This is a genomic window from Paenibacillus woosongensis (genome assembly GCF_030122845.1).
In the GTDB taxonomy this organism is placed as follows: domain Bacteria; phylum Bacillota; class Bacilli; order Paenibacillales; family Paenibacillaceae; genus Fontibacillus; species Fontibacillus woosongensis_A.
The window spans coordinates 2,764,463-3,687,208 of record NZ_CP126084.1 but is presented as its reverse complement, the minus strand read 5'-3'; the positions used below and the strand labels follow the sequence as shown (position 1 = coordinate 3,687,208).

The following is a 922,746-nucleotide window of genomic DNA, read 5'->3' as shown; positions in this document are numbered from 1 at the left end:
CGGCTAACAAGCTTAAAACTACATGTAGGTTTTGCAGTTAGCTCCCTCTAACACGGCCAAAACCGATGAACTAGTTGCATGAATTACATCTAGTACCTGATCCTGACCATTTAGATATAGTCATAAATCCCGTAACCCGGTTTTGTCATAATAGAGACGCGGAAGGGACAAGTCCATCGAAGGATAGTAGAGTAGCAGAGTAACGGTTAAACATCGGGGGTGTTTTTTTGCGAACTAAAATGGTGCGTTTGTTGAATGATCTCAAGCTGAAGCACAAGCTGCTGATGACTTATATCGTAGTCGTTATGCTGCCCGTCCTGATCGTGGGCGGGGCGGTAACGGGTCATTTTCGCCAGCAGGCGATGGAACGCGCGATTGAGCAAACTACGAACGACGTAAAAAAAATCAAGACCCAGCTAGAGAATATGCTTCGCGTGCCCACGGACCTGTCCAACACCTTTATGTTCGATAAAACGCTGGAAAGAATGGCGACTGCCCAGTATCCAAGCGTGTTCGAGCTGACCAAGGCTTATTTGAGCTACGATGATTTCAAGGAATATGTTCAGCTGTATCGCGGGATTTCTGCCATTCGATTCTATTATGACAACCCGACGCTCATTAACAATTTGGAGCTGATTCCGCTGGAGGAGGCGACCCGCTCCGCGCTGTGGTATCAGAGGGCGATGGAAACGAAAAGCATAGGCTGGTTCTATGTTGCGGATGGTGATGATTTTCCCGCCCGGAAACTGAGTTTGATCCGGCAAATTCCTTTTCCCGAGCATCGTTCCAGCGGGGTGCTTATGATTGTGCTGAACCAGGAGGAATTGAACCGGATGCTGGGCCAGGAACAGTTCGAGACGCTGATCTTCGATGAGCAGGGATATATCGTGGCAGGCAAAAATCCGGATCTGGTAGGCAAAACGATCCATCAGCTCGATTACGGGATTGATCTGCACCAGCAGCCAAGCGGTGCGCACAAAATGGAAATGCAAGGCGAGCCCTCCTACGTGGTCGTCGAGGATTTGATTCCGGAGTCGAGCATGAACGGATTGAAAATCGTTTCCGTTTTTGCGACGAAGGCTATTGTCAAGGATGCCAATCAGGTTAGCCTGCTTGGTCTGCTTTTTATATTGCTCGTGCTGTTCATTGCGCTGTTGTTTGTGTATATCGTCTCGTTCCTAATGACGAACCGGCTGCTGCGCCTTAGCCGCCATTTCAATCGGCTGGCGCTTGGCGACCTTGCTGTGGTGTCCTCCGTCGACGGGAATGATGAGATCGGGCAGCTGTCGCGGCAGTTCAATTATATGGTGGAGAGCATTAACCTGCTTATGAACCAAGTCGTTGAGAAGACGGAGCAGAACAATGCGCTTGAGATCGCTCAAAGGGAGATCAAGCTCAAGATGCTGGCCAGCCAGATCAACCCGCATTTTCTATTCAATTCCCTGGAGTCGATTCGGATGAACGCTCATATGAAGGGGGAGAAGGAGATTGCGAACGTCGTCCGGCTGCTGGGGAAATTGATGCGCAAAAATCTGGAGGTAGGCAGAGATCAAATTATGCTGAAGGAAGAACTAGAAATGGTTCGTTCCTATTTGGAAATCCAAAAATTCCGCTATGAAGATCGGCTGGAGTACGAGCTAGTCATAGACCGCAAGTTAGAAGGCATTTTCATGCCGCCTCTGATCATTCAGCCGCTCGTGGAGAATGCCGTCGTACATGGCGTGGAGAATAAGGAAGGCGGAGTTCATGTCAAGCTACTCATTCAGGCCGTGGACGACCATGCGGAAATAACGATTCAGGACGATGGCATGGGGATGACCCAGGAGCGGCTCAAAGAGGTTAGACGATCCATAGCTGAAGCACATACCGACGTGAATAACCGTATTGGATTAAGCAATGTCCAGCAGAGGCTAACGATGACATTCGGTGATAAGCATGGTCTGAACATTTCGAGCGAATATGGCAAAGGTACATTTATTTCTTTCACGATACCTTCAAAAGAGGAAAACATCTAATTATTCCTGGTGAATGTCTAATTTCTATATGGTTTTCTCTGAAATCTGTCGGGTATTCCCTGGCTCCCTTCTGGTTTATCTTAAATATATAGTCAGAAGGGGGGATTGGACAGACACATGAAGACGCTCTCAGCGCAAGCCGATACTAGAAATGTAAGCGTAACCCCTAATCCGCAGAAGAAGCGGAAGAAAGGATTTTGGCGAACTGTAGTACGGCAAAGATACCTTTATTTGATGTCCGTGCCATTCGTAATTTGGTTGTTTGTTTTTAACTATTTGCCGATCTGGGGCTGGACGATGGCTTTCCAGAACTATAAGCCAGCTAAATCGTTTTTCGACCAGAAATGGGTCGGTATGAAAAATTTCGTGGATCTGTTTCAGGATGAGAGGTTCTACCTTGTACTCAGAAATACGCTGGCGATGAGTGTCATGGGATTGATTGCGGGATTTGTGATCCCGATCGCCTTTGCGATATTTCTGAACGAGCTGAGGGGTAAATTTTTCAAAAGAACGGTTCAAACGGTATCCTACCTGCCTCACTTTGTTTCTTGGGTCGTCGTGGCGGGGATTATTACCAAGATGCTCTCCAGGGACGGCGGGGTTGTCAACGAGATTTTGCTTGCACTTCATATTATAGATGAGCCCATCCAGTTTATGGCCAAAGGCCAATGGTTCTGGGGAATTGTAACCGTTTCCGACGTATGGAAGGAGACCGGCTGGAATGCCATTATTTATTTGGCCGCCATCGCGGGGATCGACGGGGAACTTTATGAGGCGGCCAGGGTAGATGGAGCCGGACGGTTCCGGCAAATGTGGAACATTACTTTGCCAGGAATCCGGACGACGATTTCCGTGCTCTTGATCATGTCGATTGGCCATTTGATCGGAATCGGCTTCGAGAAGCAGTTCCAGCTCAGCAACTCGCTTGTCACGGACTATTCGGAAGTACTTGACCTGTATGCGCTCAAGTACGGTATTAACATCGGACGCTTCTCCTACGGTACCGCTATCAGTATGTTCACCTCTGTCGTAAGTATCATTTTGCTGCTTGCAGCGAACGGCATCATGAAGAAAACAACAAAAGAAAGCATCATGTAAGGGGAGGGGACAATATGGCGTCATCCAAAGCGTTTAACGCAACTAAGGCGGATAAGATTTTTGATATTATCAACTTTATTATCATGGCACTGATCATGGTTGTCACATTATATCCTTTCCTGAACGTGCTTGCGATTTCACTCAACGATTCGACGGATACGGTTCGCGGCGGCATCTATATCTGGCCTCGAGAATTTACTTGGGAAAACTATAAAACCATCTTTAGCTATACCGGCCTGATTGTAGGCTTTAAAAATACGATTTACCGGACGATTATCGGAACCGTGCTTGGACTCATCAGTTCATCCATGCTGGCATACACATTAAGCCGCCAAGATTTCGCATCACGCAAATTCGTATCGACCTTTCTGGCGCTTACCATGTATTTCTCCGGCGGCCTCGTTCCGACGTACATGCTGATGCGTCATCTTGATCTGATTGGGACGTTCTGGATTTATATTTTGCCCGGGATCGTTAGCGCATTTAACGTATTCGTCATCCGTTCCTTTATTGACGGATTGCCATATGCTCTGCAGGAATCGGCGACGCTGGACGGCGCAAATGATTTCAAGATTTACTACAAGATTATTTTGCCGCTTTGTAAACCGGTTCTAGCGACCATCGCCTTGTTTCTGGCCGTAGGACAGTGGAATTCCTGGTTTGATAACTATCTGTATAACGGAAACAAGCCTCATTTGACGACACTGCAGTATGAATTGATGAAGGTGCTGGCAAGCACGAACCAGGGTTCCGGAATGGCCAATGCGAATGACCTGGCCAACCAGATGGCCCAGGTATCGCCGGAATCGATCAAGATGGCGATTACGATTGTCGTAACGCTCCCAATATTGTTCGTATATCCGTTCCTGCAGCGCTATTTCGTATCAGGAATGACGCTTGGAGCTGTTAAGGCTTAAATAGTTCAGAAATTTCCAAATTTAGGATTGTAAGCACTTACCTTAATTTTGGTATACGCAGGAACAGCCTGTTATACAAATATGGTTGTGATTATGACATGAGGGGGAAAGTAGAAATGAAGAAGTGGAAAAATCCAAAGACGATTGTCGCACTTCTACTGGCAAGTATGCTGCTGCTCAGCGGCTGTGGAAGCTCCGGCGGCGGCAACAAAAATGCGGGGAATGCTAATACGGGCAACACGAACCAAAATGCAGAGGCGGGAGCGGATACGAGCCCGATCACCTTTACGTTCTTCGGGGCGGACGCTAGCCCGAATTGGAACAACATGCAGGACGAAGTCGGGAAAGCCATTACCGAGAAAACCGGGGTTACCCTGGATGCAGAATTTGACGTAGGCGCCGGCGGCGGCGAGAGCAAAATTGCCTTGATGGCAGCGAGCGGCGATGTCCCTGATCTGATTTTCGCGAAAGGCGAGCTCTCCAAGCTGGTGGATGCAGGACTTATTATTGATTTAACCGATTTGATCGACAAGCATGCGCCGAACATCAAGAAAATTTTTGGCGAGAACATGAACCGCTTGAAATACAGCAATGAAGATCCGTCTATTTATTCCATCGTGTCCAACATGGGTGTAGACAACCAATACTTTGACGCGACCGGCGGTTTCGAAATCCAGCACCGCGTGTTGAAGGAACTAGGTTATCCGAAGGTTCGCACCCTCCAGGATTATGAAAACGTATTAAAAGAATACTACGCCAAACATCCGACTACGGACGGACAGCCGACAATTCCCCTGACTTTGAGCGCGGATGACTGGAGAATCATGATCACGGTCACCAACCCGGCATTTCTGGCTACAGGCGCTCCGGATGACGGCGAATACTATGTCGATCCGGAAACCTATGAAGCGAAGCTGCATTACAAACGTCCGGAAGAGAGAGAATACTTCCGCTGGTTGAACCATATGTACAATGAAGGCCTCCTCGACAAAGATACTTTTGTTCAGAAGGAAGACCAGTACAAGGCGAAAATCGCCAGCGGCCGCGTGCTTGGTCTAATTGACCAGGAATGGGGTTACATGGATGCGGAGAATGCGCTGAAAACTTCGGGTAAAAACGAATATACTTACTCTCACTTCCCGGTTACATTAAGCGAAGAGTATGTTGACCATTCCTTCCAGCCTGCAGGCGTAGATGGTTATGGCATCGCGATCACAACGGCTTGTAAAGATCCGGTTCGTGCGATTCAATTCCTCGACTGGCTTGCTTCCGATGAAGGTCAAATCCTCAGAAACTGGGGGATTGAAGGCAAGCATTACACGGTGGATGCAGACGGCAAACGCGTAATTCCTGCTGAAATTACGGACAGAAGAATGAATGATACCGCGAATTTCACGAAGGATACAGGTCTTGGCAATCCAGGCGGTTTATACGCTGCAATGAGCGCCCGCTATGGCGATGGAGTCAAAGATTCTACAGGTAATTACTATACGATCAATTTCCCTGAACAAATCGTGGAGTTGTATTCCGATGCTGAAAAAGAATCGTTAGCAGCTTACGGCGCAACGACCTGGAAAGACCTGTTCCCGCAAGAAAGCGACTTTAAAGCGAAGGAATGGGGCGCACTGTACAACATGCCCGTTCCTACGGACGGCGACTACCAAATCATCTTCAAGAAAACACAGGATATCATCCGCAAAAAGATTCCGGAAGCGGTTCTGGCCAAACGCGAAAACTTCGACAAAATCTATGATGATTTCCTCGCTGAGCTGGATAAAGCAGGCGCAGAAAAAATGGAAGCCGAGTATACGGAGCTTGTTAAAGCAAGAGTGGCTCTGTTTACAGGGAAGGAAATCAAATAATTCAGCTATGAGGCTGATTGGATTTATGAAATTGTATAGCTTGAATCAGGAAGAGGCCCGGAATTTCCCGGGCTTTTTTCTCTAAGTTAGTGCAAACGGAGGGAGAACATGAATAGAGAGCACCCTGCTGGCCGTGAAGGAACCAAGCTATGGTACAGACGTCCCGCCTCCCGCTGGGAAGAAGCACTTCCTATCGGAAATGGCAGGCTGGGCGGTATGGTATTCGGAGGAAGCCGCAGCGAGCTGATTGCGCTTAACGAAGATACGCTATGGTCCGGTTTTCCTCGCGACACGCAAAATTATGATGCGCTTCGTCACTTGAAACGGTCGCGAGAGCTCATATTTGCGGGGGAATACAAGGAAGCGGAACGGCTAATCGAGGCGAAGATGCTGGGCAAGCGCACGGAATCGTACCAGCCACTGGGCAATTTGAAATTGGAGCATTTGGGAACAGGCGAGATTACGGATTATTACCGGGAGCTGGATTTGGACACAGGCATTGCGGCCGTGACCTATCGTGCCGACGGGAGCAGGTTTACGAGGCGGGCATTCGTCAGCGCGGTCGATCAGGTGCTGGCCGTTCGTCTGGAGGCGGAAGAGCAGGGAACCGTCCATCTGTCTGTCGCCTTGGACTCTCCGCTTCAGCACAGCGTTGGGACATGCGAGCAAGGGAGCGGTCTTGTCCTGCGGGGCCGGGCCCCGAGCCATATCGCCGACAATTATCGGGGCGATCACCCGCAGTCCATCCTTTATGAAGACGGGCTGGGGTTGTCGTATGAAGCACAATTGCGCGTGCTGCACGAAGGGGGAAATCTGGCTGTGCGGAGCGGCCGGCTTGATATAGCCGGCGCTAGCTCGGTGACGCTGCTGCTGGCGGCTGCGACTGATTTTGCTGGTTACCGGGTCATGCCGGGGACGGATACAGGGATTAGCGCAGCCGAGAAATGCAGACAGCCGCTCGAAGCCGCGGCTCGACACGGCTATGACCGGCTGCTCAGCCGGCATATCGAGGATCATCAGGCATTGTTCCGCCGGGTGGAGCTGGAGCTGGATCCGCAGTTATCCGCGGAAGGCAGCTCCTTGCCGACAGACGAACGACTCAAGGCCTATCAGGGGGGCACGCCGGATCCGATGCTGGAGGCGCTCTATTTTCAATATGGCCGCTATCTGTTGATGGCTAGCTCGCGGCCCGGCACGCAGCCTGCGCATCTGCAGGGAATATGGAATCCGCATATGCAGCCGCCCTGGAATAGCAATTACACGACGAACATCAATACCGAGATGAATTACTGGCCGGCGGAAATATGCAATTTAAGCGAGCTGCATGAGCCGCTGTTTCGGATGATTCAGGATTTGAGCGAGACGGGGGCGCGGACGGCGCGGATCCATTACGGCTGCCGGGGCTGGACGGCGCACCATAACGTAGACCTGTGGAGAGCCGCTGGGCCGTCGGACGGGGAGCCGAGCTGGGCGTTCTGGCCGATGGGCGGAGTATGGCTAAGCCGGCATTTGTGGGAGCATTATGCCTTTAATCGGGATCGGCAGTTTCTGGCGGAGACGGCTTATCCGTTAATGAAAGGCGCTGCGGAATTCTGTCTGGATTGGCTTGTGCCTGGACCGGGCGGCGAGCTGGTTACCGCACCGTCAACCTCGCCGGAGAATAAGTTTCTGACGGAGGAAGGGGAGCCCTGCAGCGTCTCAGCCGCCTCCACGATGGATATGTACCTTATCCGGGAATTGTTCGGTCATTGCCTGCAGGCGGCTGAGCTTTTGGACATCGACGGGGAGTTTGCCCATCAGCTCGCGGAGGCCCTGGATCGCATGGCCAAGACGGCAATAGGGCTGGACGGCCGATTGCAGGAGTGGTGCAGGGATTACCCGGAAGCCGAGCCGGGTCATCGCCATGTGTCGCATCTATATGGGCTCTATCCCGGCAATGCCATCACGCCTTCCCGCACGCCGGATTTTGCTGAGGCAGCTAGAAAGACGCTGGAGAGCCGGATCGCTCAAGGGGGCGGACATACCGGCTGGAGCTGCGCCTGGCTGATCAACCTGTATGCGCGGTTGAAGGACGGGAATACGGCGCATCGTTTCGTGAATACTTTGCTATCCCGCTCGACGTATCCCAATTTGTTCGACGACCACCCGCCGTTTCAGATCGACGGCAATTTCGGCGGCACGGCGGGCATTGCCGAGATGCTGCTGCAGAGCCATGAAGAGACGATTGAGCTGCTTCCGGCACTGCCGGAGGCATGGAAGAACGGCCGATTCCGCGGGCTTAAAGCCAGAGGCGGCTTCACGGTTAGCGCCGCTTGGGAGAACGGCCGCCTTTGTTCAGCTGAATTGACCCCCACCTTGACAGGATGGTACTCAGTTCAGTATGCGGAGCCGCTAAACGTTCAGTCGTCTGACGGAACCATCGTCAATACAGGGGAACGGTTCTGGGCGGAATCGGGCGAGACGTACTTTATTCAACTGCGGAACTAAGGCGCTGCGGCACTATGGAGCTAAAATTGTTACGGCTGTTTTGCCGGTCACAACCCTTTAGCTCCCAGCGCGCGGGGTTTGCCGCAAGATCAACCTGTTGACAAGGGTTGAAAGAGATATTAAGATGATGCAATCATGCACCGCCAAAATCCTTAAATGTAAGAGGAGCATATTCTCTATGCATTTACTGATTTGGTGGTTTTTTGTTTCCTAGAACTGAAAGGGGAGACCTTATGAACAGAAAATGGTTAACGCTAGGCTTAGTCCTGGCAGGATTATTGGCAGGATTACTAGCAGGATGCTCCTCCACTTCCTTACTGGCACATGAAAAGAATTTATCCAGTCAAACTATGTCTGAGGAAGCGCAAGCGAGCGAGCGCGCTGAGAACAGTTCTGGAGGGGCTGAACAACCACAAGCAGGGCAGAGCTCTGAGCTAGGAGAGATGGAAGCTGAACCAGATTTGGAGAGCGATCAAGCGGAGATGGGGCAGAATTCCGAGCAGGAAGGGGAAGAAGCTCAGCTAGACGCTGAGGAGGACCAAGCAGGAGATCAGCCGATTGTCGAGGTTGCGAGGAAGCGAGAGCTGCCTGAAGGGTTTGTTTATGCAGATGAGGTGCTCGAGCATGCCTTCTATGATATTCGCTATTATAGTGAATACAACTTTGTTGGAGAACAAATCGACGGCTATCATGCGCCGTTTGCTATTTTAAGCGTGCAAGCTGCAAAGGCTCTAAAAAAGGCAGAACATGCGTTGGAGCCGCTGGGCTATTCCTTGCTCATTTATGATGCCTATCGTCCGCAAAAGGCGGTGGAGCATTTCAAGAAATGGGCGGCAGATGAGCAGGATGTCAAGATGAAGGAGGAGTTCTATCCTGACATTGACAAGAAAAATGTGTTCAAGCTGGGCTACCTTTCGCAGCGGTCAGGCCATTCACGCGGAAGTACTGTAGATTTAACCTTGGCTGATCAAGAAACAGGAGAGCCAATTGATATGGGCGGTATACATGATTTCCTGGGCGAGATTTCCGCGCATGATGCAGCAGGCTTGACAGAAGCGCAGGCTAAGAACCGACTGCTGCTCAAAGAAACGATGATGGCTGCCGGTTTCAAACCGTACAACAAGGAATGGTGGCATTATACGTTGAACAACGAGCCGTATCCAAAGAAGTATTTTGATTTTGATGTGGAATAGCGAGCGGTGCGTTGAATTCGTAAGAAGCAGGCGGGGCTATATAAGCTGCCGCTTTTTTGTGCTGCAAAAAGTATTAACGGCAAAAGGGTTGAATCTTGTTACTGCCATGCAGCTTAAGTCTTTAAAAACTTCATTCATCATCAGATAAGGCGATGTTAATCTTAGAACGAGCAAACAACAGCTATAGACATTATGAAACGGGGAATTGGAGGCTATGTAAACATATAAGGAAGGAGGCCAGTTCAAGCTTAAGCATAAAAACGAAAAGTTGTCTCTTCAATTCCTGCAAAGGACTGGATTTTTTTGAGAGGATAGGTTGTTGGGGATTGGATTAGTTATAGTTCTATGAAAAGAACGCTTATTTTCAAGGCAATTTGGAAGCGTTTTCTATTAACTTCTCTTGCCGCACTTGTGCTTGCTTCTTGCGCTATAATAACACCGGCATCCGTTTCGGCTTCGCCTGACAGTGATTATCAGGTTGAAATTATAGAAAGTGAGAGCAGTGGCTTTACTCATCCTGGCGTCGGTGTAACTAAATCTATCCTGGAAAACATGAGAACGCAGGTATTAGCGAAGAAGGAGCCGTGGTATTCCTATTACCAAGCTATGACCGTATCCTCCGCGGCTTCAAAGACGGTGGCTTCAAGCCATGATCATTCGGATTTGGTCTCAGATGGATCCGGATCAGTATGCGTATTTTAATGATGCTCGTATCCATACCGGTATTCCGCTGAATCGAATGGTTACTGCAGCAGAAATTGGCAAACATTTTCTATCAACGAAAGTGTACCGTACCGTTACATTCGGATATATAACTCTGGCGCATGGTATGGCAATATGGCGGAGCTGCGTTTGCATAAGGCAGAGCCGGTAACATTGGAGAATTTGACGATAGCGCCCGAGACTGTTTCGTTAAAGGTGGGCGGAAACGCAAGGATTGAGCGTCACGGCGAACTATTCGGACGAAACACAGACAGACGTAACGTCAACAGCAAGCTACAGTACAAGCAATGAGGCCGTGGCGACGGTCAGTGAAGCTGGCGTAGTGTCAGCCGTATCAGCAGGCATATCGGTCATTACGGCGACATATGAGAACGAGAGCGTTATGGTAGGGGTGAAGATAACGACACCCAGCAGCAGTGGCAGTACGGGGAGTGGGAACACATCACGCCCAACGGAGCCGGCAGGGGCTGTTGCTCCAACGGAACCAATACAACCTGCCATTGTCCTTACTGTAGAAAATCGTACAAAATGCAAGGCGGTCTATTAATCAAAAAAGCCCATCAAGTAAAAATAAATCAAATGATCCTAAAATGGCAATTGCAAGACTGCCCAGAAGATGGAGGCCTCCGTCTTCTGGGTATTTTGTCATCTAGCCCCAGTTTGACTTGTTGTTATAGCTAAAAGTTATTATGAATAGACTTTGCGGAACTGCTGCGGGGTCATGCCAGTATTTCTGCGGAACGTCGCAACGAAGTGACTTGGGTCGCGAAACCCGGTATGCTCCGCTATCGCCGCCACCGTTAAATCGGAGCGGCCGGCCAGCAGCTCCTTCGCCTTATGTATGCGCATCTGCACGAAGTAGGCGTACGGGGACAGGCTGAAGGCCCGCTGAAACAGCTTGCTCAGCTGCCGTCCCGACATTTGGGCGGTTTCGGCGAGATCATCAAGACCGACATCGCTATCACTAAAATTCTGCTCCATCCATTTCAATACGGGAATCAGCCTTTCGATGTTCCGGGAGGCGGACATCTGGCTGACTTGGCCGTATTTGCTAAGCAGGCCAAGGAAGCGGTAGGCATCCGTGGACGTCTCGAGCCCGAACATATCGGTGTCCGTGTCGAGTCTAGCCAGCATGTGGCTCAGCAAAGGAACAAACGGCGAGTCGGTGTCCAGGCGGTACAGCGATGAAGTCAGCACGCCAAAGGATGCCAGAATGTGCGCGGCAGCCTCGCCTCCGAAAGTCAAATAATAAGTGCGCCATACTCCGGCGGGATTAGCTTCGTAACGATGGGGCAGTCCAGGGGGCAATAGCACGCCTGTTCCTTCGGTCAGCCTGACCGTTTCATTGGCAAAATGCAGGATTCCCTCGCCTTCTTCGGTTTGAATCCAGTGATATTTAGGATACCCTTCCGGGCGGGAGATGGGCTCCTGCTCAGGATTATAGCCGATGCTCTCTACGCTAACCGGCAGCCCAGAGGCGCCGGACGGTGAGAATACGAAGCGGCGCATCGCTTTTGCGGTCATCAGAATCACCTGCCTGATAGAGTTCCATATTATTATATCCTCAATCAATATTATTATATATATAGCAGTAAGTTAAGCAATTACAATGATAATATAATCATATTTCATTAAAGGATGTGTATCGCATTGATTAATGATAAGCTGCCGAAGATTTGGTATGGAGGGGACTATAACCCGGAGCAATGGGGGCCAGAGGTTTGGAGCGAGGATGACCGCATGTTCAAGCTGGCGGGCATTGATGTGGCGACGATAAACGTTTTTGCCTGGGCCGTTCTTCAGCCCGATGAAGAGACCTATGATTTTTCGGCCCTGGATGCCACGATAGATCGGTTATATAACAATGGAGTGTATGTTTGCCTGGGAACAAGCACGGCAGCACACCCGGCCTGGATGGCCAAGAAATATCCTGACGTGACGCGTGTGGATGTACAGGGCAGAAAGCGCAAATTCGGCGGGCGGCACAATTCTTGTCCGAACAGCCCGACTTACCGCAAATATTCTGCCCGTATTGCCGGAAAGCTGGCCGAGCGGTATAAGGATCATCCCGCACTGCTGATCTGGCACGTTTCTAACGAATACGGCGGCTACTGCTATTGCGACAACTGTGCCAAAGCTTTCCGCGTATGGCTTAAGAAGCGTTACGGCACAATCGAGAACGTGAACAAGGCTTGGAATACGAGATTCTGGGGACACACGTTCTATGAATGGGATGAAATTGTACAGCCGAGCGAGCTGAGCGAAGAGTGGAACGGCAACCGCACGAACTTCCAGGGAATCTCCCTCGATTACCGCAGATTCATGTCGGACAGCTTGCTGGAATGCTACAAGCTGGAGCATGATGAAATCAGGAAGCATACGCCGAATATTCCGATCACGACTAACCTGATGGGGACTTACCCCGAGCTGGATTATTTCAAATGGGGCAAAGAAATGGACGTCGTTTCCTGGGACAACTATCCTTCCCTGGACACGCCGGTCAGCTTTACGGCAATGAGCCATGATTTAATGCGCGGGCTTAGAAGCGGCCAGCCGTTCATGCTCATGGAACAGACGCCGAGCCAGCAGAACTGGCAGGCTTACAACTCTCTGAAACGGCCGGGCGTTATGCGTCTATGGAGCTATCAGGCCGTTGCCAGAGGCGCGGATACGGTCATGTTCTTCCAATTGCGGCGCTCAATCGGGGCTTGCGAGAAATACCATGGCGCCGTCATCGAACATGTCGGGCATGAGCATACGCGTGTATTCCGGGAGTGTGCCGAGCTTGGACGCGAATTGCAGCAGTTGTCCGACAAGCTGATCGATGCGAGAACGCAGGCGAGAATTGCCATCGTTTACGACTGGGAGAACCGCTGGGCCATCGAATTGTCGAGCGGGCCGACGGTCGCCTTGAACTATGTGAATGAAGTGCATAAATTTTACGATGCCCTCTTCCAAATGAACATCGAGGCAGACATGGTGAGTGTGGAAGAGGACTTCAGCAAATACGACATCGTCATCGCTCCGGTGATGTACATGGTAAAGCCGGGCTTTGCTAAGAAATCGGAGGAGTTTACAGCTGGCGGCGGGACGTTTGTGACAACCTTCTTCAGCGGAATCGTCAATGAGAATGACATTGTCACGCTGGGAGGATATCCGGGAGAACTCCGCTCCCTGCTTGGCATCTGGGCCGAGGAGATCGATGCGCTGTTCCCGGATCAGAAGAACAAAATCGTCATGAAGCAGCCATGGGGAGAGCTGCAGGGCGAATATGACTGCGGCCTGCTCTGCGATTTGATCCATTCCGAAGGAGCGGAAGTTCTGGCTGAGTATGGCGATGATTTCTACCAGGGCATGCCGGTTATCACAAGAAATCGGTTTGGCTCCGGTCAAGCCTATTATGTAGCCAGCAGTCCCGATGCTTCCTTCCTGAAAGGCTTCTTAGCCAATCTATGCGCAGAGAAAGGCATCGAGCCGCTGGTATCCGCGGGTGAGGGCGTGGAATCGGCCCGGCGCGTGAAGAACGAAAACGCATATCTGTTCCTGCTTAACCATAATGCTGCTCCGGCAGAGGTGCGGATCGGCGACGGAGAGCAGAAGGATCTTCTTACGAACGAGACGGTCAAAGGCTCGGTTACGGTGCCTGGCCGCGGCGTCATGATTCTGGAGAGCGCGCTAAAGTAAAATATCATAGGACAACACTGAAAAAGGCGCCTGCAAGAGCAGGCGTCTTAAACGTTTAGTGTCAGCTATTCTCGAGAATCGTGTTCAACGTAGTGCGATCCAGCCCTTCGACGAGCTTGATCAGCAGTTCCTTAGCCGCCGCATAATCATCGGTGTGGATGATCGAAGAGGATGTATGAATATAACGGGAGCATATGCCGATGACAGCCGACGGGACGCCGATGCCGCTTAAATGGACTTGGCCTGCGTCCGTTCCTCCCGGAGAGACAAAGTATTGATACTTGATGCGATGCGTGTCGGCCGTATCCTGCACGTATTCCAGGAGGCCGCGGTGTGTCAGCATGCTCGGATCGTAAATCCGCAGCAAGGTTCCTTCGCCGAGCCTGCCGAACGCCCGCTTGTCTCCAGCCATATCGTTGGCGGCACTGGCATCCAGAGCGAAGAAGATATCCGGCTGAATCAGGTTCGCTGCCGTTCTTGCGCCGCGCAGGCCAAGCTCTTCCTGAACGTTCGCTCCGCAATAGAGTGTGTTCGGGAGCTGTTTGCCGTGCACCGCCTGCATCAGCTCGATGACAAGCCCGACGCCATAGCGGTTGTCCCAGGCCTTAGCCATAATTTTCTTGGGGTTGGCCAGCGGAGTAAATTCGCAAATCGGTACAATCTGCTGCCCGGGGCGAATACCGAAGGCTTCCGCTTCGGCGCGGTCATCTGCTCCGACGTCCAGATACATCGCCTTAATATCCACGGGCTTGCTCCGGGCCGCATCGTCAAGCAAATGCGGCGGTGTAGAGCCGACAACACCGATAATGGTCCTATCCGGCGTAATAATCTGCAGGCGCTGGGCCAATACTGCCTGGCTCCACCAGCCGCCGAGCGGCTGGAACGTGACCATGCCCGTTTCCGTAATGCCCGTAACCATGAAGCCTACTTCGTCCATATGCCCGGCAACCATTACTTTAGGGCCTTGCTCATCGCCGCGGATGACGCCGAACAGGCTGCCCAGGCGGTCCTGTACAAATTCTTCCGTATATGCCGACAGCTTCTCTTTTAGCAGTGCCCGAAGATCTCTTTCGAAGCCCGGAGCTGCTGGAAACTCGGTTAATTGCTTGAATAATGAGCGTGTTTCTTCATTCATGAAATGTCTCTCCTTCCGTCTATTTTTAGTATGAACCAGCTTTTCCGGATTGTCCATTCACGTCGAACCAAGATCTTGCATATAATTGCAGAAGAGCATGCTGGGAGTCATAGGGAGGCAATGACAATGAAGATGGAACGGTATTCGAGGGACTGGCTGCTGATCTGTTTGTTGTTCATTTTGCTCGTGATCGTGCTTCAATATTTGTAGACAAGATAGGACGGGTCAACATGCGTCATAAGAAAAGTACGGCAGAAGCGCAATCTCCTTGGCGAAACGGCTTAGGAGATGCGCTTTTTTATGTATAGATCCCGCGGCATATGCCATTATGGATGATTTACCAAACATAACAAGTGGCGAAGCGGTAAATAATATTTGGCAAAGCATGAGAGCATACCCTGCATCGCTCATGCGGTAGTTTGGAAATGGAGGATGGTGGGCAATGATTTTTCTGTGGGCTTTTATCGTTGGAGGGTTATTCTGCGTCGTCGGACAGTTGATGTTTGACGTCATAAAGCTGACTCCGGCTCACACGATGAGCACGCTTGTCGTAATCGGCGCGGTGATGGATGCGTTCGGCTGGTATGATCCGCTGATTAAATTCGCAGGGGCTGGCGCCTCGGTGCCAATCACAAGCTTTGGCAATTCGCTGGTACACGGCGCATTGACAGAGCTGCAGAAGGATGGCTGGATCGGCGTCATCACCGGCATCTTTGAAGTAACCAGCGCCGGCGTTTCCGCGGCGATTATTTTCTCCTTCCTGGCTGCCCTTGTCGTTCGGCCAAGAGGATAAGCGAGTATGAATCCCCGTTAGAGCGTGTAACGCTTTACGGGGGTTTATTATGCATGTGTACTTCCCCTCCCTGCTTCATGTACAATAAGTATAAGTGTGACGAATGATGTCTGAGGAGGGAATATTTGATGCCCGTAAGAGAGCAATCGATACAAACGATGTCTGCTGTCCGAGCAAACCTGGAATCCTGCATATTGGGAAAAGAATTTGAGATCACCCTTCTTCTCACTGCTCTCCTTGCCGGAGGTCACGTATTGATCGAGGATGTGCCCGGAACGGGAAAAACCCAGCTCATCAAAGCGATGGCCAAGTCCATGAGCGGAGAATACCGCCGCATCCAATGCAATCCCGACATTTTGCCGAGCGATATAACTGGCGTATCGGTTTTTCAACCGCATGAAGAACGCTTTGTATTTCGGCCGGGTCCGGTCATGACGAATATTTTGCTTGCCGACGAGATTAACCGCGCGACAACGAAGACCCAGTCGGCCCTGCTGGAAGTTATGGAGGAACGCAGTGTGACGGCGGATGGTCATACATATGAGCTGCCGCATCCTTTCATGCTTTGCGCCACGCAGAACCCGATCGATTTCGAGGGTACATATATGCTGCCGGAAGCTCAGCTGGATCGTTTCATGATGAAAATAGCGATGGGCTATCCTGATGCGGCAACAGAGAAAACCATGCTGCTGTTTCATGCCAAGGGCCAGCCTGCCGATCAGCTTCAGGCCGTGACTACGATGGATGAAATCGCCAAAATCCAAGAGGAGATCCGCGACGTTTATTTGAGCGATGCTCTGGGCGATTACTTGCTTGGCATCGTCCGCCGTACCCGGGAGCATGAGGCTGTCCTTCTTGGGGCAAGTCCTCGGGCTTCGCTTGCTTTCGTCATGGCGGTAAAAGCGTATGCCTTTCTTCTGGAGCGGGATTACGTCATTCCCGACGATATCAAGACGCTTGCACCTTATGTGCTTGGCCACCGGATCCTGCTTCGCCCGGAAGCCCGGCTTGGCAGCATGAGCGCGCAGCAGGTGCTTCAGCAAATCATTAAACAGGCGCAAGTGCCCATCTCTTCGGTAGGTTGAGAAGATGCGAGCCCTGCTGAATACATGGAAATCAGGCGTACGTTCATTGAAATTTTGGAGAGTCGCCTCCCTATGGCTGATTTGTCTGCTCTATTTGTTATTTCAGGGCGGTAAAACTTCATTTATGCTTTTTGCGATGGTTACCTTGCTCGTATGCTATTGGCTTCTCAGCAGTCTGTGGGGAATCCGCCAAATTAAGGGCCACCGGACGATGCTGTCCGTACATGGAGAGCAATTTCTGCTCCAGGCCGGGGACCAGGCTCAAATTAGGCTGCAGCTTCAGCTCCCCAGATTGCTGCCGTTGCCGTATATTATCGTCCGAGAGGTCATGAAGCGCCATAATGGCGATTCGTGGGCGTTTGAGGATAGCGTCATTCCCCAAAACCGCGGCGAGGCCGAGCTCGTATATAATACGCCTCCGCTGGAACGGGGGCAATATGAATTTGCAGGGACGGAATGCACGTCCGAGGATATTTTTGGCCTTATGGAGCATAAGAGGACTTTTCAGGCCGCTGCCCAATTCCGCGTGCTTCCAAGAACGGTGTTCATTCCCCATTGGCAGCTATACAGCCGGAATTCGAGGCTGCCCGGACCGGAGACGGCCGCATCCAATTCCCGCCGCGAGACGACGCAAATCAACGGGGTTCGCGATTACGTCTACGGCGACCGGATTTCCAGAATACACTGGGGCGCAACGGCGAAGACAGGAACTTGGAAATCCAAGGAATTCGAGCATGAGTCTCTTCCGAAGACCATCCTGGTCCTGGATGCAAATGCAAGCAGCTATAAGATTTCGCAGCAGTTTGAACTGGCAGTGTCCGTCTGCGCATCTTTGCTCGAATACGGTTTGCGGGAAAGGATCAGCATGGGACTTTGTACGCTAGGTCAGGAGCTTCGCAGATTTGCCCCGGCCGAAGGATATATTGAGCGCCAGCAAATGATCCAGCATCTAGTCGATATCAATGCGGACGGAAGCGGGAGCCACCAAGAACGGCTGGACGAGATCCGGGACTTTTTCCCGGAGAGCTCTTTCTTCATTTGGATCAGTCCGCTGGCGGATAAAACGGCGGCCAACGTCTTTGGCTGGGCCAAAATGAGACGGATGACGCCCTATCATATTCAGGTGTCCGTCCCAGGACAGGAGGGAAGAGCGCGTTCTTCCTGGCAAACGGCTCTGCATCACCGGGAAATCCGGGGAATTCAAGTCTCCTCTCTGCAGGAGCTTCCCTCCGCGATGGGAGGGGGACTCACATGAACAATGCGGTAAAATCGGCCGAGCCGGCATGGTATAGGCTCTTTGTCATTGTCTGGATGATGATTATCGCCATGCAGTGGATCGATTATACAGAACCGATTTGGTATCAGGAGACGACGGCTCTCGTTACGGCAACGCTCTTTGCCGTCGCTTTATGTGAAGCATTGCTGCATGCTCGCCCATGGCTTAACTGGACATTGAAATCTCTTGCACTTATTGTGATACTCCGAACCATTTTAGGCATTTATATTTATTATCCGAGCGGCCCGCTTTTTCCGGATCAGGCTCGCCAACTGCTAGCCCACTCGTCCCCTTATATCTGGTTCGCCCTGGCCGCTTGGGGATTGTTCGATTTGCTGATCCGCTTGCTGACAGATCGCGCCAAGGTCATCATGTTCTTAAGCTGCAATTTGATTGCTTTGACCATATTGGATTCCTTTACTTCCTATTATTTGTGGGGAAATGTCGCTTGGCTAGTGTTCGCTGGGTTGGGATGGCTAGTATGCCTGCATTTCCGCAGATTTCAGCTTAAATACCCGCAAGGATGGGTGAAGCTGCGCAAAGAGCCGCTGAAAATTACGCTGAACATCGTCGTTATTTTCGCTTCGGTACTTTTGATCGGGGTAAGCATGCCTGCGGTTTCGCCTATTTTGACGGATCCGTACACGGCCTGGAAGAAAAGAGGCGCCGCTGTACAGGCGCCCGGTCCGGGTGCCGTACCGTCCAGCGAAACGAGCACTATTTCGTCGCCGAATTCCCCGGAGGAGGTATTGTCCGGCTATAGCCGAGACGACACCCGTCTGGGAGACGGCTTCGAATTCAGCTACAGCCCGGTCATGAATGTGACTTCCGATGTCCGTTCGTATTGGCGGGGAGAGACCCGCCGGATATACACCGGCGCCGGCTGGGCCGATCTGGACAAAGAAGGGCGGGACACGCATTTCTATGCAGGTGGCGGCGACAATAGCCCACCTCTTGTTAACCGCGATGGGGGCCAGATAGAGACCCGTAAGGTGGAGCAGATTGTTACGATGCAGACGGATAAAGATTATCCGGTGTTATTCGGGGGTTACGCTATCAGCAGCGTGGAAGTATTGGATGAGGCACCGGAAGCCCGGCCCCGGATGCATTGGGCCAGCAAGGAGGCGGAGCTGCGTTGGAACGGTTTTAGCGGAGCCGATCCCGGCTATGCTTATCCGAAGCGATACAAGGTGACTGCGGAGATCCCGGTCATTCCGTTGGACGAACTAAGACAGGCAAGCTATGATGCGCTTTATTCGTCACGGAACGTGAACAGCCAGTATTTGCAGATTCCGGCTAATTTTCCGCAGAGGGTACGTGAGCTGGCGGAGGAAGTTACGGCAGAGGGCGCTACGCCCTACGAGAAAATGGAACTGCTGCAAGCGTACCTCCGGCAAAATTATGAATATACGAACAAGCCCGATCTGACCAGGAAGCAAAGCGAGGACTTCGTCGACAGCTTCCTGTTCGAAATCAAGCAGGGCTACTGCGATTATTACTCGACGTCTATGGTGATGATGGCCCGTTCCCTGCAAATTCCGGCAAGATGGGTCAAAGGCTATGCGCCGGGGAGCATGCCCAGCATAGAAATGATGCAGCGTTTCCCGGAAATGGAGACTGGCTACAGTGTAAGCAATTCAGACGCTCATTCCTGGGCTGAGCTGTACTTCGGGGAAGAATATGGCTGGATCCCGTTTGAGGCAACTCCCGGCTTCGATACGACGCTGCTGACCCCGGAAGAGGAAAGCGTAGATACGTGGAGCGAGGATTTGACGGAGGATGATGCAAGCAGTGAGGAGATGTCCGGCATGCTCGATGGCATGGATCCAAAGGCGCTGCGCTGGGTTTTCGGAATCTCGTTGACTACACTTGTTTTGTCGCTCCTGTATATGTTCCGATCCGAGCTATATTTGGCGTTAGTAAGAATCCGGCTTGGACGCAGCCTGACTTTGGCAGAGAAAATATCCTTTGAGGTGCTCGGAGTGGTCCGGCGTTTGCGGCGGCAGGGGCTGTACCGGGAAGAGCATGAAACGATGCGGGAATCCTTTGTCCGCTGGGAGCAGGATCAGCCGGAGCTCGCACAGCTGCTTCGCCCTTTATTGACCAGCTTTGAGAAAGCGAACTACAGCCCGGATGCCGTGCTGCCGGAGCACTTGCTGGAAGTGAAGGAGCTCTCGCGCAAACTGAGCAAGGCGGTTAAAGGGAGAAACAATTCCGCATAACAAACAGAGACGGGATTCAATTTCCGAAATGTCCCCGGTGCGCTTGCAACGGGGGCGTTTTCTTTTTTAAAATATAAGGAAGTCGCGGGAAGATTGTGGTATAGTTTGTCGTATGAAACCGAGGTGAACGTATTTGTTTGAGAGATTTTTGCCGAAGCTGAGAGTGAACAGCGTATTTGATATCGACCTGGAAAGCCTTTATGCGCAAGGGTACCGGGGAATCATTACGGACTTGGACAATACCCTAGTCGGGGCAAAGGCGCCATTAGCTACGCCCGAACTCGTCGAATGGTTTGAAAAGGTGAAGAAATTCGGGTTTAAACTTGTCATTGTGTCAAACAATAATCTGGACAGGGTGTCGAAATTCGCTACCCCTTTAAATATCGAATTTGTGCATGCGGCGAGAAAGCCGCTGGGCGCTGCCTTCCATAGAGCGCTCAGCATAATGGGACTGGCCCCCAAGAATACCATTGTCGTCGGGGACCAGTTGATGACCGATGTGTTCGGCGGCAACCGTTTGGGGCTATTCACTGTATTGGTGCTGCCGATTGCCGTTGCCGATGAAGGCTTTGGGACCAGGTTTAACCGCCGGCTGGAACGAATCGTCAAGCGCAGGCTTCATAAGAGCGGATTATGGCTGGAGGAGGAAAATAAGTGAGAGAGGAACATGGCGAACGGAACGCCGGACGCTGCGGCGGCTGCGGCATTAAGCTGCAGAGCGAGCATAAGGATCAACCGGGGTACGTGCCGGCGCAGGCTATAGAGAAGGAGATCATCATTTGCCAGCGCTGCTTCCGGATTAAGAACTATAATGAATCGTCTTCGATTACGGTCGAGCAGGATGAGTTTCTGAGATTGCTGAGCCAGATTGGCGGCAAAGAGGCGCTGGTCATCCATATCGTAGACATCTTTGATTTCCAGGGGAGCATCATATCGGGCTTGCAGCGGTTCATCGGCAACAATCCCGTATTGCTGGCGGTCAATAAAACCGACCTGCTGCCCAAGGTAACCAATTGGAATAAAGTCCGCAATTGGGTGCAGAAGGAAGCGAAGGAAGCCGGGCTGAAAGTCGAGGACATCGTCCTATGCAGCGCGAAGCAGAGCAGCGGTTTCGACCGCCTGCTGGATGCCGTGGCCGAGCATCGCGGCAAACGCGACGTGTACGTCGTCGGCGCGACCAATGTGGGCAAGTCGACGCTGATCAACCGGCTGATTCGCGATTACAGCGATTTGGATCAGGAGCTGACGGTTTCCCGTTATCCGGGAACAACGCTAGACATGGTTCATATTCCATTGGATGACGGCCGCGCCATCATCGATACCCCAGGAATCGTGTACCCGTCCCGTTACAGTGAATTGGTCAGCCCGGAGGATTTGGGCGCCATTTTGCCGGACAAGCCCATTAAGCCGGCCGTGTACCAGCTCAACGAAGGGCAGACACTGTTCTTCGGCGGGTTCGGCCGTTTTGACTTTATTCAGGGGGAACGGCAATCGTTCACGTGCTTCATCAGCGGACGGGTTCCGATTCATCGGACGAAGCTGGAGAAAGCGGACGAGCTGTTCGAGGTGCATGGCGGAGAGCTCCTGTCCCCTCCTTCCCGCGAGAACCTGCAGAAGCTGCCGGACTTCACGCGGCATGAATTCCGTATTCCAAGAGGAAGCCGTCTGGATGTCTTTATTTCGGGACTGGGCTGGATCAAAATGAACGGCGAGAATGGCTCCGTCGTGGCTGCCCATGTACCAAAAGGGATTAAGGTTATGGTTCGTCCTTCGTTAATCTGACGCAATCGTGGCTTAGGTATGATCGGTGGAGAGGGAGGCATAGGAACGAGAATGGGTAATGAATTGAAGGGGAAGAACGGATTGCCATTGCTGTTTGGCGTTATGGGAGATCCGATCTCCCAGACGAAGTCGCCCGCGATGCACAGCGCGGCGCTTGCGGCTGAGGGCCTTGCGGGTACCTATGTGCCGCTGCATGTCAAGCAGGAGCGGTTAGAAGATGCTGTGAAGGGCATCGTCGCTCTAGGCTATCGTGGAGTCAACGTAACCGTACCTCATAAAGTGGACGTCATGAAATATGTGGACGTGGTAGATGAAGCGGCGAAGCAAATCGGGGCCGTCAACACCATCGTGAACGAGGATGGGGTATTGACCGGTTATAACACGGATGGAATAGGGTACATTCGGTCTCTCAAAGAAGAGGCCGTTCCTGATTTGTCTGGAAAGCATGTGCTGGTTATCGGCTGTGGGGGCGCGGCGCGCGGTATCGTGTATGCGCTGCTGCAGGAGAAGCCGGGGAGCGTTCTGATCGCGAACCGGACAGTCGCCAAGGCCCAGGAGCTTGCGGATGAATGGGCCCATTTAGGAGCGATTAGCGCCTGCGGCGTTGGCGACCTGGCTCAAATTCTCCAAGAGAGCCATATTGATATCGTCATTAATACGACATCCGTCGGGATGTATCCCAAGACGGGCGAGCTGCCGATTCCGGCAGAGCTTCTATCGCCACATATGGTCGTTAGCGATCTGATCTATAATCCGCTAAAGACCGAGCTGCTGGCTAGGGCAGAGGCGATCGGCTGCCGTATTCATAATGGGCTCGGCATGTTCGTATATCAGGGCGCATATGCCTTCGAATACTGGACAGGACGCCCTGCGCCAATCGCGGCGATGCGCTCCGCTGTCTTGAGCAGTTTGCAGGCATAATCATCAATTTATAGATTGCAGCTTTGTTTGGAACTTTATAATTAGCAGTACATTTGAATGTTAAGGGGTTTTGTAATACATGCTTACGGGAAAACAAAAACGTTATTTGCGCAGCCAGGCGCATCACCTGCAACCGATCTTCCAGGTCGGCAAGGGCGGCACTAATGATCAAGTGATTCGGCACATTTCGGAAGCGCTGGAGCGCCGCGAATTAATCAAGGTGTCGATTCTGAACAACAACCTGGACGATCCGCAGGAAATTGCGGCTGAGCTTGCCGAGGGGGCAGGCGCAGAGCTGGTGCAGCTTATCGGCAGGACGATCGTGCTGTACAAGGAATCTCGGGAATATAAACAAATCGAGCTGCCATAAGCCGGATCGGGAGGGATAGGGATGAGAAAAATCGGCATTATGGGAGGAGCATTCGATCCGATTCATCACGGCCATCTGCTGGCCGCGGAAAGAGCCCGCGAACAGTTCAAGCTCGATGAGGTTTGGTTCATGCCTTCGCATACGCCTCCCCACAAGCACCAATCCGGTGTCAGCGGGGAACAGCGCCTGGCTATGGTGGAGGAGGCGATCCGCAGCAATCCGGCGTTCAAGCCGCTGGATATCGAGCTGCGCCGGGGAGGCGTATCCTATACCGTCGAGACGGTCAAGGAGCTGCGGCAGATGTATCCCGACATCGAATTCTATTTCATCATTGGCGCAGATATGGTCAACTACCTTCCAAAATGGGAAGGCATCGAGGAGTTGACGCAAATGCTAAGATTTATCGGCCTTCAGCGTCCGGGGAGCTTCCTTGAGCTTGACGCCTTGCCTCCGTTCATCCAGGATGCCGTCCATTTGGCGGAAATGCCTCTGGTTGACATATCGTCCAGCATGATCCGCAGCCGGTTAGCCGCCGGCGATTCCATACGGTACATGGTTCCAGATTCTGTTCATGATTATATGACAAGGAGCGGTTTATATGGATTACACCCGTGAGGAATTAATGGACATCGTATCGGGCCAAATGCCCGAGCGGCGATGGGGTCATACGCTAGGCGTCATGGAATCCGCGGTAGCGCTTGCCCGCCGGTACGGCGAAGATCCGCAGCGGGCCGACTTAGCCGCCTTGCTGCATGACGTGGCCAAGTATTGGCCGATCGAGCAGCAGGAGGCAGTCATTCGCGATCATCAGCTCAATATGGAGCTGCTCGATTACGATAAACAGCTGCTGCATGCCGAGGTCGGAGCTTATGTGGCCCAACAGGATTACGGGGTAGAGGATACAGGCGTCATCGATGCGATCCGCTATCATACGTCGGGGCGCATCGGCATGACCAAGCTGGACAAAATTATCTGCCTGGCTGATTATATCGAGCCTGGGCGGGATTTTCCCGGCGTGAACCGGATTCGCGAGCTGGCCGAGCATAGCTTGGAGGAAGCGCTTGTCGCTGGACTGGATTCGACAATATCCTTCCTGATCGAGAAGCAAAAGCGCATTTTTCCAACGACTGTATTGGCGCGTAATGATTTGATTCTGCAAATAAGAAGAAAGTAAACTATACAATAATGATTCAGGAGGTTCGTATGAATGCCGATTTCACCTAAACAATTGTTAGACCTGGCCGTAAAGGCCGTGGATGAGAAAAAAGCAATGGACGTTGTGGCGCTGGACTTGCAGGGGATTTCGCTGATTGCCGATTATTTCGTCATTTGCCACGGTAATTCGGATGTACAGGTCCAATCCATCGCGACGGAGGTTCGCAATAAGGCTCAGGAGGCCGGCGTGAACATCCGGGGCATCGAAGGAATGGACTCGGCCCGCTGGGTGCTGATGGATCTGGGCGACGTAATCGTGCATATCTTTCACCGGGATGAACGCGAATTTTACAATATCGAGCGGCTTTGGTCTGATGCCAAAGTTGTGGAGACCGTATGAGCCTGATCGCCGGCACTATCGTATCGCTTCCGATCGACCGCGAGGTTTCACCGTACGGCTATTTTCTGACCAATGGCATGCAGGACGTTCTGCTGCACTACTCCGAGCTGACTCGTGAGGTGAAGCCGGGGCAGACGGTGGAGGTATTCCTGTTCTACGATACAGAAGACCGCCTTGCCGCAACAATGAAAAAGCCTTACTTAACGCTGGGCGAGCTTGCTCTCCTCGAGGTAGCGGACGTACATCCCCGTCTGGGCTGCTTCCTGGAAATGGGGCTGGGCCGTCAGCTGCTGCTGCCGATTCGCGAACTGCCGGAGCTGCGCGAACTCCATCCCCAGGTCGGTGACAGCGTCTACGTGATTATGGAGCATGACAAGCAGGGCCGCTTGAAGGCCAAGCTTGCCGGTGAACAGGATCTGGCTCCGAAGACCTTTCATGCACCTACGTCATGGAAAAACGAGTGGGCCGAAGCTATCGTGTACAAGCCTCTTCAGATGGGAACTTTCGTCGTCGTCGACGGCGGCGTGCTCGGCTTTGGCGCAATCGGCATGATCCACTCCTCCGAGCGGAGCCGGCTGCTCCGGCTTGGGGAGCGCGTGAAGGTGCGCATTACCCATATCCGCGAGGACGGGCGGGTTAACCTATCGATGGCTCAGCGCAAAGAGATCGGACGCAAAGAGGATTCGGAACGCATTCTAGAGTACCTGCAGGAGCGTCCCGGCGGCGGCATGCCTTATTCGGATTCGACAGCGCCCGATCTGATCAAGCAGCGGTTCGGCATCAGCAAATCGGCGTTCAAGCGGGCGCTCGGCAAACTGATGAAGGAAGGCAAGGTCACGCAGAAGGAGAACTGGACGTACTTGGTTAAACCGGGTGCGAGCGAGGCAGACGAGCCAAATGCTCAGAGCCCAGATGCGGCTAGAAGTTAGTGTGTCCCAGGAATTATCTTAGGGAATGAGAATGAGTCATGTGAAGCGTGCGAGTGCACGGAATGAATAGACCGGCGCTGGATATATGGAACACGGAGCAGCGCTGGGGTGGATTGCAGAAAGTCAGGTGACAGCATGGCAGCTTATCGTAAATTTGCCTATGTATACGACGAATTAATGGAAGATATGCCATACCCGGATTGGATTCGCTTCGCGCGAACCGCCTGGGAACGGCTGGGGATGCCCCGGACGGTCGTCGAGCTCGGCTGCGGTACGGGAAGCATTACGATCCCCTTGGTGAACTCAGGCTTTGAAGTGACAGGCATTGACCTGTCTGCGGACATGCTTGCCGTAGCCCGCCGTAAGATGGAAGGAAGCACGCAGGGCGTGCGGCTGTTTCGCGAAGGAAGCGTCCGCTGGGTGCAGCAGGATATGAGAGATTGGGAGGTGCCGGAGCCGGTAGACTCCGTAATATCTTTCTGCGATTGCTTGAATTATTTGCTGGAGGAAGAAGATATCGTCCGTACATTCGAGAGAACGTATCACGGGCTGAAGGCGGGCGGAACCTTCCTGTTCGACGTTCACCATCCGAATACGCTTAAGCGTTATGATGAAGAGCAGCCCTTTGTTTGCGACGAGCGGTCGGTATCATACATATGGACCTGCGAACGCGATGCGGCAAGGGATGAAATTCAGCATTACTTGTCCATTTTTGCCCGGGAAGAAGGCAGCGGGCCCGATATGTACCGCCGTTTTGAAGAGACGCATATTCAGCGGGCCTACGACCCGGCATGGATGAAAAGCGAACTGCTTCGCTGCGGCTTCCGGGAGGTTGCGATTTATGCGGACTTCGAATGGGTTGAGGCGGTCGATGATGCAGCCCGCTTGTTCTATGTGGCTGTGAAGTAATATCGTTTTATATCTGAATTTTGCGTTTTATCCAGGCCACCTACTAAGGTGGCCTATTTCTATTGAACGGGAATCTAATATCGAACTGAACTAAAACAGCGCGAACCGATGAATATCGGCACGCGCTGCTTGCATAGCTTTTGTTATATTTCACATTCCAGTTGTTAATTACTTCTAAGACGGAAAGCCTCCCAGGCTCCGCCAACACTGTCGCGGTTAGCCACAAGGCCTGCCCCGTTATTCAAATCAACGGTCACATACTTATTGTTGGCCAGTGCCTGTAAGGCGATTGTTCCATCAGGCAAATCAACTTTCTTGAACTTCTCCCACTGCTGAATGGTGTCGCTGCGAGCGATCAGCTTGCCGCTGATGTTCAGATCCGCAGTTACATATTTACCGTTCACCTTTGATTTGAACGATAATGTGCCGTCGCTGTTCGTAATGATCTCAAACAACTCCCAATCCCCTGCGCTCGCCCGGTTGGCCACCAGCGGATCGTTTCCGTAATTTTCTGCAGAGACGATTTGCTGGTTGGCTTGCGATACGAGATAGGAATATCCGTTCGGAGCTGGAGGCGGCGTGGTTCCAGTGGTATATTTTTTCACCAGATTTTGCAGCGTCGTGTTGGCTCTGAAGTTTTCCGTATTGAATTTGCTCCATTTCGAGGCGATTGTACTTGCACTATCGGTGTTAATATTAGGAACCGGGCTTGGATTGTTGTTGAAATAACCCCAGTTTCCGTAATTGGAGCTGACCTTGTACGTCCAGTTGGTCCAGGATACATTGGATTCGTTCATGCCCGCCAGGAATTTCTCCCAAAGGTCGTTGAAATCGAACAAACAGAATTCACCTACAAATACTGGAACGTTCCAATTTCTCTGATGTTCGCGAATTCCCTGGAGTGCATTGTTGACTAGATTGTTTTGCGCGTTCCAGTTGGAAGCCTCGCTCCCGGCCATAGCATAATAATGCATTTCATAAACGACGTTGGTCCATCCATACGTTGAAGGTGCATCGAGCTGATTCCAGCTCCAGGCCGCCTCCATATAGATGGTGTGATCCGGATCAATGGCGCGAATTGCTTTATAGAGACGGTCATAATATGCGTTTAATTGTTGTTTGCTGACTCTGTCCGGCTCGTTCAGCAAATCGTATCCCGCTATCGTCGGATTCCCTTTGTAGTGGGCGGCAATCCCCTCCCATAGCCTGACCGTGCGGTCCTGATATACGGGATTCTTCCACAGTTGCGGATCCGAGTTGACTTCACCGGAATTATCGAACGTATTCTGGGCGCCGAAGGTGCCGTGAAGATCGAGCAGCACATAAATGCCCCGATCACCTGCTTCTTTGACAAGCCAATCCAGCTTGCTCCACGGATCCTTCTTCCAGTTGCCGTATTTGTCCATCAGCTCCAAATAAAGAATCGGCACTCGGACAACGTTCATACCCATGCTTTTGATATTGTCCAAATCCTTCGTCGTCAGCCAGGCATTCTGGTACGTCGCGATTAGGCTTTCCGCTGTATCGGCGCCAAAACGGTTCGTCAGTGTCTCGCGCAGCGTCCACTCGTCCTTAACGCCCAGCGGCGACATCCAGCCTTCCTGCAGCATCCAGCCGCCGAGATTCGTTCCCCGCAAATTCACGATATTGCCTGTTCCCGAACGATCTCTGATGACGGTGCCGCTCGTTTTCAAAAATCCGTCGGGACCAATCCCTGTCGGGATAGTGCCGTTATTTTCGCCCGGATTTACGTTGCCGTTTTCGCCTCCGTTTCCGGCTCCGTTCGTCATTTCCGAATAAATCGCCCCAAGCAGCTCTCCGCTTCTGTCATTGCTGTATTCCCAGAACATGATGCCGCCAAGGTTGTTATTTTTAAGATATTGCACCTTCAGCTTCAATGATTGAGGATCGTCATAAGTGATGAAACTGCTGCCATTAAACAGATACGGCGCTTGTGCATTATTGTCCCAGTATCTCGTGTATCCGTTCTTGTTCAGGTACTGGCTGACAATCGTATTGTAATCGGGGTCGAAGCCTCCGCCTGTGACCGGTTGATCCAGGCCGTTGTTGGAATTTCTGACGCCGTTCCAGCCGCGTCCGTAAAAAGCGCCTCCAATGACCAGCTTGCTTGCGGGTACACCGTTATTCTTGAATAGCTTCACTGCGGCGTCGACACTATTGTCTCTGTTGTACAGATTGGTATGATGGCCTGTCGTTTTGTCCCAGCTTCCATGGAAGTCATAGGTCATCAGATTGATCCAATCCAGCAGAGGGGTGATTTTGCCGATCTCAACACCGTTCAAATAACCATTGCTGGCTCCTGCGGCGATGGTCAGCAGGTAGGTTTTGCCGTCTATTTTACCTTGCGCATCCAGCTTCTCACGAATTTTGGAGAGCATTAGCGTGAAATTTTGCTTGTCTTCAGGCCGCGCCTTAATTCCTGCCGAAGAATTCGTTGGATACTCCCAATCCAGATCTACACCATCCAATTGATGTGTTTTGATCAATTGAACGATGCTGTCGGCAAACGTTGTGCGCGAAGCATCCGTCAATGCCGCATCGGAGAAACCGTCGGCTCCCCAGCCGCCTACAGACACGAGCACTTTAAGCGAAGGATTTTTAGATTTCAATCCAACGAGAGTTCTCAGGTTGTTGGCATCCTGATTCGTAAGCGTCGCCTTGCCGCCCGAAACCAGGGAGAAAGCATAATTGATATGCGTTAATTGCTCAGGCTTTACGTCGTTTGCATTCCAGGTTACCCAGCTCGCCATATAGGCGATGATTTTGTTGGACTGCTGTGTTGGCACTGGCGGCGTATTTGCCGCGGACGTAGTTACTAGAAGCGCGCTGCTTGCAGGAGATTGATTGCCGGCCTCATCCTTTGCTACAACTGTGAAGGAGTAGCTGGTTCCGGCAGTCAGACCGCTGATGTCAGCGCTCGTATTTGTCACGGCCGCAGCCTGACTTCCATTCAGATAGACGGTGTAGCCGGTTACGCCGACATTGTCCGTCGAAGCGTTCCATGTCAGTCTTACGCTGGTTTGTGTTACATTGCCTGCGGCCAGGCCGCTTGGCGCAGTAGGTGCGATCGTATCCGGTGTCCCGCTGTTACCGCCGTCATCTCCGGGAACTGCAGGACCGATTACTTTCCATACATCCCACTCTCCCGATAGATTAGGAGGATCTCCTAGCGTCCACCATTTTGCTTCATATGTTATTCCGCCGTATTCGACCCGTTGTCCGGCTGTATAGGCAATATCCGCACTCCATGCCGGGTACGAGCTTGCATTGATAATCGCTGCTCCGGCATCAGAAGGACCGTACACTTCAAAGTCATAAAGCGAGTATCCATACTCCGTACCTCTTTCAGTACCATAAACCCGCACATATCTCGCGTCCTGGACGGACAAATCGATTTCTTCAACTCCGCCGACCCCGTTAACCGTTGAATATACATCGGTCCAACTGGAAGGGGCGCCGCTGTCATTTGAGATTTGAATGGTGTAGCTTTTGGCGTAGGCCGCCTCCCAATTCAATCGAATTTTGCTGATGCTCTGAGCTGAGCCCAGATCAACGTAAATCCAGGAAGGATCGGTCCCCTGAAGGCTTGCCCATCTCGTTGTTGCCGATCCGTCGACAGCGTTGGCTGCTATGAAATCTTCATTTTCAATAGAGCTCGCCACCGCGGTTTTTCCCAATGCTAGATTGGATTCTGCGGCAATGGCATGCGGCGCAGGGGCAGACAAGCCCAGTGCTGAAGCGACGATAGTCAAGCAAAGAAATACAATCCAAGCTATTTTTCCTCTAGCTGGTTTGGAATGCACTCTATTAACATTCATTAAAATTTCTCCTCTGCTGATAGATTGATAAGTTGAATAAGGCAAAATCAAATAAATGCGAAATATCCCTGCAGCAGCCTCACAAGTTCATTCGTCAATTTGTAAATTATGATTAGGTGAGACTTACAGCAAAGCTTCGCTCATACCGTGATAACCGGTTGGGGATCGGACCCTATTAACCAAACGCTATCGAGCCCTCCTTTCTACCAGAAATGCGACTAGTATCGCTTATCATCCTTTCACTGATAGATATCAATTTGTGAATGAGGTAATAGTATAAAATACCCATTTCTCCTTAATATTCACTGAATTGATTATATATATCTATTTTTGTAAATTTAACATACTATAAATTGCCAATATTCGTCAAATCAAAATTAGTTTGCATGTCGAAAACTAGAGAATTTCATAGATTTTTTTGATAGACTCCGACGCGAGTCACGCTTTTTGCATTCCTAAAAAATTGACCCTACGACCTAAAGATATGACATGTTTTTGGATTTTGATCCCCGATAAGATGAAATCAAGCAACTAAGACATTTTAGGGGGTTAACAAGATGGGGAAAAAGGTAAGAAAACCGGCTTTACTGCTGCTGTCATTATTACTGGTCATCGGGCTGGCGGCTTGCGGCGCCAAGGATTCGAGTGGCGGAGGCAACTCTGCTGCGGTGAACGGCGGCGGGGAGTCTTCCGGCGGGAAGAAGCAGGAGACGACCAGTATTTTGTTCTGGAGCCCATTTTCCGGTGCGGATGGCCCGTTCATGAAGAAGATTGTAGACAAATATAACTCTTCCCAAGATCAATACAAGGTCAATTTCGTCATTCAGCCGAACGGAGAGTACTACAAGCAGCTTGACGTTGCGCTCAGCACATCCAAAGAGCGTCCGGACCTTATGATCATGCACGTGGATAATGTGCCGACGTACGTAAACAAAGATCAATTGCAGCCGCTGGATGATATCGCTTCCGCGTCCGGAATCAGCAAAGACGATTACGCCGAAGCTCCGGTCGAATATTCAACGATCGACGGCAAATGGTATTCCATTCCGCTTGATATCCATCCGGTCGTCATGTACTACAACAAAGATTTGTTCGAGCAAGCGGGTGTTAGCGGCCCGCCGACCAACCGTGCCGAGTTTGAGGATGCTGTTGCCAAATTGACCGATAAAGACAAAGGCGTTTACGGTTACGTACTTCCAACGTTGTGGCCGCAGCAGTTTATTTTCCCATCCTTGGTCTGGCAAAATGGGGGCGAGCTCTGGGATGGCAGCGATGTAGCCTACAACTCTCCTGAAGCGGTAGAAATGGTATCCTGGATGCGCAGCCTGGTCGATCAAGGTTATTCCCCGGGCAATGTTCAGCAGGACGGAGAGAATACTTTGTTCCTGCAAGGCAAGAACGCGATTCAATTCAACGGCCCTTGGATGAAGTCGCAGTTTGATGAAGCAGGCTTGAATTATGGCGTGGCTCCGATTCCGCAAATCGGTAAAGAGAAACGTGCTGCTTTTGCCGGCTCCCATGGCTTCGTAATTCCAAAAGCAATGACTGACGAAGCGAAGCTGGCCGGTATCGGCGATTTCCTGAAATACATGGCGGAGCACTCGATGGAATGGGCGGAGTCCGGTCAAGCGCTGGCCTCGAAGAAAATGATCGAGAGCGAGGAGTTCAAGCAGCTGGAAGTTCAGAGCAGCATTGCTGCCGGCTTCGCGGATGTGCAATTCGCACCAAACGTACTCAACTGGGGAACGATCTCCGAGCCGATATGGGGCGAGCTGAACAACGCGCTGTTAGGCAAGAAGGATCCGCAAAAAGCAATGGACGATGCTGTCGCGAAATCGCGGCAAGCGATGAAAAATTAACGGCCCGAAGTAAATGAATGCAGAAGGAGACGGGAAATAGGCGGCAGCTGCTCTCTCGTCTCCTTCGATTTTCCAGGCAAATGAAGCAAAGCCCCCAGGGCGGGAGGGATAAATCTATGGTAAAAAGCTGGCACTCCAAATTAACATCATCTTTGTTCGTGCTGCCTTATTTCATTTGTTTTGCCGCTTTCTTATTGTTTCCAATACTTTACGGCGTGTATATCAGCCTGCATAACTTTGAGCTTCTATCGCCAGAACATGATTTTGTAGGGTTGAAGCATTATATAACGATCTTTACGCCGGGCACCTATTTGAACAGTCTGTTCTTCAACGGGCTGTGGAATACGATTCAGTTCGTCATCTATTCCGTACCGCTGCTGATCGTGGTCGGGCTCGCGCTTGCGATGCTTATCCAGCATCTTCCAAGTAAAATCCGCGGCATGTTCCGCACGTTCTACTTTTTACCGTATGCGCTATCCGCATCGGTCATGTCCGTGATTTGGCTGATGATTTTCGACACGAATTCCGGGTTTCTGAACAGCCTGCTAATGAAGCTGAACATCCCGGCCATTCCGTGGCTGACCGACCAGCCGTGGGCCTGGGTGTCGCTCATTACGACGACCTTGTGGTGGACGATCGGCTTCAACATGATTATTTTTATTAATGCCCTGAACCAGGTGCCGGAAGATTTCTATGAGGCTGCCTCGCTGGACGGAGCGAATGCCTGGGATAAATTTATCCACATTACGCTTCCATCCATCAAACCGGTCATGCTGTTCGTAATGATTACATCCACGATCGCTTCGTTTAACGTCTTCGCCCAGCCGTTCCTGCTTACCCGCGGGGGCCCGGGGGACAGCACGAAGGTGCTGCTCATTAACGTGCTCGATCAGGCGTTTATCCGCAAGGAGATCGGCTCCGCCTCGGCGATGGCGATTTTGATGGCACTGCTCATCATGATCATCTCGGTTGTGCAATTTAAACTGACTTACGGAAATAAGGGGGAAGAGTCATGAGCATGAAACGGATCAAAACGCTGCTGCTTGTTCTTCTCGCTTCGGTCATTGCCGTCGTTTTCCTGCTGCCGCTCGTATGGATGATATCGACGTCCTTTAAGAACGATTTTGAAGCATTGTCCGGGAAAATGAACTTTATTCCGCTGAAGCCGACTTTCGACAACTATATCAAAGGGTTTAGCGGAGAATTGATGAACGTTCCGATCCTGAAATGGATCACGAACTCGCTGATGGTCGGCATCGCGGGAACGGCGATCGTCCTGCTCATCGCTTCCATGGCGGCGTTCGCCTTGGCCAGATTGAAGGATCTTCCGCTGCGCAGAACGCTGCTGTCGATGTTCATCGCATCGCTGATGATTCCGGGCGTGCTGACGTTTTTGCCGATGTATATGGAGTTTAACGCGCTTGGGCTGATCAATACGTACGCTGCGCTTATTCTTCCTTATACTGCGGGAGCTTTTGGTGTATTTTTGCTGTATCAGTTCTTTATTTCTTTCCCGAAGGACATCGAGGAAGCCGCCCGGATCGACGGGGCGAACAAGTGGAAGCTGTATACCAGCATCATGCTGCCGTCCTCGGTATCGATTATGGTTACGCTGCTTATTTTTACATTTATGGGAATTTACAATGATTTCGTTTGGCCGCTTTATGCTACCACTTCACCGGAGATGCGGACCATTACGGCAGGGATCGCCATGATGGCCCAGGGCAGCTATACCCAATCCTACGGCAAGCTGATGGCAATGACGGCGGCGGCGGCCATTCCGGTTGTGGTGATTTTCATTATCGGTCAGCGTTCCTTTGTTAAGGCCATTACGCAATCTGCAATCAAATGATTAAATCAACATATTAATAGCATGTTCATAGCTAGTCATGAGGTGAGGCTTGTGAGAGACAGGCAAATATTGCGCAAACGCAGGCTGATGTATGCGGCTGGCTTGCTTCTTGGCATAGCCGTCATTGTTATAGTAGGAGTGATTGGGATGAAGCAGACGAACAGCGGCAGAGCTGACGTTCCATACAACGGCCATGGGGGTACATTCAAAAATCCGTTGATCGATATGGATACCCCCGATCCGAGCGTTGTATACAAAGATGGATATTACTACATGACGTTCACTCATCATGGAACAGACGTCATGGTTATGAAATCCCGGACGATTGATTTCAGGCAGGCCGAGAAGAAGGTGGTCTGGTACCCGCCGATTGATACGATGTATTCAGCCAACCTCTGGGCTCCGGAAATTCAATATATTCGCGGCAAATGGTATATCTATTTCGCGGCGGATGACGGACAGAACGAGAATCACCGGATGTACGCGCTGGAAGCGGCCGGTGACGACCCGCTTGGCGAGTACGAGTTCAAAGGGCAAATTACGGACGAGACGAATAAATGGGCGATCGACGGCCTGGCGATGGAGCATGGGGGGAAACTGTATTTCGTCTGGTCTGGCTGGGAAGGGGACGTAAACATCCGGCAGAACACCTATATAGCGCCGATGAGCGATCCTTTGACGATCAGCGGACCGAGGGTGTTGCTGTCCTCACCGGATCAGGAATGGGAAAAGGCCGGAGGGCCGCCTTACATTCAGGAAGGGCAAGCGATTCTATACCGGGATGGCCGTGTCTTTATCGTCTATTCCGGAGCAGGGAGCTGGACGCCGTTCTACAGCCTTGGCCTGCTGGCGCTCAAGGAGGGCGGCGACCCGCTTCAGCCGCAGGATTGGGAGAGAGCTGCCGGGCCGCTCATGACGATGGACGAGGAAGCCGGCGTGTATGGCCCGGGGCATAATTCTTTTGTTAAATCGCCGGATGGCACGGAGGATTGGATCGTCTACCACGGCACGACCAGCCCTACCGATGGCTGGAACAACCGCAAAGCCCGGGCGCAGCGCATTACATGGAACGAGCAGGGGCTGCCGGAGTTCGGAAAGCCGCTGTCCTTGGAAACGGCGATCCCGCTGCCATCGGGGTCGGGGGTTTATCTGGCCAAGCATGCCAATCGAGACGGAGACCACCTCAGCTTCGGAAAATTAGCGGCAGCCGTTCCAGCGGAGATGCCGTTGTTAGTCCACTATAGGAACGAGACGGGCGCCACCCGAACGCTTGAGGTATGGGTGAATGATACCAAAGCGGGGTCGATACAATTGCCAGCTACTGCGCAGGATGAGGTTGGTTATGCTTACGGGCGCGTTCGGCTGGAAACGGGAGGCGGCGAGCTGGATCTGCGGATGGGTGAAGACGGTGTTGCGACCGACATTCTCGGCGGAATTCAAGCGATCGAAATACCAAGATATGAGGCGGAGACGGCATCCTCTGGTCTTGAAGAGACAGTAGGCGCGGACCTGTCGGCCTCCGGCGAAGGCGTGCTGAAGCTGACGAATGAGGCAGACTCCTCAGCGGCATTCCGGTCGGTACATGTCCCTAAAGCGGGTAAATATAGCATGATTTTCGGTGTTTCCAACCCGGGCGACGAGGAAAGAAGCCTTGAGCTGGAGATCAATGGAAGCAAAGGTGCAAAGCTGGCTGTTCCCGCCACGGGACGCAATGTTTTTACAGAAGTTGTGTTTGAAGGAAAGCTGCAGAGAGGTGATAATGAAATTATGATCAAAGGGGCTTCGGGAGACCTGAGCCTTGATTATATGGATATTATCGCTGACTAGATTGTAACTTTCTGTGTCGTTAGGAGACGAGAATATGAAGAGACATCGCTGGAATCAATACCACAGCAGAGCAACGTTCGGATTCATGTCATTAGCCGCATTTTTGCTCCTGCTGCCTGGATGCACGGGACAGAACTCGGGAGCAGCACAGGTTTCGAAGCCGCCTCATGTCGTGCGTCTGGAATACTGGACCCCCTTTAGCGGCGGGGATAACCAATTCATGACCGAGATGGTGGAGCAGTTCAACGAGGAGCACCCGGAAATCCAGGTTGTCCAGAAAAATTCGCGTCTAGACGATTATTATTCTCGCCTGAAAACCGCCGTATTGTCAGGCAATGCACCAGACGTCGCTATCGTCCATTCGACGATCATGCCCCAGTTCGTCCAGAACGGCTACGTGGAGAAGCTGACAGCGGAGGCTAAAAACATCGGCATCGATTGGAAACGCTTTAATCCGAATATACTCCGTTCGGTATTATATGAGGAGGATTATTACGGAGTACCGCTCGACACGCATGCCCTGGTCATGTATTACAACAAGGACTGGCTATCCAAGGCCGGGGTGCTGGATGAGGCGGGAAGGCCTGTTATTTCCACAGGAGCGGAAGGGTTCAAGTCTTTCCTAGAGCAAATTCGGCGGACGGTTCCGCCCGATATCGCTCCGCTGGCCCAGCCCAGCACGCGCATCGATTCTGTTTGGCTATGGTGGAGCCTCTATAACCAAATGATGGACGCTGGACAGTTCTACAGCGAAGACGGCATGGAGGCCGTATTCAACAATACCGCTTCTTTGGAGGCGCTTAGCTTCGTGAACAGCCTATATAAGGATAAGCTGATCCCGCCCAACATCAACGATGCTTTCCAGTTGTTCTATGACGGCAAAGCGGCGGTTCTGATTACGGGGATGTGGGGAACAGGCGCCTTCGAGAAGGCGGCGGGACTTCATTTCGGGGTTGTTCCCATGCCCACATTGTATGATCGCCCCGCAGTCTGGGGCGACTCCCACAATCTGTCCATACCCAAGAAGCGGGGGATGACGGAGGTGAAAAGGGAGGCGATACTGACCTTCGCGAACTGGATCGTGAGCCATGGGGATATGTGGGCGAAGGCCGGGCATGTTCCCAGCATGACCGAGCTTACAAGTTCAGAGGTATTCAACCAGCTCGAATACCGGAGCGATTATGCCGCTACGGCCAACTACGTCGCTTACTGGCCGAGAAACGCCAAACAATGGAGCATCAATGAACGGATCATCAATGAATTCGAAAGAATGATTTATGGTTACCAGACGCCGGAGGAAGCACTGGACGCGGCTGTGAAGAAAATCAATGCGGATTTGCGCAAGTGAGGGACAGCTATGATGACGAAATTGCGACGAGGAATACAATGGCTGAGAAATTTGAAGCTGGCGCAGAAATTGATCCTCATTAACTCCGTTCTGATCGTAATCCCGCTCGGGGCGCTTGGCGTCTATGCGTTCACTAGCTTTCGGGGAACGATGGAAGCGAATGTCGGCGAATCTCAGCTGCAGACGATGAAGCAGATCACGCTCAACATCGACACTTATATGGAGGAGTTGAACCGGCTCTCGCTGATGCCCTACCAGTACCAGGATATCCTCGATTATTTGGCCTCGGAAAGAAAGCCGGGGGCGTCCTTAAGCCTGGAAGAAATCAGTCTGCTGAACAATTTCGTGTCCAAGGTGTTCCTGAATGGACGAATCGATATTATGGGCGTCTCGCTCTACGGCTCTAAAGGGGCATCCTATGTCGTTATGCCGGAGAGCCAGTACGTTACAAGCTATAAGCTGGATGAAGATGCGGAGTGGCTGAAGGAGGCGCAGGGCCATTTTGGAGAGCCGATCTTTCTGACGACGCACGAGCTTAAGCCGACGAGTGGTTCGGTCTACGAGGTGTTCTCCATTGTGAGGGAGCTGCGCAGCTTCGACAGCGGGCGGACGCTCGGCTACATCGTGCTTGACGTCGATCCGGCAGTAGTGGAGAAAATTTTGGCACAGGTACAGCTTGGTCGGAGAGAATCTCTTTATATTACGAATGCCAAGGGCGATCTCGTCATTCGCAAAGGCTCTGTCATTCCAGGAGCTGACGGAGCCGCGGCTTCCTTCCGCGGGGAAGGTGTAACCCATCTGGAATCGGGCGGCGAACGGATGCTGGTCTCTTATGCTACGTCTGAACTGACGCAGTGGACCACCGTCGGGGCTGTTCCTGTTTCGGAATTGATGCAGGACAGTTTGCAGGTTCGCAATTCCATCACGATTATGGGGATCATCTGCGTCGGTTCGGCGATGCTGTTCTCCGTATTTACGGCGTACCGGATTACGCTCCCCATCCGCAAACTGAGCCGCTTGATGAAAAAGGTGGAGAAGGGCCAGCTTGAAGTAGCGTTTCCCGTGAATCAGTGGGATGAGGTAGGCCAGCTAGGCAGTGCTTTTAATAAAATGGTCTCCCGCCTAAGCGAGCTCGGCTATTTGCTCTATGAAACCGAGATTCGGGAGAAGGATGCGCAAATTGCTGCGCTGCAGAGCAAGATCAATCCTCATTTTCTGTACAATACGCTCGGATCGATCAGTATGTACGCAGAGCTGGAAGGCAGCAAGGAAATTACAACGATGACAACCAATCTGAGCCGCATACTGAGGTATTCCTTGAATGCCCACCAGTCAGGGGTCGTTCTCAAGGACGAGATCGAGCATATCCGCCGGTATATGGCGATTCAGAAGCTGCGTTACGATGAGCGGCTGCATTTCACTCTGGATATCGAGGAGGCGGCGATGGACTGTGAAGCCATTCCCCTCATGATCCAGCCGATCGTCGAAAATTCCTTCAAGCATGGACTTGACAAGGGTGTAGGCGAAGGACGGATCTCCCTGACCGGGGGCATTCAGGACGGCCTGCTGCGGCTGACCGTGGAGGACGACGGAATCGGCCTAACGACCGCGCAGCTTGAGCAGATTCGGCACAAGCTGGCCTACTCTCGAAATCTTGGCGGAGCCACGGGCAACGGACTTCTTAACGTGCATCGGCGCCTTGTGCTTAGTTACGGCGAGAGATACGGCCTTACGATCGATAGCATGCCTTACCGCGGGGTACGCGTCACTTTGACGGTTCCCGCTAAGCATATGCCGACCCGTGAGGAGGATTGCAAACCGGTTGTGTTCCACTCCACATCATGACTTAACCAAGGAGGAGAATCTTATGCCCAAAATTCTGATCGTCGATGATGAGAAGATATTTCGCAAGGGCCTGCGGGCCATGATTACGTCCTTGGATCCGGAATGGGAGGTCGTCGGCGATGCCTCGGACGGTTATGAGGCCCTCGACCGCGCGGAGGTGCTGCATCCCGATGTCATTTTAACCGATATCCGCATGCCGCGGATGGATGGCATCGCCTTGCAGCGCGTCGTGAAGGAGCGGTTTCCGCAAACGGAATGCGTCGTGGTCAGCGGCTACGAAGATTTTACTTACGCGCTTCAATCGATGAGATATGGCGCCAAGGATTATTTAATGAAGCCGGTGGAGCGAAGCGAGCTCGGACGGATTCTCGGCAAGCTGAAGGAGGAGACGGCAAAACGGGGGAAGGCAGCGGCTCCGAAATTTGATCAGGAGGAGAACGAGCTTATCCGCCGCCATGTAAGCGAGTCCGTTATTGCGGGGTTAATGCGCGGCATGGTGCAGCAGCATCATGTGGATCTGCTGCGCAAAATTGGCGTTGATTTTGATCAGCCTTATTATTGCTGCTTTCTGATCAAGCTCGATAAGGGTTCTATAGGCTCAGAGCGGTATTTCAAAGCCGATCCCTCGCTGTTCCAGCTCTATATCCGTCAATTCGTGCAGGAAATAGTCAACAAACGGATGATGAAAGGCTATAGCCTCGTGCTTTCTGATTCCGAGGTCGCAGCCATTGTCAATTTGAGCAGCAAGGACAGCCGCGGCTTGATCGAGCTGGCCGATTCGATCCGCAGGCAGATCACCTCCTTATCGAATCTCACCGTAACGATCGGCGTTGGCCGAGTCGCTGAAGGGGTCGATTCCATCTCGAATTCTTACCGTGATGCTGAAATCAGCCTGCTTTACCGGCTGATCGTCGGCGGCGACAAGGTGCTGCAGTATGATACGATCCGTCGGGATCATGATTTATGCCTTGAGGAAGATCCCGAATCCTGGGGAGCGATGGAGCGCGCCGTTCTGGAAGGACGGGTAGAAGAAGCGGCCAGCCGAGCGGAAGCGGAGATCGGCAGGCTGTGCCGGCAAGCGAAGAGCCCCGAGCTCGTCTACCAGAAAATATGCAAGCTTCTGATCCATTTCTACGAGTCGGCCGAGAAGCTGAATTTAACTAAGGCATGGCTGGGCGAGCGGGATATCCGCAGCCTCATATTCGATATATGCTCGATTACGTCGAGCGAAGAGTTCATCATGGAGTGCCGGACGCTCCTGACAGCCCTGTCCCGCTGCATTGCCGATTCCAGGCTGGAAACCTGGCACGACCCAGTGGAGCAGGCGCTGCAGTACCTCGAGTCCAATTTCCATAAGCAGATTACTTTGAACGAGGTGGCGGGGCAGGTGCATCTGAACCCGGCTTATTTCAGCTCGCTGTTCAAGCAGCGCACCGGTACCACCTTCGTGGAGCGGCTGACAGCGATTCGCATGGAAGAGGCCAAGCGGCGGCTGATGGACAGCGATGATAAAATCGCGGCGATTGCTGAGGAAACCGGGTTTCCGAATTTGCGCCATTTTTACCGCGTGTTCAAACGGGAGGCGAAGCTCTCCCCGAAGGATTACCGCAGCGAGTTTCGCAAAGAGCCGGAGCATCCTAGCGGCGGCCAGGCGTAAATGCGATGAATATGACTTGACACAAACAGGAGGTAAAGATCAGTGACTAATATCCAGAACAATAAATCGATTCCGCGAGAGGAATATCCAAGACCGCAATTTGTTCGTGCGGATTGGCTCAATTTGAACGGGGAGTGGGGGTTCGCCTTCGATGATGACCGAATCGGGGAGAAGGAGAAATGGTACGGGAATGATGGCCCGGCTCCATACCCGCATTCGATTACAGTTCCCTTTGTATTTCAGAGCAAGCTGAGCGGCATCGGAAACCCGGAGTTCCACGATGTGGTATGGTACCGCAAAAGCTTCGATCTGCCGGAGGCGTGGAACGGAAAGCGGATCATGCTTCATTTCGGTGCAGTCGATTACCTGGCCAAAGTATGGATTAACGGGCAACTGGCTGCTGTCCATGAAGGCGGGCATACGCCGTTTCAGGCCGATATCACGGATTTGCTTGTTCCGGGTGGCCAGACGATCACGGTCCGCGCAGAAGACTTCAGCCGGGACATTACCCTGCCTCGTGGCAAACAATACTGGCTGGAAAATTCGGCGAGTATTTTCTATACGCGGACTACGGGAATTTGGCAGACGGTGTGGCTCGAGCCGGTAGATCAGGCTTATCTGAAGCGGGTGGCCATGACTCCCGATATCGACCGGAATGAAATTCAGCTGCATACTTTCGTGGAAGGCGTGCAGGGTGGCATGCAAGACCTGGAGCTTGAAGTGACGGTGTCTTTTCAAGGAGAGCGGATTGCTGCCGACCGATACCGGGTGCTTCGCCCGGAGGAGCACCGCAGCATCCATCTCCATGATTTTGCCGAGCATGGACTGGGCCGCCTGTGGTCTCCGGAGCATCCGAACCTGTACGATATTTCCTTCAAGCTGGTCGGCGATGGCCGCTTGCTGGATGAGGTGGACAGCTATTTCGGGATGCGCAAGGTATCTATTGAAAATGGACGCCTGTGCCTGAACAACCGTCCGTATTATCAGCGGCTTGTGCTTGATCAGGGATATTTTGAGCAGGGCATCCTTACGGCTCCGAGTGATGAGGATTTGAAGCGGGATGTGGAGCTGGCCAAAGAGATGGGCTTCAACGGCGTGCGCAAGCACCAGAAGGTGGAGGATCCGCGCTTCCTGTACTGGTGTGACCGGATCGGCATGCTCGTCTGGGGTGAAGCCGCGAATGCTTACGCCTACTCCGAAAATTACGTGCGGCAGTTTACCAGCGAGTGGCAGGAGGTGATTCAGCGGGATTACAATCACCCCTGCATCGTGACATGGGTGCCGCTGAATGAGAGCTGGGGTGTTCCGAACGTGCAGATTGATGCCAAGCAGCAGCAGCACGGTCTGGCCATGTACCATTTAACGAAATCGCTCGATCAGACGCGTCCTGTCGTATATAACGACGGATGGGAGCATATGACGACGGATCTGGTGACCATTCACGATTATGAGAGCCGCCGCGAGGTGCTGGAGGCCCGATACGAAACAGTAGAATCCACAATAGAAGCCATGCCGGCGAATCGCCGTATTTTCGTCGGCGGAGCAGCCTATGCCGGCCAGCCCATCCTTGTGACGGAGTTTGGCGGAATTGCCTTCAAGGCGAGCGAGTGGGAAGGCTGGGGGTATTCCGGCGCGGATAATGAAGAGGATTATTTACAGCGGCTGAAGGACGTCGTCGATCCGATGTACGCCTCCCCGGTCGTACAAGGATTCTGTTATACCCAGCTTACGGACGTAGAGCAGGAGATCAACGGGCTTCTGACGTACAACAGGCAACCTAAGGCCCCGCTGGAGCAAATTAGGCAAATCATTATGGGCGCAAGCCGGAACTGATATATTAGTTAGGTTAAAACGAATGGAATAAAGCGGTTGAACACAAAGCTGGCGCAGGATTGAACTGCGCCAGCTTTGTGTTTTGGAAAAATAATTAGTTATTATGAGTATAATTGAGTATAATTGAATACAAACCAATGTTCTATAGAGGAGATTATTTCTATGGATTCGGAAATCGAGATCATGACGATAGCTCAGGTTGCGAATTATTTGCAGCTTAGTGAAGTTACAACCTATAAGATGGTGAACGAGGGAGTCATTCCGGCTTTTAAAATCGGCAGACATTGGAGGGTCAAGAGGAGCGATCTGTTTGATCTGATTGAACGGTTGAAGCATGGTGAAAAGTTATAGAGAGCATCGAAACATAGAGAGCCATACAATACTATCATAAAAAGTCCGGCCCTTCTGGTGACCGGTATTTTGCAAGAGAGGAATTAAGCACATAATGAATGAAGAAGCTAGCAAAACCGCGAAGACTGCTAAGACAGCGAAGTCACAGCGCCGTCCTAAATCGTCTCCCCCGCCGGTTCGAATTTTCGCGCTTGGCGGCCTTGGTGAGATCGGTAAAAATATGTACGCCGTGGAGTACAAAAATGAACTCATTATCATTGATGCGGGTTTGAAGTTCCCCGACTCGCGCCTATCTGGAATCGATTATATCATTCCCGACATGAGTTATCTGGTTGCGAACAAGCACAAAATCAAAGGCCTGTTTATTACACATGGACATGAGGATCACATCGGAGCCATACCGTTTCTGCTCCGGCAGCTGCAAATCCCGATTTACGGCGGTCCGCTGACGATTGGCCTCGTTCGGGCCAAGCTGGAGGAATACCGTCTGCTCGGGCAAGCCGAGCTGCATGTGTTCCATGAGAATGACAGGTATGCGTTCCAGCATCTTGCCGTTCATTTCTTCAGAACGACGCACAGCATTCCCGACGCCTTCGGGGTCGTCGTAGACACGCCATACGGCCCGGTTGTACATACCGGGGATTTCAAATTTGATTTCACGCCGGAGGACAAGCCCGCCGATCTGTCCAAGATGGCGAGCGTCGGGAGCGAGGGCGTTCTGGCGCTGCTGGCTGACAGCACGAATAGCGAACGGGAAGGCTTTACTCCTTCCGAACGCAAGGTTGGCAATGCGATTCTTGAATCGTTCAAGCAATGCGAGGGACGCATCTTGTTCGCAACGTTTGCTTCCAACGTGCACCGCCTGCAGCAGGTGGTGGAGGCCGCGATGCAGTGCGACCGCAAAATCGCCGTCATTGGCCGCAGTATGGAGAAGGTATTTACAATCGGGCAGGAGCTCGGATATATCCGCGTGCCCGACGGCATGCTTATCGACGTGAAGCATATTGACCGTTATGAGGATAACCGGGTATTGATCGTTTGTACAGGCAGCCAGGGCGAACCTAACGCCGCGCTGAGCCGGATCGCTTCCGGGGCGCACCGCTCCGTACAGATTTACCCGGGGGACTCGGTTATTTTCTCCTCTTCGCCGATCCCGGGCAATGAGCAGAATATTAACCGCAGCATCGATATGCTCATGCGGGCAGGCGCCAATGTTATTTACGGCTCCATTATCGATATCCATACTTCGGGCCACGGCAACCGGGAGGATTTAAAGCTTATGCTCAGCATGATCCGCCCGAAGTATTTTATTCCGATTCACGGGGAATACCGCATGCTGCTCGCTCATCGCAAGCTGGCGATGCAGACGGGGCTGCCGGAAGACCGCATCTTCGTGATGAATGTGGGAGATACGCTGTCCGTCTATCGCAACCGCGCCAAGAAAGGCCGGTCTATTCCGTCGGGTGACGTCTTTATTAGCAATGGAGAGATGAGAACCTATGAGGACGAGCTCGTGGAAGAGCGGGGCGAATTGGCTAGAGAGGGCATCGTCATCGTCGTTATGACCATTGACGCCGAGACGGGGCAAATTCTTGCCGGACCGGATATCGTGACCCGCGGCTTCGTCTACATGCAGGATGCCCGTCCGCTGCTGCGGCGTGCGGAAATGTCGCTCAAGCGGAACCTGTCGAAGCAGGGAGAGCGCCAGGCGTATAATCGCTCCGACTGGGTTCGGTCGACGCACCGGATCATGCGCAGATTTTTCATGAAAGAAGTAGGCCGAGCACCGCATATTATGCCTTCTATTCTAGAAGTTTAAAAGTTTAACTTTACTTCATACACAGAGTCTTCCCGCCGGGGAAGGCTCTGTTTGTCGTTATACGCTGCATGTATGAATGTGACAACAATCAGGAAATATAAGCATGTCTACACTTCCTGGCAAGGTAAATTAAGGAGGCATTTAAATTGAAGGAGCAACTGTTTCAAAGATTGCGCGAAAAGGAAGGGCGGATCATCGAGATCAGGCGTTATTTGCATGCCCATCCTGAGCCATCTTTTCATGAAGAGAATACAGCGAAGTATATCGCTGATTTTTATGCCGATAAGGATTGTACAGTGCGTAACCATGTTGGCGGAAATGGCGTCGTCGTTACGATCGATAGCGGGAAGCCTGGGAAGACCGCAGCTATTCGCGCCGATTTTGATGCGCTTCCGATTATGGAGGAGACAGGCCTTCCATTCGCCTCGGAGAACCCGGGCGTTATGCATGCCTGCGGCCATGATGGACATACCGCCTACATGCTGATTCTGGGCGAAACTTTGATCGAAATGAAGGATCAGCTTCGGGGGAAGGTGGTTATTCTGCATCAGCATGCAGAAGAGAAGCCTCCAGGCGGAGCTGTACAAATGATCAAGGACGGCTGCCTGGATGGCGTCGATCATGTGTTCGGCATCCATGTCATGTCCACGATGGAGACGGGCAAAATCTATTATCGCGAAGGGAACATACAAACCGGCCGGGCCTACTTCAAAGTAAAAATAAATGGCAAAGGCGGACATGGGTCCTCGCCTCATTTGGCAAATGACGCAATCGTCGCTGGCAGTTATTTTGTTCAGGCTGTACAGACGATCATTAGCCGCCGCTTGAACCCGTTTGATGTAGCATCAATTACAATTGGTTCCTTTGATGGCAAGGGAAGTTTCAATGTCATTAAAGATTCCGTTGAACTGGAAGGCGATGTGCGGGTGATGACGGAAGAAACGAGAGAACTGGTTGAGCGGGAAATTCGCCATAAGCTGGAGGGGTTGCAGGAGACGTTCGGAATTACGTATGAACTGAATTATCTGAATGATTATCCGGTGCTGTACAATGATCCGAAGTTGACGGAATTTGTAGCGGAGTCGTTAAAGAACAGTTCCATACCTGGAGTAACGGGGGTTGAACGCTGCGAGCCGCAGCCGCCATCGGAGGATTTTGCTTATTATGCTAAGGAACGCCCAAGCGTATTCTTCTATGTGGGAGCGATGCCGGCTGACGGCAAATACTATCCACATCACCATCCTAAATTCGATATTAACGAGGACTGTATGCTTATTGCCGCAGAAGCGATGGGCGCTGTAGTTATAGACTACCTAAGAGAGGACGACAAATAAATGGACACTCCATATCACGGCACAAATAAGCTAATCCTCGGGATTGTATTCGGCGTGCTAACATTTTGGCTGTTTGCTCAATCCATGGTTAATGTTGTGCCTGCCGTACAGGATGATCTCGGGATCTCCCTCGATCTTATCAATATCGCTATCAGCTTGACGGCTTTGTTCTCCGGGATTTTTATCGTGGTTGCCGGAGGGCTGGCGGACAAGTATGGGCGCATGAAGCTGACTAACATCGGAATGGTGCTTAGCATCATTGGCTCTTTATGCCTTGTATTTGCTCAAGGCTCCATTCTGTTAATTATTGGCCGTATCATCCAAGGGATGTCTGGCGCATGTATTATGCCAGCTACGATGGCTATCGTAAAAGCCTACTATGAGGGGCCGGATCGCCAGCGGGCGCTAAGCTATTGGTCGATCGGCTCTTGGGGCGGATCGGGTGTATGTTCGTTTGCTGGGGGTGCAATTGCTACCTATTTGGGATGGCGTTGGATTTTCATTTTCTCGATTGTGATTGCCATAATTGGGATCTTCCTCATGAGAGGGACCCCTGAGAGCAAGTTTGAACAAAGCGGCAGCTCCAAATTCGACACTAGTGGTCTGCTTGCCTTCATCGTTGCCATGGTCTCTTTGAACCTGATCATTACTCAGGGTGCTTCGTTCGGATGGACTAGCGTGATCACGATAGCTTTAATGTTTGGCTTCCTGCTGTTCTCCTATATTTTCTTTAGGATTGAAACGCATAAAGCTGGCAAAGGCTTTTTCGATTTCTCACTGTTTAAGAATAAAGCCTACTCCGGTGCAACGATCTCCAATTTCCTGTTGAACGCGGTCGCTGGTACGCTTGTTGTCACCAATACGTATATTCAAGTCGGCCGGGGTTTTACTGCTTTTACTACCGGGATGTTATCCCTCGGATATTTGGTCAGTGTATTGGCCATGATTCGGGTCGGGGAGAAGATTTTGCAAAGAATTGGCGCTCGCACACCGATGCTGATTGGCACGCTGATCACAGGGGTCGGGATCGCCTTGGCTGCTTGTACATTTATACAAGGATTCCTCTATTCCATCGTGGTGTTTGTCGGTTTTGCACTATTCGGGATCGGCCTTGGCATGTATGCCACGCCTTCGACGGATACAGCTGTAACCAATGCGCCTTCCGATAAGGTTGGGATCGCGTCGGGCATCTACAAGATGGCCAGCTCTCTGGGCGGGGCCTTTGGCGTGGCGATTTCCGCAGCTGTGTACGGAGCCATCGCAGCTGCTGGCAACTTAGAATTGGCGGCATCTACAGGTTTGCTTGTTAATGTCGCTTTCTGCGTATTGTCCATATTCGCTGTTTTGGCCATGATCCCCGGCGGCATGAGGTCAGAGGAGCAGAAGAAGCAGAGAATAATTAAACCGCAAAAAGTGTAATTGATGAATTCATTATGAATAAATAAACAAACGGGGGACGTATATATGCGTAATCAATTACTTAGCATGCTTGAGTCCCGAAAGGCAGAAATCATTGATATACGAAGGCATTTGCATGCGCATCCCGAGCTGTCTTTTCATGAACAAGCGACTTCGGAATATATAGCCGATTTCTATCAAGGCAAAGATGTAGAAATTCAGAGGGGTTGGGATGGCTACGGAATGATCGTAACGATACGCGGGGGGAAGCCCGGCAAGACGATTGCGCTTCGCGCCGATTTCGATGCTCTGCCAATTATGGAGCAGACGGGGCTGCCGTTTGCTTCCAAGAATCCGGGTGTGATGCATGCCTGCGGCCATGACGGTCATACCGCCTATCTGATGGTGCTCGCCGATTGTCTGATTCAGTTGAAGAAGGATATTCCAGGAACGATCAAGATTATTCACCAGCATGCGGAGGAAACTCCTCCGGGAGGAGCCAAGTCCATTGTTGAATCGGGACTGCTGGACGATGTGGATCAAATCTTCGGCATACACTTGTTTCCAACCTCGCCAGCAGGAACAGTAAGTTATCGCAGCGGTTATGCGATGGCGGGGAGAAGCTACTTCAAAATGATCGTTCATGGTAAAGGCGGTCACGGCTCTTCCCCGCATTTGGCGAATGATGCCATTGTGGCAGCCAGTCATTTCGTTACTGCAGCCCAGACGATTGTGAGCCGCCGGTTGAATCCGTTCGAGACAGGGGTCGTTACGATCGGCTCTTTTGACGGCAAAGGGAGCTTTAATGTGATTAAGGATTCGGTTGTACTGGAAGGCGATGTCCGTTATATGACCAAAGAAACACAGCAGCTGATCGACAAGGAAGTTCACCGGATTGTGAAGGGGATCGAGGCCATGTTCGGCATAACGGCCGAGCTGACTTATACGGCGGATTATTCTCCGCTCTACAATGATCCAGAAGTTACCGCCAATGTAGTCAAGTATCTGAACCGGGGCGTAGGTGATTATCTGACCGCCGTTTCGGAGGCGGATATGCTGTCCGGATCGGAGGATTTCGCTTATTATTTGGAGAAAATCCCGGGCTGCTTCTTCTACATTGGCTGTAAGCCTAAAAATACGGACGAGGTCTATTTCAACCACCATCCGAAGTTCGATATCGACGAAGAGGCTTTGCTCGTGGCAGCCAAATCCGTCGGTGAAGTTGTGTGCGGATATTATGGTCTGACGTAATAGGCAGAGAGCCTAACCACAACCTATGGGGCTGTTCCGGCAATGATCAGGCTGATGATTGCTGGAACGGCTTTTTTCAATTAAAAGAATTTCAATAAAATATGAAACAAATAAAAAATTTAATTGACCACCAGTTCATATTTTCGTATAATGTGTAAAAATATAGGAGATTAAATAATATAGCTATATTTTTTGTAATTGTAAGCTGATACATAGGAAGGAGGAGCCTGAATGACGAATGAACCCACGATCCGTTCTGTTATCGAACAAGAGCTTGAGCGCAGAGGCTACTCTTTGAGCAGCTTTGCCAGCCGCTCGGGAATAAATCGCGGGACACTCAGCGCCATTCTCAACGGTAACCCTCCCAAGCCGATTGCCATCCGGCAACTGGATTTAATAACGGAAGCCCTGGAACAGCCGGAAGGGCACTATTATCCGTTATACGTCAATGAATGCGTGGATTCGGATCAACCGAACCGCAGAAGAGTCAAGGCCTTTCTGCTCCGTTGCGCCGAAGTGGGACAGACCGAATGCATTCAAGAGGTGCTTGATCGCATCGTAGAAAATTTGAGCTATATCCCGATGATTTTTGAAATTGGCGAGGAGCTTTACGAGAAAGGGCTGCGCGAGGAATCCCGCTTATTTTACAATGTTGTGATTGAGAGTGAGAAGTATCAGCATTCCGAGCGGTTGGCCATCAGCCATTATAGGTTGTTTCGGTTATCTTTGGGGGATGATACGGAAGCTAATTTGATTGCCGCTACGCGATTTGAGTTGTACCTGAATCGTTTACCTGAGGATTATCTGCTTGATGGACTTCTACATTTAACGAATGTTTATTTTACAATGCAAAAATGGGAATTGACTGAAATATATGCTGATGAGTTAATTAATCTTGCGAGGACGGTATATGAGCATTATGAGAGAACATATCGTCAATCCAAGACATTTCATTATAGAGCTGAGAGACATTTAGTTTCATATTATGGACAAGGTTATTTAATTAAGGGCGTTTCACTACAATTTCAAAAAAGATACGAAGAAATTCAGAAATATATAGACTGTTATGCTGATTTAAGCTGGTTTGTTGGTCTTGACGAGCTAGGAAAGAAAGAGGTGGAGAAGTTTAAGTTATTTGCTAAGTTGAATACATATAACTTAAAGGTATTACTTGGAGATCAATCCATTATTCCTGAGTATATTGAATCAGTAAAAAAGCATCCTTATGAAATACTACCTGCATTGAGGGTTATTGTTGAAGCTTCGAATATACATGGTTTTTTTATAGATGATGTTTTTGAACAGTTCAATATAGATATAGAGTTATCTGAACAACTTGGTAATTATTATAATAATGTAGTAACTAGAAACAGATATTTAAGGTTAAGTTACCATTTATCATTATATTATTTTAGAAAAAAGGATTTTAAAGAGGGATTGGAGAAAACAATATCTAGCATTAAATATGCTATTGATTTAAACAATCGTGAATACTTCATGAAATTACTTCCAATATTTGAGATGTACAGGGCATTTGCTACAGACGAGCAAATCGGGGAATTCAAGAAATTAATGAAGGATGTGTTAAAGAATGAAGAAGTGGATTATGGTTTTATTTCTAGTTGTTAGTTTTGGGTCAGGACTCTTAGGAGAGAGTGCAAGTTACTCCAAGCCTATAAAGACATTAGAACACGGAATTGGTTACTAGTTTGATTTGTACTGAGGCTACATATAAAAAGCTGGCTAAGCGGGGAAATGCCGTTAGTCAGCTTTTTGCATATAACACTCTATTACATAGTCTGGATCAGTACTTATTTAATTCCCTTTAAAATCCTCACTCATAAAACAACAGCCGGTTCGCGTACGCGTTCCGGTATTCCGTCGGGGTTAGGCCTGTCATTTGCTTGAAGGATTTCATAAAGTGATGGCTGTCGTGATAGCTCAGCTGCATTGCAATTTCGTTAATGGTTTGGTTCGTGTCCGTAAGCAGGAAGGAGGCGGCTGCGATTTTTTGCTGCAAAATAAACTGCTTCAATGATACTCCGGCGATACTGGAGAACAGGTGAGACAAATATTTCACGTTGTAGCCGAAATGATCGGCGATTTGGGAAACCTTAAGCGGCTCGTAACGATGCCATTGGATATAGTCGACGATGTCATTATAGAGCTGATGCTGCTTTATCTTGCGATTCGGGTGAAACAGCTGGTTGTACAGCTCGCAGAGAATCGTCGTCGTCATGTAGTTGCTCAGCGTCTGTTCGCGGTAGTTGCGGACGGCATCCTGCAGTTGTTTCATCAGGACGATCATTTTATCTGCGCTGCGCAGTGTTCCTTTGCGGGGAATAACGATGCTTCCGGCCTGATGTACATGCTGGGTCGTATCCATGACCTGGACATCGGCTCCACCGCCAGACGGAATAAAATGCAGCCAATAGAAACTGCAATCGGAGGCGCGATACCCATACTGCCTGGCGCGGGGAGGCATCAGCAGGAAGTCGCCCTCCTCCAGCACGTACTGCTCCTCCTCATCCGCGATATATAACACTCCCTTCGTCTGCACGAACAATTCGTAATCCATCAGCACCCGGCTCAAATGAATCCAATCCGGCGAAGGGGAAGCGAACTTGCCTGTCATCGTCATATGCAGCGGTTGGTCTACATGAAACAGATAGCCGTTCATGCGGGAGTTCCTCCTCTACTTCTGACCTTTTAACACTGATCGTAAAGCTGTTTCAGTGGAATTGAACGATTAGAAAGCAATCGTCCTCTATTGTTACGATATCATTTCCCATGGAGTATTCCTACAGCAAAAAATAAAAATCTGACCTTTTTACATGGATTCGAACGTTTTGCTATTTTCCAGCCCATCCTCAATCGCTAATCTGAAATTAGCGGTTATTTTGAGGCGAGAGAGGGTTAGAAGATGAAGACGATCATACGGGGCAATGCACTTGAGGATTTTCGGCTGGAGCAGGTCGTATTGACTGGGGACTATCATGTTAACGCCTTTACGAAAGAGCTGCAATATTTGCATAGCTATGATGTAGACCGGCTGCTGGCTGGCTTCCGCGAGAACCGGGGCTTGCAGCCTAAGGCGCAGAAATATCCCGGCTGGGAAGACACCGAAATTCGCGGCCATACGCTGGGCCATTTCCTGACGGCCTGTTCGCAAGCCTATGAGAATACGAAGGACGCAGCCCTGCTGCAGAAGCTGGAATATATGATGTCCGAGCTGGCGGAATGCCAATTCGAGAGCGGGTATTTGTCGGCGTTCCCCGAGCAGCTGATCGACAACATCGAGCAGCGGCAGCCGGCCTGGGTGCCCTGGTATACGATGCACAAAATTATCGCCGGGCTGATCGCTGTATATCACGCTACGGGATCTCGTACCGCTTACGATACGGTCATCAAGCTGGGGGATTGGGTGGCCTCGCGAACGTCCCGCTGGAGCGACGAACTTCAAGCTACTGTGCTTGCCGTAGAATATGGGGGCATGAACGATTGTTTATACGATCTATATAAAATTTCCGGGGATGAGAAGCATCTGGAGGCGGCCCATAAATTCGACGAGCTTCCGTTATTCGAAGCGATCCAGCAGGGACAGGACATTCTGTGCGGCAAGCATGCCAATACGACGATTCCGAAGTTTCTGGGTGCGCTGAACCGATATCTCGTTTTGGGCGATAGTGAGCGCTTCTACCTGGAGGCTGCACAAAATTTCTGGGACATGGTGGTGTATCATCACAGTTATATAACCGGCGGCAACAGCGAGTGCGAGCACTTCGGAGAGCCGGACATTCTGAACAGCAAGCGTTCTGATGTTACCTGCGAGACCTGCAACAGCTATAACATGCTTAAGCTGACGCGCGAGCTGTTCAAGCTGACAGGCGATGTGAAATACAGCGATTTCTACGAGCGGAATTATGTGAATGCGATTTTGTCCTCGCAAAATCCGGAGACGGGAATGACGATGTATTTTCAGCCGATGGCGACCGGGTATTTCAAAATATACAGCTCTCCCTTCGAGCATTTCTGGTGCTGCACAGGCACGGGGATGGAGAGCTTCACGAAGCTGAATGACAGTATTTATTTTCATAGCGGAAACACGCTGTATGTTAATCAATATTTCAGCTCCAAGCTGGATTGGGCCGAGCAAGGGGTCAAGCTGATCCAGCATGCAGAACTCCCGGAGTCCGAGGAGGTTTCGTTCGCCTTTGAGATCGAGAATGGCCGCAGGAAGCGGCTGGATTTGCGTTTGCGGATTCCGTATTGGGTAGCGGGCCAAATGGAGGTGAAGCTGAATGGGTTAGCGGTGCAGTGGAATTCTGAGCAGCAGTATATCGTGATCGACCGGGACTGGGGGGATGGCGACGTGCTGACGATGACACTGCCGATGAAGGTGCTCGTCTCCAGGCTGCCGGACAACGAGAATGCCGTCGGCTTTCAATACGGTCCTGTCGTGCTGAGCGCAGGGCTGGGTACGGAAGATATGACGCAGGCGGCAACCGGGATCATGGTGAGCGTGCCAACCCGTAAAATGCTCGTGAAAGACTTCATTATTCCCAAGGAAATGACGCCGGAGGAATGGTTGAGCAATATGGAGAACCATCTTGTAAAACGAGGCCATGAGCTCGTATTCGAGCTGCGAAACACGGACGAAGACGATCGCCTCTTATTTACGCCGCATTACAAGCAACATCGCGAGCGATACGGTATCTACTGGAACATCGTAGCTGCAGATTCGGACGAATTGAAGCAGCATTTAGAGCGGGGGCGCCGGGAGCAGCTGATCAAAGAAGCGACCATCGACAGCGTGCAGGTCGGCAACGATCAATACGAGCTGGAGCATGGGATTAAGGGAGAGGAGACCTTTGGCGGCGCATGGGACGGCCTCAACGGACGGCTAGCGCATGCGGGGGGCGGCTGGTTCAGCTATAAGCTTGCCGTTGATCCGGAAGCCGGCAACCTGCTCCAGGTCACGTATTTCTCCATCAACCATAACCGCGTCATGAATATTTACGCTAACGGTACGCTGCTGGCCAAAGAGAGAACGCCGTTAGAGCGCAAACGGGAATTTTTCACGAAGCAGTACCCGATCCCGTCCGAGCTTGTTCAGGGACAGCGGGAAATAGAATTCAAGTTCGTTCCCGAAGGCGACTTGAACGGAATATACGGTGTACTTCGGACGATGAGACCGATCGAGGATGAATAGTTAAGCTTTAAGCGATTTTAGGGAGCTGAGATCAGCCCGGCCCTAAAATCGCTTTTTTATATGGGGAGAAGGACATTAAACGAAGGGTAACATTCATTCTAATGCAGCTGCGTTAAATCGACCAATAAACCCGGTTTAAGTAGGGGATAACTAGCCATTTTGGGCCGTTTAGTATTTGCTGACTAAACTAGCCTAGCTGTGTTTGCTGGACTTTAATTAGGGGAGTCTGACGCGGGCGGGGTGCGGGATGACCAATGAACTGGATTGGAATCAAAATTATGGGCTGGGATGGTGGAAGGCGGCAATGTTATGTGTAAATGGCTCGGCCCCTTAAATATGGGATCTCTGTCCCAACCATGGTATATATCACTAAATAAATCCCTCACAAATTGGGCCATTGTCTGTAAAAGCGAGATGTATTTTATACAGTTAGATAAGCACTTTTATTAAGAAAACATACGCTAAATGCAAAACATGCAGCTAGTTGGCCTGATTGGAGCTAAATCGTCGAAATAGCCTAAAACTAAATGTAGGTTTTGCAGTTAGTTCCCGCTAACACGGCCAAAACCGATGAACTAACTGTATGAAATACATCTAGTTACCTGATCCTGACCACCTGCTCATAAACCAGTAATTTAAGGGCGCAAGACTCCCCTTTTATTAGGAGCCGTGTACCCGTGTACGCATGAAATCCAGTTAGTTCAGGTGGATACAGCGCGAGCGAGCCCGCCTGCCGATTTTGATTATACAACCGGTTGACGAAAGAATCAGAACATGCCTATAATGTTTGTGTAAGCATTAATTGATTAATATAATTATTAATTGAAAGGCGGTTGTTTCCATGGCAAACCGGGCAATTTTGAATGTCGACCTCCGTAGAGGCACTATTAACCGCAATATTTACGGTCATTTCTCCGAGCATTTGGGCCGTTGTATCTATGAAGGGATTTGGGTGGGCGAGGATTCCCCGATTCCGAATACGAACGGTATTAGAAATGATGTCGTGCAAGCGCTTAAGCAGATTAACATTCCGGTGCTCCGCTGGCCGGGCGGCTGTTTTGCCGATGAATATCATTGGAAGGACGGCATCGGCCCTAGGGAAGAACGCAAAAGAATGATCAACACGCACTGGGGCGGTGTAGTCGAGAACAACCATTTCGGTACTCATGAGTTCATGATGCTGTGCGATATGCTCGGGTGCGAGCCATACATTAACGGAAATGTGGGGAGCGGTACCGTCCAGGAAATGTCCGAATGGGTGGAGTATTTAACCTTTGGCGGCGTATCGCCGATGTCCGAGCTGCGTCAGGCCAACGGCCGCCAGGAACCTTGGAAGGTAACGTACTTCGGCGTCGGCAACGAGAACTGGGGCTGCGGCGGAAATATGCGTCCGGAATACTACGCGGATCTCTATCGCCGTTATCAGACATACGTCCGTAACTATGACGATAATAAAATCCACCGGATCGCCTGCGGGCCAAACGTAGACGATTATAACTGGACAGAGGTTCTGATGCGGGAAGCTTCGCGGTTCATGGACTCACTCACGCTGCACTACTATACGGTGCCGGGGGATACCTGGGAGGATAAAGGACCAGCTACGGGCTTTGAGACGAGCGAGTGGTTCAAAACACTGGAGAAGGCGCTGCGGATGGATGAACTCATTACGAAGCATAGCGTCATCATGGATAAATATGATCCTGAGAAGCGCGTAGGGCTGATCGTCGACGAATGGGGAACCTGGTACAACGTTGAGCCGGGCACGAATCCGGGCTTCCTGTATCAGCAAAATACAATTCGTGATGCACTGGTAGCCGGTTTGACGTTCAATATTTTCCATAAACATAACGAACGCGTTCGCATGGCGAATATCGCCCAGACGGTGAACGTGCTCCAGTCGGTAATCCTGACCGAAGGGGAGAAAATGGTGCTTACGCCTACATATCATGTGTTCGATATGTTCAAGGTTCACCAGGATGCTGAACGGATCGATCTTGAGGTGGACGGCGGAGCATACAGCTACGATGGACGGGAGATTCCGGCCGTGACTGGCTCGGCCTCGATCAATGCCGACGGAGTGGTTCATATCAGTCTCTGCAACACGAACCATGCCGAGAAGGCGGTTGTTCCGGTAGATGTACGCGGCTGGGGCGGGCAATCCTTCGAGGTAACAGGAACGGTGCTGGCGGGGGATACGATAGACGCTCACAATACGTTCGCAGCCCCGGATACAGTAGCACCGCAGGCATTCCATAGCTTTACGGTAGAGGGCGGAGTGGTGACAGCTGAGCTGCCGCCGATGTCTGTTGCCGTGCTGGCATTGACTCCCAAGGCTTAAGCGATATGGCGACGTCATCCTGTAAAGGCTGCCGGGAGGAGTATAAAGTAACGGAGGAGCAGATTCAGCGCATTCTGGCCTCCTCCGCCTTTGCACCGGAACGCTGCGTTCCGGATGAAATTTATGAGCAGCGGCTGGAGTTATGCCGCTCCTGTCCCAAGCTGCAGGACGGAACGACCTGCCTCGTCTGCGGCTGTATCATTCCCGTTGTAGCCAAGCTGAAGGTGCGGGAATGCGCCTTGCCGGGTCAAAGCCGGTGGGGAGCCTATCATGAGGAAGCAGTGTAGCTGTAACCAATGACAAAAGAAGCCTGAAGATATTTCAGGCTTCTTTTGTCATTGGTTTGCGGCAGACGTCGTTTCAGAAATTTTCTGTATATCAGCTGTAATAGAGCTCGAACAGTAAATGATCGTTGTAGTTGCCGAAGCCTTTGCCGAATAAAGTAAGGCCTCCGACGTGAACGGCGTCGTCTTCCACGGATAATTTGAAGGTCCACTGCTTGTCCAGAATACCGACATCATCCAAGGTGATATCGGACAATTTGAGGCCGTCCATGAACGTACCCTCACGGGTAATGCGCAGTTTTTTTAGCAGGCCGTATTGATTCGTTTTGTTATGCCACCAGCTCGGCGTATATTTGCCGCGGCTGTCGCCATAATCGCCGGGGCTTGTCCAGTAGCCCAGATTGACTCCGTTAAAGGTGAAGGTAATGTCGGAAGGCCAGTTGTTGTTCGTATCGGGCGCTTCGGAGGCAATTTCCATCGTAATGACCAGCTCCTCCGGCCGTTGGCTCGACAGCAGGAAATTCGGGATTTTATATTCGATGAAGCCTTTGCCGAACCAGAGCACGCCGGCATTGATCCGTTCCTGATCCCAGAAATGCCTTGGGTCATCAAAGCTGCCGATAATATGATCAACCGTAGCGAGGCCGCATGTCGGCTCGATCATGAAGTCCGAGTAATGTCCGACCGGAATTTCCGTACGATGGCATTTTAATTCGTCTTTCTTCTTGCGGGGGATGACGATTTCGATGCTGTCGACGGCAAGCGAGCAAATTTTCTGCAAACCGTTCCGCCCGGGAGCCATTTCGCTGGACACCAGCCCCGCACCTTCAAGCTTGCGTACGTGCATCGTCATGATGGCGCTGCTTAGCCCGAGCGCTTCAGCAAGCTCCTTAATATTCATCGGCCGCTCAGCCAGCAGGTTCATGATGTTCAGCCGGACTGCGCTGGATAATGCCTCATATACAGGCAGCGATTGTGCCGTAAGATTTAGCTTCATTTGAGAATATAGCCTCCACCATTTTTTATTTATACATATATTATGCGATTAAGGATTATGTTATTTAAATATGTCTAGTTCTATTGTAGTAGATACCGCCCGATTAGGAAAGTCCGCCGCTCCCCTCCATGACCGCCTATCATAGCGATACACATCATCATGCGATTATTTACGGTGATTTTTACTTCATGGAAGCGATATTCAAGCTGAAGGGCAACGATCTTTATTTGTGGTAGTTAAAATGTTGAAGCTATGCAGAGATGTTTATCGGCAGCAATATGGTTTAAGCGGGTAAATGTTAAGTCTAAAAGGACGGCCATTGGCCGTCCTTTCTGTTGTAGTTCGCCTTCAAGTTTTATGTTCCTGTGCGGGACACCCTGTTAGGAGAGATACCCGGCTATCCGATGCTATTCATTTTGGCTCGAGGACCCGCGCGGAATAAATTGGGTATCTACCTTGACCTTCGTCTTCACGGGCTGGGGGGATTCGATCGATTGAATCATGAGGTCGACGGCGAGTTGAGCCATCCGTTCCTTCTCGACATGGACGGTGGACAGCTCCGGCGAGACGATCCGCGCTTCCGAGATATTATCGAATCCGACGACCGACACGTCCTCCGGAATCCGATAGTTGAGCTCGCCTAACGTCTTGATGGCGCTGATAGCAATATAGTCACACTCGCAGAACAAGGCTGTCGGCATAGGCTTTCCAGAGGCCAGGTAGGCGGACAGCTGACTTTTTAATTCATCCTGGGAGGATAGGATCGTGGGGGCTACGGCAAAGAAGCCGTCCTCGGCCACCTTCAGTTGGTGATCCCGAAGAGCGGCGAGGAAACCCCGCTTGCGGTCTTCGAAATTATGGATTCTCACGTTGGAGGCAATGTAGCCGATATTGTGATGTCCTAACTCGGCCAGATGAACGCCTGCCTGATAAGCGCCCATGACATTATTGATTTCGATGAAGTGAACCGGAAGCGTCTCGTAGCAGGTATCGAGCACGACGAGCGGAGCAGTCAACTCATTCGCTATTGCCGCTATTTGTACTTGACTCAGGTTCGTTCCAAGCAGAATGACGCCGTCGCTTCTTTTTTCCTCCACGATAGTTTTGATTTCCTCGACATAATGCTCCGGCTCTACCGAAGAGAACATGAGCGAATAACCGTAGCTCCGGCATCGTTCCTCGATGTATTGAATCAGCTCGCGAAAAAAGGGCTGTTGATAATATTGTTCAAGCACGATGCCGGAATTGGCGAATGCCAAAAAGAGTAACGTTTTGAGCGTCTGCTCGGGCGCTGCCGATTTGGATTTAGGGGAATATCCGTGCTCTTTGGCGATTTGCAATATCCGCTCGCGGGTTTCCGCGCTGATGCCCGGCTTTCCGCTTAGCGCAAATGATACGGCCGCTTTGGAAACCCCGGCGATTTTGGCGATATCCTCCATTCTCACAGTTCAGAATCTCTCCATTCCCAATCAATTGTTTAGTAGGTTTAGTTTACACATCTCTAAAAAAATTATCAAGGTGAGCATAGTTGTAAACTTAAATGTTTAGTTAAATAAACTTAAAATCAACTAAAACTCAGTGAATATCGTTGACTAATTCCTAAACTGGTGGTAATTTTAACTCATAGCGATGGAAAACGACTAAACTTTATCTATTTTTGTTTAGTCAAAGAATTGAAAATTGTTTAGTTTGTTTAGTTTGACAATACCTGAGGAGTGAGCCGGATGAAGAAATTGAAATTGGGATATGCCCCTACACGTCGTTTTACGTTCAGTGCGGAGGATGCGTTCAAGTACAAAGTAATGATTAAGGAAAAAATCCAAAGTTTCGGAATGGATCTAGAGCTCGTCGATCTGGAGGGAATCAATGAAGAAGGGCTGCTGTACGACGATCATATCGCTGCGGACAGAATTGTAGAGCGGTTCAAGCGCGAAAATGTCGATGCCGTCTTTTTTCCGCATTGTAATTTCGGGACGGAGGATACGGTGGCGAGGGTAGGCAAAGCGCTGGGCAAGCCAGTGCTGCTGTGGGGGCCGCGCGACGAAGCGCCGCTGGAGGACGGCATGCGCCTGCGTGATACGCAGTGCGGGCTGTTTGCGACAGGAAAGGTTCTGCGTCGTTTTAATGTGCCGTTTACGTATGTGACGAACAGCCGGGTCGATTCTCCGGTATTTGAGCGGGGGTTTACGAATTTCGTAGCCGCTGCGAACGTGGTGAAGCAGTTCCGCAATCTGCGAATTTTGCAGATTGGCCCTAGACCAACATCGTTCTGGACGATGATATGCAATGAAGGCGAATTGCTGGAACGGTTCGGCATCGAGCTTCATCCGATCACTTTGATCGACATTCAAAGAGCTTCAAAGCAGATCGAGAAAGGCAGCAGCTCCGAGCTGGCAGAGGCGATCGATTATATTAAAGCGAAGCTGGATTGGTCGGAGGTGACCGAGGAAGACGTTCGGCGGATTGCTGCTTTGAAGGTGGCGATGAAGCAGTACGCGGTGCAGAACGGATGCTCGGCGATTGCTATTCAATGTTGGTCTGCCTTGCAGGAAGCCATGGGCATCATGCCTTGCCTGGCCAATGCCATTCTGACTGACGAGCAAATTCCGGTGACTTGCGAGACGGATATCCATGGGGCCATCACCTCGGTGATGGTGCAGGCTGCAGCGATGAATCAGCTGCCGACTTTTTTTGCTGACCTGACAATTCGTCATCCAGAGAATGAGAACGGTGAGCTATTGTTCCATTGCGGCAATTTTCCGGTATCGCTGTCTGTGGAGGAGCGGCCGAAGCTGTCCCGGCATTTCCTGTTTGATGATCATGCCCCGGGGACGCATGAAGGCGAAATCAAAGGCGGCGGCATGACGCTGGCCAGATTCGATGGGGATCATGGGGAATATCAGCTGTTCCTCGGCAAGGCCCGCGGTATTCAGGGGCCATATACGCGCGGTTCCTACGTGTGGGTAGAAGTGAACGATTGGCCATTATGGGAAGAAAAGCTGGTCAAAGGCCCTTATGTGCATCATTCGGTAGGTATACATGCCAACGTTATCCCGGCTTTATATGAGGCCTGCAACTATATTCCCGGCTTGACGGCGGATCCCGTCGATCCGACAGAACAGCAAATTCAAGCCTGGCTGCGCGGTTCGAATTTATAAAACATCATGAAACAAGGAGGCGGCGGTGAAGATGGAAATTATTGAATTGAAAGCGAAGGCGGCGCAAATACGCATGGATCTGCTCCGGATGATTCATGGAGCCAAGGCGGGACATACCGGCGGATCGCTAAGCAACGCTGATATTTTGACGGCACTTTATTATCGAGTCATGAACCTCGACCCGGCTCGTCCGAAATGGGAGGGTCGCGATCGTTTTATAGCGAGCAAAGGTCATGCGGTAGAATCCTTGTGGTGTATTTTGGCGGATAGAGGATTTTTCCCAAAAGAAGAATTAGAGACGTTCTCGCAGTTTGGAACGCGGTTAATCGGTCATCCGAACAATAAAGTGCCGGGAATCGAGATGAATACGGGAGCCCTGGGGCATGGCCTGGCGATCTCGGTGGGCATGGCGCTGGCCTCCAAGCGTGATGGACGCGGCTACCGGGTATTCTGCCTGATGGGCGACGGGGAGCAGGCGGAAGGCTCCGTTTGGGAAGCGGCAATGGCGGGGGCTCATTACAAGCTCGATAATTTGGTTGGCATCATTGACCGCAATGGGCTGCAAATCAGCGGCTCAACGGAAGAGGTTATGGGCCTCGATCCGCTGGACGAGAAATGGGCGGCATTTGGCTGGAACGTCATTTCAATCGACGGCAATGATATGGAGCAGCTCGTGGATACATTGGAGGCAGCTCCGACCGTTCCAGGGAAGCCAACGCTCATTATAGCCAATACGGTGAAGGCGAAAGGCATTTCCTTTGCCGAAAATGTGCCGCATTGGCATCACCACGTGCCAAGCGATGAGGAGCTTGCGCAGGCATTGGCCGAGTTGTCCGCGGTTCTGGCCGGCTATCAACAGGAAGGGCAGGTTCGATAACAATGGGGAACAAAATTGCTAATCGTCAAGTCATTTGCGATACGCTGCTGGAGCTGGCGCAGAGCGATCGCGACATTATGGTGCTGGCCAGCGATTCCAGGGGCTCGGCGGCAATGGGACCGTTCGCGCAGGCCTGTCCAGAGCAATTCGTAGAGGTCGGCATCGCGGAGCAGAACATCGTCGGCATATCGGCGGGGCTGGCTCACAGCGGGAAAAAGCCGTTCGTTACTTCCCCCGCCTGCTTCCTCTCGATGCGAAGCATCGAGCAGATTAAAGTGGACGTGGCTTATTCGGCAACGAATGTGAAGCTGATCGGAATCAGCGGCGGGATTAGCTACGGGGCGCTCGGGATGTCCCACCATTCCGTGCAGGATTTGGCGGTAACGCGGGCGATCCCCGGCCTCGCGGTCATTCTTCCGGCGGACCGTCATGAGACGAAACGGATGACCGAGGCGCTGGTGAATTATGAGGGCGGCGTCTATGTTCGCATCGGGCGAAATCCGGTAGAGGATGTTTACGAATCCGCGGATTATGACTTTGTCATCGGCAAAGCTGTTACGATGCGCGACGGCTCGGACATTACGCTGATTGCCGCGGGGGAAACGGTACGAGTTGCGCTGGATGCCGAAGTGAAGCTAAAGGAAGCCGGGGTTTCCTGTCGGGTGATCAATATGCATACGATCAAGCCGCTGGATGAAGAGGCGATCATTAAGGCAGCGAGGGAGACAGGCCGTATTATTACGGTGGAAGAGCATAGCGTACACGGCGGCCTTGGGGCTGCGGTAGCGGAGGTTGTCGTGCAGCATCATCCGGTGCCGCTTCGCCTGGTGGGCATTCCGGATGAACCGGCGATTGCCGGAAAAACGAAGGAAGTCTTTGAATATTACGGGATCAGTGCGGAGAACATCAAGAACTTGGCGCTGGACATGCTGGGACAATAGGAGCCAAGGGCGATGACGAACAAACAAGGATTTTTGCTTACTATAGATCAGAGTACATCGGGAACGAAGGCGCTCATCATTGACTCCGCGGGGGCAATCATTGCCAAAAGCTCGGTGGAGCATAAGCAGTATTACCCCTCCCCCGGGTGGGTGGAGCATGATCCTATGGAAATTTACGAAAATGTGCTGCGCGCTTCCGAGGCCGTGCTTCAGCAGGCTGGCATCGGACCGAGCCGGCTTGCAGCCCTCACCCTGACGAATCAACGCGAAACGGCGGTGATGTGGGATCGGGCTACGGGGCTTCCGGTATGCAATGCCATTGTCTGGCAATGCCAGCGCACGGCAGAACGCTGTGAGGCGTTAAAGGCAGCGGGTTATGAAGAAATCGTAAGAGCGAAGACAGGGCTGATGCTTGATCCTTATTTCTCGGCGGCAAAATGGCGCTGGATGCTGGAGCAGGTGCCTTATATCGACCGCCTGCTGGAAGAGGGACGTTTGCTGGCAGGCACGATGGACAGCTGGCTGCTCTGGAAGCTGAGCGGCGGAGCGGTTCATGCCACGGATTACACGAATGCGAGCCGAACGTCGCTGTTCAACATCCACGAGCTGCGCTGGGATGCCGAGCTGTGCGAGCTGTTCGGCGTGCCGATCGAGCTTTTGCCTGAAGTGAAGTCATCCGATGCGGTATTCGGGGTAACGAATGCGAGGGATTCACAGCTGTTGTCCTACCCGATACCGATTGCCGGGATTATCGGCGATTCGCAGGCTGCTCTGTTCGGACAGCACTGCTTCGAGACAGGCATGGCCAAAGCGACCTATGGCACGGGGACATCCGTGCTGATGAATATCGGCGAGAAGCCGGTCGCCGCAGAGAATGGCCTGGTGCTCGCGATCGGCTGGAGCATCGGCGGGAAAGTAACCTACGCCCTGGAAGCCGTCATTCGTACATCGGGGGACACGATCAAGTGGGTTCGCGATAACTTGGGCTTGTTCCATACTTTTGCCGAGCTGGAGGAGCTGCTGCTTCAGTCGCATCATAATGAAGGCGTTTACCTCGTTCCGGCCTTTGTCGGGCTGGGTGCGCCATACTGGGAGCCGCAGGCCAGGGCGATGATATCCGGGATGAGCCGGGGGACGGGCAGACCCCATATTATTCGCGCCGCGCTCGAAAGTATTGCTTACCAGGTTCGGGACGCCATAGAGCTTATTGAAGAGGGGGCAGGAATCCCTCTTAAGATGCTCCGTGCCGACGGGGGAGCTTCCGATAATGCCATGCTCATGCAATTTCAGGCGGACATGCTGGGCTGCGGGGTATCCAAGTCGGATGTAGCCGAATTGTCGGCCTTGGGCTCGGCTTATATGGGCGGGCTTGGCATAGGAATCTGGGATTCGCTCAGTGATATTTCCAAGCCAACGCGAGATTACGAGATATACATGCCTTCGATGGATCAGAAGCAGCGGGCGCAAAATTACGAGGGATGGAAAAGGGCGATCGGCGTCGTGCTGCAAGACAGTGTCACAGCTGGCCATTCGCCTACTGCCGAAGCTTCTGAAGCCAGTTCTAAAAAAAGCATACCATGCTCTTAAAAAGCAGCATACCTCCGCCCAATGCTCCATGATACAGTGAAATCAAGTGACATGAAGAGCAGCTTAATGGATCAATTCGGTCTCATTGAAAGGAGCAAGCAAATGACGAGCATCATCAATCCTGTGATCAGGGGATTTAATCCGGACGCATCGATGATTCGCGTGGGGGGATAATTACTATCTTGCCACCTCTACCTTCGAGTGGTTTCCGGGCGTGCAAATTCATCACTCCAAAGATCTGGCGCATTGGCGGCCTTTGACGCGTCCGCTAAGCCGCGTGTCTCAGCTGGATACGTTCCCGCCGTATCGAAGGGCTTTACGAGTATGCCCCGGAATACCCGCTCATCACAACGGTGAACGATCCGGATTATCCGCTGCAAAAGGCCGGGCATGCCGCGGTTGTTGAGACGCAAAATGGAGAATGGTATATGTCCTTCATTTGCGCACGCACTCTGCCGGGACGCAGGCTGTGCCCGCTTGGCCCGGGAGACAGGCATGCAGAAGCTGGAATGGACGGAGGACGGCTGGCTGCGGATCGCCGGAGGCGGACGTTTGCCGCAGCTCGAGGTAGAGCTCCCCGATCTTCCGCTTCATCCATTCCCTCCGCTTCCCGAGACGGATCATTTCGAGGAAGCAGAGCTCGGCATCCAGTATCATACGCTCAGAGTTCCCGCGGACGAAGAATGGCTTAGTCTCACAGAGCGTCCAGGGTATTTGCGGATGCGCGGCCGCGAATTGTTATACTCCTGGTTCAGGCAGAGTATGGTGGCAAGACGGCTGGAGCACTTTGTATGCGAGGTGGAGACCTGCGTCGAGTTCGAGCCGGAGCATTTCAATCAGATGGCCGGATTAACCATATACTACGATGACCGCGATCATTTCTATTTGCGGGTCAGTCATGATGAAGCGATTGGCAAGCATGTGGCGCTGACATTATCAGATCAAGGCAATTATGATGAGCCGGAAGGCGCTGTTGTATCGGCGGAGGGCTGGAACCGGTTATGTGCTCAAGATTTGTCGGGAACGCAGCGGCATGCGGATTTCGATTACTTGCGTTATACGGGCAAGGAGTAGTCTGGCTGGAGGATTTCTACGCCAAGCTGGCTTTATTTGCATTATCCGAGTCCGGCAAAAAATAGGATGCTAGAGTAAAAAGCTGCCCTAAGTCTATACAAACTTTATAGACGAGGAGCAGCTTTTTCGTGCTAAAACAGCTCTACGGTTTGCCTGCAACGATGCCTTGAAGAAGCATAAATGGCATCAAGCAAGCCCATGGAATAGGCGGTTTCCTGCAGCGGGACGTAGCTGCCATCGCCGTAGGCAAGCTTTCGATAGAATTGGTCGATCAGCCTGGCATGGCCTTGCCCCCAATAGGATTTGCCGACGGCTGGCTGTTGATTCGTGCTGAATACATCGCTTTCGAGCCATTGAACATTCCCGCCGCTGACCAGCATAAGCTGATGATCCATGTAGCGCAGCAAGCCTTTCTCCATATGCATTTCAATAAAAAAGGGGCTGTTCTCGGAATGCCCGTTCGTAGCATAGAACATTCCGGCCTTGCCGTCCTTGTAATATAAAGTAGCTTCGGCGGTATCCTCGACCTCAATAATGTCCTGCAATATTCGCGTGTCGATATTTCCTTGAACCGCCTCAATCTCGCCTCCGAGATAGTACAGTAAATCCAGCATATGCACAGCTTGATTGATCAAGAGGCCGCCGCCTTCGGTGGCCCATTTCCCGCGCCAGGAGCCGGACCGGTAGTAGTCCGCTGTTCGCCTCCAGGTCAGGAACCCTTTAATGCCGAGCATTCGTCCAAGCGCTCCCTCCGCAATCAGTTCCTTCGCTTTCTCGATGGACGGGTTCAATCGATTTTGCAGAATCGCGCAGCAGGCCACACCGGAAGCTTTCACAGCATCCGCTACCTTGCGTGCTTCAGCGACGTTCATGGCCACGGGTTTTTCCAGCACGATATGCTTTCCGGCCTCGGCCGCCTGAATGGCCATTTCTGCATGCAAATGATGCGGGGTGCATATATGCAGGCTGTGAACCGCCGGGTCGGACAAGACCTGCTTAAAATCAGTGTATACCCGGCAATCCTCCTTGCCAGATAGCGTCTCGGCGCGCTCCTTCACAATATCGCATGCGCCGAACAGCTCGGAGGCCTGCGATTGCCTGACCGCTGCAGCATGAATCGGGCCGATTGCGCCGCAGCCGACAATGACGGCATTCAACCGGTTCATCTCAGGAGAACCCGAACTTTTGCAAATTGTTATAGCTGATTTTCAAGCTTTCGAACGCGTCCGTCGGCCCGTCATCCCGTTCGATCAAATACCACTTGACTCCAGCATCCTCGCACGCTTGTAGAATTTCCGGCCAATTCAGGTTGCCTTCCATAATCTCTGTCATGATCTGCTGCGAATCGATGATCGTCAGATCCTTCAGGTGGATGGCCTCGATTCGGTTCTTCAGCCTGCGGATCCAGGCGCTAGGATCGCCGCCGCCCACCTGTACCCAGTAAGAGTCCAGCGTAAATAGGAAGTTTTCCGGATTTGTCTGTTCAATGAGCACATCCATGCCGAGTTTTCCGTTATAGCTTTGAAATTCCCAATGATGGTTATGGTAGCTGAACTTCAGCCCGTTTTGCGCCAATTCATCGGCGATCGCCGAGAATTTCTTGGCGAAGGCGATGTAGCCCTCGGCGCTATGATACTCGGCAGGCAATCCGCCCAGCCCCGCCAGCCCGCAGCCCAGCGTATGATGATCATGGATCACGCCATCCAGATCGTTGATGAATCGGTCATAAGGGATGTGCGTGACCACAACTTTCAAACCATGGCCGCGGGCGATCGCCGCCAGCTCATCGACAGGGATATGCCAAATCGCGGATAACTGAATCGTCGTATAGCCCATTTTTTTAATTTTTTGCAGCGTCTCATCAAGCTCATTTGGCGTTCCGGCAAAATTCCGAACTGTATATAATTGCGCACCTAGAATTTTCGTCATTTACGCAACCTCCTTTTATTCATTGGCGTCAAGGCTAGTGTGTTCCCGACACGTCGACGACCTTTTGGATGACGTTCTTTCTCACCGTGGAGCTCTTGATCTTCTCCTGCAGCAGCTCATAGAAATGCTCGTGATCAAAGCGGTCAAGCTCTGCCCAGTCATCCGTCCAGGTTGAATAATGGATCGCATTGGAAATGAGCAGGCCGTGAATGCCATCCTCCCCCGGTGCCAGCAGCTTTTCCCCCTGCAGAACCGCCTTTGCGAAGTTTTTAAAAATGCCGATGTGCTGTTCACCGCCGTTCGCCGAGACGGGTATTTCACAGCGCCAGCATTCCGGCTTTCGGAACGGGTCCAAGTTCATCCGATTGTGCTCCCGTTCCGAAATGCGGTTCCGGTCAAACGTGATGCGATTGTTCTCGACGACGATTTTACCCATATCCCCGGAAATCTCCAGCCGGTTTGTGCCTGGTGCCTCGCCCGTTGACGTGATATAGACGCCCGTTGCTCCGTTTGGATATTCCAAATAAGCGGTCACATCGTCCTCCACCTCGATGTCGTAATATTTGCCGAAGCTGCAGAAGGAGCGGATTCTGCGGGGCATGCCGAGCATCCACTGGAGCAAATCCAGGTTATGCGGGTTCTGGTTGATTAGCGTGCCGCCGCCCTCGCCTTCCCAGGTGGAGCGCCAGGAGCCGGAATCATGATAGGCCTGCGGACGGTACCAGTCCGTAATGATCCAGACGACTCGCTTAAGCTCGCCCAATTCGCCGCTTTGCACAAGTTCCCTCACTTTCTGGTACACGGGATTCGTCCGCTGATTGTACATGATGCCGAAAACTTTGTCCGACTGTTTCGCGGCCGCGTTCATCTCCAGCACCTGCTTCGTGTATACGCCGGCTGGCTTCTCGATAAGCACATGCAGGCCGCAGGCGAAGGCCTCCATCGCAAGCGAAGGATGATCATAATGAGGGACGGCGACTAAAACGGCATCGATCAGACCGCTATCGTACATTTCTGTTGCATGTTCGAAGACGGCCACTCCCGGCAGATTATCCTGCGCCCATGCCCTGCGCTCCGGGTTAATATCGCATACTGCGCCAAGCGTCATGCCGGGTACCTTGTGCTCCTGATGAATCCGCAAGCTGTGGGACATGCCCATATTGCCGATGCCGATGATGCCGAGGCGTACATTTTCCATGAGAATATCCTCCTTTAAATATTGTTTAGAATCGATATTAAGGATGAATGAGCTAATCTGAAGGTGTGAAGCCCGCCAGCTTCTAGCGTATCGGTCAGCGGAGCTTGTTCCAGCTCGGCCAAGCCTTGAAAACTGCCCAAATGCGGCTCCAGCGACAGGAAGCCTTCATATCCGCTGGCCTTCAAGCTTCTCAGCACATCCTCGACCCGCCCGTTTCCCATGCCTGCGGGAACATTGCTGCCATCGTAGAGTGCATCCTTGATGTGCACATACCGGATATAAGGCTCCAGCAGTTCGAAGGCTGCCGGGTATACCTCACAGCCGCATTGCACAAAGTTGGCTGGATCGAAGGCGCTGGCGAAATGCGGCGACCGGCAGGCCTCCATCAGATCAAGGCAGCGCTCGGGAGTGTCGCCGTAGATATCTTTTTCATTCTCGTGGAGGATCGTTAATCCGCTACCCTCAGCGGCCTTCAGAATAGCGCCGACCCGCTCGGTGACTTCGTTCCGGTACAGGGCAGGATCGCTGCCCTCCGGCATATAGAAGCTGAAAATGCGCACAAATGGACTATTCAATGTGTTAGCGGTTTCAAAAACTCTTTTGGCCATATCCAGATGAGCCCCAAAGTCGTCCGAAATGCTGATTTTGCCGATGGGCGAACCGATGGAGGAAACCTTGATCCCGTAATGAGCAAGTCTATGTTTGACTTCTGCGATTTCTTCGCGTGACAGGATGGAGATGTTCTTTCCGTTCACGCCTCTTACTTCGATAAAATCGATGCCGAGTGCCTGTAATCCCTTCAATTGCGTCTCAAAATCCGCATCGATTTCATCAGCAAAGCCTGAAATCATAAATTTGGCCATTCTGATCTCACCTCTTCTTGGAGATTTCCATTTCAATTTATCATTAATATTTTCTAAGTTCTTCCCGATAATTGTTTGAAACTATGCCAATCTTGCTATATGTTTAGGGTGAGGTGATTTCGATGACAGCAGATCAGCAACGAAAATTTCATTATGCGGCTGCGGACAGCTCATTTTTTTATCACCATGCCAGAGACGAGCAGCCCAATCCGCTGGATTATAAACTCCATTATGAGAAGGGCTACGAAATATTTATGTTTATCAACGGTGCAGGCAGCTTTACGATTGAGGGCAGCAAATACGACTTGGAGCCCTACTCGATCCTGATGATGAATTCGAATGAGCTTCATGTCGTTAATATTGCTGAAAACCTGCCGTATGAGCGGATCGTTTTAAGTATGGATGCCAATTTTCTGCCTCCCTTTATGGCTGGCGGTATCGATTTCTTCCGTACGATCAAATTCCGCAAGCTGGGGGAGGATAATCAGTTAAGCGCAGAGATTGTTAGAGCAAGCGGGCTGCTTGAATTGTTCGGTAAGCTGCGGCAGGCATTGGAGCAGAGGAGCACCGAGCATGAGATGGTCGCGAAATGCATCATTGTGCAGATTTTATCAGCAATCAATGATCTGGCTAAAGCGGATTTGCCGAGCAGCAGCAAGCGGGGGGATGACAAGGTCAGGGCCGTATTGGAATATATTAATGCGAATTTGGAGGAGCAGCTTACGCTGGATGCGCTGTCGGAGAGATTTTTCGTCACGAAATATCATTTATGCCGTATTTTCAAGGAAACGACCGGATTTACGATTAATCAATATATTACCTATAAAAGAATCCATTTGGCCGATCAACTGATGATGCAGGGCTTTACGCCCACCCAGGCCTGCTTCATGTCTGGATTTAACGGCTATTCGAGCTTCTTCAAGGCCTACCGCAAGCTGACCGGAGGGACGCCGAGAAGCGGAAAGCCGCAATGATATGCACGGTCAAACTAAAGAAACTGCACATTGCTCTTAAAAAACTGCATTCCGGCTGTGAAGCATGATGTTAAAGTGGATTTAACGGCAATCTTCTATATCATGGAAAATGTACGGCAAGCTGCCGCAGGAGTACAAGCAATCCGCAAAAGTCGAATAGGAGAACTGCATATGCGTTTATGGGGCCGCAAGTTTACTAGCATTTTCGTTAAATTTTCAGCGTCCTTTATTCTAGTCGGGCTTATTCCGCTGTTTGCCCTGAGCTTGTTTTCGGTGAATACATTCACCGGATATGTAGAGCGCTATACGATCGGCAATTTGCAGCAGATGGTTTTGTATATGAGCTACAATCATTTAACCAATACAACGAGGTATCCAAGCTGATGTACACCGGAAGGAATGAGGGGTATGTCGAGAGTTCGAGTCAAAACCAGACTTACAATGTCAACGAACATTCCGGTTGATTCATTTTTGAAGACGGTGTTGTATAGCGATACTTAGAGGCTGGTCGGATGGCATCGATATGATGGCCAGCTCGGATGTTGAGATCGACGATGTGTTCCTTCGTACCTCGGATGACTGTATTGCCATATACGGAACCCGCTGGGATTATCGTGGAGGCACAAGCCGCGTAAAGGTCCGCAATTCGGTATTATGGGCCGATGTGGCGCACCCGATAATGATTGGCACGCATGGCGATTACGAAAAGGAGGGGGATACGATCGAAGATATCGTGTTCGAGAATTTGGATATTCTTGAACATCATGAGCCCCAAGAAAACGATTGGGGAGCAATGGCAATCAATGCGGGCGATAAGAATACTGTCCGCAACGTTCGATATTCGGGTGGTGCATAATCCCGATTATAATCCTGAGCCGGGCACACGCATTGAGAATATTACATTTCGCAATGTCAGCTATACAGGGGATAACGCCATGCCGAACCGGATTTACGGATTCGATCAGGACAGAGCTGTCGATGGGGTGACATTTATTCGGTTACAAATAAACGGGCAGACGATACTTCAGGCCGAAGAGGGGCATTTTCATATCAATGAGCATGCCCGCAGCATTAAGTTTTTGGCTGAATAATGCAGATGGAAAAAAGAGACATAAAGACGTTTATCCAAGTCTTTATGTCTCTTATTTAGTAAAGCCTGTTGGAACTGAAATGAATTATCTGGCCAACCAGCCTCCGTCTACGCAGAGAACATGGCCGTTCAAATAGTCGGATGCCGAGGAGGCGAGGAATACCGCCGGGCCTTTAAGGTCTTCCGGCGTTCCCCAGCGCCCGGCAGGAATCCGGTCCGTAATTGAAGCGTAGCGGTTCTCATCCGCGCGAATTTGCGCGGTATTATCCGTAACCATATAACCCGGAGCGATGCCATTAACCTGCACGCCGCCGCTAGCCCATTCGTTGGCAAAGGCTTTGGTCAGGCCGGCAACGGCATGCTTGCTGGCCGTATACCCTGGAACGTTGATGCCGCCTTGATAGGAGAGCATCGAACAGATGTTGATGATTTTGCCTCTGCCTCTCTCCAGCATATGGCGCCCTGCAAGCTGCGACAACAGAAATACTGTATTGAGGTTCAGGTCAAGGACATCGGACCAATCCTTCGCGCTATGGTCTTTAGCCGGTGTGCGGCGTATAATACCGGCGTTGTTTACCAGGATATCAATCTGGCCTGTCAGCTTGAGCGCCTCGTTAAAGGTTGCCTCCAATTTGCTGTGATCGCTTAAATCGACTTGAACGACGGTCGCTTTTCTTCCAAGGCCTTTAATTTGATTCACGGTCTCTTCGCTGCGGCCAAGGGATACACAGACGACATCCGCTCCAGCTTCGGCAAGCCCGATGGCGATGCCCTGTCCCAATCCGCCGGTAGTACCTGTTACCAGAGCGGTTTTGCCTGTTAAATCGAACAATTTCATGGGTTGGACTCTCCTTCATAAATGATTAGAAGTTCTTATTGTTTCCGCACTCAATCGTTACTCCCGCGCTGCTGTACTGGCGGGCAACCTCGGCCGGGAGTCCGCTGTCGGTAATGATGCAGGTCAGCTCATTGAGGGAGGCGAACGTCCGCAGCGCGGTTTGCCCGAATTTATGATGGTTAATGACGGCGATGACTTCACGGGCGGTTTCGATTAAAGCCCGTTTGAAGCCGATCAGGTCTCCGGTGTAAATCGATAACCCATGCTCCGGGTGAATGCCTGTCGCCGAAATAAAAGCTTTTTGAATGTTCAACTGCTGAATATACGAAGTCGCTTCCGGCCCGGCCAGCATGTTGCGAACCCGGTAGCCGCCGGGGACGACGAGACGTATATTGTCCTTCGCGGCCAGTTCGCTGATGATATAGACATCGTTCGTAATGACGGTTAACGGCTCGTTGCTAAGACGGCGGGCAATCTCCAGTGTCGTGCTCCCCCCGTCCAGCGCAATGATGTCGTTAGGTTCGATGTGCTGCAACGCTCTAAGGGCAATATCGGCCTTCTCATCCGCATGTTTCGCGAGCGGTTCCTTGGAAGGGAGGATGCCGAATTGATCGCTTTGCGCCAGAATGGCGCCGCCATGAACGCGAACGATCAAACCCTGCTCCTCGAGCCGGGTCAAATCCTCGCGAATCGTCTTGCCAGTTACCCCCAGCTTGTCGCTTAACTCCGCAACCGTCACCTCTTTGTTCGTCAGCAGAACTTCCATGATTCTCTCATGCCGTCTAATCGGACTCATACCATCTCAACTCTTCCGTAAATATTTATCTCTCTATCTTAAATCCTTCATGGCTACGGCGTCCATATCGCTGTAGATTTTGTTGTCGCCGGCCATGCCCCAGATGAATGTATAATTGCTCGTTCCTACGCCGCTATGGATCGACCAGCTGGGGGAGATGACCGCCTGTTCGTTCCGCATGACGATATGGCGTGTTTCTGTAGGCTCTCCCATCAGATGGATGACGACCGCATCCTCAGGAAGGTCGAAGTACATATAAGCTTCCATCCGGCGCGGGTGAACGTGCGCTGGCATCGTATTCCACATATTTCCTGTTTTGAGCTGTGTCATACCCATAACCAGCTGGGAGCTCTGAATGCCGTCTGCGTGGATGAAGCGGTGGATCGTCCGGTCGTTGGAGTTCTGAATCGAACCAAGCTCGCTGGAGTCAGCCTCGCCCAGCGTTGTCTTCGCAATCGGATACTCTTTGTGGGCAGGCGCCGAATTCAGATAGAATTTAGCTGGCTTAGCTGCGTCTTTGCTCCGGAAAATAACCTCTTTCGAGCCCATTCCGACATAAAGGCAGTCTTTCGTATTCAGCTCATATTCGGTGCCGTCGACGATGATCGTTCCAGGTCCGCCTACGTTGATCGCTCCAAGCTCGCGGCGCTCCAGGAAGAACGATACGCCAAGCTCCTTCAGATCGGTGTCCAGCTTGACGTCTTCTTTTACGGGAGCAGCCCCGCCGATAATCAGGCGATCCTCATGAGTGAGGACGAGCTCCAGCTTGTCGGGTGTAAACAGGGTCGGGATATGGAATTCCTGACGAAGCCGGTCCGTGTCAAACTTCTTCACTTCATTGGGGTGAGATGCGTAACGTCTTTCCATGAAAAAAAGCCTCCTCTTTCGTTCGTTTATGTTTAAAACGTTCATATAGGTTCATATTAGTCTGTTTACGTTTACTTTGCAAGCGTTTTTATGAGTATCTTCGGGCGCAAATAAAGTGACAGAGCAGATTTGAATTGAATATCAAAAATATAGGGTAAAAAACATAAAATTATTTGGGTTGGAAAAAAATGCTCTCTGCATTATGGTGATATGAGTTATTCTAGACCTAGAGCGTTTCATATCGGCGGAGAGGGAGTGGGCTTTTGAGTTTAATTGAAGTGAAAGGTCTGCAGAAAGTATTCCGGCAGGCGATGAAAGACCCCGGTCTTGCCGGGGCGGTAAAGCATCTATTGTACCCGCGCTATAAAGATAAGTATGCAGTAGAAGGCATTGATCTCACGATCGAGGAAGGAGAGACGGTTGCTTATGTCGGGCCCAATGGGGCAGGCAAGTCGACGACAATAAAAATGCTCAGCGGCGTACTTGTTCCAACGGGGGGAGAAGTTCGGGTCAACGGCTTGATCCCCTATAAACAAAGAATGGAGAATGCGGGAAACATCGGGGCGGTATTCGGGCAGCGCACACAACTGTGGTGGGATATTCCGGTTCGGGAATCCCTTGCACTGCTAAAGGATATTTATCAGGTTCCTGCAGATATATTCAAACGGAATTTGGATGCGTTTACAGAGCTTCTTGAAATGGATGCCTTCCTCCATTTATCCGCCCGCAAGCTCTCGCTGGGCCAACGAATGCGGGCCGACTTGGCTGCCGCTCTGCTGCATAACCCCGCAATCGTTTATTTGGATGAGCCTACGATCGGCCTCGACATTGCAGTCAAGCAAAGAATTCGCGGCTTTATTAAAGAAATGAACCGGACGAAAGGAACGACGATGCTGCTCACAACGCATGACTTAGGGGATATTGAGGATTTATGCGAGCGATTGGTCATCATCGACCATGGGCGGATCATTTACGACGGGGCGATGCAGAAAGTTAAAGACATGTTCGCCAGGGATAGAACTATACATATGGCGCTGAGTTCGCCGATTGCCGAGCCAGACATCCTGTTTGCGGACATGCCCGGGGTTTCTATAGAAGCAGGCGCAGGACAGCCGAGGGATGCGCTTGCGCTTTCGATTCGTTTTGACCGGTTCCAATGTACGGCTAGTGAAATTGTAAAACGTGTGATGAACCAGGGGGAGGTTATCGATTTCCGGATCGACGAGCCCAGCCTCGAGTACATTATCCGCAGTGTATATGAGGGGAAAATGGATGCTTCTGCATTATCCGGAACAGCAAGGGGGACAGCTTGAATGGGCTTCAAAAAATATTACACCCTTGCGCTATGCTCGATGCAGAACACGCTGGCATATAGACTCTCATTCATACTGAATTTCGTTGCCAATTTCATCGGGCTCGTCGCGATGTATTGTCTTTGGCAGGCAGTTTATGACGGGCGGTCTGAGTTATCCGGATTCACCTGGCCGATGATGCAAGCCTACCTGCTGATTACCTTCTTCGTTAACTCGATGCTGTCGTATTATTCGGAGTCGGGAATTACGAATAAGATTCTGGACGGGAGCGTCATGATGGATTTGCTGCGGCCGCTGCATTTTCAGAAGGCACGGCTTGCGGAGTCGCTGGGCGCATGCGTGCTGGAAGGCATATTAAGCCTTGTGCTGGTCAGCTTCATGGCTATTTTTACAGTAGGGGCTTCTTTACTGCACGGCGGCTTGGCCAGCGTGCTGTTCCTGATCAGCTTACTGTCATCGATCCTAGTGAAATTCGGCGTCGTCTATGTTACAGCGCTGCTGTGCTTCTGGACGACGAGCGGGTTTGGAATCATCTGGATGAGAATGGCGATCACCAATCTGCTGTCAGGGGCCTTGGTGCCGCTGGCTTTTTTCCCTTCCTGGCTGCAGACAGTAGCGATGCTGCTTCCGTTTCAAGGCATCGTAAATACACCGGTAACGATTGGTCTCGGCATGGCGGGGACTGCAGAGTCGCTGCAGCTTATTGCGATCCAATGGGTGTGGGTCGTGCTTCTATGGCTGCTTGGCAGATGGATGTGGTCGTGGGCCGTACGGCAAATTACGATTCATGGGGGCTAGATATAGAATGAACAGGTCACCGCGAAGAATTTTATTTTTATACTGGAGATTATTCAGTCAGCAGTTAAAGGCCATGATGGAGTATTCCGCAGACTTCTATGTCATGATCGGCGCCGCCGCCATGACTCAAATTACCGGGTTCCTGTTCCTGTGGGTTGTTTTCTCACGGATTCCGGACATTCAGGGCTGGCAATTTTGGGAGGTGGCCTTCATGTATGCGGCGGTTTATGTTTCTGAAGGCATGGGCTCCTTATTCTTTGAAGGAACCTGGCGTATGCTGCGACTGGTCAATATGGGCGAGCTAGATCGTTATTTGGTGCGGCCGATGCCGGTCGTGCTGCAAATTTTCTGTACAGGAATCGGCATCAACGGGTTGGGCAATATTGTAATTGGCGGAACGATTATGGGGATGGCCTTGTCGCAAATCGAGATTGCCTGGAGCCCGGCTACGGCCGGCATGGCCGTCGTCCTGCTTGGGGCAGCGATGATCATCCGAGTAGCGATCAACCTGGCTGCCAATTGCTCGGCGTTCTGGATTCGCAATAGCGGCAATGCGTTCCCGATCATGATTCATAATCTGAGTGAATTTGCGAAATATCCGATGACGATTTTCTCGTTGGGATTACAGCTCTTTATTTCCATCGTTGTTCCTTTCGCGTTCGTCAGCTTTGTTCCGGCTGCTGCCCTGTTCGGCAAAGCGACCTGGAGCTACCTTGGCTGGTTCAGCCCGCTTGTGGCCCTGTACTGCTGGGGCCTTGCCCTGCTCCTGCTGCGGATCGGCTTGCGGCGGTATGAGAGCGCTGGAAATTAACGAGCCGTTCCCATTGACGATGGGGATGCAGTTTTATATAATGGTTGGTAATTAAAAATGGATATACAGGAACTTTGAAGAGGAATAATAGTTTGAATTCTGCCACCCAGAGAGCCGGTGCATGGTGCAAGCCGGTTGGAGAATGCAAATGAACTCGCCTCGGAGTTATGATGCAATGGGATTCTGCGCCTCGTATGGCAGGTGCTTGCCATCCCGGAAACATCATCGTCTTGCCCGCGTTAAGGGTGCAAAGGGAGCGGATGGCAAAGCATGCCGGAAGCTAACTAGGGTGGTACCACGGGAATACTCCTCTCGTCCCTAGCGATGATACGCTATGGGTCGGGAGGTTTTTCTTTTGATGGCCTGTCTGCTATTAGAAAATACGTCAATCGGCGTTTTTATTCACTGAAGGGAGTTTAAGATCATGAGCAATAACAATCAATCTCACGATGTATACCGTGCCCAGGCGATTGAGCCGAAGTGGCAGGCATACTGGGATGAGCATCAAACATTCAAAACTACGGAGGAGCCGGGCAAACCGAAATTTTATGCGCTGGATATGTTCCCCTATCCATCGGGGGCAGGCCTTCACGTAGGCCATCCGGAGGGATATACGGCGACGGATATCGTCTCGCGGTACAAGCGGATGCGCGGCTATAACGTGCTTCACCCGATGGGCTGGGACGCATTCGGCCTGCCTGCGGAGCAGCATGCCCTGGATACGGGCGAGCATCCCCGTGATATTACGGTTAAGAACATCAATAATTTCCGGCGCCAGATCAAGTCGCTGGGCTTCTCCTATGATTGGGACCGGGAGATCAGCACGACGGATCCGGAATATTATAAATGGACACAATGGATCTTCATCCAGCTCTATAAGAAAGGCCTTGCCTACGTGGCCGAGGTGCCTGTCAACTGGTGTCCGGCACTTGGAACCGTCCTGGCGAACGAAGAGGTTATCGACGGCAAGAGCGAACGCGGGGGTCACCCTGTTATCCGCAAGCCGATGCGCCAATGGGTATTGAAGATTACCGAATATGCCGAGCGTCTGCTGGAGGATCTGGAGGAGCTCGACTGGTCGGAGAGCATCAAGGATATGCAGCGCAACTGGATCGGCAAGTCCGAAGGGGCTGAGGTCGTATTCCAGATCGAGGGAAGCGATGAGACACTGAGGGTGTTCACGACACGTCCAGACACTTTGTTTGGAGCGAGCTATGCCGTGCTTGCGCCAGAGCATGAGCTGGTGGAGAAAATTACGACAGAAGCCCAGCGCGCCGCAGTGTCAGACTACCGGGAGCAGGCTGCCCGCAAGAGCGATCTGGAGCGTACGGATTTGGCGAAAGAAAAAACCGGCGTCTTTACCGGAGCCTATGCGATCAATCCGGTGAACGGCGAGAAACTGCCGGTATGGATCGCGGATTACGTGCTGGCCGGTTATGGAACAGGCGCGATTATGGCCGTTCCTGGACACGACGAGCGCGACTATGAATTCGCAAAGCAGTTCGGTCTGCCGATTATCGAGGTTGTGGAGGGCGGAAATATCGCGGAAGGAGCCTATGCAGGGGATGGCGCGCACGTCAATTCCGATTTCCTGAACGGTCTGCGCAACGAAGAAGCGATTAAGAAGATGATCGCTTGGCTGGAGGAGAACGGCAAAGGCCGCGGAAAAGTAAGCTACCGCCTGCGCGATTGGCTGTTCAGCCGCCAGCGCTATTGGGGGGAGCCGATTCCGATCCTGCATCTCGAGGACGGCACGATGAAGCCGGTGCCGGAAGATCAACTGCCGGTGCTTCTGCCGGAGGTTGATCATATCGAGCCTTCCGGTACGGGAGAGTCGCCGCTCGCTAACGTGACGGAGTGGGTAAATACAACAGATCCAGAGACGGGCCTTCCAGCGCGCCGCGAGACAAATACGATGCCGCAATGGGCAGGAAGCTGCTGGTATTATTTGCGGTACATTGATCCGCACAATGATAAGGAGCTGTGCTCCAAGGAGAAGCAGGAAGAGTGGCTGCCGGTTGACCTGTACATCGGCGGAGCCGAGCACGCGGTGCTTCATTTGCTCTACGCCCGTTTCTGGCACAAGGTTCTATATGACCTAGGCGTTGTGTCTACGAAGGAGCCGTTCCACAAGCTGGTCAACCAAGGAATGATTCTCGGTACGAACAACGAGAAGATGAGTAAGTCCCGCGGCAACGTCATCAACCCGGACGTGATCGTGAACGAATACGGTGCCGATACGCTGCGCGTCTATGAGATGTTCATGGGTCCGCTGGAGGCGACCAAGCCATGGAATACAAGCGGAGTAGAAGGAACGCATCGGTTCCTGTCCCGGATCTGGCGCCTGTTCGTCGCCGAGGATGGCAGCCTGAACGCGAAAATCAACGATGGCGAAGGCGCGGAAGATTTCAAACGCACTTGGCATAAGACGATCAAGAAAGTGACTGAAGATTTCGAGGCACTGCGCTTCAATACGGCGATCAGCCAGCTGATGATCTTCGTAAATGAGGCCTATAAAACCGACGTTATTCCGAAAGCCGCTGCGGCGAATTTCGTGCAAATGCTGTCCCCGCTGGCTCCGCATTTGGCGGAAGAGCTGTGGGAGCGCCTTGGCCATAACGAGAGCGTCACTTATGAGCCATGGCCGGTATATGACGAGGCTTGGACGGTCGATTCCGAGGTGGAAATCGTCGTGCAGGTGAACGGCAAAATCGTGGACCGCACCAAAGTAGCCAAGGATCTTGATCAGGCAGCGATGCAGGAACACAGTATGGCTTTGCCGAACGTGAAACAGGCTATTGAAGGAAAGGCTGTTCGCAAAGTTATCGCGGTTCCGGGCAAGCTCGTCAATATCGTGGTCGGCTAGAGCATTTCAGGTCTGTCTGACTCTAAATCGTCATGGTCAGGGCTGACAGAACTGTTTGCGGCAGGTTTGACAGCGTCGAAAAGAGCGGCCAGCTTGGCCAGATCGGCCTCGTGCTTCCGCTGCGTCGCCTCAATCAGACTTAGGAATACGCCCTGAAGGCGCTCCTCCAATATAGCCAGTCCCTCGGCAGTCACGCCGCCGGGAACGGCAACGCGGCGCTGCAGTTGCTCTGGGGTCAGGCCGCCTTCCGTTAAGAGCCGGCCTGTACCGAGCAGCATTTCCGCGCTGAGGATTAGCGCTTCCGGCATGCTGATACCGGTCATTTGCGCTGCCGCTTTGGCCCACTGCTGTACAATGAAGCTCACGAAGGCAGGGCCGCAGCTTGATATGTCGGAGGCGATTCTCGTCTCCGACTCTTTGATTGGGGTCGGCCTGCTAATCGAGGACATGAGCTGCTCCAGCAGCAGGCGGTCCTCCGGCTGAACCCGCTCCCCATAAATGCAGAGCGAGGCGCCGCTATGTACGGAATGAGTGATGCTGGGGATGATTTTGGCGATTTTGGCAGGGACCTGCTCTTCCAGCACGGAGATCAGCACAGGGCTTGTAATGGAGATGAGCAGTTGCGTCTTGAGGAGTACACTGCGAATTTCCGCGATAACCTCCGGGAAGTGATGGGGCTTTACGCAAATAAATACGATATCGCTTCCTTGGGCAGCCTCGGCATTGCTGGCCGCGACGTTAAGGCCGGGATGCCGCAAAGCCAGCATTTCCGCTTTGGTCTTGCTGCGGTTGCTGACATGCAGGTTATGCGGGTACAGTGCACCGGAACGCAGGAAAGCCTCAATGAGCAGGCTTCCCATCGATCCCGTTCCGATGAAAGCGACTTTCATCCTGTTTCCCCCTTTCGTGCTTAAGCACAAAAATATTCGTCGTTTAAATATATATGCATCTTGATGGGATCTTCATGACATTTTGGACAGATTCTTTTTGAGATTGGAGCGATGAAATTGAAACGGGAGTACGTAATGACAGCGGTCGTATCGGCTGTGCTCGGGGCCGGTCTGATGCTGTTTGCCGTTGGCGGGAGCCGTCCTGCCGGCATTGAAGGCTGGGTACCGGTAAACCGCGAGGTTGCTGCCGCGATGGCCGGCGATAGCGGGCAGGGGGGAGCTTCGGCGGCTGCGGCACAAGCAGAGGGAGCCCCGGCTCAGGCCGCGGCAGGCCAGGGCAACCTGGCTGCGGGCAGCAGTGTTGCCGTACCGGATTCGGCGGGTAGCCCGAATCCTGGCCCGGATGGAGCCGGGCAGGCGGGCGTGCTGGAGCAAAGCGCCGCCCCTGCCGTGCCGCTGGCATCTGACAGCAGCGCAGCCGCAGTACCGCTGCAGCCGTCTGCCGAGCCTTCGCCGCAGGACGGGCTGGTGAGCATAAACACGGCGAACAGTTCGCAGCTTCAAACCATTCCGGGCATTGGCGAGAAGAAGGCGCAGGCGATCATAGACTACCGGAATCAACACGGCTCTTTTAATTCCTTGAGTGATTTGAAGAAGGTGAAGGGCATCGGGGAGAAAGTGTTCCAGAAATTGAAGCCTTATATCAAACTGTAAGAGGAGAATTAAAGCATGAGTCCAGATACACGCAAAGATTGGGATACGTATTTTATGGATATCGCATATATGGTATCCACGAGATCGCGCTGCAACCGGCGGCATGTGGGCGCCGTGCTTGTCCAGGGGAAGAAGCTGCTCGGAACGGCCTATAACGGCGCCCCGTCGGGCGTGCCTGACTGCTCGGAAGCGGGCTGCATGATTGCCGAGGAATACGAAATGGTGACGGTGGACGGCGAAGAGCAAATGGTCAAGAAGCAGCGCTGCGTCCGCACGATCCATGCGGAGCAGAACCTGCTGCTGTTCACGGACCGGATCGACCGGGAGGGCTCCAGCGTCTATGTGACCGACGAGCCGTGCTGGACGTGCGCCAATATGCTGGCGAACAGCGGGATCACGGAAATTATTTATCACCGTCCTTATCCGAAGGACACGGGCAAGGTTTCGGCGATGATGGCCCAGAAGGGGATTACCTTCCGGCGCCTGGAATCGTATCAGCCTCCGAAGGAAACGGATGGACGGGTTGAGGATTAGGCCATAGAAACATAAGAGCATAAGAGCATTAGAGATGAAGGAAGAACCTCGTCTGCTGCGGCAGATTGGGGTTCTTTTTTTTGCATTGGGGAACCTGCAAGGTTCGGATTAAGTCATTTTTTAGAGAGGAGTTCGGGTGATGCGCCACAGGCCTTTAGTAATGGCGGTATGCAGCTGGATCGTCGGCAGCGCTCTGGCCTATTTGCACGATGGCTCAGCTTTTTGGCTGTTTTGGGCGGGGATATGGCTTGTCCTTCCCTTGCTGGGCTGGATTTCCGGCTGCCCGTGGAAAAAGCTGCTTATTTACGGACTGATGTTCTCGCTTGGGGCTGCTTATTGGTCGTACCATGACGGGAAAAATGAAAGCAGGCTCTCTGCATGGATCGCTGCAGGCGGTGGAGGTTCCGTGACGGTCTCCGAATCAGGACAGACACAGGTGCTGGTTCAGGGAACGCTTCTTACTCCGGTGGAAGTGGATGGAGATCGCGCGGATTTTACGCTTCGCCTGGATTCGGTATCCTTTACGGGTCAGCAATCAGCTGTGAGATCTGAGGACGCGGGCGGTGAGAACCTGATCGTGCAGCTGCGGCTGGCATCTATAGAGGAAGCTGCGGCCGCAAGCGGGTGGCGAAGAGGCCAGCGGCTTGAGCTGGAAGGCACATTGGAGAGGCCGAACGAGGCCCGTAATTTTGGCGGCTTCGACTATCGCGAGTATTTGCGGACGCAAAGGGTCCATTGGCTTCTCAAAGCGACTGGCATTTCCTCCGTGAAGGTAGAGGCGGACGCCAAGATCAGCCCGTCTATGCTGCTCGGGAAGGTTGACGCTGCCCGAGGGGTGCTTGGCGAACGCATCGAGCGACTGTTCCCGGACTGGCAGGCGGGTTATATGAAAGGACTATTGATCGGCCTGGCCAGCGAGCTGGAGCCCGAGAAGTACGCGCAGTTCTCCCAGCTTGGACTGACGCACATTCTGGCTATATCCGGCAGTCATGTCGCGATTAATGTAAGCTTGATTTTCGGAGTGCTGCGCCTGTGCCGGGTGACCAGAGAAAGTGCCTACCGGATCGTGTTCTTATTCATCCCCGTGTATGTGCTGATTACGGGATTTTCCCCCTCCGTGATCCGCTCGGGATTAATGACGATGATCGGGATCTATTTATTACGGCGCGGCTTCCTGAAGGACGGACTGAATGTCCTGTCCGCGGCCGCTCTATTGATGCTGCTATGGGAACCTTACTACATGCTGAATGTGAGCTTTCAGCTCTCTTTTATCGTGACGGCGGGGTTGATCGTATTCGTTCCCTTGCTCATGCCCTATCTGCGGTGGCTGCCCGCCAAGGCTGCCGGAGCCGCCGCGATAACGGTCGCTGCGCAACTCGTCTCCTTTCCGCTGACTATTTATTATTTCAACCAATTTTCGCTTCTATCTTTGGCAGCTAATATGCTGCTTGTCCCGATCATCGGGATGATCGCTCTGCCCGGCGGCACGGCGGCCCTGCTGCTAAGCGCATTATGGCTGCCTCTTGGGGAATGGATCGCTTATCCGGTCAGGCTCCTGAACACGGCAACGTTCATCGTGACGGAATGGCTGAATGCTCGCAGCGGATTCATGACTTACTGGAAATCTCCTTCGTTAACGTGGATGGCCATATTCTATGCCGTTTGTTATTTGCTGCTGTACTTTAGGCACCGCAGCCGCATTGTCCGTCAGGCTGACTTGGAAGGAAGCGATGACACGCAGCCGCTCGATCCACTAGCGAAGCAGCGGGCTTGGAAAAGCCGCCGCGGCGGTAAGTGGCTGAACGTGGCCAAGCTCCGCCCTGAACAGCTGCTGCAAGGAGGGCTTGCTGGCTTGTTGCTCGTCCAATTATATTTAGGATATCAGCCTATGAATATGAAGGGCAAAGGACATGTCCAGTTTATCGATGTGGGACAAGGGGATTGCGCTTTGATTACTACGCCGGAAGGCCGGAATATTCTTGTGGACGGGGGAGGCACCGTTTCGTTCCGCAAACCGGAGGAGGCTTGGCGAAATCGTCGCGAGCCCTTTGAAGTAGGGGCCAAGACCGTCGTTCCTTTGTTGAAAAAACGCGGGATCAACCGGCTGGATGCGGTCATTCTAACGCATGGCGATCAGGATCATGCTGGAGGTTTGCAGGCGGTGCTCGAACAGTTTCCGGTGGATGCGCTGCTGATCAATGGATCGCTTAGCGATTCAAGCACGATCGCCAAGCTGATGGATACGGCGCTTCATAAGGGAATACCGATTTATGCCGCCAGGCAAGGAATGGGCCTAAAGCTTGATGCAGCGACCGAGCTGCGGATCTTGTCACCCGAACCGGATGCATCGCCTCAGGGGCAGATTCTCTACAGTAAGAAGCAGAATCATGAATCGATCGTCTTTATACTGCAGATGACTGGCGCGACGTTTCTGTTTACGGGAGACATGGACGAAGCGGCGGAGTATCGGGTTCTGGAGGAGCTTGCCGGGGAGAGCCAAACTAGCATTCTAGCAAACCGTATACCTTCTACATTTATAGACGTAATGAAAATCGCCCACCACGGCAGTAAAACATCGACATCCGCGGAATGGCTCGAATACTGGCGTCCTGCAGCGACTGTCATATCGGCCGGGGCTTCGAACAGCTACGGTCACCCGCATCCGTCCGTCTTAGAACGGATCGCCTCTTCGAGCAGCCGGATTTACCGCACGGATCAACACGGCGAGGTGCAAATGGAAGTGGAAAATGGCCGTATTCGCGTGCGGTACAAGTTGGTTTCCCCGTGGTGACGGGCTTCGCTTTTTCTGGTATTCTTAGGTGAGATTCAGGCTTTTATAGGATAACGTAAGACTTTACTACTAAAAATTTCTAACAAAAATAGTAACAACATTGCAACATATCGCCTGTCGATATCGTCTGTAAGGTTGCAAGGAAGGGGGAGCCTTTGTGGTGGAGCAGGAACTCATCAGAGCCGCTCAAACGGGCGATCGCGACGCTCTAATCACCCTATTGCGAGAAATAGAAAATCAAGTATACCGCACAGCCTATTATATTTTAAATGATGAACAGGATGCGCATGACGCAGCCCAGGAAGCGCTGATCCGGATTTATACGAAAATCGATACTTATGAGGAAAAGGCCCAATTCAAAACCTGGGTGCAGCGGATTGTGACAAATATCTGCATCGACAAGTTTCGCAGAAAAAAACCAACGGTATCGATCGAAGAGCACGAGATCGTGTTCGAAGGCAAGGATAATGTCGAGCGTGAAGTGATGTCCGGTTATATTGCGCAGGATATCCGCGAAGCGATCGATCAGCTTCCCGAGCACCATCGTTCCGTTGTGGTGCTGCGGTATTTGCAGGATTTTTCGTATAACGAAATCGCTGATAGCTTGAATTTGCCGCTGAATACGGTGAAATCGTATTTATTCAGGGCAAGGCAGCAGCTTCAGCATTTACTCCAAGATTATCAGAAAGGTGGTGTATCAGGATGAAGTGTGCGGAGGTGGTGGAATGGATGCACCGGTATATCGACCATGATTTAAATGACGAGGAAACCTCTTTGCTATTCGAGCATATTCGTGAATGCAGTGATTGTGCCGAGGAATTTGAGCTTCTGAACGAGTTGTCGGCGAAACTTAGCGAGCTTCCGGATGTAACCCCGCGCTTTAGCCTTGTTGACCGGATCATGCCGCAGTTGGACGAGATTGACCGGGCCCGCCTTGAAGAGGGGAGCGCGGTGGAGGACGATGGCATTCTCGGATCGGTAGCCGCGTCGGTGGCGGCCAGCCCGAGCAGCCTGCGCAGCAGAAGCGATAGCAAGGCGGCGCAGCGCAGCCGCAGATTCCGGACGGGAATTTTCGGCACGGTTGCAGCGGCGGTCATATTGGGTATTTTCATCACGCAATATGAGCCGCGAACGATTCCCAACGCGGATGTATCGACGGCTAACCATAGCGCGGAATCCTTGAATCAACCGTTTTCAGCCGATCCGTTTGCGGCGCAGAGCTCGGAGGAAGCCGAGAACCAAGCATCCCCAGAAGCGGCCGAGAATCCAGATGCAGCTCAAAAAGCAAGCCCGGACAGTGCGGGAGACGCGGACTCCCTTACCCGTGACGGTCAGCCTTCTTCGCCAGGAGCAGAAGCTCCAGAGAAGAGAGCCGATTTGAAGAACGATGGGGGAAATAAGGATGCTTCCTCCGGAGCCAACACAGATGCAAATATGGGATTCGGCGGGGATGCCGGTCGTCCGACGGCTGATTATTCGGGCGGCCCTGACAGTCGCTCTGTACAGCATAACGGAGCAGCCGAGGGGGATCCGGACGAAGGAGCGCCGGCTGCAGGCAGTCCTGCGAATCATGGGGATGTGGCAGATCAGCGGATGGAAATGGCTCCAATGGCACCTGACATGCAGGGGTCTTCGCCAGATCGGCAAGCTCCGGCTACTTCATACGGCATTGCTGCTATACCGGAAGAATGGGGTTCTCCCGATGGAGCGTACCAGGCTGTCCTGATGGGGAATCATCTGTCCATTTACCAGGTTAATGCTGAGGAGTACGTCCTCGTGAAGGAAGAACAGGTTAGCGGCACATGGCTTAAAGGCGAATGGTCCGGCGACGGCACGAGGTTTACCTATGAGACGGATGTGGACGGCAGCGTTGTAAAGCATACCGTACAGGTTAAAGCGGCGGATGCGGAAAATTCTTCCCAAAATAAATAAGAGCAGCACGATTTGAAGAGATATGGAATAGGTTATAAATATAAGAGACATAAAAAGAATCAGCCCTGAACGTCGTATGACCGCCGGCGGGAAAGTTTCTAGAGCTTTTCAGCCCGCGTTTATATAGATGCTTCGGGACAAAGGGACCTGTTCGCCTGACGGTGGAGGTCCCTTTGTTTGTCTATGCCGGCGGAAACGCCCCTGTAAGTCCGGGGTTCGGCAAATGCGTTTGGACGAAACCTGGATTTCACAGTATCATAGTATTACGAATGCATAAATGGCAGGAGCGAATATAGAAATATTGCCTGCCAGGGACTATTGGTGAGATGAGAGGGGAAGCCGAGTGGATATCAAAACGGCGATCAAGGATATAAAACAGGGGCGAGTCTCCCCTTTATATGTATGTTATGGGACGGAAAAATACCAAATCAACGAATTCATCGCTTTGCTTGAGAAGCATGTCGTCGATGAGGAGCAGCGCGATTTTGCTATGGCTGCCTTTGATTTGAGCGAAACGCCGATTGAAGCGGTCATCGAAGAAGCGGAGACTTTGCCGTTTCTGGTACCACGGAAGCTGATCGTGGTCAAGGACGCTTCTGTATTCACGGCGGGTAAGGACGGGGGCAAGGTGGAGCACAGGCTGGATTCTTTAACAGCATACATGGCGAATCCAGCCGAGCACAGCGTGCTTGTCTTCGTCGTTCAAGGCGAGAAGCTCGATGAGCGCAAGAAGATCGTCAAGGCGATCAAGGCGGCGGGTACGGTGCTCTCGTTTATGCCAATGGGCAGCGGAGAACTGGCGGCATGGGCGGTCAAGCAGGCGGAGAAGCGAGGCTGCGCCATGAGCCGGGAGACGGCTGATGCGCTAATCGCAGCCAGTGGCGTGCAAATGGCTGCATTGGCCGTAGAACTGGACAAGCTGTGTCTGTATGCGGGGAACGGCGGCGTTATCGATGAGTCCGCCATAGCGCAGCTGGTAGCGCGTACGACGGAGCAAAACGTATTCGCCATGGTGGAATGCATTGCGGGTCTCAAGCTCGAGCAGGCGCTGGACATCTTTTATGAGCTGCTGAAGCAGCGTGAGGAACCGATCAAAATCGCGGCGCTCATTGCCCGTCAATTTCGGATTATGCTGCAGGTAAAAGAACTCGGGCGGCAGAGCTATTCCCAGCAGCAAATGGCTTCGCAGCTGGGGCTCCATCCTTATGCGGTGAAAATCGCCGGCGAGCAGGCCCGGAGGTTTGAGACGGCCAAGCTGCGCCAGGTATTGTCCGAGCTAGCGCAGCTGGATCACCAAATGAAGAGCGGGGGGATCGACAAGGTGCTCGGGATCGAGCTGTTTTTGCTGCGTCTGGGTGCATAATGGAGCAAATGTTGGGAACCATCTTATCTTATAAAGCAGTACCAAAAAGACCTGAACAGTGATGTTCAGGTCTTTTTGAGCTTAAGTTTATAAATAACGGCGCTTACGCTTGGGACGTAAGGGCGTTCAATTTTTTAGCCAAGCGGGATTTCTTGCGGGCAGCAGCGTTCTTGTGGATCAAGCCTTTAGTAACGGCTTTGTCCAATTTCTTAGCAGCTGCAGCGAAAGCTGTTTTAGCTACTTCTACTTCATTGTTGGCCAGCGCAGTGTCGGCAGCTTTAACAGCAGTACGCAAAGCGGACTTTTGCGAAGCGTTCAAAGCACGGCGTTTGTCGTTAGTTTTTACGCGTTTGATAGCGGATTTAATGTTTGGCATTGCATTCACCTCCTGTAAAGCAAATATCATCCCAGATGATTCACAACTTAAAATATTTTATCACGCAGTAAGGCAAAATGCAATAAATTCATTGTAAAGAAAAGACCTGCATAATGTCTATATCCTCCCGCACAATATAAGATGATAACGTAAAAGGGAGGTCTTCCTCAGATGAATCTGGATTTACGGAAATATTCGGTTCGTACGGATTTGGCAGTAGAGTCTAAAGAGCTTGCGGAGTCGGTTCACGGCGGGCCGGTGACCGGGATTCATGAAGAAGTTGAAGAGCAAAACGGGATTAAAATCACTCGTCTGGACGTGAAGGACGAGCGGGCTTCACGCCAAATCGGCCGGCTGGTCGGCCATTACGTTACCCTGGAGGTTCCCGGTCTGCGCAGTCATGACAGCGAGCTGCAGGAAAGGGTGTCCGCCGCTTTTGCCAAGGAATTCATCGTCTTTTTGAGTAAAATCGGTATCGGCCCCGGTGCTACGATCCTCATTGTGGGGCTGGGCAACTGGAACGTTACGCCCGACGCGCTCGGACCACTGGTTGTGGAGAATGTCATCGTGACCCGGCATTATTTCGAGCTGACGCCAGACCAGGTGGCCCCAGGGTACCGCGAGGTCAGTGCGATCGCTCCGGGCGTGCTGGGCATCACGGGAATTGAATCCAGCGAAGTCGTACAAGGGATCGTCGACCGTACGAAACCCGACGTGATCATCGCCATTGATGCGCTGGCTTCCCGTTCCCTGGAGCGGGTCAACACGACGATTCAAATCGCCGATATCGGCATTCATCCGGGCTCGGGCATCGGCAATAAACGCAAAGGGCTGACGAAGGAAATTCTCGGCGTTCCCTGCATTGCGATTGGGGTTCCAACCGTATGCTATGCGTCGACGATCGTCAATAACGCGCTCGATATGATGATGTCCCATTTCAACGCAGAGAATGGAAGCGAACAGAGCAACACCAAGCGGATCATGGGGCTGCTGACAGAGCTTAACGAAGGCGAGCGATTGGGATTAGTCAAAGAGGTGCTTGAACCTTTGGGCCATGATCTCATTGTGACGCCAAAGGAAATTGATGAGTTTATCGAGGACATCGCCAACGTTATTGCCACCGGACTGAATATTTCCTTGCATCAGGCCGTTGACAAGGATAATGTCGCTGCACATACTCATTAAAAGCTGATACGCCGTAAAGGGAGATGCTTCATTTGGAAGACGGATCGAAATCCGCCCGTTCATGGGCGGATGGCCGGTTCCTTTCAAATGGGGTTTCCTTTAGTGTCCGGTTCTAATCGATCCTATGAAGTTCGCAATCTAGCGGACTTTATTTTTTTGTGAGAGTAAGGGTTCTACTTGCCGGGATAGGTTCATAGATTTGGAGTATAGAAAGTGGTTTCGGCTAAAGGAGGGCTTCACAAAATGAGATGGTTTAGAACTTGGAATGTCGGCCTAATGCGACACAATCTGATGCGCATGCTTGCTATGGGACAGACATTTCTGCTGCTGTCGGTGTTATCGGTCATTTTCTTCCTGCTGCTTGGCGTAGGGGGAATTGCGGAAAAACAGCTGAATACTTCTCCGGTCTCATCCATGAAAGGACTGGCTTCTTCGTTATCAAGCCGGTTTTTTATCAGTATGGTGGGCATGGAATTGCCTCATATGGTGCCAGAAAAAGAAATGAGCTCATTTTCGGGTAAACAGATGACAAACTTCGTAGTCCAGCTGCTGACGGATGTGAATCCGTCCGATCCCAAGAGCCTGGTAGCCCGCGAAGTCCCAGGCCTCGGCGCAGATAGTCCGATACTGCTGCGCACAGGGTCGGGGAATAAGACGGTGCAGGCACCGGAGGATTATCGGCCAGGGGTAGGCGCGGACGGGAGCAGCCCGGATCATCCCGAGCCCGATCACGGTCAGGAGCCCGATGCGGAGCCGGTTCAGCCGTCAGCCCCTGAAGCGGACGGTAAGGGGGAGGACGAGCCGCCGATTCAGCCAGGCCATAAAAATATCGTCATGGTCTATCATTCACACCCGCAGGAATCGTTTAACCCGGTTCTTGGCATAGATTCAACCAATCCGAGTTCATCTAAAGAGATGATGAACGTAGGCCTGGTCGGAGACGCACTGGCCAAGGCGCTGGAACGCAAGGGCGTGGCTACGCTCCATGCTTATGAGAACTACGCGGCAACCGTGCAAAATTACAGTTATAACTACTCTTATAAATACTCGAGGCAGACCGTCAAGGAAGCCATGTCCCAAAACGGGCAGCTGCAATATTTTATCGATATCCACCGGGATTCGCAGCGGCATGATAAAACGACAACGACGATCGACGGGGTGTCTTACGCGCAGGTTTATTTCATTATCGGACATGGGAACGAAAATTGGCGGAAAAACGAGGCTTTTGCCAGCTCGATCCACGAGCGTCTTGAGAAGTCCTATCCCGGAATATCCAGGGGGATATGGGGCAAGACTTCTTCCCAAGGGAACGGGGAATACAATCAGTCGCTTTCGCCGCAAAGCGTACTAATCGAAATTGGCGGGATCGACAACACCCGGGAGGAACTGGAGCGAACCGCCGGCGTGCTGGCCGGGATCATCGCGGATATTTATTGGGAAGGCCAGGAAGCGGAGAAGGCCGGCTCGCTGACAAAGGGACAGCCGCCGCAGAAGGACGGGCAGAAGCAGGTCGCGTCGAAACATCCTGCAGGCTGAGAAATAGTAAGGGGGGGATATCATTGTCACGTACGACGAGAAAAGCATTGTTCTACGGATTGCTGCTCGTAGCGGGCATAACCTTTGGCATGCAGCTGGCGGAGACGGGGACGAACCGCATATACAGTCCTGTCTCTGCCGTAAGCGGCCGGCAGTATGACCAAGTTGATGTAAAAACCGGGCGGGTTCAGGCTGACCGGGAAGCACTTTGGGAGAGGCGCCCCCAGGACAATGAGCCATCAAGGGCGGATGCTCCCCTCCCTGAAATACCGGAGCGTCTGCAAACTCCGGACAGCCTGCTGCTGCCCGCGCCCGAGCAAGCGCCGGTAGACCGCTTCGCCGATAAGGCAGCGAACTTGCTGCAGCAGGTTTCACAGCGAAGCATTTACTGGGTAGCCTCATTGTTTAATTCCGGCGATTAAATCATGAATATATCGGACACACACCAATGCATGGGCAGGGATAAATTTGTTATAATGAAGTTATATTTGTTATTGAATTATATAACAAAGCGATTTCACTATAAGGGTGTATGTCCGGAGGTAGTATCCATTGAAGAAGGTAACGATGCAGCAAATCGCCGATCATCTCGGCGTATCCAAGTTTGTCGTCTCCAAAGCTTTGTCCGGCAAGGGAGGCGTTAACGAAATGACGAAGGAGCGGGTGATTCAGGCCGCGTCGCAGCTCGGTTATTTCAATCAAAAGAACGGCTATGTTAAGAACGTTAGGCCGGCCATGGGAACGGCGGTCATTCCCCCGGGGAAGCAATCGGTACTCGTGCTGATGCCGAATATCCGCTCGCAGAACAAGGAATCCCTGTATTGGGGCAAAGTATTGGAGGGGATTTCGGACGAGCTTGAGGAACAGAACCTTGGCATGATCATCGTTTCCGAGCCGAGAACGGAAGTAATGATGAATATCATCAACCCTGAAGGCATTCTCGGGATGATTGGCGTAGGCCAAATCGCCACGAGCCTGCTGCTGGAAGTCCATCGCACCGGCTTGCCGATGGTGCTTGTCGACCATGAGGATAATTTGATTCCCGCGGATTCAATTTTTGCGAACAACGTCGATGGGACCTACCGGATGGCGAACCATTTGATTGGGCTTGGCCATCGGCAGCTGCATTTTCTCGGCAATTTGAATTTCTCCAGAAGCTTTCGCGACAGATGGATCGGTTTCCGCAGCGCTTTGGAGGAGAATGGTCTTGATGTGCAGACGCATAACGACCCGATGCTATTTTTGGACAGCGTGGAGACCGGCGGATTCGGCCCGGGGTTGAAGGAATGGCTGCAGGCCAGAAAGCAGTCCAAGCCGGCGGCTTTGCCAACCGCATTGGTGTGTGCGAACGACTCGATTGCGCTGCATACCATTGGCATCCTGAGGGAGCTGGACATTCGCGTGCCGGAGGATATTACCGTTACGGGCTTTGACAATATTGACGATGCCGCCCGCTTTGAGCCTGCGATTACGACGGTGAGTGTTCCGAAGGAGCAGCTTGGCAGACGCGCGGTCACGAAGCTGCTGGACCGGCTGGCCGATTCGAACAGGGCGGTGGAGAAGTGGCTTATTTCGGTAGAGCTGCTGTACCGGCAATCAGCCTCGAAGCCAGGAGCAGCAGCGCATGCATCCATTTGAACAGTAAGTTAGAGCCTGCAAGGACTCGGGCAAAATAAGAGAAACCTCGCCGCAGGGCGAGGTTTCTGCTGTTAATTATGATGATAGAATTTATACGTTTTCAGCCATGAAACGAATATTGCGATCGATAAGCCCGATTCTTTGTTTGACGCATGCATAAGAACGAAGCGGGTCTTCCGGCGTATGAAGCGCGTAATCGACCAATTGCCCGACCGTGGTCGTAGCCACATGGATGCGTGTATCGGAGGAGGCATAGTAAATATACACTTCCCCGTTCTCACGGGCGATTACTCCGTTGCAAAATACAACATTGGAGACGTCGCCGACCCGCTCTTCGCCATCCGGGGCAATCAGGTGTCCGCCTGGGCTGTGCGTGATGCGGTACGGCTGTTGCAAATCGGTAACGAATGCGTACAGCACATATCTTAGTCCCGCTGCTGTATTTCGCACCCCGTGCGCAATATGGAGCCACCCGGCATCCGTGCGGATCGGGGCGGGTCCCTGGCCGTTCTTCACTTCTTTAATGGTATGATACTGCCGTTCATCGACGATAATCTCCTCATCGATGACAGCCTGCTCGATCGATGCAGACAGTCCCCAGCCGATTCCGCCGCCGGAGCCGGCGTCGATGAATCCATCCTGCGGGCGGGTATAGAAGGCATATTTGCCGTCGATGAACTCGGGATGCAGCACTACGTTCCGCTGCTGCGGCGATTTCGTCTTTAAATCCGCCAGACGCTCCCAGGTCACGAGGTCTTTCGTGCGGGCAATGCCGCATTGGGCGATCGCGCTGGACAAATCTCCTTTGGGCGCATTCGGGTCTTTACGCTCCGTGCAGAACAGGCCGTATATCCAGCCGTCCTCGTGCTTCACGAGACGCATGTCATAGACGTTGACATCGGGATCTCCGGTTTCCGGGAGGACGACTGGATGATCCCAGAACCGGAAGCCCTCAATGCCGCTTTCGCTCTCGGCGACGGCGAAAAAGGATTTGCGGTCGACTCCCTCTACCCGGGCGACCAGATAAAATATGCCGTTAAGCTCGATGGCTCCCGGGTTAAAAACGCCGTTAACGCCAAGCCTTTCCGCGAAAAACGGGTTCGTTTCCGGGTTGAAATCATATTTCCAAATCAAGGGCGCATGCTCGGCAGTAAGCACCGGATAGCGATAGCGGTCATAAATGCCGTTGCCGAACGGAAGTTTCTCGTTGGGACGGGCGATCAGAGATTCATACTTCTTAGTTAATGCTGCTTTTCTTTCCGCAAATTGAATGTTCATACGAATTGCCTCCATTTTCAAATTAGTGCATCCAAACGGGAGATCATTTCCAGGCAAGCTCTTCCGTTATGATAAGGACATTTCCAGGCGCTCACTTTGGGCTCCGTCTTAATGGGAGTGCCATCCTGGTGTACGGCCCAGTGCCACTCGCCATGCACGGGGTCGGAGATGAATCGGCGAATGAATTGCCAGGAATCTTGGGCTGCCGCCATGAATTTCTTGTCTCCGGTAAGCTGGCAGGCATTATAGAAGCCGACCATGGCTTCCGCCTGCGGCCACCAATCCTTGTTGGTATCCGTCAGCCCTTGCTCATCGGCTTCATTCCATAGTCCGCCGTCTTGATCTACGCCTTCGGCAAGCGTCGCCTCGGCCATGGCGATGGCCGTTTGCTTGACTCGCTCCAGCAGGGCGCGGTCATGTTCCAGCACTTCTGCCGCTTCCACGAGCAGCCAGCTGCCTTCGATATCATGGCCGTAGGAAATATGCGTGCTTTTTACATTCCACTCTTCGTCGAAGAACAGGTGAAAATGCGCATTTTCCGCATTGACGATGTGATCCAGCGTGACGTGGATCAGCTCCTTGAGCTTCTGTGCCAGTGTTTCCGATTGCCATACCCGGTACAGATTGGTGTAGGCCTCGAGCACGTGCAGATGGGTGTTCATCGACTTTTTCTCGTTCAGATCCTTGTTGCTTAAGGTCAGATCATCGGTAACCTGCCAATCGCGGGCGAGAGCCTCGATATAGCCTTGATGGATGGAATCGTAGCTGTGCTTTTCCAGCAGTTCAAACAGCCGAATGGCCTGCTGCACTGGCTCGGGACGCCCTGAGGCCAGATGGTATTCCGACAGCGCGTAAATGACGAAGGCTTGGCCGTATACCTGTTTTTTGTCTTGAATCGGCTGGCCGGTGTAATCGACCATCCAGTACAGCCCCCCGAATTCATGGTCCATGAATTTGTCCTGCAGATAGCTGTACGCTCTGTCGGCGATGCGCAAGTATCCGGCATCCGGATAAACGCGATGGGCTGCCGAGAATGTCCAGAGGATGCGTGCATTCAGGACAAGGCTTTTTGCAGCCTGAGGGCGGATTGCTCCGGCATGATCCATTTCCCCAATGAATCCGCCATGATCCACATCTACAGTACGCTCCATCCAAAAGCGCAAAATGTTATTGTTCAGCTCGTCTTCGATTTCCGCCAGCCAGGCGGCTGCATTTACTTGCTTGTTCAATGCTTATTCCCCATTTCTTGTCTTGGAAGTGTAATAATCGAAAATAACCGATTCGGCTTTTTTGCCATAAATGCAATAACCGTCATCCGCCGCCGCCTCATCAAGCGAATAGAGCTTTGCTGGCCAATCCCACAGCATGAAGCCTCCGATCCACTCCCGACTGTCGCAAGCGCTGAACATTGCCTTATAGAATTTAACCTGCTCATCCTGATCTGCTGTACCGGCAAGCGTCCAGTCGTTAGGGATGGCGGCGGAGCCGCTGCGGCTCGGGCAGCCGGCTTCCATGAAGAAGAATGGTTTGCCGTATGCCTGAACAACCTTCTCGATGCGATTCAGCTGATTCTCCCAATCATTTGCCGGATAGTAGCCGCTGGAAGAGATGATATCCAGCGCATCCCACCAACCGACGTTATCCTCTTGATATTTATCGCAATTATAGGTAATCAGTCCGGTGTATACTTTACGGACTTCGGCAATCAACTGCCGCCATTCGGCCTCCCGGCGATCCGTTTGCACCATTTCGCAGCCGATGCATAGCATTTCGCAGCCCGTATCCTCGGCAATCTTGGCAAAGTGAAGGATGTAGGCGCTGTAAGAGCGGAACCAGTCCGACCATTTGGGCTCGCAAGGAACATCTTTATCAAAAAAATTGATATGCGCCCGCCAGGTGCCGTCCGCGCAGTTCACGATCGGCTTCAGGCATACGTTCAATCCTAAGCTTTTTGCTTCCCTGACGGCCCATTCTACTTCCTCATCCGTCACCGTTGGGGCGTCCCAATAAGGAATTTCGGTAGAATGAGCGGTAGCCTGGATGGCCGAGAAGGCAATGGCCGTCCAGTTTGCACCGGTTGCGGCAGTCATCTGTTCCATAGAATACTTGGCTTCATCATTTGCCCATGTTCCGCGAACGCCCATGAATCCCCAGGTCATTCCGGCAATGTAATCCGGCTTGTTCATCGTATCAGCCTCTCTTTGTTAGTAAGTGGTAGAACGTGCAAATCCATCGATTTGAAAAGATAATAAAGCCTTTTGTTATATTTGTTATTATAATTTTTATTATGTTATATAACTAGTTTATAGATGTTTTCGTCAAATAAATCAACCACAAATTGTGGCAAAAATAAAAAATCCGCCCCCGGGGCGGATTTGTTCAGCGTCAAGTGCTGGTAATCTCTCTGGCTTCGGCATCTATTTGTCTGGCCGATTGCCGGTATATAATATTGCCCTGCACCATAACGCGTCCGAACTTGCGGTGCGGGTTCTCGATTTTATCCATGATGAATTTCACGGCCGATTTGGCCATTTGCTCGATGTCGACCTCGACTGTTGTAAGCTGGGGCGAGGTTAAAGTGGCGTAAATGTCGTTATCGAAGCCGACGACGGAGCAGTCCTCAGGGATGCTGTAACCGTTCAGCTTCAGCTTGTCTACCAGCAGATAAGCGATTTGGTCGCAATTGCAGACGAAGGCGGTCGGCAGCGGGTCCGGAAGCGCAATGTCGATGAATTTCCCTTTATCGTCCCGGTCGCTCAATATCAAGGAGTGATCCAGCTGCATCCCGTGCTCCAGCAAGGATTTATAGTAGCCGAGATACCGGTCCTGGATGCTGCTCGTTGAATAAATATTCCCGACATAGGCGATTCTGCGGTGACCGTTGCGGATCAAATAATTCGTCATCTCATAAGCCCCGTAGAAGTTGTCGGTAACAATGGAATCGATATCGGCATGCTCGTCATAGAAATCAAGAAATATTTTCGGCAGATCCATGTTTTGGACCGTCTCGATATATTTTTTACTGATTTGGCCAAGGACGATGATGCCGTCGACCTTATTTTCGCTATAGACCCGGGGGAAATTCAGCAGCTCCTCATCCTCGTTGCTCAGAATATTTAGAATGCCAAAATACCCGTATTGATCCAGAAGCAGCGAAATTTGCTGATATACGCGCAAATAGAACGAGTGGGACATCCCGGTGAACCGCTCGGGAATAAGCACGCCGATATTTTTCGATAAACCGTCTTTAATGGATTTGGCCGCAGAGTTGTAACGGTAGCCCATTTCCCCGGCCAAAGCTTTGATCTTCTGCTTAAGCTCCTCGCTAACGCCTTCTTTATCGTTAAGTGCTTTGGATACCGTCACACTGCTGACACCGAGCTTATTCGCGATATCCCGCATTGTAATGTTGCTCTTCATGAAAATCACCTGCTTTCGCGTCATACTAAAACCATAACTTTAATGCAACAGCCTACAGGTAGTATACATTTATATTTTTTAAAGATAAAGAAAAGTTTAAATAGAGTTGTAAAGTTAGCTAATCGATAACTTAATATTTTAATTTTATGCTAAAGTATGAAGGGTTTCAGTATATCCGCAAAAGATTTTCTGGAAAAAAAGACAAAGGGACAAAAAGCTTTGCTGTATCAGCGAATATATGTGACTTAAGCGCTATAGAAGCAAAAAAAGCGAAATTAAATGATTGACGGGAAAGCGCATTCAGTATACCATCTGAATTGTAAGTTATCGATAACCTAATTTTATAGAGGGGGTTGCAAGTGTGAGGAAGAGCAAATTGGTATTGGGGTTAATGGCTTTAATGCTCGTGCTTGGCATGCTGGCTGGCTGTAGCGGCAATGGCGGTGACGGGGGAGCCGGCAGCGGGGCGAACGGTGACGGCGGCTCGGCAGATGGAGGAGGCGCTGTTAAAGGCGAAATTACCGTAATCACGCAAAGAACAGATATTGTGGATACGGTTTTCAAGCAGTATGCTGCAGAATTCAACAAGGAATATCCCGATGTCAAGGTGAATTTCCAGGCTCTGTCCGATTATGAAGGGCAAATCACGGTGCGGATGAGCTCCGATGATTACGGGGATGTTCTTCTGCTGCCGACGAGCATTCCACTCGAGGATACGCCGCAGTTTTTTGAACCGCTTGGCGATTTGGAGGAAATGAGCAAGCAATACATCGGTCTTGAAGAAAGAGCGGTTGACGGCAAAGCGTACGGCATTCCGATTGCCGTTAACTTTTCCGGCGTCCTATATAACAAGAAGGTATTTGCAGAAGCTGGCGTGACGACGGCGCCACGAACTCCGGATGAGTTCATGGCTGCTTTGAAAGCGATTAAAGAGAAGGGCGACGCGATCCCGCTGTATACGAACTACGCCGACGGCTGGCCGCTAACCCAATGGGAAGCCGTGCTTACGACCGTGGCGGGCGATGTGGACTACGTCAACGTAACTCAGCCGAACACGGATGATAACTTTGTGCCGGGACAGCCTCACTATGAGCTGTACAAAGTGATGTATGACGCGGGGGCGCAGGGCTTAATCGAGAAGGATCCGACGACGACGAACTGGGAAGCGTCCAAGTCCGATCTGGCTAACGGCAAAATCGGAGCGATGGTGCTTGGTTCATGGGCGATCGGACAAGTACAGGAGCTGGCGGCCAATCCGGACGATATTGCCTACATGCCGTTCCCGACGAATGCCAAAGAAGTCATTATGCCGCTTGCGGATGACTATACATTGGGGATCAGCAAACATAGCAAGAACAAGGAAGCGGCTAGAGCTTGGGTGGACTGGTTTATTACTAAATCGGGTTATCCAACTGTAGAGGGCGGCGGCATGAGCCCTGTCGTCGGTGCGCCGCTGCCAGAAACGCTAAAGCAATTCGAAGGCACGGACATCAAATTTGAATTGCAGACTCCGGCACAGCCGGGTCAGGAGGGCTGGGTCGACAAGATCGATAAGGACGCCGAGATCGGCCTCTGGCAGCCTGACTTCAAGAAACGGATTGTGGAAGCCGCCATTGGCAACCGCAAGGAATCTTATGATGACATCATGAAGGAGCTTAACGATGCATGGGTGAAATCCCGGGCAAAAGTAACGAAGTAAACGATCCGGACATCTTGCGGGTTGGAACCATTCGAAGAAAAACGCCTCTGCGCGTTTTTCTTCTCTATACCATATCAAGACAGAGACAAGGCCTGGAGGTGTGAGTGGTGTTTGCAAACCTAAGCTACAAGACGCAAAGACGAATCATAATTATCGCTTTCTCGCTGATTCCGGTCGTCTTATTATTCACGTTTGCCTATCTCCCTGTATTCAACATGTTCAAATACAGCTTTACGAACTGGAACGGTTATAGTAAAAGCTTCGATTACGTCGGATTTGAAAATTATCAAACGATTTTTACAAACCCAAAGTATTTTTCCGTGTTCAAGGTCAGTCTCTACTACTTCGGAGCGACTTTCGTGCAGATGGGATTGGCTTTGTACTTTGCTACCATTCTTAGTTTCAATGTCCGCTTCAAAAATTTCTTTAAAGGGGTGCTGTTTTTCCCTTATCTGCTCAATGGGGTCGCCATCGGATTTATTTTTCTCGTCTTCTTTCGGCCGGACGGTACCTTGGATACGCTGCTTCAGGTTATCGGGCTTGGGCATTTGTCGCAGGGTTGGCTTTTGAATCCGAACATCATTAATATTTCGCTTGCAGGCGCATCCTTGTGGAGGTACATGGGCTTCAACTTCATTATTTTCCTTGGAGCGATTTCTTCCATCGGCAAGGACATTTATGAGGCTGCTGACATTGACGGCGCAAATCGCTGGCATCAATTCAGGCATATCATTCTGCCCAGCATCAAGCGGATTTTGCAGCTCAACTTAATTTTGGCTATTAGCGGCGCGATCAGCGCCTTCGATATTCCATATATTATGACCGGGGGCTCCAACGGAAGTAATACCTTTGTTATTCAAACGGTTGACGTTGCATTTAAATACAGCAAGCTAGGCCTTGCTTCGGCCATGGCTGTCGTGCTGCTTATCATCGTCATTCTCGTGACGCTGCTTCAGCGGGTTCTGATTAAGGGGGATGATTGATCGTGTACAGACTCAAATATGCGGCAGGCAGTACGTTCAAATATATTACGCTCATTCTAGGCGCCTTCGCGGCCCTCATTCCGATCATTGTCGTATTTTTCTCATCCTTGAAAACAAATGCCGAATACGGGGCGACCAGTCCGCTGGATCCGCCGCAAAACTGGATGAACTTCTCGAATTATACGAAAGCTTTCGTCGATGGGAAAATGCTGCTCGGCTTTGGCAATACGCTTTTTATTCTCGCCATTTCCATTATAGGAGCCACGCTGATTGGATCGATGATCGCTTATGTGCTTAGCCGCTTTAAATTCCGGGGCAGCAAGCTGCTTATGGGGGCCTTCCTCTTGGCAACGCTGATTCCCAGCGTTACGACACAGGTGGCTACGTTCCGGATTATCGATACGCTTGACCTGGTCAATACCCGCTTTGCGCCGATTATTCTCTATTTGGGAACGGATATTATCGCGGTTTATATTTTTCTGCAATTTCTGGACACGATCTCGGAATCTCTGGATGAATCGGCGATGCTGGACGGGGCCTCCTATATTACGATTTTTTTCAAAATCGTGCTTCCGCTGCTTGCTCCGGCGATCGTGACGGTCATCATTGTCAAGGGCGTTAACATTTACAATGATTTCTATACGCCGTTTCTCTACATGCCGGGCGAGAATCTGCAAGTGATATCGACCGCCTTGTTCAAATTCAAGGGGCCATACGGTTCGCAGTGGGAAGTCATCTGCGCGGCGATCATGATTACGATCATTCCTATTCTGGTCGCGTTTATCGCGCTGCAGAAATATATTTATAACGGCTTTGCGCAGGGTTCCGTGAAATAATTCATAGATGAATGCATTGGAAGGAGACATACCACATGACAGAAGTGCGTATTATTGGAGACAAACTAACAAACATGCCTTGGCAGGAAAAACCGGCAGGTACAGCAGGCCCGGTGTGGAGACATAGCAATAACCCGGTAATTCAGCGAAATCCGGCCAAGGGGATCGCCCGTATTTTTAACAGCGCGGTGGTTCCTTTCGAAGGGCGGTTCGCCGGAGTATTTCGTGCGGAAACGATTAACGGGCGCCCGCATCTTCATCTCGGATGGAGCGACGATGCGCTGAACTGGTCGATCGAAGAAGAGCGGATTGCTTTCGTCGACGAGGCAGGCAAGCCGTTTCAGCCGAACTATGCCTATGATCCGCGGGTCATCAAGGTAGACGGGACATACTATATTATTTGGTGTACTGATTTTTATGGAGCTGCCATTGGTGCCGCAAAGACGCAGGATTTCAAAACGTTCGTGCGCCTGGAGAATCCGTTTCTGCCATTCAATCGCAACGGAGTGCTCTTCCCGCGCAAAATCAACGGCAACTATGTGATGCTGTCCCGCCCTAGCGATAGCGGGCATACACCATTTGGCGACGTATTCCTTAGTGAAAGCCCTGATTTTGTCTATTGGGGCAAGCATCGCCATGTCATGTCCAAGGGCGGGCAAGGCTGGTGGCAATCGGTGAAAATCGGCGGCGGACCGGCCCCGATCGAGACGACGGAAGGCTGGCTTATGTTCTATCACGGTGTTACCGGCACGTGCAACGGGCTCGTATACAGCATGGGCGCCGTCATTCTGGACCGGGATGAGCCTTCCAAAGTGAAGTATCGCTCGGCGAATTATGTGCTGACGCCGGAAGAGTGGTACGAGGAACGGGGTTTTGTCAACAATGTTGTGTTCCCGTGCGCCACTCTGCATGATGCCGAAGCGGGCAGGATTGCCATTTATTACGGAGCAGCGGATACTTACGTAGGCGTGGCCTATACGACGGTACAGGAAATTGTAGAGTACGTAAAGGAGACGAGCGAGGAAGTGGCCGACGATGCCGGAATCGGCATGATGTAGCTTGAGATTTGCGATAACCATATCAGGCAGAGGGCGGAATCCTTCATCATGAAGAGGCGGCTTTCGTCCTCTTATTTGAGGAGGCGTAACGGGATGGGCAGCGACATGGCGTTAGCGGAGTTAAAGCAATATGAAGGAAGCAGCCCGCGGCCGGCTGATTTTGATGCGTATTGGGCGAGGGCGCTACAGGAGCTGGAAGGGCAATCACTGGATTATGAGCTGGTTCCGGCTGAATTTAGCAGCCCATTAGCGGATTGCTATCACTTATATTTTACCGGGACAGGCGGAGCGCGAATCCATGCGAAATACGTGAAACCGAAGAAACTGGAGGATCAAGGCCCAGCTATGGCGATGTTCCATGGCTACTCCTGTGATAGCGGGGACTGGGCAGATAAGGTGAATTATGCGGCTCACGGCATTACGGTGCTGGCGCTGGACTGCCGCGGTCAAGGCGGCTTGTCCGAGGATAATTTGACGGTACAGGGGACGACGATTCGCGGCCATATTATCCGGGGAATCGATGACCCGAATCCGGATAAGCTGTATTTCCGGAACGTCTTTCTCGATACGGTGCAGACGGTGAGGATTCTGATGAGTATGGAGCATGTTGACCCAGAGCGGATTGGTGTGCACGGCCTCTCGCAGGGAGGCGCCCTAGCAACAGCTTGCGCTGCACTGGAGTCAAGGGTTAAGTTGGCTGTGCCCGTATATCCGTTCTTGTGCGATTACCGCAGAGCCTTTGAACTGAATGTTACGACTTCGGCTTATGAAGAAATTCATTATTATTTTCGGTTCTTCGATCCTCACCATTTGCGGGAGGAAAAGTTTTTCACGAAGCTAGGTTATATTGACATTCAACATCTGGCCAGCCGGATTAAGGCCAAGGTGCTGTTCGTAACCGGACTTGCCGACACGATCTGTCCGCCGTCCACGCAATTTGCGGTCTATAACAAAATTTGCGCGGAAAAAGAGCTGCTGGTCTACCACGAGTATGGGCACGAGTACTTGCCATATTTGAGCGACCGTACTTTGCAAGCGTTCCTGAAACTGTAAACGTTAAAGTTAAGCAGTTGCTTCTATATAATATAGAAGAAATTATCCCGATTGGGAGGTTGGAGAACAACCTCGGTCGGGATTTTATTTTTCTGACGCCAAGGCCGACATTGCTGATGCTTTCCATACCTGATATAATAAATTGATTATACTTCTAAGGATTTGTGGTGGGGGTAACAATGACAGATATTAGAGCAAGGCAGCAAAAAATTCGGAATTTCTGTATTATTGCACATATCGACCATGGCAAATCAACGTTGGCTGACCGCATTTTAGAATACACCGGGGCGTTAACCTCGCGGGAAATGCAGCAGCAGGTGCTTGATACGATGGAGCTGGAGAGAGAACGCGGAATTACGATTAAGCTACAGGCAGTCCGACTCTCATACCGTGCGGATGACGGTGAAGAATATGTGCTTAATTTGATCGATACGCCAGGACACGTCGACTTCACTTATGAGGTATCCAGAAGCCTGGCAGCTTGTGAAGGAGCGCTTCTGGTCGTCGATGCCGCGCAAGGGATCGAAGCTCAAACGCTGGCTAATGTCTACTTGGCATTGGATAACAATCTTGAGATTTTGCCGGTCATTAACAAGATCGATCTGCCGAGTGCAGATCCAGATCGCGTGAAGCAGGAGATTGAAGATGTCATCGGTCTGGACGCCAGCGAGGCCGTCCATGCTTCGGCCAAAGCCGGAATTGGCATCAGGGAAATTATTGAGCAGGTCGTGCAGAAGGTACCTGCGCCGACGGGAGATCCCGACGAACCGCTGAAGGCGCTGATTTTCGACTCGCATTACGACCCGTACAAAGGGGTTATCGTGTATGTCCGCGTTATTAACGGGCATATCAAAGCGGGCTCGAAGATTAAAATGATGGCGACTGGCAAGACATTTGAGGTCATTGAGGTCGGCGCCTTCATGCCGCGGATGACGATAGTAGACGAGTTGAATGTCGGTGATGTAGGATTTATCGTCGCCGGCATCAAGACGGTGGGCGACACACAGGTCGGGGATACGATTACGGATGCGAAGAATCCGACGGCAGAGCCTCTCCCGGGTTACCGCAAGATCAATCCGATGGTATTCTGCGGCCTGTATCCGATCGACACGTCCGATTACAACGACTTGCGTGAAGCACTGGAGAAGCTGCAGTTGAACGATGCTTCACTCAGCTTTGAGCCGGAGACCTCCAGTGCGCTTGGTTTCGGATTCCGCTGCGGATTCCTCGGCCTGCTGCACATGGACGTCATTCAGGAACGCATCGAGCGGGAGTTCAATATTCCCCTCATTACGACTGCGCCAAGCGTTATATACAAAGTGGCCCTGACGAACGGAGAGACGGTGTCGATCGATAACCCTTCCAACTATCCGGAGGTCGGCAAGATCGATCACGTAGAGGAGCCGTTCGTCAAGGCTTCCATCATCGTACCGAATGATTTCGTGGGCACGGTCATGGAGCTCTGCCAAAGCAAACGCGGGGAATTTATCAATATGGAGTACCTGGATACGACGCGGGTAACGATTACGTACCAGGTTCCATTGTCCGAAATCGTGTACGATTTCTTCGATCAGCTGAAATCCAGCACGAAGGGATACGCTTCCTTTGACTACGAGCTTTCCGGCTACCGTCAATCGAACCTGGTCAAAATGGACATCCTTCTCAACGGGGAGCAGGTGGATGCGTTGTCCTTCATCGTTCACAGAGACCGGGCTTACCACCGTGGCCGCGCCATTTGCGAGAAGCTGCGCGAGCTGATTCCACGCCAAATGTTCGAGGTGCCGATTCAGGCTTCCGTTGGTACGAAGATCGTAGCCAGAGAGACGGTCAAAGCAATGCGCAAAAACGTGCTTGCAAAATGTTACGGTGGGGACATCTCCCGTAAACGCAAATTGCTCGAGAAGCAAAAAGAAGGCAAGAAGCGCATGAAGCAGGTAGGCAACGTGGAGGTGCCGCAGGAGGCGTTTATGGCGGTTCTGAAAATCGACGACAATTAACCGAACCACTTGCCGCATGCATAGGGATAAATAAGGAAAGCCGGAGGGCTTTCCTTTTTCCGTACTACCGTTTGAAACGACCGCCTAATCTGGCGATATATGATATAAGGAGGGGCACCAGCGTGAGCCATCAATTGAAAAGGGAAGGCAGGGAGCCGCAGGGTTCCTCGCTAAGCACGAAAACGGCTCCTCAGGCCGTATATATCCACATTCCGTTTTGCACGAATAAATGCTTCTATTGCGACTTTAACTCCTACGTCCTCAAGGATCAGCCGGTCATGGATTATTTGCGGGCGCTCGACCTTGAGATGGAGCTGACGGTGCAGGAGACACCGCCCGGAGAGATTAAGAGCATATTCGTTGGCGGCGGTACGCCGACTGTACTCAAACCGGATGAAATGGAATTTTTCCTGTCCTCCGTACGACGTCACTTTCCGAATTGGGCAGCGGATATCGAATTTTCCATGGAGGCCAATCCCGGTACGACGGACCGGGAGAAGCTGGCCGTCATGAAAGCGGGGGGCGTCAATCGCGTCAGCTTCGGCGTGCAGGCGTTCCAGAACGAGCTGCTCAGCGGAATCGGGCGAATCCATAACACCGACGACGTATTTCGCAGCTTGGAGAATGCGAGAGCGGCCGGGCTGGACAATCTGTCGATCGATCTGATGTTCGGTCTGCCGAACCAGACGGTCGAAATGCTGGATTACAGTGTATCCCGAGCATTGGAGCTCGGTCTTCCGCATTATTCCATATACAGCCTCAAAGTCGAGGAGAATACGCTTTTCCATACGATGTATCAGAAGAACCAGCTTCCCCTGCCGGCGGAAGAGGACGAATTGAACATGTATCTGCTGCTGATGGAGCGAATGGAGCAAGCCGGATACAAGCAATATGAGATCAGCAACTTTGCCAAACCCGGCTTCGAGAGCCGGCATAATATGACTTACTGGCGTAACGAAGATTACTACGGCCTTGGGGCAGGCGCCCACGGATACGTAAATCGCTGGCGCCATGTCAACATTAAGGGCGTTAACCCATATAATGAAGCAACTCAGCAGGGAAGGCCGATTCTCGAGCGGTTCGAGATATCCCGCGAGGAAGCGATGGAGGATTTCGTCATGGTCGGTCTGCGCGTACTGGAGGGCATTTCGGATGAACGGTTCCGGAGCCAGTTCGGGCTTTCGTTTGATGAAGTGTTCGGGGGGCAGTTCAGCAAATTGCTGGATGCCGGATTGCTGGAAAGAACCGCAGCAGCAGGAGGCTACCGGTTGAGCCGGAAGGGGATCTTGTTTGGCAATGAAGTGTTTGCCGAATTTGTAGGTGCCTTGGACGGAAAATAATATATTGAACTTATATACGCTTTGTTGTATATTTATTCATATTATTGTGCCGGATTCGAGGAGGGATCAGCATGCCTGCTGTAGCTGTATGCAGAAGAGCAAAATTAGAAGACGTAGAGCCTCTATTTCAAATGATTGATGGGTATGCCCAGCGGGGCATCATGCTGCCGCGGTCGAGAGAGGTGCTGAGCAGGCAGATTAATGATTTCGTCGTAACTGAAATTGACGGCAACGTCGTTGGCTGCGGATCCCTCTGCCGATTAGGCGAAGAGCTCGTAGAAATCCGGTCGCTGGGTATAGCAGAAGGATACAAGGGGCGCGGTCTCGGCTCTCTGCTTGTGGAGCAGCTGCTAGAGGAAGCAAAGGGCCTCGGCATACCGAAGGTTATGGCGCTGACTTATGAAGTTTCTTTTTTCTTGAAAAACGGGTTTACCGTCGTAGAGAAGGATATTTTTCCGGAGAAAGTCTGGACGGACTGCATTCATTGCCCGAAGCAGCACGCCTGTGACGAAATAGCAGTACTTAAGATACTGAACTGACTTGACAATCGTCTTGTCGGTTTGGTATTTTTGTATTAGCGATTAGCACTCGATATGAGTGAGTGCTAACGGACGCGGTCAATAGTCTAAATAGGAGGGATTTTCATGTTAACGGAACGCCAAAGAATGATACTGACAGCCATTGTAGATGATTATATTCGTTCGGCGGAGCCGGTGGGATCCCGAAGCATTTCCAAACGAGGCGATGTCGGCTACAGCCCGGCAACGATTCGTAATGAAATGGCAGATTTGGAGGAGCTCGGATTCCTCGAGCAGCCTCATACCTCAGCAGGCCGTATACCATCTAACAAAGGATACCGATATTATGTTGATCATATGATGCCGCTCAATCTGTTAACTTCGGATGAGCTGGGAACGATGAAGTCGTTTTTTGCCGAGAAGCTGAACGCGACCGAGCAGGTCATCCAGCATGCGGGTACGATTTTATCGCATATGACAAACTATACCTCTATTCTGCTTGGGCCGGAAGTATTCCACACCTCACTTCGTCATTTTCAGCTGCTTCCGCTGAACGATACTACAGCGGTCGCCATTATTGTGACAAATACCGGGCAGGTAGAGAACAAGACGGTCTCGATCCCGCCAGGGGTGTCCATATCGGAAATAGAGAAGGTCGTCAACCTGCTCAATCACAGGCTGGCCGGCGTGCCGATCTATAAACTGAAGTCGGCCCTTTACAACGAAATCGGTCAAGAAATGCAGCGGCATATCGACCATTTCGAAGATTTGATCAAGGTGCTGGACGAAGCGCTCGACAGCGACGGAACCGAAGGACAGCGGTTGTTCCTTAGCGGAACGACCAACATGCTGACGCAGCCGGAATTCCGGGATGTCGAGAAGGTAAAGAGCATTCTTGACCTCTTGGAGGAGACGCCGACGTTGCTGAAGATGATGACCGCGGCTTCGAAGGGGTCAGGCATTCAGGTGCGTATCGGTACCGAGAACAAGCATGAAGCATTTGCCAACTGCAGTCTGATTACGGCGACTTACGCCATTGATGGCGGAGCCGTGGGCACGATCGGCATTTTGGGTCCAACCAGAATGGAGTATGCCCGGGTCATGCGGATTTTGGATATGTTATCTAAGGATTTGACAGAATTCCTGTCCCGCTTACATTAATAAGAATGAGCATGATATTTATGTTGCACGGCATGTTAAGGAGGTGAACATCTTGAAGGAGCAGGAACCGATTCAAGACAACATCAATACGAATGTAGAGGAAGAGTTGGAAATGAGCGATAACGTAAATCAAGAACATACAACGGACGAGAACAGCACTGCGGAGGAAACTGTGGCGAACGAGCAGCAGACTTCCGAGGCTAGCTCGGCCGAAGGGAGCAATAAAGAGGCAGAGGCGCTTCGCGCTGAACTGGAAGAGCAGCAGCAGAGGCTGCTGAGAGCTCAGGCGGATTTCGACAACTTCCGCAGGCGTACACAGAAAGAGAAGGAAGAGCTGGGGAAATATGCTTCCGCGAAGCTGATCACCGAGCTGTTGCCGGTTATCGATAATTTCGAGCGGGCAATTGCCAGCGGTGAGCAGGGTACAGATGTCTCTTCCTATGCGAAGGGCGTGGAAATGATTTTCCGTCAGCTCGAAGGCGTGCTGGGCAATGAAGGCTTGAAGGCGATGGAGACCGTTGGCGAGCCGTTCAATCCGGAGTTCCATCAGGCGATCATGCAGGTGGAATCGGATGAGCATGAAGAAGGCATCGTTGTCGAAGAGGTACAGAAAGGGTATATATTGAAGGATAAGGTACTTCGTCCGGCGATGGTCAAGGTCAGCGGTTAGAGGAAGCACACACATAAGCACAATCTATTAAGGAGGACATTACTTATATGAGCAAAGTAATCGGTATTGACTTAGGAACTACAAACTCTTGCGTAGCCGTTATGGAAGGCGGCGAGGCGGTCGTTATCCCTAACCCGGAAGGCGCGCGTACGACGCCATCCGTTGTAGGCTTCAAGAAAGACGGTGAGCGCGTTGTCGGCGAGACGGCAAAACGCCAGGCTATTACAAACCCGGATCGCACAATCATCTCGATCAAGAGACATATGGGAACGAACCATAAGGAGAATATCGACGGCAAAGAAATGACGCCGCAGGAAATTTCGGCGATCATTCTGCAGAAGCTGAAATCCGATGCCGAAGCTTACCTTGGCCAACCGGTAACCCAAGCGGTCATTACCGTTCCGGCCTATTTCAATGACAGCCAGCGCCAAGCGACGAAGGATGCGGGTAAAATCGCGGGCCTCGAAGTGTTGCGTATTGTGAACGAGCCTACGGCAGCAGCACTGGCGTACGGTATGGAGAAAGCAGAAGATCAAACGATTCTTGTATATGACCTGGGCGGCGGTACGTTTGACGTATCCATTCTGGAGCTTGGGGACGGCTTCTTCGAAGTTAAGGCAACCAGCGGGGACAACAGCTTGGGCGGCGATGACTTTGACCAAGTGATCATCGACTACCTGGTAGCTGAATTCAAGAAAGACCAAGGTATCGATCTTAGCAAGGACAAAGCGGCTGTACAGCGTCTTAAAGATGCTGCCGAGAAGGCGAAGAAGGAATTGTCCGGCGTCCTGACGACGACGATTTCCCTTCCGTTCATCACGGTAGCCGACGGCGTGCCTCAGCATTTGGAGATGAACCTGACTCGTGCCAAATTCGAAGAGTTGTCCGCACATCTCGTAGAACGGACGCTTGAGCCGACACGCCGCGCTCTGAGCGACTCCGGGCTGACACCAGCGGAGATTGACAAGGTTGTATTGGTCGGCGGTTCCACGCGGATCCCTGCCGTTCAAGAAGCGATCAAGAGACTGACTGGCAAAGAGCCGCACAAAGGCGTTAATCCGGATGAAGTTGTTGCTCTTGGCGCTGCGGTACAAGCGGGCGTTCTGACAGGCGACGTTAAAGACGTAGTATTGCTCGACGTTACTCCGCTGTCCCTTGGAATCGAAACCGCAGGCGGCGTATTTACGAAAATGATCGAACGGAACACGACGATTCCGACGAGCAAATCGCAAATCTTCTCTACTTATGCAGACAATCAGCCTAGTGTTGAGATTCACGTACTGCAAGGGGAACGCGAAATGGCAGCAGGCAACAAAACGCTGGGTCGTTTCATGCTGGGTGACATTCCGCTCGCACCACGCGGCGTGCCGCAAATCGAAGTTACCTTTGATATCGATGCCAACGGGATCGTTAACGTATCGGCAACGGACAAAGGAACCGGCAAAAGCCAAAAAATCACAATCACTTCCTCCAGCGGCTTGAGCGATGAGGAAGTAGAGAAAATGATGAAGGACGCCGAGCTTCATGCGGAAGAAGACAAGAAACGCAGAGAGCTTGTAGAAGCGAAAAACAATGGCGACCAGCTCATTTACAGTGTGGACAAAACCATCAAGGACCTTGGCGACAAAGTCGACGCTGCAGAGACGGAGAAAGCCAATGCGGCTAAAGACGAACTGAAAAAGGCGCTCGAAGGTGACAATATCGACGAGATCAAGGCCGCTTCCGAGAAGCTGACGGAGATTGTACAACAGCTGTCCGTGAAGCTGTATGAGCAAGCTCAGGCTCAAGCAGGCCAAGCTGAAGGCGCTGAAGGTGCCGCTGCCGGCGGAGCTGGCAAAGACAACGTCGTAGATGCTGAATACGAAGTTGTAGACGAAGACAAGAAGCAAGACTAATCGTACTGGATAGCAGCGATTGGTTAACCATACAACTTTGATGAACCGGGAAGGTCAAAGCGCGGGGCATTCCGTGCTTTGACTTTCCTTTTGCCGGATTGAGGGATGATCCGGGAGAGAGCAGAGCTATAGCATAGTGGGGGTGGAAGGATGGCTGAAAAACGCGATTACTATGAGGTGCTAGGCGTTGGCAAGAGTGCCTCAGACGATGAGATTAAGAAGGCCTACCGCAAGCTGGCGCGTCAATATCACCCTGACGTGAACAAGGCGCCGGATGCGGAGGATAAATTTAAGGAAGTCAAGGAAGCATACGATGTCCTGAGCGACTCGGGAAAACGCGCTCGATATGACCAATATGGCCATATCGACCCGAATCAGGGGATGGGCGGCGGATTTTCCGGGGCGGACTTCGGCGGCTTCGGCGATATTTTCGATATGTTCTTCGGCGGCGGCGGCCGTCGCGATCCGAATGCGCCGCAGCGCGGCAACGATTTGCAGTATACGATGACGATCGAGTTCAAGGAAGCTGTCTTTGGCAAAGAAAGCGACATTACGATTCCGCGCACGGAGAATTGCGATACGTGCTTTGGCTCCGGGGCGAAGCCTGGAACGAAGCCTGAGACTTGCTCCGTTTGTCGTGGTACAGGACAGGAGGAAGTGGTTCAGAATACGCCGTTCGGCCGTATGGTGAACCGCCGTGCTTGTAGCAATTGTTCGGGCAGAGGACAAATTATTAAAGAGAAATGCTCGACTTGCCAAGGCAGTGGCAAAGTGAAAAAACAGCGCAAAATCCATGTCCGCATTCCAGCCGGGGTAGACGACGGCGCTCAACTGCGGATGACCGGCGAAGGGGAAGGCGGCCTGCGCGGCGGTCCTGCAGGGGACTTGTACATCGTCATTCGTGTAAAGCCGCATGATTTCTTCGAGCGTGAAGGCGATGACATTTATTGCGAAATCCCATTGACCTTTGCCCAGGCGGCATTGGGGGATGAAATCGAAATCCCGACGCTCACGGAGAAAGTGAAGCTGAAGGTGCCGGCCGGTACGCAGACAGGCACTTATTTCCGCCTGAAAGGCAAAGGAGTGCCGCGGCTTCGCGGCATCGGCCAAGGCGACCAGCATATCAAGGTGGTTGTCGTAACGCCGAGCAAGCTAAGCGACGAGCAGAAAGATCTGCTGCGGCAATTTGCCGCGCTCGACGGGGAGCATACGCACGAGAACGAGCAGTCGTTTTTCGATCGAATGAAGCGGGCATTCCGTGGGGATTGAGAATCATAAGCTAAATAAACACAGGGTCTAGCCGACGTCATAAAGACGTCGGTTTTTCTTTTTTCGTTTTTTATTGGGAAGCAAGAGGGTGGTTCAATAACAAGGTTTGCTGTGCAGACATGCAATACAAAATTCACAGCGCGGCGGCAAAGGGCAAGGTAAAATAGCAGGAGTGAAAAACAGCAGGAGGGATTTCTTTGAGGAGAAAAAAAGCACTCCGTCTGCAAACCACAATAACCCTGTTAGTTTGCCTTGTTCTCGCTATTGTGTTATCGATTATTTATTTTCTGTTCAGCGAGCAGTTCAAAGCTCAAACGAGACGGAATTTGCAGGAGCGGGTAGTCGCCGTCTCTCGAACGGTTGCTCTTACGCCATCTGTACAGGAGGCTCTGCGCAACCCGCAGAGTTCATTTGATATCCAGCAGTATGCGAATAGGATACGTAGGCTCAATGATGTGGAATTTGTGGTAGTGATCGATATGAGAGGCATCCGAAGGTCTCACCCTAATCCCGAGCTTGTCGGGCAGCATATGGCTGGCGGCGATGAGGGACCTGTTCTTCTTCATGGAGAACATATCGTCTCCATCGCGGAAGGCACGCTCGGAACCTCCCTCAGGTCGTTTATTCCGGTTTTTGATGCGGAGGGCAGTCAGGTTGGTGCGGTTCTGACGGGAGTATTGATGCGGCGGATTTCTGAGGAAGCCTCTAAAAATCAATGGATTCTATACTGGGGACTTGGACTCGGTGCAGTGATCGGCACTGTGGGGGCGTACTTGCTGGCGCGCAAGATCAAGCAAACCATATATGACATGGAGCCGTTCGAGATCGCCAAGCTGCTGAAGGAAAGAAATGCTATGCTTCAGTCGGCCAAGGAAGGAATTATTGCTGTAGACGGGCATTTGCAAATTACGCTCATCAATGAGGAAGGCCGCAGATTATTGAGACAGGCAGGGATTCCAGCCAAGCTGATCGATGAGGATATCAGGCGCATATGGCCAGGCCTGGGCTGGGAGGACATCCTGCTAACCGGGGAATCCTTGTCGGATCAAGAAGTTGAGCTGGGAGCCGCTGTCGTGCGCGTCAGCAGCGTTCCTATTCTGGTGAACGGAGAGGTTGCTGGAGTCATTGCCACCTTTCGGGATAAGACGGAAATCCGGATAATGAATGAGCGATTGTCCGGGTTGTCGTCCTATGCGGAGGCGCTGCGCGCGCAGGCGCATGAGTTCAGGAACAAGCTTCATGTCATCTATGGGATGGCCCATATGGCGTATTTCGACCAGCTTCAGGAGTATATTTCCGAGTCGCTTCAGACCCATGAATCGGAAGTGGGAGCAGTTACGGAACAGATCCGGGACCAGGTCATGGCCGGGTTTATTCTCGGGAAAATGAGCCGGGCCAGGGAAGCCGGGATTGATTTCGTGCTTCTGAAGCACAGCATGCTGCCTGAGCCACGGAGTGGAGAAGCGATGCACCATCTCATCACCATACTTGGCAATTTATTCGATAATGCCTTGGAAGCGCTGAGTACGGAGCGCGCAAGCCGCGAAGCACCGCGAATTGAGCTTGCCATCCGTTATGATGAAGATGCGGGGGAGCTTCTTTGCTCCGTCAGAGATAACGGCAGCGGAATTCACGACGATATCCAGTCTGTTATTTATGACAAAGGATTTTCTACCAAAGGAGAGAACCGGGGAATGGGGCTATATCTCGTTATGCTGCGAGTGAAGGAGCTAGGGGGCAGATTGGAATGCTGTACTCGGCAGGGCGCAGGAACTCGGTTTACGGTAACCTTGCCTTATGCGATAAAGGAGGCGTTGGCCAAATGATCAGCGTACTTATTGTGGAGGATGACCCTATGGTAGCGCATTTTAACCGCAGCTACTTGGAACAGGTCGACGGCTACTGCTGTATAGGTACGGCCTCTTCCGTTGCCGAAGCTGAAATACTGCTGGAATGCGAACGTCCGCAGCTGATTTTGCTTGATCTTTTTATGCGCACCAAAGACGGCTTCGACCTGCTTAACCAAATACGCAGCAGTGATGCGAATATTGACGTAATTGTGATATCCGCGGCCCGTGATCCAGAGCGCATTAAGAAGGCTCTGCAATACGGCGCGGTGGACTACCTGATTAAGCCGTTTCATTTTCCAAGATTCAAAGCGGCGCTGGATCATTACCGCGAAACCTATCATCGCATGATTGCGCCGGCCAGCATGAGTCAGGACGATTTGGATCAGCTCATCCGAAGATCGCCCGAGGAAGGGAAGGCCCAGAGTTTGCCGAAAGGCTTGACGCCGGGAACGCTCAAAATCGTATGGGAAGCAATTGAGGGACATCGCGGCAGCTTTTCTACCGAAGATGCCTCCCGGTTGTCCGGCATATCTCGTGTGTCAGTTAGAAAATATCTTTCCTTCCTGCTGGAAATCGGCGTGCTGCAGACAGAAATGATCTACGGGACGGGGGGGCGTCCCCTTGATATCTTTCATGCTTTGCCGGACAAGTCCAAGATCGTCGCTATGTATATTTAACTAACAGGCCAAAAAACCTCGTCATGGTTTCTAACGACGGGGTTTCTTGCGCGAAATCGGCTTTGCTTACATTACTTAATTAACAATTTTAGTACTTACAAAATCTATTCAGAAATAGAGATCGAATTTACAATGATTATCATGTGAAAACATGCACAATGTGATGTTGCAGCATACAAACAAAGTAAAGAGGGGAACAGCATGAAAACAAGACAGATCAAACCAGCAGCACTCACAATGATGGCCGTGATGATGCTAGCAATCATTTTATCCGGTTGTGGAGGCAAAGCGGATTCCACAGACATAGTAATTGTCGGCGGCGGCGGAGCAGGAATGTCTGCAGCCATCGAGGCTCATCAATCGGGAGCGAAGGTTGTTTTGCTGGAGAAAATGCCGATGCTCGGCGGGAACACGGCCCGGGCCGAAGGGGGATTGAATGCTGCCGGAACGCAATATCAACAGGCGCAAGGTATTGAAGACAGCCCAGAGTTGCATTTTGAGGATACGATGAAGGGCGGCAAAAATGTGAATAACCCGGAATTGGTCAAAGTGTTGACGGAGAACGCCGCGGCCTCGATCCAATTCCTTAAAGAGAACGGTGCAGAGTTGGCAGAGGTCGGTAAAGCGGGAGGCTCTAGCGTTCCGCGGATCCATAGACCGAAGGGTGGGGAAGCCGCAGGCAACTTTATCGTCATGGCTTTAAAGAAGAAATTGGATGAACTGAATGTGGATGTCCGTCTGCAGCACAACGTAACAGAAATCGTAACGGATAAAGACGGTAATGTAACGGGCGTCAAAGGTACCGACAAAGACGGCAAAGCTTTTGAAATCCAGGCGAAAGCAGTCATTCTGGCTTCTGGAGGGTTTGGTGCCAACCTGGATATGGTTGTGGAGAACAACCCTGATCTTAAGGGCTTCGCTACAACCAACGCTCCGGGGGCACAAGGGGATGGTATTAAACTGGCCTCGGCTGTCGGCGCTAAGCTGGTAGACATGAAGGAAATCCAAATTCATCCAACAACGATACCGGGCGAAGGCGTGCTTATTACAGAAGGGGTTCGTGGAGACGGGGCGATTCTTGTTAACCAGGAAGGTGCACGCTTTACGAACGAGCTGTTGACGAGAGATGTTGTGTCCAAAAATATTCTAGCCCAGACGGATAAAATCGCATATTTGATTTTTAATGACGAATTGCGCGGGACACTTAAGGCTACGGATACGTATTTCGAGATGGGACTTGTCCAAGATGGCCAGACGCTCGCTGAGCTTGCAGGTAAAATCGGGGTTGATGCGGCAGTGTTGGAGCAAACCGTGACCCGCTATAGCGAATTTAAGGAATCGGGTATAGATGAGGACTTCCAGCGCGACGATATGCGTCTTGATTTCTCGAAAGGCAGCTACTATGCTATCAAGATTACACCGGGCATTCATCACACGATGGGCGGCGTAGTGATCAATACGGAGGCTCAGGTGCTGGATGAGTCCGGCGCAGCCATTCCGAATCTTTTTGCTGCAGGAGAGGTTACCGGCGGCGTTCATGGAGCGAACCGGCTTGGCGGTAATGCACTGGCGGATATTACCACATTTGGGCGCATTGCTGCTCAGGAAGCTGTGAAATCATTGAAATAGATGATGGGCTTAGAGCTCGAATAGAAGGAGAAATGACATGACGATGCAAGGATCAATGAAGAAGCGTGCTATATTGGCAGTCACGTCAATTTTAGCAGCGTCGGTGTTACTTATAGGTTGCTCCAGCGGCGGCGGACAATATATCGACGGAATTTACGAAGGAAGCGCGCAAGGGGCAAAGAGTAAGATTAAAGTCTCCGTAGAGGTAAAAGGGGATAAAATAAATAACATTCAAATTGTTGAACATGGCGAAACGCAGAGCATCATCGATGCCGCCATCGATGTCACGATACCGGAGATCATTCAGGAGCAATCCACAGAGGATATCGACGTGATATCCGGAGCTTCCAAATCCAGCGAGGCTATTGTCGAAGCAGTGGAAAGTGCACTGTCTGGCGCTAAAAAATAATTTCTAAAGAAAAAGGCACCCTGCCGTTATTAACGGCAGGGTGCCTTTTCTTTAGCGTATAGCATGACACTCACTGCTTGATCGTAGCCGTAATTTCTTCGTCCAGCTCAAGGGTTATATCGTCCTTGAAGGCGCGAATGCCATACTCTTTATATACATACTGGATAATCGCTTCTATAATATTCAATTCGATCAGGTAACGGCTGCGCCCGTTAGCCCAGACCTCGCCGGTATAGCCTGTATCTTCATCCCAGCTCAGCTCCACCTGGATGTCTGTTGGCCGCAAGCCGGTACGTTCGGCTGTATGAATACAAATGGCGTTGATGATTTCATCCATGCTTAGAATCATAGCTTAAAATCTTCCTCCGCGATTGTCATGGTCGTCATGACGCGGTCCTTGATACACCTGAGGCTTCCTAAACCTGCGGAACAGGGCAACCGCCACCATTACGATCAGGTAAATGGCAATCAAGTTGACTGCGAGCCCCAGCAATTCGCCTAAAAAGCCCATGCCTCCGAACAGTCCGCCGAACAGAAGTCCGGCCAAACCGCCGACCATCATGCCTTTCATGAAGCTGCCACCGCCGAAAAATCCGGTTCTATTATTCGTAGCGCCTGGAGTTGCAGTCGATTTGTTGGTCGTGTTGGATTCCGACTTATTGACGTTGCTTGATTTCTTTGGCGTTGTCGTGTAACTGCGAGGCCCGGATTTAAAACCACCGCCGCGCCGCGCGTCAGCGAAATCCGCAGAGGCGAAAGCAAACAATAAAGTGAATACCATCACGAGCGCCGTCATTTTCTTGAACATACTATAAATAAACCCTCCTACTGTAAAAATGGTATTTATATAAGAGTATATACGAAACCTCCCGATAATAGTTTCAAATTTTAAAAGAACGAATCATTTGTATAAAATGCCATTCATTTTTGCATCCTACAGACTAAGAAGCTGCACAAGAAGCAGGTTCAATACATGCCGAGGGAAGGCAGGCGATCACGGGTGGGTGAAAAAAACATACTCGCTTATTTTAAAAGCCCGGAAGAGGCGGAGGGCGCGGCCAGAAAATTGCAGGCCCTTCGGGTCGCGGATTTGTCCATCGACCGTTTCAGCAGATATCCGGGCGAGGGTTATGACCCGCTAAATCCGGTCACCGGCAAAATTTCGAGCCTGGCGGCAATTACTCAGGATGCGGAGATCACCAACAGGTCGGCCGGCATTTTGTCGGCTGCCGATCCTGCAGCAAGCGGAATGAGTCATGGCGGCCAAGGCGGACCGACCGGACACGATATCCTGCTGACGGTTGTCGTGGACGAGTCCAGTCATCATCAAGCGTTGCGAATCATTGAAGAGCTTGGCGGGATGATGTAACTTGCAACTATCCGAAGGAGGGAAACGGGAAGATGAGCGAGCACAAGCAGGACGCAAAGCGCTCCAATACGGTAAAGTCATCAAGAATACCCATTGGACACAACGAGGACGTGGAGTTCTCCGAAGACTTGGCCGATCAGGAGGATTGGGAAGCGTTGGAGCGCAGCGAGCGCGCTGACCGCAGGCAGCAGCAGCGCTTCTGATCAAGTATGGGCGTAAGCCATGCAGCAGGACCGCGGGCAGCCGCTGTTCATGGAGCTCCGGAAAAATGACGGATCCCTGGCTCAGAGCAGCCGGAGGAACTTTAAATTCAGGGTAAAAGACAATTTGCGTCTTTTGCCCTTTTTTCATGAGCCTTCAACCGGACTTGGAACGATCGAGGTAAGGCCATTAGCGGCCTTTGTTTCCCTGGATATTATATAGTACAATAAAGGGTATGCGTATGAACCGAGGAGGATAAATCAACATGATTTGGAAGGAAATATCTATACATACAACGGAAGAAGCGGTAGAGATGATTACCAACTTCTTGCATGAGGAGGGGGCTGGCGGCGTTACCATTGAAGAGTACGTGGACAACAATAAGCCTAGAGATACGTCCTTGGGACAATGGTTTGAAATACCGCCCAACGATATTCCACAGGGGGAAGCAAGAATTAGCGGGTATTTCCCGGAAGGAACGGACATTGATGCGGTGGTAGCTTCTGTAAAGGAACGGATTGCGGAGTTGCCAAATTACGACATTGATCCCGGCAAGGCAGAAATCGCAGTGAAGGATGTCAGCGAGGACGACTGGGCGAACAACTGGAAGCAATATTTTAAGCCGATCCGCGTGTCCGAGCGGCTGACGATCAAGCCGACCTGGGAGGATTACGTCCCCCAATCGGAGCAGGAGAAAATCATTGAGCTTGATCCAGGCATGGCTTTTGGAACCGGCACGCATCCTACGACCTCGTTGTGCCTCCGTACGCTGGAGGGCGTTATTCGAGAAGGGGACGAGGTTATTGACGTTGGGACTGGCTCAGGCATTCTCGCCATCGGGGCGGTTAAGCTTGGCGCATCCCGGGTTCTAGCATTGGATCTGGATCCGGTTGCTGTTTCCAGCGCAATCGAGAATACGAGGCTCAACAAGCTGGAGGAGCAAATTACGGTCTTGGAGAGCGACCTGTTATCCGTTTTGAAGCAGGAAGCAGGGGCCGAGCTAAACGTTAAACTGCCCGTTCGCGTGGTTGTAGCTAATATACTAGCGGAAATTATCCTGTTATTCATCGATGACGTATACCAGGCGCTGCAGCCGGGCGGATATTATATTGCTTCGGGAATATATAAAAACAAAGAACAAGCCGTGAAGGAAGCGCTGCTTGCGGCGGGCTTCGAAATTGAGGAGATCGCCCGCGAAGAGGATTGGGTTGCTTTCGTCGCGAGAAAGAGGTAGCTGTTCATGGATTTTTTAAATAAAATATTGAGGATTCCCCTGGATCAGCTGCCTTATTTTTTAATTACGCTGATCATCGCTTTTACCGTGCACGAGTTTTCCCACGCTTATTTTGCCAATAAATTTGGGGACCCGACAGCACGGCTGCAGGGGCGGCTCACCCTGAACCCGGCTGTCCACTTCGACCTGTTCGGAGTGATTTTGCTTCTCATTGCGGGATTCGGCTGGGCAAGGCCGGTTCCCGTCAACCGGGATAATTTTGATAAGCCGCGGCAAATGGGGATTGTCGTCGCCGCGGCAGGGCCGCTGAGCAATTTGCTGCTCGGTTTTCTCGGGACGATGATTTATGTTGCGCTTTCCAGGTTCGGCATACTCGACATGATTTCGAATGAAATCTTGTATAATGCCGTTCATACTTTTTTTGGAATTTTTAATTTCTGGAACTTTTTCCTTTTCCTATTCAACTTATTGCCGCTGCCGCCGCTTGACGGCTACCGTATTCTGGAGGATATCGTACCTGACCGGGCCAGAATCTCATTGAAGCAATTTGAGCAGTGGTCTGTACTCATCTTTTTGCTCATCCTGATCATTCCCCAGCTCCGCAGCGTGATTATTGAACCTTTATATGCGGCAGCCAGTTCGATTTATTTTCAGTTCGGCAGTTTTTTCCTCATGCTGTTTGGCGGGTAGTCCCGCCCATTTTTTCGAGGAATAAATACTGGAATCCATAATTCAAAAGTTGTATGATGTTCTTTGGTGATTAAGGTGAGGTTGATGAGAAATGCAGCGTTATTTTATTGACCCGATACAGTTTGGGGACAAGACGGTGAGCATAACCGGTGAGGACGCTCGCCATATAGGCAAAGTGATGCGTTCCAAGCCTGAAGATAAGCTGATTGTCAGCGACGGGATCGCTAGGGAAGCGCTTGTCGAGATTACGGAGATTGAAGCGCAGGAAGTGACAGCCCGTATTATAGAAATGCTAGAGCCATCTGGTGAACCCCGTGTTCAGGTGACGATCGCCCAAAGTTTGCCGAAAGGCGATAAAATGGAAGTCGTCATCCAGAAATGCACGGAGATCGGCGCCACCTCCTTTCTGCCTTTCATGTCGGAACGGACGGTTGTTCAATATGATCCGCGGAAAGAGGAGAAGCGGGCGCTCCGCTGGCGCAAAATTGCGAAAGAGGCGGCCGAGCAGGCTCACCGCAGCAGGATTCCGACGGTGGATTCGCCGGCGGCCTGGAAGGAACTGCTGGCCAAGCTGCCGGAATATGACCTCGCCTGTGTATGCTACGAGAAGGAGCACGGCCAGCAGCTGCGGGACGTGCTGAAGCCTTTTGCGGAGCGCATGGAGGAGGGGGCGAAGCCGCGGGTGTTGATCGCGATCGGGCCTGAGGGCGGCTTTACGGAGCAGGAAATCACGCAAATAGAAGCGGCAGGTGCCGTATCCATAGGGCTGGGCCGAAGAATTTTGAGAACGGAGACGGCTGGTATGGCCGCCTTGACCTGCATCATGTATGAAACCGGAGAAATGGGGGAGTTTTGAACAATGCCATCCGTCGCTTTTTACACGTTGGGCTGCAAAGTCAATTTTTATGACACAGAAGCCATTTGGCAGCTCTTTAAGAACGAAGGCTATGAGCAGGTCGATTTTGAACAGACCGCAGATGTATACTTGATTAATACGTGCACCGTCACGAACACAGGCGATAAAAAATCACGGCAAATCATTCGCCGGGCGATCCGCCGCAATCCGGACGCGATCGTTGCGGTTACGGGCTGTTATGCCCAGACCTCGCCTGCCGAAATATTGGACATCCCTGGGGTGGATCTTGTGATCGGCACCCAGGACCGGGAGAAGATCATGCCCCTGATCGGCCAGCTTCAGGAGCAGCGCCAGCCGATCAATGCCGTGCGCAACATTATGAAAACCCGGGATTTCGAGGAGCTGGACGTACCGGATTTTGCAGACCGGACACGTGCCTTTCTCAAAATCCAAGAGGGCTGCAATAACTTCTGCACCTTCTGCATCATTCCATGGTCGCGGGGCCTGTCCCGCAGCCGCGATCCGCAAAGCGTCGTGAATCAGGCGAAGCAGCTGGTCGCCGCAGGATATAAGGAAATCGTACTGACCGGCATTCATACCGGGGGATACGGCGATGACCTTGAAAACTACCGACTGTCCGATTTGCTCTGGGAGCTGGATAAGGTCGAGGGCCTTGAGCGCGTACGGATCAGTTCGATCGAAGCAAGCCAGATCGACGATAAGATGCTGGAAGTGCTGAAGGGCTCCAGCAAAATGTGCCGTCATTTCCACATTCCGCTGCAAGCGGGAAGCAACGAAGTACTCAAGCGGATGAGACGCAAATATACGATTGAAGAATTCGAGCTTAAAATTAAGAAAATTCGTGATTTTATGCCGGATGTGGCCATTACGACGGATATCATCGTCGGCTTCCCGGGCGAGACCGATGAGCTGTTCCGCGAGGGATTCGAAGCGATTAAACGCATCGGCTTCTCGGAAATGCACGTGTTCCCTTATTCCAAGCGTACCGGTACACCGGCAGCACGGATGGAGGATCAGGTGGACGAGGAAGTGAAGCATGCGCGCGTTCATGAGCTGATCGATCTTTCGGAAACGATGCAGCTAGCGTATGCGCAGAAATTCGTTGGCCAGGTAGTCGATGTCATCCCTGAGAAGGATGAAAAGGGTGTTTCAGGCGAAGGCTATGCTGCCGGCTTCAGCGACAACTATTTGCAGGTTCGCTTTGAGGCTTCGGGCGACTTGACTGGCAAAGTGTGCCGGGTCAAGCTGACGAAAGCAGGGGTCAACACCTGCGAAGGCCAGCTCGTACGTATTTTGGAGGATTCCTCCCGAGCTTTAGCGTAATATTTGAGTCCGGCTTGTTGCGCTTAGAATATTAATATCATATTTGCCTTCAAGGATTTCACCCCGGGGGTGAAATCCTTGTTGTACATTTGGGTATTTCCCTGGTAAGGAGACAAGCGGGAAACCCGTAATTTAGAGAATGTGCTACGAACAAGGAGGGATCATGTCATGCCGTCCAAGCAAATATCCGCAGGAGGCATTGTCTACCGCAAAGAAGCGGGGCAATTGCAAATTCAGCTCATTACAGACCGATACGGCAAAATATCCTATGCCAAAGGAAAACGGGAAAACGGGGAAACGATTGAACAAACCGCGCTGCGCGAAATTAGAGAGGAAACCGGGATTTACGGCCGGATCATCGAGGCCATCGATATTATTGCATATACTTATCATCATCCGCAGCATGGAGATATCCGCAAAGAAGTTCACTACTACCTTGTTGAAAGCGAGGGCGGCATTCTGAAACCTCAGACGGAAGAAATTCGCAGCGTTGCGTGGTATGAGCCCGCGGACGCGTGGGAAAGGCAGTGCAATGCCGGCTACGACAACAATGATTTTATATTGGAAAAAGCGTTAAAATTGCTTGGCGTTCAGGTCTAATCGCGGATTTTACCTGAGGGCAGCGCCGCTGTCCGCGAGGAATAGTCCGTGGGCTGCTGCGTTGGCCCATCCCATTTTGACCAGATCGGCAGGTAGCAAAAGGGGAGCGCGAGCAAGGAGCAGATTACGTTAAAAATCGTCTGCGTATGCGCGATTTGCGCCCCGGGATCGTTGCTGAGCCAGGCTGCTGCTGCCTCAAGCCATGGAATCAGGGGCATGAAGACCACTGCGCCCAGAGCATTTAGGATGACATGGGACCAGGCGACAAATTGTCCCGAACGGGTGCTGCCGACAGAGGCGATTAACGGCGTAATGCAGGTGCCTACGTTAGAACCGATAACCATAGCTATGCCAAACTCGACCGGGAGAGCTCCGGCAGCGACAAGCCCCATGGTCATGGCGATAACGGCTGCACTGCTATGGATGAGCGCGGTGAGAATCGCACCGGCGGCGGCTCCCCAGAGCAGGCTGTCGTCTGCATGCATCAGCAGCCAGGCGATTACGCCGCGATCCTCCAGAGCGGGACCGACCGACTGCATCCACTTGATTGCGATCATAATAAGACTGAAGCCGAATACGGCAAGCGATCCGAATTGGATCGGCCGCAGCCTGCGTGCCCAGTCGCCCTTTCGGCTGGGGGGAAGGGCTTCTTCGCCCATCACAGCGCATACCCATGTCACGAGAGAGCCGATCATGAGCGGAATGCCGAGGCGCGAAATGTTCAAGGCGATCAGTTCGGTAGTCAAGCAGGTTCCGATGTTGCCGCCGAGGATGATGCCCAGTGTCCGGCCGTAAGACAACAGCCCAGCATTAACGAGCCCGATCGTCATAACTGTTACCGCCGTGCTGCTCTGGAGCACGGCGGTAACGAAGGTGCTCGATAACAGGCCCGTCCATGGCGTGCGCGTCGAGGCCTGAAGCAGCTTGATCAGCCTTGGTCCGGCCCAGGCCTGCAGCGACGCCTCCATAATTTTCATGCCAAGCAGAAACAGAGCAAAGCCAAACGTCGCCGGGAACACAATTTCGTGAAACATGAGCTCCCTCCTCTGATAAAGCTGTACAAGTTACATATATGCAGTACTTGCAGCTCTCATGCCCGAGCCTCCGGCCGGTTTTATAAGCCAGTCGCCTATACCGGGCGGCGGCGCAAGTCGAGGAGAAGCTATTTAAGAATAAGAGGAGTGGGTCAGCGTGCCATCAGTTATATTGCAACGCAGTCGTAAAAAACGGCTGGAACAGGGGCATCCTTGGATTTACAGCAATGAAATCGAGAAAGTAGAGGGCGGGCCGCAGCCGGGCGGCCTAGTATCCGTGCTGGATTGGAGGGGCAAGTTCCTGGCAACGGGCTACTACAATCCCGATTCGCAAATTACGGTTCGTGTCATATCCTATCAACCGCTTGAAGCGATGGACACCGCCTTCTTCATCCAGCGTTTCGAACAGTGTCTTGCGCACCGCAACAGATTTCTGCAGGAGGATGCCTACCGGCTTGTCTATGGAGAGGCTGATTTCTTGCCGGGACTGATCGTGGACCGGTTTGGCGATGTTCTTGTCGTACAGCTGCTCACACTGGGGATGGATCGCTGCCGAGACAGCATTGTTGAAGCTTTGGCAGCTGTGCTTCAGCCGGCGGGCATCTATGAGCGCAGCGACGTATCCGTCCGCGCCCTGGAAGGTCTTGAGGAGGTCAAGGGTCCGCTGTACGGTGATCCGCCGCGGCATGTGACCGTGACGGAGAATGGCCTATTGATCCAAGTCGATATCTGGCAGGGTCAGAAGACGGGGTATTTCTTTGATCAGCGCGAGAACCGCGCTTCCATCGAACCGCTGATGACAGGTTGGGGAGAAAGGAGCGGGGTTACACTGCAGCAGCTTCCCGCGGACGGCGGCGGATTCCGCATGGCTCCGGTCAACCGGAAGGGCAAGGAGGTTGTTTTTCCCTATTGGGATGGAGCCACCGTGCTGGAATGCTTCTCTCATACCGGCAGCTTTACGCTTCATGCATGCAAGTACGGCGCTAAGAAGGTAACCTGCCTCGATATTTCCGAGCACGCGATCCAAAGCGCCCGGGAGAACGTCAGGCTGAACGGCTTTGAAGAACGGGTGGAGTTCGTCGTGGCGGATGCTTTCGAGTATTTGCGCAGCCAGGTCAAGGGGCAGGACGAACGGCGTCTGCGCGCTGCCGATACCGGCAAGGTAGACACCTCTCAGCCAATGACGGCCGGCGGTGGCCGTACCTGGGACGTCGTCATACTCGATCCGCCGGCTTTTGCCAAGACGAAAGGGGCGGTCAAAGGGGCGTGCAGAGGGTACAAGGACATTAATTTGCATGGCCTGAAGCTGGTGAACGAGGGCGGTTACCTGGTTACTGCCAGCTGTTCCTACCATATGAAGCCGGAGCTGTTCCTGCAGACGATTCAGGAAGCCGCGATGGATGCGGGCAAGGTACTCAGGCTGATCGAATGGCGGGCGGCCGGGAAAGACCATCCGCAAATTTTAGGCGTTAATGAAGGGCACTATTTGAAGTTTGCGATCTTTGAGGTGCGGAGCAAGACGTTCTAACATATCCAGAATGGTAAATAACGGGGAATGGCAATGGCTGCACTAGAAGACTTCTGATTTTTTCAGAAGTCTTGTTGTATTTTGCGCGTTTACTAGTTTACAATTACAGAACATACATTCTTGTTTGCGGCTTAATCGCTAAGATCTGTATGCTATAATGTAAATTAACAACTTTACCGTGACAAGAAGCCGCGACAGCATTGCTTCTTGCTTTGATATAAAATTTAGGTTACGGCAGTTTTGCTGTTAGGAGGAGCATCATGTCACTTCAATTGATCATCGGCCGTTCAGGAAGCGGCAAGAGCAGCTTGATTCTGGAGCGGATTACCTCGATGCTAAGAGCCGACCCGGCGGGTCCGCCGATTATTTTGATCGCCCCGGAACAGGGGACGTTCCAGATTGAACGGGCTATCGTCCAGTCGGAGCAATTATATGGTACCGTCAGAGCCCAGGTTCTCGGCTTTCACCGTCTGGCTCTGCGGGTTATGCAGGAAACGGGCGGATCGGCGCTTATACCGATCAGCGAAGAGGGCAAGAAGATGCTTCTTTACAAAATTATGCGCAGGCACCGCAAAGAGCTGAAGCTATACAAGCAGTCGGGCGATCAGCTTGGTGTAATTGACCGGATCAATGCGCTGTACAGCGAGCTGAAGAAACATGATGCCGATTTCTCGGCATTGGACAAATATGGGGAAGTCCTCGAAAGGTCCGTTGGCGAATCGCCGCTCCTGAAGGATAAGCTGCATGATCTCAGCATGATCTATCGCGAATTTGACCAGGAATTATCCAAACTCTACATAGATGCCGAGGATCATGTCGTCAAGCTTGCCGAGGGTGCTCCGAATTCCTCCTATCTTCGCGGGGCCGACATTTGGATCGACGGGTTCCAGTCTTTTACCCCCCAGGAGTACAAAGCCATAGGCGCGCTCATGTCGGCGGCCTCCTCGATGACCGTATCGCTGACGTTGGACCGTCCTTATGATGACGGAGTTATGCCGCATGAGCTGAATCTGTTCCATTCCACGGCGGTAACTTACATGAAGCTTCGCGAGCTTGCAGAGGAATGTGGAGTGGAGGTTAAGCCGGCGGAGGTTCTCGGCACACGTCCGTTTCCACGCTTTAAAGGCAATGGGATATTATCGCATTTGGAGTTTGCCTATGAACACCGGACCCCGTGGAAGGGTGCGGCACCGCCGGAGGATTTATCGGCCGCATTGTCTCTGCAAGCGGCGGGCAGCCGGCGCGCGGAAATTGAAGGAGCCGCGCGGGCGATGGTTGCCCTGGCCAGGGAGCAGGGGGCTAGATGGCGAGACATGGCTCTGCTTGTTAGAAATTTGGAGGATTACGACCATCTCGTCGGCCCGTTATTCGAGGAATACGGCATCCCCTATTTCTTCGACCAGAAGCGGAGCGTCCTCTATCATCCCATGGTAGAGCTGATTCGTGGCGCCTTGGACGTTGTATTGAAATTTTGGAAATACGAGGATGTATTCCGCTGCGTCAAGAGTGAATTTCTGCTGCCGCTGGACGGCAGCTTGACGCGCAGCGATATGGACCGGCTCGAGAACTATGCGTTGGCGAGTGGAATTCACGGCTACCGCTGGAACGATGGCCGACCCTGGAAGAGCACGCCCAGCCTGTCATTGGAAGGCCCTGAGCGTCCGGCCGAGCAAGCGGAGAGCGAGTCCATGCGCTTGCTGGAGCGCTGCCGCGAGGCGATTGTAACGCCTTTATCCGCTTTCGAGACGAGATTGAAGCGGAGCCGCAATACCCGTGAAATGTGCACGGCGATCTACAGGCTGCTCGAAGATACCGAGGCTGCCCATCGTCTGGACAAGCTGGCGCATGAGGCCCATCGTCAGGGAAGGCCGCAGGAGGCAATGGAACATCGCCAGCTATGGAGCGCCGTCCTGGACCTCCTCGATCAAATCGTAGAAATGATGGGAGAAGAGCAGCTTAGCTTGGATATATTCGCTGGAATTATGGAGACAGGGCTGCAGGATCTCAAGCTGTCTCTTGTTCCGCCATCCCTGGATCAGGTATTGATCGGGAGCACGGATCGTACGCGTTCAAGCCATGTTAAGCATCTATTTCTGCTTGGAATCAATGAAGGCATCATGCCTGCCAGCCTCCAGGAAGAAGGCGTGCTCAGCGATCAGGAGCGGACACGGCTCTCCGAGATCGGCATCGGGCTTGCCCCTGGCCTGACAAGAAGACTCCTTGATGAGCGCTTCCTTATTTACGAGGCCTTGTCGGCGGCGAGCCGCTCGCTGTGGCTAAGCTATCCGCTGGCTGACGAAGACGGCAAGGCCCTTCTGCCTTCCGAGGTTATCCGGCATGTGAAGACGATTTTTCCGAGTCTGCAGGAACGCTTCCTGGCAGAAGCTCCGGCCGCAGGCGATCCCGAGGAACGGCAGCTTGAATATGTGAGCCGGCCGGCGCCAACATTGTCCCGGTTAATCGATCAGCTGCGGCTATGGAGAAACGGCGAGCCGATCTCTCCGGTATGGTGGAACGTTCTGGGCTGGTATAAGACCCGCCCGGAATGGGATGGCAAAGTTGCTCGCCTGCTTGGATCACTGGAATACCGCAACAAGGTACGGGGGCTGTCTGCCGCGACGAGCCGGCGATTATACGGCAAGCGTCTTCGGACTAGCGTGTCCCGGATGGAGAAGTTTTCGGCATGTCCGTTTTCACATTTCGCCTCTCACGGTTTGAAGCTGAAGGAACGGCAAATTTACCGGCTGAAGGCGCCGGATATCGGCCAACTGTTCCATGCGGCGCTAAGCTCGATGGCGCTTACGTTCAAGGAGCAGAATCGCAGCTGGGGCAGTCTTTCCCCCGAACAATGTCTGAAAGAGGCGGAGGACGCGGTCGACCGGATTGCGCCAAAGCTGCAGGGTGAAATCCTGCTGAGCTCGAAGCGTTATGGGTACATTACCCGCAAGCTTAAGAATATCGTGGGCCGTGCCTCTATCATTCTCGGAGAGCATTCCAGAAGAGGCAGCTTCGAGCCGATCGGCCTGGAGCTGGATTTCGGTCCCGGACAAACCCTTCCCCCGCTGACCTTCGAGCTTCCAAACGGATGCGTCATGGAAATCGTTGGACGGATCGACCGGGTCGACGTCGCGGAGGGAGAGCAAGGGCTGCTGCTGAGAGTTATCGATTACAAGTCAAGCCAGACGGATCTGAAGCTTCACGAGGTGTATTACGGCTTGTCGCTGCAAATGCTCACCTATCTTGAGGTGCTGCTTGCGTCCAGCGAATCGTGGCTTGGGGAAAGGGCAATGCCCGCCGGCACGCTGTACTTTCATGTCCATAACCCGCTTCTGCAGAGCAGCAACGGCATGAGCCCGGAGCAAGCTGAACAGGAGATGCTGAAACGATTCAAAATGAAGGGACTGCTGCTTGCGGATAGGGATGTCATTTCCAAGATGGACAGCGTTTTGGATAAGGGGTATTCCGATATTCTTCCGGTCGCCGTCAAAGCTGACGGGGGCTTCTACAGCAGCGCTTCTGTCGCTACGGAAGAGCAATGGCACAAGCTGCTTCGATCGGCCAAGCGGACCATAACGGAAATCGGAACGAGAATTACGGAAGGAGACGTCCGAATCACTCCTTATCGGTTGGGCACCGAGACGGCATGCACGCACTGCGCCTTTAAACCGGTCTGCCGTTTTGATGAAACAGTGGAGGACGTTTCTTATCAGGTGCTGAGCAAGCCCGGCAAGGATAAGCTGTGGGAGCTGTTCGAGCAAAATGACAGAGAGGAGGGGCAAAGATGAGCATACCGAAGCCGCCGGGCAGCTACTGGAGCGACGATCAATGGAAAGCGATATCGCTGTCCGGAAGCAATATGCTGATCGCCGCAGCGGCCGGCTCGGGCAAAACGGCAGTGCTGGTGGAACGCATCATCCGAAAGCTGTGCAGCACGGATCAGCCGCTTAGCGTGGACCGCCTGCTTGTTGCGACTTTTACTAAAGCGGCCGCTACGGAAATGAGGCAGCGCATCAGGGAGGCGCTAGAGAAGGAGCTGTCCCGGAATCCTGCGAATGAGCATCTGGGGCGGCAGCTTGCCATGCTGGGACGTGCTTCGATTACGACCCTTCACTCTTTTTGCATGGAAGTGATCCAGCGCTATTATACGTTGATCCCGCTTGACCCCGGATTCCGCATCGCATCGGAAAGCGAGACCGCCCTGCTTCGCCAGGAAGTGCTCGAGGAGCTGTTTGAGGAGAAATATGCGCTCGAGCGGGAGGGCAGCCCATTTTTGCGTCTGGTGGACTGGTTTGGCGGAGAACGCAGCGACGATGCTGTTTTTTTCCTGGTGCAGAAATTGTACGATTTCTCGCGGAGCCATCCGTGGCCGGACTTTTGGCTGCGGCAGGCCGCAGAGGCCTTTGCCGCTCCTAGCGTGGAGGCTTTGGAGAAAAGCTTGTGGGTCAGCAGCATACTGAGCGATGCGAAGCTGACCCTCGAAGGAGCTGGGGAGCTGCTGCGGCAGGCCGAGGCGATCGCATTGTCCCCTGGCGGACCGCAGCCTTACGCTGCCACTCTGGAAGAGGACATCGCGATGGTCGAGCTGATGCTGGCTTACGTTCATGAAGGGCAGTGGTCTTTGCTGCATGGGAAATTCGATGCCATCGCGTTTGGCAAGCTGAAGCCGTGCAAGAAGGATCAGACCGATCCGACACTGCAGGAGCGGGTCAAAACGCTCCGCGAGGAAGCAAAGAAGACACTCATAGAGCTGCGCACGCAGCTGTTCGGCCGCTCGCCCGAGGCGTTTCTGGACGAGATGAACCAGATGGCTCCGCTGATGGCCGAGCTGTCTTCTTTCGTCATGGAATTCGCCGAGCGGTACCGCAAGGAGAAAACGGCCAAAGGCTGGCTCGACTTCTCTGACCTTGAGCATTACTGCCTGCAAATTCTGCGCCATCCGGATTCAACATGGGATAAGGTCGTACCCTCCGCTGCCGCGCTAGAATATCAGCAGCAATTCGAAGAGGTGCTCCTTGACGAATATCAGGATACGAATACGGTGCAGGAGGATATCGTCCGGTTGATTTCCCGGCAGGAGCCGGGCAACCGCTTTATGGTCGGCGACGTGAAGCAGAGCATATACAGGTTCAGGCTGGCTGAGCCTGGACTATTCCTGCAGAAGTACCGGAGCTATGGCGGGGATGCGTCGGCGGAAGGGCTTAGAATTGACCTTGCCCGCAATTTCCGCAGCCGGCGGGAAGTGATCGATGCTGTCAACTATGTCTTCCGGCAAGTCATGAATGAGACTGTTGCGGAAATTGCATATGATTCCCGTTCGGAGCTTGTGTATGGGGAAGGCTACCCTGACAATGACGGGGAGGACTACCGCCCCGAGCTGCTACTGATCGACCGGAGCGGCGATGCGGCCGCGGAGGGTGAAACTCCGGCAGCGGAGGGCGAGTCAGACGGAGCGAGAATCGACGAGGAGCTTGCTGATTTGGAGGCGGTTCGTCTGGAGGCCCGGGCCATTGCGGCCAAAATACGGGAGATGCGGCAGAAGCCTCTGCGCATTTACGATAAACACCTGAAGGGCTTGCGTCCCGTGGAATACCGGGACATGGTCATTTTGCTCCGCTCTACATTGACCTGGGCTCCCGCTATGATGGAGGAGCTTCGGATGGAAGGCATCCCGGCCTATGGAGAAGTGAGCCAGGGGTATTTCGACGCCTCTGAGGTCGAAACGATGATGTCCCTGCTCCAGGTCATTGATAACCCGATGCAGGATATTCCGCTGGCCGCCGTCCTTCGTTCGCCGCTCTGCAATTTGTCCGAGGAGGAGCTGGCTGAAATACGTCTTGCTGCTCCAAAAGGCAATTTCTATGAGGCTGTGCAGGCTTATATTGGCCCGGAAGAGACGGATATGGCAGGGGTGGTGGCTACTGCTGAAATTTCGGCAGAGGCAGGGGCGGAGGCTGCGTCATGGGCTTCGGCTGAAGCTTCGACAGCTGCTATGGCAGAGGCTGCGGAAGAGACGATGGCAGAGATCAGGAATAGCGGGCTGCTGGCGCCAGAAGTCTTGGCTGATGAACCTAAAGGTCCACTTGCAGCTGCATCCTCAGCAGAAAAGGGCGGCGAAGCTGGAACGGCGCCGGGCGAGCTTTGGACCGCAGAGCACTCGGCAGCTCAGGCCGGAGTAAAGCACGCTACGTTAAGGGACAGGCTAATCGTCTATACGGGGCAGCTCGAAGCTTGGCGGAATAAAGCCAGGGAGGGTGAACTTGGCGACCTGATTAGGGACATTTACCGGCAAACCGGATTTTTGGACTGGGTCGGCGGTTTGCCGGGAGGAGCTCAGCGGCAGGGGAACCTGCGGGCCCTTCTTGACCGGGCTAGACAATTCGAGAAATCCTCAGCCGCGCGCGGCCTGTTCAGGTTTTTAAGATATATTACGAGGCTGCGGGAGAACGGCGGTGACCTTGGCGCGGCGGCTTCTGCCGGAGAACAGGAGGATGCCGTCCGGATTATGACCATCCACAAAAGCAAGGGGCTGGAGTTCCCGGTCGTCTTTGTGGCGGGCTTGTCCAAAATGTTCAATCGGCAGGATTTGAATACGCCGTTCCTGATGCATAAGGAAATGGGCTACGGGCCTAAATTCGTCGATGAGAATACGCGGGTGAGCTATCCCACGCTTCCGAATCTGGCGATTCGCCGCCGGGCGCAGCTGGAGCTGCTGGCCGAGGAAATACGAGTGTTGTACGTGGCGCTGACCAGGCCTAAAGACAAACTCATTCTGATTTCCTCGGTCAAAGATTTGGCCAAATCGGTGGAGTCATGGGGAGGTATTCTGGCGAACGGCACCGAGCAGCTTCCTGATTATTTGATTGCCCGGGGGCGCAGTTACCTGGATTGGATCGGGCCTTCCTTAATCCGCCACCCGGCTGCGGCGCAGCTTCGCGATTTCGCCGGGTTACCGGAGCCTGCTGCGGACTATGGACAGGGAAGCGGTCCTGACTGGGTGATCGGCTTCATTGCCGCCGAGCAGTTTGTGACTGCCTTTGCACAAGCGGCAGCGGCCAAAGCTTGGGCGCCGGAGGAGAAGGCTATGCTGCAGGCCCTGATAGCCGGCGGTCCCGTACCCGTCCGCCCGTCGGAGGATACGAGGTTCGAAGATGCCGTGAAGGCAAGGCTGGACTGGCACTACCCTTACGAAATGGCCGGCCGGATTTCGGCCAAGACATCAGTTACCGAAATGAAGACGCTTTTGGCCATGCAGGAGGAGCCGCCGATGGATTGGCTCGCCGTAGAGGAAGCGCGCATGGAGCGGCGGAACGTTCTTGAAGAGAAGGCCGAATACAAGCTGCATTTGCGCCGTCCGAAGTTTATGGAGGAGAAGCGGATGACGCCGACCGAACGGGGAACGGCGTATCATATGCTCATGCAGCATCTTCCTTTTGACCAGAAGGCGGACGAAGAGACGGTTCGCCGGACGCTGCAGCAGCTTGTGGAGCTGCAGATCATGTCCCGGGAGCAGAGCGCGGAAATGGATACTGCGCGGGTTGCCGGATTTTTGCAAAGCCCGCTGGGCGCTTTACTTCGCCAGGCTGATTGGATTCGGCGGGAGATGCCGTTTAGCTACGGCCTGTCTGTGGAGGAAGCTTACCCGCGGTTCGCTTCGGCTACAGCGGGCGTCGCAGATGAGGCTGAAGCGGACGGGAAACGGCTGGCGATTAAGGAACTGGCCGGAGAGACCGTGCTGATTCAAGGGATTATCGACTGCTTGTTTGCTGTCGGGGATAAGCTGTACTTGCTGGATTATAAAAGCGACCGGGTGCTGGAGCACCAGGGAGGCGTGCCTGCGCTGGCGGAAACCTATCGTTTCCAGCTTGAGCTGTACGCCAAAGCGATTGAACAGATCATGGGCCGCAAGGTCGATGAGAAATGGCTGTACTTTTTCGATCATGGGGAAGCGGTCAAATTGCAGGAATCATCGCAGTAGTTTCAATTTGGAGGGGGAACAGGAAATGCGCATTTTGCATACGGGAGATTGGCATCTGGGACGGACGCTGGAGGGGAGAAGCCGTTTTAGGGAACAGGAGATGTTTATGGATGAGCTTATCCAGCTTACCCGCGATCAGCAGGTCGATATGATATTAATGGCCGGTGACGTATACGACAGCGTCAACCCGCCTGCGGCTGCCGAGGGGTTGTTCTACGATGCCGCGGCCCGTCTGAATGACAACGGCTGCCAGCTTGTCGTTATCGCCGGGAATCATGACCAGCCCGAGCGCATTTCTGCCGTTTCTCCGCTTGTCGCACAGCGCGGCATTACGCTGGTGGGTCTGCCCAGTTCCCGAAGCGTGATCGTGGACGTGCCGCGTACGAAAGAACGGGCGGTCATCGCGGCCCTGCCTTACCCCTCGGAAGCGAGATTATCCGAATTGCTGGCCGAGGACGGGGACGAACGGGAGCTGCGCTCGGCCTACAGCGCCAAGGTCGGCAAGCTAATGCGGCAGCTGGCCCAGGAATTTCGGCCAGACACTGTGAATTTGGCCATGAGCCATATCTATGTGCTGGGCGGAGTAGAATCGGACTCCGAGCGGCCGATCCAAGTCGGCGGCGCGTACACGGTAGACCCTTCGGTTCTGGATGTGGGAGCACAGTATACGGCGCTGGGGCATTTGCACCGCCCCCAGCTTGTCAAGGGCAGCGGGCTGATCCGGTACAGCGGCTCCCCGCTTGCCTACAGCTTCTCGGAGGCCGGGCAGGCGAAATCGGTGATGCTGCTGGATACAGCTCCTGGTGAGATTCCGAAAATGGAAGAACTGTTTCTCAGCAGCGGGCGCCCGCTGGTGCGCTGGACATGCCGCGGCGGCCTGGAAGAGGCTCATCGCTGGCTTGATGAGGGGCGGGACAACAACGCCTTCATCGACCTTGAGATCAGCCTGACCGAAGCGATGTCGATGAGCGATATCCAGACGCTCCGCAAGGCTCATGAGGGAATTGTACATATCCGCCCGGTGTATCCGGGACGGTCCGAGGAGACGGCGGCTGCCTCGCGCGCCCAGATGCCGGTTCACGAGCTGTTCCGCAAATTTTACCAGCGGCAAAGCGGCGGAGCGGAGCCGGAAGAGGAGCTGGTGGAGCTGTTTATGTCGCTGGTGGCTGAAGATGAAGCTGCCGGCATCGAAGAGGAGGAGGAAGTATGAAGCCGATCTCGCTGAAGTTATCGGGCCTGCAGAGCTATCGAAGCATGCAGGAAATTGATTTCACAGCGCTATGCGACACCGGGCTGTTTGGCATTTTCGGTCCGACCGGCAGCGGCAAATCTACGATTCTCGATGCCATCACACTGGCGATGTATGGCAAAGTCGGCCGAGCTTCCGGGGGAACACAGGGGATTATGAACCATTCGGAGGATTCGCTGTTTGTAGCTTTCACCTTCGAGCTGATGTCGGCAAAAGGCGAGGAGCGCTACCGGGTAGAGCGCCGCTTCAAGCGCCAAGGTGATATTTCGGTCAGCAACACAGTTAGCCGCTTCATTGAAATATCGCCCGAGGGCGAGAAGGTCGTGGCGGATAAGCTGGCCGAGGTCACGCGCTGCGTCGAAGAGAAAATCGGCCTCAAAATGGATGATTTTACCCGTGCAGTCGTTCTTCCTCAGGGCAAGTTCGCCGAATTTCTCTCCTTGAAGGGGGCGGAGCGCAGAGCGATGCTGCAGCGCCTGTTCCATCTGGAGAAATACGGCGACCTGCTGGCCCAGAAATTGAGCCGCAAGGTGAAGGAGAACGATCAAGCGCTCAAAGAGCTCGCTGCAGAGCAGCAGGGGCTCGGCGACGCGTCGGAAGCAGCGCTGCGCGAGGCCGAGGCTGCGCTCAAAGCGGCTGCGGCGCTAGCGGAGACGCGCCGGCGCGAGCTCGATCACGCGCAGCAGCGCAGCGACCAGCTCGCGAAGGTGCGCGAGCTGAGCCTCGAGCGCAGCGCGCGTGCCGCGCAGCTTGCCGCTTTGCGCGAGCGGGACGGCGCCGTCGCCGAGCTGGAAGCGCGGCTCGCGGCCGCGGCTGCTGCCGAGCGGATCAGGCCGGCGCTCGCGGCCTGGCAAGAAGCGCAGCAGCTCGCCGCTGCGCGTGCCGCCGCGGCTGCCGAAGCTCGCGAGGCGGCGGAGGCCGCGGCGGCACGCGCCCGCGCCGCGACGGAGGCCGCAGAGACGGCTGCGGCCGAGCTCGGGCGAGAGGAGCCGGCGCTGCTGCTGCGGCTGGACCAGCTCGAGCAGGCGAAGGTGCTGCAGGCGGAGTGCGAGCAGCTGCTTGCGGAGGCGAGGGGCCTTGCGGCCCAGCGCGAGCAGGCAAGCGCGCAGCACCGGCAGCTCGGCGAAGAGCTGCTTAAGCAGGAGCAACTGCTGGTCAAAGCGCAGCAGCGCAAGCAGGAGCTGGAGGAGCAGCTCAAGAGCAACGAAGTGAAAGCCTCCGAGCGGCGCAGCCTGCAGGACGCGATATCCCGGCAGCAGGGGATCTACAGTGCCCGCGAAGCGTTGAGCAAGGCGGAGGCGGAGGAGAACAAGCAGCTTGCGAAGGCGAGGGAAGCCAGCGACCGCTTGGAGGCGCTGGCTCAGGAGGAAGCCGGATTGGTACGTGAGCGTTTGGCTCTGTCGGAGAAGGCCTGGGAAGCCGGGTCGAGGCTGGCGGGGCTTGCTGCCGAGGCTGCCGGGCTGGCCGAGCGGATCGAGCGCTATGAAGCGACTTTGAAGCGCACCGCGAAAGAGCGGGATGAGCACCAATGGTCATTGCGCTTGGCCGAAGCCTTAAGCCAAGGCTGTCCATGCCCGGTATGCGGCTCGACAGAGCATCCGTCTCCGGTTGCTCCTAAGCTGGAGGAGCAGGGCTCGCTGAACAGCGAGTCGGAGCTGGAGCAGGCTGGCGTGTTGCTGGTACAAGCCCGTGATTTACGCTATGCGACATCGAGGGATTCCGATGCTTTGGGCAGCTTGGCCAGCACGCTGGAGGCAGTTCTCGAAGAGGATTCGTCTGCTGCGATTGCATGCCGCGAAGCAGCCGCGTCTCAAGCCGCAGCCTTTCCGGCACCCTCGCTGCATGCTGATGGCTCTGATTTTGCCGGCGAATTAGAGGATGATCTGTCCGGGAAAGCGCAGACGATAGCTGTACTAGCACAGCGATATGAGGAATTGAAGAGCGGGCAGGCCGAATGGCGCGAGGGATTCGCAGCTTTGGAACGCGGCGTCAAGACCTTGACTCATAAGCTGGCCGAAATTCAGACGAAGCGGGCTTCCGCGGCAGCGGAGGCGGCTTCAATATCTCAACTGGCTGAGCAGTCCCAGGGGAATAGCCGCGAGTGCCGCGAAGCGCTGGCTAGGCTCATGAAGGAATGGGAGCTGGAGCATCCGGGCTTGTCGCCGGAGGAGGCGGTCATCCGCATGGAGCAGCTTCATGAGCGGGATCAGGCTGCGGAAGATATCAAACAGCGGCTGTCTCTAAGCATTCCTTTTATTGAAGAGAAAACAGCGAATATTACCCAGCTGCAAAAAGACATCGCCGAGCTTGACAAGTCGCTGCTGCAATGGGAGCTTCAGGAGCAGGGCAAACAGGAGTTGCTTCGTGACAAAAAGATGCGTCTGACGGCATGGATCGGTGAGGAATCGGCAGATGAGCTGCTGCAGAGTACCCGCCAGCGAATCGACTGGCTGCGGGCGCAGGCCGAGGCGGGCAAACGCCGCCAAGCGGAAGCCGAGACGGAGCGCCAGCGCTGCAGCCAGGCGGATGTACTCGCGCAGCAGGCCGCCACGGACGCCCGGCAGCAGGAAGTGAGGCTGCTGAAGCAGTGGCAGGCTGAGCTTAAGGTTTCCCCGTTCGATAGCGAGCAGCAAGTTGCTGAAGCTATTATGGATAAGGAGCAGATGAGCTCCATGGAGGAGCAAATCCAATCCCACCGGGATGCCGAACGCGAGCTGTTGATTAGCCTCAAGGAGCTCGAGGTTAAGCTGGAAGGCCGGATGGTGACTGAGGCGGAGTGGCAGGAATGCTGCGAAGCACTGCGGCATGCGAAGGAGCAGGATGAGGCTGCTTTGCAGCTGAAGGCGAGGTCGCAGCGTGATCTGGAGGACCTCGGACAACGGCATGTCCGCTGGCAGGAGCTCGAGAAAGTCCGCCTGAAGCGGGAGCATGAAGCGGGTCTGCTGGCCAAGCTGCAGTCCTCCCTGCGCGGAAATGCGTTTGTGGAATACGTAGCGGAGGAGCAGTTGATGAACGTCAGCCAAGCGGCATCGCAGAGGCTGAGGTTCCTGACGAATCAGAGATATGCGCTGGAATGCGATTCCGGCGGAGGTTTTGTCATTTGCGACGATGCGAACGGCGGGGTGAAACGTCCGGTAGCTACTCTTTCCGGCGGGGAGACGTTTCTCACTTCCTTGGCGCTCGCTCTGGCTTTATCGGCGCAGATTCAGCTCCGCGGCCAATACCCGCTGCAGTTCTTTTTCCTGGACGAAGGCTTCGGCACGCTGGACCCTGAGCTGCTGGATACGGTGATTACCTCACTGGAGCATCTCCATCACGATCATTTATCCGTTGGGATTATAAGCCACGTGGCCGAGCTTCGGGCAAGATTAGCCCGCAAGCTGATCGTCATCCCGGCGGAAAGCGGCGGGGAGGGCTCACGGGTAATGCTCGAGAGATTGTAAGGGCTGTGAACAAGGGCTCCCTCGGGCGATACGCCCGAAATCCTCGAGGTTATAAATAGACCGATATTTTTTGCGACCGTGATGCATATCACAGATACAGCTTCACCCGGCTGTTATACTACAGTTAGCCGACATCATTTTGCAAGCACCCCGCCGGACGTATTGGTGACAGAGATTATTTTAATTTGGGTCCAATACGTCCGTGCGACCAGCGAACTCGTCTTCGAGGAAGCAGGGTGCTTCTTTTTTTTGCTAATTTTAGGTATGATGAGAGTACATATATATTTTGTAGGAGGCTTGGAAATGGAAAACTGTTTGTTTTGCAAAATCGCAAATGGATCAATTCCTTCAAACAAAGTGTACGAAGACGATACTTTTCTCGTATTCCATGATATTCAGCCGGCCGCTCCGACGCATGTTCTAATTATTCCAAAGAAGCACATTGCGACGATGAACGACGTGGGGCCTGAAGACTATGCCATGATCGGGGAACTCCACCGGGTAGCCCAGGAAGCCGCAAAGAAGCTTGGCGTTGCCGAGACAGGGTATCGTCTGATTAACAACTGCGGCCCGGACAGTGGACAGGCCGTCTACCACATTCACTATCATTTGATAGGCGGAGCAAAGCTAGGCGCACTGGTGCAAAGTTCCGATTCCCACGCCATTTAAAAATTAAATGGTGAAAATGAAAGATAAAAACTAGGTGTTTGGTTGACACCCGATTTATTTTTCCCCTATAATGAAGAATGATGAACCGTGTTATGCTCTTGGACGGTCTGGTCGGAGGGAGGGAAAACTGGTGTCTGAAACTAAAGTTCGCAAAAACGAGACAATTGATGCTGCACTTCGTCGCTTTAAGCGTTCCATCGCAAAAGATGGCGTATTGGCTGAGGTGAAGAAACGCAAGCATTATGAAAAGCCAAGCGTAAAGCGCAAGAAAAAGTCCGAGGCTGCTCGTAAGAGAAAGTTTTAGGAGGAATTAGCTACCATGAATCTTAGCGAGCGATTGAACGAAGATATGAAGCAAGCGATGAAGAGTCAAGACAAGTTCAAACTCTCCACCATTCGAATGGTTCGTGCTACGATCAAGAATCTTGAAATAGATCTGAAAAGACCTTTGAACGATAATGAAGTGCTTGATATCCTAAGTCGTGAAATCAAACAGCGCAAAGATGCCCTCCAAGAATTTGAAAAAGCAGGTCGCGATGATCTTGCTGCAAATGTCAAAGCTGAAGCTGAGATTATTGCCGTATACCTTCCTGAACAGCTTACAGAAGAAGAAATTAAAGTCATTGTACAGCAGACCATCCAGGAAACCGGTGCTTCTTCGAAGGCGGATATCGGGAAAGTCATGAGCGCTCTAATGCCCAAGGTCAAAGGCCGGGCGGACGGGAAGCTCGTGAATCAAGCGGTTCAACAGCTTTTGCAATAACATACGCAAATGAACACCTTCTACGAATGTAGAAGGTGTTTTTTGTGTGGCGGAGGGGGTTGGGCATTAAATCAAGGGCATTATATTTTAGAGGCTAAAAATAGAGGCCTAGAGGCGAATGATGCAATTGTCATGTTTGGTTAGGACCTGTCACGATCCGGTTTCTTGGAGGAAGCGGTCATTAATGTTTATTTTTTTACGTTGTTTCTGGAGGATGCCAAGCTCATTGCACAAACGATAGGACTTGCTTTTCCCTAAGATGAGGTTATGGTTTCTCCAAAGTTCACTGGGGCAAGTAACTTGTATCCAAGCTCAAGCAACCATCCATTAATCACTTAAAACTAAATGTATTTTATACAACTAGTTAAGCTCTTTTATCAAAAAAACTATACGCTAAATGCAAAACATGCAGTTAGTTTGCTTGAATAGAGCGAATTCGCCGAAATAGCTTGAAACTAAATGTAGGTTTTGCAGTTAGTTCCCTCTAACACGGCCAAAACCGATGAACTAACTGCATGAAATACATCTAGTAGTCTTATCAGTTACCTGATCCTTGCCATCTAGGACAGTCATAAATCCGTAGTTTAATTTATTGGAGAGAAAGACTCCAGTTCAATTAAGGGACCGTGAGGAAAGTGCAGGATTTTCTGGCATTCGGGCCTTCGCCAACCATATCGCTCACATCACGCACATCACGCACATCACGCACATCACGCACATCACGCACATCACCTTACAATTCTTTTTCGCACCGTTCCACTCTAAGAGAGCAGTAATTTGCTGCATAATAGCGGTGGGATGGGTCTGTAGCTCGACGGGTCGACCACAAATTACACTTCACGCATCATCCCACACATCCCACACACCTCGCTGTACTCACACCTGACGGCCGCATCCACAATCCGATTAATTCACCTTGGAAAAAATATCAAGATTCGCTCCAATCTCCCCTTGCCCTCCTTTTTGCCCTGGGTCTCATAAATTCTGCTTCTGGCGCATATTTTGTAGGGTAGAGGAAGGAGGGTTGCCTCATAATGAGCCAGCTATCACGGAAAATCCGCAAATGGGCGGTCGAAGCGCTCGACTTGCCGGGGGATCTCGTATTCGATTTACCGAGGCTCACCATGATCGGCAACAAGCAGCTGCTGGTGGAGAATCACAAAGGGGTGGTTCATTTCTCGCCAGAGGAGCTTCATCTCGAATTGAAGCAAGGGGTGCTGAGGGTCGAGGGAGCGGAGCTTGTGATCAAGGCAATCATGCCTGAGGAAGTTATTATTGAGGGCCGGATTTCCGGCATTAAATATCATGGAGTGGAGGAGTGAATCGCGTGAAATCATCTGTCTTATCCCGGTTGCGCGGCAGTGTGAGGATCGTTGTGCGCGGCGGGAATCTCGAGAGGCTCATTAATGAATTGGCCAAGGAAGGCATAGAGATATGGGATGTGCGCTCCTTACCAGAGCGGAGGATGGAGATGAATGTTCAGCTAAGTGATTATTTCTCCCTCCGTCCGCTGCTGAAGCGGACAGGCTGCAGGATGTCCGTAAAGCGGCGCAGCGGCGTGCCCTTTCTGCTCGCCAGGCTGTGGCGCCGCAAAATTTTCGTTGCGGGGTTTGCCCTGTTCATCGCGATTATATTTACCCTCTCGTCACTTGTGTGGGATATTGAAGTGCAGGGCAATGAGAACATATCAACCGAAGACGTGCTGCGTGCTGCACGCGAAGAAGGGATCTATCCTTTTCAATGGATATTGCGCCTGCAAAAACAGGACAAGTTATCCGCAGAGCTTACCCGGAAATTGGCCGGATCTTCCTGGGTAGGCGTATCCCGCAGCGGGACGCGCATCACAATCCAGGTCGTCGAAGCTACGCGCCCCAAGGAACAGGAGCTTCGAAGCCCCAGCCATCTCGTCAGCAGCTCCGATGCCGTGATCACGCAGATTTATTCTGAACGGGGACAACCCCAGGTGAAGAAGCATGACCGGGTCAGAAAAGGACAGGTGCTAATTGCCGGCATACAGGGGAATGAATTTGTCGTAGCCAAGGGAGAGATCAAGGGGATCGTCTGGCATGAATATAACATCGAGGTCCCGCTAGTGCGAAAGCAGAATGTCTATACGGGGGAAAAAAAGGAGCGAGGCTATCTGTTCTTCGGCAAGACCGCTGTCCAGATCACCGGATACGGCAGGCCGGGCTTTGCCGAGTTCCAAACCTTGAGCGAGCTTGATCCGCTGACCTGGAGAAGCTGGAAGCTGCCGGTCGGCTGGATGAGCGAGAAGCTGCTGGAGACGACGGAAATCCAATTGAAGCTTTCGGCGGAGCAAGCGAAACAAGACGGAATCGACAGAGCTTTACGCGACATTTATGCGAAACAGGGCGTCGAATCGAAAATTGTCAGTCAAAAAATTTTGCATGAGAAGACAGACAATGGTAAAGTTTATATGAAAGTGCTTTTTGAAGTAGAGCAGAATATAGCGGAAGATCTTCCGATAGTATACGATCAAGGAGAATGAGTCTATTTGTCAGAACAAATTTCGCATACCAAAATTACATTACAAAGTGCCTCTGAGGGATTGTCGCTATTCGGTCCGCAGGATTCGTTCCTGAAGCTTGTCGAGAGCAGTCTGAATGCAGGGATCGTTTTGCGGGAATCAGAAATATCGATTCGTGGCGAAGCCCGTCAGGTGGAAATTGCCCAGCAGTTGTTCGAGGTTTTGCTGGAGCTGATCCGCAACGGATATATTTTGACAGAGCGTGATGTGCTTTATGCCATCGATTTGGCAAAGGATCTTCGGGCCGATCAATTGCTTGATCTGTATAAGGGGGAAATAGCTCTAACCTACCGAGGCAAGCCGATTCGGGTCAAAACGATCGGACAGAAGCATTACGTAACGACGATCAAGAAGCGCGACATCGTGTTTGGGGTCGGTCCAGCAGGTACAGGCAAAACCTATCTGGCCGTCGTCCTCGCGATAACTGCGCTTAAGGAGGGCACGGTGAAACGGATCATCCTTACCCGGCCTGCTGTAGAAGCCGGAGAGAACCTTGGTTTCCTGCCGGGCGATTTGCAGGAGAAGGTAGATCCTTATTTACGTCCTCTGTACGATGCATTATACGATGTGATGGGACCGGAGCAGACGGCCAAAGCCTTGGAGCGCGGCCTCATCGAAATTGCGCCGCTTGCATATATGCGCGGCCGGACGCTTGACGATTCCTTCATTATTTTGGACGAAGCTCAGAATACGACGCCAGAGCAGATGAAGATGTTCCTGACACGCCTCGGCTTCGGCTCGAAGATGGTGATTACGGGCGACGTGACGCAAATCGATTTGCCGAAAGGCAAAAAGTCCGGATTGATCGAAGCAAAGAATATTCTTCAGGAAATTGAAGAAATCGGGTTCGTCTATTTTGCGGAATCCGATGTTGTGCGCCACTCGCTTGTACAGAAAATTATCGTTGCTTATGACCGTGCCGCTGAAAATCAGGGTTAATTTGCTTAAATACAAGGTTGCCGGGCTCTAAATTTTTCAGGAGGGCTGCACTATGACCTCAAACGAAATGCAAAAAGGTAAAACGCTGCAATCCCGAACAGCCGGATGGAAACATAGCGTATCTGTACGCTATGTTCTGTTTGCGCTGCTTATTATTATGTTCTATGCCAGTCTTGCACCCAAGCTGCTGCCGGAAACCTATGATATTGCCGTCGGGCTGCCGAGCGACAAGGAAATTCTGGCTCCGATGGATATTCCAGATACCAAAGCGACACTGAAGGCGCAGGAGGAAGCCGCTGAAAAAGTAGGGCAAGTCTATACGATTCTTCCACTGCGCAATGAGGTGCTCGTCGGGCAGATGCTGGATCGGATTTTCCGTCTTAATCAGGATGACCAGGTGTCGACCGAGGACAAGATCAAAATTTACCGCGAGGAACTGCCGCAAAGAGCGCAGGATCATATTCAGAATTTTATCCGGAACAACCGAAATTCGCCGAACTATTCGGAGAAGCTGTTCGAGGAAGTAAACGAACGGATCAGCGAGCAGGCTTATCATATATCTGAGGAGACGTTCATCAAAATTCCAAGGCTGACTCCGGAGGATATTAATGAAATGAAGCCTGTGGCCGCCGACATCGTCGCCCGGTTGACTACGGACCAAATCGTGGACGCCCAGACGGCGCGCGCCAAGGTGGCGGAGCAGGTGAGTACGAGCTCATTAAGCAAGCGCGTATCGCGGGAGGTCGTTCAGGAGCTGGCCCGTCTGGCAATTACGGCCAATAAGTTCTACGACGAGGAAGCGACCAAAGCGGCGAAGGTCGAAGCGCGGGAGAAGACGCCAACCGTGTTCATCAAGCAGGGGGATGTATTGGTGCAGAAAGGGGAGAAAATCACCCCGGAAATGTACTCCTTGCTGGAAAAGAACGGACTGCTCAAGGATGAGGTGAATTACTGGCCGCAATTTGGCCTGATGATTCTGTCTTCGTTATTGGCACTGGGCCTGATTATGTATATCCGCCAGTCGGAAGGCGTGAGCCGCTTCAAGTATAATAACGCCCAGTTCGTAATGCTGCTTCTGATTATTCTAATAACGATCTTGTCGATGCATGTGGTCAACATCGTACAAAATGAACAGCGGCCTTATATCGGCTATATTGCGCCAGTCGCGGTAGGGGCCATGCTGATTACGCTGTTGCTTGACATGTCTTTGGCATATATATGTTCTATATTGTTCAGTATATTGGCCAGCGTTATTCTTAACGTGCACAAAGGGCAGATTTTTGATTTTCAGTTCGGATTTTTCGCTGTCGTCATTTCTTTTGCAGCTATTTTTGCTATTCACCGGGCCAGCCAGCGCTCGACCCTGCTGAAGGCGGGGATCATGATTACGCTGTTTGGCTCCCTGGCGGTATTTACGCTGATTTTGGTCAACAACAACGGCTGGACGGAATCCAGCACGCTGTATGCGATCGGTTTTGCCGTGGCGGGCGGATTGTTGACGACGATCCTCGTAATCGGCCTTATGCCGTTCTTCGAGGTCACTTTCGGCATCCTGTCGGCGCTGAAGCTCGTCGAGCTGTCCAATCCGAATCATCCGCTGCTGCGCAAGCTGCTGACGGAGACGCCGGGCACATACCATCATAGCGTGATGGTCGGCAATTTGTCGGAGGCGGCTGCAGAAGCGATCGGGGCCAACGGACTGTTGTGCCGAGTTGGATCTTATTACCACGATATCGGCAAGACCAAGCGTCCGAGCTATTTTATAGAGAACCAGAACAATATGGAGAATCCGCATGATTTTATCGATCCTAAGCTGAGCAAGTCGATTATTATTGCCCATGCTCGCGACGGGGTTGAGATGCAGAAGGATTACAAGCTGCCGAAGCCGATTCGGGATATTGCAGAGCAGCATCACGGGACGACCTTTCTGCATTATTTCTATCATAAGGCGCTTAGATTGGCTGAAGAGCAGGGCGTAGAGCCTGACTTTACGGAAGAAGATTTCCGCTATCCGGGGCCGAAAGCCCAATCGAAGGAAGCGGCGATCGTCGGTATCGCTGATAGCGTGGAGGCGGCGGTGCGGTCTTTGCGCAAGCCTACCGTGGAGCAGGTGGAGACCATGATCGAGAAGATTATTAAGAGCCGTCTCGACGATCATCAATTCAATGAGTGCGACCTGACGATGCGAGAGCTGGATGTCATTGCACAGACATTGAAAGAAACCGTGATGGGCATTTTCCACTCGCGGATCGAATATCCGGAAGAAATCAAGAAAGCGAACTAATGAAGCAAAGACGGGGGGCAAGTAAGCCATGGCATTACAGCTCGAATACAGTAATGAGCAAGAAATCATCGAAATTGGGGAAGATTTAATAGAGCTATTGCATACACTGCTGCAAAAAGCCGGAGAGGCCGAAGGCGTAACTGACGGCGAGGTTGCCCTGACGTTCGTAACCGACGAAGAAATTCATGCGCTCAATCGCGAGTATCGCGGAATCGACCGGCCGACGGACGTACTCTCTTTTGCCATGAACGAATCCGTGGAAGAGGAGCAGGAGATCGTCTATGAGCTTGAAGAAGGCGAAGAGCTGGAAGGCTTTGGCGACATGCTCGGGGATATTATTATTTCCGTGGAGACGGCAAAGGCCCAGAGCGAAGAGTACGGCCATTCCCTCAATCGGGAAATCGGATTTTTGTTCGTACATGGATTTCTTCACCTGCTTGGCTATGATCATCAGGATGAGGTGAGCGAGGCGGAGATGATGGGCAAGCAGGAAGCCGTCCTGGCCCAGGTGGGGCTAACCCGTTAATGAAGCCTGCATCCAAATGGAGCGATACATTCCGCTATGCGGCGGAAGGAATCGTAACGGCGCTGAAATCTGAGCGGAACATGAAAATACATTTGCTGGCCGCGGTCGCTGTTCTGCTGGCCGCAGCGTATTTTCGCCTTCCGGGACGTGACGTCGCCCTGCTTCTGATCGTCATTGGCCTCGTCATCGCGGCAGAGCTGGTGAATACGGCGCTGGAGGCCGTCGTGGATCTTGTTTCGCCCGACTGGCATCCGCTTGCGAAGACGGCAAAAGATACGGCGGCAGGTGCCGTGCTTGTTGCGGCAATTATTGCGGTATGCGTAGGCTGTTTGTTGTTTTATGAGCCGGTGATGGCTTGTTTTCAACAGTAACTATTCCACAGCACAGGGAATGAGCAAGGCTTACCACTAGATTGCCTGAGGAGATGACGACAATGGATAACACGAGTTTGCTATTAGAAGCGATTAAAGCGCGGGCTGCTGCCTATACGCCGTATTCCGGCTTTGCCGTCGGCGCCGCCCTGCTGGATGCGAACGGGCATGTCCACTATGGATGCAACATCGAGAACGCGGCATACGGGCCAACGAACTGCGCCGAGCGAACCGCGCTGTTCCGCGCCATAGCCGACGGCCATGCTCCAGGCAGCTTCCGGGCGCTGGCCGTCATCGGCGAGACAGATGACCCCATCGCGCCGTGCGGCGTATGCCGCCAGGTCATACTGGAGCTGTGCAGCCCGGATATGCCGGTGATTCTCGGCAACATGAAAGGCGATGTCAGAGAGACGACCGTGGCGGAGCTGCTGCCATATGCCTTTGGTCCTGCAGATTTGCAGAAATCTTAGCATCGTTACGGAAGACAGAAAGGACTAGACGAAATGGCAAAAACAACATTCAAATCCGGATTTGTGGCGATCGTCGGCAGGCCGAATGTCGGCAAGTCGACGCTGATGAACCACATCATCGGGCAAAAAATCGCAATTATGTCCGATAAACCGCAAACGACGCGGAACAAAATCCATGGTGTATATACGACGGAAGACATGCAGATTGTCTTTCTGGATACCCCGGGCATCCATAAACGCCAATCCAAGCTTGGGGATTTCATGAACACGACTGCCTTGAATACGTTAGGGGAAGTAGAAGCCGTGTTGTTCCTCGTTGACGCCTCGGAAGGATTGGGCGGAGGCGACCGGTTCATTATCGAACGATTAAAAGATGTAAACACTCCCGTAATCCTGGTCATGAACAAGATCGACCGGATCGAACCGGAGCAGCTGCTGCCGCTGATCGAGCAATACCGGGAGCTATATGACTTTGCGGTGATCGTGCCGATCTCCGCCATGCTTGGCAACAACGTCACTACGCTGCTGGAGCAAATCGGCAAGTATTTGCCGGAGGGGCCCCAATATTATCCCGAGGATCAAATTACGGACCATCCGGAGCAGTTTGTCTGCGCCGAATTGATCCGCGAGAAGATCCTGCATTTAACCCGTGAGGAAGTGCCGCACTCTATTGCCGTGACGATTGAGGATATGCGCGTTGAGGACAATGGGGTCGTCTATATTTCCGCTGTCATTTTCGTCGAGCGCGATTCCCAGAAAGGGATTATTATTGGCAAGCAAGGAGCGCTGCTTAAGGAAGTCGGAAAACTGGCCAGACAGGATATCCAGAACCTGCTCGGCTCGAAGATCTTTCTTGAGTTATGGGTCAAAGTCAAAAAAGACTGGCGCAACCAGGAGCGGATTTTGAAGGATCTCGGTTTTCACCGGGACGCTTAACGAATGGCAGTAATTTCATCACATACTCTAAGCTAGCTGGGCCATCCTATTCTTCATTGACGCAGCTTCATTTCCGAAGAAAGGGTGAATACGATTGCGAGATTTTTCGTGGAAGTATTTTGCGATGACTGGAGATGTCGATGCTTACATGCTGTACAAGGAAGCTTGCAGCAATTGTGAAGAGGAGGCCGCAGCTGCGGCAGAGCTGGAAGCTGTGGAGCAGGATGCAGACGCCGCTCCGCTGTAACATCACGCTTGGGGGAGAGACATGCTATACAGGGTGGAAGGTATCGTCATCCGCAGCATGGATTATGGCGAGGGGAACAAAATCATTACGCTGTGCACGGCAACGCATGGCAAGATCGGGGTGCTCGCCCGCGGGGCTAAGAAGGTCAAGAGTCGACATGCTGCTCTGACCCAGCCGTTTACTTATGGTGAATATACGTTCTACAGGCAGAAGGAAGGCCTTGGAACGCTGAATCAAGGTGAGATTATCGAATCTCACTTTTCTTTACGTGAAGATCTGTATTTGGCGGCTTATGCATCTTATGCCTGCGAGCTTCTGGACCGGACGCTGCAGGACGAAGAAGTCGGCAGCTTCTGGTTCAATCAGCTCAAGGCGTGCTTGGACGGATTGTCGGCAGGCAAGGACCCGGAGATCGTTCTTCGTTTATTTGAGATGAAAATATTACAGGCGGCCGGATACGGGCCCGTTTTTGCAGCGTGCCTGTCCTGCGGCCGGCAGGATGATTCGTATTTCATCAGTCCGCGTCTCGGCGGAAGACTGTGCCGAAGCTGCAGGCATCATGATCCGGCGGCCATGACGGTTGCTCCCGGCACATTCAAGCTGCTGTCGCTATTTGCGCGAATGGACCTTCGCCGGCTAGGCAATGTCGAGGTGAAGGACGCGACGAAGGCGGAGCTGAAAAAGCTGATGCGCGCGTTCGTCGATATGCAGCTGGGATTGCAGCTTAAATCCAGAAACTTCCTTGATCAATTGGACAAATATGAAATTTGACTTTATGTTCATTATTCATGTATTATAGAAAAGATTTCTCTTCATAGAGACCCGTGCGTTGAATGGGAAAAGTAATGCGTTCTCAAACCGGAATAGCGAGTCGGGGATAGTGGAAGCCCGAGCCGGAGAAACTCATGAAAATGGCGGCCCTGGAGCACGGAAACGATCGTGAAAAGCGGATTTTGCATCAGCGGCATTTGGGATCTGCGCTGCTGTGATGCAAATCAAGTAGGGTGGAACCGCGGGAACTAACAGCTCTCGTCCCTACGTCTGAACAGCAGGCGTAGGTGACGGGGGCTTTTTGCACGTCATTGCACCGCCGGCTGGACACGAACAAGTGTAAAGGAGTTGTGGTCATGAATTTTCAGCAAATGATTCTAACGCTGCAGCAGTTCTGGGCGGAGCAGAATTGCATCGTCGTGCAGCCTTACGATGTAGAGAAGGGGGCCGGCACGCTCAACCCGATGACATTCCTGCGTTCGATCGGGCCGGAGCCGTGGAATGTCGCATATGTGGAGCCATCCCGCAGACCGGCGGATGGACGCTATGGGGAGAATCCGAACCGTCTGTACCAGCATCATCAGTTTCAGGTCATCATGAAGCCTTCCCCTGACAACATTCAAGAGATTTATCTGGAGAGCTTGAAGCGGCTTGGCATTAACCCGCTTGAGCATGACATCCGTTTTGTTGAGGATAACTGGGAGCATCCGGGGCTTGGCGCTTGGGGACTCGGCTGGGAGGTATGGCTTGACGGAATGGAGATTACGCAGTTTACGTATTTCCAGCAGGTCGGCGGCATCGAGACGAACCCGGTCGCCGTTGAAATCACGTACGGTATGGAGCGGCTTGCTTCTTACATCCAAGAGAAGGAGAACGTGTTCGATCTGGAATGGGTTGCCGGTACGACTTACGGCGATGTATTCCATCAGCCGGAGTTCGAGCACTCCAAATACACGTTCGAGACCTCGGACGTGAAAATGCTGTTTACTTTATTTAATATGTACGAGCAGGAAGCTTCGAAAGCGATGGAGCAGCATCTGGTATTTCCGGCTTATGATTACGTCTTGAAATGCTCGCATACGTTCAACCTGCTTGACGCACGGGGCGCGATCAGCGTGACCGAGCGCACCGGATACATTACGCGGGTGCGGAATTTGGCCCGCCAGGTGGCAGCGACGTATTTGGAGGAGCGGGAGAAGCTTGGATTCCCGATGCTGAAGAAAGGGGGCGAAATCCATGCCTAAAGATTTGCTATTTGAAATCGGGCTTGAGGAAATGCCGGCTCGCTTTATTCGCGGTGCTATGGATCAGTTGAAAGACCGGACGGTGAAATGGCTCGACGAGCAGCTGATCCGGCATGGAGAAGTTGCTGTTTACGCCACGCCACGCCGTCTTGCCGTACTCGTCAAAGAGGTGGCGGACAAGCAGGAGGACGTTCACGAAGAGGTGAAAGGCCCTTCGCGCAAAATCGCCCTGGACGAGAACGGGCAATGGAGCAAGGCTGCGCTTGGTTTTGCCCGCAGCCAAGGCGCTGATCCGGAGCAATTCACTTTTAAAGAACTTGGGGGGACGGAATACGTCTATATTAGCAAAAGCCGTACCGGCGTAGAGACATCTACGATTGTGGCCGGAGGCCTGCTCGATATCCTCCATGCGATGAATTTTCCGAAGAATATGCGCTGGGGCAATTATGATTTTAAATTCGTGCGGCCGATCCGCTGGATTGTAGCCCTGCTCGGCAGCGAGATTATCGATATTGAAATTACCGGCGTGAAGTCCGGAAATGTGACGCGCGGACATCGTTTTCTGGGCGGCGAGATCGTAATCGGTCAGCCGGCGGATTATGTGGAGGCTCTTCGCGGCGGGCACGTCATCGCCAATGTGAAAGAGCGGCAGGAGATGATTGTGCAGCAAATTAACGGCTTGGCCGAGGAGAAGGGCTGGCATATTTCCGTGAAGGAAGACCTTCTGGAAGAGGTGCTGTTCCTGGTAGAAACGCCAACAGTGTTGTACGGCACTTTCGAGGAATCCTTCCTGCGCATCCCGCAGGAGGTGTTGATCACTTCGATGCGTGAACACCAGCGTTATTTCCCAGTACTTAACGATAAGGGAGAGCTGCTCCCTTACTTTGTAACGGTGCGCAACGGCAATGCCGAGCATTTGGAGCTCATTGCCAAAGGGAATGAGAAGGTGCTGCGCGCCCGGTTGTCGGATGCCAAGTTCTTCTATGAAGAAGATCAGAAGCTGGCGATTAAGGATGCCTTGTCCAAGCTGGAGAGCATCGTCTTCCATGAAGAGCTGGGAACGGTCGGCGACAAGGTGCGCCGGATCCGGCGGAATGCGGAGAAACTGGCTGCCGTGCTTAATGCGGATGCCGGGACGACCGAAGCGGTTAACCGGACCGCGGAAATTTGTAAATTCGATCTCGTTACCCAAATGGTTTATGAGTTCCCAGAGCTTCAGGGCGTAATGGGCGAAGATTATGCGCGCAAAGCGGGAGAACCCGAGGGTGTAGCCAAAGCGATCTTCCAGCATTACCAGCCGAGATTTGCCGGGGATGCGGTTCCGGCGTCCGAGGTAGGTTCGATTGTGAGCATTGCCGACAAAATCGATACGATCGCAGGCTGCTTCTCCATCGGCATCGTTCCAACGGGATCACAGGATCCGTATGGCCTTCGCCGCCAGGCCGCCGGTATCGTGCAGATCATCCTGGAGCACAAGCTCTTGCTTGCTCTCCCGGTGCTGTTCGATATCGCACTTGAGACGCATGAGCATTTCCATGAGCTGAAACGGACGAAGGACGAGATTCTGAAGGATCTTACCGATTTCTTCGGACTGCGCATTAAGAAAACTCTATCCGATCATGTGCGTTATGATGTTGTAGATGCCGTCATTTCCGCAGGCTACGATGATGTCGTTTCCGTCGTGTCCAGAGGCGAGACGCTGATGGCTGCGGTGAGCGGACAGGATGATTTCAAGACGACGGTCGAGTCGTTCGGAAGAGTCAGCAATCTGGCAGCAAAGGCTTCGGCGTTGAAAGTCCGCTCGGATCTGTTGAACGAGCCGGCGGAATCCGAGCTTTATGAAGCTTGGAAATCGGTCACTGCGGCATACCGCGAAGCATTGGAGCAGCGGGATGCAAAGAAAGCGCTGGAACTGATTTCCGGCCTGAAGGGAAGCATCACCTTATTCTTCGATAACGTTATGGTTATGGCCGAAGATGAGACGGTGCGCGCGAATCGTCTGGCCCTGCTTAAAGCGATCGACGAGGATTTGAGCATGTTTGCTGATTTCAGCAAGCTGGTTTGGGCATAATAGCATTAATAAGGTTTTGAAGGACGGGAGTCTGATGAATACACGGATCGTCGTTGACGGAGACTCCTGTCCCGTCAAGGCTGAAATCGCTGCTACAGCTGCAAAGTTCGGAGTTGGCGTATTGATGGTATCCTCCTATGACCATGTGATCAAGCAGGTCTCGGGGGTTACCATTGTTCAGGTTGACCGCAGCCAGCAAAGCGCGGATTTGTACATTGCCAACCATATTGCCAAGGAAGATATCGTCATTACGCAGGATTATGGACTTGCTGCTTTGGCTTTAGCCAAATCGTGCCGGATCTTGTCGCCTAGAGGGGAGGAGTATCACCCCGGCAATATAGATTATTTGCTGGAACGTCGTCACCATCATGCCAAAGCACGGCGCGGCGGACGGTATTTCAAAGGGCCAAAGCCTTTTACGGACGATGACCGCAAGAAGTTTATTGACGCGTTGTCAAAAGTTTTGCGAGATATGCAGGAGAATGTACAATTTTAGCGAATTACTATTTACGTGTTATATAGAGATGAAGGTGGTTTGGATGAGTACCGGACGAGGAATTCCGGAGGAGATCATCGAGGCGGTCTTGCAGCAGCATGATATCGTCGATACGGTAGGCAAGCACGTTCATCTAACTAGACAGGGCAAATATATGAAAGGTCTTTGCCCTTTTCATTCGGAGAAGACGCCGTCATTTACGGTGACGCCCGAACGGCAAATGTTCCACTGCTATGGCTGCGGCAAAGGCGGAAATGCCATCAGATTTAGGATGGAAATCGAAGGATTATCCTTCCCCGAAGCTGTCAAAGTCATGGCGGAAGAGGCCCATATCCCCTTTCAGGACAGTGCCTTCCGGGCAGGGAGCGCCCCTGTAAGCCGGGAGATGGAACAATTACTGCAGGCCTACGAATGGTCTTCCAAGCTGTATCATTTTCTACTGAACAATACAGAGCATGGCAAACCGGCCATGGACTATTTGAAGTCAAGGGGGTTTAGCGATAAGGCCATCGACACATTCCAAATCGGTTATGCCCCGGCACGCTGGGATACGCTTGTCCAGTTCCTGGAGAAGCGCTCGTTTGATCTCAGTGCCATGGAGAAAGGCGGTTTATTATCGTCCAAGCAAGACGGATCAGGATTTGTTGACCGCTTTCGCGACCGGATCATCTTTCCCTTGCATAACCGGAGCGGCAAAGTGATCGCTTTTGCGGGCCGGATACTTGGGGAAGGCCAGCCCAAATATTTAAATTCTCCGGAGAGCAGGTTATTTACCAAGAGCCGAACGCTCTATAATCTTCATCAGGCCAAAACGGAAATCCGCAAATCGCGTCAGATCGTATTATTCGAAGGATACGGCGACGTCATTAGCGCATGGGAGGCCGGGGTCCATAATGGTGTTGCTACGATGGGGACCGCGCTTACCGAAAGCCACGCCAGCATCATGAGAACACTCGCGGACGAAATCATCGTCTGCTATGACGGCGACAATGCCGGACAAGCCGCAGCCTTGAAGAGTATCCCGATACTGGAGGCCGCAGGCTTCCAAATTAAAATTTCACTGCTCAGTGAAGGACTTGACCCTGATGAGTTCATTCGTAAATACGGGGCCGAGAGGTTCAGATTGCAAGTCTTGGATGGCGCTGTTTCAGCGGTTAAATTTAAGCTTATATATCTGAAAAAAAACCATATACTGCTAGAAGAAGATGGAAAGGTCGCATACATCAAAGATGCTCTGGAAGTCATCGCGCCTCTGCCGTCGCCGACAGAGCGGGAGATTTATTTGAAGGAATTGTCTGCCGAACTGCAGGTTTCATTTGATAGCTTGAAACAGGAATGCAATCAATTCCGTCAAGACATGCAAAAAAGGTCATCCCATGGGGATAATAACGCCAAAAGGTGGAATAATGTTAGGCATAAAAAAGGCAAGGCATCCATGCCGACTTTACTGCCTGCTTATCATGTCGCGGAACGGAGATTGTTATCCTTCATGCTTCAGGATGAGGAAGTCGCCCGCTATGTTGGCGATCGTCTTGGAGATAGTTTTAACATCAATGATCATGCGGCGATTGCTGCTTATCTATACGCCTATTACGCAGGGGGGAAAGCGCCGGATGTCAGCCGTTTCATTTCATCTTTGCAGGATGAACGGCTGGAGCAGGCCGTCACATCCATCGCGATGATGGATACTCCGGAGGAATGGACGACTCAGGAGCTGGACGACTGTATCCGGGAAATTAAGCGTGTTCCGCTGCAGGCCCAAATTCAGCGTAAGAAGGAAGAAATGGTTTCGGCGGAGCGTGCCGGGGATTTTCTGCGAGCGGCACAAATTGCAAGTGAGATTATAGCCCTAGAGAGACAATAGCTGGATGAATTTTCGCGGATGTTTCTAGGGAGGAGGGAGTCAAGTATGGCGAATGATCAGCATACGGAATCTGAGACAGAACTGACATTGGACCAGGTCAAAGATCAGCTGGTGGAACTAGGCAAGAAAAGATCTTCGTTAACATATAAAGAAATTATGGAGAAGCTTTCGCCTTTCGATCAGGATCCTGAGCAAATGGACGAGTTTTTTGAGCATTTAGGGGATTTGGGAATAGATGTTGTAAATGACGGCGATGATGAGCTCGGCCATCGCGGCGATGATGAAGGTCGCAGCGACGGCGACGAATTCAGCTTTGATGATGATTTGACATTGCCTCCCGGCATCAAAATCAACGACCCGGTACGCATGTATTTAAAGGAAATCGGCAGAGTGCCTCTGCTCTCAGCCGATGACGAAATCGAGCTGGCCAAACGCATTGAGAACGGCGACGAGGAAGCGAAGCGCCGTCTAGCTGAAGCTAACCTCAGACTCGTGGTCAGCATTGCGAAACGTTATGTAGGCCGCGGCATGCTCTTTCTGGATTTGATTCAAGAAGGAAACATGGGTTTGATTAAAGCGGTGGAGAAGTTCGACTTCAAGAAGGGCTTTAAATTCAGTACCTATGCGACATGGTGGATTCGCCAGGCCATCACGCGGGCCATCGCCGACCAAGCCCGTACGATCCGCATTCCGGTGCATATGGTCGAGACGATCAATAAGCTAATCCGCGTTTCTCGTCAATTGCTGCAGGAGCTGGGGCGCGAACCGACGCCGGAAGAAATTGCAGCGGAGATGGAGCTTAGCGTTGAAAAAGTTCGTGAGATCATGAAAATAGCACAAGAACCCGTATCGCTGGAAACGCCGATCGGCGAAGAAGATGATTCGCATCTGGGAGACTTCATTGAGGATCAGGAGGCGTTGGCTCCTGCGGATGCCGCGGCTTATGAGCTGCTGAAGGAGCAGTTGGAGGATGTGCTGGATACGTTGACCGAGCGGGAAGAGAACGTCCTGCGCCTGCGCTTCGGCCTGGATGATGGCCGGACGAGAACGCTGGAGGAAGTCGGCAAAGTATTTGGCGTGACACGGGAAAGAATTCGTCAAATCGAAGCGAAAGCATTGCGCAAACTTCGCCATCCTAGCCGCAGTAAACGGTTGAAGGATTTCTTGGAATAGGTCGTGCAACCCTGACCCTTCTGCAGCAGCAGAAAGGTCTTTTTTTTCAGGAAAGCGGCATATGGTTTACATTAGTTTTACTTTTTTCCTATTTTTTCTTGCTGATTTTATTTTAGCTTTTTTCCTGGCCCAATGCAAATGAAAATGGTGCGGATATTTGTTGGATGGAGGGAGTAATTACTCGGATGAAATTATCATCAAGGTTACAGCATATCGCGGACAGATTGCCTCCGGGCTGCCGTTTTGCAGATATTGGCTCCGATCATGCGCTGCTGCCCGTATGGGCAGTAAAGCACGGTGCAGCGGTATCTGCCGTTGCCGGAGAGGTCAATGACGGGCCGCTGGAGGCTGCGAGAAGACAGGTAGCGGAAGCGGGACTAAGTCAATCGGTATCCGTCCGCAAGGGAGACGGTTTGGAGGTGATTGCTCCCGGCGAAGTGGACGCGATTACGATTGCGGGTATGGGAGGCGCCTTAATCAGCTCCATATTAGAGGCGGGAGTAGATAAGCTTGCAGGAGTTAAGCGGCTCATTTTACAGCCTAATGTTGGGGAGGATTTCGTCAGGCGCTGGCTGCTGGAGCATGATTGGTATGTTACTGATGAGGCGATCGTGGCGGAGGACGGGAAGATCTACGAGATCATTACGGCGGATGCCGTCCCGGGTGCAGCCGGACTGAATGAGGAGCTGTACAAGGAAAAGCTGCTGCAGCAAGGGCAGGGTGATGCCAATAGCGGCGCAGCGTTAACGAAGGAATTGTTGTTAATGATGGGACCGAGATTATCTGCGCAGGCAGGAGAGGTGTTCTTCGATAAATGGAATGCCGAAATCTCCAAACTGGAGAAAATCCAGCGTTCTGTCGCGGGTTCCCAGCTTCCGTCCTCCCAGAAGAAGGAGCAGGAGTTAAGTATATTAATCAAACAGCTTAAGGAGGTGCTGGCATGCTTGCCAAAGGTCAAACCGTAATCCAGTATATGGAGCAGCTGGCTCCGAAGCATGTCGCTGAGGAGGACGATAAAATCGGCCTGCAGCTTGGGACGCTGCAGAAGGAAATCCGCAGTGTGCTCATCGCTTTGGATGTAAACGAGGAAGTGGTCGATGAGGCGATTACGCTTGGCGCGGATTTAATCATCGCGCATCATGCGATTATTTACAGGCCGCTAGCAGGTCTGCAGACCGATACGCCGATGGGGAAGGTCTACGAGAAGCTGATCAAGAATGACATCGCCGTCTATATTAGCCATACAAACCTGGATGTGACAGAAGGCGGAATGAATGATTGGATGGCAGAGGCGCTGGGCATTGAAGACACGGCTCCGCTGAAAGATATTCATACGGACAAGCTCTATAAGCTGGTCGTCTTCGTTCCGAAGGATCACCATCAGAAGGTCCTGGATGCGATTCTGAACGCCGGTGCGGGCTGGATCGGCAACTACAGCCACTGCAGCTTCAATATCGAAGGATACGGCACGTTTCTGCCTAGGGAGGGAACCGAACCATACCTGGGAGAGCAGGGCAAGCTGGAGCGGGCGGAGGAAGTCCGCATCGAGACGATTATCACTGACAGCGTAAGGAATAAGGTTATTCAGGCCATGCTCAAAAATCATCCTTATGAAGAAGTGGCCTATGATCTTTATCCAATGGACTTGAAAGGACGGAGCCTTGGATTAGGGAGAGTCGGCCGGGTTGCCGAGCCTGTTACGCTGGAGGCGTTTGTCGAGCGGGTTAAAGAGAAGCTGGATGTTCCGGCCGTACGGGTCGTAGGGGATTTGAACCGGCAGATCAAGAAGGCGGCTGTCGTGGGCGGCTCGGGAGGGCGCTACTGGAGGCATGCCCAGTTCCGGGGTGCGGATGTGCTTGTTACCGGCGATATCGACTATCATACCGCCCAGGACGCGCTCATGGCGGGTATTACCTTGATCGATCCAGGGCACAACGCCGAGAAAATCATGAAAGCAAAAGTGGCGGCCTGGCTTGCCGATAAGTTTGCCGAGCACAAGTATGAGACAAAGGTTCATGCTTCGGCCATCGACACGGAGCCGTTTACATTCCGCTGATGTCAAAATGCTGGCATTGGCAGAAAACGTCAGCATTGGCGCTGATTTATACTTGTGATTACAGGGCAATCCCTGTATACTATTTAATGTTGCCTTCGAAAGTTTGACAGACAATCGCCGGCGGCTATTAGCCGCGGGAGGAAAGTCCGGGCTCCAAAGGGCAGGGTGCTGGATAATGTCCAGTCGGCGCGAGCCGAAGGATAGTGCCACAGAAACGGACCGCCGATGGCCGCCGCAAGGCGTGCACAGGCAAGGATGGAACCGAGGTGTAAGAGACCCCGAGGAACGCTGGTGACTTCGTTCCTGGTAAACCCCACCTGGAGCAAGACCTAATGAGACGCAGCTTGCGCCTGCGGGCACAGGCAGCTTTCGCCCGAAGCGCGTCTAGGTTGGTCGCTGGAGCCGTGCAGTAATGTACGGCCTAGATAGATGATTGTCACTTACTAGCGGGAGGGTAGTTCCCGATTACCGCGAACGGTACAGAACCCGGCTTATGGCAAACTTTCATCACTGCAACAAGTTTTTATGAACGGTCCTAGTGCTGTTCCAATTTTAAATTGAAGTAGATCGCTGGGCCTGTACCTTGGAGCTGTGGCCCTTAATGTGGTCGGTGAATAAAAAAACACTATGCTGTTAGAAGATGACTCCTAAACTTATTAGGAGTCATCTTCTTTAATGTCCATGATGCGTTGTCGTTGTAACTTACTCTCAGGGTTACAGTTCACCTTGAGGGGTCGCGAACTTTTTTGGGGAAAATTACCGTAACATGGTTGTAAGCCCTTTCAATTCTGACTAGAAATGGAATCTTGAACAGTGAAAAAACCGACCATCCTCACAAAAGATATTAATGATCCAATAATTAAATCCTTTTTTCGAGAATAGCTATTAATTTCGGAATGGAGTCTAATTCCATATTTTTTATTTCGTCGAGATGAAAAAGCAGCCGTTTTTTTAATGATATGTCTTTGCTCAGATGATATTTGATGTAAGTGTTTCTTAAAATAAGAGCTTTTTCATCTATTTTTGCAAAAGCCAGTATAAGCTCGTCTGAGTGTTCGATATAGGAATGCTCGGTTAAATATTGTATAAGCAGTGATAAACAGCGTTTGTGCTCCATCAAAACTTGATACGGCAGAACAGTATGGTATACTTTGGTATTGTTTTCCCCGAGAAGTTCTATATATCTGGAAAAATCACTATATATACCCATCCCAAATAATGCATGATCTCGCGGTTTTGGAAAAACAGAAAACCTCTCGTATGTATTGCGGGCATGCAAATAATCACTAAGCAAGTTATAAGCTAACCGGATATTAAATTGGTACTTTACGTCCTTCTCTCGTTCTATAACGAGAATTTTAGCTCTGTTGTTTGGTTCCCCAACAAAACCTTGCATAGCAGCATCGGTAAAGTTTGAAATCGGCAATGAAAGCAATTCATAATGACCTCTCAAGGAGTAGTCCATATAATAGATGAGTCCCTCTTCCAAATGATATCCTGTAACTAATATTTGGCTGCGCTTATGGTGTTTTAAGTAATATGTAGAGTTGGGTATATAATAAGAGTTGCAGTTTATGTAAACGAACTGATCATTATTAATACAATTTATAATAAATTGGCCTAGGTCTGTCAGAGAAGACACCAGCTTAGTTTCTATTTCTTGAATATATAAGAATGGATTATTGCAATGCCGAGCCAGTAAATTATGGCCAGTGTAAAAGCTTAGCCAATGTACGTCCTCTTCTATTGGTTTCTCCGTTTGTAATTGAAGAAAATGATTAATGACCCAGCCTAAAGCTTCTTTATCCTTCTCCATAATTGCTAGAAAATGCGAGTATCTTTTATAAACTGCGACAGTAGGTCTTTCGACATCAAGCACTTTCCTCACTTTGATATGACCTCCTTCTGAATTATTGCATTGTATTATAAGTCAGAAGAATTATCTTCGTCAATAAAAAACGGGTTTTAATCAAGAAAATTACAAATTATATTATTGTTTACAAGTGCTATAAAAGATGAATTCCTTATCTCTGCGTGATAGATGAAATCAAATGTGAATGTATTTACAGAGAAATGCCCGTACTCCATACAGCATACTGGGTAACGGGCATTTTATTTATATTTTATTTACATGTAACATTAACATCGGAATTCGTGACTTAGCGCTGCAGAGTACCTTCCAACAGCCGCCTTAGCTTCTGGTCGATATGCTGGGGCCACAGCTGCAGCGGAGCCCCGCTGCCTCCGGCAGCTTCCAGCGCCGCGAACACGTCGATCTGTCCATATCCGTACATATTGTCATGGCCGGGATCGCCGAGATCGATGACGTTGCTGCGGATAATGTCCATGACCTCCGTATTTTTCAGATCCGGATTGATGGACCGTATCAAAGCGGCAAGTGCGGCCACATGCGGACTAGCCATCGAGGTGCCCGACAATGCGGCGTACTGGTTATCGGGATACGTACTGGCAATGCTTTCACCGGGAGCGACTACGTCAACATAGTCGCCGTAATTGGAGAACGACGCTTTCTTTAAATTGTTGTCGGTAGCCGACACGGACAGCACTTCGGGATATGCAGCCGGATATCCCGGCCGCTCCGTATTGTCATTGCCGGTGGCCGCGACCAGAACGACGTCCTTGTCGAAGGCATACTTGATGGCTTCATGCAGGAATTGGGCATCCGCATAGTTGCCAAGACTCATATTGATAACTTTGGCCCCGTTGTCCACAGCCCATATAATGCCCTGGGCAACGGAGTAGGTCGTACCCGAGCCGGACTGATCCAGCGCCTTAACCGGCAATATTTTGCCGCCCCACGTCATTCCCGCGATACCCTCATTGTTGTTTACGTTGGCTGAAATGATGCCGGCGACATGCGTGCCGTGTCCTACATCGTCCGTAGGATCCTTGTCGGGGTCGATGACATTATATCCTTTTAGCAGCCGTCCCTCCAGATCAGGGTGAGACAGATCCACGCCGGTATCGACAACTCCAACGATGACGTCATTGCTGCCCTTAGACAATTTCCAGCCCCGGTTCGTTTCGATGATGGGCAAATTCCACTGGTACTCCGAAAACAGCAAATCATTAGGAATTTCCGGCGAATCGGCCGCGGGCGCTGTTTCATTCGTCATATACAAATAATGCGGCTCGATAAAGGCCGGGCGCCATTTCTGGACGAAGTATTTTTTCAGCTCGTCCATGCTCATGCTATCCGATTGAAAAATATAGGTGTTGCGAATCGACCGCGGCTTATTCGTATGTTTTGCTTTAATATCCTTCTGGATTTGGGCGAGCTGTTGGTCGGACGGAGGTTCTTTAAAGGTCACGACGATTTCATTTTCATAAAAATGGCTTGCTTTTTCATTGTCATGCCCGGTTTTGACAGTTAGGTCTTTAAGCGTATCGGCATGCACCGACTCGATTTTGTATTTGCCCTCCTTCGGATAAGGGATCAAGCGCAGATTTTTGTCTTGATGTTCTTTGACGCGTCTTAGAATGTGGGTATCCATGACGGCGATGATTCCATCTTTGTTATGTTTGGAAGGCTCGGCAATGACAAAAAAATGCGGGTCCTTTTCCGGAAACACAGGCGATTCATAAGGCTCGGATTTGCGGAGCGCTTTTCGCGCCAGGGCGACATAGTAATTTGTCTGCTCCTGTACATCTGGGGCGGTTCGTTCATTGCTGCCGCGGAAATGCTTGTCCTTTCCCGTAGAGCTGTACAGCATAATCGAACGAAACTGCTTATGCCCTTTTTGCAGTTCCCGGATATCGGCGGACAGCTTTGATAACGAGGAATCCTTGATTCCTTCGGCCAGCGCCTGCAAATGTCTTTTGGCATCAAGTCTGGCCAGCCTTTCTGTCGCTGTGACGTCCCGGCGCAGCATCAACTGCTTCAACTGCTTTTCTTCTGCGGGCCTGGGCACCTCTGTCTGCTTCGTATTTTGCATAATTTGCTGTTTAGTCCGCTGCTGTCCCGCTTGCTGCTGTGGGCCAATATTAAACTGCGGCAACAACGCCAAGACCGTGATGGCTGCCACACCGGATACTCCAATAGCGACCCATCTGCCCCATTTCATGGATCATCCCTCCTGCTGTAGTTTCATGTAACTGTAGGTTGAGGATTTTGCCTTCATTTTATTCCTGAGCTTCTGTATCGATTTGACATAAATTCGGCCGCATATCCGGCATACCGTCGGGGGAAAATGTATGCGAGGTGATCAATATGCCAAATGAAAATAAACCAATTGTCAGATGCAGCGTATCGAATTGCGCTTATTGGGGGGAGCAGAATTATTGCAATGCGGATCTGATCATGATCGATATCGACAAGCATGCAGACCGCAAATATAATGCGGAATTCGCAGGCGAAGCTTTTGATAGCGAGCATAAGGATACCGCTAGTTCATCCGCCGCTACATGCTGTCATACGTTTAAGCCGAAATCATCGTAACAAAGCAAGTCATAATACTTTTGGAGGTGCAGAAGATGACGGATGAGAATAAGGATTATGTGGAGAATATCCTTGATGATGAAGAACTGACAGGCGATCCGAAGCGGGTGGACTATCCCCGCCGAACACACGAGGAGGAATATTCCGCCGAGGTTGCTCCCACAAGAACGTACGAAAGCTCCCGGACAGACCGTGAAGCGGATCAGGACGATGCAGGCGCAGATACTGGCACGGCAAGCCGAACCGTTGGCTATGTTGGCGTAGGTTTGGGAATCGCATCTTTATTTGTTTGGTCAATTGTGCTCGGGCCCCTTGCCGCAATTATGGGATTTTACGCCTACAGCCAGGGAAGCAAAACCTCAGGAGCCTGGGCGATCGGCCTTGGCGCCATCGCTACGCTCAGCTATTTCTTTTTGATTCCTTTTACTCGTTAATTCCAGTTTTCTCCGTATTGGCACAGACCTTCGTCTATTCAGACGAAGGTCTTTTCATGTAAACGAAATAATTTTTCGAAAAAAGGTGGTTATTGTCGCATTTCAAGTGTAAAATATAGGATATAGCATTCCATGGGGAGAAAGAGGAGTTAAGAACAAGATGGAAATCGATACGCGTACGATGGGACAGCTGATTCAGCTCCAAATGATGAATGATATCGACCTTCAAGGCACTTCTGTTCAAAGAACCTCTTCCGGAAGTGAAGGTTCTTTATTCGATATATTGCTGAAAGAATTGATGGTAGCGGAAGGACAGGAGCAGACATTGGCGCAGGGCGGCATGCCTGCTGCCGGCGGGATGCTGCCGGGCTCGCTTGAGGATGCCTTATGGTATTTTATCGGGCAAACTACATACAGTGATGCAGACATGGCATCGCTTCCCGTTGAAGCTTCTAGTTCAATCACTGGTTTGTCGGCACCGACAGGCGCGGGAAGGGATATCGACGAGCTCATCAGCCGTGCCAGCCGGGCTTACGGTGTAGCGGAGAGCTTGATTAAGGCCGTCATTGAGACCGAATCCTCCTTTAATGCCAATGCGGTCTCCTCTGCGGGAGCCAAAGGGCTGATGCAGCTCATGGATGGAACAGCTAGAGGATTGGGCGTAAGTAACCCGTTTGATCCTGCCCAGAATATCGACGGAGGCACGCGCTACCTGTCCTATCAGCTTCAGCGTTTCGGCGGTGTAAAGACAGCGTTGGCTGCTTATAACGCAGGGCCTGGGCGTGTCCAGCGCCTTGGTATCAGCAATGACCAGGAATTGATGGAGAAGCTGCACTTGCTCCCGAAGGAAACGCAGAATTATATTAGAAAGATTGAAACTGCTCAATTGAAGTATCAGGCTTAGCGGCTTGCGGGCAAGTGCTGGGCTTATATTCGTTATAGCAAGAAGTCAGAGATCATTTGAGAAAACGCTGATTCGCTGCGATTTCCCATTTGGTCTTTTTTTTGACAATGACGATATCGTCAGGAATCCGTTACAATAGACAAGGATTATATTGTTCATTAGGGGGGATGAAATGAAGTATTTTGATCACGCAGCCACTACGCCGCCCTATGAAGACGTTATTCGTACCGTTGGAGAAGTGATGGCCCAGCACTTTGGGAACCCGTCTTCCTTGCATCGTATGGGGGAGGACAGCGGGAAGCTGTTATCCAAAGCCAGAGAAGTGTGTGCGCATGCGCTTCAGGTTAATCCGGGGGAAATCGTGTTTACGTCGGGAGCCACGGAGAGCAACAATTTGGCAATCAGGGGCGCAATGGCCCGGTACCGCCAGCGTGGAAATCATATCGTGACGACCACGGTAGAGCATGCTTCCGTATATGAGACCTGCAGTCATCTGGAACAGCAGGGGTGCGAGGTGACTTATGTGCCGGTACAGGCCAACGGTGCTGTACGGGCCGAGGATGTCCTAGCAGCGGTTACCGAAAACACGGTGCTTGTGTCCGTCATGCATGTCAATAACGAGGTTGGGGCGGTTCAGCCGATCGCTGAAATCGGCAAAGCCTTGAAGGACCGTCATCCCCGGGTCCTCTTCCATGTTGACGGCGTTCAAGGATACGGCAAGCTGCCGCTGTCCATTCGGGACAGCCGGATTGACCTGTACAGTCTATCGGCTCATAAATTCCGCGGGCCTAAAGGAACCGGCCTCCTGTATGTCAGGGAAGGAGTGCATCTGACACAGCTGCTGACAGGCGGTGGGCAGGAAGGAGGGCTGCGCTCCGGTACCGAGAACATTCCGTACATTGTTGGTATGACGAAGGCGATGAGAATGGCGGCGGAACGCCAACCTGCTCTTGCTTCGCACTGGTCCAAGCTGAGCCGCGAACTCCATGAAGGACTGGCAGGCTTGCCTGGCCTTGTGGTCAATTCCAGCCCCGATGGAGCGCCGCATATCGTGCATTTCTCCTATCCGGGAATAAAGGCCGAGGCGATGCTTCATATGCTGGAGGAGGAGGGCTTCCTGGTTTCTACGCAGTCCGCCTGCTCCTCCAAACGAAGCGAACCAAGTCGTGTCCTGCTTGCTATGCAGAAAGGGAAGGATTGCGCTTTGTCGGGGATCCGCATCAGCTTGGGTGAAGAGCATACCGAAGAGGATGTCAGACAATTGCTGGGCGCTGTCAAGCGTACGATGGAGCGCCTGCAGATCGTGAAAGGTGGAAACAGATAAAATGCTGCAATATGATATGCTTCTGCTCCGTTTCGGGGAAATTACCGTTAAGGGCAGAAATCGTTCTCGTTTTGAAAAGGCTGCTTTAGCTCATGTTCAAGATTTGCTGCAGGCTTACCCGGCGACCGAAATCAAGAAGGAATACGGGCGGATTTATGTCGTCTTGAACGGAGAGCCTGCAGCCCCAATTATCGAGGTTCTGAAAAATGTATTCGGCGTTACGTCGATTAGTCCAGTCAAGGTAGCGGCAGCCGAGATCGATGAGATTATTACTCAGGCAGTCAGCTTCGTCGAGAGCATGAATGTCGCCAAGGAAACGACCTTTAAGGTCAATGCAAGAAGAGTGTGGAAGAAGTTCCCAGTATCTTCTCAGGAAATGAACCAAATCATCAGCTCGCCGATCCTGAAGTCGTGCTCCCATTTAAAAGTCGATGTGCGCCATCCAGAAATTGAGCTTCGCATCGAGGTTCGCGAGCAGGGGGCTTACCTGTTCTCCGAGGTCGTGCCAGCCGCGGGCGGGTTTCCGCGGGGGACGAACGGGAAAGCGATGCTTCTGCTGTCCGGAGGCATCGACAGTCCGGTTGCCGGATGGGCTGCGATGCGCCGGGGATTGGAAATCGAATGCGTGCATTTTCACAGCTATCCTTATACGAGCAAAAAGGCAGAGGAGAAGGTTATCGATCTTGCTCAGGTGCTGTCCGGATATTACGGAAAAATCAAGCTTCATCTCGTGCCGTTCACAGAAATTCAGACCACGCTCGCTGGCGGCAATCATGAGAACGTCATGATTACGCTCATGCGCCGGGCGATGCTGCGGATCGCCACCAATTTGGCCGAGCGAAACGGCGCACTTGCTCTGGTTACAGGGGATAGTCTCGGACAGGTTGCGAGCCAGACGCTGGCCAGCATGAACGTTATCGGAAAGGTTACGTCTCTGCCAATGCTTCGGCCGTTAGTGACGACCGACAAAGAGGAAATTATCGGATTGGCGCAGCAAATTGGTACTTATGAATTATCTATCCTGCCTTATGAAGATTGCTGTACCCTGTTTGTGCCGAAGTCCCCATCGACGAACCCGAATTTGCATATCATCGAGAAAATCGAGGCATCCCTGCCTCAACTGGATGAGCAAATCAAAGAAGCGGTCAGCAAGACCGAGACGATCGTGATCAAACCGGGTGAAACTGTCATTAGAAGATCGCAAGGAGAGCCGGTTGCACAGGATAAGTGGTTTTAGGAGGGGCAAAGGTTAGGTGCAGCTGTTTATATTCTGGAACAAATAACAAGGCTGCCTCACTAATATGGTGAGGCAGCCTTGTTATTTGTCATCCCAGCTTAGCGTGTAGCATGACGCGAGGGGCGTTTATTGTTCTGCTCGCGCCGCCGCTGCCTTTGCTTTGCTGCATAGCCGGCGCCAAGGACGCCTAAAATCGTCAGGACAATAAACACATATTTAACCACGGGCTTGTCCGCAAAAAACGGCTCCAAATGCGGCTCTTCCGTGATCATGTGGGAAGCGGTATAGGCGAGTACGGCAGAGCCCACATAAGCAATCCAGGGAAATCGTCCTAAGAGCTTGATGAAAAGGGTGCTGCCCCAGATGACGATCGGGACGCTGATCAGCAGGCCAAGGACGACAAGAATCATATGCCGCTGAGAGGCTCCGGCAACGGCGATCACATTATCGAGTCCCATCGCTGCATCGGCAATAACGATGGTCCTTACTGCAGGCCAGAGGGATTCCTTCGCATCTATCGTTTCATGGCCGCTCTCATCGACCAGCACCTTATAGGCAATGTAAACCAGCATAGCTCCGCCTATGGCGAGCAGCCAAGGAATATTGAGCAGCCATACGACAACAAGCGTCGCGGCGATTCTGAGCAGAACCGCTCCGCCCGTACCTAGCAGGATAGCTTTCTTCTGGATATGTGCGGGCAGCTTTCTGGCGGCCATGCCTATGACGATGGCATTGTCTCCAGCCAGGATTAGATCGATGAATATAATATTAATTAATGCGATAAAAAAAGCAGCGCTAAATAGTTCCACTATGGTCACTTCTTCCATCATTTTTTGCCATGCACTTTATTATTAATTCACTAAAAATGGTTTTTGTCCAGTGTTGTTTTTGTAAAAGAAAGGGTATAGCTTGGCACATCCCCTCATACAAGTGTATGGGAGGGATAAGCCTATGGAGCATGTAATATTGTTAACCGAAATCCTTATTATTAATTTGGTGCTTAGCGGTGACAATGCTGTCGTTATCGCCATGGCCAGCAGAAATCTTCCCCTTCAGCAGCGCAGGCAAGCCGTATGGTGGGGAGCGCTTGGCGCGGTGCTGATGCGCTGTATCCTGACATGGCTGGCGACGATTCTGCTCAAAATTCCCTATATTCAAGCCATTGGGGGAGTGCTGCTAGGTACGATTGCTTTTAATCTGCTCCACCACCGGGATAACGATTCGGCAAGAAGTCACGCGGACACGATTTGGAAGGCGATACAAACGATACTGTTGGCCGATTTTATCATGAGTCTGGACAATGTACTGGCGATTGCTGCTCTGGCTGACGGAGATCTTGCGATACTGATTATAGGCATTGCCATAAGTATACCCATTGTGATTTGGGGAAGTAATATCATTACAGGATGGCTGCAGCGGTTCCCAATATTGACATTCGCCGGTGCAGGCATATTAGGTTATACAGCCGGGGAAATGCTGATAAAGGATGCGAAATTAGGCGTTTTTTTGACAGAAATGCTGCCATCCGTACACGGGTGGATTCCGGTCATTCTTGCTGCGCTTGTTATTATGTTCGGTTGGATCGGCAATTATAAAGCGACATGAGGGAGTAGCGTTTTCGCTCTTCTTCATATAAACTGGAATAAGGATGGCACAAAAAGGGTAGTCCTGTCCGTAATTGTCAATTGGAAGGTGAGTGACAGAATGTCCGACAACAACAAGCTTATGACCGGCATACTGATCCTAGCTGCGGGAGTCATCATTTTGCTTGGGAAGTGGGGAGTATTCAGCTTTCTCGGAAAAGCGCTGTGGCCGCTGATTCTCTTGGTTCCCGGCATCCTGCTGCATATATGGGTTATCTCCAGAAGAGCTTCTGCCGAATTGCTGCTGCCCGCGGGGATTCTTGTCATATACTCCATTTTGTTCTTTATAGGCATTATTGGGGGCTGGACGTTCCTGTTCTACAGATTATGGCCGGCATTTATACTTGGCATTGCCGTAGGCTTGTTTGAGTATTATGCGTATTCACCGCAGCGTCAGAGCGGTATGCTGTTGATGGCCATTGTGCTCGCTGCTGCGTCCATCTTCTTACTGGGCTGGAGCCTGTTCGCCTTTTCCTTTGTTTATCTGCTGGCGATCATCATGATCGCTGCTGGGATCTGGCTGATTGTGAACCGCGGGGATAGCCGCCGAATCTGGTAGATCTCTGGAAAGTTCTTGAATTAATTCTGGTTTTGCGTATAATATTAAGGATAGATTAGCGTCGGAAGTTTTCGTCCGGCGCTTCTTTGGGTGGACCAGTCGGTATATGTCAATTTACTGCAAAGACGCAGACATGAAAGGATTTGGAGAAAACTTATGCATGATAGAAACAATATTCGCAATATAGCCATTATTGCTCACGTCGATCATGGCAAAACAACGCTTGTCGACAAGCTGCTTCAGCAGTCCGGCATTTACCGCGATAATGAAACTGTACAAGAGCGCGTCATGGACAACAATGATTTGGAGCGTGAGCGCGGCATTACAATTTTGGCGAAGAATACGGCAATTACGTACAAAGACTATTTGATCAATATCGTCGACACGCCGGGACACGCCGACTTTGGCGGAGAAGTGGAACGGATTATGAAGATGGTAGACGGTGTTCTGCTCGTAGTTGACGCTTATGAAGGCTGCATGCCGCAGACGAAATTCGTGCTTAGCAAGGCGCTGGAGCATCAGCTTACCCCGATTGTTGTCGTGAATAAGATCGACCGTCCGGCCGCTCGCCCATCGGAAGTCATCGACGAGGTGCTTGATTTGTTCATCGAGCTTGAGGCCAATGACGAACAGCTGGAATTCCCCGTCGTGTATGCATCCGCTTTGAACGGCACCTCCAGCTTGGATCCGGAGAAGCAGGACAGCAATATGCAGGCGCTGTATGACACGATTATCGATCATATTCCGGCGCCGACGGAGAACGTGGAAGAGCCGCTGCAATTCCTTGTAACGCTGATGGATTATAACGAATATTTAGGACGTATCGCGATTGGCCGGGTTAACCGCGGGGTCATCCGTCAAGGCCAGCCGGTTGCGGTCATGACGCGCGAAGGCGGCAAAAAATCCGCCCGGATAGAGAAGCTGTTCGGCTTCAAGGGCCTTAACCGCGTCGAAATCGATGAAGCCGGAGCAGGCGATATCGTAGCGATTGCCGGTATTAAAGATATCAACATCGGCGAGACGATCGCTGACCCGAATCATCCGGAAGCCTTGCCGGTGCTCAAAATCGACGAGCCGACTCTGCAGATGACCTTCCTTGTCAACAATAGCCCGTTTGCGGGCCGCGAAGGAAAATGGGTTACTTCCCGCAAGCTGCGCGAGCGTCTGATGAAGGAACTTGAGACCGATGTATCCCTCCGGGTAGATGAGACGGATAGCCCGGATGCCTTTATCGTGTCGGGACGGGGAGAATTGCATCTCGGCATACTGATAGAGAATATGCGCCGCGAGGGATATGAGCTTCAGGTATCCAAGCCGGAAGTGATCGTGAAGGAAATCGACGGAGTTAAGATGGAGCCGATCGAACGCCTGCTTATCGATGTACCGGAGGAGCATATGGGAACGGTTATGGAAAGTCTGGGTTCGCGCAAAGCGGAAATGGTCAACATGATCAATAGCGGCAACGGACAGGTTCGCCTGGAGTTCCTCATTCCTGCCCGGGGCCTGATCGGTTACGGTACGCATTTCCTCACGCTCACCCGAGGTTACGGCATCATGAACCATGCGTTTGACAGCTATGGACCGTTCGTTGGCGGACAAGTCGGAGGACGTCATCAGGGCGTTCTCGTTTCCAGCGAAAATGGCGTGTCGACCACGTATGGCATTCTGTCGATCGAAGATCGCGGCGTGCTGTTCCTCGAGCCCGGCTCGGAGATATACGAAGGGATGATCGTCGGAGAGCATAACCGCGACAATGATATCGTCGTGAATATTTGCAAAGAGAAGCAGCTGACTAACGTTCGTTCGGCGACGAAAGAAGAAACGGTGAAGATGAAGACGCCACGGATTTTCTCCCTGGAGCAGGCGCTGGAATACCTCAACGACGACGAATATTGCGAGATTACTCCCAAAAACATTCGCTTGCGGAAGAAAATTTTGAATAAGAGCGAACGAGAGCGTGCCGAAAAACATCGCAAAATGTCTGAAGCCAACTTATAATGGTGAAGTAAGGCTGTAAGAAAACTATAACGATGCTACTGCCTCGAAGGAGGGAACTGTGTTGCAACAATGGTTTGCCGATCACCCGGTGATCGCGTATATTCTCATTTTTGTATTGGTTACTTTCGTGTACAATAAGGTGTTTCGGGCCCAGCAGAAGCTGCCCTTATGGAAAGAAGTCATCTTGTACGTGTTGATGGCGATCGGCTCTTTCATGCTGCTCATTTTTCAAATCGACAAGCTGCCGATCATCCAGTGTCTTCTCGTAGCAGTTGCTCTTATGCTCATGGTGCGCATCCGCTATTTTGTGGAGGGGCGCCGGAACAAGAAGAACGGCTCATCCGCTGTGGAGGGAGACGGAGGAAATGCTCCGTAATTACCGGCAGCGGGGATTAGGCTTGTAACTATTTGAAGCGCAGATACGTTTTTAGTATTGTAGGTCAAATTGCTAATTCACATGAAAAAGGTGTTTTAATCCATGAGTTCTACACGTAGTGGCCTGCCTCCTCGGGAGCAAAGCCATAGAAAGTCACCTAAAAAAGGCTCTCGCAAGAAGAAAAAGAAAGCCAGCGGCTTCCAGATATTTCTGCGAACGCTGCTCACCTTGATGATTGTACTGGCACTCGGCGTAGGCGTGTACATCGGCTATTTGTCCGTCACGATCGATCAGGTCATTGAGGAGACCGGAACCGATCAGAAGGTTGCGCCGCAGCAGTCGGCCAAAGTCAAACCACTGACGATGCTGCTTTTGGGGACGGACTACCGTCCGGAGACGAAGACGCATCTTACCGACGTGATGATGGTCATCGCCATGAATCCCGACACAAAATCGGCTACCGTAGTATCGCTGCCGCGTGATACGCTGCTGGAGCTTAAGGGATACAAGCCTGACAAACTGAATGCTTATTATCCGAATTTTCTGGTCCAGGAGAAGAAGTCAGGAATTACAGCCAAATATGAGATGAAAACGATGATGAGCAAATATTTCGATCTGGACATCGATTACGTCACCGTATTGAATTTCCAGGGCTTCCGTGATGTTGTGGATGCGCTTGGCGGCGTCGATATCAATGTTGATGCGGATATGTGCTACCGCGACCGTGCGGATAATACGAACATCAACCTGAAGAAGGGACAGCAGCATTTATCAGGAGAGGATGCGCTCGGCTACGTCAGGTACCGCAAATCTAACTGCAGTCCAAGAACGAAGGCTTCCGATGACTTTGACCGCAACCGCCGCCAGAATGAAGTGCTGCATGCCCTCATCGATCAGGCTAAATCGCTTGACGGTGTGCTTGGTGCCGGGAAGGTGATCCAGTCGGTCGGCAAGAATATGGAGACGGATCTGGAATCCCAACAAATGAAGAACATCATCTCAGCCTATTGGAACATATCCAAGGAAAATGTGGCGTTCATGCCGGTCACCGGCCAATGGAAGAGCCCATACGTTTATTTGAACAAGGACGAGTTTGAGCAGGCTAAGCAGGCTCTGAAGGATGAGCTCTCGGGCAACAGGCCGGCAGCCGGTGAGACCGGGGATGCGGAGGCCGCGGTGGCAGGCAACTGATGATTGAAGGCAAGTTTTGCAGCATGCTATAATACAATCATATAGAAGGATTGTATAGGAGGGCTGGTTCATGTCTGATATCGTTACGCAGTTATCCGAACCTTTATATACTGCTTTCCAGTCCGAGATGTTTGTATTATTGAGCACCGTCGATATCGAGTCCGGCGGGCCGACTTCAAGCGCGATTTCCTGGGTCTATGCGCTGGATTATTCCACGCTTCGCCTTGCTCTTGACCATCGTTCGCGGCTGGTCGCCAATATCAAGGCTCACCCGAAGGTAACGATTACCGTCTTTGGCGAAGGGACAATCTATGCCATTAACGGCAGAGCGGCCGTAGCTCAAGACCCGCTTGAAATGGTTCCTTTCAAGATGTGCTGCTTCGACGTGCATATCGAGGCGGTTCGCAATGCTCTGTTCTATGGAGCTCAGCTTGTTGCTGCTCCCGTGTACAATAAAGTTTATGATCGGCGTGCAGCGGACATGCTGGACGCGCAAGTGTTTGAAGCCATGAAAAAAGCCTAGCGAATTGTTTTTCGCCGGGCTTTTTTTCGTTCTCATCTAACTATCGATTTCCTTGCGGAGCCATTTGCATGTTGTTATTTCTCTGTTTGTTCTGGTTTGCTTTGGATTTATAGGTATGGCTTTGCGTGGAAGGCTGGTTTACCGAAGCCCCTGGCTTGCGGCCTTGGATACCGTTTTCGGTTCTCGGTACGGTATCCCTCGGCATTTGCGGCATGATTCGACCGATAATATCGGCTAACTCCGTTGCAAACCCGGAAACAGGGTGTCCTTGCCTGATCTTGGAGCCGATTTCTGCAAGGCGGTTGTTCAAATCAACATCTGCGGTGACAATCGCACCGGCTCCATGCGGATCCTTGCTCAGAGCCTCGGCAACAGTGTACTTGATATTACCCACGCGGGCTCTTTCCAGCTTGCCGTCGACATCGATGCCGACTACGGCTGTATTGCCCAAAACAACACAGTGAGCTCCCTTTACACCGGGCACCCGCTTAACGAGCTGTTCCAGATGGGCTTGCTTATTAATTTGATTTTGGTTGCCGGCGTTTTGAGCCGCCGGTTTATTGCCTGGTGCGGTGCTTTGAGCCCGCGGGTTGTTGTTAGGTTGACCTTGGGGAGAGGGTGATGCCTTTTGTGATGTTGTATTACAGCCTGCAAGAAGAATAGCCGTCAGTAACAAACACAGCCATATTCGCATGTTAATCGTCCTTTCGGGAATAATGTCTGTCTTTAAGCTTCCCGCTAGCGGGAAGAAATATGTATGTAAATGAAATAGGCTGCAATGACAAGCGGTGGAGGGGATAACTGTGAAAAAGATATTTGTATTGGATACGAATGTATTGCTGCATGATCCCAATGCGATTTTTGCCTTCGAGGAACATGAGGTCGTCATTCCGGCCATCGTCTTGGAGGAAATCGACTCCAAGAAGAGGAACGCTGACGAACTGGGCCGAAATGCACGGGGAGTCTCCAGGCTGCTTGACGGACTTCGCGAAACAGGACATCTCCACGACGGGGTAAAGCTGCATAATGGCGGAACGGTGAAGGTGGAGCTAAACCACCGCAGCTTCGCCAAAGTACAGGAGATGTTCGGGGATATATCGAACGATAACCGGATTCTGGCTGTCGCGCTTAACTACCACCTCGAGGAAGCCGAGCTCGGCTCCTCTAAAACAGTCGTGCTGGTAAGCAAAGATGTCCTTGTCCGCATTAAGGCTGACGTACTTGGTCTAACAGCCCAGGATTACCTCTCCGACCGTACAGCGGGCCCAAGCGAGCTGTATGCCGGATACTCCACCGTCAAAGTACATCCCGGCGTAATTGACGAGTTTTATTCCTACCGCTCTCTGCCCATCAAGCCGCTGGGACTAACCTATCCGCTGTATCCACACGAATTCGTTATCCTGAAGGATGAAATGGGCAGTGGAAAATCAGCTCTGCTTAAGGTTAGCGAGGATAGCCTAAAGCTTGCTCCGCTATTTCTCAGCAATGAACCTGTCTGGGGGATCAGCGCGCGCAATGCCCAGCAGCGGATGGCCCTTGAGCTGCTGTTAAATGACGAAATCCCGCTTGTGACTATTACAGGTAAAGCCGGCACCGGAAAGACCTTGCTTGCTCTGGCTGCCGGATTACTGAAGGTAGAGGATGAGCATAAATATAAGAAATTGTTGATTGCCCGTCCCGTCGTTCCGATGGGGAAGGATATCGGATACCTGCCTGGAGAGAAAGAAGAGAAGCTTCGGCCATGGATGCAGCCTATTTATGATAACCTGGAATATTTGTTTGATACGAAGAAATCGGGGGATATCGATAAGATCCTCATGGGTCTCGGGAGCATACAGGTTGAGGCGCTGACTTATATACGAGGCCGCTCCATTCCAGGACAGTTCATTATTGTGGATGAAGCCCAGAATTTGACGCGTCATGAGGTGAAAACCATCGTGTCGCGGGTCGGAGAAGGTAGTAAAATTGTACTGCTTGGTGACCCTGAGCAAATCGACCATCCCTATCTGGATTCCGCCAGCAATGGTCTGACTTATCTGGTGGAACGCTTCAAAGAACAAAGCTTGAGCGGCCATATCACCTTGGAAAAGGGGGAACGATCCAAATTGGCTCAGGCCGCCGCAGATTTGCTGTAATTTTGCATATTCCTGAGAACAAATATCTAAAAATGAGCCGCCGGACTTAGCTTCGGCGGTTTTTGCCATGTTTTGTAGGGGACAAAGTATGAGGTAATTTGTTACAATAAGGGTTGATTGGATGTCGGACGGCGATCGGAACGCCAGAGAGGAAGAACAGGTGTGAAGCGTAGAAATTATTGGGTGCTTTTTGCGATCCTTTTACTTGCTTTAATTAACTTGTCTCCAAGTAAGCAGTCGACTCTTATTCGCAATGAGGAAGGCATCATTCCTGAGCCCGTATCTCTTCCGAACCCCAAAGAGGTTCAGGAGCCGGGGCATTTTCGGGTTGCTGTACAGATGAATGAAGGAGAATTTCTGCGTCTGCAGCAATGGAACTATGAATATATGAATCAGTTTGCGGATCAGGTAGAGCTGGTGAATTTGCCATCCGGTGAATCGTACCGCGATTTACTGCAGCAGTTCGAATTGGGGGAATCTCCGGATGTTCTGCTGCTGGACAATGTCTGGATACGGAAATTCGCTTCCAGCGGATATCTGCTGCCTGCTGAGCGCTACTACTCCAGCCCTTTATCAGGAGAGGTACTGAGCGTAACATTGGGCCAGAATGAATGGAATGGCTACTTATGGGGAGTCCCCTTTGATACCGATCCTTATGTATTCGCATACAATCCCGCATTAATCAAGGAATTAGGGCTGGATCATCCTCCGCAATCGGCCGACGACTGGGAGAAGCTTTTATCCTCATTCAAGAAGCAGAGCCGCATCCCAAGTCTTTTAGCGGTGGATATTAGCGAACCTTACGCGGCTCTATCCTTGCTTTGGCAGTTTGGCGGGAATGCGGCGGCAGGAAGCCCGCCGTTTGAAATGTCGGAGGGGATGCAGCGAGGCATTCGGTACCTCGAAGAACTTCGCCCTTATTTGCTTCGTTATGATACGGAAGCCCAATCTGCGTCAAACGTTTGGAAGCGCATTTATGATGGCGAGGTGGCGATTTGCCTTACCCGTTCATCGCAGATCAGAGACGGGCAGCATCCGCGAATGGAGGCATTCATACCCGATTCGGGGAATACGGGCACTACGATGTGGAGCTACGGGCGCAGCTTCGTAGTTTCCTCCAAGAGCCCAAATGCCGAAGCCGCAGGAGCGTGGATCGAGGAAATGACCGGAGCCGGCAGGCAGCGGGAGTGGCATGAAACTACAGGGCATCTGCCTGTCCTTAAATCGTTGTATTTTGAATTTGAAAGAAATAAAATACCGGCATGGGTTCCGGCCTCGCTGGTGGGAAGCAAGCCGGACGCGTTGCCCGTTGGCAGCCTTCTTCCCGAGCAAATGGAGCAGTTCGCCCGCCTGACGACGGATTTCATGAACAGTCGGCTCACCCTCGAGCAATACGGCAAGGAAATCACACAGATTGGGCGCGACAAATAAATAAGCGCAAGCAAGAAGCCCTCTAAAGAGAGAGCTTCAGCTTGACGGTCAAGGTTCCCTTCTGAATGTCTGCTTCGACGGCTTTCACGAAGGGAACTATTTTTTGCGGATAAAATCCGAGATCAAAATCTTTCTCCAGCTCTAGGCGCGTTGTGTCTGGCAGCTCCAGACCGTTGAACACGAGCCGATCCACATGGAACACGATGGCGTTCTGCGGAACGTCCTCTACGGTATAATGGCCTTCTACCCGGAGATTAAGGCCTTCCCGGCTTCCCGTAGCTACAATTTTATCCTCTTCGAAAAGGAATGCCATATTGCTGAGCAGATCATTTTTGCCGCGCAGGAAGGCGTTCAAATCCTCTTCACGAATAACGAGGACATATCCTCCGTTTTCCGAGACCAGGCTGTCTTGATGATCCTTCAGAAAGTCTTGAAAATCCATCATCGCCGAAGCGAGAGCCTTGAAGTAGCGGCGCACCTCATGCAACCCTACATTTTCCCAATAAGCCGTAAGCTCTTCGATCATCGCCCTCAGGTGCATGGGATCGGCGCTCGCTCCAAGCTTTCCGTCTACGCTGCGCTGCAGTTCTATCACACGTTCACGCTGCATCATCAGATCGTCTTTCATTTGCGCCAGCTCATCGGCCATCGCCGCCAGCTGCTTCCGGGATTTGTTCAGCTTGGCGAGCTCGTTTCTGTAGCCCGTGAGCACATCGCGATCCCGCTCCATGATCAACTGGTAGTAATCTAGTACCGTAAAGAAGTCCTTCCAGCTGTTTACGGACAGGAGAGCCGCAAGCAAATCCTCGCGTTCCCCCATATAATAGGCTCTAAGCCGGGCGCCGGCACGTTCCTGTGCGATCAGCAATTTCTCTTCTTTTCCGGCAAGCTCCTTGGACAGGTTAAGCATTGAACGTTCCGTGTCTTGCTGCTTCATTTCGACTCGGGCAATCTCCCGGTCAATTTCTATGATGGACAAGCTCTTCTCCAAAATCTCCTGCTCCTCTTCCGATAATGGGAATGCACGGGCATGGTTTAACGGGAAGACTAGAACTATAACTAGCGACGCTGCCAGCAAGCAGGAGGAGCAGAAGGATATGAGACGTCTGTTCAAGAGCGTTCCTCTCCTTGGGTTGGTCTATAAATATATATGATATCAGGACAAGAAATAGTCTTAATGAAAAAGGCGACTCGGCCTTGGCCGAATCGCCCTTGATTGAAAGAGTGAGTTAATCCTACTCGTTCAGCACACCTATGGATTAGAGAGGCAGTCCCATCTGGAAGATCGTCCAGTAACTGAAGCCCGTAAAAGCGACGATCATGTATCCCCAGAACAGCAGGATATACGTTCTCTCCGTAAACTTCAAGTAACCAAAGATGACGAAAAAAGCCGTTTGCAGGAAAAATAGCAGGGCCATTTCGATATGGTTACCGGCAAAGGCCATAAGTCCAATGGTTAATGTGAAGAAGCCAAGGACGCGGTACATGCGTGCCACAAATAAGTCCCCCTTTCGTATGTATCGGCGACATCCAATTTTCTATACCTCATTATACCCGTAACCCTAACAACTGTAAACGAAAAGTCACCAAAGATTAACGATTGATTCCCGGACAAGTGATTCATGTTATGGAGTATTGTTGTTTGCGGATTAAGAATTTTTCGCATTTTATCGAACGAGGTATGACAGCCCTTTATTTTGGACATACAAAATAGTATCAAATAGATTCTATGAACTCTATGAGAGGCATAGGATGGAATATGAAGCTTTTTTACCGATTACACCGGCCCGGAATCGTGCCCGGAAGACGGTTATATTAGGATGTCGTTAGGAGGTTTTTATAGCATGACAGCTGTGAGACAAGATGCATGGAGCGCGGAGGACGACTTGATCCTGGCCGAGGTAACCTTGCGCCATATCCGCGAAGGGAGTACCCAACTGACTGCGTTTGAAGAGGTGGGGGAACGAATTGGGAGAACGGCAGCAGCTTGCGGTTTCCGCTGGAACAGCTGTGTCCGTAAAAAGTACGAAGCGGCTATTGGCATTGCCAAGGCGCAGCGGCAGAAACGGAACTATATGAAAAAGCAGGGATCGATCGCCAGCCAAACCTCGATCGCTTCTTTGGCTTCTGTAGATCTGGAAGAAGGACTCTATAAAAGTGAAGGGGTTACGGAAGAAACGATTTCCATCGATGCAGTTATCCGGTTTTTGCGGGGGTGGAAGAATACGGTTCAGGAAACGAACCGATATGTAAAGCAGCTTGAGAAAGAGCTTCGGGAGAAGGATGAAGAGCTGGCCGTGCTGCGTGAAGAGAAAGAGCGTTTGTCGGATCAGGTCAACGAAGTACAGACCGATTACAGGGTGGTAAACGATGATTATAAAGCGCTGATTCAAATCATGGACCGGGCGCGGCGGCTTGCATTTCTGAATGAAGAGGATGAAGAGTTAAAGACGAGATTCAAAATGGATGCGAACGGCAACCTGGAGCGAATCGAATAACACCTTTAAGCTCTAATTGAGAAATTCCGGTATTTTGATGCCGGAATTTCTTTGTGTTGTGGGGACGAGGTCTGGTATAAAGGAAATAACAGAAATGCGGAAAGGGTGGAGAGGATGAAATTCGAGATCGTTGGATCGGGCGCACTCGGTTTGCTCTTTGGAAGCAAACTGGCTGCTTCTGGTCAAGGGGTCCGGTTTTGGACAAGAACGGCGGAGCAGGCCGAGCTGCTGGTTCAGAAGGGTATCGTTTTGCAGGAAGGAGAAGGAAGCGCTCCGGCCGTCCTCGCAGTTTCGGCCGCCCATCCACTGCAAGATGCCGCCGGCTTGGCACGACCGGATGGACATGCCGATTGGGTTATGCTGGTAACGAAGCAACGGCATATCTGCAGCAGCCTAGTTAAAGGGCTGCAGCCACTGCTTGGGCCTAAAACGAATATCCTGTGCTTTCAAAATGGAGTCGGGCATTTGGAATATTTGTCAGCAAGCTTTCCTGGCACCCCGATTTATGCGGCTATTACGACCGAAGGAGCGAAGCGTCCTTTCCCATGGCAGGTCATCCGTTCTGGGCAGGGGACGACCACGATCGGCATGGCAGAACAGAGCGGCGAATCAGCGGATTTATGCTCAAAAAATGCCGCAGAAAAATTAATTGATGCCCTTAATATGGCAGGATTTTACGCACTTCTGTCGAAACACATCGATAGGGAAATTTATAGAAAACTGCTTGTTAATGCTGTGATTAATCCGCTGACTGCGATTTGGCGAATCCCCAACGGCGAACTATTGGATTCCGCAGAACGCAGGGCGCTGCTGAAGCAGCTTTGCGATGAGGCGGCGGCGATATACACGGCCCGGGGCATTCCTTTCGAAGGGGATGCTTACGAGTTAGTAGCGGAGGTATGCCGCTTGACGGCGAGCAATACTTCCTCGATGCTGAAGGACGTACTGCAAGGAACGCCGACGGAAATCGACTATATTAACGGCCGGCTCGCAGAAATGGCCAAACAGGCCTGTGTTTCGGCTCCCGGCCACGAATTGTTATGGCGGCTCGTTCGCGGACTACATAAGTGATTAGCCGAACTGTGGCAAATTAAATGAGGAAATGCCATTTGTTGAAATATTTGCAGGAGGTGGAACCATGAGTCTGTTAAGTGATACTTTGACCATACTCGCTATCGTGCCAATTATTCCATTTTTGCTCGTCTATTTCATTCATCTTTACTTGAAAAAAGATAAGAAAGCGGCGCTGCTGCTTGCAATGGACGTATCGACGCTATTTTTCATTCTAGCGGCTGCGGCCCTGTTCAACATTGTTTTCAAATCCGGATTCGGACTCTACCTCATTGTGCTGATTCTGCTCATTGCTGCCGGACTTATCGGCGGCGCGCAAAACCGCTTGAAAGGGAAAGTGGATATCAAGCGGCTGCTTCGTGCGGTATGGCGTCTCGCGTTCGCCGGAACGGGGGTTGCTTACGTTCTCTTATTCCTAATCAGCTTTATTACATATATTTGGACAGCATGAGTCTACATAAACGCGTGTGATGGAGCCTTTACACAAGCTGACAACAAGCTGACACATTTGGCGGTCAAAAGCGGCAAAATTGATGCCATAAGCAGAAGCCAATAATGTAGAAAGGACTATTTTGTTAAGAAAATGTAAAGGATTTTATTAACAATAGTTCAATTTCTGAAATTATGTATTGGATTTTTTGACCGCTGGTTGTATAATCTAAAAACATATACCACAAATTTTAAGGGGGATATTGCTAGATGAAGAAGAATAAGAGTCTCTTGCTTCTTTTGACATTGGTATTGGCACTCAGCACATTGCTTGCTGCTTGCGGTTCCAATGACAAAGGCGCCTCTGATGGCGGCAAGAACAATACACCTGCCGAGAATGCAAGCAGCGGTGAGGAGAAGTTGGCAGCGGATCAAACGCTTAGAGTTAATCTGAGCGCTGAGCCTCCAACATTCGACCCTGCCCAAGCGCAAGATAGCCAAGCTAACACTGTCCTCAAAACAATGTACGAAGGTCTGGCTCGTATGGATGAGCACGGGCAACCTGTTCCTGCTGCGGCGGAAAAATGGGATGTAGACGGTACGAAATATACGTTCCACCTGCGCAAAGACGCAAAATGGAGCAACGGCGACCCTGTAACGGCTAATGACTTCGTGTTCGCATGGGAGCGCGTACTTAGCCCGAACACACAGCCGGCTGCACCTTATGCTTACCAATTGTACTACCTGAAAAATGCTCAAGCTTACAATGAAGGCAAAATTACAGATTTCAGCCAAGTTGGTGTAAAGGCAACTGATGACTACACATTGGAAGTTGAACTGGATGCACCGACGCCATACTTCCTTGGTCTGACTTCTTTCTATACTTTCTACCCTGTCCACCAATCTGTTAAAGATGATGCGAAATGGGCAGTAGACGCAAGCAAAATGATCGTAAATGGTCCGTTTACTTTGACGACTTGGATAAAAGGGCAAACGATCGAAGTCACTAAAAATGAAAATTATTGGGACAAAGACGACATCAAGCTGAACAAAATTACGATGTCCCTTGTAAATAGTGGAGCAACTGAAATCACCAGTTACAGAAACAATGAATTGGATCGCGCAGGACATCCGAACGGGGAAATTCCTACCGACCAAATTCCGATTGTTCAAAAAGAATTGAAAGATGAATATAAAGTAAAAGGTATTGCAAGTACGTACTACTATCAGTTTAACGTTACAGCTAAACCGTTTGACAACGCTAAAATCCGTAAAGCATTCGCCATGGCGATCGATCGTCAAATTATCGTCGACAAAGTAACGCTTGGCGGGCAAATTCCGGCATTCGGCTTCATTCCTCCAGGTATCGCAGGGGTGAACGATGAATATCGTACTGAGGTTAAAGACGATTACTTCACCGAGAATGTAGAAGAAGCTAAGAAACTCCTTGAAGAAGGTATGCAAGAAGAAGGCTACACGAAATTGCCTGATATCACATTGACTTACAACTCCAGTGAAGCGCATAAGAAAATTGCTCTTGCCGTAGCTGATATGTGGAAGAAAAACCTTGGCGTTGACGTGAAAACGGAAAACCAAGAGTGGGCCGTATTTATCGAAAACCGCAAAAACTTGAACTATCAAGTGGCACGTGCTGGTTGGAGCGCGGACTATAACGATCCGATGACATTTATCGACCTGTGGACTTCCAACAGCGGTAATAACGATATCGGCTTTAAGAATGAAGAATTCGACAAGCTGATCGCTGAAGCTAAGGCTATCGAAGATAACACAAAACGTAACGAAAACTTCAAAAAAGCTGAGGAAATCCTTGTTAAGGACAATATGGCAATTATGCCAATCTACTACTATACAAACGTAGCGGTAGAAAAACCATGGCTTAAAGGCGTATCGCTCGATTTCAGCGGTGCGATCGACTATACTCGCGCTTACATTACCGACGCGCGTAAGTAATTTTGAATAGCTGCACCGGGATATATATGTGGGTATTCCATATATATCCCGTTTTTTTGTATGCGGTCAGGAAACTTCCAAGCATTGCGCACTTATGGCAATTATATTGAATAGACATTGTGAATGAATTATCCTAAAATCGATTTATGTCGAAATTTATCAAAGGAGGTGCTAACGGGCATGGTTCGTTATATTGCCAATAAGTTTTTCTACATGTTGGTTTCATTGTTCATTCTAATCTCGGCCACCTTCTTTCTGATGCAAGCAATTCCAGGGGATCCACTAACCTCAGAAAAACAGGTTCCGCCTGCGATTAAGGAGCGCCTGTATGAACAATTAGGTTTGGATAGGCCCGTTTATGAGCAATATTTAAAATATTTGGGGAATATCGTCCAAGGGGACTTCGGAATTTCGATGAAGAAGATCAACCAGGATGTCTCCGACATCATTGGGCAGACGTTTTCGACTTCATTGAAGCTCGGGTTGGTTGCCATCATCGTAGCGGTTATTGTGGGCGTACTGCTCGGAATGCTGGCAGCGCTGTATCATCGCAAGCTGATCGATAACGTGGCGATGGTGTTAGCGGTGCTTGGCATTGCTGTTCCCAGCTTTGTTGTTGCAACTTTGCTTCAATACGTCTTTTCTTCAAAACTTCAATTACTGCCGACGATGGGCTTTAATGGGCCGATGTACTATATTTTGCCGGTTGCCGCTTTGACAGCTCAGCCGATCGCGTTCATTGCGAGATTGACCCGTTCAAGCATGCTCGAGGTGCTGCATGCCGATTATATCAAGACGGCTAAAGCTAAGGGCCTCGGCTGGATGGCCATATTGTTCCGCCACGTTATTCGAAATGGTATTATGCCGGTTATCACTTATTTAGGGCCAATGACTGCGAATATCGTCACCGGTTCCGTCGTCATCGAGCAGATTTTCGGAATCGGCGGTATTGGTAAGCAGTTCGTTGAGGCGATAAGCGTCCGCGATTATCCGGTCATCATGGGCATTACGATTTTCTACGGCATCCTACTGATGTTGGCCCGGTTTGTTACGGATATTGCATATATGTTCGTAGATCCCCGCATTAAACTAAACAAAGGAAAGGAGGGGTAACGGATGGATTTAAAACCGATGAAAGTAATGCCGGCCCCTGCTGACCTGAAGCCGGAAGATTTCCGTAAAATCGGCACGGACGAGAAGGAAGCGGAAGTCATTCAGCGTGAAAGTATTTCAGCTTGGAAAGATGCATGGTATCGCTTGCGCAGCAACAAGCTGGCGATGGGAGCCTTACTCATGCTGCTGTTAATCACTCTAGCGGCTATTGTTGGACCAAGGATTTCAGAATATAACTATTATTCTAATGATTATCTGAATACTAATTCGCCGCCGTCTGCGGAGCATTGGTTCGGAACCGATGACCTCGGGCGCGACATGTTCGTTCGTACCTGGATGGGGGCGAGAATTTCCCTGGTCGTAGGTTTGGCCGCTGCTTGTATCGACTTGCTGATTGGCGTTATTTACGGCGGTATCATGGGTTATTTTGGTGGCCGTGTGGATGAAATCATGAATAAGTTTTCGGAGATTTTGTATTCCATCCCTTACCTTCTGGTAACCATTCTCCTTCTTGTCGTTATGGAGCCGAGTCTGGGCACGATTATTTTGGCTCTGACGATTACCGGATGGATCAATATGTCCTGGATTGTACGCGGTGAAATTATGCAGCTCAAAAGCCGCGAATTTGTACTTGCTTCCCGCTCTATGGGCGCAGGATCGGGACGCCTGCTATTCCGTCACTTGCTCCCGAACGCTGTAGGACCGATTATTGTTACTGTGACTCTGTCTGTTCCGAATGCCATTTTCGCCGAAGCGTTTCTTAGCTTCCTCGGACTTGGCGTGCAAGCGCCAATCGCATCTCTCGGTTCAATGATCAGTGACGCGCTTACCGGCTGGCTGTACTACCCTTGGCGGATGCTGTTCCCAGCCATTCTAATCAGCTTAACCATGCTGTCGTTTAACATATTCGGCGACGGTCTTCGCGACGCGCTGGACCCTAAACTGAAGAAATAGGAGGTGGAATGATGGAACCGATTTTACAAGTTAAGGATCTGCATGTATCCTTCCAGGTTAAAGGCGGAGAAGTAAAAGCCGTTCGTGGCATGAACTTTGAAATAGGAAAAGGGGAAACGGTTGCTATCGTCGGCGAATCGGGCAGTGGTAAGAGCGTCACGGCTCAGACAGTCATGCGCCTGATCCCGTCCCCTCCATCGATCATTAAGCAAGGCGAGATCCTGTTCCAAGGACAGAATTTGCTCAAGAAAAGCAATAAGGAAATGGAAGCTATTCGCGGTAAAGACATTGGCATGATCTTTCAGGACCCGATGACCTCTTTGAATCCGACGATTAAAGTCGGCAAGCAAATTACTGAAGTGTTAATCAAACATCAGAATATGTCAGCGGCTGAAGCTAAGGACCAAGCGATCGAGATGCTGAAGCTTGTAGGAATCAAAAACGTGGAAGCCCGCTTTAATCAATATCCTCATGAATTTTCCGGAGGGATGCGTCAGCGCGCGATGATCGCAATTGCGCTGGCTTGCCGGCCTGCTCTGCTGATCGCCGATGAGCCGACGACCGCCCTAGACGTGACGATACAAGCGCAAATTATGGATGTTATGAAGGACATGCAGCAGCGTCTTGGAACATCAATCATTCTGATTACGCACGACCTCGGCGTCGTAGCAGGCATGTGCGATCGCGTAATCGTTATGTATGCCGGGGAAGTGGTGGAAACCGGGACCAAATGGGAGATTTTCAAAAATCCTCAGCATCCCTACACCAAGGGACTGCTTCGTTCCATGCCGCGCCTCGACCAGAAGAAAAGCGAGCCGCTTATTCCGATTATCGGCACTCCGCCCGATTTGATTAAGCCGCCGCTAGGCTGCCCGTTTGCAGCCCGCTGCGATCAGGCGATGAAGATTTGTGAACGGATCGATCCAGAAGCGACCGTGTTTAGCGACACGCATACTGCACGGTGCTGGGACCTGCATCCGATGGCGAAGGAGGCGCAGTCGTCTTGAATAAAAATCTAATCGAGGTCGAAGGCCTCAAGAAGTATTTTAATGTTGGCGGCGGCAACGTACTCAAGGCCGTTAACGATATCAGCTTTTCCATTGCGGAAGGGGAAACGCTAGGACTGGTTGGCGAGTCCGGCTGCGGCAAATCGACGGCAGGACGGACCATCCTCCGTTTATACGAGCCTACTGGAGGCAGTGTTAAGTTCAACGGAGTAGACGTCAGCAAGCTCCCTCCGAAGAAAATGAAGGCGATGCGGCGCGATATGCAGATGATATTTCAGGATCCGTACGCATCGCTGAATCCAAGATTTACCGTTACCGATATTATCGGCGAGGCGCTGGACATCCACAATATGGCCGGCAGCCGGGCGGAGCGGAAGAGACGGGTCGAGGAGCTGCTCGATATGGTCGGTCTCAACCCGGATCACGCGACGCGTTACCCGCATGAATTTTCCGGCGGTCAGCGCCAGCGGATCGGAATTGCCCGCGCGCTTGCCGTCAATCCGAAATTCATCATTTGCGACGAGCCGATTTCCGCGCTGGACGTATCGATTCAGGCTCAGGTCGTTAACCTGCTCAAGGATTTGCAGGATCGTCTGGGATTAACATACCTGTTCATCGCGCATGACCTGTCCATGGTCAAGCATATTAGCGACAGGGTAGCGGTGATGTACCTTGGCCGCATTGTGGAGCTTGCAGAGAGCGAAGAATTGTATGCTAATCCCATGCATCCGTATACGAAGACGCTGTTGTCCGCGATCCCGATCCCTGATCCGGAAATCGAGGCTAATAAGAAGCGCATTTTGCTGGAGGACGATGCCAATGGGCCAATCCATTCGGCCAAAGGCGGTTCCGGCGGCGGTGCCTTTGATCTGGAAAATTCCGAGCTGGTTGAGGTAACCAAGGGACACTGGGTATCGATGCCGAAAAAATAACAAAAACCGATGAGCTCTCTCAGCGCCGCTTTCGCCGCCTGGGAGAGCTTATTTATTGAAAACATAGATTCGCTTTGACGGGAAAGGAGTACATTCGGTACAATCGAATGGAGGTTTTCGATAAGGAACAGGAGGATATGAACCTGATGAACGTTGTTCAAGAGCCTTTACAATCCGGTCAACCGCTGGCAGAGTCCTACCTGTCGGACTATGAGGCAGTAGAGCATTTATACGGCGGAGGATGTCCGGCAAACGATCGAAGCTGGACGGCTAGACTGCAGTGGCTGGATCAGACGGAGCATTTACGGGCCGGGCGAAAGGAACTTGTCAGCCGGCTGCGCGAATATAATGAACGGCTTAATCCGGAGGCTGCCGTGATGAGTTCGTTGAGCAGGCTGGAGCAGCCGGGAACTGTCGTTATTGCTGGAGGACAGCAAAGCGGCTTGTTCACGGGGCCTTTGCTTGTCATATACAAAGCTGCAACGATCATTAAAGCGGCTGAGCGGGCGGCTTCCCTGCTAGGGCGGGATGTTGTCCCCGTATTCTGGATTGCCGGAGAGGATCATGACTGGGATGAGGTGAATCATACATATGTGCTCTCGCCAAGTCTTGAGGTAAGCCGCATCCGCATTCCGCGCGAGGAAGGCCGCAGGGGGCCGGTCAGCCATACTACGGTCAGCGAGGAGGAGTGGAACCATGCCGCTACAGAGCTGGAGAGGCTGCTCCCGGATAGCGAATTCAAAGCCGATTTGCTGCAGCAATTGAGGGATACGCTGGCCGTATCCGGTTCATTGACTGATGCGTTTGCAAGGCTGCTCGGCACCTGGTTCGGAAAGTATGGCCTCATCCTGCTGGATTCCGCGGATCCGGCGCTGCGGCGGCTGGAAGCACCGATGTTCGAGGCAATGATCCGGAGCAACGATGAGCTGGAATCCGCGTATCATGCGGCCTCCAGAGAGATTGCCGCTCAAGGCTTCCATCCGCAGGCTGAGGTTGCGGAGGGAGGCGCAAATCTTTTCTACGTCTCTGAAGGAGAGCGTTTGCTCTTATTTAAGCGTGAAGGCCGATTTGTTGACCGAAAAGGTTTGGTTTCCTTTACTCCGAACGAGTTGCTCGACGAGCTTCATAGCCATCCTGGGCGCTTTAGCAACAACGTGCTGACCCGGCCTGTGATGCAGGATTATTTGCTTCCTGTGCTCGGTTCCGTGCTGGGCAACGGGGAGATTGCATATTGGGCCCTGACGGGCAAGGCGTTTGAGCTGCTGCAGCTGCGGATGCCGATCTTACTGCCAAGAATGTCGTTTACAGTTATGGACGACAAACTGCAAAAGCATATGGACAAATATGGGCTGACATGGGATGATGTAATGGATCATGCCATATTTGACAGAATCAAGGCAGATTGGCTGGCAAGACAGGATCAGCTCCGGCTGGTTGAGCAGTTCGAGGATATGAAGAGAGCCTTCGCTGGTATGTACGATCCATTGATAGAGCAGCTTGGCAGCGTAGAAAAGGGTCTGCTCAAACTGGGCGGTGCAAATAAAGCCAAAATCATCGAACAGATGGATTTTATGCAGACGCGCGTCAAGGATGCGCTTGAGAGAAGTAATGAAACGGGCCTGCGCCATTTTGACCGTATTGAACTGTCCCTGTTTCCACAGCGCAAGCCACAGGAAAGGGTATTCAATATTTTTGCCTATTTAAATCGCTACGGGTTCGATTGGATTGACCGTCTGATGGAAGTTCCGTATGACATGATGGGGCATCATAGAATGATTTACATGTAAAGGCAACTCAGCAAGCGAAATTGTGATCACAGATTATGATTGGGAGGTTACTGCATTGACAACAAAAGCGATTCAGAACAGCGTAATTACGGATTTGAAGCTGGCTCCAGAGGGCCATTTGAAAATCGACTGGGTGGAAGCCCATATGCCGGTGCTTAGCCGCATCCGCAAGCAATTTGAGCAGGAGCAGCCATTTAAAGGTTTGAAGGTGGCTATATCTTTGCACTTGGAGGCCAAAACCGCCTATCTGGCAAAAGTGGTGCAAGCGGGCGGAGCTGAGGTTACCATAACGGGCAGCAACCCTCTATCCACGCAGGATGATGTATGCGCGGCGCTTGTCGAGGACGGCGTAACGGTGTTTGCGAAATATAATCCCGATCCGAAGGAATATAAAGAGCTGATGATCCGCGCTCTGGAGAACAAGCCTGATCTGATCATTGACGACGGAGGCGACCTGGTCAGCATTTTGCACTCCGAGCGTCCCGACCTGCTGGAGAACGTTCGCGGCGGCGCCGAAGAAACGACAACCGGTATTTTGCGCCTCAAAGCGATGGATAAGGAAGGCCAGCTGAAGTTCCCGATGGTTGCGGTCAATGATGCATATTGCAAATACTTGTTTGACAACCGCTATGGAACAGGCCAATCGGTCTGGGACGGCATTAACCGGACGACGAACCTTGTCGTTGCAGGCAAAACGGTCGTTGTTGTCGGTTACGGCTGGTGCGGCAAAGGGGTTGCCATGCGCGCCAAGGGACTCGGAGCCAACGTTATCGTAACGGAAATCGACGCGATCAAAGCGGTCGAGGCTTACATGGACGGGTTTCATGTTATGCCGATGATTGAAGCTGCCAAAGTGGGCGATTTCTTCGTAACGGTGACGGGCAACCGCGACGTTATTCGCGGCGAGCACTACGATGTAATGAAGGACGGAGCAATTCTGTCCAACGCAGGGCATTTCGATGTTGAGGTTAACAAGCCGGAGCTCGAGGAGCGTTCCGTTTCCGTACGCACCGTAAGACGCAACATCGAGGAATATCAGCTTAAGGATGGACGCAAAATATACGTTTTGGCCGAAGGCCGTCTGGTGAACCTAGCGGCAGGCGACGGACACCCTGCCGAAATTATGGATATGACCTTTGCTCTGCAAGCCTTGTCCTTGAAATACGTCAATGAGCGCTATAAAGAAATCGGCGCAACTGTCGTTAACGTGCCTTATGAGCTGGATGAGCAGGTTGCCCGTTACAAGCTGGAAAGCCTCGGTTTCGGCATCGACCGTCTAACGGAAGAACAACGCGCTTATTTGGATAGCTGGCAAGAGCATTAAGCTCAAAATGAATTATTATATTGCATTTATTATCAAAGACAGGCGGGAAAATATTTCCCGGCTGTCTTTTTTGACGTGAGCGGGAAATGGAGGCTGATAGGACTTTAGACCTTTTGTCAACGTGCTTAATACCTAACTATTTTATGTAAAACATGGAAGTATTCAAAGAATCGCAAAAATATACGCTTTCTTCGAAAAATAATTTGCATTGTAGGAGGATTTTACGCTAGAATGCAGAATAACTAATGTCATGAGTGGTGGAAAGTGGTGCAAAGTGGGGGAAAGAGGTAAGGAGTGACGGTTCAATGTTTATGGGGGAGTTCCAACATAGCATTGATGACAAAGGCCGGATAATTATACCGGCTAAATTTCGTGATCTCCTCGGGGCCTCTTTCGTAGTGACCCGCGGTTTGGACCAATGCCTTTTTGTGTATCCGATGCAGGAATGGGAAGTGCTGGAGCAGAAGCTGAAGGCCCTCCCTTTAATGAAGTCTGATGCTCGTGCGTTCACCCGCTTTTTTTTCTCGGGAGCGACAGAATGCGAGTGGGACAAACAGGGAAGGGTAAATTTACCGGCAAATTTGCGGCAGTACGCTAAGCTTGAGAAGGATTGCGTTGTACTTGGCGTGTCGAATCGGGTTGAAATTTGGAGCCGTGACACCTGGGAGCAATACTTCCAGCAATCGGAGGACACGTTCAATGACATTGCGGAGAAACTGGTTGATTTTAATTTTGATTTGTAGACGGTCTGGAGGGCTGCAGCTTGTTTCATCACATCACAGTGCTTAAGGAAGAAGCGACAGAGGGGCTGCGCATCAAGCCGAATGGTATTTATGTAGATTGTACCTTGGGAGGCGGAGGGCACAGCTCGGTAATTCTGTCCAAGCTTGGAGCGGAAGGACGGCTGATCGCCTTTGACCAGGATGATTGGGCGCATGAGAATGCCAAAGCCAAATTATCCTCTTATGGAGAGCAGCTAACCTTGGTGCGAAGCAATTTTCGATATTTGCAGGAAAAGCTGTCGGAGCTCGACTGGGTTCCTAAGAAGGACGGCGTGCCTCAGGTTGACGGTTTTTTGTTCGATCTGGGCGTATCATCACCTCAATTCGATGAGGGCGAGCGGGGCTTCAGCTACAATGCGGACGCCCCGCTGGACATGAGAATGGATCAGACGGCCGGCCTGACCGCAAGAGAAATCGTGAATGAATGGCCGGAGAGCGAAATCGCGCGTATTTTATATCAGTATGGTGAAGAGAAATTTTCTAGACGAATTGCCAGAGTCATCACCGAGAGGCGTGCCGAGCATCCGATCGAGACGACCGGTCAGCTGGTTGAACTCATCAAAGAAGGGATTCCAGCCGCTGCGCGCCGTACTGGCGGACATCCGGCCAAACGAAGTTTCCAGGCATTGCGGATCGCGGTTAACGATGAATTGGGCGCCTTCGAGGACGGATTGCATGCTGCAATTCGTTGCGCAGCGCCGGGCGGCAGAGTGTCGGTCATCACATTTCATTCGCTGGAAGACCGGATTTGCAAGCAAATTTTCGCAAAATTTGTCGAGAGGTGTACTTGCCCTCCGGATTTCCCGATGTGTGTTTGCGGAGGGAAGGGTGAACTCAAACTGATTAACCGGAAGCCGATGGTTCCTTCCGAGGAGGAATTGGCCGATAATCCCCGTGCGCGTTCAGCTAAATTGCGCGTAGCGGAGAAATTGTAATCTGTAGCGGAGGAATCGAGAAATGGCCTATACACGGGGTAATTTGGCAGTAAAAGAAAAAGCTCATGAACGCGGCAATCAGTCGCAGCGCTACCGTGAAACGACGAAGGTTGTTACCCGCAGAGCCGCTCTTCCCGTTCGGGAGAAGCTGCTATATATGTTCACTATCATGTTCTGTGTAGCCGTGATGGGTGGTTTGCTGTGGCAAAATGCCAATCTGTATAACATGAAGCGCGAAATGTATAACCTGAATACCGACATGCAGAAGCTGAATGCCGAGATGAATGAGCTGACAATTCAGAAAGAAAAGCTAGAGGAGCAAATTCCTCAGGAAGCCGCCAAGCTCGGTTATACGGAGTCGAATGAAGAAGGGTTTCACGTACAAATTTCGACGGAGTCCGGCAGCAAAACTGCGAATTCGGAAGACGCAGCCAAGGTAGCCAGAAAATAAAGAATTAAAGAGGTTCTAGCCATGATCAAAAGAATCAAACTGCGGACGCTGCTTATAGGGGGAGTTATTACCCTCTTTTTTGCTGTATTGATGGGAAAAGTGTTTTGGATACAGGTCGTTGAGGCGGATTTCTGGCAAGACTATGCGGAAAAGGTATGGTCCAAGAAGAAGACAATACCGGCCAGCCGCGGCAAAATCATCGATCGTAACGGCGATATTCTGGCGGTGGATGCTCCTGCTTACACCGTGGCCATCAATCCCAAACTGATTCATGAGGCGGGAATCCAGGAAGATATCGTGAAGGGGCTTCACGACATACTCGGCAAGAAAGAGGATGAATTGCGCGAGCTCGTCAATGCCAAGAACGAAGACGGCGAGTTCTATAGGCAGAGAGAAGTGCGCAGGGAGGGCTGGAAGGTCGATCAGGACGTAAAGGAACAGGTTGAGAAATTAAGAGATGACCTGATGAAAGAGCATGAACTTGAAGATGTAGGCATCATTCTCATTAAGGATCAAAAGCGATATTATCCGAAGAACAGCCTGGCGGCGCATGTGCTCGGTTATGTCAATCGCGAAGGCGAGGCTGTACAGGGCACGGGCATCGAAGCATACTACGATGAGGAGCTGAGAGGCCAGGACGGTTCGCTTGAATATAAGAGCGACGGCCGTGGAATCGAGATCCCCAAGGCTAGCGAAATTTTCACGCCGGCAAGGAATGGAAAGGATTTACAGCTGACGATTGACTATACAATCCAGTATTATATCGAAGAGGCGATGAGGGAAGCTTTCGCCGAACTGAAGCCGATCAGCATGACGGTAGTAGCAGTTGATCCGAAAACGATGGAGATTCTGGGCATGGCGAACATGCCAACTTATAATCCCAACGAGTATTGGAAGGGCGTCGACCAGAAGAATTTCTACAACCATGCGATCAAATCAGTCTATGAGCCAGGTTCGACGTTCAAGATTGTAACGCTGGCTGGAGCGGTGCAGGAAGGTATGTTCAATCCGAACGAGAGCTTCATGTCCGGCAGTATTCGCGTACCCGGCCAGACAATTCACGACGTCAAACGGTCGGGATGGGGAGCGATCTCGTATTTGGAAGGAGTCAAGCGCTCCAGTAACGTTGCTTTTGTCAAACTTGGCTATGAGAAGCTGGGTCCTGATTTGCTAAAAGAGTACGTCGACAATTTCGGCTTCGGCCAAAAGACAGGCATCGAGCTTCCCGGAGAAGCGAAGGGGCTAGTTAGTCCTGTATACCAGGCAGACTATGCCGCCATGTCTTACGGACACGGCCAGCTGCTCGTAACGCCAGTCCAGCAGCTTGTCGCGGTAGCTGCGGTAGCTAATGGCGGCAAATTGATGGAACCGCATATTGTCAAATCCATTACGGATCCTCATACGGGGGAGACCGTGACAACTCAGCCGAAGGTCATCCGCCAAGTCATATCACCGGAGAAGGCGAAGGAAGTTAGCGGATATCTAGAGCAGGTGGTCTCTGATCTAAAGATTGGTACCGGCCGGCATGCTTATATAGACGGGTATCGTATCGCAGGTAAGACGGGAACCGCGGTTAAGGCGGCTAAGGGCGGGTATGATTATACGAAACAGGTCGTTTCCTTCGTGGGTTACGCCCCTGTAGATGATCCCAAGATTGCTATCCTCGTCTTGATCGACGAACCTAGCAATTCCGAGCTTGGCGGCGGTACGGCTGCAGGGCCGATCGTCAAAAAAATACTGAACCAGGTTCTGCAATATATGGGAGTGCCGAAGCAGATCGATAAGGCAGCGAACTCTTCTGCGACCGCAACTGGCGCAAAGGCGCCGGAGCTTAGCGGCTTGGGTGTGCAGGAAGCCAAGGATTTACTTGCAGGGAAGGGGATTTCCTATGCGACGCTGGGTAACGGAAGCAAGGTGGTCTCCCAATTTCCGAAGGCCGGGACTCATATGAAGCCTGGCCAGCATATGTACATTCTCACGGAAGAAGGCCAGCATTTGAACATCCCTAATGTGAAGGGGCAATCTTTGCGCGATGCGTTGGAGCTGTTGTCTGTGCTCCAGGTAGCCGTAAGAACCGTAGGCGAAGGGTTTGTCGTTGATCAGCAGGTAACGGAAGTTCAAGGCCAAAGGCAGGTTACGCTTGTGCTGGAGCCTCTTAGCAAGGAGGGTGACCAGGAGGCCGCGGGAGAGGACGCTTCCGCTCAAAACGAGGACGGTGATGATAAGAACGAGACTGATTCAGGGGAATCTGGCGAGCCATCCCCATAGCTTGTTCTAACCCCTGTTTGTCCTGAATAGTCATGATAGCAGTACGATCATGTCTTGTGAGGAACGAACAGGGGGGGCAAACTATGAAAGTATCCAAGATTACCATCAGGCGAAGACTGCTGCTTCTGCTGCTGCTGCTGGTTATGCTATTTGCGGCCCTGGTTATCAGGCTCGCTTACGTACAGCTAGGGCAAGGAGCGGAGCTGTCGGCTAAAGCGGAGGACTCCTGGCGGCGCAACATCCCTTTCTCGGCTAAACGGGGGGAAATCAGCGATCGCAACGGGGTTACGCTCGCCTATAATATAACTACGCCAACGGTCATGGCGATTCCGGTGCAGATCAAGGACCCGAAGGCTACTGCGCACAGCTTGGCGCCGCTGCTCGGGATGAGTGAAGAACAGATTCTCAAAACGATCACGAAGCGACAATCGATAGTCAGGCTGCAGCCCGGCGGACGCAAAATTACGATGGATAAAGGACAGCAAATTCGTGATTTGGCTCTCCCGGGTATTGTTGTTGCTGAGGATAACAAAAGGTATTATCCTTATGGAGGGCTGGCTGCCCACATTCTTGGTTTTACCGGCAGCTACAATCAGGGACTGACCGGTGTCGAGCAGAAATACGACAGCCAGCTGAACGGGATGAGCGGCAGTATCTCGTATTTGTCCGACGCGGGCGGCAGGCTGATGCCGGGCTCGTCGGAGAAATACGTTGAGCCGAAGGATGGGCTTAATTTGCAGCTTACGATCGATAAGACGATTCAGAGCATCATGGAACGGGAGCTCGATCAGGCGATGGCCAGATTGCAGGCGAATTCGGCGATTTCTATCGCGATGGATCCCAATAGCGGAGAAATACTGGCTATGGCCTCTCGCCCGGGATATGACCCGGGAAATTATCAGGAATACACCGCCGAGGTGTACAACCGCAACCTGCCGATCTGGATGACTTATGAGCCGGGGTCAACATTTAAGATCATTACCCTGGCAGCGGCTTTGGAGGAGAAGAAAGTCAATCTTAACGAAGGTTTCTTTGATCCAGGCTTTATTAAAGTAGCCGGCGCCTCGCTTCGCTGCTGGAAAAGGGGCGGTCATGGAAGCCAGACCTTCCTGCAGGTCGTGGAAAATTCCTGCAACCCGGGATTTGTAACGCTTGGACAGCGGCTCGGCAAAGAGACTCTGTTCAAGTACATTAAGGATTTCGGCTTTGGCAGCAAAACGGGGATCGACTTGAGCGGGGAAGAGAACGGCATTTTGTTCAAGCTTTCTCAGGTAGGTCCCGTAGAGCTGGCGACGACATCATTCGGGCAAGGGGTCTCGGTTACGCCGATCCAGCAGATTACAGCGGTGTCGGCGGCCATTAACGGCGGCAAGCTCTATAAGCCCCATGTGACGAAATCATGGACCAATCCCGACACCGGCCAGATTGTCGACGAGGTAGAGCCGACTGTTGTCCGGCAGGTCATTTCCGAGGCGACTTCAAAGCAAGTAAGGAGCGCACTGGAGAGCGTCGTCGCGAACGGCACAGGGGGCAATGCTTTTATCGACGGCTACCGAGTCGGCGGCAAGACGGGAACGGCCCAGAAGGTGGTGAATGGCCGTTATTCGACAAGCGAGCATATCGTTTCGTTTATCGGCTTTGCCCCTGCAGACGATCCGAAAATCGTTGTATACACCGCAGTCGACAATCCTCAAGGCATTCAATTCGGGGGCGTTGTCGCTGCACCAATCGTCCGCAATATATTGACCGATGCCCTGGAGTACATGGAAGTCCCTCCCCGTAAGGATCAGATGACAAAGAAGTACAAATACGGAGAAACGAAAATCGTAACTGTTCCCGATTTGATCGGGCATAGCGTGCAGGAAATCTACGAGGACTTGAACATGAACTTCTCCTTGGCTAAATCAGGGGTTGGCAATATCGTCATTAATCAGGCGCCGAAGCCGGGAACGCGGGTGGAGAGCGGCTCAACCATCCGGATTTACATGGGCCAAGAATCCGAGGCTGGTATCGAGCATGACCATAGTGAATAATATTCCTGAAAAACCATGCTCTTGGTGATAATATAAGTGAGTGCATTGAAAAGGAACGCAACAATTTGACGGAGGGGTCTTACATGCTGCTGACAGAGCTGGCTACATATTTAATAGCATCGAGAATACATGGTAATAAAGAGACGGCGTGCGCGGGTATCGCCATCGATTCCCGGCAAGTGAACGCTGGCGACCTGTTCGTCTGCCTGCCGGGTCATACGGTGGATGGGCATGATTTTGCTCCGGAAGCCGCCCGGCGGGGAGCTGTTGCGCTGGTCGTAGAGCGGTATTTGGAGCATGTCGATCTGCCTCAGCTGCAGGTGAAGGACAGCAGACTGGCGATGGCGATATTAAGCAATGTATTCTACCGGACGCCGAGCTCGCGCCTAAAAGTTATCGGTGTGACCGGGACGAACGGTAAGACGACAACGACTTATCTCATTGAACGTATTCTTGCGGATCAGGGCAGCAATACGGGGCTGATTGGCACGATTGAACGGAAATACGGGGGGCAAACCTTCCCGATGCCGGGAACGACACCGGAGTCATTGGATCTGCAGCGTTATTTAGCTGAAATGGTGCAAAGCGATGTAGATTATTGCGTTATGGAGGTATCCTCACATGCGCTTGAACAGGGAAGGGTCAAAGGCACGCGTTTCCGTACCGCCATATTTACGAATTTGACGCAGGATCATTTGGATTACCATCATACGATGGAAGAATATCGCGCCGCCAAAGGACTGTTCTTCTCACGGCTTGGGAATATCTATGAGGAAGATCCTGATCTGCGCAGCTATGCTGTGATAAATGCAGACGACCCGGCTTCCGTTTATTTCGCACAGCAAACGGCGGCCGAGGTCATTACTTACGGCGTTGAGCATGCGGCCGATATCCGGGCATCGGACATCGCCATTACGGCTCGGGGGACTACATTCCATGTTGATACGTTTCAGGGCAGCACCGATATTACGCTTCGGATGGTGGGCAAATTTAATGTGTACAATGCTCTGGCAGCGATAGCCGCTGCTTTGCTTGAGGGTGTTCCGCTGAATCGTATCAAAGAGAGCCTGGAGGCTGTAAAAGGGGTGGACGGCCGGGTTGAGGCTGTGGATGAAGGGCAGCCGTTTGCGGTCATTGTCGATTATGCCCATACGCCCGACGGGCTCGAAAACGTGCTGCGCACGGTAGGGGAGTTTGCCCAAGGACGGGTTATCTGCGTATTTGGCTGCGGCGGGGACCGCGACCGGACGAAACGGCCCGTCATGGGGAAAATAGCTGCCCGATATGCGCAGCATGTCATCGTTACATCTGATAATCCGCGTACGGAGGATCCTGTGGCGATCTTGAATGACATTGCGTTCGGGCTTGTGGAGGATGGTGTCGACCAGAAGCGCTATGAGCTGGTTGTCGACCGGCGGGAGGCGATCCGGAAGGCTATTGAAATGGCAAGCAATGAAGATGTAGTATTGATTGCGGGGAAAGGTCATGAGACCTATCAACTGATCGGCACGGAAGTGCATGACTTCGACGATCGGATCGTTGCCAAAGAAGCGATAAGGGGCTTAAACAAGTGATCAAGAGAACATTGAGAGAAGTAGCGGCGATGTGCGGCGGTGAACTCCGCAGCCTGGAGGATGCCGAATTAATGATACAAGGGATAACGACAGACTCTCGCAGCATTATAGAGGGTTGTCTGTTCATACCGCTGGTGGGCGAGAAATTTGACGGCCATGATTTTGCCGGAGATTGCCTCGCAGCAGGTGCAGCGGCTATATTATGGGACAAAGCCAAAGGCTCGCCTCCTGGGCCGGCTGTGATCGTAGATGATACGCTGGCGGCTCTTCAGCGGCTGGCGCAAAACTACCTCAAGCAGAGCAAAGCCAGGGTAGTTGGAATTACCGGAAGCAACGGCAAGACGACGACTAAGGATATCGTTTTCTCTTTGCTGTCTACGACGTACAAAGTGCATAAAACGCAAGGGAACTTCAACAATCATATCGGCCTGCCGTTAACGATCCTTGCCATGCCGGAAGATACGGAAATTGCCGTTCTGGAGATGGGCATGAGCGGGCGCCATGAAATCGAGCTGCTCTCCAAGCTGGCCGAGCCGGAAGTAGCGGTCATCACCAATATTGGTGAAGCGCATTTGCTGCAGCTGGGGTCCAGGCTGGAAATTGCCCGGGCCAAACTGGAAATATTGGCAGGGCTCAGGCCCGGGGGAACGTTCGTCTATGACGGTGACGAGCCGCTGATTCAAGAGGTTCTGTCGGAACCGGCGACGCTCAAACCGGATCATTTCGATACGGTAACCTTCGGTCTGCTGCCGCATAATGATGATTATCCTGTCGGCTTGATGTTCCTGGATGACGGGACGGTGTTCACGTCCAGCGCCGGAAGCAACGAACCGCTTCATTTGCCGCTGCTCGGCCAGCACAACGTCGTCAATTGTCTTGCGGCCATCGCTGTCGCCCGATATTTCGGGGTTACAGAGGCCGCGATCAAGGAAGGGCTGACCCAAATCAAGCTGACGGGCATGCGGATCGAGATCGTGAAGGGGCGCAGTGGTATCACGATATTGAACGACGCGTATAACGCAAGTCCCACGGCCATGAAGGCGGCGATCGGCGTGCTTGAGAACATGAAGGGGTATAGACGCAAAATTGCTGTTTTGGGCGATATGCTGGAGCTTGGGGACGCCGAGGACGCTTTGCACCGGGAGGTCGGTGCCTTTATGAAAGGCGGTAAAGTGGACCAGCTGTTCACTTATGGAATTCTAGGCGCGAAGATCGCGGCAGGCGCCGCAGGGCAATTGGACCAAAGGAGCATTCACGCATATACTGATAAAGTTGAGCTTATAGAAGGGCTTCTGGCGATCCTGCATCCCGAGGATATCGTGCTCGTCAAGGCGTCTCGGGGCATGAAGCTTGAAGAAGTCGTGGAGGCCGTCAAAAATAGCGAGCTTCCTCAATAAATACCGGCTAATAAGGGGGTGATCCCATGGATTTTGGACTTATATTGTTAACGATAGGAGTATCCTTTATACTGGCCGTCATTTCGGCTCCGCTGCTTATTCCGATTTTGCGGCGGATGAAGTTCGGACAGCAGATTCGAAACGAAGGACCGCAGAGCCACCAGAAGAAGGCAGGGACGCCAACGATGGGCGGTATCGTCATTATATTGGCCTTCACGCTGGCATTTCTGAAATTCTCGGTGATCAATACGGATTTCTATGTGCTGCTCGTGGCGACGCTTGGCTTCGGACTAGTCGGCTTTCTGGACGACTATATCAAGATCGTATTTAAACGTTCTTTGGGACTGACACCCAGACAGAAATTGTTCGGACAGCTGCTGTTCGCCGGCATCGTCTGCGCCCTGCTGATTTCCGAAGGACACAGCACCGCGCTGGGCATTCCGGGTACGTCGATAGCCTTTGACTGGGGGGCGTGGTTCTACTATCCATTTATTATCCTCATGATGCTTGCTATCAGTAATGCGGTGAATTTTACCGACGGACTGGATGGATTGCTGTCCGGCGTGAGCGCCATCGCTCTCGGGGCATATGCCGTCATCGCGATGCAGGCTACGTCGATACCGGCTGCGGTTTGTGCGGCAGCGATGATCGGTGCGGTGCTGGGTTTTCTCGTGTTCAATGCCCATCCGGCAAAAGTGTTCATGGGGGATACCGGATCGCTTGGCATCGGAGGCGCGATTGCAGCCATTGCCATTATTACGAAGAGCGAGCTTTTGTTTCTTGTAATCGGCGGGGTTTTCGTCATTGAAATGCTGTCCGTCGTACTGCAGGTTATTTCTTTCAAGACTCGCGGCAAACGAATATTCAAGATGAGTCCGATTCACCACCATTTCGAACTGTCGGGCTGGTCGGAATGGCGGGTCGTCGTTACTTTTTGGGCCGTTGGCTTGCTGCTGGCCGGGGTTGGACTTTATTTAAACAAGGGGTTGTAATATGATGAAGCATCCAGAACAATACCGGGGACGGCAGGTTGTCGTCCTGGGCCTGGCAAGAAGCGGTGTTCAAGTTGCCAAAACCCTGCATCGCCAAGGGGCGATCGTAACCGTTAACGATAAAAAGGACAGAGACCAATGTCCCGAAGCTTCTGAATTAGAGGCTTTGGGAATTTCTGTTCTATGCGGGGGGCACCCGGACGATCTGATACATCAGGGAATCGAGCTGGTCGTAAAAAATCCAGGCATTCCTTACAGCGCGCCGCCTGTCGTTAAAGCGCTTGAGCTGGGGATTGATGTCGTGACCGAAGTCGAAGTTGCCTACCGCTTATGCGCTGCGCCAATGATCGGCATAACGGGCTCAAACGGCAAGACGACGACGACGACCTGGATTGGCAGCATGCTGCAAAACGCGGGCCTTAATCCGATCGTCGCCGGCAACATCGGAACGCCCCTCTGCGAGGCAGCCGAGGCAGCCCGCGCGGACAACTGGATGGTTGTAGAACTGAGCAGCTTCCAGCTTAAAGGGACGCAGCAGTTTCGCCCTGCAATTGGGGTGCTGCTTAATGTCGCCGAGACCCATTTGGACTATCACGGCACGATGGAGGACTATGTTTCCTCGAAAGCGAAGCTGTTCGCCAATCAGACGGAAGCGGACACCGCCGTAATCAATTGGGATGATCCAATCTGCCGGGAGCTAGTCCCTTATATCCGGGCGAAGCTTTTTCCGTTTTCGATGACGGAGCGGCTAAAGGCCGAGGGAATTTATGTCGAACCTCCGTATTTGCCGCAAAATTCGGACTCCCAGCCAAGAACGGTCGTTTACAGGAATGCAGAGGGTGCCGTCATGGAGATTATTCGAGTGGACGAGATCGGCTTGCCGGGACGCTTCAACACAGAGAATGCTCTAGCTGCGATTGCCGCATGCCTTGCAGCAGGAGCAAGCCCTGAGCAGCTTGTTGAGCCGCTGTGCGCATTCCGTGGCGTGGAGCACCGGCTGGAGTACGTTGCCGTTAAAGAGGGTGTGACTTACTATAACAACTCGAAAGCGACGAACTCCAAGGCGACGACGATGGCTATCGAGGCGCTGGAGGCGCCGATTGTGCTCATCGCTGGAGGGCTGGACCGCGGCTCCGATTACATGGAGCTGGTTCCCGTATTTCGGGACAAGGTTAAAGCCGTTGTGGCGCTGGGAGAGACGAGGGAGAAAATAGCCCGCGTCGCCGAGCTGGCTGGATTATCGGACGCTTTGCTTGTCGATACTGGAGACAGTGCTGCCGAGACGCTGCGTACCGCGACCCTCCAGGCTGCCGGTCTGGCGGAGCCGGGGGATATCGTCCTGCTGTCGCCTGCTTGCGCCAGTTGGGACATGTTTGCTTCTTACGAGGAGCGGGGACGCATTTTTAAAGAGGCAGTGCATACCCTTTAAGTAGGGGGGTGGAAAAGCCCCTACTTTTGGTTAAGAGGTGGCTTCCACGATGGGCAAAAATCGCATGGCGCCGGATTTTTGGCTGCTGTCCAGCATATTGGGACTGTTGGCTATCGGAATTGTAATGGTATACAGTGCGGGCTCTGTACTCGCTTTCCATGATTACGGAGATTCTTTTTATTTCGTCAAACGACAGCTGTTGTTTGCTGTGCTAGGCCTTGTGGCTATGTTCTTCATGATGAATTTCGATTTTCGCCATCTGCGGAAATATGCCAAGCTGGGTCTGCTTGTCTGCTTTGTCCTGCTCGTTATTGTGCTTATTCCCGGCATAGGCGTTGTCCGGGGCGGTGCGCGAAGCTGGCTTGGCATCAGCTCCTTTGGGATTCAGCCTTCCGAGTTCATGAAGCTTGGAATGATTTTGTTCCTTTCCTACTGGTTAAGCAAGGAAGATTACAAGATTACGATATTTACAAAAGGGCTGCTGCCGCCTCTGGGCATCATGGGACTAGCGTTTGGCCTCATCATGCTGCAGCCGGATTTAGGAACCGGCACGGTCATGATGGGCGCATCCTTGCTGATCGTTTTTACCGCCGGAGCAAGAATCAGGCATTTGGCCGGGCTGGCTGCGATCGGAGCAGTCGGCTTCGTCGGGCTCATCTTGGCTGCGCCGTATCGTTTGCAGCGGATTACCGCCTTTCTCGATCCCTGGTCTGATCCGCTTGGCGCCGGATATCAAATCATTCAATCGCTGTATGCGATCGGTCCAGGTGGACTGGCAGGTCTGGGGCTGGGGATGAGCCGCCAGAAATACAGCTATGTTCCTGAGCCGCAGACGGATTTCATTTTCTCAATTTTGGCCGAGGAGCTTGGTTTTATCGGCGGATTACTAGTTCTATTACTGTTTCTCATCTTAGTGTGGAGGGGCATGAGAGTGGCGATGACAGTGGAAGACAGCTTCGGGAGCTTGCTTGCCGTCGGAATTGTCGGTATGGTAGCTGTACAGGTTGTTATCAATATCGGCGTCGTCATCGGTCTCATGCCTGTCACTGGCATCACCCTGCCGCTGATCAGCTACGGAGGCTCATCGCTTACGCTGATGCTGACGGCGCTTGGTATTCTATTGAATTTATCCCGTTATGCGAGGTGAACAAGTATGCGCGTCGTGCTAAGCGGCGGCGGAACGGGGGGACATATTTATCCCGCTCTGGCGATCGCAAAACAATGCGGTGCGGAATACCCTGATTCCGAATTTCTATATATTGGCGGCGAACGGGGGCTTGAGAGCTCTCTGGTGCCCAAAGAGAACATACCATTCAAAGCTATTAATATTACCGGCTTTCGCCGGAAATTGTCGTTTGATAACGTTAAAACGATTGTTCGTTTCGTGAAGGGCGTGCGTACTTCCAAACGGCTTCTGAGAGAGTTCAAGCCGGATGTGGTGATTGGAACGGGAGGATACGTCTGTGGTCCCGTCGTCTATGCAGCGGCGAAGCTCGGCATTCCGAGCATTATCCATGAACAGAATGCGGTACCCGGACTGACGAATCGTTTTTTGAGCAAATACGTATCCACGGTAGCAGTCAGCTTCGAAGGATCGGGTGCTGCCTTTCCGGCGGCGAAGAAAATTCTGTATACCGGGAATCCTCGGGCCACGACTGTTTTTGAAGCGGATAAAACCAAGGGATATGCTTCGCTGGGGCTTCCGCCGAACAGCCCGATCGTTCTCGTTGTCGGGGGAAGCCGCGGGGCAAAAGCGATCAACGAAGCGATGATCGATATGGCGTCTTCCGTCTCTCAGCTGGGGCATATTTCTTTTATTTATGTTACCGGCGAAAGCTACTATGAAACTACAAAGTCGGCAATCGCTGCCAAACTAGGCGAGATTCCGGGGAACTTGCGGGTGCTGCCTTACGTGCACAATATGCCGGAGGTGCTGGCATGTACCTCGTTGATTGTGAACCGGGCCGGAGCGTCCTTCCTGGCTGAGATTACCGCCCTGGGCATCCCGTCTATCCTGATTCCGTCGCCGAACGTCACGAACAATCATCAGGAGAAAAATGCGAGATCGCTGGAGACATCGGGAGCAGCCGAGGTGATCCTCGAGCCCCAATTAAACGGCGGCAAATTGTTTGCGGCGATTGAACGAATTATGACGGAAGCTTCCCTTCACGGAAAAATGTCAGCAGCAGCAAGGAAGCTCGGCAAGCCGGAATCGGCTCATTTGATCGTGGAGGAAATGCGGCGGCTTGTTCGAAGTCAAGGAAAACGATAGAGTACTGCCGGTGCTGGGCCTTTGTCACACTCTTACTTCAGAGGGCATAATATACCATATAAATCGTGACAATCCATGCGGGGACCAGAAGGAAAGACGTCTTCCTGCGTCGTCTCCGCGAACCCATGCAGCCGGTGGAAATATACGGATAGAACCGATCATCGGACGGCCTGACTACCGGACGGGATTCGGCATGTTAGTCAAGGAGGGATTTTCAGATGCAGCAATGGATATCGAAATTGTCAGAGCAGGAAGTGGGCAAGGTCTTGCCAAACGAGCCGATGTCGAAGTATACGACATGGAAAATAGGAGGGCCGGCCGACGCTCTAATCATCCCAGAGAACAAGCGGCAGCTGGCAAATTTGATTCGCCAGCTTCATGAAGAGCAAATTCCTTGGTTAATGGTAGGCAAGGGCTCCAACATGCTTGTATCCGATAAGGGCATTCGCGGTGCGGTAATTAAGCTGGGCAGGGAAATGGAGCAGATCCAATTTCGGGGAACCGAGGCCGAAGCGGGGGGAGGCGCCTCGTTCGTGAGATTGAGCATTATGGCGGGGAAGGAAGGCATGACCGGTCTGGAATTTGCTGGGGGGATTCCAGGAACCGTCGGTGGAGCCGTATATATGAACGCTGGCGCTCACGGGTCTGATGTGTCACGCATATTTAAATCCGCTGAAATTGTTCTGGAGACGGGTGAGTTGGTAACTTACAATGCGCAGGATATGGATTTCTCGTACCGCCATTCCATCTTGCATGGGAGCCGCGGAGTAGTGGCCAATGCCATCTTCACCCTGAAGGAAGGGGATCGTTTGGAGATCGCGGCTGCCATGGCTACCTATAAGGATCGCCGCCGCAAGACTCAGCCGTTGCAGCAGCCCTGCGCGGGCAGCGTATTCCGTAATCCGCCACAGGATCATGCGGCAAGGCTGATCGAAGCGGCAGGACTTAAGGGGAGGAGTATAGGCGGAGCGCAAATATCCGAGCTGCATGCCAATTTCATTGTCAATACGGGGCAAGCGACAGCAGAGGACGTTCTCGCGCTCATGGAGCTAATCAAGGATACCATAGCCTCAAAATATGATATCGCTTTGGTGCCGGAGGTTTACTTCGTGGGTGAACGGTAAACTCGGAGGTGATACATTGGACAAATTGGTGATTGAAGGCGGGCGACCCCTATCAGGAACCATTCAAATCCATGGAGCGAAAAATGCCGCACTGCCTATCTTGGCTGCCAGCTTGCTGTCTGAGGGGGCGGTGCAACTTCGAAATGTTCCTCGTTTGCTCGATATTGATGTTATGCTTGGCATTTTGAGCCGATTAGGCTGTAAAACGGTTCATAAGGACGACACCGTCATGGTCGATGCCAGCGGAGCGGATTCCAGCCATGTGCCTGAGGATTTGATGAAGCAGATGCGCTCTTCTATTTTTTTGATGGGGCCGCTGCTGGCAAGGTTCAAGGAAGTATGCATATATCAGCCCGGCGGATGCGCGATCGGCGAACGGAAAATCGACCTGCATTTACGGGGATTACAGGCTCTTGGAGCCGTAATCGAGGAGAATGATCATCAGATTTGGTGCAGGGCGAGCAAACTTGTGGGCAGTGACATTCATCTTGATTTTCCGAGCGTCGGCGCTACGGAGAACATTATGATGGCTGCGGCGCTGGCTGAAGGAACTACCGTAATTACGAATGCGGCACGGGAGCCCGAAATCCAGGACCTGCAAAATTTTCTTAATCGCATGGGCGCGAGCATCATGGGGGCCGGTACCGACACGATTACGATCCAGGGGGTAAAGCGGCTCAGCCCGTGCGATTACGAGATCATTCCCGATCGGATCGTGGCGGGCACAGCGCTCATTGCCGCAGCAGCCACAAGAGGAACGGTCACCCTGACGCACTGCAATCCTTCCCATCTGGTCTCTCTGCTTCATGTGCTGCGCCGGGCAGGTGTTCAAATAAGCACCTACAATGATATAATAACGGTAAGCAGCATAGGCCGCCTTAAAGCGGTAGAACGTATCATTACTTCACCTTATCCTTCTTTTCCTACAGATTTACAGTCCCAGGTTATGGTGCTTCTATCTTTAGCTGACGGGGTTAGCTTAATGAAGGAAACGGTGTTTGAAGGTCGATTCAAGCATGTTGATGAATTAGTGCGGATGGGTGCGGATATTTCCGTTGATATGAACGCAGCGATTATTCGCGGGGTGCCTAGACTGTATGGCGCTACCGTGGAGGCGACGGATTTGAGAGCCGGTGCCGCACTCGTGATTGCCGGATTAGCCGCGCAAGGCAAGACGATCGTTGAGCGAGTATATCACATTGACCGTGGTTATGATCGGATAGAAATGATGTTTCAGCGGCTTGGAGGCGTCGTGAGACGTGATGCTCCTGTACTCAAGCAGCTGGATCTGGCCTAATGATGCCTTGAATTATCCCCTCCGCCGGAGGGGATAAAGGCTTTGCACATTACAATAATACGGAGAAAAGTTATGTCTAAAGCCAATATGCCGGTGTTGAAGCAACCAAAACCGAAAAGAAGAAGCAGCAAAAAAGTAGCCGGGATTTTAATTCTCCTGTGCCTGTCTTTGCTCGCAGTGCTTTTTTTTCGTTCTTCTTTAAGCAAAATTTCCAGCATTACGTTTGAAGGAAGCTCGTATACGCCAAATGAGGACTTGCTGGAAATCAGCGGCCTCAAGGTGGGCGCTCCATTTTTTGGGACGAGCTCGGATACGATAGCGAGGCGTATGACGAAGATTCCGTCCATTGAGGATGTCGAGGTGAACAAATCCTTTCCCGGAGGAATTACGATCCGTGTTAAGGAATATCCGCTGGCAGCTTATGAACTGACCGTGGATGAAGGGTTGAAGGGTTTTCTAGCCAATGGGACAAAAATCAGCCTGGGGATCGGATCGATGCCGATGGAGAAGCCGATCTTGACGGGATGGAAGGCGGATGATCCGAATTTGTCCAAGCTTTGCCAAGTTCTCGCGCAAATCCCGGATGACCAGGTATCTGACATTTCGGAAATCGTGCCTTCACCTACCTTGTCATATCCGGATCGGATCAAGCTGTATACCGGCTCCAAATTTGAGGTGGTGACAGCCATTTCGCTTCTTTCGAAGAAGCTTGAGTACATGAACTCCATTTTGGAGTCCCAGGATCCCGGAATACTTACTATGCTTGAAGCGGATTCCTATGTCCCTTACGAGCCGCATGACGATCAAAATGATACTACTCATGAATGAGAAACAATGATAAAATACATTTTATGGGCTGGTTTTTAAAGAAGCCCTTTTGTCTAATTTTATAGCATTGGACATAAAGGTCTGGGAACCTATTATATCGTTACCTTTATCCTACTTTATGCAAAAGATGGAATTCAAAAAAATTGTAGAAAAAAGAGGGAAAGGTCAAACGATGTTGAATATGTAGAGTGTGTGTTTTATAAGGCTATAACAATTTTGAATGGGAAATAGGAGGTGCCAGAGCTTGAGCAACAATGACATCATTGTTAGTTTGGACATCGGTACATCCAAAGTTCGTGCTATTATTGGGGAAATTAGTAATGGAACCTTTAATATTATTGGAGTTGGATCGGCCGACTCGGAAGGAATTCGTAAAGGCGCGATTGTAGATATTGACCAAACCGTACAATCGATCCGCAGCGCTGTTGATCATGCGGAACGGATGGTAGGTATTCAAATATCGGAAGTATACGTCGGCATTTCGGGAAATCATATCGGACTCCAGACGAGCCACGGGGTGGTAGCCGTACAGAACGAAGACCGCGAAATCGGTGAAGACGACATCGACCGTGTGTTGAAAGCAGCGGAAGTGATTGCGCTGCCTCCGGAGCGGGAAATTATTGATGTGGTCGCCAAGCAATACATTGTGGACGGCCTTGAAGGGATACAAGACCCCCGCGGCATGATCGGGGTTCGTCTGGAGGTCGAAGCAACGATAATTACCGGCGCAAAGACAGCGATACATAATTTGCTTCGTTGCGTGGAGAAGTCCGGGCTGAAAGTAAGCGATTTGGTATTGCTGTCCCTTGGAGCAGGCCAGCTTGCATTATCCAAGGATGAGAAGACGATGGGCTCTGTGCTGGTAGACATCGGCGCGGGATCCACGACGATTGCAGTATTCGAGAGCGGGACAATTACAGCGACATCTACGCTTCCGATAGGGGGAGAATTTATAACGAATGACATTGCTTACGGCCTTCGCACGTTAACGGACCAAGCGGAGAAGGTGAAGCTCAAGTACGGCTGCGCCTCTATCGAGGATTCGGCGGCGGACGTAACCTTCAAGGTTACGAGAATCGGCAGCAATGTAGACAAGGAATTTACCCAAGAGGATTTGGCTGCCATTGCCGAGCCACGCGTTCAGGAAATATTTCAAATGATCCGGCAGGAAGTCAAACGGCTCGGTTACAACGAGCTCCCCGGAGGTTATATACTTACGGGAGGAACCGTGTCTATGCCCGGGCTTCTCAAAGTTGCTCAGGAGGAACTGGCTGCTTCCGTGAGGGTCGCTGTACCGGATTATATCGGTGTCCGTGATCCTGGATACACGGGAGGCGTTGGCATATTATACAAGGTTATCAAAAATATCCGCGTCCGGAATACCGGCAACGGTGCAAAGAAGACAACCAATCGGAATAAACCGGTAACTACCCAGGAGAGCGCGAGCAAACCAGGGATCATGGAACGTCTGAAGAGTCTATTCAGTGAATTCATTTAACTTCTAAATGGACGGGCCATCCATGCACAATGAGGGGGAGATGGAAGAGTATGTTGGAATTTGATTTTGAAATGGAGAGTTTGGCTCAAATAAAAGTCATTGGTGTTGGCGGTGGCGGTAGCAATGCTGTGAACAGAATGATCGAGAACGGGGTGCAGGGAGTCGAATTCATTACGGTGAATACGGATGCTCAAGCCCTTCATCTAGCCAAGTCCGAGCATAAGCTGCAAATCGGGGATAAGCTGACCCGCGGACTTGGAGCGGGCGCGAACCCTGAGGTGGGCAAGAAAGCGGCAGAAGAGTCCCGCGAGTTGATTGCCAACACACTGAAGGGTGCGGACATGGTGTTTGTAACAGCCGGTATGGGCGGCGGAACGGGGACGGGAGCCGCTCCGGTCATTGCGGAAATCGCCAAAGAGTGCGGCGCGTTGACTGTAGGCGTAGTGACCCGGCCGTTTACCTTCGAGGGACGCAAGCGTTCTTCGCATGCCGAGCATGGCATCGAAGCATTAAAGGAGAAGGTAGATACCCTTATCGTTATTCCTAATGATCGTCTTCTTGAGATCGTAGATAAGAAAACGCCGATGCTGGAAGCGTTCCGCGAGGCGGATAATGTGCTGCGTCAAGCGGTACAGGGCATTTCTGACCTAATTGCCGTACCGGGTCTGATCAACCTTGACTTTGCCGACGTGAAGACGATTATGACTGAACGCGGATCCGCCCTGATGGGGATTGGTGAAGCTACGGGCGAGAATCGTGCGGCAGAAGCTGCTCGCAAAGCGATCATGAGTCCGTTGCTCGAGACTTCGATTGAAGGCGCTCGAGGCGTAATTATGAATATTACAGGTGGATCGAACCTGTCCCTATACGAGGTTAATGAGGCAGCTGAGATCGTCATCTCTGCTTCTGATCCGGAAGTTAATATGATCTTCGGTGCAATTATTGATGAGAGTTTGAAGGAAGAGATCAAGGTAACGGTCATTGCGACCGGATTCGAGCATAAGTCTTCGGCAGTGCCAGTCCGCAAGCCGGGTGCAGACACAGCCGAAACGCAAGATAGCCGTGCGGCATCCTCGTTGAGACCTTTTGGAAACCAGCCAAGCGGTGATCAACTGGACATCCCAACCTTCCTCCGCAACCGTTCCCGTCACAATAACGATTAAGTTTGACCAAATCTCCCCAAAATCTAAACCTCTATTCCACATCTCGTGGAATAGAGGTTTTTTGCATTGCTCGACAAAACTAGTACTTATCTTCACCCAATTTTAGACAGACTTTACGATGGCATCTCTTTATACTGATAGCAACTCCTGTGGCTTTAGGAAGGCTCTTCTACCATCACAAGAAGAAGATTAGGGAGGGCTGGGGCAGGTGAACCGAAGTGGTCGTTTATCTCGATCTCATATTTCTTATGAACCTGCTGATCGATGCGAGCTTGCTGCTGATGACGGCCTGGATCAGGAGGCAGCGGGTGAGGGCATGGCGGATCACGGCCTCGGCGGCTGTGGGAGCTGCTTATGTCCTGATGATGTTTCTTCCGGAGCTATCTTTTCTATTTACCTTCCTGGTAAAGTTTTTATTCTCCGTCGTCATGCTATGGATCGCGTTCGGTTATGCTAGTCTGCAAAACTACTTGCGGAATATGGGGGCCTTCTACATGGTGAATTTTGCAGCGGCCGGCGGCATTTTGGGCATTCATTATCTGCTGCAGAATTCTGGGGAAGTGTGGAGTGGAATTTGGTATTCTGCTTCCGGGGGGCTTGGCTTTTCGCTCGAAGTAGGTTCAATATTTACGATCATTGTCTTTTTTATAGTTGTTCTATGGTTTAAGGCGGTTGTCTCCTCAAGGCGTGCAGTGGAGCGCGTAGAAAGCTGCTTGGCTGAAGTACAAGTACGCATCGATGAGACGACGGTACGGTGCATGGGGCTTGTCGATACGGGCAATCAACTGAAGGATCCGTTGACGAGATGGCCCGTCATGGTCATGGAAGCCTCGTTATGGGACCAGATGCTGCCGGAATCTTTTTTAAGCCGGCTAGCTGCGGAGCAAGCGGACAACCTCATCATGGAGTGGAGCGACGAGGATTCGTTTCCATGGAGGGACCGTTTGCGGCTAGTTCCTTACCGGGGAATTAATAAAGGCTCTCAGTTTATGATCGCGCTGAAGCCGGATGAAGTGTCGGTTGTTCAGGAAGGGCGGACGGTGACGACGGGCCGGGTACTAATTGGATTGGACGGGGGGCGGTTGTCCATGGAATCTGCCTACCGCGCGATCATTCATCCGGTGCTGCTCGAAGGGATGGCGGGGCGGGAAGAGGAGTATCTTGTCAGTACATCAGGATCGTGATATAGGAGGAAATGAAATGCGTGTTAGATGGAAGTTGATGCTGCAATTACAATATTATCGGCTGTTGTTCCTGTTCGGGCTCAAAAGCGAGGAAATCTACTATATCGGGGGGAGCGAGGCGCTGCCGCCTCCTTTGACGAGGGAAGAAGAAGAATATTTGCTGCAGCGCCTTTCCTCGGGAGATTCCGCAATTCGAGCCATGCTCATCGAACGAAATCTGCGTCTGGTTGTTTACATCGCCCGGAAATTTGAAAATACCGGAATCAACATTGAAGATCTCGTGTCGATCGGGGCCATCGGACTGATCAAAGCCGTTAATACGTTCGATCCAGAGAAGAAGATTAAGCTGGCAACGTATGCTTCCCGCTGCATCGAGAATGAAATATTAATGTATTTACGGCGCAACAGCAAAATACGCACAGAAGTATCTTTCGACGAACCGCTCAACATTGATTGGGACGGCAATGAGCTTCTGCTCTCCGACGTGCTTGGCACGGAGAATGATACGATTTACCGCAATATCGAGGAACAGGTCGACCGCAAGCTGCTGCACAAAGCGCTTGATAAGCTGAGCGAGCGGGAGCGACTGATTATGGAGCTGCGCTTCGGCCTCGTTGACGGCGATGAGAAGACGCAGAAGGACGTGGCTGACTTGCTGGGAATATCGCAATCTTACATTTCCCGGCTGGAAAAGAGGATCATCAAACGTCTCCGCAAGGAGTTCAATAAGATGGTCTAGAGGTCATAAACAAAGGAATAAAAATACAGCCCCGGGAGATAATGATCATTAAGTTTCTCCTTGGGAGGTAAAGACACGATGACCCGAAACAAAGTCGAGATTTGCGGTGTAGACACTGCAAAATTGCCCGTTCTAACCAATGTGGAAATGCGCGAGTTGTTCCGCTCCCTGCAGCAGGACAATGAAAGATCAGCCAGAGAAAAGTTAGTGAATGGCAACCTTAGGCTAGTGCTGAGTGTCATCCAGCGATTCAACAATCGGGGGGAGTTTGTAGACGATTTATTTCAAGTCGGCTGCATTGGACTCATGAAAGCCATCGATAATTTCGATTTATCGCAGAACGTTAAATTCTCTACCTATGCCGTACCCATGATCATCGGGGAAATCCGGCGGTATTTAAGGGATAACAATCCGATCCGGGTATCCCGCAGCCTGCGCGACATTGCGTATAAGGCGCTGCAAATGCGCGACAGTCTGACCAACCAGAATTCGCGGGAGCCAACGATCTTCGAAATTTCCGAAGCGCTAGGTTTGCCGAAGGAGGATGTGGTATTTGCCCTGGATGCCATCCAGGATCCAGTCTCTTTGTTTGAACCCATTTACCATGACGGCGGCGATCCGATCTATGTTATGGATCAAATTAGCGACGATAAGAACAAGGATGTATCCTGGATCGAAGAGATCGCCTTGCGTGAGGCGATGCAGCGGCTGAACCGCCGCGAGAAGATGATTCTATCGATGCGATTCTTCGAAGGAAAGACGCAAATGGAGGTCGCCGATGAAATTGGCATCTCTCAGGCGCAAGTTTCGAGGCTTGAGAAATCCGCTATTTTACAAATGCAGAAGCACGTTAAGTCTTAAATCATGGGTTCCTTCGGGAGCCCTTTTTTTTGAATTTAAAGGAAAGAAACCTTTTTCTTATTTGTCCGTCGGGTTCTTTAAATGTTTTGCGGACGATCATCATATACATATTACAAACGATTGGCGGGAGGCTGGCATGAAAATATCTGATTTTCAAACGAAGGATGTCATCAATGTCGTTGACGGCAAAAGGCTGGGGCATATTAGCGATTTAGAGCTTGATCTGCAGCAGGGTGTCATTGAAGCCATCGTGGTTCCGGTCAATACGAAATTTATGGGCTTGTTTGGGGGAGGGAGCGATCTCATTATTCCCTGGAAAAACATCGTGAAGATCGGTTCAGACGTCGTATTGGTCAAAATGGACGGCTTGGCCCAAAGCGGCGTCCAGCAATTTGAGACGACTGTCTATATCGACCGGGACGGGAGAGCAGAACGCCGAGGCTAGAATTCAGGGAATTCGGCGGGCTGCCTCTTCGAAAAGCGGTTCGCCTTATGGTAAACTTGAGTTTACAGTACCATTTCAGGATATGAAATGATAAAGAGGTGGATGATGGAGCCGTTTAAACGGAAAGCTATAGAAAGGAATGGCCAGCCCGAAACGTTTATGCTGGAGAGCTGGAACGGCATGCTGCCCGGATTAAGCGCCGGCTTTAGCGGCCGAAATGGCGGGGTAGGCAGCTCCCCTTACGATTCGCTGAACCTGGCCTACCATGTCGGCGATGATCAGGCCGCTGTGCTGGATAACCGCATCATCCTGGCGGAGTTTCTGGACTTTGAGCCCGGGCAGTGGACCTGCGGCGAGCAGGTTCATGGGACGCATGTTGCTATAGTGAAGCATTCCGATACAGGCAAAGGTTATTTGGATCGGGAAAGCGCCTTTCAGAATACGGACGGTCTAGTAACCAACGTTCGCGGAGTTTTGCTGACCTCGTTTTATGCCGATTGTGTTCCGCTCTACTTCCTTGACCCAGTCCAGGGAGCTGTAGGATTGGCTCATGCCGGCTGGAAAGGCACGGTAGGTCATATCGCAGCCGCGGTCATAGAGACGATGGAGAGAGAGTATGGAAGCCGTAGAGAGGATATTCGGGCGGCCATCGGACCGTCAATCGGGGAATGCTGCTACGAGGTCGATGAAGCGGTCATGTCCAAGGTGAGAGCCGGGCTTCCCGCAGGCGAGACGGTCGCTGCGTTCACAGCGCCGTCCGTTAATCCGGACCGATGCATGCTGAACTTGAAAGAATTGAATCGAATCATTATGATAAAAGCAGGAATATTGCCGACTCATATCGAATGTACAACATGGTGTACAAGCTGCCATCCCGATAAGTTCTTCTCTTATCGCAAACAGAACGGAGTAACCGGCAGGATGGCCAGCTGGATTGGCATGAAAGAGAGGTGATCCTTTCTTTGTCGCTCAAAGATCGGATACAGCAGGTGGAACACCGCATCCAAGCAGCTTGCGAACGAAGCGGCCGCCGGCGGGACGACGTCAACGTCGTCGCAGTGACGAAGTATGTAGGCCTGGAGACGACAGGCTTGCTGCTGGATGAAGGCATCGTTCATATCGGCGAGAACCGTCCGCAGAACGCGGTTCCTAAATGGGAGGCGCTGGAAGGACGGGGAGTATGGCATTTCATCGGCCATTTGCAGACCAATAAAGTAAGGGACGTCATTGGCAAATTTCAATATATTCATTCCTTGGATCGTCTGTCCTTAGCCAAGGAGCTAGAGAAGAGGGCAGCAGCTCAAGGGATTACCGTTTCTGCGTTTCTGCAGGTGAACGTATCCGGGGAAACGTCCAAGCATGGAGTTAGCCCTGAAGAGGCGGCTGATTTGCTGAGGGAAATCGCCTCTTATCCTCACATCAGAATAATTGGACTTATGACTATGGCGCCGATCGAGGATGACCCGGAGCTGACACGGCCGGTATTCCGGGGACTCCGCGAGCTAAGGGATCGGCTGAATGCCCAGAAAATTACGAAGGAACCGTTAACCGAGCTGTCGATGGGGATGTCGGGAGATTTTGAAGTAGCGATTGAGGAAGGAGCGACATGGGTTCGCTTGGGTACAATTCTAGTAGGGAAAGGGGAGGAGATGTAATGGGTGTTATGAATCGGTTTATGAATTTTCTGGGCCTTCAGGAAGAAGAAGAAATCGTGGAGCGCGAGAAGCTTCAGGAGCAAGAGGAAGCCGAGTTTGAAGCTCCTAGCTTCGAGGCTCGGCGGAATCAGAAATTGAACAATGTAGTCAGTATCCATTCCCAGAAGAACGTGAAGGTTATCCTGTATGAGCCGCGTTCTTACGATGAGGCGCAGGAAATCGCGGATCATTTGCGCTCGCACCGGTCTGTCGTCGTGAACCTGCAAAGGGTCCGCAACGATCAGGCGATGCGCATTATTGATTTTCTCAGCGGCACGATCTATGCGCTCAGCGGCAGCATTTCCAAAATCGGCGGCAACATATTTCTCTGTACCCCGGATACAGTAGAAATACAAGGCTCGATTACGGAAATTCTGACCGAAGAACACGAATATAACAGAATGAGGTGAAGGCAGCTTGGGATTTGATATTTATCGCTTGATTTGGACGCTGCATGATATATATTTTTACATGATTTTGATTTATATTTTGATGTCATGGGTGCCAAACGCCCGTGAGAGCTTTATTGGAGAACTGCTTGGCAAGGTGGTCGAGCCCTTTTTGGCCCCGTTCAGACGCTTTATTCCGCCGATTATGGGTATGATCGACATTTCGCCGATCGTCGCTATTTTCGTACTGCGGATGGCCGTTTTCGGCTTGATTGGCGTGCTGAGCTACGTGCTGGGGTAACGGTAGCGTATGCGGTCTAACATCCATGAACATTTTCTCCCGGAAGAGCGCCCGTTCGTTGACCGGGCCTGGGAGTGGGTTGTGAATGCAGGGGATTATCATGAAGCGAAATTAAGCGACTTCCTGGACCCGCGGCAATGCCACATCGTGGAGAGCCTGGCGAATCGCCATGCCGATGTCCGCATCCGGTTGGATGGCGGGTTCCCGGAGGCGGAACGGAAGCGGGCGCTGATCGCACCCGATTACCGGGAAATTGAGGCGGAGCCGATGAACATGAAGGTGCTCAGCATCACGTCGGATGACCAGAAGCTGGCTTCGCTTCAGCACGGCGATTATTTGGGAGCCATTCTGGGGCTCGGGCTCAAAAGGGATAAAATCGGCGACATTCATGTCCGTGAAGACGGATGCCATGTCATTGTGGCCGAGGAAATCTCCGCCTTTTTGGATATGAATTTGCGCCAGGTGCACCGGGTGAGCGTGGCGACCGAGGTGCTGGGACTCGAGGCGCTTAGAACGGCAGATGCTGTGCTGGAGCCGCTGGATATCACGGTGGCTTCTTTACGTTTGGACGGGATCGCAAGCGACGTGTTCCGTTTGAGCCGGAGCAAAATCGTCGTGCCAATCAAGGCGGGCCGCTGCCGGGTGAACTGGAAGACGGAGGAGGATCCGTCCAAACCGTTAAAACCAGGCGACATTGTAGCGCTCCAAGGATTCGGCAGATTCAAGGTGTTGGAGGCGGACGGCATGACGAAAAAGGGCAGACACCGTGTCCGAATTGGTAAATTTGTGTGAAGGCTTTGCAGGAGTTCGGGGATTCCTGTCGAATTTAACAACAACACTTGTGCTGTAATGCTTCTAAGTTTAATGTGTGTTCAAAAAGTCAGACTTGGGGAGTTTTTGAACAACCTTAACAGAAGCTTCGAATTTTCTAGGAGGTGCGCAACATGCCATTAACGCCGCTGGATATACATAATAAAGAATTCTCCAGACGTATTCGCGGTTACGATGAAGATGAAGTCAATGAATTTCTTGATCAGGTGATCAAAGATTACGAGATCGTGATCCGTGAGAACAAGGAGCTCCAGAGCCAGCTGCTGGCCGTACAGGAGCGGTTGGATCATTTTGCAAATATTGAAGAAACACTCAGCAAGACGATCATCGTGGCGCAGGAAGCGGCGGATGAAGTGAAGAACAACGCCAAGAAGGAAGCGCAGCTCATCGTAAAGGAAGCTGAGAAGAACGCCGATCGGATCGTCAATGAATCGCTCGCGAAATCGCGCAAGATCGCGATGGAAGTCGAGGAACTGAAGAAGCAGGCTTCGATTTATCGCGCCCGTTTCCGTACGCTGGTCGAGGCCCAGCTCGATCTGCTCAGCCATGACGGCTGGGAGTCGCTTGAAGACCGTGAACGCCTTGAGGATCGCGACCGTGAACGCGACCGTGAAATTAAGGAGATTTACTAAAACGTCTGCCTTGTTGACAGAGCGGGGCATCATAAGTTATAACTATAGACATATTAAATTGTGAATATAGATTTGATGATGGGAACCAGTACGCTGTGGTTTTGTTCTCAGAGAGTTGACGATTTGCTGCGAGTCAACGTTCAAGACACAGACGGAATATCATCCCGGAGAAGATGAGCTGAGATTTCCGCTGTGGAAAGCGTAAGCTATATCCGGCTGCCGGCCGTTATACCGGCCCCATATGAAGCGTATGGGATCAGAGTGCCATGCTGTCCGAGTCGGAGCGTTCCGGATGGGAAGCAGTATGGAACAAGGGTGGTAACGCGAGATAAGAGTCTCGTCCCTTTTGGGGCGGGGCTTTTTTTGTTGCCTATAGAGGTTGCTGCAGCCTGTTAGATTTTAAAGCTAATAATATGCATTGAAAGGAAGTCGCTACAAAATGAGAAAAGTAGATGTCAAAGAACCAGCGCGCGCCCGCGATCAGCGTATCCTGGCCAAATGGAAGCAGGAAAATACGTTCAAACGCAGCATGGAAAACCGTGAAGGCCGCCCGAACTATGTATTCTATGAAGGCCCGCCTACCGCAAACGGCGCTCCGCATATCGGCCACGTTCTAGGCCGTGTAATCAAGGACTTTATCGGCCGTTATCAGACGATGAACGGCTACCGCGTGGTCCGCAAAGCCGGCTGGGATACACACGGATTGCCGGTTGAGCTTGGCGTCGAGAAGCAGCTCGGCATTTCCGGCAAGCAGGAAATCGAGAAATACGGTGTCGAGAAGTTCGTGAAGAAGTGTAAGGATAGCGTGTTCGAATACGAGAAGCAATGGCGTGAATTGACGGAAGGGATCGCCTACTGGACTGATCTCGATAATCCGTATATCACCTTGCAAAATTCGTATATCGAAAGTGTGTGGAATATTTTGTCCACCATTCACCAGAAGGGGCTGCTGTACCGCGGTCATCGCGTAAGCCCGTACTGCCCGTGCTGCCAAACGACGCTCAGCTCCCATGAGGTTGCTCAAGGCTATGAAGACGTCAAGGATTTGAGCGCTACGGCGAAGTTCAAGCTTAAGGACAGCGGCGAATATGTGCTTGCCTGGACGACGACGCCTTGGACGCTACCTTCGCACGTGGCCCTAGCCGTGAATCCGGAATTGGAATACGTTCGTGCGAAGCAGGACGACGGCGTTTATATCGTTGCCAAAAATCTGGCGGACGACGTGCTCAAAGGCGAATTCGAGATCTTGTCCACGTTAAAGGGAGCCGAGCTTGTTGGCAAGTCCTATACTCCGCCATTTAACTACGTTTCGCCGGAGAACGGACTCGTCATACTTGGCGCAGACTTCGTCACGGATGCGAGCGGTACAGGGATCGTTCATATGGCCCCTGCTCATGGCGAAGACGACTATAGAGTGTGCCGCGAGAATAAGGTGGAATTCGTCAGCGTCGTCAACTCGCAAGGACGCTATACGGACGAGGTAACAGAATTTGCTGGCCGCTTCGTGAAGGACTGCGATCTCGACATCGTCAAATGGCTCTCGGAACGAGGACTGCTGTATTCTAAAGAGAAATACGAGCACAGCTATCCATTCTGCTGGCGCTGTAAATCACCGCTGCTCTACTATGCGATGGAGAGCTGGTTTATTGAGACGACCGCGGTCAAGGATCAACTAATCGCCAACAACAATAACGTGCAATGGTATCCGAGTCATATCCGCGAAGGCCGCTTTGGCAAGTTCCTCGAAGATCTGGTTGATTGGAACATCAGCCGCAACCGTTACTGGGGCACCCCGCTGAACGTCTGGGTGTGCAGCTCCTGTAAGGGCGAATACGCTCCTTCGAGCCATAAGGATTTGCGCGACAATGCCGTTGGTCATGTATCCGAGGATCTTGAGCTGCACAAGCCTTACGTGGATGAGGTGAAGCTCCATTGCCCGCACTGCGACGGCGGAATCATGGAGCGCACATCCGAGGTGATCGACGTCTGGTTCGATAGCGGCTCGATGCCTTTCGCCCAGTATCATTACCCGTTCGGCGATCAAAAAGTATTCGAGGAGCAGTACCCGGCCGATATGATTTGCGAAGGGATCGATCAGACACGCGGCTGGTTCTACAGCTTGCTTGCTGTATCGACGCTCTTTAATGGCAAGGCACCTTATAAGGCCGTGATTTCGACGGGGCATATTCTTGACGAGAATGGACAGAAGATGTCTAAATCCAAGGGGAACGTCATCGATCCTTGGGATATCATCAATGAATTCGGAGCGGATGCTTTCCGGTGGGCCTTGCTGTCCGACAGCGCGCCATGGAACAGCAAGCGTTTCTCGAAGGGCATCGTGGCTGAGGCGAAATCCAAAGTTGTGGACACGCTGGTGAACACGCACTCTTTCTTGACGCTATATGCGGCAATCGACGGATTCAAGCCGGAGGAGCATGAATTCCGCCCTTCGAAGAGCAAGCTGGACCGCTGGATTCTATCCAGACTGAATAGCTTGATCCAGGTTGTAAGCAAAGGACTTGCCGTGAACGATTTCCTGAACCCGGCCAAAGCGATCGAAGGCTTTATCGATGAGCTGAGCAACTGGTATATCCGCCGTTCGCGCGACCGTTTCTGGGGTAGCGGTCTCGGAGAGGATAAAGTATCCGCTTATCAGACCCTAATCAACGTGCTGCTGACGCTTTCCAAGCTGATGGCGCCATACACGCCGCTATTGGCAGAGGATATTTATACGAATCTTGGCGGTGGCGAGAGCGTGCATTTGGATGATTATCCGAAGGCTGACGAAGCGCTGATCGACGAGAAGCTGGAGAAGGATATGGAGGCAGCACGTCAGATCGTCGAACTGGCCCGCAACGTACGGAATGAGACCGGAATCAAAACACGCCAGCCGCTGACGAGCCTGATCGTCTCAATGGATCACGATTTTGCGGTGAGCGAATACGAGGGAATTATCAAGGACGAGATTAACGTCAAGCAAATTGAACTGGAGACAAGCGACAGCGGATTCGTCGATTTTACGCTGAAGCTGAACTTGAAAGTCGCTGGTAAGAAATACGGCAAAAACGTAGGATTCCTGCAAGGCTTTCTAAAAGGACTGGCGCCAGAGGATACCCGCCGGGCAGTAGAAAGCGGAGCGATCCATGTTACTTCTCCGGAAGGGGAAGAGCTGCAGATTACGGCGGATGAGCTGCTGATCGACAAGCAGGCGAAGCCTGGCTTTGCTTCCGCATCAGGTTATGGCATTACGGTAGCACTGAACACCGATATTACGCCGGAGCTTGAGCAGGAGGGCTGGGTGCGCGAGGTCGTTCGGGCCGTACAGGATACCCGCAAGAAGCTGGATCTGCCGATCGAGAAGCGAGTGCATCTGGTCCTTGATGTGGACGAGGAGCTGAAAGCGGCGATCGAGGCATTTGAACAGGTGCTTCGCGATAACGTCCTGATCACAGATGTAACGTTTGGCAAGCCAGAAGGCGAAGCTGAAATTGCGGATCTCGGCACGAAGAAGATCGGAATCCAAATCAAGGGCTAATCGCTGTATGGCAGCCCTGACTGAAGGTCATAATATCTAGAACCCAAGCGCAAACGAGCTCAGGTTATTCCCTTATTCAAGGAAGCCTGGCTCGTTTGCGTTCAATTCAACACTAATTGGCTTCTTAGCGCCGCCTTCAGTAAAGGATGGGATAGCCCATATGACTCAGCAGAAACCGGAAGCAGGCCATGATAAATTATCTAATACAGCAGAAGAGAAAGTAAACGTCATGTACGACATGACTCTGAGATGGGCGCAGCAGCTCGAGCAATCCCGGATCATTGAGTATGCCGAGCTGTTGTACCATCCATGGAGCCTCATCTGGCGCAACGTTCTGGCCGGTGTGGCCAGAGGCGTCGGAATTGCGATCGGGTTTACTTTTTTTGCAGCCACGATCATTTATATTCTGCAAATCCTGGGGGCGCTCAATCTGCCGATCATCGGGGATTATATCGCCGATATCGTCCGGATCGTACAGCGCCAGCTGGAGCTTAAAACATTTTAGCCCATTCAGCAATCGGGATCAGTAAATGTTCGGTCCGTCGCCAAGCGAATCCTCGCTTTCCAGATGTTCCGTGGCGCTCATATGCTTACGGTATTGGCCATTGCGGTAAAAAACGACGTTGCGGCCGTAAATATCCGTAGCAACAAAGCTTTCGTATGGTTCGACGAATCCGTCTAGTTCGTTGCTGGCTTCAATTTCCATATCATTGTAATCATCAACTTCGTCCTCCTCCGCCATGGCGGGAGAGTTCGAAGTACCGTAGCTTTCGACGATCTGCCAGGCGTCCTCGCCGTCAAACTCGGTCTCGTCGGCGCGCTCGTCCAGGCTCGTTCGGCCGAACGGCGGATACAGCACTAGCTCTTCTACAGGCCGGTCCCTTGATACCTTGGACTGTGGACTGTGATCCTTGCAGTAAGCCGTCTCGGGCAGAGCCTTTAGCCGCTCGATATCAATCGGCTGGTCGCATGTTAAGCAGTAGCCGTAGCTTCCTGCAGCCATCCGATCCAGTGCATCCTTTACGCGGGTTAGCCGTAACTCATCATGATTGGTGAGAGCCACGTCTTTACCGCGTTCGAACACTTCAGTTGCGATATCGCCTGGGTGATTGTCAATCGTGCTAAGCTCGCTTGTATTGTCGCGGACGCTCCCCTCTAAGCCGTAGTGGTCATTGGCGGACAGCTTGGTTTCGATGTACTGCTGCTCGGAGCGCAGCTGGGCTTCAAGCTCCGCGAGGAGCTGCTTGGTAAGATGAGGCATATAAGGTCAGGTCTCCTTTCGGCCCGGATAGTCGCATGGGCATTGTTCATAGCTTTATTTTGCGTCAAAGCACGACGATTTACCTACGGAAAATACTATCTTACATGGACGACTTAATTCCTGCTGTGCTACAATATACAGGGCTTGCATGTGGTTAATCCTACCGCCGGCTGATGCGGGGGAAATGAAAAACGAGGTGACTTTGCCGCATGATATATTTTTTGATAGCGTTAATTATTTTCCTGGTCGATCAGGGTACGAAGTATTTGATAGCTACGCGTATGGCCATTGGGGAGCAAATTCCCATTATCGGAGACTTCTTTCTGATCACTTCGCATCGCAACCGTGGCGCGGCTTTTGGAATTTTGGAGAATCAGCGCTGGTTTTTTATCATATTCACGGTCATCGTCGTAATCGGCGTTATTTGGTATTTGCAAAAAGTGAAAAAGTCCTCCAACAAATTGCTGCCTGTCGCGCTTTCGCTCGTTTTAGGCGGAACGCTGGGCAATTTCCTGGATCGGCTGCTCACCGGGGAAGTTGTCGATTTCCTGCAGTTCAATTTCGGCAGCTATACGTTCCCGATTTTTAACGTGGCGGATTCCTCGATTGTGATCGGCTTCGGGATGATCGTGCTGGACTCGTTCCTGGAAATGAAGCGGGAGAAGCAGGCCTCGGCTGTTGTGGCTGAGCAAGAGGATCAGACATGAATGAATTGAGATCTTACGAAAATGCAGAGGATAACGAAATGGAATGGCTGATTGACGAAGCGGCAGCCAAGGCGCGGGTCGATAAATTCGTGAAAGAGCAGCTCGGCGAGGATACCTCGCGTACGCAAATCCAAATTTGGATTGAAGAAGGAGCCGTGCTGGTTAACGGTACAGCTGTAAAGACCAATTACAAGCTTGCGGCAGGAGACCGTATTACGCTGACTATCCCTGAGGCAGAGTCCGTAGAAATTGTCCCGGAAGATATCCCGCTGGATATTTACTATGAAGACAGCGATGTCATCGTTGTCAACAAACCGCGGGGCATGGTCGTCCATCCTGCTCCCGGGCATTCTTCCGGTACGCTAGTCAACGCGCTGATGGCGCATTGCAAGGATTTGTCAGGCATTAATGGCGAGCTGCGCCCGGGGATTGTCCATCGGATTGACAAGGACACATCAGGGCTGATCATGGCGGCGAAAAACGACAAATCCCATGCTTCGCTGGCGGCTCAGCTGAAGGAGCATTCGGTGACACGGAGATACTTGGCGCTCGTTCATGGCAATCTGAGCCATGATCAGGGCACCGTGGATGCTCCCATCGGACGTGACCCTCACGACCGTAAAATGTACACCGTCATCGATCGCAACAGCAAGCATGCGGTGACCCATTTCCATGTTATGGAGCGCTTTGGGGATTATACGCTGCTGGAGCTGAAGCTGGAGACCGGGAGAACTCATCAAATTCGCGTGCATATGAAGTTTATCGGCCATCCGCTGGTGGGCGATCCGATGTACGGGCGAAGCAAAGGACCGAAATTCAATGGACAAGCGCTCCATGCGGCGGTTCTTGGATTTGTACATCCCTCTACGAGCGAGTATAAGGAATTTACGGCTCCGTTGCCAGCGGACATGATGGATTTGCTTCATTCGCTGCGAAGCCGCTAAATTGCCGCTGAACGCGGCTTAAAGCGGCTGAACATATATTCATGACATCCACACCTTCTGACAAGAAATCGGGCTTATGGGCCGGATTTCAGTCAGGAGGTTTTTTTGGTTCTGCATCGCCTATACGGCAAAAAATGCAAACGATAACTCGATTTATCCATTCCATGGCTGGCGGGCTTCAAGCATCATATAACGATAGACCGATGAAGGAGATGGATGAACATGACTGTACAAACAATAAATTCGGAACCCAATAAAAACACTTATATTCAGCGGCAGTTTGCAGAAAGAATTGGCGGTGCGGGTTACGGGACGGATACAGCAATCTATAAATTCGAGAAAATCAAACGGGCAAAGGCTGCTGCCAGGGCAGAGTTCCCCGATATGGAATTGATTGATCTGGGCGTAGGCGAGCCCGACGAAATGGCCGATCAGGCCATCGTGATGAAGCTGGCGGCGGAGGCGGCCAAGCCGGAAAACAGAGGTTATGCCGATAATGGCATAGCTGAGTTCAAGGAAGCCGCGGCACAATATTTGGGGAATGTGTTCGGGGTAGAGGGCATTGATCCTGCGACAGAAATCGTGCATTCAATCGGTTCCAAGCCAGCGCTGGCGATGCTCCCCTATTGCTTCATCAACCCGGGGGATGTGGCGATTATGACAGTTCCGGGGTATCCGGTACTGGGAACTCATACGAAATATTTGGGCGGGGAAGTATATCATGTACCGCTCACGGAGGAGAATGGCTTTCTCCCCGTTCTTGCAGCCATTCCGGAAGAGGTTGCCCAGAGGGCAAAGCTGCTCTATTTAAATTACCCGAATAATCCGACGGGCGCATGTGCGAGTTATGATTTTTTTGCCGAGGTTGTCTGCTGGGCTAAGAAATACGATGTCATCGTCGTTCATGATGCCCCTTATGCAGCTCTGACGTACGACAGGCAGAAGCCGCTGAGCTTTCTGTCCGTTCCGGGGGCCAAAGACGTCGGCATAGAGCTGCACTCTTTATCCAAGTCGTATAACATGACGGGCTGGCGCATCGGCTTCGTCGCCGGGAACCCGCTCATCATCAAAGCGTTCAGCGATGTGAAGGACAATTGCGATTCGGGGCAATTTATCGCGATTCAGAAGGCGGCCGCGTATGCTTTATCCAGACCGGAAATAACGGAGGCCATCGCTGCTAAGTATTCAAGAAGGCACGAGCTGCTTGTAAGCGCGCTGAATGATCTTGGCTTCGAAGCGAGGAAGCCGCGGGGTTCTTTTTTTCTATACGTAAAGGCACCTAAGGGGATAGCAGGCGGAGAGGCCTTTGGATCAGCGGAGGAATTCTCGCAGTATTTAATTCGCCACAAGTTGATTTCGACGGTGCCTTGGGACGAGGCCGGCGCTTTTGTGCGCTTCTCGGTAACGTTTGCGGCGGATGGAATTGAGGAAGAGCGAAGAGTCATTGCGGAAATTAAACGGCGCCTCGAAGGGATTTCTTTCGTATTTTAACGGCGATTGTATAAAGTGTTGTATAAATATTAGTTTTTATGTATAATCATAAAAACAACGCGATGGGCTATGCAAAGCCATTTTTTCATCCATTTCGCGTTCCAGAATATTCATCCTATATTTTCTAGGTTGCCTTCTTGACAAGATAAGGTGCTTTCTGTCATAATTCACTTAAATCAATAGCACCTTTAAATCAGTCCCGTGAGGCTGGCAAGGTAACGTGAATGGGTTGTTATGGGGAGACCTGCGCTTTTTTGTGCGGGTATCTCCCGATACTCACCCGCATGATAGTCATGGTCATTTACTGTGGCTAACGGCTCCTTGCCTGTATCAGGCAAGGAGTTTTTTTGTGCGCTATCACGGAACCAGGTGAATTTATCATCTTAGGAGGCCAATACCATGAGCATTGAAACACATGTCATTATGGATGAGACTGCAATTCGGCGGGCACTTACCAGAATTGCGCACGAAATATTGGAGCGAAACAAGGGAATTGAAGGATGCGTACTTGCAGGCATCAAAACGCGGGGTGTTTTCCTGGCGAAACGGCTTGCCGAGCGCTTGGAAGAAATTGAAGGGGCAAGCATCCCATGGGGGGAGCTGGATGTAACCTTCTACCGGGATGACCGGAACAAGACGGCGGAAGGAACGAACAGCAACACCTTCAGCCTGCCGGTACATGGCAAAAAAGTAATTTTGTTTGATGACGTTCTTTATACGGGACGCACGATTCGCGCGGCAATGGACGCGATTATGGACTGCGGGCGTCCGGAGAACATCCAGCTTGCCGTGCTTGCTGACCGCGGGCACCGGGAGCTTCCGATCCGGCCGGATTACATCGGCAAGAACGTTCCAACCTCCAAGTCCGAAGAGATTGAGGTTATGCTTCAGGAAATCGACGGAAGCGACGTTGTTCGGATTTTGCACCATCGGGAGGAGAACTGATATGGCGATGACAGCTTCCGCATTGAAAGAGCGCAGTCTGCTGGGATTAAAGCATTTAAGCGGTGCAGAAATCAACTGGATTCTTGACCGGGCCGCTTACTGGAATAGCCAGAAGGAGAAGGTAGTTCCGATTTTGAAGGACCGCTTCATCTCTAACATGTTTTTTGAGAACAGCACACGAACTCGATTCTCCTTCGAAATGGCCGAGAAACGCCTAGGAGCCGAAGTGCTGAACTTTACGGCGGCTTCGTCCAGCGTAGAGAAAGGCGAATCCATCTACGATACGGTCCGCACGCTGGAATCGATGGGCATCGATGCTGGAGTTATCCGCCTCAAGCCAATCGGCGTCTTGGAAGAGATCGCCGAGAAAGTGTCGATTCCGCTCATCAATGCCGGAGACGGCAACAATGAGCATCCGACGCAAGCGCTGCTCGACGTATATACGATGAGAAAACATTTTGGCGAGCTGAAAGGACTCAAGGTATCCATTATCGGCGATATCAAGCACAGCCGGGTAGCACGCTCGAATTTGTGGGCGCTGCAGAAATTAGGAGCGCAGGTGAAATTCTGCGCACCGGACAGCATGAAGGCACCGGAGCTCGAACGCCATGCTCCTTATGTGTCCATCGACGAGGCGATGAGCAGCGATGTGGTGATGATGCTTCGCGTACAGCTGGAGCGCCATGAAGGAGGATTCATGAACTCCGCGGTAGAGTATCGGCTAAACTACGGGATGACGGAGGAGCGGGCACGGAATCTTTCCCCGCACGCGATTATCATGCATCCTGCACCAGTGAACCGGAACGTAGAGATCGACGACAGCGTCGTGGAGCATCACCAGTCCCGCATTTTCAAGCAAATGGAGAACGGGGTTCCGATTCGGATGGCAGTTATGGAACGGGCGATGAAGCACTAATATTGTTCGCTGGCTAAACAGCGCTTATTAGAGCAGGTAACCTAGCACGGAATATAGCAATTCAATAAGCGGAGGTAAGTTATGCTACTCAAGATTACGAATGCCAATGTACTGGACGGAAACGGTCAGCTTCAGCTAAAGGATATCTATATCAGCGACGGAGTGATTGAGAAGCTTGCGGAAGCGGGAAGCCAAGGATCAAAGCCTGCGGATCAGACGATCGATGCGGGAGGCAAGCTGGTAACGCCAGGTTTTATCGATATGCATGTCCACTTGCGAGAGCCGGGCTATGAGCATAAAGAAACGATCGAAACGGGGTCCAGATCGGCAGCCAAAGGCGGGTATACGACGATCGCCTGCATGCCGAACACGCGCCCGGTCATCGACACCCCGGAAACGATCGAGCTGGTGAAGAGCAAAGCTGAAGCAGCGGGGCTGGTCAACGTCCTGCCTTACGCTGCGATTACGAAAAGCGAGCTTGGCCGCGAGCTGACGGACTTTGCGGCGCTGAAGGAAGCTGGAGCCATCGGCTTCACGGATGATGGGGTCGGCGTACAAAGCGCGCAAATGATGAAGGACGCCATGGCGCTTGCCCAGTCGCTGGACATGCCGATTATCGCCCACTGCGAGGACAACTCGCTCGTGGAAGGGGCGCCGGTCAATGAAGGGGAGTTCGCGAAGCGCCACGGCCTGAAAGGCATCCCGAACGAATCCGAGGCGATTCACGTGGGGCGCGACATCCTACTTGCGGAGGCGACAGGCGTACACTATCATGTGTGCCACGTCAGCACAGAGCAATCGATCCGCCTGATCCGGCAAGCGAAGGAGATTGGCATCCGCGTGACGGCAGAGGTATGTCCGCATCACCTGCTGCTCGCGGAGACGGACATTCCGGGCCTTGATGCGAACTGGAAAATGAATCCGCCGCTTCGTTCCCGCCGGGATGTTGAGGCATGTATTCAAGCGCTGGAGGACGGGACAATCGACATGATCGTAACGGACCATGCACCGCATAGCGAAGAGGAGAAGGCCAAGGGAATGCAGCTGGCGCCGTTTGGTATCGTCGGTTTCGAAACGGCTTTTCCACTCCTGTATACCAAGTTCGTCTTGACGGGGAAATGGGAGCTGTCCCTGCTCGTTCAGCGCATGACGGAAGATCCGGCCCGGGTATTCGGGTTAACCGCCGGAAGACTGGCACCGGGAGCTCCTGGGGATTTGACGATTGTGGATCTCGATAAGGAACAGGAGGTTAACCCGGAAACGTTCGCTTCGAAGGGGCGCAATACTCCTTTTGGCGGATGGAAGCTCAAAGGCTGGCCGGTGACGACCATCGTTAACGGCAAAGTAGTCTGGCAGGAACAATAAATTTATTGAAACGGCAACATAGACAGAACTTTTTTTATAAATTATTGATATAGATACAAAAGTCGAGCATAAAGGAGTGCGGGGAAATGCAGGCAAGATTGTTATTGGAGGACGGCACGCTGTTTACCGGAAAGTCATTCGGGGCAGAGGGCGAATTCACGGGTGAGGTCGTTTTTAATACAGGAGTTACAGGTTATCAGGAAGTCGTATCGGATCCTTCCTACTATGGTCAAATCGTGACGATGACTTATCCGCTGATCGGCAACTACGGCATTTCCAGGGACGATTTCGAGTCGCTCGTTCCAGCGATTCATGGACTCGTAGTACGCCGCTATGAGCCAATTCCGAGCAATTGGCGCGCTGAATACAGTCTGGGCGACTTACTTAAAGAGCACGGCATTCCAGGGATTTCAGATATCGATACGCGTATGCTCACGAGAAAAATCCGCCAGAACGGTACGATGAAGGGAATCATCACAACTTCTGCCAAATCGGTAGAGGAGCTAAAAGTAATGATGGCGGACGTGAAGGTTGAAGAGCTGCATAATCAAGTGGCCAACACCTCGACAAAATTCCTGTACCATAATCCGGGAACGAAGGAGCGGATCGTGCTCGTCGATTTCGGGGCGAAGAACGGAATCCTGCGCCAGTTGAACAAGCGCGGCTGCGATGTGGTTATCGTACCGCATAATACGACTGCGGAGGAGATTCGCCGGCTTAATCCAGACGGCATTCAGCTGTCGAACGGCCCTGGCGATCCGAAAGACGTGCCTCATGCCGCGAAGATGATCGCTGAGCTGCTCGGCGAATATCCGATCTTCGGCATTTGCTTAGGGCATCAGCTGCTGTCCCTGGCCTGCGGGGCAGATACAGAGAAGCTGAAATTCGGCCATCGCGGCGGTAACCACCCGGTTAAGGAGCTCGCTACGGGAAGATGCTACATTACCTCCCAGAACCACGGCTACGCGGTGAAGGAATCCTCGATTGCCGGTACGGAATTGGAAATTACACACATCAATAACAACGACAAAACGATCGAAGGCGTCAGACATAAGAAATATCCGGCATTCTCAGTGCAATATCACCCGGAGGCGTCGCCAGGTCCTCAGGATAACAATTATTTGTTTGACCAGTTCCTGGATATGATCAGAGAACATAAGCAGAATAATCCGCAAAAATCACGCCAGGCTGAAATCATGGCCGCTGCGAAGGGAGAGCTTTAATATGCCGATCAATAAAGACCTCAAGAAGATTCTCGTCATTGGTTCCGGTCCAATCGTGATCGGTCAAGCGGCCGAATTCGACTATGCCGGTACCCAGGCTTGCCAAGCTTTGAAGGAAGAAGGCGTGGAAGTCGTCCTTATCAACAGCAATCCCGCTACGATCATGACCGATACGAATATGGCGGATAAAGTATACATCGAACCGATTACGCTGGAGTTTGTTACCCAGATCATTCGTCAGGAGCGTCCGGACGGATTGCTGCCGACCCTCGGGGGACAGACCGGCTTGAACATGGCCGTAGAACTCGCCCGTGCGGGAGTTCTCGAGCAGGAGAACGTGAAGCTGCTCGGTACGCAGCTTACATCGATCGAGAAAGCGGAGGACCGCGATCTGTTCCGCGAACTGATGCGTGAGCTGGAGCAGCCGGTTCCGGAAAGCACCATCATCACAACGGTTGAAGAGGCGCTGCGCTTCGCAGATGAGATCGGCTACCCGGTTATCGTTCGTCCGGCTTATACGCTTGGCGGTACGGGCGGCGGAATTTGCGCGACGGAAGCAGAGTTGAAGGAGACGGTTGCATCCGGGATTCGCTACAGCCCGATCGGGCAATGCCTGATCGAGAAATCGATCGCCGGCATGAAGGAAATCGAATACGAGGTTATGCGCGACGCTAACGATAACTGCATCGTCGTATGTAATATGGAGAACTTTGATCCTGTCGGCGTACATACCGGCGACAGCATCGTTCTGGCTCCGAGCCAGACTCTGTCGGATCGCGAGTATCAAATGCTGCGCTCCGCATCGCTTAAAATCATCCGCGCATTGAACATCGAAGGCGGATGTAACGTACAGTTCGCGCTTGATCCGCAAAGCTTCCAATATTATGTTATCGAGGTTAACCCTCGTGTCAGCCGCTCTTCCGCTCTGGCTTCCAAGGCAACGGGCTACCCGATTGCAAAAATGGCCGCTAAAATTGCGCTCGGCTACACGCTGGACGAAATCGTCAACCCGGTTACAGGGCAGACTTACGCTTGCTTCGAGCCGACGCTCGACTATATTGTCAGCAAGATTCCGCGCTGGCCGTTCGATAAATTCATTCATGCGAACCGAAAGCTGGGAACGCAAATGAAGGCGACAGGCGAAGTTATGGCGATCGGCCGGACGTTTGAAGAATCGATCCATAAAGCCGTTCGCTCCCTGGAAATCGGCACGCACCGCCTGTACTTGAAAGGCACGGAACAACTGAGCCAAGAGACGCTCGAACAGCGGCTCGTTCAGGCCGATGACGAAAGGCTGTTCCTGGTTGCCGAAGCGTTCCGCCGCGGCTACAAGCTGCAGCAAATTCAAGATTTAACGAAAATCGACTGGTGGTTCCTGGATAAAATCGAGCGCCTCGTGCAATTCGAGCACAAGATTGCATCCGAGCCATCGTTGACCTACGAAACGCTATACGAGGCTAAACGCCTTGGCTTTACAGACCGGGCCATCGCTGAGCTGCGGGCGGCGGGCCAGCCAGGGGGAACGCATCTGACGGAAGAGAGCGTGACTCACTTCCGCAAAGAGCACAACCTGCGCCCGGTATACAAAATGGTAGACACCTGCGCAGCGGAGTTTGAAGCATCCACTCCATATTACTACTCTACTTACGAGACCGAGAACGAGGTTGTACAGACGAAGAAAGAGAAAATCGTCGTGCTTGGCTCCGGACCGATCCGGATCGGCCAAGGCATCGAATTCGACTACTCCACAGTGCATGCCGTCTGGGCCATTCAGAAGGCTGGCTATGAAGCGATCATTATTAACAACAATCCGGAGACGGTATCGACAGACTTCAACACGTCTGACCGACTCTATTTCGAGCCGCTCTTCTTCGAGGATGTGATGAACGTCATTGAAGAGGAAAAGCCGGTTGGCGTCATCGTCCAGTTCGGAGGCCAAACGGCGATTAACCTGGCAGCGCCGCTGCAGAAGGCAGGCGTGCGCATTATTGGTACATCGCTTGAGAGCATTGATGAGGCGGAGGACCGGAAGAAGTTCGAGGCGCTGCTGTCCAGACTGCAAATCGCCCAGCCTAAAGGCAGCACGGTAACCTCTGTCGATGAAGCCGTGGGGACGGCGCAATCGCTAGGCTATCCAGTACTTGTCCGCCCATCCTACGTGCTCGGCGGACGTGCCATGGAAATCGTATACTCTGACCAAGAACTGCTGAAATATATGGAGGAGGCCGTCAACATCAATCCGCAGCATCCGGTGCTTATCGACCGTTACATGCTCGGCAAAGAGGTAGAGGTTGACGCGATCTGCGACGGCGAGACGGTGCTCATTCCGGGGATCATGGAGCATATCGAGAGAGCGGGCGTGCACTCCGGAGACTCCATCGCGGTATATCCGCCGCAGCATGTATCTGACGAATTGAAGAATAAAATTGCTGACATCACGATTAAAATTGCTCGTGAACTGAAAACGGTAGGTCTCGTTAACATCCAGTTTGTCATTTACAACAACGAGGTATACGTAATCGAGGTCAATCCGCGCTCTTCCCGGACGGTTCCGTTCTTGAGCAAAGTGACAAACATACCGATGGCCAACCTAGCTACGCAATGTATTCTCGGCACCAAGCTGAAAGATCTTGGTTATACGGATGGACTATGGCCTGAGGCTGATTATGTGTCCGTGAAGGTTCCAGTCTTCTCCTTCGCGAAACTGCGCCGCGTGGAGCCGACGCTAGGTCCTGAGATGAAATCGACGGGCGAGGTTATGGGTCGCGATCCGCAGTATGCCAAAGCGCTATATAAAGGGCTAGTCGGGGCAGGGATGAAGATTCCAACCACTGGCGCGATTATAGCGACGGTTGCAGACAAAGATAAGGAAGAGGCTGTGGAAATCCTTCGCGGCTTCTCGAAACTGGGCTACAAAATCCTGGCGACGGGCGGCACGGCTGCTGCGCTCCAGGAAGCCAAGATCCATGTTACAACGGTAAATAAATTAAGCGAAGGGTCTCCAAACATTCTGGATTTGATCCGCAACGGGGAAGCCCAATTCGTAATCAATACGTTAACTAAAGGCAAGGAGCCGGAGCGTGATGGCTTCCGAATTCGCCGGGAAGCGGTGGAGAATGGCGTCGTCTGCATGACTTCGCTGGATACGGTACGCGCGCTGCTTAACATGCTCGAAACGATTAATTTCTCGTCCCAAGCGATGCCGGTCCTGTAAGATAGCAATTCAGAAATTTACGCGGCTCCGGAAGCTTTAGGCTTCGGAGCCGCAAGTATGACGGGGGGACATTAAATGAGTACATTTGAACAAGCTGCCGGGCGCCTCATGGTTGCGCTCGACTATCCGACTGCGGAAGAGGCGCGGGGGCTCATCACTCAACTGGAAGGCATCCCTTGTTACGTGAAGGTCGGGATGCAGTTGTACTATGCAGTTGGTCCTGATTTTGTAAGGGAACTGAAGAAGCGGGGGTATCGGGTGTTCTTGGATTTGAAAATGCATGACATTCCGAATACCGTGAAGGGCGGAGCGGACAGCGTAACCCGGCTCGGCGTAGACATGTTCAATGTACATGCTGCTGGAGGGCTGAAAATGATGGCTGCCGCGATGGCCGGCGCTGAGGCTGCTTTGGCCGCCGACCCGTCGCTTGCCATGCCCACGATCATTGCGGTCACTCAGCTTACGAGCACCAGTCAGGAGACCCTGAACCGGGAAATCGGCATTCCTGGAACGATGGAGGACGCTGTTGTCGCTTATGCGTCTTTAGCCAAACAAGCAGGATTGCATGGAGTTGTCGCCTCCCCGCTCGAGGTACAGGCGATCAAGAAGCATTGCGGGAACAGCTTCAAAACGGTAACGCCGGGCATCCGCCCGGCAGGCAGCGTAGCCGGAGACCAGTTCCGTACACTTACCCCAGGGGACGCGATGCGGCAAGGGACGGATTTCATCGTCGTCGGACGGCCGATTACGGAAGCCAAAGATCCGCGGCGCGCTGCCGAGCTTATTATAGAGGAGATGAAGGAAGCATGATAAATACAAATCAAATCGCTTTAGAGGTAGCAGGGAAATTGCTGGACATTGAGGCGGTCGCTCTGCGGCCGCACCAGCCCTTTACTTGGACTTCGGGCCTCAAGTCACCGATTTATTGCGATAACCGCCTGACGATGTCCTATCCGGAAATCCGCGATCTCATTGCCGAATCGTTTGCAGGCATTATTCGCAGTACTTATCCGCAGGCAGAGGTGATTGCGGGTACGGCTACGGCGGGGATTCCCCATGCGGCCTTCGTTTCCCAAAAGCTTGGGTTGCCGATGATTTATGTTCGCGACAAGGCGAAGGGCCACGGCAAGGAAAATTTAATTGAAGGCTTGGTCAAACCTGGGCAGAAGGTCATTGTCATCGAGGATCTGATCTCGACTGGCGGCAGCTCGATCAAAGCGGCACAAGCCGTACGCGAGGCGGGTGCTGAACCGCTGGCCGTGCTGGCCATCTTTAGCTATCAGCTGGATAAGGGGACGCAAGCGTTTGCTGAAGCTGGTATCCCGTTGCAAACCTTGTCCAACTATACGGCATTGATTGATGTGGCCGTACAGCGCGGCGACATTCAGCCGGAAGACCTGGAGCTATTAAATTCATGGCGGCAAAACCCGGCGTCGTTAAAGTGAAACCCAAAGAACGAAACATTTGTCTCCCTAAATGTTTCGTTCTTTATTATTTTTAGTATTGATTATAGTTATAATTTACATTATTTATTAATAGTCGGATGTAAAGTTCTCAGTGGTTTTTGGGTAGAGATTTCACAAAAAGTGTGTCTGTTGGGCAGTTCCACTATTCGAAACCCAGGGGAAACTGGGATATAATCGGGACATTGAGGAATCCCAAAGAATGCTTCTGACATATAGCAGGATATGCAGATAGACTTTTATTACGAAGTGTTTTTTTTGTAAAATTACACATATTTAATTAATATCATTTTTCACTTTTTGAACGATTATATTTAACAAGAAAGATAATAATTAGAGCCACATAACCAATTTCTAATAACCTTAAATAAAACGGTAGTGCCAAGAACGGAAATAAATCTGTTAATGGTTTGTTTGGCTGCGACTCATGAACAATTACTGTTAAGAAATTTAGTAGAAGACTGAAAAAACTACCAGTAATAAAAGTACATACAGCAATGATTAAATAAAAACGATCTTTCATGAATAATCTCTCCTATATTAAAAACTGTAGAATGTAATGAAATGTATTTAAGTGATCATTTCACTATCATTCTACAGTTAATTCTATTGTCAAATCTATAGTAATTCTACGAATATACCTTATGACCTGATACTCCAACCAACATATTGTGGAACTTCAACAGACCAGTCACCACTACCTTGATGAGTAAGTACACCACTTATTAATAAATATATGTCGTATTTTCCTTGAATGTGTTTCCAGTGATCAATCTGGTCAACATAATAAGTAGTTTTTGCAGGGACGTATGCCTCTGCAGTATATGATGCTTTTATGGATGCTTGAAATCCTAATTGTATCGCAAGTGTTTTTGCGAGTGTACCGCTTCCAGACCGTGCTGGACATCTTTAGCTATCAGCTGGATAATGGGACGCAAGCATTCAAGGAGGCGGGATTTCCCTTACAGACGTTGTCCAACTATGGAGCGCTTATTGAAGTCGCGATCGAGAAGGGCATCGTGAAGCCGGATGATTTATCCCTGCTTCAATCCTGGCGGGAAAATCCCGAATCCTTCGGAGTATAATCAAACACGAGAGCCATTCCCTTGTTACAGGGAATGGCTCTTTTTTATAAATCGAATGAATGAAATAAGTACGTGGAATAACGTTCCGCATTGCTCAGGCTTGTCCAAACATCCGGCGTTTCGCCGCCGATGTGCCAGTAAGCATAGCCGGCGATGCCCCGGCTTGCAGCCATCTGATATTTAAGCGATAGAGACCGGGAATCCTCGAGCCATAGTCTATGGGCTGCTCCGCTGGTGTAGGCGGCGTTGTACTGGCCGAGGTTCTCGTTCCATATAGGCCGGAATTTATAACGCACCATCAGATCAGTCTGCTCCTGCAGGGTGATATCCGTCGAAGCAAGAGCTGCGTTCGAGCTGCTTCCTTTGGTTGTCCAGTCTCGATTGTAGAAAGGCAGAGCCAAAATGAGCTTATGATCAGGCACGTCCTGCCGCAGCGTATCAAGACCGCTGCGCACCCAAGGCAGAGAGGAGACGGATCCCGCATAGCTCCCGCCTGCCCAATGCTCATCATATCCCATAAGCACGACGTAATCCGCATATTTGCCGATGGCCGCGTAATCGAAAGCCGCTGTCCAGTCACTGCCTAACTCTGGCGAGACATTTACCGATAGGACGGCGCCGGCGCTATGCATTTGCTCGCCCAGCAGCTTGATGAAACGGGTGAAATAGGGACGATCTTCGGGTTTTACGTTTTCAAAGTCGACGTTAATTCCCTGAAGGCCGTATTTCTGCACGGTGGACACGATACTGCGGGTAAAGTCGGCCGTTTCGGCGGACGAGGCCAGAAGCTCATGGGTGGCTTCCATATCGAAGCGGTTCCCCAGCATAGCCCATACCGCTTTGTCCTGCTGCTTGGCCCATGTGATGAGAGAAGGATCCGAGTAGTCCTGCAGCTTGCCCCCTTTTTCCAAGAAAAACCAGCGTGGAGACAAGACATTTACGTTAGAGTTTAGAACGTTATGTTCATATTGCTGCGTAGTCTGTCCGTATTGCCAGCCTATTTGAATTTTTGGGCTCATCTCTTTGCCGATTTCATCCATCCATGGCTTGTGCGCCTGTATTCGGTACAGTAGTGAGGCTGCCTCTTGGCGGGATAACGGTTGATTCGGCTGGAACATTCTCTCGTAACCACCCATGAATTGCAGCTTCGTGACCGTATTAACATAAGGCAGCGCCCACGGGGCGATTTCCGATTGATCGCGGTACGGGGATAACGCTGTTGCTGAGCTCGGCTGCTGCTTGAATGCACGAACAATCCAGGCCGCCGCTTCTTGGCGGCTCAGCGGCCGGTCCGGACTGAATGTACCTGCGCCTGTTCCTGAGGCAAGGCCGATTTCCGTGGCGGCCTGGATATAGCCGTAATACCAGGAAGACGAAGCAACATCGCTATAGGCGGGCACCTTGGCTTGAACCGGAGTGAGGCGAAGCAGGCGAACGAGCGTCGTGAGAAATTGTGCCCGGGTCATCGGCTGTTTGGGAGCAAAAAATCCGGGTTTGACTCCGGCCATGATATTATCCCGGTAAAGGGCGGCGATTTCTGTTTTGGCATAGCTGTCGCCAATGTCCTGAAACGGTGCTCCCTGAGTCAGAGCTATGGTTGGTGTCTGAAGATTGCAACTTATGGAAACAAAAAGCGTCATAGTAATGAGAAGAAATAGTTTTGCGCGCCGCTTCATCACTTCACCTCCCTTTTTTTCAAAATTGCTAGAATTTATAAACTATCAGCAGCGCTGAACCATGCCGTAATTTCTGCTATATTACGAGTCTTTGTCATCTTAACAGACTTACAGCCGCAGTTCAGTGAATAAATAATGGAAATATTATCTCAATATCGTAAAAAATGTTGTAACTTTTTGCCATGAGATTTCGTTTATAATGCTAGACGTGATGAATTAAGGGACGCGTAAAAATAGGAAGTATAGGAGACCGATACACAATGATGCGATGGTTTCGCAAAACGGTAAAATCAGAACAATCCGATGATCAAGATGTGAGCGTTATCTCGAATAATGCTGCACCAGAGGAACCCGCCCGAGAGCTCGAGAACGCGGGACAGGGGCTTGAGGAAGCTGCCGCCGCGAAGATGGCCGCAGTGCCGGAGAATAACGTGGCGACCCCGAAATCTTCGGAGCCCATTCTGTCGGTAAGGGAAGTTCACCGGACGTTTCCGGTAGGCGGGACCGATCTTCATGTGCTGAAGGGCATTAACATGGAGGTTCGATCCGGCCAGCTTGTGATGCTTAAGGGCCGATCCGGCTCTGGAAAAACGACGCTGCTCAACATGCTGGGCGGACTCGATCAGCCTACGAAAGGGGAAATCCTGTTCCGCGGGCAGCCGCTGCACCAGCTTAGCGACGACAAGCGTACGATATTGCGCCGCGACCAGATCGGCTTCATCTTCCAGGCCTATGCATTGCTGCCGCTGCTGTCGGCATGGGAGAACGTAGAGCTGTCGCTTCGGATGGCTGGCGTGCCTCCGCAGGAATGGAAGCCGCGCGTGACGCAGTGCCTGGAGCTGGTAGGGCTCGGCAAGAGAATGTTTCACCGCCCGTTCGAGATGTCGGGGGGAGAACAGCAGCGCGTAGCGATCGCCAAAGCCATTGCCCATCGCCCCAAGCTGCTTCTTGCGGATGAACCGACAGCCAACCTGGATTCCCAGATGGGTGCACAGGTGATGTCAGTATTCAAAAATATCATACATACGGAACAAGTGACGATTTGTATGACGACTCACGATCCTACAATCTTGGAGGTAGCAGACCATGTTTATGAAATGGTGGATGGAAAATTTATCGAATAAGAAGGCATGGCTCCGGACGCTGAGCCTGTTGTCATTATGTATTGTCCTAGTTGGCGCGTCCGGCTGCGGATTGCTGCCAAATGAAGAGGAGGAAGAGAATCTGCCGGTGATTACCCCGCCAACGATTTCGAAGAAGCCGGAATACGAGGTCCGGAAGGAACCGATTGAGCTGGACGTGAAAGGGACGGGGAAAGTGCTGAGTCAGCGGGAAGAGCAGCTGTATTTTTCTGATGATAAAGGGGCCACCCGTATTAAGAACGTCCGGGTGAAAGCCGGGGATAAGGTTGCCGCAGGCGACATTCTGATCGAACTGGACGTCGAGGAGCTGCAGAAGCAGCTTCGCAAGAAGCGCCTGGACTTCCGCAAGCAGGAGATCGCGATGAAGGAAGCGCTGCGCACGAAGGACGAGAAAGAGGAATATGAATTCGAGGAATCCGCCATCGTGTTCGAGGAAGCGCGCCAGGAGTTGGTCGATCTCGAGCAGCAAATTGCGGACGGAACTTTACGGGCACCGTTTGCGGGCACAATCGTGTCCTTAAAGGCAGAGAAGGGCGGTACGATCAAGGCCTATGAATCACTTGGCGTCATCTCCGATACTTCGGCGCTTGTGGTTGGCGCCACGTTCAGCAAGGATGATCTGCAGAAGCTTGCCGTCGGGATGAAGGCCACCGTTGATATTAATACGTTTGGCAAATTTGACGGAAAGGTTAAAGTTATGCCTTCCTCAACAGATAGCGGCAACAATGGGGGCAATAACGGCGGAGGTCAAAATGGAACCCCTCCGGAGAAGGACTCTATTGATAAGTACCTGATCGTTGAATTGGATAAATGGCCTGAAGATCTGGGACGTGGTGCGATGCTGACCGTAAGGATCGTCACCCAGCGTATTGAGGATGCGGTGGTGATTCCGATTTCGGCACTGCGGACAGTAGGGTCGCGTACTTACGTACAGGTGATCGAGCCGGACGGAACGAAGCGCGAAGCGGACGTTGAGGTAGGAGTTCAAACTCCGACTGATGTGCAGATTGTAAAAGGACTAGAGCCGGGGCAGAAAGTAGTGGGTCGCTAATGGGTGTTCCTTTATTACGCTTGCTGTTCCGCAAAATGTGGAACACGAAATGGTTGACGCTTAGTACGTTGTTGGGACTTGTCGTCGCTGTCTCATTCACAGTAAGCATACCGATGTACTCGGATGGGGCATTAAAGCGGGTTGTCTCGAATTCTTTGAAGGAAGAAAGCAAGGGTTTGCCTGCCGGCTCCCTGCTGATGAGCTATCAGGCTGCGGGCGGAGCAAAGACGGATTTTGCCGGTCTGGAGAACGTTCATTCGTATATCGTAAATGAAGTGCCTGAGGAGATCGGATTCCCGCAGCAAACTTTTGTTAATACGCGTTCTATTCGTACGTCTGAGGTGTACCCTCAAGATCCGACAAAGGTGGATGCCAGCCGAAAAAGAGCGATGTCCATCGTCTCGATGAGCGGTCTTGTGGAACATATTTCAATCACAAACGGGAAAGTGTTCTCGGACCAAGTCGAGGACGGATATATAGATGCCTTGATGCTGGAAGAAGCGATGTTTCGCCAAGATCTGCATGTCGGCGCGGTGATGGAATATCCCGTGATTGGCAAATCAGACCTGACTCTTAAAGTAAGAATCGTGGGCACATTCCAGCCTTTGCAAGAGGGCGATCCTTATTGGTATCAAGGCTTTGAAGGCATGATGAACCAGTTTTACGTCAGCGAGAAAGCTTTTAATGAGGGATTGCTAACAAAATTAACGGTGCCGCTGCACAACTCCGGGTGGTACTACGCATTCGATCTTAGGGAGATCAAGACGAGCCAGCTGTCACCGCTCCAGAGCACGCTGGATCGCCTGAACGTAGAGCTGTACCAGAAGCTGAAGGATACAAAGGTGGATATTTCTTTCGGCGGTTTGTTGAATGATTTCCGCAAACAAAGCCTGCAGATGCAAACGCTGCTGTTCACATTGGCCGCTCCGATGATTGCTATGGTGTTCTATTATATCGTCATGAATGCGCGCCAATCGCTCGACAAACAGCAAAGCGACATTGCCGTGCTGCGAAGCCGCGGAGCTTCGACGAGGCAGATCGTGTTCATCTATCTGCTGGAAGGGCTGCTGCTCGGGCTGGCGGCGATGATTATTGGTCCGCTGCTCGGCTGGTTCATGTCCAAGAGCATCGGGGCGGCTGACGGCTTCCTGGCCTTCGTGAACCGCAAGTCGATTCCAGTGGGCTTTAATATGGACGCCTTGGCTCTAGGCGGCGCTGCCGTCATTATTGCAATTCTAGCCACGCTGATACCAGCTATTTCATATGCGAGGTCTTCGATTGTCAATGCGAAGCAAAAACAGGCCCGCTCGGACCGGAAGCCCGGCTGGCAGCGGTATTTTCTGGACATCGTCCTGCTTGGCATTGCGGGTTATGGATATTACCTGTTCATGGACCGTCAAATGATCACGTTCCAGACAGGGATGACCACGGATGAGCTGCAGGTTCAGCCGTTCCTGTTCTTCGTGCCGGCTATTGCGATATTCTCAATGGGTTTGTTTTTCCTGCGCGTATTCCCGTGGCTGCTCAAGCTGATCGGCTGGATCGGGAAAAAGTGGCTGCCGGTGCCCTATTATTTAAGTCTGACGCAGTTATCACGTTCGTCGACATCCTATTATCCGCTCATGATTTTGCTCGTTCTGACTTTGGGCCTCGGGGTTTATAACGCCTCGGCCGCCCGGACGATCGATGTGAATTCGACGGAACGGACACTTTATAAATATGGGACAGATGTAATTATGCAGGCCGTTTGGACAGGAACGCCAGAGAAAACGACAACGCCTCCAAACCAAGGCCAGGGTGGCGGACAGGGCGGCGGACAGCCAGGAGGAAATCCCGGGGCTGGCGGACCTGGCGGACCTGGCGGCGGTCAAGGCGGGAATACCCCGCCAGCGAAGATGGTATATAATGAAGAACCGCCGTTTCAGGCCTTCCGTGAACTGGATGGCGTGATGCATGCCGCTCGCGTGCTGCAGACGAAAGGGAACATCATCGTTTCGGGGCGCTCGGCCGGCCAGGGAACTTTAATGGGGATCGACAATACGGATTTTGCACAGGTTGCCTGGTTCCGGAACGATTTGTTCCCGGCACATCCATTTCAGTATTTGAATTTATTAGGAATGAATGAAGCCGCTGCGATTATTCCGTCCAATTTTGCCGAGAAGCATAAATTGAAGCAGGGCGATATTTTCTCCGTATCGTTAACGGATGGCGCCATTGAATTGGCCGTCTATGGCATTGTGCCTTACTGGCCGAGCCAGTACCCTGACGAGAAGCCTTTTATTATCGCCAATTTGGACTACATCAACGATCAGCTTCCGCTTATTCCATATCAGGTATGGCTTAAGATGGAGGAGGGAGCGAAAGTGGCCCCACTGATGGAGAAATTGAAGGAGAAGCAAATCGAACTTTATTCCGTAGAGGATGTGCGCACCGTATTATCCGTGCAGAGCAAGCATCCTACCCGCGGCGGGGTGTTCGGCATCCTTAGCCTCGGATTCCTCGTATCCGTTATCGTGTCTTTGATCGGTTATGTGCTGTACTGGTTCTTCAATCTGTCGGGCCGTGTCGTGCAATTCGGTATTTTGCGGGCGATGGGATTGTCGAAGAAGCAGCTTACATTGATGCTATTGGCCGAACAAATATTGACCGCCGGCTTATCCATTGTGCTTGGCATCGCCATTGGCAAGGTGGTCGGTAAACTGTATTTGCCGTTCCTGCAAACCGCCGATAACGTAACGACCCAGGTTCCGCCGTTCAGAATCATCTTCGATTCCAAGGATACGTTCCAGCTCTATGTCGTAGTATTTGTCATGCTGGCGCTGGGAGCCGGTCTTCTGTTCTGGCAAATTCGCAGATTGCGGGTGCATCAAGCGGTCAAGATGGGAGAGGAGCGGTAAGATGGCAATGATTCATTGCGAAGGACTCGTTAAAATCTTTAAGACCGAGGAGATTGAAGTCGTTGCTCTTCAAGGGCTGAATTTGACCGTAGAGCAAGGGGAAATGATGGCGATCATCGGGAACAGCGGCAGCGGCAAATCTACGCTGCTGAACATCCTGGGCGGTCTCGACCGGCCTTCTGCCGGCCAGGTTCATGTCGGGGGCTGGGACTTGCTGAAGATTCAGGACGACCAATTAGTGGAGTACAAACGAAATACCGTCGGTTTTGTATGGCAAAATAATGCGCGAAATCTGCTTCCGTATTTGACGGCGCTGGAGAACGTGGAAATGCCGATGCTGCTGTCCGGCAAGCTGGATCGCGCTTACGCGAAGCAGCTGCTGGAGTGGGTTGGACTCAAGGACAGGATGCATAACAAGCTCCATCAGCTGTCTGGGGGAGAGCAGCAGCGCGTGGCCATCGCCATCTCGCTATCGAACCGGCCGAAGATGCTGCTGGCGGATGAGCCTACGGGCTCGGTCGATACGGCGACCTCCGACCAAATTATGCGAATCTTCCGGGAAGTGAACAAGGAGCTTGGCATTACGATCGTGATCGTCACGCATGATTTGGAATTGGCCGGAAAGGTTGACCGTGTCGTCGCGATTCGGGATGGCTTAACGAGCACCGAGTTCGTAAAACGCAATCCGAATTTGGATCAGGCCAGCGGCGAGCCCGGCTCTCAGGGCGGAGGGCTTCAGGAGGTTCACGAAGCCTTCGTCGTGGTTGACCGGGTGGGCCGCCTGCAGGTTCCTAAGGAATACTTGGAGGCTGTTGGTATCGGAGGCCGGGCCAGCATGGAATTCGACGGGGAGAAAATTGTAATTACAGCACCGAAACCTTTAGAGGGGGATAAGCAATGAACAACAGGTATAGTGGAAAAATCCGCAAAGTAATGACTTTCGCTTTGGCTGCGAGTTTAACCGTCGGCTTGCTTGCCGGCTGCAGCAGCGCCGGCAAAGTCAAGGACAGCAAGGAAGAAAAGGTGCTGCGCATCGGTATGCTGTACGGCTCAAACGATGATTCCTGGTTTCGGCAGCAATACACCGATATTTATGAGTTCAATAACAATGTAAGGATCGAAATCGTGCCGGCGGTAGACCAGTCCGAATATCGCTACAGAGATTACAGCAACAATGAACAGTACGTCGAGCCGGATTACTTCGAGGGCATGAAGAAATTGATGACGGGGAACAATCCGGTGGATATCATCATAGCGGATACCGGTACCCTGAAACGGCTGGCCGAGGAGAATTTGCTCAAGCCGCTGGATCCGATGATTCAGGAGGATAAGTTCGATACCTCCGATATTGTGCCGGTAGTCATCGATACGCTTAAGGATATTGGCGGAGACAACAAGCTGTACGGACTCTCGCCGACCTTCAGCTCGTCCGCGTTATTTTATAATAAGAAAATTTTTGCGGATGCAGGAGTCGAACCGCCGACGGACGGCATGACCTGGGATGAGGTGTTCGATAAAGCTCGTGTGGTCTCTAAGGGAGAAGGGAAGGATCGGGTATTCGGCTTCTCCTTCAACCGTTATTTAGGCAGTGATCCTTATTGGGATATGCAAAGCAGTTACGTAACCCCGCTTGAGCTTCGAGTGTACGACGAGAAAGCTGAACTGATGACGGTCAATTCACCGCAATGGCAAAAGGTGTGGGATACGATCAGCAAGCTGGCGAAGGATAAAACCATTCCGAGTTCAGCAAATATGAATATGGAAGAGTATTACTCGGAAGACAATTACAGTCCGATCAGTGGCGATTTGTTCTTGTCGGGCAAGCTCGCCATGATGATCAGTGACGGCTATTATATTAATGAGATCGTAGAAGCCAATAACAATGCAGACAAGATTAAAAATTACAGCCCGGTGGACTGGGATATCGTGACGATGCCGGTGCATCCGGAGAAGCCGGGGATTGGCAGCAATATTTGGATCGGAAATACGTTCTCAATCAACAGTGCCGCTCCAAACGCCGAGACTGCTTGGGATTTCATTAAGTTTGTAAACGGGGAGGATTTCGCTAAGTTGAGATCCCGCAGCAACTCGTATGAAATGGTGTCCCGGAAATCGTTCATTACGCCGAAGGCCGGTCAGTCTTATAATATTGATGCATTTTATCAGTTGAAGCCTGTACCGCCAGCTAGCGCCGCCGAAGAAAAACTAGCGCGTGATATCCCGGGGCTGTATAACATTACGAACTCAGGAAGACCGCATTTCCAGGAAGTGCTTGAGGACAAGAAATCAGTGGCAGAAGCGCTGAAGGAATGGGAAGAGAAGGGGAATAAAATGCTGCTGGAGCTGAAAAAGAACCCGAAAGCCCAGTTTAATGAGGATGGCTCGGTATTTGAAATGCACTAATTATAAAATCTCGCCGGATTTTGATCTGGCGGGATTTTTTTTTGTACATTGTTGGGCATTCTATAGTTGTAATGGTTCATCGACAAAATCTTTGAAGGGCAGGAACGTCACATGAGATGGGTGTATTTCAATAAGTTGTACAGAACAAAATTTCAAGCAGGCTGTCTGGCCAAAAGGCTTGTACAGGATGGCTGGATTTACGGCTTCGATGAAATGAGGGAGGTGGAGATATTCCGTTCGCGCAAGGGGAAATACGGTGTCCGTTTTATTCCTTAATTTTTTTAGTAAAATACTTGACTCTTGGCAGGGGTATCGTGTATATTATTAGTTGTCGCTATTTACTGACGCGGGGTGGAGCAGCCCGGTAGCTCGTCGGGCTCATAACCCGAAGGCCGCAGGTTCAAATCCTGCCCCCGCAATTCATCTTTACCCCGTTTTCGGGCCCTTAGCTCAGTTGGTTAGAGCGGTCGGCTCATAACCGACTGGTCGGGGGTTCAAGTCCCTCAGGGCCCATACATAAGAGAAACCCTTGCCTAGCAAGGGTTTTTTGCTGTTTGTAGGGTTGGTAGATGGTAGATTCGGAAGGTTGAGAAGAGGCGTAAGATTCTTTTGATAACGGTAAATCACAGGATTTTGCCTCTGAATAAAATATTATAATAAATGTATTAAAATACATTATATGGATTGTAATGTTTATACAATATAGGATCTTTATAGTATTTTTGATTCATACATAAATTAGGAGGTATTTATTAATGCCAGCTTCATTAAAAGAAGTTTTATTTTTCTAGGTGTATTTGTGTTGATCATTACTGTTTTTTTAACAAATTCTTTTGCCGCTTCAACATCTCAGGATGAATATTCGGACAATTTGATTCCAAAAATGACGAGTCATACTTCACCAAGTGGAAAAGCATCAGCAAGTCAGGATTATGGTCCAATGTACGCGGCTTGGAAGGCTTTTAATAGAAGCTCGAGCCAATCTTATGAAGATACATGGGAACCACGTATTCCAACTGGTTGGCTAGCATATGAATTCGACACTCCACAAATTATTGCAAAGTATACAATAAAGAATATCACTCCGATTTTGGTTCCAAATGTTGATAGAGCACCGAAAAATTGGACATTTGAAGGATGGAACGAACAAACGGAAGAATGGGATATTCTTGATACTAGGGAGAATGAAATAGATTGGACGGCTGGAGAAAAGAGAGAATATACTTTTGATAATACAATTCCATATAAAAAATATCGAATAAATGTTACAGCTAATAATGGCGGTATTTATGTTAGTATTGATGAACTGGAGATGATGAGTAAGATTGTAGAGGATGAACCGGAGCTTCCGATGGATCCGGAGACTCCAATAGAACCAGAACAACCAGAACAACCAGAACAACCAGAACAACCAGAACAACCAGAACAACCAGAACAACCGGAACAACCAGTAGATACAACTAGTAATCGGGCGATTCTAGAAGTTATGCTTCAAAATGGTGTTGTCAAAGAATTTGATCTTTCCATGACCGAGGTTAATCAATTTATAAACTGGTATGAAACAAAGGCCGCAGGCAATGGTCCAGTCACGTTTGCCATAAATAAAGATGACAATAATAAGGGACCATTTAAGGAGAGAAAGGATTACTTTATTTTTGATAAAATCATTAATTTTGAAGTAAATGAATATTAATATTTGTCTAAACTTGATTTTTAAGCACTCTTAGCAGGGTGCTTTTTGTTATTATGCGCAATATTTAACCTCGGATAACTCTCCTTGTTTAATAATTAAGAATAGCACCGCCTGTAAGGAGAACAAGTAATCCGAAGAAAATGGCCAGTCCACCGCCTATTCGAGACATGGCAATAAAGGCTTCGCTTGGCTCTGAATCGCCATTGACCATCCACCCGTACCTGATGTACCAACCGAATGCAGGAAAGAATAGCCCCAGCAGGCCAGGAACAATGAACAGAAGTGACACAAAAAATGTCATAGAAATCATCTCCTTACTATAAGATACGCAATTATCCATCAGCTGTTTCAATTTATACATAAGAAAACCGCTGCCGACAGGCAGCGGAGCAGCAGGAAGAAATGCAGCACCATACAATTCAAAAGTGTTAAATTAGAAGAAAAAAGGGAGCAGGAATAAACTTCGTATGCCGAAAAAAGGAAAGCGACGATGAAAGAAACGGCGTCTTGGAAAAAAGCCGGGGTGGAATCCGAATTGGCGATAAGTTGATTCCTCGGCCGGCAGCCCGTTCAAGCGGTCTATCATCTCATTTGTAGGGACGGCGAGGGTAACGTAGTTTTGATCGACGTGAGCGATAAAACCATCGTATGCATGACCGTCGGCTGTTTCGATCCCGACATATTTATTCATGCAGCTCCAACAGATCTGTTGATAATCATTTGCGTTCATAAACGTACCTCCTAAGGTTAATGTACCACTGACATTAGTCTATGGACTTTAACCCAGAATGGCACGGCGTTAGCCTATATTGATAAAAGCGGGGTCATAAGAAATCAGACTATAGGTATAACAGAGCTGTATTAAGTATGATGAAGTTGAATGGCAGGAGACGAATATGTCCGATGCAATAAAAGGAGAGGATACTCATAAAGGCAATAACGATCATCCAGCCTTGGGCGACATTTCTGGCCCTTGAGGAGAAGCGTTTTGAAACACGCAGCTGGGCAACGAGGCATCGCGGACCAATCGCGATCCACGCCGGGAAGAAAGTCGATAAGAGGATTTGCCGGGAGGAACCTTTTCGCAGTATTCTGGCGAAGCACGGCTATACAGCGGACAATCTTCCGACAGGGGCGGTTATTGCCCTAGCGAATTTGCAGAGCTGCTATGCTGTAACCAGACCGTTTGGAGAAACAGGGGACGTATGGCTTGAGGCAGAGGGAAAGTTAGTCATATGGGACGTTCCAAGGCTTGTGGCGCTTGCGGCGCAAGAGGGGCATGAATATGCCTTTGGGGATTACGGCCACGGCCGTTATGCTTGGGAAATGACGGATGTCCAATTGCTGGAGAAGCCCGTTCTGGCAAAGGGCATGCAGGGCCTGTGGAATTGGGAAGAGCAGGCGGAGTAACCGTGTGAATAACCAATATTCACGATATGATCATCCCGTCTTGGATGCCAGCATCTGATCGACCAAATCGCTCATTCCTTGCCAGTTGTCTTTAAGCTGGTATTGATGCTGTATATGCGCATTCCATGGGCGAGGGATCAGGATCGTCTCCTTGCCGGATTCGCTTGCGGCGATAATGTTATGAGGGCCGTCATCAATCAGCAGATCAAAGCCAACCAAATACTTCCGCTTCGCTACAAAAAAGTTCTCAAAAGGAATGAAGGGGAGGTGCTTCTGCATCCAGTTCCATTTCTCGGGAACAGAAGAAGGGCGGGCTGCAGTAATGACGATGACATCGTATTTTTCGGTCATTTTGCGTATTTCTTCAATTGTATATTCGTCAAAGATATCCAGTTCCTCGTAAAGCCCGGGTCTGCCGAAAAAGGCTTCCTCCGTGCATTCTGGGTGCCAGATGCCGCTCAGGTCAAAGCTGGTAACCTGCTCCATCATCAATTGAAGCCCAGGGTACTGCATATTATGATAATAAAGCGCTTTGGGTATTAAATGACAGATGGTGTCGTCCATGTCGATGGCTACAATTTTTTTACTCATGATCATGTTGTTCTCCTAGCAGTAGATATAATTGTTTAATAATGATTGTAACGAACATAAGGGAGGCTGGCAATTTGGCATAGTGGGGCAACCTCTCGCAAAGGGAGACTATTTTCTTTTTTCTTCCATATTAAACTGAGAGAGACGCCTAATGATATGCCAATGGCGATTCCGGTGGCGAGGTTATCCATGGCAAGGCCAATGCTAACGCCCATAGCGACTCCTACCGCTAATCCGGTTCCTGAGAACTCTTCTTTGTTATTTTTACTCATGTAAGAGCCTCCTTATTTTACTTCTTTCAATACGGCGGCGGCAATAAATGTGGCGTATGTAATGCCGCCAGCTGTGTTGTTATAAGAAAAGTTAACAGTAGGAACACCCACCACAAGTGCTTGATCGTCTTTGAGCAAGTCCTTTGTCGTACCTGGATACCAAATGTATATGACATTACTATATTTATCGTAAATTTCGGCTATAGTAATCGTATTATCATCTAGTACCATCTCATCAATTTTTAGTACGGTTCCTTGGATCTTAACGAAGGTGTCTAAATAGTCATTGATGTTTTTGTCCAAATGCCTGGTCGTCACTTTGGGGTTCAATAAACGCTTGACCTCATCTATGGATTCCTGGGAGTCCGCAGGGAAAAGTTGCTTTGTGCGATCCAGAAACTCATAGGATGCCGGAGTTAATTCTTTATTCGTAAAGACCGGAACAACCTCAACCATTCTATCAGCGATACTATCGTTTGATCTCGCTCTATTTTGCTCCTGTCCGAGATGCAGCTCTACTGAATCGATAATTTGCTTTGTTTGCTCTATTCCGTATTTTTCATAGAGAGGCTGAAAATAAGTTATATTCAGGTAAAATATATACTTCTCGGTTGGGATTGCGTACTGTACCATCGTGAATTCTTCGCCATTGCTTTCAAATTTCCCCGTAAAGATCCCGCCGATATAATTTTTGTATTGTTTTTCGGTATATCCGGTCTTTTTGAAATTTTCAATGTTGGTTTTAAAAGACTCAATGAGAGCATCGCTAGCTGATTTAACATCTACTAACCTGTCGGTAGGGGTAAGAAAGGCTTGCGCAAGAATATTGTATTTAGAATCGTCCGGATCTGGAAAGGCAAAAGAAACTACGTATTCAATATTATCACCTATACCTACGTCTTCATTTCTTTCCCATGAAGAGGGATAAGAAAAGGAGTAAGCCTCACCTTGGTATGTAGTGAAATTTGTTACTCGCTTGCTCGCCTGAACACTTGGTTCAGACTCTGTATGCTTGGAATAAGGCCTGCTGCCGCATGCGGTTAGCAGTGTGATGATAGCAAAAATAATAGCAATTTTTTTCATTAGCTGAAGGCTCCTGACACATCCCCATAGGCTGAGGAACTTGCTGTGGGTCGTCGTGAATTAATACAAATGGGATGGCTCGGATCATTTCATGAACCACCGGACGATATAGCTGATCAATGACAAAACGACGCTGATCAGAATGCAGGTCACGATGGGGAAATAAAATTTAGCATTCCCTTTATCGATCATGATATCACCTGGCAAACGTCCGAGATGGATAAACCTGCCCAGAAAAGACCAGAGCAAGCCCGCGATAATGAGGACTGCCCCGGCGATGATCAATATTTTTGGCATGTTGTTCATTGGAGTTCCCTCCTCTATAAAGCAATGATTATCGTTTCTCTGACTTTTCGTATGCGATTAAGGTAACCTCATTCCCGGTTGCTTCAGCTATAGCCGCCTCGGCTTCTTTGATAATTGCGACGGCTTGCTTCTGATCGTTTAACGGCGCAATTTGGTAAGTGTCTGTCGAGATATTCACAAGCATGACCTCCTGTCGTAATGGAATACATCATGTAGTGTATCCAGACAAACCGACTTGATGTAAGAGCATGAATTGCCTATCTTTAACCTACCAAAAAAATCTGCAAAAGGCCACCGGGCGATCATTTTTACATTTGGGCTTGAAACTCCGTCGAATATCATGTTATAATCAATAACGCAGGAATTTTTCGGCATTGATTTTGAACTGGCATGTTATTTATGCCGGGGTGGCGGAATTGGCAGACGCACAGGACTTAAAATCCTGCGGTAGGTGACTACCGTACCGGTTCGATCCCGGTCCTCGGCATTACGACAATAAATCGCACAGCTCTCGCGAAAGCGAAGGCTGTGCGATTTTTTTGTCGGTTCCGCTCAGGGGATTTCTGCTAAAATGAGTTTATGAATAGTATATAATGCTAGAAGCTTGGAAAGGGAGAGACAACATGAGTAAGGAGATATTCGGCAACGATTGGGACCAGGTGCTTGCAGCGGAGATGGACAAGCCGTATTTCCATGAGCTGATGGAATGGCTGGATCAGGAGTACAGGGAGCATACGGTATTTCCGCCGCGGCCGTATTTGTTCCAGGCCTTGAAGCTGACGGGATACAGCCAGACACGGGCGGTGATTCTGGGGCAGGATCCATATCATGGCGCAGGCCAAGCCCATGGCTTAAGCTTCTCTGTGCTGCCTGGGGTAAAGATTCCGCCATCGCTGCGGAACATCTATAAGGAGCTGTCCAGCGATCTTGGCATTCCTGTTCCTTCTGAAGGCACTTTGACTTCATGGGCCCAAGAGGGCGTGCTGCTGCTGAATACGGTGCTGACCGTACGCGAAGGACTGGCCGGTTCCCATCAGGGCAAGGGCTGGGAGAAGTTTACGGATGCGGTCGTAGCAGCGTTAAACGAAAGGGAAGAGCCTGTGGTTTTCATTTTGTGGGGAAGCCATGCCCAGAAAAAAGGAGCGCAAATCAATACGGACCGCCATCTTGTCATTGAATCGGCCCATCCGAGTCCTTTGGCGGCGAGACGGGGCTTTTTTGGAAGCCGCCCTTTTTCCCGGACTAATGCTTTTTTGAAAGCGCAAGGCGAACAACTGATCGATTGGAACGTAGTTCATAGCCATAAATGATAGGAAGTAGGACAAACGAATTATTTTTGCGGAAAAAGGTTACGAAATTAATCCTAGATGTCGATATAATTTCAGTAGAGCTGGATTGAATTTCCGGCTATAAATGACAACAAAGGAGAGAAATGGATGATTCCGAACAGGAAAATGACGAAGTGGCTCCTGACCATGGTGCTGCTCATTGCCGCTGTATTCCCGACTAGCGTCTTTGCTGCCTCCGGCGATGTCTTATCGATTGATATTGAAGGCTCCGGTGCAACGCTAGAACTTACGGTTGGCAAAGGAACGAAGCAATTGAAGGTATGGGCGACGGTCGAGGGCTCCTCGGTCAAAAAGGACATTACCCGTGCCGTCAGCTGGTCATCGGATCAGCCGGATACCATTAAAGTAGACAATGGTCTTCTAACGCCGCTAAAGAGCGGAACTGCTACAATTACCGCTGTCTATAACGATTCCGCAGTAGATACGATTACTGTCAAAGCGGTGGATACATACAAGGATTTGACTTTGGAGTATTCGCTGAATGGTAAATATAAGCTTGGAGCGGATGAAGCGGATCTGAATGTTAAAGCCCAGGCCGTCGTTGAGAACACGAACGGTACGCTGGCCGACGTAACTCAAGATGCGCAGTGGACTTCTTCCAATACGTCCGTGCTCACGATCGATAAAGGTAAAATTAAGCTTGTTGCAGAAGGTAAAGCGACGATTACGGCCAAATACTCCGGATTGACGGCTTCTTTCGAGGCCACGGTCTCTTCCCCGTACTCGGAACTGAATCTCGTATATGCAAGCAATGATGAAAAGGCAGAGGATATCGAACTGCTTGTCGGCGATAGTGAGATTGAGGTGAAAGCCACTTCCACTTTGTCGAGCAACCAATCGACAGTGGATGTATCCGACAAAGCTGAATGGTCGACGTCCGACAAGAGCATCGCTACCGTTGAGGATGGCAAGATTAAACCTGTAGCCATCGGTAAAGCGACGATTACAGCCGAATATCTCGGAGCCAAGGGTCAAGTGGACGTCTATGTACGCACGCCGTACGAAGTGATCATCCTGAACCCTTCGTCCGAGCAAGTCCTGTTCATCGGCGAGCAGCTGGAGGCGAAGGCAGAGGTTAGAAGCCGTGCCAATTCGACGGATGATGTTACCGCTGCAGCTGAGTGGACATCCTCCAACCCTCTGGCTGTAACGGTGGATAAAGGAATTATTTCTCCAAAAGCAGTCGGAACATCCACGATCAAAGTCAGCTATCATGGCGTAAGCAGAAGCATGAATGTGACGGTTCAACCGACTATTACGAAGTTTGAGGCAGACAAGAGCGAGCTGGAATTGCTCAAGAATGAATCGCTGAACGTACCGAAAATCAAGGCAACCAAGCTGGATGATGAGGAATTAGATTTCAGCAAGGAAGTGATTTGGTCCTCCAGCAATGAGGATGTCGTCAAAATCGAGGATGGCAAAATCGTGGCGAAGGATGCCGGCAAGGCAATAATTACGGCGAAGCTTCCAGAATCCAAGGTTACAGCCGGATCGGCCCACTCCGTTCGCAATAGTTCGGTTGAGGTGGAAGTCACGGTCAAGGAAAAGGTTCTGGCGCTGATCAGCGAGGAAGAGAAGCTGAACCTGGTCGTTGGCGAGGAAAGCCCGCTTCCTAAAGTAGCTGTCGTATATGAGGACGGAAATGAAGAGGCAGATATCGCCAGCGAAATTACTTGGACGATTTCGAACAGCAATGCGGTGATCAAAGATTCCGCAAACGGCAAAACGATCAAAGGCCTGATCAAAGGATCGGCAACTTTAAAAGGAACGTACTCGAACAAGACGATCAGCATCCCAATGACAGTTGAGCAAAAAATTACGAAAGTTGTCGTAGAGCCGGTGAATATCGAACTTAACCTGAAGAAATCCAAGTCGATTAAAGTAACCGGTTATTATTCGAACGGCCAGAAAGTAACGCTGTCTACGAAAATGAACTGGCAATCCTCCAATACGGACGTAGCCACAATCAGTTCCTCGTCCGTCAAGGCGGTTGGCGAAGGCTCGGCTACATTGAGCGGATCTTATCAGGGTCATAACGTCAGCGTCAACGTGAAGGTTGTTCCTAAGCTGACCAAGCTGACCGTAGACGAAAAGAAGCTTGCATTAGCTCCTGGAGGAATCAAATCGGTTGTCGTCAAAGCCGAATATGATACCGGCGCGACGGCCATTGTAACCGGCAGCGCAGAATGGACCAGCTCCAAACCGTCCGTAGCTAAAGTGACCGGGGGCAAAATCGAGGCGGTAGGCAAAGGTACGGCGTCGATCAAAGGAAAGTTCGGTGGCAAGACGGTTACCATTTCAGTAACAGTGAAATAATAAGTCTCATTTATCCCGTATTCTCCAATTTTAAAAGCACTTCAGCGATTTGGCTGAAGTGCTTTTGCATTATTTTCGCAGATAAAGGTTACAAGCTAATGGTTGATTCTGGCTGGAGCATTTAATATAATAAGTGGAACAAATGTTCTAATTGTTTCGTTGTCATGGCGCAAGGTTAGAGCAACTAGAAAAGGACAATGATCATCCATGAAGAAGTGTCGTTTGATTTTTAAGTTTCAGTTAAGAATGTTCGTAAGTATTTTGGCTGTCGTGCTGATGTTATCTGGCTGTGCACTGGAATTGGAATTTGGGAGTCCTGCCGATACAAACAGCGGCTCCAGGCTGAATGAGGGCCATCTGCGGGTTATTTTTCTCGATGTAGGTCAAGGGGCATCCCAATTGCTGATTAGCCCTTCGGGGAAGACGATGCTGATCGATGCAGGGAATAATGACCGGGAGCAGGCGATGCTTGATTATTTAAGGGAGTACGGCGTTAACCGCTTGGACATCGTGATCGGCACGCATCCGGATGCAGATCATATCGGCGGATTGGATCGGGTGATCGACCATGTTGACATCGGGGAAATTTATATGCCGAAGATTCAAGCGAATACAAAGACGTTTGAGTCCTTGCTGCTCTCGATTAAGAATAAGGGCCTGAAGGTCAAGACGGCTAAGGCAGGGCTTGTGCTTGAGTGGGATGAAGACGTTCAGGTGACCATGGTTGCCCCCGTCCAAACCTACGATGACAAGAACAATATGAGCGCCGTAGTCAAAGTGGTGTACGGCAATACATCCTACTTGCTGACCGGCGATGCCGAGCGTCAGAGCGAGAAGGATATGATCGAATCCGGGGCGGATTTGCAGGCCGACGTAATGCTGATAGGACATCATGGCTCGAAATCTTCTACGACCTTAAGCTTCCTGAAGAAGGCTGCTCCGCAATATGGGGTGATCCAGGTTGGAGAGAACAATTATGGGCATCCTACTTCGACCGTGTTAGATAGGCTAAGTAAGCAGGGGATTGAAGTATACCGCAATGACCTGCATGGCACCGTGGAAATTGCTTCAGACGGTCATACATACCGAATCGCGACCGAGAGGTGAGTGGAACGATGGTTGGGATCATTGAAGGCTTTGAAGGTGAGTATTGTATTATAGAGGTAGATGGCCAGACAAGGGACGTGCCTCGCGAGCTGGTAGGCGCCGGCGTTAAGACCGGAGATGTCGTGGAATGGGACGGAACCCGGTGGAATGCAAACGCCGAGAAGACAAAGCAAAGAAGCGAGTATGTGAAGTCTTTGATGGATGACGTATGGGATGATTAAACGATTTATATCTATGTTTGGGGGATGAGTTATGACGTTGTCTAAACCACAGTCAGGAGAGTATCTGGAACATTTCGAGGAATATATTCGTGAAGTGCCGGAAGGAGAGTTAATTTCTCTGCTTGAGCTTCAGCCGGAGGAAGCAATGCTGAAGCTGGGAACACTCTCGGACGAAGCCGGTAATTACAAGTATGCGGAAGGAAAATGGAGCCTGAAGGAAGTGCTGGGGCATATAACGGATACGGAGCGTGTGATGAGCTATCGGCTGCTGCGGATTGCCAGGGGAGATAAGACGCCGCTGCCGGGTTTTAACGAGGAGCTGTTTGTGAGCCATGCCAATTTTGAACGGCTGTCGATCCAGCAGTTGTTGAAGGATTTCACGATGGTTAGGAAAGCGACCTTGTCGCTTATCCGGCAGTTGGATGATGAAGCTTGGCAGAGGGTCGGAACCGCGAGCGGGGGACCTGTATCCAGCAGGGCGCTTGCTTATATTATCGCCGGTCATGCGATTCATCATTTCCGCATAATTCGCGAACGGTATTTAGTCGGACATATGTAAACGAAACGGGCTGACTTCGAAGTTAGATGCTTCTAACTAGAGTCAGCCCGTTTTTTATTCGGCGTTAGGACTTGTGTGGTGTTGCTATTCCGTTATTCCGAGGATATGATCAAATTCATCGAACCGTTCAGTTCATACGGGCCGAAGGAGACAGGGAGAATGAAGTGGTCGCCCTTGTTTAGCGGGTATTGATTGTCTCCGATAGTCAACTGTCCTTGTCCTTCAATTACGCTGCAAAGAATGTATTTCTTGCCAGCTTCCAGATGGGTCTGGCCATCGAGATCCCATTTTTGTACGGTGAAGAAATCGTTTGATACAAAGGAGGTGACAGTAAGTCCTTCTTGCGTAAATGTATCATAGGTCTCCTTCTTGTACGACTGGGGAATCGTGGTGACGTCAATGGCCTTGTCCAGATGAAGCTCCCGGGTATTTCCGTCCTTGTCTTTACGATCATAATCGTAAACACGATAGGTAGTGTCTGAGCTCTGCTGCGTCTCAAGCACAACGATTCCTTTGCCGAGTGCATGAATCGTCCCGCTAGGCACGTAGAAGAAATCGCCGGGATGAACCGGAACCTTGGTAAGAAGCCCCTCCCAATTTCCTTCCTCGATCCACTGCACGAGCTGCTCCTTGGATTTGGCCTCATGGCCATAAATGATCTCTGCGCCCGGCTCGGCGTCAATGATATACCAGCACTCCGTCTTGCCCAGCTCGCCGTTCTCATGCTCTCCAGCATACTCATCGTCTGGATGAACCTGAACGGAGAGGTCGTCGGAAGCGTCCAAAATTTTGGTCAGCAAGGGGAATACCGGTGATTCCGATTGAAATAATTCCGGATGGGACGACCATAGCTCCCCAAGGGTCAGTCCCTGGTAGGGACCGGCTTTGACAACGCTTTGTCCGTTGGGGTGAGCCGATACCGCCCAGCACTCTCCGGTCTTCGCATAAGGTATATCGTAGCCGAATAGCTCTGCCAGCTTGCTTCCGCCCCAAATGCGCTCTTGAAATACAGGTTTTAGAAAAATAGGCTGTTGATTCATAGAGATGTTATCTTCCCTTCTTATCGCGTGATTAATATTTCATATGGATCAATGCAGCAGCGCCGATGAGTCCTGCATCCTGGCATAATGCGGCAGGGACGATCGGGGTGCTCTGCCCCGACGGATTCAAGGCGCATCTGCTCACATAATCCTGCACGGAGCTAAACAGTGGCTTACCGACCTGCGAGACGCCGCCGCCGATGACCACCTTCTCCGGGTCGAAGGTGTTGATCAGTGTGACGCAGCCGATGCCAATGTAGCGAAACACTTGATCGATCAGCGTCTTCATACCGGGATGCCCTTCCTGAGCGAGATCGAACGCCTCTTTGGAGCTGACGTCCCTGCCAAGCAGCCGGGAAGCTTGTCTGGCGATAGCTGTGCCGGAAGCGACGAACTCCCAGCAGCCCTGCTGTCCGCATACGCAGTTCCCGGCGGATGGGTCAATGACCAGATGCCCTACGTCGCCAGCGTTGCCGGTCGAGCCCGTAATCAGCTTGCCGTGCGAGAATATGCCGGCACCGATGCCGGTGCTGATCGTTATAAAGATGAAATGGTCGGTGTCCCGCGCGGCTCCCTGCCATTTCTCAGCCAGTGCAGCGGCCGTGGCGTCGTTCTCGAATGCAATCGGAAGCACAAAATGCCGCTTCAAGGATTCAAGCAAAGGGAAGCCATGCCAAGCCGGCATATTGGGCGGCTTGACGATATGGCCCGTCTTCGTATTCAAAGGGCCGGGAGCCCCGACTCCAATGCCTTCAATTTGGGCTTCGTTCAGGCTCTGTTCCGCAAGCAGCAGCTTGGCGGCATCGGCTATACGGCTGACCATCACGTGCGGATCAACCGTTAGATCTGTAGGCAGGGAGGTCTTGGCGCATACCATTCCATCCGAATCGATGATCCCGATCGCTGTCTTGGTACCGCCGATATCGATGCCTATCGCGTATTTCACTTCCAAGTCGAATACCTCCTGTATTCTATGTTAACTTTACAAACTTGACAAAATCAATTTTTGTAAAGTATATTTAGGTTAAGTTTATCATGTTTTGAGAGGGTTGAAAAGAATGGCCCGTAAAAAGAAAATATCCATGCAGGATATTGCCGACAAGCTGGAAATTTCCAAAAATGCCGTATCGCTGGCCCTGACCAACAAGAAGGGGGTAAGCGAGGAATTGCGCAGCCGTATTATGCATACAGCCAAGGAAATGGGATATGGCCCTTATGCCGTCAGCGACAGCGAACAATCCAATATTCTCGTGCTTGTGCCAGAACGGATTATGAGCTACCAGGACAACGATCATTTTCAATTTTATCATGACATAATTTGGGGGCTCGAGAAGAGCATTCGCAGCAAAGGCTTCAACGCCGTCATCGCGCCGATTGACCGCGAATCCGAGCAGCGTCTTAAGCTGCCGCGCCTGTTCACGGATATTTCTTATCGAGGCGTTATATTATTTGGAATTACGAGCTTGGAATATGCGCGTCTTATCTGGGAGCAGCAGGTCCGGCTTGTCATGATGGATTCTTATCACCGGGACCTGCCTTGTCCGGTAGTCACCTCGGCGAATATGGAGGGGGCATATGAAGCGGTCTCCTATCTCATGGAGTGCGGACATGACGAAATCGGATTCATCGGCCCCGTCAATTTGACGACAAGCCATGAAGAGCGCTGGCTGGGGTACTGGAGGGCAATGCAGAGCGGAGGACTGAAGATAAGGGGAGAGTATTGCCTGACGTCCTCGGAAGGCTATGATTATACGGAAGAGGAAATCTCCTCCTTCCTGTCTGGACTGACCGAGCTGCCAAGCGCATTTTTCTGCGGGAACGACCGAATTGCCTATATTTTGGCCGAGGTGCTTCAGAAACGGAACATTGCCGTGCCTGGGGACATTTCGATTGCGGGTTATGATGATCTCCGGTATGACAGCAGCTCGGGCGTGAGTATGACGACGGTACGCGTAGAAAAGGAGCGAATGTGCGATGCCGCTGCAGAGCTGCTGCTATCGCTGCCTGAACCTTCCCGGGAAGCGATTCGCTGGAGCATCGCACCAACGCTGATCGTCCGGGAATCGGTACAGAGGTTAGCCAAGCCTGTACAATAAGAAATCGCTTGACAAAAAGACGGACGTCTCCGTAAAGGGACGTCCGTCTTGCGAAAACACAATTATTTGTTTAGTGCTGCTTCATAACGCTTCTCAACTTCAGACCAGTTGATGACGTTGAAGAAAGCTGCGATGTAGTCAGGGCGTTTGTTTTGGTATTTCAGGTAGTAAGCATGCTCCCAAACGTCCAGACCGAGGATTGGAGTTTTGCCTTCCATAATTGGGGAATCCTGATTAGGCAGGCTGTATACGGTCAACTTGCCGTCTTTGTCTACCGCAAGGAATGCCCAGCCGCTGCCGAAACGAGTCGTTGCTGCCTTCGTGAAATCTTCCTTGAACTTGTCGAAGCCGCCAAGCTCGTTGTTGATTGCGTCAGCAAGCTTGCCGGAAGGCTGTCCGCCGCCGTTTGGTCCGATCGTTTCCCAGAACAGGGAGTGGTTGGCGTGTCCGCCGCCGTTGTTCCGAACCGCTGTGCGGATGCTCTCAGGAACGCTGTCCAGATCGGCGATCAGATCTTCCAGAGATTTGGATTGAAGCTCAGGAGCGGACTCCAGCGCCGCATTCAGGTTCGTTACATAAGTATTGTGATGGCGATCATGGTGGATCATCATCGTTTGTTCGTCGATATGTGGTTCGAGTGCGTTATTCGGGTAAGGTAGAGCAGGTAATTGGTGTGCCATAATTTAAATCATCCTCTCTAGTGTATATGTAGTGCCCTTTATTTCTCACAATGATCATTATAAATATTTACGGACACTTAGTCAACTTATATGTATGTTAAGTATATTAAATGGCTAGTTTGTATTGACAAATGGTAGGACGTTTATCATAATAATTGAACTGTAACGATAACGTACATTTGAGGTGACATGTGGTGGGCTTGGGAATCGTCGTTGTGGAAGTATGCGATAGCAACCTGCTCAGCTCGGTAGAGCTGGAGCAGCTGGAAGAAGAATATCCCGAGATAGCCGTTCTCCGCCTCGACTGCCTCAATTTGTGCGGCCTGTGCAAGCTAAGGCCCTATGCGATGGTCAATGGCAAGCGGGTATTTGCCAAGACGGTCGAAGAGTGCGTGCAGCTAATCCGGCAGACGATTGAGGAGGAGCTTCGGGCTTTTGATGATATAGAGTAATATTCCCTGTTTAATCATACCCAATTTCAGGCAAAAGAAAACCTTCGGCGCTGACAATCGGCGGATCCGAAGGTTTTTATATTACTGCTGTTCTACTTCCTTATTTGGGATTGGAAATGACATAAATGCATCTTTTTCCGTCCTGTGCCAGGCATTCTGTACGCTCTACCTCTGTGTTCAGCAGCGATTTGAATAAGCTTAATTCGCAGTCACAGGCGTGGTTGTAACGGTTTGCGATTTGCGAAATCGGACAGTTGTGCTCCTTCAGCACAAAATCACCGTCATCATTTTGCTCGCATTCGGTCATATAGCCGTTTTCGTTCTGAATTTGCGCCAGCTTCTTTACTTTATCGGCAAAGGGGATCCCGTCCATGCTTGTCTGGTACTGCTGCTTCAGCTTATCCCGGCGTTTCTCGAAGAGCCGTCTGATCGTATCCTCGCCGCTTTCATTTTCAAGCTCACTCAGCAGGTCGAGGGTCAGCGTATGGTAGTTTCTTGGAAACAGGCCTTCGGCTAGCTCCGTAAGCCCGAATACCGAGGTAGGCCTTCCCATCGTCTGCCGGATCATTTTAGATTCGATCAGCCCGTCGCGCTCCATCGTGCCGAGATGGCGCCTGACCGCCATTTCCGTAATTTGCAATTCGGACGTAATTTCTTTCGCGCTGAGAGGGCCGGATGTTTTCATCATGTGCAAAATCCGTTCCCTCGTCGGCAGCTCTTTGATTTGGTTCATCGTGACACTCCTTGCTAGAATGACATTAGCCGTTGCTTGCAGTGAGTGCGGCTTCCTTGCATTCGCTGCTGCAGAATCCGTGATGCTCTTCCTCGCAGGCTTCGCAGCAGACATGCTGGAGATTGCACACGGGACAGTTGATATAGCGGTCATTCGTCTCGCCGCAATGGTAGCAGCTCGCAATAACGATATCCTCGTCGGTACGGTTGATCGGCACGGAAATCCGCTCATCGAACACATAGCATTTGCCGTCGAACAAATGTCCCTGTACCTCAGGATCTTTGCCGTAAGTGACGATTCCGCCCTCTAGCTGGGCTACATCCGTAAAACCTTCATGCAGCAGGAAGCCGGTCAGTTTCTCGCAACGGATTCCCCCTGTACAATAAGTCAAAATTTTCTTATCCTTATACTGACTTAAGTTCTCGCGAATCCACTCCGGGAACTCGCGGAAGGACTCCACTTCCGGACGGATGGCGCCGCGAAAATGGCCGATATCGTATTCGTAGTCGTTGCGGCCGTCGATGACGATGACGTCTTCCTGCTGCAATTGTTCGTGAAACTCGACGGGAGAAAGCCGTTTGCCGCTGATTTTGTTCGGGTCGAGCTCATGCTCGTAACGGAAAGTAACCAGCTCTTTCTTGTGGCGGACGAACATTTTTTTGAAGGCATGTCCTTCTACTTCATCGATTTTGAAGACGATGTCTTGGAATAGCGGGTTGGCCCGCAGGTCGTTCATATATTTCTCGGTTTGTTCTACCGTTCCGGACACCGTTCCGTTAATGCCTTCGGAAGCGATAAGGATACGCCCTTTCAGGCCGAGGTCTTTGCAGTACTGTAAATGTTCCGCGGTAAATGCTTCTGGAGATTCGATGTGTACAAATTTATAATATAGTAACACGCGGTATGCGGTTTTGCCCATTATGATCACCTATCTATATTGGATTCTTCTGCATTGTAGTGAATTTTAACTACTTAGTCAATATTAAAGTATAGTAAGTATAGTAACGAAAATCTACAGGATATTTAAGGAGACGAGTATATGACAAGAACGGTTGGCTTTATTTATGCCCATCCTGACGATGAAACCTTCGGCTGCTCTTATCTGATTCGGCAGATCGCTGATAGCGGCAATAAGGCGGTGCTGCTGACGGCAACGAGGGGAGAAGCGGGGAAAAGCGGCAGGCTTGGAGCCCTGACTAGGGAGCAGCTGGCGGAGATTCGCGATCAGGAGCTGCAGCGGGCCGGGGACATACTGGGCATTGCGGAAATCGAGCAGCTGGATCTAGGAGACGGCAAGCTGCGTGAAGTGAAGCAGGAAGTACTGGTCGATAAAATTGCCGCGTTTCTGAACAAGCATGGGGCCGAGGTGGCAGTTACTTTTCCGGCGGATGGCATTTCCGGCCATCCCGATCATATCGCCATCCATCATGCGGTAAATAAAGCGGTATTCAGCGGGGCATGCAGCTCTGTCCAGAAGCTGTATTATAACGTGATGGGGAGCCCTGGGGCCGAAGCCGTATTGGAGCTTAAGGGGGAGGGGCTGCAGGAAATGAAAGCCAAAGCACTTACAGCGCACGAATCGCAGATCTTATCGATTGAACGGGTATTTGGCAAGCTCGAGGACGGTCCGCCCTGGCACTTCGCGCCGGAATTATTCCAGCTTGTATGGGAGCGGGGGAGCTTTAACCCTGCAAAGCAGGAGCGCTCCATCTTTGATGGCTTGATGAACTGAACGGGTTAGATCCTTATATTGGTTGCCAAGGCCAAGGCCAAGGCTAAGGTAAAGGCAAAGGTAAAGGCAAAGGGAAAGGCTGCTCCTCGTAAGAGGAACAGCCTTGTTGTTTGTCATGCTTTATATTTATGCGCCGTGCTTGACTTTTAAATGTGGTTTGCCGGCAGGCGCTTCTGTCTCGGTTACTGCTTTTTTGTGGTTAAACAGCCCGCGCAGGTAAGGGAGCACGTAGTAGTCAAGTCCGATTTTGCCGGCGTTGGCGGCTGCTACGACAACCAGTACTTCAAGCAAGAGCATTTGTGCATTCGTGCTCACTGTGCCCGAGAAGAGGAACGCCGCGTTCATCACAAGTCCCATCAGCGCTGCAAAGGTGGTGAAGGTACCGAGGATGAGGCCAAGGCCGACGAGAAACTCTCCGTAAGGGACCAGGATGTTAAAGATGTCTACTCCGGGCAGTGCGACATGTTCTAGAAATGCTGCCCACCAGCCTTGCACTGCCGGGTGGTCGCCGGTGCTCTTGGCGATGGCTCCGGCCAGATAACCTCCGGCATCAAAGCCTCCCGTAATTTTACCCCATCCTGCTTTCATCCATTCGAAGCCGAGATAAATCCGGACGACGGTCAGGAACCACATTGCAAATTTATTTGTTCTTAGGAAGTTGTTAAACATAATTACCACTCCTTATTGTGATGTTCTTTTTGTAGTGTTTGTTTGAAGGATGATCATCTTTGATGTCTTTATTATAAGTGATATTTTTCACAATATATGTGATTTAAATCACAATTTTTAAATTTTAAATAAATAAATTTTTAAGCACCGGAAAATAAAGCAGCGGAGAGGCGAGCTTCTCCGCTTTTAACATCGTTTTTTTGCTGAATTTGTGCTGGGCATTGGCAGAAGACTATGGGTACGGCAGAGTCTTGAGCGTTTAATGAATGACTTTTTTCAGCTGATGATCAGGCTGGGCTTTATGGGTTAACAACTCGGTTACGGTTACGAAGGAATAGCCCTGCTTTTTGAGCTCGGGCAAAATCTGCTTAAGGGCTTCGACGGTTTGTGTACTGTTAGCCACATAATCATGCATGAGGACGATATCGCCGCTGCGTGCGTTCGTCAGCACTTTTTTGACGATTTTATTTACGCCCGGGGATCGCCAGTCTTTCGTATCCTGGTGCCAGGACCAGAGGATAAATTTCAACTCGTTTGCTTTAGAGACGTTGATCAGCGATTCATTGTAAAATCCGCCGGGGGGACGAAAGAGCACGGCCTTGTAGCCCGTAGCCTGGTAAATGGCCTGCTGGGTTTTGCTGAGCTCATTATGCATATTGTCTTTGCTCAAGCCCTGAAAGGATGGATGCCGGTAGGAGTGGTTGCCGATCTCATGGCCTTTGGCAAGCTGCATTTTAACGATTTCAGGGTATTTCTCGACCCGTTCCCCAACTACGAAAAAGGTAGCCTTGGCGTTGTACTGATCCAGCACGTCCAGAATTTGCAGCGTTTGGTGACGATCTGGACCATCGTCAAACGTAAAGGCAATGCATTTGTCCTCGGTGGGCACTTCCCACACGATATCGCCACGTTGCTCATAATAAGCCCTATCCTTGAATTCGGAAGCCGGGAGGGCCGATATGGAATGCGGGATTAGGGGAAAGACGAGGGTCAATGTCAGAATCGGAATGAACCATCGGGTATATTTAGACATCTGAAACTATCCTCCATTTTGCGGTCGTTAACCAACGTTTAGTTATTTTGCTGCAATCTGATGATTTTATCCCTGCCCGGCTTATTTCCTGGATAAGAAGCAGGAGAGGCCAGCAATTAAGCAATGTTGGCATACAAGCAGGCTTGCAAGGATAGGATGTCGAATAAGATGATTGTGGGGAGGTGATGAGGATGAAGAGAAATAGTGTAAAAACATTCTTCAACACAAATATTGGTGATCTTGAGAAGGAGATCAACGACTGGCTGTATGAGAACAGAAGATTTACCGTCCAGTCCATTCAGTATGCGGCGGAAGGAAACAGTTTCAGCGCTCTTGTCTGGTATTTGGTGTAATCATTCTTCCTTCGGACGTAACAAAACCAAAAAAACCTTTGGAGCCAATGGCTTCAAGGGTTTATGGTGTTGATCAAATATGAGGCGGACAGGGAGCTGCTCGATATGCTCCTGCTGCTCCCGGATCGCGTCGTTCTGCTCTTTAAGCTCTCGCTGCTGCAGCACGTTTTGCTGGTCCTTGATTACCTTGGCGTACATCGTTGTAAGCATGGCCAGCCCGATATTCATTTTCGAGCTTTCGATCAGCGTCTTTTCGGCATTCGCAAGCACTTTATCATTGCCCCCCGGTAAAAGAGCCCCACCACATTTTAAACATGCCCTGCTCGGAAAGCTCGTCCAAAGAGCCCTGCGCATCGTCCAGATGCCCGACGACTTCGGTAATTTTAGGAATAAGCGAGGAAATATCCACCTTGCGATACGCAAATTGAAACCATGGTCAATGTACAGCTTCTCCGCAAAGGCAGGCTTTTGATGGCCGTTCAAATTAGCGAGAACTGTCATGCCGGGAAGGGGCAAGGAGCGTACCGTACAAAAATCCTTAAACAAGTGAAGCAAATTGACAATGACGGCCGTCCCGAAGTCCAGCTGTTCGTACTCTGGAAATTCCTTGACCAATTCACCCCATCCAACGGGCGAGACTCCGGTATATTCGCCAAACATCGTTTGCCTTACGCCTTCGAAGAAACGAAACAGATCATGTCCGTAGGAATACAGCCGGTGATGGGATTATTTTTTTAAATCATATTGTTTGAGCTGCTCTCCGAGTCCTCCGAAGGAACTGTTCGTAATTTTCGGCTCTTCCATACCTTTGGGATGTCCGATGACCAGGTCGCATAATGCGCCAACACTGCCGCTGAGCACCATCATGATCCAATCCCATTTATCGAGAGGTAGCGTGTGGTCATTTAAATGGTTAAAAGAAATATCATCAAAGAAGTTCTCGTCCGCTATGGAGCCATTCATCACTCTCGTTCACCTCACGGTTCTATAAAGTGTAGTCTGTTGGTTGTAGGTAAATAGAACTATTCGGCAAAAATACACGAAATCCTGCCTCTTCGTTACCGGATTATGCGAAGAAATCGGCTACAGCGAATAATTTTTAAGCTTGTTTCTCGCCTCAACCTGCTTGAACAAGCAGTATTTAATAATATCGGAGCGGATGGATTCCTTCATTTGAACGAATTCCAGCGAAATTTTATAGTTATCGTCCGGGAGTGCCGCGCAATTGACGATCTTTCCATGAAACTCGATCGTATTTTGGGAATTGTTCGTCTCCAGATGCATGACTCCCGCAACCAGCTTCTCGGCCTCCACTTCAAAGCTGCACAGGAAGGACAGTCCGCCCCCGCTGATATCCTTTGTCGTTACCTTGATAAACTCATCTTCGTTTGGTTGTCCGGCTGGTTTGAGATTCAAATTTAATTCGACCTCAACGGGAACCCGGAAGAAGCGGCGCCTTTGCGCTTTTTTGATGCGGCTTGCGGGCGGGGCAGGGAATGACAGCTGGTTAAGCTGCAAGCTAATCTCGGTATCAAAAGAGTACAGCACCCGCTCCTCGCTATGGAAGAAGATCGTTACGGACATACTGCCGGTGAAGGACAGATAACGGTTCATGCGGTTGACTGGTTTTTGTATGTAAAGTCGGTTGTTCGCCAATTGGATAATTTGCGTTTTATACATGACTCCTTCAGGGGTTTGAAGCTCGAGCAGCTGGCCTTTCCAGAACTCGATGATTGCCGAACCTTCCATGAATAATGAATCTCCTCTCTCTTTATTCTGCATATTCGATTACAACAAAGACAACTCTACAATACCTATACACGAAGCGATTCCCAGGCTGTCAAGTTTTTGTAGAGCCTGTACACTTAATATATTTGTAAGGGGGGGAATCAATGAACATAGAAGGCAGTTATAATTACTATATTGTGGCACTCTCAGTAATAATTGCAGTACTGGCATCATACTCCGCTCTGAGTGTAGCGGCAAAAATCTCTCTCGCTAACGGGAAAACCAGGTTCTTCTGGCTGCTAGCGGGTTCTTTGGTCATGGGCAACGGCATATGGTCGATGCATTTTGTTGGCATGCTAGCTTTTCATATCCATATGACAGTTAGCTATGATATCTGGCTGACCATAGGATCGCTGCTGGCCAGCGTGATTTCTTCGTTTATTGCATTTTACATCACGATCCCTCGGAATATTAAATGGTATACTATTGCCGTCGGCGGCTTCATTATGGGCAGCGGGATCGTAACGATGCACTATACGGGAATGGAAGCCATGATCATGCCTGTTGACATTTATTATGATAAAACGCTTTGGGTGCTTTCGGTGGTCATCGCTTTAATTGCATCCTATGCAGCGTTATTGCTGTTCCTGCGCTTTCGCAGCCAATCCTCGGCAAGCTGGTCCAAGTGGCTGTCGGCCTCCACGATGGGCGCCGCGATTTGCGGCATGCATTACACGGGAATGGAGGCCGCGAAGATGGAACATTCCGCGACCGCCGATATGGTGGCAGAAGCTTCGACAGGCGCAGACTTGTTTCTGTTGTTTGGCGTGACCATCGTCATCTCCATCATTCTGCTCGTGTCCTGGGGAGCGATCTTCTTCGACCGCCATGTGCTCGAGAAGCTGGCCTACCTGGACTCGATTACCGGATTGCCAAACCGCAACGAAATGAATCGGTTTTTCGATTCTCATGTCGGCACCGAGAAGCTCGGCGTCCTGTTCCTCGATTTGGATCAGTTTAAAGCCATCAACGATACGCTTGGCCATAATATCGGGGACTTGCTCATTCAGGAAGTCGGCATCCGGCTTCGCCAGTACATCCGCGAGGATCAGCAGGCGTTCCGCATCGGCGGGGACGAGTTCTTGTTCATTATCAAGCACTGTACCCCTAAGCGGGCGGAGCAGCTGGCCCATCAAATTTTACAGAGCATTAAACAGGTCTACCACATTGAAGGCAACGAGTTGTACGTCACCGGCAGTATCGGCATCAGCATTGGCTCGATTCAGGATTCCGACCGCTCCGTCTTGCTCAAGACCGCGGATACGGCGATGTACAAGGCGAAGGGGCTTGGAAAAAACCAGTTTTGCTTCTACAGCGATGAAATGGCCCTGCAATTGGTGCGCAAAATGGAGCTTGAAAAAGATTTGCAGCTTGCTCTGGAAAATAAGCAGTTCTTTGTCGTTTACCAGCCCAAATGGAACGTAAAAACGAGCAGTCTGGTCGGATTCGAAGCGCTGATCCGGTGGGAGCATCCGCGCCTTGGCTTGGTTAGCCCCGGGGAGTTCATCCAAATCGCCGAAGGAACCGGGCTGATCGTGCCGATGACAAGATGGGCGCTGGAGGAGGCCTGCTGCCAGTGCAAGCGATGGCAGTTGCAAGGACTGGAACAGCCGGTTTCCGTGAACCTGTCCGCGCGTCTCTTTCAAACCGACAGCTTGCAGGAAATTGTCCGGAACGTGCTTGACAAAGTGGGGCTAGAGCCTCATCTGCTTGAGCTGGAGATCACCGAGTCTATGGTGCTGTACGATATCAACGACATCATCCGCCAGCTGCAAAGCCTGCGTGAGCTTGGCGTCCGGGTATCCATGGATGACTTCGGAACCGGATATTCCTCGATCGGGCTGCTGGATCGAATCCCTATCGATACATTGAAGCTGGACCGCTTATTCACGAATGATTTGGAGAGCCCCAGCAAAAGGGCGATCATCAACGCAATCATTATGATGGCCGACCATCTTCAGCTTGACGTCATTGCCGAGGGCGTCGAGACGCGGGAGCATATCGAGTTCCTGACCCAACTGGGCTGCCATGTGATGCAAGGGTATTATTACGGCAAGCCCATGCGAGATGACGAGATCGGCGAATGGTTTAAAAAGCATGAACACTACATGAGTTTAGTCTGAATGCCCCAAATTTGCAAAGTCGGCTGGCAAATGGTTGTAAGCGTTATTCTTCGTGCGCCTGTTTCCAGTCGTCATACCAATCCGTAATATATGTACTTGGCTGTTCATTGAACTCTTCTAGTAAAATAGCGACCAGCAGACGGTATTGCCGGTGGACAGCCAATGAATTTTTATTTGCCGCGAAAATCTTCATCAGTGCAAAATGCGCTTCCTCCGCGATCGGATGCTGATGGCAGATTTCCAAATATTTTTCCACAGCCTTCGATTGCTGGTGGCTCGACATGTACCATTCGGCCATCCGGAACGAGGTGCGCAGCCATAGCATTTTTAATCTCTGGCGCTCGCTCTCTGCCCACCAGTAGTCGTATTCCTTGAGGTAGTCATCTTTAAACAGCTTCATCATGCCGGTATATTCGCCGATTGTTTTGTTCGTTACAGGCGGGCTGGATAGAATGAAGTTCTCCCATTCCTCGACATCGACGAGAACATTATTCAAATTTAGAATATATCCATCAACGGAGTTTGTAAGGGAAAAGTATTCCTCGTACTGCTCCAGGGTTTTGCGAATATGGTATATGACCGTGTACAGCAAAGAAAACGCCCGGTTCGGCTCGTATTCGGGCCACAGCAATTCGATTAAGGTCGATTTGCGGATAAATTGGCCGCGGCACTGCAGCATGTACAGGAACAGCTCCTGAGCCCGGGTCGTCCGCCAGCGCAGCGGGGGCAGCTGTTTCTGGTCAAGGATCATCTGGAAATGGCCCAGCATTTTAATTTGCAGTGATTGATTCTGCTGAGCCAGACGATCCAAATCAAACACCGTCTGCGACCGGTCAATCCGCTGGAGCGTATTCATCAATCTTTCCGATTTCACAGGCTTGAGCAAATAATCCAGCGCATTCAGCTCAAAGGCTTTTACTGCATAAGCCTCGTATCCTGTTACAAACACGATTTTTAAATCAGGTTTGATTTGTAAAATCTCCTCTGCCAGCTGAATCCCATCCACATCGGGCAGCTGGGTATCAAGAAAAAGCAGGTCGACCGGCTGATTAATGATTTCTTTCCTGCCTGCTGCCGGATCTGTAAACTTCCCCACAATTTCAATCCCGGGAATCTGCTGCAGCTGTTGTTCCAAATAGTCCAGTGCAATTCTATCATCATCCAGAAGAATAACTTTCATCGCGCTCTCCCTACATGTGTAATAACATCTGTAACAATCTAACAATTCCAAATAAATACTATAGACCATGAATCTATACAATCTCTGAACAAATTGTCACTTTACTGGAAGAAATATCGGCAAGATATGGAAGATCCTGCAGTGTAGGGAGGTTTTTTGTCGAATTTTACCTATGATAATTTTACTGCTGCTCTTTGCTTTTCAGCAATAGGGAATTGAGATAATCAAGCTTTTGATCATGCGGAATGGGTTTACCATTAACTTACCGAGAAGGACGATCGATTTACAGATTTGGAACGAGAGGGCAGTAGCGTTGAAGGGGAAAGCAACGAATTACGTAAGTAATGCAAGAGAAATAGCTGGTTAGGAGGAGAAGGAGCACCCCCAATTATGAGAATGCCCCCATCTTATTACGGCCCGTTTGGCCTGAAGTAAACATATCCTTTATACGTAACTTCATGGTAGCCGGAACCATCATTACTAATAATGGTGTAATAGGTGCTATTCATTTGAAGTGTTCCTGAGAAACGCCCAGCAGGAAAGTAAGTAATGTAAAAATACGAAGATGGAGGGATAGAGCTGTCTCCGCCCTTATCGAAGTGGATTAGTCTAACGATTTCTACATATTTTGGAGACGTGTCATAGAAGTCGTTTGGCGCTGCTGCTGAGGCTGGCAGCACAGAAATAATTGAAATTAAAAGTGCTAATGTAAATGTTAATAGTGATTTTCGATTCATCAATTTTCACCTCCTTCCAATATTTAGTATAACAACAATAATAAAAATCACAATAAAAACAAATAAAGTAAAAAATAAATTATTCAGGAATAGTTTGGATTTCTTCTTAAGGCTCGGATGGAGAGATAGAGAGGATTGAGAGAATGAAGAAAAAAGAAAAAGCCCTTGATACACAAGGGCTTTCGGCTATGATCTGTAGTGGGCTCGAACCACTGACCCCCACCCTGTCAAGATGGTGCTCTCCCAGCTGAGCTAACAGATCAGAATTCAATTAGTGAAGACAAGAAATATCATACCAGGTTAAGTGAACTCTGTCAAACCTTTTTTTAAATATAATTAGAGAGTTCACAGATAGGCGCCTTCTGGCGTATAAAGGGGGCAGATGCAGACGAAAATGAAGTTAGCAGGCACAAAGCCATAGTCAAAGTCAAAGCACCAAGGAACATGACAGAAAGGATGAACAATGTGCAGCACAACAAGCTAACGACAGCAGCACAATTCCCCCGTAAAGCTATTTGCAAAATCGTTCTCGCCGTCGGCGCCGCCAGCCTTCTGCTTCTGGGCAGCGGATGCGGACTGGAGCCGAATAAAGAGACGATGCAGCGGCAGCAGCAGCTTCCTTCCTGGTTCGGCCAATCCGTACGCGACAAGGTATACGGCAAATCCGTACGGGAGCACGTCTACTCGAAAGAGGTCATCACGCCCCCGTGAGAAGGGTTTAACTCAGTCATCCTCCCATTTCCGGGAATACCCCTTTTTGATAGTGTAAAACATGGGAACGATAAGTATAACGGATATTAGTACTGCTGCGACAATTGTCAACGTAACCATGGCGTAGTGACTCCTTCCGGGATAGATGTTCAATAGAAGATAGTTACTTTACAACTATACACGAAAAGCTATTTTTTGTATAATGATGCAGTTTGCAGAGTAATGAAGCAACATGGGAGGGGTATCAATGGCTGCTGCTGTAATTATAGCCGTTAATTCGGAAGAGCAATTGGAGAAATGTTTGAACATTCGCAAGGAAGTTTTCGTAGAGGAGCAGAAGGTGCCGATCGATCTGGAAATCGATGAATATGATGTGATCAGCCCGGACGCCGTTCATGTGCTGATCGAAATGGAAGGCACGGCTGCGGCAACGGGAAGAATTACGTACTATAAAGATAACAGCGCCAAAATGCAGCGGATTGCGGTTCGGAAGCCGTTCCGTTCGCAAGGCGTAGGCAAAATATTGCTGCTCGCCATGGAAGAGCGGGCCAGAGAGCTGGGACTGACGAAGTCCGTCCTTGATGCGCAATGCCAAGCCGAGGGCTTCTACGCGAAGCTCGGTTATGAGACGGTCTCGACGGAACCGTTTTATGACGCAGGCATATTGCATGTACGCATGGAAAAGCCGTTATAAGCATCACCCCTCATATAAATGGCCGGAGCAGGCAACACTATAGGCATCCCTGCTGGGAATCTCAGTAGATTAAGGAGATGTGATGAAGGATGGCTGTTGACAGCAGAGAGACTTTTATCGCGGTTCAAAGAAACGGGGACGGCAACCTGACCCGGTTCAAAACCTCCAGTGGCCGTATATTAGATTACGAGGATGCGCTGCGTGAGGTAAATGCTGGTGCCATTTCGGGCGTGAACATTTTTAAGGGAAAAGACGGCGAGATGTATATCCGCGGCGATGCGGACGGAGATCCAACCAACAATTTGGACGCGCTGCCCACATTCGAATAGAAAATGCACAGAAGCCGCCTTGGGAAGGATCCCCAAGGCGGCTTTGTCGTATCGCGAGAAGCTATCCCTATAACTGATAGATTTCATGCTGACGAAGGAAATCCATCTCGAGCGTCTGGCCGATATAGCTCTCCATTTCATCGCCATAGTGCATCAGCGAGATTTTCGCCCGGATGTCCGCAGGCAAGGTCAGAAGCTCTGCCAAAGTGGTGTGAACCTGACCCGGTCCTGTCAACTGCACTTCATGCAGAATTTTGCGGCAGCCGCGCCGATATACAAGCTCCTTCAGCAGTTCGGGCTGAAAGATCATATCCGCACTGTAAAAAATTTCACCGTTCAAGTATAAGGAGTAGCTGTTCTTCCCAGGAATATGAGGGGTGCGAATGATTTCAAGCGTGAGGCCTGGCGCTAGCTCCGAGGTTTGCCCCTCGCGAAGGAGATGGACGTGAAAGGCGTCCTCCAGCTTTTCGATGCCGTCCTGGCCCAGCCCGCCTTTCAGCGTGTTCTCCCATAGCGGCTCTGCCAGCGCCTCGGGAACGTAAAGCACAGGCTTTCGTCCATGGCCGTATCTCATGCGGAAAGCATATTCCTCCAATCCGCCGACATGGTCGCCATGAATATGGGTGATCAGAACGGCGTCGATAGCGTCCATCGGCTTGCCGATCCGGTGCAGCGCTAGCGGGGCCGTGATTCCGCAGTCGATCAGCAGTGTAAATCCGTCTGCGTACAGCAGAGCGTTATTGTTGTAGTATTGCTTGGCAAAAGCGCCGCCCGTACCAAGCATTTGAAGGCGAAGCGACAAGCGGATTCCCTCCTTAACGTTCTTTGGCATACATTTCTAATTTACACGATTTTACTAACGAGTAAAAGGAGCTCTTGCATTCTCGCAAAAAATAAGAGTGATTTGCAGAAAATACCGCAACTTGGGCCGTTTGCAGGAGTATACATTAACATCAACATGAATCAATTGGAGGGCTATTGATGAACTTGAATTGGAGAAGAGTAGCGGTACTAGTGTTGGCATTCTCCCTTGCGGGCGGATCCATGCTGTTTGCAGATTCAGCAACTCAGAAAGTAAAGCTGTATATGGACGGCCGTGAAGTGGAAGATGGCGGTTATGTGATCGATGGCAAAACTTATGTCCCGGTCCGGGAGCTCGAGGGACTGGTCGAATATGACGAAGCGACGAAAAAGGTTAATTATTATAAGCCTAACGTGCATATTTTCTTATTTAAAGGCAAGGATGTGTTCTCCGATATCGAGAAGACCGGCAAGCTTAAGTTCAGCGTATTCTCGCAAATCGACAATCTGAGAACGGAAATATCCGCCGTCAGAGTTGCGATTACGGCACCGGACGGCACCTCCAGAACGATTCAGACCAAGGATGTTAAAGATACCGGCAGCAACTTTTATTTTGTCACTGACGATTATACGTATGATTTCAAAACCGCGGGCCAATATACGCTCGGTTTCTACATGAAGCCGGCGGCCGGCAATTCCGATTTCGTCCTCGTGTCGGAGAAAAGCATCAATGTGCTGAAATAATTCACTTTTGCTCTGGAATAGCCTCGTTACTGAATTGACCTGCCCCGTAAAAAAATGATACGATACGAGAGGAAACTGACAGGTTCATCCAAACCAACCAACAAAACATTCAAAGCGAGGTATTTCAATGAGCGATCACAAGCATGAACACGGCGAAGCGTGCGGCTGCGGACACGATCATGACCATGAGCACGAGGAGTTTGTGCTCACGCTGACGGACGAAGAAGGCAACGACGTGGAAATGGTTCTCGTCGAAACATTCGACGTAGCCGAGAAAGTATATGCGCTATTGCTTGAGCGGAACAATCCGGAAGCGGACGGGATCATCCTTCGTCTGGAAGAAGAGAACGAGGAAATGGTTCTTTACAACATTGAAGATGAGGACGAATGGCGTCAAGTGGAGGCGGCTTACAACGAGCTGGTCTCCGGTCAAGATGAAGTGTAGCATGCTTGTCTATAGATCCATGACCTGAACTGAAGAGAAGCTCCCCGCCTAGGGGAGCTTCTTTGGATATGCACGCCTCGATAATAAGTTTCAATCATCAGAAAATCGGGTCGGCTTCGACGATGACCTTCACCTGATTGATGTACCGGTCTTCCGGTCCCTTTACGGGAAGCCCTACCTCCACATGATCGACGATATAGTCGATATTGTCCTGGGATATGACTTCTCCAGGGAGGAGAATCGGAATGCCCGGCGGGTACACATAGATGAACTCGGCAATGATGCGGCCTGCCGATTCTTTAAAAGGAACGACCTCGGTATCTGCATAGAACGCATCACGCGGAATAAGCGAGAGCTGAGGAATTTCCGGAATTTTTACGATTAGCTCGTTGGCATTATTTTCTTTATAATATATTTTAGATAATTCGCGCAGCGCCGTGAGCAGTGTTTCTACCGTTTCTTCCGTATCACCCGGGGTAATGAAGCACAGAATGTTGTACATGTCGCTAAGCTCTACCTCGATATTGTAGTTATCTCTTAGCCAGTTCTCCGTCTCATAGCCGGTGATCCCCAGATGGCGGACGTGAATCGTCAGCTTGGTCGGGTCATGATCGTAGGCAGCTTCGCTGCCGAGAATCTCCCGCCCGAAGCAGTACAAGCCTTCGATCTTATTGATTTCATGCCGGGCATGATGCGCCATGTCCAGTGCACGCTGTATCATTTCCCGCCCGTTAAGCGCAAGATTCCTTCTTGCCGTGTCCAGCGAAGCGAGCAGCACATATGAAGTCGATGTCGTGGTCAGCATGCTGATGATCGTCTGAACGCGCTGCGGGTTGACATATCCGTTCTTTACGTTCAGATTCAGCACGGAACTCTGTGTCATAGATCCGCCCAGCTTATGCACGCTTGTCGCGGCCATATCGGCGCCGGCCTCCATCGCCGACATCGGAAGCTCCTCGTGGAAATGAATGTGCACGCCGTGCGCTTCGTCCACGAGCACGGGGACATTGAAGCTGTGGGCAAGGTCGACGATTTCCTTCAAATTGGCGCAGACCCCGAAATAGGTCGGGTTGATCACCACTACCGCCTTGGCATCCGGATGGCGCTTCAGCGCCCTTCTTACGGAAGAAGTGGTAATGCCGTGATCGATCCCCAGGTTCTCGTCCTGTGCAGGGGAGACGAAGACCGGCTTGGCGCCAGCGAAAATAATGGCCGACATGACGGATTTGTGCACGTTCCTCGGTACGATGATTTTATCGCCGGGGGAGCAAATGGACAGGATCATCGTCATAATCGCGCCGCTTGTGCCCTGAACAGAGAAATACGTGTAATCGGCGCCGAACGCGTCTGCTGCCAGCTTCTGCGCTTCTTCGATGACGCCGGTAGGCTGGTGCAGGTCATCGAGCGGTGCAATGTTGATCAAATCGATCGAGAGGGCATTATCACCTATGAATTCTCTAAATTCTTTATCGGTACCAAGCCCTTTTTTGTGCCCGGGAATATGAAATTGAACGGGATTGCCGGCCGCGTGCTTCTTGAGCGCGGTAAACAGCGGTGTGACTTGATGATCCATGAAGGCCATCCCTGCCTTTCCATGCAAAATTTTTAAACAAAGTTGAGTATAGCAAAAAGAGATTGGATTGCAAGTAAAGATTGGACGCAAGATGCAGATAATCTCGGATCGGGGTGTAACTTACCGTCCCAAAAGGATAAACTAGAAATAACTTTACGATTATAAAGAGAAGATAAGGGAGAACGACTGTGGAAATAACGACCAAACTCGTAAGCAAGAAACTGCTGACTCCGACTTTCATTAGCCTATGGATCATTATGTTCCTGGTGGAGTTCGTAAAGGGAGCATTAATCGTATCAATTTTACCTGTGTACATGGGGGATGTACTGCATCTTAGCGCGTTCGCAATCGGTTTATCCTTTTCGCTTCAGTATATCGGCGATAACGTGTTTCGCAGCCCGGCTGGCTGGTTCATTGAGCGGGTCGGTTTCAGGCTGACGATGATGCTGGGGCTCTTGCTGACGTTTTTTGCCGTCCTGATTATCGCCATGGCGGATAAAATGGGCATGATCGTCCTCGGATGCGCGCTGATAGGCATCGGCACCGCTCCACTATGGCCATGCGTTCTGATGGGCATTTCCGCCGTTACGCGCGAGAATAACAATTTCGGCACCGCGATGGGCGTCATTCAAATCTCCAGCTTGGGCGGGACAGGCTTAGGCCCGGTCATTATTAATTTTTTCGTGGATGGCTCGTATCGACCGGTCTTCTGGGTTCTGCTTGCTTTGATGGGAATCGTGGTCATCGTGTCTTTTTTCCTGCCGGGAAAAAGCAAGATGAAGAGCAGTCCGGATACGGCGGGACAACCAGCGGAGGAGCCTTCTCTTTGGGAAGGCGGAGTCAAGGGAGTGCTCAACAATGTCCGCCAATCGATCCGCCATATTAAAGAGAATCTCCATGTCAGCCGATTATTGTTTCCGGCGCTTTTCCTGCAGACCTTTGCGATTGGGCTGCTGACCCCGGTCATCACCTTGTATGTGCGGGCGGAGCTTGATTTATCACCGGAAGCCTTCAGCGCCCTGCTCGTTACTGGAGGGGGGATCACTGTAATTGGCCTGATACCGATCGGCCGGCTGGTGGACCGTTTCGGGACAAAATGGTTTCTGCATATCGGCTTCGCGCTCTCTTCCGTAGCGATCGGGCTGTTTGCAGTAACTCGCTCCATTTCTCTCGTCTGGATCCTTGTCATCCTCATCGGGATCAGTTATGCGTGCATTTTGCCGACATGGGATACGATGATTTCCCATATGCTTCCCGAAGGGGAGAAGGGGACCGTGTGGGGCCTCTTCTTAACGGTACAGGGATCAGGGATGGTCGTAGGACCGATCATCTCGGGCAAAATGTGGGACATGCTCGGCCCTTCAGCGCCGTTTATGGCTAGCGCCATTGTGATGGGCATCCTGTTCTTTGTCCATATCATCATATCCCGGCCTAAAAACAGCCTTCCCCGAGCGTAAGGGGAAGGCTGTTTTGCGTTTTAGAAGGATCCTTTGTAGAGCGGCAGTAACGTCTCAAAGGTTTGTTCGATTTTATGGGTAAGCCCCTCGCCATCTTGAAGAAGGGGGTGATCGCGATCGAGGCGCAATCCGCACAGCAGCTCGGATTTTTTCACGGTTTTGAGCTTGCCGGCCATTTGCAGCAGTGCCTCCTTATTCATCTCCCGGTGGAGCGTTCCCTCGGGATTCATATGGTCGGTCGACCAGTAGAAATCAGCCGGCACGAGCTTGTCTACTTTGGCTGTATGCTTCTCCAAATACCGGGCGATCGTTTCCTTATTCGGGCTTTCATAAATAACCGCAAAAATGATGAACAGATGGGTGGAGAACATCCCTACCTGGAAATGGGGCAGCGCTTTGTAGCCGCGCTTGCTGCTGCTCCAGGCAATCCACGTATCCTCCGGTGGATTGATCGTCCGTCTCGCGTGCTTCGCGACATGCGGGAACATTTCTTCGCCGCACAGGGCCGACAAGTAAGGAGCAAGCGTTCCTCCAAGCGCTTCGAGCTTGGGGCGGATATTCGCGATGATCGCTTCCATCCGCGGCTCAAGCCCTGGTACGGTCAAGCTATCGAAATCTTGGCTGTGAAAGCCGGTAAAATTCATCATGGCAACCTCCAGCAGAATGCTTGTTTTTCTATAGGCCACTATCGGCCGTCACTCGCCAGTATAACACTTTTTCAGCCCATTCTGCGTCATAATGGGCTCATAACGGGTAAAAATAATCAATAATCCAAGTTACCTCTACATAAGATGAAGTATAAGATAAGGTAAGGAGGGAGTGCCGTGAATAAAAGTTACGAGGTAGAATACTGCAATCTGGAACTCCGTTTCGACCGTCGGCACATTCAGCAGCTGATTCGCGATCTCATCCAGGACGGATATTCGCTGTACTGGAGCGAGAACGAATCGATCTTTATTATTTCCGTACGTACTGGACGCAAATTGACCAAGTTGCGTTTTCAGCGTCTCGCGAAAGGATACAAGCTGGCAGGCGATTACGTCATTAAGGATGCCAAGCTGGCGGAATGGTTTGAGAAGCTGATCGGGGACTTGCGCGGCCATGCGGTCGTTAAACGGTTCAAAGACCGGCAAATATTAATCGAGAGCATCTTGTTTGGCGAGGTCATCCGTTTGGTGGAAATTACCGGGGTGGAGCATCGGGTTATTTTTCAAAAAGGCCCCATGCTTGACATGGAGCGAGTCGCGGAGCTGCTGGCATCGCAATCAGCGGAGCAGCAGATCGAGAGCCTGCAGAAGAGACTGGACGAAGAACTGGATCATTTGTATGACGCTATGAAATCCGGCGACGAAAAGCTGATCGAGGACTGCAAAGAGAAGCTGCGCAAGCTTCGTATTCAATTAATCCAACTGGAGTGGTAACAGAGACAATGCGAACATCAAACAAGGATTGAAACGGCTCTTTCGGATCAGGGGAAGGGCCGTTTTTAAATATAAAATGAGAGTTGGGTGAAGGGGTTCACTTCTGTACTTCAAAGAGTTAAAATGATATTATTGAAAAAAATATAGAATGCAAAGGATGGAGACCATGTCGAAACAACAAATTGGCGTTATCGGCCTTGCCGTTATGGGTAAGAACCTCGCCCTAAATATTGAAAGCAGAGGGTTCACCGTCTCGGTGTATAACCGCTCCCCTGAGAAAACTCATGATATGCTCGCGAACGAAGCGAAGGGCAAAAACGTGGTTGGTACATTCTCGGTTGAAGAATTTGTCAATTCCTTGGAAGTGCCCCGTAAAATCCTGATCATGGTACAAGCAGGTCCAGCTACCGACGCAACGATCGAGCAGCTCCTTCCTTACCTGGATCAAGGCGATATCATTATCGATGGAGGCAATGCCTACTTCCCGGATACGCAGCGCCGCAGCAAAGAGCTTGAAGCCAAAGGCTTCCGCTTTATCGGCACAGGGGTATCCGGCGGTGAGGAAGGCGCGCTGAACGGCCCTGCGATCATGCCTGGCGGCCAGGAAAGTGCCTATAAATTAGTCGAGCCGATTCTTACGGCCATTTCCGCTAAAGTGAACGGCGATCCATGCTGTACATATATCGGTCCAGACGGTGCAGGCCACTATGTCAAGATGGTGCATAACGGAATTGAGTATGGCGATATGCAGCTGATCGGTGAAGCCTACCACCTGCTCAAGGATGTACTTGGCCTGGATGCCAAGGAACTGCATGAAATTTTCACCGAGTGGAATAAAGGCGAACTGGACAGCTACTTGATCGAGATTACGGCGGACATCTTCTCGCAATACGATGAAGAAACCGGCAAACCGATGGTCGATGTCATCCTTGACGCTGCCGGACAGAAGGGAACAGGCAAATGGACAAGCCAAAGCGCTCTTGACCTCGGCGTGCCGTTGTCCATGATTACAGAATCTGTATTCTCCCGCTTCTTGTCCGCGATGAAGGAAGAGCGCGTTGCCGCAAGCAAAATTTTGAGCGGCCCGGCTGCCAGCTCTTTTGACGGCGACAAACAGGAGTTCATTGAAAATGTTCGCAAAGCGCTGTTCGCCAGCAAGATCGTATCCTATGCTCAAGGCTTTGCACAAATGAGAGCAGCTTCCGACGAGTACGGCTGGGATTTGAAATACGGCAACATCGCGATGATTTTCCGCGGCGGCTGCATTATCCGTTCCCAGTTCCTGCATAACATCAAGGAAGCTTACGACCGTGATCCTGGCCTGAAGAACCTGCTTCTCGATCCTTACTTCAAGAACATCGTGGAAACATATCAGGATGCATGGCGCCAAGTGATCTCGGCAGCGGTCTCCCGCGGCATTCCGGTTCCGGGCTTCTCCAGCGCATTGTCCTACTACGACAGCTACCGTACGGAGCGACTGCCAGCCAACCTGCTGCAAGCGCAGCGCGACTACTTTGGGGCGCATACGTTCAAACGCGTTGACAAAGAAGGCGTATTCCATCATCAATGGTTCTAATCAACTGATTCATAAGGCGTCAAGAGCGGTTTTGCTCTTTGGCGCCTTTTTTTGAATATTTAACGATGAGATGTGCCGAAATGCTGGCGCCTGTGTTATGATATGAAAAAGTTTGCCATCAGCACAGGAATAAAGTAGGTGAAATATTGAGTGGAAAGAGAAACAATATTATACTGGTAGGAATGATGGGCACAGGCAAGTCGACGGTAGGAGCCGTTCTTGCCGAAAAGGCCGGCTATCGCCTGATCGATCTCGATCAACAGATCGAAGAGGAGGCGAAGTGCACAATTCCCGAATTGTTTGCCAATTACGGCGAGCCTTATTTCCGGGATATGGAGTCGGCATTGCTGAGCCGGGTTCTGCAAGAAGGCGGGGTAGTGCTGGCGACCGGCGGCGGGGCCGTTCTGCGTGAAGAGAACCGCTCCATCATGCTGGAACAGGGCTGGGTTGTTGCCCTTACCGCCGATCTGGAGAGCATTCTGAAGCGCGTTGGCGAGGATCCGGGCAGGCCGCTGCTTGCCGGCGGGGCGAGGGAGAGACTGACCGTCCTCCTGGAAGAGCGCAAGCATGCTTATGATTTCGCTCACGTCAAAATCGATACCACGGGTAAAACTCCAGACGTCCTAGCGTCTGAGATTTTAATGCATTACCGCGGTTAATCAAAATAATATTTGATGAAAAAAAGGAGAATATAAATGGACGTTATCGTTAGACCAACGCCCGAGCTTAGCGGTGAAATCGGGGCGCTATCATCGAAAAATTATACAACGCGCTATCTGCTCGTTGCCGCGCTAGCCGAAGGGACGAGCACCATATATTATCCTGCGCACAGCGAGGACAGCGACGCCATGCGCCGCTGCATTGCCGACCTGGGGGCGGTGCTGGAGGAGGATGAGGAGAAGATCGTCATTACGGGCTTTGGCCGGAAGCCGAAGGATGTCAAGGAATTGAACGTCGGCAATGCCGGAGCCGTGCTGAGGTTTCTGATGGGCATCGCCGCGCTGTGTCCTGAGGTGACCTTCGTTAACACCTATCCTGATTCCCTGGGCAAACGTCCGCATGATGATTTGATCACGGCTCTGCAGCAGCTTGGCGTCGAGGTCGACCATCAGGAAGGACGGCTGCCGATCACAATTCGCGGCGGTAATCCGAAGGGCGGCAAGATCACCGTATCCGGCGCGGTCAGCTCGCAGTATTTGAGCGCCCTTTTGTTCCTGACCCCTCTGCTAGAAGAGGACAGCGAAATCGAGGTGCTGGACGATTTGAAATCGAAGGTCGTTGTCGGCCAGACGCTGGAAGTGCTGGAGCAGGCGGGAATCATCATCCATGCCAGCGACGATTACATGAGCTTCAAGGTGCCCGGCCGCCAGAGCTATCAGGCGAAGACCTACACGGTTCAGGGCGATTATCCGGGCTCGGCGGCCATTCTGGCGGCAGCTGCGGTAACGAAGTCCGATGTGAAGGTGCACCGTCTGGCCGAGCGCAGCAAACAGGGCGAGCGTGCGGTCGTGGATGTCCTGCAAATGATGGACGTACCGCTGACCCATGTGAACGATACGGTTCACGTACAAGGCAATGGCCGTTTGCGTCCGGTAGAGTTCGATGGCGATGCAGCGACCGATGCGGTACTGGCTATGGTGGCCGCTGCAGTGTTTGCCGAAGGAACGTCCCGTTTCTATAACGTAGAGAATTTAAGGTACAAGGAATGCGATCGGATTACGGATTATTTGAACGAGCTGAGAAAAGCCGGCGCGAACGTAGAGGAGCGCCAGGCCGAGATCATCGTGCACGGCCGTCCGAGCGGGCTTGAGGGGGGCGTCGAGATCAACGCCCACTACGATCACCGCGTCATTATGGCTTTGACGATTGTCGGCCTGCGCTGCTTCAAGCCGCTGGTCATCAAGGACGCCCATCACGTCGCCAAATCGTATCCGCAATTTTTCGATCATATGAAGGCGCTTGGCGCTCAGGTAGAATGGGTATAACAAGAGAGGGCAGGGCATACTATGGAAATTCGAGAGGAGGATTCAGCCATGGCTTATGAAAATCCCAGCCGCGAGGAAATCAAGGAAATTTTGGAGCATGCGGGCAATATCGCCGTCGTCGGGCTGTCCGACAAGCCGGACCGCACATCCTACATGGTAGCCCAAGCGATGCAGAGCAACGGCTACCGCATTATTCCAGTGAACCCGGCGGTCAGCGGGCAGATTCTCGGCGAACAGGTGTATGCTTCCTTGGCGGACGTACCTGAGCCGATCGATATCGTGAACGTATTTCGGCGCAGCGAACATACACCGGAGGTGGCCCGCGAAGCGGTTGCGGCCCGTGCCAAGGTGCTGTGGCTCCAGCAGGGAATCATCAGCGAGGAGGCAGCGCAGATCGCCGAGCAGGGCGGCTTGAAGGTGATCATGGATCGGTGTATCAAGGTAGAGGACAGCATATTGCTCGGCAAGAGCCGGCAATAATCCCTAAGGAGAGGACCTGAATTCAGCGGGTCCTCTTTTTTGTTTTAGCTGGACAGGTTTAATTTCCTTTGACAAATTTGCAAGCCTAGGATTACCATAATAGTGCGAACCCGAATTACTTCGTGAACAAAGATAAATATTATAGAGAGATGTATCCTATAACAGAGCAGGATATAGGGGGTCTAAACATGATACAGGGCGTCGCTGCAGCAGCGGGCGTAGCCATCGGCAAGGCATTCGTGCTGCCTGCCTGGGAATGGGATTTGCCGGACCGCCAGATGGATAAGGTGGATTTGGCCGCAGAGTTTGAGAGACTGTATGAAGGCATACGTACATCCAAGACGGAAATCGAAGTGATGAAAAATGAAGTCAAGGAAGCGGTAGGGGTTGAGGAGTCAAGCATTTTTGACGCCCATTTGGCCATTTTGGAGGATCCCGTATTCATGAGCGAAATCCGCGGGATTATCGAACGTCAGTACAAAGCGGCGGAAGTTGCCGTCAAAGAAGCAACGGATCATTTTGTCACCATGTTTGATCTGCTTGATGATGAGTACATGAAGGAGCGGGCGCTTGACATCAAGGATGTCGGCAATCGCCTGCTGAAGCATTTGCTCGGCACGCCCGACATTACGCTTCCGGCCGATACCCAGCCCTATATATTGGTGGCCAAGGAATTGTCACCCTCCCAGCTTGTACATATGAATCCAGATAATGTGCTGGGCATGGTTACGATGGCTGGAGGCAAGACCTCGCATTCAGCGATTATGGCCCGGGCTCTAGGGATTCCCCTTGTGTCCGGACTGGAGCACAAGCTTGGAACGCCGCTGAAGACGGGCGATATGCTTGTCGTTGACGGCGACGAAGGAATTATTTATGTTGAACCTGATCAGGAAATTATAGACCGCTACACGGAACTGGCCGAAATCCAGCGGAAGCGCAAAGAGCAGCTGCAGCTGCTGGCAACGGTCGAAGCTATTACACGGGACGGCGTTCGCTTTCGGCTGGCGGGCAATATCAGCTCCGTCAAAGATTTGGAGCAGGTGCTTCATTACGGCGCCGAAGGTGCGGGGTTGTTCCGCACCGAGTTCCTCTATATGGATCGTTCCAGCTTTCCATCAGAAGAGGAGCAGTTTGATATATATCGGCAGGTTGCCGAGAAGGCAGGCCGCTATTCCGTCGTGATTCGCACGCTCGACATTGGGGGAGATAAGCAGCTGGAATATTTCGAGCTGCCGGAGGAGGATAACCCCTTCCTCGGCTACCGGGCCATCCGCATCAGCTTGAACAGCAAAGAAATGTTCAAGACCCAGCTGACCGCCATCCTTCGTGCCAGCGCCTATGGAAGCTTGAAAATCATGCTGCCGATGATTTCCTCGCTGGAGGAGGTGCGCCAGGCGAAGCAAATTCTGGCCGAGGCCAAGTCCGATCTCGACCAGCGCGGCATCGCCTACGACGACGGCATTCCGGTCGGCGTCATGATTGAAGTGCCGGCTGCGGCAGCGATCGCCGATCTGCTGGCCAAGGAAGCTGATTTCTTCAGCATTGGCACGAATGATCTGGTGCAGTACGTTCTGGCTGTCGACCGGATGAACGAGACGATCGCCCATATGTACCAGCCATTTCATCCTGCGGTGCTTCGCCTGCTGCGCCAGGCGATTACGGCAGGGCAGGACGCCGGGATTCCGGTCAGTGTCTGCGGAGAACTTGCCGGAGACGAGAAAGCTATCCCGATCTGGCTTTATCTGGGCGTTCGTGATCTGAGCATGTCCCCGCAATCGCTGTTAAGGGTGAAGCACCGGATATTGAATGCCGAAGCTTCCGCAGGGCGGGAAGCCGGGGCGAACTGCTACCGGCTTGCGACCGGCGCCGAAGTGGAGGCAGAGCTGACGCGTTTTGCCGAAAGCTGTGTGTGGCAGAACCATTAAACACGCAGAAGAACCGCATAGGGAGAGCAGCGGGCTCCTTCCCTTGCGGTTCGTTTTTTGTCTGCAGCAATTCAGGGGGAATGGGTTACGCTTTCGCCAGCGCATCGACGAATGCTTGGCCGTACGGCGGCAGATCCGGCGGACGGCGGGCTGAGATGATATGCCCGTCTACGACGACGGCTTCATCCTTCCAAATCGCGCCTGCGTTCTCCATATCGTCGCGGATTCCCGGCGTCGACGTAACCGTAACGCCCTGTAGAATCTTAGCGGATATCAGCACCCAGCCGGCATGGCAGATTTGGCCAATCGGCTTCTTCGCCGCATGGAGTTCTTTGACCATTTCCAGCACCTTGCCATAACGGCGCAGCTTGTCCGGGGCCCAGCCGCCCGGAACGAGGATGCCGTCGTAGTCTTTGGCATCGATTTCCTCGAAGCTATATTCCGCTTCGGCAGGCACGCCGTACTTGCCGATGTATTTTTTGCCTTTCTCCGGTCCGACGAGATGAACCTCGGCACCTTCCTCGCGAACCCGATAAATCGGGTACCACAGCTCCAAATCCTCGAATTCCTCATCTACTAAAGCGATAACTCTTTTACCAGTAAGTCTCAATATGGACGCCTCCTGTTCTCGGTCGGTCTTGACGAAAATCGTTTTCGATATTTTAATTGTATCAAAAATAAAGTTATTTATCATATGACCATCGCCGCAGCCTAGGCGAGATTCCTTGCCAGTCAAGGAAATTACAAGCATTTGCATCCCCGAAAAGGAGAACATCCCTTAAGGGTCGAATACATCATTCAACGGACGGCGGGCAAGTAAAAGTAAATTGAAAATGATTTGTAAGAAGAGGTGGTACTGTGCGCAAGCTGTGTCATTGCGGGCAAGAAATGAGCCTCGATTTTAGAGTGCTCATTTTTGAAGGGATTATCGAAATTGATAGAGTACCGGTATTCGAATGCGAGCAATGCAGTCATTACGAGGTGCTTCCGGCCATAAAACCGGATCTGCTTGCTTTGCTGGGGGAACTGAAGGCGAGCCGGGAGCAGGGGCTCGTGCTTTTTAATGAAGTGAGCGAACTGGCAGACGTGATGTACGGCATTTACCGGACATGGAGCGAGACCGACTCACCATCTTTTGAATCGCTTCTCGACCAGAAATGTAAGGAACGCATCAACCTGCTGCTGGATGTGTATGGATGCGCTAAAGGAATGGAAGACCAGGATTGGATGGAGGACATTTCCAAAAGATTGGCTCAAATATCTGACTTTGTAAATAACAGTCAGTTTTCAAGAACAAATTAAGGGCGGTTTCTGGCAAAAGTACTGCAATGAGTTGTGTTTAACGTCTTTTTTTTGTTAAGATAACAAAAGGTAATGTTAAGTATGCCTTGTCGGAAAAAGGGGATGGATATATTATGGCTGCTTTGAAAAGAATAACTTCCATAGAAGAGCTTGCCTAGGCTATGGAAGATTCAGCGCACAGGCCGTTTTTGTTATTCAAACATAGTACCCGTTGTCCCATCAGTTCGGGAGCGCACCGGGAGTTCGATGCATACTTAAATCATTATCCCAACGAAGCTGTAAACTACGGTGTGATATGCGTTGTCGAAGACAGGGCCGTCTCCGATGCGGCTGCTGAGCGCCTTGGAGTGAAGCATGAATCCCCTCAAGTCATACTGGTCAAAAACGGACAAGCCGTTTGGCACACTTCCCATTCCGACATTACTTTAGAAGCCCTAGAGGGAATTCTAGCAGAATGAAGCGCGAACATTGCACAAAGTAAAATTTTGTCGTATCATAAACCTAATTGGAGCTTGAAAATTACGGGATGAATGAGTGAAAATCTATTGGCAATGGAGAGAAGAATGTGACGGTTACCATTTATGATGTGGCACGTGAAGCAGGCGTCTCAATGGCCACGGTTTCACGGGTTGTCAACAACAACCCCAATGTGAAACCGCAAACCCGGAAAAAAGTATACGAAGCAATTGAACGGTTGGGATATCGTCCGAATGCGGTTGCAAGAGGCCTTGCGAGCAAGAAGACGACTACGGTTGGCGTAGTCATTCCGGACATCTCAAATTCAATTTTCGCTGAAATCGCCCGGGGTATTGAAGACATCGCTAACATGTACCACTATAACATTATTTTATGTAATGCGGACAAGAAGAAGGAGAAGGAAATCCGCGTCATCAACACGCTGCTCGAGAAGCAGGTGGACGGGCTTCTCTTTATGGGCGGAGCAGTGACGGAAGAGCATATGCAGGCTTTCCAGACCTCCTCTGTTCCGGTTGTGTTGTGTGCGACGAGCGATGAGAACGGGACAATTCCTTCCGTTGATATCGATCATGAGGCTGCTGCCTTCGATGCTGTCAGCACACTGATTCGCCATGGCCATCGCGAGATTGCCATGATCAGTGGAACGCTGCAGGATCCGGCCAACGGATATGCGCGGTTCCAGGGTTACAAGCGCGCGCTCGAAACTGCGGGCATTCAGTACCAGGAGGATCTGGTGCGGATTGGCAATTACCGCTACGAATCCGGTGTCGAAGCGATGAAGTATTTCCTGGGTCTTAAGAAGCGCCCGACGGCAATCTTCGCCGCCACGGATGAAATGGCGATTGGAGCGATCCACAGCATTCAGGACGAAGGTCTCAAAGTGCCGGAGGATTTCTCTATTATTAGTGTGGATAACATTCGTATGGCTTCGATGGTTCGTCCGCAGCTGACTACGGTGGCACAGCCGATGTACGACCTTGGTGCGGTAGCGATGCGTCTGTTGACGAAATTGATGAAGAAAGAGACTGTAGAGAGCTCGAAGGTGATTTTGCCGCATGAGACGATTCTTCGCTTGTCGGTCAGCCATGTATAATCGGCTGGACTGATTCATCAATTATAGATAGAGAAGAAGATTAAAGACAAATATATGAAAAAGGTTATACGGAAAAAGCTCCTGTTCAGGAGCTTTTTTTAGGGGAAAAAAAGGAGGAGATCGTTATGGCCGCAACAATCGGGCTGATGGGCGCCATGGATGAAGAAATCGCTCTGCTGCTGGAGCAGGTAGAGAGGCAGAATACCGTCATACATGCCGGAATCAGCTTTGTAACCGGGCAGCTGCACGGCAAAGAGGTTGTCGTATGCAAGTCGGGCGTCGGCAAAGTCAATGCCGCTGCAACGACGCAGGTGCTGGTAGATCGGTTCGGAGCAGACACGATACTGTTTACAGGAGTGGCAGGTGCGGTTCACCCCGAGCTTAACATCGGGGATATCGTGATTTCCTCTTCATGCCAGCAGCATGACATGGACGTTACGCCGCTCGGCTTTGCCCGCGGTATGATTCCTTATCAGGACGTATCGGATTTTCCGGCAGACAAGAAACTGATCCGTCTGGCGGAAGAGGCCTGCTCCAAACTGTGCGAGGATAACAACTTTATCGTAGGCAAGGTGCTGTCTGGCGACCAGTTCATTTCCGATTATGATTATGTCCGCGAGCTTCACGAGACGATGGACGGCGCCTGCGTGGAGATGGAAGGGGCAGCTGTAGCACAAGTATGCCATATGAATGGAGTGCCTTACGTCATTCTCCGCTCGATGTCCGACAAGGCCGATGGCACGGCGGACGTCAATTTCGCCGAATTTACGATGCTCGCTGCCCGGCATTCGTTTGAAATTTTAAACGAGATGGTCGCTGGCCTGAACCGTTAATTAGATTTCAGGGAAATCCTGCAGCGCAACCGCGAGGCTCTCGCGGTTTTTTGCCGTGATTTCGGCCCTGCGGGGAATCCCTTCCCAATGGGTCAAATCATCGAGCCATTCGGCTGGAAGGCTTACCGAGCTCTGTTCCTGCCAACGCTCAATCCACGTTTGGGGGAGCCGGGTGCGGGGATGCTGTTTCAGGGAGCGCTTTAACGGATGATCTGTCATCTCCAGCCACAGCAGGCTCCATGCCCGGGGAACGACGCGCCAGATGTCATATCCGCCGCCGCCTACGGCAACCCAGCGCCCGCTGCAGTACGTATGGGCCAGGCTGTGTATGATGGCGGGCATTTCATTATAGATGGCCATGCTGCACTGCATATGGGAGAGCGGGTCGAGCGCATGCGCATCGCAGCCATGCTGGCTGATGATAAGATCCGGTTTGAAATATTCCGTCAAGCGGCGGATCGACTGCTCGAAGCATTCCATCCAGGAGGCGTCTTCCGTATAAGGCTGAAGTGGAATGTTGACGCAGGCTCCATAGCCCTGGTGCTCGCCTCTCTCTTGCACGAAGCCAGTGCCTGGGAATAAATACTTCCCGGTCTCGTGGATGGAATAGGTGCATACTTCGGGATCCGAATAGAAGCTCCACTGCACCCCGTCACCATGGTGCACGTCCGTATCGATATAAAGTACACGTGCCTGGTAGCGCTGCCGAACATAGGCGATGGCCACCGAGACGTCATTGTAGACGCAGAAGCCCGCTGCTTTGGCGGAGAGGGCGTGATGCAGGCCGCCGCCCAAATGCAGGGCGTGATCGCAGCGTCCAGACATAACCGCCTCGCAGGCCGTAATTGAGCCGCCGGCAACATAGGCAGCAGCCTCATGCATGCCTGGGAAGAAGGGCGTATCGTCGTCGTCCAGCCCGTACTGCCCTGCCCGCTCCAGCCAATCAGGACCTGGATTTGTGCTTAGCGCTTTTACAGCCTCTATATAAGCCGGCTGGTGAACCTGCAGCAGCTCTTCTTCCGTGGCCGGCCGCGACGTCAGCATCGCTGCAGGGGCTAGCGCATCCGCTTCGGCAAGAAGATCGAGCGTTAATTTAAGCCGGAGGGGATGAAAAGGATGGCTGTCGTGAAAATGATAATTCATGGCTATATCATGATGAATCAATAAAGCGCTTCCAGTCATGGGCGCCACTCTCCTTGCTCTTGTGTCATCATCTGCATGAGCATTAATACATGAACCGCTGCTGAAAGCGAATGCGGTCAAACTGCTCTTCAGATTCCAGCGGGACATCTTTCCCGATGCGGACCATCAGGCAGTTTGCCGGATGGGAGCAAATTTCCGGGTCATCGGTAGCGTACCAGACCATATCGACCGTTTTCATGAGCCGCTCCATCATTTTCCGGTAGTCCCATACGCTAAGTCCGCTGCTTTTCAAATCCCAATGCCAGTAATATTCCGTCGTAAATACGATGTAGCGCTCCATCTGTTCCTGCTCGAATGCTGTCCGGATCATTTTCGAGCCGAGCCCTAGCGAGCGGTAGTCGTTGGCTACCTCAATCGCCCCCAGTTCAATGAGATCGGGCATATTTCCCTGAGACCAGCGTTCCATTTCATCCGGATAATGAAACGTGACGTAACCGACGATTGTGTCCTGCTCCCTTGCGATGATAATGCGTCCTTCCGGGAGTTCCGCGATTTCGATCAACGCCTCATGCTGGTCCTTGGGTCTGCGAAAAGCATCGAGCTCCTCATGCATTTTAAAGTGCTGCAGGAGCTCTGGCGAAACCGGGCCCTCGATGACGATTTCGCGGCCTCTACTAGATACGGTATGGCGGATATGCGTTTTCCGATGTTCCATTTTCGCCGCCTCCTTTGCTCGTTCCCCTCACTTATAACAGAAAAATGAAAATTTGAAAAGTATAGCCCCTCATAAAAGCGTGTGATATAATGTATTCCGACATAAAACATTCATAATTAACTCTTGACATCCCGCTGCACACTGCATGACTAATTACACACTGGCCCTCATGAACAAGTGGATACCGCTTCAAACTATGCCATTAGGTTGACAGCAATAATCCGCACTATGAAATCCGCCGACGTGTATCCGTTTTCATGATTTGAATTTGCTTATTAATGGGTGCTTAAAGACAGATTCAAGGGAGGATGAAACAATGAGTCAGCTGCAAGGTGAGATTATTTCGGAGGTAGCCCCCTCGTCCAATTTGGGGAACTATGAGGAGGCTTACGCCAAATTCGATTGGGCCGATGTGGAGAAGCAATTCTCCTGGTATGATACGGGCCGCGTGAATATGGCTTATGAAGCGATCGACCGCCACGTGGATGCGGGAAAAGGCAGCCGTACGGCACTGCTGTTCAGTGATTCGAACAGGAATGAATCCTATACGTATGAAGAACTGAGTACGCTGTCCAACAAATTTGCAAATGTACTGCGCAGCTATGGCATTGGTAAGGGCGACCGCGTTTTCGTCTTTATGCCGAGAAGCCCTGAGCTGTATATCTCCGTGCTCGGTACACTCAAGGTAGGTGCGGTCGTAGGGCCGCTCTTCGAAGCTTTTATGGAAACGGCGGTCAAGGACCGGCTGGAGGATAGCGGCGCGGTAGCCATCGTCACGACGCCTGCGCTGCTGCCACGTGTCAAGCGGAACGAGCTGCCCGCGCTGAAGCATGTGTTCCTGGTCGGCGAGGATCTTCCGCAGGAAGCGGGGCTGATCGACCTGCTGGCCGAGCTGGAGAAGGCCGCACCGGAGACCGAAATCCAATGGGTCGACCGCGAGGACGGGATGATCCTGCACTATACATCGGGCTCTACGGGAAAACCTAAGGGCGTATACCACGTTCATAACGCGATGATTCAGCATTATCATACAGGCAGGGTTGTTCTGGACCTGAAGGAAGGCGACATATACTGGTGTACAGCCGATCCGGGCTGGGTGACGGGGACCTCCTATGGCATATTCGCACCTTGGCTGCTTGGGGTTACGAATGTTGTGCGCGGAGGACGCTTCAGTCCCGGGGACTGGTATGATACGATTCAGCAAAACAAAGTAACAGTCTGGTACAGTGCGCCGACCGCATTCCGGATGTTGATGGGAGCAGGGGAAGACATCATCGGCCAATACGATCTGTCTTCGCTGAGACATGTCTTATCCGTCGGCGAGCCGCTGAATCCTGAGGTCGTACGCTGGGGACATAGAGTATACGGACTGCGCATTCATGATACATGGTGGATGACGGAAACCGGCGGACAACTGATCTGCAACTACCCATCGATGCCGCTGAAGCCGGGCTCCATGGGCAAGCCGGTCCCGGGCATCGAAGCCGCGATTATCGACGATAACGGCAAAATTCTGCCGCCTAACCGGATGGGAAATCTGGCCATCCGTACACCTTGGCCAGCCATGATGCGGTTAATCTGGAATAACGCTCCGAAATATGAGGAGTATTTCCGGGTTCCGGGGTGGTACATTTCCGGCGACACGGCTTATATGGACGAAGACGGTTATTTCTGGTTCCAGGGCCGGATTGACGACGTCATCAATTCCTCCGGGGAGCGAATTGGCCCATTTGAGGTGGAGAGCAAGCTGCTGGAGCATCCGGCCGTTGCGGAAGCGGGCGTGATCGGCAAGCCTGACCCGACGCGGGGAGAAATCATCAAAGCGTTCATCTCCCTGCTGGATGGATACGAGCCTTCGGAGGAGCTGAAGGCGGACATCGCGCGCTTCGTGAAGGAAGGGTTATCGGCCCATGCCGCACCGCGCGAAATCGAGTTCAAGGATAAGCTGCCGAAGACGCGCTCCGGCAAAATCATGCGCCGCGTGCTCAAGGCCTGGGAGTTGAATCTTCCAACCGGGGATCTGTCGACGATAGAGGATTGATAACAAACTATAGGCATGATCGATATTAATACAAGAAAGACGCCGGGGTGAACCATGTCAGCCCCGGCGTCTTTCTCATAGTCAGCCTTCAACAAATTGTCCCTTGATGGGTTCAAGATCGTTTTTGAATTTTATGCGAATCGATTTGCCCTTCTCCAGACTTGGTTGATCGGACACCTGGAAATGAATATGCGCTTCGCTGGAATTTCCGGAATTGCCGGTAAGTCCAAGCGTCTGGCCTCGCTTGACCTTTTGCCCCTCTTGCACGCTGATCGATCCTTGTTTGAAATGCGCCAATATACTGTACTCCCCTTGATGGTCGATGATGATGTAATTCCCGGCGGGATGCTGCTCGTTCATAGTGCCGGCAGGAGCATTATCCTCCACGTCGTTAACGACCTCCATGATGATGCCGTCCGCTGGAGCCAGCACCTCCCGCCCGAAAGCATGGAAGCTTTCATTTTCCGCCGGGTCCCCTTCATAACTGCTGGTTTCCTCAACGACGATGAAATCGTAAGCATAGCGCTGGGTTTCGTAAGCGTAGTGATAATTCAAGAGCACGTTGCTGCCGCCCCAGAAGGTGAGCCATTCCCCTTTAAACGGTAAACTGTATTCTTGCTCGGTGTAATCGTTATCCGTTGCGGGATAAGAGGACAGATTTACAATTTGCAGCCCCCATATGACTCCGTTCTGGTCTGTTACAGCGGAAATTCCTTTGCTGGAGGAAGGATCGAGCCATACATAGTCCGTCATGCCGTTGACTGCTATCTTTGATTGCATCACAAACGTATCATTAGCCCCAAAGAAAGATTGCGACAGCTCTTTGATTTGCTGCATCGTGACTTGGCTTTGAAAATCGGGGCTAAGCGTGTTGTACACTTGATTATAATATCCATTCTGCAACGCCTCGGGAAGCAGATCGATATTTTCCAGCATACCGGCGGATTCTGGGGAACCTTTGGATGGTTGTAATTGTTGTGATTCCGGCAGGCTGCAACCTGTAAATAAGTATAGGGCTATTAGGCAAATCAGCAATTTTGCATTCATATGGCACCTCTCCCGTTCTACATCGAGTTGATCTTTATGTTTGTAATTATAGCTGCTGGAGATGAACGATAGAGAAACAGGGGATGAACAGTTGCTTAAATGTATTAGGTCACAGTTAAGGTACTGTTAAGGTTCAAGAAGCCATAAGGAAATATGGATATGTTACAATGAGCATAACTATATTCAAGGACAGGGAGGACGGAAAAATGAGCCAGCCTCATATCCTGCTGGTGGATGACGAGAAGGCAATTCTTAAATTACTGCATACGGTCTTGGCCAAGGAAGGCTATACCGACGTGGACTCCGTCGGGAGTGCAGAGGAGGCTATTGAGGCCTGCCGTTCCAAGCCCTACGATCTCATCCTTTTAGATGTGATGCTTCCAGGTAAAAGCGGCTTTGAAGCAGCTCCATTCATTCGCGAAATGACGGATGCGCCGATATTGTTTTTGACGGCCCGTTCGACGGATTTAGACAAGCTGACCGGGTTTGCAATTGGAGGAGATGATTATATCGTCAAGCCGTTCAATCCTCTTGAGGTCATCGCCCGGTTGAGAGTGCATCTTAGAAGAACTGCTGGATCCGGATCGTCAGCATCCCTGCCCGCAAAGAGGACGGGGACTCAAGAAATATATGATTTTGGCTATTTCGTAGTGGATGGAACCGCCAAGGAACTGACTGTAAACGGACGGGCTGTCGACTGTCCGGCCCAAGTCTTTCAACTGCTATTATTTTTATGCCGCCATCCTAACCGCGTATTTCCCAAAGACGAGCTGTATGAGCGGGTTTGGGGCGAATCTGCAATCAGCGATGACAACACAGTTATGGTACATATTCACCGTATACGAGAGCGAATTGAGCCGAATCCCGCCAAACCTGTATTTTTGGTGACGGTTCGTGGACTAGGTTATAAGCTGGTTCGAAGAGGAACAGAATCATGACGATGCGCCGCCGCTTTGTATGGATATTTATCAGGCAGTGGTTAACTGTTGGGGCCATTACGGCAATATGCATCGTGATGATGTTTTTTTGGATCGCTGAAAAAATGACTGAACTGGATTTGAAACGGAATTTCTCCCGCGTGGCGCTGGAATCCATCATGGACGCATATTCGCTTCGGGAGGACGGCTCTCCGCATATTTCGCCCAGGTTGCTGAAGCAAGTCGAGGAGAATGGCGGCTGGCTCCAGGTATTGAATGAGCAAGGGGAGGCAACGACTGCCTACTTCACGCCGCCGGATGTTCCCGCAAAATATAAGCCTGGCCAACTGATCGACTATTTCAACCGACAGCAGCCGTTTCCTTACCGGCTCTATATATTGATACGTCCGATTGAAGGGGAGATGGTCACGCTGCTGTATGGTGTCAAGGAGCCGCTGGATACGGCGGCGTCTGTATTGGCCGAGGACAGTGAGAGATTTGAGCGCTTAATCATGGAGGCAAGGCCAGCCGAATCAGCCTCTGGATTTGATGAATGGCCCATGGAGATAAGATACTGCCTGGAAGAATACGAGGCCGGCATACAGCTGCTGAGCCCTGAGGGGAAAGAGCTGTTGTCGTATCGCCTGCCTTCTGGGGTCCCACAGCAATATTCACCACAAGACCTTGTGTTGAGATTGCAATACCCGGAACGGTACGGCATGCGTATGGAAATGAGAACGGAGCCTGGCACCGAAAGGATTTGGCTGGTTCACGCTCCATATTATGCTGCTGCTGGCATCGGCTTAACACCGCTGGGCCCAACTGTCAATAGCGAGGGTCAGCTCATGATGTACGGCTTTGGCAGTCTCCTGCTTATCCTGCTGCTTGCCTGCGGCGGGTTGGCATTGTGGCAGGGAAATAAATTCGGGTTGCCTATGCTGCACGTGATGCGCTGGCTGGAGCACTTGGCGCACCGGCAATACAAGGAGCCGATTGACCGTCATGGCAGGCCGATAAGCAAGCGGCGTTCCGGCCGTCTGAAGCGCAGGTATAAAGCGTATGCTGAAGTTGTTGATTCTGTTCAAAAATTATCTCAGCAGTTGGAGCAGCATGAGCTGGAACGGGAGCAGAGCGAGCGAATGCGTGAAGAATGGATTGCGGGCTTGTCCCATGATTTGAAAACACCGCTCTCCTCTATATACGGTTATGCCCAGCTGCTGCGATCCGGACAATATGAGTGGGAGAGGGAGGAAGTTACGGAGTTTGCGGCTACTATGGTGGAAAAGGCAGAATACATGGACGAACTGATCCAGGATTTGAATTTGCTTTATCGCCTCAAACATGCCTCTGACACCCTGCACCTGGAATGCCGCAATATGAATGAGGTGGCGGGGGATGCAGTGGCGCACATTGCGCAGGATCCTGCATGGTCGCCATATAAATGCGAGTGGGTTCCTGCCCCAGAGGAAATTTATTATCGAGTTGATCCTATCGCATTTCGCCGTATGATGGATAATATTATGATCAATGCTATGCTGCATAATCCGCAAGGGACCCAGTTGAAAGTCCGGATGCAGAAAGGCCCGGGAACTGGCTTCGCCTTACAGTTTGAAGATAACGGGACCGGTATGGACGAGACTACCCGGAGCAGTCTATTTCACCGGTACTACCGGGGAACGGCAACGGACCGTATTGCGTCAGGCAGCGGCTTAGGCATGGCTATAGCGAAAGAAATTGCCGAGGCGCATGGGGGAACGGTTGAGGTGCGAAGTGCGGTGGGGCGGGGAACATTAATTACGGTAAGCTTCAGCGAAATAAGAGAGGACACCCGGCAGATCTAAGTACGATCTAGCCGAATGTCCCGGAGGCCTCAAGGATATTAAATAGATCTGAAGCCGTTGGGCAAGACGCCAGTTCTGCGAATCGCCCGAATTTCCGCCAGGCTTAGACGCCTATTGGAGCTGATGATCGATTCAGGCTCACTGCCTGCAATAATGTCGTCTAGATCGGCAATATTGGTTACGCCCCGAAAAACCCGGAATCTTCCTCTGAAATTCGTGCGGGAGAACAGAACTAAGGTAGCACCTGAGTTCGGAGAGAAGAAGCGCAGGCTCTCGATGTCGCCAAATGTGCGCTCTAGGTTCCGTATTCCGACATTACCGCGAACGACAAATCTGCGTCCTCTGTAATTCTCGTCTCGAAACAAGCGAAGTCTTGGAAAAACGGCTTGAGAGATCATTGCTTTACTCATGCTGTCACCTCCTTCGCGAACAGTATATGAATCTTAAAACTCGGCTGCTTGGACATAGTTCCCATTGAAAACAAACCAAATCAAGTTTCTCAAAAAAAAGGCTTCCACCGGAACGAAATGTTCCGTGGAAGCTTTTGGTGTTCGCGGTTATTTCTTAAACTGCACCGAACCAGAAGGCGAGGATTCTCCCAGCGCATTGATCGCCGTGACCCTGACCCAACCGCTTGGCGCATCCGTTTTAAACGAGAAATGCGTGGCTGGGGTCGAGCCTAGTCTGGAATACACGCCATCTGCGGTATCCGATAAATAGATCTGGTATTTCGTAATATGTTCCTCGGACGCATTGGCTGCCCAGGATACCGTAATTTCCTGATCGTTGATCTGCGCTCCGACTTGCCCTGGTGCGTTAGGCGGGGCTAAATCGTCCAAATCAATATCCGGCAATGATTCCTGATCCGAACCATCCGGATTGGGAATGCCACTCCAGCTATTGAAGCTAACGATGGCGCTTGGCGCGGATTCTCTTCCAGCAACGTCTACCGCTGTGATGTAGTAGGCGTAATTCCCTCCGGAGCCCGAGTCTGTGAACAAGGTGTCTTGACCCGTCAGCACGACCTTCCCTGTGCCCTTGAAGGCAGCTCCGCCTTCCGACCGGTACAGGCGATAGCCGACGACGTCATTTTCTGGATTTTTGGCAAAAGATATTTTGGCCGCGCCGCCTGCCGCAGTCAGATGGACATCACTTGGCGGCGATGGATCCTTGCCATCGTCTTTCCTTGGATCCGGCTTGGTTGGAGCATCTTCGCCAGCATCCTTCGGCATATAGAAGCTAAGCGGTCTATGACCGCCTTTCATGCCGGAAAAGGCCTTCTGAAGCTCGTCGACAAGCTCCTTAATTGGCTTCTCGCGCTTCATGACGACTTTCTCCAGTACCATGTCGGAAGGGGTCGTGTCATGCGGAATATAGTTCACGCCTTCATATGTGATATATTTCGTCCGAACCAGCACGTCATCCGGCTCGGTAGGGACGTATTCCGCGTTAAATATGTCCGTAACCACTTTTCCAGCCTGCTGTGTAAGGGCAGTCGGCAGCTTGCCGCTATAGCCTGAGACGGTTTTGGTTACGATGCCGTCAGGCTTCTCGAATTGTTTCGTTTGAAACAGCTCCGGTTTGCTGTCGGTCACTTCATTCATCACCTTGGCCCAGATGGAGCGAGCTCTCGACTTGCCTGCGTCAGACAGCGTATTAACCGGTTCTTTATAACCGATCCAGACGCCTAGCGACACGTCGGGAGTATACCCCATAAACCATACGTCCGCATAATTTTGCGTAGAGCCCGTTTTACCGACAATTGGGATTTTTCCATAGCTTTTGAAATCACTTTTAAGCGATCGGGCAGTTCCGTCGGTAATGACCGTACGAAGCATATCTGTCATCAAATAGGCGGTCTGTTTGGAAAAGACCGGTTCAGGCTCCACCTGATGCTTATAGATGACATTGCCTTTAAAATCGGTGATTTTCTCGATCATGTAGGCATCGGTGAATTCTCCGCCATTGGCGATTGTGCTATACGCGTTCGTAAGTTCCTCAACAGTGACACCGTATTTAAGGCCGCCAAGGACGCCGGTCTGCGCCCCGTAGTCTTCCTCGACCAATGTGGTAATGCCGAGCTTCTTGGCGAACTCCCAGGCTTGCTCGATGCCTACGGTTTGATTAAACACCTTCAGCGCCGGTACGTTTCGCGATTCATTCAGCGCTGTTCTTGCTGTAACCAAGCCTTTGTAGCCGCCGCTTGAATTTACCGGAATATGATAGCCCTTGGAGTAATCCCGCAAAATAATCGGCGAGTCATCGATGATGCTGGCCGGCTGGATCAGACCGAGTTCCATTGCCGGCAGATAGGCGGCGATCGGCTTCATTGTGGAGCCGGGCTGCCTTTTCATTTGTGTAGCATAGTTCATTTGCTCCGTATAGAAGTCCCGGCCTTCAATCATGCCGAGAATGGCTCCAGAACGGTTGTCGAGCATAATGGCAGCGACCTGCTCAAGCCCTTTCTTCTCGCTGTAAGGGCTGAAATTGTCAGCGTTCTCCGACACCTTATGCATGGCATTGTACACTTGCTTATCGATGGTCGTGTATACCCGGTAGCCCCCCGTCAGAAGCTGCTGCCGCGCTTCTTCGAGCAGCTGCGGATTGCCCAGCAGCTCTTCTTTGGTCATCTCCGGATTATTCATCATGGCGATGACGAGAGCGCCCTGCCGCTCGGTTTCCAGCATTAAATAAGGATAGGTCTCGTAAGCTTTTTTTGTTTGTGCTGCCAAAGAGCCTTTAATGTCAAAGGCTAAAGCCTCGTCATACTGCTCTCTGGTAATCTTGTTTTCTTCCAGCATGCGGGACAGCACGAGCTGCTGCCGCTTGATGGCACGCGCAAATGCTTCTTCGTTGAACTCACCCTTGCCGTTAAAGGCGGAATAGGCGGAAGGAAGCTGAGGCAGCCCCGCCAGATAAGCCGTCTGGGCAATGTTGAGCTCGTTTAGGTTGGTGACGTTGAATATCCCCTTGGCGGCAGCTTTGATGCCGTAGACCTGATATCCGTTTGAGCCATTGCCAAAAGGAACCTTATTTAAATAAGCTGTAATGATTTCAGGTTTGGAGAGAAAACGTTCCAGACGTACAGCAAGAAAAATTTCCTTCACCTTCCGGTTAGCGGTTTTGTCGAGGCTCAGAAATACGCGTCTGGCCAGCTGCTGAGTCAGTGTGCTGCCCCCGGTCTGTACATCCTCCTTCAGGAGCCGTTGCTTAACCGCACGCATTGTTCCATTAAAATCGACGCCGATATGGCGGTAGAAGTTGTTGTCCTCGATAGCGATTACCGCATCTATGACGGAAGCAGGAATTTCATCATAACTGACCGGCCGTCGGTCTTCTTCCGAACGAAGCTGGCCAATGCCTGAGCCGTCGCGGAAATAGGCGAAGCCTGTCATCTCGTTATGATTGATTTTCGCTTCTATATCGGCACGGGATCGCACGGGGTCATCCTTCACGATCGAGGTGACATACCCGAATACGGCGCCTCCGGCAAAGAGAACGGCAGCGAATCCGAACAGGGTCAGCCAGCCCAGCGTCATCCAGACCCAGCGCCATTTCGAGCGTTTTGGCGCTTTTGCCTTGTTCTTCTGTTGCTTTTTGTTGGAGCTTGTATCGTTATCGCGAGCCATGAAATATCCTCCTTTTTAACAGCAACATTATAGCATAAATTAAGGGATTTGAATGCTCTTTCAAAGATTGGCCACGCAGAAAAAAATGATTCTGGCCTGACAATCACGGTTCTGGACTTGTAAAAAGTATGTATTTTATAACTAGCTAAAATGCATTGCTCGGCAGAAAATACAAAAACCGACCCGATCCTTGCGGACGAGTCGGTTTTGTGAAGCTTATTAACGGTTGTAGAACTCGACGATTTGCTTCTCGTCAATGTCTTGGGACAACTCGGAACGCTCTGGCAAACGGATGAATTTGCCTTCCAGCGCTTGGTCGTTGAACTCAAGGTAAGCAGGAATGTGAGTGCGGTTCTCCAAGGCTTCCTTAATGGAAGAAAGACCGCGGCTTCTTTCGCGAAGACCGATTACGTCGCCAGTGCTTACGGAGTAAGAAGCGATGTCAACTTTTTTGCCGTTAACGGTAACGTGTCCGTGGGATACCAATTGACGTGCGCCTGCACGGGAGTTGGCAAAGCCCAGACGGTATACCAAGTTGTCCAAACGAGTCTCGAGGAGGAACATGAAGTTCTCACCCGCGATACCGCTCATTTTTTGAGCTTTGTTGAACAAAGTGCGGAATTGCTTCTCGCCAAGACCATACATGTGGCGAAGCTTTTGTTTTTCTTGAAGCTGCATACCGTAGTTACTGATTTTTCTCCGTTGGGTTGGACCATGTTGTCCCGGAGGGAATGGGCGCTTCAATTCTTTTCCAGTGCCGCTCAAGGAAATGCCAAGACGGCGGCTAAGTTTAAATTTAGGACCAGTGTAACGTGCCATTGTATAGGTAGACTCCTTTAATTTGAAATTTTCGCTATAGGGTTCTACTTGCGCGGACTTTGTTTAGTAAGCGAAGGATAGAAGATAATTACGCTTATCTGTCAGGAAAGTTCAGCCGCTGTCCCGACAGCAACAAAATCCAGAGGGTGCCGCATGCGTTACGCCCTAATCAAAGACCTATCCAGTCTTCTTCAACAATATATATTATATGAAATCATCGGATAAAGTCAAGATGGGTTTTTTGTATGAAAAGCGGTAAAAAACGTAGTTTATGTCGATAGGGCTTTCGGCCTAAAAAAGTATGACGGAATGGAGTAAAATTAATGCAAAAAGGGACGGAAGATAGTAAAATAAACATATAGTCACAAAAAAGAATCAAGGAGCGAAACTGACTGGACGGACGAGACAAACATGAGCAGCTGTTATACATGGACAGAGTTGAATAGCTTAGGTTACCAATAAATCGCCGTATTCCAAGTGCGACGAAAAGGAGTTTTCCTATGGCCAAACAATCAAGAGACGACCCGATGATAGATACAATTCCGAATTCTTCGCTGTCTGTGCTATTTGAGGAAGCAAGTGAGCATATGAGTTGGCTGGAACAACTCGATATAACAGAGCATGATTATTCATATATTGAACCGTTCATACAGAAAGGCTACGCGGATTGGAAGCAGGAGATTTCCGGATTGCTTGAACTTGACGGGGGATGGTGGTTTGTGGCCAATCATACCGGGACGATCATCGATGCGGACATGCCGATCCCGGAGCTCGTGGCCGAGACGATCGCCGCCACCGTACAAAGCCTTGAATGTACCGTCCGTTCCTTCGAATGCTTCAGCTGCATTGCCGTACCGGTCTTAACGCGGAGTAACGGGCAGTTGTTCGCCGTATTCGGCTGCGTGCTGGATGAAGGCATAAGTGCTGATGCTTCGCTCATATTGGCAAAAATGAACGCCCATTATTTCCGGGCCTGCTTCTATAAGAGATTCCATTCCTGGTTCGTGCTTGATTTGCTGAGCATCCAGAGACAGACCAAACGCGAGGAGCATCGTCGCTCCATCTTGTTCCAGGTCGTTCAGAAGCTGTATGGCAAAATCGACGTCGATTCCATTTTGTCGGAAGTGTTCGAGAGAATTGCCGGCATGTATCCAGATGCCAAGGCCGAGCTGCTCATGTCACAGGATCACGTCAGCCGCGATCCGAGGGTCAAGTCGCTTCTGCTGCACGGAGAGCAGGAGCATATCTGCGTTAGGGCTTTTATGGAAGGCAGGATGCTGCGCAAAGAGCTGCAGAGTACAGAGGGCGAGCCTTACATAGAAATTGCGGTTCCTCTCATCGGCAAGCAGGGCGTTTACGGGGTGTTTCATTTGCTGCTGCCTAAGGATCAGGTAGAGGAAATCGATTTACAGCTCATCAGCATGCTGGCCGATACGGCGGGGACTGCCTTCGAGAACGCGAAACTGTACGAGCAATCCAATCTGCTGATCAGCGAGCTGCGGCTAATCAATGAATTGACTAAACGGCTCAATCAAAGTCTCCGTCCCAAAGAAGTTTTTAAATTCGCGACGGAAGAGCTGCTGTCGATTTTTAAAGCCGAATTTTGCTGCATCTCGCAAATCACCAAAGAAAACGAGCATTTCGAAATCATGTCCAGCAATGTGCCGTCGTTGTCCAAGGAGTTTTTTCCGAAGGATTACGGCTTTAGCGGGTTGGTCTACTCGACGCAGGAGCCGATTATTCTGTCAGATTACAAGGCCTATGGCAAGTTTTCTTCTAAAATGATGGAAATCACGGACTCCCGCTCCCTGATTGCCGCTCCTTTGATCGTCAGGGGAGAGGTGAACGGCGTTATTATGCTTTCCCACCGGGAAGAACGGTTTTTCTCTTATGAGAATTACAAGCTGCTGCAGGTGCTGGCTTCCCATATCGGCCTTGCAATCGCTAATGCTTCTCTGCATGCGGAAGTACGTAGGATGGCCAATCGGGACATGCTCACAGGACTGTATGCGCGGCATTATTTGGATGATACGATTCAGGAATTTCAGAAGAAGGACACCAACGGCTCATTGATTGTCGTCGATATCGATCAGTTTAAGGGGATCAATGATACGTACGGGCATCAAACCGGAGACAAGATCCTGAAGCAGGTATGTTCGATTATCAGGAGCACGATACGCAAGACGGATATCGCTGCCCGGTGGGGCGGCGAAGAGCTTGCCTTGTACTTGCCGGGAGCGAGCATGGAGCACGGGCTGCAGATCGCGGAGATGATTCGTTTGCGCGTAGAACAGGAGACCGAACCGAAGGTGACTGTATCGTGCGGCATTGCCGAATGGACCCGGGATGATGACAGGATCAGTGTTGAATCATTGTTCTACCAGGCGGATATGGCTTTGTACAAAGCGAAAAATAACGGCAGAAATCAAACGCAGGCGGGTTAAATAATATAGTGCTGTTTCATGATGACTGTCTCACGTAGTGAGGCAGTTTTTTGCTGTGCTGGCGCATAGATTCTTTGGGCAGGGACAGCCTACAGCTAACAGGCTTTATCCTAAGGGAGGAATCAGCATCATGGGTCTACTTCACAGGTTCATCTTAGCGAGCTTTTGCTTGATGGCTGCAGTGTTGATGTCGTCCTGCCGCCTGCAGGAGGCGCGAAGCGGCGAGCAATGGTTTAATCACGCGTGGTCTGGCCTGGCCGGCGTAGATGCTTTGACCTTTCAGGGCAAAGCGGCATTATGGCGCGGAGAGCAGGGGGTACTGGAACAAAATTTAAACTATAGCGGCAGGCTGGATGACCATCACCGCCTGACCATGCGGACCGTCATTGCGGAAGGGGCGTCCGGCAGCAAGGGAAGCCTGCTGGCATCGGGGACTCGCCCGGGGGAAAAATATGAAACGAAGCTTGTGGCGCAGGGACGGCGCTGGCATATTGTTTCTGACGAAGAGTCGCTGGGCAAGGGGCTGGTACGGCTTAACCCGCTGGAACAGCTGGAGCATATCCGCAATGCCCGGAAATCGATCAAGCTGGAGAGCGGGGCAGCCAGAGGAACGAAGGTGCTGCGGATTGAACTTGATGCCGCGGATGCACAGGCTTTGATTGGCAGTGAGCTGGAGGAAGAGATGAAGCAGGTAAGGCAGAAATGGGAAAGCAAGCTTGCCAAGCTGCCGAATGCGGAACGGGCGAAGCTGGCTAGCCAGTCGGAGCAGATCTGGAGTGCGGGAAATAAACAGCTTGCCGAAATGCTGAATCAAGCTGAGATTCAAGCTGTATACCATCTAACCCTCAATTCGAAGACAGGGCTTCCGATGCGCCTGACCTCCGAATCGAGGATAGCGTATTTGAGCCCGCAAGGTGCTCCGCAGCAGGAGATGCTGCGTACAGATAACCGATTTGATTATAAATAGCAAGCTGGTTATTTTTCGAATATCTCCTAATCTCTTGGAAGAGAGCGGCAGACCGTGCTACAATAGAAAACGAATTAACCAGCGTTCAACTAACAGAGCAGCTTCCTGTCAAGATGGGAATGCTGCTTATCTAAATTAGAGGAGGCGTAAGTCTGTATGCGAGATCCAAGAATACAGAAATTGGCGGAAAATTTGGTGGGCTATTCCGTTAACGTTCAGCCAGGAGAAAACGTGCTCGTGGAGATGATCGGCAATGAAAGGGATTTGCTGATCGCGATTGTTGAAGAGGTTGGCAGAAAGGGCGGGAATGCCTTTGTGGAGCTGACCGACCGGACAGTGCAGCGTTCGCTTTTCAAATATGCAAACGAGGAACAGATGAAAACCTGGGCAGAAATTGACCTTAACCGGATGAAGCAGATGGATTGCTATATCGGTATCCGGGCCGGCACGAATGTGAACGAGTTGTCCGATGTTCCTGAGGAGAAAATGAAGCTGTACAATTCGCTTTATTCCCATCCTGTACATAGCGAGCAGCGGGTGAAGCATACGAAATGGGTCGTCCTTCGTTATCCAAACGCCAGCATGGCGCAATTGGCGAACGCGAGCACCGAAGCCTTCGAGAATTTCTATTTCGATGTATGCAACCTGGATTACGCCAAAATGGACCGGGCGCAGGATGCATTAGCCGATCTAATGAAGCGCACGGATAAAGTCCGGATTACCGGCCCTGGTACGGATTTGTCCTTCTCCATTAAAGGAATCGGAGCCATCAAGTGCTCGGGAGAGCGCAACATCCCGGACGGCGAGGTATATACGGCGCCAGTCAGAGATTCGGTAAACGGTACGATCAGCTATAACACGCCTACTTTGTATAACGGGATTACGTTCGAGAACATCAAGTTCCGCTTCGAGAATGGAAGAATCGTGGAGGCAACGAGCAACGATACGGACAACCTCAACAAAATCCTCGATACGGACGGAGGATCACGTTATATTGGCGAGTTTGCGATCGGCTTCAATCCGTACATTTTGCACCCGATGAAGGATATTCTGTTTGACGAGAAGATTGCCGGCAGCCTTCATTTTACGCCGGGCCAGGCTTATGAAGAGGCATTTAACGGGAACAAATCCTCCATACATTGGGATCTGGTGCTTATCCAACGTCCGGAATACGGCGGCGGGGAAATTTATTTCGATGACGTGCTCATCCGCAAAGACGGAATATTTGTAGTGCCTGAGCTGGAGGCGTTGAATCCGGAGAACCTGAAATAGAGAGAATATACCTTGCTAGGGAAGCGGATTCAATGTATCATGGTAATATATTTATTCCAAAGTTAGACGCGGAGGGATTCGAAATGGCGAACAACAATCAAGCGGTAGTTGAAATTGCTCAAACTGCGAGCAAATTTTCATCATCCATCGTTCTTCAAGCAGATAATAAGTACATCGATGTAAAAAGTATTTTGGGTCTCTTCACAACGCTGGTAAACACGCAAAGCTATGAGCTTCATGTTCACGGACCAGATGCGGATGCCGCGAAGGCTGCCGTATCTGAAGTGTTTGCAAAGCACGGCTTGAATGTGAAGGTAGTTGCCGAATAATCGCTCATTCGAAGAAGCACTCTTGCCGATGCAGGCAAGGGTGCTTTTTTGAACATATTAGAAGTATCATTCCGGGATGTGCGAAACGTCTTACCCAATTGGGGAGACTTGGGAAAGGGATTATTTAGAGAGGTTCTTGTATTGGCTTTCGATTTCGTCTAATATTAAGAATAGAGTAGATGAGTGATCGACTTTAGGGACATAGGGGGGAAGAAACATGACTTCATCTGATTTGCAGGAGCAACTGAATCTGAAAGCATTAAATCTTCTGCAGGAAGATGCGGATAAAATACAGAAGCTGATCGAAGTGCAGATGGAGAACCTGGCTACGCGTTACTGCCCTCTCTATGAGGAAGTATTGGATACCCAGATGTATGGTTTCTCCAGACAGGTTGACTACGCGGTTCGTGTCGGGCTCATTCAAGAGTCAACAGGCAAACAAATTTTGAACAAGCTAGAGCGGAATTTGGCCCTGTTATACGAAGCGATGAATAATAAAGAGTAGCCTGTTAATAGAAACAGGCTTACATACCACAGAAAGCGTACAATCCCGTTATCGCCGGGATGTACGCTTTCTTTGTTTGTTTCGCTGTGATGGCCGCCCTGACGTTCTTACGGCGTTATACGAGGTAGAACGAGACCCCCAGAATTGCATAGACAGCAATCAGGAGCAGGCCCTCATACCAGTTCGTCTGTCCGTCCTGAGTAATCGATTTGGCGATGAAGACGGACACGCCAATGGCTGCAAGCTCAATTACAGTGAACACGATGTCCATCGGCCGGCCGAAGAGGTGACTGACAAAAATCAGCACCGGAGCAACGAACAAAGCGATTTGCAGACTGCTGCCCACGGCGATTTCTACGGAGGCGCCGATCTTATTTTTCATGGCGAGTAAAATGGCTGCGCTGTGTTCTGCTGCGTTCCCGACGATAGCGACAACGAAGGCACCGACAAATATTTCGCTAAGACCGAAACGCTCTGTGAACGTATCCAATGTTCCAACGAGCCATTCGCTGACAAAAGCGACCATGATCGTTGCCAGGACGAGATACGTGATCGATTTGCCTTTGGACCATGCGGGCGGCAATTCATGCGAGCCCCCTGCAGTAGCCAGGGCGATGCTGTCTGTTTCGGCGGCAGCTCCATTGTCCGCTCCTTTGCCGGCTTCCGTGACATCGGCCAAATAATCCTTATGCGTAATCATGGAGAAGACGAGCCATAGCAAATAGGAAGCGATGAGGATTCCGGCGACGACGAGGCTAAGCGCAGTCCGGTCCTCTTCATGGAGGACGTGCGTCTGCAGGAAAATAGCTGGTACAAACAAGGCGATAATCGCCACGATCATCAACGAGCCGTTCATGCCCGCCAGTGATACGTTGTACCGTTGTATTTTATGCTTTAATCCGCCAGCGAACAGGCTTAAACCGAGGACAAGCAGCAGATTTCCGATAATCGAGCCGGTAATGCTCGCTTTGACCATGTCGAATAATCCTTCGCGAACGAGCAGAATGCCGATGATCAGCTCCGCAGCGTTCCCGAAGGTTGCGTTCAGAAATCCGCCCAGGCGCTGTCCGGCATAATGAGCTACGCTTTCGGTCGCTTTTCCCAGAAATCCGGCAACAAAAATGACAGCAACGGCGGAAATGATAAACTGCAGGGTGGCCGGCCAGTGTGCGTAATGCCCTGCGGCGCTTAAAATAAAGAAAATGATCAACAGGCTTGGCGATACATATTTTCGCATATTGGCACCTCGGCTTTGCGTGAATATATCAAACTCAATATAACCAATTTGGGTAAAATAAAAACGATACACCAAAAGAATATTCCACATTTGCTTTACAGCAGCATAGGAATTACAATAAATATAATGAGGTTGAAGGAGGAATTGACCATGACCGAACAATTACAGTTAGATAATGGGCTTATTCGAATTTCAGACGACGTCGTTGCAAAAATCGCCGGGATGGCGGCCCTGGAAACGCCGGGAATCGCGGCTATGTCTGGCGGCTTGTCCGAAGGCTGGGCGAAGCGGTTAAGCGGCAAAAATGTGCAAAAGGGCGTCACCGTAGAAGTCGGTCAGTTGGAAGCGGCAATTGATCTCCGTATTATTGTGCTGTACGAGACGCCGATTCACGAGGTGTGCCGGATGCTTCAGCAAAATGTTCGTGAAGCGGTCGAAAGCATGACAGGACTTAAAACCGTGGAAGTCAATGTGAAAGTTGAAGGCGTTGCATTCAAGGATGATGAAATCTGATCGTGCAGCGTGACGGTACATAGATCGTTCGAGAATTTCAGAACCGAACCGGTATGGAAGAAAGAAGACTACGGGGATCCCGTAGTCTTCTTTCGTTCTTGCTATAAATGGCGGCGTCTCGGATGGCTCAGCTCATACGATGGATCCTTTACAACGACCGATTTGGTTCGTTCCTGCTTTGCAGGCAGGGAGGAGTCGCGCGAGATGCTGAGGACAATGCCCATTGCTCCCATCATGACCAGCAGGGAGGAGCCGCCGTAGCTGATGAATGGCAGGGTTACGCCGGTAATGGGGATCGTTCGCGTTACGCCTCCGATATTAACGAAGGCCTGGATGGCGATGAGTCCCATAATCCCAACGCCGGTCAGCAAGCCGAACGTACTGGAGCAGCGGAGTGAGACCAGCAGTCCCCTCCATATAAAATAGGTGTATAACAATAGGAAAATAATGCTTCCAATGAAACCGAATTCTTCACCAATGACTGAGAATATAAAGTCATTATAGGAATTCGGGAGGTAATGCAGCTTCTGAATGCCTTGGCCGAATCCTGCTCCTGTTAAGCCGCCATGTCCTAGCGCAGTTAAGGAATGGATAATGTTATATCCTGTGTGCTGCGGATCCTCCCAAGGGTTAATGAATGATGTAATTCGTCCTACTTTATAGTTGCTGCCTGCTTGTTTCTCGCTTGGATTAATTTGCTCTAAAAGGGCGCCGGCACCGAGTACGATGCTGGCTCCAAGGATAAGCAAAGCGATAGAACCTAAAATATGTTTCAAATTTGCTCCGCCGGCAAATATAATCAGGCCTGCGGTAGCGACCAGAATCATGCATGAGCCAAAATCGGGCTGCAGCATGATAAGACCAGCCACAAATCCGACGATGACCATCACGGGAATATAGCCTGTTCTTAAATCCCGAAAACGATCCCCTTTCTTTGAAATCAGAGCAGCCAGATAAAGGATCGTAGCAATTTTCGCCAGCTCGGTAGGTTGAACGCCGAGGCCGAAGATCATAAACCAGCTTCTTGCCCCAAAGATATCGTCAGCTAAAAATGGAACAAGCATAAGCATAATAATAGTTACAATAAAAACCGGAACAAAAAGCTTCTTGAATTTGTCATAAGGAATGTTCATCGTAATGAACATGAGGATCAGGCCGACTCCTCCAAAAGCTATTTGACGTTTCGTAAAGTACATCAAATCATAACCAAATTTTTCACTTACCAAAGTAATGCTGGAGCTGGAACTGAAAACCATGACGATCCCGAAGCCAACCAATAACAGGGTGAGGATGAGCAGTTGAAAATCGGGAGCTCCGCGTTTGGGCTCTGATTTGCTGTCTCTCATGCCAAATTCCTTATGCCTCTAGAAGCTGCTTCAGTTCGGTTAGCTTTAGGTTGGCCGTCTTTTGTACGAATGACGGAATTTCCGATTCGTATTCCAGCCCGTGCGGGAATGTAGCCCGTCCGATATAGACCGCTTCAATTTCCAGAACCGTGTCCGGACGCTCCAATTTGCCCTCTACAGCCCGCGTGTTAATGCGAAGGAAGTACTCGTTATCATTTGCTTCTATTTTGTAATCGTATGTAGCCCGGTAATATTCCCATTGCCAGCGAATAAACCCGACTTTCTCTGCGGATTCGTCCAAATAGGACAAGTCGCTCTTTAATCCGTTCAAACCGGTATTTTCGAGAATCATCGTGTAAAATGCCTCCTTAAAAGTTCTTCTCCCATGATATTATGTTTCCACCACTTGTGCAAGCATAGGAAACGCTTCAAAAGGGTGAAGGGACGCTGTTTATCGTGATTTGCCCTATATTGAGGGCGCTGATTTTTCTGCTACAATAATACATATCGTATGCCGGCGGGCATGCTGCCGGCAGTTTGATGCGTGATTGATGAAGAAGGAAGTGGAAGTCCATGAGAGAGGAAACGCTAAAATCATTGTTTCCGGCTATGGTGGAGCGGAGACGGTATTTGCACCGCCACCCGGAATTGTCGTTCAAGGAACAGAAAACGGCGGCATACATCGCTGATGAGCTAAAGAAGCTGGGCATTGATGCAGCGGTGGGGATCGGAGGGAACGGGGTTGTAGGCACCGTTCGCGGCCATTTGCCGGGGAAGACGGTTGCGCTGCGTGCTGATATGGATGCACTGCCGATACAGGACGAGAAGACGTGCGAATATGCGTCTTTGGTTCCCGGCGTTATGCATGCGTGTGGACATGACGGCCATACGGCCGTTCTGCTCGGGGTTGCCGAATATTTCAGCACCCGGAGAGAGACGCTTCAGGGCGAAATCCGGCTCATCTTTCAGCCGGCGGAGGAGGTCTGTCCGGGCGGGGCACTGTCCATGATTGAGGCCGGGGCGCTGGATGGCGTGGACGTGATTTACGGCGTGCATTTGTGGACGCCAATCCCGGTAGGCGCGGCGGCCAGCCGGCCCGGGCCGATGATGGCCTCGACCGATGAATTCTTCATCGAGCTGTCAGGCCGCGGAGGCCATGGTGGCATGCCGCATGCCGCGGTGGACAGCGTTGTTGCCGGGGCAGCGCTTGTTCTCCAGCTGCAGAGTGTCGTCAGCCGTTCAGTCAATCCGCTGGATCCCGCTGTCGTGACGATCGGCTCCATTCATGGGGGGACGGCTCAGAATGTCATTGCCGACACATGCCGATTGGCCGGTACGGTCCGATGCTTCCAAGAGGAGACCCGCAGGATAATCCGCGAACGGATCGAGCAGCTGACTGAAGGGACGGCACAGGCTTATGGGGCGGGCGTGACGGTCGATTATATGACCGGCTATCCGAGCCTGGTCAATCATCCGGAGGAATATGAGAGGTTTCGGGAGGTTGCGGAGCGGGAGACCGGGCTGTCAAGCGAGCTCTCTCCGCAAATTATGCCTGCCGAGGATTTTGCTTACTATTTGCAGCGGGTTCCCGGCTGCTTCATGCTTGTAGGAGCCGGAAATCCGGAGAAGAATGCGATGTATCCGCACCACCATCCAAAATTTGATATCGATGAAAAGGCGATGCTGCATGCGGCAAGCCTTTTGATCGCGATGGCGGAAGCTTATCAAGAAAGCAGCATTTGAAGGATCATGCATAATATAGCTCCCTCCTAGGAAATCTAGATGATGGAGGGATGGCATAATGAGAAAAGTAAAGGATATCATGACTGACCAAGTAGTTACCGTATCGCCAAAGGACAATATCTATGAGGTTGCGGTAAAAATGAAAAACAATGATACAGGCTTCATTCCCGTCGTCGAAAATGGAGACCGGCTGATCGGAGTTATTACCGACCGTGATCTCGTCATTCGGGCGATTGCGGAGAAGCATCCGGGTTCTACAGCCGTAGAGACGGTTATGACACGGGGCATCCGCTGCGCTTCGCCGGACACGCCGGTTGACGAGGCTGCGGATATGATGGCGGAGCAGCAAATTCGCCGCCTGCCGGTTACAGAAGGAGAACGGCTCATCGGGATCGTGTCGCTTGGGGATATGGCTGTACGCAACAATTTTGCGGATGAAGCCGGCGATGCGCTGAGCGATATTTCCCACCAAGTCCACTAGTCATGCTAAGGCCAATTTAAGAGAAGAGGTTCGCATCATGCTTGCGGGCTTCTTCTTTTCCATATCACAGACTTTTGGAAGGAATAAGGAGGCTTTATGGGATGAACGGAACGGGAGCGTGCATCGTGCAGCGTGATTTTACGGTTCTTCTGGAGAAGGGGCATCCCGGCTTCGAACAGGCCAAAAACAAGCTGGCTCTCTTTGCAGAACTCGTCAAAAGTCCGGCCATGTTTCATACATACCGAATTACGCCGCTATCTTTATGGAATGCTGCAGCGAGTGGCCAAACGGTGGACGATGTCGTGGAGATGCTGTGCTGCCTGTCGAGATGGGAGGTACCGGGTAAGGTGCTTTCCGACATCCGCATGTGGATGTCTCGTTACGGCTCTCTGGCTTTAATTCGAACAGACGGTGCTCCAGGCATGCTCTATCTTGAGCTTCGTTACTCGAACCCGGCCCTGCTGGATCAGTTGGAGAGGGAACCGTCGCTGGCTTCTTTCAGGCTGCAGCGGGACGGATTCCGGCTGTGCTTTCCAGCGGTGTTTCGCGGCCTGCTGAAGCAGGAGGCGGCACGTCTAGGTTATCCCGTCATCGATGAAGCGGGGTACCATCGCGGACATACATTGCCGGTCGCTCTAAGGAGCGTGGCTGGGGATGGCCAACCATTTGCACTGAGGGATTACCAGGCAGCAGGCGTCGATGCGTTTGCCGGCCGGGTGAATCCGGCCGAAGGGCAGGCGGGACATGGCGGAAGCGGAGTGATCGTGCTGCCGTGCGGGGCTGGAAAGACGATAGTAGGGCTTGCCGCACTGGAGCGCTTGCAATGCGAAACGCTGATCCTGACCTCGAATGTAACCTCCGTACGGCAATGGATTACTGAGATTTGCCAGAAGACGACGCTGACGTCCGAACAGATCGGGGAATATTCCGGCGACAAGAAGCAGGTACGTCCGGTTACCGTTTCAACATATCAAATTTTAACCCACCGCACGAAAAAAGACGGCGATTTTCAGCATATGCGCTTATTCAACGAAAGAGATTGGGGACTGATCATTTACGATGAGGTGCACCTGCTCCCGGCTCCCGTATTCCGGGCTACGGCTGATATTCAAGCGACCCGGCGCCTCGGGCTGACGGCTACGCTCGTCCGGGAAGACGGCTGCGAGCGGGATGTCTTCTCGCTGATCGGACCTAAACTTTATGAGGTGCCTTGGCGCGAATTGGAGCGAACCGGGTATATCGCCAGGGTCGAATGCCAGGAGATTCAGGTTGCGATGGCCCCGTCCTTAAGGGAAAAGTATGAAGCCGCGCAAGGGCGCGAGAAGTTTAGAATCGCATCCGAAAATTCCCGGAAGACCGCCTGGCTGGAGCGGTTGCTGCGCTTGCATGAAGGCCGGCAAATCCTCGTCATCGGCCAATATTTACAGCAGCTTGCCCAGGCAGCATGCGTGCTTCAGGCACCGCTTATTACAGGCAGTACCCCGCAGGAGGAGCGAGTCCGGCTGTTCCAGGCGTTTCGCGAACGGCAGATTCAAGTACTTGTCGTTTCCAAAGTAGCCAATTTTGCCGTAGATCTGCCGGATGCGTCAGTGGCCGTGCAGATCTCAGGCAGCTTCGGCTCAAGACAGGAGGAAGCGCAGCGGCTCGGCCGGTTACTGCGGCCGAAGGCGACGGGAGAAAAGGCATATTTCTATAGCTTGGTTTCCGCGGACAGCAGGGAGCAGCATTTTGCCCTGCGCCGTCAGCTCTTTCTTGTCGAGCAGGGCTATGCATACATGATTCGCCGTGATGAAGCTATCTTTCAAGATGATGCTTCCCAGTCGGAGGTGCTTTAAGCATGAACAGGGAATGCATGACATCGAAAGAAATGCGGGGCTGCGAACGCGGAGCGGAAGGACTCCCGCCAGCCGCTAAAATAGCCTTATCCTTAATCTTTCGCCGATTCGCCGGGCTCTCCTTCAAGCTGGAGCATCTGCCGAAGGCCGCCGAGGGCCGGACCACGGCGGCCGATTTGCGTGCAGCCGTTCCGGCATTGCTGCGTCATCGCTATATGGCTTCGGCCCGTAATTCATGGGGTGAGCGTCTATTCTACATTCCGCAGGAAATTGCAGACTTGCTCCAGGGTGAATGGATGCAACCCAAGCTTGAGCCGGTCAGCGCCAGCGAAATCAAGCTTATCCAAGAGGCGAAGCGGGGGCTTGCGCTGGATTTGTTCCGCAGCCTCGTTTGGATTGCAAAGCACGGTATTCCCGTTACGGCAAAAGGAGACATTTACCAACGGGCACTGGCAAAATTAAGCGGGCAAACAGCGCTGCAGCCCGAAGACGTAACGGGCTTGGGGCTTGGCTATCCCCACCAAGAGACGATTCCGGCTTCAACGGCGGTCGTGCTGGATTTGCTGCTGGATATGGAGCTTATCATTCAGGCTCCAAAAGCGTGGCAGTTGAATATGCAGGCAATAGCTTTCTGGCTAGAACAGAATGTGGACGGAATGAACGCAGAGCTGTATCGCCGAATTCAAATGAAATATGTTCCTGCGGAGGCAGGACTGCAGCATTTTGTTAATGCTATGTCATCTCCGGTTTTCGTGCCCGGCGAGTGGTATTCCATAGAGATGCTTATCCAATGGCTGCAGGAGGAAAGGCTGCTTCGCCTTGACCCACCTGAGGAAAGGCGGAGCTGGCTATGGGGCTGGCTGGAGGCGATGTGCGGCTTCGGCTGGCTGGAGCTGGGTTGCCATGATGCGGAGGGACGAGCCTTTCGCTGGATAGATCAGCCAAGAAGGCTTGGGGTGGCGCAGGACGCTTTGCATTGGGGTGAAGACGGTGAAACGGCGGAATCCGGCTTTTGCGTTCAGCCAGATTTTGAAATCATGGTGCCCCCAGAAGTGTCTTTTGCCTTCCGATGGGAGCTGGAAGCCATTAGCGAATGCATTTATGCGGACCGCATGTCGGTGTATCGCATTACGCGAGAGAGCATCGCCGAAGGGATCCGGCTTGGCCGCTCCTGGCGGGAAGCGCTCCGTCAATTGCAGCGCTCCTCTTCGGGCGTCCCGGACAACGTAGCCCTTGCCCTCGAAGAATGGGGGAGGGAGCTTGGAGAACCGGGGGAGTCGCGGGTTTTCCCGAGGCTGGATGGTTCTTTGCCCAAGTTGCCCGAGGTAGGAGGGCCGAACGGTAATCCGCTGTCTGGAGGCAGCGGCTGGATATTTTGCGGGGAGGACCGCTCTTCATATCGCCTATTTGATACTGGCCTGGAGCGGGAAGAGCTGTTTCCGGGGCTGGATCAGGTTCCGGCCATATGGCTGAAGACGGTAAGAAGCTACCATTCCTCAACCGCCCGGGAAATGGTGAGCCAGGCTATGAAGTGGCATGTCATGCTCGCCTTGGGAATCAAAGGAGAAATGTATGAATATTTGCCCGCAGGCCTGCAAGGGGGAGCGGATTGGCAGGTTACAGGCAAACTGTTCTCGCCCAATTCATCTGAAGGACGCGATGCCGTGCTGACTCCGGAAAATTGGGAGATTATGCGTCTGCTCCTTCCAGAGATCGTTGCGGAAGACTAGAACGGAGCAATCGCGGGAAACCCTTCTGCTCGGAAACCGAATATGTTATTATAGTGTAGTCTACTGAAAATTGTATTGTTGCATGGATTTTTTAGTAGACCATTCTATATAGAATCGAGTTGAGATTCATGAGCGTAACCGAGCTGAAGACGGTCGATATGGCCGAGCTTTTGACATACGCCTATGAATTAGGCGATATGATAAACAATTCCACCGCGGTATCCGATTATTTATACTGGAAGAGACGCGTGGAGGAGGACCCGGAGATCCAGGCATTCGTCAGAAAGCTTGACGCGCAGAAGGAGCTCTTTGAGGAGACGGAGCGATTCGGGCACTACCACCCCAATTACCATGAGGCGAAAGACAAAGTAGCCCAGGTGGAGAAGGAGCTGGAGCAGTTCGAAGCCGTACGCAAATTCAAAGCGGCAGAGAAAGAGCTGGACGACATACTGCATCAAATGTCGGAGACGATTGCTTATTCCGTATCCGATACTATTAAGGTACCGAGCAACGACCCGAATCCAAAGGGCGGCGGCTGCGGAAGCGGCGGCAGTTGCAGCTGCGGATAGCGGGGCACCGCCGATATATGGCGGCAGCACCATCTTTTACAGACGACGATATTGGGGGGGATTACATGTTTCCGGAACGTACAGGCTATATCATATGGGTAAGCGATTTGAAGGCGGCAAGAAATCTGGAGAAATACGGGAGCGTGCACTATTTATCCCGGCGGATGCATTACGTCGTCATGTATGTAAATGCGGAACGCGCAGAGGATATCATGCGGAATATCCGCAAGCTGTCGTATGTCCGCAAGATTGAACGATCGTATCGCAATGAAATCAAGACGGAATATTCAAAGGAAGTTCCAGACAAGACGCAGTATTATGGATTGTAGAATCCAAATGCGCGTACGAATAATCATGACCCGATTGGCGTAGGACTTATTAGAATGCCGGCGGGATACAATAAAGGGCGCCCCTTCGGGGCGCTCTTTATTTTTAGCGGTTTTAACCCGGAATGGAGCAGAACATCGTCAGGAGGCGGAAATCATGGAGTATGAACTGCTGCTGCGCGTGCTGATCGTGGAGATTTGCGGCTATATCATCGGCTTTGAACGAAAAAGCCGCATGAAGGAAGCGGGGGGCGGACGCATTTTATCGTGGCTGCTGGCTCTGCCCTCATGATTATCATTTTCAAGTACGGTTTTCAGGACCAGATCGGCTGGAGCAATCTGTCGCTCGATCCGTCAAGAGTCGCGGCCGGCGTTGTGAGCGGGGTCGGCTTTTTGGGGGCGGGCATGATATTCATGCAGAAGCAAACGGTGAAGGGGCTGATTACGGCAGCAGGCATATGGGCGACGGCGGGAATTGGCATGGCGGTTGGGGCCGGCATGTATTTCGTCGGCATCGGTGTGATGCTGATTATTTTCGCAGGACAAATCGTGCTGCATGGCCGCTTAGGCCGGTTGACCTCTCCAAAAGTCGAAAATATCACCCTTGTGCTCGAAAACGATACGGAGGCTTTGGAGCGGATTTTAAAACAGCTTAGGGAGCTTCATATTGCCGTTCTGTCTTTTGAAGTGGAACGCGGGGGACAATCGATGACTCTCGCTTTGACGATACAGCTTAAAGGAGGTTATGACAGGAGACGCTAATGCTCGCTTTAGGAAGTAACGAATCAGTGAAAAAAATTAAAGCGGAGTAAAATTTCTCATAGATTTTGGTTCTAAGATCAAGGCCTCCCTTGTAGAATAATGGAAAGTGATGTATGATTATAGGTAAATGTACTTAGTTATAAAGACCTATAAACTACAAGACATGAGGGGTGCGTCATGAGAGACAAGGTTACGGAGCGGTGGGGAACTTATGAGGCTTTTCACATAACATTAGGCGATAAGAGAGTCTCCGATATCGTGATCACTAACCATGCCATGATGCGGTATCGCGACAGGATAGATCGGACTAGCAAAGGCTTTGAGAAAATTGCCGGCTGGGTTTGGGAATGCCTCAAGCAGGGGCGGATCAAGCATTATTACCGCAATGAAGAAGACGTTTATTTGGTGGACGATGATTTGGTGATGGTTGCTGAATTTTCCGAAATTCCTGGGGAATACGATCTGGTCGGAAGACCTATGCATAGGATGATCATCGTGACGTTTCTCGGACGCATGTCCGAGACGATCGAGCTGCGTGACCTGCGTTCCTATTATTCCTGGCTTAGGCATTCCCGGCGTATGACGCTGATGAAGAACAGCCGCAAGCGGAAATAATTGGAGAACGGGTAGCACGTTTCTAATCTAGAGAAGGTCATGAAGCAGACACGAAGAGGTGTTTGCTTTTTTTGTTTTATTTAAGGTCTATGGAGCCAGGGCGTTTTGAACGCATCTACTTACGATTCGACCAGGTTTAAGCCGCTTTATGGAATGGATATGGAGAACATCTCTCCATGGGCTTCCCCCGAACCTGCTGAAATTAGCTGGTTTTTGTTTGTATGAACATGCTATTGTAATGGAGAAGAAGGAGTGAAGCGACAATGGCTTTGAATTATCACCAATTACATATTTTTTATACCGTTGCCCAGCGAGGCAGCTTTTCGGCGGCCGCGCAGGCGTTACATATGACCCAACCTGCAGTAACGATGCAAATGCAATCGCTTGAGGACTATTTCGGCACGAAGCTGCTAGTCCGGTCGACGAAGCGTATTGATTTGACCGAAGCGGGAAAAGCTTTATATCCGTATGCGCGCAAAAGCATCGAGCTTATGCGCGAGACCGAAAAGGCGATGTCGCAGTTCACGTCCATGCTGGAAGGGCGCCTGCTGCTCGGCTCCAGCCTCACGATCGGCGAATATGTGCTGCCGCGCCTGCTCGGCCCGTTCGGACGCCAATATCCGCACATTTCTATCGTACTAAAGGTGATGAATACGACGCAGATCATCGACGAAATTGTAAGCCATCAGCTTAATTTCGGCCTGGTCGAAGCGCCTGTGCATCATCCCGATATGATATCCGAGCCAGTCATGGAGGACGAGTTGAAGCTGGTCGTGCCTGCAGGGCATCCGCTCACCAGCAAAGGCTCCCTGAAGCTAGCGAACATATTATCCTACCCGTTCGTCCTTCGGGAGAAGGGCTCGGGCACCCGCCAAGTCATGGAGGAGCAGTTGGAACGCAGCGGGATCGATCTCGCAGAGCTGGATATCGTCATGGAGCTAGGAAGCACAGGGGCCGTGAAGTCCGCAGTCGAGGCCGGCTTCGGTCTTACATTTCTGTCACCGTCATCGGTCAAGCATGAGCTAGCCCTAGGATTGCTGGAGATTCTGGAAATCGAGGATGCGAAGTTCAAGCGCCAGTTTTATTCGATCCATTTGAAATCCACGCTGCTTCCGGTATCCGCAGTTACGTTTCTGACCTTTTTACGGGAACAGCAGCTACCTTTGTAGACAGTTAAGGAGGAACGCTATGATCAACGATTCGGTATTCGATAATTTATGTGATTTGCACACTCATACCCGGGCCTCCGACGGAATGAACGCCCCTGCGGAAAATGTCCGGCTGGCCCGGGAGAAGGGTCTGACCGCCATAGCGATCACGGATCATGATACGGTAGCCGGAATTGAAGAGGCGCTTGCCGCCGGGAAGCAATACGGCATCACGGTCGTTCCCGGCGTTGAAATCAGCACGGTCGCGGCTGGCCGCGACATTCACGTGCTGGGTTATTATATCGATACCGGGGATGAAAGGCTACTGGGCAGACTGCAGAGGCTCCGGGCTACGCGAGAAGCGCGGAATGATCTCATTTTGGAGAAGCTGCACGCCCTCGGAATGCCGCTGACGCTCCAGGAGATCAAGGATGGGCTTGGCCGCCCGCTTCGCCCCGATGAGAGCATCGGCCGGCCGCATATCGCCGATGCATTGGTCCGAAAGGGTTATGCCGAGAATATGCGGGATGCCTTTGACCGTTATCTGGGCGAAGGGAAGCCGGCTTATGCGAGCGTCCCCAGGATCGCGCCAGAGGAGGCGATGCAATGGATTCGTGAGGCCGGCGGCGCCCCTGTGCTGGCGCACCCCGGGTTATATGGGGATGACGAGCTGGTCAAGCGGATTATTGCCCAGGGCCAGCCTGCAGGCATCGAAGTGTATCACTCTGACCATGGGGCAGCCGACGAGCAGCGTTACCTGGAAATGGCAGAAGAGTTCGATCTGATTCCGACTGCCGGTTCCGATTACCATGGCGTCCGGCAGGGCGTGGTCTTTCACGGGGATATTGGCTCGCGTACAGTACCGTTAAGTACATTGGAACTGCTCCGTCAACGCTCAGGTCATGCGGGTCAGAACTGACCTCGCATCGCAGTGAAGCGGCGTGCATTGCCCAAGATGAATAAATCCTTCGTCCTTGCTATGGAAGCATTAGCAAATGGCCGAAGGATTTGTTATATAAGTTATATCATCGCAGCTTATTTGACGGTGTTTGGCAGGCTCCTGACAAGCGCCTCGTCAGGCGTGACGAACAAAGTGCGCTGCTGCTCGTAAATGACGAAGCCGGGCTTCGCGCCGCTTGGCTTGCGAACATGCCTGATCAGCGTGTAATCGACGGGTACGCTGCTGGATTCCTTGGCCTGGCTGAAGTAAGCTGCCAGCTGGGCTGCCTCGTTTAATGTGGCTTCCCCGTAGGAGGCGCTTCGAATGACGACGTGGGAGCCCGGAATGTCCTTCGTATGCAGCCAGGTGTCATTGTGGCTGGCCAGGCGGTTGGTTACGTACTCGTTCTGCAGATTATTCTTGCCGACATATATGTCTATGCCTTCGGAAGAAGTGTAGACATGGAGCGTCGGACGGTCGCTCTTCTTTTTTTTCTTGCTTTTGCCGCTTCTTTGTCTCAAGTATCCCTGCTGGATCAATTCCTCGCGGATTTCATCGATATCGTTCAGCGTCGCATAATCCAGCTGCTGAAGCAAACCCTCTAGATACGTGATTTCCCTGCGAGCGATGTCCATTTGTTCATCGATGACCGTCAGGCTGTTTTTGAATTTGTTGTATTTCTTGAAATAACGCTGCGCATTTTCGGACGGAGTCAGCAGCGGATCAAGGGAGATCCGCATAGGCTTTTGCTCTTCATCGTAATAATTGATGAGCTCCGCCTCTTTGTCGCCCTTTTCAATTTGGTGAAGGGAAGCAAGGAGCAGTTCCCCGGAGATCCGGTATTTCTCGGCATCCTCGGCTTCCGCCAGATCCTCCTGCAGCTTCGTCAGCTTCTTTACGTTTTTGCTGCGCTCATTTTGCAGAAAACGCAGCAGATCGCTCGTTTTTTGCTTCGCGGTATCGCGCAGCGCTTTTTCCCCGTAATAATCCTCCATGCAAGCGCTGATCGAATTGAACGTCCGGATATCTCCCTGAACCATACTTAACAACACGGCCGAAAATACATGTTTTCCTTTGATGTTGTTACCAGTCATCGGCTGGTATTGATGGCGGGCAATATCGAGCATCATGGCCGAGAAAGCCGACCATAACGCTTCAGGCTGCAGGGGCTCTTGTACAAGGGGAGCTTTGGCGTCAGCTTCGCTGTGCCGGGCGCGATAATAAATTTCATCCGCGATCAGCGGGCTGAGGCCGCTATAAGCCTGCACCAGCCAGTGACTGGATTCTGCTGCTTCCCCGGCTTCGCCCCAAGCTGACAGAAATTGCTCCTTGCTGGTTTCCAGCGGATTCAGCTTATGCTGCTCCGGCGGCTTCGTATAGGCAAATCCCGGCATGACGACGCGGTAGCTGCTGATGGAAGGGGTGACGTGGTGAATGCCGTCCAGCTGCACGCCCGTGTTGGGATCGACGAGAATGATATTGCTGTGCCGTCCCATCAGCTCGATAATGATCCGTTTGGCGGAAATATCCCCAAGCTCATCGCGCTGTCTGATATCGAGCGCGATAATCCGCTCCATCCCGTACTGGGTAATCGCCTCGATGACGCCGCCTTCGCAATGCTTGCGCAGCAGCATGCAGAACATGGGAGCTTCCTGCGGGTTAGGGAAGGACTGTTCTGTAAGATGCACGCGTGGATAAGTCGGATTAGCCGATAAGATTAGTCTTCTGTTTTCACCCTGTGAGCGCAGATTGATAATGATATCGCTCTCAGAAGGCTGATGTATTTTGTTAATGCGTCCGCCCACGCAAATCTGCAGCTCGTGGACAATGGAACGCGTCACGATTCCGTCAAGTGCCATAATTGTGTAGTCTCCCTCTTATAAGTGCCTTGGCGCATACCGCGCTCTCTCTATGATGCCATACTTCATGCAAAAACTTAAGTCCTCCCCTGTGATAATTTAGGACTGGCCCGAATACATTTACCCTAGGTGGAAAAGCCTTCGCTCTGTAAAACGGCATAAAATACGGGAGGGGAATAGGGAGGATGGAACAAAAAAACTGGCACCAGCGGAGTGGGGAGGAGCTTCTCGAACGGTTCGGTGTCTCGCGGGAGCAAGGGCTGGCCGAAGAAGAGGCGCGGCGCAGGCAGGAGCAAAGCGGCTGGAATGAGCTGCAGGAAATGCAGAAAGTATCGCCGCTGCTCCTCTTCTTGAACCAATTCAAGGATTTCATGATGCTCGTACTGATGGCAGCTACCTTGATCTCCGGACTTCTCGGTGAATATTTGGACGCCGTTACTATTATAGCCATCATCATTCTGAACGGAGTCCTGGGCTTTATTCAGGAATTTCGCGCCGAACGGTCGCTTAGGGCGCTCAAGCAATTGTCTGCTCCCCATGCCAAAGTTCTGCGGGAAGGACGCTTCCGCGATATTACGGCGCGAGAGCTCGTTCCAGGTGATATCGTCATGGTGGAGAGCGGAGACCGTATTCCGGCCGATATCCGCTGGCTGGAGACGAGCAGTCTCGATGCGGAGGAATCTGCGTTAACCGGCGAATCTCATCCGGTGAATAAGCATTCGGAGACGATCCGGGAAAGCGAAGTTCCGCTTGGCGATCAGAAAAATATCGGCTTCATGGGGACGATGGTGACCCGCGGGAGTGGAAAGGGCATCGTCATTCGCACAGGGATGGAAACGGAAATGGGCAAAATCGCCGACCTGATCCAGAATACGGAGGCGCAGGAGACACCGCTGCAGCGGAGGCTCGAGCAGCTCGGCAAAATTTTGATTTATTTGGCTCTCGCCTTGACGGTTCTCGTCGTCGTGGTCGGAATCATTCACGGGCAGCCCGCCGGAAGCATGTTCTTGGCTGGCGTAAGCCTGGCTGTTGCGGCTATTCCAGAGGGCTTGCCGGCAATTGTGACGATTGCCCTTGCATTAGGGGTACAGCGGATGATTAAGCGCAAAGCAATCGTGCGCAAGCTTCCGTCCGTCGAGACGCTTGGCTGCGCTTCGGTCATCTGCTCCGACAAGACTGGCACTTTGACACAAAACAAAATGACGGTTACGCATGTTTGGCTGGAAGGGCGGCCGCTCGAAGTAACGGGCGACGGGTATGAGCCGGTCGGCCATGTTATGGAGCAGGGGCAGCCGCTCGACGTGAAGAAGGACCAGGGACTGCGCCGTTTGCTGCAAATTAGCGCATTGTGCGGCAATGCCGTCATTTACGAGGAAGAAGAGGAGGAGAGCGCAGGCAGCCGGCGTAAAGGCAAAGAGGAGCCTGGGGGATCCCGCTGGCAGCTGAAGGGAGACCCGACGGAAGGGGCGCTTGTCACCTTAGCAGCCAAAATGGGGCTGACCCCAAGCACGCTAAGCGGAGTATACAAGCGTGAGAAGGAGCATCCGTTCGATTCCAAACGCAAAAGAATGTCCGTCGTTGTATCCCATCAGGGCGGAGCCCTGGCTTTTGTGAAAGGGGCTCCGGATATGCTGCTGGAGCGCTGCTCGTACATATTATGGGAGGGCAAGGTCGTGCCTTTCACGGGCACGCTGCGCCAAAAGGTACAGGCCGCGAACGAAGACATGGCGCGCCGGGCGCTCCGCGTTCTGGGCATAGCTTATCGCGAGCTCCGCTCCCATGAAAATACGAACAGCGAGGATGCGGTAGAATCACAGCTGGTATTCGTCGGCCTGACCGGCATGATCGACCCGCCGCGGCGGGAGGTTCGCGATGCGATTGCGGTCTGCCGCAAAGCGGGCATTAAGACGGTGATGATTACAGGGGATCATGGGCTCACCGCCGAAGCGATCGCCCAGGATTTAGGGATTTTGCAGCGTGGCGGCGAATCGATCTCCGGCTCGGAGCTGAACATGCTCAGCGATGAGGAGCTGGAGGCGAAGGCGGACGGCATTAGCGTCTATTCCCGGGTATCGCCGGAGCACAAGCTGCGCATCGTGAAGGCTCTGCAGCGGAGGGGGCATGTGGTAGCTATGACAGGAGACGGCGTCAATGATGCCCCCGCTATCAAAGCGGCCGACATTGGCATCGCCATGGGCATCACTGGAACCGACGTTTCCAAAGAAGCGTCCTCGCTCATTTTGACCGACGATAATTTCTCGTCGATTGTCGCCGCGATCGAGGAAGGGCGGAACATTTACGAGAATATACGCAAATTCATCAGGTATTTGCTAGCCTCCAATGTGGGCGAAATATTGACGATGCTGTTCGCCATGCTGGCCGGTCTGCCGCTACCGCTCATGCCGATCCAAATTCTCTGGGTAAATTTAGTGACGGACGGCCTGCCTGCTATGGCGCTCGGGGTGGATCAGCCGGAGAAGGATCTGATGGAGCATAAGCCGCGCGGCGCAACCGAGAACATCTTCGCCCGTCGACTCGGCTGGAAGATCCTGAGCCGCGGCCTGCTGATCGGCCTGTGTACGCTCGGCGCCTTCTGGATTACACTGCAGAGCAATCCGGGAGCGGAAGGCCAGCTCGTTAAGGCGCAATCGGTGGCGTTTGCCACGCTGGTCATGGCCCAGCTCATCCATGTCTTCGACTGCCGCAGCTCGCGGTCTATTTTCCACCGTAACATTTTGCAGAATCGCCTGCTCGTCATCGCGGTGTTATCTTCCATTCTACTGCTGCTTGGCGTTATCTACATTGAGCCGCTGCAGCCGATCTTCAAGACCGTTCCGCTTTCGCTGCGGGATTGGTCCATTACTCTCGTGGCTGCGGGCATTCCAACGTTCCTGCTCGGCGCGGGCAGCGTCTGGTCAGGGCGGAGGAACCGCCGCAAATACAACAGTTCGGGCCCGTTCGTACCGGCGAAGAGTACAAATATTCGTGCATAAAATCAATACCTTTTCGAGCCCTCAAATTATAGACTAACCCCATAGTTTAGCTTTGCTGGCCAAAGCTTGAAGGGGTGGTTTTGATGAAATTTACGAAAATGCACGGGCTCGGAAATGATTTCCTTGTGATTGACGGAGAGAAGGAGCTGCCGGAGCATGCTTCTTCTCTCGCTGTGAAATGGTGCGATCGCTATTTCGGCGCGGGGGCCGACGGATTGGTGTTTATTTTGCCGTCGGAGCGGGCGGACTTCCAAATGAGGATCTTTAATTCCGACGGAACAGAGGCGGAGCAGTGCGGGAACGCCATTCGCTGCGTCTGCAAGTACGTGTATGAGAAGGGGTATATCGACCGAGGGAAGGTCAGCATTGAAACGTTGGGCGCTGGCGTGCAGCAGGCGGAGTTGAAGACGGATTCAGGCGCCGTCTTGTCCGTGCGCATCGACATGGGGGAGCCGATTCTCCGCGGGCGCGCCATTCCGACCACGCTGGAAGCAAGCCCCGTTCTGGATTGGCCGCTGGAAGTGAGCGGACAGCGATTTAGGTTTACGGCGGTCTCCATGGGCAACCCCCACTGCGTTATTTATGTCGAAGATGCAGCTGTGTTTGATCTGTATAAGTGGGGGCCCATGCTCGAGGAGCATCCTATTTTCCCGCAAAAAACAAATGTCGAATTCGCTACAGTTACGGCCCGGGACCGCGTGGAGATGCGGGTATGGGAACGGGGCGCCGGCTCAACCCTGGCCTGTGGAACCGGCGCCTGCGCTACGCTGGTCGCCTCCGTTCTGCATGGATATACAGACCGCGCAGCCTGGATCGGCCTCGCGGGCGGTGATTTATATGTGGAATGGAGCGAAGCGGATAACCATGTATACATGAGCGGTCCTGCGGAGACGGTGTACGAAGGGAGGATCGGGCAATTGCGCTAAGAAGAGGCCAGGAGGCCTCTTCTTTTTTGCTCTCTCAAAACCTGTTCGATGGTAGGGAATGGCAGCGCTCGCGGCTAGAGGGTACGATGCTTTTTCTAACCATTCAGCCTGATTTTGTGGTACATTAGAATGAAAACGAGTTTGCGATAGGTCTTGAAATAGAATGTGGGCTGTGGAGGTAAGGAATATGAGGCCGGATTTACGCGAGAAAATGAAGCACGAGGTACTGATCGGGGATGGGGCGCTGGGCACTTATTTATATCAGCTCGGTTTTCCCGTGGGCATTTCTTATGAAGAGTTTAATTTACTAAGACCTGAAGTCATTGGCGACGTCCATCGCCGTTATATAGAGGCTGGGGCGCAGCTGCTGGAGACGAACACATTCTCGGCGAATTATTATAAGCTCGCTAAGTTCGGATTGGAATCCAAGGTGGAGGAAATCAACAAAGCTGCCGTACGCATCGCCAGAAGCGTAGCGGGCACAGACGCTTATGTTGCCGGGGCGGTAGGGTCGATTCGCGGCGGGAAAAGGGTCAACGTCTCCGTTCCGGAGCTGAATAAATATTATGAGCAGCAAATTGCCGCTTTGCTGACGGAAGATGTTGATGCGCTTCTGTTCGAAACCTTCTATGATCTGGAGGAAATGCGGATTGCGCTAGGCAAAGCGCGGCAGCATACTTCAATTCCTGTCATCTGCCAGTTCGCTGTCGATCAGCTAGGCCGAACCTTGGACGGCTACAGTATTAAGGAGGCCTTCGGAGTTTTGCGCCAGGAGGGCGCCGACGTACTCGGCTTCAATTGCCATTCAGGCCCTAAGGGGATCATGAGCGTAATGGAGCGTCTTGGGGGCCCGCTTGATATTCCGCTGTCCGTTTTCCCGAATGCGGGTTTAGCGGACTATATAGATGGAGAATATGTATATGGAGCAACCCCGGAGTATTTCGGTGAATGTGCGCTTTCCTTCGCCGACCTGGGTGCCCGGCTGGTTGGCGGCTGCTGCGGCACGACGCCGGAGCATATTTCCGCAATTGCCGGGGCGCTCGCCGATTACACGGCCCAGCCGCTCCAGGAAGGGTCGGCTCTGCCGGAGGTAAGGCCTTCCATCATCGCTGCTGAACGGGAAAATCAGGCTGGGGAGAGCTTCGGGGGGCAAGCTGCAGAGCCGAGCATCGTGGATCTCGTGAAAGAGCGCCATACGGTCATCGTCGAGCTCGATCCGCCGCGCGATCTGGATATCCGCAGATTTATGGATGGAGCAGCCGCTCTGAAGGAGGCGGGAGTCGATGCCCTGACCCTGGCCGATAACTCGCTGGCTGTCACGCGGATGAGCAATATGGCGCTGGGACATCTTGTCCAGTCCGAGACGGGGCTGCGTCCGCTCATTCATATTGCCTGCCGCGACCGTAACCTGATCGGTACCCAGTCGCACATGATGGGCTTTGATGCCCTTGGCATCGACCATGTTCTGGCCGTTACCGGCGATCCGGCCCGCTTCGGCGATTTGCCCGGTTCAAGCTCGGTATATGATTTGACTTCCTTTGAAATCATCCGCATGATCAAGCAGCTTAACGAAGGGATCGCCTTCTCGGGCAAGCCGCTGAAGCAAAAGGCGAAGTTCGTCGTCGGCGCCGCCTTCAACCCGAACGTGAAGCATTTGCATAAAGCCGTCGAGCGTCTGGAGAAAAAGATCGCCTCTGGCGCGGACTATATCATGACACAGCCAGTCTACGATCCTGAGCTGATCGTTGCGGTCAAAGAGGCGACCGCTCACCTGGATGTCCCGATCTTCATCGGCATTATGCCGCTGGCCAGCGGCAAAAATGCCGAGTATCTGCACAACGAGGTTCCCGGCATCCAGCTATCAGACAGCGTCAGAAAGCGGATGGAAGGGCTGCAGGGAGAGGAAGGCCGCAAAGTCGGCGTGGAAATCGCCAAGGAATTGCTGGACACGGCTATGGAGCATTTTAACGGCATTTATTTGATAACTCCGTTTATGTTTTATGAAATGAGCGTCATTTTGAGTAATTATGTCTGGGAGAAATCCGCACATCGATCACGCTACTTGTCTCGTTCATAATTATCAATTACAATAGGGTAACGGATGTGATACCTATGTCTCACAGTATGACAGGATACGGACAGTCCGCCAGGCGTTACGGCGGTTATGTTATTCAATTTGAAATTAAATCCGTCAATCACCGGTATGCCGAAATCGTTCTTCGCATGCCCCGGGAATGGACATGTTATGAGGATGGGCTGCGGCGTCTTGTGCAGCGGCATGTCAAGCGTGGCCGGATTGACGTATACATTAGCAAAGAGCGCGACGACAGCAGCTCTTTGCCATTTGTATTGAATTCTTCCATGGTGCAGTCTTACTTGCAGGCGGCTGAGGAGCTTAACCGGAGTTACGGTGTAAAGGCAGATCTCACGGCCAGGGACATTTTGACCCTGCCTGATGTGTTAACGGCTCCCGATCTGTCCGGGGAGGAAGCCATCTCGCAAGATGACGAATGGGAGAGCGTGCTGCAGGACGGGCTGGAGGAGGCGGTGTCCGGGCTGCTGCGCATGCGCGAGAAGGAGGGGCTTCATCTCGTTCGCGATTTGGAGAGCCGGCTGCTGAAGCTGGATGAGCTTCATGCCGAAATCGTAAGGCTCGCTCCGGAAGTGGTGAGCGATTACCGCGCCCGCTTGCAAGGCCGACTCAATGAATTGTTTGACGGCGCGCTGGATGAGCAGAGATTTGCGATGGAGATTGCGCTGTTTGCGGATCGGTCCAACATCGACGAGGAACTGATCCGATTGAAGAGCCATTTCGAGCAGTGCCGCGGATTGCTGAATACCCGCGAGCCGATCGGGCGCAAGCTGGACTTTTTAATACAGGAAATGAATCGCGAAACTAATACGATCGGATCAAAGGCCAACCACTTGGCTTTAGTCAACCGTGTTTTGGAAATGAAAGCAGAATTGGAGAAGATTCGCGAGCAGGCGGCAAATATGGAGTGAGGCTCCACGGTTTGCAAACGAATCGAGAAAATTAGGGGGAACTACCTAACCATGGCAATTAAACTTATTAACATCGGTTTTGGAAATATCGTATCGGCAAATCGCATCATTTCCATTGTCAGCCCGGAGTCCGCTCCGATCAAGCGGATTATTCAAGAGGCGAGAGACCGTCATATGCTCATCGACGCCACTTATGGGCGCCGTACCCGGGCGGTTATCATCACGGATAGCGACCATGTCATTTTATCGGCGGTACAGCCGGAGACGGTCGCGCATCGTCTATCCATCAAAGACGACGACAACGACGAATAATGGAGAGAACAATGGCAAAAGGGCTACTTATCGTATTATCTGGACCGTCCGGAGTGGGGAAAGGAACGGTCTGCAATGAATTGAGGCATCGTTTGCCCGAGCTTGTGTATTCCGTGTCTGCGACGACAAGGCAGCCGCGGCTCGGCGAGGAGCACGGTGTAAATTATTTTTTTAAGACCCGCGAACAGTTTGTTGAAATGATCCAGAACGACCAGCTGCTTGAATATGCGGAGTATGTCGGCAACTATTATGGGACTCCGCGCGATTTCGTGGAGCAGACGATCGAGAGCGGCAAGGATATCATTTTGGAAATTGAGGTTCAGGGCGCGCTGAAGGTGAAGGAGAAGTTCCCGGAGGGCATATTCGTGTTCCTGCTCCCGCCATCCTTGGACGAGCTGAAAGGGCGGATTCAAGGGCGCGGTACGGAGAATCAGGCGACGATTGATCACCGGATGTCCGTGGCTGCGGATGAAATCGCCCTGCTCAAACACTATGATTACGCCGTCGTTAACGACGAAATCGATCTGGCCTGCAAGAGAATTGAAGCCATCATTACAGCCGAGCATTGCAAAGTCAGGAAATAACCGAGCGCAGCTGTGCTGTGATTCGATGAATACTTGAAGAGGTGTTGTTGAATATGTTGTATCCATCTATTGATAAAATGCTGGATAAAGTCGACAGTAAATACTCCCTGGTTGTAGCTGCATCCCGCAGAGCAAGACAGCTCAGAGAAGGTGATAAGAGCGAATTGCAGCAGCCGAAATCCCATAAGCAGGTCGGCGTGGCGCTGGAGGAAATTTACGGAGATTTCATCAAGATCAAGCGGGATGAAGGCGAGAACCAGAACGCTGACGAATAAGAAGCATGGCCTCCGGGCTGCTATTAGACACTTTTAGTGTTTTTTTCACGACAACCGCGAGGTTGTTGTTTTTTTCTGTAAGGATTAGGGGCGGAAAGAGAGGGGATCACCGATGTTAACCGGCAAAAAAATACTGCTGGGGGTTACCGGCGGCATCGCTGCCTTCAAGGCGGCATCGCTCTGCAGCAAGCTCGTGCAGCAAGGCGCAGAGGTCCGCGTCATTATGACGGAATCGGCGACGAAGTTCATTTCGGAGCTGACGCTGCAGGCGCTGTCCAAGCACCCTGTCTACACGGATACGTTTGATGAGAAGAACCCGCAGGTCATCGCGCACATCGACCTTGCGGATTGGGCTGATCTGGTGCTGATCGCGCCGGCTACCGCAAATATCATCGCCAAAATGACCGTAGGGCTGGCGGATGATATGTTATCCACTACATTGCTTGCGACAGAGGCTCCCATCATGCTGGCTCCGGCGATGAACGTCCATATGTATACCCATCCGGCAGTGACCCGTAATTTAGCGGAGCTTACCGCTCGCGGAGTAATGATGGTGGAACCAGGAAGTGGTCTGCTAGCCTGCGGTTATACAGGAAAAGGCCGGATGGAGGAGCCGGAAAATATTATTGCTGCGGTCGAGGCTTATTTTACCCGCCAGGAGCGTGTGGCTCAGCGGCCGCTGGCGGGCAAAAAGGTCATTGTTACCGCGGGCGGGACGGTGGAGCGGCTGGACCCCGTACGTTATATTACGAACGATTCGTCTGGCAAGATGGGATTTGCGATCGCGAAGGCAGCCTTGGATCTGGGGGCGGAAGTAACGATTGTCGCGGGCCGGCCGGACGTATCCCCGCCGCTTCACCGGGAGGGATTGTCTCTCGTTCGCGTCGAGTCTGCCCAGGATATGTATGAAGCGGTCAACACGCTGTGGGCGGATACCGATATTCTCGTCAAAGCGGCTGCCGTTGCGGATTACCGTCCTAAACAGGCTGCCGACCGCAAGATCAAGAAGTCTGGGGATTCCATGACATTGGAGCTCGTCAAGAACATCGACATTCTGGAGACATTGGGGCGGAGCAAACGGTCGCAATTTGTCATCGGATTTGCCGCCGAGACGGATCGTCTTGAGGAGCATGCGATGGACAAGCTGCGGCGTAAAAACTGTGATCTTATTATAGCTAACGATGTAACTGCCGAGGGTGCGGGCTTTGGCACCGATACAAATATTGTGCATGTATTCGATGCCAATGGACTGGTAGAGACGATTCCGCAGGCGTCCAAGGAGGAAATCGGGCTCAGGATTATGGAGCTGGCCGCGGCGCGTTTGACGGGAGAGTCGAAGTAATGTACAGAATGGCTAAAGTAATTGTCGATGTGCCGAGCCGGGAAACCGACCGGCCTTTTGATTATTTGATTCCTGAGTCCATGAGCAGTTGGATTGAAGTGGGGAGCCGGGTCGGGGTGCCTTTTGGCCGCCGGACCGTACAAGGGTTCGTCGTCTCCCTGCATGAAGAGCTGGAGATGGATTCTTCGAAAATGAAGCCGATTGATGAACTGCTTGATCTGCTGCCCCCGCTGCCTCCGGATTTGGTGGAGCTGGCGGCATGGATGAGCCGCAAATATGCCTGCAGCATGATTTCGGCGTTGCAGGCCATGATTCCTTCGGCATTAAAGGGCAAGGCGGAAAGATATATTCACGTCGCCGATGAGCATGCGAATGAAGGGGAGGAGACAGCAGAACCGGGGGTTCTGTTCGACTCACAGGCCCTTCTGGGTCCCGCTGAACGTGAGATCGTCGGTTATATCCACCAGGCTGGCCCGGTGACGATGGCTCATTTAAGCGGCCGTTATCCAGATAAAGTTGAAGTGATTAAGAACTTGCTTGGACAAGGGATATTATTCGAGAGCCAGGCGATTAAAGACCGGATCAGGAAAAAAACCGTAAAAACCGTTGCTGCAGCCGTCAGCGGGGAAGCTGCCAAAGAGGCGCTTGCTTCGTTTGGAGGAAAGGCGCGCCGCCAGCAGGAGGTACTGCAGTTCCTGCTGGAAGTGGGCGTTCCCTTATCGATGCAGGAAGTACTGTCCACGCTGCGTGTTACGGCCGGGACGGTCAAGAGCCTTGCGGATAAAGGCTATGCAACGATTACAGACGTAGAGGTGTTCCGCGATCCATACCAGGATCGCCGTTTCAAGGCCACGAAGCCGCTGGAACGCACGCCCGAGCAAGAGAACGTCTACCGTTATCTTGCCGAGGCGATCGATTCCCGCCGGCAGCGCGTGTTTCTGCTGCACGGAGTGACCGGCAGCGGGAAGACGGAGGTCTATTTGCAAACGATCGAGCGCTGCATTTCGCAGGGCCGGCAGGCGATCGTCCTCGTTCCGGAAATATCGCTGACCCCGCAAATGGTGGAGCGTTTCAAGGGGAGGTTCGGCAGCAAGGTCGCCGTGATGCATAGCCGCCTGTCGACCGGCGAGCGCTATGATGAATGGCGGAAAATCCGCGAGGGCCGCGTCCAGGTAGCGATCGGAGCACGTTCCGCCGTGTTCGCTCCTTTTGCTGATCTGGGACTGATCGTCATGGACGAAGAACATGAAACATCCTACAAGCAGGAGGAAACGCCGAAATATCATGCGCGGGATGTGGCGGTAGAACGGGCTCGTCAGCATGGCGCTGCGGTCATTCTAGGCTCGGCGACGCCTTCGCTGGAGAGCTATCATGCCGCGCGATCACTGAGCAGCGATGATTTCGCTCCAATGATTCTTGAGATGAAGCAGCGCCCCTCGGGCAGCCGTCTGCCCGGCGTTCAAATCATCGACATGCGCGAAGAACTGCGAGAGGGCAACCGCTCCATGTTCAGCCGGGCTCTGCATCAGGGAATCGCCCAGCGGATCGAGCGGGGGGAACAGACTGTGCTGTTCCTTAACCGTCGCGGATACTCGACGTTCGTCATGTGCCGGACCTGCGGTTATGTGGCGGAATGTCCGGAGTGCGACATATCGCTGACATATCATCAGAAGTCCAACAACTTAAGATGCCATTATTGCGGTTATGCGACCCCTACCCCTACGGAGTGCCCAGAGTGCCAAAGCGAGCATATCCGCTATTTTGGAACGGGGACGCAAAGGGTAGAGGGCGAACTGTCCAAGCTATTCCCGGGTATCCGGGTTATTCGCATGGATGTGGATACGACGAGCGAGAAGGGCTCGCATGAGAAATTGCTGCAGGCGTTTCGGGAGAAGAAAGGCGATGTGCTGCTCGGCACGCAAATGGTCGCTAAAGGCCTGGACTTCCCGGAAGTGACGCTCGTTGGCGTAATCGCTGCAGATACGGCGCTGAATTTGCCCGATTTCCGTTCGGCGGAAAAAACGTTCCAGCTGCTGACCCAGGTGGCCGGGCGGGCCGGACGCCATCAGCTGCCGGGCGAAGTATATATTCAAACGTATATGCCGGAGCATTATTCGATCATACATTCCAGCAGGCATGATTATCATTCCTTTGTAAGGGAAGAGCTGCAGCACCGCAAAATGCTGCATTACCCGCCTTATAGCCGCCTGATCCTCGTAACTCTCTCCCATGAGCAGCTTCCTGTACTGCTGCGGATGGCGGAGAACTTCGCCAGCGAATTGCGGGGCAAGGCGCAGCGTCTCGGCTGGTTCGGCGATTTGGACCGGCGGACGGCAGAGGCGCTAGACGTTCTCGGGCCTGTAGCCTCGCCGCTCCCCCGCATCAAGAACCGATACCGGTTCCAATGTATGGTAAAATATCGGGGAGATCTGGATGCGGTGTCTCTTGTTCGCGAGATTTCAGCGGCTATGATGGGTCAACTGCGGGATGCGTCACTGCAAATCAGCATCGATGTTGACCCGCAGATGCTGATGTAAGGCCGGGCCTAACCGCTTAAAAGGCGCGTTCCGTCCGGGGCATCGGGGCGGAAGGCTGCATATATATTTTGTTAAGAACAGGTAAATCTAAGAAGAGGCAAGAGGAGGATGTTCCCAGTATGGCGATTCGGATTATTGTCAACGAACCGGATGAAGTGCTGCATCAGGTAGCCAAAGAAGTGAAGAAAATTACCCCTAACGTGCAGAAGCTCCTAACGGACATGGCGGATACGATGTACGATGCGGAAGGAGTCGGGCTGGCTGCCCCGCAAATAGGAATTCTGAAACGGGTGATTGTCGTCGATGTCGGGGATGAGCATGGGCTGATTGAGCTGATCAACCCGGAAATCGTCTCTTCGGAAGGGGAGCAATTCGGACCCGAGGGCTGCTTGAGCATACCCGGTTACCGCGGCGATGTGAGACGAGCGATGCAGGTTACGGTCAAAGGGCTGGATCGCAACGGCAAGGAAGTAACCTATACGGGGACGGAGCTGCTGGCCCGGGCATTTCAGCACGAAATCGATCACTTGAACGGTGTGTTGTATACGGACATTGCGGAAAGAGTATATGAAATTACGCCTGAGGGTGAAGAGAAGGAGTGACTTCGCAGTTGAATATCGTGTTTATGGGAACTCCCCAGTTCGCTGTACCTTCCCTGGAGGGGCTGCTGCGCGAGGGGTATAACGTGGTAGGCGTCGTGACGCAGCCGGATCGGCCGCAGGGACGCAAGAAAATATTGATGCCTACGCCAGTAAAGGAGGCAGCCTTGAAGCATGGCCTCCCGGTGCTTCAACCGCAGCGCATGAGATCGCCTGAAGCGATCGAGGAACTAGCCGCACTGCAGCCTGATCTTATCGTTACGGCTGCTTACGGTCAGATTTTGCCGAAAGCCGTGCTCGACTTGCCGCAGCACGGTTGCCTGAACGTTCATGGCTCGCTGCTCCCGAAATACCGGGGCGGCGCGCCGATTCAGCGTTCGATCATTAACGGGGAGAAGGAGACGGGAATCACGCTGATGTACATGGCGGAAGGGCTGGATACCGGGGACATGATCGCCAAATCGGTCGTTCCGATCGAAGATGAGGACACCGCCGGGACGATGTTCGAGAAGCTGAGTCTGGCCGGAGCCGAGCTGCTGCTGAAGCAGCTTCCGCTGATTTTGGAAGGCCGGGCCGAGCGGATTCCACAGAACGACGAGGAGTCCACGTATGCCCCTAACTTGTCCCGGGAGGACGAGAAAATCGACTGGACATCGACGTCGCGGGCGATTTATGACCGGGTTAGAGGTCTAGTGCCGTACTCTGGCGGATATACGCTCTGGAATGGCGATGTGTTTAAAGTGTGGGCTGTAGCTAAGCCTGCTCCTGCTGATGCCGAGGCCGAATCGGGTTCCGGTGCGGGTGAACAAGCGGAAGGACAAGCTCCAGGCACGGTGCTGCATTTATCGGAGCGGGGCATCGAAGTGAAGACGGGCGACGGCTCCGTCCTGTTAACACGGGTTCAGCCTGCGGGTAAAAAAGCGATGGAAGCCTCCGAATTTATTCGCGGCGGCGTCATGCAGCCGGGGATGGTACTTGAATGAGCAGGGACAAGGAAAGCCGCCCGAGCGGCGGAGCGCGGGTAAGGCATGGGGGAAATGCAAGCGCCGCGTCCAAAGCCGGACAGCAGGGCGCGAAGGGCGGACCGCGCTGGCAGCACAAGGCTTCAGCCCGCGATACGGCGCTGCATGTGCTGACTGAAGTGGAGCAGGAGGGCGCGTACAGCAATCTGCTGCTGAACTCCGCGCTGCAGAAGTCCGGCCTGGCGGGACCTGAAGCAGGACTTGCCACCGAGCTCGTATACGGCACGATTTCCCGCAAGAATACGATCGATTATTATCTTGATCAATTCGTGGCCAAGGGAGTGGCTAAGCTGCAGCCTTGGGTACGCAACTTGCTGCGGCTGAGCTTCTACCAAATTTATTATTTAGACCGGATACCTCCGCATGCCGCTGTCAATGAAGCGGTGAATATCGCCAAACGCAGAGGGCATCAGGGAATATCGGGAATGGTCAACGGGGTGCTACGCAATGTGCTGCGACGCAAGGAGGAGCTGAAGCTGCCAGAGGATCTGCTACCGGCACGCCGGATTGCCCTGGAGCATTCGCATCCCGAGTGGCTGGTGGCAAGATGGGTCGACCAATACGGCGAAGAGACCGCCGAGGCTATTTGCCGTGCGAACAATGAGTCCCCTCCAGTCAGTGTGAGGGTCAACCAAACGCGGATCAGCAGGGATCAGCTCATGCAGCAGTTGGAAGAGCAGGGACTGAAGGTAGCCGCCTCTAAGGTTTCTCCCGACGGAATTATCGTGCTGAGCGGGGGGAATATGGCGTTAACGGAGTGGTATGAGGACGGTTTATTATCGATCCAGGATGAGAGCTCAATGCTGGTGGCCGAGGCCGTGAAACCTGAGGCCGGGATGAAGGTGCTGGACTGCTGCGCAGCTCCGGGGGGCAAGACCTGCCATATGGCGGAGCGCATGAACGGCTTGGGCGAAGTGTTCGCGAACGACATTCACCCGCATAAGGTGAAGCTGATCGCCGATCAGGCTTCCCGTTTACGCCTCGGCAATGTCCAGGCCTTGGCGGGGGATGCGATGGAGCTTGACAAGCGTTATGCGCCAGAAAGCTTTGACCGTATTTTGCTGGATGCTCCCTGTTCTGGACTAGGCGTTATTCGGCGCAAGCCTGATTTGAAATGGGCCAAGACGCCGGAGGATATCGCCGAGATCACCAGCATTCAGCGTGACTTACTTGATCGGGTGAGTCCTCTTCTCAAGCCGGGCGGGGTGCTGGTATACAGTACATGCACGATTGAACCAAGGGAGAATGAAGAGATGGTGAGACAGTTTCTTGATCGCCATCCCGACTTCGAACCTGCTCCAGAGATGCCGGAGTGGCAGCGGCTCGTCCCGGAGTCTGGCGCGGATAACCGGGAAAATGGGATGACCCCGGAAGCAATAGGCTTGCAAATCCTGCCGCAGCATTATCATTCGGACGGTTTCTATATCGCACGGTTAACGAAACGTGCAAAACTTGAATAAAACCTGGAAAATATGGGATTTACGAACCAGGAAATTTCTTATATAATAAACGAAGATGAAGCACATCTCTTGACTCGCGTGAAGCGAGTAGAAGAGCTGTGCTTTTTTTGTGGGGAAAAATTCCTTAATTTATCAAATTATCCAATTGAAAGGAGGTCTCTGGTCCTGTCATCACGAAATAGGAGGGAGGGGTGCAATGTACATAGGGACAAGTGATAAATGATAATCGATAAGGAAGTGGGTAACGATGAGAAGACGGGTTGCTTTATTGCTGGCTGGGTGGATATTTGTAATGAACGCACATTTTGTTGCGGACGCTAAGGCTGCAGGCACGGGTTTTAAGGATGTAAAACCAGACCATTGGGCGGGCAAAGCGATTGAAGCGGCAGTAGGCAAAGGGTATTTCAAAGGCTACGCAGATGGGACATTTCAGCCGAACGCCACTGTTACGCGAGCAGAGCTTGCGGCCTTGCTGGCCCGCGTGGCGGAGGGCGAGGCGGACGTGAATACTGCGGCAAGCTTCGCGGATCTAGCCGGGCACTGGAGCGAGGCAGAGGTCAAGCGGGCGATTGCCCTTGGTTTTGTGCAGCCTAGCGATTATCCCGATGGCTTCAAGCCCAACACGCCGATTACACGCTTTGAAATTGCGAAATGGATGGCCTCCGGTTTGGCTGAGGCTGACCCGGACTACAGGCAAGCTCTGGAGGATACCAAGAGAACAGTTATTCCGGTGAAGGAATATTTTAATCCGGGTATACCTGAATCTAAGTCCTCTTATATCGCCGTTGCCTTGGGTACGAAGCTGTTAAGCGGTTATCCGGACGGCTCTTTTGGTATGGATCTGAAGGCAACCCGCGCAGAGACAGCTGCCATTTTGCTAAATTATGAGAATGCAAGCCTGAAGCAGGCGGATCAATTTCTGGGGCTTCGAGAGCTGCGTCAGGTAGGTACGGAACGAACCAACCTTGAGACGATCAGCCCTTTCACGACAGGGAATACGTCGTTTAATAATGTGGTTGATAAAACCTATACGTTCAAGAATAACGCCGGTACCTTGAAGCTCCACCATTATATTGTTGTGGATACGGAGGACTTCAAGGATATCAGCAGCATATATGCGCCGTTGTTTGTGGATGAGACTGATTATGTGGAGCGGATTGATAAGGCTGGTACGTACAGGGCGTATATTCAAATAACGATCTTTCCCAAGACAGAGGATTTTGATTTAGGGCACTATATGAATGGTGTGAGTGCAGGTATTGTAGGAGGAAGCCGAATTAATAATACAACGCTTGCTAACAATTATGGTTATTTGACGCTCCCAAATATTAATGCAAAAGAGTTCTTTAAAAGAAACAATAGAGGTCAAGGAATAACAATATGGGTTAAAAGATATCTTGATACTGCTACTGCTAATGCTCAAATTACAACTGATGATAATTCCTTTGCCTCTATTAAAAATAAACAGTAGTACGGGGATGATACTAGAATGAAGAGAAGACTGGTATCTTCACTTATATTGGTTCTGATCTTAATTTTATTTCTACACTCAAAAATTGTTGATGCATTTTCAAATGGTTATCCTACAACGGGGATTGAAGTAATACCGGATGGGCCGTCATACATGCAAACTCTGAAGGTAGGTGTTAAAGGAACAGCGGATGCTAGACCAAAGGTTGTTTGGGTACAGACTGATACGGATATTTGGAGAGCTACATTTGGAAATACAACGATTGAGACTGGTACGCATAGCAGAGGGGAAAATGCACTTCCATTAAAGAAACAAACTGAGGAAATTTTAGATATGTCAAATTATGCACCTGACTCAATGGAAGATTTGTTGGGCAATTCTTTTTTAAGATCATATGTGAGAGAATTATCAATTGAAGATATGAATTGGTTAATAGAGGATTCCTATGAGGCAATTGGAAGTAAACCACAATTTAACAAGGGTGATATAACCGCTAGTATCAAGGTATTTACGGGTTATCCGTTAGTTCATACTCTAAAATACCAGTATGCTACTCGTTACGATGGAGCTCCAAAGTATATGGCTGAGTATTTTATACCCATGACAGTTAACTACACCGGATACGTAGTAGAAAAAAAGCAAATTCGCGTAGTGGAAAATGCCGTTTTACAAGTCAATGAAACCAAAAATATGAAGGCTGAGGTTCGAACCCTGGATTACACGATGGCGGATTGGAACGAGAAGTGGTTTGATGTCTCGATAGCGCCGGAGACGGCGTGGTCCTCCAGTAACGAAGCAGTGGCCACTGTTGACAGCAACGGCAAAGTTACCGCGATTTCGGAGGGAACAACAACAATTTCCGCTGACTGGAAAAAAGGACCCTATTGGCTGAGAGGGACAGCGACGATCCGAGTAGGCAATGGGCCGCCTCCGCCTCCGGGCCCGGATCCCGATCCGCTTGAGCCTGGTGTGACCTGCACGACCCCTTCGCCCGGCAGGACAATGTCGGGCGAAGACTTCAGCCCGAATGTCAGCGCGGTCATCCGGGCGGACGCCCGGGGCAGCGAACGGTTTAATGTGCTGGATGGCATACCGACAACGGAAAGTTTGTACGGTAATGTATGGGCAAAGAACTATTTGCATCAATACGGTTACCAGGAAATGACGGGGAAGTGCACGTTTACCGTCAATGTGACTGTTATGCCGCCGCCCCCGCCTCCAGATGGACAACCGGGTGAGCCTTCAACCGTACAAGTCCAGGTGGATAAGAACTATTCCTTCTGGACGGTATCACAAGTTGAGGTCTATGGCCTGAAAGAGGCTGCCCTGCAGAATTATGCGTTCGAGGCAAACGGCATCAGAATTTCACCTAGCGGATATAACACCCCGTATTTTGCGATAACACAGACGCATCGTTATGAACCATCCGCTGTTCTCGACATTACCGTGGGTGCTGACAGCGATCCTGAGGCAGCTGCCAGGTCGGCGGTTAGCGTGCGGGTGAGGAATGATACGTTCACGTTCAATAGCGAGACGCTAATGAGCGGAGCGGAAACGACGGGCAGCGGACAGGCTCCATCTCCAATTCCTACAGCAGCTATGACGGGCGACAATATTTTGTACAGTCGGGAAAACGTCATTCCGATGTCCAAGACAAACCAGGAAAAGCGGCCGAGCGCAGGAACGGTATATTATGTCCAGGTCAACGGTGCTGCTGAAAGAAGTTATCCCATCTATGGCATCAACCCGGTCACCGTACATACTCCGGCCGTCATTTATCCTGCCGTATCAGATGACCGGGAGCATAATCAGAAAACCAAGCCGGCAGCAGGGCGTTCTGCGGTTATTTTGGACCGGCCTTTTGCGATTGAACTGCCAAATTCGGGGCAGCATGCGAATTATCTCGGATACGGCAGCCGCAATTATTTAAAATACATCGGCAGCAAGCAGGTCAGGTTTCCGTTTGATGTCTACGACGGCTCCAAGACGCAATTTCACCCGAAAAATACGTGGATCGAGGTGGAGAAATCGCAGGAGAGCTTTTCCTTTTTTCTCCCGGTATGGGTAGATGAAGGATTCTATGACGTTGAGTTCCGGACGATAGCGCATAACGCGCCTGCCGGAGCAACCCATCAAAGAAATGCCAACCTGGATTTAACTCATCATATTGCCTATGACACCGTGGCGGTAGATGTCGTTGGACGCGTGTATGATTTCCGGGTTACCGATATTGCCGACTACAACTGGGAGACGGTGTTCCGGACGGCGAAGGGAAGCAGCCTGCCGACGGGAAATGTCTACTGGGCCGGGTTAGGGGGCATTGACGGGGCGCCAAGAGGAATCTCGTCCATATACACTCTGCCGATTCGTCCCGGAAGTCATCCCGCATATAAGAACGTCGCTATCAAAACCGGATATCATTTCAAATTCGATCTGAAGACGAAAGGAAATATGTTCGGAATTAAGGATGAAATCAAAATTACGCCTAGTTTCTACTTTATCAGTGCGGAAGACGGATCGCGCACGCCCGTGGAGCTGTACTATCACAAAAGCGGAAAAAGCTATGTCAAAGTAGGCTCGCCCGGCGACGAGGTGAACCGGTACGTTGTCCTGAACGAGCGCCTGCGCAATGTGTCCGAAGAGGAACTGACGGATACGGCGCTTTATAAATATGACTATCAATACTCTTTTGGCCAAATTGCCAACATCGGGCGCCCGCAGTTTGTAAGTCACTATATCAACTTTGCCACGAAACGCAGGACGGCGATAGGGAGCCTGAGCCTGCTGCGTCTCCCCGAAGGCGTGCGTACTTTTATCGGGCCGAAAACGAATATCCCCGCAGGGGTTGACCCCGGCCGGGCAAATGCTGCCGTGCAGAGATGGTACGGCGAGTACAGCCTGCCAGCCGACCTGTATGCCGTGAAGGCTGGGACGAATGTCGCAGAATACGGGCGAACGCACAGAGGGCTTACGGACAAGTCGCCGATCTTTTTGAAAAATGGTTATATCGTGGTTAATTTCAATATGGAGACGGTGCGCGAAGGGCAAGTCACCGCCCCGCATCTGCAGTATATTCACGGTCCTTTGGTTAACCAGTGGCATGAGATGGAGGGCTTTGCCCGGAGCGTGCAGGATCCGTTTGGCGTGACCTACCGTCTGCAGGACGGGGACGTTGTGCTGTATCATGCCGGCCTTTCCAGCCGCGATGATTTCCGCTCGATGGTCACGCATTAATTCATAGTTCAATAGTCTTAGCCGATCCCTGACCCGGCTCGCCGGGGAAAGCTCGGCTTTCTTTTTTCCTCCATATGGAAAAAGACAGCAAGGCTTGAAACTTGCTGCACTTTAGTGTAAAAATGATTTGTGCTAAAATAGGAAGAATGAGTGGGCAACTGCATACGATATACTATAGGACAGGTGTGTGAAGATGAAACCTTTTATATACGATTATACTTACGATGAATTACGGGAATGGGCTGTCGCCCAAGGAGAGCCTGCGTTTCGCGGAGGGCAAATCTTTGATTGGCTCTATGTAAAACGTGTAAACTCTTTTGAGGAAATGACGAACCTGTCCAAGCCGCTCCGCCAAAAGCTGGATGAGCAATTCGCCTTCGTCACTTTGAATGAAATCACCAAGTTTGAATCGAAGGATGGAACGGTCAAGTTCTTGTTCGGGCTCCATGATGATCATGCGATCGAGACGGTCATCATGAAGCATAACTACGGGAACAGCATTTGCGTAACGACACAGGTCGGCTGCAAGGTCGGCTGTACGTTCTGCGCCTCGACGCTGGGCGGACTGAAACGGAACTTATCGGCTGGGGAGATCGTTGCCCAGGTTGTACAGGCTCAGAAAATTCTCGATGACCGCGGCGAGCGTGTAAGCAGTATCGTCATTATGGGCACCGGGGAGCCATTCGAGAATTACGACGCCACGATGAACTTCCTTAGAATCATGATCCATGACAAAGGCTTGAATATCGGGCAAAGGCATATTACGGTCTCGACGAGCGGTATCGTTCCTAACATTTACCGATTCGCCGACGAGGATACGCAAATTAATTTGGCGATATCCATTCACGCGCCTAACGATGCGCTTCGTTCCAAGTTAATGCCGGTGAACCGCCGCTTTCCTTTCGACGACGTTATGGAGGCGCTGCGTTATTACATCGCGAAGACGGGACGCAGAATTACGTTTGAATACGCGCTGATCGGCGGCGTCAATGATCAGCCTGAGCATGCTGAGGAACTGGCCAGCGTCATCAAGGACATGCTTTGTCATGTGAATTTGATCCCGGTTAACCATGTGCCGGAGCGCAAATATGTGAGAACTTCAAGAAATGATATTTTTCAGTTTCAGCGCATTTTGGCGGATAAGGGCATCAATGTGACGATCCGCCGTGAGCAAGGACACGATATCGCGGCGGCCTGCGGTCAGCTGCGGGCGAAGCATATGGAGTCTGGTGCGAGGTGATCTGATTTAATGAAAATGGTGTATTTAAGTGATGTGGGACGCGTCCGCCCCGTGAATGAGGACAGCGCCTGGGTATCCCGCTTGGAGCAGGGCTACACCTTAGGCATTGTCGCCGACGGCATGGGCGGCCATCAGGCCGGAGATACCGCCAGCAAACTGGCGGTAGAGACGATAGCTCAGGATATCGTCTCACTGGCTCCGGGACTGTCGGTGCAGGCATGCGCTGAGGCGCTGAAAGCAGCGATTCTGCATGCCAATGAAGTTGTTTTCCGCAAAGCCTCAGAACATGATGAGTACCATAACATGGGAACGACCGTTGTCGCCGTGCTTCTCAGCGGACGGGAAGGGGTTGTCGGCCATATTGGCGACAGCCGGGCCTACCAGTTTCGGCAGGACGATCTGATTCTGCTGACGGAGGATCATTCGCTCGTGAATGAGCTTGTCAAGAGCAAGCAAATCAGTGAAGAGGAAGCCAGCGTGCATCCGCGGCGCAACGTGCTGACGAGGGCGCTGGGTACCGATTCCGAAGTGGAGGTCGATCTGGACCATATCATATTGGAAACCGGGGATATCCTGCTGCTTTGCAGCGACGGGCTCAGCAACTATGTATCAAAGGAACAAATGACCCTTACGCTGGGATTGGACGCTCTCTCCTTGCAGGATCGGGCTGATCGCCTGCTTCAGCTTGCCTTGAATGCAGGTGGCGACGATAATATTACCGTTGCCCTGCTTGAGCATCAGGAAGAAGCCGGGTCAAGCATAAAGGAGTGGAACTCATGATCGGACACGAATTGGGCGGTCGTTATCAAATTATCGAACGAATTGGCGGCGGGGGAATGGCGCTCGTCTACAAAGCGCACGATGTTCTCCTCAATCGCAACGTAGCGATCAAGGTGCTGCGCCAGCAATTTGTGAACGACGAGGAATTTATACGCCGTTTTCGGCGGGAAGCGCAGTCCGCTGCATCTTTGTCGCATCCCAATGTGGTCAGCGTCTATGATGTAGGACAGGAGGACGATATTCATTATATTGTCATGGAGTACGTGGAAGGCCAGAACCTGAACGAAATCATTAAGGAGCGCGCGCCGCTGCAGGTGGACGAGGCCATCCGCATCGCATCGCAAATCGCCGATGCCCTGGATCATGCTCATCATAACCAAATCATTCATCGCGATATTAAACCTCATAACATATTAATTGGCCGCAATGGCCGGGTGAAAGTGACCGATTTTGGGATCGCCCGCGCGGTCACGTCTACGACGATTACGCAAACCGGCTCGGTCGTAGGGTCGGTGCATTATTTCTCGCCGGAGCATGCGAAGGGAGTCGCTACCGGGGAGAAATCGGATTTATATTCGCTGGGCATTGTGCTGTATCAAATGCTGACGGGGCGCCTTCCGTTCCTGGGAGAGAGCCCGATTAGCGTTGCCTTGAAGCATTTGCAGGAGCATTTCGAGGAGCCGCGTTCGGTTAACCCGATGATTCCGCAAAGCGTTGAGAACATCATTCTCAAGTCGATGCGCAAAAATCCGGGCGAACGCTATCAGTCGGCCAAAGAAATGCTGGTTGACTTGGAGACCTGCCTGCTGCCGGAGCGGCGGATGGAGTCGAAGCTTGTATTTGATGACGGCGACGATGAGGATAGCACCCGGATCGTTCCGGCGATCAGGCCGCAAATGGGCGGTTCCGCTGCCCGGGGCGGTTCCAAGCTGTCCAGGGAGTCGCAGGCCGACGAGGACCGCGACGAGGCGAAAAAGGGCACGAGCTTCTGGTCGAAGCCAGTGCTCTGGGTAAGCCTAACGGTATTGCTGCTTGTGGCGATGGCCGGCGTCGTATGGTACGTGAACAAAACCTTCACCGTACCTGACGTCACGGTTCCAAGCGTTCTTAATCTGAACGAAGCGGACGCAACGAAGGCGCTGCAGGACAAGGGACTGGCGGTCGGCGACGTGAAGCGGGAGTACAAGGAAGGCTTCGATGAAGGGATCGTCTATGACCAAAGCAGGCCGGAAGGCACGATAGTCAAAGAAGGCGCAATTATAGATTTAACCGTGAGCATAGCCAAACCGCTGAAGAACATGCCGTCATTCAGCGGCATGACTTACGAGGAAGCGGAAGCCCAGCTCGTCCAGGCTGGAGTGGATAAGGACCGGATCAGTCAGGCGGAAGAGTTCAGCGACGAGGAAGAGGCTGGCAAAATTATTGGTCAAAGCCCCGATGCAGGCACGGAATATGATCCGGAGTCAGTAAGCATTACACTTAAAGTGAGCAAGGGCGCTAAGGAATTTAGTATGAAAAACTTGATAGGAATGAAACAGGAAGAGGCCGAAGCCCTCATTAAGGAATTGGGGCTGAAGCTGGCCAAGGATGGCATTAAGACGGAGCCTAGCTTTGAGAGAGAAGCGGGCGAGGTCATTGACCAATGGCCGTTTGCGCCGAACAGCCTGGCTACGCCGGGAACCGAAATGGTGCTGACCGTAAGCTCAGGTTATCCGCCTGAAGCGATCAAATACACCTTTGAAGTGCCGGCAGCTCCTGTGGAGGAAGGCAAGAACAGCAAAATCCGGATCGTCTACGGGGACGCACGGGGGGATAATAGAGAATGGGGAACCAAAACGATCAATGCGACCCAAACGTTCTCCGTTGAACTTGTATTAGCCCCGAACAAGAACGGTGCGGTCTCGGTCATCCGGGATGGGGAGCTGTTTGACACTTATCTGGTCTCGTACATTGATGCCAAGCAGGGAACGGTACCTGTGCCTCAACTGCCGGGCAGTCAATATGACGAGAATTCGTACAATGAATGGGACGAAGGCGAGATCGAAAACCCGGAAACGGGACGCATCGACCAGGGAGCTGTAGCCCAAGCCGTTAAAGCGGATAAGAACAATAAGGGCGATAAGGGCAATAACGGCAAAGGAAAAGGCAAGGGTAAAAAAGAACACGGCAACAATTAGACAGGAAGAAAATGAAAGTGAGGCCGGCAGCATGCCTGAAGGTTTGATTGTTAAGGCATTAAGCGGATATTACTATGTGAAGCCGTTAGCCTCGGCAGAGGAGAATGTTCTCCAATGCCGGGGCCGCGGCATTTTCAAGAAAAAGGGGATTACTCCGCTCGTAGGGGACCAGGTTCTATATACCCCTACCGAGAACGGGGAAGGCACGGTAGATGAAATACTGCCGCGCGATACGGAGCTGATCCGTCCGCCCATCGCCAATGCCAGCCATGCGGTTCTGCTGTTCTCTGTGAAGGAGCCGGATTTGAACCTGCAGCTGCTGGACAAGTTCCTCGTACATATCGAGCATGCGGGACTCCGCCCCCTGATTTGCCTGACGAAGGAAGATCTGCTGGATGAGCAGGGCGATGAACAGGATCGCAACTTAACGAGGCAGGTTGGCGAGTTATACGAAAAGGTAGGCTATGAGGTTATCATTACTAGCTCCTTGACGGGAAGCGGGACGGATGAAGTAAAGGCGCGGCTGGCTGGCCACATCAGCGTGTTTGCCGGGCAATCGGGCGTGGGCAAATCATCTCTGCTGAACGCCATGCTGCCGGGATTATCGCTAGAAACAAGTGAAATCAGCCTGAAGCTGGGCCGCGGCCGTCATACGACGCGCCATGTGGAGTTGATCGAGCTGGATAATGGCGGTTATGTCGCGGATACTCCCGGGTTCAGCCAGCTGGACTTCCTGGAGCTGGGCGTAGAAGAGCTGTCATCCTGTTTTATCGAATTCAGCGAATATGCGGAGCAATGCAAATTTCGGGGCTGCAGCCATCTGCATGAGCCGGGGTGCCGGGTCAGAGCGGCGGTGGAGGAAGGCGAAATTGTCTCCAGCCGCTACAAGCATTATGTACAGTTCTATGAGGAAATGAAAGATAAAAAACGGAGGTACTAACTTCATGCGAAAAATCAGCATAGCACCGTCTATTTTGTCCGCGGATTTTGGAAAATTGGCTCAAGAAGTCGCCGAGGTTGAACGCAGCGGCGCTGACTGGCTTCATGTCGATGTCATGGACGGCCATTTCGTGCCCAACATGACGTTCGGGCCGCTGGTGCTGGAAGCCGTGGCGCCTCATACGAAGCTGTTCCTGGACGTGCACCTCATGATCGAGCATCCGGAGCGTTATATCGAAGCGTTCGCTAAGGCAGGAGCAAGCCTGATCACGGTTCATGCCGAGGCTTGTGTGCACCTGCACAGCGTCATCCAGCAAATCAAGAGTCTGGGCGTAAAGGCAGGGGTCGCCATCAATCCGGCTACGCCGGCGCTGGCGGTTCGCGAAGTGATCGAAGATCTTGATCTCATACTTGTCATGACGGTGAATCCGGGCTTCGGCGGGCAAGCCTTCATACCGGGAACGGTCCGCAAGATTTCGCAAATTGCCGAGTGGAGAGAGCAGCTGGGATTAACGGGCCTGCATATCGAAGTTGACGGCGGGATTACCGCTGCTACGGCGCCAACCGTAGTAGAGGCCGGGGCAGATGTGCTAGTTGCGGGCAGTGCGGTGTTCGGGCGTGAGGACCGGGAGGCAGCGATTTCTGAAATCCGCGGCAGCGTGGAGCGTTTCTAGCGAAACCGTATTGTCCGTTGGTATAGGGATGGGCAGTGCCGCATACAATGGGTTACATGAGCAGGGTTCTCATGTAGCCTTTTTTTTGTGTCCTCAATACACGGGAGGCAGACTTGGAACATAGACTATAGGTGAAGGCATGAGAATGATGGGGAGGGTGAAGGATGAAATTTTACACATTCAAGCTGCCTAAGTTTTTGGGCGGATTCGTCAAAGCGGTATTGAACACATTTCAGAAAAATTAGGGAGGGGACCTTGCGTCTAAGCACCAGCAGGAAGACGCGAGCCCGCTCCCGCCGATCACGCAGCGTTCCAGGCCGGCGGAGCAGGCGGCGGGCATTAAAAAAGCACCTCGAATGACAAGGTGCTTTTTGTCTATATGCTTATTACAACCCTACGCGCGGGTTACTTTACCGGATTTCAAAGCCCGAGTGCTAACGTATACGCGTTTCGGTTTACCGTCTACAAGAATACGGACTTTTTGTACGTTCACGCCCCAAGTACGCTTCGTGTGATTGTTTGCGTGGGATACATTGTTCCCTGTGCTTGGGCTCTTGCCTGTCACATAACATTTGCGAGACATTCATTACACCTCCTAATTCCAACCTCTTAAAACAACACTTATCTATAATATCACAGTAAAAAAAGAGCCGTCAACCAGTGGCGCAACTTTATTTCTGGCTCCATTGCTCTTCTTTTATTTATTTCTCTTTCTTCTTATAGTACAATGTTGATTAGTCCATAATAATTTGGGGGAGGAGTTGATGCGGGCGTGGCTATTGAACTACATACGGAGCATGGGACGGTCCATATTTCCGATGAAGCTGTAGCGGTGATCGCCGGATCGGCCGCCATGGAATGTTATGGATTGGTAGGAATGGCAAGCCGCAAGCAGTTCAAGGACGGTTTTGCCGAATTGATTGGGCGAGAGAATCTGGCTCGTGGTGTGGAAGTGAACCTGGAGAATAATCAATTGTCGATTCATCTTTATATTATAGTTAGTTATGGCACGAAAATTTCCGAGGTCGCACACAACATACAACAAAAAGTAAAATATGTACTCACCGAAGTCGTTGGACTCGAAGTAGCGTATGTCAACATCTCGGTTCAAGGCGACGTGTATCAAGCTAGGAAGGGGAATTTTCATTGAGTAAGCGTTCTCTGAATGGAACAGATTTTACCGCTATGGTGTTAGCCGGGGCGGAGAGGCTTCATCAGCATGCCGAGCATGTCAACTCCTTAAACGTGTTTCCGGTTCCGGATGGAGACACCGGGACGAACATGAATTTGACGATGACGGCAGGCGTGTCTGAGCTGAAGAACAACGGTACCGGAGGCTTAGGCAGCCGGGCGGGCGTATTGTCCAAGGGTCTCCTGATGGGCGCGCGCGGCAACTCTGGCGTTATTTTGTCCCAGTTATTCCGTGGTTTTGCCCGCTATGCGGCGGCTTACGAAGAACTCAACACGATTCATTTCGCCGCTGCGCTGCAGAGCGGTGTAGATACCGCCTACAAGGCCGTTGTTAAGCCGGTGGAAGGCACGATTCTTACCGTGGCCAAAGAAGCGGCCAAGCATGCCGTATTCTATGCCAGACGGACGACGGATGTGACGGAGCTGATGACGGAGGTGCTGGCCAAGGCCAAGGAGGCGCTTGCCCATACGCCTGAGCTGTTGCCCGTCTTGAAGCAGGTCGGTGTCGTAGATTCCGGTGGACAAGGGCTCGTATATATTTATGAAGGATTCTTGCAAGTTTTAACGAACGGAACGATACCGATGGAAGAGCATGTAACGGGACAAGCTGTATCCGCCGTAAAACCGGTCTCTGCGGCTCCGCGAATTACGCCGGACGCCCCGATTTCCGCCCAAGCCAAATTGGAGACGGAGGATATCGAGTTTTTGTACGACATGGAATTTTTCATCAATCGTACGCTCGGTGAAGCTAGAAATACGCCATTTAACGAAGATCAGTTCCGGGAAGCGCTGTCAAAGAATGGAGATTCCATCATTGTCATTGCTGACGATGAAGTAATCAAAGTACACGTGCATTCTAAAGCGCCGGGCGAGGTGCTGAATTTGGCCCTGCGTTATGGCGAAATTACGCAAATTCATATTTTGAACATGCGCGAGCAGCATCGCGACCTGCTATCGGCGGGAATGGACGCGGCTCCCATGCCGGAATTGTTCGCCGATATCCCGGCAGAGGGCCTGCGCCAGGCAGAGCGCGCGGAGATGCCGGCCGACGAGCTTGCGCCTTACGGCTTCATCGCGGTTGCTTCAGGGCAAGGCATTTCTGATATTTTCACCAGCCTTGGCGTCGATGTCGTGCTCGCCGGAGGACAGACGATGAATCCGAGTACCGAGGATTTCGTGAAGGCGATTCATTCGATTTCCGCCCAGCATGTGTTCATTCTGCCGAATAACTCGAATATTGTACTGGCCGCGCAGCAAGCGCGCGATCTTCTGGAAGGCGAGCGCGAGGTTACCGTTATTCCAAGCAAGAGCATTCCGCAGGGAATCGCCGCTGCATTCGCGTTCCAGGAGGAAGAGAGCGTAGAGTCGAACGCCGACAGCATGATGAACGCCGTAAACCATGTCAAGACGGGGCAGGTGACCTATGCGGTTCGCGATACGGTATTCGATGAACTGGAAATTACAGCCGGTCACTATATTGGCATTGCAGACTCCAAAATCGTGGCAACGGAAGCAGGTCTGCTGGAGACGTGCCGGGATCTGCTCTCCAAAATGCTGGAGGGCGGGGATGAGATTGTAACGATTCTCGTCGGCGAGGAAGCCTCGTCCGAGATGACTGGCGAACTGATAGCTTGGATGAATGAGACTTATCCGGACGTCGAAGTGGAGGCACACAACGGCGGCCAGCCGATATATTATTATTTATTTTCCGTAGAATCCTAGGCCGTGCCTAGAAGTAACGGGAGAGTTGAAAGGATGAGGAGCTCATGACCAAGGTTGTCATCGTTGCAGACAGTACGGCGGACGTGCCAAAGGCTACGGCGGAGGAATACGGTATTCATATTGTGCCGATGCGTCTTGCATTCGGCGAGGAATCATTTCTAGAGGGCGTCGACATCACTGCGGCAGAATTCTACGACAAGTTGACGAAGTCGCGTGAGCTGCCGAAGAGCTCCCAGACGTCGCCGTCCCAGTATGCCGAGGTCTACCGCAATTTGCTGGAAGCGACCCCGGGCTCGCCGATCGTATCAATCCATATCTCTTCCGGCATGAGCGGAACCTATCAATCGGCCCTCTTGGCGAAGACGATGCTGGAGGAAGAGACGGGCAAGGAGCTCGATATTACAGTCATTGATTCCTTAAGTGCTTCCTACGGCTTTGGTCTTCAGGTGGTTGAAGCGGCAAGAATGGCCTCTAAGGGAGCCACCGTGGACCAGATCAAAGCCGAGGTTGAACGCCTTGGGCGCAGCCGCAGGCTGTACTTCCTGGTTGATACGCTGGAGTATTTGCAGAAGGGCGGACGAATCGGCAAAGCGGCGGCTATTCTTGGCACGCTGCTGAACATCAAGCCGATTCTGTCGGTGGATCAGGAGGGCATTATCTACGCAGTGGATAAAGCGCGAGGCCGCAAGAAGGCGGTATCGCGGGTCATCGAGCTGTTCGTAAATGATTTCGGCAATCACAAAGATTTGAATGTTGCGGTTTGCGACGCTGTGAATCCGGAGCTTGCGCAGGAGTTTGTGGATTTGCTTTCCCAGCACTTCACACTGCATGAGGTGGTACGGACGAACATCGGTGCCGTCGTAGGCTCACATACCGGCCCGGGAGCGGTAGCTATATTCGTGTGGCCGGCTTGAAGCGAGGGATTGGAATGAATTTGGATTTGAATGCAATTCCAGTAAAGCAGGTTAATGGCGTGAGTGCTCTCAAAGAAGGAGAGCTTCACGCCTTTGGCATCTTTACGGTAAATGATTTAATGGAATATTATCCGTTTCGGTATGAGGATTACCGGCTGCGCTCTTTGACGGAGGTGAAGGACGGCGACCGGATTACTGTCCAAGCCAAGATCATGGGAGTGCCTGTGCTGCAGCGCTACGGCCGGAAATCGAGGCTGACGTGCAAAATGGTGGCCGAGGACTGGATGTTCACGGCGACCTGGTTTAACCGTCACTTCTTGAAGGATCAGCTGACGGCGGGACGGGAGATCGTGCTCACGGGTAAATGGGACCAGCGGCGCAGCCAATTGACGGTCTCGGAGTCGGAGTTTCCTGACCGTGGCACACTGCGCAGCGGGAGCCTGCAGCCGGTATATTCGGTAGGCGGGAAAATTACGCAGACCTGGATGCGCAAGACGATCGGACAGGCCCTGCAGCAATATGGGGAGATGATTCCGGAAATTTTGCCGCCGGAGCTCCTGCGTAAGTATGAGCTGATGCCGAGACGGCAGGCGATTTGGCGCATTCATCAGCCGCAGGACAGCGAGGAAGGGCAGCAGGCGCGCCGCCGGATGGTCTATGAGGAGCTGTTCCTGTTTCAGTTGAAGCTGCAGGCCTACCGGGCGATGAATCACGAGCGGATGGACGGAGTGAAGCATGAGGTGGATAATGCGACGATCCGTGAGTTCGTTCGCAGTCTTCCCTTTGAGCTGACGGATGCCCAGAAGAAGGTGGAGCTGGAGATCCTGCAGGATATGCGTTCTCCGTACTGCATGAATCGTCTGCTGCAGGGGGATGTAGGCTCGGGCAAGACGGTTGTGGCAGCCATTGCGCTGTATGCGGCGGTCAAATCGGGACATCAGGGCGCATTTATGGTGCCAACGGAAATATTGGCGGAGCAGCATATGCGCTCACTGTCCCGGTTGTTCGAGCCGTTCGGCATTACCGTAGGCCTGCTTACGGGCAGTGTGACCGGGCGCAAGCGCAAGGATTTGACTGCCTCGCTGCAAATGGGGCTAACGGATATCGTCGTCGGAACCCATGCGCTTATTCAGGAGGACGTATTCTTCCGTTCGCTCAGCTTGGTCGTGACGGACGAGCAGCACCGGTTTGGCGTCAATCAGCGCAGCATCCTGCGGCGCAAAGGCTTCAATCCGGACGTGCTGACGATGACGGCGACGCCGATTCCCCGCACGCTGGCGATTACGGCTTTTGGCGATATGGACGTGTCCACACTGTCCGAGCGGCCGAAGGGACGCAAGCCGATTTCGACCTATTGGGTGAAGCATCACATGATGGATCGCGTGCTTGGGTTTATCCAGCGCGAGGTGTCCGCGGGAAGGCAGGCTTATCTGATCTGCCCGCTGATCGAGGAGTCTGATAAGCTGGACGTGCAGAATGCCATTGATCTGCACGTCTCGATGCAGCAGGCGTTCCCGCACTTCAAGGTCGGGCTGCTGCACGGACGGATGACCGCGGCCGAGAAGGACGAGGTCATGCGTTCGTTCTATGACAATGAAGTGCAACTGCTCGTTTCGACGACCGTCGTGGAGGTCGGCGTGGACGTGCCGAACGCGACGCTGATGATCGTGATGGACGCGGACCGCTTTGGCCTGTCGCAGCTGCATCAGCTGCGCGGCCGGGTTGGCCGGGGGGAGCACGCTTCGTATTGCGTGCTCATCGCCGAGCCGAAGTCGGAGGTCGGTCAGGAACGGATGAAGGTCATGACTGAGACGGACGACGGCTTCGAAGTGGCTCGCCGGGACCTGAAGCTGCGCGGTCCCGGGGATTTCTTCGGCACCAAGCAGAGCGGGGTGCCGGAATTCCGAATCGCGGACATGGTCAGCGATTTCGCGGTGCTGGAGGCGGCGCGGGACGATGCCGCTCGCTTGGTCGGCGACGAGGCCTTCTGGACGTCGCCGCAGTATGAGCCGCTGCGCGGGTATCTGCAGCGGGAGCAGGTGTTTCAAGGCGAACTGATCGATTGATGTGAACCGCGATCGGCTTTAAAATCGCAATCGCAATCGCAATGAAGGGGCACAACGCCGGCGGGGTTCTGACGGACCGTGGTTCCGTTATATTATGAAAATCGTCCTATTTTATAGTTTGTTGGACACAGGTTCCGCTATTTGAGCAAATGAATGAGTTTCTGTTGTGATTTGCAGCAAATAAAGGCTCCTGTGTCCGTTCCGTATCCATTTTGGCGATTTTAGAACAAATAGCGGATCTCATGTCCGTTACGAGCCAGAGAGAAATGCCCTTGGCAAGCTTATCTTAATCTTAGCTTGCCAAGGGCATTTTTTCTGTGGCAACATGTACATCCTATCCGTCATATATTAATGAGGATTAGCGTGTGACGGGAGGTGTAACACAGTTTTGAGTTATCAGCAATATGGCATCAGTCCGCAGCTGGTGGAACGCATTAAGCTGAAAATGAAAAACCCAGCCGTAAAAGAGCGCATCAAGTCCCTCGCCGATGGTCTGACTAAATCGGACCTGCAGGATAGAGTCAAGGTCAGACGGCTGGTGAAATCGGCAACCTCGATATTGAATGAACGCTTGACAAGCGTGCAGGAGGAGCAAATCGTCCAGTTTGTCATCGCTCAAAAAGTCGACCCTCGGAATACGTTCCATCTCCTTAAGTTATGGAGCATGTTTAGGTAATGTACAGCTGGTTTGGAGGGCCATAGGTTGGTGAGCGTAGAAACCGTTCGTCCCTGCAGGGGCGAACGGTTTCTTTTAATATATTCGAGGTTCGTCAGGTATGTCGTAAACGTTTTTCTTTCTATATGATAGTCCGCATGCGGAGCCTTTGTTAGCTCTTCGTTAATCCCGCTTCGCCAAGAAAGCGGCGTACAACATCGATTTGGTATTGTACCCTGGTGGAAAAGGGCAGGCTCCAGCCTGTCTCTACGGTGACTGTCCGTGCTCCAAGAATACGGGCTGCGGCGGTGCGGGAGGAGCCAGGCAGCTCATGCAGCCGCAGATTGAAGGATTGGGATTTGGCCCGGATGGTGCGGTTGACTCCTTTGATGATTTTACGTGCGGCAGATACGGATCGGCTGCCCGGATTAGTGATCAGCGTTTGGCCCAGTACCTTGGAGTTCTGCTGCGATAAACCGTTCGCTTCATGAAGATCCAGATACCAGGAGGGGCGATAGCGTCTTGCTGTATCAAACAGCGCCGCGGATAGCGGATGTTTTGCCGTTTGGCCTGCTTTGCGGGGAAAGGTGCGGTTCAAATCCGGCACGCCGCGAATACGCTGGCGATATGCACGCCTATTGACCGTAGGGACGATGACAAGACGTCCTGTATGAAGCCTAAGCTCGTCTGTGCCCAGCATGCGGACGAGCCTGCGAGCCGCTTGGATGCTGCCGGTCTCATTGCCGTGTATCCCTGCAACGATCATAGCGGTTGGTCCGGGCCGCACGCTTTGCGCCACATAGTAAGAAGTAGCGTAGGATGTGCCCGGCAACAGCGTATATTTCTGTACCAGCATTATGCTCACCTCCACTTCTGATTGCCTGCTAATGGCGGGTATACACTATAAATATGCAGGGGAGGGAGGGATTAATTGGACGGGTAACTTTGTCGGCCGCCCGTAAAACGCCCGGATTTAGCGCTTGCCCGTTCCGCGCAAAATCGCAGTCAAATGGTTCGTGTAATGGCCGATCGCCAGGCTGACTTGGGATTTCAAATAATCCCTGGTCATTGTAAACTCGTCTTCCATGCCGCGGCATACGAAGCGATAGCGGATGTCCAGACCGTCCATCGACGGCTCGAAAATGCGAATGCCCTGCTCCAGAAGGGATTTGCGGTATCGCTGGATATCTCCGCGGATATGCTGAGCCAACACTTTCGTCGCTGCGGCATAGAGGGCTTTGAAGGTCTGGGCCGACATTTCGACTTCCCTGTTCTTCTTCTCGACGATTTCGAGAGCTACAGGCAAAATGATGTAACTCCTGATGACTTCGATATCCTTGGCCGTTGGAGGAGAAACGGTCCGGTGCGCGGCCCCGCCTGCTGCTGCTTCACCCGCCGCCTGCCGGCTGGCTGATACGGACTGCTCCTTATGCTGGGGGAGCATCATCCGGCTTGATTCCCAAAGGCCGTTGCCTGATAGCTTCTTGCTCATTTATAGTGCCCTCCAATCTTTCTTGCCCGTTCTCTGGCCTGCCCTGATGTCGTCAATGAGGAGGCTCTCATAATCGCCGCGCTGCCGTAGCGGTCTTTAATCAGATCGGTTGCTTTGTCCAAGGCCCGAAGCTTTACTTGATCCTCAAAAAGGGTCAGCTGGTAGCCCTGATCGGAGGCAAGACCGCTAAGCGCAACGCCTAAGCGGCGTACCGGCAGAGTGTTCCAGTGGCGATAGAACAGTCTCTTGGCCGCTTCGTAGACGGTATTTGTATGATGGGTCGGATCGGCCATCTTCATCTGCCGGGAGAAGCCGAGGCGTGCATCATAGGGACTGCACAGGCAGCTGACGGTAACGACCTGCCCCATATAACCTTTGCGCCGGCAATCCCGGCAGACCTCCTCCACAAGCTCAAGCAATACGGTGTCGATCTCATCCGGCTCGGCATAGTCCCGCGGCAGCGTCATCATATGGCTGACCGATTTCGGCGCGGCGTCGAAGGTGCGCGGCGTCACCGGGGAATCGTCAAGCCCGTTCGCCGTCCTCCACATGACCTCCGCCTGAATATCGCTTTGCTTGCCGAAGCGGGCGCGGAATTTGTCCTTTAGCACCGGCAGCGGTGTCTGGGCAATATCGCCGATCTGGTACATTCCGAGCCGGGTGAAGTGAGCGGCCATACGGGAGCCGACCCCGAACATTTTGGGAATCGGCTGCGGCCAAAGCGCCTCAGGCACATTAGCTTTGGGCAGGACATATAGTCCGCTCTCATTTTTCTTCGCCCAGATGTCGGTAGCCAGCTTGGCAAGCATTTTGTTGGAGCTGATGCCGATGCGTACCCATACGCCGGTCTGCTTGAGCACCTTCTGCTGAATCGACCTCGCCATGGCGAGCGGATCGTCCTGGAACAGGTGCAGGCTTCCCGATACGTCGAGAAATTGCTCGTCGATCGAAAAAACTTCGACCAAATCGGTGTATTCCCGGTAAATGTCCGTAATCATCAGAGATACATCGATGTAATGCTGCATCCGCGGGCGCATGACGACGAGACCCGGGCATTTGCGGATCGCTTCTCCCAGACGCTCCGCCGTAGTTACCCCAAAGCTTTTGGCGATGGGGCAGGCCGCCAGAATAATTCCTGAACGGCGGGCGGGGTCTCCTGCTACGGCTACCGGTTTGTTCTGGCATCCCGGATGATCCGCTTTCTCGATGCTGGCATAGAAGCTTTGGCAATCCGCCAAAAAAATCGTCCTTTCGCGCGCGCTTATCATTTGGGCGCCTCCCACAGTCTCATAAGAAGTATCATCAGCTCCGCCTTCACCAGGCTTCTGAGCATTTTGAAGCGGTGAATATACCCTCGAACCTTGTACTCTACTTCGACGCCCAGCGCGTTCATCGTCGTGTCCAGCACTTGAATGCGCTGCTGCCGCATTTTGCTTCTGAGGGTTTTCAGCTCTAGATGGATGCTGCTTTCAATTCCCTTAAGATAAAAGATCACGAGATTGTAAATCAATTTATTCTGCTGCAGGCTAAGCTCCTCAATATCCCTTGCCAGCATATCCAGCAAAATAGGCAGCAAGGTGTACTCTTTGATGATTTGAATATCCTCTTCTGTCTCGATTGTTGAGTTAATCATGATATTTCACCACCGTAATGCGAACGTATATTCGTTTTATATATTATACACCGAACATAAGTTCGTTACGCAAGTGAATTTTATGGAAAATGGATACTTCGATATAGTTCCTTTATATTATAATAAATGTAATTTTATGGTACTTGTTGCGGGGAGGAAAATGGGCAAGAAGTCATCGGCGGGATCACGTAGTCCTATGGAAAAATCCGGAACGAAATTATCGAAAAGGGATAGCAACTAGTATAGGACCAGCGCACGTTTTTTTAGGGGATAACAGAATTTAACAAAATGCTATAAAGCCGCGTTATTAAGCGATTTTTGCACGAGACTTTGGTATCAATTTTGTAACCTTTATGGAAACGGGTGTAAAAATAGATCGAAACTTCGAAAAAAGTTGCGCGTCTAATATGAGCGAACAGCAGGAGCACTGTACTTCTCTGAAAACAGCGACTTGGAAATGCAGCATAGGAATGCTTCGTTTTCAAGTCTTTTTCATAAGGACGAGAGGTGCAGTTGTTAAAAGGCGATCATGCAAGAAAACCGGGAAGCAAGAGCTAAAAGGCTTCTATTATGCAGGATAGGGCCCAAATGGAAAACACTTCTATTAGCCTAGTTACTTTATTAGAGTACTTGGTTAATGATAGAGGTAATACGAGAGGAGTGGAGGTGTGAGGGGACCGTACTGGTAAAATCGCCTGCATACAAAAAAATAGCGAGGTGACAAGAGCAAACCCGATGACAACGTTAGCGCGAAAAAGGTTAATTATTTTACTCGTACTCGGCGGTATTCTGATCGCCGGTGGGATCTACCTTATCATTCAAAATCTGCCTCCATCTCTTGCGACGTTCCAAACCGCGGACGGTGCAAAAATCAAATTCCAAACTTCGGGAGACCGGTTCATGGAGTACAAGGGTGAGGGAAAGTGGCAGGAGATTTTCGTGAAAGGCGTCAACTTGGGAGCTACGGTTCCTGGTCATTTTCCCGGGGAATTCCCGATCACTGAAGAGGATTATCTGCGTTGGTTCAAGCAAATCGATGATATGGGCGCCAACGTGATTCGTATCTATACCGTGCATAATCCGGTGTTTTATACGTCCTTAGTCAAATACAACAAAGAAAAGGGAGACGATCCGCTGTACTTCATTCAAGGCATTTGGTCGCCTGAGGAACAATTGATTGAGCTTAAGGATGCATATAACCCTGGAATCAAGGAAGCATTCCATAAAGAAATCGAAAAAGCGGTAAAGGCCGTATACGGAGATTTAAAAATACCGGTCCAGCCGGGAGCTTCGGGAGGAAAGTACAGAGCGAATGCAGGGCGTTATTTGATGGCCTGGCATATCGGTACGGAGTGGGATCCCGAAATGGTTGACAACACGAATACGCAATATGCTTCCATAGAGCCTTACCGGGGCAAGCGGTTCTCTGCGCTGGACGAGGCCAGTCCGTTCGAGAGCTGGCTCGCCGAGCTAATCGATCAGACGGCTGAACTGGAAGCCGGTTACGGCTGGCAGCATCCGATGACCTTTACGAACTGGGTCACAACGGACGTGCTTGAGCATCCCGGAGAGCCCTTGTTCGAGGAGGACTTGGCCAGCGTGGATGCGACGCACATAGAGCCGGTCGATTGGGAGGCCGGATACTTCGCGGCCTATCACGTTTATCCGTACTACCCGGATTTTTTCCATCTCGACAAGACGCTGGAGACGATTCCGGACGGTAACGGCGGATTCAATACGTATAAGGCTTACCTGCGACAGTTAAAGGCCCATTACAAGGATATTCCGATCATGGTTACGGAATACGGCGTACCTGCGTCTTTGGGCGTATCGCATATCGGTCCCGGCGGACGGAATCAAGGCGGGCACAGCGATGACGAAAAGGCCGAAATCGACGTATCCCTGACGAAAGACATTTATGACGAAGGCTACTCTGGCGCCATATTGTTCATGTGGCAGGATGAGTGGTTCAAGAAGACATGGAATACGATGCGCTTTGAAATTCCTGAGGATCGGCGCTCCTATTGGCTGAATGTCCTGACGAACGAGAAGCTGTTCGGCATCGTCGCCATGGGTCCTGGCAAAGAGGAGGACATTATCATCGACGGCAAGCTGAGCGACTGGGACGCGCTGCCGGAAGGAGAGGTGAAGTCGTGGGACAAGCCTGCTCCCGGTATTGAACGGTTCCGCGTGACGCATGACGAGGCTTACGTATACGTAGGGCTCACATTAAGTGAGGATTTTGATCCGAAAGCCCGGCAAATCTATCTGGGAACGAGTACGCAGCCAGGCGGGAACGAGCCGGTTACCGAGCTCCCCGGCATCAAGCTGAGCGATGGGCTGGAAAATTTGGTCGTCGTCGGCCAGGATGACGAGACAGAGGTAAAGACTGCGCCGAGCTATGATTTCCACCGCCGTCTCTATGGACGGTACGGCCACTGGATGCTCGCGGATCCGACCGAGGAAGAGAAGGTGCAGTTCCAACCCTGGAAGCTTGCCGTCAGCTTGACGATGTCTCCGCCGGATACGAGGCTCAGCCAGCCGTTTCAGGATATGACAGTCGGCAGTCTGGTGCGGGGAACTTCGGATCGGAAGGATGAGAACTTCAATTCGCTGACTTCGTGGCAATATAGCGGCCGCGAAGTAGAGCTTCGCATTCCCTGGATGCTGCTTGGCTTCGCAGACCCCAGCTCCCTTCAGGTCATTGATTATGGGCCGCTCAAGAAGGACCGCTCGTTTACGACGGCCCAGACGGACGGAATCACTTTCGTGCCCTGGATTAAAGACCGCAAGAGCCAGGAAATATTCGGCCCGGGCAAAGACGGGCCCGTCGATCTTGCGGAGCAGCCGAAATATACTTGGTCGCCTTGGGAAACCGTGAATTACACCGAGAATTTAAAATCCGGCTACTATGCGCTGAAGAAGTTTTACGAAAGCTTGCCGGAACATCAGCCTGAATAGTCCGGTGCTTGGTATATAGAAGGAGGAATGTTCTTTATGTATACGCATCTAACCTTGGCTATCTATTTCATTTACTTCTGCCTGGGACTGATCGGGATTGGAATCGTATCTCTATTCGCCTTGAAGTTCAATCATTTGCATAAAGTGAAAAAAAGTCAGCAGTACTTGCAGAAACATCAGGATTATTTCAAATTCATTCAAACCCATCTGAACGGCCCATCGGAGCTTCCGCTTCCGCCGGGCAAGCTTAAGGAGCTCGAAGGCCGGGTTGTCCAGGAGAAATTGATCGGCTGGATCGAGCAGTTCAAGGGCGAGTATCGGGAGAAACTCGTCAAGCTCTGCCACGACGCCGGCTTCGTGCGCAAAGATATCAAGCTGCTGGACAGCTTGTTCTACGGCCGGCGGATTGCCTCGGCTTACCGGCTTGGCGGAATGCGTGCAGCCGAGGCCGTCCCCCGGCTGCTGACGATGATGAAGAACGAGCGCTATACCCCGCTTACGATCGTCGTGGCCCGGGCGGTAGCCAAAAGCGCGGAGAATGAGGAGCAGCTGAAGGAAATGCTGCAGCACCTGCTTCGCCACGGCAAGCCGATCCACAATATGGCTGCCGATATCGTGATGGAGACCCAGCTGGATGCCAGCCGTCTGCTGCTGAAGCTGCTGGACGATGAGAATCCGGACCTCGTGAAGGTCGCTCTCGTCGCGATGTGGGGGCAGGCGATTCCGGAGGTCGTTCCTTCCCTGGATCGCTTGGTTGGCGCCGAACAGACGGATGTCCGCGCCGAGGCCGTCAAGCTCTATTTAAGCTCCAACCCGGTGCTTAAGGACGACACCATCAAGAAGCTGATGGCCGATAAGGACTGGGAGGTGCGGGCGGCCGTGGCGAAATCCCTCGGCTCTCTGCACGCAGCCGGCAGCATTCCGCTTCTCCGCAATGCGCTGAAGGATGCGAACTGGTGGGTACGGAACAACAGCGCTGAAAGCCTGGCGAAGCTGGGAGAAACAGGCTTCGAGGTGCTCTGCCAAATCGCGATGAACGGCTCCGGGGTGGAGCGGGAGACAGCCATGTACCACATCGAAAGAGCGATGCTGCAGGATAATGAGCATCAAAAACTCGACCAAATGGTCGCCTATAACAAAAAAAAGCTGCTGTACGAGCGGTATTTCGGCGTTGCCGAGCGAAGACCGGTTCGTCAGGTCGCGGCGGTCGGAGGCGATTACACTGCTTAGAGATATTTTACTGATTTACGGGTTGTTTGCTATTTACTATGTAATGACGGTAAATACGATTTATTTTACGATTATGGCTTTTTCATTCCGGAACATCATGACGATTTTCCGCAGGTCGGCTTATTCGAAATATAACACGCTCTCCGGCTCGGAGCTGGTGCCTTCCGTATCTTTGCTTGTACCGGCCTTTAACGAGGAGCTCACAGTCATCGAGAATGTGAAATGCTTGCTGACCTTGAATTATCCGACCTATGAGGTAATCGTCATCAACGACGGCTCCAGCGATAACACGCTGGGAGTATTACGGGAAGAATTTGGCCTCGAGCCGCTGCCAAATCCGGAAATGCGGAACTCGATCGATTGCCAGCCGATTAATGCTGTCTATTACAATCCTCAGTATCCGCATCTGTATGTAATAGATAAGCCGAACGGCGGGAAGGCGGATTCCCTGAATGCGGGCATCAATCTGTCCCACTATCCGCTTATTTCCTCCATCGACGCCGACTCTCTGCTGGAGAAGGATGCCTTGATCCGCATGGCCCGGATGTACATGGAGAATCCGGAAGAGACGGTAGCGATCGGCGGAGACGTCCGGATCGCCAACGGCTGTGTGATCGAGAACGGGGCGGTCAAGCATGTATCGCTGCCGCGCAAAATGTGGCCGATGTTCCAGGCTGTCGAATATTTGAAGGCGTTCCTCGGCGGACGCATCGGCTGGAGCTCCATCAACGGGCTGATTATCGTGTCCGGGGCGTTCGGGATGTTCCGCAAGGACTATGTCATCGCCGTAGGGGGATACCGCGGAGGATATCCCGGCGAGGACATGAACATCATTATCAAGCTGCATCGCTACATGCTGGAGAACAAGCTGAAATACCGCGTCGCCTTTTGTCCGGAAGCGGTATGCTGGACGCAGGCGCCGGATACTTACCGCATTTTGTCCAATCAGCGGAAGCGCTGGGGACGCGGTAATCTGAAGAACATGATCGAGAATTACGATATGGCCTTTAACCCGAAATATAAGGTGATGGGGCTGCTGACAATGCCCTACAACATTATTTTCGAAGCACTTAATCCATATTTCAAAATTACAGGGCTGCTTGCGCTGGTCGGCTATACGATCATGGATATGACGAATTGGAAAATTCTCGTCGTGTTCGGGCTCATCAATATTTTGAGCGGTTATTTGCTTAGCATCGGCGCCTTGTTCCTGGAGGAGCTTGCCTTCAAGCGATTTACGAAGCTGTCCGACCTGGCCCGCCTGCTGCTGTTCTCTGCTTTGAAGTTCTTCGGTTATGCCCAGCTTGGCGGACTTTGGCGGATTCAAGGCCATATTCAATTTATGCGCAACAACAATTCCTGGGGAACGATGACCCGGACAAGCTGGAAGGAAGAAAGCAAAGCGGCCAAGACCGCTTAAGGTTTCAGGGCTTGTTTGGACGAGGAGTTCGGGAAGGGAGTTGATAGCCAAGGCAGAAACAGCCCGCAAAGGGCTAAACCATCCTAATTCAAAGAAAGGCGGGAATTCAGATGCCGAATACGGCAGCATTGCAAACCGAAATCAAGCAATCCAGTTTATATTCAACGATCGAGCGGCATGTGAGGGAATCTGTCCAGGAGGCCAACGGGGTTCTGTTCATTTATTCCGCAAGTGCTCCATCCTATTTGGAGACGCAAATTCGCGGAATTTTAGAAACTCAGCCCGGCGTAACCTTTGAGCTCTGGAGCGGTAACGAACCTGGCAGCTATGCCGTTCTGCTGCCCGGGCAGCCGCTTGATTCCGTTCATTTTCAAGGCTTGCTGTTGAAGCAGCGGATTCAGGAAATCGTCGGAGACCTGGATCTGCACATGACCTTGTCGAGCTTTCCCGAGCAAGGCGAGCTGAGCGAGCAGGTTTTGAAGCAAATGGAGGAGTCCGCGAAGCTGAGCCCTTCCGGGGATATCCATATTTTTACGAGACAAGAGTTTCACTCATCGCAAAGCCGTATCCTGATCGTCGAAGGCGATCCTGCGGTTCGCGAGTTTCTGCAAATCAGGCTGCAGATGCAGGGCTATGACACAGCCGTGACGGATAATGGGATTTCCGCGCTGGAGCTTATCGAGAGCTGGAATCCGGACCTGGTGCTGACGGAGTTGAATCTGTATGGCATCGACGGCCTGCCTTATATTCACCATATCCAGCAGCTCAACGTTAAAAACACGCCGAAAATCGTCGTTCTGACCGAACAGCGCGTAGAGCAAACGATCAGTCTATGCTTCCAAAGCGGTGTAGATGATTACATTACCAAGCCCTTCTCGCCAGTTGAACTGGATGCGCGGATTCGGCGCTGCATTCACTAAATATTAAATATATAGAAAAAAACAACTACTAGACAATATGGAGGTTGAAACCTGTGAATAAACAATACCGTGATTTATTGGAAGCTATCGAGTCAAAAAATGCCGTGCTGTGCGTCGTGGGCCTTGGATATGTCGGCCTTCCGCTGGCCGTAGAAATGGTCAAGCAAGGGTTCAAGGTCGTAGGTATTGATCTGGATTCCAGAAAGATCGACAAGATTTACCGCGGGGAATCTTATATTCACGATATCTCCTCCACGACACTCAGCGAAGTCGTGCAAACGGGACGGTTCCAGCCAACTTCCGATTATGCAGCCCTGCGGGACGTCGATGCTATCAGCATTTGCGTGCCGACTCCGCTTAGCGAAAATCAAGATCCAGACACATCCTACATCGTGACCGTAGTGGAGAACATTAAACGTTATATGAAAAAAGGCGTCCTGATTACGCTGGAAAGCACGACGTACCCGGGTACGACAGAGGAGCTGATCCAGCGCGAGCTGGAAAGCCTCGGGTATGTAGTCGGAGAGGATTTCTTCCTCTGCTTCTCACCGGAGCGGGTAGACCCGTCCAATACGAAATTCAATACATTCAATACGCCGAAAGTCATTGGCGGAACGACGGAGGCATGCCTGGCGCTTGGCGTAGCCGTATACAGCCGGTATGTCGAGACGGTCGTTCCCGTATCGTCGCCAAAGGTGGCAGAAATGTCTAAGCTCCTTGAAAATACATTCCGCAGTGTGAACATTGCCTTCGTTAACGAAATGGCGATGATGTGCGACCGGATGGGCATCGATGTCTGGGAGGTCATCGATGCTGCGAAGACGAAGCCATTCGGCTTCATGCCATTCTACCCGGGGCCGGGAATCGGCGGACATTGCATTCCGCTCGATCCGATGTACCTGTCGTGGAAGGCAAAAGGATTCCGTTTCTACAGCCAGTTCATTGAGCTTGCTCAATCGACAAATGACAATATGCCTTATTACGTAGTGAACAAAACCTCGAAAATTTTGAATGAGTATGCAAAATCTATTAAAAAGTCGAACATTCTTATTCTCGGCATGGCTTATAAACCGGATATCAGCGATCTCCGGGAGTCGCCGGGTCTTGAAGTATATGAGTTGTATAAAGACAGCGGTGCAGCCGTGGAGTATTATGATCCGTTCGCTACAAGCTTCAAGGACAAAGCCGGTGTCACCGTTCATAGCGTGGAATACGACCTTGAAAAGTTCAAAACCTATGACTGCATGGTTCTGGTAACGAATCACTCGGATCTCGATTACAGCGCCATCGCCTCGCTAGGCGTTCCGATTCTGGATACGCGAAATGCATTCAAGGAGTTCAAGCTGCCTCACGTGTACAAGCTCGGCCATTCCGTTCAGCATGTGGACGAGCAGGCCGAAGCGCTGATCGTAGGATAAAAGAAGAGATTGGCTTAAACAGAAACAAAAAACACAGAAAAACGGGCTTGACCCGAATAAAACAGGAGTGGAGGCGGAGATGAATATCAAATCGTTATTTAAACGGTATAGAGGGCTCATCATGGTATTAGCATCAGGATCAATCGTCCTACTTGCTGGATTGTTTGTTGTTCTACTCCGTCCTTCCGTCCCGGAAGCGAAGGCGACCTGGCTTTGGGACGCCCAGCTTGTGGAGAGCCATACGCAGGATATTATTGAATTCGCCAAAGGGAACGGCGTAACGACCGTGTTTTTGCAAATCGGAAATGAGGTAAGCGATGCCTCGTACCGGCGGTTTGTGGCTGCTGCAACCAAAGCCAAGCTGGAGGTTCATGCCCTGAACGGGCATCCGGAGTGGGCTTTGCGGGAGCAGCGCAAGGAAGCGGTCCGCTTTCTCGATTGGGTCAAGCAATACAATGACCAATCCAGGCCTGACGAGCGCTTTGCAGGCGTGCAATTCGACGTAGAGCCTTACCTGCTGAAGAGTTGGGGAACGAAGCAGGATGCCATGGTCGAGCAATGGATGGAGAGCGCCCGAATATGGGTGGAGCGTGCACAGCGCGATCAGCTCAAAATTGGAGCAGCGGTTCCCTTCTGGCTCAATGGCATCGAGCACGAGGAGCTCGGAAAAGGCCGCGATCTGCGGCAGTGGATGGTCGATAAGTTCGATTATGTGGCAATTATGGCCTACCGGGATGCAGCGGAAGCCATCTATGAGGTGTCGCGGGCGACGCTGGAGGAAGCCGACGAGCGGAACAAGCAGGTCTGGGTAGGCGTCGAGCTTACCAAAAGCCAGGAGGGACCAGGCGTGTCCTTCTACGAACAGCCATTGGAATCTGTGACGCAGGAGCTGGACAAATTGGTGTCCCTGGTCGGCAAGCATTCCTCGTTTAAAGGCGTTGCCGTGCATAGCTATGAATCCTGGCGGGACAAGCAGGAGACAAAGGTGGCGCAAAAAACGGACGGCGCGTCCGCAGACGATGCCTCCCCCATAATCATCAAGGAAGTACAACAAGCCCAGCGCCTGTATAGGCGCTGGGCTTGCTGCATGGATCAGGAATAAACGCTTGGACGTGTTTTTTTGCTATAATAATGGCTACGAGAGTTTAAACCAACGAATGGAGCGATATCGATGATTCTGCATAAAGGAGAGATTTTATTTCGCCAGGGCGATGAAGGAAAATATCTCTACCATATTAAAAGCGGCCTGTTCAAGGTAACGCGGCTGCATGAGAACGGCAATATGGTTCTGTTCAACATCTTGTATCCCGGCGAGACGGTGCCGCACCACTCTCTAATCTCCCCCAAGGAGACGCATGGCACGGCAATAGCTCTCATTCGCAGCGAAGTAGAGGTTATTTCGGCCCAGGAATGGTACCGTGAGCTCGAAGAGAACCCGCAGAAGCCGCTGGAAGTTGCCCGACTGCTTCAGGAGAAGGTCCGCTTTATGCAGGAGCGCCTCGACCATCTTACGGTAGGCACCCCCGGCGAACGGCTGGAGCTGCTGCAAAAGTGGCTCAGCCACCACGCCAATGGCGTTCCCCTTACGGACTATTTGACTCAGGAAGAGATCGGCCAATTGATCGGGATCCGGAGGGAAACGGTCAACCGTCTGCTGCGCGGGCAGCACGCATAGGCGGCCGGACGGCTGCAGCCTATTCCTCAGAATTAGAGCTTGGGCTGGAGCCGCTCGGGCTGCCCAGGCTGCCGGCCGGTCCGAAAAATTCGTAATGAATATTCGCTTCAGGCACGTTCAGGCTGTGCAAGGCTTCATTGATCGCCCGCATGAACGGCACCGGTCCGCAGAAATAGAAGTCGGATTCCAGGGGCGCAACCTGCGAGAGCCACGAAGCATCGATATAGCCGCTTTTGTCGCATCTTTCACTGTCCGCAGCCGATTCATAGACCGTGTAGCATTTCAAGCGGGAAGAATTAATGGCGGCAAGCTTGGCCACATGTTCCTTCAGGATATGGTGCTCCTTGCTCCGGGCGGCGTGAATATAGACGATATCACGATCGGAATGCTGCAGCAGCGTCTCCAGCATACTGACCAGCGGCGTCAGACCTACGCCCCCGCCGATTAGTGTGACGGGCGTACCTAGGTTTTGATTCAGCGTGAAATCGCCCGCAGGCGCGCTGAGCTCGATCATGTCGCCTTCCTGAACGCGCTCATGCAGATAAGTGGACACGATGCCTGCCGGCCGATTGTCGCCTGCGTCTTCCCGCTTGACGGTAATCCGGTAGTAGCTGGCTCCCGGGGCAGTGGACAAGCTGTAATGGCGAAGGTGTATGAACTCCTGTCCTTCCGGCTTCACTTTTACCGTAATGTACTGGCCCGGCTCATATGAAGCAATCGCTTTGCCATCCTCTGGCAAGAGATAGAAGGAGGTTACCTCCGCCGTTTCCTGTACCTTGCGGTCGACGACGAAGCGACGGAAGCCTCTCCATCCTCCGGGCTGCTGCTCGGACTGCTCGTACATGTCCCTTTCCACGCTGATAAAGACATCGGCGATGACCCCGTACGCTTTGTTCCACGCCTCGATGATTTCATCGGTAGCCGCTTCGCCCAGGACCGTTTTGATCGCGGCCAGCAAATTTTCCCCTACGATCGGGTAATGCTCGGGAAGAATGCCCAGCGCACGATGCTTGTGGGCGATGCTGCGGACGACCGGCAGAATTCGCTCGAGTGCGTCGATGTTCGCGGCGGCGGCATAGACCGCATTGGCCAGCGCTGTCGGCTGCTTGCCCTGGCGCTGGTTGGCGTGGTTGAATACATTCAGCAGCTCGGGGTGGTTTCTGAACATCGTTTCATAAAATGTGCGGGTTATTGTTTCTCCGTGCACTTCCAGCACAGGAACTGTGGATTTAATGATTTCGATTGTTCGTGAATCAAGCATAACAGTACCCTCTTTCCAATTTAAATTGTGGTTTTGCATTTCTTCACCAGTATAGAACCGCCTCCAGGCCGAAAAGGTGATTTTCGTCACAGAAGAAATTCCTAAAATGTGAACAACTCGGAGATTGCAATGAATTTAATCATATCAGGGAGGAGCGAAATAATTATTTCTGAGGCAAGCTGTTCAGTCATCATTGCCGCTGTGTTATAATAAAGATAGATACAAACCAAAAAAGAAAGGATCAGGATACCATGGGTTCCCGAAGGACGAAATCCCTAAGGACGATTTGGAAACGTTGTGATCTCTCTTACACTTAGCTTCTTTTCGTAGTGTCGTCGGTAATTTAGGCTAACCACCCTACGAAGGAAGCGTGGAATGATGCGAAGGATGAACTCCTCACCAACCTTCTTTGTAGGGTGCGGCCGCAAGGTTAACCAAACTACGATAAGAGGGATTGGAAATGGGGAAAAAAGTAGACTGGCAAGCCTTGAGCTTGCAGGTAACAATGCTGTTGCTGGGTACGTTTTTGTTGGCTTTCACGTATTATCATATTAATTTTCAGAACGGTTTAGCCGAGGGCGGATTCGTGGGCTTGGCGCTGCTGGGCAAGTATTTGTTCGATTTGCCGCCGGCTTTGAGCATGATCATGCTGGATATTCCGGTACTGATCGCCGCCGTGTTCTTAAAAGGACGCAAGTTTATTGCAAATACGTTATTTGCATCACTGGCATTCTCGGCATTCTATGAGCTGTGCGAACGGTTCTCGCCGTTTATCTTAAATCTGCAGGATAATTTGCCAATTGCTGCGCTGCTGTCGGGTGTGTTCACGGGAATTGGCGCAGGCGTTGTACTGCGGGTAGGCGGGGCTACCGGCGGGGACGATATGCTGTCCCTCATCATCAGTGAACGATCCGGCCTGAAGATCGGTACGGTTTTCATTCTGATGGATGCCTTGGTTCTAGGCATATCTTTAATATATTTACCATTTACGGAAACGGTATTCACGATCCTGGCTGTGCTGATCGCCGGCAAGACGATCACCTGGACCGTAAACTGCGGGAAGCAAGATACCGCGGTTCTCCGTGTGCCATATGCAATCAAAGCAAAAACAGCCCGGGCCTGATGGCCTGAGCTGTTTTTTGCCGTTGCGGCATTATTTTTTTGTCGTCATGATGCTTGGGGTGGTTGTCGTCCCATTCATGTGCCTTTGCCGTGCCGATCGCGATGGCACTGCCTTCCTCATAGCCTTCCTCATAGCCTTCCTCAAGCAGGGCATTTGCAATTTCGATCGCTTTGTTGCGGACGCGCGCTAACACGGTTTATTATTCATCGCTGCCGGTCTGCCCGGACTCTTCGAACAGGTAGAGATACTCTCCGTATCCTTCCTGCACAAGCTCCTCCTTAGGGATGAAGCGGAGTGCCGCCGAATTGATGCAGTAGCGCAGACCGGTTGGTTCCGGGCCGTCGTCGAATACATGGCCCAAATGGGAATCGCCCTCGCGGCTGCGGACTTCGGTACGGATCATGAAATGGCTTGTATCCAGTTTTTCCTTGATACTGTATGATCGCAAAGGTCGCGTGAAGCTCGGCCAGCCGCAGCCGGCGTCATATTTATCCCTGGAGCTGAACAGCGGCTCGCCGGACACGATGTCGACATAGATGCCATCAGCCTCGTTATCCCAATATTCGCCGGTGAACGGTCTTTCCGTGCCGTTGTTCTGGGTTACTTCATATTGAATCGGGGTCAGGCGCTTCTGCAGCTCCTCTTTGTTGGCCGGGCCCGACCAGTGCCGCTCGATAAAGTCCTCCCGTCCCGAGCCCTTGCGGTATCTTCGGTAATGGGCAGGATTTTTCTTATGGTATTGCTGATGGTAATCCTCTGCAGGGTAGAATGGCGCAGCCGGGAGAATGGCTGTCACGATCGGTTTTGCAAACCTTCCGCTTTGCTCCAGCGCCAGTTTGGACGCCTCGGCTTCCTGGCGCTGCTCCTCCGTATGATAGAAAATCGCCGTTCGATACGAATCTCCACGGTCATGGAACTGACCGCCTTCATCGGTCGGGTCAATCTGCTGCCAGAACAGCTCCAGCAGCTTCCGGTACGGGAACACAGAGGGGTCAAAAGCAATTTGCACCGCTTCATAATGTCCGGTGCGATTAGAGCAGACCTCTTCATAGGTAGGGTTTGCCGTATGGCCGCCTGTATAGCCGGAGACGATGCCGTAAATGCCGGGCAGCTCCTCAAAGGGCGAAACCATGCACCAGAAGCAGCCGCCGGCAAACGTAGCCAGCTCCCTATTCGACGTTGGCGTTGTACTCATCATGCACTCCTCCGTTTCATTTTAAATTTTATTATATCTTTTTTTGACGAAATCCCCAAACCCACAGCAGAAGCAGCAGGACCACGAAATAGGACACGGCTATAACCCCCGCCGCAAGCGGACGCTCTGTCAGGGTTGAGCCCACGTAAGCATAAACGTAAACAGCAGGCAATTTGCCGACAAGAGAACCAAGGATAAAGTGGAGGAAAGACATCCCTGTGGCGCCTGCATAAATGTTAACGGCCGTCTGGGGCAGGATCGGGATCAAGCGGCAAATCGCGATGGTGCGAAAAGGCCTGCTGGACGAGAACTCCGTCAGCCGCTCCAATTTGTCGTAACGGGCCAGCCAGCTAGCCGCGGACCCCTGGAACAGCGCTGCCGCCCCATAGACGATGGCACCGGCCAGCGTAGAGCCGATCAAGATAATGGTTCCGCCGCTCCATGTGCCCATCACATAACCCGCAGCGGCGACCACGACCTTATAGGGCATGACGGGGAACAGAGCCAGCAGGGTGGAGAGCGCCAGCAGCAGCCAGACTGGAGGCGATCCTTGAATCCATTCCGCAAGTTCATGACGATAGATGTAAGTTAGCAGGAATAATGCGGCATACAGTATTGCCACAGACCATTTTTTCATCGGACAAGGCCCTCTCTTTCTTTCTGTATCATACCAAAGAAGCGGGCTTGCTAGAAAGATTGTGCGAGTTTCATATTTTTTTCAAGATATCTGGCGCTTGGGCCAAGACCGTGCTATAATAATCACATTATATGGATGTATGGTTCCCAAAGGGGAGTAGCTGTAACAGTAAAGTCGTCATTACGGGATGGACTGTCCCCGGCTTTATTGACAACATTGGATGTTGTTGGCGAGACCTTTGCCCGCACGTGTATTGGGTGAAGGTCTCTTTTGATGCTTAAGCGTCGTGCCCAATACCGGCACGGCGTTTTTTGTTGGGACAAGTTCATCGCAGGAATAAAGAAGGGAGAGAGAAAATGGACTTTACTTCGTTGGACTTTTGGACCGCGCTGATGTCGATCGTGCTGATTGATCTTGTCCTTGCAGGCGACAACGCCATCGTGATCGGGCTTGCGGCACGCAACGTACAGAAAGAGGATCAGAAGAAAGTAATCCTCTGGGGAACGGTCGGAGCGATTCTCGTTCGCGTCATCATGACCCTGCTTGTGCTGCAGCTGCTGACTATTCCGGGGCTTCGGCTCGCAGGCGGCCTGATGCTGCTGTATATTGCGTACAAATTGCTGGTGGATGAGAAAGATCATGAAATCGATGCAGGCAGCCAAATGTGGGCAGCGATCCGGACGATCATCATCGCCGATACGATGATGGGTCTGGACAATGTGTTGGCCGTGGCCGGTGCAGCTCATGGGGACTTCGCCCTGGTTATTATCGGGCTGGCGATTTCCATTCCAATTATGGTGTGGGGAAGCACGCTGATTTTGAAGCTTACGGATCGGTTCCCGTTCGTGATTACGATTGGCGCAGCCGTGCTGGCATGGACCGCTGCCAAAATGCTTGTCCAAGAGCCGCTTATTGATGACTGGTTCGCATCGGGCTGGGTCAAATACGGATTTGAAATCATCTGTATTATCCTTATCGTAGCGCTTGGATCTTACGTGAAGAAAAACCAGGAGAAAAAGCGCCAAATCGAACAAGCCTTGAATCAAGGAAATTCTCCGATATAAAAACATGGAAACGCCGCTTTGTCATAGGACAAGGCGGCGTTTCGCTATAATGATTTCGTTCAGCCGTCGCTGCGGGCGCTCTGGCGAAACTCCTTGGGCGACATGCCGTATCGCTTGCGAAAGAGGCGGTGAAAATAGTTGTAGTTGGGAAAACCTGAGCTTTCCGCGACATGCTCCAGGGATAACGGGCTATAGATGATGCGCTCGCGCGCCATGTTAATCCGGATTTCCAGCGTGTACTGAATGATGCTCGTGCCGAATGCCTGCTTAAACAGGAATACCGCCCGGGAGACGCTGATGCCGACATGGGAAGCGACGTCTTCCAGCTTGAACGGGGAGGAAGCGTTCTCCTCGATATAGTTCTTGATGCGGTGGGCAAGATATGACTGGGGCGACAGAACCTGATGCTCCTGCAGGTTGCGGTCGATATCCAGACATAAAATTTTCAGGTAATACCCGGCGATCTCCGGCGATGGATTGGAAATTCTGCGCTGCTCCATCATAATCTGCCGGAAGGCGCCGACGAGACCCTCGGACAAGGTGACCTTGAACTTTTGCGGCCGCTTGGTCTGCTGCCACCATCGCTCGACCCAGGCGCCGGATAGGAAGATATGATAATCCGCACTGTCCACCGTAAATTCGCCGGATTGATTTTGCTCGGCTTCGATTTTCAGCTCATAAGGTTCCTCGGGGGCAAACAGCAGAAGATCGCCCGGCTCCAGCAGCTCAAGCTGGCCGTTGATGCGGCTTCGGCATCGGCCTGCCGTCTGGAGACGAATCAGAAAGTGGCCTAATCCGTCATCATTGGACATATGGAACGGCTTCCGGTGAACGGAGTAGCCTGCTGTCAGTATTTGCAAGTCATCATGATGTCGCATACGTTGTCCTCCATTGCTTTGTTAAAAATAATAAGCAGATTGTTCATGTCTCAATCATATTATTCATTTTAAATTGCAACCGATTTAATTACTATGTTAATAGAGTGACGGCAAAACAACAATAACGCTTCTGGGGGTAACTCTAATGACAGCCATGAGAATTGGAATCATCGGATGTGGAAACATCAGCCCAGCCTATTTGAATTATTTGAAGGACAGCACCGTTGCGAAAGTAACGGCCTTGGCCGATCTGCTGCCGGAGAAGGCGGCGGAACGGGCCAAGGAATACGGTATTGAGCAAGTATACTCCGTGGAAGAGATGCTGCAGTCCCCGGACATCGACATCATTCTCAACCTCACGATTCCGGCTTCTCACGCGGCGATCAACATTGCCGCTCTGGAGCATGGCAAGCATGTGTATGCGGAGAAGCCATTGTCGATATCGCTTGAAGACGCTAAACGGACGCTGGAGCTCGCAGAGGCAAGGCAGCTGCGTGTAGGCTGTGCGCCTGACACGTTCCTGGGAGCGGGGCTCCAGACTAGCCGCATGGCGATTCAGGAAGGACGGATCGGCCGGCCGGTTGCGGCTTCAGCGTTTATGATGGGAGCAGGGCCGGAAGGATGGCACCCGAACCCGGATTTCTTTTACCAGGAGGGCGGCGGACCGATGTTCGACATGGGGCCCTACTATTTGACGGCACTGGTCAATTTGCTCGGGCCGATCACTCGCGTTAGCAGTTCAGCGCAAAGCTTGCTCCCAGAGCGTATCGTGAAATCCGGTCCGCGGGCAGGCACGCGCATTCCCGTGCATACGCCGACGCATTACAGCGGAACGCTTGATTTTGCAGGCGGAGCGATCGGTACCCTGATTACGAGCTTCGACATTCCTGGTGGCAGCACGCTTCCCCGCATTGAAATATATGGAACGGAAGGCTCGCTGCTTGTTCCCGACCCGAACTGCTTTGACGGCGAGGTGAAGATTCGCAAATACGACTCCGAGGAATGGAGCATCGTTGAGCCTGCTTTTGCCGGAGGCGCCAACGAGAGAGGCAAGGGGATCGAAGACATGGCCAGAGCGATTCTCGAGAACCGGGAGCACCGGGCCAGCGGCAAGCTTGCCTACCATGTGCTCGAAGCGATGCATGCTTTCCTGTCTTCATCTAGGGAAGAAAGACATATTCATCTGGAGAGCGCCTCATCATTGCCGTCGATCGGGGCTTATCGTCCAGCTGACAAGGCAGTGCTTGTATAGGCCTGGCTAGTTTGGAGCTTCTTAGACAATGGTTATTATTCCATCCAATTACTTATATGAGGTGAGAACATGGCGAATTTAGGATTGCAGCTGTACACGGTTAGAGATCATTTGGAGAAGGACTTTGAAGGCACACTGCGCAAAGTAGCCGAACTTGGCTATAAGGGGGTTGAATTTGCCGGTTATTACGGGCGTACCCCCGGACAGGTTTCCGAAATATTGAAGGAGACGGGCTTAACCGTGATCGGGGCTCATACTTCGTATGACCGCCTGCGCAACGCGCTGGAAGAAGAGATTGCGTTCAACAAAGCGATCGGCAACCGATATCTTATTTTCCCTTTCCTGGCGGAGGATGAGCGCGACCGCTGGCCTGAAGTCATTGAGGATTTGAAGGCGATTGGCAAACGCTGCGCTGCTGCCGGTCTGGGGCTTCTATATCACAATCATGAGTTCGAGCTGACCGAGACGCTGGACGGCCAGCCGGTGCTTGATGCAATCTATGAGCGCGTCGCTCCGGAATTGCTTCAGGTTGAACTGGACTCCTGCTGGGTAACCTATGCAGGCTTCGATCCGCTGGCGTACATAGCGAAATACAGCGGCAGAATTCCTTTATTGCATTTGAAGGATATTGTCAAGAAAGAGGACGGATCTGCGGAAACGGTTGAGCTGGGCCGGGGAATCGTCGACATCAAGGCGATTGCGGATGCCGCTGCCGCAGACGGAGTGCAGTGGATCATCGTAGAGCAGGATTACTGCGCTGGAGATTCGCTGGAGAGCATTGCAGTAAGCATGGAATGGATTAAAGGTTATGTTCAAGAGGGAGGAAAAATCAATGTCTAAAACGTTAAAAGTAGCCATCGTTGGGTGCGGTGGAATCGCGAACGGCAAACATCTGCCGAGCTTGGCTAAGCTGCCTGAGGTTCAAATGGTCGCATTTTGCGATATTATAGAAGAGCGGGCTCAAAAGGCCGCGGAGGAATATGGTGTGGAAGGCGCTAAAGTGTTCACGGACTACCGCGAGCTGCTGAAGGAAGATGTGGATGTCGTTCACGTCTGCACGCCGAACGATTCGCATGCCGAGATCACGATCTCATCGCTGGAATCCGGCAAGCATGTGATGTGCGAGAAGCCGATGGCCAAAACCGCAGAGCAGGCGCGTCAAATGCTCGATGCAGCCAAGCGCACCGGGAAGAAGCTCAGCATTGCTTACCAGAACCGCTTCCGCAGCGACAGTTTGTATTTGAAGCAGCTGTGCGAGGATGGGGAGCTGGGCGACATCTATTTTGGGAAAGCGCTCGCCATTCGCCGCCGTGCCGTACCGACATGGGGCGTGTTCCTGGACGAGGAGAAGCAGGGCGGAGGACCGCTGATCGACATCGGCACGCATGCGCTTGACCTGACGTTGTGGCTGATGGACAACTATGAGCCGAAAAGCGTTACGGGCTCGGTATTCCATAAGCTTGGCAGCCGCGAAAATGCCGCCAACGCGTTCGGCCCTTGGAATCCGGAGGAGTTCAAGGTTGAAGATTCAGCATTTGGCTTCATTACAATGAAGAACGGCGCCACGATTATGCTGGAATCCAGCTGGGCCTTGAACGTGGTGGAGACGGGCGAAGCGAAGACGCTGCTCTGCGGTACGGAAGGCGGAGCGGACATGAAGGATGGCCTGCGGATCAACGGCGAGAAGCTGAGCCGGCTGTACGAGACGAAGGTTGACTTTGGCGCCGGCGGCGTAGCTTTCTTTGACGGCGAGCAGGAGACCGATGCCGTTCGTGAGGCGAGAGCTTGGGTTGAGGCGATTCTGGAGGATAAAGAGCCGCTCGTCAAACCGGAGCAAGCGCTTGTAGTCACCGAAATTCTGGAGGCGATCTATACTTCCGCGAGAACCGGCAAGACCGTATATTTTGACTAATCCATAAAGCTAAGGAGGTTCATCCATGAAACTAGGGGTATTTCTCGTTCTGTTTGGCGGGCGTTCATTGGAAGAGGCGCTGGATATGGCGGCAGCGGAGGGATTAAAGGCGGTGGAAATCGGTACCGGCGGCTATCCCGGCAATTCCCACTGCAATCCGGACGTGCTGCTTGAAGACAAAGCGGCCTTGGAGCGCTTCAAAAAAGCGGTGGAATCGCGCGGCATGATCATCAGTGCTCTGAGCTGCCATGGCAACCCGCTCCATCCGCAGAAGGCGATAGCTAAGGAATTCCATGATGCGTTCGTCAAGACGGTACAGCTCGCGGAGCGGCTGGAGGTTCCGGTCGTCAATACGTTCTCGGGCTGTCCGGGCGACCATGAGGATGCCAAGTATCCGAACTGGCCGGTAGCCCCTTGGCCGAACGATTACCAGGAAATACTGGACTGGCAGTGGGAGAACAAAGTGATCCCTTATTGGACGGAATGGGGAAAATATGCTGCGGACCGCAATGTGAAAATTGGTCTAGAGCTTCATGGCGGATTTTCCGTCCATACGCCTGGGACCTTGCTGCGTCTGCGCGAGGCCGCAGGCGAAGTGATCGGAGCTAACCTGGATCCGAGTCATATGTGGTGGCAGGGCATCGATCCGGTACAGGCGATTTCCATTCTGGGCCGGGCGGGAGCGATTCACCATTTCCATGCGAAGGATACTTCGGTGGACCCAATCAATGTCAATATGCACGGCATTACGGACATGCAGCCGTATACGGCGATGATGGACCGGGCTTGGCAGTTCCGTACGGTCGGCTACGGCCATGATCTTAAGACGTGGAGCGATATCATCAGCGCTCTTCGCCTGGTCGGCTACGACTATGTGATCAGCATCGAGCATGAAGACGGATTGATGTCGATTGAGGAAGGCTTCACGAAGGCGGTACGCAATCTACAGGGAATCATGATCGAGGATTCCGCCACCGATATGTGGTGGGTATAATTGGTTAAGGAAGCAGTATACTAGAATTAGCGGCTACCGCCTCGGTAGCCGCTTTTTGTTAGATGGCGCGTGACAAGTAGATAGGCAAGGAAGAAATGAAACTTAAAGCGGATTCACTCTGCGCTCTTTTTGCGGTATAATCAAATATTATCCCAGTGTTCACGGTGTAAAAAATATGTTAAGGTTGATATATACTAACTAAACGTAAGTTTTAGGTTTTCCGAGTTCACTCGGGTAGAGAGGTGAAGAGCAATGGAAGATGCGCATCATACGCTGTGTCCGCGGTTCGAGTCGGCATTCTCGATCTTGGGCAAGCGCTGGAACGGACTGATCATTCATTCGTTGATGACCGGGCCTAAGCGATTTAAGGACATCTCCAACTTGATTCCGTCGATGAGCGATAAAATGCTGTCCGAACGGATGAAGGATCTGGAGAATGAAGGCATTCTCGTCCGTCACGTATATCCGGAGACGCCGGTGAGAATCGAATATGAGCTGACGGAAAAAGGGCTGGCATTAGGACCGGTCATGGGCGAGGTTCAATGCTGGGCCGAGAAATGGATCGAATAAGCTTCGTGCCGTTACCTGAGACGGATCGGCACGAATAATAACGAAAGTGGGTGTACTTGTGGCTGAGGTCATTGTGATCGGAGCAGGGCCAGCGGGAGCCAGCGCAGCTTTGTTCCTGGCAAAGGCAGGGAAGGAGACCCTTGTGCTTGATAGCAATACGAGCATGACTAAACGGGCATGGATCGAGAACCATTATGGAGCCAGAGGAATATCCGGTCCGGAGTTACTGCAAATTGGACGTGAACAGGCAGAGAAGTTCGGGGCCAAATTCATCGAAGAGAAGGTAACGGCCATTGATACGAATGGCGGTTCGAAAGTGACCGTGAAGACGGATTCAGGCCGCAGCTTTGAAGCATCCCATATTATTCTGGCTACGGGCGTCCTGACCGATTTGGCCAGCTCCATCGGGCTCGAACTGAAGGAAGGCACGGAACCGCGGATCAAGACGGTGATCCAGACGGACGGAGCTGGAAGAACGAGCAAGCCGCGGATCTGGGCAGCGGGCACGGCTGCCGGCGTCAGCGTCCATACGATCATTACCGCAGGCGACGGAGCTAAGGTAGCCATCGAATTAATCAGCGAGCTTAATGGCGAACGCTACGTTGACCACGATATACTTAAAAGCGAATAACGAAATTGAAGTTATCATGTTATTGTTCTAGATGCGGGCTGCCCTGAAGAGGGGGCCTTTTTTTGTTGGTAGAAATGGTCGGTGGTCTACTATAGTATATGTACTTTAAAATACTTTGCTCTGCATCTATGTTTGAGAACTGGAATCGAGTCCGTTATGCTAGAAAGAGAGAACTCGGGTGAGGCCTAAATGGAAAGCAGGTGCAGATATGAACTATAAGACGGCTTTTATATCAATGTTGACCGCCATGCTCGCTCTGCTCGGGACGGGCTGTGCGTCGCAGACTATAGAAGAGCCTCCGGCTCCGGTGGAACATAAGCATGAGGAACATGACATTACTTTGAAAATCGATGGAAGCACCTTGATCCCTGATGTAACCAGCAGTATTCATTTTGATTATATGGAGGGACTTACCGTACGGCAGGCGCTGGAGAGTCAGCTGATCCAGCTTACGAGTGATGGCAAAGGCATCTTGTCCGTTGGGGATGTAGCGCTGGATACGACTCTGGAATGGGGCGTGAAATTAAACAAGCAGGACTTGAAGCTGGAGGACTGGAACACTAAGCTGAAGAAGGGCGACGTTATCCTCGTCTATGTCAAGACGGTGAGCAGTGAAGGGGATTTGACGGGACAGGAAGCGATCATATTAACCGTAAATTATGGCGTCGCTGGCGGCGGGGAACGGCTGCAGTTTGTGAAACGGTATGAAGATAACATTACGGTAAGGGATCTGCTGAGAATGAGCGGAATCGTTACATTCAATTTGAACAACAAGCAGATTATCGCGGTAAATGGGCAACAGCCGGGCATGCATGAAATGTGGGTTTTAAAGGTAAATCATAAAGAGCTTAAGGAGAACGGGCTGGAAATGCGCCTTAAACCGCATGATAACGTGCAGCTGGAGCTGATCAGAATGTAAATTGGTGATCCTGTGCTCTGAGGGATTGCATTTCGCGAAGATTGGACTAAAATTGCGCAAGGCCGATTTTCGCGAAATGCAGGCTGCAAGCGGGAAGAAAAGAAAAATGTGACAGTTCTTGTGATAATATTCACAATTAATGTGAATGTAATCACAATCTCATAAAATTTTAATTATATAATAACACCATGAAATGGAAACGAAGGATCAAGTTAAGAAGGAGGCATTCTTCGATATGAATACTCACAAACCTAAACTGGTCGTGATCGGGAACGGGATGGCCGGAATCAGTACAGTCGAACAAATTCTGAAGCTGACAACACAATTTGAAATTACGGTATTCGGCAGTGAGCCGCATCCGAACTATAATCGCATCATGCTCTCTTATGTGCTTGAGGGAAGCAAGACGATCGACGATATCGTGCTTAATGACTGGCAATGGTATGCGGACAACGGTATTACGCTGCACACGGGAACCAAAGTCGTAAAAATTGACGAAACGCACAAGGAAGTAGTGACCGAAGAGGGGATGCGGGTTCCTTACGACAAAGTGATTATCGCGACAGGATCAAACTCATTTATTCTGCCTATTCCGGGCAGCGACAAACAAGGCGTGATCGGCTTCCGCGATATTGCAGACTGCAATCAGATGCTGGAGGCTGCTAAGACGTACAAGAAAGCGGCTGTCATCGGCGGGGGACTGCTGGGGCTCGAGGCTGCCAAAGGGCTTGTACAATTGGGCATGGACGTTACGGTTGTCCATTTGATGGAGGATCTGATGGAGCGGCAGCTGGACCATCAGGCCGCGCTTATGCTGCGCGCGGAGCTGGAGCGCCAGGGCATTAAGTTCAAAATGCAGGCGCAGACGGTCGAGCTGCTTGGCGGCGAGAGAGTGAGCGGCCTTCGCTTTGCCGACGATACCGTGCTGGACGCAGAGTTCGTCGTAATGGCCGTAGGCATCAAACCAAACGTTGAGGTAGCCAGGAACAGCGGCATCGAAGTGAACCGAGGCATCGTCGTTAACGATTACATGCAGACGTCGATGAAGGACGTATATTCGGTAGGCGAGTGCAATGAGCATCGCGGCGTATGCTACGGCCTCGTGGCTCCGCTCTTCGAGCAGGGTATGGTGCTGGCAAAGCATATTTGCGGAGTAGAAACCGCCGCCTATGAGGGATCGGTCGTATCAACGAAATTGAAAATTTCCGGCGTGGACGTATTCTCGACCGGCGAATTTATTGACGGACCCGAGCATACGGTCATCGTGAGCAAGGATGATTGGAAGCGCACGTATAAGAAGATCTTGCTGAAAGATGGCATTATGGTTGGCGCCGTCCTGTATGGGGACATCACGGATTCGGCGGAGCTGCAAAAGCTGATCAAACAAAAAACGACCATGACCGACGAGCTGTACAATACGCTGATGGGCACAGGCTGCTGCGGCAGCGGGGCGAAGAAAGCGGCCACGGTCGAGACGATGTCCGACGATGAAATCGTCTGCGGCTGCAACGGAGTGACCAAAGGAAGTATCATTGACGCAGTTACGAACCAGGGCCTGACGACGGTAGACGAAATCAAGGCCTGCACTGGGGCAACCCGTTCGTGCGGAGGCTGCAAGCCGGTCGTTGAGCAAATTCTGCAATATGTGCTGGGAGACGGGTTCAAAACCGCAGCGAAGCAGGGCATCTGCGGCTGCACCACGCTCAGCCGCGACGAAATCGTCGCCGAGATCAAAGCCAAGGGTCTGCAGACGACCAAAGAGGTCATGCATGTTCTCGGCTGGAATGAGCCGGAAGGCTGTTCGAAGTGCCGCCCTGCGCTCAATTATTACCTGGGTATGATCTATCCGGACACCCATGAGGACGAGAAAGAATCGCGCTTCGTCAATGAACGGATGAACGCCAACATTCAGAAGGATGGAACGTATACGGTCGTTCCGCGGATGTACGGGGGCGTAACGACACCGGAAGATTTGAAGAAGATCGCCGATGTCTCGCTGAAATACGACGTTAAGGTAGTTAAAGTGACCGGTGGCCAGCGCCTCGATTTGATTGGCGTGAAAAAGGAGGACCTGCCGAAGGTATGGGAAGAGCTCGGCATGCCGTCGGGGTATGCTTACGCCAAATCGCTGCGTACCGTCAAGACCTGCGTAGGCTCGCAGTTCTGCCGTTTCGGCACCCAGGATTCGATGAGTATGGGAGCGCTGCTGGAACGCAAGTTCGAGCGGATCGACTATCCGGCCAAATTCAAAATGGCTGTCAACGGCTGCCCGCGAAATTGCGCGGAAGCGTGCACGAAGGACATCGGCATCGTCGGCAACGACGGGGGCTGGGAAATCTTCATCGGCGGCAACGGCGGCATTAAAGCCCGCCTGGCGGATTCGCTATGCAAGGTGAAGACGGATGAGGAACTCATCGAAGTATGCGGCGCCGTCATCCAATATTACCGGGAGACGGGCAATTATCTGGAACGCACCTCGGAATGGGTCGAACGCGTTGGCTTGGAGCAAATCAAGGCTGTTGCCGTCGACGATCTGAACCATCGCCGGGAGCTGGTAGAGCGCGTCGAGTTCGCCTTGAAACAGGCGGAGGAACCTTGGAGCAAAATGCTGAATGACCATGACAGCCGCAGCAAAATGTTCCATAGCGTAGAAATGAAGGGATAACGATCAGAGAGGAGAATGGAGATGGGAGCAACGCAGGAGACCATGCACCATGTAGGCACGCTGGATATGTTTATGAAGCAGATCGGGCGGATCGTGGAATTAAACGGCGAGCAAATTGCCGTATTCCGCGATTCCTCCGACCGGATTTATGCCGTTGAGAACAGGAATCCCCACCCAAAGGGCGGACCGCTGGCCGAGGGCATCGTGTCGGGCCACTATTTATATGATCCGCTGTACGATTGGAAGATCGATTTAACAACGGGGCTGGTACAAGCTCCAGATACCGGACAGGTAAAGGTATATGAGGTGAAGGTAGAGAACGGCGGCGTATGGATTGGCGCATAGGAAGTTAGTCGCGTTTTCAAGCTTGTATGAAGACGGGAGCAAAGGGGAGAGAACTGGTATGTATACACAAAATATCGAGGCCATTATTGAAGCGGCAGTCAAGAAAAGGGATGCGATGCGGGAGAGCCTGCCGAGGTATATCGTATCCGCATTGCTCGCCGGTGCCTATGTGGGGCTCGGGATCATCCTTATTTTTAGTCTCGGCGCTCCGCTGGCCAAAGCGGAATCTCCCATTCAATCGCTCGTCATGGGGGCATCCTTCGGGATAGCCCTCACCTTGGTCGTCTTTGCCGGCTCGGAGCTGTTTACGGGAAACAACATGTTTTTTACGATCAGCACGCTCGCTAAGCGGACGTCGCCAGGCGACACACTGAAGAACTGGGCGATTGTGTTCCTTGGCAACTTGGCGGGCGCAGTGGCGCTAAGCCTGCTCATTGTTGGCTCGGGCCTGTTCAAGGCAGCTGGACCGGAGCATCTGATCTTCGCCGCTTCAGCGAAAAAGATGGCCGCCCCGATATCAGAGCTGTTTTTTCGCGGAATATTGTGCAACTGGCTGGTCTGTCTGGCGCTATGGATGGCGAACCGGGCCAAGGATGACATCTCCAAGCTGGTGTTGATCTGGTGGTGCCTCTTTGCCTTTATTGCCAGCGGTTACGAGCACAGCGTCGCCAACATGACCTTACTCAGTCTTTCGCTGCTGCTCCCGGGCCATCCGGAGACGATTTCTCTCGCCGGCTGGCTGCACAACATGATTCCCGTAACGCTGGGGAATATGATAGGCGGCATCGTATTCGTAGGCATGGCCTACTGGTTCATCTCCCCTGTACGCAAGCAGAATGGTGACTCGAAATGAAGAAGCGGATATAGCAACAAGGCGTCCTGTCAGCCGGTCACGGCTGGGGACGTCTTTTTTTTGCTTCGGCCTAGAGCTTGGACGACGGCGCTGGTGTTGACGCTGGTGCTGATGCTCATGCTGGAAATGAAGTCCATAGAAATATCTCCTCGAATAGTGGATTTGTCATCCTTACAGGCCGGAAGCCTTATTTTATAATGAGGGTGCAAAGCAATACTACTCATTTATTAGGGAGGTCAAACCGTGAGAAAGAGTCTGATGATGATGTTAAGTCTGATTTTCATGGCCGGCGCTTTGGTGGCAGGCTGCGGAAAAAGCAACAACGCCGCAGAACCGGTTAACACGGGCACCAACGGCGGGAATGCTCCACAAGGCAGCAAGGCGGAGCCGTTTGAGTTAAAGATGCGCCATATCGAAATCGGGGAACCGAACAAAAATCGATTGGCTCGTTTGGAGGCAGTAAAGAACAAAACCGAGGAGCAGGTTCCTGGTTTGACGATCAAGCTGGACGGTGTGGATAGTGAGGTTAACCGGAAAGACAAGCTGAGAAGCGAAATGGCTGCAGGCAATCCTCCGGATATTTTCGACGCCTTCGGCAGCCCGGATATCGGCGTATACGCCAAAGAAGGCTTGGTTCTCGACATCGGTCCAATTCTGGATGAGTTGAATTTGAGGGACCGTTTCATCAACTTGGATCCTTGGACATACGATGGCAAAATATACGGCCTGCCAAAAGGCGGATCGATCGAAGGATATTTCTATAACAAAGAGTATTTTGCTGCGAAAGGGCTGGAAGTCCCGAAAACGCTGGCCGAATTGGAAGCGCTTGCCGAGAAAGTGAAGGCTGATGGCAAGGTTCCTTTCGCCCAAGGCTCCAAGGATGCCTGGGTACCGCTCATGACGACGAATAACCTGTGGTCGTATTATGCGGGAGCGGATTTCACGGCGGGATTCAAGACCGGGGAATCGAAATGGAACGATCCGAAAATGGTCGAAGCCGTGAGCAAACACCAGGAATGGGTGAAGAAGGGTTATTTCAAGAAGGGTGAGCTTGGCATCGACTACAATAGCCAGCGCAACCAGCTGCTGACCGAAGAGGCCGTTATGATGTACGACGGTTCCTGGGCATCTTCGGTGTTCAACGATGCGGTTGACGCGGACGGCAAGAGCAAGTTTGGCTTCTTTGTCATGCCACCGCTGAATGAAGGAGACGGCTTCAGCTCGATGGTTGACTCGAACAACGGCTATGGGTTCTCTGCGAAGGTAGCGGATGATCCGCAAAAATTGGAAGCGGTTAAGGCGTTCATTAAGAACTTTTTCAGCGATGAAGTCCAATTGCAAAGTCTGAAGGAGGACGGACTGCTGCCTTCCATGATTTTGAGCGAGGGAGACCTGCAGGCCAACGCGGCTAATGATCTGATCAAGGAAATCATTCTGCGCATGAATGAACTAGAGTACAAGTGGCCAGCGTTCGATGCCTTGGTGCAGGCTGAAGTCAATACCGAGCTTAGCAGCGGCATCCATCGCGTCATCGAAGGCGTGCAGGACCCGCAGGCTATGCTTGACGCCGTGCAAAAAGTACAAGACGAAGCGAATGCAGCCGGACAATAACAGCGTATATTGACATGTGGAGCACCCCAGCTAATCCAGGTGGTGCTCCTTTTCACAGCACAGCCATGTTGCAACCAAGTAAGAAGCTGGAGGGTTTTCTATGAATAAGGCGATGAGAAGTCCGCTGATGTATGCGTTGTTTCTGATCCCGACCTTTGTCGGTATCGTATTATTTTTTATTTATCCCGTAGCTAATGCCGCATTTTACAGCTTCACCGATTGGAACGGGATTGCCAAGACGTATAACTTCACCGGGTTAGCAAATTATACGAAGTCCATGAGCCAAAACGCGTTTTGGGTATCGGTCAAAAATAACGGTTTCTTTATTTTGTTTTCTGTTTTTATTCAAGTTCCGCTGATTATCCTATTCTCGCTTCTGATTGCAAACGTCAAGAAGCTGAAGGGGCTGTATAAAACGGCCGTGTTCATGCCTTCCGTCATGTCGACGGCGGTGATCGGTATTTTGTGGGGATTCATTTATGAACCGGATATCGGGCTGTTCAACCATGTGCTTGGACTGTTCGGCATCGACAAAGTTTATTGGCTGTCGGACCGCAACTGGGCCATGATCTCCATCCTGATCACGAACGCTTGGCAGTGGACAGGATTCTATATCGTCATGGTGCTGGCGGCGATCATTTCCATTCCGAAGGAGCTGGACGAAGCGGCGATGATTGACGGGGCGACAGGCTTCCAGCGGGCCATGCGGATCACGATGCCGCTCATTATGCCGATCGTGTCGGTTGTCATCATGCTGTCGATCGCCGGAGCCATGAAAGCGGCGGACATTATTATCGTCATGACCAAGGGCGGACCGGCCGGTTCTACCGAGGTGATGGCCACCTACATGCTGAAGCACTCCATCACCAGCTTTAAATACGGATACGGGAACAGCATCGCGGTCTTGATTTTTATTTTTACACTTATCATTACTGCGCTTTATCAAGTCCTTGTAGTGAGAAGAACGGAAAGGATCGAATATTGATGACAAAAAAACTCAAGGGCAGCCTGGCTCATATTCTGTTGATGATTTATTTGCTGGTCATATTGTATCCATTCTTGTTCGTGCTGTTCTCATCGGTGAAGACCGACAATCTGGCGATCGCCCAAAATCCGTTCGGCTTTCCGAAAGAATTCCAGTGGTCGAACTACGTGGAAGCCTGGGTGAATGCGAAAATAAGCACTTATTTTCTGAACAGCTTGTACATTGCTGTCATTGCCGCGATAGCTACGATCATCATGGCTTCCATGGCCTCCTTTGCGCTTACCCGGATGCGGTTCACGAAGCTTAGCCCGATGCTGTATCAAATCATCATTTTAGGCATACTCATACCGGGAAATGCTTTGCTGCTGCCAATATATAATTTGATGCGCTCGACGAACCTGCTGGATACGCACTGGGCGTTGCTCATCCCTTACGCGGCGAATTCTATCCCGTTTTCGGTCGTCATTTTAACGGCTTTCATGAAATCGCTGCCCAGTGAGATCGAGGAAGCTGCCGTCGTGGACGGACTGAGATCTCCCGGCATTTTTGCCCGAGTGGTGATGCCGCTCACGGTTCCGGCGCTTGTGACGGTCTTTATCGTTAATTTCCTCGGCAACTGGAATGAATTTTTGCTTGCCAATTACTTTCTGTCCGAGGACTCGCTTAAGACACTCCCAGTGGGAATGGTAGGCTTCCGTGACGCATTCAGCATTAACTATGCGCAAATGTCGGCCGGAATCGTCTACAGCGTCGTACCCGTCATGGTGATCTATGCCATTCTGCAAGAGAAGATCATTGAAGGTTTGACGGCCGGAGGGGTAAAAGGATAGATTAACAGTAGAACGGTAACGACGAAATGGGGTAATGCTCTGTGGATATCAAGGCGCTGCTCATTGATGACGAGCCTCTCATACTCAATCATTTGAAGAATGCAATTCCTTGGAACGAAATGCAGATCGAGCTTGTCGGGACGGCTCGCAACGGCGTCAAGGGGCTGGAGCTGGTCATGGAATTTGAGCCGGACATCATTCTGTGCGATATCCGGATGCCGCTGATGGACGGCCTGGAATTTCTCCGGGAGATCCGCAGGCTCGGCTATGAGACTGAGGTTATTATGCTGACCGGGTATCAGGAGTTCGAATATGCCCGGCTTGCGCTGCAGCACGGAGTGAAGGACTATATTCTGAAGCCGATCAATTATACAGAGCTGGAAGCGGCGATTGGCAAGCTTGCGGATGAAGTCCGCTCGCGCCGGTCGGAGAAGCGCTGTGCGGAGCGGCAGCTGCAAAGGATGATCGGACTCGCAAACGAGAAAATGATGTTCGACGTGCTGATGGGCTTTGCGGCCGATGTGCCCCGATGGGGTTTGGAGGAGGAGCGGGGCAGGGAGCTTCAATACGCTCTGTTCCTGGTAGACTTGGACGATTATGCGCAGCGTACCGTGTCATGGACGGAGCAGGAGCGCAAGCTGTGGAATTTTGCGGTGCGCAATGTGCTGCAGGAGGCAATTCCGGGCCAGAAGCCTCATTATACAGTGGTCCAAATGCGCCAGGGGGAGTGGTGCGTCCTGCTGCAGTTCGAGCGTTCGGGTAATGCTGCCAGCTCACCGCAGATGCAGGAGTGGGCCCGGGAAATCCAGCGGGCGGTCAAGGACCATATCAAGCTAACGGTCAGTCTGGCTTGGGAGCAGGGGCCCCTGGAGATCGGGGGACTGTCCCAGACGTATATGAAGCTGCAGCGCGGCTTAATGCTGCAAGCGGGCCATGAACAGCTGCTCCCTATGACGGAGGACGCGCTGGCGCGCGATGCGGCTGCGGTGTCGGAATGGCAGCTTGTTGAGGAAATCACTTCAGGTCTGAAAATGTACGACAAATCGAAGGTCGAGCAGGGGCTTGGGCAGTTGAAGGCCAATTTGCCGCATATTTCCGAGCGTTCGGCGCTGGGAATCGAGAAGTTTTTGCAATATAGCATTATTCATCTGCTCCGGGAAATGCGCGAGCTTGATTTTATGAACTCCCGGGAAGAGGGGAAGATGTGGCAGCATTTGCAGCACAGCCAGAACGTGAAGGATTTGCTGAACGTGATCTCGGAGCTGGAGAGCCACATCAGGGAGCTTGAGATCAATAAGAAATCCAGCGAGCTGCTGATGATTTCGGCCGGAGAATATATTCAGCGCAATTTGAGTACGGACATTGGGGTCGACGACATTGCGAATCACCTGAATATCAGTTCTAGCTATTTCAGTCATCTGTTTAAGAACCATTACGGGGAGACGTTCGTTGAACATTTGCGAAAACAGCGCATGGAGCTTGCCAAGACGATGCTAAGGTTGACTTCCCGCAGCGTAACCGAAATCGGCGCCCTGGTCGGCTATAGCGACAGGCGTTATTTCTCCAAGGTATTCCAGCGCTATACCGGCGTAACTCCGACCGAGTACCGGGAACAGGAAGAGGCGCGAGGAAGCGGCAATGAGCCGGCGAATGCGGGTGCGGATTCCAACAAGCAGCAAATATAAGTCTCGCAGGAACTGCCTTGCAGCAAAATGAAAAGCAACCTCCTCCCGGCCCGAGATGAGGTTGCTTCCTTGCGTCTTACCATCATTAAATCCGGCATATTTCGTTGGGGCATAGCTCACAGTGGCAAATGTCCTGCAGCATGACAAGGTCTTTAATAAGGATCATGCCGTTCACATATTCCAGCGCATCCTTCTTGCGCAAATCGCTGAGCATCCGGTTGACGCTTTCGCGGGTTGCACCGATCATGTTGGACAGATCCGTATGCGTAATTTTCTTGTTAATCAGAATATTGTCGCCTTGCTTCTCGCCATAGGTATTGCTGAGACGGATCAGGGTGGAGCAAAGCGCTCCCGGCTTGCCGTACATCATCAAGTCGCGGAACTTGGTCTGCGTCAGACGGTGATGGATGCCCATCCATTTCATGAAGTCAATGGCAAAGTCGCAATGCTGGCAGATCATGATTTCGAGATCTTTTTGTTCAATAATGCCGATTTCACTGTCCTCGATGACTTCGGCGGTAAAGCTGTGCTTCGAGCTGAAGAAGGGATCGGCCTGGCCAACCATGTCTCCGCGCCCGTACATATATAGAATAAGCTCCTTGCCTTCGTCCGTGGATTTGGTCAATTTAATGCGCCCTCGCTTAACGAAGAACAGCTTGTCGGAGAAGTCTCCTTCCCAGAACAGATGCGTTCCTTCCGGATACGTCTTGTCTTTCATGGTTACGAGAAGCCGGTTGAAGTTTTGCTCCGTAAAGCAGCTCGTATTCCCACGGGGCGGGGTTGCCGTTGCGAATTGAGTCATTTTTAAATCCCCCTCATGCTCCAAATTTTTCTGAAAATTTTAAATTAATTTAAATTAATTATATACCGAACTTCAAGCTTTGGGGCGGCTTGCAAGGCCTCAAAAGTGTCTAAATTCTAACATTGTGACTATTTTCACTACCTAATCGTCTAAAAACTCATTGCAGAACAGGGCGGTCTATGAAATTAAATTCATGAACCATCGTTGAAAGTACGGAATGAAAAACAAACTATAAAGATGAAAATTTTCATTTCTTTAAAGATTGTGAAAACATTCACTATACAAACCCAAAATCCTGTGTTATGATTGAGGTAACAAAAGAGAAGCTAAAGCTTCCGATGGATAAGCCAGAAAGTGAAAATATTCACAATAGGCAACGCACCCTAGAGAGACTTCCCTGGTTGGTCCATATGAAATTAGGAGGATGAGAGAAATGGCCGTAAAGAACAATGTGACCACAAAGCAGCAGCCTACCGCAGAGGATTACATCCAATCCCTGATCGACAAAGCGAAAAAGGCGACCGAAGCGTTTATGGAATTGAATCAAGAGCAAATTGACAAGATCGTTCAGGCGATGGCGCTTGCCGGCCTCGACAAGCACATGTATTTAGCGAAGATGGCTGTAGAGGAAACTGGCCGCGGAGTATATGAAGACAAGATCATCAAGAATATGTTCGCGACAGAGTACATCCACAACAGCATCAAGTACGACAAGACAGTTGGCGTCATCGAGGATAACCCTTACGACAGCTTCCAGAAAATCGCCGAGCCAGTTGGCATTATTATGGGGATTACCCCAGTGACCAACCCGACATCCACGACGATTTTCAAAGCGATGATCGCGATCAAGACCCGCAACCCGATCATCTTCGGCTTTCATCCATCTGCACAGCGCTGCAGCGCAGAAGCCGCGAAAATTTTGCTGGAAGCTGCGGTCAAACATGGCGCGCCAGCGGACTGTATCCAATGGATCGAGGATCCGTCCATGGACCGTACGAATGCATTGATGAATCATCCTGACGTAGCCTGCATTCTGGCTACCGGCGGCTCCGCGATGGTTAAAGCGGCGTACAGCTGCGGCAAACCGGCGCTGGGCGTTGGTCCTGGCAACGTACCTTGCTTCATTGAGAAAAGCGCTGATCTGGATCAAGCGGTCAACGACCTTATTTTATCCAAGACCTTTGACAACGGCATGATTTGTGCTTCCGAGCAAGCGGTCATTATCGAAGAACCGATCTTCGACCAAGTGAAGAAAAAAATGATTGCGAACGGCTGCTATTTCGTTAACAAAGAGGAAGCTGCCAAATTAACGGCCGGCGCGATCATTGCGGATAAATGCGCAGTGAACCCGACGATTGTGGGTCAGCCTGCTACGAAGATCGCCGAACTGTGCGGCATTGAAGTGCCTGCGGGAACAAAAATCCTGGTAGCCGAAATCGAAGGCGTAGGCCCTAAATTCCCGTTGTCTGCCGAGAAATTGAGCCCCGTGCTCGCCTGCTACAAAGTGAAAACAGCGGAGCAAGGCATCGATCGTGCGCTGGAAGTTGTGCAATTTGGAGGCATGGGGCACTCGTCGGTTATCCATTCGAACAATGAAGACATCATTCAAAAATTTTCAGACCGCATGCCGACCTGCCGGATTCTGGTCAACCAGCCGTCTTCGCAAGGCGGGATCGGGGACATCTATAATACGAACCTGCCGTCGCTTACGCTGGGCTGCGGATCTTACGGACGCAACTCGACTTCGTCGAACGTTACGGCTGTTAATTTGATCAATGTGAAAAGGGTGAATCGTCGTACCGTGAATATGCAGTGGTTCAAGGTTCCAAGCAAAATCTATTTCGAGAAAAATTCGACGCAATATCTAGCCAAAATGCCGGACATCAGCCGGGTGCTGATCGTAACCGACCCGATGATGGTCAAACTCGGATATGTAGAAAGAGTCGAGCATTATTTGCGTCAGCGCCAAACTCCAGTTGCAATCGAAGTGTTCTCGGATGTTGAGCCGGATCCATCGACAACGACGGTGGAACGGGGAACCGAGCTGATGGCTAAATTCCAGCCGGACTGCATCATCGCACTCGGCGGCGGTTCGCCGATGGACGCTGCAAAAGGAATGTGGCTGTTCTATGAATATCCGGATACCGACTTCCATAACCTGAAGCAAAAATTCATGGATATCCGCAAACGGATCTACAAATACCCGCGTCTCGGTCAAAAAGCCAAATTCGTAGCGATTCCTACAACTTCGGGTACAGGTTCGGAAGTGACTTCGTTCGCAGTTATTACGGATAAAATCAACGGCAATACGAAATATCCGCTTGCCGATTACGAGCTGACGCCAGACGTGGCAATTATCGATCCTGAATTCGTATACAGCCTGCCGAAAGTGGCTGTAGCCGACACGGGCATGGACGTTCTGACGCATGCGATTGAAGCTTACGTATCGGTCATGGCGAATGATTATACGGACGGTCTTGCTATCAAAGCCATCCAGCTCGTATTCCAGTACCTGGAGCAATCGGCGTTGACCGGCGACAAGCTGGCGCGCGAGAAAATGCATAATGCTTCGACGCTGGCAGGTATGGCCTTTGCCAATGCGTTCCTGGGAATCAACCACAGCCTGGCGCATAAATGGGGCGGTCAATACCATACCGCACATGGCCGTACCAACGCGATTCTGATGCCGCACGTGATTCGCTACAACGCGAAAAAGCCTACGAAATTCGCAGCATGGCCTAAATACAAACACTTTGTGGCTGACGAGCGCTATGCGGAAATCGCCCGCATCCTGGGACTGCCTGCTCGTACGACGGAAGAAGGCGTCAAGAGCCTCATCAACGCGATCCGCGAGCTGAACAAGAAGCTTGGCATTCCGGCGAGCTTCCAGGAGCTAGGCTTCGATGCGAAGGACTTCGAAGCGCGCGTGGATTACTTGGCTGACCGTGCTTTCGAGGACCAATGTACGACGGCGAATCCGAAGCTGCCGCTGGTCAGCGAGCTTGCGGAAGTATACCGCGACGCATTCTACGGACGCTTTGAGGAGTAAAATCCGGGCTGCCTAAAATTTAAATAATTAGAATATAAGGCGTTCAATAAATAGTGACAAATATCACTCGAAACGTGATATTTGTCACAATCCTTTTGTCCAATCTGGTATATCATAGCAGTATAAAGATCCCTCATACGTTGATGAGTTGAATGGATTCGTATAAATGGTAAAAATGGGCTTATCAGTGTCTGAATTGTGAAAATTATCACAAATTTTAGGGATCCAAGGGTGCGGGATGTAGCCTTCAACCCCGCATACACTATATAAATGGAGGGAATACAGATGTCGGTGATTGAAAAAGAAGTACAAGAAGTACAGTCCGCATGGAGAGGTTTTAAAAAAGGGAAATGGATGAAGGAAGTCAATGTTCGCGATTTTATCGACCATAACATTGCCCCTTATCACGGTGACGAAGCTTTCTTGGCAGGACCTACGGACAACACGGTGGCCCTGTGGGATATCGTTTCCGATCTAACCAAGAAAGAGCGGGAAGCTGGAGGGGTGCTCGATGTTGACGTGAACACGCCATCTACGATTGTATCTCATGCTCCAGGCTATTTGGATAAGGAGAAGGAACAAATCGTCGGCGTGCAGGGCAGCGCACCGTTCCAACGTACGATCCATCCATTCGGCGGCATTAACATGGTTTTCAATTCCTGCAAAGCTTATGGATTTGATTTGCCGGAAAGCATTATTGAAATGTTTACGACGATTCGCAAGACGCATAACCAAGGCGTTTTCGATGCATATACTACGGAGATGAGAGCGGCCCGCAAAGCTGGTATTATTACAGGTCTGCCTGATGCTTACGGACGCGGCCGGATCATTGGCGACTATCGCCGGGTGGCCCTTTATGGCGTAGACTTCCTGATCAAACAAAAACAAAATGAACTGAAAGGTCTTGAAGTCGATGTGATCGACGAGGATGTCATCCGGCTGCGTGAAGAGCTGTCCGAGCAAATCCGCGCACTTGGCGAATTGAAACAGCTGGGTGAAATGCACGGCTTCGATATTTCCAGACCTGCGACGACCGCAAAAGAAGCATTCCAATGGCTCTATTTCGCATATCTGGCTGCTGTTAAGGAGCAGGACGGCGCGGCGATGTCCCTTGGACGCGTATCTTCCTTCCTCGATGTCTACATCGAGCGTGACCTTGCCGAAGGCACAATTACAGAAGTTGAAGCACAAGAGCTGGTAGACCATTTCGTCATGAAGCTGCGCATTGTGAAATTCCTCCGTACGCCGGAATACAATGAGCTGTTCAGCGGAGACCCTACTTGGGTAACCGAATCGATCGGCGGGATGACGGTACAAGGTGCTACCCGCGTAACCAAGAACAGCTTCCGTTTTCTGCATACGCTGTATAACCTGGGACCTGCGCCTGAGCCTAACCTGACCGTGCTCTGGTCTGAGCAATTGCCGGAGGCGTTCAAGAAATACTGCGCCAAAGTATCCATCGAGACAAGCTCGATTCAATATGAAAACGATGATTTGATGCGTCCGATCTATGGCGACGACTACGGTATCGCTTGCTGCGTATCCGCGATGGAAATCGGGAAACAAATGCAATTCTTCGGCGCTCGCGCGAATCTGGCCAAAGCGCTGCTGTATGCGATCAACGGCGGTAAGGACGAGAAATCCGGTGCTCAGGTTGCTCCTGAATTCCCGGCCATCACATCCGAATATCTCGATTACGATGAAGTGATGAAACGCTTCAAGCCGATGATGGAATGGCTTGCTAAATTGTATGTAAATACATTGAATGTCATTCACTATATGCACGATAAATACTGCTACGAGCGGATAGAAATGGCCTTGCATGACCGCGACATTCTCCGCACGATGGCTTGCGGTATCGCCGGCCTGTCCGTAGCGGCCGATTCGCTCAGTGCTATCAAATACGCGAAAGTCAAACCGATCCGCAACGAAAACGGCATCGCCGTAGACTTTGAAATCGAAGGCGACTTCCCTTGCTACGGCAACAACGACGATAAGGTTGACCAAATTGCCGTTGAACTCGTTGAGAGCTTCATGGAGATGATTCGCAAGCACAAAACATATCGTAACGCAATGCCGACGCAATCTGTTTTGACGATTACCTCCAACGTGGTATATGGTAAGAAGACGGGAACAACGCCAGATGGTCGTAAAGCAGGCGAACCGTTCGCGCCAGGGGCTAACCCGATGCACGGCCGCGATAAGAAGGGTGCGCTGGCATCCCTGAGCTCTGTCGCCAAGCTGCCTTACGAGCACAGCCTTGACGGTATTTCCAACACATTCTCGATCGTGCCAAAAGCGCTCGGCAAAGAACCGGAAATCCGCAAGAACAACCTGGTTGCCATGATGGACGGCTACTTCGGCAGCAAAGCCCATCACCTGAACGTCAACGTCTTTGACCGCGAACAATTGATGGATGCGATGGAGCACCCTGAGAATTATCCGCAGCTGACGATTCGCGTATCCGGCTATGCCGTTAACTTCATCAAGCTGACTCGCGAACAGCAGCTCGATGTCATCAACCGCACCTTCCATGGTTCGATGTAATACAGATAGGGGGATGGAATGCAATACATGCAGCCAATTACAGAAAGGGTGACGAAACATGCTTAAAGGTCGCATACATTCATTGGAGACATTCGGAACGGTCGATGGCCCGGGCATTCGCTTCGTCCTCTTCATGCAGGGCTGCTTGCTGAAATGTCAATATTGCCACAATCCCGATACATGGAGCCTGACGGACGGTAAAGAAATGACCCTGGAAGAGGTGCTTGCTGAAATTGAGCCGTACCTCAACTACTATCGGACGTCAGGCGGCGGGTTGACGGTCTCCGGTGGAGAAGCTACGCTGCAGGCGCCATTCGTAACGGAATTATTCCGTGAAGTGAAGAAGCGCTGGAATCTGCATACGACGCTCGATACGAACGGTTATAATGAAGGCCCGAAAATTATCGAGCTATTGGATGTCACCGATCTGGTCATGCTTGACTTGAAGCATATTGACAACGAGAAGCATATCAAGCTGACCGGCAAGCCGAACGAACGCATGCTGAACATGGCGAAATGGCTGTCTAAGGAAGGCCGCAGCATGTGGATCAGATACGTGCTTGTTCCAGGCCTGACCGATGATGAACAGGATTTGCTGGATCTCGGACGCTTTATCGGTGAACTGAACGCCGTAGAGAAATTTGAAATACTTCCGTATCATCAGATGGGCATATACAAGTGGCAGGAGCTAGGCTGGAGTTATCCATTGGAGGGCGTGCCTTCACCGACGGAGGCAGAGGTTCAGCGGGCATACGAGCTGATTGAAGAAGGAAAAAAGCAGACGCTATCCGCGATTTCATAACATCATATGGCTAGAAACGGGTCGTCCCGATTGGCAGATCGCTGATCAGGACGGCTCTTTTTTCGTTTAATCCTCCCCCTGTTGCAGAGAATTATTCCCTTACGAAAGGCAGCTGCCCAGACTATAATAGAGATAGCTTCATCTAAAATAGGGGGCTTTGCATTCAATGAGAAATCGTTCCATATTATGCCTTGTTCTGCCCTTCATCGCAGCGGCCATGCTTGCATCCGGATGCGATAAGGGGAACGAGGACGCCAGCCCGGCAGGGGCGAATGGATCCTCCATACGAGGGCAGGAAGAAGTTCATGCCGAGCCTTTTGAAGTAACGATTCGACATACGCAGGTGGGGGAGTCCAAGAAATTTCGGCTGGCGATTCTGAAAGATGTCGTTCGGCAGACCGAAGCGGATATTCCCGGTTTGAAAATCCGGCTGGACGCGGTCGATTCCGAGGTGAACCGCAAGGAGAAGCTGCGCGGCGAGATGGCGGCCGGCAAGCCGCCGGACATCTTCGACGTATTTGGCAGCCCGGATTCCGGGATCTATGCACGGGAAGGGCTGATGCTCGATTTGACCCCGATTTTGGATGAGCTGGGGCTCAAACATAAAATCAGGGGTCTTGAGCCGTATACGCATGACGGAAAAGTTTACGGTTTGCCGGCCGGAGCGTCAATCGAAGGTTTTTTTTATAATAAGGCTTATTTCGAAGAGAAGGGGCTTCATGTGCCCAGGACGCTTGACGAGCTGGAGCAGCTGGCCGAATTCATTAAGGCGGACGGCAAAATTCCGTTTGCCCAGTCCTCCAAGGAAGCCTGGGTTCCGCTAATGACGACGAACAATTTATGGTCTTATTTCGCCGGACCCGAGATTACATACGGCTTCAGGTCAGGCACTGCCAAGTGGACCGACCCGGATGTCGTACGGGCCTTCGAGAAGCATAGGGAATGGGTCGACAAAGGATATTACATGCCTGGCGAGCTGGCCGCGGAATATACCGATATGAGAAATCAAATCATTAGCGGCGAAGCGATCATGATGATGGACGGATCTTGGGCGAACTCTGTTTTCAGAGATCCTGAGCAGGCGGGTGATTTCATCGGCAAAATCGGTTACTTCAACATGCCGCCGGAAGCGGAGGGTGACCCTTACATCGTCATGAACGACTTTAACAACGGGTATGGTTTTTCAAGCTCGATGGCGGACGATCCGCGAAAATTGCTGACGGTGAAGCGGTTCATCGTGAATTTTTGGACGGAGGAAATGCAGCTGCGGGGGCTGAAGGAGGACGGTGTGCTTCCTGCTCTAGTCATCGATGCCGAACGTCTTGCGGATACGGTGAGCGATCCCTTGCTGCAGGACATTTTTAACGGCGTAGAGCAAATTGATATTTCCTATCCCGCCTATGACGCGCTTGTCCAGACGCCGGTCAATGAGGCACTGGGGCTCGGATTCCAGCAAGTGCTCAGCGGGGCGGCGGTGCCGGGAGCGATGCTCGAAGCGCTGCAGCGGACGCAGCAGGCAGCGAACACGGAGCTTCCGTAAGGACTAATTTCCACTAGGAGACAACCTATGAACTTGAGGATCAAATTGTTGACGGCTTTTCTCGGCCTCGTGATCGTGCCGCTATTCATTCTTGGCGTCGTCACGTTTTTCGTCACCTTTCAATCGATCGAGACAAAACACAGCCAGCAGGCTGAATATTCGCTCAAGGCCATCAGCTACAGCATCAAAAAAGTGTTTCAAGAGATGGACAATGTGACGGATAACGGGATCTCCAACGAAATATTCAAAATGGCGCTCATGGCCGAGGATCCCGAATCCCAGAACCTGGTCAGCCAAATTCAATTGAACGAGAACCAGAAAAACTTTCGCTCCCTGCTATATAACCACCCTGCCATCGATTACGCTTTTCTGTACAGTGAGCGGGGATACGGCGAAACCTCGAACGTGGTGACTTTGTTTAACAAGGAGAGCTTCCAGACTCTGCCGTATGAGAAGTTTAAGCTGCATCCCCTGTATGAAGAAGTGAAGGCGCTCAAGGGCCAGTCGAAGTGGATTGCACCTTATGAGTATCCCGAGCTGACGGGTTCTGAAAACGTATTCACGCAAATCCGGCTGATCAAGGATAAAAATACGATGAAGCCGCTCGGCATTTTGGCGGTGCAGATCAAGAACTGGGAGTTTGAGCGGATTTTCCAAAATTTGAAGCTGGGCAGCGAAATGAAGGATACCCGTTTTATGCTCGTTAATGACGACGGTCTTGTCTTATACGATCACCAGTCCGAGTTTGACGGCGAGCACATCCAGGAGCATATTAACAAGGCGTTTCTTCCGAATGATACCTATCAGAGCTTCAAGGGAAAGTTCAACGGGCAGGAAAGTATCATTTCTATTTACAATTTGCAAGGTTATCCCTGGAGCCTGGTATCTGTAACCTCTTGGAGCTATTTGTCGCAGGAGGTTACGACCTTTGCCAAATGGTTTATCGCCATCCTGCTGACCTGCTTGATCACAGCGACGCTGTTCAACGTGCTGTTTATGAACCGGATTACCGGCCATATCGGCAAAATCGTCCGGTTTATGCGCAAGGTCGAGGCGGGGGATTTACAGGCCAGAGTGGAAGAGAAGGGCGATGACGAGCTCTTTTTGCTGCAAAAGGGCTTTAACAATCAAATGAACAAAATCAATGAGCTGTTCGAACAGGTCAAGACGGAGCAGGAGCAGAAGGCCAACGCGGAGCTGCGGGTGCTGCAGGCGCAAATCAAGCCTCATTTTCTCTTTAACACGCTGGAGTCGATCAACGTTCTGGCCATTCAGAACGAAGGGCGGAAGGTGAGCGAAATGGTGCTGCGCCTGGCCAGCATTTTGCGGATCAGCATTCAGGAGAAGGAAGAGATCAAGCTTAGTCTCGAAATCGAGCATCTGTACAGCTATTTGGAAATCCAAAAGATCAGGTTCGACGACTTGTTCGATTATACCATCGATATCCCGGAGGAAATGATGCCGTACCGGCTGCTCAAATTAACGCTTCAGCCGCTCGTGGAGAACAGCATTCAGCACGGCTTCGACGGCATTGAATATCCGGGGCATATTACGATTACAGGATTCCTGGAGGAAGACCGGATGATTCTGCGGATCGAAGACAACGGGATCGGCATGACCGGGGAGCAGCTATCCTCCATCCAGTATGCGGAGCTAGGGCAAGTCCAGTACGATGCGTTGAAGCCTTATCCAAGTCCGGAGAGACAGGGACTGGGACTGCGCAGTGTTCATGACCGGCTGCGTTTGCAGTATGGCCGCAGATTCGGATTGTTCATTTGCTCGGCTCCCGGACAAGGCACGATGATTCAATGCGTCATTCCCAAGCATGGTTTTATTTAATAGTCGATTATATGAAAGCAGGTGTAGAAGATTGGAACTGTCAAATCTAACGTTAGAGCAAAAAATCGGGCAAATGTTTATTTGCGGTTTTCCCGGAACTGCGGCAGATGAAGGAATCAAAGGGCTGATCGCGGAGCATCACTTGGGCGGTATCATTTACTTCCGCCGGAACATCGAAAGCGTGGAACAGCTGTCCAGGCTGTCCCGGGAATTGCAGCAGCTGCCCCGCAGCACACCGGAAATTCCCCTGTTTATCTCCATGGATCAGGAAGGCGGGATGGTGGCGAGGCTGGATCATGACGGCGTAAGCCGAATTCAGGGCAGTATGGCGCTCGGAGCCGCAAACGATCCGGCGCTGACGGAAAAGGCCGCTACGCTGGCAGCCAAGGAATTAACCGCCCTGGGCATCAACCTGAACTTTGCGCCGTGCGTTGATGTCAATAACAATCCGGCTAATCCGGTGATCGGCGTCCGCTCGTTCGGCGAGGACCCGCTGCAGGTAGCCGAACATGGCGCGGCAGCGATCCGGGGATACCAAAATCAGGGGGTCAGCGCTACGGCGAAGCATTTTCCGGGGCATGGCGATACAGCCGTTGATTCGCATCATGGTTTGGCCAGCGTGCCGCACAGCAAGGAGCGGTTGTACCGGGTTGAGCTACCGCCGTTTCGCAAAGCGATTGAGAGCGGCGTGGACATGATTATGACGGCGCATGTCATATTTCCGGCCTTCGAGCCGGACGGAATTCCGGCAACGCTGTCCCGCCGCGTACTTACCGGCTTGCTGCGCACCGAGCTAGGATTCGAAGGCGTCATCATCACGGATTGCCTGGAGATGCATGCGATATCCAAAAGCTGCGGCATTGCCGAGGGCGCCGTACGGGCCATCGAGGCCGGAGCGGACATCGTCCTGGTCAGCCATACGCTGGAGGAGCAGGTGCGAGCGATCCAAACGGTGCTCGCCGCTGTACAAAGCGGACGATTAAGCGAGGAACAAATCGATGAATCCGTGAGGCGTATTCTGTCCTTGAAGCAGAAGCGCATCGGCGTTGTACAAGAGAGCTCGCCGCCGGAGCCCTGCAGCCGCCCGCTGACGCCCAAGGAGGAGAGCGAACCGCTGCTGCGGCAGATCGCAGAGCGCAGTGTGACGCTCGTAAGTGATGCAAGCCGCAATTTGCCTCTAGACGGAGCGGAGCCTGTACTCGTCATCTGGCCGGAGCTGCGCCGACGGACTGAGGTGGATGAACCAGCTGTGCATCGTTACACGCTGGCCGATGCGATCGCTCCTTATGCGGAGCAAGTGACACTGGTTACCGTAGGCACCTTTCCCGACAGCGGCGAAATTCGGGGTGCGATAGAACAGAGCAGGAATTTCAGGCAGATTATCGTGCTTACTTACACCGCGGAAGGAGAGGTCTCCGAAGGGCAAATTTCCTTAATTCAGGGATTGAATGAAATTCATGGTTCTAGTATTATAGTTGTATCTACGCGGAATCCATATGATATCAATTTTTTTCCTGAAATTGGAACCTATTTGTGCCTATACGAGAACCGGCAATATGCGCTTGACGCGCTTGCCAAAGTGCTGTTCGGGCAGCTTCGCCCGCAGGGCAAGCTTCCGGTAGGCCTCAACCCTCAGTTCCCGATAGGACACGGCCTGTAACCCTGGAGCATCATTTTAATATGGAACTAATTACCTACTAAACCGGTATAAGTCCGTATTACATGACGGATTTTACCGGTTTTTGCGTGTCCGTGCGATAGGAGCAGCAACTTTTCCTATAAAACCGCGTTAAATAATAAGTGTACAAGTGACAGTATTATTCAAATGGGAGTAGAAGGAGTCAAGCAATGAATTTGAAAAAAATGGTCCTCACCACCGTATCCATAGCTTCATTTGTGACCATGGTTCTACCTGCCAGTGCGGCAGAGACCGTACATGGAAGTATTCTAAGCACGGAGGATATTAAGGCAGAACAAAACAGCATCGCAACCGAATGGCAGGATGCTCAGACGAACATAACCGATCAGGAAAACCCGGAGGCTGAGGGAACCGGCTCAGGCAGCAAGGAAGAATTCCCTGCGGCAAATGGTACGGCTCAGCCGCCGGAAACCAAGTCGGCACCAGTTAACCAGCAGACCCGCCTTGTCGCCGCGGGGACGGCGAATACGGCAGCAGATTCCGGGGTCAGCCAGCTGGTTTTGATGATGAATAGCAACAAGATGTATCAGAACGGCAAGCAATACTTGGCACCGCATCCGATGACCGTCAAGGACGGAGTTTCCTACATCTCTATCCGGGCGATCGTCGAGCGGACGGGCTTGAAATTATCCTTCGACAATAAAACTAAAGAGACGATCATCCGGCGGGGCGGCGACGAGCTGCGCTTCAAGCTGAACAGCAAGACCTATAAAGTGAACGGTGCCGTCAAGCCAATGAAAGGGCCCTCATATTCTTCTAACGGCGTATTTTTGGTTCCGTTAACCTCTATTACGCAAGCGCTTGGCATCCCCTATACGGTCAACCAGCAGGAGAAGAAGGTCATTCTCAACCTGTCGACGAAGCCGGTCGCCTCTTTCAGCATCGGCAACCCGGAAATTTTCGCAGGCGAGACTTTGGTGCAGTATATCCCTAGCGCATATTCCCCGAAAGGACTGCCGATTGTGGAGGAGCAGTGGGAAGGGCGCGAGGAAGTCTTTATGTATCCGGGCAGATACGTGGTCAGTTACCGTGTCAAGGATTCCAGCGGACAATGGAGCGATACGTTTTGGCTAACCGTGACGGTGAACAAGCCGCATACGCCTCCGGTCGCTGATTTTACTACGAATAAGGATACCTATAGGATCGGGGAATTCATTTCCTACACGGATTATAGTACGGACGAGGATAATGCGATCGTATCGCGCGAATGGCTCAACAATGAAATGGCTTTCTTCACACCAGGGCCGAAGACGATCCGCTTGACTGTAAGGAATAAGTACGGGCTGTCCTCGACGGTCGAGAAGACGATTACGATAACGGACGAGATATTGTATACGAGGGACGAATTCTACAAGATTTACACCCCAGTCGGCAGCAAATACTCGTTTGACGGTACCAAGATTCCCACTTGGGCTAAGGTTCCTTACCAATATGATACGGAGCCCGTAACGCTGATTCGCAGCAACAGCCCGGAGACGGTCTATTCCGAAGGCATCCTCTACCGGGAATCGGCGATCGGAAATACGAGATTCATGCTGCATCATGTAAATGCAACGAGGAAAAACGTCAAGATGTACGTCGTAGCCACAAATCGTGGCTCGGAAACCGCGCGCTTAACCCAGACGGGCTTAGGGATGGGCGGACCTACGAAATACGCGACGGCATCCGGCAAAATGTCGGTTCAGCGCTATTTTGAATCGATGCAGTTCGGCAATAAGTTTAAGGACGTCTGGCTGTCCCCTGGACAAAGCAAAGTTATTTTTACAGAACTCAGCTCCAGCGTAATGAGACAGGGAGATGTTGTATCCCTGTTTGCCGACTTATACAGCGATCAGACGATTCAGTATCACGTCATCATGCTTTCGACGACTAGAGATCCTATTAATGCCCTGCAGAATTTGTCCGTACTGCCTATGGATAACCACAATCGGGGAACATACTTCGATGCGACCAGAAACATCCGTTACGGCGATCTTCTGGGTCTTACGCCTGCCCGTCTGATGATCGGAGACAACTCGCAGGACCCTTATCTCGTCGGCAGGGACGGTGCGACAGGGAGTTACCAAATGAACGCGGGCAACTTCGGCGTACTGTACCGGATCAAGCTCTACCGGGTCGCTCCGCGGACGCTGATCACGTTTAATCCCCGGGGCGGGCAATACGATGGGGTGATTATGGTGAATGGCCGGATCGTCCAGCTTCCTGATACGAGCGGTTTGAAGGCCCCCCACGAGGCGGCCGTGCTGTACCGGACCGGAGACCAAGAGGAGACGGTGGAAATGCTGTTCACTGCCGCACCGGGCAGCAGCTTGTCCGTTAATCTGTTGTTCCAGCCTTTACCTGAAATCAAGCACTAATCATTTCATATATCCTGTACCGTTCAGGGCAGGCCGGACCAAGCAAGGTCGGGCCTGCTTTTTTGTTGCTGTATGGAGAGATTAGTAGTGGAGAGCTGGGCGGGCCTTCATTGACGCTGCTGTTTTTTTCGGGCATTATTAGTAGAGACGCATGCATAACGCAAGTTCAGACGGGAGGTATGCACATGCTGTCGAGTGAACAAATCATCGGGGTCATGTCCGCCCGAGGGCTGCGGATTACGGATCAGCGCAGAACGCTGGCCAAGCTGTTTGCAGAGCGTGACGGATATTTAACGCCGAAAGACGTTTATGAATATATGGAAAAAATATATAGCGGCCTCAGCTTTGATACGGTGTACCGCAATTTGCGGGTGATGGAGGAACTGGGGGTACTGGAGCAGATCATGTTTGAGGACGGCCTCAAGTTCCGGGCCAGCTGCAGCGAGGGGCATCATCATCACCATATGATCTGCCTGCAATGCGAGCGGACGTATCCGATCCATTTCTGTCCCATGCCTTTGACGGACGCGCCTGAGCAATTCCAGGTCGTGAAGCATAAGTTCGAAGTGTTCGGCTACTGCAAAGACTGCCGCCGCGAGCTGAACGGCGAGCGGCTGCCTCAGAATAGCGGGACGTCCTGAAGATGGGCATCGTTCGCAAAGCGGTTAAAGGCCCGATCATTTTCTACCGGAAGTTTATTTCTCCGCTGAAGCCGCCGACCTGCAGGTTTTACCCGACCTGCTCCGCCTACGCTCTGGAGGCGATCGAAGTGCACGGCCCGGTGAAAGGGTCCTGGCTCGCAGCCAAACGAATTGCCCGCTGCCATCCGTTTCACCCTGGCGGGATCGATCCCGTTCCTCCAAGGAAATCACCGGTTCCGGAGCAGGGAGGCAAGCTTAGCGACGGGAGCTCGTCATGAGGCCTAGCTAGTGGGAGTGGCACTCGGCGGCTATTGCTAGTATCAGCGGCCCAGGACCGCTTGACAGAGGGATGGTCTTTTCCTAAGATAGAAGGTAAACACATGAGCTGCTTGATCATGCATGATATCATTCCGACGAACGGATGAGTACGAAGAGGGATTCTGTGACAGAGAGCCGGGGGAGCTGCAAACCGGTCTGAATCGGCTTTGGAAGATGGTCCGGGAGGAACTGCTTTCGAGCCGCCTTGGCGGGGTTTTTCCACGGCCAGCGGTGAGGGAGTGGCGCGAAATCCGGCGTTAATGGAGGGTCGTTAAGACCGACAGAGCCTGCCGTCTGCGAAGACGCAGGGAATTTGGGTGGTAACGCGTGAGTGATCTCTCGCCCCATACGGGGTGGGAGTTTTTTTGTATGCGTTGCTGTCGATGATGAAGGAGGACAAAGGAATATGGCTGAGAAAAAAACATTCTATATTACGACGCCGATTTATTATCCAAGCGACAAGCTGCATATCGGTCACGCCTACACGACGGTGGCCGGGGACGCTATTGCGCGTTACAAGCGATTGCGCGGCTATGATGTGCGCTATTTGACCGGTACGGACGAGCATGGGCAGAAGATCGAACGTAAAGCCCAGGAGAGTGGCAAGACTCCGCAGCAATTTGTCGACGACATCGTAGTCGGCATTAAGAACTTGTGGCGGAAGCTGGACATTTCCAACGATGACTTCATTCGCACCACCGAACCGCGCCATAAAGCCGTCGTTGAGGAAATCTTCGACCGTCTGGTGAAGAAGGGTGATATTTATAAAGGCGAATACGAGGGCTGGTACTGTACGCCATGCGAATCGTTCTTTACCGAGCGCCAGCTCGTAGACGGCAATTGTCCGGACTGTGGACGCCCGGTCGAGCTGGTGAAAGAGGAGAGCTATTTCTTCCGCATGAGCCACTATGCGGATCGCCTGCTGCAGTACTATGAGGAGAATCCTGACTTCATTCAGCCGGAATCCCGCAAGAATGAGATGATCAACAACTTCATCAAGCCAGGTCTCGAGGATCTGGCGGTATCCCGTACGACATTCGATTGGGGGATCCGGGTCAAGGGAGATCCGAAGCACGTCATCTACGTGTGGATCGACGCATTGACCAATTATATTACGGCGCTGGGCTACGGCACGGACAATCCGGAGCTGTATGAGCGCTATTGGCCGGCGGATGTCCACCTCGTCGGGAAGGAGATTGTCCGTTTCCATACGATCTATTGGCCGATCATGCTCATGGCACTGGATCTGCCGCTGCCGAAAAAGGTTTTTGGACACGGCTGGCTGCTTACCAAGGGGGGTAAAATGTCCAAATCCAAAGGAAACGTCGTTGATCCGAACATGCTGATCGACCGTTATGGCCTGGACGCAACGCGCTATTACTTGCTGCGCGAGGTTCCGTTCGGCTCTGACGGCTCCTTTACGCCGGAGAGCTTCGTGCAGCGGGTCAACTCAGACCTGGCCAATGATCTCGGGAACCTGCTGAACCGCACGGTGGCGATGATCGGCAAATATTTTGACGGGGAGCTGCCGGCGTATCGTCCAAATGTAACGCCGTACGATGCTGAGCTGTCCGAACTCGCGCAGCAAACGATTCGCAAGGTGGAGGAAGTGATGGAGAATCTGGAGTTCTCCGTAGCCTTGACAGCGATCAGTGCTTTCATCGGGCGGACGAATAAATACATTGATGAGACGCAGCCTTGGGTGCTGGCCAAGGACGAAGCGAAGCGGGAGGAGCTTGCTTCGGTCATGGTGCATTTGGCGGAATCCTTGCGTATCGCTTCCATCTTGCTGCAGCCGTTCCTGACCCAGGCTCCGGCAAAAATCTGGGCACAGCTGGGCATTGAGCCAGGAGAGCTCACTTCCTGGGAGAGCACCAAATCGTTCGGCTTGATTCCGGCTGGAACGAAGCTGGGCAAAGGGGAGCCGATCTTCCCTAGACTTGATGCCGATCAGGAAATCCAGTACATCGTCGATTCGATGTCCGCGGGAGCGGAGCCTGCTCCAGAAGAGCCTGCCAAAGCGCAGGAGGCGGAAGCCGTCAAGGAGGAGTCGAAGCCGGAGATCGGTATCGACGACTTTGCGAAGGTAGAGCTGCGCGTGGCCGAGGTTATCGCCTGCGAGCCGGTGCCGAAAGCGGATAAGCTGCTTAAGCTGCAGCTCGACCTCGGCTATGAGCAGCGCCAGGTTGTCTCCGGGATCGCGAAATTCTATAAGCCGGAGGAATTGGTAGGCCGCAAAGTGATCTGCGTGACCAACCTCAAGCCGGTCAAGCTTCGCGGCGAGCTGTCGCAGGGCATGATCTTGGCCGCCTCACAGGGAGATAAGCTGACACTGGCGACCGTTCCAGATTCGATGCCAAACGGCGCGATCGTCAAGTAAGCGGATAGGTAAGGCAAGCATCGAAAAAATTGAAAGGCGAGTCCGCGCATGCATGGCGCGGACTCGTCTATTTTTATTCATGAACTCTGTTTAATTTAGAATTTTAGAAACTACTAGCACACTTTCCGCTCGCGTCATCGGCGCTTTCGGAGCAAACTGGTTATTCCTCGTCCCCGGATGAGATCCCATGCTTGTGCGGCTCCCACGGCCTCCCTCGCCCAAGCTTCAATTTGTCCGTTATCGCTAAACGACTCCAGGTATGACGTGGTTGTCTCTGCGCCATGCAAATACTTATACGCACGCACGATCATAACGGCCATTTCTTCCCGGGTGATGACGGCATTTGGCGCAATGTGATCGAATCACGACCATGCACGATTCCAGCGCTGCTTGCCTTGGCGATCGCTTCAGCATACCAAGCATCAGGAATCACATCCGTGAACGTCAGGGTATCAGCAGCCGTTAGCCCTAATGCGCGTGTCAGCATTGCTGCGAATTCGGCCCGTGTTACGTTGCCTTGCGGATCGAAACGCGTGTCGTCGATCCCTGCAATGATGTGCTTTGCCGCCATTTTTTTAATAGCTTGAATCGCCCAGTGGCTCTCTCCTACATCGGCAAACGTTTTGTTGTATTCGGGAACCGCATATTTCCCTAAATGATGAATTTTCGCGGTGATCATGCCGTCCGCTAACGTCCCGCCCATATACTCAAGGGTTCCGTCTGCCGAAATAAAGTATATGCCCAATAAATCGGGATTGGCATTCGGATCGACTTGCAGCGCGATCGTTATTGGCTCGGCAAAGGCTGGTGCCGGTTCGGTAGTTCCGTCTGCGCCAACAACCCGCATGTTGAGGTCGTACATTCCCGTATATTGCCCGTAAATAACTGTTTCTGGGCAAAAACAAGGCGCCCCGTGAGCTGTTCAGCCCCCTCTTGATCCAATCGGTAGGAAGCAGGGTTATTCAGAGCTTCCTGGGCAGCATTCCGCGCGGCTTCAAAGAGCTGCCAGTCGCTGTCGCGGAATTCGTCCAGCTTGTTGATGCCTTGCGCCTCTGCTGCCGCTTCTTGGAGAGCAGCCATATCAGGCGTACCTTGCACTTCGCCGGAAACAACCGCCACGGCGTCCACCACCAAGGTGCCGCTTAACACCTTGATCCGAATGGTATGCTCGCCAAATGCAAGCCCGCGAAGCGTAAAGGTTTGGTACAATTCCTTGGAAGCTGTCGCGGCGGCTGAAGGCGCTACGATTTGCCCGTCCACCATCACCTCCAGCTTGGCCGAACCGTCGTTGGGGCCCAGAATATCCAGTCCGGTACCTACATACGTATATTCCAGCGCAGCATCAGCGCCCTGGCTGGTGGAAAGGGAGCGTTGATAATGGAACATGCCCTGGCCGTTGTTATGGGCCCACGAACCGCTGTAAACGAGTTTGGGCTGGGGAAGGGGAGCCAGGTCGTGCATCTCCAGATCGTCAAGCGCCTCGGAATAGTACGGTGCATAGCCTTCCACTGTTTCTACCAGTAAATTGTCAAAACGAACGTGATAGTATCCGCTGCCCAGATCTACCCGGCCGGACAGCTTGGGGTGCGGATCGGTGTAAGAGGCAAGCTCCACGCCGTCCAGGAAGGCTGTCACCTGACTTCTCGCCACTTGAATAGCCATGTTATGCCATGCGTTATAAGCGTCGTCAAAGTCATTGATCTTTACGCCGCCGGAACCGCTTACGACATTGCCGTTGGCCACGGAACGGCCATCGACCTGCAGCTGCCAGCCGCCGTCAAACCAAAATTTCAGTACATAAGGTGTACCGTTAATTGTATGGGAGCTGCCGCCGCCCTGATACCGGGCGCCTATCGCAGCGTAATTTGCGCCGCCTTGCGTATTGTTCGTTTCGAACGAAACGTCGACGCTGGCCTTATAGTTGGTCCACCGGTAGTCGCCGATGGCTGTGACGGGCTCGCCGTTGTTCCACGTACCGCCAAGTCCCATAAGCCCCTGGTCCAATTGCTGGCGCAGAACGTAATTTCCGGTTTGCTCGTCCAGATACGCTTCAAACGCGCCATTGCGATCATGGGTGTAGCGGGGGACTGCGCCTTTAGAACCGCCGCGTGATTCGATATAGCTTTGATAGCCCGTAATTTGCCCCCCTGCTCCAATTACAGGAACCGTCTTGCCGGAAAGTCAAAATCGTCGGCGTAAAGGATACCGTCCCCGGTATTCTGAACCGATCCGGTCGCATCGGTGTCCAGCACGGTGCGTTCGCCCTCAACAGGGAGCGGTGTATGGTGCGCATTGTTCCCGCTGTTTTCCAATGTCGTTACGGTCACGATTGAATAAGGTTTGACGCGCACGGTGTAAATTACGCCTCCGTCAGCAGAAACCTTCCCGCGATATTGCATGTAGCTGCTGTTGAAGGCTTCTCCTTTGCCGGCGGCCCGAGTTTCCCATATTTCCAGGGAAGGGGTGCCCGTATACGCCATATTGACTGTCTGGAGCTTGTAGGTTCTCTCATACTCGCTGTCATTGAGAATAACGGTTGAAAAATCGCTCTTGTCGGGGGCTGCAAGCGTCATATAGCTTGGCGTACCGTTGCGTCCACTGACCGGATTAGTACCTGTTGCGCCGGTGTAGCTGGCCTGCGGAACCGCTCTCCAAATTCCCTCGTCGTTATTGCCGTTCTCCCAGCCGGCCATTGCGAACCAACTAAAATGCTGCAGGACGTGAAGACCCGCGTCATAATGAATCCAGCCCGACCAAGGGTCGCGAGCGCCCCAATTCCTTGAAGGAATATTGACCGCCTTCGTAGAAGGAGCCGATGGCTGGCTGATAAACAAAATGCGTCCGCCGGGAATTGACGAATCCCTTGATAATGGTATTGCCCATCTCAATTTTCACCTGTGTCATGATGGGGTTGTCTCCGCCAAACAGAATCTGCAGCAATTCTGCATAAGACTCAGGATGCTCGGCCTTATAATCCATTAGCAGGGCACTGGTACTGTTTGCGCTCAGTACGCCAAATCCCTTGAACGTGAGGCCGTTGATATTGCCGGCCTTAATATCGTTGCCGTCCAGAAATACCTTGACCGCAGATGCTGCATTTTGCCGAGCGTCCTCAATCAAGCCTTTGATCCCTCCCTTGGCTATGGCGAACCAGCTCAAGATTGGTTTTTCGCCGGACACATAAGCGAAGGTCAGTTTCATGGGAACGCTGGTGTCAATGTCTCCGGGGATCGTAAATTCGCTGGAAATGAGCTTAGTCGCATTAGTATTGAACGGATCGAGATAGATCGTTTTTCTATCGCCGCTGATATCCTGATACTCGATATTGGGGCGCATCACGCGGGAGCGGCTGCCGTACCAGTCGTGAAGCCGCTGCTGAGCGTATAGGTTCCAGCTTCAAGGGCTTTGAGCTGATAAATGATATGATCGTTGGCAGCCCGCAGCCCGACAACCCATATCGACGGATCCGCAGCGGGGTCCGTATGCCCCCCGTCTTTGGAGTTTTTTACCTTGTGTACCGAATCGTCGAACCCCCAGCCGTTCGTTGCGTCAAACTTCTGTTCCGGCAGTTGATTGAGCAAGGGTGCGCCGGTCAGTTCTTTGACCGCCTCGTACAATGGCGAGGTACTAGGACCGTTGCCAAGGGAATCGCCGCCTCGGCCGCTATCCACGAAATAAACCAAGGGATGGCTAGAGGGCGGAATAACTTCCACATTAGCCAAGACCGCTCTGCCTCCCGCCGTACCGGTAACCGTCACCGTATCGTAAGGCACGGCAAAGGTATCCTCGCCGATATGCCAAGTGACAGGCGCGCTCTGGCCTTCCATTTCCATGCTGTCAGGCAAAGTAGTTTCTGCGGCTGTCCTGGCACCCATGAAAGCGGCCGCGTGGATGGTATACACGCTATCAGCGGATACGTCGGAAAGACCGAATGGGGGATACAAACCAAACAACAGCATCGCGGTCATAGCAATAGAGCATAACCTGTTTCTGACAGTGCGCTTCTTGCTCATTCATACATCCTCCTTTTGATAAACCTTCAGACGGCGGTAGTAGCGAGACATGGAGATGAAACCGCTGTCAAAATACTCATCATGAAGGCAGAACTCGACTTTCCAGGCGGATCGTCCGTATCCATTTCGATTCTCTCCTTGGATGCACGCCTCCTTTCATTGCTGATATCACGCTTTATAAAATGCGCTTTTCAAACTCATTAGCTGTTATACCACACACGTCAAAAGGGGAACATGCACTTTTCAATGCACAACCTGCAAGATTGTTATGTATCATAGGCGAAGCAAGCTCCTTGCCAAGTTAATAACCAAAAATTCGGATAAGAACATGTAATTTTATTAGCTCCATATTATGGCTCCTTGGTCGTAAGGCCGTTACACCATGAGCCGTTTATTTTGCCAAGCATGCGCCAACACTAGAATGTGACAATATGCCAAAGACAGATTTAGGCGGTTGACAATCGTTTTATTTTGACCCTATAATCCTTCTAGTAATAATTACGATTAAGAATGGCTAGGAAGGAAGATCATAATGGCGTCATACATGAAAATATATAAAGGCTGGAAAGCGGTTCTGTTGCTTCTTGCGGCAGTTCTGCTGCTGGCCGGCTGCGGAAGCGGCAATAATGAAAATAAGGTCGTTGCGGGCAAGGTCAACGTCGTTACGAGTTTTTATCCTCTCTATGAATTTGCAAAAGAGATAGGCGGAGAAGAGGCGCATGTTATCAATTTGCTGCCTGTAGGCGTCGAGCCGCATGATTGGACGCCGCGCAGCCAGGAAATTCTCAACACGTCCAAAGCACAGCTGTTCTTATACAACGGAGCGGGGCTTGAAGGATGGCTGGACAGCTTCCTTAAAGGCCTGGGCAGCGACTCCAAGGTGAAGACCGTCGAAGTAAGCCAGGGGATTACCCTGATCGCAAGCGGTGAAGAGGATGGACACCAGCATGGCGCGGGGAACGACGATCATCATGATGAAGACGGACACGCCCATGCCGAAGATGATCATAATCATGACCACGGCCATATCGACCCGCACACTTGGGTAAGCCCGAAATCGGCGATAATCATGGCTGAGAATATCAAAAACAGCTTTATCGAGGTTGATCCTGCTCATCGGGAGCAATACGAGGACCGCTATGAACAGCTGCATGCCCGCCTGCAGCAGCTTGATGCCAAGTTTACGGAGGAACTGGCGAAGACGAGCCGGAAAGAGATCGTCGTATCCCACCAATCGTTTGGCTATCTGTGCCGGGATTACGGGCTGACTCAGCATTCGATTATGGGCCTGACGCCCGAAGCGGAACCGAAAGCCCAGGATTTGATGCATCTGTCCAAGCTGGTGAAGGAAGAAGGGATTCAATATATCTTTTTTGAGGAGCTTGTGTCTGATAAGCTTGTGAACACGCTGGCCTCGGAGGCAGGCGTGAAAACGCTGGTGCTTAATCCGGTTGAGGGGCTGACGAAGCAGCAGGAGCAGGCGGGAGAGAATTATTTTACATTGATGGAGAAAAATTTGCAAAATCTTGTTCTCGCCTTACAATAAGGAGAGACATACCAGCGGAAGGACGGTCAAGATGAAACCGGACAATTTAGCAGCATCGGCGTTGGCCTGCCATGACAATATTATCGAGCTTGCCGATGTCTCCTTTTCCTATAAAGACAAGAACGTGATCTCGAACTTCAGTTTTACAGTAAAAGAACGCGATTTCGTCGGGGTCATCGGCTCGAACGGGGCCGGCAAGACGACCCTGCTGCGGATGATAGTCGGGCTGCTGTCGCCGACCGACGGGGAAATTCGCCTGTTCGGACAGCCGGTTCGGCGTTTTCGTGATTGGGACAGGATTGGATATGTGCCGCAGAAAAATTCGTTCAACCCTTTGTTTCCGGCGACTGTAAGAGAAGTCGTCATGTCAGGATTGTATAACAATAAGAAGCTGTTTCGCCGCATCGGCAAGGCGGAGCAGGTGAAATGCGACGATGCGCTTGAGGTGATGCGCATCGGGGATATTGCCGACAAACGGATCGGGGAGCTGTCCGGCGGGCAGCAGCAGCGCGTCTTTTTGGCCAGGGCCTTGATCAATAAGCCAGATCTGCTAATTTTAGACGAGCCTACAGTCGGAATCGACGCGCAGACCCAGGAAGATTTCTTTGAGCTGATTTTCCATATGCATGCGCATCATCATATGACGTTTCTCATGGTCTCGCATGATGTGGAAATGATTGAGGATAATTTGGGTAATGAGCCGCTGGATCGCTGCGGAGCGATCAAGTTCTATGTGAAGCATTCCCATGATCAGGATTGTTCGATTCCCGATCTTCAGCATTCAATCCAATAGATTGGCCAGCTTATGCTTACGATGTAAGTTTTGCTTACGCAAAACTAGGCTTATGCTTACGAAGTAAGTTTTGCTCCGCAAAACTTTTAGGAGATGTGAAACTTGGAAATACTTACGGCAGAATTTTTTCAAAGAGCGCTGATAGGGGGGCTGCTCATTGGCATTACAGCCCCCCTGATCGGTATTTTTTTAGTGCTGCGCCGCTTGTCGATGATCGGGGACACACTGGCCCATGTAACGATTGCGGGCGTGGCCCTCGGTTTCTTGATCCAGGCCAATCCGATATGGGTCGGACTGGCCTTTGCAGTACTGGCCTCCTTCGCGATCGAGAAGCTGCGCAAAGCTTATAAAGCCTACGCGGAACTGTCGATAGCCATCATCATGTCCGGTGGCGTGGCGCTGGCGTCGCTGTTCTTTACGCTCGGGATAGGGTACAATACGGATGTATTGTTCGGCAGCATTTATACTTTGAGCAGAGAAGATTTATACATCGTCGGCGCGGTTACGCTTGTCGTTATCGCCGTTGTGGCCCTGTTCTTCAAGGAATTTTTCCTCCTTACGTTTGAGGAGGATGCCGCTGTGGTCAGCGGGCTGCCCGTTAAGCTGTTCAACCTGCTGATTACTGTGCTGACGGCGCTGGTCATTAGTACCGCTATCAAAATCGTTGGCGCCCTGCTCGTATCCGCTTTAATTACGATTCCTGCGGCATGCAGCCTGCTTATTGCGCGCAGCTTCAAGTCCTCGGTGATCTTTTCGGTTATTATCGCGGAAATTGCCGTTGTGATCGGGCTGATTATGGCCGGCATTTGGAATCTGGCGCCGGGCGCTACGATTGTGCTGCTGCTCATCGGCATGCTGATCGTTACGCTTATAGGCAAAAAAGGGCTGAACGCTTAGAACATTACACTACTTTCTATCTTATCTGAGGATCGGAGGCTGTAATGGCTGATATTAATGTTGTGGTAGCTTTCGGGGCAGGTGTTGCCTCCTTCATTTCGCCTTGCTGCTTGCCGCTCTACCCGTCCTATTTGTCATATATTACGGGGATGTCTGTGCAAACGCTAAAGACAGAGCAGAACAAGCGGGAAGTCCGTATGAAGACGATGGCGCACTCACTTGCTTTTATTCTAGGATTCTCTGTTGTCTTCTATACTCTTGGCTTCGGGGCCGGACTCTTTGGCGAGTTTTTCATCCATTATCGGGATTTGATCCGCCAGATTTCTGCTATTTTAATTATACTTATGGGCTTGTTTTTGCTTGGCATATTCCAGCCGCAATTTTTGCTGAAGGAACGCAAAATGGATATCAAGCTAAAGAAGAGCGGATACGTGGCTTCTTTTATTTTTGGCATCGGTTTTTCCGCCGGCTGGTCGCCTTGCGTAGGGCCGATTTTGGCGGCAATTATTTCGCTCGCGGTCAGTGAGCCGGGAACATGGCTAAACCTGATTACGGCATATACGCTGGGCTTTGCTTTGCCGTTTTTCGTTCTGGCTTTCTTCATCGGCAGCACGAAATGGATTACCCGCTATTCTGCAGCGATCATGAAAATCGGCGGTGCGCTAATGCTGTTGATGGGGGTGCTGCTGTTTACGAACCAAATGGCTAAAATTACGATTTGGCTGCAGCAGATTACGCCTGAATGGCTTAAATTCTAAATTTCGGGCGCACTTGCCAACGGACGAGCACAACATGTATCATGAATATAGTAGCATTTGGTAATGCGGTCAGTTTCCGCGACGCCAATAGAGGAAAAGAGGTTCGTAAGATGCCAACACCTAGTATGGAGGATTATTTGGAGCGCATATACAAGCTCATTGATGAGAAGGGCTATGCGCGTGTTTCCGATATTGCCGAAGGACTGGAGGTACATCCTTCTTCCGTCACGAAGATGATCCAGAAGCTGGATAAGGACGAATACGTCATTTATGAGAAATATCGGGGCCTGGTGCTTACGAGCAAAGGCAAGAAGATCGGCAAGCGTCTCGTTGACCGGCATCATCTGCTGGAGGAATTTTTGGAAATGATCGGCGTCGATGAGGAGAACATCTATAAAGATGTGGAGGGAATCGAGCATCATCTGAGCTGGGACTCGATTACCCGCATCGCTGCTCTGGTGGATTATTTCAAGCGCGACGAAACCAGAATTCAGGATCTTCGGGATGTCGATAAGGAGATCATGAACGAATCCTAGCTAAAGCATCTGTCTTGCCCGGACAGATGCTTTTTCTTTTGTCTTATGGCCCGGCGCAAGTCAATTATTGCAAGTTAAACGCAACTCTTGGGACATGGAAGGCGTTAGAGATAGAGGGGACTATATTTGGATGCCGGCAATTATTTACTATGATCTGGAGGTTACTCATGAAATTTCGCACTTGGTTCTTTTCTTTTATCATTCTGCTGTTGATTTGGCCTTTCTCCGGTCACGCGGATGCTGCGGCGGCGCGTCCGATCGAAATTATTCTGGACGGGCGGACCCTCTCCAGCGATGCGCCTCCGTATATCAAACCGAAAAACAATGTCACGATGGTGCCGCTTCGGGTGATCAGCGAAGGCCTGGGAGCTCAGGTCGACTGGCTGGCCAGCGCCAAGTCCGTCACGATTGCGAAAGACAGCAATATCATTGTATTGCGGGTGGGAAGCACATCGGCGCAAGTGAATCATGCCGCGGTGAAGCTCGATGTCTCGGCTGAAATCCAGTCCGGGCGTACGATGGTTCCGCTTCGTTTCGTTGGGGAACAGCTTGGTTTGCAGGTAGACTGGAATTCCGCAACGCGAACGATAGCGCTATCTTCACAGGGGACGAGCATTCCGCCAATTACCGGGCCAACAACGCCCGTTATTCCTCCGACCGAACAGCCATCTACACCACCACCTGCGGTTCAGCAGCCTGGAAGCGGCGGAGCAGCGTCCGAGCTGCGGGGAGTCTGGGTATCCTCAGTGCTCAATCTCGATTGGCCCACGAAGGCCTCCTACGGAAACGCCGAGCAGCAGAAGCAGGAATACATCAAGCTGCTGGACGAGATACAGGCCATGGGGTTAAATGCGGTATTCGTTCAAGTCAGACCTACCGCGGATGCGCTCTATCCTTCCAAACTTGTGCCATGGTCGGTTTATCTGACCGGAACAGCGGGCAAGGATCCGGGATATGATCCACTGGCATTTCTGATTGAGGAGACGCATCGCCGGGGCATGCAGTTTCACGCTTGGTTTAATCCGTTCCGGGCTAGCATGAATGCCGATACGAGCAAGCTGCCAAGCAGCCATGTCGTTCATCAGCATCCAGACTGGATCGTCAAATTTGCCGACAAGCTCTATATTAATCCCGGGATTCCTGAAGCGCGCCAGCATATTATTGATGCCATTATGGAAGTCGTAGATGGCTACGATATCGACGGGGTGCATCTGGATGATTATTTCTACCCGTCCGGCGAGACGGCTTCCAGCAAATTCAATGACGATGCAACGATGAAGCGATACAACGCGAAGCAGTTGAACAAAGGGGACTGGCGCCGTGACAATATCAACCAGTTCGTGCGCGACCTTGGTCAGAGCATCCACGCCGTCAAGCCGGCAGTTTCTTACGGAATCAGCCCGTTTGGGGTGTGGCGCAACAAGGCTTCGGATATTACCGGTTCAGACACGAAGGCCGGGATAACCGCGTATGACAGCACTTATGCCGACGTTAGGACCTGGATTCGCAATGAATGGATTGACTACGTTACGCCGCAATTATATTGGAGTCTAACGCGCCCTGAGGTGCGTTACGATATTTTGACAGACTGGTGGGCACAAGAGGTTCGGGGAACGCAGGTGAAGCTGTATATAGGCCATGCTCCTTACAAGATTGGCACGCCGGAAGTCGGCTGGCATTCGGCGGACGAAATTATCCACCAGCTGGAGTACAATGAGCGAATACCTGAAGTGAAGGGCAGCATCTTTTTTAGCGCCAAAGATTTAAGGAAAAATCCCCTCGGACTAGTTCCATTATTGAAATCATATTTCGGCTCCTAGGATGACATAGGAATAGCCCCCATGACATACATAAGCAGTAGACGTGTATGGAATGGGGGCTGTTGTTATATGCTGATAAACGGCGTATTCGAGGGCGGAGGGGTCAAAGGAATATCCCTGGCGGGAGCCGTCAGGGCGGCTGAACGGTACGGGGCGGTATTTCACCGGGTTGCGGGTACTTCATCCGGCTCTATCGTAGCGGCATTAATTTCCGCAGGCTACTCCGCGGAGGAAATGAAGGATGTCATCATGGGCACTTCATTTCTGGAATTTCTGAAGAGGTCGCGAATTTTTAATGTGCGGCTCGTAGGGCCGGCGCTGCGGGTTCTGTTGAAGAAAGGGCTATACTCGGGGGAATCTCTGGAGAATTGGATACGAATGCTCTTGAAGGATAAAGGCATCCGAACGTTTGGAGACTTGCCGAAGGGCAAATTGACGATCATCGCCTCTGATATCACAAGCGGCAGAATTTTAATTTTGCCCGACGATCTTCAGAAGCTGGGGATTACACCGCACAAGTTCGAAGTTGCCCGTGCGGTGCGGATGAGCTGCAGCATCCCTTACTTTTTTGATCCGGTGCTGCTGCGGCTGCCGCCGCGGCTGTCCACGGGCAAACCATTTGCCGATCAGTTTCTGCATATCGTCGACGGCGGGCTGCTGAGCAATTTTCCGTTATGGCTGTTCGATGATGACAGCTGCAAACCCCGCGAGAAGATGATCCCGACGGTAGGCTTCCAGATGGTCGGGAAGAACTCCAACCAGCCCCATATGATCAGGGGCCCATTCACGATGCTGCAAGCGCTCGTCGAAACGATGCTCTCCGCGCATGACGAGAGATACATTGAGCAGTCAAACCGTTACCGGACCATAAAAATACCGACGCTTGGCATCGGTACAACCCAATTCGATATCAGTAAAGAAGAAAGCCTGCTGCTTTATGAATCCGGGCTCCAGTCCGGCAACCTATTCTTCGACGAATGGAACACCCAATACTACGAAGAACAGTTCATAAAGTATCAGCAGGCAAATTTAAAGACTTAGTGGTATCTCGGAATATCCTCGTCGTTTTTCCCTTTGTTCCCTTCGATGACCTGGAACGGATAATGCTTGCGCTTTTGCCCGCTGGACTGGCGCTGCTCGGCAGCCAGTTTGGCCATCGTTCGGGCTGATGGTTTCACTTTAGGATGTTTCGCCCTGTACTTACGGGGCGGGAATTTGTAGAGCCAGACTACGACCCCCACCAGGATGGCCGGAATCAGCAAGCTGCTCCAATTGATTTGACCATTTCCGAATAACGCGTTAATTACGCCAAATGCAGCAAGTCCGATCATACTCCAAAATAGGATGGCCTGCTTCTTCATCGCTTATCATCCTTTCACGGGATCAAAGGCAGTATTAGGGGCAGGCTGTTCAAGGACGCCCTCCCGCTCATATTGTGCGTCAAGCTCTCGCATCCGGTTAAAGGAAGCGATCGATACCTCCACTTGGTCGTCCTTGGGTTCTTTCGTCGTCAGCAGTTGAAGCCACAGACCCGGATAACCCAGAAACCGCAGTACGGGAATATCGCGAACGGCGTTGGTCAGGCGCAGAAGCTCAAAGGATACGCCGATCACCAGCGGCAGAAGCAGCAATCTGATGTACATGCGCTCCCAGACATTGTCCCAGTGGAACAAAGAGTAAATGATTACGCCAACGATGACGGTCAGAATAATGAAGCTGCTGCCGCAGCGATAATGGAGCCGGCTGTATTTCTGCACGTTCTCAACCGTCAGTTCTTCCCCGTGCTCATAAGCTGTTATTACTTTATGCTCGGCACCATGATATTGAAACAGTCTTTTGATTACCGGGGTTTGTGAGATGGCCCACAAATAAACCAAAAGGAGAACAATTTTAATGGCCCCTTCGACCAGTGTATGCAGCACCCGGTTGTCAAAGGCATTTTGGAACAAATACTGTTCGACGACGGCGGGAACCAGGGTAAATACAACTTTGCCGAACAGAAAGGATAGAACACCGGCGATCGCTACACCTACAATCATCGTCAGCGAAAATCCGGACGATTCCTTCTCCTTCTGCTTGGCCCGTTCTTCTGGCTCCGTCTCGTCATCGGCCATGGCTTCGGCGGAATAGTTCAAATGCTTCGAGCCTTTGGCGCTGGAATCGATAATGCTGACTATGCCGCGGATCAACGGGATTTTGCGCAGCCGCTTGACCCAAGACTTGTCCTCTTTAGGAACCTCCAAAAAAGTAATTTCTCCGCTCTTGCGGCGGACTGCAGTGACATTGACATGCTTTCCGCCAAACATGACTCCTTCTATTACGGCTTGACCGCCATATATATTTGGTTTGGAATCCTTCGGCAAATATTTCACCTTCCCTAATTAATATCGTTGTCGCTAAGAATAATTCCATTGTATCGAATATAAGAATCAAATTCTAGTTTGATTAGTCTTTTTGGAAATGCGCATACTAAAACGACGAATGGAAGCCTTGGATAGAGCAGGAAAGGAAGGGATGCGCGAATGTCGAATCAACGGCAGCAAGGAAATCAAAGCAACAACAGAACGAATATATGGACGTTCGGCTTGCAGCTTGGTTTATTTGCCGGGCTGATCTGGGGAGGGGCGAGAGGGCTGATGTACTTTTTCAGACTTACCGTCATCGTGCCGGGATATTTGGCGGAGCCTTTTTACAAAACCCAGTTTCTAAAAACGCAGGCAGGATATTATGTCGGGTGGTTGTATTTCATTTTGTTCTCGATCGTTGCTGCACTGTTGTATACTTTATTCATGCGGCGATTGAAGGGACCCTACCCCGGGATCTTGTACGGCATCGTCTGGTGGCTGATCATCTTTCTTGGTGTAGGGCCGATGCTGGGCATGACCAAGAAGATAACTGAGCTTCCGGCGGATACGCTGATCAGCGAATTCTGCTTGTATTTGCTATGGGGACTGTTCATCGGTTATACGGCCGCGATGGAATTTACAGATGAACGCCGCAGAGAACCGGAAAAAGCGCTGCAATAAGTATAAAAGGCTTCTCATTTCCCTCACACCTATGTTAAAATTACTTTTGGTTATTTTGCAGGAAGGGTGTGGCATGATGTACCGTATCCTGGTATTGAACGGACCGAATTTAAACATGCTCGGCATACGCGAGCCTGGCGTTTACGGTTCTGAAGGGCTTCGCGACATTGAGGACAAGCTCTTGAAGCTGGGCGAGCAGCAGGGTTTGGCGATTGAATGTTATCAAACCAACCACGAGGGGGACCTGATTGATAAAATTCATGCGGCGTTCGGCAGCATCGATGGAATTTTGATCAATCCGGGGGCATGGACGCACTATAGCTATGCGCTCCGCGACGCGTTTGCAGCGGTGAATATCCCTTTTGTGGAAGTGCATATGTCGAATATTCATGCCCGTGAATCATTCCGTCATACATCGGTTACCGCCGCCTTGGCGATTGGGCAAATCGCCGGCTTTGGCTCATACAGCTATGAGCTGGGATTAATGGCGCTCGTGCGGTATCTGGAAAGTCGGAAATAAGGAGAGCATATAATGGCAAATTCTAGAGTAAGCCGCCTTCGGGAAGCCATGAAGCTGAAGAGCTTGGATGCGATATGGATTACCGGAGACGTCAATCGGCAATACTTGACGGGATTTACCGGCTCGTCCGGCTACGTGCTGATTACGCTGGACAAGTCTTATTTGTTAACGGATTTTCGTTACATGACGCAGGCAGCCGATCAAGCCGCTGGCTTTGAAATCGTGGAGCATGGCTCGTCCGTGGCAAAGACGCTAAAGGAACTGCTGGCCAAGCAGAAGATCAGCGAGCTCGGGTTTGAAGAAGAGAACGTCGTGTTCTCCACTTACCGGGCATATGAGCAGGAACTGCAGCCGGTCAAGCTGATTCCTTCGGCTGGCCTGGTTGAAGGTCTGCGCCTTTACAAGGATGATCATGAGCTGGCGCTGATGAAACAGGCTGCGGAATTGGCTGATCAGACGTATATGCATATGCTGAAGGTGCTGCGCCCGGGCGTAACAGAGCGGGAAATGGCACTGGAGATCGAAATTTTCATGCGCAGGAACGGCGCGACTTCAAGCTGCTTCGATACGATTGTGGCTTCGGGCGAGCGTTCGGCTCTGCCGCATGGGGTAGCCAGCGATCGCGTATTGCGCAGTGATGAATTCGTCAAAATGGATTTCGGAGCGCTGCTGAACAGCTATTGCTCGGACATTACACGGACGGTAGTGCTCGGCAAGCCTGCTCCCAAGCATCGCGAGATTTACGATATCGTACTGGAAGCGCAGCTGCATACGCTGGCGCATCTTCGTCCAGGCATGACCGGACGTGAAGCGGATGCCTTGGCGCGTGACATTATTGTACGCTACGGCTACGGCGAGCAGTTCGGCCATAGCACCGGCCATGGGCTGGGGATGGAAGTGCATGAAGCCCCGCGCCTGTCCAAGCTGAGCGACGATATCCTTCAGCCGGGAATGGTCGTTACTGTCGAACCGGGGATTTATATACCGGGCTTCGGCGGGGTCCGGATTGAAGACGATGTCGTCATTACGGAAGGCGGCTGCCGCAGGCTGACAGAATCGAGCAAGGAATTTACCGTCATTGATTGTTAATGAACGGCTTTAATATGGGGTAATTTAAATTATCATATAGTAGTTATGCAACTCATTTGATCCTATAGGAGGTTCTATTTGTGATTTCAGTTAACGATTTTAAAACAGGCCTGACCATTGAATTCGAAGGCGACATTTATACGGTGTTGGAGTTCCAGCACGTTAAACCAGGTAAGGGAGCTGCATTTGTACGCTCTAAATTAAAAAATATCCGCAACGGCAATACGGTAGAAAAAACGTTCCGTGCCGGTGAAACGGTTAGCAGAGCCATGATCGAGCATCGCGATGTTCAATATTTGTATGCCAGCGGACAAGACCATACATTCATGGATAACGAAACTTATGACCAATTTACATTGTCTTCCGACCAATTGGAGTGGGAGCTCAAATTCCTGAAGGAGAATATGAACGTCAAAATCGCCAGCTACCAAGGCGAAATTCTCGGTATCAGCCTGCCGAACAGCGTAGAGCTCCGCGTTGTTGAAGCCGAGCCTGGTATTAAAGGGAACACGGCAACCGGCGCTACGAAGAACGCCAAGCTGGAGACCGGCCTAACGGTTCAGGTTCCGCTGTTCATTAATCAGGATGATGTGCTTCTAATCGACACTCGCGAAGGCAAGTACATTTCCCGCGCGTAACAATTACGCTGCTTCATGCCTAGCGGAAGGCAGCGTCGTCCTCCACTCCTCATCGAGTGGAGGAATTTTTTTTGGGTTCTTTTGGAGCGAGAAATATGACGAAAACTTCAAATGTTCCAGTTAAAAAGCAATGGATTAATTCAGCTCTTTCGTATTATACTGGTTTAAAGCGTTACTGCTTGAATTTGCGGCGATAGCGATTCTATTCGGATTTATCGTGTATTCATAGCCGTACTGTGCTTTTTGGATAGGAGAGTTTACTTTTTTGGGAGGGTCTGATTTGGCTTTATTTGTGATGAAGTTTGGGGGAAGTTCTGTCGGCGATACGGAACGGATGCAGCGCGTAGCCCGGCGCATCGCCGAGAAGCAGGATGAGGGACATCAGGTCGTTGTGGTGGTGTCCGCCATGGGAGATACGACGGATGATTTAATTGATCAGGCGAAGCAGCTCAGCAAGGAGCCGCCTTTGCGTGAAATGGATATGCTGATGACGACCGGTGAGCAGATTTCGATTTCGTTGCTATCGATCGCGATTCATGCGCTGGGCCGCAAGGCTGTGTCATTTACCGGCTGGCAGGCTGGTTTCCGTACGGATAAAGAGCATTCCAGAGCCCGTATTACCGATATTCAGCCGCAGCGAGTACAAGCGGCGCTGGATGAAGGAAATATCGTCGTCGTTGCAGGATTCCAAGGGATTAGCGAGGACGGGGAGATTACGACGTTCGGGCGCGGCGGCTCGGATACGACCGCGGTCGCCTTGGCAGCGGCCATTTCCGCCGATTACTGTGAAATTTATACAGACGTAGACGGAATCTACTCTACGGACCCGCGGATCGTCAAGAATGCTCGCAAGCTGAAGGAAATATCCTATGACGAAATGCTGGAGCTGGCCAACCTGGGAGCCGCCGTGCTTCACCCGCGTGCAGTAGAGTATGCGAAGCATAATCATGTTCGTCTCGTCGTTCGTTCAAGCTTTAATCATAATGAGGGTACGGTTGTTAAGGAGGAAGTGAAAATGGAGCAAGGCGTAGTAGTCAGCGGAATAGCTTACGATAAAAATGTAGCAAGAATCAGCATTTTGGGCGTATCCCATATTCCTGGAGTTTTAGCCCAGGTGTTCGGTTCTTTGGCTGAAGCAAAAATCGATGTAGACATCATCGTACAAAGCGGCGTGCAGAACGGCAAGGCGGATTTCTCCTTCACCGTATCTTTGACAGATTTGAAGAAGGCGCTGCAGGTCATTAATGGAATTCGCGGCAGCCTTCCATTCGATGAGGTTACTTCGGAAGAGGGATTGGTCAAAGTGTCGATCGTCGGGGCCGGCATGGTTAGCCATCCAGGCGTGGCGGCGAAAATGTTCGATGTCATTTCCAAACAGGACGTTAACATCAAGATGGTGAGCACCTCGGAAATCAAAGTATCCTGCGTTATCGAGGGTACGAAGCTCAATGAGGTGGTCAAAGCACTGCACACCGCTTATGGCCTGGACACCGAAAGCCAAGTGTTCGTCGGTGGACCGCAGGAGCGCCGCTAACCCGGTTTGATTCCTATTGAACTACTAATAAGAAGGCCGTTTCTCTGCAGTGAATTCATTGCAGATGAGACGGTCTTTAGTTTTTTAGGTTTAAATTATTGATTTTTGTTATTTTATCTCTCCCGCAAGTTTAAACATAAGGTATTAAGGTATAGTTTTTTCATGCCTACCCAAGGAAAATCCGAATAGGGAGGACCATAAGCGTGTTCGATACGAAAGAGAACTTCAAGGAAGCGTTTAAGAAAGAGCTGGTGATGCAGTTGGGGAAGCCTGTCTCTCAGGCGACCGATGCGGATGTATATCGTATTTTGGGCATGATGATCCGGGAAAGAATAGGTGAGGATTGGGCGAATACGAACCAGAGGCTGAAAGCGGCCAAAGCCAAGCAGGTGTATTACTTTTCTATGGAGTTCCTGATCGGAAGGCAGCTGGGGAACAATTTGCTGAGCCTGGGTGTGCTGGAGCTTGTGCGTGACGGACTCCAAGAGCTGGGCTTCGATTTGGACTCAGCCGAGGAGGAGGAGAGCGATCCAGGGCTGGGCAATGGGGGGCTTGGGCGGCTAGCGGCCTGTTTCCTCGACTCGTTGGCTGCGCAGCAGCTGCCCGGGCATGGTTGCGGGATTCGGTACCGATACGGCCTATTCGAGCAAAAAATCGTCGACGGACACCAGGTAGAACTGCCAGACTACTGGCTGCAGCGAGGGAATGTGTGGGAGGTGTGTCGGGAAGACAAGAAGGTGGAGGTGCGCTTCGGCGGCGAGGTGCAAATGACGGAGAGAGACGGCCGTCTGCATTTTGAGCTGGCAGGCTACGAGAGCATTTGGGCTATTCCGTATGACATCCCGGTCATCGGCAGCGGCTCAAGCCATGTCAATACGCTGCGCCTCTGGAGCGCCCGGCCGGCAAAAACACCCATTAAACCCAATAACGGCAGCTACTATAATTATTTGAACTACTATCGCTCGGTCGAGTCCGTTTCCGAATTTCTCTATCCCGATGATTCCGAATTTGAAGGTAAGCTGCTAAGGCTGAAGCAGCAGTATTTTTTATGCTCTGCAGGCCTGCAGAGCATCCTAAGGACGTTCGACAAGCTGGAGCTTCCAATCGAATGCCTGCCGGACAAAGCGGCGATACATATCAACGATACGCATCCTACGCTGGTGATACCGGAGCTCATGCGGATTCTGATGGACGAAAGGGGCTGCTCCTGGGAACAGGCGTGGCAAATTACGCGCCGGGCGGTCTCCTATACCAACCATACGACATTAAGCGAAGCGCTGGAGAAATGGCCCGCTGTCATGGTAAAACAATTGCTGCCGCGCATTTATATGATCATTGAGGAAATGAACAAACGCTTTTGCGCAAAGCTCCTGGAGCGTAATCCGGGGGATCAGAACCGGATTTCGCAGCTGGCCATCGTGTATGGGGACCAAATCCGGATGGCCAATTTAGCCATCGTCGGCAGCTACAGCGTTAACGGTGTGGCTGCGCTTCATACTGAAATATTAAAAAAACGCGAAATGAAGGCATTCTACGAGCTGTATCCGGAGAGGTTCAACAACAAGACGAACGGGATTTCTCATCGGCGCTGGCTTATGCACGCCAACCCGGAGTTAGCGAGGCTCATTACCGAAGCTATCGGCTCGCGCTGGATTAGGCAGCCCAGGGAAATGATCGGGCTAATCAAATATGCCGAGGATCGCGGTTTTCAGGACAACCTGCACGAGATCAAGCGGGGAAACAAGCTGCGGCTAGCGAAATACGTGCGGGAGAGGCTGCGCATCAGCATCGACCCGGATTCGATCTTTGACGTTCAGGCGAAACGACTGCATGCCTATAAGCGGCAGCTGCTTAATGTGCTGCATATGATGCATCTGTATAACCAGCTGAAAGATAATCCTTCAGCCGATATCACCCCGCGGACGTTTCTGTTCAGCGCCAAGGCCGCGCCTGGATATTATTTGGCGAAAAATATCATTAAATTGATCAATACGGTGGCGGACACGGTGAACCGGGATCGCACGGTCCGCGATAAAATGAAGGTCGTTTTCCTGGAGAATTACTCGGTGTCCTTGGCCGAGAAGCTGATTCCGGCAGCTGATGTCAGCGAACAAATTTCGACCGCAGGCAAAGAGGCTTCGGGGACCGGGAACATGAAATTTATGATGAACGGAGCCTTGACGGTCGGAACATTGGATGGAGCCAACGTGGAGATGCATGAAATGCTGGGCGATGACAATATGTTTCTGTTCGGCTTACGGGCAGAGCAGGTTATGGAATACAACCAGAGCGGCGAATACTCGCCTTGGCATATTTACGACGTAGATTTGCGTGTAAAAGAAGTGATGGACCAGTTGATCCAACCGGGCCGCTTCTGTCCGGAAGGCCAGGATTTCGAGTCCATTTACCAATCGGTGCTGCACCATCAGGACGAATTTTTCGTACTGAAGGATTTCGCCAGCTATGTGGAGGCCCATTTGCGAATCGATCTGGCATACCGCAATGCCCGCGACTGGCTGAAGAAATCTGCGCTTAATATCGCCCATTCGGGCAAGTTTTCCAGCGATCATACGATTAAGCAGTACGCTACTGGCATTTGGCAGATTGAGCCCTTGATTCTCAAACGAAAAAAATAGCATGTCTTATCCGCAAGGCCTCCATATATTTTGGGGGTCTTCTTCTATTTTTTGCAAATAAAAAGAGATGAACGGGCATATGGTAAGAGAGACATGGACAAGAAGGGGGTTGTTATCCGGTTATGCTCGACAAATTCGTGACCAGCATGGCGACCATACGGGTGATTTCCGGCTTGATCGAAATCGTTGCCGCCTTAATTATGCTGAAGCTGGGGCGCGTGGACAAAGCGCTTGCGGTCAACTCTATGCTTGCGTTCGTAGGGCCCGCGGTGCTTCTGTTAACGACGGCTATCGGACTGGTCGGGATGGCGGATAAGCTGTCGTGGGGCAAGCTGATTTGGATATGCTGCGGTATTTCGTGTCTCTTAATCGGCATTTTGAAGAAATGATAGATTTCCCGTCATAAAGACAAAGTACAGGCATACACATGAGATATGACACAAGCTAAGACATAGAATTCCGCAAATCAAGCAGAAGTTATTGGGGGTACAAACGATGAGCAACCCTAGCTGGCTATCTGTATTTCCCGATCAAATCCGTTCCTTGCTGCTTCAGCTGCCGTCTGCATTGTTCTCAGGCCTGGAGGAGATCCGCATCCGCGAGGGGCGGCCCCTGGAAGTGAACGCCGCCGGACGGCATTATTACCTGACCCCGGAAGGCGGGTTAACGGGCGATCCGGCCGCCGCTTATAAGCCAGGCAAGCAGGACGGCAACCGGCTCCTGGATTTAATAACGAATCATTCGCTGTACACGATGGAGGAAGAGCTTCGCAAAGGCTTCATTACGATTGCCGGAGGCCATAGAATCGGGCTTGCCGGCAGAACCGTGCTAAGCGGAGGCAGGGTTGAGCATTTACGGGACATCAGCGGGTTCAATGTACGGATCGCAAGAGAAGTGCCGGGCATCGGCGACCGGATATTGCCCCAGCTCCTTGATTTCAAGCACAGAACCGTCTACCATACGCTGATCCTGTCACCCCCTCAACAGGGAAAGACGACATTGATTCGCGATCTGGCCAGGGGAATCAGCAGCGGTGCCTGGGGGCATCCGGAAGCAAAATGGCCAGGCCTCAAAGTCGGCATAATCGACGAGCGTTCGGAGATCGCCGGAAGCAAGCGGGGGGTGCCCAGCTTTGACGTCGGTCCTAGAACCGACATTATGGACGGCTGTCCCAAGGCGGAAGGCATCATGATGATGCTCCGCTCCATGTCCCCCGATGTGATCATCGTTGATGAAATCGGCCGGCCCGAGGATGCGGATGCCCTTGCCGAGGCTTTGCATGCGGGAGTGAAGGTGATTGCCACCGCGCATGGCTCCGATGTAAACGAGCTGTCCCTCAGGCCTGCCCTTTCCAGGCTGGCTGACCCGCCGTTCTTCGAGATGTATGCCGTACTCAGACGCAGTGAAGGCGGAATTGCCTATCGCCTCTGGGATGGCAAGCGGAGGGGAATTGACCATTCGGGACTCGGCGCGAAGGGCAGGGAACGATATGGTTAAAATGTTCGGCGCAGCCATAGTGCTTCTTGCCGCCACACTGGCTGGTCTGGTGAAGGCGGGGCAATATGCCAGCCGTCCCAACCAAATTAGAAGGCTCATCCTGGCGCTGAAACGGCTGGAGACGGAAATTATGTACGGCTTCACGCCGCTGCCCGAAGCGATGCAGCGCATGGCGGATCAAAGCAGCGAGCCGATCAAGATTCTGTTTGAGGAAGCAGCCCGGAGAATGAACCCGCCGCTGAATTGGACGGCTCAGCAAAGTCTGCATCAGGCGATCGAGACGGGATGGAAGCATACCGCCATGAAGGCGTCGGAGAAAGAGGTTATGCATCAGCTTGGCTTCACTTTAGGGACAAGCGACCGGGCGAATCAGCTGGGGCATATCGCGACAGCCGTCCGCCAATTGGAGAGCGAGGAGCAGACGGCTCGCGAAGAACAAGCCCGTTATGAAAAGATGTGCAGGAGCTTGGGATTGCTTGGCGGGGCTTTTATCGTCATTTTGCTATATTGATTGCGACTACCCTCTCATCGCCGACGAAATGTCGCTGCAAAAATGATCGTGAGGTGCCAGAACAATGAACATAGAAGTGAATGCCATATTTCAGATTGCAGGCATTGGCATCATTATCGCAATGATACACACGGTGCTCAAGCAAATGGGCAAAGAGGACATGGCACACTGGGTGACTGTGATCGGGTTCGTCGTCGTGCTGTTTATGGTTATCCGATTGCTGGACAATCTCTTTCAGGAAATCAAATCGATCTTTTTATTCCAGTAGGTGATACGGCAGTGGAAATAATCCAGATCGTAGGCTTGGGATTGATCGCCACCATACTCATCCTCACCATCAAGGAACAGAAGCCGATGTTTGCGTTCCTCATCACGGTTGCGACGGGCATCATGATCTTTATGTATTTGGCAGGGAAAATCGGCGGAATCATCGAGGTGCTGGAGCAGCTGGCCGAATCCTCCGGTGTGCAGATGATCTACCTCAAGACGATCCTGAAGATCATTGGAATTGCCTACATTGCCGAATTCGGGGCCCAGATCGTAAGGGATGCCGGGCAGGAGAGCATCGCGTCCAAAATCGAGCTTGCCGGCAAAATACTTATTATGGTATTGGCCATTCCGATCATCAGCATCATTATCGAAACGGTCATGAGGATGCTGCCTGCTTAATGAAATGGGGACAGATGATGAAAAAGAAGATATTCAATTGGCGCAAGCGTTCGATGCTTATGCTCGTCCTCAGTCTCTTCCTGTTATGGCCCCTGCCGCTTGTTGCGGCGGAACCTGGTGACGGATGGGTAAAGAAGCAGGCGGAGGAGCTGCCTACGGATCAGGTGGAAACCTATTGGCAGCAGTTGATGAAGGAATATGGCGGTTTTTTTCCAGACCAGAAAATGCCCTCTTTCATGGATGTGCTGCTCCAGGATCCGAATGGAGATTCATTTAGCGTCAAGGCGGGCTTCACTGGACTGTTGAAATATATGTGGCATGAGGTGCTGTACAACGGCCATATCCTGGCGACGATCGTACTGCTGTCGGTATTCAGCTCGATTCTGGAAACCTTTCAATCTGCCTTTGAACGCAAGCAAGTCAGTAAAGTCGCCTATGCGATTTGTTATATGGTCATTCTTATTTTGGCGATCAACAGCTTTTATGTTGCGATCTCATATGCTACGGAGGCCATCCGCGGCATGATTGATTTCATGATGGCAATGGTGCCGCTGCTGTTTACGCTGCTCGCTTCGATGGGCAATGTGGTCACCGTCTCTGTCACGCATCCTCTCGTCGTATTTATGGTGCATACCGTGGGTACGGTCGTACATACGATCGTATTTCCGCTGCTGTTCTTCTCCGCTGTCCTTCATATTGTCAGCTCCTTGTCAGAGAAGTACAAGCTGACCCAGCTCGCCAATCTGCTGCGTACGATCAGTATGACTCTGCTCGGCGTTATGTTGACCGTCTTTCTCGGCGTCATTTCAGTGAAAGGCATTACCGGCTCGGTAGCGGACGGTGTGACGCTGCGGGCAGCCAAGTATTTGACCGGGAACTTCGTTCCGGTCGTCGGCAAGGTTTTTGCCGATGCTACAGATACCGTGATTTCAGCCTCGCTGCTCGTCAAAAACTCGATCGGCCTCGTTGGCGTGATCATTCTGCTGTTTTTGTGCGCTTTTCCCGCCATAAAAATATTGACGCTGGCGCTGATATACAATTTGTCGGCAGCGGTAATGCAGCCGCTTGGCGAGACGCCGATCGTGTCCTGCCTGGAGACGATTGGCAAAAGCATGATCTACGTATTTGCTGCCCTTGCCGCAGTAGGATTGATGTTCTTCCTCGCCATCACGATTACGTTAACCGCAGGCAATGTGACGGTGATGATGAGATAGAAGAGATGTGGTGGTGATTTTTTGATGACCTGGCTGGCGGAATGGCTGAAGGAGATTATTTTTGTCGTACTTCTGGCGACGTTCATCGATCTGCTGCTTCCTAATCGTTCAATGGAGAGATACGTGAAGCTTGTAGTTAGCCTGCTCATATTGCTGACGTTGATCTCCCCGGTAATGCGCCTGTTCGCCCCGGATGCCGAACGGAGACTGGAAATGGCCTTTATGGACGATAGCGGTAATGAGGAGCTGCCAACGGCAGGCACCGAGGAAATATTGCGGCAGGGGGAGCAAATGAGAATGCAAAGGCAGCAGGAGGCGATGCAATGGGCTAGCGAGGAGGCGGCCGCCCGGATGAAGGAGCAAATCGAACGGGAAACCGGACAGCCTGTGCAGCGGGTAGCGGTCCGGCTGGAGTCGGACAAAAACGACGCGGAGCCCTCTATCTCAGCGATAGAAGTGTATATAGCGGAAGTGGAGCAGGAACAGGAGGCTTCCCGCATAGAGGATCAAGCCAGCAGCAGCCGGAATGACTCTGCACAGATTGTTATAGCGCCAGTGGAGCCTGTGCGTATTGAGGTGAAGCCCCAGAAGAAGGAGCCGGGGGACGAGGACGGCATCCCCGTCATAGCTGATAGCAGCGTTAGCAATGTAGCCAGCAATACCGGCACACAAAATAACGAGAAGGATACTCTAATGAGCGGTTCAACCGGAGAAGGGATCAATACTGGGAATGAGAATCGCCAGGAGCCTGACCTGTATGGAGAAAGCGTTTCTCAGGATACGGGTTCAAGCGGACTCAGCCGGCAAATTGCCGGATTGCTGTCGCGTGACTGGGGAATCCCGAAAGAGCTCGTACATGTCATACTACCGGAAAATGCGAAGTAGCGAGGGGGATATTGATGCTGAATTGGTGGAAGAAGCTGGAGTCGCTGATCGGGCGCGGCTTGGAAGGGAAAAAGAAGGTAAACGCATATCGGCTGCTTATTATACTTGGGTTAATCGGCGTAGCGATCATGCTGTTTAATTCTTTCGTCAATGTGAAGCAGATTGATACAGGCGGTGCAGGGAGAGAACCTCCCGCAGGGCAGGAGATGCTGACGTCCGCGCTGCCCGACCAAGGCGGGGGCGAAGGCAGCTTCGATGCTATCGAGCTGTCGCTGGAGAATAAAACGAAAGAGATTCTGGAGAAGATCGTTGGCGTCGGCGCTGTTGACGTTCTCGTTACGATCGATTCCACGGAGGAACTGATCATTGGCCGCAATACAAAAGACACGCAGCAGCTGACCGAGGAGAATGACAAGGATGGGGGGAAACGCCATATTACGCAGTACACCCGCGATGGACAGATCGTCACGAATGAAGAAGGCGGCAGCGAGAAGCCGATTATCACCAAAAAGATTAAGCCGAAAGTTCGCGGTGTGCTCATTGTGGCCAGGGGTGCTGAAAACAAGACCGTCAAAAATCTGATCGTTGACGCGGTCGAGAAGGGTCTGAATGTGCCAGCGTACCGGATTTCCGTCGTCCCCAGAAAACAATCGCAGTAAATCCTGCAGGGCATCGATATTAAGAATATTTAAAATATCCCAAAACAAAAACTTTGATTCTAGGAGGAAAAACAATGAAATCGAAAAGACAGACAATTTGGCTCGTCTCCATGCTCAGCTTGATGGTTATTCTCTCGGCTTATTATTTGTTTACTGAAGACACAGGCATGAGTAAGCCTAAAACTACGGATGGCAAACAGGTGACGATGATGGAGCAGGCGGCAGATGACGAAGCCATCGTCGAAGGCAGCGCATTGTCGGATGACGATATTATCGTCTCCGAGGTTACTGCCGGGGATGAGGCTGCGAAGGAAGCCCTTGACGGCAAGGAAGAGGCCGCTCAGGACCATGAGGGGACAGACGCTTCCCAGAGCATGGAGGCAAATAACGGCGAGGCGGCCGACAAGGCGAAGACCGACCAGCCGAAGCCGGCGGATAAGGACACTGCTTCCGAAAGCGCCAAAGATGAAGATGTACTCAAGAAGCTGGAGTCGGAAGGAATTTTATCGAGAGATTCATTGACTGCTTATCAGATGGACCGCGCCGAGCAGAACATGAAGAAGCAGGAGCAGCTCCTGCAAACGATGAATGACGAAAAGAAATCGCTGGATGAAGCGACGATGGCCCAGCAGCAGCTGAGTGCACTGGAAGAAAAGGAAGCTAAAATCATGGATATCGAGGAGCGTCTCCAGCAGCAGTATGCCAATGCGGTCGTGGCCGAAGATAATGACAGCTACCGGGTCGTCGTGATCAGCGAAAAGCTTCAGGTGAAAGATGCCGTAAACATCGTCGATATGGTGATCAAGGAGCTTGGCGTATCCCAGGATAAAGTCAAAGTACAGTACGTTTCACAATAGTGCGCCCCCTTGGATTACCCGCATTAAAATTATTCAATTGCCGATTGAGCCGGAGAGTCCAAGGGAATCTTGGACTCTTTCCATTTTGATCGATTGTGATATAATACATAAAGTTATGATGCGAAAAGGCCCGAGCTTTGCGAAAAAGCTGAAGGAGTGAAGAAAAAACATGTTCAAATTGAATGAAATCAAAGAGCTGATCGAGCTGGTGGATAAAACCTCGGTTCATGAGCTTGAAATCGAAAATGAAGGTACAAGGCTATGTATTCGCAAGCCAGGCAAAAGCGAGCTTGTGCATGTTCAACCGGCGGTAGTGCCTAGTCTGCCGCAAGTTGCTGCAGCAACTGGACAAGCAATCTCTGCCGCTGCGGATAACGCTCAGGTTCCGGCTGCAGCACAGGGCGCGGAAAGCGCAGCTGCCGATGCTAACCTACATAAGATTGTGTCCCCGATGGTTGGAACATTCTATAGAGCTTCTTCCCCGGATGCAAATCCTTATGTAAACGTAGGAGACAAGGTAGGCGTAAAGACGACCGTCTGTATTATTGAAGCGATGAAGCTGATGAACGAGCTGGAGGCGGAAGTGAAGGGCGAGATCGTCGATATTCTCGTAGAGAACGGGCAGCTCGTGGAATACGGACAGCCTCTCTTTTTGGTGAAGCCGGAATAAGCTACGGTTAAAAGAGGCCTTATTGGAGGTCTTATCTAGCTTTCCAAGGAGGATGGGAAATCAGTGAAATTTCAAAAAGTATTGATTGCAAACCGCGGTGAAATCGCCGTGCGGATTATCCGCGCTTGCCGGGAACTCGGCATTTCTACTGTAGCCGTGTATTCCGAAGCGGATAAGGATTCGCTCCATGTCCGGCTTGCAGATGAAGCTTATTGCATTGGACCGACCTTGTCCAAAGACAGCTACTTGAATTTTACAAACTTGATGAGCATAGCAACGCTGACAGAATGCGACGCGATTCATCCGGGCTACGGCTTCCTGGCCGAGAATGCGGATTTCGCGGAGATATGCGATTCCTGCAATATTACCTTTATCGGCCCTTCTCCGGAAGCCATTACAAAAATGGGCGACAAGTCTGTGGCGAAGCAAACAATGAAAAGCGCAAACGTCCCGGTTATCCCTGGCTCCGACGGTTTGGTCGAAGACCTCGATGAAGCGGTTATGGTCGCGCGTGATATCGGTTATCCGGTGATCATTAAGGCGACAGCCGGAGGCGGCGGCAAAGGCATTCGCCTCGCTGAGGACGAAGCGTCGCTGATTCAGCAAATCACGATGGCGCAGCAGGAAGCGCAAAAGGCATTCGGCAACGCCGGCGTATACTTGGAGAAATATTTAACAGGCATGAAGCATGTTGAAATCCAGATTATTGCGGACAAGCATGGCAATGCCGTCCATTTGGGAGAACGTGATTGCTCCGTGCAGCGCAGACGCCAGAAGCTGGTGGAAGAGGCCCCGTGCCCAGTGCTGACGCCCGAGAAGCGTCAGGAAATGGGAGAGGCCGCTGTGCGCGCAGCACTTGCTGTGAACTATTCCGGGGCAGGGACGCTGGAATTTCTGTTAGGCCCCGACGGCCAGTTCTATTTCATGGAGATGAACACGCGTATCCAGGTAGAGCATCCGGTCACCGAAATGATTACCGGCATCGACTTGATCCAGGAAATGATCTCCGTGGCCGAAGGCAATCCGTTATCCTTCAAACAGGAGGATGTCGTCATTAACGGCTGGTCGATCGAATGCCGGATCAATGCGGAGGACCCTACCCGTAATTTCATGCCGTCTCCGGGCAAGATCGGGTTTTATCTGGCGCCGGGCGGACCTGGAGTTCGCGTGGACAGCGGCGCATATCCGGGATATACCATTTCCCCGCACTACGATTCCATGATCGCCAAGCTGATCGTCTGGGCTCCGACCCGCGAGGAGGCCATTGCCAAAATGAAGCGTGCCCTGGCTGAATTCGCGATCGAAGGTATTCATACGACCATCCCGTTCCATCAAAAACTGCTGGATCATCCGGTGTTTATCCGAGGCGATTTTGATATTAAGTTTTTGGAAGAAAATGAGATTTAGAATTCGCCGGCCGTTTGTCATAATGATCCTGAAATGATATAGTATTTATAATAAGTGGCCAGCCTCTTTGTCATGAGGTTTCGTCAAACTTATTGAGAGGTGGATGATAGTAATGAGTACATTGCCTACGGAATTTGAACGCACAGATATCGGAGAAATTCAAATTGCACCCGAGGTTATCGAAGTGATCGCCGGGCTGGCTACGGTTGAAGTGAAAGGCGTTGCCGGCATGAGCGGCGGGTTCGCAGGCGGCATTGTCGAGCTGCTTGGCAGAAAGAATCTGTCCAAAGGCGTGAAGGTTGAAGTCGGCCAGCGCGAGGCGGCTGTTGATGTATCCGTTATCGTCGAATATGGCAATCGCTTGCCGGAGGTGGCTACGGAAATTCAACGCAACGTGAAGCGTTCGATCGAAACGATGACCGGACTGACTGTGGTTGAAGTTAACGTACATATTCACGACGTCATTTTTAAGGCGGCTGAGAAAAGTGAAGAGGCGGAACTGAGCCATAGGGTGAAATAAAGATTAAGCTAAGAACCCCCGACGATCACCGTCAGGGGTTTACTATAATTTAAGGAGGCTCTATCCGTCGTGCCCAAAATTTTGGACAGACTGCTGCTGTTTATTTACAGCTTAAGCATCGGAATAATTTCTGTCATCGCCATCCTCCTGGTGACAAACGCTGTGCCCGTCGAGCTGAAGCAATATGACAACAGGTCATGGATTATCGCTGCGATCATCGTGGCCGCTCTTCTGTTTCTGCTCAGCATTCGCTTTTTCTATATTTCGATCAAGCGCGACCGCGGTTCGCTTCCTTCCATCGACCAGAGGACAGAGTATGGGGATATTCAAATCTCGGTCGAGACCATCGAGAATTTATCCTACAAAGCGGCGTCCCGGGTACGCGGCATTCGCGACGTGAAGACGCGTATTCGCATCACGGACTCGGGTCTGGAAATTATCGTCCGCGCATTGGTGGACGGCGAGACTTCCATTCCGGAGCTCACGGGGGAAGTGCAGAAGCAGGTGCATGATCATGTAGAGGAAATTACGGGTATTCCCGTTTCATACGTGTCAGTGTATATTGCTAACCTTGTACAATCTCCTGCGATCAAAAGCCGGGTCGAATAGGGGTGAAGATCCCAATGAATTGGAAGCAAATATGGGTGGATTACAAGGGACGCCTGCTGGGAACGGCAGCTGCGATATTTCTAATTCCCATTTATCTGTTTTTCGGATTTTGGAACATGTTATTTTGTGCGCTTCTCCTGTATGTCGGTTATACGATCGGCAAATATAAGGATATCGACCAAGGTCCGCTCATTCCGTGGAAGGAGCTGCTGGACTGGTTGAACGCGCGCTGGCGCCCTTTTAAATGATTCCTGTGATATGCTGTCTTCCGGAAAAAGAGCTGCGTTTTTATCTTGCCCATTTTTGTGGAGAGAGCATGTCACGGGTTTTTTTTGTTTGAAATCGGTGTAATAGAATACCGGCATTTTGGTTCATCATGAAGTAGTAGGAAGCATAAACGTTGTTTTTATGGAGGTTAAGGAGGAAGCACATGAAACGCAGACTAGCACGGGAAATTGCGATACAGAGCTTGTACCAAATGGAAATGAACGAGGTCGGAGCCGAGGAGGCCGTATCGATGCTCATAGCGGAAGCGGCCGGTGAGAACGAGAGTATGGTCGAATTGTCCGACGTTGATCAGACGAAGGCCTTCGTGCTGGAGCTCGTAAGTGGTACTTGGGAGCGCAAAGCGGCCATCGACGAGATGCTGGCCGACTATTTGAAGAACTGGCAGGTTAGCCGCTTGTCCAAGGTGGACAGGCAGGTATTGAGACTAGCAGTTTATGAAATGGTATTCCGCGACGACGTACCGGGCAAAGTAGCCGTAAACGAAGCGATTGAGCTGGCCAAGCATTTTGGCGTGGAGGAGTCAGGAAAGTTCGTTAACGGTGTGCTCGGCAAAATGATTCATGATCTGGAGAAATTGAAAAATCAACAATAAATCATATATAAGGTTAAGGGGAGAAGTCTATGACAGCACCAATCATTAATGGAAAACAGGTATCTGAGGAAATTAGAGGAAATATCCGTAAAGAAGTTGAAAGCTTGGCAAGCCAAGGGTTCAAGCCTGGTCTGGCCGTCGTTCTTGTAGGCGAGGACCCGGCTTCGCAAGTATATGTGCGCAATAAGGAGAAAGCATGTCATGACCTCGGATTCTACTCTGAGGTTCATCGCCTGTCTGCTTCCACAACCCAAGAGGAGCTGCTCGCACTTGTAGACAAGCTGAACAGACAAAGCGATATCCACGGTATTCTGGTGCAGCTTCCGCTACCGGGGCATATCGAGGAGAAGGCAGTGATCGACGCGATTGCGGTAGAGAAGGACGTAGACGGCTTCCATCCGGTCAACGTCGGCAATCTGGTCATCGGCGACGATAGCCTGCTGCCTTGCACCCCTGCCGGTGTGATCGAACTGATCAAGCGCACCGGCATTGAGATGTCCGGGAAGCATGCCGTCGTGATCGGCCGCAGCAACATCGTCGGCAAGCCGGTATCCCTGCTGCTGCAGCGGGAGAACGCCACGGTGACGATGTGCCACTCGCGCACGGCGAACATGAAGGAGCTGACGAAGCAGGCTGATATCCTCGTTGTGGCGATCGGCCGGGCCAACTTTGTGGATGCTTCGTACGTGAAGCCTGGCGCAGTTGTGATTGACGTGGGAATGAACCGTCTCGACAACGGCAAATTGGCCGGAGACGTGGACTTCGAAAGCGTGAAGGAAGTATCCGGACCGATTACGCCTGTCCCAGGCGGCGTGGGCCCGATGACAATTACGATGCTGATGCAAAATACGCTGATTGCAGCCAAGCGGCTTCAAGGCCTTGCTTAAGCTGCTCGAGATAAAGGGGGGAATGTAAGGCCCCATGGAACAAAAAATTTATACGATCAAGGAATTGAATCGCTATATCCGCATGAAGATGGAATCGGACACGCTGCTGTCTGAGGTATGGATTCGCGGAGAAATATCGAACTTTACACATCATTCCAGCGGACATATGTATTTTACGCTGAAGGATAAGGACAGCCGGATCAAGAGCATTATGTTCGCCTCGCATAACCAGCGGCTGCCCTTTATCCCGCGGGAAGGTACCCGGGTCATAGCCCGGGGAAATGTGTCGGTATATGAGCGGGACGGGCAGTACCAGTTCTACGCGACGCAAATGCAGCCCGACGGCATCGGCAGTCTGTACCTCGCCTTCGAACAGCTGAAGCAGAAGCTGGAGGCCGAAGGGCTGTTCGCGCCGCAGCGGAAGCGACCGCTGCCTGCGTTTCCGCGCGTCATCGGCGTCGTCACATCCCCGACCGGAGCAGCGGTCCGGGACATTCTGACGACACTGGAGCGGCGCTTTCCGCAGGCCAAGATCGTCCTGCACCCTGTGCTTGTGCAAGGCAAGGGCGCGGCGCCGTCCATCGTCAAGGCGATCCGGACGATGAATGCGCTTGGCGAGGCCGACGTGCTGATCGTTGGCCGGGGCGGCGGCTCGCTGGAGGAGCTGTGGGCGTTCAACGAAGAGGCGGTCGCGCGCAGCATTTACGAATCGGCGATTCCCGTCATCTCGGCCGTAGGCCATGAGACGGATTTTACGATCGCCGATTTCGTGGCCGACCTGCGCGCCGCCACGCCCACCGCCGCCGCCGAGCTCGCCGTGCCGCACGCCGCCGAGCTGCGCGAGCAGCTGCGCCAGCGTGAGAGGGTGCTGCAGCAGGGCTTGCAGCACCAGCTCCGCCAGGCGCAGGAGCGCTTGCGTCGGCTGGCGGCATCGCCGGCGCTGCGGCAGCCGCGGCGCAGCCTGCTCCAGCACGCGGAGCGGCTGGACATGCTGCAGGCGCGGCTCGTGCGGCGCATGCGGGCGCAGGCGGAGCTGACGGGCGCGGCGCATGCCCGGCTGCATCAGCGGCTGCTGCGCTACCATCCGCAGGATACGCTGGCGCTGACGAAGCGGCGCCATGAGGAAGCTAGCCGGCTGCTGCGCTCGGCGATGAACGGGATTTTGAAGGAGAAAAGCCAGACGCTCGCCTACGGGATTAGGCAGCTCGACGCTCTAAGCCCGCTGAAGGTCATGGCTCGAGGATATAGTCTTGTATACGACGAGAAAGGGCGGCGTTTAGTCAAGTCGCTGAAAGATGTAGAGCCTGGAGATCTGGTCAGGGTCAAGCTTACTGATGGCGAGCTCGACTGCCAGGTTTGGGGCATGAGGGGAGAAGGTGACGATCTTGGAGACTGAGAAGCAGAATCTGAAGGAGCTTAAGGAGCAGGACTACAGCTTCGAGGAAGCGATGAACGAGCTGGAGGATATCGTGTCCCAGCTGGAGCATGGCGACGTGCCACTGGAGAAGGCGATCGATCTGTTTCAGAAAGGCATGCAATTATCGCAATTATGCGGCAGTAAATTATCGCAGGTTGAACGGAAAATTGAAATGATCATGGAAGCCGACGGACAAATCGTGAAGAAACCCTTCGATCCATTGACTGAGGAGAGCGGTGATTCGGTTGGATAAGCAGGCGATTTCTCCTTATATCGAGGAAATTTCAGCGCTTGTGAACTCTCATTTGCAGCAGGCGGTTCCGTCTGAATGGAGTTTCCCGGACAATCTGAAGGAAGCGATGAGCTATTCCCTGATGGCCGGCGGCAAGCGTCTTCGCCCGCTGCTGGTCATCGCTGCGGCAGAGGCGCTTCACGGGAGCCGCGATGCGGCTCTGCCCGTCGCCTGCGCCGTTGAAATGGTGCATACGTACTCGCTGATCCATGATGATCTCCCGGCGATGGACGATGATGATTTTCGCCGCGGCAAGCCGACGAATCACAAGGTGTTTGGCGAAGCGATGGCGATTTTGGCGGGGGATGCCTTATTGACCCATGCCTTCTACAGCGTTGTTCAGGTGAGTAAACATCATGGCGTTCCCGCCGAGGCCGCGCTGGCCATCGTGGAGGATTTGGCCCGTTATGCGGGGCCTTCCGGCATGGTCGGGGGGCAGGCTGCTGATATGGAAGGGGAGCAGGGGCTGACCGATCTCGACCAGCTTCGCTACATACATGAGCATAAGACCGGTGATTTGATCGTCTTCTGTTTGAAGGCCGGAGGACGCATCGCATCCGCTTCGGCCGAGCAGCTGCAAGCTCTAGAGACTTTTGGCCGGGCGATCGGGCTCGCATTTCAAATTCAGGACGATATTCTTGATCTAGTCGGGGACGAGAGCAAGCTCGGCAAGAAAACGCAGAGCGATCTCAAACAGCAGAAGGTAACCTATCCTTATTTTATCGGTCTTGAAGAGTCGCGGGCTGAAGTGGATCGTCTGACCAAGCAAGCGAGGGAAGCGGTTTCAAATGGACTCATTCCTAGCCCTGAGCGTCTGTTGGGGATCGCCGATTATTTGATGCACCGGGATCGTTAAGGAAAGAGCTGCAAAAGAGGACAGTATGCTTGGATAACTTCGACAAAAGTTATTCATATGTTATAATTAGTGTCATTATAATTAGCAACATGAGAAATCCAATGAAGGAAGCGGGGAATTCGCTTTGCTGCTCTCTCAAATTCATGAGCCCAACGATTTGAAACAACTTCCGATCGAACAATTGACGCCGTTAGCCGCCGAGATCCGCCAGTTTCTTATCGAGAAGCTGTCTGTGACAGGAGGACATCTTGCGTCCAATTTGGGTGTAGTGGAGCTGACTATCGCGCTGCATTACTGCTATAACAGTCCTAGGGACAAATTTATTTTTGACGTCGGTCATCAAGCGTATGTCCACAAAATTCTCACCGGCCGTATGGACCGGTTTGATACACTGCGCAAGTATAATGGATTGTGCGGATTTGTCAAACGCTGCGAAAGCGAGCATGACGTATGGGAAGCTGGTCACAGCAGCACATCGCTCTCAGCAGCTATGGGGATGGCCTTGGCCAGGGATTTAAAGGGCGAGGACAACAAAGTTGTCGCTATTATCGGCGATGGCGCCTTGACGGGCGGCATGGCTTTTGAAGCCTTGAATCATATCGGCCATGAACAGAAGGATTTAATGGTAATTCTGAATGACAATGAAATGTCGATTGCACCTAACGTCGGGGCGATGCATAATTATTTGACCAGAATCAGATCTGATAAAAATTATTTGCGCGCTAAAGACGAAGTGGAGCAATTGCTGAAGAAAATTCCGGCGATTGGCGGCAAGCTGGCCAAAACGGTCGAGCGGCTGAAGGATAGCCTGAAATATGCAATGGTATCCGGTGTTCTGTTCGAGGAGCTCGGATTTACGTATCTCGGACCGGTTGACGGACATGACCTCGCGGGATTGATTGAGGCGTTCACCCAGGCTAATAACGTGAACGGACCGGTGCTGGTTCATGTATTGACCACGAAAGGCAAGGGGTATACTCCCGCCGAAGAGGATTCCCATAAATGGCACGGAATCACGCCTTACAAGATCGAATCCGGCCAGGTGCTCAAGGCCGTCGGCAATCCGATGTATACCGAGGTATTTGGCAGGACGCTAATCGAGCTGGCGGAGCAGGATGAGCGGATCGTGGCGGTGACGCCAGCGATGCCGGGCGGCTCCGGGCTGGTGAAATTTGGCGAGCGCTTCCCGGACCGGATGATCGATGTAGGAATTGCCGAGCAGCATGCGGCTACAATGTGCGCGGCGCTGGCCATGGAGGGAATGAAGCCGGTGTTTGCGGTATATTCCACTTTCATGCAGCGGGCGTACGATCAGATCGTTCATGATATTTGCCGCCATAATGCAAACGTTATGTTCGCCATTGACCGGGCCGGCTTTGTCGGTGCGGACGGCGAGACGCATCAAGGCGTATATGATATCGCATTTATGCGCCACATTCCCAATATCGTGCTGATGATGCCGAAGGACGAGAACGAACTGCGCCACATGATGAAGACGGCGCTTGAATATAACGATGGTCCGATCGCGTATCGTTATCCTCGGGTCAACGTTCCGGGGGTTCCGCTGGATGAAGAGCTTAAGCCCATACCGATCGGCAGCTGGGAGAAGCTCCGCGAAGGCGATCAAGTTGCGATCGTCGCCACGGGTCCCATGGTGCAGGTTGCCGAGGAAGCGGCCGAGATACTGAAGCGGGAAGGCGTTAGTATCGGTGTAGTAAATGCCCGCTTCCTGAAGCCGCTCGATAACAGCATGCTGCTTAATCTGGCGGGTGCGGGAACGAAGCTGATCGTGCTTGAGGAAGCTTGTCAGGCTGGAAGCCTGGGAAGCGCGGTGCTCGAATTCTATGCCGAGCACGGAATCACTGGCACCGACGTGTCTCTCATGGGCATTCCGGACCGGTTCATCGAGCATGGCAGCATCAAGGAGCAGCTGCGGGAGGTTGGACTGACCGCCGAGGCTGTCGTGGAGCAAATTCAGCAGTACCGGGCAGAACATCAGTTCAGCTTCGGCAAGAAAGTGAAACCATCTTAACAAGACAGAGTCAGGAGAATGTTATGTCTGTGTCCAAAGAACGCATAGATGTCTTGTTGGTCGAGCAGGGCTATTTCGACAGCAGAGAAAAGGCCAAAACCGCGATCATGGCAGGGCTCGTATTCGGGAATCAGGAACGGATCGAGAAGGCTGGCACCAAAATACCGAGAGATACGAAGCTGACGGTCAAGGGAGCAATCCATCCGTATGTAAGCCGCGGGGGATTGAAGCTGGAGAAGGCCTTGAAGCTGTTTCAGATCGATATGAACGGGCGGGTTATGCTCGATATCGGCTCGTCGACCGGCGGATTTACGGATTGCGCCCTTCAGCACGGCGCCAGTTACGTATATGCGATTGATGTTGGCTATAACCAGCTGGATTGGTCGCTGCGGAACGATGAACGCGTCAACGTCAAGGAGCGGACCAATTTCAGATATATGACGCCGGAGGATTTGGACGGACCAAGTCCTGATTTCGCAAGCATTGACGTCTCTTTTATTTCATTGCGGATTATTCTTCCCCCGCTTGTCGCACTGCTTGGGCGGCCTGCGGATATCGTTGCATTGATCAAGCCGCAATTCGAAGCCGGACGGGAGAAGGTCGGCAAGTCTGGCGTCGTACGTGATGCAAAGGTCCACCAAGAGGTGCTGGAGACGGTGCTCAGCTTTGCGTCCGAGCTGGGATATGTCCTGCACGGGTTGACTTTCTCCCCGATTACAGGCGGAGAAGGCAATATTGAATTTTTGGCCCATTTAAGGCTGCTGCCCCCTGAGGAGAGGGATCTGCTTGCGGGAGGAGAAGCTTCCGATGCATTGCAGCATATTCGCGACACCTCACAACGTGTCGTGCAGGAAGCAAAGGATACGTTTACGACCAAAAGCCCATCTTATTGATGGGCTTTTTTTGAGCTGTCAAAGGGATGATTTCTGCGCTAGGGTGAAGTTAAAGCTCCCGATAGACACTTTTTATGCATATATTCATTAAAAAGTTGCATACAGAACGAGTGTTCGCTTATAATGACAATATACGAATAATTATGTACTAATGCTTAACAATATCCACATGTAAACAGGAGGTTATTCAATCGCGTCGAATTAATCATCTGAGGTGATTTCGATGAGCGATTATACCGATGGTTTTCTCATGGTAGCCATAGCGGGTATTGCCTTATTGCTGCTGTATCGTGGATTCAGAATCTGGCTGCGCAAACCTTTTACGCTGGGCTCCGGTGTCGGATTTGAGTTTAACGAGGACATTCAGGAGCATCCGGCCGTTGATTTGCTGGAGTCGGCAGGCTATAAGGTCGTAAGTGACAAGCTGAAGGTTCCGCTCGCATTCCGGGTGGAAGACCAGGTTCTGCACAGCCGGTTATATATCGATTATGTTGTGAAGAAGCATGGAGAATACTATTTGGTAAGGAGATCGAGAGAACGCCGGCTTATCGAATGGACAGGCGCCGGACTTCGACGCGAAATACTTCCTTACCTGCTTCTGTATCCTGACTGTGCAGGCGTGCTCTATATCGATACCGAACAGGGACAAATCAAAGAAATCACCTTAAGCACAGATTCGGACGATGCCGATGAGGCGTCGCATATCAAAGATATATGGAGGACAAGATGAAGGGTCAACGGCATATTAAGATCAGGGAAATTATTAGCGCCCACGAAATCGAAACACAAGATGAGCTGGTAGATGCACTGCGCCAAGCCGGATTTCAAGTCACGCAGGCTACTGTGTCTCGGGATATCAAGGAACTGATGCTGATCAAGGTACCTACCGACGATGGCAAATATAAATACTCAATGCCCACGGCACAGCGCTACAATCCTGTGCAGAAGCTGCAGCGGGCGCTCGTAGACAGCTTTGTGCATATTGACCATACGGGAAATTTGGTCGTTATGAAATGCTTGCCGGGAACAGCCAATTCGGTAGCGGTTCTGCTCGACAACATGGAATGGCCCGATTTGCTCGGAACGATTTGCGGCGATGATACGATTCTGTTAATCTGCCGTAACGAAGATTACAGCCATTACGTCATCGATCAAATTATGGCGTTTATTTCATAATTCACTTGCAGCTGTGGTGATATTTGCTGCATTGTTTACATTTGGCGAAAGGAGTGCCTTTACTTGCTCGTTCATTTATCCATTCGGAATTTAGCCGTTGTCGAGGCGGTTGATGTCACGTTTGACCGGGGGTTTCATGTATTGACCGGTGAGACCGGGGCAGGGAAATCGATTATCATTGATGCGCTGGGACTGATATCCGGCGGAAGGGGCTCGGCGGATTTAATCCGTTACGGCAGCGACAAAGCGGAGATGGAGGCTGCTTTCGAGCTGAAGGAGCATCATCCGGTATGGGCTATCCTCGGCGAGCTGGGGATTAGCGCGGATCCTGGTGAAGCGCTGATTGTCCGCCGCGAGATTAGCGCTCAAGGCAAGAGCTACTCCCGGATCAACGGCCAATTGGTTAACTTGTCTATGCTCCGGCAAGTAGGCGAGAGCCTGATCAATCTGCACGGCCAGCATGAGCACCAGACCCTGCTTCATCCAGAGCGGCATTTGATGCTGCTGGATGCGTTTGGCTCTGAGGATATTGCCGCCGTAAAAGCAAAGTATCGGGAAGCTTACTCGGCGTTCCAGCGGGTGGACAAAGAATGGAGAGAATTGCAAAGCACGAGCCAGCAGGCACTGCAAATGCTTGATTTATACCGTTTCCAGCTGGAGGAGATCGCGGCGGCGGCACTCCAGCCAGGAGAGGATGAATTACTTGCCGAGGAAAAGGTAAAGCTATCCCATAGCGAGAAAATGATGGACTCGGTCTCAGGGGCTTACGATCTGCTATACGGCCCGCAGGGGCTGGAAGCGATCGCAAAGGCAGTATCCCGGTTAGAGGACGTTGCGGGATATGACCAGAAAGGGATTGCGCCTTTGCTCGAGCAGCTGCAGTCAGCGTATTACTTGCTGGAGGATGTATCCTTTGCCCTGCGTGATTACCGGGACAAGATCGAGTTTAATCCCGAACGGCTGGAGGAGGTTGAGGAGCGTCTCGACTTGATTTCCACTCTGCGCCGTAAATACGGCGACGATATCAAAGGAATTCTTCAATATTATGAGCAAATATCCCGCGATACGGATATGCTGGAGAATAAGGACGAGCGGCTTGAGAAGTTGTCTGCTGAACGGGAGAAGCTGCTCCATGCGGCTTTGAAGGAAGCGGCAGCGCTTAGCGCTGTACGCCGGGAAAAAGCGGATCTGCTGGCGCAGCAAATTGAAAACGAGCTGAAGGATCTGCAAATGGGTCGCACTTCCATTGAAGTCAAGCTGGAACGGACATTGGACCCAAGCGGGGTTGAATGGGAAGGCCATTTGGTAAAACTCAGCAAACACGGCATGGACAGCGCCGAATTCCTAATTTCTCCGAATCCTGGAGAGCCGTTGCGCTCTTTGAGCAAAATTGCATCTGGCGGGGAATTGTCGCGGATCATGCTGGCGCTGAAGAGTATTTTTGCTCGTCATGACGAGGTTCCCGTATTAATCTTTGATGAGGTGGATACGGGGGTCAGCGGCCGGGCTGCACAGTCCATCGCTGAGAAGCTGTACCGGTTATCCGCGACATGCCAGGTATTCTCGATTACCCATTTGCCGCAGGTTGCTTGTATGGCGGATCAGCAATATCTGATCGAGAAGATTGTGGCGGACGGACGAACAATGACAAAAGTGGAGCATTTGGATGAGAACGGACGGGTCAATGAGCTGGCTCGAATGCTTGGAGGCGTGGAGATTACTGACAGTACACGCCACCATGCCAAGGAAATGCTTAAACTGGCTCGGGCGCAGAAGGGTGTGATTTAACGAGCGGAACAATGATTGACAGTAATAAAAGACCACACCCGGGGTATCTTATAGGTACGCAATTGGCGACCACCTTTTCGTCAAGCGAAAGAAGCAAAGGGAGCGTGACAGCCATTGAACCCGAACCTCAGGAGTAGATTTCTCGGTCTTTTACTTGCTTTCTTCTTTTGTTTCCTTGGCACGTCAGCCGTCGAAGGTCATTCGCCGATGCTGCCGGATGAACTGCGCATGTTTCAAGGCCAGGGCGCACAAATCGATCTGGCCATACCCGTACTGGCAGAGGTTAGCGTTGATCGGCCCGATGTTGTAATGTTGAACGATCAACCTAACTCCTCCATGAAGGTATCCCTCGGCTCGCCGTTAAAGCTATCCTCGCTGAACAGCGGCGAAGCCAAGCTCCGCATGAAGCTTTTTGGACAAATTCCTCTGAAGCCAGTGAAAGTAAATGTCATCCCTGATTTAAAGGTTATCCCAGGGGGACAAACGATTGGCGTTAAAGTGAAATCCGACGGCATTCTGGTAGTAGGCCACCATCTGGTAAATACAGACAAGGCCAAAATTTCGCCCGGAGAGGCATCAGGCATTCAACCGGGTGATTTGATTACCCATCTGAACGGTACACGCCTGAAAGACGTGCACGAGGTCGCGTCTTTAGTTGAGCAAGCAGGCAACAATAAGAAGCCTCTAAAAGTCGTGTACAAACGAAGCAATAAAGAATTTACGACCACGTTAACTCCTGCCTTCGATAAGCAGGACAAGGCTTGGAGATTGGGGCTGTACATTCGCGATTCTGCTGCTGGCGTGGGAACTTTAACCTTTTATGCTCCAAACGAAGGTGTTTATGGGGCGCTCGGACACGTGATTACCGATATGAATACACAAACGCCAATTGTTGTAGGAAGCGGACAAATTCTCCAGTCCAGCGTAACTTCTATTTCCAAGAGTGAAAGCGGCGAGCCCGGCGAGAAGCGGGCCCATTTCGTCAAAGAAGGCAAAACACTGGGAACGATCGAGCGAAATACGCATTTCGGCATATTCGGCAAGATGTCGGAAAATCCGGATCACAGCGTGTATAAGAAGCCGATACCGGTAGCATTCTCCGAAGAGGTAAAGGAGGGGCCGGCGGAAATATTGACGGTCGTGGAAGGCCAGCAGGTGGAGCGGTTTAAGGTAGAAATCGCTCACGTGTCACGGCAGAGCACACCACAAACTAAGGGTCTGGTCATTCGCATCACTGATCCAAGGCTGGTGGAGAAGACCGGAGGCATTGTGCAGGGAATGAGCGGCAGCCCAATTATACAGAACGGTAAATTAATCGGGGCGGTAACTCATGTGTTTGTTAATGATCCGCGTTCGGGCTACGGCTGCTTTATCGAATGGATGCTGCAGGATGCGGGTATTTTGAAGGATAAGACGACTTCAACCAATCTTAAGGCGAGCTAGCGCCTTAAGATTGGTTTTTTGCTTAAGAAAGTAAATACAGAGTCCAAAAATTAAAAATATTAATCTTAATAGGCGTAGGCAATCATTCGTGGATAAATGCAGGGATGAGTAATTTAGGGTTCTTAATGCGGAGACTTGCCACATGAAGCATAAAATTATATGCTAATGAGGATGGGGAAACATGCGACTGATAAAGTTAGCTGCTGTTTCAGGCGCTTAAATCCGACATTTCCGCCGTAAATACTTGTCGAATGGTAACGAATGAGATCAATTTTTGTAAGCATCAAATAATTATATATCAAATTATTAAAAAAATAAATAAAAATAATTTTCGACAGAAGGAATTTACTTTTGAGTGTCGAATCCTTATCCTGGAAGAAGGATTAAGGAAACTCATATACACAAGGAGGAAGTCGTCAGTGCAAAAAATTGAAGTGTTGTTGGCGGATGATAATCGGGAATTCACGAATTTGCTTGCAGAGTACATTTCTGAACAGGATGACATGGTTGTTTCAGGGATTGCATACAATGGTGAGGAAGTTTTGGAGATGATTGAACATGCTTCTAAAGTTCCGGACGTGCTGATCCTGGATATCATTATGCCGCACTTGGATGGATTGGGTGTGCTGGAACGTTTACGCGATATAAATGTGTCTCCACAGCCAAAGATCATTATGCTGACTGCCTTCGGACAAGAGAATATTACACAGCGTGCGGTTCAGCTGGGAGCGTCTTATTACATCTTGAAGCCGTTCGATATGGAAGTATTGGCCAATCGAATTCGGCAGCTTGTAGGAGTACAAACCTTATCCTCAAGCAGTTCTCCATCCTCATCCTTCACGAAGTCCAATGTAGTACCACTTGGAAAAGGCAAAAATCTAGATGCAAACATCACTTCCATCATCCATGAAATCGGTGTTCCTGCTCATATTAAGGGATACCAATATTTACGGGAAGCCATCACTATGGTATACAACAATATTGAGATTCTAGGCGCGATTACCAAAACGCTGTACCCAGCCATCGCCGAGAAGTTCAAGACGACGCCATCACGCGTTGAGCGGGCAATTCGCCATGCAATTGAAGTAGCTTGGACGCGCGGCAATATTGACAGCATAAGTCATCTGTTCGGCTACACGATCAACATCAGCAAATCGAAACCGACGAATAGCGAGTTCATCGCGATGGTGGCCGATAAGCTGCGGATCGAACACAAGGTAAGCTGAAAGCGGTAGTGGCGCGGGATACTGACATCGACTAATAACTCCTCCGATATTTTATCGGACATTGCTCGGAGGCTCCGATAAAATATCGAGATACCATGTACGTTTAGAACAATAAAAACGAAATCAGGCAATGGAGGGGCGCTTATGCTGCGCCCCTTTCTTCATGAAATTTTTTGAAATCACAGTACTAGACATATTTAGCAGCAGAAATGAAGGTAATGATATCGGAGATGTCAATTATCCATAGACGAGGCAAATCAAAAAACTCCAGATACTCAAGGGTACCTGGAGAAGAGAAGTAAAAAAGGTTATGAAGAACAGCGTCTTCATTCTAATTGTATGATTTGAATAAAACCAGATCAAGAAGCAGATGTTGGTAAATATTATAGCGTTTGAATGAACACGGGCTGTAATGAGTTTGTGATACAATATAGTCGGAGGACTAAGAAAAATGAACAAAATATCGCTAGACGAAGCAAAATATGAGACGCTGCTAAATGACCCGTCCTTGTCGGAGCAGCAACGATCGCTGATCGCTGAGCTGCTGGAAACGGCCGGTCAATTATCGGCAGAAAACACAAGATTGCGGCGGGTACTGCTTAAGAAATCCTCAGGTGGTCAGCGAATGTCCAGCAAGCTGAAGGATGCCCTGTATGAATAACAAATATGACAAACCCTCTTGACAGGCGTATTGCTCGCTCAAGAGGGGTTGTTTCGTTCGTAAAATATCCGATTTATGAAGGATTCTCTGTTTTTTTCTTGAAGCGAGGTCCAAGATAATTGCGCTTGCGGTCACGGAAGTAAATCCAGCCGCCCAGGAATCCGATTCCGGCGGCGAACAAAACGACGCCAAGTCCGAAATCGAGCCAGTCAAAGTGCACTTGGGTTAGCGAGTCGTCGCCGTGTCTGGACATGTATAGGAATAAGGCGTCCTTCATTTTCAGGAAGCCAATCATCGCGGCGATACCGGGAATAACAAGAATAATGATGGCAATAAAACGGGATATCATCAATTTCATGAGTTGCAGCAATTCCTTTCGTCAGCAAATATATCCTATTCGATCAAGATGATGTTACGTTTATCATACCTCCTTCTTGAACGGCTGTCTATTTCGTTCTTAGTTTGTAATGTGGCAAAAACGAGGTACAATAAGAAACGAGAAGTTTGTCTGGACATTTTTGGGGATAGGTGGAGATCGGAAATGACGATTACATGTGATGTAGCAGTGTTAGGCGGCGGGACCGGCGGTTATGTTGCGGCAATTCGCGCTGCCCAGCTCGGCAAGCAAGTGGTGATCATCGAGCAGGACAAGCTGGGAGGAACATGCCTGCACCGGGGCTGCATTCCGAGCAAGGCGCTGCTGCGCAGTGCCGAGCTGTATGCGCAAATGAAGGACAGCCTAAGCTATGGCATCGAGACGAGCGGGTTATCCCTTGTTTTTCCGAAGGTGCAGCAAAGAAAGCAGGGCATCGTAGATCAGCTTCATAACGGCGTTCAATATTTGATGCGTAAACATAAAATCCAGGTCTTTCATGGAAAAGGGAGAGTGATCGGACCGTCGATCTTCTCGCCGAAGAGCGGCGCCGTAGCGGTCGAACTGCATGACGGTGATATGGAGACGATCGTGCCGACGCACCTGATCCTTGCGACAGGTTCGAGGCCGCGTGTTCTAGCAGGGCTGGAGCCCGACGGCAAGCACGTGCTTAGCAGCGATGAGGCCTTGCTGCTCGAGGAGCTGCCGGCTTCAATAATTATTGTCGGGGGCGGTGTAATCGGCGTGGAATGGGCTTCGTTGCTCCATGATTTTGGGGTCAAGGTCACAGTGGTCGAGGCAGCTGCACAGCTTCTTCCCAACGAGGATGAAGAGGTTGGGCGCGAGCTGCAGAAGCAGCTGGAGCGCCGGGGGATCGAAATTCTGACGGGCTGCCAGATCCAAGCGGAAACCGTGGAGAAAGACAATACCGGTATCGCAATTACTGCTGTACAAGATAGCAATACGGTCCGCCTGCAGGCAGATAAGCTGCTTGTTTCGATCGGACGTCAGGCGAATGTCGAGAACATCGGCCTTGAAAATACCGATATCGCCCTGCATCAAGGCTATATCCGGGTAAATGAGTCGATGCAGACGACTGAGCCGCATATTTATGCGATCGGCGATTGCATCGGCGGTCTGCAGCTCGCCCATGCAGCAAGCCATGAAGGGCTGGTGGCGGTGCATCATCTCGCGGGAGAGCCGTCCCATGGGTACAATGTCCGACATGTGCCCCGCTGCGTATACACTCGTCCGGAGGTAGCTTCCGTCGGTTTGAACGAGAAGGAAGCGAAGGAGCAGGGCATTGACGTCAAGATTGGCAAAGTACCGTTTTCCGCCATTGGCAAAGCCCTTGTGCACGGGGAGAAGGAAGGCTTCGTGAAGGTGATTGCGGATCGTAAAAGCAACGACATCGTTGGCGTGCATATGATCGGCGCCCATGTCACCGAGCTGATTAGTCAAGCCGCACTTGCCCAGGTGCTGGATGCGACGCCATGGGAGATCGGCCAAACTGTTTTTGCGCATCCTTCGCTGGCCGAAATTCTTGGCGAAGCAGCATTGGCCGTGGATGGCAGAGCGGTTGGAATTTAACAAATTAGGCATAAGTGTCACATAATCAGCAAAACCGCTGCAAAGAACATTTTCTTTTTGCGGAAAAAGGGATTATAATAAGGTTAACCCAAGTCTTAGTACCAGGTTTTAAGATAAGAGCAAACATGTACGGTACAGACGACTAACAGGGTTCTAATCGAAGGAGGTAACTCCCATGAACGCAAAAGTATCAACGAAGACACAGCCCAAGCATGAGCAACTCGGATTGACGGATGCCGAAGTAGTGGACATGTACAAATATATGCTGCTCGCGCGCAAGTTTGACGAGCGTAATTTGCTGCTGCAGCGGGCGGGCAAGATCAATTTCCACGTCTCCGGTATCGGACAGGAGGCCGCGCAGGTAGCAGCGGCTTTTGCCTTAAATCGCGAGCAGGATTATTTCCTGCCCTATTATCGCGACTACGGTTTTGTCCTGTCGGTAGGCATGACACTGGAAGAATTGATGCTGTCCGCCTTTGCCAAAGCGGATGACCCGAACAGCGGGGGCCGCCAAATGCCAGGACATTTCGGCTGCAAGAGACTTCGGATCGTCACAGGCTCCAGCCCGGTGACGACCCAGGTTCCGCATGCCGTAGGCATTGCGCTTGCTGCTAAAATGCAAAAGAAGGAGTTCGTATCCTTCGTTACTTTCGGGGAAGGCTCCAGCAATCAGGGAGATTTCCACGAGGGACTGAACTTTGCCGGTGTGCAGAAGCTGCCGGTCATTTTCATGTGCGAGAACAACCAGTACGCCATCTCCGTTCCGGTGAAGAAGCAGCTCGGCGGTAAAGTCAGCGACCGGGCGCAAGGTTACGGCTTCCCGGGCATTCGCGTTGACGGGAATGATGCCCTTGAGGTGTACCGTGTCGTGAAGGAAGCGCGCGAGCGTGCGCTTCGCGGCGAGGGGCCGACGCTGATCGAAGCGATGATGTACCGTCTGTCGCCACATTCCACCTCGGATAACGACCTCGTGTACCGTACGAAGGAAGAGGTTGAGGAGAATTGGAAGAAGGACGGCATACCGAAAATGAAGAGCTATCTTATCGAGAACGGGCTTTGGACGGAAGAGCAGGATGAAGCCCTCGTGAAAGACATTCAGGCGCAATTGAAGGCAGCGATTGAACGGGCGGAGAACGCGCCGTTTCCGAAGCCGGAGGATACGCTGCTGCATGTGTACGCGGATAGCGAAGGGGAGGAATAATCATGCCGGTAATGGAATATATCGACGCTATTCGTCTTGCCATGAAGGAAGAGATGGAGCTTGACGACAACGTATTCGTATTAGGGGAGGACGTTGGCGTGAAAGGCGGGGTCTTCACGACGACGAAAGGGCTTCAGGAGCAATTTGGCGAGCTGCGTGTGCTCGATACGCCATTGTCCGAATCTGCGATAGCCGGGGTGGCCATCGGTGCCGCGATGTATGGAATGAAGCCAATCGCTGAAATGCAATATTCCGACTTCATGCTGCCAGCGACGAATCAAATCATCAGTGAAGCGGCTAAAATCCGCTACCGCTCCAACAACGACTGGAGCTGCCCTGTCGTCATTCGCGCGCCGATCGGCGGCGGGATCTTCGGGGGACTGTATCATTCCCAGTGCACGGAATCGATTTTCTTCGGAACACCAGGACTGAAAATCGTCGCTCCTTATTCGGCATACGATGCCAAGGGGCTGCTAAAGGCCGCGGTTCGCGATCCTGATCCCGTCTTGTTCTTCGAGAACAAGAAATGCTACAAGCTGATCAAAGAAGACGTACCAGAGGATGATTATATCGTCCCGCTCGGCAAGGCGAACGTACTTCGGGAAGGCAACGACATTACCGTAATCGGGTACAGCTTGCCTCTGCATTTCGCCATGCAGGCCGCAGAAGAGCTCGCGGCAGAGCAGGGAATTAGCGCCCATATCTTGGATTTGCGGACGCTGCAGCCGCTTGATCGCGAAGCGATTATCGAAGCGGCACGCAAGACCGGGAAAGTGTTAATCGTGCATGAAGACAATAAAACCGGCGGAGTCGGAGCAGAGGTATCGGCGATCATTGCGGAGGAATGCTTGTTCGAGCTGGACGCGCCGATCGCACGGCTGTGCGGGCCTGATGTACCGGCCATGCCGATCAGCCCGCCGATGGAGAAGTTCTTTATGCTCAGCAAAGATAAGGTCAAGGAAGCCATGCTTCAATTGGCTCTGTATTAATGGGAGTGAGGGACGATATGTCATCAAATAGAACATTGCAGGATGTCGTAATGCCACAGCTTGCGGAATCGCTCGTATCGGCAACGATCGGCAAATGGCTGAAGAAGCCGGGAGATCCCGTCGAGCAGTACGAGCCGATTTGCGAGGTTATTACCGATAAGGTGAATGCTGAAATTCCGTCCACCTTAGACGGGGTCATGGGCGAGCTGCTAGCGGAAGAAGGGCAGGAAATCGAAGTTGGGGCCGTCATTTGCCGGATTGAAACGGCTGGCGGTGTAGAGGCTAGTGCCGCGACTGGCGTTGATTCCCCGGCAGCTTCTGCTGGACAGACGGATGCAGCCACCGCTGCGCACGGCGATCACTCGCAGCGGAGCCGTTATTCCCCGGCCGTTCAGACGTTGGCACAAGAGCACGGGTTAGACCTGCGGGTCATTTCTGGCACTGGCCTAGGCGGCCGCATTACCCGCAAGGACGTGTTGAATTACCTGGAGAATAACAAAGGAGGCGGCGCGGCAGCAGCTCCCGTGGCTCAGAGCAGTTACCAGGTGCCCCAGCCTGCGCAGCCAGCCTCCTCTCCGGCAGCGCCAGTCTCCACGCCAGCCCCGCCGGCTGAGTTTAATAATGCGGCAGCGGAGCAGGTGCGCAATTCTGGCCTGCATCTTTCAGAGACGCCGAAAATACCGACGATTGAGGTGGAGGGCGGCGACCGGTCGGAGTATTTCATCGATGTGACGCCGATCCGGAATACAATTGCTACGCGCATGCGTCAAAGTGTGTCGGAAATTCCGCACGGCTGGATGATGATTGAGGTGGATGTGACCAACTTAGTTCAACTTCGCAATAAGCTGAAGGACGAATTCAGGAAAAGAGAAGGCGTTAACCTGACTTATCTTGCATTCCTGCTCAAAGCGGTCGTCAGTGCCATCAAGGATTATCCGATTATGAACTCTGTATGGGCGGTCGACAAAATTATCGTCAAGCGCGATATCAACATCTCGCTCGCCGTCGGCACAGAGGATTCTGTAATGACGCCTGTCATCAAGAAGGCGGACCAGAAGAACATTGCCGGCTTGGCCAGAGAAATCGAAGAGTTGGCGACGAAGGTAAGAGCGGGCAAGCTCAAGCTGGATGATATGCAGGGCGGAACGTTTACCGTCAATAATACCGGTTCGTTTGGTTCTATTTTGACCCAGCCGATCATCAACTATCCGCAAGCGGCGATACTGACGTTCGAATCGATCGTGAAGAAGCCCGTCGTTATAAATGATATGATTGCCGTCCGCTCCATGGCGAATTTGTGTCTGTCCCTGGATCATCGTATACTGGATGGGGTGATCTGCGGACGTTTCATGCAGCGCGTCAAAGACAATATGGAGAGTTACTCCCTAGATACGCAGGTATACTAAATTTATAATGCGAGTCTTCATGAATCCGAGAAAGGCGATGAACCGTATGACGAATTCCTTGGAAGTCAGATATTTCCCGATGATGGAATACGGAGAGGCCTGGAATAGGCAAAAAGAGATCGTGAAGGCCATCGACGAAGGACAGCAGCAGGGGCACCTGCTGCTTCTTCAGCATCCGCCAACGTATACGATCGGCTCTTCGCGCCATCCGGAACATCTGCTGCTCAGCCCCGAGCAGCTGAAGGAACGAGGAATTTCCCTGTTTGAAATCGATCGGGGTGGAGATATTACATACCATGGACCGGGTCAGCTCGTCGGCTACCCGCTGCTTTGGCTGGATGGAAATCAGGGGATCGATCTGCACGGATATCTTCGGGATATCGAGCAGGTCATCATAAACTACTTAGCGCGGTATGGCATTTCTGGCTCGCGAAAGCAGGGCTATACCGGGGTATGGGTAGGTGATGTCAAAATTGCCGCCATTGGCGTGAAATTCAATAAATGCCGCCGGAGAAAAGGATTTATCACAAGCCACGGCTTTGCCTTCAACATCAAATCCGGGATTCAGGAGGATGGCTTTCGCGGCATCATCCCCTGCGGCATTCAGGAATATGGCGTGACCTCGTTGGAGGACATGACCGGGTTGGCCTTCTCCGTAGAGCAGGTGGCCCGTGAAATATTGCCTTATTTCAATGAAGTGTTTCAAATCTCCGAGTACAAGGAGCACTGGGAGTCATAAGCTCTAGCGGAACAGCAGCGGTTCGAGCAGCGCAAGCAGCGTAGAACCGATCATGGCGAATAGCATAAGATAAACGACGACTTTGAACCATTTTTTTTGCATCATGAATCGCAAAGCTCCTTTACATGTACTTGACCTCTATTCATTAATATTAGCGCAAAAGAGAAAGCGAGGAAAGTCCAGTGATTAACAAGGACAGAATCATCGCACAATTTGTGGAATTAGTGCAAATCGACAGCGAGACGAAGGACGAACGGAATATTGCCGATGTTTTGAAAACGAAATTTGCGGAGCTAGGACTGCATGTGGTGGAGGACGACTCCATGAAACGGACCGGGCACGGCGCCGGCAACATCGTGGCAACATTGCAGGCAAGACCAGGAGTTCAAGCACAGCCATTCCTGTTCACCTGCCATATGGACACCGTTGCGCCGGGCAAAGGCATCAAACCTGTCATCGGCGAGGACGGCTGGATACGCAGTGATGGAACAACGATTCTTGGCGCCGATGACAAAGCAGGACTGGCGGCGCTGCTTGAAATCATTCAAGTGCTGCAGGAGCGGCAGCTGCCGCACGGAAAGATCCAGTTTGTCATTACCGCTGGAGAAGAGTCTGGATTGCTTGGCGCCAGAGCTATGGATCGCAGTTTGCTGGACTCCCGCTTCGGCTTTGCAATCGATTCAAACGGAGAAGTGGGTTCAATCTGTGTGGGGGCACCGACACAAGCGCGCATCGAGATTGAAATATTCGGCAAATCCGCGCATGCCGGCGTTAATCCGGAGGATGGGATCAGTGCGATCCAGGTCGCCGGCAAGGCGATTGCCCGGATGAAGCTGGGGCGCATTGACGAAGAAACGACGGCCAACATCGGCAAATTCGAAGGCGGCGGACCAACGAATGTCGTTACTGATTACGCGAAGCTGTATGCCGAAGCACGCAGCCTGTCGCGGGAAAAGGTGGATAAGCAGCTGGCGCTGATGAAGGAAGCCGTCGATACGGCCTGCAGCGATTTCGGAGCCAGAGGGGAGTTTAGAAGCGATATTATTTATCCCGGGTTCCATCTTGGAGCACAGGATGCCGTTGTCCAGTTGGCCAAACGGGCTGCAGGCAAGCTGGGGCTTTCCGGTAGAACCTTTACCTCCGGCGGGGGCAGCGACGCTAATATCATGAACGGATTCGGCGTGCCTACGGTTAATCTTGCAGTAGGATATGAGGAGATTCATACAACAAATGAGCGTATTAAGGCCGATGACATTGTGAAAATTGCCGAATACGCGCTGGAGATCGTCGCGCAAACGGTAAATTCATAAGCCAATATGCGTATGTTTTCCGCATACAAGGTGTCCTGATAACTTTATGTTGTCGCGAGGGCACCTTTTTGCACTCTAATTCAGCGGCCGTTTGTCACGCCCTCCAATATTTTTTTGCTGTACGGGAGTCCAGGATGTGTGCCAGTTCGACTTCTCTAGCGTGAGCAAGGTCTGCTGAAGCGTGTCCAGATATTTATCGATTTTACGCTGTTCTTCTTCGGAGGGATGGTACAGCTCGATGCGTTTGACTAAGTTGTCCATGGTCTGTTGCAAATAGCATGAAGCAGCGCCAAACCGCGCACGCGCCATTTCCGGGGCTTGTCTGATCAGCGTTTCGAAGATGCGGCACGCCTTCTCGTAGCAGCCTTCATCATGCAGCATTTCGGCAGAAATAAAGGCAATTTCCCGGTACAGCTGCAGCGAGCCCAGCAAAAGCGGATCGGGCAGCCTGCACAAATGGCGCTTGGCCGCCTCTATGTAGCCTTCTTGATAAAGCGCGCTAATGAGGAGACATTGCAAATCGACTTCCGAGCCGGCGAGCTGCGAGGCGATTTCTGTATGGCCAAGCTTTACCGCAAGGTTAATTAGACCGGCTAAACGATACAAGTCAGCCTTATTCCTGTCATAATCCCGCTGCGCCATGAGGCGGGAAAGATCAGACAAACGGCTCATTTGATCCCAAAAATCGGCGTCCTCCCGCGTTGCTGGAGTTAAGCAGTCCTCAATAAAGGAAAGGGCTTGTTCCGCTTCTCCGGATCGAAGCAAAATTTCCGCATGGACAAGCTGTATTTGTTGATCTGCAAACATGTCACGGGTAATCCAAGCTGAAGCGCTATCGTATGCCCCCAGCTGATGCAGCACAAGGACAAGAAGCTTGCGGCCGCCCGGCAGCTTGTCCTGTTCAATTACATCCCGCAGTGATAAGGCAATTTCGTCGTCGCTGCTGCCCTGAGTAAGCCGCAGGTTCAGCCCAATTTGCATCAGCCGTTCGGCGGCAAGCAGATCCGCAGAAATGGTCGTCTCCGCGGCAGATTCGCATAACTCATTTCTATTCACGGCTGCTCACCTTCGGGTTCAATTGCTGCCGCGAAGCGATTAGATCCTTTACTTTGCATGCTGGACCGGATTGTTTTTGCCATTGGTTAAGCAGGATACGGATTTGCGAGGCTTTGCCCTGCGCGCGAAGAGAATTGTCCGAGATATAGCTCTTCATCAGCGGTGCCCTCCTTGTTGGGGTTTGGTATAATAACACCATATGTTCATCTTGGACAAGTTATGATTGTTAATCATTAGGGAGGATTTCCATGACATCATCTAACGATAAATTAAAAGAAATCACCGTATCTACGGAGCATATTTTTACAGGGAAAGTGATCTCGCTGCAGGTAGATACCGTACAGCTGCCTGACGGGACGGAAGGGAAACGCGAAATCGTCAAACATCCCGGCGCTGTAGCGGTTCTCGCCATCCACGAAGGACGGCTGCTGCTCGTCGATCAGTATCGCCAAGCGCTGGGGCGCTGCGAGCTGGAGATTCCCGCCGGCAAGCTGGAGCATGGCGAAGATCCGATGGAGGCGGCAAGACGCGAGCTGGAGGAAGAGACGGGCTATCGCTGCAGCAGGCTTTCTCTGCTGCATTCCTTCTACACGTCGCCTGGATTCGCGGATGAGCTTATCCATCTGTATTTGGCGGAGGATCTGAAGGCAGGCAATGCCTCACCGGACGAGGATGAATTTCTGGAAATCATTGAAGCTACCTTCGCGGAAACACAGCAATACATCGCGGAAGGCCGAATTTCCGATGCGAAGACGATTTTGGCCGCATATATATGGCAGCAAAAAATGGCCGACGATCATGCCAATAAGGGTGCGTAGGCATGGCAACCAGCACAGCAAATTCAAATGATATGAGCAGTTCTTTAGAGACGTATTATGCCGATCTTCACGTGCATATTGGGCGGACAAACGCGGGAAATCCGGTTAAAATCAGCGGCAGCCGGAATTTGACGTTTGGCAATATCGCCAAGGAAGCAGAGGAGCGGAAAGGGATCTCTCTCATTGGAATCATCGACTGCCATTCTCCCGGCGTGCAGAGGGATATCGATGATTATTTGCAGGCCGGGGAGATGAAGGAACTTCAGGAGGGCGGAATTGCCTACGGCGGAACGACGATCCTGCTCGGCAGCGAGCTGGAAATTCGCGAGCCGGGGATGGGACCGGCCCATTTGCTTGTATTTTACCCCAGCCTGGAGCAAATGAAGTCCTTCACAAAATGGCTGGATAAGCACATGAAGAACGTACATTTGAGCTCGCAGCGTGTCTACGTTCCCGCTCGCGAGCTGCAGAAAGAGGTCTATGACCGGGGCGGCATGGTTATTCCGGCACATATTTTCACGCCCCACCGCAGCATTTACGGAAGCTGTGCCCCGCGAATGGCGGAGGTGCTGGACCTCGAGCTGGTCAGTGCTGTTGAGCTTGGCTTGAGCGCGGATACCGAGATGGCTGGCTTGCTTAGCGAGCTTGACCCTTACCCGATTCTGACGAATTCGGACGCCCATTCCTTAGGGAAGATCGGCAGGGAAAACAATGAACTGCGGATGGCCCGGCCGAATTACTGCGAATTCCAGAAGGCGCTGGGCATGAAGGAAGGCAGAAGGATTGCCGCCAATTACGGCTTGAATCCGCGGCTCGGCAAGTATCACCGGACATTTTGCGGCGGCTGCAGCTATATTATCGATGAGGCGGCAGCCGCTGTTGAACGCTGCCCGTATTGCGGCTCGGCCAAGCTCGTTCGGGGCGTGCAGGATCGAATCCGCTCGATTGCCGACCGATCCGAACCTGCCGTACCTGCGCATCGGCCTCCGTATCATTATCAGGTGCCGCTTGAGTTCATTCCGGGTCTTGGACCTGTGAAATTTGAAGCGCTGCTCCGAGCCTTTGGAACGGAGATGAATATTTTGCACCGGGTTTCCGAGCAAGAGCTGGCGGGGGTAGTCGGCGGGGATCTGGCCGGGAGTATCGCCGCAGCACGTGATGGACGGCTCGCCCTAACCTCGGGCGGCGGCGGGACGTACGGCAAAGTCGACACGGCGAAAGGTTTTGGCGAATAGGGCATAAGCGGGCAGGCTTGTTCATATTTTTACTAGTAAAGGGATATCCCGTGTAAACAATGTGAACATGGAAAGGAGCTTGCCTGCATGATTCGGCCTTTTCGTTATGCGCTTAAGGATCAAACCCCTATTTATGTGTTCGTTTCGGTGCTCTTTCTCATGGGGGTTGTGTTCGGCGCCTTAATGGTCAATGCCCTGACGTTAGAGCAGCAGCAGGACTTGTCCCGGTATTTGGGCAATTTCTTCATTTCCATTAACGAAGGTGGAGCCGACTTTCACCCGATGGCATTTTGGGAGGTCGCCGTCCTGCATTTGAAATGGCTCGGTTTGATCTGGCTGCTCGGCTTATCAGTCATCGGATTGCCGGGCATTCTTATTTTGGACTTCCTGAAGGGGGTTCTAATCGGGTTTACGGTGGGCTGTCTCGTCGGCCAATTTACCTGGAAAGGGCTGTTGTTCGCCCTGGTGTCCGTTGCTCCGCATAATTTAATCATTATACCGGTGCTGTTGATCAGCAGCGTCGCTGCTATCGGTTTTTCGCTGAATATTATCCGCAGCAGAGTGCTCATGAACCGCAGCGGCAGTGTTGCTGGGCCTTTTGTGAGTTATACAGGGGTGACCATGGCTTTGGGTCTAATGATGCTGGCTGCCTCGTCTTTCGAAACGTGGGTAACCCCAGTGATGATGGCATGGGTCACACCGATGCTTGAATCCAGCCTGACACTCTAGTAAAATGTTTGACTTTGTTGATTGACACCCCCTATAATGAAAGAAGCGATTGTAGATATTAGATCATTGAGCGGCGATTCCTGGGGGAGGGAGAACATGGAAGCAAAGATCGACAAAATCAAGCAGCAGTTACAATCCCAGGGTTACAAATTGACGCCCCAACGGGAAGCTACGGTACGGATATTGCTCGAGAACGAAGACGATCATCTTAGTGCGGAAGATGTTTTCATGCTCGTCAAAGACATAGCTCCTGAAATCGGTCTTGCGACCGTTTACCGTACTTTGGAGTTGCTAAGCGAATTGCATGTCGTGGAGAAGATCAACTTCGGCGATGGCGTTGCTCGCTACGATTTGAGAACCGATACGAGCAAACATCATCACCATCACCTCATCTGCGTACAATGTGGTGCCATGGATGAGATCCGCGAGGATTGGCTTGGGCCACTGGAAGAAAGACTGGAGAAAGAGTTTAACTTCACTGTGCTCGATCACCGTCTTGATTTCCACGGGATTTGTTACCGCTGCAAAGACAAGAACGACAACAATCCTGAGTCCGGCAATAAGAAATCTTAAGTCCGCTTCTTAAAGCTCCGCACGGCCGCCGCGCTGTGAGGGGCTTTTTTTAAACGGAGCCACATAAATCCCCTTTGTCTTCTATATACTATGATCAGGCGCCTGTCCGACCAGGTTTTACTGGTTGGAAGGCATGAGTTCGGGTAAAGAAATAGGAGAGGGAGAGGCTTATGGTAATTTCAGTTCGAAAATGGCTGCGGAGCGTCAAGTTTGCGGTATTGTTCATTGCGCTGGCGTATTTGATGTACAAGGTGCTGGGTACATTCGGCGGCTATCTGCTTCCAGAGGATAAATACCGTATTCCAGATGGCTCGGCCATTAAAGCTTTTCAAACGGAGCGGGCCGGCAATTATGGAATTGAATTTATGGCGGAACGATTAAAGCTGTTTTATTGGTACGGAGAATAAATGAAGAACTGGGGGCGCGAAGTTTGGAACAGTATATTGCCCCGTTTATGGGTTATTTGACTGATCATAAGAGGTTAAGCGCGGCAACGTTGGAATGCTACAAGCGGGACGTAGAGCAATTTATCAGTTATTCACAAGAACGCGGGGTGAATGAGCCTGCCCAACTGACGAGGGCAGGGGTGAAGCTTTATTTCACGATGCTCGGCCATTCTGGAAAAGCCCCGGCAACCGTGGCCAGGTCTGCGGTGTCGCTGCGCGCTTTTTTTACATATTTGCAGCGGGAGCGGCTTTTGGATCAGGAGCCGGGCGAATGGATTGAGGCGCCAAGAATCGACAAGTCCCCGCCGCAGACGCTGACTGTGGCCGAGGTCGATTTGCTGCTGGACATGCCAGATGTGTCCCAAACCTCCGGGCTGCGTGACAAGGCGATGCTGGAGCTGATCTATGCGACAGGAATCCGCGTATCCGAGCTTATTGCGCTGGATGTCACGGACGTCGATACCGCTATGAAATTTGTGCGGTGCTCTGGCGGGAAGGAGCGGATTATCCCCATGGGGACCGTTACGGCTGAGTGGCTGGAGAAATATTTGAGAGAAAGCCGCCCGAAGATGTTAAACCGGTCCGACACCGAAGTGCTGTTCCCTAATGCAAGGGGAGATCGGCTCTCTCGCCAGGGTTTTTGGAAAATCGTCAAGAAGTACGGCAGGGAGGCTGGGATCGAAGCGGACATTACTCCGCATACGCTTCGCCATTCCTTCGCCGTGCATCTGCTGGAAGGCGGCGCTGACGTAAAGTCGGTGCAGGAAATGCTAGGACATGCCGATATGGTTACCGTGCAGATGTATTTAAGCAAACGCAAGCCCAACTTGAAGTCCGTCTATGAGGCATTTCATCCCAGGGGCAAGGCGCAGGCCTTCGATTCTTCAGTTGGACAAACGTAATCATATGATATTTTATACAAAGGAGATTAATGACAATGACAACGATATTAACGCAAGGAATGATTCAGGAAGCCGCGGATTATATTCGTTCCAAATCGAGTGTGGCGCCGAAGATCGGCTTGATCCTTGGCTCGGGTCTGGGTGTGCTGGCTGACCATATCGAGGAGGCTGTGAGCATCGCTTATAAGGATATTCCTTATTTTCCCCAGTCGACGGTAGAGGGGCATGCGGGCGAGCTGTTGATTGGTACGGTGCAAGGAGCCCCTGTCGTGCTGATGAAGGGCCGTTTTCACATGTATGAAGGCTACGGTCCGGAACTGACGGCATTTCCGGTTCGGGTGATGAAGGCGCTTGGGGTGGCAAAGCTGCTTGTTACAAACGCAGCAGGCGGAATTAACACATCGTACAAGCCTGGCGATCTGATGCTGATCTCGGATCACATCAATATGACGGGGAGAAACCCGCTCGCAGGTCCGAATGATGCTGAACAGGGTCCTCGTTTTCCAGATATGTCGGAGGCCTACAACCGCAAGCTTCGCGAGATTGCCAAGCAGGTAGCCAAAGAAAAGGAAGTACCGCTGCAGGAGGGCGTCTATGTAGGCTTGCTAGGGCCATCATACGAAACGCCTGCAGAGATTAGAATGTTCCGTACTCTGGGAGCAGATGCTGTAGGCATGTCCACGGTATCGGAGGTTATCGTAGCCAGACATGCTGGCATCGAGGTGTTGGGCATATCCTGTATCAGCAATATGGCTGCTGGCATTCTGGATCAGCCGCTTTCCCATGAGGAAGTGATCGAGACGACGGACCGGGTTCGTGAGAAGTTCCTTAACCTCGTTCTCGGAATTATCCCCAAATTGTAACATTGGACTAGCGTCAAACTATAAAGATTTTATCGGGCGTTCTCAACGATCTTGCCAAGATCGGAGGGGGCGCTGTTTTTTTTGCTCCAGAAGGAATATATTGGCTTTCTTTCGCCGATACTAGGTTAGCAGAATCCAATATTTTGTAAAATATGTTGAAGGGGGACTATTCTTGAGCAAGCGGCTGATAATTTGGAGCATCGCAGTTCTGCTGATTTTCCCGGCCTGGCCGGCGGCCATGTCCGCCAATCACGGCGGGGCGCATGAGGATGGGGATGTTCTATTGGCGGAAAATGCCAATTCCGCCGTGTTAATGGATGCAGATACGGGAACGATCATTTATGAGAAGAAAAGCCATGACAAGCTGCCGCCAGCCAGCATCACGAAAATCATGACCATGCTGCTGACGATGGAGGCAATTGAGAAAGGCACCTTGAAGCTTTCGGATAAAGTGACTACAAGCGAATACGCGGCTTCGATGGGCGGTTCGCAAATATTCCTGGAGGCAGGGGAACAAATGACCGTGGAAGAATTGCTCAAAGGCATAGCGATGGCCTCGGGCAATGATGCTTCCGTGGCGATCGCCGAGAAAATCGCCGGATCGGAAAAAGGCTTTGTCAGGCTAATGAATCAGCGGGCTGCCGAGCTTGGTATGAAGAATACGCAATTTAAGAACTGTAACGGTCTTCCTGTCGAGGGACATTACAGCTCAGCTTATGACATTGCCATCATGAGCCGGGAGCTGCTGAAGCATCCGGAGGTTACGAAATATACGGGGGCGTACCAGGATTACTTACGGCAGAATACGCAGAAGCCGTTCTGGCTTGTCAACACGAACAAGCTCGTCCGGTTCTACACCGGCGCGGACGGATTGAAGACCGGTTATACGTCGGAGGCCAAATTCTGTTTGGCGGCCACGGCGCAAAGAGATGGCCTGCGGCTGATCGCCGTTGTCCTGGGAGAACCAAATACGAAGACGCGGAACAGTGAGGTTTCCGCCATGTTCGATTACGCCTTCTCCCAATATGCCCTGATGCCGATTTACAAGGCCGGCGAAGTGATCGGGAGAGTGAAGATCCAAAAGGGACAATCCTCGATGCTGGAGCTGTCTGCAGCCCGCCAACTGAATGTGCTGGTCAACAAGGGAGCTGCCCCGGGCAGCATCACTCATAAGCTTGAGGTACCTGAGAAGCTTGCTGCCCCGATCAAGAAAGGCCAAAATATCGGGAAGCTGATCGTTTATCAGGAGAATAAGGTTATCACCGAGTTCCCATTGAAATCACCAACGGATATTGATAAGGCAGGATGGTGGACGATGTTCAAGCGCTCTGCCTCGCATCTGTTTTTTGTAGATTCATAGGGTTTTTCTTCTAGTTTTGTCAGGTGGAAGGAATTCTGCTGAGGCTTATCGAATTGTTGTGTTCATGTCAGGGAGGAGAGTGAACAGACGTGAATTTACATGTGGAAATGGTAAGGCACCGCGAGACGCTGATCGTGCGTTTAAGCGGAGAGCTGGATCACCATACGGCCGACGACGTCCGTATGCGAATGGATGAGGAGATTGCGCGGGGGGATTGCCGCCATCTAGTGCTTAGCTTGAAGTCCTTGGATTTTATGGACAGCTCGGGTCTGGGCGTCATTCTCGGAAGATACAAGCTGATTAAGCATAAGGGCGGAAAAATGGTGCTGTGTGACGTAAACCGCTCGGTATACCGGCTGTTCGAAATGTCGGGTCTCTTCAAGATCATGAGCATTTTCGAGAATGAGAGCGATGCGCTCTCTGAATTGGAGGTCGCATTATGAACCAGTCCGCCAGCAATTTCATGTCGCTGCAATTTGCCGCAAGATCGGAGAATGAATCCTTTGCCAGAGTGACGGTTGCCGCATTTGTATCGCAGCTCGATCCCACCATGGATGAAATTACGGATCTGAAGACCGTCGTGTCCGAAGCCGTAACGAACTGCATTATTCACGGATATGACAACGATCCCGAAGGAATCGTCACGATTTCAGCTCAGATTGAAGGGGATACCGTTACTTTGGTGATAGAAGACAAAGGACGGGGAATCGAAGACGTTGAGCTTGCAAAGCAGCCACTCTATACCTCTAAGCCGGAGCTGGAGCGTTCGGGGATGGGCTTTACGATCATGGAGAATTTCATGGATGAGTTTGACGTTGTCAGCGAAATGGGCGGAGGCACGTCCATTCGGATGAAGAAGAGGATTGTATCCAAGAAAGCTTTATATAATTAGGGGTTGGATCTATGGATGCGGATGTGAAGCAAACCTCAAGAGAGTTTTTGGATGATGCCGAAGTGAAGCGGTTAATTGCTCTGAGCCAATCCGGGGACCATAGTGCACGGGATCGGCTGGTGAACTGCAACATTCGGCTCGTCTGGTCGGTAGTGCAGCGGTTTATGAATCGGGGGTATGAGCCCGAGGACCTGTTCCAAATCGGCTGTATCGGCTTGCTGAAATCAGTGGATAAGTTCGATCTCAGTTATGACGTCAAATTTTCCACGTACGCCGTTCCGATGATTATCGGAGAAATCCAGCGGTTTCTGCGCGATGACGGGACGCTTAAGGTCAGCCGCTCGCTGAAGGAGATGGCGAACAAGGTTCGCAAGAAGAAGGATGAGTTATCCAAAGTACTGAATCGCCTGCCCACGGTTAAGGAAGTAGCGGACGAGCTCGGCTTGACGCCGGAGGATGTCGTATTTGCCCAGGAAGCCAACAAACCGCCGACCTCGATTCATGAGACGGTGTTTGAGAACGATGGCGATCCGATCACACTGATGGATCAAATCGCTGATGAGTCCCAGGAGCGATGGTTCGACAAGCTGGCGCTTCACGAGGCGATACATGGCTTGTCCGACCGGGAGCGGCTGATTGTATATTTGCGTTATTTCCGCGATCAGACCCAGTCTGAGGTAGCAACCCGGTTAGGGATTTCCCAAGTGCAGGTATCGAGGCTGGAGAAAAAAATCCTGCAGAACATTCGCGACCAAATTGCCCAATAACACAGCAGGGTTAGGTTGGCAAGTACAGCAGTTGCACTAAACGGCTTTCGGTTAAATACCGAAAGCCGTATTTTATATTCAAGGCGGGTGCAGGTGTTTTGCTGGGTTGCGAGTAAATCAGCCTCCCGCTTGGCATACTATGGACAACAATTCGTCCTGGAAAGAGGTGTTAGGATGAAACAGGGAACAGCTACGATATATTTGCAGCTGCGCAAGCATGTCAAGCTTCCGCTCGGCCAGGATGTGCGGCTTCGGGATGTTGCGCGCGTTCTAGCTGACCCGAACATTGAGCCGAGACTCCTGGACATTGTCCTTAAGCAGCCGCGCGGGGAGGACGGCAATCTTGTTCTGATCGATATGCTGCAGATTATATCGCGCCTCCAAGAGCGTATTCCGGATATACAAATAGAGTATATGGGCGAGCCTCAGGTATTGGTGGAGATGGTCGGCAAGGAAAAAAGGCCGCTGCTGGTTCTGTTTCTTGCCGTTTGGCTGCTTCTATTCTTCGGATCGGCGCTGACGATTATGAACTTCCATGCGGATGTCAGCATGCAGGCGGTACAGGTACGGATCGTGGAAATGATTACGGGAGAGCGGGATGAACATCCGCACTTGTTCCAGGGAGCCTATTCCCTTGGCATCGGCTTCGGGATGGTGTTGTTCTTCAATCATTTGTTCAAGAAAAAGTGGAATGAAGAGCCTACTCCCCTCGAAGTGGAAATGTATCTATATCAAGAAAACCTCGATCAATTCGTCATTACCGAGGAATACAAGAAGATGCATAAAGCGGCAGGACGGGGGGAGAAGGACCCTTGATTTCACCCTGGTCAGCGGCGGTGCTTGTCTTTCTTGGGTTGGCCGGAGGCATTGCGGTGGGAGGAGGTGTCATTGCTCTTTTTATCGTGCTAGACGTCATTCCGAGACTTGCCCAAGTGACCCGGACGTATGACAAAGTACATTGGTATGAAGGAGCCATGGTCAGCGGAGCGTTCATCGGAACCGTAGCCGATTTCTATCAGTGGCATATACATGGCCCTTGGCTGATTAGCGGCTTTGTCGGTTTGTTGAATGGCATTTTCGTCGGTCTGCTCGCGGCAGCCTTGACCGAGGTGCTTAACGTCCTGCCGATTCTCGCCAAGAGGCTGCGGATGCAGCATTATTTGCTGGGGCTGCTGCTGGCGATGGTATTCGGCAAAGTAGCCGGTTCTTTATTTGAATTTTTTGTTTATACACCTTAGGACAGCAAGGCTGAATTGATGCGAGTCTAATGGAAGGAGGTAAAGGATATGACGGATCGGGAGCATAACGAATATTCACAGGAGCAGCCGGATTTTATTCCATATCCGGAGGAACACTCCGCCGAGGAGAAGGACGTTGTTGACAGGGAGAAGGGGCAGGGGGACGAGAACGAAGAGCTGCGGAATCAGAAGGTGGAGAATGAGCGTTCCGATACGATCGAGGAATCGGTCGTTTACTGGCAGAAGAGCGGCAGGATTAGCGAGGATCTAGATACGACGAAAAAAACGCTGGAGGAGGTCGTCGGACTCGGCAAGAGCTTTGATATTGATTTTCGCGAAATGACCTTCGGGGAGACGCGAACAGGGTTGTTCTTCATCAGCGGCTTTGCGAAGGAGGATATTTTACAGGAAATTCTGAAACGCTTGACATATTTGTCGCCCGATAATGTATCTTCCGGGGCGCTGCATGCTTTTTTTGACCTTTATATCCCGCATATCCAGGTAAAAAAAATCAATAAGCTGAGCGATGTCATTACGATGGTGCTCAGCGGAATGAGCGCCTTGTTCATTAATGGGGAGCAGGAAGCGTTAGTGATGGATACCCGGTCGTACCCGGTACGGAATCCGGAAGAGCCATCGCTCGAACGCGTTGTGAGAGGGGCGAGGGACGGATTTACCGAAACTCTGCTCACGAACATTACGCTTGTCCGCCGGCGGCTTCGCGATCCTGGCCTCACCTTTGAATTGCATAAGGTGGGGCGCAGAACGCAAACCGATGTATGCATCGCTTATATCGATGATATCGTTGATAAAACGCAGGTCGATTCCGTACGCGAGAAGATCACATCCATTGATATCGACGGCATTCCGCTAGCGGAAAAACAATTGGAAGAAGCGATCGTGCGCAAGGGCTGGAATCCCTATCCGCTAGTGCGCTACTCGGAGCGTCCGGATGTCGTTGCTTCGCACATTCTGGAGGGAAGGGTTGCGATATTTAGCGATACGTCGCCGAGTGTCATTATTTTTCCGACGACGTTTTTTGATTTGTGCCAGCATGCGGAGGAGAACAGGCAGACGGCATTTATGGGCTCCTATTTACGCTGGGTGCGGTTTGCCGGTATATTCGCTTCGTTGTTTTTACTCCCACTTTGGCTCCTCATGGTGATTCATCCCGAGCTTAAGCCAGCTGCGCTATCGTTTATTGGCCCACAGACCCAGGCTAAAATCCCGCTGATCGCCCAGTTTCTTCTGATTGAATTCGGCGTAGATCTGCTTCGGATGGCTGCGGTACATACGCCGACTCCGCTTGCTTCGGCGATGGGTCTGATCGCGGCAATACTCATTGGAGATATTGCTGTGAAAACAGGTTTGTTCGTCAACGAGGTCGTGCTGTATATGGCTGTTGCAGCCATTGGAATGTTTGCCACGCCGAGCTATGAGCTGGGGCTTGCCAACCGGGTGATTCGGCTGGGTTTGCTTATCGCTGTTGCGATTTTCGGCGGTCCAGGGTTTGTCGTTGGCGTGACGGCTTATATCGTTTGGCTGACGCTGCGCCGGTCCTATAATTCCTCCTATCTGTGGCCGTTTATTCCGTTTAATGCAAAGGCAATGGCCGCCATTTTGTTCCGCTTGCCGGTCATGACCTCCAAGCAAAGGCCATCCTTCAACAAGACAAGGGACCGCACTCGCATGCCGCGTAATGAGTAGCAGATCAGGTTGTCCGTAAAAAAATACAAATGATATTCACAAAAATCCATTTTTCAGTTCACCTAATGTTTGCTATACTGGTGTAAAAGTTGAAAGTGGAGAGTGCTAAATGTATTTACACGGTACTAGTAAAATTAATGCCAAAGGGCATCTCGAAATCGGCGGCTGTGATACCGTCGAACTGAAGCAGCAGTATGGTACTCCGCTATATATCGTTGATGAAGCACTTGTACGGCAAAGATGCCGCGAATATATGGATGCTTTCAAGCAATCCGGCCTGTCTTTCCAGGTAGCTTATGCGAGCAAGGCTTTCTGCGTGATGGCGATGTGCAGAGTTGTGGAGGAAGAGGGCCTGTCCTTGGACGTCGTTTCGGAAGGGGAGCTGTATACGGCACTGCAAGCCGGGTTCCCGGCGGAGCGGATTCACTTCCATGGCAACAACAAAACGTTGGATGAGCTGGAATTGGCCATTAGCGCGGGCATTGGCTGCTTCGTTGTGGACAATTTCACGGAGCTGCATATGCTGCAAGCAATCGCTGCTGAGAAGGGCGTCGCTGTGAACGTGCTCCTGCGCGTGACTCCTGGTGTGGAAGCACATACGCATGAATTCATTTCAACAGGCCAGACCGACTCGAAATTTGGCTTCGATATTGGGAACGGCTCGGCGAAAGAGGCGGTAGAGCTTGCCTCCGGCAGCCTGAATCTGCGTTTGCTTGGCCTGCATTCTCATATCGGTTCGCAAATTTTTGAAGTGGAGGGCTTCGAGCTTGCCGTAGAGCGCGTTGCTCAATTTGCGGCGGACGTCAAGGAGACGCTTGGCGTCGTGTTCAAGGTCATCAATCTGGGTGGAGGCTTTGGAATCCGTTACACCGAGGAGGATCAGCCGCTGCATGTATCTCAGTATGTCAAAGCGATTACAGATGCGGTGAAGAAGCACTTCGCATTAGTCTATGCGCAAATTCCAGAAATTTGGGTAGAGCCGGGCCGCAGCATTATCGGCGATGCCGGTACAACGTTGTATACGATCGGCTCGACGAAGGACATTCCCGGCGTGCGCAAATATGTTGCTGTTGACGGCGGGATGACGGATAACCCGCGTCCAGCGTTGTACGACTCCAAATACGAGGCCATGCTGGCGAACCGGGGCAATGATGACAACGAAGAGACGGTGTCGATTGCCGGCAAATGCTGTGAGAGCGGGGATATGCTCATTTGGGATCTGGAGCTGCCTAAGGCTAACCAGGGAGATCTGCTTGCTGTATCCTGCACAGGAGCGTATAACTACGCCATGGCCAGCAATTATAACCGTATTCGGCGTCCGGCGGTCATCTTCGTCCAGGATGGGGTTAGCGACGTTGTCGTTAAGCGCGAGACGCTGGAGGATATCATCTCGTGCGATGTCATTCCCGAGCGTATTTCCAAGCAGCCTTCGTTTAAATAAGGCTTAATCGTTCCGCCGCCAAAATTGGCGGCGGATTTTTTTGCTCATAACCCGATTTCATAGTAAACTGTAAGAGGTTTGTCTTACTGAGAATAAAGAAGGAAGTGATCCGATATGAAAAAAGGCAAGATCGTACTGGAAAAAGGCGGAGAGGTAGAAATTCAATTTTTGCCGGAAGAAGCGCCGGGCACTGTAGCAAACTTCGAGAAGCTGGCTAACTCCGGCTTCTATAACGGACTAACGTTCCACCGTGTTATCCCTGGTTTCGTGGCCCAAGGCGGCTGCCCAACTGGAAACGGCACAGGCGGACCTGGCTACACCATCAAATGCGAGACGGCTACGAATACGACGAAGCACGAGCGTGGCGTGCTGTCTATGGCGCATGCGGGCAAAGATACGGGCGGAAGCCAGTTCTTTATCGTTTATGAGCCACAGCCGCATTTAAACGGGGTACACACGGTGTTCGGAAAAGTGACCTCCGGCATGGAGTTTGTGGACGAAATCCGTCCTGGCGACAAAATGAAGGAAGTTACCGTTTGGGACGAAGCTTAATTAAAGCGAAGCTTGAAGAAGAATGGCATCGATCGGGAGATCGCTGTCATTTTTTTATTGAGGATGAACATAGTTGAAATAGCCAATAGGAAAGAGAGAACACAGGATAGGATGATCCTGGTTCTCTCTGAAGTTAAGAGTTAACAGGCAGGTTTGGATTACTTTCGAGCGTCGGCGGCTTCGTCTTTAACCTCTTCGCGGAAGCCTTCGATACTGTGCAAACGGCGTTCATTTTTAGCCTCGATTTGGGCCTTCTCTTCGCCGCTGATTTCGTCGGCATGCTCGCTTAAATAATCCTGTCCTTCACGGAAATTTTCAATGGTATCCTGGATGGCATCCTGTAATTTCTCCACATTATCGGAACGATCGTCCGGCTTGGCCACAATAATTACCTCCTTGTCAGCATGTTGTATGTAATTTTCCCGCCGACAAACGCTTTTATGCAAAGTGGCCGCTTGGTTTATTTCTCTGCAAGTACTCCCGGTCATAATAGCTTTTTCTCATCTGCGGTTATGTTCGAATCTTTCGTCGTAATAAAGGTCCTGCCAGCTAAACCGTGAATGTCCTCGTTTCATCTACTCACCTCACTGTTCCTTTTTTATGTTACCAAAATGGTATTATCACATAGTTAGCTCACGACAAATTTTAAGATTCCTTCTTAGCTAGAAAAGTACGCCGGGAAGCAGGAATATTATTAATTTTATTAGATATAAACAAGATTCTCTGTTATTTCATATTGTGTTCTCAGCTCCATCATGTTTTAATGTTAAGTAATCTCTTGTTACCAATTAGGTAATAATAGCATGAAATTTATGAATAATCAAACAAATGTTCTTATTATACCTTAAATTTACTAAAAATTAATTCACTAGTATTTTTTCTTATGTTTCAGGTGCTAATTTTGCATACCTATTGAAAATAATAGCTTGAAATTGAGTATTGCTAGAGATATTCTGTTCATCAAATAGATTGCTACCTAGTACCTACTACTAACGAATTAATGCAACCGTTTAGTTTGACAGTATTTTGCGCAAACGTAACCGGTTAAAAATAAAAAAAGTAAAAATTGATTGAAGTGGGAGGAGGACTCTTATGTATAGCTGTATCCATTGCGGTAGCGTCTACTTGAGAAAAGAGGATGCGGAAAAATGCGTTGATCAGGAGGTTGAGACGCCGCTTATTGAAGTGGGGAAACTATTAATAGATCACTCTTATGACCGGGAAACAGTCATCCGGTGCTTCAGTATCAAGAAAGCGGGGCATGAAATTTCCTATCAATTTGAGTGGCTTGAACCAGAAGGAAATGAGTGGAAATACGTATTTACTGTAAACAGCAATCGCTGCTTGAAGGATCATTTTTCAGAGCAAATATGATTGCAAGTTCAAATGAACAATAGGGTTGTGCAAGGTGTCCATGCAGATTAGCGCCTTGCTTTTTATTTTTTTTGGTGGTAACATCTTTACGAAGCCATTAATCAACACATTTAAGACAATAAAATATTTCCAACGTTAACTTCGGGGCAGGGTGAAATTCCCTACCGACGGTGATGACTGCTTGAAGACTCGATAGAATGAGTTTGAAGCTAGTACAAGTCCGTGACCCGCTTGCGCTACATAAGAAGCTTGCGGCTGAGCCGGTGAGATTCCGGGACCGACAGTATAGTCTGGATGGGAGAAGGAGACGCAGGATATATGACGTATCGACTACGAGTATATCTAATATAATCAAAGCATATTCTTTAAGTTCCAATTTTCACAATGACATGTTCATTCATGAGAATCATGTCATGTTGGAAACCGGGATACTTAAAGAGTTGGTTGAGCGACGACGGCTTGGGCTGCTTTTTGATGATTGGCCCCTATGTTCCGTTATGTTTTCGCATACCCAACTTTGTGTGCTTTCATTTTGCGTACATTTGCTCTCATGCCCCATCGGATTCCGGTGGGGCTTATTTGTTTGCTGCCGATGTTGCTTGAAGCAGGGTGGAGGTGAAACATATTTTGGAGATCATTAATGATGAGTACTATATGAGGCTAGCCCTGGACATGGCGGGCCGGTCTCAGGGACAAACCGGCATCAACCCGGTGGTTGGGTCCGTTATTGTAAAGGATGGAGCTGTCATCGGTCTTGGCAGTCACTTGAAGCGGGGAACTCCGCATGCGGAAGTTCATGCGCTGAATATGGCCGGCGAGGCGGCAGAAGGCAGCACGGTTTACGTGACGCTAGAGCCGTGCAGCCATCACGGGGCAACGCCTCCATGCAGCGAAGGCCTGGTCAAGGCCGGGGTAAGCCGCGTAGTTGTTGCTTGCGAAGACCCAAATCCACAAGTGGCCGGTAAAGGTATAGAGCTGCTGCGGCGAAACGGAATCGAGGTGGAGGTCGGTGTCCTGCGGGATGAGGCGATAAAGCTAAACCGGAAATTCATCAAATTCATTACGACCGGGATGCCGTATGTCACGATTAAGACCGCCAGTACGCTGGACGGGAAAATCGCTTCTAAAAACGGTGACAGCAAATGGATTTCAAACGCTGCATCAAGGGAGCGCGTACACACGATGCGCCATCGCCATCATGGGATTATGGTCGGTGTGGATACGGTGATCGCTGATGATCCTTCTTTAACGACGAGGCTATCGGTACCTGGCATTTCGCCGGCGAGAATCGTTGTCGACTCGACTCTTCGTATACCTGATGAAGCCAAGGTGCTCAGCGATAACGCCGTACAGACGATTGTGCTGACGACGGAGAAGGCTTCTGAAGCCAGGCGGGCACAGTTAACCGAGCGGGGAATCCAGGTTATTGTTAGCGGCAAAGGGCCGCAGGTCGATCTTCGTTCCGGATTGCGCAGGCTTGGCGAACTCGGCATTTCTTCGCTGCTTGTCGAAGGGGGAGGACGTCTTAACGGATCACTGCTTAATGGCAAACTGGTTGATGAGGTGGTTTTATTCATGGCGCCAAAAATCATCGGCGGTCTGAATGCGCCAGGCACCTTTGTGTTTGATGGCTTCGAACTTATGAAGGATGCGGTTGTCTTAAACGATATAACCGTGGAGCAGATCGGCGATAATGTTTGCATTTCGGGATATCCCGCTTGGAATGAATAGAGAATTTCAGAAGTTAATGGAAGGAGGGGGCTGAGTTGTTTACCGGGCTAGTGGAGGAAGTAGGCGCCATCAAATCGGTTCAAAGCAAGGGCGAGGCGATGGTCATCAGCATATTTGCAAACACGGTGACCCAAGGGATGAAGCTGGGGGACAGCGTCGCTGTCAACGGGGTGTGCCTGACGGCCACGCATTTTGACCGTTCATCCTTTTCGGTAGACGTTATGCCGCAAACGTACCGCCATACGAACCTGAGCCAGCTCAGATCGGGCAGCAAAGTAAACCTGGAACGAGCTATGGCTGCAAACGGCCGTTTTGGCGGACATATCGTTCAGGGGCACGTAGACGGAGTAGGAACGATCACGGGAGTGAAGCAGGATCAGAATGCGGTCGTCTTCGAAATTTCCCCTGCGAAGAAATCCCTGTTTAAATACATTATTCCTAAAGGCTCCATTACGGTCGATGGAATAAGCCTTACAGTCGTCCGCGCGGGAGGGCCTATCTTCAGCGTATCGATCATTCCCCATACTTTGGCAGAAACCGTTCTGGCGCATAAACGCCAGGGGGATACCGTTAATCTGGAATGCGATATCCTTGGCAAATATGTTGAGCATTTGCTCGCGTTCGGGAAAAAGAATTACGAGGATGAGCCGTCCGAGACCGAAGACTCCTCAATAGGCATCGATATGCCGTTTCTGATGAAGAACGGGTTCGCATAAGTCATATTGCTTCAATTAATCGTGCAGCTATAGGAGGGACCTATTATGAGTGATATTCAATTGGACCGGGTGGAGGAGGCCATTTACGAGCTCATGCGCGGCAAAGTCATTATCGTTGTCGATGATGAGGACCGGGAGAATGAAGGGGATTTCGTGGCTCTTGCCGAGAAGGCGACGCCTGAGGTCATCAACTTCATGATTACCGAAGGGCGCGGGCTCGTCTGTCTGCCGATTACTTCGGAGCGGGCGGAAGAGCTTGATTTAAAACCGATGGTTGCGCAAAATACGGACTATCATGGTACGGCTTTTACCGTATCGATCGACCATGTCGACACAACAACCGGCATATCGGCCTATGAACGTTCGCTTACGGTGAAGGCGATCATGGATCCCAGCGCGAAGCCTTCCGACTTCCGCAGACCAGGGCATATGTTCCCGTTGATCGCGAAGAAGGGCGGTGTTCTGCGGCGTGCAGGGCATACGGAAGCGGCGGTCGATCTAGCGCGGATGTGCGGTTCATATCCAGCCGGCGTCATCTGCGAAGTGATTAAGGAAGACGGAACGATGGCGCGCTTGCCGGATCTTGTGCAGATTGCCAAGCAGTTCGACTTGAAGCTGATCAGCGTCAAGGATTTGATTCATTACCGCAACGAGAAGGAGAAGCTCGTTACTCGGGAGGTGGAGGTACGCATGCCGACCGACTACGGTGAGTTCCGCGCGATCGCGTATACGAACGATGTAGACGCCAAGGAGCATGTCGCTCTCGTCAAAGGGGAAATCAGCAGCGAGGAGCCTGTGCTGGTGCGGGTCCATTCCGAGTGTCTGACCGGAGACGTGTTCCATTCCCACCGCTGCGATTGCGGGCCGCAATTCGAGGCAGCACTAAGGCAAATCGAAGAGGAAGGCAGCGGTGTCCTGCTATACATGCGCCAGGAAGGACGGGGCATTGGGCTGGTCAACAAGCTCAAGGCTTACAAGCTGCAGGAGCAAGGACTGGATACGGTTGATGCCAACCTGAAGCTCGGCTTCCCGGCTGACCTGCGAGATTACGGCATCGGCGCGCAGATTCTGAAGGATCTTGGCGTCCGTCAGATCCGGCTGCTAACCAACAATCCTCGTAAAATTACCGGACTTGAGGGCTACGGTCTGCAAGTCGTGGAACGTGTCCCTATCCAAATGAAGGAAAATGAGGACAACAGCAATTATTTGCATACGAAGCAGAAGAAACTGGGGCATTTGCTTCATTTTGACGACATCGAGCAGAACGAAACATCGGGCAATTAGACCATCATATAAATTGGAGGAATTGATTTATGGCACAAGTATTTGAAGGACATCTTGTCTCGGAAGGTTTGAAATATGGGATCGTCGTTGGCCGCTTTAACGAGTTTATAACGAGCAAGCTGCTTGGCGGTGCGCTGGACGCATTGAAACGTCATGGTGTAAAAGATGAGGAGGTAAACGTAGCCTGGGTTCCCGGAGCATTCGAGATTCCGTTTGCCGCACAAAAGATGGCCGAAAGCGGCAAATACGATGCCGTCATTACGCTAGGTACGGTCATCCGTGGATCAACGTCTCATTATGATTATGTATGCAACGAAGTCGCTAAGGGCGTAGCCGCGATCGGATTGAAAACAGGTGTTCCGACGATCTTCGGTGTAGTGACTACGGAGAATATCGAGCAGGCCATCGAGCGCGCAGGCACGAAGGCAGGCAACAAAGGCTGGGATGCTGCAATGGCTGCAATCGAAATGGCCAACTTGACGAATTTGCTAAAATAGTGCTTATTTAATGTAGTACCCTAAATTAGGGTACTGCATTTTTTATTCACTTTGCGTTCAATAAGGAAAGCAATAAGGAAAGCCTTTTGAACTGCCTCTAACGGGTGGAGGATGTCCATTGACGACAGTAACTTATAAACTGGATACCTTTGAGGGTCCGCTGGACCTGCTGCTTCATCTTATCGATAAGGCAGAGGTCGATATATATCAAATATCAGTCAGTGAAATTACCGATCAATATCTGGAATACCTGGATAACATGCAGGAGCTCGAGCTGGAAATCACGAGCGAGTTTCTCGTTATGGCAGCTACCCTGCTATCGATCAAGAGCAAGCAGCTGCTTCCTAAGCCGCCTGTGATCGAATTCGATGACGATTTCGATTATTTGATGGAGGATGAGGAGGATCCGCGGGACGAGCTGATCCGCAAGCTGATCGAATATCGCAAATACAAGGGGATTGCCGAGCATCTGCACGAGCGGGAATGGGAGCGAAGCCTGATCTTTACGAAGGAGGCCGAGGATTTATCGCCCTTCATGCCGGAAGTGCATGACAATCCCGTAAAAGGGCTGCATGCTGCCGACTTGATCGCTTCGTTTCAGAAGGCGCTGCGCCGCGCCGTGAAACGCAGCTCGGTCGCCCGAATTCACCGGGACGAAATTTCGGTCAAGGATCGGATCCGCGACGTAATCGCTGCGCTGGAGAGTACGGGCAGAGGCGGAAGGCTGCTGTTTTCCAAGCTGCTGCATCCGGAGATGTACCGTCATGAAATCGTGGTCACCTTTCTGGCGATATTGGAGCTGATGAAGATGAAGCAGATCGTATGTTACCAAAACAAACTTTTTGATGACATTGTGATGGAGTGGAGAGGGGAAGTAAAGGCAGATGAATTATCGGGACTTGAAATCGATTATTGAAGGATTGCTGTTCCTGGCCGGAGAGGAGGGCCTCAGCGTAAAGCAGATTGCCGAAGTCACAGAACAGCGCCAGGACATCATCACCGATGCTCTATTGGACATGAAGTCATCCTTTGAGCGGGAGGGGAGGGGACTGCAAATCGTCCAGCTCGCGGGTAATTATCAGCTGGCCACGCTCCCGGAGCATGCAGCCTATTTCGAAAGGCTGGCCTATTCGCCGACCCGCTCGTCCTTGTCCCAGGCTGCGTTGGAGACTTTATCCATCATTGCGTACCGCCAGCCGATAACCCGGATCGAGGTGGAGGAGATTCGCGGCGTCAAGTCGGAACGGGCTATTCATACGCTGGTGAACAAAGACTTGATTCAGGAGGTCGGGCGTGCCGAGGCCATCGGACGGCCAATTTTGTACGGCACGACAGCTGCCTTTTTGGATTATTTTGGCCTAGGCAGCCTGCAGGATTTGCCCGACCTGAACGAGTTTGAAAGTGCGGAGAATTTGGAGGAAGAGACCCAGCTGCTTTTCCAGAAGCTGGAGGAGCAGCAGCTTACGTTTGATGACGTTAATGAGGAGTAGCACAGCCTGCAGCGCATGATTTCCTTTTTACGGAGCCATACTATTTCAAGATCGTCATTTGAATGGTATGGAGGGCTTTCCTGTGTGGATTTGGCTCGGAGTCATCCTGATCCTTTTGCTCGCATGCATTGCTTTGGTCCTCATTTTATTATCTCCGATCAAGTTTCGCTTGGTTGCCCGCAAAGTAAACTGGAACGAAACCGTTCGTATAGAAGTAGTTACGCTTTACGGGTTAACTCGGCTTCGCTATGAAATTCCGTACATCATTTTTAAAAATATGAAGGACGGCTTCAAGGTGGAGCAGAAACATACAAGCAATCTTGAAAAGGGAGAAGCGGATAGCAGTGCGCAGGACATCAATAAAGACAAAGTTCGTTTTTGGGCAGATCAATTTCATGATTTGCTGCGGGCGACAAGAGGGCTAAAGCAATGGATGGCAAGCACGCTAAGGTATGTTACTTTTGACAAGCTGGACTGGTCCACGAATGTTGCTTTGTCCAATGCGGCTCATACCGCAACTTTATCGGGAGTGCTATGGGGCTTGAAAACGACGTTAATCGGGTGGTTATCCTGCTACATACGCTTAAAGCAAAGGCCCAGGCTGTTCGTTGTGCCCGTCTTTGATCAGCCGCCGCAATTTGTCACCGAATTTGAATGCAGCGGCAAAATTCGCTTAGGGCGAGCGCTATACGCCGGATTCGTACTTATTGTTCGTGTGCTAAAGGTAAAAGGCGGATTCAAAAAATGGCTGAGCTTCACCGTCAAAGGAAATTAAGGGAGTTCGCGGTCTTAGGGCCTGCGGGCTCCTTTTGATTTTGTCACGCATATTACGGCCATGTGCTGTGCACACTGTAGAAGTGAAGGTAGTTCTTATTACTTAGGTTGAAGAGGAGGATTAATCATGTCAGATCATCCGATCCAAGGGCTGATGCAAACGGCCATGGAAAATATCAAAGATATGGTGGATGTAAACACAATTGTCGGCGAACCCGTGGAAACGCCGGACGGCAGCGTTATATTGCCGATTAGCCGCGTTGGTTTCGGCTTTGCTGCCGGCGGGAGCGACTATAATACAGATGAGATCCATGAGGCGTCTGCGCACGATAAACAACTGCCTTTTGGCGGAGGCAGCGGCGGAGGCGTGTCGATCAATCCGATCGCTTTTCTCGTTGTCGGGAAGCAGGGCGTGAACATCGTTCCGCTGGATAATCAAACCCATCTGTTTGAGAAAATGATCGATGCCGTTCCATACGTCATGGACAAAATCCAATCGATGTTTCCGAACAACGGCGCGGGAACAACTCCGTCAGCTTCGATTCAGGGGATCCCCGTTCCCGACCATAATACAGGAAATACGTACAGCTAAACAGGCTTGCCAGTCGAAGAGGCTGATCGATCCTTTCCGCCGATTTTCGGGAGGGGTCTTTTTTTGCCGGGAACGGTGGACATACTCCCCTCTTTTCCCGCATATAGTGTACAAGTATTAGCGCTAGAATACCGGAGGAGTCGCATAATGACAATACGCTTGATATTTCGTTACAGCATGGCAGCCATGATGGCTGTATCGTTGCTCATCCCCGTAAACGCAGCAGCATCAAATAAAGCGCCACGTCCGCCGGGAACTCATGCACAGGCGGCATCCCTGATCGACGTGAAGTCGGGACGCATTCTTTACAGCCACAAAGGCGATGTGGAAATGCCAGTGGCCAGCTTGACCAAGATCATGACAGCTATTGTTGCGATCGAGCACGGCAAATTGGATGATGTGGTGACTGTCACTAAAAATGCCTATCGCAAGGAAGGCTCCTCCATCTATCTGGAGCTTGGAGAAGAGATGACGCTGGAAAACTTGCTCTATGGCCTGATGCTTCGCTCAGGGAATGATGCGGCGACAGCGATCGCCGAGCATGTCGGCGGGTCGGAGGAAGGGTTCGTCCATTTAATGAACGAAAAGGTGAAAATGCTGGGGCTCAAGCATACTCAATTCCAGAATCCGCATGGCCTAGATGCGAAGGGGCATTATTCCTCGGCTAACGATTTGGCCGTTATAACCGCTTACAGCCTGCAGAATCCTGTATTTAAGGAAATCGTTAAAACGCGAAGCAAGCGAGCCCCCAACCCGAATAATCCCTGGGATTACAAATGGGATAATAAAAATAAAATGCTGCGATTCTATGAGGGAGCTGACGGGGTTAAGACAGGCTATACCAAAACCGCCCGCCGCTGCCTGGTCAGCTCCGCAAGCCGGGCAGGCCAGCAGCTGGCTGTCGTCACACTTAACGATGGAGACGACTGGAACGATCACCAGAAACTGCTCGATTATGGTTTTGCCAATTATCCGCTGAAGAAAATCATTGAAGCGGGACAGCCTGTAGAGAACGGCCTAGTAACGGGTACCGGGTTCAGCTATGCCCTTGCCAGCGGGGAACTGGAACGCGTTGAGCGCAGGCTGTTTCTCCAGAGCGCGCGGGCCAAAGACTTCGGATACAGCGGAAAAATAAAAATCTCGCTGGATGGCCATGAAATCGGACAGGTTCCTGTCTATGAGCAGGGCAGCTTCATACCCTCGCCAGACCCGGCGGGGGGGAACCTGACATCCAAGGCGGCGTTTGCTGGCGGAGGCTGGGGAAATTCATTTGCGGCAGTGATCAAATTACTGCTGCTCGTAGATTAGCATTTTACCCTGTAGGAGAGGGGATGAAATAATGGTTAATAAAATCTGGCTAGGGCTTATCATCATCGGCTTTGCTTTTGCGGCGGTGAAAGGGGATATCAATCTCGTCACCCAGGCGGCATTTGAGGGAGCCGCAACAGGCGTCACGGTTTGCTTTGGATTGATCAGTGTGCTCGTATTCTGGATGGGAATGATGCGGATGGCAGAGGATGCGGGACTCGTCAAAGCCATTTCCAAGCTGCTTGGGCCGGTCGTTACATATTTGTTTCCGGATGTTCCAAAGAACCACCCTGCGATGGGATATATTCTTTCGAATATGAGCGCGAACCTTCTGGGGCTGGGAAATGCTGCGACGCCGATGGGCATTAAAGCGATGCAGGAGCTGCAGGAGCTTAATCCGGACAAGGAAACGGCATCGGCAGCGATGTGTACGCTCCTCGCGCTGAATACTGCGAGCATTACCTTAATCCCAACGACTTTGATTGCCATCCGGCTCAACTTCGGCTCCGCCAACGCGGCGGATATCGTCGGCTCGACCTTGCTGGCGACGGCCATAGCGACCGCGGCGGCGATTGCAGCAGACCGCTGGTATCGGCACCGCACTTTCCGCCGCACGCCGAATCCGCCTGCGCCCGCTTCCGCAATAACGATGAAGAGGTGATCGTCCTTGCTGGATTGGATTAATATTATTTCGGCGTGGGCCGTTCCCATGATGATTGCATTTATTCCGTTATATGCATTTATGAAAAAGGTTCCGGTGTACGAATCTTTTGTGGACGGAGCCAAGGATGGCTTCTCCACAGCGATTGGGATTATCCCCCACTTAGTAGGGATGATGGTGGCCATTAGCGTCTTTCGCGCATCTGGCGCGCTCGAATTTTTTACAGGCTGGATGGGTCCGCTCCTTAAAATGCTGCATGTGCCGCCCGAAGTAATGCCTTTAGGAATACTCCGCCCCTTGACGGGAACCGGCTCCCTGGCCTTCACCACCGACCTGATCAAGACGTACGGGCCAGATTCCATGATCGGCCGGATCGCCTCTACAGTACAGGGAAGCACCGACACGACTCTCTACGTGCTGACCGTATACTTTGGGGCCATCGGCATCCGCAACGGACGCTATGCCTTAAAGGTCGGGCTCTTCTCGGATGCCGTAGGTTTTGTGGCCGCGATTGCAGTATGCTTGCTGATATTCGGTTGACAAGCCGTTTCGACTGTTGAACAACAGTTCGGACGGCTCTTTATTTTTGCCGGATAACCCGTGCTATTGTGATTTTTCTTTCATATAGGTATCATGTTTATGAGGTGACTAGAGATAATGGAAAGATTACAGAAAATATTGGCCGCTGCCGGTGTGGCATCGCGCCGCAAATGCGAGGAATTGATTACGAGCGGCCAGGTGCAGGTGAACGGCGAAACGGTTACAGCACTTGGAACGAAGGCTGACCCGGCTGTGGATGTCATTACCGTAAACGGGAAAACGATAGGGGCAGAGAAGAAAATCTATATCATGTTCAACAAACCCAAAGGTGTGATCACGAGTGCTTCCGACCCGCAGGGAAGAAAAATCGTCACCGACTACTTGAAAGGCATTACCGAGCGGCTGTATCCTGTAGGCCGTCTGGATTATGATACGGAGGGGCTGCTGCTGCTGACCAACGACGGCGACTTTGCCCATTTGCTGACGCATCCGAAACACCATGTGCCCAAAACCTACCTGGCTACCGTCAAAGGAGTACCGCACGGTACGGAGCTGGAGAAGCTGAAGGACGGCGTCATGCTGGAGGATGGGATGACAGCGCCGGCCGAGGTGGAGTACTACGACGTGGATCCCGACGGCAAGCAAGCGGTCATCAGCATTACGATTCACGAGGGCCGCAATCGTCAAGTGCGCCGGATGTTCGAGGCGATCCAGCACCCGGTTACGAAGCTGAAGCGAATTTCCTTCGGAGGTCTTTACCTTGATAATTTGAAAAGAGGGCTGTACCGTCATTTGAGCAAGGAAGAGGTCGAAGAGCTGTTCAAGCAAGCGCGAAGCGCAGGTAAGCCGAGAAAACGATAGAAGGTCACATAAAGTTCAAATTTAACCTAGCGGCATCTATGACACTTTTCGTTATAATGTTCATAGGATATTCACCTTTTGTCCATATAGTATGAGCTTTGTCATAGAAGGAGTGCTGATAATGGGTAAGGCAAGGCGTCCGGTACAAATTATCATATTGACGCTTATCGTCATATTGGGAGGTTATGCGATAGGCACGGCTGTGTTTGGAGGCGAGAAGGGGATTCCTCAAGCTGGCGATAAACCTCCTGCCTTCAATTTGCGCGGTCTAGACGGACAGGTACATAATCTGGAGAAATACCAGGGCAAGGCGCTGGTCATTAACTTCTGGGCGACCTGGTGTAAGTACTGCGTGAACGAAATGCCGGCCTTGCAGACGCAATGGGAGAAATGGAAGGATCAGGACGTCGTTATCCTGGGGATTAATACCGGAGAAGACGATTTGACTGTGGCCAATTTTGTGAAGCAAACTGGAGTCGATTTTCCAATCTTGTTCGATAAGAAGAATGAAATCGTCAGAAAATATGGGGTTGTGCCGATGCCGACTACCTTTTTCGTGAATAAGCGAGGCAAAATTATCTCCATCCATCAGGGCGAGCTGAATTTGAAGACGCTTAACCAACAAATCGCCACGCTCGTTGCGTCCAATTGATGAATAGGAGGACCTGACATTGATTAAAAATACGAAATGCGAATGCGGGCATCAGAATCCGGTCGGCACGGTGCTCTGCGAAGCATGCGGCAAACCTCAATACGAAGAAGCGGACCATAGCTCCAGCGAATTGCTGGAGATGCGCTACGATGGGGTAGCCCGCCGCTCACAGCGGGCCAATCCTAATTTCATCGATAAAATCTGGAATTTCTTCTCCTCGGTTAAAGTAGCGGTGTACCTGATCAGCATTACATTGGTTGCAGCAATGCTTGGCACCGTATTTACCCAGGAGACCATGTTTGTTAAAAATTTCGACCCTTCCACGTACTATAAACAGAAGTATGGAACCATCGGTGAAATTTACTATATGCTCGGACTATCCGACACGTACAATTCCTGGTGGTTCATTCTGCTGCTTGTCATGATTGGCGCATCGCTTGTGATTTGCAGTTTGGACAGGGTATTGCCGCTCTATCGAGCGCTGTCCAAGCAGAAAATCCGCAAGCACATGCAGTTCTTGACCCGTCAAAGGGTGGTCTATCAGGGACCCGTTTCTGGCCGTGGAGAGGAATGGGTGAACCGGGCCATCGCTCCGCTGAAGAAGAAGGGTTACCGGGTTCATACCGACGGCGGGGCTTTGCTGGCGGAGAAGCAGCGTTTCAGCCGCTGGGGCCCGTACGTCATTCATATCGGCCTGATTGTTTTCCTGCTCGCCGTGTTGTTCCGCGGGCTGCCCGGCCTTCATTTGGACGAGCACTATTGGTTTCCCGAAGGAGAAATCACGCAGATTCCCGATACGAACTATTATTTGAAAAATGAGAAATTTACCGTGGAATATTATACTGAGGATGAGATGTCCGATGAATTCAAACAGAAGGGGAAAATCGTTCCAAAGCTGTTCGAGACGAAAGCTGTGCTGTACCAGTGCGTCGCCAGCTGTAATGACCCTTTGAAAGAACCCGAGCTTGTAGAGGTCGACCGGCACAACATCCGTGTCAATGATCCTTTGAGCTACAAAGGACTTCAAGCCTATCAATTCGACTTCGAGGAGGTTACGACGCTGCGTTATGTCCAGCCGACACTAGTGGATCAGGAGACGGGGGAAGTGTATGGTAAGTTTATGCTCCGTATGAACGACCCCGAGACGGAATATGACGTAGGACCTTATCATTTGAAGCTAAAAGACAAGTATTTGGATTTCGGCCTGGACGAGAATAATAAACCGATTACGAAATCGGGCGAGCCGAATGCGCCAGCCTTCTTGTTTACGATCACCGGACCGGGTCTGCCCGAGGATGGAGGACAATTCATCTACTTTCCGTTCCTTCAGCAGCAGGAGCTTTTCGGTCAGGATAAGCTGAATGAAGCGCTGGGAGGCATTAACCACAAGCTGAGATTCGATATGATAGCAATGGAGGACGTTGACTTCATTCATTTCACAAGTTTTTTGAATATCCGCATCGACCGCGCCATGCCTTTTGTATGGACCGGACTCGGAATCGTCATGGTGGGGCTCATTATGGGCTTCTATTGGCAGCATCGCAGAATTTGGCTGCGCATCGATGACGGCATCCTGACCTTGGGCGGGCATACGACCAAGAATTGGTTTGGAATGAGGCGTGAAGTGTCATCGTTCCTGGAAACGATGGGAATTGAAGTGGATGAGAAGTCTTTGGATAACGGAGGAAACCGGTCATGAATATATTGGATATCAGTAAACAGGCATTTGTCATTGCTTTTTTACTTTATTGTGTGGCATTTTGTTTTTATGTGGTGACGATCACGGGAAAAACGTGGAAAAATCGTGATCCGCAGGTGCATGAGCGCAAATGGGGAAAAATTTCGTTTATTACTTCCACGCTTGGACTTATCACTCATTTGGTGTACGTAGCAACGAGATGGGCTTGGTCAGGACATATTCCGGTCAGCAACATGTATGAATTCATGTCCTTCCTGTCCCTAATGATCATCATGGCATTTACGGTACTGTATTTGATTTACCGCAAAGCCCTGCTTGGTTTGTTCGCGACACCGCTGGGGATCGTCGTCATGGCGTATGCGGCAGTGTTTCCGAAGGACGTGCAGCCTTTGATCCCGTCCTTGCGCTCGATCTGGTTGTATATTCACGTCACGTTGGCCGCGGCCGGGGAATCCTTTTTTGCAATCGCTTGTGCCGCAGGCCTGATGTATCTTTTGCGTACCGTCGATTTCAAGGGGACCGACAAATCGGCGCGTCGCCAGAAGCTATGGCTTGAATTTACGTTTTATTCTATTATTATAGTAGTGGGATTTATCGTGTCGGTTTTTGCTTTCCGTGCCGCCGGGTACGAAGCCGTGTTTATGCCTAAACCTACGGAAACCGAGCAGTCTAGAACAGTTGAAATGGTATACAACTTGCCGCCGATCGTGGCGCCCCATAACAGCCAATTGGTTAGCGCCGATTCTTTCCTTGGCATGAGCAAGCCGTGGATGGAGGTTCCGTCCTGGTTCAAAGGAGAGAGCTCAGGGCGCAAAACCAATACGCTTGTATGGGCGTTCATTACCGGGACGGTCCTATACGGTTTGTTAAGGCTTATTATCCGCAAGCCGATTAGCGAAGCGGTGTCACCGGCCGTAAAAGGCTTAGACGCTGATCTTCTCGATGAAATCAGTTACCGTTCGATTGCCATCGGATTTCCGGTGTTTACGCTAGGCGCGCTCGTCTTTGCGATGATCTGGGCTCAGCAGGCCTGGGGCAGATTCTGGGGGTGGGACCCTAAAGAAGTATGGGCGCTCATTACCTGGTTATTCTATAGCGTGTATCTCCATCTTCGGTTATCCCGGGGATTCTATGGCCGCAAAGCCTCGTGGCTTGCCGTATTAGGATTTCTGGTTGTCATGTTCACGCTCGTAGGCGTTAATCTGATCATCGCCGGTTTGCATTCTTACGCGGGTACGGACTAATGATATAATGTAACCATTTACTAGTGCTTAAGCGAATGGGAAGATGATGAAGGGGTTGTTGTTCATGTCAGATCAAGAAAACCGCATTCTCGTAGTGGACGATGAGGAACGTATTCGCCGTCTGCTCAAAATGTATTTGGAAAAAGAGGGTTATGAAATTGATGAAGCGGAAGATGGTGAGACCGCTCTCAAAAAAGCAACCTCCAATGATTACGGCTTGATCCTTCTCGACGTAATGCTTCCGGGAATTGACGGAGTCGAGGTGTGCAGCCGTTTGCGGCAGATCAAGTCGACGCCGGTGCTGATGCTCACGGCCAAAGGGGAAGAAATCAACCGGGTACAGGGATTTGAAGTTGGGGCAGACGATTATGTTGTCAAGCCGTTCAGTCCCCGTGAAGTCATATATCGGGTCAAAGCGATTATGCGGCGCGCATCGGCTACAGCTTATTTGACCAAAGAGAGCGGTACGAGCAACAATATCGTATTCCCTCATCTTGTCATTGAGCACGATGCTCATCGGGTAACCGCAAGCGGGCAAGAGGTTAGCCTTACGCCGAAGGAGTACGAGCTCCTCCATTATTTGGCCACTTCGCCCGACAAAGTATTTTCCCGTGAGGAGCTGCTGAAGGACGTATGGAATTACGAGTTCTTCGGCGATCTGCGGACCGTGGACACCCATGTGAAACGGTTGCGCGAGAAGCTGAATAAGGTATCGCCGGAGTCGGCAGCCATGATTACTACCGTCTGGGGCGTTGGTTATAAGCTGGAGGTTGCGAAATAAGTGAGCTTCTGGAGAACGCTTGTAGGCAAGCTGTGGATAACGATCATCGGTTTAGTGGCTTTTGTGCTCATGAGCATGGGATTGTTTCTGCTGCCATATATCGATACGAATTTCACCGATCCCGCAGCAGTCAAGAAGCTGTTTGTCATCGTTTCCATCATCGGCTTCTCGCTGACGACGTTTTTTGCCTTATTCCTCTTCACGAAGATTACGCAGCCGATGCAGCAGCTGATCAGCGCTGCCGATGCGATTCGCAAGGGAAAATACGATACGAGACTATCGTTGCAAACAAGCGATGAGATCGGTGAGTTGGCTAACACCTTTAATCATATGGCTGAGGAGCTGGAGAATACGATCCGCAGCTTGAACCATGAGAAGGAACATCTGTCCAGCGTTTTAAGAAGCATGAATGATGCCGTGATTACGATAGATTGGGGGGGAGCGGTCATTCTGACGAATCCCCCGGGTGACCAGCTCCTCCAATTGTGGGGCGATTTGCCGGATGATGAGCATGAAGCTCTTCAATTTAACGTACATGGCGAACGGGCGATCGAGATTCCGAAACCACTCCTGCCGATGTTCCGGAAGGTGCTGGATCAGGAAGGGGATCAAAGCGCCAATATTCACGTCAAGCAAAGCGTGTGGTCCGTGCATATGGCGCCGCTTTCCTCGGATGGCGAAATTAGAGGCGCGGTAGCGGTTTTGCGCGATGTGACCGAAGAAGTGCGTTTGGAGAAGATGCGCCGGGATTTCGTGGCCAATGTATCGCATGAAATCCGGACACCGCTGTCGATGATGCAGGGTTACAGCGAAGCGCTTCTCGATGGAATGGCCGCTTCTCCAGAAGAGAGCCAGGAGCTCGTGCAGGTTATCCACGACGAGTCTCTACGCATGGGACGTCTGGTCCGTGACCTACTCGACCTGGCCCGGATGGAAGCGGGACATACCGATATCGCGATGCACCGGGTTGACGTCAAGGAGATCATTGAACGCGTATATCGCAAGTTTGCGGTACGGGCCAAAGAGCACCATGTTCAACTGGAGCTGGATTTGGGGATCGGACCGATGATTGCAGAAGCAGCCAATGAAGACCGCTTGGAGCAGGTTCTCACGAACCTGCTGGACAATGCCTTCAGGCATACGCCGGAGGGACGGAGTGTTTATATTGCTGCGGACGCCAGGGAAGGCAAGCAAGGACGTGAGCTGCACATCTCCATTCGAGACGAAGGCACCGGGATACCGACGGAGGATTTGCCTTTCGTATTTGAGAGGTTCTATAAAGCGGATAAAGCCCGGGTTCGGGGAACGGCTGCCGGAACGGGACTTGGTCTTGCTATCGTAAAAAATATCATCGATGCCCATCACGGCTCGATTCAGGTGAACAGCAGCATAGGGAAAGGGGCGCATTTCCAGATCACCCTTCCTGTCGAAAAGGTACAATAATCGTAAAACATCCTTACCTCGTAAGGATGTTTTTGTTGAAAAATTTCTGATCTCGAAGATAAATCTTGTTCATCGTGGAACAAAAGGAGAGGGGCTTCAGACGGGGGAATACCACGTCTGAAGCCCCTTGCTTAATTTGCAGGTTAATTATGATTTAAATTCGATTTGCAGAGCGGTGTTCAGCTCTTGCAGGCTCACTAATTCATCAAGCACTTCTTTGGAAACCGTCTTGTCCACGGTCAGCACCATAATCGCCTCGCCACCAATAATTTTACGTCCAACTTGCATCGAAGCGATATTTACATCATTTTTGCCGAGTAGAGTGCCTACGCTTCCGACAATGCCGGGCTTATCATTATGAGAGATAAAGATCAAGTTGCCTTCCGGAGCGATATCGACCGGGAACTTATCGATCCGTACGATCCGCGCGCCATATTCTTTCAGCAAAGTGCCCGCGATGCGGCGATCTTTGCCGTCTTCTGTTTTCAGCGTAACGCTGATGCGGTTCGTAAAGCCTTTACTAGCCGAGGATTGCGATACAACTACGTCAATGTCGCGTACCTTGGCCAGATGCACCGAATTGACGATATTCACATCGTTGCCGAAATGGCGGGACAATACCCCCTTGATGATGTAGCGCGTAAGTGGTTGAGTATCTACCTCTGCTAAATCGCCGGCGTATTCAACATGAATTTCATGTACAGCCTGGTTGTTCAACTGGGCAGCAAATGCACCGATTTTCTCGCCAAGCTCGAAAAATGGCTGCAGCTTGTTCATCACGCTTGCCGCGACTGGAGGCATGTTCACCGCGTTCTTGAACGGTTCGTTGCGCAAAATGTGCAGCACTTGCTCCGATACGTCGATCGCTACGTTTTCTTGAGCCTCTACCGTTGATGCGCCCAAATGAGGAGTAACGATGATTTTCGGATTGTTCAGGAATGGATGATCCGCTGCCGGCGGCTCCTGCTCGAATACGTCGAAGGCTGCACCGGCAACGATGCCTTGATCGATCGCTTCGACCAATGCTTGCTCATCGACTACACCGCCGCGGGCGCAGTTAATGATGCGCATGCCTTTTTTCATCACCTCGAACTGCGGGCGGGAAATCATGTGCTTCGTTTCGGGTGTGAGCGGTGTATGAACCGTGATAAAGTCAGCGTTCCGCACGATTTCGTCGACGGTAGCCAGCTTCACGCCCAGTTTCTCGGCGCGTTCCTCTGTCATGAACGGATCGAATCCGAGGATATCCATGCCAAATGCCTTAGCGCGTTTCGCGACTTCGCTGCCGATACGGCCCATGCCAAGTACGCCCAGCTTCTTGTTGCGCAGCTCCACGCCGAGGAACTTGCGATCCCAGGTTCCTTGGATCGTCTTAGCGTAAGCTTGCGGAATATGGCGGGCAAGAGCCATCATCATCGCAAAAGCGTGCTCGCATGTCGTAATTGTGTTGCCGTCCGGGGCGTTGATCACGATGATACCGCGTTTGGTCGCTGCATCCAGGTTAATGTTATCGACACCGACGCCTGCGCGGCCGATCACTTTCAGATTGGTTCCGGCTTCCATAATCTTCTCGGTGACTTTCGTTTGGCTGCGTACGAGCAGAGCGTCGTAGTCCGGAATGATTTGGATGAGCTCATCCTCCGAAAGTCCCGTCTTTTTCTCTACTACAACGTCGCTTGCGTCCATCAACTGCTGGATTCCGAGGTCGCTGATGGGATCTGATACTAGTACTTTGAACATGATTTCTTTTCCTCCTAAAAGTTTTGTATATAGCATTGCTTCTTCGGAAAGTCTTCGATACAAAACTTTCTTCGGAAGCATTCGCTTAAATTAGGAAACACTATATCTAGGTGCCGTTCCAATGCGTTAGAGGAGCGAAAGGATCGAGGTTCAAACTATTTGCTAAATGCTGCAAGCAGGTTGCCAGCAAGCATAAAAAAACTCTCAATCCGCACACTACTTCCGTAGTAAGGGACGAGAGTTGTTCGTGGTACCACCCTAATTCGCTGCTCCTCGCAGATACAGCCTCAGTTGTCATGATGACATGTTGATAACGGAGTTCCTCCGATTGCGCCTACTCCTATCGTTCAGCACAATTACTCAGGATCGCTAGAGTTCCCATTCCGCTACCGGTTTGCAGCACCACCGGCTCTCTGTAAGCTTCGCGACAACTCGTTTCCTTCATCGTGTTTAACAAATGCAATTTTTCATAATGTATCATGACCTTAAGGAAAGTGTCAATACCGTAAATGATAGGGTCCGGGGTAGCCTTGAATAACCTTGGTAATTTGGTTATGATTTTAATGTTGTCGAATTGTATCAGACCCCGCCATACAGACAGCAGCTACTGTTCGGAGAAAAACGGCACCTCCGGAAGGAATTCCGTTGCATAATAGGCCGATTTCCACTTCAGGAACTCTTTTCCTTGAACAGCTTCGGTATCCGTAAGGACGTTGACGATGGAAGTTACCGAATTCAGCTTCATGGAGCCTGCTTTGCCGCTGTCGATCATCTGGTCGATTTTAGCCGTCATATCCTGCGGAAGATACGATACATAGAGGTTGCTGCTGACCATCAAGTCGCTGACAATTTTATTTTTAACCGCCAGTGGATAGGATGCCCATTCTTTGACGGTGGTATTTTCCTTGAATACTACGTCCGAAGGGATCGACTTGTTGCTTTTAGCGGCCCATTTCATCATGGACGTATAATATTTTTGCTGGGCTTTCAGTCCGTATTGTTCGGCATTATTCGTAAATTCGTCCTCAGCGAGCAATTTAGCAAGCTGTGCTCCGCTTTTGCTGCCGATTTCAATCCGGCTTGTGCTTTCATCAAAGAGCTTCAAACTTTTCAAAATATCACTTTGTGCATCTTGTAACAAGGGGGAGGACACCGTAATCGTCTGAGCTTGGATCTGCTCATATTGCTTGCGTGATGCATTGCGGATATCCTTCATGATGCCGATTGATTTTACCCTGGAATCGCTACTTCTCAGTTGGTCGACGAGCCCGAAATATTCATGTTTGAATTGCTCGTAAGGCTGGAACACAACGTAATAGTAGGCGACGAGGTCCTGCTGCTCGTAGGAAGCCGTCGTCTCAAATCCCGGTAGGTTCGTCAGATGGGCGTATTTCGCTTCAGCTTGCGTGATGCCCATTTTGAAGCCAAGGAAGAAAGTTCCGAAGGCCGCGACTAGCGTAAACAGAAACCCGAGCATGAACAATAATTCGAACCGGTAAGATTTTTTCTGCATAATCAAAAACGCTCCTCTTACAAGTATTTTTTAGTCCGAGAGCACTAAGAAAGATTATATGCCTGGTACTGGTTTGTGTATAGAACTATAATAAAGGACAGGATTTGACGAATACTATGAAAAAAGACAAGTTCGGCAAAATAAAAATTCAAAGAGTCGATCCGGGTCAACTTAATGAGCGCCTATTGCTGATTAATTTATACATTACACAAGGTCTTACTTTAATTATCGGAATCATCATCCTTTTTTTTCAGAAGCGAAGTGTGATTTCACTGCTCCAATTTCCGGAAAATTATCGATTTCTGCTATGGGGCTGTGGATTGGCCGCGGCGATGTTTGGCGTCGATTTCCTGTTGTCGAGGTTCGTGAAGGAGGAGAGCCTGGATGATGGGGGAATCAATGAGATGCTGTTTCGCAATCGTCCGGTGTGGCATATCGCAATCATATGCGTCATCGTGTCTATTTGCGAAGAACTGCTGTTTCGCGGGGCGATTCAGTACGGGCTCGGACCGTATTGGACGAGTATCATTTTTGCCTTGATCCATGTCCGTTACCTTAGACACTGGATTCCAACAGGATGGGTATTTCTTAGCAGCTATGCGCTGGGATACATTTATATACAGGCGGGTACGTTATGGGCTCCGATCGTGTGCCATTTTCTCATTGATTTCATATCGGGACTCGTCATTAAATTTCGGAGGGGAACATGAGTGAACGCTTGAGCAGGATGGAGCGGTACGGTCAGCGCCGCCATCCGAAAGACAGACATCAACGATCCGGGGCGGCCCGGAAGCATCCAGAGCAACATAGATCGAGCGAGTCCACTTCCGGAGTTCCCGGAAGGAAGGCAGCTAGTCAAGGGAGGCTGCCTAAGGGAGCTCATGATTCGCTTAAGCGAAATCGGAGCATCAGCGATGGTGCGAATACTCGCGAAATGGCTAAATCCGGCCATTCAGGCGAGCATTATGCGATAAATTTGCTGCGTCCGGAGTCCGAAGGAGAGGACCAGTTTGAGTTATCCGCCCAGGAGCTTCCCTCCAGACGGGAGGTCTATCCTTCGCAGAGGGTGAAACTGACGAAGTATTTTGTGAACACTTTACTGTTCATCTTTGTGGCCGTAATGGTGGCCTTGTTCTGGTGGGGAATTAGTGAGTCGCCTTGGGGAAAGAGCCATGGCATGTAGCTTGAGGGATTTCAGCTAATCATAGCCATAATAAGCAGCAGAATAATCAATATTCCAACGGATGAATTAAATCAAGGGCATTCCCGGTCTGTTCAGACCTTAGGGAATGCCCTTTTTACCGTTAGATGACTGTTAGTCGCTGGATGTTCGTTACGCACCGCCTGGCGTTGGCGTTTCAGGCGCAGAGGAAATCGTCCGCGGATCCACGAAACTGTAGCCTGCTGCCTGAATTTTCATCAGCAGCTCGTCAAGTGCCTCTTCCGTCCAGGGAAGCTCGTGCATGAGGATATTGCTGCCGGGATGGAGCTGATCCATGACGTTTTGAATGACGCCTTCCGGCTTGTTCTTGAATTTGGCGTCCCAATCCAAGGAGCCGTTGGACCAGGTCATATAGATCATTTCATTATCCTTGACGATGCCGTGAAGTGTATCGTTTCCCGAGCCAAAAGGGGGACGGAAGAATCGCGGGCGTTCCCCGACGGTCTCCTCAACAATGCTTTGCACGTCCTCGATCTGCTTGCGAGCGCTATCCGCAGATTCCTTCTTCAAGTCGATGTGATCCCAGCTGTGATTACCGATAATTTGCCCGCGTTCATGGATGAGCTTCAGCAAATCCGGATTTTTTTTGACACGGTAGCCATTGACGAAAAATATCGCTTTAGCTTCGTATTTATCGAGGGTATCCAGGAGTCCTTCCAGCATTTCTTTCTCTTTCGGGCCGTCGTCAAAGGTCAGCAGAACGACCTTCTTCTCGGTGCCTTCCTCATTCGGAACTACATTATAGGCCTTATTGATGTGATACTTATATTCGGGCGAAGCCTCGGCATCAGAGCTGTCGGAATTTGCTTCCTCTGCTCCCGCGGAAGCATTGCTGCTGCCGTCCGCAGCGTCATCCACAGCTTCGCCATTAACCGGAATTCCGGGGGAATTCGTTTCGGTTGACGTGGTTTGGCCTGCATTGGCAGCGTCAGAATTGACAGATGGACGAACGGAGCCGCATGAGGCAAGAATGATGCAGCAGGCTGCGATGAGCAGAACCTTCTTGTTGAGCAAATGATTTCATCTCCCTTTTGTGTTTCTTCCTGTATTTATTGCGCATGAGTTTGAACCAAAGCGTGAACACTACAAATGATTTTAACACAATCAAGGAGGTTTTTAGGGTGAAATCTGTCTCATTCTTATGTGGTGCGTTAGTTGGGGCTGCAGCTGTGATTTGGTCGGCCAAAAGAAACGGAGGCAAGCTTACAGGCGGCAAAGGAATTATGAATTTGGCTGGAATGACCATGAATTCTGCAGGCAAAGGGAGCGAACATGGGCATTCGTCCGCAAGCGAGCATAAGCACGGCTCGTCCGGCATGGGCGAATCGAAGGTGCATCCCAGTTCCGCTGTATCCTCGCACGATGCGGGTCATTCGAAGGAATACAGTGTGAAGCAAATTACGGATTTCATCAAAGGAAATGCCGATGTCCGCCGCGAAGTGGAGCAGATTTTGAAAGAGACGAATTCGGTCATTCCCGGGCTCTAAAAATTGCCGATTTATGGATCATTTTCAGCTCCCTCGAGGTCGAGCAGAAAATGATTCTTTTTTTGTCTATTTTATTACGTGCATTTAAGTAAGATAAATGATAACATACTTACAAAGAACCATTTCCAGCACATATTACAGCAGGTTTCATAATCTGTTATAACAAGGCTTGGGGAGGAGGATCCTGTATGAAAATTGAAAGATTGGGCCAAGATAAGATACGGATTTTCCTCACGTTTGACGACCTTAGCGAACGCGGTATCCAGAAAGAGGACATGTGGCAGGAAATTCCCAAGGTTCATGACCTGTTCACGGAAATGATGGATCAGGCTTACAATGAAGTGGGATTTGACGCTACTGGCCCTTTGGCCGTTGAAGTTTTTGCGCTTCCTGCTCAAGGAATGGTCGTCATAGTGACGCGCGGCAAATTCGACCACCATCATGGGGTTGGGCCGCACTATGAGGATGATTTACCGGACGAAGTCTATGAGATGGAAGTAACGCTGGAGCAGAGTGATACGATTCTATATTCCTTTGATGATTTCGAAGTATTGATTGAAGCGGCTCACGTTCTGCGGCCTATGCTTACTGAAGCTGGCAGACTATTTAAATATAACGGGAAATGGGTTCTTCAATTAGAGCCAGAAGATTTGGAAGAAGGAAAGCATCCGGCAGTCATTGCGGTTCTCGCTGAGTTCGGCGAGGCGACCTCTGTTACTCCAGCGATGCTGGAGGAGTACGGAAACCAGGTCATGTCCGAGAATGCGATCGGAGTTATTTGCAGTAACTTCAAGCGTCAGGACTAAGCCATGGTGCGGTACGTGTTGTATCGGATCAACGAAAGCTTGAATATTTCGAAGGGTCGATGAGGGGGAATACCGTTGATTTTTTTCTCGATTGCGACCGCAGCGGTAGCCCCCGGAATCGCCTTGTTGACTTATTTTTACCTTAAGGACAAGTATGAAGCCGAACCGCTGCATATGGTCATTAAGGTTTTTTTACTTGGATTTATTATTATTCTCCCGGTTATGATACTGCAGAGCGGCTTGATGCTCTGGCTGGGTGAGGGCTCTCTGGTCAACGCTTTCGTCATTTCAGCAGGCGTTGAGGAATCGCTGAAATGGTTTGTACTGTTCCATATGATATATAACCATACAGAATTCGATGAGCCTTACGACGGGATTATATACGCTACAGCCATTTCGCTCGGCTTCGCCACGGTAGAGAATGTCATTTATTCCTTTGCCCAGCAAGCTACTGTCGGAACATTGCTTCTCCGGGCTTTGCTGCCTGTCTCCGGGCATGCCATGTTCGGCGTCATGATGGGTTATTACATGGGCCGGGCCAAATTCTCTACAGGCAAGGATAGCCGAAGATTTCTGGTCTATTCATTGCTAATGCCTCTGTTCTATCATGGTGTATATGACTGGATACTGGGTAATATTACGCATTACTGGATTTGGTATATTGTTCCTCTCATGGCATATCTATGGTATGGAGGCATCGGGAAAATGTACAGGGCCAACAAGAGATCCCCTTTCCGAAGACTGCTTGAGGATAGGGTTAACAATACCGAAAATAGGGCATCCTAATGACAGCTTATTCGCGGAAATCCATGTCGTGAAGCTGAAAGGGGTGCTTTTTTTAGTGCGTGTAAAAGTGAAAATCACTTGTAAAACATGCGGCGAACGATTCGTTCTGCGCGGCAAAAAGGAGCGCGGTCAGATCGAGACGGGGTTCAAGCAATGTCTATGCGATAACCGCCATGATTTCGTTATTGAAGAGGACATGCCTTGATGGGCAATGGGTAACAAATGGACAACAAGAACATTTTCAGCAGAGCTGTCAAAAGTGAATAATCTTCCTTCCTTCTAGTCAAACTAACTTCAGTTCGTTGAAGGAAGGAGTGTAGATGATATGTATAGACGTTTGAGTGCCATACTATTTCCGATCGCCACGGTTCTGTTAATCGGTGCTTTAATGTGGGGCTATCAGGAAAACCAAGAAAAGAACGCGATTCTCATCAAAGCGGAAAATCAGTATCAGCGCGCATTCCATAGTTTGTCGTTCCATGTCGACAAGCTTCACGGAGAGCTAGGGAATACGCTGGCCGTGCATAGCAACTCGACCGGATCGCAGCGCAAAGGTTTGGTGAACGTATGGAGGATCACGAGCGAAGCGCAGAATGAAATCAATCAGCTGCCATTGACCATGCTTCCTTTTAACAAAACGGAAGAGTTCCTGTCCAGAATTTCGAAATTTTCTTATCAGGCGGGAGTCCGCGATTTGGCCAAGCAGCCGTTGACCGACAGTGAAATGAAAAATTTGAAGGAGCTTTACAAGAGCTCTGAGCACATTTCCAAACAGCTGCAGGAAGTTCAGGACAAGGTCCTTTCCAAACGCCTTCGCTGGATGGACGTGGAGACTACGCTAGCCAATCCGAACAGTCAGCAGGACAATACGATTATCGATGGCTTCAAGACGGTAGACAAGCGAGTCGGGGAATACCCGGAGCTCGATTGGGGACCATCCGTGGCAAGCATTTATAACAAACGCTCCGTCAAGAAGCTCGGAGGGAAACCTGTTACCGTCAATGAAATCAAGACGAAAGCTGCCCAGTTCGCTGGAGTTCATTCACCGCATAATATCCAAGTTACCGAAAATGGAAAGGGAACGGAATGGGCTTCCTATACGGCCAAGGTTCAAGGAGGAAACAAGTCCGAATCCGTTACGCTCGATTTCACGCGTCAAGGCGGCCATCTGATCAATTACTGGAGCGACCGCCACATTGGACCTAAAGCGATCACTCACGAGCAGGCTAGAGAGTCGGCGGCTCATTTCCTGAAGAACAAGGGCTATCACGACTTAACGCCGGTGACTTACGATGAATACGACAATATCGGCAGCTTCACATTTGTCAAAAAAAATAAAGACGTGCTAATTTATCCGGAGAAAGTTTCGGTTCGGGTCGCTTTGGACAACGGGCATGTGATCGGCATGCAGGCAAGCGATTATGTTTATGAGCAGCAGGACGGGAAAGAGCGGAAACTCTCGACTCCGAAGCTAACGCTTGAGCAGGCCCGCAAGTATTTGAATCCCGAATATAAAGAGCAGTATCACCGGCTTGCGCTGATCGAAAACGATATGTCGGAGAAAGTGCTGACATACGAATTCGGCGGGGCAATCAATGGCTCGAAATATCGTATCTACCTTAATGCCGATAATGGCAATGAGGAAGTTGTCGAGCAAATCCGCGATGGGCACGCTAAGAAGACCTCCCGGTAAAATCAAAAAACGGACCTGATTGAAATGATCTGGTCCGTTTTTTATTGTCAGCGGAATATTTATTTGATCCATCCCGTGGTATAATCAAATGGTAATGATAACCTATAGTAAACAAGGTGGTGGAGGGACTTGTTTCCTAGTGTAAATGACCTGCTGTATATCCAGGTCGCATCGGCAGAAGGCAAAAATATGGATAAGGAATACAAGTCACGCATCGCCGATGTGGAAGACGATACGCTTCTGATCGAAGTTCCGATCGAAAGCGGCAGCGGACATATGAAGCGGCTGTATATGGGTGACGAGCTGTCAGTATATTTCCTGACCGATCAAGGAGTCAAAAATTATTTCAATACATACGTTCTTGGCTTCGCGGATGATGTCGTCCAACTGGTCAGAGTCAGGAAGCCGGAGCCTGAGACGATTACCAAGGTACAGCGGCGCCATTTCCTGCGGGTTGTATCCAAGCTGGACCTTGCGGTCAAGCTGAAGGACAACACCCGGTTCGTGGCATTGACGGAGGACGTGGGAGGCGGGGGCGTGTCTCTGATCGCTGATAGCCAATACCACTTGTCCGAAGGCGAGCAGTTGTATTGCTGGCTGCTGCTGTCCTATAAGAACGGAAGCATCGACCATGTACCCTTTGAAGCTGAAATCGTACGCACGAAGCAGCTCGAAACGGGGCGAACGAAGGCGATGCTGAAATTTGTCAGCATTTCCGATATGGAAAGGCAGAAGCTGATCCGGTATTGCTTCGAACGCCAATTCGATTTCAAGAACCGTTAAATTTCATTCTCGAAAGCCGCGGTGTCCAGGGGCTGTCAAGATTGGCATCGGCCTGCATTGGATATGATAATCATATCCATGCAAGCAGAGGTGAGTTCATTTGCAGAAAGACCACGAGGCCGAGGAATACACGGAGTTGTTTTTGACATTCAGCAGCGGGATGGAGGCTTTTTTGAAAAAGGCGGTCATCGTTGCCCTGGCCGGACTTTGCGCCTGTCAGATTATCCTTAGGGTTCCGGCTATTCGGGCTTATATTGCTTCAGCAGACCGTTATGAAGGCGTGGCGCTCGACCGCTCCGGGGAACGATAACAAAGAATCGCACAAAGACGGCTGGCGATTCCCGCCTTTTGCATCCGCCCACGTTGTGTGGTATAATTTTCACGTCGCAGGCAATGCCTGCTTTTTTATTGAGACCGTGTTTTGAGGAGGCGTCCGCGTTGGCTAGGACAACGTCATCACATAACGGCAAGATCAACATCGCGATCGACGGACCTGCCGGTGCGGGGAAGAGTACTATTGCCCGAATGGTTGCAAGCATGCTGTCATATGTCTATGTAGATACCGGTGCAATGTACCGGGCAGCTACCTGGTATTTGCAGAATCTTGGAATCGGGCCGGAAGAAGTCGATAAAGTGCTTCATTCGGTGCAAAACTTGGGTATAGAATTAATGCCGGGAGAAGACGGACAGAAGGTTCTCGTAGACGGTCAAGATGTGACCGCCGAAATCCGCTCTTTAACGGTGAGCTCTCAAGTGTCCCGGTACGCGCAAATCGAAGGGCTGCGAAACTGGCTCGTGTCTCTTCAGCGGCAAATGGCTCTGCGCAAAGGTGTCGTCATGGATGGACGCGATATCGGTACGACGGTGCTGCCGGATGCTGAAGTGAAGGTGTTCATGACGGCAACCGTAGAGGAGCGTGCCCGCCGCAGATTCAAGGAAATGCAGGATCAGCAAGGAATTACGTTGGAAATGATCGCCCGCGATATCGCAGAGCGGGACCGGCTGGACCAGGAGAGGGAAGTATCCCCGCTTCGGCAGGCTGAGGATGCCATTCTGCTGGATACGACGCATTTGACGCCTCGTGAAGTGGCAGAGCGCATCGTTTCATTTAGCCAATCTTATGGGAGAGAGAACAGAAATGATTTATAGCTTTTGCCGTGGTGCATTACTACTTATTTATAAAGCGCTATTCCGTTTGGAGGGGAAAGGGCTTGAGCATATCCCCAAGGAAGGCGGCGTGCTACTCTGTTCCAATCATATCAGCTTGCTGGATCCGCCGACGATCGGCATACTCCTGAAGCGGAAAGTACACTTCATGGCCAAGAAGGAATTGTTCGACATTTTCGGTTTTGGCTGGCTTATTACGCAGCTTGGTGCATTCCCGGTCAAGAGAGGCGGCGTGAGCAAGGAGTCGATCAAAACGGCATTAACCATTCTTCGTACGGGTAAAGTCATGGGGATTTTCCCGGAAGGCTCCCGCTCCGGCGGGATGGGCAAGAGGGGAGCGGCGACCTTCGCGCTTCGCAGTGATGCGGTCATTATTCCCGTAGCCATTGTGGGAAATTATAAGTTATTCAAGAAAATGAAAGTTGTTTACGGGGCTCCGATCGATATCTCGGAGTTCAAGGAAGGTTCTGATCCTGATGCCGCAGAGCGCGTGACGGAAATGATTATGTCCCGGATTGCGGAACTTAAGGCGCAGGGGTGACTGGATTGATCGCTGGACAAGAGTTTATATGCATGAAGGCAGGAGACTTTTGGAAAGCTATCAACATCAAGCTGTTTTGAACTTCGCTTCAAGCGGGTTTAAATAAATGGGTTGCTGAATTGAGGAGGGTATTGACATGTCGGAAGAAATTAAGAATCAAGAAGCTGTTGAGGCAGCGAACCAGGATGAACTGGATCAAATCGTATCCTTGAAAAAAGGGGACACCGTTAAAGGAACGATCGTCAAAATTGAGGACAACCAGGCTTATGTGAGCATTGGATATAAATATGACGGCGTTATTCCTATTCGTGAATTGTCCTCTGTTCATTTGGACAGCGCTTCGGATGCCGTTCAAGTAGGCCAAGAAGTAGAGACCAAAGTCGTTAGCATTGACGATGAGAAAGAGCGTCTTGTGCTATCCAAACGGGCGATCGACAGCGAGAATGCGTGGGAAGTGCTGCAGAAGCGCTTCGAAAGCCAAGAGACTTTTGAAGTAACCGTTGCCGATGTCGTTAAAGGCGGTATCGTGGCGGACGTTGGCGTTCGCGGATTCATTCCCGCATCGATGGTGGAGCGTCATTTCGTGGAAGATTTCAGCGATTACAAAGGTCGCACGCTTCGCGTTAAAGTGAAGGAAATCGATCCGGAGAACAACAAAGTGATCCTGTCGCAAAAAGATGTTCTCGATGAGGAATTCGAAGCAAATAAGCTCAAAGTCATGAGCGAGCTGCAAGAAGGCCAAGTCATCGAAGGGACGGTTCAGCGCCTGACTCAGTTCGGTGCATTCGTAGACGTAGGCGGCGTAGACGGACTTGTTCACGTATCCGAAATTGCTTGGAACCATGTTGACAAACCGTCGGATGTGCTTTCCGAAGGACAACAAGTGAAGGTTAAGGTTCTGAAGGTAGATCCTGAGAAAGGCAAAATCAGCCTGAGCATCAAGGCAGCAACGCCTGGCCCTTGGGATACTGCGGCAGAGCAATTCAAGTCGGGAGATATCGTTAGCGGTGAAGTGAAGCGTCTTGTTAGCTTCGGTGCTTTTGTCGAAATTGCGCCTGGCGTAGAAGGACTAGTTCATATTTCGCAAATTTCCCACAAACATATCGGTACACCACATGAGGTATTGAAAGAGGGACAGACGGTTCAAGTCAAAGTCTTGGATGTGAATACAGCCGAGCAGCGCATCAGCCTGAGCATCAAGGAGACGGAAGAGGCTCCAGCACCGGCACCGAAGAGCGAGAAGCCATCCAGAGGCAGCAGCGTAAGGAAAGAGGACTTGAACGACAACCCTAACGTTTCGCTGAATAATCAAGGCCTGAGCGTTACCCTTGGCGAGCGGTTTGGTGACAAATTGAGCAAGTGGAAATAGACGGGATTTAGCAGGCAGAAGGATCGGCGGCCCCCTAACACGGGTTCGCCGATTTTTATTTTTGTTTATGTATGGTTCAGGGGGAGTAAAGAAATAGCAGGCGGCTATAATAAAAACGTTTACTTTACCGGAAGATGGGCAAAACGTAACGCCTTAAAATAAGCAATGAAACGTTAGCCAATTAGTGCTTTTTTTGCTATGATGATAATCGTGAATCATGACTTAGTTAAGCATTTCGTTTAAATATAGGGACAAAAATTTAGGAGGTATCCGTATGGCAAGACCCGTTGTGGCTATCGTAGGAAGGCCGAATGTGGGCAAATCGACGATTTTTAACCGGATTATCGGCGATCGGCTCGCGATCGTGGAAGACAAGCCCGGTATTACCCGCGACCGTATATACGGCGTAGGCGAATGGAATGGCAAGCCGTTCAGCATCATCGACACGGGAGGCATTGAGCTCGGGGACGAGGAACCGATTTTGAAGTCGATTCGCATGCAGGCCGAGCTGGCGATTGAGGAAGCGGACGTCATTGTTTTCATGTGCGATGCCAAAGCCGGGGTAACGAGCTCGGACGAGGAAGTTGCCAATTTGCTGTACCGCTGCGGCAAGCCGGTTATCGTAGCCGTCAATAAGGTGGATAACATCGGCCGCTCCGATCACATTTATGAATTTTACAACTTGGGTTTTGGGGAGCCGATTGGCATTTCGGGCAGCCATGGGACAGGGATCGGCGATCTGCTGGATGCCATTGCCGAGAATTTACCAGAACTTACGGATGATGAATATGACGAGGATGTCATTCGCGTCGCTCTGATCGGCCGGCCGAACGTAGGCAAATCGTCCCTGATTAATGCAATACTCGGGGAAGAGCGGGTCATCGTCAGCGATATTGCCGGAACGACCCGCGATGCGATAGATACACCGTTCGAGAAGGATGGCCAGCGTTATGTGCTGATTGATACGGCAGGCATGCGCAAGCGCGGCAAGGTCTATGAGACGACGGAGAAATACAGCGTCATGCGGGCGATGAAAGCGATCGAGCGGGCCGACGTCGTTCTTGTATTGATCAATGGGGAAGAAGGCATCATCGAACAGGACAAGCATATTGCCGGTTATGCCTATGAGGCAGGCAAGGCTTCTGTTTTTGTCGTAAACAAATGGGATGTTGTTGAGAAGGACGACAAGACGATGCATCAATTCGAGCAGAAGATCCGTGATCATTTCCTGTTCATGACTTATGCACCTGTCGTTTTCCTGTCCGCGAAGACGAAGCAGCGTCTGCATAAGCTGCTGCCCGTCGTGCAGCATGTGGCGGATCAGCACGCGAAGAGGGTGCAGACGCACTTGCTGAACGATGTCGTATCCGATGCGATTGCGATCAATCCGCCGCCGACAGATAAGGGAAGAAGACTGCGGATCAACTATGTGACCCAGGTATCCGTCAAACCGCCAACAATCGTGGTGTTCGTCAATGATCCGGAGCTGATGCATTTTTCCTATGAGCGGTACTTGGAGAATAGGATCCGGGCGGCATTTGATTTTGAAGGTACTCCAATTCGGTTGTTCACACGCCGTAAGTCTGATGAAGGTTAGGAGAGGAAAAATGTGATTTTACCCGTGATTGCAGTAATTTTCAGTTATTTGTTGGGATCTGTCAGCTTCAGTGTCCTGCTGGCGAAATCCTTGAAAGGAATTGATATCCGTCAGCATGGAAGCGGCAATGCTGGAGCAACCAACACACTGAGAGTGCTCGGCAAGGGGCCGGCGATCATGGTGCTCGCTCTTGATGTGCTTAAAGGAATAGCTGCGGTCTGGATTGGCAGGTGGCTTGGCGGGGAGCATGTATCGGTACCTCTCTTATGCGGGCTCGCTGCCATTATCGGCCACAACTGGCCGGTCTATTTCCGGTTTCGCGGAGGAAAAGGGATTGCCACGACGATTGGCGTTATGGCTTCCTTGTTTTTCTTTCCGGCGCTTTACGCAGGAATAATCGCTATTTTATCGATCGTTTTTACGAGATACGTCTCTCTCGGTTCTTTGCTGTTTGTTCTGCTGACTCCATTATTTCTGGTGCTCACTGGAGAAACCGGTCCTTATTTATGGACGAGTCTGATTATTTGTGTCTTTGCATTTTGGAGACATCGCACGAATATCGTGAAATTGGTCCAAGGCAAAGAGAATAAACTTGGCTCCAAGGGAGGTAAACGAGTTGTCTGAGAAAGCGGCCGTATTAGTGGCAGGAAGCTGGGGAACGGCATTAGCCAGCGTCCTCGCCGATAAGATGGATGTGATGATCTGGACTCGTAGCGAGGCGCAAAGAGATGAAATTAACAAGAAGCACCGCAATGAAAAATATTTACCGGGCGTTGATCTATCGCACCGGATTGTCGCCACAAGCGACATGGGGGAGGCCGTCGCCGGAGCGAAGGCGGTCGTCATCGTCGCGCCATCCTCTGCGATGCGGGATGTAGCCCGGGCGCTGAAGCCCCACTGGAATGAGGATATGACCGTCGTCCATGCAACCAAGGGTTTTGAGACAGAGAGCTTAAAGCGGATGTCCGTCGTCATTGCCGAGGAGCTGGGCTGTGAGGAAGGGCGGATTGTAGTCCTGTCCGGTCCCAGTCATGCGGAGGAGGTCGTGAAGCGCTGCCCGACGACCGTCGTGGTCGCTTCGCTGGAGGAAAAGCAGGCACAGATAGCGCAGGATTTATTTATGAACACCTATTTTCGGGTGTATACGAATCGCGATATGCTGGGCGTGGAGCTGGCCGGTGCCCTGAAAAATATAATCGCCCTCGGGGCGGGCATGTCGGATGGGCTCGGTTACGGCGACAATGCCAAAGCCGCGCTGCTGACACGAGGATTAGCGGAAATTACCCGCATCGGAGTGGAAATGGGCGCGAACCCGCTTACTTTTGCCGGTCTGGCCGGAGTGGGAGACCTGGTTGTAACCGCAACCAGCCGCCACAGCCGGAATTGGCGCGCCGGCTACATGATTGGCGAAGGCAAATCGGTGGATACCGTGCTTGGCTCTATGGGGATGGTTGTTGAAGGCATTCGGACAACGAAGGCTGCCCGCACCATTTCAGAGAAATACCATGTACAGATGCCGATCGCACAGCAGTTATATCATGTGCTATTTGATGGAGTCGAGCCAAGGATCGCTGTGGAAGCCCTGATGGGACGCGATCGCAAGACCGAGATGGAGGTCATGTCCCTCGAAACCTGGGAGCAGTGGAACGCCTAACTTTAGGCCTGGGCACCCATAAGAAGCTGGCTCGTATCCTAACACCTTTTTCGTTTGCTTTTCATAAACTGTGGAAGAGCAATGCGAAGGGGGGAGAATATGAGCAAAATTTCCAAAGAAGCCCTGAACGCGATTAACAAGAAGTCAGGAAAGAATATTTCCGAGAGCTCCGTCAAAAAGCTGGCAAGTACAGTGAAGCCGTCTACTTTGCAGAGCGAAGCGGAGCTGCGGAGGCTGATTAAGCAGGTATCCGCGATGGCCAAGGTGCCTGTGACAGAAAGCACGATTTCGGAAATTATCGGAGCCGTGAAGAAAAGCGGCATGAATCCGAACAATATGGAAGCATTGATGAAATTAATGCTTAAGAAGTAAGAATACGGCGATTTGACGGAAAGGCACCGAAAGGTGCTTTTTCTATTTGTGTGTATAATTTTGGAGGAATCCTTTTGCGTGCTGCATAGCCTGTTCGTATTCAAAATGCTATAATATTCATCATATCGATTATGGGAAATGGGAGAGTTTAAGTTCATGGATGCAATGACGAAGATGTGGTTATCAATCGCAGCGATTCTCGTAATGGGCGTGTCCGTCTTTTTGGTCACTTTTGCCCGCACCAAAACAAAAGGCATCGTCAAAGGGATTTTGTCCTTGCTCGCTTTTATTGTGATGCTTACCGGTTTCCTGATGGGGCTTGTGTCGATCACGTAAGTGGGATGAAGCATTGCGGAAGGAATAAGACCAAGTATAACGGAGTCAAGGGAAGAGGTATGTAATGAGCATAGACATCGCAGAGGAGGGACAGGCCCCACTGATAGCTGCCTTGAAGAATTTAGGCAGCCGGCTGGATCAAGCTGATGCCGCCTGGCTGCTGGGCGGAAGCTGCGGCCTGTGGCTGCAGGGAGTGCCGCTGGAACGCTCCCCTCGTGACATTGACGTTTATTATGATAGAGCTGAGGCGAAGAAGCTGCATAACCGCTTAACGGATCTGGCGCTGGACGAGCCTGTGTGGGATGAGAGCGGCCGCTACTCCTCCATGCTAAGCCACTACCGTCTGGGGGCGCTGACGATGGAGCTGGTCGGTAGTTTTGAAATCAGAAACGGCAGCTCGATGTACCGTACGGAAGTAAGCGGCGTACTGACCGGATATGCAGAACAAATCATGCTAGAAGGCATGCCGATTCGGTTAATGCCTCTTGCCCATGAGCTGCTCTTCAATGTGCTGAGAGAACGTCCGGACCGTTATTGTGCAGTTGCCGAGGCGATCCGGAAGTCGCCGGAGCGGCATGTGGGTCTGCTGAAGCTGCTGCTTGACCGCAACGCATGGGAAGCAGAAACGGTATCTGCCGTAGCGGAATTGCTGGCAGCTCCCGAAATATACGAGGAATGGCTGCTAAAGGCTAGGCAACAGCAATAGGAGGAACTCCGAATGGACTATACGATCAGATTTATGCCTCAGGATAAGGCGGCAAAAGTCCGTCCAGGGACAACCGTCCTACAGGCCGCACGGAACGCCAGAGTTCATATCGCGACGCGCTGCGGCGGCAATGCGGCCTGCCTGATGTGCAAGGTGGAGGCGGATACAGGGCATAACTCTTCGTTAAGCCCGCCTACCGCTGCTGAGCAGCGCAAGCTGGGGCCGCTTCTAGAGCAGGGAATTCGGCTGGCCTGCCAGGCCAAAATCATCGGGGCTGCCGAGGTTCGGCTGCCGGAGGATCCCCTAAAGGCAGCGATCCGCAAGCAGCTGGAGCGCCAGCAAGAGGATGATCTGTGGTAAGGGTTAAAATAACGGATGATATTGCAAAGGATGAAGAGTTGTGAATAAGACTTATATGAGATACATCGCATGCATGATCATTGTTGCGGCGGGAATTACACTACTGTCAGGCTGTATGTATCCCGGGGCCAAGCGGCAGGAACAGAGCGTATCTTACCGGGAAAGCGTCGAGCGGATCCAAAGCGCAATTAACGCTTTCCAGCAGGATACGGGAATCCTGCCAATTATTACGGCGGGGGAAGAGGTGCCTCGCTACGAAAAATTCCGGATCAACCTGGATCAGCTGAACAAGCAGGGGTATATGGATCAAATCCCTGATACGGCTTTCGAGCAAGGAGGAAGCGCTTATTTTCTTGTCATCGATGAAGAGAGTAATCCGACGGTCAAAGTGATGGATTTGATCACGGTACAGAAGGTGAACGACGTTCAGAGGCTTGTCGATGAATACGAAAGATCTCATCCAGGGCAATGGCCGGTAACTCAAGAAGAGGAAACGTACCCGGGCCTGCATGAGGTGGATTTAAAGAAAATCCGCGGTGAGGGGCATGAGCTGCTTAGCGTCTATTCCAGACAGCCGCTCCCCTATTTGATCGATAAATCGGGACGGGTATACGTCGATTACGCCTGGGATATTATGCAGGCCATCGATAAATCCGGCACGGCGGCCAGCAGCGAGCAGGGAGATCTTAGGGTGCTGCTGACGGAGCAGTCTTATTTTGTTCCGGTAAAATCCCTGCCATATGCCTGGGTAGACGGTACTCCCGTGGCGCAAGCCGAAAATTAAATCAAGAGAGCGTTCTAAGCTCATTTGGATGCCTTCCTATGAATTCTTCATAGGGAGGCTTTTTTCGCATGTCATAGGAAGCGGGCACCGATCATACAATGTTATATGGCGGAAACCTTGGTGCCGCCCGGCGCGGCGGTATAGCAAAAAAAAGTAGGCGCGGACGGTATAATCCGTCATAATAGTGCATTTGCTACATATGATGATACTAGTCCAAACGAATGTACGAGTTGTTGCAAATAACGAAGCGGATGCTCTCAAAGCATTTTTCCTTCGGCGAATTTTGAGGAGGGGATATCATTGGTATTGGAGAAAGTGGACATTTACAAGGACATTGCCGAACGCACCGGGGGAGATATTTATCTCGGTGTGGTTGGAGCCGTCCGAACCGGAAAATCGACCTTTATTAAACGCTTCATGGAAACGGTCGTTCTGCCGAACATTTCCAGCGAAGCCGATCGGATCCGTGCAGTGGATGAACTTCCGCAAAGCGCAGCCGGCAAGACGATCATGACGACCGAGCCCAAATTCGTGCCAAATAATGCCGTGCAAATCAAAGTGGCAGAAGGGCTGGAAGTCAACGTCAGGCTTGTGGATTGCGTCGGCTACGCCGTCGAAGGGGCAAAAGGCTATGAGGATGAAAATGGGCCGCGCATGATTTCTACGCCGTGGTTCGAAGAGCCGATTCCGTTCCAGGAAGCGGCGGAGATCGGGACGCGCAAGGTCATCCAAGAGCATTCCACGCTTGGTGTCGTAGTGACGACAGACGGTACGATCGCCGACATTCCGCGCTACTCTTATGTAGAATCCGAAGAGCGCGTCATCGCTGAATTGAAGGAGGTCGGCAAGCCGTTCGTCCTCGTGATCAATTCCACGCGCCCGCTTAGCGAGGAAACGCAGCAGCTCCGCGGTGAGCTTGCCGAGAAGTATGATATTCCGGTCATCGCATTAAGCGCAGCGACAATGACGGAAGAGGACGTTACCGGAGTGCTTCGAGAAGTGCTGTACGAATTCCCTGTGCATGAGGTCAACGTGAATTTGCCGAGCTGGGTGATGGTGCTGAACGAGAACCACTGGCTGCGCAGCAATTACGAAAACTCGGTCCGCGATACGGTCAAGGACATCCGCCGTCTGCGCGACGTCGACCGGGTCGTCAGCAACTTTCTCGAATATGAATTTATCGACCGTGCCGGACTCAGCGGCCTGAATATGGGGCAGGGTGTAGCGGAAATCGATCTGTACGCGCCGGATGATCTGTATGATCGAATTCTGATGGAAGTCGTCGGTGTTGAAATCAGGGGCAAGGATCATCTGCTGCAGCTGATGCAGGAGTTCACGCATGCCAAGAAGGAATATGACCGCTTTGCGGAAGCACTGGAAATGGTCAAGACGACTGGGTACGGTATCGCTGCTCCATCTCTGGCCGAAATGGCGCTGGATGAACCGGAGCTTATCCGTCAAGGATCCAGGTTCGGGGTGCGCCTGAAAGCGACGGCGCCATCGATTCATATGATTCGGGTCGACGTTGAATCCGAGTTCGCGCCAATCATCGGAACGGAGAAGCAAAGTGAAGAGCTGGTACGCTATCTGATGCAGGACTTCGAGAATGACCCGATTAAAATATGGGAATCTGATATTTTTGGCCGCTCCTTGCACTCCATCGTCCGGGAAGGCATCCAGGGCAAGATCGCCATGATGCCGGACAACGCTCGCTACAAGCTTCAGGAGACGCTAGGCCGCATCATCAATGAAGGGTCCGGCGGACTGATCGCTATCATTTTATAGAAGCATAACCTTATCATCTCAACCGTGCACGAAGCTGATACAGCTGTGTGCGGTTTTTTATTTTTATTAAATAGTAAAAACCGATTTACATACTTGGAATTAAGATATATATTAATGTATAAAGATTTTTAAAGATACATACCTAGAGGGGGAGAAACCATGAAAAAAATTACATTTGGGCAAAAAACATGGACGACGGCGCTAATCCTGCTGCTCGTTCTCGTCGTCAGTGCGTGCGGCATCAAGAAGGAGCCCGCACCGGCTTCGGGGGCGGAATCTCAGCCAGCGGCAGAGCAGGGCAGCGGGGCGGCAGATGTGAGCGGCAAGGAGCTTGCGGGCAAGAAGGTAGCGCTGGTCATGGAATTCAATACGGGTACGTTCTCGCAGCAATATGTTCAGGGCGTAACGGAAGAAGTGAAGAAATTCGGCGGGGAGCTTACTACGTTCGTCGCGGAAAATGATAAGGCGAAAATGTCCTCGCTGCTCGAATCTGCGGTAAATCAAAATTTTGACATCATTTTGACAGATCACGGCGCAGCCGAGTTTTTGGAGCCTGGCATCAAGAAAGCGGTAGAAAAAGGAATCGCTGTAGTTGTATTTGATGCGATGGTAGAAGTACCTGGCGTAACCGTATTGTCCCAGGACGATCAGAGCATGGCTGCATTGTCGCTGGAGCAGCTGAAGCAGGATTCAGGCGGCAAGGGCAATATCGTCAAGGTTTGGGTGGCCGGATTTGCACCTATGGAACGCCGTGATATCGAATACCAGAAGTTTTTGGCGGACAACCCGGACATGAAGGAAATCGCCAGCTTCGGAACGGCGTCCAATCCGGCGCTCGACTCGCAAACCCAGATGGAAGCCGTTTTAAAAAGATATCCAAAGGGTGAAATTACAGCAGTATGGGCCGCTTGGGATGAGTTCGCCAAAGGGGCGGCCAGAGCGATTCAGCTTGCGGGCCGGGATGAAATCAAAGTATATGGCATCGATTTAAGCGACGAGGACTTGCAGATTATCCAGGATCCGGAGAGCCCGTGGGTCGCTTCCGCCGCGGTGGACCCGAAAGATATCGGCCGGGTACAGGTCAGATACGCTTACCAGAAGTTGCATGGCGATGAGACGGAGGATAACGTCGTTCTGAAGGCGGTGCTCGTCGCGCGGGATGCCCTGCCTGACCAGCAGGTGTCCACGGATGACCTGTCCGAGTATGTTGAGGGCTGGGGCGGCTCCAAGCAAGGTATTCAAGAGTGGATGAAAGAGTATGGCGTAGAGTAGGAGCTAGGGCTGTAAAATGCGAAAGGCGCGCCGGAGGGCGCGCTTTTTTGAATAAGGGAGTGCTGTTAGTTGGCGACATCGGCAATAAAAGAAACGGAAGAACAGTATGTGCTGCAGATGAAAGGGATTACAAAGTCGTTCGCTGGCATTTCGGCTCTTCGCGGCGTCGATTTCGGCTTAAGAGGCGGAGAGGTGCATGCGCTGCTCGGTGCGAACGGAGCAGGCAAGAGCACGTTGATGAAAATTTTGGCGGGGGCCTACGAGTACGATGAAGGGACAATGCTGCTGGACGGAGGGGTCGTGAAGCATAAATCGCCTGCAGATGCGAAGCGGCTCGGCATCCATTGCGTCTATCAGGAGGTAGACGCCAGTCTCGTTCCCCAACTTACGGTCGCGGAGAACGTTATGCTGGATGCGATTGGAGCCTCGGACGGCAAGGCGTGGATCAGTCCTAGGCGCCAGGCGCAAGAGGCGGAGCAAATACTGGCATCGCTTCAAGTAGATATTCCTGTCAAAAGAAAGGTTGCCGATTTAACTATTGCTGAAAAGCAGATGGTGCTGCTCGCACGGATTGTCAGGCAGGATGCGAAGGTCATTATTTTCGACGAGCCTACGGCTCCGCTTAGCGGCTCGGAGGCGGATACTTTTTTTCGCATATTAAGCGAGCTAAAACATCGGGGGACGGCATGCGTCTTTATAACTCACCGCTTGCCCGAGGTGATGGAGCATGCTGACTATGTCACGGTGATGCGGGACGGAACAAAGGTGCATTCCGGACCGGTCGGCGCTTTGAGCATGGAGGAGCTGGTTGCGCAAATGCTGGGGAAGAGCTTTGCGGAAGAGTTTCCCAAGGTTCCTGCCGAGATCGGCGACATCGTTCTAAGCGTTAACGGGCTGCGTCAGGGCCGCAAAGTCAAAGGCGTCGATCTGACGGTGCGCAGCGGGCAAATCGTGGCCGTCGTCGGCCTGGTTGGCGCCGGCAAGACGGAAATCGCCCGAATGCTTGCCGGGGCGGACCGTCCGGACGGCGGGGAGATTTGCATGGGGGGCCGCAGGATGCTGTTCAAGCAGCCGGCGGATGCCATTGCTGCAGGTATCGTCAGCGTGCCCGAAGAGCGTCGCAAGCAGGGAATCGTCATGGAGGAGTCTGTGGAGCGCAATATCAGCCTGCCTTTGCTCAATCGGATCAGCCGTTTCAGCTTCATTTCCGGCAGCCGGGAGCGGAGCCTTGCCGAGCGCACAATTTCCTCGCTGGGCATTAAGACGGCTTCGGCCAAGCTGCCTGTGAAATATTTGAGCGGAGGAAACCAGCAGAAGGTGGCTATCGGCAAATGGCTGGAGAAAGAAGCGGATATTATTCTGTTCGACGAGCCGACTAAAGGGGTCGACATCGGGGCGAAGAGCGATATTTTTCGTATTATCGGACAATTGGCAGCTGCGGGGAAAGGCGTGCTGTATTTGACGAGCGAACTTGACGAAGGGCTGGGGATCGGGGATGTGATCGCCGTGCTTTATGACGGCAGAATTGCGGCTATAATGCCGCGCAGCGAGGCTACCCTGGAGAAGATGATGTACTTTGCAAGCGGTGGACGGGAGGAAAATTTGTGAAAGACAGATTGATGAATGTAACGTTCCGGTATGGAACGATAACGGTCGTATTGGCGGTCATCGCCTTTTTCTCGATGAGACTGCCTTACTTTTTCACTTACAGCAATTTAAGCGACATTCTGAATTCGATCGCAATCGTGACTTTTGTAGCGATTGGCGTTACGCTGTCACTGGCCGTAGATGGCTTCGATTTATCCGTAGGATCAACGATTTCGCTAACTACAGTCGTTTCGGCATCGCTGATGATCTGGTATCAGATGCCGCTTTATGTTGTGATTATTTTTCCGCTATTAATCGGGGCTTTGATCGGTCTCTTGAATGCTTTTCTAATCATCAAAATGAGAATTCCAGATTTGCTGGCGACCTTGGCCATGATGTATATCGTCGCGGGAATCCAGAAAACGTATGCCCAAGGGTATACGATCTACAACAATATGCAATTCCCGGACGGAAGCAAAGCGGCGGGCAAAATGGATAAAACCTTCCTGCTGCTGGGACAGGGGGAGTTCCTTGGGATTCCGATCAGCGTCATTCTGCTCATCTTTTTCGTGATCGTCGTTCATCTGTTTCTGACCCGGACCAAATATGGCCGGCAAATCTATATCACCGGGGGCAACGAGGAAGCAGCAAGACTGTCGGGGATCAAGGTGAAGAAAGTGCGGATGTTCGCCTACATGGCGTCCGGCGTATTTGCGGCCATTGGCGGACTGCTCTTCGCTTCGCGGGTCGGTTCGGGACAAATCGACGCAGGAGCTCCTCTACTGATGGAGGCAGTTGCCGCCACTTTTGTCGGCTTTTCCGTCTTCGGCGCGGGCAAACCGAACATTATCGGCACTTTTATTGGCTCGGTACTCATCGGCGTACTCGTTAACGGACTGACCATGATGAACGTCCAATATTTCGCGCATGATATCGTGAAGGGCTCGGTACTAGTGCTTGCTTTGTCGATCACATTTTACGTGCTGAACCGGTCTAGGACTTAAAAAACTTGAAATTCTAGATGGGCTGTATTACTATAAGTTTGTTCCGCGCCTCTGACGGCTGCGGCCAAATGAACTTTTGCTGGGCAAATATCCAGTAATAATGTAGAATAACGTATATTCTGCGGTAAAACGGAAACACAGAATATCAGAGTGATGTATTTTTGAACGGGGAGGTGAGTTTTGATGAATAAATCCGATTTGGTGAACCAAGTTGCTGAGAGCACGGAGCTTTCCAAGAAAGACGCAGCTAAAGCGGTTGACGCTGTATTTGAGGCGATCTCCACGGCGCTGCAAAACGGCGACAAAGTACAACTGGTTGGTTTTGGCAACTTTGAAGTTCGCGAACGTTCCGCCCGTAAAGGACGCAACCCGCAAACAGGAGAGGAAATCGAAATCCCTGCGAGCAAAATTCCTGCATTCAAACCAGGTAAAGCGCTCAAAGACGGAATTAAATAAAGATTTCTACATATCTTCTCTGGTAAAAAGTCCGTGGGCGCTTGTTCACGGCCTTTTCTTTTAAGGGACGGATGGATGTAGTTCTTCAGTGTATTTATCCGATGGGAGGAATCGCACAGGATGGATCAGCACAATCAGAGTGCCGGCAGCGGGGAAGAGCGAAACGTAAATAACGGCGATTATTTCGTCGTGAAGGCGAAGGAGCAGGGCGTGCAGGTCATCGGGCTTACCCGTGGCAAGGACACGCGCTTCCATCATACGGAGAAGCTGGACAAGGGCGAGGTGCTCATCGCCCAATTTACCGACCATACGTCGGCGGTGAAAATTAGAGGTAAAGCTGTCGTTATGACCAAGCACGGCAGAATTGATACGGAAGAATGATTTTGATTTTGCAGGCATAGCCTGCTTTTTTTAATTGTACAATGGGGTATAGACCATATAGGGCAGAATATAACCAGGTCAAAAACCAAGGGAGAATGCCTCATGAAGCGTACTACCATTATTGTACAGGCGCTGCTGATTTCGATGGGCTGTGCCGTCCTGTTGGCGGCCGTATCTTGGCTTGGCGGAGAGGCAGGCGAGGCCGCCCCGGCCAATGCAGCTCTGCTCGACAAGCATGAGCAGCCTGTGGAGCTGAATCATGATAATCTAGTCGATGAGCTGATCGCCTGGACGCTGCTTGTCCCCGTTGCCAAGGTCGAGTTGAGCGGAAGTGTGTTGTCGCTTGATTTCAGGATTACGGAAGGGGCCGATCAACCGGACAGACTGTATCAAGGACTTGCTCAAGCCATTGATCGCGCCTTTGCAGGTACGAGCAACGTGCATCGCCTGCTGGTGCGGTTCATAGCGGAGGACAGGTGGCTCGGAAATAAATACTTGCTGCTGGCTGCGGATGTGCGCCGGGGGGAGTGGCCCAGGGATGCCCTTGAGGAGCTGCGGACCCGGGGCAACCGGGAATTAAGCCATGAGCTGAAACGCTGGTTCAGGGTTACGGAAACAAGTCTGTGGAAGACGATGATCCGATAGACTTGCGAAGACTTATATTTTATTGCGAAATAAGCGCCGTATCTTGTGCGCGGCGAAATAACATATGCTATAATAGACAGGATTGTGACATCTCTTTGAATTAACCATCATTCAGAAGAGACTGTCAGTATTAGCGGCTCGGAGGCAGAGGATGAAACCTTATCGCATAACTGAAATGGCACATAAATATGTCGGATACGACATGATTACCAACCACACGGCGCTACCGGAATATCCGGTTGCCCGTGTTCGTTTGCTTTATATGTTTCTAAACATCCGTGACAGCAGCAAAATTCGGGCGCATGAGACCTCCGCACTGGCGGCTTTTCTCGTACAGATCGGGCTCGACACGCATGACATGATCGATGTCGACTCGACTTGCAAGGAGGAGCGGAGCATGCGATCCCGCCAGCTTAAGGTACTGGCGGGCGATTATTTCAGCAGCCTGTTTTATGAGCTGCTCGCGAAGGCGGGACAAATTGAACTGGTGTCTTCCATGAGCACTGCGATTTGCGAAGTCAACCGGCTGAAGGTTGGGCTCTACAACAAGCTAAAGAAGCTTCTGCCTACGGAAGAATATTTGAAGGAATGCACACAAATCAAGATGGGCTTGTTCCAATCGTTCTCCCATCTGATGGACAAGCCGCTGCAAAATCTGTGGAGATTGCTGCTGGCTGAGCTTAGCCGCTGCGAGGTCGTGCTTGGTGAAATGAAGTCTAGCAGCATGCTGCCGGAGGAACGCCAAGGCTTCGCTTATTTGCGGATTATGGAAACGGGTACGGCCGAGGACAAGGAAGCCATTTCACGGCGCAAGGTCGACCGGAGGGAGTGGTCTTCGCTTCTGGCCAAATACGACGTGAACGAGCAGCTCGTTCACAAGCTGCATCAATCCGTAGAGCGGGTTCAAGCGCTCGTTCAGGAACTAAAGGGGGACAAGGAGCGGTCCGAGCTGGCTGCGATTGTCGAACCATTTCGTGCGGCGCTATCGTCGCAGCGGCGTGCAATGCAGGAAGGGTAAGGTGACAGACGACTATGAGCAATTCTACCTCAGGACCGAAGGAGCAGTTTGTCCATTCGGTGTTCGAGAGCATCGCTCCGAAATACGATATCATGAACGATATTATCAGCTTCAGGCGGCATAAGGCCTGGCGCAAATTTACGATGGCGAAGATGAATATGTCGCCGGGGGATACGGCAATCGATCTTTGCTGCGGTACCTGCGATTGGACCATCAGCATGGCCGAGGCCAGCGGAGGACAAATAACTGGCCTGGATTTCAGCGAGAACATGCTGGAGTTTGGCCGCCGCAAGGTGAATGAACGAGGGTTAAGCGATCGCATCTCGCTCGTGCAGGGCAATGCGATGGAGCTTCCGTACGAGGATAATACCTTTCAATATGCCACGATCGGCTTCGGCCTGCGTAACGTGCCTGATCTGTATCAGGTGCTTCGCGAAATGCAGCGGGTGGTCAAGCCAGGAGGCATGGTTGTCTGCCTGGAAATGTCCAAGCCGACCTGGCAGCCGTTTAAGGGAATTTATTATTTCTATTTCCAAAAGCTGATGCCGCTGCTTGGCAAGCTGTTCGCCAAACGCTATGAGCAGTACAAATGGCTGCCTGATTCGCTAGCCGCTTTTCCGGGAAGGGACGAGCTGGCTCAGATTTTCCGGGAAACCGGCCTGCAGAAGGTCGAAGCGTATCCTTTAACGGGTGGAGTCGCCGCCTTACATATCGGAACAAAGGAGACGCCTCATGTTTAGAAAAGCTATTATTTTTTTACAGATGATCAAATTTGAACATACCGTATTTGCCCTGCCTTTTGCCTTTATGGGCTCATTGCTCGGCTCGGTCATGATTCATCAGACTTTCCCGTCATGGGGGCAGATCGGCTGGGTGCTGCTGGCGATGTTCGGAGCGAGAAGCGCTGCTATGGGGCTGAACCGGCTCATCGACCGGGTGAGTGACAAGAAGAACCCCCGGACGGCGAATCGGGCGATCCCTGCCGGACTTCTCAAGATCGGGGAAGTCGTCATTTTTATTATCGTGTCGTTTGCCCTGCTGTTCTGGGCTGCGGCCAAGCTGGATCCGCTGGCCATGAAGCTGCTGCCGATTGCCGTCGTCATGCTGGTGCTGTACTCCTATACGAAGCGATTTACCTGGCTCTGCCATGTCGTGCTGGGCTTGACGATCGCGCTGGCTCCGCTTGGCGGCTGGGTTGCTGTGACAGGTAAGGTGGATCTGACCGCTATGATCCTGTTTGCTACCGTGACGTTTTGGGTGGCTGGCTTCGATATTGTGTATGCTTGTCAGGATGTCGAATTTGACAAGACGGAGGGACTGTATTCTATCCCGGTTCGATTCGGGGTGGCGGCTTCACTGAAGATTGCCCAGGCGTTTCATATCATCACCGCTGTCGGCTTTATTGCTCTGCTGCTGCTCAGCGATCTTGGCTGGTGGTACATCGCCGGAATGATTATCGCTTATTTGATTTTATTCTACGAGCATTACATCGTTTCGCCAGGCGATCTCAGCAGGTTGCAGACGTCCTTCTTCCTGATGAACGGCGTCCTCAGCATCGTGGTGTTCTCGTTCACCTTGATTGATTTGGTGGTGCGGCACTATTGATGGGCAGCAGCACTGAGAGACGAAAAGGGATGGTCGTCGGCATAACGGGTGCCAGCGGCTCGATTTATGGCGTGAAATTGGTACAGTCCCTGCTGCAGCTGGGATTTGACGTGCATCTTGTCATTACGAATGCAGGCTGGCGGGTCATCAAAGAGGAGCTCGGCTGGAATACATCGGACCGTGAAGCGGTCCTGCAAGAGCACTTTGCGGGTTTCTCGGGGCAGTACATTTATCATCCGATCGCCGATATCGGTGCAACGATCGCCAGTGGTTCTTATTTGGTAGACGGCATGGTCGTCATGCCGTGCTCGATGGGGACTCTCTCCGGAATCGCCCACGGCGCGTCGGATAATTTGCTGACCCGTGCGGCGGACGTGATGCTGAAAGAAGGACGGCCGCTCATTCTAGTTCCGCGTGAAACGCCGCTGCATGCGATTCATCTGGAGAACATGCTGAAGCTGGCCAAGCTTGGAGTTCGGATCCTTCCGGCCATGCCGGCATTTTATTTCGGCCCGCAGAATATCGATGACCTGGTCTCTTTCTTGGTTGGTAAAGTACTAGACAGCTTGAGAATTGAACATAATCTGTTTACCAGATGGGGGGAGCAACGTGAAGAACAGGAACAATGACGACGTCTTGATTGGACGGATTAAGTACAGCAACGTCTGGCCTGTATTTCATTATTTCGATACGAATATGCTGCCCGGCAGTCCTAGCCTCGTAACGGAGGTGCCTTCGCTGCTGAACCGGGGCATGCTGAGCGGGTCGCTCGATATCGCGCCGGTATCCTCGTTTGCCTTCGGACTGGGCTGGGAACGGTTCTGGCTGCTTCCGGGACTGTCCGTTAGCTCGGACGGCCCCGTGAACTCCATTCTTTTATTCTCCAGGAAACCCCCGCAGGAGATCCGCAATGGCGTTATTGCTCTGACCAATACGTCTGCGACCTCAGTTAATCTGCTGAAGATTATTATGGAGAAGGCCTACGGCGGCAAGCCGACCTACTGGGACAGCGAGCCGAACCTGGACGTGATGATGGAGAGCAGCGATGCGGCTTTGCTGATCGGTGACCACGCGATTGAAGCGTCCTGGCGGGATCATAATTATATTGTGACCGATTTAGGGGAAGTCTGGAAAAGATGGACGGGGTACGGAATGACCTTTGCGGTGTGGGCCGTGCAGAAATCTTTTGCGGAGGAGCATCCAGTATTCCTGTCGCGGGTATGTTCTGCTTTCGAAGAAAGCAAGCGCCGCAGCCTCAGCGATTTAAGCCCGCTCGTCGATCAGGCGTGCCGGGAAATCGGCGGGACGCCCCGGTACTGGCGGCATTATTTTAACAATTTATGTTATGATTTTAACGAAGAACAGCAGGCTGGATTAGCTTTGTATTTCGCTTATGCTCGCGAGCTCGGCCTTCTGGAGCACGAGGTAAGCTTGAACATATGGAGCGATAATACGTTGATACGGGTGAAAGAATGAAACTAATGGATATTTTCGGTACATTGAAGAAAGACATGGATTTCATCGAACGGCAGTTGTACCGGAGCGTCGAGGGCGATGAGGAGTTGCTGAACGAAACCTCGCTCCATCTCCTGAAGGCAGGAGGCAAGCGGCTGCGCCCGATCTTCGTGCTGCTGGGCGGCAAATTTGGCACGTACGATTTGGAGCGGCTGCAGTATGTCGCCGTACCGCTCGAGCTGATCCACTCGGCATCGCTCGTACACGACGATGTGATCGACGACGCGGGAACGCGGCGGGGCAAGCCGACGGTCAAGGCGAAGTGGGACAATAAAATCGCAATGTATACGGGCGATTACATTTATGCCAAAGCTTTGATGCTGGCCACCCAGCTGCCTGACCCGGAGGTGCACCGGATTTTGTCCAAGGCGATGGTGCAAATGTCGATCGGGGAAATGGAGCAAATCCGCGATTTCTTCAATACCGGACAGTCGGTTCGCCATTACCTGCTGCGCATCCGGCGCAAAACCGCCTTGCTGATCGCGATCAGCTGTCAGCTTGGCGCAGTAGCTTCGGGAGCCGATGCGAGGGCGAGTTCGCTTCTGTACCGCTACGGCTATAATATCGGCATGGCTTTCCAGATTCGCGATGATCTGCTTGATTTATGCGGTACGGAGAAGAGCATCGGCAAGCCGCCAGGCAGCGACATGCGTCAGGGCAATATTACCCTGCCGGTTATTTATACGCTCCAAGACCCGGAGCTTAGCGGGCCGCTGCTTCAGGCCATCGAAGGGATACGCAGCGCGGATGGGAGCGAGCATATCTCGGAGGCGATCAATATTATCAAATCGGGCTCAGGTATTGCACAGGCCGAGCGGCTGGCGGAGACTTTTACCGATAAGGCGCTGGCGGCGCTTGATCAGCTTCCGGAGAGCAAGGCTAGAACCCACTTGAAGGAGATTGCTTTATTCATCAATAAACGTTCCTATTAGGAGGATACACCTTCTTCAGGAACGTGATTTTTATGGTACCCTTACTCCCTGATTTCTGGTAAAATACGCTATAGTCGTAGCTTAAAAAGAATGCACTATATCATCGTAGTATTCAATGTGACAACATTAGGGGAGGTAAACCATGGAACGGACATTTTTGATGGTTAAGCCAGATGGGGTTCAGCGTGGTTTGGTAGGAAGAATCGTTAGCCGGTTTGAAGACAAAGGACTGAAACTGATTGCCGGCAAGCTCGTTCACGTGACGGAAGAGCAGGCGAAGCGTCATTATGCCGAGCATGTGGGCAAGCCCTTTTTTGACAGCTTGGTGCGCTTTATTACGTCTGGTCCGGTATTCGCAATGGTCTGGCAGGGCGATGATGTCATTGCATTGTCCCGAATGGTTATCGGTAAAACTCAGGTGACTGAGGCTTTGCCGGGCACGATCCGCGGAGATTTCGCAGCCCACACGCCATTTAATCTTATCCATGGTTCTGACGGTTTGGAGAGCGCAGAACGGGAAATCGCCAACTTTTTCGAGCCTCATGAAATACTAAACTACTCCAGAAGCATTGATCCATGGATATGAAAGAGTTGATTTCCAATCAGATTCGCTCCGGCCAAGATGGCGTACCCGATCCGGATTATGAGGGCTTTATCCGTAATGTCAAACAGCTGACGGGAATTGATTTGGCGCAGTATAAAGAGGCTCAGATGAAACGGCGCTTAACGACGCTACGAAACAAGAATGGATATTCGACCTTCGCGTCTTTTTTCTCAGCGATGACCAACGATAAAACGTTATTCTATGAATTTTTGGATAAAATGACGATCAATGTGTCCGAGTTCTGGAGAAATCCCAATCGTTGGGAGACGCTTCGGGATACCGTACTGCCCGCTCTGGCGGCCGGGAAGTCCCGGCTGCGGGTATGGAGCGCGGCCTGCTCCACCGGAGAAGAACCGTATACGCTAGCGATGATTCTAAACGACCAGGGCCTGCTGCAAAATACATACTTGCTGGCAACCGACATTGATGACGGCGCACTCGGGAAGGCTAACGAGGGACTTTACCTGGAACGGTCGCTGAAGGATGTGCCGCCCGATGTGGCTGGGCGGTATTTCACCCCCGAGGGCGTGATGTACCGTATCGAGCCCAAGCTGAAGAAGGCGGTTACCTTCAAGAAGCAGAATTTGCTGCTCGATGATTTCGAGGAAGGCTTCGACCTGATTGTTTGCCGCAACGTCATGATCTATTTCACGGAAGAAGCGAAGCAGAAGCTCTATCACCGCTTTGCCCAGGCGCTTCGTCCAGGCGGTATCCTGTTTGTGGGCAGTACGGAGCAAATATTTTCTCCGGGCAATTATGGTTTGGAAGCTTCGGAAACTTTTTTCTATCGCAAAAAAGATTGATGTATATTCATGCGAGTCTTGCCCGATACTTGGAATATCCAATGTCGTGGAGGGTTAGTCATGGATAAGAGAAAAGTGATCGATGCTTATCGCAGAGGGTTCCTGACGCCGCAGGAATGCGCGCAAGTACTTGGCGTGGAACGCGGCCAATTAAACGGGCTTCTTGATTTGCCAGCGGATTCGCTGCGCATCATTGCTGCTTCGGCGAACAACCGTCCGGCCTCAAGCTAGTCGGTAGTAGAAACGATCCAGACGCACCGTAGTTGCTGCTTCAGGCAGTAGCGGCGGTGCGTCTTTTTAGGTATAGAAGGGCATAACGCTTCCTTGTCAAAAGGAAAGCACATATACTATAATTAGCAAAGATATGTTCGGATTTTAGCTCTTTACAGTTTAGCAGTTTTAAAGGAGGAACGCATCATAAATGAGGACGTTAACGGTAGACTTAGGGGATCGTTCGTATCCTATTTATATTGGTGAAGGCTTGCTGAGCAAGTCCGGAGAGTATTTTCTGCAGCATCAACTGACGACGAAGAGCCCAGTGCTGATCGTCTCCGACGAGAACATCGCTCCGAAATACTTGCAGACCGTCGTAGATTCGCTGCAAGCGAGCGGATACCAAACCGTAAGTTCGGTCGTGAAGGCCGGCGAGAAATCAAAATCGCTGGACGTCTTCGAAGAGGTGATGACTGCGGCGATCGAGGGCGGTCTTGACCGCAAATCGACCGTGGTTGCCTTGGGCGGCGGAGTCGTCGGGGATTTGGCCGGTTTTGTAGCGGCATCCTTTATGCGCGGGGTGCATTTCGTGCAGATGCCGACTACGATTCTGGCCCATGACAGCAGCGTTGGCGGCAAAGTGGCCGTCAATCACCGTCTGGCCAAGAATATGATCGGCGCATTCCACCAGCCGGCCATGGTGCTTTATGATGTAGATACACTGCAGAGCTTGCCGGAACGGGATGTTCGCTCGGGCCTATCCGAAATGATCAAGCATGGTTTGATTTGGGATGAACAATTTGCTTACTGGTGCCGGGATAACGCAGATCGGCTGCTCGCGCTGGACCGCGAAGCGCTCACTTACGGGCTGACGGAGGGATGTTCCGTTAAAGCCAAGGTCGTGTCATCTGATGAGACGGAGCAGGGTTTGCGTGCGATCCTAAACCTGGGTCATACGATCGGCCATGCGCTGGAGGCTATCGGCGGTTACGGCGAGTTTCTGCATGGCGAAGCGATTTCGATAGGGATGGCGGCGGCTGCCCAGCTCGCCGTCAACAGAGGCAGGGATCGTTCCATTTACGAGGAGACGACCGCGTTGCTCGCCAAGTTCGGCTTGCCGACGACGATTCCCGGGCATTTGAATGATGAGGAGATCATTTCTGCGATGCTCCATGATAAGAAGTTCAAAGAAAACCAAATCGTCTTCATCTTGCCTGTCCGAATTGGAGAGGTTGAAATTGTATCCGACATGACGTTGGATGAAGTGCGACAAGTCATCAAACAATTGAAAGGGGAAGGGCAGCATGTATAATCGGGGGATTCGGGGAGCCACAACAGTTACCCGTAATGAGGAGACGGAAATTTTGCAGGAAACGGCTGTGCTCCTGAAAGAAATCGTCGCTCGTAACGAAATCGAGCCAGAGGATATTTGCAGCGTATGGATAACAGTGACGGCAGATTTGGATGCTACATTTCCTGCACGGGCCATCCGTGTGCTGAAGGGATGGGAGCTCGTGCCCCTTATGTGCTCGACGGAAATTCCGGTCAAAGGCAGCTTGCCGATGTGCATCCGCTTATTGATCCAAGTGAATACGAACAAGAGCCAGCGCGAAATGAAACATGTGTACTTGAATGAAGCGAAGAGCCTGCGTCCGGATCTTGCGGCATCCGGCTCCTAGAATAAATTGCGCCGGATGGTTGCCATGGAACATGGAATCATGTATTATTAATAACAGAATTTAGTTTTGATCGTGTGTTTTGAGCTGAGTAGAGCTTTAGATGAGCAGAGTTGAGCTGAGTAGCAGTACCTTGAGTGCAGGTATAGAAACATAGAGTCGTGAAATCGGATATCAGATAATGATAGATGCTGGGGGATGTCCCTGGTTTGTCGTTAGCTGAAGTCTGGACTTTCCTTTGTTGACTCTTTATTTCTTGTATCTCGGGTATCTGCGTAGCAGTATAATACTTGCGAGTCTATCCAAACCTCTACTTCGGTAGAGGTTTTTTTATTTGAACAGCAAAGCTCGAAGCATCGCATTGAAGCGCCATAATGTTGAGGAAAAGGAAGTGAAGGACATGATAACCACGCATGTAGAAGAGGTAATCAAACTGGCTAAGCAATACAATTTAATCCCCGTAGTACGTCCACTGCTGGCTGACATGGAGACGCCGATCCGTATTTTTCGCCGGGTAGCCCAGCGGGAGCAGGCATTTTTGCTGGAAAGTGTAGAGGGAGGAATTCAATGGGCCAGATATTCCTTCATCGGAACGGATCCTTTCATGATGGTCAAGGCGAAGAAGGGCAAGGTGGTCATTGAGCGAGCAGGCGAACAGACAGAGCTGCCCGGCAAGCCGCTGGAAGAGCTGAAGGCGATCCTGCGAAAATACCGCAGCCCGAAGCTGCCGGAACTGCCGCCGTTTACGGGCGGGGCAATCGGATTTTTCGGATACGATCTGCTGCAATATTACGAGAAGCTCCCAGCCCATCAAGTTGACGATATGAATATGCAGGACATTCAATTTATGTTCTGCGACCGGGTGATCGTATTCGATCACGTCAAACAGCACATATTGCTCGTAGCCAATGTCCATGTCCAGGAGGGCGATAGCGACGAAGATATTCGCCGCACCTATGGGCAGGCGCAGCAGGCGCTGGATGAAATGGCGGATTTACTGCTGGATGAAGGGCCGGGCGAACGCTTGAATCACAGGCCGGTTCCTGGGGACGTCGAGCTGGGAGAAATCCAGTCGAATATGCCCAAGCAGCAGTACCTCGATATGGTGGAGAGAGGCAAAGAATATATCCGTGCCGGGGATATTTTCCAAGTGGTGCTGTCCCAGCGCTTCCACATCGAGACGGCGGTCGATCCGCTTCACGTCTACCGGGTGCTGCGTACGATGAATCCGTCTCCGTATATGTATTATTTGAAAATGGGTGAAGAGATTATCGTCGGCACTTCCCCGGAGGCGCTGGTAAAGGTTGAGGGCGACCGAGTGGAGACGCGGCCTATCGCTGGAACGCGGCCAAGGGGAGCGACACCAGAGGAAGACGCGGCCCTGGAGGCGGATTTGCTGCAGGACGAGAAGGAGCGTGCCGAGCATGTGATGCTTGTAGATCTCGGACGAAACGATCTTGGGCGCGTATCCGAATTCGGTACTGTAAAATGCGAAAATTACATGGACATCGAGCGCTATTCCCATGTCATGCATATGGTGTCCAAGGTGTCAGGCAAGCTGCGGAGCGACAAGGATTTCTTCGATGCCTTCATCTCCTGCCTACCGGCAGGAACGGTATCAGGGGCTCCGAAGCTGCGGGCGATGGAGATCATCGCCGAACTGGAACGGGAAGCCCGGGGCACTTATGCCGGAGCGATCGGGTACCTCGGTTTTTCCGGCAATATGGACTCCTGCATTACAATTCGCACGATTGTGTTCAAGAATGGCAAAGCTTATGTACAGGCCGGGGGCGGGGTTGTCTGGGATTCGCTGCCGGAGAATGAATATCAGGAATCGATGAACAAGGCGAAGGCGCTGCTGAAGGCGATTCGGACAGCTGAAGCAATGTTTCCGACAGAATCGGGCGACGAAGCGGTCATTAACCAGGATTATTTGTATGAATATACCCCTTGAATAAAGGATGAGGAGGAAGGGACTATGAGCGGACAGGAAATGCTGCAATCGGTGCTTAACCGTTTGATACAAGGTCAGAATTTGAAGCGGGAGGAAGCCCGCGGGGTCATGGAAATGCTGATGAACGGCGATATGACGCATGCCCAGATCGGAGGGCTTCTGATGGCTCTTCGGATTAAAGGAGAGACGGTCGACGAGATCGCCGGGTTTGCCGAAGTGATGCGCAGCCACGCTAACCGGCTGCAAACGGAAACGAAGCAGCTGCTGGATACGTGCGGTACCGGCGGCTCGGGAATTCACAAATTCAACATCTCGACGACTTCGGCCATCGTGGCTTCATCGGTGTCCGTCCGCGTTGCCAAACACGGCAACCGATCGGCTTCGGGTCGTGCCGGGAGCGCAGATGTGCTGGAGGCGCTTGGGGTCAACATTCACCTCAGCGCGGATCAGGCCAAGCATTGCCTTGACGATATCGGCATCTGCTTCCTCTTCGCCCAGCTGTATCACCCGTCGATGAAATATGCGGCAGCCCCGCGCAAGGAACTTGGCGTGCGCACCATATTCAATATGCTTGGCCCGCTGACGAATCCGGCGGGAGCGGATCGCCAGGTGCTGGGCATTTATGATCGGGAGAAGACGGAGACTGTCGCTGAAGTATTAAGGGAGCTTGGGCTGAAGCGTGCGCTCGTCGTGACGAGCCATGAAGGCCTGGATGAAATCAGCATTTCTTCCGCGACACGCATATCGGAATTAAGAAACGGAAACGTAACGACTTATGATGTGCATCCGAGCGATCTAGGTCTGGGAACTTACCCGCTTAGCGAAATGATGGGCGGGGATCCGGCTGTCAATGCGGCTATCATCCGCCGCGTGCTGCAGGGAGAGAAGGGCGCATACCGGGATGTTGTGCTGGCCAATGCCGGGGCGTGCATTTATGTGTCCGGCCTTGCAGACAGCATTCGCGAAGGCGTTGCCATCGCAGCGGAATCGATTGATTCGGGCAAAGCGTATGGTAAACTGGAGGAGCTTATTAAAACGACGGAGGCACTAAGCTATGTATCTTGATAAAATTGTGGAAACGAAACGGCAGGAGGTCGCCGCGCTCGCGGCGCATTTTTCAATAAACGAAGCGGAGCGGCTTATTGCGGACATGGGTCCGACCCGGGGCTTTCACCGGGCATTGGCGGAAGGACGCAACAGGGAGATGGGCTTGATCGCCGAAGTGAAGAAGGCCTCTCCATCCAAAGGGCTGATTCGCGCGGATTTTCACCCGGTAGAAATTGCCCGCAGCTATGAGGCGGCCGGAGCGGACTGCATTTCGGTACTTACGGACGAGACATATTTCCAGGGTAGCGGCGATTATTTGCAGGCGATCCGCGAGGCCGTCAAGCTGCCGCTGCTGCGCAAAGACTTCATTATCGACGAACGGCAGATTTTTGAAGCCAGGCTGCTTGGGGCGGATGCGGTGCTGCTGATCGCGGCCATTTTAGACGACGTCCAGCTTCGGGATTATTTGCAGGCGGCGTCTTCGCTCGGGCTGGATTCCTTGGTAGAAGTCCACGACCGTACTGAGCTCGAGCGTGTACTTCGTCTGAACAAGGCTAAGCTGATCGGGATCAATAACCGCAATTTGAAAACCTTTGAGACGACACTTCAGGTGACCGCCGACTTGGCGAAGCAGGTGCCTGCGGATATTACGCTTATAAGCGAGAGCGGCATTCAAACGCCGGAGGATATTTCATTTTTGGCGGGCTGCGGCGCCAAAGGCGTTCTCATTGGGGAAACGTTCATGCGCCATGAGGACGTGCAGCAGGCCGTTGTCAATGTCATGGGCTCGGCAAGCCGGGCTGGACAATAATTATGGCCAGTAGAAGGGAGCCCTATGCATGATGAGCAGCACTGCGGTAAAAATTTGTGGACTTCAATCCGTTGAAGTGCTAAAATCTATGGTACACTTACCTATTGATTACATTGGCTTTGTATTCGCCAAGAGCAAGCGCCAGGTCAGCGGGGCTCAGGCTGCCGAGTTAATTCCCATACTTCAGGAATGGACCACGGGGACGGCGCCGGCCAGCGTCGGCGTGTTCGTTAATCCGATTTTACCGGAGCTTTCGCGAATATTAGCGGAGGCTCCTCTCGATATTATCCAGCTTCACGGTTCGGAGACGCCAGAGTTTTGCCGGGAAGTGAAGCAGGCGTTCGGGGTGAAAATATTTAAGGCGCTTTCCGTGAAAGATGACGGCTCGATTCATCATGAGCAGCCGTTGGCTGGTTATGAAGGAGTCATTGACGGATTGCTGCTGGATACGTATGACCCGCTCTATGGCGGGGGGTCAGGCAAGACCTTCGCCTGGGAGCGCGCGGAGCCATATAAGACTTGGGCCAACCGGCATGGAATAGAGTTCCTTGCTGCAGGCGGCCTTCATCCCGGCAATGTGGGGGAGCTAATCGGCTGCCTAAACCCTGACGGGGTTGACGTTTCCAGCGGGGTTGAGACAGACGGAGTAAAAGATATAAATAAAATTATAGCATTCGTGGAGAGGGTGAAAGGGAAATGACGCAAGTACCTGACGAACAGGGGCGCTTTGGTCCCTTTGGCGGCCGATATGTGCCGGAGACATTAATGAACGCGCTCATCGAACTGGAGAAATCCTATCGGAAATACGAGGATGACCCCGAATTTCTCGAGGATATCCGCTATTTGCTGAAGCAGTATTCAGGCAGGGAAACTCCGCTTTATTATGCCCAGCGTCTGACAGAGCATTTGGGCGGAGCCAAAATATATTTGAAGCGTGAAGACTTGAACCATACCGGGGCCCATAAAATCAATAACGCCATCGGGCAAGCCTTGCTGGCCAAACGGATGGGCAAGAACAAGGTCATCGCCGAGACTGGGGCGGGGCAGCATGGCGTAGCGACAGCGACGGTGGCTGCTTTGCTCGGGCTGGAATGCAAGGTGTTCATGGGTGAGGAGGATACGAAGCGCCAGCAGCTTAACGTATTCCGTATGAAGCTGCTCGGAGCCGAGGTGGTGCCCGTGCTGTCTGGTACGCGGACGTTGAAGGATGCCTGCAACGAAGCGCTGCGCTACTGGGTAGCTAACGTTCAAGATACGTTCTACATTCTCGGATCGGCTACGGGCCCGCATCCTTATCCGATGATGGTGCGGAACTTTCAACGGGTTATCGGCGATGAGACGCGCCGGCAAATCCTTGAAGCCGAAGGGCGGCTTCCGGATATGCTTGTCGCAGCGGTTGGCGGTGGAAGCAATGCGATCGGCATGTTCTATCCGTTCGTGGAGGATACGTCCGTTCAGTTGATTGGCGTAGAGGCGGCTGGCCGAGGAGTAGACACCGAGTACCATGCCGCAACGATGACGAAGGGGACGAGAGGGGTATTCCAAGGCTCCATGAGCTACCTCTTGCAGGATGAACATGGACAGGTGCTGCCTGCGCATTCAATCTCGGCAGGCCTTGATTATCCCGGCGTTGGACCGGAGCATTCGTACTTGAAGGATATCCAGCGAGCGAAGTATGTGCCGATTACCGATGCTGAGGCGCTCGATGCGCTCGGACTGCTCAGCCGAACTGAAGGCATTATTCCCGCGCTGGAGTCTGCCCATGCTGTAGCCCAGGTTGTGAAGCTGGCGCCATCGATGGGTAAGGATGAGATTATCGTCATCTGTCTATCGGGGCGCGGAGATAAAGACGTTGAGTCGATTATGGCTTACACGGAAGGAGCGAAGCAATCATGAGTGCAGCAGCGGCAACCAACGCACTAGATCTTACTTTTGAGCGACTTAAAGCCGAGGGAAAAACGGCGCTGATGCCTTTTATCACGGTTGGTGACCCGAACCCGGATGCGACCGTAGATATCCTCGTTGCCCTGCAGGAAGCAGGGGCTGACATTGTGGAGCTTGGTGTTCCTTATTCGGATCCCCTTGCCGACGGACCGGTCATTCAGCGCGCTTCCGAGCGGGCTCTCGTGCACCATATCACCATTGATACATGTCTCGATACGGCGCGAAAGGCTAAGGAACGCGGCGTGACGATGCCGTTCGTATTGTTTACCTACTACAATCCGGCCCTGCAAATCGGCTTGGACCGCTTCTTCTCCAAGCTGCAGGAGGCGGAGATCAGCGGACTGATCATCCCTGACTTGCCTTATGAAGAATCGGCAGAGGTGCTCGCTCTTGCGGATGCAGCTAATATACGGCTCGTACCGCTCGTTGCGCCGACGTCCAATGACCGCATTGCTCGCATTATGCCTTCAGCCCGCGGGTTCATTTACTGCGTATCGTCGGTAGGTGTGACGGGGGAAAGATCATCGTTCTTTGAAGGAATCGAGCACTTTATCGACACGGTCAAGGAACAGACCGAATTGCCTGTGGCGATTGGCTTTGGCATATCGAGCCGCGAGCAGGTGCGCCGGTTCTCGGAATTTTGCGATGGGGTGGTCATCGGCAGTGCGATTGTACGTAAAATTGAGGAATCCATTCCTCTGTTGCAAAATCCAGAAACAAAGTCACAAGGCTTATTGCAAATCCGCGACTTTGTGGCACAATTAAAATCATAGTTTTTATTGAAGGAGGAACTTCTGATGCTGCCCAAATCCCGAATAGTTAATCTTCCTGTGTACCAGCCAGGCAAGCCTGCTGAGGAAGTGAAGAAGGAACTAGGCCTGGAGGAAGTTATTAAACTGGCCTCCAATGAAAATCCATATGGCTGCTCCCCACGCGTTCGCGCGGCGATTGAAGCAGAACTGGCTAATATTACCCAGTACCCTGACGGCAGCTCTGCGGAATTGACCGAGGTGCTTGCACAGCATCTTGGGGTCAGCAGGGAACAGATCATTTTCGGCTGCGGTTCCGATGAAGTCATCGCCTTGATCTGCCGTGCATTCCTGTTGCCTGGGGATGAAACGGTCATGGCTGATCAGACCTTCTCCGTTTACGACACGAATTCACGCATCGAAGGGGCGACGATTATCGAAGTTCCGCTGCAGGACGGCACGCATGACCTTGAAGGCATGCTCGCCAAGGTGGGGGAGAAGACCAAGATTGTCTGGATTTGCAACCCGAATAACCCAACGGGCACCATCGTCACGGACGATGCCCTGAGATCGTTCCTTGACCGGGTGCCGGCTCATGTTCTTGTCGTACTTGACGAGGCGTATGCCGAATATGTGACCGATGCTTCCTACACGGACGGAATAAGCCTGCTTGGCAAATATTCTAATGTGATCGTCCTGCGGACTTTCTCCAAAATCTACGGCCTCGCATCCTTGCGGATCGGCTACGGTGTTGGACAGCCGGAGGTGATTCAGCTGATCAACCGCGTTCGCGAGCCGTTCAATACGTCCCGCTTTGGTCAAGCAGCTGCCAAAGCCTCTATTGCAGATCTTGATTTTGTGAAGGAATGCCGGGATAAGAATGCTGAAGGGATCCGTTATTTGAGCGCGGAGTTTGATCGGCTTGGATTGGCCTATTTTCCGGCCCATGGCAATTTCATGCTGGTTCAGGTCAATCGGCCGGGAGGGGAAGTGTTTCAGGAATTGATGAAGCTGGGCATTATTATTCGTTCCGGCTTCGGCAAGTATCCGGACTACATTCGCGTGACCGTAGGAACCAAAGAGCAGAACGTGAAATTTATCGCCGCTCTGGAGCAGGTCCTAAAGAAAGACCAGGTACAGGTGTAGTTCCTGCAGGAGCGCGTCTTAAATCCAAATCGTAGAAATCGAGTGAGAATTTATGTCAATTAAAGTAGCAATATTCGGAGTAGGATTGATTGGCGGTTCGCTGGCGCTTTGTCTGAAAGGCAAGCCCGGCTTAACCGTCGTTGGGCACAGCCACCGTCCCGAATCCCAACAAAGAATTATGGATCGCGGCGTCGTTGACGCCGTGACTTTATCTATAGAAGAAGCGGCCTGCGATGCCGACTTCATTTTTTTGTGTGTGCCCGTCGGCAGTTTGGAGCCCTATCTGCGGAAACTTAGCGAGCTGCCGCTCAAGCAGGGATGTATCATTACGGATGTCGGCAGCACGAAGGCTTCGGTAGCCGCCTGCGCGGCGATGCTAAGCCTCCCGGGCGTCCATTTCATCGGCGGCCATCCGATGGCCGGGTCGGAGCGTTCCGGCGTTGAGGCTGCCTCATCGCTGTTATTCGAGAATGCGTATTATGTGTTGACTCCTTCAGAGGATGTTCCGGAGGATTCCTACCGGAAGCTGGAGGATCTGCTTTCCTATACCAAAGCGCAAATTGTACGGGTAGATCCGGTGCTGCACGATGAAATTGTCGGGGCTATCAGCCATCTTCCGCATATTATTGCGGTAGCGCTCGTCAATCAAATTCGCACCTATAACAACACGGACGCTGACGGCTTGTACCGATTGCTTGCCGCTGGCGGATTTCGCGATATTACGCGAATCGCTTCAAGCGATCCGGTGATTTGGCGTGATATTTTACTGAGTAACCGGGATATTCTCCTAACTTTGCTTAAGGATTGGAACCGCGAAATCGAAGGTTTTATTCATTTACTGGAATCGCGGGATGGGGAGGGCATCGAGGCGGCGTTCGCCACCGCTAACCAATTCCGCAGCGAGCTTCCAGAGCGGCGCAAAGGCGCAATTACTTCACTGTACGATATTTATATCGATGTGCCGGATCACCCGGGAATTATCGGTCAAATCGCGACACAGCTCGGCGATCAGCATATTAACCTGAGCAACATGCAGATTATCGAGAGCCGGGAGGACGTTCCAGGGGTCATGCGCTTATCCTTCCGCCAAGAGTCGGAAATGGAACGGGCAAAGCAGCATTTGCAGTCTTTAAATTACAAGGTGTATGTATAGGCGGCATAGGTGTATTGCACCTTCTGCCAAATGTAAATGAAAGCGATTAAAAAATAGTGTTGACAGAATGAAAACGTATACAATATAATAGAAGTACAGTATGGTTTCTCTCCACTCCTATCCAATAACTGTTGCTCTTAATTGAGCAGTGGCCACTTTACGAAGTGGCCTTTTTTTTGCATTTTAAATAATTGTCAAATTTAAGCAACCTTTTTCCTGCTGATTTCGTCTAGAATGTAGTTTGCGGTTACGGCGGTTACAAAGCGATTATTTTTCTTATTAGGAATCTATGGTATAATATTCAAGGATTGTACGAAGGCCTGCTAATTCAGCAATAATTTGGTTTATAAAAAAATATGACCTGAAAACCGCAACTTTTTGAATCCTGTTCGGTAATAATGAAGAGAGAGAGTCGAACGGGAAGAAGCACATGGATGGGCGAGGAGGATCGCACTCAAATGACGGATTCCCAAATGATTCGTGAAATTAAGGAAGGCAATACAGAGCTGTATTCGGAATTGATGAGGAGATATCAGCGTAAGATATTGGCCTTTATCTATCACATGTTGAAGAGCGCTCATATGGAGCTGCTCGCAGAAGATTTATGCTCGGAAACGTTCTATAAAGCATTTCGGAGTCTGAACTCCTTCCGCGAAGTGGATGCATCATTCTCAACCTGGCTGTATACGATCGCCAGAAATACCGTGCTAAGTGAGCTGCGTAAGCAGCGCGCAGGTAGCGTCCCGCTGGAAGAGAGCGGTATTGTACCGGTGGCGCCTAACGAGCTTGCACCGGAGCAAGCGATATTGCGCAGCGAGAAGGTTGAATTGGTGCGTGAAGCGATTAATAGTCTTCCGGAGAAGCAGAGGTCGGCGCTCATCCTTCGTGAGTACGACCAACTGGATTATCAAGAGATCGCGAGTGTGCTGGGCCAAAGCGTAAGCGCAGTGAAGTCTCTGTTATTCCGTGCACGCAGCAGCGTGAAAAGTCAGCTTGAACCCTACTTTTATGAACAGATTTACGAGCCGTATGAAGGGATGAAAAGCAGATGAATTGTAGAGAGGCCCAAGAGCTGTTCGGATTAATTTCCGACTTGCCGGATCATGATCCCCAGCGTAAAATGCTGGAATGGCATATTTTGGGCTGCGAATACTGTGCGGCTGAATACTCCTTATGGCAGGAAAGTATAGAAATGATTCATGAACTGCCGGTGGAGTTGTCAGCAGATGAGGCGGAGCGGGTGAACCGCAAAGTCATGGATCGCATCTATGCGGAATCGCCTTGGCTCGCACCTGGCGGCGAGCATAGCAAAGTTACCAATCGGATTAGACGGCGCGTATCCATTTGGTCCGCCTGTTTCCTGGCAGTATTCTTGTGCAGCTTCCTCGTATTCCTGATCGGTGGATACGGCCAGAGCAATGATTCGATCAAACCGGCTACGGGTGTGCTTAAGCCCGTTGTTATCACTGAGGATATGGGTTCCTCGGCGGAGTTCCCCATATTTGACCTGTCGAACGTCTCGCGCGGGATTGTAGAGCCTTTTGTTATGCAAATGGGCCCTGCCTATCCGCAATATTGGATGGTCCTGTCGATGGCAGGCATGCTGCTGGCGCTCATATCCTACAGCGGCATACGCCGGGCAAGGAGATAAATTCAATAACAGTTCAAGCGCTTCTTCACCCATTTGCGGGAAGAAGCGCTTGTTTTTAAAGGCAAGAATATATTATAGTACTGTTCAAATGAAGCAAATTATCGAAGCAAACTATCGAAGCAAACTAGCGGAGGTTCAACATGATTGTCGGATTAATTCGTCATGGACTAACAGATTGGAATGCGGCGGGGAGAATCCAAGGCCAAAGCGATATCCCGCTCAACGATGAGGGGCGCAGACAAGCTCTGATGCTTGCCGAGAGGCTTCAACGCGAGAGCGGTGAACGCCCATGGGACTTTATTATTACGAGTGGATTATCGCGCGCTCAGGAGACAGGCGCAATCATTGCCGAAATTTTGCAAATCCCGGTATACGACCCCGATTCTAGATTAATGGAGCGGGCCTTCGGCCAAATCGAGGGCTTGACCTCGGAGGAGAGGGAGACCCTTTGGGGTAAAGATTGGTACATGCTGGACTTGGGCCTGGAGAAAGAGGATGACATTCGGCGGCGCGCACTGGAGTTTATGGAAGAGCTGGGCGAGCGTTATCCGGATAAGCGCATCCTTGTCATTTCACATGGGGCATTGTTGGCCCAGTTATATACTGCGTTATATGATAATAAGTACACAGAACGGATTGGCAACTTGTCGCTTACGATTCTGGAGAAGAAGGATCAAGATTGGGACATGCTGCTTTATAACTGTACGAAGCATCTTACAGAAAATTTGAAGGATTCGAAATAACCCGAATATTCACGGGTTATTTTTTTTGTGATGACGGAATAAAAGCTGCAAATTTTCCCATAATGGTAGTAAAACAGCGAGGCGGTAAAATATGGACTTGGCGGATATGCTCACTTTTGCCGATATCGGACAGCTTAGCAGAATAGCGGATCATTACCAATGCGAATGCAACGGAAACTCTAAGAACGATCTGATTCAGTCGATTTTACAGACGGTCGGGCGCAGGGAGTTTATCGAGCAGCATCTCGATCAATTGAGTCTGGAAGATTTGCGCTTTCTGAATAGGCTGCTATTTGACGGAAGACGCCAGTTCAGCTTGGAAGAATTGATCGCCTGTGCTCAGCAGTCGCGTTTCACGCAGGATGCCAAAGAGCGCGAGAGCCCCAGGGATGTCATCACTAGATTCAGGCAGCGTGGATGGCTGTTTAACGGTTCAACCGCAAGCACAAAGTACTTGTTCGAAGTTCCCGAGGACCTGAAGCGGCGTTTCAGAGCATCTCTGGAGTCTCGGTTTAAATCGGCCGTTACACCAGCGGGTGCGGAACCGACCGTCTACAGGGAGGAGTATGATTTGCTTCCGAAGGATTTAAGAGAGCTGCTGGATTATGTCTATCATCACGAAATACCGTTGAACGCCGAAGGCGTCATGTACAGAAGAAATCAGATGCAGCTCCTGGACAAACTTCACGTGGCGGAGCCGCTGGTAGGCAAGGGCTGGAGGTTTGGCTATGGGCGAAGGTTCAAGGATTATCCGAACCGCCTGGCGCTGCTCTACGACTATGCCTATCACATGAAATGGATAAGGGAGGAAGGCGGATTATTGGTCCTGACGGCTAACGGCAGTGCGTTCCTTGCGGAAAATAAGCAGGAACCGATGATACAGTTTGTTAGCTTTTGGTTAAGACTTTATAAAGGGCCTATCCCTAACTTGCTCTCTCTGATCTACTGGATAGAGCGCTGCTCCAGTGAATGGGTAACAGCAGTTTCGCTGTTCGCGCAAATGAAGCTTTTAATTAAGCCGTTTTATTACGATACTCCGGAGTCCATTTTCGAAGAACGCATTTTGCACATGATGCTGCATCTGGGTATGCTGCGAATCGGCGAAGGCGAAGCACGTGAAAGATTTGTGCAGATGACACCTTTCGGGAAACACTGCGTTCAGCAGCTGGTAAAGCGCTAATTGCATCGAAGAGAGGTAGCCTGCCGCGTACATTGACAATGACAAATCATGCTGTTACAATCACTCCCAATTCAAAGCGGAGGAGTGGTTATCTTGTTACTGAATTATCGGGGAAAACGGCCTGCGTTGGATGCTTCAGTATTCATTGCAGAAGGCGCTAAACTGATCGGTGACGTAACCGTCGGTAAAGACAGCAGCGTTTGGTTCAACGCGGTGCTTCGTGGAGATTTGGCTGAGATCCGAATTGGGGAGAGAACTAATCTTCAGGATGGGGTTATTGGCCATGTCAATACCGGGCAACCCTTAATCGTTGAAAACGATGTCTCTGTTGGCCACGCCGCGATCATTCACGGCTGTCATATAGGCAGGGGCACTTTAATCGGCATGGGGGCTATCATCTTAAACGGAGCAGCTATCGGTGAATATGCTTTAATAGGAGCAGGTTCTTTAGTCACGGAAAATACAGTCATCCCCGCTTATACGCTTGCTTTGGGCTCACCCGCAAGGGTTGTCCGCGAACTTACGGAAGCTGATTTGCAGCGAATGAAACTGACGACCGACAGCTATGTTGTGAAAGGAAAAGAATACAGGATCTAGTTGGAGGTGCATCCTATGGATCAAATGAAGGTAACTTACGAAGTGATGCTTGGCCTGGCCGCGGAGATGATATGGGATGAAGCTCTACGCAAACACCGTTCCGAGCAAATTTACAGTGAAATTGATTCCGCTTTGGCCAAGGGTGACGAAGAAGCCTTTCGAGCTTTGACAGAAGAACTTAAAGCGCTGGAGGATTTGAAGGAATGCCGTTAACGGCATTCTTTTTTTTCAAGCTTTTAATTGACGATATCCTCTGTATATAATGTTTAAAGGAAAACAGGAAGGGGATACATATGAAATTCAGTGAAATCGAGGCGGCGTCATGGGAAGAGCTGCGACCGTATCTGGATACTTGCCTCATTCCGGTCACCGGGCTCACCGGGAGCGAGCAGCCACATGAAGTGACCGCTGCGCTTGAGAGGTTAAGAGACGTTATGGATTGGATCGAGATTCCATTCAAGGGAAGAGTGGTAACATATCCTTCTTTTCAATATGGACGGGACAATATATTGTCGCAAATAAATGAAATTTGTCATAATGTCAAGTTATCTGGTTTTAACTATATCATCGTCGCGTCTGCCGATGTCGAGCTTCCGGCCGAATATATTCCTCATGCCGATTTAATCGTTGCCGCAAGTGAATTTAAGGAAGTTCAGGGTACCGAAGCAAGCGCCGCGGTAGGCAGGAAAATTCAGCAAATGTGGCAGCAGGGCTAAAACATCAATTGTGACAAATTATCAACATTTTATGCGTTCGTTGAGCACCAGGGACGGAAAAAGACGACGGATATTCTTGACGCTCTCAGAACCCTAATATATTATTAATATGTCTTACCAAAACATGTGAGATTTATCATTGAAACGGGAGAGAGAATTGGCTTGCAAAGGGGGTTGAAGACAGTATGAGCATTCATAACGACGAGCATGAATCATCGCATAAACCGCCTACACGTAAGGAAATGTCCCGTCGGCAGTTTCTTACATATACGCTGGGGGGCGCTACCGCTTTTATGGTAGGGGGTGCAGCGCTGCCTATGGTACGTTTTGCTGTAGACCCGATTCTGCAGAAGAAAGGCGAGGGCACCTTTGTTAAGGTAGTTGAAGTCAGTAAGATCACGACTGAGCCGCAGGAATTCACGTTCGAGCTGCAGCAGCAGGACGGCTGGTATTCGAGCACAGCATCACTCGTCGCTTGGATCCGCAAGGATGAGAGCGGCAATATTTATGCGCTTTCACCGATCTGTAAGCATTTGGGCTGCACGGTCGGCTGGAACACTAATGAGAGTTTTCCTGAGCAGTACCATTGTCCTTGTCATGGCGCGCATTATACGAAAGAGGGCAAGCAACTCGCTGTTGCGTCCGCTCCGCTTGACGAATACAAGGTCATGCTGAAGGATGATTGGGTCTATTTGGGTGAAATTATCCCGAATACGATCGTGAAATAAGGAGGCGTAGATTCGGATGTTTAAAAATGTGTACAACTGGATTGATGAACGTCTTGATATCACGCCGATTTGGAGAGATGTTGCGGACCACGAGGTTCCTGAGCACGTTAACCCGGCGCATCACTTCTCCGCTTTCGTGTATTGCTTCGGCGGCTTGACGTTCTTTATTACTGTAATCCAGATTTTGTCGGGAATGTTCCTTACGATGTATTACGTTCCTGACATTATTAATGCTTACGCCAGTGTGGAGTACTTGCAGACACAGGTCGCATTTGGCCAAATCGTCCGCGGTATGCACCACTGGGGAGCAAGCTTGGTCATCGTCATGATGTTCCTTCACACGCTCCGGGTATTCTTCACGGGCTCCTATAAGGCGCCGCGGGAGATGAACTGGGTCGTGGGCATGCTGATCTTCTTCGTCATGATCGGACTCGGTCTGACTGGTTATTTGCTGCCATGGGACAACAAAGCGTATTTTGCAACGAAGGTTACGCTTGAAATCGCTAACTCTGTGCCGGTTCTCGGGCCTGTCATCAAAGAGCTGCTTCAGGGCGGTACCATCGTAGGGGCTGAGACGCTTACTCGGTTCTTTGCTATTCACGTGTTCTTCCTTCCGGCCGTGCTGCTTATCCTTCTGGTAGGACACTTTATTATGATCCGCAGACAGGGTATTTCCGGTCCGCTATAAAATTAGAAGGGAGGCACTAACATGGCTCACGTAGACAAATCGAAAGAAAAAGTCGTATTTGTCGGCGATTCGCGCGTACGCAAGGGTAACGGATTCATCACTCCTCCTGATTATACGGCATATCCGGGCAAATCGGAGGCGTTTATTCCGAACTTTTTGTTAAAAGAATGGATGGTCGGAGTCGTCGTGCTTGTTGGGTTTCTCGTATTGACCATTTCGGAGCCTGCTCCACTCGGTTATCCGGCTAACCCCAGCGCGTCGGTCATCCCGATGCCGGACTGGTACTTTCTATTCCTGTACCAGTACCTGAAATATCCTTATGCTTCGGGAGACTGGGTTGTACTTGGAACACTTGGTATTCCGGGCGTGGCATTCGGTGGGTTGCTGCTCGCTCCATTCCTCGATCGCGGGAAGGAGCGCCGCTTCTATCGCCGTCCAATCGCTTCATCGTTGATGTTCCTGTCGCTGGCAGCAGTCGTGTATTTGACAAACGTAGCTTGGACGCATTACACGCATGAGCTGGAGAAGTCGGGCGCGAAGCCGGAGCATATCCAACGCGAGGAAGAGGCAAGGGAGAAACGGGAACAAGGCTTGCCTACCTCCAATGCAGTTCGGCAGAAGGAAGTGGCTATCGTCGATAAAGATGATCCGGCGATGGAGACGTATAAGAAAGCAACTTGCATCAACTGCCATGCTGCTGATTTGAAAGGAACCGCGGCTCCGTCACTGCGTGGAATCGGCGACAAACATAGCAAGGATGAGATTCTAACGATCATCCACGAAGGCTACAAGACGATGCCGCCAATGTATGAAACTGCGACCAAGGCAGGTCTGTCCGATGAGGAAATCGATCACTTGGCCGAATGGCTTGCGAAACAAAAAGCCGAACAGTAAAATAGAAATAAATCAAAACCTGATCGCAGCGTCGATCAGGTTTTTGGTTTCCAAGGACAATTGCGGCTGCGCAAACCTGCTGCATGGAAGGAGCATGAATGTTGAGGCTGTCATGGTTGTGGAGCCGGGAGTTTCTAACAAACCGGTTCATTGTATGGGCTTTGTTTATAAGTAATCTGCTGGGCACGATTTATGGGTACATATGGTACGAGGCACAGCTTCGGGAGACATGGGCCAATTATCCGCGCTGGTTGATTCCATTTGTGCCGGATAGCCCGACGGCGAGCTTGTTTTTTACGCTGGCGCTGCTGTTTCTAATGTTTCCGACCACATTGTCGAAGTATAATCGGATTCGCACATTAATTGAAGCGTTAGCGGTGGTGACGAGCGTCAAGTACGGCATATGGGCGGTAAGCATTATTTTTGCGGGTGCATATCAGGGCGAGGTGCTCGTATGGCAGGATTGGATGCTGGTGGCTTCCCATCTAGCTATGGCGGTTGAAGCGCTGCTGTTCGTCCGCTTCTTCAAATACGGCACGGTTATGCTGCTTGCAGCGGGGGCTTGGACATTCCTAAATGATTTCATAGATTATTCGTTTGGCGTCTATCCTTGGCTGCCGCAAGCGCTCTGGGACGATGTTGGGTATGTGGCGGTCTTTACCGTGGCGCTGACGGGAGCCAGCATAGCAGCCGGTTGGATAGCCATGAGAGCAGCCAATAGAATATAAGCGGTTCTAAGGCGGGACAGCTTGCCATACCATGATTGGTAAGGGGGGGATGTCCGTGACGCGGGACAAGAAGAGACGGGGGCTGCTCGTGCTGTTGTATGCACTGCTGACAGTATGTTGGATGGTGCAGCATCCGGGCATGGCTGCGGCGATGAATAGCGATTCCGAAGTATCGTCTGCAACGGAACGGGACGAGAGGCTGAAGAGCTTTGAAACCGTGACAGAGCGCCTGTACAATGTCATGCAGCAAGGAGATACTTCAGCAGCGCACCAGGAAATGGATCAATTAATCCGGACCCTTGAGGGGTTGTCGTTTCGGGGGGTGACTTCTGTAGATGGCATCCATGCTCTCGCGGAATGCATTATGGATACTAGGGAGACGATCAACCGGGTGAAGCTGTCGCCTGAAGCGTGGGTTGAGACGTCAGCACGGTTAAGGCTGGCCGTAAACAGCCTGACGCATAAACGGGATGCCCTATGGCAGCAATACTATAAAGTGATGTCCAGCAGTCTGCAGGATATGGGAAAGGCACGCTCGGGCGGTGACCGGACCGGATTCAAGGAAGCGCTGCAATCCTTGCAGGCGAATTATGAAATGATCAGGCCGGCTGCGCTCATTCAACGAGACGCAGCAGACGTGAACAAGTTCGAATCATGGCTGTCCTATATGGAGCGGCTCGGGGGAGATGCTTCCTGGGATGAGGCGGCGCTGAGAGGAGCGATCGATCAAGGGGGGCCGCTGCTGCAGGAGCTGTTTGGGCGCAAAGGCCATGAGCCCGTTTTTTTGCCGATCATCGGGATTCGGAGTCCCTGGTACTGGAGCGCCCTGATCGGCGGCTGGATCATGCTTGCGCTGACTTTTACGGCGATGCGCAAATACCAGGCCGAACAAGACGTATCTCCGGTGCAAAGGCCGAAATAAAATGGCGGCACCGTTCTAAAGACGGGAGAATAGCAAAGCAAGCGACTGTTCCTGTTAGCCCTGCTTCCTTATGGAGCGGGGCTAATCCTCTTTAAAGCCTTCCCCGTGTACGTCATGAACGTCGCTGATGATGATAAATGCTCTAGGGTCAACGGACCTGACGATCTCCCGCAGCCGCCGCATTTCCTGCCTTGAGACGACGCAGTAAGCAACATGCTTGGCTTGCTTGGAATAGGCGCCGACAGCCGGGATGAGCGTGACGCCTCGTTCGAGTTCCTTCGTAATGATGTCGGCGATATCCGGAGCGAAGTCGCTGATGATGGTGAAGGCCCGAGCGGAGTAGGCGCCCTCTTGGATGAAGTCAATGACTTTGGAGGCGATAAAGACGGCAACCAGCGTATATAGAATATTTTCCTCCCGGATATAGAACAGAGACAAGCCGATAATGATCACGTCCAGGCTTAAAATCACTTGTCCCATGCTCCAGCCGTATTTGCGGCCGAGAATTCTGGCGATGATGTCCGAGCCTCCGGTCGTGCCTCCAAAGCGAAAAACGAGGCCAAGGCCCGCACCAAGCGTAACCCCGGCGTAAAGGGAGGCAAGAATGTAATCATGCTCGGTCGTAAAGGGATTGATCCAACCGGTACGAATCATATTTTCGAACATCCAGAGGAAAAAAGACAAAGATGCAATGCCGAGCCCTGTATATATGATGGAGCGTCCGCCTAATATTTTCCACCCTAATAGAAATAAAGGGATATTCAGCACCAGATTGGAGATGGAAGGGGAAATGCCAAACGCGTAGTTAAGCAGGATCGTCACACCGGTTACCCCGCCCTCCATTAATTGGTTCGGTATAATGAAATAGAGCAGCCCGAATGCATAAATCGCCGTTCCCAGCATGATGGGAAGAATAGTACGCAGATAGCTTGCCAGTTTAAGAGTTCTCATTAAAATCCCTCGCCTGCAGTAAAATAAATTGCGTTATCTTCTTATTTTCACCGATTTGCGTTAGAAGTATTGATCGTTGTTCAACTCCGCCGATTTTTCACTAAAGATCAATGCTCAATTCTTATAGTATACCTTTTGCACGGCGATTAAAAAATGATTTGTTTTCAAAACGTCTTTACGATAACATAGGGATAAAACCTGAGTAAAGACGGGGAGGCATAGGCATTGCAAGAGAAAACACTGTCGGAAATGCAGCGGGAAGTGGATGCATACATATCGCAATTCAAAGAAGGCTACTTCAGTCCGCTTAGCATGCTTGCCCGGATGAGTGAAGAGGTCGGCGAGCTGGCCCGGGAAGTGAATCACCGCTTTGGTGAGAAGCCGAAAAAGCCGGAGGAAGCCGACAATTCCATCGAACTGGAGCTAGGCGATATATTGTTCATTACGATTTGCTTTGCGAATTCGCTCGGCATCGACCTGACGGAAGCGCATAATCAGGTTATGCATAAATTTAATACCCGCGATGCTGAGCGTTGGACCAAAAAGGACACCGATTAATTCATTACGTCATATGCTGTAGTAATTTCAGCCCATACTGTGGGGGGACAGCATATGCAGGTTGAACAAAATTTGCAGAAGGCTTATCGCAGCATCTTCGATAATGATTTTGAGGGAGCGATTCACTGGTTCGAGCAGGCGCTGGCTGAGGGACAGGACAATGCAGACATTCATTATCGCTTGTCAATTACTTGCGCGCGCAGCGGTCAACTGGAGAAGGCGATTCATCATGCCCGTTTGGCTGCCACGCTAGAACCTGCCCATATGGAATATAAATCGCATTATGACCGGCTGCAATCCAAGGAATTGACTCTCATGGCGAAGAAACTGGTGGAGAAGCCCCAGGATCCTGTTCGCGGGTTGGCGAAATCTGCGGTTGCCCTGCTGGAACGGGCGGTCCAATTGGACCCGTTATCGGTCATCGCTCAGCTATGGCTGTCGATAGCCTATGGTGAATTGCAGCAGTACACGCTTGCTTTACGAGCCGTCCGGGAGGCGATGCAGCTTCCGCAAGACGAGGCTATCACAAAGCAGCTTCAACAATTGGAACAACGGTTCGCATCCAAGATTAATCAATCATCATCCTAGGAAATGTGAGGTAATTTCGAATGACTGAACAAATTAGAGTAGCTGTTGCCGGAGCTGGCGGCAGAATGGGTAAAGAAGTAGTGAAGATGGTTCTTGAGGATCCGAATTTGCGCCTGGTGGCAGCTGTGAATTTATCGGATGAAGGCCTGGACGCAGGTACGTTAGTCGGTCTTCCCGCTTGCGGCGTAACGCTCAGCAGGGATTTGGAGCTGGCGCTGGTGGAAGGCAAACCTCAGGTGCTGGTCGATTTCACGACGCCGCAGTCGGCATATTCCAACACTGTGACGGCGATCAAGCATGGAGTTCGTCCGGTAATCGGAACAACGGGCTTCACACCGGAGCAAATCGAGGATTTGGACAAGCAGTGTCAGGAGCGGGGAATCGGCGGGCTGATTGCTCCCAACTTCTCCATCGGAGCCATCCTGATGATGAAATTTGCGGCCCAGGCGGCTAAATATTTCCCTCATCTTGAAATTATCGAATATCATGGGGATCAGAAATTAGACGCTCCCTCCGGAACTGCAGTGAAAACCGCGGAATTAATCGCCATGAACCGTGAGGAGCTGCGCCAAGGCAATCCGAATGAGGAAGAGACGATCGAAGGATCAAGAGGAGGCTACTATAATGGCTTCCGTATCCATAGCGTCCGTCTGCCTGGGGTTTTCGCCCAGCAGGAAGTTATTTTCGGCGGATTTGGCCAGACGTTGAAGATTCGCCATGATTCTTACGAGCGCGCCGGATATATGCCGGGGGTCAACCTTGCGATCAGCAAAGTGCTCGAATATGAGGGCTTGATTTACGGCTTTGAGCATTTTGTAGACTGATAGTGGACTGATATTTAGAGATGCTGCTCAAAAAGGAGAAAACGCACATGATGAACATCGCATTTATTGCTCATGATCGAAAAAAAGAAGATATCGTTAACCTCGCTATAGCCTATGAACATGTGTTCATGGATAAGAAATTATATTCGACGGGAACGACAGGAGCGCGGATCATGGAGAGCACGAACCTGAACATTCACCGTTTCCTGTCTGGGCCGCTCGGCGGCGATCAGCAGATCGGCGCGCTGATTGCACAAAACGAAATGGATCTCGTCATTTTTCTGCGTGATCCGCTGATGGCTCAGCCGCATGAGCCGGACATCACAGCATTGCTTCGCCTTTGCGACGTGCACGGCATCCCTGTGGCAACGAATATGGCAACAGCGGAAATCCTCATCCGGGCTCTCGACCGGGGAGACTTCGCCTGGCGTGAGCTGGTGGAGCAGAACAAGCCGGGGTTAGCGTAATGAGCATTAAGCTGGATATTCTCGTCATTGGCGCTCATGCTGACGATGCGGAGATCGGCATGTCCGGCACGATCGCGAAGCAGGTTGCGGCCGGATTTAAAGTGGGCATCCTCGATTTGACGGAAGCCGAGTTGTCCTCAAATGGCAATGTTCAATTGCGCAAAGAGGAAGCGGCCGCAGCTTCCCGGGTGCTCGGGCTGGCGCATCGGGGAAATTTGGGATTGCCGGATCGGGGACTGGATGCCACGCCCGACAATATAGCCGCTGTTGCTGCGGTGATCAGGTCGCATGCGCCGGATATCGTCTTCGCTCCGTATTGGGAGGATCGCCATCCTGATCATGTGGCAGCGAGCAAGCTTGTGGAGGAAGCCGTCTTCAACGCCAAGCTGCGGCGCTATATGCCGGAAATTCCTGCAATCCCGCTTCCTGATTTATATTTTTATTTCATTAATGATTGGAGAACGCCGGACTTGCTCGTAGATATTACCGAGTTTTACCCGGTCAAGGAGCAAGCGCTGGAATGCTATCGTTCTCAATTTGGACAGGCCGCTCCCGGAGAGGATATTGCTCCGACGCCTCTGAATCAGGGATATGTGGAACGGGTGAAAGCAAGGGATGCTTTGCTTGGCCAACGCAAGCTTATTCCTTATGCCGAAGGCTTTGCGGTCAAGTCGCCCTTTTTGATAGAACGGTTCGGATCCAGCAGCATATAAATTCAAATTAAGGCACAAGACTACGAAGGAGGTCCCTCACTTTATGGACCCATTTCTAAAAATCGGCATAACCTGTTATCCGACGCTTGGCGGTTCCGGGGTTGTTGCCACTGAGTTAGGCAAGCTGCTGGCAGAGAAAGGACATGAGGTTCATTTCATATCGCATAGCGTTCCTTTTCGCTTGGGCAGCTACCACAAGAATATTTTTTATCATGAAGTAGAGGTCAGCGATTATTATGTATTCCGATATCCGCCTTACGATTTATCGCTGGCCACGAAGATGGCGCAGGTAGCCAAGCAGCAGGAGTTGGATATTTTGCACGTGCATTACGCGGTTCCGCATGCGGTCTGCGCTTTTCTGGCCAAACAAATGGTTGGCGATAAACTGAAAATCGTCACCACGCTGCACGGAACGGACATTACAGTGCTTGCGCAGGATGAATCGCTGAAGGACTTGATCCGGCTGGCGATCAACGAGAGCGACGCAGTTACATCGGTGTCCCGCGATCTTATGAGAGAGACCCGCGAGGTTCTTGACATTTCGAGAGATATTGAGCTCACGTATAATTTCGTGGATGAGCGGGTGTACTACCCGCGTGACGCGAAATCCTGCCGCAGCGAATTCGCCGGTCCCGGTGAGAAGGTGCTCATGCATATTTCCAACTTTCGCCCTGTCAAGCGGGTAAGCGATGTTGTGGATGTATTCAATATGGTCAATGCAGAGGTTCCTTCCAAGCTGCTGTTCGTCGGCGAAGGTCCCGATCTTCCCAAAATCCAATGGAAAGTAAAAGAGCTGGGATTGGCGGATCGCGTCCATTTCCTCGGCAAGCAGGATGATATCGCTCACGTTATCTCGATGGCGGATGTTCTGCTCCTGCCGTCCGAAAAGGAAAGCTTCGGTCTTGTTGCCCTGGAAGCGATGGCCTGCGGCATTCCAACCGTTGGTTCGATGGCGGGAGGGATTCCCGAACTGGTCGCTCACAGAGAGACGGGCTTCCTGTCCCCCATCGGCGATACGCGCCAGATGGCGGACGACACGCTCTCGCTGCTTAAAGACGAGCAGCTTGCGCATAAATTCCGTGAGGCATGTTTGGCGCGTGCAAAAAACGAATTCAGCAGCGATCTCATTACAGCGCAGTATGAGAGCATTTATTATAAAGTGCTGGGACGCAAAACGCCCGTACCGAAGCCGCTTTGCGGATGAAATAATTCATTTGGGCAGGCATGGAATGCCACGATGCGCTGCCTGACTGTTTGAATGTAAAGAGGGGTGGCCTCTGGAGGTTATAGTTATGCAAGTATGGAAGCAGGTAGACCCCCTGATGCTGCATCAGGGGGAACAGGTGCTTAGAACATTGCTCGAATCCGGCTACAGCGCCTATTTCGTCGGAGGCTGCGTTCGGGATGAATTGATGGGCCGCCCGGTGCATGATATGGATATCGCGACTTCGGCGAAGCCTGAGCAAGTTATGGAACTGTTCGAACGTACAATTCCGACCGGTTTGCAGCATGGCACCGTTACAGTGCTGATGGGAGACTATCCGTTTGAGGTCACGACGTTTCGCACAGAATCCCATTATGAAGATCATCGCCACCCTGCAGCCGTCGAATTTGTGGATGAGATTACCCAGGATTTACAGCGCCGCGACTTTACGATGAATGCGATTGCCCGCAGTTTGGATGGCGAACTGACGGATCCATTTCAGGGGTGGTCGGATATTCGGGAAGGAGTCATCCGCTGCGTTGGACAGGCTGCGGAGCGGTTTGACGAGGATGCGCTCCGTATGATGCGAGCAGTTCGCTTTGCGTCGGTGTTCGGTTTCCGCCCCTCAAAGAGCCTCTGGCGGGCGCTTATTCAAGGTAGGGATAAACTAACCTTTGTGGCGATGGAACGCGTACGGTCCGAACTGGAGCGTCTGATGCTGGGGCCGAATCCTCTCCGGGGACTGGAGCTGCTTCGCCGCAGCCAGCTGCTGCATTATGCCAAGCTGCCATTTAAAGAAGGTGACAAGCGGAGCCCCCGGCAGGAGGGACAGCTTCAGGCGTTGAGCCATATGCCGGCCAGTCCCCAGGAGCTAAGATGGTCTTTGCTCCTTCAAGGATTAGGAATATCCGGGTATGAGGCGGAGGCCAGGATGAAAGCATGGACATTCTCGAATCAGGTCGCTGAGACTACATCAGACATCATGAGATTTGATGAGGCATGGGGCGAAATAAAAGCAAGACTCGGTGCAGCCGGGTCGGATCGGCTTCGCCGGAGCTGGATCGAGCTTCAGCTGCACTACGGACACATGATCAGCCAACTGTGGCTGGAGCGCGAGCGCCAATGGTTGTCTTGCCAGGCAATCGTGGGGAAAGAGGCGCTGCTTCGTCTGAATGAGGAGGAAATGCGCTGGCACCGCGACGTGCCCGTTCACGAGCTAAAGGAGCTGGCGATTCGCGGCGGGGACGTACTTGCGGCTTTAGGCCAGAGAGGCGGCCCATGGCTGGGGGATCTAATGAAGCGGCTGCTGCAGCTCGTAGCCGTCGGCGATGTGCCAAATGAGAAGGAGCTTTTGCTCGATTATGTGAAAGCTGTGGTGAAGCAAAATGAGTGATAGCCGCTTGCTTGATATGCTGCTGTCCAGGACAGGCGAGTATATATCCGGTGAAGAAATCAGCCGGAAATTGTCGATAAGCCGGACGGCGGTATGGAAACAAATCAACAAGCTTCGTGAGGAAGGCTATGAATTTGAGGCTGTCTCCCGCAAAGGATACCGTTTGGTCAGCAAACCGGAGAAACTCGAATACAGTACCTTGCTCCAGGCATTGAGCACGGTCTCTTTCGGCCGGACCTTGAAGCTAATGGATGTAACCACATCTACGCAGGAAGAGGTTCGCCTGCTGGCGGAGCACGGAGCGAGTGAAGGTACGCTTGTCATTGCCGAGGAGCAGACGATCGGCAGAGGACGGCAGGGCCGCAAGTGGCATTCTCCTGCCGGCAAGGGGATTTGGATGAGCCTGCTGCTTCGTCCGCAGCTTCCCTTATCCGCAGCACCCCAGCTTACATTGCTCACTGCGGTGGCAGTATGCCGCGCCGTTCGGGCAGTGACGGGAATCGGCGTCGGCATTAAATGGCCGAACGATTTGCTGGTCCGCGGACGCAAAATTTGCGGGATTTTGTTGGAGTCCGTAGGTGAGGATGAAATGATTCGCTATTGCATTGCGGGGATCGGCATCGATGCCAATCTAGAACCTGACGACTTGCCGCCGGAGCTGGCATCCATCGCGACCTCTCTGCAAATCGAAAGCGGCCGGAAGGTGGACCGGGCTGTACTGATCGGCGCAGTGATGACAGAGATGGAGAAGCTCTATGGGCTTTACATGGAAGAGGGTTTCGCCCCGATCGGTCACTTATGGGAGGCATTATCCGTGACAACTGGCCAGCATATTACCGTCAAGACTGCACAGGGAGAAGTAAGCGGAAGAGCGATCGGTTTGGAAGAAAGGGGAGGACTCCTCGTCATGCAAGAGGATGACAGTCTCACCACAATTTTCTCCGGAGAAGTGCATTTTGACGGGTGTAATCCTTAAGAAACTTTGTTATACTGTCCACATGAGGCGGTATCGATGATTCGAGCTGCACTCTTGTGGACATTGTTATTTGAAGGAAGTGAAAAACCGTCATGACCGTGGTTTTGTTCGGTTGCGTCGGATTCTGCTCTGAGCCGGAAAGGACCGAGACAGAAGGGACGAACGAGAGAGTGACTCTTCTTTGGATTCGGACCTTTTTAGCGCTGCGACGATGGCGATAGAAGGTTTATTTGTCGTTGGCGCCGGACTGATGGATGATGAACCACCCGCGAGGCTTGAGAACCAAAGGAGATGAAGGAAATGACAGTCAAACATGCCTTAAACATCGTGAAAATGAAAAAAATGAAGCAGGAACAAATCCCGCTCACCATGATTACCGCATACGATTATCCCTCTGCCCGGCTGGCGGAAGAAGCGGGCGTAGACCTCATTCTGGTCGGAGATTCGCTTGGCAATGTCGTGCTTGGCTACGATACGACGATTCCGGTAACGATCGAGGATATGGTTTACCACAGCCGGGCCGTAGCACGAGGCGCCCAGCACACCTTTATCGTAACAGATTTGCCATTCATGACCTATCATGGCAGCATCGATGAGACCATGCGTCAGGTCAGAAGGGTTATGCAGGAGGGCCATGCCCATGCTGTGAAGATGGAGGGGGGCGCAGAAATCGCTCATACGGTTCAAGCGGTCGTACAGGCTGGCGTGCCCGTGTTGGGCCATATCGGCTTGACGCCGCAATCCGTCAATCAGATCGGAGGATATCGCATTCAGGGGAAAGACCAAGCGGATGCCGAGCGCCTCATGGCTGACGCCAAAGCTCTGGAGCAGGCTGGAGCGTTTGCCATCGTTCTGGAGCTGGTGACCGAGCAGGTTGCTGAAGCAATTTCTAAGGAGCTTGCAATTCCAACGATCGGCATCGGTGCGGGGCGGGGATGCGATGGGCAGGTGCTCGTTTTCCATGATGTGTTGAAATATGCCCCGGATTACCGGGAGAAGAAATTTGTGAAAACCTATGCCGATATCGGTGAGCAGATCCGACAAGGCATTTCAGAATATGTGAACGATGTGAAGACGCGCGCTTTCCCTGGAGAGCAGCATGTTTTTGCTGCCGACGAGAAGGTAGTCGATGGTTTGTATGGTAAAGGGAAGGTGGAAGGTTAGTCATGATTGTGTTAACGGAGATTAAGGATGTCAGGGAGCATTTGCGGGCTGAGCGCTTTGCCGCCGCTAAAGAAGGAAGGGAGCTTCAGGTCGGTTTCGTTCCTACGATGGGATATTTGCACGAAGGACATGCCAGCCTGCTGCGGAGCGCCCGGATGGACAATGATCTTGTCGTATTGAGCATTTTTGTAAATCCGATCCAGTTCGGACCTAATGAGGACTTTGACCGTTATCCGCGCGACCGTGACAAAGATATGGCGCTCGCCAAACGTGAAGGCGTAGATATTGTATTCCTGCCGTCCGTCGATGAGATGTACCCACAGCCGACGAAGACGAAGGTTCACGTGGCCGAGCTGACGGATCACCTATGCGGGGCAGCGCGTCCCGGCCATTTCGACGGCGTGACGACCGTAGTCAGCAAGCTGCTGAATATCGTTGCTCCAGACCGGGCTTATTTCGGACAGAAGGATGCACAGCAGGTTGCGGTTATTACGCAAATGGTCCAGGATCTCAATATGGATGTCGAAATCGTTCCTTGTCCGATCGTACGAGAAGAGGACGGGCTGGCTCTTAGCTCCCGCAACGTATATTTGTCGCCGGAGCAGCGTCAGGCCGCGCTGGTCATCTCCCGTTCTTTGCGGCTGGCGGAACAGATGGCCAGAGAGAAGGAATCGGCAACGGCAGGGGATATTGCCTTGGAGCTGGTTCGGAGTATCGAAGCTGAGCCGACCGCTGTGATCGATTATGCGGACATCCGCCGTTTTCCTTCCCTGGAGTCCGTACCAAGCTCGATGCGCGTCAAGGATGCAGATGGGAAGCTGCTGATTGCCGCCGCGGTCAAATTTGGGGCCACCCGGCTGATCGACAACGTTATTTTAACGATGGAGGGAGACAAATAGCCATGTATAGAACGATGATGAAATCGAAAATTCACCGGGCTACAGTAACCGAGGCGAATTTGAATTATATTGGAAGCATTACAATCGATGAGGATCTGATGGAGACGGCGGATCTTCTTGAGAATGAGAAGGTGCAGATCGTGAACAATAATAACGGCGCGCGTCTGGAAACCTATGTCATTCCAGGGCCGCGCGGGAGCGGAGTGATCTGCCTGAACGGGGCGGCAGCCCGGCTGGTTCAACCCGGCGACAACGTGATCATCATTTCCTATGCGCAAATGTCCGCGGAAGAGCTGAGAAGCCATAAGCCGACCGTCGTGTTCGTCGATGAGCACAATCGTCCCGTAGAGACTGCCAAAGAGGAAGTCCACGCTACGATTCGTTAAGGGCTAGACTTTCGCAGCCGGCGTTATGCAATTAATGCCTTCGGGAATGAAAAGCCCCCCGGGAACAAAAAATGAACATAAGGCCTCGCACTGATTTCATTTTCGTTAAAGGGTGGGTTGCGGATGATGTTTCAACATGTGTTTGCGGAAATGAATGAAATGTTGGATGAAATTGCCCGGCAATACCCGATCGCCCAAGGGATTCATAAGCATGAACTTGCCCGAAAGTGGCATCTTCTGCGGCAAATGAGCGATAGCATGATTGAAGAATGGCTTATTTTCGAGGAGAAGATGGGAATGCTGCGCCAATCCGGTATTAGTCTCGAGGACAGATATGAGCCGGATTATCCGGAAATGAGCGCCGACGCTTTTGTCAAAGGCCAGGGATATTATAAGCTGCTGATGTTTCCCCAGTCCCTGGATCAATTTCAGGCCGTACTAAAGGAATATCCGGACAGCTTGATCGGCCGCACCTATTTGGCGATGTGCCATCTTCATCTGGATGAAAGCGAGGAGGCCGCAATCCATTTTGAAGCAGTCCTTAGGAGTGCGCCAAACAAGCGGCTGCGTTCCATTATTTACAATGCGCTTGGCTGCATTGAGGCGAAAAAGGGAAATCGCAGCAAAGCGAGGGAATTTTTCACCCTTGCTCACCATAGCGACCCCAGCTTGCCGGAACCGTTAGCCAATTGGGAAGCCTGTCTGCATAGCACAGGAAAACTTCAGTATGGCACTCAGCTTACGAAATTGATGTAGGCGGGGCCGAATGCAGGAGCGATGCGGGAATCCGTTATTTTGCGGCGCATCGCTTCTTTTGTATTCATCTGTGTCAATTTTCAAAACGCCCATCTTCTGTTATGCTGTTAAGAGAAATAGAGACTGGAACGAAAGGGACCATAGAACAGAAATGAAATATGCTGTACTTGACTTTGAGACAACGGGCAATCAGTCCTCCGATGAGATCATTCAAGTTGGACTTGCCATTATAGATGATAATTTGACCGTTTCCCAGGTATATCATTCGTACATTAAGCCGACGATACCGATTCCTCCTTTTATTACAGGATTGACGGGGATTACCGAGGATGACGTCAAAGATGCGCCGGACTTGGATGAAGTCATGATGGAAATGGTTCCGCTTCTAAACGATGTCGTGCTTGTCGGCCACAACGTGGCTTTTGATTTTAATTATCTTCAGAGCGCGTTGGACAAAACAGGCTATCTGCCTTTTACCGGGCGCATTCTGGATACGATGGATTTTTTGAAAATATTGTACCCTTCGCTTGGTTCTTACCAGCTCGGACTGGTATCTGCCGAGTTCGGCATAGAGCATGACCGGCCCCATCAAGCTGACAGCGATGCGCTGGCCACGGCCTATATATTCCTGAAATGCCTGGAAGAGTTAAACGACCTGCCGCTTCTGACGCTGCAGCGTCTCGCCGACCTGTTTGCTGGGGAAGACAGCGATCTGGGCTGGTTCTTTGATGCTGCGCTGCAGGAAAGACAGCTTCAGGGCGAGCAAGACACGGACGGATTTACGTATTACCGCCAGTACGCTTTGCAAGTGGAGGATTGGATGGATATTATGCCTGCTAGGGAGAATATGCTGGACAATCCGCTAGATAATGTCAGCTTTACGGAGTTCAAGGAGCAGGTGAGTGAACATCTGCGCGCCAAGCTGCATGGATATGAAGAGCGCGAGGCGCAGAACATGATGCTAACGGAAGTAATGCGCGCCTTCGACGAAGACAAGCATCTGCTTGTCGAGGCCGGAACTGGCACGGGCAAATCGCTCGGGTATTTGCTGCCGGCCATATATCACAGCGTAAAGCACGACGAGAACGTTATGGTCAGTACGCACACGATCAATTTGCAGGAGCAGCTTCGCGAGCGGGACATCCCTTTGTTAACTGAGGTTGTGCCATTTCCATTTCGTGCGGCAGTATTTAAGGGAAGACAGCACTATTTGTGTCTGCGCAAATTTGAACATAAAATAAGTAGGAGAGATTTCGTTTCTCCCAAAGAAGATGTCATGACAGCAGCCCAGATGATCGTATGGCTGACTCAAACCGAAACGGGCGACGATGAGGAACTGAATTTGAGCAGCCGCGGCGGCGATTTCTGGGAAACGGTGGCCAGTGATTCCGATTCCTGCTTGGGGCGTTCCTGCCCATGGTTTCGCAAATGCTACTACCACCGGGCTAAACACGAGGCTGGCGTAGCTGATGTCGTTATCACGAACCATTCCAAGCTGTTTACGGATATTCAGGCAGGGCATCAGCTGCTGCCGGGGTACGAACGGCTGGTCATCGACGAAGCACATCATTTGGAAGATGTGGCAGGCAAGCATTTGGGGCTTCACATGAAATACTTTACGGTCGTACACACATTAACCCGCCTATTCAAGGACAGTAAGACAGGGCAGCTGCCTAATTTGAGAATGCAGCTGCAGAATACGCCCGGCGAGAAAGCCGCGGACTGGTGCACTGTAATCGATGGCATTTATCCTTCGCTGCTTGATGTGAAGGAAAGCTGGGACAAGCTGAGCGAAATGCTGTTCGCCCTAATGCCGGAACGAAGCGATGCGGCTCCTGGCGACCCGGGGCAATTTGTTCTTCGCTTGCTGCCGCACAAGAAACCTAAGGATTGGGATACGCTCAGTGCGCTAGAGAATCATATCTATGTGCTGCTGGGGGACATCGTCCGCAAAGGGGAACGGATGCTGAACGACATCCGGGACGAGCAGGAGGATTACGGGGCGGACAGCTTGCTGACGGATATCAGCGGTCTGCTCAAGGACTTGGCGACAGAGCGGGAAGCGATCCGTTCGTTTATGAAACTTGATGACGAGGACACCGTATACTGGATCGAAGGTAACGGGAATTACCGCAGCCGCTCCTTGCAGATTTACGCGGTTCCGATCGATGTGAGCCAGCAGCTCAAAAACTATTTCTTCGACAAAAAGAAGAGCGTGGTGATGACCTCGGCTACATTGTCCGTGGATAAGTCATTCCAGTACATGATCGAACAGCTTGGACTGCAGGAAGCCGCTGACAGCGACCGGCTGCTGACCTCCATGCTGCCTTCGCCGTTCAATTACAGAAACCAGGCGCTGCTCGTCATTCCGCGTGATTTCCCGAGCGTCAAAGGCAGCGTGGGGGATGAACATTTCGTGAAGATGCTGGTACAGTCGTTAGCCGAGACGGCTATAGCAACGCGCGGCCGGATGCTGGTGTTATTCACGTCATACCGGATGCTTCGCCAGGTCTATGACCCGCTGAAGGAGCAATTATCCTCCGAGGGAATTACCGTCATCGGCCAAGGTATGGATAGCGGCAGCCGCACGAAGCTGACCCGCAGATTCCAGGGCCAGGAAGCATCCGTGCTGCTCGGCACGAGCAGCTTCTGGGAAGGCGTGGACATACCGGGGGAGGCGCTGACCAGCCTAGCTATTGTCCGCCTGCCATTCCAGCCGCCGAACCATCCTCTCGTCGAGGCGAAGAGCGAAAGGCTTCAGAAGGAGAAGAAGAACCCATTCATGAAGCTGTCCGTGCCGCAGGCCGTCATCCGCTTCAAACAGGGGTTTGGACGCCTGGTGCGCTCTTCTCAGGATCGCGGGATAGTGGTGGTGTACGATACGCGCATCTTGGAATCTTACTACGGAAAATATTTCTTATATTCGCTGCCTGGGCCGAAGATGGAACATATGCCGACCGAGCAAATGGTACCGAGAATTTCCGAATGGCTGGATGTTCACGAAGTCCAGGGGGCAAAGGAGCAATAACCGTAATTCATATCGCGCCATTATAAGGGGAGAAAAGCTATGAAATCAGAAAAAATTTCCGATGCGGTTGTACGCAGATTGCCAGTGTATTTGCGTTTCCTCAATGAGCTGAGCCTTCGTGAAGTGCCTACGGTATCCTCTCAGGAATTGGGCCAGAAGCTTGATCTTAATCCTGCGCAAATCCGTAAGGACCTCGCTTATTTTGGGGATTTTGGCCGTAAAGGCATCGGCTACGACGTGTCTTATCTCATTGAAAAAATCCGGCAGATCCTCAATCTGGATCAGCAGATCAATGTAGCTCTAGTCGGAGCTGGTAATCTAGGCCAAGCGCTGTCTAACTATAATGCCTACCTGAAGGACAATATGAAAATCGTGGCGGTATTCGATGCCGCACCGTCCAAAATCGGCACCAAGATCAACAATATTACCGTTCAACCGATCGATGAGCTCGTGGAGACGGTACAAGCGATGAACATACGGATCGGTATCATTACGGTTCCTGATTTCGAGGCCCAGCGCGTGGCGGATCAGCTTGTTGCCGCCGGGATCGGAGCGATTCTTAACTTCGCGCCAACGATTTTGAAGGTGCCATCGGAGGTAAGAATACATGCGGCTGATTTCACGACGGACCTGCTCAGTCTTGCCTATTATTTGAATGACGGAAAGGAACTTACTTCGAATGAGTCGTAAACTGCTAATCACAAACGGTACGTTTGCCGTGCTGGAAGAACAAGAACCTGTCGTTAACGGTTATATGCTCGTTGAGGACGACCTTATTACCTATATTGGCTCCGAGCGCCCGGAAGGCAGCGAGAATGCGGAAGTTATGGACGGAAAAGGCCTGTTGTTTTTGCCTGGTCTGATCAATACGCACGGTCATGCGGCCATGTCGCTGCTGCGCGGTTACGGGGACGATATGGTGCTGCAAAAATGGCTGCAGGAGAAAATGTGGCCGATGGAAGCGAAGTTCACACGTAATGACGTGTACTGGGGAACTGCGCTGTCCGTACTGGAGATGATTAAGGGGGGAACGACAACCTTCCTTGATATGTATGATCATATGGACAAGGTCGCACAGGTGACGGAGGAATCCGGCATCCGCGGGGTACTAATGCGCGGGGCGATCGGGCTGTGCCCGCCTGACGTACAGAAGCAGAAGCTGGATGAAGCGGTTGCTTTTGCCCGCAATTGGCACGGCAAAGCGGACGGCCGGATTACGGCGATGATTTCGCCACACGCGCCTTATACTTGCCCGCCGGATTACATTGAGCAGTTCGTGCAGGCTGCACATGATCTCGACTTGCCAATGCATACACATATGTCGGAGACGCAGGCCGAGGTGGAGCAGAACGTCGCCGATTACGGGGCAAGACCGGTGGAGCATTTGCTTAAGCTGGGCATGTTCTCGCGCCCGACCCTGCTTGCGCACGGCGTTCATTTGACAGATGAAGAGATTGAAGTGCTCGCTGCCCATAAAGTTGCGATTTCACACAATCCAGGCAGCAATCTGAAGCTGGCTAGCGGCGTAGCGCGGGTTCCTGAACTGCTGAAGGCAGGAGTTACCGTTTCGCTCGGTACCGACGGCGCAGCGAGCAACAATAATTTAGACATGTTTGAAGAGATTCGACTCGCCGCTTTGATTCACAAAGGGGTATCAGGAGATCCGACGGCTGTGCCGGCGCTGGAGGCACTGCGGATGGGGACAGAATACGGGGCCCAATCCGTGTTCCTTAACAATACGGGCAAACTTGCCGCAGGAATGAAAGCGGATTTCATTGCGCTCAACACCGAGCAGGCTCATTTTGTGCCGAGAACCGATTACGTTTCTCATGTCGTATATTCCGCTGGACCGAAAGATGTAGAGCATGTATGGGTTGACGGGAAGCAAATCGTGAAGCACGGCGCGTGCCTCACCCTGGATGAAGAGCGGATTCGCCATGAGGCACAGGCGGCTTTTGAAGGTCTGTTATCCAGATAGCCTCAAGCTTGTTTAGGAAAGGAAGAGAAGGTTGAAGAAGAGAACCAAATGGATCCTGCTTTCTATCCTCATTCTGCTGCTTGTGCTCTTTGGCCTTCATCGTTTTTATGTATACGTCATGCAGGATACTTGGAATGAGGAATCAGCGGCGATTCAGACGGCTAAACAGCAAACGGGCATCGTATCGGTCGACAAGACGTGGAAATCGGTGTGGGACGAGGTATGCTGGGTAGTTCAAGGACAAAACGAGAACGGTGAAGAACTGATGGTCTGGCTGCCGGAAGGCGGGGAAGCGCATGAAGAGCTTCTTAGCGGCGGAACCAACGAGCAGCAGATCCGGGATATCATCAAAAGCCAGCTGCCGGGAATCAGAATCGTCAGGCTCATGCCGGGGATCTATGAGGGCGAATATGTCTGGCAGCTCTTTTACAAGGAGAAGGAGCATCACTACTATCAGTTTTTCAAGTTTAGCGACGGCTCGATTCTGCCTGATAAATTTACGCTGCCGAATCGTTGATCAAGATGGCGCAATCCATAAAGTATATAGGGAGAACCTCGCTCGGGTGGGCGAGGTTCTTTGCTATTCCCTAAAAATTTTAAATATATTCATACTTTGGTTTCGATATTACGCGAACTATATGTTATACTCTTATTTGTAGTTTGTGATATATCGAAGTATATCAATTCATGCAATATTTTATATATAACTAGGATAGGAGGAAGCCGCGAATGAAATTACGTATCGGACAAACTGTCGCTATCGCTGCTGTCTCTGCCGTATTACTGTTTGGCGGTTGGTTTGCCTATCGCCAATGGGCGATTGAAGCCCCGTTCCAAAAGCTGGTTAAGCAATACGAGGGCGTAGATCACGTTCAATTCAATATTACCCCCAAAGAGGTAGGATTGAAACTTGATCTTGCAGCCGGTACAGATATGGGTGGACTTGTCCGCCACATTGAGAAAGACGGCAAGAAGCTGCTCGGCAATCGCAACTTGAAGCTGGAAGTGACGGACCATTCAACGCCGGATTTGGATAAAATTTGGAGTGAGGCGCTGTTTTCCGTAGCTCAGGCGATGGAAAACAAACAATACACCGAAATACAGCATACGTTAGATCAACTGGTGCAGCAGCACGACGCGCTGCAGGCGACCGCGGACATGGATAATGAGAACGTCTATGTGACGTTGACCTATGGAACTGCAAGCAAGTATGTTATTTTGCCACGCATTCCGCAAAAAATGGGGGTGTGGCCAAATGCGTAAATGGATGTGGGAAGCCATTGCCGGATTTGTTCCTGTATTATTGATTTTTATGGCTTTTATGGGTCTCAACGTAGTTCCGCTGATCTTCGCGCTCCTGATGGTGGGCGCGGTATTCACTGTGCTTAAAATGCGCGGAGGCATTGCGATTGGCGCAGCTCAAGAGCGGAAGCGAAAAAAGGCGGGACCGGCGAAGCTGACCTTCGAAGAAATCGGCGGCCAGGAAAGCGCCAAACAGGAGCTGCAGGAAGCGCTTGATTTCATGGTGCGCCATGAGGAAATCAAGCAGTTCGGCATCCGGCCAATCAAAGGGATTTTGCTGACAGGGCCTCCGGGAACGGGCAAGACTTTGATGGCCAAAGCCGCGGCCCACTATACGAATTCCGTCTTCGTCGCCGCCTCCGGCAGCGAGTTCGTAGAGATGTATGTCGGGGTGGGGGCAGGACGGATTCGCGAACTGTTCAAGGAAGCGCGGACACGTGCCGCTAAAGAGAACAAGGACAATGCGATTATCTTTATCGACGAAATCGATGTGATCGGCGGTAAAAGAGAAGGCGGCCAGCAGCGCGAATACGATCAAACGCTTAATCAGCTGCTGACGGAAATGGACGGCATTTATTCTACGGAAACGCCGCGTATTTTACTCATGGCGGCGACGAACCGCAAGGAAATGCTGGACAGCGCCCTGCTGCGCCCGGGGCGGTTCGACCGCCACATCCAGGTCGATTTGCCGGATAAGAAGGGCCGCATGCATATTTTGGAGCTTCACGCCAACAATAAACCGCTGCACGACAGCGTGAGTCTGGAGAAGGTCGCCGAGGAATCCTTCGGATTCTCCGGGGCACAGCTCGAGAGCGTCATGAATGAGGCGGCAATTTATGCCATGAGAGAGAGCAAGAAGGAAATCGAGCAGCTCCATTTGTCGATGGCCATTGACAAGGTCATGCTCGGCGAACGGACTGACCGGGTGTCTACAGAAGAAGAGAAGCGGCGGGTTGCGATTCATGAGCTGGGTCACGCGATCGCCGCCGAGGTAGTTGCACCGGGAAGCGTGAACCAGGTTGCGCTTAGTCCGCGCGGCAGAGCGCTTGGTTATGTCCGGCACAATCCGCAGGAAGATAAATATTTATATACAAAAGCCTATTTGGAAGGCCAGATCATTATCGCTTTGGCCGGAGCGGCTGCCGAAGAAATTTATTACGGGGAGCGCAGCACCGGTTCCAGCAACGATTTTGAGCAGGCGATCAATATCGTGCATACGATGATGACCTCCGGGTTAACATCGCTTGGCATCGTGAATATGGAGATGATGACCAAGGAAGTGCTCATGAAGGAGAACGCAGCGATTTTGGATGATCTAGCGGCTCGTTCAAAGCAGCTGCTGCTTGATCATTCTGCAGCATTCGACAAGTCACTGGAGATCCTGTTGCGTGAGGAACGCCTCTCCGGGGAGCAATTTAGATGTCAATTTGGTGACAGTGCTCTTTTACCGGCATAAATCGTATGCCGGTTATTTTTTTTACTTTTTGTCCGTGCTAAGATATTATTATATGTTGGGTATAAAAAATTGTATTATTCGACATGAAGGGTACAATATTATGTGTAGATGATGAAAGGATGGAGCGAGAGAACCATGAACTTCAAAAGAATAGGTGTCATCGGCGGCGGCACGATGGGGCAGGGGATCAGCGAAATGCTGGCAGCCAAAGGACTCGATGTGCTGCTTGTGGAGGAAACGCCTGAGAAATTGAACCACGCTTATAATATGATAGAGACAAGCTTGGATAAGCAGCTGGAGAAATGGGCCATTACGAAGGCCGAGAAGAAGTTGATTTTATCCAAAGTCCATAAAGTAACCCATCTTGCCGAACTCGGTACCTGTGATATGGTTATCGAGACCATTTCGGAGGATTTGGATGCCAAAAAAGAAGTGTTCAAGCAGCTCGATCACGTTTGCCCGAGCAATATTATTCTGGCCAGTAACACGTCTACGCTCAGCTTGACGGAGATCGCCGGCTCGACCATGTATCCCGAGCGCGTGATCGGCATGCACTTTATTTATCCTGTTTCCAAGATCAACCTCGTGGAAATTATCCGCGGACTGAAAACCTCGGATGCAACATTTGAAGAAACGAAGCATTTCGTGGAGGAAGTTGTCGACAAACGCGGCATCATGGTATATGAATCCCCAGGATTCGTCACTTCCCGCATCATTTGCGTCATGATTAACGAGGCGCTGCACGTGCTGGGCGAAGGCGTTGCTACGGCAGAGGACATTGACAATGCCATGCGCGTTGGTTATCAGTTCCAGTACGGTCCTCTTGAAATGGCTGACCGTTTCGGCTTGGATTCCGTCTTGGCGGCGCTTGAGCGCATGTTCCGCGAATTCGGCGATTTGAAATACCGCCCTTCCTTCGTATTGAAAAAGATGGTCCGCGCCGGTAATTTGGGTGTGAAGACAGGTGAAGGATTTTTCAAATACGACAAGGATGGTGACCGGCTATGAAAGTTCTCGTAATCAACGCGGGAAGCTCTTCCCTGAAATATCAATTGTATGACATGAATGATGAGTCCGTATTGGCGAAAGGTCTCGTTGAACGGATTGGCATGGATTCCTCCATTCTGACCCATAAGCCGACAGGCAAAGAGGAAGTTACGGAGGTCAGTGAAATTCTGGAACATACGACAGCAATTCGTAAAGTTCTGGAGAAGCTGACCGATAAAGAGCACGGCGTCCTGAATTCTGTCGAGGAAATTCAGGCCGTAGGGCACCGCGTCGTTCATGGCGGGGAATTCTTTAAGGGCTCGGCGCTTGTTACTCCAGAAGTAAAATCCGAAATCCGCCGTTTGTTCGACCTGGCCCCGCTGCACAATCCGCCAGCGATTATGGGGATTAACGCGGCAGAGAAAAATATGCCAGGCGTTCCTCAGGTGGTGGCTTTCGATACGGCGTTCCACCAAACGATGGAGGAGAAGGTGTATTTATATCCGATCCCGAAAGTACTATATAAGAAACACCGCGTACGCCGCTACGGGGCTCATGGCACGTCGCACGACTATGTAAGCAAGGCGGCCGCAGCTTACCTGGAGCGTCCGATCGAAGACCTTAAGATCATTACCTGCCATATCGGTAACGGTGCCAGCTTGACCGCTGTTCAAGGTGGCGTGTCCGTTGACACCTCGATGGGGCTTACCCCGCTGGAAGGTCTCATGATGGGTACTCGCAGCGGTGACTTGGACCCGGCAGTCGTCACGTTTGTCATGAACAAAGAAGAGCTGTCGATCAGTGAAGTCAACTCCATGCTTAACAAACACAGCGGCTTGCTGGCAATTTCCGGCAGCAGCAGTGACATGCGCGATATTACCGATGGGCTGGAAGCCGGCGAACCAAACGAGACGCTTGCTTTTGAAATGTATGAGTACCGTCTGCGCAAATATATAGGTTCTTATGCAGCGGCAATGAACGGTGTGGATGTCATCGTATTTACAGCGGGTGTAGGCGAGAACTCGGCGATCGTGCGCGAGAAGGTCTGTGAAAACCTGACTTATCTTGGCGTAGAGCTTGATCCAGAGCTGAACAAAATCCGTTCCGGCGATCCGCGGCGCATTTCCACGCCGAATTCCAAAGTAGAGGTTCTTGTTATTCCTACGAACGAGGAATTGGTCATTGCCCGGGATACCCATCATATTGTTAATAAAATGAATGCATAAATCAGCATAGTTAGAGGAGATGTTCATAAATGGCGAACAAAACGGTGATTCGTCAGGTTAACGAGCATGTCGGCGAGACAGTGGTCATCGGCAGCTGGTTAAACAACAAACGCTCAAGCGGTAAAATACAGTTCCTTCAGCTCCGTGACGGCACAGGCTACATTCAGGCCGTTGTCGTCAAAAGCGAAGTATCCGAGGAGACGTGGGATGCGGCAAAAAGCTTGACACAGGAATCCTCGCTGTATGTGACAGGTGTCATCCGTGAGGAGCCGCGCAGCCAATCGGGATATGAAATGACGGTGACGGAGATCAAAGTCATCCATCTGACGGAAAACTATCCGATTACACCGAAGGAGCACGGCGTTGATTTCCTGATGGATCATCGCCATTTATGGCTGCGTTCCTCGAAGCAGCGGGCGATCATGGTTATTCGCGCGGAAATCATCAGAGCGATCCAGCAGTTCTTTGATCAGAACCATTTTACACTCGTCGACCCGCCGATTTTGACGCCAACTTCCGCGGAGGGCACGACCAATCTGTTCCATACGAAATATTTTGACGAGGATGCTTACCTGACGCAGAGCGGGCAGCTTTATATGGAAGCGGCGGCGATGGCGCTTGGAAAAGTATATTCCTTCGGCCCGACGTTCCGGGCGGAGAAATCCAAGACCCGCCGCCACTTGATCGAGTTCTGGATGATTGAGCCGGAGATGGCTTTCACCGAACATGAAGAAAGCCTGGTTGTTCAGGAGCAGTTTATTACGTACGTCGTTCAATCCGTCCTGAAGAACTGCCGGACTGAGCTGGAGACGATTGGCCGCGACATTTCCAAGCTGGAGAGCATTCAAGCTCCATTCCCGCGGATTACTTATGACGAAGCTATCGAGTTTCTGCATGGGAAAGGCTTTGACCTTCCTTGGGGCGAGGATTTCGGTGCGCCGCATGAGACAGCGATTGCCGAGCAGTACGACAAGCCGGTATTCATCACGCATTATCCTGCCGGCATCAAGGCATTCTACATGAAGCCTGATCCTAACCGTCCGGAGGTTGTACTCTGCGCGGATATGATTGCTCCGGAAGGCTACGGAGAGATTATCGGCGGTTCGCAGCGGATTGACGATCCGGAATTGATGGAGGCCCGCTTCCAGGAACACGAGCTGTCGCCGGAAGCTTACCAATGGTACCTGGATCTGCGCAAATACGGCTCAGTACCGCATTCCGGCTTCGGGCTTGGTCTCGAGCGGACGGTCGCCTGGATTTGCGGACTGGATCATGTCCGTGAGACGATTCCGTTCCCGCGGATGCTGTATCGCCTTTATCCGTAAAAGGACAGTAGCCCGGACATCATCAGCGTTATACAATACAAGTACGGGTTCGTAAGGATGAGAAAGGTGAGGACGTATGGCATTGACCGATGGTTGGAAGGTGTGGGCAAAAGGAGTCGCATTCGGTATGGAAGCAGGTGTTGTGCATGTACCCTCCTCTCTGCTGACACATTACCGAAAACTCGGTTTAAGTGATACGGAAGTCATGCTTCTGCTGCAGCTAGTTACATACAAGCAGCTGGAGCATAATGATTTTCCTTCGATGGAGCAGCTGGAGCAGCGGATGGGAAAAGCGCCTGGGGAGGTCTCCTCCGTCATTCAGCGGCTGATGAAGGATAAATGGATCTCCATCGATATGGAATGGGACGAACGCACAGGCATCCAGTTTGAGAGCTACAATTTGGCAGGGATGTATGAACGCCTGGCGCAGTGCTTGGCTGAAGAACGGGCCGCGCTGCGGCAGCAGAGCCACCAGCGCGAGCCGGAAGCAGCCAAACCGGAGGCGAACGAACGGAACTTATTCGTTATATTTGAAAAAGAGTTCGCAAGACCCCTATCGCCGATGGAATGCGAGACGATTTCAAGCTGGGTGGATCAGGATGGTTACCCGGAGGAGCTTATTTTGCTGGCATTGAAGGAAGCCGTCTTCGCCGGCAAAGTGCACTTTCGCTATATCGACCGGATATTGCTGGAGTGGAATCGTAACCGCGTCCAGACGGTTGAGGATGCCAAGGCATATGCCCAGAAATTCCGGAGCTTGGGGCGATAGTCTAATATTTGTTACATGAAATGGAACCTCTACTTGGAGAGATTGGTGCTAGTAGCCCTAGCAATTCCAAATCTCTCCAAGGGGAGGTTTCTTCTTTTTTAGTAGGGCCGAAATATGGTATGTTTGGTATGCAGTGCTAGGACATCTTGACTATAGACCAGTTTGTGCATTCATTGGATCGGGAGGAGAATGTCATGAAAGGCTGGATCATTTACAAGAGCGCTACCAACGAAGTAAGACCCGAAACATTCGAACTGAAACGATTGCTGGAAGAGGCGGTAAGACACCGCATGGATGTCCGCGTTTTTTCACTTGCAAATTTTGGCGGAGCATAATCTGCCCGTTCCCAAAACGATGCTGATTCGCTCGAAAGTTGATGTAGAGCTGGTGGACAAGCATCTGGGTTTTCCTGTCGTGGTGAAGACGATTGCGGGTTCCCAGGGCTGTAACAACCACAAAAAGAAGAGATATGAGAGATTAGCCCTGGGAGGTAGAGACGCTAGCGATCACGGAATCGCCAGCGTCTTTGTTATGATATAAAGAATATATAAGTTTTTAAAATAATATGCAGGGGCGGCACCAGGTTGCTTCGTCTATATAGATGGGAAGGAGGGGAGAGTCATTGAGGAAAAGCAGCTTATTCTAAAAATACAGCGGGGCGATCGCGGCGCATTCCGTGAATTGGTCAGCCAATATGGGCCATATGTGTTCCGGGTCGCTTATTCCGTGCTTCATGATCATAAGGAAGCCGAGGACGCCGCACAGGAAATATTTTTACAAGTATATAAATCTCTCCCCGGATACCGATTTGAAGGCTTCAAAACCTGGTTGACACGCATTGCGATTCATAAATCAATCGATTTAAAGCGGAAACGGGATCGCCGCAGAGAGGAGCAGTGGGATCCTGCGGAAGTGTTACATATCGCATCAGCCCAGGAAGACGACGTGCTGCAGCAATTGATGGATGAGGAACGCAAAGCGCAGCTGCGAACCCGTATTTTGACGCTTCCGCCAGCGCATCGGGATATCATTACGGCGTTTTATTTAGAGGGCAAAAGCTACGATGATATCGCAGCGGAGCAGTCTATTGCGGTGAAATCGGTAGAATCGAGATTATACCGGGCAAGATCATGGATTCGCGAGCATTGGAAGGAGGAGGAGTGGCGATGAATGACCAGGGGAAGGACAGTAGAAATGATCAGAGCAGGAAAATCTGCTGGGATAAATATATCCGAGGAGAACTAAATGAGCAGCAGACGCGGCAGGCCGAAGTATTGCTGCTGCATGACGACGAAGCTCTGGCAGCATATATGGCTGCGTTAGCTGAACATGAGCAGGAACTGCCCGGCTTGCAGCAGGAGGAAGCATTCATCGAAGCGGTGATGCGCAAGACTCCTGTCCAAGGCCACGCGCAGCAAGCGAGAGAATCCGCGGAGCCGTTAATCCGGAAAAGACGCTTAAGAGAGCATCCGCTGTTCAATTACGTCATTGCGGCGTCGATTACTTTATTCCTGTTATCGCTGGGTGCGTTTGATCACCTGAAATCTGGGACCGAGCATATTATGCCTCCTGCAGCAGAGCCGTCCGTAAGCAAGCAAATTATGGATAGAACCGCAGACTGGATTGATCATTTGAAACCTTAAATAATTACTATGAAAGGAAGGGATTCTATTGCCTCGTTATCGAAATAAAATGCTGGCATTCGTTCTAAATTGCATTCCCGGTCTGGGCCATTTATATTGGGGGCGTAAGATAAGGGGAGTTCTTTATCCGCTATTTTTCTTCGGGGGGTTGCTGCTTGGCTTCCTTGCTGCCGTTGCCAGCAATGAAGGGGGATTAATGCTTGCCGCCGCCATCTGTGCATTTGCGCTCTGGTGCATCTGCATGCTGGATTTGATCATCACTCTGCTTCGTGCTCCTGACGCGGATATGTCCGCCTATCCGTACGAGACGCCGCGCAAAGGCGAAGCTGATGCGGAGCGCTTCTATACGATTTTACTGTCGTTCGTACCTGGCTTGGGCCATTTTCAGCTCGGTTTAATGCAGCGCGGTTTGTCCTTTCTGATCAGCTTCTTCGGCTTAATCACGATCATGTTTGTTGTCACCGGGTTGACGCATCAAACTGTGTTTCTGCTATTCCTCGGCCTGCTGCCGATTATTTGGCTGTACTGCATGTTCGACGCTGTGCAGCTGGTTCACCGCAAACAGGCCGGAGAACTGCTGATCGATCGCACGCTGTTTGACGAATGGGAATCGGGCCGGGTGGAAGGCAAGCGCAGCAAGGTGCTGGCGACGCTGCTGTCTGCTTTTCCCGGAGCAGGCCAAATGTATCTTGGGATGCAGAAGCGCGGTCTGCAGCTGATGGTCTTGTTCCTGGGCAGCTTCTATATTATTGATGTGCTGCGGTTATCCTTGTTTCTATTTATCGTTCCGGTCATCTGGTTCTACAGCTTCTTTGACGGATTACAAGCAGCAAGCCGCTATGACCGGGTTCTGCAGCTTGAGGATCGTCCGCTCTTGGATTGGAAAGGCGACAACCAGAATTGGCTTGGCTTGATATTGCTTCTGCTTGGCATCTATTACGTGACGATGAGCTTTGTGATTCCGTTGTTCGACCGGTTCCTCCCGGAATTTCGCATTAACCAGTTCATCACAAACTATTTGCGGCCGCTTATTGTCTCTCTGGTACTCATTGGAGGCGGGATCAAACTGCTATCCAGGACGAGGCACAAAGACAAACGGTATGAGGAATATTGATGGTGAGAAGAAGCTCTGCAGTTCAGCGGGGCTTCTTTTTCGCATATAGGGACGTTTCTTTGCTAAGATAGAAGGGGTTAATAACCTACGCCATGAGTTTCGATTCGTAAAAAGGAGAACGGCTATGTTCAAAATTTTCATTGTCGAGGATGATCAGGGGCTGGTCAAGCTCCTGGAGGAATATTTGCATAAGTTTGATTATGAGACTTTTGCAGTAACTGATTTCGAGAGCATTAATACGCAGTTTAGGCAGTATGTTCCTCATCTCGTGCTGCTGGACGTCAATTTGCCAAAGTATGACGGATATTATTGGTGCCGTCAAATCCGCAGCCTGTCGACCTGTCCGATCATTTTTCTGTCTGCTCGCGACGGCAAAATGGATCAGGTGATGGGGCTTGATAATGGAGCAGATGATTATATAACAAAACCTTTCGACTATGATATCGTACTTGCCAAAATCAATAGTCATCTTCGCCGAGCCTATGGCACCTATGCGGCGCAAGCGGAAGGCCGCCCGCTTCAGGTTCAGGGGCTCCGCTTGGACCGTGAACGGTTATGTTTGTTCCTTCGTGAGATGAGGGTCGAGCTGAGTCATACAGAAATGAAAATATTGGATGAATTGATGATAAAATCCGAACAGGTGGTCAGCAGGGATCGCCTGTTGGAGAAAATATGGGACGAGCAAATTTTCGTCGATGACAATACGCTAAATGTATATGTAACCCGAGTTCGCAAGAAGCTGTCCGCGCTAGGCATCGAAGATGCGCTTCAGACTGTCCGGGGGCAGGGCTACCGGCTCGTTCCCAGCTGGGAGAACACGCCATGAGGCTGTTTTTGCGGGAGCAGCGGCCCGTCATCGTCATTTACTTTATTCAACTAGCGGTCGTTACCTTTGTTTACTGGCTGGACGGCTACCGTAATGCCGCGGTCAGCATGTATGCGGTGCTGCTGAGCAGCTGCCTCCTGGTCGGATATTTAGTATTCCGCTATTTGACGCATCGATCCTTCTACCGCCGCTTGCAGGAACCGGCCGAATCGATCGGGGATTTCACCGATGTGAAGCCGTCATCCCCGTTATCCGAGAGCCTGCATCGCCTGCTGAAATCGCAATATCGGCATTATATCTCCGAGCTGAGCGGGCAGACGGAGAAGATCGAAGGTCATATCCGTTTCATCAACCAGTGGGTGCACCAGATGAAGACGCCGATTTCTGTCATTCATTTGATGGTGCAGCAGGAGAGCGATTCACGTTCGGTGGCGATCGCTGATGAACTGGACAGGCTGAGAAAAGGGCTGGATATGGTCCTTTATACCGCCCGTCTTGATCAATTCGAGCATGATATTTATGTGGAGACTCTTGGATTGGAGAAGTTAGTCCGTTCGTTAATTACGGCACAAAAGCGCTTGTTCATTCGCGGAAAGGTATTTCCGGTCATAGAAATGGAACCGCAGCTGTCCGTCGTGTCCGACGAGAAATGGCTGACCTTTGTATTGACTCAGCTGATCACGAATGCCGTCCGTTATACGCTAAGGGAGAACGGCAAACTGTATTTCCGTGCTTACGCAAAGAACGGGCGAACCATGCTGGAAATCGAGGATGAAGGGATCGGTATTCCAGAGAGTGACCTGCCGCGCGTATTCGACGCTTATTTCACGGGAGAGAATGGCCGCAGGTTTCAGGAATCAACGGGGATGGGGATGTATTTGGCCAAAGAAATCTGCCGGAAACTGGGCCATGAGCTTGACATAGAGTCGGAAGAGGGGCGGGGTACCCTCGTCCGGATGAAATTCTAGGATGAATTCGGCTCACAAGCGCAAGCTTACAGAGTTGTAAGGGAAGTGTAAGGTTAAGATGTGGCTTCGTGAAGGCGGGAGAACTTATACTATGATCATCCCTGTCAGATAGGAGATATTGAGCTATGTCGGTGCTAGAAGTGCGTGCTTTATCAAAAATATACGAAGGCAAAGTTCCCACGCCGGCGCTTAAGGGTGTTACCTTCCGGATGGAGCGCGGGGAGTTCGTCGGCGTGATGGGGCCATCCGGCAGCGGCAAGACGACGCTTCTGAATGTTATGGCCACGATCGACGAACCGACATCAGGAAGCGTGCTGATCGAAGGAAGAGAGCCGCATCAAATGAGCGAGGAAGATACTGCATTGTTCCGCCGCCGTAAGCTGGGCTTCATTTTTCAGCAGTTCAATTTGCTGGACACTTTGACGATCGAAGAGAACATTGTGCTTCCATTGACGCTGGATGGCACGCCAGTACGGGAAATGGAGAGCAGGGCCGCAGCCATCGCGCAAAGACTAGGGATCGGTGGACTGTTAAAGAAATATGCGTTCGAGGTATCCGGCGGAGAGATGCAGAAAACAGCCATCGCCCGGGCGATGATTCACCGCCCTTCCTTGATTCTGGCTGACGAGCCGACAGGGAATCTGGATTCGAGATCCTCCCGCGAAGTGATGGAGGCATTTACCGCCCTGAATGAGGAGGAACAGGCAACGATATTTATGGTTACGCATGATGCCGTAGCTGCGAGCTACTGCCATCGGGTTATTTTCATCAAGGACGGGAAGTTCTATAACGAGATTTACCGGGGCAGCAGCCGGCAGGTTTTTTTTCAGAAAATTATCGATATGCTATCGCTGCTCGGAGGGGATACGCATGACCTTTCGACATTTCGCCTTTAGCCATGTGCTCCGCAACAAGCGGACCTATGCCGCCTATTATTTAAGCAGCTCGTTTTCGGTCATGGTTTTTTTTCTGTGCGCTCTGTTTCTGTTCCATCCCGGCATTCAAGAGAACATGATTTATGACCAGGCAGTACAGGCTTTGCAGGTAGCGGAGGGAACTGTATACTTTTTTTCGTTTTTTTTCGTTATTTATTCAGTAGCTTCTTTTTTGCAGTCGCGCAAAAGAGAGTTTGGGATATTACGGCTGCACGGGATGACCGTAAAGCAGCTTAACCGCATGTTGTTCCTGGAAAATGTGACAATCGGCGGCGCATCCATTATAACCGGGATTGCTGCAGGCCTTGTGTCGGCGAAGCTGTTCCTGATGGCCGGGGCCAATATGCTTGGCATTGAACGGCTCAGCTTTCACATTTCCTGGGCGGCCCTGCTGCTGACGTTGATGTCGTTTGCAGCACTGTTTTTGCTCATCTCCCTGTACACGCCCGCCCTAATTGGCAAAAGCAAGCTTATGACGCTGTTTCAGTCGAATCAGCGGGTAGTCGAGCCGCCGAGAAAGTCGCCGGTACGATCCGGTGTAGGCGCAGGTCTCGTAATATTGAGCTATTATTTGGCGGCAACCTCAACCGCGGCAAACGTTGTCATGCGTATGATACCGGTAACCTTGATGACGGTGGTCGGCACTTACCTGGTGTATGCCCATTTCGGCGCGTACTTCCTGGCATTGGTGAGGAGGCGGCCCCGGCTGTTCTGGCGGAAGACGAATATCGTAACGGTTCCCGCGCTGGCGCAGCGGATGAGCAGGAATGCGCAAATGCTGTTCCTCGTGACGATCATTTCAACGATCACGTTCTGCGCCATCGGGGTATTCGCCTCCATTCACCGGTTGTCCGACGAATTCCGGCAGGATTACCTTGCGGGGATCGGCTATGTATCCAAAGCGGCCAATTTGCTTGAGCGCGATCATTTGCTAGAGATAGAAAGCGAGTTGACGGCGCGCGGAATAACCTACGAGCGCGTCAGCCTGTCGATCAGAATTGTCGACGTTGTTCAAGCGTCCAGATCAGCACCGGCGGCTATGCGTATGGCGCTTGTATCGTACTCGGATTATGCCCGTTTGATCGCTGCGGCGGGAATCCCATTTGAGGAAGTGCCATTGTCAGGCCAGGATGCGCTCATTATGCTGGGATCGCAGCGCGAGAGACCGCTGCTGAAGGAGCGGCCGCTTGCCTCGTACACGATACCTGGCACGGGGCTGAAGATCGTGGAAAGAGGAATTACGAATCATGTGCCAATCCCTGAATATTTAATGCTGGAGCTAGGCGGCAGGATGGAAGGGAAGTTCAGCGGCCTCGTCGTCAGCGATGAGTGGATGGACCGTCTTCCTGCATCCGCGCAGGAAGAGCGTTATTTCGGTTTTTACTTCCAGGATCCAACGCAGGGGGAGGAAATCGGGAATGCCTTGACCCGCCGGGGGAAGATGGCTTATGAAGAGGAGCAGCCGTATGCAATGACCGTCAGCGGTACGCTGTTCGCCGTTCAGAAGAGCATTTACAGCACAATGCTGTTTATTGCGCTGCTCGTCGGCACTGTGTTTTTCATTGCGTCGGGTAGTTTTTTATATTTCAGGCTGTATGCAGATTTGGATTATGACCGCCGCCAGTATACTACGATGGTGAAAATCGGGGTAACGAAAAAGGAGATCGACACGATGATCACCCGGCAAATCGGACTGCTCTTCTTCGTGCCTATCGTTCTGGCGATAATCCACAGCTTTTTTGCTTTTGTTGCTCTGCAGAGCTACTTGAATTTCTCCATCGCGATGGAGGCCGGATTTATTTTGATGAGTTTTTTCGTTATCCAAATCATGTACTTCTTCTTCATTAGAAGACGGTATTTGCGCAATTTAAGAAAGGCCCTTGGCTGAGAGAATAAGAGATAAGATAATCTGTGGAGGTACGATATGGAAAACTGGATTACTGAATTTATGGAGCAGTTCGGGTACATAGGGATATTTTTGCTCATTGCGCTCGAGAATGTTTTCCCGCCGATTCCTTCCGAGGTGATTCTGACGTTTGGCGGTTTTATGACGACGTATTCGGATCTGACGATGACCGGTGTTATCATTGCTGCTACGCTAGGTTCTGTGCTTGGAGCTGTTATTCTGTACGGCGCAGGCTATATGCTGAATGTCGATCGCCTGGAAGCGATCATCGACAAGTGGGGAAAGTATCTAAGGCTCAAAAAGGAGGATGTTCGCAAAGCGGACGCCTGGTTTGATAAATATGGCTACTGGACGGTCCTGTTCTGCCGGATGATTCCCCTCATTCGCAGCCTGATCTCGATTCCGGCTGGCATGGCTAAGATGAAATTCGGCTTGTTTCTCCTCTATACCACCGTCGGGACGCTGATATGGAACGTGATTCTGGTGTCCGTAGGCGCTGCGGTAGGTAGCTCCTGGGAGAAGATCGTCGCGTTCATGGACGTTTATTCCAACATTGCTTATGTGATCATAGGCGCGGGACTGATTGTCTTTTTCATTTGGTTCATGCGCAGACGGAAGAGGGCTTCTTGAAAAATGGCTGCAAACCATCTATTCTATTAAAGGAGTTTTATAAGCTGGAAGGCAAGCGATGTGCTGCCAAACACGCGAATCTAGCAGTCTTTCGGCACATCGGAGAAGAGGGGAAGTAGGAGCATGTTATTTATGGATATTATTAAAGCCATCATTCTGGGATTGGTAGAAGGTGTCACCGAATTTGCGCCGGTCTCCTCGACGGGACATATGATTATCGTAGATGATATGTGGCTGAAAACGGAGCAGTTATTGTCCTCCAAATATGCCGCCAATACGTTTAAGGTCGTGATCCAGCTTGGATCGATTTTGGCGGTCTTGGTTGTATTCAAGGATCGGATCCTCAATTTGCTTGGCTTGTCGCGCTTCAGCAAGCAGGCCGTAACCGCAGGCGGGCCGCGGTTGAAGCTGGGGCAGGTTATTGTCGGGTTGATCCCGGCCGGCATCTTGGGGGTGCTGTTTGAGGATTATATCGATGAGTATTTGTTCTCTACGTCCACGGTATTGATTGGACTTGTGCTGGGAGCGATCCTGATGATTGCTGCCGATAAATTCGGCCCGAAGGAACCGAAGATTCAAACGGTAGATCAATTGACATATGGACATGCCTTAGTCGTTGGCTTGATCCAGTGTTTGTCGATTTGGCCAGGATTCTCCCGCTCAGGCTCCACGATTTCCGGAGGGGTGTTGGCGGGAATGAGCCACCGCGCGGCGGCGGATTTTACGTTCATTATGGCCGTGCCGATCATGTGCGGGGCAAGCGCGATCTCCCTGTACAAGAACTGGGAGTATATGACGCTGGATGCGCTGCCGTTCTTCATCGCCGGTTTCATTAGCGCCTTCATTTTTGCTCTGCTGTCGATCCGATTCTTCCTGAAGCTGATCAACCGCATTAAGCTGATGCCGTTCGCCATTTACCGGATCTTGCTCGCTGTTGTCATTTGGATCGTATTTTTCTAATTAAGTCAATGATGAAAGGCAGTCTCGTACTTAGTTTGCGCTAAGGATGAGACTGCCTTTTTAATATTCTTAGGTGAAAGTTACTCCAAATCGTACTTCTAGCTTGTTCCAATCGGACCGTAGATCCGTTACTTCTTTAATGCAAGTCTGCGATATTCCACCTCGAAAATAAACTCGAATGCCTCCAAGTGTCGCTTCGCTTCGAAGGCATTCTTGCCCCAAACGTAAATCCCGTGGTTGCGCAGCAGTATGCCGGGGATTTCCGGCTTCAGGGCATCGGGAACAAGCTTGGCAATCGCAGCAATGTCGGCGTAGTTCGGGAGCACCGGAATTTCGATGGCCGCATTTTCCTCCCAGATGCCCAGTCCCTTAATCAGCTCGATTCCCTGCACGGGAACATAACCTTGCTCGCCGTAGAGCTCGCTCAGGACGTTATTGAACACGGTGTGCACGTGGAAGATCGCGCCGCACCCGGTCATGCGGTAGATCTTGGCGTGGATCAGCGTCTCCGCGCTGGGCTTCAGCTTCGTCGCCTCGCAGGGCTCGCCGGCAGCGTCAACGAACAGGAAATCCTCCGGGGTATGAATTGATTTGTCTTTACCACTTGACGTTACCGCGAAATGGAACGAGTCGGGAGAGAACTCCCCGACGCGGATGGACAGGTTGCCGCTTGTGCCCGGAAACCAGCCTCGCGCGGCAAATTGCTCCTTGGCTTTACGCAGCTCGTCCAGGGCGGATTGCTTCTCTTCTAAAGAAATGGCATGGAAACTCATTTTCTTATTATATCTCCTTCTCGTTGAATAAGGTCTTGGCGAATGTCATGGAACGTTTCAAACGGCGTGTGGTTAACTCCGAGTTCCTGGCATTTCTCCGTCAGGCGGGCTCGGGAATAGACGCGGTCCGCCAGCTTGGCGCCTTCGAAGTCCGTCAGGCTGTCGCCAATCAAGATGCGTTCGTATTGGCTGGCCGGGAATCGCCGCATGACCGTCGTTTTGCACATGCCGCAGTCGTTGTCGCAATGTTCATCGCAGGGATTCGGCCACGTAATCGTGATACCTTCGCTGCTGAAGTCGGCACCATTACAGTAGATATGCTCCTTCGGTATATCAAAAGGGGCGAGCAGCGGCAGTACAAAGAAATCGATCCCGCCGCTGGTCACATAAAACGGAATGCCTCGTTCGCGCAAATAGCTTAGAAATTCTGCGAAGCCTTCGCGAATGCCAGCTTGCCCCAGGACGAAATCCGTAACCTCCCGTTTCATGGAGGAAGGGAGCAGGGCGAACATCCGCCCGACACCCTCGCGGATAGATATGTCGTGGGATAAAATTTGCTCCATGATCGGTTCGTAGCCCTCAGGCTTAAAGTGCTTCATAATCGCTACGATATTATCGCTTAATGTAATCGTCCCGTCGAAATCGCAGAAGATGACGGGCTGCTTGATGCTGTTCATTTGCGTCCTCCCCATATGTCGAGCGCGGCCTTCAGTTCAGGCAGGCTCTCTGCCGCCTGTTCGAGCGGCACCCCGTTCAATGAGGCGTCGATCGCTTGCAGGAAGGTGCGGCCGCCGCTGCTGGCTCCATCTGGATGGCCATGAATCCCGCCCCCGGCATTTACGACAACATCCGTACCGAAATCGCTTAGGATTTGCGGAACGAGCCCGGGATGGATGCCCGCGGATGGCACAGGGAAGCTGCTGCGGATCGCCAGCTCTGGGGTTATGAGCTCGCGCTGGATGGCCAGGTTCTCTTCCCGCGGCATGACGACCGATCCGTAAGGAGAAGGGAACAGAACCAGGTCGGCTCCGGCAATGCGCATGAGTTTCCCGAGAAGCAGGGATGCGGCAATGCCGTAATGTGGCGATGGGTAGAGCGCTCCTGCGAGCGACGGATGCGCTGCGATTGGCACGGTAATGTCCGGATCGCTGCTCAGCTCGTGCAGGACGTCGAAGCCATACGGCAGTACGCTGAACAGCAGGGCGGTTGCACCTGCATCGATCGCCCGCAGTGCTTGCTCCTTGAGGGACGACGTGCGTCCAGTCAGGTTGACCGCATAGAGCAGTTCCTTGCCGGTAACCTGTTTGGCTTCCTCCGCAGCCTCGCGGCATACGCGTACGCGCTGCTCGATAGGCGTTAGCGGGTTCTCGAACAGAATCTCGTCATCCTTAATAAGATCGACGCCACCCAAGGCCTGCGCCATGAACTGTTCGCGAAGTCCGTCCAGATCGTAGCCGATGACGGATTTGAAGATGCTCATAAGCAGCGGGCGATGGGGGACGCCAAGCAGCTCGCGAACGCCCTGGATACCGAATTTCGGACCGGAATAGGCGCTGAGAAAAGCATCGGACAGCTTCAGGTCGAGCAGCTTGATTTTACCGTCCATAGAAATTTTGCCGAAGACAGTAATGAGCAGTGCCGGAATGTCAGAAGTAAAATTGATGTCCGGATAGGAGATCGATACGTCGGCATAACGCTCCCCCGGCACTCCGCTTTGCGGGTCATGGACCTGGACGCTCTCGACCCGCCCGAGATGCCCCCGCATCTGATCCTGCTTAACCTGCGGCAGCTCAGTCCATGTACCGACGGTCATGCCGACAGCGATGGACTCGGCCTTCTTATGAAAGTCTGCTTTATCATCATAAATACGGTACGTGGCCGTACAATAGCTCATAACAATGCCTCCTTTACGGCTTCGCCCATTTCCTTGGAGCGCTCGGCGGCGCGATGCACGGCAGCCTTGACGGTAGCGTTGAAGCTGCCGGCTGCCAGCGTCTCGAGTGCTGCCTGCGTGGAGCCGTTCGGGGAAGTGATGTCCTTGCGGAGCTTGGCGGGCTCTTCACCCGTCTCCTTCATCATGGCAGCAGCACCGAGCACGGTCTGTACGGTAAGCTCGCGTGCCTGCTCTACGCTAAGCCCGCCTTCGATGCCTGCTTCGATCATCGCTTCCATCATGTAATAGATGTATGCCGGGCCGCTTCCAGATACGCCGGTCAAAATCTCCATTTGCTCTTCGGGGATGACCTGAACGGTGCCAACGGCTTCGAACATTTTCAGTACCTGAGCGGTTTGCGTTTCATTCACCTCAGCAGAGAAGGAGATGCCGGTGGCGCCAAAACCGATCGAGCTAGAAGTGTTAGGCATCGTACGCGCGATCGGCGCCTTATATCCAAGCAAGGCTTGAATCGTAGAGATGGAAAGTCCCGCGATGACGGATACGATGAGCTGCTCTTGGTTAAGCTTCGGTCCTAGCGCCTTGAGCGCTTCTCCAGCGTCTTTGGGTTTCATGGCCAGGACGATGACCGATGCGGAGATGAGGCTCGATTCCTTCTCCGCATCGCTGCGTCCCGTTTTGATGCCGTAGGCAGACTCCAAATGGGCTAACCGCTCCTGATTGCTGCGGTTCAGCATCGTAATGGATTCCGGCGGGGCTACCTTGCGATGGATCAGTCCTCGCACGATAGCCTCCGCCATGGAGCCGGCGCCGTAGAAGCATATCGAAGGGGCGTTATTCGTGTTGTTTATCGTCATCGTATGAAGCCTCCTTACTTCCGAATCTGTCCGCTGCCGTTAATGATGTATTTGCTTGAGGTTAGCGCAGGCAGGCCCATCGGTCCTCTGGCATGCAGTTTCTGCGTGCTGATTCCGATTTCGGCTCCAAAGCCGAATTCGAATCCATCCGTGAAGCGGGTGGAAGCATTATGATATACTGCCGCGGCGTCGACCTCCTGCTGGAATCGCTCTGCGTTCGGACCATTCTCGGTCACAATGCATTCCGAATGCTTCGTGCCGAAGCGGTCGATATGCCGCAGAGCCGCATCCAGGCTATCGACGATCTTGATGTTAAGAATGTAATCATTATATTCGGTAGCGAAATCTTCTTCAGTCGCAGGTTTGGCCCAGGAGATCAGGCGAAGAGTCTCGTCGCATCCCCGCAGTTCTACGCTCGCCTCGCGCAGCTTGCCAGCGATCTCTGCCAAATGGGACTGCGCAAAGTCCTTATGCACAAGCAGCGTCTCCATTGCGTTGCACACCGAAGGGCGCTGAACCTTAGCGTTCATCGTAATGTCTGCGGCCATAGACGGATCCGCCGACGCATCCAGGTACGTATGGCAGATGCCGGCACCGGTCTCGATGACGGGCACGCTTGCGTTCTGAACGACCGTCTGGATCAGCGAGCTGCCGCCGCGCGGGATGACAACATCAATCAGGCCGTTCAGCTTGATCAATTCGTCAACCGAAGAACGGTTTGGATCTTCGATCAGCTGCACCGCATCGCGAGGAACGGCGCTGCCCGACAGAGATTCATGAATGATTTCTACGATTTTGCGGTTGGAGGACAATGCCGAGGAGCCGCCGCGCAGTACGACAGCATTGCCGGTCTTTAGGCACAGGCCAAGGGCATCGACGGTCACGTTTGGACGCGCTTCATAAATAATGCCGATTACGCCAAGGGGCACGCGCTTCTTGACGATATGCAGGCCGTTAGGACGGTCGATCGTCTCCAGCGTCTCCCCGATCGGATCCGGCAGCTCCACGATTTGGCGCAGGCCTTCCGCAATGCCGGCGATACGCTCTTCCGTAAGCGCCAGACGATCCAGCAGGGAAACCGAAGTGCCGTTCTCCCGGCCGCGCTGCAGGTCTTCCTTGTTTGCTTCAATGATGGCTTCGCTATGATCGATCAAAGCCTGGGCGCAGTTCAGCAATGCCTGGTTTTTCTGTTCTGTGGTCAGACTGTTCAGTATGCTTGCTGCTTTTCGGGCAAGTTCTGCCTTTTGTCTTACTTCGCTCATTTGAATACCTCCTTGGAATCATAAAAATATAAAGCTCGTTATTTATAATTTTAATGAAATCCATTCATCCCGATGAATGACTTCGAGACGGTGGATGCCTTCCAGCTTCTTGACGACTTCTGTGCTCGCTAATCCCATAATATCCTGCAATTGCTCAGAATCATAGTTCACGATTCCCCGGCCCAGCGTTTCCTTGTCCTGATTGACAACTTCAACGACATCCCCGGCATGAAAATATCCCTGCGCTTGTCTTACGCCGACGGGAAGCAGGCTGCGGCCGCCATGGATAAGTGCTTCCTCAGCGCCTTGATCTACGGTCAGCGTCCCCAGCGGCGTGGATAGAAATCCAAGCCATTGCTTCTTGCGCGGCAGAGTAGAGGAGCGCGTTTCAAAGTATGTCCCTTGGCCTTGTCCTTCCAGAATGTCCTTCAGCTGGCCGGGCAGCGTCATCTTGCCGACAAATACAGATACGCCGCCCCGGGTGGCGATCTTTGCGGCATCGATCTTCGAGCGCATGCCTCCCGTACCGACGGCAGAACCGGCACCGCCCGCAATAGCGTAAATATCGTCTGTGATTTCGTCCACCTGCCCGATGCGCTTCGCAGCAGGATTGATGCGCGGATCCTCCGTATACAGGCCGTCCGTGTCCGTTAGTATGATCAAATGATCTGCGCGCAGCAGGTTCGCAACCAGCGCGGACAAGGTGTCGTTATCGCCGAATTTCAGTTCATCGACGGATACGGTGTCATTCTCGTTGATAATCGGCAATACCTGGCGCTTAAGCAGCTCCTCGATGGCCATGCTGGCATTGCCTGTGCGCTTGCGGTTCTGGAAATCCGAGCGGGTCAGCAGGATTTGAGCCGAGGCGACGTTGTGCTCGGATAACGCTTCCCGGTAATTTTGCATCAGCAGCGCTTGCCCTACGGCAGCCGCAGCCTGCTTCTCATGAAGCAGCTTTGGACGCTCCGGATAGCCGATCTCCCGGAATCCGGCGGCTACTGCCCCGGAGGTGACCAGCAATACCTGGCAGCCGAGCCCATGGAGGGCGGCTAATTCAGAGGCGAAGTAGTCGATAGCTGCCCGGTTCAATCCTCCTTCCGGTGAAGTCAGCGAGCTGCTCCCTATTTTGACAACGATGCGGCGTAGCATGGAGATCACTCCTAATAATTATGATGAAGAAAATAAAAAAACCTTCGCCCCTTGCAGCGCAAAGGACGAAAGTTACACTTCCGCGGTACCACCTTTATTGATGAATATCTCATCCGACTCAAAGCCCGGTAACAGGGGCGCTGTCCGGCTTCTGGGCCGGCCGCTCGGGGATAGGGTTCCGAAAGGGCGAACGGTAAATTCTCACAGCCAAAGGAATTTACTCTCTGGACGACGCTGGTCTATCGTACTGGTCCCGTCTTCACGTTTAGTCAAATTTATAAATATCCATTTGAAAATACGAATTGGATTTATTGATAGAATACCATGCGTTCTGCGGCATTGCAAAGCAAAACAGTTAGAACATGCCAAGCTTGCCGATTCGGTGCACCGCTTCGCGCAGGCGATCCTCACTGCTCAGCAGCCCGACTCTGACATAGCCTTCTCCATGCAGGCCAAAGCCAATCCCCGGTGCAACGGCGACCTTTGCCTCGGTAAGCAGCTTGCGGGCGAAGGAGGCGGAGTCCCAGCCACTTGGCACCGGCAGCCAGGAAAAGAAGGAGCCGCTCGGTTTGCGTGCTTCCCAGCCGATTTGCGCCAGTGCATCGAATAGAGCGTCACGGCGGGATTGATACACGGCTACAAGCTCGGCGACGTTGTCCTGGGGAGCCGTCAGCGCGACCTTGGCCGCCTCCTGAATGCCGCCGAACAAGCTCACATATATATGATCCTGCAGCAAATTGATCAGCGAAATAATTTTTTCGTTTCCAAGCGCAAAGGCGACACGCCAGCCGGCCATATTATAGGTTTTGGATAAGGTGTAGTATTCCACACCCACTTCTTTGGCGCCTTCCGCTTGCAGGAAGCTTACGGGTTTTTGGCTGTCAAAACCGATGGCCCCGTAGGCGAAATCGCTCGCGACAACGATTTGGTTCTCGGCGGCAAACCTGACGGTGTCTTCATAAAAGGACAGCGGCGCCGTAGCCGAGGTCGGATTATTCGGATAATTCAGGAACATCAGCTTTGCCCGCTTGCGGTCAAGGGGCGAGATGGCTCCATAGTCCGGCAAGTAGGCGTTGTCCTCTCTCAGCGGCATGAAGGACATTTCGGCTCCGGCGAGAGCAGCACCCGACCAGTAATCGGGATATCCCGGATCGGGAACCAGGCACAGGTCGCCAGGATTAAGCAAAATCTGGACGATCTGGACAAGCCCGGTCTTGCCGCCGAATAGAATGGCAACCTCTTTCTCCGGATCCAGCGTAACCCCGTAGTCTTCACGATAGCGCTGGCAGACGGCTTCTTTGAGGAAGCTGTAGCCCTGGAACGGGGAATATTTATGGTACTGCGGATTGGCCACGGCTTGCTGCGCGGCTCTAACGATATGCTCGGGCGTAGGGCGATCGGGGTTGCCCTGACCGAGATTAATTACATCATGGCCCTGTGAAATTTCCCGGTTCACGCTTTGGACAAGCGAAGCAAAAAACTGCTTCGGCAGCTTATCCATGACGTCAGCGGCCTGAATAGGAAAAAGGGAGTCTCCCTGTGATCGATTTTGTTGGCTCATGTTCAACACTCCGGTCTATAAAATAGCAATATTCATAATTTAACATGATTTATCCAATCTGTATAGAATGGATTGCTGTCCGTTCGCTTGCAGTTGAACCAAAACAATACTTGCATGGTTAAGGAAGGGCGCTTATGATGGTACTCAAAATGAATTAAACGGATGAAAGGAGATTCGGCATGACTCAGCAGCAAACATCATGGAACATCGCCATGATTCAATGCGATATTCGTATGGGCAGACCCGCGGAAAACCGCGAAATCGTAGAGAGCTGGATGGAGAAGGCGGTCAGCCAGGCCGTCAAGCCGGACGTCATCGTATTGCCGGAAATGTGGAACACGGGGTACGCGCTGGAGCAAATCCATGAATTGGCGGACGTGGACGGGCGCGAGACCCGGGAGTGGATCTCCGGCTTCGCACGGCGTAATGCGGTTCGCATTGTAGCCGGCTCGATTGCGGAGAAGCGCGGGGGAGACGTGTACAATACGATGCGGATTTATGACGGGAGCGGTGAAGAGGTCGCGGCGTATTCCAAAATGCATCTGTTCCGGCTCATGCAGGAGGAGAAGCACTTGGCGCCAGGGGAGTCCGCGGTGACCTTTGACTTGGACGGACAAACCTCGGGAGCTTCCATCTGCTACGATATCCGTTTTCCCGAGCTTATGCGCACGCTTGCGCTGACGGGCGCTAAGATATTGTTTGTGCCGGCGGCATGGCCGCATCCCCGTTTGCATCATTGGCGGACACTGCTGATGGCCAGGGCGATCGAGAATCAAATGTACGTGATAGCCTGCAATCGCACCGGACTAAGCGGGAAAGATAACTTCTTCGGCCATTCGATGATTATCGATCCATGGGGGGAAGTCATTGCCGAGGGCGGAGAAGAAGAAGGCATCATTGCCGGGCGGATTGATCTGTCTTTGGTCGACGAGGTTCGTTCCAGGATTCCGGTGTTCGAGGACCGGCGTCCAAGCCTGTATAATGTAACACCTTAATATCCTGAGCGACCAAAAGAAAGGCTGTCCCCTCGGCTTAACTAGCCTGGGGACAGCCTTCTTGCAGTTATGGCTCTTCCTTCATTCGCGTCTCAATAGTTGTGCGGAACGTGTCGATGAAAGCTTCGGCAGCCTTGGACAGATAGCGTCCTTTCCGATATGCAATTACGAGCGTGCGGCTTGGAACCGGCTCCGCCAGCGGGACATATACCGGAATCAGCTCGCTGCGCTTGGCCCGGGCAATAAAACGCGGTACAAGGGTAATGCCCATCCCTGCGGCAACGAGGGATTGGACGGTCTCAATGTTATTGCTCTCGAACACGATATCGGGGTCAAATCCTGCAGATCGGCATAAATCAATCATGATTTTGCGGAAGCCTTGGCCCTTCTTTAGGACGATGAATGATTCGCCGGACAATTGCTCCAGAGCTACTCCGCCCGGGGGCCGATTGCCGGGGTCGGCGAGGTAGTGGTTCGGGGGGATGGCCAGATCGATTTTCTCCTCGCCGATCGTCTCGTAGGTTAAAGAAGGCTCCTGCAGCGGCAGGGAGAGCAGACTGAGATCCGTACCGCCGCCTGCCGTGAGCTTCTCCAGGTTCAAGGATGTATCTTCCAGCAGAGTAACCTGTATATCGGGATAGGCTTCTTTAAACGCCGGCAGAACATAGGGCAGCAGATGTGAGCCCGTTATCGGCATGCTCCCGATGACTACGCGCCCGGCGCGCAGCTGGGAAATGTCGTCCATCTCCTGGCGAAGCTGCTCGACGGCATCCATAATTTTGCGGGCATGCTTGATGAAGCTGGCTCCGGCATGCGTAAGCTCTACGGTGCTCGTATTACGCTGGAACAATTTGACGCCCAGCTCCTGTTCAAGCTTGGACAATTGCTGGCTGAGCGACGGCTGAGCGATATGGAGTTTGTCGGCCGCTCTGGAGAAGTTACGCTCCTCAGCAATCTTCAATGTATAGAGGAGCTGCCTTAATTCCATGAGATCACCTTTTTCTTGAATTGGTGTAGCGATTCAGTACGTGACTGTGATTAGCATTCTATAAGTATAGCCTATCATTTTTAAATAAAATATAGGACTTATTAATGCTTCAAGCAGGTATTCTGCTCTAAAATTTTATTATTAGGCGAGTTGGTTGTATAATTATTATAAATGATCTGGTAAATGGAGGTTGCCGTTTCTATGAAAATATGGAAAGAGGTTCAGGGCTGGGGCCTGTCTATAATCATCGGTTTTATTATCAGCATGTTTATCGGCATATTTGTTATTCAGCCATATAAGGTGAACGGTCATTCCATGGAGCCTACGCTGGACGACAAACAGCGGATCTATGCCTGGAAAATAGCACACACGCTGGAAAAGCTGCCGAAATATGAAGATATCGTCATCATCGACAGCCGCATTGACCGCGACCGAACTTTCTGGGACAGCGTAAACGAGCATCCGCTGATCCGTATTTTGTCAGGCAACAAGAAAGAGGACTTCTTCTACGTCAAGCGTGTGATCGGCCTGCCTGGCGACGTAATCGAGATTAAAGACGGACAAGTGTTCAGAAACGGAGTCCAGCTGGAGGAGCCATATATTAAAGAGCAAATGTATGCGGAGCAAAGCCAGGTATGGGAAGTACCCGAGGACCATATCTTTGTGATGGGTGACAACCGCAACAACAGCAAAGACAGCCGGATGATCGGGCCTGTACCGCTTGACCATATCATGGGAATCGAAGGCTTCACTAAATAAAAAGGGATGCCACGGTGTTATGCGACACGGCGAAAGAAGAGGCTTTCACGGCATAGCCAGCCAGCTTGCTGCGAAGGTCTCTTTTTAGTCGGGGGCACTTGACCACTACCTCTCCTTTATAGCTAAATCCTATAACTATTATAGAAATTATATCTTGGAACAATCAATAGAGAGATGATATATTAATGACAACATACGAAGCGTGGATAAAAGCAAGTTTATGTTCTCTCTATTGCTTCGTTACATGTTCGAATCCTTCAGTGGGGTGAATACGATGAGTAATGCTAAAAAGACAATGTATGAGAAAATTTGGGACAATCACGTGATTTATGCGGAAGAAGGAAAACCAAGCATCATTTATATCGATTTGCATTTGGTGCATGAGGTAACCTCTCCGCAGGCATTTGAGGGACTGCGCCTCAGCGGGCGCAAGGTACGTCGTCCGGAGCTGACTTTTGCGACGATGGACCACAACGTTCCGACGAAAGACCGTTTCAACATTAAAGACCCGATTTCCAAGCAGCAGATCGATACGCTTACGAAGAACTGCCGCGATTTCGGCGTAACGCTTTACGATTTGGATACGATCGATCAGGGCGTCGTACACGTTATGGGGCCAGAGCTGGGTTTGACTCATCCAGGTAAAACGATCGTCTGCGGCGACAGCCATACTTCTACGCACGGAGCATTCGGCGCGCTGGCATTCGGTATCGGTACGAGTGAAGTAGAGCACGTTTTGGCTACGCAGTGCTTGCAGCAGGCCAAGGCGAAGACGCTGGAGGTACGTTTTGTCGGAAAACGCAAACCTGGCGTTACTGCTAAGGATATGATTCTGGGCGTTATTGCCCAATATGGAACGGATTTTGCAACAGGTTACGTTATCGAATATACCGGTGAGGCAATCCGCGAGCTAACGATGGAAGAAAGAATGACCGTATGTAATATGTCCATTGAAGCTGGAGCCAGAGCAGGATTGATTGCTCCAGACGAGACGACTTTCGAATATCTGCGCGGCCGCGAGCATGTTCCGCAAGGTGAAGCCTTTGATCGCGCTGTAGCGGAGTGGAAGAAGCTTACTACAGATGAGGGCGCCGAGTATGACCGTGTCGTGGAATTTGACGTTGATGCATTGATTCCGCAAGTGACATGGGGCACGAGCCCGGGTATGGGAACGAATATCAACGCAACCGTACCGAACCCGAATGACTTTGCATCGGAAAACGAACGCAAGGCTGCCGAGAAAGCACTTGAATATATGGGGCTTACTCCGGGCACGCCGATGACTGACATCGAAATCGACTATGTATTTATCGGCTCATGTACGAATGGGCGTATTGAGGATCTCCGCGCCGCAGCACAAATCGCACGAGGCTACAAAGTATCTGACAAAGTAACGGCAATCGTTGTTCCTGGTTCAGGCCGCGTGAAGCTGCAGGCAGAGAAGGAAGGCCTGGACAAAGTATTTATTGAGGCTGGCTTTGAATGGCGCGATGCGGGCTGCAGTATGTGTCTTGCCATGAATCCCGACGTTTTGGATCCGGGCCAACGCTGTGCTTCCACCTCCAACCGGAACTTCGAAGGACGTCAAGGCCGCGGCGGAAGAACGCATCTCGTTTCTCCGGCAATGGCGGCGGCGGCAGCGATTAAAGGCCGCTTCGTGGATGTCCGCGAATGGAATGTGAAAAGCGAAGTCGTTAGCTAACGAAGGCGAAAGAGGGGAGAACTAATCATGGAAGCTTTTAACAAACTTACAGGCATCGTCGGTCCCGTGGACCGCGTAAACGTAGATACGGACGCGATTATTCCTAAACAATTTTTGAAACGGATTGAGCGTACTGGATTTGGACAATTTTTGTTCTATGAATGGCGTTTTGACACGGAAGGTAATATAAATCCGGAGTTTGAGCTGAATAAGCCTCGCTATGAAGGAGCATCAATTCTGATCTCGCGAGTCAATTTCGGCTGTGGATCCTCCCGTGAGCACGCGCCATGGGCGATTCTGGATTACGGCTTCCGTTGTGTCATCGCTCCGTCCTTTGCGGATATTTTCTATAACAACTGTTTCAAAAACGGCATTCTGCCGATCAAGCTCTCCGAAGAACAGGTTGAAGATCTGTTCCAGCGCACTGCTGCGCATGAGGGTTATCAACTGACGGTTGACTTGGAGAACAAAACGATTACAGATCAATACGGCTTGCATATTTCGTTTGATCTGGATGAGCACCGCCGCCAGTTCCTGCTGCAAGGTCTGGACGATATCGGACTTACGCTGCAGCATGAGGATCTCATCTCAGCTTATGAAGCGAAGAGAGCAAGCAACTCGATGGCATAGTACCAACACAGCATAAAAGACAGTCCCCGGCCTACATGCGTAGTTCGGGGACTGTCTATTTTTGTCTATAAACATACTACAAATATATGAATCTCTTTCGCGAATCTTGCATTAAAGTCTATGATCTGGACGAATTTTCTGATAGTATGGGATTAATTAGAAGGTGACATGGGATCGTGTACGAGCATGTCATATTTTGGTGTCGTTTGAACCTGGTATAATATTACAGCCGGTGGGCGGAAAAGGGATTGGTAGGGGATACGATGAAGAAGTTAGGTTTTCTGTTGATGCTGGTTGTAATGCTGTGGGCTTTGCCGGGCATTGGGGAGGCATCTGCCGCCGGTCATGCAATTTATTTGGACGGCCAGGAGCTGGAGCAGCCAGGCGCTGCACAAGCAGGTCTGGTTAATGGCAGCGTTATGGTTCCCATTCGTATCATTTCGGAAGGGCTTGGTTATGAGGTTGGATGGGAGAAGCAGACGGAGACGGTTACGATTAAGCAGGGCGAACGGCTGCTGCAGCTTTTTATAGACAACCCTAAGGCTGTTGTGGACGGCAGCGAGGTTGGCTTGTCCGCTCCGCCGCTGCTGCAGGATAACACGACGCTTGTTCCGCTGCGTTTTGTCGGTGAACAGATGGGCCTGAAGGTCAGCTGGGATAACGAAACAAAATCAGCGCACCTGTACAGTGAAAGCGGCGGTTCTGGCGGTGGCGTTGTCAATGGAGGGGTCAGTACGCCTCCAGCCGGCGAAGGGGAAGCTGTTCCACAGCAGCCAGTAAAGCAGCCGGATAATACGGGAGGAAGCAATGCCGGTTCACAGGCGGACCATGATCATAGTCAAGGAGATCTCGCGGCGATCAGCAGCTTAAGCTTCACCGAGAATCGCCTAATGATTTCAGCCGATCGTCCGGTAGCGCCAAACGTATTCAAGATGACAGATCCGGAACGGATTGTGATTGACATCCCGAACGCTAAATTTGCCGCCGGATTCATGGATGCGCTGCCACTGGACGCGACAAGCCAGGGACAATTGGCGGTTGAGGGTTACCCGGAAGTGGCGAAAATACGCTATGCCTTATTCAGCAATGATCCATCTACGATTAGAATCGTTATCGACTTGAACGAGAGCAGGGAATTCGCAGTTACAAACGAGAACGGATCACTCTTTGTCGATCTGACCTTGGAGGCCGCGACTCCTCCTGTGATACCTGTAATTCCGGCAAGGCCGGACGGCAAAAGACTTGTTGTCATTGATGCTGGACATGGCGGGAAGGATCCGGGAGCCCCGAGCGTAACGGGGGGACGGGAGAAGGATTTCAATCTGGCGATTGCACTACGAGTGAATGAGCTGCTTCAGCAGGAGACGCAGATTATTACGGTGCTGACGCGAAGCGACGATACATATCCGACGCTGGACGAAAGGGTACAAATTGCAAACGATTTGCAAGCTGACATTTTTATTTCGATTCATGCCAATAGCGGTTCTGCAACAGCCACTGGAACCGAGACGCTGTATACCCGGGACGTCAGCATTCCTCTTGCGGATACGGTACATAAATACATGATCGAAGCAACCGGGTTGAACGACCGCAAGGTGAAGCACCAGAATTTGAAAGTGACGCGCGAGACGACGATGCCGGCGATACTGCTGGAGGCAGGCTTCCTCAGCAACCCCCAGGATGACGCGGTGTTGAAAGATCCAGCCGTACAGGATAGAATTGCAGCAGGCATTATGGCCGGGATTAAAGAGTATTTAGGCTTGTGACAGAAACTAACGAAGCGGGTATAGATTGTAATAGAGAGGGGGAATCGTTTTGAAAAAGCTTGTTATGGCTGGAACTGTGCTTGTGCTTGCGGCCGCGCTTGCCGGATGCGGGCAGAAGCCCCAAGCTGCTCCGGAAGGAGAGCAGCAGCCGGCTCAAGTAACCGAACCTAATGTTTCCCAAGGGTCAGGACAGAATAATACACAGGTTGAGGAGCCGAATCTGCAAACCTTGCAAGTAGAATTGTATTTTACGGATGATGATCTCATGGAGCTGACGAAGGTGCAGCGCGAGATCCGATTCGAGCAAAATGAGGACAAGTATGCCGAAGCTTTTAAGCAGCTTCAGGTTTCTGAAAACGGCTTGTTCTCACTATGGGAGAAGGCCATTTTAAACAAAGTTACCTTTACGGACGGGGAGCTCCATATTGATATCGGGCTGCCTGACGAGGCCCGTCTTGGCTCGGGCGGCGAAGTACTGGCTATCGATTCACTGAAAGCGACGATGTTCCAATTCGATGAGGTTCGGAGCCTGGAGCTTACGGTCGGTGGAGAACAGGTAGAAAGTCTCATGGGGCATGTGGAACTCGACCATCCGATGACTCGTTAAATACAGGGATTGCTCAAGTGAAAAAGACTATTTCCAAGCTTTCGGGCTTGAAAATAGTCTTTTTTTGTTCCGGCCGACGTAGGGACTATTGTCGGAAAACAGGAAAGATTACGCAACTTTTAGTTATTCTGGACGTCTAATATGTCGTCTGGTGATGCCGATGAACAGGGCTTAAGTCATCGGTCATCACGAGGCAAAATTTTAAGATGGTAGGGGTGACGGATGAGAAGAATTGGTTTTTTGGTATTCATACTCGTATGTATTTTCGCTTTTCCCACAATAGGACAAGCTGCCGGAGGAGGCACTAGCATCTATTTGAACGGAGAAGCGCTGAACTTGCCGAAGAACGGCCAGGTTCAGAATGTGAAAGGCAATGTGATGATTCCGATTCGTGTCGTCATGGAGGAGCTGGGTTTTGACGTCGATTGGGAAAAAGGGACGCGCACGGTAACTATAAAGCAAAGCGATACAACGATTAAGCTGGTTTTGAATCAGGCAAGTGCTACGGTGAATGGCAAGAAGCTGGCCCTTGGCATTGCTCCGATACTGAAAGAGGATACGACGCTAGTGCCGCTTCGTTTTGTTAGTGAACAAATGGGTCTTACTGTAGGCTGGGACAACGCTACGAAGACGGTATATTTAATTACCCCGGATCATGGAAGCGGAAACGGAATAGAAGGAAACACTGGCAACACCGGTTCAGACAGCGGAAGTCCAGGGAACGGTTCCGGCATTCCTGTGCCGGAACAACAAAATTTGGCGGGTGTAAAAGGCATCGGTTTTGATGCCAATCGCCTGATTATTGCGGTAGACAAAAACGTAACCCCCGATGTATTTCGCTTGACGGGACCAGACCGGATCGTCATCGATATACCAAATGCCCGCTTTGATGAATCATTTTCAAGCAATCATTCACTGGATGCATTCCAGACCGGATTCATGGACATTAACGATTATCCGGATGTAACCAAAATCCGCTACTCGCAGTTCAGCGATAATCCTTCAACGATAAGGATTGTCATGGATTTGTCAGGTGCAAGGAACTATTCTTTGCTGAATGCAAACGACGGTTATGTCATCATTGATTTGAATGTGGATCAGAGCTATCCATCGAAAGGCAGCGGCAAACCGCTGGTCGTCATCGATGCGGGGCATGGAGGTACAGATCCGGGCGCCATCAGCGTAACGAAGAAGAAAGAGAAGGATCTTAACCTCTCTATCGTCAAGAAAGTCGAAGCGTTATTGAAGAAAGAAACGCAGCTGGACTATGTGCTTACGCGCAGTACAGATGTGTACGTGACGCTGCAAGACCGGGCCAAACTGGCTAACAATCTGAATGCCGACGTATTCGTATCCATTCATGCCAATAGCGGATCGGCGACGGCCAGCGGCGTAGAAACATATTATACGCGGCAAGAAAGCGTGCCATTTGCAAATGTCATGCATAAATATCTGGTCAAGTCCTCCGGTCTGTCCGATCGGAAAGTACGGGCAAAGAGTCTGCACGTTACCCGAGAAACAACAATGCCAGCGGTGCTGCTGGAAGTTGGTTATTTAAGCAATAAGAGCGATGAGGCCCTGCTGTATACGGAGAAATTCCAGAACAGCGTAGCCCAGGGCGTTGTCGACGGAATCAAAGAGTATTTGGGTTTAAAATAGCCAGCGGCTCATAAAATGTGCATTCAGGAAGCCGGCTTGCCGGCTTCCTGAACACCTTTAGAGGAGGAGGAAGTGACCATGAACAGAAAACTATGGATCATCGGCGTTTTGGTGCTTCTGCTTGCCGTAACCGCGGGATGCGGCCAAAAGCCAAATGCGCTCGTAGAAGGTGAGCAAGTAAACCAAGAAAATCAAGGAAATGCCGGCAATAGTGTAGACGGAACGGCGATTCAAGAACCGCCGAGCAATCCCGTTGCTCATGGCGCAGGCGATTCACACCATAGCTCCCCGGAGGAGCAAGCCAACACGATGGTTATTCAGGCATATTTCACGGATGATCAGCTGAACGAACTGTTTCCAGAGAGCAAGGAAATTACGTATAGTGCCGATGCCGAGAAATATATGCAGACTTTAAAGGCGCTGCAGCAAAGCGAGACTCCTGGTCTGCTGCCGCTTTGGGAAAAGGTGAATTTCAAGCAGGCTGTATTTGAAGGCGGGAAGCTGACTGTCGATTTAACTCTGCCAGACGAGGCCCGGCTTGGAGCTGGCGGCGAAGCTCTCGCCGTGGAGTCGCTGACGAAGGCGTTATTCCAGTTCGAAGAAGTGCAATCCATAGAAATTCTGGTGGATGGCCAGCAGGCAGACACATTGATGGGCCATGTCGAATTAGAGCATCCTATTCTAAGAAAATAGCAACTTTTTGGAGGAAATAGCAGCTCGCCGTCGAACTTGGTTAAGAGATCAATGTTGAAGGAGAGAATTTGATGTCATCATTTAAACGCACTTATAGACGTAATTCCAAAAAGGCGGTATCGGCCATGCTGGCTGCCGCAATCTGCCTGAGCGGCAGCGCAGCCGTTTTTGCGGACGAGCCGGCAGAGTCTTCTGCCAATTTGGGAACGGGAACAAATATTACGAACACGTCAAATACGGCATTTTCCTTGTTTAGCGACGTACAGAATGGCTTTTGGGCCGAGAAATATATTTACAAGCTAGCTGCGGAGGGCATCATTGTTGGGGATGCCGGCAAGTTCCGTCCGAGCGATAGCGTTACGCAGCAGGAAGCCATTACGATGGCGATTCGCTTTATGAATTTAAGCGCTGAAGTCGGCAGCGGAGATACGGTTCCTGCCGAGCTGCAAATCAGCGGTTACGCGAAACCTTATGTCGAGCTGGCTTTGAAGAAGAATCTGATCGATAAAGATGAAGAGCTGGCTATTTTAAAGGAGAAGGAGTCCTGGGGACAGAAAAAAGCGTCCCGCGAATGGGTAGCTAAAGTTCTTATCCGCGCCCTAGGCAAAGACGAGGAGGCCAAAGCACTGGGTACAGCGGCAACTGGCTTTGCGGACCACGACAAAATTACCTCTTCGGTTAGAGGTTATGTGAATCTGGCCGCCAAATTGGATATTACGAAAGGGATTGAAGGCAATAAATTCGATCCGCAGGGCAATGTGACACGGGCACAAATCGCGACCTTCTTCGGTAAAGGCGCGGAGCATTTAGACGCCAATTATTCGAACGTTTACGAGGGGATCGTGACCGAACTGACCGACAGCAAGCTGACCTTGTACGTGGATAATCAGCTGAAGAGCTTCGTTCTCGATAACCGCAGCGTATACTTCACCAAGGATTCGCAATTAAAGATTTCGAAGCAAGATTTAAAGCCTTACACGAAGGTGCTGGCGATCGATAAAATTGGTTCGGCGGCGTACGTCGAAATCATTGACGGGAATCAGCAGCTGGAGAGTACGGAGGGCACCCTGCTTCGGATTCTGAACGGCAATCGGATATTGATGCTCGTAAATAACGATTCCGTGGAATATACATTTGACGATACAACTGCGTTCCTGGATCAGAACGGCAATAAAGTGGCAGCCAGCAGCTTGACTCCAGAGAGCACGATCATCGTACAGCGGGAGACTTATACTGCGGCGAGAAAGCCGGTGCTTGTTCAAGTGAAATCGGCCCTGGTCAGCAAATCGGGTACTGGCACAATTGAATCTGTCGATGTGACCGGCAAGAAAATAACGATTCGCGATACCTCAGGCACGGTCGAGACCTATGCAGTGGACGAGACGACGATTCTGCTGTACCAAAGCCAGAAGCTGAACAGCCTCAGCGAATTGCAAGCCAATTCGGCCATTAAATATTCGGTGAAGAACAGTGTGCTGGATTCCCTTGAGGTGACGCAAAGCATCGAGCGAACGGTCAAAGGGACGCTGCTTGGATTGGATCAGAACGGACGCTTGTTGACCTACAGCAATGCCAGCGGATATCCTGAAGTGAAGCTGTTAGCGGAGAAACCGGAAATTATCGTCGGCGGCATTAAAGACGCTACATTTGACGATCTGATTGCTGATTTGAACGGCGGCGATAAGGTCGAGCTGACACTGGATGCTGAGGAGCGGGTGACGAAGATCGTGGTGCAAGGCCGCCAGTCCGAGCAAATGCCGGCCGCTACGGTCGTGAACTACGATAGCAAGTCGAAGACGCTGACGGTGCTGGATGCGAATGCGAAGCCGCACGTATTTGTTTTGGATGAGAAGACGAAGGTGGAATACAACTCCAACCAGCCGACCCTTGCGGGTATGGAATCTGTCCTGAACAAAGACCGGAAAATTAATGTGACTTATATCGGCAGCCGGGCGCTAAGCGTGCAAATGATTTATAAATATGAAGGCACCTTCGTGTCTGTAAATACGGCGGAGAAGAAGATTACCCTGCTGACATCCGACAACAAAACAATTGCACTGCCTTACCAGGGAACCGCTCCTACGATTGAATTGTACGGCAAAAGCGCAACACTGAGCGATGTAAAAGTCGGCGATCCTGTAGTTGCTATGCTAAGTACGAACCAGGATGCGGTTCAGACGCTGGCTGTAAAGTCTTCCGCTCAATTCGTGGTCAGCTCGGTAGATACGTCCTATAGCCGCATCAGAGCGGTAAACAGCAATAACGGGCTTACGGAAAGCTTCTACGTCGATCAGGCGATTCTGACGGATGAGAACGGCAATCCGATCAGGGTGAACAATATTCAAAGCGGCCAAACGATCAACGTGGCATTTCATGGGCATAAGGCGGTTTCGCTGCAGGTTGTCAAATTGACGCTGGGCAGCGTGCAAAATATCGACGCCTCTACCTTAACGGTCAAAACCTTTACCGGCGGAACCGAATCGTTCCCGCTATCGGGCAGTGTCAAAGTTGTTCGTGGAACGTCCGTAACTACGGGGACAGGCGGACTAGCATCAGCGGATCGTGTGGAGGTACGCAAAGACAGTGACGGTACCCTTATCGTCAAGGTTCTGACTTCGCTAGAGCGGAAATTCTCCCGCTATGATGCAAGTGCTAGAGAGCTTGTTGTTAAAAGAGCGACCATCGCGGATGACAAATATCGCTTTTTTGTAAACGCGGATACGTATGTTCACCAAGGTGATACGACGATTTCCGTGCAATCTCTGAAAGATGATGATAAAATTGTTTTGTATTTCAATGGTGACAGACTCGTTGAAATCGAAAAACAATAATCATTTTCGTGAGAATAACCGTCTTGTTGCGGGATCATTCCCGGGCAAGACGGTTTTCGTCGTGAAGATTCATGAAGAAAGGTTAGGTGGAGACATGAATGCCGCGGGTGTCCGTCATATTCTGGACTGCATCGGCGCTATGTTTCCGGATGCGCACTGTGAGCTCCGCCACAGCAATGCGTTTGAATTGACGATTGCCGTGCTGCTGTCGGCACAGTGTACCGACGCAACCGTAAACAAGGTGACGGAAGATTTATTTCAGAAATACAAGACGCCGGGAGATTATCTTGCCGTTCCGCTCGAAGAGCTGGAGCAGGATATCCGGCGCATCGGACTATTTCGGAGTAAAGCCAAGCATATTCAGAATTTATGCCGGATTCTCATTGAACAGTACGACGGGGAGGTTCCTCGCGAGCATGCCGAGCTGGTGAAGCTTCCGGGCGTGGGCCGCAAGACGGCCAATGTGGTTGTTTCGAACGCCTTCGGCGTCCCGGCGATCGCCGTCGATACGCATGTGGAACGGGTCAGCAAGCGGCTGGGACTGGCAGGCTGGAACGATTCCGTGCTTGAAGTCGAGAAGAAGCTGATGAAGCGAGTGCCCAAGGAAGAATGGACGATTACCCATCATCGGCTGATCTTTTTCGGAAGATATCATTGCAAGGCCCAGAATCCGCAGTGCGAGATTTGTCCGCTGCTGGATGTTTGCCGGGAAGGCAAAAAACGTATGAAAAAGTCACCGGTCAGAAAAGATAGAGAGAAGTGACTTTCAAACCTAGGTAGAAGAGGATGAGACTCCATGAAATGTATTTCTGTGTACACCGATAGTTTTGAACAATTCTCCGATATGTTCGAGCAGGTCATCGAAATCGACTTGCAGGAGAATGACGAGCGCGAGGTTGAAGGCGTGACTGTCAGCGACTCCGGCGAAGTGCCGAGCCATTACTTGGAGCGCATGGCGGCCAAACCTGAAGTGGTCGTAATGAAGGATAAGGAGAAAGGAATCACCATATTACAGCATGGCAAAGTGTTTGAAATTCTAATTCCATCCGAGGCCGATTCGCTCGAAGCGCCTTCGGTGTAAACGGTTTGGCTAATCAGAATACCGTCTTGCGGACATATCCGTGAGGCGGTTTTTTGTGTTAGGCATCTGGAATATTACGGGTTAAGACAGGCGAATCTAAAATAATGTTTATTTTAGAGGATGAAATGCTTCATTTTTAATCAAAAACGAAGATATCGGCCATTTGGCAACGAAGAATGTACCCTGAGCGGCGTTTTTCTATATATAAGCTGGAAGTTCTATACTTTTTACTGGAAAATCACTAATTATGAGACTTCCCTGACGGATGCCACTCATGTAAAATGAATGTATTTCCTAAGACATGGAATATGTCGAGGTGAATACTAAAAATGAATACCGCTTCTTGCTTCGTGAGGCGTTAGGCAAACATAAATAAGGAGAGTACATATTCATGGAAACGTTGACAATTGGTCGGGATCAGCGGCTTCATGACCGACTTGACCAGTTCTTGAAGTTATATGAGTCAGGTAAAGACCTAAGAGCTTGCCGGGAAATTCAAGATTTAACAAGGAAGCTGGAAGCTGATGAATTAACGTTATCGTTCTGCGGACACTTCTCCGCAGGCAAGTCCAGTCTGATTAACAGGCTGTGCGGCAAGCAGGTGCTGCCGTCGGGGCCGATACCGACAACCGCCAATGTGGCCGCCATTCGCAATGGAGAGCCTCGGGCCGTCCTTACGCGGGCGGAGGCGGAAAACGGAGATATAAGCGAAACGGAGGAAGCACGTTCGGAGCAGATTGAGCTTCATCTTGATCAGCTGGATGACTATTGCCGGGACGGAAATACATATTCGATGATCTCCCTATGGGATGATGTTCCTATATTGGGGCGGCATGGCGTGCTGCTGGATACGCCTGGTGTCGATTCCAATGACGCTGGACACGCGATGGCTACCAATTCGGCGCTGCATCTAGCTGATGTCGTGTTCTACGTCATGGACTACAACCATGTTCTGTCGGAAAGCAATCTGTCGTTTGCCAAACGGCTGGCTGATTGGGGGAAACCTCTCTATCTCGTCGTAAATCAGATCGACAAGCACCGGGAAACTGAATTGTCGTTCGGAAAATACCGCAGCTCTGTGGAGGACGCCTTCGAGTTATGGGGAATCGTACCGGCAGGGGTGTTCTATATATCCCTGAAGGAGCTGTCCCATCCGTTAAATATGCTGAGCGAGCTGGAGAAGACGATTGCCTCCCTGTTTGAGATTCGGGAGAGTCTGCTCGAGTTCAGCATCGGCTGCTCGCTTTTCCATGGAGCGGAACAGTATTTGAAGCGGCTGAAGGATGCAGACGAGGAAGAACAGGAGCGGCTGCTTGAGGAAGTAGGCGGCGAGGAAGCCCTGTTAAGCCTACAGGAGGAATTGTCGGCGCTGGAGCGGGAGCTTACCGAGCAGGATGGCCTCATCGATCGGGTGCGCCATGATTTGACCAAGGAATTGGACGGTCTGCTGGCCAATGCGCATTTGATGACGCCTGATCTTCGGGAAGCTGCCGCACTGTATTTGGAAAGCCGCAAGTCCGGCTTTAAGATGGGTCTTTTGTTCCATGCCGGCAAGACGGAGCGCGAGAAGGAACGGAGGAGGGACCTCTTTCTAGGCAAGCTGCGGGAGCAGGTGCAAGCGCAGGTAGATTGGCATGTGCGCGATTTGCTGCGCCGTCTCGGGCAGAATCACGGGCTGTGGAGCGCGGAGTGGGAGAGCAGGCTGGAAGCGGAGCTTCCGCAGGCAGAGGAAGAGTGGATCGCCGGTCCTGCACGCGAAGGCGCGCTGCTCTCCGGCGAGTATACGCTTCGCTACGCCGCCGACGTAGCGGCCGGAATTGCCGGCCGCTACCGCCGCGCAGCCCTCGCGATCGCGGACGGGCTGCTCGCGGAGCTGGCGCCGCGCCTGAGCAAGGCGCAGCACAGCCTGGCCGCGCAGCGCGAGGCGCTGCTGGCGCGCTCCGGCGCCGCCGGGCGGCTGCAGGCGCTGCGCGCTGCCGCCAAGGAGCGAGCTGCGCGCATCCACGCGCTGCTCGGCGAGCGCCCGTCCCTCCCTCCCGGCATTCTGCCGGAGGTGAGGGACGCCGCGCCAGGGGCGCCGGCTGCGCCGCAGCGCCCACAGGCGCCCGCGGCGGCGGCCACGGCGCCGCCGGCGGCCGCGGTGCCCGCGAGCGCCAGCGACAGCGCTGGCGCAGCCGCTGCCGCGATAAGCGGGCGGCAGCGGCTGGGCGAAGCGGCCGCGGTGCTGAGCGCCGCCGCCGAGGCGCTGGCCCCTTACCCCGCCTTCGGGTCGGGGGTAAGGGAGCTGCGCGCCCGCGCGGACGGTCTTCGCGGCGGCCGCTTTACGGTCGCGCTGTTCGGGGCGTTCAGCGCGGGCAAATCCTCCTTCGCGAACGCGCTGCTCGGCGCTCAGGTGCTGCCGGTATCGCCGCATCCGACGACCGCGGCGATTAACCGCATCCTCGCGCCCGAAGGGGACATGAAGCATGGCCAGGCGGCCATCACCTTCAAGTCTCTGGAAGCGATGCGCGAGGATCTGGCATACTCCTTCGAGGCGCTGCAGCTCGGAGCGTGGAAAGAAGGAAGCTGGAGAGCCGAAGTGAATAAACTGAAGGCACCGGACGTGCCGCCTTCCGGGAGGGCTCATTTCAGCTTCCTGAAAGCGGCGGCAATCGGCTGGGAGCACAACGCTGCAAGACTTGGCAGCCGTGAGGTCACGGGACTGGAACAATTCGCCGAGTATGTGGCGGAAGAGAGCCGCGCCTGCTTCGTAGCGGGCATTGACCTGTATTACTCCTGTCCGCTCACCGAGCAGGGGATTGTGATCGTGGATACTCCAGGGGCGGATTCCATTCATGCCCGGCACACCGGAGTCACCTTTGAATATATGAAAAATAGCGATGCATTGCTGTACGTTACCTACTACAACCATGCCTTTTCCCGTGCGGACCGCCAGTTTTTGGGCCACCTGGGCCGGGTGAAGGGCAGCTTTGCGCTCGATAAAATGTTCTTCATCGTTAACGCGGCGGATTTGGCGTCAACGCCGGGAGAGCTCGCAAGCGTAGTCGAACACGTAGAGGGAGGACTGCGGGCCGCAGGCATCGAGGCTCCGCAAATTTATCCCGTGTCCAGCATCGCTGCGCTGGATGCGAAGCGCAGCGCGGATGCGGCGCAGCTCGAAAGTTCGGGCTTCGCCCGGTTCGAGGCCCCGTTCCTTCGCTTTATTAGCGAGGACTTGGCGGGTCTCGCCGTAGGTGCGGCCCGCCATGAGCTGCAGCAGTTCATCTCGCGGGCGGAGCAGTGGAGCGAGACGCTGGCCAAAAGCGAAGAGGAACGCGAGCAGCTTAAGGTTCAGTTATCGCTGGACCGCAAGCGTTTCTTAGAAGAGCTTCAATTGCTGGCAAACAGCGATAAAGAGGCCGAAATCGCGCAGGAAACCGGAGAACTGTTGTTCCATGTGCGCAGAAGGCTGCAGTTTCTTGCCGGTGATTTATTCCATGAATATTTCCACCCTTCGCTTCTCCAGGATGACGGAGGGGATATGAAGCGGAAATTCGCGGCTTCAGTCAAGGGCTGGCTGGCTCAGCTAAGCATAGAGCTTGAACGCGAAGTTCAGGCAACCTCCCTGCGGCTGGAGAAGAAATGCGAGTCGCTGCTGGCGAAAGAAGCCGAGGCTTGGCTCGTAAGGCTGCAGCACGAAATTCCGGCGCTGCCGGCGCTGTCGATTTATGCAACCTCTGCCTGGCTGACTCCAAGCGTTTCCGAGGGAAGTCTGGAGCAAGGCATTAAGGCAGTTTCATATTGGAGTTATTTCAAAAATCCAAAGACTTTCTTTGAAGGAGGGGGTAAGCAAAGATTGCGCGAGGCTCTGGAGGAGCCGCTCAGCGATAGCATCAAAGAGGCGGTGCAGCGCTTTGGCCGCGATCTGATCGAATTTTACGCGCAGGAGACTTCGGCGAGATTTGCGGCGATCGCAGCGTCGCTCGAAGCGCAGTGGGAAGAATGGGAGAGCAGCGTTTCCGGCATGCCTTCAGCCACGGATTCAGATGAATCGTGGAAGGCCGTACCGCAGCGTCTTCATGCACTTCATCAGGCATTGCTTTGATCTAAATTCCAAAAACAACATAACTGAAAAGTAACGCGGCAGTCGCGAAGAGGGGCAAATTTCAGATGTTGCAAGCCATCGATGACATGCGTTACTGGGAGGGAACGACATGGAAGTACTAAGGCAATTAAGAGGGTATTACCGGGAACGACGCACCTATTTGATAATGTCGATTCTATGCCTGGCGGCAGCAACGGGCTTTGGGCTCATATATCCTATGCTGCTCAGAAAGCTGATTGACGACGTAATTCGTCCAGCACAATATGACGGGGTGCTGTGGATTGCCCTGACAGCGCTCGGCGTCGTGGTCATCAAAGCCTCTTTGCAGTTTTTACATGGATTTTTCGGTGGAAGACTCGGCAACTATCTCGCTTACCGGCTGCGGAATGCCTGTTACGAGAAGCTGCAATTCCTGTCGTTCCGCTATTATGATAGAGCAAAAACCGGTGACCTGATGTCCCGGCTGACGGGGGATTTGGAGGCCATTCGAAACTTCGTCGGCTTTGGGTTTGCACAGCTGCTCAATCTGGTGCTCATGGTCATTTTCGGTGCGGCCATGATGATGTCGATTCATTGGCAGCTGACGCTGATCACGATGATAACCATTCCTTTTCTGGCTGCGGTGGCTCTAAAATTCGAATCGAAAATCCACCCTGCCTTCCAGGAAATGCGCCTCGCCCTGAGCTCGCTGACGACGGCGGTTCAGGAGAACGTAACCGGGGTGCGGACGGTTAAGTCCTTTGCGCGCGAACCTTACGAGATGGAGAAATTCTCGCACCGGAATGAGCGTTACAAGGATAATCAGATTTTTGCCTCGATGCTGTGGAGCAGATTTTTCCCTGTCATGGAGCTGTTAGCCTCGATCAGCGTAGCTGTCCTGCTGGCCGTAGGGGGAACGCTAGTCATTAAGGAGCAGCTGACGCTCGGAGACTTGGTTGCCTTCTTCAGCTTGATCTGGTTCATCATTGGACCGATGTGGGGGCTTGGCTTCCATATTAACAACTATACCCAGTCCAAGGCTTCAGGAGAGCGGGTGCTGGAAATATTGAACCAGAACGTAGATGTGAAGGATGAAGCTGGCGCAGTAGACTTGGATCTGGAGAACGTGAAGGGCAAAGTGGAATTCGACCACGTTACATTTGCTTACGGCAACAAGATGCCTGCGGTTACGGATATCCATTTTACGGCTGAGCCGGGCTCGGTCATCGGGTTCCTCGGCGGAACCGGCTCTGGGAAATCGACGATCATTCAGCTGCTGATGCGCGCCTACAATGTGAACGAGGGAAGCATCCGCCTGGACGGAAGAGACATCAGGGACATACGCATTAAGAGCCTGCGGAGCGGGATCGCAACCGTCTTTCAGGAGACGTTCCTGTTCTCTTCCACGATTCGCAACAATATCGCTTACGGCATGACGCAGGTTTCGATGGAGGAGATCATTCATGCCGCCAAGCTGGCCAAAGCCCATGATTTCATCATGGAGCTGCCGGATGGCTATGATACTGTAGTCGGCGAGCGGGGCATGGGACTGTCCGGCGGACAGAAGCAGCGGATTGCCATCGCGCGGGCACTGCTCAAAAATCCGCGCATTCTGATTCTCGACGACGCGACGAGCGCCGTGGATATGGAGACCGAGCATGAAATCCAATCAGGCTTCCAGGAAGTGATGCAGGGCCGGACTACCTTCATTATCGCCCACCGTATTTCGTCGCTTCGCCATGCGGATGAAATCCTCGTTCTCGATGAAGGGCGGATCGTTCAGCGCGGCAGCCATGAGGAGCTAATCGCAATTCCTGGGCCGTATCAGGACGTGTACCATATCCAATATGCGGACCACTTGTCCAGAGCTAACCAGGGCCATGAAGGGAAGGTGATGTAGCGTGCATACGGAAACCCGCAGCAATCAGGCGTTCAAAGGAAAGAAACAGAAGACGCGGATCGAGGACCGCTTCGTCTATCAGGACGACGAACTGATCGACAAGGCATTTGACTGGAAGCAGTTCAGGCGCTTGTTCGCTTACATGAAACCTTATGCGAGGCAGATGCTGCCGCTCGTGCTGCTGATGACGGTGCTGGGAACGATCACCAAGCTGACCGTACCGTATTTGACGAGTATTGCGATCGATAAAGCGATCGCCCCGGAAGCCGGGAGCCCGAGTCTAAAACTGCTCTATATTCTGACCGGAATCATCGTTGCGTTATACATCGTGCAGTGGGTATCCAGCAAGCTGCGCATTAAATATACGAATATCATCGGGCAGAGAGTCATTTATGATTTGCGCTCGGATTTGTTCAAGCATATTCAGAAGCTATCGTTTAATTTCTTTGACAAGCGGCCGGCGGGCTCCGTACTCGTTCGGGTTACGAACGATGTGAACTCGCTGCAGGATCTGTTTACGAACGGCGTGGTCAACCTGATGATTGACTGCGTGCAGCTGGCGGGGATCGTCGTCATTCTGCTGCTGATCAACTGGCAGCTCGGGCTGGCGGTCATGATCACCGTACCGATCATGTTCTTCGTATCGACGAAGCTAAGGCAGAAAATCCGGATTGCCTGGCAGGAGGTGCGGATGCGAAATTCCCGGATCAATTCCCATCTGAACGAATCGATTCAGGGTATTCGTGTTACTCAGGCGTATACGCAGGAGCAAGAGAACATGCGCTACTTCGATATGATGAATATGGACAGCAAGAAGTCGTGGGATAAGGCGTCGGCAATGAACCAGATGTTCGGTCCTATAATTGAAATCACCGGCGGACTGGGAACTTTCATTTTGTTTATGCTCGGAGCGTACATGATCCAGACAGGACAGCTGACCATCGGGCTGCTGGTGGCGTTTAGCAACTATGTAGGGAACTTCTGGGATCCAATCAACCGGCTTGGCATGATGTATAATCAGCTGCTCGTCGCCATGGCATCCTCCGAACGCATCTTCGAATTTATCGACGAGGAGCCGAGTATTGCGGATAAGCCGGGAGCGAAGCCGCTTCCGCCGATCGAAGGGAATATTGAGTTCAAGAACGTCATATTTGAATATGAGAAGGGCCGTCAAGCACTAAAGGGAATTTCCTTAAATGTGCGTTCGGGCCAATCGATAGCTCTTGTCGGACATACTGGCTCAGGAAAAAGCACGATTATCAACCTGCTCAGCCGGTTCTACGATACGACAGAAGGTGCGGTGTGCATCGACGGCCACGATATTAGGGACGTTACTGTTCAAAGCCTCAGGAGCCAAATTGGGATCGTGCTTCAGGATACGTTTATCTTCTCCGGCAGCATTCGCGATAATATTCGCTTTGGACGCCTCGATGCGACCGATGAAGAAGTCGAAGCGGCGGCAAAAGCGGTGGATGCGCATGATTTCATCATGAAGCTTCCGGGAGGCTATGATACCGAGGTGGAGGAACGCGGAAATGCCTTGTCGATGGGGCAGCGTCAGCTGCTGTCGTTCGCACGGGCGCTGTTGGCCAACCCCCGTATTCTGATTCTCGATGAAGCGACGGCAAGCATCGATACGGAGACTGAGTTGAAAATCCAGGATGCGCTAAAGGTGCTGCTGAAAGGGAGAACCTCCTTTATCGTTGCTCACCGGTTGTCGACGATCCGCAATGCCGATAATATCGTTGTCTTGGATCACGGGGAGATCAAGGAGCAGGGCTCTCATCAGCAATTAATGGAACAAAAGGGAATTTACAGCGGACTTGTCGAAGCCCAGTTTCGTTTTTTGTAGTTTTCTGAAGATTTTAATCACATTTTAATGTCGAACTATTGCTTTATTTCTCATAAAACCCGAAAATAGATGAAGACGAATTAACTCATCATTCAAGGGGGATATCTGTAGTCATGTGGGGTGCTCCTCAATCAGAACATGCCAAGAGCATTATGCTGCTTGGCAGTGGGGAATTGGGTAAAGAAGTAGTCATCGAAGCTCAGCGGCTCGGCGTCAGATGCATCGCTGTCGACCGTTACGAGCACGCGCCCGCAATGGGAGTCGCACATGAGTCCCATGTCATGGATATGCTGGACGGCGCGGCGCTGCGATCTTTGATCACCAGCGTCTCGCCGGATCTTATTGTTCCAGAAATCGAAGCCATTGCGACGGATGTTCTTGTCGAGCTGGAGCGCGAAGGCTATAAGGTCATTCCGACCGCTGCAGCGGCAAGGCTGACGATGGACCGGGAAGGCATTCGGCGGCTTGCTGCGGAAGAGCTGGGCCTGCCGACGGCGGATTACCGGTTCGCCAGCAGCCTGGAGGAACTGGAAGCGGCCGCTGCCGAGGTTGGCTATCCATGTGTTGTTAAGCCGCTAATGAGCTCATCCGGCAAAGGCCAGAGCGTATGCCGGGAGCCTGGCGACGTGCCGCATTGCTGGCAGACTGCGCTGGATGGCGCCCGCGCGAAGCAAACGCGGGTTATTGTTGAAGCTTTTATCCCTTTTACTAGCGAGATTACGTTGTTGACGGTTCGGACTTCCTCCGGAACGGTGTTCTGCCCTCCAATCGGGCACGTTCAGCAGGATGGGGATTACGTCGAATCGTGGCAGCCTCATGCTATGAGCGCAGCGCTGCTGGCCGAAGCGCAGGAGATCGCCCGTAAAGTTACGGATGCTTTGGGCGGCTATGGCGTGTTCGGCGTCGAATTGTTCCTGACGGACGACCGGGCGATATTTAGCGAAGTATCCCCGAGGCCGCATGATACCGGGATGGTGACGATGGTTACCCAGGATTTATCAGAGTTTGCCCTGCATGTGCGGGCCATTCTGGGCTTTCCGATTCCTTCCGTCGAATTGCTGACGCCCGGAGCTTCCGCAACGCTCAAGAGCGATCTGGAAGGAGAAGCCTTCGCGATCACAGGCATGGAGGAGGCGCTGAGCGTGCCAAGAACGCAAGTCCGCGTATTTGGCAAGCCGCTTAGCAAGCAGGGAAGACGGATGGCCGTTGCTCTCAGTGGAGCAGAAAATGTTGAAACAGCTCGCAGCCGCGCTAAACAAGCGGCTAGCTCATTAAAGGTGGTAAAGGTCAATGAGTAGTATGGTGTTGGCACCGGCTTTAGTCATTCGCAGAAGTTGTTCCGGGGACGTGGATCAGATGCTGCCCTTAATGCGCCAGCTGAAATACCCGACAACGCCAAGCGTGCTTAAGGAGCGCCTTAGCATGCTGGAGGAGCATCCGCTCTTATGCAGTTTCGTCGCCGAGTTGGATGGCAAGCTTGTGGGTACAACCTTTTTGAAACAGCATCAGACGCATGACATGAGCAATCCAGTAACGCAGATTACGGCAATGGTCGTGGATGAGCAGCACCGGGGCACCGGAATCGGCCGTCAGCTCGTGGAAGCGGCTGAAGCTTGGGCTAAGGAGCAGGGAAGCCTGCAGCTGGTATTGTCTGCGGGCGGGGAGCGCCATATGCTGGCGAAGACCTTTTATGAGCATGTGGGCTTTATTTGCCGAGGCTACCGTCTAAGCAAATCTTTAGATACCTAAGCGATAGAGGCGCTAGATATCGAACTTAAGAATATAGCAGAAACAGCAAAGAACCTCGCCTTAGGCGAGGTTCTTTGCTGTTTCATTCAAATCCTGGGGCGAAGCGATGCGCGGAGCTGCTACATGACGAAGGATGGCTGCTGCTGCTGCTGCTGGACATTACTGCTTCGACGATAGCGGCAAAGCTGACGGTACGTATCCAATCTCCCGCGGAATATGAGCTCGAGATGCGAGCAGGATTCCAAATCAGCGGGAGTTGTGAGAGCAGCTGACTTATTTACGAGATGTACACCGCCTTGCTGAAAGACGGTGCTGACGAATTGGGAGCAAAAATAGGAGTTCTCTCCACCGAGCTCCATATTGAGAATAATGCCGAGGATGCCGAGGAAATTATAACTGTAAAGCTCGTCGTTCTCTTCGAATTGCCGGACGTAGCTGCGCATTCTTTCGTATGTAGTTTTATTAACGCGGCAGCTGTAGACGGCGCATGTCGCTTTCTCGAAAACGCCGGAGTGAATGTTCTCCTTAACGAATCCGCCGAAAACGGGAATAAGCGGATGCTTGCGGCCGAAGCTGTACACTTCGCGAAGTTCGGAATCAAACGCAATCGAAGCATGGTTGTATTTCGCTCTAGTGTACAAACCGATTAATTTCGTGACGATGGTCCGCGGATTGCTCAGCAGAATATAAATTTGTGTATCATTGTTCATATTTTTTCAACCGCCATTAAAATTTATAGGTTATGTACTACCAATAATTGATATTACCATGGTATGCCAATTGGGGGAATAGCAAAACCGTCTAAAGCCGCAAATAATACTAGACTATGGTCGTGGCTCTATGTTTACATTTGGTGGGCGATATTATAAAATCGGGTGGAAATCTAGGAATACATACATCGTTTTATATTGTTCCAAATAGAAGGGTGATTTCCATGTATAAGTTAATATTGGCGGATGATGAAGCGGATGTGAGGGAAGGGCTGGCCGAACAGATCGATTGGGCAGGCCTGGGCTTCATGGTCATGGATACGGCGGAGAACGGGAAGGAAGCGGCTGAGCTCATCGAGAAACACATCCCTGATGTCGTCGTCACCGACATTCAAATGCCGTTCATGAGCGGCTTGCAGTTGTCCGACTGGATCAGAACCCACTATCCTTCGACTAAAATCATCATCCTGACCGGTTTTGAGGAGTTTGAGTATGCTCAGCAGGCGATCCGCCTGCAAATCGACGAATACCTCCTAAAGCCGTTTTCCTCCGGAGAATTGGCCGAGGTGCTGCGAAAAGTAAAGCGCAACATCGATGAGGAGCTGGCGGAACGGGAGAACGTCCAATCCTTGACGGCGCATTACCGCCAAAGCTTGCCGATTTTGCAAAGTTTATTTCTCTCCTCGCTTGTATCCCGCCGCCTGCCGGATGTGGAAATTCGGGAGAAGAGCCGCAATTACGAGCTGGATCTGGACGGGGACGGCTATATGGTTTCGGTGATCAGCGTCGATTCACTCGTATTGCCGGAGGAAGAGGAAGGAGGCAGCGGAGGTTCATCGGCCGCTAGGCCCCCTTCCTTGCGGGACATGAAGGACAATCAGCTGCAGTTGTTCGCTGTGCTGAATATCGCCGATGAAATCATGGAGCGGGAACGATACGGGCGGGCCTTCATTCATCATGATGTCGTTGTACTGTTAACTATATGTCCGGATAACGATAAGGAACATATTTCCGCACGCACGCTTGAAATACTCGAAGAAATCCGCTTCAGCGTCGAACGCTATCTTAAGCTGAGCGTCACGGCGGGGGGCGGCTCTGTTGTACGGAACTTGAGTGATCTGACGATATCCTACGAGGATGCCCAGCAGGCGCTGGATTACCGCCTTATTCTCGGGCATAACAAGGTGATCTGGATTCATGACGTCGAGTCGCGCCAGAGCATTCCGTTCATATACGACGATACCCGCGAGAAGGAGCTGATCCGCTGCCTGAAGGTCGGAAGCGATTTGGAATTGCAGGATTTGCTGGATGAGCTGTTTTCGGTCATGGTGGACAGCAAGGTGTCCTATGAGGATTTTCAGGTTCATCTGCTGGAAATGCTGACGACGGTCATTCGGGTCGCTAAAGAGTCCGGGATCAATTTGGATCAGCTGTTCGGAAATGAAGGGGCATTGCTGGGGCATTTCGCGAAAATCAACCATGCGAGCGAAGCGAAGACATGGTTTAACGGCATTTGCGCCAAACTGAGGAGCTCGATCGCTTCGGATCGGCAGTCCAGCTACAGTCAGCTGGTGGCCGAGGCGAAGGCATACATAGAGGGCAATTTCCATGATAGCGATATGTCTATTAACAAAGTGTGCCGTCATTTGCATATCAGCACAGGTTATTTCAGCAATATTTTTAAACGGGAAATGAAAATGACCTTCGTAAATTATTTGCTGGGCGTCCGAATGGAGGCTGCGCAATATTTACTGCGAAGCACGGAATTGAAAGCGTTTGAAATCGCCGAGCGGGTAGGCTTCTCCGATCCGAACTATTTCAGCTTCTGCTTCCGCAAGAAATTCGGGATTTCGCCGAAGGAATATCGTAACGGGACGGGACGGACATGAACTGGCTGAGGCATGCAAGCTCGTTCCTTGAGCAGTTCCACCTGCGAAAAATCCAGACGATTATCACCTTATCTACTATTTCGATTACGGTGTTTGTTGTTATTCTGGTCAGTTACATGCTGTTTGACCGCTTCTCCAAAGCTTCGGAACAGAACACGTATTTGAACCTCAATCAAATTATCGAACAGGTCAATGCGAATTTGGAGCTCTACGTAAACGGGATGGAGGATATATTTGAGGTTGCGGAGGAGAAAATCAACGAAGGCAGCACATGGAGTGACGCAAAGCTGGAGGAGCAGCTGGGAACGATTCTAGGCACACGCGAGGATCTCGTCTCGATTGCGCTGTTCTCGACGGAAGGGGAGCTCGTCCGCAATGTGCCAGCCATTCCGATGCGGCAAAATACGAAGCTGACGGAGCAGCCCTGGTTTGAGATGGCTAAAAAAAATCCAGGAAAACTGCAGTTTACGCCGCCCCATATTCAAAATTTGTTCAAGTGGCAGTACCGGTGGGTCGTTTCGATGAGCAAAGTGATTCAGTATTACAACGGGGACCAGCTCCATGAAGGCGTACTTGTGATCGATGTTAATTTCCGAACGATAGACGAGCTCAGCAAAAGCGTGATGTTGGGCAAACAGGGCTATGTCTACATTATCGATGCGGCGGGAAATATCGTGTATCATCCCCAGCAGCAGCTGATTTACGCCGGGCTGAAATATGAGAATCTGGAGCCGGTCCTAGGTTACAGCTTCGGAAGCTATCTGGACGATTCGGAAGGGGAGCAACGCATTATTCTGATTCAAACGGTAGAGCCGATCGGATGGAAAATCGTCGGGGTCGCTTATGTGGAGGAGTTTTTGACTACGAAGCAGGAGCTTCGTGATTTTATCGTATGGTTCCTGCTCTGCGTGATTGTAATTGTGCTGATCGTATCGATTTACGTCTCCGCCAAAATTTCGCAGCCGATCCGCAGGTTGGAGCGGTCCGTCAAAAAGGTTGAGAAAGGTAATTTCCGAACGGCTGTTCATGTAGGCGGGGTATACGAGGTGGAACAGTTGTCTAAACGGTTCAACTTGATGCTGCGGCGTATTCGCGAACTGATGGATCAAATCATTGAGGAGCAGGAAGCCAAGCGAAAAAGCGAGCTCGACGTATTGCAATCGCAGATTAATCCGCATTTTCTATACAACACATTGAACTCGGTTACCCGTCTGGCCGAGATGGGACGCAACGAGGAGGTTGTGACGACAATAACGTCGTTGTCGCGCTTTTTCCGGATCAGCTTGAGCAAAGGGAGCCATATCATTTCCGTTGAGGAAGAGCTGGAGCATGTCCGGAATTATTTAATTATTCAGACGATCCGCTTCAAGAATAAATTCCGGTATGAAATCAAATGCGAGGAAGCGGCGCTCGATTGCCTGACGCTGAAGCTGATCTTACAGCCGCTTGTGGAAAACGCAATTCATCACGGTATCGAGCAGCTGGCAGAAGAAGGCTTCATCGGGATCTATGTTACTCTGGAGAACGAGCAATTGCGGCTGCAAATCAAGGATAACGGCGTAGGAATGAGTCCGGAGAGGCTAGCGAAAGTACGGGCAGGGGATGCGCGGAGCGAGAGCGGCTCCGGGTCCGGCGTAGGGGTACGGAATGTGCAGGAGCGGATCGCCTTGTATTATGGGTCCGCTTACGGGCTGCATTTCGAGAGCGAGCTGGAGGAAGGAACGGCCGTCACAATTACGATACCCGTCGTCAAGGCGGAAAGCGTACAGAGGAGGGAGAGGGCATGAGAAGGATGCCGACACAACAAGCGTTCAGAGTTGATGGCTGCAAGGGACGTGATTTGGATCAGGCCGTTCACCGAGGCCGTTCAGGCATATCGTCCAGCAAACTCGGCCGCATGCGGCAGGCATTTCGGGCTGTACCGCTGCTGTTTGCGATGGCTCTGCTGGTATCCTGCACTTCCTCCGTAACTCCGCAGCATGAACGCAACGTGCTGGTCATCGACATGATTGTCAAGCTGGATCGCGGAGATTATTGGCGAACGATCCGTATGGGAGCCGAGGTGGCTGCGAAGGAGTATAATGTTCAGCTCAACTATATGGCGCCTAGCAACGAGAACGACTACAGGGATCAAATCGCACTGATGGAGAAATCTATCGCTCGCCGTCCAGACGCCATTATATTGTCGGCCAGCGATTATGAAGCACTCGGCCAAGTGACCGACCGTTCCTCCTATTATGATATTCCCGTGATTTCTATGGACTCGGAAGTAGCTTCCACGAAAGTCAAAACGTATGTAGGCACCAATAACTACGAAGCGGGACAGAAGGCCGCCGAGCGCCTGGTGCAGCTGATCGGAAAGAACAGCCAGGTCGGCATTGTAAATTTTGTGAAAGGGGCGCGGAACGCCGACCAGCGGGAGGAAGGGTTCCTGGATTACGTCGCTCGCTTTCCGGGGATTGAGGTCGTTGATATTCAATATTGCGGCTCTGATGAAGAGCTAGCGTACAGGCTGACGAAGGAGATGCTGGCCAAATACCCTGGGATAGACGGGCTGGTCTCCTTAAGCGCCGAATCTTCGATCGGGGCCGGAAGGGCGGTCAGCGACCTCGGCTACGGTGGAATCGTCAAGATGATCACCTTCGACAATCCGCCGGAGATGCTGGAGCTGATGCAGGAGGAAAAGGTGCAGGCGATGGTCGTCCAGAACCCGTTCAACAACGGTTACCTGGCCGTGGCCGCCGCTGTCCAAGCCGCCCGGGGCGAGAAGCTGGAGGATCGGATACCGACCGATACGAAGCTGATCGATTTGGACAATATGCTTTGGCCGGAGCATCAGAAGCTGCTGTTCCCGTTTGTGCAGTGATTAACCGCATATAGCGCGTTCGCCCATAGCTTCGTTTCCGCTTTAGGGGACGGGGCTTTTTTTGTTAGCGATTTGTTGTGAAATATGAATGATGTGAGCATTTGATCAGAATTTTCATAGAACATCTCAGAATTTTAGATTCGCTTTCTTGGAAGAACCCGGCATAATGTAATCGTATCCACAAAGATAAAGAAAACGAAATTGATTTCAGGAGGTCAAAAGGATGAAGAAAATTGCTTCTGCTATGCTGGCTGCTGCTCTTCTTGGCACGGCGCTGGCTGGCTGCTCCAACGGCGGTAATCAGGAGGGTTCGGGCGCAGGCTCGACGCCGAGCATCGGCGTGGCCATCTACAAATTCGACGATACCTTCATGACCGGAGTGCGCAACTCGATCCGGCAGAACGGGGAAGAAATCGCCAAGCTGGAGATCGTGGACAGCCAGAATTCCCAGCCGACTCAAAACGACAAAGTCGACTTATTCCTCACGAAGAAGACAAATGCACTGGTCATCAATCCGGTGGACCGTACTGCTGCCGGTGTCATTATTGACAAAGCTAAGGCCAAAGACACGCCTGTCGTGTTCCTGAACCGCGAGCCGCTGCCTGAAGACATGAAGAAATGGGACAAGGTCTATTACGTCGGGGCAAGAGCGGAAGAGTCCGGCACATTATCCGGCCAGATTATCGCCGATTATTGGAAAGCCCATCCCGAAGCTGACAAGAACGGAGACGGCGTGCTGCAATATGTCATGCTGAAGGGCGAGCCAGGTCACCAGGATGCCGAGCTGCGCACCCAGTATTCTGTTCAGGCCATCGAGGACGCCGGCATCAAAGTAGAGAAAGTGAATGAGGATACGGCGATGTGGGACCGGGTAAAAGGCCAGGAGAAAATGGCGGCGTTCCTTGCGGCCAACGGCGATAAAATCGAAGCTGTGCTGGCCAACAACGATGATATGGCTCTGGGTGCCATCGAAGCGCTTAAAGCGGCCGGCTACTTTACGGGAGACAAATACATTCCGGTTGTCGGCGTGGATGCTACGGCACCGGCATTGCAGGCTCTTGAGCAAGGAACGATGCTTGGCACGGTGCTGAATGATGCGCAGAACCAGGGTAAAGCCGCGGTTACGCTTGCTGCCATGCTGGCCAAGGGCGATGAAATTACTACCGAAAGCGTAGGTTTTGAAATTTCCGATAATCAATACATCTGGATCCCTTACCAGAAAGTAACGAAGGAAAACGCAGCCGAGTTTAAGTAAGTCATAGAAGCAGCAGGTCTTTTCAGCAATAGAGAGGAAGGGAGGTTCGATGCCTTTCGGTAGCGAGCCTTCCTTTTTTCAAGAATCATATCAAATAGGAACGAATTATTGGGGGATAAGCTTGCTGTGCCTCTATATGGCGACAATTCAATCAGGAGGCGTATACGATGTCTGAACAACCATATATGCTCGAAATGAAAAATATTACGAAGGAGTTTCCGGGCGTCAAAGCGCTTGACGGAGTGACTCTTCAGGTGAGGCCGGGCACCGTTCATGCTCTGATGGGCGAAAATGGAGCGGGCAAATCGACGCTGATGAAGTGCCTGTTCGGCATTTACCGTCCGGACGGCGGCGAGATATATATTCAAGGCAAGAAGGCGGAAATTAACAATTCCCGGGATGCGCTGGCGCTAGGCGTCTCCATGATTCATCAGGAGCTGCATCCTGTGCCTTACCGTAATGTGATGGAAAATATATGGCTTGGCCGATTCCCGATGCGCGGAATAGGACCTTTCAAAATGGTCGACCACCGCAAGATGTACCGGGATACGCAGGAGCTGTTTAAAGAGCTCGATATTCCCATAGAGCCCGACATTCTGGTCGGGAAATTATCGGTCTCGAAAATACAATCGATCGAAATTGCGAAGGCGGTTTCTTTCAACTCGAAAATCATCGTCATGGACGAACCGACCTCCTCGCTGACTAGCGTGGAAGTGGAGCAATTGTTCCGGATCATTAACGATTTGAAAAAACGCGGCGTCGCCATCATATATATTTCACACAAGATGGAAGAAATCTTGCGTATATCGGACGACGTCACCATTATGCGCGACGGGCAAAAAATCGGAACATGGCCGGCAGCGGAAATGACGACGGATCTGATCATTTCCAAGATGGTTGGACGGGATCTGACGCAGCGCTTTCCTGACCGCCATAATCACCCGGATGGTGTCATTTTGAAAGTAGATAACCTGACCTCCCCAGATCCGAAGTCGTTCAAACATATTTCTTTTGAGCTGCGAAGAGGAGAGATCCTTGGCATAGGCGGCCTCGTGGGCGCGCAGCGCACCGAACTCGTCGAGGCTTTGTTTGGCCTGCGCAAAATCGCCTCCGGCACGATCGAAATCAACGGCACAGCCGTGAACATTCGCAATTCCAGCGATGCCAAGAAGTTTGGACTCGCCTTGCTGACGGAGGAACGGCGCACCACAGGCATCTTCTCGGTATTATCGGTGCATGAGAACGGAGCCATTGCCAATATGAGACGGTACGTGAAGCCGTATGGGCTGCTTGATGAGAAGAAGAAAAAGCGCGAGGTCAACTCGATGGTGGAGAAGCTGCGTACGAAGACACCGACGCATAAGACGCTGATCATGAACTTGTCGGGCGGCAATCAGCAGAAGGTGCTGCTCGCCAGATGGCTGCTTACGGAGCCGGAAATCCTGCTGCTCGACGAACCTACGCGGGGAATCGATGTAGGCGCCAAATTCGAGATTTATTCGATCATCGCCGAGCTGGCGGAGCAAGGAAAAAGCATCATCATGATCTCCTCTGAAATGCCCGAGCTGCTTGGCATGTCTGACCGGATTATGGTCATGTCCGAAGGACGGCTTACCGGCATCGTGGACGGGGATAAAGCAACGGAGAAAGAGATTATGACTTTGGCCGCCCAGCATTAAGGCTTGAGAAGAAGGAGAGACGATCATGAATGTGAAAAAAATGCAAGGGTTCGTATCCGAATATGCGATTTATATCGTACTGGCCGTACTGATTATCGGCATTACTGTATATGATCCCAATTTTATTGGAATCAGCTCGCTGCGCGATATTCTAGTGCAATCATCCACGCGGGTTATTATCGCCCTTGGCGTGGCGTTTATTCTGATTACCGGCGGCACGGACTTGTCCGCTGGGCGGATGGTCGGTTTGACCGCGGTCATCTCGGCGTCCATGCTGCAGATGCAGGATTATCCGCGGCGTTTCTTTCCGAATTTGTCGGAGCTGCCGCTGTTCGTTCCGATCCTGCTGGCGATCGCTGTCGGCCTTGTGTTCGGGATGATCAACGGAATCATCGTATCGAAATTCAAGGTGCCGCCGTTTATCGCCACGCTAGGTTCGATGGTTGCCATTTACGGCATCAACTCTTTGTATTTCGATATGGACCCGAATAATTCCCAGCCGATCGGGGGACTGCGCGACGACTTTACGAAAATGGGCTCCGGAAGCATCGGTATCGGGCCAATCTCTATTCCTAATATTGTCATCATCGCTATTTTCGTATGCTTCATCGTCTGGGTCATGTTCAACAAAACGAGACTCGGCAAAAACATGTATGCCATCGGCGGCAATGAACAGGCTGCGAAGGTATCGGGCATCAATGTGTCCAGAAACCTGATCATTATTTATTCGATTGCTGGGGCATTGTACGGCCTGGCGGGGGTACTTGAAGCTGCGCGCACGGGCGGCGCAACGAACAACTACGGCAACATGTACGAACTTGACGCCATCGCAGCTTGCGTCGTTGGCGGCGTGTCGACGACCGGCGGAATTGGCAAGGTTCAGGGCGTTATGGCCGGGGTACTTATTTTTACGGTTATCAACTATGGTTTGACGTTTATCGGTGTCGGTCCTTATTGGCAGCAAATCATTAAAGGCGCGATCATCGTTGCAGCGGTTGCTTTCGATATGCGGAAATATGCCGCGAAGAAGTAATAGGTACGGCTTGGCCTGTGATTGTGGGATTGGCTGGTGGCCAGCGGGGGTGGGAGCAGGAACATAAACAGGAACTCTATCGGACATTGGTTCCGTTATGACATGGAAATAAGCTATATCTTGCGCCTAACGGACACAGAAGGTCTTATTGGCCAAAATACCGTGCAAAATAGGGCGTTTTCTAGACTAATAGAGGATCGAGTGTCCGTTAGTACAGCGAATTGCGCTGTTTGCCGATAATAAACGCTCCTGTGTCCGTAAGCCTGACCCGAGAAACTTGGAAGAGCTTTCCCATAAATTGCTCATGCAGCGCTTCAAAAGTCATGTTAGAATATGACAAGATACTCCAAAGAATGTAAGGAGTCTGAAGGAGGATATACAGCATGAACAAATCGAAGGCAAAAGCAATCCTGTCAGGGGCCATGCTGCTCGGCTTGACGGCATCGCTGGCTTCGGTTCCGGGACTGCCGGGGTCTGGCAGCGGCGCGGTGTATGCGGCCACGTCCTCGACGTCCAAGTCATCCGCCCAGCAGACGGCGGCATTATATGCGAAAATCCAGGCCGAAAATGCGGCCAAGGTAGTTGCATTAGTAAATGTGGAACGGAAGAATGCGGGACTGAAGCCGCTAGTTGTGCATACGAACTTAACCAAAATGGCTAAGGACAAAGCGATCGATATGTACAAAAACAAATATTTCAGCCACACCTCGCCGAAATACGGCTCGCCGTTTGATATGATGGATGCCTACAAAATCACCTATCTGTACGCGGGCGAGAACATTGCCAAGGGACAAAAGACGCCGGCCGAGGTCGTAGCCGCCTGGATGGACAGCCCTGGGCACAAGGCGAATATTCTGAATCCGAAATATACTCTAATTGGCGTTGGCTATTATAACGGTCACTGGGTTCAGGAATTCATCGGCAAATAGTCATAAGCAATAAGGATTTACCTGGCAGCTCGGCTTGCCGGGTAAATTTTTTTTAGCCAGGATTTATTACGAATGTGAAGACAAAAAGAGCTGTTCCCGCATATGCAATATGCGAAAACAGCTCTTATTCAGCCTAAATATGGGTTATGCAGGGGTCGAACCTGCGACCTGCCGATTAAGAGTCGGCTGCTCTACCAGCTAAGCTAATAACCCTCGTTGTTGCCTGTACAAAGTATTATACTCCTGTTTTTTTTGAAAATCCAGTTTTTTAGATTAGTTTTTTACTGGTTATTCTGGAAACTGAATTTGCTTATTGAAGGAAGAAGTTTTATGTTAGTTATTAGCTGGAAAAGTTATTAATGATCGAAGGAAAAGGAAATAATGGCACAGGAGGACAAGGAACACAATGAAATCCACATCACGGATTTGGCGGACGACCGGAGTCATATCGCTGTTGTCCACCGTACTTCTCATTGCCGGATTTCTATATGCAGTTAGTGACGTGATTATGCCCGGGACCGCAGGAAACGGGAGCGGGCTCAATCAGGGCATAACCGAACAGCCAGGTGAAGAGGCGGGCGTTCCGCCGAAACCATCGAATGTTCTGAACGTCACGGCCATTGGGGATTCGCTCTCCAAAGGGACGGGAGACGACAGCGGCAAAGGGTTCGCAAGACGCTTCGTCGAACTGGTGAAGAACGGGGGAAGGGATTCAAAACTGGTCAACAATCTCGGCATTAACGGTCTGACGACGGAAGGGCTGGCTGAATTGCTGAAAGAGAAAGGAGTACAATATTCGCTTAGCCAGGCCGACATCATCATCCTGTCGATCGGAGGGAACGATCTGTTTAAAGGGGCGGAGAGTCTGCAGTCAGGAGGAAGGCTGCCTACGGAAGCGGAGCTTGAGCAATCGGTGACGCAGGCATCGGAGCGACTCGGGTTCATTGCAGACAGTATTCTGGAGATGAATTCCCAGGCGCAGCTTGTTTATGTCAGCTTGTACAATCCGTTCTCCGATCTGCCGGGAATGCGGGAAATCGGCGACGAGGCCGTTTCGCGGTGGAATCATATTGCGGCGGATACATTGCGCAAACGCGAACGAACCCTGATCGTGCCGACGTTTGACCTGTTTACATATAATTCGCAAAAATATTTGGCGAGCGATCATTTTCATCCGAACGGCGCCGGATATCAGATTATTGCGGAACGGATCCTGCAGGGGGTTAAATGATGAACGGAATCGGTGCAGCCTGCTGGGGCAGATACAGAAATAAGAGGTGGAATTTATGAACGCAGGAACGAAGCGGCGTCCTGCACCGGATGGCGGATCAGGGGCGGATGCGCATGGCGGAAAGCAGCGGCAGATGGTGCTCAGCGTCGAGCATTTAAGGAAGCGGATCGGCCGCAAGTGGATCGTGCAGGATGTGACGTTTGACGTGCAGGAGGGCGAGGTTTTCGGCTTTCTGGGTCCGAATGGCGCGGGAAAGACAACGACGATCCGGATGCTTGTTGATTTGATCCGCCCGACGGAGGGCAAGGTGAGGATTTGCGGGTTCGACGTCAGAAAGCAGCCGGAGCAGGCGCTTGCCTATGTCGGTTCGATCGTGGAAAATCCTGAAGTATATCCTTATTTGACGGGCTGGGAGAACCTGCAGCATTTCGCTAGGATGATGCCCGGCATAGGCGAGCAGCGAATCGCCGAAGTCGTAGAGGTTGTCGGCCTAGACCAGCGTATCCACGATAAGGTCAAGACCTACTCCCTGGGCATGCGCCAGCGGCTTGGCATCGCCCAGGCACTGCTTGGGCGTCCTAAGCTGTTAATTCTGGATGAGCCGACGAACGGACTCGATCCCAAAGGAATCAAGGAGCTGCGGATATTCATTCGCCGGCTGGCCGAGGAGGGCTTAGCCGTATTCGTGTCCAGCCATTTGCTCAGCGAAATTCAATTGTTGTGCGACCGCGTAGCGATCATCAGCCGGGGGCGCGTGCTGGCGGTGGGCGCCGTGGAGGAGCTGATCTCCCAAAATTCGAATTATGTGATTTGGGAGCTGTCCCCCCGCGAGCGCGGCTTGAAGCTGTTGTCTGCCGCCGGGATCACGATCATTCCCGATCCCGACCAAGTGCTGGACGATACGATTCTGGCCGGGATGAGCGAGCAGGCTATCGTAACGCAAATGCTGCCAGAAGAGGTGCCGGCGTTAATGCCCCGGCTGGTTGCGGAAGAAATTCAGGTGCATGCCGTACAGAAGATCAATCCTACGCTGGAGCAGCTGTTCCTTGAATTGACGGAAGGTGAGAGCATTGAATAGTATGATGGCATTGGTGAAGAATGAAACGATCAAGATGATTAAGAAGAAGCGCTTCTATGTCATCCTGCTGGTCCTGCTCGTGCTTGTCCCGATATTCTCTTATGCGCAGTTGCGGGCGGCGGAGGATAAGCGGAGCAAATTCGGCACGGATTGGCGCAGGGAAGTGCAGCAGGCGATAACGGACAACCAGAATTCCCTGGGCAGCGATCGCGTGCCGGAGGAATGGAAGAAATACCGTCTCATTTACATTCAGCAGATGAAATATTATTTGGAGCACGACGTGAATCCCCGGCAGCCTGGAGCTGTCGCCTTTACAAAGGAGTTTCTCGATAATGCGGCGACATTGTTCATCCCGCTGCTTATTATGGGCATCGGGTCGGATATCGTCTCTTCGGAACGTACGAGCGGGACGATTAAAATGCTGCTGACCCGGCCGGTCAGGCGCTGGAAGGTGCTGCTGAGCAAACTGATCACTTTGCTCATGTTCGTGTCGCTGATCGTCGTGTCCACGTTTATCATATGTTATTTGATATCGGGACTATTTTTCGGGTATAAAGGATTTAATTTGCCTGTCTTTACCGGATTTAAACTTCAGGGCGCAGATGTCGATATAACAGGAGTGCACGCTGTTCCACAGTGGAAGTATATACTGATGCAAATGGGGCTGATCTGGTTCGTCAGTTCGGTTGTGGCTATGCTCGCATTTATGGTATCCGTGCTTGTGCGAAGCACGGCGGCAAGTATCGTCATTATGATGGCGGCCCTGATTGCAGGCAATATCCTGACGAATTTGGCATCGGCCTGGACGAGCGCAAAATATTTGTTTATGGTCAACTTGGGCCTGACGCAATATTTGGCGGGAACGCCCGCGCCGATCGAAGGAATGACACTAGGTTTTTCATTGGGCGTGCTGGCTGTTTGGGGCCTTGGATCGCTCGTTGTTTCATTCCTTGTCTTTACGAAACAGGATATATTGAATTAAAATGGACAAGGAAACCAAAACATCTGTTTGCATTTGTAAGTCAAATGTCTACATAAAGAAGCATAAAAGGGGGAGCATGAATGGCCGATCAAATCGATTTGTTTGAAGACGCCGTCCAGCCGGCTGTTGGTACGGCGGCTTCAGGATACGACGCTGACGACATTCAAGTGCTCGAAGGGCTTGTCGCGGTACGTAAACGGCCAGGTATGTATATCGGCAGTACGAGCTCGTCGGGATTACATCATTTAGTATGGGAGATCGTGGATAACGCTGTAGACGAGCATTTGGCGAAGTATTGCTCTAAGATCGATATTTCATTGAACAAGGACGGATCGGTAACCGTATTCGATAACGGGCGGGGCATACCCACGAGCATTCACAAGACCGGAATTCCAACGCCGCAGGTCGTGTTCACGATTCTGCACGCGGGGGGCAAATTCGGCGGTTCGGGCTACAAGAAGTCAGGCGGCCTGCACGGCGTCGGCGCTTCGGTGACGAACGCGCTGTCCGAGTGGCTGGAGGTCGAAATTTACCGGGACGGCAAAATCCACCGCCAGCGCTTCGAGTACTGGGTCGATAAGAAGGGAAAGGAGCATGTCGGGGAGCCTGTTACCGGATTGGAAATCATCGGCAATACGAACCGGACTGGCACGAAGGTGACTTTTAAACCGGATATTCGCGTGTTTCCGAACGGAATCGGGCTGAATTACGATACGCTGGCCGAGCGCCTGCAGGAAATTGCCTTTCTGAATTCCGGGCTCAAGGTTACGCTGAAGGACGAGCGCTCCGATCGGGCGGATGAGTTTTATTACGAGGGCGGAGCAAGCCAGTTCGTCCAGTTCCTGAACGAAGGCAAGGAAGTGCTGCACGACGTCATTCATTTCTATGCGGAGAAGGAGGACGTCGAGGTTGAGGTTGCTTTGCAATATAACGCAGGGTATACCGAGACGCTGGCTTCCTTCGTTAACTCGATTCCGACCCGCGGGGGAGGAACGCATGAGACGGGCTTCAAGACCGCGTATACGCGGGTCATGAATGATTACGCCCGTAAGAACGGCCTCCTGAAGGAGAAGGATAAGAACCTGGAAGGAACGGATCTGCGCGAGGGCATGATGGCGGTCATCAGTGTCAAGATGGCTGAGGTCGAGTTCGTCGGACAAACGAAAGATCAGCTCGGCAGCGCCTCGGCTAGAAGCACAGTGGATGCTGTCGTCTCCGAGAATATGGCGCTGTTCCTGGAAGAGAACCCGCAGGTGGCTCAGCTGCTGATCAAAAAGGCTGTGCAGGCATCCAAGGCGCGCGAGGCAGCCCGCAAAGCAAGGGATGAAATGCGCACGGGCAAGAAGCGCAGCGAGAGCTCCAACCTCGGCGGCAAGCTTACTCCTGCTCAATCGAAGGATTTCACGCGCAACGAGCTGTTCATCGTGGAGGGCGACTCCGCTGGCGGCTCCGCCAAGCAGGGCCGGGATTCAAAGACCCAGGCGATTCTGCCGCTAAAAGGGAAGCCGATGAACCCGGAGAAGGCAAAGCTCGCGGATATCTTAAAGAACGATGAGTACCGGTACATTATCTCGGCGATCGGCGCCGGCATCGGCACGGAATTTGCGCTGGAGGACAGCAATTATTCCAAGATTATCATCATGACGGACGCGGACACGGACGGCGCGCACATCCAAGTGCTGCTGCTGACTTTCTTCTACCGCTATATGAAGCCGCTGATCGATGCGGGACGGGTGTACATTGCCCAGCCTCCGCTATACAAAATTACGCGCAAATCCGGCAAGCTTGAGACGGTTAGATATGCGTGGACTGACGAGCAGCTGCAAAATTATTTAAAGGAATTCGGCAAAAATTTCGAACTGCAGCGTTATAAAGGACTCGGAGAAATGAACCCCGATCAGTTGTGGGAAACGACGATGAATCCGGAGACACGGACGCTGCTCCAGGTGCAGATCGAGGACGCTACAAAGGCAGAGCGCCGCGTGTCCACGTTAATGGGCGATAAGGTTGATCCGCGGAAGCGCTGGATCGTCGAAAATGTAGATTTCACGGAGTATGAGGAATAGAGGGTGACTTGATTTGAGTTTAATGGAGAACTTTTTGCCGGCCTATTTGGAGGAAGTCGTTGGCGACCGGTTTGGCCGGTATTCCAAATATATCATTCAGGATCGCGCTATTCCCGATGTGCGCGATGGCCTGAAGCCTGTCCAAAGACGGATTCTATACGCCATGTATGATTCGGGGAACACTCCGGACAAGCCGTATCGCAAATCCGCCAAGACAGTCGGAGACGTGATGGGGAATTACCACCCGCACGGCGACTCCTCGATTTACGAGGGAATGGTGCGCATGGCCCAGCCTTGGAAAATGGGGCATGTGCTGATCGACGGCCATGGGAACTGGGGCTCGCAGGACGATGACCCGGCAGCGGCGATGCGTTATACCGAGGCGAGATTATCGCCGATCGCCATGGAGCTGCTGCGTGACATCGATAAGCGGACGGTTCCGTTCAAGGACAATTTCGACAATACCGCGATGGAGCCTGTCGTGCTTCCATCGCGGTATCCGAATCTGCTTGTCAACGGCGTCAGCGGAATTTCCGCAGGCTTTGCCACTGAAATTCCGCCGCATAATCTGCGCGAAGTCATCGATGCCTGCATTGCGGTCATGGAGAAGCCAAGCATGAGTCTGGAAGAGATCCGCGCCTATGTGAAGGGGCCGGACTTTCCGACCCACGGCATCATCATGGGTGAAGAAGGCATCAAGGATGCCTACGAGACCGGGCGAGGCCGCATCTATATCCGCGCGAAGACGGAAATTGAGTCACTGCGCGGCGGGAAGCAGCAGATCGTGATTACGGAAATTCCATACCAGGTTGTTAAGTCCCGCCTGGTTACCGCTATGGAGAATATTCGCCTGGAGAAGAAGGTGGACGGGATCGCCGAGGTTCGCGACGAGAGCGGCCGCGAAGGGCTGCGGATCGTCGTGGAGCTGCGGAAGGATGCGGATGCCCAGGGGATTTTGGCGTATTTGCTGAAGAAAACCGATCTGCAGGTAACCTATAACTTCAACATGGTGGCGATCGTCAACAAGGCGCCGCGCCAGCTCGGCTTAAAGCCGATCCTTGAAGCTTATATCGCCCACCAGCGCGAGGTCGTGACATACAGAACGCAGTTCGAGCTGGAGAAGGCGGAGGATCGGGCCCATGTTGTCGAGGGCCTGGTCAAAGCGCTGAACATTCTCGACGAGGTCATTGCCGCGATCAAGGCTTCCAAGAACCGTCAGGACGCTCAGAACAATCTGCAATGGATGTTCGGGTTTACCGAGCGGCAGGCCGACGCGATCCTTACGTTGCAATTATACCGCTTGACGAATTTGGAAATTACGTCGTTAGAGAAAGAATTAAACGAGCTGAACAAGAAAATTGCCACGCTGCGGGGAATTCTGGAGAGCGACAAGAAACTGATTGCGGTTATTAAGAAAGAACTGTTGGAAATCCGGGAGAAATACGGCGTGGACCGCCGCTCGGAAATTCAGGGCGAGGTTGAGGAAATCAAGGTTAACCTCGAAGTGATGGTCGCTCAGGAAGATGTGCTTGTTACGCTGTCTAATGAAGGTTATATCAAGCGCACGAGCATGCTGTCTTTTACCCGCTCCGGCGGTGAGCTGGACGGCTCGGGTGTGAAGGACGGCGATTACATCAAGCATATCCTCGAGGTGGATACGCTGCAAAATGTGCTGATCTTTACGCAGCGGGGGCAATACTTCGTGCTGCCTGTGCATCAAATTCCCGAGTTCAAGTGGAAGGATAACGGAACGGCGATCGTCAATGTCATCGCCATGGCCAAGGAAGACCACATCGTTAGTGTTATCCCGATCAAAACCTTTGAAGAGCCGGATACAAGCCTCGTATTCGTGACGAAACGCGGACAGGTAAAACGCACGCTGCTGAAGGATTACGAGACGAAGCGCTCCGGCGCCGTCGCCGCTGCAAAGGTTGCGGATGGGGATGAAATCATCCAGGTGCAGCTCAGCCGGAACACGGCCGAAATCCTGCTGCTCACGAAGGATGGCATGGCGATTCGCTTTGCCGAAAATGAAGTCAATCCGATGGGACGCGTTGCTTCCGGTGTTAAAGGCATTGGCCTGAAGGACGGTGACGAGGTGGTAGCTGCGCTATGGGTGGAAGGCGAAGAAGGAGAAATCCTGGTCGTCTCTGACCTGGGTTACGGCAAGCGCAGCCTGCTGCTGGATTATCCGATGCAAAGCCGCGGGGGACGCGGCGTGCAGACGTTCGAGTTCAAGGAAGGCAAGCGCGTAAAGCCGAACGGCAGCCGCATTGCGGGCGGCTTCCATTGCAAGGAAGCGCTGGACATCGTAGCTATGACGAAGCAGGGCGAGTCATATGGGTTTAATTCGGAAGCGGCCCCGCTGGCCGATCGCAAATCGATCGGGAAGGCACTAGCCTCTGTAGGCAAAGGGGACGAAATTATCGATTTACTGATTGTGCCGCAGCGCAGCGAAGAGGCGCAGGCCAACTAGCATAACAGCAAGCCAAACAGGCTCTCCTCCATGATGATTGTGCATGGAGGAGAGCTTTTTTTGACTATGTGGGGTAAAGGAAATACTCGTTAGTCCGTTTGCAAATTGGAGGATAAGTGCTCGATAAATGCCTGAATGGCTGCATCCATGTATGTATCTTTGCGGTACACGATGCCAACACTGCGGTAGGGAGCAGGTTCGGCGATGGGGACGCTGACAAGGCGCGGATCCCGAAGCGTTGCGGTGTAGGATTTGGGCACGACGGTCAAGCCTACGTGATGAGCTACCATTTGGCACTGGGATTCCATCGTGGACAACTCGATGACAGGACTGAGCTGAATGCCAATTTCAGCACAGGCCGCATCCAGCATTTGCCGGGCCAGAAACTTCGGAGGAAACAAGACGAGAGGCGACAGGGCCAGCTCTCGCAGTTCAATACCGCTCGATTCGGCAAACGGATGATCTTGGGGAACGATGACGACGAGTTCCTCTTTATACAGAGGAAGACTGATAAGCTGCTCGTCCTTCAGCGGCAGAAATACGACCCCGAGATCCAGCTTGTTGGTGAGCAGCCGATCGCGGGTTTCTTCGGTCGCCAGCTCGACGATGGATAGCTCGATGCCGGGAAACTGGCGGTGAAAGGAAATGATGGACTGGATCAGCAAATGATTGCCCGAGCAGCCGATTCTTAATCGGCCTCGCCGCAGCCCGGTCAATTCGCCGATGACCAGCTTCGCCTGCTCCAGTTCGTGAAACACCCGGCGGGCATGCTCCAGCAGAACCGTTCCGGCCTGGGTCAAATGAATTTTCTTGCCTGACCGGTGGAACAGCGGCGTGCCTAACTGCTCTTCCAGCAAGCGGATTTGGTGGCTGAGCGTCGGCTGGGAAATCCCCAGATTGTCTGCGGCTTTCGTGAAATGCAGTTCCTCGCTCACGGCGATAAAGTATTCTAGCAGACGATGTTCCAAGTTATCCCTTCTTCCATAGATATAACCTATGATTATAGTAGATCATATTATTCAAAAATCGTATATATATCAAGGGTTTATTATTTACAAACTAATATATATTTAGAGGTGATATGGTAGTTTTGTTGGATTCTTTTATAAGTTAGCAAGCGATATAATTAAGCCGAAACTCGCGATTCAAATATACTGTAAAGGGTGGAAGAACATGAAATTTAAGAAGATGTTGACTGTTCTCTTTACATCCGTGCTATTACTTACATTCTCGTCGTCTGCTAGTGCGATGCCTGGCGTAGCAGATACTCAAGAGACTGCACTAACATACTTTCCAGGACAGTTCTACAGTCTTTATCTTTCTAGTGATAGCAGTGATAAGGACTGGTTTAAATGGACGAACAACACTGGAAAAAATCAATTTGCTGAAGCTTGGGTAGCATTTGAGGGGGGTGATCCCAATAAATTTCGCTTAGGATATAGAATTGATTATGGCAACGGACGACAATCCGACTTAGTTTATTTAAGTAAGGACGGGAATGGTAATTCAATTGCCCTTCAATATCTATATGTACCTCAAGGGGCTACACTATATGTGGTAGTGGATCATGAAAAAAATGCTTCTGCTGAATCTCCGTACAGATTTTTTTGTTTTTTTGAAGATGTCTAACACTTAAATTAAAAAAAGCACCTTGTAGGTGCTTTTTTCATGCCTGCTGAGCCGAGCCTTAAGGACTATCGCCGAGGCTTCCTTGCTGGTTTACTTCGTGGTGCAGCACATGAGGGTGCTTATGGTTGAGCTCACCTGGGACTGGCGACAAATGTATTAGCTATTGTATCGCCTGGATTGTTGGTCATGGCTAAGAGATACAGCGCACTTGCTTATAGAAGATCGGCAGGCTTTACTTCTTCCAGCAGCTTAGCATCATTATTCCTCACATTGCCTACTTCAGACGATACTGGATAAGCCCTCATTTCATTGGAGTCATACGGCCTCAACAATTGCATAAGTGCCGTTACATCTGCATGATCCCTGTCAAGCCATTCTGCTTCATCTTCCTTTTGGAGAATAACTGGCATTCTGTTATGAATATCGGCCATTAGACGATTCGGCGTAGTAGTGATGATGGTGCAGGTCGCCAGTCTGTTTCCGCTTGGATCCATCCACATATCGTAAAGCCCCGCGAAAGAGAAAATCCCCTCGTCCTTCAATATGATTCGAAACGGCTGCTTTGATTTTGCCCGCTGCTGCCATTCGTAAAAACCATCAGCAGGGATAATACAGCGGCGAGACGCGATCAATCGATTAAAGGATGGTTTTTCTGTGATCGTTTCCGCCCGTGCGTTGATCATTTTGCTGGCGATTTTATCATCTTTAGCCCAGGACGGGATTAACCCCCAGCGAAGGCTCCCCAGCCGGTTCCCGTTACTGCCTTTGACCACTGCCGGGATATATTGCATAGGAGCTGCGTTATAGGACGGTTCATAGTTTATGTTTGTATCTTCATCGATATAATAGCGTAGCAATAGTTCTTCATAAGGAACTGTGATAGTAAAGCGTCCACACATATGGCAGTCCTCCCGATTAAAATTACGAAGCTCTTGCAAAAATTATAAACCAAAAGTGCAAAAGCCCACAAACATGGAGGACAGTGGACATTTAGTTTACATGTAACGGGTGTGAAGCTTGCGTATTATAGACATGAACTATGATAATGATCGATATCATATTATTGATCAATGATTGAATGAGCGCTATAGTAAAGATAGAGTTATTAATCGAGAGGACGTGTAGTAATGGAGAGCTTGCACATTGAGTTAAGTCAGAATTTGAAGCAGAAGCCGGACCCGGGGGCCCTGGGCTTTGGGCAATATTTCAGCGACCATATGCTGACGATGGCATATTCGCTTGAGGCGGGGTGGCATGATCTGAAAATCGTGCCTTATGGTCCGATTGCCCTTGATCCTTCGGCGATGGTGTTCCATTACGGGCAGGAAGTATTCGAAGGGATGAAAGCATATCGGGCGGCTGCCGGGGAATTGGTGCTGTTCCGGCCGGACATGAACCTGAAGCGGCTTAACGACTCCTGCGAGCGGTTAAGCATTCCACTGGTAGAGCCTTCCACGCTGCTGCAGGGGATCACGGAGCTTATAAAAATCGATGCCTCATGGATTCCGTCGGGAGAAGAGAACGCCTTATACATTCGTCCGTTTATCATTGCTACTGAGCCATGTCTCGGCGTACGGGCTTCGCACACGTATAAGCTGCTGGTCATTCTTTCACCGGTTGGTTCCTATTATCCCGAGGGCATTCATCCGGTCAGTATTCATGTGGAGCAGCGTTATGTTCGTGCCTTCCGCGGCGGTACCGGGGCAGCTAAAACGGCAAGCAACTACGCAGCCAGCATTAAAGCCCAGGAGGATGCCAAAAAGTCGGGTTACTCGCAGGTGCTCTGGCTGGATGGGGTAGAGAGCAAGTATGTGGAGGAAGTTGGCAGCATGAATGTCTTCTTCAAGGTGAATGGGGAGGTAATTACGCCGGAGTTGTCAGGAAGCATCCTGGCCGGGGTAACGCGAGATTCCGTCATCGCGCTGCTGAAATCGTGGGGAGTTCCTGTGAGCGAACGCAAAGTCGCGATGGAGGAACTGGTTGAAGCGCATAAGCAGGGACAGCTCGAAGAAGCCTTTGGAACGGGAACGGCTGCCGTCATTTCGCCAATCGGCAGCATGAAATGGGGAGAGTTGGAGCTCAGCATAGCTGACGGCAAGACCGGCGAGATTTCTAAGAAGCTGTATGACACGATCACAGGTATTCAGCGCGGGCAGCTTGATGATCCGTTTGGCTGGAGATATCCGATCAAATAATCCATAGCTGTAATTCCGTTAGAAATTTTGAGCCAGCCGAGCAGTCGGCTGGTTTTTTTTGCAACAACTTAAACGGATGGATTTTTTTGGAATAAGGAGGATTTTGAGCGAAGGACGGCGAATTTAATTAAAGGCGTTAAGAAAAACGTGTATTGTAATGTATATCATGGCTACTATCGTCGCACTCATCATCTTTACATAGGACAAAACCAACGAATCATTATTCATAAATTATTGAGTCAGACAGAGATAGGGGGGATATGATGCATACGGAAGAATTCGGAAAGTTACTTAGCAAAATCGTAAAGGACTATCAGAATCATTTGGAAGAGGAGCTTGCGCCAACCTTAACCACATCGCAGCTGTCGGTGCTTGAAGTACTGGAGCAGAATGGGCAGTTGAAGCCGTCGGATCTGATTCCGTTTCTAGCAACGACCCCGGCGGCGGTAACGATGCTTCTGGACCGGATGGAGAAGGCGGAGCTGATTCGCCGCGACCGGGACGAGGAAGACCGGCGGATCGTCTGGATATCGATTACGGAAAAAGGCAAGGCGGAGGCCGACCGGGGAATCTCGATCCGTCACGCCTATTTGGACGGTGTGCTCAGCCGCATTTCTACGCATAATCAGCAGCTGCTTGTTTATTTAATGGGCAAAATTTCAGGGACAAAATAGGTATTTCCATTAGAGGCGTGTGATCCTTACCTTAGGGTCATGCGTCTTTGCTGTTTATATTGGGCTATTAAAAATATTGCACGATAAGAGGTGTGATCTTATGCTGGAACGAGCATTATGAACCAGCTTAACTAGATGACAGGTAGGACATCTCCTTATACCCTCCTCATCATTTTCTTATTTCCCTTTCTTGTTTCTATTACAAGTATAAACATTTTATAACATTATTTGCATAACACCTGATAATAGAGATAATAATTTTGTTAACAAATAATCAAGACTATTTTAAAACTCACCTGCCCGAAGTAGCGAGTAGAAAGGTAGTTCACCATAAGGAAAATTGGCAAGGAAAGAGAATCTGGGGATCAACTTTTTAAGGAGATATTATGAGATTAAAATGGATGATGTTGTTGGGCTTTTGTTGTCTTTTAATCATAAGTGCGCTTTTTATGTTAAAATCACAAAAAATAACATTTGAAGAATTGGGCTCAGACAAAGTAGACCGGGAAAGAGGCATGCTGGTGCGAATTCTTAAGTCTCCTGATGCTGCTATATATTTTGATGAAATCAATCTAATTGGATTTGACTGGAAGAAGTACGATCTAATTCTAACTAACGGTTGGAAGTTGAAGAAGGTTTCATACAGCACTTTTCAACTAATTAGTAGAGTGAAGGAAAAGTTAGTGAAAATTGTTTTGCATGAACAGAGTCATGATAATTTGCTGTATTATTATCAGATTAAGAAGAGAGATGTCTTTTTAGATGAACATTATGCAAATGGTGGAATAACATTTGCATAGGTTTAATCTTATTAACCCATGCGAGCGTGAACTGTAACCCGTAATATGGACACTTTGAAAAAAGTGACCTCTTACGGGTTACAGTTCAGTGAACAACTCCATGTGGTTTTCCTATTGCAAGCAATCTAACAGTAAAGCAAATTCTTAAATTTATTTCGAAGGAGAGTAGACTTTTAAGAATCGTCGTATCGATCAATATATAATCAAGTAGACGGGGGCACTAGGCCCCCGCCTACTTGATATTTATAGATATTCAGAGCTGCCGAGCCAGCTCCTGGTAAGTCTGCCTGCTCCAAAGGCTCCAAGGAGCCTCATCCGGCGGCAGGGAGGTAATATGAACCTGTTCCTTGGTTACCGGATGCGGAAAGCCGACATACAGCGACCACAGCGCGATTTGTTGGCCCGGTTTGTTGAAGGCCTGTCCGTACTTCTGGTCGCCGTACAGCGGACAGCCGATATGGCTGAGCTGTACCCGGATCTGATGGGGGCGTCCGGTGAGCAGGGTGACTTTGACCAGTGAAAGGCCATCGTTCCCGGCCGTTCCAATCACCTCGTAATCGAGGATGGCTTCTTTGCCGCCCGCTGTTCCCTTGGAGACGACCGATACGGTATTGGTTCGTTCGTTTTTCAGAAGCGTGTTCGTGAGGCGATCCTGTCGTTTCGGTGGTGTACCGTGCACAATGGCTAAATACGTCTTATCGAAGTTGCGGCTGCGGACGGCCTCCGATAACCGGGACGCGGCCTTTGATGTCTTGGCAAAGACCATCGCTCCGCCGACTGGCCGATCTAGCCGATGGACAAGCCCTAAATACACATTGCCCGGCTTCTGGTAACGTTCCTTGATATCCTCCTTCAGCAAGGACAGCAGGTCCGGATCGCCGCTCGCATCCCCTTGGGTCGGAATGTTAACCGGCTTGACGATCCCCAGCAGATGGTTATCCTCGTATAAAATATCGAAGCCCGACTTCGCAGGCGTCGAGCCTTCGATGTAATTGTTGGCGGTCATGGGTTATTCCTCCCAGCGGCCAAGAATGCCGCAAGGCAGATTCAGTCCCGAATTTGTGATCGGCAGGCCGATCTCGCCGGCGGAGATAGTACCACCGTACCGATTCTTCACGGTCATCGACAGGATGTTGCTCAGCACGGTTGGCGAGATGCCTGTCGTATAAGAATTGATCAAGAAGAAGAGAGGGTTGTCCGACAGAATGGACAAACACGACTCCACGAACGGATACAAGCTGGTCTCCAGCTTCCACATCTCGCCGCCAGGCCCCCGTCCATAGGAAGGAGGGTCCATGATGATGGCGTCATAGCGATTTCCGCGCCGCTGTTCACGCTGGACGAATTTGAATACGTCATCCGTAATATAACGGACTGGCCGTTCACTAAGACCGGATAGGGCGGCGTTCTCTTTAGCCCACTGCACCATGCCTTTAGCCGCGTCAACGTGCACCACGGATGCGCCAGCGGCAGCAGCTGCAACTGTAGCGCCTCCCGTGTAGGCAAACAGGTTAAGCACCTGAATTGGCCGTCCAGCGCGCTGTATTTTGTCCATCATCCAGCTCCAGTTTGCCGCCTGCTCTGGAAATAGACCCGTATGCTTGAAGTTCGTAGGCCGAATGTAAAACTTAAGCTGCTCGTACGATATCGTCCACCGCTCCGGGATTTGCTTCTTCATCTCCCATTGCCCGCCGCCCGAGGAGCTGCGGTGGTAATGGCCATGTACATTTCTCCACTGTTGTGATTCGTGATGAATCGGCCAGATGATCTGCGGATCAGGGCGGCGTAAAATGATATCTCCCCAGCGTTCCAGCTTCTCTCCGCCTCCGGCGTCAATGATCTCGTAATCTTCCCACTTGTTTGCTACATGCATGAGTTCATCCATCCTTCCAATATCCTCTAGAGGTATCCTATCAAATGAAAACGGACAGGCCGTCTCATATGGCGCTGCATACGCTTGTAAACCTACGGATGTTATTGTACCTCATTATTCCATCTCCATGCTACAAATTAAAGAAAAGGCTGTGCCTTGTAATAATCCTGCACCTCCTGCATGACGAACCCGGCCTGCTCGTAAAGCTTGCGGGCATTCGGGTTATCGAGGGCGACCTCCAGCCAGATGTCATGGCTGAGCTTGCGCTCCCGGTCAATCACTTGCCGAAGGGCTTTCCCGCCGATTCCCTGACCCCGGCAGGAGGCGAAGACGGCAAAGCCGTAAATCCAGCTCTCCCCTTGATGACGGTAGACTCTCATTTTGCCTACAGGAATGCCGTCCCGTTCAATGATGTCATACCCGGAAGCGTCCTCCGGTCCGATTTCTTCGTATATACGTGCGGCATCTTCCGGGCTAAGGCCGAATCCTTCTACGTCCAAACGTATCAAAATCTCACGATCCGCCTGAGAACAGGAGGCTTTTCTAAGCGCCACGCGGCTGCAGTCGTTTTGCTCTGCTGCTAGGCGGTCGGAGGATGCCTCGTATTTCATCTGGTATTCCGACAAAGCATACGTGCAGGACCGGGCTTGCAGGAATTTCACTCCGCTGTCGGAGGCGGCGGGCGTGTTCAGCAATATTTCTTTGCTACCATGCAGCTTATTGCTCTGCATCGCCTGATCGAGAAGCGAGGTAAAGTGCCCTTGTCTTCTGTAATCGGGGTGCACCATGCCGCAGAGCTCTATTTTTCCACCAAAATCGTAAACGCCCAGGAAGGCAATCAGCTTCCCGTCCTGATGCAGGAATAAATCCTGCGGATTGCTGTCTTTCCGGCTGTGCAGGATTTCCCAGTTCAGTTTTAGAGTGAATCCTCCCAGCTTCTCACAAACCCGCTGCAGCTCGGCAACCTCTTCCCAAATACGGCTATTCGCCATGATCTAAATCACCATCCAATCTCTTGAATAAAGAGGTATCATGCAATTTTCCTAACTTGACAAGTTTATTCCAGCGGGTTAGCTTTGTAAATACAATAGGATAGCCATTTAGATTCATCATAGAAGAATAGGGGCAGGACGGAAGCCAGTATAGTCAGGGAGGCGTTGTAGATGAGTGAATCGAAAGGATCAGATGGTTTAAGCCAAGTGATTGAGATGCGAAATGTAACGTGGCGGCGAGACGGCAAAGCCGTACTCCACGGGATAGACTGGCATATAGCGCCAGGTGAGAATTGGGCTTTGTTCGGGCTGAATGGCTCCGGCAAAACAACCTTGCTGAATATGATCAACGGATATATTTGGCCGACAACGGGCACGATTTCCGTGCTAGGGTATAAATATGGAGAAGTGGATGTCAGGGAGATGCGCAAATCGATTGGCTGGGTCAGCTCTTCCTTGCAGCAAAGAATCCATGGTTCCGAGAAGGTACAGGATTTGGTGGTGAGCGGAAAATTTGCTTCGATCGGGTTATATGAAAAGCCGTCCAGCGAGGATTTTGACCGGGCGGAGATGTTGATGGGCCAGTTAAGATGCGGCCATTTGCTTGATCGCACGTATCAGACTTGCTCCCAGGGCGAGCAGCAAAAGCTGCTCATTGCAAGGGCGCTGATGGCTGAACCCAAACTGCTTATTTTGGATGAAGCTGCGAACGGTCTCGATTTCATTTCGAAGGAAGGGCTGCTGGACAGCATCCAGGAGCTGGCGGTTCAGCCCGGCGCTCCGCACATGATCTATGTCACCCACCATACGGAGGAGATTGTTCCGGCTTTTGCCAAGACACTGCTCCTCCGGCGCGGCGAAGTGTTCATGCAGGGAAATACGAAGGAGCTGTTCAGCGGGGAAGCCTTGTCGGACTTCTTCGAACTGCCGGTAGATGTCACTTGGAGAAATGAACGCGCCTGGCTTTCCAGAAAATAAAACGATTTGAAAAAATAGAACTCCCTAATTATTGGGAAGTTCTATTTCGTGGTATAGTCTTATTTAATGAAGCACTTATCAAAACTGCCAGAATTGAATACAACTATTGTATTATTAACATAAGCTTGGTTAATGTCGCTGCCTCCGCAAAATAATCGTTATATCTCCTTCAAATTTAGCACCTGTATTTTCATAAATACTCTGTACTTCCGCAAGCACGCTGCTAAGCTGATTAGGTTTTAATTCAATCTTCCCACCGATAAATACTGTTTTTGTGGATGGTTCCCATTGAACAACTTCTCCTAACGCTACGCTCAGATATTTTTTGAAGGGAGTTTTGTTACCTTTTGCATGGTAATGCGTATTATCCATTAACGGCGCCAAGACAGCTGGCGAGCGATACACATATGTGGAGGGGATCTTAATGGAGGCAGTACCTAACAAACCAAGGAAAAACACGGGATACAAAGGAATAGCTGCAATTGCAGCGATCGTGATTCTGGCATTCGTAGGGATGAACAGTGTGACGCAGGTGCAGTACGGCCATGTTGGGTTGTATAAAACGTTTGGAAAGCTGAACGACAATATTTTGTCGCCCGGCATTCATTTGAAAATACCTTTCATCCAAACGGTGATTCAGGTGAATACCCAGGTTACAAAGACGGAAACAGATACAACCGCCTCGTCCAAGGATTTGCAGCCGGTGTCGACGCATGTTGTCGTCAACTATTCCGTCAATAAAGAGTCGGCTTATAATTTGATGAACAACGTCGGAGGAGCCTATGATTCGGTTATTATCAACCCGGCGGTACAGGAGGTCGTCAAGGAGGTTACCGCAAGGTATCCCGCCGAGGACTTGATTGCCAAGCGTGATGTCGTAGCCGGAGAAATCAGCGAGCATTTGACGGCGAGAATGGCCAAATATGATCTGATCGTGAATGAAATCAATATCGTGAATTTCAAGTTCTCCGAGGCGTTTGACAACTCGATTGAAGCGAAGCAGGTCGCTCAGCAGCAGGCGTTGAAGGCGGAGAATGACTTGAAGCGGATCGAAATTGAAGCGAAACAAAAGATCGCCCAGGCGCAAGCCGAAGCCGAGTCCCTCAAGCTGAAGAAGCAGGAGGTTACGCCGGAGCTCGTGCAATTGAAGCAAATCGAGGTGCAGGAGAAGGCCCTTGAGAAATGGGACGGACGTCTGCCTGCGGTAAGTGGAGGAGCCACCCCGTTCATCGACATTCAGTCTTTTGTGAATCAGCAGTAATAGGCAGTGTTAAAATATGCGGGACCGTCAAGCTGTGGCTTGGCGGTTTTTCGTTTTTAGATGGTCAGGATCAGTTAACTAGCTGTATAAAATACGTTCCGCTTTTACATGCTCCATGAATGGTTACTTGAACTTCAGGCATTTTTTGTTTTCTTGTTGCGGGACTTTATCGCGTTTGCAATCCAGTATATCACCGGAATCACAAATTCAGTAAAAATCAGCAGCGGAGGCAGCCCCCTGACAAGCAGATAATTCATCTCGATCTGCGAGCGTACGAGGAGCATGGATAGAATGCATGAAAAGGCTGTAAACGACAAGGCCAGCGATTTGTGATCCGGCAGCTTCAACAATATGGATGCCGCATAGACGGCAATGAATATCATGAAGGAGACTTTTATAAACAGACTGGTCAGCCACAGCACGATCAAAATAGGGTCCAAGGTTTCCACAAATGATCCTGTACGCAGAGAACGGACAAGATCCAAATCAGGATAAGTGAGATTAGCCGCTAGCTCCGGACCTAGAATCATTAGAATCGGGATGAGATGGGACAGAATAATAATGGTGGAAGATAGGATCGTCAAGGCTACCGTGCCATAAATTTTTTTGGGCGATCCAATGAAAGGCATGATTAGGAACAGGAAGGAAAATTCCCCGAAAATAATGATGCAATCAAATACGGTCATGCCGACCTGTTTAAAGTTCAAATGGTTAATTAATGCGGGAAGTACTTCAATTTTCATCGCTTGCGTCATCATGAAAGGAGTGATGACAAAAGCTAGAGCGCTAATAAAAAAAACGCCCAGAGCGGCTCGAAAAACCGTCGTGACGCCGGAGCGGACGCAATAGGCGACGCAGGATCCGAACATCAGGGCGATTAGCCATGGCGGAGTTCCAGGCAAGTACACTTGTATGAGGAAGTCCTCGAGCTCGCGTAAATTCACTGCGGCAAGGAGCAGATTCATAACGGCAATCACGAGAATAAAAAAAACATGCGGCACTTTGCCCACGATGCTGCTGCCATATTGGATGATCGTCTCGTTCGGCCGACTGACGGTGACCTTGTAGGCAGGGTACAGAAAAAGGATGCTGATCAGGCCGCCAATCAAGATGCTCACGGGTGTGGAGTAGTGGCTGTCTTGGATGTACAGGCCCACCATAAAGGCGATGGTTACTGTAAATATGTATAGATTATACATGGCAAATACTTGCAGGCGCGTGATCTTCTCCATCTATGGTTTCCTCCCGAGAAATGATGCGGCTTGCTACAGCCATCGGCCCAACAGGCTGTAGAGCCCGTGCAGGGTTTCTTCAAAATTCCAGTTGTCCTTAGCCAGGAAATAAGCTTCCAGTGAAAGGAGCAGCATGGCAATCACCGTGATGGGTCTCCACAGTTTGGCCGTGGCCTCATGGCGCTTGCGCCAGTCGGACCATTCAAATAGGCCGATTAGAACAAAAACAAGGGCAATTACAATCACGTGCCTTCTCTCCATTTCGTTCTGATTGACCGGTAAGCTTCACCGGTTCCGCGAATTCGGATATTGACTGCCGTTTCGATATCGAGTTCTTTCGCATAGAACTCATCCCAGTTTGACCGAAGCCTTTTCCATATATCTGGATATTTCCAGTCAATATATTGATTTAAGTGGAAAACGTCAGCCTTAACCGCGCGCGTTGAGCTGATCATTTGCATCATCCGGCTTCGAATTTCCTGGTTCAGCTCTTTTTGCAGCAAAATAAGCTGTTGATCGTTCAGCAGATCGAGCTTGGAATCGGAGGTTAGGATCGAGGCCATCCCTCTGGTTATCAGACGGATGCTTGGCGTATTATCCTTGCGCCCGGCCTGGATCTTCGTGGAGACATCCTCTATATTGAAAGTAATTTCCTTGCCGTCTGTAGGCGAATCAATGCGAAACGTCATCTCGCTGACGTTAGAATTAAGTAATAAGGCGCTCTTCATTTCTTCCTTATTCAACTGCTGTTCGATCATTCGCCCTTTTACAAAAATAGCTGCTCCGTCGATGCCGAGCCAGACTTCGCTTTTTTCCTTTTTTGCCATCGTGCTCGGCGGTTTGCTTAAAGTCAGTATTGGCACAAGAATATCTCCCGAGCTGTATCTGGCGCGAAGAACGTCCCGAAGCGTAGTATCGATGGTCTGCCTATGACTGATATAGGATCTTAAAATGACGGGAACGAAACGCTCGAATGTTGTCGGGGTCTCCGCGAGCTCCAGTACTTTACCCTGAGTTACGAAGAGATTGGCGCTAATATGGAAGGTGATATGACGGCTGCTAAATTCCAATAGAGGATCGAGCCCATGCTTCGCCAGCGCGCTGCCAATGACGATGGTTCGCGTTTGTCCGAAGGTAATTCTTCTTGTAATATCGCTTTGAATTTCCTGATAGGCTTGCGGCAGATTTTTACCGGTTTTCGTGACATAGCCGAACGGTTCCTTGCCTGACTCACCCGACCCGCCGACTTGTCCGGGAATCATCCGGTTGGGAAGCGTGAAGCCGAGAGTCAGTTCGAATTGTCCATCCTCTGTTAGATCAATCATCATCAGACTAACGAACGCCCGGTCATTCAGTTCGACGGGGGACCAGCAGCCGCTTGCGGTCAAGAAGGTCAGGGCAGATAGTATGACGAGAAACGGTTTGCATCTCAGCTTGCTCAAGGCTCAATCCTCCTTCTGTTTTACCCAGCCGCGAGGGTTTTTCTTCAGGCGTTGTTCGTTGCGGGTCAAGGCTTCAGGCCGGTTCCGCATAGCCCACCATGGGGCACGCACTAGTGTATCGTTCAAATCCGCTTTGACTAGCGGGGTGAACGGGTATAAATAGGGCACTCCGAGCGATTTGAGGTTAAGCAAATGAATGTATAAGATGATCAATCCGCAGGTGATGCCGAACAGGCCAAGCATCGATGCCAGCGCCATAATCGGAAAGCGGAGCAGCCGGATTGACAGTCCAAGGTCAAAATGCGGGATCATGAAGGAGGCGATACCGGTCAGAGAGACAATAATGACCATGGCCGCCGAGACGATCCCTGCTTGTACCGCCGCTGTACCGATAATCAGTGCGCCAATAATCGAAACAGCTTGGCCAATCGATTTAGGAATGCGAATGGAGGCTTCCCGCAGCGCTTCGAAGGATAATTCCATGATGAACGCTTCTACGAAGGCGGGAAAGGGCACGATTTCTCTAGCTGCAGCGATGGTCATTAACAGCTTGTAAGGGATCATTTCCGGGTGGAATGTCGTAATGGCGATGTACAGCGACGGCAGCAGCAGGGAAACAAACAGAAACAGGTACCTGATCCAGCGGATCCAGGTGGCGGCGATATACCTTTGAAAATAATCTTCTGACGTCTGCAGAAGCATCGGCAGTGTAACCGGCGCCAAAATCGCGGAGGGGGTTCCATCAACGATGATCCCAACGCGTCCTTCCAGCAGCGAAGCGCTGACGATGTCAGGCCGCTCCGTATACTCAATTTGCGGAAATGGAGAATAAGGCGAGTCCTCTATGGTCTCCTCTAAGGTGGATGAACCTAAGACCGCATCAATCTCGAGATAGGATAGTCTTCGCTTGATTTCCTGAACGAGCTCTGGCTTGCAGATGCCTTCAATGTAAGCGATGACGAATCTCGTATTGGTCTCGGAGCCCAGATTAAGCTCTTCTGTCTTTAAATTTTTGCTCTTCAATCTTCTGCGGACCAGCGATAGACTCGTATCCAGGCTTTCATTAAAGGCTTCCCTCGGACCGCGGATGACCGACTCGTTCGGCGCTTCTTCAATCGCCCGGGTAGATAAGGAAGAAGCGGAAGGGAAAGTCATGATCCGGGATTCTCCCTCAATCATCAGTACGATTCCGAAACTAAGAACGGTTTTGAGGGCCTCGCTTGTCTCCGTGACGATTTTGATTTCGGAGACAGAGATCGCCTGGTCGTCAAATAGATAACGAATAAGCCCGTTGTCCTCGGATCCGCTGTAGTCCAGCAGCCCGCGGAGGATGACATCTTGAATGGTCGTCTGGTCCACCGTACTCCTTATATATATCAGTGTACAACGATAGCCTGCTTTGATCTTGAATTCGCGAAAGACGATATCCGAACAATTAGCGAGCTGCTGCTTCATCCAGGGCACGCGTTCATCCTCCCGCCCATCATTTCTGGAAGGAGAAGCATCGCCGCCTACAGAAGAACTAGCGGGAATTGCTTTATGCACGTGTTCGGGGAGTCGAACGTGGCTATTGTTTTTGCGTGATCTTCGCAGCAGTTTGATCCAAAATGACATGTGCTCGGCTCCTCCTTGTTGGAATCTGCAGGTAATATAAAGATTTGCATAATGCCGATATTTTATTCCGCATCTCTCTTGTAAACTGTTATTATAATGAGGGATGATCTTCAGCGGACAAGGCGGGGAGGCTAGTGACAGGGGGAATTAGATTGGAATGGAGGCATATATGAAAATAACCTATCAGCAAATCAAATATCTGATTCTTGCCATTCCTACAATAACGATCGGGATCTGGGAGTTCGTTCGGCACGAATATTTATTGTCCGTCATTTCGATGGAGCTGGGGAACTGGCTGACCCCGGCCATCGTATTCCTGGTATCGGTTCTCCTGCTGACTCAGTTGTTCAAGATGATGGAGCAAATTCAGCAGGAACTGAATGAGGCGAAGGCGCATAAGGCCGCCTTAGAGGAACGGGAGAAGATCGCCAGGGAAATCCATGACGGCATCGCGCAGTCCTTATTTCTTTTAAATGCCCAGGTGAGCAAAATCGAGAAGGCTCAGGTGAACGACCATGTAACCTTTGAGAAGTTGAAGAACAATATTCACCGTACGAATACCTATGTTCGCGAAGCGATCGCGAATTTGCGCCATCCGGCAGCTCCAGATTCCGTCTCTTGGATGCAGGGGATCGACAGCTTGATCGGGGAGCTTAAACAAGAAACGGATCTGCATATTCACTTGTGCTGGGACATTCCGGAAGAGCAATTAACGGTTCGGGATAAGGTCGAGCTGCTTGCTTTGATCCGTGAATCGCTGTTTAACATCCATAAGCATGCGAGAGCGAAAGAAGTTCATATTGAAGGACATCTTACGGACGCAGGTTGGGCGTGTTCCGTTACTGACGACGGGGTTGGTTTTGACATGCACGGCCATCCAGGCAGCCATAGCTATGGCATTAAGATGATGCAGGATCGGGCGGCCATGATGGGGTGGAGGTTAGAGATTGAACGGAACGGCGAGCAAACGATGGTCATCATTCAAAAACAGCCGATACCTTGACGAGTATCGACGCAAGACATATAATGAGAACGATTATCAGTATCATTGTATCAGTATAGGGAGAACTACACATGGCTGAAATAGTTGAAACAACAAAGACGGGGCGAAATCTGCGTAACCTGAAGCCGCGAACAAGACCGCTTGTCGTCTCTTTGATCCTTTTCGGGGGAATCGCCGCTTTAATATTTGGAATTATACTATCGGTTTCATTTGGAGCGGCGGACATTGATTTCATGACGGTATGGGAAGCGGTGTTCCGCTACAATCCAGAGCTGACGCAGCATCAAATCATTCAGGAAATACGCCTGCCCCGTGTACTTGGCGGAGTCTTGGTCGGTGCAGGCTTCGCCGTTGCCGGTGCGTTGATGCAGGGAATGACCCGCAATCCGATGGCGGATTCCGGGCTGCTCGGCCTTAATTCAGGCGCAGGCTTTGCTCTGGCTATATGCTTTGCTTTTTTTCCGGGGCTATCGTTTAATATGCTCATTTTATATTCCTTCCTGGGCGCAGGAGCGGGCGCAGGACTGGTCTTCGGGATCAGTTCGCTGGCTAAGGGAGGGGTCACTCCCGTGCGTCTTGTGTTGGCCGGGGCAGCGGTCAGCGCTTTGCTGGTAGCTCTGAGCGAAGGCGTTGCGCTGTATTTCCGGGTTGGCCAGGACCTGGCCTTCTGGTACGCGGGCGGTGTGGCCGGAACAAAATGGTTTCAATTGAAAATCATGCTTCCCTGGATTGGAGGCGCGCTGCTCGGCGCGATGATGCTGTCGCGTTCGATTACGATGCTAAGCCTCGGGGAAGAGGTGGCTGTGGGTCTCGGGCAGCGGACAGGGCTGGTCAAGCTGGCAGGGACGGTGATCGTGCTCATCCTGGCGGGTTCGTCAGTGGCTGTCGTCGGTTCTGTCGGTTTTATCGGGCTGATTATCCCCCATTTGACCCGGTTTCTGGTTGGCGTCGATTACCGGACAATCATCCCTTGCTCGGCCATCCTTGGGAGCCTGCTGGTTGTCTTTGCCGATCTGGCGGCGAGAATGATCAATGCCCCGGCGGAAACGCCGCTGGGCGCCCTTATCGCGTTAATCGGCGTGCCCTTCTTCCTCTATCTCGCACGCAAAGAGAGGAGGGAGTTATAGATGGAACCAATACAGGGATTATCTCAGGCTTCTGGCAAACGCAGAACGCAGCGCGGCATCTTAGTGATGACGATTTTGGGCATTCTGATCGTCTGTGCTTTTATTGTGAGTATGAACACAGGGTTCATCCGGCTGTCGCCGCTTGACGTGCTCAAGACACTGTTCGGCATGGGAACCGATAAGCAATCGCTAATCTTGTTCGACTTTCGGCTCCCGCGCATCGTCATTTCCGTGCTCATCGGTGCCGGGCTGGCCGTCTCAGGCTGCATCCTGCAGGGGATATCCCGCAATCCGCTGGCGGATCCGGGCATCCTTGGCATCAACGCCGGCGCAGGGCTGATGGTGATGCTTTATGTTTCCTTTTTTCCAACGACATCGTTTCGCTCCGTATTTCTGCTTCCGCTGCTTGCGCTTCTTGGATCGGGGTTGACGGCTGCGCTCATCTACGCTCTGTCGTATAAGCGGAATGAAGGCGTGTCACCGACAAGGCTCATTCTTACCGGGATTGGCGTAGCGGCTGGAATCAGCTCGGCAATGATCGTGCTGACGCTGAAGCTTGATCCGCAGAAATATCAGTTTGTGGCGACGTGGCTGGCGGGCAGCATTTGGGGCTCCAACTGGAAATTCGTGCTTGCACTGCTGCCATGGATCGTCGTGCTGCTTCCGTTGGCGTTCTACAAAGCCCGGGTGATGAACATTCTGAACCTGGGAGAGAATTCGGCAACAGGGCTTGGCATACCGGTGGAGAAGGAGCGGCTGCTGCTGTTGGCGGTTGCGGTTGGACTGGCTGGATCGTCCGTTGCGGTTAGCGGCGGTATCGGCTTCGTCGGCCTGATCGCGCCCCACTTGGCGAGGCGGCTTGTCGGACCGAAGCATGAGCTGCTGCTGCCGGCATCGGCTATGACCGGCGCGCTGCTCGTCATCGTTGCCGATACGATCGGGCGCTGGCTGATGCAGCCTACGGAGATTCCAACAGGCATCGTTGTGGCCGTTATTGGGGCCCCGTATTTCCTCTATTTGCTGTCAAAAGTTAAAGGTTGAATTGCAGAAGCTGTGGCTTGCCCGGGAGAAACAAGCGGGAGGTCACAGCTTTTTTGATTGGAGAAATAGCCCTTGATTAATTTTGGGAAAACAGGTATATTACAAACACGCACTATATTTTGTATTAACATCGGACTTTGCACACCATATATAGTGTAACGCTTGGAGGATTAGGAATTACTCCAATTTGAATGATGCTGCCGATGGCTCATCTCCTGCGGGTGGGCTATTTCTTTACGGGAGGGAAAAGCAATGCTCGTGGTTTATGATTCGAAGACGGGTAACGTCAAACGATTTGTCAGCAAGCTGGATGTAGAGCATGTCCAGATTCGAGACGGCTTGGTCGTTGATCGGCCATTTGTACTCATTACATATACGACAGGCTTTGGCCAGGTTCCTCAATCGACCCTGAAATTTCTGGAGGACAACGGGGAGCTGCTGCAGGGCGTTGCCGCAAGCGGCAATACGAACTGGGGCGTTCGCTACGGACTGGCCGGGGATCAGGTTGCACAGATGTACTCGGTCCCTTTATTGATGAAATTCGAGCTTAGCGGCACCAAGAAGGATGTCGAGAGATTTATACAGGAGGTTAAGCAAATTGACTACACTCATGCCAACTCAACCCGTTTCACAAACGCAAATTCCCAATTGGATACAGCTTAACAATGAAATTATGGTGCAGAAGAACGGGCAGTTCCAGTTCCATAAGGATCTGGAGGCGGCACGCAGCTATTTCGTCGATTACGTGAATCAGAATACCGTGTTCTTCCATGACCTGAAGGAGAAAATCGATTACCTGATCGAGCATGATTACTACGAGGCGGAGCTGTTCGCCAAATACGATTTCGCCGATGTGAAGAAGCTGTACGAGGATCTCTATGCGCGCAAGTTCCGTTTCCCTTCCTTTATGAGCGCATTTAAATTTTATAATAACTATGCGATGAAAACGAATGACGGCTCGAAGTTCCTGGAACGTTATGAGGATCGCATCGCCGTTACGGCGCTGTTTCTCGGCGGCGGCGACATCAAGAAAGCCGGGGAATATGCAGATGTCCTGATCTCCCAGGAGTATCAGCCAGCTACGCCAACGTTCCTGAATGCGGGCAAGAAGCGCCGCGGGGAACTCGTCAGCTGCTTCCTGCTGGAGGTCGATGACTCGATGAACGCGATCGGGTTTGCGATCAATTCCGCGCTGCAGCTCAGCAAAATCGGCGGCGGCGTCAGCCTGAATCTCAGCAAAATCCGCGCAGCCGGCGAGCAAATCAAAGGCCTGGACGGCAAAGCGAGCGGCGTGCTGCCCGTGATGAAGCTGTTCGAGGATGCGTTCTCTTACGCGAACCAGCTGGGCCAGCGGGACGGCAGCGGCGTCGTCTACCTCAATTTGTTCCATGCGGACATTCACGAGTTTCTGGATACGAAGAAGATCAACAGCGACGAGAAAATCCGCATCAAAACATTGTCCCTTGGCGTTGTGGCGCCGAACAAGTTCTTCGAGCTTGTGGAGCAGGACAAGGACATGTATCTGTTCTATCCGCATACCGTCTACCAGGAATACGGCGTCCATCTGGACGATATGGATTTGACGGCGATGTACGATGAGCTCGTAAACAACCCGAAGGTACGCAAGAAAAAAATCGTGGCGCGCGATCTGATCATCAAAATTGCACAAACACAAATGGAGTCGGGTTATCCGTACATCATGTACGTGGATAACACGAACGAACAGCATGCCCTGAAGAATATCGGGCGCGTGAAGTTCTCCAATCTGTGCAGCGAGATCGCGCAACTGAGCGAAGTGTCGACGATCAACGACTATAATCAGGAGGATGTCATCCAGCGCGACATTTCCTGTAACCTGGGCTCGCTAAACATCGTCAACGTGATGAAGAACCAGCGGATGCGCGAGACGGTTCATCTGGCCATGGACGCTCTGACCGAGGTCAGCGACCGCACCGAACTGGAGATTGTGCCTTCCGTAGCCAAAGCGAATCGGGAGCTGCATTCCGTCGGCCTTGGGGCGATGAATTTGCATGGATTTTTGGCGCTGAACCATATTCCTTACGAATCCAAGGAAGCGATTGATTTTGCGCGCACGTTCTTTATGATGCTGAACTACTATTCGATCGAGCGCTCGATGATGATCGCCCGGGAGAGACAAGTGACGTTCAAGGACTTCGAGCAGAGCGAATATGCGAGCGGAGCTTATTTCAAGCGTTATGAGGACAATGACTACTCGCCGCGCACCGATAAGGTGAAGGCATTGTTCGCCGGCCAGCATATTCCAACCCGCGAGGACTGGCTGCGGCTGAAGGAAGATACGATGAAGCACGGGCTGTACCATGCTTATCGCCTGGCGATTGCGCCGACGGGCTCGATTTCGTATCTGCAGTCGTCGACGGCTTCAATTGCCCCGATTACGCAGCGCATTGAAGAGCGGGAATACGGCGATTCCAAGACGATCTACCCGATGCCATTCCTGAACGAAAGCAATTACTTCTACTATAAAGAAGCTTACGATATGGATATGTTCAACCTGATCGATCTCGTAGCCGAAGTACAGGTGCATATCGACCAGGCGATTTCCACGATTCTGTATGTGAAGGATAACCTGACGACAAGAGACTTGGCGAAATACTATATTTATGCGCAGAAAAAAGGGCTGAAGACCCTCTATTACACTCGCACGAGAAAAAGAACGATCGAAGAGTGCATCAGCTGCGTTATTTAAATGGATAGACGGCTTGTATGTTAGAGTTGCAGCTAGGAGGAAAGCGAAGAATGACGAAGTTTGAAGCGGTGAACTGGAATGCGCCGGAAGCGGATTATACGGAAATGCTGTGGACGCAAAATACGTCACAATTTTGGCTGGACACGGAAATTCCGGTATCCAAGGACCTGAAGTCCTGGACCGAGCTGAGCAGCGCAGAGAAGAATACATTCATGAAAGTGTTGGGCGGCTTGACGCTGCTCGACACAGAGCAGGGGAACGTCGGCATGCCGCTGATTGCGCAGCATGTGGAAGGGAAGCAGAAGAAGGCGATCCTGATTTTTCAGGCGGCGATGGAGGAAATCCATGCCAAGAGCTACAGCACGATTTTTACAACCGTGGCCAGCAGTGAAATGATCAGTGAAACCTTCCAGTGGGTACGCAGCAATAAATATTTGCAGTACAAGACGCACCGAATTGATTCCTATTATCGGAATATCGATCAGGGCGAGCAGTTGAGCCTGTATCAGGCCATGGTCGCCTCGGTCTTCCTGGAGAGCTTCCTGTTCTACTCCGGGTTCTTCTATCCGCTGTATTTGGCGGGGCAAGGGAAAATGGTGGCGAGCGGGGAGATCATCAAGCTGATCATCCGTGACGAGAGTGTGCACGGTGTGTTCGTCGGCCTGCTTGCACAGGAAGTCTTCCAGCAATTGAACGCAGAGGAGCAGGAGATTGCTGAGAAGTTCGTGAACGACCTGCTGATGGATCTGTACAAGAATGAGCTGGAATATACTGAGGAACTGTACGATCCGATTGGCTTGACTCATGAAGTGAAGAAGTATATTCGTTACAACGCGAACAAAGCGTTAATGAACCTGGGCATCGAGCCGGCCTTTGAAGAGGAAGAGATCAACCCGGTGGTGCTGAACGGAATTCGCACAGAGACGAGTACGCATGACTTCTTCTCCACGAAGGGTAAGGGGTACCAGAAAGGTACGGTCGAGCCGCTGCGTGACGATGACTTTGCATTCCTCGACCAGAGGGTGAAGGAATCGAATATCTGGTAATCGCATTTGCTGTACTTGCGGTTAACAAAGAACATCCCATTACACTAGGCGTGTGATGGGATGTTTGTTTTTTGGTGCATGAATTATGATATGAATGTGTTGGCTGGCTCAGTCGATCGTTTACATGGCATTTTCGCCGCTGTCGTGGCTGATCTGCCACTCGGTGCCGAACTTGTCCTTAACACTGCCATAACATTTGCTCCAGAACGTCTCCTGCAGCTCCATATTCACCGTGCCGCCTTCCTTTAATTTATGGAACACGGACTTGACCTCTTCCAGATCATCGCTGATGAAGGCTAGGGTGATATTGTTGCCCTGCACGTAAGGCATTCCCGGAAATACATCGGAGAACATCACGTTGCTTCCTTTAATGTTGATGCGTGCGTGCATGACTAGATCTTTCGCTTCATCGGGAAGCTTGTACCCCGGATTCGGCGGCGCTTCTGCAAAGGTCATGATATGCGGTGCTCCGGTGTTAAATACATCGGCGTAGAACTCTACAGCTTCGCGGCAGTTCCCATTAAAATTGAAATACACATCAACAGCCATTTGCCACACTCCTTATTGGATTGGGATGATGCTTGACTTCCTTATTGTAGCATTTGGCAGAATGAAAATAAATTATGTTGAATTTTAAATATCGTGAGGTCGAAAACGATCTTAATTATTTTTTTCTAATACTGTTATAAATGGAGTGAATAAACTTTTTGTTATTTTCATAGTATTCTTCTGGAATTTCCATAGTTACCTCTAAAACATGATCCTTTGTTTCTACAAATGAAAGTAGAATAAGATTTTTTGGGGACGATTCATCCCTTACAATATAATCTTTATTACTCACGTTCATGATCTTGAGTTTTAACTTGTTATTTAAATTTTCTTCTGAGGTGAGTTCAAATACGCCTTTGTATGTTTTTTCTTCTTCATTATAGAATTTGCTTTTGTATGTCTCTTTTGGGAAAGCATATATGTAAAAAATACTTGTAGTTGGCCCGTTCAATCCAAGGCTGTATGCGATATTATCCTTACTTTCCCCAGCTGGTTCTCCCCATTCAGCAGGAATCTTAAACGATATTCCGTAAAATTCCTTTTGCACAAATTTTTCTTCATTTGAATTACACCCAACTAACCCTATTGCCATTGTTACGATACATAAGATAAGAACAATAAAATGCTTCAGTTTCACGTTAATCCCTCTCTATCCATGATTTCACAAAAGACTATTGTAACACAAATTCAGTTGTTTATCTCTAGCATATTGCTAAAAGAAAATTTAAGGTAAGCACGTCGGCGATCAGAAAAGATACTGAGTTTGAGATAGTAATCCCAGGGAGATACTGTTGCATGATCATGAGTTATGTCAATAACTTTGATTAACGGGGGGACTCATGTACAGCAGGGTATATTTTTGCTTTAGAATTCGACTTGAGGAGACAGTTGTGATTCAAACTCTACTAGATTAGAACATATGATCGGAAGGGATTTTAAAGCGAATGGTAAAATATAACTAGTATTCAAATTGAAAACAATAGGAGGAGAGTCATATGAGCCAACCAAAAGAAAAACTATGGGAGCTGGAGGCTCACACCCAAGCGAAGCACATTATATTACGTAACTATTTAAAAGCCTGGTTTCCAATTATGGGGCGATACAATGAAAGGATACTGTTTTTAGATGGATTTTCTGGCCCTGGCGAGTACGATAATGGGGAAGAAGGTTCACCCATCATTGCGCTAAGAGAAGGAATGAATTTTCTGGGATATTGTGAAAAACATAATTGGAAAAAACCTGAGATTGTTTTTTTCTTTATTGAACAAGATTCCACTAGAGCACATCATTTAGAGAATAAAATAAAGCAACTTCACCTTCCTAAGCATATTGTATATGAAGTTATCAATTCAACTTTCGAGGAAGTCGGAAATGATATTTGGAAGAGCCTTGAAGAGGACAATGCCAAACTGGCCCCCGCCTTTTTATTTATTGATCCGTTTGGCTACAATTTGCCTTTTGAACTAATTCAAAAATTGATGAGTCATCCCAAATGTGAAGTATTTATAAATTTCATGTATGAATTTATTAATAGGTTCATAACTAGAGATGGTCAGGAAAAAGTAATGAATAGATTGTTTGGGACGGAGGAATGGAGAGAACTCAACCTAGACATGCTAGAACCAGCTGCTAGAAAAGCAACCATACATAGTTTTTATCAAAAACAGCTTGAAGAACGAGCTGCTCGTTATGTAAGATCATTCGAAATGAAAGGAAGAAGAAATTCAACGAAGTATTTTCTTTTTTACGGGACTAATCACAAACTCGGATTAGAGAAGATGAAAGATGCAATGTGGTCCGTGGATCAGGGAGGCAGCTTTACTTTTTCAGATGCAACGAATCCTGACCAAGGTGTTTTGTTCGGAAACGAACCAGACTATAGCTATTTAAAGAGCTTATTAAAAGATAAATTTTCAGGGAAACAGGTAACCATTGAACGTATCGAAGATTACGTTGTGTGCGAAACTCCATTTAAAAGATCCCATGTTAAAACCAATACGTTAGCCCCAATGGAGAGGGCTGGTGAAGTTAAAGTCGTTAAAAGTTCAAGGAAAACGAAAAGAGGGTATCCTGAGGGAACTATAATTGAATTCCCATAAAAAGAACACTTGTTCCATTTTTGTGTGTTATAATCTAGACAGAAAGGAGTGAAAAAATGGCAGCAAATTCACAAATTGAATGGACCGAGGCAACTTGGAATCCTGTTACAGGCTGTACAAAGGTATCTCAAGGATGCAAAAACTGTTATGCCCTAGCAATGTCCAAAAGACTCGTAGCCATGAACAATCCTAGATATAAAAACGGGTTTAATGTAACCTTACACCACGACCTGATTGATCTTCCTTTAAAGTGGAAAAAACCACGTAAAATATTTGTAAATTCAATGTCAGATATGTTCCATGAGGACATTCCCGATGAATTTATTTTCTCTATATTTCATACCATGAACCTTGCCTCATGGCACACATTCCAAATTCTTACGAAAAGATCAGAACGCTTAAAGGAGCTTGCCCCTAAGTTACAATGGACGAATAACATCTGGCAGGGGGTTAGTGTGGAAAATGAAAAAGTGATTCATCGGGTAGATCATTTAAGAGAAACCGATGCTAAGATCAAATTTCTTTCATGTGAACCTCTCCTAGGCTCCCTTTCGAAATTAGACTTAAGAGGGATACACTGGGTCATTGTAGGTGGAGAGTCGGGGCCGAAAGCTCGACCGATGGAGGAAGAATGGGTAAGAGACATAAGAGATCAATGTCAAGAACAAAAAGTCGCCTTCTTTTTTAAACAATGGGGCGGAGTTCAAAAGTTTCGAAATGGACGTCTTTTGGATGGTCAGTTTTGGGACGAATACCCATCTAACGATATACTTGCGAATTGAATATTCAAAAGTGACGCTTCATACATAAGCGCCGGGGGAAGACCCCGGCGTTTTATGAATAAAGTTAGGAATTGATATTTAAATGGCTACTGGAAGTGTTAGTATCATTGGTCGATCTCGTTAAAAATTTTCAAGTAAATATTATTGGTACTGTATTGAATAAAAACTCCACTACATCTATATATATTTCCGAGAAAATCGTCTAGGACGTCTCCAAAACAACTCATCCACTCAAAATTGGTTTATTTAAAGGCCCGATAGAACGGTTTATGAAATACATGATAAATACTGTTTATAGTAAATTTAAGTTGGCTTTAAAATAAACATACACATGTATACAGAAACATGTTCCTGACTTCTTTGTTGGAGTAGACTAATCTAGCGGAGTCTAACTCTTTATAAGATTATTTATTATTGTAGTACCTGACTTAGTACGATATTCGCCCGAAATGGTTAAGTGTATTCTTTCGATTAATAGTATACTCTAGGGTATTCAATCTTTATAATAAGGCTCTTTCCTATTCGTTCTATTCAAAAGATAATCCGTACTTGTATTGTGAAGATCTGCCAATTTAATTAATATCCTCGTAGGTATATCAACCTCACCACGCTCATAATTACTGTAAATCCGTTGGCTGCAATTAAGATATTGGGCAACTTGAGTCTGAGTCATGTCTTTATCTTCTCGTAAATTCCTAATTCTTTCATACACTAAAATCACCTCAAAGAAATTATATTTTAGCGAGCTATTCGCTATTTACTTTTAGCGAAAATATCGCTAAAATATACTCTGGGTTGTGAAGTAAAATTTGGAATTGGCTTAGTCGATTACAACGTAGAATCAGGCGCCATGTTGTTTTCTTTTATGGTCAGGTTTGAGTAAGCATCATTAATTAGAAAACTAGATAGTCAATATAATGTAATGAGAGAAAGGAGGCAGCCAAGTGAAAAGCTTCTTGGAAGATCTCTATTACGGAAAGCTGTACCCGGGCGAGCAGATCGTTTCCAACGATCCCAAATATCGTGCGTTAAACCGCGAAATATCGGAGATGATGCAGATGTGGAGGCAGAAGCTGTCGGAGGAGGATTTCAGGCAGCTTGAAGCGATGCTGGATCTACAAGGGGAGTCGAATTCGATTCACAATATGGAGACCTTTGTCCAGGGCTTTAAGCTGGGGGCTTCCATGATGATCGAGGTATGGAACGGGAAGGAGTAGCTTGATCTTAGGAGGTACGTTGAAAAAGAACGGACTTTTTGCCTAAATCCATAAAGCCGATACATACAATGATACACGCAAGTGATATAACCGCTGCAACCGCGGCAAGGGGCTGTCCCAGAAGTCATCCTAGATGACGGAGGGCACCCCTTTCTTTTTAGAAAGCTGTCCCTCTCAGTAGGAATCAAAATCTCCTTGCCCGCATCCGGTTCTTTAGCTCATCTTATATCAACTATAGAACTTGAACACTAAATGGAATTCATGTATCTAATTATGCTTCTAAACGAATGTTTCAGGGGAGTAGATGGGTTTGATGCACCTAAAATCAAGAACCCAGCCTATGTTGGACAATTCCCTTCTTCTAACGACATGAAATCCATTTAAATCTGCTTTTCTTTCTTTGCCGTAGAAACTAACTACTATAAATCCATTTAGAACGTGAAATCCGCGATTCATGCTCGGCGTAAAGAGGAGGTGGAGAGTGTGTTTGGTCACATCAAGGATCAAGGGCAGCCGGCCGTTCCGCAAATTGTTGTGCTGGTGATGGTGTTCCAAAGATTGCTTTTGGGACGGCCTCATAGGTTGTGCAGAAACTTTTAGCAGCAGTCCGCGTCATATTTCTCATAGCAAGAAATTATTGTAAGTAGTGAGGAGAGATTCAATGCTTATGAAGCGCGGGAAATTTGGACGCCGCCGAGCAGTTCTCGCGGGGATACTGCTGTCTCTGACCATGCTTATGCCTCTTACTGCTCAAGCAGCCCAAACGGAGCAGATGCCGAGTCAGAAAGGGAAATGGTTATCCGATGTCGTGGCGATCTCAGCGGGGGACTATGCCGTATATGCGATTAAGAAGGACGGAACCGCTTGGGCATGGGGAGGAATGAGAGACCGGGGATTGCTGGGCAACGGCTCGATCGTTCCGGTCAAGACCCCGGTGCGGATGCATATTGACGAGGTGAAGGATATCGCGGGCGGGCACATGCATACGCTGATTTTGCGAAAAGATGGCACGGTGTGGGCCACCGGAGACAATAGCGATGGACAGCTTGGCATCGGTATGACCTCGTATCAACCTGTTCTTGAACCGGTTCAAGTTACAGGTTTGGACAATATTGTCGCTATTTCAGCGAACGGTAGTCAGAGCTTGGCGCTTGGTGCGGATGGGACGGTCTGGCAATGGGGGAGAAAGAACAGTGTACATACACCGTCACCTGTACCTGCGAAGCTGGAGGGGATCCCTGCCATTCAGGCCATTGCTACAGGTCATTTGACAGCCAGTGCCCTAGACAAGGATGGCCAGGTCTGGATCACCGGATCGGCCGTGACGGACATGAATCCTGATCGCCAATGGGAACCGATTACAGTACAAGGCGATGCGATGGGTAAGGCAATAGCTGTTGCGACAGGAAGCCAGAAGGCTGCAGCACTGCTGGAAGATGGCACGGTTGCCATATGGAAAAGCTCTAAAACATACCCTACAGCGGGCGACTTATTAAGTCCCACAAAAGTGAAGCATGCTGACCAACTCACGCGGTTGGAAGGGGGCAGCTTCTCGACGTTTAGCAGCATCAAGCAGGATGGCACGGTATGGGTGTGGGACAGCTTTTTGGATGAGACCGAGTATACAGCTGTTCAGGTTGAAGGCATCACAAATGCAATTGATCTGGCGAATACGACCATGCAGGAGCAGTATGCGCTGCTGAGCGACGGTACAGTGATGAAATGGAATTATTACGGCGGATCAAACAAGCCGTCCAAGCCGCAGCTCGTCGAGGATTCCATTCGCGTCGAGATCAACGGCGAGAATCTGGACTTCACTTATCCGCCAGCACTTGTGAACAATGTGAGCTATGTACCACTGCGCGGTGTCTTTGAGCATTTGGGCGCTAAGGTAACCTGGATGGATCAAACGAAAACGGTTACCGTGAGTAAAGGAAGCATGAATATCGCCATTCATTTCTATACGATGGAGACGACAATCAATGGAAAAAAAGTCGCAGACAACATAAGGCCGTTCAACGAAAACTATACGACGATGGTGCCGCTGCGTTTCATTGCCGAGGCGCTGGGAGCCAAGGTGAACTGGGCCAAGGAGCAGCATACGGTCCGAATTGAGCTGCCGAATCCATAAGATAGGAAGGTAAGAAGGACATCCTCATCATAACGAGGGTGTCCTTTTTTTAAAGTGAACAGATCGCCATCAGACGGAGCCTACACCCGGGTCTGAGCCGAAGGGGCGAGGGAAGGCTCCTCCCGCCCCTCCTTATCTCTGCGCTTCTCCCGCAGCAGCAGGGCTAGGGGCACGCTGAGCAGCACAAGCAGGGCCGCAACAACAAAGGAGTCATCAATGCCTAAAGTGTAGGCGGACAGGCGAATCCATTCAGCACTGGGGGTGGCGGCCGATTGCTGCAGCACGGCAGTATGGAGGTTCTGACGCGCATAGAACAGCGAGGTGAACAAGCCCAGGGCCAGAGCGCCAAAAATTTGCCGCAGCCAGTTAATCAACGCCGATGCATGGCTATACCATTCCGCCGCAGCGGCATGCATCCCTGCATTCATCGCCGGGGTCATCGACAGGCCGATGCCGATATAGCGGACCGCCATCCAGAATGCGACGTAGGCCAGGCTCGTATCGAGCGCCAGAAAGCTGAATTGCCAGGAGGCCAGAACGATGAGAACCGCCCCGGCAATGACCAGGCGGAACGCACCGATCCGCGGGTACAAGGCACCGGCGAGCAGTGTCGCCGCGCCTGAGCTCAGGGAGGGCAGGAGCAGCAGCAGTCCCACTTCAAAGGGGGACATCCGGTGGATTTCCTGTAAATACAGCGGGACAAAATAAATACCCGAGTACAGCCCGATGATCAGTATGGCAGAGACCAGGATGCTCGACATAAAGATACGGCTCCGAAAAAGACGCAGATGCAGCAGCGGCGCTTTGACCCGCAGTTCGTGCCGGACGAATAACAGGGAAGAGGCGAGGCCAAGGATCAGCACAAAGGCGGAGCGGTAGGACCAGAGGCCCCACTGATGAATGTTGCTGAAATAGAGCAGCAGAGCCAGGCTTCCGCATACCGCATACATCAGTCCCAGGCGATCCAGCGGGCCTGAAGCGGAAGGCAGGTCGCGGGGAATCCATTTCACGCCCATCCATAAGGTGAGGATGCTTACCGGGACAAGGACAAGAAACATCCAGTGCCAGTTATGCCCGAGCAGCCAGCCGCTGATCGTGGGCGCCAGCGCCGGGCCGAGAATGCTGGAGGCCGACCAGAAACTTAGGGCGACGTTGCGCTGCTGCTTCGGAATGGCCTGAAAAATAATCGTCAGCGTCACCGGTTGAATGATCCCGCAAAAGACGCCCTGCAGTATGCGGAACGCAATCAGGCTGTAAATGCTCCAAGAGACTGCGCATAGGGCCGAGCTGGCCATCAATCCGGCGATCGAATACAGGAATACTTGCTTATGGCTGAACCGGTCGCCCAAATAGCCGCTAAGCGGAATGATCACACCAGTCGCTAAAGTGAAGCCGGTCATCAGCCATTGAACCGTCGCCAGATCGGAATCGAAAATATCGATAAAGGCCGGCAGGCCGACGTTCATCGAGCAGGTGTTATAGACGGAGATGAATGAGCCGAGGATGAGGACATAGAGCACAGGCTGCTGTCGCAATGCAATCACTCCTTGCTATCCATGTTTTAAACGAGGGCGGGCGTATAGCAAATAAAAAAGAGACATGGGCTGCCAATGCGCGCAGCCGATGTCTCCGGACGTCCGGTCGAAAACTTACGAAATGCTCTTAAATTGAGTCTTATCGTAGCAGTTCGTGCAGGGGCTGTCAATGTGAAGAATTAGCTTCATTAATGCGCCGATAAGCACTGAAAACCATGAAATTTTTGTGAAAAAATGGTTGACACCAGGCCATGGGGAGGGTAGTATGTTCAATAAATCTTAGTAATCAGATAGGGATTTAACCATAAATCCATCGACCGGACTACCGGAGAGACCGCCATCAGCAGATGGGTGCGTCTCTTTTTTTTCGCTCATCAGCTAAAAATGGCGGCTGCAACATGTCTGATTCGCATGTTCACCAAGAATTGAAGGGGGTTGTCATTTATGGGTCGTTCATTTCTTAAACCGGTAAGCTTGGCGGCGGCTTGGCTGCTCGCGGCTGTTCTGCTTGCAGGCTGCGGCGATAAAGCGACGTCAGCGGCACACACGGAAGCTCCGGGCGGCTTGGAGGTTACCGAGCTGCGCTATCAGGGCAGTGTGGGCGCCGTGACTTTTCCAGAGCTGGCCGAGGATCTGGGATATTTGGCTCCGCTCAAGCTGAAATTCATTGGCACGACAATTAGCGGGCCACAGGACATTCAAGCGGTGGTCACGGGGGATACCGATTTTGGCGGGGCGTTTAACGGAGCCATTGTGAAGCTGATTGCAGCCAAAGCACCGATTACGCCTGTGATCTCCTATTACGGCGTCGATGACAATACATGGTCCGGCTATTATGTGCTGGACGACAGCCCGATTCAATCGGCGAAGGATTTGATCGGGAAGAAAATCGCGGTGAATACGCTCGGAGCGCATCATGAATTTGTCATCAAGGAATATTTGCGCCGGGAGGGGCTGACCGAGGCGGAGAACGAGCAGGTGACGCTCGTCGTCGTGCCGCCGGTGACCGGGGAGCAGACACTCCGGGCAAGCCAGGTAGATGTCGCCACCCTAGGCGGGGTGCTTCGGGATAAAGCGCTTGAGCGGGGCGGAATCCGGCCGCTATTTACGGATAAGGATTTATTCGGTGTTTTCAGCGCAGGGAGCTATGTGTTAACGAACAAGTTCATCCAGGACAATCCGCAGGCGACGCGCAAGTTCGTCGAGGCGACGGCCAAGGCGATCGAGTGGGCCAGAACGACGCCGCCGGATGAAGTTAGAGCCCGCTACACGAAGATCATTAAGGAACGCGGAAGGAAAGAGGATGACAGCAGCATCAAATACTGGAAGAGTACCGGGGTGGCGGGCACCGGAGGGCTGATCGCCCCTGAGGAATTCGAGACCTGGGTCAACTGGCTGGTCCAGGATGGCACGATCGGGGAAGGCGAGGTTGACGGAAGCCGAATCTATACGAATGAATTCAATCCATACCGGGATGGAGGGGAGCTGGCCGATGACAACGGCAAAAATTAGTATCCAGCACGTGCACAAGTCTTTTCGGATTCAGCGGAATCTGGGGCATCTTCAGGAATTATGGCAGCCGGTCTCTGCGCTGCAGGACATACACCTGGAGGTGAAGCAGGGAGAATTCATGGTCATCGTTGGGCCGAGCGGCTGCGGGAAATCGACGCTGCTCGATCTGCTGGCTGGACTCACGAAGCCAAGCAGCGGACAGATTCTGCTGGACGGCAAAGCCATTGCTGGTCCTGATCTGGACCGGGGAATCGTTTTTCAGCAATATGCATTGTTCCCCTGGAAGACGGCGCTGGCTAATGTGGAGTTCGGTCTGGAAGCGAAGGGGATCGGCAAAAGAGAGCGGCGGGAAGCGGCGCTGGAGTATATACAGCTCGTCGGCTTATCCGGCTTCGAGAACCGCTACCCGCATGAGCTGTCGGGAGGCATGAAGCAGCGGATTGCGATTGCGAGAAGCCTCGCATACGATCCCGAGGTGCTGCTGATGGATGAACCGTTTGCCGCGCTGGACGCGCAAACCCGGGAGACGCTGCAAAGCGAGCTGCTGCGCATTTGGGAGGCGACGAAGAAGACGATAATTTTCATTACACACGGGATTGAGGAGGCGGTCTATCTCGGGCAGAGGGTGGCGGTGATGAGCTCGCGGCCGGGACGGATCAAGGAAGTGATCGAGGTGCCCTTCCAGGGCCGATCCTCGGAGGAGGACTTGCGGGCTCACCCCGAATTTGTCAAGCTGCGCCATCATATTTGGGATTTGCTGAAGGATGAGGTGCAGCGTGCGCAGGAGCAGGAAAAATCGAGCAGTCTTCATTATGAGCAGCACAAATTAACAAACAAAGGAGGGGCTTGAAGTGGCAGGTTCTAGTACAGGAGAGGCGTTGGTTCGCTTCGAGGCGGAGCAGAGGGCGCCGGGGCGAAGGCTGAGTCTGGTCAAACGGTCGGCTGGTAAAATATTTCGCGGCATGAAATCGTCTATCGCGATCATCGCTTTTCTGCTGCTGTGGGAATTAACGCCGCGTTTGGGCGTCGTCAATGTCACCTTCCTGCCGCCATTAAGCACAGTAGTCTCGGCCTGGTGGCAGCTGCTGCTCTCGGGCGATCTTGCCGATCATTTACTAGCCAGCTTGCTGCGGTCGGCCGGCGGATTCTTCCTGGCGGTTGCTGTCAGCATACCGCTCGGCCTGGCCATCGGCTGGTGGAAAGGGGTGGCCGAATTTCTAAATCCACTGCTGGAAATGTTCCGCAACACGCCGGCGCTAGCGATTCTTCCCGTCTTCATTCTGCTGCTGGGTCTCGGGGAAACGTCGAAAATCGCTATCGTCTTCTACGCCTGCGCCTTTCCACTGCTGCTGAACACGATTAGCGGAGTCCGGAACGTCGATCCCCTGCTGATCAAGTCGGCGCGCTCAATGGGCTTATCACCGGTAAATTTGTTCCGCAAAGTCATCCTTCCCGCATCGGTACCTACGATCTTCGTCGGCATCCGCCAGGCGGGGGCGAGCTCGATTCTCGTGCTGGTGGCGGCGGAGATGGTCGGCGCAAAATCCGGGCTCGGCTATCTGGTGCAGTATACGCAGTTCAGCTTCCAAATTCCGCAAATGTACGCGGGCATTCTGACGATTTCGGTCATCGGCCTGATCGTAAATTATCTGCTCGTGCATCTGGAGCGGAAACTGACATCCTGGAAGCAAACATATAGCGAATAAAGATAATAAAGCGAAGAGAAAGCGATGAAAGGATGAAGAATATGGGAAAAACCAAGCGGCAAATGAATCTGAACGTGTTCATTATGAACGCGGGCCATCATGAAGCGGCCTGGCGGCGCACGGATACACAGGCGGAAAGGATTACGGATATCCGTTATTTCCAGCGGCTGGCCGAGATCGCCGAGCAGGCGAAGTTCGATTCGTTATTTCTGGCCGATATTCTGGCCGTCGGCAAAAACGTGCAGTATGGCGTGTCCTCCTTCGGTCTTGAGCCGTTTACGCTGCTCTCGGCGCTGGCGGCGGTCACCGAGCGGATCGGCCTCATCGGCACCGTGTCGACCACTTATAACGAGCCGTTCCACGTCGCGCGCAAGTTTGCGTCGCTGGATCATATCAGCCAGGGACGTGCGGGCTGGAATATCGTTACATCGGGCAATGAGATCGAAGCGGGCAATTTCGGACGCGAGGGTCATCTTGAGCACCGTAAACGATATGAGCGGGCAAGAGAATTTCTTGAGGTGGCGAAGGGGTTATGGGACAGCTTCGAAGAGGACGCAATCATCATCGACCGTGACACTGGTCAATTTACGGACAGCGAGAAAGTGCATGCACTGAACCATGCCGGACCGCATTTTAGAGTGAGAGGGCCTCTGAATGTGCCAAGAAGTCCGCAAGGGTACCCGGTGCTGGTACAGGCGGGTTCCTCCGAGGACGGCAAGGAATTTGCCGCCGAGCATGCGGAAGCGATCTTTACCGCCCAGCAGACGCTGGAGGAAGCGCAGAGCTTCTATAGCGACGTCAAATCCAGGCTGGCCAAATATGGACGGCATCCCGACGAGCTGAAAATACTGCCGGGCATTTGCGCGATCATCGGCGCGACGGAGTCGGAAGCCAAGGAGAAGGAGCAGGAGCTCAATGAGTTGACGATTCCTGCATATGGCTTGAATCAGTTATCCAGCATGCTGAAGGTGGATCTGTCGGGGCTTCCACTCGACGGGCCGTTGCCTGAGCTGCCGAATATAGAGGCGATTAACGGGAACAAGAGCCGGTTCCAGCTTGTGGCCGATTTGGCCAGACGGGACAATCTCACGATCCGGCAATTGATCCATCGCCTGGCAGGTGGGCGCGGACATCGCACCTTCGCCGGAACCGCGGTGCAAGTCGCGGATCAGCTGGAGGAATGGTTCACCCAGGGAGGGAGTGATGGCTTTAATGTGATGCCGCCGTATTTGCCCGGCGGTTTGGAGGATTTTGCCGCTCAGGTCGTCCCGGAGCTGCAGCGGCGCGGGCTGTTCCGCACCGAATATGCGGGCCGCACCCTGCGGGAGCATTATGGGCTTAAGCGGCCTGTCAATCCCTATGCCGCTAGGCCGCTCGTATCCCGGCTCGCAGGCTGCTAGGGGAAGGCGAAGCATGCATTGATGTTTTGTGCTGCAGCATCGCGGGGTTTGAAAGTATACGGAATCATCCAATAATCTAATGGAGGGAATGCCCAATGAGTACGGTAGGTAAAAGCCAAGTGATTGAAGGAACAACGGTGGAGGTCGTGCCGGTAGCAGGCCGGATCGGCGCAGAGATTCGCGGGGTTAAATTGTCCCCGGATTTGGATCAGGCCACAGCTGCGGCGATCCGTAAAGCGCTGCTTAGCTATAAAGTGATCTTCTTCCGCGGGCAGCAGCATCTCGACGATGCGGGCCAGGAAGCGCTGACGGGCTTGTTCGGAGAGGCGGTGGCCCATCCGACGGTACCGATCAAGCAGGGAACGGACTATGTGCTGGAGCTCGATTCACAGCATGGCGGACGGGCGAATTCCTGGCATACGGATGTCACATTCGTGGATGCGTATCCGAAGGCTTCGATTCTGCGTGCTGTCGTCGTTCCGGCTGCCGGCGGTGATACCGTATGGGCGAATACGGCCGCAGCCTATGAGCATCTGCCCGAGAACTTGCGAAATCTTGCCGACCGCTTGTGGGCCGTTCATTCCAATGAATACGACTATGCCGCCCAGCGTGAGAATGTCTCAAAGGAAGCGATCGAGCATCATAAGAAGGTGTTTACCTCCACGTTATTCGAGACGGAGCATCCAGTCGTGCATGTCCATCCGGAGACGGGTGAGCGTTCGCTGATCCTGGGCCATTTCGCCAAAAAAATCGTCGGTCTCTCCACGGCGGACTCCCAGGCGATCATCCATCTGCTGCAGAGCCACGTGACCCGCCTGGAGAATACAGTGCGCTGGCGCTGGTCCGTCGGGGACGTCGTCATCTGGGATAACCGCGCGACCCAGCATTATGCGATCAACGACTACGGCGATCAGCACCGGGTCGTTCGCAGGGTGACTGTGGACGGGGAGGTTCCCGTCAGCATCGACGGCCGTAAAAGCGTCACGCGTGTAAAGGAGTAGACCGGCACAATAATCAATTTGGAGTTAGCAACAGCAAGGCCGTGAACCGATTTTCGGTTCACGGCCTTGTTTAATAGGACGTCTTCCCGGCATGCGATTTCGCAATCGAAAAAGAAACCGTCGTCCCTTCGCCAAGCCTGCTATCGATCTTTAACCCGCTTCCGTAAAACTGCTTGAGCCGTCTGTCAGTATTGTGAAGGCCGATCCCTGTACGGGCATCGACCTGCCGATCGAGAATATGCGCAAGCTTCGCCTCATCGATGCCGATCCCGTTATCTGATACACTCACTTTGACCTCATGCCCGCTTTGTGTGATGGAAATGGTTACTTCCCCGCCTGAGGCTCGGCTAAGGATGCCGTGGATGACCGCATTTTCAACGAGGGGCTGAATCGTAAGCGGCGGTATTTGGACTTGTATGGCATCCTCGACATTCCAGACGACCTGCAGCCGGTCGCCGAAGCGTTCCTTCTTGATATACAAGTACGACTGCACCAGGCTGAGCTCATGCTCCAGGGGAGCGGACTGATCGGAGTTCTGGAAATCGATGCTGAGCCGAATGTAATTATTCAGCTCCTCTACCAAGGCGTCCATGCGGTCGGTATCCACTTTGCTGAGCTCGGCAATCGCCGTAAATGTATTCAAGATGAAATGTGGCTTGATTTGCGCCTGCAGCCAGGCCGCTTCCATTCGCAGCCGTTCGTTCACGGAGCGCTTCAGCTTTGTTAGCGATTTGACCCGCGATTTCAGCTCGGTCGCTTTCATCGGCTTGGTCACGTAATCGTTGGCCCCGGCCCGGAATCCGGCTTCGATATCCTCGTCTCTGCTGCATGCCGTCAGCAGGAGTACGGGCAGCTCGGAGACGGAATAGCGTGACCGAATCCGGGCGGTCAGCTCATACCCGGACATGCCTGGCATCATCACATCACTAATTACTAAATCATAGCTGCGTTGATCAAGCAGAGCTAGCGCTTCCTTGCCGCTGGTAGCCGTGACTATCTCATAAGGCTCGGCCGCAAAAATGCTCTCCAGCACCTTTAAATTGACAGGGTCGTCATCGACAGCGAGCACCCGGCTAAGGCCGGGCAGCGGGGAGGGCTGAGGATGTGACGGATGCGAGAGCGCGGAGGGCGGTACGCTAGCAGCGGCCATTTGCTCGAATGCAATTGCAGCGCTTTCCAACGCACCACGTTGATCTTGTCCCCATAATTCCTGCTTCGTATGATCCTGGTCAGCCGATCCGCTCCGCTGCTCGGAAGAGCCAGCGAGCTTTAAGGTGAAGGTGAACACGGAGCCTTTATTTGGCTGCGAGCTGGCTTTCATCGTTCCGCCATGCAATTCGACAAGCTGCTTGCAAATGCTTAGCCCGAGTCCGAAACCGCCTCCAGCCACAGGATGGGCGGCTTGCTCATAAGGCTCGAAAATGCTTTCGAGCACATCGGCATTCATGCCGATGCCGGCGTCGCGAACGGAAATGACGGCCCATCCATTCTCCGCGCGGGCTTCGACAGCTACTTCGCCGGCATATGAATATTTCACGGCATTATGCAGCAGGTTGATCAGAATTTGAATCAGGCGGTTCTCGTCGGCGATGACGAGGGGGAAACTTGGCTGAACCTGGTTGCTGAAGCGAAGCGGCTTCCCCTGGGTCAAAAATTGCAGCATATCAATGACCGTGGCGGCCACGCTATGAATCGAGACATGCGACAGCTGCAGCGTAATACGGTTCTCCTTGATCCGTGCCAGGTCCAGCAGATCATTAATCATAAAGGACATGCGCCGTCCGATCGTTTCCAGCAGCTCCAGATCTTTGGCGCTTTTCAATCCCATGGTATCCTTTTCCCTGTCCGAGACGGACTGCGAGATGTTCAGGATGCCATGCAGCGGATTTCGCAGTTCATGAGCGACCGTGGCCAGGAAATCGTCCTTTTGCTTGTCGGCTCTTTGCAGCTTCGTGGCCAGCTTCCGGGATTCGTCCATCATTTGAAAATACCGCTTGAACCAGTAAGATGCAAAGCAAATAGTGGCAATCATCAAGTCGAACGGGTATGAAACCATCTCCATACGAAGGAAATACAAGACAAACAGCCAGATCAGGCTGCTGATCGACGCGATGGCAGCAAGCAGCAGAAAGATATTTTCCCGGCTGCTGCTGATCGTGGACCTGAACAGCACCACGGGAGCCAGCAGGCAGGGGATGAACATGGTTACAATATAGCCCCAATGCAGCATGAAAATTGTGGAGGCAGGCAGCAGCAGTATCGATACCAGGGCGGCTATGCAGGCGATGATGTAAATAAGAGAGCCCGTCGTCCTCAGCCAATAGGGCAGCCGGAAACGAATCAATTGCAGTAGGAAATAACCGCCGGAGATCATGGTTAGGAACAGTATTTTAATACTCCATTCATAGTTGAAAGGAATCCATGCAAACAGCAGACGCTCGCCATCAACCAACGTTCCAAGCACGATGCAAGTGATCATTCCAGAAAAGTAGAGAAGGCGCTTGTCCCGGTTGCCGACAAAATACAACACTACCCCATACAACGCATGGATCATGTAAGCGACGCAGGCGAAACGGACCATATCGGCGGCAAAGAGCTTATCCCGGTCCAGGACATTTTCCAGTCCAAACTGTATGGAGCGGACGATGCCGCCCTTCGTTGTATCGTCAAAGTTCGCCACCTGAATGACGAGATCAAGTAAGGCCCCGTTTTCCAGGTTATAGTATGCGGTATAAGGAAGATCGAGCGGCTTGTAGGCCTGTTTGCGGTCGGCTGGCTGTCCGGATTGGCCAACCCGCTGGCCGTTGACATACACTTCGGACGAGCTCGATATGCTGGGAATATGGAAGCCGAAGGAGCGGCCTTTGCCCGGATCGACGTGAATCCGCAGCCGGTAAGTACCGAAGCCTATGTTCGGATTATCGCCCGTCATCGCTGGCATACGCCAGCTTACGGGAACTTGTATGTATTCGGGTTCTGCGGTTATTGACTTGGGGAGATCGTTATTCTGGATCAGGAACATGTTCGGATAAAACTCCCACTGGCCATCTACGATGATCGAATGATCCGTAATAGGATCCCAGTTCCTCAAATCGAGCTCTCCATGAACAGGGACCGGGTGAGGCGGCGTTGCGAAGAAATGCAGCCATAGGAAGCGGCAGCCCGTCAGCATGAACAAAAATATAAGAGAAATGAAGATTAATTTTCGCTTGGGCATGCTTACCATCCTATTTCGACATAGTTTGCTTAATTCTTAACCTAGCATATCATAAATCCACATTTAATAAGCTGATATACGATTACGTCAAGGTTAAAAAAGTTGTGGCTAATATAAGAGTGGAGGACTAGGACAAAAAGTATAGCTCCGGGTATAACGGCTCAAATCTGTGCATTCTAGCAAAATAAACTTGAAAAATAGATGTTGATATCGTATATTTTTATTAACTCGATAGACCATAATTTCCCAAAGATATTATTTGGTTTCCAGAGAGTTGAGTAAGGTCCAGAAGGCGACCGACTATCAAACGAATAAGTAAGTGTTTATCGCTAAAGGGTGATCTCGGTTTATGGAATCCTTCGCTTTTATGGCTTTCTCAACGATCGAGGGTCTAGGCATATTCGCGCTCATGATGACCATCTTCAAAATCAATCCGCTCCCATATTTCTGGCAGGCCTTGTTTGTTATTCTGCTGATGTCGCTGCAAAGCTACTTACTGCGCAGCGAGCTTTCCCTCTATTATTTAGCGCCGATTACCAATATTATGTTGTTCATATTTTTTGTAGCCACCGTGGTTAAAGAGCCCTTGGTTGGGGCCGCCGTTATTACGCTTACCGGTTATACGGCTTTCAGTTTGCTGCAGACGATGATTGTAAGTATCGTCTTCGACTCCATTATTGAATCGCAAAGCGTTCAACTTTATGGATATGCTTTGCAGACCTCCAGCGCGATTACAATCGGGCTTGTGTCCTGGCTGCTTTACAGGCTTGGCATCGGATTTACTTGGAACTTCGAGAAAGTCAGGTTCAAGCGGGAGGATTTGATCGTCAGCTCTACCATCTTCATGGTGCTCATTTTCTTTACGATTATCCTTTACCGGAATGAGATATGGTCTAATCTATTATTCTTCTCGATTACGCTCTCCTTTTTTCTATATTATGCGGTCAGGAAGGAGAAGAAGGATCATGATCAATATGATGGCTAATCGAATTGCTGTGCAAATCAAGAGAACCGCTCCCGATCATCCGGCCTCGATTGCCGTTCTGCGGTATTCCATCGCCCTGCTGTTGAATGCTGTGCTGATCATCACTTTGACGCTGCTGCTGTCGGCTTTTACCGGCAGGACGCATGAAGTATTGATTATTCTTGTGTCATTTGCTCTTCTTCGCCAGGTTTCGGGCGGAATCCATCTGAATTCCGGCATGAAATGTGTGCTTGCAACTACTGCGTTATTTACCATGCTGTCCCTCATCGAGCTCAGCGCTTTCAATATGGTGATCCTTAATGTGATCGCTGCGATGCTTTGCCTCATTTTTGCCCCATCCAGAATACAGCAGCAGACGCGTATTCCTGTTCAATATTATCCTTTGCTTAAATGGATATCTGTGCTGATTGTATGCTCCAATTTTCTAATCATGTCACCCGTACTTAGCCTTTCCTTTGCTGCCCAGTCGATGCTGTTAATCAAACTAAGGAGGTGAGAATGATGAAAAAAGTAGCCTATGCCAGTGCTTCCATGTTGTCTCTCTTCGCTGCGTTTGTTGTTTCCACGGCTAGCTTCCTGTACATTTATCAAGGCGAAACACCAGAAGAATTGCTCAAATAATTAAGCATGGTACCAGTAAATTTCTAGTTGTCATGCAAGAAGGTTGGGAAATCAAAGCAATGCAAAACTTGAACGCATACGATGCAAATCAAGAAACCCGGTAGCACTGTGGTAGGACGCTGCGGGGTTTCTTGGTGTTTCAGAAGGGCAAAAATCATGAAGGCTCAGGATTCAATGAACATAGAGGGGATACTATAATGTATAATCTTTTTGGAGAGTATAAAACTCAAAATCAAGTAAGCTGGTTGAGCTATGGATGAAAGGAAAGAGATATGCTGAGATCGATACTAGAACAGTATCCGCCGGAATATAGCGGGAGGATACAGCAGGGAGCCAGCGGCTGGAATAATACGACTTACTTTGTCGAAGGCAGGTCGCGCCGCAGTGTCCTGCGGATCTATGAAACCCACCAGGATTTAGAGAAGATCCGGTTCGAGCATATAGTGCTGCAAGCGCTGAACGACGAGGGCACATTGAATTACCGGGTTCCGCGGCCCGTTCGGACGAATTCCGGAGAGACGACGGTTCGGCTGGAAGACGGAACTGGACGATATGCATGCATGTTTGAATACATAGAAGGAACAAGGCTGCAAGGTGATGAGAGTACAGCGGCCCTATCGTTCGGAGAAGCGGCTGGAGAAATGCTGTCGCGTTTGGCGGAAATTGACCCGGGAATGCAGCCGTCTTACAGGCCGTATTATGAATTGCCTCAGTCTTATCCGATATGCACCCGCGAAGCCGTGCTGGAGTTTTGCCAGCAGCCGCCTCCGTCATTTATGGATTTGCGGGAACCGCTCGGGGAGCTGGGGCTAGCCTATCAGGACCTGCTTGAGAGACTGGATGGACTGGAGAAGCTGCCGCAGCAGCTCATCCACGGAGATCTCAATTATTCCAATCTGCTCGTAAGCGAGGATGATCCGGCGCAGGTAACGGCATTGCTCGATTTCGAGTTCTGTACAAAGGATGTCCGGGCGATGGAGCCGGCTGTCATTATTTCAGGGCTGCTCGGCCAGGGCGAGGACAAGGACCGGGAGGCTGTCAACCGGTTCTGTCAGGGGTTTGGCAGTAGGGTTCGTCTTACGGGGGAAGAGCTTGAGGCTGTCCCGGTGCTTTTGCGGCTGCGTCAAATCGATGTGTTTCTGCATTTTATGAGCCGATTTCTACAGGGGATCGATGGTCCAGAGGTGCTGCGAGAGCAGATTCGCTCTACATCGGCAGGGCTTCGGCAGCTGGAACGCCATGGAAAATGGATTAAGGAGAGTCTTGTGCGTTACATTCAAGTTTAAAGGGCCTCACTACGACGTGGGGCTTTTTTTGCATATCCAAGCTCATGAACCAGGGCTCTTATCACGATGATATACACGTAATAGGAAGTGATGACCATTGATGGACAGGCCACTAGAACAGATTCTGAAGAAAGTCCAGGAAGAGGGCAGCACAGCAGAAAGGAATATGCTGATCGAGCCGTTAGCTTTGCCGAGAATCTTATGAAGCAATTGGACTTGAATGAGCAGAGTGACCGGAAGGCCGTGCAAAGCCTGCTGCTATCAGCGCTGAAGATCGAGAAGAGGATGGATGGCTCGAACTGCAATTCGAGGCTGAATATTCGAATGGCGGCAAACTGAAGTTCCAACTCGAAAATCCCTTGAAGGCTCAGATAAAGGCAGAGGAAAAAAAGCAGGGGCAGGAAAGGAAGGAACAGGAGAAAGCAAATAAGAAGGCAGAGGCGCAGGATAAGAAAAAGGACAAAGACAACGATAAAAATGATGACAAAAACAACGGTAATGCGAAGGGGCAAGGGGAGAAGCCGCATCAAGCAAACAAGCCGGCCCAGTCCGGTAAGAAGGAAGATAAAAATAATGACGATGATGATTAAGTTTATTTGAAGCGCCCCCCCATAAAAAGACACCTGCCTCCGTAATAACAGATGAAGGGCTTTGAGATTAAACGAGAGGAAGGACTTCATGAAAAATGTAAAGGGTTTGCTTTGCTTGCTACTAGCCGGATTTCTTATCTTCGGACAATCTGGCCAAATTCTGGCGCGGGAATTTAAAGATATTCAAGAAGCGGAATGGGCTGCGGGATACATAACGAAAATGCAATCGAAAAAAGTATTGCAGGGCTTCGAGGACGGCTCCTTCCGTCCGAACCAGCCAGTCACCCGCGTCGAAGCTATCGTTACGGCCGTCCGTTTGATGGGACTCGATGGCGATGCCAAATCGAAATCCAGCGCAACCCAGCTTCATTTCAAAGATGCAGATCAGTTGGACAAGCGGTACTAAAGATAAGGTCGAGGATAAGAGACCCGAAGCGAAGCCGAATCCGGAGCAAAACGCTGGCGGGATTGTGGAATTCGAATTTGAGGCCGGGCTGACAGGGAAGCAAAAAGTACAGCTGGAATACAAGCAGAAAAAGGGAGCTGCCCAGGCCGAGGTCGAAATCAGCGCCAAAAAAGACAAGGAAAAGCTCAAAGGCCAGCAAGCTGTGCAGTATGTAGAGAAGCTTCTTGGCGAAGCTGGCCTAACGGACAGCATGAGCAGCAGGGAAGCCGCAGAGAAGCTGATGACAGCGCTGGATATCAACAAGGATCAAATCAAAGAGCTGGGGCTTAAAATTAAATTCTCCAGCGGGAAACAATTGAAACTCGAGATCGACAACGACGATGAAGATGATGACGAAGACAATGACGATGAATAATTATTTGTGTACAGCTTGGGTGCCGTGAAGGCGCCCTTTTTATGTATCAGATCGTACATGGCACATCTGTAGCAAATCGAGCATCCTGGGCATATGTTGAATAGACGTTTACCCATTCAAGGAGGATGCTACGATGATCGATCCCGTTCTGCAAAATCCGAATTTGCGCCTGGCGGCGGATTCCAATCAAGTACTAAACTATCAGCGCGATCCGCATAATTATATTACCCAAGTATTCGGGGAACAGCTTCCCGCGATAAAAACCGGATTTTTCAATGTACATTTAACGAAAGGCATCATTATCCAGCCGCATTGGCATACAAATGTCAACGAACTGGTATATGTTATCCACGGAGAGGTAATTACCTCCGTGTTTGATCCATTTACGCAAAGATTGATTTCGTACCATTTAAAGCCCGGGCAAGTCTCTATGTTTCCAAAAGGCTGGTTTCACTGGATTATTGCGGAAAGCGATCATGCCCACCTGCTTACGATTTTCGATCAGCCTACGCCAGATATTGTGTATGGCTCGGATTTTCTGCGTTTCCTGCCGGCAGAGGTGGCGCAGCGTGCGTATGGCATTCGTGCAGAGGATTATGCACGAGCCGTTGCGCCTATTCGGGAATCCGTGATTTTGGGGCCGCCAGTCGGATACGGGGCAATGATAGCCAATCAGCCCTATTCAGAAAGGGGTTAATCCAGGTTATAGCTTTTTTATATAAAGGCATCACGTTCATCAAGCTCCGATCTGGCGGTGAATGTGGTGCTTCTTGGTGTGCGTATGGTATCTTTGAGTTGAGCGGAATTCGCCATATTTGATAGATTCGTTGAGAGGATCGACACTCAAATGAAAACAATAATACAGGAGCTCCCGCTGTCGCCGGGCGTATATCTCATGAGAGATTCGCGGGGAACGGTCATTTACGTTGGCAAATCCAAAAGTCTCAAGAAGAGAGTTCAATCGTATTTTTACAACAATAAATCGCACTCCCCCAAAGTGAAGAAGCTGGTTCACCATGTCAAAGACCTGGAGCACATCGTTACCGATACGGAGTTTGAAGCGTTTATGCTGGAATGCAGGCTCATTCAGGACATAAAGCCGATGTATAATCGGAAGATGAAAAATCCGCTAGGTTACAGTTACATCGTATTGCGGCAAAAGCGCGATTGGCGTTGGCTGGAAATTACAGATACGCTGGATGAAGGCGGTCAAGACCGGTCTCGTTTTTTTGGCCCTTATACAGCCAGCAGAAAAAGCCTTGAACATGCCGTGGCAAGGATTGAGGAATGCTGCAGAATTGCCTGCAATCATAAGCCTGCAGCTGCATCGGTAAATACTCCATGCTTGAACTATTCGCTTGGCCTCTGTCTTGGCAAATGTCTTGGCGGCGCAAATGCCCGGCGATTCGATGAAGTCATGGATCGATTCATTGGCCTGCTTCAAGGGAATGATCGAAGTTTATATGATGAAATGGAGCGCAAAATGGTGGAGGCCGCCGAACGTTTCGATTTTGAGCAGGCTGCAAAGTACAGGGACGGCATGGAGGCGGTGAATTTGCTCTTAAGCAAACGGCAAGTGATCGAGTTCGCGGCAGAGAATCACAGCATCCTTGTCTACGAGCATTTAGACAAAGATACGATAAAGCTATTTCTAATTAAGAGGAACGTTGTGCTGCACAGTGAGCGATGCTCTGTGGCTACTTCAGCGGATATCGAATCGCTGCAACAGAGAGCCAAAGTCTTGATTCTGAGCTATTTCACGAAAGATACGGAATGCGATGCTGCCGAGGTAACCCGGGAAGATATCGATGCCGTGCAAATCATCTATAGCTATTTGCAGAGCAGCGCCTGCCGCTACCTCCTTATTCCCGGCAGTTGGATAGAGGCGGATGAACAAAGCGAACTCGCGGCGGCGCTGCGGGAATTTTGGGCTTAACTGCCGAACTGGCTGGGGTGCTGAGTATGGCAGGCCAGGGGATCGGGGAGGCTGGATATAAGCTTTAATGCCGAAGGGAGGAGCATGAGAATGCATATGAAAGAGGCGCCTGTTGTTCGAACGGGAATGTTGATTCGTCGTCCGGTTGAAGAGGTATTTGAGGCAATAGCGGACCCTTCAATCACTACAAAATTCTGGTTTACGAAGAGCAGCGGAAGGCTGGAGGCCGGCAAGCGCATCCGCTGGGAATGGGAGATGTACGGCGTTGGGACAGATGTGGATGTGCTGGAAATCGAAGCAAACCGCCGTATTTTGCTGAATTGGTCGCCGCCTGATATTCAATCCGTGGAAATGGTCTTTACACCGTTCAGCGATAGCGAAACCTATCTTAGTGTTACGAACTCTGGATTTAAGGGAGACGGGGATCAAGCTGTACAGGATGCCCTTGACGCGATGGGCGGATTTACAATGGTGCTCTGTGCATTAAAGGCGCTGCTGGAGCATGGTATTGTCCGTACCATAGCCGAGTCCCGCCTGTGCGGCCACATCGCGGATTTCCAGTAAAGGCCCTTTATACAGAAACACATCGGCAGCGGCTTTACGAATTTGCACCAGACGCCGCAGCCGGATCTCTTCATTTTGTTCCTTCGTGCGTGGAGTCATCCCGCCGTTCACCTCTTTTATTTTTGACCTACTATTATGTCAATATAAAACATCAGCTTGCGAATAACAAGAGATAAGTTGGAGGAGTTCCGGCCCAACCTAGAACTCGGTGAATGACCAAAGGGTTAGCCTCAAACGGCGATCTGTTTGGAGCAACGCTACGCTAACGGTTGTCATAGCGTTTAATCGGCCCTAAAAACGGAGGTTTCTTTTCTAACGGTTGTATGCGCGCTTATTCGATCGGGACAGCCCCTCAGCGTACGAAAAAACGGGAAATAGGTTCGCTGGCAACCGTTAAATTTTGTAAACCCCAATGTTAACCCAAATAACGTCGCTCACAACCATTAGATTTAACTCCGGCTTTTACGCATTCGCATCTGTCTTCTGGTCAAGCACTGATTTCGGTTTTGAGCCGGCATTCCGGTTAATCCCGGGCTGAGGGCATAAGCATAAGCATATCCATATCCATATCCATATCCATATCCATATCCATATCCATATCCATATCCATATCCATATCCATATCCATATCCATATCCATATCCATATCCATATCCATATCCATATCCAGCTTCCTTTTACTAGTTTACAGAGTCAGGGATCATCGACAGAAATTATTACGGAAACAGCCATCAGAGTAAATGAGATAAATGTATTTAATTTACATAAATAGTTTAGTATTCTTAGTGTGAAGGCACCCAATTAAGATAAAAGATAGGAGGACAGCTACACATGAACAAAATGATCCAGGTTCATCATGATCATCCATACACTCGGACGGATAAGGAGAAGCTTGGACGGGGAAAGCGGGGCAGGGCGGTATTGTTCGTTGTCTTGATGTTTGCGCTCCTGCTCGCGAACACGGCAATTCCAGCTGGAAGCGCTTCAGCGGCGAGCGATTTGGATTTGGCTTACCGCTGGGCGCCCGTACACATTCAAGATACGGACAGCAGCGATTATGACGCAGATTATCTAACGGCCATCGATTTTGATGGGGATTGGGACACTTCGAACAATTGGGAGAATCAATCCGTTGATCCCGGACGTCTCAAAGGCACAGCGTATTATTCGATCGTGGAAACCACGACGCACTGGTTCATTTTATATGCCTTTTATCACCCTCGCGATTGGACGGATTTTCCCTTCTTCGGCCTCGATGAGCATGAGAATGATTTGGAGGGAGTTCTGACGGTTGTTCGCAAGGATGGCACGGAATATGGCCGGCTGGAGGCAATGGTAACGGTATTCCATAAGGATTTCTACTCATTCAAACCCAGCGACAGCACGTTCACGAACGGCCAGGAGACGATTGATGGAACAGTACGCTACCTCAGCTATGACGGAATGAATCATCCGGTAACATTCCAGGAAGCTAAAGGCCACGGCATCAAGGCATGGGACGGAACCAGTTATGCGAATACCGACGTAATCTATTATTATCCGAGCAGAGACGTTGCCGGCGTGCCAAAGGGAGGTAATGACCGCAATGTAAAATATAAGCTCGTAGATATCTTTGCGCCTAACGGGATGTGGGACCACAGGTTTGATCCGAAAACCTTCTCCAGCTGGGGGGCGTTCAACGGCAATAACGGCACAGGAGGCGCTAATGCTCCCTGGGCCTGGGACGACAAGGACGACGGCGGCCAGTTGAAAGGCGGGGAATTAGCCACCGATCCGGCTAAGCTCATCTCGATTTATTTCGGCAATCTTGGCAGCTTCAGCAGGGAATATGTCCGCAATCCCTATATTTCTTAATATCAAGCACCGTAAGGTGCTTTTTTTATATGAAATTAGGTTTTGCATTTCTATTTTTGTCATAAAATTGACAAATATAGTATTTTAAATTAATATGAATTAAATAAAACCATAATATTCCATTTGTCAAATCATTCCTCGCTATTTATCTCCTTCAACGATCGCACTAGTATTCTACGCTTTATTATCTAATCTCTGTCATCAATTCCTGAACCGCGACCTCAAGAAATTCGACAACTCTCTTCAGGACTTGATAATAAAAGCTTGAAGAAAGGAGGAACGCTGTTTCTTGTCAAGCGTGGGAACCAGCAAATGATGCTTGGAAAGAGGTGGTCTAGGAAAATAGTAGCTTAAGAGTGTTGGTATGATGCAATCCTATCCTATTCAAATTTAAAGGAGGAAGATGAAATGACAGCTGAAGTTATGATAGACCGTAAATATTCGAAAATTAAAATGTTCCTGGTCGCCGCGGGGACGATACTCGTCATGCTGGCCTGTTCCACGCTGTTTGCTGATAGCGCTTCCGCGCACGGGCATGTAGTCGACAGTCGCGCCGATTTGTGCGCGAAGGGAGAGAACGTGAACTGTGGCAGAATTATTTATGAGCCATTCAGTATCGAGGGACGAGGGGATTTCCCTGAATTCGGCGTACCTGACGGCAAGATTGCCAGCGCAGGAATTTTTCTGGAGCTCGATGAGCAATCATCCACGCGTTGGAAGAAAGTGAATATGAAGGGCGGGGAGCATACGTTCCACTGGAAAATCGTTGCGAACCACAGCACGAACACTTGGGATTATTATATTACCAAGAAAGGCTGGGATCCGAATCAGCCGCTGAAGCGCTCGGATCTGGAGCTGTTCTGCAGATACATCGATGATGGAGCCATCCCGCCGGACGACGTCTATAATGATTGCTTCATTCCGAACGACCGCGAAGGCTATTACGTAATCGTCGCTGTATGGGATATCGCGGACACGCCAAATGCCTTCTATCAAGTGATGGACGTCAATTTGAGCATTAATCCAAACGCGCCGACGACTCCACAGCCAGGATTCCCTGGCGATCCGAACCGTTTCGGCGAATATCTGGTCTGGAATACGATCCGCATCTACAATACGGGTGATGTTGTATTCCATAACGGACAATTCTGGGAAGCGCTGTGGTGGACGCAAGGCCAAGAGCCAGGCACTACGGGACAATATGGTCCATGGAAGCTGCTTGGTAACACGCCTCCTCAGTGAGTCTCATGAAGATAAGCACAGAGCCGATTTAAAAAGTTATATCCTTCTTCAAGAAGGTGTCCAGGTCAAGGAGACATGGGCGCCTTCTTTTTTTGCTGGCCGTGTTGCCCGGTACATAAAATTCAGGACTCGCGGGAATATTTTAACAACGACTCGGATTAGTTCTGACTACTCTATAGAAAAGAAGGGGATGGCATGGAAACCAACCATCAGTCTGAAGCCTATAAGCCCGGGGATATCGTCTATGTTTTCTATCGCAACCCGCATACACAGGATGTAACCCATATCCAGCAGGCCGCGGTCGTCAATAACCCGGATAATCCGCAGGAGCTGGCGATGTTTCTGTATGAAACCTACTATCCTTTAACTCAGGAAATGGCCGTATATGCTACGGAAGAGGAAGCGGAGCAGGCGTATCGGTATTATTTCGGGACTGCTTCGGAAGGGAGCTTCGAATGATCAAGCCGTTTACGCCGAAGCTCGTCTATTTCGAGCCCGACGCCCTGGAATATCCGCTCGGTAAAGAGCTGTATGACAAATTCGCCAACATGGACGTCGAAATCCGCTATACGACTTCCCATAATCAGGTCAGGAACCTGCCGGGAGACAATGACTTTCAAAGGTACCGGGTGGCGAAGTCTACGCTAGTCGTCGGTATCCGCAAAACGCTGAAGTTCGATACGTCCAAGCCTTCGGCAGAGTACGCAATCCCTTTTGCTACAGGCTGTATGGGGCATTGCCATTACTGTTATTTGCAGACGACGATGGGCAGCAAGCCATACATCCGCACCTATGTCAATGTGGAAGAAATTTTGGGGGCTGCGGACAAATACATGGCAGAACGTGCGCCGGAGCCGACCCGGTTCGAAGCCTCCTGCACTTCCGACATCGTCGGCATCGATCATCTGACGCATACACTCAAGCGGGCTATAGAGCATTTCGGCCAATCCGAATACGGGAAGCTGAGGTTCGTGACGAAGTTCCATCATGTGGATCATCTGCTTGATGCGAAGCATAACGGCAAAACGCGCTTTCGCTTCAGTGTGAACGCCGACTATGTCATCAACAATTTTGAACCTGGAACATCGCCGCTGGCGCAAAGAATCGAGGCTGCAGGCAAAGTGGCAAGAGCCGGATATCCGCTTGGCTTTATCGTAGCTCCAATCTATTTGCATGAAGGCTGGGAGGAGGGCTACTACCATATGTTTGAGCGTCTGGATGCCGAATTGCCGGAGGATGCAAGGGAGGATATCACATTCGAATTCATTCAGCATCGGTTTACCAAGCCGGCGAAGCGGGTTATTGAGAAAAATTACCCGATGACCAAGCTCGAACTGGACGAAGAAAAACGAAGATACAAGTGGGGCAAATACGGCATTGGCAAGTATATTTATCCTAAAGAAGAGGAAGAGGATTTGAAAACTCATCTTCAGGGCTACATGGAGAAGTTTTTTCCTAAGGCGAAGCTGGAATACTTCACTTAGAAACGCAAGGCCTTCCGACCATGGATACGGATTTGGAGGGCTTTTTGCTATGCGGCATTGATCAACTGGAAAAAATAGTAGGCATAATAGGTCTGATGGGATACAATAGATACTATGGTATTAAATTACAATATATCTTCATATTTGAAGGAGGTCATTCAAGTAATGTTCTATCGGACTGCAATCCACGGTACACACGACCATGAGCAGTCACCCGAGAATATTCCAGATCTTCATGGGTTCGTCATGATGGGAACAGAGGAGCTCTTTCTCGACCATTTGCCTATGTTTCATATGGAAAACCACAGATATCAAGTGATCCTCAAAGCAAGTCTTCCTCCCGATGCTATGAATACCTACATTGAAGCTAGCCGTCAAAACCCTGACAAAGCATATATCCTTGGAAACGTGCAGACGAATTTATTTACGCTGCCGCAAATTGAGCTGGGCCACATCACTTCTTTTGCCGCCGATGTATTCTGCGGTGTGCCGCAAGATCCGGCCAAGGACATTCCTCTCATTCATAATGTTACCGTCACGATTGAAAGAGTCGTTCATTTCCGGCATTTTGCCGAAAATATGGATTACCCCCAGAGCCTGACCTATATTCTATTTGGACAAGGCAAGAATGCCTACATTTCCCATTATCTTTCGATCGCTCCTGACTTTCATCATATTATGGAGCTTGCCGAGGCACCGGACTGGCTTCATCCTGAGCTGCTGGAAATCGGCAGCCTGATTAATTTCCCTCACATTCTTGGTAACACCCCCTTTGCAGAAAACCCTTTGACTGCACCGGAATATCAGGTGCAATTCCAAGGGCAGACTCCGCTGTATTCGATCCGCATCGGCAAGAGCATCTGGTTTGACGACGAAGAGATCAATCACGGCATGTAAATATTGAAGAGAATGGAGTGAAGCAAGATGGGCAAAAAGGCAAAGCTCGCCGCAAAGCTCTTTGCAGAGCGTTTGGAGCAGCACTTGGAAGCGCAGGACGAGCAAGAAAGATTGGATTTGGAGGGACCTGGCAGTTCCTCGCTAGAAAGCTGGTTTATCGGCCCAAAGGCCGAAAATGAGGAATTGTTCAGCGGCTTGATCCAGCAGGCTGTGAAGCAGATTAGCAGCGACCGCCGCGAGTATTTTCCAGACGATCCTATATATATTACAGACGAAATCAAACAATCGCCTTCATTCAAGAACAGCGTAGACGTACTGACCGAGAACTACAGCAAGCTGCTGGAGCAGCTGAGCGGATCGGTCCCTTTCTATAGCTACCGCTATCAGGCTCATATGAACTGGGACTTGACGATGCCGGGGCTGCTCGGGTATTTCGCGGCCATGCTGTATAACCAGAATAATGTCGCCGCGGAATCCTCGCCCGTGACTACGGTGCTGGAAATGGTTACGGGGGACGACCTGTGCGAAATGCTGGGGTACACCATTCCCAGCGATGAAGAAATCGAGCAGGGGGCGATCAGGCCATGGGGCCATATCACCTGTGACGGTTCGGTCGCGAACTTGGAAGCGATGTGGGCGGCGAGAAATTTGAAGTATTACGCCGTTTCCGCTGCCGAGGCGCTGAAGAACGAGGCGGAGTTGGCAGCGGCGCGCCAAATATCCATCCCCTTGCTGAACGGTCAACACGGAGTGCTGACGGAGCTGGATACATGGACGTTATTGAATTTAAAAGTGGACGATGTACTCGCGATCCCGGGCCGAATCGCAGAATTATTAAGCCAAACCACAGGCAAGGATGAGGCCGAGACCGTTAACCAGGCACTGAGCAAATATACCCTGCAAACGCTGGGTTTCGAAGAGTTCTCCCGCAAATATTTATTCGATGTGATGCAGCCAGCGGCCATCCTCGTGACATCGACGATGCACTATTCCTGGCCGAAATCTGCGGCAGTGCTTGGCATGGGAGCCAGCAGCATTATTCCTGTGCCCGTGAATATGGATGCCCGCATGGAAATCAGCGAGCTGCGCCAACGGCTGGATCAATGCCTGGCGATCAGGCAGCCGGTTCTGATGACCGTCTGCGTCATAGGCAGTACCGAAGAGAGTGCTGTTGACCCGATTGCGGATGTGATCCAATTGCGCGAGGAATACCGCGAGCGGGGTCTGGAATTTGTCATCCACGCGGATGCCGCCTGGGGCGGCTACTTCGCATCTATTCTAAGGGAAGATACTCATAAAACCCTGCTGATGGCCGGCAAACGCCCTTATACGCCAGCCATGACAATGAACGAATACGTCACCGCGCAGTATGAAGCATTACAAGACGCGGATTCGATTACGATTGACCCGCATAAGGCGGGATATATTCCTTACCCGGCTGGCGGCTTATGTTACCGCAATTCATCGATGCGCGACATCGTCAGCTTCCAGGCTCCGGTAGTTTATCACGGGGGCATTGATCCGACGGTTGGCATTTACGGGATTGAAGGGTCGAAGCCGGGTGCAGCGGCCGCTGGCGTGTACCTCAGTCACCGGGTCATTCGCACCGATCAGAGCGGGTATGGCAAGCTGCTCGGCAAAACGCTGTTTAACAGCAAGCGCTTATATGCCGCCATTTTGACGATGACACGAGAAGATGATCCCTTTATCGTCGTTCCGTTTCACCGGATTCCTGCAGAACGGGAGGGAGGAACGGCGGAGGAAATCAAGGAACAGCTGGCCTACATCAAGGAATTCATCGTCGATAAAACGAATGACGAAATCATCCATAACCAGCAAACGATGGAGCTGTTCCGCCAGCTCGGCTCCGACCAGTCTATCGTACCGTATACCTTCAATCTGAAGACGGCAGAAGGCCTGAATACCGATGTTGCTCTCATGAACCGGCTGAACCTTGAAATCTTTAAAATGCTCAGCTTGTCCCCGGACCGGCATGAAGTCGGCGCTACGCCAATGTTCATTACGCAGTCGGCGTTTGATCCGAACACCTACGGTCATGGCTTCGTGGATGCTTATAAGCAGCGGCTAGGGTTAAGCGGCGGGGACAGCGAACCGGTCAATTTCCTTCTGTCTACGACGATGAGCCCATTTCTGACCGACACGTCGGAAGGCAATTTCATTCCTGTCTTAATTGAAGCATTGCGCGAGACAGTGTTTAAAGCGATAGAGAATATTAAAGTCAATCCGTAGATTCGGATTATCGAGGGAGGTGTTTTAAGTCATGGCAAAGCCTGCATTGTCGCCTTGCGGCAGCTGGAAATCGCCGATCACGGCACAGGATATCGCCCAGAGCAGAATTTCCTTCCAAGAGATTCTTGTCGATCAAGATATCATTTATTGGGTCGAATCCAGACCGACGGAGCAGGGGCGGTATGTCATCGTCAGAGCTGATGAGGACGGAAAGATGTCCGACGTTACTCCGCCGGGGTACAGCGCCCGAACGCTGGTTAACTCGTACGGGGGCGGATCTTTTACGCTCTCGGGCGGGACGGTCTATTTCTCTAACTTCGTAGCCAGCTCAGAAGAGTCGCCCTATGCTAGACATCATGATCAGCGGCTGTTCCGCCAGAAGGAGGGAAGCACGACTGAACCGCTAACGGATACACTGTCCGTCTGTTATGCCGACGGCGTCTACGATTCACAGCGGGGCCGCCTGATCAGCGTCCGGGAGGACGGGCAGCTGACCCTTCATGGCCAAGGCATGCAGTCGCTCGTATCGATCGACCCGGTTAGCGGCCAGCAAGAAATGCTGGCTTACGGCAACGATTTCTACGCGGCACCGCGCTTATCGCCCGATGGCAAACGCTTATGCTGGCTCACATGGAATTATCCGAGCATGCCGTGGGATGGCAGCGAGCTCTGGGTGGCTGATGTAAATGACGAAGGTATGCTATGCAATCCGAAACAAATTGCAGGCGGTACCGAGGAAGCGATTTTTCAGCCTGAATGGTCACCGCAGGGGGAGCTGTTCTTCATCTCGGATCGTACGAATTGGTGGAATCTTTACCGCTGGGACGGCGATAAGACGTCCGTTGTTTACCAGAAAGCGGCAGACTTCGGCGCGCCTCAATGGACCTTGCGCATGGCTCAGTACGATTTCATCCCGGATGGCCGGATTGTCTGCTCGTATGTGGAACAGGGGGCCTGGAGGCTTGCCGTTATTGACGTGCACAGCAATAAGCTCACGGATATTCCGTCGCGATACACGGAAATCAGCCATCTGCGAGCAGGGACGAATTTCGTTGCTTTTCTGGGAGGCGCTCATGATATGCCCTTATCCGTCGTCAAGCTCTCGCTGGAGACGATGCAGGAGACGGTAATTAAATCATCTTTGACGAACTATGAGAAGTTTCTTCCTTATGTCTCGAAGCCCGAACCGATCACCTTTGTGACGAGCGGGAACGAGCAGGCATATGCCTTCTACTATCCGCCGCATAATTTGGATTTTGGCATCCCAGTGCAAGAGAAGCCCCCGCTAATTATCAAAAGTCATGGGGGGCCTACCGCAGCAGCCTCCACCGCGCTTGACCTGGAGATTCAATATTTCACGAGCCGCGGCTTCGCCGTCGTCGATGTAAATTATCGGGGGAGCACGGGCTATGGGCGTAATTATCGGCTGTCCTTATATGGGAATTGGGGCATTTATGATAAAGAGGATTGCATCAGCGCGGCGAAGTATTTGGAGGAGAGGGGAGAGATCGACGGCGAGCGGATTTTGGCCCGCGGCGGCAGTGCAGGCGGATTTACGACGCTGTGCTTGCTGGCTTTCTCGACCATTTGCCGGGCGGGGGCCAGCTACTATGGCGTCTCCGATTTGGAGAAAATCGTGGTGAACAGCGATAAGCTGGAAGCCAAGTATCCGTTTAGGCTGATCGGGAAATATCCCGAACAGGCGGAGCTGTACCGGGAACGATCGCCGGCTTTTCATGCCGAACGAATTACGAATCCGGCCATCTTTTTTCAAGGTCTTGAGGATCCCATCGTCCCGCCGGAGCAAACGGAAGGGATCGTGGCGTCTCTGACTCAGCGCGGAGTTCCCGTGGCCGCCTTCTATTATCCTCATGAGCAGCATGGCTTTCGCATAGCGGCAAACATTAAAAAGTCCTTGGAGGCGGAGCTGTATTTTTACTCGCAAATATTGCAGTTTACCCCGGCAGACCCGCTTGAGCCGTTTCCGATCAACAACTTAAAGTAATGCCATATGATCCATCTCATAGCGCAGTCCCTCATATTTTGTTATCCCTTCTATAGGAGGTGGATTGCGTATGAAAGTTAGTTATCCATTACGAGAAGCGGCTGATTTGAAGGAAATCAAAGAGTCCCTGAAGCCTTTTGGCGGACGCTGCGCCAAAATCGTCGAAGGAACCCTGGAGTATCAAATCAAAGAGGAGCAAGAGAACGCGGCTTATGAGGCTTTGAAGGATAAAGGGTATATCGCTTAAGTGCAAGACGTAACAAGTGCTTGGGAGTTAAGATTATCGAAGTGTGGATGCATTGAACAAGGGGCTGTCCCACAAGTGATCAAGTTGACTTGCGGGATAGCCCCTTTCTTTCTGAATGCTTTCCGTTTTGGCTGAATCCATTGCCTCCCTTGTCTGGATCCCGTTCATTAGCTCTTCTTAATACTAGCTGTCGTACACCAAACTGTCGTACACCAAACTGTCGTACCACAAACTGTCGTACACTAAGCTATCGGGTACTAAGCTGTGCTGCATTAACCTGTCGGATACTAAACTATCGGCCACAAAGCTTCCTACACTAGCCTGCCGTACACTAAATGGAATTCGTGTATCTAACTATGCTCTAAACGCATACTTTAGGGGATTAGATGGATCCTATGCACCTAAAATCAAGAATCCAGCCTAATATGGGCCATCCTCATTCTTCTAACAACATGAAATCCATTTAAATCTACGTTCCTTTCATTGCCGCAGAATCTAACTACTATAAATCCATTTGATAAACTAAAACTACTAGAAACGAGTACTTAGATGCTTATTGATCCAAACATATATATTTCGGTTCACCCTATGACTCGTGTTATTGAGAGGATAGAAACGAGCCCTGACGAGAATTGAGTGGCTAACGAACTGCTTGGAAATTTTGAGTCGGTTGTTTGCACATAATAGGGAAGGGGGCCGTAGTTTCATGGACAATTATTTAGGCAGCTGCTTTTTCAGTACAGGAATCCATATTTCGCTTCTGTACGCCTGCGATGAAACGTCTTTACTTTCGTTCCACAATATTTCCGGACCTGGGGCGAGCTCATAGCTTGACGAGGGGAACCACTCCGAATATATGCGCCCCCACACATGCTGAAGCGTATCTGGAAACGGCCCGACCGCTTCGAACACCGCCCATGTCGAGGCCGGGACTACTAGCTGTGCCAGATGATCCGGACATGTCTGGGTTGTAGCCACGCCGATGTAATGATCCAGTTCTCCTCTTTCCTCCATCCTTCCCTCCGAGAAGTTCACAGATGCGCTGATCAGGCCGCCTGGCTCCATGTTGGACAGGGCTTTCAGCTGCCCGATCAACCCAGCATCCAGGCTTTCCCACATGGACGCAATTTCCGGATTGACACCTTGGAATACGATCGGGACGCGTTTCATCAGGCCGACAATGCTAAAAGCCTCTTTGTCTACTATACGGTAGTTCATTTCGCTTCCTCCTTGAATGGTTAGTTGGAAGGTCATGCGCGGATAAGCTTTGAGAGCATGGCCGTTCAGCCTAGCTTCAGACGGCGTGTTGCCATGCAGGCTCTGAAAAGCGCGTGTAAAAGCATCCGGTGAGCTGTACCCGTATTTCAACGCCACATCGATTACCCTCGCTTCGCCGTCTTGAAGCTCGAATGCTGCGGAAGTGAGCCGTCTCCGGCGGATGTATTCCGACAACGGTACGCCTGCAAGGAAGGAAAACATTCGCTTGAAATGATATTCCGAGCAGGCTGCGCGCTTTGCGACTTCTTTAAAGTCGATATCTTCGGCCAGATGTTCTTCGATGTACTTCATTGCGTCATTCATGCTTGTAAGCAAATCCATGTGATGACCTCCTTGATCCTTACTTTAGCAGTTATGGGAGATGGCTTTCCCGACATTTCCTGCACGGATTTTACAGGGTTATTTGAGGAGCGTATAATCATCCAGCAGTCTTTGAATGACGGCATAACGGGGGTTCTGCTCGGATACCAGGCAGCCGAAATAGAGGTCGGAGACAACTTGATTGTCGCTTAAATGCACAGGGATGATGCGGCCGCTCTCCACGTAGGGATCATCATTTAAGCTGTAGCCGGATAACAATCTGATGGCAAGCCCCTCGGCAACCGTCTTCTTAATGACTTCTGAATTGGAGCTGTAAAAAAGAATGTTCAAAGGGGCCGTATTTTTAGGGAACTTTCTGGCCTTCGTGAATTAGGGCACCGTGAACATTGCCCTTCCTTCGATCATGAAGGATTTGCATACGAATATTAATTCCGTGCAATGGATTGTCACGGGTTTTATGCTGGCGATCGGTACGATTGCCCCTGTGGTTGGCTTTCTGGGGGCCAAGGCAGGTTACAAAAAACTGTACCTCGCATCATTGATCGGTTTGACGATTTCTTCCACGCTATGCGGCCTCTCTTGGAATATCGGATCGCTGATCGCATTCCGGGTGATCCAAGGCCTCTGCGCAGGAATGATTCAAATTTCCACGATGACGATTATTTATCAATCCGTATCGAAGGAAAAGCAGTCGATGGCGATCAGCCTCTGGACGGTATCCGTTATGGTCGCTCCGGCCATTGGACCAACTTTGGGTGGTTTAATCACCAATGCTTGGGGGTGGGAGGCGCTGTTTTATGCGAATGTGCCTGTAGGCTTCATAGCTATTCTGAGCGCTGCGCTTTGCCTGCCTGACCGCAAGGGTTCGGCTGGCGTAACCTTGGATGCCTGGGGATTGGTCACCGTGGTGGTTGGAAATGTCTCCCTGCTGATGTATTTTACCAAAGGAAGCGATCTCGGATGGTTCTCCGCTCCGTCTCTCGCTTTATTGCTGGCAGGCCTTGCTGGCATTGCCGCCTTCATTTGGAGGGAGCTGAGCGCGAAGGAGCCGCTGCTGAACATCCGCGTATTTCAATATCCGAAATATGCGATGGGCACGATATTGAATTGCCTCATTTCGGTAGGACTTTATTCCAGCGTGTTTCTCATTCCTTTATTCCTGGAGGAAGCACAGGGAGCTTCCTCCTTCACGAGCGGGTTAATCATGCTTCCGGGGGCGATCATTATGATTCTGGTGACGATGGCTACGGGCAAGCTGTATGGTAAATTCGACCCGGTATGGTTCGTACTGGCCGGCGTCCTGCTGCTCTGCATTGCTTCCTGGGAATTCAGCCGGCTCACGATGCACTCCTCCATCGGATACGTGATGATTTGGATGATTCTGCGTTACATCGGGGTAGGCCTCGCAACTTCTCCGGTGACGAATATTTCCATGAGCCATATTCCGGCAGAGCATGTCGGTTCGGCAACATCGATCTCGAACTGGCTGCGCCAAGCCGTTGCGGCGCTCGCCATAGCCATATTCAGCTCGATTCTGGCGGTCAGAACAGGAGCTCATCTTGCGGAGCTCCGCGGAGAGAAAGTCGGCGAAGCCTTGAAACAGGCCGCTTTTCTTTATGGCTCGAACGACACGTTCCTTGCAGCAACCGCCGTTCTTATTTTTGCCGTACCACTCTCACTCTTATTGAGAAAAAGAAAAGCGAATGCTTAAAGCTCATCAACCCTTGCAGCTTGTTCATAAGGCTGTGAGGGTCTTTTATTGTGTAAAAAACCAAAATGAGGAAAATAAACATGAAAAATACAACATTTACTGCATACCATTGGTTTATAAAGATAAAAGCTAATTTGGAGAGGAGAAGGATCAGGAATGAAGCTGTTGTTCTTCATGCTGCCGTATCATGGCCACATTAATCCTACATTATCTGTAGCGGAGGAGCTCGTTCGCCGCGGGGAGCAGATCGTGTATTACACCACAGAGGAGTTTGCGGGAAAATTGGAGGGCATTGGTGCCGAGCTTCGCCTCGTTGGCCGGGAATTCGGCTTCTTCATGGAGGAACTGGATAAGAAGCCTTTGGCGGCTTCACTTCGAAATGCGGATTTTTATGTAGATAATCTGAACCGGCATGTAGCGTTAGCTTCCGAGCTGCTGGAGCAGGTGCAGCAGGAGCAGGCTGACGGCGTCGTATGCGATCCGATGTGTCTGTGGGGACGCGCAGCGGCGGAGCGGCTTGAACTGCCGCGAGCGCTGTTCTTCTCAGGGATTGCCGTTACGGCCGACTCTCCGGTATTCGACTATTTTTCCCGGTTGTTTGACGGAGATATCCCGGAAATCATCACGAATATGTTCCTGAAGCGGGAGCCGCTAATGCTCGCTCCGATTCCAAGGAAGTTCCAGCCGGACTCGGCGTATTTAGGAGAAGGGTTTGAATTTATCGGCCCGACTATCGTCGACAGGGAGGCGGCGGATCAGGACTTTCCGCTCGAAGAGATTGCCGGGCATCCCACGATCTATATTTCGCTTGGCAGCATTATTAATAATCCTCAATTTTATGAACTTTGCATGGAAGCTTTTGCGGGCAGCCGCTGGAAAGTAGTTATGGTCTCCCAGACGCGGCCACAGCAGGTTCCTGATAATTTTCTCGTCTATCCATTTGTCCCTCAATTAAAAGTGCTGCAGCATGCCGATCTGTTTATCTCTCATGGCGGTATGAACTCGGTGATGGAGTCGCTGTGGTATGGCGTTCCCCTTCTGATGGTGCCGCAAAGCTCCGATCAACCGCTTGTAGCCGCCCGGGCCGAGGAGCTGGACCTAGGCAGAAAGCTGGAATTACAAACGATTACGCCAGACCTGCTTCTCGCGAAGGCCGAGGAGATTCTCGCGGATTCCGCAATTCGCGAAAGCGTACGCTCCATGCAGTCGATCCTGCATCATGGCGGGGGAAGCCAGCGGGGCGCGGATGTGATTCAGCGGTACTTTTCTGCTCAGATACGGCGAGAGCAGTTGTTGAATTCAGTGACTGAGCAGAATTAACCAGCCCGCAAGGGCTTGTTTTTATTTCGGTCGATAATATAACAGTTTGGTAATTGCTGGACGATAATGTAGTAGGATATTTCAACAGAAGATGCGGAATATCGTGTTCTTTTGGATGCTCTTAAAGTAAGATATAAATAATGAAGCAAGGATTTACAGAGCATACTATACGGGTAATCCTTCTTATCCGGAGCGGCTAGAATACAACAACTAACGTGAAAAGTGGAGATACGATGACAGAGAATAAAACAACAATTGCAGAAGCAGGATGGAAATTGGATAACAGCTACGCTCGGCTTCCTGAAATATTTTATACCTTGCAAAAACCGGTGCCCGTGCGCAAACCTAAACTGGCCGTGTTTAACGAACCGCTTGCGGCATCACTTGGGTTGAATGCCCAATTGCTGCAAGGCAGCGAAGGCGCGGCCGTGTTCGCCGGCAATGAGATACCCGAAGGAGCTTTGCCGCTCGCTCAGGCTTATGCCGGGCATCAATTCGGCTATTTCACGATGCTGGGCGACGGCCGGGCTGTGCTGATCGGCGAACAGATCACGCCGCAAGGGCGGCGGGTGGATATTCAGCTGAAAGGCTCGGGCCGGACGCCATATTCCCGCGGCGGAGACGGCCGCGCGGTGCTCGGCCCCATGCTGCGCGAGTATATTATCAGCGAAGCGATGCATGCGCTTGGCATCCCGACGACACGCAGCCTCGCGGTGGTAACGACGGGACAGACCGTCATGCGCGAGTCGGAGCAGACCGGCGCGATATTGACCCGCATCGCGTCCAGTCATTTGCGCGTCGGCACGTTTCAATATGCCGCGCAGCGGGGAGTGGGCGAGGAGCTGCATGCGCTGGCTGATTATGCGTTAGAGAGGCATTATCCCGAAGCAGAAGAGGATACGGCGGCAGGCGGGAATCGCTATCTGGCTCTGCTTCGGCAGGTTATTCGCCGCCAGGCTGAACTGATCGCGAAGTGGCAGCTGGTTGGTTTCATTCACGGGGTGATGAATACCGACAACATGACGATCAGCGGAGAGACGATTGACTATGGGCCATGCGCCTTCATGGATGCGTATGATCCGGCGACCGTCTTCAGCTCTATCGACAGTCAGGGCCGCTATGCCTACGGAAATCAGCCCTATATCGGCGCATGGAACCTGGCGAGATTTGCCGAAGCCCTGCTCCCGCTGCTGCATGAAGACGAGGAGCAGGCGCTTAAGCTGGCGGAAGAGGCCATTGCCGGATTCACCGAACAGTTTCACGGCTACTGGCTGGCAGGGATGCGGGCGAAGCTCGGGCTGTACAACGCGGAGCCGGAGGATGAAACGCTCATTAAAGAGCTTCTTAAGCTGATGCACAAACACCGCGCAGACTACACGAATACGTTCCTTGCATTAACCTTTGAGCGGTGGCAGGACATATCCTTGGCTGAGGACGAGGCATTCGAGCCATGGCTTCAGCAGTGGAGGGAACGACTAGGGAGGCAGGAGGAAACGCAGGAAGCTTCGCAGCAGCTTATGCGCAGCAGCAATCCTGCGGTCATCCCGCGTAATCATCGGGTGGAAGAGGCGCTTGAAGCCGCAGAGAAGGACGGAGATTACAGTGTGATGGAGCGGCTGCTCGGCGCACTCGCGGATCCTTTTGCGCATACGGAAGAGCAGGCGGAATATTGTAAGCTGCCGGAGCCATCACAGCGCCCGTATCGAACCTACTGCGGCACGTGAGAACAATTATAGATTGTTCAAGACTCAGGTAGTGAAGCGAATAGCGGCAGAAAGGGGCTTGATGGCAAGCCCTTTTTTTTGCTGTGCTTCGTTTAGATTTCATCTTCTGTTTTCGAAGGCCGGTATGCTAAACTTAAATTAATTATCACTTGAATTAGGAGCAGTTAATGCGTACATATTGGATTTGGTTGGCTTTGTTAGGCGCGGCATGGGTTTCCACCCTTATGGAAGCAGCTTCGAATGCGGCGATGCTCGCTCCAAGATTGATGGGCAGCGCCATTTTCTTTGCGGCTTATTTTATTTCTCCGCTTCTGCGGGCGAAACCGCTCCTGCTGACGATCAATCTGAGCGCAGCATCAATTGCAGCAAGTGTCGTGTTATGGCCAGAGTCTTCAGGCACAGCAAATCCTTACACGATCCTAGTGTTCACCCTGCTGGCAGGGAAGGCTGTTTTCAGACTGCCGCAGGCACATGCCTGGTTCGCAGGCGTTGTAACTGTTCTAAGCGCCATGGCTCCTGCAGTGGCACAATATCCATCTTTGCCTCCCGTCTATCTTGCTTTGTATGCGGTCATGCTTGCGGCGGGGCTGATTGTCTTTCGCATGAGCTGGAAGCGGGGAGAGGAGGCGGAGGCGCGAAACGAAGCCTTGCTAAGCGAATACCGCAAAATGAAGCGGCGCGTCGCTTCCGATGAGGAACTGGCCCGGCAGGAAGAACGCGCCCAAATTGGCCGGGAAATTCAAGCCTGACCCTACCGCTGATCAAGCTGGGCACTTTCGCTTTGGCTGCAGCCGGCTTGGCCATTTGGCTGTTTCCGAGAAGGGGGCGTATCTGATGAATCCGATATTTTGGCGCAATGGATGAAGGAGAAGCGTTCTCCGATTATGGTAATCGCATTTTGAGCAGATGCAGATGAAAATGAGCAGCCGGGTCGAATTGACCCGGCTATTGTTATAGGGATTTAAAGAATGAGACGACGGACAGGATCATTGCCGCTATTCCGCCCACTTTACACATGAAATAATGGAAATCACTTGGTTCAGCCTCTTTGACCCAAAGCCAGTAGAACGACATTTTGAAAAGGAAGTTCTGAAACTTCTCATATCGATATCCGCACCATCCGTAAATCAACAAGAGGATGGAAAAAACAAAGAAGACCGGCTCGCCTTGCTTCTCGTGGTATTCCGAATAAGCAGCGGTGACAAGCCCGCTGGGATTAAGGAGTTCAACTTCGCCTTTTGGCAAAATTTTTTGTCCGTTGGAGTCAAAGGCGGTGATTTGAACAAACCAGTCTCCATTCTCATCATAACTCACAAGAAGACCGCTGTAGTCATTGACCTCGAACAGCTTCCCGTTTGGATAAGCCACTTCATACTTGATATTAAACGGATCCCCTAGCTTACGAATGGCATACTCTTCATTATTGATAGTGACTTTACGATTACTGCCTTCCTTATGTACTTTGATTAGGGGCCCGGACAAGCTCCGATATTCGGTAACATGATCTTGCTCGTGGGCTTGTTTATACTTATACTGCTCGAAATAGAACACGGATTGGCTGAAATAGGAATGGAAAAAAGGAACGACTAACATGAAAAAGAGCAGGATGCCAGCGATCGCTAACAGGGTGGAGACCTTTATTCGTCTGAGTGAAACCGAATTGTTCATGAGATATCTCTCTCTTTCTGAGCCTGTAATAATTATGTTACGCAAGAAGAGAACCTTAGGTTGCATCAATGAGGTGATTCGACAGCGATACCTGAGCATTTGTTCCGCTATGTAAACTTATATAACAATAATAAGCGTAACTGTACATATACATTAGGAAGATTGATTTGCAAAAGGAGGGGGCGAAGATCGGGCATTCGTTTGGAACAAGCGTTCCCAGAAGGGAAACAGGCGAGAAGATTACCGGGGCAGCCCGCTATGTTAATGATTTTTCGAGACCGGGGCTTTTGCATGCCAAAATAGCCGTTAGCCCCCATGCCCACGCGAAAATTAAATCGATAGATACGTCGAAAGCCTGGAGGATACCAGGTGTAAAAGCCGTCATAACCGGTGAATATTACCCGGTATTGACCGGGTCCCCTTTGGCAGACAGGCCGCCTCTCGCAATGGACAAAGTAAGATATTTTGGCGAGCCTGTTGGTCTGGTGGTCGCGGAAGAAGAGTACACTGCCGAGATGGCTGCGCTTCAAATTCAAGTGGATTATGAGGTTTTGCCTGCTGTCTTTAGTCCAAGCGAAGCTTTGCAGATCGGCGCACCGCTCCTTCATGAGCATCTGGCCACATATGAAAGAAGCGAACAGGTCTACCCGGAGCCGGGCACGAATATTGCGAACCGGACAAGAATCCGCAAAGGGAATATGGAGGAAGGTTGGAGGAATAGTGATCATATCGTTACGGTTCAGGTCCGATTGCCTCAATCGGATCATGCCGCGATGGAAGTGCGATGCAGTATAGCAGAAATTAAGCCCGGCGGCAAAGTCAGCATCCATTCCGCTTCGCAATCCCCTTATGTGATCCAAAAGGATATTAGCCGCTACTTTCATATTCCGCTTCACGAAGTCACCGTTCACACTCCGCTGGTAGGAGGAAGCTATGGCGGCAAATCGGCAGTTCAGTTAGAATATCTCGCTTATTTGGCTTCGCTTGCCGTTGGCGGAAGAGCTGTCAAAATGGCAAATTCCAGGGAGCTGGATATGGTCTCCTCCCCGGTTCATATCGGATTGGAATCGACAATCCAACTTGGCTGCACCCGGGAAGGGAAAATAACGGCCGTAGAAATTCTGCATCTGTTTGACGGCGGGGCCTATTCGGACCGGGGGCCGATTATGAGCCGTGCCGGAGCCACCGATTGCACAGGGCCTTACCGTATCGATAACGTCCAGTGCGATTCCTTATGCATGTATACGAATCATCCCTATTCCACTTCCTTTCGCGGCTTCGGACATCCGGAGCTGACGTTCGCTATGGAGAGGGCTATGGATATGATGGCGGATCGATTAAATATGGATCCTCTAGAGCTTCGTTATATGAATGCCATCGGACCGGGAGATACAACCCCGACGCAAACCCTGCTGGATAGAAGCAATATCGGCGATTTACCAGCGTGCATTGCCAAATTGAAAACGCTGATCCATTGGGACGACCGCCCTAAAATTGAAGTAAACGGCCACCTCATCAGGGCGAAAGGGATATGCTGCTTCTGGAAAAATTCAAATACGCCAACCCATGCCGGGGCGGGGGCTATGATCAAATTTAGCGCGGACGGAAGCATTCATCTGCTATGCGGTGCTGTGGAAATCGGTCAAGGCACCAGGACGGCTCTTACGCAAATATTGGCGGAACGATTCCGCATGGATGATCGGATGATACATATTTCTATGGACATAAACACCGATAAAGACCCCGAGCTATGGAAGACGGTCGCTAGCCGGAGCACCTTTTTGGTGGGGAATGCGATTTTGCAGGCCGCTGACGATGCAATCATGCAGTTAAAAAATTTGGCTTCTATTGTACTTCAATGTTCACCCGCAGACCTGGATGTCGGCGGGGGCAGAGTCTTCATTCGATCCTGTCCCGAGAGGGGTATAGCCATCGGACAAATTGCCAACGGATACACCTTCCCGAACGGGAACACGATCGGAAGCCAGGTTATCGGACGCGGAAGCTACGCGATGCGTAATCTGACCTTATTAGACCCTATGACCGGCAGAGGGAATCCTGGACCAGAGTGGACGGTAGGCGCACAGGCCGTTGAAGTAGAGTTGAATACAAGGGATTACACTTACAGGATCGTTAAAGCAGCAACGGTCATCGATGCCGGCCGGGTCATCAACCCGGGTTTTGCCCGTGCTCAGGTTACGGGCGGCATGAGTATGGGGTTAAGCCTTGCCAGCCGGGAGGCATTTCGCTTCAACCCAAACGGGTCCATCTTGAATCGCCAGTTCCGAACTTACAAGCTCATTCGCTATGGAGAACAGCCCGAGTATATCGTGGATTTCGTCGAGACGCCTCATCTGGAAGCGCCCTATGGATTGCGCGGAATCGGTGAGCATGGCTTGATTGGCATGCCTGCAGCATTGGCGAACAGCTTGTCAGCAGCTGCTGGCGTAGAGCTTCATCAGCTGCCCCTGACGCCGGAGATGATTTGGAGGACAATTCATGATTCCGTTTGATTTTGAATACTACCATCCTTCTACCATTCAGATGGCTGTCGATTTATATCAGCATCTGCACGAACAAGGGAAGAGGCCCCTGTATTATGCGGGAGGGACGGAAATCATTACCTTTGCCCGAGCCAACTCTATTCAACCGGGAGCTGTTATCGATTTGAAGTCCATTCCAGAGTGCAACGTACTCGCGATGCAGAAGGATATGCTGATTATTGGTGCGTGTGTGACGTTATCGGCTTTGTCCGAAGCCAACCCGTTTCCGCTGCTTAGTAGAGCGGCACAGGGAGTCGCTGACCAAACCGCCCGGAATAAAATCACGCTCGGAGGCAACATTAGCGGCAGAATTCATTATCGGGAGGCCGTTCTTCCCCTGCTGTTAGCGAATGGCCGGATGGTTATAGCAGGAACTCACGGGATCAGAGTGACTTCTATTCATCAGGTCTTCAACCAAGAACTGAGGCTTGCGGGCGGAGAGTTTATTGTCCAGGTTCAAATCGACCGCGACTATATATCACTGCCATTTGCGTATTTCAAAAAACGGGAGATTGGCCATGTCGGCTACCCGCTCGTTACATTAGCTGCGTTTAGGATAAATCATGAGATTCGCACCGCCTACAGCGGTGTGTGCGCATTCCCTTTTCGATCCGCGGAAATCGATGAGGCGCTGAACGATTCATCCTTACCGCTTGCGGCAAGAATTGAACTGGCCATCGGCCATCTTCCTGCACCATTACTGGATAATGTGGAGGGTTCACCCGCGTACCGGGAATTTGTATTGAAGCAGACGATGGCTGATGCGGTACATACACTGGAAAGAAGGTGAAAGGATGTCATCCTTCGATGCCGATCATCATCGAGTTGAATTGCAGGTGAATGGGGAACAGCGGACGGTCCGGGTGAGGGCTGCGGAGACCCTGCTGTATACGCTTCGCCATCATCTCGGACTCACAGGATGCAAGCCGGGCTGCAATAACGGAGACTGCGGCGCGTGCACGATTCTCGTAGATAGCCAGCCCATGAAATCATGCCTGATGCTCACTGTGGAAGCCTGGGGGAAGCAGATTACAACGATCGAGGGGCTAATGGGCACGGACGTACAGCGTGCTTTTGCCGAAAATCAGGCCTTTCAATGCGGTTACTGTACCCCTGGCTTTATCATGAACTGTGAAGGGCTGCGGCGTGTTCATCCGCATGCCAATGAAGAAACTGTTCGAGTATGGCTGGAATCCAACATATGCAGATGTACCTCCTATGAAGAAATTCATCGCGCCGTAAAGGATGTCTTTACACTTCATACGGATAAAGGAAGGAACCTATAAGCTCTGGAGCTGAGGAGGGGCAGGTTTGGAAGAAATTCATCGTATTGTGGAAACGATTCAGCAGACCGGTTTAAGAGGCGTACTTGCGACGATTATTCATGTGGAAGGAAGCGCGTATCGCAAAGAAGGAGCCTCCATGCTGTTTCTAGAAGATGGTTCGCAAATCGGGGTGCTCAGCGCAGGCTGCCTGGAAGCTGCCCTGGCGCACAGCGTGCCGGATATTCTGGCCTCAGGGACTTCGTGCAGCTTCGTGTTCGATATGCAATCCTCGGACCCGCTGTCTTGGGGGGAAGAAACGGGCTGCGGTGGTGTTATTCATGTCACTTTGGAAGCGGTCAATGATATGCTGGCAGCACATTTAGGCACTTTAAAAAAATATTTGGAGGTTCGCTCCGAAGTCAAGCTCGTGAAAAGGTTTGACGCGAATGGCTCGGTGATCGATTATGGATTCCTGACCAGAGATCGGCATCTGTTTGGGGAGTGGAGGGGAGAATTCCCGCCATCGCTGCTGGAATGGACGCCGCCGGGGGAATCGCCGAGAAGCGGGATGAAGTTCGTGGCAGCTCTGCAATCGGATGTTTTTGTCCATACCTATTATCCCAAACCGCGGCTGATTCTGTTTGGTGCCGGACCAGATGCCAGACCGCTTGCCGCAATTGCCGCAAATACCGGGTTTTCCGTCATCGTTTCCGACTGGAGGTCCGATTATTGCGAGCGGCGTTATTTTCCTGATGCCGAATCCATTTTAATTGGTTTTCCTGAGGAAACGGTACCGCTGATTCATTTTACATCCGACGATTACGCTGTCGTGATGACGCATCATTTCAGGAGGGATCAGCAGCTGGTTCGTTTGCTTTCTGAGCAGCAGTTGGGTTACCTCGGCATCCTGGGATCGAAAACCAGAACAGAGCGCTTGCTACGAGACGGGCCGCTTCAGATGAAGGTCCATTCTCCCGTAGGACTTAAGATCGGTGCAGAGGGACCGGAGGAAATCGCAGTGAGCATTCTCGCAGAGATTATCTCCACGTACAGAACAAACAGAAAGCTTAAAAGTGGAACCGTATGAGGGGGAATCCAATCGTCGGCATCTATTTGGCGGCTGGCCAAAGTACCCGAATGGGCTCGGATAAACTTCAGCTTCCGGTCGGTTCGATGCGTTTGGGGAATTTTGCGCTGGCCGCGGCTCTGAGCTCTAAACTGGATTATGTTGTGGTCATACGAAACGACGCCGCGGGGGATTGGATGGATGATGCATTTTACCGGGATCCGATCAAACAGAAATGGTCCGTTATTTACTGCCCTGAAGCATGTTTAGGGCAATCGTATTCTCTTCGTTGCGGCGTAAAGGCTGCGCTTGCGATGGAAGCGGCCGCCGCGATGATATTGCTTGCCGATCAACCTTTAATTACAGATAAGATGATTAATGAACTGCTTACATATTTTCAAACACAGCAACAAGCCAACAGCAGCATTGGTTTCACGGCCGCGAGTTATGAGGGACTGCCTAGACCACCTGTTATTTTTGCTCAGCAAATGTTCCCGGAGCTACTGAAGGTGCAAGGAGACCGGGGAGCCGGCCATCTTATCCGTAAGGAAGGGACGGGAATTTGCCTCGATTTCCCCATCCCAGATCTGTTCATGGATGTAGATGACGCTGAAGATTATCGGGCTTTGCTGGATAAAGTCGCTGCTAGACGGAAATCCTGAACGACTTGTTGGGCGTTCGTATATAACGCGATCGGGTACTGATAGTTGTCCATATAGGCAGGCGTCTTTATTTGTGGGATCGCTTCATCGGTAACCAAGCTGCAAGCCGCCGGATCATCGAATGTGCCTCTCCAATCCGTAATTAGCCTCGCTAATGATTTCAAATGCGCGGCCCACGTCCGTTGGTCCTCCGCCGCAAATTTGCCGCTTTCGGACCAGTTCGTGAATATTCGGATCATGTCGGCAAGATTGGCAAACCCTGACCGGAGCTGCTCCATCTGCCGGTTTAATTTTTTTAAGGCGATGCGTTTTTTGCGGCCTAGCGGATTGAATCGCAAGCTTTGCTCGGCTTTGTTCAGCTCGGTTGTCGTTTGATGAAGCTCCTTGAATAAGGATTGCAATTCGGTTTGCAATGTATTGGCTTCGCTTGAAGGGGAGCCTGCATGAACCCAATGTGCAGCGTTCATGTAATGATGGGATAGATGGCCCGCGAATTGTCTCATCTTGGATTGCGCTTTGTTTACGGAATCAGGGGGGAAGATGAATATCTGGATGAGCAAGGCAACGATCGCGCCGATCACCGTATCGCGGATTCGATCCAGGGGATAGCTGGGTATTTTGTTTTGAAAGTACAGCACGAATAAAATGCTGAGCGCAACTTGGATTAAGAGGGCATGTTCCAATTTCAGCCCTGTTACGATCAAGGCGCCAACCAGAAGAAGCAGTCCGATGCTCCAAGCGTTCAAACTAACATATGGCGCTATAGCTGCAGTAAAAAGAACGCCAGCGACGGTGCCGATGACCCGCTGCCATGCAAATTGCACGGACTTGTCCACGGTTAATTGAATCGACAAAATGACCGTCAGAGGAGCTAAATAAGGATGCTTAGATCCAGCCCATTCCGCGAGCGCCCAGGACAGTGCTGCAGCTAAAGGGGGTTTCCATACCATCCCTTTGTATTTGATAAAATGGATCCATTTAGATGTCATCTGGTTACTCTCCATATTTTGCTTATCCTTTCTTAAATCAGAACTATTTTTTCCCGTTTTCATTCGATTATGTGGAGGAATTGAAATTAAATGGTGCTCTGCGTTTGTGTACCAACAAGCAACGCCCCCGAGCTTCAAAGTAGCTCGAGGGCGTTCAATGATTAACTAGGGCTATTTTCTTATGAGTTCAAAATTGTCAAAAGCCGCCCAGTTATTAGCGTTCGCATCCGTCCAAATGCCGATTTCGATTTGGCCGTTGGTGACTGGGATGTTATCGATCGTATATTTCGTATAGTCCGGTATCGGGCTGCTTCCCATATTAGCAGCCATTTCAGCAGCACCGAAGTTTTTCGCAAATAGCCGCAGCACATTTTGCCCGCCGCCTGAGCGCACCCATACGCTAGCGGAATAGGTGCCGTTGGGCACCGTCAGCAGTTGAGATGTTAATTGCTTGTAATTAACAGAAGCCCAGTGGGTCAATTTGTAGCTGCCCTCCAATGGAAGGTCAGTATCGATTTTTTGTGCTGTTGATGATCCATCATGCCAGTCCGTCCATCCTGTGGAATCCCCTGATTCAAAGCCAGGATTGATCAAGAGATTAGGATTGTTTCTGACTAATTCAAAATTGTCAAAAGCCGCCCAATTATTGGCGTTCGCATCCGTCCAAATACCGATTTCAATTTGTCCGCTGGTGACTGGGATGTTGTCGATCGTATACTTTGTATAATTCGGTATGGGGCTGCTTCCCATATCCGCAGTTAGTTCGGCAGCGCCGAAATTTTTGGCAAATAGCCTTAAAGTATTCTGTCCGCCGCCTGAGCGCACCCATACACTAGCGGAATAGGAGCCGTTTGGTACGGTCAGCAGTTGAGACGTTAGTTGCTTGTAATTCGCGGAAGCCCAGTGGGTCAATTTATAGCTGCCCTCCATGGGAAGGTCCGTATCTACTTTTTGAGCCGTCGATGATCCATCATGCCAATCTGTCCATCCTGCCGCATTCCCTGATTCAAAACCTGGATTTGTCAGGAGGTTATTGGGATTAGGATTAGGGACAGGACCGGGAGCAGGAGGCTGTCCTCCGCCGGAAATTCTCTTCGCCTTTTGATCCTGATATAGGGACTGCGGCATCAAATCCGCTCCTGTGCCGATGCCTTCCACAAAATCCTGCGGCGCGGAGCGGTCGGAAGGAGAGACTGCATAACTCACGCCGCTTGCCGATCCACGTGTACCAATCACATAACCATGGCCATATTGCATGGATTTTACAATAGCCGACTGGCCGGATTGATAAGCCGTTCCGTTGGTATTCCAGAATACGGACTGCGTCGTTGTCCATCCATGCTCAACCGTTCCATATGGCCGATATACCGCCTCGAGATAGTCACCATTCATGGTCATGTTATCAAATAAATTGGCCATCGCCAGATGCATATGAAAATCCGAAGCCAGACGCGGATAGTTTGACGTGCTGTTATGAATGACGTTTCCGCTCGTCCACATGCTCGACAAAGTGAAGCTGTGTCTGGCGTTGGTAGCTGTCGCATTTTGGATCAGATTATCGCTGCCCCGGAGCAAGTACATGTATCCATTTCCGCCTTCGCCTTTATATTGAGGCTTTTGAAAATGCGTATTCTGGATGGTAAGGGAACGGGACTGCATGATGGTCACGCCGTAGGATAACAGATGATAATCGCCGCTATTGGAACTTGGTTTGTAGGAATTAACGTTGTCCAGCCAGCTGTTCTTGGCATTAACGAACGTGATTGCTTTAGAGTCATGCACATCATAGGCTCCTGTACCGGACTTATTGTAGTCCAGATCTCCCCAGCCTGATCCCGTATGCTGCCTCATGCCAATGGAGAAGTTTTCAATCCCTACCTCTGAAATGGCTTCGCCAACCTTATAGACGCGCGCGCCATCTCTGGTTTTGAGCGCATAGCGGATCGGAATGTCGACCGTAAGCGTGTTGGTGGATGCGTCGATCCCGGTAATTTTCCGGTAGAATGTGGGTCCCATTAATGATGAATTCCATTTGCCAGTCATGCCGTGCTCCGCAATCCACGCGTTGGTCGCATCGGAGCGCACAATAATAAATTCGTTGAGATTATACCCGCTGACGCTGTTGACGGGGATCTTTACGGTCTCCGGCTGTATATCGCTGCGGATGTAGGTAGCGGCATTGGTTGGTGTGAACCAGTCCGCATTATTGGACGGCGCCACGCGGATGACCGATTTGTTCCGCATGCTTGTGGAATCATTGAAAATAAATGTGGACGACTTACCCGCGCCGCGGAGTACGACATTGTTTTTATTAATGGTAAGCGCACTTGAGTTATTTCCTTGCGGTTTAACCCGGTATGTACCTGCCGGTAAATACACAATGCCTCCGCCGGCGTTACCGGCCGCATGGATGGCGTTCTGAATTGCATTCGTGGAATCGGTCGCACCACTCGGATCGGCCCCATATTGGGTTACAACGTTATAAGTGGAGCCAGGCGGATTGGTTGGGATGCTTTTCTCGCCTCTCCAATAGCCTGCATAGGAAAAATCATGAAGAAATCTGCCTTGCGAATCCTTATACCCCGGAGTCCAATTTGCCGGATATAATGCGCTTCTCCAGGGTGCAGCTGCATTAGCCGCGTCGGCGGTGAATCCAAAGGATGTCAGCATGGCCAACAGGCAAGTGTACGTCAAAAGTTTAAAAATCGCTTTTTTGTTTATCATCTCATCCTCCAAGTACATAAATGTTTTCAAGAACTTTGCCCTTGTGAAGCTTCACTTACAGCTTGTCATCACCCCCTTCAAAGGCAAGTGTTAGCGCTTGCGAATTTGGCGAAGATTTAACAACATAAAGGAAATAGAATCCAGATATTCGCATTATCCTAAAATATACCTAATTTATATAAAAATTCAACATCATTATTTATGAAATTGCGAAAAAATGCCAAAAAAGGTCGTATAAGGGGGAAAGGCGGCTGATCCTGTTAGAAATTAACGATCGGAAGAATTGATAGGGGTAATTGCAGAGATGCGAACGCGCTAGATGAATCGAATGAAGTGAATGGAGTAAGATGGATAACCAAAATATAACACTAAAAGGGAACTGAATTAACACTTAGTTAATAAACCTGTTTTTTATATCTTGTTTTAATGTATTTATATTACTTTGAATCCTCAAAAAGTAACTAGGAAACTACATAGGACTGTCAAACAATAAAGATAAAGGAGAGAAAAATGAGGATACTACTAGCAACATGGAACAAATCCAAAAAAAGTGGTTAAAGGAAACCGGCGATACCTGTGAGGCGAATGCTTTACTAAAAGCTCGAGCTGTACCTGCGATCGTGAGTCAATCATTATTGGAGAAGATTCGGGCCTTTTTATGGAGGCTTTGGATGGCTTCCCAGGTGTTAAAACCGCAAGATGGATGGCACGGATGATGTTAGAGCAGAGCAAATTTTAAACAAAATGAAAAATTGCAGCAATCGCAATGCCTATTTTCAAAGTGCACTTGCTGCTAGTTTTCCCAATGGTGAATTTATTACGGTGGAAGCTAAGCTGCACGGAAAGATAACACTTGAAAAAAGGGGAAGCAGGGATTCAGGTTTTTCTCAAATTTTGAGCTTTCGCATGGAAAAACTATTGCTGAAATAGAACCTAAAGAGTTCGAGCGAAATAATCATAGAAGAACAGCGATCTAGGTGAAAAGGTGAATTTTAATATGGAAAATAAAAAATAGGGTGATTGGAATCGCTCTATTGACCGGGGTAGCTGTTCTAGGGGATGCTATGCTAATATTCCAAATGAGCTCTACTTTACTAGTAACGGCTACCGATACGTTTGCTGCTAATGCAGCAGCACGTACAGACCGGATTAAAGCCGTGACATTATATACTATCTTCGTTGATGTAGGAGCAGCTCTAGGACCATTACTTTCGTATTGTATTATGAGTGTTTATGATGTTTCCACTGTTTATTTTGTTGCAGGAGGCTTCTTGCTTTTCATGTCTCTTGTTTGGTTCATATTTGCGAAATCTAATCCATATTATTATTCAAACGAATCCTTGAAACATAAGCAAAGTTACTAGACAGTTACCAAGGAGCATTATCTTTTACAAACTTGTTTGACAAAATAATTTACTGCACCCACCAAAGAGCTGTCTGCAAGGTCTTCAAACCTTGCAGACAGCTCTTTTCCATTTCCCCCAAATCCCCTTAAAAAAACACACAAAACTTCTTTTGTCAAGGAGTGGAAATTAAGGAATAAACCTTAAAAACGCCTCATTGTCTAGGTAGTGAATCAGGTATATGCTCAAAGATGAAATTGGAAGGATCAACCAAATCAAGAGAGGGGAATTGGTTTGAAGAAAACGATGAGAACGATTGCATTCATGCTGGTCTCAATCATGCTTACCGTATTGGTTGCGGCCTGTAACCAGGGCGGGGGCAAGGTCGACGTGGGGATTGTCCTGCCGACGAAGGATGAGCCCAGATGGGTGCAGGATGAGCAAAGATTCAAGGATGCTCTGAAAGGTACGGATTACTCGACGGAAATTCTGTTCAGTCAAGGATCGTCTGCGAAAGAGAAAGAAAATGTAGACTCCCTGATTGCCAAAGGCATTAAAGTGCTGATCATTTGCCCGCAAGACGGTGACGCAGCCGCTGCTGCGGTAGAAGCCGCCAAGAAGGCAGGAGTTAAAGTCATCTCCTATGACCGACTGATTACAAATACGGATGCGGTAGATTACTATGTCACGTTCGATAGCGTCGCTGTTGGCAAGGCGCAGGCTCAATATTTGGTTGATCACGCGGCCGGCAGCAGTCAACCGCTGTACCTCTACGCCGGCGCTGCATCGGACAACAATGCATTCCTGTTCTTCCAGGGGGCATGGGAAGTGCTGCAGCCTAAGGTGGCGGACGGTACGTTCAAAATCGCTAATTCCAGCGAAGCCGTTGCTCTCCAAAGCACAGCGGAGTTATCCCGCGACCAGATGAGTAAGATCATCGGCCAGGTCACGACGAACTGGGATCCGAACGAAGCCAAGAACAAAGCGCAAACCCATTTAACCGCGGCAGCCGCCGGAGATAAGGGAGATGTTGCTATTTTGGCTCCAAACGACGGTACAGCCCGTTCGATCGCAGACGTATTTGCTTCCGACAGCGCGATCACGAGCTTTGTGGTCACCGGTCAGGATGCGGAGAAAGCATCGATCCAGTACATTATCGACGGTAAGCAATCGATGACGGTGTTCAAGGATGTCCGTACGCTGGTCAAAGATGCAATGGGCATGGCTGTAACGCTTCTGGACGGCGGATCGCCGGCTACGACCGGATCTTATAACAACGGCAAAATCGAAGTGAACGCCAAGCAAACCGATGTCATCGTCGTGGACAAAGACAATGTGTTAGCTGAACTCATTGACTCGAAATATTATGAAAGCAAAGAATTTACGGGACTGTAATTCTTAATTAACGATAGCCAGGAAGGAATAGTGATAGAGCTGTCTATCACTATTCCTCATGCTGTTAGTCGTTGTGATTCTATCAGTTGTTGTGTAAGGAGTGCGGATGCGATGAGCGAATACTTGCTAGAGATGAACGGCATCTCCAAGGAGTTTACAGGCGTAAAAGCGCTGAGCAACGTGAATTTTAAGGTGCGCAAAGGTGAGATCCACTGCCTTATCGGAGAGAACGGTGCCGGTAAGTCAACGCTGATGAAGGTGCTTAGCGGGGTATATCCGCATGGTACATATTCGGGGGATATCGTCTTTGAAGGACAGGTCCAGAGCTATGCCAATATTAGCGACAGTGTGAGAGCCGGCATCGCGATCATTTATCAGGAGCTGGCGCTGTTCCCGGATCTGACGGTCTATGAAAATATTTTTGCCGGCAATGAAGTGGAGCGAAGAGGGGTCGTGGACTGGAACCGGACGATTGTACGTGCGAAGGAAATGCTCCGCAAGGTGAAGCTGAGCGTAAACCCGGAGACGCTGATCAAGGATTTAGGCGTAGGCAAGCAGCAGCTGGTGGAAATCGCAAAGGCGCTGAGCAAAGACGTGAAGCTGCTCATTCTGGATGAGCCGACGGCGGCGCTGAATGAGAATGACAGCGACAACCTGCTCAAGCTGCTGCGTGAATTGAAGGAGCAAGGGATCACCTGCATCATGATCTCCCACAAGCTGAAGGAGGTCATCGAGATCGCGGATCAGGTCACCGTGCTGCGTGATGGCCAGACAATTGTTACCCTGGATGCGTCCAAGGACGAAATTTCAGAGAACGTGATCATTAAGAGCATGGTCGGCCGGGAAATCGATGATATTTATCCGAAAAGAACAGATAAGCAATTTGGCAGCCGTATTCTCGAAGTACGCGGCTGGACCGCTTATGATGCGAATCTCGGCCGCGAAGTCGTGAAGGAGGTTGATCTTCATGTACGCAAAGGGGAGATCGTTGGCATCGCCGGTTTAATGGGCTCGGGGCGAACCGAGCTGGCGCAGAGTATTTTTGGCAACCCGAAAGCTTATAAGCTGCAAGGCGAGCTGTGGGTAAAAGGGGCTAAAACCGTGTTTCGCCATCCGAAGGATGCGATAAAAGCGGGCATAGCTTACGTGACAGAGGATCGCAAAGGAGACGGGTTGTTTCTGCTTCAGGACATCAAACAGAACATTTCCGCAGCGAATATGCATTCCATCTCAGACCGGGGCGTCATTAACAACAATGAGGAAGTGAAAATCGCCGGCAGCTATAAGCAGTCTCTCAACATTAAAGCCCCATCTGTCGAGCAGCTCGTCGGAAACTTAAGCGGCGGCAATCAGCAGAAGGTATCGCTGGGCAAATGGCTGTTCGTGCAGCCGAGCCTGCTGATCCTTGATGAACCGACGCGCGGTATCGACGTGGGCGCCAAGTTCGAGATTTATACGATCATGAACAAGCTGATCAGCCAGGGGCTTAGCATCCTCATGATCTCCTCCGAGCTGACGGAAATATTGGGCATGAGCGACCGGATTTATGTCATGGCCGAAGGAAGAATTAAGGGCGAGCTGCCCATTGAAGACGCGGATCAAGAAAAAATCATGAAGCTTGCCACGTAATAGGAGGAAGACCGGTGAAATTATTAGGCGAAGCAAGATCGTTGGTAAAGGCGAATATTCGGGACTATGGGATGTACATCGCTTTAATTATCATCATGCTGACGTTTTCGATTCTGACGAATGGACTGTTCATGTCATCCCGCAATATCAGTAATCTTATCGATGCCACTGGCTATATCGCCGTACTGGCGGTAGGGATGACGCTGGTTATCGTCATCAGGCATATTGATTTATCCGTGGGCTTTGCGGCAGGCTTTTTAGGGGCAATTGCCGCTATTTTGCTAACCCAGATGGGAATACCCTTCTATCTCACCATTCCTATCATTCTGGGGTTGGGTATTGTCGTAGGTTTGTTCAATGGCTTTCTCGTGGCGCAAATCGGCATTCCCTCGTTTGTGGCCTCTCTGGCGGGCATGCTCATCTTTCGGGGCGCGCTGCTGCGGGTCACGGAGAAGAGCGGGACGATCATCGTCAAGGATGAGCACTTCAATGCGATCGGCAACGGGTTCGTGCCTGCGATTGCTTATGTGAACGGATTGAATTTGTTCTCATTGATCTTAGGATTTCTCTTCATCGTTTTTTATATTTACAGTGAAATCTCCAAGCGCCGGAATAAACTCAAATACAATTTTGATGTCATTTCGGGACCGATGTTTACGATCAAGGTGGTGTTCATTTCTGCGATTATCGCTTATATCACCTGGATTCTGGCCGGTTACAACGGATTTTCGTGGACGGTCATCATCATGCTGCTGGTGGTCGCGGTCTATCATTTTTTAACGACGAAAACCGTGCTCGGACGTCATATTTACGCCGTCGGCAGCAATCCGGAAGCAGCCAATTTAAGCGGCATTAGCGTCAAAAAAATTACGTACATCGTTTTTGGTTCCATGGGGATGCTGTCCGCGTTATCGGGTATTTTGTTTACAGCCCGTCTCCAGTCGGCGACGACGACGGCTGGAACACTGTTCGAGCTCGATGCGATTGCGGCGGCTTACGTCGGCGGCGTATCGGCGGCCGGGGGGGTAGGGAAGGTCACGGGCTCGATCATCGGCGCGATCGTCATGGCTTCGCTATCCAGCGGCATGAACCTGCTTGGCGTCGGCATTTCCTATCAATATATGATTCGCGGAGCCGTGCTGGCGATTGCGGTCGTTTTCGATGTCATGACGCGTAAGAAGAGAGCTTGAGGCAATGTGGCGGCCTGATTCCTAAATAACGGTGGATAAAACGGGGATCGGGCCAAATTGAACATAGAGTGCATTATTTTTTTGTCTTTTTACTTACTTAATATTCATAAAATTCAAAAGTATAGGTGGAATGGACGATATATATGGAAGGAGGTGGTTTATTTGATTGCCTGATAGATTATATCTCTTTATTTATCATTGATGGGTAAATTTGTTGGTTCGATTTGATTTATGACGAAATTAGGGTGATGCGGGCGAATCTTTAGTCTTCATATTTATAAATGAAGGGAATGATCGTTGATGAAGCTGAAGAGATTTTATCCATTACCAAATGGACTTGCGAAACCGGTGTCGGTGGCTTTGGAAACAATGAATTGCAGCATTACTCCAAATAGAATGAATTCACACGGGAGGCCTGATTATGAATAGAAAAAAACTGTTATTACTGCTATTGAGCCTATCCTTGCTTTTTAACTTTTCTGCGATAATAACGCCGTCTGAGGCGGCTCCGGGAGATCCGGGACGGATTGAAGCCGTGGATTTCACGGACATGAGCGGCATCGAGTTGGAAGAGAGCTCCGAAGGCGGATTTCATATCGCTTATGTGGACGGCGGGGACTGGATAGATTACAGCGTTAATGTGGAGAACGCCGGTACCTATCTAGTCGAATTCAGCGTTTCCAGTCCCTATGATGGAACTCAGCTGCAGCTTCAGAAGGGGGGACAGGTGCTGGCCACGTTAACGGTCCCGAATACGGGCGGCTGGCAGAACTGGGAGACGGTGTCGGCAAGCGTTCAGCTGCCTGCGGGCAGCCAGACGTTGCGAGTGTATGCCGTAACCAACGGCTGGAACTTGAACTGGCTGAACTTCAGCTCCAGCACCGAACAAGGAGAGGTCAGCATCCCGGTGACCGGTCCATATGCCCAGTACTTGGAGATGGGACTTAGCCCAGCGGATTTGAACCATGTGACCACATTAAAAACGCAAAATACGATGGTGAATCACACCCTGAAATATAACGCCGGAACAACGGTGACACTGGGCGTAAACTACATGGTCGAACAGAAGCAGGTGCTGTTCAAAACAACCGATCAGAACGGCAATCCGCTGCAAGGAAATCCGCTTACCTTTACGGTGCATTCCGGCACTGCCGTACAGGTGGATATTATCGACAAGGCGGTCGCCGCAACGCCGGTGTTTACACCTAGCGGCGGGAACTACGCTTCGGCTCAGAACGTAACGATTACAACGGCAACCTCTGGAGCGACGATCAAGTATACGACAGACGGCTCCACGCCTACCTCAGCTTCACCGACGTATACCGGACCAATTTCCGTGACAGCCACGACGACGATCAAAGCGATCGCCACCAAAGCTGACTTAGCGGATTCTGCGGTGGCTTCCGCGACATATACGATAGGCTCCGGTTCTGGTGCAAGCAATTTGGCGCTGCATAAGCCAGCGCTGGCATCCAGCAGTATCGCCGGGAATGTGGCGGACGCTGCATTTGACGGGAACAGCGGGACCCGCTGGGAGTCGGAATTCAGCGATCCCCAGTGGATTTACGTAGATCTCGGCACGAATCATACGGTGACCGGGGTCAGGCTGCATTGGGAGACAGCAAGCGCCAGGGCGTATAAAATCCAGGTTTCCACGAACGCCTCTGACTGGACGGATGTGTACACCCAAGCCTATGGGACGGGAAATACCGAAGACATTACCTTTGATCCTGTAACGGCCAGATATGTACGGATGCATGGGACGGAGCGGACTACCGATTACGGCTATTCGCTGTGGGAATTCGAAGTATTTGGCCAAACGACGCCTTTGCCGCCAAAAGCATCTGCCCCTGTGTTCACTCCAGTTCCAGGCACTTACACATCAGCGCAAAGCGTAACGCTGACAAGCGCCACGGCAGGAGCAACGATTAAATATACGACGGACGGCTCCACGCCGACCCAGGCTTCCGCAACCTATACCGGACCGATTCAGGTTCCGGTCACGACGACGATCAAAGCGATCGCTGTCAAGCCTGATATGACCGACTCGGAGGTCGCAACGGGTACCTATACCATTACGGCGTTCAAAGTGGTATCCCCGGTGAATGGCCAAATGGTGACAACGACCCGCACGCCGACTTTGACCTGGGAGCCCAAGGCCGGAGCCGTTAAATACGAAGTCTGGGTGAACCTGACCAGAAACGACTATGACTGGAATGCTCCAGGGAATTTGCTTGACCGCTTTACGAAGGTAGCCGAAGTGACGGGTACCCAGGTGAATGCGCCATCTCTGGTAGACCGCTGGACATATAAATGGTACGTCGTTGCCGTGGATGGAAGCGGCAATAAGAGCCAGTCCGACATAGGGCAGTTCAGCGTGTATCTACCTTATATTGAGCAAGTGGATGACGGCGTAAATATGATTAACGGCAGCCGGGATCTGAACAAAAACGGCACCATCGAGCCTTACGAGGATTGGCGCAACCCGATCTCCGTACGCTTGGACGATTTAATGTCGCGGATGACGACGGAGGAGAAAATCAATCAGCTGTTCTTCTCGCCGGAATCGCTTGATGGATTGAATGAGAAGGCAGGATATGTGTTCTCTTACGGCACGACCCATTTTATGACGGACGCGCAAATCAAAGTCTCGCGTACGCAGCGGCTGGGGATTCCAATTGCTTTTACCGGAGATAAAATCCATGGCTGGAAGACGGTCTTCCCTACCGGGCTTGGCCTTGCAGCTACCCGCAATCTCGACCTCGCCTGGCAAGCCGGCGACCTGCAGCGCCGCGAGCAAAAGGCTTGGGGCTTCACGGGAACGCTGTCTCCGGTAGCCGAAGTGAACACGAAGGTGCTCTATCCTCGCGTTCAGGAAGGAACGGGGGAGAATGCCGACTATTCTGCAGCGATGATGCGCGCAATGATCGCCGGCATGCAGGGCGGACCGGAGGTGAATCCGAAATCGATTATGATTACCGTCAAGCACTGGCCAAGTCAAGGCGCGGGCGGGGAGCAGACGGTAGTCTATGACAGCACAACGGTCAAATGGCATATGAAGCCATGGTACGCCGCGATGGATGCCAACCCGGGAACAGTCATGCCGGGCTATGGCTCAGCACCATTCCTTGACCCGAACAGCGAAGGGGCAGGCGTTAGCAAGCCGACCCTGGACTATTTGCGGAATGTCATCGGCTTCAAAGGGGTAGTTATGACGGATTGGCTGGCCTCAGCCACCGACATTTCCGTACGAAGCATCCGCGCAGGCAGTGACGTCATGGGCGGAGCCGTAGCTTCGGGTACGGATTTCGATACGCTAGTCAATGCAGTAGGCATGCCGCGAATCGATGAGGCAGTGCGCAGAGTGCTGGAGCTGAAATTCAAGTTGGGTCTGTTCGAGAATCCATATGGCGATCCGGACTACCCGACGACGATCTGGCACAGCGCCGAGAGCAACAACATTGTCAATGAAGCAGCTCGTCAATCGCTGACCCTGCTCAAGAACAACGGTGTTCTTCCGTTGAAGGTGAATAACGGAGATACCCTTGTCGTAGCAGGACCGCGGGCAACAAGCGATGATATGGCGACGGATAACATCGCCAACGTGATCTGGCAGTCGATCTATCATGATAACCCTCAGGCCAAATCTTACTACCAGGGAATCAAAGACCGGGCGGGGACGGGCGTCAATGTCGTGCTGAATGATGCGGCGCAGGCCAAAGCAGCCATCGTTGTGATCGGGGAAAAAAGCTATACCCATGGCACGGAATGGCCGGATAAACAGCCAACCATCCCTGCGGATCAAATCGCCCAGATCGACAAATTCCACAGCCGCGGCATTCCGGTCATCGCTGTCGTTGTCATGCCAAGACCTTATGTCCTGACAGACATTCTCGACAAATGCGCAGCTGTTGTCGTTGTATATCGCCCGGGGAACGGCGGAGGCACGGCGACCTCGGAGCTGCTGTTCGGCGACTATTTGCCAACAGGAAAGCTCCCGTTCCAGCTTCCGCGCTCTGTCGACCAGATCGGAACGGATCACGTGAATAACCAGCTGGAGAAATGGGATCTGCCTTACGACCTCGGGGCAACCGAAGCCGAACGCGCTCAAATTCGCAGCTACATTAACAATAACCAGCCGGTGCCAACCGACTTTGGTGATCCGCTGTTCCCTTACGGCTACGGCTTGCAGAACTTTAATCCTTCACCCTAGGTGGAGAGGGGATAGGCCGGCTATGGGAAATAAGGCACCATAGATTGAGGTAAAACATCATTCATGAGGATAGAACGCAACAGGTGGAGGTAAAGCTCCATAAGTAAAGCTATAGCGTAGAGATCAATGTAATCCTATTCATTGATGGAGCAAGACTTCACCAGCGGGCGAAGACGCCGAGATTTTAATCTCGGTGTCTTCTTTTTGGCGGGTTGATGATACAATATGGACGACATGACGTATTTTGGAAAAAAGGAGATTACCTGAATTGAGAGTGCAAACGGGGCAATCATTGCGTATTTTTAAGGTGGGGCTCGTCATTGTTCTGCTTATGATCATTTCTGGATTGCTCGGCTCAAACGACAGAAGAGACCAGGATGTCCTCAATCCGTACTTGGCGCAGGACAAAAACGCCTTCTCGTTGCTGATCCTGGCTGAGGAGAGCGACTATATGAACCAAACCAACATACTCAACGAGATGATAGGAGCGTATCCGGGCTATTTTAGCCAAGCAGGTGTATTGACTACAGACTCGGGCGAGGGGAAGAAAATTCGCGATGAATTGGACGTCCGCCAAGTTCCGGCCTATCTTTTGCTGGATCATGTCCAGGTTATCCTTGTTGATCATGATCTTGCGGCATTTCGAAGCGATTCCGCGCAAATGATTGAGGAGAGGCGGCTTTCCCGCTAACCGTAGCAGGACACGATCGGCTTAGTCTGAGACTAGGAGGTCGTGTTTTTTTTCGGGCTAGTTCTTTGTGTGGCGATTGCTGAGGCGTTGTGGTTGACCACTCACGGCGCGCTGGGAGCTTCCCGCGGTGCGAAAAATGCCGCCATGTCATCGATGGCGAGTTTCGGCTGCTTACGGACCGTAGTTCCGCTATTTCCGGAAAAAGCCACAACAAGCAATGCTAACGGACCGTACTTCCGCTATTCCATCAGATGGGGCTAGAAACAGGTGCCTTTTGAGCAAATAAGTTCATCTGTGTCCGATAGCTCGTGAAAGAAGGAGAAATGGTGCAAATAGCGCATCTGGTGTCCGTTCACGTAAGCAGACCGACGATCATTCACTCATCGATCCCCAACTATTCCCATAAAGAGACTATTTGCAGCTACAACTGCGGTGGTCTCTTTTTCTATGTCTAAGAGAGCAGATAGAGCATCGGGCGGAGGTTATCCAAAATACAATCTTTTAAGGGAAAATATTCAAATAAATAGAGATTTTTTCCGATAACAATAGAAAGTCTCAAAATTTTCAAATTCGGAAGGAGCGAAGATTGGTGAAGCATTTGGATGAAACGATGATCGCCATGCTGCAGAGGCAGCAAGCCCAGCAGACGCAGGAGAATGCGGCGGCCGGGAAGATGTGGCAGGATTTTGCCGAGGTGAAGCTGGATCAGCCGTTTGTGCAGGTAGGGCGGGAGACGCTGTCTTTTCAGCGGTACGCTTTGTTCGAGGATCAGTTGTCTTTGGTGATGCCCAGCATGTTCAAGCCGATGACCCCGCAAATGGCAGCATTGAAGTACCCGTCGGAGCGCAGGCCCCAGCTGATCTACACCAACGCGCTTAGCACAATTAATGTCGCCTTCAACCATACTGCGACTCCGGTGCGAGACAAGGAGATTGGGGAATTCACGCAAGGCATCACGCAGATTCTCCGCCGAACGCAAAAAATACTCAAATGGTACGGAGACGGCGTCGTTCAGTCGCCTGAAGCAGCCGTCGGTTATTGCGAGTTCGTCACGCCGGTGATGAATGGAAGCATTTATAACTTCATGTTTTTCCTTTCGCTCGAGGGGCGGGCGCTCATGTGCACCTTCAATTGTCTGGATCAAGAGATGAACGATTGGAGGCCGGTAGCTAAGAGCATCATGGCATCGCTGCGTATGACGGACAAAGATGCACCTTCTGACCTTCGGGAATCGGGACAGGGAGGTGCGGAAGAATGACAGAGGCCGCTCTTACTTACGACAGTCTGGTCGTCAGCCCGTTTGAGCTGGTGAATTTGCTAGAGTTGACGATTGCGAAGAAAGTGAATGATCACGCTTGTTTGAAATTTACAGGCATCGTGTCTGAGGAGGTAAAGGACAGCTATGTGCTCATGTGCGATGCCAGAACCACTGTAAAGATCAGCCAGCGCAACGAGCAGGGAACACTGTCCCCGCTGTTCTGCGGTATCGTGCGGAACATCGCCGTAAAGGCCGTCCGGGGCGTATACCATTTGGAAGTCGAAGCGGTGTCGCATACCTTTGAGCTGGATGTGAAAAAAAGAAGCCGTTCCTTCCAGAACAAAAATATGACGTATCCCGACCTGCTGAATGTGGTCAAAGCGCCTTACACGGGCATTGACATTATCGACGAGGCGACCGGAGGCGGGGCAATCGGGAGGTTCACGATGCAGTACCTGGAGACGGATTGGCAGTTCCTGACCCGGCTGGCCTCGCGGCTGCGCACCGTGCTGATTCCTTCGGTTGTCTTTGACGAGCCTAAATTTTTCTTCGGCTTGCCGGATGGCAGCATCAAGGGAGCAATTAAGGAGAGCCACTATCAAATCACGAAGCGGATGGACCCGTATCGCCATACGACGCAGAACACGAGTGCTAAGGTCCAGGAAAACGACTATATCTATTACGAAGTAGAGTCGGAGCGGGTGTTCCAGCTCGGGGACACGGTACAGTTCAAAGGGTCCTTGCTATATGTTATTGAGGCATTTACTGAAATGAAGCAAGGTCAGCTGATCCACCGCTATACTTTAAGCTCCCGGGAGGGTCTGCGGCCGAATCCTTACTATAATGATCAAATTATCGGCGTCTCGATTCAGGGTCAAGTCATTGCCGTACAGAAGGACACGGTCAAAGTTCACCTCGCCATCGACGATGCCCAGCAGGCCAGCGATGCGCATTGCTTTCCGTATGCCTCGGTATATACGGCCGAAGGGAACAGCGGCTGGTATTGTATGCCTGAGGTCGGCGACCATGTGCGCGTCTATTTTCCCGGAAACCGGGAGGAGGAGGGCGTGGCCAGCAGCTCGGTGCGGCAAAATTCCAACGAAGGCGAGACGAACAAGCTGGGCAACCCGGATCATAAATATTTCCGGACAGCCGCTGGCAAGGAGCTGATGATGACGCCGGAGGAAGTGGTCATCACAGGAAAAGACGGCGAGATATTTATCCGTCTTAGCGAGAGCGGCGGCATCGAAATATCCAGCAGCAAGGAAATCAAGCTGGTTGCGAAGGAGGACATTCTGATGAATGCCGAGCAGAATATTACGATTTCGGCCAAGGAGAAAATTACGCTGACGAGCAACGAGACGAGCACCATCGAAATGGACGGCCGCACGGTGATCTCGGGACTGGAGCTGAAGACGAACTAATCCTGGTTTTCCGGTTCAGGAAGGACAAGAAAGGAGCGATCAAGTTGAGGAATGAAAGTGCGCTGGCTCATTTTCGCGACGAGGTGATTCGTCCGCAGCGGCAGATCATGCTCGAGCAGCTGGAACAGACTTATCAAGGCTGGCGTCCAGAGCTGATCAGGGAGTTCATCGCTTCGTTTCGGGCCTGGTGCCAGCAGCTGCTGGAGCTTCAGGCGGCGGGCAAGAAGGGGCGCATCGGCTATTTGACCTATTCGATGCTGCGGACGGCGATGCAAAGCGGAAAGATGACGTATTTAGGGGAAGCGCAGGACGAGAACTGGTTTTTGGATCCCCAGCCCGTCCGATGTGGCTATGAGGCCAAATGGGCTTACCTGCCGCTGGAGAAGTGGAAGGAAGCGGTCATGTCCAGACGGCGGGAATATGCGGGACAGATTAACGAGATGGATGTGGAGCGGGAAATGCGGCATGAAGCCGCCTATGTTCATGGTTATGTCGTCGCGTTGATCCGCCAGGCGATGCCTGAAGCTGTGCAATTGGAAGAATTCCTCCAGCTCGATAAGGAGCAGGTGGTTGAAATCCGCGTAGGCGAATATTTGGACCACAGTGAGGTCGTCTATAAGCTGGACGGGCGGAATTTGGACAGCGCTGAGGTGAAGGAATGGCTCGAGTCGGGAAAAGAGGCCGAATACGCTTACGAGGTATACCGCAAGCTGGATTTGGCTGGCGGGGATTACAGCGCATTGGATTTTCGCTACGCACGGTTCGAGAATTCGTGGTTGAAGGACAGCCAGCTGGTGGAATGCATGCTGGTCGGCACGCGCTTTGAGAGATGCATGCTTGCAGGCGCGAACTTGTCCGGGTCCTACTTGCATGAAGCTAGCTTTGAGCATTGCGGCCTGCAAGGGGCGGATTTCAGATTCGTGGAAGGGATGAGCGGCACGGCAGGCACGGAGGAATGGGACATTCCCGGGTTCATTGGCGTGAATTTTGCCGGAGCGGATTTGTCCGATACCGATTTCACGAGTGCGAATCTGCGCGGTGCCCGGTTTATCGGCGCGAACCTGACTGGAGCAAGCTTTATTGGAGCTAATGTTCAGGGCGCTGATTTTACGGATGCGGTATTAACGGATGCTGATTTTACCGGTGCCAACCTGGACGGAGCGCTCATCGATGAGAGCATTGCCGGTTCCAGTACCCAGGCTGCGCGGCGAGCCTTGCTTGCGTATTTCGCCGAGACCGAGGGAGAGGTGAATCTCGATGGAGCTTGATTTGTTCAAGCTGAGCCTGGACGAGCGTGTGCATGACCCGGCTGTTCCTGTGGGTGTTTTTGCGGAGATCACCAAAGAAATGCTGACAGAGGAAGGCTGTCACGCGCTCCATGAAGTCAGCCTGCAATTTGCGATCCAGGACGCCGGACGGGTGCAATACCCGGATTATTTGGAGCATCCTCTGCCCTTGTTATCGACCCGGCTGAAGCTATTAGTCGAGAAATTCTGTCCGCGGATGAAGTTCTTCGCGGTGCGTTTGCTGGATCTTCGGCGCAAGCATAGCCAGACGTACTGGCTGATGATCCCGCCGCGGGTTGGCTGTTTGTCTGCGGAGAGCGAGTTTCGGCCGGATGGGGCGCTTCGTCGTCTCGTGGTAGAGGGAGAGCAGCTAAATTCATGGATGCTGTTCCAAGTGGCCGGTATTGCGGAGACACAGATTTTGGTTCATCTGGCGCTGGCGGAAAGCCTATTGCGCAGAGATTTTGACGGAATCCGGCTAACGCGAGTTGAGCGGGCGGGGACTGGAAGCAGCGAAGCTGCTTACGGCAGTTGAGAAAGTTGAGTGAACCCGAGCGAGGAGGTTGTTCGAAGATGGAAATTGTCGGTGCATATTCCACCAATGAAACAGCAGGCGAAGAACAGAAAAGCTATGTCGTGGCCGGTGCAATCTTAAGCTGCAGCTGCGGAACGCAATTGAATCGGCTGAAGACACCGCTGTGTCATGGCTTGCATTTGAAGGAGAAGGCGCAAATGAATGTTGCGGATTATGAGCCTATGGTGAATATCATCCCTTTTGGCAACTGCTTCAGCATGCTGAATCCGGCGGTGCAAAACGGGGAGATGGATATCGAAGGTTTGCAGAAAGCGCCTTGCGTTCCCGTCATTGCAGAGAAATGGGCCGGGGGCAAAGAGGATGTTCTGATTGAAGGAGAACCAGCGCTGCTCAGCGACTGCACGACCTTTTGCATCCACGGCGGACTCATTCAGATTGAGGACGACGGCCAGGAGCTCGATGGAACGTCGGTGGGGTGAGTCAGGGAGGAAGAGGAACCGATTTATTTTGGAAAATGAATACCAGCTGTACGAATCATTTAGCGACAGACAGGAGGTAATGATGTGCAAGCAGAGTCGACACAGGCAGCAGCAGGATATGGCCAAGTGCGGCTCGTGTGGCCTTACCGCATACAACAAATTAGCGAGCTGCGACTAGAGCGGAACGTAGGTGAGCACGCCAGGCTGTGGTTAACCGGGATTGTGCCGGAGGAAGACAAGGATCGTTATATTCAAGAGGCTAGAAGTCAGGACCCGATCGCGTTGGAAGAAACGGACGAGCAGGGAAAGACCAAGCGTACTCTGTTCCAGGGGATTCTGGACACGATCGCGGTTCGCGTTGTGCGGGGCATATACTATGTCGAGTTGACGGCTGTTTCCTGCTCAGCCCTGATGGATGTTCAAGCCAGAACCCGTTCTTACCAAAATCGGGAGATGAAATGCAGCGAATTAGTGGAGTCGGTCCTAGCGGCTTACCCTGGATCGGATTTTATTGATAACGCCATGAGCCATCAGCGCATCGGCCAGTTTACGCTGCAGTATAAAGAGACCGACTGGCAATTTCTGAAGAGGGTAGCTTCGCGGTTTGGGGCTGTCGTCATTGTAGAATCTGCGGCCGCGTCTCCGAAGCTGTGGATGGGGCTCCCTCTGGGCCGGCTTCATCCGCTGCCGGAAGATACCCCTTATACGATTCAGCGTGATTTAAGCGCTCTCGAAGAGGCGCGCGGCGACGGAGCTGCGGATTTGCATCCGTATGATTTTACCCGCTATGCGGTAGACCTGGTGAACTGGTACCCCCTAGGCGATATCCTGGCATTCGCGGGACAGGAGCTGCTCATCTTCTCTGCGGTCACGCGATTTACAGGAGGAGAGCTGCGGCATCAATACATACTTAGCCCGGAGAGAGGCATCCGGCAGAACAAAATTCTTAATACGCCGCTGGCGGGAGCCTCGCTGGAAGGGAAAATCATCGATGTCCAGAAGGACCAGGTACGCGTCCATATGGATGTGGACGGGAAGCAGGCGAAGGAGGAAGCAAGCTGGCTGCCCTATTCTTCGATTTATACCGCCGAGGGCAATAGCGGTTTCTACTGCATGCCGCAGCAGGGAGATTCGGTGCAGGTGTATTTTCCAAGCCCGCGGGAGGAAGAAGCGATCGCGATGAGTTCGATCCGCCGAGGGGGCCAGCCTTCACCGAAGATGGAAGACCCCAGAGTCAAGTACTGGGGAACCAACTACGGCAAAGAAATGAAGTTCGGGGGCAGCGAACTAACGCTAACCGCTACGGAAGGAAGCCTGTTTATCTCCTTGGAGGACGAAGCGGGCGTGCTGATTCAGAGCGACTCTGGAATAATCATGGCGAGCAAGAAGGATTTGGAGCTTGCTTCGGAGAAGGAAATAAAGATCGAAGCGGAGACAGCGATCTATCTGGTGTGCGGTGACAGCAGCATCGTCATGGACGGAGATACGGACATTCAGGGGACGGAAATCGTTCTGGAGGGGCTGCAGAAGTGCCCGGTATACGTCGAAGATTTGGAGCCGGAACCGGAGGCGCCTTTTGTATCCGAAGTAGAGCCGCCTGAGAAGAAGAAGAGCTTCTGGGAGAAAGCGCTGGATGTGGTTCAGGTCGGTTTGGATGTCGCGGGGCTGATCCCGGGGCTCGGAGAGATCGCCGACCTTGTGAATGCAGGGATCTACCTGGCTCGCGGCGACTATGCGAACGCGGCATTGTCCGCAGCGGCGGCCATTCCGTTTGCCGGATGGGCGGCGACCGGGGCGAAGTTCGTGAAGCGCGGCGTCGAAGCGTTCAAGACTGGGCAGAAGCTGATGAAGGGCGTAGATCGGGCGGTGGACGCTTTCCAGGCGGTGAAGAAGACCGCCAGCATGATGCCAAGTCCGATGAGGCAGGACCTCGGCAAGGTATGGACGTCAGCCCGGAAGCTGGGCAACAACCTGGGGCTGGGCGAACAGCTCGGAAAGATCAAAAATGCCATGCAGAGGCTGTCGGTCAGCCATCCAAGGCTCGCCCACGCTGTAAGCACATCAGCTAGCGTCAGCCAGCAGGTCGCCATGCAATATACCCGCAGCCTGGCGATAGAAGCCGCTATGGAAGCAGGCGGCCGGATCGAATTCATCGGCGACTTCATCGAGCAGATCGGCGGAGACAAGATGCGCGCGGCGATTACCTGGGTATCCATCGCTACGAACAAGGGGCGGAGCAAGGGCACTGGCCTTAACCGCAATCTTGGCTTTACTGGCGGTGGCGGTAATGGTGGCTCTGGGAAGCGTGGGGGGAAAGATGATACTCCGCCAGCCTTCAAGCAAACGAAATTTGCCAGTTCATATGAATCAAGAATTAATCAAACTCCTGCGCCAGGAAATCCAAAGGTTGGTTTTGAAGGGCAAAGGGGAGAATCTAAATGTATCTTAAAACCGCCTCCTGACCCTGACTTGAAAAAAATATTAGACGAAGCTGGTATTGACGGTATAAATTATAAGAATGCCGTACCCGATTTTTCGCCTGTATCAAAAGCACAGTTGGAAATTGACCACATGGTAGGTGGAACTGGCAGTAATGGAACTAAAGCTAGAGCTGCTAATTTTAAACAAGCAGATATAAAATTAGCTGAGCAACTTAATAATTCGCCCGAGTTGGCTAATCAATTTGGGTTGACCCCCGGAAAGATTAAAGCAGGAGACATAGCAGATGTTCGTGAAGAATTTAAATTAACATGGCACGAATTAAATGATGGAAGAACGATACAACTTGTACCATCAGAAATTAATAGCAAATTCGGACATTTAGGTGGCGTAGGAGAGATAAACGCAGGAGCGTTTGAGCCAGGCGGATTTGCAAATAATTAGAAGGGAGTTTCCTAAAGTGAAAATTAATGATTCGGTTTTCGGTGAACTTGAATATGATTATGTTTGGAGTAGGAATATCACCATTGATTTTTGTGGAACAGAAACCAATATTGCTTTAATGGTAGACGGAGACGAAGATGGTGAATTTAGTGATAAACAGTATGCTTCGTATAATTCTTTAATAGAAAACTGGGGACATCTTCAACAATATATTTTGCAACCTATATTAGACTATTATAAACAAAAACGTTTTGAGCTTGGATATGATATTTCACACAATGAAAATTACCCATTAATTGATAATATCGACGACCTTTTAAAAAATATTAAGCTAGTAGGGATTTTTGTACCTTCTGCGAGACGATTTGAAGGCAGATATATTGGACTAACGTTTGATTGTAGATGGGACGAGGAAAATGGGGTTGGTATTCGTTTAATCGATGAAGAAGTCACTAGAATAGGATACCAAGATGTTGCTCTTTAGAATTTTTATCAAGTCCACTATCTACATTAAATAAAATTATCTGTTGAACTAACTTTTGAGAAGAACTCCGAAAAATTTGAAGTTTCATGCTTTCAGAATTTAATTGGGTAGGGAACCAAGTACCGTGTTAAATTTAGTGTTTTCTCAATAACTAGTACAGTATAAGATTTTGTCATGTCAAGCTTTAATTACGTCACCTAGAACAGGTCAATTATGGTTATCATGGTTGACCTGTTTTTATTTATTTGTCGTATTACTTTGCAGGATACTCCACCTTTTTAGTCAGCGGGAAACGATGAACAAACTAATTCATCTAGAGTACGCTCGATTTGGGAGACATTTGGAATGCAGATTTATATCCAGGGGGAGAATTCCTAGCGTTAGCTATAAGCAAGGGGCCAATTGTGATGTTGAGTCCAAAGGAAACTCGAAGTAAGTGCACAACCAGAGGATGATGTTAGACCACGTTTTATTGAAATGATATTTGGAGGTATTGGTATGGAATTGAGCAACGAAACGTATGAAAAAATTGTTGAAGTTTGCGAGGAAGCTGATAGCTTTATCGATGAAGATAGAATTGAGGACGCTATAAATAAATATTTAGTTGCTCTTGAAATTATTCCGAGTCCCAAAAAAGATTGGGAAGCTAGTACCTGGATTTATACAGCACTTGGCGATGCTTATTTTATTAATGATGAGTATGAAAAAGCTAAGGACTGTTTTTATAATGCTTTAAATTGCCCTGATGGCATTTCTAATCCCCTAATTTTATTGAGGCTTGGGGAAAGTTTATTTGAGTGTGACGATATGCATAAGGCAGCAAATTATTTGCTAAAAGCATACATGTTGGAGGGCTATAAGATTTTTAACGAAGAAGACGAAAAGTATTTCAATCTGATTAAAGATATGATCTAAGGAGGAAATAAACATGGTATTGCTTAACTCACCATTAAAAGAGGAAATAGAGAAACTGATCGAAGTTAGTAATCAGGAATATGATTTAGCTAATTATGAAGACTCTATAAAATTACTTGAGGAGGCTTGGGAAAAACTCCCTATTCCAAAAGTTACTTACGATGACAGCTACCATATTGTTAAATATATTATTGAAACCTATTTATTTATGAATAAGGCCGAAATGGGGGCAAAATGGATTAGTATGTTATTTATTTGTGACCTTGAACGTGAAGATAGTGGAGAAAGAGAATTTATAGCTGGTAAGGTTTCATACGAAACCGATGATTTAGTAATGGCTAAAGAGTTATTCTACGTTGCAAACAATAAATCCGAGGGAAGATGCTTTGAGGATGAGGATACAAAATATTTGAAGTTTTTTAAAAGTTAAGTTTGCACACTAAATTTATGAAATTGGCCACAGTTGAGTAGAACACTTGCTGTGGCTTTATTAGTTACAAAGGGGCGAGATATACTAACAGGTTTTAATTAACAGAGGAAAATGATTACATAGATTTTGATGATAATTAACTATCCTCAAAAGGGAGGGAGAACATTGGCAGAAAAGATAAAGCCATATTTATTTTATACAATTATGTATCCTTCGGTTACCAAGGATAAAGCAATGGTAATGGATCAATTATTAAATGTTTTTGATAAATATGATAAATTTGTGCCTACCCAATGGGGGGACTCAGAAGTAACAAAAATAGATTATAACCGGTCTGAAATTTTAGAAAAAGTTATGAATAACAAGACATCAGAGGTCTATTTGCACAGGAATAATGCTGTAAAATATACTGCTCAATTTGATCTTGATCTAAATGTTAGATCTATGTTTGACCTCGAGGTTCATAAATCGATGTCAAGCAAATTTTGGCCTACATTTTTTGATTTGTCAAATGAGATCGCCGCAATTTCGGAACCAAGCTATGGAATTACACATATATTTTGGCCTCCAACTATTCCATGGGAAACTGACGAACAGCGTCTTCTTAGATGGATGAGTTTAGCAACCTTACCAGTACCCGTCGAATTTCTTCCGAACGGACCATTAGGTGTTGGAATGCGAACATACTTTGGTGGTTATGTGTTAGAAATGTTTGGTCGGGATTTTTTAATGAATACCCCTGCGGTAGTCACTGAATTAGAATGGGGGGGGATCCGGATTGATCTTAGCGAAAAACCTTGGGAATTAGAGTTAAATGAGCTGATATTAATCTGGTCGCGTGTTATGGATTACTTGGAGACATCAAATGTGATGGCCATACCTCAATTTAGAGATGATAAGAGAGGCGTATTATTTAGTCCAAATGAAGTTTGGAAAAATTATTTGAAGAAATAAAAATAGCTAAAATGGAGTTGTTTTAAAATGCATGAACAACCTCAAAAAGTCACTGAAATCCTACAAGTTATTAATCAAGCCCTCTTGGAGGATGAACTACTGGACCACCTAGAAATACATGGTTTAGATCTTTCCTTTTCTGATTTGTCAGGCTTAAGAGCAGATTGCATCATGGCTCATAGTACAAATCTCAGAGCGGCAGCTTTGTTAAATGTTTCATTTCGCGATTGTGAATTTGATAAGGCCAATCTTGAAAGCTGTAATTTAGAAGAAGCGGATATTGCGGACTGTGTCTTTAGTGAGGCGAATCTTCGTAAAGCACAGATGAAGCATGCAGAGATCCGGATTAGTACTTGTATAGAAACTTGCTTTGATGAGGTCGAATTTTCTTATGGTAATCTATCAGGAACGACTCTTATTGAGGCTACATTTCGGAATGCGAATTTAACCGGCATAAGTGCAGTAGAGGCGTTCTTTGATAAAGCTATCTTTAATGGTGCAAATCTCTTAGAAGGAGACTTTTCAGGATCTGACTTTATTGATGCTGACCTATCTGATGTTCAAGCTATGAAAGCGAATTTTACTGATGCAAACTTGTCAGGAGCAAATTTAACTAATGGTAATTTTCAAGAAGCTGACTTCACTAATGCAGACCTGAGTGGTGTTATTTGGAAGGGCGCTAACATAGAAGGAGCTAAATTTGATAATGGTGTTAAGGAAATTATTTTAAGAGAGATATGAATGGCATTCATTCGGGCGGTCATCAAGGGATGGCCGTTTTTATTTTGGATTTCCAACCTAACTTATGAGATATAACAGAATATCCGATGAAGTACATAGGGGAAATTTGGAAGATTTTAATCACTGAAGCCTAATTTCCTTAAATATAGTTTTGAGCCGCCGACACAAAAATCGAGACCTTTGAGAAAGGTTCAATATTGAACTACTCGTAATTTCGGAGTTGATAAAATGAGAAGAGTAGAATGGCTAGAATCTGATGGACCAGCCAGCGAAGAGCAAATACAGAAAGTTGAAAAATACCTTGGAGTAGAATTTCCTAAAGACTATAAGGAATGCGTTACGCAATTCAATGGAGGATATCCAGAACCAGATTTATTTGATATTAATGAGGAAAAAGACGCTATTTTTTCATGTTTATTAAGCCATACAAATGATGAAGCGAGTATATTGGAAGTTTATGATTTATCGTCAAATGTACTGCCAGCTGAAATAATCCCTTTTGCTCGCGACCCTTTTGGAAATCTCATCTGTTTTGATTACAGGGGGAAAAGGATACCAACAATTATTTTTTTCGATCATGAAGAAGTTGGTGATAAAGCAATATATCAAATATGTAGCACATTTTCTGAGTTGCTGGAACGACTTTATTCTATCGACGATTAATAAACATAGCAAAGGAGCGATTTGTTTGAAAATAAGATTTGAATATAGTTTTGAGTCTATTGGAATTAAGGAAATTGAGGCACTTGAGAGAAAATATAATATTGAATTACCAGAAGATTATAAATAATTTTATTCTAAAGTATAATGGTGGAAAACCTGTAATAAGAAGATTTTCAACTCTGGACGATAAGCAAACATCATTATTAATGTTACTTTTCCCCTTGTCGGAATCTAATGAACCTAATTTAGAAGGAAATTATATGGAGTTTAATGAAAGTAAAATAATTCCGTCCAACTTACTCTCTATAGGGGATGATCCTATTGAAAATAAAATTTGTATTTCTGTTTCAGGAGATGATAAGGGATACATATATTATTGGAGTTTAGATATGGAAGATATCGATGAAGAGGATTATTTGCCCTCATACAAAAATATGAGTTTAATTGCAAAAAGTTTTACTGAGTTTATGAATGGATTATGTGTAACAGAAGAATCGTAAATTGAGTTAAATTCCATAAGTCAGAATTGAAATTCATCAGAGAAAGTTTCAAAGCTTATTCTTAACTTGAACATCTAGTGAGAATAGGCTTTTTTTCATAATATAACGGCGCGCATCTTGTCTCCGCCTGATCCTAAAGATTCGTGGGATATGGGACATAAACCGGGCTTCGAATTTAGAAAACATAGAAAAAGTGCCCAAGAACGTGGAATTTCAAGAAAACAATTTTTAGATGAGCACAATAATCCTGATCATTTTCGGCCAGAAAAGCCAAGTTCCAATCGGAGCCACAAGGATGAAGATCACTCAGATGATTATAAAGGACCGTAAGATGCATGAAGGGAAGGTAGTATATGAAGACAAGTGCTGAGCTTTATATTGGTAAGCTTGAAGAACTATTTGGTGAAGAAGACGTAATAAAAAAAATAGATCCATCGGATGGAAGTTCCCCAGTGCATGTATTTTTTTACTATGATTTGCCTGAAGAAGGTATGTTAACAGTAGTAACATATGGCCTATCAGAAGGTGAATTTGATGAATGGAAAAGTGCTAAACCAGAACTAATTTTGAGTCTTGAAACGCAAGACGAGAGTTGGGGATTAGCCGTTGCCTATTTTGCTGCTGAATTTAGAGGCATAAAGGGATTTTCTTATGGCGACATATTTACCTTGGATACTCCAATAGCAAAGGAATCAGAGATGACAGGATTTTTTACCTTTGCAACTTCAATTCTTGAAAAAGACGATGCATCAATTAAATTGCCTGATAAAACAATCCAATTGGTTGGAATGTATCCTATTTACAAGGAAGAAGTGGATTTGTTAAAAAAAATAGGAATTAAAGAATTTTGGCATAAAGAAGAATATAATATTTATAGTACTAATAGACCTAACTTAGCTCGACTATAGATTACATGAATGTTAACAACGAGGCGCTACTCAACAAATCAAACACTAAACAATTTGATAAATACGCTTATTAACTTTCAAAGGCTTATTCCAACTTGAAGTTCTAAGGAGGAGTGAGTCTTTTTTTCTATGCCAAAAAAAGGGAGGGAAAATGATATAACAGTATAGGCAGTAATAAAAAATGCTAAAGCCCACAGATTCTATGTAAAAATGTAGAACAGATCAGAGCATTACCGATAAGCCTGAGAATAAGAGAGTAAGTGGACAGTGATAACGCCGTTGTCGATGCTACATTAAAATTATCTATCAAATGAACTGTTTTTATAATGCTTTAAACTGCCCGATGGCATTTCTAATCTACTAATTTTATTGAGGCTTGGGAATTTATGAACGGTTTTGAAATGTCACGACAAATTGCAGAAGACAGAGAGAGAATGGATGACTTTTTAACAGAAGAATAATAAAAAATTAAATCAAACGTGGATTCATTACGTAAGTAACTAGCATCCCCTTAAATAAAGCAGGTCGATATGGTATATACCACCATGATTGATCTGTTATTTTTTGCCGAGATTTAAGTTTTTGTCAAAACATTAAGAAAGCAGTTAATAGTTGTCACTTCTAGAAGGGTAATAATATCTGTTATCAGTTTGACTGCATATTATATGGTTCATTATAGATTATCAATTCTATTTTATACGAATATCGTATATTTCGGGCTGCATGCTGGTTCGTTGTTGTAAAATATGTAATTAATGTTTAACAACCAATTTGTCAGTGAAAGGATGTAACGTCAATGGATAACATTATAGAAAAAATCTATAATGGATCATTGCAGCCAGACGCGTACATAAATCCACAAGATCCTGAATATCGCAAGCTTACGAAGCAAACCTCAAATCTCATGGAAGAATGCCGGAAGAGGTTCTCGGAGAATGATTTTAGATTCATTGAAGGTATCATCGATTTATATGGGAAGACTTACTCTATGCATTCCACCGCGTCATTTGTCCATGGCTTTAAAATCGGTGCACTGATGATGATCGAGGTGTTTAATGTAAAGGAGCAAGCATAGAAAGTGGTTGTTATCCCAAGGCTGCATATAAAAAACAAGCGGCTGCTAACCTCAGCAACCGCTTGCTCCAAATCTATTGAATTCTCTTCCGCAGCAGGACCAGCAGCCAGATGATGCCTGCGGCCAGAATCGTGTGGCCGAGTCCGGCGATGTGCGGCAGGAAGCTGATGTCGGTGCCGTTGATTTGCAGCATGCCGCGAACAGCCATGGCGGCGATGGTAATCATAAGCCCGAGGTTATACACGACATACCAGGCCCCGAAGGATTTCGCTTCATGCACCTGGAACACCTTGGCCAGGATCAGGGCGATGGTGAAGAAAAGGAAGCCCAGCACCAAAATATGCGTATGAAGGGCCACGAGGACGGTCTGCCCGGTGAAGTCGCTGTGCTTGGTGATTTCGCGATAGGCTATGCCGGCAAACAGGCCGAGAATCGCGTAGAAGAAGGACGTATAATACAATTTTTTCATGATGGAGTCTCTCCTTTAAAAGTAGTTCGTTCTAACTTCACGGAAAGTATAGCACGGTTAAATGAACGCAATATGAACACATTATGAAGGATTTTTAACAAAGTGATACGTTTCACATTAAGGCGATCAACAAAAAAATCAGCCGCCGGCGCGAGGCCAACAGCTGATTTATAAATATCCAATAATTAGAATAATTATTCACGGTAGTTACAAGAATAGTAGGTTATGAATGGCTGGTTTCTTCACTTCCGCTAACAACGATCTCCAGCTCTCCAGTCATGGAATCGATCAGCAGGCCGTGAACCGGGATGTTTGGCGGCAGCAGCGGGTGATTTTTCACGATTCCGACGGTATGGGTGACGCCTTCTTTTTCGTTGCTGAAGCCGCGCAGCCATTTTCTTAGCTTAATTCCGGAGTTCTCCAGGGTGTTCAGCACGTCGTCGGAAATTCCGCGTTCCTTGATTTCGCCGATCATATGCTCCGAGTTCAATGAAGCCATGCCGCAGCCGGTGTGACCGACGATGAACACTTCCTCCGCTTGAAGCTCATAAATGGCGACCAGCAGACTCCGCATAACAGATCCGAATGGCTGGGAAATGACAGCGCCGGCATTTTTAATAATTTTCGCATCGCCGTTCCGCAGGTTCATGGCTTTAGGGAGCAGCTCGACTAGTCGTGTATCCATGCAGGTGACGATGGCGATTTTCTTGTCCGGGAACTTGTCGGTGATATACGCTTCGTATTCCTTGTCCTGGACGAATTTCTTGTTATGCTCCATGATCGTTTCGATTTGGCTCATAGTTGTTACCTCCTTATAGCTGTTAATTTACTTCTGACTTACTTCCAGACGACGATCGACAAGATGCAAACCCGCTTTGTACAGCTGGGATGCGCCCTCTAAACGGAAGGTTTTGCTGGCTTCATCTCCCTGAAGGAGCAATTTCTCCTCAAAAAAAACGGCTTGCTGTTGGTCGATCCAAACGGGGTACGAATCGCAGTCCACCTTGATATCTTGCGGACCCGGCTCGCGACTAAAGAGATCATTCGCATCGGAATCATCGCAAAAAAACATGGTTTCAAAATTTGATTATACGGTTTGTAAAAAGTATCATCAAGAGGAGAAGTTAAATTTCTGGATAGAGGTGGGAAACATATGAATCAGACAACCGCTTCAACTTGGGAACAATTTCAAGCACTACTACACAAAATTAAAAGCTATCATGAAGCTGTAGCACTGATGCATTGGGATCTTCGCACCGGTGCGCCGAAGAAAGGGGCACAGGGCCGTTCCGAGGCGATCGGCGTGCTGATGACGGAAGCTTTCAAGCTTCAGACATCGGATGAAATGGGAAAAATGCTCGCAGAATTAAATTCCCCGGCTGTATTCGGCCAGCTAGATGAAATTAAACAGCGGATCATTACGGTCACCCAGGAGGAATACGAGCGCAGCGTGAAGATTCCGCCTCATAAATATCAGGAATACACCGAGCTTACCGCTCTTGCGGAGACGCTATGGGAGGATTTCAAGGAAAAAGGCGATTACGCCGGGTTCGAGCCTTATTTGGGGCAGATCGTAGAGAAGACGAGTGAATTTATCGATTATTGGGGACCAAAGGCGACTCGCTATGACACACTTCTCCATCTGTATGAGCCGGATTTGACGGTAGAGAAGCTGGATCAAGTGTTCGGCCAGCTAAGGGACCGTCTAGTGCCATTGGTGAAAGCGATCAACGAGGCATCCAGCCAGCCGCAAGCTTCCTTTATGAATCAATTATTTGATAAAGGCCAGCAGGAGAAATTCGGCATGTTCATGCTGGAGCAAATTGGTTATGATTTCGAAGCCGGTCGCGTGGACGAGAGTGTTCATCCTTTCGAGATTACTTTAAATCAGGGAGACGTCCGGATTACGACGAGTTATATGCAGGATGACGTGACCTTTGCCTTGTTCAGCTCCCTGCATGAGGGCGGGCATGCTCTATACGAGCAGAATGTGGATTCTGGTCTTGCGGGAACCCCGCTTGGAGAAGGGGCGTCCATGGGCATCCATGAATCCCAGTCCCGTCTATGGGAGAACTTCATCGGCCGGAGCCGGGAGTTCTGGGCGCGATACTACGGAGACCTGCAGCAGCATTTTCCGGAGCAGCTCAAGGACGTTACGGTAGATGAATTTTATAAGGCGATCAACCGGGTCGAGAACTCGTTAATCCGCATCCAGGCGGATGAGCTGACCTACAACCTGCATATCATTATCCGTTACGAAATCGAGAAGCAGCTGTTCAATGAAGGTTTGTCGGTCAATGATCTGCCGAAGGTGTGGAACGAGAAGTACCAGGCTTATCTTGGACTTACGCCGCCAAACGACAGCCTGGGCGTGCTGCAGGATGTGCATTGGTCCGGCGGCAGCTTCGGTTATTTCCCATCCTATGCGCTTGGCAACATGTACGCGGCACAAATCGTCCATACAATGCGCAAACAGCTGCCAAACTTCGACGAGCTGATCGCCGAAGGGAACTTCGCCCCGATCAAGGAATGGCTGACCGAGCAAATCTACAAATATGGAAAAAGCCAAAAACCGGCGGAAATCATTAAACGCGTGACCGGCGAGGATTTGAATCCGGATTATTTGGCCGAATATTTGGAGCAGAAGTACAAAGCGATCTACGGGCTGCAATGACCACTAGATCAATTACTAGACCAACCCTAGATCCATGGAAACAATAGAATACAGAATTGAAGCCGCATAGGCTTCAACCTCCAAACCAGGGGCCGTCGCTAAGGATAAACGACATATCGTTAGCGGCGGCCTCTTTGTGCATGTCATAACCAAATCAAGGGCATGCGCATATTCTTTACTAAAGCTTCAATAAGAAAGAGGTGACGGATATGAGGGTTATACGTTATGCCGCAGGCTGGATTGCGCCGCTATTCATCTTCCTCGCGCTGCTTGGCGGCTGCGGAGGGGACGGACAGACGCATAAAGTAAGGATCGGAGAAGTGACGCGTTCTGTATTTTATGCGCCGCAGTATGTCGCTTTGGAGAAGGGGTTTTTCAAAGAGGAAGGATTGAATGTGGAGCTGCAGACGACAGCCGGGGGCGATAAGACGATGACGGCTCTGTTGTCTGGTGCGATTGATGTGGCGCTGGTCGGAGCCGAAACCTCGATATATGTCTATCAGCAGGGGGCGGAAGATCCGGTGATCAACTTCGCACAGCTGACGCAGACAGATGGCACATTTCTAGTATCCAGGGAGCCGATGGACGATTTTGACTGGTCACAGCTCCAGGGGGCGGTATTTCTCGGGCAGCGCAAGGGCGGAATGCCGCAGATGGCCGGAGAATTCACGCTGCGCAAGCATGGCATTGATCCTCAAAGTGATTTGGAGCTGATCCAGAATGTCGATTTTGCCAATATCGCTGCCGCCTACGCCTCTGGAACAGGGCAGTTTGTCCAGCTCTTCGAGCCGCAGGCTTCGATTTTCGAGCGTGAGGGCAAGGGCCATGTCATTGCTTCCTTTGGTACGGAGAGCGGGCGGCTGCCTTATACCGTATTCATGACAAAGCAGAGCTACATGAAGAAAAATGACGAGATTGTCCAGAAGTTCACGAACGCGGTCCATCAGGCGCAAAAATGGGTGCAGGAGCATACGCCAGCGGAAACGGCTGAAGTAATATCGCCTTTTTTCAAGGATACCGATTTGGATATTCTCGAGAGCGCTGTGAAGCGTTATCTGGGGCAGGGCTCCTATGCGGAATCACCGGCCATCGCCGAGGAGGCTTGGAATAATCTGCTGGATGTTATGGAAGGGGCAGGGGAATTACAGGAACGGGTATCCGTGGATGAATTGGCCAACAACAAATATGCGGAAGCTGCCGTTCAAGCATCCCCTTCGCCATGAGGAGAGGATGGTGATTACCGCATGGTGCCTGTCATTCAACTGAAGGATGTTGATCTTGCCTACGTAACGGATCATGCAGCGACGCTGGCACTCCAGGATATGAATCTGTCCGTGGAGGACGGGGAATTGGTCAGCTTGGTCGGTCCGAGCGGCTGTGGCAAAACTACGCTGCTGTCCCTTATGGCCGGGCTGATCTCCCCCTCCAGAGGGCTGGTGCTGCTCCATGGCAAGCCTGTAACCGGGCCTACGCCCGAGGTAGGCTATATGCTGCAGCAGGACTATCTGTTTCCATGGCGGAGTATTGTCGATAATGTCCTGCTCGGTCTTGAATTAACGAATCGCCTCACCAAGCAAAGCGCGGAACTGGCCGAGGAGCTGCTGGAGGGGATGGGACTGTCCGGGACAGCCCAGCTCTATCCGCATCAGCTGTCCGGAGGAATGAGGCAGCGCGTTGCGCTGGCCAGAACGCTGGCGACGAATCCAGACTTGCTGCTGCTGGATGAACCCTTCTCCGCACTCGATTACCAGACGAAGCTTCAGCTGGAGGATCTCGTAGTTGATACACTCAAGCAGCGAAGAAAAACCGGCATCCTCGTAACGCATGATTTATCCGAAGCGATTGCGGTGAGCGACCGGGTCATTGTGCTGGGCTCCAAGCCGGGCAGAATCCGCAGCGTGTTTGAAGTACCGAAGAATATACGCGAGGCCCTGCCGTTTTATGCGCGGGAGGAGCCGGGATTCAATGCACTGTTCCATGAAATTTGGGGAGAACTTGAAGCGTCCGAAAGAAAGGAGTGAGTCTGATGAGTAGGGAGGAGCACTTAGACTATCTTACCGACAAGGATCGCCATAACCGTGAGAGTGTGGATTCGCAGACTTGGCTGGCGCAGAAATGGCAGCAGCATCTGCAGGCCAAACGAAGAATGAAACAGGGCGTATTTGCTGTTCAGGCCAGCATATTGCTGCTGTGCATACTCCTCTGGGAAATAGCCGGGCAGCTGAAGTGGATCGATGTGCTGATTTTCAGTTATCCCTCCAAGGTGGGGCAGCAAATCGTGAAAGACATCGTCAGCGGAGAGCTCTGGCCGCATCTTGCGATGACGGTATCCGAGACCGTGGTCGGCTTCCTGCTAGGCACGCTGATCGGGACGCTGCTTGCCGTCGTCATCTGGTGGTCGCCGTTTCTGTCCAAAGTGCTTGATCCCTATATGGTCGTCTTCAACAGTATGCCGAAGGTCGCCTTAGGCCCGATATTCATCGTGCTGTTCGGTGCCGGATTTACCGCAATCGTCGTCACGACCTTGTCCATAACGGTCATTGTTACTACGCTTGTCGTATACACGAGCTTCAACGAAGTCGATGCCAACTATACGAAAGTGATACGCACCTTCGGCGGCAGCCGCCAGGATGTGTTCCGCAAAGCAATATTGCCCGCCTCGTTCCCGACGATTGTCTCTACACTGAAAGTGAACGTCGGCATGGCCTGGGTAGGCGTGATCGTCGGCGAGTTTCTGGTCGCCAAAATAGGCCTGGGCTATTTGATCGTCTACGGCTTTCAAGTATTCAATTTCACGCTGGTGCTGTCCAGCCTCGTTATTATCGCGCTCGTAGCCACCGCCATGTACCAGCTTGTCGTCTATATCGAGCGGAAGCTCGTGCGCGAGCGGTAGAACGTTGTAAGCAAGCTCGCCTTCCCGATTTCAGCCCGTTCGAGGACAGCTCAGCTCGATCGGTGTGGGGTTGGGGAGGTTTTTTGAATGGAACGAGTTGATGGAAGGCGAATATAGAAGCAGACACAAGTAATCGAAGTTCGGCCGGGGCACGGTAAAGGGACAGGCTCCAGTGGAAGAAGAGGAGGAGGTACGAGGGAGGAGGGATCTAGAGAGGAAGATGGAGTTTGTGGTCGAAACAGACAACAGGCAGTTGCTTATGGCAAGAAGTTGCTTACGGAAAGTAGTTGCTTACGGAAATGTTGCTTACGGACCTACGTTCCGCTATTTGTGCAAAATGGGGTAAAATATAGTAGTAACGGACACAGGGGAAGCTATTTCGAGGAAATGGACCCGAAATAGAGCAATAATAGTGGAATAAGGGCTTCTGTGTCCGTAAGGGAACGGGAAAGCACTCTTTTGCTGTAGATAAGGGCTTCTGGGTCCGCTAGACCCAGCCAAACATGGAAACTCCGGCGGCGTTCACAACAAACAACTCAGGAAAGCTGGAACTTCTGGGATTATGATTATGAAACTTCTGGGATTATGATTATGAAACTTCTGGGGTTGTGGGATTAACGGAACTCTGTGGGCCTAACGGAATTGTCGAACTAACGGAATTGTCGAACTAACGGAACTGTGGGCCTAACAGAATAGTGTAACTAACGGAACTAATGGAACAGTGGAACTAACGGAATTGTCGAACTAACGGAACTGTGGGCCTAACAGAATAGTGTAACTAACGGAACTAATGGAACAGTGGAACTAACGGAACTGTGGAACCAATGGTACCAGTGAAGCTACGGAAGCCGAAGGAACCATGAGAACCACAGGAACTGTGGAACCAAACTGCGGGAACTGTGCAACTATCGGAATTGTGGAAATTCTGGAACTAACAGAAACGCTGGACTTGTTGTCGGATCTGTTGGAGAACCACAGGAACTACAGGAACCACTGGGCCTTTGGAACTGTCGGAACTATGGAACTAACTGAGCAATTGGAGGTACTTCAGATACTGAGGGCTTAAGCCGTGTTTGCCATCAGAATTGTCACTGTGCCGTTGCTTTAAACCTAGTACGATACTAATAAAATGCCTAATGGCAACATAATCAAGTGAACGTATTTTTTCAGACTAATCTTGGTTCTTCAAAAGGGGGATGGCATGGGGTTTCGAGTCATAAAAACGGCGATTGCAACGCTAATCGCTATTATTATCGCAGATGCGTTTAATATTCAAGGGGCGCTATCGGCAGGGCTGCTAGCCATTTTAGGTGTGGATGTGACGCGGAAGCGGAGCTTGCTAACGGTGTCTTCCCGTTTTTTCGCTTCGGTTCTGGGGCTGCTGCTCGCGTTCGGCTTGTTTTTTATGCTGGGCTTCCATATTTGGGTGCTTGTCCTGTACATACTGATCGCCTTCCCGCTCATGTCGCGCGCGCAATTCAAGGAAGGAATCGTAACGAGCTCTGTAGTCGTATTTCGCGTTTTTGGCGGGGAGGAGCTAAGTTTGCAAGTGATGCTAACGCAAATCGAGCTGCTGTTAATCGGACTGGGTTCGGCGATGGCCGTGAATCTCATCTACATGCCGAATGAACAGCATAAATTAAGCGATATTCGCCATAAAATCGACGAGCTGTTCGCGGAAATTTTTAGCCACATTGCCCTGACACTTTACCATCCGCAGCATGTATGGGACGGCAGAGAATTGATTGAGGCCGCTGCTCTAATCAAGGACGGGCTCGCCAGAGCAGAGCGCGCGCTGGAGAACCAGCTTGTTTCGCCCGATGAATCGTGGAGTGTGTACTTCTACATGCGCAAGCAGCAACTGGAGCGGATCGAATCGATGCTTGAGCTCATTGCGCAGGTGTTTCAGCGGATGCCGCAAACGGATATTGCCGCCCTGCTGTTCGAGCGATTGAGCCTGGATGTGACCAAAGAGGAATATACGGGCCGAACAGAGGCTATGCTTGCGGAGTGGGAACAGGAATTCAAAAAAATGGAGCTGCCCTCCACAAGAGAGGAATTCGAAATTCGCTCTGCTGTACTGCAAATCTGCCGGGAGCTGGCGATGTATCTGGAAATTGCCAAAAAAGATAAAGTTCCCACGTTTTCCAAGACATAAGAGTCTGGGCTCGAGGTTATGTTCCTACGGTGGCGATTGAGGTCTGTCTTCCTAGAAGGTACTTCGATTGACGTTTTTCTTTAGATATAAGTATGTCTAAGCACCCTGGATTCATCATCCTTATATCGCAAGAAAAACTACCTTTAAAAGCGGTCTGTCTTCCTAGGAGGTACTTCGATTGACGTTTTTCTTTAGATATAAGTATGTCTAAGCACCCTGGATTCATCATCCTTATATCGCAAGAAAAACTACCTTTAAAAGCGGTCTGTCTTCCTAGGAGGTACTTCGATTGACGTTTTTCTTATTATTTTACTTCGTCCAATCAACATTCGCCTATGTCCTGCATACAATTGTAGTGAATGATGTATGGAGGAGGTTCGAACATGTCATCGAAATATCAAAGTAGAGAGATTATAACGAAAGCGATCTGCGGCAAAGGTCGTAAGTTCTCTACCGTAACCCATACCGTGACTCCGCCTCATAAACCGACCAGCATACTTGGCGCGTGGATTATAAACCACCAGTATGAGGCGGTCTCCGCAGGCGACGGAATCGAAGTTATTGGTAGTTACGATGTGAACATCTGGTATTCCTTCAGCAAAAACTCCCAGACCGAGGTAGCCAAAGAGACGATTTCCTATGTAGAGCACGTGCCACTGAGCTATGTAGACTCCAGGCACCGCTCTTCAACGGTGGAAGTATCCGCGGAGGCAACGCAGGAACCGAGCACCGTTGAAGCCGGCGTATCTGGGGATGGCCGTGTATCCATCCGCGTAGAGCGGGAGTTCGCCGTCGAGCTTATCGCTGAAACGAAGATCAATGTCCTCGTTGTGCCGGGCGGCGGTTACGAAGACAAGGAGTTCGATTTTGGTTCCGATCCGGGGGATTACGAAGATCTGGATCCGGATCTCCTCGACGACGAGCTGTAGCTTCGGGAGGACACGCGCTAGGTGAAGATAATCTAATATATGCGGCAGGGGCGGCGTCGTCGAGGGCGGCTGCCCTCTTTTTGTATAAAAAATAAAAAATATACACCAATCATCGCCGCCACAGGAGGGGACGAGAAAATGGAGGGACTTCGCCCGATCGGAACGCGGATTCAGATCATCCGCGGAGCATCTGCGCAGAAGCTGCTTGATGCAATAACGGCGCTGTTACAGTCCGCAACGGACCAGGTGGACAGCGGTATAAGGCCAGTAAGCGTATCGAGGCGCCCATTGTCAGGCTCAATGGAATGGATAGAAATCAGGTTCTCTGAAAAAAATCCACAGGTGCAAAACGAGAACAATAGCTTTCATACGATCAACGGTCACTTGGGCGAATTTCTCGCAAGCTCGATTGCGAAACGGCAGAAGCGCTTAAGCATAAGCGGGTTGAACGCTGTTCTGGCTTCTGACGGGGGGGAACCTCAGCTCACGCGCAGCAATCGCAGACTGCTACGCCGCTTTGTCGTTCAGGTCTTTCACTTAAAAGCGACTTACATGGCTGAGCTAGGTGTCGGGGGAACCCGCCGTCCGCTGCCGCAAGGAGAGGAAGGACGCCGCACGCTGCTGGAACGCCGCCTGGAGAAAACCGCTATCCGGGCGCTTTATGCTTTGCAGCTGGAAATGGGAGAAGTGACACTTCAGGCTGGCGAGGACGGGAAATTTACGGTCGAGCAGGTGACAGCAAATCCAGATTACCGCACGGAGGAACGGGCTATGCTTGCTGCCAAGGCGATGTGGCAAACAGCGGAGGAGCTGTGGAAGCATCAAGGCACTGCAAAAAAAAGCGGCCCGGCGGTGCTCCTGGGGATGGACCCGGAATTTCTGCTCTTTAACCGGGCTACCGGCAAAGTGATTCCGGCTTCCCGGTATTTAGGGTTCGCTGGAGAGGCAGGCTGCGACTCTTTGAGGTACCAGGGGGAGCGCCGCTTTCCGCTTGTGGAGCTGCGGCCCCAGCCTGCCGGCGAACCTCGCGAGGTGCTCGTGCAATTGCTGCACGCCTTCCGGGTCGCTTATCGCTCCATCGAGGATAAGGAGCTGTTGTGGCAAGCCGGGGGAATGCCTCAGCGGGGTTTTCCATTAGGCGGGCATATCCACTTCAGCGGCATTCCTCTAACCTACGAGCTGCTGCAGGTACTGGATAACTATCTGGCGTTGCCTGTCGCTGCCATGGAGGATCGCCGGAGCTTCGGGCGGCGCCCGCTTTACGGTTATTTAGGGGATTATCGGCTGCAGCCGCATGGAGGGTTCGAATATCGGACATTGCCCAGCTTCCTGATCTCGCCTGTGGTAACGAAGGGCGTCGTCGCGATTGCCGCGCTGATCGCTGGGAATTCGGGACAGCTACCCCGCAGGCCGCTGCACGACGAAGGAATGCATGCCGCTTTTTACCAAGGGAATCAGGAACGGCTGCGAGAGGTGCTGCCACAGCTGCATGCCGATCTCCAAAAGCTGGCGGATTACCCCCGATATGAGGGCTATATTGCGCCGTTCATGGAGGCGGCATGCTCTGGGCGAACCTGGGATGAGACGGTGGATATTCGCAGGTCTTGGAAATTGGAAAACCATTCGTAAGCGGAGGGCGCTTTTGATATAATAGAAGTCTACGAAATGGGCATGGAGGATGATCATGGCAACCTATACGCCGATGATTCAACAATATTTAAGTGTCAAAGCCCAGGCGCAGGATGCGTTTCTTTTTTTCCGGCTGGGCGATTTTTATGAAATGTTTTTTGACGATGCGATACTGGCTGCGAAAGAACTCGAAATTACGTTAACGGCCAGAGCAGGAGGAACTGACGAGAAAATTCCGATGTGCGGCGTTCCTTACCATTCTGCCGAGAATTACATTCACCGGCTGATCGAGAAAGGGTACAAGGTTGCGATCTGTGAACAAACGGAGGACCCGGCAGAAGCCAAAGGCGTGGTACGCCGGGAAATCGTGCGGGTCGTTACACCGGGTACGGTCATGGAAGGGAAAACGGTCGGTGAGAAGGCGAATAACTACATTTTATGCATTACGGAGCGGCAGGGCATGATGGCTATCGCCTCCTGCGACCTGTCCACCGGAGAACTGTACGCCAGCTCTGCTCCGGCCAGTAAGGAATGGCTGCGGGACGAGGTTGGGCTATACGATCCGTCCGAAATTATCGGGGACGGCGCGCTGCTGGATTGGCTGCGCGAGTCCAGCAGTCCTATCAGCAAACCGATCGTATATACGCCGTGGGATAAAGCGAAGGACGAGCTCGGCCGCAAGCAGTTCGGAGAGGCGGCTTGGGTGCGGCTTGAGCCGGAACGCCGCGACTGTGTGGCGCTGCTGGTCGGCTATTTAAGCGAGACGCAGAAGCGCTCCCTCGGGCAGCTGACAAAGATCTCGGCATATGAGCCGGAGAACTTCATGATTCTTGATCCGTTTACCCGCCGCAATCTGGAGTTGGTTGAAACCGTGCGTGAACGATCCAAGCGCGGTTCGCTGCTGTGGCTGCTGGACCGGACAGAGACGTCGATGGGGGCGAGAATGCTGCGGCGCTGGATCGATAAGCCGCTGCTGCACCGCAGCCTGATTGAGGAGCGGCTGGAGGCGGTCGATCATCTGTACGGGTCTTTTATACTGAGGGAGGATTTGAAGGAAGCCTTAAAGCAGATCTATGATTTGGAGCGGCTCGTAGGCCGGATCGCCTTTGGCAGCGCCAACGGGCGCGATCTTATCGCCCTGAAGCAGTCCTTGCGCCAGGTGCCGGCAATCAAGGCGCTGTGCCAGGCTTCGGCTTCAACGACGCTTGCCCGGGTTGCAGCAGAGATGGATGAGTGCGTCGATCTGGCGGAGCAAATCGAGGCGGCGATTGCGGACGAGCCGCCCGTATCCGTCCGTGACGGAGGCATCATCAAAAAAGGCTATCACGAGCGCCTGGACGAGCTGCGGGAAGCGGGAACGAACGGCAAACGGTGGATTGCCGAGCTGGAAGCCGCTGAACGCCAGGCTACCGGCATCAAATCGCTGAAGATCGGCTACAACAAAGTGTTTGGCTACTATATTGAGGTGACGAAAGCAAACTTGTCCCTGCTGCCGGAAGGAAGGTACGAACGGAAGCAGACGCTGGCGAATGCGGAACGGTTCGTGACGCCGGAGCTGAAGGAGAAGGAGACGCTGATTCTCGAGGCTGAGGAAAAAATGGTCGACCTGGAGTACGCTTTGTTCACCGAGCTGCGCGAGCGGATCAGCGGGGAGATCACCCGTCTGCAGCGTCTGGCCGAGCAGTTGGCCGTGATTGATGTGTACCGTTCCCTTGCCGCGGTGGCTGCGGATAGCGGATTTGTGAAGCCCGTGCTGACGGACGGCTATAATATGGTCATCGAGCAGGGACGGCATCCGGTCGTCGAATCGGTCATGAGCGATGCTGCGTTCATAGCCAACAGCACGAAGCTGCAGCAGGAAGAAGCGAGCATTTTGCTCATTACGGGTCCGAACATGGCCGGAAAAAGCACGTACATGCGCCAGGTGGCGCTTATATCGATCATGGCGCAAATCGGCAGCTTCGTGCCTGCCGCGTCGGCGGAAATTCCGATGATTGACCGGATTTTTACGCGTATCGGCGCGGCCGACGATTTGATCGGCGGACAAAGCACCTTCATGGTTGAAATGGCCGACATTCAGGTCATGACGGAGAAAGCCACCTCGCGCAGCTTGATCATCATCGATGAGCTCGGACGAGGAACGTCGACAAGCGAAGGTATGGCCATCGCACAGGCGGTTATCGAATACGTCCATGATCATATAGGCTGCAAGGCGCTCGTATCCACGCATTTCCATGAGCTGGCCCATCTGGAATCCAGCCTCTCCGGCCTTAGCAATTATTCGATGGCCGTACAGGAGAGCGGAGACAAGGTGCACTTCCTGCGGAAGCTTATTCCGGGCGCGGCGGATTCAAGCTACGGCATCTACTGCGCCAGGCTGGCCGGACTGCCGGGCGGAATTATCGACCGTGCGTATGGACTGCTGCAGGACTTCGAGCAGGCGGCTGCCGAGGTCGCTTCTGGAGGCGTTGAGCGCCGAAGCGGGCAGGCCGTCCAGCAGTCAGCAGAAGCTGCGGATGGACGAGCCTCAGGAGTCGCTGTACAATCGGCTAATCTTTTAGGCGGACTTGCACAGGCTGGCTCCCAGGAAGCGGCAGCAGGGCTGCGTGTACTAGAGGAGAGCGAGGCTGGTGCCGAGGCACTGGCTGGCGGCACAGTACTGCATCAAACAGGGACGGTAAAGGAAGCCGTGGCAGAAACCGCAAACCAGGCTTGGAGCGCAGCGTCGCCGCAGGAAGCGGGTAAGTCAACGGCCGCTGAGGGAGTCGAAGGGTCGAAGGAAGCGGGTAAGTCAACGGTTGCTGAGGGAGTCGAGGGGTCGAAGGAAGCGGGTAAGTCAACGGTTGCTGAGGGAGTCGAGGGGCCGCAGGAACCGCATCAGTCAATGGCCGCTAAAGAGATCGAGGGCCCGAAGGAGGCATCCTCCTCAGCACCAAACGAGGCGCCGGGAAATGGGGAAGTCGTGCAGCTCTCTATTTTTGGAGATGAATTGCCGGTCGCGAAAGCAAGATCTTCTGAGGAAGATGCCAAGGTGCGCAGCATACTTAATATGGTGAAGAATGCTGATCTGCTGAATATGACGCCGCTTCAGGCGATGCAACTGGTCAATGATTTGAAGATGAAAGCTAAAAATTTATAATCTATGTAGGGTGAACTCAACAATGGGACGAAGGCAGGGGAAAACATCTCTTGAACCTATTTCATCTAGGGAATCTAGGAGCAATAGCGGTTGCAGGAGCGATTTACGTTCTTGCCTCCCATTCATTTTTATCGTTTAACTTATAATAAATGGATTTATTGCGGTTAGTTTCTGCGGTAAAAAAGGGAACATAGATTTTAATGGATTTCATGTCGTTAGAAGCAGGGAAATTGCCAATGATGGGCGGGATGTTAGATTTTAGGTGTATAAATCCATCTATTTCCCTAAAACAATCGTTTAGAGCCTAGATAGATGCATGAATTCCATTTATAATATTACGTTTGGGATTTGTACCTTAGTGTACGGTATCTTAGTGTACGTATCATGGTCTACGGATTCTTAATGTACATCGGCTGATATTTAGCGAACTAGACCCTTACTGGCAAGGGAGATCATCCAAGATATTCGGGAGGATCACTAGTTCCTCTTATATTTACAATAATCCCAGAAAAGTGCAGGAAGAGGTGAGTGATGATGGCCCATATTGTTGTATTGGACGAGCATATTGCCAACCAGATTGCCGCTGGGGAAGTCGTGGAGCGCCCGTCTTCGGTCGTCAAGGAGCTGGTCGAAAACGCGGTTGACGCGGGAGCCCGCAAAATTGACGTCCAGGTCGAGGAAGGCGGGCTGCAGTTGATCCGGGTCACGGATAACGGCTCGGGGATCGAGGCGGAAGATTGCGAGAAGGCGTTCTATCGCCATGCGACGAGCAAGCTGCTCTCCGGGCGCGATTTGTTCCAAATCCGCAGCCTCGGGTTCCGCGGCGAGGCGCTGCCGAGTATCGCGGCCGTTGCCAAGGTGCAGCTAGTGACGAGCAGCAATGACAGCGGCCTTGGCCGGGTCATCGTGATCGAAGGCGGCTCCCTGAAGCAGAACGAGGAAACGGCCGCTCCGCAGGGAACGGATATTACGATCAAGGAGCTGTTCTATAACACGCCGGCCAGATTGAAATACATGAAGACGATCCAGACGGAGCTCGGGCATATTTCCGACGTGATGTACCGTCAGGCGCTGGCACACCCTGAGATCGCCATCACGCTCCGCCATAACGGCAATACACTGCTGCAAACGCAAGGCAACGGAGATTTGCTGCAGGTGATCGCCGCAATTTACGGGATCAATGCTTCGCGAGCCATGGTTCCAATCGCAGCGGACAATCTGGATTACAAAATAAGCGGCTTCGTCGGGCGGCCGGATCTGACCCGATCAAACCGCAGCGGCATGTCCACGATCGTGAACGGCAGGTATATTCGCAACCAGGGATTGTATCAGGCCATTCTGCGGGCTTATCATACACTGCTGCCGATCAATCGCTATCCGCTCGTTGTACTTCAATTGGAGATGCACCCTTCCCTGGTCGATGTGAACGTGCATCCGTCCAAGCTCGAGGTCAGGTTCAGCAAGGAGGCCGAGCTGAACGCGTTCGTCGAGGAGAGCATCCGCCGGCTGCTGCAAGGCCAGGTGCTGATCCCGCAGGTCGTGAAGCAGACCATCGGCAAGGGCGCGAACCGCTCGGTTATTCAAGAGCAGTTCCACTTCCCGGCGGCGCGCACGGACGCCGCCGGCCCTGGGCCAGGGCTGCCCCCGCACGGCGCTGAAGCCGCGGGGCACGCCCCAGCGCCAGGCCCCGCATCCGCGGAGCCTGCGCCTGGCGCCTGGCGCCGCAGCGACAGCGTTGGTGGTGAAACCCACCACCAACGCCCCGCCAGCGGCGCCGAGCGCCCTGGCAGCGCGTACAGCCTCGGCCGTCAAGAGACGGCCGCAGGCTCCGCCGCGCTGCGCGAAGCCGCCCCGCCCTACGGCGGCGGGGCAGGCGCCTCCCCGGCCGCGATGGCGGGCCGGGGAGCGACGCGGCTGCGCGGCCAGCGCCGCAGCCGCAGGGCCGCCCGGCGGGGCGCGGGGAGCTGCCGCCTATGCCGGCAGCAGCGGTTACACCGCCCCGCAGGCGGGCGGCCGCATGCCGGAAGCGCTGTACGGCTCGCCAGAGGCGGCGCCGGAGCTTCCGGCCTTCCCGGAGCTGACCTTGATCGGGCAGCACCACGGAACGTACCTGATCGCGCAGAACGAGGACGGGCTGTATCTCATCGATCAGCACGCCGCTCATGAGCGCGTCAATTATGAATATTACTATGAGAAATTCGGTCACCCGGCGGACGCTTCCCAGGAGCTGCTCATTCCGATCACGCTGGAATTTACGTCAGCGGAAAGCGAGAAGCTCAAGGAACGGCTGAACTGGTTCGAGAGCGCTGGGGTCATTCTGGAGCATTTCGGCGGCGGCACGTTCCGCGTCGTCTCCCATCCCTACTGGTTCCCTTCGGGGGAGGAGGCGGCCATCATCGAAGAAATGGCCGAGTGGGTGCTGCAGGAACGGCAGATCGACCTGGCGAAGCTGCGGGAGAAGTCTTCGATTCTTGTCTCCTGCAAGGCATCGATCAAGGCGAACCAGAAGCTGACGCCAGAGGAAGCAACCACCCTTATCCAGAGGCTGGCGGCCTGCAAGCAGCCGTATACCTGTCCGCATGGAAGACCGATTGTGGTCAGCTTCTCGACCTACGATTTGGAGAAGCTGTTCAAACGAGTCATGTGATCGGAGGAAGAAGATTGATAATTACGACCGGAGAGCACAATGCGCCGACCGCTGTGGAGCGTGCCGCCGCCCTTGCAGGCAAGGCCGGCTGCCGTTTTGTCCCAAGGAACCGGGCATCGATGAAGAGAATGACCGAACGGTATCCCGGCGAGGATATCCTCGTCGTACTCGAAGGCGGAGCGCGTCTGCACCGTCCGGGCGAGCAGCCGATGGCCTTCCATCCAAGCATGTCGTTCGTGCGGGCGAAGCGGATGTTTAAAGGCGAGAAAGACACAATGCTGGAAGCAGCGGGCATCTGTCCGGGCGACACGGTCATCGATTGCACGGCCGGGCTCGGTTCGGATTCTATTATGTTCTCGCTTGGCGCGGGGCCAGAAGGCAAGGTGATTGCGATGGAAGATTCACTGCCGCTATGGGCGCTGCTTTGCGAAGGATTGGCTTATTATGAGTCCGGGCTGCAGCCTTTTGACGAAGCTTTGCGGCGCATTGAGCCAAGGCATGGCCACCATCTGGAGCTCCTTGAACAAATGCCGGATCAGAGCGCGGACATCGTCTATTTCGACCCGATGTTCCGCGATCCCGTACTGGAATCCTCCTCCATTTCGCCGCTGCGCGCGTTCGCCAATAACAGCTGCCTGGAAGAGGCGGCTATATTCGAAGCCTGCCGCGTCGCCCGGAGGAAGGTCATTTTGAAAGAAAAAATCGGCAGCGGCGAGTTTGAAAGACTGGGCTTTCGCGTCACGGGGCGCGTCCGGTCCAAAATAACGTACGGAGTGATTACCCTTTGAACAGGCAACATAAACCCAGGCTGCTCGTCCTTGTCGGGCCGACGGCCGTTGGCAAGACGAAACTAAGCATCGAGATTGCCAAGGCTTTCTCCTGCGAAATTATTTCCGGCGATTCGATGCAGGTCTACCGGGGTATGGATATCGGTACGGCTAAAATTACCCCGGAGGAGACACAGGGAATTCCCCATCATCTCATCGACGTCCTGGAGCCGGATGAGCCGTTTTCGGTCGCCCAGTTCCAGGAATGGAGCAAGCAGCTGATTACGGAAATCCATGAACGGAACAAGCTGCCGTTTATTGTCGGAGGCACAGGCTTATATGTCGAATCGGTCTGCTATGAATATCAATTTACGGAAGCGGGAATGGATGAGGCATTCCGCGAATCGCATAAACGCATGGCCGAGGAAGAGGGCGTGGAGGCGCTGCACCGGAAGTTAGCCCTCATTGACCCTGATTCTGCGGCCAGGCTGCACCCGAATGATGTGCGCCGGGTCGTGCGGGCGCTGGAGATTTATCATCTGACGGGGGAGACGCTATCGTCGCAATTGGAGGGCCAGAGTAAGCAGTCGCCATATGAATTGTGCTTAATCGGTTTGACAATGGACCGTCAAATGCTTTATAACCGTATTGAACAGCGAATTGACGAAATGATCGCTAACGGACTGGTAGATGAGGTAAAGGGACTGCTGGATAAAGGATATAACCGGGATATGGTATCCATGCAGGGACTCGGCTATAAGGAGATGGCTGAACATCTTCAGGATGGTGTGCCCCTTCATGAAGCGATAGAGAAATTAAAGAGGGATACCCGGCGGTTCGCCAAGCGTCAGCTCTCTTGGTTTCGGCGGATGAAGGACATTTCGTGGATCGACGTGGGCGACGGCCAAAATTTTTCCGGGAATTTAAATGCCGCTCATGCTATAATAGCAGGAAAGTTTCCCACTGATCTTGAATATAATTCAAAACACTAATGATTTCTATTGGGGGTACGGCTAATGAACAAGTCCATTAATATCCAAGATACGTTCTTGAACCAATTGCGTAAAGAGAGCATCCCTGTTACCGTCTTCTTGACCAACGGTTTTCAGATTAGAGGGACGATTAGAGCATTTGATAATTTCACGATCGTCATCGATAGCGACGGACGCCAGCAAATGGTGTACAAGCATGCGATTTCGACGTTTCAGCCGCAGCGCAATGTTTCGCTAATGCAGGAAAATCAAGGCGAAGCTTAAGCCCGTTGAAACTTTTTTAAAGCTGTTACGTTTAATGGTATAGGAAATAGAGCGGAGCAACCTGATACAAGGTTGTTCTTTTCTTTCCCGTACAATGTGACACTGGCAAGAAGGGAGTCAGAGATAACCATGTCTACGAAGAGACCTTCCAGATTGGAAAGAAGCAGCAGGCCGGATTCGAAGGCGGCGAAGCCGAAAGCCAATAAAAAGAAGAAGCTGACGGCTAAACGAATATTGTGGACTTCGTTTTTTACGATCGCGTTAGCTATATTTTGCGCTATTGCGGGTTACCTGTACATTACGATTAACGGCGAGAAAATATTGGCCGAGAACAGAGAGAAGCTGACGGTCTACGAGACGTCGAAGGTGTACGACCGCAACGGCAACTTGATGGGTGAATTGTCGCTGGAAAAAAGCGAACCCGTCACGTCCGAGCAAATTCCGAAATTGCTAAAGGACGCATTTATTGCGACGGAGGACAAACGATTCTATGAGCATAACGGTGTCGACCTGTGGGCGATCGGCCGGGCCGCCGTTAAGGATATCGTCGCTCGCAAGCTGGTCGAGGGCGGCAGTACGATTACCCAACAGCTTGCAAAAAACATTTTCCTGGACTTCGACAAAACATTCTTCCGGAAAGCGACGGAAGTATCGATCGCGATGGCGCTCGAGCGCAACAACACCAAGGATGAAATCATTACCTTGTACCTGAACCGGATTAACTTCGGCGGTACGGTGTACGGCATTAAGGCTGCATCGATCCGCTATTTCGGCAAGAGCGACCTGAACGACCTGAAGTTGTGGGAGATGGCCACCTTGGCAGCGATGCCGAAAGGGCCGTCCAAATACAATCCGCTCCGTAATCCGGAGCTGTCGATGCAGCGCCGGGCGGTTGTTCTCCAGCTGATGTATGAGCAGGGTTACATTACCCAAGCGGAGATGGAGGAAGCTAAAGCAGTCGTGTACGACTACGTGCCTCCGACAAAAGGCCAGAGCTTCGAGGCCTTCAAGGATTATGTCCTGGATGAAGCCGAGGACAAGTGGGGCATGACCGAAGACCAGCTTAACCGCGGCGGTTATAAAATTTACACCACGATGGATATGAAGGCGCAGAAGGCGCTGGAGAAGGCGTTTGAGAACGACGATTTCTTCGAGAAGAGCAAGGATGACCAGCAGGTTCAGGCCTCGATGGTCATTATGAACCATGAGAACGGAAGTCTGGTTGCGCTGCTTGGCGGACGCGATTACCAGCGGAAGGGCTTCAGCCGTCTCGATAGCCGGAGGCAGCCGGGTTCAACGTTTAAGCCGATCGTTTCCTTTGCGCCGGCGCTGGATACTGGGAAGTTTACTCCCGATTCTATGGTTAGCAATGAGAAGCAGTGTTTCGGCAACTATTGCCCTAACAACCTAGGCGGGTCATATTCCAAGACGATAAGCTTTAGAACCGCATTAACGAAATCGATCAACATTCCTGCAGTATGGCTGCTCAATGAGGTGGGCGTCTCTACCGGTGTGAAATATGCGACGGAAATGGGCATCACCATGGATAAGGACGACCGTAACCTGGCGGTTGCTCTTGGCGGTTTGACGCATGGAACGAATACCCTGGAAATGGCCTCGGCCTTCAGCGTTTTTGCGAACCAGGGGAAATATAACGAGCCGTACTCGATCAAGTCTATTGTCGATCATAGCGGCAAAGAGGTTCACAAAGCGGACGCGCCGAAGCAGAAGCAGGTGCTTAAGGAGCAGACCGCGTATCAGATGACGGATCTGCTGCAGGATGTCGTTAATGAGGGAACGGGGAAGAAAGCCCGCCTTAACCGGCCGGTTGCCGGTAAAACGGGAACGACGCAGCATGGCATCAAGAACCTGAAGAGCAGCAAGAACCGCGACGTCTGGTTCGTCGGCTATACGCCGGAATGGACGGGGGCGGTCTGGATGGGTTACGACAATCCGGATAAGGATCACTTGCTGAATGGAAGCAGCGGACAGACCGCAGCGCTGTTCGCGGCCGTGATGAAGGAAGCACTGGAAGGCGTTCCAGTCAAAGACTTCCCTGTGCCGAAGAACATGCAGGAGACGAAGCCGCCTGTGGACCAGCTTGACACGCCGAGCGGCCTAACGGCTTCCTATAGCGAGGATACGCAGACGGTATCCTTGAATTGGAACGGTGTTGACCAGGAAGGTGCTGTCTACCGCATTTACCGCAAGGAAGCCTCGGAATCCGAATTCACCTATTATTTGGATGCAGCTACGGCATCGATCGAGGATTTGAGCGTCGTACCGGGAACGAGCTATGAGTATTACGTTACTGCTTACGATCCGGTAAATGATGCCGAGAGCGGCCCGTCTAATAAGGTAACAATCGATATTTCCGGAGGGGAACCGATGGACGATATCGACCCAGGGCAGGAAGAGCAGATTCCATTCCCGCCGGATGATGGCCAGAACGGCGGTGCTCCGGAGGGAGGCCAGGGTGGAGGCGGCCAAGACATCCCAGGTCAAGGCCATGGCAATGGAAATGGGCAAGGTAATGGAAATGGCCAGGGCAACGGTAACGGTAACGGCCATGGTCATGGCAATGGCAATGGTCCTAACGGCGGCTCAGGCGAGATACCTGGTCAAGGCGGAACCGGGGACGGCAGCGGTGATTCCGGAGGAGCCGACGGCTCCGGCGGCGCCGAATCCGGCAGCGGCGGTGCGATTACACCTCCCCCAGAGGACGGTGGCTTAGTTGATCCGTTCGCTGATCCTGCTGCAGGGTTGAATACAGGAGGCTAAGGCAAGGCTAGAGGCCATATTAGAGGCAATACCGATAACACCGGCAGTCTTATGAATAAGACTGCCGGTGTTTTTGCTGCTTGGCGGAAAGAAACAGTTAATATTGCTGAATTGTATAATTTCAGTTTTGTGACTCTCTTTCAAATATGGTAAGCTGAGATTACATTGTGTTGAAAGGGTTTATATACCATGAAGCGAAAATTTGGAGACCGAGCGAACTGGCGACGCATTACCCAGCGTCAATTTAAATCCAAGTATGTGGAAAGCGACAGGTTTACCGGCTATGTGACGTTGTACACTATTTTTGCGCTGCGAGATCCCTTGTGGAAGACTTACGGGGGCCATACCTTTCGCATTGCGGATAAAGGCTATACCTGGCTCCAATATTATCCGAAAGGATGCCGCTATGTTGTCACGGCGATGTTCGATGACAAGGGCGAAATTGTCGAGTGGTACATTGACGTATGCAAAAATCAAGGCATTACTGATCAAGGCGTTCCCTGGTTCGATGACCTGTATTTGGACATCGTTGTGCTGAAGAATGGGGAAGTATTCCTGATGGACGAGGACGAGCTGGATGAAGCGCTGACCAAGGGCGATATTACGGTGAAGGATTATGATATGGCGATGGAGACGGCTCGGGAAGTGCTGGACGCAATCAACCGGCATCAGTTCCCTTATTTTGAAATGTCCCTTGAGCATTTCCGCAGCGGCTTTATGGATTCCGAGCCGTTCCGTTCTGGAGGTTAAGATGATTCGTTTTGGGAGAAGGACAAGGAATCGTTCATATTTAGGCATGCAGGACAGGCGCAAACGGCGCCCGCTATACATTCGGCTGCTTCGTTGGGGGATCGTGTTCGCCGTGTTATGCGTTTGCTGGTTCCTGTACGTGCTGGCACAGATCGGCAGCGTTGAACGCAGCCCTGCCCTAGCGACCATGGATACGCCGCCGGCGGATGTCGGCATTGTCCTAGGGGCTGCCATGTGGGGAGATCGGCCAAGCCCGGGACTTGAAGAGCGGCTTCGCCATAGCCTTAAGCAGTACGAGGCCGGCAAGTTCAAGATGTTTCTCCTTACGGGAGGCTTGGATCAGGAGGGCTACAAGTATACCGAGGCCGAAGGCATGGCGAATTATTTGGCCGAGCATGGCGTCCCTCGGGAAGCTATGCTGCTAGAGAATGAGGCAACCAGCACGTATGAGAATTTGAAATTCAGTCAAGAAATAATGAAGGAGCATGGGCTTGTCTCCGCGCTCATCATGACCCATACGTTTCACGGGAATCGCTCCCTTGAAATCGCCAATGCCTTGAATTATCAGCATCCAAAGCTGTCCCTGACGAAGTCGAATGTGCTGAAGCCGGTTCCGAATACACTTCGCGAAGTGCTTGCGTACACGAAATGGAAGCTGGATCAGGCCGCCCTTGCGTTAGGTCTGGATTTATAGTCTTCTAATAATGGTTCGGAAGAGAGAATACACTGGAGGAAGAGAGTGATCCTACCCCTTATACGAAGAGGTGATTCTATGATGCCAGGGCATGTTGTGGCCAGAAGCGGATCTTCCGAAGAGAGGCCTTCCAGACAGATCAACGTAATTCTCCGAAACCCCGAACCCCCCGTCGTTACGCAGAGCCTAGCGGAAGCTGAGCACCAGTCAACGGCCAAAGCGATCCCTCAGCAAGGTGCGTTCGCAGAAATACAAAAGGAATTAGACCAACTTATAGGACTTAATCACATTAAGGACTTAATGTATGAAATATATGCGCTGCTGCAAATTACGGATATGCGCTCAGAAGCAGGGTTACTGTCGAACCCGCAAGTCTATCATATGGTGTTCAAGGGAAATCCCGGCACAGGCAAAACTACGGTTGCCAGAATCGTCGCGAAGATGTTCCAGCGGCTTGGCGTGCTGAGCAAAGGCCATTTGATCGAGGTGGAGCGTGCGGACCTTGTGGGGGAGTATATCGGCCATACAGCGCAGAAGACAAGAGACCTCGTCAAGAAAGCGCTGGGCGGCATACTGTTTATCGATGAAGCGTACAGCCTTGCGCGCGGAGGCGAGAAGGACTTCGGCAAGGAAGCGATCGACACGCTGGTGAAATCGATGGAGGATCAGAAAAACCAGTTTATCCTTATCCTGGCCGGTTATTCGGATGAAATGGACTTTTTTTTGCAATGCAATCCGGGGATGCCCTCGCGTTTCCCGATCGTGATCGATTTTCCGGATTATACCGTCGATCAATTGATCCAAATTTCGGAAGGCATGGCCAAGGAACGGGACTATATTCTGATGCCGCAGGCGATACTCAAATTAAAGCAGCATCTGCTGCGGGAAAAGTGTGAGGGCGAGCATGCCTTTAGCAATGCCAGATACGTTCGCAACGTCATTGAACGTTCGATTCGCAGCCAAGCGGTCCGCCTGTTATCGCAGTACAGCGGCGGATCGCCCGGCAAACTGGAATTAATGACGCTGCGGCAGGAGGATTTGAAGCTGGATGTGAAGGAAGAACGGCGCCCATAAGGAGCAAAGATGAATGACGAATTCGCTGTACGAGACGAATACGGAATTACCTGACCGGGCGATCCTGGTCAGCCTGACTACGCAGGAAGTGAAGAACGGCGGGGTCGACCCCGCCTATTCCATGGATGAGCTGGTGCAGCTGGCTCTGACCGCAGGGGTCGAGGTGGCGGACACCCTCGTCCAAAACCGGGATAAGCCCGATCCGAAATGGTTTATCGGCAAAGGGAAGGTCGATGAACTGCACGAGGCGATCCAGGATTTTAATGTGACCACTGTCATTTTCGACCAGGAGCTGTCGGGGGCTCAGGTACGGAATCTTGAGGATATTCTCGATGTAAAGATTATTGACCGGACGCAGCTGATTTTGGATATTTTCGCCCAGCGCGCAAAGACGCGGGAAGGGATCATTCAGGTGGAGCTGGCTCAGCTCACCTATTTGCTGCCGCGCCTGTCCGGCCATGGCAAAAATTTGTCCAGGCTGGGCGGCGGAATCGGCACCCGCGGTCCGGGCGAGAGCAAGCTGGAGACGGACCGCAGGCACATCCGGCGGCGTATTGGAGAGCTGAAGCGGCAGTTGGAGGAAGTGACCCGTCACCGCAAGCTGCACCGGGAACGCCGCAAGGAGACGGGCGTCGTTCATTTGGCATTGGTGGGTTACACGAACGCCGGCAAATCGACGCTGCTCAAAGCGTTGACTGCGGCGGACGTATATATCGAAAATCAGCTGTTCGCCACGCTTGATCCGACCACCCGTTCACTGGAGCTGCCGAGCGGCAAAGAGGTCATCATCACCGATACGGTCGGCTTTATTCAGAATTTGCCGCATGATCTGGTTGCCGCTTTCCGGGCCACACTGGAGGAAGCGAACGAGGCGGACCTTATTTTACATGTCGTCGACGCCTCTTCGCCGATGCGGGAGGATCAGATGGAAATCGTGCAGCGGATTCTGGAGCAGCTCGGCGCGGGAAGCACGCCTCAGCTCGTGCTGTTCAACAAGAAGGATATGTGTTCCCCGGAACGGCTGGAAATGCTTCCATCCGGAAAGGGATTTCTCAAAGTGAGCGCCTTCGATGAAGGGGATCTGCTGCGTATCCGGGAAGCGGTACAGCAGCATTTGTACGGAGGGACTTTTACGTTCCGCATTCCGGCGCAGCGCGGGGATCTTGCTTCCTTGCTATATCGCGTAGGGAACGTGATCGACAGAAGCATTGAGGAAGACGTCATTGTCTACCGTGTCATCCTTAACCAGAAGGATTATGAGAAATACGGCTCGGCGCTGGCGCCTTACCGAATGGAGCATGGCGCATAACATCATCGGCTGCGGCCGGAAAATTAAATGAATTGATATACATGGGCAGAGGAGAGTTTTGACATTATGGCAGTTTTTGCAGAAGAAATCGTAGCATGGCTGGAAGAAGCGGAGCAGCAGGTTGCTAGCCAGTTTAAGGTGATCGACCGCATCGTCGACCGGAACCAGTGGAAGGTGATCGAAGCGTTCCAGCGGCATCAGGTTAGTGATTATCATTTCTCCGGCTCCACAGGCTACGGTTATAATGATCGCGGGCGTGAAGTGCTTGATCTTGTGTATGCCGATGTATTCGGCGCCGAGGCGGCACTGGTGCGTCCGCATTTTGCGTCGGGCACACATACGATCGCTACGGCGCTTTTTGGTGTGCTTCGCCCTGGCGATGAGCTGCTCTACATCTCGGGCACGCCGTATGACACCCTGCATAAAGTAATCGGTCATCTAGGTGATGGAACAGGGTCGCTGCAGGACTTTGGCATTGGCTATAACGAGGTGGCATTGCTAGAGAACGGAGAGATAGATTGGGAGAGTGTGCGCGCGAAGGTGACCGAACGGACGAAAGTGATCGGAATTCAGCGGTCCCGCGGCTATGACTGGCGCAATTCCTTTACAGTAGCCCAAATTGGCGAAATGGTTCGCCAGGTGAAGGAAATCAAACCGGACTGCATCGTCTTCGTCGATAACTGCTACGGCGAATTTGCCGAAGAGCTGGAACCAACGCAGGTCGGGGTCGACCTGATGGCGGGGTCTTTAATCAAAAATCCGGGCGGCGGCTTGGCGGAGACGGGAGGCTATATTTGCGGCCGCGCGAATTTGGTGGAGCTCGCCGCCTATCGCTTGACGGCGCCGGGCATCGGCGCGGAGGTAGGAGCCATGCTGGGGACGACGAGAGGCATCTACCAGGGATTGTTCCTCGCTCCTACGACGGTGGGACAGGCGATCAAGGGGAGCATTCTCGCCGCTGCCGTGTTCGAGCGTGCTGGTTTTGAGAGCCGTCCAAGCTGGAACGATACCCGGACTGATTTGATTCAAGCCATCTCCTTCAGCGGGCCTGAGCATCTGATTGCATTCGTGCAAGGAATTCAGCGTGCCGCCGCCGTGGACGGATACGTCGTGCCGGAAGCCTGGGACATGCCGGGCTACGAGCATCCGGTCATTATGGCCGCAGGTACCTTTATACAGGGAGGCAGTCTGGAATTATCCGCAGATGCGCCTGTGCGGGAGCCTTATATTGCCTATATGCAGGGCGGACTCACTTATTCGCACGTGAAGTTCGGTCTATTGACGGCGCTGCAAACGATGAAGGATCGGAATTTGTTATAAGACGATGTATTTGTTAAGGAACACAGGCCGCGATTTGCGGTCGTCTTTTTTGAAAGTACCCAGCTCGGCTGAAAGCTATGAATGGATCATCTATAGAAATCTAGTAGTGAAAATCTAAAAAATATCTTACATGCTTGTTGACATGTCAGGTTATCTGACATAGAATATTTTTCGTGAAATATATGCGGAAGGTTGAGAGCGGTGAGTGAGGAAATTCGCAGAAACATGGCTTTGTTTCCGATCGGTATCGTCATGCAGCTTACTGATTTGACGGCACGGCAGATTCGTTACTATGAGCAGCATCAGTTGATCATGCCGGCCCGTACCTCGGGGAACCAGCGTCTTTTCTCGTACAACGATGTGGAACGATTGCTGGAAATTAAGAAATTGATTGAACGGGGCGCCAATATAGCGGGAATTAAACAGGTCATGGCACCCATAGTCAAGGAATCTCCGGAGACGACGGTCATGACGGAGGATACCGAAGAGAAACGGAAGGAACTGACGGATTCAGAGCTTTATCGCCGGCTGAAGCAGGAGCTGGTAACTGGGAACAGACGGGGTCAGGTTTCGCTGATCCAAGGAGAGTTATCCCGCTTTTTCAAAATCTAGTAAATCGATAGGAGAGAGAGATCTTGAGTTATTCCAAAGAAGACATTTTACGCATTGCCAAAGAAGAGAACGTGCGATTTATCCGTTTGCAATTTACTGATTTGCTCGGAACGATCAAGAATGTAGAAATTCCTGTCAGCCAATTGGAAAAAGCGCTTGATAACAAAATGATGTTCGACGGATCTTCCATTGAAGGATACGTTCGTATCGAGGAGTCCGATATGTATCTGTACCCGGATCTGGATACGTGGGTTATTTTCCCATGGGTGGCCGAGGATCGTGTGGCACGGCTGATCTGTGATGTTTACATGACGGATGGCACACCATTCTCCGGAGACCCGCGCAACATTCTGAAGCGCGCGCTGAAGGAAGCGGAAGCGATGGGATATACCGCTATGAACGTAGGTCCTGAGCCTGAATTTTTCCTCTTCAAAACCGATGAAAAAGGCAACCCGACGATGGAGCTGAATGACCAAGGCGGTTATTTCGACCTTGCTCCAACGGATCTTGGGGAGAACTGCCGTCGCGAAATCGTCCTCACCCTCGAAGAAATGGGATTCGAAATTGAAGCATCCCACCATGAAGTTGCTCCAGGTCAACATGAAATTGACTTCAAATATGCAGATGCCATCAAGGCGGCTGACCAAATTCAAACATTCAAGCTCGTGGTGAAGACGATTGCCCGTCAACACGGCTTGCATGCGACATTCATGCCTAAACCGCTGTATGGCGTAAGCGGCTCCGGTATGCACTGTCACCAATCCTTATTTAAAGGGAACGTCAACGCGTTCTATGATGAAAGCGACAGCCTAGGCCTTAGCAAAGACGCTCGTCATTACATGGCCGGTATTTTGAAGCATGCCCGCGCATTCGCCGCGGTAACGAACCCAACTGTTAACTCCTACAAGCGTCTCGTTCCAGGCTACGAAGCGCCTTGCTATGTGGCTTGGTCGTCCAGCAACCGCAGCCCGATGATCCGTATCCCGGCGTCTCGCGGATTGAGCACGCGCGTTGAAGTTCGCAATCCGGACCCTGCTGCCAACCCATACCTGGCACTGGCTGTTATGCTGCGAGCTGGCCTCGACGGCATCAAGAACGAACTGCCGCTTGTTGCACCAGTTGACCGCAACATCTATGTGATGACTGAGGAAGAGCTGATTGAGGAAGGCATTCCAAGCCTGCCGTCCGATCTGAAAGAGGCGCTGAACGAAATGATCAAGAGTGAAGTCATTTGCGATGCGCTTGGCGAGCATGCCCGCACTCATCTGTATGAATTGAAAGAGATCGAATGGGATATGTACCGCACTCAAGTTCACGACTGGGAACGCGACCACTATATAACGTTGTATTAATCGAGGAATCCCCTAGCGCTGTAAGGCGCTGGGGGATTTTTTGATGCAGGGCAGTAATGGGGTATTTTAAATTAGAGGGTTTGTCTTGAAAAGTTTAAAAATGATAACCGCTACATTAGCCACAATAATGTTAGTAGGAGCCTTATATGGTTAGGCGCAGGTAACTAGATGTATTTCATGCAGTTAGTTCATCGGTTTTGGCCGTGTTAAAGGGAACTAACTGCAAAACTGCAGTTAGATTTAAGCTATTTCGACGAATGTTCTCTATTCAGGCAAACTAACAGCATGTTTTGCATTTAGCTCATGTATTTTTTATAAAAGAGCTTAACTAGTTGTATTAAATACATTTAGCTTTTACGGACAATGACCCTAAATTTGCGATTGGATATGTAGACATATATTGTATATTTATAACAATGTATCTTTTTACAGGGAGGCGTCATTAAATCACTAATTTTCTGTTTGTTGCCATTTTATTCTTAGCGCTATGCTGTATCCTGAATGAGATCATTAAATATTTGGATCGCCGAGAACATGATGAGCCTGTGCCATGGCAAGTAAGGCTATGGCTCGTACCGTTACTGTCCTTACTTATTCTAGCACCAATCATTGGTTTTGCTTTCTTGTACAGTCTATTCTTCTATTCCTTTTCGGAAATAAGCAGCATAATGGATTATGAGCAATATCCTGATTTGCTTGTGTTTTCTATTTACATCATCGTTGGCTTTCTTATATTTGAGACTTTGATTAATCCTCTTATAATTGCGGTTATAAGATATATTTTGAATAGACAAATATCTGTTTATGCAAAAAATGCGATAACAATCATTGCTGATAGTATTATTATTTATTTGCTTGCGGGTTTGTTCAAAGGGATATTTATTGAGAGCATTTGGGCTGCCTTATCTGTATCCGTCTTCTATCATGTCTTCGAGTGGATTATGATTTGGGCTCTGGTTCACTTTAAAAAGAAAGATTAGATGCTCCTCCAGCTTGAATACCAATATTCCATCCTGTTGTGAAATACCGCTCTCAAATCGGGCTAATACATTAGAAGCGCTGGAGTCGTGGAGTAAGTCCCAAATTCGTCGAGTTGGTCGGAATAGCAGGACTACCGGAAGGCCACAGATTTATCGATGATGGAGGTGTCAGTAGTCTTGAGAAAAGACAGCATGGGAGAACGCATGCTATTATGGCTCGTGTTGGCGGGAATTCTCCTTGTTTTGATCTCTATTTTAGTATCTGCAGTCTATACGCTGCAAAGCTTCAATTTTATTCAGCTCCGCATTTCTTCGATTGGATCGGCGTTTGCATTTATAGGATTATTGTTGCTGGGGCTTGGTTTTCTGGGCATGATCGGAACTATGCTGGACAGCGTGCGGAGGCATATGTTCAAGAATCGGCCCGTATGGGGAGCCCGTGTAGTGCAGGAGATTCTGCTGATTGCTATTTTTGGTGTGATGCTCTATGTGATTGATCAATGGATAGACGGCGTGGAAATCGGTAATATTCAGACGGAGATTTTACTAGCGTTATTCCTGTACGGCCTGATCACCCTGCTTGGGAAGCTTGGTGATCAAATTAAAAAGCAGGATGCGAAAGGTAATGGAGAAGCATAGCTCAACTGCAAAAGCATCATCGAGAAAGAATTACAGGGACATGAGGGGAGTGGAACGAAGCGATATCCTATCGTATCGGTATATCGATTTCGAATTTGAAAATTGAATGAGCTTATTGCCGCCCAGCAAGCTTTTACAGGTGAATCAAACTTAACAACTTCATCAAACGTAAAGAAGCTTGGATCAGTTGATGTATTCATTCTGACCGCAGCACGATTTCCGCTTGTTACAATTCTAAAGGTTAGCGCCATATCTAAGTCTCCTCAAAGTTTATGTTGAATTAATAATTTTCGTCATTTTTCAATATTGTTCTTTCAAAATTGTTCATGCTAATCTTTCTAAAATCAGAAGAATTCATATGCTTTAGTTCTTCCCTTGCAATTGACCTAAATTTACTTATTACATCTAATCTATCTCCACCGGTGTCATCGCCTGGGCCGTTACCAGCGCCACCGCCTGAAGTTGGTTCTTTAGGCTCTGGTTCTGGGTCGGAGTCACCAGGTTGTCGCGGATATGTTCCATATAGTTCTTTATCAGACATAATTATTAAAACCCCCTCTACATTATTTTTATGTATTATTCCGCTGTGGAAATTAAATCATTCATACAAAAATTTGGGAAATCTCGAGGTTATGGATAAGAGGGTAAAGCCCATGATTAATTGCTCTGACTCGGTCAAGATACAAAGTGGGGGAATAACACCCCATTGCCAGCGCTTACACTTGCAGGTAGGATAGTCATTGAGGTGATGGGGATGGACAAAAAATGGCTGGCCGCCGCGGCGGTCTTGATCGGCTTACTTACATATCTGTTTATCGGCTTCGCGCATCATTCCGGGAAAATGAGCAGCATTGTGAGGGAATTGCAGGGGCATGAGGGGAATGGGACGCAGCGATATCATATCGTGCTCATCGAGCAGGAGCGCTATCATCCGTATTGGGAAATGGTAGAGAAGGGGGCGCAGCAAGCGGCGGAGGAGTATGGGATCGATATCGAATTTGTCGGGGCGGTTCGCAACAACATGGACGAGCAGCTGAATTTGCTGGAAAAAGCGATTGCCGCCCGCGTGGATGCGATTATTGTGCAGGGGCTGAACGAGGAGAAGTTTACACCGCTAATTGATAAGGCGGTGGCACGAGGCATTCCAGTCGTTACGATCGATACGGATGCGCCGGATAGCAACCGGCTGGCCTACGTCGGTACGGACAATTTGGCCGCAGGGGAGAGCTTGGGACGCTTGGTCGTTGAAAGAACCGGCGGATCCGGAAAAATCGGCGTCATTATCGGCAGCGAACTTGCCGAGAGCCAGCTGCAGCGGCTGGACGGGCTGAAGCAGGTTGTGGAGCAGTACGGCGGGCTGGAGATTGTCGCTGTGCGCAGCTCTAACATTTCGCATATGGAGGCGATTCAGCAGGCGTCGGAGATGCTGCGGGAGCATCCGGAAATCAGCATCATGGTTGGCACCAGCGCCACGGATGCGTTAGGGATGCTGCAAGCGGCCAAGAGCTTGAAGCGCGATGATCTGACGATAATCGGTTTTGACAACCAGAAGGAGACGCTGTCTGCGATTCGCAGCGGAGAGATTCAAGCGACGGTGGCGCAGCAGCCTTATTTGATGGGCGGAACGGCAGTAAAACTGCTATATGACCATTTCCAGGGAAGGCAGCTGCTTCCCGCATATTATACCGAGGTTAAGGTGCTGGATCGCAGCAACGTGCAGGAGGGAGAGAGCTTATGACGATCCGCAAGAAGCTGTTTACCGTTATTCCGCTGCTGGTGCTTCTGCTGAGCTCGGTTTCTTTTTTCCTGTTCGAGAGCGGCAAGACGGTGCAGGAAAGCTATCATCTCATGATGAACCGAATTCTGTTATATAAAGAAGTTTCCTATGAGGTCGGGGAAAATATGCGGTCGATGAACCGCTACATTATGCAAATGGACGCGGAAAGCATGCCGGAGGTCATCAAGCATCTCAACAACGTAAAAATGCTGCGAGCAGAGCTGGACAGCCTGGCTACCATCGGTCCCAGCGATCTGCCGCTGGTCAACTACCGCAATATTATCGATACGTTTATCGAGCAGGCGGAAGGGATGATCGCCGGAATCGATGATCAGGATTCGGGCACGATGGCGGGGCAGTATATAGAAGCAGAGAGAACGGAGCGCTTCATTCGCGAGGAAGCCCAGGCGCTTGTCGACCTTGAACTGGAGCAGTACAAGCCGATCTATCAGGAGATGATGTTTACGTCGGAGCGGTTGAATACGCTGGGCATTTTGCTCGTTATTACCATGGGGGCGCTCAGTATTCTGCTCGCCCTTTGGCTGTCGAAGAGCATTACGGAGCCGATCCGCCGCCTTGTGGCTACCGCGAAGCAGATTTCAAAGGGACGGATGGATACGAAGGCGCCGGAAAGCGACAGCCATGATGAAATCAGCATTCTTTGCCGCGCCTTTAACGGCATGATCGATAACATACAGCGGCTGATGGCGGAGAATATGGACAGCTTGGAGAAAGACCGCCTGGTCAAGGAACTGGAGCTGAAAGCACTGCAAAGCCAAATTAATCCGCATTTTCTGTTCAATACACTGAACTCCATTTCCAAGCTCGCCTACATCGAAGGGGCCACGCGGACGAGCGATCTTGCTGTCTCCGTCTCGCGTCTGCTGCGATACAATTTACAGAAGCTGGATCAGGCGGTTCCACTGCGTGAAGAGGTGGAGCATGTGACCGAATATATAAATATCCAGAAGGCGAGGTTCCGCGACCGGATCGAATTTGTAATGGACATTGACGAACGGGCGCTGGACTGTATGATCCCATGCCTAACGCTGCAGCCGATTCTTGAAAACGCATTCGTGCACGGCATCGAGCAGATGGAGGCGGGCGCGATGCTGAAACTCGGCATCAGTTATACGGAAGACAGCGTGGAAATCGAAATTCGCGACAACGGCCTCGGAATGAGCGAAGAGACGGCGCAAATGCTGCTCCAGTCGATTCGCGAGGCAGCGCCGCGTTATGGCCGCAGAAAAGGACAATCTACCGGACTAGGTACGCATAATGTATTCAAAAGATTGCATTTATTCTTCGATGGGCAGGAGCGGATTGAGATTGACAGTGCAGAGGGGGAGGGTACTGCCGTGCTCTTTACCCTGCCGTTTCGTAAGGCGGCTTAAAAGATTGAATTTTCTATATGGGGGGATAGCCAGTGTACACCTTGCTTATTGCGGATGATGAAGCCCTTGAACGCGAGGGGCTGGAGCTGATGATCCGGCATATGCTGCCGGATACCTTTACGTTTCTCCATGCGGAGAACGGCAGACGGGCCATTCAGCTTGCAGAGGAGGCGCGGCCGGATTTTATCTTTATGGATATCAAGATGCCTGGGATTCAAGGGCTCGAGGCGGTCCGGGAAATACTGGCGAAGTATCCGGCGACAAGGATCGTGATGATTACGGCTCATGATTATTTCACCTATGCCAAGGAGAGCCTGGCATTGGGGGTACGGGACTACCTGCTCAAACCGGCCAAGCGGGAGGAGGTGCTCGAGGTGCTGAAAACGCTGATCGCGGAGACGGAAGAGGCGCGGCGGGAGAGGGATGAGCGGCTGGAAATGCAGGAGAAGCTGTCTCAGCTGCTGCCGCTGGCGGAGAATGAGCTGTCACTCATGCTGATGCTGGAATGCGTGCAGGAGGTCGAGGTGGAGCAGCTGGCCCATTTATTGAATTTGCAGTGGCAGAAGGGGTATGCGATGGTGCTGTCTTTTGCCCGACATGCCGCCAGAGATTGGGAAGGGTTCCAGCTCGTCAAAAAGGAAGTCTACGAAGCCATCAAGCAGTTCGCCAAGCCGAATCTCTCCTGCCTCGTCAGTCCTGTGGTCGGGCATCAGATGGCGTTATTCATTCCTTTGCCTCCTGGTCAGCCGGGGTATTCCCAGCGCGTGAAATCGCTCGAGTGGGGCGAACGCGTAAAGAATCTCATCGAGGAACGATTCCATCTCACCGTGTCCGTCGGCATTGGTTCAATCCGTGAAGGCTGGGACGGGATGAGCCGGTCGTACCGGGAAGCCGTCCGCGTATGCGCGGATGATCATGATCTCGTCAGTGTCCGGCATTATGACGATATTGCGCAAAGCTCGGGACAGAGGGTTATTACGCTTGACGAAGAGAAGAAGCTGCTGGATGCGCTGCTGCGGCAGGATAAGCTGGAGGCGACGAACCGGTTCGCCCTGTTCTGGGAACGGCTGGTGGAGAACGAGCCTGCCCCTTTACCGCGTCTGCGGGGAGAGGTGATTGGATTGCTCTTATATTTAAGCCGGGGTACGCAAGCTGGGGATGGGGCAGAATTAATCAGTTCGTTAAGCGCCATCGAGGACCGGGAAACATTAAGGCAGGGTGCGCAGCTGTGGCTGGATACGTTCATCGATGGCCTGAAGGAGGAAAAGGAACGCGGCCGTTCGCATGTGCTGCAGCGGGCGCTGCTCTATATCGGCCAGAAGTACAAAGAAGACATCTCGATGGAGCAGAGTGCTGAATACGTGAATCTAAGCCCGTATTATTTCAGCAAATTGTTCAAGCAGCATACCGGTGAGAACTTCATTGATTATGTAACACGGCTGCGTATGGAAGAGGCCAAGAGACTGATCGGAGAACAGCGCCTCAGCTTGAAGGAGATTTGTTTTGAGGTCGGTTATAATGACCCGAACTATTTCAGCCGCGTCTTCAAGAAGACGACGGGAATGACACCTACCGAGTATCGCCAGCAGCTGGAGAAGACAAGTCCTTGTTAAACAACAAGGACTTTTTTGCTGTATAGAACAGAATAGTGCTATGAAAGCGCTGTCCATGAAAATCATTACATCAGGCCGCAATCCAATGAAGGTGGAGAGCAAACAAATGCAGGTCATTGACCTCCCGCAGCTTCAGATCCGGTGCTAAGATTGAAATGTAAGCGCAATCAAATTAATTTATCCGATGAAAAGGGGCGAAGAAAGAGTGAGAAAATACGGTCATTTGTTACGGTTAAGCTTAGCTGCATTGTTGCTGGCATCTTCATTGGCAGGCTGCGGCGTGGTGTCGGACGGCAGCGCGAATACGAAGAACAGCGCAGGAACAGGAAATGCAGCCGCAGGCAAAGATGACGGCAAGATCGTCATTGGGCTGTCGATGGACACGCTGAAGGAGGAGCGCTGGCAGAAGGACCGGGATATTTTCTCGGCCAAGGTGAAGGAGCTCGGCGGGGATGTAAAGGTGCTGGCAGCGAACGGGGATGATGCTACGCAGCTTAGCCAGGCGGAGCAGCTGATTTCGCAGGGCGTCGACGTCCTTGTCGTTATCGCGCACAATGCGGAAGCGACCGCGCCGATCGTGGAGAAGGCGCATAAAGAAGGCATCAAGGTTATCGCGTACGATCGCCTGATCAACAATGCGGAAGTGGACTATTACATTTCTTTTGACAACGTCCGGGTCGGGGAGCTTCAGGCTCAGGCGGTCATCGACCAAGCGCCGAAAGGCAACATCGTCTACATCGGCGGAGCCGATACGGATAACAACGCACATATGTTCAAGACGGGGGCTATGAACATTTTGAAGCCGCTGGAAGAGAAAGGCGACATCAAAATCGTATATGACCAGTTCTCCAAAGACTGGAAGCCGGAAGAAGCCTTGAAGAACATGGAAAATGCGCTGACCGCCGTGAAGAACGACGTGCAGGGCGTTGTAGCAGCGAATGACGGTACGGCAGGCGGAGCTATACAGGCTCTGACCGCTCAAGGCATGGCTGGCAAAATCCCGGTATCCGGACAGGATGCGGATTTGGCCGCGGTGCAGCGGATCGCAGAAGGCACGCAGCAAATGACGGTATATAAGCCGATTAAATCGATCGCCACAAAAGCGGCCGAAATGGCCGTTGCAGCTGCAAAAGGTGAAGACATTGCCACGGACACGACCGTGTACAACGGCAAATTCGATGTACCGTCCGTATTGCTCGATCCGATTCCGGTGAGCAAGGATGAGCTCTCTATTTTGATCGAGGACGGTTTCCACAAGCTGGAGGATGTCTACAAGAACGTTCCTAAAGATCAGTGGCCGCAGCAGTAAGCTTTAGCTAAGTGAATCCGGCAAGGGATCAGCGGGGCAGTTGAAGTTCGTGCGGAAATTGCAAGAGGCTTCGGCTGTCCTCTCCCTTTACGATAACTCGGCGTTAGAAGGAGATAGAGCCTATGTACGTGTTAGAGATGGTGAACATCAGCAAAGAGTTTCCGGGCGTCAAGGCGCTGGATCAGGTGAACTTCAAGCTGCGGAAAGGCGAAATTCATGCCTTGTGCGGCGAGAATGGGGCGGGCAAGTCAACGCTGATGAAGGTGCTGAGCGGTCTGTATCCGGCGGGAACCTATAGCGGGGATCTGCTCATCGGCGGAGAGAAGAAGGAGTTTCACAACATTGTAGATGCGGAGAAGGCGGGCATTACGATTATTCACCAGGAGCTGGCGCTCGTGAAGGATATGACGGTGGGCGAGAATATTTTTCTCGGGGCGGAGCCGCAAAGGCACGGGGTTATCCGCTGGGATGAGCTGTATCATAATGCTGCCCTGTGGTTGAAAAGAGTAGGGCTGAACATTTCGCCGAACACGAAAATCGGCAGCCTGGGCATCGGCCAGCAGCAGCTCGTAGAAATCGCCAAAGCGCTGTCCAAGCATACGCAAATTCTGATCCTGGATGAACCGACGGCGGCATTGACCGAAAGCGAAGTCGCCATTTTGATGAATATTCTGAATCAGCTCCGCAGCGAAGGGGTTTCCTGCATTTATATCTCGCACAAAATGCCGGAGGTGTTCGAGTTGGCGGATTCGATCACGGTGCTGCGCGACGGGCAGACGGTAACAACGCTGGACCGCCATGAAACGAACGATGACCAGGTTGTGTCGCTCATGGTCGGCCGCGAGCTGACGGAGCGTTATCCAAGGGTGGAGCATACGCCTGGGGAGATTGTGCTTGAGGTTAAGAACTATAATGTATGGCATCCCGAGAAACGGGACCAAAAAGTGATTGAGGATGTAAATTTCACTTTACGTAAGGGAGAAATTTTAGGAATCGCCGGATTGATGGGGGCCGGGCGTACCGAACTGGTAAGCAGTTTGTTTGGCGCCTATGAAGGACGCTCTACAGGAGAAGTACTGATCGAAGGCAAGCCGGTGCGCATCCGGTCGGTGACCGATGCAATCGAGGCGGGTTTTGCTTTGGTCAGCGAGGACCGCAAGCGTCAGGGACTCGTGATGAATATGGACGTGAAGACGAATACGACGATGGCTACGATGAGCAAAGTGTCAAAGCTTGGAGTCATTAACGAAAATGAAGAGATTAGATGGGGCCTTCGGTTTGTGCAGGATTTAAAGACGAAAACAGCTTCGCTCGAAACGGCCGTAGGAACGCTCTCCGGGGGGAATCAACAGAAGGTCGTCATCGGCAAATGGCTGATGTCCGATCCGAAAATCCTCATCATGGATGAGCCGACCCGGGGGATTGACGTTGGAGCGAAGTACGAAATATATCATTTGATGAATCAGCTTGTTGAGCAAGGCGTAGCCATTATTATGATTTCCTCGGAGCTTCCGGAGGTTCTGGGCATGAGCGACCGGATTCTGGTTATGAGCGAAGGGGAATTCGTACGCGAGTTCGATTGGCGTGAAGCGACGCAAGAAAATATTATGCAAGCCGCAACGGGAGGGAAATAACTATGCTACAAAATGAACTTCAAAAGCAGGAAGCTCCCGCAGCGAAAACGTCGCTCTGGGGCAGCCTATTCGGCAAAATGGACGTACGCGCTTATACGATGGTTGGAGCGCTCGTACTCATTTGGGTCCTGTTCGGGATACTGGATCCTACATTTTTGACCGCACGCAATCTTTCTAACCTGTTTACGCAAATGTCAGTCACTTCGATTCTGGCCATCGGCATGGTGCTGGTCATTGTCGCGGGCCATATCGACCTGTCGGTCGGTTCGATTGTCGGCCTGACGGGGGGGATCGCCGCCATTCTGAGCAACTGGATGGGACTTCCGCCCATCATCGTCATCGTTGGCACATTGGCAGCCGGGGCTGTGCTCGGGCTGGTGCAAGGCTGGCTCGTCGCCTATAAAATGATTCCCGCTTTTATCGTAACGCTCGGCGGGATGATGGTGTTCCGCGGCGTACTGATGGGCGTTACGGAGTCGATGACGATTCCGGTATCCGATCCGGTACTGGCCATGCTGGGCAATGCTTACTTTGCCAAAGGATTCGGGATTGTTATCGCAGCGATCGCCATTGCGTTAATCGTATGGAGTGCGATAAGAAAGCGCCGCTCCCGGCAAAAATATGGCTTTGAGGTAGCTCCGCTCGGCGTGGATCTGATAAAAATCGCCGTGATCTCGCTGCTGGTCATTTCATTTGTACTCATAATGAACAATTACAAGGGCATTCCGTTCCCGATTATCTTTGTTATCGCGTTAGCCGTAATCTTTTATTTTCTGTCTACGAAGACGACTTTCGGACGACATATTTACGCCATTGGCGGAAACAAGGAGGCTGCCCGTCTATCGGGGATTAATATCCATCGGAAGACGATGATGATTTTCCTGCTCAGCGGTTTGCTCAGCTCGATCGCTGCTATCGTCTTAACGTCCCGCCTGGCCTCAGCGACGATCACCGCGGGAACGATGGCCGAGATGGACGCGATTGCCGCTTGCGTCATCGGCGGCACCTCGCTGATGGGCGGAGCCGGTACTGTCATCGGTGCGCTGATCGGTGCCCTGGTCATGACCTCGCTGGACAACGGCATGTCGCTGATGGGACTTGAATCGTTCTGGCAGTATGTGGTCAAGGGTTCCATCCTCGTCTTTGCCGTCTGGCTGGACATTTCCAACCGCCGCAAGGGTCTGAAATAAGCAGATTTAAGCTAATTGAATATGCTGTAGATCAAGACCTTGGATTTCTCCTCATAAGGAGGAATCTGGGGTCTTTCATCATCCATTTGATTTTCATATTAATATTCATTAAATTATTTATATGTAAATTTTACTGAAAGGGTTGAAAAAATGGCAGAAACCAAGCCAAGCATCGGAAAGATAAACAGGAGAAAGGAGAATTTAAGCAAACCAGTTGAACTTATTTCAAAGCTCTTTTTTATTACCATAGGGGCGATCATTGCCGGGGTTGCGCTGGAGCTCTTCCTTGTGCCGAATGCAATTATTGACGGCGGAATTACCGGGATTTCACTTATGCTGACGAACATTACGAATATTCCGTTAGGGATTTTCCTTTTCGTGATCAACCTGCCTTTTCTATTTGTCGGCTATAGACAGGTCGGGAAGAAGTTCGCATTCGCTTCGCTGTATGGCATCGTGGTACTTTCTTTAACGACGGGTTATTTGCATCATGTGGAGGCTTTTACGAATGATAAATTGCTGGCCGTTCTATTCGGCGCGCTGTTACTCGGTCTGGGCGTCGGCCTGGTGTTAAGGCTGGGGGGGACGACGGACGGTGCGGAAATCGTAGCTATTTTGATCTCAAAAAAAGTCAATGTTTCCGTAGGGCAGATCATTCTTATTATCAATATTGTTATTTTTATCGTGGCCGGCTTCCTGCTCGGTTGGGATTCGGCGATGTATTCGATTTTCACTTATTATATCGCCTCCAAGGTCATGGATATTATCGTGCAGGGTCTTGATGAATCCAAATCGGTTACGGTCATCACGAGGCAATATGAAGAAGTAGCGGAAGCTATTATGAATAGCCTCGGGAGAAGCACAACTTATCTGTACGCGAGAGGCGGAATCAGTAAAGAGGAAACTCAAGTGATTTACTGTGTAGTCAGCCGGCTTGAGTTGTCCATGCTGAAGACGGTCGTTCGTGAAATTGATCCCAAGGCCTTCATTGCAGTTGAAACGGTGTCTGATGTAACAGGCGGCAGCTTTGCGGATGAAAAAGCGCATTGATGCGTTAAGGGAGGGTGCAGCCATGCTTCCCTAAAGGAAGTAGGCATGGGGTATTCTGCGTTGACGCATCGCGGTCAATCAGCGGTCCTGGGGCTAATGCTCCAGGGCTTACTGCTGTTTACAGCAGCTATTCATCTCAGCTATGATCGGGATAACAGTAGCACCAGGCAGAACGAGCATGGTTACGTATTGATAAATCGTTGAACTAAGGGGAGAGACTTCATGGAAATAAGGGAAATGGTGATGATTGGGTTAATGCTGCTGGTCCTCATTTTGGCTGTCCTTGGCGTAGCGGCAGCAATGGTGAAGAGGAAGCGGGCTGCGGAACTTCAGAGCAATGTCATTTACTTGCCTAAGAAGCGTACCTCTAGTAAAAACTCGGATATCACCACTAAGCGCAACCAGAAATGCTCCCGGTGCAACCAAGCGAAGAAGCTGGTGTTTTATTCGAATGACTTCGGCCATGTTGCCGGTTTATGTAAAAATTGCAGGAAGGACATCGGGGATAAGCAGGAGCTGTATCCGATATAATGCATGAATAGCAACATATAAAAAAAGAGCATACCCTCACGGTAGCTCTTTCTTTGATTTCGCTAGTGCAGATCACGGAACAGGCCGATGACTTTGCCCAATATAGTCACATGGGTCAAACGAAGCGGCTCCATCGTCGAATTCTCCGGCTGAAGGCGAATATGATCCTTCTCCTTGTAGAATGTCTTGACCGTCGCCTCGTCATCCTCCGTCATTGCAACGACGATTTCTCCGTTATTGGCCGTTTGCTGTTTCCGTACGATAACATAGTCTCCGCTATGGATTCCTGCCTCGATCATACTGTTGCCAACGACAGACAACATAAAGATTTCGCCTTCTCCGGCATAATGCTGCGGAAGCGGGAAATAATCCTCGATATTCTCGGTAGCCGTTATAGGAACACCGGCAGTGACTTTGCCGATGACAGGCACACGGGCCACGGAATGGGCAAACTGACCGATGCCTTCCGCATCGTCCTGTCCCAGCAACTCGATCGCTCTTGGCTTCGTTGGATCACGCCGGATAAAACCTTTCTTCTCTAGCCGATCCAAATGACCGTGTACCGTGGAACTGGAAGCTAGTCCTACAGCTTCGCCGATTTCGCGCACGGAGGGCGGGTAACCTTTCAATCTTACTTCAGAGCGTATAAATTCCAGAATAGCTTGCTGACGGCTAGAAACCTTCGACATAATCCATCAACCCCATTTAGTAACGTTTGGAAAAATTATAACATAGAACTTCCGTTCGCACAAACATAAGTTCTAAATAATGCATGGCAGAACTGGAATGCGGCTAATGCTATTAGGAAATACATTTCAATATACTTATAGATCAGTGTCGAAAAACAGGGGAACAATTGTTCTAAAAAACTATTGAATCAAACAAATGTTCGTGTTATTATGAATTCAATTCATAAGAACATCTGTTTGGAGTGATAATATTATGTTGAGATACAGTACATATCAGAGCATTTATGATCGTAAGGCTGATTCGCGTAATGAGGGGGCGCTGCGGAAGGGTGCCGCCAGATTGAATGAAGCAATTGCTAACTCCATTTCGAATATCTTTGCTAGAATAACTTTGTTTAAGTTGTTGGTGTTTATTCTGTTCGTAGTTATTGCCTGGGCTGGAATGGCGTCAGCAGTAGCCTCATCACCTGACCATGATGTTGTAGAATCAGAGTCCGTTGTGGTCAAGCGGGGCGACTCTTTATGGAAGATTGCCGCAGCTCATAAACCGGGCGATATGGATACGAGGGTATATGTTACGGCGATTCAGCGGGCAAATGGTCTGGCCGGAAGCAATATTCAGCCAGGGGATATCCTCGTCCTGCCAATGAAATGAGTTTAGGTTCAGCTATTCATAAATATCCATTCATGTTTTGAATGTGCTTTACGCCAAAGAAGGAGCCGCAAGTCTAGTTTGCGGTTCCTTCTTTGTGTTAGTTACGTATTAATTGTAATGTCGGGCGCAGAGATGGTTGGCGGGGTCGTTAAATCAGACGCGGCTCCAGCAAAGCTGGCGACCTCCAGCGTTACGGGCGTTCCGATGAGGAGATCTGTAGTGGCAAGCACCAAGCTTGCCGTCGTAAGCGTAGATAAGGAGTTTTGCTGCAGAACTCCGTTGATATAGACGTTGAAATAGTCGTTAGCTGCTGTAATTGTGGGCAGATCCGTAATAGGAGCGTCATCGTCGTCCGAAAAGCTGGCTGCAAGAATCGTCGTCTCAGTGGCTCCAATCATGTCGGCAGTGATAGCAGCGAAGTATCGCGTTGTAACGGGATTAATGGTCGTTGTAATTACTCCCCCGGAGGCAATCGGGGCGGAGGCGGTGGCTGTAAATACCGGTTTGATGACAGGCATGTGTTCACCTCCTTTATTGTAGATTGACGAAGCGAGTGGTTATCGAATGCAGAAGCTGACTGCTATCGATCCAATATTATAGAATGAAAGCTTGCGGGGGGGTGAAACGGCGATTAACATCTGCAAAAAAATATGGATTTAACGTTATCCAGCGTAGATATACGTCTATTCCTCTAAATCTACAGAGACATATGATATACAATTACTCAAACACGGAAGGTGTTCATCATGTCTACAACTGCGGCCAAGCATGTAAGGAATGGTAAAGCGACAAATAGAAATGCTGGAATGAAAGAGTTAATCAGACAAGGCTGCAATAAAAGAAGAAAAATTATAATAAGAAAGAAGAAAAAATGCCGTCAGCGTTCCATGCGGAGAAATCAGCGATTTTGTCCAAGGCAGAGTGGAAGGATCATCCAGCGGATCATCGGGCAGGGGCCGCAAGTAGAACGGGGGGCATCCTGCTCGCCGAGTCAAGCAGGGCTGGTGAGAGGGAATGGCGCGCCAGGACAACCGGGGCAAGAGGGGGCAGCAGGAGGGCGTGGTCCGCGGGGGGAGACCGGATTGCAGGGGGCGCCGGGCGCCATAGGGCCAGCGGGATTACCGGGCGCTCAAGGCGACCGAGGTATGCCAGGCACCCAAGGCCCTCAAGGCCCACCAGGGTCACCAGGTCGTGAAGGTCCGCAAGGCCCACAAGGTTCCCCAGGCGAAGTTCCTGGAATAACGATCCTGCCGAGCGCCTTTCGTTATTTTTATTTTCCTCCCGAGGAATTGACAGGTACTGTTCGTATTCCGGCTGCCTGGTTTACAGATGATGACGGTAGCTTGGCTTCAGAGTTCCAAGGGATGGGGATGAACGGATATTCAAATTTATTCATTAATGGAGTCATGCAGGAGCGCAGCTTGTACCGTTTGACTACAGCGGATTTAACACTTATTCTTGAAGGAGATACTATATTGGCCGGGGCGCCGATTATCGTGGAGAACATCTCGTTTGCAGCTCGGATCCAATAGCTGAGTTCTTCAGAGTCTGGTATCTTGACAACCTTTATCAGTCATGTCAATGTTAAAGGGAATTCATGAATTTATGTGCAGGAGGAAACTATGGATATAGATGCAATGGTACGGCGTATTAATGAATTGGCGCGCAAGAACAAGGCTGAAGGACTAACGGAGGATGAAATGCTGGAACGCGCTCAGCTCCGGGAGACGTACCTTCAGAACATACGAAGAAATTTCCGTCAGCAGTTGGAATCAATCGAAGTGGTGGATAAATAAGGCCGGCCTATAGGTCCGGCTTTTACATATGAGTAAGGAGGTTCAAATCTGTGGAATACGCATATCTTGGCAAAAGCGGTTTGGCTGTATCACGGCTATGTTTGGGAAGCATGACCTTCGGCGGGCAGACAGATGAAGCGGAATCGGCCCGCATGATCGCCGCCTTCTTGGATCAGGGCGGCAATTTTATCGATACGGCCGATGTGTATACCGAAGGACGCTCTGAGGAAATCGTCGGCAAGTACATTAAAGACCGCCGTTCGGAAGTCATTCTCGCTACGAAGGTTCGGATGCGTACATCTCCGGACGTGAATGGCTTCGGAGCTTCCCGCAAGCGAATCATGGACGGAGTGGATGCGAGTCTGAGAAGGCTGGGTACGGATTACATCGATCTTTATCAAATTCACGTCTGGGATGCGGATACGCCAGTTGAGGAGACGCTGAGAGCTCTGGATGATCTGGTGACCTCCGGCAAAGTGCGTTACATAGGCTGTTCGAATTATTTGTCATGGCAATTAATGAAAAGCCTGGGCATCAGCGATTTCAGAGGGTACTCCCGCTATATTTCTTTACAGCAGCAGTACAGCCTGGTGAACAGGGAAGCGGACCGTGAGCTGGTCTCCTTATGCGCTGAAGAGAAGGTCGGCATCATTCCATGGGCTCCGCTTGGCGGCGGATTCTTGACCGGCAAATACCGCCGGGGCGAAACGCCGAGTGAAGGCCGCCTGGGAACCGCCAAAACAGGAGAAAGCAGTTGGCAGTACCGCGCAGAGGATAAGAACTTCGCGATTCTGGATGCCGTATTGGCCGTAGCGGAAGAAACGGGCAAGACCCCTGCACAGGTCTCTCTCAATTGGCTGCTGGAGCAGCCATGCATCACGTCTCCGATTTTCGGTGCGAGCACATTCGCACAATTCGAAGAGAACATGGGTTCGGTCGGCTGGAGACTGCCGCTGGAGCTGCGTCAACGCCTGAATGAAGCAAGCGCGTTGCCCGATGAATATCCCGCCCGGTTCCTGAACAAATTTAGGAGAAATATTTAAATCATCTAGGAGGAAGATGGATGGCTTCATTTGACAGAAAAATTGAACGCAATCAGATGAAATTAAACAAGAAAGGGAAGAACCCGCAGGGCAATAAGGCCGGACGAACTGGCACAGGAAGCAGGATGGGAGTCCGGGGAGACGGGGATATTTTTAAAGGCCGAAAAATCATCCTTCCGTTACTGCTCATTTTGCTGGCTGGATTGTATGCAGGCGTTGCATTGGCAGGCGGCAGTGCTGAGGTAAGCACAACGATGTTTTGGCTAACGATCGTCCTTTACGTCATTTTGGCCATAGCATTGTTCCTCAACAAGCCCTATTTGCGGATCAATAAAAATTATTTGTTCACGGCCAAGTTTAACCGGGACCGGATGCTGGAAGCGGGGCAAATTAGCAAAATCACAGCGTCTCCAAATAAAATCACCATTACGCCGAAGGCGGGCGGACAGAACTGGGTGTTCTACCGTAAACGAAATTTGTTTAATACGCCAGCTATGGCAGAACGGCTTGAGACTTTTGCGAAAACACATAAAGTGGATTTCGTTAAAGAATAAACAATTTATCGGGAGAAGAGAGGACAAGAGAACGAATGACAATCAAAGCGGTTTGTTTCGATTTGGATGATACCTTGCTATGGGACGAGCGCAGCGTAAGAGAGGCTTTTTTGGAAACCTGTTTGCAGGCTCAAAGAGCGGTTGGCACCGATCCGGCGAAGCTGGAGGAGGCCGTTCGCAAAGAGGCTAGAGTGCTGTATGAATCGTATGAGACTTTTCCGTTTACCAAAATGATCGGGATCAATCCGTTTGAGGGGCTATGGGCTCATTTTTCGGCGGGAGAGCAGCCTGAATTCCGCAAGCTGGAGCAGCTGGCTCCCGTGTATCGCAAGGAATCCTGGCGCCGCGGCTTGCTTGCTTTAGGCGTAGACAACGAGGAGCTTGCTGCGGAGCTTGCCGAACAGTTCGGCAAGGAAAGACGTTCCCGTCCGCATGTGTACGAGGAGACGTTCCAGGTTTTGAAGGAGCTGAAAGGCAAAGTTAAGCTGCTTCTATTGACCAATGGCTGTCCGGCACTGCAGCAGGAGAAGCTGGATGGGGTTCCGGAGCTTGCGCCATTTTTTGACGAAATTATTATTTCCGGTGCGTTCGGCAAGGGGAAACCGGATTCTACAATATTCCGGCATGCCCTGGAGCGGCTAGGAGTTGAGGCGCACGAGGCCATCATGGTCGGGGACAAGCTTACTACGGACATCATTGGTTCGCTTGGTGTAGGCATGACTGCAGTATGGATCAATCGTGTTGGCCATACGCGTGACGACCAAATCGTTCCAACTTATGAGATTAAGCACTTATCCGAGCTTCATGATATTATTGCTGCGAATTAGCCATTTATAAAATAATAAGCAAAAGCTGCTTCCGGTGTCCCATAGGGGATCGAAAGCAGCTTTTTTGGATTCAAATTGGGTTTATGCCTTTTTGAATGTAGGATCATCATAAGGGTGAGCGATCCAGCCATTCTCTTCGACGAAGAGGCGGACAGCCACGACCTTGCGTTCGTCTGTCAAGGTGAAGAAATGGGCTGTATTCTCCGGTACGGAGATAAGATCTCCAGGCACGAGGTTCACGTCGAAATAACCTGTATCTTCATCGCCTTTAATGATAAATGTTCCAGCGCCGGCAACGATGACGCGAATTTCGTCCTCCGTATGCGTGTGCACCTGCTCAAATTTGGCGAGTAATTCCTCGATGTTCGGTGTCGCTTCGCTGAGTGTGATGACATCCCATGTCCGGTACCCGCGGCGTGCGACTAAATCTTGAATTTCCGCATCAAAGGTGTTCAGAATTTTGCTTTTTTGTTCGTCGGACAACGTGAAATTGTTCTGGAGCTCGGCAGGCAGCTTACTCACATCCCAATGCTCATAAATGACTTCGTATTGACTCAGAAATTCCCGAACATTATCGTCCCCTGAAATAATTTTGTTCGTGTTTCTTATTCTGATTTCCGCCATAGGATTACCCCGCTTTCAAATGGATATGATTGCATTATATCCGATCCTTACCCCGGTTGTCGACACTTAAATTCAGCTGGGGCCGAGCTGGTTGAACTTAGTCCGTAATAGGGTTTGCACACTCATGTAAATTGGTTTGATCCTTTTCTTTAACGCTTTGTTCTGTTAAACTAAATGTTAATGTTTTGTGGGAGGGATTTAGAACATGAGTAAGCCTAGCCTTGAGTCCAGAATGAAAGAACGAATATTGATCCTCGACGGTGCCATGGGTACGATGATTCAGCAGGAGGATTTATCGCCGGCCGACTTTGGCGGTGAAGAGCTGGACGGCTGTAATGAAATGCTCGTGCTCACCCGTCCTGACGTGATCCAGGGGATTCACGAGAAGTACTTGGAAGCCGGAGCAGATTTAATATCAACGAATACATTCGGTGCGACATCCGTCGTACTGGCCGAATACGATATACAAGACAAAGCACGCGAAATTAATCTGGCGGCTGCGCGTCTGGCGCTCGCCGCTGCCGAGAAATACAGCACGCCTGAACATCCGAGATACGTGGTCGGAGCGCTCGGTCCGACGACGAAGACGTTATCTGTTACTGGTGGAGTTACCTTTGACGAATTGATCGCCAGCTATGAAGAGCAGGCACTCGCGCTGGTTGAGGCGGGCGTAGACGCCCTGCTGCTGGAGACGTCGCAGGATACGCTGAACGTCAAGGCGGGCAGCATCGGTATTTCCCGCGCCTACGAAGCTGCGGGCAAGAAGCTGCCGCTTATGATTTCGGGTACGATCGAGCCGATGGGCACGACGCTGGCCGGACAGAACATTGAGGCGTTCTATATTTCGCTGGAGCATTTGAAGCCGATTTCCTTCGGTCTTAACTGCGCTACAGGACCGGAATTCATGCGGGATCACATCCGAACTTTATCCGACATGTCAAGTGTGGGGGTGAGCTGTTATCCGAACGCAGGGCTGCCGGATGAGAACGGCAAATACCATGAATCGCCGGAATCGCTGGCGATGAAGATGGGCGCCTTCGCGGAGCAGGGCTGGCTGAACATTGCCGGAGGCTGCTGTGGAACGACGCCGGATCATATCGCTGCGCTTGTGAAGACGATGAGCCAGTATGCTCCAAGGGAAATGAACGGCAAGCATCCCGCAGCTGTGTCCGGAGTAGAGGCCGTATATCTTGAGGAAGACAACCGGCCGATTATGATCGGCGAACGAACGAATATTTCCGGATCCCGGAAGTTCAAGCGACTGATCAAGGAAGAGAAGTTCGATGAGGCTTCGGAAATTGCCCGTTCCCAGGTGAAGGGCGGGGCAATGGTTATCGATATTAACCTGCAGGATACAGATATCGATGAGGCCTATGCTGTTAAAAATTTTTATCCGATGGTCACGAAGAAAATCAAGGCACCGATCATGATCGATTCTACCTATGATCATATTATTGAACTGGCGCTGAAATATTCGCAAGGTAAAGCGATAATTAACTCTATTAACCTTGAAGACGGCGAGACGAAATTCCAGCAGATTGTTCCGCTTATTCACCGTTATGGCGCGGCTGTCGTCTGTATTCTCATTGACGAGCGTGGACAGGCCGTATCCCGTGAAGCGAAGATGGAGGTTGCTTCGCGCGCGTACGATTTGCTTGTGAATAAATACGGCATGCAGCCGGAGGACATTATTTTTGACCCGAATATGTTCCCGGTAGGCTCGGGAGATCCTCAATACATCGGCTCTGCTGTGGAGACGATTGAAGGCATTCGGATGATCAAGGAGAAATTTCCGAGAGCGAAAACGATCCTTGGTCTGAGCAACATCTCCTTTGGATTGCCAGACGCCGGCCGCGAGGTGCTCAACTCCGTTTACTTGTACCATTGTACGAAAGCCGGTCTCGATTATGCGATCGTCAATACGGAGAAGCTGGAGCGTTATGCTTCGATTCCCGAGGAAGACCGGAAATTGGCGGAGGAGCTCATTTTCAACACGAGCGACGAGACGCTGGCAGCCTTTGTGGCTGCATTCCGGGACAAGAAGGTTGAGAAGAAAGCCAAAGCCGACAATTTGACGCTGGAAGAGCGGCTTGCCAATTACGTCGTGGAAGGCAGCAAGGAAGGGCTGATCTCTGATCTGGAGGAAGCTCTGAAGAAATACAGCCCGCTGGAGGTCATCAACGGACCGCTGATGGCGGGGATGGAAGAGGTTGGCCGCCTGTTCAACAACAACGAGCTGATCGTTGCAGAGGTGCTGCAAAGCGCTGAGGTGATGAAGGCCTCGGTCGCTTTCCTGGAGCCGTTTATGGAGAAGAACGAATCCTCGGTGAAGGGTAAAATCCTGCTTGCTACCGTAAAGGGAGACGTTCATGATATCGGTAAGAATCTGGTTGAGATCATTTTGTCCAACAATGGTTACCAAATCATTAATTTGGGTATAAAAGTACCACCGGAGCGTATTATTGAAGCTTATCGCGAAGAGAAGCCGGATGCGATAGGCCTCTCCGGACTGCTTGTGAAGTCCGCGCAGCAAATGGTATTAACTGCTCAGGACCTGCGCAACGCAGGGATCGAGGTGCCGATTCTAGTTGGTGGCGCCGCGTTGACCCGGAAATTCACGAAGACGCGGATTCGTCCGGAGTATGACGGCATGGTCATTTACGCCAAGGACGCGATGGATGGCCTCGACTTAGCCAACAAACTTATGGATCCGGTCAAAAGAGAAGAAATGCGCCTGGAAATGGACGCAGAGCAGGAAGCCGAGGGCAGCGTTGCCGTGGCAGTCAAGGAACTGCCGCAGCTGACGCGTGTTCAAAGATCGAACATCTCGACCGATGCCCCGGTGTTCACACCGCCGGATCTGGAACGCCATATCCTGCGCAATTATCCGATAAGCCATATCATTCCTTATATCAATATGCAAATGCTGCTGGGACATCATTTGGGATTACGCGGCTCCGTCGAGCAGCTGCTAGCTAAAGAAGATTCCAAAGCGGTTCAGCTGAAGGAAACCGTCGATCAAATTCTGTACGAAGCTGTCACCGACGGGATCATCCAGGCTCAGGCGATGTATCAATTCTTTCCTGCGCAATCGTCCGGAAACGAAATCATCATCTATGATCCGCAGGATCATACGAAGGTGCTGCAGAGATTTGACTTCCCGCGTCAGCGCGTTGAGCCGTACCTCTGTCTGTCCGATTTCCTGAAATCCGTCGACAGCGGCATCATGGATTATGTGGGCTTCCTCGTCGTTAGCGCCGGGCAAGGCATTCGGGACCGTTCCGAGAAGCTGAAGGAGCAGGGGGATTACCTCCGCTCTCATGCGCTGCAGTCCGTTGCTCTGGAGGTAGCCGAAGGGCTTGCTGAACGGGTTCATCATATGATGCGCGACACGTGGGGCTTCCCTGATCCGCAGGATATGACGATGAAGCAGCGTCTCGGTGCGCGTTACCAAGGTATCCGGGTATCGTTCGGTTATCCGGCTTGCCCTGACCTCGAATATCAAGGTCCTTTATTCCAGCTGATGAAGCCGGAGGATATTGGAGTAGAGCTGACGGAAGGCTTTATGATGGAGCCGGAAGCATCGGTATCTGCCATGGTATTTGCTCATCCGCAGGCCCAGTATTTCAACGTCGACAAAGCCTAGTAATACTTCGCAAAACCCTCCGTACCCCGGAGGGTTTTGACCATAGAATTGGCAACTACACCTACAGCTCAAAGGAGAGAGAAGAATGGAGCTTTACTTTTTGGGAACTAATGCAGGCGTTCCATCTTTGGAGCGTAACGTGACCTCGGTCGCCCTTCGCATGCTTGAAGAGCGCCGGTCCTTCTGGCTGTTTGATTGCGGAGAAGGAACGCAGCATCAAATTCTTCGTTCTCCTCTCAAACTCAGCAAACTGGAGAAGATCTTCATCACACATCTGCATGGGGACCATTTATTTGGTCTGCCGGGGCTGATCTCCAGCCGCGCCTATCAGGGCGGTGAGGATCCTTTGACGATTTATGGACCGCGAGGGCTTAAGCAATATATTCATACCAGCCTGGAGCTGAGCGAGTCGCACATCAGCTATAGCCTCGATATTGTCGAGCATGACGGAGGAATTGTGTTCGAGGATGATTCGTTCAGGGTAGAAGCCTCATTGCTGGAGCACCGGGTAGCCAGCTACGGATATAGGATTACGGAGAAGGATTTGCCCGGCAAGCTCGACACCGCCACAATGGAGAGCTACGGCATTCGTCCTGGGCCGCTCTATGGCAAATTAAAGCGCGGCGAGAGCGTGGAAGCTCCGGACGGACGGATCCTCCACGCCTCCGAAGTACAGGGCAAACCGAAGAAAGGAAGAATCATCACGATTCTAGGAGACACCCGTCCATGCGGCTCCGTACTGCCTCTAGCACGAGATGCGGATGTCCTGGTTCACGAGTCGACGTTTCTTCATGAGATGAAGGATACGGCGCATACTTATTTTCACAGTACGGCCCGCCAGGCCGCGGAAGCGGCCCGTGAAGCGGGCGTCAAGCGCTTGTTCCTGACGCACCTGAGCTCGCGTTATAAATACGAGGATCAAATCATGCAGCTTGAACGCGAGGCGCAGGAAATATTCCCGGACGCCGTAATCGCTAGAGAGCACGTATTGTACGGGATAGAACGGACATCAGGCTCATAAATATTTTCCGGGAAAGCGCAGGAAATGACAGGCCGCTTCAAAGTTTGCTAAGGACACGGCGAGGGCAGGTCCCCGCTTCGATGCCTTTCGACTTGATGTGGTTCTATTTTACGGAATGAGCATACAAAATAGGCGGGAAATTTGCTTCCGCTTTGTTTTTCTATGTAGAATAAATAGAAGCAAACATTACGGGAGGGTGCGGATTGAAGAAAATTCCTTTTGTTCTGCATGGCTTTGGTACAATCGCGAAGACGCATATCGTTGCGCTGCGGACACTGCCAGTTCTTAAGAAAACTCCATTTGTGCCGGTGCTGGACACATTAGTGACACGGAAACCGGATGTACATAAAGAGCAAGCCTTAGCCATGGGTTTTGCGCACATCACGGACGACATCGAGGAAGCGGTAAGCCGGGAATCGGTGGCTGCGGTCAGCGTATGTACTCCAAATGCCCTGCATCCCGAGAGTATTCGCGTGGCTGGCGATGCGGGCAAAGCACTTTACTGCGAGAAGCCGATTGCCGATAATTATTATGAATCCGTGCAAGCGGCGGATCAATATCCCAAGCATTTAACTGCACAGGTTGCGCTAATGTTCCGCTATCATCCGGCCGTTCAGCGGACTTCCGAGCTGCTGCGGCAGCAGAGCATCGGCCAGGTGCTGCAGTGTAAAATATCTTATCTTCGCTCCGGCTATCTGGACCAGGAACGCCCTTTCAGCTGGCGGGTCAGCAGCGAACTGTCCGGCGGCGGGGCCATTACCGATATTGGAGTTCATGCGCTTGATCTCATTTGCCACTGGTTTGGAGATTTAGCGCAAATCGGCGGTACAACGGAGACTTTCGTAAACGAACGCCCCGCTCAGTCGGGGGACGAACGCAAAGTGGCTATTCAAGTCGATGATTGGGCGGCCATAAATTTTGAGACGGTTACGGGTGTCCGTGGTATGGTGGAGGTGTCGCGCATAGCATGGGGAAGCGATGCCTTTGCGGTTCAGATTGTCGGGACCAAAGGAAGCATCGTTATGGATTTGGAAAAGGATGTTATTCCGCAGGTTCACCTGCTTCGAGGCGCGCTCACCCACATGCCTGAGCCTGTAGGCCTCAAACTTCTCCCTGATGCTAAGGCCACGATGGGCGTATTCGTCGATTCCCATTTTGCCGCGCTATATCATTTCATGCTGAGACTTGCCGGAGATGATGAATTTGCAGGGCTGGCACCTACGCTTGCTGACGCGCTGCGCGTAGAGAAATACGTTGATCAAGTGCGGAAGAAGGAGTGGGAGCGTTGACGAACTGGAAGGCATATCTGATTGACCTGGACGGCACGATGTATCATGGAAATCGCATGATTCCCGGGGCCGATCAACTAATTAATGCAATGAGATATAATGAAATCCCCTATTTATTCGTAACCAATAACTCCTCGCGTACGCCCGCTGACGTAGCCGAGCATTTACGCCAATTGGGCATACCCGCCGAGACGGAGGATGTATGTACGTCGGCTGTGGCTGCCGCAGAGTATATTGCAGGCCTGCAGCCCGGAGCTAGGGTAGCGCCGATTGGGGAGCATGGATTGATTGAGGCGTTGAAGCGGGCCGGGTTGACCATCGATTCGGAGCAGCCTGAATATGTGGTGCAGGGCATTGATCGCTCCTTTACCTATGAGAAGCTGGCTCAAGCCGCTAGGTGGATTACAGGCGGGGCGAAATATGTGCTGACGAACCCGGATTTGCTGCTGCCGGGTCAGGATGGCTTAATGCCGGGGGCAGGGACCATTTCCGCGGCGATCGTAGCGGCTTCTGGCGTACAACCGGTCACCATTGGGAAACCGTCGGAAATTTTGATGAAGCATGCCATGGACCGTTTGGGCGTACGTCCTGATGAGGCCGCGGTAATTGGCGATAATATGTATACGGACATCTCAGCCGGAGCCCATGCGGGGTGCGGCACCATACTGGCGTTGACCGGAGTGACGACCCGCGGCAATTTGTCTGAGCTTCAGGCAAAAACCGGAGTGAGGCCGGATCAAATTTGCGACAGCTTGGCCGATGTTCAGTCTCTGGTCGTCAGTTCGCTGAAATCAACAAGATAGGTTAATGAGATAGAGAAGGGAAAGATGACAATGCCGGAACTGCCGGAAATGGATAATTATCGAATTCAGCTATCCAAGCATATTTTGGATTTGCCTATAACAAGAATCGCAATTCACCGGGAGAAGTCGGTAAATCTGGAGCCTGAAGCTTTTACGAATGCTTTGCTGGGCAGACAAGTTATTTTTATTGAGCGGCGGGGCAAACATTTACTGTTTCATTTGGACAACGGCCGCCGGCTCTTGCTGCATTTGATGCTTGGCGGACTTTTGTACCTGGGCACTTTGGAGGACCGTCCGAACCGCAGCACGCAAGTCGAGATTTCGTTCGAAGGCGGCATGGTGCTGTATTTTATCGGCCTTAGACTAGGTTATTTGCATTTGCATACCGCAAAGGAAGCGGAGGAGCTGCTGTCGGATTTGGGCCCGGAGCTGCTCGACCGAAAAATGAACGAAGAGAAGTTCAAAGCGATTTTCAGCAAGCGACGGGGCAGCCTGAAGACCGCGCTCGTAAATCAGGAAATCGTTGCCGGAATCGGCAACTGCTATGCGGATGAGATCGCGTACGCGGCTGGATTGCGGCCATCCGCCAAGCTGCAAAATATGAGCGAGGACGATTTGTCTGCGCTATATCAAGCGGTTCGCGACGTTCTGATCCACGCTACCGAAGCAGGGGGCTATATGGAGCTTCCGTTGACAAAGGATGACAAGCTTACAGGCGGTTTCAATGACCTATGCCAGGTGTATGACCGGGAAGGGGAAAAATGCTACCGCTGCGGGGACGAAATCGTCAAGACCGAAATTGCCGGCAAAAAGGTTTTCTACAGCCCGGGCTGTCAGCATGACCGCTAAGAAGCCAATCGTCGGCGGGCATCTCAGCATCCGCAGCGGATATGCGGGAGCCGCACAACTCGCGATTTCGTCCGGTGCAGGCGCGTTTCAGTATTTTCCAAAAAATCCGAGAAGCTTGTCGGTGAAAGATTTTGACCGCCAGGATGCCGAGCGCTGCCGCACGCTTTGCGAACAGCACGGAATACGGTCTGTGGCCCATACTCCCTATCCGAGCAATTTGGCGGTCGATTTGCATGCAGCGCCTGATCAGTTTGCAAGAACCGTTCGTTCGCTGCGGAATGATCTTGAAATTGCAGAAGCATGCGGATCTATGGGAATAATTGTCCATTTTGGTACATTTAAGACTGGAAACCCCTTACAAGGTTATCAAAATATTATACAATGTATAAATAAGGTGCTGTCCGGCTGGGAAGGCAAAGCTAAGCTGCTTATTGAGAATCAGGCCGGTGACCATGGAGACATGGGCATGACCTTGGAGGAGCTGGTTCAGATCCGTAAGCTGTGCCAATCGCCCGAACGCATCGGCTTTTGCCTCGACACCTGCCATGCCTTCGCTTCGGGAATGTGGGTCGGGGAAGCTGACAATATCTTTGCCCGCAAAGCGGCCGAATTGGATTATTGGAGCGGATTAACCGTAATCCATCTCAATGATTCCAAATATCCAGCACATTCACGGAAAGACCGGCATGCCCGGGTTGGGTCGGGCTACATTGGCGAAAGAGGCTTCCGTAAGCTCCTGCAACTCGATCAGGTGCGGGGAATACCATGGATTTTCGAGAGTGAGAAAGGCGAAGATGGAACCTATAGAGAAGATATGGAACGGGTGAGGCGGTGGGTGAAAGCCTGGTGCTGAAATTCCGCGGGAAAGGACGAAGAACATTGATTCATGTGTATATGGATGATTTGCGGCGTTGTCCCTCAGGGTTTACGTTGGTTAGGACCGTCGATGAGTGCATAGAGCTTCTGCGGATTTCCGAAGTCGACATCTTGTCGCTGGATTACGATATGGGGCCGGGCGAGAAGACGGGGGCCGAGGTGGCTGCAGCCATCGCGCGGGAAGGATTGTATCCAAGAGAGATTTTCTTGCATACATCAAGTATGGCCGGGAAAAAAAGCATGTACGAAATTTTATACCAGAACAAGCCGGAGTGCGTTATTTTGCATAATGGACCGATTCCATTTGAACGCCTGGATGAAATCGAGGGCATGGCTAGAAGAAGTGCCCGCAATTAGATGAGTTCACTTTAAGGCCGTGCTGGATGGCGGCCATTACTTCTGGGGGTTTTGCGTTGAGTAGTCAAGATATTTCATTAAGCGGATCAGGTGAGGCGACAAGCCCGGAGAGCCAGTGGATCTGTACAGCCAATCACGGCTTTGCGCCGTATGCGCAAGAGGAGCTTCGCCGATTATTCGGTGCGGTGAAAAGTACCGTGCTGATACCAGGAGAAGTGCTTCGCGTAACGCTGCAGGAACCAGCAGAACGTGTGATTGCTGCGATTTCGGAGAGGCCGCCTGTTTTTCTGAGACATATATTCCAAATTGATTGGGAATGGAACGGACTCGGACAAGATGAGTTTGCGGAGGGAATGGAGAAGCTAGCGGCAAATGCGCTTTCCGACCAGCGGCTGAGAAATGCGGCAAAAATTGCCGTACAGCCTAGGAAAACTGAGAATTCGCTTTGGAGCGGTCCCGCAGCAGAGCTAAAAGATCTGATCCAAAGCAAATTAAGCGGCTTGAACGCAGACTTCGTCGTTCGCGATGCCGAATATATCCTCTCGGTGTTCGTAGGGAAAGAGTCCCTCTATGCCGGAGTATCGCGGCCGGCTGATAATATTTCAGACTGGAACGGCGGTGCTGTGCGCTTTCAGCGGGAGGAAGGGCAGATATCCCGGGCGAAATTCAAGCTGCTCGAGGCCGAGCTGGTCTTCGGCGTTGATTTTACGGCGTTTCGCGAGGCGCTGGATATCGGTGCCGCTCCCGGGGGCTGGACTTCTTTTCTGCTAGAGCGGGGGCTTAGTGTGACGGCGGTGGATCCAGCCAAAATGCACCCATCGCTGCTGAATGCTCCGAATTTAACCATACTTAGAAAAAATGCCGGCGAAGTGAAGCTTCGGGAGCATCAGTTCGATTTGCTGGTCTGCGATATGAGCTGGAGCCCAAAGCTGACGGCGAAGCTGGTTAGCGATTTGTTGTATACGTTGGCGCCCGGCGGAACGGCCATCGTTACGGTCAAGCTGTTGAGCAAGAAGCCGATGGCTCTTATTCAAGAGGTGATCGGTATATTTCAGGAGTCTCGTCTGCAGGTGCAAAGGGCGAAACAGCTGTTCCATAATCGGGACGAAATAACACTATATATGATTAAATATTAATATCATTAATTAAAAGGGCGGCAAAAAGGACTTTACAAAACGCCGTTCGATCACGTATACTGGTTCCAAAATTATACAAACAGCCAATAAAGGGAAAGTATCCCATGATTATGCTCCGGCAAGACCGGGCATCAAGCATGGATGCTTTCCCTTTTTTTGCGCGTGGAAGGAGGTTTTCGCTTGCCATTGATCGAGGTGCTGGCTGCCGGCGAAATCATTGCGGGCAGATATAGAATTGAACGCATGATTGGAGCAGGCGGCATGAGCCGGGTCTATCTGGTATCCGATCTGAAGCTGCCTGGCAAAGTATGGGCGATGAAGGTAGTCGCTCCAGCGATGCATTTCAATATTTCTTTGGAAGAGGAGGCGGCGCTGCTAATTGCTTTGGATCATCCTAGATTACCAAGAATTATAGACATCTCTAGACCGTCCGAAACGGGTCACTTGTACATGATTATGGACTATGTAGAAGGAGAGCATCTAGACCGCTACGCGGAAAGGCAAGGAAGTGAATTGACCCTGCCTTCTTTAATATCCATCGGGCAGCAAATTTGCGAAGGTCTTCAATATTTGCACTGCCATGAGCCACCGATCATCCACCGGGATTTGAAGCCTGCCAATCTGCTGGTGGACCAGCATGGGGAAATCAGGTTTATCGATTTTGGAATTGCCCGGAGATACAAGGAGGATCAGGCGGAGGATACGGTGTTGATCGGTTCGGCAGGCTTTGCCGCCCCAGAGCAGTATGGGGGCAGGCAAAGCGATTGCCGGACGGATCTATATTCCTTAGGAGCGGTTCTCCTTTACCTCGGAACGGGGGGAGCGCACAGTGTTTGGTCCGAGGAGGCGGCAAGCGTAATTCGCAGGAATGGTTATGAGCGATTGCTTCCTGTTTTGCAGCGCTTGCTGCAGGCCGAACCCCAGGACAGATACCCATCGGCGATAGAGACTAGCCGGGCGCTATCGTTGATTGCGGGGGCTCGGGAACACGAGGAGGCTGGACGGCCCAAACGCTGCAGCGTGATTGCAGTAATGGGGGCGAGTCCAGGAATTGGGGTTACCCATACGGCAATCATGATCGCTCATGCGTTATCCCGTTACTCCAAGCGTGTGGCTGTCGTTGAGATGGAGGCGGGCGCAGCAGCGTTTACACAACTTGCCCATGCGGTTACAGGACGGGCGAAATCGAGGGCGGATCATGCTTCCGTACCGCAGCGGTTTCGAATTCATGCGGTCGACTATGTACGTCATCCCTCATGGGCTGAGTGGATCGAACTGCTTGCTGAAGGATATGAGTTCGTGATCTGCGATCTTGGTTCCACCGGGCGCAGGGAGTTGATTGAGGAGTTCTCGCGGGCTGATTTGCCGATCCTCGTCGTTTCCGGGGCTGAATGGCGGGAGGAGGAAGCGTTAAGCATCGGGTTTCGGGTTGGCGAAGCCATTCGGCGCAGATGGGTCTGCTTCATTCCCTTGGGCGGGAGGGGGGCACAACGCCGGCTTCGCAAGCATTTAGGCACCGATCGGGTGTATGAGATTGCTGAGGAGAGCGATCCATTTGAGCCTGGTCAGGCAATGGTGGGCGAATTGATGAAAGTATGTTATCCCGAGGCAGCGAAGAGTTCACGGGTGGAAGTGACGGGCTTTGGTTTTAGGAGAAAACGTTGGAAAGGAAGCGGTAACTAGATGTCCAGATTGAGGCAGCGGACAAAGCAGTTGATGATTGCCGGATTGGCGGGCGCAGGAATTGTTGGTCTCCTGTTTGCCGGTTATGCCATATATCAAGCGAGGCAGGTTCATCACATGAGAACTTCTCTTGTTCAAGAGTATGAGAGCAAAATTCAGGAGCTTAAAGAGGAGAAAGAACGCCGATCGGTATCCGGATGGGTGCTTGCCCGGGATATCTCCGCGGGACATCCTATCCGTTCTGAGGATTTAAGAAGAGTGGAGCTTCCCGCGGACAGCGTGCCCGCCAATTTCATGAAGTCTAAAGAAGAAATCGCCGGAAAAAGCGTCAAGATTGCCTTGACGTCACAGACGCTGCTAACACCCGGGTTATTGTACGCGGACGAGCCTACGCCCCATGATCTGCGCTGGAGGGAAATGGGCTTTGTCCAGCTTCCCGCCGCGCTTCAGAAGCATGACGTCGTAGACGTGCGCATTCAATTCCCGACTGGTCAAGACTATATTCTGCTGTCCAAGAAGAAAATTGAGCAGTTGAACGGGGGCTTGGTGACGGTAACGCTGAATGAAATGGAAATATTGTCCCTTTCCAGTGCGGTTGTGGATGCGTATTTGCATAAGGCTTCAATATACGCGCTTGCATACGTGGAGCCGCAGCTGCAGGCAAAGGCCATCCCGACTTACCCGGCAAACAAGGCCGTATTGGAACTGATTAAGAAAGACCCCAATATTGTTTCACGGGCCGAGCATGCTTTATCCCATTCCACAAGGCAAATATTAGAAGCTGATTTGTCCGTCTTGTCGCCCCAGAATGCAGTGGAATTCGCAGGGCGCCACGCCGATCGAAACGCAGAGGCAGCGTCTTCCGGCGATAGTTTCGAGATGGTGCCTAATACGTATTAAGGAGCTGATAGTGGTGGTGCGTTGGATATTTGCGGGCGCTGCGGATAAACGAGATTTGCTGCTTTACATCTGCAAGGTGTTGGCCACTTCAGGACATCGAGTGCTTCTGATCGATGCCACTGATCGGGGGAAATACCGTTATGTGATCGGCGGAATTTCTGGAGGGAAGGAAATTACCGAGTTTAACGGGTTTGACGTCTTTCGGGCAGGGCCCGAAATGGAGGAGCCGGAGAGCTGGGAAACTTACGATTTCTGCCTGTATGATGTTAATCACTTGATTCCAGCGGGCTGGCATCTATGGAGCGAGGCAGGGCAGGTGGTCTGGGTCGCAAGCTATGACCGTTATGAAATCGCTGGAAGCTGCGAATTTTTCAGCCGTTTATTCGAGATGTGGCCGCAGCTTAGCGGGCTGAAAGTACGCCCTGTGTTTACGCGGGCGATGGACACTTATGTTGATGAGCGATATGTAATGAGCTTGATGGAGCAGTTGCCTATCGACTGGACGGAAGCGAATATTCGAATCCCCTTTGATGAAATCAATGTTGCCGTGCAAACGGAGAATGAGCATTCCCAAACCTTGCGCTTGAACCGGATTACCCGTGCTTATAAAAGGGCGATTGCCGATTTGATAAGCCAATTGGCCGGATGGGAATTCAGAACGGTACAAAAAGCGCTGCGCAAAGCGGAAAGGAGCAGGCATGAGTAAAGTCGTTTTTTGGGATATGGGATATGGCGGCTCGGCAGAGGTCGCTGCGGCCTTTGGAGTACAAGGGGGCCTGCACGAGAAATATCATCTGCTGCTCATGAATTGCGGAGCTGCCGGTACAGGCATAGAGGAAGGATTTTCATTGCGTGATAAGGAGATGGAGGACGATCTGGGCTTGCCCGTGCAGGATCATGGCATGGAGGCGCTAATCCGCCTTGCCGAAAGTGAGCGTTTGCTTCAGGCTGACATGAAGGATTACACTTATCCGCTTTTGCCGGGACGGCTCGATATGGTTGATGGCCTTAAGCCGGTAGGCGCCGGCACGAGTGAGATGCTTCTTTCTGCAGAGCTGGGAGCGATCCTCAATATCGCCGAACGATACTATGACATCATTGTTATGCAGTTATCCGGCGTCCATGCTCTTGTACAGAACAACTGGCTGCCTCGCAGTGAAGATACGCTTGTTGCGGTACTTCGGCAAAATCGGGTCGAGCTGGATACTTTTTTTGAAATGAACGGCAGCATGGAGCGGACGGACAGCGAGATGCCCCAAGCTATTGTCATCCACCAGTATGATGCCGCTTCGAAATGGAGTCTGCAAAATATTAAGCGCCGTTATAACTGTGAGGTGCCGATGATCGGTATTCCGTATCATACCGAGTTTAGCGATGCATGGAACGGCCAGGATATCATCGCCTTCTTCCGGCGGTACAGGTTGTTGAAGGGGCGCGGGTACGAGAGGGAGCAATTTTTATTTAGCTGTAAAGAGCTTGTTCGCCTAGCGCTTTCATCGAAGGAGCGGGCCAGCGACACCGCGCTGGACAGCAATGTGAAAGGAGCATGACCAGTGACCCAATTTGCCAACCTGCTCGGTATATTATGCGTCCTGCTGTTGGGTATCGCCTACGTTTGGATCAAAGCCCTCTCCGTAGAGAAGACCCCCGCCCAATCGGCATTTCATGAAGAGTCCGCTCCAATAGATACGCTTGTTGCCTATGTAAAGAAACAGCTTCATGAATTGAGCAGGGCTCAACTGAATGATTGGGGCATGAGCGAGGACGCCTGGCAGCGTAAGTTAAAGAGCCGCGCAGAGCTTCGGAAAGCGCTTCGGGGCTGCACCTGGGGCGACCGGGGTGATAAAAGGTACGTGAAATCCTATATTAAGGATTTGCTGATCAAGGGCTGCGGTGTCAATGAGCAGACGATCGGCAAGTATATCCCTTTCCACCATCGCGAACGGCTGACGTCCCAGGACCGGTTCGAAATTGTCTTGTATTTGTATGCTCAGCGCTTCGGCGATAAGGCTTTAGCGATGCTGATTGAGACCTATCGACTTGATGAGCCCAAGCAGGCGAATGGACATGATGACGCTGCCTATTACGATATTAACAGCGAGGATATCGACGAGGTGTTTTATGCCGAATACCGGGAGCTTGCCTTTCGGGAGAAGCTGGATATTCTCGTACAGCGCGTCTATCAGCAGTATAAAGGCTTTTCGGTGGTAGACGAGATTAAGGAGCAGCGGATTGACGGGTTCAGCGGGGGAGTGAACGGCATTGCTGCTATGGATGATGACTGGGGTTCCTTGGGATCCGGCCCCCAGTTTGGCTGGGAAAGCCGTGGAGAAACGGACGATGAAGACGGTCATGCAAAATCCTGGATATGGGAAAGCGTCTGGATTTTTTATATGGGCAAAAGCATTCGTCTGTCCTTCATGAGTTTCGGGGAAGAGGCGGAACTCAAGCGGGTTTGCCAGAACATATATAAATACAATTTACCTGGCCAGCTAACCGAGGCTAACGGTTATAAGGTCAATGAAATGAAGGATGGCTCCCGGGTTGTCGTCGTTCGGCCGCCCTTTGCCGAATCATGGGCCTTCTTCGTCCGGAAGTTCGATTTGCGCAGCGCAGCGCTGGAGCAGCTTATTGTCGGGGAAGATGCCGAATTGCCGATAGGCTTGCTCAAATTTCTGATGAAAGGCAGCAGGATTACGTCGATTACCGGCTCCCAGGGCTCCGGCAAAACGACGATGTTAATGGCCTTGGTGAAGTACATTTATCCCACCTATACTTTGAGGGTTCAAGAGATGTCCTTTGAACTGAACTTGCGCAAGCTGTACAGCAATAGAAATATTATGACGTTCCGGGAGACGGAGTATGTGTCGGGGCAGGCCGGGTTGGATTTGCAGAAGAAGACGGACGGTACCGTGAATATACTTGGCGAAGTGGCCACCGATGATGTAGCGTCCTGGATGATTCAGATGGCCCAGGTGGCCAGCCTGTTCACCCTGTTTACCCATCATGCCAAAACGTTTCGCGATCTGATCGAATCGCTGCGCAATTCCTTGCTTAAGACAGGCGTATTTCGTGATGAACAGATAGCGGAACGGCAGGTCGTCAGCGTAATTGATTTCGATGTCCATTTGCGGAAGGATATGTCCGGCCAGCGGTATATCGAAAAAATAACGGAGTGCGACCGCCAGAAGCAAGGTTACCGTGAAAGGGTGGTGCTGGAATACCGGGACGGAACATATATCCCTGTCGAGCCAATCTCCCTGAGCATGAGACAGGAAATGGCCGGAGAAATGACGACAGAGGACAGTGCGGCTTTTGCACGTTTTCTGGATCGTTACTGGAGGGAAGAGATTGGAGCTTAGAACAGTATTAATCTGGATTCTAATTTTCTCTGTGCTGTTATGCATCGGTTTATGGGCGGCCTCTAGGCGTATCTCCAGTCTCGAATCTCTTACGGATAGCAGTCAGAGCATAGCGGCTTACGTTCGCAAGCATATCACTGCTTTTCTGCTGAGATCCTATGCCATATTTCTAAAAGTGCCTCCCCTGCGCTATTATGTCCGCAAGGTACGCGGGAAATTGTCGCTGATGCATACGTATGCCGAATTTGAGCTGCGCAGGAGAACGATGATGCTCGTTTATGCGCTCCTGCTTACTTTCGGCCTGGGCATCACCTTGCTGACCTGGATGAACCCGAACATCATGTTTTTCGTGACGCTATTAATTACGGCTGCGGTTTTACAGGGACTGTTCCTGGACGGTTTCGTAAATCGCCTTGAACGCAAGCTGTTGGAGCATATGCTGGAGTTTTTTGCAGCGGTGCGCCATGCCTACCATCGTCACGGCATGATTACCGATGCGATCGACGAAGCAGCGGAAGGGCTCGGTGAGGAGATCGGTGCCCAGGCCTACCGCATCCATGAAGCCTTGACTGCACCTAAGCAGCAGGAAGGGCTGGAGCAATATTACGAGACAGCGCCCAGCAGGTTCTTAAAGGCGTTTGCGGGAATATCCAGCTTGGTTATGGAATTCGGCGACAAGACTTCGAAGGAGGGTTCGGTGTTTTTGCGGGCGGTCGCCAGTCTGACGCAAGAAATTCAACTCGACCTTATTCGCCGTACTAAACTGGACTACTTGCTGAAGGGGCTGCATGTTATCGCCCTTGCACCTATATTTTTTACAAAACCGATCGAGATGTGGGCGAGGCGGAACTTCCCGCTCATGGATCATTTTTATTTAAGCAAAGCGGGGATTGTGCTTAAGATTCTCATTTTTTTGATCATACTGATTTCCTTTATTTTGCTGCAAAAATTAAAAAATGAAGAAGATACAGCATACCGGGCATCCGGCAGTAAAATATGCTGGGAGGCCAGGGTTTACAAAATCCGCTGGATAAGAAACGCCGTCCAGTGGTTCGTTCCGCCTCGATCTTCGTTTTCATACTATCGGCTTACGCAATTGTTCAAGGACAGCAATCTGCAAATGAGAGTCGAATGGTTTCAACTAAGGAGGGTCGGTCTCTTTCTGTTAGGTTTCGTTTCGACAATTGCTCTCTGCATTGCGCTGCACGTGGTCACTTATCATCAAATCCTCAGGGAGCCGCCGCAGAGCACGATATTCTTCGGCGCGATGACACCTCAGGAGAAGGAAGGGGCCGAGAGGCTCGCTGCTTTGGAGAAAACGGCGATAGAAGAGATGAATATGTCTTCCCAGGCTGGTTATGATGCCGTTTTGAAATCCGCTGAGGCAGCCCTCGAAGCCCAGGGGGAAACGCTGAGCCAAGACGAGTTGACCGCCATGGCGGTCCGGATCGTTGATAAGCTCAACAGGCTTGACCGGGAGTATTTGAAATGGTGGGAGGTTGCTGCCGCTCTGGCCGCAGGCTGTTTGGCATTCGCGATGCCGCTTTGGCTGCTGTGGTTCCAGCGCAAAATGAGGCTTTCGGATATGCTCCAAGAAGTCTATCAATTCATGACGATGGTGGGGATTTTTAAAGAGCTGGAGCGGATTTCAGTGGAAGAAATTTTGGAATGGCTCTATGTATATGCCGTCATTTTCAAAGCGCCGTTAGAGAAATGCCTGCTCAACTACAGTCAGGGCGGAGAAACGGCTCTACAAGAAATGAAAGCAGAAGTTGCTCTCGCAGAGTTCAGACGGTTCGTGGACAAGCTGCTGCTTGCCGCAGAGAAAATTACCGTTGCTAAAGCATTTGATGATCTGGAGCATGAGATGTCGTTTCAATTCGAGCGCAGGCGCTTCGATTACGAGAAATCGCTGGATACCCGGGCAGAACTCGGCCGAATGATTGGTTTTACGCCGATGTACAGCCTCGTATTCGCTTATTTGGTTATCCCGCTCATATGGATGAGTTTCAAACAGATGGATTTGTATTTCGAACATATTCAGAAATTATAGCGATTTGGAGGAATGATAAAATGAATAATGCTTCATCCGCATTAAAAGTTGCAGCCGGCATTTTCCTGACGATTGCGCTTATTACAATTGTGGTTATTTTGTTCGTATCCGCGCAAGAGGCCACCAAAACGGCGCAGAACAATTTCTCGGATATCCAGACCGAACTGTCGCAGGCGTCGTTTACGGTTTACGATGATACGACCGTCAGCGGATCACAGGTAACGAATGCTCTCAGAAAGTTCAAGGACCGGGAGCAATTCGGAATCCAGGTGAAGACCGGAAAAAATCAGAATGGCCAGTGGTACGGCAATATGCTTCGTGTGGGCAACCATGTGCCGATTGAAGATTTCGGAGCCGTCATTAGCGATAAGGTCGGCAACATCAACAATTCTTGGAACGAAATACTGGATGAATATGTCAATCCGAGCGGCAAGTTCAAAGCAAAAGTAATTAAAGATAATTCGAACGTTGTGAGAGGAATTATTTTTACGCAGACGACTGTGCTCGCATCCCCTTAATAATGACATGAATAGTGTACTGAAAAGCTTTCTATGGCTGCTCATTGGTTGTATGGCGTGTCTTAGCGCTTTGTGGCTTGCGGTAGATCAGTCCCGGCTGGAGCAGGACGTCTTGGATCGATTAATCCCTTTTACGCAGGGTCAAAAGGACAGTATCCATACTGCGATCGGTATTGAAATACAGGCTGAGCGGTACAGCGGAGCTGAAATCATACACAGCTTGGCAGAACTGGCCAGACAAGGCGTTGTCGTTGAAATAGACGGGAGGATGGTGGATTTGAACGAAGCGGGCAGCGATGATTATTCTTTGCAGGATGCGGCTGTAATGAAAGCAGCAGCCCTCCTGGACTTAAAGGCGAGCTATCATGTGCTGATGGATTACGATTTCGCAGGCCGCGTGCAAAAAATAGCTTTTCAAAAGGAATAAAGGGGCTGAACGATGTCAAACGCTTTATCTAAAATTTCTGCAGCGCTATTGGCCGTCGTCTTGCTGTATTTGGTTCCGGCTGTTCAATCGGCACAGAGGGAGGAGGGTTATCGGGCGCTCGCGGCATACAACACGTTGGTTCGGTTTGCTGACGCGGTCCGAAATAAAGGATATTTATCGGCATCGATGTACAGGGATTTTGTCCATGAGCTTGGTGCCGCAGGAGGCGAATACAAGATCGAACTCGTGCACCGTCACAAAAAATATCATCCGGAATACAGTGATACTTCCGACCCTGATTCCTTTTTAGGCCGATTCAGCATTCATTATGAAGATTATTATGACCATGACATATTGCCGCTGCTTTTTCCTGAGCAAGCTCCAGCCGGCGCAAGCGGGCGCCCCAGGTATGAAATGGAAATTGGCGATTATTTCACGGTAACCATTACCGGTTTGGAGCGAACGCCGATGACGGTGCTGAATGATTTTTTATATGGAGCTGCAAACCCCGGCGGATGGAATGCCATGAGTTACGGGGGGATGGTGCTCAATGAAGATTACTGATTGGGCGATGATTTTCGTGCTGATCGCTTCGCCCTATCTATGGGTTCTTCATCTGCATACCGGGGATCTAAGGGAAGCTCACCGGCTTCAGCTGCGCTATACCTCGGCTCTCCGCACGGCTGTCCAGGATGCTGCTCATGCGCTCAATCTAAATGAGCTGCAGCATTACGAAACCGGATATGGTTCGGCGAAATTTATGAGAACGGATAAGGAGGAAGCCCTGTCTGCGTTCATCGAGACGTTGTCAATTCATTTAGGTATTGAGAATGATCCGATTGCCCAGAGGGCAATGCTGGCTTATATACCGGTAATTGCGGTCATTGAATATGACGGATTTTCTATTTATGCCGTGCATGAGAGCAAGGAGGCCGGGACGGGTGAGTCTGAATTATCGCATCGCTGGGGGCCGAAAAAACCGTATGTATACACGGATCAGTCCGGCAACAGTATTGCATTTACGCTGGATAATCGGGTTACGGCATACGAGAGCCGATCGGGCGAGTGGCTGAGAGGGAGACAAAGCGAGCTCAGTCTTGCGACGGCCATTCCATTGTTGCAGGACGCTGAAGCGTTTGAACAAGTTAGGCGAGCGACGATTGTGCGAACTATTGAGGAGGACATAGCAGGATACATGAATCGTCATAACGAATACGCAGCACGGATCGGAGTAAATTATCTTTTTACATTACCGGCCTTGTCCCAGGAGGACTGGACGAATACGCTCAATGATATCGGTGTCATTGTGTTTGTGCAGGGCATTCCGGTGGGTGATCGTTATTATAATAATTATGCCTTTGGCGGAGGACGACTGGTGCAAAGCAAGCTGCTGGTTGGAGGCATCGATGAAACGACGGGCCTTCGTTACGTTTTTCGGGAAGGCTGCCCGCCCCGCTACCGTATTGAACAAGCATTCACGAACCGCAGGGATGCGGCGGCTAAGGGATATTTTGAGAATACTTGCCGCTGACGCTTAAATAAAAACTGTTTCAGACCTTCTCCCACTTATGCTAAAATAGGTTCTTGAATGTCATATAGAAGGAGTAAGGGTCGCTAATATGAGTTTATTAACTGTAGAGAACGTCTCCCACAATTTCGGGGACCGTACTTTGTTTAAGAATGTCTCATTTCGCTTGTTGGCCGGTGAGCATGTCGGCCTGGTTGGGGCAAACGGCGTAGGCAAGTCCACATTAATGAATATTTTGACCGGACAGCTCCTGAAGGATGAAGGCAAGGTCGAATGGACGCCGAAGGTACGGTATGGATACCTCGATCAGCATACGAGGCTGACACCTGGCAAGACGGTTCGAGATATATTGAAGGATGCATTTCTTCCGCTGTTGGAGCTGGAGAAGGAAATGATGGAAATTACGGAGAAAATGGCCGATGCCTCGCCCGAGGAGCTAGAGCTGCTGCTGGAGCAGATGGGCGAAATTCAGGAGCAGCTGGATATCGGCGATTTCTATTTGATCGACGTGAAGGTTGAGGAAATGGCGAACGGGTTAGGATTGTCCGCGATCGGCCTTGACCGCGACGTCTCGACTCTAAGCGGGGGGCAGCGGACGAAGGTGCTTCTGGCCAAGCTGCTGCTGGAGAAGCCGAACGTCCTGCTGCTTGACGAGCCGACGAACTATTTGGATGTGGAGCATATCCAATGGCTCACGAACTATTTGCAGAACTATCCGTACGCCTTTATTCTCATTTCGCATGATACCGAGTTCATGAATAAAGTCGTCAGCGTCATTTATCATTTGGAATTTGCCAAACTGACGCGTTATTCGGCGAATTATGAGAAGTTCCTGGAAATGGCTGACATCAACAAAAATCAGCATATTGAGGCTTACGAGAAACAGCAGGAGTTTATCAAGAAGCAGGAAGATTTCATACAACGCAACAAAGCGCGGTATTCTACTTCCGGCCGGGCGAAGAGCCGGGAGAAGCAGCTGGATCGTCTGGAGCGGATCGACAAGCCCGAGGAAGCCGCTAAGCCGGTTTTCGGCTTTAAAGAATCGAGAGCGAGCGGAAAGACGGTATTCGAAGGCATCGACTTTGAAATCGGCTATACGCATGCGCTGCTGCCTAAAATGTCGATGACGATTGAGCGTGGCGAGAAAATCGCGATCGTCGGCTGTAACGGCGTCGGCAAATCCACGCTGCTAAAGACGATTCTTGGCAAGATTCCGCCGATTAGCGGCAAAACGTATCAGGGGGACTTCCTGTATCCGGCATATTTCGAGCAAGAGGTACGCCCAGGAAACGGCACGCCGATTGATGATGTATGGAATGAGTTTCCGCATCTGAACCAGCATGAAGTAAGGGCGCATTTGGCGCGCTGCGGCTTGAAGAACGATCACATCACCCGCCAGCTTAAAGCGCTGAGCGGTGGCGAGCAAGCCAAGGTACGGCTGTGTAAGCTGATGATGCGCGAGACAAACTGGATATTGTTCGATGAGCCGACGAACCATCTGGACGTAGCGGCCAAGGAGGAACTGAAGCGTGCGCTGAAGGAGTTCAAGGGGACGGTGCTGCTCGTATCTCACGAACCCGACTTTTACGAAGATTGGGTAACGAAGGTTTGGGACGTCGAGCAGTGGTCCACGAAATAAGGCCATTGTGCAGCAGGTATTCATAGTTTTCTGATGAAAAGGAGCGGAGCGGGAATGCAAGGCAAGCGATCTGAAACCTCGGCAGCAGTTTTGTCCACGGAAACAAGAGACCGGACGGACCGGTATTCCAGGCAGGAACGTTTTGCGATGATCGGTCCGGAAGGGCAGCGCAAGCTGTCGGAAAGCGCTATTCTTATCGTAGGCGCTGGAGCGCTGGGCACAGGAATTGCGGAAACGCTCGTGCGGGCTGGCGTTGGGCGTGTAGTCATCGTGGACCGGGATTACGTGGAATGGAGCAATTTGCAAAGGCAGCAGCTGTTCGCGGAAGAAGATGCCGAGCTCCGGCTGCCTAAGGCAATCGCTGCCCAGAAGCGGCTGCAAGCGATTAATAGCGAAGTGACCATTGAAGCTCATGTCATGGATGTGACCTATACTGAAATAAGCTCCTTATTGCCGGGAATCCGGCTTATACTGGATGCTACCGATAATTTTGACACGAGAATGGTTATTAACGACATTTCCCAGAAGAAGGGAATTCCTTGGATTTACGGTGCCTGCGTAGGCAGCTATGGCATTACGTATACGATATTGCCAGGGAAGACCGCCTGTTTGAACTGTCTGCTGGGCTCAATTCCGCTTGGCGGCGATACTTGTGATACAGCAGGGATTATTCCGCCGACGGTTCAGACGGTTGTTGCCCATCAGACAACAGAAGCGCTGAAGTTGCTCACGGGACAGACCGAGTATCTTCGAGGAACGCTGCTGACATTTGACTTATGGCGCAATGAGCAGGCGGCGCTCAAGATGGATGCGGCCCGGAAGCCAGACTGTCCGTCCTGCGGCTCGCAACCAGCCTATCCCTATTTGTCCCATTCGGGCTCACGAAAGACCGAAGTGCTCTGCGGCAGGGATACTGTCCAAATTCGTCCGGCTAAACCGCGGGAATGGAATTTGGAGGAGACGGCCAATGCCCTGATGCGTCTTGGGGAAGGGACGGCAGAATTCAATAAGTTTCTGCTATCCTATACGATTGGAGAGCGCCGGCTGGTATTATTCAAAGACGGGCGGGCATTGATCCATGGAACGAAGGATATTGTAGAAGCCAAAGTGCTTTATGACAGGTACTTCGGCTAAAGTAAGATAGAAGCAGCTAACCATTTCCGTTAAATTCGGGAATGGTTTGTTTGCATTTTGTCCATCTTAATTAATAAAATCGTGATGTGGAGCAGAAGGTGGGCGGCGAATCGTATGGAAGTTCACATATTATCGGCAGGAGGGGATTCCCGGGAGAGCAGCCGTTTGTACCGGCAGCTGAAGGAAGCGGGATATGACGTCACTTGGTTCCGCAACAAAGATGTGACGAAGGAAGAGCTGCTTAAACAAAGGCCAGACATTATGCTGGTTGAAAAAGGGGTGTCGGACGTCGATGCCATGGCGCTGCTTAAAGCTCATGAAGGCGTGCTATCATTTCCCGTCGTAGCCGTGCTTCTTGAACGAAGTACGGAGCAGCTTGTCGGGGCATTCGCAGCCGGGGCGAGCGACGTCGTAGACGGCAGCGTCCCGTTCGAAGAGCTGGCCGTACGTATGGAGCATTGGGTCAGGCTGTTCATGAGATTAAACGACGGCCAACCAAGCGAGATCATTTTCGAGGATTTGCGTATTGAGCCGAAAAGCCGCAAAGTATTCCGGGAAGGGGAAATCATCAAGCTGACTCCGAAGGAATATGATTTGCTCGTCTATCTCGCCAAGCATGCCAATACCGTATGCCATCGTGATGATATTTTACAGGAGGTATGGGGGTATGACTTTGCGACCGGTACGAATGTCGTAGATGTATATGTCCGCCATTTACGCAAAAAAGTCGACCGCGGCCGCGCTCGAAAGATTATCCATACCGTCCGGGGAACCGGCTATATGATGCATTGATGAACAAAAGAGGCCCCCCTTGATAGAAGTAATCTGCCGGGAAGCCTCTTTTGCAAGATGATAGAAGATATGAGTCAGTTATACAGTCCCATTGCAATATCGTAAGCATCTGCTGATGCTAACATTCGGACGTAATCGATTCGATACAAACTACAGTACGCGACGAGCTTTGATGTAAGTTCTTTTCCATGTTCCGGAGTTCAAATCAGAGATCGTTACCCCAGGTTTACCGTAAGTGTGCAGGATTTTACCGTTGCCCATATATACGGCTACGTGCGTAATATTGCTTCCTGTCGAACGGCTGCCGCTGGAGAAGAAGACCAGATCGCCCGGAAGAAGGTTCGATTTGGATACCGCTTTACCTACTTTGGATTGGGCAGCGGATGTACGTGGCAGGTTAACGCCATATTGTTTGAAAATATGCTTCATGAATGAAGAGCAGTCGAATACACTTGTTGTTGAAGTCGATGCACCGAATTTATAAGGTGTGCCCATATATTTTTTTCCGAAGTTAACGACTTGAGTTCCCTTAGAAACAGCAACGCTTTCTGCGCTTTGAGGAGCAGCAGCCGCTTGTGCCGTACCGCCTCCGCTTGCAAGCAAAGTTCCAAAGCCAATAGCTGAAACGATACCTACCGTCAATACTTTTTGGGATATAGTGTGTAATTTCATGTTGTTGTGTACCTCCAAAGTTTTTGTTTTGACCGGCTCGATTTGAAGTATAACAGGTTTGATACCAGCTATATTTTGGTAGAATTGCGGAGCTCGCTGTCTCCCATAGCTTTGAAGGCGTTTATTAAAATATCATTAAAGTTACAAAAAATTAAGAATATAGAGTAAATCCATGCTGAGAAAAGAAAAGAAACCTTGAAGCATCAAGGTTTCTTTCGTATGCAACTAAAAGTTACAATTTTGTCTTAAATTTTGTGTTAATCCCGGCTTTGGATGATTAAAAGCAGACCGCTCTCGATCCGGATGGTTCCTTCCTGACCGATAAGACGATTGCTGATCCCAAGCGATTGCCCCATCCGAAGCGTTGCATTGTCTAGGGGATACATGAACCCTTCCAGTGTTATCCCGGTCACTTCCGGCGTAAGAGGAACCAAAGATGCGTAAGTGAAGCCGTGCTCCTGGATGGTGATGGTGGAGCCGGTAAGCGTAATATAGTTGTGGGTATCGTAAATTGCGCTTTGGACCTGGTGCTGCAATCCTCGGAGCATGATTTGAATGTTGGCTAGCGTATGATCCATCCTTGAGCCGGTCACGCCCATCATGATGATTTCTGTGGCTTCATTGTCCATGGCGGTTACATAGGCCAGCTCGGTATCCGTCAAATCTTTATTTATTGGATCACATGTAATGATTTTGCCGCTGGCACATTTAACCTTCTCCAGCTCCTCCGGTGTAATGGAATCAAAATCTCCGACGGAGATATGAGGGTGGATACCATGCTCTACGAGAAATAATGCACCGCGATCTGCGCCTATCACCAGATCATTCTGCCTGATCTCCTCCAAAAATACAGGATTCATATTGCCGCCTGCAAAAATGAGCACTCTTTTCTCAGTCATATCTCTACTTCCTTTCATTTTGCGGAACATGCCCCAACTCCAGTATAAAACAGATTTAAGGCTTGCACAATTTTACCAGGTCAGACTACAATGGTTTTAGTGCGTGCATTATATAAGAAGCAAGAAGAGAAGCCGCAATGGTCATAGCCCCGTCAAGTAGACAGTAAGAAAAGAGTGTTCTAAGCGGCGATCGTTTCCCGGTACTCCACTGGGGAGCGGTCGCCGAGTTTTTTCTGAAACCGTTCGTGATTATAATAATCGATATACTGGGCGATAAGCTCTTGAGCCTCGCCGATCGATTTAGGCTTTTCTAAATGCAGTTTTTCCGTTTTTAGATGAGAGAAGAATGATTCAATACACGCGTTGTCAAAGCAGTTCCCGCGCCTTGAGTGGCTTCCTACGAGTCTTAGGTCGTCCAATAAGGCTGCATAGCTTTTAGTCGTGTATTGAAAACCCTGATCGGAATGTAGAAGGGCTCCAGGAGCGGTAATCTGTTTCACAGTTTCAAGTACGAGTTGGAGATCATTTCGTTCGCTAAGCTTCCAAGCAATGATCTCATTATTATATAAATCCATGACAACGGATAGGTAAATAAAGTCATTACCCGTTCGTACATAAGTGATATCTGTTACGTATTTTTCCATAACAGCTTCAGCCGCGAACTTTCGGTTTAAGACATTGTGAAATATGACGGAGGGTTTATAACCGGTGAAGGGACGCTTCTTCCGAATAACGGACCGTATTCCAAGTTCACGCATAAGCCTGCGGACCTTTTTGTGGTTAACAAGGAGGCCCTCCTTCCGTAAAGCGGTACGCATGCGATAATAGCCAAAATAGGGCCGCAATCGATGAATGGCCAAGATGTGATCCTTTAACATGGTATCTGCTTCTAACATTGCTTCTCGATCTGCCAATGTATTCAACCACTTGTAGTAACCAGCTCGTGACACTTCTGCAATCTTACAGAGCTTCACGAGCGGATAAAGCGGGCTCATTTCTCGAATGGACTCGAACCGGGCTTGCTTATCCAACTTCCCTCCCCGTGTAGATTTGGATTGAGCTTTTTTAGGTATTCCACCTGCGCTTTCAGGTAAGCATTCTCTTCTTCTACGCTGCTAAAATGCTTCTTCGTCCATCGTCCGCGACAATCTTCAAAGCTTTCTCCCCTCTGTGCTTTACGCACCCAGCTAATGATTTGTGCATCACTCTTGATTCCCAACTTTTCTTTGATCATGGAATACGACCAGTTTTCTTCTGTACGTAGTCGTACTGCTTCTTTCTTTGTTTCCTCGCTGTATTTGGCAAACGTCTGCCCCTTCTTTGGTGGCATAGAAAAATCCCCTCCGGTCAACTGTGTTGAATCCATAATACATGGACTCTTTTTTCACTGTCTACCATGAGGGGATAATACCACAACGGCTTCTCTTTAAATCAAGATGATTTGAAAGCGCCACCATGCTCTGGAGGCTGCTTATTTTTTGATGATTGCACGCACTATTTCAAAAAATGCAGGAGCGCTTCAGGCAGCTCGTTCTGCCAGAAACCCCATAAATGCCTGCCTTCTTTTTCAAGGTACCGTATTTGGGCGCCGCGCTCTTCCAAGAGCGATTTGGTCGCCCGGTTCAGCTCCACAAAATTATACGTTCCTGTATCTGTCGTGTAATTGTCCTCCTGCAGGCCGACGATCATATATAAGGAAAGGAAGGACAAGTCGGATTCTTCGGATATCAGTTGCTGGGTTTTTTCGTAAAACGCGCCGGACAAGCTGATCACTTTGGAAAACAGTTCAGGTTTTTTCATAGCGATATGCAGCGAGATGGTGCCTCCTAGCGAATCTCCAGCCAAAATACGTTCGTCCGCTTCGCGGCGAACCGGATATTTGCTCTCAATGTAGGGAATAATTTCTTCAGTGAAGCAGGAAATATAAGCGTCGAAGCGGTTGCCGAAAGGAGCATACTCCTCGGTACGCACCGATGTATCAACCTCGACGCCAACAATGATGAACGGGTCAAGCCCTTCATCTAGGATGAGGCGGTTCGCATGGGTAGCGATTCGGCCGTAATTGAAAAATTCTTCTCCGTCCTGACAATATACGACAGGATAGCTGAGGATTTCATTATAGCCCGGAGGCAAATAAATCCGCAGCGACCGCTTCTCATCCAAGTATTTGCTGTCGATTTCTTCCTTGACGATCGTTCGTTTTAAATAGCGCGAATCCGTCATAATACAACACGCTCCCGTCTTTGCATTTTGCTTTTAAATGGCTGATAAGTTAAGATAACCGTTAGAGTAAGTGTTCCATTCACTGGTTTTAAATCGGGCTTCTGTTATAGTGAAAATTATACGCTGTTATACATACAAAGATAAGTATAAAGTACAAATTACCGGAATATCTTTGACTTATTGAGTGAAACAGATGTATAATAATTCTATAACAGCAGCACATGATAATCAAATTTTTTGTCGAGGTGAAGAAAATGAGCAAGAACAAGAGCAGGGTTCCTTACGAAGTATACACTGAGGAAGTCGAAGCTTTGTCCGTGCTATCCCCGGACGGTGAAATCGTTAACAAAGATAAAGTTCCTAATTTAAGTGATGATCAATTGAAAGAGTTAATGTACCGCATGGTATTTACCCGTACATGGGATGAAAGAGCCATTAACCTGGGCCGTCAAGGCCGTCTTGGATTCTATGCGCCTGTATCCGGCCAAGAAGCTACGATGGTGGGCAGCGAGTTCGCTTTGAACAAGGACGACTTCATTTGCCCGGGCTACCGTGATATGCCGCAGCTCGTATGGCATGGTCTTCCGCTGTATCAAGCGTTTCTGTATTCCCGCGGACATCAGCACGGCGGTCAGATTCCGGAAGGCGTCAACGTACTTATGCCACAAATCATTATCGGCGCCCAAGTGCTTCATGCCATGGGTATCGCTATGGGTTACAAACTGAAGAAGCAGCAGCAAGTCGCTATCACATACACAGGTGACGGGGGATCCTCCGAGGGCGATTTCTACGAAGCACTCAACTTTGCTGGAGTTTATAAACTGCCGGTTATTTTCTTTGTGCAAAACAACGGATATGCGATCACAACTCCGTTCTCCAAACAAACTGCAGCTCTATCGATCGCTCACAAAGCGGTTGCAGCGGGTATCCGCGGCGTGAAAATCGACGGTATGGACGTGTTTGCCGTTATCAGCGCTGTTCAAGAAGCAGCTGAGCGCGCTCGCAACGGTGAAGGTGCTACATTGATCGAAGCCGTTACTTACCGTTTCCGTCCACACTCCTTGTCCGATGATACTTCCAAGTACCGTACGAAGGAAGAAGAAGGCCAGTGGAGCGAGAAGGATCCAATCGCACGTCTTGCCAAATATCTGGAGAAGAAAGGTCTTTGGACAGAAGAAGATACAGCTCGCGTGAAGGAAGAAGCCAAAGCTACGGTTAATGAGCATATCAAGAAAGCAGAACAAACCGAGAAAATGACCATCCCTGGTCTGATCGATAGCATGTTCGAAACGACGCCTAAACATCTGGAAGAGCAAAAAGCAGATTTCCAGTAAGACGATAAGCAGGACCTAAGAGCATGAATGAATGCTTGGCAGTAAAAGTCTGATTGTTTCTTAATGAGGAGGATATGAATCTAATGGCACAAATGAATTTAAAAGAAGCGATTCGTGATGCGATGCGCGTGGAATTAGAACGTGATCCTAACGTTCTGATCTTCGGGGAAGACGTCGGTAATGTCGGTGGCGTATTCCGTGCTACGGAAGGCTTGCAAAAACAGTTCGGCGAAGAGCGCGTATTCGATACGCCGCTTGCAGAATCCGCTATTGGCGGTATGGCAGTAGGTTTGGGTATCCAAGGATTCCGTCCGATTGCGGAAATCCAGTTCGTAGGTTTTATCTTTGAAGCGCTCGATCAAATCGTGGTTCAGGCAGCCCGCATGCGTTACCGTTCCGGCGGCCGCTACAACGCGCCGATCGTATTCCGTACTCCGTTCGGCGGCGGTGTTAAAGCAGCTGAGCTGCATACAGACGCATTGGAAGGTTTGATCGCGCAAACTCCGGGTATTAAATTAGTGATTCCATCCAACCCTTACGACGCTAAAGGTTTGATGATTTCTGCTATCCGCGACAACGACCCTGTTTTCTTCATGGAGCACTTGAACCTGTACCATGCTTACCGTGAAGAAGTGCCAGAAGGCGAGTATACTGTTGAGATCGGCAAAGCGAAAGTCGTTCGCGAGGGCTCTGACGTAACAATCATCGCTTACGGCCTAATGGTTCATACGGCGGTTAAAGCAGCAGAAGAGCTTGAGAAGAACGGCATTAAGGCAGAGGTAATCGACCTCCGCACGCTCGTGCCTCTTGACATTGACACCGTTATTGAATCGGTGAAGAAAACGAACCGCGCTATTATCGTTCAAGAAGCGCAAAAATCTGCAGGTATCGCTGCAGAGGTTATCGCTCAAATTAACGAGAAAGCGATCCTTCACTTGGAAGCGCCGGTTCTTCGCGTAGCTCCGCCGGATACCGTCTATCCGTTCGCGCAAATCGAAGATCAATGGCTTCCGTCTCCGGCTACGATTATTGCAGGAGTGAATAAAGTACTCGAATTTTAATCTTAATGAACTTAGGAGGTCTTCCAGGTGGCTAAATTTGAATATCGTTTCCCTGAGCTTGGCGAGGGGCTTCACGAAGGCGAAATTATTAAAATGCATATCAAAGTCGGCGATAAAGTAACCGACGACGATATTATTATGGAAGTGCAAAACGACAAGGCGGTCGTTGAGGTTCCTTGTCCGGTAAATGGTACAGTGCAAGAGGTGTTCGGTACGGACGGGGCCGTGTTCCGCGTAGGTCAAGTCGTTGCCGTTATCGACGCTGAAGGCGACATTCCAGAGCAAGAGGGCGCTCCGGAAGAGCATAGCGCTCAAGAAGCCGATGCTGCACAAGGCGGAGCGGATACGAAAGATTCTCCAGCAACCGAGAATCCGGCGGCTGGCAAGGACAGCGCTGCTGCTCCAGCGGCACCTAACCGCGAAATTCTGGCTACGCCTAGCGTACGTAAATTCGCTCGTGAGAAGGGCGTAGATTTGAGCCAGGTTCAAGGCTCCGGCAAAGCAGGCAAAATTACACGCGAAGACGTGGAAGCATTCCTGAGCGGCGGCGGAACACCGGCTGCAGCCCAAGAGAGCGCGAAAGCTGCAGAAGCAGCTCCAGCAGCAGCTCCGGCAGCAGTCAGCGTAAGCGCCGAAGAAGAACGCGTACCGTTCAAAGGCATCCGCAAAGCGATCTCCAATGCGATGGTTAAATCCGCGTATACGGCTCCTCACGTTACGATCATGGACGAAGTTGACGTAACCGAGCTGGTAGCGTTCCGTACGCGTATGAAGCCGATCGCCGAGAAGAAAGGCACGAAAGTGACTTATCTTCCGTTTATCGTCAAAGCGCTTGTTGCGGCTGCTCGTCAATTCCCTGCGCTTAACGCTTCGATCGACGAAGAGAACAACGAGATTGTATACAAAAAGCATTACGATATTGGTATCGCAACCGATACGGACAATGGTCTGATCGTGCCGGTGATCAAGGATGCGGATCGCAAGAGCATCTGGATGATCGCAGACGCTATTCGCGATTTGGCTGCCCGCGGACGCGAAGGCAAATTGTCCCCTAACGAAATGAGAGGCAGCACGATTTCGATTACGAACATTGGCTCTGCCGGCGGTATGTTCTTTACTCCGATCATCAACTACCCTGAGGTAGCTATTCTCGGAACTGGCCGTATTAGCGAGAAGCCGGTTGTGAAGAACGGGGAAGTTGTCGTAGCTCCGGTTATGGCCCTGTCCCTCAGCTTTGACCATCGTCTGATCGACGGTGCTACTGCTCAATACTTCATGAACTATATCAAAGAGCTGCTCTCCAACCCTGAGCTGCTCGTAATGGAGGTATAACAACATGGTCGTAGGAGACGCTTCTCTTGATATTGATACACTGGTAGTCGGTGCAGGTCCCGGCGGATACGTGGCAGCCATTCGCGCTGCCCAGCTCGGACAAAAGGTACTGATCGTAGATAAATCGGAACTCGGCGGTGTGTGCTTGAACCGCGGATGTATTCCTTCCAAAGCATTGATCTCCGCTGCACACCAATATGAGTCTGCAAAACATGCGGATGCATTCGGTATTTCTGTAGAGAACGTAAAAGTGGATTTCTCGAAAACACAGGAATTCAAAAACAGCGTCGTCAAAAAAATGACTCAAGGCGTCGGCGGTTTGCTGAAAGGCAACAAAGTCGAGGTATTCAATGGCGAAGTGATGTTCATCAATGAGAACGAAGCTCGCGTATTCAACGAATACGAAGCACCTCGCTACCGTTTCAAACATTGCATCCTGGCAACGGGTTCCCGTCCGATAGAACTCAAGCCATTCCCATTTGGAGGACGCATTCTGTCTTCTACTGAAGCGCTCGAGCTTCAAGAAATTCCTGAGAGCCTGGTCGTTATCGGCGGCGGGTACATCGGTGCAGAACTTGGCCAAATGCTGTCCAAGTTCGGTACGAAAGTAACGATCATTGAGGGCATGGATACGGTACTGCCTGGCTTCGATAAGGATATGACTCGTCTTGTGGCGAAGAGCATGGAGAAAACAGGCATCGAGATCGTAACGAACGCGAAAGCGGAAAGTGCGGTACAAACCGACAAGAACGTTACGGTTAAATATTCCGTTAACGGTGAAAGCAAGGAAATTACGGCAGACTACCTGCTTGTTACTGTAGGACGCCGTCCAAACACAGACGGGGAGCTGGGTCTTGACCTGGCTGGCGTTGAGCTGGACGATCGCGGGCTGGTTAAAGTCGATCATCAAGGCCGTACATCCAATCCGAAAATCTTTGCAATCGGCGATATCGTCCCTGGCCTGGCACTCGCTCACAAAGCTTCCTACGAAGGTAAAGTGGCGGCTGAGGCCATTGCAGGACTGCCATCTGTTGTTGATTACAAAGCGATTCCTTCCGTTGTATTTACGGATCCTGAGTGCTCCAGCGTCGGCTTGACCGAGAAGGACGCGAAGGAAAAGGGCATCAAAGTGAAATCGGGTAAATTCCCGTTTGCGGCCAACGGACGCGCTACATCCCTGAACCAGCCAGACGGCTTCATGAAGCTTGTCGCCAACGCGGAGAACGACCTTGTCATCGGCGCGCAAATCGTTGGTATCGAAGCATCCAACCTCATTACTGAAATCGCGCTGGCGATTGAAATGGGCGCGACGCTTGAAGATATCTCCCTGACGATCCACGCTCACCCAACACTGGGTGAAATCGCGATGGAAGCGGCAGAGGTTGTCGAAGGCAAACCGATCCACATAATTTCCCGTTAATTTCCCGTAACTCCTAAGAGTTACACAAACTCCTAAGCATATGGATGAGCTGCTTCTGCAGGTTTTATATAAACCTGCGGGCAGCTCTTTTTTTATCACAACAGAAATGATTACAAAATAAGAGTGTATCTGGTAAAATTCACGTGTAGGGGGCGATTTGGAAATGAGGAGGAGGGTCATAATGCCAATCATTTTTAGAAAAATGATTACGCTAATTCTATATGTTTCGGTCAATCTGCTGGTTTTAATTTTAACTAAGAGCACTGATTATTTTGGAATTAGCGCGGGGTTAACCACCTTGTTCCTGGCTCTTACAACGAAGGTGTTTCCGTACTTTAACGGGTTTAAGTTCAAGGATAGATTTTCGTTTTTATTTATGATCGTTGTGGGATTCTTGACGCTATTCATGGCGCTAATTCTATAGCGCTAATTCTATAGCTCTATTCAAATTAAAAGAATTACAAAAAATATACCAAGAGCTGTTAGATTAATGGTAAGATGTAACTATAGTTTACAAAGCTTGTATGTTGATTTGAAATCGCTTGCGGAGAAGGGAAGGACGGATGGATGCAGTATAAGGACAAGGCCAGATCCTTAGCTGTTGCAGCTTTGTTGGTGATTGGCATAACGGTAACCCCTCCGGTGGAAGCGGATCATCCGTTAGTCGTAATGTTGGATGGACAGCAACTAAAGTCCCGGTTTGAAGAAAGTGATGGGGAAGTTTACGCCCCGCTTCTTTCTCTCTCTAAAGAACTAGGTTATACAGCGAACTGGAACAAACGAAGCGATAGAATAGATATTGTATCGGATCCGGAGAGAGCAGGGAAAGCTCAGGAAGAGGACGAAATTACGAAACAGCAGGTAGCGGATTGGATTATTGAACAAGGGAAGGAAGACCGTTATTATGTGGAAGGCTTGTCCTACGAACTGGTCGATCTTGATGGGGATGACACAGCAGAAGTAGTTGCTGCAATCGACGGCGGGGTGCATCTTGGGCATTATTTTATTTTTGATCGGGATGTGACAGGGAATTATCGATTGATTTTCGAGAGCCCTTGGAAGGTAGATGATTTAATGCCGGGAACGCCTATTCATGTAGGCGGTAAGCTGTTGTACGAGACTGTAGAACGGACCGGGGGTACCGGGTTGGAAGTTGAAATCGCCCATCTCTGGTATATGGAGGAAACACGAGTGGTAGAGGCTTGGAAAGGGATCACAAAGGAAATGAATGCGATGATACCGGGATCTTATTCGCTCACTGTGGGAGGGTACCGTGTGCACGACGATATTCTCTACGCTTGGAAGACGTTAAGTTTGCTTGAGGATGACGGGGAGACTGTTCAGGGAACCCCAGCTACGACAATGAATACATTTGTGTTTGACGGGGCTTCTTTTCAAGCAAAATGACAACGGCAGAACTACAAGGAAGAAGAGTGCAGAAGAAGCACTCTTTTTTTGCGCTGATGGATTGATCTTTGATCGTCAATAACTCTCAATTAGGAAGAAATAGCTCCCTTGACTCATAAAATGTAACAGCACGATTCGATAATACTTGAAAGCGTGGTGATCAAGCTGGAGCGCCCTCTTCAAATTGGGATGATCGGTCTAGATACTTCACATGTCAGCATTTTTGCGGTGCTGCTGCATCGTCATCAGGCTGAGGATTCATCCTCCTGCCTGCGCGGCATCACCATCGGCTGTGCCTTTCCCGGCGGCTCCTCACGCATGGAATTAAGCTACAGCCGGGTGGACCGTTATGAGGGCGAGCTCATACGGGAATATGGCGTGACCATGCTCAGCAGCATTGAAGCGGTTGCCGAGGCGGCGGATGTGATCATGATCGAGTCGGTTGATGGCAGCACGCATTTGGAGCAGTTCAGCAAGGTCGCCCCATATGGGAAACCGGTGTTCATCGATAAACCTATTGCGACGTGCCTTACTGATGCGCGTGCTATTGTCGCTCTTGCCGAACGTTATCGCGTACCGTTAATGAGCGCCTCTTCGCTTCGCTATGCTTCAGCTTTGACGGAATCGCTGGAACATACTGGTCATGGCGATGTTATCGGGGCAGATGTATACGGCCCGATGCCGTTCGTGCAAGGCCAGGCCGATTATTTCTGGTATGGCATTCACACCGTGGAGATGCTGTTCGCGATTATGGGGCAGGGATGCCGCCAGGTTCATACCACTTGCAGCGGCAATCATGAGGTGATAACGGGGACCTGGGCGGACGGACGGATCGGCGTCGTACGGGGCAGGCGCCAGGGCGGCAGCTTTGGTGCGGTCATTCACAGAGAGCGCAGGAGTGATCATGTGGGTATTCAGCCCGGCGGCAAGCCGTACTATGAGAGCCTGCTGGAGCAGGTTGTTTATTTTTTTCGAGGGGGAATATCTCCCGTAGCTCCGGAGGAAACCCTTGCGGTAATCAGTTTCATCGAAGCTGCGCACCGGAGTAAGGAGACGGGGAAGCCCTATGACTTGCAAGCACCGGGAGATGCTTTTAGATAATATAAATTAGCGGCTAATTGCTTTACAATATGATGTGATTACATCGAGGCGGCAGATGGATGACTGCCATGGAACTTGCTGCTATATGGAGGGGATAAAAATGATTCAAGGACTGTACGAAGCGCATTTGCCGGTCAGAAATTTGGAGATCTCAATGGCTTTCTACGACAAATTGGGACTGAAGTTAGCCTGGCGAGACGAGGATACGGCGTTTTATTGGATCGAGGAAGGCCGTAGCTGGATTGGGTTATGGGAAGGATCAGCGTATGAAACTCCCTATCATCCGTCCTTGCGGCATATCGCGTTCCGCGTGGCATATGATGATTTAAAACGTTCCTTAGACTGGCTCGCCTCGATTCAGGTCGAGGCTGTTCCGTTTGGGGGCAGAAGTACGGTACAGCCCTTTGTACGCCCCAATCAAGGCAATGCCTCCGTATATTTCAATGATCCGGATGGCAACAGTCTTGAGCTGATGTGTTATATTGAGGTACCAGCTGAATTGAAGCATATCACAGATAAACTCTCCTTGGACGAGTGGGAGAAGCTCTCGGGACTTCGTCGAAATGAATAAGTTGAACGAGCTGCTGTGCCGCGAGGAAGGCGGTCGGGACGAAGACCGTGTCAAGCAGTTAATTAGGAAATGCGAGCCCTTGATGCAGGATCTGCGCACCGTTAGGAGTCTGGAATTGCCCGAATGTTACATTGCTGCGGGATATATTCGGGGTTATATATGGGATTGCTTGCATGGTTATGACGCTCGTTTTCGGCATGAAGATATCGATGTGGTATTTTTCGATCCGCGGCTTTGCAGCGAAGAGCGGGATGCTGCATTGCAATTCCGGTTAATTGAAGAAACGGGCAACCCGCGATGGTCGGTCAAAAATCAGGCACGCATGCATATCCGCAACGAAGCTCCGCCCTATGCGTCAGCCGCGGATGCGATGCGCAGGTGGCCGGAGACCGCCACGGCTATTGGAGTTCGTTTGACGGATCAGGATCAATTGGAGCTATGCGCTCCTTATGGCTTGGGCGATTTGTTGTGCATGGTGGTGAGGCGAAGCCCTCTTTTTGCGGATCGGCCTTACTATTTGGAGAGAGTTCGCAGGAAGCATTGGCTGGAAGACTGGCCTTTGTTGACTTGGAACACGGATTAGCCGTTGGGGCTAGCAAGGAAGCTTTGTCGTTAAGTGTATTCTGGTGCCGGGAGAAACCGCAATGATGGTTGTTTTAAGAGGATTCAGGTTCGGGATGGTTTTGCAGCTTGCTGTTGGTCCTGTGTGCATTTATATTTTTAACGTAGCGAGCAAGCAAGGATTTCTGGAAGCGGCTGCCGGGGTAGCGGCCGTCACCTTGGTCGACGCGATATTCATCCTGCTCGCTATCGTTGGCGCAGCTTCCTTTATGGATCGGCCGGAGGTCAACCGGGGACTGCGCATATTCGGCTTTGCCGTCCTGCTTGTGTTCGGGATGAATCTGGTGTTATCGGTCTTTGGCATAGAGCTGCTGTCCTATTTCCGCCTGCCGAGCGGCGCCGATGTGGACAGGCCCATTTTATCGAGTCTGCTGCTTACGGCCTCCAATCCGCTTACGATTGTATTCTGGGCGGGAATGTTTACTGCGAAGGTCGCCGAAGGCGGCTTAAGCAAAGCGGGTATTTATGCTTTTGGCTTCGGGACGGTGCTGTCTACGCTGGCCTTCCTGCTGCTTGTCGCCTTAGCCGGGAGCTTCATCGGGCAATTTCTGCCGGAGGCGCTGCTAAAAGTACTAGACGGCGCTGTTGGGGTGTTGATTCTGTACTTCGCGGTTAGAATGGTTCGTTCATCTTAATGTTATTGCGAAAGGAAGTAAGTTCATATGAGACGTGTTGATGTCGTATATACGCTGTTGCTTAATGAAGACGAGACGAAGATCCTGATGGTTAAGAACCACAGCAGAAATGCTTGGACGCTTCCGGGAGGCGCGGTAGAGCAAGGAGAGACGCTGGAAACAGCTGCAATTCGCGAAGCGAAGGAAGAGACTGGACTGGACGTGGAAATCGGCGGCGTAGTGGCGGTGAATGAAGGCTTATTTACGGAGCTGGGGCAGCATGTCGTATTTGTAACTTTTCGCGGACAAATTACTGGGGGGCACATGGAGATTGTCCGGCCGGATGAAATTGCAGCCATCGAATGGATCGAAGTAGAGCGCGCCGATGAGCTGATGCCCTATTACAAGGAGAAGCTTAGGGATATTGTGCGCCGAGGCGCCGAAGTAGCCTATTATGACGAAGGCGTTCGCGCGAAGTAAACAGCAGTTGGCGTATCTTTAATCGAGTCTATGCTCCCAATCTGCGGAACACTTTGCTATAATGATTTAGAATTTGATAATAACTACAGTACGGGGTGCGATACATGAGAGCATATTTAGATCTGCTGCAGGATGTGCTGGATAACGGAACGGTCAAGGAAGACCGCACGGGCACGGGAACGCTGTCCGTATTCGGCCGCCAGCTTCGATTTGATCTGAGCAAGGGATTTCCGCTCGTCACGACAAAGCGAATCCATTTGAAGTCGGTTATTCATGAACTGCTTTGGTTCCTTAAAGGGGACACGAATATAGCTTATCTCAAAGAAAATGGCGTTCGTATTTGGGATGAATGGGCGGACGAGAACGGCGACCTTGGCCCGGTGTATGGCTCGCAGTGGCGATCCTGGGAAGCGCCGGACGGCAGAAAGATCGATCAGATTGCCAACGTGATCGAAGCGATCAAGAATAATCCAGATTCACGCCGCCATCTCGTCAGCGCCTGGAATGTGGCGGAGGTCGATAACATGAAGCTGCCGCCATGTCATTTCGTCTTCCAATTTTATGTGGCGAACGGGAAGCTGTCGTGCATGCTGACGATGCGGTCCGTCGATACATTCCTCGGCTTGCCATTCAATATTGCCAGCTATGCGCTCTTGACCCATATGGTGGCGCAGCAATGCGGGCTGGAGGTTGGCGAGTTCGTCTGGTCCGGTGGGGACGTCCACATCTACAGCAATCATGTGGAGCAGGTAAAGACGCAGTTGGTACGGGAGCCTTATGAACTGCCAAAATTGGTAATCAAGCGTAAGCCGGATTCGATCTTTGATTACGTGTATGAAGATTTCGAATTCGTCGGTTATGAGCATCATCCGACAATCAAAGCGACGGTAGCCGTATAGCAGCCGCAGTTTAATAGGGGAGAAGAGGGGTGTGCTATATGGGCATTTCGCTAATTTGGGCCATGGATCGAAATGGCTTGGTTGGCAAGGGCAATGATTTGCCCTGGAGATTGCCAAACGATATGAATTTCTTCAAACAGCAGACCAAGGGCAAAACGGTTGTGATGGGCCGAAAAACATGGGAGTCCTTACGAGTCAGGCCGCTTCCTGGCCGCCGGAATATCGTGCTGACGGGTGACCGTTCGTATGAAGCCGAGGGCTCTGAAGTAGTGTATTCCGTGAACGAAGTGCTGGATATCGCGAAGAGCGATGACTTAATGGTCATTGGCGGCGGCAGTGTGTACGGGCAGTTTATTCCGCATGCTGACAGATTGTTCGTTACCCGGATTGACGCCGAATTTGAGGGAGATGTACATTTTCCGCCGTTGGATTGGTCGAAGTTTGTCGTGATCGAGGAGATCCCCGGCATTCGGGACGAGAAGAATTTATATGATCACCGCTTTATGATCTATGAACGGCGCAAGGGCTAAAGAATAGAAATTAAACCAGCAATCTTCTAAAATATGATATAATAGAGTGTGCATCGGAGCTGCGCGGAGCGCAGCTCTTTGTTTTGGCTATGACAGGAAATGAAGACGTAATTGTGATAGAAAGGCGGCTTAACCGATGAAAACGCTCGTAATCGCAGAGAAACCGGACATGGGTCGAACGATCGCTGCCGTCATCGAACCGAGAGCGAAAAATAATCGATCGTATTTGGAAGGCGAGCATTACATCATCACTTGGGCGATCGGCCATTTACTAGGTCTGGCGGAGCCGGACGCTTACGATGAGAAATACAAGCGCTGGAACTTTGGCGATTTGCCGATCCTGCCCGATCGATTCAAGATCGTGCCTAATCCGAAAACGAAGGATCAGCTGAAGACCATCGGCGAAGTGGCCAAGCGCTGCAATTGCATCGTCAATGCCTGCGACGCCGGGAGGGAAGGCCAGTACATATTCGCTTTGATCCAGCAGCAGCTGAAGCTGACGCAGCCCGTTAAGCGGCTGTGGATTTCCGATTTGACGGCGGAGAGTATCCAGAAGGGCTTCGATTCCTTGCATGAGGAGGCGGAATTTGAGAATTTGACGCAGGCGGCGAGAGCGCGAAGCGAAGCGGATTGGCTGATCGGCATGAACGCGTCGCGCGCTTTTACGACTAAGCATCGTACGCTGCTGTCCGTCGGCCGGGTGCAGACTCCGGTGTTGGCGCTTATTTACGACCGGCAAAAGGAAATCGAGAGCTTTGATTCGCTGACCTACTATGAAATAAAGGCGGAGCTGGAGCAGCTTGGCCGCAAGTATACGGGGACCTGGCAGGGTGATCGTCTAACAGATGCGGAGAAGGCGGCAGCTATCGCGGATAAAGTGCGGGGCAAGGAAGGCCGGATTAGCGAGTACGAGGTCAAGGACACGAAGGAATATCCGTTCAAACTGTATGATTTGACGCTGCTGCAGCGTGACGCGAACGCCAAATACGGCTATTCGGCCAAGAAGACCTTGGATTTAGCCCAGGCGCTCTATGAACGGCATAAAGTGATCTCTTATCCCCGGACGAATTCTAACTATGTGACAGAGCAAAATATCGACGGGATGCATAAAGCACTGCATATGCTCAAATCCGGCCCCTACCAGCAGCTGGTGGAGGGTGCGAATCCTAGGCTTGTGCACGTGGGCAATAAATCGGTCTGCAACCCGGCGCGGGTCGAGGATCACCATGCGATCCTGCCGACGCTTCGGCGGGCCGGGACGCTCAGCAAGGAAGAGCAGAATGTGTACGATCTGGTGATTCGCCGCTTTCTCTCGCATTTCTATCCGCCTGCGGAGTACAAACAGCATACCGTGCTCACCGAGGTTGCCGGCGAAACCTTCAAGACGAATGTGAAAGAACTGCTATCCCTGGGCTGGAAAGTATGTCAGCCTGAAGATCCGCGGGCAGGCAGCCGCGGGAAGAAGAAGGATGAGGAAGAGGAGCAGGAAGAACTGGTCAGCGAACCGTTCCACGTCGAGAAGGATAAGCCTGTCCAGTGTCTGGATGCGCAGGCGAAGGAGAAGGCTACCCAGCCGCCAAAGGCTTATACGGAGGGCACGCTGCTGAAAGCGATGGAGAGCGCCGGGAAGCAGCTCGAGAACGAGGAGCTGCGGGACGCGATGAAAGACGCAGGACTCGGCACGCCGGCTACACGGGCCGCGACGATTGAACGCCTCAAAAACGTCGGTTACATTACGATGCAGGGTAAGCGCATTACCGTAACCCAAAAAGGAAGGACGGCCATCGAGCTCATTCGCCATGCCGGTATCGAGCTGCTGACCTCGCCGGAGATGACCGGGCAGTGGGAGCGCAGGCTGTATCAAATTTCGAAGGGTGAGGCGGCCAGAGAGAAATTCATGGAGAACGTCAAGCGCTTCACGCTGTCGATCATCGATAAAGTCCGGGTCCAGCCAAAGGCGGATGCTTCCCTATTCGAGATCAAGGAGGAAGAGCGGAAGGGCGGGCGCGGGAAAGGCCCGAAAGCGAAAAGTTCGGCCCAGCGCAAGGCGTCTGGTCCGGAACAGAGCGGAGGAAACGAACTCAAAAGACCGGATACGGTGGTGAAAAAACGCGTAAGCGGCTCAGCGCCAGGCTCTTTGCAGCCGCTTGCGCCCTGCCCCCGGGAGGGCTGCGGCGGCCAGCTTATCGAAGGGCGCAAAGGGTATGGCTGCACGCATTATAAACAAGGCTGCGGATTTGTCATTTGGAAGGAATACGCAGGCAAGAATATTTCCGTGAATATGCTGATTTCATTGGTCGGCAAGGGTCAGACGCAGCTGCTGACCTTCAAGCAGCCCGAAGGCGATTTCAAGGCGCGGATCGTGCTCGCCGATTCCATGAGCGGGAAGCTGGATTTGCAGCGGGCCGAAGAATAGTCTGCAAGCATTTATCATAAACCAAAAATGAAATAAGGTTGCCTAGAGTTAGGCAACCTTATTTCTGTTCTTAAATAACGGTTTGAAACCTGAGGCAATTTACCTGCCGCTGTTCCGGATCGTCATCGCCAGGCTTTCGGCGATAATGCCGGGTACTTGCTCCAAGGAGGATATCGTGTACATCGACGTATCTGCAGGCTGCTTGATATCAACCAGATTATAGGACCATTCCGTGGGATGCTTGATATAGATCGAGTTAATTCCCGCGGCTACCGCCGGGGCAATATCCGTGCGCAGGCTGTTGCCAATCATCCAGGTGCGTCTGCGGTTGAAGTGCCGCGACCGTAAAATTTCCTCCAGCGCCTCGGCATTTTTATGCGTGCGGATGTAGATTCGGTCGCCAAAGTACGAGGACAGCTTCATCCGTTCGATTTTGCGCTGCTGGATCGATGCGTCGCCGCCTGTGTATAAGTTCAGCTCATGGCCTTGCTCGCTCAGCAAATTGAGCGTTTCCACCATGCCGGGGTAGGGCTCTACTTCCTGGTCGTATACGCTCATGCCAAGCTGGGATAGATGCTCCTCCTCGATCAGGTTGGCTTCACGGCCGATTAATGAGCTGAAATAACGGTACGTGTCCACGAGCGATTCCGCAAAGTGGCTGCTAACGAAGCCCAGCTTCTTGACGCCGGCAACGTCAATTTCCGTTTGTTTGGCAAGGATTTCACGTGCCGTAAGCCGCTCTGCCCCAAACCATTCCAACAGCTGGTCAGCGAATCGCTCCAGAATTTGCTCGAAATATATATTGCAGTAAATCAGTGTGTCATCCAGATCAAAAATGATTTGTTGGCGCAGTGTATCGTTCAAAACAGGTCACTCCTTTGTACAGCGGGAAACAATATTACTATAACCGGATATAGGATTCCAAAAACATTTGCAGCTCAGCTGCCCCATCCGGCCGGATGCTGAATTTCTCCGTATCGACGTCGACGAGATGTACGCGAAGCAAGCCAGCCACGCGCAGGCGCATCAGATGATGCATCAGCTTGTCTTCGGATTCGTGCAGGTTACTGACCATTTCCTGCAGTGATTTCGGTTCATTAGCGACATAGCGGAGCAGGCGAAGGCGTTCTGGATTGGCCAGTGCCCGCGTTAGCCGCAGCAGACATGTCGGCGGTTCGTCTTCGTCTAGCTCGGGAATATCGATCGGATATTGGATCAGCAGTGCACCGTTATAGAAGCAATAGGTGTTGATGGGCCGGAAATGTATGGATGGGACAAGCACAACCTGTTCGCTTGGCAGCCCCGCTTCAAGAACGATTCCGCCTGAGGCGTATTCTACGAGCGCTTCAGGGTCCATTTTATGCAATAAGGTGGATTTCTCGGCCGCATCCTCTTCTAAGAGAGGTGTATATTGCGGAGCAACATCGATAAAGTACAAATCATTCCATTTCCGAAGCAGCGGGACATAACTAGTGCGAATACGCTCGACTTCTTGAGTATTCATATCGGGGATATAGGATTTAATACTATGGTAAAGGGTATCATTTGCGGCATGCTCCAGGTCGTCGAGAAAGGCGTCGATGCTATGGCTGGAACGATCCATCGCCCAGGCATACAGCACATCGTAATCGGAAAAAGGAAACTTCGCGGCAGCGGCGAAAGCCTGCTGTGCATCCAGGTTAAAGCGGGAGCCGATATCTTCCAGCCACTCCAGTCCTACATCCAGATTATTCACCCATTTGCGGGTCGTAAATACTATGAAGCTGCTGATGAGCTCATATATTGGAGAAACGTCAACTTTGACATTGTATGTCATGACAAGAAACCTCCCTGACATCTTTACATCCATATCCATTATGGCTTGTTTGCTATGAGATTGTCTACTATAATGTTTATTGTTATAAGCCGTGGGTGGAATGCCTGGTTTGAATTATAACCTACAAATGATTGTGGAAAGTCGTCATCTGTTGACGATTTTCTTTCTTTTTAGCGAAGGAGCAGAATTACATCTATGGAATATCATCACAAACGCTTGTTTTCACCAGTATTTATTCTGATCTTAGTCATCATTGCCGCTGGACTAAGCCAGGGCTTGCTTCTGCCCGTTCTATCCATATTTATGGAGGAGCGGGGGATCTCCTCCTCCGTGAACGGCTTGCATGCGGCTGCCCTTTACATCGGCTCCTTCGGGATGTCTCTTGTCGCGGTAAAGGTGCTGGAGAGGATTGGCTTCAAGAAGCTGATTCTTGGGGGAATGGTGCTGGTTATGGTGGCACTTCCGCTATTTCCGCTGATCTCGAATCTCGAAGTCTGGTTTATCCTGCGCCTGCTGGTGGGCATAGGCGACAACGCGCTGCATTTTGCATCCCAACTCTGGATGATGCTCATCACGCCTCCGAATCAGCGAGGCAGAAATATTTCCATCTATGGGATGTCTTACGGCATCGGCTTTTCTATCGGGCCGCTGGCCATCCGGCTGCTGCCTTACGGGCAGCTTGTCCCGTTCCTGCTGCTAGCTATTCTGTTCGCTTTGGTTGCCTTGCTCGTATATCTGCAAATGCCGGATACCATGCCTGACAAACTGGACGAGGGAAAAGGGAAAGCCTCCGGCTCACGAAAAACGCTGCGAATATACCGTTTGGCCTGGTTTGCATTAATTCCGTCGGTGCTCTATGGCTACATGGAGGCTGCGATGAATAGCAATTTTCCGATTTATGGGCTGCGCACGGGGCTGACCGCAGGCGAAATAGCTACATTATTGCCGTTTTTCGGTATCGGCGGACTGATTCTGCAGCTGCCGCTAGGCTACTTAAGCGATCGGTATGGACGTAAAATTATTCTTATGATTGCGGGAAGCCTGGGCGGCCTGCTATTCCTCATCGTTCCTTTAATAGGAAGCGATTATTTTGGACTTCTGGTGATTTTCATGCTTACCGGCGGCCTGGTCGGTTCATTTTTCTCGCTTGGCTTGGCCTACGCAGCCGATATTTTGCCGCGGCATCTGCTTCCTACGGCCAACGTGATCGCTTCCATTCATTTTAATATCGGCAGTATCGCGGGTCCGAATTTGGGCGGAGCTGCCATGCACTTCGGTTCGGCCGGCTTGCTGTTCGTGATTCTCGGTTTGTTTTATTTGACATTTTCGGTGGCGGGTTTGCTGTTTCGGCCGAAGCTGGGAATAAATCATAAATTATGAACATGGTGTAATGGATTTTCAGAGCTATTTCCAATAAACTAAAGGAAGAGAAGCATTGACCAAAGGAGAATCGACATGTTTAAGGTGAACAACCTCAAGAAATCGGTAGAAGGCAATACCAAAGAAGTACTGCACGGGATTAGCGCCGAGTTTGAAGCGGGAGAAATGATCGGAGTCGTCGGGCCCAGCGGAAGCGGCAAGAGCATTTTGCTGCAATGCCTCGCCCTACGGGAAAGCTGGAATGATGGAGACTATACCTGGGATGGCAAATCAGTCATTCGCGGCGGCGGCAAGGGAGCGGGAAAATTTCGTTCCAAATGCGCATACTTGGAACAGAATCCTACACTTAACCCCGAGAAAACCGCGCTGAAAAACGTGCTGATCGGCCAAGCCGGGCAGACATCGCTGCTAAGGCGTCTGACAGGCATGGTTCGCTCGGACGATTATATGGGCGCGATGGACGAGCTGGAGAAATTCGGCTTGCTGGACAAAGCGCATCTCAAAGCGGGCAATTTAAGCGGCGGTGAACGGCAGCGCGTGGCGATTTGCCGGGCGCTTGTGCACGGCGCGGGCTTTATTGCGGCGGATGAGCCGGTCATCGGACTGGATCCACACTCTGCGGACAAAGTCATGGCTACGCTCAAAAGTTTATGCACCGAACAGGGAAAGACGGTCATCGCGGCGCTGCCGATCGAGCTGGCGGAGCGGTACTGCACGAGAATTTGGGGCATTTACGACGGGCAGCTCCAGCTAGATGTGAAGGGAAGACGTCTAACCGGCGAAGAGAAGCGGCAAATCGACTTAGCATGAAGAGAGTGATACGATTGAATTTAACCAGATGGCTTCCCCTTCTGGGAAGCGCATTGCTGCTGCTTGTGCTTAGCGGATGCAACTTTATGATGGATCCGAAGCTGCTGATGAAGACGCCTGAGCTAAGCTCTGATAAGGAGACGCTGAGAAGCGTCATCAACGCCGAACTCAAAGGTGCGGTGATTCGGCCTCGCGACGCGGCGGACATTAGCTCAATCCGGGTGGTCGACCTCAACAAGGACGGCATCATGGAAGCGGTGGTCTTCTACGAGACCCCGATGGAGAAGGTCAAGGTTCATGGCCTGATTCTGGAAAACCGGGACAATACGTGGATACCAAAGGTCAGATTCGATGGAGAAGGCCAAGTGCTTGAATCTTTTGAACTCAAGGAAGTGACCGGGAACGGTGAGATCAATATCGTTGCCGGGTTCTCGAGCGGGGAGAAGCAAACCCAGAAAGGCTTAATCGTCTATTCCTATACGGGAAGCTCGGTGGAGCGGATTTTGGAGCTTCCATATAACTATTTCATCATCGATGATCTGAATGATGACGGCCAGCTTGATATTACAGTTGTATCGCTCAGGAAGGATCAATATACGACGATAACGACTTATCAATATGACCAATCGTTTCAGGAGTTGGCTAAGCTGCAGCTCGATGATGCGGTAAGCGGTTATTACAACGTTGTTCATGGCAACATTACGCCGGATAAGCGCGGAATTATTCTTGACGCCATTTCGGGCGAGCATTCCGGATATTCCATCATTATTGTGATGGAAGACGGCCAGCTTGTAGATCTCATACCTGACCAGAGTGCGACGTTGAAGGATTACCAGATCATGAGCGGTGATGTCAATGATGACGGTATTCTGGAAATCGGCATGCTGGAAACCCCGAGAGGCTGGGAATACATCGCCTTTGACGATATTCCTTGGCTGTTCTCGTATTATCGATGGGATCCGAGCAATGGTTTGACTTTTGTTATGCAGCAATATATGGATTTGGAAGGCCGGTTCTATTTCAATCTTCCGAAGGAATGGTGGGGCAAAGTAACGATCGATATTAAATCCATCAAGGATGAACTTATCAATTTCATAGATATCGATACGAATGCGACGCTCGCGGAAATCCGCTTCTTCTCTTTAGCGGAGTGGGAGCAGGTCAAGGAAGACTGGGAATTGCTCGCGCGCGACAATGATAAAGTGATCGGTTTCCTTAGCCATACCGATTTAAGAGTGAATAAAGGCGAGAAAGAAATTAAGCGATAATCGCTTAATGCAATCAAAAGGGAGGAAGGCAAAGTTGAGCAAAGTGTTAATCTTGGAAGACGAAGAATCCATCCGCAGCTTTATCGTGATCAACCTGAAGCGCAATGGCTTTGAAGTAATCGAGGCGGCGGACGGCAATGAGGCATTGGACCGGTATAACAGTATCCCGGACATCGATATCGCTTTGCTGGACGTTATGGTGCCGGGAATCGACGGTTTCGAGGTATGCCGCAAAATCCGGGAATCGAATGAACGGATCGGCATCATTTTTCTAACGGCCAAGGTGCAGGAGCAGGATAAGGTATATGCTCTCTCCGTCGGAGCGGACGACCACATCAGCAAGCCGTTTAGTCCGACTGAACTCATTGCCCGTATCCAGTCCTTACTAAGACGGGTGAATGTGTACAGGGAGAGCAGCGCGAAGGTATCCTTTACCTCTGGGCCGTTCACACTCGATTTGATCAGCAAGCAATTCAAGAAAAACGGACAGCTTATCGAGCTTACCCCAACTGAGTTTTCACTTATTCAGTATTTTCTGGAGAAGGAGAACACGCCGCTGAGCCGCGATCTGCTGTTGGATCATGTCTGGGGCAAGGAATATATGGGCGACCCCAAAATTGTTGACGTAAATATTCGCAGACTGCGTCAAAAAATCGAAAACAACCCTTCCGAACCGGCCTTCCTGCAAACCGTATGGGGGCACGGTTATAAGTGGAAGGGCGAGGGGCAATGATCAAAAAAGGGATCGGGCGCCAAATCGTCCTGCATTATTTCATCGTAGTATTTGTAACCCTGTTTATGGTTGAAGTCATATTTGCCTTCGCCTTGCGGACATATTACTACCAAACGATCGAGAACCATATGTCCAACCATGCTACAAGGACAACGGATTATTTCCAAAGATTTGTGAAGCTCTATGCGGAGAGGGATCCGGACTATTTCACGGAGATTCTCCGCACGTTCGAGCTGGATAATACGGAGCTGATGGTCTTAAACCGGAAGGGCGAGGTGAAGGCCAGCAGCACGCAGTTTCAGGCGGACAAGCCCATTCAGACGAGCGACGTGCCGCAGGCCGTCGCCGGAGGCGTCGGCAAATGGGTAGGGCGGCAGGCCACCGGAGAATGGGTTATGGCCGTATCAACCCCTCTGCAAGTCCGTGGCGAGAACCGCTATATTGTCAGGTATGTTACCTCCCTGGAGGACGTTAATGCCAAGCTGATGAACATGACGCTGCTTTCCGTGGGCGTAGGCTCAGCTGTACTGGCTCTGGTGACGCTGTTCAGCATCGGTCTCGCCAACTCGATCGTCAAACCGATTAATAACATCAGGGCTGTTTCCGCGCAGATGGCTAAAGGAAAATTCGATGCGCGGATTAAAGGAAATTATAAATACGAGCTCGGAGAGCTGGCGGCAACCTTGAACTATATGGCCGAGGAAATTGTCCGCAGCAACCAGATCAAGGATGACTTCATCTCGTCGATTTCCCATGAGCTGCGAACGCCGCTAACTGGCATCAAAGGCTGGAGTGAAACATTAACCTCCGGCGGCTTCGACCCGGAAGAAACGAAGATCGGCATGCAGATTATTTCCAAAGAGACGGAACGGCTGATCGGCCTTGTCGAGGAAATGCTTGACTTCTCCAAGCTCCAGCAAAATGAGATGAAGCTTGTCATCGGTAAGGTGAACCTGAAGGAGCTGCTGCAGGAGACGATGCTTAACGTATGGGCTAAGGCCGAGCAGAAGCAGATCCAGCTGAAGCTAGATGATCGCGCGGAGCGTCCTGTGATTGTCGTTGGAGATGGCAACCGTCTGAAGCAGGTATTTTTGAATCTGGTGGATAATGCGGTTAAATTTTCAAATGAAAACAGCTGGATTCATCTCGTCATCACTTTAAAAGATAGCAGTACGGCTCTCGTGCAAGTAATCGACAGCGGAATCGGGATTAGCGAAGAGCATTTAGGCAAAGTGAGCGACCGCTTCTTCCAAGTGAATCATAACCGGGGCGGCACGGGGCTCGGGCTGGCCATCAGCAAGCAGATTGTCGAACTGCATAAGGGTGAAATGCAAATCCATAGCGAGCTCGGTGCAGGGACCACCGTATCTGTTACGCTGCCTCTGCTGGAAATGGTAGGGGAAGCAGGCTCTGGAGCGGAAGGCGCGGAAACGGCGGAAACTTCGGGTCTGTTAACTGGGAACGAACAAATGGGTCAAGATGGGATGAACGAGGATGCATAATTTATGGGAAGAGATCACTACACCGCACGGATCATTTGCGATTGCGCTTGCCGCTGCACAGGACAAGGATACCGTCCGCGAGATGCTGATCGAAGCGGCGGAGTGGATGGCAACCCTTGGCGTGCAGCAATGGAATCCGCAACAATTTACGGCAGCGGAGATCGATCGGTATTTTGCCGAACGGGAAGTTTACCTGCTTATACGTGAGGATCAGGCAGTCGGGATGTTTACACTGCAGAGCAGCGATCCCGAGTATTGGGGGACGCTGAATGAAGAAGGCTGCAGCTATCTGCACCGATTAACGGTCCGCTCTTCCTGGCGAGGTAAGCAGTTGGGGGGAGCGATGATTGCATGGGCCGCCAAGCGAACGAAGGAGCTCGGCAGAAGAGCATTACGCTTGGACTGCTGGGACGGCAATGCAAAGCTCAACCGCATGTACGCCGGCATGGGATTCGTTCATAAAGGCACGGGAAAGAAGCAGGGCAGGGGTTATAATCTGTATGAAATGAATTTAAATTTGCGGTAATGTTGAAGAGCGGATCATGAGGATCCGCTCTTTGTTATATACATAGAATATGGAGTTGGACAAAGCTTCTTAGGATGACAGTCCTTCTGCCCGCAAGCGAGCCGTATTGTCGTATACTTCCTTGAGTAAGCGGGAAGGCTGGGTACGGACGGCAGGTTTTGCCAGCACGGTCTCGTTAGGACCGATCACGATGATTTCGTGTGCGGTTCCCTTGATGACCGCTCCATCCTTGATAACGGCACCTTCGCCGATGATCGCTCGCTCAATGAGCACATTGCGGCCGATTTCTACGTTCGGCATGACGATGCTGTCCTTGATCTTGGTATGGCGGCCAATGATCGATCCGCCGAAAATGACCGAACGTTCCGCACAGCCTTCGAGGGTGCAGCAATCGTGAACCATGGATGCTTTAATTTCGGCGCTGCGGGTTTTGACAGAACCCAGCTTCGTACGCATTTCGCGCGTATACATCGGCCATTGCTCATTCGGAAACGTCCAGTCGCTGCCGCTCAGCAGGTCCATGTGAGCGTCCCACAGACTTTGGACAGTACCGACGTCGCGCCAGTACCCTTTAAATTCATAGGCATGCAGCGGCATGGAACCGGCAAGCATTTTAGGGATGACGTCTTTGCCGAAATCATGGCTGGAGTGCGGATCATTAGCATCTTCGATCAAATGCTGCTTCAGGAAATCCCACTTGAACAGGTAAATACCCATGGAGGCCAGATTGCTCGCAGGCTGCTCCGGCTTTTCGGCGAATTCTGTAATCCGCTGCTGTTTGTCGATAGACATGACGCCAAAACGATGGGCTTCCTCCCAGGGTACCGGCATAACGGAAATGGTCGCCCAAGCTCCTTGCTTGATATGGGAATTCAGCATTTCGCGATAATCCATGTGATAAATGTGATCACCAGACAAAATAAGGACGTTATCGGGCGAATAGCGATCCACGTATTCGATGTTTTTATAAATGGCATCGGCGGTGCCTACATATTCATTGTTTCCGGTATTGTCCGTGCCATAAGAAGGGAGCAAAGCGATACCGCCATTCTCCGTTCTGGGCAATCCCCATGCCTCGCCGTCTCCGATATGCTGGTGGAGTGATTCTGCTTCATATTGTGTCAGAACACCGATGGTATCGATTCCTGAGTTTACGCAATTGCTGAGAGGAAAATCGATAATACGGTATTTGCTGCCAAATGGCACTGCCGGTTTAGCCTGTTTGGACGTGAGAGGAGATAATCTCCTGCCTTCCCCTCCGGCCAACAGCATGGCAATGCAATCCTTTTTGTTCATGTCGTTTTCCCTCCCTGTGGATTTTCAATGTAGTACTTACATAAACGAGATGTGCAGCCCTTGAAACGATCAGAAGATAAAGTGGATGAAAAGTTACATTTTATTTTTTCAACCAGAAATTCGTTATTCAGTCAGGAAATAAATGGGTAAATTAGTTGTTGGAACATTTAGAAAAGCAGGTGATCATTCCTTGTTATTGTCAGAGCGATCGTCCAAGCAAGCCATTTCAGCAAGCGATATTTACTTATTTCATGAAGGTACGCTGTATCGCAGTTATTTCACGTTCGGTGCGCATCGGGCGGTTGAGGACGGCCGTACAGGTGTCAGATTTACCGTGTGGGCACCCCATGCGATTCGTGTTGGCCTTGCGTCGGACTGGAATGAGTGGAGTGGGCAGAACGATTTATTATATAAGATACCCGATTCGGGAATTTGGACTCGCTTTTTCCCCGGTGTTGAAGAAGGAACTTTTTACAAGTATGAAATAACAGGACCAGACGGCGATACTTTCCTAAAAGCTGATCCATATGCCTTTCATGCGGAGGTCAGACCGGCGACGGCATCCATTGTGCGATCATTGTCAGGCTACAAATGGAATGACGGAAAGTGGAGAAGCAAGAACAGAGTGCCGTTTCAGAGACCTCTAAACATTTATGAGGTGCATTTCGGCACGTGGAGGCAAAAACCCGGCGGCGATTTTTTCACTTATCGGGAGATGGCTGACGAGTTAATTCCTTATGTCGTAGATATGGGCTACACCCATATTGAAATTATGCCGCTCGCCGAGCATCCTTACGATTTGTCCTGGGGTTACCAGGCTACCGGTTATTTTGCGCCTACGAGCAGATATGGCGAGCCTGAGGATCTCATGTATTTCGTTGATCGCTGCCATCAGGCGGACATCGGGGTACTGCTGGATTGGGTGCCAGGACATTTCACAAAGGATGCTCACGGGCTGCGTATGTTCGACGGGACACCGCTGTACGAATACGGTGATCCGCTAATGGCTGAGAAGCCGGGCTGGGGAACGCTCAGCTTTGATTTCTCGAAGCCGGAAGTACGTTCCTTCCTCATTTCCAATGCTTTGTATTGGATGGATGTTTACCACTTTGACGGTCTTCGCGTCGATGCGGTCACCAGCATGATTCGTCTCGATTTTGAGAAGCAGGCTGGTCAGTACCGGCTGAATGATCAGGGCGGCATTGAGAATGTCGAGGCGATATCCTTTCTGCGGCAGCTCAACCGTACTGTATTCCAATATTATCCTCACGCACTAATGATGGCAGAGGAATCCAGTGCATGGCCGCTTGTGACTGCGCCGATCGAGGATGGCGGGCTCGGATTCAACTACAAGTGGAATATGGGCTGGATGAACGATACGCTCGAATATGTCGAGAAACATTTTCAGCAGCGGCCTAGCTATCACAATTTACTGACCTTTCCGATCTGTTACGCTTATTCGGAAAATTTCATTTTGCCTTTATCACATGATGAAGTGGTTCATGGAAAAAAATCTTTGCTGGATAAAAATCCGGGCAGCTACGAAGAGAAGTTTGCCGGGCTGCGGCTGCTGCGCGGGTATCAGCTTACTTCTCCCGGGAAGAAGCTGCAATTCATGGGCGGTGAGTTTGGGCAATACATTGAATGGAAGGATCAGGACCAGCTGGACTGGTTCCTTCTGGATTATGATTCGCATCGTTGCATGCTGGAATACACGGCTGCTTTGAACAAGCTGTATTTGCAGGAGCGGGCGCTGTGGGAACTGGATCATTCCTTCGACGGTTACCAGTGGATTAACCCGCATGATGCCGCTCAAAGTGTGATTTGCTACTTGCGCAAGGGCAAGAAAGCGGGAGACACGCTGCTTGTGATCATTAATTTTCAGGCAGTCCCGCGAACGGACTACCGTGTAGGCGTGCCTAAACCAGGAGAATATACGCTGATATTCAACAGTGACGATCCGGCCTTCGGCGGTAACGGGACAATGATAAGAACTAACCTGGCCTCTGTTAAAATACCTTGGCAAGAGCAGTCCCATAGCGTAGTCATGGATATAGCTCCCCTAAGTATGACGATTTGGAAGAAGACGTTGAAGCGACAAACTGCTTCAGCGAAGAGGAGGACGAAGAAGAAATGAAAATTCTGTTCGCCGCGGCGGAAGTTGCGCCGTTCATCAAGACGGGTGGCCTGGCCGACGTCATTGGAGCATTGCCTAAAGCGCTGCACGAGGCCGGACACGATGTCCGGATCGTGCTGCCGAAGTACCGGGATATGTCCGCTGCTTACAGTGACCTCCTTGAACACTGGGGGGCGGTTGAAGTTCCCGTCGGCTGGCGCCGGCAGTACGGTGGCATCGAGTATTTGGCTTGGGAGGAAATCCCGGTATATTTTATCGATAACGAATATTACTTTGGCAGGGAAGGGGTGTACGGCTACTGGGACGACGGGGAGAGATTTGCATTTTTGAACCGGGCTGTGCTGGAGATTCTGCCTGCGATCGATTTCTGGCCAGACGTACTGCACTGTCATGATTGGCACACCGCGATGATTCCCCTTTTACTAAAGGAACACTTCCGCCATCACCCTAATTACGCTGGCATTCGTACCGTATTCACCATTCACAATTTGCTGTATCAAGGGCTATTTCCTGACGAGGTGCTTGGTGACCTGCTGAGCTTGCCGCACACTTATTATACGCCGGAGGGCGTCGAATATAACGGTGCTGTAAGTTTTATGAAAGCAGGCTTGGTGTTTTCAGATCATGTTACAACAGTAAGCCCGACTTACGCGGAGGAGATCAAGACACCGTATTACGGTTACGGACTGGACGGACTGCTCCGTTCTCTCGGGGACCGATTGTCGGGAATTGTCAACGGCGTGGATACGAAGCTGTACAATCCGGCGACAGACGAGGTACTGGCCGTCCGGTACAAGTCAAGCGCAAAGAAGAAGCAGGAGAATAAGGAGGCTTTGCAGGAAGAATTGGGTCTGCCTGTATCCGCCAGGACGCCTCTCGTAGCGATGGTTACGCGGCTTGTTGAGCCGAAAGGGCTTGATCTGGTCATCCGCATTTTGGACGAGTGGCTGGCCTCTGACGATGTTCAATTCGTCATTCTTGGTACAGGCGACAGGGCGTATGAGGATTGGTTCAGAGAAGCGGCGCATCGTCACCCAGCAAAGCTGTCGGCGCAATTGCTGTTTAGTGACGCATTGTCCCGGAAAATATATGCGGGCAGCGACCTGTTCCTGATGCCCTCCAAATTCGAGCCCTGCGGAATTAGCCAGCTGCTTGCGCTGCGTTATGGCAGTATCCCGGTCGTCCGTGAAACCGGAGGGTTGAACGATACGGTGAAGTCCTACAACGAGGCGACCGGAGAAGGGAACGGATTCACGTTTGCGAATTTCAATGCCCACGACTTGCTGTACACATTGCGCCGGGCAATCGAATTTTATCATCAGCAGGATCACTGGAAGCAGCTGCTTCACAATGCCTTTACTGGAGATTACAGCTGGGCGGTGTCGGCCAAGCAATATATCGATATCTATGAACGAGTTGCAAGAGATGCCTGAACAACGGCAAATCCCCCAATCCTTCGATTCAACCCGAGGAGTTGGGGGATTTGTAGTTTCCAGCAGATCAACGTCAGCTATTTCAGCATACGGCACAGTATGCGGTATCCGTACGGATCAAGGCTGATATTCATGATGCCTTTGTCCGGCATCACGCGTTCGCCTGTCAGAGCATCATACCAGTCGTTCGTGTCCATCGGATGCGACAGCGTACGCTTCTTACCGGTATTGTTCATCCAGATCGTAAAATGGACCTTGTCGTCGAGCCGCTCGTAAATGATGCAGGGATCATGAATGTCCGCATGCAGGAAGCGGAAGCGGCCTTGGCGCAGTGCGGCGTGCTTATTACGCAGAGCAATCATTAGTTTATAGAAATCATACAGCTCGCGATCCTGTTTATGGGGATCCCAGACCATACATTTGCGGCAATCGGGATCGCCATTTCCTGCTATACCGACTTCATCGCCATAGAAAATGCATGGTGTTCCCATATAGGTGAAGAGAAAGACGACGCAGAGCTTCAGTTTACGCTTGTCATGTCCTACGCTGGTCAGCAGCCGCGGCGTATCATGGCTGCACAGCATGTTGAAAATAACCTCATTGGTTTGCTGCGGATAACGCATGATGAGCGAGCCCATCTCATTGGAGAAGCTGTATCCGTCCATGCCTGCGTTAAAGAAGGTTAGCACTTTGTCGGCGAAGGGATAGTTCATGACGGAATCGAACTGATCCCCGAGCAGCCAGTTGAGGGAATCGCTCCAGACCTCTCCGATAATATAAGCATTCGGGTTGGCCGCTTTGACGACTTTTCTGAAATCGCGCCAGAAATGATGGTCAATTTCATTGGCGACGTCAAGGCGCCACCCGTCAAGATTGATTTCTTTGATCCAATATTCCGCTACGCCAAGCAAATATTCCTTCACTTCAGGATTCGCAGTGTTGAATTTCGGCATATTGCCAAAAAATCCGAACGTATCGTAAGTGGGAATGCCGTTCTTAATGGACACTGGGAATTCATTAATATGGAACCAGTCAATATACTTGGAATCCTGCCCATGCTTCAGCACATCCTGAAAAGGAGGAAATTGCTCGCTGCAATGGTTGAACACGGCGTCCAGCACAATTCGGATCCCTTTTTCGTGACAGGCCGCGACTAACCGCTTTAATAGCGCGTTGTCCCCAAAATGAGGATCGACATTCTTATAGTCGACCGTGTCGTATTTGTGATTGGAGGGGGAGGTGAAAAGTGGTGTGAAATAAATAGCATTAATACCAAGGTCGACTAAATCGTCTAAATGATCCAGAACACCTTGCAGATCGCCCCCGAAAAAATTGTCGATCTTTGGCGTTCCTCCCCAGGGTTCCGTTGGCTTAGGATCGTTAGACGGGTCGCCATTCGCAAAGCGCTCGGGCATAATTTGATAAAACACAGCCTCTTTGGCCCATTCCGGTACTTTGAAAACGTCAATCTCATGAATATAAGGAAATTCGTACAACTCGCCCGGCGGAGTAGGCGGCTCATGTCCGATCCCGCTGTCCTGCATATAAACCGTTTCGCTGCCGGCAACCAGTTTGAAGGCGTAGGAGAGCCGTTTGTATTTCGGCTTCACGGCGATTTCCCAGTAATCGAACATCGCGTCATGGGCCGCTTTTTCCATGGCCAATTCCTGATAGGTCTTCTGCCAGTCGTACTTGTCCCCGGTCATGGCGAATACTTGCTCTATATCGTCTCTTTTGGTGCGCACACGCAAATGAATCGTTGTTGGATTATAAGCATAAGCCCATTTATCGCGAGGCACGTGGTACAAAGCTTCAAGCAGCATGCGGCCACCTCCTTAACATCTGCTTCAGCTAATTAATAACCAACTCTCCCTTGGTATGAACCATTATTCCCTGAATAAGAGGAGGCCATGAGCCGCGTTTTATAATGTATAAAATCATTGATTCAGGTAACGCGATGATGTGATAAAGTTCATTGTTATTGATAAAAGGAATGAAACAGGCGGGTTTGAAGAGTGGATTTTAATGGCAATCATATAGGTTCTACTCGGGAAGTGATCTAAATAACATGAAATAGAGCAATTGACCGTGGGTATAATAGATGCAGAAAGGAAGAAAGAAAAATGTCGAAATTTTCTTTTGCATATATATGCATAATGATCTATAATTAGCCCAGTGAAATCATGAGATGATGATTAATTTTCATAACTTAGCAAGGAGAGAGAGACATGAAAAAATGGGGTACATTATTGATGGCGGTGCTGTTGCTTACGACTGCACTGGCAGCTTGCGGACAAACCAAAGAAACCAAGGACAGCTCGCAAGGATCTGACACGCCGGCAGCGAAGAAGCTGGTTCTCGGATTGAGCGCCGATTTCCCGCCATATGAGTTCCATATCAAGAATGACAAAGGGGAAGACGAGATCGTCGGATTCGACGTGGAAATCGCTAAAGAAATCGCCAAGGATATGGGGGCAGAGCTCGAAATCAAGGATATGGTGTTCTCATCCCTGCTCAATGAGCTAGGCAGCGGCCGGGTGGACATCGTCATTTCCGGATTGAGCCCGACGCCTGAGCGTGCGAAAGAAATTGAAATGTCACAAATCTACTACAACGCCAAACAGGCAGTCGTTGCCCGCGAAGCGGACAAAGATAAATATTCCACGCTTGAATCGCTGGAAGGCCTCAAGATCGGCGTTCAGAAGAGCTCGATCCAGGAGGACATCGCTAAGGAAATTCCTGGTGCGAAGCTGACCTCTCTGGCGAAGATTTCTGACATCATCATGCAGCTGAACTCGGGGCGTGTTGATGTAGCTATTATCGAAGGCCCTGTTGCCGAATCGTTCGTGAAGAATGTTGACGGCATCGTCATTACCGATGCGGAGCCGGTAACGGAGGATGACGGCTACGTCGTAGGCATTAAGAAGGGCAACAAGGAGCTGCTGGACCAAGTGAATGCCACATTGGATCGCCTGATCCAGGACGGGAGCATTGAGAAATTCGTACAAGAAGCCAGCGATCTGTCCATTAGATAACTTGGCGTTGGCAATGCGATGATAAGACAACCTGGCAGAAAATAGCGGAGCAAATTCGCTATTTTTCTGTTTTTTAACGAAACGGGCGCTGTAATTGGAGGTATGATAGGCTTATGAACTTTTTTACTGAATTTGCAACGATGTTTTGGGAATACCGCAGTTATTTTCTAACCGGACTGCAGTACACGTTATGGCTTGCTGCGTTAGGCGTATTATTCGGGTTCATTCTCGGATTGTTTGTCGCTTTGATCCGGATGTCGCCATGGGGAATCGTACGCTTTATCGGACATGCCTGGGTTGAGTTTCTGCGCGGAACGCCGATGCTAGTACAGCTGATGATCATTCACTACGGCTTGTCTTACATGTTCGATATCAATTTTGATCCGATTGAATCGGGGGCGATTACGCTGTCCATTAACAGCTCGGCTTATTTAGCGGAAATATTCCGCGCGGGCATTCAGGGCGTAGACCGCGGTCAAAGCGAAGCGGCGCGTTCGCTCGGAATGACGCAGGGTCAAACGATGCGTTTCATTATTATTCCGCAGGCGATCAAAAACGTGCTGCCGGCGATTGGCAACGAGTTCGTTGTCATCGTCAAGGAATCGTCGATCGTTTCCTTTATCGGGGTGACCGAAATGATGTTCCAGGCGGGCGCCGTTCAAGGGATTACGTATAACGGCATGATGCCGTTCCTGATCGTTGCCGTGATGTATTTTATCGTCACTTTTACACTTTCCCGCATTTTGGGCCGTTTCGAAAGGAGGCTGCAGGCTAGTGATAACCGTTAAGAATTTGCATAAAAAATTCGGCCAGCTGCATATTTTAAAAGGCATTGACCTGGAAATCAACCGCGGCGAGGTCGTCGTCGTTATCGGGCCGAGCGGATCGGGAAAAAGCACCTTCCTGCGCTGTCTGAACCGGCTTGAGGAGCCGTCCAGTGGCGAAATTCATTTCGAAGGAGAGCTTATTACCGGCAAGAATCATAATATCAACAAAACCCGTGAGAAGATGGGTATGGTATTTCAGCATTTTAACCTTTTTCCTCACAAAACGGTGCTTGAGAATATTATGATGGCTCCGCTTCAGGTGAAAAAACAGGCGAAGCAGGACGCAGAGGCCTTCGCGCTTCAGCTGTTGCGCAAAGTGGGTCTGGAGGACAAGAGCGGGGCTTACCCTTCCCAGCTGTCAGGAGGACAGAAGCAGCGCATCGCCATCGCTCGCGCCCTGGCGATGGAGCCGCATGTGATGCTGTTTGACGAGCCGACGTCCGCACTCGATCCCGAGATGGTGGGCGAGGTTCTGGAAGTCATGAAGGAGCTGGCGACAGGCGGGATGACGATGGTGATCGTCACGCATGAAATGGGCTTCGCCCGCGAGGTCGGCGACCGCATCTTGTTTATGGATCAAGGCGTTATTATCGAGCAGGGCAGCCCGCAGCAGGTGTTCGGTTCGCCGCAGAATCAGCGGACGCAGGATTTCTTAAGTAAAGTATTGTAATTTGTAATTAGAATAGCACCAAAAAGGCATGACCGTGGGTCATGCCTTTTTGGTGCCGTCTGTCAAAATTTAAATTTTTGTTACGGTTTTCGTCAATGTTTTTTCTTATAAATACTGGTTTGAATACCATTGGTAACATTTGCATGGCCCATAGGTTACAAAATTGTGATATATTCATTACGGCCGAAACACTGCCAAGGCAGGTGCGGGGGACGACTTATGACGAGCAATGCAAGTACAAGGTGACAAGCATGGCATGTCTTGGGGTGAAGCGCTGATGATCGGCGCCGGGAGCTATCCTTTTTTCCGAATCCGACAACTAACTCCGCAGGCCAAGTTAAAGGAGGAGCATCATGTTTAAACAACGTAAAGGTCTTCACAAATTGGGAATGGGGATTAAGTCAGCGGTGATTGCAGCCGGGTTGTTAGGAGCGCTGCAGGCCGTGCCAGCATATGCGGATTCAGTACATACGGCGAAGAATGGGGACACCTTCTATATTCTCGCCAAGCAGTACGGGGTCAATTTGGACAAGCTGATGAAAGCGAATCCGAGCATAGAAGCAACGAATATTTACGAAGGTTTAAAAATCACGATACCAGGACAAAACATGCAGGCGCTTTCCGCCTCTGGAAGCGAGGCTCAGCCGCTCTCTACGCTAAAAGTATTAACGGCGGAACGGGTCGTACAGGCCTGGGGCAAATCGTTTAACTACAAATCCACAGTAAAGGTCAAAGCGACAGCTTACTCTGCGGCTGCCAGCGAAAACGGGAAATGGGGCCCTGTCGACTATTATGGCAATCCTTTGAAGCTCGGAACGATCGCTGTTGATCCAAACGTCATTCCGATGGGCACCAAAGTGCTGGTCACCGGACACAGCCATCCTGATCTGCCGAAGAACGCCTTCGTCGCCACAGCGACTGATCAGGGCGGCGCGATCAAAGGGAACCGCATCGACATCTTCATTCCGGCGAGCCCGCAAAAGGTTAACGACTTTGGTTTTCAGGATGTCACGCTATATGTTTTGAATTAATACAAATTTAAGCCATGATTAGATGATATTAAATAAGGACGTCCACTGCGAGATCTGGGGATCTGCAGGGATGTCCTTTTTTTGCTTGCAAACAGGTGCTGGTTATAGTGCTTTCTTATAAGATAGCAGCTCGGGAATCGTTACGAAGCGATAGCCACGATTCCGCAGCACCTTAATAATATCCGGCAGAGCCTCGATAGTTCCCGTCAAATTGGAACCCGTACCGCCCCCGGCATGCTGCAGCACGATGGATCCCGGACCGACGGCGCTGAGCACGTTATGCTTGACCTTCTCTTTGCTTAGCGCTTTCCAATCGAGGGAATCGACGTTCCAGTTAATGATTTTGTAGCCTTGCCGCTTGGCCCATTTGAGCTGCTCCTCGTTAATTTCTCCGTAGGGGGGACGAATGAGGCGAGGTTTGTAACCGATAATCCGTTCGATCACTTTCTCGGTTCGCTCAATTTCGCTTTTGAATTCCTGGACGGATTGTTTCTTAAACAAAGGGTGGCTGTAAGAATGGTTGCCGATGATATGCCCTTCATGGTGAATTCTCCGCAGCAGCTCCGGATGCTTCTTCGCCCGGCTGCCTACGACGAAGAAAGTGGCTTTGACGCCGTGTTTCTTCAGTATATCCAACACTTTAGGGGTGAAGCGCGGATCGGGAACATCATCGAAGGTCAGGGCAATTTGCTTGACCTCAGGACCGCTGAACTTGAACGTTTCCGAGTATTTCCGCCGGAGCTCTCCCAGCGTCATTGGCTTAGCTTCGGCATTTACGGCTTGTTCGGAGGAGGTGGGTTCCGGGTTTAACACGGATTCGGCAGGCGCGGGGGCCATTCCCGTAACTAGCGCCAGGCATAACAGCCATGCGCCCGGCGCCTTGAAGAGTTTGGACATGGATACCTTCTCCTTTGATCGCTGAATGGTTATTTACTGGTATGCCCAAAACTTCACATAAATATGACCGCTCCTGCAAGGGTGTGCTATTTGTCACAGACTTGCCCGCGCAAAAATAGCATCTTTAGATAAAGCAGTGAAGCAGTAGATACGCTTATTTGTTAGTGAGGTGAGAGGCATGGCGGTTGTCATGGTAAATGTAGAAGTAGCCCCGAACATTTTCAGATTAAAGGCTGCAGGATCATACACGGGACGGATGGGCCAATTCTATATGGTTCGGGCATGGGATAAGTATCCTCTGCTCTCCAGGCCGCTCAGCATCTTTAACCGGGACGGGGGAGGCATTGAGTTTCTTTATCAGCTAGCGGGGGAAGGGACAAAGCTTCTCAGCGCTTTGCGGCCCGGAGATGAGCTCCAATTGGAGGGCCCGTTTGGAAATGGGTTCCCGGAAGTGCCGGCTGAAGAAAAAGTCGCTCTGGTCGGGGGCGGGATCGGCGCAGCTCCGTTGTTCTATGCGCTTGGCGAGTATTCTGCTGCGGACGTGTATTTGGGATTTAGCCGGGAGGCTTACTTGGTGCAGCAATTCGAAGCGGCGACGACCGGCAACGTGATAGTGGATGTGGGCGGCATTGTGCTGAAACAGGTTGATTTTAACGCTTACGATACCATTATTGCTTGCGGGCCGGAGCCGATGCTTCAAGCTGTGCAGCGCCGGAAGCAGGAATCCGCCAGTGCGGCCAAGGTGTACGTATCGCTGGAAAATCGCATGGCCTGCGGCATTGGGGCTTGTCTCGTGTGCAGTGTAAAATGCCGGGATCAACGGCGTAAGGCCTGCGCGGACGGACCGGTATTTTTGGCGGAGGAGGTAGTGTTCGAATGATTGATTTGTCGTGCAGCATCGCGGGCGTACATTTTAAAAATCCGGTCGTTATGGCTTCAGGAACTTTCGGCTTCGGCCGGGAATACGGCTCTTTGTACGATATTAACCGGTTGGGCGGCATCTCCGGTAAAGGATTGACCCTGCATCCAAAGGAAGGCAACCACGGAATTCGCGTATTCGAGACGCCTTCCGGCATGCTGAACAGTGTTGGCTTGGAGAATCCGGGCGTAGCGTCATTTTTGCGTGAGGAATGTGAGTACTGGGCAGGCTTGAAGCTGGCGAGAATCGCTAATCTGGGCGGCAATACGCTGGAGGAATATGTGGAAGGAGCGCGGCTGATCGAGGAGGATGCTCTCCGCCGCAGGGTGTCCGGAAACCAGGCCGTTGATATGATCGAGCTTAATATATCCTGTCCGAACGTCAGAGCAGGCGGTATGGCCTACGGTATTAAGACGGCGGTTGCCCGCGAGGTCGTCAGGGAAATCCGCCAGGCGACGACGCTGCCATTAATGGTCAAGCTGTCTCCGAATGCCGAGGATATCGTGCAAATGGCGGTGATGTGCGAGGAGGAAGGAGCGGATGCTGTCTCTCTGGTTAATACCTTTTCTGCCATGAAGATTGATATCTATAAGCGGCGCAGTGTGTTTGACAATCTGTACGCCGGTCTATCGGGTCCGGCAATTAAGCCGATCGCATTGCGTATGGTGCATCAGGTGAGCAAAGCGGTCACCCTTCCGGTAGCCGGGATGGGCGGCATACAAAGCGCTGAGGATATTGTGGAGTATATTATGGCAGGTGCAGCGGTCGTTCAGGTAGGGACTCACAATTTCGTCCATTTGCGGGCAGGGGAGCAGCTGGTTGACGGGCTGCAAGCTTTTATGGAGCGAGAAGGGATCTCGTCATTGGATGAGATTCGAGGGGTTGTTTAAATGGAGCGTTTTGCGGATATTGTCCTGCAAGAGATGGCTGTTGGCAAGGATATTCTGTTCATTGTTTCCGGGGGAGAACGGCATATCGGAGCGTCGTCGACCGCCTACTGGAACGAAGGCCAGATCCATGTCCAGACTTGCGCTGTGCCTGGTCATAAGGAACATGTATTAAGCGAAGGACTAGCGATGCGGGCCGCCGAAATGCTTCGCCGGACGGTCACACTCGTCATGGGCATTCATTATGATCAGCTTAGCCGCGAGGAGATTAACGCGATTAGCGGGCATGTCTCCCGTCTTATGGATGAATTCTTGCTCCGGCAGGTAGGCATCGGGTTTGAACATCAATCAAATCAGGGTAATGAATAGGAGCGGACCTTGAAGGTAGCCCTTTTTTTTCATCCAAACATTGCTTTTCGAGGGAGCTAGGCGATAACATGGATAACATAAACTTATTTGCAGGATAGGGAGAATGGAGGATTTGCATTGGTGCAAGGGAAGATAAATGAAGATAAATTTCGGCGCAGCGCCGTATCGGTTGAGGAGGCCCAAGCTAAGGTGCTGGCCCATGTCCGGCCGGCCGAAAGCGAGCTTGTTCCGATATTAGAGGCAGGTCATCGCGTTCTCGCCAGCGACGTACAAGCTCCGCATCCTTTTCCTCATTTCCGGCGATCAGGGATGGATGGTTATGCCATACATAGCTTGGATACGAAAGGATGCCATAGCGGCCAGCCCGTTCAATTGGAGGTCATTGACGAAATTCCCTGCGGCTCGCTACCTTCGGCAAGCGTTGGCCGGGGAACAGCCTCCAGAATTATGACCGGAGCGAAGGTGCCAGACGAAGCGGATGCCGTCATTATGCTTGAGATGACTGAAGCCATTGAACAGGACGGAAAAAGGTATATTCTCATCAAGCGAGAGGTCGAGCCGGGCAAAAACATTACACCGGCAGGTTTCGAGCTTGCCGAAGGCGATTTAATCATGGAGAAGGGACGTAGCATCAGGCCGGGTGAAGTATCGGTGTTGGCTACGTTCGGCATTCACCAGGTTCCTGTAGCGAGAAAGCCGCGAGTAGCTGTTTTCTCCACCGGTTCGGAGCTGCTTGCCATAGATGAGCCGCTACAGGACGGCAGAATCCGCAACAGCAACACATATATGCTAGTCCATCAAATTCGGGAGGCCGGGGGCGAGCCCTATATGCTTGAAGCGATTGAGGACGATCTCTCGGTGGCACGGCAGCGCGTAGAGGAGGCTTTTGCCGAATATGACATCGTCATTACGACCGGGGGCGTCTCTGTTGGCGACTATGATATCATGGCCGAACTTGTGCGGGAGCGGTCGCTGGAGATGCTGTTCAACAAGGTGACGATGCGTCCGGGGAGCGTCACTACCGCAGCCGTAAAAGAGGGGAAGCTGTTGTTTGCCCTCTCCGGGAATCCCGGAGCGTGCTTCGTCGGCTGTGAGCTGTTCGTCCGTCCGTTTATCGGGGCGATGCTGGGCGTTCGCGAGCCGTTTCTGCCAAAAATTCAAGCGGTGTTAGGCAGGACTTATGCAAAGGTGAACAATTTTACCCGGTTTGTCCGGGGCAGCCTGGCGTTCGAGGATGGACGGCTTGTTGCCTATCCGGCGTCGCTGGATGAATCGAGCGTCATGATCACGATTAAAGACAGTGATGTGCTCATCGTTATACCTCCTACAAATCAAGGAGTGCAGGCGGGACAACTCGTCGATGTGCTCATGCTGCCCGGAGGAAGCCGGGGCTGAGTACTAGGATGATATTACAAGGAAGGGGAGGGGCATATATGCCGGTTATCCAAATTGTCGGGTATAAAAACAGCGGCAAAACGACGTTGATCGGCAAGCTGCTGGAAATTTTCAATGCCATGAAATTGAGGGTCGCCGTCATTAAGCATGACATTCATGGATTTGAAGCGGACCGCGAGAGCACCGACACGTTTCGCCACCGCCGGGCTGGAGCGGTGGCGACGGCCATTACTTCTCCGTGGCGCACTGCGATCATAGAAGAACGGGAAACGATGCTCAGCGGCCTGATCAAACATTTCGAAGGCTATGATTTGACTATAGTAGAGGGTTTCAAACAGGAGGATTATCCCAAGATTGTGCTGATCCGCAGTCGGGAGGACCTTCCGCTGCTGGAGGAGTTGACGGAAATACGCGCCGCCGTATTCAGGCAGGAGGCAGGGGACTGCTTGGATAACGATGGTACTGGTGGCGTGTTGGCTGGCTCCGGTCTTCCGTGTTACCATATTAATGACGTTGAAGAATTGGCTAAGCTAATTATCGTATCGGTATTGTCATTGAATCATTGACGAGAAATCCCCCTCTGGGTGATCCAGAGGGGGATTTCATATGCATAAGGATATATCGCTTAGGAGTCGGAGCTTGCCCGCCGTTCGATGGCTTCGGACATCGTTTTGTCGGTCAGGTGGGCATATACTTCCGTTGTCTCAGTTGAGGCATGCCCAAGCTGCTCCTTGGTTTTGTAAATATCATTTTGCAAGTAGTAATCGGTTGCGAACGAGTGGCGCAGCTTGTGAACTGTTAAATAAGGTTTGCCGAATCGTTTTGCGTATTTGATAATCATAGCCTGGATCGCCCGCTTTGTCATCCGTTTGCCTTCCTTCTGGCCATTCGGAAGGGCGACGAACAGCGCCTTTTCCCGTTTGGGCGTATTGTAGCGCGTTTGGCGCAGCTCCAAATATTCGGTCAGCTCGTCCTTGGATTGCTCGCGGAAGTATACCGGCGTTTTGAAGGTTTCGTCATTGTTCCCTTTTCGAAATACATAAATGATTTTATTGGCTATATCGAGATCGTCGATATTCAAATTGACGACCTCGGAGACGCGCAGGCCGGAGTTGAGGATCAGGCTGGCGATGCAGGCGTCCCGTTCTTTATTAAGCTCGTGAGCATATAGCGCCTGCTTGTTATTTTGCACGTCGGCTCCGTAGCCTTCGCGGATATATCCGATGAATTCCAGCAGTTCATCCTCTTCGAGCAGCTTTCCTTTCAGCTTGGCCGCCGTATCCTTGGGTTTATGTATCCGTTTAATCTCGACTTTAGCCATGATATTGCGCTTTAGGAGGGGATAAAACTCCTCGTCCTCGGCGATTTGGCTTAAATAGTGGAAGAGCGAGCGCAGGGACGACATTTTGCGTGATACGGTAATTTTGGAGTTCTTGCCTTCTACTCGCGTTGTCAAATGAAGGCGGAAGCCTACGATGCTGTCCATCCGCAGCGTCTCCAAATCGAGCAGTGTTATTTCGGCGTTCGATGCTGCGGAAGAGAGGCCTTCGGCGCGGAGCCAGTTAAAGAACGCTTCATAGTCGCGAATATACTCCAGCAAGGTCGAGGGGGAAAGATCCGGGAGCTTGTAATCAATGAATTGCTGGACGAACCAGGGCATATGAACAACTCTTTCATCCAGCTTTTTCCGGTCTATCGCTTTTTGAATATTCATAACGGCTGTACCTCCGAATCCAACAATGTTGATACTATTGTAGCATAAACCAATCTCACACTGGCGAAGGAGGGGGATAACGAGAAAACGAGGAAACCAGGAAACAAGAAATATTTAGCTTGAATTTGCCAGCATTACGGCATTATAATGAAAAACACACTATGTGAAAAATTCACAACAGAAGAGCTAATTCAATGCGCTTCCTAGTCACTATATATATCATTCAACATACAGCTCGGTCTAGTAAATTCATTCCGGTAAAAAGGCGCTGTTGAATCAGCGAAGGCAGCAAAATCTATTTTCCTTAAATTTGTCAGCTATGAGATGTCCATTCCTGAGATCGTTAATGAGCAGGTCATGGAGTATGTACAGACCTATGTTGAAGAGAAATGGCCGGACGAGAATGAAGAGGAACGCCAGCTGATGGAGAAAGAGCTGGAGCTGTGGGCTGTGAGCGAGAAAAGAGATATTCAGGCAAAATGGGAGCCTGAGCAGGTCGTGGAGGCTGCTGAGCGTATTGTGGAAATTAAACCGGAAATCGAGCTTAAATTCAGAATCGGGGATACGCTTGTCAAAGGACGCCTCGCCGAATTCGGCGACCAAATCCATATTGCCCAGCTGAACGGCCGTTACGCTGTAATATTAGAGGGAGATTCATTCGTGTTCGATAAAGCCTTTTCTCCAGTGGAACTGCTGCAGCCGGAGCCGTTTGAGGTCGTAGCGAAGCGGATTGCCGAGAAGAAGGCTGATCCGAACGATGACGATGTTCCGTTCTAATTCATATGGTTAATGTCATTAACTACACTTGATGGTTAACGACATTAATTAAATGGGAATACAAAGACACATCTTTGATATATTCGATGATTAATTTATCGATAGACTTGACGTTAGATTTGACTTGACCAGGCAAAGAAAGAAAAGATACGGTATGTATGCTGATTCTCACTCATAATAAGAGTTTTCTAGAAGATAGGCGAGGGAGAACCAATCGTGTTCCGTCCCTAGGCAGAGAAGACCTGCACACCTTAATGACTAACTGTTTCGGTGAGAAATACCGTAACGCTCATAGGCGGTGTCCCCGTCTGTTTAGCCAACTGCGTGAACGGTGTATATGCGAGACTTGGCACAAACATTTGTTTCTAATCTAACAATGCCTTAATGCGCAAACAAACCTGAGGTCGAAGAACCCCAGGTTTGTCGTCTTATAACTCCAATTTTTCGATTTCGGATTTTAGCTTATTCGCGGAATGCTGGAATTTCTCCAGCTCCTCTCCGCTGAGCTTCAAGTCAAGCACTTCACGCACCCCTGTGCGGTCAACGATGCTTGGCACCCCAAGATATACGTCGGACACCCCGTTATAGTTGCTCAACAGGGTAGAGACATTGAGCACGGAGCCTTCGTCCTGAAGAATGGAAGTGACGATCCGATCCAGTGCAAGCGCGATAGCATAGAAGGTAGCACCTTTGGCATTGATGATTTCATAGGCTGCATTTTTGGTGCTGTTAAAAATGTTGGTGCGTTCTTCCTCGGTGAATTCCAGATCGATGCCTGCGACGTTGGCCAGGCTCCAGAGCGGAACCTCCGTGTCGCCGTGTTCGCCGATAATGTGCGCATGAATGCTGCGCGGGTTGATTTTCTTGTTCTGGCCGATCAAATAACGGAAGCGTGCGCTGTCCAGAAGCGTACCGGAACCGATTACGCGATTGGATGGGAAGCCGCTTTTCTTGAGGGATACGTATGACAGAATGTCCACAGGATTGGTTGCAACGAGAATGATCCCGTGATTATTGTATTTTACGATATTCTTGATAATGCTGTCGAAAATTCCCGCATTGCGCTTAAGCAGGTCAATCCGCGTCTCGCCAGGCGCTTGAGAGGCTCCGGCCGCGATGATGATGATGTCAGCGTCTTTGCAATCGCTGTAATCGCCCGCCCACAGCTTGACGCCGCCGGTAAAGGGGAGGCCATGATTCATGTCCAGGGCTTCTCCAAGGGCTCTGTCTTTGTTGGCGTCGATAAGCACCAGCTCGGATACCCTTTCGCGAAGGAGCAATGTATAAGCCGTGGTCGCTCCTACAGCACCTGTTCCAATAATAACAACTCGGCTAGATCGCAATTGTGTTGTCAATTTTTCATCTCCTTCTAAACATATGACGAATATGTATTCACCTAATTTCATTGTACATGAATCATTTCAAATTAAAAGTATGTAGCTTAAGTTTTAATGGCTAAAATTTGAGCATTACGCTGCGGACTTCAACATGGAATACGTCGAGGTTTTGCTATTTTTTGAGTTTTTTCACAGATTCTAAATGAGAACTTTGTAACCAGAGGGTAACCTTTCTGTAAGGACGTAACCCCTCTTTTTATATTATTCTAGTAATACACATGGAGAGAGGGAAATGGTGATCAAGCATGATGATGTCGAATAACAACCAGATGGAAACTAGAAAAAAAATTATCAAAAGGCCGCGTAAAAAATTCAGACAGCCTATTATTTTATTGGCATTAGTATTATCCTCTGTGGCTTTAATTATGTCCGCACTCGTAGGGATATCGCACATCAATTTCAAATCTGTTAAAACGAACAGCGCTTCAGTTGTTATCCCTAAATTAGCCGGAGGCAACGAGAAAACCCAGCTTCCAGACCAAATTCCCGCGGAAGCCGAGCCTGATTTTGAATCCACGCAGCCCTCGAAGAATAACCATGAACCGCAGAACAGCAAAAATTCACCAGCCGGCGCTAATGATCCGTCCAAACCACCCAAAGCTGCCCAACCTAAAGTGGCTTACCTGACCTTTGATGACGGTCCAAGCAAGTATACTGACGATATTGTAGCCATACTGAACGAACATGGCATTCATGCTACATTTTTTGTCATCGGCAACCAGATTAAAGGTTATGAGAGTTCCATTAAAGCCGCATCTGAACAGGGTAATTACATCGGTTTACATAGCATGACCCATAATAAAAAGATATTGTACAACAGCGGCAGCTCCGCTAATTTCCTGAGGGAATTTAAGAAGGTACAGGGAATGGTTGAGAATATAACTGGAACTGCTCCTTGGCTCATACGCGCGCCCTACGGCAGCAAACCGCAGATTGGCAAGGAGTTCCGCAACGATATCGTGAAGGCAGGTTTTAAAATGTGGGATTGGACGATAGACTCCAAGGATTGGAAATACACGGGGAAGCCGGATAAAATCATGCAAGAAGTCAAACGCCAGGCGCATCGGGACGTAGAGGTTATTTTGATGCATGAGAAAGAGCAGACGGTCGAAACCTTGCCGCAAATCATTCAATATTTAACGGATAAGGGTTATGCTTTTGCCGTTTATAAGCCGGAGCAGCATTTCTCCGTCAATTTTGCTGGGGATTCCCGCTTGTAATTTCCTTACTGGAAGCTATTAATCTATGATTTCTATCTTATGATATAATATGAAATGCAGCTTGAACCTGGTAAGCGAGGTGCAGATAGTTGAGTTTATGGTATAAATTAACCGGAGCGCTGCTGATTTCTTGCCTGCTCTTGACAGCATGTTCCTCCCAGCAAGGCGAGACAGTAAGTCCGGTTCAGGATGAACCCGTTGAGGAAGGGCAAGTCATTACGATTGAGAATCCACAGGTACTAACGGAGCAGACAGCCGCCAATACAGAAGACGGGAAGCAGTATCAAATTCAGACGAGGCTGACTGACTTCCATCTGCTTAGCGAGAATGCGGGCATTGCCTGGGGGTCGACTCGCAGTGAGCTGCGCCTGTATCTTACGCAGAATAGCGGCAAAACCTGGACAAGCATATCACCGGCCGCTTCCGTGCAATTTCCGTATCATCCTAAATACAATCGTGATATTTTCTTTTATAACGAAACATATGGCTGGATTGTTCGCAATTCTGTCGGCTCAAGCGATGCGATTGTGCTGCGTACCCGTGACGGCGGAGCTACCTGGAAAATCGCTGCTCTTCCGGGATCGGAGCAGGTTGCTGCGATTTATTTCACGGACGATTCACATGGCTGGATATTAGCGGCGAAATCTTATCCGGAAAAGGAAGAAAAGACGCTGTACCAAACGGAAGACGGGGGAGCGACATGGTCCAAAATCATGGGCAGCCTCTCTTCTTCGGATGCCGCTCTCGAACATCTGCTTCCGAGCTCCGGAACCGAGCTTTCCATGGTGTTCCGGGACCGGATGCATGGCTATGTTAGTATGATCAGCTCAGGCATTCCCAAGCTGTACACGACGGATAACGGCGGAATCAGCTGGTCCGAGGTCAAGGATTTCTTCTCTACAGCTAAATACAAATCCTGTGAGAAATTTGTGGCAGGGGAGCTGCAATTCTTTTCTACAGAACCATTTTTCTCTTCAGAAACGTTAAACGGCTGGATACCGATCGGCTGTGTGAAAGAGAAGAGTACGAAATTCAACGGCTATTTCACGGCAGACAATGGGGATACGTGGAATTTGGCTCCATTTAATTCGTTTTGGCAGGACGGATTAAACGAGTCTTTAGCCCCTGCTTTTATAAGCAGCGAGGAAGGGTGGCTGCTGCGGGACTCCCAGGTGTATCACACTCTGGATCAGGGCAAGACCTGGACGCTGCTGCCGGAAAGCAAAGTATTGACGAAGATCCTGACGGATTATCCGGAGATTGTCAAACTGAGATTCTCGACAGCTGAAGTCGGTTGGCTGCTCGTAGCGCAAAGCAATCAGAAACGGTCATTATTGCTTCAAACCCTCGACGGCGGCGTCAGCTGGCGTGTATTATAGCTTAATCAGCAGCCATTTATTCCTGTATCAGCGGGAATAAGTGGCTTTATTTTTATAGATACAAAAGAAAAAATAATTGTTCATATAATTGTGAAATTAATCACATTGTCAGAGGGGAGGTGTGTGATATATTTAACTCAGGAAGAACAATGCTTGACAGCTTAAATAATAGGAGGATTAAGATGAAAACGGACAAAGATCAAGTAACCCGCAACCTGCTGCAATTTTGCTACCATTGTGAGGATGCGCATTTGTGTACGACAGAAGAAGCCTGCAAAGCCTGCTGGGCCGAAAATGGATGGTATGAGCCGGAAGCAGAAGCGGCCGGAGCGGAAGAAACTCGTCAATTGCTGCAATTCTATTATGCATAGTTTCCACTCTATAGTAAGGGCACGATCAGCATAACCTTCGGTTCAAGGCTCAGGAACCGGAGGTTTTGTTGTTTTAGACCCAGGAATTTATCACGGGGCCTATGACAAGTTTCACTGCCCAAGGCATATACATAGAAGAGAAGTACAGGGACGACCAAAGAACCATTAACATTGTTCTACTACCGGCATTAATGCGAGGAGGGAGAAGGATGCAATCTTGGGTGGAAATGTTCGGCGTTATGAACACTGCGCTTCCTATTTTCTTCATTATCATCCTAGGGATCATTCTCATTTCTGTTGGCCGGGGAATACTAAGGTACGCGATTAACTCCAAGCAGCCGCTGCTCATTGTCCCAACAATTATCGTGGGCAAACGTACGGAGGTTTCTCATCGCCATAACACGGATACGGCAGTAAGCCAGATGGATAGCAAGTACTTCATCACTTTTGAGGTAGAAAGTGGAGACCGGCTGGAATTTCCAGTAAGTGGACTGGAGTATGGACAATGTGCGGAAGGGGATCAAGGTAAGCTGTCTTTTCAAGGAAATCGCTACCTGGGATTCGAACGTTTAGGCAGATCGTCCCGGAATATGGATGATGGGTATCGTGACTTGAGGAGAAATTATTGAATTGTTCCAAGCAGGCTGCCGCTGAGGAGCCTTACAAATAACAACAAGAGAGCTGTCCAGGCCGGGCAGCTCTTTTGCCATTTGATTGTCATGAATAAGATAGCGCTTTAACGTTGGCCGTGTTGGCCAGAATATCCTGGGCCACCTTGCGCCCGCTTGAGAAGGCGCGTTCAGCCAGCTCTCCCTTGCCTTCGCAGCCATCCCCGCAGAAATAGAAGGGAACCTGATCCAGCCTATTGGGCAGCAGCTTATTTGAATGGATGTTCTTGACGCTGGCGACCATTGCCTTCTTCGATACGCGCTTAACCGCCGTATTGTCGCGCCAGCCCGGGTAGTAAGTATCAAAGAGCGCTTCCATCTGCAAGGTCTTGCTCTCCAGATATTGCTTCTTCTGTTCTTCATCCGCAAAGTCATCATTCAAGTAGGCGATGCCCTGCAGCAGCTGGCCGCCTTCGGGAGCAACGGTATGATCCGTCGCCGAGACGTCGCTGATGAACAGCTTGTTGTTCATATCGCTGATATAGTGGAAGGGACGATTGATGATCTTGGAGAATCCGACATCGTATACCAGCACTTCTGTTGATGTATTGTTTTTGTAAGGTTCAAGGGACTGGCCCCAAGGTGTCGATTCCAGCAATTTAGCGACCTGCTGTACTGGCATAGCGAAAATGACCTGATCAAAAACTAATGATTCGCGAGTTTTGGTGTTCAGTATGAATTTGTCATTTTCCATCGTAATCGATTCAACCGGCTCCTTAACGGCAATTTCCCAATCCTTGTTCTGGGAAATCTTATCCACCAGCTGATTCGTAATCGTTGACCAGCTGCCGAGGATGTAGTTTACCGGCTTGTGCGAGAGGAACAGGTTATGGTAGTATTCGGCAATCACTTCGCCGGATACGCGTCTCGCTTCTTCCGGGGTGATGAAGAAATTGGAGCTGACTAGATGCTCCCACAGCTCTTTGACATCAGGAGAAGCGTTAGACTTATTCAAATATTCGCCTAACGTCGGATAATTCTTCAATTGATGAATATTAGTGATGACCGCAGCGACTTCTGCAACGAAACGAATTTTCTCCATCGTCGTAAGTACGCCAGTCTTCATAATATTTACGAAATCAAGCGGAGCGGGAGTGAGTTGTCCATGCTTGGCATATACAACATTCCGTTTGTCTACCTGCTTGCTGTTAAAACGGAGGTTAAGCTCGTTCTCCATATTCAGCAGCGTATGTCTGTCGATGCCGTAAACCGCATGTGCTCCATAATTCAGCGTGAAACCTGATTTCTCATAAGTAAAGGCTCTACCGCCCAACTGTGGGCTACGCTCGAACACTGTTCCCTGTATACCCGGACTGTCGGACAGATAAGCAGCGGCCGTTAACCCTGAAAGTCCACCGCCAACAATCGCGATTCTCATTAGTCGTACCTCCCATTCGTTTTGTGAAGCACAGCTTAAGCGCTTCTCGCAACATTCTGCTCCGACTCCATATGTTCGAAGCATGGATTCATTATTAGTATATGCTATTCATGTAAGCGCGTCCATAGAAATAGACACGATTTGTTCAAAAATGAAATCGCATTCATCGCAAACCTTGGCCATACCGGATTGACATGGCAACAAACAACAAAAAAATAGGCACAAATATGGGCGGATGCACATAGGATATATCGTTCATTAGAGATTGAAGGAGGAAAGCCACTTGGCTGTCATAAAAGCAAACTCCGAGGATGTCAGAATGCTGGCCCGTCTGATGCGTGCGGAAGCAGAAGGGGAAGGCGAACTAGGCATGTTGATGGTCGGCAACGTCGGCGTTAACCGTATACTCGGCAATTGCCTTGATTTCAGGGATATAAGAACCATGAACCAAATGGTATTTCAGTCGCCCGGAGGGTTCGAGGCCACTCAAAAAGGCTACTTCTATCAAAGAGCCCGCGATTCCGACATCCGCCTGGCCAGAAGGGTGATTAACGGCGAGCGCACATGGCCAGCGAGCAATGCTTTATGGTTCTTCAGACCGGAAGGCGAATGCCCGGGTACCTGGTACAACCAGCAGAACACTGGGCGATTCAAGGCTCATTGCTTCTTCTCCCCAACCTTTGAGAATTGTCCTTCTGTATTTTAACGGGAGCTGTCTCCCTTCACAAACAAGAAATAAAGGAGGTATATTTCCATGTTCAATCCAAATTACCGGCCGGTCACCTATAAGATCGGCAACAGCCCGTCCGGAGCTTTCGCCGGGGGAAGCACTTATTCTCCCCAACAGCAAGTGCCGATGCAAATGCAAGGGGGAGGGGGAATGCAGCTGCCGTATCCGCCGCAGGTGCCAAGCGGCAGTCCGATGACGCCGACGGGTACGGTCGTACCAACGGCAACTCCACAATTCGAGCAATCCTATATCGAGAACATTTTTCGCTTGAACCTGGGCAAGGTGGGCACATTTTACATGACTTATGAGAACAACTCCGAATGGAACGCGAAAATATTCAAAGGCGTCCTCGAAGCGGCGGGCCGCGACCATATCATTATCAGCGATCCAGCAACGGGAGTACGTACAGTTCTGCTCATGGTGAATCTGGACTACGCTACTTTTGCTGAACCGCTGTATTATCAATATCCGGGAACGATCGGAAATCCGCAGACGTCAAGATAGCGGGCTTTCATATCCGATCGCCAGCGATACGCAAAACAAGGTTGCCCGATCGGGCAGCCTTGTTTCATTCTGTGATCTATTTGTGTTCATTCATATGGGAATTAGCATCAAATCGATAGGAAAAGCCAGCAAAAGCTAGGTATCGATGTACCAACCGCAACTTTAGGTGGAAAACAAAATAAATTAGCCCTTTACTCTTGTCTGTTGTCATACCGTGCCGTTTGACTGTGTAGTGTATAATAATATAATTAGATGTAAAAGGTCATGAACCTGTTCACAGTCAAATTAATTCAAACCGCGAAGGAGGTGCACCTGTTCTCCGCTTTTTGTACAGCGGGAATAGGAATCGTATTGACTGACCCTTTACCGAGTATTTACCACGTGGGACTTATGATTATATTAGTTCTGCTTAACGGATTTTTCGTCTCGGCTGAATTTGCGATTGTGAAAGTTCGCGCAGGCCGAATCGATGCCTTGATTGAGGAGGGGAAGAAGAGCGCCATCACGGCAAAAGGACTCATGAGCCGTCTGGACGGTTATTTGTCCGCATGCCAGCTGGGCATTACGCTTAGCTCTCTTGGTCTAGGATGGCTTGGTGAGCCGGTTGTGGCGCGTCTGCTGAATCCGATTTTTCAGTTCACGGGGATAGGGAGCAAGGCCGCATACACCATTTCGCTGGCGACGGCATTTTTGCTTATCGCCGTGCTGCATATCGTTCTTGGGGAGCTGGCGCCGAAGACGGTGGCCGTCCGCAATGCGGAGAAGGTAACCCTGCTGTCGGCACGCCCCATGCAAGTGTTCTACCGATTGATGTTTCCGATGATTTGGGTACTGAACGGCTTGTCATCCGGCCTGCTGAAAATATTCGGCATCGAGCCGCTTAAGGAGCAGCATGATTCAGCGCATACTGAGGAAGAAATCAGGGTGATGATGAAGGAGAGCAGCGAGAGCGGCCTGATCGATAGTACCGAGATGTCCCTCGTGGATAACATTTTTGAATTTGCGGATACAACGGCAAGAGAAATCATGATACCTCGTACCGAAATGATCTGTCTGTATACCCAGAACACCTTGCATGAAAATTTGGAAATCGCTTTAGAGGGAACGCGTACACGTTATCCGGTATGTGCCAACGACAAGGATCACGTGATCGGCTTTATTCATATAAAAGATTTGATACGTTCGAACTCGGCGAATTATTTAGACCTGCTTCGTCCAATTATGGCTGTGCCCGAATCCACCCACATCAGCGACTTGATGAAGCGCATGCAGCGGAACAAGACGCAAATTGCGATATTGATTGACGAATACGGCGGTACGTCCGGACTTGTCACGCTGGAGGATATCGTCGAGGAAATCGTCGGTGAAATCCAGGATGAATTTGACGAGGAACGTCCCGGGATCGAGCAAATTGGCGAGGATACCTATTCTATCGACGGGCTTATGCTGATTGAAGCGGTAAACGACCGGTTCGGCCTGGAGTTGGATTCGGATGATTACGATACGATCGGCGGCTGGTTATATTCGAGAATCCAGGTGTTGCCGCCACAGGTCGGGCAATCTGTCGAGAATGATGGCTATATTTACGTAGTAGAACAAACCGACAACAAGAGAATATCGCGCGTGAAGCTCGTGAAGCAGGAGTTGATTCCGCTAGAGGGAGCCGGCGCGTAACATAGATAACAACAGAGAAGAAGGGTGCCCGAAAGGGCACCCTTTCTTATATATCTAAGCCATTTGCGATTTTCAGAAGATCTTCCTTATCCAAACCGCCTGCAGCCATGAAGTAGATATCGCCGATCATGAAGGTAATTTGTTGCGTTTTCCCCGGAGTAAAATAAGCGATGGTGCCATTGTTCAAGGTCACCGTCTCGATGTTCTCTTCATAGGGCATGCGGATGATCTCGTCTTCCTTCAGTGTCTTGAACATCATGGTCAATTGCTGGTTGTGCCGCGTTTCGAACAGCAAATATACGCCTTCGATCTGTCCGCTCTCCGCGGGTTCAAGGGCAGAGCCCTTTGCGGTAATCGGTTCTGCCGAATTAAATATATATCCTCTAGGCATATAGGTGATCTTAGGAAGCGAAAAAGGGAGGCTCTCCCTTAAATCGTTCAGCTGCGTCTTCATGGACAACGGAAATACTTTCGGACATGGCGGCTGGCTGACGTCTGCCTCGTCATAGGAAGCATTCAGCGCATATGTTACGCCGCTTTGGTCCGGATGCCGCCCTTTGCCAAAAATGATCTGGCTCATGCCGTTGCCCCAGCTCCTCAATTCCTGATAGATGGGGGAGACTGCTTCCGTCACGATTGGCGGCGTGAACAGAATTGCGCTAAACAGCATAAATGCCGCAACCAAAGCAATGACCTCGTAACGGCGCAGCCATTTCCAGCGTTTGCGGCGTCTAGCCTGCCTCATGAGCTTCGGCTGTATTGCATTCCAGGATTGTTGCTTATAAGCGTCGGTATAGGGAGGAAGCTGCTTGGTTGCCTCGTCGAAGGCTTCATCAAACAGTATGTTAAACTCCGCGGGATATACGGCTTCGCGGGGACTGCTTCGTTTCAATATGGTCACCCCACTCTTTATACAGCATTATTTTGATTCCTTCTCGCGTACGGTGCAATCGCTGTCTGACAACATCTTCGCTAATATGGAGCCTTTCGGCGATTTCCTTGTAGCTCAGCCCCAGCTTCCAGCGGTATTCCATCAGTAATCGGTATTCCGGCTTAAGTTTATGTAAGTAATCGATGATGGCTTCTTCCATTAGTTTCGTTTCCACGATTTGCTCAACGGAGCCGGTGGGGTTGATGAATGGATCTATTTCTATATAAACACTATCCGCATCCAAATGGTTACGGTACTTTTTGCTTTTTCTTAAAAAATTGATGGCCGTATTCCGCGTAACGACTTTCAGCCAGGATTTCATCCCGACCTCACTGTCGAAGGCAGGCTTGCTCGCAACGACTTTAAGGAAAGCTTCCTGTATAATATCTTCGCTGGTTTGATGATCTTTGATCATATAATAAACGGATCCATAGACAAGATCGTAGAAAGCATAATAAATTTCTTCCTGAACGCTCTCGGCTAAGTCGTAAAAATCAGCGACGAGCAACCATTTCAGGCGTTCCGACATGATTTTCTCCTCTCCGGTTCCCCTAACGGTTTTTCATATTCATCTATATGCATTCTACATGATTTTTGGCGGAAGAGGAATCTTTTCCCTCTACATGAAAACTTACACTGAATTGTGAATCTTTCAGTTGTTCATCAGCAGAGTGGTGACGCGCCTGTTACTTTAATCTACAATAGAGTAGTTGGATGTCATACATATTAAATAGGTGCATCGGGAGAGGAGCTTAGCACACATGAAACGCTTAATTTGGATGGGTTGTTGGGCGTATTTGCTAATCGGTCTAGCGCACGTCGTCGTCGGGTCGATTATGCCTAACCTGCTTGAGCATTACGGCAAGGAGTACACGGCCGGCGGAAGTCTGATTTTTGCGCAGTTTGCCGGTTTTCTGGTAGGGGTGCTTGTTTCACCGCTGCTTATATCCAATTTTGGTAAAAGAACAGGGCTGATCATCGCGACAGGGATGCTCTGCATCGCTGAAGTTTGCTACACGATGCTGCTTCCGTGGGAATGGATGTATGTGGTCGGGACGGTCGCCGGATTCGGATTTGGTATGATCGAAGCCGTTATCGGCACGCTGATTATCGTAGCGGTAAAAGAAGGCACGGCCGTTGCGATGAGCAAGCTCGAGGTATTTTTCGGGGTCGGAGCTTTGGTCATGCCGCTGATCGCCGGCTGGCTGATCCGGACGGAAATGTGGCGTTTTTCCTTTCTTTTTATCGCTTTGTCGGCTTTGCTGATGCTGCTGGCCTGGATGAAGAGCAACTTTGGAGAATTAAACGATTTGCTGAACGCGAAGGAAGTCAAACGGGAGAAGAAAGGGGCGCTGTTTTCACAGTATCAGGGAGTTCGCGGGCTGCTGCTTGCCGTCTTTACGCTCTTCTTCTTCCTGTACGTCGGTACGGAAATGAGCTTTGTGAACTTCCTGCCTTCCCTGCTAATTGAGAAGCTCGGAACTGACAAATCGACTGCTGCGCTCAGCGTTACCTTGTTCTGGATGGCCATGACGCTAGGCCGCGTATTCTGTGGGGTCATTGCAGAGCGCATTTCCTACGGCCGCTATGTGTTGTGGAGCTGTGCTGCTAGCCTGGTGCTCATATCGCTATTTGCCATTATCGGGCAGTTGTCCGTCGTGTTCGTTCTTATTTTGCTGTTCGGACTGTTCATGTCCGGGCTGTTCTCGATCGCCCTTGTATTCGCCAGCAAGCTGCTGCCTGGGGCCGAGGAGTCTACACCTAGCATCCTTATCGCTGCAGGGGGGACAGGAGGGGCGGCTTTGCCGCTCGCTATGGGCAAAAGCATGGACGTCGTCGGAGCGGATACATCCGCCTGGCTGCTGTCCGCGTTCGTCGCCCTGCTCTTGATTCTTAGCATTTCGGCTATCTTTATCGAACGATTTCGTGCAAAACGTATTGCCCGAAGCCTGAGACATTTGTCATAATCAATGCAGGATGCTGCAGAGGAGGTAACCAATCGTGAGCTGGATGTATGCTGTTATTATCATTCTGGTCATAATCGCAGGAATAGGGACGCTATGGGTGGGGGCATCTAAACAGAACCGGACAGGCAACCCCAATTATGATAAGCGGACGACGAAAAATATCGTAGGGCTTACGGTGATGTACGCCGCTTCCGTTATTGTCATTTCCGTATTGGTCGTAATGATTCTCGATTGATAAGCGAATCATTGCCAAGAAGCGAAGAGCCAAGCAAGCGCATAAATGCGCCAGCTTGGCTCTTTTTCCGTTCAAATGGCGAAAGATTAGATCGCCCAATTGCCTTTGGTGAAAATTTGCTCCTTTTCGCCGTCTGCTGAAATGCCGTAAATGTCCATTTCTCCGGAGCCGATCATGAAGTCCACATGAACCAGGCTTTGGTTCAGGCCTGCTTCCTGCAGCTGCTCCTGCGACATGGTCGTGCCGCCGTTCAGCGTAAAGGCATACCCTGCACCGATGGCCAAATGGTTAGAGGCATTCTCGTCGAATAAGGTATTGTAGAACAGGAGGCCGGATTGGGAAATTGGCGACCCGTGCGGTACCAAAGCTACCTCACCGAGGTAGCTTGCGCCCTCATCCATCTCTACAAGCTGCTTCAGGGTCGCTTCACCTTGCTCGGCCTTGTAGTCGACGATTTTACCATTCTCGAAGGTCAAGGAAAACTTATCGATGATATTGCCGCTGTAGCTCAGCGGTTTCGTGCTGGATACCGTGCCGTTGACACCGGTTTTCAGCGGGGCGGTGAAGACTTCCTCGGTAGGCAAATTCGCCAGGAAGCTGACGCCTTTATCGTTATCGCTCTCTGCAGCTACCCATAAGTGGTCAGCCGGAAGCTCGATCGTCAAATCCGTTCCTGGAGCGACATAATGCAGCTTCTGGAATTTCTTCCGATTGAGGTAATCCGCTTTCTGGCTCAAGTTCGCGATATGCTCCTTCCAAGCCGCGACCGGATCGGGCTGGTCTACGCGTACGGTGCGGAAGATTGCTTCCCATAGCGCAGGGACCTGCTGGTCTTCCGGCAGATTCGGGAATACTTTGGCAGCCCATGCTTTGGAAGGGACGGCAACGATTGACCAGGTGAAGAAGTTAGCCATTTGGAGCTGGCGATATTTAGTCATTGCTTTGGAATAGGTTTTCTGGTGATTGGTCAGGCGCTCCGTCGATACTCCGTTCAACAAATCCGGATCCGAGGAGATGACATGCAGCACAGCTGCATTATTCTCCACGTATTCCAGCATTTCTCCGGCATACCATTTTGGCTCGTCGAGGAAGGATTCGTCCGCAGCCATATCATAGCGCAGGCGGGTAACCGTATCGTCACTCCAATTGACCTTCACAAAACGGGCTCCTTCGTTGTAAGCCTCCTTCACGATCAAACGCACCAATTCAGCGGAATCAATTGTCGCATTAATGATCAGATTCTGCCCTTTCTGGATTTGAACGCCAATCTTGACGGCTAGCTCCGCATATTTTTGCAATTTCAGATCGAAATCAGTCATATTTGTAACTCCTCCATAGTGACATAGATAATTCTAGCTACCTTATATTGTACTACGAAACGGAAAGTGTATCCAAGCGAGCGGGTCAGTCCTAGGCATGATTCTTTATCCGATGATGAAATCGCCTTCTGGATAACGAAACAGCTCCTTTTTGGACTTAGGAGTCAAAGCGTATACTAGAGTCAGCGGTCCAATCCGGCCGAGGAACATCACGAGACCGAGCACCACTTTGCTGAAATCTGTCAGCTTCGTCGTCACGTCCAGGCTCAGACCGGAGGTCGCGAATGCCGAGGTTGTCTCAAATAGGAGCGCGAGAAAGGCCCGGTCTTCCACGGCGGATAAGATCATGGCAGTAAGGATCACAAGAAACAGAGCCAGCCAAGTCTGCGTGATCGCCCGCAGAATGGACTCTTTGGACAGGCGTTTGCGAAAGAATACAATATCTTCTTTGCCACGCAGCATGGCATACATTGCGCCGATGAGGATGGCAAATACGGTTACTTTGATTCCGCCTCCTGTAGAGCCTGGCGCGGCCCCGATGAACATCAGCAGCAGAAGCAGGAACTGGGTCGATTGCTGCATGTCCGATACGCTTAGGGTCGACACTCCGCCGGAACGTGCACTCACGGAGTGGAATACCGCTGCAAAAATCTGATCCGTCAGCGACAGCTCCTGAAATGCGGGAGATTTGAATACCTCCATCACAAAAATAAGCAGCGAACCGGCGACGATAAGAATCCCTGATACGGTGAGCACGACTTTGGAATGCAAGGACAGCCTGCGGGTTGTGCGGAACGACAGCAAATCCGCCAGTACGATAAAACCGATGCCGCCAAGCACGATCAGGACGATGACCACAATATTGACAAAAGGATCGCTGACGTAAGCGGAAAGTCCGCTATAAGGACCATGTACTGCTCCGAACAAGTCAAACCCTGCGTTATTAAAAATTGAAATACTGTGAAATACTCCATAATAGAGCGCCTGACTCAGAGGCATATCGAAAGACCATCTTATGGTTAGCAGCAGAGCTCCAGCCGATTCGATGACAAAGGAGTAAACCGCCACCCGCCGAATCAGTGAGACGAGTCCTTCCAGCGTGTTCTGCTTCATCGCCTCCTGAAGCACCAGGCGGTCGCGCAGGGAAATGCGCCGGTTGAAGGCGAGAGCGATCAAGGTTCCCATCGTCATAAATCCCAAGCCGCCGATTTGGGTAAGAATGATTAACGTGAGTTCGCCGAATAGCGAAAATTGCGTTGCCGGATCGACCACAACCAACCCGGTTACGCAGACGGCCGATGTCGCCATAAAGAATGCGTCCACCAGACCGAGCTTCTGCCCGCTCGCCGAGGCAGGCCCGAGGGACAGCAGAAACGTGCCGATGACGATAATAAGGGTAAATCCAAAAGTTAATACTTTAGCAGGGGATAGTGAATCTTGCTTTTTTTTGCGCTTAAGCACTTTGGTATGCACCTCAATATAGACTTCTTGAAATTGAAACAAAACATGTTACGATAAATAAAGCTGAGCAAGCCTCTGGCTTGGCCGACCGTTAGCGCAGGTATACCGATTATAGAGCAATTTTAACAAAATTCACACCGTTCTTCGCAACAAAATTAATAGAGCAGAGGAGAGACGTCTAAATGGAGCTGCACATCGTTGAAGCACAAATGCAACGGCAGGAGGATGGCACTTACATAGGCAAAACGATTTTTAAAGTTGCATCGCATAAAGCCAATTACGAAATTACCTTCTTCAGCAAGAAGGGGGACGATTGGGACTACAGTCTGCATTATGCGGATGAACCCGGGATTGAGGAGCAATTCCTGCTCGTCGATGCAAGGATCGAAGAGGATGACGAAATGTTTGACCGCCTGCTGGATGCGGCATGGGATACGCTGCCAGCCGAATAAGGAGGAGGCGACAAGCGGCGATGTTACACTGTCCGAAGGGGAGGAGATGGCTTGCTGCAAAAGCCGTTTTACCGTATTTGCCTTGGCATCATTATGGTCCTGACGATCATTTTATTATTGTCCAAGGTTAGCTTTATTTTTATTCCGCTCGTTACTTTAATTAATATTCTGATTGTGCCGGTTATGCTGTCGGGATTTTTGTATTATTTGCTCCGGCCGATTGTGCAGTTTCTGGAACGGAAGGGCTGGAACCGGATGCTGTCCATTCTGGCCATCTACCTGCTTTTTGCTGGCGTGGTTACGGTCTTTCTGATCGTCGTATGGCCTCCGCTGCAGAAGCAGGTGACCGATTTTGTGAATAATGTACCGCTGCTGCTTCGCGAGCTGCAAGCCCAGTTCAACGAAATTCGGCAATCCCGGCTGTTCTCCATGTTCAGCGAACAGAACGCGCAAATATCGAACAAGCTGACGGAGTCTATCAACTCCGTGATCGAGGCGGCCACCAAATCGATTTCCCATGTCGTCACTTTTCTGAACGATTTCTTCATCGTCGTGGGAACGGCGCCGATCCTCCTATACTACATGCTGAAGCAGGATGACCGGGTCACCCCAACCTTGACCCGGATGCTCCCGAAGCGTTATCGGCGCGACGGCGAGCAGGTCATCCACGAAATCGATAACGGGCTCAAAGGTTTTATTGCCGGGCGAATGATCAGCGCTGTACTGCTGGCTGTCATGGGTTTTATCGGCTTCTGGCTGATCGGTTTGCCTTATCCTCTGCTGCTGGCCATCGTCGGGGCGCTGTTCAATTTCATCCCTTACTTTGGTCCGTTTCTGGGAGCTGTTCCCTGTGTAATCGTGGCATTTACCGAATCTACATCGATGGTGATTTGGGTCATCGTGATCGTCGTGGTTTCCCAGCAGATCGAAGGCAATTTGATCTCCCCGTATATTTATGGGAAGACGATCAACATTCATCCGCTGACTACAATTATTCTGTTACTGATCGCCGGCGACTTCGCGGGCATTCTGGGCATGATTCTGGCAATTCCCGTATATATGATGGCGAAAATCATTATCGTGCGCATGTATCAATTGTATTTGGACAGCAGGAAGGGGGACGAGGAGGACGACGCTGCACCGGAGGACGCGTCACTGCAGGCGGCCGTCCCAGCCTCGGAGGATGTGCATCGCTAGGCTCATTTCCTGATCATGGTGATCAAAGTCATATCTCCATCCCATCCCCTTGGGAGATGATGATGCTACAGGCTATCATTAATTCTCGGGGGATGATAAGTATGGCAGTAACCGCTAAAGGCGGGAAGTACTTTTACGCATGGAGTACAATACTTCCTGACGGATCTTTTTGCCTGCCGGATCAGGCCCTGCAGGAATACAATATCACGTTGAACTCCAAAATTATCTTGATGACGGGCCGGAATACGGCGAAGGGTTTCAGTGTCGTCTGTAAAGAATTGATCCCAAATTCGCCGCTTGCGGCGATTTTTGGGAGCTTGCCTGAGCTGCAGAACCACTCCCTTCCCGAAGGGCAGGCCGTTACCTTTAAGGAGCGCATGTTCTGCTGGGTGCTGTTGAGCAAGGACCGCTATATCAAGCTTCCTCTCCGGACATGGCAGCAGTTCGGTTTGCAGCCTGGCGATAAGCTGCTTAGCATGCGCGCGACCCATTTGGCCTTTAATATTCTGTCGGAAGGTCCTTATATCGAATTGGCCAAGCAGATGCAAGATATTTTAGAATACAAGTAGCAGGTGAATGGGTATTTATGATATGCGGTTCCCCTGCGGGGCATCCTTTTCCTACCGGAGAAATGGATGTCTTTTTTATTTTTGCGGTGATCACGGTGTATAATGAAATAAGCAAAACGGAATGGATTTTCGCTTTAGCTATCTTTGATTTACATAACTATAATTATGTTAATTTATTGGAGGACTGCGTATGAATGCACATGAAATCGATTTTGAAATTTACGGCAACGAAATGCAGTGCGTCGAAATTCAGCTGGATCAGGGGGAGAGCGTAGTCGCCGAAGCAGGAAGCTTTATGATGATGGATCAGGACATTCGGATGGACACGATTTTTGGCGATGGCAGCGACAATGGCGGCGGGCTGGTCGGCAAGCTGATGGGAGCGGGCAAACGGCTTCTAACCGGGGAAGGCTTGTTCATGACCGTCTTTACGAACGAGGGCTATAACAGACAAAGCGTCACCTTCGCATCTCCCTATCCGGGCAAAATTATTCCGCTGGATCTTCAGATGCTCGGCGGGAGAATTATTTGCCAAAAGGATTCCTTCCTCTGTGCAGCCAAGGGCGTATCGGTAGGTATTGAGTTTCAGCGCCGGCTCGGTACTGGCTTCTTCGGGGGCGAGGGCTTTATTATGCAGAAAATTGAGGGAGACGGGCTGGCGTTCGTCCACTCCGGCGGTCTCGTCCTGGAGAAAAACCTCGCGCCGGGCGAAGTGCTGCGCCTCGATACGGGCTGTCTGGTTGCGATGACGGCCGGAGTCGATTATAACATCGAATTCGTGAAGGGAGTTAAGTCAGCCTTGTTTGGCGGGGAAGGGCTATTCTTTGCCACGCTGCGCGGACCGGGCAAAGTGTGGGTGCAGTCCTTGCCGTTCAGCCGTATGGCCGATCGCGTGCTCTCGGCGGCCCGCTACTCGGGACGAAAGGATGAAGGCAGTATTTTAGGCGGTCTGGGCAATTTGTTTGAAGGAAGATAAAGCAAATTAGCCTCCGGCCTCCTATTGACAATCCGGCACTAGTGTAACTACACTTGTTACAGTATAGGCGGGAGGGATATCTATGACGATCAGTTCACGATTCGCCGTCGCTATTCATATATTGACCGTGCTGGAAACGAACCGGGGAGGCGTGAATACGTCCGAGTATATTTCGGACAGCGTGAACACCAACCCGGTGGTAATTCGGCGCATTACAGGGATGCTAAGCAAAGCAGGCCTCGTAGAAGCAAGGCCGGGCGTTGCCGGCTCGAAGCTGGCAAAGGAAGCAACCGATATTACGCTGCTGGACATTTACCAGGCTGTCCATGCTGTGGATGAGAATGGCCTGTTCGCGGTTCATGACAAGACGAACGATAATTGTCCGGTAGGACGCAACATTCAGTCGACGATCGAACCTGTTTTTGCTGAAGCTCAGAAGGCGATGGAGAGCACCCTTCAGCAGGTTACATTGCTGGATATCGTGCGCGATTTGGAAAGCAAGCCATAACCGCCTTGTGATGCCCTGAGTTCATAGAAACGGTAGCAATACGGATAAAAGAAGCTCAAAAAGCCGATTCCCTCGTAAGAGTGAGTCGGCTTTTTGATCGGGCAGGCATTGGCTTAAGCTTCCTGCTTTTCGATTTTGGCGACGTTGTTGAGCTTGTGCCGTACAGGATACTTGGCCAGTTTTTTGGCCACGATTTTAGCCTCGAAGGTAATGGTATCTCCAATGTCTAGTCCGGTCTTTTTCATGGTTGCGCTATGGCTTGACCAAGCGTCCCCGATTTCGATTTCAGGCTCGACGACAGCCGTATTCTCATAGATGACGACCTCGTCGTCGTTATCGGAGAAGTGATTGGGGATGGTCGTAAACTCCTTGACGGTAGCCACCATTTTCACTTTGCCCTCCGGAAGCTCAAGCTTGGTTTTTTTAGCTTTTTTACTGCTGGTTTTAGGGGCCTCTTCAGCCGCAGCCGGCAATTTGTCGTTCGTATTGTCGGCTGGGATCGCTTTCTCCTGCGCTGGAGCGGCGGCAGCTTCATTTTTAGCTTCGTGTTCCGCTTCCGCATCGGCTGCTTTAGACGAGACTGTTTCATTGCCCTTATCGTCCGGCGCTTCCGCCGCGTCTCCGGCTTTGACGCCATAGCTGGCGGCCTGCATTTCCTTCAGGTAGGAAGGGTGGATACAATGCTTCTGATGGTTCGCTAATTCGATGACAGCCGTAATATGATCGACATATCCGATAATGCTGCATGCTTCATTTAATCCATGGCCTTTATAGTAGAAAGTTTTGATTTTAGCCGCTTTGTCGGATAGCAGGCCCCATTCCTTGCACTTATCGATGAGCTCTGCTTCGTCCGAGAAGGCCGTATACGTATCCGGTTCGATCAGAAACGAATGCACCATATATTTTCTCCGCCTTTATTTTTTTATTCCACTCTATTTTATCATGTTTTGCTCCAATTAGCGGCATGCTCAGTACAGGAATCTCCATAAGTAGAACGTCGCATATGCCTCCCAATTGGTCCACGCCGCGGCCAGTGTGCGGATTTCCTGCTTTGTCGGCTTGCGGTCGCTGCCCGTTAAATGTTTAATTGCGTTATGCAGTCCGACATCATCGATTGGAAAAGCCGAGGGCATCCGCAGACAACGCATCATTACATAATTAGCGGTCCACGGCCCGATGCCGCGAATGGAAACAAGCATCTGCTCCGCCGCCTTCAAACTGCCGGCATTCAGCAGCTTGTCTTTCGTCAATTCCCCTTCGGCAATTAGCCGGGCTGCACCGATAAGGTACTCGCATTTTTTGACGGTCATTCGCAGCCCGCTGAAATCTTCGACCGTTAACCCGGCTATGTCGGCTGCGGAAGGGAAGAGCCAATACTGCTCTCTATCAACACTTACTTGTTTGCCAAAACGCTCAACAAGCCGTCTTTTCAACGTGTAGGCATAACCCAGACTGATTTGCTGTCCGAGAATACCCCAGCTTACCGCTTCGAACAAATCGGGGATGCCGATCACCCGCAATCCATAAAAAGAAGAGACCGCTTGCGTCAGCAGCCGATCCTCCCTGGCCATCTCATAAAAGGGAAGAAGATCTCGATCCATGTCGAACCATTCTCTGACGTATTTCGCGACTTCCGATTGCAGCGATGGGCTGATGGGCGCAGTGCCGCCTTTAATAGTTACTTTTAGCGAATTGTCCTCATGAGCGCTGATTTCTATGATCGATAAGTGTTCCTTAATGGTGATTGCCCTGCTAACCTGTCCGTCCCGGATCTGATATAGGCATTCATTGGGCGATCTTAATAAGTAAGCCAAATTTTGCGCAAAGCTAAATGGCTCGGGAACGTCTATCATCAGGTTCATCTCTGTGCTTGCATCCATAGTTATTCCTCCATTCCAGCTGATTAGAGCTCATTCTAGTTGTAACATGAAAGCTGGTTTAGCAGTTTCGATATCTTGCTTTTACATTCGGAAATACGTTCAATTCGGCGAATCTGGAGTTATACTTGTTTATGGAGGCGAAGCAAGCTATGAGAAAACAAGGCCAGCCGTTAACCGAAGAATTATGGCAAGCGATCGTAGGGAATAATGCGATTTACGACAAGCGATTTATTTACGCTGTGCAATCGACGGGGATTTTCTGCCGGCCTTCCTGCAAATCCCGCCCGCCGAAGAGGGAGCATGTCCGAATATTTGCCAATGCGGAGGAGGCTTTATCCGCGAATTTTCGCCCCTGCAAAAGATGCAAGCCTGCTCATGGCCGGCTTCCAGACGCTGAATGGGTGGAGCAGATTGCGGGGTATATGGATGCCCACTACCGGGAGAAGCTCACCCTGGATATTTTGGCTGAAATGTGCCATGGTAGCCCATATCATCTGCATCGCACCTTTAAGCGAATTAAAGGGGTGACGCCAGCTCTGTATCTGCAGCAAAGGAGATTGAACACGGCGACAAAATATTTGCGCACAACCGACAAAGCGATAGCTGAAATCGCCGAGTCTGTTGGTATCGGCAGCACTTCTTATTTTATCACCCTTTTTAAAAAAGCGACGGGACAGACCCCGTCAGAATACCGCGAATGCGTGAATAGAACAGGAGGTACATTATTATGACAGTGTTAACGGAATCCCCATTATACTGGTCATTGCTGCAGATGGATCATTGGAGCATTCATATTGCCGCAACAACCCGGGGACTGTGCTATGTCGGTTCTCATGACCAGCCGTATGCGGAGCTGTCGGCTTGGGCAAACCGGAGATTCCCCGGCTGCGGCTTGAGGGAGGACGAAGCGAGAATGCGTCCCTATGCGGAGGAATTGAGTCGATATTTGCGAGGAGAGCTCGAATGCTTCAACCTTCCATTGGACGCTCCCGGGACTGAGTTTCAACGGATGGTCTGGCAAGCGCTCGCCGAAATCCCTTATGGCTGTACGGAATCTTATACAGGTATTGCCCGCAAAATCTCTAAACCGTCCGCCGTACGGGCCGTCGGGGCCGCGATCGGGGCAAATCCGTTATTGATCGTCATTCCATGCCACCGTGTCATAGGCAGAAATGGAGCCCTTACGGGATATCGCGGCGGGCTGGACATGAAGGCGCGTTTAATCGAACTGGAAGAGGACCATGTAAAACAGGCAGGAGCCATATATGAGGTTCTTTGAAATTTTTGAGCCTGCCAGGCTTTGCACCGCAAGAAAGTATGTTAAAATGGTATAGGAAAACCTAAAATAAGTTTTCTATAATTTAACATAGATGTAAATATGATACAAAAGTCCTATTGATTTGCGAATCATCCTCCACTAATCTGTGATTGAGAGAAAATGTTCACAAATTTGTTAAAAATTGCAGACGTGTGCATAAACTCTCCACACCATATCGGGAGGATGATTTGTATGAAGAAGAAAGTTAGTTTTTTTCTCGCCCTATCGTTAGTGATGACACTATTCGGTGCGCTCCATGCATCCGCGGCGTCCATTACGGTAGACTCTACAATTATCGTTAAGGCAGGAACAACGTTTGACGGCAAAGGCCAAACTTATGTTGCCAACCCGAATACTTTAGGCGACGGCAGCCAGGCTGAGAACCAGAAACCGATTTTTCGCCTGGAGGCGAACGCCACGCTGAAGAATGTCATTATCGGGGCGCCGGGCGCTGACGGAGTTCACTGTTATGGAAACTGCAACATCAACAACGTAACATGGGCGGATGTAGGTGAAGATGCACTTACCCTCAAATCTTCTGGAACCGTTAACATTAATGGTGGAGGCGCTTACAAGGCGTACGACAAAGTATTTCAAATCAATGCAGCAGGAACGATCAACATAAAGAATTTCAAAGCGAATGACATCGGCAAGCTTGTGCGGCAAAATGGCGGTACCACTTTCAAAGTTGTGATGAACGTAGACAACTGCGACATTTCCAAGGTAAAAGATTCGATTCTGCGTACAGACAGTAGTACATCAACCGGGAAAATCACGAATACGAGATATTCTAGTGTTCCTACCTTATTTAAAGGCTTTGCATCCGGCAACACAAGCCAGTCCGGAAATACGCAATATTAATAGTTTAGCCTGTTACGGCCTGCGAATGACATGCACGTGTTGTCATTCGCAGGTCTTTTATATATTTGGCTTTGTTAAATCTCGTTGTTGATAATTGATAATCGCGAACAAATGTTCTATAACAAGGCTAATATCATTGTTCGTAGATGATTTATCTATGGATCTAAAGGAACTTAAAAAGCATGCTGATATGTTGGACGATACTGGTAAGCGAGAGCTTATCTACTTTTTGCAGTCACGAACGAAGGGAGTTGCGGTTCCAGTTCGAGCGATTGATGAGATTCAATAGCAGAAACATAAAGATGGGCTTGTTTGTCCACATTGCAAAAACCATTCTGTTGTGCGATTTGGTAAGTACGCTGTTAAAACACGCACTGGAGACATAAAACGTCAACAGCTATCACAGCCGTTTGAAAAAATGGTTGGATCGATTTAACGGTGTTGCAACTAAATATTTGCATCATTATTTGGCTTGGTTTCGTTACTTAGACAGCAAGGAATGCTTTCTGCTTATTCTTGTTAAGCTAACGGGCAGTCTAATTTAATAAAACTGCTACGAATCTTGTTCAAATAGTGATAGTATTATTGAAATATCTTCCAAGGGGATGATTTAATGAAATTTGTTATAATATTTGGGCCGCAGGCGGTAGGAAAAATGACAGTAGGACATCAATTGGAGAAGGTAACTGAACTAAAGTTGTTCCACAATCACGTAACAATTGAAATGTTAGCTCCCCTATTCGGTTTTAATCGTGAAATGTGGAGATTAGTAAATAAATTTCGTCAAGACATATTTGAAGCCGCCGCTGATAGTGATATGTATGGAATGATTTTCACTTATGTATGGGGATTCGATTTGCAAGAGGATTGGGACTACGTTGATAAAATTTGCAAAACAATCGAAGATAAAGATGGCGAAGTGTATTTTGTTGAGCTTGAAGCCGATCTTGAGAAAAGAATTGAGCGTAACAAGACTCCTCACAGACTTGAACACAAACCAACAAAAAGGAATGTTACTCGTTCTGAACAGGATCTATTACAGACAATGGAGCAACATCGATTAAACTCCTTCGAGGGAGAAATTAAAAGAGAAAATTACATCAGAATTAACAACTCGAATTTAAGTGCTTGTGAGGTTGCTGAAATCATTAAGAACAGATTCGCTTTATAGTGATTTTTATTGTTGTACTAACGGATAGCAATAAACCGTCTATTCTACGAAGGCGGTTTTCTTTTGGTCAAATATCAACATTAGAATTTAACATAGCCATATATTTTAAAAATATTAGGGTTGACCTTCTCGTTACGTAAAGGTGTACAGTGATGTTGTCAGGAGGTGATCCCATGGAATATACCATACAGAAGCTGGCCCGGCTAGCCGGAGTCAGCACGAGAACGCTTCGCTATTATGACGAGATTGATATTCTTAAGCCGGCAAGAATCAACTCGTCCGGGTACCGCATCTACGGCCAAGCAGAAGTAGATCTGCTGCAGCAAATTTTGTTCTACCGCGAGCTGGGCATTTCACTGGAGCAGATCAAAGCGATCATCACCTCGCCCAGTTTCAACAGCGTTTTGGCGCTTAAGCAGCACCGGGAACAGCTCCTTGACAGAAGAAGGCAATTGGATGTCCTGATTGGAAATGTGGATAAGACGATTGCTATGCATGAAGGGAGAATAAGCATGACGGATAAAGAGAAGTTTGAAGGGTTCAAACAGCAATTGATCGACGATAACGAGCAGAAATACGGCAGGGAAATCCGCGAAAAATACGGGAATGAAAAGGTTGACCAGTCCAACTTGAAATTGCGCGGGATGACGGAGGAGCAATATGAAAAAATGACGCAATTAGAGGAAGAGCTTAAGCGGACGTTGGCCGAAGCATATCGAACCGGCGATCCAGCTAGCGAAATCGCCCAGCGGGCGGCGGATCTGCACAAGCAGTGGCTGTGCTATACTTGGAACGAATACAACGCAGAAGCTCATGCCGGGCTGGCGCAGATGTACGTGGACGATGAGCGGTTCACCGCTTATTATGATGCAGAACAATCAGGTACGGCACAGTTCCTTCGCGATGCAATTCTCATTTATACGGGAAATTGATTCATCCCTGCGGGGAGCGGGTAATAATGAACAAGTGGGAAGTGGCCATAATCAATGAACAGACGGAACGGCAGAATCCTGTATTCCGAAAGGTAGTTGATTTACCATGTACTCTCTCAAAAGGAAGAGAAAATCGATATTGCGTCGATTGTTCTCTGGCAAGGCACCCTAGCTATTGGAAGGCGGCTGCGCCATAAATGGTAACCCCCTAGGGGGAGCTCCATGATGGGCTGCGCCATAAATTGAATATCACTTGAAGCTACCGCTTCCCACGTTTAAAGACTCTGCGCCCTTGGCGCGGGGTCTTTTTTGCTTCAACGGGCAACGGGTTTGCAATTATTAGTTTTCCTAATCAAAGATATAAGATCATTCTAATTGACCACCAGCACACGCTATGATAAATTTTATTAAATGATAAATAGATAGTAATACTAGGAATTAATTTAAATTCTATGTATGCTGCGTGAGGTGGATATTGTTGGAACTACAAGTGAGTAACAGCCCATTTAGTCAAGAGCAGGCGGAGCTGCTCAATCGCCTTCTTCCTACGCTAAACGATCATCAGCGTATTTGGCTAAGCGGATATTTGGTCGCATTGCAGGGAGCCGGTGCGCCAACCGCTGCAGCTAATCTCGTTCAGGCAGTTGCGGCCGCAGAACCGGCCATTTCCAAGGAAGTGACCGTGCTCTACGGCTCGCAGACGGGGAACAGTCATAATCTGGCTGGAAAGCTGTCGAAGAAGCTGGAAGAACAGAGCTTCCAGGTCTCTTTGGCGTCGATGAGCGATTTCAAGCCAAATACACTGAAGAAAATTGAGAACCTGTTTATTGTCGTAAGTACACATGGCGAGGGAGAACCGCCGGACAGCGCTATCGCCTTCTATGAATTCCTTCATAGCAAGCGTGCCCCGAAGCTCGAAGGACTGCGTTATTCCGTCCTTGCGCTTGGAGATACCTCCTATGAGTTCTTCTGCCAGACAGGGAAAGATTTCGATAAACGTCTGGAGGAGCTTGGCGGCGAACGGATATCTCCGCGTGTGGATTGCGATGTTGATTTCGATGAATCCGCCGCAGAATGGATGGGGAATGTCCTCGAAGCGCTCGGCAAGCTATCGGCATCCGGTGCTTCGGTCAGCAGCACAGCTTCTGCGGCCGCAGTCAGCGGCACGGAGTCCGAATATTCGAGAAGCAACCCGTTCTCCGCGGAAGTGCTGGAGAACCTGAATCTGAACGGCCGCGGCTCGGATCGGGAGACCCGCCATATCGAGCTATCGCTGGAAGGCTCGAACCTTCAGTATGAACCAGGAGACAGCCTGGGCATTTATCCGGAGAATCATCCGCAGCTGGTCGAGGATCTGATCGCGGCTATGGGCTGGAACGGCGAGGAAACGATCACCGTAAATAAGAACGGAGAACAGCGGACCCTTCGGGATGCCCTGCGTCGCTATTATGAAATTACGGTATTGACTAAACCCCTGCTGGAGCAAGCTGCGCAGCTAAGCACGAACGGAGAGCTGAAGCAGCTGTTTGAAGCCGGGCGCGAACAGGAGCTGCGGGCCTATCTGGCTGAACGCGATCTGCTCGATCTGGTTACGGATTACTCTTTTGCGGGGGTAAGCGCCAGCCAGTTCGTGTCGATTCTGCGGAAAATTCCTGCGCGCCTGTACTCCATTGCCAGCAGTCCCAAAGCATATCCGGACGAGGTGCATCTCACCGTCCGCACCGTCCGTTATGAAGCGTATGGCCGCAACCGTTACGGGGTATGTTCAGTTCAGCTTGCAGAACGGGTAGAGCCGGGGGATACCTTGCCGGTATTCGTTCAGCATAACCCAAGCTTTAAGCTGCCGGAGAATCCTGATACTCCGATCATTATGATCGGTCCGGGAACGGGAGTTGCGCCTTTCCGGGCTTTTCTAGGCGAACGGGAAGAGACGGGGGCGCAAGGAAAGTCGTGGCTGTTCTATGGAGATCAGCATTTTTCAACGGACTTCCTGTATCAGGTGGAGTGGCAGCGCTGGCTTAAAGACGGCGTGCTGACCCGCATGGATGTTGCGTTCTCCCGGGATACCGACAAGAAGGTCTACGTTCAGCACCGGATGCTCGAGAAGAGCAAAGAGCTCTACAAGTGGCTGCAGGAAGGCGCGGTAGTGTATGTATGCGGGGACGAGAAGAAGATGGCCCATGACGTGCATGCCGCCTTGGCTGCTATTCTTGAACAAGAGGGCGGTCTTAGCCCGGAGGAAGCTGCAGAGTATTTGACGCGGATGCAGCAGGAGAAACGTTATCAACGGGATGTATATTAAGCGGGGAATCCTGGAGATTACGAGAGGAGAATTGCCAATATGTCAGACAACAATTTAATGTCGCCGAACAGCGCGCCGCATAGCGACGTTGAAGATATTAAGATAAGAAGTAATTATTTGCGCGGAAGCCTGGAAGAGACGCTTCAAGATCCGATAACCGGGTCCATACCGGAGGACGATAACCGGCTGATGAAATTCCATGGCAGCTATATGCAGGACGACCGGGATTTGCGGAACGAACGTCAAAAGCAGAAGCTGGAGCCGGCTTATCAATTCATGCTGCGGGTGCGTGCAGCAGGCGGCGTCGTAACGCCAGAGCAATGGCTCATGATGGACAGCGTATCGCAGAAGTATGCAAACGGAACGATTCGGTTGACGACGCGGCAATCGTTCCAGCTTCATGGGGTCATCAAGTGGAACTTGAAGAAGACCATTCAGGAAGTAAATGAAGCCATGCTGAGCACTTTGGCCGCTTGCGGTGATGTGAACCGTAACGTGATGTGCAACCCGAATCCGTACCAATCGGAAATCCATTCCGAGGTATATCATTGGGCCAGCAAAGTAAGCGACCACCTTGATCCGCAAACGAAGGCGTACCATGAGATTTGGCTGGACGGCGAGAAGGTTATCGATAGCAATGATCAAGCCGAGCAGGAGCCTATCTATGGACGCGTCTATTTGCCGCGGAAGTTCAAAATCGGCCTAGCCGTCCCGCCTTCGAATGATGTCGATGTTTTCTCGCAGGATTTGGGCTTCATTGCAATAGTTGAGAACGGACAGCTAAAAGGCTTCAATGTTACGGTGGGCGGCGGTATGGGAATGACCCACGGTGATGTAAAAACTTATCCGCAGGTATCCAAAGTAATCGGCTTCTGCTTGCCGGAGCAAATCATCGATGTGGCGGAGAAGACCGTCACGATACAGCGAGACTATGGAGACCGTTCCGTCCGGAAGCATGCGCGTTTCAAATATACGATTGATGACCGGGGTATCGATTGGTTCGTTCAGGAGCTGACAAATCGCCTGGGATGGAGCCTGCAGGAAGCAAAGCCTTTTCACTTTGAGCATAACGGCGATCGTTACGGATGGGTGAAGGGCAGTAACAACAAATGGCATTTTACGCTTTTTATTCAGAACGGAAGAATCAAGGATGAAGCGGATTACAAGCTGATGACGGGCCTGCGGGAAATCGCCAAGGTCCATACCGGGGATTTCCGGCTTACGCCGAACCAGAACCTGATCATCGCAAACGTCAGCAGCCAGAAGAAGAAAAAAATCGAAGGTTTGATTCAGCAGTATGGACTTACCGACGGCCTGCATTATTCTGCGCTACGTAGAAACTCCATGGCCTGCGTGGCGTTCCCGACCTGCGGCCTCGCCATGGCTGAGTCAGAGCGTTATTTGCCGACATTGCTCGACAAGATCGAGCCAATGCTGGAGGAATCCGGTCTGCAGGAGGAAGATATCGTCATTCGGATGACAGGCTGCCCGAACGGCTGTGCCAGACCGATGCTTGCTGAAATTGCCTTTATCGGCAAAGCGCCAGGCAAGTACAATATGTATCTTGGCGGGGGGTTCTCTGGGAACCGCTTGAATAAATTGTACAAAGAAAATATCGGCGAGGCTGAAATTCTGGAATCCTTGCAGCCGATCATTACTCATTACTCCAAAGATCGCCAAGAAGGCGAGCATTTCGGCGATTTCGTCATTCGTGCCGGTTACGTTCAGGAAGTCACCGACGGCCAGAATTTCCACGCTTAAATATTGCCGAGTCAAGCATAGCGTCTCACTGCCAAGTGAGACGCTATTTGTTTTTTTTGTCTTTAAAAGTTAATTATTGACATGAAAAAAATATTATGTCATTATTGTGTCAATATTGAATCTATCAAATGAAAATCGAATACTAGGGGGCCGATTTATGAAAATCAAAGATATGATGTATGTGGCTTTATTTGCCGCAATCATGGCTGTTTTAGGTTTATTGCCTCCTATTCCGCTCCCGTTCATCCCTGTGCCGATTACAGTTCAAACGTTGGGAGTCATGTTGGCCGGCAGTATTCTAGGCGCTAGATTAGGAGGTTTAAGTCTGCTTATCTTCGCAATCATCGTCCTCGCAGGAGCGCCTCTATTGTCCGGTGGAAGAGGAGGCTTGTCCGTCCTGGCCAGTCCAACCGGAGGTTACTTCTTAAGCTGGCCGATCGCTGCATTTTTGATCGGATACATGGTGCAGCGCATGGGCGCACGCATCAATCTCTGGAAATTGATATTGATTAATGTGGTTGGCGGAATCCTGATCATTTATGCCGTCGGCATCCCTTACATGTCCTTTATGACGGATGTACCGCTTGGGAAAGCCATTATTGGCAACATCGCCTTTATCCCTGGCGATCTGCTCAAGGTCGTTGTATCTTCACTGATTGCGATCAGAATGCTGAAGGTAAGTCCAGTTATGCTCCGCCAGGCGAACAGCCGCTCACACAAAGCTTAAATATCCTACCATTGCGAATACGTAAGGTTTGCCTCCAATTGGCAAACCTTTTTTCAACCAAACATTTCCGTTGCTGCTGCACTACTAACATCATTTGGAGGTCATGCCATGATTCATTTTTCGGGCGTCTCATTCCAGTATCCCCAGCAGGACTGCGTTCTCAGCGATATATCCTTTACGATTTCACCCGGTGAATATGTGATTATCGCAGGAACAAACGGCACTGGGAAATCCACGGCAGCCAAGCTGATCAACGGGCTGCTGCTGCCTACGGAGGGCGAGGTACGATATAAGGATTACCGGACCAGCAATGAACGGGAGCTGGGAACGATACGACAAAAAATCGGGATGGTCTTTCAGAATCCCGAAAATCAAATCGTTGCTTCTACCGTGTATGAAGATGTTGCTTTTGGCCTGCAGAATCTCTGCTTGTCCCCAGAAGAGATTGCCACGAAAGTGAGGCTCGTATTGGAACGCGTAGGCATGCTGGATTACATCCACGCTGATGTCGATTCCTTATCGGGCGGTCAGAAACAGAGAATTGCGATTGCCGGCATTCTGGCAGTAGAGCCGGATGTAATTATATTCGACGAGTCGACTTCGATGCTTGATCCGGAAGGCAGACAGCAGGTGCTGGGCCTGATCAGGGAACTGAATCGGAAGGGGATCACAATCATTTCAATCACCCATGATATGGAGGAACTGGCCGAGGCGTCTAGACTGATCGTTCTGGATCATGGATGTATTCGGTACGACGGTCCGCCGGGCAAGCTGTTCGAGGAGGGCTATCTCTCGATTCCCGGCTTGGCGGCTCCTTTCGCTGTAAACGTAAGGGACGCTTTGCGAAGCAAAGGGATTCCGCTCCCGCGCAACCTATTTTGTATGGAAGATTTGGTGGATGGATTATGGAAATTACATTAAATGACGTATTTTACTCCTATAACGCTGGAACGCCGCTCGAGAACGAAGTGCTGCGCGGACTCAATTTGAAGCTGGACAGCAATAAAATTACCGCTGTCGTAGGAAGGACGGGCTCTGGCAAATCTACCTTCGTCCAACATCTTAATGGACTGCTGTACCCGACGCGGGGAAGCATCCATGTTGGCGACACCATCATCAGGAGCGGCAGCAAAAGGAAGCCCGTTCTCTTTGACAAAGTGGGCATCGTATTTCAAATGCCGGAGCACCAGCTATTTGAGGAGACCGTTCTAAAGGATATTTCCTTTGGTCCCAACCAGTTAGGCTGGCCGCAGGATCTGATCCGAGCCAAGGCGCTGGAGGCGCTTAGGCTGGTCGGTCTGGACGAATCTTTCGGAGATCGGTCGCCATTTGAGCTAAGCGGCGGGGAGAAGAGGAGAGCTGCGATTGCCGGAGTGCTGGTGATGGAGCCTTCCGTGCTTATTCTGGACGAGCCTACGGTAGGTTTGGATACCGAGGGCAAACAGTCGCTTATGGAGCTGTTTCTCAGCTGGCGCAAGGAGAAGCAGCGCACGCTGGTCATTGTAACCCATGATATGGACCTATTGGCCGAGTACGCTGAAGACGTCATCGTTTTCGAAAGTGGTAAAGTCAAACTCAAAACAGATCCGCTTACGCTCTTTACGTATTATCGGCAGGAAATCGAGTCGTTAGGACTAAAGCTCCCGCTGGCGCTGTCCCTCGTCGAGCAATTAAACGCCAAGCTGTACACCCCTATAACGGTTGAGTCCGTGAAGAAGGAAGCGATTCTGGCGCAGCTCGCCGATCATTTCCTCATCGCCAGCGGAAAAGGAGGGGTCTGAAGCATGGCCTTGACCCAGCATCTGATATTTGGGCAGTACATTGATAAGAAATCGCTGGTCCATGAGCTCGATCCGCGAACGAAGCTGTTGATCGTCATGGCCTTCATGATTTCGGCGCTGCTCCTCACGACGCTTGTCTCTTACGTTCTGCTGGCGCTTATGGTCGCGGCCGCCATTGCCATTTCCAAAATACCGCTCACCTACATCATCAGAGGATTAAAGCCGGTATGGCTGATTGTGATCATTACGTCGGTCTTTCATATTTTCTTGACGCAGGGCGGAGAGGTGCTGATTCAACTTGGCTCTGTGTCCATCTATGAGCAAGGCGTGCTTAAGGCGATTGCGATTGCTGTACGCATCATTTTACTGTTAGCCATGGCCACCTTGCTGACCTTAACGACGAAGCTGAGCGATTTGACCAGCGCCATTGAAACACTGTTGTCACCGCTCCGCAGAATAGGGGTGCCGACACAGGAAATCGCCATGATGATGACGTTAACGATTCGCTTTATTCCGATTCTCCTGCAGGAAACCGACAAAATTATGAAAGCCCAAAGAGCCAGGGGCGTTGATTTCGCCTCCGGCAACATAGTCAAAAGATTGCTGAACTTTATCCCGATTATTGTACCCGTCCTGATGCTGGCGTTCCAGAAAGCCGAAAGTGCCTCCCAGGCGATTGAAGCCCGGGGTTACCAGCCAGGAATGCAGCGCACACAGCTAAGAACGCTTGCTTTGCAAGCCATCGACTTCAAAACGCTGCTCGTGTCGGGACTATTCATGTCCGTGCTGATCGCACTCAGAATGTGAGGAGGAACGATGCGAATATATCCATGCACTCTTGAAGAATACCGCGACCTTATTGCCGTATCCCTTGGCCGCAAACCTCCGGATGTTTGGTTGAAGAATGCAGCCTATCTCAACGTATACACGGGACAAGTCGAAAGGGGGCATATTTACGTTTCCGGCAACCGGATCGCCTACGTCGGAGACAAGGAATTTCCAGTAACGCCGAATACGCAAATCATTGAACTGGAGCAGAGGCAAATCGTCGTTCCCGGTTATATTGAGCCTCATGCGCATCCCTGTCAAATGTACAACCCGTTCACTTGGGGCGTCAGCCAGCTCCGTCAAGGGTCCGTGTTATCGGTTAACGATAACTTGTCCCTGCTTATGCTCCTTGGCGAGCGGGCGATCTCGTTTATTGAGGAATTAGACCGGATCAGCAGCCATATGTCTTTGTGGTGGTGCAATTTTGATCAAGTGCAGGCTGGCGACCGGTATTTGCTCAAAACGTGGCTTGCTCATCCGCTTGTCATTCAAGGCGGTGAATTTACGGAATGGTTTCAGCTTCTTCAGGGCGATGAGGAGCTGCTGGAACGGCTGCATCTGTTAAAGAGCGCGCGTTTGCGAGTAGAAGGTCATCTGCCAGGCGTCTCCTATGAAAAAATCAGCGGGATCGCGGCGGCGGGTATCGGAGCGGATCACGAGTCTCTAAATGCCGAGGATGTGCTAAAGAGATTGAAGCTCGGACTGTACGCCAGCCTCAGATACTCTTCTATACGCCCGGATCTGCCGGATATTTTGGCTGGCCTGGCCGGCGATCCGCGTTTTAATTTGAACCGCGTTATGCTTACGAGCGACGGACCTTCGCCGCATTTTACGGAGGAGCACAGCATTCCCGGCATGATCAAGCTGTGCATGGAAGCCGGCTTATCCGCCGTAGAAGCTTACAGGCTGGCTACCCTGAATCCGGCGACGTACTATGGGCTCGATGAAGATCTGGGCGGCATTGCCCCCGGCAGGCTTGCCAGCTTCAACGTTCTGGACTCGCTGAACGAGCCGGCTCCGCTCCATGTTATGCAGCAGGGGACATGGCGCATCTGGAACCGGGAAGACATGCAGCCGGCCGATGAAGCTGCTGTCACAAGCTGGCTACAATCCTATTTCCCGGCCCGAAGAGTGCCTGCCGAGCTGGTCCCGGAACAGATCCGTGGACAAGGCAGCACAGGTATTGAGCTTGTCAACGATGTCATTACGAAGCCTTACGAATTTATTGCTGGTGAACGGCTAGGGGACGAGGAGAGCTTCATTACGCTGCTTGACTCTAAAGGGAAGTGGACGCTTCATACCCGTATAAAAGGCTTTGCTTCTGGGGTTACGGCGCTGGCCAGCACTTATAGCGCCTCAGGAGATACTTTGCTGATCGGCAGGAGTGAAAAGGGGATATGCGACATATTGCAGGAGCTGAACGAGCGTGGCGACGGGATACTGGCTTCTTTCATCAACGGGGATAAGCTGCATATCCCCCTTCCGTTAGGCGGCACAATGAGCGCCGGGAACATGGAAGAGATCAGCGAATCTCTTGGTCTTTTTGCGCTTCGGATGAAGGAACACGGCTATCGGTTTCGCGATCCCGCCTATACGCTGCTTTTTCTGACCGCTTCCCATCTGCCTAACATACGCATGTCTGCGAAGGGACTGTATCTGGTTAAGAACGGACATGTGCTTGCCAGTCCTGTTCGACTGGATACTCGTTAGATATCTTTACCAAACATTCTCCAGAGAAGGTGATCCTTATGCTGATTACGGAGGCCGTTCTAGCACACGCCGCCGAAAAACCGGAGAAAACCGCGCTCGTCGTCGATCACCGCCGGTTGACATATCAGGAGCTTGATAAGGCCATCAACGAGGCGGCTTGCGAACTTATGGCCTTTGAGAATAGCTTTAATCAAGCTGGGCATACGCTCATCGGTTTCTTGCTGCATAACAGTGTGGAGTTCGTGCAATATTTTTTGGCTGCGGCAAAGCTCGGGTTATGCTCAGCGCTATTCGATCCGAAATGGGCCGATGCAAATATCGATGCGATTTTAGGGGAGTGCAGGCCGGCTATTTTGGTTGTTGGCATCGATTTGCTGCCTCGCTTGGCCAGTGTTCCTGATACGACGAAGCTGATCGTCATCGACAGCGATTCCGCAGTGCAGGAGGAAATTAGGGACCATAGTCGCGAAGGCAATGCGGCTGCCGCCAGTGCTGGTTCAGCCGGGCACCGATTTTCCCGCAATTCAACCCCGGACAGCATATTCTATATGGGGTTTACTTCAGGAACCACCGGAATGCCGAAAGGCTTCCTCCGTGCTCAGCATTCATGGATGGAGAGCTTCGCTCAGGCCAAGGAGGCATTTGGCTTAAGCGAAGCCGACCATGTTCTCGGTACCGGGCCGCTCGTACACTCTTTGACGATTTATGCGGCGATTCAAACCTTGTATCTTGGCGGAACCTTCTATCTCCCGCGAAAATTCAAGGCCGCGACGGCGCTGGCTATGCTGGGGGCCTGTCCCATTACCCATATTTATCTCGTTCCAACGATATTCGAAGCGCTGTACCATGAAGCGATCTCGCAAACTCCTGTTTTTACTGCGCCGCAAGTAAAATCATTAATTACGACGGGAGACAAGTGGACACCGGAATCGAAGCGGAAGGCAGGGGAGGCCTTTCCTCAGGCAGGCATTTACGAATTCTATGGCGCGTCCGAGCTCAGCTTCGTCACGGTGCTGGATCCAGCAGGCAACAAAGCTAGACCGGACTCGATCGGCAAGCCGTTTAACGGAGTGAAGGTGTCCTTGCGCAAGCCTGACGGTACAGAAGCGGGGGCAGGCGAAGTGGGACAGATTTATATCAGAAGCGGCATGATTTTCTCCGGCTACTTCAATAATGCAGACGAAACGAAGCAGGTTATCCATGGAGAGTGGGCAACGGTAGGAGATCTGGCGATGAGGGACTCAGAAGGCTTCCTCTATATGGTGGGCAGAAGCAACAATATGATCATCAGCGGAGGGCTTAACATTTACCCCGAAGAGATCGAGAAAATTTTGCTGTCGTTGGAGGAAATCGAGGAGGCCATTGTAGCTGGACTGCCTGACGCCTACTGGGGGCAAAAGGTCGTGGCTCTCGTGAAAGCAAAACAAGACGCGGTGATCAGCGACCAGGATATTATGGCACACTGCCGCAAGCGGCTGGCCAGCTATAAATGCCCGAAGAAAATTTTGCGGGTCGAATCTTTCCCTTACACGAACAGCGGCAAAATATCGCGCGCGTCCATCCATGGTTGGCTGGCCGGAAGGGGGGTGTGAGCATGTCCATTCCCGTGATTGTAGCTGCCAAACGAACGGCCATCGGCAAATATGGAGGAATGTTCAGGGAGATTCCGCCCGAGGTGCTCGCCGCAGAGGTGATTCGAGCTATTCTGGGCGAAACATCCGTGAACCCTGGGGATATCGATGACGTAATCCTCGGCAATGCAGTTGGCCCGGGCGGCAATATCGCCAGATTGTCCGCTTTGACCGCCGGACTTCCGGTGGAGGTTCCAGGAGTTACGGTCGACCGTCAATGCGGTTCGGGTCTAGAAGCGATTCATCTGGCGGCGCGGCTGATTCAGGCTGGAGCGGGCGAGATCTATTTGGCGGGCGGTGTAGAGAGCACAAGCCGAGCGCCGTGGAAGATCGAGAAACCTCTTTCATTATATGGCAGAGGATTTCCTGCGATTATGGGCCGCGCAAGGTTCTCGCCTGATTGTATCGGTGATCCGGATATGGGCAAGGCCGCGAACAATGTTGCTAACAAATATGGGATCACCAGGGAGCAGCAGGATTTATTTGCACTTCATAGCCAAAACAAGGCCGTGGACTCGATCCGCAGCGGGCGCTTTCAGGGCGAAATCGTGCCGGTCTCCATTACGGCAGAGCGTGAAGCAATCATCATCGATACGGATGAATGTCCGCGCCCGGGCACAACGCTCGAGAAGCTCGCGGCTCTGCCGCCCGCATTCGATGCCGATGGCACGGTAACGGCGGGGAACGCTTGCCCGGTCAATGACGGTGCAGCGATCGTCCTGTTGATGTCACTCAAGATGGCCCGCTCATTAGGCTTGCAGCCTGTCATGCAGTTCGTCGATTCGGCCGCAGCCGGTGTCGATCCGAATTATTTAGGGATCGGTCCGGTACCCGCGGTAAGCAAGCTGCTCGCAAGAAACAGCCTGACGGTAAGTGATCTCGATATCGTGGAATTCAATGAAGCTTTTGCCTCGCAGGTGCTGGCCTCTCTGCAGCAGCTGAGCATACCGGAGGAAATCGTCAATGTCGGCGGCGGAGCTATCGCGCTGGGCCATCCTTACGGAGCCTCCGGTGCCATTCTCGTCACACGCCTGTTCAGCGAAATGCGGAGCATGGACGCTGCAAGGGGCATGACGACGCTCGGTATCGGCGGCGGACTGGGGCTCGCGACGTTATGGGAGAAATGTGTATAAAAAGGAGGCAGCTGCATGCACCTTAACCAGCAAACTGCAGTGATAACCGGCTCCAGCCGCGGTATCGGCCGGGCGATCGCCCTTAGAATGGCACAAGAAGGTGCCCGGGTGGTCGTTAATGGTACCGATGCTAGCCGTGTTAACGCAGTTGTTGAGGAAATTCGCCAAAACGGCGGCGTCGCCATCGGCATCGCCGAACCGGTCCATACGATGGAGGGCGGAGCTCGGATCATCTCCGCGGCGACGGCGGAGTTCGGCCAGGTGGATATTCTGGTGAACAACGCTGGAATTATCCGCGATCAAATGGCGCACAAGCTTGGCGAAGAGGATTGGGACGCTGTGATCAGCATTCATTTGAAAGGAGCCTTCTCCTGCATTCGGGCCGCGCTGCCGGGCATGAGGGAGAGAAGACAGGGCTGCATCATCAATATGACCTCAACAGCGGGCTTAACCGGAACAGCGGGGCAGCTCAACTACAGCGCGGCTAAAGCCGGCTTGCTTGGCATGACGTGGACGCTGGCACTGGAGCTCCGGCATTACGGAATCAGCGTCAATGCCATCGCTCCGGCGGCCTTGACGGACATGACGGCTCCGTATATCGAGCGGGCGAGGCGGGATGCTGAGGCTGCGGGCCAAAACCTCCCCGATTATTGGCGGGTCGGAACGCCCGAAGAGGCGGCCGAGCTGGCGGTGGCGCTAAGCCTCCCGCAAACCCGGGGAATTAGCGGTGAAATATTCTCCGTTAACGGCGGCGATATCGGATTATGGGCACGACCCAAGCATGAATTGCTGACCTCGCGTACATCGGGACATTGGAAGGCCAGCGAAATTGCCGCCGAATTATTGACCGAATCGTTGAATTGATCGAGCTATGGGGGAATGCCTTGTTGAAGAAAAAAAGAATATTTATCGGCATGATGGCCGGAATGGGCAGGGTCAACCGCTGCTTGCCCATCGCACTCAAGCTTCGGGACATGGGGCATGAGGTCGCTTTTACGATTTGGGGAAATGCGGGTGCAGCCATGGAGAAGCTCGGCTTTGAAGCTATCCCGATTCCACCTATTCCGGAGCCGAAGGGCCAGACATTCGATCCCGATTTTGCGGATTTCCATCAATTTCTGGCGATGATGGGTTATGCCGACCCGGTATATATGAAGAACGAGCTTGAATCCAGGCTGGGTGCAACGTCAGCCTTCAAGCCGGATCTCGTGCTCACAGATTCCAGTTTGTCGGCCGCTTTCATTGCCCGCAAGCTTGGAATTCCGCTCGTTTCCATCCACCAGTCCTGCTCCCTTCCCGGAGGCGTGCCATTTAACCCAGAGGCAGCGGCAAGACCGATAGAGAACGGCGCCGGTAATGCTGTCACTGTGGCGCTAAACGAAACGCTTGCTTTGCACGGACTGGAACAGAGCGACAATGTCTTGACCTTCTTGGCCGGCGATTTAGCAATTGTGCCAAGCATCCCAGAATTTGATCCCGTAGATCCAAGGGCCCTCTCAATCCCCCTGGAATATGTCGGTCCGATCGTCTGGAGGGATGACAGCGTGGCAGGTCTGCCGCCGTCCTGGCTGGCCGAGGAGCGGAGCATAGCCGGGAAAAGACGCGTATTCGTGTATACGAGCAGGCTCGTGGAATGGGGAGTTGAGAGCGGCGGACATATTTTCAGGGAAGTGGTCCATGCGCTGGGTCATACTTCTACGGAAATATTGATCGCTACGGGCTTTAATCCGCTGGAAGGGGATCAGGAGAAAATTCCTCCGAATGTGAGCTTTGCGACTTACGTATCCGGGGTGATGGCGGCAGAGCGAAGCGATATTATGATACACCACGGCGGGCACGGGAGCTGCATGACGACGCTATTGACAGGCACACCTTCATTGATGATTCCTACCTGGGCGGAAAGGGAGTTCAACGCTAGGCAGCTGCAGCATATTGGCGGCGGCTGTATGATCCGCCCTAACGAGATGACGGGTCAGCGGCTGGCGGAAACCGTGGATACGATGCTCAGCGGGGGTGCTTTGGAGCAGGCGCAAACATTACGGGACAGCATTGCTTCCCGTCATTACGGAGGCGCAGAACGCGCTGCCGCCTTAATTAACGGACTGCTATAGGCATTGCGCATAGATTGACCTTAATAAAAAGGAGTTATCAGCTTTGCCCTATAATTTTCGGCCACGAGGCAATGCATGTTCCCGGGCTGCGAGCCGAGAAAGGAGAATTCTATGAAGGCTAGCATTGTCATACTGGCCTATAATCAGCAAGAAATTATCGAAGCTTGCCTGACTTCCCTATCCCGCCAATACCTGCAGGAGGGGGACGGCTTCGAGGTCATACTCGTCGATAACGGGTCAACGGATGGCACAGGGGAAATGATTCATCAATTGGCGGTAAATTACCCGCTGACTTATAAATACATTCCTGAGACGGCGGAATCGAGCAGAGCTGCATCCCGTAATCAGGGCATTGTAAGCGCAAGCGGTGATATCGTTATTTTTCTGGATGGGGATCAAATTCCCGGCCCGGGATTCGTCGCCGAGCATTTGCGCGTTCATAAATTTGCGGAGGACAAGCTTGTCATCGGCTTTAGAAGGTATTTGGAGCAAGGAGCGATCGCTGGGGGGCGAGGAAAAGCGCTTTTTGAAGCAGGCAGCTTGCCGCCCTTCGAGGAAGATGAACGGTTTTGGCTGATGGAGCGGTTTTCCGAGAATGCCGGATCGCTCCGAACGGCCTGGCATCTGTTCTTCAGCTGCAATATATCGGTCAGAAGGGAGAGGCTGATCGAAGCCGGCATGTTTAATGACGGTTTCGTGGGCTGGGGACTGGAGGACAGCGAGCTCGGCTACAGGCTGGAGCAGGGAGGCGGTTCATTTATTTTCAACAAAAACGCGCTTGCCTATCATGTGCATCATCCTTCCGAATTCAATGAGGCCCGTTACGCTGGCTGGCTGGCGAATTTGCAGCATTTCTTCTCCCGCCACCCGTCCTTTGAAGTAGAAGCGCAAAAAATCCTGGCGGAATTTTTCAACCCGCAAATCAGAATTTCCTGGTGGGACTGCTACGTAAGGTTCGAAAATGTCGTCCGGGCCTATCAAGGGTATGAGGGGGGCCGTTATCCCGTCAGCATTATCGTGGTTTATAAGCATAGCACCGAAGCGGTCAATGCGATTACTTCCGAGGCAGCAGGCAGGGAAGTCGCCGTGATCGATCAAACCGCATTATCCGATCTCGACCTTATCTGCCAGTCGATCAGGCAAGCTTACGATGTGCTCTACTATAAACACCCTACCGAGAGGCAGCTTGTCGAGCTGTACCGCATATTTGCAGCAAGAGGAATTTGGAGGCAGCAGGTGTTCGATTGAGTTGGGATCGCTTTAATATCGGATCATAATCGGACCATATTCATAAGGAGCTGAAAAGAAGCATGAATTTTGAACTGACCGAAGAGCAAAAGCATATTCAACGCACCGTACGCCAATTTGTTGCTGATGAGCTCATTCCTTTGGAGCGCCAGCTGCTTCTCAACGAGCGGGAGGGGAAGGAGGGCATCAGCCGGGAGCAGCTTAGGGCGCTTCAGAACAAAGCTAGAGGTCTCGGGCTTTGGGGCATCGAAACGCCGATAAGATATGGAGGAGCCAATCTGGGAACGATCACAAGCGCCATCGTAAAAATGGAGCTGGGCCGCACCTGCGTTCCTTTTGTACTGGGCGGGGAGGCGGATAACATCCTGTTCATGTGCAATGAGAAGCAGATGGAACGGTATCTGTACCCGGTCATTGCCGGGGAAAGACAGTCCTGCTTTGCGCTTACCGAACGGGCAGCCGGGTCGGATGCAAGCAATATCCAAATGTCGGCCAAGCGGACGGTTGGCGGATGGATTTTGAATGGCGAGAAGGCTTTTATTACGAATGGAAACGAGGCGGATTTCGCCATTGTCTTTGCCGTGACCAATCCATTAACCGGCAAGAACAAAGGCATTACCTGTTTTCTTGTCGACCGGGAAATGGGCTGGACGTCGGAACCGATTCTGACGATGGGCGGAGATAAAAGCCCCTCCTTGCTGACGTTTGACCATGTGCTCGTTCCCGATGAAAATGTGCTCGGCGAAGTGGACCACGGGCTCACGATGGCAATGCAGTGGATCAGCAGAGGACGCTGGGTCGTCCCGGCCATTGCGGTCGGGGCGTCGGAGAGGCTGCTGCAGATGGCGATCGATTATGCGAACGAAAGGGTGACCTTTGGCGAAACACTGGCTTCCAGGCAGAGTATTCAATGGATGATTGCCGATTCCGCCGTTGAGGTCGAGGCGCTGAAATGGCTTGTCCTGCATACGGCATGGCGGGTGGAAAAACAGCTTGATGCGCGTCATCATGCCTCCATGTCGAAGTTGTACGGTGCGGGCGTCGCCAACCAAGTCGTTGACAGGGTGCTGCAAATTTACGGCGGCATGGGCTATTCCAAAGATCTGCCGATCGAGCGCTGGTACCGGGAGATGAGAGTATGGCGCATCTATGAGGGCACGGATGAAATTCAGCGGCTCATTATTGCGCGAAATCTGCTGAAAGGAAATGTGGAGATCGGTCATTGGGATTAGACGAGTACATAAACGGCCGAACCGCTGTATGCCAATATGCGCTGCGATTGGCCACGCGTATAAGGAGCAGCTGCATTTGATTCAAAACACGAAGAATCAGGCTCAGGCCGAACGATAAACACCTCCAGGAGGCAATGGATAACCGGATTATTTTGGGCTTCTGCTTCATTGAGGACATCACCGTCGATGAAAGTCCCTTTGTCCGCAGGCTGAGAAGGGACTACGGACTGAACAATAACCTTGGCGAACACGGTGTCCCCTTCCACAATAGGTATGCGAAAGCGGCATTCCAGATTCCTGAGCTTCATATGCGCGGTTTGCAGCTCCTGCAGCAGATTTCCGACCATGCCTAATACGAGCATGCCATGAGCCACCCGGCCGGGCAGTCCGAATTCCACTGCCTTCTGCGCATCCAAATGGATGGCATTGTAATCGCCGGAAGCTGCGGCATAAGCGACAAGCATGTCCCCGGTTATCGTGCCGAGGCAGGCATCGATCAGCACGGCTCCCGGAACGAGAGAGCTTTCCTTATCCCATAGGCCGTACAGCGCGGAAGGTAAAGTACGTCGGGCAAGCCTAGGGGTAGCTGGGTTGGTATGCGATTGGAGCTGCCGCTGGGGTTTCGGCTGATCCACCAGAAGAAGGGTGGTATTCGCCTGTAATATGAGTTCCTCATGCGCATTCCTGACATCCATCACGCAGTCCAGCAATTGCATTGGCCCTTGGGAGCCTTTCGTTTCCCGTATGCTTGCCAGCTGAATTTGCCAGATGATCTCCTCATTATAGGGTAGAACCCGAAAATACTGCAGTGCCTGCTGGCCGTGAATGATAGTTTTGCCGCACTGATCGCCTGGCAGCCAGGGAAGCTCTACGTCCTGCCACAGCGTAATTGGATACGTCACAGGAACGCTGGAAACACTCGAACGAAAGACTGCGGGAAAGCCCTGCAAAAACGCGCCGATTCGTTCCTTGGTAATGATTGTACGCTGTGGCGGTGCTGAAGTTAGCTGCCATTGATGCATCATTGACCCTCCTCCGTCCAAACAATAAAATGCGCCATACAAATGTATATTCCATAAAATTCCTCCCCTTTAATATAGCCGATCATTTCAAGCTGCCGCAATAAATAACGTCCAAACCTGATTCTACGATGAATCGGGTTTATTTTGTTTCCCTATAAAATCAAGCAAAAATACAGACAAGCCAAGCTGAAACACAAAAACAAAATAAAACCAATTACGAAATAAACAAAAACAGATATAAAAAAAGAAATAAATATGTATTTATGTTGACTTTTATGGTATTTTGGGATTAGGATGATGTCATACCTTATTTTATTAAGGAGATGGGTATGGAATGAAGAACTACATTGCCGTAGATATCGGCGCCTCGAGCGGACGCCTGGTGAGGGGAACCCTTCATCAGCAGGAGCGGAGGATCGAACTGCAGGAAATTCATCGCTTCAGCAATTCTTTTACCGAAACAGAAGGGCATGATTATTGGGACATCGATTACTTATTTGCGGAAATTGTCAAGGGATTGCAGCAAGCCAAGAAGGAGGGGATAGAAGCCTGTACGCTTGGGATCGATACGTGGGCTGTCGATTATGTACTTCTTGACGATAATGGAAAGCGCATTCATGAGGTGTACGCTTATCGGGACGGCAGGACAAAGGACGCCCCGGATCGTCTGCACCGAAAGATTAGCAGAGCCGAGGTGTACAGCAGGACAGGAATTCAAGAGCTGCCGTTCAACACATTGTACCAGCTCTATGTTCATGAAGACGATCAGCTCTCCCAAGCCGCCAAAATCGTAATGGTACCGGACTATCTATATTACCGCTTAACCGGCAAGCTCATAAACGAAGTGACGAACGCCTCGACCATGCAGCTTCTGAATTTGGCGGAAAGAGATTTTGACAGTAAACTGCTCGGGCTATTGGGACTGCGCCGCGATCAATTCGCGAAGCTTACGGAGCCGGGCGTGAAGCTGGGAAGAATCTCACCTGAGCTGCAGCGGCAGTACGATTTGCCCGATTGCGAGCTCATCGTTGCTCCGACCCATGATACGGCCTCGGCCGTTGCGGGGGTCCCGGCTCAGCCGCATACGTCCTGGGCATATATCAGCAGCGGGACATGGTCTTTGCTGGGTGTGGAGCGCAGCACTCCGCTGAACACGGCCGAGGCAATGAACGCCAATTATACGAATGAGTGGGGCGTTTACGGCACGTATCGTTTTCTCAAAAATATTATGGGACTCTGGATGATCCAGGAGGTGCGCCGCGAGACGCAGAATGCTTACAGCTTTGCCGCGCTGGCGGAGCTGGCGATGCGGGAACAGCCGTTTCAGCACTTGGTACCTTGCAATGACCAGCGATTCTTAAACCCCCGCAGCATGACAGAGGAAATCCGGGCTTGCTGCCGGGAGACGGGGCAGCCCGAGCCGGATACGACCGGCAAGCTGGCGCGCTGCATCTTCGACAGCCTGGCACTGACCTACAAAGATAGCATCCAGGAGCTGCAGAGACTGACGGATCAGCGCATCGATACGCTGCATATTGTCGGCGGCGGAGCGAATAACGAGCTGCTCTGCCAGTTAACCGCAGATATGGCGCAAATCGAGGTCATAGCCGGTCCATCGGAGGCGACCGCTCTAGGTAACATCGCCGTCCAGATGCTCAGCTTGGGACAATTGCAGGGACTGGAAGAAGCCCGGGGGATCATCGGTAATTCTGTTCCGTTAAAGAGATACGAGCCACGGCCTATTCATGACTTGGAAGGTGTGGAAGGAATGGACGTTGCCGGCGCGCGCTGGGAACAAATCAAAGCGAGATTGGTTCAGCCCCGCTGAAAATATATCAATACTATAATCGCTATTATCTTAAACAATCGGAGGTTATCACATGGTACAAAATTTATGGGACTCTTCTAAAGCATCCGCACTGCTGGGAGGACTTGACCAACTCGTTTACCGCTCCAATCTCATCGGCTCGGACCGCCGGGTGTGCAACTGGGGCGGCGGAAATACTTCAAGCAAGACCGTAATCAAGGATTTTAGAGGCCGTGACGTTGAAGTGATGTACGTCAAGGGGAGCGGTTCGGATCTTGCGACGGTGAAGCAGGGAAATTTCACCGGCCTGCGTATGGAAGACATCCAGCCGTTATTCGAGCGCGAGGAAATGTCTGATGAAGACATGGTCGCCTACCTGGCAAATTGCATGATCGATTCCAAACATCCGCGCGCTTCCATCGAAACACTGCTGCATGCTTTTCTGCCGTTCAATCATGTAGACCATACGCATCCGGACGCGATTATCAGCCTGTGCTGCGCAGATAACGGCAAAGAGCTTGCGAAGGAAATTTTCGGAGACCGCTTCGTTTGGGTCCCTTACATCCGACCGGGATTCACGCTGTCGAAAATGATTGCCCAGGGCGTTCTTGATAACCCTAAGGCCGAGCTTGTATTAATGGAGAAGCATGGGCTGGTAACCTGGGGCGATACCTCTGAAGCCTGCTATGCCAAGACGATCGAAATCATCAATGAAGCCGAGCGCTACATCGAGTCCCGCGTTAATGAGGCCACTTTGTTCGGCGGCTTGGTTCATCAGCCGCTGCCAAGCGAAGAACGCAAGAGCATCGTCGCAAAGCTTATGCCCTCGATTCGCGGCGCGGTCAGCGACGGCAAGAAAATGATCCTGACCTTCGACGATGAAGAGGATGTGCTTGCCTTTGTCGGCAGCAGGGATTCGGCCCAGCTGTCCCAGGTAGGGGCGGCCTGCCCGGATCATCTCGTGCACACGAAGGTTGTTCCGCTCTTTATCAACTGGACGCCGGATGCAAGCGATGTCGAAGGGCTGCGCAGGAAGCTGATTGAAGGTATCGCTGACTACAAGCAGCAGTACAAGGCCTATTTCGAGCGGAACAAGAATGAGGGCGATGTCATGTTCGAAGCGGCTCCGCGGGTTATTCTCATACCGGGACTTGGAATGATCAACACCGGCAAGAGCTGGGCCAATTCCCGAGTCAGCGCGGCCTTATACCATCGCGCGATCGCAGTTATGCGCGGTGCGACGACGCTCGGCAAGTTCGTCTCGCTCAGCGAGAACGAGTCATATAACGTAGAATATTGGCCGCTTGAGCTGTATAAGCTGTCCCTGGCCCCGGCCGAGGCGGAATTCTCCCGTAAGGTAGCATTCATTACGGGCGGAGCAGGCGGCATCGGCAGCGCGACGGCACGGCGCCTCGTTAGCGAAGGAGCGCATGTGGTGCTGGCGGATCTGAACTTGGAAGGCGCGCAGCAGGTGGCCGTGGAAATAAACGGGAAGTTCGGCGATAACGTCGCTTTGGCCGTAAAAATGGATGTCACCAATGAGGACATGGTGCGCGCCGCATACGAGCAAGCCGCTCTGCATTATGGAGGCGTTGACATCATCGTCAACAACGCGGGACTGGCGACTTCGAGTCCTTTTGACGAGACCTCGCTGCAGGAATGGAATCTGAACATGAACGTGCTGGGAACCGGTTATTTTCTCGTGGCGAGAGAAGCCTTCAAGCTGATGAAGGAACAGGCACTTGGCGGCAGCATGGTGTTTGTAGGCTCCAAAAATTCGATCTATGCCGGGAAAAACGCCTCAGCCTACAGCTCGGTGAAGGCGCTGGAAGCTCACCTGGCCCGCTGCATCGCCGCAGAGGGGGGAGAATACGGCATCCGCGTGAACTCGATTCTCCCGGATGCGATCCTGCAGGGTTCGGCCATTTGGAACTCGAATTGGCGCAATGAGCGGGCCGCGGCTTACGGGATTGAGCCGGATCAGTTAGAGGAGCATTACCGCAAGCGCACAACGCTGTTAGTCAATATTTACCCGCAGGACGTAGCCGAAGGGATTGCCTTTTTCGCCTCCTCCAAGGCGGATAAGACTACGGGCTGCATGCTGACGATCGATGGGGGAGTACCGGCAGCATTTACGCGTTGAGGGTACATGGTGCAACATCTTAATATTAGGGAAACATCGCCTATTTTTTCATAAGTGATTCGTAGAATTGATTTCTCATGGGATGAAGAGGAGGACTTGTCGATGTCGGATAAAGCGTATATGTTATTTGAAGAGCAGCAGAAGCTGCGGGGGATCGATCTGGAGCAGGTAAAGACCAGTCTTAAGAAGCTAAAAATCGAAACGCCATCTTGGGGTTACGGGGATTCCGGAACGCGTTTTAAAGTGTTCCAGAAGGTTGGCGTACCGCGAAATCCATTCGAGAAATTGGAAGATGCCGCCATCGTGCACCGCCTCACGGGGCTATGTCCTTCTGTGGCGATCCATATTCCGTGGGATCACGTCGATGATTACGGGAAGCTAAGAAGCCATGCCGAGGGACTTGGACTCTCGATCGGGGCTGTTAACCCGAATCTGTTTCAGGACGACGATTATATGCTGGGCAGCGTCACGAACAACGATCCGGCCATTCGCCGCAAAGCGGCAAATCATTTGCTGGAATGCGTGGATATTGCCAAGGAGACAGGCTCGAAGGATCTGAGCCTGTGGTTTGCGGACGGAACAAATTACCCGGGCCAAGGCGATCTCCGCAAGCGCAAGCATTGGATGCTTGAAGCATTGGCGGAAATGTACAGCGCGCTGACGCCCGATATGCGCATGCTGATCGAATATAAAGCGTTTGAGCCGGCTTTTTACCATACAGATATCGCCGATTGGGGCATGGCTTACAACTATGCCCTCAAGCTGGGGCCGCAGGCCGAAGTTCTGGTTGACACCGGGCATCATTTGCCAGGAGCCAACATCGAGCATATCGTGGCTTATCTGATTGACGAAAAGCGGCTGGGCGGATTCCATTTTAACAGTTATAAATATGCGGACGACGATTTGATCGTCGGTTCGATGAATCCCTATGAATTGTTCCTGATTTTCTACCAAATCGTGCTTGCCGCCAATGATGCGGATGAGGAAGTGCGGGGAACGGTGGAGAAAATCGCATTTATGATCGATCAGTCCCACAACATAGAGCAGAAAATACCGGCCATGATCCGCTCCGTGCTGAATGTGCAGACACAGTATGCCAAGGCGCTGCTCATCAATCACGAAGAGGTCGCGGAAGCGGCTGAGCGGGGTGATGTGCTCGGTGCGGAGGACGCGGTGCGCCGTGCGTTCGAATTCGATGTCACACCCCTGCTGCATGCAGTGCGCGAGGAAGCCGGGCTGCCGGTCGATCCGATGAAGGCATATCATGCTTCCGGCTACGGAGCGGGGATCATGGCCAGAGGCAAGGGCGGAGCAAGCTGGTAGCTGGCAAGCCCGTTCTGCCATTCTAATGAAGAAAGATATGGAGTGAAGTAGGAATGCTGGTAGCTGAACGCTATGAATATATCATACAGATGATCAATGAGAAGGGAAGCATGCGGGTCTCGGAGCTTAGCGAGCTTTGCGGCGTTACCGAGGAGACGATTCGGCGCGATCTCGACCGCTTGGAGCAGGCCGGGCGGCTTCGGCGCTCCCATGGTGGAGCCGTGAGCGTCAAGCCAAAGGGAGATGTGCCGGAGATCCCCTATGCAGAACGCGAAATTACGCACGCCGAGCAGAAAATGCGGATCGCGGATGAGGCGGTCAAACGGATTCAACCGAATGAACGCATCCTGCTGGATGCGAGTACGACCGCTTGGTATATGGCATCCAAGCTTCCGGATATCCCGCTTACCGTGCTGACCAACTCGATTCGCGTCGCTACCGAGCTTAGCGGCAAAGAGAAAATCGAAGTGATCTCCACGGGCGGGCTGCTGGCGAGCCGCTCCATGTCGTTCGTCGGCCCGCTCGCCGAGCGCTCGCTTGAATCCTATTATGTAGATAAAATGTTCCTCTCCTGCAAAGGGGTTCATCTTGATCGCGGGATCAGCGAATCCAACGAGCTGCAGGCCCGCATCAAGCAAAAGATGGTGGCCATCGCCGATCAGGTGATTCTGCTGGCCGATGCCAGCAAATTCGGGCAGCAGGGCTTTACCCATGTCATGAACCTCGAGCAGGTGAGCGCGATTATTACGGACGAGGGTATTGCGGAGGAGACGCTGGTCGCTCTAACCGACCGGTCGATATCCGTAACAGTCGTGTAATGGGCGGAAGCTGAAGTTTCAGACGGCTCCAGGAAGAGAGGTTTGCCATGAAAGTATCCTTATTTATCACTTGCCTTAGCGACGTCATATATCCGCAAGTCGGCGAAGCGATCGTGCGCATCCTTGCCCAGTACGGCGTTCAGGTGGACTTCCCTGAAACCCAGACCTGCTGCGGGCAGCCTTCTTATAACAGTGGATACTGGGAGGAGACGCGAACCGCTGCCCGAACGCTGCTGCAGGCTTTTGATGACAGTGATTTTGTCGTATCGCCTTCGGGCTCATGCACTTATATGATCCATCATTACAGCGAGCTGTTCAAAGACGAGCCTGAATGGCTGGACAAAGCGAAGCGCCTGCAGGAGAAAACCTACGAGTTCACGCAGTTCCTCGTGCAGGTGCTGGGCATTACCGATGTCGGCGCAAGGTTTCCGCATAAGGTCACCTATCATCCTTCCTGCCACGGCAGCAGGCTGCTTGGGGTGAAGGAGGAGCCGATGCAGCTTCTCAGCAATGTGAAGGATCTGCAATTCGTGCCGCTGCCGTATGCCGAGGACTGCTGCGGGTTCGGAGGCACGTTCGCGATCAAAATGCCCGATATCTCCGGCGCCATGGTCACCGAGAAGGCGGAGCATGTGAAGGAGAGCGAAGCTGAGGTGCTCGTCGGGCTGGACATGGCCTGTCTTATGAACATCGCGGGCCATTTGCGCTACCGCAATGAACCGGTGCGGGTGATGCACCTCGCGGAGCTGCTCTATGAAGGGATGCGGGTAACATGACTACGACGAATCCGATGGCGGTCGACGTGAAGAAGAGAGCCGAACTGGCGTTGAACGATGATTTTCTGCGCAAAGCGGTTCGTTTTACGACGGAGCGGCTCAAAAACGGCAAGCTAAGCGCCGCCGAAGAGCTCAGCAATTGGGAAGCGTGGCGCGAAAGAGGCCGTGAGATCCGGCTGCATACGATCGCTCACCTGGACTATTATTTGAACTTGTTCGTGGATAACGCCCGCAGTAACGGGGTGCATATTCATTTTGCGGATAACTCCGCAGAGGCTGTGCAGATCTCTTTGGAGATCGCCAGGCAAAAGCAGGCGAAAAGCGTAGTGAAATCAAAGTCTATGGTTACCGAAGAGCTGCATTTGAACGAGGCGCTGGCCGGAGAAGGCATCGACGCGATCGAGACGGATTTGGGCGAATATATTATCCAGCTGGCTGGAGAAGGGCCTTCCCATATCGTTATTCCTGCGATTCATAAAAACCGGTACCAAATTGCCGAGCTCCTCTCGAAGGAGGCTGGCGAGCCGCTGGCTGCCGATACGACCGTGCTGGCCGGATTCGTTCGCAAAAAGCTGCGCGAGAAGTTCCTGGAAGCCGATCTAGGCATTACCGGCTGCAACTTTGCCATCGCGGAGACGGGCTCGATGGTGCTCTTCGAAAACGAAGGCAACGCGCGTATGGTGTCTACGGTTCCCAAGACGCAAATTACGTTTATGGGCATGGAGCGGATTATTCCGTCCTTTGCGGATTTGGAAGTGATGGCGACGCTGCTGCCGCGTTCGGCGACGGGACAGAAGCTGACGATGTACATGTCATGCATTTCCGGTCCGCGGCGGACGCAGGATGCGGACGGCCCGGATGAAATGCATATCATTATCGTCGATAACGGGCGTTCCTTGCAGCTTGGAGATCCGGAGTTCCAGGAGCTGCTGAACTGCATCCGCTGCGGCGCCTGCCTGAACGCCTGTCCCGTCTACCGCCACATCGGCGGCCATGCATACGGCGGCACGTACAGCGGCCCGATCGGCGCCGTGCTGACCCCAGCCTTGAACGGTAACGTCAGCGAGTGGAATGATATCGCCAGCGCATCGAGTCTGTGCGGGGCCTGTTACGAGGCTTGTCCGGTGAAAATACCGCTGCATGACATGCTGGTCTCCTTGCGGCGGCGCAAGGTGGAGCAGGGGCAGGGGAATAAACTGGAGACGGCTGGTATGAAGGGCTTCGCCGCGGTTGCCGCCAATTCCAAACGGTTTGCCGCCGCCGTCAGGGCGGCACAAATCGGCCAAAAGGCGATCGTCCGTGATGGCGGCATTCCGCTAAAGCTTGGGCCGTTAAAGGGCTGGAACAGCTATCGTATCGCACCATCTGTCGCCAAGCGGACCTTCCGGCAGCGCTGGGCTGAATTGGAGCATGAGCTGCAGGAAATGGGCGGATGGAGTGACCCCCACCCAGCGGATCATGGGCAGAAAGAGGCTGAAGGTGACGGCTTGAGAACAGCCGCGGATAGCGCAGCCGCCCGTTCGGTGGATTCGGCGATCCGTGAGCGGATGGAGCGCATCATCCGGCAGCGGCAGCAGGGAGGGGATCAGAATTGAGCAGTTCGCACACGCAGGATGAATGGCTTGTCAGGATGGAAGCACAGTCAAGAGCAAAGCAGGAGCAATTCATGAACCGCATCGCCCAGCGGCTCAACCGGCCGCGAATGACGGAGAGGCCAGCGCAGCCCTTCCGTGGGGCACCGGACTTCTGGCGTACGTTCGAATGGAACGAGCAGGAACGCATCGAGCGGTTCACGCAAAATTTCCTGAGTGTCGGCGGGCATGTCGAGCGGTTGGATTCGATGGAGGAGGCCAGCGACTTTATCGCGGCCAAAGCCCGCGAGCTCGACGCAAAAACCATCGTCAGGCAGCAGGAATCCGCATTGGAGCAGCTCGGCCTAGAAGCGAAGCTCGCGCAAGCGCAGGTATCCGCTTGGAATTCCGATGGTTCCGGGCCTGACTTCTGGAAAGCGCGTGCCGCCGAAGCCGACATCGGAGTTGTCATGGCCGATTACGCTGTCGCTTACACGGGCTCTGTGGCCGTTTTGTCCTCTCCGCATAAAGGGCGTTCCGTAAGCCTGCTGCCAACGGTGCTTATGATCCTCATTCCCGCTGAACGGTTAAAGACGAGACTGGGAGAGATCCTGCCTGAGTTCGATGAGCTAGGCCAAGGTCGGCTGCCCGCCGGTATTCATTTCATTTCAGGGCCGAGCCGTTCTTCGGATATCGAGAATGATCTGACGATTGGCGTGCATGGCACGGGAATCGTGTATGCCTTGATTATTGGGTGAGCACCGCGCAGAGAAATATGGAATATCGCAGCGAAGCCGAGGAGAATTAGCAGAATACGAGATTTGAAAATTTTAATAGAGAATAACTAGAAAACGACTGTCATAGAACCGCTAATTCAGCGGTTTTTCTTTTTTATTTTTCTCCCGGTTTGGTAAGATGTGTATAATAGAAGCAGCTCCTAAAAATATCCATTCACTAGATTGGTTCATATCTTTCGAGGAGCAGGAGGTGGACTATTGGAGTTTCCCGTCTACATACATATCGGCGGATTGCGGATTCACCCTCATTTCTTGTTTGAATCGCTCGCCTATTTCATCGGCTTCCGGATCTACGTTTGGCGGCGCAAAAAAAGCGACATCTCAACGGTCAACATGTTCTGGCTGATCGTCGGCGCGGCGCTCGGCGCTTCCCTGGGCTCCAAGCTGCTCTTTTGGCTGGAGAATCCGGCATGGCTGCTGTCCATTTCGGAACACTGGAGAGAGCTGTTCGGAGGCAAGACGATCGTCGGCGGACTGCTGGGTGGATTGATTGGTGTCGAGCTGACCAAGAAACTGGTAGGCATTACGCGTTCGACCGGGGACGAGTTTGCATTTCCCCTGATCATCGCGATGGCGATCGGGCGGATCGGCTGTTTCTTGACCGGGCTGGATGATCATACGCATGGCACGCCAACGACCTGGATTACGGGTTTCGACTACGGGGACGGAGTATTGAGGCATCCGACACAATTGTATGAAATCGGATTTCTGCTTATTCTGGCCTTTGCGCTGTTTGGGGCGAAGAAGACAAGCGCTGCGCGCAGGCAAGAGCTGCCCAATGGTCTGATCTACATATGGTTCATGTTCGGGTATTTAACGTTCCGCTTCGCCATTGACTTTATTAAGCCGACACCGCATCCTTATTTCGGACTGAATAATATCCAGCTCGCCTGTGTGCTCGGTATGATGTATTTTGCGTATCGCATGTTCGCGGTTAGCCGTAATGCGAATATTCTGAAAGGGAGCCATGCCTCATGACGACGAAAAATCGACCGTATTTATTCTACGAGCTCACGAACAGCATCTGCTCGAAATGCCTGAAGAAGGTGGAAGCGAAGGTCATTATTGAAAACGATTGCGTCTACCTGTCGAAGTACTGCTTCGAGCACGGGCGGGAAAAAGTGCTCATCTCAACCGACGTCGAGTATTATAAACGCTGCCGCGAGTTCATCAAGCCTTCGGAGATGCCGCAGCACTGGAATACGCCCATTCGTTATGGCTGTCCATACGATTGCGGATTATGCCCCGATCACGAGCAGCACAGCTGCCTGTCCATCGTGGAAATCATCGATCAATGCAATTTGAAATGCCCGATCTGCTATGCCGATTCCTCTCCGGACAAGAAGCTGTGGCGCTCCCTGGAGGAAGTTGAGCGAATGCTGGACGCCGTTGTGCGCAATGAAGGCGAGCCGGACATCGTACAGATCAGCGGGGGTGAGCCGACGATCCATCCGCAGTTTTTCGAAATTCTCGATATGGCCAAGCGCAAGCCGATTAAGCATTTGATGGTGAATACGAACGGCATCCGCATCGCGCAGGATCGGGAGTTCGTGAAGCGATTGGCGGACTATTTGCCGGGCTTCGAGCTGTACTTGCAATTCGACAGCTTTGAACGAGAGGTGCTGCAGGAGCTGCGTGGCGCCGATCTGCGGCAAATCCGCGAGAAGGCGATCGCGCACTTGAATGAATTCAATATTTCCACGACCCTTGTAGTCACGTTGAAAAAAGGGCTAAACGATCACGAAATTGGCGATATTATCCAATACGGCCTTAAGCAGCGGGCGGTGCGCGGTGTTACGTTCCAGCCGATCCAGGCGGCAGGCCGGACGGAGGATTTCGATCCCGCCAAGGATCGGCTGACGCTAAGCGAGGTCAGGCAGTCGATTATCGATCAGTCCGGTGTGTTCGAGGCCGAAGACATGATTCCAGTGCCCTGCCATCCGGACAGCCTGGCGATGGGTTATGCCTTGAAACTAAATGACGGGGTCATACCTCTCACTCGTATGGTTGATCCGCAGATTTTGCTGGAGGGCGGCCGCAATACGATCGTGTTCGAGCAGGATCAAGGTTTGAGGGAGCATATATTCGAGCTGTTCTCCACCAACCATTCGCCGGAATCGTCAGCCATGTCATTGAAAAGCTTGCTCTGCTGCCTGCCGTTTGTGCAGGTTCCCGAGTCGATAAGCTATGACAATGTGTTCCGCGTCATCATTATGCAATTCCTCGATCCGTATCATTTCGACGTGCGCTCCGTCAAGAAGTCCTGCGTGCATATCGTTCATCCGGACGGAAGAATTATTCCTTTTGATACGTACAACATTTTTTACCGGGGTGACCTGGAAGAGCGCCTAAAGGAGATAAAAGCTGAAATGGAGGGAAGAAGAGGATGAGCGATGGCCCAAACGAGCGGGAGAAGCCTGAGTTAGTCCAACCTCAAGAAAAGATGACGGCGGGGGAGCAAGACCCGAGACAGGAACAGATGCAGGAGCCGTCTCATGAGACGCTGCTGGAGCTACCCAGGGAACCGCTGCATGAACCGCCGAAACGTAACCATACTACCGAGGTATTCAAAGGGATCGGAATTCTGGCGCTGCTTCATCTTTTGCTCATTTTTATACCCCTATCCTATTTCTTTATTGGCATAGCCCAGATCGTATATTTAATCCCTGCTGCGGTGGTGGCTTTTGCGAAAAAACGGGTTGGCATCGGACAGGGATTGTTGATTGGCGGAGCTGTTACATTTCTGCTGAATGCGGCTTGCTTTGGCGTCGTCATGGCGAATTTTTAATTTCCCGCAGATACGCTATAATAGCGATAGAAATGAAGGGAGATTAAAATGTTTGTTGTATTTGGCATCATTGCATTGCTTGTTTATGGCCTGTTAGTCTTTTATATCGGCCGAAGCTGCTGGGGTTGGCTGAAGGAAGGCACCCCCACCTGGTTCAAGTACGTCTACATAGGAGTTGTTGTGCTGCTGGCCGTTTCTTTTCTGCTAGGAAGGATCGGAGAGGGGCTCGTGCTGTTCCAGATTCTCGGCGCATACTGGATGGCCGTATTTTGCGTACTGCTGCTCGTACTGCCTGTCGTTCATGTCAGCTTGTGGCTGCTCCGGCTGACGAAACTGCCGCGTTCCACAGCGAAGAAGGGGGCAGGAGCCCTTGTGCTGATTATACTGCTGGCTACTATCGGTTACGGCAGTTTTAACGCCTATAGTCCCGTTGTCCGGGAATACCGCGTGGACATTCTGAAGGCTAGTCCGGCTGCTCCGGAATTGAATATCGTCATGGCGGCAGATATGCATTTCGGGGTGTTATCCGGAAAGCAGCATGCGATCCGGCTAGTGGAGCGGATCAACGCTCTGAAGCCAGACATCGTCTTATTCCCGGGGGATATCGTGGATGACGATCTTCGTCCATACGAGCAGAAGGGGATCGATAAAATTCTAAGCGGCATCTCCGCCCGTTACGGCGTCTATGCCACCTTGGGCAATCATGACCGCTACAGCGGGCAAATGGAGCACTTGATCGATGTCCTCGAACAGGGGAACATGAGTATTCTTTACGATGAGGCCGTTACAATCGATGATAGCTTTACGCTGATCGGACGCAAGGACAGGATTGACCGGGAACGTGCTCCGCTTAGCGAGCTTGTCCAAGGACTGGATGCGTCCAAACCGCTGATCCTGCTGGATCACCAGCCTTATGACCTCGATATCGCCCAGCAGGAGGGGATCGACCTGATGCTGTCAGGTCATACACATCGCGGACAGATTGCGCCGGCGCATCTCATTACCGGCATGTTATTCGAGAACGATTGGGGTTACTTGCAGAAGGAAAGCTTGCATTCTATCGTAACTTCCGGCTTCGGCTTCTGGGGCCCGCCGATTCGTCTTGGCAGCCGGTCTGAAATTGTACAGATTCATGTTACTTTTACGGAATGAAACAAAAAGAGACCGTCACCGGTCTCTTTTTTGTATCGTTTATCGCTTACTCCTGAATCTCATAGATTTGATAAAGCTCATCGAGCATCAGGTTGGCTGCTTTAATGCCGCCAGCCGTGTTCCAAATCGCATCGCTTACTTTATAGGCGCGTCCGTTCTTCACTGCGTTAAGGCTCTTCCACAATGGATCATTCGTCCATTCCTGCTCGGTTGCATTTGCTTTATCGTCTCCGGTCTCATATGTGAAGTAGAAGAGGCGGTCCGCATCGGCTTCCGGCAGACGCTCCTTAGTAATTTCATCGACGAAGGTGTCCTTCGCGTTCTTCGTCATTTCCGTGCGTGCCAGACCGATCTGGTCAAAGATAATGCCGGAGAACGTATTGGTATGATAGACGCGAGTTTTACCTGCCATGAAACGAACAACGGATACGGTTTCGTTCACTTTGTCGCCGGCTTTCACTTTAAAGTCCTCGATTCGCGCATCGAATGCGGCCATCAGTTCATCACCTTCTGCAGATTTGCCAAGCGCTTCAGCATATAGCTTGAAGTTGATTTTCCATTCGCCGCGCAGATCCTCGGCCATGACGGTCGGAGCGATCGCTTTCAACTGCTCGTAGACTTTCTCCTGGCGCATTTTGTTTCCGATAATCAGATCGGGCTGCAGACCGGCGATCAGCTCCAGGTTCGGCTGGCTTTCCTCGCCGACTACAGTTACGCCTTCCATCTCGTCTTTAATGTGGTCATACCAAGGATCTCCCGTCCAGGATCGAACGGCGCCTATAGGCTTGACCCCCAGCGCGAGCAGGGCTTCGGTTCCTTCATTGGTCAGGATGACCACCTTTTGCGGCGTGCCTTTGATTTCGGTTTCACCCATAGCATGCTTCACTACGCGAGTTTGATCGTTGCTGCCAGTAGAAGCATTTTCAGTTTGCGAGTTATTAGCCGCAGCAGGCTGGTTGTTTCCACCCGCCGAATCCTTGCTGCCGCATGCGGTGAGCACCAGGAACAGTGCCAACAGGAGCGCGGTTATTTTGAAGGTATGGCTCAGTTTATGATTTGTTTTGTGTACGAACATGAATACTGCTTCCCCCTAATATGATGTAGTGTCTCTGTCTGAGAATCATTATCAATCACTGACACTATCAAACTATAATCGACAGGACAATTGCTGTCAATAAAAATCTGAGAATGATTCTCATATTCATTGACATTACCGGCTGCTTCATCTAAAATTCATAAAGAGTTCATGTGAGATTTTTCGCAGAGATTAAGTTGGAAGCGTGGAAAATGATGAGAGTCGTATATATGATCGCATCACTCATCGCTCTGGGAGCGATAATGATAGCAAGCATCGCATTTGGGGTAACGGATATCCCGCTAAGCACAGTATGGGAATCGCTTACTCACTTTAATGGAAGCAATGAACATTTGGTGATTCTCACTACGAGGATACCCAGAGCGCTGATCGCGGCTTCGGTAGGAGCCTGCCTGGCGGTGGCCGGAGCGGTCATGCAGGTGATGACGCGAAATCCGATCGCTTCCCCAAGCACGCTTGGCGTTAACTCGGGAGCTGCATTTTTCATTATGCTGGCTTCGGCATGGCTAGGGGTGTCCGGGATGCACGCTTTTACGTGGGTAGCGCTGATTGGAGCCGCCATTAGCGGGGGAATCGTCTTTCTGCTGGGGAGCATGGGCAGGGACGGCATGTCGCCGGTCAAGATCACACTTGCCGGGGCATCGATGTCGGCATTTTTTGCTTCGCTGACTCAGGGTTTGATGCTGACAGACGGCAAAATGTTCGATCAGATTCTCGTATGGCTTGTCGGGTCGGTAGCGGGGCGGGAAATGTCCCAATTGCAGGCGGTATGGCCGTATATGCTAGCGGGCATGATCATTTCGCTATTGCTGTCCAGGCATTTAAATGTGCTGGCCATGGGCGATGATGTCGCTCAGGGACTCGGCCAAAGCACGGCATACATCAAGTTGTTCGGCGCGCTAGCGGTAATACTGCTGGCCGGCGGTTCAGTCGCCGTAGCCGGACCGATTGCGTTCGTGGGCATTATCATTCCACATATCGTCCGTTACCTGGTCGGTACGGATTTTCGCTGGATATTGCCTTATTGCGCAGTTCTCGGCGCTATTTTGCTGGTTGCCGCCGATTTGGGATCGCGCTACATCGCCATGCCGAAGGAAGTTCCTGTCGGGGTAATGACTGCGGTCATCGGCGTACCGTTCTTTGTTTACATTGCTAGGAAAGGCAGACGCACGTCATGAGTAAATACAAGCCGCTACGTTCAGAGGGCGCCAAATTTTCCGTGTTGATTGAGAAAAAGGCTGTCTGGATTTCCTTCATATTATTCATTATCTGTCTCGCTGTCATGATCGTGAGCACGGGATCGGGAAGCCAGTTCATTTCGCCGATTGATGTTATCAAAGTGCTGGTGGGCAAAGGGGAGCCTACATATGAAATTATTATCATGAAGCTCCGTTTGCCGCGAATTGTCATTGCTGTGCTAGTGGGAGCATCCCTGGCTGTTGCCGGTGCGGTTCTGCAGAGCATTATCCGCAATCCGCTGGCTTCTCCGGATGTCGTCGGGATTACGGAAGGGGCCTCGCTTGGCGCCGTTTTGTTTATTTTTATGTTCGGCGGCACGGTGTCAATTCATTGGATGCCGCTGACTTCTATAGCAGGAGCCTTTCTGGTTACAGGGCTGCTGTACGTCCTATCCTGGAAAAAAGGCGTTGATCCGCTGCGGCTGGTGCTGATCGGCATCGGACTGTCCGCCGCGATCAAATCGATCTCCTATATGTTGATTATTTCCGGGCCGCTGCAATTGGCTCAGCGCTCACTAACTTTTATGACCGGCAGCATATACGGGACGTCTTGGGATAAGGATGTTCTGACGCTCCTGCCATGGGTGGCGATTCTATTGCCGCTTACCTGGCTGCAGTCCAGGAACGTCAACATTCAAGCGCTTGGGGACGAGGTGGCGAGCAGCGCCGGGGCGCACGTGCAGAGGCACCGAATAGTGCTTCTGGCATTAAGTGTAGCGCTCGCCGGTGCTGCAATCGCAATTGCCGGAGCTATCGGATTCATCGGATTAATGGCTCCGCATATGGCGCGCAAGCTTGTTGGTTCCTCTTTTGGGAATGTGCTGCCCGTCAGCGCCCTGCTTGGAGCGATCATTCTGCTGTTGGCTGATTTGGCAGCGCGGACGGCGTTTCTGCCGAATGACATTCCTGCGGGAGTGTTGACGGCTGCTATCGGGGCTCCATTTTTTATGTATTTGCTATATCGCAACCGAAACCGTTTTTAATTCAGGAGGAATGCTATTATGGGTACGCTGGAAGCGAAAGAGCTCGGATTGTCATATGGAAGCGCCTATATATTCGAGAATTTGAATCTCTCCATACCGGAGGGGAAAATCACCGTGTTTATCGGCAGCAACGGATGCGGCAAATCGACGCTGCTCCGCTCCATGGCCAGACTCCTGAAGCCGCAGCAGGGCTCGGTTATCCTGGCAGGCAGCGACATCTCCAGCATGTCAACGAAAGAGGTTGCGAAGAAGCTGGCGATCCTCCCGCAGGGCCCGACGGCTCCCGAGGGTCTGACCGTGCTGCAGCTCGTCAAGCAAGGAAGATATCCCTACCAGAGCTGGCTGAGGCAGTGGTCGCAAGAAGACGAGCAAGTTGTTCAGCAATCGCTCGAAGCGACAGGCATGAGTGAGCTGGCTGAGCACCCTGTAGACGCATTGTCAGGCGGTCAGCGGCAGCGGGCATGGATCGCCATGACTTTGGCTCAAGAGACGCCGATCATCCTGCTGGATGAGCCGACGACATACCTCGATTTGACGCATCAAATCGAAGTTCTGGATTTACTTTATGAGATGAATGATCGCGATAAGCGGACGATTGTCATGGTACTTCATGACATTAATCTTGCTTGCAGATATGCGGACCATATCGTAGCGATTCGCGACGGACGAATCGAAGCGCAGGGAGCGCCTAATGAAATCGTAGACGAGCAGCTCATCGAAAATGTCTTCCGGCTCAAATGCGAGATCATTCCGGATCCGTTATATGGCACACCGCTGTGCATCCCGCATGATAATTGCCGGCTGCGGGCAGCCCGCGCACAGGCGCAGCAGCAACAAAGAAAGATTGACAGCTCGCCTCGGGATTCATTTTCTAAAGAGGGAAACCATGAGGAGGAAGAAACGGCTGAGCCGAAGAAGGAGTTAGTTACTGCCTCATCCGCCTCGGTATAAGGTTGGAATCTGTTACGGTTTATAGGTATTTGCACGGTATTGACCTCGCTAATTGGCGAGGTTTTTAGTTTTGTTAGGCTCTTTTCTTACATATTGTTGTTTAATACTGTTAAGTATCCCAAGCAGGGAATTGATTACTAACGACGAATTTTATGTAAAAAGGGAGTGATTCAGTTGACTATAAATGCGGTTCTTTTTGATTTGGATGGAACGCTGCTAGACCGTGACGCATCACTGTTAAAGTTTGTGAGGGACCAATACCATCGTTGCCCCGAGTTACAAATCGTTGAAAAAGAAACTTTCGTTCAACGGTTTATCGAGCTTGATCATCATGGTTACGTATGGAAGGACAAAGTATATCAACAAATTTTGGATGAGTTTTCTATTAAAACATGGACTGGACTTTACTCTTAGACGATTACATAAGAAACTTCCAAAAGCATTGTATCGGCTTTCCTAATTTATTGAGTATGCTTACTCAATTAAAAAACCATAACCTCAAATTAGCATTGGTCTCCAACGGTTTTGGGCAATTCCAATACGATAATTTCAAGGCGTTACACATTGAATATTTATTCGATGAGGTTTTAATATCGGAATGGGAAGGGCTGCGGAAACCTGATAAAGCCATTTTCAATCGTGCTTTGACGAAACTGGGTGTAAACGCCGAAAATGCTCTCTTTGTTGGAGATCATCCTGATAACGATATACGAGCTAGTCGTGACGCTGGAATGAGAGCGGTTTGGAAACGTAATCGTCAGTTCGAAACGGTTGTTGATGCTGATGCCGTAATTGATGATCTAGAGGAATTATTTGCTGTTGTATTATCTTTTGGAATGATGCCAGGAGCATAGCTTTTGGAGTTAATTTTTCACCGATATCCTTGTCACCTCCAGGAAGCGGAACACCACCTCCGTCATTAACAACCACACATATTTGTCCTTTACCTTCTAAGCTACCTCTGAACTGGCATGCAAAGAGAATAGTGGTTTACTTGCTATAAAAAATAAAGTATATTGTAAAAAGTATCTTGTTAACGACGATAATGTTTGTCCGCGTTAGCAGGTATAAGATCAATAAAAAGGCGTGAGACACACAAATGCACATGAAGACGGGCGTTGAGCAATCCGTGTATGCCATACTCCTGCTCAGCCTGCTGCCTGAAAAGGCAGTGCTGCCAGGGGAAGCAATCAGCCAGCAGTTGGGTGCCTCGGCTACTTATTTTCAGAAATTATTGAGAAAATTGGTGAGCGCTGATCTTATCACCTCCGTCCCTGGCGTCAAAGGCGGCTTCAAGCTGAAAAAGAAGCTGGAGAATATCCGGATTTATGACGTGTATCTCGCGATAGAGGGACAGCAGACACTGTATTCCTCATGTGGAACCTTGAACGATATGCTCGAGCTGCCTGCGGAAGAGCAATGCTGTCTGTTGACCGATTTGATGGAGGAAGCGGAGACAGCCTGGAAGTCCGTGCTGAAGCGCCAAACTGTCGCCGATCTGGCTGCAGAAATGCAGGAGGAGCGGTTTAGAGGCAAATTGGAGTGTTTACAAGCGTGGATCAAGGAAAAAATGGTTGTATAACGTAAGCTGGCAAAGCTTATTACATGCGAAGGAAGGGAATTATATGAGCCAACATCATAAAAAACTAAGCGAAGTTTCATATTCCGTATTGGATCTTGTGCCAATCACAAAAGGAGGTTCGCCAGCCCAATCTTTCAAGAACAGTCTTGATTTGGCCCAGCATGTCGAGCAATGGGGATATCGGCGATACTGGCTCGCCGAGCATCACAATATGCCGGGGATTGGCAGCTCGGCGACTTCGGTTGTTATCGGTTATATCGCTGGCGGAACAAGCACGATACGAGTTGGTTCCGGCGGAATCATGCTGCCCAACCACTCGCCGCTAGTCATCGCTGAGCAATTCGGCACGCTGGAAGCCATGTATCCCGGGCGGATCGATCTCGGCTTAGGCCGTGCTCCGGGAAGCGACCAGAGTACGATGCTGGCGCTTCGCCGCGATCCGCGCGCGAACGGTCATGATTTTCCGGATCAGCTGCAGCAGCTGCGAAGCTACCTGGATGAGAATTCACGGCATAACCGTGTAAGGGCGATACCCGGTGAAGGCCAAGACATTCCGATCTGGCTGCTCGGTTCCAGCGGCTTCAGTTCCGCACTAGCGGCAAGGCTGGGATTGCCGTTTTCATTTGCTAGCCATTTCGCCCCTGAACATACAGTTGCGGCGTTAACGCAGTATAAATCCCAGTTCCAGCCTTCTGATGTACTGGATAAACCATATGCAATGGCCGGGATTAATGTGTTCGCGGCCGACACGACGGAAGAGGCGGAGTACCTCGCGACTTCGTTCCAGCAGCAATTCCTAAGCCTGATCCGCAACCACCCCGGCCAAATTCCGCCGCCAGTCGAGAGCATGGAGAACATTTGGACGGAGTATGAGAAAGCCTTGGTCATGAAGCAGCTGAATGCTTCGATTATCGGCAACCCGGACGAAGTCAGGGAGAAACTACAGGCGTTTATAGATAACACAGGGGCGGATGAACTGATTATTAATACGACGATGTATGATCATAAAGCGCGCGTTCGTTCTTACGAGCTTGTTGCCGAGATTACCGGCATGAAGAGCTGAGTTAACGTAATATATATTATGTTAACTTAAAGTAATGGATTCCTTTTTCTGGATTGTTGTAGTATTATAGATATACGAACAAAGGTTCTTCTTTGTTCCAGCACCTTAGTCAGGCATTTTTACGTAATACCAATCCATGATAAGGTGGTATCCAAATGGCGCTTCAATGTAATCAGATTTTTGTGAATTTGCCGGTAAAAGATTTGCCCAAGACGAAGGATTTCTTTGAACAGGTTGGATTCGAATTTAATCCCCAGTTCACGGACGAGAAAGCAGCCTGCCTGGTCATTAGCGAACATATTTATGCCATGCTGCTGAGCGAGACCTATTTCAAGACCTTTACGAAGAAGGAAATCCCGGATACAAAGGAAAATGCAGAGGTGATTGTCGCTTTGTCCGCAAGCAGCCGGGGGCAGGTGGATGAGATCGTAGAGCGGGCTCTTGCTGCGGGAGGCCAACCGTTCAATGATCCGGTGGACCATGGGTTTATGTACACTTGGAGCTTCCAGGATCCTGATGGCCATTTATGGGAGGTCTTCTATATGGATCCGGCAGCGGTTGAATAAGGCTGAATTGATATATTTAATGACATTAATCAATGTAATTCATTGTGTTAATTAACGATAAGCCAGAAGACAATGCTTATCATTGCAAGGAATATAGTTAGGACGTAATTTGAAATTGGGAGTCTCCTTCAGGCTAGACCTGGGGAGACTCCTTTTTTAGCGCTGCCGTGTCAAGGATTGTTAATTTGACCCAAGGAAGAATTTCCTTGTCTATTTTTCAAAAAAATCTTGGTAAGGTAGAGAATAAGCAATAGATAAGAGGTGAAGAGTTGTTATGAATAAGAAACACTGTTTGTTCTGCGATGAGATAGTCCCGACTAAGGCGGAAGGCGATTACGATATTTATATAGGCTGTTCCTGTTCGCCAGATGGGTTCTATAGCCTGTTAAGGGACGGCTATGAAACGATTTATTCGTTCACACACCAAAAAAAACGCGACATGTTTCATTTAGTCTCTGCTTATATCCGGCAGCAAACGGATTGTGATGAGAAGGTCAATTCACAAGCCGATGATTTAGAAGCTATCGTCAATTCTCCAAATATTCCTGTAACCATTGAAGATAAAGGGATCCGTCTGCTGGAATATTTGTATAGGCATTCACAAGGCCCCGGGGAGGCGGTTGTCATTCATCCGCTCTCCAGCAGCTATAATCTGACGTATTCCCCTAATCTGCAAGAGCTGGTATATATCATTGATAAGCTTAGAAGCGATCATTTGCTCGTCAGGGAGGGAATGGCTTTTCAGCTTACGGAAAAGGGATGGAGCGAGGCAGCCGCAAGTGCCGGAGGGAAAAAATTAGTCCCATGCTCCGTACTGATCTCGGATGAGGAGGAGCTGCGCGCGGAGTGGTTGCAAATGCTGCTGCCAAAAATCGAGCAATACGGTTACCAGCCACGTTTGCTTACACAGGAGAATACGCAGAACTCTGAAAAGTGCTCATTAGAACTTATAGCGGGCAGCAAACTGGTTATTGCAGATTTAACCGCTCCATCCCCTGAGGTGTATTTTGTCGCGGGATATGCGCTCGGTTTGAAGATCCCGGTGATCTGGATCATGAAGAGTAGCGATGCCGGGAAGCTTCCTGTAAGAATAGAAGAGATTCGTCCTATTGTTTGGAATACCGCCGAAGAACTGGCCGCAATACTCCAACAGAGGTTGAATGTTTAAATCTTAAAAAACCGTGTTCTGCGCGGTTTTTTTCTATTTTTTAAGGATCTTGGTGAACTCTATCACCCATTCCACCGGCGCAAGCAAAGAAGAAGTGTCTAATGACACAAAAATGGCTACATTGTGGAGAGAATATCAAGAAAGACCGTAATTGAACATAGTTTTAAACAATTCGCTATCTCGTGCTGAAAAATATCCAATCAATGGTACGGCCGATGTTATTCGTGGCCGGCCTTCACGGCATGGGAGTTGGTAGTATTCGTGCAGCTCAGCGACTGGTCAAGCAGCTGAGAAACCAGGAGTTGACAATCAACCGTGGGACTCTGATTGTAGTCCCCGTTGCAGACCAACCCACTTGAAGAAATAATAAAAAGTTATATCACAAACCACATGATTCTAGCTTCGGCAGGATCACTGATCTTTTATTTGCAAATTATGGTCTGAAAAATAAAGTAACCAGATCAGCCTTGGGCCTATGCAATCACATTTATTAACTAACCAAAATGATCAGGCAACATAATATGTATTTATATCTCATCACTAAGGAGGTGGAAAATGGGGGACGAGAGTAGATTGAAAATATGGGTCATGACAAATGAGTTTGAACCTAAAATTGTCGGAGGTCTCGGGATCGTCGCAACGCAGCTCTCGAGAATGTTGAGCAAATTTGGCGCAATAGTAACGGTTCTGTGCCCCGGGAATTCGGATCGATTAACGATATCAAATGCTAATAGCAATTTGTGCATTCTCCGATTCCCAAAAAATTCGAAGTACTTTAATCGAGCTCAGCAATCATTCAAAGCCGAAGCAATCATAAAGAGCGCATCCGCTAAGGTGGGAGTCAAGCCTGATATTATTCATGTGCATAGTACGGAATTTGCGAATACTGCCAAGGCAGCAGGCGACCGATTTAATCTGCCTATCGTCTACACCTGTCATTCATTGGTGTCACAAGGCATTTCTTCGCTTCATGGTAAACAACAGTCAACACTGATAAGCATTGCAAATCGAATTATCGTACCGAGCCGCTGGCAGGCTAAAGTAACAAAAGGGCTTTATCCTCGAACTGATGGAAAGAAAATGATTATCATTCCCCACGGCGTTGCTCTTGCCCCGAAGGGTTCATCAATAGGCGCTTCGCACAAACTGCTTTATGTTGGAAGATTGATTCCATCAAAAGGAGTTGAGCCCTTAATTAAAGCTGTTGGCCTTTTAGCCCAGGAAAATAGCAAAGTTCATTTAACAATTGTCGGAAGCGGCAAAGCGAGTTATAGGAATAAACTGCGCAACTTGGCAAAACAAGCAGGGGTCGCGAAGCGAATTCGTTGGGCGAAAAAAACCCCACACAAAACAGTTCAACGGATGTACGGTTCATATGGAGCCGTAATTAATCCTAGCCAAAGGGAATCGTTCTGCTTGGTCGCACTGGAAGCGATGGCAAACGGCGTTCCGCTTATTTCGACAACATCTGGTGGAATGAAAGAATTTGTAACCCCCCAGAATGCCAAGATCATCAATTCTATTGATAGCGTCCATATTGCCCGAGCCATCAAGGAATTTTGGAATAACCCAGAACAATCAAGAAAGCGAACAATCAATGCCCGCGTTACTGCAGCCCAGTACAAATGGACTGTAACAGCGAGGAAATACCTTTCATTATTTTTGGACTTGAAGCAGGGGAGGCCATAGCATGAGTACTACCAATGTTAAAAAGATTGTGAAACAGTTTGGAATCAAGGCAAGTGCACAAAAACGTATTCGTGGAGGAATATATCGAATTGTAACTCCAGAGGGGCGAAAATTCTGCTTGAAGCGCATGACTAAACAGATTGCACGGTTACGATGGATTGATCGAATGTTAATGCACGTCCAGCGCAGTGGTCCACTCCTCGCTTGGCGTAATCCACAAAATCCGGAAGGTCGAAAGCCTCATGCAATTTCGCAGAAGGGAGAGTTCTTCGTACTAACGCCTTGGATTTCTGGGAGAGAACCTTCTCCGCTTTCACTAACAGATATGCGTGCATGTGGTATTGCTTTAGCTAGGTTTCATAAAGCAGGGCAAAACGCGCTAAAGGGGGACATTTCCCACAGCCAAATTGGGATGTGGTATTCCACGCTGCATTCACGGCAACAATATATTCAAAAAAAGATTGCAAAAGCAAAAACAAATAGCTTTAGTCTGCCTATTAGTCGATTTATCCAACGGCATGGACCAGAGATTCTGCGTTATGCAAACCAAGCGAAAGCATTGTTGCGAAGCAGCGGATATGAGTCTTACCGACAAAGTCCCCGAAAAAATGGAGTCTTGTGTCATGGGGATGGGGGGCCGAGTAATTTTATTCTGAATGAAAACGGGACGTACCTTATTGATTTCGAAACTTTGCATGTCGATCTACGTGCTTATGATTTATATCGGGTTATTTATAATTCTTGCAAAGATTACCGATGGGATTTTTCGATCGCAAAAGCAATTTTGGATGGTTACCGCGAGGTGGCGAAACTGAAAAAAACTGATTATAAACTTATTCGTGTCTGGTTGCGTTTTCCGTTTACGACTTATTTAGTGCTATCCCCCTTCAAGAGATTTCCATTTACAGAAAGTCGGTTACAATGGGCACTTGATAGTGAGCGGAGAATCACCTCATTTTTGCACAAACTAGAGGAATATGAAACGAGACATTGAACCACACCAGGACAATAAAGACGTAGTGGGCCCTTAAAAAGGTGTTCGCTGGTAATAATTGATCCAAATGAGAGCACGAATTGTTCCGTTTCTCTGATATTAAAAACGTATCAGGGCGGTTCTAAGCTATAAGCAAGTACTATGCTACCGGCTCTAAGGCAGCAAAAACGCTACCTAAGAGCTGGTACTCACGGACGGTCTTAATCGTGGAGGATGAGCGAAAAATAGCCAGATTTCAGGAAATCGAACTTGAAAGCAAAGGTTAGTTAGAAGGAGGAGGAACCATCATTCCCTTCAGGGAACGTATGTGCTATAATAAGTACGCCAAACACGTATTTTGCGCACTTTTGAATTAGAGCGATTTGTTTTCTTAGAGACAGCTAGTTTATCAAGTTGATTTCTCGCAAAATTAACCTATAAATGGTAAAAACATCAACGTAAGAGGGATTGCTTTGACTACGAAATATTACATCGAAGAAATTTATGCCGAACCGCTTCAAGCCTTTACGATCTGGATGAAACAATCGGGATATACAGAGACGACGAGAAAAGAATATTTAAGAGAAGTATATGACTATTTATTTTCCTTAGATGAACTGCCTGTGCAACAGGCGGGGAAATTGAATGTTGTCAGCTTCCTGGTCTCCAAACAGGAATCCGCCGGGGATAAGACAAGGAATCGGACTTTGTCCGCGATCCGTTCATTTTATGCTTCATTGATCGATTTTGAACTGGCGACCAGAAATCCGGCGTTAGAGGTCAAGAAATCAAAGACGGAGAAAAATAAAATTCCAGTCTATCTGGAGGAGCAGGAACTCAAAAAGGTGCTCACTTATATCGATGGTCGATATCGGGATAGGAATCTAGCGATATTTCTATTAATGGGTTACTGCGGTTTGCGGGTAGGCGAGGTTCACCGTATGAATCTCTCTCATTTCAAGAGAGACAAGGGGACGCTCGAAGTGCTGGGCAAAGGGAGGAAGTGGAACGAGATTCCGCTGCCAGAGTTAGTTGTTGAATACCTCGCCAGAGTGGAGGAGGAGAGAATACAGCCTTATAGTACAAAAGAAGAAGCCTTTTTCATCTCCCAGAAGGGAAGAAGACTATCGATTCGTCAAATTCAGAAGATTGCCGCGAATGTATTCGATGCCTACAAACAGGATCACCCGCAGTTGACCGATATGAAATTATCCTGCCATAAGCTGCGGCATTCCTTTGCTACGATGCTGCTCGGGAATAACGTCGATATTCGTGTGGTGAAGGAGCTGCTGGGTCATGCCTCCATTGAAACAACAATGATCTATACGCATATCAATGACGAGCAAAAGCGAAGCGCCATGACGACGATTGAGGTGCCGAAGGTTTGATGATTCAGCATAAGCTGTATTGAAGTTCAATTTTAAAAACCAAGTTCCTCACTAAAAAATCCCACTGTGCGTGGGATTTTTGATTTCATCTTCTTTCAATCCGTGAATATTTATTCTTCGACAGGTCTCTTTACTTGGAGAGGGGGAGGGATTAGCCAACCCTTTTCTTTGAGCATTTGAAGAATTCGCAAGCCCAGGGCTGCTTTAGTAAGATGATATTTGCCAAATAATGCACCGATATCTTCTCTGATCGATTGCGCCATGACCGAACTGCAGGCTGTAAGACCAAGCGCATTCTCCGCTGCAATTTTTGCAGCAATTTCAGGATCTGTAAATCTTGCTCCAGCTGGAATATCTTCAAGCTTAGCAGGAGGTCTTTCTGGCAATACAGGTGCGGGTGCAATGCCATTATCGGTAAGTAAGGTGTCGCATTCTTTAATTTCTAATTTCGCCTGTTCAATTAAAGCTTCGAGAATTTTCTTCAGATCCTGGTCACCGGCATGGTTCAGGAAGGCCTGGTAGCAAGAAACCATGCCTTTAGCGATCATGGATGCTTCCCATACGCTAAAAACTTCACCATAATGCATGGGTTCGTCTTTAGGATTACCGCTCAAGATACCCATATCCTTTATTGTCTCTCCTTTTGTAAATTATCTCTCTCATTATGCTCTTCATGCTGATGATTTATGCGCTTATGATTTGAAACCATGAGCTGTCAAATGAAACCATAGTGAAACAGAAGCAAACAGGCCTCGCAATCCATCTTAAGGAATGCGGGCCTGTTCTGATTGAAATGCCTTCATTTTATTGTTCTGTAATCTTGATCTCTTTGATCTGAACGGTCTCTGTTGGTGAACTCAGTTCACCAAGCGGTCCGCCGGGTTCAACCGGTGTGGCCGCAATATTTTGAACGACATCCATGCCATCGACGACTTTGCCAAAAATAGTATAGTTTGGCTTTAGGTTTAGGGACAGGCTATCCTCACCCGTACAAATGAAAAATTGGCTGCCATTCGTATCCGGTCCGGCGTTGGCCATCGCAACAATGCCCGGCTCGTATTCGTAGTTCGTCTTTTCATCTTCGAAACGATACCCAGGGCCTCCGGCACCCGTGCCTTCCGGATCACCAGTTTGAATCATGAAGGTTTCGATGATCCGGTGGAAGGTGACGTCATTGTAGAAGCCTTGCCGCGACAGGAATACAAAGTTATTAACGGTCTTTGGCGCGTCTTTCGCGAACAGCTCGATCGTGAAGTTCCCCTTCGTCGTCGAGAATTCGGCGGTGTACGACTTATTCGTGTCGATCTCCATGTCCGGAGGGCTGTCCCAGCTCATTGTTTGCTTTGGCGGTTCAGGCGCCGGTTCGGCTGGCAGCGTAGACTGCTCTGCGCTATTGCCGGCAGATTGTTGTTGATTTGCTGGTGTTTTCTGTGCCTCTTTGTCCTTGCCGCAACCGCTCATGATCATAGCAGTCAGCAGAAGGAGGAATGGGAATACTAGTAGCTTTGTTCTCATAAGTGCTGGTCCAACTCCTTTGTAGCATTTGTAACAAATCAAGTTCTATCATACCGGCATTTCGCGGAAAATTCCAGTTTGTATGGTGTCAGGTTTGTTCCGGGTTCGCTGAAGTTGTGTGTTTAGCCCTAAACCGATATTTATTGAGCAAATACAGCACGCCGATTCGCCCTGAGTTACTGCCCGCGTAAATGATGAAAAATGCGCATAAAAGCATTTGAGGGATGATGCTAATGGAACCGGAGAGGAAATAGCAAAGGTTCATGATTACGCCCGCCGATGCAGCAAAAACAGTAAATACGCCAAGCAACAAGGCTAAACCAACTAAAAACTCTCCCCAGGGAACCAGGAAGTTAAATATTTCAACTTGGGGGATAACAGCAGTTTCCAATATGCTTCCCCACCAATCCTGAACAATCGGATTCTCTCCTTTGGAGTTGGCAACAGCGTTTTGTAGATAGCCCGTGCTATCAAATGGTTGTGGAGCGGTAAGCTTCATCCAGCCAGCAGTAAGCCATTTCCAGCCCAAGTAACACCGTATCAGCAATAGAAAAACGGCACCGGCCTTACTTTCTCTCATAAAAAAATCGATTTTCTCCATTATTTCAACCCCTTTTCATAGATAAATACATTCTACTCATTCAGTGCTATAAATTTGAATGAAACAGACTAATCCCAAACCCAATTCCGAGCCCAATTCTGATTTCGAATATAGGATAAACTTGAGAACGCCTATCTTTTCCGTAGAATTGCTTATTATAATTAGGCTTGTCTCGCCTTTATAATGGTATTGTCTGTAAATATATCATAAATAAGGAGGAATGAAATGCGCAACAATTTTATCGTATGGCTGCTACTGGGAAGCATGCTGGTCTCGAGCCTGTTTATGGCGGTAGGATCTGATTTCTCTGTCTCAGCTGCGGGCGGGCCAAATTTGACACTGGGCAAAGTCATCACGGCAAGCGGGCATAACCAAACTTATGAACCGGGCAACGTACAGGACAACAATCAAGGGACGTACTGGGAAAGCGCTAACCATGCCTTTCCGCAATGGATTCAGGTCGATCTGGCCGAAAATACGAGCATTGATCAAATTGTACTTAAGCTGCCGCCAAATTGGGAAGAGCGCACTCAAACACTAGCCGTGCAAGGCAGCGCGGATGGAATGGCCTTTACTGACATCGTCGGTTCTGCGAGTTATGACTTCGATCCGAATTCCAATAATTCGGTCACGATTAGCTTTGCAGCAGCGGACACCCGTTATGTTCGTCTGAATATTACCGGCAACACGGGCTGGCCGGCAGGGCAGCTGTCTGAATTCGAGATTTACGGTGCTGTCGGAACGACACCAACACCAACACCAACACTAGGAACTAACATTGCAATCGGAAAGCCGATTGCTGCCTCCTCGAGCACGTTTACATACGTGGCCGCCAATGCAAATGACAACGACACAAATACGTATTGGGAAGGGGGCGGAAATCCAAGTACTTTGACACTGGATCTTGGTGCAAATCACAATATTACATCCATCGTACTGAAGCTGAACCCGGATCCGATATGGAGCACCCGAACGCAGACGATTCAGGTGCTTGGCCACAGCCAGGATACGGCAAGCTTCAGCAACCTCGTATCCGCACAGGCCTACACCTTCAACCCCTCCACCGGCAACTCGGTGACGATTCCGCTGACGGCGACGGTCAAGCGCCTGCAGTTGAACATTTCCTCGAACACCGGAGCTCCGGCGGGGCAAATTGCCGAATTCCAGGTATTCGGAACACCTGCGTCAAACCCCGATTTGACGATTACCGATCTAACCTGGTCACCGTCATCGCCGAACGAGAGCAGCACGATCACGTTAAACGCAGCGGTGAAAAACATCGGCAATGCCGGTTCTGCCGCTACGATGGTGAATTTTTACTTGAATAACGAGCAAGTTGGCTCTGTTCCGGTCGCAGCACTTGCTGCAGGCGCTTCGGCAACGGCATCGCTGAACGCCGGAACGAAAACCGCCGGAAACTATGCGGTCGGCGCGAAGGTCGACGAGAGTAATGCGATCATCGAGCAGAATGAAACGAATAACAGCTATACGAGCGCTTCGCCACTCGTTGTAGCTCAAGCAGCGAGCTCTGATTTCGTGGGGACTGTTTCCTGGTCGCCAGGGAATCCGGCAGCGGGCAATGCGGTTTCTTTTAACGTCAATCTTAAAAATCAAGGAAGTATCGCTTCAGCAAGCGGCTCTCACGAAATAACAGTGGTGCTCAAAAATGCCGCCGGGGCTGCCATCCAAACATTTAATGGCTCATATAACGGTGCATTGGCTCCGGGAGCGTCTGTCAATGTCGCAATTCCGGGTACGTGGACAGCGGCAAACGGGAATTATACCGTAGTTACGACTATTGCCGCAGATGCTAACGAACTCGAAGCCAAACAGGCCAATAATACGAGTACAGCCAACCTGACCGTCTATGCTGCCCGCGGCGCGGTCATGCCATACAGCCGATATGACACAGATGATGCCACTCACGGGGGCGGCGCAGTCCTGAAGACGGCACCGACCTTCGACCAATCTTTAACGGCATCGGAAGCATCTGGTCAGCGCTATGTGGCTCTTCCTGCAAATGGTTCGTATCTCGAATGGACGATCAAGCAGGGACAGGGCGGGGCAGGAGTGACTATGCGGTTTACGATGCCGGACTCTGCGGACGGCATGGGGCTGAACGGTTCGCTTGACGTGTACGTTAACGGCACCAAAGCGAAAACCGTGCCATTAACTTCCTATTATAGCTGGCAATATTTTTCCGGGGATATGCCTGGAGATACGCCTAGCTCAGGACGGCCGCTATTCCGCTTTGACGAGGTGCACTGGAAGCTGGATACGCCGCTGAAGCCCGGCGATACGATCCGCATTCAGAAGGGCAATGGCGACAACCTGGAATACGGGGTAGATTTCCTCGAAATCGAGCCGGTTCCTGCGGCAATTCCCCGCCCGGCCAACGCGGTATCCGTCACGGATTACGGTGCCGTTGCCAATGACGGAAAGGATGACCTTGATGCCTTTAAAGCTGCTGTTCAGGCAGCGGTAGCGTCAGGCAAAACCTTGTACATTCCCGAAGGGACGTTCCATCTGGGCGGTATGTGGGAAATCGGCTCTGTCAGCAATAAAATCAATGATATCACAATCACGGGGGCCGGCATTTGGCATACGAACCTGCAATTCACGAATCCGAACGCGGCAGGGGGCGGCATCTCGCTACGAATTCAGGGACAGCTTGATTTCAGCAATGTATATCTGAATTCGAATCTGCGGTCGCGGTACGGGCAAAACGCCATCTACAAGGGTTTCATGGACAATTTCGGCACCAATTCCAAAATACATGATGTATGGGTGGAACACTTTGAATGCGGCTTCTGGGTCGGGGACTATGCCCATACTCCGGCCATTTATACCAATGGATTGGTCATTGAGAACAGCCGGGTCAGAAACAATCTGGCCGACGGCATCAATTTTGCCCAGGGTACCAGCAATTCGACCGTCCGCAACAGCAGCATTCGCAACAACGGGGATGACGGCCTTGCCGTCTGGACGAGTAACGTAAATGGAGCGCCCGCGGGAGTAAACAATACCTTCTCCTATAACACGATCGAAAATAACTGGCGTGCAGCCGCCATTGCCTTTTTCGGCGGAAGTGGGCATAAAGCTGATCATAACCTGATCATCGACACAGTCGGCGGCTCCGGGATCAGAATGAATACCGTGTTCCCCGGCTACCATTTTCAGAACAACACCGGGATTGTATTCTCGGACACCACTATTATTAACAGCGGTACAAGTAAAGATCTCTACAACGGGGAACGCGGGGCCATCGATCTTGAAGCGTCGTCTGATCCGATCAGAAACGTAACGTTCAACAATATCGATATTCTCAATACGCAGCGGGACGCGATCCAATTCGGATACGGGGGAGGATTCGAGAATATTGTCTTCAACAATATCACGATAGATGGCACCGGCCTTGATGGGATCACAACCTCACGCTTCTCCGGGCCGCATCAGGGCGCAGCTATTTTCTCCTATACGGGGAATGGTTCTGCAAGATTCAATAACCTCATCACCAGAAATATCGCATATCCGAATTTGTACTACATCCTGAATGGTTTTAACCTGATGATCCAATAATCACTTCGCCTTGTTTGGCGGGTGGAGAGGAGCTCTTTGGAGCTCCTTTTCCTTTTTTTGTGCATAGAGACCTTTGAGTGAGGAGAACTTAAAAGATAACTCGTTTTAGCGGGAGGGCTGAATGGATTGGATTTTTTTCACGGCAAGGAAGCATTGACGGCCTTGGAATGGATTTTGAGAGGAAGTGTCAGCTTTGCCTTCCTGCTCATCATCGCTAAGTTTATGGGTCAGCGCTCGATATCCCAATTGAGACTGCTCGATTTCATTGTCGCTTTAACCCTCGGTAATATTATTGCCCACCCGCTGTCCGACCAGAAAATCGGATTACAGGGGTCTTTTATTAGTACGGCTACGCTGACCGTACTATATATTGCCGGGACCTGGCTAAGCTTGAAATGGCCTCGGTTCAACCGGTTTCTGCATCCGGAGCCGATCACGCTCATTCAAAACGGACAAATTCAATTCCATCATTTAGCGAAAGCCAGAATTTCTGCGGATTTCTTATTCTCGGAGCTGCGCAAAGAAAAAGTTGAGGATATTCAAAAGGTATCCCTTGCACTATGGGAGCCTGGGGGAATTGTTTCCGTATTTATGGATACCCCTTACCAGCCGGTTACTCCAGCAGATCTGGACTTGAAGACGCAGCCATTCGTTATTACAAGGCCGATTATCGTGGACGGCCAAATCGTAATGGCGCTGCTGCAGGAAATGGGTAAAGACCTCGATTGGCTTGAGGAACAGATCGCCGGGGCAAGTGCGAATATTTCCGATGTAATGCTGGCTACCATCAGCGATAATGCGGTCGTGCAGGTGATGAAAAAGCATGCCAAATGATTCCTTATCATGTCGAAAGGCTGGTGTCCGTCCATGTTAAAAGCGGTCATTGTGCTGTTCATTCTTTTCCTGCTGATTGCGGTTTGGTCGTCACGCAGGAAACAGAAGCCTTCTCCGAAAGAGAAGGACTTGCGCCAAGTAAAATCCAACGCCGGGGACAGCGCCAGAAAAGTAATTTTCATCATGATCGACTCCCTGATGGCCGAAGCGGTAGATAGAGGTTTGGAGCAAAAGGAACTTCCCACATTTCAGTTCTTGATCGAGCGCGGTCAATATTACAAGGATATGGTCACTTCTTTCCCGACGATGTCTGTGACGATCGACAGCTCTCTGCTCACAGGAGCTTATCCGGATCGCCATCATGTTCCTGGGCTGAACTGGTACTCTGTTCAAGATAAGAAGCTCATCAATTACGGAACCGGGCCGGCGGAAGTCATAAAGATTGGCGTGAATCAGGTGATGGCGGATGCCTTGATGCACTTGAACGGCAGTCACCTGAACCCCGAGCTGCCAACAATTTATGAAGATTTGTCACGAGCGGGAAAAAAAACAGGCAGCATCAACGGTCTGATCTATCGCGGTCCTGTTCCTCATACGTTATCACTCCCGGCCTGGATGCATGGGCCAACGTCTATGCCTGAATCAATTTCGGTCAAGGGTCCGGACTTTCTGGCATTAGGTTCGCTAACCAACCCGCTGGAAGGGATCGAAGATCTTCCCGGCAGCATAATCCACCGTCTGGGCATTAACAGTGAATTTTCGATCTCCACTGCAAGCTATTTAATCAGGGAAAACAAGCTTCCCGACTTTTTGTATATATACCTGCCCGATATGGATCAGCAGATTCATAAGAAAGGGCCGTCCGATCTGAAGAGCCTCAAGGATGCGGACCATCAGCTCCAAACTTTATTACAAAACTTCGGATCATTGGAAAATGCGCTGGAAAAGGCGATCATCGTCATTATCGGTGATAGCGGCATGACTGAAATCTTGCCTGCGAATGAAAATCCAGTGGTCGAATTATTCCCTTTGCTGCAAGCTTTTAACGTTTACCGCCAGGGGGAAGCCATGACGGATGAGACGGAAATCGTTCTGGGCGTCAATGAGACGATGGCATATGTCTACAACCTGAAGGCTCGGGAGGCCAGAGATATTGCCGAGGCTATCAGGGCCGATTCGCGCATCGATATCATTGCCTGGAGAGATGGAGAATGGATATGCGTCAGTAACGGCGCCTCCAAAGAGCTCCGGTTCAAAACGGGCGGGGAGCTGACGGACACTTATAAGCAATCATGGACAATGGAAGGGGAGCCGCAAGCATTGGATCTAAAAATCAATCACGAGCGGCAAACCTTGGATTATGAGCGGTACCCCGATGTGCTGCAAAGATTATACGGGGCTTTGCATTCGCACGACGGCGACTTCCTGGTTGTGACCGCCAAACCAGGATATGAGCTGGCTGACCAGCATTCGCCAACTCACAAGGGCGGAGGCAGCCACGGCTCTCTTGGCCATGCAGAGTCGCTTGTGCCGTTGATTATCAGCGGCACGGAAGAACGGCCCGAAAATCTGCGGATCGTTGATTTAAAGGCTTTCCTGCAGAAGCTTGTGACAAAACAGTAGGCAGCAAATCAGCGCTAGCTCCCGATCAACTACCCGGCGCGTGAAAAAGACAGTATACTAAGTATGAAGTATAAACCGGGAATGGAAAAAGGGAGTAACGATGATTAGATGATCAAAACAATTTCAGATATTGCCGCGATTGCAGGCGTGGCCAAAAGCACAGTATCCCGTTACTTAAATGGAGGTTCAGTCAGCCAAGCTACGCGGCAGCGCATCGAACAAGTCATTAAAGAGCATCATTATGTTCCGAATACATTTGCTCAAAGTTTGAAGGCGAGAAGAACGAATATCATTGGCACCGTAGTGCCCCGTCTCGATTCTTTTGCTACTTCCCAAACGCTGATGGGTATTGACGAAGAGTTGCGCAGCGCCAATTTTCAAATGCTGATCTCAAATACGAGTCAGGATATGGAACGGGAAATCGAAGCGATCTATGATTTTGCCCGGCAGAAGGTTTCGGGGATCATTTTGCTGGCCGCCCAGGTGAATGAGGAGCATCTAAAAGCGGCAGAAGAGATCAACATTCCGATATTGTTAGTAGGACAGGAGCATTCTCAGCTGTATAGCCTGATCCATGATGACTTTCATGCGGGTTACAAAATAGGGCGGCATGTACTGGAAATGGGTCACCGGCAAATTGCCTATCTTGGAGTAACGGAGAAGGATATTTCCGTGGGCATCCGGAGAAAAGAGGGCTTTAAAATGAGCCTGGAAGGTACGGAGTGCTCGGTCTCCTATTATGAAACAGGCTTTAGAATGACGGATGCGATGGCAGCGGCATCGCAGATTCTGGATGAAAGCACGCCTTCCATCATCGTATGCGCCACGGATAACATTGCGCTCGGGGTTATGAAAGCCGCATATCTCCGGCAAATCGAAATTCCTTCCGATCTGTCGGTGACCGGGTTTGGGGGATATGACGTAACAGAAATTATCCATCCTACGCTGACTACGGTACGATATTTTTACAAAGAGGCAGGACAAGCTGCAGCGCGCAGTATAATCAAGCTCGTGCGGGACGAGGAGATGGATCAAGTTACCATGCTGGATACCGAGCTCCTTGAGCGAGAAAGCGTTGACAAACGGTAAAACGGTGTTTATAATTCGAGACAGAACCGGTTCCATAATTCACTGCAATTTGCTTTAGAGTTATGGGACATCTTTTATAGCAGTTTTGGAACCGGTTCCTCTTTTTCGTACGAAAATGGAACCGGTTCTACAGGCTCTCGGAAATAGAGGGGAGATGGAGGCATTCGATGACAGCATCAAGGGAAGAAAAATACAGAAAAATGGAGCATGCGGTGCCTGGTGAGCTGGAAAAGCTTCAGGAGCTGGTTAAGAATTGTCCATGGAGGCAAACATATCATATTCAGCCCCCGTATGGCCTGTTGAACGATCCAAACGGCTTTACATTCTATCAAGGCGAGTATCATTTATTCTATCAATGGTTTCCTTTGGGAACATTTCATGGCATGAAATATTGGTATCATACGAAATCGAAGGATTTGGCCCACTGGGACAATGTCGGCATCGGGATTGAGCCTGGTGATCCACATGATTCTCATGGGGCTTATTCCGGAAGCGGGATCGTTAAGGACGGCAAGCTGTATTTAATGTATACGGGCAATACGCGAGACGAGCAGTGGATCAGGCATCCTTATCAGAATCTGGCGGTCATGGACAGCAGCGGCATGATTACGAAGCTCGACCGTCCCGTGATCGACTCGGTGCCCCCTGGCTACACGGATCACTTCAGAGATCCGAAGGTGTGGAGCAGCAACGGAGAATATTATTGCGTTCTGGGAGCACAGCGAACTAATGGCACCGGTTGTGTCGTGCTGTACAGTTCTCAGGATTTGCATACCTGGTGTTTCAAGGGCGAAATTTCTACAAAACTGACAGACTTCGGATACATGTGGGAGTGCCCGGATTACTTTGAACTAGATGGACAGGGTGTATTGTTGTTTTCACCGCAAGGCATCGAACCTCTCGGAGATTATTATCAGAACATCTTCCAATCGGGTTATCTTGTCGGTCAGCCGCTTGATCTGACAACAAGCAAGCTGGAACATGGGGAATTCCATGAGCTGGACAGGGGCTTTGACTTCTATGCGCAGCAAACGACGGTAGCAGCAGACGGGCGGAGGCTCCTTGTAGGCTGGATGGGGCTTCCCGATGCCAATTATCCGACGGACAATCACGGGTGGGCCAATTGCCTGACTCTGCCGAGAGAATTGACGCTCCAAGGCGGCAAAATCCTTCAGCGTCCGGTCAGGGAGCTGGAGATGCTGAGAAAACAGGGGGTCAAGGGTGAAGCCATTTTGCAGGATGAGACAAAGAGCTTTGCCGGATTCGAGGGAATGACCTATGAACTGGTTTGTGAGTTTACCAATACGGATGCCGAGCAATTCGGCATTGAGTTTCGGGCAGGAGAGAACGAGAAGACGGTGCTGGCGTATGATCAGAATTCGAAAAAGGTCATTTTGGACAGATCATTATCCGGCTACCCTGTTGCCGTGGAATACGGAAGCGTACGGCGCTGCCATCTGGATGCGGAGAACATTAAATTCCAGCTTTATGTGGATACCTCGTCCGTTGAGATCTTCGTCAACGATGGGGAAGAGGTGTTTACGAGCCGCATTTTCCCTAGTCGGGAAAGTACGCAAATCCGCTTTTTTGCACAAGGGGGAACGGCTGCTTGCCGAGCATCGCTATGGAAAATATAACTTTCAAGCAAGACGGATTTGAATCTGACACGGGGGCGGTGACAACATGGGACAGTTATTTGCAATCGGAGAAGTGTTAATTGATTTTATCCCCTTACAAAAAGGGAGCCCGCTGAAGGACGTACAGGCCTTTGAACGAGCGGCAGGAGGCGCGCCAGCCAACGTAGCAGCTTCTGTCGCCAAGCTTGGCGGGCACGCCTCCATGCTGACCAAGCTGGGAAAGGACGCTTTCGGGAATTACTTAATCGAGCAGCTGGCTCATGCGGGAGTAAGGACAGATCTTATTCGGCGAACAGGCGAGGCCAACACGGGTTTGGCGTTCGTATCGCTGCGGGAGGATGGAGAGAGGGATTTTTCCTTTTATCGCAATCCCTCGGCCGATTTGCTATTGTCCGAAGACGAAATTGATCCGGGTATTTTCGGTACGAACGATATATTGCATTTCGGCTCGGTCGATCTTGTGGAAAGTCCGATGAAGCAGGCGCATTTGAAAGCGATTCATGCAGTAAAAGGACAGGGAGGGCTCATCAGCTTCGACCCGAACGTTCGGCTTCCTTTATGGCATAGTCCAGAGGAGTGCCGGAGAACGATTCAAGACTTTATTCCCGCCACCCATCTTATAAAGATTTCTGAGGATGAACTGGAGTTTATTACGGGTATAACGTCAAAGAAGGAGGCGATTGCTTCCTTGTTTCAAGGTGATGTCCAAGCCGTTGTCTATACCAGAGGGAAAGAGGGAGCGGAGCTTTATCTTTCTGCGGATGAGAAGTATAAGGGGCGAGGATTTAACGTCAAAGTTCAGGACACGACAGGGGCCGGCGATGCGTTTGTCGGAGGTTTTCTGTATAAGCTGCTGGAAAAGGGAGCCGCGCAGGACAACATCATAGAGGTGCTTCGCGTGCATCATGATGAAATCCTGGAGTTTGCCAATGCCAGCGGGGCATGGACAACTGCCGGTAAAGGCGCGATTCCTGCTCTTCCTAGCCAGGCGGACGTGCATAAATTAATTGAAATGCAAGCGAACAAGGGGATGATGACGAATGTCTGAAAATCGGGATATTGCCAAACAGGTCGTAGAGGCGGTCGGCGGCAAGGATAATATTGCATCTTTTGCGCACTGCGCTACGAGACTGCGGATTATGGTACATGACAAAGATTTGATCGATCAGGCTAGAGTAGAGAATATTGATAAGGTAAAGGGAGCCTTCTTCAACTCCGGGCAGTTCCAGGTTATTTTTGGGACCGGCACAGTGAACCGGATCTTTGAAGAGGTGGAGAATCTCGGAATTACAGGCACAACGAAAGAAGATATTAAAAGCCAAAGCAAGAAGCAAGGAAACGTTTTTCAAAGATCGATCCGCACGTTCGGCGACGTATTCGTGCCGATTATTCCGGTGCTCGTGGCTACGGGATTGTTCATGGGATTACGCGGCTTGCTTACGCAAGAGCAGATTCTGTCGATCTTTGGGATGACGGCAGCAGATATTCCGGCTAACTTCCTGCTCTTTACACAGGTATTAACCGATACTGCGTTTGCGTTCCTGCCAGCGCTTGTCGCTTGGTCCGCATTCCGCGTCTTCGGAGGCAGCCCGATTCTGGGCATCGTCCTGGGATTAATGCTGGTCAATCCAGCGCTTCCGAATGCTTACAGCGTAGCCAATGGTTCGGCTGAAGCTTTAGTCATGCTCGGCTTTATACCGGTGGTCGGGTATCAGGGCTCTGTGCTTCCTGCCTTTTTCATGGGTCTGCTGGGCGCAAAATTTGAAAAATTGCTGAGAAAACGCGTACCTGAAGCGTTAGATCTGATTTTGACGCCATTTATCACACTGCTCGTCATGATAACTCTTGGACTTTTCGTCGTCGGTCCTGTTTTCCACTCCTTGGAGGAATGGGTGCTGCATGGAACCACATTTATTTTGGGTCTTCCTTTCGGCATTGCGGGATTGGTCATCGGCTTCTTCAATCAAATCATTGTCGTGACTGGCGTTCATCATATTTTTAATTTTCTGGAAATACAGCTGCTGGAGCAGTTCGGATCCAATCCATTTAACGCGTTGGTCACCAGCGCCATGGCTGCCCAGGGTGCTGCGTGCCTGGCGGTGGGCTTGAAGACCAAGAACGTCAAACTGAAGTCGCTTGCATTACCATCCTCGTTATCCGCTTTCTTAGGGATTACGGAGCCGGCGATTTTTGGCGTCAATTTGCGGTATATGAAGCCGTTTGTCATGGGATTGATCGGCGGAGCCGTCGGCGGCTTCCTGGCCTCGTTGTCCGGTCTGGCTGCGACGGGTATGGCGATTACGGTTATACCGGGAACGCTGCTATATCTGAATGAACAGCTTCCGATGTACATCCTGTGCAACCTGATTGCCATGGCGATCGCCTTTATATTGACGTGGCTGTTTGGTTATAAAGATGAAGCAGCGGCAGAGACGGTAGCCACTGCGGGCGCAAATTCTTCGGGAAAGGCTGCCTTACAAGCCGATAAGAGAGCTTCCAAGGTAATTGCTGCAGAACCTAGCCAAGTCAATGCGGATTCGTCAACAGATGTGCTGAATGTGCCATCGCCTATCTCAGGAAAACTGCTGGCGCTGGAAGACGTTCCCGATCCGGCTTTTGCCCAGAAGCATATGGGGGAAGGGTTTGCGGTTGAACCGACCGAAGGCAAAGTATTCGCTCCGTTTGACGGTGAAGTGGCTCACATGATGAATAAAAGCAAGCATGCGGTCATCCTGGCCCATGAAAGCGGCATGCAGCTCTTGATTCATATCGGAATCAACACCGTCTCCTTAAAAGGGGAAGGATTTACAACCTATGTTCAGACCGGCGACACCGTAAAAGCAGGCCAACTGCTGATTGAGTTCGATGTCGATGCCATTCAACAGGCCGGACTCTCCACGGCTACTCCCGTAATTATTCCTTCGGGAACGGAGCAGGTCGCTGGGCTGACGGTGAAGGCAAGCCAAGGCCGAGTAACGGCCAATAAAGAGACCGTGATGGACGTCCAGTTCCAAACAAAGTAAATGGGCAAAGACCAACGCTGAGATGCGTTGGTCTTTTTTTGCATTTATTGATGATATACGTACGGACGGACAACCCAGACGCTTGCTCTGTAGGTTGCGCCGTTATAGGTGGCGGTAATATGAGTGATTCCCGGACGGATTCCTCGAATATTTCCGTACTCATCAATCGTAGCAATAGAGGGATCATCCATACTGAACACGGCATCCTGCGTAACCTTGGAGGGGAGACCGGAATCATTCACGTAGTAGGCTGCCACATCGAGCTCCGTTCCAATCGAAAGGGAGTATTCCTCAGAATCCAGGTAGAACCGGCCAGGTGCCTTTGCATCTGTCACATTGACAGCAATTCTTGTTTCTAATCCTTCGTAGGCTGCTTTAATCCACGTTGTGCCCGGACTGTTTCCAGTTATATTGCCAAATGCATCCACACTGGCAATGCTCGGGTCGAGTGAATCGTAGATGGAGGAATACGTCACGTCGGTTACGGAAGCGTCGGAATAGACGGCGTTAACGACAGTGGCGGCGGATTGACCTACGGATAGCTTGAGCTCCGGTTGCTGAAATTCGAGTCTGGCCAATTCTGGATTTGATGGGCCTTCATTCGGTATAGATATTTTCAGCAAGTGCATTTCATTTCTATAGCCTTGCCCGGTGTTTATTCTAACGGTTCCCGTTACCAGTAGCCCTTGATCATAAGTAGTGACGCCATTTTTGCCAAGGCCCAAATCCAAATCGCCAAACTGATATTTTTTTGTGGGCACAGCATTCTCGTCGAGCAGAATAATTTGGTATCTGGATTTACCGTTTTCGATACTGGATGGTTTATTTTGCACGAACAGAACATAGCCCTCATCTACCGGCTGGGTTCGAATAATGCTCTCTATTTCATCCATGGCTGATGAGTTCAGCGATTTATTCCAGAGTATATCCCCGGCTTCGTTGATCTTTTGCAGGTAATAGGCCTGCGTACTTGGGTTATATCTGGTCAGAATATAATTCCCGTCATCAGAAGAAACGATGGTGGATGTAACTGAATCGGTCTCCGCAGTTTTCTGCCAGACGACCTCGCCGTTGCGATTTATTTTTAGCAGATAAGGTAGTGCGACTCGATCATATTCCTCGAGTGTCCGACTCCCGGCTACGATCACACCGTCATCCGAAGTTAATATGATATTGGAGAACATACCACTGTAACCGATGGGATAAGTTTTAGACCAAAGCTCGTCCCCATTTGCATCAATTTTAAGGAGATAAGCAGGCGAAGGGCTGTATTCATTCCACCCGCCGCCGGTAATTACAAAATCACCGTTAGAGGTTTCTTGAATATTACTAGCGGATTGCTGATAGTAGGGCATACGAGGATAATATTTCTGCCACAATAGCTCTCCATCCGCACTCAGCCTAAAAACATAGGGAACAAAACGCGGCCGGCCATAGGAGCCATCCCGAATTTCTCCGCCAACCAGGATGCTGCCGTCGGAAGTCTCGATGACCGTGAATGCCGTATTCTCCTCATAATCATAATCGTAATATAGCATTTCTCTTTCCCATAAGATCTCTCCGCTGCTGTTCAGCTTGACGACGTAAGAGCAGTTCTCATCCGGAGTTTCGCAATACTTGTCACCTACGGCGACATAGCCCCCATCCGATGTAGCGGTTGCGGCATAACCAGATACGCTCTTATAAAGCGGGTGATTGCCTTCTAAGATGCGGGACCATTCAATGTGGGCTTCTTCCTCCAACGCTGCAATGTACCCATGATTCGGCCAACCTATCGAGAGCATCAAGATAGCGAGGGTTACCAGCATGAGTTTGTTCAGATTCAGTTCCTTGGCCACGAGCAAAACTCCTTCCATAACAATATTTGGTAAAGCATAATTACATATCCATTATCAGGGGCTATGGGTCAAAGTGAATATCCTTCAAATTACTTATATTGCTAGGTAAGAATACATGCTGCTGGCTTTTTATCGGCATTTAAAAGAACAGAGCTATTACTTCAAGGTGATCCTCAATAGGGGATACGAGCTGGATATTATGGAACTGTTCTCAGATATCGTTCAAGAGGCGATGGGGCAAGTCGTGGATGTGCAGCAAGCCATTGACGGAGTTCCTGCGGAAATCCACTGGCGCTACAGTATTGCTGCCCATTTCTCGGTCGCAAGCGGGTGGCTGCAGAATGATTTTCCCTATACGCCGGAATTTATGGCCGAGGCTGTGCTTAAGCTGACTAAAGAGGGCAAGCATTATGCAATCCTATAAAATTTTAATACTCACTTGACAGGTAGGGATAATTGGTTTAATCTTATTGCAAGCCTGATAGATCGTTATTCATTATCTAATCATTCATTATTTCAGGATTAAACTAAATCATTAGCCGATTGGTCCACCAAAGGCTCCTGTGTTCAATACCGAGTAAATTTCGGTAAAGAACAGGGAGCCTTTCTGTATTTGAGGAATGTAAAGGCCATTTTGGATTTTTCGAACGGCTTGGTGGATTGGAACGGAAAGGAGCGTCATGGTTCACAAAGATTGGGCACGAATGGAGGAAGCGGATTGGCATTTCCGCAGGCTGGTCAGGCGATTTGTGAAAGAGCGGGACAAAATTGCGATCGAAGGCGTGTCGCTTCCCGGAATGCTTATCCTGAACGCCATTTTGCGGGATGGGGAACAAAGGCTCGGAGATTTGGCGGAACAGCTGGATTTTACGTCCGGCGCCGTCACGGCGATTTGCGACAAGCTGGAAAAGCAGGGTTACGCCATTCGGAGGCGCAGCGAGGCGGATCGTAGATCCGTGGCTCTGCACATTACCGAAGAGGGAAGGAGGATGGTTGAACGCAACTGGGCTGCAGGTACATATATGATCGATACCATCTTCGGTACATTTACGCCAGATGAGCTCGAAACGCAGATATTATTTTTCAGGAAGCTGCACGATCGGCTGGAAGGGTTCGCAGAAGGAGTATTGCGTCAGACGAAGTCCTTGGACGACGGTACAGCGGCGGGAACCAGCGAACAGAATACTGAATTACAGCGGACGAACCGGTTTATTTCCTACTAAAATTTATACGTGTGCATGAAAGGAGACAACAATATGGGACATCCCACGATTTATCCGACCGGAACAACGGTATATTTGCCGGAAAAAGCATGGAGCGGCTATACGATTTACCAGGCTGCCGATACTGGAGCACTGCTCATTGATATGAACGGAAGAGAGGTTCATTTATGGAAAGGGCTGCGGGGCTTTCCGAATAAAGTGTTTCCGGGCGGTTACGTCTTGGGCAGCACATCGGAACGCGATCCGCGATACGGCTTCCAGGATGAGAAGAATCTGGTCCAGGTGGATTGGGACGGCAATATCGTGTGGAAATTCGACCGCTATGCCTGGATCGAGGACCCAGGGCACCCGGCGCAGTGGATGGCGCGCCAGCATCATGATTATCAGCGGGAAGGAAACCCGGTCGGCTATTATGCGCCTGGGCTGGAGCCGAAAATCAACTCCGGAAACACAATTATCCTGGCGCACAAAAACGTGCACCGCCCCGAAATCTCCGATACCGAGCTGCTTGACGATACGATCATCGAGGTGGACTGGGAGGGGAACGTCATCTGGGAATGGGCGGTCAGCGACCACTTCCATGAGCTGGGCTTCGATGACGATGCCAAGGCGGCGCTGTTCCGCGACCCGAACACCCGGGCATTCGGCACCCACGCCGGGGACTGGATGCACATCAACTCCGTATCGGTGCTGGGTCCCAACAAGCACTACGATGCCGGCGATGAGCGCTTCCATCCGGATAATCTGATCTGGGATGCCCGCGAAACGAATATTATCGCAATCATCGACAAGCGATCAGGCAAGATTGTATGGAAGCTCGGCCCGGATTACGGTACGAAGGAAACGGAAGATCTCGGCTGGATTATCGGCCAGCATCATGCTCATCTGATCCCTAAAGGCCTGCCGGGAGAGGGCAATCTCCTCGTGTTCGACAACGGTGGCTGGGGCGGCTATGGCAGGCCGAATCCCGAAGCTCCAGACGGGCTGAAGGTAGCGCGCCGCGACCATTCCCGCATTTTGGAGATCCATCCGCTCACGCTGGAGATCGTATGGCAGTATACACCGACCGAAGCAGGATATCAGGCGCCGCTAGATTCGTACCGATTCTACAGTCCGTATATTAGCTCCGCGCAGCGGCTGCCGAACGGAAATACGCTAATTACCGAAGGGGCGGATGGCCGGATTTTTGAGGTGACACGTGAGCATGAGCTGGTATGGGAATACATTTCCCCTTATAAAAACATACGCAATTCAAACTTGGTTTACCGGGCATACCGAGTGCCTTATGATTGGGTACCACAGCTAGAGAAGCCTGTAGAAACCGCAATTGTTCCGATTGACGTGGCTGACTTCCGTCTGCCCGGCGCCGCACCGAGAGGTGCCGTAACCACGGTTGAAGTCGAAGGTACCGTTTCTTATGGTGAGGGAGCTTTCTGCGTGGCTACGACGGACGAAGCGGACAGGAAGGAAGGGACTCGCGATGAATAAACGCAGCATTCGGCATTTAAGCCTAACCATCATAACGATCCTGCTTGCGGGCACGCTGCTTAGCGCTTGCCAAACGGCTTCAGGTTCGGATAAAGACAGTAAGCTTAAGCTGAGAATAGCTGACATTTCTACAAATACTGTGTTTCGCGTCGCGAAGAATAAAGGATTTTTTGAGAAACACGGCATAGACGCCGAGCTGGTGAACTTCGCCACTCCCGCCGAAGGGGTTAACTCCCTGTTCATCAAACAGGTTGACATCGCCTTCGGCGCGGATTTCCCGCTGCTGAACGCCGTCAGTAAAGGAGACTATTCGATCTTCGCTTCTTCCGGAACGGCGACCGATTTGAGCGCCAGCGAGTGGAAATTGTTTGCCCGCAAAGAGATTGCCAGCGCGGCGGATTTGAAAGGCAAGAAGCTGAGCTTTTCGCGCGGTACGTTCATCCCTTATCTGTGGGATGTGTATTTGCAGCAGCACGATGTTCAGCTATCCGATGTGACGCTTGTGGGTCAAGGCGGTTTTGACGAAGCTTATGTGGCCTTAAAAAAAGGAGAGATCGACGCGGCTTGGGTTTACGGAGCCGTACTCAACGAGAAATTTACAGCGCTCGAAGAAACCCATGAGCTGGCGGACATGTCGCAAACCCCGGTACGGCTTGGCACGGGGCTTATCGCTTCCAATGAGCTGATCCAAGCGTACGGGGACAGTCTCGTAGGATTTCTGAAGGCGCTGGACGAAGCCTCCGCCTATGCCCAGGCTCATCCAGACGAGGCGGCAGATATCATGTATGCCGAAGTGAAGCAGCCTAAGGAGGCCACCTTGAAGGATCTTCCGAAGAACCCCTGGCAAATCGGTTTCACCCAGCAAGCATTCGAGGGATTGGTTGGCCAAAAGAAATACATGGTGGAGAACGGGATCATAGAACGGGATTTTGACTTGAACGATAAATTGAATCTGGAACTGGTGCGTATAGCATTCCCGGATCGCGTCATTGCATTGGAATAAGAGAGGGGAGACGTCCATGAGTTTATTGCCGAAGCCAAATGAAATTCATATTGAACGGTTGAACAAGAGCTATGCGCCTCAGACTGCCGGGGAAATTCATTACATCATTCAGGACGTGAATCTGGTGGTCAAAGGAGGCGAGTTCTTTGTCCTGCTCGGGCCAAGCGGTTGTGGAAAATCGACCCTCCTTAGCTTGATCGCGGGCTTTGTGTCAAAAACCTCCGGCCAGGTCAAGGTCGGTGAGAAGGAAGTGGAACGGCCCGGACAGGATCGGGCGGTCGTCTTCCAGCAGGCGGATTCCTCCCTGTTCCCTTGGCTGACGGTCAGGGAGAATGTGGAGTTCGGCCTGCGGATGAAACGGATTCCAGCTGTTCGCCGGAAGGAAGTATCTGACCGCTTCATTTCGCTCGTAGGGCTCAAGGGACATGAGAACAAGTTCCCGCGGGAGCTGTCCGGCGGCATGAAACAGCGAGTTCAGCTGGCGAGAGTGCTCTCGAACGATCCGGCCATTCTGCTGATGGATGAACCGTTTGGCGCGCTGGATGCGATGACCCGACGTACGATGCAGAGAGAGCTGGTGAACATTTGGCGAGATACCGACAAAACCGTAATTTTTGTGACGCATGATATTCAGGAGGCGTTATTGCTCGGCGGGCGCATTGGCATTATGTCGGCTGGGCCCTCTTCCAAAATTACACATATTTATGATGTGCCCCTCGGCTATCCCCGGGATTTGACTGCTATGGAATTTCACCATCTTTATAAACAAATTCAATCGCATTTTGACGAATAAATGCAGGAAGCGGGGGACAGCAACATGAACGGAAAGTTAAAGAAAGCTTGGCCGCAGCTTTGGTTTTGGATCGTGATCCTTGGCCTATGGCAATTACTATCGCTAGTCTACGGCCCGGAAATTGTTCCGGGCCCATTATATACAGCAAAAGGCGGCTACGAGCTGCTTGTAGACGGGACGCTGCTGCAGTACATCGGAATCAGTGCGTACCGCGTACTGCTAGGCTGGACGCTAGGCAGCCTGATTGCCGTGCCGGTGGGCATCCTCATTGGGAAAGTGAATGCGATCCGGGTATTTGCAGAGCCTTTTCTCAACTTCATCCGGTTCATTCCGCCCATTGCCTTTATTACCTTATTTCTAGTCTGGTTCGGCATTGGGGAAACGTCGAAGGTCATGCTGATCATGTACGCTACGTTCTTTATCGTCATTCTCAATACGCTGACCGGAGTCTTGTCCGTTGAAGAGGATAAAATCCGCTCCGCACGCAGCATGGGCGCCTCGGAATGGCAAATCGTCCTTCATGTGATCATTCCGGCCACGGTCCCATACATCTTTACGGGCGTCCGCCTGGCGATGGGTACGTCGTTTATGGCGATTATCGGGGCCGAAATGATCGCATCCAACGAGGGAGTAGGGTATTTAATCTGGAATTCGCGGCTGTTTTTCCGTACCGATTGGATTTTTGTCGGGCTCATATGCTTGGGATTGATGGGTTTTCTCACGGATCGTGCAGTTGCACTGCTCGGCCGGAAATTGCTGTCTCGGTACGGTGTGGTTAGTACGAATTCGCTGAGACGATAGAAGCAAATGGAGATCGATACGCTAAAAGGCCCCAATGAAAATTCGGAGCCTTTTAGTATTGGTTTACATAATAAATATTATGTCTCGTCGTTTTTGAAGGTCAGAACAAACGCTTTAGTATACCCTGGGTAATTTGTATCCAGCTCAATAATACCCCCGTTTAGTTTCACGAGTTTTTCCACAATTGCCAATCCTAGTCCCGTTCCGTCTTTTGAACGTGATTCGTCCCCCATGATGAAAGGTTTGAATAAATTCTCCTTCATTTGAGCGGATATCGGAGTGCCATCATCAGCTTCAAATTTTACTAATAAACTTGTGCGCCTTGTATCCTAACACTGGTTCATCATCTGCAAATAAATCATCATCTCCGCTATGCCTTGATACTGAAATATCAGCTGTTGATTCAGTTTTCTCATGGCGAGCTCGAATGATTTTTCTACGCTCGCTAAATTTTTCGTGTCCAGGTCATCCAGCAATTGCTTTATGTTTTCTATGAAATATACGGTTTTTCTCAAGCTGCTGATGACGATAATTTTTCTTAATTCACGGGGGGTAAACACCCGGTATCCATTATGCAGGTTTCTTATCGATCGAATCAATCCTTCCTTTTCCCAATGACGAATGGCCGAAGGATTGACCCCGGCAATTTCCGCGACTTCTCCGATCGTCATCGCATCTGTTATTTTATAATTTCGGTATTTCGAAAAATCGGCGTGTTTGATCATGGTAAGGATCGATTCCACTCTCTGCTTCTCCACTTGTATGTCATGCAACTGCTGATTGATAGACCAGAGCGCTTCTTCTGCATGGCCTTGCTTCATTTTTCTCATTGAATTGTAAACAACGGGAATCTCATACCCTTTCAGTAGGGTACGAATGGTGATAAAGGCTTGCCTATGAATAGGCGTATAACATCTCCGGTTGCTGGCCGTTCTCGGGACATCAGGAATCAAACCTTGTTCTTCATACCTTCGCAAAGTGGTCGTACTGACATTCAACTGCTTGGCTATTTGTTTGGGCGTATAAGCGTTATACATATTGAATTTCTCCAATCCTTGAAGTTGAACCTTAAAGTGCAGCAACAATATTAAATAGAAAAAATGCTCGTAAATCAAGCTTCGAGGTGAGATAAACCGAAAGATTGCTTCATTGTTGTATGATGGCCTTATAAGCATGTTAGGAGTGATTGGATTGATTAAAATAGTCAGACTGGAGAATGGCTCGGAAATTGAAGCAGGGCTCGTTGGAGATCCACAGGGCAAAACGATCATGCTGCCTGTAGCCAAGAAGACGGTTACCGGTGAAGAGGCGGAAAATTTGAAATTATGGGGAGTAGACCCGGAACTAGGACAGCGTTTGGTTCATGGACTTGCAGATCGGTTTCAGGTTCTATATTTCGATTATGAAGGTCATTTGTTCTCGAATCCAAACGCCGAAGGGTTGACGGCCGAACAAGTCGTTAAAGATTTACTGCATATCGCTGATGAAATGAAGGTTCAACGCTTTAGCTACTATGGTTATTCATGGTTAGCGCTTGCAGGATTACAGCTGGCTTTGCATACGGATCGACTGGATAGTTTGGTGATGGGGGGATTTCCGCCATACGAAGGCCCGTATAAGGAAATGCGGATTGTAACCCAAAAAACCTATGAGCTGGCGCTGCCCAATCAACAGGAATCCATGTATCCATCTAGTGAATCTTGGAATCCAGAAGAAGTGGATTGGGATAACGTCCCCGTAACTATTGATCCCTTGGTTACAAAGCAATTTGTGATCTTGTACCAAAGTTTAATCGGATTTGACGACAGAAGCATTCATGATTGGCTGCCGATTCCGAAACTCGTTTTTGCCGGGGAACAAGATACGATCGTGTATAGCGAAAAATTCGGGAGCGTCAAGGTCGATATCATTGGTTTGCCGGAAAAGAATAAGCAGCAGTTAATAAATATGGGATGGGACGTTGAAATCCTGAAGGGGAGAGACATGGATCATACAAAAGCCATGCAGCCAGCCGCAGTTTTGCCTCTGATAAAGCCTTGGTTTATTGCAAAACTACTAGGCGAAAATCGGAAGGAAGAAAGTAATAAACATAAGCGGTATAACGATAAGATGATTATTAATACGGACGGTAAGAAAAAAGGGGTGGAGCAGGGATAACCCCCGATCCACCCCTGTAGTCTATATCCTTATGGCTCAATCCCCCAGACAAGCTGACCGCCGATATACCC

Annotated in this window: 868 protein-coding genes, 5 tRNA genes, 1 other RNA gene, 6 pseudogenes, 2 riboswitches and 3 other annotated features (1 of these 885 running past the window's edge); of the genes and pseudogenes, 721 read left to right on the top strand and 159 right to left on the bottom strand. The window is 51.1% G+C overall.

Going from position 1 to position 922,746, the window contains the following annotated elements:
• Window positions 1-239: 239 nt before the first annotated feature.
• The 8 genes from QNH46_RS16985 (at window position 240) to QNH46_RS16950 (ending at window position 10,842) form a co-directional block, all read left to right on the top strand.
• Window positions 240-2,015, top strand: coding sequence for a sensor histidine kinase (locus QNH46_RS16985; protein ID WP_283928471.1), 1,776 nt, complete (start codon window positions 240-242; stop codon window positions 2,013-2,015).
• A gap of 117 nt (window positions 2,016-2,132) precedes the next feature.
• Complete coding sequence (locus tag QNH46_RS16980) at window positions 2,133-3,113, top strand: ABC transporter permease (protein WP_283925317.1); 981 nt, start codon at window positions 2,133-2,135, stop codon at window positions 3,111-3,113.
• A gap of 14 nt (window positions 3,114-3,127) precedes the next feature.
• Window positions 3,128-4,030: a carbohydrate ABC transporter permease gene (locus QNH46_RS16975; protein ID WP_283925316.1), complete on the top strand. Its 903-nt coding sequence runs from the start codon at window positions 3,128-3,130 to the stop codon at window positions 4,028-4,030.
• Window positions 4,031-4,146: 116 nt separating this feature from the next.
• Window positions 4,147-5,892 carry an ABC transporter substrate-binding protein gene (locus tag QNH46_RS16970; protein ID WP_283925315.1) on the top strand — a complete coding sequence of 582 codons (1,746 nt, stop codon included), beginning with the start codon at window positions 4,147-4,149 and terminating at the stop codon, window positions 5,890-5,892.
• Window positions 5,893-6,000: 108 nt separating this feature from the next.
• A complete protein-coding gene (locus tag QNH46_RS16965) occupies window positions 6,001-8,379 on the top strand; it encodes a glycoside hydrolase family 95 protein (RefSeq protein WP_283925314.1) in 2,379 nt (792 codons plus the stop codon).
• 350 nt (window positions 8,380-8,729) lie between these two features.
• Window positions 8,730-9,572, top strand: coding sequence for a M15 family metallopeptidase (locus QNH46_RS16960; protein ID WP_283925313.1), 843 nt, complete (start codon window positions 8,730-8,732; stop codon window positions 9,570-9,572).
• 345 nt (window positions 9,573-9,917) lie between these two features.
• Window positions 9,918-10,274, top strand: coding sequence for a hypothetical protein (locus QNH46_RS16955; protein WP_283925312.1), 357 nt, complete (start codon window positions 9,918-9,920; stop codon window positions 10,272-10,274).
• 235 nt (window positions 10,275-10,509) lie between these two features.
• Entirely contained in the window at window positions 10,510-10,842 is a 333-nt protein-coding gene (locus QNH46_RS16950) for a hypothetical protein (RefSeq protein ID WP_283925311.1), read from the top strand.
• A 140-nt stretch (window positions 10,843-10,982) separates the two neighbouring features.
• Here the strand turns inward: QNH46_RS16950 and QNH46_RS16945 are convergent, their stop codons facing one another.
• A complete protein-coding gene (locus tag QNH46_RS16945) occupies window positions 10,983-11,819 on the bottom strand; it encodes an AraC family transcriptional regulator (protein ID WP_283925310.1) in 837 nt (278 codons plus the stop codon).
• 126 nt (window positions 11,820-11,945) lie between these two features.
• Between QNH46_RS16945 and QNH46_RS16940 the strand changes: the two genes are divergently transcribed.
• Complete coding sequence (locus tag QNH46_RS16940) at window positions 11,946-13,979, top strand: beta-galactosidase (protein WP_283925309.1); 2,034 nt, start codon at window positions 11,946-11,948, stop codon at window positions 13,977-13,979.
• A 61-nt stretch (window positions 13,980-14,040) separates the two neighbouring features.
• On the opposite strand, the gene QNH46_RS16935 is transcribed toward QNH46_RS16940, so the two are convergent.
• Window positions 14,041-15,114 (bottom strand): M42 family metallopeptidase, encoded by a 1,074-nt coding sequence (locus QNH46_RS16935; RefSeq protein WP_283925308.1) that lies wholly within the window; start codon window positions 15,112-15,114, stop codon window positions 14,041-14,043.
• A gap of 442 nt (window positions 15,115-15,556) precedes the next feature.
• Between QNH46_RS16935 and spoVAE the strand changes: the two genes are divergently transcribed.
• The 13 genes from spoVAE (at window position 15,557) to QNH46_RS16870 (ending at window position 26,956) form a co-directional block, all read left to right on the top strand.
• On the top strand, window positions 15,557-15,907 hold the full coding sequence (spoVAE, locus tag QNH46_RS16930; protein ID WP_283925307.1) for a stage V sporulation protein AE: 351 nt from the start codon (window positions 15,557-15,559) through the stop codon (window positions 15,905-15,907).
• Window positions 15,908-16,035: 128 nt separating this feature from the next.
• A complete protein-coding gene (locus QNH46_RS16925) occupies window positions 16,036-16,992 on the top strand; it encodes an AAA family ATPase (RefSeq protein WP_283928470.1) in 957 nt (318 codons plus the stop codon).
• Window positions 16,993-16,996: 4 nt separating this feature from the next.
• Entirely contained in the window at window positions 16,997-18,247 is a 1,251-nt protein-coding gene (locus QNH46_RS16920; protein ID WP_283925306.1) for a DUF58 domain-containing protein, read from the top strand.
• The gene (locus QNH46_RS16915; RefSeq protein WP_283925305.1) at window positions 18,244-20,490 is read left to right on the top strand and encodes a DUF4129 domain-containing transglutaminase family protein; all 2,247 of its coding nucleotides are present in this window, start codon (window positions 18,244-18,246) and stop codon (window positions 20,488-20,490) included. Before QNH46_RS16920 ends, QNH46_RS16915 begins: the two co-directional genes overlap by 4 nt.
• A 133-nt stretch (window positions 20,491-20,623) precedes the next feature.
• A complete protein-coding gene (locus tag QNH46_RS16910; RefSeq protein WP_283925304.1) occupies window positions 20,624-21,148 on the top strand; it encodes a YqeG family HAD IIIA-type phosphatase in 525 nt (174 codons plus the stop codon).
• On the top strand, window positions 21,145-22,272 hold the full coding sequence (gene yqeH, locus QNH46_RS16905; protein WP_283925303.1) for a ribosome biogenesis GTPase YqeH: 1,128 nt from the start codon (window positions 21,145-21,147) through the stop codon (window positions 22,270-22,272). The genes QNH46_RS16910 and yqeH overlap by 4 nt, the downstream gene beginning before the upstream one ends.
• A 51-nt stretch (window positions 22,273-22,323) precedes the next feature.
• Window positions 22,324-23,193 (top strand): shikimate dehydrogenase, encoded by an 870-nt coding sequence (gene aroE / locus QNH46_RS16900; RefSeq protein ID WP_283925302.1) that lies wholly within the window; start codon window positions 22,324-22,326, stop codon window positions 23,191-23,193.
• A gap of 79 nt (window positions 23,194-23,272) precedes the next feature.
• Window positions 23,273-23,563, top strand: coding sequence for a ribosome assembly RNA-binding protein YhbY (gene yhbY, locus QNH46_RS16895; protein ID WP_283925301.1), 291 nt, complete (start codon window positions 23,273-23,275; stop codon window positions 23,561-23,563).
• Between the two features lie 21 nt (window positions 23,564-23,584).
• Complete coding sequence (locus QNH46_RS16890) at window positions 23,585-24,178, top strand: nicotinate-nucleotide adenylyltransferase (protein WP_283925300.1); 594 nt, start codon at window positions 23,585-23,587, stop codon at window positions 24,176-24,178.
• A complete protein-coding gene (yqeK, locus tag QNH46_RS16885; RefSeq protein WP_283925299.1) occupies window positions 24,162-24,737 on the top strand; it encodes a bis(5'-nucleosyl)-tetraphosphatase (symmetrical) YqeK in 576 nt (191 codons plus the stop codon). The genes QNH46_RS16890 and yqeK overlap by 17 nt, the downstream gene beginning before the upstream one ends.
• A 33-nt stretch (window positions 24,738-24,770) precedes the next feature.
• On the top strand, window positions 24,771-25,118 hold the full coding sequence (gene rsfS / locus QNH46_RS16880; protein WP_283925298.1) for a ribosome silencing factor: 348 nt from the start codon (window positions 24,771-24,773) through the stop codon (window positions 25,116-25,118).
• The gene (locus QNH46_RS16875) at window positions 25,115-26,047 is read left to right on the top strand and encodes a CvfB family protein (RefSeq protein WP_283925297.1); all 933 of its coding nucleotides are present in this window, start codon (window positions 25,115-25,117) and stop codon (window positions 26,045-26,047) included. Before rsfS ends, QNH46_RS16875 begins: the two co-directional genes overlap by 4 nt.
• Before the next feature lie 135 nt (window positions 26,048-26,182).
• Window positions 26,183-26,956, top strand: a complete 774-nt coding sequence (locus QNH46_RS16870; RefSeq protein ID WP_283925296.1) for a class I SAM-dependent DNA methyltransferase — start codon at window positions 26,183-26,185, stop codon at window positions 26,954-26,956.
• Between the two features lie 164 nt (window positions 26,957-27,120).
• On the opposite strand, the gene QNH46_RS16865 is transcribed toward QNH46_RS16870, so the two are convergent.
• Window positions 27,121-30,795 (bottom strand): glycosyl hydrolase family 18 protein, encoded by a 3,675-nt coding sequence (locus QNH46_RS16865; RefSeq protein WP_283925295.1) that lies wholly within the window; start codon window positions 30,793-30,795, stop codon window positions 27,121-27,123.
• 557 nt (window positions 30,796-31,352) lie between these two features.
• Between QNH46_RS16865 and QNH46_RS16860 the strand changes: the two genes are divergently transcribed.
• The 14 genes from QNH46_RS16860 (at window position 31,353) to QNH46_RS16795 (ending at window position 50,798) form a co-directional block, all read left to right on the top strand.
• Window positions 31,353-32,654, top strand: a complete 1,302-nt coding sequence (locus QNH46_RS16860; RefSeq protein ID WP_283925294.1) for an ABC transporter substrate-binding protein — start codon at window positions 31,353-31,355, stop codon at window positions 32,652-32,654.
• Window positions 32,655-32,770: 116 nt separating this feature from the next.
• Window positions 32,771-33,670 (top strand): carbohydrate ABC transporter permease, encoded by a 900-nt coding sequence (locus tag QNH46_RS16855; RefSeq protein ID WP_213589993.1) that lies wholly within the window; start codon window positions 32,771-32,773, stop codon window positions 33,668-33,670.
• Window positions 33,667-34,506, top strand: a complete 840-nt coding sequence (locus tag QNH46_RS16850) for a carbohydrate ABC transporter permease (protein WP_283925293.1) — start codon at window positions 33,667-33,669, stop codon at window positions 34,504-34,506. The genes QNH46_RS16855 and QNH46_RS16850 overlap by 4 nt, the downstream gene beginning before the upstream one ends.
• A gap of 51 nt (window positions 34,507-34,557) precedes the next feature.
• Complete coding sequence (locus tag QNH46_RS16845) at window positions 34,558-36,333, top strand: family 43 glycosylhydrolase (RefSeq protein ID WP_283925292.1); 1,776 nt, start codon at window positions 34,558-34,560, stop codon at window positions 36,331-36,333.
• A 34-nt stretch (window positions 36,334-36,367) separates the two neighbouring features.
• Complete coding sequence (locus QNH46_RS16840) at window positions 36,368-37,681, top strand: ABC transporter substrate-binding protein (RefSeq protein ID WP_283925291.1); 1,314 nt, start codon at window positions 36,368-36,370, stop codon at window positions 37,679-37,681.
• Window positions 37,682-37,690: 9 nt separating this feature from the next.
• On the top strand, window positions 37,691-39,526 hold the full coding sequence (locus QNH46_RS16835) for a cache domain-containing sensor histidine kinase (RefSeq protein ID WP_283925290.1): 1,836 nt from the start codon (window positions 37,691-37,693) through the stop codon (window positions 39,524-39,526).
• Window positions 39,527-39,548: 22 nt separating this feature from the next.
• Window positions 39,549-41,183: a response regulator gene (locus QNH46_RS16830; protein WP_283925289.1), complete on the top strand. Its 1,635-nt coding sequence runs from the start codon at window positions 39,549-39,551 to the stop codon at window positions 41,181-41,183.
• 42 nt (window positions 41,184-41,225) lie between these two features.
• Entirely contained in the window at window positions 41,226-43,016 is a 1,791-nt protein-coding gene (locus tag QNH46_RS16825; RefSeq protein ID WP_283925288.1) for a glycoside hydrolase family 2 protein, read from the top strand.
• Between the two features lie 162 nt (window positions 43,017-43,178).
• Window positions 43,179-43,367: a helix-turn-helix domain-containing protein gene (locus QNH46_RS16820; protein ID WP_110932038.1), complete on the top strand. Its 189-nt coding sequence runs from the start codon at window positions 43,179-43,181 to the stop codon at window positions 43,365-43,367.
• A 94-nt stretch (window positions 43,368-43,461) separates the two neighbouring features.
• A complete protein-coding gene (rnjA, locus tag QNH46_RS16815) occupies window positions 43,462-45,186 on the top strand; it encodes a ribonuclease J1 (RefSeq protein ID WP_283925287.1) in 1,725 nt (574 codons plus the stop codon).
• 128 nt (window positions 45,187-45,314) lie between these two features.
• Entirely contained in the window at window positions 45,315-46,520 is a 1,206-nt protein-coding gene (locus QNH46_RS16810; RefSeq protein WP_283928469.1) for a M20 family metallopeptidase, read from the top strand.
• A complete protein-coding gene (locus tag QNH46_RS16805; protein WP_283925286.1) occupies window positions 46,521-47,939 on the top strand; it encodes an MFS transporter in 1,419 nt (472 codons plus the stop codon).
• Between the two features lie 45 nt (window positions 47,940-47,984).
• Window positions 47,985-49,169 (top strand): M20 family metallopeptidase, encoded by a 1,185-nt coding sequence (locus QNH46_RS16800; RefSeq protein WP_283925285.1) that lies wholly within the window; start codon window positions 47,985-47,987, stop codon window positions 49,167-49,169.
• Window positions 49,170-49,400: 231 nt separating this feature from the next.
• Window positions 49,401-50,798, top strand: coding sequence for a helix-turn-helix domain-containing protein (locus QNH46_RS16795; RefSeq protein ID WP_283925284.1), 1,398 nt, complete (start codon window positions 49,401-49,403; stop codon window positions 50,796-50,798).
• 205 nt (window positions 50,799-51,003) lie between these two features.
• Here the strand turns inward: QNH46_RS16795 and QNH46_RS16790 are convergent, their stop codons facing one another.
• Complete coding sequence (locus tag QNH46_RS16790) at window positions 51,004-51,849, bottom strand: AraC family transcriptional regulator (protein WP_283925283.1); 846 nt, start codon at window positions 51,847-51,849, stop codon at window positions 51,004-51,006.
• A 243-nt stretch (window positions 51,850-52,092) separates the two neighbouring features.
• Here QNH46_RS16790 and QNH46_RS16785 point away from each other — a divergent pair, with 243 nt between their 5' ends.
• The 3 genes from QNH46_RS16785 to QNH46_RS16775 all read left to right on the top strand — a co-directional run bounded on the left by QNH46_RS16785 (window position 52,093) and on the right by QNH46_RS16775 (window position 57,006).
• Complete coding sequence (locus QNH46_RS16785; protein ID WP_283925282.1) at window positions 52,093-54,381, top strand: glycoside hydrolase family 127 protein; 2,289 nt, start codon at window positions 52,093-52,095, stop codon at window positions 54,379-54,381.
• 841 nt (window positions 54,382-55,222) lie between these two features.
• A complete protein-coding gene (locus QNH46_RS16780; protein WP_283925281.1) occupies window positions 55,223-56,719 on the top strand; it encodes an alpha-N-arabinofuranosidase in 1,497 nt (498 codons plus the stop codon).
• Window positions 56,720-56,724: 5 nt separating this feature from the next.
• Complete coding sequence (locus tag QNH46_RS16775; protein ID WP_283925280.1) at window positions 56,725-57,006, top strand: DUF6171 family protein; 282 nt, start codon at window positions 56,725-56,727, stop codon at window positions 57,004-57,006.
• Window positions 57,007-57,097: 91 nt separating this feature from the next.
• Here QNH46_RS16775 and QNH46_RS16770 read toward each other — a convergent pair whose 3' ends face one another.
• Both QNH46_RS16770 and QNH46_RS16765 read right to left on the bottom strand, forming a co-directional pair.
• A complete protein-coding gene (locus QNH46_RS16770; protein WP_283925279.1) occupies window positions 57,098-58,000 on the bottom strand; it encodes an ArsR/SmtB family transcription factor in 903 nt (300 codons plus the stop codon).
• Between the two features lie 407 nt (window positions 58,001-58,407).
• Window positions 58,408-59,445 carry a LacI family DNA-binding transcriptional regulator gene (locus tag QNH46_RS16765; protein ID WP_283925278.1) on the bottom strand — a complete coding sequence of 346 codons (1,038 nt, stop codon included), beginning with the start codon at window positions 59,443-59,445 and terminating at the stop codon, window positions 58,408-58,410.
• A gap of 279 nt (window positions 59,446-59,724) precedes the next feature.
• On the opposite strand from QNH46_RS16765, the gene QNH46_RS16760 reads away from it, so the two are divergent.
• Genes QNH46_RS16760 through QNH46_RS24600 form a run of 8 tightly spaced genes read left to right on the top strand, consistent with a single transcriptional unit; the run spans window position 59,725 to window position 65,637 of the window.
• A complete protein-coding gene (locus QNH46_RS16760) occupies window positions 59,725-61,158 on the top strand; it encodes an L-fucose/L-arabinose isomerase family protein (RefSeq protein WP_283925277.1) in 1,434 nt (477 codons plus the stop codon).
• 31 nt (window positions 61,159-61,189) lie between these two features.
• Window positions 61,190-62,035, top strand: coding sequence for a transketolase (locus QNH46_RS16755; protein ID WP_283925276.1), 846 nt, complete (start codon window positions 61,190-61,192; stop codon window positions 62,033-62,035).
• Between the two features lie 2 nt (window positions 62,036-62,037).
• Window positions 62,038-62,976 carry a transketolase family protein gene (locus tag QNH46_RS16750; RefSeq protein WP_283925275.1) on the top strand — a complete coding sequence of 313 codons (939 nt, stop codon included), beginning with the start codon at window positions 62,038-62,040 and terminating at the stop codon, window positions 62,974-62,976.
• 12 nt (window positions 62,977-62,988) lie between these two features.
• A complete protein-coding gene (glpK, locus tag QNH46_RS16745) occupies window positions 62,989-64,563 on the top strand; it encodes a glycerol kinase GlpK (RefSeq protein WP_283925274.1) in 1,575 nt (524 codons plus the stop codon).
• A 36-nt stretch (window positions 64,564-64,599) separates the two neighbouring features.
• On the top strand, window positions 64,600-64,737 hold the full coding sequence (locus QNH46_RS24615; RefSeq protein ID WP_430691841.1) for a hypothetical protein: 138 nt from the start codon (window positions 64,600-64,602) through the stop codon (window positions 64,735-64,737).
• Between the two features lie 40 nt (window positions 64,738-64,777).
• A complete protein-coding gene (locus QNH46_RS24610) occupies window positions 64,778-64,969 on the top strand; it encodes a hypothetical protein (protein ID WP_430691840.1) in 192 nt (63 codons plus the stop codon).
• A complete protein-coding gene (locus QNH46_RS24605; protein WP_430691839.1) occupies window positions 64,917-65,255 on the top strand; it encodes a hypothetical protein in 339 nt (112 codons plus the stop codon). The genes QNH46_RS24610 and QNH46_RS24605 overlap by 53 nt, the downstream gene beginning before the upstream one ends.
• Window positions 65,209-65,637 carry a beta-xylosidase family glycoside hydrolase gene (locus tag QNH46_RS24600; RefSeq protein WP_430691946.1) on the top strand — a complete coding sequence of 143 codons (429 nt, stop codon included), beginning with the start codon at window positions 65,209-65,211 and terminating at the stop codon, window positions 65,635-65,637. The genes QNH46_RS24605 and QNH46_RS24600 overlap by 47 nt, the downstream gene beginning before the upstream one ends.
• Window positions 65,638-65,768: 131 nt before the next feature.
• Here QNH46_RS24600 and QNH46_RS16735 read toward each other — a convergent pair whose 3' ends face one another.
• From QNH46_RS16735 to QNH46_RS16720, 4 genes are read right to left on the bottom strand one after another with little or no spacing between them, the layout of a single operon-like run.
• The gene (locus QNH46_RS16735) at window positions 65,769-66,803 is read right to left on the bottom strand and encodes a Gfo/Idh/MocA family protein (RefSeq protein ID WP_283925273.1); all 1,035 of its coding nucleotides are present in this window, start codon (window positions 66,801-66,803) and stop codon (window positions 65,769-65,771) included.
• 1 nt (window position 66,804) lies between these two features.
• Entirely contained in the window at window positions 66,805-67,566 is a 762-nt protein-coding gene (locus tag QNH46_RS16730) for a sugar phosphate isomerase/epimerase family protein (protein WP_283925272.1), read from the bottom strand.
• A 34-nt stretch (window positions 67,567-67,600) separates the two neighbouring features.
• Window positions 67,601-68,764: a Gfo/Idh/MocA family protein gene (locus QNH46_RS16725; RefSeq protein ID WP_283925271.1), complete on the bottom strand. Its 1,164-nt coding sequence runs from the start codon at window positions 68,762-68,764 to the stop codon at window positions 67,601-67,603.
• Between the two features lie 14 nt (window positions 68,765-68,778).
• The gene (locus tag QNH46_RS16720) at window positions 68,779-69,627 is read right to left on the bottom strand and encodes a sugar phosphate isomerase/epimerase family protein (RefSeq protein ID WP_283925270.1); all 849 of its coding nucleotides are present in this window, start codon (window positions 69,625-69,627) and stop codon (window positions 68,779-68,781) included.
• 122 nt (window positions 69,628-69,749) lie between these two features.
• Here QNH46_RS16720 and QNH46_RS16715 point away from each other — a divergent pair, with 122 nt between their 5' ends.
• The 4 genes from QNH46_RS16715 (at window position 69,750) to QNH46_RS16700 (ending at window position 71,692) form a co-directional block, all read left to right on the top strand.
• Window positions 69,750-70,601, top strand: a complete 852-nt coding sequence (locus QNH46_RS16715) for an AraC family transcriptional regulator (protein ID WP_283925269.1) — start codon at window positions 69,750-69,752, stop codon at window positions 70,599-70,601.
• Between the two features lie 171 nt (window positions 70,602-70,772).
• Window positions 70,773-70,985, top strand: a complete 213-nt coding sequence (locus QNH46_RS16710; protein ID WP_283925268.1) for a hypothetical protein — start codon at window positions 70,773-70,775, stop codon at window positions 70,983-70,985.
• 142 nt (window positions 70,986-71,127) lie between these two features.
• A complete protein-coding gene (locus tag QNH46_RS16705; protein WP_283925267.1) occupies window positions 71,128-71,457 on the top strand; it encodes a hypothetical protein in 330 nt (109 codons plus the stop codon).
• Window positions 71,450-71,692: a hypothetical protein gene (locus QNH46_RS16700; RefSeq protein WP_283925266.1), complete on the top strand. Its 243-nt coding sequence runs from the start codon at window positions 71,450-71,452 to the stop codon at window positions 71,690-71,692. Before QNH46_RS16705 ends, QNH46_RS16700 begins: the two co-directional genes overlap by 8 nt.
• Before the next feature lie 84 nt (window positions 71,693-71,776).
• Here QNH46_RS16700 and kduD read toward each other — a convergent pair whose 3' ends face one another.
• Genes kduD through kduI form a run of 3 tightly spaced genes read right to left on the bottom strand, consistent with a single transcriptional unit; the run spans window position 71,777 to window position 74,192 of the window.
• On the bottom strand, window positions 71,777-72,529 hold the full coding sequence (kduD, locus tag QNH46_RS16695; protein ID WP_283925265.1) for a 2-dehydro-3-deoxy-D-gluconate 5-dehydrogenase KduD: 753 nt from the start codon (window positions 72,527-72,529) through the stop codon (window positions 71,777-71,779).
• A 25-nt stretch (window positions 72,530-72,554) separates the two neighbouring features.
• Complete coding sequence (locus QNH46_RS16690) at window positions 72,555-73,325, bottom strand: DeoR/GlpR family DNA-binding transcription regulator (protein WP_283925264.1); 771 nt, start codon at window positions 73,323-73,325, stop codon at window positions 72,555-72,557.
• A gap of 33 nt (window positions 73,326-73,358) precedes the next feature.
• A complete protein-coding gene (kduI, locus tag QNH46_RS16685) occupies window positions 73,359-74,192 on the bottom strand; it encodes a 5-dehydro-4-deoxy-D-glucuronate isomerase (RefSeq protein ID WP_283925263.1) in 834 nt (277 codons plus the stop codon).
• Between the two features lie 263 nt (window positions 74,193-74,455).
• On the opposite strand from kduI, the gene QNH46_RS16680 reads away from it, so the two are divergent.
• The 4 genes from QNH46_RS16680 (at window position 74,456) to leuS (ending at window position 79,980) form a co-directional block, all read left to right on the top strand.
• Window positions 74,456-75,505, top strand: coding sequence for an ABC transporter ATP-binding protein (locus tag QNH46_RS16680; protein WP_283925262.1), 1,050 nt, complete (start codon window positions 74,456-74,458; stop codon window positions 75,503-75,505).
• The gene (locus QNH46_RS16675) at window positions 75,506-76,303 is read left to right on the top strand and encodes an ABC transporter permease (protein ID WP_283925261.1); all 798 of its coding nucleotides are present in this window, start codon (window positions 75,506-75,508) and stop codon (window positions 76,301-76,303) included. It begins immediately after the preceding gene.
• 73 nt (window positions 76,304-76,376) lie between these two features.
• A complete protein-coding gene (locus QNH46_RS16670) occupies window positions 76,377-77,114 on the top strand; it encodes an ABC transporter permease (protein ID WP_283925260.1) in 738 nt (245 codons plus the stop codon).
• Window positions 77,115-77,179: 65 nt separating this feature from the next.
• Window positions 77,180-77,437, top strand: a binding site (T-box leader).
• A 101-nt stretch (window positions 77,438-77,538) separates the two neighbouring features.
• On the top strand, window positions 77,539-79,980 hold the full coding sequence (leuS, locus tag QNH46_RS16665; protein WP_283925259.1) for a leucine--tRNA ligase: 2,442 nt from the start codon (window positions 77,539-77,541) through the stop codon (window positions 79,978-79,980).
• Here leuS and comER read toward each other — a convergent pair.
• On the bottom strand, window positions 79,977-80,870 hold the full coding sequence (gene comER / locus QNH46_RS16660; RefSeq protein ID WP_283925258.1) for a late competence protein ComER: 894 nt from the start codon (window positions 80,868-80,870) through the stop codon (window positions 79,977-79,979). The genes leuS and comER overlap by 4 nt on opposite strands.
• A gap of 111 nt (window positions 80,871-80,981) precedes the next feature.
• Here comER and QNH46_RS16655 point away from each other — a divergent pair, with 111 nt between their 5' ends.
• The 6 genes from QNH46_RS16655 (at window position 80,982) to holA (ending at window position 88,204) form a co-directional block, all read left to right on the top strand.
• Complete coding sequence (locus QNH46_RS16655; protein WP_283925257.1) at window positions 80,982-81,584, top strand: ComEA family DNA-binding protein; 603 nt, start codon at window positions 80,982-80,984, stop codon at window positions 81,582-81,584.
• 15 nt (window positions 81,585-81,599) lie between these two features.
• On the top strand, window positions 81,600-82,118 hold the full coding sequence (locus tag QNH46_RS16650; protein WP_283925256.1) for a deoxycytidylate deaminase: 519 nt from the start codon (window positions 81,600-81,602) through the stop codon (window positions 82,116-82,118).
• A gap of 139 nt (window positions 82,119-82,257) precedes the next feature.
• On the top strand, window positions 82,258-84,909 hold the full coding sequence (locus tag QNH46_RS16645; RefSeq protein ID WP_283925255.1) for a ComEC/Rec2 family competence protein: 2,652 nt from the start codon (window positions 82,258-82,260) through the stop codon (window positions 84,907-84,909).
• Window positions 84,910-85,066: 157 nt separating this feature from the next.
• Entirely contained in the window at window positions 85,067-85,615 is a 549-nt protein-coding gene (locus tag QNH46_RS16640) for an RNA polymerase sigma factor (RefSeq protein ID WP_213590088.1), read from the top strand.
• Window positions 85,612-86,841, top strand: coding sequence for an anti-sigma factor family protein (locus QNH46_RS16635; protein WP_283925254.1), 1,230 nt, complete (start codon window positions 85,612-85,614; stop codon window positions 86,839-86,841). Before QNH46_RS16640 ends, QNH46_RS16635 begins: the two co-directional genes overlap by 4 nt.
• Window positions 86,842-87,184: 343 nt before the next feature.
• Window positions 87,185-88,204 (top strand): DNA polymerase III subunit delta, encoded by a 1,020-nt coding sequence (gene holA, locus QNH46_RS16630; protein WP_283925253.1) that lies wholly within the window; start codon window positions 87,185-87,187, stop codon window positions 88,202-88,204.
• 103 nt (window positions 88,205-88,307) lie between these two features.
• Here holA and rpsT read toward each other — a convergent pair whose 3' ends face one another.
• Window positions 88,308-88,580: a 30S ribosomal protein S20 gene (rpsT, locus tag QNH46_RS16625; RefSeq protein ID WP_283925252.1), complete on the bottom strand. Its 273-nt coding sequence runs from the start codon at window positions 88,578-88,580 to the stop codon at window positions 88,308-88,310.
• 171 nt (window positions 88,581-88,751) lie between these two features.
• Here rpsT and gpr point away from each other — a divergent pair, with 171 nt between their 5' ends.
• From gpr to QNH46_RS16605, 4 genes are all read left to right on the top strand, one after another.
• On the top strand, window positions 88,752-89,765 hold the full coding sequence (gene gpr, locus QNH46_RS16620) for a GPR endopeptidase (protein ID WP_283925251.1): 1,014 nt from the start codon (window positions 88,752-88,754) through the stop codon (window positions 89,763-89,765).
• A gap of 243 nt (window positions 89,766-90,008) precedes the next feature.
• Window positions 90,009-91,301, top strand: coding sequence for a stage II sporulation protein P (locus QNH46_RS16615; RefSeq protein WP_283925250.1), 1,293 nt, complete (start codon window positions 90,009-90,011; stop codon window positions 91,299-91,301).
• A gap of 23 nt (window positions 91,302-91,324) precedes the next feature.
• Window positions 91,325-91,723 carry a hypothetical protein gene (locus tag QNH46_RS16610; protein WP_283925249.1) on the top strand — a complete coding sequence of 133 codons (399 nt, stop codon included), beginning with the start codon at window positions 91,325-91,327 and terminating at the stop codon, window positions 91,721-91,723.
• Between the two features lie 130 nt (window positions 91,724-91,853).
• On the top strand, window positions 91,854-92,939 hold the full coding sequence (locus QNH46_RS16605; protein WP_283925248.1) for a LacI family DNA-binding transcriptional regulator: 1,086 nt from the start codon (window positions 91,854-91,856) through the stop codon (window positions 92,937-92,939).
• A gap of 90 nt (window positions 92,940-93,029) precedes the next feature.
• On the opposite strand, the gene QNH46_RS16600 is transcribed toward QNH46_RS16605, so the two are convergent.
• The 4 genes from QNH46_RS16600 to QNH46_RS16585 all read right to left on the bottom strand — a co-directional run bounded on the left by QNH46_RS16600 (window position 93,030) and on the right by QNH46_RS16585 (window position 97,637).
• Window positions 93,030-94,217, bottom strand: coding sequence for a glycoside hydrolase family 130 protein (locus tag QNH46_RS16600; protein ID WP_283925247.1), 1,188 nt, complete (start codon window positions 94,215-94,217; stop codon window positions 93,030-93,032).
• Between the two features lie 17 nt (window positions 94,218-94,234).
• Window positions 94,235-95,446: an AGE family epimerase/isomerase gene (locus QNH46_RS16595; RefSeq protein ID WP_283925246.1), complete on the bottom strand. Its 1,212-nt coding sequence runs from the start codon at window positions 95,444-95,446 to the stop codon at window positions 94,235-94,237.
• Between the two features lie 3 nt (window positions 95,447-95,449).
• Window positions 95,450-96,403 (bottom strand): glycoside hydrolase family 113, encoded by a 954-nt coding sequence (locus QNH46_RS16590; RefSeq protein WP_283925245.1) that lies wholly within the window; start codon window positions 96,401-96,403, stop codon window positions 95,450-95,452.
• Between the two features lie 199 nt (window positions 96,404-96,602).
• A complete protein-coding gene (locus QNH46_RS16585; protein WP_283925244.1) occupies window positions 96,603-97,637 on the bottom strand; it encodes a substrate-binding domain-containing protein in 1,035 nt (344 codons plus the stop codon).
• 361 nt (window positions 97,638-97,998) lie between these two features.
• Between QNH46_RS16585 and QNH46_RS16580 the strand changes: the two genes are divergently transcribed.
• The 16 genes from QNH46_RS16580 to QNH46_RS16505 all read left to right on the top strand — a co-directional run bounded on the left by QNH46_RS16580 (window position 97,999) and on the right by QNH46_RS16505 (window position 116,681).
• On the top strand, window positions 97,999-99,336 hold the full coding sequence (locus tag QNH46_RS16580; RefSeq protein ID WP_283925243.1) for an ABC transporter substrate-binding protein: 1,338 nt from the start codon (window positions 97,999-98,001) through the stop codon (window positions 99,334-99,336).
• Between the two features lie 107 nt (window positions 99,337-99,443).
• Window positions 99,444-100,319 (top strand): carbohydrate ABC transporter permease, encoded by an 876-nt coding sequence (locus QNH46_RS16575; protein WP_283925242.1) that lies wholly within the window; start codon window positions 99,444-99,446, stop codon window positions 100,317-100,319.
• 2 nt (window positions 100,320-100,321) lie between these two features.
• Window positions 100,322-101,155: a carbohydrate ABC transporter permease gene (locus QNH46_RS16570; protein WP_026342094.1), complete on the top strand. Its 834-nt coding sequence runs from the start codon at window positions 100,322-100,324 to the stop codon at window positions 101,153-101,155.
• 35 nt (window positions 101,156-101,190) lie between these two features.
• A complete protein-coding gene (locus QNH46_RS16565; protein ID WP_283925241.1) occupies window positions 101,191-102,213 on the top strand; it encodes a glycoside hydrolase family 130 protein in 1,023 nt (340 codons plus the stop codon).
• A 93-nt stretch (window positions 102,214-102,306) separates the two neighbouring features.
• A complete protein-coding gene (locus QNH46_RS16560; RefSeq protein WP_283925240.1) occupies window positions 102,307-103,266 on the top strand; it encodes an acetylxylan esterase in 960 nt (319 codons plus the stop codon).
• A 179-nt stretch (window positions 103,267-103,445) separates the two neighbouring features.
• Window positions 103,446-105,263: a translation elongation factor 4 gene (lepA, locus tag QNH46_RS16555; RefSeq protein ID WP_283925239.1), complete on the top strand. Its 1,818-nt coding sequence runs from the start codon at window positions 103,446-103,448 to the stop codon at window positions 105,261-105,263.
• Window positions 105,264-105,397: 134 nt separating this feature from the next.
• On the top strand, window positions 105,398-106,603 hold the full coding sequence (gene hemW, locus QNH46_RS16550; protein WP_283928468.1) for a radical SAM family heme chaperone HemW: 1,206 nt from the start codon (window positions 105,398-105,400) through the stop codon (window positions 106,601-106,603).
• A gap of 71 nt (window positions 106,604-106,674) precedes the next feature.
• Complete coding sequence (locus QNH46_RS16545) at window positions 106,675-107,142, top strand: N-acetyltransferase (RefSeq protein ID WP_283925238.1); 468 nt, start codon at window positions 106,675-106,677, stop codon at window positions 107,140-107,142.
• Window positions 107,143-107,247: 105 nt separating this feature from the next.
• On the top strand, window positions 107,248-108,282 hold the full coding sequence (gene hrcA / locus QNH46_RS16540; protein WP_213590126.1) for a heat-inducible transcriptional repressor HrcA: 1,035 nt from the start codon (window positions 107,248-107,250) through the stop codon (window positions 108,280-108,282).
• Between the two features lie 52 nt (window positions 108,283-108,334).
• Entirely contained in the window at window positions 108,335-108,952 is a 618-nt protein-coding gene (gene grpE, locus QNH46_RS16535) for a nucleotide exchange factor GrpE (RefSeq protein WP_430691838.1), read from the top strand.
• A 47-nt stretch (window positions 108,953-108,999) separates the two neighbouring features.
• Window positions 109,000-110,847 carry a molecular chaperone DnaK gene (gene dnaK / locus QNH46_RS16530; protein ID WP_283925237.1) on the top strand — a complete coding sequence of 616 codons (1,848 nt, stop codon included), beginning with the start codon at window positions 109,000-109,002 and terminating at the stop codon, window positions 110,845-110,847.
• Window positions 110,848-110,997: 150 nt separating this feature from the next.
• Window positions 110,998-112,116, top strand: a complete 1,119-nt coding sequence (gene dnaJ / locus QNH46_RS16525) for a molecular chaperone DnaJ (protein ID WP_283925236.1) — start codon at window positions 110,998-111,000, stop codon at window positions 112,114-112,116.
• A gap of 197 nt (window positions 112,117-112,313) precedes the next feature.
• Entirely contained in the window at window positions 112,314-113,942 is a 1,629-nt protein-coding gene (gene dcuS / locus QNH46_RS16520) for a DcuS/MalK family sensor histidine kinase (RefSeq protein WP_283925235.1), read from the top strand.
• Window positions 113,939-114,643 (top strand): response regulator, encoded by a 705-nt coding sequence (locus QNH46_RS16515; protein ID WP_283925234.1) that lies wholly within the window; start codon window positions 113,939-113,941, stop codon window positions 114,641-114,643. The genes dcuS and QNH46_RS16515 overlap by 4 nt, the downstream gene beginning before the upstream one ends.
• A gap of 201 nt (window positions 114,644-114,844) precedes the next feature.
• Entirely contained in the window at window positions 114,845-116,272 is a 1,428-nt protein-coding gene (locus QNH46_RS16510) for a flavocytochrome c (protein ID WP_283925233.1), read from the top strand.
• Between the two features lie 37 nt (window positions 116,273-116,309).
• On the top strand, window positions 116,310-116,681 hold the full coding sequence (locus QNH46_RS16505; protein ID WP_283925232.1) for an FMN-binding protein: 372 nt from the start codon (window positions 116,310-116,312) through the stop codon (window positions 116,679-116,681).
• Between the two features lie 70 nt (window positions 116,682-116,751).
• Here QNH46_RS16505 and QNH46_RS16500 read toward each other — a convergent pair whose 3' ends face one another.
• Together QNH46_RS16500 and QNH46_RS16495 are read right to left on the bottom strand one after the other, a co-directional pair.
• The gene (locus QNH46_RS16500; protein WP_283925231.1) at window positions 116,752-117,030 is read right to left on the bottom strand and encodes a YxcD family protein; all 279 of its coding nucleotides are present in this window, start codon (window positions 117,028-117,030) and stop codon (window positions 116,752-116,754) included.
• A 3-nt stretch (window positions 117,031-117,033) separates the two neighbouring features.
• Window positions 117,034-117,489 (bottom strand): hypothetical protein, encoded by a 456-nt coding sequence (locus QNH46_RS16495; RefSeq protein WP_283925230.1) that lies wholly within the window; start codon window positions 117,487-117,489, stop codon window positions 117,034-117,036.
• 192 nt (window positions 117,490-117,681) lie between these two features.
• Here QNH46_RS16495 and QNH46_RS16490 point away from each other — a divergent pair, with 192 nt between their 5' ends.
• From QNH46_RS16490 to QNH46_RS16460, 7 genes are all read left to right on the top strand, one after another.
• Window positions 117,682-118,050 (top strand): hypothetical protein, encoded by a 369-nt coding sequence (locus QNH46_RS16490; protein WP_213590137.1) that lies wholly within the window; start codon window positions 117,682-117,684, stop codon window positions 118,048-118,050.
• Window positions 118,051-118,082: 32 nt separating this feature from the next.
• Window positions 118,083-118,253 carry a YfhD family protein gene (locus QNH46_RS16485; protein WP_283925229.1) on the top strand — a complete coding sequence of 57 codons (171 nt, stop codon included), beginning with the start codon at window positions 118,083-118,085 and terminating at the stop codon, window positions 118,251-118,253.
• A 263-nt stretch (window positions 118,254-118,516) separates the two neighbouring features.
• Window positions 118,517-119,485, top strand: a complete 969-nt coding sequence (prmA, locus tag QNH46_RS16480) for a 50S ribosomal protein L11 methyltransferase (RefSeq protein ID WP_283925228.1) — start codon at window positions 118,517-118,519, stop codon at window positions 119,483-119,485.
• Between the two features lie 6 nt (window positions 119,486-119,491).
• Entirely contained in the window at window positions 119,492-120,175 is a 684-nt protein-coding gene (locus tag QNH46_RS16475; RefSeq protein WP_283925227.1) for a site-2 protease family protein, read from the top strand.
• A 91-nt stretch (window positions 120,176-120,266) separates the two neighbouring features.
• Window positions 120,267-121,031 carry a 16S rRNA (uracil(1498)-N(3))-methyltransferase gene (locus QNH46_RS16470; protein WP_283925226.1) on the top strand — a complete coding sequence of 255 codons (765 nt, stop codon included), beginning with the start codon at window positions 120,267-120,269 and terminating at the stop codon, window positions 121,029-121,031.
• A gap of 3 nt (window positions 121,032-121,034) precedes the next feature.
• Window positions 121,035-122,375 carry a tRNA (N(6)-L-threonylcarbamoyladenosine(37)-C(2))-methylthiotransferase MtaB gene (gene mtaB / locus QNH46_RS16465; RefSeq protein ID WP_283925225.1) on the top strand — a complete coding sequence of 447 codons (1,341 nt, stop codon included), beginning with the start codon at window positions 121,035-121,037 and terminating at the stop codon, window positions 122,373-122,375.
• Window positions 122,376-122,543: 168 nt separating this feature from the next.
• Complete coding sequence (locus QNH46_RS16460; RefSeq protein WP_283925224.1) at window positions 122,544-122,975, top strand: NUDIX hydrolase; 432 nt, start codon at window positions 122,544-122,546, stop codon at window positions 122,973-122,975.
• On the opposite strand, the gene QNH46_RS16455 is transcribed toward QNH46_RS16460, so the two are convergent.
• Window positions 122,972-124,009, bottom strand: coding sequence for a Na/Pi cotransporter family protein (locus tag QNH46_RS16455; protein WP_283925223.1), 1,038 nt, complete (start codon window positions 124,007-124,009; stop codon window positions 122,972-122,974). The two genes, QNH46_RS16460 and QNH46_RS16455, sit on opposite strands and share 4 nt — an antisense overlap.
• Window positions 124,010-124,166: 157 nt before the next feature.
• Between QNH46_RS16455 and QNH46_RS16450 the strand changes: the two genes are divergently transcribed.
• The 26 genes from QNH46_RS16450 (at window position 124,167) to rnpB (ending at window position 158,141) form a co-directional block, all read left to right on the top strand.
• On the top strand, window positions 124,167-125,537 hold the full coding sequence (locus tag QNH46_RS16450) for a class I SAM-dependent rRNA methyltransferase (RefSeq protein WP_283925222.1): 1,371 nt from the start codon (window positions 124,167-124,169) through the stop codon (window positions 125,535-125,537).
• Between the two features lie 260 nt (window positions 125,538-125,797).
• The gene (gene addB / locus QNH46_RS16445; protein ID WP_283925221.1) at window positions 125,798-129,322 is read left to right on the top strand and encodes a helicase-exonuclease AddAB subunit AddB; all 3,525 of its coding nucleotides are present in this window, start codon (window positions 125,798-125,800) and stop codon (window positions 129,320-129,322) included.
• Window positions 129,319-133,512, top strand: coding sequence for a helicase-exonuclease AddAB subunit AddA (addA, locus tag QNH46_RS16440; protein WP_283925220.1), 4,194 nt, complete (start codon window positions 129,319-129,321; stop codon window positions 133,510-133,512). Before addB ends, addA begins: the two co-directional genes overlap by 4 nt.
• A 25-nt stretch (window positions 133,513-133,537) precedes the next feature.
• Window positions 133,538-134,722, top strand: a complete 1,185-nt coding sequence (locus tag QNH46_RS16435; protein ID WP_283925219.1) for an exonuclease SbcCD subunit D — start codon at window positions 133,538-133,540, stop codon at window positions 134,720-134,722.
• Window positions 134,719-138,204: an AAA family ATPase gene (locus QNH46_RS16430; RefSeq protein ID WP_283925218.1), complete on the top strand. Its 3,486-nt coding sequence runs from the start codon at window positions 134,719-134,721 to the stop codon at window positions 138,202-138,204. Before QNH46_RS16435 ends, QNH46_RS16430 begins: the two co-directional genes overlap by 4 nt.
• Window positions 138,205-138,507: 303 nt before the next feature.
• Window positions 138,508-138,873: a histidine triad nucleotide-binding protein gene (locus tag QNH46_RS16425; RefSeq protein WP_155610441.1), complete on the top strand. Its 366-nt coding sequence runs from the start codon at window positions 138,508-138,510 to the stop codon at window positions 138,871-138,873.
• 130 nt (window positions 138,874-139,003) lie between these two features.
• Window positions 139,004-139,177: a 30S ribosomal protein S21 gene (gene rpsU / locus QNH46_RS16420; protein WP_005547957.1), complete on the top strand. Its 174-nt coding sequence runs from the start codon at window positions 139,004-139,006 to the stop codon at window positions 139,175-139,177.
• Between the two features lie 15 nt (window positions 139,178-139,192).
• Window positions 139,193-139,636, top strand: coding sequence for a GatB/YqeY domain-containing protein (locus tag QNH46_RS16415; protein WP_055107420.1), 444 nt, complete (start codon window positions 139,193-139,195; stop codon window positions 139,634-139,636).
• 1,034 nt (window positions 139,637-140,670) lie between these two features.
• The gene (gene yqfC / locus QNH46_RS16410) at window positions 140,671-140,958 is read left to right on the top strand and encodes a sporulation protein YqfC (RefSeq protein WP_155610439.1); all 288 of its coding nucleotides are present in this window, start codon (window positions 140,671-140,673) and stop codon (window positions 140,956-140,958) included.
• Window positions 140,959-140,963: 5 nt separating this feature from the next.
• Window positions 140,964-142,145 carry a sporulation protein YqfD gene (gene yqfD, locus QNH46_RS16405; RefSeq protein WP_283925217.1) on the top strand — a complete coding sequence of 394 codons (1,182 nt, stop codon included), beginning with the start codon at window positions 140,964-140,966 and terminating at the stop codon, window positions 142,143-142,145.
• A 6-nt stretch (window positions 142,146-142,151) separates the two neighbouring features.
• The gene (locus QNH46_RS16400; protein WP_283925216.1) at window positions 142,152-143,123 is read left to right on the top strand and encodes a PhoH family protein; all 972 of its coding nucleotides are present in this window, start codon (window positions 142,152-142,154) and stop codon (window positions 143,121-143,123) included.
• Between the two features lie 52 nt (window positions 143,124-143,175).
• Window positions 143,176-145,407 carry an HD family phosphohydrolase gene (locus QNH46_RS16395; protein WP_283925215.1) on the top strand — a complete coding sequence of 744 codons (2,232 nt, stop codon included), beginning with the start codon at window positions 143,176-143,178 and terminating at the stop codon, window positions 145,405-145,407.
• A gap of 28 nt (window positions 145,408-145,435) precedes the next feature.
• Window positions 145,436-145,933 (top strand): rRNA maturation RNase YbeY, encoded by a 498-nt coding sequence (gene ybeY / locus QNH46_RS16390; protein WP_283925214.1) that lies wholly within the window; start codon window positions 145,436-145,438, stop codon window positions 145,931-145,933.
• On the top strand, window positions 145,933-146,304 hold the full coding sequence (locus QNH46_RS16385) for a diacylglycerol kinase family protein (RefSeq protein WP_283925213.1): 372 nt from the start codon (window positions 145,933-145,935) through the stop codon (window positions 146,302-146,304). The genes ybeY and QNH46_RS16385 overlap by 1 nt, the downstream gene beginning before the upstream one ends.
• A gap of 62 nt (window positions 146,305-146,366) precedes the next feature.
• Window positions 146,367-146,774 carry a cytidine deaminase gene (locus QNH46_RS16380; RefSeq protein ID WP_283925212.1) on the top strand — a complete coding sequence of 136 codons (408 nt, stop codon included), beginning with the start codon at window positions 146,367-146,369 and terminating at the stop codon, window positions 146,772-146,774.
• A gap of 33 nt (window positions 146,775-146,807) precedes the next feature.
• The gene (gene era, locus QNH46_RS16375) at window positions 146,808-147,710 is read left to right on the top strand and encodes a GTPase Era (protein WP_283925211.1); all 903 of its coding nucleotides are present in this window, start codon (window positions 146,808-146,810) and stop codon (window positions 147,708-147,710) included.
• A gap of 94 nt (window positions 147,711-147,804) precedes the next feature.
• Window positions 147,805-147,957 (top strand): YqzL family protein, encoded by a 153-nt coding sequence (locus QNH46_RS16370; protein ID WP_155610432.1) that lies wholly within the window; start codon window positions 147,805-147,807, stop codon window positions 147,955-147,957.
• A 21-nt stretch (window positions 147,958-147,978) separates the two neighbouring features.
• Window positions 147,979-148,728 carry a DNA repair protein RecO gene (recO, locus tag QNH46_RS16365; RefSeq protein ID WP_283925210.1) on the top strand — a complete coding sequence of 250 codons (750 nt, stop codon included), beginning with the start codon at window positions 147,979-147,981 and terminating at the stop codon, window positions 148,726-148,728.
• 356 nt (window positions 148,729-149,084) lie between these two features.
• Entirely contained in the window at window positions 149,085-149,972 is an 888-nt protein-coding gene (gene glyQ, locus QNH46_RS16360) for a glycine--tRNA ligase subunit alpha (protein ID WP_283925209.1), read from the top strand.
• Entirely contained in the window at window positions 149,965-152,043 is a 2,079-nt protein-coding gene (gene glyS / locus QNH46_RS16355) for a glycine--tRNA ligase subunit beta (protein ID WP_283925208.1), read from the top strand. The genes glyQ and glyS overlap by 8 nt, the downstream gene beginning before the upstream one ends.
• Window positions 152,044-152,077: 34 nt before the next feature.
• A complete protein-coding gene (locus tag QNH46_RS16350) occupies window positions 152,078-152,539 on the top strand; it encodes a YaiI/YqxD family protein (RefSeq protein WP_283925207.1) in 462 nt (153 codons plus the stop codon).
• 43 nt (window positions 152,540-152,582) lie between these two features.
• Window positions 152,583-154,403 (top strand): DNA primase, encoded by a 1,821-nt coding sequence (gene dnaG, locus QNH46_RS16345; RefSeq protein ID WP_283925206.1) that lies wholly within the window; start codon window positions 152,583-152,585, stop codon window positions 154,401-154,403.
• A 45-nt stretch (window positions 154,404-154,448) separates the two neighbouring features.
• Window positions 154,449-155,576 (top strand): RNA polymerase sigma factor RpoD, encoded by a 1,128-nt coding sequence (rpoD, locus tag QNH46_RS16340; protein ID WP_283925205.1) that lies wholly within the window; start codon window positions 154,449-154,451, stop codon window positions 155,574-155,576.
• Window positions 155,577-155,761: 185 nt separating this feature from the next.
• Entirely contained in the window at window positions 155,762-156,541 is a 780-nt protein-coding gene (locus QNH46_RS16335) for a tRNA (adenine(22)-N(1))-methyltransferase (protein WP_283925204.1), read from the top strand.
• Window positions 156,517-157,632 carry a Nif3-like dinuclear metal center hexameric protein gene (locus QNH46_RS16330; RefSeq protein WP_283925203.1) on the top strand — a complete coding sequence of 372 codons (1,116 nt, stop codon included), beginning with the start codon at window positions 156,517-156,519 and terminating at the stop codon, window positions 157,630-157,632. The genes QNH46_RS16335 and QNH46_RS16330 overlap by 25 nt, the downstream gene beginning before the upstream one ends.
• Window positions 157,633-157,730: 98 nt before the next feature.
• Window positions 157,731-158,141, top strand: an RNA gene (gene rnpB, locus QNH46_RS16325) — RNase P RNA component class A.
• A gap of 350 nt (window positions 158,142-158,491) precedes the next feature.
• Here the strand turns inward: rnpB and QNH46_RS16320 are convergent.
• Both QNH46_RS16320 and QNH46_RS16315 read right to left on the bottom strand, forming a co-directional pair.
• Window positions 158,492-159,520 (bottom strand): hypothetical protein, encoded by a 1,029-nt coding sequence (locus tag QNH46_RS16320; protein WP_283925202.1) that lies wholly within the window; start codon window positions 159,518-159,520, stop codon window positions 158,492-158,494.
• Between the two features lie 271 nt (window positions 159,521-159,791).
• Window positions 159,792-161,717: a S8 family peptidase gene (locus QNH46_RS16315; RefSeq protein WP_283925201.1), complete on the bottom strand. Its 1,926-nt coding sequence runs from the start codon at window positions 161,715-161,717 to the stop codon at window positions 159,792-159,794.
• A 146-nt stretch (window positions 161,718-161,863) separates the two neighbouring features.
• Here QNH46_RS16315 and QNH46_RS16310 point away from each other — a divergent pair, with 146 nt between their 5' ends.
• The 5 genes from QNH46_RS16310 (at window position 161,864) to thiI (ending at window position 165,990) form a co-directional block, all read left to right on the top strand.
• Window positions 161,864-162,091 carry a DUF1540 domain-containing protein gene (locus tag QNH46_RS16310; protein ID WP_155610421.1) on the top strand — a complete coding sequence of 76 codons (228 nt, stop codon included), beginning with the start codon at window positions 161,864-161,866 and terminating at the stop codon, window positions 162,089-162,091.
• A 35-nt stretch (window positions 162,092-162,126) separates the two neighbouring features.
• Window positions 162,127-162,525 carry a hypothetical protein gene (locus QNH46_RS16305; RefSeq protein WP_244996367.1) on the top strand — a complete coding sequence of 133 codons (399 nt, stop codon included), beginning with the start codon at window positions 162,127-162,129 and terminating at the stop codon, window positions 162,523-162,525.
• 160 nt (window positions 162,526-162,685) lie between these two features.
• Window positions 162,686-163,429: a lytic transglycosylase domain-containing protein gene (locus QNH46_RS16300; RefSeq protein ID WP_283925200.1), complete on the top strand. Its 744-nt coding sequence runs from the start codon at window positions 162,686-162,688 to the stop codon at window positions 163,427-163,429.
• Window positions 163,430-163,601: 172 nt separating this feature from the next.
• Window positions 163,602-164,753: a cysteine desulfurase family protein gene (locus QNH46_RS16295; RefSeq protein WP_283925199.1), complete on the top strand. Its 1,152-nt coding sequence runs from the start codon at window positions 163,602-163,604 to the stop codon at window positions 164,751-164,753.
• 4 nt (window positions 164,754-164,757) lie between these two features.
• Window positions 164,758-165,990, top strand: a complete 1,233-nt coding sequence (thiI, locus tag QNH46_RS16290; RefSeq protein ID WP_283928466.1) for a tRNA uracil 4-sulfurtransferase ThiI — start codon at window positions 164,758-164,760, stop codon at window positions 165,988-165,990.
• A gap of 98 nt (window positions 165,991-166,088) precedes the next feature.
• On the opposite strand, the gene QNH46_RS16285 is transcribed toward thiI, so the two are convergent.
• On the bottom strand, window positions 166,089-166,817 hold the full coding sequence (locus QNH46_RS16285; RefSeq protein ID WP_283925198.1) for a TerC family protein: 729 nt from the start codon (window positions 166,815-166,817) through the stop codon (window positions 166,089-166,091).
• Between the two features lie 124 nt (window positions 166,818-166,941).
• Here QNH46_RS16285 and QNH46_RS16280 point away from each other — a divergent pair, with 124 nt between their 5' ends.
• The 6 genes from QNH46_RS16280 (at window position 166,942) to QNH46_RS16255 (ending at window position 172,280) form a co-directional block, all read left to right on the top strand.
• Window positions 166,942-167,595 carry a TerC family protein gene (locus QNH46_RS16280; protein ID WP_213590215.1) on the top strand — a complete coding sequence of 218 codons (654 nt, stop codon included), beginning with the start codon at window positions 166,942-166,944 and terminating at the stop codon, window positions 167,593-167,595.
• 99 nt (window positions 167,596-167,694) lie between these two features.
• Window positions 167,695-168,192, top strand: coding sequence for a hypothetical protein (locus tag QNH46_RS16275; protein ID WP_213590216.1), 498 nt, complete (start codon window positions 167,695-167,697; stop codon window positions 168,190-168,192).
• A 156-nt stretch (window positions 168,193-168,348) separates the two neighbouring features.
• Window positions 168,349-170,190 carry a translational GTPase TypA gene (typA, locus tag QNH46_RS16270; RefSeq protein WP_213590217.1) on the top strand — a complete coding sequence of 614 codons (1,842 nt, stop codon included), beginning with the start codon at window positions 168,349-168,351 and terminating at the stop codon, window positions 170,188-170,190.
• 61 nt (window positions 170,191-170,251) lie between these two features.
• Window positions 170,252-170,566: a YlaH-like family protein gene (locus tag QNH46_RS16265; protein ID WP_213590219.1), complete on the top strand. Its 315-nt coding sequence runs from the start codon at window positions 170,252-170,254 to the stop codon at window positions 170,564-170,566.
• 102 nt (window positions 170,567-170,668) lie between these two features.
• Complete coding sequence (locus QNH46_RS16260) at window positions 170,669-171,757, top strand: LCP family protein (protein WP_283925197.1); 1,089 nt, start codon at window positions 170,669-170,671, stop codon at window positions 171,755-171,757.
• Window positions 171,758-171,827: 70 nt separating this feature from the next.
• Window positions 171,828-172,280, top strand: coding sequence for a pyridoxamine 5'-phosphate oxidase family protein (locus QNH46_RS16255; RefSeq protein WP_213590223.1), 453 nt, complete (start codon window positions 171,828-171,830; stop codon window positions 172,278-172,280).
• A gap of 40 nt (window positions 172,281-172,320) precedes the next feature.
• Here the strand turns inward: QNH46_RS16255 and QNH46_RS16250 are convergent, their stop codons facing one another.
• A complete protein-coding gene (locus QNH46_RS16250) occupies window positions 172,321-172,974 on the bottom strand; it encodes a YhcN/YlaJ family sporulation lipoprotein (RefSeq protein ID WP_283925196.1) in 654 nt (217 codons plus the stop codon).
• A gap of 109 nt (window positions 172,975-173,083) precedes the next feature.
• On the opposite strand from QNH46_RS16250, the gene QNH46_RS16245 reads away from it, so the two are divergent.
• Both QNH46_RS16245 and QNH46_RS16240 read left to right on the top strand, forming a co-directional pair.
• On the top strand, window positions 173,084-174,415 hold the full coding sequence (locus tag QNH46_RS16245) for a PhoH family protein (protein ID WP_213590227.1): 1,332 nt from the start codon (window positions 173,084-173,086) through the stop codon (window positions 174,413-174,415).
• 162 nt (window positions 174,416-174,577) lie between these two features.
• Window positions 174,578-175,846: an ABC transporter substrate-binding protein gene (locus tag QNH46_RS16240; protein ID WP_283925195.1), complete on the top strand. Its 1,269-nt coding sequence runs from the start codon at window positions 174,578-174,580 to the stop codon at window positions 175,844-175,846.
• Between the two features lie 22 nt (window positions 175,847-175,868).
• Here QNH46_RS16240 and QNH46_RS16235 read toward each other — a convergent pair whose 3' ends face one another.
• Both QNH46_RS16235 and QNH46_RS16230 read right to left on the bottom strand, forming a co-directional pair.
• The gene (locus QNH46_RS16235) at window positions 175,869-176,960 is read right to left on the bottom strand and encodes a coiled-coil domain-containing protein (RefSeq protein ID WP_283925194.1); all 1,092 of its coding nucleotides are present in this window, start codon (window positions 176,958-176,960) and stop codon (window positions 175,869-175,871) included.
• 145 nt (window positions 176,961-177,105) lie between these two features.
• Window positions 177,106-177,342 (bottom strand): DUF2626 family protein, encoded by a 237-nt coding sequence (locus tag QNH46_RS16230; protein ID WP_110932156.1) that lies wholly within the window; start codon window positions 177,340-177,342, stop codon window positions 177,106-177,108.
• A gap of 348 nt (window positions 177,343-177,690) precedes the next feature.
• Between QNH46_RS16230 and QNH46_RS16225 the strand changes: the two genes are divergently transcribed.
• From QNH46_RS16225 to QNH46_RS16040, 38 genes are all read left to right on the top strand, one after another.
• Window positions 177,691-178,344 (top strand): RsfA family transcriptional regulator, encoded by a 654-nt coding sequence (locus QNH46_RS16225; protein WP_213590231.1) that lies wholly within the window; start codon window positions 177,691-177,693, stop codon window positions 178,342-178,344.
• Window positions 178,345-178,458: 114 nt separating this feature from the next.
• On the top strand, window positions 178,459-179,415 hold the full coding sequence (locus QNH46_RS16220; protein ID WP_283925193.1) for a ketopantoate reductase family protein: 957 nt from the start codon (window positions 178,459-178,461) through the stop codon (window positions 179,413-179,415).
• A 67-nt stretch (window positions 179,416-179,482) separates the two neighbouring features.
• Window positions 179,483-179,866 carry a DUF3397 domain-containing protein gene (locus tag QNH46_RS16215; RefSeq protein WP_155610408.1) on the top strand — a complete coding sequence of 128 codons (384 nt, stop codon included), beginning with the start codon at window positions 179,483-179,485 and terminating at the stop codon, window positions 179,864-179,866.
• Window positions 179,867-180,114: 248 nt separating this feature from the next.
• Window positions 180,115-181,815 (top strand): peptide ABC transporter substrate-binding protein, encoded by a 1,701-nt coding sequence (locus QNH46_RS16210; protein WP_283925192.1) that lies wholly within the window; start codon window positions 180,115-180,117, stop codon window positions 181,813-181,815.
• 180 nt (window positions 181,816-181,995) lie between these two features.
• Window positions 181,996-182,928, top strand: a complete 933-nt coding sequence (locus QNH46_RS16205; RefSeq protein ID WP_155610406.1) for an ABC transporter permease — start codon at window positions 181,996-181,998, stop codon at window positions 182,926-182,928.
• Window positions 182,929-182,931: 3 nt separating this feature from the next.
• Window positions 182,932-183,882 carry an ABC transporter permease gene (locus tag QNH46_RS16200; RefSeq protein ID WP_283925191.1) on the top strand — a complete coding sequence of 317 codons (951 nt, stop codon included), beginning with the start codon at window positions 182,932-182,934 and terminating at the stop codon, window positions 183,880-183,882.
• An 11-nt stretch (window positions 183,883-183,893) separates the two neighbouring features.
• Window positions 183,894-184,889, top strand: coding sequence for an ABC transporter ATP-binding protein (locus QNH46_RS16195; protein WP_283925190.1), 996 nt, complete (start codon window positions 183,894-183,896; stop codon window positions 184,887-184,889).
• Entirely contained in the window at window positions 184,886-185,821 is a 936-nt protein-coding gene (locus QNH46_RS16190) for an ABC transporter ATP-binding protein (RefSeq protein WP_283925189.1), read from the top strand. Before QNH46_RS16195 ends, QNH46_RS16190 begins: the two co-directional genes overlap by 4 nt.
• A gap of 146 nt (window positions 185,822-185,967) precedes the next feature.
• Window positions 185,968-187,608, top strand: a complete 1,641-nt coding sequence (gene bshC / locus QNH46_RS16185) for a bacillithiol biosynthesis cysteine-adding enzyme BshC (RefSeq protein WP_283928465.1) — start codon at window positions 185,968-185,970, stop codon at window positions 187,606-187,608.
• Window positions 187,609-187,663: 55 nt separating this feature from the next.
• Entirely contained in the window at window positions 187,664-188,932 is a 1,269-nt protein-coding gene (locus tag QNH46_RS16180) for an adenosylhomocysteinase (RefSeq protein WP_283925188.1), read from the top strand.
• 305 nt (window positions 188,933-189,237) lie between these two features.
• The gene (gene mraZ / locus QNH46_RS16175) at window positions 189,238-189,675 is read left to right on the top strand and encodes a division/cell wall cluster transcriptional repressor MraZ (RefSeq protein WP_155610402.1); all 438 of its coding nucleotides are present in this window, start codon (window positions 189,238-189,240) and stop codon (window positions 189,673-189,675) included.
• 20 nt (window positions 189,676-189,695) lie between these two features.
• Window positions 189,696-190,649 (top strand): 16S rRNA (cytosine(1402)-N(4))-methyltransferase RsmH, encoded by a 954-nt coding sequence (gene rsmH, locus QNH46_RS16170; RefSeq protein ID WP_283925187.1) that lies wholly within the window; start codon window positions 189,696-189,698, stop codon window positions 190,647-190,649.
• A gap of 22 nt (window positions 190,650-190,671) precedes the next feature.
• Entirely contained in the window at window positions 190,672-191,100 is a 429-nt protein-coding gene (locus QNH46_RS16165) for a hypothetical protein (protein ID WP_155610400.1), read from the top strand.
• Between the two features lie 21 nt (window positions 191,101-191,121).
• Entirely contained in the window at window positions 191,122-193,368 is a 2,247-nt protein-coding gene (locus QNH46_RS16160; RefSeq protein ID WP_283925186.1) for a penicillin-binding transpeptidase domain-containing protein, read from the top strand.
• Window positions 193,369-193,451: 83 nt separating this feature from the next.
• A complete protein-coding gene (locus QNH46_RS16155) occupies window positions 193,452-195,401 on the top strand; it encodes a stage V sporulation protein D (RefSeq protein ID WP_283925185.1) in 1,950 nt (649 codons plus the stop codon).
• An 83-nt stretch (window positions 195,402-195,484) separates the two neighbouring features.
• Window positions 195,485-196,975 carry a UDP-N-acetylmuramoyl-L-alanyl-D-glutamate--2,6-diaminopimelate ligase gene (locus tag QNH46_RS16150; protein WP_283925184.1) on the top strand — a complete coding sequence of 497 codons (1,491 nt, stop codon included), beginning with the start codon at window positions 195,485-195,487 and terminating at the stop codon, window positions 196,973-196,975.
• Complete coding sequence (locus QNH46_RS16145; RefSeq protein ID WP_283928464.1) at window positions 196,975-198,372, top strand: UDP-N-acetylmuramoyl-tripeptide--D-alanyl-D-alanine ligase; 1,398 nt, start codon at window positions 196,975-196,977, stop codon at window positions 198,370-198,372. Before QNH46_RS16150 ends, QNH46_RS16145 begins: the two co-directional genes overlap by 1 nt.
• A gap of 26 nt (window positions 198,373-198,398) precedes the next feature.
• Window positions 198,399-199,364, top strand: a complete 966-nt coding sequence (gene mraY, locus QNH46_RS16140; RefSeq protein ID WP_155610396.1) for a phospho-N-acetylmuramoyl-pentapeptide-transferase — start codon at window positions 198,399-198,401, stop codon at window positions 199,362-199,364.
• Window positions 199,365-199,368: 4 nt separating this feature from the next.
• Complete coding sequence (gene murD / locus QNH46_RS16135) at window positions 199,369-200,793, top strand: UDP-N-acetylmuramoyl-L-alanine--D-glutamate ligase (RefSeq protein ID WP_283925183.1); 1,425 nt, start codon at window positions 199,369-199,371, stop codon at window positions 200,791-200,793.
• A gap of 49 nt (window positions 200,794-200,842) precedes the next feature.
• Entirely contained in the window at window positions 200,843-201,940 is a 1,098-nt protein-coding gene (gene spoVE, locus QNH46_RS16130; RefSeq protein WP_213590247.1) for a stage V sporulation protein E, read from the top strand.
• A gap of 6 nt (window positions 201,941-201,946) precedes the next feature.
• A complete protein-coding gene (gene murG, locus QNH46_RS16125) occupies window positions 201,947-203,065 on the top strand; it encodes an undecaprenyldiphospho-muramoylpentapeptide beta-N-acetylglucosaminyltransferase (protein WP_283925182.1) in 1,119 nt (372 codons plus the stop codon).
• A 218-nt stretch (window positions 203,066-203,283) separates the two neighbouring features.
• Complete coding sequence (gene murB, locus QNH46_RS16120) at window positions 203,284-204,189, top strand: UDP-N-acetylmuramate dehydrogenase (RefSeq protein WP_213590251.1); 906 nt, start codon at window positions 203,284-203,286, stop codon at window positions 204,187-204,189.
• 16 nt (window positions 204,190-204,205) lie between these two features.
• Window positions 204,206-205,486, top strand: coding sequence for a UDP-N-acetylglucosamine 1-carboxyvinyltransferase (gene murA / locus QNH46_RS16115; protein ID WP_244996369.1), 1,281 nt, complete (start codon window positions 204,206-204,208; stop codon window positions 205,484-205,486).
• A 72-nt stretch (window positions 205,487-205,558) separates the two neighbouring features.
• Window positions 205,559-206,314, top strand: a complete 756-nt coding sequence (locus QNH46_RS16110) for a cell division protein FtsQ/DivIB (RefSeq protein ID WP_213590255.1) — start codon at window positions 205,559-205,561, stop codon at window positions 206,312-206,314.
• A 244-nt stretch (window positions 206,315-206,558) separates the two neighbouring features.
• On the top strand, window positions 206,559-207,812 hold the full coding sequence (gene ftsA, locus QNH46_RS16105; RefSeq protein WP_213590257.1) for a cell division protein FtsA: 1,254 nt from the start codon (window positions 206,559-206,561) through the stop codon (window positions 207,810-207,812).
• A gap of 50 nt (window positions 207,813-207,862) precedes the next feature.
• The gene (gene ftsZ, locus QNH46_RS16100) at window positions 207,863-208,975 is read left to right on the top strand and encodes a cell division protein FtsZ (RefSeq protein WP_155610389.1); all 1,113 of its coding nucleotides are present in this window, start codon (window positions 207,863-207,865) and stop codon (window positions 208,973-208,975) included.
• Between the two features lie 218 nt (window positions 208,976-209,193).
• On the top strand, window positions 209,194-210,159 hold the full coding sequence (spoIIGA, locus tag QNH46_RS16095) for a sigma-E processing peptidase SpoIIGA (protein WP_283925181.1): 966 nt from the start codon (window positions 209,194-209,196) through the stop codon (window positions 210,157-210,159).
• Window positions 210,160-210,175: 16 nt separating this feature from the next.
• Entirely contained in the window at window positions 210,176-210,898 is a 723-nt protein-coding gene (sigE, locus tag QNH46_RS16090; protein ID WP_155610388.1) for an RNA polymerase sporulation sigma factor SigE, read from the top strand.
• A gap of 78 nt (window positions 210,899-210,976) precedes the next feature.
• Entirely contained in the window at window positions 210,977-211,759 is a 783-nt protein-coding gene (sigG, locus tag QNH46_RS16085; protein WP_155610387.1) for an RNA polymerase sporulation sigma factor SigG, read from the top strand.
• Between the two features lie 136 nt (window positions 211,760-211,895).
• The gene (locus QNH46_RS16080; RefSeq protein ID WP_155610386.1) at window positions 211,896-212,204 is read left to right on the top strand and encodes a YlmC/YmxH family sporulation protein; all 309 of its coding nucleotides are present in this window, start codon (window positions 211,896-211,898) and stop codon (window positions 212,202-212,204) included.
• 105 nt (window positions 212,205-212,309) lie between these two features.
• Window positions 212,310-213,158, top strand: a complete 849-nt coding sequence (pgeF, locus tag QNH46_RS16075) for a peptidoglycan editing factor PgeF (protein ID WP_283925180.1) — start codon at window positions 212,310-212,312, stop codon at window positions 213,156-213,158.
• A gap of 8 nt (window positions 213,159-213,166) precedes the next feature.
• Window positions 213,167-213,859 carry a YggS family pyridoxal phosphate-dependent enzyme gene (locus tag QNH46_RS16070; RefSeq protein ID WP_283925179.1) on the top strand — a complete coding sequence of 231 codons (693 nt, stop codon included), beginning with the start codon at window positions 213,167-213,169 and terminating at the stop codon, window positions 213,857-213,859.
• Window positions 213,859-214,308 carry a cell division protein SepF gene (locus tag QNH46_RS16065; protein WP_155610383.1) on the top strand — a complete coding sequence of 150 codons (450 nt, stop codon included), beginning with the start codon at window positions 213,859-213,861 and terminating at the stop codon, window positions 214,306-214,308. Before QNH46_RS16070 ends, QNH46_RS16065 begins: the two co-directional genes overlap by 1 nt.
• 61 nt (window positions 214,309-214,369) lie before the next feature.
• Window positions 214,370-214,588: a YggT family protein gene (locus QNH46_RS16060; protein ID WP_230873748.1), complete on the top strand. Its 219-nt coding sequence runs from the start codon at window positions 214,370-214,372 to the stop codon at window positions 214,586-214,588.
• 9 nt (window positions 214,589-214,597) lie between these two features.
• Window positions 214,598-215,380: a YlmH family RNA-binding protein gene (locus QNH46_RS16055; protein WP_283925178.1), complete on the top strand. Its 783-nt coding sequence runs from the start codon at window positions 214,598-214,600 to the stop codon at window positions 215,378-215,380.
• Window positions 215,381-215,532: 152 nt separating this feature from the next.
• Entirely contained in the window at window positions 215,533-216,051 is a 519-nt protein-coding gene (locus QNH46_RS16050; protein ID WP_213590266.1) for a DivIVA domain-containing protein, read from the top strand.
• A 66-nt stretch (window positions 216,052-216,117) separates the two neighbouring features.
• Window positions 216,118-216,399, top strand: a binding site (T-box leader).
• 91 nt (window positions 216,400-216,490) lie between these two features.
• A complete protein-coding gene (ileS, locus tag QNH46_RS16045) occupies window positions 216,491-219,586 on the top strand; it encodes an isoleucine--tRNA ligase (RefSeq protein WP_283925177.1) in 3,096 nt (1,031 codons plus the stop codon).
• 160 nt (window positions 219,587-219,746) lie between these two features.
• Window positions 219,747-220,091 carry a DUF5665 domain-containing protein gene (locus tag QNH46_RS16040; protein ID WP_283925176.1) on the top strand — a complete coding sequence of 115 codons (345 nt, stop codon included), beginning with the start codon at window positions 219,747-219,749 and terminating at the stop codon, window positions 220,089-220,091.
• Window positions 220,092-220,109: 18 nt separating this feature from the next.
• On the opposite strand, the gene QNH46_RS16035 is transcribed toward QNH46_RS16040, so the two are convergent.
• Window positions 220,110-220,847, bottom strand: a complete 738-nt coding sequence (locus QNH46_RS16035) for a TraR/DksA C4-type zinc finger protein (RefSeq protein WP_283925175.1) — start codon at window positions 220,845-220,847, stop codon at window positions 220,110-220,112.
• Window positions 220,848-221,056: 209 nt separating this feature from the next.
• On the opposite strand from QNH46_RS16035, the gene lspA reads away from it, so the two are divergent.
• From lspA to pyrE, 10 genes are all read left to right on the top strand, one after another.
• On the top strand, window positions 221,057-221,554 hold the full coding sequence (gene lspA, locus QNH46_RS16030) for a signal peptidase II (protein WP_283925174.1): 498 nt from the start codon (window positions 221,057-221,059) through the stop codon (window positions 221,552-221,554).
• 38 nt (window positions 221,555-221,592) lie between these two features.
• Window positions 221,593-222,498, top strand: a complete 906-nt coding sequence (locus QNH46_RS16025) for an RluA family pseudouridine synthase (protein ID WP_430691945.1) — start codon at window positions 221,593-221,595, stop codon at window positions 222,496-222,498.
• A 222-nt stretch (window positions 222,499-222,720) separates the two neighbouring features.
• Window positions 222,721-223,989 (top strand): LL-diaminopimelate aminotransferase, encoded by a 1,269-nt coding sequence (locus QNH46_RS16020; protein ID WP_430691837.1) that lies wholly within the window; start codon window positions 222,721-222,723, stop codon window positions 223,987-223,989.
• A 399-nt stretch (window positions 223,990-224,388) separates the two neighbouring features.
• Window positions 224,389-224,934, top strand: coding sequence for a bifunctional pyr operon transcriptional regulator/uracil phosphoribosyltransferase PyrR (pyrR, locus tag QNH46_RS16015; protein ID WP_213590276.1), 546 nt, complete (start codon window positions 224,389-224,391; stop codon window positions 224,932-224,934).
• A 1-nt stretch (window position 224,935) separates the two neighbouring features.
• Window positions 224,936-225,850, top strand: coding sequence for an aspartate carbamoyltransferase catalytic subunit (locus QNH46_RS16010; RefSeq protein WP_283925172.1), 915 nt, complete (start codon window positions 224,936-224,938; stop codon window positions 225,848-225,850).
• Between the two features lie 81 nt (window positions 225,851-225,931).
• Window positions 225,932-227,215 carry a dihydroorotase gene (pyrC, locus tag QNH46_RS16005; RefSeq protein WP_283925171.1) on the top strand — a complete coding sequence of 428 codons (1,284 nt, stop codon included), beginning with the start codon at window positions 225,932-225,934 and terminating at the stop codon, window positions 227,213-227,215.
• Window positions 227,216-227,301: 86 nt separating this feature from the next.
• Entirely contained in the window at window positions 227,302-228,438 is a 1,137-nt protein-coding gene (gene carA / locus QNH46_RS16000) for a glutamine-hydrolyzing carbamoyl-phosphate synthase small subunit (RefSeq protein WP_283925170.1), read from the top strand.
• A 1-nt stretch (window position 228,439) separates the two neighbouring features.
• Window positions 228,440-231,652, top strand: coding sequence for a carbamoyl-phosphate synthase large subunit (gene carB, locus QNH46_RS15995; RefSeq protein ID WP_283925169.1), 3,213 nt, complete (start codon window positions 228,440-228,442; stop codon window positions 231,650-231,652).
• A 75-nt stretch (window positions 231,653-231,727) separates the two neighbouring features.
• The gene (gene pyrF, locus QNH46_RS15990; protein WP_283925168.1) at window positions 231,728-232,462 is read left to right on the top strand and encodes an orotidine-5'-phosphate decarboxylase; all 735 of its coding nucleotides are present in this window, start codon (window positions 231,728-231,730) and stop codon (window positions 232,460-232,462) included.
• On the top strand, window positions 232,459-233,097 hold the full coding sequence (pyrE, locus tag QNH46_RS15985) for an orotate phosphoribosyltransferase (RefSeq protein WP_283925167.1): 639 nt from the start codon (window positions 232,459-232,461) through the stop codon (window positions 233,095-233,097). Before pyrF ends, pyrE begins: the two co-directional genes overlap by 4 nt.
• Window positions 233,098-233,401: 304 nt before the next feature.
• Here pyrE and QNH46_RS15980 read toward each other — a convergent pair whose 3' ends face one another.
• Window positions 233,402-233,638, bottom strand: a complete 237-nt coding sequence (locus QNH46_RS15980; RefSeq protein WP_155610366.1) for a hypothetical protein — start codon at window positions 233,636-233,638, stop codon at window positions 233,402-233,404.
• Window positions 233,639-233,954: 316 nt separating this feature from the next.
• On the opposite strand from QNH46_RS15980, the gene QNH46_RS15975 reads away from it, so the two are divergent.
• The gene (locus QNH46_RS15975) at window positions 233,955-234,200 is read left to right on the top strand and encodes a hypothetical protein (RefSeq protein WP_430691836.1); all 246 of its coding nucleotides are present in this window, start codon (window positions 233,955-233,957) and stop codon (window positions 234,198-234,200) included.
• Window positions 234,201-234,244: 44 nt separating this feature from the next.
• Here the strand turns inward: QNH46_RS15975 and QNH46_RS15970 are convergent, their stop codons facing one another.
• Window positions 234,245-235,876 (bottom strand): S-layer homology domain-containing protein, encoded by a 1,632-nt coding sequence (locus QNH46_RS15970; RefSeq protein WP_283925166.1) that lies wholly within the window; start codon window positions 235,874-235,876, stop codon window positions 234,245-234,247.
• 263 nt (window positions 235,877-236,139) lie between these two features.
• On the opposite strand from QNH46_RS15970, the gene QNH46_RS15965 reads away from it, so the two are divergent.
• The 9 genes from QNH46_RS15965 (at window position 236,140) to QNH46_RS15925 (ending at window position 245,062) form a co-directional block, all read left to right on the top strand.
• Window positions 236,140-237,000, top strand: coding sequence for an ABC transporter ATP-binding protein (locus QNH46_RS15965; protein WP_430691944.1), 861 nt, complete (start codon window positions 236,140-236,142; stop codon window positions 236,998-237,000).
• A complete protein-coding gene (locus QNH46_RS15960; protein WP_283925164.1) occupies window positions 236,963-238,069 on the top strand; it encodes an efflux RND transporter periplasmic adaptor subunit in 1,107 nt (368 codons plus the stop codon). The genes QNH46_RS15965 and QNH46_RS15960 overlap by 38 nt, the downstream gene beginning before the upstream one ends.
• Window positions 238,069-240,966, top strand: coding sequence for an ABC transporter permease (locus QNH46_RS15955; protein WP_283925163.1), 2,898 nt, complete (start codon window positions 238,069-238,071; stop codon window positions 240,964-240,966). Before QNH46_RS15960 ends, QNH46_RS15955 begins: the two co-directional genes overlap by 1 nt.
• Window positions 240,967-240,973: 7 nt before the next feature.
• Window positions 240,974-241,867: an ABC transporter ATP-binding protein gene (locus QNH46_RS15950; RefSeq protein WP_213590697.1), complete on the top strand. Its 894-nt coding sequence runs from the start codon at window positions 240,974-240,976 to the stop codon at window positions 241,865-241,867.
• On the top strand, window positions 241,864-243,369 hold the full coding sequence (locus QNH46_RS15945) for an ABC transporter substrate-binding protein (RefSeq protein WP_283925162.1): 1,506 nt from the start codon (window positions 241,864-241,866) through the stop codon (window positions 243,367-243,369). Before QNH46_RS15950 ends, QNH46_RS15945 begins: the two co-directional genes overlap by 4 nt.
• A gap of 135 nt (window positions 243,370-243,504) precedes the next feature.
• On the top strand, window positions 243,505-243,645 hold the full coding sequence (locus tag QNH46_RS15940; protein WP_283928549.1) for a hypothetical protein: 141 nt from the start codon (window positions 243,505-243,507) through the stop codon (window positions 243,643-243,645).
• A gap of 69 nt (window positions 243,646-243,714) precedes the next feature.
• A tRNA-Met gene (locus QNH46_RS15935) sits at window positions 243,715-243,788 on the top strand.
• Window positions 243,789-243,808: 20 nt separating this feature from the next.
• Window positions 243,809-243,882 (top strand) — tRNA-Ile (locus tag QNH46_RS15930).
• 289 nt (window positions 243,883-244,171) lie between these two features.
• Window positions 244,172-245,062 (top strand): discoidin/SUN/FTP domain-containing protein, encoded by an 891-nt coding sequence (locus tag QNH46_RS15925; RefSeq protein ID WP_283925161.1) that lies wholly within the window; start codon window positions 244,172-244,174, stop codon window positions 245,060-245,062.
• Window positions 245,063-245,150: 88 nt separating this feature from the next.
• Here QNH46_RS15925 and QNH46_RS15920 read toward each other — a convergent pair whose 3' ends face one another.
• Entirely contained in the window at window positions 245,151-245,363 is a 213-nt protein-coding gene (locus tag QNH46_RS15920) for a DUF6199 family natural product biosynthesis protein (RefSeq protein WP_283925160.1), read from the bottom strand.
• Between the two features lie 132 nt (window positions 245,364-245,495).
• Window positions 245,496-245,792 carry a phosphatidylinositol kinase gene (locus QNH46_RS15915; RefSeq protein ID WP_283925159.1) on the bottom strand — a complete coding sequence of 99 codons (297 nt, stop codon included), beginning with the start codon at window positions 245,790-245,792 and terminating at the stop codon, window positions 245,496-245,498.
• A 197-nt stretch (window positions 245,793-245,989) separates the two neighbouring features.
• Between QNH46_RS15915 and QNH46_RS24595 the strand changes: the two genes are divergently transcribed.
• The gene (locus QNH46_RS24595) at window positions 245,990-246,472 is read left to right on the top strand and encodes an ASCH domain-containing protein (RefSeq protein ID WP_283928462.1); all 483 of its coding nucleotides are present in this window, start codon (window positions 245,990-245,992) and stop codon (window positions 246,470-246,472) included.
• A 30-nt stretch (window positions 246,473-246,502) separates the two neighbouring features.
• On the opposite strand, the gene QNH46_RS15905 is transcribed toward QNH46_RS24595, so the two are convergent.
• The 5 genes from QNH46_RS15905 to QNH46_RS15885 all read right to left on the bottom strand — a co-directional run bounded on the left by QNH46_RS15905 (window position 246,503) and on the right by QNH46_RS15885 (window position 248,902).
• The gene (locus tag QNH46_RS15905; protein WP_283925158.1) at window positions 246,503-247,063 is read right to left on the bottom strand and encodes a 5' nucleotidase, NT5C type; all 561 of its coding nucleotides are present in this window, start codon (window positions 247,061-247,063) and stop codon (window positions 246,503-246,505) included.
• A 35-nt stretch (window positions 247,064-247,098) separates the two neighbouring features.
• Window positions 247,099-247,335 (bottom strand): glycine zipper domain-containing protein, encoded by a 237-nt coding sequence (locus tag QNH46_RS15900; RefSeq protein WP_283925157.1) that lies wholly within the window; start codon window positions 247,333-247,335, stop codon window positions 247,099-247,101.
• A gap of 12 nt (window positions 247,336-247,347) precedes the next feature.
• Window positions 247,348-248,418 carry a hypothetical protein gene (locus QNH46_RS15895; RefSeq protein ID WP_283925156.1) on the bottom strand — a complete coding sequence of 357 codons (1,071 nt, stop codon included), beginning with the start codon at window positions 248,416-248,418 and terminating at the stop codon, window positions 247,348-247,350.
• A gap of 84 nt (window positions 248,419-248,502) precedes the next feature.
• The gene (locus QNH46_RS15890) at window positions 248,503-248,724 is read right to left on the bottom strand and encodes a DUF2905 domain-containing protein (RefSeq protein WP_283925155.1); all 222 of its coding nucleotides are present in this window, start codon (window positions 248,722-248,724) and stop codon (window positions 248,503-248,505) included.
• A 28-nt stretch (window positions 248,725-248,752) separates the two neighbouring features.
• The gene (locus QNH46_RS15885) at window positions 248,753-248,902 is read right to left on the bottom strand and encodes a hypothetical protein (protein ID WP_283928548.1); all 150 of its coding nucleotides are present in this window, start codon (window positions 248,900-248,902) and stop codon (window positions 248,753-248,755) included.
• Between the two features lie 223 nt (window positions 248,903-249,125).
• Between QNH46_RS15885 and QNH46_RS15880 the strand changes: the two genes are divergently transcribed.
• The 6 genes from QNH46_RS15880 to QNH46_RS15855 all read left to right on the top strand — a co-directional run bounded on the left by QNH46_RS15880 (window position 249,126) and on the right by QNH46_RS15855 (window position 254,276).
• Window positions 249,126-249,211: transfer RNA gene (locus QNH46_RS15880), tRNA-Leu, on the top strand.
• A gap of 148 nt (window positions 249,212-249,359) precedes the next feature.
• Window positions 249,360-250,034 (top strand): uracil-DNA glycosylase, encoded by a 675-nt coding sequence (locus QNH46_RS15875; protein ID WP_283928461.1) that lies wholly within the window; start codon window positions 249,360-249,362, stop codon window positions 250,032-250,034.
• A gap of 126 nt (window positions 250,035-250,160) precedes the next feature.
• Window positions 250,161-252,389 carry a hypothetical protein gene (locus tag QNH46_RS15870; protein ID WP_283925154.1) on the top strand — a complete coding sequence of 743 codons (2,229 nt, stop codon included), beginning with the start codon at window positions 250,161-250,163 and terminating at the stop codon, window positions 252,387-252,389.
• 246 nt (window positions 252,390-252,635) lie between these two features.
• On the top strand, window positions 252,636-253,496 hold the full coding sequence (locus QNH46_RS15865) for a ComEC/Rec2 family competence protein (protein ID WP_283925153.1): 861 nt from the start codon (window positions 252,636-252,638) through the stop codon (window positions 253,494-253,496).
• An 8-nt stretch (window positions 253,497-253,504) separates the two neighbouring features.
• Complete coding sequence (locus QNH46_RS15860) at window positions 253,505-253,717, top strand: DUF3006 domain-containing protein (protein ID WP_283925152.1); 213 nt, start codon at window positions 253,505-253,507, stop codon at window positions 253,715-253,717.
• A 31-nt stretch (window positions 253,718-253,748) separates the two neighbouring features.
• The gene (locus QNH46_RS15855) at window positions 253,749-254,276 is read left to right on the top strand and encodes a DinB family protein (RefSeq protein ID WP_283925151.1); all 528 of its coding nucleotides are present in this window, start codon (window positions 253,749-253,751) and stop codon (window positions 254,274-254,276) included.
• A 92-nt stretch (window positions 254,277-254,368) separates the two neighbouring features.
• Here QNH46_RS15855 and manA read toward each other — a convergent pair whose 3' ends face one another.
• Window positions 254,369-255,316 (bottom strand): mannose-6-phosphate isomerase, class I, encoded by a 948-nt coding sequence (gene manA / locus QNH46_RS15850; protein WP_283925150.1) that lies wholly within the window; start codon window positions 255,314-255,316, stop codon window positions 254,369-254,371.
• 31 nt (window positions 255,317-255,347) lie between these two features.
• Window positions 255,348-256,262, bottom strand: coding sequence for an ROK family protein (locus QNH46_RS15845; protein ID WP_283928460.1), 915 nt, complete (start codon window positions 256,260-256,262; stop codon window positions 255,348-255,350).
• Between the two features lie 112 nt (window positions 256,263-256,374).
• On the opposite strand from QNH46_RS15845, the gene QNH46_RS15840 reads away from it, so the two are divergent.
• Window positions 256,375-257,412 (top strand): LacI family DNA-binding transcriptional regulator, encoded by a 1,038-nt coding sequence (locus QNH46_RS15840; RefSeq protein WP_283925149.1) that lies wholly within the window; start codon window positions 256,375-256,377, stop codon window positions 257,410-257,412.
• A 62-nt stretch (window positions 257,413-257,474) separates the two neighbouring features.
• Here QNH46_RS15840 and QNH46_RS15835 read toward each other — a convergent pair whose 3' ends face one another.
• Window positions 257,475-258,092 (bottom strand): superoxide dismutase, encoded by a 618-nt coding sequence (locus tag QNH46_RS15835; RefSeq protein WP_213590317.1) that lies wholly within the window; start codon window positions 258,090-258,092, stop codon window positions 257,475-257,477.
• 194 nt (window positions 258,093-258,286) lie between these two features.
• Here QNH46_RS15835 and QNH46_RS15830 point away from each other — a divergent pair, with 194 nt between their 5' ends.
• Window positions 258,287-258,544 carry a YuzB family protein gene (locus QNH46_RS15830; RefSeq protein WP_213590318.1) on the top strand — a complete coding sequence of 86 codons (258 nt, stop codon included), beginning with the start codon at window positions 258,287-258,289 and terminating at the stop codon, window positions 258,542-258,544.
• A gap of 100 nt (window positions 258,545-258,644) precedes the next feature.
• Here QNH46_RS15830 and QNH46_RS15825 read toward each other — a convergent pair whose 3' ends face one another.
• Together QNH46_RS15825 and trhO are read right to left on the bottom strand one after the other, a co-directional pair.
• Entirely contained in the window at window positions 258,645-259,277 is a 633-nt protein-coding gene (locus QNH46_RS15825) for a helix-turn-helix transcriptional regulator (protein WP_283925148.1), read from the bottom strand.
• 25 nt (window positions 259,278-259,302) lie between these two features.
• Entirely contained in the window at window positions 259,303-260,196 is an 894-nt protein-coding gene (trhO, locus tag QNH46_RS15820; RefSeq protein ID WP_283925147.1) for an oxygen-dependent tRNA uridine(34) hydroxylase TrhO, read from the bottom strand.
• Window positions 260,197-260,316: 120 nt separating this feature from the next.
• Here trhO and QNH46_RS15815 point away from each other — a divergent pair, with 120 nt between their 5' ends.
• Window positions 260,317-261,009, top strand: a complete 693-nt coding sequence (locus QNH46_RS15815) for a PIG-L deacetylase family protein (RefSeq protein WP_283925146.1) — start codon at window positions 260,317-260,319, stop codon at window positions 261,007-261,009.
• A gap of 126 nt (window positions 261,010-261,135) precedes the next feature.
• Here the strand turns inward: QNH46_RS15815 and QNH46_RS15810 are convergent, their stop codons facing one another.
• Complete coding sequence (locus QNH46_RS15810; RefSeq protein ID WP_283925145.1) at window positions 261,136-261,678, bottom strand: DoxX family protein; 543 nt, start codon at window positions 261,676-261,678, stop codon at window positions 261,136-261,138.
• 259 nt (window positions 261,679-261,937) lie between these two features.
• A complete protein-coding gene (locus QNH46_RS15805; protein WP_283925144.1) occupies window positions 261,938-262,711 on the bottom strand; it encodes a polysaccharide deacetylase family protein in 774 nt (257 codons plus the stop codon).
• A gap of 191 nt (window positions 262,712-262,902) precedes the next feature.
• Here QNH46_RS15805 and QNH46_RS15800 point away from each other — a divergent pair, with 191 nt between their 5' ends.
• A complete protein-coding gene (locus tag QNH46_RS15800) occupies window positions 262,903-263,064 on the top strand; it encodes a hypothetical protein (protein ID WP_154674770.1) in 162 nt (53 codons plus the stop codon).
• Here the strand turns inward: QNH46_RS15800 and QNH46_RS15795 are convergent, their stop codons facing one another.
• Together QNH46_RS15795 and QNH46_RS15790 are read right to left on the bottom strand one after the other, a co-directional pair.
• Window positions 263,065-263,334, bottom strand: a complete 270-nt coding sequence (locus QNH46_RS15795) for a hypothetical protein (RefSeq protein ID WP_283925143.1) — start codon at window positions 263,332-263,334, stop codon at window positions 263,065-263,067.
• Window positions 263,335-263,338: 4 nt separating this feature from the next.
• Window positions 263,339-263,473 carry a hypothetical protein gene (locus QNH46_RS15790; RefSeq protein ID WP_283925142.1) on the bottom strand — a complete coding sequence of 45 codons (135 nt, stop codon included), beginning with the start codon at window positions 263,471-263,473 and terminating at the stop codon, window positions 263,339-263,341.
• A gap of 23 nt (window positions 263,474-263,496) precedes the next feature.
• On the opposite strand from QNH46_RS15790, the gene QNH46_RS15785 reads away from it, so the two are divergent.
• Window positions 263,497-263,802 carry a hypothetical protein gene (locus QNH46_RS15785; RefSeq protein ID WP_283925141.1) on the top strand — a complete coding sequence of 102 codons (306 nt, stop codon included), beginning with the start codon at window positions 263,497-263,499 and terminating at the stop codon, window positions 263,800-263,802.
• Here QNH46_RS15785 and QNH46_RS15780 read toward each other — a convergent pair.
• Together QNH46_RS15780 and QNH46_RS15775 are read right to left on the bottom strand one after the other, a co-directional pair.
• Window positions 263,791-264,027, bottom strand: a complete 237-nt coding sequence (locus tag QNH46_RS15780; RefSeq protein ID WP_283925140.1) for a hypothetical protein — start codon at window positions 264,025-264,027, stop codon at window positions 263,791-263,793. The genes QNH46_RS15785 and QNH46_RS15780 overlap by 12 nt on opposite strands.
• Window positions 264,028-264,147: 120 nt before the next feature.
• Window positions 264,148-264,813, bottom strand: coding sequence for a flagellar brake protein (locus tag QNH46_RS15775; RefSeq protein ID WP_283925139.1), 666 nt, complete (start codon window positions 264,811-264,813; stop codon window positions 264,148-264,150).
• A 143-nt stretch (window positions 264,814-264,956) separates the two neighbouring features.
• On the opposite strand from QNH46_RS15775, the gene QNH46_RS15770 reads away from it, so the two are divergent.
• Window positions 264,957-266,975, top strand: coding sequence for a bifunctional diguanylate cyclase/phosphodiesterase (locus tag QNH46_RS15770; RefSeq protein WP_283925138.1), 2,019 nt, complete (start codon window positions 264,957-264,959; stop codon window positions 266,973-266,975).
• A gap of 43 nt (window positions 266,976-267,018) precedes the next feature.
• Here the strand turns inward: QNH46_RS15770 and QNH46_RS15765 are convergent, their stop codons facing one another.
• The 3 genes from QNH46_RS15765 to QNH46_RS15755 form a co-directional block, all read right to left on the bottom strand.
• On the bottom strand, window positions 267,019-268,155 hold the full coding sequence (locus tag QNH46_RS15765; RefSeq protein ID WP_283925137.1) for a response regulator: 1,137 nt from the start codon (window positions 268,153-268,155) through the stop codon (window positions 267,019-267,021).
• Between the two features lie 410 nt (window positions 268,156-268,565).
• Complete coding sequence (locus tag QNH46_RS15760; RefSeq protein ID WP_283925136.1) at window positions 268,566-268,892, bottom strand: hypothetical protein; 327 nt, start codon at window positions 268,890-268,892, stop codon at window positions 268,566-268,568.
• Window positions 268,893-269,081: 189 nt separating this feature from the next.
• Window positions 269,082-269,154: transfer RNA gene (locus QNH46_RS15755), tRNA-Val, on the bottom strand.
• Between the two features lie 194 nt (window positions 269,155-269,348).
• Here QNH46_RS15755 and QNH46_RS15750 point away from each other — a divergent pair.
• The 3 genes from QNH46_RS15750 to QNH46_RS15740 all read left to right on the top strand — a co-directional run bounded on the left by QNH46_RS15750 (window position 269,349) and on the right by QNH46_RS15740 (window position 270,626).
• Window positions 269,349-269,603 carry a hypothetical protein gene (locus QNH46_RS15750; protein ID WP_283925135.1) on the top strand — a complete coding sequence of 85 codons (255 nt, stop codon included), beginning with the start codon at window positions 269,349-269,351 and terminating at the stop codon, window positions 269,601-269,603.
• A gap of 247 nt (window positions 269,604-269,850) precedes the next feature.
• Entirely contained in the window at window positions 269,851-270,297 is a 447-nt protein-coding gene (locus QNH46_RS15745; RefSeq protein WP_283925134.1) for a GNAT family N-acetyltransferase, read from the top strand.
• 89 nt (window positions 270,298-270,386) lie between these two features.
• Complete coding sequence (locus QNH46_RS15740; RefSeq protein ID WP_283925133.1) at window positions 270,387-270,626, top strand: DUF3892 domain-containing protein; 240 nt, start codon at window positions 270,387-270,389, stop codon at window positions 270,624-270,626.
• A gap of 67 nt (window positions 270,627-270,693) precedes the next feature.
• Here QNH46_RS15740 and QNH46_RS15735 read toward each other — a convergent pair whose 3' ends face one another.
• Window positions 270,694-271,428, bottom strand: a complete 735-nt coding sequence (locus QNH46_RS15735; RefSeq protein ID WP_283925132.1) for an MBL fold metallo-hydrolase — start codon at window positions 271,426-271,428, stop codon at window positions 270,694-270,696.
• A 185-nt stretch (window positions 271,429-271,613) separates the two neighbouring features.
• On the opposite strand from QNH46_RS15735, the gene QNH46_RS15730 reads away from it, so the two are divergent.
• The gene (locus tag QNH46_RS15730) at window positions 271,614-272,171 is read left to right on the top strand and encodes a stalk domain-containing protein (protein ID WP_283928459.1); all 558 of its coding nucleotides are present in this window, start codon (window positions 271,614-271,616) and stop codon (window positions 272,169-272,171) included.
• A gap of 127 nt (window positions 272,172-272,298) precedes the next feature.
• Window positions 272,299-272,616, top strand: a complete 318-nt coding sequence (locus tag QNH46_RS15725) for a DUF1292 domain-containing protein (RefSeq protein WP_055107530.1) — start codon at window positions 272,299-272,301, stop codon at window positions 272,614-272,616.
• Between the two features lie 97 nt (window positions 272,617-272,713).
• Here QNH46_RS15725 and QNH46_RS15720 read toward each other — a convergent pair whose 3' ends face one another.
• Window positions 272,714-274,189 carry an aminotransferase class I/II-fold pyridoxal phosphate-dependent enzyme gene (locus QNH46_RS15720; RefSeq protein ID WP_283925131.1) on the bottom strand — a complete coding sequence of 492 codons (1,476 nt, stop codon included), beginning with the start codon at window positions 274,187-274,189 and terminating at the stop codon, window positions 272,714-272,716.
• A 188-nt stretch (window positions 274,190-274,377) separates the two neighbouring features.
• Between QNH46_RS15720 and QNH46_RS15715 the strand changes: the two genes are divergently transcribed.
• The gene (locus QNH46_RS15715; protein ID WP_283925130.1) at window positions 274,378-275,646 is read left to right on the top strand and encodes an MFS transporter; all 1,269 of its coding nucleotides are present in this window, start codon (window positions 274,378-274,380) and stop codon (window positions 275,644-275,646) included.
• Window positions 275,647-275,666: 20 nt separating this feature from the next.
• Here the strand turns inward: QNH46_RS15715 and QNH46_RS15710 are convergent, their stop codons facing one another.
• Entirely contained in the window at window positions 275,667-276,290 is a 624-nt protein-coding gene (locus QNH46_RS15710; RefSeq protein ID WP_283925129.1) for a DUF1054 domain-containing protein, read from the bottom strand.
• A 180-nt stretch (window positions 276,291-276,470) separates the two neighbouring features.
• Here QNH46_RS15710 and QNH46_RS15705 point away from each other — a divergent pair, with 180 nt between their 5' ends.
• The 6 genes from QNH46_RS15705 (at window position 276,471) to ptsP (ending at window position 283,033) form a co-directional block, all read left to right on the top strand.
• Window positions 276,471-277,067: a YkzI domain-containing protein gene (locus QNH46_RS15705; RefSeq protein WP_283925128.1), complete on the top strand. Its 597-nt coding sequence runs from the start codon at window positions 276,471-276,473 to the stop codon at window positions 277,065-277,067.
• Between the two features lie 166 nt (window positions 277,068-277,233).
• A complete protein-coding gene (gene gndA / locus QNH46_RS15700) occupies window positions 277,234-278,643 on the top strand; it encodes an NADP-dependent phosphogluconate dehydrogenase (RefSeq protein ID WP_283925127.1) in 1,410 nt (469 codons plus the stop codon).
• 146 nt (window positions 278,644-278,789) lie between these two features.
• Window positions 278,790-279,302: a shikimate kinase gene (locus tag QNH46_RS15695; RefSeq protein WP_283925126.1), complete on the top strand. Its 513-nt coding sequence runs from the start codon at window positions 278,790-278,792 to the stop codon at window positions 279,300-279,302.
• Between the two features lie 36 nt (window positions 279,303-279,338).
• A complete protein-coding gene (aroA, locus tag QNH46_RS15690; protein WP_283925125.1) occupies window positions 279,339-280,628 on the top strand; it encodes a 3-phosphoshikimate 1-carboxyvinyltransferase in 1,290 nt (429 codons plus the stop codon).
• A 48-nt stretch (window positions 280,629-280,676) separates the two neighbouring features.
• Window positions 280,677-281,108 carry a CoA-binding protein gene (locus QNH46_RS15685; RefSeq protein ID WP_283925124.1) on the top strand — a complete coding sequence of 144 codons (432 nt, stop codon included), beginning with the start codon at window positions 280,677-280,679 and terminating at the stop codon, window positions 281,106-281,108.
• A 188-nt stretch (window positions 281,109-281,296) separates the two neighbouring features.
• Complete coding sequence (gene ptsP / locus QNH46_RS15680; RefSeq protein ID WP_283925123.1) at window positions 281,297-283,033, top strand: phosphoenolpyruvate--protein phosphotransferase; 1,737 nt, start codon at window positions 281,297-281,299, stop codon at window positions 283,031-283,033.
• 85 nt (window positions 283,034-283,118) lie between these two features.
• On the opposite strand, the gene QNH46_RS15675 is transcribed toward ptsP, so the two are convergent.
• Window positions 283,119-283,646 (bottom strand): type 1 glutamine amidotransferase domain-containing protein, encoded by a 528-nt coding sequence (locus QNH46_RS15675; protein WP_283928458.1) that lies wholly within the window; start codon window positions 283,644-283,646, stop codon window positions 283,119-283,121.
• A 245-nt stretch (window positions 283,647-283,891) separates the two neighbouring features.
• Between QNH46_RS15675 and QNH46_RS15670 the strand changes: the two genes are divergently transcribed.
• The 4 genes from QNH46_RS15670 to QNH46_RS15655 all read left to right on the top strand — a co-directional run bounded on the left by QNH46_RS15670 (window position 283,892) and on the right by QNH46_RS15655 (window position 286,738).
• Window positions 283,892-284,335, top strand: a complete 444-nt coding sequence (locus QNH46_RS15670; RefSeq protein WP_283925122.1) for a hypothetical protein — start codon at window positions 283,892-283,894, stop codon at window positions 284,333-284,335.
• A 161-nt stretch (window positions 284,336-284,496) separates the two neighbouring features.
• Window positions 284,497-284,793: a bacillithiol system redox-active protein YtxJ gene (ytxJ, locus tag QNH46_RS15665; RefSeq protein WP_283925121.1), complete on the top strand. Its 297-nt coding sequence runs from the start codon at window positions 284,497-284,499 to the stop codon at window positions 284,791-284,793.
• Window positions 284,794-284,900: 107 nt separating this feature from the next.
• The gene (ccpA, locus tag QNH46_RS15660; protein WP_055107543.1) at window positions 284,901-285,905 is read left to right on the top strand and encodes a catabolite control protein A; all 1,005 of its coding nucleotides are present in this window, start codon (window positions 284,901-284,903) and stop codon (window positions 285,903-285,905) included.
• A gap of 125 nt (window positions 285,906-286,030) precedes the next feature.
• Window positions 286,031-286,738, top strand: coding sequence for a 5'-methylthioadenosine/adenosylhomocysteine nucleosidase (locus QNH46_RS15655; protein WP_283925120.1), 708 nt, complete (start codon window positions 286,031-286,033; stop codon window positions 286,736-286,738).
• Here QNH46_RS15655 and QNH46_RS15650 read toward each other — a convergent pair whose 3' ends face one another.
• Window positions 286,739-287,920: an acetoin utilization protein AcuC gene (locus QNH46_RS15650; protein WP_283925119.1), complete on the bottom strand. Its 1,182-nt coding sequence runs from the start codon at window positions 287,918-287,920 to the stop codon at window positions 286,739-286,741.
• A 43-nt stretch (window positions 287,921-287,963) separates the two neighbouring features.
• The gene (locus QNH46_RS15645) at window positions 287,964-288,596 is read right to left on the bottom strand and encodes a GNAT family N-acetyltransferase (RefSeq protein ID WP_283925118.1); all 633 of its coding nucleotides are present in this window, start codon (window positions 288,594-288,596) and stop codon (window positions 287,964-287,966) included.
• 316 nt (window positions 288,597-288,912) lie between these two features.
• On the opposite strand from QNH46_RS15645, the gene acsA reads away from it, so the two are divergent.
• Window positions 288,913-290,637: an acetate--CoA ligase gene (gene acsA, locus QNH46_RS15640; RefSeq protein WP_283925117.1), complete on the top strand. Its 1,725-nt coding sequence runs from the start codon at window positions 288,913-288,915 to the stop codon at window positions 290,635-290,637.
• Between the two features lie 81 nt (window positions 290,638-290,718).
• Here the strand turns inward: acsA and QNH46_RS15635 are convergent, their stop codons facing one another.
• The gene (locus QNH46_RS15635; RefSeq protein WP_283925116.1) at window positions 290,719-291,684 is read right to left on the bottom strand and encodes a M23 family metallopeptidase; all 966 of its coding nucleotides are present in this window, start codon (window positions 291,682-291,684) and stop codon (window positions 290,719-290,721) included.
• A gap of 206 nt (window positions 291,685-291,890) precedes the next feature.
• Between QNH46_RS15635 and QNH46_RS15630 the strand changes: the two genes are divergently transcribed.
• On the top strand, window positions 291,891-292,622 hold the full coding sequence (locus QNH46_RS15630) for a response regulator transcription factor (protein ID WP_283925115.1): 732 nt from the start codon (window positions 291,891-291,893) through the stop codon (window positions 292,620-292,622).
• Window positions 292,619-294,442, top strand: a complete 1,824-nt coding sequence (locus tag QNH46_RS15625) for a sensor histidine kinase (protein WP_283925114.1) — start codon at window positions 292,619-292,621, stop codon at window positions 294,440-294,442. The genes QNH46_RS15630 and QNH46_RS15625 overlap by 4 nt, the downstream gene beginning before the upstream one ends.
• A gap of 38 nt (window positions 294,443-294,480) precedes the next feature.
• On the opposite strand, the gene QNH46_RS15620 is transcribed toward QNH46_RS15625, so the two are convergent.
• The 3 genes from QNH46_RS15620 to rpsD all read right to left on the bottom strand — a co-directional run bounded on the left by QNH46_RS15620 (window position 294,481) and on the right by rpsD (window position 298,890).
• Window positions 294,481-294,852 carry a hypothetical protein gene (locus QNH46_RS15620; protein WP_283925113.1) on the bottom strand — a complete coding sequence of 124 codons (372 nt, stop codon included), beginning with the start codon at window positions 294,850-294,852 and terminating at the stop codon, window positions 294,481-294,483.
• Between the two features lie 147 nt (window positions 294,853-294,999).
• On the bottom strand, window positions 295,000-298,071 hold the full coding sequence (locus QNH46_RS15615) for a transglycosylase domain-containing protein (protein WP_283925112.1): 3,072 nt from the start codon (window positions 298,069-298,071) through the stop codon (window positions 295,000-295,002).
• A gap of 219 nt (window positions 298,072-298,290) precedes the next feature.
• Window positions 298,291-298,890, bottom strand: a complete 600-nt coding sequence (rpsD, locus tag QNH46_RS15610; RefSeq protein WP_283925111.1) for a 30S ribosomal protein S4 — start codon at window positions 298,888-298,890, stop codon at window positions 298,291-298,293.
• 500 nt (window positions 298,891-299,390) lie between these two features.
• Between rpsD and QNH46_RS15605 the strand changes: the two genes are divergently transcribed.
• The 5 genes from QNH46_RS15605 (at window position 299,391) to QNH46_RS15585 (ending at window position 304,407) form a co-directional block, all read left to right on the top strand.
• Complete coding sequence (locus QNH46_RS15605) at window positions 299,391-301,334, top strand: sensor domain-containing diguanylate cyclase (RefSeq protein WP_283925110.1); 1,944 nt, start codon at window positions 299,391-299,393, stop codon at window positions 301,332-301,334.
• Between the two features lie 172 nt (window positions 301,335-301,506).
• A complete protein-coding gene (locus QNH46_RS15600; protein ID WP_283925109.1) occupies window positions 301,507-302,301 on the top strand; it encodes a hypothetical protein in 795 nt (264 codons plus the stop codon).
• Window positions 302,302-302,457: 156 nt separating this feature from the next.
• Window positions 302,458-303,573, top strand: a complete 1,116-nt coding sequence (locus tag QNH46_RS15595; protein ID WP_283925108.1) for an aminopeptidase — start codon at window positions 302,458-302,460, stop codon at window positions 303,571-303,573.
• 83 nt (window positions 303,574-303,656) lie between these two features.
• The gene (locus tag QNH46_RS15590; RefSeq protein ID WP_155610300.1) at window positions 303,657-303,902 is read left to right on the top strand and encodes an HPr family phosphocarrier protein; all 246 of its coding nucleotides are present in this window, start codon (window positions 303,657-303,659) and stop codon (window positions 303,900-303,902) included.
• Between the two features lie 217 nt (window positions 303,903-304,119).
• Entirely contained in the window at window positions 304,120-304,407 is a 288-nt protein-coding gene (locus QNH46_RS15585) for an Fpa/YlaN family protein (protein ID WP_055107555.1), read from the top strand.
• 115 nt (window positions 304,408-304,522) lie between these two features.
• Here QNH46_RS15585 and cax read toward each other — a convergent pair whose 3' ends face one another.
• Entirely contained in the window at window positions 304,523-305,644 is a 1,122-nt protein-coding gene (gene cax, locus QNH46_RS15580; RefSeq protein WP_283925107.1) for a calcium/proton exchanger, read from the bottom strand.
• Window positions 305,645-305,794: 150 nt separating this feature from the next.
• Here cax and QNH46_RS15575 point away from each other — a divergent pair, with 150 nt between their 5' ends.
• Complete coding sequence (locus QNH46_RS15575) at window positions 305,795-306,157, top strand: Asp23/Gls24 family envelope stress response protein (RefSeq protein ID WP_155610298.1); 363 nt, start codon at window positions 305,795-305,797, stop codon at window positions 306,155-306,157.
• Window positions 306,158-306,258: 101 nt separating this feature from the next.
• Here QNH46_RS15575 and ftsW read toward each other — a convergent pair whose 3' ends face one another.
• Window positions 306,259-307,503, bottom strand: a complete 1,245-nt coding sequence (gene ftsW, locus QNH46_RS15570; RefSeq protein WP_283925106.1) for a putative lipid II flippase FtsW — start codon at window positions 307,501-307,503, stop codon at window positions 306,259-306,261.
• 10 nt (window positions 307,504-307,513) lie between these two features.
• A complete protein-coding gene (locus QNH46_RS15565) occupies window positions 307,514-307,855 on the bottom strand; it encodes a YugN family protein (protein ID WP_213590446.1) in 342 nt (113 codons plus the stop codon).
• Window positions 307,856-308,076: 221 nt separating this feature from the next.
• Between QNH46_RS15565 and QNH46_RS15560 the strand changes: the two genes are divergently transcribed.
• From QNH46_RS15560 to QNH46_RS15510, 11 genes are all read left to right on the top strand, one after another.
• Window positions 308,077-309,246 (top strand): amidohydrolase, encoded by a 1,170-nt coding sequence (locus QNH46_RS15560; RefSeq protein ID WP_283925105.1) that lies wholly within the window; start codon window positions 308,077-308,079, stop codon window positions 309,244-309,246.
• Between the two features lie 58 nt (window positions 309,247-309,304).
• Window positions 309,305-309,727, top strand: coding sequence for a CBS domain-containing protein (locus QNH46_RS15555; protein ID WP_283925104.1), 423 nt, complete (start codon window positions 309,305-309,307; stop codon window positions 309,725-309,727).
• A 101-nt stretch (window positions 309,728-309,828) separates the two neighbouring features.
• Window positions 309,829-311,562: a DNA repair helicase XPB gene (locus QNH46_RS15550; RefSeq protein ID WP_283925103.1), complete on the top strand. Its 1,734-nt coding sequence runs from the start codon at window positions 309,829-309,831 to the stop codon at window positions 311,560-311,562.
• 2 nt (window positions 311,563-311,564) lie between these two features.
• Entirely contained in the window at window positions 311,565-313,292 is a 1,728-nt protein-coding gene (locus QNH46_RS15545; RefSeq protein ID WP_283925102.1) for a helicase-associated domain-containing protein, read from the top strand.
• Between the two features lie 128 nt (window positions 313,293-313,420).
• Window positions 313,421-313,861 (top strand): YlbF/YmcA family competence regulator, encoded by a 441-nt coding sequence (locus QNH46_RS15540; RefSeq protein ID WP_283928457.1) that lies wholly within the window; start codon window positions 313,421-313,423, stop codon window positions 313,859-313,861.
• Window positions 313,862-313,926: 65 nt separating this feature from the next.
• The gene (locus QNH46_RS15535; protein WP_055110051.1) at window positions 313,927-314,190 is read left to right on the top strand and encodes a YlbG family protein; all 264 of its coding nucleotides are present in this window, start codon (window positions 313,927-313,929) and stop codon (window positions 314,188-314,190) included.
• Between the two features lie 154 nt (window positions 314,191-314,344).
• Entirely contained in the window at window positions 314,345-314,479 is a 135-nt protein-coding gene (locus QNH46_RS15530) for a hypothetical protein (RefSeq protein WP_283925101.1), read from the top strand.
• Entirely contained in the window at window positions 314,476-314,949 is a 474-nt protein-coding gene (locus tag QNH46_RS15525) for an MgtC/SapB family protein (RefSeq protein ID WP_283925100.1), read from the top strand. The genes QNH46_RS15530 and QNH46_RS15525 overlap by 4 nt, the downstream gene beginning before the upstream one ends.
• A 177-nt stretch (window positions 314,950-315,126) precedes the next feature.
• A complete protein-coding gene (locus QNH46_RS15520) occupies window positions 315,127-315,564 on the top strand; it encodes a hypothetical protein (protein ID WP_283925099.1) in 438 nt (145 codons plus the stop codon).
• 263 nt (window positions 315,565-315,827) lie between these two features.
• The gene (locus QNH46_RS15515) at window positions 315,828-316,733 is read left to right on the top strand and encodes a selenium metabolism-associated LysR family transcriptional regulator (RefSeq protein WP_283925098.1); all 906 of its coding nucleotides are present in this window, start codon (window positions 315,828-315,830) and stop codon (window positions 316,731-316,733) included.
• Window positions 316,734-316,752: 19 nt separating this feature from the next.
• The gene (locus QNH46_RS15510) at window positions 316,753-317,631 is read left to right on the top strand and encodes a PHP domain-containing protein (protein WP_283925097.1); all 879 of its coding nucleotides are present in this window, start codon (window positions 316,753-316,755) and stop codon (window positions 317,629-317,631) included.
• 116 nt (window positions 317,632-317,747) lie between these two features.
• On the opposite strand, the gene QNH46_RS15505 is transcribed toward QNH46_RS15510, so the two are convergent.
• Window positions 317,748-319,511 carry an Rqc2 family fibronectin-binding protein gene (locus tag QNH46_RS15505; protein WP_283925096.1) on the bottom strand — a complete coding sequence of 588 codons (1,764 nt, stop codon included), beginning with the start codon at window positions 319,509-319,511 and terminating at the stop codon, window positions 317,748-317,750.
• 185 nt (window positions 319,512-319,696) lie between these two features.
• Here QNH46_RS15505 and QNH46_RS15500 point away from each other — a divergent pair, with 185 nt between their 5' ends.
• From QNH46_RS15500 to spoVM, 20 genes are all read left to right on the top strand, one after another.
• Window positions 319,697-322,504 carry a calcium-translocating P-type ATPase, SERCA-type gene (locus QNH46_RS15500; RefSeq protein ID WP_283925095.1) on the top strand — a complete coding sequence of 936 codons (2,808 nt, stop codon included), beginning with the start codon at window positions 319,697-319,699 and terminating at the stop codon, window positions 322,502-322,504.
• Window positions 322,505-322,587: 83 nt separating this feature from the next.
• On the top strand, window positions 322,588-323,430 hold the full coding sequence (gene dapF, locus QNH46_RS15495) for a diaminopimelate epimerase (RefSeq protein ID WP_283925094.1): 843 nt from the start codon (window positions 322,588-322,590) through the stop codon (window positions 323,428-323,430).
• 187 nt (window positions 323,431-323,617) lie between these two features.
• Entirely contained in the window at window positions 323,618-325,507 is a 1,890-nt protein-coding gene (locus tag QNH46_RS15490) for a bifunctional homocysteine S-methyltransferase/methylenetetrahydrofolate reductase (protein ID WP_283925093.1), read from the top strand.
• Window positions 325,508-325,542: 35 nt separating this feature from the next.
• Window positions 325,543-326,433 carry a YicC/YloC family endoribonuclease gene (locus tag QNH46_RS15485; protein WP_283925092.1) on the top strand — a complete coding sequence of 297 codons (891 nt, stop codon included), beginning with the start codon at window positions 325,543-325,545 and terminating at the stop codon, window positions 326,431-326,433.
• Window positions 326,434-326,484: 51 nt separating this feature from the next.
• Window positions 326,485-326,745 (top strand): extracellular matrix/biofilm regulator RemA, encoded by a 261-nt coding sequence (remA, locus tag QNH46_RS15480; RefSeq protein ID WP_019639066.1) that lies wholly within the window; start codon window positions 326,485-326,487, stop codon window positions 326,743-326,745.
• 11 nt (window positions 326,746-326,756) lie between these two features.
• Window positions 326,757-327,329: a guanylate kinase gene (gene gmk, locus QNH46_RS15475; RefSeq protein WP_155610281.1), complete on the top strand. Its 573-nt coding sequence runs from the start codon at window positions 326,757-326,759 to the stop codon at window positions 327,327-327,329.
• A 53-nt stretch (window positions 327,330-327,382) separates the two neighbouring features.
• Window positions 327,383-327,604, top strand: coding sequence for a DNA-directed RNA polymerase subunit omega (gene rpoZ / locus QNH46_RS15470; protein WP_155610280.1), 222 nt, complete (start codon window positions 327,383-327,385; stop codon window positions 327,602-327,604).
• 112 nt (window positions 327,605-327,716) lie between these two features.
• The gene (gene coaBC, locus QNH46_RS15465) at window positions 327,717-328,946 is read left to right on the top strand and encodes a bifunctional phosphopantothenoylcysteine decarboxylase/phosphopantothenate--cysteine ligase CoaBC (RefSeq protein ID WP_283925091.1); all 1,230 of its coding nucleotides are present in this window, start codon (window positions 327,717-327,719) and stop codon (window positions 328,944-328,946) included.
• Complete coding sequence (gene priA / locus QNH46_RS15460) at window positions 328,946-331,483, top strand: primosomal protein N' (protein ID WP_283925090.1); 2,538 nt, start codon at window positions 328,946-328,948, stop codon at window positions 331,481-331,483. The genes coaBC and priA overlap by 1 nt, the downstream gene beginning before the upstream one ends.
• A 119-nt stretch (window positions 331,484-331,602) precedes the next feature.
• Entirely contained in the window at window positions 331,603-332,085 is a 483-nt protein-coding gene (def, locus tag QNH46_RS15455; protein WP_155610277.1) for a peptide deformylase, read from the top strand.
• Between the two features lie 8 nt (window positions 332,086-332,093).
• Window positions 332,094-333,065: a methionyl-tRNA formyltransferase gene (fmt, locus tag QNH46_RS15450; protein WP_283925089.1), complete on the top strand. Its 972-nt coding sequence runs from the start codon at window positions 332,094-332,096 to the stop codon at window positions 333,063-333,065.
• Window positions 333,062-334,564 (top strand): 16S rRNA (cytosine(967)-C(5))-methyltransferase RsmB, encoded by a 1,503-nt coding sequence (gene rsmB, locus QNH46_RS15445; protein ID WP_283925088.1) that lies wholly within the window; start codon window positions 333,062-333,064, stop codon window positions 334,562-334,564. The genes fmt and rsmB overlap by 4 nt, the downstream gene beginning before the upstream one ends.
• 292 nt (window positions 334,565-334,856) lie before the next feature.
• Window positions 334,857-336,035 (top strand): S-layer homology domain-containing protein, encoded by a 1,179-nt coding sequence (locus QNH46_RS15440; RefSeq protein WP_283925087.1) that lies wholly within the window; start codon window positions 334,857-334,859, stop codon window positions 336,033-336,035.
• A 600-nt stretch (window positions 336,036-336,635) separates the two neighbouring features.
• Window positions 336,636-339,269, top strand: a complete 2,634-nt coding sequence (locus QNH46_RS15435) for a DUF5704 domain-containing protein (protein ID WP_283925086.1) — start codon at window positions 336,636-336,638, stop codon at window positions 339,267-339,269.
• Between the two features lie 193 nt (window positions 339,270-339,462).
• Window positions 339,463-340,509 (top strand): dual-specificity RNA methyltransferase RlmN, encoded by a 1,047-nt coding sequence (gene rlmN, locus QNH46_RS15430; protein ID WP_155610272.1) that lies wholly within the window; start codon window positions 339,463-339,465, stop codon window positions 340,507-340,509.
• Between the two features lie 9 nt (window positions 340,510-340,518).
• Window positions 340,519-341,289, top strand: coding sequence for a Stp1/IreP family PP2C-type Ser/Thr phosphatase (locus QNH46_RS15425; RefSeq protein ID WP_283925085.1), 771 nt, complete (start codon window positions 340,519-340,521; stop codon window positions 341,287-341,289).
• Window positions 341,286-343,466, top strand: coding sequence for a Stk1 family PASTA domain-containing Ser/Thr kinase (gene pknB, locus QNH46_RS15420; protein WP_283925084.1), 2,181 nt, complete (start codon window positions 341,286-341,288; stop codon window positions 343,464-343,466). Before QNH46_RS15425 ends, pknB begins: the two co-directional genes overlap by 4 nt.
• Before the next feature lie 31 nt (window positions 343,467-343,497).
• A complete protein-coding gene (gene rsgA / locus QNH46_RS15415; RefSeq protein ID WP_283925083.1) occupies window positions 343,498-344,406 on the top strand; it encodes a ribosome small subunit-dependent GTPase A in 909 nt (302 codons plus the stop codon).
• Between the two features lie 4 nt (window positions 344,407-344,410).
• Window positions 344,411-345,079, top strand: a complete 669-nt coding sequence (gene rpe, locus QNH46_RS15410) for a ribulose-phosphate 3-epimerase (protein ID WP_283925082.1) — start codon at window positions 344,411-344,413, stop codon at window positions 345,077-345,079.
• A 164-nt stretch (window positions 345,080-345,243) separates the two neighbouring features.
• Window positions 345,244-345,324, top strand: a complete 81-nt coding sequence (spoVM, locus tag QNH46_RS15405; RefSeq protein ID WP_055107596.1) for a stage V sporulation protein SpoVM — start codon at window positions 345,244-345,246, stop codon at window positions 345,322-345,324.
• A gap of 149 nt (window positions 345,325-345,473) precedes the next feature.
• Here the strand turns inward: spoVM and rpmB are convergent, their stop codons facing one another.
• Complete coding sequence (gene rpmB, locus QNH46_RS15400) at window positions 345,474-345,662, bottom strand: 50S ribosomal protein L28 (RefSeq protein ID WP_019639081.1); 189 nt, start codon at window positions 345,660-345,662, stop codon at window positions 345,474-345,476.
• A 189-nt stretch (window positions 345,663-345,851) separates the two neighbouring features.
• Between rpmB and QNH46_RS15395 the strand changes: the two genes are divergently transcribed.
• The 5 genes from QNH46_RS15395 (at window position 345,852) to QNH46_RS15375 (ending at window position 351,648) form a co-directional block, all read left to right on the top strand.
• Window positions 345,852-346,229: an Asp23/Gls24 family envelope stress response protein gene (locus QNH46_RS15395; RefSeq protein WP_283925081.1), complete on the top strand. Its 378-nt coding sequence runs from the start codon at window positions 345,852-345,854 to the stop codon at window positions 346,227-346,229.
• Window positions 346,226-347,992: a DAK2 domain-containing protein gene (locus QNH46_RS15390; RefSeq protein ID WP_283925080.1), complete on the top strand. Its 1,767-nt coding sequence runs from the start codon at window positions 346,226-346,228 to the stop codon at window positions 347,990-347,992. Before QNH46_RS15395 ends, QNH46_RS15390 begins: the two co-directional genes overlap by 4 nt.
• 44 nt (window positions 347,993-348,036) lie before the next feature.
• On the top strand, window positions 348,037-348,906 hold the full coding sequence (locus QNH46_RS15385) for a DegV family protein (RefSeq protein ID WP_283925079.1): 870 nt from the start codon (window positions 348,037-348,039) through the stop codon (window positions 348,904-348,906).
• A gap of 14 nt (window positions 348,907-348,920) precedes the next feature.
• Window positions 348,921-350,972 carry an ATP-dependent DNA helicase RecG gene (gene recG / locus QNH46_RS15380; RefSeq protein WP_283925078.1) on the top strand — a complete coding sequence of 684 codons (2,052 nt, stop codon included), beginning with the start codon at window positions 348,921-348,923 and terminating at the stop codon, window positions 350,970-350,972.
• 388 nt (window positions 350,973-351,360) lie between these two features.
• A complete protein-coding gene (locus QNH46_RS15375; protein WP_283925077.1) occupies window positions 351,361-351,648 on the top strand; it encodes a stage VI sporulation protein F in 288 nt (95 codons plus the stop codon).
• Between the two features lie 151 nt (window positions 351,649-351,799).
• Here the strand turns inward: QNH46_RS15375 and QNH46_RS15370 are convergent, their stop codons facing one another.
• The 4 genes from QNH46_RS15370 to QNH46_RS15355 form a co-directional block, all read right to left on the bottom strand.
• The gene (locus tag QNH46_RS15370) at window positions 351,800-352,483 is read right to left on the bottom strand and encodes a succinylglutamate desuccinylase/aspartoacylase family protein (protein WP_283925076.1); all 684 of its coding nucleotides are present in this window, start codon (window positions 352,481-352,483) and stop codon (window positions 351,800-351,802) included.
• Between the two features lie 117 nt (window positions 352,484-352,600).
• Window positions 352,601-353,119, bottom strand: a complete 519-nt coding sequence (locus QNH46_RS15365; protein ID WP_283925075.1) for a YhjD family protein — start codon at window positions 353,117-353,119, stop codon at window positions 352,601-352,603.
• Window positions 353,116-354,387 (bottom strand): DNA polymerase IV, encoded by a 1,272-nt coding sequence (locus tag QNH46_RS15360; RefSeq protein ID WP_283925074.1) that lies wholly within the window; start codon window positions 354,385-354,387, stop codon window positions 353,116-353,118. Before QNH46_RS15360 ends, QNH46_RS15365 begins: the two co-directional genes overlap by 4 nt.
• Window positions 354,384-354,752: a YhjD family protein gene (locus QNH46_RS15355; protein WP_213590469.1), complete on the bottom strand. Its 369-nt coding sequence runs from the start codon at window positions 354,750-354,752 to the stop codon at window positions 354,384-354,386. Before QNH46_RS15355 ends, QNH46_RS15360 begins: the two co-directional genes overlap by 4 nt.
• Window positions 354,753-355,487: 735 nt before the next feature.
• Here QNH46_RS15355 and QNH46_RS15350 point away from each other — a divergent pair.
• The 7 genes from QNH46_RS15350 to QNH46_RS15320 all read left to right on the top strand — a co-directional run bounded on the left by QNH46_RS15350 (window position 355,488) and on the right by QNH46_RS15320 (window position 364,376).
• Complete coding sequence (locus tag QNH46_RS15350) at window positions 355,488-357,713, top strand: hypothetical protein (protein WP_283925073.1); 2,226 nt, start codon at window positions 355,488-355,490, stop codon at window positions 357,711-357,713.
• 36 nt (window positions 357,714-357,749) lie between these two features.
• Window positions 357,750-358,943, top strand: a complete 1,194-nt coding sequence (locus QNH46_RS15345) for a HEAT repeat domain-containing protein (protein ID WP_283925072.1) — start codon at window positions 357,750-357,752, stop codon at window positions 358,941-358,943.
• 43 nt (window positions 358,944-358,986) lie between these two features.
• Window positions 358,987-360,363, top strand: a complete 1,377-nt coding sequence (locus QNH46_RS15340; RefSeq protein ID WP_213590705.1) for a glycosyltransferase family 2 protein — start codon at window positions 358,987-358,989, stop codon at window positions 360,361-360,363.
• A gap of 110 nt (window positions 360,364-360,473) precedes the next feature.
• Window positions 360,474-361,283, top strand: a complete 810-nt coding sequence (locus QNH46_RS15335) for a response regulator transcription factor (RefSeq protein WP_283925071.1) — start codon at window positions 360,474-360,476, stop codon at window positions 361,281-361,283.
• Between the two features lie 53 nt (window positions 361,284-361,336).
• The gene (locus QNH46_RS15330; protein WP_283925070.1) at window positions 361,337-362,701 is read left to right on the top strand and encodes a nucleotide sugar dehydrogenase; all 1,365 of its coding nucleotides are present in this window, start codon (window positions 361,337-361,339) and stop codon (window positions 362,699-362,701) included.
• A gap of 121 nt (window positions 362,702-362,822) precedes the next feature.
• Window positions 362,823-363,803, top strand: a complete 981-nt coding sequence (locus QNH46_RS15325) for a hypothetical protein (protein ID WP_283925069.1) — start codon at window positions 362,823-362,825, stop codon at window positions 363,801-363,803.
• 69 nt (window positions 363,804-363,872) lie between these two features.
• Complete coding sequence (locus QNH46_RS15320; RefSeq protein WP_155610254.1) at window positions 363,873-364,376, top strand: Crp/Fnr family transcriptional regulator; 504 nt, start codon at window positions 363,873-363,875, stop codon at window positions 364,374-364,376.
• Between the two features lie 19 nt (window positions 364,377-364,395).
• Here the strand turns inward: QNH46_RS15320 and hmpA are convergent, their stop codons facing one another.
• Window positions 364,396-365,637: an NO-inducible flavohemoprotein gene (gene hmpA / locus QNH46_RS15315; protein ID WP_283925068.1), complete on the bottom strand. Its 1,242-nt coding sequence runs from the start codon at window positions 365,635-365,637 to the stop codon at window positions 364,396-364,398.
• A 460-nt stretch (window positions 365,638-366,097) separates the two neighbouring features.
• Here hmpA and QNH46_RS15310 point away from each other — a divergent pair, with 460 nt between their 5' ends.
• Complete coding sequence (locus tag QNH46_RS15310; protein WP_283925067.1) at window positions 366,098-366,760, top strand: YitT family protein; 663 nt, start codon at window positions 366,098-366,100, stop codon at window positions 366,758-366,760.
• On the opposite strand, the gene QNH46_RS15305 is transcribed toward QNH46_RS15310, so the two are convergent.
• Genes QNH46_RS15305 through QNH46_RS15295 form a run of 3 tightly spaced genes read right to left on the bottom strand, consistent with a single transcriptional unit; the run spans window position 366,735 to window position 368,592 of the window.
• Window positions 366,735-366,953, bottom strand: a complete 219-nt coding sequence (locus tag QNH46_RS15305; RefSeq protein WP_283925066.1) for a DUF2188 domain-containing protein — start codon at window positions 366,951-366,953, stop codon at window positions 366,735-366,737. The genes QNH46_RS15310 and QNH46_RS15305 overlap by 26 nt on opposite strands.
• A gap of 6 nt (window positions 366,954-366,959) precedes the next feature.
• Entirely contained in the window at window positions 366,960-367,955 is a 996-nt protein-coding gene (gene msrA / locus QNH46_RS15300; RefSeq protein ID WP_283925065.1) for a peptide-methionine (S)-S-oxide reductase MsrA, read from the bottom strand.
• 31 nt (window positions 367,956-367,986) lie between these two features.
• Window positions 367,987-368,592 carry a TVP38/TMEM64 family protein gene (locus QNH46_RS15295; RefSeq protein ID WP_283925064.1) on the bottom strand — a complete coding sequence of 202 codons (606 nt, stop codon included), beginning with the start codon at window positions 368,590-368,592 and terminating at the stop codon, window positions 367,987-367,989.
• A gap of 356 nt (window positions 368,593-368,948) precedes the next feature.
• On the opposite strand from QNH46_RS15295, the gene QNH46_RS15290 reads away from it, so the two are divergent.
• Window positions 368,949-369,656, top strand: a complete 708-nt coding sequence (locus tag QNH46_RS15290; RefSeq protein ID WP_283925063.1) for a TerC family protein — start codon at window positions 368,949-368,951, stop codon at window positions 369,654-369,656.
• 59 nt (window positions 369,657-369,715) lie between these two features.
• Here QNH46_RS15290 and QNH46_RS15285 read toward each other — a convergent pair whose 3' ends face one another.
• Window positions 369,716-370,534 carry an AraC family transcriptional regulator gene (locus tag QNH46_RS15285; protein ID WP_283925062.1) on the bottom strand — a complete coding sequence of 273 codons (819 nt, stop codon included), beginning with the start codon at window positions 370,532-370,534 and terminating at the stop codon, window positions 369,716-369,718.
• 145 nt (window positions 370,535-370,679) lie between these two features.
• On the opposite strand from QNH46_RS15285, the gene QNH46_RS15280 reads away from it, so the two are divergent.
• The 14 genes from QNH46_RS15280 (at window position 370,680) to QNH46_RS15215 (ending at window position 385,786) form a co-directional block, all read left to right on the top strand.
• On the top strand, window positions 370,680-371,786 hold the full coding sequence (locus QNH46_RS15280; protein ID WP_283925061.1) for a Gfo/Idh/MocA family protein: 1,107 nt from the start codon (window positions 370,680-370,682) through the stop codon (window positions 371,784-371,786).
• 69 nt (window positions 371,787-371,855) lie between these two features.
• The gene (locus tag QNH46_RS15275) at window positions 371,856-372,626 is read left to right on the top strand and encodes a sugar phosphate isomerase/epimerase family protein (protein WP_283925060.1); all 771 of its coding nucleotides are present in this window, start codon (window positions 371,856-371,858) and stop codon (window positions 372,624-372,626) included.
• Window positions 372,619-373,698 (top strand): Gfo/Idh/MocA family protein, encoded by a 1,080-nt coding sequence (locus tag QNH46_RS15270; protein WP_213590484.1) that lies wholly within the window; start codon window positions 372,619-372,621, stop codon window positions 373,696-373,698. Before QNH46_RS15275 ends, QNH46_RS15270 begins: the two co-directional genes overlap by 8 nt.
• A gap of 25 nt (window positions 373,699-373,723) precedes the next feature.
• Entirely contained in the window at window positions 373,724-374,692 is a 969-nt protein-coding gene (locus QNH46_RS15265) for a sugar phosphate isomerase/epimerase family protein (protein WP_283925059.1), read from the top strand.
• Between the two features lie 252 nt (window positions 374,693-374,944).
• Window positions 374,945-375,262 carry a winged helix-turn-helix transcriptional regulator gene (locus tag QNH46_RS15260; RefSeq protein ID WP_283925058.1) on the top strand — a complete coding sequence of 106 codons (318 nt, stop codon included), beginning with the start codon at window positions 374,945-374,947 and terminating at the stop codon, window positions 375,260-375,262.
• Between the two features lie 58 nt (window positions 375,263-375,320).
• A complete protein-coding gene (locus tag QNH46_RS15255) occupies window positions 375,321-375,893 on the top strand; it encodes an FAD-dependent oxidoreductase (RefSeq protein ID WP_213590487.1) in 573 nt (190 codons plus the stop codon).
• Window positions 375,894-376,128: 235 nt separating this feature from the next.
• Window positions 376,129-376,812, top strand: a complete 684-nt coding sequence (locus QNH46_RS15250; protein ID WP_283925057.1) for a hypothetical protein — start codon at window positions 376,129-376,131, stop codon at window positions 376,810-376,812.
• 235 nt (window positions 376,813-377,047) lie between these two features.
• Window positions 377,048-379,477 (top strand): nitrite reductase large subunit NirB, encoded by a 2,430-nt coding sequence (gene nirB / locus QNH46_RS15245; protein WP_283925056.1) that lies wholly within the window; start codon window positions 377,048-377,050, stop codon window positions 379,475-379,477.
• A gap of 21 nt (window positions 379,478-379,498) precedes the next feature.
• Window positions 379,499-379,822 carry a nitrite reductase small subunit NirD gene (gene nirD, locus QNH46_RS15240; RefSeq protein ID WP_283925055.1) on the top strand — a complete coding sequence of 108 codons (324 nt, stop codon included), beginning with the start codon at window positions 379,499-379,501 and terminating at the stop codon, window positions 379,820-379,822.
• 58 nt (window positions 379,823-379,880) lie between these two features.
• Window positions 379,881-380,675 carry a formate/nitrite transporter family protein gene (locus tag QNH46_RS15235; protein WP_283925054.1) on the top strand — a complete coding sequence of 265 codons (795 nt, stop codon included), beginning with the start codon at window positions 379,881-379,883 and terminating at the stop codon, window positions 380,673-380,675.
• Between the two features lie 243 nt (window positions 380,676-380,918).
• On the top strand, window positions 380,919-382,286 hold the full coding sequence (locus QNH46_RS15230) for an ABC transporter substrate-binding protein (protein WP_283925053.1): 1,368 nt from the start codon (window positions 380,919-380,921) through the stop codon (window positions 382,284-382,286).
• 100 nt (window positions 382,287-382,386) lie between these two features.
• On the top strand, window positions 382,387-383,271 hold the full coding sequence (locus QNH46_RS15225) for a carbohydrate ABC transporter permease (RefSeq protein ID WP_283925052.1): 885 nt from the start codon (window positions 382,387-382,389) through the stop codon (window positions 383,269-383,271).
• Window positions 383,271-384,101, top strand: coding sequence for a carbohydrate ABC transporter permease (locus QNH46_RS15220; RefSeq protein WP_283925051.1), 831 nt, complete (start codon window positions 383,271-383,273; stop codon window positions 384,099-384,101). The genes QNH46_RS15225 and QNH46_RS15220 overlap by 1 nt, the downstream gene beginning before the upstream one ends.
• Before the next feature lie 41 nt (window positions 384,102-384,142).
• Entirely contained in the window at window positions 384,143-385,786 is a 1,644-nt protein-coding gene (locus QNH46_RS15215; protein ID WP_283925050.1) for a response regulator, read from the top strand.
• 85 nt (window positions 385,787-385,871) lie between these two features.
• Here the strand turns inward: QNH46_RS15215 and QNH46_RS15210 are convergent, their stop codons facing one another.
• Complete coding sequence (locus QNH46_RS15210; protein WP_155610235.1) at window positions 385,872-386,588, bottom strand: Crp/Fnr family transcriptional regulator; 717 nt, start codon at window positions 386,586-386,588, stop codon at window positions 385,872-385,874.
• 433 nt (window positions 386,589-387,021) lie between these two features.
• Between QNH46_RS15210 and adhE the strand changes: the two genes are divergently transcribed.
• The 11 genes from adhE to metG all read left to right on the top strand — a co-directional run bounded on the left by adhE (window position 387,022) and on the right by metG (window position 403,760).
• A complete protein-coding gene (adhE, locus tag QNH46_RS15205) occupies window positions 387,022-389,637 on the top strand; it encodes a bifunctional acetaldehyde-CoA/alcohol dehydrogenase (protein ID WP_283925049.1) in 2,616 nt (871 codons plus the stop codon).
• A gap of 285 nt (window positions 389,638-389,922) precedes the next feature.
• Window positions 389,923-392,184 carry a formate C-acetyltransferase gene (pflB, locus tag QNH46_RS15200; protein ID WP_283925048.1) on the top strand — a complete coding sequence of 754 codons (2,262 nt, stop codon included), beginning with the start codon at window positions 389,923-389,925 and terminating at the stop codon, window positions 392,182-392,184.
• Window positions 392,185-392,242: 58 nt separating this feature from the next.
• Window positions 392,243-392,986, top strand: a complete 744-nt coding sequence (gene pflA / locus QNH46_RS15195; RefSeq protein WP_283925047.1) for a pyruvate formate-lyase-activating protein — start codon at window positions 392,243-392,245, stop codon at window positions 392,984-392,986.
• 166 nt (window positions 392,987-393,152) lie between these two features.
• Window positions 393,153-394,526, top strand: coding sequence for an extracellular solute-binding protein (locus QNH46_RS15190; protein ID WP_283925046.1), 1,374 nt, complete (start codon window positions 393,153-393,155; stop codon window positions 394,524-394,526).
• Window positions 394,527-394,553: 27 nt separating this feature from the next.
• Window positions 394,554-396,365, top strand: a complete 1,812-nt coding sequence (locus QNH46_RS15185) for a cache domain-containing sensor histidine kinase (protein ID WP_283925045.1) — start codon at window positions 394,554-394,556, stop codon at window positions 396,363-396,365.
• Between the two features lie 31 nt (window positions 396,366-396,396).
• Window positions 396,397-398,025, top strand: coding sequence for a beta-N-acetylhexosaminidase (gene nagZ / locus QNH46_RS15180; RefSeq protein ID WP_430691834.1), 1,629 nt, complete (start codon window positions 396,397-396,399; stop codon window positions 398,023-398,025).
• 188 nt (window positions 398,026-398,213) lie between these two features.
• The gene (locus tag QNH46_RS15175) at window positions 398,214-400,421 is read left to right on the top strand and encodes a stalk domain-containing protein (RefSeq protein ID WP_283925043.1); all 2,208 of its coding nucleotides are present in this window, start codon (window positions 398,214-398,216) and stop codon (window positions 400,419-400,421) included.
• A 185-nt stretch (window positions 400,422-400,606) separates the two neighbouring features.
• Complete coding sequence (locus QNH46_RS15170) at window positions 400,607-401,062, top strand: Fur family transcriptional regulator (protein WP_283925042.1); 456 nt, start codon at window positions 400,607-400,609, stop codon at window positions 401,060-401,062.
• 2 nt (window positions 401,063-401,064) lie between these two features.
• Window positions 401,065-401,340, top strand: coding sequence for a membrane protein insertion efficiency factor YidD (gene yidD, locus QNH46_RS15165; protein WP_283925041.1), 276 nt, complete (start codon window positions 401,065-401,067; stop codon window positions 401,338-401,340).
• A 121-nt stretch (window positions 401,341-401,461) separates the two neighbouring features.
• A complete protein-coding gene (locus QNH46_RS15160; RefSeq protein WP_283925040.1) occupies window positions 401,462-401,641 on the top strand; it encodes a hypothetical protein in 180 nt (59 codons plus the stop codon).
• Between the two features lie 145 nt (window positions 401,642-401,786).
• Window positions 401,787-403,760 carry a methionine--tRNA ligase gene (gene metG, locus QNH46_RS15155; RefSeq protein WP_283925039.1) on the top strand — a complete coding sequence of 658 codons (1,974 nt, stop codon included), beginning with the start codon at window positions 401,787-401,789 and terminating at the stop codon, window positions 403,758-403,760.
• 307 nt (window positions 403,761-404,067) lie between these two features.
• On the opposite strand, the gene QNH46_RS15150 is transcribed toward metG, so the two are convergent.
• The 5 genes from QNH46_RS15150 to QNH46_RS15130 form a co-directional block, all read right to left on the bottom strand.
• Entirely contained in the window at window positions 404,068-404,607 is a 540-nt protein-coding gene (locus tag QNH46_RS15150) for an S-layer homology domain-containing protein (protein ID WP_283925038.1), read from the bottom strand.
• Window positions 404,547-405,776 (bottom strand): hypothetical protein, encoded by a 1,230-nt coding sequence (locus QNH46_RS15145; RefSeq protein ID WP_430691943.1) that lies wholly within the window; start codon window positions 405,774-405,776, stop codon window positions 404,547-404,549. Before QNH46_RS15145 ends, QNH46_RS15150 begins: the two co-directional genes overlap by 61 nt.
• A 140-nt stretch (window positions 405,777-405,916) precedes the next feature.
• Window positions 405,917-406,453, bottom strand: coding sequence for a hypothetical protein (locus QNH46_RS15140; RefSeq protein ID WP_283925036.1), 537 nt, complete (start codon window positions 406,451-406,453; stop codon window positions 405,917-405,919).
• 40 nt (window positions 406,454-406,493) lie between these two features.
• Window positions 406,494-407,096 carry a hypothetical protein gene (locus QNH46_RS15135; RefSeq protein ID WP_283928456.1) on the bottom strand — a complete coding sequence of 201 codons (603 nt, stop codon included), beginning with the start codon at window positions 407,094-407,096 and terminating at the stop codon, window positions 406,494-406,496.
• On the bottom strand, window positions 407,096-407,773 hold the full coding sequence (locus QNH46_RS15130) for a hypothetical protein (protein WP_283925035.1): 678 nt from the start codon (window positions 407,771-407,773) through the stop codon (window positions 407,096-407,098). The genes QNH46_RS15135 and QNH46_RS15130 overlap by 1 nt, the downstream gene beginning before the upstream one ends.
• Window positions 407,774-408,317: 544 nt before the next feature.
• On the opposite strand from QNH46_RS15130, the gene QNH46_RS15125 reads away from it, so the two are divergent.
• The 7 genes from QNH46_RS15125 to QNH46_RS15095 all read left to right on the top strand — a co-directional run bounded on the left by QNH46_RS15125 (window position 408,318) and on the right by QNH46_RS15095 (window position 415,164).
• Window positions 408,318-409,319, top strand: coding sequence for a metal ABC transporter substrate-binding protein (locus QNH46_RS15125; RefSeq protein ID WP_283925034.1), 1,002 nt, complete (start codon window positions 408,318-408,320; stop codon window positions 409,317-409,319).
• Between the two features lie 31 nt (window positions 409,320-409,350).
• Entirely contained in the window at window positions 409,351-410,112 is a 762-nt protein-coding gene (locus QNH46_RS15120) for a metal ABC transporter ATP-binding protein (RefSeq protein ID WP_283925033.1), read from the top strand.
• Between the two features lie 102 nt (window positions 410,113-410,214).
• Window positions 410,215-411,009, top strand: coding sequence for a metal ABC transporter permease (locus QNH46_RS15115; RefSeq protein ID WP_283925032.1), 795 nt, complete (start codon window positions 410,215-410,217; stop codon window positions 411,007-411,009).
• A gap of 44 nt (window positions 411,010-411,053) precedes the next feature.
• The gene (locus QNH46_RS15110; protein WP_283925031.1) at window positions 411,054-411,767 is read left to right on the top strand and encodes a cytochrome c biogenesis CcdA family protein; all 714 of its coding nucleotides are present in this window, start codon (window positions 411,054-411,056) and stop codon (window positions 411,765-411,767) included.
• Between the two features lie 110 nt (window positions 411,768-411,877).
• Window positions 411,878-412,303, top strand: a complete 426-nt coding sequence (mntR, locus tag QNH46_RS15105) for a transcriptional regulator MntR (protein WP_155610218.1) — start codon at window positions 411,878-411,880, stop codon at window positions 412,301-412,303.
• 167 nt (window positions 412,304-412,470) lie between these two features.
• The gene (locus QNH46_RS15100; RefSeq protein ID WP_283925030.1) at window positions 412,471-414,123 is read left to right on the top strand and encodes a family 10 glycosylhydrolase; all 1,653 of its coding nucleotides are present in this window, start codon (window positions 412,471-412,473) and stop codon (window positions 414,121-414,123) included.
• A gap of 69 nt (window positions 414,124-414,192) precedes the next feature.
• The gene (locus QNH46_RS15095) at window positions 414,193-415,164 is read left to right on the top strand and encodes a patatin-like phospholipase family protein (RefSeq protein WP_155610216.1); all 972 of its coding nucleotides are present in this window, start codon (window positions 414,193-414,195) and stop codon (window positions 415,162-415,164) included.
• On the opposite strand, the gene QNH46_RS15090 is transcribed toward QNH46_RS15095, so the two are convergent.
• Window positions 415,161-415,484: a hypothetical protein gene (locus QNH46_RS15090; protein ID WP_283925029.1), complete on the bottom strand. Its 324-nt coding sequence runs from the start codon at window positions 415,482-415,484 to the stop codon at window positions 415,161-415,163. The two genes, QNH46_RS15095 and QNH46_RS15090, sit on opposite strands and share 4 nt — an antisense overlap.
• Window positions 415,485-415,490: 6 nt before the next feature.
• Complete coding sequence (locus QNH46_RS15085; protein WP_283925028.1) at window positions 415,491-416,486, bottom strand: DUF1385 domain-containing protein; 996 nt, start codon at window positions 416,484-416,486, stop codon at window positions 415,491-415,493.
• A gap of 159 nt (window positions 416,487-416,645) precedes the next feature.
• On the opposite strand from QNH46_RS15085, the gene QNH46_RS15080 reads away from it, so the two are divergent.
• The 33 genes from QNH46_RS15080 to QNH46_RS14920 all read left to right on the top strand — a co-directional run bounded on the left by QNH46_RS15080 (window position 416,646) and on the right by QNH46_RS14920 (window position 446,615).
• Window positions 416,646-417,149, top strand: a complete 504-nt coding sequence (locus QNH46_RS15080; protein WP_283925027.1) for a YqhR family membrane protein — start codon at window positions 416,646-416,648, stop codon at window positions 417,147-417,149.
• 76 nt (window positions 417,150-417,225) lie between these two features.
• On the top strand, window positions 417,226-417,669 hold the full coding sequence (gene aroQ / locus QNH46_RS15075; protein WP_283928455.1) for a type II 3-dehydroquinate dehydratase: 444 nt from the start codon (window positions 417,226-417,228) through the stop codon (window positions 417,667-417,669).
• A gap of 12 nt (window positions 417,670-417,681) precedes the next feature.
• A complete protein-coding gene (locus tag QNH46_RS15070; protein WP_283925026.1) occupies window positions 417,682-418,758 on the top strand; it encodes a M24 family metallopeptidase in 1,077 nt (358 codons plus the stop codon).
• Window positions 418,759-418,838: 80 nt separating this feature from the next.
• Window positions 418,839-419,396, top strand: a complete 558-nt coding sequence (gene efp / locus QNH46_RS15065) for an elongation factor P (RefSeq protein WP_283925025.1) — start codon at window positions 418,839-418,841, stop codon at window positions 419,394-419,396.
• Between the two features lie 280 nt (window positions 419,397-419,676).
• Window positions 419,677-420,930, top strand: coding sequence for an aspartate kinase (locus QNH46_RS15060; protein ID WP_283925024.1), 1,254 nt, complete (start codon window positions 419,677-419,679; stop codon window positions 420,928-420,930).
• A 203-nt stretch (window positions 420,931-421,133) separates the two neighbouring features.
• The gene (locus QNH46_RS15055; protein ID WP_283925023.1) at window positions 421,134-423,566 is read left to right on the top strand and encodes a glycogen/starch/alpha-glucan phosphorylase; all 2,433 of its coding nucleotides are present in this window, start codon (window positions 421,134-421,136) and stop codon (window positions 423,564-423,566) included.
• A gap of 122 nt (window positions 423,567-423,688) precedes the next feature.
• Window positions 423,689-423,955, top strand: coding sequence for a YqhV family protein (locus QNH46_RS15050; protein ID WP_283925022.1), 267 nt, complete (start codon window positions 423,689-423,691; stop codon window positions 423,953-423,955).
• 106 nt (window positions 423,956-424,061) lie between these two features.
• Entirely contained in the window at window positions 424,062-425,063 is a 1,002-nt protein-coding gene (spoIIIAA, locus tag QNH46_RS15045) for a stage III sporulation protein AA (protein WP_283925021.1), read from the top strand.
• Window positions 425,056-425,574 carry a stage III sporulation protein SpoIIIAB gene (gene spoIIIAB / locus QNH46_RS15040; protein ID WP_155610208.1) on the top strand — a complete coding sequence of 173 codons (519 nt, stop codon included), beginning with the start codon at window positions 425,056-425,058 and terminating at the stop codon, window positions 425,572-425,574. The genes spoIIIAA and spoIIIAB overlap by 8 nt, the downstream gene beginning before the upstream one ends.
• A gap of 64 nt (window positions 425,575-425,638) precedes the next feature.
• Window positions 425,639-425,842, top strand: a complete 204-nt coding sequence (spoIIIAC, locus tag QNH46_RS15035) for a stage III sporulation protein AC (protein WP_155610207.1) — start codon at window positions 425,639-425,641, stop codon at window positions 425,840-425,842.
• Window positions 425,843-425,853: 11 nt separating this feature from the next.
• Entirely contained in the window at window positions 425,854-426,243 is a 390-nt protein-coding gene (gene spoIIIAD / locus QNH46_RS15030; protein ID WP_213590517.1) for a stage III sporulation protein AD, read from the top strand.
• A 53-nt stretch (window positions 426,244-426,296) separates the two neighbouring features.
• Entirely contained in the window at window positions 426,297-427,457 is a 1,161-nt protein-coding gene (spoIIIAE, locus tag QNH46_RS15025) for a stage III sporulation protein AE (protein WP_430691942.1), read from the top strand.
• A 24-nt stretch (window positions 427,458-427,481) separates the two neighbouring features.
• On the top strand, window positions 427,482-428,342 hold the full coding sequence (spoIIIAF, locus tag QNH46_RS15020; RefSeq protein ID WP_283928454.1) for a stage III sporulation protein AF: 861 nt from the start codon (window positions 427,482-427,484) through the stop codon (window positions 428,340-428,342).
• Window positions 428,343-428,356: 14 nt separating this feature from the next.
• The gene (gene spoIIIAG / locus QNH46_RS15015) at window positions 428,357-429,001 is read left to right on the top strand and encodes a stage III sporulation protein AG (RefSeq protein ID WP_283925019.1); all 645 of its coding nucleotides are present in this window, start codon (window positions 428,357-428,359) and stop codon (window positions 428,999-429,001) included.
• A 74-nt stretch (window positions 429,002-429,075) separates the two neighbouring features.
• Window positions 429,076-429,858 carry a SpoIIIAH-like family protein gene (locus QNH46_RS15010; RefSeq protein ID WP_283925018.1) on the top strand — a complete coding sequence of 261 codons (783 nt, stop codon included), beginning with the start codon at window positions 429,076-429,078 and terminating at the stop codon, window positions 429,856-429,858.
• Window positions 429,859-430,027: 169 nt separating this feature from the next.
• Window positions 430,028-430,528 (top strand): acetyl-CoA carboxylase biotin carboxyl carrier protein, encoded by a 501-nt coding sequence (gene accB / locus QNH46_RS15005; RefSeq protein WP_213590522.1) that lies wholly within the window; start codon window positions 430,028-430,030, stop codon window positions 430,526-430,528.
• A gap of 63 nt (window positions 430,529-430,591) precedes the next feature.
• Window positions 430,592-431,935, top strand: a complete 1,344-nt coding sequence (gene accC / locus QNH46_RS15000) for an acetyl-CoA carboxylase biotin carboxylase subunit (RefSeq protein ID WP_283925017.1) — start codon at window positions 430,592-430,594, stop codon at window positions 431,933-431,935.
• A gap of 112 nt (window positions 431,936-432,047) precedes the next feature.
• Entirely contained in the window at window positions 432,048-432,455 is a 408-nt protein-coding gene (locus QNH46_RS14995; protein ID WP_155610201.1) for an Asp23/Gls24 family envelope stress response protein, read from the top strand.
• Window positions 432,456-432,524: 69 nt separating this feature from the next.
• A complete protein-coding gene (gene amaP / locus QNH46_RS14990) occupies window positions 432,525-433,064 on the top strand; it encodes an alkaline shock response membrane anchor protein AmaP (RefSeq protein ID WP_283925016.1) in 540 nt (179 codons plus the stop codon).
• Between the two features lie 14 nt (window positions 433,065-433,078).
• Window positions 433,079-433,312, top strand: a complete 234-nt coding sequence (locus QNH46_RS14985) for a DUF2273 domain-containing protein (protein WP_283925015.1) — start codon at window positions 433,079-433,081, stop codon at window positions 433,310-433,312.
• A 182-nt stretch (window positions 433,313-433,494) separates the two neighbouring features.
• Window positions 433,495-433,944 carry a transcription antitermination factor NusB gene (nusB, locus tag QNH46_RS14980; protein WP_213590526.1) on the top strand — a complete coding sequence of 150 codons (450 nt, stop codon included), beginning with the start codon at window positions 433,495-433,497 and terminating at the stop codon, window positions 433,942-433,944.
• Window positions 433,945-433,973: 29 nt separating this feature from the next.
• On the top strand, window positions 433,974-434,831 hold the full coding sequence (gene folD, locus QNH46_RS14975) for a bifunctional methylenetetrahydrofolate dehydrogenase/methenyltetrahydrofolate cyclohydrolase FolD (RefSeq protein WP_283925014.1): 858 nt from the start codon (window positions 433,974-433,976) through the stop codon (window positions 434,829-434,831).
• A 34-nt stretch (window positions 434,832-434,865) separates the two neighbouring features.
• Window positions 434,866-436,227 carry an exodeoxyribonuclease VII large subunit gene (xseA, locus tag QNH46_RS14970; RefSeq protein ID WP_283925013.1) on the top strand — a complete coding sequence of 454 codons (1,362 nt, stop codon included), beginning with the start codon at window positions 434,866-434,868 and terminating at the stop codon, window positions 436,225-436,227.
• A gap of 52 nt (window positions 436,228-436,279) precedes the next feature.
• Window positions 436,280-436,501 carry an exodeoxyribonuclease VII small subunit gene (xseB, locus tag QNH46_RS14965; protein ID WP_283928453.1) on the top strand — a complete coding sequence of 74 codons (222 nt, stop codon included), beginning with the start codon at window positions 436,280-436,282 and terminating at the stop codon, window positions 436,499-436,501.
• A complete protein-coding gene (locus QNH46_RS14960; RefSeq protein WP_430691940.1) occupies window positions 436,473-437,396 on the top strand; it encodes a polyprenyl synthetase family protein in 924 nt (307 codons plus the stop codon). Before xseB ends, QNH46_RS14960 begins: the two co-directional genes overlap by 29 nt.
• 124 nt (window positions 437,397-437,520) lie before the next feature.
• Window positions 437,521-439,428, top strand: a complete 1,908-nt coding sequence (gene dxs, locus QNH46_RS14955; protein WP_283925012.1) for a 1-deoxy-D-xylulose-5-phosphate synthase — start codon at window positions 437,521-437,523, stop codon at window positions 439,426-439,428.
• A 23-nt stretch (window positions 439,429-439,451) separates the two neighbouring features.
• Window positions 439,452-440,321: a TlyA family RNA methyltransferase gene (locus QNH46_RS14950; protein ID WP_283925011.1), complete on the top strand. Its 870-nt coding sequence runs from the start codon at window positions 439,452-439,454 to the stop codon at window positions 440,319-440,321.
• 223 nt (window positions 440,322-440,544) lie between these two features.
• Complete coding sequence (locus QNH46_RS14945; protein WP_283928451.1) at window positions 440,545-441,051, top strand: hypothetical protein; 507 nt, start codon at window positions 440,545-440,547, stop codon at window positions 441,049-441,051.
• A complete protein-coding gene (ahrC, locus tag QNH46_RS14940; protein ID WP_155610192.1) occupies window positions 441,048-441,497 on the top strand; it encodes a transcriptional regulator AhrC/ArgR in 450 nt (149 codons plus the stop codon). Before QNH46_RS14945 ends, ahrC begins: the two co-directional genes overlap by 4 nt.
• Window positions 441,498-441,560: 63 nt before the next feature.
• Window positions 441,561-443,285 carry a DNA repair protein RecN gene (gene recN, locus QNH46_RS14935; RefSeq protein WP_283925010.1) on the top strand — a complete coding sequence of 575 codons (1,725 nt, stop codon included), beginning with the start codon at window positions 441,561-441,563 and terminating at the stop codon, window positions 443,283-443,285.
• Between the two features lie 114 nt (window positions 443,286-443,399).
• Window positions 443,400-444,728, top strand: coding sequence for a SpoIVB peptidase (gene spoIVB / locus QNH46_RS14930; RefSeq protein WP_283925009.1), 1,329 nt, complete (start codon window positions 443,400-443,402; stop codon window positions 444,726-444,728).
• Between the two features lie 419 nt (window positions 444,729-445,147).
• Window positions 445,148-445,954, top strand: a complete 807-nt coding sequence (spo0A, locus tag QNH46_RS14925) for a sporulation transcription factor Spo0A (RefSeq protein WP_283925008.1) — start codon at window positions 445,148-445,150, stop codon at window positions 445,952-445,954.
• A gap of 451 nt (window positions 445,955-446,405) precedes the next feature.
• A complete protein-coding gene (locus QNH46_RS14920; RefSeq protein ID WP_283925007.1) occupies window positions 446,406-446,615 on the top strand; it encodes a hypothetical protein in 210 nt (69 codons plus the stop codon).
• A gap of 73 nt (window positions 446,616-446,688) precedes the next feature.
• Here the strand turns inward: QNH46_RS14920 and QNH46_RS14915 are convergent, their stop codons facing one another.
• Window positions 446,689-446,973, bottom strand: coding sequence for a DUF2627 domain-containing protein (locus tag QNH46_RS14915; RefSeq protein ID WP_283925006.1), 285 nt, complete (start codon window positions 446,971-446,973; stop codon window positions 446,689-446,691).
• A 183-nt stretch (window positions 446,974-447,156) separates the two neighbouring features.
• Here QNH46_RS14915 and lpdA (QNH46_RS14910) point away from each other — a divergent pair, with 183 nt between their 5' ends.
• The 5 genes from lpdA (QNH46_RS14910) (at window position 447,157) to lipB (ending at window position 452,913) form a co-directional block, all read left to right on the top strand.
• Window positions 447,157-448,578, top strand: a complete 1,422-nt coding sequence (lpdA, locus tag QNH46_RS14910) for a dihydrolipoyl dehydrogenase (protein WP_283925005.1) — start codon at window positions 447,157-447,159, stop codon at window positions 448,576-448,578.
• 175 nt (window positions 448,579-448,753) lie between these two features.
• On the top strand, window positions 448,754-449,779 hold the full coding sequence (locus QNH46_RS14905; protein WP_283925004.1) for a thiamine pyrophosphate-dependent dehydrogenase E1 component subunit alpha: 1,026 nt from the start codon (window positions 448,754-448,756) through the stop codon (window positions 449,777-449,779).
• A 2-nt stretch (window positions 449,780-449,781) separates the two neighbouring features.
• Window positions 449,782-450,768 (top strand): alpha-ketoacid dehydrogenase subunit beta, encoded by a 987-nt coding sequence (locus QNH46_RS14900; protein ID WP_283925003.1) that lies wholly within the window; start codon window positions 449,782-449,784, stop codon window positions 450,766-450,768.
• Between the two features lie 17 nt (window positions 450,769-450,785).
• A complete protein-coding gene (locus tag QNH46_RS14895; RefSeq protein WP_283925002.1) occupies window positions 450,786-452,174 on the top strand; it encodes a dihydrolipoamide acetyltransferase family protein in 1,389 nt (462 codons plus the stop codon).
• Between the two features lie 37 nt (window positions 452,175-452,211).
• Window positions 452,212-452,913: a lipoyl(octanoyl) transferase LipB gene (lipB, locus tag QNH46_RS14890; protein ID WP_283928450.1), complete on the top strand. Its 702-nt coding sequence runs from the start codon at window positions 452,212-452,214 to the stop codon at window positions 452,911-452,913.
• Between the two features lie 3 nt (window positions 452,914-452,916).
• On the opposite strand, the gene prli42 is transcribed toward lipB, so the two are convergent.
• Complete coding sequence (gene prli42, locus QNH46_RS14885; RefSeq protein WP_083484945.1) at window positions 452,917-453,018, bottom strand: stressosome-associated protein Prli42; 102 nt, start codon at window positions 453,016-453,018, stop codon at window positions 452,917-452,919.
• A gap of 77 nt (window positions 453,019-453,095) precedes the next feature.
• On the opposite strand from prli42, the gene QNH46_RS14880 reads away from it, so the two are divergent.
• Window positions 453,096-454,223: a M20/M25/M40 family metallo-hydrolase gene (locus QNH46_RS14880; RefSeq protein WP_283925001.1), complete on the top strand. Its 1,128-nt coding sequence runs from the start codon at window positions 453,096-453,098 to the stop codon at window positions 454,221-454,223.
• Between the two features lie 75 nt (window positions 454,224-454,298).
• On the opposite strand, the gene QNH46_RS14875 is transcribed toward QNH46_RS14880, so the two are convergent.
• Complete coding sequence (locus tag QNH46_RS14875) at window positions 454,299-455,279, bottom strand: restriction endonuclease subunit S domain-containing protein (protein WP_283925000.1); 981 nt, start codon at window positions 455,277-455,279, stop codon at window positions 454,299-454,301.
• On the bottom strand, window positions 455,272-455,436 hold the full coding sequence (gene mciZ, locus QNH46_RS14870; protein ID WP_283924999.1) for a Z-ring formation inhibitor MciZ: 165 nt from the start codon (window positions 455,434-455,436) through the stop codon (window positions 455,272-455,274). The genes QNH46_RS14875 and mciZ overlap by 8 nt, the downstream gene beginning before the upstream one ends.
• Window positions 455,437-455,527: 91 nt before the next feature.
• Between mciZ and QNH46_RS14865 the strand changes: the two genes are divergently transcribed.
• From QNH46_RS14865 to QNH46_RS14790, 16 genes are all read left to right on the top strand, one after another.
• Window positions 455,528-456,097 carry an NUDIX domain-containing protein gene (locus tag QNH46_RS14865; protein ID WP_283924998.1) on the top strand — a complete coding sequence of 190 codons (570 nt, stop codon included), beginning with the start codon at window positions 455,528-455,530 and terminating at the stop codon, window positions 456,095-456,097.
• Between the two features lie 2 nt (window positions 456,098-456,099).
• Window positions 456,100-457,332: an endonuclease Q family protein gene (locus tag QNH46_RS14860; RefSeq protein ID WP_430691833.1), complete on the top strand. Its 1,233-nt coding sequence runs from the start codon at window positions 456,100-456,102 to the stop codon at window positions 457,330-457,332.
• An 87-nt stretch (window positions 457,333-457,419) separates the two neighbouring features.
• On the top strand, window positions 457,420-458,061 hold the full coding sequence (gene spoIIM / locus QNH46_RS14855) for a stage II sporulation protein M (protein ID WP_283924997.1): 642 nt from the start codon (window positions 457,420-457,422) through the stop codon (window positions 458,059-458,061).
• A 96-nt stretch (window positions 458,062-458,157) separates the two neighbouring features.
• Window positions 458,158-458,634, top strand: a complete 477-nt coding sequence (fur, locus tag QNH46_RS14850; RefSeq protein WP_055107708.1) for a ferric iron uptake transcriptional regulator — start codon at window positions 458,158-458,160, stop codon at window positions 458,632-458,634.
• A gap of 170 nt (window positions 458,635-458,804) precedes the next feature.
• Window positions 458,805-459,041 carry a DUF4227 family protein gene (locus QNH46_RS14845; protein ID WP_283924996.1) on the top strand — a complete coding sequence of 79 codons (237 nt, stop codon included), beginning with the start codon at window positions 458,805-458,807 and terminating at the stop codon, window positions 459,039-459,041.
• A gap of 23 nt (window positions 459,042-459,064) precedes the next feature.
• Window positions 459,065-459,982, top strand: coding sequence for a site-specific tyrosine recombinase XerD (gene xerD, locus QNH46_RS14840; RefSeq protein ID WP_283924995.1), 918 nt, complete (start codon window positions 459,065-459,067; stop codon window positions 459,980-459,982).
• Between the two features lie 35 nt (window positions 459,983-460,017).
• On the top strand, window positions 460,018-460,845 hold the full coding sequence (locus QNH46_RS14835; RefSeq protein ID WP_283924994.1) for a purine-nucleoside phosphorylase: 828 nt from the start codon (window positions 460,018-460,020) through the stop codon (window positions 460,843-460,845).
• Between the two features lie 172 nt (window positions 460,846-461,017).
• Window positions 461,018-462,205, top strand: coding sequence for a D-alanyl-D-alanine carboxypeptidase family protein (locus tag QNH46_RS14830; protein ID WP_283924993.1), 1,188 nt, complete (start codon window positions 461,018-461,020; stop codon window positions 462,203-462,205).
• A gap of 89 nt (window positions 462,206-462,294) precedes the next feature.
• The gene (gene spoIIAA / locus QNH46_RS14825) at window positions 462,295-462,648 is read left to right on the top strand and encodes an anti-sigma F factor antagonist (protein WP_283924992.1); all 354 of its coding nucleotides are present in this window, start codon (window positions 462,295-462,297) and stop codon (window positions 462,646-462,648) included.
• Entirely contained in the window at window positions 462,645-463,097 is a 453-nt protein-coding gene (spoIIAB, locus tag QNH46_RS14820) for an anti-sigma F factor (protein WP_283924991.1), read from the top strand. Before spoIIAA ends, spoIIAB begins: the two co-directional genes overlap by 4 nt.
• Before the next feature lie 11 nt (window positions 463,098-463,108).
• Complete coding sequence (sigF, locus tag QNH46_RS14815) at window positions 463,109-463,864, top strand: RNA polymerase sporulation sigma factor SigF (RefSeq protein WP_283924990.1); 756 nt, start codon at window positions 463,109-463,111, stop codon at window positions 463,862-463,864.
• Window positions 463,865-464,038: 174 nt separating this feature from the next.
• Window positions 464,039-464,680 (top strand): stage V sporulation protein AA, encoded by a 642-nt coding sequence (locus QNH46_RS14810; RefSeq protein ID WP_283924989.1) that lies wholly within the window; start codon window positions 464,039-464,041, stop codon window positions 464,678-464,680.
• On the top strand, window positions 464,677-465,102 hold the full coding sequence (locus QNH46_RS14805; protein WP_283924988.1) for a stage V sporulation protein AB: 426 nt from the start codon (window positions 464,677-464,679) through the stop codon (window positions 465,100-465,102). The genes QNH46_RS14810 and QNH46_RS14805 overlap by 4 nt, the downstream gene beginning before the upstream one ends.
• A 48-nt stretch (window positions 465,103-465,150) precedes the next feature.
• Window positions 465,151-466,809: a spore germination protein gene (locus tag QNH46_RS14800; RefSeq protein ID WP_283924987.1), complete on the top strand. Its 1,659-nt coding sequence runs from the start codon at window positions 465,151-465,153 to the stop codon at window positions 466,807-466,809.
• A gap of 109 nt (window positions 466,810-466,918) precedes the next feature.
• Complete coding sequence (lysA, locus tag QNH46_RS14795) at window positions 466,919-468,250, top strand: diaminopimelate decarboxylase (RefSeq protein WP_283924986.1); 1,332 nt, start codon at window positions 466,919-466,921, stop codon at window positions 468,248-468,250.
• A 114-nt stretch (window positions 468,251-468,364) separates the two neighbouring features.
• A complete protein-coding gene (locus QNH46_RS14790) occupies window positions 468,365-468,802 on the top strand; it encodes a peptidylprolyl isomerase (RefSeq protein ID WP_283924985.1) in 438 nt (145 codons plus the stop codon).
• Between the two features lie 158 nt (window positions 468,803-468,960).
• On the opposite strand, the gene tlp is transcribed toward QNH46_RS14790, so the two are convergent.
• Window positions 468,961-469,185 (bottom strand): small acid-soluble spore protein Tlp, encoded by a 225-nt coding sequence (gene tlp / locus QNH46_RS14785; protein WP_213590558.1) that lies wholly within the window; start codon window positions 469,183-469,185, stop codon window positions 468,961-468,963.
• A 709-nt stretch (window positions 469,186-469,894) separates the two neighbouring features.
• Between tlp and QNH46_RS14780 the strand changes: the two genes are divergently transcribed.
• From QNH46_RS14780 to QNH46_RS14695, 18 genes are all read left to right on the top strand, one after another.
• A complete protein-coding gene (locus tag QNH46_RS14780) occupies window positions 469,895-470,176 on the top strand; it encodes a hypothetical protein (RefSeq protein WP_283924984.1) in 282 nt (93 codons plus the stop codon).
• A 133-nt stretch (window positions 470,177-470,309) separates the two neighbouring features.
• Window positions 470,310-470,486, top strand: a riboswitch (FMN riboswitch).
• Window positions 470,487-470,803: 317 nt separating this feature from the next.
• Window positions 470,804-471,907 (top strand): bifunctional diaminohydroxyphosphoribosylaminopyrimidine deaminase/5-amino-6-(5-phosphoribosylamino)uracil reductase RibD, encoded by a 1,104-nt coding sequence (gene ribD, locus QNH46_RS14775; protein ID WP_283924983.1) that lies wholly within the window; start codon window positions 470,804-470,806, stop codon window positions 471,905-471,907.
• A gap of 35 nt (window positions 471,908-471,942) precedes the next feature.
• Window positions 471,943-472,623, top strand: a complete 681-nt coding sequence (locus QNH46_RS14770; RefSeq protein ID WP_283924982.1) for a riboflavin synthase — start codon at window positions 471,943-471,945, stop codon at window positions 472,621-472,623.
• A gap of 45 nt (window positions 472,624-472,668) precedes the next feature.
• On the top strand, window positions 472,669-473,907 hold the full coding sequence (locus tag QNH46_RS14765) for a bifunctional 3,4-dihydroxy-2-butanone-4-phosphate synthase/GTP cyclohydrolase II (protein WP_283924981.1): 1,239 nt from the start codon (window positions 472,669-472,671) through the stop codon (window positions 473,905-473,907).
• 29 nt (window positions 473,908-473,936) lie between these two features.
• On the top strand, window positions 473,937-474,404 hold the full coding sequence (gene ribH, locus QNH46_RS14760; protein ID WP_110932447.1) for a 6,7-dimethyl-8-ribityllumazine synthase: 468 nt from the start codon (window positions 473,937-473,939) through the stop codon (window positions 474,402-474,404).
• 118 nt (window positions 474,405-474,522) lie between these two features.
• Window positions 474,523-475,320 carry a segregation and condensation protein A gene (locus QNH46_RS14755; RefSeq protein ID WP_283924980.1) on the top strand — a complete coding sequence of 266 codons (798 nt, stop codon included), beginning with the start codon at window positions 474,523-474,525 and terminating at the stop codon, window positions 475,318-475,320.
• Window positions 475,289-475,894 carry an SMC-Scp complex subunit ScpB gene (gene scpB, locus QNH46_RS14750; RefSeq protein WP_283924979.1) on the top strand — a complete coding sequence of 202 codons (606 nt, stop codon included), beginning with the start codon at window positions 475,289-475,291 and terminating at the stop codon, window positions 475,892-475,894. The genes QNH46_RS14755 and scpB overlap by 32 nt, the downstream gene beginning before the upstream one ends.
• Window positions 475,895-475,976: 82 nt before the next feature.
• Complete coding sequence (locus tag QNH46_RS14745) at window positions 475,977-476,669, top strand: DUF2953 domain-containing protein (protein WP_283924978.1); 693 nt, start codon at window positions 475,977-475,979, stop codon at window positions 476,667-476,669.
• Between the two features lie 126 nt (window positions 476,670-476,795).
• The gene (gene ytfJ, locus QNH46_RS14740) at window positions 476,796-477,260 is read left to right on the top strand and encodes a GerW family sporulation protein (RefSeq protein WP_283924977.1); all 465 of its coding nucleotides are present in this window, start codon (window positions 476,796-476,798) and stop codon (window positions 477,258-477,260) included.
• Window positions 477,261-477,407: 147 nt separating this feature from the next.
• Window positions 477,408-478,568: a D-alanyl-D-alanine carboxypeptidase family protein gene (locus QNH46_RS14735; protein ID WP_430691832.1), complete on the top strand. Its 1,161-nt coding sequence runs from the start codon at window positions 477,408-477,410 to the stop codon at window positions 478,566-478,568.
• Window positions 478,569-478,599: 31 nt separating this feature from the next.
• A complete protein-coding gene (locus QNH46_RS14730; RefSeq protein WP_283924976.1) occupies window positions 478,600-479,229 on the top strand; it encodes a nucleoside recognition domain-containing protein in 630 nt (209 codons plus the stop codon).
• 6 nt (window positions 479,230-479,235) lie between these two features.
• Window positions 479,236-479,769, top strand: coding sequence for a spore maturation protein (locus QNH46_RS14725; protein ID WP_283924975.1), 534 nt, complete (start codon window positions 479,236-479,238; stop codon window positions 479,767-479,769).
• Between the two features lie 117 nt (window positions 479,770-479,886).
• The gene (locus QNH46_RS14720) at window positions 479,887-480,630 is read left to right on the top strand and encodes a pseudouridine synthase (protein ID WP_283924974.1); all 744 of its coding nucleotides are present in this window, start codon (window positions 479,887-479,889) and stop codon (window positions 480,628-480,630) included.
• Between the two features lie 121 nt (window positions 480,631-480,751).
• Window positions 480,752-481,282 (top strand): redoxin domain-containing protein, encoded by a 531-nt coding sequence (locus QNH46_RS14715; RefSeq protein WP_283924973.1) that lies wholly within the window; start codon window positions 480,752-480,754, stop codon window positions 481,280-481,282.
• A 19-nt stretch (window positions 481,283-481,301) separates the two neighbouring features.
• Window positions 481,302-482,981 carry a cytochrome c biogenesis protein ResB gene (gene resB, locus QNH46_RS14710; protein ID WP_283924972.1) on the top strand — a complete coding sequence of 560 codons (1,680 nt, stop codon included), beginning with the start codon at window positions 481,302-481,304 and terminating at the stop codon, window positions 482,979-482,981.
• Window positions 482,978-484,225 carry a c-type cytochrome biogenesis protein CcsB gene (ccsB, locus tag QNH46_RS14705; RefSeq protein WP_283924971.1) on the top strand — a complete coding sequence of 416 codons (1,248 nt, stop codon included), beginning with the start codon at window positions 482,978-482,980 and terminating at the stop codon, window positions 484,223-484,225. The genes resB and ccsB overlap by 4 nt, the downstream gene beginning before the upstream one ends.
• A 64-nt stretch (window positions 484,226-484,289) precedes the next feature.
• Window positions 484,290-485,006: a response regulator transcription factor gene (locus tag QNH46_RS14700; RefSeq protein ID WP_055107737.1), complete on the top strand. Its 717-nt coding sequence runs from the start codon at window positions 484,290-484,292 to the stop codon at window positions 485,004-485,006.
• On the top strand, window positions 485,007-486,449 hold the full coding sequence (locus QNH46_RS14695) for an ATP-binding protein (protein WP_283924970.1): 1,443 nt from the start codon (window positions 485,007-485,009) through the stop codon (window positions 486,447-486,449).
• A 147-nt stretch (window positions 486,450-486,596) separates the two neighbouring features.
• Here the strand turns inward: QNH46_RS14695 and serA are convergent, their stop codons facing one another.
• Window positions 486,597-488,189, bottom strand: coding sequence for a phosphoglycerate dehydrogenase (gene serA, locus QNH46_RS14690; protein ID WP_283924969.1), 1,593 nt, complete (start codon window positions 488,187-488,189; stop codon window positions 486,597-486,599).
• Window positions 488,190-488,416: 227 nt separating this feature from the next.
• Window positions 488,417-488,643: a binding site (T-box leader), on the bottom strand.
• A gap of 150 nt (window positions 488,644-488,793) precedes the next feature.
• Window positions 488,794-489,702 carry a hypothetical protein gene (locus QNH46_RS14685; RefSeq protein ID WP_283924968.1) on the bottom strand — a complete coding sequence of 303 codons (909 nt, stop codon included), beginning with the start codon at window positions 489,700-489,702 and terminating at the stop codon, window positions 488,794-488,796.
• 116 nt (window positions 489,703-489,818) lie between these two features.
• On the opposite strand from QNH46_RS14685, the gene QNH46_RS14680 reads away from it, so the two are divergent.
• Together QNH46_RS14680 and QNH46_RS14675 are read left to right on the top strand one after the other, a co-directional pair.
• Window positions 489,819-490,412: a CPBP family intramembrane glutamic endopeptidase gene (locus QNH46_RS14680; RefSeq protein WP_283924967.1), complete on the top strand. Its 594-nt coding sequence runs from the start codon at window positions 489,819-489,821 to the stop codon at window positions 490,410-490,412.
• Window positions 490,409-490,885 carry a hypothetical protein gene (locus QNH46_RS14675; protein ID WP_283924966.1) on the top strand — a complete coding sequence of 159 codons (477 nt, stop codon included), beginning with the start codon at window positions 490,409-490,411 and terminating at the stop codon, window positions 490,883-490,885. The genes QNH46_RS14680 and QNH46_RS14675 overlap by 4 nt, the downstream gene beginning before the upstream one ends.
• Before the next feature lie 150 nt (window positions 490,886-491,035).
• On the opposite strand, the gene QNH46_RS14670 is transcribed toward QNH46_RS14675, so the two are convergent.
• The gene (locus QNH46_RS14670) at window positions 491,036-491,938 is read right to left on the bottom strand and encodes a polysaccharide deacetylase family protein (protein WP_283924965.1); all 903 of its coding nucleotides are present in this window, start codon (window positions 491,936-491,938) and stop codon (window positions 491,036-491,038) included.
• 107 nt (window positions 491,939-492,045) lie between these two features.
• On the opposite strand from QNH46_RS14670, the gene QNH46_RS14665 reads away from it, so the two are divergent.
• The 56 genes from QNH46_RS14665 to QNH46_RS14390 all read left to right on the top strand — a co-directional run bounded on the left by QNH46_RS14665 (window position 492,046) and on the right by QNH46_RS14390 (window position 538,512).
• Window positions 492,046-492,411, top strand: a complete 366-nt coding sequence (locus tag QNH46_RS14665) for a hypothetical protein (protein WP_283924964.1) — start codon at window positions 492,046-492,048, stop codon at window positions 492,409-492,411.
• 188 nt (window positions 492,412-492,599) lie between these two features.
• Window positions 492,600-493,217 (top strand): genetic competence negative regulator, encoded by a 618-nt coding sequence (locus QNH46_RS14660; RefSeq protein ID WP_155610146.1) that lies wholly within the window; start codon window positions 492,600-492,602, stop codon window positions 493,215-493,217.
• Between the two features lie 75 nt (window positions 493,218-493,292).
• Window positions 493,293-494,003, top strand: coding sequence for a glutamic-type intramembrane protease PrsW (prsW, locus tag QNH46_RS14655; protein ID WP_283924963.1), 711 nt, complete (start codon window positions 493,293-493,295; stop codon window positions 494,001-494,003).
• A gap of 67 nt (window positions 494,004-494,070) precedes the next feature.
• The gene (locus tag QNH46_RS14650) at window positions 494,071-494,208 is read left to right on the top strand and encodes a hypothetical protein (protein ID WP_283928547.1); all 138 of its coding nucleotides are present in this window, start codon (window positions 494,071-494,073) and stop codon (window positions 494,206-494,208) included.
• 120 nt (window positions 494,209-494,328) lie between these two features.
• Complete coding sequence (ypeB, locus tag QNH46_RS14645) at window positions 494,329-495,696, top strand: germination protein YpeB (protein ID WP_283924962.1); 1,368 nt, start codon at window positions 494,329-494,331, stop codon at window positions 495,694-495,696.
• Between the two features lie 129 nt (window positions 495,697-495,825).
• A complete protein-coding gene (locus QNH46_RS14640; protein ID WP_283924961.1) occupies window positions 495,826-496,479 on the top strand; it encodes a flagellar brake protein in 654 nt (217 codons plus the stop codon).
• Between the two features lie 100 nt (window positions 496,480-496,579).
• Entirely contained in the window at window positions 496,580-496,789 is a 210-nt protein-coding gene (locus tag QNH46_RS14635) for a hypothetical protein (RefSeq protein ID WP_213590603.1), read from the top strand.
• Window positions 496,790-496,917: 128 nt separating this feature from the next.
• A complete protein-coding gene (cmk, locus tag QNH46_RS14630) occupies window positions 496,918-497,628 on the top strand; it encodes a (d)CMP kinase (protein WP_213590604.1) in 711 nt (236 codons plus the stop codon).
• On the top strand, window positions 497,618-498,187 hold the full coding sequence (locus QNH46_RS14625; RefSeq protein WP_283924960.1) for a lysophospholipid acyltransferase family protein: 570 nt from the start codon (window positions 497,618-497,620) through the stop codon (window positions 498,185-498,187). Before cmk ends, QNH46_RS14625 begins: the two co-directional genes overlap by 11 nt.
• 136 nt (window positions 498,188-498,323) lie before the next feature.
• Complete coding sequence (gene rpsA / locus QNH46_RS14620) at window positions 498,324-499,556, top strand: 30S ribosomal protein S1 (RefSeq protein WP_155610139.1); 1,233 nt, start codon at window positions 498,324-498,326, stop codon at window positions 499,554-499,556.
• A 274-nt stretch (window positions 499,557-499,830) separates the two neighbouring features.
• Window positions 499,831-501,153, top strand: a complete 1,323-nt coding sequence (der, locus tag QNH46_RS14615; protein WP_283924959.1) for a ribosome biogenesis GTPase Der — start codon at window positions 499,831-499,833, stop codon at window positions 501,151-501,153.
• A gap of 12 nt (window positions 501,154-501,165) precedes the next feature.
• Complete coding sequence (gene plsY, locus QNH46_RS14610; RefSeq protein ID WP_283924958.1) at window positions 501,166-501,777, top strand: glycerol-3-phosphate 1-O-acyltransferase PlsY; 612 nt, start codon at window positions 501,166-501,168, stop codon at window positions 501,775-501,777.
• Window positions 501,770-502,807 (top strand): NAD(P)H-dependent glycerol-3-phosphate dehydrogenase, encoded by a 1,038-nt coding sequence (locus QNH46_RS14605; RefSeq protein ID WP_283924957.1) that lies wholly within the window; start codon window positions 501,770-501,772, stop codon window positions 502,805-502,807. The genes plsY and QNH46_RS14605 overlap by 8 nt, the downstream gene beginning before the upstream one ends.
• A 99-nt stretch (window positions 502,808-502,906) precedes the next feature.
• Complete coding sequence (locus QNH46_RS14600) at window positions 502,907-503,179, top strand: stage VI sporulation protein F (RefSeq protein WP_283924956.1); 273 nt, start codon at window positions 502,907-502,909, stop codon at window positions 503,177-503,179.
• A 156-nt stretch (window positions 503,180-503,335) separates the two neighbouring features.
• Window positions 503,336-503,515 (top strand): DUF2768 family protein, encoded by a 180-nt coding sequence (locus tag QNH46_RS14595; protein ID WP_155610135.1) that lies wholly within the window; start codon window positions 503,336-503,338, stop codon window positions 503,513-503,515.
• A gap of 64 nt (window positions 503,516-503,579) precedes the next feature.
• A complete protein-coding gene (locus QNH46_RS14590) occupies window positions 503,580-504,221 on the top strand; it encodes a nucleotidyltransferase domain-containing protein (RefSeq protein ID WP_283924955.1) in 642 nt (213 codons plus the stop codon).
• A 12-nt stretch (window positions 504,222-504,233) separates the two neighbouring features.
• Window positions 504,234-504,581, top strand: a complete 348-nt coding sequence (locus QNH46_RS14585) for a 2Fe-2S iron-sulfur cluster-binding protein (RefSeq protein ID WP_283924954.1) — start codon at window positions 504,234-504,236, stop codon at window positions 504,579-504,581.
• Window positions 504,582-504,621: 40 nt separating this feature from the next.
• Window positions 504,622-505,365, top strand: a complete 744-nt coding sequence (locus tag QNH46_RS14580; protein ID WP_283924953.1) for a YphF family lipoprotein — start codon at window positions 504,622-504,624, stop codon at window positions 505,363-505,365.
• A gap of 306 nt (window positions 505,366-505,671) precedes the next feature.
• On the top strand, window positions 505,672-507,150 hold the full coding sequence (gene spoIVA / locus QNH46_RS14575; RefSeq protein WP_155610805.1) for a stage IV sporulation protein A: 1,479 nt from the start codon (window positions 505,672-505,674) through the stop codon (window positions 507,148-507,150).
• Between the two features lie 159 nt (window positions 507,151-507,309).
• Window positions 507,310-508,422 (top strand): sugar ABC transporter substrate-binding protein, encoded by a 1,113-nt coding sequence (locus QNH46_RS14570; RefSeq protein WP_283924952.1) that lies wholly within the window; start codon window positions 507,310-507,312, stop codon window positions 508,420-508,422.
• Window positions 508,423-508,539: 117 nt separating this feature from the next.
• Window positions 508,540-510,030 (top strand): sugar ABC transporter ATP-binding protein, encoded by a 1,491-nt coding sequence (locus QNH46_RS14565; protein WP_283928447.1) that lies wholly within the window; start codon window positions 508,540-508,542, stop codon window positions 510,028-510,030.
• Window positions 510,031-510,041: 11 nt separating this feature from the next.
• Complete coding sequence (locus QNH46_RS14560) at window positions 510,042-511,013, top strand: ABC transporter permease (RefSeq protein WP_430691939.1); 972 nt, start codon at window positions 510,042-510,044, stop codon at window positions 511,011-511,013.
• A gap of 183 nt (window positions 511,014-511,196) precedes the next feature.
• Window positions 511,197-511,469 (top strand): HU family DNA-binding protein, encoded by a 273-nt coding sequence (locus QNH46_RS14555; protein ID WP_055107762.1) that lies wholly within the window; start codon window positions 511,197-511,199, stop codon window positions 511,467-511,469.
• 120 nt (window positions 511,470-511,589) lie between these two features.
• A complete protein-coding gene (gene mtrB, locus QNH46_RS14550; RefSeq protein WP_155610131.1) occupies window positions 511,590-511,850 on the top strand; it encodes a trp RNA-binding attenuation protein MtrB in 261 nt (86 codons plus the stop codon).
• Between the two features lie 102 nt (window positions 511,851-511,952).
• Entirely contained in the window at window positions 511,953-512,495 is a 543-nt protein-coding gene (locus tag QNH46_RS14545; RefSeq protein ID WP_283924950.1) for a hypothetical protein, read from the top strand.
• Window positions 512,496-512,670: 175 nt separating this feature from the next.
• A complete protein-coding gene (locus QNH46_RS14540) occupies window positions 512,671-513,513 on the top strand; it encodes a heptaprenyl diphosphate synthase component 1 (protein ID WP_283924949.1) in 843 nt (280 codons plus the stop codon).
• Between the two features lie 14 nt (window positions 513,514-513,527).
• Complete coding sequence (locus QNH46_RS14535) at window positions 513,528-514,253, top strand: demethylmenaquinone methyltransferase (RefSeq protein ID WP_283924948.1); 726 nt, start codon at window positions 513,528-513,530, stop codon at window positions 514,251-514,253.
• Window positions 514,246-515,118: a UbiA-like polyprenyltransferase gene (locus tag QNH46_RS14530; RefSeq protein ID WP_283924947.1), complete on the top strand. Its 873-nt coding sequence runs from the start codon at window positions 514,246-514,248 to the stop codon at window positions 515,116-515,118. The genes QNH46_RS14535 and QNH46_RS14530 overlap by 8 nt, the downstream gene beginning before the upstream one ends.
• Entirely contained in the window at window positions 515,118-515,747 is a 630-nt protein-coding gene (locus QNH46_RS14525) for a UbiX family flavin prenyltransferase (RefSeq protein WP_283924946.1), read from the top strand. The genes QNH46_RS14530 and QNH46_RS14525 overlap by 1 nt, the downstream gene beginning before the upstream one ends.
• Window positions 515,728-516,594: a menaquinone biosynthetic enzyme MqnA/MqnD family protein gene (locus QNH46_RS14520; protein ID WP_283924945.1), complete on the top strand. Its 867-nt coding sequence runs from the start codon at window positions 515,728-515,730 to the stop codon at window positions 516,592-516,594. Before QNH46_RS14525 ends, QNH46_RS14520 begins: the two co-directional genes overlap by 20 nt.
• Window positions 516,591-517,565 (top strand): polyprenyl synthetase family protein, encoded by a 975-nt coding sequence (locus tag QNH46_RS14515; protein ID WP_283924944.1) that lies wholly within the window; start codon window positions 516,591-516,593, stop codon window positions 517,563-517,565. Before QNH46_RS14520 ends, QNH46_RS14515 begins: the two co-directional genes overlap by 4 nt.
• 142 nt (window positions 517,566-517,707) lie before the next feature.
• Window positions 517,708-518,151 carry a nucleoside-diphosphate kinase gene (gene ndk, locus QNH46_RS14510; protein WP_283924943.1) on the top strand — a complete coding sequence of 148 codons (444 nt, stop codon included), beginning with the start codon at window positions 517,708-517,710 and terminating at the stop codon, window positions 518,149-518,151.
• Window positions 518,142-518,972, top strand: coding sequence for a CheR family methyltransferase (locus QNH46_RS14505; protein ID WP_283924942.1), 831 nt, complete (start codon window positions 518,142-518,144; stop codon window positions 518,970-518,972). The genes ndk and QNH46_RS14505 overlap by 10 nt, the downstream gene beginning before the upstream one ends.
• 60 nt (window positions 518,973-519,032) lie before the next feature.
• Window positions 519,033-519,203 (top strand): hypothetical protein, encoded by a 171-nt coding sequence (locus QNH46_RS14500; RefSeq protein ID WP_196427103.1) that lies wholly within the window; start codon window positions 519,033-519,035, stop codon window positions 519,201-519,203.
• Window positions 519,204-519,393: 190 nt separating this feature from the next.
• The gene (gene aroB, locus QNH46_RS14495; protein WP_213590623.1) at window positions 519,394-520,497 is read left to right on the top strand and encodes a 3-dehydroquinate synthase; all 1,104 of its coding nucleotides are present in this window, start codon (window positions 519,394-519,396) and stop codon (window positions 520,495-520,497) included.
• Window positions 520,490-520,864 carry a chorismate mutase gene (gene aroH / locus QNH46_RS14490; protein ID WP_055107772.1) on the top strand — a complete coding sequence of 125 codons (375 nt, stop codon included), beginning with the start codon at window positions 520,490-520,492 and terminating at the stop codon, window positions 520,862-520,864. Before aroB ends, aroH begins: the two co-directional genes overlap by 8 nt.
• 397 nt (window positions 520,865-521,261) lie before the next feature.
• Window positions 521,262-522,815 carry an anthranilate synthase component I gene (trpE, locus tag QNH46_RS14485; RefSeq protein WP_283928446.1) on the top strand — a complete coding sequence of 518 codons (1,554 nt, stop codon included), beginning with the start codon at window positions 521,262-521,264 and terminating at the stop codon, window positions 522,813-522,815.
• A gap of 24 nt (window positions 522,816-522,839) precedes the next feature.
• Window positions 522,840-523,880 carry an anthranilate phosphoribosyltransferase gene (trpD, locus tag QNH46_RS14480; RefSeq protein ID WP_283924941.1) on the top strand — a complete coding sequence of 347 codons (1,041 nt, stop codon included), beginning with the start codon at window positions 522,840-522,842 and terminating at the stop codon, window positions 523,878-523,880.
• A complete protein-coding gene (gene trpC / locus QNH46_RS14475) occupies window positions 523,870-524,673 on the top strand; it encodes an indole-3-glycerol phosphate synthase TrpC (RefSeq protein WP_283924940.1) in 804 nt (267 codons plus the stop codon). The genes trpD and trpC overlap by 11 nt, the downstream gene beginning before the upstream one ends.
• A 31-nt stretch (window positions 524,674-524,704) precedes the next feature.
• Entirely contained in the window at window positions 524,705-525,373 is a 669-nt protein-coding gene (locus QNH46_RS14470) for a phosphoribosylanthranilate isomerase (RefSeq protein WP_283928445.1), read from the top strand.
• Window positions 525,370-526,569: a tryptophan synthase subunit beta gene (gene trpB, locus QNH46_RS14465; RefSeq protein WP_283924939.1), complete on the top strand. Its 1,200-nt coding sequence runs from the start codon at window positions 525,370-525,372 to the stop codon at window positions 526,567-526,569. Before QNH46_RS14470 ends, trpB begins: the two co-directional genes overlap by 4 nt.
• A complete protein-coding gene (gene trpA, locus QNH46_RS14460; RefSeq protein ID WP_283924938.1) occupies window positions 526,566-527,390 on the top strand; it encodes a tryptophan synthase subunit alpha in 825 nt (274 codons plus the stop codon). The genes trpB and trpA overlap by 4 nt, the downstream gene beginning before the upstream one ends.
• A gap of 24 nt (window positions 527,391-527,414) precedes the next feature.
• Window positions 527,415-528,512 (top strand): histidinol-phosphate transaminase, encoded by a 1,098-nt coding sequence (gene hisC, locus QNH46_RS14455; protein ID WP_283924937.1) that lies wholly within the window; start codon window positions 527,415-527,417, stop codon window positions 528,510-528,512.
• A 52-nt stretch (window positions 528,513-528,564) separates the two neighbouring features.
• Entirely contained in the window at window positions 528,565-529,665 is a 1,101-nt protein-coding gene (locus QNH46_RS14450; protein WP_283924936.1) for a prephenate dehydrogenase, read from the top strand.
• 458 nt (window positions 529,666-530,123) lie between these two features.
• The gene (locus QNH46_RS14445; RefSeq protein WP_283924935.1) at window positions 530,124-530,717 is read left to right on the top strand and encodes an RNA polymerase sigma factor; all 594 of its coding nucleotides are present in this window, start codon (window positions 530,124-530,126) and stop codon (window positions 530,715-530,717) included.
• Window positions 530,714-531,316 (top strand): anti-sigma factor, encoded by a 603-nt coding sequence (locus tag QNH46_RS14440; protein ID WP_283924934.1) that lies wholly within the window; start codon window positions 530,714-530,716, stop codon window positions 531,314-531,316. The genes QNH46_RS14445 and QNH46_RS14440 overlap by 4 nt, the downstream gene beginning before the upstream one ends.
• 140 nt (window positions 531,317-531,456) lie before the next feature.
• Entirely contained in the window at window positions 531,457-532,059 is a 603-nt protein-coding gene (locus tag QNH46_RS14435; RefSeq protein WP_283924933.1) for a histidine phosphatase family protein, read from the top strand.
• 91 nt (window positions 532,060-532,150) lie between these two features.
• Complete coding sequence (locus QNH46_RS14430) at window positions 532,151-533,239, top strand: hypothetical protein (protein WP_283924932.1); 1,089 nt, start codon at window positions 532,151-532,153, stop codon at window positions 533,237-533,239.
• Between the two features lie 93 nt (window positions 533,240-533,332).
• Window positions 533,333-533,836, top strand: coding sequence for a gamma carbonic anhydrase family protein (locus tag QNH46_RS14425; protein ID WP_283924931.1), 504 nt, complete (start codon window positions 533,333-533,335; stop codon window positions 533,834-533,836).
• Between the two features lie 15 nt (window positions 533,837-533,851).
• Window positions 533,852-534,049: an IDEAL domain-containing protein gene (locus QNH46_RS14420; RefSeq protein WP_110932512.1), complete on the top strand. Its 198-nt coding sequence runs from the start codon at window positions 533,852-533,854 to the stop codon at window positions 534,047-534,049.
• Between the two features lie 80 nt (window positions 534,050-534,129).
• Window positions 534,130-534,552 (top strand): DUF2487 family protein, encoded by a 423-nt coding sequence (locus QNH46_RS14415; protein ID WP_283924930.1) that lies wholly within the window; start codon window positions 534,130-534,132, stop codon window positions 534,550-534,552.
• A 185-nt stretch (window positions 534,553-534,737) separates the two neighbouring features.
• Window positions 534,738-535,280, top strand: a complete 543-nt coding sequence (locus tag QNH46_RS14410; protein ID WP_283924929.1) for a Rieske 2Fe-2S domain-containing protein — start codon at window positions 534,738-534,740, stop codon at window positions 535,278-535,280.
• 16 nt (window positions 535,281-535,296) lie between these two features.
• Window positions 535,297-535,968, top strand: coding sequence for a menaquinol-cytochrome c reductase cytochrome b subunit (gene qcrB / locus QNH46_RS14405; RefSeq protein ID WP_016311825.1), 672 nt, complete (start codon window positions 535,297-535,299; stop codon window positions 535,966-535,968).
• Between the two features lie 21 nt (window positions 535,969-535,989).
• Entirely contained in the window at window positions 535,990-536,862 is an 873-nt protein-coding gene (locus QNH46_RS14400; protein ID WP_283924928.1) for a menaquinol-cytochrome c reductase cytochrome b/c subunit, read from the top strand.
• 101 nt (window positions 536,863-536,963) lie between these two features.
• Window positions 536,964-537,590 (top strand): DUF1405 domain-containing protein, encoded by a 627-nt coding sequence (locus tag QNH46_RS14395; protein WP_283924927.1) that lies wholly within the window; start codon window positions 536,964-536,966, stop codon window positions 537,588-537,590.
• A gap of 55 nt (window positions 537,591-537,645) precedes the next feature.
• A complete protein-coding gene (locus tag QNH46_RS14390) occupies window positions 537,646-538,512 on the top strand; it encodes a sporulation protein YpjB (protein WP_283924926.1) in 867 nt (288 codons plus the stop codon).
• Window positions 538,513-538,593: 81 nt separating this feature from the next.
• Here QNH46_RS14390 and QNH46_RS14385 read toward each other — a convergent pair whose 3' ends face one another.
• The gene (locus QNH46_RS14385; RefSeq protein ID WP_283924925.1) at window positions 538,594-539,463 is read right to left on the bottom strand and encodes a YitT family protein; all 870 of its coding nucleotides are present in this window, start codon (window positions 539,461-539,463) and stop codon (window positions 538,594-538,596) included.
• Between the two features lie 249 nt (window positions 539,464-539,712).
• Here QNH46_RS14385 and QNH46_RS14380 point away from each other — a divergent pair, with 249 nt between their 5' ends.
• From QNH46_RS14380 to QNH46_RS14220, 33 genes are all read left to right on the top strand, one after another.
• The gene (locus QNH46_RS14380) at window positions 539,713-540,021 is read left to right on the top strand and encodes a nucleotide pyrophosphohydrolase (protein WP_283928444.1); all 309 of its coding nucleotides are present in this window, start codon (window positions 539,713-539,715) and stop codon (window positions 540,019-540,021) included.
• 54 nt (window positions 540,022-540,075) lie between these two features.
• The gene (locus QNH46_RS14375) at window positions 540,076-540,609 is read left to right on the top strand and encodes a tetratricopeptide repeat protein (RefSeq protein WP_283924924.1); all 534 of its coding nucleotides are present in this window, start codon (window positions 540,076-540,078) and stop codon (window positions 540,607-540,609) included.
• 20 nt (window positions 540,610-540,629) lie between these two features.
• Window positions 540,630-541,433, top strand: coding sequence for a 4-hydroxy-tetrahydrodipicolinate reductase (gene dapB, locus QNH46_RS14370; protein WP_283924923.1), 804 nt, complete (start codon window positions 540,630-540,632; stop codon window positions 541,431-541,433).
• 47 nt (window positions 541,434-541,480) lie between these two features.
• Window positions 541,481-541,900, top strand: a complete 420-nt coding sequence (locus QNH46_RS14365) for a methylglyoxal synthase (RefSeq protein ID WP_196427102.1) — start codon at window positions 541,481-541,483, stop codon at window positions 541,898-541,900.
• 5 nt (window positions 541,901-541,905) lie between these two features.
• Window positions 541,906-542,613 (top strand): bacillithiol biosynthesis deacetylase BshB1, encoded by a 708-nt coding sequence (gene bshB1 / locus QNH46_RS14360; protein ID WP_430691938.1) that lies wholly within the window; start codon window positions 541,906-541,908, stop codon window positions 542,611-542,613.
• A gap of 43 nt (window positions 542,614-542,656) precedes the next feature.
• Entirely contained in the window at window positions 542,657-543,817 is a 1,161-nt protein-coding gene (gene bshA, locus QNH46_RS14355) for an N-acetyl-alpha-D-glucosaminyl L-malate synthase BshA (RefSeq protein ID WP_213590642.1), read from the top strand.
• Between the two features lie 88 nt (window positions 543,818-543,905).
• Window positions 543,906-545,210: a CCA tRNA nucleotidyltransferase gene (locus QNH46_RS14350; RefSeq protein WP_283924921.1), complete on the top strand. Its 1,305-nt coding sequence runs from the start codon at window positions 543,906-543,908 to the stop codon at window positions 545,208-545,210.
• The gene (locus QNH46_RS14345) at window positions 545,203-546,186 is read left to right on the top strand and encodes a biotin--[acetyl-CoA-carboxylase] ligase (RefSeq protein ID WP_283924920.1); all 984 of its coding nucleotides are present in this window, start codon (window positions 545,203-545,205) and stop codon (window positions 546,184-546,186) included. The genes QNH46_RS14350 and QNH46_RS14345 overlap by 8 nt, the downstream gene beginning before the upstream one ends.
• A gap of 300 nt (window positions 546,187-546,486) precedes the next feature.
• The gene (gene panB, locus QNH46_RS14340) at window positions 546,487-547,350 is read left to right on the top strand and encodes a 3-methyl-2-oxobutanoate hydroxymethyltransferase (protein ID WP_283924919.1); all 864 of its coding nucleotides are present in this window, start codon (window positions 546,487-546,489) and stop codon (window positions 547,348-547,350) included.
• A gap of 2 nt (window positions 547,351-547,352) precedes the next feature.
• Complete coding sequence (gene panC / locus QNH46_RS14335; protein ID WP_283924918.1) at window positions 547,353-548,249, top strand: pantoate--beta-alanine ligase; 897 nt, start codon at window positions 547,353-547,355, stop codon at window positions 548,247-548,249.
• Window positions 548,250-548,251: 2 nt separating this feature from the next.
• Complete coding sequence (gene panD, locus QNH46_RS14330; protein WP_155610095.1) at window positions 548,252-548,635, top strand: aspartate 1-decarboxylase; 384 nt, start codon at window positions 548,252-548,254, stop codon at window positions 548,633-548,635.
• A 123-nt stretch (window positions 548,636-548,758) separates the two neighbouring features.
• The gene (locus tag QNH46_RS14325; protein WP_283924917.1) at window positions 548,759-549,391 is read left to right on the top strand and encodes a tetratricopeptide repeat protein; all 633 of its coding nucleotides are present in this window, start codon (window positions 548,759-548,761) and stop codon (window positions 549,389-549,391) included.
• A 151-nt stretch (window positions 549,392-549,542) separates the two neighbouring features.
• Window positions 549,543-552,419 (top strand): ATP-dependent DNA helicase DinG, encoded by a 2,877-nt coding sequence (gene dinG / locus QNH46_RS14320; protein ID WP_283924916.1) that lies wholly within the window; start codon window positions 549,543-549,545, stop codon window positions 552,417-552,419.
• A gap of 39 nt (window positions 552,420-552,458) precedes the next feature.
• Entirely contained in the window at window positions 552,459-553,109 is a 651-nt protein-coding gene (locus tag QNH46_RS14315; RefSeq protein WP_213590649.1) for a redox-sensing transcriptional repressor Rex, read from the top strand.
• The gene (locus QNH46_RS14310) at window positions 553,099-554,397 is read left to right on the top strand and encodes an amidohydrolase (protein ID WP_283924915.1); all 1,299 of its coding nucleotides are present in this window, start codon (window positions 553,099-553,101) and stop codon (window positions 554,395-554,397) included. The genes QNH46_RS14315 and QNH46_RS14310 overlap by 11 nt, the downstream gene beginning before the upstream one ends.
• A gap of 31 nt (window positions 554,398-554,428) precedes the next feature.
• On the top strand, window positions 554,429-554,914 hold the full coding sequence (locus QNH46_RS14305; RefSeq protein ID WP_213590651.1) for a cell wall elongation regulator TseB-like domain-containing protein: 486 nt from the start codon (window positions 554,429-554,431) through the stop codon (window positions 554,912-554,914).
• A gap of 212 nt (window positions 554,915-555,126) precedes the next feature.
• On the top strand, window positions 555,127-555,660 hold the full coding sequence (locus QNH46_RS14300) for a hypothetical protein (protein WP_283924914.1): 534 nt from the start codon (window positions 555,127-555,129) through the stop codon (window positions 555,658-555,660).
• Window positions 555,653-557,155, top strand: coding sequence for an AAA family ATPase (locus tag QNH46_RS14295; protein ID WP_283924913.1), 1,503 nt, complete (start codon window positions 555,653-555,655; stop codon window positions 557,153-557,155). Before QNH46_RS14300 ends, QNH46_RS14295 begins: the two co-directional genes overlap by 8 nt.
• A gap of 135 nt (window positions 557,156-557,290) precedes the next feature.
• Window positions 557,291-558,163 carry a 3-hydroxyacyl-CoA dehydrogenase family protein gene (locus QNH46_RS14290; RefSeq protein WP_283924912.1) on the top strand — a complete coding sequence of 291 codons (873 nt, stop codon included), beginning with the start codon at window positions 557,291-557,293 and terminating at the stop codon, window positions 558,161-558,163.
• Window positions 558,160-559,368, top strand: coding sequence for an acetate/propionate family kinase (locus QNH46_RS14285; RefSeq protein WP_283924911.1), 1,209 nt, complete (start codon window positions 558,160-558,162; stop codon window positions 559,366-559,368). Before QNH46_RS14290 ends, QNH46_RS14285 begins: the two co-directional genes overlap by 4 nt.
• A gap of 29 nt (window positions 559,369-559,397) precedes the next feature.
• Window positions 559,398-560,693 carry an asparagine--tRNA ligase gene (asnS, locus tag QNH46_RS14280; protein ID WP_283924910.1) on the top strand — a complete coding sequence of 432 codons (1,296 nt, stop codon included), beginning with the start codon at window positions 559,398-559,400 and terminating at the stop codon, window positions 560,691-560,693.
• Between the two features lie 76 nt (window positions 560,694-560,769).
• Window positions 560,770-561,462, top strand: a complete 693-nt coding sequence (locus QNH46_RS14275; protein ID WP_213590656.1) for a DnaD domain-containing protein — start codon at window positions 560,770-560,772, stop codon at window positions 561,460-561,462.
• A gap of 194 nt (window positions 561,463-561,656) precedes the next feature.
• Window positions 561,657-561,797 (top strand): hypothetical protein, encoded by a 141-nt coding sequence (locus QNH46_RS14270; RefSeq protein ID WP_283924909.1) that lies wholly within the window; start codon window positions 561,657-561,659, stop codon window positions 561,795-561,797.
• Entirely contained in the window at window positions 561,757-562,002 is a 246-nt protein-coding gene (locus QNH46_RS14265) for a hypothetical protein (protein ID WP_283924908.1), read from the top strand. Before QNH46_RS14270 ends, QNH46_RS14265 begins: the two co-directional genes overlap by 41 nt.
• Window positions 562,003-562,143: 141 nt before the next feature.
• Window positions 562,144-562,632, top strand: coding sequence for an RNA polymerase sigma factor (locus QNH46_RS14260; RefSeq protein WP_430691831.1), 489 nt, complete (start codon window positions 562,144-562,146; stop codon window positions 562,630-562,632).
• Window positions 562,629-563,105 carry a hypothetical protein gene (locus QNH46_RS14255; protein ID WP_283924907.1) on the top strand — a complete coding sequence of 159 codons (477 nt, stop codon included), beginning with the start codon at window positions 562,629-562,631 and terminating at the stop codon, window positions 563,103-563,105. The genes QNH46_RS14260 and QNH46_RS14255 overlap by 4 nt, the downstream gene beginning before the upstream one ends.
• Before the next feature lie 49 nt (window positions 563,106-563,154).
• Window positions 563,155-564,219, top strand: coding sequence for a hypothetical protein (locus QNH46_RS14250; protein WP_283924906.1), 1,065 nt, complete (start codon window positions 563,155-563,157; stop codon window positions 564,217-564,219).
• A 124-nt stretch (window positions 564,220-564,343) separates the two neighbouring features.
• Window positions 564,344-565,045, top strand: coding sequence for a response regulator transcription factor (locus QNH46_RS14245; RefSeq protein WP_283924905.1), 702 nt, complete (start codon window positions 564,344-564,346; stop codon window positions 565,043-565,045).
• A complete protein-coding gene (locus QNH46_RS14240; protein WP_283924904.1) occupies window positions 565,042-566,013 on the top strand; it encodes a HAMP domain-containing histidine kinase in 972 nt (323 codons plus the stop codon). Before QNH46_RS14245 ends, QNH46_RS14240 begins: the two co-directional genes overlap by 4 nt.
• A gap of 125 nt (window positions 566,014-566,138) precedes the next feature.
• Window positions 566,139-566,909, top strand: coding sequence for an ABC transporter ATP-binding protein (locus QNH46_RS14235; protein WP_283924903.1), 771 nt, complete (start codon window positions 566,139-566,141; stop codon window positions 566,907-566,909).
• Window positions 566,884-568,836 carry an FtsX-like permease family protein gene (locus tag QNH46_RS14230; RefSeq protein ID WP_283924902.1) on the top strand — a complete coding sequence of 651 codons (1,953 nt, stop codon included), beginning with the start codon at window positions 566,884-566,886 and terminating at the stop codon, window positions 568,834-568,836. Before QNH46_RS14235 ends, QNH46_RS14230 begins: the two co-directional genes overlap by 26 nt.
• A gap of 36 nt (window positions 568,837-568,872) precedes the next feature.
• Window positions 568,873-569,484, top strand: coding sequence for a DedA family protein (locus tag QNH46_RS14225; RefSeq protein ID WP_283924901.1), 612 nt, complete (start codon window positions 568,873-568,875; stop codon window positions 569,482-569,484).
• A gap of 123 nt (window positions 569,485-569,607) precedes the next feature.
• A complete protein-coding gene (locus QNH46_RS14220; RefSeq protein WP_283924900.1) occupies window positions 569,608-570,444 on the top strand; it encodes an undecaprenyl-diphosphate phosphatase in 837 nt (278 codons plus the stop codon).
• Window positions 570,445-570,572: 128 nt separating this feature from the next.
• On the opposite strand, the gene mtnB is transcribed toward QNH46_RS14220, so the two are convergent.
• The 7 genes from mtnB to QNH46_RS14185 all read right to left on the bottom strand — a co-directional run bounded on the left by mtnB (window position 570,573) and on the right by QNH46_RS14185 (window position 577,940).
• Window positions 570,573-571,217: a methylthioribulose 1-phosphate dehydratase gene (mtnB, locus tag QNH46_RS14215; protein WP_283924899.1), complete on the bottom strand. Its 645-nt coding sequence runs from the start codon at window positions 571,215-571,217 to the stop codon at window positions 570,573-570,575.
• The gene (locus QNH46_RS14210; RefSeq protein ID WP_283924898.1) at window positions 571,214-571,894 is read right to left on the bottom strand and encodes a 2-hydroxy-3-keto-5-methylthiopentenyl-1-phosphate phosphatase; all 681 of its coding nucleotides are present in this window, start codon (window positions 571,892-571,894) and stop codon (window positions 571,214-571,216) included. Before QNH46_RS14210 ends, mtnB begins: the two co-directional genes overlap by 4 nt.
• The gene (locus QNH46_RS14205; protein WP_283924897.1) at window positions 571,891-573,111 is read right to left on the bottom strand and encodes a 2,3-diketo-5-methylthiopentyl-1-phosphate enolase; all 1,221 of its coding nucleotides are present in this window, start codon (window positions 573,109-573,111) and stop codon (window positions 571,891-571,893) included. The genes QNH46_RS14210 and QNH46_RS14205 overlap by 4 nt, the downstream gene beginning before the upstream one ends.
• Entirely contained in the window at window positions 573,108-573,968 is an 861-nt protein-coding gene (gene proC, locus QNH46_RS14200) for a pyrroline-5-carboxylate reductase (RefSeq protein WP_283924896.1), read from the bottom strand. Before proC ends, QNH46_RS14205 begins: the two co-directional genes overlap by 4 nt.
• Window positions 573,969-573,982: 14 nt before the next feature.
• A complete protein-coding gene (locus QNH46_RS14195; RefSeq protein WP_283924895.1) occupies window positions 573,983-575,230 on the bottom strand; it encodes a glutamate-5-semialdehyde dehydrogenase in 1,248 nt (415 codons plus the stop codon).
• A gap of 42 nt (window positions 575,231-575,272) precedes the next feature.
• Window positions 575,273-576,379 (bottom strand): glutamate 5-kinase, encoded by a 1,107-nt coding sequence (gene proB / locus QNH46_RS14190; protein ID WP_155610071.1) that lies wholly within the window; start codon window positions 576,377-576,379, stop codon window positions 575,273-575,275.
• 355 nt (window positions 576,380-576,734) lie between these two features.
• Entirely contained in the window at window positions 576,735-577,940 is a 1,206-nt protein-coding gene (locus QNH46_RS14185; RefSeq protein WP_283924894.1) for a pyridoxal phosphate-dependent aminotransferase, read from the bottom strand.
• Window positions 577,941-578,119: 179 nt separating this feature from the next.
• Here QNH46_RS14185 and QNH46_RS14180 point away from each other — a divergent pair, with 179 nt between their 5' ends.
• Window positions 578,120-578,935: a carbon-nitrogen family hydrolase gene (locus tag QNH46_RS14180; RefSeq protein ID WP_283924893.1), complete on the top strand. Its 816-nt coding sequence runs from the start codon at window positions 578,120-578,122 to the stop codon at window positions 578,933-578,935.
• 67 nt (window positions 578,936-579,002) lie between these two features.
• On the opposite strand, the gene QNH46_RS14175 is transcribed toward QNH46_RS14180, so the two are convergent.
• Window positions 579,003-579,923, bottom strand: coding sequence for a LysR family transcriptional regulator (locus QNH46_RS14175; protein WP_155610068.1), 921 nt, complete (start codon window positions 579,921-579,923; stop codon window positions 579,003-579,005).
• 201 nt (window positions 579,924-580,124) lie between these two features.
• Here QNH46_RS14175 and lepB point away from each other — a divergent pair, with 201 nt between their 5' ends.
• The 15 genes from lepB (at window position 580,125) to QNH46_RS14100 (ending at window position 601,215) form a co-directional block, all read left to right on the top strand.
• Window positions 580,125-580,682, top strand: coding sequence for a signal peptidase I (gene lepB, locus QNH46_RS14170; protein ID WP_283924892.1), 558 nt, complete (start codon window positions 580,125-580,127; stop codon window positions 580,680-580,682).
• Window positions 580,683-580,956: 274 nt separating this feature from the next.
• Window positions 580,957-582,384 (top strand): 3-isopropylmalate dehydratase large subunit, encoded by a 1,428-nt coding sequence (leuC, locus tag QNH46_RS14165; RefSeq protein WP_283924891.1) that lies wholly within the window; start codon window positions 580,957-580,959, stop codon window positions 582,382-582,384.
• A gap of 27 nt (window positions 582,385-582,411) precedes the next feature.
• Window positions 582,412-583,014 (top strand): 3-isopropylmalate dehydratase small subunit, encoded by a 603-nt coding sequence (gene leuD, locus QNH46_RS14160; RefSeq protein ID WP_283924890.1) that lies wholly within the window; start codon window positions 582,412-582,414, stop codon window positions 583,012-583,014.
• Window positions 583,015-583,277: 263 nt separating this feature from the next.
• Window positions 583,278-584,780: an N-acetylmuramoyl-L-alanine amidase family protein gene (locus QNH46_RS14155; protein ID WP_283924889.1), complete on the top strand. Its 1,503-nt coding sequence runs from the start codon at window positions 583,278-583,280 to the stop codon at window positions 584,778-584,780.
• A gap of 49 nt (window positions 584,781-584,829) precedes the next feature.
• Window positions 584,830-585,387, top strand: coding sequence for a GerMN domain-containing protein (locus QNH46_RS14150; RefSeq protein WP_283924888.1), 558 nt, complete (start codon window positions 584,830-584,832; stop codon window positions 585,385-585,387).
• A gap of 222 nt (window positions 585,388-585,609) precedes the next feature.
• A complete protein-coding gene (locus QNH46_RS14145; RefSeq protein ID WP_283924887.1) occupies window positions 585,610-587,046 on the top strand; it encodes an N-acetylmuramoyl-L-alanine amidase family protein in 1,437 nt (478 codons plus the stop codon).
• 78 nt (window positions 587,047-587,124) lie between these two features.
• Window positions 587,125-587,739 (top strand): GerMN domain-containing protein, encoded by a 615-nt coding sequence (locus QNH46_RS14140; RefSeq protein WP_283924886.1) that lies wholly within the window; start codon window positions 587,125-587,127, stop codon window positions 587,737-587,739.
• 71 nt (window positions 587,740-587,810) lie between these two features.
• Entirely contained in the window at window positions 587,811-590,570 is a 2,760-nt protein-coding gene (locus QNH46_RS14135; RefSeq protein ID WP_283924885.1) for an S-layer homology domain-containing protein, read from the top strand.
• A gap of 94 nt (window positions 590,571-590,664) precedes the next feature.
• A complete protein-coding gene (gene nth / locus QNH46_RS14130) occupies window positions 590,665-591,333 on the top strand; it encodes an endonuclease III (RefSeq protein ID WP_283928442.1) in 669 nt (222 codons plus the stop codon).
• A gap of 33 nt (window positions 591,334-591,366) precedes the next feature.
• Window positions 591,367-591,651, top strand: coding sequence for an NAD/NADP transhydrogenase alpha subunit (locus tag QNH46_RS14125; protein ID WP_213591916.1), 285 nt, complete (start codon window positions 591,367-591,369; stop codon window positions 591,649-591,651).
• Between the two features lie 391 nt (window positions 591,652-592,042).
• Window positions 592,043-595,735, top strand: a complete 3,693-nt coding sequence (locus QNH46_RS14120; protein WP_283924884.1) for a dynamin family protein — start codon at window positions 592,043-592,045, stop codon at window positions 595,733-595,735.
• Between the two features lie 109 nt (window positions 595,736-595,844).
• Entirely contained in the window at window positions 595,845-597,614 is a 1,770-nt protein-coding gene (locus tag QNH46_RS14115) for an ABC transporter ATP-binding protein (RefSeq protein WP_283924883.1), read from the top strand.
• A gap of 58 nt (window positions 597,615-597,672) precedes the next feature.
• Entirely contained in the window at window positions 597,673-599,466 is a 1,794-nt protein-coding gene (locus tag QNH46_RS14110; RefSeq protein ID WP_283928441.1) for an ABC transporter ATP-binding protein, read from the top strand.
• Window positions 599,467-599,579: 113 nt separating this feature from the next.
• Window positions 599,580-600,764, top strand: a complete 1,185-nt coding sequence (gene purT / locus QNH46_RS14105; protein WP_283924882.1) for a formate-dependent phosphoribosylglycinamide formyltransferase — start codon at window positions 599,580-599,582, stop codon at window positions 600,762-600,764.
• Window positions 600,757-601,215 (top strand): GNAT family N-acetyltransferase, encoded by a 459-nt coding sequence (locus tag QNH46_RS14100; RefSeq protein ID WP_213591924.1) that lies wholly within the window; start codon window positions 600,757-600,759, stop codon window positions 601,213-601,215. Before purT ends, QNH46_RS14100 begins: the two co-directional genes overlap by 8 nt.
• A 119-nt stretch (window positions 601,216-601,334) precedes the next feature.
• On the opposite strand, the gene QNH46_RS14095 is transcribed toward QNH46_RS14100, so the two are convergent.
• Window positions 601,335-601,925 (bottom strand): hypothetical protein, encoded by a 591-nt coding sequence (locus QNH46_RS14095; protein ID WP_283924881.1) that lies wholly within the window; start codon window positions 601,923-601,925, stop codon window positions 601,335-601,337.
• Window positions 601,926-602,149: 224 nt separating this feature from the next.
• Between QNH46_RS14095 and QNH46_RS14090 the strand changes: the two genes are divergently transcribed.
• From QNH46_RS14090 to QNH46_RS24445, 7 genes are all read left to right on the top strand, one after another.
• Window positions 602,150-603,814, top strand: a complete 1,665-nt coding sequence (locus QNH46_RS14090; RefSeq protein ID WP_283924880.1) for a response regulator — start codon at window positions 602,150-602,152, stop codon at window positions 603,812-603,814.
• Window positions 603,811-605,601 carry a cache domain-containing sensor histidine kinase gene (locus QNH46_RS14085; protein ID WP_283924879.1) on the top strand — a complete coding sequence of 597 codons (1,791 nt, stop codon included), beginning with the start codon at window positions 603,811-603,813 and terminating at the stop codon, window positions 605,599-605,601. The genes QNH46_RS14090 and QNH46_RS14085 overlap by 4 nt, the downstream gene beginning before the upstream one ends.
• Complete coding sequence (locus QNH46_RS14080) at window positions 605,598-606,680, top strand: substrate-binding domain-containing protein (RefSeq protein WP_283924878.1); 1,083 nt, start codon at window positions 605,598-605,600, stop codon at window positions 606,678-606,680. Before QNH46_RS14085 ends, QNH46_RS14080 begins: the two co-directional genes overlap by 4 nt.
• Window positions 606,681-606,903: 223 nt before the next feature.
• Entirely contained in the window at window positions 606,904-607,935 is a 1,032-nt protein-coding gene (locus tag QNH46_RS14075) for a galactose ABC transporter substrate-binding protein (RefSeq protein WP_283924877.1), read from the top strand.
• Window positions 607,936-608,102: 167 nt separating this feature from the next.
• Window positions 608,103-609,614 (top strand): sugar ABC transporter ATP-binding protein, encoded by a 1,512-nt coding sequence (locus tag QNH46_RS14070; protein ID WP_283924876.1) that lies wholly within the window; start codon window positions 608,103-608,105, stop codon window positions 609,612-609,614.
• A 25-nt stretch (window positions 609,615-609,639) separates the two neighbouring features.
• Window positions 609,640-610,647, top strand: coding sequence for a galactose/methyl galactoside ABC transporter permease MglC (gene mglC, locus QNH46_RS14065; protein ID WP_155612841.1), 1,008 nt, complete (start codon window positions 609,640-609,642; stop codon window positions 610,645-610,647).
• A gap of 383 nt (window positions 610,648-611,030) precedes the next feature.
• A complete protein-coding gene (locus tag QNH46_RS24445; RefSeq protein ID WP_155612840.1) occupies window positions 611,031-611,576 on the top strand; it encodes a CAP domain-containing protein in 546 nt (181 codons plus the stop codon).
• A gap of 140 nt (window positions 611,577-611,716) precedes the next feature.
• On the opposite strand, the gene QNH46_RS14055 is transcribed toward QNH46_RS24445, so the two are convergent.
• Window positions 611,717-611,789: transfer RNA gene (locus tag QNH46_RS14055), tRNA-Lys, on the bottom strand.
• A gap of 193 nt (window positions 611,790-611,982) precedes the next feature.
• Here QNH46_RS14055 and QNH46_RS14050 point away from each other — a divergent pair.
• From QNH46_RS14050 to gyrA, 5 genes are all read left to right on the top strand, one after another.
• Window positions 611,983-612,807, top strand: coding sequence for a GDSL-type esterase/lipase family protein (locus QNH46_RS14050; protein WP_283924875.1), 825 nt, complete (start codon window positions 611,983-611,985; stop codon window positions 612,805-612,807).
• Between the two features lie 133 nt (window positions 612,808-612,940).
• A complete protein-coding gene (locus QNH46_RS14045; protein WP_283928440.1) occupies window positions 612,941-613,885 on the top strand; it encodes an ABC transporter ATP-binding protein in 945 nt (314 codons plus the stop codon).
• Window position 613,886: 1 nt separating this feature from the next.
• Complete coding sequence (locus QNH46_RS14040) at window positions 613,887-614,867, top strand: DUF2705 family protein (RefSeq protein WP_373870981.1); 981 nt, start codon at window positions 613,887-613,889, stop codon at window positions 614,865-614,867.
• Between the two features lie 80 nt (window positions 614,868-614,947).
• Window positions 614,948-616,933, top strand: a complete 1,986-nt coding sequence (gene parE / locus QNH46_RS14035; protein WP_213591940.1) for a DNA topoisomerase IV subunit B — start codon at window positions 614,948-614,950, stop codon at window positions 616,931-616,933.
• Window positions 616,934-616,946: 13 nt separating this feature from the next.
• On the top strand, window positions 616,947-619,409 hold the full coding sequence (gene gyrA / locus QNH46_RS14030) for a DNA gyrase subunit A (protein ID WP_283924874.1): 2,463 nt from the start codon (window positions 616,947-616,949) through the stop codon (window positions 619,407-619,409).
• An 89-nt stretch (window positions 619,410-619,498) separates the two neighbouring features.
• Here gyrA and QNH46_RS14025 read toward each other — a convergent pair whose 3' ends face one another.
• Window positions 619,499-620,377 carry a LysR family transcriptional regulator gene (locus QNH46_RS14025; RefSeq protein WP_213591944.1) on the bottom strand — a complete coding sequence of 293 codons (879 nt, stop codon included), beginning with the start codon at window positions 620,375-620,377 and terminating at the stop codon, window positions 619,499-619,501.
• Between the two features lie 205 nt (window positions 620,378-620,582).
• On the opposite strand from QNH46_RS14025, the gene QNH46_RS14020 reads away from it, so the two are divergent.
• Window positions 620,583-621,038, top strand: coding sequence for a hypothetical protein (locus QNH46_RS14020; protein ID WP_283924873.1), 456 nt, complete (start codon window positions 620,583-620,585; stop codon window positions 621,036-621,038).
• Window positions 621,039-621,250: 212 nt separating this feature from the next.
• Here the strand turns inward: QNH46_RS14020 and QNH46_RS14015 are convergent, their stop codons facing one another.
• Window positions 621,251-621,937 (bottom strand): SOS response-associated peptidase, encoded by a 687-nt coding sequence (locus tag QNH46_RS14015; protein WP_283924872.1) that lies wholly within the window; start codon window positions 621,935-621,937, stop codon window positions 621,251-621,253.
• 228 nt (window positions 621,938-622,165) lie between these two features.
• On the opposite strand from QNH46_RS14015, the gene QNH46_RS14010 reads away from it, so the two are divergent.
• From QNH46_RS14010 to QNH46_RS14000, 3 genes are all read left to right on the top strand, one after another.
• Window positions 622,166-623,233 (top strand): branched-chain amino acid aminotransferase, encoded by a 1,068-nt coding sequence (locus QNH46_RS14010; protein ID WP_283924871.1) that lies wholly within the window; start codon window positions 622,166-622,168, stop codon window positions 623,231-623,233.
• 263 nt (window positions 623,234-623,496) lie between these two features.
• Window positions 623,497-623,907: a MarR family winged helix-turn-helix transcriptional regulator gene (locus QNH46_RS14005; protein ID WP_283924870.1), complete on the top strand. Its 411-nt coding sequence runs from the start codon at window positions 623,497-623,499 to the stop codon at window positions 623,905-623,907.
• 386 nt (window positions 623,908-624,293) lie between these two features.
• Window positions 624,294-624,707 carry a hypothetical protein gene (locus tag QNH46_RS14000; protein WP_283924869.1) on the top strand — a complete coding sequence of 138 codons (414 nt, stop codon included), beginning with the start codon at window positions 624,294-624,296 and terminating at the stop codon, window positions 624,705-624,707.
• A gap of 253 nt (window positions 624,708-624,960) precedes the next feature.
• On the opposite strand, the gene QNH46_RS13995 is transcribed toward QNH46_RS14000, so the two are convergent.
• The 3 genes from QNH46_RS13995 to QNH46_RS13985 all read right to left on the bottom strand — a co-directional run bounded on the left by QNH46_RS13995 (window position 624,961) and on the right by QNH46_RS13985 (window position 627,572).
• The gene (locus QNH46_RS13995) at window positions 624,961-625,713 is read right to left on the bottom strand and encodes an RluA family pseudouridine synthase (RefSeq protein WP_283924868.1); all 753 of its coding nucleotides are present in this window, start codon (window positions 625,711-625,713) and stop codon (window positions 624,961-624,963) included.
• 3 nt (window positions 625,714-625,716) lie between these two features.
• Complete coding sequence (locus tag QNH46_RS13990; RefSeq protein WP_283924867.1) at window positions 625,717-626,580, bottom strand: class I SAM-dependent methyltransferase; 864 nt, start codon at window positions 626,578-626,580, stop codon at window positions 625,717-625,719.
• A 137-nt stretch (window positions 626,581-626,717) separates the two neighbouring features.
• Complete coding sequence (locus QNH46_RS13985) at window positions 626,718-627,572, bottom strand: GNAT family N-acetyltransferase (protein ID WP_283924866.1); 855 nt, start codon at window positions 627,570-627,572, stop codon at window positions 626,718-626,720.
• A gap of 171 nt (window positions 627,573-627,743) precedes the next feature.
• Here QNH46_RS13985 and QNH46_RS13980 point away from each other — a divergent pair, with 171 nt between their 5' ends.
• On the top strand, window positions 627,744-628,550 hold the full coding sequence (locus QNH46_RS13980) for an ABC transporter ATP-binding protein (protein ID WP_283924865.1): 807 nt from the start codon (window positions 627,744-627,746) through the stop codon (window positions 628,548-628,550).
• Window positions 628,551-628,679: 129 nt separating this feature from the next.
• On the opposite strand, the gene QNH46_RS13975 is transcribed toward QNH46_RS13980, so the two are convergent.
• A complete protein-coding gene (locus QNH46_RS13975) occupies window positions 628,680-628,922 on the bottom strand; it encodes a hypothetical protein (RefSeq protein WP_283924864.1) in 243 nt (80 codons plus the stop codon).
• A 52-nt stretch (window positions 628,923-628,974) separates the two neighbouring features.
• Between QNH46_RS13975 and QNH46_RS13970 the strand changes: the two genes are divergently transcribed.
• Entirely contained in the window at window positions 628,975-629,811 is an 837-nt protein-coding gene (locus QNH46_RS13970; protein ID WP_283924863.1) for a prohibitin family protein, read from the top strand.
• 134 nt (window positions 629,812-629,945) lie between these two features.
• Here the strand turns inward: QNH46_RS13970 and QNH46_RS13965 are convergent, their stop codons facing one another.
• From QNH46_RS13965 to QNH46_RS13950, 4 genes are read right to left on the bottom strand one after another with little or no spacing between them, the layout of a single operon-like run.
• Complete coding sequence (locus QNH46_RS13965; protein ID WP_283924862.1) at window positions 629,946-631,043, bottom strand: GerAB/ArcD/ProY family transporter; 1,098 nt, start codon at window positions 631,041-631,043, stop codon at window positions 629,946-629,948.
• 33 nt (window positions 631,044-631,076) lie between these two features.
• Window positions 631,077-631,289, bottom strand: a complete 213-nt coding sequence (locus QNH46_RS13960) for a hypothetical protein (protein ID WP_283924861.1) — start codon at window positions 631,287-631,289, stop codon at window positions 631,077-631,079.
• Window positions 631,286-632,485 (bottom strand): Ger(x)C family spore germination protein, encoded by a 1,200-nt coding sequence (locus tag QNH46_RS13955; RefSeq protein WP_283924860.1) that lies wholly within the window; start codon window positions 632,483-632,485, stop codon window positions 631,286-631,288. Before QNH46_RS13955 ends, QNH46_RS13960 begins: the two co-directional genes overlap by 4 nt.
• Window positions 632,486-632,488: 3 nt before the next feature.
• On the bottom strand, window positions 632,489-634,099 hold the full coding sequence (locus QNH46_RS13950) for a spore germination protein (protein WP_283924859.1): 1,611 nt from the start codon (window positions 634,097-634,099) through the stop codon (window positions 632,489-632,491).
• A gap of 169 nt (window positions 634,100-634,268) precedes the next feature.
• On the opposite strand from QNH46_RS13950, the gene QNH46_RS13945 reads away from it, so the two are divergent.
• From QNH46_RS13945 to nrdF, 6 genes are all read left to right on the top strand, one after another.
• Window positions 634,269-635,102 carry a sensor histidine kinase gene (locus QNH46_RS13945; RefSeq protein ID WP_283924858.1) on the top strand — a complete coding sequence of 278 codons (834 nt, stop codon included), beginning with the start codon at window positions 634,269-634,271 and terminating at the stop codon, window positions 635,100-635,102.
• A gap of 71 nt (window positions 635,103-635,173) precedes the next feature.
• On the top strand, window positions 635,174-636,229 hold the full coding sequence (locus QNH46_RS13940) for a FecCD family ABC transporter permease (RefSeq protein WP_283924857.1): 1,056 nt from the start codon (window positions 635,174-635,176) through the stop codon (window positions 636,227-636,229).
• The gene (locus QNH46_RS13935; protein WP_283924856.1) at window positions 636,230-637,270 is read left to right on the top strand and encodes a FecCD family ABC transporter permease; all 1,041 of its coding nucleotides are present in this window, start codon (window positions 636,230-636,232) and stop codon (window positions 637,268-637,270) included.
• 252 nt (window positions 637,271-637,522) lie between these two features.
• Entirely contained in the window at window positions 637,523-637,933 is a 411-nt protein-coding gene (nrdI, locus tag QNH46_RS13930) for a class Ib ribonucleoside-diphosphate reductase assembly flavoprotein NrdI (protein ID WP_155612810.1), read from the top strand.
• Entirely contained in the window at window positions 637,881-639,998 is a 2,118-nt protein-coding gene (gene nrdE, locus QNH46_RS13925; protein ID WP_283928439.1) for a class 1b ribonucleoside-diphosphate reductase subunit alpha, read from the top strand. Before nrdI ends, nrdE begins: the two co-directional genes overlap by 53 nt.
• A 50-nt stretch (window positions 639,999-640,048) precedes the next feature.
• Window positions 640,049-641,044, top strand: coding sequence for a class 1b ribonucleoside-diphosphate reductase subunit beta (nrdF, locus tag QNH46_RS13920; RefSeq protein WP_283924855.1), 996 nt, complete (start codon window positions 640,049-640,051; stop codon window positions 641,042-641,044).
• 120 nt (window positions 641,045-641,164) lie between these two features.
• Here nrdF and QNH46_RS13915 read toward each other — a convergent pair whose 3' ends face one another.
• On the bottom strand, window positions 641,165-641,593 hold the full coding sequence (locus QNH46_RS13915; RefSeq protein ID WP_283924854.1) for a VOC family protein: 429 nt from the start codon (window positions 641,591-641,593) through the stop codon (window positions 641,165-641,167).
• Between the two features lie 115 nt (window positions 641,594-641,708).
• A complete protein-coding gene (locus tag QNH46_RS13910; protein ID WP_283924853.1) occupies window positions 641,709-642,185 on the bottom strand; it encodes a hypothetical protein in 477 nt (158 codons plus the stop codon).
• Between the two features lie 403 nt (window positions 642,186-642,588).
• On the opposite strand from QNH46_RS13910, the gene QNH46_RS13905 reads away from it, so the two are divergent.
• Together QNH46_RS13905 and QNH46_RS13900 are read left to right on the top strand one after the other, a co-directional pair.
• Complete coding sequence (locus QNH46_RS13905) at window positions 642,589-643,692, top strand: three-Cys-motif partner protein TcmP (protein WP_283924852.1); 1,104 nt, start codon at window positions 642,589-642,591, stop codon at window positions 643,690-643,692.
• Between the two features lie 56 nt (window positions 643,693-643,748).
• On the top strand, window positions 643,749-644,474 hold the full coding sequence (locus QNH46_RS13900) for a DUF5131 family protein (protein WP_283924851.1): 726 nt from the start codon (window positions 643,749-643,751) through the stop codon (window positions 644,472-644,474).
• Between the two features lie 493 nt (window positions 644,475-644,967).
• Here QNH46_RS13900 and QNH46_RS13895 read toward each other — a convergent pair whose 3' ends face one another.
• Window positions 644,968-645,147, bottom strand: coding sequence for a helix-turn-helix domain-containing protein (locus QNH46_RS13895; protein WP_430691937.1), 180 nt, complete (start codon window positions 645,145-645,147; stop codon window positions 644,968-644,970).
• Between the two features lie 271 nt (window positions 645,148-645,418).
• Here QNH46_RS13895 and QNH46_RS13890 point away from each other — a divergent pair, with 271 nt between their 5' ends.
• Together QNH46_RS13890 and QNH46_RS13885 are read left to right on the top strand one after the other, a co-directional pair.
• Window positions 645,419-645,691 carry a DUF6809 family protein gene (locus tag QNH46_RS13890; protein WP_213591989.1) on the top strand — a complete coding sequence of 91 codons (273 nt, stop codon included), beginning with the start codon at window positions 645,419-645,421 and terminating at the stop codon, window positions 645,689-645,691.
• Window positions 645,692-646,352: 661 nt separating this feature from the next.
• Window positions 646,353-647,822: a stalk domain-containing protein gene (locus tag QNH46_RS13885; protein ID WP_283924849.1), complete on the top strand. Its 1,470-nt coding sequence runs from the start codon at window positions 646,353-646,355 to the stop codon at window positions 647,820-647,822.
• A gap of 80 nt (window positions 647,823-647,902) precedes the next feature.
• Here QNH46_RS13885 and QNH46_RS13880 read toward each other — a convergent pair whose 3' ends face one another.
• Complete coding sequence (locus QNH46_RS13880) at window positions 647,903-649,357, bottom strand: DHA2 family efflux MFS transporter permease subunit (RefSeq protein ID WP_283924848.1); 1,455 nt, start codon at window positions 649,355-649,357, stop codon at window positions 647,903-647,905.
• 444 nt (window positions 649,358-649,801) lie between these two features.
• Here QNH46_RS13880 and QNH46_RS13875 point away from each other — a divergent pair, with 444 nt between their 5' ends.
• From QNH46_RS13875 to QNH46_RS13855, 5 genes are all read left to right on the top strand, one after another.
• Entirely contained in the window at window positions 649,802-650,869 is a 1,068-nt protein-coding gene (locus QNH46_RS13875; RefSeq protein WP_283924847.1) for an ABC transporter substrate-binding protein, read from the top strand.
• A complete protein-coding gene (locus QNH46_RS13870) occupies window positions 650,850-651,719 on the top strand; it encodes an ABC transporter ATP-binding protein (protein ID WP_283924846.1) in 870 nt (289 codons plus the stop codon). The genes QNH46_RS13875 and QNH46_RS13870 overlap by 20 nt, the downstream gene beginning before the upstream one ends.
• A 1-nt stretch (window position 651,720) precedes the next feature.
• A complete protein-coding gene (locus QNH46_RS13865) occupies window positions 651,721-652,575 on the top strand; it encodes an ABC transporter permease (protein WP_430691830.1) in 855 nt (284 codons plus the stop codon).
• A gap of 41 nt (window positions 652,576-652,616) precedes the next feature.
• Window positions 652,617-653,975, top strand: a complete 1,359-nt coding sequence (locus QNH46_RS13860) for an LLM class flavin-dependent oxidoreductase (RefSeq protein WP_283924845.1) — start codon at window positions 652,617-652,619, stop codon at window positions 653,973-653,975.
• A gap of 95 nt (window positions 653,976-654,070) precedes the next feature.
• Entirely contained in the window at window positions 654,071-654,976 is a 906-nt protein-coding gene (locus tag QNH46_RS13855) for a TauD/TfdA dioxygenase family protein (protein ID WP_283924844.1), read from the top strand.
• Between the two features lie 70 nt (window positions 654,977-655,046).
• Here QNH46_RS13855 and QNH46_RS13850 read toward each other — a convergent pair whose 3' ends face one another.
• Entirely contained in the window at window positions 655,047-658,193 is a 3,147-nt protein-coding gene (locus QNH46_RS13850) for a hybrid sensor histidine kinase/response regulator (RefSeq protein ID WP_283924843.1), read from the bottom strand.
• A gap of 349 nt (window positions 658,194-658,542) precedes the next feature.
• Here QNH46_RS13850 and QNH46_RS13845 point away from each other — a divergent pair, with 349 nt between their 5' ends.
• From QNH46_RS13845 to QNH46_RS13795, 11 genes are all read left to right on the top strand, one after another.
• Window positions 658,543-659,178 carry a hypothetical protein gene (locus QNH46_RS13845; RefSeq protein ID WP_283924842.1) on the top strand — a complete coding sequence of 212 codons (636 nt, stop codon included), beginning with the start codon at window positions 658,543-658,545 and terminating at the stop codon, window positions 659,176-659,178.
• The gene (locus QNH46_RS13840; protein WP_283924841.1) at window positions 659,159-659,674 is read left to right on the top strand and encodes an accessory gene regulator ArgB-like protein; all 516 of its coding nucleotides are present in this window, start codon (window positions 659,159-659,161) and stop codon (window positions 659,672-659,674) included. Before QNH46_RS13845 ends, QNH46_RS13840 begins: the two co-directional genes overlap by 20 nt.
• Window positions 659,675-659,679: 5 nt before the next feature.
• Window positions 659,680-659,799, top strand: coding sequence for a cyclic lactone autoinducer peptide (locus QNH46_RS13835; RefSeq protein WP_430691829.1), 120 nt, complete (start codon window positions 659,680-659,682; stop codon window positions 659,797-659,799).
• A 272-nt stretch (window positions 659,800-660,071) separates the two neighbouring features.
• Complete coding sequence (locus tag QNH46_RS13830; RefSeq protein WP_283924840.1) at window positions 660,072-661,085, top strand: phosphotransferase; 1,014 nt, start codon at window positions 660,072-660,074, stop codon at window positions 661,083-661,085.
• 87 nt (window positions 661,086-661,172) lie between these two features.
• Window positions 661,173-661,424 (top strand): hypothetical protein, encoded by a 252-nt coding sequence (locus tag QNH46_RS13825; RefSeq protein WP_283924839.1) that lies wholly within the window; start codon window positions 661,173-661,175, stop codon window positions 661,422-661,424.
• A gap of 20 nt (window positions 661,425-661,444) precedes the next feature.
• Window positions 661,445-661,675, top strand: a complete 231-nt coding sequence (locus tag QNH46_RS13820; RefSeq protein WP_283924838.1) for a hypothetical protein — start codon at window positions 661,445-661,447, stop codon at window positions 661,673-661,675.
• An 88-nt stretch (window positions 661,676-661,763) separates the two neighbouring features.
• Window positions 661,764-662,081: an S-layer homology domain-containing protein gene (locus QNH46_RS13815; protein WP_283924837.1), complete on the top strand. Its 318-nt coding sequence runs from the start codon at window positions 661,764-661,766 to the stop codon at window positions 662,079-662,081.
• Window positions 662,053-662,496 carry a YusW family protein gene (locus QNH46_RS13810; RefSeq protein WP_283924836.1) on the top strand — a complete coding sequence of 148 codons (444 nt, stop codon included), beginning with the start codon at window positions 662,053-662,055 and terminating at the stop codon, window positions 662,494-662,496. Before QNH46_RS13815 ends, QNH46_RS13810 begins: the two co-directional genes overlap by 29 nt.
• Before the next feature lie 133 nt (window positions 662,497-662,629).
• Window positions 662,630-663,193, top strand: a complete 564-nt coding sequence (locus QNH46_RS13805) for a cupin domain-containing protein (protein WP_283924835.1) — start codon at window positions 662,630-662,632, stop codon at window positions 663,191-663,193.
• 150 nt (window positions 663,194-663,343) lie between these two features.
• The gene (locus QNH46_RS13800; RefSeq protein ID WP_283924834.1) at window positions 663,344-664,432 is read left to right on the top strand and encodes a GIY-YIG nuclease family protein; all 1,089 of its coding nucleotides are present in this window, start codon (window positions 663,344-663,346) and stop codon (window positions 664,430-664,432) included.
• Window positions 664,433-664,516: 84 nt separating this feature from the next.
• On the top strand, window positions 664,517-664,996 hold the full coding sequence (locus tag QNH46_RS13795) for an SRPBCC family protein (protein ID WP_430691828.1): 480 nt from the start codon (window positions 664,517-664,519) through the stop codon (window positions 664,994-664,996).
• On the opposite strand, the pseudogene QNH46_RS13790 reads toward QNH46_RS13795, so the two are convergent.
• Window positions 664,946-665,095: pseudogene (locus QNH46_RS13790) on the bottom strand (TetR/AcrR family transcriptional regulator); the annotation flags it as partial. The gene QNH46_RS13795 and the pseudogene QNH46_RS13790 overlap by 51 nt on opposite strands.
• 424 nt (window positions 665,096-665,519) lie before the next feature.
• Complete coding sequence (locus tag QNH46_RS13785) at window positions 665,520-665,660, bottom strand: hypothetical protein (RefSeq protein ID WP_283924832.1); 141 nt, start codon at window positions 665,658-665,660, stop codon at window positions 665,520-665,522.
• Window positions 665,661-665,827: 167 nt separating this feature from the next.
• Here QNH46_RS13785 and QNH46_RS13780 point away from each other — a divergent pair, with 167 nt between their 5' ends.
• The 8 genes from QNH46_RS13780 (at window position 665,828) to QNH46_RS13745 (ending at window position 674,975) form a co-directional block, all read left to right on the top strand.
• Window positions 665,828-666,850, top strand: coding sequence for an NPP1 family protein (locus tag QNH46_RS13780; RefSeq protein WP_283924831.1), 1,023 nt, complete (start codon window positions 665,828-665,830; stop codon window positions 666,848-666,850).
• Between the two features lie 408 nt (window positions 666,851-667,258).
• Window positions 667,259-668,092, top strand: a complete 834-nt coding sequence (locus QNH46_RS13775) for a lytic polysaccharide monooxygenase (protein ID WP_283924830.1) — start codon at window positions 667,259-667,261, stop codon at window positions 668,090-668,092.
• 195 nt (window positions 668,093-668,287) lie between these two features.
• Complete coding sequence (locus QNH46_RS13770) at window positions 668,288-668,551, top strand: transcriptional regulator SplA domain-containing protein (RefSeq protein WP_213592023.1); 264 nt, start codon at window positions 668,288-668,290, stop codon at window positions 668,549-668,551.
• Window positions 668,548-669,576, top strand: a complete 1,029-nt coding sequence (gene splB / locus QNH46_RS13765; RefSeq protein ID WP_283924829.1) for a spore photoproduct lyase — start codon at window positions 668,548-668,550, stop codon at window positions 669,574-669,576. Before QNH46_RS13770 ends, splB begins: the two co-directional genes overlap by 4 nt.
• Window positions 669,577-669,741: 165 nt before the next feature.
• Entirely contained in the window at window positions 669,742-670,473 is a 732-nt protein-coding gene (locus QNH46_RS13760; protein ID WP_283924828.1) for a hypothetical protein, read from the top strand.
• 27 nt (window positions 670,474-670,500) lie between these two features.
• Window positions 670,501-672,723, top strand: a complete 2,223-nt coding sequence (locus QNH46_RS13755) for a pyridoxal phosphate-dependent decarboxylase family protein (RefSeq protein WP_283924827.1) — start codon at window positions 670,501-670,503, stop codon at window positions 672,721-672,723.
• A gap of 31 nt (window positions 672,724-672,754) precedes the next feature.
• Window positions 672,755-674,728, top strand: coding sequence for a S9 family peptidase (locus QNH46_RS13750; protein WP_283924826.1), 1,974 nt, complete (start codon window positions 672,755-672,757; stop codon window positions 674,726-674,728).
• A gap of 70 nt (window positions 674,729-674,798) precedes the next feature.
• Window positions 674,799-674,975 carry a hypothetical protein gene (locus QNH46_RS13745; protein WP_283924825.1) on the top strand — a complete coding sequence of 59 codons (177 nt, stop codon included), beginning with the start codon at window positions 674,799-674,801 and terminating at the stop codon, window positions 674,973-674,975.
• 714 nt (window positions 674,976-675,689) lie between these two features.
• Here the strand turns inward: QNH46_RS13745 and QNH46_RS13740 are convergent.
• Both QNH46_RS13740 and QNH46_RS13735 read right to left on the bottom strand, forming a co-directional pair.
• Window positions 675,690-676,574, bottom strand: a complete 885-nt coding sequence (locus QNH46_RS13740) for an AraC family transcriptional regulator (RefSeq protein ID WP_283924824.1) — start codon at window positions 676,572-676,574, stop codon at window positions 675,690-675,692.
• A 78-nt stretch (window positions 676,575-676,652) separates the two neighbouring features.
• A complete protein-coding gene (locus tag QNH46_RS13735; protein WP_283924823.1) occupies window positions 676,653-676,904 on the bottom strand; it encodes a type 2 periplasmic-binding domain-containing protein in 252 nt (83 codons plus the stop codon).
• A 73-nt stretch (window positions 676,905-676,977) separates the two neighbouring features.
• Between QNH46_RS13735 and QNH46_RS13730 the strand changes: the two genes are divergently transcribed.
• From QNH46_RS13730 to QNH46_RS13715, 4 genes are all read left to right on the top strand, one after another.
• Window positions 676,978-678,285, top strand: a complete 1,308-nt coding sequence (locus QNH46_RS13730) for an MDR family MFS transporter (protein WP_283924822.1) — start codon at window positions 676,978-676,980, stop codon at window positions 678,283-678,285.
• 156 nt (window positions 678,286-678,441) lie between these two features.
• Window positions 678,442-679,605 (top strand): nucleotide disphospho-sugar-binding domain-containing protein, encoded by a 1,164-nt coding sequence (locus QNH46_RS13725; RefSeq protein WP_283924821.1) that lies wholly within the window; start codon window positions 678,442-678,444, stop codon window positions 679,603-679,605.
• Window positions 679,606-679,838: 233 nt separating this feature from the next.
• Window positions 679,839-681,329, top strand: coding sequence for a protein adenylyltransferase SelO (locus QNH46_RS13720; protein ID WP_283924820.1), 1,491 nt, complete (start codon window positions 679,839-679,841; stop codon window positions 681,327-681,329).
• 167 nt (window positions 681,330-681,496) lie between these two features.
• Window positions 681,497-682,078 (top strand): hypothetical protein, encoded by a 582-nt coding sequence (locus tag QNH46_RS13715; protein ID WP_283924819.1) that lies wholly within the window; start codon window positions 681,497-681,499, stop codon window positions 682,076-682,078.
• A 202-nt stretch (window positions 682,079-682,280) separates the two neighbouring features.
• On the opposite strand, the gene QNH46_RS13710 is transcribed toward QNH46_RS13715, so the two are convergent.
• A complete protein-coding gene (locus QNH46_RS13710; protein ID WP_283924818.1) occupies window positions 682,281-682,997 on the bottom strand; it encodes a DUF6199 family natural product biosynthesis protein in 717 nt (238 codons plus the stop codon).
• A 167-nt stretch (window positions 682,998-683,164) separates the two neighbouring features.
• Here QNH46_RS13710 and QNH46_RS13705 point away from each other — a divergent pair, with 167 nt between their 5' ends.
• Genes QNH46_RS13705 through QNH46_RS13685 form a run of 5 tightly spaced genes read left to right on the top strand, consistent with a single transcriptional unit; the run spans window position 683,165 to window position 688,533 of the window.
• Complete coding sequence (locus QNH46_RS13705; RefSeq protein ID WP_283924817.1) at window positions 683,165-685,510, top strand: xanthine dehydrogenase family protein molybdopterin-binding subunit; 2,346 nt, start codon at window positions 683,165-683,167, stop codon at window positions 685,508-685,510.
• Window positions 685,497-686,330 (top strand): FAD binding domain-containing protein, encoded by an 834-nt coding sequence (locus QNH46_RS13700; protein ID WP_283924816.1) that lies wholly within the window; start codon window positions 685,497-685,499, stop codon window positions 686,328-686,330. Before QNH46_RS13705 ends, QNH46_RS13700 begins: the two co-directional genes overlap by 14 nt.
• Before the next feature lie 4 nt (window positions 686,331-686,334).
• Window positions 686,335-686,826, top strand: coding sequence for a (2Fe-2S)-binding protein (locus QNH46_RS13695; protein WP_283924815.1), 492 nt, complete (start codon window positions 686,335-686,337; stop codon window positions 686,824-686,826).
• A gap of 25 nt (window positions 686,827-686,851) precedes the next feature.
• Window positions 686,852-687,892 carry an XdhC family protein gene (locus tag QNH46_RS13690; RefSeq protein ID WP_283924814.1) on the top strand — a complete coding sequence of 347 codons (1,041 nt, stop codon included), beginning with the start codon at window positions 686,852-686,854 and terminating at the stop codon, window positions 687,890-687,892.
• A complete protein-coding gene (locus QNH46_RS13685) occupies window positions 687,889-688,533 on the top strand; it encodes a nucleotidyltransferase family protein (protein WP_283924813.1) in 645 nt (214 codons plus the stop codon). The genes QNH46_RS13690 and QNH46_RS13685 overlap by 4 nt, the downstream gene beginning before the upstream one ends.
• Here QNH46_RS13685 and QNH46_RS13680 read toward each other — a convergent pair.
• Both QNH46_RS13680 and QNH46_RS13675 read right to left on the bottom strand, forming a co-directional pair.
• Complete coding sequence (locus QNH46_RS13680) at window positions 688,488-689,522, bottom strand: FUSC family protein (RefSeq protein WP_283924812.1); 1,035 nt, start codon at window positions 689,520-689,522, stop codon at window positions 688,488-688,490. The two genes, QNH46_RS13685 and QNH46_RS13680, sit on opposite strands and share 46 nt — an antisense overlap.
• A 171-nt stretch (window positions 689,523-689,693) precedes the next feature.
• On the bottom strand, window positions 689,694-692,216 hold the full coding sequence (locus tag QNH46_RS13675; protein WP_283924811.1) for a glycosyl hydrolase family 28-related protein: 2,523 nt from the start codon (window positions 692,214-692,216) through the stop codon (window positions 689,694-689,696).
• A 688-nt stretch (window positions 692,217-692,904) separates the two neighbouring features.
• Between QNH46_RS13675 and QNH46_RS13670 the strand changes: the two are divergent.
• The 23 genes and pseudogenes from QNH46_RS13670 (at window position 692,905) to QNH46_RS13560 (ending at window position 717,242) form a co-directional block, all read left to right on the top strand.
• A pseudogene (locus tag QNH46_RS13670) lies at window positions 692,905-693,176 on the top strand (non-canonical purine NTP pyrophosphatase).
• A gap of 149 nt (window positions 693,177-693,325) precedes the next feature.
• Window positions 693,326-693,610 carry an MFS transporter gene (locus tag QNH46_RS13665; protein ID WP_283924809.1) on the top strand — a complete coding sequence of 95 codons (285 nt, stop codon included), beginning with the start codon at window positions 693,326-693,328 and terminating at the stop codon, window positions 693,608-693,610.
• Between the two features lie 303 nt (window positions 693,611-693,913).
• A complete protein-coding gene (locus tag QNH46_RS13660; protein WP_430691936.1) occupies window positions 693,914-694,984 on the top strand; it encodes a sugar ABC transporter substrate-binding protein in 1,071 nt (356 codons plus the stop codon).
• A gap of 111 nt (window positions 694,985-695,095) precedes the next feature.
• On the top strand, window positions 695,096-696,613 hold the full coding sequence (locus QNH46_RS13655; RefSeq protein ID WP_283924807.1) for an ATP-binding cassette domain-containing protein: 1,518 nt from the start codon (window positions 695,096-695,098) through the stop codon (window positions 696,611-696,613).
• A 71-nt stretch (window positions 696,614-696,684) separates the two neighbouring features.
• Window positions 696,685-697,803 carry a sugar ABC transporter permease gene (locus QNH46_RS13650; protein ID WP_430691935.1) on the top strand — a complete coding sequence of 373 codons (1,119 nt, stop codon included), beginning with the start codon at window positions 696,685-696,687 and terminating at the stop codon, window positions 697,801-697,803.
• 421 nt (window positions 697,804-698,224) lie between these two features.
• Complete coding sequence (locus tag QNH46_RS13645; protein ID WP_283924805.1) at window positions 698,225-702,016, top strand: chitobiase/beta-hexosaminidase C-terminal domain-containing protein; 3,792 nt, start codon at window positions 698,225-698,227, stop codon at window positions 702,014-702,016.
• Window positions 702,017-702,284: 268 nt separating this feature from the next.
• Entirely contained in the window at window positions 702,285-702,707 is a 423-nt protein-coding gene (locus QNH46_RS13640; protein WP_283924804.1) for a hypothetical protein, read from the top strand.
• 589 nt (window positions 702,708-703,296) lie between these two features.
• Window positions 703,297-703,965, top strand: a complete 669-nt coding sequence (locus tag QNH46_RS13635; RefSeq protein WP_283924803.1) for a hypothetical protein — start codon at window positions 703,297-703,299, stop codon at window positions 703,963-703,965.
• Window positions 703,962-705,389 (top strand): contractile injection system protein, VgrG/Pvc8 family, encoded by a 1,428-nt coding sequence (locus tag QNH46_RS13630; RefSeq protein ID WP_283924802.1) that lies wholly within the window; start codon window positions 703,962-703,964, stop codon window positions 705,387-705,389. Before QNH46_RS13635 ends, QNH46_RS13630 begins: the two co-directional genes overlap by 4 nt.
• Window positions 705,390-705,433: 44 nt before the next feature.
• Window positions 705,434-706,657: a pentapeptide repeat-containing protein gene (locus QNH46_RS13625; RefSeq protein ID WP_283924801.1), complete on the top strand. Its 1,224-nt coding sequence runs from the start codon at window positions 705,434-705,436 to the stop codon at window positions 706,655-706,657.
• Window positions 706,647-707,210 carry a serine protease gene (locus QNH46_RS13620; protein WP_283924800.1) on the top strand — a complete coding sequence of 188 codons (564 nt, stop codon included), beginning with the start codon at window positions 706,647-706,649 and terminating at the stop codon, window positions 707,208-707,210. Before QNH46_RS13625 ends, QNH46_RS13620 begins: the two co-directional genes overlap by 11 nt.
• 38 nt (window positions 707,211-707,248) lie before the next feature.
• Complete coding sequence (locus QNH46_RS13615; RefSeq protein ID WP_283924799.1) at window positions 707,249-707,689, top strand: DUF4280 domain-containing protein; 441 nt, start codon at window positions 707,249-707,251, stop codon at window positions 707,687-707,689.
• A gap of 84 nt (window positions 707,690-707,773) precedes the next feature.
• Window positions 707,774-710,572 (top strand): HNH endonuclease, encoded by a 2,799-nt coding sequence (locus QNH46_RS13610; protein WP_283924798.1) that lies wholly within the window; start codon window positions 707,774-707,776, stop codon window positions 710,570-710,572.
• Window positions 710,573-710,588: 16 nt separating this feature from the next.
• On the top strand, window positions 710,589-711,056 hold the full coding sequence (locus QNH46_RS13605) for a DUF6985 domain-containing protein (RefSeq protein ID WP_283924797.1): 468 nt from the start codon (window positions 710,589-710,591) through the stop codon (window positions 711,054-711,056).
• A gap of 498 nt (window positions 711,057-711,554) precedes the next feature.
• Entirely contained in the window at window positions 711,555-711,971 is a 417-nt protein-coding gene (locus QNH46_RS13600; protein ID WP_283924796.1) for a hypothetical protein, read from the top strand.
• A gap of 13 nt (window positions 711,972-711,984) precedes the next feature.
• On the top strand, window positions 711,985-712,401 hold the full coding sequence (locus tag QNH46_RS13595) for a hypothetical protein (protein WP_283924795.1): 417 nt from the start codon (window positions 711,985-711,987) through the stop codon (window positions 712,399-712,401).
• A 165-nt stretch (window positions 712,402-712,566) separates the two neighbouring features.
• On the top strand, window positions 712,567-713,355 hold the full coding sequence (locus tag QNH46_RS13590; RefSeq protein WP_283924794.1) for a hypothetical protein: 789 nt from the start codon (window positions 712,567-712,569) through the stop codon (window positions 713,353-713,355).
• Between the two features lie 27 nt (window positions 713,356-713,382).
• Window positions 713,383-714,096: a pentapeptide repeat-containing protein gene (locus QNH46_RS13585; RefSeq protein WP_283924793.1), complete on the top strand. Its 714-nt coding sequence runs from the start codon at window positions 713,383-713,385 to the stop codon at window positions 714,094-714,096.
• 228 nt (window positions 714,097-714,324) lie between these two features.
• Window positions 714,325-714,759, top strand: coding sequence for an SMI1/KNR4 family protein (locus tag QNH46_RS13580; protein ID WP_283924792.1), 435 nt, complete (start codon window positions 714,325-714,327; stop codon window positions 714,757-714,759).
• A gap of 50 nt (window positions 714,760-714,809) precedes the next feature.
• A complete protein-coding gene (locus tag QNH46_RS13575; RefSeq protein ID WP_283924791.1) occupies window positions 714,810-715,259 on the top strand; it encodes an SMI1/KNR4 family protein in 450 nt (149 codons plus the stop codon).
• 144 nt (window positions 715,260-715,403) lie between these two features.
• Window positions 715,404-715,589 (top strand): annotated as a pseudogene (locus tag QNH46_RS13570) (GH-E family nuclease); the annotation flags it as partial.
• Window positions 715,590-715,612: 23 nt separating this feature from the next.
• Window positions 715,613-716,167 (top strand): suppressor of fused domain protein, encoded by a 555-nt coding sequence (locus tag QNH46_RS13565; RefSeq protein WP_283924790.1) that lies wholly within the window; start codon window positions 715,613-715,615, stop codon window positions 716,165-716,167.
• 796 nt (window positions 716,168-716,963) lie between these two features.
• The gene (locus QNH46_RS13560) at window positions 716,964-717,242 is read left to right on the top strand and encodes a DUF6809 family protein (protein ID WP_283924789.1); all 279 of its coding nucleotides are present in this window, start codon (window positions 716,964-716,966) and stop codon (window positions 717,240-717,242) included.
• 73 nt (window positions 717,243-717,315) lie between these two features.
• On the opposite strand, the gene QNH46_RS13555 is transcribed toward QNH46_RS13560, so the two are convergent.
• The 3 genes from QNH46_RS13555 to QNH46_RS13545 form a co-directional block, all read right to left on the bottom strand.
• Window positions 717,316-717,711, bottom strand: coding sequence for a DUF2871 domain-containing protein (locus QNH46_RS13555; protein WP_283924788.1), 396 nt, complete (start codon window positions 717,709-717,711; stop codon window positions 717,316-717,318).
• A 223-nt stretch (window positions 717,712-717,934) separates the two neighbouring features.
• Window positions 717,935-718,510, bottom strand: a complete 576-nt coding sequence (locus tag QNH46_RS13550) for a beta-class carbonic anhydrase (protein WP_283924787.1) — start codon at window positions 718,508-718,510, stop codon at window positions 717,935-717,937.
• A gap of 27 nt (window positions 718,511-718,537) precedes the next feature.
• Window positions 718,538-718,783, bottom strand: coding sequence for an iron-sulfur cluster biosynthesis family protein (locus QNH46_RS13545; protein WP_283924786.1), 246 nt, complete (start codon window positions 718,781-718,783; stop codon window positions 718,538-718,540).
• Window positions 718,784-718,864: 81 nt separating this feature from the next.
• On the opposite strand from QNH46_RS13545, the gene QNH46_RS13540 reads away from it, so the two are divergent.
• From QNH46_RS13540 to QNH46_RS13435, 22 genes and pseudogenes are all read left to right on the top strand, one after another.
• The gene (locus QNH46_RS13540; RefSeq protein WP_283924785.1) at window positions 718,865-720,385 is read left to right on the top strand and encodes a carboxypeptidase M32; all 1,521 of its coding nucleotides are present in this window, start codon (window positions 718,865-718,867) and stop codon (window positions 720,383-720,385) included.
• Between the two features lie 209 nt (window positions 720,386-720,594).
• Window positions 720,595-721,608, top strand: coding sequence for an ABC transporter substrate-binding protein (locus tag QNH46_RS13535; protein ID WP_283924784.1), 1,014 nt, complete (start codon window positions 720,595-720,597; stop codon window positions 721,606-721,608).
• Window positions 721,609-721,629: 21 nt separating this feature from the next.
• On the top strand, window positions 721,630-722,406 hold the full coding sequence (locus QNH46_RS13530) for an ABC transporter ATP-binding protein (RefSeq protein WP_283924783.1): 777 nt from the start codon (window positions 721,630-721,632) through the stop codon (window positions 722,404-722,406).
• A 125-nt stretch (window positions 722,407-722,531) separates the two neighbouring features.
• The gene (locus QNH46_RS13525) at window positions 722,532-723,278 is read left to right on the top strand and encodes an ABC transporter permease (RefSeq protein ID WP_283928436.1); all 747 of its coding nucleotides are present in this window, start codon (window positions 722,532-722,534) and stop codon (window positions 723,276-723,278) included.
• 1,201 nt (window positions 723,279-724,479) lie between these two features.
• Window positions 724,480-725,436 (top strand): aromatic acid exporter family protein, encoded by a 957-nt coding sequence (locus QNH46_RS13520; RefSeq protein WP_283924782.1) that lies wholly within the window; start codon window positions 724,480-724,482, stop codon window positions 725,434-725,436.
• 383 nt (window positions 725,437-725,819) lie between these two features.
• The gene (gene cotE / locus QNH46_RS13515) at window positions 725,820-726,365 is read left to right on the top strand and encodes an outer spore coat protein CotE (RefSeq protein ID WP_155612958.1); all 546 of its coding nucleotides are present in this window, start codon (window positions 725,820-725,822) and stop codon (window positions 726,363-726,365) included.
• Between the two features lie 138 nt (window positions 726,366-726,503).
• Window positions 726,504-727,994 (top strand): putative amidoligase domain-containing protein, encoded by a 1,491-nt coding sequence (locus QNH46_RS13510; RefSeq protein ID WP_283924781.1) that lies wholly within the window; start codon window positions 726,504-726,506, stop codon window positions 727,992-727,994.
• Window positions 727,995-728,049: 55 nt separating this feature from the next.
• Complete coding sequence (gene mutS, locus QNH46_RS13505) at window positions 728,050-731,133, top strand: DNA mismatch repair protein MutS (RefSeq protein ID WP_283924780.1); 3,084 nt, start codon at window positions 728,050-728,052, stop codon at window positions 731,131-731,133.
• A gap of 534 nt (window positions 731,134-731,667) precedes the next feature.
• Window positions 731,668-733,780 (top strand): annotated as a pseudogene (gene mutL / locus QNH46_RS13500) (DNA mismatch repair endonuclease MutL).
• 14 nt (window positions 733,781-733,794) lie between these two features.
• Window positions 733,795-734,568: a class I SAM-dependent methyltransferase gene (locus QNH46_RS13495; RefSeq protein WP_283924779.1), complete on the top strand. Its 774-nt coding sequence runs from the start codon at window positions 733,795-733,797 to the stop codon at window positions 734,566-734,568.
• Window positions 734,565-735,539 carry a tRNA (adenosine(37)-N6)-dimethylallyltransferase MiaA gene (gene miaA, locus QNH46_RS13490; RefSeq protein ID WP_283924778.1) on the top strand — a complete coding sequence of 325 codons (975 nt, stop codon included), beginning with the start codon at window positions 734,565-734,567 and terminating at the stop codon, window positions 735,537-735,539. Before QNH46_RS13495 ends, miaA begins: the two co-directional genes overlap by 4 nt.
• A gap of 24 nt (window positions 735,540-735,563) precedes the next feature.
• The gene (hfq, locus tag QNH46_RS13485; RefSeq protein WP_213592129.1) at window positions 735,564-735,803 is read left to right on the top strand and encodes an RNA chaperone Hfq; all 240 of its coding nucleotides are present in this window, start codon (window positions 735,564-735,566) and stop codon (window positions 735,801-735,803) included.
• A gap of 129 nt (window positions 735,804-735,932) precedes the next feature.
• Window positions 735,933-738,584 carry a transglycosylase domain-containing protein gene (locus QNH46_RS13480; RefSeq protein ID WP_283924777.1) on the top strand — a complete coding sequence of 884 codons (2,652 nt, stop codon included), beginning with the start codon at window positions 735,933-735,935 and terminating at the stop codon, window positions 738,582-738,584.
• A gap of 189 nt (window positions 738,585-738,773) precedes the next feature.
• Window positions 738,774-739,334 (top strand): ribonuclease FAU-1 family protein, encoded by a 561-nt coding sequence (locus tag QNH46_RS13475; RefSeq protein ID WP_213592132.1) that lies wholly within the window; start codon window positions 738,774-738,776, stop codon window positions 739,332-739,334.
• Window position 739,335: 1 nt separating this feature from the next.
• A complete protein-coding gene (locus QNH46_RS13470; RefSeq protein ID WP_283924776.1) occupies window positions 739,336-740,028 on the top strand; it encodes a YdcF family protein in 693 nt (230 codons plus the stop codon).
• A gap of 81 nt (window positions 740,029-740,109) precedes the next feature.
• Entirely contained in the window at window positions 740,110-741,102 is a 993-nt protein-coding gene (locus tag QNH46_RS13465; RefSeq protein ID WP_283928435.1) for an AAA family ATPase, read from the top strand.
• A gap of 13 nt (window positions 741,103-741,115) precedes the next feature.
• Window positions 741,116-742,411, top strand: coding sequence for a GTPase HflX (hflX, locus tag QNH46_RS13460; protein ID WP_283924775.1), 1,296 nt, complete (start codon window positions 741,116-741,118; stop codon window positions 742,409-742,411).
• A 66-nt stretch (window positions 742,412-742,477) separates the two neighbouring features.
• A complete protein-coding gene (locus QNH46_RS13455; RefSeq protein ID WP_283924774.1) occupies window positions 742,478-743,731 on the top strand; it encodes a methionine gamma-lyase family protein in 1,254 nt (417 codons plus the stop codon).
• Window positions 743,732-743,932: 201 nt separating this feature from the next.
• Window positions 743,933-744,343 carry a MerR family transcriptional regulator gene (locus tag QNH46_RS13450; protein ID WP_283924773.1) on the top strand — a complete coding sequence of 137 codons (411 nt, stop codon included), beginning with the start codon at window positions 743,933-743,935 and terminating at the stop codon, window positions 744,341-744,343.
• 23 nt (window positions 744,344-744,366) lie between these two features.
• On the top strand, window positions 744,367-745,695 hold the full coding sequence (gene glnA / locus QNH46_RS13445) for a type I glutamate--ammonia ligase (RefSeq protein WP_283924772.1): 1,329 nt from the start codon (window positions 744,367-744,369) through the stop codon (window positions 745,693-745,695).
• A 518-nt stretch (window positions 745,696-746,213) separates the two neighbouring features.
• Window positions 746,214-746,675 carry a hypothetical protein gene (locus tag QNH46_RS13440; protein ID WP_283924771.1) on the top strand — a complete coding sequence of 154 codons (462 nt, stop codon included), beginning with the start codon at window positions 746,214-746,216 and terminating at the stop codon, window positions 746,673-746,675.
• A 177-nt stretch (window positions 746,676-746,852) separates the two neighbouring features.
• Complete coding sequence (locus QNH46_RS13435; protein ID WP_283924770.1) at window positions 746,853-747,314, top strand: hypothetical protein; 462 nt, start codon at window positions 746,853-746,855, stop codon at window positions 747,312-747,314.
• 280 nt (window positions 747,315-747,594) lie between these two features.
• Here the strand turns inward: QNH46_RS13435 and QNH46_RS13430 are convergent, their stop codons facing one another.
• Window positions 747,595-747,855, bottom strand: coding sequence for a hypothetical protein (locus QNH46_RS13430; RefSeq protein WP_283924769.1), 261 nt, complete (start codon window positions 747,853-747,855; stop codon window positions 747,595-747,597).
• A 213-nt stretch (window positions 747,856-748,068) separates the two neighbouring features.
• Between QNH46_RS13430 and QNH46_RS13425 the strand changes: the two genes are divergently transcribed.
• From QNH46_RS13425 to QNH46_RS13390, 8 genes are all read left to right on the top strand, one after another.
• Entirely contained in the window at window positions 748,069-749,052 is a 984-nt protein-coding gene (locus QNH46_RS13425) for a sugar-binding protein (protein ID WP_283924768.1), read from the top strand.
• Window positions 749,049-750,485, top strand: coding sequence for a sensor histidine kinase (locus QNH46_RS13420; protein ID WP_283924767.1), 1,437 nt, complete (start codon window positions 749,049-749,051; stop codon window positions 750,483-750,485). The genes QNH46_RS13425 and QNH46_RS13420 overlap by 4 nt, the downstream gene beginning before the upstream one ends.
• Window positions 750,486-750,517: 32 nt before the next feature.
• Window positions 750,518-752,098 carry a helix-turn-helix domain-containing protein gene (locus QNH46_RS13415; RefSeq protein ID WP_283924766.1) on the top strand — a complete coding sequence of 527 codons (1,581 nt, stop codon included), beginning with the start codon at window positions 750,518-750,520 and terminating at the stop codon, window positions 752,096-752,098.
• Between the two features lie 184 nt (window positions 752,099-752,282).
• Window positions 752,283-753,407, top strand: coding sequence for a D-xylose ABC transporter substrate-binding protein (xylF, locus tag QNH46_RS13410; protein ID WP_430691827.1), 1,125 nt, complete (start codon window positions 752,283-752,285; stop codon window positions 753,405-753,407).
• Window positions 753,408-753,529: 122 nt separating this feature from the next.
• The gene (locus QNH46_RS13405; protein ID WP_283924764.1) at window positions 753,530-755,041 is read left to right on the top strand and encodes a xylose ABC transporter ATP-binding protein; all 1,512 of its coding nucleotides are present in this window, start codon (window positions 753,530-753,532) and stop codon (window positions 755,039-755,041) included.
• 2 nt (window positions 755,042-755,043) lie between these two features.
• Window positions 755,044-756,231, top strand: a complete 1,188-nt coding sequence (locus QNH46_RS13400; RefSeq protein WP_283924763.1) for a sugar ABC transporter permease — start codon at window positions 755,044-755,046, stop codon at window positions 756,229-756,231.
• A gap of 150 nt (window positions 756,232-756,381) precedes the next feature.
• Window positions 756,382-757,281 carry a YitT family protein gene (locus QNH46_RS13395; RefSeq protein ID WP_283924762.1) on the top strand — a complete coding sequence of 300 codons (900 nt, stop codon included), beginning with the start codon at window positions 756,382-756,384 and terminating at the stop codon, window positions 757,279-757,281.
• Window positions 757,282-757,503: 222 nt separating this feature from the next.
• Window positions 757,504-757,812, top strand: a complete 309-nt coding sequence (locus tag QNH46_RS13390) for a hypothetical protein (protein WP_283924761.1) — start codon at window positions 757,504-757,506, stop codon at window positions 757,810-757,812.
• Between the two features lie 62 nt (window positions 757,813-757,874).
• Here QNH46_RS13390 and lexA read toward each other — a convergent pair whose 3' ends face one another.
• Window positions 757,875-758,501, bottom strand: a complete 627-nt coding sequence (gene lexA / locus QNH46_RS13385; RefSeq protein WP_155612932.1) for a transcriptional repressor LexA — start codon at window positions 758,499-758,501, stop codon at window positions 757,875-757,877.
• Window positions 758,502-758,754: 253 nt separating this feature from the next.
• Here lexA and QNH46_RS13380 point away from each other — a divergent pair, with 253 nt between their 5' ends.
• Window positions 758,755-759,156 carry a LysM peptidoglycan-binding domain-containing protein gene (locus QNH46_RS13380; RefSeq protein ID WP_283924760.1) on the top strand — a complete coding sequence of 134 codons (402 nt, stop codon included), beginning with the start codon at window positions 758,755-758,757 and terminating at the stop codon, window positions 759,154-759,156.
• Between the two features lie 101 nt (window positions 759,157-759,257).
• Here QNH46_RS13380 and QNH46_RS13375 read toward each other — a convergent pair whose 3' ends face one another.
• Entirely contained in the window at window positions 759,258-759,674 is a 417-nt protein-coding gene (locus QNH46_RS13375) for a DUF4183 domain-containing protein (RefSeq protein WP_283924759.1), read from the bottom strand.
• 369 nt (window positions 759,675-760,043) lie between these two features.
• Here QNH46_RS13375 and QNH46_RS13370 point away from each other — a divergent pair, with 369 nt between their 5' ends.
• From QNH46_RS13370 to QNH46_RS13350, 5 genes are all read left to right on the top strand, one after another.
• Entirely contained in the window at window positions 760,044-760,688 is a 645-nt protein-coding gene (locus QNH46_RS13370; protein ID WP_283924758.1) for a DUF4183 domain-containing protein, read from the top strand.
• Between the two features lie 90 nt (window positions 760,689-760,778).
• Entirely contained in the window at window positions 760,779-760,952 is a 174-nt protein-coding gene (locus tag QNH46_RS13365) for a DUF896 domain-containing protein (RefSeq protein ID WP_074048641.1), read from the top strand.
• Window positions 760,953-761,002: 50 nt separating this feature from the next.
• Entirely contained in the window at window positions 761,003-761,995 is a 993-nt protein-coding gene (locus QNH46_RS13360) for an aldo/keto reductase (RefSeq protein ID WP_283924757.1), read from the top strand.
• A gap of 20 nt (window positions 761,996-762,015) precedes the next feature.
• Window positions 762,016-762,549: a hypothetical protein gene (locus tag QNH46_RS13355; RefSeq protein ID WP_283924756.1), complete on the top strand. Its 534-nt coding sequence runs from the start codon at window positions 762,016-762,018 to the stop codon at window positions 762,547-762,549.
• 35 nt (window positions 762,550-762,584) lie between these two features.
• Window positions 762,585-763,376: an HAD family hydrolase gene (locus QNH46_RS13350; protein WP_283924755.1), complete on the top strand. Its 792-nt coding sequence runs from the start codon at window positions 762,585-762,587 to the stop codon at window positions 763,374-763,376.
• Between the two features lie 81 nt (window positions 763,377-763,457).
• On the opposite strand, the gene QNH46_RS13345 is transcribed toward QNH46_RS13350, so the two are convergent.
• Window positions 763,458-764,000, bottom strand: a complete 543-nt coding sequence (locus QNH46_RS13345) for a cupin domain-containing protein (protein WP_283924754.1) — start codon at window positions 763,998-764,000, stop codon at window positions 763,458-763,460.
• Between the two features lie 205 nt (window positions 764,001-764,205).
• Between QNH46_RS13345 and metH the strand changes: the two genes are divergently transcribed.
• The 21 genes from metH (at window position 764,206) to QNH46_RS13240 (ending at window position 788,013) form a co-directional block, all read left to right on the top strand.
• Complete coding sequence (metH, locus tag QNH46_RS13340; protein WP_283924753.1) at window positions 764,206-767,646, top strand: methionine synthase; 3,441 nt, start codon at window positions 764,206-764,208, stop codon at window positions 767,644-767,646.
• 85 nt (window positions 767,647-767,731) lie between these two features.
• Complete coding sequence (rnz, locus tag QNH46_RS13335) at window positions 767,732-768,667, top strand: ribonuclease Z (protein ID WP_283924752.1); 936 nt, start codon at window positions 767,732-767,734, stop codon at window positions 768,665-768,667.
• A gap of 203 nt (window positions 768,668-768,870) precedes the next feature.
• Window positions 768,871-769,956: a Gfo/Idh/MocA family protein gene (locus QNH46_RS13330; RefSeq protein ID WP_283924751.1), complete on the top strand. Its 1,086-nt coding sequence runs from the start codon at window positions 768,871-768,873 to the stop codon at window positions 769,954-769,956.
• Entirely contained in the window at window positions 769,953-770,759 is an 807-nt protein-coding gene (locus QNH46_RS13325) for a TIGR01457 family HAD-type hydrolase (protein WP_283924750.1), read from the top strand. The genes QNH46_RS13330 and QNH46_RS13325 overlap by 4 nt, the downstream gene beginning before the upstream one ends.
• Window positions 770,760-770,789: 30 nt before the next feature.
• A complete protein-coding gene (locus QNH46_RS13320) occupies window positions 770,790-771,608 on the top strand; it encodes an Fpg/Nei family DNA glycosylase (protein ID WP_213592479.1) in 819 nt (272 codons plus the stop codon).
• Window positions 771,598-772,461, top strand: coding sequence for a deoxyribonuclease IV (locus tag QNH46_RS13315; protein WP_283924749.1), 864 nt, complete (start codon window positions 771,598-771,600; stop codon window positions 772,459-772,461). The genes QNH46_RS13320 and QNH46_RS13315 overlap by 11 nt, the downstream gene beginning before the upstream one ends.
• Window positions 772,462-772,490: 29 nt before the next feature.
• Window positions 772,491-772,841 carry a cyclic-phosphate processing receiver domain-containing protein gene (locus QNH46_RS13310; protein WP_244996571.1) on the top strand — a complete coding sequence of 117 codons (351 nt, stop codon included), beginning with the start codon at window positions 772,491-772,493 and terminating at the stop codon, window positions 772,839-772,841.
• A 71-nt stretch (window positions 772,842-772,912) separates the two neighbouring features.
• Window positions 772,913-773,977, top strand: coding sequence for an SAM-dependent methyltransferase (locus QNH46_RS13305; protein WP_373870984.1), 1,065 nt, complete (start codon window positions 772,913-772,915; stop codon window positions 773,975-773,977).
• Window positions 773,978-774,157: 180 nt separating this feature from the next.
• Complete coding sequence (locus QNH46_RS13300) at window positions 774,158-775,660, top strand: serine/threonine protein kinase (protein ID WP_283924747.1); 1,503 nt, start codon at window positions 774,158-774,160, stop codon at window positions 775,658-775,660.
• Complete coding sequence (locus QNH46_RS13295; RefSeq protein WP_283924746.1) at window positions 775,661-776,560, top strand: SAF domain-containing protein; 900 nt, start codon at window positions 775,661-775,663, stop codon at window positions 776,558-776,560. It abuts the gene before it with no gap.
• Between the two features lie 16 nt (window positions 776,561-776,576).
• Window positions 776,577-777,266, top strand: coding sequence for a hypothetical protein (locus tag QNH46_RS13290; RefSeq protein WP_283924745.1), 690 nt, complete (start codon window positions 776,577-776,579; stop codon window positions 777,264-777,266).
• A complete protein-coding gene (locus tag QNH46_RS13285; protein ID WP_283924744.1) occupies window positions 777,259-778,110 on the top strand; it encodes a hypothetical protein in 852 nt (283 codons plus the stop codon). Before QNH46_RS13290 ends, QNH46_RS13285 begins: the two co-directional genes overlap by 8 nt.
• Window positions 778,111-778,113: 3 nt before the next feature.
• Window positions 778,114-779,922 carry a P-loop NTPase family protein gene (locus QNH46_RS13280; protein ID WP_283924743.1) on the top strand — a complete coding sequence of 603 codons (1,809 nt, stop codon included), beginning with the start codon at window positions 778,114-778,116 and terminating at the stop codon, window positions 779,920-779,922.
• A complete protein-coding gene (locus QNH46_RS13275; RefSeq protein WP_283924742.1) occupies window positions 779,912-781,975 on the top strand; it encodes a hypothetical protein in 2,064 nt (687 codons plus the stop codon). Before QNH46_RS13280 ends, QNH46_RS13275 begins: the two co-directional genes overlap by 11 nt.
• A gap of 20 nt (window positions 781,976-781,995) precedes the next feature.
• Window positions 781,996-782,493: an ABC transporter permease gene (locus tag QNH46_RS13270; protein WP_283924741.1), complete on the top strand. Its 498-nt coding sequence runs from the start codon at window positions 781,996-781,998 to the stop codon at window positions 782,491-782,493.
• A 7-nt stretch (window positions 782,494-782,500) separates the two neighbouring features.
• Complete coding sequence (locus QNH46_RS13265) at window positions 782,501-782,920, top strand: hypothetical protein (protein ID WP_283924740.1); 420 nt, start codon at window positions 782,501-782,503, stop codon at window positions 782,918-782,920.
• A gap of 12 nt (window positions 782,921-782,932) precedes the next feature.
• Window positions 782,933-783,484, top strand: a complete 552-nt coding sequence (locus tag QNH46_RS13260) for a hypothetical protein (RefSeq protein WP_283924739.1) — start codon at window positions 782,933-782,935, stop codon at window positions 783,482-783,484.
• Window positions 783,471-784,451: a hypothetical protein gene (locus QNH46_RS13255; RefSeq protein ID WP_283924738.1), complete on the top strand. Its 981-nt coding sequence runs from the start codon at window positions 783,471-783,473 to the stop codon at window positions 784,449-784,451. The genes QNH46_RS13260 and QNH46_RS13255 overlap by 14 nt, the downstream gene beginning before the upstream one ends.
• Window positions 784,452-784,539: 88 nt before the next feature.
• The gene (locus tag QNH46_RS13250; RefSeq protein WP_283924737.1) at window positions 784,540-786,087 is read left to right on the top strand and encodes an ABC-F family ATP-binding cassette domain-containing protein; all 1,548 of its coding nucleotides are present in this window, start codon (window positions 784,540-784,542) and stop codon (window positions 786,085-786,087) included.
• A gap of 54 nt (window positions 786,088-786,141) precedes the next feature.
• Entirely contained in the window at window positions 786,142-787,221 is a 1,080-nt protein-coding gene (locus QNH46_RS13245; protein WP_283928434.1) for a ThiF family adenylyltransferase, read from the top strand.
• A gap of 114 nt (window positions 787,222-787,335) precedes the next feature.
• Window positions 787,336-788,013, top strand: coding sequence for a winged helix-turn-helix transcriptional regulator (locus QNH46_RS13240; protein ID WP_283924736.1), 678 nt, complete (start codon window positions 787,336-787,338; stop codon window positions 788,011-788,013).
• Window positions 788,014-788,163: 150 nt separating this feature from the next.
• Here the strand turns inward: QNH46_RS13240 and QNH46_RS13235 are convergent, their stop codons facing one another.
• The 4 genes from QNH46_RS13235 to QNH46_RS13220 form a co-directional block, all read right to left on the bottom strand.
• Window positions 788,164-788,685: a C40 family peptidase gene (locus QNH46_RS13235; protein WP_283924735.1), complete on the bottom strand. Its 522-nt coding sequence runs from the start codon at window positions 788,683-788,685 to the stop codon at window positions 788,164-788,166.
• A 257-nt stretch (window positions 788,686-788,942) separates the two neighbouring features.
• Window positions 788,943-789,584 (bottom strand): thiamine diphosphokinase, encoded by a 642-nt coding sequence (locus QNH46_RS13230; protein WP_283924734.1) that lies wholly within the window; start codon window positions 789,582-789,584, stop codon window positions 788,943-788,945.
• 179 nt (window positions 789,585-789,763) lie between these two features.
• Window positions 789,764-790,914, bottom strand: a protein-coding gene (locus QNH46_RS13225) for an IS3 family transposase (RefSeq protein ID WP_430691933.1) whose coding sequence is annotated in 2 segments (ribosomal slippage) — window positions 789,764-790,653 and window positions 790,653-790,914 — 1,152 coding nt in all. Because the reading frame shifts where the segments join, the coding sequence is not laid out codon by codon here.
• Window positions 790,915-791,078: 164 nt separating this feature from the next.
• Entirely contained in the window at window positions 791,079-791,807 is a 729-nt protein-coding gene (locus QNH46_RS13220) for an alpha/beta hydrolase (protein WP_283924733.1), read from the bottom strand.
• A 254-nt stretch (window positions 791,808-792,061) separates the two neighbouring features.
• Between QNH46_RS13220 and pdhA the strand changes: the two genes are divergently transcribed.
• The 13 genes from pdhA (at window position 792,062) to QNH46_RS13155 (ending at window position 805,593) form a co-directional block, all read left to right on the top strand.
• A complete protein-coding gene (gene pdhA, locus QNH46_RS13215; protein ID WP_055107997.1) occupies window positions 792,062-793,141 on the top strand; it encodes a pyruvate dehydrogenase (acetyl-transferring) E1 component subunit alpha in 1,080 nt (359 codons plus the stop codon).
• Between the two features lie 83 nt (window positions 793,142-793,224).
• Window positions 793,225-794,202 (top strand): alpha-ketoacid dehydrogenase subunit beta, encoded by a 978-nt coding sequence (locus tag QNH46_RS13210; RefSeq protein ID WP_283924732.1) that lies wholly within the window; start codon window positions 793,225-793,227, stop codon window positions 794,200-794,202.
• A gap of 27 nt (window positions 794,203-794,229) precedes the next feature.
• Window positions 794,230-795,534 (top strand): dihydrolipoamide acetyltransferase family protein, encoded by a 1,305-nt coding sequence (locus QNH46_RS13205; protein ID WP_213592204.1) that lies wholly within the window; start codon window positions 794,230-794,232, stop codon window positions 795,532-795,534.
• A 4-nt stretch (window positions 795,535-795,538) separates the two neighbouring features.
• Window positions 795,539-796,954 carry a dihydrolipoyl dehydrogenase gene (gene lpdA / locus QNH46_RS13200; RefSeq protein WP_213592206.1) on the top strand — a complete coding sequence of 472 codons (1,416 nt, stop codon included), beginning with the start codon at window positions 795,539-795,541 and terminating at the stop codon, window positions 796,952-796,954.
• 567 nt (window positions 796,955-797,521) lie between these two features.
• Entirely contained in the window at window positions 797,522-798,361 is an 840-nt protein-coding gene (locus tag QNH46_RS13195) for a hypothetical protein (protein ID WP_283924731.1), read from the top strand.
• 189 nt (window positions 798,362-798,550) lie between these two features.
• Complete coding sequence (locus tag QNH46_RS13190; protein WP_283924730.1) at window positions 798,551-799,462, top strand: Gfo/Idh/MocA family protein; 912 nt, start codon at window positions 798,551-798,553, stop codon at window positions 799,460-799,462.
• A 100-nt stretch (window positions 799,463-799,562) separates the two neighbouring features.
• A complete protein-coding gene (locus QNH46_RS13185; RefSeq protein ID WP_283924729.1) occupies window positions 799,563-800,033 on the top strand; it encodes a VOC family protein in 471 nt (156 codons plus the stop codon).
• Window positions 800,026-800,616, top strand: coding sequence for a nucleotidyltransferase family protein (locus tag QNH46_RS13180; RefSeq protein ID WP_283924728.1), 591 nt, complete (start codon window positions 800,026-800,028; stop codon window positions 800,614-800,616). The genes QNH46_RS13185 and QNH46_RS13180 overlap by 8 nt, the downstream gene beginning before the upstream one ends.
• 61 nt (window positions 800,617-800,677) lie before the next feature.
• Window positions 800,678-801,289, top strand: a complete 612-nt coding sequence (locus QNH46_RS13175) for a LysE family transporter (protein WP_283924727.1) — start codon at window positions 800,678-800,680, stop codon at window positions 801,287-801,289.
• A 27-nt stretch (window positions 801,290-801,316) separates the two neighbouring features.
• A complete protein-coding gene (locus QNH46_RS13170) occupies window positions 801,317-801,748 on the top strand; it encodes an NUDIX hydrolase (RefSeq protein WP_283924726.1) in 432 nt (143 codons plus the stop codon).
• 104 nt (window positions 801,749-801,852) lie between these two features.
• Window positions 801,853-802,647 carry a thymidylate synthase gene (gene thyA / locus QNH46_RS13165; RefSeq protein ID WP_283924725.1) on the top strand — a complete coding sequence of 265 codons (795 nt, stop codon included), beginning with the start codon at window positions 801,853-801,855 and terminating at the stop codon, window positions 802,645-802,647.
• Window positions 802,648-802,685: 38 nt separating this feature from the next.
• On the top strand, window positions 802,686-803,177 hold the full coding sequence (locus QNH46_RS13160) for a dihydrofolate reductase (RefSeq protein WP_283924724.1): 492 nt from the start codon (window positions 802,686-802,688) through the stop codon (window positions 803,175-803,177).
• Between the two features lie 136 nt (window positions 803,178-803,313).
• The gene (locus QNH46_RS13155; protein WP_283924723.1) at window positions 803,314-805,593 is read left to right on the top strand and encodes a type IA DNA topoisomerase; all 2,280 of its coding nucleotides are present in this window, start codon (window positions 803,314-803,316) and stop codon (window positions 805,591-805,593) included.
• Between the two features lie 99 nt (window positions 805,594-805,692).
• Here the strand turns inward: QNH46_RS13155 and QNH46_RS13150 are convergent, their stop codons facing one another.
• Entirely contained in the window at window positions 805,693-806,457 is a 765-nt protein-coding gene (locus QNH46_RS13150) for an HAD family hydrolase (RefSeq protein WP_283924722.1), read from the bottom strand.
• A gap of 37 nt (window positions 806,458-806,494) precedes the next feature.
• The gene (locus tag QNH46_RS13145; RefSeq protein WP_283924721.1) at window positions 806,495-807,409 is read right to left on the bottom strand and encodes an ArsR/SmtB family transcription factor; all 915 of its coding nucleotides are present in this window, start codon (window positions 807,407-807,409) and stop codon (window positions 806,495-806,497) included.
• Window positions 807,410-807,604: 195 nt separating this feature from the next.
• Between QNH46_RS13145 and QNH46_RS13140 the strand changes: the two genes are divergently transcribed.
• The 6 genes from QNH46_RS13140 (at window position 807,605) to QNH46_RS13115 (ending at window position 813,628) form a co-directional block, all read left to right on the top strand.
• Window positions 807,605-808,789 carry an MFS transporter gene (locus QNH46_RS13140; protein WP_283924720.1) on the top strand — a complete coding sequence of 395 codons (1,185 nt, stop codon included), beginning with the start codon at window positions 807,605-807,607 and terminating at the stop codon, window positions 808,787-808,789.
• Window positions 808,790-808,864: 75 nt separating this feature from the next.
• A complete protein-coding gene (locus QNH46_RS13135; RefSeq protein WP_155612890.1) occupies window positions 808,865-809,599 on the top strand; it encodes a phosphonate ABC transporter ATP-binding protein in 735 nt (244 codons plus the stop codon).
• Between the two features lie 5 nt (window positions 809,600-809,604).
• A complete protein-coding gene (locus tag QNH46_RS13130) occupies window positions 809,605-810,867 on the top strand; it encodes a hypothetical protein (protein WP_283928433.1) in 1,263 nt (420 codons plus the stop codon).
• A 34-nt stretch (window positions 810,868-810,901) separates the two neighbouring features.
• Window positions 810,902-811,600 carry a response regulator transcription factor gene (locus tag QNH46_RS13125; RefSeq protein WP_155612888.1) on the top strand — a complete coding sequence of 233 codons (699 nt, stop codon included), beginning with the start codon at window positions 810,902-810,904 and terminating at the stop codon, window positions 811,598-811,600.
• The gene (locus QNH46_RS13120; RefSeq protein ID WP_283924719.1) at window positions 811,597-813,102 is read left to right on the top strand and encodes a sensor histidine kinase; all 1,506 of its coding nucleotides are present in this window, start codon (window positions 811,597-811,599) and stop codon (window positions 813,100-813,102) included. The genes QNH46_RS13125 and QNH46_RS13120 overlap by 4 nt, the downstream gene beginning before the upstream one ends.
• Window positions 813,095-813,628, top strand: coding sequence for a GNAT family N-acetyltransferase (locus QNH46_RS13115; RefSeq protein ID WP_283924718.1), 534 nt, complete (start codon window positions 813,095-813,097; stop codon window positions 813,626-813,628). The genes QNH46_RS13120 and QNH46_RS13115 overlap by 8 nt, the downstream gene beginning before the upstream one ends.
• 69 nt (window positions 813,629-813,697) lie before the next feature.
• On the opposite strand, the gene QNH46_RS13110 is transcribed toward QNH46_RS13115, so the two are convergent.
• Entirely contained in the window at window positions 813,698-814,924 is a 1,227-nt protein-coding gene (locus QNH46_RS13110) for a glucose-1-phosphate adenylyltransferase (protein WP_283924717.1), read from the bottom strand.
• Window positions 814,925-815,120: 196 nt separating this feature from the next.
• Here QNH46_RS13110 and glgB point away from each other — a divergent pair, with 196 nt between their 5' ends.
• The gene (gene glgB, locus QNH46_RS13105) at window positions 815,121-817,061 is read left to right on the top strand and encodes a 1,4-alpha-glucan branching protein GlgB (protein ID WP_283928432.1); all 1,941 of its coding nucleotides are present in this window, start codon (window positions 815,121-815,123) and stop codon (window positions 817,059-817,061) included.
• A complete protein-coding gene (glgA, locus tag QNH46_RS13100) occupies window positions 817,058-818,494 on the top strand; it encodes a glycogen synthase GlgA (protein ID WP_283924716.1) in 1,437 nt (478 codons plus the stop codon). The genes glgB and glgA overlap by 4 nt, the downstream gene beginning before the upstream one ends.
• A gap of 77 nt (window positions 818,495-818,571) precedes the next feature.
• On the opposite strand, the gene QNH46_RS13095 is transcribed toward glgA, so the two are convergent.
• Window positions 818,572-820,317, bottom strand: a complete 1,746-nt coding sequence (locus QNH46_RS13095; protein WP_283924715.1) for an alpha-glycosidase — start codon at window positions 820,315-820,317, stop codon at window positions 818,572-818,574.
• A 405-nt stretch (window positions 820,318-820,722) separates the two neighbouring features.
• On the opposite strand from QNH46_RS13095, the gene QNH46_RS13090 reads away from it, so the two are divergent.
• The 4 genes from QNH46_RS13090 (at window position 820,723) to QNH46_RS13075 (ending at window position 824,057) form a co-directional block, all read left to right on the top strand.
• Window positions 820,723-821,529: a transporter substrate-binding domain-containing protein gene (locus QNH46_RS13090; protein ID WP_283924714.1), complete on the top strand. Its 807-nt coding sequence runs from the start codon at window positions 820,723-820,725 to the stop codon at window positions 821,527-821,529.
• A 113-nt stretch (window positions 821,530-821,642) separates the two neighbouring features.
• Window positions 821,643-822,317 (top strand): amino acid ABC transporter permease, encoded by a 675-nt coding sequence (locus QNH46_RS13085; protein ID WP_283924713.1) that lies wholly within the window; start codon window positions 821,643-821,645, stop codon window positions 822,315-822,317.
• On the top strand, window positions 822,304-823,026 hold the full coding sequence (locus QNH46_RS13080; RefSeq protein WP_213592248.1) for an amino acid ABC transporter ATP-binding protein: 723 nt from the start codon (window positions 822,304-822,306) through the stop codon (window positions 823,024-823,026). Before QNH46_RS13085 ends, QNH46_RS13080 begins: the two co-directional genes overlap by 14 nt.
• A gap of 171 nt (window positions 823,027-823,197) precedes the next feature.
• Window positions 823,198-823,377, top strand: a riboswitch (cyclic di-AMP (ydaO/yuaA leader).
• 2 nt (window positions 823,378-823,379) lie between these two features.
• On the top strand, window positions 823,380-824,057 hold the full coding sequence (locus QNH46_RS13075; protein ID WP_283924712.1) for a 3D domain-containing protein: 678 nt from the start codon (window positions 823,380-823,382) through the stop codon (window positions 824,055-824,057).
• A 102-nt stretch (window positions 824,058-824,159) separates the two neighbouring features.
• On the opposite strand, the gene QNH46_RS13070 is transcribed toward QNH46_RS13075, so the two are convergent.
• Window positions 824,160-824,954: a polysaccharide deacetylase family protein gene (locus QNH46_RS13070; RefSeq protein WP_283924711.1), complete on the bottom strand. Its 795-nt coding sequence runs from the start codon at window positions 824,952-824,954 to the stop codon at window positions 824,160-824,162.
• A 178-nt stretch (window positions 824,955-825,132) separates the two neighbouring features.
• Here QNH46_RS13070 and QNH46_RS13065 point away from each other — a divergent pair, with 178 nt between their 5' ends.
• From QNH46_RS13065 to mobB, 5 genes are all read left to right on the top strand, one after another.
• A complete protein-coding gene (locus QNH46_RS13065) occupies window positions 825,133-825,834 on the top strand; it encodes a dihydroorotate dehydrogenase electron transfer subunit (protein ID WP_283928431.1) in 702 nt (233 codons plus the stop codon).
• Window positions 825,831-826,763, top strand: coding sequence for a dihydroorotate dehydrogenase (locus QNH46_RS13060; RefSeq protein ID WP_283924710.1), 933 nt, complete (start codon window positions 825,831-825,833; stop codon window positions 826,761-826,763). Before QNH46_RS13065 ends, QNH46_RS13060 begins: the two co-directional genes overlap by 4 nt.
• Window positions 826,764-827,129 carry a prenylated flavin chaperone LpdD gene (gene lpdD, locus QNH46_RS13055; protein ID WP_283924709.1) on the top strand — a complete coding sequence of 122 codons (366 nt, stop codon included), beginning with the start codon at window positions 826,764-826,766 and terminating at the stop codon, window positions 827,127-827,129.
• 117 nt (window positions 827,130-827,246) lie between these two features.
• Window positions 827,247-828,524 (top strand): molybdopterin molybdotransferase MoeA, encoded by a 1,278-nt coding sequence (locus tag QNH46_RS13050; RefSeq protein ID WP_283924708.1) that lies wholly within the window; start codon window positions 827,247-827,249, stop codon window positions 828,522-828,524.
• Window positions 828,525-828,562: 38 nt separating this feature from the next.
• Window positions 828,563-829,090: a molybdopterin-guanine dinucleotide biosynthesis protein B gene (gene mobB, locus QNH46_RS13045; RefSeq protein ID WP_283924707.1), complete on the top strand. Its 528-nt coding sequence runs from the start codon at window positions 828,563-828,565 to the stop codon at window positions 829,088-829,090.
• A gap of 59 nt (window positions 829,091-829,149) precedes the next feature.
• Here the strand turns inward: mobB and xerS are convergent, their stop codons facing one another.
• Window positions 829,150-830,238, bottom strand: a complete 1,089-nt coding sequence (xerS, locus tag QNH46_RS13040; RefSeq protein WP_283924706.1) for a tyrosine recombinase XerS — start codon at window positions 830,236-830,238, stop codon at window positions 829,150-829,152.
• A 324-nt stretch (window positions 830,239-830,562) separates the two neighbouring features.
• On the opposite strand from xerS, the gene QNH46_RS13035 reads away from it, so the two are divergent.
• Window positions 830,563-831,015 carry a DUF3900 domain-containing protein gene (locus tag QNH46_RS13035; RefSeq protein ID WP_283924705.1) on the top strand — a complete coding sequence of 151 codons (453 nt, stop codon included), beginning with the start codon at window positions 830,563-830,565 and terminating at the stop codon, window positions 831,013-831,015.
• Window positions 831,016-831,443: 428 nt separating this feature from the next.
• On the opposite strand, the gene QNH46_RS13030 is transcribed toward QNH46_RS13035, so the two are convergent.
• Window positions 831,444-832,421, bottom strand: a complete 978-nt coding sequence (locus tag QNH46_RS13030) for an L-lactate dehydrogenase (RefSeq protein WP_283924704.1) — start codon at window positions 832,419-832,421, stop codon at window positions 831,444-831,446.
• 344 nt (window positions 832,422-832,765) lie between these two features.
• Here QNH46_RS13030 and QNH46_RS13025 point away from each other — a divergent pair, with 344 nt between their 5' ends.
• The 4 genes from QNH46_RS13025 to QNH46_RS13010 all read left to right on the top strand — a co-directional run bounded on the left by QNH46_RS13025 (window position 832,766) and on the right by QNH46_RS13010 (window position 836,011).
• Window positions 832,766-833,632, top strand: a complete 867-nt coding sequence (locus tag QNH46_RS13025; protein ID WP_283924703.1) for a polysaccharide deacetylase family protein — start codon at window positions 832,766-832,768, stop codon at window positions 833,630-833,632.
• A gap of 89 nt (window positions 833,633-833,721) precedes the next feature.
• Window positions 833,722-835,011, top strand: a complete 1,290-nt coding sequence (locus tag QNH46_RS13020; RefSeq protein WP_283924702.1) for a WD40/YVTN/BNR-like repeat-containing protein — start codon at window positions 833,722-833,724, stop codon at window positions 835,009-835,011.
• Between the two features lie 182 nt (window positions 835,012-835,193).
• Window positions 835,194-835,382, top strand: coding sequence for a hypothetical protein (locus tag QNH46_RS13015; RefSeq protein WP_283924701.1), 189 nt, complete (start codon window positions 835,194-835,196; stop codon window positions 835,380-835,382).
• A gap of 209 nt (window positions 835,383-835,591) precedes the next feature.
• Window positions 835,592-836,011 carry a DUF2500 domain-containing protein gene (locus tag QNH46_RS13010; RefSeq protein ID WP_283924700.1) on the top strand — a complete coding sequence of 140 codons (420 nt, stop codon included), beginning with the start codon at window positions 835,592-835,594 and terminating at the stop codon, window positions 836,009-836,011.
• 88 nt (window positions 836,012-836,099) lie between these two features.
• Here the strand turns inward: QNH46_RS13010 and QNH46_RS13005 are convergent, their stop codons facing one another.
• Entirely contained in the window at window positions 836,100-837,428 is a 1,329-nt protein-coding gene (locus QNH46_RS13005) for an FAD-dependent oxidoreductase (RefSeq protein WP_283924699.1), read from the bottom strand.
• A gap of 283 nt (window positions 837,429-837,711) precedes the next feature.
• Between QNH46_RS13005 and QNH46_RS13000 the strand changes: the two genes are divergently transcribed.
• From QNH46_RS13000 to QNH46_RS12990, 3 genes are all read left to right on the top strand, one after another.
• On the top strand, window positions 837,712-838,134 hold the full coding sequence (locus QNH46_RS13000; protein ID WP_283924698.1) for a cell wall hydrolase: 423 nt from the start codon (window positions 837,712-837,714) through the stop codon (window positions 838,132-838,134).
• Window positions 838,135-838,182: 48 nt separating this feature from the next.
• Window positions 838,183-838,662, top strand: a complete 480-nt coding sequence (gene gerQ, locus QNH46_RS12995) for a spore coat protein GerQ (RefSeq protein WP_283924697.1) — start codon at window positions 838,183-838,185, stop codon at window positions 838,660-838,662.
• A gap of 390 nt (window positions 838,663-839,052) precedes the next feature.
• The gene (locus tag QNH46_RS12990; RefSeq protein ID WP_283924696.1) at window positions 839,053-840,336 is read left to right on the top strand and encodes a hemolysin family protein; all 1,284 of its coding nucleotides are present in this window, start codon (window positions 839,053-839,055) and stop codon (window positions 840,334-840,336) included.
• A gap of 46 nt (window positions 840,337-840,382) precedes the next feature.
• Here the strand turns inward: QNH46_RS12990 and QNH46_RS12985 are convergent, their stop codons facing one another.
• Window positions 840,383-841,228: a DUF4367 domain-containing protein gene (locus tag QNH46_RS12985; RefSeq protein ID WP_283924695.1), complete on the bottom strand. Its 846-nt coding sequence runs from the start codon at window positions 841,226-841,228 to the stop codon at window positions 840,383-840,385.
• Window positions 841,182-841,796: an RNA polymerase sigma factor gene (locus QNH46_RS12980; RefSeq protein ID WP_283924694.1), complete on the bottom strand. Its 615-nt coding sequence runs from the start codon at window positions 841,794-841,796 to the stop codon at window positions 841,182-841,184. The genes QNH46_RS12985 and QNH46_RS12980 overlap by 47 nt, the downstream gene beginning before the upstream one ends.
• A 232-nt stretch (window positions 841,797-842,028) precedes the next feature.
• Between QNH46_RS12980 and QNH46_RS12975 the strand changes: the two genes are divergently transcribed.
• Both QNH46_RS12975 and QNH46_RS12970 read left to right on the top strand, forming a co-directional pair.
• A complete protein-coding gene (locus QNH46_RS12975) occupies window positions 842,029-843,234 on the top strand; it encodes an MFS transporter (protein WP_283924693.1) in 1,206 nt (401 codons plus the stop codon).
• A gap of 43 nt (window positions 843,235-843,277) precedes the next feature.
• Entirely contained in the window at window positions 843,278-843,469 is a 192-nt protein-coding gene (locus tag QNH46_RS12970; RefSeq protein ID WP_283928430.1) for a hypothetical protein, read from the top strand.
• Between the two features lie 86 nt (window positions 843,470-843,555).
• On the opposite strand, the gene QNH46_RS12965 is transcribed toward QNH46_RS12970, so the two are convergent.
• Together QNH46_RS12965 and QNH46_RS12960 are read right to left on the bottom strand one after the other, a co-directional pair.
• On the bottom strand, window positions 843,556-844,788 hold the full coding sequence (locus QNH46_RS12965; protein WP_283924692.1) for an aminopeptidase: 1,233 nt from the start codon (window positions 844,786-844,788) through the stop codon (window positions 843,556-843,558).
• A gap of 105 nt (window positions 844,789-844,893) precedes the next feature.
• Window positions 844,894-846,291, bottom strand: coding sequence for a TrkH family potassium uptake protein (locus tag QNH46_RS12960; protein ID WP_430691826.1), 1,398 nt, complete (start codon window positions 846,289-846,291; stop codon window positions 844,894-844,896).
• Between the two features lie 140 nt (window positions 846,292-846,431).
• Here QNH46_RS12960 and QNH46_RS12955 point away from each other — a divergent pair, with 140 nt between their 5' ends.
• From QNH46_RS12955 to QNH46_RS12935, 5 genes are all read left to right on the top strand, one after another.
• A complete protein-coding gene (locus QNH46_RS12955; RefSeq protein WP_283924691.1) occupies window positions 846,432-846,701 on the top strand; it encodes a hypothetical protein in 270 nt (89 codons plus the stop codon).
• Window positions 846,702-846,752: 51 nt separating this feature from the next.
• A complete protein-coding gene (locus QNH46_RS12950) occupies window positions 846,753-847,898 on the top strand; it encodes an AI-2E family transporter (protein WP_283924690.1) in 1,146 nt (381 codons plus the stop codon).
• 101 nt (window positions 847,899-847,999) lie between these two features.
• A complete protein-coding gene (locus QNH46_RS12945) occupies window positions 848,000-848,467 on the top strand; it encodes a hypothetical protein (RefSeq protein WP_283924689.1) in 468 nt (155 codons plus the stop codon).
• Between the two features lie 190 nt (window positions 848,468-848,657).
• Window positions 848,658-849,443: a TIGR00266 family protein gene (locus QNH46_RS12940; RefSeq protein WP_283924688.1), complete on the top strand. Its 786-nt coding sequence runs from the start codon at window positions 848,658-848,660 to the stop codon at window positions 849,441-849,443.
• An 82-nt stretch (window positions 849,444-849,525) separates the two neighbouring features.
• Window positions 849,526-849,951, top strand: coding sequence for an Rrf2 family transcriptional regulator (locus QNH46_RS12935; protein WP_283924687.1), 426 nt, complete (start codon window positions 849,526-849,528; stop codon window positions 849,949-849,951).
• 113 nt (window positions 849,952-850,064) lie between these two features.
• Here the strand turns inward: QNH46_RS12935 and QNH46_RS12930 are convergent, their stop codons facing one another.
• A complete protein-coding gene (locus QNH46_RS12930) occupies window positions 850,065-850,850 on the bottom strand; it encodes a hypothetical protein (RefSeq protein WP_283924686.1) in 786 nt (261 codons plus the stop codon).
• Window positions 850,851-850,919: 69 nt separating this feature from the next.
• On the bottom strand, window positions 850,920-851,831 hold the full coding sequence (locus tag QNH46_RS12925) for a DNA-3-methyladenine glycosylase family protein (RefSeq protein ID WP_283924685.1): 912 nt from the start codon (window positions 851,829-851,831) through the stop codon (window positions 850,920-850,922).
• A gap of 149 nt (window positions 851,832-851,980) precedes the next feature.
• Between QNH46_RS12925 and QNH46_RS12920 the strand changes: the two genes are divergently transcribed.
• The 19 genes and pseudogenes from QNH46_RS12920 (at window position 851,981) to QNH46_RS12825 (ending at window position 872,577) form a co-directional block, all read left to right on the top strand.
• Entirely contained in the window at window positions 851,981-852,562 is a 582-nt protein-coding gene (locus QNH46_RS12920) for a bifunctional transcriptional activator/DNA repair enzyme AdaA (protein WP_283924684.1), read from the top strand.
• Window positions 852,559-853,110: a methylated-DNA--[protein]-cysteine S-methyltransferase gene (locus tag QNH46_RS12915; protein ID WP_283924683.1), complete on the top strand. Its 552-nt coding sequence runs from the start codon at window positions 852,559-852,561 to the stop codon at window positions 853,108-853,110. The genes QNH46_RS12920 and QNH46_RS12915 overlap by 4 nt, the downstream gene beginning before the upstream one ends.
• A gap of 231 nt (window positions 853,111-853,341) precedes the next feature.
• Window positions 853,342-854,010: a pectate lyase gene (locus QNH46_RS12910; protein ID WP_283924682.1), complete on the top strand. Its 669-nt coding sequence runs from the start codon at window positions 853,342-853,344 to the stop codon at window positions 854,008-854,010.
• A gap of 157 nt (window positions 854,011-854,167) precedes the next feature.
• Window positions 854,168-854,407 (top strand): annotated as a pseudogene (locus tag QNH46_RS12905) (IS1595 family transposase); the annotation flags it as partial.
• 216 nt (window positions 854,408-854,623) lie between these two features.
• Window positions 854,624-855,181, top strand: a complete 558-nt coding sequence (locus QNH46_RS12895; protein WP_283924681.1) for a DEAD/DEAH box helicase family protein — start codon at window positions 854,624-854,626, stop codon at window positions 855,179-855,181.
• A gap of 173 nt (window positions 855,182-855,354) precedes the next feature.
• Window positions 855,355-856,113 carry a MerR family transcriptional regulator gene (locus QNH46_RS12890; RefSeq protein WP_283924680.1) on the top strand — a complete coding sequence of 253 codons (759 nt, stop codon included), beginning with the start codon at window positions 855,355-855,357 and terminating at the stop codon, window positions 856,111-856,113.
• A 478-nt stretch (window positions 856,114-856,591) separates the two neighbouring features.
• On the top strand, window positions 856,592-858,415 hold the full coding sequence (locus QNH46_RS12885; protein WP_283924679.1) for an assimilatory sulfite reductase (NADPH) flavoprotein subunit: 1,824 nt from the start codon (window positions 856,592-856,594) through the stop codon (window positions 858,413-858,415).
• 39 nt (window positions 858,416-858,454) lie between these two features.
• Window positions 858,455-860,176, top strand: coding sequence for an assimilatory sulfite reductase (NADPH) hemoprotein subunit (gene cysI / locus QNH46_RS12880; RefSeq protein WP_283924678.1), 1,722 nt, complete (start codon window positions 858,455-858,457; stop codon window positions 860,174-860,176).
• Window positions 860,177-860,333: 157 nt separating this feature from the next.
• Window positions 860,334-860,903, top strand: a complete 570-nt coding sequence (locus tag QNH46_RS12875; RefSeq protein ID WP_283924677.1) for a biotin transporter BioY — start codon at window positions 860,334-860,336, stop codon at window positions 860,901-860,903.
• Between the two features lie 108 nt (window positions 860,904-861,011).
• Complete coding sequence (locus QNH46_RS12870) at window positions 861,012-861,824, top strand: energy-coupling factor transporter ATPase (RefSeq protein ID WP_283924676.1); 813 nt, start codon at window positions 861,012-861,014, stop codon at window positions 861,822-861,824.
• On the top strand, window positions 861,809-862,684 hold the full coding sequence (locus tag QNH46_RS12865; RefSeq protein ID WP_283924675.1) for an ATP-binding cassette domain-containing protein: 876 nt from the start codon (window positions 861,809-861,811) through the stop codon (window positions 862,682-862,684). The genes QNH46_RS12870 and QNH46_RS12865 overlap by 16 nt, the downstream gene beginning before the upstream one ends.
• Window positions 862,685-862,687: 3 nt before the next feature.
• A complete protein-coding gene (locus QNH46_RS12860; RefSeq protein WP_283924674.1) occupies window positions 862,688-863,491 on the top strand; it encodes an energy-coupling factor transporter transmembrane component T family protein in 804 nt (267 codons plus the stop codon).
• Between the two features lie 9 nt (window positions 863,492-863,500).
• Window positions 863,501-865,222: an adenine deaminase C-terminal domain-containing protein gene (locus QNH46_RS12855; protein WP_283924673.1), complete on the top strand. Its 1,722-nt coding sequence runs from the start codon at window positions 863,501-863,503 to the stop codon at window positions 865,220-865,222.
• 38 nt (window positions 865,223-865,260) lie between these two features.
• Window positions 865,261-866,814, top strand: coding sequence for an AMP-binding protein (locus QNH46_RS12850; protein ID WP_283924672.1), 1,554 nt, complete (start codon window positions 865,261-865,263; stop codon window positions 866,812-866,814).
• A 2-nt stretch (window positions 866,815-866,816) separates the two neighbouring features.
• The gene (locus tag QNH46_RS12845) at window positions 866,817-867,986 is read left to right on the top strand and encodes a thiolase family protein (protein ID WP_283924671.1); all 1,170 of its coding nucleotides are present in this window, start codon (window positions 866,817-866,819) and stop codon (window positions 867,984-867,986) included.
• A 15-nt stretch (window positions 867,987-868,001) separates the two neighbouring features.
• A complete protein-coding gene (locus QNH46_RS12840; protein WP_283924670.1) occupies window positions 868,002-868,850 on the top strand; it encodes an SDR family NAD(P)-dependent oxidoreductase in 849 nt (282 codons plus the stop codon).
• Window positions 868,851-868,873: 23 nt separating this feature from the next.
• On the top strand, window positions 868,874-870,097 hold the full coding sequence (locus tag QNH46_RS12835; RefSeq protein WP_283924669.1) for a nucleotide disphospho-sugar-binding domain-containing protein: 1,224 nt from the start codon (window positions 868,874-868,876) through the stop codon (window positions 870,095-870,097).
• Between the two features lie 111 nt (window positions 870,098-870,208).
• Window positions 870,209-871,345, top strand: a complete 1,137-nt coding sequence (locus QNH46_RS12830) for a glycosyltransferase (protein ID WP_283924668.1) — start codon at window positions 870,209-870,211, stop codon at window positions 871,343-871,345.
• Between the two features lie 62 nt (window positions 871,346-871,407).
• The gene (locus QNH46_RS12825) at window positions 871,408-872,577 is read left to right on the top strand and encodes an acyl-CoA dehydrogenase family protein (RefSeq protein WP_283924667.1); all 1,170 of its coding nucleotides are present in this window, start codon (window positions 871,408-871,410) and stop codon (window positions 872,575-872,577) included.
• Here the strand turns inward: QNH46_RS12825 and QNH46_RS12820 are convergent.
• Complete coding sequence (locus tag QNH46_RS12820) at window positions 872,574-873,599, bottom strand: MaoC family dehydratase (protein ID WP_283924666.1); 1,026 nt, start codon at window positions 873,597-873,599, stop codon at window positions 872,574-872,576. The two genes, QNH46_RS12825 and QNH46_RS12820, sit on opposite strands and share 4 nt — an antisense overlap.
• 334 nt (window positions 873,600-873,933) lie before the next feature.
• Here QNH46_RS12820 and rhaB point away from each other — a divergent pair, with 334 nt between their 5' ends.
• The 11 genes from rhaB (at window position 873,934) to QNH46_RS12765 (ending at window position 886,774) form a co-directional block, all read left to right on the top strand.
• The gene (rhaB, locus tag QNH46_RS12815; RefSeq protein WP_283924665.1) at window positions 873,934-875,427 is read left to right on the top strand and encodes a rhamnulokinase; all 1,494 of its coding nucleotides are present in this window, start codon (window positions 873,934-873,936) and stop codon (window positions 875,425-875,427) included.
• 52 nt (window positions 875,428-875,479) lie between these two features.
• Window positions 875,480-877,549 (top strand): bifunctional aldolase/short-chain dehydrogenase, encoded by a 2,070-nt coding sequence (locus QNH46_RS12810; protein ID WP_283924664.1) that lies wholly within the window; start codon window positions 875,480-875,482, stop codon window positions 877,547-877,549.
• Between the two features lie 102 nt (window positions 877,550-877,651).
• Window positions 877,652-878,872 carry an L-rhamnose isomerase gene (gene rhaI / locus QNH46_RS12805; protein WP_283924663.1) on the top strand — a complete coding sequence of 407 codons (1,221 nt, stop codon included), beginning with the start codon at window positions 877,652-877,654 and terminating at the stop codon, window positions 878,870-878,872.
• A gap of 53 nt (window positions 878,873-878,925) precedes the next feature.
• Entirely contained in the window at window positions 878,926-879,690 is a 765-nt protein-coding gene (locus QNH46_RS12800; RefSeq protein WP_283924662.1) for a DeoR/GlpR family DNA-binding transcription regulator, read from the top strand.
• 47 nt (window positions 879,691-879,737) lie between these two features.
• The gene (locus tag QNH46_RS12795) at window positions 879,738-880,466 is read left to right on the top strand and encodes a (Fe-S)-binding protein (protein ID WP_283924661.1); all 729 of its coding nucleotides are present in this window, start codon (window positions 879,738-879,740) and stop codon (window positions 880,464-880,466) included.
• Window positions 880,463-882,061, top strand: coding sequence for a LutB/LldF family L-lactate oxidation iron-sulfur protein (locus QNH46_RS12790; protein ID WP_283924660.1), 1,599 nt, complete (start codon window positions 880,463-880,465; stop codon window positions 882,059-882,061). The genes QNH46_RS12795 and QNH46_RS12790 overlap by 4 nt, the downstream gene beginning before the upstream one ends.
• 35 nt (window positions 882,062-882,096) lie before the next feature.
• Window positions 882,097-882,795 (top strand): LutC/YkgG family protein, encoded by a 699-nt coding sequence (locus QNH46_RS12785; RefSeq protein WP_283928428.1) that lies wholly within the window; start codon window positions 882,097-882,099, stop codon window positions 882,793-882,795.
• Window positions 882,796-883,032: 237 nt separating this feature from the next.
• The gene (locus QNH46_RS12780) at window positions 883,033-883,812 is read left to right on the top strand and encodes a prolipoprotein diacylglyceryl transferase (protein WP_283924659.1); all 780 of its coding nucleotides are present in this window, start codon (window positions 883,033-883,035) and stop codon (window positions 883,810-883,812) included.
• Complete coding sequence (locus QNH46_RS12775) at window positions 883,809-885,224, top strand: radical SAM protein (RefSeq protein WP_283924658.1); 1,416 nt, start codon at window positions 883,809-883,811, stop codon at window positions 885,222-885,224. The genes QNH46_RS12780 and QNH46_RS12775 overlap by 4 nt, the downstream gene beginning before the upstream one ends.
• Window positions 885,221-885,622, top strand: a complete 402-nt coding sequence (locus QNH46_RS12770; protein ID WP_283924657.1) for a hypothetical protein — start codon at window positions 885,221-885,223, stop codon at window positions 885,620-885,622. The genes QNH46_RS12775 and QNH46_RS12770 overlap by 4 nt, the downstream gene beginning before the upstream one ends.
• 48 nt (window positions 885,623-885,670) lie before the next feature.
• Window positions 885,671-886,774: a metallophosphoesterase gene (locus QNH46_RS12765; protein WP_283924656.1), complete on the top strand. Its 1,104-nt coding sequence runs from the start codon at window positions 885,671-885,673 to the stop codon at window positions 886,772-886,774.
• 46 nt (window positions 886,775-886,820) lie between these two features.
• Here the strand turns inward: QNH46_RS12765 and QNH46_RS12760 are convergent, their stop codons facing one another.
• Complete coding sequence (locus tag QNH46_RS12760; protein WP_283924655.1) at window positions 886,821-887,849, bottom strand: ABC transporter substrate-binding protein; 1,029 nt, start codon at window positions 887,847-887,849, stop codon at window positions 886,821-886,823.
• A gap of 230 nt (window positions 887,850-888,079) precedes the next feature.
• Here QNH46_RS12760 and QNH46_RS12755 point away from each other — a divergent pair, with 230 nt between their 5' ends.
• The 11 genes and pseudogenes from QNH46_RS12755 to QNH46_RS12705 all read left to right on the top strand — a co-directional run bounded on the left by QNH46_RS12755 (window position 888,080) and on the right by QNH46_RS12705 (window position 899,471).
• Window positions 888,080-889,048 carry a FecCD family ABC transporter permease gene (locus tag QNH46_RS12755; RefSeq protein WP_430691825.1) on the top strand — a complete coding sequence of 323 codons (969 nt, stop codon included), beginning with the start codon at window positions 888,080-888,082 and terminating at the stop codon, window positions 889,046-889,048.
• A complete protein-coding gene (locus QNH46_RS12750) occupies window positions 889,045-890,091 on the top strand; it encodes a FecCD family ABC transporter permease (protein WP_283924654.1) in 1,047 nt (348 codons plus the stop codon). The genes QNH46_RS12755 and QNH46_RS12750 overlap by 4 nt, the downstream gene beginning before the upstream one ends.
• 18 nt (window positions 890,092-890,109) lie before the next feature.
• Window positions 890,110-891,042 carry an ABC transporter ATP-binding protein gene (locus QNH46_RS12745; protein ID WP_283924653.1) on the top strand — a complete coding sequence of 311 codons (933 nt, stop codon included), beginning with the start codon at window positions 890,110-890,112 and terminating at the stop codon, window positions 891,040-891,042.
• A 174-nt stretch (window positions 891,043-891,216) separates the two neighbouring features.
• A pseudogene (locus QNH46_RS12740) lies at window positions 891,217-891,896 on the top strand (HAD family hydrolase).
• A 245-nt stretch (window positions 891,897-892,141) separates the two neighbouring features.
• Window positions 892,142-892,624, top strand: a complete 483-nt coding sequence (locus QNH46_RS12735) for an RrF2 family transcriptional regulator (RefSeq protein ID WP_155613186.1) — start codon at window positions 892,142-892,144, stop codon at window positions 892,622-892,624.
• Window positions 892,625-892,667: 43 nt separating this feature from the next.
• Complete coding sequence (locus QNH46_RS12730; protein WP_283924652.1) at window positions 892,668-893,687, top strand: LLM class flavin-dependent oxidoreductase; 1,020 nt, start codon at window positions 892,668-892,670, stop codon at window positions 893,685-893,687.
• Between the two features lie 155 nt (window positions 893,688-893,842).
• Window positions 893,843-894,253 carry a VOC family protein gene (locus tag QNH46_RS12725; RefSeq protein ID WP_283924651.1) on the top strand — a complete coding sequence of 137 codons (411 nt, stop codon included), beginning with the start codon at window positions 893,843-893,845 and terminating at the stop codon, window positions 894,251-894,253.
• A 439-nt stretch (window positions 894,254-894,692) separates the two neighbouring features.
• Entirely contained in the window at window positions 894,693-895,421 is a 729-nt protein-coding gene (locus tag QNH46_RS12720) for a hypothetical protein (protein WP_283924650.1), read from the top strand.
• Between the two features lie 555 nt (window positions 895,422-895,976).
• Entirely contained in the window at window positions 895,977-897,110 is a 1,134-nt protein-coding gene (locus QNH46_RS12715; protein ID WP_283924649.1) for a glycosyltransferase family 4 protein, read from the top strand.
• A 1-nt stretch (window position 897,111) separates the two neighbouring features.
• Complete coding sequence (locus tag QNH46_RS12710; RefSeq protein ID WP_283924648.1) at window positions 897,112-898,104, top strand: phosphotransferase; 993 nt, start codon at window positions 897,112-897,114, stop codon at window positions 898,102-898,104.
• 452 nt (window positions 898,105-898,556) lie between these two features.
• The gene (locus QNH46_RS12705; RefSeq protein ID WP_283924647.1) at window positions 898,557-899,471 is read left to right on the top strand and encodes a tyrosine-type recombinase/integrase; all 915 of its coding nucleotides are present in this window, start codon (window positions 898,557-898,559) and stop codon (window positions 899,469-899,471) included.
• Window positions 899,472-899,581: 110 nt separating this feature from the next.
• Here the strand turns inward: QNH46_RS12705 and QNH46_RS12700 are convergent, their stop codons facing one another.
• From QNH46_RS12700 to QNH46_RS12690, 3 genes are all read right to left on the bottom strand, one after another.
• Window positions 899,582-900,094, bottom strand: a complete 513-nt coding sequence (locus QNH46_RS12700) for a DUF3231 family protein (protein WP_283924646.1) — start codon at window positions 900,092-900,094, stop codon at window positions 899,582-899,584.
• Between the two features lie 181 nt (window positions 900,095-900,275).
• A complete protein-coding gene (locus tag QNH46_RS12695) occupies window positions 900,276-900,986 on the bottom strand; it encodes a peptidylprolyl isomerase (protein WP_283924645.1) in 711 nt (236 codons plus the stop codon).
• 88 nt (window positions 900,987-901,074) lie between these two features.
• Window positions 901,075-901,587: a DoxX family membrane protein gene (locus QNH46_RS12690; RefSeq protein ID WP_283924644.1), complete on the bottom strand. Its 513-nt coding sequence runs from the start codon at window positions 901,585-901,587 to the stop codon at window positions 901,075-901,077.
• 225 nt (window positions 901,588-901,812) lie between these two features.
• Here QNH46_RS12690 and QNH46_RS12685 point away from each other — a divergent pair, with 225 nt between their 5' ends.
• The 7 genes from QNH46_RS12685 (at window position 901,813) to QNH46_RS12655 (ending at window position 913,372) form a co-directional block, all read left to right on the top strand.
• Entirely contained in the window at window positions 901,813-905,166 is a 3,354-nt protein-coding gene (locus QNH46_RS12685) for a discoidin domain-containing protein (RefSeq protein WP_283924643.1), read from the top strand.
• Window positions 905,167-905,292: 126 nt separating this feature from the next.
• The gene (locus tag QNH46_RS12680) at window positions 905,293-906,000 is read left to right on the top strand and encodes a DUF421 domain-containing protein (protein WP_283924642.1); all 708 of its coding nucleotides are present in this window, start codon (window positions 905,293-905,295) and stop codon (window positions 905,998-906,000) included.
• A 9-nt stretch (window positions 906,001-906,009) separates the two neighbouring features.
• Window positions 906,010-907,623 (top strand): alkaline phosphatase family protein, encoded by a 1,614-nt coding sequence (locus tag QNH46_RS12675; RefSeq protein WP_283924641.1) that lies wholly within the window; start codon window positions 906,010-906,012, stop codon window positions 907,621-907,623.
• A gap of 108 nt (window positions 907,624-907,731) precedes the next feature.
• Window positions 907,732-908,712 carry a LacI family DNA-binding transcriptional regulator gene (locus QNH46_RS12670; RefSeq protein WP_283924640.1) on the top strand — a complete coding sequence of 327 codons (981 nt, stop codon included), beginning with the start codon at window positions 907,732-907,734 and terminating at the stop codon, window positions 908,710-908,712.
• A 167-nt stretch (window positions 908,713-908,879) separates the two neighbouring features.
• On the top strand, window positions 908,880-910,349 hold the full coding sequence (locus QNH46_RS12665) for a glycoside hydrolase family 32 protein (protein ID WP_283924639.1): 1,470 nt from the start codon (window positions 908,880-908,882) through the stop codon (window positions 910,347-910,349).
• Window positions 910,350-910,395: 46 nt separating this feature from the next.
• Complete coding sequence (locus QNH46_RS12660; RefSeq protein WP_283924638.1) at window positions 910,396-911,397, top strand: carbohydrate kinase family protein; 1,002 nt, start codon at window positions 910,396-910,398, stop codon at window positions 911,395-911,397.
• The gene (locus QNH46_RS12655; RefSeq protein WP_283924637.1) at window positions 911,390-913,372 is read left to right on the top strand and encodes a sucrose-specific PTS transporter subunit IIBC; all 1,983 of its coding nucleotides are present in this window, start codon (window positions 911,390-911,392) and stop codon (window positions 913,370-913,372) included. Before QNH46_RS12660 ends, QNH46_RS12655 begins: the two co-directional genes overlap by 8 nt.
• Before the next feature lie 44 nt (window positions 913,373-913,416).
• Here QNH46_RS12655 and QNH46_RS12650 read toward each other — a convergent pair whose 3' ends face one another.
• Entirely contained in the window at window positions 913,417-915,210 is a 1,794-nt protein-coding gene (locus QNH46_RS12650; protein WP_283924636.1) for an Ig-like domain-containing protein, read from the bottom strand.
• A gap of 115 nt (window positions 915,211-915,325) precedes the next feature.
• Between QNH46_RS12650 and QNH46_RS12645 the strand changes: the two genes are divergently transcribed.
• The 6 genes from QNH46_RS12645 (at window position 915,326) to QNH46_RS12620 (ending at window position 920,518) form a co-directional block, all read left to right on the top strand.
• Entirely contained in the window at window positions 915,326-915,634 is a 309-nt protein-coding gene (locus QNH46_RS12645) for a TetR-like C-terminal domain-containing protein (RefSeq protein ID WP_283924635.1), read from the top strand.
• 256 nt (window positions 915,635-915,890) lie between these two features.
• Window positions 915,891-916,433: a MarR family winged helix-turn-helix transcriptional regulator gene (locus tag QNH46_RS12640; RefSeq protein WP_283924634.1), complete on the top strand. Its 543-nt coding sequence runs from the start codon at window positions 915,891-915,893 to the stop codon at window positions 916,431-916,433.
• Between the two features lie 33 nt (window positions 916,434-916,466).
• Window positions 916,467-917,921 carry an aryl-sulfate sulfotransferase gene (locus QNH46_RS12635; RefSeq protein WP_283924633.1) on the top strand — a complete coding sequence of 485 codons (1,455 nt, stop codon included), beginning with the start codon at window positions 916,467-916,469 and terminating at the stop codon, window positions 917,919-917,921.
• Window positions 917,914-918,924, top strand: coding sequence for an ABC transporter substrate-binding protein (locus QNH46_RS12630; RefSeq protein WP_283924631.1), 1,011 nt, complete (start codon window positions 917,914-917,916; stop codon window positions 918,922-918,924). Before QNH46_RS12635 ends, QNH46_RS12630 begins: the two co-directional genes overlap by 8 nt.
• Before the next feature lie 16 nt (window positions 918,925-918,940).
• Complete coding sequence (locus QNH46_RS12625; protein WP_283924630.1) at window positions 918,941-919,717, top strand: ABC transporter ATP-binding protein; 777 nt, start codon at window positions 918,941-918,943, stop codon at window positions 919,715-919,717.
• Between the two features lie 24 nt (window positions 919,718-919,741).
• Window positions 919,742-920,518, top strand: a complete 777-nt coding sequence (locus QNH46_RS12620; protein ID WP_283924629.1) for an ABC transporter permease — start codon at window positions 919,742-919,744, stop codon at window positions 920,516-920,518.
• Window positions 920,519-920,595: 77 nt separating this feature from the next.
• Here the strand turns inward: QNH46_RS12620 and QNH46_RS12615 are convergent, their stop codons facing one another.
• Both QNH46_RS12615 and QNH46_RS12610 read right to left on the bottom strand, forming a co-directional pair.
• Window positions 920,596-920,781 (bottom strand): sensor histidine kinase, encoded by a 186-nt coding sequence (locus QNH46_RS12615; RefSeq protein WP_283924627.1) that lies wholly within the window; start codon window positions 920,779-920,781, stop codon window positions 920,596-920,598.
• Window positions 920,782-920,847: 66 nt separating this feature from the next.
• A complete protein-coding gene (locus QNH46_RS12610; protein ID WP_283924626.1) occupies window positions 920,848-921,555 on the bottom strand; it encodes a MerR family DNA-binding transcriptional regulator in 708 nt (235 codons plus the stop codon).
• A gap of 154 nt (window positions 921,556-921,709) precedes the next feature.
• Between QNH46_RS12610 and QNH46_RS12605 the strand changes: the two genes are divergently transcribed.
• Window positions 921,710-922,675, top strand: coding sequence for an alpha/beta fold hydrolase (locus QNH46_RS12605; RefSeq protein ID WP_283928426.1), 966 nt, complete (start codon window positions 921,710-921,712; stop codon window positions 922,673-922,675).
• 29 nt (window positions 922,676-922,704) lie between these two features.
• Here QNH46_RS12605 and QNH46_RS12600 read toward each other — a convergent pair whose 3' ends face one another.
• Window positions 922,705-922,746, bottom strand: the end of a protein-coding gene (locus QNH46_RS12600) for a glycosyl hydrolase (protein WP_283924625.1). 2,253 nt of this gene lie beyond the right edge of the window; the window shows 42 of its 2,295 coding nt (coding positions 2,254-2,295); the start codon falls outside the window, past its right edge — the gene reads right to left on this strand; its stop codon occupies window positions 922,705-922,707.

Bases quoted from the DNA above. Each gene is read 5' to 3' on its own strand.
- QNH46_RS16055 (WP_283925178.1), top strand. From the start codon at position 214,598: ATGCGGTCTAACATCCATGAACATTTTCTCCCGGAAGAGCGCCCGTTC.
- QNH46_RS13995 (WP_283924868.1), bottom strand. From the start codon at position 625,713: ATGACCGCCAACAATTACATCGAAGGCTCGACGCCTGCGAAGTCGGGC.
- QNH46_RS16040 (WP_283925176.1), top strand. From the start codon at position 219,747: ATGACTCAGCAGAAACCGGAAGCAGGCCATGATAAATTATCTAATACA.
- nirB (WP_283925056.1), top strand. From the start codon at position 377,048: ATGAATACTCACAAACCTAAACTGGTCGTGATCGGGAACGGGATGGCC.
- QNH46_RS13860 (WP_283924845.1), top strand. From the start codon at position 652,617: ATGGGAAAAACCAAGCGGCAAATGAATCTGAACGTGTTCATTATGAAC.
- QNH46_RS15900 (WP_283925157.1), bottom strand. From the start codon at position 247,335: ATGAGTAAAAATAACAAAGAAGAGTTCTCAGGAACCGGATTAGCGGTA.
- spoIIAB (WP_283924991.1), top strand. From the start codon at position 462,645: ATGAACCAGTCCGCCAGCAATTTCATGTCGCTGCAATTTGCCGCAAGA.
- qcrB (WP_016311825.1), top strand. From the start codon at position 535,297: ATGTTTAAAAATGTGTACAACTGGATTGATGAACGTCTTGATATCACG.
- QNH46_RS13895 (WP_430691937.1), bottom strand. From the start codon at position 645,147: ATGACTCAGACTCAAGTTGCCCAATATCTTAATTGCAGCCAACGGATT.
- QNH46_RS16835 (WP_283925290.1), top strand. From the start codon at position 37,691: ATGATGACGAAATTGCGACGAGGAATACAATGGCTGAGAAATTTGAAG.
- QNH46_RS15805 (WP_283925144.1), bottom strand. From the start codon at position 262,711: ATGTCTAAATATACCCGATGGTTCATTCCGATTCTGACATTGACCCTC.
- mntR (WP_155610218.1), top strand. From the start codon at position 411,878: ATGCCAACACCTAGTATGGAGGATTATTTGGAGCGCATATACAAGCTC.
- QNH46_RS12735 (WP_155613186.1), top strand. From the start codon at position 892,142: ATGCACATGAAGACGGGCGTTGAGCAATCCGTGTATGCCATACTCCTG.
- QNH46_RS15520 (WP_283925099.1), top strand. From the start codon at position 315,127: ATGAGAGACAAGGTTACGGAGCGGTGGGGAACTTATGAGGCTTTTCAC.
- def (WP_155610277.1), top strand. From the start codon at position 331,603: ATGGCGATTCGGATTATTGTCAACGAACCGGATGAAGTGCTGCATCAG.
- QNH46_RS12790 (WP_283924660.1), top strand. From the start codon at position 880,463: ATGACTACGACGAATCCGATGGCGGTCGACGTGAAGAAGAGAGCCGAA.
- QNH46_RS13645 (WP_283924805.1), top strand. From the start codon at position 698,225: ATGAATAGAAAAAAACTGTTATTACTGCTATTGAGCCTATCCTTGCTT.
- QNH46_RS16920 (WP_283925306.1), top strand. From the start codon at position 16,997: ATGCGAGCCCTGCTGAATACATGGAAATCAGGCGTACGTTCATTGAAA.
- QNH46_RS14210 (WP_283924898.1), bottom strand. From the start codon at position 571,894: ATGAACAGCATCAAGCAGCCCGTCATCTTCTGCGATTTCGACGGGACG.
- QNH46_RS16285 (WP_283925198.1), bottom strand. From the start codon at position 166,817: ATGGAAGAAGTGACCATAGTGGAACTATTTAGCGCTGCTTTTTTTATC.
- rpe (WP_283925082.1), top strand. From the start codon at position 344,411: ATGCGAAAAATCAGCATAGCACCGTCTATTTTGTCCGCGGATTTTGGA.
- QNH46_RS15335 (WP_283925071.1), top strand. From the start codon at position 360,474: ATGCCGAATACGGCAGCATTGCAAACCGAAATCAAGCAATCCAGTTTA.
- QNH46_RS13180 (WP_283924728.1), top strand. From the start codon at position 800,026: ATGAATAAGTTGAACGAGCTGCTGTGCCGCGAGGAAGGCGGTCGGGAC.
- QNH46_RS13795 (WP_430691828.1), top strand. From the start codon at position 664,517: ATGAGAATGCATATGAAAGAGGCGCCTGTTGTTCGAACGGGAATGTTG.
- QNH46_RS16750 (WP_283925275.1), top strand. From the start codon at position 62,038: ATGGGGAACAAAATTGCTAATCGTCAAGTCATTTGCGATACGCTGCTG.
- QNH46_RS15895 (WP_283925156.1), bottom strand. From the start codon at position 248,418: ATGAAAAAAATTGCTATTATTTTTGCTATCATCACACTGCTAACCGCA.
- QNH46_RS13870 (WP_283924846.1), top strand. From the start codon at position 650,850: ATGACAACGGCAAAAATTAGTATCCAGCACGTGCACAAGTCTTTTCGG.
- QNH46_RS12730 (WP_283924652.1), top strand. From the start codon at position 892,668: ATGAGCCAACATCATAAAAAACTAAGCGAAGTTTCATATTCCGTATTG.
- QNH46_RS16650 (WP_283925256.1), top strand. From the start codon at position 81,600: ATGAGTCCAGATACACGCAAAGATTGGGATACGTATTTTATGGATATC.
- ileS (WP_283925177.1), top strand. From the start codon at position 216,491: ATGAGAAAAGTAGATGTCAAAGAACCAGCGCGCGCCCGCGATCAGCGT.
- QNH46_RS13845 (WP_283924842.1), top strand. From the start codon at position 658,543: ATGGAATCCTTCGCTTTTATGGCTTTCTCAACGATCGAGGGTCTAGGC.
- QNH46_RS14430 (WP_283924932.1), top strand. From the start codon at position 532,151: ATGGACTTGGCGGATATGCTCACTTTTGCCGATATCGGACAGCTTAGC.
- pgeF (WP_283925180.1), top strand. From the start codon at position 212,310: ATGGAGCCGTTTAAACGGAAAGCTATAGAAAGGAATGGCCAGCCCGAA.
- trpE (WP_283928446.1), top strand. From the start codon at position 521,262: ATGATAACCACGCATGTAGAAGAGGTAATCAAACTGGCTAAGCAATAC.
- QNH46_RS13235 (WP_283924735.1), bottom strand. From the start codon at position 788,685: ATGAAATTACACACTATATCCCAAAAAGTATTGACGGTAGGTATCGTT.
- QNH46_RS13175 (WP_283924727.1), top strand. From the start codon at position 800,678: ATGATGGTTGTTTTAAGAGGATTCAGGTTCGGGATGGTTTTGCAGCTT.
- yqeK (WP_283925299.1), top strand. From the start codon at position 24,162: ATGGATTACACCCGTGAGGAATTAATGGACATCGTATCGGGCCAAATG.
- QNH46_RS16260 (WP_283925197.1), top strand. From the start codon at position 170,669: ATGAGTTCTACACGTAGTGGCCTGCCTCCTCGGGAGCAAAGCCATAGA.
- QNH46_RS13650 (WP_430691935.1), top strand. From the start codon at position 696,685: ATGTACATCGCTTTAATTATCATCATGCTGACGTTTTCGATTCTGACG.
- ybeY (WP_283925214.1), top strand. From the start codon at position 145,436: ATGGCATTACAGCTCGAATACAGTAATGAGCAAGAAATCATCGAAATT.
- QNH46_RS15285 (WP_283925062.1), bottom strand. From the start codon at position 370,534: ATGCGACATCATGATGACTTGCAAATACTGACAGCAGGCTACTCCGTT.
- QNH46_RS15125 (WP_283925034.1), top strand. From the start codon at position 408,318: ATGAAAATATATAAAGGCTGGAAAGCGGTTCTGTTGCTTCTTGCGGCA.
- QNH46_RS16505 (WP_283925232.1), top strand. From the start codon at position 116,310: ATGACGATGCAAGGATCAATGAAGAAGCGTGCTATATTGGCAGTCACG.
- QNH46_RS13855 (WP_283924844.1), top strand. From the start codon at position 654,071: ATGAGTACGGTAGGTAAAAGCCAAGTGATTGAAGGAACAACGGTGGAG.
- QNH46_RS13905 (WP_283924852.1), top strand. From the start codon at position 642,589: ATGAGCCAACCAAAAGAAAAACTATGGGAGCTGGAGGCTCACACCCAA.
- QNH46_RS13160 (WP_283924724.1), top strand. From the start codon at position 802,686: ATGGGCATTTCGCTAATTTGGGCCATGGATCGAAATGGCTTGGTTGGC.
- QNH46_RS16110 (WP_213590255.1), top strand. From the start codon at position 205,559: ATGTCTAAAGCCAATATGCCGGTGTTGAAGCAACCAAAACCGAAAAGA.
- QNH46_RS12980 (WP_283924694.1), bottom strand. From the start codon at position 841,796: ATGTCGGAACGCCTGAAATGGTTGCTCGTCGCTGATTTTTACGACTTA.
- QNH46_RS14590 (WP_283924955.1), top strand. From the start codon at position 503,580: ATGAGCATAGACATCGCAGAGGAGGGACAGGCCCCACTGATAGCTGCC.
- ypeB (WP_283924962.1), top strand. From the start codon at position 494,329: ATGTATAGACGTTTGAGTGCCATACTATTTCCGATCGCCACGGTTCTG.
- QNH46_RS13070 (WP_283924711.1), bottom strand. From the start codon at position 824,954: ATGTCCAAACTCTTCAAGGCGCCGGGCGCATGGCTGTTATGCCTGGCG.
- QNH46_RS13095 (WP_283924715.1), bottom strand. From the start codon at position 820,317: ATGCTGCTTGAAGCTTTGTACCACGTGCCTCGCGATAAATGGGCTTAT.
- QNH46_RS14235 (WP_283924903.1), top strand. From the start codon at position 566,139: ATGTCGGTGCTAGAAGTGCGTGCTTTATCAAAAATATACGAAGGCAAA.
- QNH46_RS13550 (WP_283924787.1), bottom strand. From the start codon at position 718,510: ATGAGCCAAATCGAAACGATCATGGAGCATAACAAGAAATTCGTCCAG.
- QNH46_RS14270 (WP_283924909.1), top strand. From the start codon at position 561,657: ATGAAAGGCTGGATCATTTACAAGAGCGCTACCAACGAAGTAAGACCC.
- QNH46_RS16395 (WP_283925215.1), top strand. From the start codon at position 143,176: ATGACCTCAAACGAAATGCAAAAAGGTAAAACGCTGCAATCCCGAACA.
- QNH46_RS13990 (WP_283924867.1), bottom strand. From the start codon at position 626,580: ATGCATGTAGCAAACAAGTGGGAAGATTACGAGATCATTGACGCCGGA.
- QNH46_RS14140 (WP_283924886.1), top strand. From the start codon at position 587,125: ATGAACAGAAAACTATGGATCATCGGCGTTTTGGTGCTTCTGCTTGCC.
- lexA (WP_155612932.1), bottom strand. From the start codon at position 758,501: ATGTCGAAGGTTTCTAGCCGTCAGCAAGCTATTCTGGAATTTATACGC.
- QNH46_RS14325 (WP_283924917.1), top strand. From the start codon at position 548,759: ATGATGTTTCAACATGTGTTTGCGGAAATGAATGAAATGTTGGATGAA.
- QNH46_RS13975 (WP_283924864.1), bottom strand. From the start codon at position 628,922: ATGGATAATACGCATTACCATGCAAAAGGTAACAAAACTCCCTTCAAA.
- QNH46_RS14040 (WP_373870981.1), top strand. From the start codon at position 613,887: ATGATGGCATTGGTGAAGAATGAAACGATCAAGATGATTAAGAAGAAG.
- rpoD (WP_283925205.1), top strand. From the start codon at position 154,449: ATGGCGAATGATCAGCATACGGAATCTGAGACAGAACTGACATTGGAC.
- QNH46_RS13700 (WP_283924816.1), top strand. From the start codon at position 685,497: ATGATTCCGTTTGATTTTGAATACTACCATCCTTCTACCATTCAGATG.
- QNH46_RS13885 (WP_283924849.1), top strand. From the start codon at position 646,353: ATGCTTATGAAGCGCGGGAAATTTGGACGCCGCCGAGCAGTTCTCGCG.
- QNH46_RS16820 (WP_110932038.1), top strand. From the start codon at position 43,179: ATGGATTCGGAAATCGAGATCATGACGATAGCTCAGGTTGCGAATTAT.
- remA (WP_019639066.1), top strand. From the start codon at position 326,485: ATGGCAATTAAACTTATTAACATCGGTTTTGGAAATATCGTATCGGCA.
- QNH46_RS16965 (WP_283925314.1), top strand. From the start codon at position 6,001: ATGAATAGAGAGCACCCTGCTGGCCGTGAAGGAACCAAGCTATGGTAC.
- QNH46_RS16380 (WP_283925212.1), top strand. From the start codon at position 146,367: ATGGATAACACGAGTTTGCTATTAGAAGCGATTAAAGCGCGGGCTGCT.
- QNH46_RS12890 (WP_283924680.1), top strand. From the start codon at position 855,355: ATGGAATATACCATACAGAAGCTGGCCCGGCTAGCCGGAGTCAGCACG.
- QNH46_RS16755 (WP_283925276.1), top strand. From the start codon at position 61,190: ATGGAAATTATTGAATTGAAAGCGAAGGCGGCGCAAATACGCATGGAT.
- QNH46_RS15565 (WP_213590446.1), bottom strand. From the start codon at position 307,855: ATGATTCTCGAAAATACCGGTTTGAACGGATTAAAGAGCGACTTGTCC.
- QNH46_RS16675 (WP_283925261.1), top strand. From the start codon at position 75,506: ATGGGCTTCAAAAAATATTACACCCTTGCGCTATGCTCGATGCAGAAC.
- QNH46_RS15110 (WP_283925031.1), top strand. From the start codon at position 411,054: ATGGCTGATATTAATGTTGTGGTAGCTTTCGGGGCAGGTGTTGCCTCC.
- QNH46_RS14800 (WP_283924987.1), top strand. From the start codon at position 465,151: ATGACGGATCGGGAGCATAACGAATATTCACAGGAGCAGCCGGATTTT.
- QNH46_RS16210 (WP_283925192.1), top strand. From the start codon at position 180,115: ATGAAGAAGAATAAGAGTCTCTTGCTTCTTTTGACATTGGTATTGGCA.
- QNH46_RS13800 (WP_283924834.1), top strand. From the start codon at position 663,344: ATGAAAACAATAATACAGGAGCTCCCGCTGTCGCCGGGCGTATATCTC.
- dinG (WP_283924916.1), top strand. From the start codon at position 549,543: ATGAAATATGCTGTACTTGACTTTGAGACAACGGGCAATCAGTCCTCC.
- QNH46_RS12660 (WP_283924638.1), top strand. From the start codon at position 910,396: ATGGGACAGTTATTTGCAATCGGAGAAGTGTTAATTGATTTTATCCCC.
- QNH46_RS14585 (WP_283924954.1), top strand. From the start codon at position 504,234: ATGGACTATACGATCAGATTTATGCCTCAGGATAAGGCGGCAAAAGTC.
- QNH46_RS16970 (WP_283925315.1), top strand. From the start codon at position 4,147: ATGAAGAAGTGGAAAAATCCAAAGACGATTGTCGCACTTCTACTGGCA.
- QNH46_RS15810 (WP_283925145.1), bottom strand. From the start codon at position 261,678: ATGTTTAACAACTTCCTAAGAACAAATAAATTTGCAATGTGGTTCCTG.
- QNH46_RS13190 (WP_283924730.1), top strand. From the start codon at position 798,551: ATGATCGGTCTAGATACTTCACATGTCAGCATTTTTGCGGTGCTGCTG.
- metG (WP_283925039.1), top strand. From the start codon at position 401,787: ATGGCTGAGAAAAAAACATTCTATATTACGACGCCGATTTATTATCCA.
- QNH46_RS16225 (WP_213590231.1), top strand. From the start codon at position 177,691: ATGACAGCTGTGAGACAAGATGCATGGAGCGCGGAGGACGACTTGATC.
- proC (WP_283924896.1), bottom strand. From the start codon at position 573,968: ATGACGATAAACAACACGAATAACGCCCCTTCGATATGCTTCTACGGC.
- QNH46_RS13760 (WP_283924828.1), top strand. From the start codon at position 669,742: ATGTTCTATCGGACTGCAATCCACGGTACACACGACCATGAGCAGTCA.
- QNH46_RS14555 (WP_055107762.1), top strand. From the start codon at position 511,197: ATGAATAAATCCGATTTGGTGAACCAAGTTGCTGAGAGCACGGAGCTT.
- QNH46_RS13355 (WP_283924756.1), top strand. From the start codon at position 762,016: ATGGCTTCATTTGACAGAAAAATTGAACGCAATCAGATGAAATTAAAC.
- QNH46_RS13805 (WP_283924835.1), top strand. From the start codon at position 662,630: ATGATCGATCCCGTTCTGCAAAATCCGAATTTGCGCCTGGCGGCGGAT.
- QNH46_RS13185 (WP_283924729.1), top strand. From the start codon at position 799,563: ATGATTCAAGGACTGTACGAAGCGCATTTGCCGGTCAGAAATTTGGAG.
- QNH46_RS15785 (WP_283925141.1), top strand. From the start codon at position 263,497: ATGGTCAATGTACAGCTTCTCCGCAAAGGCAGGCTTTTGATGGCCGTT.
- rpsT (WP_283925252.1), bottom strand. From the start codon at position 88,580: ATGCCAAACATTAAATCCGCTATCAAACGCGTAAAAACTAACGACAAA.
- QNH46_RS15140 (WP_283925036.1), bottom strand. From the start codon at position 406,453: ATGGCCGGCTGGGAGAACGGCAATAACGACGAGGGAATTTGGAGAGCG.
- QNH46_RS13595 (WP_283924795.1), top strand. From the start codon at position 711,985: ATGGTATTGCTTAACTCACCATTAAAAGAGGAAATAGAGAAACTGATC.
- QNH46_RS16195 (WP_283925190.1), top strand. From the start codon at position 183,894: ATGGAACCGATTTTACAAGTTAAGGATCTGCATGTATCCTTCCAGGTT.
- QNH46_RS16385 (WP_283925213.1), top strand. From the start codon at position 145,933: ATGAAGCCTGCATCCAAATGGAGCGATACATTCCGCTATGCGGCGGAA.
- QNH46_RS14915 (WP_283925006.1), bottom strand. From the start codon at position 446,973: ATGAAATTGATGATATCCCGTTTTATTGCCATCATTATTCTTGTTATT.
- QNH46_RS16165 (WP_155610400.1), top strand. From the start codon at position 190,672: ATGGCCTATACACGGGGTAATTTGGCAGTAAAAGAAAAAGCTCATGAA.
- QNH46_RS16485 (WP_283925229.1), top strand. From the start codon at position 118,083: ATGAGCGAGCACAAGCAGGACGCAAAGCGCTCCAATACGGTAAAGTCA.
- QNH46_RS16050 (WP_213590266.1), top strand. From the start codon at position 215,533: ATGCCATTAACGCCGCTGGATATACATAATAAAGAATTCTCCAGACGT.
- QNH46_RS12965 (WP_283924692.1), bottom strand. From the start codon at position 844,788: ATGACTGATTTCGATCTGAAATTGCAAAAATATGCGGAGCTAGCCGTC.
- QNH46_RS16560 (WP_283925240.1), top strand. From the start codon at position 102,307: ATGGGCAGCGACATGGCGTTAGCGGAGTTAAAGCAATATGAAGGAAGC.
- QNH46_RS16475 (WP_283925227.1), top strand. From the start codon at position 119,492: ATGGATTTTTTAAATAAAATATTGAGGATTCCCCTGGATCAGCTGCCT.
- rpoZ (WP_155610280.1), top strand. From the start codon at position 327,383: ATGTTGTATCCATCTATTGATAAAATGCTGGATAAAGTCGACAGTAAA.
- QNH46_RS15485 (WP_283925092.1), top strand. From the start codon at position 325,543: ATGTCTCACAGTATGACAGGATACGGACAGTCCGCCAGGCGTTACGGC.
- QNH46_RS13035 (WP_283924705.1), top strand. From the start codon at position 830,563: ATGTCCATTCCTGAGATCGTTAATGAGCAGGTCATGGAGTATGTACAG.
- QNH46_RS16300 (WP_283925200.1), top strand. From the start codon at position 162,686: ATGGAAATCGATACGCGTACGATGGGACAGCTGATTCAGCTCCAAATG.
- QNH46_RS16160 (WP_283925186.1), top strand. From the start codon at position 191,122: ATGATCAAAAGAATCAAACTGCGGACGCTGCTTATAGGGGGAGTTATT.
- QNH46_RS15835 (WP_213590317.1), bottom strand. From the start codon at position 258,092: ATGGCACACCAATTACCTGCTCTACCTTACCCGAATAACGCACTCGAA.
- QNH46_RS16805 (WP_283925286.1), top strand. From the start codon at position 46,521: ATGGACACTCCATATCACGGCACAAATAAGCTAATCCTCGGGATTGTA.
- bshA (WP_213590642.1), top strand. From the start codon at position 542,657: ATGGACCCATTTCTAAAAATCGGCATAACCTGTTATCCGACGCTTGGC.
- QNH46_RS15130 (WP_283925035.1), bottom strand. From the start codon at position 407,773: ATGAGCAAGAAGCGCACTGTCAGAAACAGGTTATGCTCTATTGCTATG.
- QNH46_RS16725 (WP_283925271.1), bottom strand. From the start codon at position 68,764: ATGGAAAATGTACGCCTCGGCATCATCGGCATCGGCAATATGGGCATG.
- QNH46_RS13390 (WP_283924761.1), top strand. From the start codon at position 757,504: ATGGAAATAAGGGAAATGGTGATGATTGGGTTAATGCTGCTGGTCCTC.
- QNH46_RS16830 (WP_283925289.1), top strand. From the start codon at position 39,549: ATGCCCAAAATTCTGATCGTCGATGATGAGAAGATATTTCGCAAGGGC.
- panB (WP_283924919.1), top strand. From the start codon at position 546,487: ATGACAGTCAAACATGCCTTAAACATCGTGAAAATGAAAAAAATGAAG.
- trpD (WP_283924941.1), top strand. From the start codon at position 522,840: ATGAGCGGACAGGAAATGCTGCAATCGGTGCTTAACCGTTTGATACAA.
- nusB (WP_213590526.1), top strand. From the start codon at position 433,495: ATGAAACGCAGACTAGCACGGGAAATTGCGATACAGAGCTTGTACCAA.
- QNH46_RS13365 (WP_074048641.1), top strand. From the start codon at position 760,779: ATGGATATAGATGCAATGGTACGGCGTATTAATGAATTGGCGCGCAAG.
- QNH46_RS12845 (WP_283924671.1), top strand. From the start codon at position 866,817: ATGTCCATTCCCGTGATTGTAGCTGCCAAACGAACGGCCATCGGCAAA.
- QNH46_RS14920 (WP_283925007.1), top strand. From the start codon at position 446,406: ATGAACAAAATATCGCTAGACGAAGCAAAATATGAGACGCTGCTAAAT.
- prli42 (WP_083484945.1), bottom strand. From the start codon at position 453,018: ATGATGCAAAAAAAATGGTTCAAAGTCGTCGTTTATCTTATGCTATTC.
- mraY (WP_155610396.1), top strand. From the start codon at position 198,399: ATGGATTTTGGACTTATATTGTTAACGATAGGAGTATCCTTTATACTG.
- mciZ (WP_283924999.1), bottom strand. From the start codon at position 455,436: ATGAAGAGCTATATCTCGGACAATTCTCTTCGCGCGCAGGGCAAAGCC.
- QNH46_RS16655 (WP_283925257.1), top strand. From the start codon at position 80,982: ATGAAATTGAAACGGGAGTACGTAATGACAGCGGTCGTATCGGCTGTG.
- QNH46_RS13120 (WP_283924719.1), top strand. From the start codon at position 811,597: ATGATCAAAAAAGGGATCGGGCGCCAAATCGTCCTGCATTATTTCATC.
- QNH46_RS13065 (WP_283928431.1), top strand. From the start codon at position 825,133: ATGGCGGTTGTCATGGTAAATGTAGAAGTAGCCCCGAACATTTTCAGA.
- QNH46_RS14595 (WP_155610135.1), top strand. From the start codon at position 503,336: ATGGATGCAATGACGAAGATGTGGTTATCAATCGCAGCGATTCTCGTA.
- QNH46_RS16935 (WP_283925308.1), bottom strand. From the start codon at position 15,114: ATGAATGAAGAAACACGCTCATTATTCAAGCAATTAACCGAGTTTCCA.
- QNH46_RS14015 (WP_283924872.1), bottom strand. From the start codon at position 621,937: ATGTGTGGACGCTTTACTATCACAGTTCCTTATGAAGAACTATTGCTA.
- yhbY (WP_283925301.1), top strand. From the start codon at position 23,273: ATGCTTACGGGAAAACAAAAACGTTATTTGCGCAGCCAGGCGCATCAC.
- QNH46_RS12820 (WP_283924666.1), bottom strand. From the start codon at position 873,599: ATGCATCAATGGCAGCTAACTTCAGCACCGCCACAGCGTACAATCATT.
- panD (WP_155610095.1), top strand. From the start codon at position 548,252: ATGTATAGAACGATGATGAAATCGAAAATTCACCGGGCTACAGTAACC.
- QNH46_RS12785 (WP_283928428.1), top strand. From the start codon at position 882,097: ATGGAAGCACAGTCAAGAGCAAAGCAGGAGCAATTCATGAACCGCATC.
- pyrR (WP_213590276.1), top strand. From the start codon at position 224,389: ATGAGCATTGAAACACATGTCATTATGGATGAGACTGCAATTCGGCGG.
- QNH46_RS14790 (WP_283924985.1), top strand. From the start codon at position 468,365: ATGAAAAAAGGCAAGATCGTACTGGAAAAAGGCGGAGAGGTAGAAATT.
- ytxJ (WP_283925121.1), top strand. From the start codon at position 284,497: ATGGAAGATTCAGCGCACAGGCCGTTTTTGTTATTCAAACATAGTACC.
- accB (WP_213590522.1), top strand. From the start codon at position 430,028: ATGTTCAAATTGAATGAAATCAAAGAGCTGATCGAGCTGGTGGATAAA.
- QNH46_RS14125 (WP_213591916.1), top strand. From the start codon at position 591,367: ATGAAATGTATTTCTGTGTACACCGATAGTTTTGAACAATTCTCCGAT.
- QNH46_RS13545 (WP_283924786.1), bottom strand. From the start codon at position 718,783: ATGTTTTTTTGCGATGATTCCGATGCGAATGATCTCTTTAGTCGCGAG.
- QNH46_RS13195 (WP_283924731.1), top strand. From the start codon at position 797,522: ATGCAGTATAAGGACAAGGCCAGATCCTTAGCTGTTGCAGCTTTGTTG.
- QNH46_RS12945 (WP_283924689.1), top strand. From the start codon at position 848,000: ATGGCAGTAACCGCTAAAGGCGGGAAGTACTTTTACGCATGGAGTACA.
- nirD (WP_283925055.1), top strand. From the start codon at position 379,499: ATGGGAGCAACGCAGGAGACCATGCACCATGTAGGCACGCTGGATATG.
- lipB (WP_283928450.1), top strand. From the start codon at position 452,212: ATGAACCGTATGACGAATTCCTTGGAAGTCAGATATTTCCCGATGATG.
- QNH46_RS12715 (WP_283924649.1), top strand. From the start codon at position 895,977: ATGGGGGACGAGAGTAGATTGAAAATATGGGTCATGACAAATGAGTTT.
- lspA (WP_283925174.1), top strand. From the start codon at position 221,057: ATGATATATTTTTTGATAGCGTTAATTATTTTCCTGGTCGATCAGGGT.
- QNH46_RS16645 (WP_283925255.1), top strand. From the start codon at position 82,258: ATGCGCCACAGGCCTTTAGTAATGGCGGTATGCAGCTGGATCGTCGGC.
- QNH46_RS13210 (WP_283924732.1), top strand. From the start codon at position 793,225: ATGGCACAAATGAATTTAAAAGAAGCGATTCGTGATGCGATGCGCGTG.
- QNH46_RS14300 (WP_283924914.1), top strand. From the start codon at position 555,127: ATGAAATTACGTATCGGACAAACTGTCGCTATCGCTGCTGTCTCTGCC.
- QNH46_RS12670 (WP_283924640.1), top strand. From the start codon at position 907,732: ATGATCAAAACAATTTCAGATATTGCCGCGATTGCAGGCGTGGCCAAA.
- QNH46_RS15260 (WP_283925058.1), top strand. From the start codon at position 374,945: ATGGAAGATGCGCATCATACGCTGTGTCCGCGGTTCGAGTCGGCATTC.
- QNH46_RS14290 (WP_283924912.1), top strand. From the start codon at position 557,291: ATGAACTTCAAAAGAATAGGTGTCATCGGCGGCGGCACGATGGGGCAG.
- QNH46_RS13720 (WP_283924820.1), top strand. From the start codon at position 679,839: ATGACAGAGAATAAAACAACAATTGCAGAAGCAGGATGGAAATTGGAT.
- QNH46_RS13090 (WP_283924714.1), top strand. From the start codon at position 820,723: ATGAAAAAATGGGGTACATTATTGATGGCGGTGCTGTTGCTTACGACT.
- priA (WP_283925090.1), top strand. From the start codon at position 328,946: ATGTACAGAATGGCTAAAGTAATTGTCGATGTGCCGAGCCGGGAAACC.
- QNH46_RS13555 (WP_283924788.1), bottom strand. From the start codon at position 717,711: ATGAAAAAATTGTATTATACGTCCTTCTTCTACGCGATTCTCGGCCTG.
- dnaJ (WP_283925236.1), top strand. From the start codon at position 110,998: ATGGCTGAAAAACGCGATTACTATGAGGTGCTAGGCGTTGGCAAGAGT.
- QNH46_RS15615 (WP_283925112.1), bottom strand. From the start codon at position 298,071: ATGGCTCGCGATAACGATACAAGCTCCAACAAAAAGCAACAGAAGAAC.
- QNH46_RS15620 (WP_283925113.1), bottom strand. From the start codon at position 294,852: ATGAGTAAAGCAATGATCTCTCAAGCCGTTTTTCCAAGACTTCGCTTG.
- QNH46_RS14045 (WP_283928440.1), top strand. From the start codon at position 612,941: ATGGTGCTCAGCGTCGAGCATTTAAGGAAGCGGATCGGCCGCAAGTGG.
- QNH46_RS14565 (WP_283928447.1), top strand. From the start codon at position 508,540: ATGAAAGGGATTACAAAGTCGTTCGCTGGCATTTCGGCTCTTCGCGGC.
- QNH46_RS14145 (WP_283924887.1), top strand. From the start codon at position 585,610: ATGAGAAGAATTGGTTTTTTGGTATTCATACTCGTATGTATTTTCGCT.
- QNH46_RS15050 (WP_283925022.1), top strand. From the start codon at position 423,689: ATGCTCGACAAATTCGTGACCAGCATGGCGACCATACGGGTGATTTCC.
- QNH46_RS14230 (WP_283924902.1), top strand. From the start codon at position 566,884: ATGACCTTTCGACATTTCGCCTTTAGCCATGTGCTCCGCAACAAGCGG.
- QNH46_RS15590 (WP_155610300.1), top strand. From the start codon at position 303,657: ATGGCGAACAACAATCAAGCGGTAGTTGAAATTGCTCAAACTGCGAGC.
- QNH46_RS15170 (WP_283925042.1), top strand. From the start codon at position 400,607: ATGCTGTCGAGTGAACAAATCATCGGGGTCATGTCCGCCCGAGGGCTG.
- QNH46_RS15280 (WP_283925061.1), top strand. From the start codon at position 370,680: ATGACAGCCATGAGAATTGGAATCATCGGATGTGGAAACATCAGCCCA.
- QNH46_RS16875 (WP_283925297.1), top strand. From the start codon at position 25,115: ATGAGCCTGATCGCCGGCACTATCGTATCGCTTCCGATCGACCGCGAG.
- QNH46_RS13400 (WP_283924763.1), top strand. From the start codon at position 755,044: ATGCTACAAAATGAACTTCAAAAGCAGGAAGCTCCCGCAGCGAAAACG.
- QNH46_RS14440 (WP_283924934.1), top strand. From the start codon at position 530,714: ATGAATTGTAGAGAGGCCCAAGAGCTGTTCGGATTAATTTCCGACTTG.
- QNH46_RS15765 (WP_283925137.1), bottom strand. From the start codon at position 268,155: ATGAAAGTTATTCTTCTGGATGATGATAGAATTGCACTGGACTATTTG.
- QNH46_RS15515 (WP_283925098.1), top strand. From the start codon at position 315,828: ATGGCTTTGAATTATCACCAATTACATATTTTTTATACCGTTGCCCAG.
- QNH46_RS14985 (WP_283925015.1), top strand. From the start codon at position 433,079: ATGAATTGGAAGCAAATATGGGTGGATTACAAGGGACGCCTGCTGGGA.
- QNH46_RS13140 (WP_283924720.1), top strand. From the start codon at position 807,605: ATGGAATATCATCACAAACGCTTGTTTTCACCAGTATTTATTCTGATC.
- QNH46_RS15440 (WP_283925087.1), top strand. From the start codon at position 334,857: ATGAACGCACATTTTGTTGCGGACGCTAAGGCTGCAGGCACGGGTTTT.
- QNH46_RS15800 (WP_154674770.1), top strand. From the start codon at position 262,903: ATGAAGAGAAATAGTGTAAAAACATTCTTCAACACAAATATTGGTGAT.
- QNH46_RS12940 (WP_283924688.1), top strand. From the start codon at position 848,658: ATGAATGCACATGAAATCGATTTTGAAATTTACGGCAACGAAATGCAG.
- comER (WP_283925258.1), bottom strand. From the start codon at position 80,870: ATGAAAGTCGCTTTCATCGGAACGGGATCGATGGGAAGCCTGCTCATT.
- QNH46_RS14680 (WP_283924967.1), top strand. From the start codon at position 489,819: ATGAAAAAAGACAAGTTCGGCAAAATAAAAATTCAAAGAGTCGATCCG.
- cysI (WP_283924678.1), top strand. From the start codon at position 858,455: ATGTCAGACAACAATTTAATGTCGCCGAACAGCGCGCCGCATAGCGAC.
- QNH46_RS14545 (WP_283924950.1), top strand. From the start codon at position 511,953: ATGAAGCGTACTACCATTATTGTACAGGCGCTGCTGATTTCGATGGGC.
- QNH46_RS14470 (WP_283928445.1), top strand. From the start codon at position 524,705: ATGAGCAGCACTGCGGTAAAAATTTGTGGACTTCAATCCGTTGAAGTG.
- mtnB (WP_283924899.1), bottom strand. From the start codon at position 571,217: ATGAGTTTCCATGCCATTTCTTTAGAAGAGAAGCAATCCGCCCTGGAC.
- QNH46_RS16890 (WP_283925300.1), top strand. From the start codon at position 23,585: ATGAGAAAAATCGGCATTATGGGAGGAGCATTCGATCCGATTCATCAC.
- QNH46_RS13375 (WP_283924759.1), bottom strand. From the start codon at position 759,674: ATGCCTGTCATCAAACCGGTATTTACAGCCACCGCCTCCGCCCCGATT.
- QNH46_RS13655 (WP_283924807.1), top strand. From the start codon at position 695,096: ATGAGCGAATACTTGCTAGAGATGAACGGCATCTCCAAGGAGTTTACA.
- mraZ (WP_155610402.1), top strand. From the start codon at position 189,238: ATGTTTATGGGGGAGTTCCAACATAGCATTGATGACAAAGGCCGGATA.
- QNH46_RS14500 (WP_196427103.1), top strand. From the start codon at position 519,033: ATGGATAAGAGAAAAGTGATCGATGCTTATCGCAGAGGGTTCCTGACG.
- QNH46_RS16690 (WP_283925264.1), bottom strand. From the start codon at position 73,325: ATGAGTCCGATTAGACGGCATGAGAGAATCATGGAAGTTCTGCTGACG.
- QNH46_RS15975 (WP_430691836.1), top strand. From the start codon at position 233,955: ATGCTTGAAATCCTAATTGTATCGCAAGTGTTTTTGCGAGTGTACCGC.
- QNH46_RS14120 (WP_283924884.1), top strand. From the start codon at position 592,043: ATGGAAACGTTGACAATTGGTCGGGATCAGCGGCTTCATGACCGACTT.
- QNH46_RS15010 (WP_283925018.1), top strand. From the start codon at position 429,076: ATGAAATCGAAAAGACAGACAATTTGGCTCGTCTCCATGCTCAGCTTG.
- QNH46_RS14505 (WP_283924942.1), top strand. From the start codon at position 518,142: ATGGATATGAAAGAGTTGATTTCCAATCAGATTCGCTCCGGCCAAGAT.
- QNH46_RS13260 (WP_283924739.1), top strand. From the start codon at position 782,933: ATGTCAAACGCTTTATCTAAAATTTCTGCAGCGCTATTGGCCGTCGTC.
- QNH46_RS13660 (WP_430691936.1), top strand. From the start codon at position 693,914: ATGCTGGTCTCAATCATGCTTACCGTATTGGTTGCGGCCTGTAACCAG.
- scpB (WP_283924979.1), top strand. From the start codon at position 475,289: ATGAATTATCGGGACTTGAAATCGATTATTGAAGGATTGCTGTTCCTG.
- QNH46_RS16020 (WP_430691837.1), top strand. From the start codon at position 222,721: ATGACTGTACAAACAATAAATTCGGAACCCAATAAAAACACTTATATT.
- QNH46_RS16975 (WP_283925316.1), top strand. From the start codon at position 3,128: ATGGCGTCATCCAAAGCGTTTAACGCAACTAAGGCGGATAAGATTTTT.
- QNH46_RS13480 (WP_283924777.1), top strand. From the start codon at position 735,933: ATGTCTACGAAGAGACCTTCCAGATTGGAAAGAAGCAGCAGGCCGGAT.
- QNH46_RS14400 (WP_283924928.1), top strand. From the start codon at position 535,990: ATGGCTCACGTAGACAAATCGAAAGAAAAAGTCGTATTTGTCGGCGAT.
- trhO (WP_283925147.1), bottom strand. From the start codon at position 260,196: ATGGGCAAAACCGCATACCGCGTGTTACTATATTATAAATTTGTACAC.
- spoIIIAB (WP_155610208.1), top strand. From the start codon at position 425,056: ATGGTTAAAATGTTCGGCGCAGCCATAGTGCTTCTTGCCGCCACACTG.
- QNH46_RS13940 (WP_283924857.1), top strand. From the start codon at position 635,174: ATGGCTGAAATAGTTGAAACAACAAAGACGGGGCGAAATCTGCGTAAC.
- QNH46_RS12895 (WP_283924681.1), top strand. From the start codon at position 854,624: ATGAAATTTGTTATAATATTTGGGCCGCAGGCGGTAGGAAAAATGACA.
- QNH46_RS16515 (WP_283925234.1), top strand. From the start codon at position 113,939: ATGATCAGCGTACTTATTGTGGAGGATGACCCTATGGTAGCGCATTTT.
- QNH46_RS14810 (WP_283924989.1), top strand. From the start codon at position 464,039: ATGAAACAGGGAACAGCTACGATATATTTGCAGCTGCGCAAGCATGTC.
- QNH46_RS16430 (WP_283925218.1), top strand. From the start codon at position 134,719: ATGAAGCCGATCTCGCTGAAGTTATCGGGCCTGCAGAGCTATCGAAGC.
- rhaB (WP_283924665.1), top strand. From the start codon at position 873,934: ATGAAGAACTACATTGCCGTAGATATCGGCGCCTCGAGCGGACGCCTG.
- murB (WP_213590251.1), top strand. From the start codon at position 203,284: ATGCAGCAATGGATATCGAAATTGTCAGAGCAGGAAGTGGGCAAGGTC.
- QNH46_RS16495 (WP_283925230.1), bottom strand. From the start codon at position 117,489: ATGTTCAAGAAAATGACGGCGCTCGTGATGGTATTCACTTTATTGTTT.
- QNH46_RS14350 (WP_283924921.1), top strand. From the start codon at position 543,906: ATGCAAGTATGGAAGCAGGTAGACCCCCTGATGCTGCATCAGGGGGAA.
- rlmN (WP_155610272.1), top strand. From the start codon at position 339,463: ATGAAACCTTTTATATACGATTATACTTACGATGAATTACGGGAATGG.
- QNH46_RS13265 (WP_283924740.1), top strand. From the start codon at position 782,501: ATGAATAGTGTACTGAAAAGCTTTCTATGGCTGCTCATTGGTTGTATG.
- QNH46_RS14115 (WP_283924883.1), top strand. From the start codon at position 595,845: ATGGAAGTACTAAGGCAATTAAGAGGGTATTACCGGGAACGACGCACC.
- QNH46_RS14730 (WP_283924976.1), top strand. From the start codon at position 478,600: ATGGTTAATAAAATCTGGCTAGGGCTTATCATCATCGGCTTTGCTTTT.
- spoIIIAF (WP_283928454.1), top strand. From the start codon at position 427,482: ATGACCTGGCTGGCGGAATGGCTGAAGGAGATTATTTTTGTCGTACTT.
- QNH46_RS15525 (WP_283925100.1), top strand. From the start codon at position 314,476: ATGATTATCATTTTCAAGTACGGTTTTCAGGACCAGATCGGCTGGAGC.
- QNH46_RS15710 (WP_283925129.1), bottom strand. From the start codon at position 276,290: ATGAATTTTACCGGCTTTCACAGCCAAGATTTCGATAGCTTGACCGTA.
- QNH46_RS13680 (WP_283924812.1), bottom strand. From the start codon at position 689,522: ATGACATCTAAATGGATCCATTTTATCAAATACAAAGGGATGGTATGG.
- rsgA (WP_283925083.1), top strand. From the start codon at position 343,498: ATGCCTGAAGGTTTGATTGTTAAGGCATTAAGCGGATATTACTATGTG.
- QNH46_RS16220 (WP_283925193.1), top strand. From the start codon at position 178,459: ATGAAATTCGAGATCGTTGGATCGGGCGCACTCGGTTTGCTCTTTGGA.
- hfq (WP_213592129.1), top strand. From the start codon at position 735,564: ATGAACAAGTCCATTAATATCCAAGATACGTTCTTGAACCAATTGCGT.
- QNH46_RS15185 (WP_283925045.1), top strand. From the start codon at position 394,554: ATGAACTTGAGGATCAAATTGTTGACGGCTTTTCTCGGCCTCGTGATC.
- bshC (WP_283928465.1), top strand. From the start codon at position 185,968: ATGAACGTTGTTCAAGAGCCTTTACAATCCGGTCAACCGCTGGCAGAG.
- QNH46_RS14265 (WP_283924908.1), top strand. From the start codon at position 561,757: ATGTCCGCGTTTTTTCACTTGCAAATTTTGGCGGAGCATAATCTGCCC.
- QNH46_RS12625 (WP_283924630.1), top strand. From the start codon at position 918,941: ATGAGTTTATTGCCGAAGCCAAATGAAATTCATATTGAACGGTTGAAC.
- QNH46_RS13525 (WP_283928436.1), top strand. From the start codon at position 722,532: ATGAAACAGGGCGTATTTGCTGTTCAGGCCAGCATATTGCTGCTGTGC.
- QNH46_RS14715 (WP_283924973.1), top strand. From the start codon at position 480,752: ATGGGTAAGGCAAGGCGTCCGGTACAAATTATCATATTGACGCTTATC.
- QNH46_RS16705 (WP_283925267.1), top strand. From the start codon at position 71,128: ATGGCCAGCTCGGATGTTGAGATCGACGATGTGTTCCTTCGTACCTCG.
- glpK (WP_283925274.1), top strand. From the start codon at position 62,989: ATGACGAACAAACAAGGATTTTTGCTTACTATAGATCAGAGTACATCG.
- QNH46_RS15890 (WP_283925155.1), bottom strand. From the start codon at position 248,724: ATGAACAACATGCCAAAAATATTGATCATCGCCGGGGCAGTCCTCATT.
- QNH46_RS16795 (WP_283925284.1), top strand. From the start codon at position 49,401: ATGACGAATGAACCCACGATCCGTTCTGTTATCGAACAAGAGCTTGAG.
- QNH46_RS13060 (WP_283924710.1), top strand. From the start codon at position 825,831: ATGATTGATTTGTCGTGCAGCATCGCGGGCGTACATTTTAAAAATCCG.
- QNH46_RS15605 (WP_283925110.1), top strand. From the start codon at position 299,391: ATGGCCAAACAATCAAGAGACGACCCGATGATAGATACAATTCCGAAT.
- QNH46_RS13620 (WP_283924800.1), top strand. From the start codon at position 706,647: ATGGAGCTTGATTTGTTCAAGCTGAGCCTGGACGAGCGTGTGCATGAC.
- lpdD (WP_283924709.1), top strand. From the start codon at position 826,764: ATGGAGCGTTTTGCGGATATTGTCCTGCAAGAGATGGCTGTTGGCAAG.
- QNH46_RS15600 (WP_283925109.1), top strand. From the start codon at position 301,507: ATGGCTGCAGTGTTGATGTCGTCCTGCCGCCTGCAGGAGGCGCGAAGC.
- QNH46_RS16870 (WP_283925296.1), top strand. From the start codon at position 26,183: ATGGCAGCTTATCGTAAATTTGCCTATGTATACGACGAATTAATGGAA.
- QNH46_RS15815 (WP_283925146.1), top strand. From the start codon at position 260,317: ATGACAAGAACGGTTGGCTTTATTTATGCCCATCCTGACGATGAAACC.
- QNH46_RS13770 (WP_213592023.1), top strand. From the start codon at position 668,288: ATGGAAACCAACCATCAGTCTGAAGCCTATAAGCCCGGGGATATCGTC.
- QNH46_RS12800 (WP_283924662.1), top strand. From the start codon at position 878,926: ATGCTGGTAGCTGAACGCTATGAATATATCATACAGATGATCAATGAG.
- QNH46_RS14180 (WP_283924893.1), top strand. From the start codon at position 578,120: ATGACTCAGCAGCAAACATCATGGAACATCGCCATGATTCAATGCGAT.
- QNH46_RS14000 (WP_283924869.1), top strand. From the start codon at position 624,294: ATGAGATTAAAATGGATGATGTTGTTGGGCTTTTGTTGTCTTTTAATC.
- rpmB (WP_019639081.1), bottom strand. From the start codon at position 345,662: ATGTCTCGCAAATGTTATGTGACAGGCAAGAGCCCAAGCACAGGGAAC.
- serA (WP_283924969.1), bottom strand. From the start codon at position 488,189: ATGTTCAAAGTACTAGTATCAGATCCCATCAGCGACCTCGGAATCCAG.
- QNH46_RS13945 (WP_283924858.1), top strand. From the start codon at position 634,269: ATGAAAATAACCTATCAGCAAATCAAATATCTGATTCTTGCCATTCCT.
- QNH46_RS14895 (WP_283925002.1), top strand. From the start codon at position 450,786: ATGTCATCAAATAGAACATTGCAGGATGTCGTAATGCCACAGCTTGCG.
- QNH46_RS13830 (WP_283924840.1), top strand. From the start codon at position 660,072: ATGCTGAGATCGATACTAGAACAGTATCCGCCGGAATATAGCGGGAGG.
- dnaG (WP_283925206.1), top strand. From the start codon at position 152,583: ATGAGTACCGGACGAGGAATTCCGGAGGAGATCATCGAGGCGGTCTTG.
- QNH46_RS16025 (WP_430691945.1), top strand. From the start codon at position 221,593: ATGGAATGGCTGATTGACGAAGCGGCAGCCAAGGCGCGGGTCGATAAA.
- QNH46_RS15225 (WP_283925052.1), top strand. From the start codon at position 382,387: ATGAATAAGGCGATGAGAAGTCCGCTGATGTATGCGTTGTTTCTGATC.
- QNH46_RS16215 (WP_155610408.1), top strand. From the start codon at position 179,483: ATGAGTCTGTTAAGTGATACTTTGACCATACTCGCTATCGTGCCAATT.
- QNH46_RS13530 (WP_283924783.1), top strand. From the start codon at position 721,630: ATGGTGCCTGTCATTCAACTGAAGGATGTTGATCTTGCCTACGTAACG.
- QNH46_RS12665 (WP_283924639.1), top strand. From the start codon at position 908,880: ATGACAGCATCAAGGGAAGAAAAATACAGAAAAATGGAGCATGCGGTG.
- QNH46_RS13740 (WP_283924824.1), bottom strand. From the start codon at position 676,574: ATGGATTTGCTTACAAGCATGAATGACGCAATGAAGTACATCGAAGAA.
- QNH46_RS14345 (WP_283924920.1), top strand. From the start codon at position 545,203: ATGAGTGATAGCCGCTTGCTTGATATGCTGCTGTCCAGGACAGGCGAG.
- QNH46_RS15540 (WP_283928457.1), top strand. From the start codon at position 313,421: ATGAGCGTAACCGAGCTGAAGACGGTCGATATGGCCGAGCTTTTGACA.
- QNH46_RS13565 (WP_283924790.1), top strand. From the start codon at position 715,613: ATGAAGACAAGTGCTGAGCTTTATATTGGTAAGCTTGAAGAACTATTT.
- QNH46_RS15825 (WP_283925148.1), bottom strand. From the start codon at position 259,277: ATGAACCAAATCAAAGAGCTGCCGACGAGGGAACGGATTTTGCACATG.
- QNH46_RS14285 (WP_283924911.1), top strand. From the start codon at position 558,160: ATGAAAGTTCTCGTAATCAACGCGGGAAGCTCTTCCCTGAAATATCAA.
- QNH46_RS14450 (WP_283924936.1), top strand. From the start codon at position 528,565: ATGTCAATTAAAGTAGCAATATTCGGAGTAGGATTGATTGGCGGTTCG.
- QNH46_RS14175 (WP_155610068.1), bottom strand. From the start codon at position 579,923: ATGGAATTAAGGCAGCTCCTCTATACATTGAAGATTGCTGAGGAGCGT.
- QNH46_RS16280 (WP_213590215.1), top strand. From the start codon at position 166,942: ATGGAGCATGTAATATTGTTAACCGAAATCCTTATTATTAATTTGGTG.
- QNH46_RS13420 (WP_283924767.1), top strand. From the start codon at position 749,049: ATGACGATCCGCAAGAAGCTGTTTACCGTTATTCCGCTGCTGGTGCTT.
- QNH46_RS14005 (WP_283924870.1), top strand. From the start codon at position 623,497: ATGCATACGGAAGAATTCGGAAAGTTACTTAGCAAAATCGTAAAGGAC.
- QNH46_RS13850 (WP_283924843.1), bottom strand. From the start codon at position 658,193: ATGCCCAAGCGAAAATTAATCTTCATTTCTCTTATATTTTTGTTCATG.
- spoIIIAG (WP_283925019.1), top strand. From the start codon at position 428,357: ATGCTGAATTGGTGGAAGAAGCTGGAGTCGCTGATCGGGCGCGGCTTG.
- QNH46_RS16760 (WP_283925277.1), top strand. From the start codon at position 59,725: ATGAAGAAATTGAAATTGGGATATGCCCCTACACGTCGTTTTACGTTC.
- QNH46_RS15945 (WP_283925162.1), top strand. From the start codon at position 241,864: ATGAACAACAGGTATAGTGGAAAAATCCGCAAAGTAATGACTTTCGCT.
- xylF (WP_430691827.1), top strand. From the start codon at position 752,283: ATGAAAAGGGGCGAAGAAAGAGTGAGAAAATACGGTCATTTGTTACGG.
- aroH (WP_055107772.1), top strand. From the start codon at position 520,490: ATGTATAATCGGGGGATTCGGGGAGCCACAACAGTTACCCGTAATGAG.
- QNH46_RS13710 (WP_283924818.1), bottom strand. From the start codon at position 682,997: ATGAACAATTCGGTTTCACTCAGACGAATAAAGGTCTCCACCCTGTTA.
- QNH46_RS16945 (WP_283925310.1), bottom strand. From the start codon at position 11,819: ATGACCGCAAAAGCGATGCGCCGCTTCGTATTCTCACCGTCCGGCGCC.
- QNH46_RS12990 (WP_283924696.1), top strand. From the start codon at position 839,053: ATGATTATATTAGTTCTGCTTAACGGATTTTTCGTCTCGGCTGAATTT.
- yqfC (WP_155610439.1), top strand. From the start codon at position 140,671: ATGAGCCAGCTATCACGGAAAATCCGCAAATGGGCGGTCGAAGCGCTC.
- QNH46_RS15625 (WP_283925114.1), top strand. From the start codon at position 292,619: ATGACGATGCGCCGCCGCTTTGTATGGATATTTATCAGGCAGTGGTTA.
- QNH46_RS16925 (WP_283928470.1), top strand. From the start codon at position 16,036: ATGCCCGTAAGAGAGCAATCGATACAAACGATGTCTGCTGTCCGAGCA.
- trpC (WP_283924940.1), top strand. From the start codon at position 523,870: ATGTATCTTGATAAAATTGTGGAAACGAAACGGCAGGAGGTCGCCGCG.
- lepB (WP_283924892.1), top strand. From the start codon at position 580,125: ATGAAAATATGGAAAGAGGTTCAGGGCTGGGGCCTGTCTATAATCATC.
- QNH46_RS14095 (WP_283924881.1), bottom strand. From the start codon at position 601,925: ATGAACAATGATACACAAATTTATATTCTGCTGAGCAATCCGCGGACC.
- QNH46_RS12690 (WP_283924644.1), bottom strand. From the start codon at position 901,587: ATGGAGAAAATCGATTTTTTTATGAGAGAAAGTAAGGCCGGTGCCGTT.
- QNH46_RS16855 (WP_213589993.1), top strand. From the start codon at position 32,771: ATGGTAAAAAGCTGGCACTCCAAATTAACATCATCTTTGTTCGTGCTG.
- QNH46_RS15745 (WP_283925134.1), top strand. From the start codon at position 269,851: ATGGCTGCTGCTGTAATTATAGCCGTTAATTCGGAAGAGCAATTGGAG.
- leuS (WP_283925259.1), top strand. From the start codon at position 77,539: ATGAGCAATAACAATCAATCTCACGATGTATACCGTGCCCAGGCGATT.
- nrdI (WP_155612810.1), top strand. From the start codon at position 637,523: ATGCTCGTGGTTTATGATTCGAAGACGGGTAACGTCAAACGATTTGTC.
- nrdE (WP_283928439.1), top strand. From the start codon at position 637,881: ATGCCAACTCAACCCGTTTCACAAACGCAAATTCCCAATTGGATACAG.
- QNH46_RS13535 (WP_283924784.1), top strand. From the start codon at position 720,595: ATGAGGGTTATACGTTATGCCGCAGGCTGGATTGCGCCGCTATTCATC.
- pknB (WP_283925084.1), top strand. From the start codon at position 341,286: ATGATCGGACACGAATTGGGCGGTCGTTATCAAATTATCGAACGAATT.
- QNH46_RS15210 (WP_155610235.1), bottom strand. From the start codon at position 386,588: ATGACTCAATTCGCAACGGCAACCCCGCCCCGTGGGAATACGAGCTGC.
- QNH46_RS15385 (WP_283925079.1), top strand. From the start codon at position 348,037: ATGACCAAGGTTGTCATCGTTGCAGACAGTACGGCGGACGTGCCAAAG.
- QNH46_RS13425 (WP_283924768.1), top strand. From the start codon at position 748,069: ATGGACAAAAAATGGCTGGCCGCCGCGGCGGTCTTGATCGGCTTACTT.
- QNH46_RS16255 (WP_213590223.1), top strand. From the start codon at position 171,828: ATGTCTGATATCGTTACGCAGTTATCCGAACCTTTATATACTGCTTTC.
- QNH46_RS16600 (WP_283925247.1), bottom strand. From the start codon at position 94,217: ATGAACATTCAATTTGCGGAAAGAAAAGCAGCATTAACTAAGAAGTAT.
- glyQ (WP_283925209.1), top strand. From the start codon at position 149,085: ATGAATTTTCAGCAAATGATTCTAACGCTGCAGCAGTTCTGGGCGGAG.
- QNH46_RS12645 (WP_283924635.1), top strand. From the start codon at position 915,326: ATGCTGCTGGCTTTTTATCGGCATTTAAAAGAACAGAGCTATTACTTC.
- thyA (WP_283924725.1), top strand. From the start codon at position 801,853: ATGAGAGCATATTTAGATCTGCTGCAGGATGTGCTGGATAACGGAACG.
- QNH46_RS15190 (WP_283925046.1), top strand. From the start codon at position 393,153: ATGAGAAATCGTTCCATATTATGCCTTGTTCTGCCCTTCATCGCAGCG.
- QNH46_RS12655 (WP_283924637.1), top strand. From the start codon at position 911,390: ATGTCTGAAAATCGGGATATTGCCAAACAGGTCGTAGAGGCGGTCGGC.
- QNH46_RS15920 (WP_283925160.1), bottom strand. From the start codon at position 245,363: ATGACATTTTTTGTGTCACTTCTGTTCATTGTTCCTGGCCTGCTGGGG.
- QNH46_RS15645 (WP_283925118.1), bottom strand. From the start codon at position 288,596: ATGGAACATCGGAAAACGCATATCCGCCATACCGTATCTAGTAGAGGC.
- QNH46_RS14905 (WP_283925004.1), top strand. From the start codon at position 448,754: ATGAACGCAAAAGTATCAACGAAGACACAGCCCAAGCATGAGCAACTC.
- dnaK (WP_283925237.1), top strand. From the start codon at position 109,000: ATGAGCAAAGTAATCGGTATTGACTTAGGAACTACAAACTCTTGCGTA.
- QNH46_RS12915 (WP_283924683.1), top strand. From the start codon at position 852,559: ATGACAGTGTTAACGGAATCCCCATTATACTGGTCATTGCTGCAGATG.
- kduD (WP_283925265.1), bottom strand. From the start codon at position 72,529: ATGAAATTGTTCGATTTAACAGGCAAAACCGCTCTGGTAACAGGTACT.
- QNH46_RS15490 (WP_283925093.1), top strand. From the start codon at position 323,618: ATGAGGCCGGATTTACGCGAGAAAATGAAGCACGAGGTACTGATCGGG.
- aroA (WP_283925125.1), top strand. From the start codon at position 279,339: ATGGACGTTATCGTTAGACCAACGCCCGAGCTTAGCGGTGAAATCGGG.
- QNH46_RS12855 (WP_283924673.1), top strand. From the start codon at position 863,501: ATGCGAATATATCCATGCACTCTTGAAGAATACCGCGACCTTATTGCC.
- QNH46_RS16565 (WP_283925241.1), top strand. From the start codon at position 101,191: ATGACAGAAGTGCGTATTATTGGAGACAAACTAACAAACATGCCTTGG.
- QNH46_RS15750 (WP_283925135.1), top strand. From the start codon at position 269,349: ATGAACAATGTGCAGCACAACAAGCTAACGACAGCAGCACAATTCCCC.
- QNH46_RS15960 (WP_283925164.1), top strand. From the start codon at position 236,963: ATGTTTATGAAATGGTGGATGGAAAATTTATCGAATAAGAAGGCATGG.
- QNH46_RS14220 (WP_283924900.1), top strand. From the start codon at position 569,608: ATGTTATTTATGGATATTATTAAAGCCATCATTCTGGGATTGGTAGAA.
- QNH46_RS15560 (WP_283925105.1), top strand. From the start codon at position 308,077: ATGAGAGAGGAAACGCTAAAATCATTGTTTCCGGCTATGGTGGAGCGG.
- era (WP_283925211.1), top strand. From the start codon at position 146,808: ATGGCAAAAACAACATTCAAATCCGGATTTGTGGCGATCGTCGGCAGG.
- QNH46_RS14540 (WP_283924949.1), top strand. From the start codon at position 512,671: ATGGCACATAAATATGTCGGATACGACATGATTACCAACCACACGGCG.
- QNH46_RS15425 (WP_283925085.1), top strand. From the start codon at position 340,519: ATGAAAATGGTGTATTTAAGTGATGTGGGACGCGTCCGCCCCGTGAAT.
- QNH46_RS16715 (WP_283925269.1), top strand. From the start codon at position 69,750: ATGACAGCAGATCAGCAACGAAAATTTCATTATGCGGCTGCGGACAGC.
- recG (WP_283925078.1), top strand. From the start codon at position 348,921: ATGAATTTGGATTTGAATGCAATTCCAGTAAAGCAGGTTAATGGCGTG.
- QNH46_RS16840 (WP_283925291.1), top strand. From the start codon at position 36,368: ATGAAGAGACATCGCTGGAATCAATACCACAGCAGAGCAACGTTCGGA.
- QNH46_RS13935 (WP_283924856.1), top strand. From the start codon at position 636,230: ATGGAACCAATACAGGGATTATCTCAGGCTTCTGGCAAACGCAGAACG.
- ccsB (WP_283924971.1), top strand. From the start codon at position 482,978: ATGAATATATTGGATATCAGTAAACAGGCATTTGTCATTGCTTTTTTA.
- pdhA (WP_055107997.1), top strand. From the start codon at position 792,062: ATGAGCAAGAACAAGAGCAGGGTTCCTTACGAAGTATACACTGAGGAA.
- QNH46_RS16850 (WP_283925293.1), top strand. From the start codon at position 33,667: ATGAGCATGAAACGGATCAAAACGCTGCTGCTTGTTCTTCTCGCTTCG.
- QNH46_RS13170 (WP_283924726.1), top strand. From the start codon at position 801,317: ATGAGACGTGTTGATGTCGTATATACGCTGTTGCTTAATGAAGACGAG.
- ytfJ (WP_283924977.1), top strand. From the start codon at position 476,796: ATGTCAGATCATCCGATCCAAGGGCTGATGCAAACGGCCATGGAAAAT.
- QNH46_RS13615 (WP_283924799.1), top strand. From the start codon at position 707,249: ATGGAAATTGTCGGTGCATATTCCACCAATGAAACAGCAGGCGAAGAA.
- QNH46_RS14155 (WP_283924889.1), top strand. From the start codon at position 583,278: ATGAAGAAGTTAGGTTTTCTGTTGATGCTGGTTGTAATGCTGTGGGCT.
- QNH46_RS14600 (WP_283924956.1), top strand. From the start codon at position 502,907: ATGAGCAAAATTTCCAAAGAAGCCCTGAACGCGATTAACAAGAAGTCA.
- leuC (WP_283924891.1), top strand. From the start codon at position 580,957: ATGAGTAATGCTAAAAAGACAATGTATGAGAAAATTTGGGACAATCAC.
- rpsA (WP_155610139.1), top strand. From the start codon at position 498,324: ATGTCGGAAGAAATTAAGAATCAAGAAGCTGTTGAGGCAGCGAACCAG.
- QNH46_RS13255 (WP_283924738.1), top strand. From the start codon at position 783,471: ATGAAGATTACTGATTGGGCGATGATTTTCGTGCTGATCGCTTCGCCC.
- QNH46_RS13475 (WP_213592132.1), top strand. From the start codon at position 738,774: ATGAAGCGAAAATTTGGAGACCGAGCGAACTGGCGACGCATTACCCAG.
- QNH46_RS16060 (WP_230873748.1), top strand. From the start codon at position 214,370: ATGATTTTGATTTATATTTTGATGTCATGGGTGCCAAACGCCCGTGAG.
- spoVE (WP_213590247.1), top strand. From the start codon at position 200,843: ATGGGCAAAAATCGCATGGCGCCGGATTTTTGGCTGCTGTCCAGCATA.
- QNH46_RS15135 (WP_283928456.1), bottom strand. From the start codon at position 407,096: ATGCGCCCCAATATCGAGTATCAGGATATCAGCGGCGATAGAAAAACG.
- dapB (WP_283924923.1), top strand. From the start codon at position 540,630: ATGACTGAACAAATTAGAGTAGCTGTTGCCGGAGCTGGCGGCAGAATG.
- QNH46_RS13345 (WP_283924754.1), bottom strand. From the start codon at position 764,000: ATGGCGGAAATCAGAATAAGAAACACGAACAAAATTATTTCAGGGGAC.
- QNH46_RS14085 (WP_283924879.1), top strand. From the start codon at position 603,811: ATGAACTGGCTGAGGCATGCAAGCTCGTTCCTTGAGCAGTTCCACCTG.
- QNH46_RS13085 (WP_283924713.1), top strand. From the start codon at position 821,643: ATGAACTTTTTTACTGAATTTGCAACGATGTTTTGGGAATACCGCAGT.
- QNH46_RS13350 (WP_283924755.1), top strand. From the start codon at position 762,585: ATGACAATCAAAGCGGTTTGTTTCGATTTGGATGATACCTTGCTATGG.
- QNH46_RS12635 (WP_283924633.1), top strand. From the start codon at position 916,467: ATGGGACATCCCACGATTTATCCGACCGGAACAACGGTATATTTGCCG.
- QNH46_RS15550 (WP_283925103.1), top strand. From the start codon at position 309,829: ATGAACGGAACGGGAGCGTGCATCGTGCAGCGTGATTTTACGGTTCTT.
- asnS (WP_283924910.1), top strand. From the start codon at position 559,398: ATGGCGAACAAAACGGTGATTCGTCAGGTTAACGAGCATGTCGGCGAG.
- QNH46_RS16295 (WP_283925199.1), top strand. From the start codon at position 163,602: ATGAAGTATTTTGATCACGCAGCCACTACGCCGCCCTATGAAGACGTT.
- QNH46_RS15905 (WP_283925158.1), bottom strand. From the start codon at position 247,063: ATGAGTAAAAAAATTGTAGCCATCGACATGGACGACACCATCTGTCAT.
- QNH46_RS15100 (WP_283925030.1), top strand. From the start codon at position 412,471: ATGAAATTTCGCACTTGGTTCTTTTCTTTTATCATTCTGCTGTTGATT.
- pyrC (WP_283925171.1), top strand. From the start codon at position 225,932: ATGCTACTCAAGATTACGAATGCCAATGTACTGGACGGAAACGGTCAG.
- QNH46_RS15860 (WP_283925152.1), top strand. From the start codon at position 253,505: ATGGTTGGGATCATTGAAGGCTTTGAAGGTGAGTATTGTATTATAGAG.
- QNH46_RS12750 (WP_283924654.1), top strand. From the start codon at position 889,045: ATGAGTAAATACAAGCCGCTACGTTCAGAGGGCGCCAAATTTTCCGTG.
- QNH46_RS14070 (WP_283924876.1), top strand. From the start codon at position 608,103: ATGTCTGAACAACCATATATGCTCGAAATGAAAAATATTACGAAGGAG.
- QNH46_RS13970 (WP_283924863.1), top strand. From the start codon at position 628,975: ATGGAGGCAGTACCTAACAAACCAAGGAAAAACACGGGATACAAAGGA.
- QNH46_RS15220 (WP_283925051.1), top strand. From the start codon at position 383,271: ATGACAAAAAAACTCAAGGGCAGCCTGGCTCATATTCTGTTGATGATT.
- QNH46_RS13750 (WP_283924826.1), top strand. From the start codon at position 672,755: ATGGCAAAGCCTGCATTGTCGCCTTGCGGCAGCTGGAAATCGCCGATC.
- QNH46_RS14050 (WP_283924875.1), top strand. From the start codon at position 611,983: ATGAAATCCACATCACGGATTTGGCGGACGACCGGAGTCATATCGCTG.
- QNH46_RS13145 (WP_283924721.1), bottom strand. From the start codon at position 807,409: ATGACATACAATGTCAAAGTTGACGTTTCTCCAATATATGAGCTCATC.
- QNH46_RS15310 (WP_283925067.1), top strand. From the start codon at position 366,098: ATGGGGAAAAAAGTAGACTGGCAAGCCTTGAGCTTGCAGGTAACAATG.
- QNH46_RS12720 (WP_283924650.1), top strand. From the start codon at position 894,693: ATGTTTCATTTAGTCTCTGCTTATATCCGGCAGCAAACGGATTGTGAT.
- QNH46_RS15090 (WP_283925029.1), bottom strand. From the start codon at position 415,484: ATGAAGAAGCAGGCCATCCTATTTTGGAGTATGATCGGACTTGCTGCA.
- QNH46_RS14660 (WP_155610146.1), top strand. From the start codon at position 492,600: ATGAAAATTGAAAGATTGGGCCAAGATAAGATACGGATTTTCCTCACG.
- QNH46_RS12695 (WP_283924645.1), bottom strand. From the start codon at position 900,986: ATGAGAACAAAGCTACTAGTATTCCCATTCCTCCTTCTGCTGACTGCT.
- QNH46_RS14195 (WP_283924895.1), bottom strand. From the start codon at position 575,230: ATGAGCGAAGTAAGACAAAAGGCAGAACTTGCCCGAAAAGCAGCAAGC.
- QNH46_RS12675 (WP_283924641.1), top strand. From the start codon at position 906,010: ATGTCGAAAGGCTGGTGTCCGTCCATGTTAAAAGCGGTCATTGTGCTG.
- QNH46_RS12925 (WP_283924685.1), bottom strand. From the start codon at position 851,831: ATGGATGCAAGCACAGAGATGAACCTGATGATAGACGTTCCCGAGCCA.
- QNH46_RS14310 (WP_283924915.1), top strand. From the start codon at position 553,099: ATGAGTCGTAAACTGCTAATCACAAACGGTACGTTTGCCGTGCTGGAA.
- QNH46_RS12870 (WP_283924676.1), top strand. From the start codon at position 861,012: ATGATTCATTTTTCGGGCGTCTCATTCCAGTATCCCCAGCAGGACTGC.
- QNH46_RS14010 (WP_283924871.1), top strand. From the start codon at position 622,166: ATGGAGAGCTTGCACATTGAGTTAAGTCAGAATTTGAAGCAGAAGCCG.
- QNH46_RS16335 (WP_283925204.1), top strand. From the start codon at position 155,762: ATGAAATTATCATCAAGGTTACAGCATATCGCGGACAGATTGCCTCCG.
- QNH46_RS15160 (WP_283925040.1), top strand. From the start codon at position 401,462: ATGATATCATTCCGACGAACGGATGAGTACGAAGAGGGATTCTGTGAC.
- QNH46_RS16865 (WP_283925295.1), bottom strand. From the start codon at position 30,795: ATGAATGTTAATAGAGTGCATTCCAAACCAGCTAGAGGAAAAATAGCT.
- addB (WP_283925221.1), top strand. From the start codon at position 125,798: ATGTCACTTCAATTGATCATCGGCCGTTCAGGAAGCGGCAAGAGCAGC.
- QNH46_RS15980 (WP_155610366.1), bottom strand. From the start codon at position 233,638: ATGAAAGATCGTTTTTATTTAATCATTGCTGTATGTACTTTTATTACT.
- nrdF (WP_283924855.1), top strand. From the start codon at position 640,049: ATGACGAAGTTTGAAGCGGTGAACTGGAATGCGCCGGAAGCGGATTAT.
- QNH46_RS13230 (WP_283924734.1), bottom strand. From the start codon at position 789,584: ATGACTGAGAAAAGAGTGCTCATTTTTGCAGGCGGCAATATGAATCCT.
- QNH46_RS15235 (WP_283925054.1), top strand. From the start codon at position 379,881: ATGTATACACAAAATATCGAGGCCATTATTGAAGCGGCAGTCAAGAAA.
- xerS (WP_283924706.1), bottom strand. From the start codon at position 830,238: ATGAATATTCAAAAAGCGATAGACCGGAAAAAGCTGGATGAAAGAGTT.
- QNH46_RS15270 (WP_213590484.1), top strand. From the start codon at position 372,619: ATGTCTAAAACGTTAAAAGTAGCCATCGTTGGGTGCGGTGGAATCGCG.
- QNH46_RS13155 (WP_283924723.1), top strand. From the start codon at position 803,314: ATGAAAACGCTCGTAATCGCAGAGAAACCGGACATGGGTCGAACGATC.
- lysA (WP_283924986.1), top strand. From the start codon at position 466,919: ATGTATTTACACGGTACTAGTAAAATTAATGCCAAAGGGCATCTCGAA.
- pflA (WP_283925047.1), top strand. From the start codon at position 392,243: ATGCTTAAAGGTCGCATACATTCATTGGAGACATTCGGAACGGTCGAT.
- rsfS (WP_283925298.1), top strand. From the start codon at position 24,771: ATGCCGATTTCACCTAAACAATTGTTAGACCTGGCCGTAAAGGCCGTG.
- QNH46_RS14410 (WP_283924929.1), top strand. From the start codon at position 534,738: ATGAGCATTCATAACGACGAGCATGAATCATCGCATAAACCGCCTACA.
- QNH46_RS14515 (WP_283924944.1), top strand. From the start codon at position 516,591: ATGAAACTAATGGATATTTTCGGTACATTGAAGAAAGACATGGATTTC.
- QNH46_RS13985 (WP_283924866.1), bottom strand. From the start codon at position 627,572: ATGGCGAATAGCCGTATTTGGGAAGAGGTTGCCGAGCTGCAGCGGGTT.
- QNH46_RS16585 (WP_283925244.1), bottom strand. From the start codon at position 97,637: ATGAAGAGCAACATTACAATGCGGGATATCGCGAATAAGCTCGGTGTC.
- QNH46_RS15080 (WP_283925027.1), top strand. From the start codon at position 416,646: ATGTCGAATCAACGGCAGCAAGGAAATCAAAGCAACAACAGAACGAAT.
- QNH46_RS16330 (WP_283925203.1), top strand. From the start codon at position 156,517: ATGCTTGCCAAAGGTCAAACCGTAATCCAGTATATGGAGCAGCTGGCT.
- QNH46_RS14530 (WP_283924947.1), top strand. From the start codon at position 514,246: ATGTTTAGAAAAGCTATTATTTTTTTACAGATGATCAAATTTGAACAT.
- QNH46_RS13815 (WP_283924837.1), top strand. From the start codon at position 661,764: ATGAAAAATGTAAAGGGTTTGCTTTGCTTGCTACTAGCCGGATTTCTT.
- QNH46_RS15545 (WP_283925102.1), top strand. From the start codon at position 311,565: ATGAACAGGGAATGCATGACATCGAAAGAAATGCGGGGCTGCGAACGC.
- QNH46_RS16780 (WP_283925281.1), top strand. From the start codon at position 55,223: ATGGCAAACCGGGCAATTTTGAATGTCGACCTCCGTAGAGGCACTATT.
- QNH46_RS13395 (WP_283924762.1), top strand. From the start codon at position 756,382: ATGGCAGAAACCAAGCCAAGCATCGGAAAGATAAACAGGAGAAAGGAG.
- hrcA (WP_213590126.1), top strand. From the start codon at position 107,248: ATGTTAACGGAACGCCAAAGAATGATACTGACAGCCATTGTAGATGAT.
- QNH46_RS12640 (WP_283924634.1), top strand. From the start codon at position 915,891: ATGGTTCACAAAGATTGGGCACGAATGGAGGAAGCGGATTGGCATTTC.
- ribH (WP_110932447.1), top strand. From the start codon at position 473,937: ATGGCACAAGTATTTGAAGGACATCTTGTCTCGGAAGGTTTGAAATAT.
- QNH46_RS16710 (WP_283925268.1), top strand. From the start codon at position 70,773: ATGCGTTTATGGGGCCGCAAGTTTACTAGCATTTTCGTTAAATTTTCA.
- QNH46_RS14765 (WP_283924981.1), top strand. From the start codon at position 472,669: ATGAGTGATATTCAATTGGACCGGGTGGAGGAGGCCATTTACGAGCTC.
- trpB (WP_283924939.1), top strand. From the start codon at position 525,370: ATGACGCAAGTACCTGACGAACAGGGGCGCTTTGGTCCCTTTGGCGGC.
- QNH46_RS15365 (WP_283925075.1), bottom strand. From the start codon at position 353,119: ATGAGCAAGAAGCTATCAGGCAACGGCCTTTGGGAATCAAGCCGGATG.
- QNH46_RS16010 (WP_283925172.1), top strand. From the start codon at position 224,936: ATGGCGATGACAGCTTCCGCATTGAAAGAGCGCAGTCTGCTGGGATTA.
- QNH46_RS13005 (WP_283924699.1), bottom strand. From the start codon at position 837,428: ATGAGAATCGCGATTGTTGGCGGTGGACTTTCAGGGTTAACGGCCGCT.
- QNH46_RS13285 (WP_283924744.1), top strand. From the start codon at position 777,259: ATGAGTAAAGTCGTTTTTTGGGATATGGGATATGGCGGCTCGGCAGAG.
- QNH46_RS13510 (WP_283924781.1), top strand. From the start codon at position 726,504: ATGGAGGGACTTCGCCCGATCGGAACGCGGATTCAGATCATCCGCGGA.
- QNH46_RS13380 (WP_283924760.1), top strand. From the start codon at position 758,755: ATGTTGAGATACAGTACATATCAGAGCATTTATGATCGTAAGGCTGAT.
- QNH46_RS12955 (WP_283924691.1), top strand. From the start codon at position 846,432: ATGGAGCTGCACATCGTTGAAGCACAAATGCAACGGCAGGAGGATGGC.
- typA (WP_213590217.1), top strand. From the start codon at position 168,349: ATGCATGATAGAAACAATATTCGCAATATAGCCATTATTGCTCACGTC.
- QNH46_RS15500 (WP_283925095.1), top strand. From the start codon at position 319,697: ATGGAACAAAAAAACTGGCACCAGCGGAGTGGGGAGGAGCTTCTCGAA.
- QNH46_RS16310 (WP_155610421.1), top strand. From the start codon at position 161,864: ATGCCAAATGAAAATAAACCAATTGTCAGATGCAGCGTATCGAATTGC.
- QNH46_RS15630 (WP_283925115.1), top strand. From the start codon at position 291,891: ATGAGCCAGCCTCATATCCTGCTGGTGGATGACGAGAAGGCAATTCTT.
- kduI (WP_283925263.1), bottom strand. From the start codon at position 74,192: ATGGAAAGACGTTACGCATCTCACCCCAATGAAGTGAAGAAGTTTGAC.
- QNH46_RS13630 (WP_283924802.1), top strand. From the start codon at position 703,962: ATGACAGAGGCCGCTCTTACTTACGACAGTCTGGTCGTCAGCCCGTTT.
- der (WP_283924959.1), top strand. From the start codon at position 499,831: ATGGCAAGACCCGTTGTGGCTATCGTAGGAAGGCCGAATGTGGGCAAA.
- rsmB (WP_283925088.1), top strand. From the start codon at position 333,062: ATGAGCAGGGACAAGGAAAGCCGCCCGAGCGGCGGAGCGCGGGTAAGG.
- QNH46_RS13665 (WP_283924809.1), top strand. From the start codon at position 693,326: ATGAGCTCTACTTTACTAGTAACGGCTACCGATACGTTTGCTGCTAAT.
- QNH46_RS13270 (WP_283924741.1), top strand. From the start codon at position 781,996: ATGAATAATGCTTCATCCGCATTAAAAGTTGCAGCCGGCATTTTCCTG.
- QNH46_RS13810 (WP_283924836.1), top strand. From the start codon at position 662,053: ATGCAGATCAGTTGGACAAGCGGTACTAAAGATAAGGTCGAGGATAAG.
- QNH46_RS15635 (WP_283925116.1), bottom strand. From the start codon at position 291,684: ATGAATGCAAAATTGCTGATTTGCCTAATAGCCCTATACTTATTTACA.
- spoIIIAC (WP_155610207.1), top strand. From the start codon at position 425,639: ATGAACATAGAAGTGAATGCCATATTTCAGATTGCAGGCATTGGCATC.
- rhaI (WP_283924663.1), top strand. From the start codon at position 877,652: ATGTCGGATAAAGCGTATATGTTATTTGAAGAGCAGCAGAAGCTGCGG.
- QNH46_RS12935 (WP_283924687.1), top strand. From the start codon at position 849,526: ATGACGATCAGTTCACGATTCGCCGTCGCTATTCATATATTGACCGTG.
- QNH46_RS16670 (WP_283925260.1), top strand. From the start codon at position 76,377: ATGATGGAGTATTCCGCAGACTTCTATGTCATGATCGGCGCCGCCGCC.
- QNH46_RS15535 (WP_055110051.1), top strand. From the start codon at position 313,927: ATGTTTCCGGAACGTACAGGCTATATCATATGGGTAAGCGATTTGAAG.
- pyrF (WP_283925168.1), top strand. From the start codon at position 231,728: ATGAGTACATTTGAACAAGCTGCCGGGCGCCTCATGGTTGCGCTCGAC.
- mutS (WP_283924780.1), top strand. From the start codon at position 728,050: ATGGCAACCTATACGCCGATGATTCAACAATATTTAAGTGTCAAAGCC.
- acsA (WP_283925117.1), top strand. From the start codon at position 288,913: ATGAGTCAGCTGCAAGGTGAGATTATTTCGGAGGTAGCCCCCTCGTCC.
- QNH46_RS15725 (WP_055107530.1), top strand. From the start codon at position 272,299: ATGAGCGATCACAAGCATGAACACGGCGAAGCGTGCGGCTGCGGACAC.
- QNH46_RS16510 (WP_283925233.1), top strand. From the start codon at position 114,845: ATGAAAACAAGACAGATCAAACCAGCAGCACTCACAATGATGGCCGTG.
- coaBC (WP_283925091.1), top strand. From the start codon at position 327,717: ATGTTAACCGGCAAAAAAATACTGCTGGGGGTTACCGGCGGCATCGCT.
- QNH46_RS15070 (WP_283925026.1), top strand. From the start codon at position 417,682: ATGGCAAATTCTAGAGTAAGCCGCCTTCGGGAAGCCATGAAGCTGAAG.
- QNH46_RS15275 (WP_283925060.1), top strand. From the start codon at position 371,856: ATGGCGAATTTAGGATTGCAGCTGTACACGGTTAGAGATCATTTGGAG.
- QNH46_RS15250 (WP_283925057.1), top strand. From the start codon at position 376,129: ATGTTGACCGCCATGCTCGCTCTGCTCGGGACGGGCTGTGCGTCGCAG.
- QNH46_RS15595 (WP_283925108.1), top strand. From the start codon at position 302,458: ATGCGAGATCCAAGAATACAGAAATTGGCGGAAAATTTGGTGGGCTAT.
- QNH46_RS14090 (WP_283924880.1), top strand. From the start codon at position 602,150: ATGTATAAGTTAATATTGGCGGATGATGAAGCGGATGTGAGGGAAGGG.
- splB (WP_283924829.1), top strand. From the start codon at position 668,548: ATGATCAAGCCGTTTACGCCGAAGCTCGTCTATTTCGAGCCCGACGCC.
- fur (WP_055107708.1), top strand. From the start codon at position 458,158: ATGGAAGCAAAGATCGACAAAATCAAGCAGCAGTTACAATCCCAGGGT.
- rpsD (WP_283925111.1), bottom strand. From the start codon at position 298,890: ATGGCACGTTACACTGGTCCTAAATTTAAACTTAGCCGCCGTCTTGGC.
- QNH46_RS14560 (WP_430691939.1), top strand. From the start codon at position 510,042: ATGAATGTAACGTTCCGGTATGGAACGATAACGGTCGTATTGGCGGTC.
- QNH46_RS15505 (WP_283925096.1), bottom strand. From the start codon at position 319,511: ATGGCACTTGACGGAATCGTGACGCGTTCCATTGTCCACGAGCTGCAG.
- QNH46_RS13220 (WP_283924733.1), bottom strand. From the start codon at position 791,807: ATGACGGATTCGCGCTATTTAAAACGAACGATCGTCAAGGAAGAAATC.
- QNH46_RS14625 (WP_283924960.1), top strand. From the start codon at position 497,618: ATGATTTATAGCTTTTGCCGTGGTGCATTACTACTTATTTATAAAGCG.
- purT (WP_283924882.1), top strand. From the start codon at position 599,580: ATGTGGGGTGCTCCTCAATCAGAACATGCCAAGAGCATTATGCTGCTT.
- QNH46_RS14735 (WP_430691832.1), top strand. From the start codon at position 477,408: ATGACAATACGCTTGATATTTCGTTACAGCATGGCAGCCATGATGGCT.
- QNH46_RS16275 (WP_213590216.1), top strand. From the start codon at position 167,695: ATGTCCGACAACAACAAGCTTATGACCGGCATACTGATCCTAGCTGCG.
- pyrE (WP_283925167.1), top strand. From the start codon at position 232,459: ATGATAAATACAAATCAAATCGCTTTAGAGGTAGCAGGGAAATTGCTG.
- QNH46_RS12930 (WP_283924686.1), bottom strand. From the start codon at position 850,850: ATGGTGCATTCGTTTCTGATCGAACCGGATACGTATACGGCCTTCTCG.
- msrA (WP_283925065.1), bottom strand. From the start codon at position 367,955: ATGAGTACAACGCCAACGTCGAATAGGGAGCTGGCTACGTTTGCCGGC.
- QNH46_RS13600 (WP_283924796.1), top strand. From the start codon at position 711,555: ATGGAATTGAGCAACGAAACGTATGAAAAAATTGTTGAAGTTTGCGAG.
- QNH46_RS12975 (WP_283924693.1), top strand. From the start codon at position 842,029: ATGAAACGCTTAATTTGGATGGGTTGTTGGGCGTATTTGCTAATCGGT.
- QNH46_RS12725 (WP_283924651.1), top strand. From the start codon at position 893,843: ATGGCGCTTCAATGTAATCAGATTTTTGTGAATTTGCCGGTAAAAGAT.
- QNH46_RS14950 (WP_283925011.1), top strand. From the start codon at position 439,452: ATGTCTGTGTCCAAAGAACGCATAGATGTCTTGTTGGTCGAGCAGGGC.
- QNH46_RS13250 (WP_283924737.1), top strand. From the start codon at position 784,540: ATGAGTTTATTAACTGTAGAGAACGTCTCCCACAATTTCGGGGACCGT.
- QNH46_RS16500 (WP_283925231.1), bottom strand. From the start codon at position 117,030: ATGATTCTAAGCATGGATGAAATCATCAACGCCATTTGTATTCATACA.
- metH (WP_283924753.1), top strand. From the start codon at position 764,206: ATGAGTAAGCCTAGCCTTGAGTCCAGAATGAAAGAACGAATATTGATC.
- QNH46_RS15780 (WP_283925140.1), bottom strand. From the start codon at position 264,027: ATGAATGGCTCCATAGCGGACGAGAACTTCTTTGATGATATTTCTTTT.
- QNH46_RS15855 (WP_283925151.1), top strand. From the start codon at position 253,749: ATGACGTTGTCTAAACCACAGTCAGGAGAGTATCTGGAACATTTCGAG.
- QNH46_RS14275 (WP_213590656.1), top strand. From the start codon at position 560,770: ATGGCATTGACCGATGGTTGGAAGGTGTGGGCAAAAGGAGTCGCATTC.
- QNH46_RS12615 (WP_283924627.1), bottom strand. From the start codon at position 920,781: ATGAAGGAGAATTTATTCAAACCTTTCATCATGGGGGACGAATCACGT.
- aroQ (WP_283928455.1), top strand. From the start codon at position 417,226: ATGTACCGTATCCTGGTATTGAACGGACCGAATTTAAACATGCTCGGC.
- glyS (WP_283925208.1), top strand. From the start codon at position 149,965: ATGCCTAAAGATTTGCTATTTGAAATCGGGCTTGAGGAAATGCCGGCT.
- QNH46_RS12755 (WP_430691825.1), top strand. From the start codon at position 888,080: ATGATCGCATCACTCATCGCTCTGGGAGCGATAATGATAGCAAGCATC.
- carB (WP_283925169.1), top strand. From the start codon at position 228,440: ATGCCGATCAATAAAGACCTCAAGAAGATTCTCGTCATTGGTTCCGGT.
- QNH46_RS16980 (WP_283925317.1), top strand. From the start codon at position 2,133: ATGAAGACGCTCTCAGCGCAAGCCGATACTAGAAATGTAAGCGTAACC.
- QNH46_RS12770 (WP_283924657.1), top strand. From the start codon at position 885,221: ATGAGCGATGGCCCAAACGAGCGGGAGAAGCCTGAGTTAGTCCAACCT.
- mtaB (WP_283925225.1), top strand. From the start codon at position 121,035: ATGCCATCCGTCGCTTTTTACACGTTGGGCTGCAAAGTCAATTTTTAT.
- QNH46_RS16350 (WP_283925207.1), top strand. From the start codon at position 152,078: ATGAATACACGGATCGTCGTTGACGGAGACTCCTGTCCCGTCAAGGCT.
- manA (WP_283925150.1), bottom strand. From the start codon at position 255,316: ATGAATCAACAGCCTATTTTTCTAAAACCTGTATTTCAAGAGCGCATT.
- QNH46_RS13455 (WP_283924774.1), top strand. From the start codon at position 742,478: ATGGCAGTTTTTGCAGAAGAAATCGTAGCATGGCTGGAAGAAGCGGAG.
- QNH46_RS12825 (WP_283924667.1), top strand. From the start codon at position 871,408: ATGAATTTTGAACTGACCGAAGAGCAAAAGCATATTCAACGCACCGTA.
- QNH46_RS14365 (WP_196427102.1), top strand. From the start codon at position 541,481: ATGATGAACATCGCATTTATTGCTCATGATCGAAAAAAAGAAGATATC.
- QNH46_RS14295 (WP_283924913.1), top strand. From the start codon at position 555,653: ATGCGTAAATGGATGTGGGAAGCCATTGCCGGATTTGTTCCTGTATTA.
- QNH46_RS14380 (WP_283928444.1), top strand. From the start codon at position 539,713: ATGCAGCGGGAAGTGGATGCATACATATCGCAATTCAAAGAAGGCTAC.
- QNH46_RS15865 (WP_283925153.1), top strand. From the start codon at position 252,636: ATGTTCGTAAGTATTTTGGCTGTCGTGCTGATGTTATCTGGCTGTGCA.
- mglC (WP_155612841.1), top strand. From the start codon at position 609,640: ATGAATGTGAAAAAAATGCAAGGGTTCGTATCCGAATATGCGATTTAT.
- QNH46_RS16250 (WP_283925196.1), bottom strand. From the start codon at position 172,974: ATGCGAATATGGCTGTGTTTGTTACTGACGGCTATTCTTCTTGCAGGC.
- QNH46_RS16150 (WP_283925184.1), top strand. From the start codon at position 195,485: ATGCTGCTGACAGAGCTGGCTACATATTTAATAGCATCGAGAATACAT.
- QNH46_RS15150 (WP_283925038.1), bottom strand. From the start codon at position 404,607: ATGCGGGTTGTTGGCGCAGACGGAACTACCGAACCGGCACCAGCCTTT.
- QNH46_RS15870 (WP_283925154.1), top strand. From the start codon at position 250,161: ATGATTCCGAACAGGAAAATGACGAAGTGGCTCCTGACCATGGTGCTG.
- QNH46_RS13540 (WP_283924785.1), top strand. From the start codon at position 718,865: ATGAATCAGACAACCGCTTCAACTTGGGAACAATTTCAAGCACTACTA.
- proB (WP_155610071.1), bottom strand. From the start codon at position 576,379: ATGCTACGCCGCATCGTTGTCAAAATAGGGAGCAGCTCGCTGACTTCA.
- ftsW (WP_283925106.1), bottom strand. From the start codon at position 307,503: ATGAGAGACAGCAAATCAGAGCCCAAACGCGGAGCTCCCGATTTTCAA.
- parE (WP_213591940.1), top strand. From the start codon at position 614,948: ATGGCCGATCAAATCGATTTGTTTGAAGACGCCGTCCAGCCGGCTGTT.
- QNH46_RS12745 (WP_283924653.1), top strand. From the start codon at position 890,110: ATGGGTACGCTGGAAGCGAAAGAGCTCGGATTGTCATATGGAAGCGCC.
- QNH46_RS15965 (WP_430691944.1), top strand. From the start codon at position 236,140: ATGCGATGGTTTCGCAAAACGGTAAAATCAGAACAATCCGATGATCAA.
- rnjA (WP_283925287.1), top strand. From the start codon at position 43,462: ATGAATGAAGAAGCTAGCAAAACCGCGAAGACTGCTAAGACAGCGAAG.
- sigE (WP_155610388.1), top strand. From the start codon at position 210,176: ATGCGTGTTAGATGGAAGTTGATGCTGCAATTACAATATTATCGGCTG.
- QNH46_RS16415 (WP_055107420.1), top strand. From the start codon at position 139,193: ATGAATCTTAGCGAGCGATTGAACGAAGATATGAAGCAAGCGATGAAG.
- QNH46_RS16065 (WP_155610383.1), top strand. From the start codon at position 213,859: ATGGGTGTTATGAATCGGTTTATGAATTTTCTGGGCCTTCAGGAAGAA.
- glgA (WP_283924716.1), top strand. From the start codon at position 817,058: ATGAAAATTCTGTTCGCCGCGGCGGAAGTTGCGCCGTTCATCAAGACG.
- rnz (WP_283924752.1), top strand. From the start codon at position 767,732: ATGGAGCTTTACTTTTTGGGAACTAATGCAGGCGTTCCATCTTTGGAG.
- QNH46_RS16200 (WP_283925191.1), top strand. From the start codon at position 182,932: ATGGATTTAAAACCGATGAAAGTAATGCCGGCCCCTGCTGACCTGAAG.
- recO (WP_283925210.1), top strand. From the start codon at position 147,979: ATGCTATACAGGGTGGAAGGTATCGTCATCCGCAGCATGGATTATGGC.
- QNH46_RS14250 (WP_283924906.1), top strand. From the start codon at position 563,155: ATGCTGGCATTCGTTCTAAATTGCATTCCCGGTCTGGGCCATTTATAT.
- mobB (WP_283924707.1), top strand. From the start codon at position 828,563: ATGCCGGTTATCCAAATTGTCGGGTATAAAAACAGCGGCAAAACGACG.
- QNH46_RS14385 (WP_283924925.1), bottom strand. From the start codon at position 539,463: ATGAGAACTCTTAAACTGGCAAGCTATCTGCGTACTATTCTTCCCATC.
- leuD (WP_283924890.1), top strand. From the start codon at position 582,412: ATGGAAGCTTTTAACAAACTTACAGGCATCGTCGGTCCCGTGGACCGC.
- QNH46_RS13715 (WP_283924819.1), top strand. From the start codon at position 681,497: ATGCGTACATATTGGATTTGGTTGGCTTTGTTAGGCGCGGCATGGGTT.
- xseA (WP_283925013.1), top strand. From the start codon at position 434,866: ATGGAACAAAAAATTTATACGATCAAGGAATTGAATCGCTATATCCGC.
- QNH46_RS15370 (WP_283925076.1), bottom strand. From the start codon at position 352,483: ATGCTGGTACAGAAATATACGCTGTTGCCGGGCACATCCTACGCTACT.
- QNH46_RS15955 (WP_283925163.1), top strand. From the start codon at position 238,069: ATGGGTGTTCCTTTATTACGCTTGCTGTTCCGCAAAATGTGGAACACG.
- gerQ (WP_283924697.1), top strand. From the start codon at position 838,183: ATGTTCAATCCAAATTACCGGCCGGTCACCTATAAGATCGGCAACAGC.
- addA (WP_283925220.1), top strand. From the start codon at position 129,319: ATGAGCATACCGAAGCCGCCGGGCAGCTACTGGAGCGACGATCAATGG.
- QNH46_RS12970 (WP_283928430.1), top strand. From the start codon at position 843,278: ATGTATGCTGTTATTATCATTCTGGTCATAATCGCAGGAATAGGGACG.
- QNH46_RS15345 (WP_283925072.1), top strand. From the start codon at position 357,750: ATGTATACGCATCTAACCTTGGCTATCTATTTCATTTACTTCTGCCTG.
- QNH46_RS16080 (WP_155610386.1), top strand. From the start codon at position 211,896: ATGAAAATATCTGATTTTCAAACGAAGGATGTCATCAATGTCGTTGAC.
- panC (WP_283924918.1), top strand. From the start codon at position 547,353: ATGATTGTGTTAACGGAGATTAAGGATGTCAGGGAGCATTTGCGGGCT.
- QNH46_RS16035 (WP_283925175.1), bottom strand. From the start codon at position 220,847: ATGCCTCATCTTACCAAGCAGCTCCTCGCGGAGCTTGAAGCCCAGCTG.
- pflB (WP_283925048.1), top strand. From the start codon at position 389,923: ATGTCGGTGATTGAAAAAGAAGTACAAGAAGTACAGTCCGCATGGAGA.
- QNH46_RS13725 (WP_283924821.1), top strand. From the start codon at position 678,442: ATGAAGCTGTTGTTCTTCATGCTGCCGTATCATGGCCACATTAATCCT.
- QNH46_RS14995 (WP_155610201.1), top strand. From the start codon at position 432,048: ATGAGTACATTGCCTACGGAATTTGAACGCACAGATATCGGAGAAATT.
- sigF (WP_283924990.1), top strand. From the start codon at position 463,109: ATGGATGCGGATGTGAAGCAAACCTCAAGAGAGTTTTTGGATGATGCC.
- QNH46_RS14225 (WP_283924901.1), top strand. From the start codon at position 568,873: ATGGAAAACTGGATTACTGAATTTATGGAGCAGTTCGGGTACATAGGG.
- QNH46_RS13950 (WP_283924859.1), bottom strand. From the start codon at position 634,099: ATGTCATTTTGGATCAAACTGCTGCGAAGATCACGCAAAAACAATAGC.
- QNH46_RS15740 (WP_283925133.1), top strand. From the start codon at position 270,387: ATGGCTGTTGACAGCAGAGAGACTTTTATCGCGGTTCAAAGAAACGGG.
- QNH46_RS16955 (WP_283925312.1), top strand. From the start codon at position 9,918: ATGAAAAGAACGCTTATTTTCAAGGCAATTTGGAAGCGTTTTCTATTA.
- lpdA (WP_283925005.1), top strand. From the start codon at position 447,157: ATGACGATTACATGTGATGTAGCAGTGTTAGGCGGCGGGACCGGCGGT.
- QNH46_RS14315 (WP_213590649.1), top strand. From the start codon at position 552,459: ATGAAATCAGAAAAAATTTCCGATGCGGTTGTACGCAGATTGCCAGTG.
- QNH46_RS13405 (WP_283924764.1), top strand. From the start codon at position 753,530: ATGTACGTGTTAGAGATGGTGAACATCAGCAAAGAGTTTCCGGGCGTC.
- QNH46_RS14835 (WP_283924994.1), top strand. From the start codon at position 460,018: ATGACAACGATATTAACGCAAGGAATGATTCAGGAAGCCGCGGATTAT.
- spoIIIAE (WP_430691942.1), top strand. From the start codon at position 426,297: ATGCTTATGCTCGTCCTCAGTCTCTTCCTGTTATGGCCCCTGCCGCTT.
- QNH46_RS16775 (WP_283925280.1), top strand. From the start codon at position 56,725: ATGGCGACGTCATCCTGTAAAGGCTGCCGGGAGGAGTATAAAGTAACG.
- QNH46_RS16735 (WP_283925273.1), bottom strand. From the start codon at position 66,803: ATGAACCGGTTGAATGCCGTCATTGTCGGCTGCGGCGCAATCGGCCCG.
- QNH46_RS12795 (WP_283924661.1), top strand. From the start codon at position 879,738: ATGAAAGTATCCTTATTTATCACTTGCCTTAGCGACGTCATATATCCG.
- QNH46_RS12860 (WP_283924674.1), top strand. From the start codon at position 862,688: ATGGCCTTGACCCAGCATCTGATATTTGGGCAGTACATTGATAAGAAA.
- QNH46_RS12875 (WP_283924677.1), top strand. From the start codon at position 860,334: ATGAAAATCAAAGATATGATGTATGTGGCTTTATTTGCCGCAATCATG.
- QNH46_RS15120 (WP_283925033.1), top strand. From the start codon at position 409,351: ATGAAACCGGACAATTTAGCAGCATCGGCGTTGGCCTGCCATGACAAT.
- QNH46_RS14535 (WP_283924948.1), top strand. From the start codon at position 513,528: ATGAGCAATTCTACCTCAGGACCGAAGGAGCAGTTTGTCCATTCGGTG.
- QNH46_RS13965 (WP_283924862.1), bottom strand. From the start codon at position 631,043: ATGGAGAAGATCACGCGCCTGCAAGTATTTGCCATGTATAATCTATAC.
- QNH46_RS14420 (WP_110932512.1), top strand. From the start codon at position 533,852: ATGGATCAAATGAAGGTAACTTACGAAGTGATGCTTGGCCTGGCCGCG.
- ftsZ (WP_155610389.1), top strand. From the start codon at position 207,863: ATGTTGGAATTTGATTTTGAAATGGAGAGTTTGGCTCAAATAAAAGTC.
- QNH46_RS13780 (WP_283924831.1), top strand. From the start codon at position 665,828: ATGAACAAAATGATCCAGGTTCATCATGATCATCCATACACTCGGACG.
- QNH46_RS13580 (WP_283924792.1), top strand. From the start codon at position 714,325: ATGAGAAGAGTAGAATGGCTAGAATCTGATGGACCAGCCAGCGAAGAG.
- QNH46_RS16860 (WP_283925294.1), top strand. From the start codon at position 31,353: ATGGGGAAAAAGGTAAGAAAACCGGCTTTACTGCTGCTGTCATTATTA.
- QNH46_RS13135 (WP_155612890.1), top strand. From the start codon at position 808,865: ATGTTTAAGGTGAACAACCTCAAGAAATCGGTAGAAGGCAATACCAAA.
- QNH46_RS13745 (WP_283924825.1), top strand. From the start codon at position 674,799: ATGAAAGTTAGTTATCCATTACGAGAAGCGGCTGATTTGAAGGAAATC.
- QNH46_RS13915 (WP_283924854.1), bottom strand. From the start codon at position 641,593: ATGGCTGTTGATGTGTATTTCAATTTTAATGGGAACTGCCGCGAAGCT.
- QNH46_RS13075 (WP_283924712.1), top strand. From the start codon at position 823,380: ATGTTTAAACAACGTAAAGGTCTTCACAAATTGGGAATGGGGATTAAG.
- QNH46_RS13245 (WP_283928434.1), top strand. From the start codon at position 786,142: ATGCAAGGCAAGCGATCTGAAACCTCGGCAGCAGTTTTGTCCACGGAA.
- QNH46_RS13785 (WP_283924832.1), bottom strand. From the start codon at position 665,660: ATGGATATGGATATGGATATGGATATGGATATGGATATGGATATGGAT.
- QNH46_RS16545 (WP_283925238.1), top strand. From the start codon at position 106,675: ATGCCTGCTGTAGCTGTATGCAGAAGAGCAAAATTAGAAGACGTAGAG.
- spoVM (WP_055107596.1), top strand. From the start codon at position 345,244: ATGAAATTTTACACATTCAAGCTGCCTAAGTTTTTGGGCGGATTCGTC.
- QNH46_RS12775 (WP_283924658.1), top strand. From the start codon at position 883,809: ATGACGACGAAAAATCGACCGTATTTATTCTACGAGCTCACGAACAGC.
- cax (WP_283925107.1), bottom strand. From the start codon at position 305,644: ATGCGAAAATATGTATCGCCAAGCCTGTTGATCATTTTCTTTATTTTA.
- QNH46_RS15575 (WP_155610298.1), top strand. From the start codon at position 305,795: ATGACCGAACAATTACAGTTAGATAATGGGCTTATTCGAATTTCAGAC.
- adhE (WP_283925049.1), top strand. From the start codon at position 387,022: ATGGCCGTAAAGAACAATGTGACCACAAAGCAGCAGCCTACCGCAGAG.
- QNH46_RS15095 (WP_155610216.1), top strand. From the start codon at position 414,193: ATGCTGATAAACGGCGTATTCGAGGGCGGAGGGGTCAAAGGAATATCC.
- QNH46_RS15685 (WP_283925124.1), top strand. From the start codon at position 280,677: ATGGCTTATGAAAATCCCAGCCGCGAGGAAATCAAGGAAATTTTGGAG.
- QNH46_RS14080 (WP_283924878.1), top strand. From the start codon at position 605,598: ATGAGAAGGATGCCGACACAACAAGCGTTCAGAGTTGATGGCTGCAAG.
- QNH46_RS12685 (WP_283924643.1), top strand. From the start codon at position 901,813: ATGCGCAACAATTTTATCGTATGGCTGCTACTGGGAAGCATGCTGGTC.
- gpr (WP_283925251.1), top strand. From the start codon at position 88,752: ATGAATCTGGATTTACGGAAATATTCGGTTCGTACGGATTTGGCAGTA.
- murD (WP_283925183.1), top strand. From the start codon at position 199,369: ATGAAGCATCCAGAACAATACCGGGGACGGCAGGTTGTCGTCCTGGGC.
- trpA (WP_283924938.1), top strand. From the start codon at position 526,566: ATGAGTGCAGCAGCGGCAACCAACGCACTAGATCTTACTTTTGAGCGA.
- QNH46_RS15720 (WP_283925131.1), bottom strand. From the start codon at position 274,189: ATGGATCATCAAGTCACACCGCTGTTTACCGCGCTCAAGAAGCACGCG.
- QNH46_RS12620 (WP_283924629.1), top strand. From the start codon at position 919,742: ATGAACGGAAAGTTAAAGAAAGCTTGGCCGCAGCTTTGGTTTTGGATC.
- hflX (WP_283924775.1), top strand. From the start codon at position 741,116: ATGACGAATTCGCTGTACGAGACGAATACGGAATTACCTGACCGGGCG.
- QNH46_RS16790 (WP_283925283.1), bottom strand. From the start codon at position 51,849: ATGAACGGCTATCTGTTTCATGTAGACCAACCGCTGCATATGACGATG.
- QNH46_RS13910 (WP_283924853.1), bottom strand. From the start codon at position 642,185: ATGGCAATAGGGTTAGTTGGGTGTAATTCAAATGAAGAAAAATTTGTG.
- QNH46_RS14435 (WP_283924933.1), top strand. From the start codon at position 531,457: ATGATTGTCGGATTAATTCGTCATGGACTAACAGATTGGAATGCGGCG.
- aroB (WP_213590623.1), top strand. From the start codon at position 519,394: ATGAGGACGTTAACGGTAGACTTAGGGGATCGTTCGTATCCTATTTAT.
- QNH46_RS13520 (WP_283924782.1), top strand. From the start codon at position 724,480: ATGGGGTTTCGAGTCATAAAAACGGCGATTGCAACGCTAATCGCTATT.
- QNH46_RS16590 (WP_283925245.1), bottom strand. From the start codon at position 96,403: ATGAACAAGCCGGATTACATTGCCGGAATGACCTGGGGATTCATGGGC.
- yidD (WP_283925041.1), top strand. From the start codon at position 401,065: ATGGGCATCGTTCGCAAAGCGGTTAAAGGCCCGATCATTTTCTACCGG.
- QNH46_RS14375 (WP_283924924.1), top strand. From the start codon at position 540,076: ATGCAGGTTGAACAAAATTTGCAGAAGGCTTATCGCAGCATCTTCGAT.
- QNH46_RS15840 (WP_283925149.1), top strand. From the start codon at position 256,375: ATGGCCCGTAAAAAGAAAATATCCATGCAGGATATTGCCGACAAGCTG.
- QNH46_RS16155 (WP_283925185.1), top strand. From the start codon at position 193,452: ATGAAAGTATCCAAGATTACCATCAGGCGAAGACTGCTGCTTCTGCTG.
- QNH46_RS15360 (WP_283925074.1), bottom strand. From the start codon at position 354,387: ATGATAAGCGCGCGCGAAAGGACGATTTTTTTGGCGGATTGCCAAAGC.
- hmpA (WP_283925068.1), bottom strand. From the start codon at position 365,637: ATGCTTGATTCACGAACAATCGAAATCATTAAATCCACAGTTCCTGTG.
- dapF (WP_283925094.1), top strand. From the start codon at position 322,588: ATGAAATTTACGAAAATGCACGGGCTCGGAAATGATTTCCTTGTGATT.
- QNH46_RS13695 (WP_283924815.1), top strand. From the start codon at position 686,335: ATGTCATCCTTCGATGCCGATCATCATCGAGTTGAATTGCAGGTGAAT.
- QNH46_RS12630 (WP_283924631.1), top strand. From the start codon at position 917,914: ATGAATAAACGCAGCATTCGGCATTTAAGCCTAACCATCATAACGATC.
- QNH46_RS12610 (WP_283924626.1), bottom strand. From the start codon at position 921,555: ATGTATAACGCTTATACGCCCAAACAAATAGCCAAGCAGTTGAATGTC.
- murG (WP_283925182.1), top strand. From the start codon at position 201,947: ATGCGCGTCGTGCTAAGCGGCGGCGGAACGGGGGGACATATTTATCCC.
- QNH46_RS13370 (WP_283924758.1), top strand. From the start codon at position 760,044: ATGCGGAGAAATCAGCGATTTTGTCCAAGGCAGAGTGGAAGGATCATC.
- QNH46_RS15510 (WP_283925097.1), top strand. From the start codon at position 316,753: ATGATCAACGATTCGGTATTCGATAATTTATGTGATTTGCACACTCAT.
- spoIIM (WP_283924997.1), top strand. From the start codon at position 457,420: ATGATTCGGCCTTTTCGTTATGCGCTTAAGGATCAAACCCCTATTTAT.
- QNH46_RS15650 (WP_283925119.1), bottom strand. From the start codon at position 287,920: ATGACTGGAAGCGCTTTATTGATTCATCATGATATAGCCATGAATTAT.
- spoIIIAA (WP_283925021.1), top strand. From the start codon at position 424,062: ATGAGCAACCCTAGCTGGCTATCTGTATTTCCCGATCAAATCCGTTCC.
- QNH46_RS15290 (WP_283925063.1), top strand. From the start codon at position 368,949: ATGGACTTTACTTCGTTGGACTTTTGGACCGCGCTGATGTCGATCGTG.
- QNH46_RS14860 (WP_430691833.1), top strand. From the start codon at position 456,100: ATGGCAACCAGCACAGCAAATTCAAATGATATGAGCAGTTCTTTAGAG.
- QNH46_RS12865 (WP_283924675.1), top strand. From the start codon at position 861,809: ATGGAAATTACATTAAATGACGTATTTTACTCCTATAACGCTGGAACG.
- QNH46_RS15585 (WP_055107555.1), top strand. From the start codon at position 304,120: ATGACTTCATCTGATTTGCAGGAGCAACTGAATCTGAAAGCATTAAAT.
- QNH46_RS16305 (WP_244996367.1), top strand. From the start codon at position 162,127: ATGACGGATGAGAATAAGGATTATGTGGAGAATATCCTTGATGATGAA.
- QNH46_RS16470 (WP_283925226.1), top strand. From the start codon at position 120,267: ATGCAGCGTTATTTTATTGACCCGATACAGTTTGGGGACAAGACGGTG.
- QNH46_RS15435 (WP_283925086.1), top strand. From the start codon at position 336,636: ATGACAGTTAACTACACCGGATACGTAGTAGAAAAAAAGCAAATTCGC.
- QNH46_RS14185 (WP_283924894.1), bottom strand. From the start codon at position 577,940: ATGAGCCAACAAAATCGATCACAGGGAGACTCCCTTTTTCCTATTCAG.
- QNH46_RS16960 (WP_283925313.1), top strand. From the start codon at position 8,730: ATGTCTGAGGAAGCGCAAGCGAGCGAGCGCGCTGAGAACAGTTCTGGA.
- QNH46_RS16800 (WP_283925285.1), top strand. From the start codon at position 47,985: ATGCGTAATCAATTACTTAGCATGCTTGAGTCCCGAAAGGCAGAAATC.
- gndA (WP_283925127.1), top strand. From the start codon at position 277,234: ATGTCGAAACAACAAATTGGCGTTATCGGCCTTGCCGTTATGGGTAAG.
- QNH46_RS13320 (WP_213592479.1), top strand. From the start codon at position 770,790: ATGCCGGAACTGCCGGAAATGGATAATTATCGAATTCAGCTATCCAAG.
- QNH46_RS15530 (WP_283925101.1), top strand. From the start codon at position 314,345: ATGGAGTATGAACTGCTGCTGCGCGTGCTGATCGTGGAGATTTGCGGC.
- QNH46_RS14700 (WP_055107737.1), top strand. From the start codon at position 484,290: ATGTCAGATCAAGAAAACCGCATTCTCGTAGTGGACGATGAGGAACGT.
- QNH46_RS13470 (WP_283924776.1), top strand. From the start codon at position 739,336: ATGATTCGTTTTGGGAGAAGGACAAGGAATCGTTCATATTTAGGCATG.
- QNH46_RS12850 (WP_283924672.1), top strand. From the start codon at position 865,261: ATGCTGATTACGGAGGCCGTTCTAGCACACGCCGCCGAAAAACCGGAG.
- mtrB (WP_155610131.1), top strand. From the start codon at position 511,590: ATGGATCAGCACAATCAGAGTGCCGGCAGCGGGGAAGAGCGAAACGTA.
- QNH46_RS13030 (WP_283924704.1), bottom strand. From the start codon at position 832,421: ATGAAATTAGGTGAATACATATTCGTCATATGTTTAGAAGGAGATGAA.
- QNH46_RS15760 (WP_283925136.1), bottom strand. From the start codon at position 268,892: ATGAATCGAAAATCACTATTAACATTTACATTAGCACTTTTAATTTCA.
- QNH46_RS13015 (WP_283924701.1), top strand. From the start codon at position 835,194: ATGAAAACGGACAAAGATCAAGTAACCCGCAACCTGCTGCAATTTTGC.
- QNH46_RS12810 (WP_283924664.1), top strand. From the start codon at position 875,480: ATGGTACAAAATTTATGGGACTCTTCTAAAGCATCCGCACTGCTGGGA.
- QNH46_RS12765 (WP_283924656.1), top strand. From the start codon at position 885,671: ATGTTTGTTGTATTTGGCATCATTGCATTGCTTGTTTATGGCCTGTTA.
- QNH46_RS15325 (WP_283925069.1), top strand. From the start codon at position 362,823: ATGGTATTAGCATCAGGATCAATCGTCCTACTTGCTGGATTGTTTGTT.
- QNH46_RS15775 (WP_283925139.1), bottom strand. From the start codon at position 264,813: ATGGAAGGTTCGGCAATCATCGAGTTCTGGAAAGGCCAGCTGCTCGAG.
- cotE (WP_155612958.1), top strand. From the start codon at position 725,820: ATGTCATCGAAATATCAAAGTAGAGAGATTATAACGAAAGCGATCTGC.
- QNH46_RS13980 (WP_283924865.1), top strand. From the start codon at position 627,744: ATGAGTGAATCGAAAGGATCAGATGGTTTAAGCCAAGTGATTGAGATG.
- QNH46_RS13730 (WP_283924822.1), top strand. From the start codon at position 676,978: ATGAAGGATTTGCATACGAATATTAATTCCGTGCAATGGATTGTCACG.
- QNH46_RS16460 (WP_283925224.1), top strand. From the start codon at position 122,544: ATGCCGTCCAAGCAAATATCCGCAGGAGGCATTGTCTACCGCAAAGAA.
- QNH46_RS16915 (WP_283925305.1), top strand. From the start codon at position 18,244: ATGAACAATGCGGTAAAATCGGCCGAGCCGGCATGGTATAGGCTCTTT.
- lepA (WP_283925239.1), top strand. From the start codon at position 103,446: ATGACAGATATTAGAGCAAGGCAGCAAAAAATTCGGAATTTCTGTATT.
- QNH46_RS14415 (WP_283924930.1), top strand. From the start codon at position 534,130: ATGAAATTCAGTGAAATCGAGGCGGCGTCATGGGAAGAGCTGCGACCG.
- QNH46_RS13430 (WP_283924769.1), bottom strand. From the start codon at position 747,855: ATGTCTGATAAAGAACTATATGGAACATATCCGCGACAACCTGGTGAC.
- QNH46_RS12840 (WP_283924670.1), top strand. From the start codon at position 868,002: ATGCACCTTAACCAGCAAACTGCAGTGATAACCGGCTCCAGCCGCGGT.
- QNH46_RS15265 (WP_283925059.1), top strand. From the start codon at position 373,724: ATGAAACTAGGGGTATTTCTCGTTCTGTTTGGCGGGCGTTCATTGGAA.
- QNH46_RS13685 (WP_283924813.1), top strand. From the start codon at position 687,889: ATGAGGGGGAATCCAATCGTCGGCATCTATTTGGCGGCTGGCCAAAGT.
- QNH46_RS15175 (WP_283925043.1), top strand. From the start codon at position 398,214: ATGAATTTGAAAAAAATGGTCCTCACCACCGTATCCATAGCTTCATTT.
- QNH46_RS16635 (WP_283925254.1), top strand. From the start codon at position 85,612: ATGAAGTGTGCGGAGGTGGTGGAATGGATGCACCGGTATATCGACCAT.
- QNH46_RS13775 (WP_283924830.1), top strand. From the start codon at position 667,259: ATGACAGCTGAAGTTATGATAGACCGTAAATATTCGAAAATTAAAATG.
- QNH46_RS15655 (WP_283925120.1), top strand. From the start codon at position 286,031: ATGGCCGCAACAATCGGGCTGATGGGCGCCATGGATGAAGAAATCGCT.
- QNH46_RS12920 (WP_283924684.1), top strand. From the start codon at position 851,981: ATGAGAAAACAAGGCCAGCCGTTAACCGAAGAATTATGGCAAGCGATC.
- nth (WP_283928442.1), top strand. From the start codon at position 590,665: ATGAATGCCGCGGGTGTCCGTCATATTCTGGACTGCATCGGCGCTATG.
- QNH46_RS12760 (WP_283924655.1), bottom strand. From the start codon at position 887,849: ATGTTCGTACACAAAACAAATCATAAACTGAGCCATACCTTCAAAATA.
- QNH46_RS13585 (WP_283924793.1), top strand. From the start codon at position 713,383: ATGCATGAACAACCTCAAAAAGTCACTGAAATCCTACAAGTTATTAAT.
- QNH46_RS14720 (WP_283924974.1), top strand. From the start codon at position 479,887: ATGGAAAGATTACAGAAAATATTGGCCGCTGCCGGTGTGGCATCGCGC.
- QNH46_RS12700 (WP_283924646.1), bottom strand. From the start codon at position 900,094: ATGGGTATCTTGAGCGGTAATCCTAAAGACGAACCCATGCATTATGGT.
- QNH46_RS13835 (WP_430691829.1), top strand. From the start codon at position 659,680: ATGAAAAAAGTAGCCTATGCCAGTGCTTCCATGTTGTCTCTCTTCGCT.
- QNH46_RS24445 (WP_155612840.1), top strand. From the start codon at position 611,031: ATGAACAAATCGAAGGCAAAAGCAATCCTGTCAGGGGCCATGCTGCTC.
- ptsP (WP_283925123.1), top strand. From the start codon at position 281,297: ATGATACAGGGCGTCGCTGCAGCAGCGGGCGTAGCCATCGGCAAGGCA.
- folD (WP_283925014.1), top strand. From the start codon at position 433,974: ATGACAGCACCAATCATTAATGGAAAACAGGTATCTGAGGAAATTAGA.
- QNH46_RS13115 (WP_283924718.1), top strand. From the start codon at position 813,095: ATGCATAATTTATGGGAAGAGATCACTACACCGCACGGATCATTTGCG.
- QNH46_RS14675 (WP_283924966.1), top strand. From the start codon at position 490,409: ATGAGTGAACGCTTGAGCAGGATGGAGCGGTACGGTCAGCGCCGCCAT.
- QNH46_RS14240 (WP_283924904.1), top strand. From the start codon at position 565,042: ATGAGGCTGTTTTTGCGGGAGCAGCGGCCCGTCATCGTCATTTACTTT.
- QNH46_RS15320 (WP_155610254.1), top strand. From the start codon at position 363,873: ATGATTCTGCATAAAGGAGAGATTTTATTTCGCCAGGGCGATGAAGGA.
- QNH46_RS16785 (WP_283925282.1), top strand. From the start codon at position 52,093: ATGAAGACGATCATACGGGGCAATGCACTTGAGGATTTTCGGCTGGAG.
- QNH46_RS14075 (WP_283924877.1), top strand. From the start codon at position 606,904: ATGAAGAAAATTGCTTCTGCTATGCTGGCTGCTGCTCTTCTTGGCACG.
- QNH46_RS15295 (WP_283925064.1), bottom strand. From the start codon at position 368,592: ATGAAAAAATGGTCTGTGGCAATACTGTATGCCGCATTATTCCTGCTA.
- QNH46_RS14945 (WP_283928451.1), top strand. From the start codon at position 440,545: ATGAGCGATTATACCGATGGTTTTCTCATGGTAGCCATAGCGGGTATT.
- QNH46_RS15770 (WP_283925138.1), top strand. From the start codon at position 264,957: ATGAACATAGAAGGCAGTTATAATTACTATATTGTGGCACTCTCAGTA.
- ndk (WP_283924943.1), top strand. From the start codon at position 517,708: ATGGAACGGACATTTTTGATGGTTAAGCCAGATGGGGTTCAGCGTGGT.
- QNH46_RS13755 (WP_283924827.1), top strand. From the start codon at position 670,501: ATGGGCAAAAAGGCAAAGCTCGCCGCAAAGCTCTTTGCAGAGCGTTTG.
- carA (WP_283925170.1), top strand. From the start codon at position 227,302: ATGCAGGCAAGATTGTTATTGGAGGACGGCACGCTGTTTACCGGAAAG.
- QNH46_RS13900 (WP_283924851.1), top strand. From the start codon at position 643,749: ATGGCAGCAAATTCACAAATTGAATGGACCGAGGCAACTTGGAATCCT.
- QNH46_RS16720 (WP_283925270.1), bottom strand. From the start codon at position 69,627: ATGGCCAAATTTATGATTTCAGGCTTTGCTGATGAAATCGATGCGGAT.
- QNH46_RS15350 (WP_283925073.1), top strand. From the start codon at position 355,488: ATGACAACGTTAGCGCGAAAAAGGTTAATTATTTTACTCGTACTCGGC.
- QNH46_RS14865 (WP_283924998.1), top strand. From the start codon at position 455,528: ATGACATCATCTAACGATAAATTAAAAGAAATCACCGTATCTACGGAG.
- QNH46_RS14525 (WP_283924946.1), top strand. From the start codon at position 515,118: ATGGGCAGCAGCACTGAGAGACGAAAAGGGATGGTCGTCGGCATAACG.
- QNH46_RS14445 (WP_283924935.1), top strand. From the start codon at position 530,124: ATGACGGATTCCCAAATGATTCGTGAAATTAAGGAAGGCAATACAGAG.
- QNH46_RS14205 (WP_283924897.1), bottom strand. From the start codon at position 573,111: ATGAGCTATTGTACGGCCACGTACCGTATTTATGATGATAAAGCAGAC.
- QNH46_RS14100 (WP_213591924.1), top strand. From the start codon at position 600,757: ATGAGTAGTATGGTGTTGGCACCGGCTTTAGTCATTCGCAGAAGTTGT.
- QNH46_RS16985 (WP_283928471.1), top strand. From the start codon at position 240: ATGGTGCGTTTGTTGAATGATCTCAAGCTGAAGCACAAGCTGCTGATG.
- ahrC (WP_155610192.1), top strand. From the start codon at position 441,048: ATGAAGGGTCAACGGCATATTAAGATCAGGGAAATTATTAGCGCCCAC.
- QNH46_RS13465 (WP_283928435.1), top strand. From the start codon at position 740,110: ATGCCAGGGCATGTTGTGGCCAGAAGCGGATCTTCCGAAGAGAGGCCT.
- QNH46_RS16615 (WP_283925250.1), top strand. From the start codon at position 90,009: ATGAGATGGTTTAGAACTTGGAATGTCGGCCTAATGCGACACAATCTG.
- QNH46_RS16435 (WP_283925219.1), top strand. From the start codon at position 133,538: ATGCGCATTTTGCATACGGGAGATTGGCATCTGGGACGGACGCTGGAG.
- hisC (WP_283924937.1), top strand. From the start codon at position 527,415: ATGCTGCCCAAATCCCGAATAGTTAATCTTCCTGTGTACCAGCCAGGC.
- QNH46_RS14845 (WP_283924996.1), top strand. From the start codon at position 458,805: ATGGTAATTTCAGTTCGAAAATGGCTGCGGAGCGTCAAGTTTGCGGTA.
- QNH46_RS15555 (WP_283925104.1), top strand. From the start codon at position 309,305: ATGAGAAAAGTAAAGGATATCATGACTGACCAAGTAGTTACCGTATCG.
- QNH46_RS15355 (WP_213590469.1), bottom strand. From the start codon at position 354,752: ATGATTAACTCAACAATCGAGACAGAAGAGGATATTCAAATCATCAAA.
- QNH46_RS15915 (WP_283925159.1), bottom strand. From the start codon at position 245,792: ATGAACGCAAATGATTATCAACAGATCTGTTGGAGCTGCATGAATAAA.
- QNH46_RS14570 (WP_283924952.1), top strand. From the start codon at position 507,310: ATGAAAAAAATTACATTTGGGCAAAAAACATGGACGACGGCGCTAATC.
- QNH46_RS14900 (WP_283925003.1), top strand. From the start codon at position 449,782: ATGCCGGTAATGGAATATATCGACGCTATTCGTCTTGCCATGAAGGAA.
- QNH46_RS13840 (WP_283924841.1), top strand. From the start codon at position 659,159: ATGATCAATATGATGGCTAATCGAATTGCTGTGCAAATCAAGAGAACC.
- xseB (WP_283928453.1), top strand. From the start codon at position 436,280: ATGAACGAGCTGGAGGATATCGTGTCCCAGCTGGAGCATGGCGACGTG.
- aroE (WP_283925302.1), top strand. From the start codon at position 22,324: ATGGGTAATGAATTGAAGGGGAAGAACGGATTGCCATTGCTGTTTGGC.
- QNH46_RS12710 (WP_283924648.1), top strand. From the start codon at position 897,112: ATGAGTACTACCAATGTTAAAAAGATTGTGAAACAGTTTGGAATCAAG.
- QNH46_RS14020 (WP_283924873.1), top strand. From the start codon at position 620,583: ATGAAATTTAAGAAGATGTTGACTGTTCTCTTTACATCCGTGCTATTA.
- QNH46_RS16730 (WP_283925272.1), bottom strand. From the start codon at position 67,566: ATGACGAAAATTCTAGGTGCGCAATTATATACAGTTCGGAATTTTGCC.
- QNH46_RS13315 (WP_283924749.1), top strand. From the start codon at position 771,598: ATGACCGCTAAGAAGCCAATCGTCGGCGGGCATCTCAGCATCCGCAGC.
- QNH46_RS13875 (WP_283924847.1), top strand. From the start codon at position 649,802: ATGGGTCGTTCATTTCTTAAACCGGTAAGCTTGGCGGCGGCTTGGCTG.
- QNH46_RS13295 (WP_283924746.1), top strand. From the start codon at position 775,661: ATGTCCAGATTGAGGCAGCGGACAAAGCAGTTGATGATTGCCGGATTG.
- QNH46_RS12830 (WP_283924668.1), top strand. From the start codon at position 870,209: ATGAAGGCTAGCATTGTCATACTGGCCTATAATCAGCAAGAAATTATC.
- QNH46_RS14135 (WP_283924885.1), top strand. From the start codon at position 587,811: ATGTCATCATTTAAACGCACTTATAGACGTAATTCCAAAAAGGCGGTA.
- QNH46_RS14685 (WP_283924968.1), bottom strand. From the start codon at position 489,702: ATGCAGAAAAAATCTTACCGGTTCGAATTATTGTTCATGCTCGGGTTT.
- QNH46_RS14245 (WP_283924905.1), top strand. From the start codon at position 564,344: ATGTTCAAAATTTTCATTGTCGAGGATGATCAGGGGCTGGTCAAGCTC.
- gmk (WP_155610281.1), top strand. From the start codon at position 326,757: ATGGCAAAAGGGCTACTTATCGTATTATCTGGACCGTCCGGAGTGGGG.
- QNH46_RS15340 (WP_213590705.1), top strand. From the start codon at position 358,987: ATGACGGTAAATACGATTTATTTTACGATTATGGCTTTTTCATTCCGG.
- QNH46_RS13010 (WP_283924700.1), top strand. From the start codon at position 835,592: ATGCAATCTTGGGTGGAAATGTTCGGCGTTATGAACACTGCGCTTCCT.
- QNH46_RS16455 (WP_283925223.1), bottom strand. From the start codon at position 124,009: ATGTTTCACGAAATTGTGTTCCCGGCGACGTTTGGCTTTGCTCTGTTT.
- QNH46_RS12910 (WP_283924682.1), top strand. From the start codon at position 853,342: ATGAAGAAGAAAGTTAGTTTTTTTCTCGCCCTATCGTTAGTGATGACA.
- lpdA (WP_213592206.1), top strand. From the start codon at position 795,539: ATGGTCGTAGGAGACGCTTCTCTTGATATTGATACACTGGTAGTCGGT.
- QNH46_RS15970 (WP_283925166.1), bottom strand. From the start codon at position 235,876: ATGAAGCGGCGCGCAAAACTATTTCTTCTCATTACTATGACGCTTTTT.
- QNH46_RS16205 (WP_155610406.1), top strand. From the start codon at position 181,996: ATGGTTCGTTATATTGCCAATAAGTTTTTCTACATGTTGGTTTCATTG.
- QNH46_RS15950 (WP_213590697.1), top strand. From the start codon at position 240,974: ATGATTCATTGCGAAGGACTCGTTAAAATCTTTAAGACCGAGGAGATT.
- QNH46_RS13110 (WP_283924717.1), bottom strand. From the start codon at position 814,924: ATGAACAAAAAGGATTGCATTGCCATGCTGTTGGCCGGAGGGGAAGGC.
- QNH46_RS13240 (WP_283924736.1), top strand. From the start codon at position 787,336: ATGGAAGTTCACATATTATCGGCAGGAGGGGATTCCCGGGAGAGCAGC.
- QNH46_RS13560 (WP_283924789.1), top strand. From the start codon at position 716,964: ATGGATAACATTATAGAAAAAATCTATAATGGATCATTGCAGCCAGAC.
- QNH46_RS14255 (WP_283924907.1), top strand. From the start codon at position 562,629: ATGAATGACCAGGGGAAGGACAGTAGAAATGATCAGAGCAGGAAAATC.
- QNH46_RS14780 (WP_283924984.1), top strand. From the start codon at position 469,895: ATGTATAGCTGTATCCATTGCGGTAGCGTCTACTTGAGAAAAGAGGAT.
- prmA (WP_283925228.1), top strand. From the start codon at position 118,517: ATGATTTGGAAGGAAATATCTATACATACAACGGAAGAAGCGGTAGAG.
- sigG (WP_155610387.1), top strand. From the start codon at position 210,977: ATGACCCGAAACAAAGTCGAGATTTGCGGTGTAGACACTGCAAAATTG.
- QNH46_RS16425 (WP_155610441.1), top strand. From the start codon at position 138,508: ATGGAAAACTGTTTGTTTTGCAAAATCGCAAATGGATCAATTCCTTCA.
- QNH46_RS16315 (WP_283925201.1), bottom strand. From the start codon at position 161,717: ATGAAATGGGGCAGATGGGTCGCTATTGGAGTATCCGGTGTGGCAGCC.
- spoVAE (WP_283925307.1), top strand. From the start codon at position 15,557: ATGATTTTTCTGTGGGCTTTTATCGTTGGAGGGTTATTCTGCGTCGTC.
- QNH46_RS16770 (WP_283925279.1), bottom strand. From the start codon at position 58,000: ATGAAGCTAAATCTTACGGCACAATCGCTGCCTGTATATGAGGCATTA.